The 922,746-nt window shown below is 46.8% G+C and carries 778 protein-coding genes, 6 tRNA genes, 2 other RNA genes, 6 pseudogenes, 1 CRISPR repeat array and 1 riboswitch (1 of these 794 running past the window's edge); of the genes and pseudogenes, 344 read left to right on the forward strand and 448 right to left on the reverse strand.

The window, feature by feature from the left end; all coding sequences use genetic code 11:
• From RGU72_RS07225 to surE, 9 genes are all read right to left on the reverse strand, one after another.
• On the reverse strand, positions 1-168 hold the 5' portion of the coding sequence (locus RGU72_RS07225; protein ID WP_322119086.1) for a RodZ domain-containing protein. Its footprint begins 852 nt before the window's first position; 168 of the gene's 1,020 nt are visible here — the first part of the coding sequence; its start codon is at positions 166-168; its stop codon lies beyond the left edge, outside the window.
• Positions 161-961 carry a type IV pilus biogenesis/stability protein PilW gene (gene pilW / locus RGU72_RS07230; RefSeq protein WP_322119087.1) on the reverse strand — a complete coding sequence of 267 codons (801 nt, stop codon included), beginning with the start codon at positions 959-961 and terminating at the stop codon, positions 161-163. Before pilW ends, RGU72_RS07225 begins: the two co-directional genes overlap by 8 nt.
• The gene (rlmN, locus tag RGU72_RS07235; RefSeq protein WP_322119088.1) at positions 958-2,115 is read right to left on the reverse strand and encodes a 23S rRNA (adenine(2503)-C(2))-methyltransferase RlmN; all 1,158 of its coding nucleotides are present in this window, start codon (positions 2,113-2,115) and stop codon (positions 958-960) included. Before rlmN ends, pilW begins: the two co-directional genes overlap by 4 nt.
• Positions 2,116-2,180: 65 nt before the next feature.
• On the reverse strand, positions 2,181-2,606 hold the full coding sequence (ndk, locus tag RGU72_RS07240; protein ID WP_322119089.1) for a nucleoside-diphosphate kinase: 426 nt from the start codon (positions 2,604-2,606) through the stop codon (positions 2,181-2,183).
• A gap of 349 nt (positions 2,607-2,955) precedes the next feature.
• Positions 2,956-4,290, reverse strand: a complete 1,335-nt coding sequence (rlmD, locus tag RGU72_RS07245; protein ID WP_322119090.1) for a 23S rRNA (uracil(1939)-C(5))-methyltransferase RlmD — start codon at positions 4,288-4,290, stop codon at positions 2,956-2,958.
• 165 nt (positions 4,291-4,455) lie between these two features.
• Positions 4,456-5,505, reverse strand: coding sequence for an RNA polymerase sigma factor RpoS (gene rpoS / locus RGU72_RS07250; RefSeq protein ID WP_322119091.1), 1,050 nt, complete (start codon positions 5,503-5,505; stop codon positions 4,456-4,458).
• A gap of 126 nt (positions 5,506-5,631) precedes the next feature.
• Positions 5,632-6,609: a peptidoglycan DD-metalloendopeptidase family protein gene (locus tag RGU72_RS07255; RefSeq protein WP_322121578.1), complete on the reverse strand. Its 978-nt coding sequence runs from the start codon at positions 6,607-6,609 to the stop codon at positions 5,632-5,634.
• 43 nt (positions 6,610-6,652) lie between these two features.
• The gene (locus tag RGU72_RS07260) at positions 6,653-7,540 is read right to left on the reverse strand and encodes a protein-L-isoaspartate(D-aspartate) O-methyltransferase (protein ID WP_322119092.1); all 888 of its coding nucleotides are present in this window, start codon (positions 7,538-7,540) and stop codon (positions 6,653-6,655) included.
• Positions 7,537-8,286 carry a 5'/3'-nucleotidase SurE gene (surE, locus tag RGU72_RS07265; protein WP_322119093.1) on the reverse strand — a complete coding sequence of 250 codons (750 nt, stop codon included), beginning with the start codon at positions 8,284-8,286 and terminating at the stop codon, positions 7,537-7,539. The genes RGU72_RS07260 and surE overlap by 4 nt, the downstream gene beginning before the upstream one ends.
• A gap of 108 nt (positions 8,287-8,394) precedes the next feature.
• Between surE and RGU72_RS07270 the strand changes: the two genes are divergently transcribed.
• Complete coding sequence (locus RGU72_RS07270) at positions 8,395-9,375, forward strand: NADPH:quinone oxidoreductase family protein (protein ID WP_322119094.1); 981 nt, start codon at positions 8,395-8,397, stop codon at positions 9,373-9,375.
• 394 nt (positions 9,376-9,769) lie between these two features.
• Here RGU72_RS07270 and RGU72_RS07275 read toward each other — a convergent pair whose 3' ends face one another.
• The 18 genes from RGU72_RS07275 to RGU72_RS07360 all read right to left on the reverse strand — a co-directional run bounded on the left by RGU72_RS07275 (position 9,770) and on the right by RGU72_RS07360 (position 30,442).
• Entirely contained in the window at positions 9,770-11,038 is a 1,269-nt protein-coding gene (locus tag RGU72_RS07275; protein ID WP_322119095.1) for an HD-GYP domain-containing protein, read from the reverse strand.
• 211 nt (positions 11,039-11,249) lie between these two features.
• The gene (locus tag RGU72_RS07280) at positions 11,250-12,047 is read right to left on the reverse strand and encodes a uracil-DNA glycosylase (RefSeq protein WP_322119096.1); all 798 of its coding nucleotides are present in this window, start codon (positions 12,045-12,047) and stop codon (positions 11,250-11,252) included.
• A 65-nt stretch (positions 12,048-12,112) separates the two neighbouring features.
• Complete coding sequence (locus RGU72_RS07285; RefSeq protein ID WP_322119097.1) at positions 12,113-12,697, reverse strand: type II secretion system protein N; 585 nt, start codon at positions 12,695-12,697, stop codon at positions 12,113-12,115.
• 138 nt (positions 12,698-12,835) lie between these two features.
• Positions 12,836-14,056 carry a type II secretion system inner membrane protein GspF gene (gspF, locus tag RGU72_RS07290; protein WP_322119098.1) on the reverse strand — a complete coding sequence of 407 codons (1,221 nt, stop codon included), beginning with the start codon at positions 14,054-14,056 and terminating at the stop codon, positions 12,836-12,838.
• Positions 14,057-14,062: 6 nt separating this feature from the next.
• A complete protein-coding gene (gspE, locus tag RGU72_RS07295; protein WP_322119099.1) occupies positions 14,063-15,493 on the reverse strand; it encodes a type II secretion system ATPase GspE in 1,431 nt (476 codons plus the stop codon).
• 4 nt (positions 15,494-15,497) lie between these two features.
• Positions 15,498-17,651, reverse strand: coding sequence for a type II secretion system secretin GspD (gene gspD / locus RGU72_RS07300; RefSeq protein WP_322119100.1), 2,154 nt, complete (start codon positions 17,649-17,651; stop codon positions 15,498-15,500).
• Positions 17,652-17,680: 29 nt separating this feature from the next.
• On the reverse strand, positions 17,681-18,460 hold the full coding sequence (locus RGU72_RS07305; protein ID WP_322119101.1) for a type II secretion system protein N: 780 nt from the start codon (positions 18,458-18,460) through the stop codon (positions 17,681-17,683).
• Position 18,461: 1 nt separating this feature from the next.
• Entirely contained in the window at positions 18,462-18,965 is a 504-nt protein-coding gene (gene gspM, locus RGU72_RS07310) for a type II secretion system protein GspM (RefSeq protein ID WP_322119102.1), read from the reverse strand.
• The gene (gene gspL / locus RGU72_RS07315; protein ID WP_322119103.1) at positions 18,962-20,293 is read right to left on the reverse strand and encodes a type II secretion system protein GspL; all 1,332 of its coding nucleotides are present in this window, start codon (positions 20,291-20,293) and stop codon (positions 18,962-18,964) included. Before gspL ends, gspM begins: the two co-directional genes overlap by 4 nt.
• 50 nt (positions 20,294-20,343) lie before the next feature.
• Positions 20,344-21,405: a type II secretion system minor pseudopilin GspK gene (gene gspK, locus RGU72_RS07320; RefSeq protein ID WP_322119104.1), complete on the reverse strand. Its 1,062-nt coding sequence runs from the start codon at positions 21,403-21,405 to the stop codon at positions 20,344-20,346.
• Positions 21,402-22,106 carry a PulJ/GspJ family protein gene (locus tag RGU72_RS07325; RefSeq protein ID WP_322119105.1) on the reverse strand — a complete coding sequence of 235 codons (705 nt, stop codon included), beginning with the start codon at positions 22,104-22,106 and terminating at the stop codon, positions 21,402-21,404. The genes gspK and RGU72_RS07325 overlap by 4 nt, the downstream gene beginning before the upstream one ends.
• Positions 22,096-22,500 (reverse strand): type II secretion system minor pseudopilin GspI, encoded by a 405-nt coding sequence (gene gspI / locus RGU72_RS07330; RefSeq protein WP_322119106.1) that lies wholly within the window; start codon positions 22,498-22,500, stop codon positions 22,096-22,098. Before gspI ends, RGU72_RS07325 begins: the two co-directional genes overlap by 11 nt.
• A 2-nt stretch (positions 22,501-22,502) precedes the next feature.
• Positions 22,503-22,976 carry a GspH/FimT family pseudopilin gene (locus tag RGU72_RS07335; protein WP_322119107.1) on the reverse strand — a complete coding sequence of 158 codons (474 nt, stop codon included), beginning with the start codon at positions 22,974-22,976 and terminating at the stop codon, positions 22,503-22,505.
• Positions 22,977-22,984: 8 nt separating this feature from the next.
• Complete coding sequence (gspG, locus tag RGU72_RS07340) at positions 22,985-23,464, reverse strand: type II secretion system major pseudopilin GspG (RefSeq protein ID WP_322119108.1); 480 nt, start codon at positions 23,462-23,464, stop codon at positions 22,985-22,987.
• A 448-nt stretch (positions 23,465-23,912) separates the two neighbouring features.
• Positions 23,913-25,766 carry a M4 family metallopeptidase gene (locus RGU72_RS07345; protein WP_322119109.1) on the reverse strand — a complete coding sequence of 618 codons (1,854 nt, stop codon included), beginning with the start codon at positions 25,764-25,766 and terminating at the stop codon, positions 23,913-23,915.
• Positions 25,767-26,544: 778 nt separating this feature from the next.
• Positions 26,545-27,537, reverse strand: coding sequence for an IS30 family transposase (locus RGU72_RS07350; RefSeq protein WP_322119110.1), 993 nt, complete (start codon positions 27,535-27,537; stop codon positions 26,545-26,547).
• Between the two features lie 191 nt (positions 27,538-27,728).
• Entirely contained in the window at positions 27,729-30,047 is a 2,319-nt protein-coding gene (locus tag RGU72_RS07355) for a xanthine dehydrogenase family protein molybdopterin-binding subunit (protein WP_322119111.1), read from the reverse strand.
• 206 nt (positions 30,048-30,253) lie between these two features.
• Positions 30,254-30,442: a DUF1289 domain-containing protein gene (locus RGU72_RS07360; RefSeq protein WP_322119112.1), complete on the reverse strand. Its 189-nt coding sequence runs from the start codon at positions 30,440-30,442 to the stop codon at positions 30,254-30,256.
• A gap of 235 nt (positions 30,443-30,677) precedes the next feature.
• On the opposite strand from RGU72_RS07360, the gene RGU72_RS07365 reads away from it, so the two are divergent.
• The gene (locus tag RGU72_RS07365) at positions 30,678-31,280 is read left to right on the forward strand and encodes a MarC family protein (RefSeq protein WP_322119113.1); all 603 of its coding nucleotides are present in this window, start codon (positions 30,678-30,680) and stop codon (positions 31,278-31,280) included.
• Positions 31,281-31,353: 73 nt separating this feature from the next.
• On the opposite strand, the gene RGU72_RS07370 is transcribed toward RGU72_RS07365, so the two are convergent.
• The 4 genes from RGU72_RS07370 to RGU72_RS07385 form a co-directional block, all read right to left on the reverse strand.
• The gene (locus RGU72_RS07370; RefSeq protein ID WP_322119114.1) at positions 31,354-31,542 is read right to left on the reverse strand and encodes a hypothetical protein; all 189 of its coding nucleotides are present in this window, start codon (positions 31,540-31,542) and stop codon (positions 31,354-31,356) included.
• 113 nt (positions 31,543-31,655) lie between these two features.
• Positions 31,656-32,252 carry a recombination mediator RecR gene (gene recR, locus RGU72_RS07375; RefSeq protein ID WP_322119115.1) on the reverse strand — a complete coding sequence of 199 codons (597 nt, stop codon included), beginning with the start codon at positions 32,250-32,252 and terminating at the stop codon, positions 31,656-31,658.
• A 158-nt stretch (positions 32,253-32,410) separates the two neighbouring features.
• Positions 32,411-32,737, reverse strand: a complete 327-nt coding sequence (locus RGU72_RS07380) for a YbaB/EbfC family nucleoid-associated protein (RefSeq protein WP_322119116.1) — start codon at positions 32,735-32,737, stop codon at positions 32,411-32,413.
• A gap of 82 nt (positions 32,738-32,819) precedes the next feature.
• The gene (locus RGU72_RS07385; protein WP_322119117.1) at positions 32,820-35,246 is read right to left on the reverse strand and encodes a DNA polymerase III subunit gamma/tau; all 2,427 of its coding nucleotides are present in this window, start codon (positions 35,244-35,246) and stop codon (positions 32,820-32,822) included.
• Positions 35,247-35,588: 342 nt separating this feature from the next.
• Between RGU72_RS07385 and RGU72_RS07390 the strand changes: the two genes are divergently transcribed.
• Positions 35,589-37,178, forward strand: coding sequence for a hypothetical protein (locus tag RGU72_RS07390; RefSeq protein ID WP_322119118.1), 1,590 nt, complete (start codon positions 35,589-35,591; stop codon positions 37,176-37,178).
• Between the two features lie 376 nt (positions 37,179-37,554).
• Here the strand turns inward: RGU72_RS07390 and RGU72_RS07395 are convergent, their stop codons facing one another.
• From RGU72_RS07395 to ffs, 4 genes are all read right to left on the reverse strand, one after another.
• Entirely contained in the window at positions 37,555-38,547 is a 993-nt protein-coding gene (locus RGU72_RS07395) for an IS30 family transposase (RefSeq protein ID WP_322118425.1), read from the reverse strand.
• Between the two features lie 109 nt (positions 38,548-38,656).
• Complete coding sequence (locus RGU72_RS07400) at positions 38,657-39,121, reverse strand: cache domain-containing protein (RefSeq protein ID WP_322119119.1); 465 nt, start codon at positions 39,119-39,121, stop codon at positions 38,657-38,659.
• Between the two features lie 164 nt (positions 39,122-39,285).
• Complete coding sequence (locus RGU72_RS07405; protein ID WP_322119120.1) at positions 39,286-39,747, reverse strand: cache domain-containing protein; 462 nt, start codon at positions 39,745-39,747, stop codon at positions 39,286-39,288.
• 280 nt (positions 39,748-40,027) lie between these two features.
• An RNA gene (gene ffs, locus RGU72_RS07410) (signal recognition particle sRNA small type) lies at positions 40,028-40,126 on the reverse strand.
• Positions 40,127-40,608: 482 nt separating this feature from the next.
• On the opposite strand from ffs, the gene RGU72_RS07415 reads away from it, so the two are divergent.
• The 3 genes from RGU72_RS07415 to RGU72_RS07425 all read left to right on the forward strand — a co-directional run bounded on the left by RGU72_RS07415 (position 40,609) and on the right by RGU72_RS07425 (position 45,604).
• Complete coding sequence (locus RGU72_RS07415) at positions 40,609-41,538, forward strand: ABC transporter ATP-binding protein (RefSeq protein WP_322119121.1); 930 nt, start codon at positions 40,609-40,611, stop codon at positions 41,536-41,538.
• Between the two features lie 9 nt (positions 41,539-41,547).
• Positions 41,548-45,129 (forward strand): ABC transporter permease/M1 family aminopeptidase, encoded by a 3,582-nt coding sequence (locus RGU72_RS07420; protein WP_322119122.1) that lies wholly within the window; start codon positions 41,548-41,550, stop codon positions 45,127-45,129.
• Positions 45,130-45,400: 271 nt separating this feature from the next.
• Positions 45,401-45,604 carry a hypothetical protein gene (locus RGU72_RS07425; protein WP_322119123.1) on the forward strand — a complete coding sequence of 68 codons (204 nt, stop codon included), beginning with the start codon at positions 45,401-45,403 and terminating at the stop codon, positions 45,602-45,604.
• Here the strand turns inward: RGU72_RS07425 and RGU72_RS07430 are convergent.
• Positions 45,601-46,251 (reverse strand): glutathione S-transferase, encoded by a 651-nt coding sequence (locus RGU72_RS07430; protein WP_322119124.1) that lies wholly within the window; start codon positions 46,249-46,251, stop codon positions 45,601-45,603. The two genes, RGU72_RS07425 and RGU72_RS07430, sit on opposite strands and share 4 nt — an antisense overlap.
• Positions 46,252-46,370: 119 nt before the next feature.
• Entirely contained in the window at positions 46,371-47,855 is a 1,485-nt protein-coding gene (gene ubiD, locus RGU72_RS07435) for a 4-hydroxy-3-polyprenylbenzoate decarboxylase (protein ID WP_322119125.1), read from the reverse strand.
• A gap of 502 nt (positions 47,856-48,357) precedes the next feature.
• Here ubiD and RGU72_RS07440 point away from each other — a divergent pair.
• A complete protein-coding gene (locus RGU72_RS07440; RefSeq protein ID WP_416200107.1) occupies positions 48,358-49,326 on the forward strand; it encodes a transglycosylase SLT domain-containing protein in 969 nt (322 codons plus the stop codon).
• A 67-nt stretch (positions 49,327-49,393) separates the two neighbouring features.
• On the opposite strand, the gene RGU72_RS07445 is transcribed toward RGU72_RS07440, so the two are convergent.
• Positions 49,394-50,302 carry a LysR substrate-binding domain-containing protein gene (locus RGU72_RS07445; protein ID WP_322119126.1) on the reverse strand — a complete coding sequence of 303 codons (909 nt, stop codon included), beginning with the start codon at positions 50,300-50,302 and terminating at the stop codon, positions 49,394-49,396.
• A gap of 642 nt (positions 50,303-50,944) precedes the next feature.
• On the opposite strand from RGU72_RS07445, the gene RGU72_RS07450 reads away from it, so the two are divergent.
• On the forward strand, positions 50,945-51,331 hold the full coding sequence (locus RGU72_RS07450; RefSeq protein WP_322119127.1) for a DUF3224 domain-containing protein: 387 nt from the start codon (positions 50,945-50,947) through the stop codon (positions 51,329-51,331).
• A gap of 121 nt (positions 51,332-51,452) precedes the next feature.
• Here RGU72_RS07450 and RGU72_RS07455 read toward each other — a convergent pair whose 3' ends face one another.
• From RGU72_RS07455 to clpB, 6 genes are all read right to left on the reverse strand, one after another.
• Positions 51,453-52,616, reverse strand: a complete 1,164-nt coding sequence (locus RGU72_RS07455; protein ID WP_322119128.1) for a pyridoxal phosphate-dependent aminotransferase — start codon at positions 52,614-52,616, stop codon at positions 51,453-51,455.
• Positions 52,617-52,757: 141 nt separating this feature from the next.
• Positions 52,758-53,222 (reverse strand): transcription antitermination factor NusB, encoded by a 465-nt coding sequence (gene nusB, locus RGU72_RS07460; RefSeq protein WP_322119129.1) that lies wholly within the window; start codon positions 53,220-53,222, stop codon positions 52,758-52,760.
• A gap of 94 nt (positions 53,223-53,316) precedes the next feature.
• On the reverse strand, positions 53,317-53,814 hold the full coding sequence (gene ribH, locus RGU72_RS07465) for a 6,7-dimethyl-8-ribityllumazine synthase (RefSeq protein WP_322119130.1): 498 nt from the start codon (positions 53,812-53,814) through the stop codon (positions 53,317-53,319).
• A gap of 95 nt (positions 53,815-53,909) precedes the next feature.
• A complete protein-coding gene (gene ribBA, locus RGU72_RS07470) occupies positions 53,910-55,019 on the reverse strand; it encodes a bifunctional 3,4-dihydroxy-2-butanone-4-phosphate synthase/GTP cyclohydrolase II (RefSeq protein WP_322119131.1) in 1,110 nt (369 codons plus the stop codon).
• Positions 55,020-55,590: 571 nt separating this feature from the next.
• Complete coding sequence (locus tag RGU72_RS07475; RefSeq protein ID WP_322119132.1) at positions 55,591-58,878, reverse strand: amidohydrolase family protein; 3,288 nt, start codon at positions 58,876-58,878, stop codon at positions 55,591-55,593.
• A 651-nt stretch (positions 58,879-59,529) separates the two neighbouring features.
• The gene (gene clpB, locus RGU72_RS07480; protein ID WP_322119133.1) at positions 59,530-62,106 is read right to left on the reverse strand and encodes an ATP-dependent chaperone ClpB; all 2,577 of its coding nucleotides are present in this window, start codon (positions 62,104-62,106) and stop codon (positions 59,530-59,532) included.
• A gap of 501 nt (positions 62,107-62,607) precedes the next feature.
• Between clpB and pepF the strand changes: the two genes are divergently transcribed.
• Positions 62,608-64,476 carry an oligoendopeptidase F gene (pepF, locus tag RGU72_RS07485; protein WP_322119134.1) on the forward strand — a complete coding sequence of 623 codons (1,869 nt, stop codon included), beginning with the start codon at positions 62,608-62,610 and terminating at the stop codon, positions 64,474-64,476.
• An 89-nt stretch (positions 64,477-64,565) separates the two neighbouring features.
• Here pepF and RGU72_RS07490 read toward each other — a convergent pair whose 3' ends face one another.
• A complete protein-coding gene (locus RGU72_RS07490) occupies positions 64,566-65,261 on the reverse strand; it encodes a hypothetical protein (protein WP_322119135.1) in 696 nt (231 codons plus the stop codon).
• Positions 65,254-66,153 (reverse strand): hypothetical protein, encoded by a 900-nt coding sequence (locus RGU72_RS07495; protein WP_322119136.1) that lies wholly within the window; start codon positions 66,151-66,153, stop codon positions 65,254-65,256. The genes RGU72_RS07490 and RGU72_RS07495 overlap by 8 nt, the downstream gene beginning before the upstream one ends.
• 98 nt (positions 66,154-66,251) lie before the next feature.
• On the opposite strand from RGU72_RS07495, the gene RGU72_RS07500 reads away from it, so the two are divergent.
• Positions 66,252-67,370, forward strand: a complete 1,119-nt coding sequence (locus RGU72_RS07500; protein ID WP_322117783.1) for a transposase — start codon at positions 66,252-66,254, stop codon at positions 67,368-67,370.
• Between the two features lie 630 nt (positions 67,371-68,000).
• The gene (locus RGU72_RS07505) at positions 68,001-68,213 is read left to right on the forward strand and encodes a hypothetical protein (protein WP_322119137.1); all 213 of its coding nucleotides are present in this window, start codon (positions 68,001-68,003) and stop codon (positions 68,211-68,213) included.
• Positions 68,214-68,640: 427 nt separating this feature from the next.
• On the opposite strand, the gene RGU72_RS07510 is transcribed toward RGU72_RS07505, so the two are convergent.
• Positions 68,641-70,602, reverse strand: coding sequence for an erythromycin esterase family protein (locus RGU72_RS07510; RefSeq protein WP_322119138.1), 1,962 nt, complete (start codon positions 70,600-70,602; stop codon positions 68,641-68,643).
• A gap of 407 nt (positions 70,603-71,009) precedes the next feature.
• Here RGU72_RS07510 and RGU72_RS07515 point away from each other — a divergent pair, with 407 nt between their 5' ends.
• The 3 genes from RGU72_RS07515 to RGU72_RS07525 all read left to right on the forward strand — a co-directional run bounded on the left by RGU72_RS07515 (position 71,010) and on the right by RGU72_RS07525 (position 73,301).
• Complete coding sequence (locus RGU72_RS07515; protein WP_322119139.1) at positions 71,010-71,720, forward strand: hypothetical protein; 711 nt, start codon at positions 71,010-71,012, stop codon at positions 71,718-71,720.
• A 139-nt stretch (positions 71,721-71,859) separates the two neighbouring features.
• Entirely contained in the window at positions 71,860-72,717 is an 858-nt protein-coding gene (locus RGU72_RS07520) for a substrate-binding periplasmic protein (protein ID WP_322119140.1), read from the forward strand.
• 167 nt (positions 72,718-72,884) lie between these two features.
• Positions 72,885-73,301 carry a hypothetical protein gene (locus tag RGU72_RS07525; protein ID WP_322119141.1) on the forward strand — a complete coding sequence of 139 codons (417 nt, stop codon included), beginning with the start codon at positions 72,885-72,887 and terminating at the stop codon, positions 73,299-73,301.
• Between the two features lie 77 nt (positions 73,302-73,378).
• Here RGU72_RS07525 and RGU72_RS07530 read toward each other — a convergent pair whose 3' ends face one another.
• The 5 genes from RGU72_RS07530 to RGU72_RS07550 all read right to left on the reverse strand — a co-directional run bounded on the left by RGU72_RS07530 (position 73,379) and on the right by RGU72_RS07550 (position 78,288).
• Complete coding sequence (locus RGU72_RS07530) at positions 73,379-74,176, reverse strand: enoyl-CoA hydratase/isomerase family protein (protein WP_322119142.1); 798 nt, start codon at positions 74,174-74,176, stop codon at positions 73,379-73,381.
• A 52-nt stretch (positions 74,177-74,228) separates the two neighbouring features.
• Positions 74,229-75,806 carry a class I adenylate-forming enzyme family protein gene (locus tag RGU72_RS07535; RefSeq protein ID WP_322119143.1) on the reverse strand — a complete coding sequence of 526 codons (1,578 nt, stop codon included), beginning with the start codon at positions 75,804-75,806 and terminating at the stop codon, positions 74,229-74,231.
• A gap of 96 nt (positions 75,807-75,902) precedes the next feature.
• On the reverse strand, positions 75,903-76,760 hold the full coding sequence (locus RGU72_RS07540; protein WP_322119144.1) for a polysaccharide deacetylase family protein: 858 nt from the start codon (positions 76,758-76,760) through the stop codon (positions 75,903-75,905).
• Positions 76,761-76,941: 181 nt separating this feature from the next.
• On the reverse strand, positions 76,942-77,145 hold the full coding sequence (locus RGU72_RS07545; RefSeq protein WP_322119145.1) for a hypothetical protein: 204 nt from the start codon (positions 77,143-77,145) through the stop codon (positions 76,942-76,944).
• A 252-nt stretch (positions 77,146-77,397) separates the two neighbouring features.
• On the reverse strand, positions 77,398-78,288 hold the full coding sequence (locus RGU72_RS07550; RefSeq protein ID WP_322119146.1) for an NAD-dependent epimerase/dehydratase family protein: 891 nt from the start codon (positions 78,286-78,288) through the stop codon (positions 77,398-77,400).
• Positions 78,289-78,437: 149 nt separating this feature from the next.
• On the opposite strand from RGU72_RS07550, the gene RGU72_RS07555 reads away from it, so the two are divergent.
• From RGU72_RS07555 to RGU72_RS07565, 3 genes are all read left to right on the forward strand, one after another.
• Positions 78,438-79,463 (forward strand): CDP-6-deoxy-delta-3,4-glucoseen reductase, encoded by a 1,026-nt coding sequence (locus RGU72_RS07555; protein ID WP_322119147.1) that lies wholly within the window; start codon positions 78,438-78,440, stop codon positions 79,461-79,463.
• Positions 79,464-79,841: 378 nt separating this feature from the next.
• Positions 79,842-81,032 (forward strand): acetylornithine transaminase, encoded by a 1,191-nt coding sequence (locus tag RGU72_RS07560; RefSeq protein WP_322119148.1) that lies wholly within the window; start codon positions 79,842-79,844, stop codon positions 81,030-81,032.
• Between the two features lie 320 nt (positions 81,033-81,352).
• Positions 81,353-81,979, forward strand: a complete 627-nt coding sequence (locus RGU72_RS07565) for an FMN-binding negative transcriptional regulator (RefSeq protein ID WP_322119149.1) — start codon at positions 81,353-81,355, stop codon at positions 81,977-81,979.
• Positions 81,980-82,100: 121 nt separating this feature from the next.
• Here RGU72_RS07565 and RGU72_RS07570 read toward each other — a convergent pair whose 3' ends face one another.
• The 5 genes from RGU72_RS07570 to RGU72_RS07590 all read right to left on the reverse strand — a co-directional run bounded on the left by RGU72_RS07570 (position 82,101) and on the right by RGU72_RS07590 (position 86,750).
• Complete coding sequence (locus tag RGU72_RS07570) at positions 82,101-83,519, reverse strand: glycoside hydrolase family 44 protein (RefSeq protein WP_322119150.1); 1,419 nt, start codon at positions 83,517-83,519, stop codon at positions 82,101-82,103.
• 9 nt (positions 83,520-83,528) lie between these two features.
• Positions 83,529-83,882, reverse strand: a complete 354-nt coding sequence (locus RGU72_RS07575) for a hypothetical protein (protein WP_322119151.1) — start codon at positions 83,880-83,882, stop codon at positions 83,529-83,531.
• Between the two features lie 548 nt (positions 83,883-84,430).
• Positions 84,431-85,297, reverse strand: coding sequence for a tetratricopeptide repeat protein (locus RGU72_RS07580; protein ID WP_322119152.1), 867 nt, complete (start codon positions 85,295-85,297; stop codon positions 84,431-84,433).
• A 437-nt stretch (positions 85,298-85,734) separates the two neighbouring features.
• Entirely contained in the window at positions 85,735-86,400 is a 666-nt protein-coding gene (locus RGU72_RS07585; RefSeq protein ID WP_322119153.1) for a GGDEF domain-containing protein, read from the reverse strand.
• On the reverse strand, positions 86,394-86,750 hold the full coding sequence (locus RGU72_RS07590; RefSeq protein WP_322119154.1) for a hypothetical protein: 357 nt from the start codon (positions 86,748-86,750) through the stop codon (positions 86,394-86,396). Before RGU72_RS07590 ends, RGU72_RS07585 begins: the two co-directional genes overlap by 7 nt.
• A 341-nt stretch (positions 86,751-87,091) precedes the next feature.
• Between RGU72_RS07590 and RGU72_RS07595 the strand changes: the two genes are divergently transcribed.
• From RGU72_RS07595 to RGU72_RS07605, 3 genes are all read left to right on the forward strand, one after another.
• Entirely contained in the window at positions 87,092-87,910 is an 819-nt protein-coding gene (locus tag RGU72_RS07595) for a transporter substrate-binding domain-containing protein (RefSeq protein ID WP_322119155.1), read from the forward strand.
• Positions 87,911-88,108: 198 nt separating this feature from the next.
• Positions 88,109-88,285 carry a helix-turn-helix domain-containing protein gene (locus RGU72_RS07600; protein ID WP_322118487.1) on the forward strand — a complete coding sequence of 59 codons (177 nt, stop codon included), beginning with the start codon at positions 88,109-88,111 and terminating at the stop codon, positions 88,283-88,285.
• Positions 88,258-89,100, forward strand: coding sequence for an IS30 family transposase (locus RGU72_RS07605; protein ID WP_322118488.1), 843 nt, complete (start codon positions 88,258-88,260; stop codon positions 89,098-89,100). The genes RGU72_RS07600 and RGU72_RS07605 overlap by 28 nt, the downstream gene beginning before the upstream one ends.
• Positions 89,101-89,410: 310 nt before the next feature.
• Here the strand turns inward: RGU72_RS07605 and lpdA are convergent, their stop codons facing one another.
• From lpdA to aceE, 3 genes are all read right to left on the reverse strand, one after another.
• A complete protein-coding gene (gene lpdA / locus RGU72_RS07610) occupies positions 89,411-91,561 on the reverse strand; it encodes a dihydrolipoyl dehydrogenase (RefSeq protein WP_322119156.1) in 2,151 nt (716 codons plus the stop codon).
• Positions 91,562-91,574: 13 nt separating this feature from the next.
• Positions 91,575-92,930, reverse strand: a complete 1,356-nt coding sequence (gene aceF / locus RGU72_RS07615) for a dihydrolipoyllysine-residue acetyltransferase (protein ID WP_322119157.1) — start codon at positions 92,928-92,930, stop codon at positions 91,575-91,577.
• Between the two features lie 101 nt (positions 92,931-93,031).
• Positions 93,032-95,737 (reverse strand): pyruvate dehydrogenase (acetyl-transferring), homodimeric type, encoded by a 2,706-nt coding sequence (gene aceE / locus RGU72_RS07620; protein WP_322119158.1) that lies wholly within the window; start codon positions 95,735-95,737, stop codon positions 93,032-93,034.
• 437 nt (positions 95,738-96,174) lie between these two features.
• On the opposite strand from aceE, the gene folD reads away from it, so the two are divergent.
• From folD to RGU72_RS07650, 6 genes are all read left to right on the forward strand, one after another.
• Positions 96,175-97,020: a bifunctional methylenetetrahydrofolate dehydrogenase/methenyltetrahydrofolate cyclohydrolase FolD gene (folD, locus tag RGU72_RS07625; protein WP_322119159.1), complete on the forward strand. Its 846-nt coding sequence runs from the start codon at positions 96,175-96,177 to the stop codon at positions 97,018-97,020.
• 47 nt (positions 97,021-97,067) lie between these two features.
• Positions 97,068-99,131 (forward strand): M3 family metallopeptidase, encoded by a 2,064-nt coding sequence (locus RGU72_RS07630; protein ID WP_322119160.1) that lies wholly within the window; start codon positions 97,068-97,070, stop codon positions 99,129-99,131.
• 26 nt (positions 99,132-99,157) lie between these two features.
• Positions 99,158-99,796, forward strand: a complete 639-nt coding sequence (locus RGU72_RS07635) for a glutaredoxin family protein (RefSeq protein WP_322119161.1) — start codon at positions 99,158-99,160, stop codon at positions 99,794-99,796.
• A 76-nt stretch (positions 99,797-99,872) separates the two neighbouring features.
• On the forward strand, positions 99,873-100,319 hold the full coding sequence (locus tag RGU72_RS07640) for a DNA polymerase III subunit chi (protein ID WP_322119162.1): 447 nt from the start codon (positions 99,873-99,875) through the stop codon (positions 100,317-100,319).
• Positions 100,320-100,379: 60 nt separating this feature from the next.
• Complete coding sequence (locus RGU72_RS07645) at positions 100,380-100,784, forward strand: hypothetical protein (protein WP_322119163.1); 405 nt, start codon at positions 100,380-100,382, stop codon at positions 100,782-100,784.
• A gap of 163 nt (positions 100,785-100,947) precedes the next feature.
• Positions 100,948-102,252 (forward strand): D-amino acid dehydrogenase, encoded by a 1,305-nt coding sequence (locus RGU72_RS07650; protein WP_322119164.1) that lies wholly within the window; start codon positions 100,948-100,950, stop codon positions 102,250-102,252.
• Between the two features lie 631 nt (positions 102,253-102,883).
• Here RGU72_RS07650 and RGU72_RS07655 read toward each other — a convergent pair.
• The 14 genes from RGU72_RS07655 to mltG all read right to left on the reverse strand — a co-directional run bounded on the left by RGU72_RS07655 (position 102,884) and on the right by mltG (position 119,199).
• Positions 102,884-104,443, reverse strand: a complete 1,560-nt coding sequence (locus tag RGU72_RS07655) for a thioredoxin family protein (RefSeq protein WP_322119165.1) — start codon at positions 104,441-104,443, stop codon at positions 102,884-102,886.
• A 234-nt stretch (positions 104,444-104,677) separates the two neighbouring features.
• Positions 104,678-106,759: a 3-hydroxyacyl-CoA dehydrogenase NAD-binding domain-containing protein gene (locus RGU72_RS07660; protein WP_322119166.1), complete on the reverse strand. Its 2,082-nt coding sequence runs from the start codon at positions 106,757-106,759 to the stop codon at positions 104,678-104,680.
• 281 nt (positions 106,760-107,040) lie between these two features.
• Positions 107,041-107,742: an ABC transporter ATP-binding protein gene (locus RGU72_RS07665; protein ID WP_322119167.1), complete on the reverse strand. Its 702-nt coding sequence runs from the start codon at positions 107,740-107,742 to the stop codon at positions 107,041-107,043.
• On the reverse strand, positions 107,739-108,506 hold the full coding sequence (locus RGU72_RS07670) for an ABC transporter ATP-binding protein (RefSeq protein ID WP_322119168.1): 768 nt from the start codon (positions 108,504-108,506) through the stop codon (positions 107,739-107,741). The genes RGU72_RS07665 and RGU72_RS07670 overlap by 4 nt, the downstream gene beginning before the upstream one ends.
• A complete protein-coding gene (locus RGU72_RS07675) occupies positions 108,503-109,789 on the reverse strand; it encodes a branched-chain amino acid ABC transporter permease (RefSeq protein ID WP_322119169.1) in 1,287 nt (428 codons plus the stop codon). Before RGU72_RS07675 ends, RGU72_RS07670 begins: the two co-directional genes overlap by 4 nt.
• Before the next feature lie 3 nt (positions 109,790-109,792).
• Positions 109,793-110,683 carry a branched-chain amino acid ABC transporter permease gene (locus RGU72_RS07680; RefSeq protein ID WP_416200156.1) on the reverse strand — a complete coding sequence of 297 codons (891 nt, stop codon included), beginning with the start codon at positions 110,681-110,683 and terminating at the stop codon, positions 109,793-109,795.
• A gap of 149 nt (positions 110,684-110,832) precedes the next feature.
• On the reverse strand, positions 110,833-112,005 hold the full coding sequence (locus tag RGU72_RS07685; protein ID WP_416200157.1) for a branched-chain amino acid ABC transporter substrate-binding protein: 1,173 nt from the start codon (positions 112,003-112,005) through the stop codon (positions 110,833-110,835).
• A 196-nt stretch (positions 112,006-112,201) separates the two neighbouring features.
• Entirely contained in the window at positions 112,202-113,854 is a 1,653-nt protein-coding gene (locus RGU72_RS07690) for a 3-(methylthio)propionyl-CoA ligase (RefSeq protein ID WP_322119172.1), read from the reverse strand.
• Positions 113,855-114,331: 477 nt separating this feature from the next.
• Positions 114,332-115,252: a 23S rRNA (adenine(2030)-N(6))-methyltransferase RlmJ gene (locus RGU72_RS07695; RefSeq protein ID WP_322119173.1), complete on the reverse strand. Its 921-nt coding sequence runs from the start codon at positions 115,250-115,252 to the stop codon at positions 114,332-114,334.
• Positions 115,253-115,395: 143 nt separating this feature from the next.
• On the reverse strand, positions 115,396-115,902 hold the full coding sequence (locus RGU72_RS07700; RefSeq protein WP_322119174.1) for an N-acetyltransferase family protein: 507 nt from the start codon (positions 115,900-115,902) through the stop codon (positions 115,396-115,398).
• A 92-nt stretch (positions 115,903-115,994) separates the two neighbouring features.
• A complete protein-coding gene (locus RGU72_RS07705; RefSeq protein WP_322119175.1) occupies positions 115,995-116,384 on the reverse strand; it encodes a PilZ domain-containing protein in 390 nt (129 codons plus the stop codon).
• A gap of 10 nt (positions 116,385-116,394) precedes the next feature.
• Positions 116,395-117,429: a DNA polymerase III subunit delta' gene (locus tag RGU72_RS07710; RefSeq protein ID WP_322119176.1), complete on the reverse strand. Its 1,035-nt coding sequence runs from the start codon at positions 117,427-117,429 to the stop codon at positions 116,395-116,397.
• Positions 117,426-118,118, reverse strand: coding sequence for a dTMP kinase (tmk, locus tag RGU72_RS07715; protein WP_322119177.1), 693 nt, complete (start codon positions 118,116-118,118; stop codon positions 117,426-117,428). The genes RGU72_RS07710 and tmk overlap by 4 nt, the downstream gene beginning before the upstream one ends.
• Positions 118,119-118,188: 70 nt before the next feature.
• Positions 118,189-119,199 carry an endolytic transglycosylase MltG gene (gene mltG / locus RGU72_RS07720; protein WP_322119178.1) on the reverse strand — a complete coding sequence of 337 codons (1,011 nt, stop codon included), beginning with the start codon at positions 119,197-119,199 and terminating at the stop codon, positions 118,189-118,191.
• A gap of 214 nt (positions 119,200-119,413) precedes the next feature.
• On the opposite strand from mltG, the gene RGU72_RS07725 reads away from it, so the two are divergent.
• From RGU72_RS07725 to RGU72_RS07735, 3 genes are all read left to right on the forward strand, one after another.
• Positions 119,414-120,496: a folate-binding protein gene (locus RGU72_RS07725; RefSeq protein ID WP_322119179.1), complete on the forward strand. Its 1,083-nt coding sequence runs from the start codon at positions 119,414-119,416 to the stop codon at positions 120,494-120,496.
• Positions 120,497-120,683: 187 nt separating this feature from the next.
• Entirely contained in the window at positions 120,684-120,971 is a 288-nt protein-coding gene (locus tag RGU72_RS07730) for a DUF4936 family protein (protein ID WP_322119180.1), read from the forward strand.
• Positions 120,962-121,708, forward strand: a complete 747-nt coding sequence (locus RGU72_RS07735) for an NRDE family protein (RefSeq protein WP_322119181.1) — start codon at positions 120,962-120,964, stop codon at positions 121,706-121,708. The genes RGU72_RS07730 and RGU72_RS07735 overlap by 10 nt, the downstream gene beginning before the upstream one ends.
• Before the next feature lie 72 nt (positions 121,709-121,780).
• Here the strand turns inward: RGU72_RS07735 and RGU72_RS07740 are convergent, their stop codons facing one another.
• The 4 genes from RGU72_RS07740 to RGU72_RS07755 form a co-directional block, all read right to left on the reverse strand.
• Complete coding sequence (locus RGU72_RS07740; RefSeq protein WP_322119182.1) at positions 121,781-123,049, reverse strand: MFS transporter; 1,269 nt, start codon at positions 123,047-123,049, stop codon at positions 121,781-121,783.
• Positions 123,050-123,130: 81 nt separating this feature from the next.
• Positions 123,131-123,841: a queuosine precursor transporter gene (locus tag RGU72_RS07745; RefSeq protein ID WP_322119183.1), complete on the reverse strand. Its 711-nt coding sequence runs from the start codon at positions 123,839-123,841 to the stop codon at positions 123,131-123,133.
• 188 nt (positions 123,842-124,029) lie between these two features.
• On the reverse strand, positions 124,030-125,340 hold the full coding sequence (locus RGU72_RS07750; protein ID WP_322119184.1) for a homoserine dehydrogenase: 1,311 nt from the start codon (positions 125,338-125,340) through the stop codon (positions 124,030-124,032).
• Positions 125,341-125,435: 95 nt separating this feature from the next.
• Positions 125,436-126,665 carry a pyridoxal phosphate-dependent aminotransferase gene (locus RGU72_RS07755; RefSeq protein WP_322119185.1) on the reverse strand — a complete coding sequence of 410 codons (1,230 nt, stop codon included), beginning with the start codon at positions 126,663-126,665 and terminating at the stop codon, positions 125,436-125,438.
• A gap of 331 nt (positions 126,666-126,996) precedes the next feature.
• Here RGU72_RS07755 and RGU72_RS07760 point away from each other — a divergent pair, with 331 nt between their 5' ends.
• The 16 genes from RGU72_RS07760 (at position 126,997) to RGU72_RS07835 (ending at position 145,529) form a co-directional block, all read left to right on the forward strand.
• A complete protein-coding gene (locus RGU72_RS07760) occupies positions 126,997-127,374 on the forward strand; it encodes an Mth938-like domain-containing protein (protein ID WP_322119186.1) in 378 nt (125 codons plus the stop codon).
• The gene (locus tag RGU72_RS07765) at positions 127,371-129,047 is read left to right on the forward strand and encodes a glycosyltransferase family 39 protein (protein ID WP_322119187.1); all 1,677 of its coding nucleotides are present in this window, start codon (positions 127,371-127,373) and stop codon (positions 129,045-129,047) included. The genes RGU72_RS07760 and RGU72_RS07765 overlap by 4 nt, the downstream gene beginning before the upstream one ends.
• Positions 129,048-129,117: 70 nt before the next feature.
• The gene (locus tag RGU72_RS07770; RefSeq protein ID WP_322119188.1) at positions 129,118-129,489 is read left to right on the forward strand and encodes an EamA family transporter; all 372 of its coding nucleotides are present in this window, start codon (positions 129,118-129,120) and stop codon (positions 129,487-129,489) included.
• A gap of 138 nt (positions 129,490-129,627) precedes the next feature.
• Complete coding sequence (locus tag RGU72_RS07775) at positions 129,628-130,755, forward strand: DegT/DnrJ/EryC1/StrS aminotransferase family protein (RefSeq protein ID WP_322119189.1); 1,128 nt, start codon at positions 129,628-129,630, stop codon at positions 130,753-130,755.
• 16 nt (positions 130,756-130,771) lie between these two features.
• Positions 130,772-131,737, forward strand: a complete 966-nt coding sequence (locus RGU72_RS07780; protein WP_322119190.1) for a glycosyltransferase — start codon at positions 130,772-130,774, stop codon at positions 131,735-131,737.
• Between the two features lies 1 nt (position 131,738).
• Entirely contained in the window at positions 131,739-132,695 is a 957-nt protein-coding gene (locus tag RGU72_RS07785; protein WP_322119191.1) for a formyltransferase, read from the forward strand.
• An 87-nt stretch (positions 132,696-132,782) separates the two neighbouring features.
• On the forward strand, positions 132,783-133,823 hold the full coding sequence (locus RGU72_RS07790) for a bifunctional UDP-4-keto-pentose/UDP-xylose synthase (RefSeq protein ID WP_322119192.1): 1,041 nt from the start codon (positions 132,783-132,785) through the stop codon (positions 133,821-133,823).
• A gap of 10 nt (positions 133,824-133,833) precedes the next feature.
• The gene (locus RGU72_RS07795; RefSeq protein WP_322119193.1) at positions 133,834-134,781 is read left to right on the forward strand and encodes a polysaccharide deacetylase family protein; all 948 of its coding nucleotides are present in this window, start codon (positions 133,834-133,836) and stop codon (positions 134,779-134,781) included.
• Positions 134,782-134,949: 168 nt separating this feature from the next.
• Positions 134,950-135,426 (forward strand): peroxiredoxin, encoded by a 477-nt coding sequence (locus RGU72_RS07800; protein ID WP_322119194.1) that lies wholly within the window; start codon positions 134,950-134,952, stop codon positions 135,424-135,426.
• 118 nt (positions 135,427-135,544) lie between these two features.
• Positions 135,545-137,335 (forward strand): PhoH family protein, encoded by a 1,791-nt coding sequence (locus RGU72_RS07805; protein WP_322119195.1) that lies wholly within the window; start codon positions 135,545-135,547, stop codon positions 137,333-137,335.
• Between the two features lie 422 nt (positions 137,336-137,757).
• The gene (locus RGU72_RS07810) at positions 137,758-138,240 is read left to right on the forward strand and encodes a MarR family winged helix-turn-helix transcriptional regulator (RefSeq protein ID WP_322119196.1); all 483 of its coding nucleotides are present in this window, start codon (positions 137,758-137,760) and stop codon (positions 138,238-138,240) included.
• A gap of 43 nt (positions 138,241-138,283) precedes the next feature.
• Positions 138,284-139,801: an efflux transporter outer membrane subunit gene (locus tag RGU72_RS07815; RefSeq protein ID WP_322119197.1), complete on the forward strand. Its 1,518-nt coding sequence runs from the start codon at positions 138,284-138,286 to the stop codon at positions 139,799-139,801.
• Entirely contained in the window at positions 139,798-141,027 is a 1,230-nt protein-coding gene (locus RGU72_RS07820; RefSeq protein ID WP_416200108.1) for an HlyD family efflux transporter periplasmic adaptor subunit, read from the forward strand. Before RGU72_RS07815 ends, RGU72_RS07820 begins: the two co-directional genes overlap by 4 nt.
• Entirely contained in the window at positions 141,027-142,640 is a 1,614-nt protein-coding gene (locus RGU72_RS07825; RefSeq protein ID WP_322119198.1) for a DHA2 family efflux MFS transporter permease subunit, read from the forward strand. Before RGU72_RS07820 ends, RGU72_RS07825 begins: the two co-directional genes overlap by 1 nt.
• Before the next feature lie 386 nt (positions 142,641-143,026).
• Positions 143,027-144,601: a HAMP domain-containing sensor histidine kinase gene (locus RGU72_RS07830; protein WP_322119199.1), complete on the forward strand. Its 1,575-nt coding sequence runs from the start codon at positions 143,027-143,029 to the stop codon at positions 144,599-144,601.
• A gap of 142 nt (positions 144,602-144,743) precedes the next feature.
• Positions 144,744-145,529 (forward strand): substrate-binding periplasmic protein, encoded by a 786-nt coding sequence (locus RGU72_RS07835; RefSeq protein ID WP_322119200.1) that lies wholly within the window; start codon positions 144,744-144,746, stop codon positions 145,527-145,529.
• 261 nt (positions 145,530-145,790) lie between these two features.
• Here the strand turns inward: RGU72_RS07835 and pbpC are convergent, their stop codons facing one another.
• From pbpC to RGU72_RS07870, 7 genes are all read right to left on the reverse strand, one after another.
• The gene (pbpC, locus tag RGU72_RS07840) at positions 145,791-148,028 is read right to left on the reverse strand and encodes a penicillin-binding protein 1C (RefSeq protein WP_322119201.1); all 2,238 of its coding nucleotides are present in this window, start codon (positions 148,026-148,028) and stop codon (positions 145,791-145,793) included.
• Between the two features lie 8 nt (positions 148,029-148,036).
• Complete coding sequence (locus RGU72_RS07845; RefSeq protein ID WP_416200109.1) at positions 148,037-153,940, reverse strand: MG2 domain-containing protein; 5,904 nt, start codon at positions 153,938-153,940, stop codon at positions 148,037-148,039.
• Between the two features lie 2 nt (positions 153,941-153,942).
• Entirely contained in the window at positions 153,943-155,859 is a 1,917-nt protein-coding gene (locus RGU72_RS07850; protein ID WP_322119202.1) for an MFS transporter, read from the reverse strand.
• Between the two features lie 190 nt (positions 155,860-156,049).
• Positions 156,050-156,778, reverse strand: coding sequence for a polysaccharide deacetylase family protein (locus tag RGU72_RS07855; RefSeq protein ID WP_322119203.1), 729 nt, complete (start codon positions 156,776-156,778; stop codon positions 156,050-156,052).
• A 113-nt stretch (positions 156,779-156,891) separates the two neighbouring features.
• Positions 156,892-158,397 (reverse strand): hypothetical protein, encoded by a 1,506-nt coding sequence (locus tag RGU72_RS07860; protein ID WP_322119204.1) that lies wholly within the window; start codon positions 158,395-158,397, stop codon positions 156,892-156,894.
• Positions 158,327-159,022, reverse strand: coding sequence for a lipoprotein-releasing ABC transporter ATP-binding protein LolD (lolD, locus tag RGU72_RS07865; protein WP_322119205.1), 696 nt, complete (start codon positions 159,020-159,022; stop codon positions 158,327-158,329). The genes RGU72_RS07860 and lolD overlap by 71 nt, the downstream gene beginning before the upstream one ends.
• Positions 159,015-160,277, reverse strand: a complete 1,263-nt coding sequence (locus tag RGU72_RS07870; RefSeq protein WP_322121582.1) for a lipoprotein-releasing ABC transporter permease subunit — start codon at positions 160,275-160,277, stop codon at positions 159,015-159,017. The genes lolD and RGU72_RS07870 overlap by 8 nt, the downstream gene beginning before the upstream one ends.
• A gap of 116 nt (positions 160,278-160,393) precedes the next feature.
• On the opposite strand from RGU72_RS07870, the gene RGU72_RS07875 reads away from it, so the two are divergent.
• Both RGU72_RS07875 and recJ read left to right on the forward strand, forming a co-directional pair.
• Positions 160,394-161,479: a hypothetical protein gene (locus RGU72_RS07875; RefSeq protein ID WP_322119206.1), complete on the forward strand. Its 1,086-nt coding sequence runs from the start codon at positions 160,394-160,396 to the stop codon at positions 161,477-161,479.
• Between the two features lies 1 nt (position 161,480).
• Entirely contained in the window at positions 161,481-163,169 is a 1,689-nt protein-coding gene (gene recJ, locus RGU72_RS07880; protein ID WP_322119207.1) for a single-stranded-DNA-specific exonuclease RecJ, read from the forward strand.
• A gap of 31 nt (positions 163,170-163,200) precedes the next feature.
• Here recJ and RGU72_RS07885 read toward each other — a convergent pair whose 3' ends face one another.
• Together RGU72_RS07885 and RGU72_RS07890 are read right to left on the reverse strand one after the other, a co-directional pair.
• Complete coding sequence (locus RGU72_RS07885) at positions 163,201-163,500, reverse strand: YciI family protein (protein ID WP_322119208.1); 300 nt, start codon at positions 163,498-163,500, stop codon at positions 163,201-163,203.
• 162 nt (positions 163,501-163,662) lie between these two features.
• A complete protein-coding gene (locus RGU72_RS07890; RefSeq protein ID WP_322119209.1) occupies positions 163,663-164,568 on the reverse strand; it encodes a LysR family transcriptional regulator in 906 nt (301 codons plus the stop codon).
• Positions 164,569-164,720: 152 nt separating this feature from the next.
• Here RGU72_RS07890 and RGU72_RS07895 point away from each other — a divergent pair, with 152 nt between their 5' ends.
• The 4 genes from RGU72_RS07895 (at position 164,721) to RGU72_RS07910 (ending at position 168,979) form a co-directional block, all read left to right on the forward strand.
• Entirely contained in the window at positions 164,721-165,299 is a 579-nt protein-coding gene (locus RGU72_RS07895; RefSeq protein ID WP_322119210.1) for a carboxymuconolactone decarboxylase family protein, read from the forward strand.
• A 129-nt stretch (positions 165,300-165,428) separates the two neighbouring features.
• Positions 165,429-165,893, forward strand: a complete 465-nt coding sequence (locus RGU72_RS07900) for a DUF1348 family protein (RefSeq protein WP_416200110.1) — start codon at positions 165,429-165,431, stop codon at positions 165,891-165,893.
• Positions 165,894-165,924: 31 nt separating this feature from the next.
• A complete protein-coding gene (locus RGU72_RS07905; protein WP_322119211.1) occupies positions 165,925-166,551 on the forward strand; it encodes a pyridoxamine 5'-phosphate oxidase family protein in 627 nt (208 codons plus the stop codon).
• A 160-nt stretch (positions 166,552-166,711) separates the two neighbouring features.
• A complete protein-coding gene (locus RGU72_RS07910) occupies positions 166,712-168,979 on the forward strand; it encodes a YgiQ family radical SAM protein (protein WP_322121584.1) in 2,268 nt (755 codons plus the stop codon).
• A 153-nt stretch (positions 168,980-169,132) separates the two neighbouring features.
• Here RGU72_RS07910 and RGU72_RS07915 read toward each other — a convergent pair whose 3' ends face one another.
• The gene (locus tag RGU72_RS07915; protein ID WP_322119212.1) at positions 169,133-171,172 is read right to left on the reverse strand and encodes an ATP-dependent DNA helicase; all 2,040 of its coding nucleotides are present in this window, start codon (positions 171,170-171,172) and stop codon (positions 169,133-169,135) included.
• A 118-nt stretch (positions 171,173-171,290) separates the two neighbouring features.
• Positions 171,291-171,491: a YdcH family protein gene (locus RGU72_RS07920; protein WP_322119213.1), complete on the reverse strand. Its 201-nt coding sequence runs from the start codon at positions 171,489-171,491 to the stop codon at positions 171,291-171,293.
• Positions 171,492-171,609: 118 nt separating this feature from the next.
• Between RGU72_RS07920 and RGU72_RS07925 the strand changes: the two genes are divergently transcribed.
• Entirely contained in the window at positions 171,610-172,410 is an 801-nt protein-coding gene (locus RGU72_RS07925; RefSeq protein ID WP_322119214.1) for a PP2C family protein-serine/threonine phosphatase, read from the forward strand.
• Positions 172,411-172,573: 163 nt separating this feature from the next.
• Here RGU72_RS07925 and RGU72_RS07930 read toward each other — a convergent pair whose 3' ends face one another.
• The 3 genes from RGU72_RS07930 to RGU72_RS07940 all read right to left on the reverse strand — a co-directional run bounded on the left by RGU72_RS07930 (position 172,574) and on the right by RGU72_RS07940 (position 176,268).
• The gene (locus RGU72_RS07930) at positions 172,574-173,221 is read right to left on the reverse strand and encodes a glutathione S-transferase (protein WP_322119215.1); all 648 of its coding nucleotides are present in this window, start codon (positions 173,219-173,221) and stop codon (positions 172,574-172,576) included.
• Positions 173,222-173,367: 146 nt separating this feature from the next.
• Positions 173,368-175,209, reverse strand: a complete 1,842-nt coding sequence (locus RGU72_RS07935) for a hypothetical protein (protein ID WP_322119216.1) — start codon at positions 175,207-175,209, stop codon at positions 173,368-173,370.
• A gap of 294 nt (positions 175,210-175,503) precedes the next feature.
• On the reverse strand, positions 175,504-176,268 hold the full coding sequence (locus RGU72_RS07940; RefSeq protein WP_322119217.1) for an RNA methyltransferase: 765 nt from the start codon (positions 176,266-176,268) through the stop codon (positions 175,504-175,506).
• A 174-nt stretch (positions 176,269-176,442) separates the two neighbouring features.
• Between RGU72_RS07940 and RGU72_RS07945 the strand changes: the two genes are divergently transcribed.
• The 3 genes from RGU72_RS07945 to mutS all read left to right on the forward strand — a co-directional run bounded on the left by RGU72_RS07945 (position 176,443) and on the right by mutS (position 181,622).
• Positions 176,443-177,231 carry an inositol monophosphatase family protein gene (locus tag RGU72_RS07945; protein WP_322121585.1) on the forward strand — a complete coding sequence of 263 codons (789 nt, stop codon included), beginning with the start codon at positions 176,443-176,445 and terminating at the stop codon, positions 177,229-177,231.
• Positions 177,232-177,431: 200 nt separating this feature from the next.
• On the forward strand, positions 177,432-178,865 hold the full coding sequence (locus RGU72_RS07950; RefSeq protein WP_322119218.1) for a DEAD/DEAH box helicase: 1,434 nt from the start codon (positions 177,432-177,434) through the stop codon (positions 178,863-178,865).
• Between the two features lie 99 nt (positions 178,866-178,964).
• Entirely contained in the window at positions 178,965-181,622 is a 2,658-nt protein-coding gene (gene mutS / locus RGU72_RS07955; protein WP_322119219.1) for a DNA mismatch repair protein MutS, read from the forward strand.
• A gap of 396 nt (positions 181,623-182,018) precedes the next feature.
• On the opposite strand, the gene RGU72_RS07960 is transcribed toward mutS, so the two are convergent.
• Positions 182,019-182,555 (reverse strand): peptidylprolyl isomerase, encoded by a 537-nt coding sequence (locus tag RGU72_RS07960; protein WP_322119220.1) that lies wholly within the window; start codon positions 182,553-182,555, stop codon positions 182,019-182,021.
• Between the two features lie 76 nt (positions 182,556-182,631).
• Between RGU72_RS07960 and RGU72_RS07965 the strand changes: the two genes are divergently transcribed.
• The gene (locus RGU72_RS07965; RefSeq protein WP_322119221.1) at positions 182,632-183,765 is read left to right on the forward strand and encodes a cupin domain-containing protein; all 1,134 of its coding nucleotides are present in this window, start codon (positions 182,632-182,634) and stop codon (positions 183,763-183,765) included.
• 334 nt (positions 183,766-184,099) lie between these two features.
• Entirely contained in the window at positions 184,100-184,336 is a 237-nt protein-coding gene (locus tag RGU72_RS21405; RefSeq protein WP_416200111.1) for a hypothetical protein, read from the forward strand.
• Positions 184,337-184,577: 241 nt separating this feature from the next.
• Here the strand turns inward: RGU72_RS21405 and bamC are convergent, their stop codons facing one another.
• The 10 genes from bamC to RGU72_RS08020 form a co-directional block, all read right to left on the reverse strand.
• Positions 184,578-185,738 (reverse strand): outer membrane protein assembly factor BamC, encoded by a 1,161-nt coding sequence (bamC, locus tag RGU72_RS07975; RefSeq protein ID WP_322119223.1) that lies wholly within the window; start codon positions 185,736-185,738, stop codon positions 184,578-184,580.
• Between the two features lie 90 nt (positions 185,739-185,828).
• Positions 185,829-186,713, reverse strand: coding sequence for a 4-hydroxy-tetrahydrodipicolinate synthase (gene dapA, locus RGU72_RS07980; protein ID WP_322119224.1), 885 nt, complete (start codon positions 186,711-186,713; stop codon positions 185,829-185,831).
• A gap of 108 nt (positions 186,714-186,821) precedes the next feature.
• A complete protein-coding gene (locus tag RGU72_RS07985) occupies positions 186,822-187,502 on the reverse strand; it encodes an SAM-dependent methyltransferase (RefSeq protein WP_322119225.1) in 681 nt (226 codons plus the stop codon).
• A gap of 6 nt (positions 187,503-187,508) precedes the next feature.
• Positions 187,509-188,168 (reverse strand): site-2 protease family protein, encoded by a 660-nt coding sequence (locus RGU72_RS07990; protein WP_322119226.1) that lies wholly within the window; start codon positions 188,166-188,168, stop codon positions 187,509-187,511.
• 67 nt (positions 188,169-188,235) lie between these two features.
• Positions 188,236-188,859, reverse strand: a complete 624-nt coding sequence (locus RGU72_RS07995) for an L-threonylcarbamoyladenylate synthase (protein WP_322119227.1) — start codon at positions 188,857-188,859, stop codon at positions 188,236-188,238.
• A 108-nt stretch (positions 188,860-188,967) separates the two neighbouring features.
• Complete coding sequence (gene htpX, locus RGU72_RS08000; protein WP_322119228.1) at positions 188,968-189,852, reverse strand: protease HtpX; 885 nt, start codon at positions 189,850-189,852, stop codon at positions 188,968-188,970.
• Between the two features lie 71 nt (positions 189,853-189,923).
• The gene (locus RGU72_RS08005; protein ID WP_322121586.1) at positions 189,924-190,766 is read right to left on the reverse strand and encodes a 3',5'-nucleoside bisphosphate phosphatase; all 843 of its coding nucleotides are present in this window, start codon (positions 190,764-190,766) and stop codon (positions 189,924-189,926) included.
• A 431-nt stretch (positions 190,767-191,197) separates the two neighbouring features.
• A complete protein-coding gene (locus RGU72_RS08010; RefSeq protein ID WP_322119229.1) occupies positions 191,198-193,543 on the reverse strand; it encodes a TonB-dependent receptor in 2,346 nt (781 codons plus the stop codon).
• A gap of 438 nt (positions 193,544-193,981) precedes the next feature.
• Positions 193,982-195,400 (reverse strand): ABC transporter permease, encoded by a 1,419-nt coding sequence (locus tag RGU72_RS08015; RefSeq protein ID WP_322119230.1) that lies wholly within the window; start codon positions 195,398-195,400, stop codon positions 193,982-193,984.
• A gap of 114 nt (positions 195,401-195,514) precedes the next feature.
• Positions 195,515-196,462, reverse strand: a complete 948-nt coding sequence (locus tag RGU72_RS08020) for an ABC transporter ATP-binding protein (protein WP_322119231.1) — start codon at positions 196,460-196,462, stop codon at positions 195,515-195,517.
• A gap of 200 nt (positions 196,463-196,662) precedes the next feature.
• Between RGU72_RS08020 and RGU72_RS08025 the strand changes: the two genes are divergently transcribed.
• Entirely contained in the window at positions 196,663-197,073 is a 411-nt protein-coding gene (locus RGU72_RS08025; protein WP_322119232.1) for a hypothetical protein, read from the forward strand.
• A 113-nt stretch (positions 197,074-197,186) separates the two neighbouring features.
• Here the strand turns inward: RGU72_RS08025 and purF are convergent, their stop codons facing one another.
• The 8 genes from purF to RGU72_RS08065 form a co-directional block, all read right to left on the reverse strand.
• Positions 197,187-198,707, reverse strand: coding sequence for an amidophosphoribosyltransferase (gene purF, locus RGU72_RS08030; protein ID WP_322119233.1), 1,521 nt, complete (start codon positions 198,705-198,707; stop codon positions 197,187-197,189).
• 28 nt (positions 198,708-198,735) lie between these two features.
• Positions 198,736-199,224 (reverse strand): CvpA family protein, encoded by a 489-nt coding sequence (locus RGU72_RS08035; protein WP_322119234.1) that lies wholly within the window; start codon positions 199,222-199,224, stop codon positions 198,736-198,738.
• A 33-nt stretch (positions 199,225-199,257) separates the two neighbouring features.
• Positions 199,258-200,286, reverse strand: coding sequence for an SPOR domain-containing protein (locus tag RGU72_RS08040; RefSeq protein WP_322119235.1), 1,029 nt, complete (start codon positions 200,284-200,286; stop codon positions 199,258-199,260).
• Positions 200,287-200,449: 163 nt separating this feature from the next.
• Positions 200,450-201,745, reverse strand: a complete 1,296-nt coding sequence (gene folC, locus RGU72_RS08045) for a bifunctional tetrahydrofolate synthase/dihydrofolate synthase (protein WP_322119236.1) — start codon at positions 201,743-201,745, stop codon at positions 200,450-200,452.
• A gap of 107 nt (positions 201,746-201,852) precedes the next feature.
• Entirely contained in the window at positions 201,853-202,725 is an 873-nt protein-coding gene (gene accD, locus RGU72_RS08050) for an acetyl-CoA carboxylase, carboxyltransferase subunit beta (RefSeq protein WP_322119237.1), read from the reverse strand.
• A 112-nt stretch (positions 202,726-202,837) separates the two neighbouring features.
• Positions 202,838-203,635, reverse strand: a complete 798-nt coding sequence (gene trpA, locus RGU72_RS08055) for a tryptophan synthase subunit alpha (RefSeq protein ID WP_322119238.1) — start codon at positions 203,633-203,635, stop codon at positions 202,838-202,840.
• A 291-nt stretch (positions 203,636-203,926) separates the two neighbouring features.
• On the reverse strand, positions 203,927-205,138 hold the full coding sequence (gene trpB, locus RGU72_RS08060) for a tryptophan synthase subunit beta (RefSeq protein ID WP_322121587.1): 1,212 nt from the start codon (positions 205,136-205,138) through the stop codon (positions 203,927-203,929).
• 122 nt (positions 205,139-205,260) lie between these two features.
• A complete protein-coding gene (locus tag RGU72_RS08065; protein ID WP_322119239.1) occupies positions 205,261-205,935 on the reverse strand; it encodes a phosphoribosylanthranilate isomerase in 675 nt (224 codons plus the stop codon).
• An 84-nt stretch (positions 205,936-206,019) separates the two neighbouring features.
• On the opposite strand from RGU72_RS08065, the gene RGU72_RS08070 reads away from it, so the two are divergent.
• Entirely contained in the window at positions 206,020-206,838 is an 819-nt protein-coding gene (locus RGU72_RS08070; protein WP_322119240.1) for a WecB/TagA/CpsF family glycosyltransferase, read from the forward strand.
• A gap of 87 nt (positions 206,839-206,925) precedes the next feature.
• Here RGU72_RS08070 and RGU72_RS08075 read toward each other — a convergent pair whose 3' ends face one another.
• Entirely contained in the window at positions 206,926-207,915 is a 990-nt protein-coding gene (locus RGU72_RS08075) for an integron integrase (RefSeq protein ID WP_322119241.1), read from the reverse strand.
• Positions 207,916-208,054: 139 nt separating this feature from the next.
• Here RGU72_RS08075 and RGU72_RS08080 point away from each other — a divergent pair, with 139 nt between their 5' ends.
• The 4 genes from RGU72_RS08080 (at position 208,055) to istB (RGU72_RS08095) (ending at position 211,232) form a co-directional block, all read left to right on the forward strand.
• Positions 208,055-208,471, forward strand: a complete 417-nt coding sequence (locus RGU72_RS08080; RefSeq protein WP_322119242.1) for a hypothetical protein — start codon at positions 208,055-208,057, stop codon at positions 208,469-208,471.
• A 108-nt stretch (positions 208,472-208,579) separates the two neighbouring features.
• On the forward strand, positions 208,580-208,834 hold the full coding sequence (locus tag RGU72_RS08085) for a hypothetical protein (RefSeq protein ID WP_322119243.1): 255 nt from the start codon (positions 208,580-208,582) through the stop codon (positions 208,832-208,834).
• 141 nt (positions 208,835-208,975) lie between these two features.
• The gene (gene istA / locus RGU72_RS08090; protein ID WP_322118372.1) at positions 208,976-210,475 is read left to right on the forward strand and encodes an IS21 family transposase; all 1,500 of its coding nucleotides are present in this window, start codon (positions 208,976-208,978) and stop codon (positions 210,473-210,475) included.
• Entirely contained in the window at positions 210,465-211,232 is a 768-nt protein-coding gene (gene istB / locus RGU72_RS08095; RefSeq protein ID WP_322118371.1) for an IS21-like element helper ATPase IstB, read from the forward strand. Before istA (RGU72_RS08090) ends, istB (RGU72_RS08095) begins: the two co-directional genes overlap by 11 nt.
• A 183-nt stretch (positions 211,233-211,415) precedes the next feature.
• On the opposite strand, the gene aceA is transcribed toward istB (RGU72_RS08095), so the two are convergent.
• Positions 211,416-212,714 (reverse strand): isocitrate lyase, encoded by a 1,299-nt coding sequence (aceA, locus tag RGU72_RS08100; protein ID WP_322119244.1) that lies wholly within the window; start codon positions 212,712-212,714, stop codon positions 211,416-211,418.
• Between the two features lie 375 nt (positions 212,715-213,089).
• A complete protein-coding gene (locus tag RGU72_RS08105) occupies positions 213,090-215,588 on the reverse strand; it encodes a capsular biosynthesis protein (RefSeq protein ID WP_322119245.1) in 2,499 nt (832 codons plus the stop codon).
• Between the two features lie 427 nt (positions 215,589-216,015).
• Here RGU72_RS08105 and RGU72_RS08110 point away from each other — a divergent pair, with 427 nt between their 5' ends.
• A complete protein-coding gene (locus RGU72_RS08110; RefSeq protein WP_322119246.1) occupies positions 216,016-217,371 on the forward strand; it encodes an O-antigen ligase family protein in 1,356 nt (451 codons plus the stop codon).
• A 231-nt stretch (positions 217,372-217,602) separates the two neighbouring features.
• On the opposite strand, the gene RGU72_RS08115 is transcribed toward RGU72_RS08110, so the two are convergent.
• The 5 genes from RGU72_RS08115 to RGU72_RS08135 are packed head-to-tail and all read right to left on the reverse strand — an operon-like array spanning position 217,603 to position 223,284.
• A complete protein-coding gene (locus RGU72_RS08115; protein ID WP_322119247.1) occupies positions 217,603-218,664 on the reverse strand; it encodes an acyltransferase in 1,062 nt (353 codons plus the stop codon).
• Positions 218,664-219,626: a glycosyltransferase family 2 protein gene (locus RGU72_RS08120; RefSeq protein ID WP_322119248.1), complete on the reverse strand. Its 963-nt coding sequence runs from the start codon at positions 219,624-219,626 to the stop codon at positions 218,664-218,666. The genes RGU72_RS08115 and RGU72_RS08120 overlap by 1 nt, the downstream gene beginning before the upstream one ends.
• A gap of 8 nt (positions 219,627-219,634) precedes the next feature.
• The gene (locus RGU72_RS08125) at positions 219,635-220,696 is read right to left on the reverse strand and encodes a polysaccharide biosynthesis tyrosine autokinase (RefSeq protein WP_322119249.1); all 1,062 of its coding nucleotides are present in this window, start codon (positions 220,694-220,696) and stop codon (positions 219,635-219,637) included.
• Positions 220,689-222,131, reverse strand: coding sequence for a Wzz/FepE/Etk N-terminal domain-containing protein (locus RGU72_RS08130; RefSeq protein ID WP_322119250.1), 1,443 nt, complete (start codon positions 222,129-222,131; stop codon positions 220,689-220,691). The genes RGU72_RS08125 and RGU72_RS08130 overlap by 8 nt, the downstream gene beginning before the upstream one ends.
• Positions 222,132-222,144: 13 nt before the next feature.
• Complete coding sequence (locus RGU72_RS08135) at positions 222,145-223,284, reverse strand: SLBB domain-containing protein (protein WP_322119251.1); 1,140 nt, start codon at positions 223,282-223,284, stop codon at positions 222,145-222,147.
• Between the two features lie 347 nt (positions 223,285-223,631).
• Here RGU72_RS08135 and RGU72_RS08140 point away from each other — a divergent pair, with 347 nt between their 5' ends.
• Positions 223,632-224,597, forward strand: coding sequence for a glycosyltransferase family 2 protein (locus tag RGU72_RS08140; RefSeq protein WP_322119252.1), 966 nt, complete (start codon positions 223,632-223,634; stop codon positions 224,595-224,597).
• Positions 224,598-224,661: 64 nt separating this feature from the next.
• The gene (locus RGU72_RS08145; protein WP_322119253.1) at positions 224,662-226,080 is read left to right on the forward strand and encodes an undecaprenyl-phosphate glucose phosphotransferase; all 1,419 of its coding nucleotides are present in this window, start codon (positions 224,662-224,664) and stop codon (positions 226,078-226,080) included.
• A gap of 314 nt (positions 226,081-226,394) precedes the next feature.
• On the opposite strand, the gene RGU72_RS08150 is transcribed toward RGU72_RS08145, so the two are convergent.
• Positions 226,395-227,651, reverse strand: coding sequence for a YihY family inner membrane protein (locus RGU72_RS08150; protein WP_322119254.1), 1,257 nt, complete (start codon positions 227,649-227,651; stop codon positions 226,395-226,397).
• Positions 227,652-227,819: 168 nt separating this feature from the next.
• Here RGU72_RS08150 and wrbA point away from each other — a divergent pair, with 168 nt between their 5' ends.
• The 4 genes from wrbA to RGU72_RS08170 all read left to right on the forward strand — a co-directional run bounded on the left by wrbA (position 227,820) and on the right by RGU72_RS08170 (position 230,845).
• Positions 227,820-228,431: an NAD(P)H:quinone oxidoreductase gene (gene wrbA, locus RGU72_RS08155; RefSeq protein WP_322119255.1), complete on the forward strand. Its 612-nt coding sequence runs from the start codon at positions 227,820-227,822 to the stop codon at positions 228,429-228,431.
• Positions 228,428-228,829: a DUF2069 domain-containing protein gene (locus tag RGU72_RS08160; RefSeq protein WP_322119256.1), complete on the forward strand. Its 402-nt coding sequence runs from the start codon at positions 228,428-228,430 to the stop codon at positions 228,827-228,829. Before wrbA ends, RGU72_RS08160 begins: the two co-directional genes overlap by 4 nt.
• A gap of 92 nt (positions 228,830-228,921) precedes the next feature.
• The gene (locus tag RGU72_RS08165) at positions 228,922-230,328 is read left to right on the forward strand and encodes an FAD-binding oxidoreductase (RefSeq protein WP_322119257.1); all 1,407 of its coding nucleotides are present in this window, start codon (positions 228,922-228,924) and stop codon (positions 230,326-230,328) included.
• Between the two features lie 94 nt (positions 230,329-230,422).
• The gene (locus RGU72_RS08170; RefSeq protein WP_322119258.1) at positions 230,423-230,845 is read left to right on the forward strand and encodes a DUF4124 domain-containing protein; all 423 of its coding nucleotides are present in this window, start codon (positions 230,423-230,425) and stop codon (positions 230,843-230,845) included.
• Positions 230,846-230,892: 47 nt separating this feature from the next.
• On the opposite strand, the gene RGU72_RS08175 is transcribed toward RGU72_RS08170, so the two are convergent.
• Positions 230,893-232,650 carry a methyl-accepting chemotaxis protein gene (locus RGU72_RS08175; protein ID WP_322119259.1) on the reverse strand — a complete coding sequence of 586 codons (1,758 nt, stop codon included), beginning with the start codon at positions 232,648-232,650 and terminating at the stop codon, positions 230,893-230,895.
• 365 nt (positions 232,651-233,015) lie between these two features.
• On the opposite strand from RGU72_RS08175, the gene RGU72_RS08180 reads away from it, so the two are divergent.
• Positions 233,016-234,134, forward strand: coding sequence for a transposase (locus RGU72_RS08180; protein WP_322117783.1), 1,119 nt, complete (start codon positions 233,016-233,018; stop codon positions 234,132-234,134).
• Between the two features lie 374 nt (positions 234,135-234,508).
• Here RGU72_RS08180 and RGU72_RS08185 read toward each other — a convergent pair whose 3' ends face one another.
• The 24 genes from RGU72_RS08185 to rpsB form a co-directional block, all read right to left on the reverse strand.
• On the reverse strand, positions 234,509-235,003 hold the full coding sequence (locus RGU72_RS08185) for a DUF4405 domain-containing protein (protein ID WP_322119260.1): 495 nt from the start codon (positions 235,001-235,003) through the stop codon (positions 234,509-234,511).
• 154 nt (positions 235,004-235,157) lie between these two features.
• Positions 235,158-236,003: an FAD:protein FMN transferase gene (locus RGU72_RS08190; protein WP_322119261.1), complete on the reverse strand. Its 846-nt coding sequence runs from the start codon at positions 236,001-236,003 to the stop codon at positions 235,158-235,160.
• Complete coding sequence (locus RGU72_RS08195) at positions 236,000-236,578, reverse strand: FMN-binding protein (protein WP_322121588.1); 579 nt, start codon at positions 236,576-236,578, stop codon at positions 236,000-236,002. Before RGU72_RS08195 ends, RGU72_RS08190 begins: the two co-directional genes overlap by 4 nt.
• A gap of 64 nt (positions 236,579-236,642) precedes the next feature.
• On the reverse strand, positions 236,643-237,986 hold the full coding sequence (locus RGU72_RS08200; RefSeq protein WP_322119262.1) for a hypothetical protein: 1,344 nt from the start codon (positions 237,984-237,986) through the stop codon (positions 236,643-236,645).
• A gap of 118 nt (positions 237,987-238,104) precedes the next feature.
• The gene (locus RGU72_RS08205) at positions 238,105-239,412 is read right to left on the reverse strand and encodes a cytochrome-c peroxidase (protein WP_322119263.1); all 1,308 of its coding nucleotides are present in this window, start codon (positions 239,410-239,412) and stop codon (positions 238,105-238,107) included.
• Positions 239,413-240,008: 596 nt separating this feature from the next.
• Complete coding sequence (locus RGU72_RS08210; RefSeq protein ID WP_322119264.1) at positions 240,009-241,130, reverse strand: Acg family FMN-binding oxidoreductase; 1,122 nt, start codon at positions 241,128-241,130, stop codon at positions 240,009-240,011.
• A gap of 976 nt (positions 241,131-242,106) precedes the next feature.
• Positions 242,107-243,408 (reverse strand): nitrate/sulfonate/bicarbonate ABC transporter ATP-binding protein, encoded by a 1,302-nt coding sequence (locus tag RGU72_RS08215; RefSeq protein ID WP_322119265.1) that lies wholly within the window; start codon positions 243,406-243,408, stop codon positions 242,107-242,109.
• Between the two features lie 60 nt (positions 243,409-243,468).
• Entirely contained in the window at positions 243,469-245,229 is a 1,761-nt protein-coding gene (locus RGU72_RS08220; RefSeq protein WP_322119266.1) for an ABC transporter permease, read from the reverse strand.
• Positions 245,230-245,765: 536 nt separating this feature from the next.
• Positions 245,766-246,512, reverse strand: a complete 747-nt coding sequence (locus tag RGU72_RS08225) for an ankyrin repeat domain-containing protein (RefSeq protein ID WP_322119267.1) — start codon at positions 246,510-246,512, stop codon at positions 245,766-245,768.
• Position 246,513: 1 nt separating this feature from the next.
• On the reverse strand, positions 246,514-247,293 hold the full coding sequence (locus RGU72_RS08230; RefSeq protein WP_322119268.1) for a TatD family hydrolase: 780 nt from the start codon (positions 247,291-247,293) through the stop codon (positions 246,514-246,516).
• 286 nt (positions 247,294-247,579) lie between these two features.
• Positions 247,580-248,743, reverse strand: coding sequence for a lipid-A-disaccharide synthase (gene lpxB, locus RGU72_RS08235; RefSeq protein ID WP_322119269.1), 1,164 nt, complete (start codon positions 248,741-248,743; stop codon positions 247,580-247,582).
• Positions 248,744-248,896: 153 nt separating this feature from the next.
• A complete protein-coding gene (gene lpxA / locus RGU72_RS08240; RefSeq protein WP_322121589.1) occupies positions 248,897-249,688 on the reverse strand; it encodes an acyl-ACP--UDP-N-acetylglucosamine O-acyltransferase in 792 nt (263 codons plus the stop codon).
• Positions 249,689-250,153 carry a 3-hydroxyacyl-ACP dehydratase FabZ gene (gene fabZ, locus RGU72_RS08245; RefSeq protein WP_322119270.1) on the reverse strand — a complete coding sequence of 155 codons (465 nt, stop codon included), beginning with the start codon at positions 250,151-250,153 and terminating at the stop codon, positions 249,689-249,691. It abuts the gene before it with no gap.
• Positions 250,150-251,202, reverse strand: a complete 1,053-nt coding sequence (gene lpxD, locus RGU72_RS08250; protein WP_322121590.1) for a UDP-3-O-(3-hydroxymyristoyl)glucosamine N-acyltransferase — start codon at positions 251,200-251,202, stop codon at positions 250,150-250,152. Before lpxD ends, fabZ begins: the two co-directional genes overlap by 4 nt.
• Before the next feature lie 12 nt (positions 251,203-251,214).
• Entirely contained in the window at positions 251,215-251,691 is a 477-nt protein-coding gene (locus RGU72_RS08255; protein WP_322121591.1) for an OmpH family outer membrane protein, read from the reverse strand.
• A gap of 107 nt (positions 251,692-251,798) precedes the next feature.
• Positions 251,799-254,174 (reverse strand): outer membrane protein assembly factor BamA, encoded by a 2,376-nt coding sequence (bamA, locus tag RGU72_RS08260; protein WP_322119271.1) that lies wholly within the window; start codon positions 254,172-254,174, stop codon positions 251,799-251,801.
• Between the two features lie 72 nt (positions 254,175-254,246).
• Positions 254,247-255,626, reverse strand: coding sequence for an RIP metalloprotease RseP (gene rseP / locus RGU72_RS08265; RefSeq protein ID WP_322119272.1), 1,380 nt, complete (start codon positions 255,624-255,626; stop codon positions 254,247-254,249).
• Positions 255,623-256,816: a 1-deoxy-D-xylulose-5-phosphate reductoisomerase gene (gene ispC, locus RGU72_RS08270; protein ID WP_322119273.1), complete on the reverse strand. Its 1,194-nt coding sequence runs from the start codon at positions 256,814-256,816 to the stop codon at positions 255,623-255,625. The genes rseP and ispC overlap by 4 nt, the downstream gene beginning before the upstream one ends.
• Positions 256,817-256,818: 2 nt before the next feature.
• Positions 256,819-257,643, reverse strand: a complete 825-nt coding sequence (locus RGU72_RS08275) for a phosphatidate cytidylyltransferase (RefSeq protein ID WP_322119274.1) — start codon at positions 257,641-257,643, stop codon at positions 256,819-256,821.
• Between the two features lie 15 nt (positions 257,644-257,658).
• On the reverse strand, positions 257,659-258,414 hold the full coding sequence (uppS, locus tag RGU72_RS08280) for a polyprenyl diphosphate synthase (protein ID WP_322119275.1): 756 nt from the start codon (positions 258,412-258,414) through the stop codon (positions 257,659-257,661).
• A gap of 93 nt (positions 258,415-258,507) precedes the next feature.
• Positions 258,508-259,068 (reverse strand): ribosome recycling factor, encoded by a 561-nt coding sequence (gene frr / locus RGU72_RS08285; protein WP_322119276.1) that lies wholly within the window; start codon positions 259,066-259,068, stop codon positions 258,508-258,510.
• Positions 259,069-259,118: 50 nt separating this feature from the next.
• Positions 259,119-259,850 carry a UMP kinase gene (pyrH, locus tag RGU72_RS08290; RefSeq protein WP_322119277.1) on the reverse strand — a complete coding sequence of 244 codons (732 nt, stop codon included), beginning with the start codon at positions 259,848-259,850 and terminating at the stop codon, positions 259,119-259,121.
• A gap of 200 nt (positions 259,851-260,050) precedes the next feature.
• A complete protein-coding gene (gene tsf / locus RGU72_RS08295) occupies positions 260,051-260,932 on the reverse strand; it encodes a translation elongation factor Ts (RefSeq protein ID WP_322119278.1) in 882 nt (293 codons plus the stop codon).
• Positions 260,933-261,065: 133 nt separating this feature from the next.
• On the reverse strand, positions 261,066-261,815 hold the full coding sequence (rpsB, locus tag RGU72_RS08300) for a 30S ribosomal protein S2 (RefSeq protein WP_322119279.1): 750 nt from the start codon (positions 261,813-261,815) through the stop codon (positions 261,066-261,068).
• Between the two features lie 284 nt (positions 261,816-262,099).
• Here rpsB and map point away from each other — a divergent pair, with 284 nt between their 5' ends.
• The 3 genes from map (at position 262,100) to RGU72_RS08315 (ending at position 266,403) form a co-directional block, all read left to right on the forward strand.
• Positions 262,100-262,930, forward strand: a complete 831-nt coding sequence (gene map / locus RGU72_RS08305) for a type I methionyl aminopeptidase (RefSeq protein ID WP_322119280.1) — start codon at positions 262,100-262,102, stop codon at positions 262,928-262,930.
• Positions 262,930-265,497 (forward strand): [protein-PII] uridylyltransferase, encoded by a 2,568-nt coding sequence (locus RGU72_RS08310; RefSeq protein WP_322119281.1) that lies wholly within the window; start codon positions 262,930-262,932, stop codon positions 265,495-265,497. The genes map and RGU72_RS08310 overlap by 1 nt, the downstream gene beginning before the upstream one ends.
• 159 nt (positions 265,498-265,656) lie before the next feature.
• The gene (locus tag RGU72_RS08315; RefSeq protein WP_322119282.1) at positions 265,657-266,403 is read left to right on the forward strand and encodes a pseudouridine synthase; all 747 of its coding nucleotides are present in this window, start codon (positions 265,657-265,659) and stop codon (positions 266,401-266,403) included.
• Between the two features lie 412 nt (positions 266,404-266,815).
• Here the strand turns inward: RGU72_RS08315 and def are convergent, their stop codons facing one another.
• From def to smc, 5 genes are all read right to left on the reverse strand, one after another.
• Positions 266,816-267,349, reverse strand: coding sequence for a peptide deformylase (gene def, locus RGU72_RS08320; RefSeq protein WP_322119283.1), 534 nt, complete (start codon positions 267,347-267,349; stop codon positions 266,816-266,818).
• Between the two features lie 109 nt (positions 267,350-267,458).
• Positions 267,459-268,340, reverse strand: a complete 882-nt coding sequence (gene galU, locus RGU72_RS08325; protein WP_322119284.1) for a UTP--glucose-1-phosphate uridylyltransferase GalU — start codon at positions 268,338-268,340, stop codon at positions 267,459-267,461.
• Position 268,341: 1 nt separating this feature from the next.
• Entirely contained in the window at positions 268,342-270,456 is a 2,115-nt protein-coding gene (gene ligA / locus RGU72_RS08330; RefSeq protein ID WP_322119285.1) for an NAD-dependent DNA ligase LigA, read from the reverse strand.
• A 42-nt stretch (positions 270,457-270,498) separates the two neighbouring features.
• A complete protein-coding gene (locus tag RGU72_RS08335; RefSeq protein WP_322119286.1) occupies positions 270,499-271,632 on the reverse strand; it encodes a cell division protein ZipA C-terminal FtsZ-binding domain-containing protein in 1,134 nt (377 codons plus the stop codon).
• Positions 271,629-275,153, reverse strand: a complete 3,525-nt coding sequence (gene smc / locus RGU72_RS08340) for a chromosome segregation protein SMC (protein WP_322119287.1) — start codon at positions 275,151-275,153, stop codon at positions 271,629-271,631. Before smc ends, RGU72_RS08335 begins: the two co-directional genes overlap by 4 nt.
• A gap of 302 nt (positions 275,154-275,455) precedes the next feature.
• Here smc and dapC point away from each other — a divergent pair, with 302 nt between their 5' ends.
• From dapC to RGU72_RS08385, 9 genes are all read left to right on the forward strand, one after another.
• Entirely contained in the window at positions 275,456-276,676 is a 1,221-nt protein-coding gene (gene dapC / locus RGU72_RS08345) for a succinyldiaminopimelate transaminase (RefSeq protein ID WP_322121592.1), read from the forward strand.
• Positions 276,677-276,883: 207 nt separating this feature from the next.
• Positions 276,884-277,714 carry a 2,3,4,5-tetrahydropyridine-2,6-dicarboxylate N-succinyltransferase gene (gene dapD / locus RGU72_RS08350; protein ID WP_322119288.1) on the forward strand — a complete coding sequence of 277 codons (831 nt, stop codon included), beginning with the start codon at positions 276,884-276,886 and terminating at the stop codon, positions 277,712-277,714.
• A 97-nt stretch (positions 277,715-277,811) separates the two neighbouring features.
• On the forward strand, positions 277,812-278,948 hold the full coding sequence (locus RGU72_RS08355) for a PilT/PilU family type 4a pilus ATPase (RefSeq protein WP_322119289.1): 1,137 nt from the start codon (positions 277,812-277,814) through the stop codon (positions 278,946-278,948).
• Between the two features lie 49 nt (positions 278,949-278,997).
• Entirely contained in the window at positions 278,998-279,381 is a 384-nt protein-coding gene (locus RGU72_RS08360) for an arsenate reductase (protein WP_322119290.1), read from the forward strand.
• Between the two features lie 5 nt (positions 279,382-279,386).
• Complete coding sequence (dapE, locus tag RGU72_RS08365) at positions 279,387-280,514, forward strand: succinyl-diaminopimelate desuccinylase (protein WP_322119291.1); 1,128 nt, start codon at positions 279,387-279,389, stop codon at positions 280,512-280,514.
• Entirely contained in the window at positions 280,511-281,410 is a 900-nt protein-coding gene (gene prmB, locus RGU72_RS08370) for a 50S ribosomal protein L3 N(5)-glutamine methyltransferase (protein WP_322119292.1), read from the forward strand. Before dapE ends, prmB begins: the two co-directional genes overlap by 4 nt.
• 164 nt (positions 281,411-281,574) lie before the next feature.
• On the forward strand, positions 281,575-283,566 hold the full coding sequence (locus tag RGU72_RS08375; RefSeq protein WP_322119293.1) for an ATP-binding cassette domain-containing protein: 1,992 nt from the start codon (positions 281,575-281,577) through the stop codon (positions 283,564-283,566).
• Positions 283,567-284,208: 642 nt separating this feature from the next.
• Positions 284,209-284,748 carry a GNAT family protein gene (locus RGU72_RS08380; RefSeq protein WP_322119294.1) on the forward strand — a complete coding sequence of 180 codons (540 nt, stop codon included), beginning with the start codon at positions 284,209-284,211 and terminating at the stop codon, positions 284,746-284,748.
• A gap of 92 nt (positions 284,749-284,840) precedes the next feature.
• A complete protein-coding gene (locus RGU72_RS08385; protein ID WP_322119295.1) occupies positions 284,841-285,221 on the forward strand; it encodes a tautomerase family protein in 381 nt (126 codons plus the stop codon).
• 367 nt (positions 285,222-285,588) lie between these two features.
• Here the strand turns inward: RGU72_RS08385 and RGU72_RS08390 are convergent, their stop codons facing one another.
• From RGU72_RS08390 to ppsA, 5 genes are all read right to left on the reverse strand, one after another.
• Positions 285,589-288,273 carry a polysaccharide deacetylase family protein gene (locus tag RGU72_RS08390; RefSeq protein ID WP_322119296.1) on the reverse strand — a complete coding sequence of 895 codons (2,685 nt, stop codon included), beginning with the start codon at positions 288,271-288,273 and terminating at the stop codon, positions 285,589-285,591.
• 504 nt (positions 288,274-288,777) lie between these two features.
• Positions 288,778-290,712, reverse strand: a complete 1,935-nt coding sequence (locus RGU72_RS08395; RefSeq protein WP_322119297.1) for an SPFH domain-containing protein — start codon at positions 290,710-290,712, stop codon at positions 288,778-288,780.
• Positions 290,713-290,845: 133 nt separating this feature from the next.
• Complete coding sequence (locus RGU72_RS08400; RefSeq protein WP_322119298.1) at positions 290,846-291,796, reverse strand: stomatin-like protein; 951 nt, start codon at positions 291,794-291,796, stop codon at positions 290,846-290,848.
• 153 nt (positions 291,797-291,949) lie between these two features.
• Complete coding sequence (locus RGU72_RS08405; protein ID WP_322119299.1) at positions 291,950-292,384, reverse strand: NfeD family protein; 435 nt, start codon at positions 292,382-292,384, stop codon at positions 291,950-291,952.
• A 367-nt stretch (positions 292,385-292,751) separates the two neighbouring features.
• Positions 292,752-295,169: a phosphoenolpyruvate synthase gene (ppsA, locus tag RGU72_RS08410; protein WP_322119300.1), complete on the reverse strand. Its 2,418-nt coding sequence runs from the start codon at positions 295,167-295,169 to the stop codon at positions 292,752-292,754.
• Between the two features lie 341 nt (positions 295,170-295,510).
• Between ppsA and RGU72_RS08415 the strand changes: the two genes are divergently transcribed.
• Positions 295,511-296,359: a pyruvate, water dikinase regulatory protein gene (locus RGU72_RS08415; protein ID WP_322119301.1), complete on the forward strand. Its 849-nt coding sequence runs from the start codon at positions 295,511-295,513 to the stop codon at positions 296,357-296,359.
• Positions 296,360-296,651: 292 nt separating this feature from the next.
• Complete coding sequence (locus tag RGU72_RS08420; RefSeq protein WP_322119302.1) at positions 296,652-297,392, forward strand: GNAT family N-acetyltransferase; 741 nt, start codon at positions 296,652-296,654, stop codon at positions 297,390-297,392.
• Between the two features lie 90 nt (positions 297,393-297,482).
• Here RGU72_RS08420 and RGU72_RS08425 read toward each other — a convergent pair whose 3' ends face one another.
• The 16 genes and pseudogenes from RGU72_RS08425 to RGU72_RS08500 form a co-directional block, all read right to left on the reverse strand.
• Positions 297,483-298,262, reverse strand: coding sequence for an RNA methyltransferase (locus RGU72_RS08425; protein WP_322119303.1), 780 nt, complete (start codon positions 298,260-298,262; stop codon positions 297,483-297,485).
• Positions 298,263-298,266: 4 nt separating this feature from the next.
• Entirely contained in the window at positions 298,267-298,902 is a 636-nt protein-coding gene (rnhB, locus tag RGU72_RS08430) for a ribonuclease HII (RefSeq protein WP_322119304.1), read from the reverse strand.
• Entirely contained in the window at positions 298,895-299,146 is a 252-nt protein-coding gene (locus RGU72_RS08435) for a glutaredoxin family protein (RefSeq protein WP_322119305.1), read from the reverse strand. Before RGU72_RS08435 ends, rnhB begins: the two co-directional genes overlap by 8 nt.
• A 530-nt stretch (positions 299,147-299,676) precedes the next feature.
• Positions 299,677-301,197 (reverse strand): DegQ family serine endoprotease, encoded by a 1,521-nt coding sequence (locus tag RGU72_RS08440; protein ID WP_416200112.1) that lies wholly within the window; start codon positions 301,195-301,197, stop codon positions 299,677-299,679.
• A 7-nt stretch (positions 301,198-301,204) separates the two neighbouring features.
• Positions 301,205-302,230 carry a MucB/RseB C-terminal domain-containing protein gene (locus RGU72_RS08445; RefSeq protein ID WP_322119306.1) on the reverse strand — a complete coding sequence of 342 codons (1,026 nt, stop codon included), beginning with the start codon at positions 302,228-302,230 and terminating at the stop codon, positions 301,205-301,207.
• A gap of 5 nt (positions 302,231-302,235) precedes the next feature.
• Positions 302,236-302,964, reverse strand: a complete 729-nt coding sequence (locus tag RGU72_RS08450) for a sigma-E factor negative regulatory protein (RefSeq protein ID WP_322119307.1) — start codon at positions 302,962-302,964, stop codon at positions 302,236-302,238.
• An 89-nt stretch (positions 302,965-303,053) separates the two neighbouring features.
• The gene (gene rpoE, locus RGU72_RS08455; protein ID WP_322119308.1) at positions 303,054-303,656 is read right to left on the reverse strand and encodes an RNA polymerase sigma factor RpoE; all 603 of its coding nucleotides are present in this window, start codon (positions 303,654-303,656) and stop codon (positions 303,054-303,056) included.
• A gap of 62 nt (positions 303,657-303,718) precedes the next feature.
• Positions 303,719-304,228 carry a protein YgfX gene (locus tag RGU72_RS08460; RefSeq protein WP_322119309.1) on the reverse strand — a complete coding sequence of 170 codons (510 nt, stop codon included), beginning with the start codon at positions 304,226-304,228 and terminating at the stop codon, positions 303,719-303,721.
• Between the two features lie 105 nt (positions 304,229-304,333).
• Complete coding sequence (gene fabF, locus RGU72_RS08465) at positions 304,334-305,575, reverse strand: beta-ketoacyl-ACP synthase II (protein WP_322119310.1); 1,242 nt, start codon at positions 305,573-305,575, stop codon at positions 304,334-304,336.
• 105 nt (positions 305,576-305,680) lie between these two features.
• On the reverse strand, positions 305,681-305,920 hold the full coding sequence (gene acpP, locus RGU72_RS08470; protein WP_322119311.1) for an acyl carrier protein: 240 nt from the start codon (positions 305,918-305,920) through the stop codon (positions 305,681-305,683).
• A gap of 145 nt (positions 305,921-306,065) precedes the next feature.
• The gene (fabG, locus tag RGU72_RS08475) at positions 306,066-306,818 is read right to left on the reverse strand and encodes a 3-oxoacyl-ACP reductase FabG (protein WP_322119312.1); all 753 of its coding nucleotides are present in this window, start codon (positions 306,816-306,818) and stop codon (positions 306,066-306,068) included.
• Positions 306,815-307,756: an ACP S-malonyltransferase gene (fabD, locus tag RGU72_RS08480; RefSeq protein WP_322119313.1), complete on the reverse strand. Its 942-nt coding sequence runs from the start codon at positions 307,754-307,756 to the stop codon at positions 306,815-306,817. The genes fabG and fabD overlap by 4 nt, the downstream gene beginning before the upstream one ends.
• Before the next feature lie 97 nt (positions 307,757-307,853).
• Positions 307,854-308,839 (reverse strand): annotated as a pseudogene (locus RGU72_RS08485) (beta-ketoacyl-ACP synthase III).
• Positions 308,836-309,911 (reverse strand): annotated as a pseudogene (gene plsX / locus RGU72_RS08490) (phosphate acyltransferase PlsX). Before plsX ends, RGU72_RS08485 begins: the two co-directional pseudogenes overlap by 4 nt.
• Positions 309,912-310,246: 335 nt before the next feature.
• Positions 310,247-310,429 carry a 50S ribosomal protein L32 gene (gene rpmF, locus RGU72_RS08495; RefSeq protein ID WP_008449924.1) on the reverse strand — a complete coding sequence of 61 codons (183 nt, stop codon included), beginning with the start codon at positions 310,427-310,429 and terminating at the stop codon, positions 310,247-310,249.
• 120 nt (positions 310,430-310,549) lie between these two features.
• Positions 310,550-311,080 (reverse strand): YceD family protein, encoded by a 531-nt coding sequence (locus RGU72_RS08500; protein WP_322119314.1) that lies wholly within the window; start codon positions 311,078-311,080, stop codon positions 310,550-310,552.
• Between the two features lie 167 nt (positions 311,081-311,247).
• Between RGU72_RS08500 and RGU72_RS08505 the strand changes: the two genes are divergently transcribed.
• The 3 genes from RGU72_RS08505 to RGU72_RS08515 all read left to right on the forward strand — a co-directional run bounded on the left by RGU72_RS08505 (position 311,248) and on the right by RGU72_RS08515 (position 314,119).
• Entirely contained in the window at positions 311,248-311,910 is a 663-nt protein-coding gene (locus tag RGU72_RS08505; protein WP_322119315.1) for a Maf-like protein, read from the forward strand.
• A gap of 178 nt (positions 311,911-312,088) precedes the next feature.
• The gene (locus RGU72_RS08510; RefSeq protein WP_322119316.1) at positions 312,089-312,841 is read left to right on the forward strand and encodes an SAM-dependent methyltransferase; all 753 of its coding nucleotides are present in this window, start codon (positions 312,089-312,091) and stop codon (positions 312,839-312,841) included.
• A 117-nt stretch (positions 312,842-312,958) separates the two neighbouring features.
• Positions 312,959-314,119: an iron-containing alcohol dehydrogenase gene (locus tag RGU72_RS08515; RefSeq protein WP_322119317.1), complete on the forward strand. Its 1,161-nt coding sequence runs from the start codon at positions 312,959-312,961 to the stop codon at positions 314,117-314,119.
• A 112-nt stretch (positions 314,120-314,231) separates the two neighbouring features.
• Here RGU72_RS08515 and RGU72_RS08520 read toward each other — a convergent pair whose 3' ends face one another.
• Positions 314,232-315,395 (reverse strand): nitronate monooxygenase family protein, encoded by a 1,164-nt coding sequence (locus RGU72_RS08520; protein ID WP_322119318.1) that lies wholly within the window; start codon positions 315,393-315,395, stop codon positions 314,232-314,234.
• A gap of 244 nt (positions 315,396-315,639) precedes the next feature.
• Here RGU72_RS08520 and RGU72_RS08525 point away from each other — a divergent pair, with 244 nt between their 5' ends.
• Positions 315,640-316,479: a universal stress protein gene (locus tag RGU72_RS08525; RefSeq protein WP_322119319.1), complete on the forward strand. Its 840-nt coding sequence runs from the start codon at positions 315,640-315,642 to the stop codon at positions 316,477-316,479.
• A gap of 696 nt (positions 316,480-317,175) precedes the next feature.
• On the opposite strand, the gene RGU72_RS08530 is transcribed toward RGU72_RS08525, so the two are convergent.
• Positions 317,176-318,147, reverse strand: a complete 972-nt coding sequence (locus RGU72_RS08530; protein ID WP_322119320.1) for a hypothetical protein — start codon at positions 318,145-318,147, stop codon at positions 317,176-317,178.
• Positions 318,148-318,233: 86 nt separating this feature from the next.
• Here RGU72_RS08530 and RGU72_RS08535 point away from each other — a divergent pair, with 86 nt between their 5' ends.
• The 12 genes from RGU72_RS08535 to RGU72_RS08590 all read left to right on the forward strand — a co-directional run bounded on the left by RGU72_RS08535 (position 318,234) and on the right by RGU72_RS08590 (position 330,709).
• Positions 318,234-318,854 carry a TetR/AcrR family transcriptional regulator gene (locus tag RGU72_RS08535; RefSeq protein WP_322119321.1) on the forward strand — a complete coding sequence of 207 codons (621 nt, stop codon included), beginning with the start codon at positions 318,234-318,236 and terminating at the stop codon, positions 318,852-318,854.
• A gap of 343 nt (positions 318,855-319,197) precedes the next feature.
• On the forward strand, positions 319,198-320,628 hold the full coding sequence (gene hemN / locus RGU72_RS08540; RefSeq protein ID WP_322119322.1) for an oxygen-independent coproporphyrinogen III oxidase: 1,431 nt from the start codon (positions 319,198-319,200) through the stop codon (positions 320,626-320,628).
• Entirely contained in the window at positions 320,625-321,557 is a 933-nt protein-coding gene (locus tag RGU72_RS08545; RefSeq protein ID WP_322119323.1) for a sulfite exporter TauE/SafE family protein, read from the forward strand. The genes hemN and RGU72_RS08545 overlap by 4 nt, the downstream gene beginning before the upstream one ends.
• Positions 321,557-324,202, forward strand: a complete 2,646-nt coding sequence (locus tag RGU72_RS08550; protein WP_322119324.1) for a heavy metal translocating P-type ATPase — start codon at positions 321,557-321,559, stop codon at positions 324,200-324,202. The genes RGU72_RS08545 and RGU72_RS08550 overlap by 1 nt, the downstream gene beginning before the upstream one ends.
• 8 nt (positions 324,203-324,210) lie before the next feature.
• Positions 324,211-324,426, forward strand: coding sequence for a cbb3-type cytochrome oxidase assembly protein CcoS (ccoS, locus tag RGU72_RS08555; protein WP_322119325.1), 216 nt, complete (start codon positions 324,211-324,213; stop codon positions 324,424-324,426).
• A gap of 650 nt (positions 324,427-325,076) precedes the next feature.
• Positions 325,077-326,504 carry a cytochrome-c oxidase, cbb3-type subunit I gene (gene ccoN, locus RGU72_RS08560; RefSeq protein ID WP_322119326.1) on the forward strand — a complete coding sequence of 476 codons (1,428 nt, stop codon included), beginning with the start codon at positions 325,077-325,079 and terminating at the stop codon, positions 326,502-326,504.
• A gap of 63 nt (positions 326,505-326,567) precedes the next feature.
• On the forward strand, positions 326,568-327,218 hold the full coding sequence (ccoO, locus tag RGU72_RS08565; RefSeq protein WP_322119327.1) for a cytochrome-c oxidase, cbb3-type subunit II: 651 nt from the start codon (positions 326,568-326,570) through the stop codon (positions 327,216-327,218).
• A 2-nt stretch (positions 327,219-327,220) separates the two neighbouring features.
• Positions 327,221-327,454, forward strand: a complete 234-nt coding sequence (locus RGU72_RS08570; protein ID WP_322119328.1) for a cbb3-type cytochrome c oxidase subunit 3 — start codon at positions 327,221-327,223, stop codon at positions 327,452-327,454.
• Positions 327,447-328,394 carry a cytochrome-c oxidase, cbb3-type subunit III gene (ccoP, locus tag RGU72_RS08575; protein ID WP_322119329.1) on the forward strand — a complete coding sequence of 316 codons (948 nt, stop codon included), beginning with the start codon at positions 327,447-327,449 and terminating at the stop codon, positions 328,392-328,394. The genes RGU72_RS08570 and ccoP overlap by 8 nt, the downstream gene beginning before the upstream one ends.
• 36 nt (positions 328,395-328,430) lie before the next feature.
• Positions 328,431-329,858 (forward strand): cytochrome c oxidase accessory protein CcoG, encoded by a 1,428-nt coding sequence (gene ccoG, locus RGU72_RS08580; protein ID WP_322119330.1) that lies wholly within the window; start codon positions 328,431-328,433, stop codon positions 329,856-329,858.
• 9 nt (positions 329,859-329,867) lie between these two features.
• Positions 329,868-330,398 (forward strand): FixH family protein, encoded by a 531-nt coding sequence (locus RGU72_RS08585; protein WP_322119331.1) that lies wholly within the window; start codon positions 329,868-329,870, stop codon positions 330,396-330,398.
• Positions 330,399-330,460: 62 nt separating this feature from the next.
• On the forward strand, positions 330,461-330,709 hold the full coding sequence (locus RGU72_RS08590; protein WP_322119332.1) for a hypothetical protein: 249 nt from the start codon (positions 330,461-330,463) through the stop codon (positions 330,707-330,709).
• A gap of 125 nt (positions 330,710-330,834) precedes the next feature.
• On the opposite strand, the gene fnr is transcribed toward RGU72_RS08590, so the two are convergent.
• The 7 genes from fnr to RGU72_RS08625 all read right to left on the reverse strand — a co-directional run bounded on the left by fnr (position 330,835) and on the right by RGU72_RS08625 (position 338,075).
• A complete protein-coding gene (gene fnr, locus RGU72_RS08595; protein ID WP_322119333.1) occupies positions 330,835-331,614 on the reverse strand; it encodes a fumarate/nitrate reduction transcriptional regulator Fnr in 780 nt (259 codons plus the stop codon).
• A gap of 260 nt (positions 331,615-331,874) precedes the next feature.
• Entirely contained in the window at positions 331,875-332,492 is a 618-nt protein-coding gene (locus RGU72_RS08600; protein WP_322119334.1) for an OmpW/AlkL family protein, read from the reverse strand.
• A gap of 335 nt (positions 332,493-332,827) precedes the next feature.
• A tRNA-Arg gene (locus RGU72_RS08605) sits at positions 332,828-332,901 on the reverse strand.
• 228 nt (positions 332,902-333,129) lie between these two features.
• Positions 333,130-334,473, reverse strand: coding sequence for a phosphoglucosamine mutase (gene glmM / locus RGU72_RS08610; protein WP_322119335.1), 1,344 nt, complete (start codon positions 334,471-334,473; stop codon positions 333,130-333,132).
• Positions 334,474-334,488: 15 nt separating this feature from the next.
• Positions 334,489-335,331 carry a dihydropteroate synthase gene (folP, locus tag RGU72_RS08615; RefSeq protein ID WP_322119336.1) on the reverse strand — a complete coding sequence of 281 codons (843 nt, stop codon included), beginning with the start codon at positions 335,329-335,331 and terminating at the stop codon, positions 334,489-334,491.
• A gap of 66 nt (positions 335,332-335,397) precedes the next feature.
• The gene (ftsH, locus tag RGU72_RS08620; RefSeq protein ID WP_322119337.1) at positions 335,398-337,284 is read right to left on the reverse strand and encodes an ATP-dependent zinc metalloprotease FtsH; all 1,887 of its coding nucleotides are present in this window, start codon (positions 337,282-337,284) and stop codon (positions 335,398-335,400) included.
• 149 nt (positions 337,285-337,433) lie between these two features.
• The gene (locus RGU72_RS08625; RefSeq protein WP_322119338.1) at positions 337,434-338,075 is read right to left on the reverse strand and encodes an RlmE family RNA methyltransferase; all 642 of its coding nucleotides are present in this window, start codon (positions 338,073-338,075) and stop codon (positions 337,434-337,436) included.
• Positions 338,076-338,107: 32 nt separating this feature from the next.
• Here RGU72_RS08625 and RGU72_RS08630 point away from each other — a divergent pair, with 32 nt between their 5' ends.
• Positions 338,108-338,584, forward strand: a complete 477-nt coding sequence (locus RGU72_RS08630; protein ID WP_322119339.1) for a YhbY family RNA-binding protein — start codon at positions 338,108-338,110, stop codon at positions 338,582-338,584.
• A 116-nt stretch (positions 338,585-338,700) separates the two neighbouring features.
• On the opposite strand, the gene greA is transcribed toward RGU72_RS08630, so the two are convergent.
• The 4 genes from greA to RGU72_RS08650 form a co-directional block, all read right to left on the reverse strand.
• A complete protein-coding gene (greA, locus tag RGU72_RS08635) occupies positions 338,701-339,177 on the reverse strand; it encodes a transcription elongation factor GreA (RefSeq protein ID WP_322121594.1) in 477 nt (158 codons plus the stop codon).
• Positions 339,178-339,273: 96 nt separating this feature from the next.
• On the reverse strand, positions 339,274-342,492 hold the full coding sequence (gene carB, locus RGU72_RS08640) for a carbamoyl-phosphate synthase large subunit (protein WP_322119340.1): 3,219 nt from the start codon (positions 342,490-342,492) through the stop codon (positions 339,274-339,276).
• 2 nt (positions 342,493-342,494) lie between these two features.
• Complete coding sequence (gene carA / locus RGU72_RS08645) at positions 342,495-343,670, reverse strand: glutamine-hydrolyzing carbamoyl-phosphate synthase small subunit (protein WP_322119341.1); 1,176 nt, start codon at positions 343,668-343,670, stop codon at positions 342,495-342,497.
• Positions 343,671-344,001: 331 nt separating this feature from the next.
• Positions 344,002-344,409 (reverse strand): heme-binding protein, encoded by a 408-nt coding sequence (locus RGU72_RS08650; RefSeq protein WP_322119342.1) that lies wholly within the window; start codon positions 344,407-344,409, stop codon positions 344,002-344,004.
• Between the two features lie 293 nt (positions 344,410-344,702).
• Between RGU72_RS08650 and RGU72_RS08655 the strand changes: the two genes are divergently transcribed.
• Positions 344,703-345,251 carry a C40 family peptidase gene (locus RGU72_RS08655; protein WP_322119343.1) on the forward strand — a complete coding sequence of 183 codons (549 nt, stop codon included), beginning with the start codon at positions 344,703-344,705 and terminating at the stop codon, positions 345,249-345,251.
• 185 nt (positions 345,252-345,436) lie between these two features.
• Here the strand turns inward: RGU72_RS08655 and RGU72_RS08660 are convergent, their stop codons facing one another.
• From RGU72_RS08660 to RGU72_RS08690, 7 genes are all read right to left on the reverse strand, one after another.
• Positions 345,437-346,342 (reverse strand): patatin-like phospholipase family protein, encoded by a 906-nt coding sequence (locus RGU72_RS08660; protein ID WP_416200113.1) that lies wholly within the window; start codon positions 346,340-346,342, stop codon positions 345,437-345,439.
• Positions 346,343-346,473: 131 nt separating this feature from the next.
• Positions 346,474-347,799 (reverse strand): TAXI family TRAP transporter solute-binding subunit, encoded by a 1,326-nt coding sequence (locus RGU72_RS08665; protein WP_322119345.1) that lies wholly within the window; start codon positions 347,797-347,799, stop codon positions 346,474-346,476.
• A gap of 48 nt (positions 347,800-347,847) precedes the next feature.
• Positions 347,848-348,633 (reverse strand): competence/damage-inducible protein A, encoded by a 786-nt coding sequence (locus tag RGU72_RS08670; protein ID WP_322119346.1) that lies wholly within the window; start codon positions 348,631-348,633, stop codon positions 347,848-347,850.
• 133 nt (positions 348,634-348,766) lie between these two features.
• Complete coding sequence (locus RGU72_RS08675) at positions 348,767-349,597, reverse strand: EI24 domain-containing protein (RefSeq protein ID WP_322119347.1); 831 nt, start codon at positions 349,595-349,597, stop codon at positions 348,767-348,769.
• On the reverse strand, positions 349,597-350,631 hold the full coding sequence (locus RGU72_RS08680; protein ID WP_322119348.1) for a sterol desaturase family protein: 1,035 nt from the start codon (positions 350,629-350,631) through the stop codon (positions 349,597-349,599). The genes RGU72_RS08675 and RGU72_RS08680 overlap by 1 nt, the downstream gene beginning before the upstream one ends.
• 71 nt (positions 350,632-350,702) lie before the next feature.
• The gene (locus tag RGU72_RS08685) at positions 350,703-351,437 is read right to left on the reverse strand and encodes a polysaccharide deacetylase family protein (RefSeq protein ID WP_322121595.1); all 735 of its coding nucleotides are present in this window, start codon (positions 351,435-351,437) and stop codon (positions 350,703-350,705) included.
• Between the two features lie 101 nt (positions 351,438-351,538).
• On the reverse strand, positions 351,539-352,513 hold the full coding sequence (locus tag RGU72_RS08690) for a YncE family protein (protein WP_322119349.1): 975 nt from the start codon (positions 352,511-352,513) through the stop codon (positions 351,539-351,541).
• 362 nt (positions 352,514-352,875) lie between these two features.
• Here RGU72_RS08690 and RGU72_RS08695 point away from each other — a divergent pair, with 362 nt between their 5' ends.
• The 3 genes from RGU72_RS08695 to RGU72_RS08705 all read left to right on the forward strand — a co-directional run bounded on the left by RGU72_RS08695 (position 352,876) and on the right by RGU72_RS08705 (position 356,851).
• A complete protein-coding gene (locus RGU72_RS08695; RefSeq protein ID WP_322119350.1) occupies positions 352,876-353,232 on the forward strand; it encodes an FKBP-type peptidyl-prolyl cis-trans isomerase in 357 nt (118 codons plus the stop codon).
• 653 nt (positions 353,233-353,885) lie between these two features.
• On the forward strand, positions 353,886-356,411 hold the full coding sequence (locus tag RGU72_RS08700; RefSeq protein WP_322119351.1) for a M30 family zinc metallopeptidase: 2,526 nt from the start codon (positions 353,886-353,888) through the stop codon (positions 356,409-356,411).
• 50 nt (positions 356,412-356,461) lie between these two features.
• Positions 356,462-356,851 carry a hypothetical protein gene (locus tag RGU72_RS08705; protein ID WP_322119352.1) on the forward strand — a complete coding sequence of 130 codons (390 nt, stop codon included), beginning with the start codon at positions 356,462-356,464 and terminating at the stop codon, positions 356,849-356,851.
• A gap of 155 nt (positions 356,852-357,006) precedes the next feature.
• Here the strand turns inward: RGU72_RS08705 and orn are convergent, their stop codons facing one another.
• Positions 357,007-357,615, reverse strand: a complete 609-nt coding sequence (gene orn, locus RGU72_RS08710) for an oligoribonuclease (RefSeq protein ID WP_416200114.1) — start codon at positions 357,613-357,615, stop codon at positions 357,007-357,009.
• Positions 357,616-357,651: 36 nt separating this feature from the next.
• Here orn and RGU72_RS08715 point away from each other — a divergent pair, with 36 nt between their 5' ends.
• The 3 genes from RGU72_RS08715 to rsgA are packed head-to-tail and all read left to right on the forward strand — an operon-like array spanning position 357,652 to position 360,235.
• Positions 357,652-358,926, forward strand: a complete 1,275-nt coding sequence (locus RGU72_RS08715) for a M48 family metallopeptidase (protein ID WP_322119353.1) — start codon at positions 357,652-357,654, stop codon at positions 358,924-358,926.
• Positions 358,927-358,952: 26 nt separating this feature from the next.
• Positions 358,953-359,300 (forward strand): 4a-hydroxytetrahydrobiopterin dehydratase, encoded by a 348-nt coding sequence (locus tag RGU72_RS08720; RefSeq protein ID WP_322119354.1) that lies wholly within the window; start codon positions 358,953-358,955, stop codon positions 359,298-359,300.
• The gene (gene rsgA, locus RGU72_RS08725; RefSeq protein ID WP_322119355.1) at positions 359,300-360,235 is read left to right on the forward strand and encodes a ribosome small subunit-dependent GTPase A; all 936 of its coding nucleotides are present in this window, start codon (positions 359,300-359,302) and stop codon (positions 360,233-360,235) included. The genes RGU72_RS08720 and rsgA overlap by 1 nt, the downstream gene beginning before the upstream one ends.
• 287 nt (positions 360,236-360,522) lie before the next feature.
• Here the strand turns inward: rsgA and RGU72_RS08730 are convergent, their stop codons facing one another.
• Positions 360,523-361,932 carry an MFS transporter gene (locus RGU72_RS08730; RefSeq protein WP_322119356.1) on the reverse strand — a complete coding sequence of 470 codons (1,410 nt, stop codon included), beginning with the start codon at positions 361,930-361,932 and terminating at the stop codon, positions 360,523-360,525.
• A 265-nt stretch (positions 361,933-362,197) separates the two neighbouring features.
• On the reverse strand, positions 362,198-362,539 hold the full coding sequence (locus tag RGU72_RS08735; RefSeq protein WP_322119357.1) for a zinc ribbon domain-containing protein YjdM: 342 nt from the start codon (positions 362,537-362,539) through the stop codon (positions 362,198-362,200).
• Between the two features lie 635 nt (positions 362,540-363,174).
• On the opposite strand from RGU72_RS08735, the gene RGU72_RS08740 reads away from it, so the two are divergent.
• The 3 genes from RGU72_RS08740 to RGU72_RS08750 all read left to right on the forward strand — a co-directional run bounded on the left by RGU72_RS08740 (position 363,175) and on the right by RGU72_RS08750 (position 367,720).
• Positions 363,175-366,558, forward strand: a complete 3,384-nt coding sequence (locus RGU72_RS08740) for a S41 family peptidase (RefSeq protein ID WP_322119358.1) — start codon at positions 363,175-363,177, stop codon at positions 366,556-366,558.
• A 395-nt stretch (positions 366,559-366,953) separates the two neighbouring features.
• Entirely contained in the window at positions 366,954-367,292 is a 339-nt protein-coding gene (locus RGU72_RS08745; RefSeq protein ID WP_322119359.1) for a hypothetical protein, read from the forward strand.
• Positions 367,293-367,414: 122 nt separating this feature from the next.
• Positions 367,415-367,720, forward strand: a complete 306-nt coding sequence (locus tag RGU72_RS08750) for a hypothetical protein (protein WP_322119360.1) — start codon at positions 367,415-367,417, stop codon at positions 367,718-367,720.
• A gap of 520 nt (positions 367,721-368,240) precedes the next feature.
• Here RGU72_RS08750 and RGU72_RS08755 read toward each other — a convergent pair.
• The gene (locus RGU72_RS08755) at positions 368,241-368,687 is read right to left on the reverse strand and encodes an Lrp/AsnC family transcriptional regulator (protein WP_322119361.1); all 447 of its coding nucleotides are present in this window, start codon (positions 368,685-368,687) and stop codon (positions 368,241-368,243) included.
• 164 nt (positions 368,688-368,851) lie between these two features.
• Here RGU72_RS08755 and RGU72_RS08760 point away from each other — a divergent pair, with 164 nt between their 5' ends.
• From RGU72_RS08760 to RGU72_RS08835, 16 genes are all read left to right on the forward strand, one after another.
• Complete coding sequence (locus tag RGU72_RS08760; protein WP_322119362.1) at positions 368,852-369,943, forward strand: saccharopine dehydrogenase family protein; 1,092 nt, start codon at positions 368,852-368,854, stop codon at positions 369,941-369,943.
• A 219-nt stretch (positions 369,944-370,162) separates the two neighbouring features.
• A complete protein-coding gene (locus RGU72_RS08765) occupies positions 370,163-371,665 on the forward strand; it encodes an aldehyde dehydrogenase family protein (RefSeq protein WP_322121597.1) in 1,503 nt (500 codons plus the stop codon).
• Between the two features lie 579 nt (positions 371,666-372,244).
• Positions 372,245-372,880 carry a transporter substrate-binding domain-containing protein gene (locus tag RGU72_RS08770; RefSeq protein ID WP_322119363.1) on the forward strand — a complete coding sequence of 212 codons (636 nt, stop codon included), beginning with the start codon at positions 372,245-372,247 and terminating at the stop codon, positions 372,878-372,880.
• Positions 372,881-372,921: 41 nt separating this feature from the next.
• Positions 372,922-373,224 carry a helix-hairpin-helix domain-containing protein gene (locus RGU72_RS08775; protein ID WP_322119364.1) on the forward strand — a complete coding sequence of 101 codons (303 nt, stop codon included), beginning with the start codon at positions 372,922-372,924 and terminating at the stop codon, positions 373,222-373,224.
• Between the two features lie 14 nt (positions 373,225-373,238).
• The gene (locus RGU72_RS08780) at positions 373,239-374,117 is read left to right on the forward strand and encodes a transporter substrate-binding domain-containing protein (RefSeq protein WP_322119365.1); all 879 of its coding nucleotides are present in this window, start codon (positions 373,239-373,241) and stop codon (positions 374,115-374,117) included.
• 126 nt (positions 374,118-374,243) lie between these two features.
• The gene (locus tag RGU72_RS08785) at positions 374,244-374,465 is read left to right on the forward strand and encodes a VF530 family protein (protein WP_322119366.1); all 222 of its coding nucleotides are present in this window, start codon (positions 374,244-374,246) and stop codon (positions 374,463-374,465) included.
• Positions 374,466-374,724: 259 nt separating this feature from the next.
• The gene (iscR, locus tag RGU72_RS08790; RefSeq protein ID WP_322119367.1) at positions 374,725-375,213 is read left to right on the forward strand and encodes a Fe-S cluster assembly transcriptional regulator IscR; all 489 of its coding nucleotides are present in this window, start codon (positions 374,725-374,727) and stop codon (positions 375,211-375,213) included.
• 88 nt (positions 375,214-375,301) lie between these two features.
• Positions 375,302-376,555 (forward strand): IscS subfamily cysteine desulfurase, encoded by a 1,254-nt coding sequence (locus tag RGU72_RS08795; protein WP_322119368.1) that lies wholly within the window; start codon positions 375,302-375,304, stop codon positions 376,553-376,555.
• Between the two features lie 30 nt (positions 376,556-376,585).
• Positions 376,586-376,981, forward strand: coding sequence for a Fe-S cluster assembly scaffold IscU (iscU, locus tag RGU72_RS08800; protein WP_322119369.1), 396 nt, complete (start codon positions 376,586-376,588; stop codon positions 376,979-376,981).
• A gap of 39 nt (positions 376,982-377,020) precedes the next feature.
• Positions 377,021-377,344, forward strand: a complete 324-nt coding sequence (iscA, locus tag RGU72_RS08805; RefSeq protein WP_322119370.1) for an iron-sulfur cluster assembly protein IscA — start codon at positions 377,021-377,023, stop codon at positions 377,342-377,344.
• Positions 377,345-377,402: 58 nt separating this feature from the next.
• A complete protein-coding gene (gene hscB, locus RGU72_RS08810) occupies positions 377,403-377,906 on the forward strand; it encodes a Fe-S protein assembly co-chaperone HscB (RefSeq protein WP_322119371.1) in 504 nt (167 codons plus the stop codon).
• A 542-nt stretch (positions 377,907-378,448) separates the two neighbouring features.
• Positions 378,449-380,311 (forward strand): Fe-S protein assembly chaperone HscA, encoded by a 1,863-nt coding sequence (gene hscA, locus RGU72_RS08815; protein WP_322119372.1) that lies wholly within the window; start codon positions 378,449-378,451, stop codon positions 380,309-380,311.
• A 109-nt stretch (positions 380,312-380,420) separates the two neighbouring features.
• A complete protein-coding gene (gene fdx, locus RGU72_RS08820; protein ID WP_322119373.1) occupies positions 380,421-380,759 on the forward strand; it encodes an ISC system 2Fe-2S type ferredoxin in 339 nt (112 codons plus the stop codon).
• Between the two features lie 28 nt (positions 380,760-380,787).
• Positions 380,788-380,982, forward strand: coding sequence for a Fe-S cluster assembly protein IscX (gene iscX, locus RGU72_RS08825; protein ID WP_322119374.1), 195 nt, complete (start codon positions 380,788-380,790; stop codon positions 380,980-380,982).
• Positions 380,983-381,545: 563 nt separating this feature from the next.
• Entirely contained in the window at positions 381,546-382,379 is an 834-nt protein-coding gene (locus tag RGU72_RS08830) for a creatininase family protein (protein ID WP_322119375.1), read from the forward strand.
• Positions 382,380-382,523: 144 nt separating this feature from the next.
• A complete protein-coding gene (locus RGU72_RS08835) occupies positions 382,524-383,747 on the forward strand; it encodes a YncE family protein (RefSeq protein ID WP_322121598.1) in 1,224 nt (407 codons plus the stop codon).
• 180 nt (positions 383,748-383,927) lie between these two features.
• On the opposite strand, the gene RGU72_RS08840 is transcribed toward RGU72_RS08835, so the two are convergent.
• Entirely contained in the window at positions 383,928-384,056 is a 129-nt protein-coding gene (locus RGU72_RS08840) for a hypothetical protein (protein WP_322119376.1), read from the reverse strand.
• 51 nt (positions 384,057-384,107) lie between these two features.
• On the opposite strand from RGU72_RS08840, the gene RGU72_RS08845 reads away from it, so the two are divergent.
• From RGU72_RS08845 to RGU72_RS08885, 9 genes are all read left to right on the forward strand, one after another.
• Positions 384,108-385,718, forward strand: a complete 1,611-nt coding sequence (locus tag RGU72_RS08845) for a sensor histidine kinase (RefSeq protein WP_322119377.1) — start codon at positions 384,108-384,110, stop codon at positions 385,716-385,718.
• A gap of 236 nt (positions 385,719-385,954) precedes the next feature.
• Entirely contained in the window at positions 385,955-386,749 is a 795-nt protein-coding gene (locus RGU72_RS08850; protein ID WP_322119378.1) for a thymidylate synthase, read from the forward strand.
• 17 nt (positions 386,750-386,766) lie between these two features.
• Positions 386,767-387,276: a dihydrofolate reductase gene (locus RGU72_RS08855; protein ID WP_322119379.1), complete on the forward strand. Its 510-nt coding sequence runs from the start codon at positions 386,767-386,769 to the stop codon at positions 387,274-387,276.
• Between the two features lie 15 nt (positions 387,277-387,291).
• The gene (locus RGU72_RS08860; RefSeq protein WP_322119380.1) at positions 387,292-387,861 is read left to right on the forward strand and encodes a DUF4337 domain-containing protein; all 570 of its coding nucleotides are present in this window, start codon (positions 387,292-387,294) and stop codon (positions 387,859-387,861) included.
• Positions 387,862-387,935: 74 nt separating this feature from the next.
• Positions 387,936-388,730 carry a MipA/OmpV family protein gene (locus RGU72_RS08865; protein WP_322119381.1) on the forward strand — a complete coding sequence of 265 codons (795 nt, stop codon included), beginning with the start codon at positions 387,936-387,938 and terminating at the stop codon, positions 388,728-388,730.
• Between the two features lie 268 nt (positions 388,731-388,998).
• Entirely contained in the window at positions 388,999-391,269 is a 2,271-nt protein-coding gene (locus RGU72_RS08870; RefSeq protein WP_322119382.1) for an arginine/lysine/ornithine decarboxylase, read from the forward strand.
• Between the two features lie 214 nt (positions 391,270-391,483).
• Complete coding sequence (locus RGU72_RS08875; protein WP_322119383.1) at positions 391,484-392,404, forward strand: flagellar brake protein; 921 nt, start codon at positions 391,484-391,486, stop codon at positions 392,402-392,404.
• Between the two features lie 481 nt (positions 392,405-392,885).
• The gene (locus RGU72_RS08880) at positions 392,886-394,616 is read left to right on the forward strand and encodes a DUF1800 domain-containing protein (RefSeq protein WP_322119384.1); all 1,731 of its coding nucleotides are present in this window, start codon (positions 392,886-392,888) and stop codon (positions 394,614-394,616) included.
• Positions 394,617-394,628: 12 nt separating this feature from the next.
• Positions 394,629-396,074 carry a DUF1501 domain-containing protein gene (locus tag RGU72_RS08885; RefSeq protein WP_322119385.1) on the forward strand — a complete coding sequence of 482 codons (1,446 nt, stop codon included), beginning with the start codon at positions 394,629-394,631 and terminating at the stop codon, positions 396,072-396,074.
• Between the two features lie 263 nt (positions 396,075-396,337).
• Here RGU72_RS08885 and dcd read toward each other — a convergent pair whose 3' ends face one another.
• A complete protein-coding gene (dcd, locus tag RGU72_RS08890; RefSeq protein WP_322119386.1) occupies positions 396,338-396,904 on the reverse strand; it encodes a dCTP deaminase in 567 nt (188 codons plus the stop codon).
• Between the two features lie 334 nt (positions 396,905-397,238).
• Between dcd and RGU72_RS08895 the strand changes: the two genes are divergently transcribed.
• Together RGU72_RS08895 and RGU72_RS08900 are read left to right on the forward strand one after the other, a co-directional pair.
• On the forward strand, positions 397,239-399,266 hold the full coding sequence (locus tag RGU72_RS08895) for a C13 family peptidase (RefSeq protein ID WP_322119387.1): 2,028 nt from the start codon (positions 397,239-397,241) through the stop codon (positions 399,264-399,266).
• Positions 399,267-399,369: 103 nt separating this feature from the next.
• On the forward strand, positions 399,370-400,023 hold the full coding sequence (locus RGU72_RS08900; RefSeq protein ID WP_322119388.1) for a DUF4166 domain-containing protein: 654 nt from the start codon (positions 399,370-399,372) through the stop codon (positions 400,021-400,023).
• Positions 400,024-400,062: 39 nt separating this feature from the next.
• Here the strand turns inward: RGU72_RS08900 and RGU72_RS08905 are convergent, their stop codons facing one another.
• The 4 genes from RGU72_RS08905 to RGU72_RS08920 form a co-directional block, all read right to left on the reverse strand.
• A complete protein-coding gene (locus tag RGU72_RS08905) occupies positions 400,063-400,653 on the reverse strand; it encodes a DUF2569 domain-containing protein (RefSeq protein WP_322119389.1) in 591 nt (196 codons plus the stop codon).
• 148 nt (positions 400,654-400,801) lie between these two features.
• Complete coding sequence (locus tag RGU72_RS08910) at positions 400,802-401,830, reverse strand: XdhC family protein (protein WP_322119390.1); 1,029 nt, start codon at positions 401,828-401,830, stop codon at positions 400,802-400,804.
• A gap of 175 nt (positions 401,831-402,005) precedes the next feature.
• Positions 402,006-404,144, reverse strand: coding sequence for a xanthine dehydrogenase family protein molybdopterin-binding subunit (locus tag RGU72_RS08915; RefSeq protein ID WP_322119391.1), 2,139 nt, complete (start codon positions 404,142-404,144; stop codon positions 402,006-402,008).
• A 10-nt stretch (positions 404,145-404,154) separates the two neighbouring features.
• Positions 404,155-404,622, reverse strand: coding sequence for a (2Fe-2S)-binding protein (locus RGU72_RS08920; RefSeq protein WP_322119392.1), 468 nt, complete (start codon positions 404,620-404,622; stop codon positions 404,155-404,157).
• Between the two features lie 550 nt (positions 404,623-405,172).
• Here RGU72_RS08920 and RGU72_RS08925 point away from each other — a divergent pair.
• Positions 405,173-407,254 carry a sigma-54-dependent Fis family transcriptional regulator gene (locus tag RGU72_RS08925; protein WP_322119393.1) on the forward strand — a complete coding sequence of 694 codons (2,082 nt, stop codon included), beginning with the start codon at positions 405,173-405,175 and terminating at the stop codon, positions 407,252-407,254.
• A 39-nt stretch (positions 407,255-407,293) separates the two neighbouring features.
• On the opposite strand, the gene RGU72_RS08935 is transcribed toward RGU72_RS08925, so the two are convergent.
• On the reverse strand, positions 407,294-408,157 hold the full coding sequence (locus tag RGU72_RS08935) for a DUF1653 domain-containing protein (RefSeq protein WP_416200115.1): 864 nt from the start codon (positions 408,155-408,157) through the stop codon (positions 407,294-407,296).
• Positions 408,158-408,461: 304 nt separating this feature from the next.
• Between RGU72_RS08935 and RGU72_RS08940 the strand changes: the two genes are divergently transcribed.
• The 11 genes from RGU72_RS08940 (at position 408,462) to RGU72_RS08990 (ending at position 418,870) form a co-directional block, all read left to right on the forward strand.
• A complete protein-coding gene (locus RGU72_RS08940) occupies positions 408,462-409,739 on the forward strand; it encodes an MFS transporter (protein WP_322119394.1) in 1,278 nt (425 codons plus the stop codon).
• Between the two features lie 235 nt (positions 409,740-409,974).
• The gene (locus RGU72_RS08945; RefSeq protein WP_322119395.1) at positions 409,975-412,230 is read left to right on the forward strand and encodes an OPT family oligopeptide transporter; all 2,256 of its coding nucleotides are present in this window, start codon (positions 409,975-409,977) and stop codon (positions 412,228-412,230) included.
• A gap of 136 nt (positions 412,231-412,366) precedes the next feature.
• The gene (locus RGU72_RS08950; RefSeq protein ID WP_322119396.1) at positions 412,367-412,648 is read left to right on the forward strand and encodes a hypothetical protein; all 282 of its coding nucleotides are present in this window, start codon (positions 412,367-412,369) and stop codon (positions 412,646-412,648) included.
• A gap of 107 nt (positions 412,649-412,755) precedes the next feature.
• Positions 412,756-413,484: a pyroglutamyl-peptidase I gene (gene pcp / locus RGU72_RS08955; RefSeq protein ID WP_322121600.1), complete on the forward strand. Its 729-nt coding sequence runs from the start codon at positions 412,756-412,758 to the stop codon at positions 413,482-413,484.
• Between the two features lie 280 nt (positions 413,485-413,764).
• Entirely contained in the window at positions 413,765-414,043 is a 279-nt protein-coding gene (locus RGU72_RS08960) for a DnaJ domain-containing protein (RefSeq protein WP_322119397.1), read from the forward strand.
• Positions 414,040-414,621, forward strand: coding sequence for a hypothetical protein (locus RGU72_RS08965; protein ID WP_322119398.1), 582 nt, complete (start codon positions 414,040-414,042; stop codon positions 414,619-414,621). Before RGU72_RS08960 ends, RGU72_RS08965 begins: the two co-directional genes overlap by 4 nt.
• A 5-nt stretch (positions 414,622-414,626) precedes the next feature.
• Positions 414,627-415,394, forward strand: coding sequence for a hypothetical protein (locus RGU72_RS08970; RefSeq protein ID WP_322119399.1), 768 nt, complete (start codon positions 414,627-414,629; stop codon positions 415,392-415,394).
• A 134-nt stretch (positions 415,395-415,528) separates the two neighbouring features.
• On the forward strand, positions 415,529-416,740 hold the full coding sequence (locus tag RGU72_RS08975) for a hypothetical protein (RefSeq protein WP_322119400.1): 1,212 nt from the start codon (positions 415,529-415,531) through the stop codon (positions 416,738-416,740).
• A gap of 396 nt (positions 416,741-417,136) precedes the next feature.
• A complete protein-coding gene (locus RGU72_RS08980; protein WP_322119401.1) occupies positions 417,137-417,502 on the forward strand; it encodes a VOC family protein in 366 nt (121 codons plus the stop codon).
• Positions 417,503-417,575: 73 nt separating this feature from the next.
• Positions 417,576-417,959, forward strand: coding sequence for a VOC family protein (locus RGU72_RS08985; protein ID WP_322119402.1), 384 nt, complete (start codon positions 417,576-417,578; stop codon positions 417,957-417,959).
• A 116-nt stretch (positions 417,960-418,075) separates the two neighbouring features.
• On the forward strand, positions 418,076-418,870 hold the full coding sequence (locus RGU72_RS08990) for a hypothetical protein (protein WP_322119403.1): 795 nt from the start codon (positions 418,076-418,078) through the stop codon (positions 418,868-418,870).
• A 210-nt stretch (positions 418,871-419,080) separates the two neighbouring features.
• On the opposite strand, the gene RGU72_RS08995 is transcribed toward RGU72_RS08990, so the two are convergent.
• Together RGU72_RS08995 and uvrB are read right to left on the reverse strand one after the other, a co-directional pair.
• Positions 419,081-419,482 carry a FlxA-like family protein gene (locus tag RGU72_RS08995; RefSeq protein WP_322119404.1) on the reverse strand — a complete coding sequence of 134 codons (402 nt, stop codon included), beginning with the start codon at positions 419,480-419,482 and terminating at the stop codon, positions 419,081-419,083.
• Between the two features lie 122 nt (positions 419,483-419,604).
• The gene (uvrB, locus tag RGU72_RS09000) at positions 419,605-421,719 is read right to left on the reverse strand and encodes an excinuclease ABC subunit UvrB (RefSeq protein ID WP_322119405.1); all 2,115 of its coding nucleotides are present in this window, start codon (positions 421,717-421,719) and stop codon (positions 419,605-419,607) included.
• Between the two features lie 122 nt (positions 421,720-421,841).
• Here uvrB and RGU72_RS09005 point away from each other — a divergent pair, with 122 nt between their 5' ends.
• The 3 genes from RGU72_RS09005 to RGU72_RS09015 all read left to right on the forward strand — a co-directional run bounded on the left by RGU72_RS09005 (position 421,842) and on the right by RGU72_RS09015 (position 423,332).
• On the forward strand, positions 421,842-423,056 hold the full coding sequence (locus tag RGU72_RS09005; protein WP_322119406.1) for an amino acid aminotransferase: 1,215 nt from the start codon (positions 421,842-421,844) through the stop codon (positions 423,054-423,056).
• A gap of 62 nt (positions 423,057-423,118) precedes the next feature.
• Positions 423,119-423,194 (forward strand) — tRNA-Asn (locus tag RGU72_RS09010).
• Positions 423,195-423,256: 62 nt separating this feature from the next.
• A tRNA-Asn gene (locus tag RGU72_RS09015) sits at positions 423,257-423,332 on the forward strand.
• A 251-nt stretch (positions 423,333-423,583) separates the two neighbouring features.
• Here RGU72_RS09015 and RGU72_RS09020 read toward each other — a convergent pair.
• From RGU72_RS09020 to RGU72_RS09065, 10 genes are all read right to left on the reverse strand, one after another.
• On the reverse strand, positions 423,584-424,444 hold the full coding sequence (locus RGU72_RS09020; protein ID WP_322119407.1) for a methyltransferase: 861 nt from the start codon (positions 424,442-424,444) through the stop codon (positions 423,584-423,586).
• Positions 424,445-424,889: 445 nt separating this feature from the next.
• Positions 424,890-425,264, reverse strand: a complete 375-nt coding sequence (locus RGU72_RS09025) for a MerR family transcriptional regulator (protein WP_322119408.1) — start codon at positions 425,262-425,264, stop codon at positions 424,890-424,892.
• A gap of 8 nt (positions 425,265-425,272) precedes the next feature.
• Complete coding sequence (locus tag RGU72_RS09030) at positions 425,273-425,686, reverse strand: integration host factor subunit alpha (protein ID WP_322119409.1); 414 nt, start codon at positions 425,684-425,686, stop codon at positions 425,273-425,275.
• A gap of 120 nt (positions 425,687-425,806) precedes the next feature.
• Entirely contained in the window at positions 425,807-428,233 is a 2,427-nt protein-coding gene (pheT, locus tag RGU72_RS09035) for a phenylalanine--tRNA ligase subunit beta (RefSeq protein WP_322119410.1), read from the reverse strand.
• A gap of 111 nt (positions 428,234-428,344) precedes the next feature.
• Positions 428,345-429,361, reverse strand: coding sequence for a phenylalanine--tRNA ligase subunit alpha (pheS, locus tag RGU72_RS09040; protein ID WP_322119411.1), 1,017 nt, complete (start codon positions 429,359-429,361; stop codon positions 428,345-428,347).
• Positions 429,362-429,491: 130 nt separating this feature from the next.
• Complete coding sequence (gene rplT, locus RGU72_RS09045; RefSeq protein WP_322119412.1) at positions 429,492-429,851, reverse strand: 50S ribosomal protein L20; 360 nt, start codon at positions 429,849-429,851, stop codon at positions 429,492-429,494.
• A 27-nt stretch (positions 429,852-429,878) separates the two neighbouring features.
• Positions 429,879-430,076: a 50S ribosomal protein L35 gene (gene rpmI, locus RGU72_RS09050; protein ID WP_322119413.1), complete on the reverse strand. Its 198-nt coding sequence runs from the start codon at positions 430,074-430,076 to the stop codon at positions 429,879-429,881.
• Positions 430,077-430,233: 157 nt separating this feature from the next.
• A complete protein-coding gene (infC, locus tag RGU72_RS09055) occupies positions 430,234-430,770 on the reverse strand; it encodes a translation initiation factor IF-3 (RefSeq protein WP_322119414.1) in 537 nt (178 codons plus the stop codon).
• 43 nt (positions 430,771-430,813) lie between these two features.
• Positions 430,814-432,721, reverse strand: coding sequence for a threonine--tRNA ligase (gene thrS, locus RGU72_RS09060; RefSeq protein ID WP_322119415.1), 1,908 nt, complete (start codon positions 432,719-432,721; stop codon positions 430,814-430,816).
• Positions 432,722-432,958: 237 nt separating this feature from the next.
• Positions 432,959-433,035: transfer RNA gene (locus tag RGU72_RS09065), tRNA-Val, on the reverse strand.
• Positions 433,036-433,230: 195 nt separating this feature from the next.
• On the opposite strand from RGU72_RS09065, the gene RGU72_RS09070 reads away from it, so the two are divergent.
• A complete protein-coding gene (locus tag RGU72_RS09070; RefSeq protein WP_322119416.1) occupies positions 433,231-434,208 on the forward strand; it encodes a cation diffusion facilitator family transporter in 978 nt (325 codons plus the stop codon).
• A gap of 126 nt (positions 434,209-434,334) precedes the next feature.
• Here the strand turns inward: RGU72_RS09070 and RGU72_RS09075 are convergent, their stop codons facing one another.
• The 3 genes from RGU72_RS09075 to RGU72_RS09085 all read right to left on the reverse strand — a co-directional run bounded on the left by RGU72_RS09075 (position 434,335) and on the right by RGU72_RS09085 (position 437,887).
• Positions 434,335-436,590 (reverse strand): bifunctional (p)ppGpp synthetase/guanosine-3',5'-bis(diphosphate) 3'-pyrophosphohydrolase, encoded by a 2,256-nt coding sequence (locus RGU72_RS09075; RefSeq protein ID WP_322119417.1) that lies wholly within the window; start codon positions 436,588-436,590, stop codon positions 434,335-434,337.
• 19 nt (positions 436,591-436,609) lie between these two features.
• A complete protein-coding gene (locus RGU72_RS09080; RefSeq protein ID WP_322119418.1) occupies positions 436,610-436,960 on the reverse strand; it encodes a RidA family protein in 351 nt (116 codons plus the stop codon).
• 63 nt (positions 436,961-437,023) lie between these two features.
• Positions 437,024-437,887, reverse strand: a complete 864-nt coding sequence (locus RGU72_RS09085) for an alpha/beta hydrolase (protein ID WP_322119419.1) — start codon at positions 437,885-437,887, stop codon at positions 437,024-437,026.
• A 418-nt stretch (positions 437,888-438,305) separates the two neighbouring features.
• On the opposite strand from RGU72_RS09085, the gene RGU72_RS09090 reads away from it, so the two are divergent.
• A complete protein-coding gene (locus tag RGU72_RS09090) occupies positions 438,306-438,839 on the forward strand; it encodes a DUF3617 domain-containing protein (protein ID WP_322119420.1) in 534 nt (177 codons plus the stop codon).
• Between the two features lie 226 nt (positions 438,840-439,065).
• Here the strand turns inward: RGU72_RS09090 and RGU72_RS09095 are convergent, their stop codons facing one another.
• Positions 439,066-439,707 carry a CoA transferase subunit B gene (locus RGU72_RS09095; protein WP_322119421.1) on the reverse strand — a complete coding sequence of 214 codons (642 nt, stop codon included), beginning with the start codon at positions 439,705-439,707 and terminating at the stop codon, positions 439,066-439,068.
• A 10-nt stretch (positions 439,708-439,717) separates the two neighbouring features.
• Entirely contained in the window at positions 439,718-440,419 is a 702-nt protein-coding gene (locus RGU72_RS09100; protein WP_322119422.1) for a CoA transferase subunit A, read from the reverse strand.
• 233 nt (positions 440,420-440,652) lie between these two features.
• Here RGU72_RS09100 and RGU72_RS09105 point away from each other — a divergent pair, with 233 nt between their 5' ends.
• A complete protein-coding gene (locus tag RGU72_RS09105; protein WP_322119423.1) occupies positions 440,653-441,213 on the forward strand; it encodes a LuxR C-terminal-related transcriptional regulator in 561 nt (186 codons plus the stop codon).
• Positions 441,214-441,304: 91 nt separating this feature from the next.
• Here RGU72_RS09105 and RGU72_RS09110 read toward each other — a convergent pair whose 3' ends face one another.
• Both RGU72_RS09110 and RGU72_RS09115 read right to left on the reverse strand, forming a co-directional pair.
• Complete coding sequence (locus RGU72_RS09110; protein ID WP_322119424.1) at positions 441,305-441,781, reverse strand: thioesterase family protein; 477 nt, start codon at positions 441,779-441,781, stop codon at positions 441,305-441,307.
• Positions 441,778-442,554: an SDR family oxidoreductase gene (locus RGU72_RS09115; protein WP_322119425.1), complete on the reverse strand. Its 777-nt coding sequence runs from the start codon at positions 442,552-442,554 to the stop codon at positions 441,778-441,780. The genes RGU72_RS09110 and RGU72_RS09115 overlap by 4 nt, the downstream gene beginning before the upstream one ends.
• A gap of 766 nt (positions 442,555-443,320) precedes the next feature.
• Here RGU72_RS09115 and RGU72_RS09120 point away from each other — a divergent pair.
• Positions 443,321-444,943, forward strand: a complete 1,623-nt coding sequence (locus tag RGU72_RS09120) for an electron transfer flavoprotein-ubiquinone oxidoreductase (RefSeq protein WP_416200158.1) — start codon at positions 443,321-443,323, stop codon at positions 444,941-444,943.
• 66 nt (positions 444,944-445,009) lie between these two features.
• Here the strand turns inward: RGU72_RS09120 and RGU72_RS09125 are convergent, their stop codons facing one another.
• The 34 genes from RGU72_RS09125 to RGU72_RS09290 all read right to left on the reverse strand — a co-directional run bounded on the left by RGU72_RS09125 (position 445,010) and on the right by RGU72_RS09290 (position 479,727).
• Complete coding sequence (locus RGU72_RS09125) at positions 445,010-446,419, reverse strand: sensor histidine kinase (protein WP_416200159.1); 1,410 nt, start codon at positions 446,417-446,419, stop codon at positions 445,010-445,012.
• Between the two features lie 77 nt (positions 446,420-446,496).
• On the reverse strand, positions 446,497-447,177 hold the full coding sequence (locus RGU72_RS09130) for a response regulator transcription factor (protein WP_322119428.1): 681 nt from the start codon (positions 447,175-447,177) through the stop codon (positions 446,497-446,499).
• A gap of 581 nt (positions 447,178-447,758) precedes the next feature.
• Complete coding sequence (locus RGU72_RS09135) at positions 447,759-448,331, reverse strand: hypothetical protein (protein WP_322119429.1); 573 nt, start codon at positions 448,329-448,331, stop codon at positions 447,759-447,761.
• 7 nt (positions 448,332-448,338) lie between these two features.
• Positions 448,339-448,998: a hypothetical protein gene (locus RGU72_RS09140; protein ID WP_322119430.1), complete on the reverse strand. Its 660-nt coding sequence runs from the start codon at positions 448,996-448,998 to the stop codon at positions 448,339-448,341.
• 70 nt (positions 448,999-449,068) lie between these two features.
• Positions 449,069-449,737, reverse strand: coding sequence for a hypothetical protein (locus tag RGU72_RS09145; RefSeq protein WP_322119431.1), 669 nt, complete (start codon positions 449,735-449,737; stop codon positions 449,069-449,071).
• 156 nt (positions 449,738-449,893) lie between these two features.
• The gene (gene dapA / locus RGU72_RS09150) at positions 449,894-450,901 is read right to left on the reverse strand and encodes a 4-hydroxy-tetrahydrodipicolinate synthase (RefSeq protein WP_322119432.1); all 1,008 of its coding nucleotides are present in this window, start codon (positions 450,899-450,901) and stop codon (positions 449,894-449,896) included.
• Between the two features lie 98 nt (positions 450,902-450,999).
• Positions 451,000-451,437 (reverse strand): hypothetical protein, encoded by a 438-nt coding sequence (locus tag RGU72_RS09155; RefSeq protein WP_322119433.1) that lies wholly within the window; start codon positions 451,435-451,437, stop codon positions 451,000-451,002.
• Positions 451,438-451,652: 215 nt separating this feature from the next.
• Positions 451,653-452,228, reverse strand: a complete 576-nt coding sequence (locus RGU72_RS09160) for an NUDIX hydrolase (RefSeq protein WP_322119434.1) — start codon at positions 452,226-452,228, stop codon at positions 451,653-451,655.
• Entirely contained in the window at positions 452,221-452,529 is a 309-nt protein-coding gene (locus RGU72_RS09165) for a DUF2818 family protein (protein WP_322119435.1), read from the reverse strand. Before RGU72_RS09165 ends, RGU72_RS09160 begins: the two co-directional genes overlap by 8 nt.
• Before the next feature lie 21 nt (positions 452,530-452,550).
• Positions 452,551-454,026 (reverse strand): NADH-quinone oxidoreductase subunit NuoN, encoded by a 1,476-nt coding sequence (nuoN, locus tag RGU72_RS09170; RefSeq protein WP_322119436.1) that lies wholly within the window; start codon positions 454,024-454,026, stop codon positions 452,551-452,553.
• A 100-nt stretch (positions 454,027-454,126) separates the two neighbouring features.
• A complete protein-coding gene (locus RGU72_RS09175) occupies positions 454,127-455,620 on the reverse strand; it encodes an NADH-quinone oxidoreductase subunit M (protein ID WP_322119437.1) in 1,494 nt (497 codons plus the stop codon).
• A 22-nt stretch (positions 455,621-455,642) separates the two neighbouring features.
• Complete coding sequence (gene nuoL, locus RGU72_RS09180) at positions 455,643-457,709, reverse strand: NADH-quinone oxidoreductase subunit L (protein ID WP_322119438.1); 2,067 nt, start codon at positions 457,707-457,709, stop codon at positions 455,643-455,645.
• Positions 457,710-457,801: 92 nt separating this feature from the next.
• Entirely contained in the window at positions 457,802-458,110 is a 309-nt protein-coding gene (nuoK, locus tag RGU72_RS09185; protein ID WP_322119439.1) for an NADH-quinone oxidoreductase subunit NuoK, read from the reverse strand.
• The gene (locus RGU72_RS09190) at positions 458,107-458,769 is read right to left on the reverse strand and encodes an NADH-quinone oxidoreductase subunit J (protein ID WP_322119440.1); all 663 of its coding nucleotides are present in this window, start codon (positions 458,767-458,769) and stop codon (positions 458,107-458,109) included. The genes nuoK and RGU72_RS09190 overlap by 4 nt, the downstream gene beginning before the upstream one ends.
• 27 nt (positions 458,770-458,796) lie before the next feature.
• Positions 458,797-459,285, reverse strand: a complete 489-nt coding sequence (nuoI, locus tag RGU72_RS09195; RefSeq protein ID WP_322119441.1) for an NADH-quinone oxidoreductase subunit NuoI — start codon at positions 459,283-459,285, stop codon at positions 458,797-458,799.
• Between the two features lie 13 nt (positions 459,286-459,298).
• The gene (gene nuoH / locus RGU72_RS09200) at positions 459,299-460,369 is read right to left on the reverse strand and encodes an NADH-quinone oxidoreductase subunit NuoH (protein WP_322119442.1); all 1,071 of its coding nucleotides are present in this window, start codon (positions 460,367-460,369) and stop codon (positions 459,299-459,301) included.
• On the reverse strand, positions 460,369-462,690 hold the full coding sequence (gene nuoG / locus RGU72_RS09205) for an NADH-quinone oxidoreductase subunit NuoG (RefSeq protein WP_322119443.1): 2,322 nt from the start codon (positions 462,688-462,690) through the stop codon (positions 460,369-460,371). Before nuoG ends, nuoH begins: the two co-directional genes overlap by 1 nt.
• Positions 462,691-462,722: 32 nt before the next feature.
• A complete protein-coding gene (nuoF, locus tag RGU72_RS09210; RefSeq protein WP_322119444.1) occupies positions 462,723-464,018 on the reverse strand; it encodes an NADH-quinone oxidoreductase subunit NuoF in 1,296 nt (431 codons plus the stop codon).
• Positions 464,018-464,506 carry an NADH-quinone oxidoreductase subunit NuoE gene (gene nuoE / locus RGU72_RS09215; protein ID WP_322121601.1) on the reverse strand — a complete coding sequence of 163 codons (489 nt, stop codon included), beginning with the start codon at positions 464,504-464,506 and terminating at the stop codon, positions 464,018-464,020. The genes nuoF and nuoE overlap by 1 nt, the downstream gene beginning before the upstream one ends.
• Positions 464,507-464,546: 40 nt before the next feature.
• Positions 464,547-465,800, reverse strand: coding sequence for an NADH-quinone oxidoreductase subunit D (locus tag RGU72_RS09220; protein ID WP_322119445.1), 1,254 nt, complete (start codon positions 465,798-465,800; stop codon positions 464,547-464,549).
• Positions 465,800-466,396 (reverse strand): NADH-quinone oxidoreductase subunit C, encoded by a 597-nt coding sequence (locus RGU72_RS09225; protein ID WP_322119446.1) that lies wholly within the window; start codon positions 466,394-466,396, stop codon positions 465,800-465,802. The genes RGU72_RS09220 and RGU72_RS09225 overlap by 1 nt, the downstream gene beginning before the upstream one ends.
• Before the next feature lie 45 nt (positions 466,397-466,441).
• The gene (locus RGU72_RS09230; protein ID WP_262835880.1) at positions 466,442-466,918 is read right to left on the reverse strand and encodes a NuoB/complex I 20 kDa subunit family protein; all 477 of its coding nucleotides are present in this window, start codon (positions 466,916-466,918) and stop codon (positions 466,442-466,444) included.
• Between the two features lie 6 nt (positions 466,919-466,924).
• Positions 466,925-467,284: an NADH-quinone oxidoreductase subunit A gene (locus RGU72_RS09235; protein ID WP_322119447.1), complete on the reverse strand. Its 360-nt coding sequence runs from the start codon at positions 467,282-467,284 to the stop codon at positions 466,925-466,927.
• Between the two features lie 114 nt (positions 467,285-467,398).
• Positions 467,399-467,483: transfer RNA gene (locus tag RGU72_RS09240), tRNA-Leu, on the reverse strand.
• 85 nt (positions 467,484-467,568) lie between these two features.
• A complete protein-coding gene (secG, locus tag RGU72_RS09245; protein ID WP_322119448.1) occupies positions 467,569-467,946 on the reverse strand; it encodes a preprotein translocase subunit SecG in 378 nt (125 codons plus the stop codon).
• A gap of 60 nt (positions 467,947-468,006) precedes the next feature.
• Positions 468,007-468,756, reverse strand: coding sequence for a triose-phosphate isomerase (tpiA, locus tag RGU72_RS09250; RefSeq protein ID WP_322119449.1), 750 nt, complete (start codon positions 468,754-468,756; stop codon positions 468,007-468,009).
• Positions 468,757-469,137: 381 nt separating this feature from the next.
• Positions 469,138-470,121 carry an NAD(P)H-quinone oxidoreductase gene (locus tag RGU72_RS09255; RefSeq protein ID WP_322119450.1) on the reverse strand — a complete coding sequence of 328 codons (984 nt, stop codon included), beginning with the start codon at positions 470,119-470,121 and terminating at the stop codon, positions 469,138-469,140.
• A 124-nt stretch (positions 470,122-470,245) separates the two neighbouring features.
• Positions 470,246-472,366, reverse strand: a complete 2,121-nt coding sequence (gene pnp / locus RGU72_RS09260) for a polyribonucleotide nucleotidyltransferase (RefSeq protein ID WP_322119451.1) — start codon at positions 472,364-472,366, stop codon at positions 470,246-470,248.
• 228 nt (positions 472,367-472,594) lie between these two features.
• Positions 472,595-472,864, reverse strand: a complete 270-nt coding sequence (gene rpsO, locus RGU72_RS09265; protein ID WP_322119452.1) for a 30S ribosomal protein S15 — start codon at positions 472,862-472,864, stop codon at positions 472,595-472,597.
• Positions 472,865-473,025: 161 nt separating this feature from the next.
• On the reverse strand, positions 473,026-474,564 hold the full coding sequence (locus RGU72_RS09270; protein WP_322119453.1) for a 2-isopropylmalate synthase: 1,539 nt from the start codon (positions 474,562-474,564) through the stop codon (positions 473,026-473,028).
• 435 nt (positions 474,565-474,999) lie between these two features.
• Entirely contained in the window at positions 475,000-475,860 is an 861-nt protein-coding gene (pssA, locus tag RGU72_RS09275; RefSeq protein ID WP_322119454.1) for a CDP-diacylglycerol--serine O-phosphatidyltransferase, read from the reverse strand.
• A 503-nt stretch (positions 475,861-476,363) separates the two neighbouring features.
• Complete coding sequence (gene ilvC / locus RGU72_RS09280) at positions 476,364-477,380, reverse strand: ketol-acid reductoisomerase (RefSeq protein WP_322119455.1); 1,017 nt, start codon at positions 477,378-477,380, stop codon at positions 476,364-476,366.
• Between the two features lie 126 nt (positions 477,381-477,506).
• Positions 477,507-477,998 (reverse strand): acetolactate synthase small subunit, encoded by a 492-nt coding sequence (gene ilvN / locus RGU72_RS09285; protein ID WP_188565843.1) that lies wholly within the window; start codon positions 477,996-477,998, stop codon positions 477,507-477,509.
• A gap of 1 nt (position 477,999) precedes the next feature.
• The gene (locus tag RGU72_RS09290) at positions 478,000-479,727 is read right to left on the reverse strand and encodes an acetolactate synthase 3 catalytic subunit (protein ID WP_322119456.1); all 1,728 of its coding nucleotides are present in this window, start codon (positions 479,725-479,727) and stop codon (positions 478,000-478,002) included.
• 559 nt (positions 479,728-480,286) lie between these two features.
• Between RGU72_RS09290 and RGU72_RS09295 the strand changes: the two genes are divergently transcribed.
• The 6 genes from RGU72_RS09295 (at position 480,287) to RGU72_RS09320 (ending at position 483,961) form a co-directional block, all read left to right on the forward strand.
• Complete coding sequence (locus tag RGU72_RS09295; RefSeq protein ID WP_322119457.1) at positions 480,287-480,859, forward strand: RNA polymerase sigma factor; 573 nt, start codon at positions 480,287-480,289, stop codon at positions 480,857-480,859.
• Positions 480,856-481,272 (forward strand): DUF3619 family protein, encoded by a 417-nt coding sequence (locus RGU72_RS09300; protein ID WP_322119458.1) that lies wholly within the window; start codon positions 480,856-480,858, stop codon positions 481,270-481,272. The genes RGU72_RS09295 and RGU72_RS09300 overlap by 4 nt, the downstream gene beginning before the upstream one ends.
• A gap of 2 nt (positions 481,273-481,274) precedes the next feature.
• Positions 481,275-481,955, forward strand: coding sequence for a DUF3106 domain-containing protein (locus tag RGU72_RS09305; protein ID WP_322119459.1), 681 nt, complete (start codon positions 481,275-481,277; stop codon positions 481,953-481,955).
• 3 nt (positions 481,956-481,958) lie between these two features.
• Positions 481,959-482,495, forward strand: a complete 537-nt coding sequence (locus tag RGU72_RS09310) for an RDD family protein (protein WP_322119460.1) — start codon at positions 481,959-481,961, stop codon at positions 482,493-482,495.
• Positions 482,496-482,661: 166 nt separating this feature from the next.
• A complete protein-coding gene (locus RGU72_RS09315; RefSeq protein ID WP_322119461.1) occupies positions 482,662-483,330 on the forward strand; it encodes a TetR/AcrR family transcriptional regulator in 669 nt (222 codons plus the stop codon).
• Positions 483,331-483,379: 49 nt separating this feature from the next.
• Entirely contained in the window at positions 483,380-483,961 is a 582-nt protein-coding gene (locus tag RGU72_RS09320; RefSeq protein WP_322121602.1) for a TIGR00730 family Rossman fold protein, read from the forward strand.
• Between the two features lie 42 nt (positions 483,962-484,003).
• Here the strand turns inward: RGU72_RS09320 and RGU72_RS09325 are convergent, their stop codons facing one another.
• Positions 484,004-486,346 carry a heavy metal translocating P-type ATPase gene (locus RGU72_RS09325; RefSeq protein ID WP_322119462.1) on the reverse strand — a complete coding sequence of 781 codons (2,343 nt, stop codon included), beginning with the start codon at positions 486,344-486,346 and terminating at the stop codon, positions 484,004-484,006.
• 101 nt (positions 486,347-486,447) lie between these two features.
• Between RGU72_RS09325 and cadR the strand changes: the two genes are divergently transcribed.
• Entirely contained in the window at positions 486,448-486,924 is a 477-nt protein-coding gene (gene cadR / locus RGU72_RS09330) for a Cd(II)/Pb(II)-responsive transcriptional regulator (RefSeq protein WP_322119463.1), read from the forward strand.
• A gap of 28 nt (positions 486,925-486,952) precedes the next feature.
• On the opposite strand, the gene RGU72_RS09335 is transcribed toward cadR, so the two are convergent.
• From RGU72_RS09335 to ilvD, 3 genes are all read right to left on the reverse strand, one after another.
• Positions 486,953-487,756, reverse strand: coding sequence for an abortive infection system antitoxin AbiGi family protein (locus RGU72_RS09335; RefSeq protein ID WP_322119464.1), 804 nt, complete (start codon positions 487,754-487,756; stop codon positions 486,953-486,955).
• A 91-nt stretch (positions 487,757-487,847) separates the two neighbouring features.
• Positions 487,848-488,612: a hypothetical protein gene (locus tag RGU72_RS09340; RefSeq protein ID WP_322119465.1), complete on the reverse strand. Its 765-nt coding sequence runs from the start codon at positions 488,610-488,612 to the stop codon at positions 487,848-487,850.
• A 213-nt stretch (positions 488,613-488,825) separates the two neighbouring features.
• Positions 488,826-490,688: a dihydroxy-acid dehydratase gene (ilvD, locus tag RGU72_RS09345; RefSeq protein ID WP_322119466.1), complete on the reverse strand. Its 1,863-nt coding sequence runs from the start codon at positions 490,686-490,688 to the stop codon at positions 488,826-488,828.
• A 269-nt stretch (positions 490,689-490,957) separates the two neighbouring features.
• On the opposite strand from ilvD, the gene RGU72_RS09350 reads away from it, so the two are divergent.
• The 4 genes from RGU72_RS09350 to RGU72_RS09365 all read left to right on the forward strand — a co-directional run bounded on the left by RGU72_RS09350 (position 490,958) and on the right by RGU72_RS09365 (position 495,065).
• Entirely contained in the window at positions 490,958-491,374 is a 417-nt protein-coding gene (locus RGU72_RS09350; RefSeq protein WP_322119467.1) for a DUF393 domain-containing protein, read from the forward strand.
• A 1-nt stretch (position 491,375) separates the two neighbouring features.
• On the forward strand, positions 491,376-491,774 hold the full coding sequence (locus tag RGU72_RS09355; RefSeq protein ID WP_322119468.1) for a DUF2237 domain-containing protein: 399 nt from the start codon (positions 491,376-491,378) through the stop codon (positions 491,772-491,774).
• Between the two features lie 141 nt (positions 491,775-491,915).
• A complete protein-coding gene (locus RGU72_RS09360) occupies positions 491,916-492,818 on the forward strand; it encodes a 5'-nucleotidase (protein WP_322119469.1) in 903 nt (300 codons plus the stop codon).
• 672 nt (positions 492,819-493,490) lie between these two features.
• Positions 493,491-495,065 carry a methyl-accepting chemotaxis protein gene (locus tag RGU72_RS09365; RefSeq protein WP_322119470.1) on the forward strand — a complete coding sequence of 525 codons (1,575 nt, stop codon included), beginning with the start codon at positions 493,491-493,493 and terminating at the stop codon, positions 495,063-495,065.
• Between the two features lie 219 nt (positions 495,066-495,284).
• Here RGU72_RS09365 and RGU72_RS09370 read toward each other — a convergent pair whose 3' ends face one another.
• Positions 495,285-497,597, reverse strand: a complete 2,313-nt coding sequence (locus RGU72_RS09370; protein ID WP_322119471.1) for an NADP-dependent malic enzyme — start codon at positions 497,595-497,597, stop codon at positions 495,285-495,287.
• A gap of 467 nt (positions 497,598-498,064) precedes the next feature.
• On the opposite strand from RGU72_RS09370, the gene RGU72_RS09375 reads away from it, so the two are divergent.
• From RGU72_RS09375 to RGU72_RS09400, 6 genes are all read left to right on the forward strand, one after another.
• Positions 498,065-498,544 (forward strand): rubrerythrin family protein, encoded by a 480-nt coding sequence (locus tag RGU72_RS09375; protein WP_322119472.1) that lies wholly within the window; start codon positions 498,065-498,067, stop codon positions 498,542-498,544.
• A gap of 75 nt (positions 498,545-498,619) precedes the next feature.
• Complete coding sequence (locus RGU72_RS09380; protein ID WP_322119473.1) at positions 498,620-498,784, forward strand: rubredoxin; 165 nt, start codon at positions 498,620-498,622, stop codon at positions 498,782-498,784.
• Position 498,785: 1 nt separating this feature from the next.
• A complete protein-coding gene (locus RGU72_RS09385) occupies positions 498,786-499,988 on the forward strand; it encodes an FAD-dependent oxidoreductase (protein ID WP_322119474.1) in 1,203 nt (400 codons plus the stop codon).
• Between the two features lie 760 nt (positions 499,989-500,748).
• Positions 500,749-501,156, forward strand: a complete 408-nt coding sequence (locus RGU72_RS09390) for a VOC family protein (protein WP_322119475.1) — start codon at positions 500,749-500,751, stop codon at positions 501,154-501,156.
• Positions 501,157-501,275: 119 nt separating this feature from the next.
• Positions 501,276-503,147 carry a DUF885 domain-containing protein gene (locus RGU72_RS09395; RefSeq protein ID WP_322119476.1) on the forward strand — a complete coding sequence of 624 codons (1,872 nt, stop codon included), beginning with the start codon at positions 501,276-501,278 and terminating at the stop codon, positions 503,145-503,147.
• Positions 503,148-503,362: 215 nt separating this feature from the next.
• On the forward strand, positions 503,363-504,241 hold the full coding sequence (locus RGU72_RS09400) for an HDOD domain-containing protein (protein ID WP_322121603.1): 879 nt from the start codon (positions 503,363-503,365) through the stop codon (positions 504,239-504,241).
• A 209-nt stretch (positions 504,242-504,450) separates the two neighbouring features.
• On the opposite strand, the gene RGU72_RS09405 is transcribed toward RGU72_RS09400, so the two are convergent.
• The 6 genes from RGU72_RS09405 to prpB form a co-directional block, all read right to left on the reverse strand.
• The gene (locus RGU72_RS09405; RefSeq protein ID WP_322119477.1) at positions 504,451-504,939 is read right to left on the reverse strand and encodes a cache domain-containing protein; all 489 of its coding nucleotides are present in this window, start codon (positions 504,937-504,939) and stop codon (positions 504,451-504,453) included.
• 138 nt (positions 504,940-505,077) lie between these two features.
• Positions 505,078-507,030: a propionate--CoA ligase gene (locus tag RGU72_RS09410; RefSeq protein ID WP_322121604.1), complete on the reverse strand. Its 1,953-nt coding sequence runs from the start codon at positions 507,028-507,030 to the stop codon at positions 505,078-505,080.
• A gap of 48 nt (positions 507,031-507,078) precedes the next feature.
• Positions 507,079-508,269, reverse strand: coding sequence for a 2-methylaconitate cis-trans isomerase PrpF (prpF, locus tag RGU72_RS09415; protein ID WP_322119478.1), 1,191 nt, complete (start codon positions 508,267-508,269; stop codon positions 507,079-507,081).
• Between the two features lie 65 nt (positions 508,270-508,334).
• Complete coding sequence (gene acnD / locus RGU72_RS09420; protein ID WP_322121605.1) at positions 508,335-510,926, reverse strand: Fe/S-dependent 2-methylisocitrate dehydratase AcnD; 2,592 nt, start codon at positions 510,924-510,926, stop codon at positions 508,335-508,337.
• 103 nt (positions 510,927-511,029) lie between these two features.
• A complete protein-coding gene (gene prpC / locus RGU72_RS09425) occupies positions 511,030-512,178 on the reverse strand; it encodes a 2-methylcitrate synthase (RefSeq protein WP_322119479.1) in 1,149 nt (382 codons plus the stop codon).
• 178 nt (positions 512,179-512,356) lie between these two features.
• Positions 512,357-513,247 carry a methylisocitrate lyase gene (gene prpB, locus RGU72_RS09430; protein WP_322119480.1) on the reverse strand — a complete coding sequence of 297 codons (891 nt, stop codon included), beginning with the start codon at positions 513,245-513,247 and terminating at the stop codon, positions 512,357-512,359.
• 309 nt (positions 513,248-513,556) lie between these two features.
• On the opposite strand from prpB, the gene prpR reads away from it, so the two are divergent.
• The 8 genes from prpR (at position 513,557) to phnE (ending at position 521,375) form a co-directional block, all read left to right on the forward strand.
• Positions 513,557-515,272 carry a propionate catabolism operon regulatory protein PrpR gene (gene prpR / locus RGU72_RS09435; protein ID WP_322119481.1) on the forward strand — a complete coding sequence of 572 codons (1,716 nt, stop codon included), beginning with the start codon at positions 513,557-513,559 and terminating at the stop codon, positions 515,270-515,272.
• A gap of 255 nt (positions 515,273-515,527) precedes the next feature.
• A complete protein-coding gene (locus RGU72_RS09440; RefSeq protein ID WP_322119482.1) occupies positions 515,528-515,902 on the forward strand; it encodes a response regulator in 375 nt (124 codons plus the stop codon).
• Between the two features lie 11 nt (positions 515,903-515,913).
• Complete coding sequence (locus tag RGU72_RS09445) at positions 515,914-516,525, forward strand: chemotaxis protein CheX (protein ID WP_322119483.1); 612 nt, start codon at positions 515,914-515,916, stop codon at positions 516,523-516,525.
• A gap of 83 nt (positions 516,526-516,608) precedes the next feature.
• A complete protein-coding gene (locus tag RGU72_RS09450) occupies positions 516,609-517,553 on the forward strand; it encodes a GGDEF domain-containing protein (RefSeq protein WP_322119484.1) in 945 nt (314 codons plus the stop codon).
• A gap of 287 nt (positions 517,554-517,840) precedes the next feature.
• The gene (locus RGU72_RS09455) at positions 517,841-518,719 is read left to right on the forward strand and encodes a putative selenate ABC transporter substrate-binding protein (RefSeq protein WP_322119485.1); all 879 of its coding nucleotides are present in this window, start codon (positions 517,841-517,843) and stop codon (positions 518,717-518,719) included.
• A gap of 6 nt (positions 518,720-518,725) precedes the next feature.
• Complete coding sequence (locus RGU72_RS09460; RefSeq protein WP_322119486.1) at positions 518,726-519,664, forward strand: phosphonate ABC transporter ATP-binding protein; 939 nt, start codon at positions 518,726-518,728, stop codon at positions 519,662-519,664.
• Positions 519,665-519,675: 11 nt separating this feature from the next.
• The gene (locus RGU72_RS09465; protein WP_322119487.1) at positions 519,676-520,524 is read left to right on the forward strand and encodes an ABC transporter permease; all 849 of its coding nucleotides are present in this window, start codon (positions 519,676-519,678) and stop codon (positions 520,522-520,524) included.
• Positions 520,525-520,565: 41 nt separating this feature from the next.
• Positions 520,566-521,375, forward strand: a complete 810-nt coding sequence (gene phnE, locus RGU72_RS09470) for a phosphonate ABC transporter, permease protein PhnE (RefSeq protein WP_322121606.1) — start codon at positions 520,566-520,568, stop codon at positions 521,373-521,375.
• Positions 521,376-521,496: 121 nt separating this feature from the next.
• On the opposite strand, the gene RGU72_RS09475 is transcribed toward phnE, so the two are convergent.
• The 5 genes from RGU72_RS09475 to RGU72_RS09495 form a co-directional block, all read right to left on the reverse strand.
• On the reverse strand, positions 521,497-522,489 hold the full coding sequence (locus tag RGU72_RS09475) for a YeiH family protein (RefSeq protein WP_416200160.1): 993 nt from the start codon (positions 522,487-522,489) through the stop codon (positions 521,497-521,499).
• A gap of 626 nt (positions 522,490-523,115) precedes the next feature.
• Positions 523,116-524,288, reverse strand: a complete 1,173-nt coding sequence (locus RGU72_RS09480) for an alginate O-acetyltransferase AlgX-related protein (RefSeq protein ID WP_322119489.1) — start codon at positions 524,286-524,288, stop codon at positions 523,116-523,118.
• 11 nt (positions 524,289-524,299) lie between these two features.
• Positions 524,300-525,709, reverse strand: a complete 1,410-nt coding sequence (locus RGU72_RS09485; protein WP_322119490.1) for an MBOAT family O-acyltransferase — start codon at positions 525,707-525,709, stop codon at positions 524,300-524,302.
• 12 nt (positions 525,710-525,721) lie between these two features.
• The gene (locus tag RGU72_RS09490; RefSeq protein WP_322119491.1) at positions 525,722-526,396 is read right to left on the reverse strand and encodes an alginate O-acetyltransferase AlgF; all 675 of its coding nucleotides are present in this window, start codon (positions 526,394-526,396) and stop codon (positions 525,722-525,724) included.
• Positions 526,397-526,522: 126 nt separating this feature from the next.
• Complete coding sequence (locus RGU72_RS09495; protein WP_322119492.1) at positions 526,523-527,182, reverse strand: SGNH/GDSL hydrolase family protein; 660 nt, start codon at positions 527,180-527,182, stop codon at positions 526,523-526,525.
• Between the two features lie 527 nt (positions 527,183-527,709).
• Here RGU72_RS09495 and argF point away from each other — a divergent pair.
• The 3 genes from argF to RGU72_RS09510 all read left to right on the forward strand — a co-directional run bounded on the left by argF (position 527,710) and on the right by RGU72_RS09510 (position 530,404).
• Positions 527,710-528,633 (forward strand): ornithine carbamoyltransferase, encoded by a 924-nt coding sequence (gene argF / locus RGU72_RS09500; RefSeq protein WP_322119493.1) that lies wholly within the window; start codon positions 527,710-527,712, stop codon positions 528,631-528,633.
• Between the two features lie 108 nt (positions 528,634-528,741).
• Complete coding sequence (locus RGU72_RS09505) at positions 528,742-529,974, forward strand: argininosuccinate synthase (protein WP_322119494.1); 1,233 nt, start codon at positions 528,742-528,744, stop codon at positions 529,972-529,974.
• Between the two features lie 115 nt (positions 529,975-530,089).
• Positions 530,090-530,404, forward strand: a complete 315-nt coding sequence (locus RGU72_RS09510; RefSeq protein WP_322119495.1) for a pyrimidine/purine nucleoside phosphorylase — start codon at positions 530,090-530,092, stop codon at positions 530,402-530,404.
• A gap of 173 nt (positions 530,405-530,577) precedes the next feature.
• On the opposite strand, the gene murB is transcribed toward RGU72_RS09510, so the two are convergent.
• Positions 530,578-531,606 (reverse strand): UDP-N-acetylmuramate dehydrogenase, encoded by a 1,029-nt coding sequence (gene murB / locus RGU72_RS09515; RefSeq protein ID WP_322119496.1) that lies wholly within the window; start codon positions 531,604-531,606, stop codon positions 530,578-530,580.
• Positions 531,607-531,692: 86 nt separating this feature from the next.
• On the opposite strand from murB, the gene RGU72_RS09520 reads away from it, so the two are divergent.
• Both RGU72_RS09520 and RGU72_RS09525 read left to right on the forward strand, forming a co-directional pair.
• The gene (locus RGU72_RS09520; RefSeq protein WP_322119497.1) at positions 531,693-532,184 is read left to right on the forward strand and encodes a YajQ family cyclic di-GMP-binding protein; all 492 of its coding nucleotides are present in this window, start codon (positions 531,693-531,695) and stop codon (positions 532,182-532,184) included.
• Between the two features lie 96 nt (positions 532,185-532,280).
• Positions 532,281-532,925, forward strand: a complete 645-nt coding sequence (locus tag RGU72_RS09525) for a retropepsin-like aspartic protease (RefSeq protein ID WP_322119498.1) — start codon at positions 532,281-532,283, stop codon at positions 532,923-532,925.
• A gap of 100 nt (positions 532,926-533,025) precedes the next feature.
• Here the strand turns inward: RGU72_RS09525 and aroG are convergent, their stop codons facing one another.
• From aroG to RGU72_RS09580, 11 genes are all read right to left on the reverse strand, one after another.
• Complete coding sequence (gene aroG, locus RGU72_RS09530) at positions 533,026-534,087, reverse strand: 3-deoxy-7-phosphoheptulonate synthase AroG (protein WP_322119499.1); 1,062 nt, start codon at positions 534,085-534,087, stop codon at positions 533,026-533,028.
• Between the two features lie 403 nt (positions 534,088-534,490).
• On the reverse strand, positions 534,491-534,904 hold the full coding sequence (locus RGU72_RS09535) for a tetratricopeptide repeat protein (protein WP_322121607.1): 414 nt from the start codon (positions 534,902-534,904) through the stop codon (positions 534,491-534,493).
• 6 nt (positions 534,905-534,910) lie between these two features.
• Complete coding sequence (locus RGU72_RS09540; protein WP_322119500.1) at positions 534,911-539,206, reverse strand: cellulose biosynthesis protein BcsC; 4,296 nt, start codon at positions 539,204-539,206, stop codon at positions 534,911-534,913.
• A gap of 254 nt (positions 539,207-539,460) precedes the next feature.
• Entirely contained in the window at positions 539,461-543,981 is a 4,521-nt protein-coding gene (bcsA, locus tag RGU72_RS09545) for a UDP-forming cellulose synthase catalytic subunit (RefSeq protein ID WP_322119501.1), read from the reverse strand.
• Positions 543,981-544,748 carry a cellulose biosynthesis protein BcsQ gene (gene bcsQ / locus RGU72_RS09550; RefSeq protein WP_322119502.1) on the reverse strand — a complete coding sequence of 256 codons (768 nt, stop codon included), beginning with the start codon at positions 544,746-544,748 and terminating at the stop codon, positions 543,981-543,983. The genes bcsA and bcsQ (RGU72_RS09550) overlap by 1 nt, the downstream gene beginning before the upstream one ends.
• Positions 544,745-545,329 carry a BcsR/BcsP family cellulose biosynthesis protein gene (gene bcsR, locus RGU72_RS09555; protein WP_322119503.1) on the reverse strand — a complete coding sequence of 195 codons (585 nt, stop codon included), beginning with the start codon at positions 545,327-545,329 and terminating at the stop codon, positions 544,745-544,747. The genes bcsQ (RGU72_RS09550) and bcsR overlap by 4 nt, the downstream gene beginning before the upstream one ends.
• A 39-nt stretch (positions 545,330-545,368) precedes the next feature.
• The gene (gene bcsD, locus RGU72_RS09560; RefSeq protein WP_322119504.1) at positions 545,369-545,866 is read right to left on the reverse strand and encodes a cellulose biosynthesis protein BcsD; all 498 of its coding nucleotides are present in this window, start codon (positions 545,864-545,866) and stop codon (positions 545,369-545,371) included.
• Between the two features lie 364 nt (positions 545,867-546,230).
• Positions 546,231-547,010, reverse strand: a complete 780-nt coding sequence (bcsQ, locus tag RGU72_RS09565; RefSeq protein WP_322119505.1) for a cellulose biosynthesis protein BcsQ — start codon at positions 547,008-547,010, stop codon at positions 546,231-546,233.
• A 61-nt stretch (positions 547,011-547,071) separates the two neighbouring features.
• On the reverse strand, positions 547,072-548,532 hold the full coding sequence (tldD, locus tag RGU72_RS09570; RefSeq protein ID WP_322119506.1) for a metalloprotease TldD: 1,461 nt from the start codon (positions 548,530-548,532) through the stop codon (positions 547,072-547,074).
• A gap of 166 nt (positions 548,533-548,698) precedes the next feature.
• The gene (locus RGU72_RS09575; RefSeq protein WP_322119507.1) at positions 548,699-549,511 is read right to left on the reverse strand and encodes a carbon-nitrogen hydrolase family protein; all 813 of its coding nucleotides are present in this window, start codon (positions 549,509-549,511) and stop codon (positions 548,699-548,701) included.
• Between the two features lie 265 nt (positions 549,512-549,776).
• Positions 549,777-554,141 carry a YhdP family protein gene (locus tag RGU72_RS09580; RefSeq protein WP_322119508.1) on the reverse strand — a complete coding sequence of 1,455 codons (4,365 nt, stop codon included), beginning with the start codon at positions 554,139-554,141 and terminating at the stop codon, positions 549,777-549,779.
• Between the two features lie 445 nt (positions 554,142-554,586).
• Here RGU72_RS09580 and glnE point away from each other — a divergent pair, with 445 nt between their 5' ends.
• On the forward strand, positions 554,587-557,373 hold the full coding sequence (gene glnE / locus RGU72_RS09585; RefSeq protein WP_322119509.1) for a bifunctional [glutamate--ammonia ligase]-adenylyl-L-tyrosine phosphorylase/[glutamate--ammonia-ligase] adenylyltransferase: 2,787 nt from the start codon (positions 554,587-554,589) through the stop codon (positions 557,371-557,373).
• 129 nt (positions 557,374-557,502) lie between these two features.
• On the opposite strand, the gene pbpG is transcribed toward glnE, so the two are convergent.
• The 3 genes from pbpG to RGU72_RS09600 form a co-directional block, all read right to left on the reverse strand.
• On the reverse strand, positions 557,503-558,507 hold the full coding sequence (gene pbpG, locus RGU72_RS09590; RefSeq protein ID WP_322119510.1) for a D-alanyl-D-alanine endopeptidase: 1,005 nt from the start codon (positions 558,505-558,507) through the stop codon (positions 557,503-557,505).
• Between the two features lie 293 nt (positions 558,508-558,800).
• Positions 558,801-559,496: a nitroreductase gene (locus RGU72_RS09595; protein ID WP_322119511.1), complete on the reverse strand. Its 696-nt coding sequence runs from the start codon at positions 559,494-559,496 to the stop codon at positions 558,801-558,803.
• A 130-nt stretch (positions 559,497-559,626) separates the two neighbouring features.
• Complete coding sequence (locus RGU72_RS09600; protein WP_322119512.1) at positions 559,627-560,058, reverse strand: thioesterase family protein; 432 nt, start codon at positions 560,056-560,058, stop codon at positions 559,627-559,629.
• Positions 560,059-560,496: 438 nt separating this feature from the next.
• On the opposite strand from RGU72_RS09600, the gene RGU72_RS09605 reads away from it, so the two are divergent.
• Positions 560,497-561,063: a phasin family protein gene (locus RGU72_RS09605; protein ID WP_322119513.1), complete on the forward strand. Its 567-nt coding sequence runs from the start codon at positions 560,497-560,499 to the stop codon at positions 561,061-561,063.
• A 99-nt stretch (positions 561,064-561,162) separates the two neighbouring features.
• Here the strand turns inward: RGU72_RS09605 and RGU72_RS09610 are convergent, their stop codons facing one another.
• From RGU72_RS09610 to RGU72_RS09635, 6 genes are all read right to left on the reverse strand, one after another.
• Positions 561,163-561,885 (reverse strand): ABC transporter ATP-binding protein, encoded by a 723-nt coding sequence (locus RGU72_RS09610; protein ID WP_322119514.1) that lies wholly within the window; start codon positions 561,883-561,885, stop codon positions 561,163-561,165.
• A complete protein-coding gene (locus RGU72_RS09615) occupies positions 561,885-562,655 on the reverse strand; it encodes an ABC transporter ATP-binding protein (protein ID WP_322119515.1) in 771 nt (256 codons plus the stop codon). The genes RGU72_RS09610 and RGU72_RS09615 overlap by 1 nt, the downstream gene beginning before the upstream one ends.
• Positions 562,656-562,666: 11 nt before the next feature.
• Positions 562,667-563,863: an ABC transporter permease subunit gene (locus RGU72_RS09620; protein ID WP_322119516.1), complete on the reverse strand. Its 1,197-nt coding sequence runs from the start codon at positions 563,861-563,863 to the stop codon at positions 562,667-562,669.
• 10 nt (positions 563,864-563,873) lie between these two features.
• The gene (locus tag RGU72_RS09625) at positions 563,874-564,803 is read right to left on the reverse strand and encodes a branched-chain amino acid ABC transporter permease (RefSeq protein WP_322119517.1); all 930 of its coding nucleotides are present in this window, start codon (positions 564,801-564,803) and stop codon (positions 563,874-563,876) included.
• Between the two features lie 538 nt (positions 564,804-565,341).
• Positions 565,342-566,277, reverse strand: coding sequence for a 4-hydroxy-3-methylbut-2-enyl diphosphate reductase (gene ispH, locus RGU72_RS09630; protein WP_322119518.1), 936 nt, complete (start codon positions 566,275-566,277; stop codon positions 565,342-565,344).
• 8 nt (positions 566,278-566,285) lie between these two features.
• On the reverse strand, positions 566,286-566,741 hold the full coding sequence (locus RGU72_RS09635) for a peptidylprolyl isomerase (protein ID WP_322119519.1): 456 nt from the start codon (positions 566,739-566,741) through the stop codon (positions 566,286-566,288).
• Positions 566,742-567,046: 305 nt separating this feature from the next.
• On the opposite strand from RGU72_RS09635, the gene RGU72_RS09640 reads away from it, so the two are divergent.
• The 4 genes from RGU72_RS09640 to rpmG all read left to right on the forward strand — a co-directional run bounded on the left by RGU72_RS09640 (position 567,047) and on the right by rpmG (position 569,614).
• Positions 567,047-568,039 carry an IS30 family transposase gene (locus RGU72_RS09640; RefSeq protein ID WP_322119520.1) on the forward strand — a complete coding sequence of 331 codons (993 nt, stop codon included), beginning with the start codon at positions 567,047-567,049 and terminating at the stop codon, positions 568,037-568,039.
• 310 nt (positions 568,040-568,349) lie between these two features.
• On the forward strand, positions 568,350-569,024 hold the full coding sequence (gene radC, locus RGU72_RS09645; protein ID WP_322119521.1) for a RadC family protein: 675 nt from the start codon (positions 568,350-568,352) through the stop codon (positions 569,022-569,024).
• A gap of 159 nt (positions 569,025-569,183) precedes the next feature.
• Complete coding sequence (gene rpmB, locus RGU72_RS09650) at positions 569,184-569,420, forward strand: 50S ribosomal protein L28 (protein WP_322119522.1); 237 nt, start codon at positions 569,184-569,186, stop codon at positions 569,418-569,420.
• A gap of 26 nt (positions 569,421-569,446) precedes the next feature.
• Positions 569,447-569,614 carry a 50S ribosomal protein L33 gene (gene rpmG, locus RGU72_RS09655; protein ID WP_110257750.1) on the forward strand — a complete coding sequence of 56 codons (168 nt, stop codon included), beginning with the start codon at positions 569,447-569,449 and terminating at the stop codon, positions 569,612-569,614.
• A 276-nt stretch (positions 569,615-569,890) separates the two neighbouring features.
• Here the strand turns inward: rpmG and RGU72_RS09660 are convergent, their stop codons facing one another.
• From RGU72_RS09660 to RGU72_RS09730, 15 genes are all read right to left on the reverse strand, one after another.
• Positions 569,891-571,075, reverse strand: coding sequence for an acyl-CoA desaturase (locus RGU72_RS09660; protein WP_322121608.1), 1,185 nt, complete (start codon positions 571,073-571,075; stop codon positions 569,891-569,893).
• A gap of 116 nt (positions 571,076-571,191) precedes the next feature.
• A complete protein-coding gene (locus RGU72_RS09665; RefSeq protein ID WP_322119523.1) occupies positions 571,192-572,547 on the reverse strand; it encodes a mechanosensitive ion channel family protein in 1,356 nt (451 codons plus the stop codon).
• A 39-nt stretch (positions 572,548-572,586) separates the two neighbouring features.
• Positions 572,587-573,858 carry an RsmB/NOP family class I SAM-dependent RNA methyltransferase gene (locus tag RGU72_RS09670; protein WP_322119524.1) on the reverse strand — a complete coding sequence of 424 codons (1,272 nt, stop codon included), beginning with the start codon at positions 573,856-573,858 and terminating at the stop codon, positions 572,587-572,589.
• Between the two features lie 122 nt (positions 573,859-573,980).
• Positions 573,981-574,589: a phosphoribosylglycinamide formyltransferase gene (purN, locus tag RGU72_RS09675; protein ID WP_322119525.1), complete on the reverse strand. Its 609-nt coding sequence runs from the start codon at positions 574,587-574,589 to the stop codon at positions 573,981-573,983.
• A gap of 169 nt (positions 574,590-574,758) precedes the next feature.
• Positions 574,759-575,157 (reverse strand): barstar family protein, encoded by a 399-nt coding sequence (locus tag RGU72_RS09680; protein ID WP_322121609.1) that lies wholly within the window; start codon positions 575,155-575,157, stop codon positions 574,759-574,761.
• Positions 575,158-575,289: 132 nt separating this feature from the next.
• Positions 575,290-575,712: a ribonuclease gene (locus RGU72_RS09685; protein WP_322119526.1), complete on the reverse strand. Its 423-nt coding sequence runs from the start codon at positions 575,710-575,712 to the stop codon at positions 575,290-575,292.
• Positions 575,713-576,103: 391 nt separating this feature from the next.
• Entirely contained in the window at positions 576,104-577,273 is a 1,170-nt protein-coding gene (locus RGU72_RS09690) for a patatin-like phospholipase family protein (protein WP_322121610.1), read from the reverse strand.
• Between the two features lie 242 nt (positions 577,274-577,515).
• Positions 577,516-578,274, reverse strand: coding sequence for a 3-hydroxyacyl-CoA dehydrogenase (locus tag RGU72_RS09695; RefSeq protein ID WP_322119527.1), 759 nt, complete (start codon positions 578,272-578,274; stop codon positions 577,516-577,518).
• A gap of 429 nt (positions 578,275-578,703) precedes the next feature.
• The gene (locus tag RGU72_RS09700) at positions 578,704-580,887 is read right to left on the reverse strand and encodes a sodium-translocating pyrophosphatase (protein ID WP_322119528.1); all 2,184 of its coding nucleotides are present in this window, start codon (positions 580,885-580,887) and stop codon (positions 578,704-578,706) included.
• 462 nt (positions 580,888-581,349) lie between these two features.
• Positions 581,350-582,006 (reverse strand): adenylate kinase, encoded by a 657-nt coding sequence (gene adk / locus RGU72_RS09705; protein ID WP_322119529.1) that lies wholly within the window; start codon positions 582,004-582,006, stop codon positions 581,350-581,352.
• 378 nt (positions 582,007-582,384) lie between these two features.
• On the reverse strand, positions 582,385-583,131 hold the full coding sequence (kdsB, locus tag RGU72_RS09710; RefSeq protein ID WP_322119530.1) for a 3-deoxy-manno-octulosonate cytidylyltransferase: 747 nt from the start codon (positions 583,129-583,131) through the stop codon (positions 582,385-582,387).
• A gap of 13 nt (positions 583,132-583,144) precedes the next feature.
• Complete coding sequence (locus RGU72_RS09715; RefSeq protein WP_322119531.1) at positions 583,145-583,324, reverse strand: Trm112 family protein; 180 nt, start codon at positions 583,322-583,324, stop codon at positions 583,145-583,147.
• Positions 583,305-584,336: a tetraacyldisaccharide 4'-kinase gene (lpxK, locus tag RGU72_RS09720; protein ID WP_322121611.1), complete on the reverse strand. Its 1,032-nt coding sequence runs from the start codon at positions 584,334-584,336 to the stop codon at positions 583,305-583,307. Before lpxK ends, RGU72_RS09715 begins: the two co-directional genes overlap by 20 nt.
• A 216-nt stretch (positions 584,337-584,552) precedes the next feature.
• Positions 584,553-585,002, reverse strand: coding sequence for a biopolymer transporter ExbD (locus tag RGU72_RS09725; protein ID WP_322119532.1), 450 nt, complete (start codon positions 585,000-585,002; stop codon positions 584,553-584,555).
• Positions 585,002-585,607 carry a MotA/TolQ/ExbB proton channel family protein gene (locus RGU72_RS09730; protein ID WP_322119533.1) on the reverse strand — a complete coding sequence of 202 codons (606 nt, stop codon included), beginning with the start codon at positions 585,605-585,607 and terminating at the stop codon, positions 585,002-585,004. Before RGU72_RS09730 ends, RGU72_RS09725 begins: the two co-directional genes overlap by 1 nt.
• Before the next feature lie 1,061 nt (positions 585,608-586,668).
• Between RGU72_RS09730 and xseA the strand changes: the two genes are divergently transcribed.
• Entirely contained in the window at positions 586,669-588,030 is a 1,362-nt protein-coding gene (gene xseA, locus RGU72_RS09735; protein WP_322119534.1) for an exodeoxyribonuclease VII large subunit, read from the forward strand.
• Between the two features lie 411 nt (positions 588,031-588,441).
• Here the strand turns inward: xseA and RGU72_RS09740 are convergent, their stop codons facing one another.
• Positions 588,442-588,981: a DUF3455 domain-containing protein gene (locus RGU72_RS09740; protein WP_322119535.1), complete on the reverse strand. Its 540-nt coding sequence runs from the start codon at positions 588,979-588,981 to the stop codon at positions 588,442-588,444.
• 348 nt (positions 588,982-589,329) lie between these two features.
• Between RGU72_RS09740 and sodB the strand changes: the two genes are divergently transcribed.
• The 6 genes from sodB to RGU72_RS09765 all read left to right on the forward strand — a co-directional run bounded on the left by sodB (position 589,330) and on the right by RGU72_RS09765 (position 596,823).
• Positions 589,330-589,908, forward strand: coding sequence for a superoxide dismutase [Fe] (gene sodB / locus RGU72_RS09745; protein WP_322119536.1), 579 nt, complete (start codon positions 589,330-589,332; stop codon positions 589,906-589,908).
• Between the two features lie 550 nt (positions 589,909-590,458).
• Positions 590,459-591,427 (forward strand): mechanosensitive ion channel family protein, encoded by a 969-nt coding sequence (locus tag RGU72_RS09750; RefSeq protein WP_322119537.1) that lies wholly within the window; start codon positions 590,459-590,461, stop codon positions 591,425-591,427.
• On the forward strand, positions 591,364-591,561 hold the full coding sequence (locus tag RGU72_RS21410; RefSeq protein ID WP_416200116.1) for a hypothetical protein: 198 nt from the start codon (positions 591,364-591,366) through the stop codon (positions 591,559-591,561). The genes RGU72_RS09750 and RGU72_RS21410 overlap by 64 nt, the downstream gene beginning before the upstream one ends.
• 48 nt (positions 591,562-591,609) lie before the next feature.
• Positions 591,610-593,877, forward strand: a complete 2,268-nt coding sequence (locus RGU72_RS09755; protein ID WP_322119538.1) for a trehalose-6-phosphate synthase — start codon at positions 591,610-591,612, stop codon at positions 593,875-593,877.
• 8 nt (positions 593,878-593,885) lie between these two features.
• Positions 593,886-594,689 carry a trehalose-phosphatase gene (gene otsB, locus RGU72_RS09760; protein WP_322119539.1) on the forward strand — a complete coding sequence of 268 codons (804 nt, stop codon included), beginning with the start codon at positions 593,886-593,888 and terminating at the stop codon, positions 594,687-594,689.
• A gap of 346 nt (positions 594,690-595,035) precedes the next feature.
• Positions 595,036-596,823: a glycoside hydrolase family 15 protein gene (locus tag RGU72_RS09765; RefSeq protein WP_322119540.1), complete on the forward strand. Its 1,788-nt coding sequence runs from the start codon at positions 595,036-595,038 to the stop codon at positions 596,821-596,823.
• Positions 596,824-597,022: 199 nt separating this feature from the next.
• Here RGU72_RS09765 and RGU72_RS09770 read toward each other — a convergent pair whose 3' ends face one another.
• Entirely contained in the window at positions 597,023-598,708 is a 1,686-nt protein-coding gene (locus tag RGU72_RS09770; protein WP_322119541.1) for a diguanylate cyclase, read from the reverse strand.
• Between the two features lie 467 nt (positions 598,709-599,175).
• On the opposite strand from RGU72_RS09770, the gene RGU72_RS09775 reads away from it, so the two are divergent.
• Together RGU72_RS09775 and RGU72_RS09780 are read left to right on the forward strand one after the other, a co-directional pair.
• Complete coding sequence (locus RGU72_RS09775) at positions 599,176-600,045, forward strand: DMT family transporter (protein ID WP_322119542.1); 870 nt, start codon at positions 599,176-599,178, stop codon at positions 600,043-600,045.
• A gap of 544 nt (positions 600,046-600,589) precedes the next feature.
• Positions 600,590-601,870, forward strand: a complete 1,281-nt coding sequence (locus tag RGU72_RS09780) for an MFS transporter (RefSeq protein ID WP_322119543.1) — start codon at positions 600,590-600,592, stop codon at positions 601,868-601,870.
• Positions 601,871-602,000: 130 nt separating this feature from the next.
• Here RGU72_RS09780 and RGU72_RS09785 read toward each other — a convergent pair.
• From RGU72_RS09785 to RGU72_RS09830, 10 genes and pseudogenes are all read right to left on the reverse strand, one after another.
• Positions 602,001-603,127, reverse strand: a pseudogene (locus RGU72_RS09785) (ABC transporter ATP-binding protein).
• A gap of 290 nt (positions 603,128-603,417) precedes the next feature.
• Positions 603,418-604,932 carry a beta-N-acetylhexosaminidase gene (gene nagZ, locus RGU72_RS09790; RefSeq protein WP_322119544.1) on the reverse strand — a complete coding sequence of 505 codons (1,515 nt, stop codon included), beginning with the start codon at positions 604,930-604,932 and terminating at the stop codon, positions 603,418-603,420.
• Positions 604,929-605,756 carry a carbohydrate ABC transporter permease gene (locus tag RGU72_RS09795; protein ID WP_322119545.1) on the reverse strand — a complete coding sequence of 276 codons (828 nt, stop codon included), beginning with the start codon at positions 605,754-605,756 and terminating at the stop codon, positions 604,929-604,931. Before RGU72_RS09795 ends, nagZ begins: the two co-directional genes overlap by 4 nt.
• Entirely contained in the window at positions 605,756-606,625 is an 870-nt protein-coding gene (locus tag RGU72_RS09800; protein ID WP_322119546.1) for a sugar ABC transporter permease, read from the reverse strand. Before RGU72_RS09800 ends, RGU72_RS09795 begins: the two co-directional genes overlap by 1 nt.
• A gap of 2 nt (positions 606,626-606,627) precedes the next feature.
• Positions 606,628-607,998, reverse strand: a complete 1,371-nt coding sequence (locus RGU72_RS09805) for a sugar ABC transporter substrate-binding protein (protein ID WP_322119547.1) — start codon at positions 607,996-607,998, stop codon at positions 606,628-606,630.
• A gap of 160 nt (positions 607,999-608,158) precedes the next feature.
• Positions 608,159-609,169: an SIS domain-containing protein gene (locus RGU72_RS09810; protein WP_322121612.1), complete on the reverse strand. Its 1,011-nt coding sequence runs from the start codon at positions 609,167-609,169 to the stop codon at positions 608,159-608,161.
• Positions 609,162-610,274 carry an N-acetylglucosamine-6-phosphate deacetylase gene (nagA, locus tag RGU72_RS09815; protein WP_322119548.1) on the reverse strand — a complete coding sequence of 371 codons (1,113 nt, stop codon included), beginning with the start codon at positions 610,272-610,274 and terminating at the stop codon, positions 609,162-609,164. Before nagA ends, RGU72_RS09810 begins: the two co-directional genes overlap by 8 nt.
• Complete coding sequence (locus tag RGU72_RS09820; protein WP_322119549.1) at positions 610,271-611,005, reverse strand: GntR family transcriptional regulator; 735 nt, start codon at positions 611,003-611,005, stop codon at positions 610,271-610,273. Before RGU72_RS09820 ends, nagA begins: the two co-directional genes overlap by 4 nt.
• A gap of 73 nt (positions 611,006-611,078) precedes the next feature.
• A complete protein-coding gene (locus RGU72_RS09825; RefSeq protein WP_369124356.1) occupies positions 611,079-612,053 on the reverse strand; it encodes a BadF/BadG/BcrA/BcrD ATPase family protein in 975 nt (324 codons plus the stop codon).
• A gap of 327 nt (positions 612,054-612,380) precedes the next feature.
• On the reverse strand, positions 612,381-615,122 hold the full coding sequence (locus RGU72_RS09830) for a TonB-dependent receptor (protein WP_322119550.1): 2,742 nt from the start codon (positions 615,120-615,122) through the stop codon (positions 612,381-612,383).
• A 909-nt stretch (positions 615,123-616,031) separates the two neighbouring features.
• Here RGU72_RS09830 and RGU72_RS09835 point away from each other — a divergent pair.
• Positions 616,032-617,000 carry a cupin-like domain-containing protein gene (locus tag RGU72_RS09835; protein ID WP_322119551.1) on the forward strand — a complete coding sequence of 323 codons (969 nt, stop codon included), beginning with the start codon at positions 616,032-616,034 and terminating at the stop codon, positions 616,998-617,000.
• A gap of 63 nt (positions 617,001-617,063) precedes the next feature.
• On the opposite strand, the gene RGU72_RS09840 is transcribed toward RGU72_RS09835, so the two are convergent.
• A complete protein-coding gene (locus RGU72_RS09840) occupies positions 617,064-617,963 on the reverse strand; it encodes a LysR family transcriptional regulator ArgP (RefSeq protein ID WP_322119552.1) in 900 nt (299 codons plus the stop codon).
• Positions 617,964-618,063: 100 nt separating this feature from the next.
• Here RGU72_RS09840 and RGU72_RS09845 point away from each other — a divergent pair, with 100 nt between their 5' ends.
• From RGU72_RS09845 to RGU72_RS09860, 4 genes are all read left to right on the forward strand, one after another.
• Entirely contained in the window at positions 618,064-618,666 is a 603-nt protein-coding gene (locus tag RGU72_RS09845; protein ID WP_322119553.1) for a LysE/ArgO family amino acid transporter, read from the forward strand.
• Between the two features lie 317 nt (positions 618,667-618,983).
• Entirely contained in the window at positions 618,984-619,583 is a 600-nt protein-coding gene (locus RGU72_RS09850; protein ID WP_322119554.1) for a TetR/AcrR family transcriptional regulator, read from the forward strand.
• Between the two features lie 172 nt (positions 619,584-619,755).
• Positions 619,756-620,874 (forward strand): transposase, encoded by a 1,119-nt coding sequence (locus RGU72_RS09855; RefSeq protein ID WP_322117783.1) that lies wholly within the window; start codon positions 619,756-619,758, stop codon positions 620,872-620,874.
• A gap of 281 nt (positions 620,875-621,155) precedes the next feature.
• Positions 621,156-622,625: an MATE family efflux transporter gene (locus tag RGU72_RS09860; protein ID WP_322119555.1), complete on the forward strand. Its 1,470-nt coding sequence runs from the start codon at positions 621,156-621,158 to the stop codon at positions 622,623-622,625.
• A 462-nt stretch (positions 622,626-623,087) separates the two neighbouring features.
• Here the strand turns inward: RGU72_RS09860 and RGU72_RS09865 are convergent, their stop codons facing one another.
• The 4 genes from RGU72_RS09865 to RGU72_RS09880 form a co-directional block, all read right to left on the reverse strand.
• Positions 623,088-623,969, reverse strand: a complete 882-nt coding sequence (locus RGU72_RS09865) for a pirin family protein (RefSeq protein ID WP_322119556.1) — start codon at positions 623,967-623,969, stop codon at positions 623,088-623,090.
• 506 nt (positions 623,970-624,475) lie between these two features.
• Complete coding sequence (locus RGU72_RS09870) at positions 624,476-624,721, reverse strand: hypothetical protein (protein ID WP_322119557.1); 246 nt, start codon at positions 624,719-624,721, stop codon at positions 624,476-624,478.
• 70 nt (positions 624,722-624,791) lie between these two features.
• Complete coding sequence (locus tag RGU72_RS09875) at positions 624,792-625,142, reverse strand: DUF5071 domain-containing protein (RefSeq protein WP_322119558.1); 351 nt, start codon at positions 625,140-625,142, stop codon at positions 624,792-624,794.
• A gap of 96 nt (positions 625,143-625,238) precedes the next feature.
• Positions 625,239-625,604: a pentapeptide repeat-containing protein gene (locus RGU72_RS09880; RefSeq protein WP_322119559.1), complete on the reverse strand. Its 366-nt coding sequence runs from the start codon at positions 625,602-625,604 to the stop codon at positions 625,239-625,241.
• Positions 625,605-625,916: 312 nt separating this feature from the next.
• Here RGU72_RS09880 and RGU72_RS09885 point away from each other — a divergent pair, with 312 nt between their 5' ends.
• Both RGU72_RS09885 and RGU72_RS09890 read left to right on the forward strand, forming a co-directional pair.
• Positions 625,917-626,078, forward strand: a complete 162-nt coding sequence (locus RGU72_RS09885; protein WP_322119560.1) for a hypothetical protein — start codon at positions 625,917-625,919, stop codon at positions 626,076-626,078.
• A 998-nt stretch (positions 626,079-627,076) separates the two neighbouring features.
• Positions 627,077-627,811: a YoaK family protein gene (locus tag RGU72_RS09890; protein ID WP_322121614.1), complete on the forward strand. Its 735-nt coding sequence runs from the start codon at positions 627,077-627,079 to the stop codon at positions 627,809-627,811.
• 53 nt (positions 627,812-627,864) lie between these two features.
• Here the strand turns inward: RGU72_RS09890 and RGU72_RS09895 are convergent, their stop codons facing one another.
• Together RGU72_RS09895 and RGU72_RS09900 are read right to left on the reverse strand one after the other, a co-directional pair.
• Positions 627,865-629,487: a peptide chain release factor 3 gene (locus RGU72_RS09895; protein ID WP_322121615.1), complete on the reverse strand. Its 1,623-nt coding sequence runs from the start codon at positions 629,485-629,487 to the stop codon at positions 627,865-627,867.
• 235 nt (positions 629,488-629,722) lie between these two features.
• A complete protein-coding gene (locus tag RGU72_RS09900; protein ID WP_322119561.1) occupies positions 629,723-630,271 on the reverse strand; it encodes a hypothetical protein in 549 nt (182 codons plus the stop codon).
• Positions 630,272-630,754: 483 nt separating this feature from the next.
• Between RGU72_RS09900 and RGU72_RS09905 the strand changes: the two genes are divergently transcribed.
• From RGU72_RS09905 to RGU72_RS09915, 3 genes are all read left to right on the forward strand, one after another.
• A complete protein-coding gene (locus RGU72_RS09905) occupies positions 630,755-631,816 on the forward strand; it encodes a S1/P1 nuclease (protein WP_322119562.1) in 1,062 nt (353 codons plus the stop codon).
• Positions 631,817-631,980: 164 nt separating this feature from the next.
• Positions 631,981-633,849, forward strand: coding sequence for a signal peptide peptidase SppA (sppA, locus tag RGU72_RS09910; RefSeq protein ID WP_322119563.1), 1,869 nt, complete (start codon positions 631,981-631,983; stop codon positions 633,847-633,849).
• Between the two features lie 272 nt (positions 633,850-634,121).
• A complete protein-coding gene (locus RGU72_RS09915) occupies positions 634,122-634,640 on the forward strand; it encodes a GAF domain-containing protein (protein WP_322119564.1) in 519 nt (172 codons plus the stop codon).
• A gap of 326 nt (positions 634,641-634,966) precedes the next feature.
• Here RGU72_RS09915 and RGU72_RS09920 read toward each other — a convergent pair whose 3' ends face one another.
• The 5 genes from RGU72_RS09920 to RGU72_RS09940 form a co-directional block, all read right to left on the reverse strand.
• Positions 634,967-636,664: a long-chain fatty acid--CoA ligase gene (locus RGU72_RS09920; protein ID WP_322119565.1), complete on the reverse strand. Its 1,698-nt coding sequence runs from the start codon at positions 636,662-636,664 to the stop codon at positions 634,967-634,969.
• Positions 636,665-637,056: 392 nt separating this feature from the next.
• Positions 637,057-637,821 carry an SDR family oxidoreductase gene (locus tag RGU72_RS09925; protein ID WP_322119566.1) on the reverse strand — a complete coding sequence of 255 codons (765 nt, stop codon included), beginning with the start codon at positions 637,819-637,821 and terminating at the stop codon, positions 637,057-637,059.
• 264 nt (positions 637,822-638,085) lie between these two features.
• A complete protein-coding gene (locus tag RGU72_RS09930; RefSeq protein WP_322119567.1) occupies positions 638,086-639,315 on the reverse strand; it encodes an acyl-CoA dehydrogenase in 1,230 nt (409 codons plus the stop codon).
• 77 nt (positions 639,316-639,392) lie between these two features.
• Positions 639,393-640,157 carry an SDR family oxidoreductase gene (locus RGU72_RS09935; protein WP_322119568.1) on the reverse strand — a complete coding sequence of 255 codons (765 nt, stop codon included), beginning with the start codon at positions 640,155-640,157 and terminating at the stop codon, positions 639,393-639,395.
• 9 nt (positions 640,158-640,166) lie between these two features.
• Positions 640,167-640,901: a histidine phosphatase family protein gene (locus RGU72_RS09940; RefSeq protein ID WP_322119569.1), complete on the reverse strand. Its 735-nt coding sequence runs from the start codon at positions 640,899-640,901 to the stop codon at positions 640,167-640,169.
• 244 nt (positions 640,902-641,145) lie between these two features.
• On the opposite strand from RGU72_RS09940, the gene RGU72_RS09945 reads away from it, so the two are divergent.
• Positions 641,146-642,060 carry a LysR family transcriptional regulator gene (locus RGU72_RS09945; RefSeq protein ID WP_322119570.1) on the forward strand — a complete coding sequence of 305 codons (915 nt, stop codon included), beginning with the start codon at positions 641,146-641,148 and terminating at the stop codon, positions 642,058-642,060.
• Between the two features lie 19 nt (positions 642,061-642,079).
• Here RGU72_RS09945 and RGU72_RS09950 read toward each other — a convergent pair whose 3' ends face one another.
• The 7 genes from RGU72_RS09950 to rpsP form a co-directional block, all read right to left on the reverse strand.
• Positions 642,080-642,409: a DUF3579 domain-containing protein gene (locus tag RGU72_RS09950; RefSeq protein ID WP_322119571.1), complete on the reverse strand. Its 330-nt coding sequence runs from the start codon at positions 642,407-642,409 to the stop codon at positions 642,080-642,082.
• 251 nt (positions 642,410-642,660) lie between these two features.
• Entirely contained in the window at positions 642,661-643,611 is a 951-nt protein-coding gene (locus tag RGU72_RS09955) for a CobD/CbiB family protein (protein ID WP_322119572.1), read from the reverse strand.
• Positions 643,612-643,778: 167 nt separating this feature from the next.
• Positions 643,779-644,444: a CoA pyrophosphatase gene (locus tag RGU72_RS09960; RefSeq protein ID WP_322119573.1), complete on the reverse strand. Its 666-nt coding sequence runs from the start codon at positions 644,442-644,444 to the stop codon at positions 643,779-643,781.
• 127 nt (positions 644,445-644,571) lie between these two features.
• Positions 644,572-644,952, reverse strand: a complete 381-nt coding sequence (gene rplS, locus RGU72_RS09965; RefSeq protein WP_322119574.1) for a 50S ribosomal protein L19 — start codon at positions 644,950-644,952, stop codon at positions 644,572-644,574.
• 125 nt (positions 644,953-645,077) lie between these two features.
• Positions 645,078-645,836 (reverse strand): tRNA (guanosine(37)-N1)-methyltransferase TrmD, encoded by a 759-nt coding sequence (gene trmD / locus RGU72_RS09970; RefSeq protein WP_322119575.1) that lies wholly within the window; start codon positions 645,834-645,836, stop codon positions 645,078-645,080.
• Positions 645,837-645,877: 41 nt separating this feature from the next.
• Entirely contained in the window at positions 645,878-646,435 is a 558-nt protein-coding gene (gene rimM / locus RGU72_RS09975; protein ID WP_322119576.1) for a ribosome maturation factor RimM, read from the reverse strand.
• A gap of 17 nt (positions 646,436-646,452) precedes the next feature.
• Positions 646,453-646,704, reverse strand: coding sequence for a 30S ribosomal protein S16 (gene rpsP, locus RGU72_RS09980; protein WP_110255824.1), 252 nt, complete (start codon positions 646,702-646,704; stop codon positions 646,453-646,455).
• 214 nt (positions 646,705-646,918) lie between these two features.
• On the opposite strand from rpsP, the gene RGU72_RS09985 reads away from it, so the two are divergent.
• Positions 646,919-647,335, forward strand: coding sequence for an NINE protein (locus RGU72_RS09985; protein WP_322119577.1), 417 nt, complete (start codon positions 646,919-646,921; stop codon positions 647,333-647,335).
• A 238-nt stretch (positions 647,336-647,573) separates the two neighbouring features.
• On the opposite strand, the gene RGU72_RS09990 is transcribed toward RGU72_RS09985, so the two are convergent.
• The 9 genes from RGU72_RS09990 to ugpQ form a co-directional block, all read right to left on the reverse strand.
• A complete protein-coding gene (locus RGU72_RS09990; protein ID WP_322119578.1) occupies positions 647,574-649,364 on the reverse strand; it encodes an acyl-CoA dehydrogenase in 1,791 nt (596 codons plus the stop codon).
• A gap of 169 nt (positions 649,365-649,533) precedes the next feature.
• Positions 649,534-650,463, reverse strand: a complete 930-nt coding sequence (locus RGU72_RS09995) for an electron transfer flavoprotein subunit alpha/FixB family protein (RefSeq protein WP_322119579.1) — start codon at positions 650,461-650,463, stop codon at positions 649,534-649,536.
• 90 nt (positions 650,464-650,553) lie between these two features.
• Positions 650,554-651,306, reverse strand: a complete 753-nt coding sequence (locus tag RGU72_RS10000; RefSeq protein WP_322119580.1) for an electron transfer flavoprotein subunit beta/FixA family protein — start codon at positions 651,304-651,306, stop codon at positions 650,554-650,556.
• Positions 651,307-651,649: 343 nt separating this feature from the next.
• The gene (locus RGU72_RS10005) at positions 651,650-651,877 is read right to left on the reverse strand and encodes a sulfurtransferase TusA family protein (protein WP_322119581.1); all 228 of its coding nucleotides are present in this window, start codon (positions 651,875-651,877) and stop codon (positions 651,650-651,652) included.
• Between the two features lie 193 nt (positions 651,878-652,070).
• The gene (locus RGU72_RS10010; RefSeq protein WP_322121616.1) at positions 652,071-652,592 is read right to left on the reverse strand and encodes an NUDIX domain-containing protein; all 522 of its coding nucleotides are present in this window, start codon (positions 652,590-652,592) and stop codon (positions 652,071-652,073) included.
• A gap of 4 nt (positions 652,593-652,596) precedes the next feature.
• On the reverse strand, positions 652,597-653,115 hold the full coding sequence (locus RGU72_RS10015; RefSeq protein ID WP_322119582.1) for a GNAT family N-acetyltransferase: 519 nt from the start codon (positions 653,113-653,115) through the stop codon (positions 652,597-652,599).
• On the reverse strand, positions 653,112-655,724 hold the full coding sequence (alaS, locus tag RGU72_RS10020; RefSeq protein ID WP_322119583.1) for an alanine--tRNA ligase: 2,613 nt from the start codon (positions 655,722-655,724) through the stop codon (positions 653,112-653,114). The genes RGU72_RS10015 and alaS overlap by 4 nt, the downstream gene beginning before the upstream one ends.
• A 214-nt stretch (positions 655,725-655,938) precedes the next feature.
• Complete coding sequence (locus RGU72_RS10025; protein ID WP_322119584.1) at positions 655,939-656,313, reverse strand: hypothetical protein; 375 nt, start codon at positions 656,311-656,313, stop codon at positions 655,939-655,941.
• Between the two features lie 156 nt (positions 656,314-656,469).
• Positions 656,470-657,204 carry a glycerophosphodiester phosphodiesterase gene (gene ugpQ / locus RGU72_RS10030; RefSeq protein WP_322119585.1) on the reverse strand — a complete coding sequence of 245 codons (735 nt, stop codon included), beginning with the start codon at positions 657,202-657,204 and terminating at the stop codon, positions 656,470-656,472.
• Positions 657,205-657,275: 71 nt separating this feature from the next.
• Here ugpQ and RGU72_RS10035 point away from each other — a divergent pair, with 71 nt between their 5' ends.
• Positions 657,276-658,517: a CaiB/BaiF CoA-transferase family protein gene (locus RGU72_RS10035; RefSeq protein WP_322119586.1), complete on the forward strand. Its 1,242-nt coding sequence runs from the start codon at positions 657,276-657,278 to the stop codon at positions 658,515-658,517.
• Positions 658,518-658,791: 274 nt separating this feature from the next.
• Here RGU72_RS10035 and RGU72_RS10040 read toward each other — a convergent pair whose 3' ends face one another.
• The gene (locus RGU72_RS10040; protein WP_322119587.1) at positions 658,792-660,639 is read right to left on the reverse strand and encodes a M2 family metallopeptidase; all 1,848 of its coding nucleotides are present in this window, start codon (positions 660,637-660,639) and stop codon (positions 658,792-658,794) included.
• Positions 660,640-661,122: 483 nt separating this feature from the next.
• On the opposite strand from RGU72_RS10040, the gene RGU72_RS10045 reads away from it, so the two are divergent.
• From RGU72_RS10045 to RGU72_RS10055, 3 genes are read left to right on the forward strand one after another with little or no spacing between them, the layout of a single operon-like run.
• The gene (locus RGU72_RS10045) at positions 661,123-662,286 is read left to right on the forward strand and encodes a sensor histidine kinase (protein WP_322119588.1); all 1,164 of its coding nucleotides are present in this window, start codon (positions 661,123-661,125) and stop codon (positions 662,284-662,286) included.
• A gap of 4 nt (positions 662,287-662,290) precedes the next feature.
• Entirely contained in the window at positions 662,291-663,142 is an 852-nt protein-coding gene (locus RGU72_RS10050; RefSeq protein WP_322119589.1) for a LytTR family DNA-binding domain-containing protein, read from the forward strand.
• A gap of 8 nt (positions 663,143-663,150) precedes the next feature.
• Positions 663,151-663,726, forward strand: a complete 576-nt coding sequence (locus RGU72_RS10055; protein WP_322119590.1) for a GNAT family N-acetyltransferase — start codon at positions 663,151-663,153, stop codon at positions 663,724-663,726.
• A 61-nt stretch (positions 663,727-663,787) separates the two neighbouring features.
• On the opposite strand, the gene RGU72_RS10060 is transcribed toward RGU72_RS10055, so the two are convergent.
• Positions 663,788-664,555: a DUF1223 domain-containing protein gene (locus tag RGU72_RS10060; RefSeq protein WP_322119591.1), complete on the reverse strand. Its 768-nt coding sequence runs from the start codon at positions 664,553-664,555 to the stop codon at positions 663,788-663,790.
• A 164-nt stretch (positions 664,556-664,719) separates the two neighbouring features.
• Positions 664,720-665,799 carry a DUF2157 domain-containing protein gene (locus RGU72_RS10065; protein ID WP_322119592.1) on the reverse strand — a complete coding sequence of 360 codons (1,080 nt, stop codon included), beginning with the start codon at positions 665,797-665,799 and terminating at the stop codon, positions 664,720-664,722.
• A 306-nt stretch (positions 665,800-666,105) separates the two neighbouring features.
• Between RGU72_RS10065 and RGU72_RS10070 the strand changes: the two genes are divergently transcribed.
• The 5 genes from RGU72_RS10070 to RGU72_RS10090 all read left to right on the forward strand — a co-directional run bounded on the left by RGU72_RS10070 (position 666,106) and on the right by RGU72_RS10090 (position 672,681).
• Positions 666,106-667,890, forward strand: a complete 1,785-nt coding sequence (locus tag RGU72_RS10070; RefSeq protein ID WP_322119593.1) for a glutamine--tRNA ligase/YqeY domain fusion protein — start codon at positions 666,106-666,108, stop codon at positions 667,888-667,890.
• 48 nt (positions 667,891-667,938) lie between these two features.
• Positions 667,939-669,123 (forward strand): RNA-binding domain-containing protein, encoded by a 1,185-nt coding sequence (locus RGU72_RS10075; protein WP_322119594.1) that lies wholly within the window; start codon positions 667,939-667,941, stop codon positions 669,121-669,123.
• Positions 669,120-670,106 carry a ParA family protein gene (locus RGU72_RS10080; RefSeq protein WP_322119595.1) on the forward strand — a complete coding sequence of 329 codons (987 nt, stop codon included), beginning with the start codon at positions 669,120-669,122 and terminating at the stop codon, positions 670,104-670,106. Before RGU72_RS10075 ends, RGU72_RS10080 begins: the two co-directional genes overlap by 4 nt.
• A 270-nt stretch (positions 670,107-670,376) precedes the next feature.
• Positions 670,377-670,823 carry an REP-associated tyrosine transposase gene (locus RGU72_RS10085; protein ID WP_322119596.1) on the forward strand — a complete coding sequence of 149 codons (447 nt, stop codon included), beginning with the start codon at positions 670,377-670,379 and terminating at the stop codon, positions 670,821-670,823.
• 232 nt (positions 670,824-671,055) lie between these two features.
• On the forward strand, positions 671,056-672,681 hold the full coding sequence (locus RGU72_RS10090; protein WP_322119597.1) for an eCIS core domain-containing protein: 1,626 nt from the start codon (positions 671,056-671,058) through the stop codon (positions 672,679-672,681).
• A gap of 225 nt (positions 672,682-672,906) precedes the next feature.
• Here RGU72_RS10090 and RGU72_RS10095 read toward each other — a convergent pair whose 3' ends face one another.
• Complete coding sequence (locus RGU72_RS10095; protein ID WP_322119598.1) at positions 672,907-673,614, reverse strand: TonB family protein; 708 nt, start codon at positions 673,612-673,614, stop codon at positions 672,907-672,909.
• A gap of 499 nt (positions 673,615-674,113) precedes the next feature.
• On the opposite strand from RGU72_RS10095, the gene RGU72_RS10100 reads away from it, so the two are divergent.
• A complete protein-coding gene (locus tag RGU72_RS10100) occupies positions 674,114-674,950 on the forward strand; it encodes an AraC family transcriptional regulator (RefSeq protein ID WP_322119599.1) in 837 nt (278 codons plus the stop codon).
• 50 nt (positions 674,951-675,000) lie between these two features.
• Entirely contained in the window at positions 675,001-676,122 is a 1,122-nt protein-coding gene (locus RGU72_RS10105; protein WP_322119600.1) for a serine hydrolase, read from the forward strand.
• Positions 676,123-676,304: 182 nt separating this feature from the next.
• Here RGU72_RS10105 and RGU72_RS10110 read toward each other — a convergent pair whose 3' ends face one another.
• A complete protein-coding gene (locus RGU72_RS10110) occupies positions 676,305-678,503 on the reverse strand; it encodes an OsmC domain/YcaO domain-containing protein (protein WP_322119601.1) in 2,199 nt (732 codons plus the stop codon).
• A gap of 415 nt (positions 678,504-678,918) precedes the next feature.
• On the opposite strand from RGU72_RS10110, the gene RGU72_RS10115 reads away from it, so the two are divergent.
• On the forward strand, positions 678,919-679,230 hold the full coding sequence (locus RGU72_RS10115) for a hypothetical protein (RefSeq protein WP_322119602.1): 312 nt from the start codon (positions 678,919-678,921) through the stop codon (positions 679,228-679,230).
• Positions 679,231-679,316: 86 nt separating this feature from the next.
• Here RGU72_RS10115 and RGU72_RS10120 read toward each other — a convergent pair whose 3' ends face one another.
• A complete protein-coding gene (locus tag RGU72_RS10120) occupies positions 679,317-680,195 on the reverse strand; it encodes a DUF4349 domain-containing protein (RefSeq protein WP_322119603.1) in 879 nt (292 codons plus the stop codon).
• A 242-nt stretch (positions 680,196-680,437) separates the two neighbouring features.
• Between RGU72_RS10120 and RGU72_RS10125 the strand changes: the two genes are divergently transcribed.
• The 4 genes from RGU72_RS10125 (at position 680,438) to RGU72_RS10140 (ending at position 683,919) form a co-directional block, all read left to right on the forward strand.
• Entirely contained in the window at positions 680,438-680,746 is a 309-nt protein-coding gene (locus RGU72_RS10125) for a hypothetical protein (RefSeq protein ID WP_322119604.1), read from the forward strand.
• 620 nt (positions 680,747-681,366) lie between these two features.
• On the forward strand, positions 681,367-681,771 hold the full coding sequence (locus RGU72_RS10130) for a TlpA disulfide reductase family protein (RefSeq protein WP_322119605.1): 405 nt from the start codon (positions 681,367-681,369) through the stop codon (positions 681,769-681,771).
• A gap of 5 nt (positions 681,772-681,776) precedes the next feature.
• On the forward strand, positions 681,777-682,016 hold the full coding sequence (locus RGU72_RS10135; RefSeq protein WP_322119606.1) for a hypothetical protein: 240 nt from the start codon (positions 681,777-681,779) through the stop codon (positions 682,014-682,016).
• Positions 682,017-682,194: 178 nt separating this feature from the next.
• Positions 682,195-683,919: a glycosyltransferase gene (locus tag RGU72_RS10140; protein WP_322119607.1), complete on the forward strand. Its 1,725-nt coding sequence runs from the start codon at positions 682,195-682,197 to the stop codon at positions 683,917-683,919.
• 398 nt (positions 683,920-684,317) lie between these two features.
• Here the strand turns inward: RGU72_RS10140 and RGU72_RS10145 are convergent, their stop codons facing one another.
• The 9 genes from RGU72_RS10145 to scpB form a co-directional block, all read right to left on the reverse strand.
• Positions 684,318-685,196 (reverse strand): DMT family transporter, encoded by an 879-nt coding sequence (locus RGU72_RS10145; RefSeq protein ID WP_322119608.1) that lies wholly within the window; start codon positions 685,194-685,196, stop codon positions 684,318-684,320.
• A gap of 141 nt (positions 685,197-685,337) precedes the next feature.
• Positions 685,338-687,173 carry a translational GTPase TypA gene (gene typA, locus RGU72_RS10150; protein ID WP_322119609.1) on the reverse strand — a complete coding sequence of 612 codons (1,836 nt, stop codon included), beginning with the start codon at positions 687,171-687,173 and terminating at the stop codon, positions 685,338-685,340.
• Between the two features lie 181 nt (positions 687,174-687,354).
• Positions 687,355-688,290 carry a tRNA pseudouridine(55) synthase TruB gene (gene truB / locus RGU72_RS10155; protein WP_322119610.1) on the reverse strand — a complete coding sequence of 312 codons (936 nt, stop codon included), beginning with the start codon at positions 688,288-688,290 and terminating at the stop codon, positions 687,355-687,357.
• A gap of 194 nt (positions 688,291-688,484) precedes the next feature.
• Entirely contained in the window at positions 688,485-688,874 is a 390-nt protein-coding gene (rbfA, locus tag RGU72_RS10160) for a 30S ribosome-binding factor RbfA (RefSeq protein ID WP_322119611.1), read from the reverse strand.
• A gap of 120 nt (positions 688,875-688,994) precedes the next feature.
• Positions 688,995-691,916, reverse strand: a complete 2,922-nt coding sequence (gene infB / locus RGU72_RS10165; protein WP_322119612.1) for a translation initiation factor IF-2 — start codon at positions 691,914-691,916, stop codon at positions 688,995-688,997.
• Positions 691,917-691,974: 58 nt separating this feature from the next.
• A complete protein-coding gene (nusA, locus tag RGU72_RS10170) occupies positions 691,975-693,534 on the reverse strand; it encodes a transcription termination factor NusA (protein ID WP_322119613.1) in 1,560 nt (519 codons plus the stop codon).
• A complete protein-coding gene (gene rimP, locus RGU72_RS10175) occupies positions 693,531-694,016 on the reverse strand; it encodes a ribosome maturation factor RimP (RefSeq protein WP_322119614.1) in 486 nt (161 codons plus the stop codon). Before rimP ends, nusA begins: the two co-directional genes overlap by 4 nt.
• 207 nt (positions 694,017-694,223) lie before the next feature.
• The gene (locus RGU72_RS10180; RefSeq protein ID WP_322119615.1) at positions 694,224-695,912 is read right to left on the reverse strand and encodes a pseudouridine synthase; all 1,689 of its coding nucleotides are present in this window, start codon (positions 695,910-695,912) and stop codon (positions 694,224-694,226) included.
• Positions 695,913-695,920: 8 nt separating this feature from the next.
• On the reverse strand, positions 695,921-696,823 hold the full coding sequence (scpB, locus tag RGU72_RS10185; protein WP_322119616.1) for an SMC-Scp complex subunit ScpB: 903 nt from the start codon (positions 696,821-696,823) through the stop codon (positions 695,921-695,923).
• Between the two features lie 623 nt (positions 696,824-697,446).
• Here scpB and RGU72_RS10190 point away from each other — a divergent pair.
• Positions 697,447-697,722, forward strand: a complete 276-nt coding sequence (locus tag RGU72_RS10190) for a helix-turn-helix domain-containing protein (protein ID WP_322119617.1) — start codon at positions 697,447-697,449, stop codon at positions 697,720-697,722.
• 989 nt (positions 697,723-698,711) lie between these two features.
• Here the strand turns inward: RGU72_RS10190 and RGU72_RS10195 are convergent.
• Positions 698,712-698,930, reverse strand: a complete 219-nt coding sequence (locus tag RGU72_RS10195; RefSeq protein WP_322119618.1) for a hypothetical protein — start codon at positions 698,928-698,930, stop codon at positions 698,712-698,714.
• A gap of 186 nt (positions 698,931-699,116) precedes the next feature.
• On the opposite strand from RGU72_RS10195, the gene RGU72_RS10200 reads away from it, so the two are divergent.
• From RGU72_RS10200 to RGU72_RS10240, 9 genes are all read left to right on the forward strand, one after another.
• A complete protein-coding gene (locus RGU72_RS10200; protein WP_322119619.1) occupies positions 699,117-700,034 on the forward strand; it encodes a hypothetical protein in 918 nt (305 codons plus the stop codon).
• A 201-nt stretch (positions 700,035-700,235) separates the two neighbouring features.
• Positions 700,236-701,606, forward strand: a complete 1,371-nt coding sequence (locus RGU72_RS10205; RefSeq protein WP_322119620.1) for an HlyD family secretion protein — start codon at positions 700,236-700,238, stop codon at positions 701,604-701,606.
• 208 nt (positions 701,607-701,814) lie between these two features.
• A complete protein-coding gene (locus RGU72_RS10210) occupies positions 701,815-703,695 on the forward strand; it encodes an alpha/beta fold hydrolase (RefSeq protein ID WP_322119621.1) in 1,881 nt (626 codons plus the stop codon).
• Between the two features lie 244 nt (positions 703,696-703,939).
• Positions 703,940-704,206: a hypothetical protein gene (locus RGU72_RS10215; RefSeq protein WP_322119622.1), complete on the forward strand. Its 267-nt coding sequence runs from the start codon at positions 703,940-703,942 to the stop codon at positions 704,204-704,206.
• Between the two features lie 129 nt (positions 704,207-704,335).
• Positions 704,336-704,926, forward strand: coding sequence for a CPBP family intramembrane glutamic endopeptidase (locus tag RGU72_RS10220; protein WP_322119623.1), 591 nt, complete (start codon positions 704,336-704,338; stop codon positions 704,924-704,926).
• A gap of 29 nt (positions 704,927-704,955) precedes the next feature.
• Complete coding sequence (locus RGU72_RS10225; protein WP_322119624.1) at positions 704,956-705,192, forward strand: cysteine peptidase family C39 domain-containing protein; 237 nt, start codon at positions 704,956-704,958, stop codon at positions 705,190-705,192.
• A 58-nt stretch (positions 705,193-705,250) separates the two neighbouring features.
• On the forward strand, positions 705,251-706,747 hold the full coding sequence (gene istA / locus RGU72_RS10230) for an IS21 family transposase (protein ID WP_322118258.1): 1,497 nt from the start codon (positions 705,251-705,253) through the stop codon (positions 706,745-706,747).
• Positions 706,740-707,570 carry an IS21-like element helper ATPase IstB gene (istB, locus tag RGU72_RS10235; protein WP_322118259.1) on the forward strand — a complete coding sequence of 277 codons (831 nt, stop codon included), beginning with the start codon at positions 706,740-706,742 and terminating at the stop codon, positions 707,568-707,570. Before istA (RGU72_RS10230) ends, istB (RGU72_RS10235) begins: the two co-directional genes overlap by 8 nt.
• Before the next feature lie 150 nt (positions 707,571-707,720).
• The gene (locus tag RGU72_RS10240; protein ID WP_322119625.1) at positions 707,721-709,700 is read left to right on the forward strand and encodes a peptidase domain-containing ABC transporter; all 1,980 of its coding nucleotides are present in this window, start codon (positions 707,721-707,723) and stop codon (positions 709,698-709,700) included.
• 100 nt (positions 709,701-709,800) lie between these two features.
• Here RGU72_RS10240 and RGU72_RS10245 read toward each other — a convergent pair whose 3' ends face one another.
• On the reverse strand, positions 709,801-710,796 hold the full coding sequence (locus tag RGU72_RS10245; protein ID WP_322118264.1) for a site-specific integrase: 996 nt from the start codon (positions 710,794-710,796) through the stop codon (positions 709,801-709,803).
• 134 nt (positions 710,797-710,930) lie between these two features.
• Positions 710,931-711,007: transfer RNA gene (locus RGU72_RS10250), tRNA-Met, on the reverse strand.
• 240 nt (positions 711,008-711,247) lie between these two features.
• On the opposite strand from RGU72_RS10250, the gene RGU72_RS10255 reads away from it, so the two are divergent.
• From RGU72_RS10255 to RGU72_RS10290, 8 genes are all read left to right on the forward strand, one after another.
• The gene (locus RGU72_RS10255; protein WP_322119626.1) at positions 711,248-711,817 is read left to right on the forward strand and encodes an NUDIX hydrolase; all 570 of its coding nucleotides are present in this window, start codon (positions 711,248-711,250) and stop codon (positions 711,815-711,817) included.
• Positions 711,818-712,014: 197 nt separating this feature from the next.
• On the forward strand, positions 712,015-713,205 hold the full coding sequence (locus RGU72_RS10260) for a YbfB/YjiJ family MFS transporter (RefSeq protein ID WP_322119627.1): 1,191 nt from the start codon (positions 712,015-712,017) through the stop codon (positions 713,203-713,205).
• A gap of 28 nt (positions 713,206-713,233) precedes the next feature.
• Positions 713,234-713,962 carry a leucyl/phenylalanyl-tRNA--protein transferase gene (aat, locus tag RGU72_RS10265; protein ID WP_322119628.1) on the forward strand — a complete coding sequence of 243 codons (729 nt, stop codon included), beginning with the start codon at positions 713,234-713,236 and terminating at the stop codon, positions 713,960-713,962.
• Positions 713,963-714,003: 41 nt separating this feature from the next.
• Positions 714,004-714,726 (forward strand): arginyltransferase, encoded by a 723-nt coding sequence (locus RGU72_RS10270; protein WP_322119629.1) that lies wholly within the window; start codon positions 714,004-714,006, stop codon positions 714,724-714,726.
• A 166-nt stretch (positions 714,727-714,892) separates the two neighbouring features.
• Positions 714,893-715,945 (forward strand): quinone-dependent dihydroorotate dehydrogenase, encoded by a 1,053-nt coding sequence (locus RGU72_RS10275; RefSeq protein WP_322119630.1) that lies wholly within the window; start codon positions 714,893-714,895, stop codon positions 715,943-715,945.
• 101 nt (positions 715,946-716,046) lie between these two features.
• Positions 716,047-717,090 (forward strand): aldo/keto reductase, encoded by a 1,044-nt coding sequence (locus RGU72_RS10280; RefSeq protein WP_322119631.1) that lies wholly within the window; start codon positions 716,047-716,049, stop codon positions 717,088-717,090.
• Between the two features lie 486 nt (positions 717,091-717,576).
• On the forward strand, positions 717,577-717,888 hold the full coding sequence (locus RGU72_RS10285; RefSeq protein WP_322119632.1) for a hypothetical protein: 312 nt from the start codon (positions 717,577-717,579) through the stop codon (positions 717,886-717,888).
• Positions 717,889-718,011: 123 nt separating this feature from the next.
• Positions 718,012-718,173 (forward strand): hypothetical protein, encoded by a 162-nt coding sequence (locus RGU72_RS10290; RefSeq protein ID WP_322119633.1) that lies wholly within the window; start codon positions 718,012-718,014, stop codon positions 718,171-718,173.
• Between the two features lie 74 nt (positions 718,174-718,247).
• On the opposite strand, the gene RGU72_RS10295 is transcribed toward RGU72_RS10290, so the two are convergent.
• The 3 genes from RGU72_RS10295 to RGU72_RS10305 are packed head-to-tail and all read right to left on the reverse strand — an operon-like array spanning position 718,248 to position 719,975.
• Positions 718,248-718,877, reverse strand: a complete 630-nt coding sequence (locus tag RGU72_RS10295) for a hypothetical protein (protein WP_322119634.1) — start codon at positions 718,875-718,877, stop codon at positions 718,248-718,250.
• Positions 718,878-718,929: 52 nt separating this feature from the next.
• Positions 718,930-719,547, reverse strand: a complete 618-nt coding sequence (locus tag RGU72_RS10300; RefSeq protein ID WP_322119635.1) for a hypothetical protein — start codon at positions 719,545-719,547, stop codon at positions 718,930-718,932.
• Positions 719,548-719,552: 5 nt separating this feature from the next.
• The gene (locus RGU72_RS10305; protein ID WP_322119636.1) at positions 719,553-719,975 is read right to left on the reverse strand and encodes a hypothetical protein; all 423 of its coding nucleotides are present in this window, start codon (positions 719,973-719,975) and stop codon (positions 719,553-719,555) included.
• A 534-nt stretch (positions 719,976-720,509) separates the two neighbouring features.
• Here RGU72_RS10305 and RGU72_RS10310 point away from each other — a divergent pair.
• The 6 genes and pseudogenes from RGU72_RS10310 (at position 720,510) to RGU72_RS10335 (ending at position 723,712) form a co-directional block, all read left to right on the forward strand.
• Positions 720,510-721,037 (forward strand): GbsR/MarR family transcriptional regulator, encoded by a 528-nt coding sequence (locus RGU72_RS10310; RefSeq protein ID WP_322119637.1) that lies wholly within the window; start codon positions 720,510-720,512, stop codon positions 721,035-721,037.
• A gap of 76 nt (positions 721,038-721,113) precedes the next feature.
• Positions 721,114-721,536, forward strand: a complete 423-nt coding sequence (locus RGU72_RS10315; protein WP_322119638.1) for a thiol-disulfide oxidoreductase DCC family protein — start codon at positions 721,114-721,116, stop codon at positions 721,534-721,536.
• Positions 721,537-721,612: 76 nt separating this feature from the next.
• Positions 721,613-722,110 carry a cell division protein gene (locus tag RGU72_RS10320; protein WP_322119639.1) on the forward strand — a complete coding sequence of 166 codons (498 nt, stop codon included), beginning with the start codon at positions 721,613-721,615 and terminating at the stop codon, positions 722,108-722,110.
• A complete protein-coding gene (locus RGU72_RS10325) occupies positions 722,107-722,637 on the forward strand; it encodes a hypothetical protein (protein ID WP_322119640.1) in 531 nt (176 codons plus the stop codon). Before RGU72_RS10320 ends, RGU72_RS10325 begins: the two co-directional genes overlap by 4 nt.
• Before the next feature lie 53 nt (positions 722,638-722,690).
• Positions 722,691-723,131, forward strand: a complete 441-nt coding sequence (locus tag RGU72_RS10330; RefSeq protein WP_322119641.1) for an SDR family NAD(P)-dependent oxidoreductase — start codon at positions 722,691-722,693, stop codon at positions 723,129-723,131.
• Between the two features lie 116 nt (positions 723,132-723,247).
• A pseudogene (locus tag RGU72_RS10335) lies at positions 723,248-723,712 on the forward strand (DUF2269 family protein).
• Positions 723,713-723,895: 183 nt separating this feature from the next.
• Here the strand turns inward: RGU72_RS10335 and RGU72_RS10340 are convergent.
• Both RGU72_RS10340 and RGU72_RS10345 read right to left on the reverse strand, forming a co-directional pair.
• Entirely contained in the window at positions 723,896-724,354 is a 459-nt protein-coding gene (locus RGU72_RS10340) for a hypothetical protein (protein WP_322119642.1), read from the reverse strand.
• A 28-nt stretch (positions 724,355-724,382) separates the two neighbouring features.
• On the reverse strand, positions 724,383-725,393 hold the full coding sequence (locus tag RGU72_RS10345; protein WP_322119643.1) for a peptidylprolyl isomerase: 1,011 nt from the start codon (positions 725,391-725,393) through the stop codon (positions 724,383-724,385).
• Between the two features lie 276 nt (positions 725,394-725,669).
• On the opposite strand from RGU72_RS10345, the gene RGU72_RS10350 reads away from it, so the two are divergent.
• The gene (locus RGU72_RS10350) at positions 725,670-726,161 is read left to right on the forward strand and encodes a pilin (protein ID WP_322119644.1); all 492 of its coding nucleotides are present in this window, start codon (positions 725,670-725,672) and stop codon (positions 726,159-726,161) included.
• A 199-nt stretch (positions 726,162-726,360) separates the two neighbouring features.
• On the opposite strand, the gene RGU72_RS10355 is transcribed toward RGU72_RS10350, so the two are convergent.
• Together RGU72_RS10355 and ribB are read right to left on the reverse strand one after the other, a co-directional pair.
• Entirely contained in the window at positions 726,361-726,561 is a 201-nt protein-coding gene (locus RGU72_RS10355) for a hypothetical protein (RefSeq protein ID WP_322119645.1), read from the reverse strand.
• A 126-nt stretch (positions 726,562-726,687) separates the two neighbouring features.
• Complete coding sequence (ribB, locus tag RGU72_RS10360) at positions 726,688-727,317, reverse strand: 3,4-dihydroxy-2-butanone-4-phosphate synthase (protein WP_416200161.1); 630 nt, start codon at positions 727,315-727,317, stop codon at positions 726,688-726,690.
• Between the two features lie 124 nt (positions 727,318-727,441).
• Positions 727,442-727,628, reverse strand: a riboswitch (FMN riboswitch).
• A gap of 93 nt (positions 727,629-727,721) precedes the next feature.
• On the opposite strand from ribB, the gene RGU72_RS10365 reads away from it, so the two are divergent.
• The 8 genes from RGU72_RS10365 (at position 727,722) to cobA (ending at position 735,026) form a co-directional block, all read left to right on the forward strand.
• Positions 727,722-727,943, forward strand: a complete 222-nt coding sequence (locus RGU72_RS10365; protein ID WP_322119647.1) for a hypothetical protein — start codon at positions 727,722-727,724, stop codon at positions 727,941-727,943.
• A 179-nt stretch (positions 727,944-728,122) separates the two neighbouring features.
• Entirely contained in the window at positions 728,123-728,896 is a 774-nt protein-coding gene (locus tag RGU72_RS10370; protein WP_322119648.1) for a sulfite exporter TauE/SafE family protein, read from the forward strand.
• Positions 728,897-728,932: 36 nt separating this feature from the next.
• On the forward strand, positions 728,933-730,639 hold the full coding sequence (locus tag RGU72_RS10375; RefSeq protein WP_322119649.1) for a nitrite/sulfite reductase: 1,707 nt from the start codon (positions 728,933-728,935) through the stop codon (positions 730,637-730,639).
• A 23-nt stretch (positions 730,640-730,662) separates the two neighbouring features.
• Positions 730,663-731,196 carry a DUF934 domain-containing protein gene (locus tag RGU72_RS10380; RefSeq protein ID WP_322119650.1) on the forward strand — a complete coding sequence of 178 codons (534 nt, stop codon included), beginning with the start codon at positions 730,663-730,665 and terminating at the stop codon, positions 731,194-731,196.
• Entirely contained in the window at positions 731,193-731,942 is a 750-nt protein-coding gene (locus RGU72_RS10385; protein ID WP_322119651.1) for a phosphoadenylyl-sulfate reductase, read from the forward strand. Before RGU72_RS10380 ends, RGU72_RS10385 begins: the two co-directional genes overlap by 4 nt.
• Before the next feature lie 73 nt (positions 731,943-732,015).
• Positions 732,016-732,951, forward strand: a complete 936-nt coding sequence (gene cysD, locus RGU72_RS10390) for a sulfate adenylyltransferase subunit CysD (RefSeq protein ID WP_322119652.1) — start codon at positions 732,016-732,018, stop codon at positions 732,949-732,951.
• Complete coding sequence (locus RGU72_RS10395; protein WP_322119653.1) at positions 732,951-734,291, forward strand: sulfate adenylyltransferase subunit 1; 1,341 nt, start codon at positions 732,951-732,953, stop codon at positions 734,289-734,291. The genes cysD and RGU72_RS10395 overlap by 1 nt, the downstream gene beginning before the upstream one ends.
• A gap of 15 nt (positions 734,292-734,306) precedes the next feature.
• Positions 734,307-735,026 (forward strand): uroporphyrinogen-III C-methyltransferase, encoded by a 720-nt coding sequence (cobA, locus tag RGU72_RS10400; protein WP_322119654.1) that lies wholly within the window; start codon positions 734,307-734,309, stop codon positions 735,024-735,026.
• 65 nt (positions 735,027-735,091) lie between these two features.
• Here cobA and RGU72_RS10405 read toward each other — a convergent pair whose 3' ends face one another.
• The 3 genes from RGU72_RS10405 to lptF are packed head-to-tail and all read right to left on the reverse strand — an operon-like array spanning position 735,092 to position 737,738.
• Positions 735,092-735,466: a CbiX/SirB N-terminal domain-containing protein gene (locus RGU72_RS10405; protein ID WP_322119655.1), complete on the reverse strand. Its 375-nt coding sequence runs from the start codon at positions 735,464-735,466 to the stop codon at positions 735,092-735,094.
• A gap of 2 nt (positions 735,467-735,468) precedes the next feature.
• Positions 735,469-736,599: an LPS export ABC transporter permease LptG gene (gene lptG, locus RGU72_RS10410; RefSeq protein ID WP_322119656.1), complete on the reverse strand. Its 1,131-nt coding sequence runs from the start codon at positions 736,597-736,599 to the stop codon at positions 735,469-735,471.
• Positions 736,596-737,738, reverse strand: a complete 1,143-nt coding sequence (lptF, locus tag RGU72_RS10415; protein ID WP_322119657.1) for an LPS export ABC transporter permease LptF — start codon at positions 737,736-737,738, stop codon at positions 736,596-736,598. The genes lptG and lptF overlap by 4 nt, the downstream gene beginning before the upstream one ends.
• 49 nt (positions 737,739-737,787) lie before the next feature.
• Here lptF and RGU72_RS10420 point away from each other — a divergent pair, with 49 nt between their 5' ends.
• Together RGU72_RS10420 and RGU72_RS10425 are read left to right on the forward strand one after the other, a co-directional pair.
• Positions 737,788-739,287, forward strand: a complete 1,500-nt coding sequence (locus RGU72_RS10420; RefSeq protein WP_322119658.1) for a leucyl aminopeptidase — start codon at positions 737,788-737,790, stop codon at positions 739,285-739,287.
• A gap of 437 nt (positions 739,288-739,724) precedes the next feature.
• Positions 739,725-741,053, forward strand: coding sequence for a tyrosine-type recombinase/integrase (locus RGU72_RS10425; RefSeq protein WP_322119659.1), 1,329 nt, complete (start codon positions 739,725-739,727; stop codon positions 741,051-741,053).
• A gap of 65 nt (positions 741,054-741,118) precedes the next feature.
• Here the strand turns inward: RGU72_RS10425 and RGU72_RS10430 are convergent, their stop codons facing one another.
• The 3 genes from RGU72_RS10430 to istA (RGU72_RS10440) are packed head-to-tail and all read right to left on the reverse strand — an operon-like array spanning position 741,119 to position 743,798.
• Positions 741,119-741,538 (reverse strand): ATP-binding protein, encoded by a 420-nt coding sequence (locus tag RGU72_RS10430; protein WP_322119660.1) that lies wholly within the window; start codon positions 741,536-741,538, stop codon positions 741,119-741,121.
• A gap of 3 nt (positions 741,539-741,541) precedes the next feature.
• On the reverse strand, positions 741,542-742,309 hold the full coding sequence (gene istB / locus RGU72_RS10435; protein ID WP_322118371.1) for an IS21-like element helper ATPase IstB: 768 nt from the start codon (positions 742,307-742,309) through the stop codon (positions 741,542-741,544).
• Positions 742,299-743,798: an IS21 family transposase gene (gene istA, locus RGU72_RS10440; RefSeq protein ID WP_322118372.1), complete on the reverse strand. Its 1,500-nt coding sequence runs from the start codon at positions 743,796-743,798 to the stop codon at positions 742,299-742,301. Before istA (RGU72_RS10440) ends, istB (RGU72_RS10435) begins: the two co-directional genes overlap by 11 nt.
• 222 nt (positions 743,799-744,020) lie before the next feature.
• Here istA (RGU72_RS10440) and trbJ point away from each other — a divergent pair, with 222 nt between their 5' ends.
• The 10 genes from trbJ to RGU72_RS10490 all read left to right on the forward strand — a co-directional run bounded on the left by trbJ (position 744,021) and on the right by RGU72_RS10490 (position 751,996).
• Positions 744,021-744,749 carry a P-type conjugative transfer protein TrbJ gene (gene trbJ, locus RGU72_RS10445; RefSeq protein ID WP_322119661.1) on the forward strand — a complete coding sequence of 243 codons (729 nt, stop codon included), beginning with the start codon at positions 744,021-744,023 and terminating at the stop codon, positions 744,747-744,749.
• 10 nt (positions 744,750-744,759) lie between these two features.
• Positions 744,760-745,023, forward strand: coding sequence for an EexN family lipoprotein (locus tag RGU72_RS10450; RefSeq protein WP_322119662.1), 264 nt, complete (start codon positions 744,760-744,762; stop codon positions 745,021-745,023).
• A 3-nt stretch (positions 745,024-745,026) separates the two neighbouring features.
• A complete protein-coding gene (trbL, locus tag RGU72_RS10455) occupies positions 745,027-746,388 on the forward strand; it encodes a P-type conjugative transfer protein TrbL (protein WP_322119663.1) in 1,362 nt (453 codons plus the stop codon).
• Between the two features lie 25 nt (positions 746,389-746,413).
• Complete coding sequence (gene trbF, locus RGU72_RS10460) at positions 746,414-747,121, forward strand: conjugal transfer protein TrbF (RefSeq protein WP_322119664.1); 708 nt, start codon at positions 746,414-746,416, stop codon at positions 747,119-747,121.
• Positions 747,118-748,131 (forward strand): P-type conjugative transfer protein TrbG, encoded by a 1,014-nt coding sequence (gene trbG, locus RGU72_RS10465; protein WP_322119665.1) that lies wholly within the window; start codon positions 747,118-747,120, stop codon positions 748,129-748,131. The genes trbF and trbG overlap by 4 nt, the downstream gene beginning before the upstream one ends.
• 2 nt (positions 748,132-748,133) lie before the next feature.
• Positions 748,134-749,387: a TrbI/VirB10 family protein gene (locus RGU72_RS10470; RefSeq protein ID WP_322119666.1), complete on the forward strand. Its 1,254-nt coding sequence runs from the start codon at positions 748,134-748,136 to the stop codon at positions 749,385-749,387.
• Positions 749,384-749,695, forward strand: coding sequence for a DUF2274 domain-containing protein (locus tag RGU72_RS10475; protein ID WP_322119667.1), 312 nt, complete (start codon positions 749,384-749,386; stop codon positions 749,693-749,695). The genes RGU72_RS10470 and RGU72_RS10475 overlap by 4 nt, the downstream gene beginning before the upstream one ends.
• Before the next feature lie 100 nt (positions 749,696-749,795).
• Positions 749,796-750,059, forward strand: a complete 264-nt coding sequence (locus tag RGU72_RS10480) for a helix-turn-helix transcriptional regulator (protein WP_322119668.1) — start codon at positions 749,796-749,798, stop codon at positions 750,057-750,059.
• Between the two features lie 291 nt (positions 750,060-750,350).
• Positions 750,351-751,115, forward strand: a complete 765-nt coding sequence (gene xth / locus RGU72_RS10485; protein WP_322119669.1) for an exodeoxyribonuclease III — start codon at positions 750,351-750,353, stop codon at positions 751,113-751,115.
• 527 nt (positions 751,116-751,642) lie between these two features.
• Entirely contained in the window at positions 751,643-751,996 is a 354-nt protein-coding gene (locus tag RGU72_RS10490; protein WP_322119670.1) for a hypothetical protein, read from the forward strand.
• A gap of 78 nt (positions 751,997-752,074) precedes the next feature.
• Here RGU72_RS10490 and hrpA read toward each other — a convergent pair whose 3' ends face one another.
• Entirely contained in the window at positions 752,075-755,956 is a 3,882-nt protein-coding gene (gene hrpA, locus RGU72_RS10495; RefSeq protein ID WP_322121617.1) for an ATP-dependent RNA helicase HrpA, read from the reverse strand.
• A 261-nt stretch (positions 755,957-756,217) separates the two neighbouring features.
• Here hrpA and argA point away from each other — a divergent pair, with 261 nt between their 5' ends.
• The 5 genes from argA (at position 756,218) to RGU72_RS10520 (ending at position 761,435) form a co-directional block, all read left to right on the forward strand.
• Entirely contained in the window at positions 756,218-757,528 is a 1,311-nt protein-coding gene (gene argA, locus RGU72_RS10500; protein WP_322119671.1) for an amino-acid N-acetyltransferase, read from the forward strand.
• A 56-nt stretch (positions 757,529-757,584) separates the two neighbouring features.
• Positions 757,585-757,857 carry an oxidative damage protection protein gene (locus RGU72_RS10505; protein ID WP_322119672.1) on the forward strand — a complete coding sequence of 91 codons (273 nt, stop codon included), beginning with the start codon at positions 757,585-757,587 and terminating at the stop codon, positions 757,855-757,857.
• A 153-nt stretch (positions 757,858-758,010) separates the two neighbouring features.
• Entirely contained in the window at positions 758,011-759,408 is a 1,398-nt protein-coding gene (locus tag RGU72_RS10510) for a cache domain-containing protein (RefSeq protein ID WP_322119673.1), read from the forward strand.
• On the forward strand, positions 759,405-760,064 hold the full coding sequence (locus RGU72_RS10515; protein ID WP_322119674.1) for a response regulator transcription factor: 660 nt from the start codon (positions 759,405-759,407) through the stop codon (positions 760,062-760,064). The genes RGU72_RS10510 and RGU72_RS10515 overlap by 4 nt, the downstream gene beginning before the upstream one ends.
• Before the next feature lie 549 nt (positions 760,065-760,613).
• Positions 760,614-761,435, forward strand: coding sequence for a Crp/Fnr family transcriptional regulator (locus tag RGU72_RS10520; protein WP_322119675.1), 822 nt, complete (start codon positions 760,614-760,616; stop codon positions 761,433-761,435).
• A gap of 3 nt (positions 761,436-761,438) precedes the next feature.
• Here the strand turns inward: RGU72_RS10520 and RGU72_RS10525 are convergent, their stop codons facing one another.
• On the reverse strand, positions 761,439-762,827 hold the full coding sequence (locus tag RGU72_RS10525) for a CHASE3 domain-containing protein (protein WP_322119676.1): 1,389 nt from the start codon (positions 762,825-762,827) through the stop codon (positions 761,439-761,441).
• Positions 762,828-763,048: 221 nt separating this feature from the next.
• Between RGU72_RS10525 and RGU72_RS10530 the strand changes: the two genes are divergently transcribed.
• On the forward strand, positions 763,049-763,489 hold the full coding sequence (locus tag RGU72_RS10530) for a response regulator transcription factor (RefSeq protein ID WP_322119677.1): 441 nt from the start codon (positions 763,049-763,051) through the stop codon (positions 763,487-763,489).
• Positions 763,490-763,569: 80 nt separating this feature from the next.
• On the opposite strand, the gene RGU72_RS10535 is transcribed toward RGU72_RS10530, so the two are convergent.
• The 3 genes from RGU72_RS10535 to RGU72_RS10545 all read right to left on the reverse strand — a co-directional run bounded on the left by RGU72_RS10535 (position 763,570) and on the right by RGU72_RS10545 (position 765,177).
• Positions 763,570-764,202, reverse strand: a complete 633-nt coding sequence (locus RGU72_RS10535) for a response regulator transcription factor (RefSeq protein ID WP_322119678.1) — start codon at positions 764,200-764,202, stop codon at positions 763,570-763,572.
• A 99-nt stretch (positions 764,203-764,301) separates the two neighbouring features.
• Complete coding sequence (locus RGU72_RS10540; RefSeq protein ID WP_322121618.1) at positions 764,302-764,808, reverse strand: N-acetyltransferase; 507 nt, start codon at positions 764,806-764,808, stop codon at positions 764,302-764,304.
• A 90-nt stretch (positions 764,809-764,898) separates the two neighbouring features.
• On the reverse strand, positions 764,899-765,177 hold the full coding sequence (locus tag RGU72_RS10545) for an EAL domain-containing protein (RefSeq protein WP_322121619.1): 279 nt from the start codon (positions 765,175-765,177) through the stop codon (positions 764,899-764,901).
• A gap of 706 nt (positions 765,178-765,883) precedes the next feature.
• On the opposite strand from RGU72_RS10545, the gene thiL reads away from it, so the two are divergent.
• The 6 genes from thiL to RGU72_RS10575 all read left to right on the forward strand — a co-directional run bounded on the left by thiL (position 765,884) and on the right by RGU72_RS10575 (position 771,493).
• Positions 765,884-766,852, forward strand: a complete 969-nt coding sequence (gene thiL / locus RGU72_RS10550) for a thiamine-phosphate kinase (RefSeq protein ID WP_322119679.1) — start codon at positions 765,884-765,886, stop codon at positions 766,850-766,852.
• 99 nt (positions 766,853-766,951) lie between these two features.
• A complete protein-coding gene (locus RGU72_RS10555) occupies positions 766,952-767,419 on the forward strand; it encodes a phosphatidylglycerophosphatase A (RefSeq protein ID WP_322121620.1) in 468 nt (155 codons plus the stop codon).
• Positions 767,420-767,805: 386 nt separating this feature from the next.
• Positions 767,806-768,291 carry a CinA family protein gene (locus tag RGU72_RS10560; protein ID WP_322119680.1) on the forward strand — a complete coding sequence of 162 codons (486 nt, stop codon included), beginning with the start codon at positions 767,806-767,808 and terminating at the stop codon, positions 768,289-768,291.
• A gap of 73 nt (positions 768,292-768,364) precedes the next feature.
• Entirely contained in the window at positions 768,365-769,261 is an 897-nt protein-coding gene (locus RGU72_RS10565) for a response regulator transcription factor (protein WP_322119681.1), read from the forward strand.
• 3 nt (positions 769,262-769,264) lie between these two features.
• The gene (locus tag RGU72_RS10570; RefSeq protein ID WP_322119682.1) at positions 769,265-770,392 is read left to right on the forward strand and encodes an ATP-binding protein; all 1,128 of its coding nucleotides are present in this window, start codon (positions 769,265-769,267) and stop codon (positions 770,390-770,392) included.
• 192 nt (positions 770,393-770,584) lie between these two features.
• Positions 770,585-771,493, forward strand: coding sequence for an EF-hand domain-containing protein (locus RGU72_RS10575; RefSeq protein ID WP_322119683.1), 909 nt, complete (start codon positions 770,585-770,587; stop codon positions 771,491-771,493).
• An 87-nt stretch (positions 771,494-771,580) separates the two neighbouring features.
• Here RGU72_RS10575 and pyrF read toward each other — a convergent pair whose 3' ends face one another.
• A complete protein-coding gene (gene pyrF / locus RGU72_RS10580) occupies positions 771,581-772,402 on the reverse strand; it encodes an orotidine-5'-phosphate decarboxylase (protein WP_322119684.1) in 822 nt (273 codons plus the stop codon).
• Positions 772,403-772,602: 200 nt separating this feature from the next.
• Here pyrF and RGU72_RS10585 point away from each other — a divergent pair, with 200 nt between their 5' ends.
• The 3 genes from RGU72_RS10585 (at position 772,603) to RGU72_RS10595 (ending at position 774,962) form a co-directional block, all read left to right on the forward strand.
• Entirely contained in the window at positions 772,603-773,088 is a 486-nt protein-coding gene (locus tag RGU72_RS10585) for a MarR family transcriptional regulator (RefSeq protein ID WP_322119685.1), read from the forward strand.
• 304 nt (positions 773,089-773,392) lie between these two features.
• A complete protein-coding gene (locus RGU72_RS10590) occupies positions 773,393-773,812 on the forward strand; it encodes an organic hydroperoxide resistance protein (protein ID WP_322119686.1) in 420 nt (139 codons plus the stop codon).
• Between the two features lie 160 nt (positions 773,813-773,972).
• Complete coding sequence (locus RGU72_RS10595) at positions 773,973-774,962, forward strand: ornithine cyclodeaminase family protein (RefSeq protein WP_322119687.1); 990 nt, start codon at positions 773,973-773,975, stop codon at positions 774,960-774,962.
• Between the two features lie 203 nt (positions 774,963-775,165).
• On the opposite strand, the gene RGU72_RS10600 is transcribed toward RGU72_RS10595, so the two are convergent.
• The 3 genes from RGU72_RS10600 to RGU72_RS10610 all read right to left on the reverse strand — a co-directional run bounded on the left by RGU72_RS10600 (position 775,166) and on the right by RGU72_RS10610 (position 778,721).
• Complete coding sequence (locus RGU72_RS10600) at positions 775,166-775,366, reverse strand: hypothetical protein (RefSeq protein WP_322119688.1); 201 nt, start codon at positions 775,364-775,366, stop codon at positions 775,166-775,168.
• A gap of 121 nt (positions 775,367-775,487) precedes the next feature.
• Complete coding sequence (locus RGU72_RS10605; protein WP_322119689.1) at positions 775,488-776,888, reverse strand: DUF1501 domain-containing protein; 1,401 nt, start codon at positions 776,886-776,888, stop codon at positions 775,488-775,490.
• Between the two features lie 27 nt (positions 776,889-776,915).
• Complete coding sequence (locus RGU72_RS10610; protein ID WP_322119690.1) at positions 776,916-778,721, reverse strand: DUF1800 domain-containing protein; 1,806 nt, start codon at positions 778,719-778,721, stop codon at positions 776,916-776,918.
• A 473-nt stretch (positions 778,722-779,194) separates the two neighbouring features.
• Here RGU72_RS10610 and RGU72_RS10615 point away from each other — a divergent pair, with 473 nt between their 5' ends.
• From RGU72_RS10615 to RGU72_RS10640, 6 genes are all read left to right on the forward strand, one after another.
• The gene (locus RGU72_RS10615) at positions 779,195-779,653 is read left to right on the forward strand and encodes a (2Fe-2S)-binding protein (protein ID WP_322119691.1); all 459 of its coding nucleotides are present in this window, start codon (positions 779,195-779,197) and stop codon (positions 779,651-779,653) included.
• A gap of 14 nt (positions 779,654-779,667) precedes the next feature.
• Entirely contained in the window at positions 779,668-781,932 is a 2,265-nt protein-coding gene (locus tag RGU72_RS10620) for a xanthine dehydrogenase family protein molybdopterin-binding subunit (protein ID WP_322119692.1), read from the forward strand.
• A 445-nt stretch (positions 781,933-782,377) separates the two neighbouring features.
• Positions 782,378-782,668, forward strand: a complete 291-nt coding sequence (gene groES, locus RGU72_RS10625) for a co-chaperone GroES (RefSeq protein ID WP_322119693.1) — start codon at positions 782,378-782,380, stop codon at positions 782,666-782,668.
• A gap of 83 nt (positions 782,669-782,751) precedes the next feature.
• On the forward strand, positions 782,752-784,401 hold the full coding sequence (gene groL, locus RGU72_RS10630; protein ID WP_322119694.1) for a chaperonin GroEL: 1,650 nt from the start codon (positions 782,752-782,754) through the stop codon (positions 784,399-784,401).
• Positions 784,402-784,953: 552 nt separating this feature from the next.
• Positions 784,954-787,185 carry a carotenoid biosynthesis protein gene (locus tag RGU72_RS10635; protein ID WP_322119695.1) on the forward strand — a complete coding sequence of 744 codons (2,232 nt, stop codon included), beginning with the start codon at positions 784,954-784,956 and terminating at the stop codon, positions 787,183-787,185.
• A gap of 687 nt (positions 787,186-787,872) precedes the next feature.
• A complete protein-coding gene (locus tag RGU72_RS10640) occupies positions 787,873-789,732 on the forward strand; it encodes a diguanylate cyclase (RefSeq protein ID WP_322119696.1) in 1,860 nt (619 codons plus the stop codon).
• Positions 789,733-789,740: 8 nt separating this feature from the next.
• On the opposite strand, the gene RGU72_RS10645 is transcribed toward RGU72_RS10640, so the two are convergent.
• From RGU72_RS10645 to RGU72_RS10655, 3 genes are read right to left on the reverse strand one after another with little or no spacing between them, the layout of a single operon-like run.
• Positions 789,741-790,436: a tRNA-uridine aminocarboxypropyltransferase gene (locus RGU72_RS10645; RefSeq protein ID WP_322119697.1), complete on the reverse strand. Its 696-nt coding sequence runs from the start codon at positions 790,434-790,436 to the stop codon at positions 789,741-789,743.
• 49 nt (positions 790,437-790,485) lie between these two features.
• Positions 790,486-791,388, reverse strand: a complete 903-nt coding sequence (locus RGU72_RS10650) for a TIGR01777 family oxidoreductase (RefSeq protein ID WP_322119698.1) — start codon at positions 791,386-791,388, stop codon at positions 790,486-790,488.
• 40 nt (positions 791,389-791,428) lie between these two features.
• Complete coding sequence (locus RGU72_RS10655) at positions 791,429-793,357, reverse strand: TonB family protein (protein WP_322119699.1); 1,929 nt, start codon at positions 793,355-793,357, stop codon at positions 791,429-791,431.
• A gap of 474 nt (positions 793,358-793,831) precedes the next feature.
• On the opposite strand from RGU72_RS10655, the gene RGU72_RS10660 reads away from it, so the two are divergent.
• Positions 793,832-794,797, forward strand: coding sequence for a proline racemase family protein (locus RGU72_RS10660; RefSeq protein WP_322119700.1), 966 nt, complete (start codon positions 793,832-793,834; stop codon positions 794,795-794,797).
• Positions 794,798-794,811: 14 nt separating this feature from the next.
• On the opposite strand, the gene RGU72_RS10665 is transcribed toward RGU72_RS10660, so the two are convergent.
• Entirely contained in the window at positions 794,812-795,597 is a 786-nt protein-coding gene (locus RGU72_RS10665) for an AraC family transcriptional regulator (RefSeq protein WP_322119701.1), read from the reverse strand.
• A 251-nt stretch (positions 795,598-795,848) separates the two neighbouring features.
• Here RGU72_RS10665 and RGU72_RS10670 point away from each other — a divergent pair, with 251 nt between their 5' ends.
• Complete coding sequence (locus RGU72_RS10670) at positions 795,849-796,760, forward strand: dihydrodipicolinate synthase family protein (RefSeq protein WP_322119702.1); 912 nt, start codon at positions 795,849-795,851, stop codon at positions 796,758-796,760.
• Between the two features lie 186 nt (positions 796,761-796,946).
• A complete protein-coding gene (locus tag RGU72_RS10675; protein WP_322119703.1) occupies positions 796,947-797,642 on the forward strand; it encodes a GntR family transcriptional regulator in 696 nt (231 codons plus the stop codon).
• Positions 797,643-797,684: 42 nt separating this feature from the next.
• Here RGU72_RS10675 and RGU72_RS10680 read toward each other — a convergent pair whose 3' ends face one another.
• The 3 genes from RGU72_RS10680 to RGU72_RS10690 form a co-directional block, all read right to left on the reverse strand.
• Complete coding sequence (locus RGU72_RS10680) at positions 797,685-798,212, reverse strand: hypothetical protein (protein WP_322119704.1); 528 nt, start codon at positions 798,210-798,212, stop codon at positions 797,685-797,687.
• Between the two features lie 27 nt (positions 798,213-798,239).
• Positions 798,240-799,184 (reverse strand): ribosome biogenesis GTPase YlqF, encoded by a 945-nt coding sequence (gene ylqF / locus RGU72_RS10685; protein WP_322119705.1) that lies wholly within the window; start codon positions 799,182-799,184, stop codon positions 798,240-798,242.
• A 388-nt stretch (positions 799,185-799,572) separates the two neighbouring features.
• Complete coding sequence (locus RGU72_RS10690) at positions 799,573-800,511, reverse strand: histone deacetylase family protein (protein ID WP_322119706.1); 939 nt, start codon at positions 800,509-800,511, stop codon at positions 799,573-799,575.
• 381 nt (positions 800,512-800,892) lie between these two features.
• Here RGU72_RS10690 and RGU72_RS10695 point away from each other — a divergent pair, with 381 nt between their 5' ends.
• From RGU72_RS10695 to RGU72_RS10715, 5 genes are all read left to right on the forward strand, one after another.
• Complete coding sequence (locus RGU72_RS10695; protein ID WP_322119707.1) at positions 800,893-801,813, forward strand: MoxR family ATPase; 921 nt, start codon at positions 800,893-800,895, stop codon at positions 801,811-801,813.
• Between the two features lie 117 nt (positions 801,814-801,930).
• Positions 801,931-802,908: a DUF58 domain-containing protein gene (locus RGU72_RS10700; RefSeq protein WP_322119708.1), complete on the forward strand. Its 978-nt coding sequence runs from the start codon at positions 801,931-801,933 to the stop codon at positions 802,906-802,908.
• A 27-nt stretch (positions 802,909-802,935) separates the two neighbouring features.
• The gene (locus tag RGU72_RS10705; protein ID WP_322119709.1) at positions 802,936-805,014 is read left to right on the forward strand and encodes a DUF3488 and transglutaminase-like domain-containing protein; all 2,079 of its coding nucleotides are present in this window, start codon (positions 802,936-802,938) and stop codon (positions 805,012-805,014) included.
• Positions 805,015-805,048: 34 nt separating this feature from the next.
• Positions 805,049-806,167 carry a lytic murein transglycosylase B gene (gene mltB / locus RGU72_RS10710; protein WP_322119710.1) on the forward strand — a complete coding sequence of 373 codons (1,119 nt, stop codon included), beginning with the start codon at positions 805,049-805,051 and terminating at the stop codon, positions 806,165-806,167.
• 267 nt (positions 806,168-806,434) lie between these two features.
• Positions 806,435-806,743 carry a hypothetical protein gene (locus tag RGU72_RS10715; protein WP_322119711.1) on the forward strand — a complete coding sequence of 103 codons (309 nt, stop codon included), beginning with the start codon at positions 806,435-806,437 and terminating at the stop codon, positions 806,741-806,743.
• Between the two features lie 107 nt (positions 806,744-806,850).
• On the opposite strand, the gene cysM is transcribed toward RGU72_RS10715, so the two are convergent.
• The 15 genes from cysM to gyrA form a co-directional block, all read right to left on the reverse strand.
• Entirely contained in the window at positions 806,851-807,753 is a 903-nt protein-coding gene (gene cysM / locus RGU72_RS10720; protein WP_322119712.1) for a cysteine synthase CysM, read from the reverse strand.
• A gap of 194 nt (positions 807,754-807,947) precedes the next feature.
• On the reverse strand, positions 807,948-808,349 hold the full coding sequence (locus tag RGU72_RS10725) for a ComEA family DNA-binding protein (protein WP_322119713.1): 402 nt from the start codon (positions 808,347-808,349) through the stop codon (positions 807,948-807,950).
• Positions 808,350-808,490: 141 nt separating this feature from the next.
• Entirely contained in the window at positions 808,491-809,411 is a 921-nt protein-coding gene (gene rfaE1 / locus RGU72_RS10730) for a D-glycero-beta-D-manno-heptose-7-phosphate kinase (RefSeq protein ID WP_322119714.1), read from the reverse strand.
• Between the two features lie 5 nt (positions 809,412-809,416).
• Entirely contained in the window at positions 809,417-810,790 is a 1,374-nt protein-coding gene (locus tag RGU72_RS10735; RefSeq protein ID WP_322119715.1) for a UDP-glucose/GDP-mannose dehydrogenase family protein, read from the reverse strand.
• 57 nt (positions 810,791-810,847) lie between these two features.
• Positions 810,848-812,023 (reverse strand): lipopolysaccharide assembly protein LapB, encoded by a 1,176-nt coding sequence (gene lapB / locus RGU72_RS10740; protein WP_322119716.1) that lies wholly within the window; start codon positions 812,021-812,023, stop codon positions 810,848-810,850.
• Positions 812,024-812,048: 25 nt separating this feature from the next.
• Positions 812,049-812,363, reverse strand: coding sequence for a LapA family protein (locus RGU72_RS10745; RefSeq protein WP_322119717.1), 315 nt, complete (start codon positions 812,361-812,363; stop codon positions 812,049-812,051).
• Between the two features lie 249 nt (positions 812,364-812,612).
• Positions 812,613-812,918, reverse strand: a complete 306-nt coding sequence (locus RGU72_RS10750; RefSeq protein ID WP_322119718.1) for an integration host factor subunit beta — start codon at positions 812,916-812,918, stop codon at positions 812,613-812,615.
• A gap of 26 nt (positions 812,919-812,944) precedes the next feature.
• Positions 812,945-814,666 (reverse strand): 30S ribosomal protein S1, encoded by a 1,722-nt coding sequence (gene rpsA / locus RGU72_RS10755; RefSeq protein ID WP_322119719.1) that lies wholly within the window; start codon positions 814,664-814,666, stop codon positions 812,945-812,947.
• A gap of 160 nt (positions 814,667-814,826) precedes the next feature.
• Complete coding sequence (gene cmk, locus RGU72_RS10760; protein WP_322121621.1) at positions 814,827-815,504, reverse strand: (d)CMP kinase; 678 nt, start codon at positions 815,502-815,504, stop codon at positions 814,827-814,829.
• Entirely contained in the window at positions 815,504-816,841 is a 1,338-nt protein-coding gene (aroA, locus tag RGU72_RS10765; protein WP_322119720.1) for a 3-phosphoshikimate 1-carboxyvinyltransferase, read from the reverse strand. Before aroA ends, cmk begins: the two co-directional genes overlap by 1 nt.
• Before the next feature lie 319 nt (positions 816,842-817,160).
• Positions 817,161-818,114 (reverse strand): prephenate dehydrogenase, encoded by a 954-nt coding sequence (locus tag RGU72_RS10770; RefSeq protein ID WP_322119721.1) that lies wholly within the window; start codon positions 818,112-818,114, stop codon positions 817,161-817,163.
• Between the two features lie 6 nt (positions 818,115-818,120).
• A complete protein-coding gene (gene hisC / locus RGU72_RS10775) occupies positions 818,121-819,230 on the reverse strand; it encodes a histidinol-phosphate transaminase (protein ID WP_322119722.1) in 1,110 nt (369 codons plus the stop codon).
• Between the two features lie 312 nt (positions 819,231-819,542).
• The gene (gene pheA / locus RGU72_RS10780) at positions 819,543-820,616 is read right to left on the reverse strand and encodes a prephenate dehydratase (protein WP_295748241.1); all 1,074 of its coding nucleotides are present in this window, start codon (positions 820,614-820,616) and stop codon (positions 819,543-819,545) included.
• Between the two features lie 227 nt (positions 820,617-820,843).
• Positions 820,844-821,947 (reverse strand): 3-phosphoserine/phosphohydroxythreonine transaminase, encoded by a 1,104-nt coding sequence (gene serC / locus RGU72_RS10785; protein WP_322121622.1) that lies wholly within the window; start codon positions 821,945-821,947, stop codon positions 820,844-820,846.
• Between the two features lie 72 nt (positions 821,948-822,019).
• Entirely contained in the window at positions 822,020-824,674 is a 2,655-nt protein-coding gene (gene gyrA, locus RGU72_RS10790; protein WP_322119723.1) for a DNA gyrase subunit A, read from the reverse strand.
• 735 nt (positions 824,675-825,409) lie between these two features.
• On the opposite strand from gyrA, the gene ompA reads away from it, so the two are divergent.
• The 8 genes from ompA (at position 825,410) to RGU72_RS10830 (ending at position 836,049) form a co-directional block, all read left to right on the forward strand.
• A complete protein-coding gene (gene ompA / locus RGU72_RS10795; protein WP_322119724.1) occupies positions 825,410-826,072 on the forward strand; it encodes an outer membrane protein OmpA in 663 nt (220 codons plus the stop codon).
• Between the two features lie 145 nt (positions 826,073-826,217).
• Positions 826,218-826,922, forward strand: a complete 705-nt coding sequence (ubiG, locus tag RGU72_RS10800) for a bifunctional 2-polyprenyl-6-hydroxyphenol methylase/3-demethylubiquinol 3-O-methyltransferase UbiG (protein ID WP_322119725.1) — start codon at positions 826,218-826,220, stop codon at positions 826,920-826,922.
• A gap of 89 nt (positions 826,923-827,011) precedes the next feature.
• Entirely contained in the window at positions 827,012-827,686 is a 675-nt protein-coding gene (locus RGU72_RS10805) for an HAD-IA family hydrolase (protein ID WP_322119726.1), read from the forward strand.
• Positions 827,687-827,739: 53 nt separating this feature from the next.
• Positions 827,740-828,100: a transfer-messenger RNA gene (ssrA, locus tag RGU72_RS10810) on the forward strand.
• Between the two features lie 727 nt (positions 828,101-828,827).
• Positions 828,828-831,653, forward strand: coding sequence for a TerB N-terminal domain-containing protein (locus RGU72_RS10815; protein WP_322119727.1), 2,826 nt, complete (start codon positions 828,828-828,830; stop codon positions 831,651-831,653).
• Positions 831,650-832,951 carry an ATP-binding protein gene (locus RGU72_RS10820; RefSeq protein WP_322119728.1) on the forward strand — a complete coding sequence of 434 codons (1,302 nt, stop codon included), beginning with the start codon at positions 831,650-831,652 and terminating at the stop codon, positions 832,949-832,951. The genes RGU72_RS10815 and RGU72_RS10820 overlap by 4 nt, the downstream gene beginning before the upstream one ends.
• Before the next feature lie 3 nt (positions 832,952-832,954).
• Positions 832,955-835,258, forward strand: a complete 2,304-nt coding sequence (locus tag RGU72_RS10825; protein WP_322119729.1) for a DEAD/DEAH box helicase — start codon at positions 832,955-832,957, stop codon at positions 835,256-835,258.
• Between the two features lie 464 nt (positions 835,259-835,722).
• On the forward strand, positions 835,723-836,049 hold the full coding sequence (locus RGU72_RS10830; RefSeq protein WP_322119730.1) for a hypothetical protein: 327 nt from the start codon (positions 835,723-835,725) through the stop codon (positions 836,047-836,049).
• Positions 836,050-836,471: 422 nt separating this feature from the next.
• Here the strand turns inward: RGU72_RS10830 and RGU72_RS10835 are convergent, their stop codons facing one another.
• Positions 836,472-836,765: a hypothetical protein gene (locus RGU72_RS10835; protein WP_322119731.1), complete on the reverse strand. Its 294-nt coding sequence runs from the start codon at positions 836,763-836,765 to the stop codon at positions 836,472-836,474.
• An 88-nt stretch (positions 836,766-836,853) separates the two neighbouring features.
• Positions 836,854-837,543 carry a hypothetical protein gene (locus RGU72_RS10840; protein ID WP_322119732.1) on the reverse strand — a complete coding sequence of 230 codons (690 nt, stop codon included), beginning with the start codon at positions 837,541-837,543 and terminating at the stop codon, positions 836,854-836,856.
• 1,021 nt (positions 837,544-838,564) lie between these two features.
• Between RGU72_RS10840 and RGU72_RS10845 the strand changes: the two genes are divergently transcribed.
• From RGU72_RS10845 to RGU72_RS10855, 3 genes are all read left to right on the forward strand, one after another.
• On the forward strand, positions 838,565-839,197 hold the full coding sequence (locus tag RGU72_RS10845) for a hypothetical protein (RefSeq protein ID WP_322119733.1): 633 nt from the start codon (positions 838,565-838,567) through the stop codon (positions 839,195-839,197).
• Positions 839,198-839,329: 132 nt separating this feature from the next.
• A complete protein-coding gene (locus RGU72_RS10850) occupies positions 839,330-839,524 on the forward strand; it encodes an excisionase (RefSeq protein ID WP_322119734.1) in 195 nt (64 codons plus the stop codon).
• Positions 839,517-841,052 (forward strand): tyrosine-type recombinase/integrase, encoded by a 1,536-nt coding sequence (locus RGU72_RS10855; protein ID WP_322119735.1) that lies wholly within the window; start codon positions 839,517-839,519, stop codon positions 841,050-841,052. Before RGU72_RS10850 ends, RGU72_RS10855 begins: the two co-directional genes overlap by 8 nt.
• Positions 841,053-841,858: 806 nt before the next feature.
• Here RGU72_RS10855 and RGU72_RS10860 read toward each other — a convergent pair.
• A complete protein-coding gene (locus RGU72_RS10860; RefSeq protein ID WP_322119736.1) occupies positions 841,859-842,455 on the reverse strand; it encodes a tetratricopeptide repeat protein in 597 nt (198 codons plus the stop codon).
• Between the two features lie 10 nt (positions 842,456-842,465).
• The gene (locus tag RGU72_RS10865) at positions 842,466-842,756 is read right to left on the reverse strand and encodes a hypothetical protein (RefSeq protein ID WP_322119737.1); all 291 of its coding nucleotides are present in this window, start codon (positions 842,754-842,756) and stop codon (positions 842,466-842,468) included.
• A gap of 188 nt (positions 842,757-842,944) precedes the next feature.
• On the opposite strand from RGU72_RS10865, the gene RGU72_RS10870 reads away from it, so the two are divergent.
• From RGU72_RS10870 to dacB, 4 genes are all read left to right on the forward strand, one after another.
• Positions 842,945-843,250: a surface-adhesin E family protein gene (locus tag RGU72_RS10870; RefSeq protein WP_322119738.1), complete on the forward strand. Its 306-nt coding sequence runs from the start codon at positions 842,945-842,947 to the stop codon at positions 843,248-843,250.
• A gap of 285 nt (positions 843,251-843,535) precedes the next feature.
• The gene (locus RGU72_RS10875) at positions 843,536-844,300 is read left to right on the forward strand and encodes a type IV toxin-antitoxin system AbiEi family antitoxin domain-containing protein (protein WP_322119739.1); all 765 of its coding nucleotides are present in this window, start codon (positions 843,536-843,538) and stop codon (positions 844,298-844,300) included.
• Positions 844,294-845,229 (forward strand): nucleotidyl transferase AbiEii/AbiGii toxin family protein, encoded by a 936-nt coding sequence (locus tag RGU72_RS10880; protein WP_322119740.1) that lies wholly within the window; start codon positions 844,294-844,296, stop codon positions 845,227-845,229. Before RGU72_RS10875 ends, RGU72_RS10880 begins: the two co-directional genes overlap by 7 nt.
• A 411-nt stretch (positions 845,230-845,640) precedes the next feature.
• A complete protein-coding gene (gene dacB, locus RGU72_RS10885; RefSeq protein WP_322119741.1) occupies positions 845,641-847,074 on the forward strand; it encodes a D-alanyl-D-alanine carboxypeptidase/D-alanyl-D-alanine-endopeptidase in 1,434 nt (477 codons plus the stop codon).
• A 104-nt stretch (positions 847,075-847,178) separates the two neighbouring features.
• Here dacB and RGU72_RS10890 read toward each other — a convergent pair whose 3' ends face one another.
• Positions 847,179-848,717 (reverse strand): M48 family metalloprotease, encoded by a 1,539-nt coding sequence (locus RGU72_RS10890; RefSeq protein ID WP_322119742.1) that lies wholly within the window; start codon positions 848,715-848,717, stop codon positions 847,179-847,181.
• Positions 848,718-848,822: 105 nt separating this feature from the next.
• Here RGU72_RS10890 and moaC point away from each other — a divergent pair, with 105 nt between their 5' ends.
• The 4 genes from moaC (at position 848,823) to RGU72_RS10910 (ending at position 853,706) form a co-directional block, all read left to right on the forward strand.
• Positions 848,823-849,365 (forward strand): cyclic pyranopterin monophosphate synthase MoaC, encoded by a 543-nt coding sequence (gene moaC / locus RGU72_RS10895; RefSeq protein ID WP_322119743.1) that lies wholly within the window; start codon positions 848,823-848,825, stop codon positions 849,363-849,365.
• A gap of 624 nt (positions 849,366-849,989) precedes the next feature.
• Positions 849,990-850,742: a TonB-dependent receptor plug domain-containing protein gene (locus tag RGU72_RS10900; protein WP_322119744.1), complete on the forward strand. Its 753-nt coding sequence runs from the start codon at positions 849,990-849,992 to the stop codon at positions 850,740-850,742.
• 21 nt (positions 850,743-850,763) lie between these two features.
• Positions 850,764-852,134, forward strand: coding sequence for a TonB-dependent receptor (locus RGU72_RS10905; RefSeq protein ID WP_322119745.1), 1,371 nt, complete (start codon positions 850,764-850,766; stop codon positions 852,132-852,134).
• Between the two features lie 9 nt (positions 852,135-852,143).
• The gene (locus RGU72_RS10910) at positions 852,144-853,706 is read left to right on the forward strand and encodes a histidine-type phosphatase (RefSeq protein WP_322119746.1); all 1,563 of its coding nucleotides are present in this window, start codon (positions 852,144-852,146) and stop codon (positions 853,704-853,706) included.
• A 488-nt stretch (positions 853,707-854,194) separates the two neighbouring features.
• On the opposite strand, the gene RGU72_RS10915 is transcribed toward RGU72_RS10910, so the two are convergent.
• The 13 genes and pseudogenes from RGU72_RS10915 to recA form a co-directional block, all read right to left on the reverse strand.
• Complete coding sequence (locus RGU72_RS10915) at positions 854,195-855,910, reverse strand: PglL family O-oligosaccharyltransferase (RefSeq protein WP_322119747.1); 1,716 nt, start codon at positions 855,908-855,910, stop codon at positions 854,195-854,197.
• A gap of 283 nt (positions 855,911-856,193) precedes the next feature.
• Entirely contained in the window at positions 856,194-856,955 is a 762-nt protein-coding gene (gene tfpZ / locus RGU72_RS10920) for a TfpX/TfpZ family type IV pilin accessory protein (RefSeq protein ID WP_322119748.1), read from the reverse strand.
• A gap of 200 nt (positions 856,956-857,155) precedes the next feature.
• Positions 857,156-857,461, reverse strand: coding sequence for a hypothetical protein (locus tag RGU72_RS10925; RefSeq protein WP_322121707.1), 306 nt, complete (start codon positions 857,459-857,461; stop codon positions 857,156-857,158).
• 81 nt (positions 857,462-857,542) lie between these two features.
• Positions 857,543-857,602 (reverse strand): annotated as a pseudogene (locus tag RGU72_RS10930) (prepilin-type N-terminal cleavage/methylation domain-containing protein); the annotation flags it as partial.
• A 139-nt stretch (positions 857,603-857,741) separates the two neighbouring features.
• Entirely contained in the window at positions 857,742-858,182 is a 441-nt protein-coding gene (locus tag RGU72_RS10935; RefSeq protein ID WP_322119749.1) for a prepilin-type N-terminal cleavage/methylation domain-containing protein, read from the reverse strand.
• A gap of 103 nt (positions 858,183-858,285) precedes the next feature.
• On the reverse strand, positions 858,286-858,735 hold the full coding sequence (locus RGU72_RS10940; RefSeq protein WP_322119750.1) for a pilin: 450 nt from the start codon (positions 858,733-858,735) through the stop codon (positions 858,286-858,288).
• 179 nt (positions 858,736-858,914) lie between these two features.
• Positions 858,915-859,538, reverse strand: a complete 624-nt coding sequence (locus RGU72_RS10945) for an FHA domain-containing protein (protein ID WP_322119751.1) — start codon at positions 859,536-859,538, stop codon at positions 858,915-858,917.
• 153 nt (positions 859,539-859,691) lie between these two features.
• A complete protein-coding gene (locus RGU72_RS10950) occupies positions 859,692-860,507 on the reverse strand; it encodes a Stp1/IreP family PP2C-type Ser/Thr phosphatase (RefSeq protein ID WP_322119752.1) in 816 nt (271 codons plus the stop codon).
• A gap of 217 nt (positions 860,508-860,724) precedes the next feature.
• A complete protein-coding gene (sucD, locus tag RGU72_RS10955) occupies positions 860,725-861,606 on the reverse strand; it encodes a succinate--CoA ligase subunit alpha (RefSeq protein ID WP_322119753.1) in 882 nt (293 codons plus the stop codon).
• Between the two features lie 18 nt (positions 861,607-861,624).
• Positions 861,625-862,809, reverse strand: a complete 1,185-nt coding sequence (gene sucC, locus RGU72_RS10960; protein ID WP_322121623.1) for an ADP-forming succinate--CoA ligase subunit beta — start codon at positions 862,807-862,809, stop codon at positions 861,625-861,627.
• 66 nt (positions 862,810-862,875) lie between these two features.
• On the reverse strand, positions 862,876-863,478 hold the full coding sequence (locus RGU72_RS10965; protein ID WP_322119754.1) for a DUF2889 domain-containing protein: 603 nt from the start codon (positions 863,476-863,478) through the stop codon (positions 862,876-862,878).
• Between the two features lie 546 nt (positions 863,479-864,024).
• Positions 864,025-864,486: a recombination regulator RecX gene (gene recX / locus RGU72_RS10970; RefSeq protein ID WP_322119755.1), complete on the reverse strand. Its 462-nt coding sequence runs from the start codon at positions 864,484-864,486 to the stop codon at positions 864,025-864,027.
• Positions 864,487-864,709: 223 nt separating this feature from the next.
• The gene (recA, locus tag RGU72_RS10975; RefSeq protein ID WP_322119756.1) at positions 864,710-865,813 is read right to left on the reverse strand and encodes a recombinase RecA; all 1,104 of its coding nucleotides are present in this window, start codon (positions 865,811-865,813) and stop codon (positions 864,710-864,712) included.
• 655 nt (positions 865,814-866,468) lie between these two features.
• Between recA and RGU72_RS21415 the strand changes: the two genes are divergently transcribed.
• Both RGU72_RS21415 and RGU72_RS21420 read left to right on the forward strand, forming a co-directional pair.
• Positions 866,469-867,059, forward strand: coding sequence for a DUF2252 family protein (locus tag RGU72_RS21415; RefSeq protein WP_416200117.1), 591 nt, complete (start codon positions 866,469-866,471; stop codon positions 867,057-867,059).
• 21 nt (positions 867,060-867,080) lie between these two features.
• Positions 867,081-867,677, forward strand: coding sequence for a DUF2252 family protein (locus tag RGU72_RS21420; protein WP_416200118.1), 597 nt, complete (start codon positions 867,081-867,083; stop codon positions 867,675-867,677).
• A 159-nt stretch (positions 867,678-867,836) separates the two neighbouring features.
• On the opposite strand, the gene RGU72_RS10985 is transcribed toward RGU72_RS21420, so the two are convergent.
• Together RGU72_RS10985 and RGU72_RS10990 are read right to left on the reverse strand one after the other, a co-directional pair.
• Positions 867,837-868,448: a hypothetical protein gene (locus RGU72_RS10985; protein WP_322119757.1), complete on the reverse strand. Its 612-nt coding sequence runs from the start codon at positions 868,446-868,448 to the stop codon at positions 867,837-867,839.
• Between the two features lie 186 nt (positions 868,449-868,634).
• Entirely contained in the window at positions 868,635-869,879 is a 1,245-nt protein-coding gene (locus RGU72_RS10990) for a diguanylate cyclase (RefSeq protein ID WP_322119758.1), read from the reverse strand.
• Positions 869,880-870,128: 249 nt separating this feature from the next.
• Here RGU72_RS10990 and RGU72_RS10995 point away from each other — a divergent pair, with 249 nt between their 5' ends.
• Complete coding sequence (locus RGU72_RS10995; RefSeq protein WP_322119759.1) at positions 870,129-872,369, forward strand: S9 family peptidase; 2,241 nt, start codon at positions 870,129-870,131, stop codon at positions 872,367-872,369.
• Positions 872,370-872,486: 117 nt separating this feature from the next.
• On the opposite strand, the gene RGU72_RS11000 is transcribed toward RGU72_RS10995, so the two are convergent.
• Positions 872,487-873,581: a DUF5694 domain-containing protein gene (locus RGU72_RS11000; protein ID WP_322119760.1), complete on the reverse strand. Its 1,095-nt coding sequence runs from the start codon at positions 873,579-873,581 to the stop codon at positions 872,487-872,489.
• A 326-nt stretch (positions 873,582-873,907) separates the two neighbouring features.
• Here RGU72_RS11000 and RGU72_RS11005 point away from each other — a divergent pair, with 326 nt between their 5' ends.
• Both RGU72_RS11005 and RGU72_RS11010 read left to right on the forward strand, forming a co-directional pair.
• Positions 873,908-875,665, forward strand: coding sequence for an alkaline phosphatase family protein (locus RGU72_RS11005; protein WP_322119761.1), 1,758 nt, complete (start codon positions 873,908-873,910; stop codon positions 875,663-875,665).
• Positions 875,666-875,919: 254 nt separating this feature from the next.
• The gene (locus tag RGU72_RS11010; RefSeq protein WP_322119762.1) at positions 875,920-876,462 is read left to right on the forward strand and encodes a DUF3016 domain-containing protein; all 543 of its coding nucleotides are present in this window, start codon (positions 875,920-875,922) and stop codon (positions 876,460-876,462) included.
• A gap of 322 nt (positions 876,463-876,784) precedes the next feature.
• Here the strand turns inward: RGU72_RS11010 and RGU72_RS11015 are convergent, their stop codons facing one another.
• Together RGU72_RS11015 and RGU72_RS11020 are read right to left on the reverse strand one after the other, a co-directional pair.
• Positions 876,785-879,991, reverse strand: a complete 3,207-nt coding sequence (locus RGU72_RS11015; RefSeq protein WP_322119763.1) for an efflux RND transporter permease subunit — start codon at positions 879,989-879,991, stop codon at positions 876,785-876,787.
• A gap of 1 nt (position 879,992) precedes the next feature.
• Entirely contained in the window at positions 879,993-881,246 is a 1,254-nt protein-coding gene (locus RGU72_RS11020; protein ID WP_322119764.1) for an efflux RND transporter periplasmic adaptor subunit, read from the reverse strand.
• A 419-nt stretch (positions 881,247-881,665) separates the two neighbouring features.
• Between RGU72_RS11020 and RGU72_RS11025 the strand changes: the two genes are divergently transcribed.
• Positions 881,666-882,367 (forward strand): dienelactone hydrolase family protein, encoded by a 702-nt coding sequence (locus RGU72_RS11025; protein WP_322119765.1) that lies wholly within the window; start codon positions 881,666-881,668, stop codon positions 882,365-882,367.
• Between the two features lie 44 nt (positions 882,368-882,411).
• Here RGU72_RS11025 and RGU72_RS11030 read toward each other — a convergent pair whose 3' ends face one another.
• Complete coding sequence (locus tag RGU72_RS11030) at positions 882,412-883,110, reverse strand: 3'-5' exonuclease (protein WP_322119766.1); 699 nt, start codon at positions 883,108-883,110, stop codon at positions 882,412-882,414.
• 216 nt (positions 883,111-883,326) lie between these two features.
• Between RGU72_RS11030 and cas9 the strand changes: the two genes are divergently transcribed.
• The 5 genes from cas9 to RGU72_RS11055 all read left to right on the forward strand — a co-directional run bounded on the left by cas9 (position 883,327) and on the right by RGU72_RS11055 (position 892,790).
• Positions 883,327-886,380 (forward strand): type II CRISPR RNA-guided endonuclease Cas9, encoded by a 3,054-nt coding sequence (gene cas9, locus RGU72_RS11035; RefSeq protein WP_322119767.1) that lies wholly within the window; start codon positions 883,327-883,329, stop codon positions 886,378-886,380.
• Positions 886,381-886,385: 5 nt separating this feature from the next.
• A complete protein-coding gene (gene cas1, locus RGU72_RS11040; RefSeq protein WP_322119768.1) occupies positions 886,386-887,315 on the forward strand; it encodes a type II CRISPR-associated endonuclease Cas1 in 930 nt (309 codons plus the stop codon).
• Between the two features lie 6 nt (positions 887,316-887,321).
• On the forward strand, positions 887,322-887,648 hold the full coding sequence (gene cas2, locus RGU72_RS11045) for a CRISPR-associated endonuclease Cas2 (protein ID WP_262835340.1): 327 nt from the start codon (positions 887,322-887,324) through the stop codon (positions 887,646-887,648).
• Between the two features lie 70 nt (positions 887,649-887,718).
• Positions 887,719-890,524: direct repeats of the CRISPR family, unit length 36 nt; unit sequence AGTTTAGCAGATTGGGATATGTGCTCTGACCGGAAC.
• A gap of 314 nt (positions 890,525-890,838) precedes the next feature.
• Positions 890,839-891,357 (forward strand): GNAT family N-acetyltransferase, encoded by a 519-nt coding sequence (locus RGU72_RS11050; protein WP_322119769.1) that lies wholly within the window; start codon positions 890,839-890,841, stop codon positions 891,355-891,357.
• Between the two features lie 401 nt (positions 891,358-891,758).
• Positions 891,759-892,790 carry a Leu/Phe/Val dehydrogenase gene (locus RGU72_RS11055; RefSeq protein WP_322119770.1) on the forward strand — a complete coding sequence of 344 codons (1,032 nt, stop codon included), beginning with the start codon at positions 891,759-891,761 and terminating at the stop codon, positions 892,788-892,790.
• Positions 892,791-893,123: 333 nt separating this feature from the next.
• Here the strand turns inward: RGU72_RS11055 and tnpC are convergent, their stop codons facing one another.
• The 3 genes from tnpC to tnpA form a co-directional block, all read right to left on the reverse strand.
• Positions 893,124-894,692, reverse strand: a complete 1,569-nt coding sequence (gene tnpC / locus RGU72_RS11060) for an IS66 family transposase (protein WP_322119771.1) — start codon at positions 894,690-894,692, stop codon at positions 893,124-893,126.
• A gap of 80 nt (positions 894,693-894,772) precedes the next feature.
• Positions 894,773-895,111: an IS66 family insertion sequence element accessory protein TnpB gene (tnpB, locus tag RGU72_RS11065; protein WP_322119772.1), complete on the reverse strand. Its 339-nt coding sequence runs from the start codon at positions 895,109-895,111 to the stop codon at positions 894,773-894,775.
• Positions 895,108-895,428 carry an IS66 family insertion sequence element accessory protein TnpA gene (gene tnpA / locus RGU72_RS11070; RefSeq protein WP_322119773.1) on the reverse strand — a complete coding sequence of 107 codons (321 nt, stop codon included), beginning with the start codon at positions 895,426-895,428 and terminating at the stop codon, positions 895,108-895,110. Before tnpA ends, tnpB begins: the two co-directional genes overlap by 4 nt.
• A 392-nt stretch (positions 895,429-895,820) precedes the next feature.
• On the opposite strand from tnpA, the gene RGU72_RS11075 reads away from it, so the two are divergent.
• Together RGU72_RS11075 and RGU72_RS11080 are read left to right on the forward strand one after the other, a co-directional pair.
• On the forward strand, positions 895,821-896,912 hold the full coding sequence (locus RGU72_RS11075) for an HD-GYP domain-containing protein (protein WP_322119774.1): 1,092 nt from the start codon (positions 895,821-895,823) through the stop codon (positions 896,910-896,912).
• Between the two features lie 112 nt (positions 896,913-897,024).
• A complete protein-coding gene (locus RGU72_RS11080) occupies positions 897,025-897,855 on the forward strand; it encodes a response regulator (RefSeq protein ID WP_322119775.1) in 831 nt (276 codons plus the stop codon).
• Between the two features lie 9 nt (positions 897,856-897,864).
• On the opposite strand, the gene RGU72_RS11085 is transcribed toward RGU72_RS11080, so the two are convergent.
• Positions 897,865-898,320 (reverse strand): Lrp/AsnC family transcriptional regulator, encoded by a 456-nt coding sequence (locus RGU72_RS11085; RefSeq protein ID WP_322119776.1) that lies wholly within the window; start codon positions 898,318-898,320, stop codon positions 897,865-897,867.
• A 245-nt stretch (positions 898,321-898,565) separates the two neighbouring features.
• Here RGU72_RS11085 and RGU72_RS11090 point away from each other — a divergent pair, with 245 nt between their 5' ends.
• The 3 genes from RGU72_RS11090 (at position 898,566) to RGU72_RS11100 (ending at position 902,586) form a co-directional block, all read left to right on the forward strand.
• Positions 898,566-899,630: an ornithine cyclodeaminase gene (locus RGU72_RS11090; protein WP_322119777.1), complete on the forward strand. Its 1,065-nt coding sequence runs from the start codon at positions 898,566-898,568 to the stop codon at positions 899,628-899,630.
• 126 nt (positions 899,631-899,756) lie between these two features.
• A complete protein-coding gene (rocF, locus tag RGU72_RS11095; RefSeq protein ID WP_322119778.1) occupies positions 899,757-900,668 on the forward strand; it encodes an arginase in 912 nt (303 codons plus the stop codon).
• Positions 900,669-901,017: 349 nt separating this feature from the next.
• On the forward strand, positions 901,018-902,586 hold the full coding sequence (locus RGU72_RS11100; RefSeq protein ID WP_322119779.1) for a serine/threonine-protein kinase: 1,569 nt from the start codon (positions 901,018-901,020) through the stop codon (positions 902,584-902,586).
• 374 nt (positions 902,587-902,960) lie between these two features.
• Here the strand turns inward: RGU72_RS11100 and RGU72_RS11105 are convergent, their stop codons facing one another.
• The 4 genes from RGU72_RS11105 to RGU72_RS11120 all read right to left on the reverse strand — a co-directional run bounded on the left by RGU72_RS11105 (position 902,961) and on the right by RGU72_RS11120 (position 906,365).
• Positions 902,961-904,406 carry an NAD(P)(+) transhydrogenase (Re/Si-specific) subunit beta gene (locus RGU72_RS11105; RefSeq protein WP_322119780.1) on the reverse strand — a complete coding sequence of 482 codons (1,446 nt, stop codon included), beginning with the start codon at positions 904,404-904,406 and terminating at the stop codon, positions 902,961-902,963.
• The gene (locus RGU72_RS11110; RefSeq protein WP_322119781.1) at positions 904,406-904,729 is read right to left on the reverse strand and encodes an NAD(P) transhydrogenase subunit alpha; all 324 of its coding nucleotides are present in this window, start codon (positions 904,727-904,729) and stop codon (positions 904,406-904,408) included. The genes RGU72_RS11105 and RGU72_RS11110 overlap by 1 nt, the downstream gene beginning before the upstream one ends.
• Positions 904,730-904,823: 94 nt before the next feature.
• Complete coding sequence (panD, locus tag RGU72_RS11115; RefSeq protein WP_322119782.1) at positions 904,824-905,186, reverse strand: aspartate 1-decarboxylase; 363 nt, start codon at positions 905,184-905,186, stop codon at positions 904,824-904,826.
• 63 nt (positions 905,187-905,249) lie between these two features.
• The gene (locus tag RGU72_RS11120; RefSeq protein ID WP_322119783.1) at positions 905,250-906,365 is read right to left on the reverse strand and encodes a Re/Si-specific NAD(P)(+) transhydrogenase subunit alpha; all 1,116 of its coding nucleotides are present in this window, start codon (positions 906,363-906,365) and stop codon (positions 905,250-905,252) included.
• 467 nt (positions 906,366-906,832) lie between these two features.
• On the opposite strand from RGU72_RS11120, the gene RGU72_RS11125 reads away from it, so the two are divergent.
• Positions 906,833-907,333, forward strand: coding sequence for an NUDIX hydrolase (locus RGU72_RS11125; RefSeq protein WP_322119784.1), 501 nt, complete (start codon positions 906,833-906,835; stop codon positions 907,331-907,333).
• A gap of 56 nt (positions 907,334-907,389) precedes the next feature.
• Positions 907,390-908,490 (forward strand): tRNA 2-thiouridine(34) synthase MnmA, encoded by a 1,101-nt coding sequence (mnmA, locus tag RGU72_RS11130; protein WP_322119785.1) that lies wholly within the window; start codon positions 907,390-907,392, stop codon positions 908,488-908,490.
• Positions 908,491-908,857: 367 nt separating this feature from the next.
• Here mnmA and RGU72_RS11135 read toward each other — a convergent pair whose 3' ends face one another.
• Entirely contained in the window at positions 908,858-909,667 is an 810-nt protein-coding gene (locus RGU72_RS11135; RefSeq protein WP_322119786.1) for a substrate-binding periplasmic protein, read from the reverse strand.
• A 202-nt stretch (positions 909,668-909,869) separates the two neighbouring features.
• Here RGU72_RS11135 and RGU72_RS11140 point away from each other — a divergent pair, with 202 nt between their 5' ends.
• Entirely contained in the window at positions 909,870-912,122 is a 2,253-nt protein-coding gene (locus tag RGU72_RS11140; RefSeq protein ID WP_322119787.1) for a TonB-dependent receptor, read from the forward strand.
• Between the two features lie 307 nt (positions 912,123-912,429).
• Here RGU72_RS11140 and RGU72_RS21425 read toward each other — a convergent pair.
• The 6 genes and pseudogenes from RGU72_RS21425 to RGU72_RS11175 all read right to left on the reverse strand — a co-directional run bounded on the left by RGU72_RS21425 (position 912,430) and on the right by RGU72_RS11175 (position 920,448).
• A pseudogene (locus RGU72_RS21425) lies at positions 912,430-914,145 on the reverse strand (methyl-accepting chemotaxis protein).
• A gap of 535 nt (positions 914,146-914,680) precedes the next feature.
• Positions 914,681-915,622 carry a bestrophin family protein gene (locus RGU72_RS11155; protein WP_322119789.1) on the reverse strand — a complete coding sequence of 314 codons (942 nt, stop codon included), beginning with the start codon at positions 915,620-915,622 and terminating at the stop codon, positions 914,681-914,683.
• 230 nt (positions 915,623-915,852) lie between these two features.
• Positions 915,853-917,568, reverse strand: coding sequence for a methyl-accepting chemotaxis protein (locus RGU72_RS11160; protein WP_322119790.1), 1,716 nt, complete (start codon positions 917,566-917,568; stop codon positions 915,853-915,855).
• A gap of 146 nt (positions 917,569-917,714) precedes the next feature.
• A complete protein-coding gene (locus tag RGU72_RS11165; RefSeq protein ID WP_322119791.1) occupies positions 917,715-918,479 on the reverse strand; it encodes a transporter in 765 nt (254 codons plus the stop codon).
• Positions 918,480-918,715: 236 nt separating this feature from the next.
• On the reverse strand, positions 918,716-920,122 hold the full coding sequence (locus RGU72_RS11170) for a methyl-accepting chemotaxis protein (RefSeq protein WP_322119792.1): 1,407 nt from the start codon (positions 920,120-920,122) through the stop codon (positions 918,716-918,718).
• On the reverse strand, positions 920,065-920,448 hold the full coding sequence (locus RGU72_RS11175) for an MCP four helix bundle domain-containing protein (protein WP_322119793.1): 384 nt from the start codon (positions 920,446-920,448) through the stop codon (positions 920,065-920,067). Before RGU72_RS11175 ends, RGU72_RS11170 begins: the two co-directional genes overlap by 58 nt.
• 371 nt (positions 920,449-920,819) lie before the next feature.
• Between RGU72_RS11175 and RGU72_RS11180 the strand changes: the two genes are divergently transcribed.
• Entirely contained in the window at positions 920,820-922,439 is a 1,620-nt protein-coding gene (locus RGU72_RS11180; protein ID WP_416200119.1) for an FMN-binding glutamate synthase family protein, read from the forward strand.
• Positions 922,440-922,746: the final 307 nt, after the last annotated feature.

Here is a 922,746-nt window from a genome sequence, read left to right on the forward strand (position 1 = left end):
AAGCTTTAACTGATCCGCTATTTGCTGGACAGTAAAGTCTTTTTGTTGCCTCATCAATGCAAGAAAAGCTCCTGCAGACTTGATTGTAGATGTGTCAATTACTACATCATCGGCAACTATAGATAAATTTAATTGATCTTCAGGCAAACTCACACCAGCATCATTCATTAAAAGCTCCCTGCTGAAACAGAGCGTATTCTTTAGAATTGGCGTAACGTCGCCGCAATTGCACGCCCAAACCGTTGACAGCCGACTGATCACCCAGTTTATTTTCTATTTTAATAGCCAACCAAAGGACATCTGCAGCAAATACATCCGCTTTGAGTACACGGTTTATATAAAACTTGGCTTTCTCGTACTCACCCCGATCAAAGTAAATTTTTGCAAGATTTGCATTTATGGTTGGACTAGATGGGTCAGCCCGAAATGCCTGCATAAAATATCCCTCTGCTTTGGCAGTATCTTTTAGCCGCAAACTACAAACACCAGCGTTGTTAAGCACCTTAATCGGATTCGAGTACGTAGGATCTTTCAATGCCTTATCGAAGTAAGTCATTGCCTGTTTTTCTTTTCCATTTTGGCACAAGAACCAACCGTAGTTATTTGCTATATCCGAATTATTGGGAGTCAATTTTAAAGCACGTTGAAAATCATCTTCCGCCAGCTGCTTCTCACCAGTATCCATGTATATCAAAGCTCTGACGCTATAGGCATCAACTAAATCAGGGGACATGATCAACGCCTGCCTAATTTCATCCAGTGCGACTTTATATTGTCCTTGCTGATAATAGCCAATCGCCAATTCCATGCGAATAGCTGCTCTCTTTTGCAAATCGACGCTTTCAGCTGGCGGGTTACTCTCAGGCTTAAACCCCTCAGGTTTTTTGCTTGCACATGCGGACAACATCAGCGCCAGTACGACGCCGGATAAAAAACGATAGTGCAATCCAAAAATTTTCACTGAGTGATCTCCACGATCTTGCCAAAATTTTTACCGAACTTGGTTTGATATTCCGCCATTTTTTGCATACGTTCTTGCACTCGTGTTCGGTCCTGGACCTCACCTGCTAACTGCCCACAGGCGGCATCAATATCATCGCCTCGCGTCTTACGTATGGTTGTCACTAATCCCGCATCCATCAGCACTTGGGCAAAAGCCTTTATACGAGGATTGGCCGAACGTTTTAAACCCGACTCCGGAAAAGGGTTAAACGGGATCAAGTTAAACTTACAGGGAACATTTTTAACTAATTGCACCAGCTCACGAGCATGTTGATCGGTATCATTTACGCCATCCAACATGCAGTATTCAAATGTCACGAAATCACGTGGAGCATAATCCAAATACCGCTTGCAAGCCGCCATTAATTCATGCAACGGGTGTTTTTTATTTAATGGTATTAAGCTGTCGCGCAGAGTGTCGTTTGAGGCATGTAAAGACACTGCCAACGCCACTGCACACTCTTGGGACAACTTATCAATCATCGGCACCACACCGCTGGTAGACAACGTAACACGACGACGTGATAAACCATAGGCATTATCATCTAACATCAGACGCAAAGCGGTGACCGTTGGCTCAAAATTCAATAAAGGTTCGCCCATCCCCATCATTACTACGTTAGTAATTTGACGTTCGCCTTTTGGTCCCGGCGCTATACCTTTAGTTTTACGTAATAAAAACTCAGCCATCCAAAGTTGACCAATAATTTCACCAACGCTTAAATTACGATTAAATCCTTGCTTACCCGTTGAGCAAAAGCGGCAATTGACTGCACAACCGGCCTGGGTGGAGATACACAAGGTTCCACGATTCTCTTCGGGGATAAATACTGCTTCTACAGCATTGCCCTGTCCCACATCCAACAACCATTTGCGCGTCCCGTCTGTTGACGTATGGTCGCTAATGATCGCAGGAGCGGCAATAAAGGCTCGCGTAGATAATTTTTCTCTTAGCGATTTTGCGAGATCGCTCATCTCTTCGAAACTACTGGCACCGAACTGGTGTATCCAGCGCTGCAATTGCTTGGCGCGAAACGGCTTCTCACCCAACTCACCGCAATAAGCGACGAGTTGCAAGGGATCTAGGTCCAACAAATTGGTGAGAGCCGTCATATGCATCCTCCTTCACATCCTGCTTAAGTATCACTATCAAAACAAGACGATATTACAAACTGTGATTAACGTGAGTACACGTTCAACGCTGGGAAGAAGTAAGCGATTTCGATGGCGGCTGTTTCAGCTGCATCGGAACCGTGTACTGCATTTGCGTCGATTGATTCTGCGAAATCTGCACGAATTGTGCCTTTTTCTGCTTTCTTTGGATCTGTTGCACCCATCAGATCACGATTTTTCAAAATCGCGCCTTCGCCTTCTAATGCTTGAACAAAAACTGGGCCAGAAATCATGAAATCAACCAGATCTTTGAAGAATGGGCGTGCAGCGTGAACTGCATAAAAACCTTCTGCTTCAGCGCGGGACAATTGCGTCAAGCGGGCAGCGACTACTTTCAAGCCAGCAGCTTCAAAGCGGCTAACAATTTGACCGATAACGTTTTTTGCAACTGCGTCAGGCTTAATAATAGACAATGTACGTTCGATAGCCATCTAAAAACTCCAATAAAATGAAAGGGTTAAGACAAAATTTCAAGAATTCGTCTAACCCTCTATTTTATCATAAAAGCGACCAATCTGAGGTAAGTTGCCAATAAAGACAATTACTTGCAAGAATTATTTTTAAATAAGTACTTGGTCGCCGAAAGCACCAATCAGATCAGTTGTTTATCTCCAAACGCGAGTGTAAAAACTGCAAAATGGTATATGCGACGATCAGCCCGGTTAACTAAATCAACATTTAATCTAGAAATTTTTCTGAATTACGGGGAGTATATGCATAATTAGCCGTATTATCCAGCATTTCTATGGATAATTTTAAATACACCCGCCCAGTATTAAACTAATCCAAATCAAAAACTGCCATCGATTCTACGTGAGAAGTATGTGGGAACATATTGACGACGCCAGCAAAACTCAAGCGATAGCCGGCCTGATTGACCAACATGCCAGCATCACGTGCTAGCGTGGATGGACTACATGACACATACACAATACGCTTAGGCTTCAACTCTGGCGCTAAGCTGCCCAAATCGATCAGGGCTTGGCAAACTGCCATCGCACCATCGCGTGGGGGATCGACCAAAAAACGATCAAACTTACCCAAGGCAACGAAATCTTGCGCAGTAACTTCAAACAAATTACGCGTACCAAATGAAGTCGTCGCCTCTAATCCGTTGGCACGAGCATTCTCCATTGCCCGCTCTGTCAACGTGGAGCTACCCTCGATCCCCACAACTTCTTTTGCTAAAGTTGCAATCGGCAGCGTGAAATTGCCTAAACCGCAGAACAAGTCGGCAATGCGTTCGTCTTTTTGCACATCCAGCAAACGCAGAGCACGCTCGACCAGAACTCGATTGATATGATGATTAACCTGAGTAAAATCAGTCGGCTTAAATGGCATTTTTATACCAAACTCGGGCAATAAATAATGCAATTCACTTTGCTCTGGATAAAACGGGGTGGCTGTTTCTGGCCCTTTGGTTTGCAACCACCATTGGACTTGATATTGATCTGCAAAAGCCTTCAGCTTTACTTCATCCTCGGCAGTCAGTGCCTCCATGATGCGTAATACCATTGCGGTTACGTCCTCGCCTATCGCTAGCTCGATTTGTGGTAACGCCTCAATAATCGATAAAGACGAAATCAGATCACGCAATGGCATGAGCATTGCAGACACATGCGGCGGTAAAATCTCGCAGGTTTCCATATTGGCGACATAGCGAGATTTTTTCTCATGAAAACCGACTAAGACTATGCCTTTTTTATGTACATTACGCACAGAAAGCCGGGCGCGATAACGGTAGCCCCAAGTCGGACCATAAATCGGTCGCAACATCGTCTCTGCTTTCACCTTGCTAATATGCCAGAGATTATCTTCCAGCACGCGCTGCTTCATCGCCACTTGTGCATTTGACTCCAGGTGCTGCATAGAGCAACCGCCGCATACGCCAAAAAATTCACATTTAGGCTTAACCCGTTGTGACGACTCGCGCACCAAGTGCGTCATATTGGCAGCTTCCCAGGTCGCCTTCTTTTTGAATGTACTGAAGCCAACTACCTCACCTGGCAAAGCTCCTTCAACAAAAACAACTTTTCCTGGAGTGCCATCTTCATTTTCCAGATGACCAACGCCACGTGCGTCCATGTCGAAAGAACGGATATTAATAGTATTCATAATAATTGCGGCGTGATGCACAGATCACGCCGATCAGGTTTAATTCAGAAAACGGGATTATAGGAGAAACTACGGAGAAAGCGCGTAGAAACTTGGGAGCAGGCTCACAACCAGCTAGAAATTACCTTACTTACAGTGCAGCCCAAAGCACATCAGTCAGGTAAATCACAGTAGTGCATCACGTTCTACGCCGCGCGACGAGAAGGATCGCTTGAGCTTAATCAGCGCCTCTTGCTGGATTTGTCGCACACGTTCACGCGTGATACCCATTTCATCCGCCAAGGTCTCTAGCGTTGCGGGATCATCATTATCAAGGCCAAACCTACGCACGATGACGATACGTTGCTTGTCCGGCAGCTTAGACAACCAATCTCTGACCAAAATAGTCATCTCATGCTGCTCTGCACGAATATCCGGTGTGTCATCGCTATCACCTGGCAGCATGTCCATCAAACTAGATTGCGGATCATTATCCAGAGGCGTATCGAGCGATGTTGCATGCTCAGACAAAGCAAGAATATCTTGCACCTCATCCAGCGGTCTGTCGACCAAATGGGCGATATCTTCTAGCGCAGCATCACGACCATCATGCTGCTGTGATTCCAGATGATATTTGGCACGTAAAATCTGGTTCAGTTCACGCACCATGTGCACAGGCAAACGGATAGTGCGCGCTTGGTTCATGATGGCGCGCTCAATACTCTGGCGTATCCACCATGTGGCGTAAGTCGAAAAACGGAAGCCGCGCTCAGGCTCGAACTTATCAATCGCATGCATCAACCCCAGATTACCCTCCTCTATCATATCGAGCAAGGCGACGCCGCGATTGATGTAATGCTTAGCGATGGAAACGACGAGCCGCAAATTGTGCTCGATCATTTTTTGGCGTGCTTCAAAATTACCTTGCTTGGCCAAAGTTGCATAGTGCAATTCTTCTGCGACAGAGAACAATGGGCGAGTGCCGATTTGATTCAGATAATGCTGCGTCGTATCGGTCGACAACTCAGCGGCTAATACTGTTTTCAGCTCATCAATCGGAGCAACGATTAAAGAAATCGGATTATCGTTTTGCCCATCCTCAGCCTCTTCAACCTCATCTTCAGAAAAATCTGATGAGTTGGATCGTTCAGCGTTGGCATCAACCAGACCATCTTGATCTTGATCGTCGTCCGTTTCAGGCGATTGCAGTTGATGTTTAGTTGAAGTATTGGGCATAGTGTGAGTTAAACGACTTATCCTATTTTGAACTTACTGACTAATTATTTTCTAACCAAAATTAAATAATGATTGCTCTTGATTCTAGCGTTGGCTCTAGCATTGTTTCTAGTAACCGATTACTAATTACTGATGCGGCAAAAATTTAGACGGATCAACTGGCTTGCCTTGCTGCCTGATTTCAAAATGCAACTTCACAGTATCACTATCAGAATCACCCATCTCGGCAATTCTCTGCCCTTTTGCAATAGTCTGTCCTTCAGTGACCAAAATGGTTTTGTTGTGAGCATATGCAGAGAGCAAGGTGCTTGTATGCTTGATGATCACAAGATTACCATATCCACGAATACCGTTACCGGCATACATTACTTTGCCAGCGCCAGCAGCCATGACACTCTGTCCCAGTTTGCCTGAAATATCGAGGCCCTTATTTTTTGCATCATCAAATCCGGCGATTACTTTCCCCTCTGCTGGCCAGATCCAATCCACCACATCGCTGTCTGGAGTTGCAGCGTCAATTGGTTTATCTCGCTTAGGAACAGCAACTACCGCAGCCGGAGGCACGACATCTGATTTAGCAACAACCGGAGTGGCAGGACTCACTGCACCAGTCGAATCAAGCTTTTGTAGCTCAGCTAAATTGGCGTCTGAATATGGACGCTTATCACCGCGTGGACTGGTCTTATTGGTTGATGGATTTATTGGTGCCGCCGTAAGCGATCTCACTTCTACGCCACTGGTGTTGACACTGCCTGTTTGCACAGAGGCGGTTCCATCTGGCGGCGCTACGCGCAAAACTTGATCTACTTTAATGTCATTAGGATTTTTTAAGTTATTCCATGCGACCAGATCGCTATAACTTTGCCCATTGTCTAACGCAATTCTGAATAAAGTATCACCACGCTTAACAACATAAGTCCCGCGAGTATCGGCTGGTTTTGGCGCGACTTTTGATACGTCCGTAACACCTTTGGAGTCTGCTTTTATGCTGTCACTTCCGCGATCAATCACCGGGGCATTATTGGGCGTGGTACTACACGCAGTGATAACACCTGATAGAGCAACTGCGGGGACTAATGTGATTAATAACTTTAATTTCTTCATACTCATTGCAGATTCAATTAATTAAATAATGGATTCATCAAATTTAGATGACGCCTTGATGTAAAGGGACGAAATGACATTGCTCAAGTATCGAACTTTGCCACTCATGTTTTGCGGTACGCTGAATTAATTGTAAAACTTGTTTAGCGCCACCCACTGGTGCGATCAGGCGGCCACCAATTGCTAGCTGCTCCAATAATGCCTTTGGCACTTCCATACCTGCGGCAGCCAAGATGATACCGTCAAATGGCGCAACTTGAGGCAAGCCCAACATACCATCGCCATAATGCAATCGAATATTCGCAATTCGCATGGGGCGCAGGTTGTTTTTAGCGAGTTCGTGCAGCGCTTTAATCCGTTCAATCGAATACACCTCTTTTGCCACCAAGGACAATACGGAAGCCTGATAGCCGCAGCCAGTTCCGATTTCTAAAACACGATTGAGTTTGCCATCATTACGCATAATTTCTATCATGCGCGCCACGATATAAGGCTGTGAAATCGTTTGGTGATGCCCAATAGGAAGCGAAGCATCAACATAGGCCTGACTTGACATACCAGGCTCAATAAAAAGATGGCGTGGAATTGCCTCCAGCGCAGCTAATACTAAGCGATCTTTAACACCTTGCTGAGCAACACGTGCCACCATTGCACGCCGCACACCGTCCGAGACTAAAGGACGAGAGCTCACTACGCTGGACGATGTCTGATCAGATTTTGTCGTTGGATTAGGATTAAGCGACGATGACCGGAGCGAATTTTTTGCGGCATTTTGTTTAGTGGCTCCATGTTTGGCGGCATTTTGCGTCGCGGTCTGGGGTGTCGCCGTTTTTACCAAATGCGCTGAAGTAGATTGACGATGCGTTTGCTGCTTAGCGCTATCCATCACGGAAGACAATTGCAAGGGAAAACGTTTTTCATTTTTGGTCATGCTTCACCCACACCAAAATCGTCTTGCAATTGCGATAGTTGTTTTGTATTGGTCAGATCAATTTGCAAAGGCGTGACCGATACATAGCCTTGCGCTGTCACAAAAAAATCTGTGCCTTCGCCTGCCTCTTTTGCTTTACCTGGTGGGCCTATCCAATAAATAACACGACCATGTGGATCTTGCGCTTTAATCACAGGCTCGGACATATGGCGCTTGCCCAGGCGCGCAGCACGGATCCCTTTAATATCCGGCATAGGCAAATTAGGGATATTCACATTCAACAAATAGGGTATGGGCAGCGCGGTAAAACCTTGCTTGACCATGTTCAGTGCTATTTTTGCCGCATCCTCAAGATGTGACCATCCTTTATCGACTTGCGAAAAAGCGATGGCGGGTATGCCAAATAAATATCCCTCAGTCGCGGCGGCTACCGTACCGGAATACAAAGTATCGTCCCCCATATTCTGTCCCTGATTAATACCAGAAACGATCAAATCAGGCTTCTCCTGCATGATTGATGTCAGCGCAATGTGCACGCAATCAGAGGGAGTGCCATTCACAAAATAAAAACCGTTCGACGCGCGCTGAGCTGACAAGGGTCGATCCAATGTCAAGGCGTTAGAACTACCGGAGCGATTGCTGTCAGGCGCGACCACGACAATGTCGGCAATAGATGCTAAAGCATCGGCCAAAGCGACAATGCCAGGAGCGAGGTAACCATCGTCATTACTGATCAGGATTTTCATAAGAAACATTTTAACCGATGCAACATTGTAATTTGAGACAAGCGTCGGATTTTTGCGGCATAATCACAAAATCAAACGGTCGTACTATTTTAAAGAGGAGACAAATACATGAAAGCCGTACTTTGCAAAGCATGGGGTTTACCAGATACCTTGGTCGTAGAAGAGTTGCCAGATCTTGTTGCAAGCGCTGGACAAGTGGTGATTGATGTAAAAGCCGCCGGGGTTAACTTCCCAGATGTTCTGATCATCCAAAACAAATATCAATTTAAACCAGAATTGCCTTTCACCCCGGGCAGCGAATTGTCTGGAGTGGTGAGGGCCGTCGGTGATGGAGTCAGCAATATCAAGGTCGGCGATAAAGTAATTGCCTTCATCGGTCACAGCGCATTCGCACAGCAGGTCGTAGCACCTGCGCAAGCGGTGATGCCTATGCCACTTGGAATGGATTTCGATACTGCAGCAGCGATTACTCTCACCTATGGCACATCGCATCACGCGGTAGTCGATCGTGCTCAGTTAAAAGCCGGAGAAACGATGTTGGTGCTAGGCGCTGCCGGTGGCGTTGGCCTGGCAGCGATTGAAATCGGCAAAGCATTAGGGGCACGCGTAATCGCCGCGGCCTCGTCCGATGAGAAGCTCGCTATTTGCAAAGAACATGGCGCCGATCTGACGATCAACTACAGTACACAAGACCTGCGTGAGGCAATCAAAGCGGCAACAGATGGTAAAGGGCCAGATGTTATTTACGATCCGGTTGGTGGCATCTATGCAGAACCTGCATTCCGCTCCATTGCTTGGCGCGGACGTTATCTGGTCGTGGGATTTGCAAATGGTGAAATCCCGAAATTGCCATTAAACTTAACGCTGCTCAAAGGTGCTTCTTTAGTCGGTGTGTTTTGGGGAGAATTTGCCAAACGCGAACCTAAAGCAAATCTGGCAGCAATGCGCGAATTAATTGGCTGGTTAGCTGAAGGCAAAATCAAACCACGAATTTCTGGGCGCTATGCATTAAAAGATACGGCGATTGCGTTGAACGATATAGCCGCTCGCAAAGTTACCGGCAAAGTTGTTATACAGCCAGAGAAGTAATTTTCAGTTTTTTGCATGCATAAGACTTACGCAAAGCCGCCCAGCTTCTTGCAGCACTAAAGTAATTTCTTCGTTGCTGCGCTTTACTGGGACAATTTTGTGTAAGTCTTAATTAAAGATATCGACGCAGAACTTGTGCAAAACTCATCCATCATAAAAGAGACGGATAAGATTCCCCGCTTAATCTAGCGCAAGTTCAATACGCCGAAAATCAATATACTCCCCAATATTTTTAAAAAATATGCCTTATTGCCCAGTTAATCTCTGGACGACTAAAATATACTCATCATGAGTATTATATTTACCTTGAATAGCAATCCAAATAAAAAAGCAATCAAAATGAGTGCTTATTCATGTCGCAACAACCATTAAGAATCGTCTTTTCAAATGCCAATCAAGCAGTGGGGGAAGTCGCATCACCAAGCCAATAACGACTTATGTCTTTTAAACCCCACTTACTAGCATCCTCACGGCCTACAATTTTATCTTGTGAACCAGCCCGGGCTAAATCAATCAATTCCGGCACAATATAACCTAGAGATTTGATGGAGAAAAAAACGCGCACTTTAGGTAACAACAAAGACTTACCGACTTGCTGCTCGACCACCACGCCAAGCCGTCCAGACTCCAGCCGGATTAATGTTCCGACTGGGAAGATGCCAATACTTTTTACGAAAGCCTGGAATATTTTTTCGTCAAAATGACCTTTGCTCCACTCCGCCATTTTCCGCAACGATTCCGCCGGGCACCAGCCCTGTTTATAGGGGCGATTAGATGTGATGGCATCATAGACATCGCACACAGCGCCCATACGCGCAAACAAGCTAATCTGCTCACCCGATAAACGATCGGGATAACCACTGCCGTCCATTTTTTCGTGATGATGCAGACAAACATCCAAAGCAACGTCGCTAATTCCCTTTACCTCTAACAACATTTTATAACCAGCTGCCGGATGTTCCTTCACCGATATAAATTCATCGTCTGTCAATTTGCCTGGCTTGTTTAAAATATCAGACGAAACCATCATCTTGCCGATATCGTGTAATAAACCGGCCAGACCAGCATCGCGTATTTCGGCATCACTCAACCCGAGTTGCTTAGATAACGCGATCATCAATGCACACACCGCGATGGAATGCATGTAGGTGTAATCGTCTTTTGTTTTGAGGCGAACCAAGCCGATTAAAGCACCAGAATTACGCATGACTGAAGAGGCAATTTCCTCAACTAATGGCAAGGCATTCTCGACATCAACAGCATTGCCCATGCGTGCCTCGTGGAACATCGAAAAAACAGCTTGCTTCGATTTGCTAACAATTTTTGCTGCACGTCCTAGCTCTTCATCCATTGAGACACTTCGTATCTCTTTAAACGACTGCATCTGGACGGCTTCAGCCGGCTCAACTGGTTTAGCAACTGTTGGTTCTGCAACAATTTCTTCAGGCTCTTCATCGCTATCTTCCGCGGGATGAAAAACATCAAGTCCTTTTATCGTATCAATCCAAGCTTCTTTGATCTTTGTGCTGAGTACCTTATTTAATACATTTTGATCTTCTAGCAAAAAAGATTTTTGCCAAAATGGAGTGTCCATCCAGGAACTGCATAACTCCTGCACGTACATTCCGACTCGCAGTTGATTAGTTTCTATTTTTTTCAGCATGTTTGATCTTAGTTACACTGATTATCTCGACTGGCGATGACCTTATCTTCGGTAGCTTAGACTGAAGCAATTTTATGCGATACAAAGCAACAAATTTTCAGTTCTTAGTTTATTCCACAATTGAAGATTTGAATCAGTATCCTAAGTATTTTTATTACGGTTATTTATCGTAATGGTAAATCTAGCTAACGATCAGAATGAGTAGAGGTATTTATGCAAGACGTTTATGCAACAAGTTCATCGGGGCAAAAAAATCTTGCATATTTTTATTCCCAATAAATGACAAGTTGTACGGATGCTCAGCAATCTGTTGTTGAAATAAAGATACCACTGACATCTGCTGTAACTGTTCAGCAATTTTGCCCCATAAGACCAGAATGGTGGGCTTTACTGTCGTTTGCTGTTGATCGTTCAATGCCAAAAAAATGGATTGAAGAAATGGCAGCCAGGCTTTTGCATCTTTGGCAGGTGCAACATCGGATCGAAACACCAATGACGCATTCAATAACAAAAATCCTTGTGCGAGCAAATTATCTTGCAACTCTGGCAGAGATTGAATGAAGACAGAATCAGTCGCTCTCGCTTTGCTTGCGACCTCAGCAACCGCAGAAATAGAAGTGTTTTCTAGCGTCAAATAGCCGCCCGTAACCAATAACATTTTGATGAAATTACGTAGCGATGTTGCACGATTCACTTTTTTGGATAAGCCGCCGCCAGTCTCTTGCGACCATAAATCTGTGACGGCACCATCCATAAAACAAAATCCGGTAGCACTGTCTTCCCGAGGATAAGGACCCTCACCTACCAGCACATAACGTACCGCATCAATAGGTATGGCAAATGCAGCAAATAAACGTCCCGCGGTAGGTAAAAAATGGGAGCCTGACAGATTACTCAAATACTCTGGATCTGCCGCTTTTACTGCGGCCAAACCTTGGTGCAAAGCTGGATGCCAGGATGGATGAGCCTGAGCCAAGGCATCTTGTAAAAATTGAGGAAGTGTATTCACTAATAGGCTTAATAGACTTAGAAGACTTACCGGCCTGATTGAGCCGTATTGAGACTAATCTTCAGTTATTGCTGATTATCTGGAGGCGTTGGTGTAGAGGCTGGTTGCGGCGTTAAAACAGGTACGCCACCACTAATAGAAATACCAGGATTATTTCCACTAAAAACCTGACGACTGTTTGATGGGAACGCAATTGGATTTGGCGGAGCCATGGTAGCAGCACCATTTGGACTGATCGGTGCGCTGGTAATAGTTGCTGATGGTGGCAGCTCAACTCGCTTGGAAATACCGTTTTCAGAAATCAAAATATATTGATCATAAACGGCCTTCAGCGTGACCCCTGGAGATAACTCTTGATCAATCCCAACAGCTTGAGCTGGCCTGCCATTGGCGCTGATGATGGCGACACTTTCTATTTGTCGAACAGCGAGTATCACGCCTTTTAATTGATAATTACTAGCCGCTTGTGCTACTTGACTTTGACCAAATACACTACCCCACTGGCCAGCACCTGGCTCAAATGCAGCAGACTGCATCGGTACGGCTACAGCACGTGCTTGCGGTTTAAATAGATGGATACCCCAAAAACTAAGGGACATACATAAGGCAATAAACATCAAAAAACTGACTATTAATGGGGCACGCTTCATTTCATTCCTTGCTTATGGCAGATAACTCAACTTAGTTAATCATCTAAGTTAATCGCCTTGATTAATCTACCCAATAAATTGGCCTGATTAGTCAGGATCAATAGCTTGGTAGTGTTTGCAATATTGGTGATTAAGTTGTCAGCGAACCAGTTGATTAATTTCAATAATTGGCATCAACACGGCAAGTACAATCAGTAGCACAACTACACCCATTGCCAGAATTAATGCGGGTTCCAGCAGACCTGCCATCGTCAATGCACGGCGCTCTAAATCCTGTTCTTGTGCATTAGATGCACGCTCCAGCATCGCTGGCAGCTCACCGGTGACTTCGCCTGCACGTATCATATGAATTAACATAGGAGGAAAGTGCTTATGTGCTGACAACGCGCGCGCTAAGCCCACACCTTCACGTACGCTGGCGGTCGCATCTTCCACTTGCTGGCGCATTGCGACATTAGACAAGGTCTCCCGACTGGTTTGCAAAGCACGCAAAATAGGTACGCCAGAGCCAGTAGTAATCGCCAGAGTGCTGGCAAAGCGTGAGGTATTCAAACTACGTTCAAACTTGCCATATAAGGGTGCCGTTAACAACCAGGTATGCCAGCGCATTTTGACATCTGGATTCTTAAGCGCCATGCGCCAGCTCCAGAACGCAACTGCAATCACGATTCCGACGAACAATCCATAGCTACGCACAAAATCAGATATCGCCAACATCATCACGGTTAAGAAAGGTAATTTTTGTTTTGTATTGGCAAAAACAGAGACGATCTGCGGCACCACATAGGTCAACAAAAATATCACAATCGCAAACGCAACGACCGTGACAATGGCCGGGTAAGTAAAGGCTAATTTGACTTTTTGCACCAAGGCATTGCGGCGCTCAATATAATCTGCCAAGCGCGATAATACACGCGACAAATGACCGATTTGCTCGCCGGAAGCAACCAGTGCGCAATAGATATCGGCAAAGTCATTTGGATGCTGTTTCAGACCATCAGACAGAGACGCGCCGGCCATCACTTCTGAGCGAATAGATGCAATCAAATCACGGATATAACTGCGTTCTGATTGCTCTAACAAGGCTGACAACGATTGCTCTAAGGGTAAGCCTGCTTCTAACAAGCTCGCTAACTGTCTGGTAAATAGCGCAAGTTCTACTGTAGATAAATGCTCGCCAAAAATACTGCGTCGCTTCTTACCTTCCGCATCGAGTTGATTGGCAATCAGTTCAACAGTGATGGGTAAAAAATTCTGGCTACGCAAATCGGCACGCGCTGCGCGCGCACTATCTGCGTTGACCACACCTTTTTTGCTTAGTCCATCTGGATCAATGGCTTCATATCTGAATGCTGGCACGATGGTTTACTCTTTCGTTACTCGCAATAATTCTTCCCGGGTGGTAACGCCTGCCGTCAACCAACGATCGCCATCTTCACGCATCGTTTTCATGCCATCACGCTGCGCTACCGTGCGGACTTCTGCCTCGGAAGCCTGATGATGAATTTGCGAGCGAATTTCTTCTGTCGTCAGCAACAATTCATAAACCCCTACTCGTCCTTGATACCCGGTATGACCACAATGCTCACAGCCGACTGAATGCCAGTCCTGACCATCAAAACGTTTGCAACGGGTGCAGAGCTTACGCACTAATCGTTGTGCGATAACACCGAGTAAAGACGATGACAGCAAGAACGGTTCTATGCCCATATCAAGCAAGCGAGTGACTGCTGCCGCAGAGTCATTCGTATGCAAAGTCGCTAACACCAAATGCCCAGTCAACGACGCTTGCACCGCGATTTGCGCTGTCTCTAAATCGCGAATCTCGCCGATCATGATGACGTCGGGATCTTGTCGCAAGATAGCGCGAAGTGCCTTGGCAAACGTCATATCAATACGCGCATTAACCTGAGTTTGTCCCACGCCAGCAAGTTCGTATTCAATCGGATCTTCTACTGTCAGGATATTGGTCTTACCCGCATTTAAACGTGACAATGCCGCATACAGCGTAGTCGTTTTACCTGAGCCAGTAGGCCCGGTGACCAGCACGATACCGTGTGGCTGCGCGATCAATTTATCAAACTGTGGCAGCACATCGGGGCTCATCCCTAAGGTACTCAGATCTAACCGACCTGCCTCTTTATCAAGCAGACGTAATACTGCGCGTTCGCCATGCCCTGTTGGTAAGGTGGAGACGCGGACATCAACCGGTTTACCACCAATACGCAAAGTAATACGTCCATCTTGTGGTAATCGCTTTTCGGCAATATCTAGCTGCGCCATGATTTTAATTCGCGATACTAATGAGGCATGAATCGCTTTTTTCGGACGCACTACATCACGCAATGAACCATCAATACGAAAACGCACTATCGAAATTTGCTCAAACGGCTCAATATGAATATCTGATGCACCGTCCCGCAATGCTTGCGTCAGCAGAGCGTTAATCATTCGAATGACTGGTGCATCATCGGCAGACTCCAGCAAATCCTCAATCGCTGGCATATCCAGCATCAGCTTCGCCAAATCTAGATCAGACTCTACTTCACCAACTACGTCAGCAGCATCACCGCCAGATCCTGCATAGGTTCTGGCGATCATTTCCAGCAAGTCTGCATGCGGCATCACGTTTAATTTAACGCGGCCAAAACGGCGCCCTACTTCAGCAATAGCGGCAGGTTTAGTTTCGGTGGATACAGCTAGTTCTACACATGCCGCTGAATCGTTCAAATCACGACAAGCAAGTACTGAAAAGTCACGGGCATACGCATACGACAATAATCGGTTCTCTAGCATGCTGTTATTTACTCTCTTTGCTTTCCGTCGCAGATTTATCACCCGGATTTACAACAGGCGTTTTAAATAACTTACCTTTTTCAATTTCCGGCAACAGACTATTCATATCAGTTCCTTTTACCGGGGCAATCTGCGTACGCATATAGTCGTAGCGATCCAAGGATACATTGCCGCTTTGTTCTGCATTACGAATCACGACTGGCCGTATAAAAATCATCAGACTTGTTTTACCGCGGGTCTTAGTTTGATATTTGAATAAATTACCTAGTACAGGAATATTACTTAGCAGAGGTACGCCCTCGCTAGAATCTTCGATCGAGTCTTTCATCAAACCACCAAGTGCGATAATTTGTCCATCATCGACCAACACATTAGATTCGATCACGCTCTTGTTTGTGATTAGACCTGCACTATTCGTCGTCGTGTTGTCTACGCTTGATACTTCCTGATAAATCGACATTCTGATTGAGCCACCATCAGATATTTGTGGTTTGACTTTTAAAGACAAACCCACATCTTTACGCTCCACCGTAGTGAATGGATTTACGCCAGCACTACCGCCAGCAGAAGCAGATGTCGCATATTGACCAGTAATGAAGGGAACGTTTTGACCAACGATAATTTTCGCTTCTTCATTATCAAGAGTAATCAAAGTTGGAATTGAGAGAACATTCCCATTGCCATTGGATTCAAGAGCATGCGCCAGCGCACCTAAGCCAAGCTGGCCATTTACCTGTTTAAACAATCCCAAGGTCAAACCAGCGCCAGGCAGTGCCGATCCATTGCCTGCGATTAGCGCACCAATGTTATTGCTCGTGGTAGTTTGAAATGACGTACCGCCGCCAACGCGATAATCGCTATTGCTATTACCAGATAATCCCAACCATTGAATACCAAAATCGTTCTCTTTACTCGCTTTAATTTCAACGATTAAAGCCTCAACATATACTTGGGCACGGCGTGCATCTAACTGGTCAATAATCGTTCTCAAATTTCGATAAACGGTCTCACTTGCAGTAATAATCAAAGTATTAGTTGCTGCATCTGCCTGAATAAAACCACCTGCACCACCACTCGACAAGCTACTTTGAGAAGAGCTAGCAGTGGACGATCCAGAGGATAAGCCACTCGTCGATGACCCGCCAAGGCTAGCATTAGAGTTAGTGCTGCTACCCAAAGAACTCGCGCCGTTACTACTTGAAGATAGAGAAGAATTTCCGCTGGACGGCAATGAGCTGTCTTGAGTAATAATCGAACGCAAGGTTTGAGCTAACTTCACTGCCTCTGCGTTCTTCAGATAAACCACATGCACGTTACCTGGCAAAGTAGTCGGCTGATCCAATTTAGCGATTAAGGATTTGATTAAATTGGCTCGCGCTGCTGAAGGCGCTTTAATCATAATGGAGTTAGTACGCGAATCTGCCAACAGAACAGCTTTTCCACCTTCAGCAGATGCGCCACCACTTTCAGTTAAACGAGTGACCATCGTTGCGATATCACTAGCAATTGCATTTTTAACTGGAATGACGTCGACATCATTTGATGCGGGCACATCTAATGCGCCAATTATTTTTGTAAGACGCTTTAAATTATCAGCGTAATCTGTAATAACTACGGAATTGTTCCCAGGGTTGGCATTGATCGTGTTATTGGGTGAAATCAATGGACGCAGAACAGTAACGATATTATTTGCCGACTCATAATTTAAGCGGTAAATCTGAGTAGCAATCTGATCACCTTTTAGCGATTCAGCTTGTATTGGTCCCGCTTGCAACTTGGCATCTGACTCAGGAACCACTTTTGTATAACCGTCCCCGGTGACTACCGAATATCCCTGCAAGCGCAAACTAGAAGTCAGTAGTTTGAACGCCTGATCCTTACTTAAAGGCTTTTCGGAGACTAAGTTAATTTGTCCCTTTACTCGTGGATCGATAATAAATGTCACACCAGTATAGTGACCAATTGCCTTGATCACAGACTCAATATCTGCGCCGACAAAATTAAGCGCAGCAGTATTTTGCGATGGATCTTGCGCATACGCGGGACACAAACTTAGCGTAAAACAGGCGGCCGTTATGAATGCGGCTATCGGCAATCGCTTCAAATTAGTTTGCCGACTCTGTTGGGGATGCAACACATTCTGTACTGATACGCTCATGGCAGATCTTACTTTCAATAGATTTTTTCTCATTTGAACTCTAACGCTATCACATCTTTATTGCCGTCCCTACGGCGCTGTCCAAGCAAATTCAATAAATTTGCCAACCTGTCTTCTTGCCCTGCCTCTGCCATTGCCCGCCCAGAAAATTGCATATGTCCATCATGCAAATTCCCCGCTCCACTTAGCAACATTGGTCCCTTGATACTGGTCAATGTAATGTTCGCTGTAGAGCCTTTCCAATCCATCGTCAGCAAATAACTACCTAATGGTTTTATGGGTGATAAACGCGACGCCATTTCATTCATTTCTAAACGCATGGTGCCAATAATATCCAATTTCACGCCCTGTCTTATGAACTGCAAACTATTCCAAGACAAACGCAATTGACCGGACGGACCTATCGTATTTAACGGAGCTCCCAGCCCCTCCAACCGCTCCGGCGGCACAATCAAACTTGAACCACTAACGCTCCATTGACCCAGATTACCTTCTAATTTTATAGCTTGAGATAAAGATGTCGGATTATCCAAATTTATATCAAGCTGCCCCAATATTATTGAGGGTGAAATACGCCAGGTAAAACGTCCTGGAAGCAAGGGAGTTAGCGGAGCATTTCCATTCGGAGCCCCTCCAATAAATGCAGAGCCGCGCCAAAAACTACCTTGGGCATCCCCTAAACTAATACGTCCCATCGTTTGCTTCTCAACCAACAGAGCTAACCAACTTGCCGGCAAAAAAATTAACACTGTAAATACCATGCTGAGAATAGCTGCAAAAACCCAAAGCAATCGACTAATCTTAAACATATCAGAGATTATTCTTTTGCTGCTTTAAGGTGATCGTTACACTGACCTGACCACTCTCTGGCAACGCTGCTAACTTCGCTTCTTCGACCGTTAATCTCGTTGATTTTTGCGCTTCGAGTAACCATTCCATCAAATTGGCATAGGCAACGGTAGCAATCTGAAATCTGACAACATCGTCATTCACAGATAAATTTTGCGCTTTAATGCTACGGCGAGCCAAAGATGTCTCAATCGATTCACGCGACACAGTATCTATATTTTCAGACATAGCGTTGCCGAGTTGCGCGCTTTGCTTACTCATTAAATCCATTTCTGCAACTTGCTGTCTTAATTGCGGTATGGCTTTTTGTAAACTCTGCTTACCTGATAAAGCGGGATTAATGCCAATCACATAAATTAAAGCACAAACTATCGCAAGCAAGGCTAACGACAACATCCAGCGCTCCCGCGGCACACGCTGCTGCCAAAACAAAGATAAGCTTTCTACCAGCATCGAGTTTTTCATTTCAAGCCCCCTGAGTTTGCGGCAGTATTGTTTTTAGCATCAAGACTAAGACCAGTCTTGACCTGTAACAAACCATCTTTAGAGGATACTAAAGTCAAAGATTGCTCTTGTAACGCAGCTTTAAGCTGATCCTGCTGATTAAACGAGCGTGTTTTTATAAACAAACTATGTTCGCGGTATTCCATACTGAGCACGCTAGCTCCTGGGGAAGCACCACTGATTCTGTCCCATATTTGAGAGAACTGGGCAGCGAGAACAACAAAATCGTCTGGCACCGATTGTCCAGCTAGTTTTTTAGATAAACTGATTTTTTGCTGCATTTGCGCTAGCGGATCAATGATGACGGTTTCTTTAGGATAAGCGGCACGATAAGATTGCACTAGTGACGAACTCAGTTGCTGAGCCTCGCGCTTGAGCGAAAACCACTCAAAATTTATGCCAATCAAATTGATGATTAGAACCGCAGCAGCTAAACCTATTGGCCAACGCCATGCAAACAAATCAATCGCCGACGGATTTGCCAAAGCTACGCCGGCCATCAGATCTGGGCTGGCCGGAGTCAGACCAGCAATCCGGTTTTTCCATTGAATTGGCTGCAAGGTAATTCTCTGGGCAAGCTCTATATCTTTTTGTATGGCTTGTTGATAAGCCTCTATTTTTTTAGGCTCAAGATAAACAACAACACTATCTTCTGACAGAAATAACTTCAAAGTCTGTAAAACCGTGTTTAGCTCAACGTCCAATTTCTCATTCACATCAGAGCGCTGAGCTATCTCGTCAACACTCAAACCTAAACCTAAAAAATTACCGTCAAGGCAGCAGGCTGCAAACTCCAGCATATTGCCATCTTGTTCGTACATGACGGTGGCACTATCGTTGTTGTGCTCCATCGCCATTTGCACGGGGTATGCAGAGATTTTTTTTGCACCAAGTTGCAGCATACTTTTGGCAAGTGACTCCATCCAACTTTTGTCAACCACAGCAACTGAGCACATGCCATTAATGACCATAGTCGATTGCAGAATTACATCTGAAGCATCGGTTGCCAACTGATCTTCTAATAAATTTGGTAAAGACTGGCGCAGTTTTGCGGCTGACATTGGTGGCACTTTAGCTTGCAACACACTTACGTCGCTAGCGGCCAACAACAATATGACTTGGCGCGCCATGCTAATCATAGTTTTTAATTGAACTAGCGTTTGATGGCCTTGTTGCTCTATTGTGCCATTATTAGAAACCAATGCAAATGGACGAGCTTGAGTCGTCCAATCGTTACCATTTTGGACAGTGATTTTTGACGGTGATAGTATATATAGTGTACTTGCCATATTCAATTTTCTATTTTAGTGCGATACAAAATTTACCTGTATGACGACTATCAAAGCTCTCTTATCCAGATAATTTTTGTCACTATATCGATTCGCTCGATCAAAGCACTAAAATTCAGTGTTGATCTTCCTAATTTTATTTTACCTGCCGCAATAAAGTAGTCAGTTGCAACCGATACGTCGTTAGCAGAGATATCCGTTAATTTATCAGGGAAGCGCTGCTTAAAATCAGCTATATCCAAAAACTCTGCCCGGTCACGACTGGCAATAATTGCGGCTGCATCTGACAAAGAGAGCGCAGTAATTCTTGCCGATAGTACTTCTGCCGATGCAGTATTCACGTTGATGGGCGTGGCATGCGGAAGCACCGTCACAAAGTCCCTCAGCTTTAACAACATATCTGAAGTAAATCCTGGCACCGACAACACATCGTCGATCTGAGTAAAGCGCAGGAATTGTACTTCAGGAATTGTGTCAGTTGACGCCTGATTCGCATTGCTCGTACTTTTTGAAGCATCTGTTGTATTGGGTACAGTCGGAATAGACGCATCCGTAGCATTAGAACCGCTTACCGCACCGATCACAGTGGCAGGCCCGCTTGCATTAGCAGAGACTTTTTTTGTTTGAGAATTAGCAACGGCTGTGGCTGTCGCAGCAGCGAGAGAGGGATCTAACTTTACATTGGTCAGCAAGCGCTCAAACGCGAGTACCTCTTTCGGGTTGACGATACCGTTCGTAGCCAAATTATTTATATTGAAACGCGACTGGGCATCCGTAATTTGGCCGGATAAAGTCGCGTCAGAAGCCTCTGTATCCGCACGACCGTTCTCTACATATTCGTCAAGTCTAGTTTCTGCCAAAGGCGTCGCCCAAGCCTCTTTAAGATGATCAACTTTACGTCCACGACCGTCCTCGCGCAAAATCAGACGAGCCCAATCCAATGCGCCACGAAGCACCCATTTTTTTTGCAGTTGAAGTCGTTGATTTTCAATTGAGCGAACCTGAACTTGCTGTTGCCAAAATAAACTAGCAACAATCGTAATAGCAAGCGTCGTTAGCAATAGCGCGGTCACAACGGCGACGCCAGATTGATGCTGTGGCAGTTTTTTCACGCCGCCCCCAGCAAGAATACTTTTAAGATGACATTCTCGCGCCCCAATAGCTGGAGTGACACCTCAAGCCCACTTTTTAGAGGAATAGGCTTACTTGCAGAACCCGTTTTGGCATTTTGTGATGTATCAATATCAGTGCCTGCCACCCGCCAAGTATTCTCGTCCTTAGTCCAGGTACGCATAGAAATGGATGCGACCTCCGTTTGGAGTACAACGATGGGCATACTGTCGGTCTCGTTAAGAGCATTTTGCCAATCAGCGTCAATCGTTTTTAGGTCTCGAGTAGCGATAGATTCCCGGCGACTCAAAATGCCTTCTTTCAGGCGATAGGCGACGATTTGCAAGCGCAAAGGTTGGTTATCATCAAACACTGTACGTATCATGTACAGGCCTTGAGGTGATGCTCGCAGACTCTCATGGGTAGCAAGCAAATCCGTCCCTGCAAGATGAGCACTGTCGTTTTCTAGCTGAGCAAAACTAATCTGCGTACCGCGAGATTGCTCTAGCTCGTTGGTCAAAGTAATACGCGCCCTGACGATACTGTCTAGACCACGCCAGCCCAGAACAGCGACAATCGCCAAAATAGTAATTGCAACGAGTAGTTCAACCAAAGTAAAACCAACTATTGTCTTTACTTGTTTTGGTCTGCCATTAGTAGCAATGTTGGTCGAAATTTTGAAGCGATTTTTATTAGATGGCATTGGGCACCACCTGCGTTAATTTAACAATCCTTCGTTCTGGATGATTGGCATCAAATACATACACTTCCACTCGTCTAAACAAAGGATTTGGCGTTGCCAATACGTGCTCTTCGCAAACCAGATTCAATTCACCCTGAGGGCAAGGGAAAGAACGTTCACCAACTGCAGGCCATTCAGAACCAAGCCGGATTTGCGCCAATCGGTTTTCTGCTGACCAGCTAGCCATCATTGCAGCCCGTAAATCATTGCTATTTTGAGTCAGGCTTCCTATCGCACGCAAACTTGCGCCCAATGCAGTCCCGACAATCACTAGCGCAACCAGAACCTCAAGCAAAGTAAAGCCTGAAGTTTTTTTCAATTGATATGGCGTCGCGCAATACGTACTCAACTTCATACCTACTCCACCACAAAATGGCCAATGCCATCTGCACGTATAACTATCTTGTCTTCCCCGACAATCATGCTCAGGACAAATGGCTTATCGACTGGTTCGCGACCAAATACAATGCGCAGGTCGGTCGTGCTGGCGAGTGATACTGGATCGATAGCTAGCTGGACTGGACTCATGGCGAACTCGCGTTCGCGCAACATATCAACATCAAGGATTGGTTCCCATGTCAGATCGTTGCGCACTAAAAAATGGTACCGATTTTGATCTGCCTCGAATGCAATAGGACGGTTTCGGACAATTGCTTCTTCCCGGGCTAATTGCAATAGCAAAGCAATACGTTGTGCGTCTGTTTGCAACCGCTGACGGCTACTTTGCATCGCATTAAATGACACGGCACCTAACATAATGCCAGCGATCACTAGCACCACCAGCAACTCTAGTAGACTAAAACCAGAGTTGTAGCGAGAAGAGCGCGACACAGAAAAACTTACAGATCCCACGAACCGATATCTGCATCGTTACCTGTACCGTTAGGCTGACCATCTGCACCTAAGGAAAAGATATCGACTTCCCCTCTAATGCCGGGCGATAGATATTGGTAAGGATTACCCCAAGGATCTTTCGGGAGTTTATCGATGTAACCACCGGTTTTCCAGCCGTTGGCAGCGGGGCCGGAAGTTGGTTTTACGATTAAAGCCTGCAAGCCCTGCTCAGTGGTTGGGTAACGTTGGTTATCAAGGCGATATAGTTTGAGGGCTTGCATTAAGGTCGAAATATCTTGCTTGGCAGCTGCAATGCGAGCGTCATCTGTACGTCCCATTAATTTAGGTACTACTAAAGCTGCCAAGATCCCCATGATGACAACAACAACCATGATTTCAATCAGCGTAAAGCCTCGCACAATGACTTTACGAACTTGACTAGTTTGGCGAATTTGAACTTGTTGGGACGAAGATGAATAGCTCATGTTAGATAAAGATAACTCATTTCTACTTGCTAATGCTTTAGCGCATTGGCAATAAATTAAATCGATCAAAATTTTGAGAGCAATCAATACTGCTGATTACTGCCAAGACTAATTTCAAAAATACATTATGCGTCACGAAAATCAATGCACCTAGATTTGTCACATTTATTTACGCGAATTTACTGTACCTCAAAAGTATTGCATATTACGTCAAATATATTTCAAAAGAATAACAATTTAGAGCTAATGGAGCAAATATTAGCAGGACAAGCAACGTAAGCAGCCATCTACTCAGAACACTCTAAATTAGATTGAGCGTATCAAATGAATATATCAACATCTCCTCACAGCCTCATTCATCAACGACTAAAAAAAATTCCCTCTCTAAATAGAGCGGGAATCTAGAGCACTTGAATACCTAATCAGTACAAATTAAGTATTACCAGCTTTATTGATAAGTAGCTACCAAAGAAGCGCTGCTTATCGCTGCATATGCACTTACAAGCACATAGTAAGTTGCCGTTTTTGGAGCTGCAATCGTGACAGTTTCTGCATTAGTAGATCCTTCAGATTTACCGTCATAAGAACTTGTTGTTGGAGCAGCGCTGGCTTTTACATAAATATCACCGTCACCACTACCGCCAGACAATTTAACGCTCAGGTTTTTAGCTCCAGCAGGAACTACGATGGAGTACAACTTAGTTGCGCCTTTTGCCAGGTTAATGCCAGTAACAGCAGCGCCCTTGGTCAACACGGTTGCAGTAGGTGCAGTTGTTGCGCAACTGACGCCAACGGTTTTGAAAGCAGCCGTCACGTCTGTAACGGTATAGCCACGATTAGTAGCGGCTTTTTCAACACCGCAAGCACCTTGGTTAAAAGTACTACCAGCGGCCCAGTACAAATGATTTGCATCAGCCATTACTTCAAATGCCTTGCGAGTATTCCAACCAGAGGTTGTCGCTAACAAGTAGAAAGCTTTGTTGTACACACCACTGCTGTAATGCACGTCAAGGCTACTCGTGTAGTTAGCAGCATTATCGATAGAGCCTCCATCCAATGGCGGGTTGTACATATAACGTAATGCACCGCTTGCTTTAAAGATATCAACGCCAACTTTGAAGTCGTTTGTACCTTTGACATAGTACTTAACTGCCTCACCAGCCATATCAGAGAAGGCTTCATTCATACCGCCAGACATGCCAGAGTAGGTCAGATTAGAGTTTTGCTCTGTAAAGCCATGGCTAATTTCATGACCGGTTACATCTAGCGCTGTCAAAGGATAAAAAGTTGATGCGCCGTCACCAAAATTCATCGCAGTACCGTCCCAAAAAGCATTTTCATAGGCGGAACCGTAGTGGACTCTCATCATCAATTTTTGACTAATAGGGCGAAGTCCAAGATATGCTTGGTACATATTAAAAACTTGGTTGCCAAAATAATGTGCATCATTCATTGGAGAATAAGCGCCATTGATAGCTTTAACCGTATTACGCGGACAAGTGAAAGTTTGCAAAGTACCAGAACCAGAAGTGGCACTGTTCATATTGTAAGTATCAACATTGGTGCTACTCAATTTGCAAGTAGATCCGCTAACCAACACATCTAAGTAACCGTAACCAGCGGTAGTACCGTACTCGTATTGACCAGTTTTAGTGTTGCCACCAGGACCTGTACCACTCAATGCGTGGGTTAAACCTTCCCATTTGTCCAAAACAGCGCCTGTATTTGCATCAATAATAAAATGCGGGCGGCTTGGTTTATTTGGATTAGATGTATCGAGGAAAGAAATCACATAAATCAGTTGGGCAACATTATTTGCGCCCAATTTAACATGTAATTTAGATTGATCATTTTCGGTTGAATTAACACGAGCTTGTGTTTTTGCCAAAGCAAGAGCTTGATTTGCCGAATAAAGTGGTGTCGCACTTGGCAAATCATTAGCTACATTGCGCAGCATTGCGCCGGATAAAGTCGGTTGAGCAGCGCCAGGAGCTACGCTCTCTACTACACCTTCACCCCATACTGGAATGCCTTGATGAAATTGTTGATAGCGCGTGACAACTTTGCCATTAGCATAAGTTTTGCTACGCAATGCTTGCAATTCACTGGTAGTAAGTCCGAGTAAATCATTAACACTTGCGATACGAGAAGTCCTAGACTGGACTGCCGCTGTGTTTGCTGATGGGGTTAAAAAGTTATCCAGCTCAATGCGGTCTGCCGCCATCGCGCTACATGCACCAGATACCAGAACTGCCAATAAGGTAGGACGTAAAACTTGGTTCAATTTCAAAGCTTGTTTCATTTTCTCTCCATTTTCAAATTGCCGTAGGGATTTTGTCCCCTATGAGTATTAGCCAACGCGGTAAGCGTTGAAGTAAGTCATCGAAGTAATTCGTTGCAGTAAGTCAAACTAAAAAAACAAGTGGACCAGAGTAAAGGCGTTTGATCTGTATCCCAGCAAAAACACTGAAATGGCGTTGTAGATCCGAATAGATTCTTAATGAGGATTCAACAGGCTACTGCCCAAGTAACTAAGAAACAGTTAATCAGACATCAAAACAGTTGAAAATATGCTCGTTGTTTTTTCGCGATATGGGAATTTTTGTGAACAAATCTTTACAAGAGAAAATTTTGGTAACAAAAGAAAGACCGTCACTAATTCAAAAAAATGATCGGCTTATTAATATAAAAAAATGTATTTACATCACTTTATGTAAATTAAGTTTTTATAAAAATAAATGAACTAATTTTCAAAAATCTAAACAACTTGGAATTTTTAATCAGCCTTTTTAGATTTTGATTCAATTAATATAAGAACTAGACAGCAATTATTTGGAGAAAAGAAGTGAATTTCACAAAATAACTAGGTAACGAATATGATTTTTTTCAAACGGGAGATCCATATTTGAAATCAGATCGGAACTTGCACACATGGCTAACGGCATGCAAAAAAAATACTCCCCACTGGTTTTTTTAACTCCCAATACGAAACCTAGACAACAGGTGAATTTTATTAAAAACAAAGGGGAGTATATTTAAATTTCCAGCACCAAGCCTACATAAATAAAGGGCGGATTCAGCTACGAAGAGCAACGGGAGGTAAGTTTTAGGGGGAGTATATCCAAATTATAAAAAACCTCAAACGGCGTTCGATAGCCGAGGCATTTCCTAGGGCGATGATTGAGTTGATTGACTGCCCGTTGCAACTGGGCTTGAGTGATTTCCTTGAAGTTGGTGTTCTTTGGAAAGTAGTATCGTAATAAGCCGTTCGTGTTCTCGTTGAGCCCCCGCTCCCAGGAATGATACGGATGAGCGAAGTACACTTGGGCTTGCAGATGTGCTGCGATGGACTCATGCCCTGCAAACTCCCTGCCATTATCGAACGTGATGGTATGGCAGTGCTGCTGATGTGGCGTGAGCAGTTGCTCGATGCTGGCAGCAACTCCTTGCGCGTGTTTGCTATGATGTTGCCGGGCTAAGGTAAAACGAGAGACACGATCGACCCGCGTAATGACGATACCTTGCTGTTTCTTGCCAATGATCGTATCGCCCTCCCAGTCGCCTAAGCAGATTTTTTGATCCACGATCGCGGGTCGTTGGTCAATGCTGATACGGTTCTTGAGCATGCCCCGGCGCTGTTGACCACTACCGTAGCGTTTGCGGTAGGGCTTCTGACCCCGCAGATGCTTGAAGAGAGTGCCGCCCGCTCTGCGGTCAGCGTAGATGCGCAGATAGACGGTTTCATGACTGCTCTTCATTTTTTCCTGCCGTTCCAGGCTTAACCGTTCGATTGCTTGCTGCGGCGATAAGTCCATGCGCAGGTAGGTCGAGACGGCGAGCCAGTCGTTGTCATCAATACGTCGTGCGTTACGACTATTCTTTTGTCGTTCGTCGGCTATTTTTTTCGCTTGTAAGGGGCGCCACCCGCTTCCTCCGGTATTGCGCTTGAGTTCCCTGTGGATGCTGGACTTATGACGATGGAGTGCGGCAGCAATCTCGCTGACTGTCTTTTTTTCTAACCGCAGTGCGTAAATTTGGTATCGTTCGTCTTGGGTTAGGTGTGTGTAGCGCATATTCGGCAACTTTCGACTGGCTGGTCAAAAGGCAGAATGCTATCGCATCTGACCCTTTGACTTTTTATTCAACGTTGCTCTTCGTGCTTGAATCCACCAAGCAATATAGTTCTTTACTTAACCAGGCAGAATTTTTTATACGGGTCCATTAGCTTAAGCCAGATCGCGTGGAAAGCTAGTCAGAATAATATTTAGGTGATATCCAAATGCAGAGGCAAGCTACGAAGACGCTTACCTGTCAGTGCAAATAAGGCATTAGCGACTGCCGGGGCAATCGGTGGAGTTCCTGGCTCGCCAATACCTTCTGGCGGATTGGCACTTTTGATAATAATTACCTGGATGTCTGGAGTGTCATTTATCCGTAAAACAGGATAATCGTGGAAATTGGTTTGCTCCACCTGTCCGTTCTTAATCGTAATATCGCCGTACAAAGCTGCTGACAAACCAAAAATAATTGCCGACTCCATCTGCTGCGTAATGATATTTGGGTTAACAGCGATCCCGCAATCCACGGCGCAAGTGACTTTGTGTACGCGAAGCTGATTATTCTCAACCGAGACCTCAGCCACTTGCGCAACGATAGAACCAAATGATTGATGCAATGCCACGCCATGCGCCCGTCCATCTGGAGCAGCACCAGCCTTGCTCACTGCCGCCTCCAATACGGCTAGATGTCTGGGATGTTGAGTCAACAATTCACGTCGAAAATTCACTGGAGTTTTGCCAGCAGCGTGCGCCAACTCATCAATAAAACTCTCTTTAAAGAACGCATTGTGAGAATGTCCTACAGAGCGCCAATAGCCTAATGGTACTGGCGTCGGCACAATCACATGAGCGATCTTTTGGTGCGGAAATTCATACGGCATATCGAACTCACCTTCTGCCGTTGTTTTATCAGGACCACCTGCAGGCAAGCCAAATGTGCGTTGCATCACTTGATGTGTGACAGAACCAGAAGCAGATTTATTGTCATAGGCGGTAATTTTTCCACTTCCATCAACGACCGCTGCAAAGCGTGCAATTGCGGCCGGACGATACATATCGTGGGTAGTATCTTCCTCGCGGCTCCAGATCAATTGAACTGGCGCGCCTTTAGTTTCTAAGGCGATTTTTACGGCTTGGATCACCATATCAACTTCTAGCCGGCGTCCAAAACCGCCACCCAAATAGGTCATATGCAGATCAACATTATCGGGAGAAATATTCGCGATCTTGGCTGCAACGCCAACGGCAATACTTGGAACCTGAGTCGATGCCCAGATTATTAATTTTCCGTCCTTAAACTGGGCGGTGCAATTCATCGGCTCCATCGTGGCATGCGCTAAAAACGGTGCACGATACTCTGCCTTAATCAACTGATCTTTGGCTGTCGCAGCAGCAAACCCAGACGCGGGATCGCCAACTTTATAATAAGTAAAACCAGATTCGGTATCCAATTGATTACTAAGTTCTTTAAATATGCCAGCACTAGACAAACCTGCATGTGCACCGGGAAGCCACTCTACCGGCAATGCCAGCAAGGCTTTTTTTGCCGACCAGTAATTTTTAGCCACCACCGCAATGCCAGCGACGATATGCTCTTGACCAGGACTGGACAAGTCCACAACATGCATCACTCCAGGCATAGATTTCACCGCATCGGCATTGAAGTTTTTAATACTGCCACCAATGGTCGGACTCATCTTTAGCGCGGCATAAAGCAAACCCGGCGGTCTGACATCAAGACCGAATACCGCACTACCATTGACCTTAGACGCTGCATCGGTGCGCGCTTGCGGCGTTCCTATTACCTTAAAGTCTTGTGGATTTTTTAAGCGTATTTCGCCAGGCTCAGTTTGAGATGCCTTCTGCGCTAAATCGCCATAAGCGAGGCTTTTGCCTGAGGAATGGATTACTTTGCCATCGGAGGTGTGACATTGCTCTGGTGGCACGGCCCATTCTTTTGCTGCTGCCGCTACAAGCATCGCGCGTGCGGTGGCACCCGCTTCACGCAATGGCCCCCAAGAATCTTTGACACTCGATGATCCGCCTGTTAATTGCAAACCCAGCTCGCGCGCAAATTTACCTGTCATCCATACCGCTGTCCGCTTTAACACCCCTGTGTCATCGGGATGAAATGGCAAACCATCAGCCATGACGACAACATTCCCATAAATTTTATCGATGGGAGCGTACATCGTTTTGATGCTATGCATGCCGACATCAAGTTCCTCTGCAATTAACATCTGCAAAGCGGTATGTATGCCCTGCCCCATCTCACTCTTATGCAGGGCAACCGTAACCGTGCCATCTTTAGCAATCTTGATCCAACCAGTCAAGCTTACTTCGTCATTCATCACAGGCAAAGCAGTACCACCGTTTTGACGTTGCCGTGGCGGCATCACACCCCAACCAACCACAAGCGCACCAGTAACGCCCAAGCCGCCCAGGACAAAACGACGACGCGACTTATTTTTGGGTGCTGCTGCAGTTATTACTTTGGATGTTGATTCCAGCTCAGGCTTTGTCATCGCTATGTCTCCATAATTTGATTATGTTTTTTTGGAACTTACGCAAAATTATCCAAGCTGCGTTGCAGTTCGTGTATTGAGGTACTAAGTGAAGTCCCAAGTGAAGTACTAAGAACTAAATTACTGCCCTCGTCACCACTCCTTGCTGAGGTGGTTTTTCGTAAGTTTTATTGTTAATTAAAGTTAGCATAGATAAAACACAGTGGTTATTTGTTCCGCCGCGGATACCCCTCAGACAATATGCGGCTCCATACAATTTCTTTTTGCTCTTGTGACATGAAAACCCACTCAGCAACCTCCGCCAATGTGCGACCACAACCGCGACATACATCGTCAAATGTAGTGGAACATACTGCAACGCAAGGGGTATCAGGTCGTTCTTTATTTTCAAACATAATTATTGCCATTCAAAGTCAAACTTAGTGATTTTAGTCCGTCTACATATACAAGCATCATCCAACGGGACATTTACCAGCAAGGACACAACAGTCAGAGCGTAATGTAAAGACCCGGTACTCGTTATTTATGACGAATAATAACGCGCTTTCTAAAATTGTCTTGTAGCACCTCGTCAATTCACTTACGATGCCTTACAGTCCATAGAACACCATCAAAGCACGCTAAAAAATTATGACCAAAGACTTTTTTCAATCTTTTATTTTACTGATACTGGTCACTGATCCGTTCGGTAACGTCCCAATTTTTGTCAGCGCACTGTCACATGTTTCGCCAGAGCGTCGCTGGCGTGTCGTGGTCAGAGAATGTGCGATTGCCTTTGCCCTGTTATTACTATTTATGTTTTTTGGTAAGCATTTTTTAACAGCGATGCAACTCTCGGATGTATCACTGCGCATCGGTGGCGGCGTAATTTTATTCTTGATCGCATTGCGTATGGTGTTTCCGCAAGAAGGCGGTATTTTTGGCGATGTGGAAGACGATCACGAACCCTTTATTGTGCCGTTGGCTATTCCTGCATTAGCAGGTCCCTCTGCTTTAGCAACCGTATTATTATTTTCGTCCGATAGCAAAATGGATGTCGCCGTACATCTAGCGGCACTCACCGCAGTAGCCATAGTCTGGCTCATTGTTTTACTCAGCGCAGAACAGATGCAACGGGTATTAGGCAAGCGTGTAATGACAGCGTTTGAACGTTTGATGGGATTGATATTGACAGCAATGTCAGTAGAGATGCTGCTAGCAGGAATACGCGATTATCTGAAAACTTTATCTTGACGCACAAGATTCAACGTCAAGATTAAAGGCAGAGATGAACGTGGAAATTAAACGTAAAATAAAATCCGACAACTCAAAATACAAACTCAGCAGATGAAGGTATCAGAGCTAAATTGTGTGCAGAATAGCGCAATTGCAACTCTGCATTTTGCGCGAGACCTTGCTCTACATTTTGCGCAAATAACTTATTATTAAAAGTAAAGTAACCGAGCAAAAACAGCAGCAAAGCGATAGCGAATTGTTTGAAAAATCGTCGATTCATATTGTCATCCTTACCTACTCAGTTAACTACCTACTTGGTTACCTAGTATCTAAAATCATTATGCATCTACCGGGTATTGATGCATAAATTGATGCCTGCTAATCCGTACTACATTATGTGGCGCGACGATCCAACATTGCCCTTGCAATCGTCCCGGCATCTACATATTCAAGCTCACCACCAACTGGCACTCCTCGGGCAAGACGGCTAGCTTTTAATCCACGTGATTTTAAAGTCTCGCCAATATAATGCGCAGTTGCCTCGCCCTCATTGGTGAAGTTGGTCGCTAACACGACCTCAACCACAATGCCATCTGTCGCACGGACGATCAGTTTTTCCAGATGAATATCTTTCGGCCCGACACCATCCAGCGGAGACAAACGCCCCATTAATACAAAGTACATGCCTTTGTATGTCATGGTCTGCTCAATCATCATTTGATCTGACGGCGTTTCTACTACGCAAAGTAAAGAGGCATCGCGCTCAGGATCAAGACAAGTCTCGCAAACATCACTCTCGGTAAAGGTATTACAAAGCTGGCAGTATTTAATTTTCTCTACAGCCTGCATCAATGCCCTACCCAATTGCGACGCACCGTCCCTGTCGTGTTGCAGCAAGTGATATGCCATACGTTGTGCAGACTTAGGGCCGACTCCGGGCAAGCGACGCAAAGCTTCTGCAAGAAATTCAAGACTGGTATGGGGTTTCACTTAGGGGGAATAGACCGTTAATAAATAAAAAACAGATAAAAAGCGTAGCGCGAAAAAGCGAAGAGACGAATTTTCTGCATGAGGACGAATAAAAATACGGAGGCAAGATACCAAAACTTAACATTGCAGAGGGCTTTATACCCTCTGCAAAAACGTACTTAGAACGGCAGTTTAAAGCCTGGTGGCAATGGCATGCCAGATGTCAACGCAGACATTTTTTCAGCCGATGTGGCTTCTGCCTTGCGTACTGCGTCGTTAAAAGCTGCTGCAACCAAGTCTTCTAACATATCTTTATCGTCGGCCAGCAAAGACGGATCAATCGTGACGCGTTTTACGTCATTTTTGCATGTCATCACTACTTTGACTAAACCTGCACCAGATTGCCCTTCTACCTCAACTAGCGCCAATTGGTCTTGCGCTTTTTTCATGTTGTCTTGCATGGCTTGCGCTTGCTTCATCAAGCCTGCGATTTGGTTTTTCATCATAAAAATCTCCTAAAACTTGTTCAATGGTGTTGATAAATGCTTAATTAATTTGTAGCTATTGGCCGAATCATTTTGTAAGAAATCAAACAGGTTTAATACTGCCAGTCACGATAGACGCGCCGAATTCTCGCATTAAAGACTGAATGAAGGAATCACTTTGTATCGATTTTTCTGCAAGCTGCTGACGCTCTGCGCGCTCAGCAACTGCCTGGGCGTTAGCGGTTTGCTCGACGGCACCGATTTTAGTCTCGACCTTAACTGTCTTTGCAAAACGCTCTGACAAAGCGAGCTCTAATTTTTCAACGCTGCCAGATGATAATAATGTTTGCAAAGGTACGCGCAAACTAAATACGAATGTATTACCGTTGATCTGGCAATCAATTAACTCACTTTGCTGCACTAATTGCTGTGCCACGCCACGCATCGGCAAACTGCTTGCCAGATTAGGCCAATGTCCATCCCAATTTAATTCTTGTATTGGTTTAATTTCTGTAACGCGCAATGCTATTTGTGGCGACTCCCCAAATGCTACAGAGTCAGTTGGCGCTTCACAAGCATTTATAGTTTGCGCCGAAATTGATATGGTCGGCTGAGGAGGGTTAACGGGAGGTGCTGGGTTTTCTGACTTCACTTGCACGGGAACAATCGCAGCCTGATCAAACTGATCATCAAAAGCAGCGGACTGAAAATGTGGCGGTAACTCATTAGAAGAGCTCGCTTCCATCATATCTTCGTCCCAAGGCGGCATGTCATCCATCCCGGCTGGCGCCGCTATTTTTGTCTGGCTTACGGTTGATGTGTGCCGCTCTTTTGTCGGAGAAACAACTTGCGTAGCGTTGGCAAATGACTCAACTGGGGCAGTTGGCCTAGCTGGTGCCGAGCTTAAGACTGGCACCGTAACAGGTGCCGCCATCGGACGTGTTGCAGATATTTCGGCAACTGCTGCACGACTGGCAACCGAAGGCTTACGTAAACCAGCAGCAGCTAACGCAGCATCACGAGGCGATAAAACAGGGACTGCCACCGTTGCTGGTAGAACTACCTGCGCTGCGATTGGAAGCGCTTCTGGTATTACTTCTGGAAGTATTTCCCCCACCTGCTGAGCAGTCGAAACAAGTTCAGCCACACGAGCTACCTGATTATCTTGAGCAGAAGATTCAACAGCCGGCACAGCCATAACTGGCGCAACGGGCGGTATCGCTACAGACATTGTTGGCGAGACTATTGCAGCGGAGCTTAAAGGTGGGCTGGATGCTAGCTGCCCACTAATTGAACTAGCTGAATTTACCGATCTGACTGAATTTACTGGGCTTACTACACTCGGCATAATTGGACGTTGAGGAACGCGGCCAGACGGCGCAGATCCACCCGAGCCACCAGCGCCATTACCTGCAATTGCCGCGCCACTATCAGACGGACGGAAGGCTAGCAAGCGCAGTAGCGTCATACTAAAACCAGCGTATTCATCCGGTGCTAACACCAACTCATTACGACCATGTACCGCGATCTGGTAAAACAGTTGAATCTCTTCTTTACCGAATAAAGCAGCGAGGCGAATAACATCATCGCGCTCTGGCATGTCCTCAGGCACAGCATCCGGCACCATTTGTGCGATGGCAATCTGATGCAGCAAACTACCTAAATCTTGTAGAGCGGATTTATAAGACAAGCTACGTGCCGCCATTTCGTCAGCGACATCTAGCAAAGCTTTGCCCTCTTTCACAGCCAAGGCATCGAGCAAGCGGATCAGATACGACTGATCTAATGCACCCAACATACCTTGCACTGCCTCTAAGGTCACTTTGCCAGCTGCATACGCAATTGATTGATCTGTCAGCGACAAGGCATCGCGCATAGAGCCATGCGCACCTTGTGCCAGCAAGCGAAGTGCCGGGACTTCAAATTCGATCTGCTCTTGGCCGAGAATATTTTCCAGGTGCGAAACAATATGACCAGGTGGCATCTGCTTCAAATTAAATTGCAGACAGCGCGACAATACCGTCACTGGAATTTTTTGTGGATCGGTGGTGGCGAGGATAAATTTGACATGCTCAGGCGGCTCTTCCAGCGTCTTTAACATGGAGTTAAACGCATGGTTAGTCAGCATGTGCACCTCATCGATCATATAGACCTTGAAGCGTGCATTCGATGGTGCGTAGACCGCTTGCTCTAGCAGCGCTGCCATCTCATCCACCCCGCGATTAGACGCCGCATCCATCTCGATATAATCAACAAAGCGTCCGGCATCAATCGCCACGCAGGCTTCGCACACACCACAAGGGTGCGAGGTGATGCCGCCGTTACCATTGGCACCGATGCAATTAAAGGATTTAGCGAGTATGCGTGAGAGCGTCGTTTTACCGACACCACGAGTCCCTGTGAATAAATACGCGTGATGCAGCCGTTGCTGCTCCAGCGCATGCGATAAGGCACGAACCACGTGCTCCTGCCCAACCAGCGTTTCAAAGCTTTTGGGACGATATTTTCTGGCGAGAACTTGATATGACATGACAGGATTTTACCTTATCCGACTCTGTTTTGACGTAGTGCAGACAAAGATCATTGATTAAAAATAATGGAGGTAGCAAACGGTTAATTCTCTGCCGTCAAGAAGGTGAAATATCTAAAAACACTGATTAGACTACTCAGGGCGATCCGGCAGCTTTTCAGATATGTCTTACAAACATTTGCTTAAGCCTAATAATTGTACTATAACGATAACATTTCAAAATAGATAACAAATGAAAGCCTGCCAGTCATGATGCATGACTGACTTCACCGATGTTCGTTAGAAAAATACGTCAACGTTCTCACAAATTACGCAGAGGCGTTACCAAAAACTAAGGATGGTATGAGCAATCCAAACGCCCCTTTTTACCCGATCATCTATGTGCGTGGCTATGCGATGACGCCTGCGGAAATCGATGAAACTAGCGCCGACCCGTTTTGCGGCTTTAATCTTGGCTCCACCGTATATCGTGCAGTGCCGGACAAAACGCGACAACCGCGTAAATATATTTTTGAATCACCCGTGATCCGGCTCGCCTCCGATTTTGACTATAGCGACGTGTACGAAGATGGTTATGACATCCTCGATCCTGAATGGGTCGCCGACCCAGACAATAAGCTAAGTAACCGCTCCATCATTATCTATCGTTATTACGACGAGGCCTCCCGCTTGCTGGGCATCGGAGAGACACCTAGCATCGAAGTATTCTCACAAAAATTAGCGGAACTCATTTTGCGTCTGCGAGATTTGGCCTGCGCTAATCCAGACAATCAAATCACGCCAGAAGATTTCCGCTGCTATTTAGTTGCTCACTCTATGGGTGGGCTGGTCTGTCGCGGCCTGTTACAAAATCCTGCAAATGACCCGAATAACGCCAAACAATATGTCGATAAATTCTTCACCTATGCTACACCCCATAACGGAATAGACATATTGGGAGCGAACATTCCCTCATGGCTAAGTGCATCGGACATGAACAATTTCAACCGCGAAAAAATGGCGGGCTATCTGGATTTGCAAGACACTTATGCCACAACTGGCCGCGTCGATTGGTTGCCGGAAGATCGCTTTCCATCCGACAAAGTATTTTGTATGGTCGGTAGTAACCGCACCGATTACGAAGTAGCGATGGGCTTATCCCGCACCTTTGCGGGTCATGGCAGCGATGGCTTAGTCCGTATTGATAATGCAATACTCCATGGCATCCATCAAGATGGCAGCGCCAGCACACCATGTGCAAAAGGCTTTGCCTATCGCTCACATTCTGGATATTTTGGCATCGTTAATAGCGAAGAGTCGTATCAAAATTTAACCCGATTTTTGTTTGGCGATGTGCGGGTAGATATCTGGGTTGATGTAGAAGAAATCCGCTTACCTGATGAAGTACAAAAAGCGGTAGACGATGGCCGCAACATCAACGCTTTATATCAATTTGAAATTCTGGCATCCCCTCGCGGCAAACTCTGGTATCTGACACGCCGCACCAGCGAAGAAGATTCTGTTGCCTGTATGAGCCAAGACGAATGGCGTACCGATCCAGTCAAAAACGGTCCTCAATACTTGTCCACCGTTTTCCTCGCCAACCGCTCCCGCGTCAACAAACAGCGCCGCTCCTTAGCGTATAGCGTCGCGCTGGGTGTAAGGGTACCGGACTACGAAATCGACCGTAAATTATGGATTAATGAACATTACGAAGGTGGTTACTTATTCCGTAACGCTATCTTGTTAGAAATGGTGCCGCCTGCCACTGATGGCGAAACATGGAAAATCCATTACGCATGGCAAAATAATGGTAGCGCTGCGGCCAATCAAGAAATAGAAACTGAAGGATTATGCGAGGGCAAAATTGATGTCAGCATCCCGTTCGATAGCGACACCACACCGGGAATTAGCGGCACATTGAGATTTGTTATTACCTGCTGGAATACATAGGCAGGACAGACCGCTTAATCAAACAAATAGATTGACAATATCCAAATATGTGCAGAAGTTAAAAAAACAAATCAAAAATAATTTTCGGCGTATTTTCAAGACAAATAGATAAAGAGTAATTCTGGGGAATTAGTTTTCTTGGTTTTGCTGCAATCCAGAGAAGAGAAAAATAAAGCCACCCCGCTCAGAGTGACTTTATTTTTGGCGATTTTTCGAATTTACTAACAACGCCGCATACATTGCATTTAATATCCTCCCAACATTTTTATTAAAAATACCCTACTATCCAATGATTAAATGGACAATTAAATATACATACTGGGAGTATATAATTTACATCCACCGTATTTTAGAATAAGGAAGAGGGCGGATTCAGCTACGAAGAGCAACGGGAGGTAAGTTTTAGGGGGAGTATATCCAAATTATAAAAAACCTCAAACGGCGTTCGATAGCCGAGGCATTTCCTAGGGCGATGATTGAGTTGATTGACTGCCCGTTGCAACTGGGCTTGAGTGATTTCCTTGAAGTTGGTGTTCTTTGGAAAGTAGTATCGTAATAAGCCGTTCGTGTTCTCGTTGAGCCCCCGCTCCCAGGAATGATACGGATGAGCGAAGTACACTTGGGCTTGCAGATGTGCTGCGATGGACTCATGCCCTGCAAACTCCCTGCCATTATCGAACGTGATGGTATGGCAGTGCTGCTGATGTGGCGTGAGCAGTTGCTCGATGCTGGCAGCAACTCCTTGCGCGTGTTTGCTATGATGTTGCCGGGCTAAGGTAAAACGAGAGACACGATCGACCCGCGTAATGACGATACCTTGCTGTTTCTTGCCAATGATCGTATCGCCCTCCCAGTCGCCTAAGCAGATTTTTTGATCCACGATCGCGGGTCGTTGGTCAATGCTGATACGGTTCTTGAGCATGCCCCGGCGCTGTTGACCACTACCGTAGCGTTTGCGGTAGGGCTTCTGACCCCGCAGATGCTTGAAGAGAGTGCCGCCCGCTCTGCGGTCAGCGTAGATGCGCAGATAGACGGTTTCATGACTGATCTTCATTTTTTCCTGCCGTTCCAGGCTTAACCGTTCGATTGCTTGCTGCGGCGATAAGTCCATGCGCAGGTAGGTCGAGACGGCGAGCCAGTCGTTGTCATCAATACGTCGTGCGTTACGACTATTCTTTTGTCGTTCGTCGGCTATTTTTTTCGCTTGTAAGGGGCGCCATCCGCTTCCTCCGGTATTGCGCTTGAGTTCCCTGTGGATGCTGGACTTATGACGATGGAGTGCGGCAGCAATCTCGCTGACTGTCTTTTTTTCTAACCGCAGTGCGTAAATTTGGTATCGTTCGTCTTGGGTTAGGTGTGTGTAGCGCATATTCGGCAACTTTCGACTGGCTGGTCAAAAGGCAGAATGCTATCGCATCTGACCCTTTGACTTTTTATTCAACGTTGCTCTTCGTACTTGAATCCACCGAGTTAATTCGTTATTGCTTATAGATTCCGCAGCCAATAAAAAAATCGTCCACTTTTTCAACGTAGGTCGATTTATTCTCCAATGCCTTGGTCAATGGATTTGGCCATTGATAATCAACCCAGCCGCTACCTTTGCTCTTGATGATGGAAACCATTTCTTTGCCAACATAAACGTTACCGGCTTTTAGTTCTATTAAATTTTTACCGACCATTCTTGGGTTGTTACCATGCGCTAAATTGACCGCATTCATGTCGTAAGCAATCAAATACAGATCGCGGTCATGAAACTCTTTATTCGCCGGATTACTAAAATCGGCAAATGCTTTTTCTTTACCTTGCGCTTTAATTGCTGCAATACCTTTTTTTACCATCGCGATGGCCTGATCTGCTGTATCGTGATCATCGGCCGCAAAAGCTACTGGCAAAAAGCTGATACTTAGTAGACATGCGATCAAAAGTTTATTAAACAATTTCATTATGAATCTCCTCAATTGTTGCCGTTAAAATTCTTGAAACACGAATACACGATAAAAAAAGTAGAACTTAAGTAATGATTAAATAGCGATCAACTAAACTATGAATCAACAAATCTGGAAACCAAAAAAGCCACTCTGATTTGAGTGGCTTTTTAATATTAACGCTATTTGTAGATACCACATCCAACAAAATAATCGTCAACTTTTTCTACATAAGTCGATTTAGTTTCTAAGACTTTAGTCACCGGATTTGGCCATTGATAATCGATCCAACCGCTCCCCTTCGATTTGATAATGGCAATCATTTCCTTAACTACAAATTTATCGCCCGCTTTTAACTCAATCAGATTTTTGCCCATCATCTTAGGATTATTCCCATGCGACAAATTAATACCGTTTAAATCATAGGCGATTAGATATAAATCACGATCATGGAAATCTTTGTTTGCTGTATTGGCAAATTCAGCAAACGCTTTTTCTTTTCCTTGTGACTTAATCGCTGCAATACCCTTTTTTACCATCGCTATCGCCTGATCTGTAGTGCCACGATCTTCTGCAGCAAACGCTACAGGCAGAAAGCTCAGACTCAACACGCATGACATTAGAAATTTACTAAAAACGTTCATTATTTATCTCCTCAATAGATCGATTGGGACGAATCAACAACTCTTGAAATGCAATTTTTAAAGCCTGTCGATAATTGATTTACACGCAGCGCGCAAAACTAAACAGATTTTTAAATCAGTTTTCAACATGCTGTTACCTAGAATAAATACAAAGCTGTGCTAACGCAAGCAGATAAAGCGTGAATAATTTGGGAGGAATTTGTTTATCAGCGCATTTGAAGAAAATTCAAATACAGACATTGATGAAGCGATAAATCTTGGAAGGGGAAGTTCTTCGGAAGGAGGCGAGCCTGATCTGCGGCACTTACGGGAAATGACTGTGGCTGCTTCGTTCCCGACCTGACCAGATTGGCCACGCCGCAATGCGCAGGGGCCCGCCAGCACACATTATAGCGTATGACCACTGGCTCGTGCTGGCATTTTTATCTGGAAAATTAATCCTGCCAAAATTAATCTATACCTGATCTAAGCCTACTCTATTCAGGTTTGGATTCAGGTTTGGATTGGGCGTTTGTGCCGTATGGGCTCTGTATTAATCAATTCGTGACCCACTCACCCATCCTGAGTTTTAGCATGCTCTTCATCAAACACCTGCTTATTCCATCCCCATAAATTCTGTTTTCATCTTCACTCAGAGCTATTTCGTCGCTTTTTGATGGAATGCAATGACCAAGTCTTTTATTGTGCAAACTGCAAAAAATATAGCTCAGTGACGACATTAATAAAGGCATCAATAAAAAATTGATCGATGCAAAACATATTGTAATTTTGAAAATTACTGATCACAATTCAACAGCTTGCTTTTTTTGCACTGCGCCGTATAAAACATCAGCACTTTAAAACACTTTTTAGGGAATGGTCATGGAACTACGCATACAGAATTTATCCAAGCAATATAGCAATGGTGTACAGGCACTTAATCATATTTCTTTGACGATTCCGGCTGGCATGTTTGGCTTGCTGGGCCCCAACGGTGCGGGCAAATCTACTTTGATGCGCACCTTGGCAACATTGCAGGATGCTGATTCTGGTACTGCGCAGTTAGACACAATGGATATTAAGACGCATAAAGATGACGTGCGTCGCGTACTCGGCTATTTGCCACAAGACTTTGGCTTGTATCCTAAAGTCAGCGCCTATGATTTATTGGATCATTTTGCGGTACTCAAAGGACTTTCTAACGGTAAGCAACGCAAAGAAGTCGTAGAAGGTTTGCTACATCAAACGAATTTATTCGACGTAAAAAATAAACATGTCGGTGGTTTTTCTGGCGGTATGCGCCAACGTTTCGGGATTGCGCAAGCGCTACTGGGTAATCCAAAACTGATTATCGTCGATGAGCCAACGGCTGGCCTTGATCCAGAAGAACGCGTGCGTTTTCACAATCTGTTATCTGACATCGGCAGTGACAAAATCGTTATTCTCTCTACCCATATCGTGGAAGACGTAGCAGATTTATGTAATCACATGGCCGTCATTAACAAAGGCGCTGTTATTTTGACGGGTCAGCCATTGCAATTGATTGATCAGATTCAAGGCAAAATTTGGAAACGTTTTATCGAGAAGAGCGAGCTGGCGCACTTCCAACAACAATATCAGGTGATTTCTAGTCGCCTGACATCCGGCCGCACGCTCGTGCATGTGTATGCAGATAGCAATCCTGGCGATAGTTTTACCCAAGCGCAAGGTAATTTAGAAGACGTCTATTTCTCTGCCATGGCAAATCTCTTGCCGCAGCAGTTGCCGCTAGGGCTGCAACAACATTCAGCATCTGCTGTGCAAGCCGCTTAAGGGAAAAATATGCTTCCTATTATCCTCTTTGAGCTACGGCAAAAATCCCGCAGCATCTCTACCTACGTGTATTTCCTGATGTTTTTCTCACTGGCGATGTTGTGGATTGCAGCAGCCGGCGGTGTGTTTGATGGCGCAGTGATCGACTTCGGTGGCAAGGTACACATCAACTCGCCAGTGGCGATTTCGCAGACCGTGACTTTCCTCGGTTATTTTGGTGTTGTGATTGTTGCGGCCATGATGGGCCGGGCGATACAACAAGATACTGAACACAATATCTGGCACTTTTTCTATAGCTCACCGATCAGCAAATTTCAGTATTTAGGTGGTCGTTATGTTGGTGCGCTACTCACTCTGATTCTGATTTTTTCTAGTATCAGTCTGGGCGCATGGTTAGGTTGTTATTTACCGGGCCTGAGTAAAAACTTCCTTGGCCCTATGATTCCCGCGGCCTATGTTGCGCCCTATCTGACTTCATTAATCCCAAATCTGATGATCTTCGGCGCCTTGTTTTTTACGCTGGGTGCGCTGTATCGTCGTATGTTGCCGGTGTATGTTTGTAGCGTCGTTTTACTCATCGGTTATCTGGTTGCTGGCACTTTAGCGCGCGACGTTGATGACAGAACATTAGCCGCTCTGCTCGATCCGTTTGGGTCGCGTGCAATCAGTCGTGTGACTGAATACTGGAGCATTACGGATAAGAACACCCGTATTGTGCCTATGCAAGGCCTGCTGTTATATAACCGCTTGATCTGGGGTGCCGTCGGATTATTAGCACTGGTGCTTTGTTATTGGCGTTTTGATTTTGCGGCAATCACCGCTGGTGGCAAACAAAAAAAAGAAACGACTAAAAAAGTTGCGCCAGCAGTAGTTAACATTCCACTGGTAACGCCCAACTACAGCAGCTCAAATATCTTCTCTTTGTTTATCCGCCAATGCTGGCTTAACCTGCGCGAAACCGTTAAAAACGTTTATTTCATCGTCATTGCGTTAACCGGTGTGATGTTCATGTTTTCGCTCTCCGGCGCGCTGAGCAAAATGTATGGCACAACGACCTATCCGGTCACCTATGCAGTACTGGATTTACTCGGTGGCAGTTTTAGTCTATTCATGCTGATCATTACTACCTTCTACGCAGGCGAGCTGGTATGGCGCGAACGTGATGCCAGAATTGCGCAATTGCTGGATGCGTTACCAATACCGAATTGGGTACCATTGATGGCGAAGCTAGTTGCCTTAATCAGCCTGCAAGGCATCTTGTTATTCGTTTTAATGTTGTGCGGGATTGTGATTCAAACCTTTAAGGGATATACCCATTACGAGCTTGGTCAATATCTGCAACATCTGTTTCTAATGCAATGGCCCGGTTACGCCTTAATCGCCGTTCTGGCAATCTCTATCCAAGTGATATTAAATAACAAATACGTCGGTTATTTCGTCATGATCGCGTATTACATCGCCACGATCGCATTACCTGCGCTGGGTCTTGAGCATCCTATGATCATGTACGCCGGTGGGCCGACACCACGTTATTCCGACATGAATGGCTACGGACATAACTTGCCGCAAGTGTTCTGGTATCAACTGTATTGGACTGGTGCCGCGCTGGTGCTCTTGGGTTTGTCGATGTTGATGTCGGTACGCGGTACGGCTGGCGAATGGCGTCATCGCCTGGGTCAGACGCGATTGAGTATGACGCCTGCGATCAGGTCTACCCTGATCGTCGGATGTCTAATGTTTGTTAGTGTCGGCGGCCTGTTGCTCTACTACACCAATATCGTCAATCATTACGAGAACAGTTTTGACCGGGAAGAAGACCGAGCTGAGTATGAAAAGCACTATAAAAAATACGAGGCAATGCCGCAGCCACGGATTACCGATATCAAAGTGGCAGTAGATATCTTCCCCGAGACACGCACTGCCCATGCCAAAGCCAGCTATCAACTCGTCAATAAAGGGACGACACCAATCAGCGAAATCTTTATCACACAAAATAAAGATATTCGAATGGATCAAGTCCATTTTGATCGTAACGCTGTATTAGCGATCCAAGACAAGACAGGTTTCTATAGCTATAAACTCACGCCCGCCTTAGACGCTGGCGACAAACTCAATCTTGATTTTGAACTGGAGTTTGCACCAAAAGGTGTGGCAGGCATGGGTAGCGAAAGCCAAATCCTGAACAACGGTAGCTTCTTTAACAGTAGCGCTTTTCCACATCTCGGGTACCAATCTGTAACAGAACTCAGTGATGACAAACAGCGTAAGAAACATGGCTTAACTGAGAAAGAAAGAATGCGCGAACGCGACGACCCCAAAGGTCTGACCAATAGCTATTTAGCTAACGACGCCGACTGGATACGCTTTGACGCAACCGTGTCTACCAGCGCAGATCAGATTGGCATTGCGCCGGGGCGACTAGATAAAGAATGGACAGAAAACGACAGGCATTATTTCCACTACGCGCCGGATAAACCTATTCTGAATTTCTTCGCATTTTTATCAGCACGTTACAGCGTTAAGAAAGCGCAATGGAATGATGTCGCGATTGAAATCGACTACCAAAAAGGTCATGAATACAATCTGGATCGCATGATCAAAGGTGTGCAAGAGTCGCTGACGTATTACACCAAGAACTTCGGCCCTTATCAACATAAAATGGTTCGCATTGTCGAGTTCCCGCGTTATGCAAGCTTCGCGCAAGCCTTCCCGAATACGATTCCATTTTCGGAAAGTATCGGCTTTATTGCCAAAGTAGATGACAAAGATCCCAAAGACCTGGACTATCCGTTTTATGTTACGGCACATGAAGTAGCACATCAATGGTGGGGACATCAGGTGGTGTCGGGCAATACCAAAGGTGCGACGATACTGGTAGAAACCTTAGCGCAATATTCTGCCCTGATGGTCATGGAAAAAACCTACGGTAAAGACAAAATGCGTAAGTTCCTCAAATACGAACTGGATCAGTATTTATTCGGTCGCGGACAAGAGCGTAAGAAGGAACTGCCAATTGCCTTTAACGAAAATCAAGGTTATATCCATTACTCAAAAGGTAGTCTGGTGATGTACTTGCTACAAAGCCAGATTGGTCAGGACAAAGTCAATGCTGCTTTACGCGATGTGCTAGCGCAATATGCCAACAAAGGCGCGCCCTACCCTAGTAGTAAAGTACTGGTCGATGCACTGCGCAAGGTGACGCCAGAGGACAAACAAGCACTGATCACTGACCTGTTTGAATCCATCATCCTATTTGAGAATCGCGCCTTGTCCGCCAGCGCCAAAGCAGTTGGCAACGGTCAGCATGAGGTCACGCTCAAAGCCAGTATGAATAAACTCAAAGCTGATGAACTTGGCGCAGAAAAAGAAGTCCCGCTGCACGAATGGATAGATATCGGCGTCGACGACAAAGATGGCAATCCCTTGCTGCGTGAACGTAAATTCATTGATCGTAAAGAGATGACATTTACGATGTTAGTCAAAGGTGAGCCAGCTAAGGCAGGGGTTGATCCAGACAATTTATATATTGACCGCAAACCTGACGACAACTTGATTAAGGTGGAAATGGCGCGAAGTAATATCGAAAGATAAAGCACCGCGCCAGTAGAGTAGTAATGATCAGGGCGAACATGGCAAGCACTTGCTGTGTTCTCTTTTTTATTTGAGCTGAATGAAGTTTTCGCCACTGCAGCGTTGTTACGGGATATAACAGATGTAAGTAATCATGCCTAAAAAAATTGCAGAAAATTTAAATAAAATAAATCAGAAAATTAATATACTCCCTCTATTTTTAAATAAATATGCCTCAAAGCCCAATTAATATATGGACAATTTAATATACAGCCAACCAGTATATTAAATAATGTCAATTGTTTGCCATAACGAGGTTACGGCGCAAGCAGCGATGTTATTTGATCTGCTTGATTATTTTTCTGGCGCCACGGGACTCTGGCTCAATCACAATCCACGCACAGGCTTATGGCTGGATCATAGTGCCGAGATTATTTTTGCCGGATTGGGATTGCAGTTAATTGTGGGTCGCGAAGCAAGCTTGGCACATCACTAAAGCAAATCACTAATCGACACCACAGGCACTTTCGCCATTACAGCAATAAACAAATCCGATTGTAAGAATCCCTCCAGCCAGGCAATGAGATGTTTGTACCGGCTGGAGTAAAACCAATCTGCATCTACCAGCGCACATTGGCGTACAAACGGCAAAATCGCCAGATCGGCCATACTTAGCCGCTCGCCGCTTAAATATTGGTGTTGTTGCAGGCGGCTATTTAGTATTGCCAGGAATACTTCGGCTCTTTCTCTATATGTTGTTGCGCTGTGCTCTGGAAAACGCTCAGCATACTTATATCGATCCAGAGCCTGCTTAAACGTGCTGTCATTTTGACTAATCAAGTTTTGCACTTCGGTTGGCAATGCGCCGTCGGGCATCAAACATAATGCAGCGTCGTTTTGGTGATGTTGCGCCAGCGCCCAACACATGATGTCCAGGCTCTGGTCGATTACCCGTCCATCCGTCAATACCAACACAGGCACCGTGCCTTTGCGAGAAAGGTCAAGCATCTCTTGCGGTTTGTTACGCAAACTGACTTCTTGTATGTCAACATCGATACCACTGAGCTTGATCGCCAGTCGAGCACGCATGGCGTAAGGGCAGCGGCGAAAACTATATAACAAAGGTCTGGCAGTGGTGCTCATAAGGACTGGGTTTGATGACGGACTATAAATGATCGCTTAAGTATTATTCTCTTCCGACAAATACGTAACCAACCAACAAGCTCAGCTCCGCATTTGATTCTGGATATATAAAGTCGAATCTACAACCCCAACTCCTGCCAAATCAAATCGACCTTCGCTTTCACTTCAGGCGACATCTGTATTGTGGTGCCCCACTCCCTACTAGTTTCGCCTGGCCATTTATTCGTGGCATCCAATCCCATTTTGCTACCTAGTCCGCTGACGGGTGAGGCAAAATCAAGATAATCGATCGGTGTGTTATCGACCAGAGTCGTATCACGCAGTGGATCAACTCTGGTGGTAATCGCCCAGATCACTTCTTTCCAGTCGCGGATATTCACATCCTCATCCACCACAATGATGAACTTGGTATACATAAACTGGCGCAGAAAACTCCAGACACCAAACATCACTCGTTTGGCATGGCCTGCATAGGCTTTTTTTATCTGCACTACGGCCATGCGGTAGCTGCAACCTTCAGGTGGCAGGTAGAAATCCGTGATTTCACTAAACTGCTTTTGTAATAAAGGAATGAACACTTCATTGAGTGCTACTCCCAGGATCGCAGGCTCATCTGGCGGCTTGCCTGTATAAGTTGAGTGATAAATAGGATCACGGCGCATCGTAATGCGGTCAATGGTAAAGACGGGAAAACTGTCTTGCTCATTGTAGTAACCAGTGTGATCTCCATAAGGTCCTTCAAGCGCATGCTCGTAGCCGGTAGGGTGTGATTCATCTGGGTAAATATGCCCTTCCAGCACGATCTCGGCACTGGCAGGGACGCGCAACTCACTACCCATCGCTTTAACCAGCTCGGTGCGACTGCCACGCAAGAGTCCTGCGAATTGGTACTCGGACAAGCTATCAGGCACTGGAGTGACCGCACCAAGGATGGTCGCGGGATCTGCACCAAGTGCAACGGCAATCGGATAAGGCTGACCTTTATTGACAATACCATGCTCACGGAAATCCAAAGCGCCACCACGATGCGCAAGCCAGCGCATGATAACTTTGTTGCGACCTAGAACCTGCTGCCTATATATACCCAGATTTTGGCGCTTCTTATAGGGGCCTTTGGTAATCACCAGACCCCAGGTAATTAAAGGAGCGACATCGCCGGGCCAGCAATGCTGGATCGGCAATTTCGCCAGATCGACATCGTTACCCTCCCAGACTATCTCCTGACATTTGGCGCCGCGTACTTCTTTGGGCGCCATATCCCATACCGCTTTCACCAGCGATCCGAGACCCAGAATATCTTTAAATGCCTTCGGAGGCTCTGGCTCTTTCAGCGATGAGAGAACGTGGCCGATTTTACGTAAGTCACTGATACTATCTGCGCCCATTCCCATCGCGACACGATGCGGTGTACCGAATAAATTACCCAGTACCGGAATGCTATGCCCCTTTGGCTTAGTAAATAAGAGCGCAGGACCTTCGGCACGCAAAGTACGATCGCAGATTTCTGTCATCTCCAAATAGGGTGAAACAGGTGTAACTATTTGTTTTAATTCATTTTGTTGTTGAAGCTGAGAAATAAAATCTCTCAAATCCGAATATTTCATGTTTTTAGCTTTTTATGAGTTTGAACTAAGTAAAGTAAAGAAATCTGCTAAGTACTTGATTTGACACAGATTTGCTGCGATGCAGCATGAATTTTAAGATTTAAAAGTAATAAAGATTAACTTCTATAGTATTGACTTGATATAAAACCGACCCTACAATTCGCCCAACTTGATGAAGAGGGTAAACTCGTTGCTCTTAGTTGCCGTCTAACGACGATGGCAAATCCAAACGGTAACATCATTCACGGGGATCGGGCCCCACATACAACATTGTAAGGATTGTTTTCAAAAGGCGTCTGCCTTGACCCGAAAAAAGTTGTTTGTCATTGGAGAGACTGCGAGTCGCCCATATATGTATATATAACTGACAAATAATTCCGGCGTCTTCCGGTCGCGCCTGCGACGAAGGCGATGTTTCTGATTCGTAGCTAGTCCGCTATACAGCAAACCAGCATTAACGCTGCATAGCAAGGGCATAGATTACGAAGGTTCAGGAGGTAATATGATACAAAGTTCTAACGTAGTACTACAAAAAAGTAATTTGCAAAGCAACTCTTTATTTGTTAGCAAGGCTAACACCCTACTCATCGCGGCACGCGATGCCCGTAGCGGTTTTATTACAACTATGCACCACCTGCTGATGATCTTTGGCATTGGCGCGATCGTCCTGCTTGGGATGATGTTTATCAAGCCCGATTTGCTTGAAAAATTTAAACAGCTTTCACCGTTTACCGTCGCCGGGCAGGATGCCGAGGAAGATACTGCCCCGCCTAGTCTGGCAATGCTGATGGCAACCCCAGAACAAGTTGCACAGTCCGATCAGGCAACCGCTAAGCCAACAGAACTAACTGAAGAAGACCGGAAAATGCTAGGCAATCAACGCCAGCAACAATGGGTCACCAACTGGCTGGCTAAGCGATATCGCATTGCCAGCGATGCGACCAATATGCTAGTTTCTGCCAGCTACTTAACTGCAAAAGAAATCAAACTCGATCCTTTGTTAATCTTGTCTGTGATGGCAATTGAGTCCGGCCTGAATCCTTTTGCCGAAAGTCCGGTTGGTGCGCAAGGTTTGATGCAAGTCATGTCCAAATTACATCATGAAAAGTTTCAGGAAATGGGCGGCATTAAAGCGGCGCTGAATCCAGTTGCCAACATCAAAGTCGGTGCCCTGATCTTAAAAGATTACGTCTCACGTGGTGGCTCGGTTGAGGCAGGTTTAAAACTGTATGTTGGCGCGGCTGCGTTTGAAAATGATGCCGGTTATGGTTCGCGCGTTTTGGCTGAATATCGCCGTTTAAAAGATGTTGCTAACGGCAAAAATATTCCTACTTTTAATGCACCGGCACCGATCCCAGTGGCACCACCAGCACGTCATATAGAAAATATCGCGACTAAAGTTGATGCCGTTACAGAGACTAAAGCTGCCGAGCAAAAGCCAGCGCATCCAGAGCAAATAGCAAAACTGTAACAATGTAATTAAAAACTTCATCAAGTCGTAAAAAAGCCACCTCCACTAAAAAAGTCAGGTGGCTTTTTTACGCATCAAAGCCAAAATCGTAGTCCTTTGCTACATCCAGAGCCAGCTCGCGGAAATCATGCATTAACTCTGACCGTTTGCCACCACTTGGGTATGCCAGGACATATTGGTGACGAATATCGCTGGCAAACGGTCGCACAATCACCCCGTTAGAGCGCCACACCTTGGCACCAAAAGGTTCAACAATTGAGATACCCAAACCATTCGCAACCATCGCATAACGTGTATGCGAGGTTTGGGTCTTAACCCGATGGCGCGGACGAGTGCCGGTCTCGTCCAGACGAATCTTTTCCAGCTCATAACTTTGCGAAATAATCGGTAAGAAACCGATGATATTTTCCCCATCCAAGTCCATGGGGTCGATCATCTCTTTTTCAGCCAGGCGATGCCCTTCTGGCAAGCCACACATGACACTGACTTCTTTAATAGTTTCTTGCTCCATACCGGCTAACGGCGGAAACGCCATGCAAATAGCGATATCCACTTTAAGATTTTGCAATCGCATTAAAATCTCTGGCGTGTTGCAACTATCTACAGTCACTGGCACATCGGGATGATGTTTAAAAAATTGACGCAAAATCAGCGGCAAAATCGTCGTAGACAAGACGGGTAGACAAGCGATCGTAATGCCTTCCGGCGCTTCATTACGAATGTTGCTGGCGACCTGAGTCAAGCGTTCCAGTCCCAAAAAATTCTCTTCCACCGCGCTATAAAACCGCACACCAGCTAAAGTAGGCTCTAAACGTCCTTTGTCGCGGTTAAACAACCTAAACCCGAGAGCACTCTCTAAATCAGCAATAAGACGGCTAATGGCTGGCTGAGTAATATTCATTTTCCGAGCGGCGCCAACACTGGTTCCGGCGATCATCAAACACCGGAATGCCTCAATTTGCCTGAATTGAATCATAGAGTTTCTTATCCCACATCGAAAAATAAACAGGAAAAAAATATACTCCCTCCATGTATTATTTAATAGTCCATATAAAATATTGACAATAACGCGTATTTTTAAATAATTATGGGGAGTATTTATTTTTCATCTTAAAAATCAAGATCAACATAGCTTTGTTAGCGTTTTATCCAATTACTCAACTTTCTGGATAAAACAATATAACTAGACGCTTGTCACATAACGAATTCACATTAAGTATGCGAATTTGTGAGTGGACATGATATGGCAATATTGTGATAATTTGTTACACTTTGTTAAAATTAGTTCACAAAGACAACCAAACAGTCTGTGCAAATTACTTTTAGCATCGTCGTAAGCTGCTCTGCTATTCAAAATCCAAGGCCAATATAGCGGCTTGTTGGTAAGCCCAGCATATTGCATTACAGCATCAAGGTAATACCCACAAGGTGAAACATCGACGCGCTTCCATCTCCCATAAGTAGATAGAGTTGCGTCGACTACTTATTTTTATCATCGTCATCAACGCATTCCAACCAAGACCTGGTGCGGAATTTAGCGCTTTAGCTTTTTAGCTAAAGCACTTGATGACATAGTAAAGACACTATTTGTCTGTTGTTTAACAACATGAGGGAGAATATGCTTGCCGTAGGAACTGTCAAATTGAATGGGATGGATGAAAAATTCAACCAGCACACGGGGATGATGCAATCCAAGGTGAAGCACCACTATGCGGGTGACATCGAAGCTGAGTCTTGTTTTGAATGTCTTAGTTTTTCCGCCAACGCCAATTCCGGAAATTTTGTCGGACTAGAATATCTGACGGGTCGCATCGGCAATCGCCGGGGCGGATTTATTCTGCAACACGTAGGATCAATCAAATCGGGTAAATCTGAAAGCACATTAAATGTGTTAACCGGCTCAGGCACAGGAGAACTGGCTGGCATCAAGGGTTACGGACGTTGTACCTGGAGCGATATTGGTGGTCAGGTTTCTCAGGTTTTACTTGAATATCATTTTGACTAGGCATCAACGCTAAAGTCAATAAACCAAACTAACGATTTCGATGAGAAGTACTCGAAGTGCTACTCGACTTCTTAAGCGATTAACTTCAACTCTGTTGTAAGCCCTATCGTTAGACCGATCTTTAGCCCTGCAAATAGTGCGCGATTCTCTTCACTGCTTCTTTTAAATTATCCATCGAAGTCGCATAAGAAATCCGCACATAACGCTGTGCGCCGGATGGACCAAAATCCAAGCCCGGCACAATCACCACACCTGCCTTTTGCAACAAAGACCGTGTAAATTCGTCCGCGTCGTCTGAGAAGCGCGAACAATCTGCATACACATAAAAAGCGCCGTCTGGCATCACCGGCACATCAAAACCTAAAGCGATCAGCGCAGGCACGATGTAATCGCGACGACGTTTAAACTCCGCTTTACATTCTTCATAAATTGCCAGAGCCTCGGACGAAAAACAGGCAATCGCCGCATATTGCGCGACCGACGAGGGGCAAATGAATAAATTCTGTGCCAATTTTTCGAGCTGAGGCACGATGCGCTCTGGCACCACCAGCCAACCCAAGCGCCAACCCGTCATATTGAAATACTTACTAAAGCTATTGATAATCACCACATCATCATCCAGCGACAACGCAGAAAAAGGCGCAGCGTCATAGGATAAACCTTGGTAAATTTCATCCACAATCGTAAAACCGCCATGACTTTTGACCGTGGCAATAATCTTTGCCAGCTCATCAACAGCAATTGAGGTGCCAGTTGGATTAGAGGGCGATGCGAGTAATACGCCTTTAGTCGCGGCACCCCAATGCTGACCTACCATCTGATCAGATAGCTGAAAACGCTCGGCTGGCCCGCTCTCGACCAATACCGCCTTGCCTTCAAACGCAGCGACAAAATGCCGATTGCACGGGTAACAAGGATCTGGCATCAAAACTTCTGCCCCGGGTTCCACCAATGCAGCGCATGCCAGTAACAATGCAGCCGAAGCACCTGCGGTAACAATGATGCGACTGGCCGGAATCGCCAAACCATAAGTACGTAAATAATGCTGGGCAATCGCCTTACGTAAGGCAGGCACGCCCAGTGCTGAAGTGTATTGCAAACGACCGTCGGCCATCGCTTTGCTGGCAGCATCAATCACTACTTGCGGCGCAGTAAAGTCTGGCTCACCTATTCCCATATGGATAATATGCCGCCCCTGCGCCTCCAGATCTGCCGCCATTTTGGCTAGCTCCATGACATGAAAAGGCGCGATATTATTTAAACGGGTGGCGAGATTGTGGTCCATAGAAGTCTCAATAAGAATCAATTTCAAATCAATTGCGGAGATAATACGGCTAAAAAAAACCGCCTTACTTCAGAGCAGAAATAAGACGGCTTTCGTAAAATTATGTTGATTGCTACTTTCGGGTAAAAACCTGACTCAGATTTACTTCCCTGCGCTGATCTCAGTAGCACGCAATCTGGCAGCTAATTTATCCAAAACGCCATTCACATATTTATGACCATCCAAACCGCCAAACGACTTGGTCAGTTCTACCGCCTCGTTGATGACGACGCGATAAGGGATTTCTATATGGTGCTTTAATTCGTAAGCACCGATCAGCAAGGCAGCATGCTCAATTGGCGACAATTCAGCAATGGTGCGATCAATCAAAGGTGCGATCTCTTCGCGCAATTGGATCGATTGTTTGATTGCGCCATGCAAGAGCGCGTCAAAATGCTCACGGTCCGCTTTGTCAAAGCCATGCGCCTGACGGATATGGGCATCAATCACGCCAGAATCTTCATTGTTCAATAACCATTGATACAATCCTTGCAAAGCGAATTCGCGGGCGCGATGTCTTGGCGAACGGCTTTTACTCGGGTTGGCGTGGATTTGTTTGCTTGTCATATTTTTCTCTTGCAAATGTATTTTGATTGCGCTCTGTTTGATTTTTTACGCAATTTATTTTAACTCTGTACTATGAATATTGGTCACTCAATGATCAAGCATCAAAATCAGCATCGTCAGTAGCTTCTGCCAATTCTTCCAATGCCAGCGTCAGATTGGCCATTTCAACTGCGACGCGGGCAGCATCAGTGCCCTTTTCTACCATGCGCGCTTCTGCTTGTTCGTCGTTTTCAGTCGTCAAAATCGCATTTGCAATCGGAATGCCACTATCCAGGCCAACACGCGTAATCCCTGCGCCAGATTCATTCGACACCAGTTCAAAATGATAAGTCTCACCGCGGATCACTGCACCTAGCGCAATTAAAGCATCAAACTGATGGGTTTCAGTCAATTTAAGCAAAGCCAGCGGTACTTCTAAAGCACCCGGTACGGTGACATGCAAAATATCTTCATCCAAGACACCAAGGCGGGATAATTCGGCCAGGCAAGAAGAGAGCAAACCATTGCCAACTTTTTCGTTAAAGCGCGCTTGCACGATACCAATGCGCACGCCAGCGCCATCCAAATTTGAGTCGTAATGTCCAACGGTCATGATGTTTCCCTTTTGCGCCTTGGCGCTGCAATAAAAAAAGTAAAGAATGGATCTCAACAAGAATAGGTTATTTTCTCCTACTCAAATAATTTTCTTCAAACAGGTTTGTCCAGATAGCCAACTACTTCCAGATCAAAGCCTATCATTGACGGCATTTTTCTTGGATTGGCGAGTAACTTCATACGGCTGACACCGACATCCTTCAATATCTGGGCACCGATACCGTAGGTACGCAAATCCATGCTGGCAGCGCGTCCTTGCGGTTTAGTTTTAGGTGTCGTCAATGCTTTGAATTGATCAAACATCTGCTCGGCTGTTTCTTCGCAATTCAACAATACCAGCACACCGCATGGTGAGGCCTGCACTGCCGCCATTGCGGTGGCGACATTCCAAGAATGCGTAGTGATTTTGCTCTCTAACAGATCAAGAATCGAGACCGGTTGATGCACACGCACCAAGGCGACCTCTTCCGATTTAATGTCGCCATGTACCAAAGCTAAATGGGCAGAGCCACTTGGTTTGTCGCGATAGACGATGGCGTTAAACGTGCCATGCACTGTTTGCATTTCGCGCTCGGCCACACGTTCGACGATACTTTCGTTCTGACTACGATAATGGATCAGGTCAGCAATCGTGCCAATTTTCAAACCATGTTCTTTAGCGAATTCCATCAAGTCCGGCAGACGCGCCATGGTACCGTCGTCTTTCATGATTTCGCAAATGACCGCGGCTGGCGTCAAGCCTGCCAAATCCGCCAGATCGCAACCGGCCTCAGTATGGCCAGCACGCATTAAGACGCCGCCTTTTTGTGCTTTGAGTGGGAAAATATGACCCGGCTGCACTATGTCGTTCGCGGTCATTTTTTTATCAACGGCTACTTGTATTGTACGCGCACGGTCTGCAGCAGAAATCCCCGTAGTCACTCCCTCAGCGGCTTCGATCGAGACTGTAAAATTAGTGCCATAAGCGGTACCGTTACGACTGGACATCATCGCCAGGTTCAACTCATCACAGCGCTCTTCTGTTAGTGTAAGGCAGATTAATCCGCGACCAAATTTGGCCATAAAATTAATCGCCTCTGGCGTCACAAACTCTGCTGCCATCAACAAATCGCCTTCGTTTTCGCGATCTTCTTCATCAACCAAAATGACCATACGACCAGCGCGCAATTCGGCAACAATCTCTAAGGTATTCGACATGTTCATGGGGGGAGTCCTGGAGTTTTTGTGTTGTGCTTCAGTTGGAATTGCGAGTACTTCGTGCGCTTAGACTTAAATACAAGACCGCACAAATAAAAAAAGCCGCTAAAAAGCGGCAATTTTTTCTCAAAACCAGACTGCTTTAGTAGGCCGCATTATACAACTTAGTCAGACTGACGCAAAATCAGGGGCAACTTCGATATACAACGTCTAAACATAGTTAGCGGGGAGTTATATAAAAATCAGACCTGAATGCTGCCTTCCCCAAATGCTCTCGCAAGATTTTAGATAATCTGATTAAAAATCCACTCGCAATATAAATATACTCCCATCAGGTATATTTAAGCCGTCCAAATAACTATTGGAAAATTGACCAATTTTCAAAAAAATAATGGGGAGTATATTAAATTTTACTCTAACTAAGTTCTAACTAAGTCCTAACTAAGTTCTAAATGAGTTCTAAATAAGCCATTACTAAACGTTAACTGGTTCCAAACAAAATTAAAACAAAATGCAGAAATCTGGATTCCACTTTCAGTCTCTGCATTCATGCGATCTACTCATTGATCACAAAGGACTATCCTGGTCCGTCACCATCGCCGTGTCCACGGGTTTCTACCGGGACCGCACCGCCATTTTTACCTTCGAAGAAGAAAGGCTTTCTGGCTTTAGACGTACCACCCACTTCGTTCATCGTGTTGACATCGTACAAACGGCCGTTCAGCATCACATTGGTAATTTTGTCGGAGTTTTGGATGTTCGCCAAAATGTCGCCGTTGATGATAACCAGATCGGCCAGTTTGCCGGTCTCTAATGACCCGACATCTTTTTCCATACCAAGATATTTAGCACCGTTCAGCGTTGCGACACGGATCGCTTCTAGCGGTGTCATGCCACCACGACCGAGTGTCCACATTTCCCAATGGGCGCCCAAACCTTCACGCTGACCGTGTGCACCCAGATTGACCGGGACGCCAGCGCGTTGCAATTCGGTTGCTGTGCGGGCGATGTTGAAGACGTTGTAATCCTCTTCTGGTGCAGTCTCCACCCGCACACTACGTGCTTGCAACACCGTCGCGGGTACATAACGCGACAAAATCGGATGACGCCATACATCCGTGTGTGCATACCAATAATGCTCGCCATCCAGTCCGCCATAACCAACGATCAGGGTTGGTGTGTAGCCCACTTTGGTTTGCGACCATAATTGTTTCACGTCGTCATAGGCATTGGCGACCGGGATTGCATGTTCGATGCCCGTATGCCCATCAACGACCATCGTCATATTATGCTCAAACAGTGAACCACCTTCTGGCACCACCATCATGCCGGTCTCACGCGCCGCTTCCAAAATTTGCTGACGCTGATCGCGACGTGGCTGGTTATAACTCTTGACTGAGATGGCTCCGCCCGCTTTCAGGCGTTTTAAATGCGTGAGTGCGTCATCCAAATTATTGACGATGGCGCTCATGTTGGCCTTTGCACCGTACAAAATCGTCCCGGTAGAAAAAATCCGCGGCCCCACCACTTTGCCCGCCCGTTGCAGTTCGCTCTGGCTAAAAATCTCAGCCGTGTCGTTGGATGGATCATGGATCGTCGTCACACCAAAGGCAAGTGAGGCATAGTTGATCCAGCTTTGCTGTGGAATGATTTCATCCTCACCCATACCGCCGTGCCAATGCACATCGACGATGCCAGGAATAATCGTTTTACCAGCAGCATCGATTTGCATCGCACCAGCCGGGATTGCGACGTCTGCGGCCTTACCAATGGCGACGATGCGATTATCTATAATCACAATGCGTCCATTCTCGATGACTTCATCCCCGCGCATGGTCACAATACGCGCACCAGAAATTACCTTGGTGCCGACGGGCTTATTCGCGGCTTCCTGGAAACCAATTTTCAACCCCGCCTCGGTTGGTTTAGCGACTTCTTTAGGAGAACCCGGCAAAAACGTGAACGCATTTTTTAATTCGCTACTAAACAGTTCATCACCCAGCGAGAAAAAAATCTTGCTGCTATCGCCCGACCAATGCGTATAGTCACCCGCATTAACATCAAGCTGCTTGACGGGCAACGCATCCATTTTTGGCCCTACGGTCACAGGCTTACCCGCGATCGGCAGCGGTGTGACATAGGTATGGAAGCGCTCGGTAAATGCCAGCCAGTTGCCGTCTGGCGACAAGGCAAAGTCACTCACAAATTCGCCTTTAGCCACGGCTTGCTCTTCCCCTTTGTTTAAATCAATGCGGACAAGCGATGTCGTCCAATCTACTTCACCGGCGCGTTTCATGCGGGACACATACAACTGATCATTATCTTTGCCAAACTGTGGCGCGCTGCCCTCATCAGTGACTAAGCGCGGAGTCGCTTTACCATCCGCACTCGTCACAAAAATACCGGTATCCAAACCAAACCAGGGTGTCGTCAAATAACCGCCATGCATTTTTTCAAAAGCGATTTGTTTGCCATCGGGAGAAAATTGAGGATTCACATATTTACCAGGACTCTTGGTGATAATCGTTTCTGAGCCGCCACGCACATCAATGGTACGCACCGATCCCAGTTTTTCATCATCCCAGGTGGTGAATACGATGCTGCGACCATCACGAGAAAATCGTGGGAAAAATTCAAAATGGTCTTGTTGTTTGGTCAAACGCTGCGGCGTGCCATTTGGCAAATCGCGTACATACAATTGCCCTAAAGCCGAGTACACCACTTTATTACCTTGTGGCGAAACATTCACCCAGCGCAGTTGATGCACATCAAATTTATCTGGCGCGACGGGCGTTTCAAAACGGACGGCAGCACGGATTTCTCTGGTGTCTTTGACGTGAAAAGCGATTTCTTTTGCGGTATGCGCAAATGGATCAACACGCCAAATTTTACCTTTGGCCCACAGCACCATTTGTTTGCTGCCCGGCAGCCAACTCATCGACGGATACACGCCATGCACAGCCCAGGTTTCTTGCATATCGCGCTCTAGGTCACTCCATGCAACTTTCTCTTCACCGGTCTCTAAGTCTTTCAAAAATAAAGTACTTTGGTTGCGCACGCGACGCACAAACGCCAAGTATTTACCATCAGGCGAAGGCGTTGGACGTACCGCACCACCAGCGCCGCTGACAAACGCTTTGGTCTTACCGTCTTTTAAATCTTTACGGAAAATCTGATAAATCTGGGCATTCCCATTTTTATTGTATTCAAATGAATTCCCCGGTGTCGTGTCCTGGGAGTAGTAAACATAACGACCATCAGGAGAAAAAGCAGGCTCGCCCAAATCTTTTTGCCAATTTGGTTTCTCATTCAATTGCACACCCGCGCCACCGCCAATGGAGTACAACCAAATCTCGCCAGACCCCAATGAACGCGTACCAGTAAAGTGCTTACGGGCAGCAATATACTGACCATTCGGATGCCAGACAGGATTATTCAATAAGCGGAAATCTTCTTTGGTCAAGGCGTGTGCGTTGCTGCCATCCACATCCATCACCCAAATATTGTCGCCACCACCGGCATCTGACATGTAGGTTAATTGCTTACCATCTGGCGAAAAGCGCGCCTGCATTTCCCACGCGATGCTATGTGTCAGTGCTTTAGCCTCGCCACCTTCAACTGGCATCAAATACAAATCGCCCAGCAAATCAAACACAATTTGCTTACCGTCAGGGCTGACGTCAACACTCATCCAGGTACCGGTTTTGGTATCGACAGCCACCGTGCTCGCCACACCTGGCGGCGCATTCACGTCCCATTTTTTCTTGGCATCAGCGGCGTCTTTGGGGGTTTCTGCACTGATGGCGACGGTACTACACAAGCTGAGTAGTAAGGCGCACCAATGTGCTTTTGTGATGAATTGCATCTTGTCTCCAGTGGGTATTGAATCAGCAGGATCAGCGTTAGGAAAATTTGGATAAATTAAACCAACAGCACGGCGATTAAACTCAGCGATTGCTTAGCGATTGAATTACGCTGCTGATATTGTAAAAGAACATTGCCAGATTGAATTAAGTTGTCTGATTTAATTATGTGTTACTTGATTATGTATCAGCACAATCTCGCATGTTGATCGCTATTAAATGGATGCCCAAAGGAGTTAAGGCGTCATTCCCGCATGGTTTTAGCCGAAATCCAGCGACGTTTGTTGCGCCGCACGTCTGAATTGATAGCGACAATACTATTTATCAGGCTAACGACACGGGATACCGTTTAAAAACATGCCAGAATGGCATGAAAAATCCATCATCCATAAAAATCTGCCCACATTCAAACTATATGCCAACAAGAAATCAATATACTCCCCATTATTTATAAAAAAATTACCCTATCGTCCAGACTTTATATGGACAATTAAAATATACTTACCAGGTGTATATAAAAATTTAAACTAGCGAGTAGACGTACTGCAGATCAAAAACAAATCCAATCTAAAGAGATCGGTCAACAACCCTTACTGCATTGCGCAGTAAGGGCTCGGGGCTCACTTCACCTAACTTCGATTACTTCACTTACTTTAGTTAAACACCAACACCCCATTATCAACATCAACCTTAATCACATCCTTAGGTCCAAACTTACCTTGCAACAGTAACTTGGATAATGGATTTTCGATCTCTTGCTGAATCGCGCGTTTGAGTGGTCGTGCGCCGTACACCGGGTCGAAACCTGCTTCTGCGATTTTCTGCAATGCCGCTTCGCTGATGTGCAAACCCATATCCATTTGTGTCAGACGTTTTTCTAAATCATGTAACTGGATCTTAGCGATGGCGCCGATGTTTTTGGCGTCAAGCGCGTGGAATACGACGATATCGTCAATCCGGTTAATAAACTCTGGGCGGAAATGCATTTTTACTTCGCCCATGACCGCCATTTTTATCACTGCCGGATCACTGCCTTCCATTGCCTGAATCTGATGCGAGCCAAGGTTGGACGTCATCACGATGACCGTATTTTTAAAATCCACCGTGCGACCTTGCCCATCGGTCAGACGACCGTCATCCAGCACTTGCAGAAGCACATTAAAGACATCCTGGTGCGCTTTCTCTACCTCGTCTAACAGAATAACGCTATACGGCTTGCGACGCACTGCCTCGGTCAGATAACCGCCCTCTTCATAACCTACATAGCCAGGAGGCGCGCCGATTAAACGCGAGACAGAATGCTTCTCCATAAATTCGCTCATGTCGATACGGATCAGAGAATCTTCTGTATCAAACATAAAGCCTGCGAGGGCTTTGCAAAGCTCGGTTTTACCAACGCCCGTTGGGCCCAAAAATAAGAAAGAACCGTAAGGCCGGTTGGGGTCACCCAAGCCAGCGCGGGAGCGGCGGATGGCATCAGATACCGCGCCAATAGCCTCGTCCTGCCCGACCACGCGCTTATGCAAAACCTCTTCCATTTGCAGCAACTTCTCGCGCTCGCCTTGCATCATGCGCGAGACTGGGATACCGGTCGCACGCGAGACAATCTCGGCAATTTCTTCCGCACCGACTTGGGTGCGCAGCAACTTGTGCTTGCCTTGATTGCCCGCCTGAGTTGCGTCTGCTTGCTTCAGCTGCGCCTCTAGTTCTGGCATACGGCCATACTGCAACTCGGACATGGTTTGCCAGTCACCGCGACGTTTGGCATCTTCCATTTGCAGTCGGATTTTTTCTATCTCTTCTTTGATATGGGTGCTGCCTTGGACAGTAGCTTTTTCTGACTTCCAGATTTCTTCCAGATCGGCGTATTCCAGCGAGAGTTTGGCGATTTCTTCTTCGATTAACACCATCCGTTTTTTAGAACCTTCGTCTTTCTCACGCTTGACTGCCTCGCGCTCGATTTTAAGTTGGATCAGACGACGATCCAGCTTATCCATGACCTCCGGTTTAGAATCAATTTCAATCTTGATTTTAGCCGCTGCCTCATCAATCAAATCAATCGCTTTATCGGGTAAAAACCGATCAGTAATATACCGGTGCGACAATTCTGCCGCTGCGATAATCGCAGGGTCAGTGATGTCTACACCGTGATGAACTTCGTACTTTTCTTGCAGTCCACGCAGGATGGCAATGGTTGCCTCGACGCTAGGTTCATCGACGATAATTTTTTGGAAGCGGCGTTCCAGCGCTGCATCTTTCTCTATATATTTGCGATATTCGTCCAGCGTCGTGGCTCCGACGCAATGTAATTCGCCGCGTGCCAATGCAGGTTTAAGCATATTACCGGCATCCATAGCGCCCTCTGCCTTACCCGCGCCGACCATGGTGTGCAACTCGTCAATAAAGACGATGGTCTGGCCTTCATCCATGGCGATTTCTTTGAGCACCGCTTTGAGACGTTCTTCAAACTCACCGCGGAATTTAGCGCCTGCAAGCAAGGCCGCCATGTCTAGCGACAACACCCGTTTAGACTTCAGGCTGTCAGGCACTTCACCATTGACGATCCTTTGCGCCAGACCTTCCACAATGGCGGTCTTACCAACGCCAGGTTCACCGATCAATACCGGATTATTTTTACTGCGACGTTGCAAAATCTGAATAGCACGACGAATCTCGTCATCCCGACCGATCACAGGATCAAGCTTGCCCAGACGGGCGCGCTCGGTCAGATCGAGCGTATATTTTTTTAAGGCTTCGCGCTGACCTTCGGCCTCTTGCGAATTGACCGTACCGCCGCCACGTACTGCGGCAATTGCGGCCTCTAAGGATTTACGAGTCAGACCGTTTTCACGCGCCAGCTTGCCGGCTTCTGATTTGTCATCAGATAAAGCCAGCAAGACCATTTCACTGGCAAGGAATTCATCACCCCGCTTCTGAGCCTCTTTATCCGCCAGATTAAGCAAGCCCATCAGCTCGCGGCCAATTTGTACTTGCCCGTCGGTACCAGACACCTTAGCTAAACGATCCAAGGCGCTTTTTAACGCATTAGTCAACGCTGGCACATTGACGCCAGAGCGCTGCAACAGCGAACGGCTACCGCCATCATCCTGATTGATCAGTGCCAGCAGCACATGCACTGGCTCAATATATTGGTTGTCATTACCCACCGCCTGACTTTGCGCGTCAGAGATGGCTTCTTGCAATTTGGTAGTAAGTTTGTCGAGTCGCACTGGATGCTCCTTAAGTAATCTCAGGACTTGTGCAAAATTGTTCTAGCAAGACGTCGCGACGAAGACAGTGCTTTTCAGTACGGCGAGGCACTACAACGTAGCTGGGAGGTTTTGCGTCAGTCCTGTAATCCGATGAATTTAACCTTACATAAATCAGGGCTTTAAATCACAATTCAAGGACCTACGCAGCAACTAACCATAAAAAATCTACTAGCGACATCCAAACCACATACTCGCCAGCAAGAAAAAATATTTTCAACAAAGTATCACTCAGGCATCATTCTCAGACAAAATAACGCTGCCGCAAGTTAATTCAGATGTATTTAGGACTTATGCAAAATTGTCCGAGCAAGTCGTAGTGACGACAGTACGGTTGTACGGCTAGTCGCTGCTTCAAAGCTGGGGCGGTTTTGCGTAAGTCCTGAATTTGATCTGTCTTGCCTTCTCAGTCTTACCGCCAACTACTTCTCTCATCTCAACGAAAAAGTCGAACTCAACAACATGAAAAAATCACTGCAACGCAGCATTCTCTCCCTCGCTATCGCCTTCACCCTACCCGCCTTCGTCCATGCGGAGACCGAAGCAGATCGCTGGAATCTGAAGGACCTTTATGCCACCAGCGCCGATTGGGATAAAGATGCCGCCAAGCTTGATGCACAGTTAAAAGAATTTGCGGCTTGCAAGGGACAGATCGGCAGCTCCGTCAAACGCTTTAAGACTTGCATGGACTTGTATCAGGATTTGCAAAAACATGTCACGCGTCTCGCCAACTATGCCTCTTTTTTGCATGATCAAAATACCGGCGACAGTGCAGGCCTGGACATCAATCAGCGTGCCGAAATTTTGTTGAGCAAGGTCGATGATGCCAGCTCGTTTTTACGTCCAGAAGTTCTGCACATCGGTGCTAAAAAAATCCAAGGCTTCCTCAAACAAGATCGTTCACTCAGCATCTACGCCCACCCGATGGATGACATCCTGCGCACGGCAAGTCATACGCTGGACGATAAAGGAGAAAGTATCGTTGCCACATTCGGCATGATCGCGAACACGGCGGAAGCAGTACACGGCACCTTATCCAACGCCGATACCCAATGGCCAAAAATCAGCGTCGACGGCAAAGAAGTCACGCTCGATCAATCTGCTTATACCAAATACCGCACCAGCAGCGACCGTGCTGTGCGCAAACAAGTGTTTGATCAATATTGGGCAACTTGGAAATCATACGAACAGACCTACGGCGTCACTTTTTATGAAATGCTGAAAAAAGACGCCGTCTACGCCAAGGTCCGCAACTACCCCGACTCACTCGCACAAGCGCTAGATGCCAACAAATTGCCGCGCGGTGTGTATGACATGCTGATTGAGCAAACCCACGCCAATCTGCCAACGCTGCATCGCTACTTCAAACTCCGTAGCAAACTGATGGGCATCCCCGATCTGCATTACTACGACATCTATCCACCGATGATCGCAGAGCAAAATAAAGAAGCGCTCAAGTTCCCCATCGATAAAAGTGTAGAACTCATGCTCGCCGCGGTAAAACCGCTGGGCGATGATTATGTAAAAGCACTCACCAAAGCCACCACCGAACGCTGGATGGACGTCTACCCGCGAGCGAAAAAACGTTCTGGCGCCTACATGCAAGGCACGTCTTACGACGTCCACCCTTACCTGCTGCTGAATCACAATGATGATTTTGAATCCGCCTCCACCCTCGCGCACGAATGGGGTCATGGCATGCACTCGTATCTGGCGAATAAGACTCAACCTTTCATCACCTCCGACTACCCGATTTTCACCGCAGAAATCGCCTCCACTACCAATCAGGTTCTGCTGCAAGATAACATGCTTAAAATCGCCAAGACTGATGCAGAACGCCTAGCGTACTTAGGCTCAGAGCTGGAAGGCATACGCGGCACATTCTTCCGGCAAGCCATGTTCGCCGACTTCGAGCGTACCGTGCATGCCAAGGTCGATCAAGGCGAATCCTTAACTGGCGAAGCCCTGACCAAAATCTATGGCGACATCCTCAAAACCTACCACGGCGATCAAGAGAACATCCTCAAAATCGACGACCAGTACGCCATCGAATGGGCCGCCATCCCGCATTTTTATAATCGCTTTTATGTATTCCAATACGCCACCTCCATCGCCGCCGGCACCATGTTCGCCGACGAAATCCTCAAAGGCAAACCCGGCGCACGCGACAACTACCTCAACATCCTCAAAGCAGGCGGATCGCAATATCCGTACGAGTTAGTCAAAGCAGCGGGCGTCGACCTCGCCACGCCAACGCCCTACAAAGCGATTGTGGCGCGCATGAATAGCATCATGGATCAGATCGAGGCGATTGTTGCGAAGAGGAAGTAGTTTAATTTTTTACGGTTTTTCTTTACATTAGAAAGAAGCTTTATCGATTTTGACAACGCTTCTTTCTAGTTATTCTGAAATTAAATTTGCTACTCAGTATCAATAAAGAAAGCCACTTCACCGCTCGCGCTACTCAAGAAAATTTGAAGCGGAATTATCCTAGAAATTGCATATCGCACAGAATTTCTATGTAAAGTTAACCAGATCACTAAACTAAATATAGCGACTATAAAATCGCTAAGTGAAAAATTTATTTTTCCCAAATCATTGTAGTTGAGCGCTATTAAAAAAATTGACCCGAAAAATACGCAGCTAAAAATAGAGCACATCAATTCAGCAAGCATTCTTTTAGCAAGATATTTTTTTACTCGCTTATCTAATTCGACGCTTACCGATTTTTGAACTGCAGCTTTTTCTTCAAGCGAAAGCCCATCGACGGCAATTCGCGCAGCCGCCTCCCAACTAGTTATTTTGTCTGAGACTTTACTTACAGCAAAAGAAAACTTTAAACCCCGCTTAAGAATGAAGGTATTAAGCATAGCAAGAATAAAAGCGCCTCCAATCGTTAATATACCTACACTCCAAAACAATCCTCCCTTTACGCCGATCAGGTCCTCAATCCCTAAATGGCTAAAAACTTTGAGAGGAGAAACAGCTTTTTTGTTTAAAATCTGATCAAATGTAACCGCCATGAAAAAAATAAATACTAGCTGACTAACAGGCATAACATTTAAAATTAATTCGAGGCACTGTTCTTTAACTTTATCAATTGTTTTGTCACTCATTATTGAAAATTTCTAAAAATTGAATGTCTCCTGCAACAAGGTCAAAAGAAGAATATTCGATAATTGGACATGCAATTATCTTGAATTCATTTCCATTTAAATATGGTATCAAGCTCGAAAAATCCTCTTCGCTTTGAATAAAAATGACAACATCTTTATCATTTTTCACATTTATAAATTTCCCTTTAAAGTTTGTTTTTTGGTTGTGACCTCGATCTAATTGTCGCAGGTGTCCTTGATATACGACAGGACTTCCGAGCTGTCGAGTTCCGATCACTTTTTTAAATGCCAGAGCAGTCGTTTGATCAAATTCAAATGTCTCAGCAACGTCATTATCGCTAGGTTTAAGTACCAACTTCAAAATTGCATCCGCGTCCTTTCTTACGGGAGACAACATTTGATCAATCTCTTTATTAATAGATTTGTCGCCATAAGTTCGTGTCAACAACGCACTTGGGGCTTTTAAGAAATCATCAAAACTTTGCGGGTGTAAGATTTTATTTTTTAAAGCACCCTTATTTGCCGCGATCTGATGACTAATTGTATAAATTTGTTGGTCACCGCCAGCAGCGGCTTGGATGTATGGATCTTTTATTGCTTCACGCAAACGGCGAATAATGTCTTGTCCGCGAGTTGACAAAAACTCGATGACATAACTACCCTCTTTAGGGTCACCAACGATAAAGTCAGCCTCGCTGTATTGCGAGTAATGTAATCTCTGATGCTTTGATACTCCACCGTAACGAATATCGAGAAAAGCTCTGTCTGTAGCTGCCTGTATGGACAGCAACGCTCTAGATAAAACTCTTAGTGAAACTTGATGTCCGTCTTGTACCAGAGAGCCATCTAACGTTAATTGAATTAAAGCTGAGGTTCTTGCAAAACGAAACACCGGAGAGTAATTTTATTGCGAGAAGCGCAAAATAGATGAGAAAGGAGCGGCCATTTCTGGCAAGATGAAAGTGACTAAACAACCATCTGCGCTCCGCTATGAATCCTACACAACGCCTGCTGATAATGCAACGCTGGAATTTACTGCAACACGATTTGCTACCGGAGATAAAACAGCAATGCGGGTCACTGACGCCGAAGCTGGAAAAATTGATTCATGTACTAGACTGGGTGCGCATCGAAGAATTTGTGTCGGACCAATGGCAAGGGATAGGACGCAAACCGCATGACCGTGGTGCATTGGCCAGCGCCTTCATCGCCAAAGCTGTGTTGGGGCTCAATACAACAGCGGCCTTAATAGAACGATTGACGATGGATCGCAGTTTAAAACGGCTGTGCGGCTTTGAGATGTGGAAAGAAGTTCCGAATGAAGCCACTTTTTCGCGCGCCTTTGGCGAATTTGCCCAAGCCAAATTAGCGGAGAAAGTGCACGAAGCGCTGATCAAGAGTTATTTAGGCGACAGCCTCATTGGACACATCAGCCGTGACGGCACGGCGATTGCGGCGCGCGAGAAGCCGAAGAAACACATGAAAGTTGTTTCCGTAGAAAAGGCCCAAAAGCAGCGCCGTGGACGGCCAAAGAAAGGCGAGATAAGGCCGCCAAAGGAAGAGAAAGTGACCAAGATAGGCTGGCAGTTGACGCAAACTTTACCGAGCATCGTCAATGCTTTACCCAAAGAGTGTGACCGCGGCACTAAATGCAATGCGCAAGGTTATAAAGTGAGTTGGAACGGCTACAAGCTGCATATCGACACCGCTGACTGCGGCGTTGCCATCAGTGCGCTATTGACCAGCGCCTCGGTGCACGATAGTCAAACGGCGGTGCCGTTAGCAACGATGACGGCCGCACGAGTAACGAATTTGTACGATTTGATGGATGCAGCGTATTGCAGTGAAGAGTTAAGGGCACACAGCAAAAGTCTTGGCCACGTGCCATTAATTGATCACAACGCACGCGGCGGGGAGAAGAAACCGTTCGCCCCGCATGAACAACAGCGTTATAAAGAACGCACGCAAGCTGAACGTACCAATGGCAGGCTGAAAGACGAATTTGGTGGCACGACAGTACGGGTGCGTGGTAGCGAAAAAGTGATGTCGCATTTGATGTTTGGTTTATTGGTATTGACCGCAGATCAGTTGATGCGTTTATTTACGTAACAGCTTTGCTTTTAAAGAGTCGAAAAAAACAACGTTTCCCAACGTTCATAGGGGCAGTGATGGTCACATAGGGATTGACACGCCATAAAACGATAATCCGGCACAAATTCATGTCACATGTGCCGCTTCAAACAAGAAAACCAATCGCAACAGTGGCCACACCCATGCTCGACTTTACTGGTTTGGGTATTTTGCAAGAAGCTCAGCTGACATTTAATTTATCTCTTAGTTTGCATTATGGCAAATTAACACGACAAGTAATGAATCGATAATCTTAAATCTAGATTGTTGCTTTTTATTCAAAAACCTTATTACCTCGTCTATCGACACACGCCATCATTCATTTTTTAGCGTGCTTACTTTTCGCTTATTTACTAACAGATAAATAACGACAGATTGTCAGTGCAATACATGATGTAATTTCATTAAACATTTTCAATCTAGAAACAAGTATTCTGTTGTGCGCAGCAATGACGCCACTCCATTTACGAATAAAGATTATTACGTATAGTTTGCGTAAGTGCGGTGCGTATGGCGCGCTCTACGCCCTACCAAATCACCAAAATAACTTGTTGTAATTTAGCTCGCCTACCTTGTCTTCCATATTCACATCATCATGTCTAGGACATGATGAAACAAAAATTGCATTGGAAGAGGCCGCTGTTTTACCTCGTATTACCAATATTGATCGTGATGGTTTTTCTTGGCTTCCCTCTGCCGATTGCCCCGCCGCCTGCGACCAAAGCGCGGCAGGAGCAATCTACTCCTGCGACGAATAAAAAAAAGCGTATTCATTTTTGGTTACGTCAACGTGACGACAGCGACGACAAACAAGAATCCTGACGGGGTATATTTTTAATTTTTGCTCGGTCTTTTATGCAGTACGCCTTGCCTACAGTTGCTTGTTCGCGATATCAATTATTGCGACCTTGTTCGTATGACAGGTGTGCATGGCGCACCCTACCAGGTGTTTTTTTCCGTTCCTGCCTGACGATATACTCTCACCATGTATATTTTTATTGTCCAATTATTACTTGGACAATCAGGCATATTTATAAATATTTTAGGGGAGTATATTGATTTTCTGTATATTCGTGATCAATCGTGACGAAATCAGCCAGCTATGCGGTGGCTGATTCTGTTGGCGTAAAATAACTCATTACATCAAATCAGCTATTGGCCGTATTAAATTGAGATTTGAAAAATATACGGCCAATTATTTTTAAATCATCGGTTCAATCGTTTTTCCTATTTGTCTGATCCTCTTCGCCTATTTCATATAGAACGAAGGCGTTACGCTATCAATATAAATGACCGCATCGTAGGCTTTGTTAGGAATAATTTTTTCTGGATTGCCACCCCAAAATCTGGCGTTGACGGGAGTAGACATCCAGCTATGCGCGGTATCTGCTTTGGCTTGTGAGAAGTCAACAAAATTCATTTTAAGAGCGCCATTGGCCAGTATGCTTTCTAAGCTGTCTACGGGTGGTGATGGGATTTCTGAATAGGTTTCTTGGGCATAGCTGCCGAGTACGCCTCGCCCCATATACAGTCCTATGGTGTACATCTCTTTTCGGCGTTTTTCTGCCATCCAGACGCCCATGGTTTTAGGGCTTTCTTTGCTTACCCAGTTATTAACGACGTGGGTGTTATGTGCCCATACGATGAACTTCTTTTGCGGATAAACCTTATCCAGTAAAAAATTCAAATTGTCTGCCATGGCCTGATCGCGGATTTCCATATTTTTTTTATTTGAAGTTACGTATGCAAGTTGATTGCACAACGCGACTCTTGATCTGGCTTCCTGTATTGTCATATCCACTTCTGCCAGTGTGTTGGCATCGTTTGCCAAGAGTTTTGTCCGCCCTCTATTGAGTTCGTCTGCAATCGCGCTGTAGTGCATTGCTAACTGGCTAGCCGACATGGTGGCTTGCTGGGTGTTGTATAGAAGATTGAGCTCCTGCTCTAGATGATCTATTTGTCTGGCGAACTTCGTCTCGGTAGTAAGTTCAGAATGATCTTCAAGCAGGTTCAACATCGTTTTAAATCTGGCTGAAATAATGGCGCTAGATTTCCAGCCTGAGTTTTGAATATCAAAACCCGCGAGTTGAAGAGGATGATTTTCTGTGCGGCTTTGTTTTAGGTATTCAAACAGACCGAGTGTCTCTTTCGTTCCTATGGTGCCGAACTGACTGGTGGTCATGGCGTCAACCGCAGACATGCTAGCAATATTGGCGTTGATTGCATGACTGGTCGTCATCGATGCTTCCATAGCGATCACATCAAAACCCATCTCTTGGTGTAAAAATTTAATCAGCCTGATTTTCATCCAATTGAATTCGGCAACACCATGTGCGCTCTCACCAAGTTGCACAATGCGCTTATCTTTTAGCAGCGGCTTGAGGAACTGTAGATCGCTAAAATCATCACTAAACAAAGAGCGTAGGCCGTGCGAACTTTGCCTTATGCCCATTTGCCATTCCGGCGTTGTTTGTGACCTTCTTTGTGACCTTATTTGTGAACTTATTTCTGGCATAAGGCTCTCTGGCAAAACCATGCTTTGCTCGTCCACTAATTGCATGGATTTTTGTGGTGGTGCTGGTCGGCGTACGTCTGCGACATCGGCTATCTTGATGCTTTCATCGATCTCTAGTTTTAGGTCATCAAACCAGGCTGTGCCGGTGCCTGAAAGTCCGATACCAACATAGATGACTGCCGCGTTACCCGGCACGGGGACTTGAATCTCAAAGCGTTGCCAGTCGTTCGTACCTGTCGGGCCTTGTTCGCCAAGTATGGCGTTAGCAAAGACCTTTTGAGCTTGACCATTGACTTGAAATATCAGCACCGCACGCCCATTACGAAGGTCTTTGGTCTTGATCCAGCCAGACAAATGTAAGGGGTGGCCGTCTGCCCTGCTCGCATCTAGTGTTTGGGCGACGACGGTCATGATTGCTGTTTGCGTCTGCGGGTTGCTCTCTAATTTGAGTGAGCATTTTCCCTCTTTGGCGATCTGGCAATCGGCACTGACAGTGTGGGTTTGTACCATCAGGTTCCAAGAAGTGGGTAGGTTTTGCCCAGCCTGCCATTCTTCAAAACCCAGATTGGCGGCGTTGAGCGCACCTGCACTGGCAATCGATGGGCTGCACAAGGCGATGGTGATGCTGACATAGAGGATAGGTTTATGGAAACAAGCAAATAAATGTCGGAAGAAACCGCGTAACATTGAAGACATCTGCAATCTTGTTTAGGTTGAAGTAAGCAATCTATCTGAGGAAGAAAAGTTCAAGCTTGTAATTATAAATGCGGCATACAGATGCGATAGAAACAACTTTTCTCGATTAATTTACAGTCTGCACCTCAATCAGCTCTAAACAAATCAAGTTGTTACAGCGAGTTACACTGAAGTTTTCAAAGTGACATTGCAATAGCTTGCGTTGTCGTAGAGAATGAAATTCGTGGTTTTAGGAAACTAGGGCTGCAATATTAACCAGCAATATTAACTGGCAAGACGAATTTAAAAACATTGGAGTTATCATCTGCTATTGTTTTTTGTGCTGTTTTTTGCCATCGCTCTTGCCAAGGTTTTCGATGATCTGGCAAATTAAATCAATTCTGTAGTACGTCAATTTTGGAGCATGTATGTCAATTTCATCAGTAGGGACTAACAGCTATCAAGGCGTAAGCAGTTTGACATCCACTTTAGCTAATGCTGGGACTACTTTATCTACTGTAAATAATGCCGATGTTAATACCATCAATTCGACAGCCGCTGCATCAGGTAATACAAGTCAAACTGCTGCAACATCTGCTAACGGTTTTAACAGCAGTAGTCTGGCAGCAGCTTTGCAATTGTCGCTATCGCAGTTTAATGCAGGCTCTAGTATCAGTGCTTTGTTTGGTTCTTCAGACAGTTCTCAGCAATCGTCTTCTGATTTTTTGAGTAACTTATTGGGATCGTTGCCTGGCTTGTCTTCGTCCACGACGTCGTCATCGAGTTCTCTGACAGATTTGCTGAACGGGTCAAATGGATCTGGTAGTTCCGCTAGCCAAACGCCTGCAGTCGTGCAGTTGGATTCAACGAGTGCAACATTTAAATTACAAACCAGCATCCAAAACTTGATTACGCAACTTGATAACGGCAGCAGCGCTAGCAGTAGCGGCGATTTGTTTGGTGCCAGCGGCTCTGGCAGTTCATCGTCGTTACAGAGCTTGCAACAATCATTTAATGACCTGATCACATCTAGTGGCGGCAACCCCAGCCAAACGTCTTTGCAGAGCTTTCTTAAAGTTGTAGCAGCCAATGTCCAGGGCAGTGCCTCTATTGGTAGCTTGTTTGATGCCAGTGCCTGATGAGTGTATTCATATAGCGGCTCTAGCTCCTGTCCCTGAGTAGCATCAACCAATAGCCAATAACTCCAATCAGCTTAAAATTTGTTTTCTGGTCAAATACAGCTAGACAAAACCTCATCTGGCGAAATTCTGGTTAAAAATGTTACTCACCATTATCGGACGCATCTCCAAATCAAGAAATAAAAATCCCACCTCCACCGTCCGGAATTCTTTTGTATTTATTTGCGGTATCCTTGCCTTGTTATCGGCACCCTCTGATATCTCAGCTTGTGAAAAAACGGTGCGCTGGGATGACGATAAACCTTATTCATCAAAGAATGCAGGCGGTGTCGTCGTCGGTTATTACGTAGATATAGTGAAAACTGCACTAGAAAGAATGGGTTGTACGGCCAAGTTTGTTGAGCTCCCATGGGCGCGTGCCTTGGCGGAACTAGAAGCTGGAAGATTAGATGTCTTGCCAGGCGCTTTGAAAACGGAACAACGCGACCGCTTTGCGCTTTTTTCAAGGGTGATTAACCGCTCGCCTAATGTCTTGTTTGTTGCGAAGTCTTCGCTAAAGAAATATCCATTAAAGAATCTTGAGGACATCATCAAAACTGACTTCAAACTAGGAACGCAGGTTGATGTCTCTTATAGTCCGCAATTTGATGTGCTGTCAAAAAACCCGGCATTTTTAACGCATCTAAATCCAATTTATAACCGCACTAATGGCTGGAAAATGTTGCATGTCGGTCGTATCAATGGCGTCATCGCCGATGAAGTGACTGGCCTGATCGAGTTACAACAATTACATTTGAGTACCGAGATCGTTAGAAGCGCGGTCATCGTTTCTGACGATCCAGCGATGATCGCCTTTAGCAATAAGACGATTGATGCTGCTTTTGTCAGTCGCTTCAATACAGCGCTGGAAAGCATGATTGCCGATGGCCAGTATGTTCAAATTAGAAATCGCTATATCCCCTGTAAAACGTCGGTGCAAACGCTTGGGTGTAAGTAAAACAAATTCATGTCTTAATTAATGCAGTTTGCTCATCTCAAATAAAGTTTTTACGGAGAATTTTAATGTCAGCTTACAAAAATCAAAGCTTGTCTGGAAATCTGGATAAATTGCTTCAATGGACCGGAATACCCAGACTCGCTGAACGCGGCGTTCGACGCCGCAATATGCGTTTTTTACCATTAATAGTTATTTTATCGGGATCCATTTCCTTAGCAATGATTTTGCTTTTTCCCGAAAAATATTGGTTTGCCTATGCAGGTCTGATGATGAGTTTTTCGGTAGCGAATTTTCTACCTGTCTATGGGCCGGTTAAACAAGCACTCAACCCAGCCGATGCACTTAATGAGCATGATTTAATGATACGGCGGAATGCGTATTTCGCTACGTTTGCAACGATCAGCGCCGTCGCATTTTTAGGTATTTGGATGTTAGTCGGACTGACTGTATTAAGAGATTGGTCAGGCGCGACATTGATGCGATCTATGATTGCTATTAGTTTTTATTTGATGTTGCTTCTAACAGCAATACCTACTTTATACGCAAGTTGGGCGGCATCTGCATCGCAAAAAATTGATGCCTGACCCCACTTCCCAAAGCGCATGTCAGACTTAAAAAACTGGTCTGTGCAAGTTAGCTTATTAAATTTTTCCTAAATTTTCTAAATGCCAGGCCATTTAAACGCTAACGCTTGCTTGCTCAAAAACCGTTTAACAGCGTCACGATGATAGCTTGTGGAACGCGCTAGGCCTTGACCTGTTGCTTCCATTTCTAACATCGTCGTCAAGTTACTTCCTAGTGATGCGTTCATCGCGCGCTTGGCCAGGCTGATGGCTGTTTGTGATCCCTGGGTAAAACTGTGTGCCATTTCATGCGCACGCTCAGCTAATTTTTCTTCTGGCTGTATCTCAAAGACGATTCCCATTTTCTTAGCTTCTTCAGCAGTGATTTCTCTGGCAGAAAATGCCAATTCTTTTGCTCTTTGTAATCCGACGATGCGCGGTAAAGTATAAAAAACGCCGCAATCGGGTATCAGACCTAAACGTAAGAAGGCAAGGCAAAATCGTGCTCTTGGGGTAGCTATAATAAAATCTGCTGCTAATGCCAGTCCAAATCCAGCACCGTAGGCGGCACCGTCTACCGCCGCAATCACAGGACGATCTAATGTAATCAACTCCTCCAGCCAGAGGTGTAGCTCTGCCATTCTGCCGCGCCCGTCTTCTGCGGTACCGTCAGCATCCATTGTACGAATGTCGCCGCCAGAACAAAAAGCGCCTCCTGCTCCAGTAATAATCAAGGACTTGATATGACGATCATGACGAATAGCCGACATGACATCGGCGATCTCGTTTCGCATCGTCATATCAAGCGCATTTTTTTGTGATGGCCGGTTCAAAGTCAAGGTTGCGATGCCGTCGTCGACCGTATAAATAATGGCCTGTTTCGTTGCTTGCTGCATTGAAGTCTCCTTTGTTATTTCTGTATTAACGTCCACCTTTTAAGGCACAAGCTTATCCCAAACCGGAGTGGTTCTGATATTGGTCGCGTAGCTCTCGTTTCAGAATTTTTCCTATCGGACTTCGCGGCAAAGAAACGACAACTTCGACATGAGCAAGGCGCTGCATTTTTCCTAGTCGGGTATTTGCCCAGGACAAAATCTCGGCTGCCGTCACATTAGTGCTATTGACCACTACAAAGGCTATGGGAGTTTCTCCCCATTGAGAGGAAGGAACTCCGACTACCGCGAGATCAGCAACATCTGGATGCTGAGATAGAATCGCCTCTATATCGCTCGGGTAGATGTTGAAGCCACCTGAAATGATCATATCTTTTTTACGATCCATTAACGTTAAGAAACCGTCTTCATCAAACCGGCCAACATCACCGGTCCGAATAAAGCGTACACCATCAGCGTCATACCATTCTGTCTCAGCTGTCTTCTCTGGCAATTTGTGATAACCGGACATCATACCCATAGAGCGTCCGACGATTTCACCCTGCTGCCCGACCGGTAATGGCTGACCTTGCTCATCAATAATCCGAAACTCGCTACCGGGAGCAGGCTGTCCCACGGTATGCAGCTTGGCTGGATACTGATGCGCCAGCAGCATACAAGTGCCGCCACCTTCGGTCATGCCATATAACTCAGTTAAACCACCAGGCCAGCGGACCAGCACATCTTTTTTCAGCGCGGCAGAAAATGGCGCGCTGGTTGAGAACTTAAACCGATATGACGACAAATCGTGCTGATCAAAATCAGGATACGCCATTAGACGCTGGTACTGTACTGGCACGAGCATGGTGTGTGTAACCCGGTACTGCTGCGCCAAAGAGAGATATGTTTTTACGTCAAACTTCGCCATTAAAATGCTTGTTCCGCCCATTGCCACCGTGGCAAAAAAACTGACCAGCGTAGTATTTGAATACAGCGGGGTCGATAGCAAAGTCACAGTATCTGCACTATAGCCGCTAAATTGGCCTCGCTGTACATGCGCCCAACGCATCGCGTAAGGTTGAACGATACCCTTAGGTTTGCCTGTCGTTCCTGACGAATAAATAATATTGAACGCGGAATCAGGCCGAATATCTGGTGCGTTAACGGGACTGTCGTCAATGATGGAAGGTGCCAGCCAGCTCACCAGAGAATTCTTTGCAACAGAACCGACAGAAATAATGGGCACATTGATCTGATCAAGGACGGATGCCATCTCCAGAGTCATATCCTGATCCAAAAAAACGATGCTCGCATCAGCATCAGTGATCATCGACAGCAAACCTTCTGCTGTAGTCGATGGTGCCAGCGGTGCAACAACTACACCCGCTCTCAGCGCGCCTAAAAATACGATGACATAGTCGAATGAGGTCGAGGCGCAAATCGCGATCGCGTCGCCAGCTTGTATCTGGTTGCGCTGCAACGATTTAACGACTAGATCCATCATCTGGTCGAGCTCTTGATATGTCAGCGTTTGAGCATTCTGAATATAGGCCAAATGCTGCGGCCGATATACTGCATGCAATTGAATCAGTTCTGAAATGGTCGCAAACTCCTTTTGTAACACCGTCGCAACCGCATTTTGATACTGATCCATTGGAGGTCTCCCGTCTTTATTATTTTGACTGAAATACTGAACTACCTAAATAGATGCACGTTGATAGGTTTCGGTCACCATGCCCCTACCCGCTTTTTAAGGCAACATCTTTTCAAAATCGACATCAGTCAATCGACCAAATGTAAAACCCTCCGCCTGCAAAGTAGCGACGATCTTATCTAATTGTCTGATGGTATTGGGATGAATCTCATGCATCAGAATAATACCGCCACCATGGGTACGGACTGATGATAGTACATGCTCTAAAAAGTTTTCTCGGTTTTGCGGGAGAACGCCGCAACTCAGTGCCTCTTTTAAATCTACAACGCCTTTGTGATCAAAAGCCCAGTCGCAGGAATCAACATGCCATCCTACGATTTTATAATCTAAGGACTTCACTAATTGATTGGAATCGCAAGTTGAGTTGCCATAGGGGTAGCGGAAGAATTTTTGCGGCGTCGCTTTAGAGAACAAGGCCACACTCTTCTCTACTTCTGTAGTTTGCTCGGCGACAGAGATGTCGTGAAAATTGGGATGACTCCATGAATGCACGCCGATCATTGCATGCGTCGATGCCTGTACCAGACTGACTAGATCAGGATGCGCCTGCGCTTTTTCTCCAATCATGAAGAAACTACCGGGCACATTATATTTTTCCAGCACAGAAAGTATGTATTTAGTTTGCTCTGGATCAGGGCCATCATCAAAGGTCAGCACGACTGTTTTATGTGGCGGCGTGGCGGCAATCTCGGACTCATAACGGCACTGACGATGCAAGGTATCGCTATCAATCGACAGGTGCTCTATCAACTTTTTCAAGCGATGTTTGCGTATTGTTTTAGATTCCTCTGCGACAGAGTGCTCTTGGGCTGTCGGGACGCTTTCTTGTGCTTTTGCCAAAGAACAATTTAAAAAGATCAACGTCACGAAAATACAGAGAATGAAATTACGCATAGAGTTCTTTTATTGGGTGATTCGTGATGCAGGGCAAAACTGCGAGGCAAAAAAATTGGTCAACAAGAGCAACAGACTAGCTCCCGATTGACCATTTTGACTTTCTAAGAAGTATTCAATGTTGGTAGATGGCGACCGGGTGCCAACCGCATCACAACATCACAACATGAATGCGACTGAATTAAAGCGAGGTAAAACCACCTAATTGCGCCAGTTTATGTTCTTGACCATCATGCGTTACCGAAACTAGATCAATCTGGTAAGGCGCATTCAATTCATGACGCAAGCCAGCGCCTTTATTAACAGCGGCCAGATAATCGTCACCTGCTTCTACGGTTTTAGTCGGTTCATCTTTTTCATTTTTGCAGATTAAACGGTAATGCATTTATAGATTCCCTATTGAGTTTGGTTTTAAAAATATTGGAGGCTAAACGCCTGCTCTAACCATAAGTGTAAACAAAAACCCGCCAATAGCGGGTTTTAAGAACAAGAAATAATATTTTGAAACAATTTATCCGCTATTTCAGATTCTGATCAACACTAACTCATAAAAATATACTCACCACAAGTATATTTTTATGTCCAATAAAAATATGGGGAATACCTTATATTTACCCATATACTCCCCATTTTCTACTCAAATAACAGTTTTAGCTGACAGAATCCCCTGCTCAACCGTCGGATAAAGCAAACGCATGCCCAGTTCTGCTTTGATGCGCTGATTTAACATGCGACGCGACTCCGACATAAACGACAGCAGCATTGGTGTCACCTGTTGCGCTAGCTCAGAGCGTGGCAAGCGCGGCGGGTGCGGCAAATCAAACGCATCTGCGACCAGATCAAAGTAATCAGCCATCTTCATATCGCTGTCGTCAACGGTGTGATAAACACGATTAGAACTTGCGCGAAATAAGGCCAGCTTGATCAGCATCGCCAGATCGTCCGCATGGATATGGTTGGTGTACACATCATCTGATGCTTGCAGCGCTGGCGTGCCTTTTTTTAAGCGATCAAGCGGCAGGCGATCTGCTGCATAAATCCCTGGTACTCGCAAAATAGATAAGCTGGATTGGCTGCGCCTGGCCCACTGTCTTAAGCACTGCTCTGCAGCCACACGACGACGGGCACGGGCGTTTTGTGGTGCGACTGGGCGGGTTTCATTAAACTGTGCACCTTGACAATCGCCATACACGCCAGTCGTACTGACATAAACAAGGCGACTCTTGTCGGGTAAAATGGCGGTCAAATTTCGGGTTCGGATATCAGCTTCACCTTCTGATCGCGGCGGTGCCAAATGGACAACCATTTGCGCCAGCCCCTTTAGACGTGCCAAGGTATGCGGCTGATCCAGGTTAGCGGTGATCGGAATGGCACCGGCGGCCCGCAATTCGGCATGTCTTGCCGGCTGACTGGTCACAGCAAAAATGCGGAAGCGTTCACGCAATAGGGGCAGGAGACGCATGCCAACATCACCGCAGCCAAAAATCAGTAAGCGCGGCTTGCCTAGTTGCTTGTTATTCGTTGTCATAGATTTGTTGCCATAGATTTATCGTTATAGATTCATTATTTAAAATTGCACGCGATGAAATGACCCGCTAAGTTCATCGCATCAAGTTCGCCACACAAAATTCGTTTTTTCATTCATTTTTTTGTTTCATTTTATTTGTCCGGAACTGTATGACTTTTCAAGTAACTGTAAATCCAAGCGGCAGCCAATTCAGCTGCGATGAAGGCGAAACCATCCTGGCGGCAGCGCTGCGCGCCGGCGTTGGCTTACCTTATGGCTGTAAAAATGGCGCCTGCGGCTCCTGTAAAGGCAAAATTAGCAGCGGTAGTGTAACCCACGGCAACCATCAGCAAAGAGCCTTATCGGATGCGGAAGAAGCAGAAGGTATGTCGTTATTTTGCTGCGCCCGCCCTGATTCTGATGTCATTATCGAAGCACGGGTTATTGCCTCTAGCGGTGACTATCCGCTGAAAAAAATGCCAAGCCGCGTTGCGAAGCTAGAAAAATTATCCGACGATGTGATGTTAATTGCACTGCAATTACCGGCCAATGAGCGCCTGCAATATCGTGCTGGTCAATATATTGAATTTTTGCTGCGCGATGGCAAGCGCCGCAGCTACAGCATGGCAAATGCTCCTCATCTGGATGAACAGATTACTTTGCATGTACGTCATATGCCCGGCGGATTATTTACTGATCAGGTATTTGGCACCTTGAAAGAGCGCGACATTCTGCGCTTTGAAGGTCCGCAAGGCACTTTCTTCCTGCGTGAGGATTCAGACAAGCCCATCGTGTTACTGGCTTCTGGTACCGGTTTCGCACCGATCAAAGCGCTGGTCGAACATATGATTTACAGCAAATCCACTCGTCCGGTGACGCTGTACTGGGGTGGCCGTCGTCCACAGGATTTGTACATGAACACATTGTGCGAGGAATGGGCAAGCACCATCCCTCACTTCACTTATGTACCAGTGGTATCAGACGCTTTGCCAGAAGACAGCTGGACAGGCCGTACCGGCTTTGTGCATCAGGCAGTTATCGCAGATCACACGGACTTGTCTGGCTACCAGGTGTACGCCTGCGGTGCACCTATAGTGGTGGATTCTGCGAAACGCGATTTTGTACAGTTGTGCCAGTTGCCGGAAGACGAGTTCTATGCGGATTCGTTCACGTCGGAAGCCGATTTGGAGAGCTGAGGAGGATGCGGAGAAATGTGCTGCCTCATAAGCTAATCCATAAGCTGATCCATAAGCTGATCCATAAGCTGATCTATAAGCTGATCTATAAGCTGAAAAATATTTTGACGCAGTGCGCAAAACGTCCTACTATCCGTTTTATGAAAAATTTTCCTAATATGTCTTCACCAAATATCGCGCGACGTCGATTCTCGCTCTGCGAGCCCGGGTAGATGTGTTAGTGAGCGTGCGCGTCCGATAAAGCGCACCACCAACCAAAGCCACAGGCTCTTACCTGTGGCTTTTTTTTCGATTTATTTTTGTCGCTTTTGCTTATCTGTCTTATTTTTTATCTACTCGATCAACGCCCTACCCTCTACCATCATCAGGAGTTTTAACATGGAATTCAGTCAGTACAACGTCAATGCCCTCATGTACATCACACCGCGCCCGGAGCTGGTTTTTACCGAAGGCAGCGGTATGTGGCTGACAGATCACAAGGGCAAACGTTATCTGGATTATCTGCAAGGCTGGGCGGTTAACTGTCTTGGTCATTCACCACAATGCATACAGGATGCGCTGGTCGCACAGTCCAAAAAACTGTTGAATCCATCACCGGCTTTTTACAATGCGCCGATGATAGAACTGGCCACGCTGCTGACAGCAAACTCATGCTTCGACCGCGTCTTCTTCGCCAACAGTGGTGCAGAAGCAAATGAAGGCGCGATCAAACTAGCGCGCAAATGGGGCAAAAATAATAAAAATGGCGCCTTCGAAATCATCACCTTTGATCATGGCTTCCACGGTCGCACTTTGGCCACGATGTCGGCCTCTGGCAAGCCAGGTTGGGACACCATGTTCGCCCCACAAGTCACTGGCTTTCCAAAAGCCGATTTAAACGATATCGCCTCGGTAGAAAAACTCATCACCGACAAAACAGTCGCCGTGATGCTGGAACCTGTGCAAGGCGAAGGCGGCGTCATCCCTGCCAGCCGCGAGTTTATGCAAGCGCTAGGTGCTTTAACCAAGCAGCACAATATTTTGTTGATCGTTGATGAAGTGCAATCAGGGATGGGGCGTACTGGAAAATTATTCGGCTATCAGTTATCGAATATTGAACCGGACATCATGACCTTGGGTAAAGGTATCGGCGGTGGCGTGCCATTAGCTGCTTTATTATGCCGCGAAGAAGTCGCTTGTTTTGTACCAGGCGATCAAGGCGGCACTTACAACGGCAATCCACTGATGACCGCTGTCGGCGTTGCAGTCATCAAAGAATTATTAGCGCCAGGCTTTATGGAATCGGTCAATGAAAAAGCGGCTTATCTTAGTACAGCGTTGCTCAAATTGTCAGAACAGTTTGGGATGCAAGGCGAACGTGGTGAAGGCTTGTTGCGCGCGCTAAAATTGGGTTCTGATATCGGACCAAAAATCGTCGAAATTGCACGAAATATGGAGCCCGTCGGCTTACTGCTAAACTCGCCGCGCCCGGATTTACTACGTTTTATGCCTGCGCTCAATGTCAGTATTGCAGAGCTGGATCAGATGATCGCCATGCTGACCGAAGTGCTGGTTCAGTTGAAAAAATAAGCCGTAAAAAAGATATCCGCAGCGAGTAAAAAAAAGAGACTGCCAAGGGTTTGATCGAGAGCGTTGAGGGGATAAATTAAGCTAAATTGAACTCGATTTTAGCGATCATTCCCCCTCAATGCTTTTTGTATTTTCACCTGCGAATAAAAATATACTCGCCGTTAGTATATTTTAATTGTCTATATAATCTATGGACAATTAAGCATTTTTTTAAAATAAATTCGGGAGTATATTGATATTTAGCTAAATCTAACTGAATAACTATGATCAACGGAGGCAACGTTGATCCCCCAAATTAGAACCTTCATAGAAAGCGGACAATGTATCTGCCAACCCACTTCCAGCAAAACGATCCGGCTTTGTTACTAGAAGTCATGCGCCGCTATAACTTTGTCAGCCTGGTCTGCAATGTAGATGGCGTGCCGTTTGCCAGCCATGTGCCGGTGCTGGCGGAAGAATACGAGGGACAAATCATCATCGACGGCCATCTTGCGCTACCAAATCCACAATGGAAAGCCATAGAAGCTGGTACGGCTATGCTAGCGATTTTTCATGGTCCGCACACCTACGTTTCGCCCTCTTTATACCAACCCGGCAATCGGGTACCGACTTGGGATTACATCGCGGTACATGCCACTGGCACTGCGCAGACACTGCATGATGCTGATAGCAAATTAGCGGTACTTGGCAAATTAATTCAGCATCACGAACCAGACTTCCAAACTCGCTTTGATGACATGCCCACGGCTGCAAGAGACGGCCTGTTAAAAGGCATCGTCGCATTCCGTATCAAGGTAGAAAAGCTGGAAGGAAAATTCAAACTCGGTCAACACAGAATCAAAGACGACATCAAAGGTGCGAAGCAATCCTTATATCAAACCGGCGACGATAATCAGCAAGATATCGCTGCTTGGATGCAGCGTTTGGGGTATTGGGATAAGGACTGATTCAATCAAATATGATTGACAGAACTTACTCAAAACCGCCCTAGCTGTGTTGCAGCTCCTCGACGGGACAATTGTGCGTAAGCCCTAATTGAAAAAAAACTGATTGGTAACGCAAACAATTTCAAGGCGTCAATACAAAATGCATCACCGAGCTGGCAGGCAAACGATAGCTGAATTTATTTGAAGCGATGTTACTAACACCGGTCCGGGCGGTGATGGCGGTGTTGGTGCCACTGACACCCCAAACTTGTGCCGTCTTGAAACTCGTCGGATTAGTAATCTGAAAACTGGTACTTAAGCTCGTCGCCAAACGATTGATGGCGATAATGTGTAAAGTATTTGGGTCTGCTGCGCTGACCGCTGCATATACTGCGCCATTGGCGTTATTACTAGAAATTGCCTGTACTGAGATTTCTGGGAAAACCGATTTATTGCCGTCGTAATTACGGAAAATTTTAAAACCCGATGCAATAAATCCTTCCGCATCACCAAAATAAGTCGCCAGATATAAGCCTTGTTTACCAAATATGCCAAGTGCATCTGCTTGTGCAATCGCGCCGCTAATATCGTCCCGTCCACCAAAATCATATTCTGTAATCGCCAATTTAGTATCGGGATAAAAATCAGCAATTGCTTGTTTAAGTTTGGGTACGATTTGCAAACCACGTCCATCGGTAAAACCGTTACCGGTCTGAGTGATCCAGGTTGGCTCTACATAATTAGCATCCCACAAACTACGCGCTGCTTGTACCCGGTCTATCGGGGTATACGAGGCTTGTGGGTAGTAGTGAAAAGAGAAAACATCCAGCAATCGTTGATTAGCTGCCTGCGATGCCTGCTTCATGCCGGACAGGTAGGCATTTGCTAAGGTCATGCCGTTGTAGCGATAACGATCGCCCGTATTGTTGGTCGCAAATGGTTCTACGTTGTAGTTGGCCCAATCGGCTGGCTGATGTGATTGCACCCCGTCCCACACTGCCCATAAGCTGAATAATCCTAAATAACCACTAAGCGCCGGGCCATAGGTTTGTGCTGTTGCATCCATACGTTTAACCGTCGTGGCAAGTGCAATGTTTCGTTGAAAAATATCGCCAACCGTCGTCAAATTGGGATACAGATTGTAGTGCGTACCGCTACCATTATTGACATCGGCCCAGTGGTGCCAGAGGTCTGGCTCATTATCCAACTCATAGCCTTTGATGCCGCGACTATTCGCCGCATTGCCATATTGCTGGATTAAAAAATTCAATTCTTCGTCGATATAAACAACATTATCTGCAAGACTGGGCGATGTAGATAAAGCGCCGGTCGTCGTCGGTTTGTCGTTGACGATATCTAACCAGCGCGCGGTATCGATATTTGAAGGCCCGGCGGTGTTTTGCCATAAACCAGATCCTTTACAAATCGCAGGTGGATACAAATTGATAATGTCTTTGGGTAGTTTGCCAGCTGCTGGCAACTGTAAAAGAGAATAGGTATTTAATGTCAGCGATTGATCATGGAAATTAGTCAATCCGGCGCCGGGAGTGTAGTAGGCCAAGCCTGAAGTTTACGAAGGATCACCTGCGCCGGTCGCCGCACTTACTCCTGCATTAGATGAATTGCACCAGTCGTCGCCAGAATTACTGACGCCGTTTTCCCAGTTGAAACTAGTCATCGAATTGCCACCTAAGCGACGCGATGCCAGATTCAAACTTTGTAACGCAGCCTGCCCACCTTGATTATTCCAGCCTGTTCGATTGGTACCGTCAGCATAAGCGTTATAGCCATAAATCAGCGGACTGATCGACTTTTTCTCTAAGCTGGTATTGATTTTAAAAGTGGCACTTTGTGCGTATAACAAAGGCATTTGCAAAGTCACAATAATTACTATCAGAGCTTTGATGGCGTTAAGTAATCTCATGGCATCCTCATTTCTATCTGACGTTAGCGATCAGATTTCCATCACGACGCAAGGCCTTATGCATTGCAATTTATTGCCGTATGGAATTTAATTGAGTTGATTATGCACTTTTTTTTACAAATAAATTGCCGCAAGCCAATTATTTTTATATTTTTATGCGCATCTTTTATGAGATAAATAATAAGTGATCAGATAGAGAAGACAAGATGATAAATAAAATTATCTTTACTGAATTTTTATAGCGTCTTAAGCATGGACTCGCTAGATCCAATAAGAAACTATTTGAAAGTAAATTTGATAAAACGCAGACCAGAATGTCAGCAACAACGCGAGAGGACGAAATTTGCGCTGGAATATCAAGCGATTAGGGTTTTATCGTGCCCGATAATCAGAAAGATACGAAAAAGGAGCTAAGAAAATTTAATAGCATCCACCAAAACCTGTAGAAACTACTTAAGCCACTTACCTATTTATCGCAAGCGAGATGCATTAAGAAGAGTTATACGCAATCACGGACGCAAATTGTGAGCTCAAATCGCGAACTCAAATCAGTCGCTTGAATTGGAGGCGACTAAAGCCTCTTCTGATGGCGCATCAAATACAACATCCATATTCACAGGCCACATTTCTGACAGACGTTGGGTGTCATCAATCAATTCCCGAGTTGATCCCTCACTGACAAGATCGCGACTATCCATTTCTTTTTTACCGAAATCGATACTGGCAAGCAACATTAATTTGTATCCTTCCAGCGTGTCTTGAGAAACGCCCTCACCGTTTAGATATTTCAAACCCAAATTAAATCTTGCACTTGCCAAGCCTTGCTGTGCTGCTTTGGCGTACCAATATACTGCGCGCTTGTCATCATGTAACACGCCTGTGCCGTTGGCATACATGGCACCTAAGCGGTACTGCGCATGCGGGTTGCCTTGGTAAGCGGCTTTTTTATAAGATGCCAGCGCTTTGCTTAAATCCTGTTTGACGCCGTCGTCAGCATCATCATTTTCAGAATATAAAATTCCAAGATTCAGGTAGGCAGCCGTGTAGCCTTGCACTGCGGCTTTTTGATACCAGTACGCCGCGGTTTGTTGATTCTGGGGCACACCCAAAGCATTGCTATACATCAAACCCAAATTGGTCTGCGCACCCGCATGACCACGCGCCGCCGCCTGTGCAAACCAGTAAGAAGCCTGCTGATAGTTTTGCTCTACGCCTTTGCCCTGGAAGTAGATAACACCAAGCCTGGTCTGCGCCTGCGGATCACCTTTTTTGGCATATTGCGTCAATGTGCTGATGTCAGCCAGAGCATCCCCCTTGAACGCCGTCTGTAGCTGATCTGTGACATCGTCACCAACGGCTGTGGTGAATGACACCAAGCCCACGAGAAATAAGATTCCTTTTTTGAACCGTGTCATCTTCACTCTCCCATCAAACCTAAGCTGATCGTACGGACATCCTTTTCAGGATGAATTACGCTCACTAATCATGCTCGAAAAGATACGGTAAAGATGTTTCTTAACTATATTAAAAAGTAACAGAATGTAATTGCCAGATTATTATTTTCCAACAATCGATCGGGGGATATGTTCAAATTTAAAATGAATAGTCAAAGCACAAAAAATAGGAGAATAATAATTACAAAGTTCAAAAAAAATACATACTCCTCAGATAAATTAAGAAATATGTCTTATCCACCAATTAATATATGGACGACTAATAATTACTGACTACCAGTATAAATAAGTAAGCGGAATACAAATTCAAGGCTTTAATTAAATTTCGTGATTGGTTGTAGCACCAACCACTCTGCCACCCCTTACATCGCGTATGGATAATCAGTTACTTGATTAATTTAATCAGAGGCTACACGCACCGTATTTCGCCCAGCTTGCTTGGCCTCATATAACATCGCATCAGCACGCTGAAACCAGGACGATCCGGTCTCTGCCGGCGTAATTTTTGCAACACCAATCGACACCGTAATCGGAAAATTAATCAGTAAAGGCGCATTCTGAATCAGCGCCCTCAACTCTTCTGCCAGCTTGCTTGCAGCTTGTAAATTAGCGCCGACTGCAATCACGACAAACTCCTCACCGCCATAGCGAAATACTGAGTCTGTCGTGCGAATTCTGGTGCAAATTAATTCGCACAATCGAACCAAAACCTGATCGCCGACAATATGGCCAAACTGATCATTCACGTTCTTAAAATGATCTAAATCAAATAAAAGTAGACAAGATTCCGGCTGCATATTTTTAGGATCAGCCAATTTCGCTAAACGGCGATCAAGTGCACGGCGATTACCGACACCAGTCAAAAAATCGCGTTCAGCCTGCTGATTTAATTCTTTATGCTGGAGATTAGTGCGGTACGAAAAAATCGTCGAGAACAAATTAATGAGGATAATCGTGATGGCGATGCTAGACAAATTAATCAGCTCCATCTGACCGTATAAAGCAAACAACATAGCAATCAGAGACACTGTATTGATCAGCAAGGCCTCGTGAGCTTTCAGCATAAATAAGCAGCGATCATGGTCGGATAGACCCAATACACTAGCGGTGCACCCCTTATAAAAATAACCGCGAGCATGCCTGAAGAGTAAAAAATCGTGACGAAAATACTAGCCCAGCGCACTCGACCCGTATTAAATACATACAGAAAGACGCACGCCATGCCGACCACAATTGTTAGATCTACGGCGGCGAGCACCCAATTATGTTGCAACAGGCGAACTATCCCGAACGGAAAAATACTCGGGATACTGAGTGCGCACAACATCAAGAGAATAATTTCCTCTTTTGATCTATTGCGTCCTCGTTTGGGTAAATCTGATCCCAAAGGAAGTTGTTCACGTTGTCCTGACATCATCGCTCACTATGAAATAAAAGCGTTTTGCACAAAACCAACCCTGGCAGCGAACTACGGTTAATTTCCGTTCGCTGAGTACAGATCACTTAGTACAGGCCACTTATACAGATCACTACATTAATATAGTATGAACTGATTATGAATGGATTTTGCAATAGATGCACTATACATAAAGCATAGATCGCGCCATATAACAATGGCTTACATTTAAAGAAGTCTTGAATTACACGCGATCCATTATCATTATTATGATACGGTAACAATATTGTGCAAGGCCGTTACAAACAAGTATTTTTGAATCCGGTTCAAAATACCGCTCTTCTAGGAAGCTTATCTTTATGTCAGTCAGCAAAAGGATGCGTAGCTTCTTTTTATTTTCGTTATTGATGCTATCGACCGGGATTGCGGCGTCGGCGATTTTGTCCAGCGCGTTTAATGTGCAAAATATACCGTTGTTGATTGCTGAAACTCGGGATGAAAACGGTGAGATTGCTTCGATTCGCCCAGAGAATCAAAAAATCCTTGACTATTTTGAGCGTACTTTAGGCATCCACTTTGACATAAAACGCTATCCGCTCTCTCGTCTGGTAGAGAATGTCAAAGCGGGCGAAGGATTGGCGTTTGGCCTGTCCAAAACCTCGGAGCGACTGAGCGAAATGCGTTACTCCATTCCCATCTTCTCCGACTTTATTTGGGTCATTGTGCGCAGTGATTCGGCACTCAAATTCAATTCTGTCGAAGACCTGAAAGGCAAGTCTGTCGGCATCGTCAGAGGAATACGGTTTGGTGACGAGATCGATAGCAAAAGAAATCGCTTGTTCAAAGTAGAAGAAGATCAGCCGCAAACTAGTTCCAGATTAAAAAAGTTATTGTCCGGTCGTATGGATGTGATGCTATTTAATTCCAGAACCGCCAATCCCAAAGAATTGGAAACGGAACTGAACAACTACCTCAGGGATAAAAACATCCGTATGGCTGAGCAGACGACATTCAGCATCAAAGTTTTAAGCAGACCCTTCTTGATTGATGACATCCACTTCACCAATGGATTGCAAAATGATGGCGATATCATTAACAGGGTCAATGCAGCAATTCTCAAGGGACGTAAATCAGGCGAACTGCCTGCGCTGTGGAAGCCAGAACATGAGGCTAGGTAATTTAGCTTAGGCTAGTCGTCAAAGCACTATGAGTTAAAGCTTCAGAAAACTCCTTTCTGGCTCAAAACAATATACTCCCCATTGTTTTTACTAAAAATAGGGCGGATTCAAGTACGAAGAGCAACGTTGAATAAAAAGTCAAAGGGTCAGATGCGATAGCATTCTGCCTTTTGACCAGCCAGTCGAAAGTTGCCGAATATGCGCTACACACACCTAACCCAAGACGAACGATACCAAATTTACGCACTGCGGTTAGAAAAAAAGACAGTCAGCGAGATTGCTGCCGCACTCCATCGTCATAAGTCCAGCATCCACAGGGAACTCAAGCGCAATACCGGAGGAAGCGGGTGGCGCCCCTTACAAGCGAAAAAATAGCCGACGAACGACAAAAGAATAGTCGTAACGCACGACGTATTGATGACAACGACTGGCTCGCCGTCTCGACCTACCTGCGCATGGACTTATCGCCGCAGCAAGCAATCGAACGGTTAAGCCTGGAACGGCAGGAAAAAATGAAGAGCAGTCATGAAACCGTCTATCTGCGCATCTACGCTGACCGCAGAGCGGGCGGCACTCTCTTCAAGCATCTGCGGGGTCAGAAGCCCTACCGCAAACGCTACGGTAGTGGTCAACAGCGCCGGGGCATGCTCAAGAACCGTATCAGCATTGACCAACGACCCGCGATCGTGGATCAAAAAATCTGCTTAGGCGACTGGGAGGGCGATACGATCATTGGCAAGAAACAGCAAGGTATCGTCATTACGCGGGTCGATCGTGTCTCTCGTTTTACCTTAGCCCGGCAACATCATAGCAAACACGCGCAAGGAGTTGCTGCCAGCATCGAGCAACTGCTCACGCCACATCAGCAGCACTGCCATACCATCACGTTCGATAATGGCAGGGAGTTTGCAGGGCATGAGTCCATCGCAGCACATCTGCAAGCCCAAGTGTACTTCGCTCATCCGTATCATTCCTGGGAGCGGGGGCTCAACGAGAACACGAACGGCTTATTACGATACTACTTTCCAAAGAACACCAACTTCAAGGAAATCACTCAAGCCCAGTTGCAACGGGCAGTCAATCAACTCAATCATCGCCCTAGGAAATGCCTCGGCTATCGAACGCCGTTTGAGGTTTTTTATAATTTGGATATACTCCCCCTAAAACTTACCTCCCGTTGCTCTTCGTAGCTGAATCCGCCATGTCTTATTGTCCAAATATTATTTGGACGATTAAAACATACTGATGGTGAGTATATTCTATGGGAATAATAAATGTGATTAAATCCTGCCCGATATCAACACCCAAATAGCAAGTTTAAGCACGAAAAAAAGCTCTTGGTGCTAACGTGCACCAAGAGCTTTTTTGGACCAATTCAACTATTAGGACTTACGCAAAATTGTCCCGGCAAGGCGTAGCGACGAAGATAGTACTGTAGCACAGCTAGGAGCTACAACGCAGCCGGGGCGATTTTGCGTAAGTCCTACTGATAACAACTAATTACTTTTTGCGCATAGGCGGCAAATCAGTACAGACGCCTTTGTAGACTTCGGCAGCCATCCCGATAGACTCACCCAAGGTCGGATGCGGATGTATCGTTTTGCCGATATCAACTGCATCTGCGCCCATTTCAATTGCCAATGCGATTTCGCCGATCATATCGCCTGCATGCGTGCCAACAATACCGCCACCTACAATGCGTTTGGTTTCTGCATCAAATAACAATTTGGTAAAACCTTCATCACGTCCATTGGCGACTGCGCGGCCCGAGGCTGCCCAAGGGAAATGGCCTTTTTCAAGCTTAATGCCTTTAGCTTTAGCTTCGTCTTCTGTAATACCGACCCAGGCGATTTCTGGATCGGTGTAGGCAACAGAAGGAATCACGCTCGCATCAAAATAGGCTTTCTCACCGGAGGCGGCTTCTGCAGCAACATGCGCTTCATGTACCGCTTTGTGTGCCAGCATAGGCTGACCGACCAGATCGCCAATCGCAAAAATATGCGGAACGTTAGTGCGCATTTGCTTATCCACGTTGATAAAGCCGCGGTCGGTGACGCTAACACCTGCTTTATCGGCAGCGATTTTTTTACCGTTAGGACTGCGGCCAACTGCCACCAACACCAGATCGTAAATTTGTGACGCTGGTGCAGCCACGCCGGCCTCTGCTGCTTCAAAGCTGACTTTGATACCTTCTGGAAGCGCTTCAACCGCAACGGTTTTTGTTTTCAACATGATATTGTCGAAACGTTTTTCGTTGAACTTTTGCCAGACCTTTACCATGTCGCGGTCTGCGCCTTGCATCAGGCCGTCCATCATTTCAACGACATCGATACGTGCGCCTAATGTGGAATACACGGTTGCCATTTCTAAGCCGATGATACCGCCGCCAATTACCAACATACGTTTAGGCACCTGACGCAATTCCAAAGCGCCGGTGCTATCAACGATACGTGGATCAGCCGGAACAAAGGGTAAGTTCACCACCGACGAACCAGCTGCAATGATGGCTTGTTTGAACTGAACAGTTTTCTTAGATCCATCAGCGGCAGTGACTTCAATATGATTCGGGCTGACGAATTGACCTGTACCTTGTACTACATTGACTTTGCGGGCTTTAGCCATGCCAGACAAACCTGTCGTCATTTTTTTGATGACGCTTTCTTTGTAGCCACGCAATTTATCAATGTCGATCACAGGTTTGGCAAAAGTCACGCCATGCACTGCCATCGAGGCGGTCTCATCAATCACAGCGGCGACGTGCAGCAAGGCTTTGGACGGAATACAACCGACATTCAGGCAAACACCGCCAAGGGCTGCATAGCGTTCTACCAGCACTGTATTCATCCCAAGATCAGCAGAACGGAAAGCGGCTGAATAACCACCGGGACCTGCGCCTAAAACCATCATGTCGCATTCCACATCCACTTTACCGGTGTAGCTGGATGCGATTGGTGCGGGGACGGCGGAGACGACAGGAGCGGCGGCGGACGCCACCTGTGCAGCAACTGGTGCAGATACTGATGCTGGCGCGGCCGCAGATGCACTTGCGCTAGACACTTGGCCTGCGGCTTCTACCAGTAATAACAAAGCACCTTCGGCAACTTTGTCACCGACTTTGATTTTAATTTCTTTGACCACGCCAGCGTGGCTGGATGGAATTTCCATACTGGCTTTGTCCGACTCTACCGTGATCAGTGATTGATCAACTTTGATGCTGTCACCCACTTTGACCATCAATTCGATGACTTCTACTTCTTTAAAATCACCAATGTCTGGGACTTTAACTTCTACGATGCTGGACGCCGTTGGTGCTGATGGTGCTGTTGGTATTACTGGAGCGCTGACAGCGGCTGCAGGAGCAGCTGGAGTGGCAGGAGCGGCTTGGGTTACTGGCGCTGCAACTTCTGCTGCACCTGCTGCCTCCAACACCAGCAGCATACTTCCTTCTGCTACTTTGTCGCCCACTTTGATTTTTAATTCCTTGATGACACCGGCGTGCGTGGAGGGAATCTCCATACTCGCTTTGTCCGATTCGACCGTAATCAGGGATTGATCGACCTTAATCGTATCGCCCACTTTAACCAGTAATTCGATAATTTCTACTTCTTTAAAATCACCGATATCAGGTACTTTGACCTCAATTGTGCTCATGTATTTTCTCCGCTCACAGCAAGGTTTTACGCAGATCAGCCAAAACATCGGCTAAATACGCGGTGAACTTGGCAGCCATTGCGCCATCAATGACGCGATGATCGTAGGACAGGGATAAAGGCAACATCAAGCGTGGAATAAATTGCTTGCCGTCCCACACTGGTTTAATCGTCGATTTAGACAATCCCAAAATAGCGACTTCCGGTGCGTTGATGATAGGTGTAAATGCCGTACCACCAATCCCGCCCAAAGACGAAATCGTAAAAGTAGCGCCTTGCATATCAGCTGGCTTCAGCTTGCCGTCACGCGCTTGTGCAGACAACTCACCCATCTCGACAGCGATTTGCGACAAAGTTTTTTGGTCTGCATTTTTGATCACAGGAACAACCAATCCGTTTGGCGTATCAGCTGCAAAACCGATGTTGTAATACTGTTTGAGTATCAGGTTTTCTCCCTTCCCATCCAAGGAGGCGTTGAAGGCTTTAAATTTCTTCAAAGCGGCGACGCTAGCTTTGATGACAAAGGCCAGCATCGTTAGCTTAACGCCCGATTTAACCAAAGCTTCGTTGGACGATTTACGGAAATCTTCCAAGTCAGTAATGTCAGCTTCATCGAACTGCGTTACGTGCGGAATCATCACCCAGTTGCGATGCAGATTAGGGCCGCTGAGTTTTTTGATGCGGGACAAAGGCAACAATTCGGTGCTACCAAATTTGCTGAAATCCAGTGAGGGCCAAGGCAACAAATCGAGACCAACACCGCTGCCATTTTTTGCCGGAGCAGAAACAGCCGATACTGCTGTACTACCAGCCATAATGCCTTTGACGAAGTTTTGCACGTCCAATTGCGAGATACGGCCTTTAGGTCCGCTACCTTGCACGCGCAAGAGATCAACGCCAAGTTCGCGCGCAAATTTTCGGATTGACGGTGATGCATGTGGCTTGCTGCCATCGGCATTGCTGACAGGAGTTGATGTTGTCGCTGTGCTAGCTGGTACCTCAACCGCAGCGGCGGCAACTGGCGCAGCTGGTGCTGGCGCGGGTGCTAATGCAACTGGAGCTGCCGGTACGGTTGCTGCTACTGGCGCAGCTGCCGGAGTAGTTGCCGGAGCAGTTACCGGAGCAACATCGCCAGACGCCTCAACCACAACGAGTAAAGAACCTTCGGCAACTTTGTCGCCGACTTTCACTTTAATTTCTGTCACGACGCCAGCATGGCTGGAGGGAATCTCCATACTGGCTTTGTCTGATTCGACCGTGATTAATGATTGATCAACCTTAATGGTATCGCCAACCTTGACCATCAATTCAATCACTTCTACTTCTTTGAAATCGCCGATGTCCGGCACTTTGACTTCAATCGCACTCATAGTTTTCGCTCCGCGTAAATTATTTGAGAGAGGCGCATCACTTGCTGAGTGCGCCCTTCTTTGCTCATGCTTACTTAGGTAACTAAATTAACCCAGTTAACTTAGACAGTGACCGGATTAGGTTTGTCTGCGTTGATGCCGTACTTTTCAATAGCCTGGGCAACAACAGAGGCAGACAACACACCTTCATCAGCCAAGGTTTTGAGTGCAGCGATCACCACGAAATAGCGATTGACCTCAAAGAATTCACGCAATTTTGCACGGCTGTCAGACCGACCAAAACCATCCGTACCCAAGACTTTGTAGCTACGACCTTTTGGAATGAAGGCGCGTACTTGTTCCGCAAAGGTACGCATGTAATCGGTAGAAACGATTATCGGACCTGCCGTATCTTTTAAGCATTGCGTAATATGAGCCACACGCGGCTCTGCCGTTGGATGCAACATATTCCAACGTTCTACATCCTGACCATCACGGGCTAATAAAGTAAAGCTTGGTGCAGACCAGACATCAGCCGCGATACCAAAATCATTTTGCAACAATTCTGCTGCAGCAATCACTTCGCGCAGTATCGTGCCAGAGCCCATCAGTTGTACTCGGTGCTTGGTCACGCTCTCGGATTTTTGCAACAGGTACAAACCTTTGATGATGCCTTCTTCTTGTCCCTCTTTCAGTCCCGGATGGCTGTAGTTCTCATTCATCAGCGTGAGGTAGTAAAACACATCTTCCTGATTTGTGACCATACGGCGCAAACCATCATGCATGATGACCGCGACTTCATGTGCGAACGTCGGATCGTAAGGTACGCAGTTTGGTATGGTCGAAGCTAATACATGACTGTGACCGTCCTCATGCTGCAAGCCTTCGCCGTTCAGAGTGGTACGGCCGGCGGTACCGCCTAACAAGAAGCCGCGAGCACGCATATCCCCGGCGGCCCACGCCAGATCACCAACGCGTTGCAGACCAAACATGGAGTAGTAGGTATAAAACGGAATCATCACGCGGTTGTTGGTCGAGTATGAGGTCGCAGCGGCGATCCATGAACTCATACCACCCGCTTCATTAATCCCTTCTTGCAAAATCTGACCAGCTTTATCTTCGCGGTAATACATCACCTGATCTTTATCGACTGGCTCATACAATTGACCAACCTGACTGAAGATACCGATCTGGCGGAACAAGCCCTCCATACCAAATGTGCGGGACTCATCGACCATAATTGGTACGACACGCGGCCCCAAGCTTGCATCGCGTAATAAGGCAGTCAAAATACGTACATACGCGGCAGTGGTAGATATTTCACGACCTTCAGCGGTCGGTTCCAGCATCGCTTTAAATGCCGACAACTCAGGGACGATCAGTTCTTCATCGGCTTTTTGACGGCGTTGTGGCAAATAGCCGCCGAGCGCCTTACGACGTGCTTGCAGGTACTGCATTTCTGGCGTGTCGTCAGCAGGTTTATAAAAAGGAATACCTGGCAAATCTGCATCAGCGATTGGCAGTTGGAAACGATCGCGCATTGCTTTAATCGCTTCATCGTCCAGCTTTTTGGTGTTATGCGCCGTGTTACGTGCTTCACCCGATTTACCAAAACCAAAACCTTTAATACTCTTGGCCAAGATTACGGTCGGTTGCCCTTTATTTTCTTGTGCCACTTTAAATGCAGCATAAATTTTGTGGGGATCATGTCCACCGCGAGTCAGGCGCCAGATGTCGTCATCTGACATTTTGCTGACCATTTCCAATAACTTGGGATGCTTGCCAAAGAAGTTCGCACGAACATAAGCGCCATCTTTGGCTTTGTAATTCTGGTACTCGCCATCGACAGTTTCCATCATGACTTTTTGCAAGATACCGTCTTTATCTTTAGCGAGCAACTCATCCCAACCGCTACCCCAGATCACTTTCACCACATTCCAGCCTGCGCCACGGAAATCTGATTCCAGCTCTTGAATGATCTTGCCGTTGCCACGTACCGGACCATCAAGACGTTGCAAATTACAGTTGACGACCATCACCAGATTGTCCAGTTGTTCGCGACCCGCCATACCAATCGCACCCATAGATTCTGGCTCATCCATCTCACCATCACCGCAGAATGCCCAGACTTTACGCTTCTCAGTATCAGCGATACCACGTGCATGTAGATACTTCAGGAAACGTGCCTGATAAATCGCCATTAAGGGACCAAGGCCCATTGATACAGTTGGGAACTGCCAAAAATCTGGCATCAGTTTTGGATGCGGGTACGACGACAAACCCTTGCCATCGACTTCGCGACGGAAATGGATCAGTTGATCTTCGGTTAAACGGCCTTCTAAAAAAGCGCGGGCGTAGATACCTGGAGATGAATGGCCCTGGATATACAGTAAATCGCCACCGTGATCTTCGGTCGGCGCATGCCAAAAATGGTTGAAGCCAATACCCAGCATATTAGCCAGTGAGGCAAAACTGGATAAATGACCGCCCAGATCACCATCAACGCGATTGGCCTTAACTACCATTGCCATCGCATTCCAACGCATCATAGAGCGCAACCGCTCTTCAATTTCCAGATTGCCGGGGCAATGCTCACCCAGGTGGGCCGGGATCGTATTGACATAAGCCGTGTTGCTGGAAAACGGGATATGGGCACCGCGACGACGTGCCAGATCCACCATGCGCTCCATTAGATAGTGCGCCCTTTCCGGACCTTCTTTATCGATCACAGACTCCAGCGCGTCAAGCCACTCGGAGGTTTCCATAACATCGGGATCATTGACGGCTTGCGCCAAAACTTGGTCGATCTGGGGTGAAGAAGTTGACATCTGCTGGGTCTCCTGATAATGCGCTTTCGAAGCGAAGCGCGGTGGCGTATCGACAAATTAGTGCTTGTTTTTAAATCATAATAATTCTTTGCGGAGGTATTTTAACAGCAGTTTTTAATTTTTCAAATAGCGATATTTGATTTCATAATGTGATATTTTGGTTGCGGTGCAATATAACTTAGGACTTACGTAAAATTGTCTTGGCAAGGCGTCGCGATGACGACAGTAATCTAAGCTGGGGCGGTTTGGCGTAAGTCCCACACTGTAAAAATTAGACGTCCAATGGTTATGTGCCTCCTAGCCTGTTTTTGGCTTGGAGGCACATAACCATTGGACATTCATTTTCAAACTTTTAATATCTCCAGCGAGTCAATGTTCTCCAGCAACACAGCGCATAATTTATAATCTCGGCTTGATCTTCTTTTGCAAAGCCCACCATGACTGCCCATATCATCAGCGGAACACAGCTCTCCCAAGAAATTCGTACCGAAGTCACACAACGAGCGGCAGCACTCACAGCGCAAGGCAAACAACCCGGTTTGGCGGTGATTCTGGTAGGTGAAAATCCAGCGTCGCAAGTGTATGTGCGCAACAAAGTCAAAGCCTGCGAAGACTGCGGCTTTTACTCTGTGTTAGAAAAATACGATGCCGGTTTGAGCGAAACCGCCCTGCTCGCGCATATCGCAAGACTAAACAATGACAGTAAGATCAACGGTATTTTGGTGCAATTACCTTTGCCAGCGCATATTGATGCGAATAAAGTGATTGAAGCGATTGCATCAGAAAAAGATGTAGACGGATTTCATATCAGCAATGCAGGCCTGCTGATGACGGGGCAACCGCTGTTCCGCCCTTGCACACCGTATGGCGTGATGAAAATGCTGGAATCAATCGACTACCCTATTCGCGGTGCCAACGCAGTCGTCGTCGGCGCATCCAATATTGTCGGTAAACCACAGGCAATGTTGCTCTTGCAAGCGGGCGCGACCGTCACCATCTGTAATTCTAAGACACGCGATTTAGGCTCCCATACCCGCAACGCCGACATTTTGGTGGTCGCCACTGGCAAGCGCAACATCGTGACTGCTGATATGGTCAAACCGGGTGCAGTAGTATTGGATGTCGGGATGAATCGTGATGAAGAAGGCAAATTATGTGGTGACGTTGATTACCTTCATGTCAAAGAGGTCGCTGGCTACATCACTCCCGTCCCTGGCGGTGTGGGCCCAATGACGATTACGATGCTATTGGTCAACACGATAGAAGCCGCAGAACGCCTTTAAGAACTCCTCAAGAATTTAAACGAATTTAAAAGCTGACTGGAACAACAATGACGCAACAAAATCCCCTGCTTGACTTTAGCGATTTACCACGCTTCGATGCCATCAAACCTGAGCACATAACGCCAGCGATTGCCTTGTTATTGGAAGAAAATCGTGCAGTGGTTGCACAACTGGAGGCGGCAACAGATCCCGTCACGTGGGACAATTTTGTTGAGCCTTTAGAAAACGCGACAGAAAAACTCGGTCGCGCCTGGGGCATTATTGGTCACCTCAACGGTGTTGCAGATACGCCAGAATTACGTGCCGCGTATAACGAGAACCAGCCCATTATCATGGAGTTCTGGACCGCTTTGGGTCAAAACCTTGCGCTGTTCGACAAGTACAAAGCCTTGCAATCTAGCCCGGAATTTGCACACTTTACGCCAGCAAGACAAACCATCGTCAACAACGCTGTACGCGATTTCCGTCTGGGTGGAGCCGAATTATCGGACGACAAAAAAGTCCGCTATGCAGAAGTACAAGAAAAACATGCCGCACTTTCTACTAAGTTTTCAGAAAACGTACTAGATGCAACTAATGACTACAGTTTGTTCATCGATAATCTGGACGAGTTAAAAGGCTTGCCTGACGATGTGTTACAAGCAGCAAAATCGGCTGCTGAAAAAGACGGTAAGCCGGGTTGTAAATTTACGCTGCATTTCCCGTCTTATTTCCCACTACTGCAATACGCAGATAATCGTGCCCTGCGCGAAACGATCTACCGCGCCAATGCAACCAAGGCATCTGAGTTAGGAAGCAATCCCGAGTGGGACAACACTGAGATCATGACTGAATTGCTAGCCTTGCGCCAGGAAGAAGCTCATTTGCTGGGCTATCACAATTTTGCCGAGGTATCGCTGGTGGCCAAGATGGCAGAAACGCCAGCGCAGGTCAGTCATTTCTTATTAGATCTGGCGAACCGCGCCCGCCCTTTTGCAGAAAAAGATTTAGCGGAGTTACGCAGTTTTGCTAAAGATCAATTGGGCATCGATGATTTGCAATCCTGGGATACGACTTACGCCTCGGAAAAACTGCGTGAACAACGCTATGCTTTTTCTGAGCAAGAATTGAAACAATATTTCCCAGAGCAGCAAGTCGTCGCAGGCTTGTTCAATGTGATCGAAACCTTGTTTGCAGTAGAAATTTGGCTAGACCATGCGCCAAGCTGGCATCCTGATGTCAAGTTTTATCGGCTAGAAAAAGCTGGCAAACTCGTCGGACAGTTCTACCTCGACTTATATGCACGTAGCGGTAAACGAGGCGGCGCATGGATGGATGATGCACGTGGCCGGCGCCGTACTGCCACCGGTATACAAACGCCAGTCGCATATCTGACCTGTAATTTTAGCGAGCCAGTCACGACTAACGGTGTGACCAAACCTGCCCTGTTCACGCATGATGAAGTGATTACACTGTTCCATGAATTTGGTCATGGGCTGCATCATTTATTGACGCAAGTCGAGGAGTTGTCCGTTTCGGGCATCTCCGGCGTGGAGTGGGATGCGGTCGAATTACCATCTCAGTTTATGGAAAACTTCTGCTGGGAATGGGATGTTTTGCAAGGGATGACAGCTCATGCAGAATCAGGCGAGCCATTGCCGCGCGCGCTGTACGACAAAATGATTGCTGCAAAAAACTTCCAGTCAGGTATGCAGACCCTGCGTCAGGTCGAGTTTTCTTTATTTGATATGCGTCTGCATGATGCGATTGGCTCTAACCAGCAGCAAAATGTACAAGCGATTGCAGATGCGGTACGAGCACAAGTGTCGGTATTCAATCCACCAGCGTTTAACCGCTTTCAGCATTCTTTCAGCCATATCTTTGCAGGCGGTTATGCAGCGGGTTATTTCAGCTATAAATGGGCAGAGGTTTTGTCTGCCGATGCGTATGCGGCATTTGAAGACGCCAGCGCAGCGGAAGGCAGTACACTGTCACGTAAAGTGGGACAACAATTTCAGTCACAAGTATTAGAAGTCGGCGGCTCGCGTCCAGCACTAGAATCTTTTAAGGCGTTCCGTGGCAGAGAGCCTGCGATTGACGCGCTATTACGCCACAGTGGCATGGCTGCCTGACGTTTATAGAGAACACGGAGAATATGATGAAACAGCAAATATCAATACCTACCCGGCTCTTACTAATCAGCACAGTGTTAGGTGTATTCGCCATGGGCAGTGCCCAGGCGCAGTTATATAAGTGGGTTGGTGCGGATGGCAAAGTCACTTACAGCGACGTACCGCCGCCACCTTCTGTGAAGCAAGTGCAAACCAGATCACTGGATAGCGGTGAACCTGCCAGTAATTTGCCGCCCGAGTTAGGCGCCGCAGCAGCAAAAAACCCGGTGACGCTCTACACAGGTCCCGATTGCAGTCCTTGCAACGAAGGGCGCGCTTTTCTGAAAGGAAGCGGTATTCCTTTTAAAGAAAAAACGGTCAAATCCGATGACGATGTAAAAAAACTCAAAGAAGTGAGTGGAGATACTCAGCTGCCAGTATTAGTTATTAACAGTAGCAAATTCCGAGGTTTAGATACCAGTGAATGGCGTACCGCGCTCAGTAGTGCGGGCTATCCAGAAACGGACAAACTGCCAAAAGATTTCAAATATTCAGCAGCAGAAGCGGCCGCACCAACACCAGCTGCAAAACCCAAGGATGCTGCCAATAATGGGAACAGCAGCAAAGCACGGCAAAAAAATCTGCCTCCGGCTAACACCAATAATGAAGGCGGATTCCGTTTTTAAGCTTAACTTTTAGGTTCAAGAGCTTCGCTGCAACAATAAAATGACAATAAAATAAAAACAAATTTAAAGATCAAAAATGATGCGGATTGATTTCCATAGCAATGTACCCGACAAGCTGAACTACACATGCCGCCTGATCCGTAAGGCCAGAGCGGCAAATTGTCAAGTGGTAGTATTTGATAGCAACCGGGCACAGTTAGATGCGCTGAATAGTGCGCTATGGACGTTTTCAGAAATCGACTTTTTACCGCATGTGATGCAGGGCGATGCACTGGCGACTCATACACCAGTGATCTTGACGGATGACGTCACAGCGATATTTCCGCATCATCAGTTATTGATTAACTTAACGGCAACTACACCCAGCCATTTTGATCAGTTTGAACGCATGATAGAAATCATCGCAACGGACGATGCCGCTACCGCCGCAGGACGGGAGCGTTATCGCTTTTATCAGCAACAAGGACATACTTTATCCCACACCAATGCCAATGCGCCTAACGGCGCTGCAAAAGTAAGGTAATTAAGTACAGCAGAGTAAGCTAAGTTATTCCCCACAGCCCTTCATAAGTTATCACGTCAAATGAGCAATCAAATCGATGCCAGTATTCCGGTACTTACCGAAATTATTCAACCCGGCACGCAATTCTCCCCGGCAGTCGCCCCTGGCACTGCGACGATAGCTGCGCCAGTCAACCAGATTACTGGATCAGACGTAGTATCGAACACAGCACCAACAGCAATGCAACTCAGCGAAGAAGACTGGCAAAAGCTAGAGCAAACCTTAAGAGAAAATGTATTACGTCAGGTGTTATCAAGAGTTGATTTTGTGCTGGAGCATCGTGTACGCGATAGTCTCGCTGATGTATTACAAACCGCCGTCGAGAGCCTGGCAATCGAAATTCGTGGTGGTTTACACAAAACAATGGAAGAAGTAATCACCCGTGCGGTGACACAAGAGATCACTAAAGTCAAAATTACAAAATAAAAAATAATTTTCGATTATTTTTGTTTTATAAACACAATTCAAAAAATTACTTTTAAAAATAAAAACATTTGCCCTCTGATTGATTGCATTAATAAGCAATAACTTTCTACAATCTCGCTATCGCGAATTCCTCGCAAAACTGTCGCTCTAGGAGATTCTCCCCATGAAAGTTATCGTTCTCGGCTCTGGCATTATCGGCACCTCTTCTGCCTGGTTTCTCAAAAAGCAAGGTCATGATGTTACTGTGATCGAGCGTCAGCCCGGTGCGGCACAAGAGACCAGTTTTGCCAACGGCTGCCAGATCTCTGTCTCTCACGCCGAACCCTGGGCGAATCCTTCAGCACCACTTAAAGTCTTAAAATGGTTAGGCAAAGAAGACGCGCCTTTACTATTCCGCCCACGGGCAGAATGGTTGCAATGGCTCTGGGGCATGAGTTTTTTACGCGAATGCACACCAGGGCGCACAGCAGACAACATCCGCCAAATCGTGGCGATTTCTGAATACAGCCGTCAAACCTTGCAAGCAGTTCGTGCTGAAACAGGCATCGACTACGACTGTCTAACCAAAGGTATTTTGCATTTTTATACTGACAAAAAAGAATTTGATGACTCCTTACCAGCCGCAAAATTGATGCGCGATCTCGGTTGTCAGCGTGATTCAATCGGCGCAGACGAAGTCGTACGCATCGAGCCAGCACTTGCCAGTATTCGGGACAAAATCGTCGGTGGCGATTACACAGAGACCGATGAGTCCGGCGATGTCTATAAATTTACTAGCGGCTTAGCTAAAAAAGCTGCCGAAGCAGGTGTCGATTTCCAATTTAATACTAGCGTTACTCGCTTACTGACCGAGGGCAGCGGCTCGTCGGCTAAAGTTGTCGGCGTCGAAGTCATTGATGCAGAAGGCCGTCATAAAGTCTTGCGCGCGGATTCTTTTGTAATGGCAATGGGCAGCTTCTCACAGCCATTGTTAAAGCCTTTGGGCGTCAATCTGATGATTTATCCAGGCAAAGGTTATTCCGCTACCTACCAGATCACCAATCCTGACGAAGCACCAACGGTTTCGTTGACTGATGACGGCTATAAATTAGTTGTGTCGCGCCTGGGTGACCGTTTGCGCGTTGCCGGCACTTGCGAGGTCAACGGCTATGGCCGTGATTTAAATACGGCTCGTTGCGAAGCAATTACCCGCCGCACCCGCGAATTATTCCCGAACGCCTGCGACTACGAGAATCCAACCTACTGGACCGGTTTGCGTCCGTTGACACCATCCAATGTGCCATACATCGGCAAGACCAAATACAGCAATCTTTACCTCAACACAGGTCATGGCACTTTGGGTTGGACAATGGGTGCGGGATCAGGTCGCGCGATTGCAGATATCGTTTCTGGACACTACCCTGAAGTTGATTTTGCCTTCACTGGCATCGCCAGACGCAACCCTGGCAGAATATTGTTGCCGGCATAAACGCTAGATGAAATCAAGTTACTTGCCTGGTATTCAGCGAATTAATTAGCAAATTAATTAGCAAATTAATTAGCAAAAAGCCTTATAGATCATGATGGTCTATAAGGCTTCTTATTCGTCTTACAATGCAACAAGTGCGACTGAATAATACGAAAATAATACCGAGAAACAGATAAGCGTCTGGACATTTTCAGCTCATCTTACGATATAAACAGGACTGGATGATTACGCGCGCCAATGGCATACTTGTAGTATGTATATATTAATTGTCCATGTAATCATTGGACGATGACTCAATTTTAAAATGGAAAATGGGGAGTATATTAAACCCAGATTTTCCATTGGAACAGCGACATGTGTGCCTTTGGCGAACTGACTGGCTAGACGCGACGACGACGCAAGCTGCATCTTGCTAGGAGGAGCAACAACGCCAAGCAGTTCGCCAAAGGTGCAATTGTCGCTGTAGCGTTCCCACTCAAATCGCGGTGGTGCTGTCCCTCTGAAGACCGCACGCCGTCTGCGTTTTTTGCGAAGTGGTAGCGGTCTAATGGAAAATCTGGGTCAAATAAATCCGTAATCAAAACATCGACCCACAACGCATCGACCCAAATGATTACGGATAAAAAACTAATTAAGATTTTGTACTTACCAATACCGACTGACAGGCTGCACGTTGCGGATCGCTCGCTGGTAATTTGCCACAAATGCCGTCAAGCTGGCTGCGTACTTTTTGGAACGACGCCTGATGCTTGCCATTTTTATTCCAGTCCATCAGCTTTTTACCCATCCGGTCCAGCGAGGAACGGTTACGCTCATAAAACGCATTTTCAGTTGCGCCAATTTCTGACAATACACTTTGAGTCGCCTTCTCAATGCGTGCATCTTCAGTCGGTGCCAACTCAATCAAACTATTCACATAGCTAGCGCCCCATTGCAGACGTGTGGCAGGACCTTTTGCCGCATTGTAGGCTTGCTCGTACCAATTGACAGCGGCGGTCTTGTCACCACGTTTTTTTGCATTAGATGCGAGACTGGACATAAAGTAATACGGAGAATGAGAGCGCTTTAATTCAGCTTTCAACAAATTATCTGACTCATCCATCATGCCTGCTGCACCAAACGCATGTGCCGCAGCGTTGACGACTGACTGGCGCTCGTAGGCATCGGTAGTCGCCTGCTCAATTTGTACTACCCGCTTTTGTATATCTTTTAGAAATGCGGCATCAGGCTTGGCATTATCTAGCGTTGCCAAAGTGGCCAAACCATTAATTGCTCCCAACCGATCCGTCTTCGATAAGCTGGCGTCATCTGCGAGCTTGACTAATGCAGCATTGAAGGTGGCGACTAATTGATTGCGTAAATCGGATTTAGCACTCGTCAAAAATTCGACCAGTTCACCCGGTACGCCAGTCACCAGATCCATGTTGTCACGAGCGTTTTTTTGATCGGCTAATGCTTTAGTCAGTTTATCTAAGGCCTTCGTTTTATCAATACTTACTTTTACTGAGCCAGGAGATGCGCTCGCGGTAATCGCTAAAGCCTTGAGGTAAAAACGTGTCGCATTAGAAGGATTTGGACTCAGCTCTGACAAACGCAGGAGCGTTGCAACGACATCTTTGCTGCTGACCAATTTCTGTTCAGGATCATCCCAAGAATAATCTGCCAGCAAGCTCCAGTCCTCTGCGCTGATTTTTTTACTCCCAGCAAGCGCCAGCTTCAAACTATCTTGCACAGATAAACTGCTGTTCATCGCCGAGGTCAGTACTTGTAAGTAGCGGTCAGAGTCAACTTCGCCAGGAAGGCGCGTGATTTCAGTGCCATCTGGCTTAAATAAAATCATGGTGGGATAACCGCGTACCTTGAAGCGCGCCGCTAATTTTTGCGCACTTGGCGTATCGCCATCCAAATACACAGGGATAAAATGACGGGAACGGTCAATAAAATCCTGACGATTAAAAATCGTTGCTTTGACCTGATTACAAGGCGGGCACCAAACTGCTCCCCAATACAAGAACAAAGGTTTTTTAGCTAATTTAGCTTGGGCAAAGGCAGCGTCAACATCGTTATCTTTGCGCCAGTCAATCCCACTGTGATCGGCGCTGGCTGCGACAGAACTAGATTTGTCTGTCGCCGCAAACAATGGAGACGCCACCAAAAATAAACTAGCGATAAGAGCAGATTGAATTTTCATAAGTAACCAGAATAGTAAATGACACTAAAGATGAGTGTTTAAGTGTAACAAATATAGTGAAAACAAGGCTACCTCCAAAATGCGATCCTATTGGATTGGAATGATTAGGCACAATCAATTGCAAGTTGACACTCTTTAACTAGCGTCTTTAATCTTGGATTAAAAACAAAAATGCGCAGGTTTTACGCTGCGCATTTTATATTTCAACTGAAATTTCAACTACTTAATATTTGTTTAACCGTTGAAGCTTTTTCCTTCTACTGCCAGCTTTGCCAGCAACGGTGCTACTTTCCATGCGTCGCCGTGACGACCTTTGGCGTATTTATCCATCGCCATGACGACATTTGGCAAACCAACAGTGTCAGCGTAGAACATCGGGCCACCGCGATGCAAAGGGAAGCCGTAGCCGGTTAAGTAGACCATATCGATATCTGATGCACGGGTAGCGATGCCCTCTTCTAGGATGTGTGCGGCTTCGTTGACCAATGCGTAGATCAAACGTTCAACAATTTCCTGATCGCTGACTTTGCGACGCTCAACACCAAGATCGGCAGAATGCTTGACGATCATGTCGTTGACGATTTGCGATGGATACGCTTTACGGTCGCCCGGTTTGTAGTCATACCAGCCTGCACCTGTTTTTTGACCATAGCGTCCTAACTCACAGAGTAAATCTGCAGTTTTGGAATAGGTTACTTCTGGTTTTTCTACATAGCGGCGTTTGCGAATATACCAACCAATATCATTACCAGCCAAATCGCCCATGCGGAATGGACCCATTGCAAAGCCCATTTTTTCGACCGCTTTATCAACCTGCTCCGGTGTGCAGCCTTCTTCCAGCAAGAAACCGGCTTGACGGCTGTATTGCTCGATCATACGATTACCGATAAAGCCATCACAGACACCAGACACTACGCCGGTCTTCTTGATTTTTTTGGACAAGGCCAAGGTCGTAGCGAGCACGTCTTTTGCGGTTTTTTTGCCACGGACGATTTCTAACAATTTCATCACATTGGCTGGGCTGAAGAAATGCGTTCCGACGACATCTTCCGGACGTTTGGTAAAACTAGCGATCTTATCGACGTCCAGTGTGGATGTGTTCGACGCGAGTATCGCACCAGGCTTCATAACCTCATCCAACTTTTTGAATACCTGCTCTTTCACACCCATGTCTTCAAATACGGCTTCTACTACGATGTCCGCTTGGCCGATGGCTTCGTAAGACAAAGTACCAGTGATCAGCGCAACACGCTGGTCAAATTTTTCTTGCGTCAGCTTGCCTTTTTTCAAGGTATTTTCGTAATTTTTACGAATCGTTGCCAAGCCTTTGTCCAATGCTTCTTGCTTCATTTCTAGAATTTGTACCGGGATGCCGGCATTAGCAAAGTTCATCGCAATGCCACCGCCCATCGTACCTGCACCGATCACGGCAGCAGATTTGATTGGACGAACTGGAGTATCTTCCGGTACATCAGGTAGTTTGCTGGCGGCACGCTCACCGAAGAAGGCATGACGCAAAGCTTTAGATTCTGTGGTCTGAACCAACTCAAGAAATAGTTCGCGCTCAAATTTAATACCATCGTCAAACTTGTGCGTGATGGAAGCCGCAACGGCTTCGACACATTTCAATGGAGCAGGGAAAGGTCCTGACATGGCACGCACAGTGTTGCGTGAGAACTGTAAAAAGGCTTCGTAATTTGGATAGTTAACTTTAATGTCACGTACTTTTGGCAAAGGTCGCACATCCGCGACTTTAGCCGCGAATGCTAGCGCACCTTGCATCAGATCGCCCTCGATCATTTCATTGAACAGGGCTGTTTTTGCCAACTTTTCAGAAGGAATAGCAGTTCCGGAAACGATCATGTTCAGGGCCATTTCCAAACCTAATACGCGTGGCAAACGCTGCGTACCGCCCGCCCCCGGCAAAATGCCGAGTTTAACTTCTGGCAGAGCGATTTGTGCGCCAGCGATAGCGACACGATAGTTACAACCCAACGCCAATTCCAGACCACCGCCCATGCAGACAGAATGAATCGCAGCGATAACAGGCTTGCTGGAACCTTCCACCACGTTGATCACCGTATGCAGCGTTGGCTCTGCCATGGCTTTAGGTGAATTGAATTCTTTAATGTCCGCACCACCAGAAAACGCTTTGCCCGCGCCCGTGATGATAATTGCTTTAACCGCGTCATCGTTTAAGGCTTGCTTCATGCCCTCAACAATCGCACTGCGCGTGGAGTGACCCAAACCATTCACAGGGGGATTATTTAGCGTAATGACGGCAACATTGCCGTTGACTTGATATTCTGCGCTCATGTCTCTTCCTAAAGGTTGAAATGTTATTGATTTGGCAGGCTTAGATAAGCTATTTAACCAGTACAGTGCAGATCACTGCCAGATTAAAACTATTGCATTAAATAATGCTTTAGTTTCATTCACCGACATTCACTATACCGCAAAATAGTACGATCGTATTATTTCAACATAAAAATTTTTTAAACATCAACTATTCGACATACTCCCCTTAAAAACAAGGAAAGTATGCCGATTGTCCAGAGAATCATTGGACGAATAAATATTACTGGGGTAGAGTATATTTAAACTTCCAGCCACTCACGACGGATAGCATCATTAGCACGTAACTCGCTTGGGGTGCCTTCAAACACAATGCAGCCATGTCCCATGACATACACCCGTTGAGAAATCTCTAGCGCAATTGCCAGCTTCTGCTCAACTAATAAGACTGAAATGCCGCGATTCTTAAGCTCTTTCAAATATTCAGCGACCAGTTCTACGATTTTTGGCGCTAAACCTTCGGTCGGCTCGTCAATCATGATCAAATCAGGATCACCCATCAAGGTGCGGCACAGCGTCAGCATTTGTTGCTCGCCACCTGACAAAACCCCAGCAGCAGTATGCTGGCGCTCCTTCAGGCGAGGAAACATCTGATACATATCGTCCAGAGCCCAGCGTGATTTTTTGCCGGATTTTTCGCCCAGAATCAAATTTTGCTCGACGGTCAGTGTTGGAAAAATATCGCGATTTTCCGGAACATATCCCAAGCCTTTGTGAGCGATCTGGAACGCCTTCAAGCCGATAATTTCTTCGCCCTTAAACTTGATCGAGCCTGTCGAATTCACCTGCCCCATCGTCGCTTTGACTGTCGTCGAACGACCAACGCCGTTGCGTCCAAGCAGGCTAACAATTTCTCCCTGATTCACCACCAAATCGACGCCATGCAGAACATGGCTCTTGCCATAGAAAGCGTTTAAATCTTTAATTTCTAACAATGCACTCATGCTGCTGCCTCCACAGGTGCATGCCCACCTAAATAAGCGTCTTTCACTTTTTGATTGTTTCGGATGTTCATCGGGGTGTCGCAGGCAATGACTTCACCATAAACGACTACGGCAATTTTATCTGCCAGACCAAACACCACACTCATGTCGTGCTCCACCATGAGCAATGTTTTGCCCACGGTGACTTTACGAATCAGCTCGACTGCGGCATCCGACTCTGAACGACTCATCCCTGCAGTAGGTTCATCCAGCAAGATTACATCGGCACCACCGGCAATCGTAATGCCAATTTCCAGCGCACGTTGTTCGGCGTAAGTTAGCAAGCCAGCAGTAATATTACGACGCCGCTTGAGACCAATTTGCTCCAACACCGCCTCGGCACGTTCATGTGCGTCTTTTAAACCATTCAGCCGATGCCAGAAAGAATATTTGTAGCCTAGCGACCATAAGACCGCACAGCGCAAATTTTCATATACCGATAAACGGTGAAAAATATTGGTAATCTGGAAAGAGCGCGATAGACCACGACGATTGATTTCAAACGGCTTGAGCGTAGAAATACTTTCACCATTCAATAAAATATCGCCAGAAGTGATCGGGAAGCGACCAGAAATTAAATTAAACAGCGTCGATTTTCCCGCACCATTTGGTCCAATAATCGCAAAGCGTTCGCCCTTGGGTACTTGCAAGGTCGCACCACGGATGATTTCTGATTTGCCGAAACTTTTTCTGACTTCTTTTAATTCGAGGGAGAACTGACTCATGCTTGCACCCTCCGCATTTGCTCTTCGATTTCGGTATTCACTTCGCCCCATTTTTGTTGGAATGGTGGTTTAGCAAAGATAAATCCGGCGACGCCAACTACGATAAAGGCGGTAGCAATCAGCCATGAACTTGGCAAGGCTGTATCGAGATTGACACCAAACAGGTTCATTGTGGAAGTTTGCGACGCCTCTAAGGTGCGCTGATATAACATCTCGATGGCGAGTACGATGCCAATCACGGCGATGGCGGACGCCAGCAATAATTTCCACATCGGTGACCAGACACGTTTAAACAATCCAAACTTAGCAACGCGTAAATTCATCATCAAAATACTGGCCACACCACCAGGTGCATACATCACCACAAGAATAAAAATAATCCCTAAGTACAATTGCCAGGCTTTGGTGAAATCAGACATCATTACTGTCAGCATGACGCCAAGTACTGCACCGATCAATGGTCCAAAGAAGAAGCCAATTCCACCAATAAAAGTGAACAACAAAACACCACCAGAACGCACGGCACTGACATTCTCGGCGCTGACAATTTCAAAGTTAATCGCCGACAAACCACCTGCAATCCCGGCAAAAAACGCAGAAAGAATCAATGTTAGATAACGCACCCACTGTGTGTTATACCCGATGAACTCTACCCGTTCTGGATTATCTCTCACCGCATTCGTCAAGCGTCCCAATGGGGTTTGAGTAAAAGCATACATACCGATCGTGCTGATAAATAACCAGAACGCAATCAGGTAATACACCTGAATTTGGGGGCCGTAAGTAATACCCAAAAATGGCTGACCAATGACACGATTAGTTGAAATGCCGCCTTCGCCACCGAAGAAATTTGGAAACATCAAAGAACATGCAAATACCAGTTCAACGATCCCTAATGTGATCATAGAAAATGTTGTTCCTGATTTTTTGGTCGTGACGTAGCCAAACAAGACGCCAAATACCATACCGGCAACGCCGCCGATTAAGGGAATGAGAGTAATTGGGAAAATGAGCGAGCCATTCGTGACTAAATTCATCGCATGAATGGAAAAGAATGCCCCCAATCCCGAATACACTGCATGTCCAAATGAAAGCATCCCACCCTGCCCCAATAGCATATTGAAGGACAGGCCAAAAATCATGAGCGTACCGATTTGAGACAGCAGAGAAAGCGATCCGCCGGACTTAAAAATCAATGGCGCAACGATCAACATCAGAGCAAAGCAGCCCCATACAATCCAGCGCACCAGATTGAGAGGTTTATAGTTAAGAGTATTTGTCATTTTTTATCCTTCGCGAGTACCCAGCAAACCACGTGGCCGGAAGATGAGGATAAGTACCAACATTAGGTAAGGCATGATGGGTGCAGTCTGCGCAATTGTGAGATTGAGCAGAGCATAACCGGGTGTTGTATCGGTAATTTGTGTCCCCATTTTTGCGAACACCGTCACAAATGAATAGTCCAGTGCGACAGCAAATGTTTGTACGACGCCAATCAGTATTGAGGCGACAAAAGCACCCGCTAACGAGCCCATGCCTCCGACCACCACCACGACAAAAATAATACTACCTAGTGTCGCTGCCATACCTGGCTCCGTAACAAAAGCATTGCCGCCGACAACGCCAGCCAATCCTGCCAGCGCGCAACCGCCGCCAAACACCAGCATAAATACGCGTGGCACATTGTGTCCCAGCGCCTCTACCGTATCTGGGTGTGTCAATGCAGCTTGTATCACTAGACCGATACGAGTTTTGGTCAACAATAAATAAATCGAGATCAGCATCAGTAAGGCGACAAACATCATAAAGCCGCGATACATCGGGAAAGTCGTTGTGTACAAAGTGAATAAAGGGCCATCCAATGCAGCAGGAATCGCATACGGCACAGTAGAGCGTCCCCAGATCAACTGCACTAATTCCACAATCACATAAGACAAGCCAAAGGTGAATAATAGTTCGGGAATATGCCCGTATTTATGTACTGAACGCAGGCCATAACGCTCTACAAGTGCTCCCAAGACGCCAACAAGCAAAGGGGCAACGAGCAACGCAGGCCAAAAGCCAAGTTTGGAGCTGATGCCATAGGCAAAATATGCACCTATCATATAAAAACTGGCGTGGGCGAAATTGAGTACGCCCATCATACTGAAAATCAGCGTCAGTCCAGAGGAGAGCATAAACAAGAGCAGTCCGTAACTAACCCCGTTCAGCAAGGTGATCAATGTAAATTCCACTGCAAAGATCCTTTTGGAAAAAATGGACGATCGTACTAATTAACAAGAAAAAAAGAGAGCGCACCAAAGTGCTGCTCTCTTTATCTGATTAATTAACCTGGACGCTTCATTTGGCATGAAGAAGGCTGAGTAGCGACAAAGGCATCAATTTTCTGATTTGTCTTCCAGCCCATGCCTGTATTTTCTTGATCAAACTTAACGTCTTTGTCGTTCACTTTGACCCAAGTTGCGATGTATAAGGGCTGCTGAATTTGATGATCCAGCTTACGCATCACGGTGTCGCCATTTAAACTTTTAACTCTGGAACCTTCCATAGCGAAAGCAACATCTTTTGGCTCTATCGATTTGGCATCTTTCACGGCTTTAGCCATGTACGAAAGAATAGAATACGTCGCCATAGAATAGTAATCTTCTTTGTACTTTGCTTTATAACCCTCAACGATATCTTTACCGGCGAAAGTTTCATTATTCGGGTTCCAGTAGCCGACGTATTTCACTTTATCTATACCCGCCGCACCCATTGCAGTCGGCACACCTGTTGTTGCAGCATAGTAGGTGTAGAAGTTAGCTTTAAGATCTGCATCTTTAGCCGCTTTAATTAAGAGCGCCAAGTCAGCACCCCAGTTGCCTGTGATGACACTATCTGCGCCCGATGCTTTAATTTTTGCAATATACGGAGCGAAATCTTTGACTTGACCAATTGGATGTAAATCATCGCCAACGATCTGTACATCAGGGCGTTTGCGTGCCAGATATTCTTTCGCGGCACGGGTAACTTGCTGACCGAAAGAGTAGTTCTGACCAATGATATAAACCTTCTTGATATTTTTATCCTGCGCCATATAAGTCGTCAGGGATTCCATTTTCATGTCTGAGTTGGAATCAAAGCGGAAATGCCAGAAGCTGCATTTGCTATTGGTCATGTCTGGATCAACAGCTGCGTGATTGAGGTAAACAATTTCTTTGCCAGGATTACGTTCGTTGTATTTGTTGACCGCATCCTCTAACGCCAAACCGGCACCAGAACCATTACCTTGCGTGATATAACGGAAACCTTTATCGATTACGGTTTTCAGTACGCTTAAGGATTCTTGTGGGCTACTTTTATTATCAAAGCCAACCACTTCAAATTTATGCGGACCAGCCCAGCCCTCAGCATTGGCTTTATCTGCCACGTACTGAAACGAGTTCAGAATATTTTGCCCCACGGGTGCAAATGGGCCTGACAGTGGATCGATGTAAGCGATTTTGATTGTGTCTGCCATCGTCAGTGGTGCGGATAATGCCAGGGCAACAGCTAACACCGGTGTACGTAATTGAAATTTCATTTGTCTCACTCCAATATTTTATTTGTGGATGTTGATAGAATTTTTAAAATCTTTTTTATTGTTGTCTGTGCTTCTTTCTTGCTTTAGAACTTTTGAGTAAAAATGCGCTACTCAATCCTGCCTCCCTTTTAAATCAAGCCGTTGGTAATTGATAGTCTTTGAATTGATCTCTCAATTTATTTTTCAAGATCTTTCCTGTTGCACCTAAAGGTAAGGCGTCAATGAAAACAACGTCATCTGGCATCCACCATTTTGCAATTTTTCCTTCATAAAAACTGATCAGTTCTTGTTTTTCTATCTCTGCACCTGGTTTTTTTACGACCAGCAAAAGAGGACGTTCGTCCCACTTTGGATGAAAAATACCAATACATGCAGCTTGTAAAACGGCAGGATGGGACATTGCTACATTTTCCAGATCAATCGTGCCTATCCATTCACCGCCCGACTTAATCACATCTTTACTACGGTCTGTAATCTGCATATAACCATCAGCATCAATAGTTGCAACGTCACCTGTCGGGAACCAGCCATCCTCAAGAACATCACCACCTTCGTGCTTATAATAACTGCTGATAATCCATGGACCTTTGACTAGCAAGTTACCATAGGTTTTGCCATCCCAAGGCAATTCTTTGCCTGCATCGTCCACAATCTTCATGTCAACGCCATAGATTACGTGGCCTTGTTTTTCCAAGATTGCTTGTTGTGCCTCATCGGACAATAAACTGTGCTTTGCCATCAAGGTACCAGTAGTACCTAATGGCGACATCTCAGTCATGCCCCATGCATGGACAACTTCTACCCCGTAGGTATGGCGTAAGGTTTTCATCATGGCTGGAGGGCATGCCGAGCCACCAATTACAGTTCGTTTAAAACTAGAGAACTTCAAATTATTTTGTGCGACATACGTCAGCAAGCCCAGCCAGACCGTAGGTACGCCCGCAGAAAAGGTAACTTGCTCCTGCTCAAATAATTCGTATAAAGATTTGCCATCTAGGGCTGGGCCAGGGAAAACCAGTTTTGCTCCCGTCAGTGGAGCCGAATATGGCAAACCCCAGGCATTGACATGGAACATCGGCACCACAGGCAGCACGCAATCACGGCCAGAGACATTTAATCCGTCTGGCATTGCCGATGCATAAGAATGTAAGACAGTTGAACGGTGCGAATACAGTGCGCCTTTGGGGTTACCCGTAGTACCAGACGTGTAGCACAAACTAGATGCGGAGTTTTCGTCAAATAAAGGCCAGACAAAATCATCTGAATTAGCGTCGATCAAATCTTCGTAACACATCAAATTAGGTACAGCACCGTCTGTGGGTAAATGCTCGCGGCTGCACATCATGATGTAGCCTTTGATAGTCGGACAATGACTGGCAATGGCTTTGATGATAGGCAAAAAATTTATCTCGAAGAACAAATATTGATCTTCCGCATGATTCACCATGTAGCTGATCTGTTCTGGATGCAAACGAGGATTGATCGTGTGCAATACAGCACCGGAACCGGAAACCGCATAATAAGCTTCCAGATGGCGATAACCGTTCCACGCTAATGTGGCGACTCTGTCACCAATTTTGACATCCAATTGTTTAAGCGCATTGGCGAGCTTTTTAGCGCGGCTATGGCATTCGCGGTAGTTATAGCGATGGATATCGCCCTCTACACGCCTTGAGACTATTTCGCTGCTACCAAAATAACGATCTGCATGTTCAATCAAACTGGAAATAAGCAGAGGCTTACTCATCATTTGTCCCATCACCGGACTTTGTTGATACTGCGACATCTGTTCTCCCGAAGTAGTGCTAAGTTATTCTAAGTTATTAGATATCTGGCAAGCATGCAAGGTTTTGTAATTCGGTTCGCTTTTTTGTTTTATTTACCGAATTAAATTCTTTCGCCCTGATTTTTGTACGACCGTACTAATTCGTCAATCCTTATTTATGTTGCAAGGCACCATGTTTTTTGAGAAATTTTTTATATTCTGGCATCCTCATTAGAGTAAATCCTCGATTTCATAAAAATACCGATATTGCAATGCAACAGAGAGGTATTAAAAACCGCCAATTTGAGACATTTTTCAATCGGTTTTTGATGTATTTTTCTGTGACTGAATTTGCATATAAAAAAATTGCCGGCGACATTTCTGCCCCGGCAATCTATTTCAAATCATGGATCACATCATTTACGCCAAAGTTGCTCCAACGTTGGCTCAAATTACTGACGATATTTGCTCCGCAGGCAAATAGCACTTGCACAACGATTAAGTCGTTTTTTTACGTCCCTTACCAATAGTTTGCGTCTCTCCAGATTCCAGCAGAAAACCTGCGGCTGCATCGCGACCCAAGACTTTGACCAGATACGGCATGACTTCTCTCAGCGTGGCTTCCAGTGTCCATGGCGGGTTAATAATAAACATACCGCTGCTATGCAAACCAAAACCGTCTGGCGTGGGTCCGCTAATCGATAAAGTCACATTGAGCCAACCGTTGGCTTGCAAACGCTTCAATCTTTCAGGTAATTGCTTGGAATCTTGACGATTCAGCACTGGGTACCAGACAGCAAATGTACCGGTAGGGAAACGCTTTAAACCATCTTCCACCGTATCTTTGACGCGGCGGTAGTCATCTTTTACTTCATACGGAGGGTCAATTAAAACCAGACCACGGCGTGATGGTGGCGGCAACAAAGCCTTTACACCCTCAAAGCCGTCACCAGCGGCAATGATGACACGCTTGCCTCTGGTGGTCGGTCTGTGTCCCTGCGCTGCCAGATGCGCATCGAGCTTACGGAAGTTCTCGCTCAGGATTTTAATCTCGCTAGGATGTAGCTCGAATAAACGTAGACGATCTTGTTCACGTAAGATTTTGTCGGCACAATAAGGCGAGCCGGGGTAGTAGCGCATCTTGCCGCTTGGATTTAGCTCTTTAACCAGGTCAACATATTCAGCCAGGCTAGGCGGCAAGTCTTTGCGATCCCACAGCGGAGCAATGCCGGTTTCAAATTCGGCATTTTTTGTTGCATAACCAGCATCCAGCGAATACAAACCAGCACCAGCATGCGTGTCTATGTAGGTGTAGGCCGTATCTTTCTGACCTAAATAATTCAGTAATTGAATTGTGACGAAATGCTTGAGAACGTCTGCGTGGTTGCCTGCATGGAAGCCGTGGCGATAGCTCAGCATAATGAGTGATTCCTATAAAAATATATGGCTTGTCTTCCGTTGAGAAAGCAAGCCATTGAGGTTCGATGCCGGATTTTACTCTTTTTAAGCCTAGACAGGCTCAAAACGACTTAAAGCACCTTAAAACAGATGGAAGTTCAGTCTCAGCTAATCCGCTTCCCCATGATGATCAAATCACGTTCAATGCCATCCAAGTTAGCAACACGGGGCATATTTGCCCAAATCTCAAAGTTAAACTTGGCAAATAAATTCATGCTGGGTGTGTTGTGACCGAATATAAATCCCAGCAGAGTATGTACTGCGATTTGCGGAGCATAGGCAATCGCCTGATTCAGAAAATATCGCCCCAAGCCTTTACCGCGGGCATCCTCATGTAAATAAATAGAAAGCTCTGCTGTGCCGGAATACGCGGGCCGTCCATAAAAATTAGAAAATGACAGCCAGCCTAAAATTTTTCCATTGTCTTCAATCACCCACAGCGGACGTTTGTCTGGCGTATGCTCGTTGAACCAGGCGTGTCGGGACTCAACCGATATTGGGTCAGTATCGGCAGTGACCTGACGGGAAGCAACAGTAGAGTTATAGATAGCGACAATCGCTGGCAGATCAGCGAATCTTGCCAGGCGATGGGAGGGAACAAATCCAGACATAATTATCAATACAAGGAGAAATTTAGGACGTTTGAACCAACATAGTCTCGTCAACGAACTCAAGGCAAAGCGCTTGAGTTGAAAAGTGGATGCTAAAGCGTATGAGTTGCGCGCGATGAACGAATCGCAGCGCCTAATAACTCTTCCACCCTTAAACGGATACGTGTACCACTTTCATCATCGGGAAAGTGGACGCCGATACCTTGTGACTTGTTATTGCCAGCACCTGCCGGGGTGATCCAGGCTACTTTGCCAGCGATAGGATATTTATTTGGGTCATCTAATAAAGTCAAAATCAGATAAATCTCTTCGCCCAAGCGATAAGATTTATTGGTTGGTACAAAGATACCGCCATTTTTTAGGAATGGCATATAGGCAGAGTACAGCGCTGCCTTCTCTTTAATTGCCAATGACAACACGGAAGGACGCGCCGGTGTTGGCATGTTCAAAGGAATACCAGGATCGGCGGGCAAGTCGGCCATAAACAAGCTTTCAGTGAAATAGTGAAGAGTAATCCAACAGCATATCTTCAATAAAGAGTTTGGCAGACAAAGGATGACTGGCAATTGCCTGACGCTCATTCGTGCTCTTAATCACATTTAATAAAGCATGGACGTCAACACGTTGGGCGAGCACAGCTAACTCTTTTTGATATCGAGGATGATACCGGATTCTTCCTGTTTGTTTATAAGAAAAAATATCATACAACCAACGCTGCAACCAGGCGACCGTATTCGGCACACTAAGTTTTTGTATTTTTTCCGCAATTTTCAAGCTGGAATCAACACCCGGCTTACTTAACTGACGCAAAAATTCGTCTAACTCCGCTCTGTCTTCCGACTGCGACATCAATAAGGCAGATAAGGGCGCGCCACCTTGCTGCGCCAGCCAGGTCTCTGCATCGCCTAACTGTTGGGTTTTCAACCAGTCCAAAGATTGCTGTTTGTCTGGCAAACCCATTCCAAATTTGTGACAGCGCGACAAAATCGTCGGCAACAATTTATCCAGACTGTTTGAGACCAGAATAAATACCGTATTGGGATTCGGCTCTTCCAATGATTTAAGCAAGGCATTGGCCGCCGGGATATTCAAGGCTTCGGCCGGATACAACACGATCACACGTCGTCCCTGACGATGGGTAGAAATATTCATAAAATCGCCCAATGCCCGCACCTGATTGATGACGATTTCTTTTGATGGTGCTTTGCTAGATTTTGTTTTTTTCTCAGGCTCAGGAGCATCGCCCTCGCTGGCGGCGCCCTCTTCCTCATCCAGTAACTCGGGCCTGACCCGACGGTAGTCCGGATGACTGTACTGCCCAAACCAGCCGCAAGATAAGCAAGTACCGCAGGCATGGCCGTCTGCGGAAGGTGCTTCACACAATAAGGACTGCGCCAGATGTTCGGCAAAAACAGTTTTGCCGATGCCTTCAGGACCGTATAGCAAAATCGCATGAGGCATACGCTGCCGTAGTAAATTCAATTGTTGCCAAGCGTCTTGCTGCCAGATAAAAAGTGGATGCGTCATACCTGCGTCTGCTGATTTGAATGCGACTTAAATGAATATGGTTCAGGTTCACTACACAAGCGCTCAATCAAGGTATCAAGATACGCACGGATGTCAGGAATCGGACGGGTCGAATCGATGATCTGAAAACGTTCTGAAAACTCAGCGGCGCGGCGCAAATATTCAGCGCGGGTATCTGCAAAAAATTCTGCTTTTTCCTGCTCAAACTTATCCAGATCGCGGCTTGCATCCAGACGGGCACGTGCTACTTCTAAAGGCACATCAAACAAAAATGTCATGTCAGGCTGTAAATCGGGATGTACCCATTGTTCCAGTGCATTCAGTTTTTCCAGCGCCAATTTACGTCCACCACCTTGATAAGCAAAACTCGCATCGGTAAAGCGATCAGAAATAACCCAGTCACCGCGAGCTAAGGCCGGTTCTATTACTTGAGCGATATGTTCTCTGCGTACGGCGAACATGAGTAAGGCTTCCGTTTCTAAATGCATTTTTTCCTGCAAAAGCAGATCACGTAATTTTTCGCCTAATGCCGTACCACCGGGTTCACGGGAAGACACAACCTTAATCCCATGCTGCTGCAACTGCTCTGCCACATATGCAATATGGGTGGATTTACCGGCGCCATCAATACCTTCAAAAGTAATGAACTTGCCTCTTGTTGCTGCACTTGTTTTGCTTGCTATCGACATACAAATCAATTCTTTAATCAGTTCTTGCTATAGTTTTTGGTAATTCAATTTGGTTTACTTCAATCTTGATCTAGCGCTGATATTTATTAACGGCACGATTGTGCTCACTCAAATCATCAGAAAACTGGCTAGTACCATCACCTCTGGCGACAAAATATAAAGCACCACTTTTCGCGGGAGTAAACGCCGCTGTCAATGAGGCGATTCCGGGCAATGCGATCGGCGTTGGCGGCAGACCAGTGCGAGTATAGGTGTTAAACGGTGTATCGGTGAGCAAATCGTTTTTTCTGATTTTGCCTTGATATTTATCCCCCATGCCATAAATCACCGTCGGATCTGTTTGCAGAAGCATGCCTAGCTTGAGACGATTAACAAATACCGCAGCGATCATAGTGCGCTCAGATTTTTGGCCGGTTTCTTTTTCGATGATAGATGCCATGATCAAGGCTTCATAAGCTGTTTTATACGGCAGCATTGTGCTCTTTGCTGCCCACGCCTCGTTGAGCTTTTTAATCATCACACTATGTGCTTGCTGATAAATTTGCAGATCGCTAGACCCTTTGGCAAACAAATAGGTATCAGGGAAAAATAAACCTTCCGGCAATGCGTAATCAGGATCGATTTTTTTCATCAGGTCGCGGTCGGACATACCAGCAGTATCATGCTTTAAGTCAGAATTAGTATCGACTACTTTACGCATCTGCTGAAAAGTCCAGCCCTCAATAATCGCCAAAGCACCAAACGAAAAATCACCGCTGACGATTTTGTTCAATAGGTCTAACGGCGTTTTATTAGATTCTAATTCGAAAGAACCTGCTTTTAATTTATTCGCCTTGCCGGTAGCACGTGCTAGCACTTCGAACAATATAGGATTAATCGGAACACCCGCTTCGTAGATTTGTCGGGCAGAACTGCGAACACTACTACCGGCTTTGATGCTGAAATCAATTGGTTTATCTACCGATGTGCCGCTACTTATTTCTGGAATGAAGATAGGTTGCATTGCCCAATAAGCAAAACCACCGCAAGCAGCGCCACCAAGCAAAATAATGAGAACGAAAATTTTTTTTATAAACGCCATACCAAAAATTGTGACCTGATTAAAAATGTTGAGTTAAAAGCTTAAATTATTAAAAACTTGGAATTAAAAGCTGCGCATTAAAAACTGAAAGCTAAAAGCAATGAGAACGAAAAGCGATTACAAACGTATTTTTGCGGACAGCACTATAATCCGCAGGAGATAGAACATTCTAGGTAGCACATAGTAAGTGAGACGTATTTTAAACCGAGACTCCATGAATACAGAAACAATGACTAGTTGGCAGGATTTTTTAGCGCAACACGGCGCCCATATCGTTGATCAAAAGGTGCAAGGCTTTGCGACCGCTACAGAAGCGCACTTTTTGATCGGCTCTAATGGCACAGCAGGCTTTATTTCTGCATTGACCGATCAAGCATTGCTATTAGCGACGGGCGAAGATGCTGCCAGTTTTTTACATAATCAATTGAGCAACGATGTAGAAAAACTGGGACAAGATAATGCCAAATTAGCCTGCTACTGCACGCCAAAAGGTCGCATGATAGCCAGCTTCGTTTACTGGAAAACTACCGATGGTATCGTCTTGCAATTGCATGCTTCGATCAAAACAGCCATCCATAAACGATTGCAAATGTTCATTTTGAGAGCAAAAGCTAAACTAAGCGATATCAGTAATGAGCAAGTTGTGCTAGGTCTTGGCGGCCAGGCAGCAGAAGCGGCGTTAACAACTTGGTTTCCCTCATTGCCACAACAAATCTACGGCAAAGTTGATACTGCCTTTGGCACCTTGATCCGCGTCGCAGATGCACATCAGTTACCACGTTACCAGTGGATCGCCACGAATGCTATCGCACAACAAGTCTGGCCGCAATTAAGCAAACAACTGCAACCTGTCGATACAAGCGTATGGCATCTGACCAATATCCAAGCAGGTGTCGCGCAGATTATCGATAAAACTCAAGAAAAATTTGTACCGCAGATGGTCAATTTTGAATTGATTGGTGGGGTCAACTTTAAAAAGGGCTGCTATCCAGGTCAGGAAATCGTCGCTCGCAGCCAATATTTGGGCAAACTCAAACGCCGGATGGCAATCGCCCGCATCGCGCATGACGCCAGCAATCCTATTTTGGCGGGTAGCGAAGTGTTTGCTGCAACGGAGGGCGATCAGCCTTGCGGCATGATCGTCAACGCCGAAATGGAAGATGCGCAGCACAGCCTTTGTCTGGTTGAAATGAAGGTAGCGGATCAGGAAAATGGCGATATTCATCTGGGGTCGGCGACTGGTGAGCAACTACTATTTCTGCCACTGCCTTATGCGGTGGTTGACATCACTGCATAGTTAAATCCGTCTAGCTTGAAGAATGAGATTACAGGTGAAATCAATATACTCACCCTATGTATAAGAATATGATGGCTTATTGTCCAATTAGTCTCTGGACAATTAATCAAATTAGTCAAATACTCCCCTTTTTTTATACATTTAACTGCATTTTCAGATAATTGCGAAGCGACGACCAGAATCTACTATGGACTGCTATATTTATTACAAAACACCGGTCGAACATCAAGATCAGGTTTTAGAACAAGTACAAGCGATGCAAGACATTCTTCGCCGTGACACTGGCATTAGATCAGGCCTGCAGCGTCGACCCGAAGTCAGTGGTGGCATGCAGACCTGGATGGAAATTTATCAACAAGTCCCGGAGAATTTTATCGCCTGCATCACCCTGGCGATACAACAAACCCGCTTGCTAGCTTTGATTCATGGTGAGCGACATCCTGAATTTTTTATGGAGATAATTCCATGTGTCTGATCGTCTTTGCCTGGAAATTATTACCGCATACGCCTCTCATCGTCGCCAGCAACCGGGATGAATTTTATGATCGACCGGCAGCACCGGCAATCTGGTGGGAAGGTGCACCCCATGTATTTGGCGGACGTGATTTACAATCCGGCGGCACCTGGATGGGGGTAGCCAATCAGGAAGATCAGAATGCTGCGGCGAAAAAATTTGCAGCTATTACCAATGTACGGGCGCCCTCAGAGAAGCGCACTGATGCACCCTCTCGCGGCACGCTGGTATCCAATTATCTGACAGGTACACTATCTGCCAAAGACTATATCGTCAGCATCAAAGACAAGGTAGCAGACTACAACGGTTTTAATTTGTTGGTGGGCGATGAAGAGGATTTGATCTGGTTCTCTAATCGCAAACAAGACGATCCACGCAATGGTCAACCGCTGTCGCCGGGTATTTATGGCATTTCAAACGCAGCACTTGATACACCTTGGCCCAAAGTCGTCAAAACCAAAGCGGAGTTTGCCAGCTTGCTGTGTCAGCGTGCGCCGGAAGAAGCTTATTTTGAAATGCTGTCAAACACCACACCAGCACCCGACTGCCGCTTGCCAGATACAGGGATCAGCTTTGAGATGGAACGTCTGTTGTCATCCCCATGCATAGAGTCGCCAGATTACGGCACGCGCGTATCTAGTCTGATCAAAATACATAGCCACCATCCGGCTGAATTTCATGAGAAGCTGCTACGTTAATTGATGCATCGGTGCGACATTAGTTAAGCCGGCACATCGACTAAATCAAAGAATTGCAGATATCAAAACACCTCAAACATCTCGCAAAGGTGCACGCCATAACATTAGTGCAGCAATCAATTTAAGAGCACAGGGCAAAATCGCGTACGCAACGCCCAGCGCTTGGATACCTTGCAGGTCGCTGGTACCGGGCACGTAGCCAAGAAAATCAAGCAAAGGCAAAGACACTCCGGCAGCCAATGCTAGATTCATCTTGGTGGCCCAATTCCAGGCACCAAAATAGGCGCCCTCTCGCTGCCCGCTATGCCCGCCTTTTCTGATGACCGCAGCCAATAAGGCTGGTGGCAATGCCAGATCAGCACCAAGCGCCAAGCCAGACATTGCGCAAATGATCCCGAATGGCATTGCTGCCCCGACACCCAGGCCAAACACCCAGACAAAAGAGGCGATCGATAGCAGCATCCCCAACAACCATGCGCGTGCCTCGCCCAGCTTACTTGCGGTGAAGACCCACAGAGGCATAGAAATCGCAGCCGCTAAAAAATACAGTATTAAAAATACGCCCGACAAATGCCCAAGCTGCAAACGATCTTTAGCAAAAAACAAAAATAAGGTCGCGGGAATGGATGCCGCAATTCCGTTGACGACAAATACCGCGAATAAACTACGAAAATATGCATTACGAAAAGGGATGGTCAATGACAGAGGCTCTGCTGCCAGAGCGTTCTCCGGCACAGCCTTTATCTTAACGTCGGCCAATGCCGGGCGAGGTGCATAACGAATCAGTAAGCCACTAGCGACCAATAAGCTGACCACAAATGCAGTCGACAACCACGCAATACTGGCTAACTGCGACAAGGCTGCAGCAGCAATTACACCAATCAAACCGCAGGCTTCGCGGACAGCCGTAATCCGCGTGCGTTCAGTGGGAGCCTGGGTCAATGCAGCACCCCAGCTTTGATGAGCGATTGTCGCTAGACTAAAACCCGCATATACCACCATCAATGAACATAAAAACCAAATAAACGGCGCACCGTTCGCGATTGTTAATGGATGAAATAGAGCGAGAAATCCTATAATCAGCGCAGGCAAGGACCAAAGTATGTAGCGCGAATACGATTGACTACGATGATTTTTATCGATCCACCAACCGATTGCCGGATCAATAAAAGCGTCCAGTAAACGCGCTAGCAATAGCGCCGTACCGATCAAGGTAAGTGAAATACCAAAATGCTCCGCATAAAACTGGGGAACATAGACATAGATGGGCAGCGCGACCAGCGCTAGCGGCAATCCGAACAGGCCGTAAGTCAGTACCGCAGAAAATGAAAAAATCTTCACTGGGACGTTAACCAAGTACGGCGACATTCACCGCAATAAAAATCGGTACGCGAGCCTAAAACAAGATCTAGGACAATCATCTCAAGCCTTCAATTTAAAAGGATTGAAATCAGTATCTATGTCGTAATAGTCCTCGTTCTCTTTCCGTTTTAAGAACGCGACAATTTTATAGGTGACAGGCGTCATCAGAACTTCCCAACCGGTCTTAAAAATATATTGGGCAATAATCACTGAGATCAGTTGGTGGTTCGACCAAATACCATAAAAAGCGATCACGTAAAATAAACTGGAATCTACCAGCTCACCGCAAACCGTGGATCCTATAAAGCGCATCCATAGTTGGCGACCTGCCATGGCAATCTTCATTTTTGCCATGACATAACTATTCACAAAACTGCCGCACCAAAACGCAATCATCGAGCCCAGGACGATGCGTGGCGTATTACCGAACACTGCATCCAGATGCATCTGGTAATCCCGGTTAAACGGATCAGCTGCGGGCTTTAACGCCAGCACCACAGCCGACATCACGGCAGCAAAAATCAAAGCACCAAAACCCGCCCAGATGACACGACGGTCGCGACCATAGCCATACACCTCAGTCAATATGTCGCCAAAAATGTATGAAATCGGAAAGAATAAAACACCCGCACCAAAGGTTACCGTGCCTAACACTGGCAAAGTCACTTCGGCAGCCTTAGCAGCGCCAATCAGATTTGAGCAAAGCAATACCGTCACAAATGCCGCCATGACGAAATCATAGTATTTGTATTGAGCGATAGGACGAGCCATAGTCTGGTTTTCTGACAATAAAATGAGTAGTTAAAACGAGAGTGACAACAAATTTGGTGTAATCAGCAAACTGATTTCTAAACGACGCTAAATACTAACTTAGAAAGAAAAACAGCGTCATTCTCTTGTAAGGATGACGCTGTTTTTTGTCCAAGATGAGCGGGTCAGGCTGAATTGTGTTGCTGAATTTAGCTAAGCTCTTCCAAACGCAACTTAGTAACAGAGCCGAATACCGTCGCCAATGCTTCAATTTTAGTAATCGCCGCCAAAATATTTTTCTCTTGAGTTTGATGTGTCAGCATAACGATATCGGTTTTTGCCTCGCCGTCTGCTGGCTCCTTTTGCAGCATTGCATCAATGGAAATAGAAAAGTCTGCCAGAATTTTAGTCACATCGGCCAGCACGCCAGCCTTGTCTGCAACATGCAGGCGCAAATAGTAGCTAGTGACAATTTCAGACATCGGTAAAATCGGTAATGCACTCATCGCGTCAGGCTGGAACGCCAGGTGCGGTACGCGATGCTCAGGATCAGCCGTCGCCAGCCGGGTAATATCGACCAGATCTGCGATGACAGCAGACGCAGTCGGCTCTGCACCTGCACCTTTGCCGTAATACAGCGTCGCACCAACCGCATCGCCTTGCACTAACACCGCATTCATCGCGCCTTCTACATTGGCGATCAAGCGCTTTTCCGGGATCAGGGTTGGATGAACACGTAATTCAATTCCATGATCGGTACGCTTGGTAATACCCAATAATTTGATGCGATAGCCCAGTTGCTCTGCGTAGCGGATATCAGTCGCCTCAAGTTTGGTAATGCCTTCTACATGCGCTTTATCAAATTGCATCGGGATGCCGTAAGCAATTGCGGCCATGATGGTCGCCTTATGCGCTGCATCGACACCTTCGATATCAAAAGTCGGATCTGCCTCGGCATAACCCAATGCTTGCGCTTCTTTTAGAGCAGTCCCGAAATCCAAACCTTTATCACGCATTTCGGACAAGATGAAATTGGTCGTGCCATTGATAATGCCGGCAATCCACTGAATACGGTTCGCGGTCAATCCTTCACGCAGAGCCTTGATAATCGGAATTCCGCCAGCAACCGCGGCCTCAAATGCGACCATCACACCTTTGGCTTGTGCCGCAGCAAAAATCTCGTTGCCATGAGTTGCCAGCAAGGCTTTGTTCGCGGTGACGACATGCTTGCCGTTGGTGATGGCTTTTAACACCAAGTCTTTAGCGATGCCATAGCCGCCAATCAGTTCAATCACGATATCAATCTCAGGATTATTGACCACTAAATTGGCATCATTGACGACTTCGACTTCTCCATTAGTCAGTTCGCGCGCTCGCTCAACGTTGAGATCGGCTACCACGGCAATTTCAATCGAACGTCCTGCGCGACGCATAATCTCTTCTTGATTGCGCTTCAAGACGTTAAATGTGCCGGAGCCAACTGTGCCTATACCTAACAGACCAACTTTGATGGGTTTCATATTATCTCTATACGTACTAAATAAAAAAATTAAGCGGTGGCAGGTTAAAAATCCTGCCAGTAAATCTTACAAATTATCTATAAAAACAAGCCTTGCTAATTCGTACCATGACGTCTGCGATAACCCTCCAGAAAACTGGCAATCCGCCCGAATGCTTCCGTCAAATCATCGGAATTAGGTAAAAACACGACGCGGAAATGATCTGGATGTATCCAGTTAAATCCTGTTCCTTGTACCAGCAAGACCCGCTGCTCGGTGAGTAAGTCATGAATAAATTCTTGATCATCCTTGATCGGATACATCTTAGGATCAAGTTTAGGGAACATATATAAAGCGGCTTTGGGTTTGACGCAAGTCACACCGGGAATATCGGTCAGTAGTTTATGCGCCAGATCACGTTGTTTTAACAGGCGACCGCCAGGACCGACCAGATCATTGATACTTTGGTAGCCACCAAGGGCTGTCTGGATGGCAAATTGTCCGGGCGCATTCGCGCACAGACGCATGGAGGCCAGCATATTTAAACCTTCAATATAATCTTTGGCGTGACGTTTCTCACCAGAGACCACCATCCAGCCTGCCCGATAACCACAAGAGCGGTAATTTTTGGACAAACCATTTAAGGTTAAGAACAGGACATCGTCTGCCAGCGATGCGATCGAAGTATGTGTCGCTTCGTCATACAAAGTCTTATCGTAAATCTCATCCGCAAAAACGATCAACTGATGCTGGCGGGCGACTTCAACGATTTGCTGCAAAATTTCAACCGGATATAAAGCACCGGTAGGATTATTCGGATTGATGACGACAATTGCTTTGGTATTCGGCGTGATCTTACTTTTGATATCGTCTATATCTGGCATCCAGTCCGCGGTTTCGTCACAGACGTAGTGAACAGGTTTACCGCCAGACAAACTGACTGCGGCTGTCCACAAAGGATAATCCGGCGCTGGCACCAAGACTTCATCACCAGAATTGAGTAAAGCATTCATACTCATGACGATCAACTCAGACGCGCCATTACCGAGATAGACGTCCTCAATAGTGACACCACGGATATGTTTCTCCTGGGTGTAATGCACGACCGAACGACGCGGTGCGAACATCCCTTTAGAGTCGGTATAGCCTGCAGCATTTTGCATGTTCAGTATCATGTCCTGAACAATTTCATCGGGAGGATCAAAATTGAATACGGCCAGATTGCCGATATTCAGTTTGATGATCTTATGTCCCTCATCCTCCATCTGTTTGGCTTTTTCCATGACGGGGCCACGGATGTCATAACAGACGTCTGCTAATTTTTGTGATTTTTGTACGGGGCGCACTGATGCAATCCTCTATAAAATAAGTCTAAATTGGTGCGAGGCTGCAAGATGATGGCTCATTGATGGGCTCATTGACGATTCATCTCAGTCAATCTATCGTTGATTGCTGCACTGCCAGATTGTGCATTTTGCCCAATGAACACCGTTTTATCAATTCGTTTCGAGAATTCGTCTAATTTTGTTTGCTTTTGGTGAGTTTTAACAAAAATTACAGGGCATTGATTGGATAAACCCTTGTGATCAGTCGAGTATGAGATATCAATGGCAGAATGCGCCAGCCTTTGAGAAAAAAAGCTACAATGCGCCAATCTTGAGACTTACGCCTGCATCCATGAAGCTACATTCAACTCAAACTCAGCAATACCAGACTGTCACTGCCTACGATCAACAAGGCGTGGAATTTAATGCCAAGCGCTTTGAACATAGTCTGATCGTTTTACCCGAAGTCGCTCCCTCACTTTGGAATGTTACGCATTTTGATACCTTAACTGCCGACGATTTTGCGCAGGTGAATGCGACTAAGCCCGATGTCGTGATTTTGGGTACGGGTGTACGTCAGCGTTTTATCCATCCTAAATTAATCTCTGTATTGACGAGTCAGCGCATCGGTGTCGAATGCATGGACAATCAAGCTGCCTGCCGCACCTACAATATTTTGATGGCAGAGGGACGCAAAGTCGCTCTGGCCTTGATTATGGAATCTGCATGAGACCAAGCCGCTCGCCTTACGACTCCCACGCTACGCTTTGGCTGATTGCGATTGTTTTTACTTTGCTCTGGTTGTATATGTTGGGTGCACGGACTTTGGTGCCCACGGACGAAGGTCGTTATGCCGAGATGGCACGTGAAATGGTAGCTACCGGCGACTGGATTACGCTACGTTTAAATGGCATTAAATATTTTGAGAAGCCACCACTACAAAACTGGATGAACGCCATCAGTTTTGAACTTTTTGGTCTTGGCGAATGGCAAGCCAGATTGTGGACTGGATTATGCGGTTTATTAGGAGTTGCAGTAACCGCTTATACCGGCGCCAAAGTATTTAACCGTCGGGTGGGTATCAGTACTGCGCTGGTTTTGGGTTCCAGTTTTTTATGGTTTGGTCTGGGTCATATCAATACGCTAGACATGGGCTTGTCCGGCATGATGACCTTGAGCTTGTGCGGTTTGCTATTAGCGCAAAGAACCAACGCCAGTGCTGCTGAACAGCGTTATGGCATGTTGCTGTGTTGGGTCGGGATGGCGTTGGCGAGTATGTCAAAAGGACCGATTGGCTTGGTCTTGCCAGGGGCTGTACTCGTCATTTACACCTTGGTAACGCGTGATTGGGCGCTCTGGACACGTCTGCATTTGGGTAAAGGCTTGATCGTCTTTTTCTTGATCACTGCCCCCTGGTTTATTTTGGTCTGGCAAAAAAACCCCGAGCACCCCTATTTCTTTTTTATTCACGAAAATTTTCAGCGGTTTACCAGTAAGGTCCATCACCGTGAAGGCGCATGGTATTACTTCATTCCCATCCTGATACTGGGAATCATGCCTTGGCTGGGCTTGTTGCTACAAAGTCTTTGGTCGGGCTTGCGTGAGAAAACGATAGGAGAAAATTTTCAGCCTAAAAAGATGTTGCTGATCTGGTCAGTCTTTATCTTTGTATTTTTCAGCATTTCCGGATCAAAATTACCGTCTTATATTTTGCCAATTTTCCCTGCGCTGGCTTTGCTCGTCGCGGTGCGGCTAGAACGGACATCTATCCTTTCGTTGCGCATAGCAACAGGCTTATTTGGGCTGATCGGACTGGCTGGTTTAATTTTTGCTGGTAAAGTTGGCGGCCTCACTAATGACGCTTATGAAATCCCTCTTTATCAAGCATACCAACCTTGGGTTTATGCGGCCGCAGCGGTTGCTTTTACTGGCGGAATACTAGCGAGCTATTTTGTTGGACGGAATAAAGATGCCGCAGTTATAACTTTGGCGACAGCAGGATTTTTTGCCTGGCAAGCGCTGTTTCTAGGACATGAGCCATTAGGTCGTTATGGCGCGGGATTGCAACATATTGCTGAGATACAAGCAGAATTAACGCCTGCTACACAGATTTTCGCAGTGGGTCGCTATGAACAATCATTACCTTTCTATTTGCATAGGACGGTCACGTTGGTGGAGCACCCAGACGAGATGGCGTTTGGACTCGGAATACAACCTGAGCTATGGATACCCAAGCGTGAAGATTTCGTAAAAAAATGGCGTGAAGACAGCCTGAGTAGCAAAGCAGATGTTGCAATTCTACGTACCGATATTTATCAGGCATTTGTAAAACAAGAAGTGCCAATGCGCGTCATTGCAGAAGATCCAAAACGCGTTATTGTGTCAAACATACTTACTAAATAAATAAAACGACAAAGTAAGACAAGCAATCCAATTAATCCAGCTAATCCGGCCACAGGAACAAGAAAATAATATGAACATCGGCACTTTTGGTTTTATTCTGACCGGCATTTTTTTAAATGCAATCGCGCAGTTACTACTTAAAATAGGCACTAAAGCAGTGGGCGCCATCCATTTAACAGCGGAAAACTGGCTCCCTATAGGATTAAAACTAGCGACTCAATTGCCTATCATTGGCGGCCTCACTTGCTACGTGTTGTCAGTGCTGGTATGGATTGTCGGCCTGTCCCGGGTTGATGTCAGTATCGCCTATCCGCTGCTGTCTATCGGCTACGTTGTGAATGCCTTCCTTGCCTGGTACCTTTTAGGTGAAGTCATGTCGCTGCAACGCATACTCGCTATCGGCGTCATTATCATTGGTGTCGCCCTCCTGATAAAAAGCTAAAGCATCGCTAAAAATCAACATGATTTGAAGGTAAATTAAAAAATAAGGGGAGTATGTCGATAAATACCCCTTATTGTCCAAACAATATCTGGACGATTAAATTTACTCCATCCCAGTATATAAATAAAGGAATCAGCAATGACTACAGCACTGCCCTTCTTGCCATTCACAAAACCCACCATGGACGAAGAGACGATTACCGCTGTCGGTAATGTCTTGCGTTCTGGCTGGTTGACCAGCGGTCCTAATGTGCAGGCGCTGGAAGCGCAATTGTCCGAGTACTTTGGTGGCCGACCAGTGCGCACCTACAACTCGGGCACTTGTACGATGGAAATCGCTTTACGCATTGCGGGCATCGGCTCGGGTGACGAGGTAATTACGACACCAAATTCCTGGGTTGCTACCGCCAACGTCATTATCGAAGTCGGTGCTACGCCAGTATTTGTCGATATCGATCCACGTAGTCACAATATTGACCTGGATAAAGTTGAAGCGGCGATCACACCGCGCACAAAAGCAATCATCCCTGTTCACATGTGCGGCCTGCCCTGCGACATGGATAAACTTTATGCAATCGCTAAGAAACACAATCTGCGTGTCGTCGAAGATGCAGCGCAAGCCATTGGTTCTACCTGGAAAGGTCAGCGCATCGGTGCCTTTGGCGACTTTGCCTCATTCAGTTTTCAGGTCAATAAAAATATCATGACTGGCGAAGGTGGCTGCCTGGTCTTAAATAATGCAGAAGAAGCCCGCCTGGCAGAAAAGTATCGGCTACAAGGCGTCACCCGTAGCGGCTTGGATGGTATCGATGTTGATGTCCTCGGCGGCAAATACAATATGACCGATATCGCCGCCGCGATTGGTCTTGGACAGATGAAGCATCTGGCAGAGTTCAACGCCAAACGCAAAGTGCTGGCGCAGTATTATTTTGCGACATTTGGCAGCGAATTCGAAGCACAAACAGGCGCCGAACTACCGGTCGCTGATTTTGAAAACAGCAACTGGCATATGTTTCATATTGTTTTGCCAGAACGCGTCAATCGCGGCGAATTTATGCAGCAAATGATGGATGTGGGCATCGGCCTCGGTTATCACTACCGTGCTATTCATTTGTTCAGCTATTATCGTGCTCGTGGTTTTACAGATGGCATGTTCCCGATCGCAGAGCGTGTTGGTAAGCAGATCGTCACACTGCCATTATTCCCAAGCATGACCCAAGCCGACGTAGAACGCGTCGTGTCTGCGGTAAAATCTTGCCTTTCCTAATTTTGAGCCTCGATTGATGAAACCAGAACTCTCCGTCGTCATCCCTGTTTATAACGAAGAAACCGGTCTAGCGCAGTTGTACGCTCGGCTATATCCCGCGCTGGATGCCCTGGCTGCGCGTGGTGTTAGCTATGAGATCGTATTCGTCAATGACGGCAGTCGCGACAATACGGCGTCGATACTGGCGGATCAGTTCAGACTGCGTCCAGATGTTACCCGTGTCGTCTTATTCAGTGGCAATTACGGCCAACACATGGCGATACTGGCAGGATTTCAGGCGACCCGCGGTGAAATCGTCGTCACGCTCGACGCCGATCTGCAAAATCCCCCTGAAGAAATTGGCGCACTGGTCGACAAAATGCGCGAGGGCTATGACTACGTTGGCTCTATCCGCCGCAAACGTCAGGACTCAGCATGGCGTACCTACGCCTCCAAAGCAATGAATCGCTTCCGCGAAAAAATCACCCGTCTCAAAATCACCGATCAAGGCAATATGCTGCGCGCTTATGGCCGCAATGTGATCGACCTGATCAATCAATGCAGTGAGGTCAACACTTTTGTGCCTGCCCTTGCCTATACTTTCTCGCGCAATCCGACCGAAATCACGGTGGAACATGAAGAACGCGCTGCTGGCGAATCCAAGTATTCACTGTACAGCCTAATCCGCTTGAATTTTGATTTGATGACGGGCTTTTCTATTATGCCTTTGCAGTGGTTCTCTATGCTAGGGATGGTGCTGTCAGCGGCATCTGCCCTGCTGGTATTTTTGCTCTTAGTTCGTCGCTTTATTTTGGGTTCGGAAGCAGAGGGCCTATTCACGCTATTTGCGATTGCTTTCTTTATGATGGGCGTGATTCTGTTCGGTATTGGTTTGCTCGGTGAATATGTTGGTCGTATTTATCAACAAGTACGCGGTCGCCCACGTTATGTGGTACAAACAATTTTAGAACATACCAGCAATGATGTTTCAGAGACCAACTGAGATGACAGATAACAATCTCACTGGCAGTGACGCCACCAATGCCACTGCTACTGCCGTCGTCTTTGCTTACCATAGCGTCGGTGTTCGCTGTATCAAAACCTTGTTAGCTCGCGGTATCAACATCACGCTGGTTGTGACGCATGAAGACAATCCTGCTGAGACCATCTGGTTTGAATCGGTCGCTGCGCTTTGCAAAGAACACGGCATACCGACCATTACCCCAATCGACCCAAAGTCTGCTGAATTACATCAGCAAGTCGCAGCTATCGCGCCCGATTTTATTTTCAGCTTCTATTATCGCAATATGTTGCCCGTTGAATTATTAGGGCTGGCAAAACGCGGTGCCTATAATTTGCACGGATCTTTATTACCCAAATACCGTGGTCGTGTACCAGTCAATTGGGCAGTTCTGCATGGCGAAACTGAAACGGGGGCAACACTGCATGAAATGGCGCTTAAACCTGATGCAGGCGCGATCATCGCCCAGACCATGGTGCCGATTTTGCCAGACGACACGGCGTTTGAAGTATTTGGAAAATTAACGGTCGCGTCCGAACAAACCTTATGGTCAGCTTTGCCCGGCTTGCTAGCAGGCAACGCAATTAAGCTGAACAACGATCTGTCGCAAGGAAGTTATTTCGGTGGACGTAAGCCAGAAGATGGTCGCATTAACTGGCAGCACACTGCGCAGCAGGTGTACAACTTGCACAGAGCCGTTGCTCCACCCTACCCCGGTGCGTTTACTGAATTAAATGGTCAGACTTATGTTATCGGAAAAGCACGTTTATCAACAAACTTTCCTACTAACAATAGATCTGATTTGCCGACAGGCTTATGTGTAGTGGATAATGCTATCTTTGGCGTTTGCGGCGATGGTCGCGCACTATCGATTATTGAATTATTATCCAATGGCAAAGCGGTTTCCCCTGAAGTTTTGGAAGCTGCCATCAAGGCTTAAAATTGGTTCAATCCAATGAAGCAGACATAATCAAAAAACGGTCGGCAAGAATAATAAGTAAATCAAATTTTAACTAAAGAAATCACAATGAAAAAAGTCCTCATTCTCGGCGTGAACGGTTTTATTGGCCATCACCTCTCCAAGCGCATCCTGGAAACTACCGATTGGCATGTCTATGGCATGGATATGCAAACCGAGCGTTTGGGCGACATGATCAATCACGAACGTATGCACTTTTTTGAAGGTGACATCACCATCAATAAAGAATGGGTTGAGTACCACGTTAAAAAATGCGATGTCATCTTGCCATTAGTCGCCATCGCGACCCCGTCGACTTACGTCAAACAGCCTTTGCGTGTGTTTGAGCTAGACTTTGAAGCCAACTTGCCTATCGTCCGCTCCGCAGCTAAATACGGCAAACATCTGGTATTTCCATCGACGTCTGAAGTGTATGGCATGTGCCATGACGAAGAATTTGATCCAGAACAATCAGAACTGATTTGCGGACCGATCAATAAACCACGCTGGATTTACTCTTGCGCCAAGCAACTGATGGATAGAGTAATCTGGGGTTATGGCATGGAAGGTTTGAATTTCACACTGTTCCGTCCTTTTAACTGGATCGGTGCTGGCTTGGATTCTATTCATACACCAAAAGAAGGTAGCTCACGCGTTGTGACGCAATTCTTTGGTCATATCGTCCGTGGCGAAAATATTTCTCTGGTAGATGGCGGCGCGCAAAAACGTGCGTTCACTTATATCGACGACGGTATCGACGCCTTGATGCGTATCATCGCTAATAAAGATGGCATTGCCAGTGGCAAAATCTACAATATCGGCAATCCAACCAATAACTTCTCTATCCGCGAACTCGCGCACATGATGTTGACGTTGGCGGCTGAGTACCCGGAATATGCAGAAACAGCGAAAAAAGTACAACTGACAGAAACAACCTCAGGTGCTTACTACGGCGCAGGTTATCAAGACGTACAAAACCGTGTACCAAAAATCACCAATACCTGTGAAGAACTGGGCTGGGCGCCGACGACAGATATGAAAGACACTATGCGCAATATTTTTGATGCTTACCGTGGGCAAGTCGCCGAAGCCCGCGCATTGATGGACTAATCCAGTAACAATGCCAAGCATCGTTCTCAAAATTGACGTCGATACCTATCGCGGCACAAAAGAAGGCGTACCAAATCTGGTACGCCTTTTAAAACAACATCAAGCTGGTGCGAGCTTTCTGTTTTCTTTAGGTAAAGATCACACTGGCTGGGCATTGCGACGCGCATTTCGTCCTGGCTTCTTCAAAAAAGTGTCCCGTACCTCGGTAGTTGAACACTATGGCATCAAGACTTTGATGTACGGCGTTTTTCTGCCCGCGCCGGATATCGGCAAAGACTGTGCGGCAGAAATGCGTGCGGTCAAGGAAGCTGGCTTTGAATGTGGCATTCACACCTGGGATCACGTGGTCTGGCACGACAATGTGCGCCAACGCGATGCAGCCTGGACCCAGAGCCAGATGCAGCAGGCGTATGCGCGCTTTACACAAATTTTTGGTGAAGTACCAAAGACGCATGGTGCGGCCGGCTGGCAAATGAATCCGGATGCGTTCGCTCAGTTAGACCAATTTGGTATTGCCTATGCTTCAGACGGTCGTGCGATGCTCAACGACGACGGCAGCTTGACTGATCCCGCAGCCGGACCGTATCGCTTACAGTCGCATGGCAAAACCTTCGCCTGTCTGCAAATGCCAACTACACTCCCAACTCTGGATGAAATTTTAGGGCGAGAAATTGACGGCGTCGTCATCAATGAGTCAAATATCGCCGCTAACATACTTAAATTAACGGCGACGCCAAGAAATCATGTATTTACCTTACATGCAGAACTTGAAGGACAGAAACTTGCCCCCATCTTTGACCAATTATTGAAGGGTTGGCGCGAGCAGGGTTACGATTGCATCTCCATGGCGACATATTATGACGCCATCAAAAACGATATTTTGCCGGTGCGTCCGATTACTTGGGCTGAACTGCCGGGACGATCGGGAGAATTGATCGCATTACTGCCTAGCAAGTAGCACAGTAGTAATTTCCAGGCGCCTCAGTCCGACTCTTTGCTTGAATTGATGCTGACCCGAATTGACTCCGGGTGGCATCTAAGTGTCTCGCATTTAAATGCCTCGCATCTAAGTGTCTAATTTAAGCTTCTTATTTAGCACATATTCAATCTACCTCAGGAGATCACCGTGGCCGATAGCCCATCAGCACTGCAATGCCAAGTCCCCGATTTTTCTGCCCCGATGACAAATGATAAAACTTTCCAACTCAGTAATTTTGCTGGAAAAAATGTTGTCATTTATTTTTACCCAAAAGACAATACTCCCGGCTGTACGACAGAAAGTATGGCTTTCCGAGATTTATACGACAGTTTCCAGCAAGCCAATACCGAAATTTTTGGCTTAAGCCGCGACAGTCTGCGCTCTCATGAAGGTTTTAAAAGCAAACTGGGTTTGCCCTTTGAACTAATTTCTGACCCGGACGAAACTGTTTGCAATCTGTTTGACGTCATGAAAATGAAGAGTATGTACGGCAAACAACATCGCGGTGTCGAACGCAGCACTTTTGTGATTGACGGCAGCGGTAAATTAGTGAAAGAATGGAGAGGAGTTAAAGTAGCTGGACATGTTGATGAAGTGTTGGAATTTGTGAGCGCAAACCAGTAATTGAAATCAAAAATTTTCTTCGAGAAAAAGCCGTGTATGGAAGTGTCCCGGATTAATCCGGCGTCATCCATAGCGGCTTTTTGACTTTTAAGCTCTCACACTTTTAGAAGAGGTCCTAATGCCCCTGCCCAAAATGCCGACAAAACCTGCGGCTCTGCTGTCCCCAAAGGATTATTCAAAAGCAGATAAAACCAAGTCTTTAAATGTCACTAAACCCGCTAACAAACCGGAAACCAGATTGAGCCCGGTAGCGACAACTGCAGCCAGTAACGCTGTAAGTAACGCCACTGGCCGTGCACCAGCAGCCACGCCGATTAAGGCCAATGTGGTCGCACCGGTTAAGAACCCTGTCATAGCTAAAACGGCCATACCAGAAACTCAGGCCAAAGCTAGCCCGACAAAAATTAATGCAAAAGTGAGTGAAAAACCAGCGCCTAAAACTGGCTCATCGGCACACGAACATCGTGTCAAGTCAGGTACTAGCCGGGCGGCGGATAAGTCGGGCGTAAAAAAATTATTTGTACTCGACACCAATGTGCTAATGCATGATCCGTCATCGCTCTTCCGCTTTGAAGAGCATGATGTGTACTTGCCTATGATCACTCTGGAAGAGCTGGATGATCATAAAAAAGGCATGTCAGAAGTCGCACGCAATGCACGTCAGGTATCGCGCTCACTTGACGCTCTGGTTGGCGATATTGATCATCACGAGATTGAAAAAGGTATCTTACTTTCCAAGTTAGGGAATAAAGACGCCAAAGGTCGCCTGTATTTCCAGACCAAATTGCAAAGCGCAGCATTGCCGCAAGGCTTGCCTCAAGGTAAAGCAGATAACCAGATTTTGGCTGTGGTGCGCGCGTTAGAGGCAGAAACACCAGGTCGTCCTGTCGTATTGGTCTCTAAAGACATCAATATGCGAATCAAGGCGCGCGCCTTGGGTTTGCCAGCAGAAGATTATTTCAACGATCATGTGCTGGAAGATTCTGATTTGCTGTACACCGGCATAGTGCAACTGCCAGATGATTTCTGGAACAAGCATGGCAAAGGGATTGAGACCTGGCAAGAAAATAAGAACGGTCTGAGCACCACGTTCTATCGTATTACCGGGCCGATTATTCCTAGTTTGCTGGTTAATCAATTTGTCTATCTGGAACCGAAAAACGGCGAGTCTTCGTTTTATGGTCATGTGCGTCAAATCAACGGCAAGACTGCTGTATTGCAAACCTTGCGTGATTATGGTCATGCCAAGCACAGCGTATGGGGCGTAACTTCTCGTAATCGTGAGCAAAACTTTGCTCTCAACTTATTGATGGACCCAGAATGCGACTTTGTCACCTTGCTGGGGCAAGCGGGTACAGGTAAAACTTTATTGGCATTAGCGGCGGGCTTAGCGCAAGTGTTAGAAAGCAAAACCTACAATGAGATTATCGTCACCCGCGTAACCGTGCCGGTCGGCGAAGACATTGGCTTCTTACCAGGTACAGAGGAAGAAAAAATGTCGCCGTGGATGGGCGCATTTGACGACAATCTGGAAGTGCTCAATAAATCAGACAACGACGCAGGCGACTGGGGTCGTGCTGCGACACAGGATTTGATACGCTCCAAGATCAAAATCAAATCGCTGAATTTTATGCGTGGCCGTACTTTTGTGAACAAATTTTTGATTATCGACGAAGCACAAAATCTGACGCCAAAACAAGTTAAGACCTTGGTTACTCGCGCCGGACCGGGCACAAAGATTATCTGTCTGGGTAACATCGCACAGATCGATACACCGTACCTGACCGAAGGTTCCAGCGGGCTGACTTATGTGGTTGATCGCTTCAAAGGCTGGGCGCACAGCGGTCATGTGACCTTGGCGCGTGGAGAACGTTCTCGTCTGGCAGATCATGCGAGTGAAATTTTGTAGATCATAATCGACTCATTACTAAATAAGCTTTAGCAAAAGACTAGCGAACGCTTAAGCAAAAAATAAAAATCGGTGCATTCAATATGCACCGATTTTTTTATGCCCACAAATCTAGAAGGAAAGGGAAATTCACATACTCCCCACCATTTTTTTAAAATATGCTCTACTGTCCAATGATTATATGGACGATTAAATATACTACCTCATAGTATATAAATAGATTTAATCACTCTCCCTGAATAAACCATCACTCCATTAAAACTGAGAAGACTAGACGTTTTGAAGTCCCGGCGCAGCATCGTTAGTGCACAAGGATCAGCACAAGGATCAGCAACGCCAAATTAGTAACGCCAAGCAAGAAAATATTTCTTGATATAAAATCTTGCCCAGGCAACTAATTCATCAAGAAATTAATCAAAAATATGGCTCAGCCCTCCTCCACTTTTCCGCTCGACGTGTATCAGGTTGAAGAAAGCCTCGGCTATCTCATCTCTCGTGCGAAAACCATGCTGTCAAAATCAGTTGATGAATCGGTATCAAAACTAGGGATCACGCATGCCCAATCCAGCGTATTTATGATGCTGGCAACCGGTAAATGTGAGACCGCCGCCGAGCTGGCACGTGATCTTTTTATCGATGCTGGTGCAATGAAGCGCATGCTAGACAGGTTAGAAGTAAAAGGCTTACTCGTACGTGTTACAGACGAGAGCGATAAACGTCTGTTTAAATTGGAATTGACGCAAGCCGGACATGAATTAGTGCAGCATTTACCCGGCATCTATAACGATGTTTTAAATATCGGGTTTACGGGATTTAGCCCGGAAGAAATTGGCTTTTTAAGAAGCTTACTCAAAAAATTATTAGCCAACAGAACTTTATTAGAGCAAACAGCAGTTCCTAAATAATCATTGCCCTGACAAACATTATTTTTCTATTTCAATAAAAACTATGAAAATTCCATTCCAAAGACAAGCATCGATACGACTGGGCTTAGCCAGTAGCGTCTTTGTCTTGCTCACCGCCTGCGCCAATTTTAGTGGCATACAAAGCGATGCCAAGTTGAAGTCCTTTGACTCTGGCGACAAAGCTAGCGCAACGGCACTGCAAAATGCAGCATGGCTCAATGCCAACTGGGCTAAAGACATTGGCGGACAAGCCTTGCAAGACCTAATTGACGCCGCAATTGCCGATAACCCTAGTCTGCAAGTTGCGGCTGCCCGCGTAGCAAGCGCCAGAGCCATGATACAAGCCACGCGCGCCAACGAATTACCTAGTGTTGGCGCAAGTTTTGACAGTACCTACCAGCGCTTTACTGAGAACGGATTAATTCCGCCGCCACTCGCCGGCGCTGTAGAAACAAATAACCAGCTAGCGTTGAATTTTTCTTACGACCTGGATTTTTGGGGTAAGCACTCCGCCGAAATGCGAACTGCTCTGTCGCAAGAAAAAGTCGCCTTGGCAGAGCAACAAAGTGCCCGCTTAATGCTGAGTACCGCAGTAGCGCATGCCTGGGTGCAGTTGCTGCGTCAATACGAGCAACTAGATTTGAGCACACAACAACTGGCAATACGAAATAAGTTTGACGAGATCACACGCCAACGCGTGAAGGCAGGTTTGGATAACAATACTGATATCCAGCAAAGCTTATTGCAAAGTGCGAATCTGCAATCGGATATCAATCAATGGCAAGAAGCCATTGCGCTCAATCGCAACCAATTAGCCGCATTATTAGGACAAGCGCCTGAGCGTGGTCAATCCATTCCCCGTCCTCAGTTTAATCCTGGTATGAATACTTCGCTGCCTGGTGAATTGCCTTTGGCTTATCTGGGTCGCCGCCCCGATGTGGTAGCAGCGCGCTGGAGAGTCGAGTCTATGCAAAGCGAGATCGATACGGCGAAAACTCAGTTCTATCCTAATATCAATCTAATTGGTTTTGCGGGCTTCTCCAGTCTTGGGTTAACGAACCTGTTACAAAGTAGCAGCCGCATCGTTGGCGCTGGCCCTACAATTCGTTTGCCAATATTTGAGGGTGGCAGTTTGCGTGCACAGTTAAAAGGTCGTGTGGCTGCATACGATGCCGCAGTCGCGACTTACAACCAAAGTCTGACTGATGCCTTGCGTGAATTGGCGGATCAAGTCCAATCACTGAAAACTGCGGAACTTCAAAATGGCAATCAAAAGAATGCCGAAAAAGCAGCAGAACAAACCATCAAGTTGGCACAGCAACGTCAACGCGTTGGCACAGCGAACATTCTGCCGGTGCTGGTCGCTGAAAACATTTATGTTTTGCAGAAAAAATCTTCATTAGAACTACAGGTGCGCCGTGTTGACTTACAAATCAATTTAATCAAAGCACTGGGTGGCGGTTATGAGATAGCCCCAGAACTTCAACTATCTCAACTGCCTGCAAGTGCAGCATCAAATAATAACGCTCAATCACTCACTCACTCGGAGGCCGCACAATGAACGCGCCTGTTACCAATAATGGCACTAACGCCACAGCGACAACACCAGCAGCAACTTCGGCAACAATGGCCAATACACCGCCACCAAACGGTAAGCGTCGCGGCTTGTTGATTATCGTCACGATCGTATTGATTGTCGTGGCAATCGCTTACGCCTTTTGGTGGTTTACCATCGGGAGCCATTTTGAAAATACAGAAGATGCTTATGCCGCTGGGAACGTTGTACAAGTAACGCCGCAAGTGGCTGGAACAGTATTAGCCATTCATGCTGACGATACCGAGTTGGTACAAGTCGGCAAGCCATTGATCGAACTTGACCGTGCAGATGCCAAAGTAGCCTTGGATCAAGCCGAAGCGCAGCTAGCACAAACAGTTCGCGAAGTCCGCGTGTTATTTGCAAACAACGCTCCATTGCAAGCCAATGTCAGCACACGTCTGACTGAAGTGGAACGTGCTAAATCCGATCTGGCTCGCCGTCAACAGTTGGTCAGTACTGGCGCCGTCTCTTCCGAAGAAGTCGACCATGCCCGTTCAGCAGTGCAAAGCGCCGAATCTGCGTTATTAGCAGCGCGCGAACAACTAGCATCCAACAGTGTATTAACTGACCGGACAAATGTTGAACAACATCCCAACGTTTTACGTGCAGAAGCCCGTGTACGTGAGACCTATCTCGCCTACGCTCGTACCAGCTTGCCAGCGCCCATGTCAGGCTACATCGCTAAACGTTCGGTACAAGTCGGTCAGCGCGTAGCTGCTGGCTCACCATTGTTGTCGATCGTGCCGTTAAACTCCTTATGGGTCGATGCCAACTTTAAAGAAGTGCAGTTAGCCCACATGCGCATCGGACAAGACGTGACTTTGGAATCCGATTTGTATGGTTCTAGCGTCGAATATCATGGCAAAGTTGCTGGTTTGTCCGCTGGTACCGGTTCTGCATTCGCCCTGTTACCTGCGCAAAACGCAAGCGGCAACTGGATTAAAGTTGTTCAGCGTGTTCCAGTTCGTATTGCGTTAGATGAAAAAGAACTGGCGACACACCCGCTGCGCATCGGTTTATCTATGCAAGTCAAAGTCGATATCTCTCAGCAAAAAGGTAGCCCGGTTGCTGGTAGTGCGCCACTGCGTAATACAGCAGATTACAAAACGACGGTATTTGAACAAAGTGGCAAAGAAGCAGATGATCGTATCGCGCAAATCGTCACGAACAATATGGGCAAGAAGCTGTAATGAGCACCTCCATTTCAGCGTCGGATGCAGCAGGCGAACCGCAGGGTAACGCCCCTGCGGCTCCTCCTGCTCCAGCCGCGCCATTGCCACCGCTAAAAGGTGCTCAGTTAGCACTGGGAACCTTGGTGTTATCACTTGCCACGTTCATGAACGTGTTGGACTCGTCGATTGCAAACGTATCAATCCCGGCGATTTCGGGCAACTTGGGTGTCTCGCCTCAGCAGGGCACCTGGGTTATTACCTCGTTCGCGGTAGCGAATGCGATCTCCGTTCCACTGACCGGTTTTTTAACGAATCGGTTCGGACAAGTCCGCTTGTTCACTACTTCCATCTTGTTATTCGTCATCTCGTCGCTACTATGCGGTATGGCGCCCAATATTGAGACGCTGATCGCTGCCCGTATTTTGCAAGGGGCGGTTGCCGGCCCAATGATCCCGTTATCCCAATCTTTACTACTGGGTAGTTACCCTCCCGCTAAAAGTTCGATGGCGCTTGCTTTATGGGGGATGACGACGCTCGTCGCACCTATTATGGGCCCGCTGCTTGGGGGCTGGATTTCAGATAACTACACTTGGCCATGGATTTTTTATATCAACATCCCAGTTGGACTTTTTGCGGCATGGACAACCTGGTCAATCTATAAAACACGGGAATCCAAAATTAAAAAACTGCCAATTGACGTGGTCGGTTTGGGTTTGCTTGTGGTCTGGGTCGGTTCTTTGCAAGTGATGTTGGACAAGGGCAAAGAACTGGACTGGTTTAACTCTGGCGAGATTATTTTGTTAGCCGTGATTGCGGCAGTTGGTCTGATCTATTTTGTGATCTGGGAGCTTGGTGAAGAGCACCCTATCGTTGATCTGTCGCTGTTTAAACGACGCAACTTTAGCGGTGGTGTGGTAGCGATTTCTGTTGGCTATGGTTTGTTCTTTGGTAGTCTGGTGATCATGCCATTATGGCTGCAAACACAGCTCAGCTACACGGCGACGGAGGCAGGCAAAGTGATGGCGCCGGTAGGTGTTTTTGCGATTATCTTGTCGCCGCTGATCGGTAAATTTTTACCAAAACTGGATGCGCGTAAAGTGGCTACTACTGCGTTTATTTTGTTCGCCGTGGTGTTTTATATGCGGGCACAATTTACGACCGATGTGGACACGATGACACTTCTGATTCCGACTTTGATTCAAGGTGCAGCGATGTCGATGTTTTTTATTCCATTGACCTCGATTATTCTGTCTGGACTAACCCCGGACAGAATCCCGGCAGCATCTGGTCTGTCCAATTTTGTCAGGATCATGTGCGGCGGCATGGGAACGTCGATCGCATCGACGATATGGGATAGCCGCACAACCTTGCATCATGCGCAGTTAACTGAACATACGGGGAGCAACTACCCTGCTTTTGTTCAAAGTGTGCAGGCATTAATGCAACAAGGCATACCAGAAACAGGGGCGTGGGCCGTGATTGACAGAACAATGTCGATACAGGCAAGCACGATGGCGGCGACGGATATTTTCTACTTATCGTCGTTTATGTTCTTATCGCTGATTGCGCTGGTATGGATCACCAAACCGAAAAAGTCATCTGCCCCCATTGATGCCGGAGGAGCACATTAAGTAAGAAATTACCTATACTCCCCCATTTTTTTATAAAAATTTCCCTGCAAGCCAGTAATTACACGGATAATAAAATATACTAGGCGGGAGTAAGTTAATTCATGGCAATGTAAGTATCGGCATCAGTAATACCGTCAGACAGTCATTAGTTACAGACTAAGTTCGGGTCTGCATTAGTCTGATCAGTGGAGTAAAGCGTATGGAGTAAGCCCCAAACGCTTTACTCCATTTTTTTGCACTAAAGCTTTTGTTAGTTTTACATCACTATTCGTATTTTTTATCTAATGTGTTTTATAATCATTTGCATATGGGCAAGAGATTCACATCATCGACTGTTCGCTAAATTTTTAGCGTCCCACTAACCGCAGTGGAACTGGTATTTTCTAATGAAAAAACCGCATCTCAGCATACAGATCGCCATTTTGCTTGGCATATTAATTGGACTGCTCGTCCCTGCCTTTATATCTGGCTGGATATTCATATGGGGCGTAGAGAGAAATGCCGCAGTAGAACAGCAAAAAAGTGATCTGCAAAGAATTACCAATATGCTAGCGCTAAATTTGCGCGACCCAGTCTGGAACAAAAATCCCTCTGCAATCCAAGATCAGGTAGAAGCCGCCATGGCAACACCTGCCATCACCAAAGTAGAAATATTTGAAGGCGACAAATCCATTTTCCGTAAAAGCTTACCGGAACGAAAAATTGGCAGCGTCGTCGTCAGCGCCCAACCAATTTTGTATCAGGGCGAAGTCTTAGGCCGTGTTGAAGTCGGTCTTGATAGCGGTTATTTAGATGCCGAGTTTTTGCGGCGCATAAGAAACTACGTCGGCAGTATCGCCCTCCAATTAATCGTTTCACTGATCATCATTTTAGTGCTGCTTTATTACCGCTTTGTACGTCCTATCCATCAACTAAGGCTAGACGCAGACCGGCTTGCACTGGGTAACTTTGCGACACCGATCCGGCCTTACCGCGATGATGAGCTTGGCAGCCTGGCCGACAGACTGGAAGTTACCCGCAACACACTTAACCAGCTACTGGCTGAATTAGCGGATAAAAATAAGCAATTACAAGCCGACCTGATTGAGAGAGAAAGAAACGAGCAAATCATCCGGGATCTGAATGATTCACTTGAACGCAAAGTGGAAGCCCGTACGGTAGAGCTAAATCAATCGCAAAATGAGTTAATCAGATCAGAAAAACTCGCCGCACTAGGATCGCTGGTCGCTGGAGTCGCGCATGAACTCAATACTCCAATTGGCAATGCGCTTCTGGTATCGACCTCGTTCCTAGATAGAAGTAAAAACTTCTCTGCTAATTATCAGGCCGGATTATTGAAACGCTCAATCTTAGAAGACTATACCAACGCGTCGGTTGAAGCAGGCCAATTAATTATTCAAAATCTCAATAATGCAGCCGAACTCATCAGTAGCTTCAAACAGGTTGCGGTTGACCAGTCAAGTGACAAACGACGTACCTTTAACCTTAAATCAGTCATCAACGAGGTACTGGCAACGCTTCATCATTTACTTAAAAAAACACCGCATAAAATTAATACCGCCCTGGAAGACGACATCATGATGGACAGTTATCCAGGCGCGATTGGGCAAATGATTACTAATTTCTTTAATAATTCACTAGCGCATGGATTTGATTCCGAGCATCTCGGCATCATTAGTATTTATGTTAAAAAATTACCTTTGGGTCAAATTGAATTTGTCTTTATGGATAACGGCAAAGGTATTTCACAAGAAAATATTAATCGGATTTTCGACCCCTTCTTCACTACAAAACTGGGGCAAGGCGGCAGTGGTCTTGGTCTGAATATTGTCTACAACATCGCCAATGACGTGCTTGGCGGAACCATCTTAGTGGACAGCAAAACAGGGCATAACTCGTATACAAAATTCATCCTCACTTTACCCATAGTCGCACCCAAAACAAATACTATTTTGACCTGAAAGGCGCGATTAAAAATTTAATCCTGAGGGCCAAGCTGCATACATGTGTCCAGATTTCAGATGCATTTTCAGACACAAATAACTTCATGCTATGACAGGTAGTGAAATATAAGATCTTGGAATTTTTATCGAAGGATTACGAATGAAACGTCAATTTTTCTATTTTTTTCTTGCCAGTTATTTTGTATCAACAGTCGGCTCAAGCGCGTACGCAACTGAAAAAGTGATTCTCTTAGGTGACGATGATTATGCACCCTACTCTTACGTAGAAAATGGTCAGTTCAAAGGGATGTATGTAGAGCTCTTGCATAAGGCGTCTGAGTTATTAAAACCAGCTTATGAGGTAGAGCTTAAACCAAGACCTTGGAAGCGAGGTTTAGCTGATCTGGAAAGCGGCGCGTCCTTTGCTTTATTCCCGCCCGGGTTTAAAAAAGAACGCATTTATATCTCCACCTACTCTGTCGTGCTTTACACGGAAACGGTCGTACTCTTTTGTAATCCGGATGTGATGGCAGTCCCAAGAAAAAAATTCCCGGACGACTTTACAGGTCTAACAATAGGCGTCAACGCTGGATTTCTTTTATCTTCCAGACTGATCGACGCAGCTAAGGCAGGCAAAATTACTTTGTCAGAGGCCAAAGGTAATGAAGCCAATATAAAAAAACTAGCAGCAAAGCGTATCGCCTGCTACGCAACTGATAGAGGCGCTGCATTTTATACGACAAAAAAATTACAAGCTGATCCGGATCTGAACAATTTCAAACTACAAGAGGCACTTGAGTTATCTGGTGAAGAAACATTTATTGGCTATAGCGTCAATAATAATCCTGCGTATAAAGCGGACTTTATTATGAAGATGAATACCGCGATTGAGACGATTAAGAAAAATGGTAGTGCTGCGAAGATTGAAAGTAGTTATTTGAAGTAGATCGTATTACTCTAAAAAAGAGGATTTTTCTATAGAAACGCTTCGTGACTTTCTGCATTTTTTCAATGACGCCTCACCTACAAAGCGACGAATCGCACTTGCAAACTTACATGCAAGATTGGACGCCGTTGAACGTTATACTAAGCCGACAGAAGAGGACGACATTCCTTTTTAAACTAGTAAAAATCACAGACCATACTCTTGGCTATACTCGAGCAGAATCATAATTAAAACTCTGCTCTAGTTGATCTGCTAATCAAGCTATTTTGACTTCTTGGTATTTTTTGTTATCACAAGCTGAGCTCCGCGTACCTCGAACCGGATCTCGTCAACAACCAATCCTTTGCTATCAACAAGCTGCAATAGATGTTTGCCCGGCCATGGCATCCAGTCAATTTGTGCCAGTTGGCCTGACTGGGATTTTGTTTTGCCGGGATTGTTCAAACTTCGTCCATCTAACATCCATCCACCCTGCTGTAATCCCTGCGCAGCAAATCGTATGCGTTGCCGGTCTGGTGGGATATCAGGATCAAGAGCAACCAACATCCCTGCGGTGGGATAAGTGATCGATGGTCTAATTTCGTTTGATTTTGCGATGGCGATGTGGCTTTGCTCAGTCCCCTTGATAAAATACTCAATCCTTGGCGCTTCTAACTGATCGTCGTAGCTGATCGACTGCATGACGACATCATCGGGAACAGTTCTGGTCAATTCTTTTTTAGCGATGCTCTTTGTGTTTGAAACCGCCCGGTTTAAATATTGCATGACCTCTTGCCAGATCGGCGCAGCACCAGTTACACCAGACACATCCCACATCGGCGCGCCGGATGCGTTGCCAACCCATACGCCTACGGTATAGCGATCAGAATAACCAATGCACCAGTTATCCCGCATGTCTTTGGATGTCCCGGTTTTTACCGCAGACCAAGAGCGGATCGACAAGGCATTTTCTAATCCAAAGGTTACAGCTCGCGCAGTGCGATCGGACAAAATATCGCTGATGATAAAGGTTGCCTCAGGCGACAATCTTGGCAGCATTACAGATTTGGGATCTTTTTCACTGGTGCGGATAGCGCTATATTTGCCCTGATTGGCTAGTGTCCGGTAAGCATTTGTTAAGGCTTGCAGACTCACATCAGCACTGCCTAACGCCAGACTGTAGCCGTAATAATCCCCCTCTTCACGCAAAGAAAATCCCAGACTCTGTAAGCGTTGAAAAAACAGTTGAGGAGTGACTGTGACCAGAGTGCGGACGGCAGGAATATTTAACGACGATGCCAAGGCAGTGCGTACGCTGACCAAACCTTTAAAATGTTTGTCGTAATTTTGAGGAATATACAAACCGGATGCGGTAGGTAAATTGATGGCTGAGTCGTCTAAGATGGATGCCGCAGTCAACCATTTTCTCTCTAAGGCCAGTTCATATAAAAACGGCTTCAGGGTTGATCCGGCCTGACGTAAAGCAAGGACTCCATCTACGTGGCGGGCATCCGACAGGTTACCGCTAGAGCCAACCCATGCGAGTACATCGCCACTAGCATTATCTAGTACCAGAACTGCGCCATCTTCAATATTGCGGTCAACCAAAGCAGATAACTGGCGTGTTAGAGCATCTTTTGCGAATTGCTGGGTTCCGGCATCCAAAGTAGCGCGCAGAGAATGCATGTTAGAGTTCAATAACTTATTTGCTAAATGCTGCGCAAGATGCGGCGCTAATTGAGGTCCGTTGCTGACATTAATTAAATCGGATTTAGCCGTCAGTCGCGCAAAGTAGAGCGAAGTTTGTCCTGCCAGATTTTGACAAAATGCCGGAACACCCTGGTCTTTAAGGATATTGCAGGCACGCTCTGCCACTTTGGTATAGGTTGCATTGGGTGCGCGGAGCAAGGCTACAGCAATTGCTGCCTCCACCTGATCTAAGCCACTGGGATGCTTATCAAACATAATCCGAGATAAGGCATACACGCCAACTAATTCACCGCGGAATGGTACGAGATTTAAATATGCTTCCAGGATTTGATCTTTGCGCCAGCTGCGCTCCAGCCATTGCGCAACCAATGCCTGAGTCAATTTTTGGGTAGTGGTGCGGGCACTGGATTTACGGCGTAAATCCTCTTCGAGCAAACCTGCCAATTGCATAGTGATGGTCGATGCACCACGGGTTTTGCTATTCCACAAATTACCCCAGGCAGCGGCGGCCACGGCGTTCCAATCTACACCGCTATGCTGGTAAAAATGTTTATCTTCCGACGCGATTAAAGCATTTCTAATCGCTGGAGAGACATCTTCCAGCTTGACCCAAGCGAGCTTACGCTCTTTTGGATTGAGCCTTAATTGATGCACCACAACGCCATGGCGGTCTAGTAAAAAACCTTCTGACGATACAAAGTCAGTTTGCACTTCTTTAAAACTGGGCACGGCGTTAGCGACGCCTGCAGCTAAACTCAATGCACAGGCAATGGACGCGGTGCAAACGAATCTGATCCAGCGGTACTTCATCAATACCATTACTTGACTATCATGACGGGATTGGGAATTTCTCCAAACATTTCTGGGGCGTACATGGCCTCAACTCTAGTTTGTGGCAATTTAAATTCGCCAACATTATTTAGGCGAACCGTATAAGTCAATGAGAATTTTCCTTTAGGCACAAACTCGTAATAACCACGGAAAGCTTCAAAGCTGCGCTCTTCATAGGCAAGCCAGGCTGTACTCCAATTACCTGCATTGCTATTATCTACTCCAGTAGTTGCGGCAATTGCAGAGTCACGGCCTAAACCTGAACCCAGCAAACTAGCCCCTGCGGGGATGGGGTCGGAGACGACGACCCAAGTCATATCAGTCTGCGCATCGATTTCCAAATTGATACGCAGGACATCACCACGACTGTACTTACCCTTCTCTTTTTGCTCAACTGGTACGACGGTTTTGTTGATTCTATAACCGCTGCTGAATGGCGCTTTTAGGGGAATTGCAGCCAGACTTTGCAACACTATCCATGGTTTACCTTTGCCTTCGTGGCTGAGTTTTAAACCATCTGCCGGAGTTAGCGATTTGGGCGATGGCATCGCAGTAGAAGTATTGGCAGGCCAAGGCAATTGCAAATTACCGCTACCAGTTGCAGTTCCAACCATAGGCCAATTAAAACTTTGCACAGCGCCTTGCTGCAAGCTTGCTTTAGTTATACCGGAAACCTTTTCAGTCTCAAACTTGTTGGCAAATTTTTCTAACGCTAATGAACCCCAAACGTTAGCGGTAGTCGTCATCCAGCGGCCTCGAGTTTGCCGCTGAATGGCTCCTGTCATCAACTTCGGCATATCATCACGCCATGCAGGATTATCCAGCATGACTAAAATAAGTCGGGTTGCATTGCTGTCGCCATTGCTCATTAACCACCACCAATAATCATCTGCCTCGGTCGAGAAACCTAGACGAGTGCCTTGGTAATTCAGCCGTGACCGCAGCACTTGGTCCGCCTCTTTAAGATAGGCCTCACGCTTGGGTAAATTAGCGGTTCTCTGCAAAATTGACAGCCAGTCAATAATGGCGGAGGTTGGCCATAGATTCGGCGCGATTTGAATTGAACCCAGCATCCGAGGCTGCACTTGACCATAACGAGACATTGCCTCTAGCGCGGCGATTTTACGGATATCCAGGTCCTTTTTCGGTGACCAGAAATCGCGTGTTATTTTGCCTTCGACAAACGCACTCAAGCCTTGCAACATCTTGTCGCGACTGGCATCCGGTACAGCAAATCCAGCCTCGTTGGTTGCAGCCAAGATATACGCAGTCAAACTATCGCTGCCATGCCTTTGGCTGCTGTCGCCCGGAGGGTAATAATATGCCAAACCATCGGCGTCCAAATAGCTAGGTAAATCAGCCGTTATCTTTTGCCACATCGCGGCATCACGCAAGCCGATAGCGCGTGATGTCTTTTGCTCAAGGCAGGAGTAAGGATATTCGCTGAAATAACGACGTAAGCTCTCGTTACCACCAGCCAGACTAGAGATTAAAGAAATCGCCAGACCACCTCGCCCAGGCAAGCTGTCGGCAGGCTGACTAACCGCCATCGTCATGGGTGCCTCTAACTGGAACAAACTAGCCTGCTGCACCGTAACAGGCACTGCAGCAATCACACGCTGGCTAATCTTCAGTGCGTCCTTCACGCCTTGCACTCCTGCTGCTGGGATTTCTTGCGCTTTAATATCCCAAGTCAACTGCTGCCTGTCGGCATTAGAGAAGGAAGATGGACTTAAATTATTGGGCGAAGCTGGCACCACCACATTCCAATTTACCTCTCTCGATTCACCTGCTGGTATTACGATATTTTGCTTGCTCAGCTCTGACGACAAGCCTGTGACATTCGCCATCACTTCGACTTTCATCGACCGAGTCGTTGTATTACGAACCGTCAGCATTACTACAAATTGATCCCCTTCCCGCACCAACGGAGGTAAACCAGAAATCAACTGCAAATCCTGACTAGACCTGATGCTGACAGAACCGGTGCCAAAAAGATCAGCCCCACTTTGCGCAATTGCGACGATCTTAAAGCTGGTTAGTGCATCATTTAAGGGCACGTCAATTTGCGCCCGACCGTTTGCATCTAGGATGATAGAGGGCTTCCAGAGCAGCAATGTATCGAATAATTCACGCGTCGATGATTTGCCCCCACCACCGCCCGCAGCAACGGCTTTACGACCGTAATGACGTTTGCCTATCACTTGCATTTGTGCAGTCGCAGTCTCGACACCATATCCTCGTCGTTGTAACAAGGCTCCCAAAACATCCCAAGAAGTATTTGGCTGAAGCTCTAACAAAGCCTCATCAACAGCAGCCAATGCGACTTCAGCGCCGGCGGCCGGCTTGCCGTCTGGCCGTATTACCTGCACGGTGACTTTGGAGGTAGTGCGAATCGGATATACCGATTTATCACTGGTTACGGTTACCGCCAGTTGATGCGCGGCAGTGCCAACAGAAATTTCGGCAATTCCATACTTGTAGGCTGGTTTTGCCAGATCGACAGTCGCGCCGGGATTTTGATATTCGCGGAATTCACTCCACCAGTTCAGTGGCTCTTTCCAACCCCAGGTAAAGAAGGAATACCAAGGAACTTCACGCATCCGTCCACGAACAGCCAACACAGATACGAAAATATTAGGCCCATAGCTCGCCTTGATCGGGACGGTAATACTTGGATCGCGTCCGTTCAATTGCACCACCATTGTATCGATTACACCTTCACGCTCAACCGCAACCAATGCGGTTGCATAACGGAACGGCATACGGATTTGGAATTTAGCGATATCGCCTGGCTGATACTGCTTTTTCTCAGGTAAGACATCCATACGGTCCTGATTTTCGCCATCGAACCAAATTTCATTTTGATTCGCGACCCAGACAGAAGTTTTCGCTAAGGCGCTCTTGCCGTTGTCGTCTTTAGCGTTGGCGGTTATCTCTACATTGCCGGATTCTTTAATTTCTACATCGCATAGGAACAAGCCACGCGCATCCGACTTACCAGAACATAGCTCGCCTAAATCCTTGGTTGTCTCAGAGTTTTCATAGGCATAGAATCCGCCGACCATGCGCTTGCGGTGAGAATTACTTTGTTTCGATAATCCTGTTAGTGCCACAGCGACGCCCGCTTGCGGTTTGCCATTGGTATCTAGCGTGATAGTGCTTAGTGTGACTTTCTTTTTAACTGAGACCCAACCACCGGCTTTAATCCCGACAATCACGGCAGAAGGCCATAGGGTCGTCACAGCAGATATGGTTTGTATTTCACCGTTAGGATCTGCGTAGGTCATTTCCGATAATAATTCTTGCGGCTTAGTAATCGCAGGTAGATTTTTTATAACCGTTTTACCACTACCATTTTTATCTAGACTCACGGGCAATTTGTTGGCAACGATTTTTTGCTCATCATCGGCTTCGTAGCCAGCATTAAACGCATATCCATCGTACGCGGGGAAATTTAAATTTTTATTTCTTAGTAAACTACTGATCTCAACGGGCAGACCTGAAGCACCGCCGCCATTAAGATAATTTAGCTGCACATCAAGAGCTAATTCTTTCGGTGCAATTTGCGCGGCTTTGGGTGGAGTAATACGCCCCTGTAGTAAAGGCAGACGGAATTCTTCTACCCTAAAGCTACCGCTGTTGTAAGTGTTACGACCGTAGCGGTCTTCACCATCGGATTCGTTATCAGCATCGTTATTAGTGGTGTCATTGTTCGCCTCAGTTATCTTCGATGTGCCCTGATCCAGCACAATATTGTAGGTTCCTAGTTTAGCTTGCTTTGGAATCGCAAAAGTTGTTTCAGCCGTATTCTGTCCGCGCCATACCAGCGGAAACTGGAATTCCTGATTGCTTCCTTGGTGGATAATACGAACGCGAGTAGGTAATAAACTTGCTTTCTGAAAACCGAATCCATGCATATTTTCAATACGGATCACATGCTTCATTGAGGCAGTTTCACCCGCTCGAAATAAGCTACGGTCTAGAATAGTGTGAGCTCTGACCGTCGCGACTTTGCTCGTATCCGTTGGCAAATTGAAGCGATATGATTCAATACCGCTGTTCCAGGAAGATAAAGCGAACGCCATATCCTTGCGCCCTTTTTCATCGGTCTTACGAGCACTGACAAAAAATCCATTAATTTTGCCCTTGCTGACGTCCGTGTTGTCTTCGCTGTAGCGACAAGGATTATCCAATGCTGTCGGTATCATGGCGATACCGCTGGCGTTACTCACGCCGCGCCAAACTTCTTTACCTGTACAGTCAGATACACGGATATCTGCATTGCCTACAGGCTTAGCCGAGTCTAAAGTCGTTACCCAGACTGCGCCGTTTTCACGACCTAATTTAATGTGTACTGCCATATTGGTGACCAAGGCACTGGTACGCACGAACATCGGAACAGGTTTGCCCAATAAGGCACTACCTAGTTTTTGAGATTCCAGTTCCAGCACATAAAAGCCCGGATCTTTGAGTGGAATACCAATCACCTCAAATGGCCTGAATGCAATCGCTGTTGCATCTTTGTCTTCAGGTGAACTAGGCAAATCGAGTTTGCGCACGCCAGCTTCTTTAGCAAGTAAACCGATACTGCGAGTCTCGACGGACTTATTTGCAATCTGGATGCTGCTCTCGTGATAGCGATTAAGTCGTTGTATCCAGTTGATGATGCCAGCATCATCATCGACTTTTAAGTTCGCAAGCGTGCCCGGTGACTGCTTACCGTCGGTACTGCGGGCAATCAAATTTTTTTCTACGTTACGCAAGGTGACTGGCAAGGTTGCATCCGCGTTCAGTTCAACAATACCAAACGGAGCAGCAGGAAATTTTGCCAGCGGTGGATAATCGGCGGTAGAAAACTTCAGAGGAAATTGTGTAGCATTGCCTAAACTACGACCACTATCGTCTTGTAGTTTACTCGGCAACTCCAGTGTGTATTCTGTCTTTTCGGCGAACGGTGGGACGAACTCAACCCGTTGTACGGTTTCTTCTTTTTCATCACGTTTAAACGTCGGCTTGCTACTACCTTTTGCAGTTTTTAAAACAATCTGTTCTGCGAGTTTCCGACTGATTGGCGTATTAAAATTTAATGCTACTGCCTGTATCGGCGTGCAAGCCGCTTTGGCGTTCTCGCGCTCGCAGGTAAAGCTAGCAGTAAATGCCTGACGTGCTTTAAATTTATACGATTGCGCCTGACTATTTGGCACACCTGATGGCGTCACAATTCCCTTATCCCAGACCAGACGCACAGCCGCCGCATTAGGAAAACGCTGCTGACATTGCACAATACTGATACGGCTAGCGGTATTCTCGTCGGTTGAGCTGTATTGTTTTAGTAATTCAGTACGGGCAGCACCTTCAATAAACCGTACCGGAACCCGCTCATGCACACCTTCAATTTCGCAATAAGTGTGTTGCAAAATACTGGCGCTGGTGGCGATACCATTCTGGAACAGAATAAATGCCTGCTCCTCATCAATAGACTCGCCTTGATAAGGGCGAACACTGACGATTGCCGGACCGCCAGTGGAGAATTGGAAGGTGCTTTTGCCTGTGATCGCTGCGCCGGTAACTGTCTTAAAATTAGCTTTTAACTGAGCACTGCATAACGTACCCGGCGGCAAGTCAGCGGTAAAATCATAGACCCAGTTTTTATCATCTGCCCACCGACCTGAGCCTGCTTGGGTACATTTAATATCCAAAGGAGCCGCCGCTTTAGGGTCTCCAAAGGCAATTACTGCTTCAGAAAATGTGGCTCTGATCTGTCGAACCTGAGCCACTTCACCTTGTGGTGAAAATCGAGTAATGCTGGCAGCATTCGCTTCGATAATGTTGAGGATAGAACCAAGAAAAAATACACATAACATTATCAAGCGATGCAGAACAGTCATTTTTATCTCCATTCACCGCGTAAAGATTGCACTTTATCTTGCAATAATTGTGGTGTTACTTCTGACGCTTGTAAAGCCTCACCCACTGCAAGTTCCAGATGTGAGAAAGGTCCGCGGCTGAAAGAACGCTCAAACGGGTTGCCTTTATCTCTCGACAAAAAGCTACCCCAGAGACCACGCAGCGCCATTGGGAATACAGGCACTGGAGAGCGTTCTAGTATTTTCATAATACCGCCCTTAAACTCATTCATATCACCAGTGGTCGTCAATTTACCTTCTGGGAAAATACAAACCAGTTCACCTTCATGCAAGGCTTTAGCGATATCAATATAAGCTTTCTCCATGAGCCATGGATCTTCTTTAGCAGGTGCAATAGGAATAGCTTTTGCCGTTTTAAAAACCCAGGACAAAAATGGAATCTTGAAAATCCGGTGATCCATGACAAAACGAATCGGTCGCGGGCTGGAGGCCATAATCACGATGGCATCCATATAACTAACATGATTACAAACTAAAACTGCTGCGCCCTCAACCTGAATACGATTAGTATTTACTCCCTTAACGCGGTGAATAGTGTGGATTAGTAACCATGCGATAAATCGCATTAAAAATTCTGGTACTAAACTAAAAATATACAAGGCTACAACCGCATTCAAAATCGCGGTTGCCATAAAAATTTGTGGGATAGTAAATCCCCGACTCAGCATTAAAGTCGCACTCAATGCGGCCACCACCATGAACAAAGCATTCATGATATTCATACCTGCGATGGTACGGGATAAATGTTTTGGATCGCATCGGGTTTGTATCAGCGCGAATAATGGCACGATGTATAGACCACCGAACAAGCCGATCATCACGATATCAAATACGATACGCAAGCTTCCAACTTGATGAAAAAATCCCATTGCGTCAATTGTCGGTGCCACAGCACCTGCATTAATTGCAGTCAAGGCGTGTGTATAAGCGACGCTAGACAAATACAAATCAAAGCCAAATACAGATAAGCCAATTGCACCAAACGGCACCAAGCCAATCTCCACTTTATGACCAGACAAACGTTCACATAAAAGCGAGCCGGCACCAATTCCAAATGAGAAAATAGTTAGTAGTAAAACGAATACGCTATGATCGCCATGCAAATAATCTTTGGCATACAAAGGGAACTGCGCCAAAATTATGGCGCCATAAAACCAAAACCAAGAATTACCCAGCAACGATAAAAATACGGGGCGATTCTGCTTGGTAAACCGGATATTACGGACAGTCTCTGTTGCAGCATTCCAATTGATTTTTAACTCAGGCTCCGGCGCTGGGGAATTAGGAATCCGCAGACTAGTCAGCCAACCAATGATGGCGATCACGATGGTACCGCCAGCAACTAGTTCTATTCCCCAAGGTTTATGTACGACCAGCATCGCACCAAGAACTTCGCCCAATAAAATACCGACAAACGTACCCATCTCAATCACACCATTACCACCGACCAGTTCCTCGGATTTAAGGTGCTGTGGCAAGTACGCATATTTCACCGGACCGAAAAGGGTTGAGTGAATTCCCATACCGGCAACAGCGGCTATTAATAACCACAAGGTATGCGTCATCCAGCCCGTTGCTGCAATACACATGATTACAATTTCTAGCAATTTGACTTTGCGGGCTAATCCCGCTTTTTCAAATTTATCTGCTAACTGGCCAGATGTTGCTGAAAACAAGACAAACGGTAAAATAAACAGTCCCGGGATCAAATTATTCAACAAGCCGATATCGAGCTTAGTCCAAGACAAAGCGTCGTACGTCAGTATCGTCAGCAAGGCGGTTTTAAAGACGTTGTCATTGAATGCACCCAGGAATTGCGTCCAGAAGAATGGGGCAAAACGACGCTGCGTGAGCAGGGCAAACTGGCTTTGTTGGCTCATGGGCGGATATTCCGATTAAATGTAACTGGAGAATTAAAGATGAATATGCTCAGATTGACCGAGACGAGGAGCAAGGAACGAGGCTTAAAACGAGACATCAAAAATAGTTAAGCCGATCAAAACATATTTGACGTAATTATAATTTAGACATCCAAAACAAATTCAAAATTTGTATGTTTTAATTAATTTATTACTGAAAAAAGAGAATCGCATCACGAACAGGCAATATTTTGCATCCAGCATTTGTTGCTTCGGTTAAGGCGTAACGCAATTGTGCTGGTGATGTACCCCAAGGTCCCGGCTCCTCGTCTACCTCATGCGAATAAAAAATCAGCCATCCGCCATGTTGAGCCGTTTGCTGTATCAGTTCTTTAATTAATTCAAGACTAGTTTTTTGTTCGTAAAGTGCTTGGGCACGCAAGGCAGCCAAATCAGCGCGCCCTATCTGGGTGCCGCCACCGGTAATTCTGTTATAGGCAAAACGACGAGATGCTAAACGTTTACTGGCTAAATCATAGGCACCAAATGGGAACGCAAAGCCACTATTGTTGATATCGTTTTCTTTAAAGAAATCCTGATTTTTCTCCCAATCCTTATTTAACTCCGCAGCACCGTCAAGAGTGCAATTGGTATGCGAAAAAGTGTGGCAAGCAATCTCATGACCATCAGCATCTAGCGCTTGTAATTCTGCGACACTATGGCAGGTTCGTCCTTGCTCCTGACCATCGGTGAGTCCGCCACAGACATAAAAACTACCACGAGCATCAAACTCTTCCAGCAATGCTTTGCCGACAGTACAAGCGCTGGCAGGTACGTCATCAAAAGAGAAACTGACTACGCCCTGCCCCTGCTTTAGTGGCATCCAGGCACAACTAATATAGTTAGATAAACGACGACTGATTTTATCGAGAAGTTTCATTGATGATCTTACCCAGAGTTATTTATGCAGTTTATTTGATTTCAACGATGACAGTTCTCATCAAACAATATTCATCAAGATTTGGACTTGCGAAAATTTGTCCAAAATATTTATTATCGTAATGCATCGGTATTATTCAGTGAATGCTGATACCGTGACAATCCCATTTTAGCGGTGCTACCAGGAAAATTTTCATAGCTATATTCAAGACCTATCATAATCACGCCCTGTTTTAGTCCGGGCAAATTGGCGTCTCTCTCCACTTTTTCATAAAAACTATCTAACATTAATCGAACACCACGCTGCAATTGATAATTGATACCGAAGCCAGCGCGAGTCAGCTTTTCTTTACGAGAAACTGAGTCTTGAATTTCGGCCAATCTTGGGACTAATTTTTGATCACTATTTTGCGCTAATCCCATCAAATGAAATTGCGTTTTATCCGACATATTCCATTGCGCATCCAGGCGTAAGCCTTTTGTGACGACATATAAAATAGAAGGATCAACGATGGCAAACGGACGATCAAAAATTTGTGCGTCTAAACGTAATTTGGGTGAATAGAAATACGTCCCACGCACCAGAGTTGATACCAAATTGGTATTTAAATCACTAAGACTATCGTAACGTCGCCGTATCAGGCCTAAATGCGTGCTGACGGCCGTCTTGACGCTGTACTTCCACTCGGCCTCAATATAGGTTTCGGTCTCTCGATAACGCTGATCGAGATCAGCAATTTGCTGTGGATTACGATTGGGATAATCGGTGTCAGAAAACCGGACTCCAAGCTCTAAGTTTGATCCGGTTGGCGAGTAATACTTTAAACCAGCCTGCTGTCCATTTTGGTGAAAATTATATAGCTGATTGACGTCCAGATCGTAATGCAAGTTAGAGCGATCCAACTTCACAGGAACAGACAATTCATCCGTAATTTTTAGTGTAAGTTCAGCACCGGTTTGAGAAAAATGAGAAATGTCTTTTGCCGTCAACGAGCCATTAATATATTGAAATAAGCGATCTTCTTTTCCAGCGGTAACGCGCCCCGTAAGAATATTACCAATCGCGTATTCAAAGCTGGCGTCACCCGCTTTTTCCTGATGATCCAGATCTTGATAAGTTTGATATTGTCGCGTACCCAAACTGCCGGTCAAGATCAAACGTGTCCTGTCTGACAGGATGGGAATAATCGCTCCGGCTCGCACATCCAGTGCTTTGACTTTATCTGAAGTACTGGTATTGCCATTTTGCGCCGCGGCTGCATCACCATCGTAAAAACGCAAAGGATTACTATCGCTGGTCAGTGATGTTGCTAACTGCAAAGCTAATTCGGTGGTAGCAAAAGCTGGTGCAGTCAATAAAGAGGCAGACAAGGCTACGCCTAGCAACAAAGGCGAAGAATGAGATGTACGCTCAAGCAATTTGAGGCCACTTAATTTACGCCGAGCTAATTTACGTCCAACCAAGACATGGCCAAAACTATGCTCAGTTTTTTGTAAATAAGGTGAAAGCTGCGCAGTCAAATTCATCACATTGGTCACATCAATCCCATCAAGCGGGCAGCAATCCGTTTTCTGATAAACGCAATACTCGATCGCAGCGTTTCGCCAACTCAGCATCATGCGTTACGATTACAAAGGCCGTACCTAAAGTGCGCGATAGCTCCAGCATTAATTCAAATATTTGTTGCGCGGTCGCCCTGTCTAAATTGCCGGTAGGCTCATCCGCTAATACGCAGGCTGGCTGTGTCACCAAAGCCCGCGCCAAAGCAACGCGTTGCCGCTCACCGCCAGACAATTCACCGGGTACGTGGCTGACGCGATGATCCAAACCAACTCGCGCTAAAATTGCTCTCGCAGTAGCCTGCGCCTCATTGCGATTAACCCGACGTATCAACAAAGGCATTGCCACATTATCCAAGGCAGAAAACTCAGGTAATAAATGGTGGAACTGGTACACAAAACCCAAAGCAGCGTTACGTAAATTGCCTCTGGTAGTTTCGTTTAAAGTGGCGAAATCTTTGCCTTGCAAAGTAACGCTACCCGTCGTCGGTGCATCTAAGCCACCCAACAAATGCAACAAGGTTGATTTGCCGGAACCAGATGCGCCAATGATGGCAACTCGCTCGCCTTTATTGACTTTAAAATCAATATTACCAAGCACTTTGACTGAGTAAGTGCCTTGAGTAAAAGTCTTCCCTAAGCCGCTGCAAGACAGGACCAATTGGTCAGTAACATGATCATTCATAGCGCAATGCCTCCGCTGGTTTCACGCGGGCACCACGCCAGCTTGGATAAATCGTTGCAACAAAAGCTAATACGACTGCAACACTGCCAATGGTCCAGACATCTTTCCATTGCAAATCAGAAGGTAAAGTGCTGATCACATACACTTCTTTGGACAAAAACTGCACACCTAAAACATGCTCAATAAACGGCACAATAATATCGATATTTAATGCGACTACTATGCCAGAGCCGACGCCAATCGCGGTGCCCAGTAAGCCAACCAGAGCACCTTGAATCATAAAAATTTTCATGATCGACCAAGGCGACGCGCCCAAGGTTCGCAGAATCGCAATATCCGCTTGCTTGTCTGTCACGGTCATCACCAAGGTTGATACCAGATTGAAAGCTGCTACTGCGATGATCAGCGTCAAAATGATAAACATCATGGTTTTTTCTGTTTTTACCGCAGCAAAATAATTACGATTTTGTTGCGACCAGTCGCGTATATACAAATCACCAGACAATGTTTTTGATAACTCCACCGCGACTTGCGGTGCTTTCAACATATCGACAATACGCAGGCGTAAACCAGACGGTGCCGATAGTCGGAAAAACTTCTCAGCATCGTCCATCTGAATAAATGCCATGCCAGAGTCGTATTCAAAATGTCCTGCTTCAAAAATACCGACTACGGTAAATGCTTTAAGACGCGGCACCATACCTGCTGGTGTAATCTGGCCTTCCGGCGCTCCGGCTAACGTGACTTTTTCACCGACTTGCACATGTAAACTGCGAGCTAATTCAATCCCTAGCACAATGCCAAAACCACCTGGCTTCAAATCGGTAAATTTGCCGTACTTCATTTTGCTGGTGACGTCAGATACCTTCGACTCTTCTTCTGGCAACACGCCACGCAAAACCACGCCGCGCATTATATCGCCGCCAATAATCATGGCCTGCGCATCGACATAAGGCGCAGTCCCTGTGACCGAGGGATTTTTTTGTGCTTGCAATGCGGTAGTTTTCCAATCTGGCAAAGTACCAGTGGCATCAAACACCTCAATATGCGCCAACACCGACAACATACGGTCACGCACTTCTTTTTGGAAGCCATTCATCACCGATAACACGACAATTAATGCTGCGACACCTAAGGCAATGCCGGCCATAGAAATCATTGAGATAAACGAGATAAAACTGTTACGGCCACTACGTCGTCCAGCGCGGGTATAACGCAGGCCGACCAGCCATTCAAAAGGGTAATTTTTCACTATAGAACTTGATCCAGAATAGATAATTTAATTAGGGCTTACACAAAATTGTCGCGCTAAGGAGTTTTGACGGCGATTTTGCATAGTCTTAAAAGTAATGTTTTTAGTCAGCGAGCATCTTGCCATACAATGTCGTTATGAGCTATTTAGAAATGATACTGCCGTTTGCCATCCCTCCCGCCCCGCTTGCCAAAGACCTGCTACGCGAGCTACGTGTACCAGCATTAAGCTGCTTAATTGGCAAAGCTAAACCCGACACTCCCCATCACTTTGAAGACTTTGCAAGACAATTACCGCATGAATCCTTGCTTGCAGGGCATTTTAGCCCTGGGGGCGGCAGAATCATTGGACCTCCTTTTTCAAACTCTGTAGGTTTAGAATCAGCCATCAAGAGCAGTCCCGCTAATACGCACAACAAAATGCAAGTGCTTGGCGTCCAGCCGGTAGATACTGATATGACCGGTACGAGCGCAGTTTGGTTCACGCTGCAACCTGTTCATATCCATATTGCACGCGACCATCTGGTACTTACAGACCAACGCCGCTTGACATTGACGGAGCGTGAGTCGCGCGCCCTGTTTGCCGAGGCAAAAATCATTTGTGACGAACTGGGTAAAACTTTAGTGTATGGCGACACACTTCACTGGTTTTTACGCGCCGATGATTGGCAAGGCCTGCAAACAGCCACGCCAGATGCGGCTTGCGGCCACAATATCGATATCTGGATGCCCAAAGGTGAGCAAGCACGCCCATGGCGCAAGCTTCAAAATGAAATTCAGATGCAATGGTTTAGTCACACCATCAACCAAGAACGGGAGACGCAAGGTTTAAAGCCCGTCAACTCAGCTTGGCTGTCCGGCGGTAGCACGCAATTAATGGACATGCCGGATATCCAAAAAGTGACTGAATTTAAACAAATCGATCTGGCGTCAAAACGACCCGTTTTAATCGATGCACTGTTAGAGCCTGCGCTGAATAACGACTGGGCAAGCTGGCTGGAGCGCATGCAGTTGCTGGAGGAGCACTGCTTTGCGCCTGCACTGGCAGCTTTACGCGACCAACAAATTAACCAACTCAATCTGATCGTCACCGATGCCAACACGCTAGCACAATTTAGTTTAACGCCCTGGTCGCTCCGTCAATTCTGGCGCAAACCGACATTGCATCCTTTATTCTCGCTACCAGCACAAAAAATATCCAACTAACATGACACGTATCAGCACCCGCCCTTACTCTTTCCGCGATTCAGAAATGCTGCGCCAAAGCGGCATCCATCCGGTATTGGCGCGCTTATATGCCGCGCGTGGCGTGAAAGACGTCGCCGAATTACGTAGCGAATTACCGCAATTGATCGCACCGACTCAATTGCTGCATGTTCAGCAAGCGGCGGTGTATTTAGCCGACGCAATCGCCGCTGGCAAAAAAATGTGTATCGTCGCCGACTACGATTGTGACGGTGCAACGGCCTGTGCAGTGGGCTTGCGCGGCCTGCGCATGATGGGTGCAACGGTCGATTACATCGTACCGGATAGACAAATCCACGGTTATGGATTAACGCCGGAAATCGTCGCATTAACCAAGCAAGAAAAATCGCCAGATATTATTGTCACCGTCGATAACGGCATTGCCAGTATTGACGGTGTCGCTGCTGCCAACGCCCTGGGTATGGCGGTGGTCGTGACCGATCACCATCTTCCAGCAGATACCCTGCCAGACGCTGCGGTGATTGTGAATCCCAACCAGCCAGGCTGCGGCTTCCCGAGCAAAAATATGGCTGGTGTTGGCGTGATGTTTTATACCTTGCTGGCCTTGCGTGCAGAGTTACGCCAACGTGGCGTGTTTGATCAGCAGCAGCAACCCAAGCTTGATACCTTACTGGATTTGGTCGCCTTAGGCACAGTCGCCGACGTCGTCAAGCTGGATGCGAATAACCGTATTCTGGTCGCGCAAGGAATCAAACGCATGCGTGCAGGTCGTATGCATACAGGTATTGCCGCCCTGTTCCGCGTCGCAGGGCGAGAGCCGCATCAGGCCAGTCCATTCGATCTGGGTTTTGCCGTGGGTCCCAGAATCAACGCAGCGGGTCGCTTGTCCGACATGTCGCTGGGCATAGAGTGTTTAACCACCGATGACGAAGGTCGCGCCTGGCACATTGCGCAAGAACTCAATTCCATCAATGCCGATCGCAAAGATATCGAACGCGAGATGCAAGATGTGGCCTTGCTGCATCTGGATGATTTTCAACCCTCCGCGAGTAATACCATCACCGTATTTGACGAGAGCTGGCACCAGGGCGTGATCGGGATTGTCGCCTCGCGGCTCAAAGATAAATTCTATCGTCCTACCATTACCTTTGCGCCCGGCGATGAGGGTTTGATCAAAGGGTCTGGCCGCTCCATCCCCGGCTTCCATATGCGCGATGCGCTGGATCTGGTGTCTAAACATGTACCCGACCTGATTTTAAAATTCGGCGGACATGCGATGGCAGCAGGATTGACATTGAAGGCAGAAAACTTTCCTGCCTTTCAGGCGGCGTTTGAAGCTGTCGCGCAAAGCTGGCTGAAAGCCGATCAGTTAGAGAGGATTATCGAAACCGATGGTCCTTTAGAAGATGCATATTTCAGCACGGACTTTATTAGCCTGATGGATGGACAAGTCTGGGGACAAGGCTTTGCGCCGCCGATATTTTGTGATGACTTCAAGCTGATTTCACAACGGATTCTGAAAGAACGCCATCTGAAAATGGAACTGGAAAAAAATGGCAAACGCTACGATGCCATCTGGTTTGGTCACACCGATCATCTTCCAGAGCGTGTAAATGTCGCCTTCAGGCTGGATGCGAATACCTACAATGGCGTGACGCGGGTGCAATTGCTGGTGGAGCATGTCGAGTAAGCAAAGCTCAGCCGAAGCTGAATCAACTATGCTAAATCAAGCTCTGCCGCTGAGGGAAAGCTTTTGACCAGTGCAAAATCTCAACACTGGCGCGAAGCCCATTGATCCAAAAAGGATCCATCAGAATCAGTGCCTCAATCTCGGCTTTGCTTTCCGCTTCGACAATCCACAAGCCGCCCAGCGCAGCATCGCCGGGCTGATGACGCAATGAACCGCCAACCAAGATGCGCTCTTTGTGCTGATCCAGCCAAGCAATATGCGCCCCGAGATACTGCTGGCGCACAGCCAGACTGCCTTGTTTATCTAAAAAATATACGGCAAAAAGCGTCATATTGCTTCCAGTAAATTTAAGATACTTTAAAACCTGGCATTTAATATACTCCCATCCAGTAAATTAAAGTCGTCCAATCAATAATTGGACAATGAAGCATATTTTATAAAAATAAAGGGGAGTATATTCAATATTCAATTAAAAATGCCTGACGCACCGATTTTATATTGCATCAGATAACCGGTTTTTTAAATATGCTGATCCAAAATCAAGGAAGGCTCTCAGCTTTAAAGGCAGTATGCCTTGGCCCGCATGTACGAGATTAACCGGTCTGTCGGGCGACTCAAACGATTCAAGCACAATTTCCAACAAAGCCTGGCGTCTGGCCGCGGCGATCTGGTAAGACAAGACTCGCGTTACTCCAACACCCGCAACCGCGGCATCAATTGCCGCTTCTGCCGTATTGACGATCAGGCGCGAATGGATTGGCACGGTAATCTCGGACTTCCCCTGCAAAAATCGCCAGCTATGCGGGGATGTCAATACATCATACGAAACACAATCATGCTGGGTTAGTTGCTCAGGCGTCGTCGGCTTGCCTCGCTGCGCAAAGTACTCTGGACTAGCACAAACCACCGTCCTCACTGCACCAACGGGAATAGCGATCAAATCGCTGTCAGGCAATGCACCGATGCGCAACGCCACATCGATGTGGTCTTCCAATAAGTGGACATTGCGATCTGACAGCGTCAGACGCACGTCAATATCCGGGTATTTTTTTAAGAATTCGACCACCATAGGTAACACATGCAAACGTCCAAAAACAACGGGTGCAGTAATCACCAGCTCACCTTTGGGCATCGTATATTCGCCTGCGGCAATGCGTTCTGCCTGGGCTACCTCTTCCAGAATACGCCGGCAAGCGGCCACATACGATAGCCCTGCCTCAGTCAATGCCAATTGCCGGGTAGAACGCAATAGCAGACGTATTTTTAAATGCGCCTCCAGCTCACCTACTTTGCGACTAACCGTTGCCAGCGGCATAGCAAGACGACGTGCAGCACCAGAAAAACTGCCTGCATCAACCACCGCGATCAAAATCGCCATCGAATCTAATCGATCTGTCATTCACATCTCCGCAGGCATGTTCTTTTCAAACGACTTTTAAAAATCTCAAAAATTGAGATAGTTATTCCTAAATTTACCAGATTATCTTATTTAATGAAACTTGCTACAGTTCTCTTGGTCAACTCGACAAACTAATTTAAAAGGAAATCATCATGTCACTCATCCCAACTCCAGCGACGATTGAGGCAGCTCCAGCGGCGTCTCAGGCACTATTACATGCAGTTCAAAAACAACTCGGTGTCGTACCAAATTTATTCCGCTTGGTATCGAACAGCCCTATCGCTCTGGAGGCTTATCTGGGTCTGTCCGGGACGTTGGCTAAAGGTAACATTCCAGCACCGACTCGTGAGCGTATCGCACTTGCCATTGCAGAAATCAACGGCTGCGATTACTGCTTATCTGCCCATACTTACTTGGCAAAAAATCTCGCTAAATTGGATGACGAAGAAATCACTGCTAATCGCCATGCTAACTCCAGCGATGCCAAAGCTGATGCGGCATTAAAATTTGCAACAGCGGTAGCAAAAGAACGGGGTCACATCAGCGAAGCCGATTTTCAAGCCATTAAAGCTGCAGGTTATGACGACGCTCAAATGATAGAAATCGTGCTGCACGTTGCGCTGAATACTTGGACCAATTACATGAACTCGGTTGCTAAAACGGATATTGATTTTCCGGTAGTACACGCCTTGAATTCAGCCTTGAATTCGGCCACGTATTCAGTCGCATAAATTGTAGTAAGTTCATGTTTGCAGCTCGATGATGTTGATCATCACTACCTGGTCAAACTAAAACCAAAGCTAAAATTGAGCTAGCAAGCAGAACCATCGATACCGATCATTCCTCTGGAGAATTACATCATGAGTCGTCCGCCACTTCCGCCCTTCACAAAAGAAACTGCAATCCAAAAAGTACGTATGGCAGAGGACGCCTGGAACACGCGCGAACCGGCGCGCATCGCCCTTGCGTATACCGCGGATAGCCAATGGCGAAACCGGTCAGAATTTTTGCAAGGTCGAGATGCAATTGAGATATTCTTGACACGTAAATGGCAGCGGGAACTGGACTACCGGTTGATCAAAGAACTCTGGGCGCATAGCGAAAACCGGATTGCCGTTCGCTTTGCTTACGAGTGGCACGACGAGAATAATCAATGGTTCAGAAGCTATGGTAACGAGAACTGGCAATTTGATGAATTTGGTCTGATGGCGTTGCGCATTGCCAGCATCAACGACTTAGCGATTGAAGAAAAAGAGAGAAAATTTCATTGGCCATCAGGACGTCGCCCTGATGATCACCCCTCGTTGAGTGTATTAGGTCTTTAGTCAATCCGCCTCTGCTCTAAAGGAGCGCGTAATGAATAATAGTATTAAGCATGTGAGCGATATCGTTTTCACACCGGCGGTCAAGGCACTGCAAAGCCGCATGGGGTCGCGCTCGGCATATGCCAGAATGGAAAACGGATCAGGTTGGCAGTCGATAATTACCAAGGAACTGAAATTTTTTATTGAGGCGCAAGTTAGTATTTTTTTGGCAACCGCCAATGCAGAAGGTCAACCATATATTCAACATCGCGGTGGCCCTGCGGGTTTTTTACGGGTGCTAGATGAGCACACGATTGCGTTTGCTGACTTTGCGGGAAACAGGCAGTTTATTAGCCAAGGCAATCTAAGCGAAAACGCCAAAACTCAGTTGTTTCTGATCGATTACGCACAACAGCAAAGGGTAAAAATATGGGGAGAAGCGACAGTGATCGACGATGATCCAGCGCTTTTGTCGACATTGATGCCGGATGACTATAAGGCACGAGCCGAGAGGGTGATGATGTTTAAAGTAACTGCATGGGATGCAAATTGCCATCAACATATTCCTGTCCGCTACGAAGCAGCGTATGTGGATGCGGAAATTGAACGACGTGATCAACGCATTCGTCAGCTTGAAAAAGAAATCCGGCAATTACAGCCCGATCAAAATCACATATAGAAAAAACGTAACAAAATCATCAACTTAAAGATATTCAGCGCAACGTACTATTAGGTTTTCAGGTACAATCGCACGCATGAAAACCGCGCCAAAAAACCTCTTCTCCTTCCCTCGCTTCCGCCCTGATGTTGGCGGAGCCAAGGCTGCTCCTTTTTTACCGATGTCACGTGCCGAAATGGACACGCTGGGTTGGGATAGTTGTGACGTTATTTTGGTGACCGGTGACGCATACATTGATCACCCAAGTTTTGGCATGGCATTAGTGGGTCGCTTGTTGGAACAGCAGGGATTTCGCGTTGGGATTATCAGCCAGCCGGATTGGCATTCTGCCGATGATTTCCGTGTGCTAGGCAAGCCTAATTTATATTTTGGGATTACTGCGGGCAACATGGATTCGATGGTGAATCGCTATACCGCAGATCGCAAAATTCGTTCTGAAGATGCCTACACACCAGATGGCGATTCCACCAAACGGCCAGACCGCGCAGTGGTTGTGTATTCACAGCGCGTGCGTGAAGCTTTCCCCGGTGTGAATGTCGTGATTGGCAGTATTGAGGCGAGTTTGCGCCGGATTGCCCATTACGATTATTGGTCCGATAAAGTAAAACGGTCTGTTTTGCCTGACTCTAAAGCGGACATTCTGTTGTTTGGCAATGCCGAGCGCGCGCTAGTAGATTTAACCCATCGTCTTGCTGCAGGTGAATCGATTAAAGAAATTCGTGATTTGCGTGGTACCGCATTTATGGTGCCGCGCGGCTGGTTGCCATCAGATGACTGGACTGAAATCAATTCCACCCGTATCGACACACCCGGCAAAGTCGAGCCGCATCCTGATCCGTATTACATGGCGCCTGAAAACGCCTCTTCATGCGAAACCAAAATTGCAGATAAAACTGCAGAACAAGCCGCACCCAAGGACGTCGTTCAACAGCAAGCGATACGCATCATGAGTCGTGAAGAACGACAAGCGATGCTGAGGGAAAAATTGCATAAAACCGCAATCCGTTTGCCATCGTATGAATCAGTGTCAGAAGATCCTGTGATGTATGCACATGCCTCCCGTGTGTTCCATCTGGAAGCCAATCCGGGCAATGCAAAATCCTTAATCCAAGGACATGGAGAACGCGATGTCTGGCTTAATCCGCCACCGCTGCCGCTGGCAATGGATGAGATGGACGGCGTATTTGACCGTGCCTATGCACGTGCCCCTCATCCTAGTTATGGCAAGGCGCGCATTCCTGCATGGGAGATGATCCGTTTCTCCATCAACATCATGCGCGGTTGTTTTGGTGGCTGTACTTTCTGTTCGATTACAGAGCATGAAGGCCGGATTATACAAAGTCGCTCCGAGCCCTCTATCTTGCGTGAAATTGAAGAAATCCGCGATAAGACTAAGGGCTTCACCGGAACGATTTCTGACATGGGTGGACCAACTGCCAATATGTATCGCTTAGCATGCAAAGATAAAACGATAGAAGAATCCTGCCGTCGTTTATCTTGCGTGTACCCGGGCATTTGCAGCAATCTGGGAACCGATCACAGCAAACTGATTTCACTTTATCGCAAAGCGCGAGCTGTCCCTGGCATCAAAAAGGTATTGATCAGTTCCGGCTTGCGCTACGACCTGGCAGTGCGTTCGCCAGAGTACGTCAAAGAATTGGTCACACATCATGTGGGCGGCTTACTTAAAATCGCACCAGAGCACACCGAAGCCAATACTTTATCCAAAATGATGAAGCCCGGGATTGGTGCTTATGACGAATTTAAGGCGATGTTCCAAAAGTATTCAAAAGAAGCAGGCAAAGAACAATATCTGATCCCCTATTTCATCGCGGCACATCCTGGCACCACCGATGAAGATATGGTCAACCTCGCGTTGTGGCTGAAGAAAAACGACTTTAAGCTCGATCAGGTTCAGACCTTTATGCCAACGCCGATGGCGCTTGCGACGACGATGTATCACACCCGTAAAAATCCACTGAAAAAAGTGGACGAAAACTCGGAAGTAGTAGAAACCGCTCGCTCAGGCAAAATACGTAAATTCCACAAAGCACTCTTACGCTACCAAGCACCAGAGAATTGGGAAATTGTCAAAGAAGGCTTACTCCGCATGGGACGTGGCGACCTGATCGGCAGCAGCGACAGACACCTGATACCGCCGCGCGCACCCGCAGTGCCAATAAAGGATACCGGCGTCAGCAACGGCCGCCGTATCGCAGCACCAAAAATGAATACCTTTGGTCAAAAACCAGCGTTCGCAACACGAGGGGCTGGCGCGGGGATTAGTACGGTGGGCAAAATCATGCCAAAAACAGCGTCAAAAACGGCTACAAAAACAAGTACAAATATCGCATCAATAGCACGTCCGGCCTTGGCATTTCGCTCCGCCAAAACCAAACTTGCCGGCGCTAAGCCAGGACGCAAATAAGCATATGCATTACACAAATCCTCCCGAGCTTCGTTGCTACACAGTTCTGGAAGATTTTAGCAAGCCCTAAATATACTCCCCTGCAAATTTCACTAATATGCCCTCACGCCCAGTTAATCTCTGGGCAATTAATATTACTACCAAGGAGTATATCTATTGATCATTCTTAGGCGCATATACCAACTGTTTAAAAAAATTTTGCACGACGTTCAGTTCACGAGTACGGGTAAACGCAGGCAAGCTCTGCCAGATTCGTTTGCCATAGGGCTTAGAAATCAGACGCGGATCGCACAACATCAATACGCCTTTATCCGTCTCGTCCCGAATCAGTCGGCCTGCGCCCTGCTTCAGATTAATGATCGCCTCGGGCAGTTGATGATGCACAAAACCGTTCAAGCCTTTCTTCTCCATAGCCTCAATACGCGCCGCCAACACCGGATCATCCGGTGGAGAAAACGGTAGTTTGTCGATCACGACCAGCGACAAAGCATCGCCACGCACATCAACGCCCTCCCAAAAACTTTGACTTCCTATCAGTACCCCATTTCCAGCTGCGCGGAACCGGTCTAACAATTCAGTACGTCCGGCATCACCTTGGACAAATAAGGGGAAAGGCAAATCACGTTGTTGAAATTCTTCCCGCAAGCGTTCAGCACAATGCTTGACTGCCTTAATCGTGGTGCACAATAAAAAGGTTTTACCGCCAGCAGCCTCGATGACAGGTAAAGCGGCATCCACAACAGCGTCGGTATATTCTCGAGAATTGGGTTGCGGCATGCCTTCTGGTACGTACAAAATCCCTTGCTCGGCATAGTTAAACGGACTAGGCCAGGTTCTTGCTGGTTCATTCCATAAGCCCATTTGTGACACAAAATGGGTAAAGTCATTTTTGACTGCCATCGTCGCCGAGGTAAAAATCCAGGTACGCGGCACCCCTTCTCGCTGTTTATTAAAAATCGGCGCTATCGATAACGGCGTCCGATGTAATTGCAAAGAAGTAGAAAACGCTTCTACCCACAGGACATAGTCGGCTTTTTCTAATTTATCCGCGACACCCGCATTAGTGGAATTGTTTTTTTGCGGCTCAGTTTCTTTCCAGTCATTGATTTTGCTGTTCAGATCAATTGCACGGACGCGGCATTGCTCCAATGTCTCGGCACGGACAGCTTGTTTTTCCAGCACAGCGATCATGTCATCCATCGCATCTTTGAGCGTTTCTAAGGCAGGAAAAAACTCACTCGACGGCGCAATTTGCGACAATGATAAGCGCACTACGTCTTGTGGAAATGCGAGGCGCAAATCGCGTGCTGCACGCTCGACCGGCCCCACCAGCTTAGCCCACTCGGCACCGTCACGGGCATGGGACAGGCCTTCTGCCAATACATCGCGACATAATTCCAAGATCTGCGAAGTAGATATCGTTTCACCAAAAAATAGCGTCGCTGTATCTGGTAATTGATGTGCTTCATCAAAAATGACCGTGTTAGCAGAAGGCAGTAACTCGGCAATGCCCGTATCTTTTAAGGCTACGTCAGCAAAAAACAAATGATGGTTAACCACCACTACATCAGCCTGCTGCGCCTCTTTACGCGCCTTCATGACAAAACAATCCTGATAGTACTGACATTCCGACCCCATGCAGGTGTCTTTAGTGGAGGTCACCAGATTCCAGACCGATGCGGTTTCTGGGACGCGCGCCAGCTCGGCTTTATCGCCGCTACTGGTGGTTTTCATAAATCGGGAAATATCGCGCAGATAACCAACATCTTCACGCGATGTGAGACGTCCATTTTGCAACGTCCGCTCTAAGTGAAAATGACACAAATAGTTGGCACGACCTTTGAGCAAAGCAATCGAGACGGGTGCTTTTAACACCTTTTTAATCATGGGAATATCTCGCAAGAACAACTGATCTTGCAAGTTTTTGGTGCCGGTAGAGACAATGACCTTACCGCCCCATAGTAAGGCCGGCGTCAAATAGGCGTAGGTTTTACCAGTACCAGTGCCAGCTTCTGCCAGCAAGGTTTTTTGACCGGAGATCGCGCTGGCAATCGCTTTTGCCATTTCGGTTTGCGCCTGACGCGGACGATATCCTTTAATCGAAGTACTTAAAGCGCCCGTCAATCCAAAAATCTGTTCAACTTCGTCGTCATGAATGCCCGGAGCATTCGTTTCTTGTGTCTGTTCAGTCAAAATAAAAGGTGCCAGTGATGTCGGTGATGACGATGTGCGTGAAGATCAAACGTGTATAAATGATAGCCCCAGAGTCGATTTCTATTTTAACTTTCGCGAGTGCAAAAAAAATAAGGTATCAAGCAGGTACATCTGGCATCATTTGCATTTTTAAAAGAGTAATATGATCCTTGAGTTGTAATTTACGTTTTTTAAGCCGACGTAATTGCAATTCGTCATGATTAATATCTTTAATCAAGGTATCAATTACGATATCTAAGTCACGATGTTCGACTTCCAGCTCGATAATGCGCTGTTGTATTTGTTCTGGATGGCTCATAGTCGTCCGGTTGCGAGTAGAATGAAGTTTAATTTGGGCAACAGTATTCGTGAAAATTGTTTATCATCAATTATTACTGCTTATTACTGATTTACATTAGTTTAATCTACCAATACGTATGAGCCAATATAAGATCGAAGCTGGCACCGGACAACACATTGGTGACAGGAAAGAACAACAGGACAGAGCTGCCTTATTCGCTGCACCGCATGCCCCTGGCTATATGATGGCAGTGGTAGCTGATGGCATGGGCGGCAAGAGTGGCGGTGCGTTAGCGGCAGAACAGGTGATTCGCACTTCAAAATTTTTGTTTGATGAATTTTATCCTACTAACGACGTAAAACAATTATTAGAAAGCATCGTTAATGAAGCCCATACGATTATTAAACTTAGTGGCGTTTCATCTGAAAAAGAACCTCACAGTACATTTGTCGCGCTGGTCATTACTCCTAATAAAGAGGCAATTTGGGCATATGCTGGGGATTCTCGTTTATATCGCTTTAGTGGCCCTAACTTTGCTGAAAGAACCAAAGATCACTCCTACGTTGAACGCTTGGTTGACGAAGGGAAAATCACTGCAGAAGAAGCCAAGACCCATCGTATGTCAAATATTTTGGTCAATGTTTTAGGTTCAAGCACAACCGCCCCTTATATCGGTTTTGGACAACGTAGTGATTTAAAAACAGGTGACTCTTTTCTGATTTGCTCTGACGGGCTTTGGCATTATTTTACTGATGCAGAATTGTCCGCCGCAGTTGCAGCGAATACCCCACGTCAGGCATCTGAACTACTCATCAGAAAAGCACGTGAAAGATCAGATGGTCATGGTGATAACTGTACCTTTGCGATCGTAAAACTGGTAGAACAACCCGAAGAAGTCAAAACCTATGTAGTGCAGAAAATGCGACGTGCCGTGTAAGTTTGGTATTTGCAAACGTAATTACCTCAACAAAAAACGGTGACTTTCAATTTTGAGAGTCGCCGTTTTTTTGTTGATCAATTCTTTTTAAAGCAAACACTTTCAATCCTGAAAAGAGTGGTCTCGATTTAGCTTTTATTTTCTCGAACTTATTTCTTCATCATTATTTCTTTATACTAGCCATCAACACTTGATTGGCTTTTCTGTCGGCGTTAATTGTTTGCATATGAGGACGCTCAGAAATCATTTTGACATAATCGCGTACTGGCAAATCAGCTAAAAAATCTCGTCCATAAATCGCTTTGGTCGCCATTGATACCAAAGGAAAATGTACCGCTGCGGCACAATCGGCCATCGTAAATTCATCTCCGGCGACAAACGGAGCAAACTTAAGCATGGGTGTTAAAGCGTTGATATTACGCGTCAATTGTTTCTCAACTTTGAGCTTAACCTCATCTGACACCTTACCGCCAAAAAATGCCTCTGCATATAATTCGCGAGCGACTAGCTCAAGATGCAACTCTAAAAAAGTAATGAGCTCTTTTACTTTTGCCGCAGCAAAAACATCTTTAGGAATTAAAGGATGCGCAGGATAAGTCACTTCCAGATAGTCCAAAATATTTTGGGATTCGCACAATGAGCCTTGATCAGTCTGAATAAAAGGCACTTTACCCAATGGAGAACGAGCCAGCAACTCTGGAGAGCGATCAGTCCAGACTAAAACCTCTTCAAAAGGAATCTGCTTTTCCAGAAGTGCTAATTTGACTTTGTTGTAATAATTACTGACTGCAAACCCACATAATTTAATCATTTGTCACCTAGTTCTAGTTAGATTTTGTTTAGCTTGCTAGCAGCTACATTGCCACTCTTTGTCGTACTAAAGTAGCGGCTTCATTACTACATCTTGCAGGGTAATTTTGCATGCGACCAAATACAGTCATTTGTTCTTGTTTTGGATTATGTTTTCTTTTGGAAATCGATTGATTCAAAATTAATCGTGTGCGTGTCATTGTTTGGAATATTCGAGTCTACTGGAGTATTTTTATCTAAAGCGCTAGCATCATGTGCGCTAATCCAACCACTGCCCGTTGCGCCGCCGAGCGCCTTTGTCCTCTCTAATTCATGTGCGATCGCAATCAACAATAAAATATCACGATACACAGGCAATTCAAATCCCATGCGCTTGCCGTCTCTGTCATCAACTAATAAACTTTGCAGGAAAGGCAATATGTCATTACCACCCCACATCGAACAAATACGCTCGGTCAAATGAATAAAATCTTCTAGCTGGCGACTCTCAATAGTAGCGGGGTCAATCTCAAACTCAGGAATATTTGCATTGAAGTGGAGAATAAAACGGCTACGAAGGATATCGTATTTTTCCCTGTCATTTACAGAGCGATACAGATCTAACAAATACAGCCAAGGTACAGGAGAATCAGGATGCTCGACGTCTGCTTGTGGCTCAAGTATCTCGATGGCCCGGTGCGGATCATTGACAGAAATCCAGAACTCAGCCTCTTGCGTCACATCTGAAATTTCTTCTACTTTGACAGAGGTACCTCGAGTAGAAAAAAAGTTAAAGGTGCTGCTGTTGCTTTCTTCCAGCGTCGGTGTTCTAGTAGAAACACGCTGAGTATTCTGATCTGCGATAGGCCAAGTAGTATCTAGATTATCGGTGGGGGCTTCGAGCTTATTGAGGTGTGAATCTTTAGAATTCATCTCATAAGTTTGATAAGTAGCCACACCATTCGTGTCATAAGATGCCTGCACGCTATTCACTATTTCTTCTATATTTTTCTTAGGCTCGGCATTTTTTTGCGCGTTTTGTTCCCACCAAGAAAATTCAGCACGTTTATGCAGGCGATTAATATAAACAATCAACATACCAATGATGAGAGCGCCAGCCAGAATAAAAGCAGACAGACCAATCACCCAATTACGAGAAAAACTACTGTCTTTCATATCTTCTAGCGCTACTTTGTCGACCTGACTTTGCTTTTTTAATTGTGCGGCCTCCATTTGCAATGCCTGTATTTTTTGCTCCCTTGCCTTTAACTGTGCCTCAGATTCTACATCGGTGTTATCCCCACGCAACAATGCCGCAAAATGAGCCTGAGCAGCACGTAACTCAGCCATGTTGCTAGCGCTTTGTTGTTCTAATGGGGCAGAAGATAAACTATCGCTTAGATGTAAACCTTGTTGCGGTAAAACAATGGAATCATCAGATAACTTTAAGACGTCTTTATGTTCTTTAGCAAGTTTTTTGCTCGCTTTTGTCGATAAAGCAGGCGCTGAACGCGAAAACTCTTTACTGAAACTCGCTTCGTTTTTTGGCGAAGTACTAATTACGGGTTTGTTTTTTTTCCTCACAACTGACTGATCTTGGGTCGGCTCTTTGGAGCTTGCTGACAATGGCACTGAAGGTAAGGATATTGGCGAACTGCCCTCGGCAGCATTAAATTGCGGAGGGTCGAGCAACACCATGTATTCACGATGTAGCTGTACCTCACAAGCGACATCTACCGTTATCTTGATGGCAGGTTCTGATAAGCCCTTGCGAGAAATAATTTGAACCAACTTATTGGAGCCAACCTGGTTCAGCGAAGTAGTCGCTGCCGCTAAAAATCCACCATCGGCTGAGTCAATTTTAGCTGTAATGCAGGATTGATTAATGTTGCTGTCTGTTCCAAGCAAATTAACCGTAGCGCTAAGAGGCTGCCCCAAACCGGACTTAACACGCAATTCGCCTAACCCAAGGGCGTGAGCAGGAGTCGCAGCATTGAGAAGCAATGCCACAAGCAAAAATACAAGTAACAAAAATCGGTTGGTTCGAAGAAAAATGATAATACCTCGGTAATCGTCAAATCTTAAAATACGGCAAAAGCGAGTCAAGCCACATCCTTATATAGTAAGAATATTACTTGCTTTATAACAAACACAGAAGTCAATCTCAGAAGAAAGTCAGATAAGGGGTTCAATTTCAACTTATTTATCAATTTAAGCAACAAAATCAATTCAATTAATTGCCGACCAGAAACTTAAGCTCAGTGTTATTGGGTGTTAAGAAGTGAGCTCAGAAGTTAGTGAATTTCAGCCTACTTTTGATTCCAATATTTTTTTCGCAATACCTCTAAGTATATTCACTTCTTCCGCCTCTAGTTGAGCACGAGAAAATAAGCGTTTAAGTCTTGGCATCAATTTTTTAGGGTGGGCGGGATCAAGGAAATTAATTGCAATCAAAGCTTTCTCCAAATGCACGTACATACCCTCAATATCATCAGCGGATGCCATTGCACCTTGAAAACCAATATCCGTTGTTGGCATCTTGTCGCCTATTTCAGCAATCCGGCACTCATACGCAAGCAATTGCACGGCTTGCGCCAGGTTCAGTGAGGAATAATCAGGATTAGCAGGGATATTGATCAAGGCATTGCACTTAACCACGATCTCGTTAGGCAAGCCGAAACGCTCATTACCAAACACCAAGGCAACAGGTCCGGATAATTCAGCGCTGTGTGTTAAACGCTGTGCGACCTCGCGCGGCGTGCAGATCGGCGGGGAAAATTCTCGTAGTCTGGCGCTGACAGCAGCAACAAATTGGCAGCCCGATAAAGCCGCATCGATCGAATCCACGATTTGAGCAGAATCCAGAACATCTTGTGCCCCGCTGGCAAACGCGATGGCGTCAGGATTGCTTAATGCATCAGGAAAGCGTGGATTAACCAGGACAAGCTCAGCAAAACCCATGGTTTTTATTGCACGAGCTACTGCGCCGATATTGCCAGGATGGCTAGTTTCTACCATGACAAAGCGCAGGCGTTTGAAAAGAGATGTATTAGTTTGGAGCAAGTTCATTTAAAATAGTGTTATTACGCGTTAATCTGTGCGGTTTATTTGCCGCGGTGATATGTTTTATGGTTACACGCGACGCTCTTTAATTCATTTTTGTGCGACATCTTACTTGCAAACATCGTTATTGATGTGTGCATCGACAATGCCGCCATTTTAACGGAAACCCTTATGCACCCAATGCTCAATACGGCAATTAAAGCCGCTCGCCGTGGCGCGACTATTATCAGCCGCGCTTCCTTCGACCTAGATCGCGTACAGGTCTCGGAAAAACAATATAACGATTTTGTGACCGAAGTAGATCGTGCTGCTGAAGCTGCCATCATTGAGGTGCTGACCACTGCCTATCCAGATCATGCGATTCTGGCAGAAGAGTCCGGGGCTTCCGCCAATTTACACGACGAGAACGACAACGTCTGGATCATCGATCCGCTCGACGGCACCACCAACTTCATCCACGGTTTTCCACAATATTGCGTCTCAATCGCTCTGCAACAACGCGGCGTAATTACGCAAGCGGTTGTGTATGACCCTGTCCGCAACGAAATGTTCACTGCCAGCAAAGGCGCGGGTGCCTTTCTGAACGACAAACGTATCCGCGTTACCCGCTGCGACAAAATCGCGGATGCGCTGATCGGCACGGGCTTCCCTTCCCGCGACTTTTCCAATCTGGACGAGTACGTAGAAATGTTCAAAATCATGACGACCAAATGCCAGGGATTGAGAAGAGCTGGCGCGGCAGCCTTGGATTTAGCCTATGTTGCATCAGGTCGTCTGGACGGCTTTTTTGAAAAAGGTCTGGCACCGTGGGATATCGCTGCCGGCTCCTTGTTAGTAACAGAAGCTGGCGGAATCGTCGGCACCTTCTCTGGCGACAGCGATTATTTGCACAAAGGCGACGTACTTGCGGGTACACCAAAAGTATTCGGCCAGATGGTCGGCGCTTTCCAACCGTTTTCAGTCAAATAAGTAAATAGCTCTTTCAATAAAGACAGAAAAAAAAGGGGAGTATCATCAAAAATACTCCTTATTGTCCATATAATCTTTGGACAATAAAAAATACTCTAGCCGAGTATGTAAGCATAGGCAGGTGGTATGTAAGAACATTGCAGCAATCATTTGTCTATGTCCATTTAGTAAAATTAAGTCGATTTAGATAGAAATAAATTATGTCATTCTCAGAACTCGGTTTGTCCGAGAACATCGTTCGTGCCGTTAGCGAACAAGGCTATACCACCCCTACCCCAATTCAAAAGCAAGCCATACCCGCCGTGATCAGCGGTGGTGATTTATTGGCCGGCGCGCAAACTGGCACGGGCAAGACCGCTGGTTTTACGCTACCTATTTTGCAGCGTCTGTCCACTTCGGCCGTCACACCAAAAAATAAATTAGATCGTCGCCCAATCCGCACTCTGGTGCTGACCCCGACCCGTGAACTGGCGGCGCAAGTTGAAGAAAGTGTCCGCATTTACGGCAAATATACCAACCTGAACTCCGGCGTTATTTTTGGCGGCGTGGGTATCAATCCACAAATTAAATTGCTGAAAAATGGTGTCGATATTCTGGTAGCGACACCAGGTCGCCTGCTCGATCACCACCAGCAAGGTACGATCGATTTGCGCCAGGTAGAAATTTTGGTATTGGATGAAGCCGATCGTATGCTAGACATGGGCTTTATCCATGACATCAAAAAAGTGCTGGCAATTTTGCCTGCAAAGCGTCAAAACCTGTTGTTCTCTGCAACTTTCTCGGACGAGATCAAAACTCTGGCTGACCGCTTGTTGAATAACCCGGCCATGATCGAAGTCGCCCGTCGCAATTCCACGGTGGAAGTCATCGCGCAAAAGGTTCATCCGGTTGACCGCGATAAAAAGCACCCTATGCTTGCACACCTGATCAAAACACATAGCTGGAATCAGGTCTTGGTGTTCACCCGTACTAAGCACGGCGCAAACAAACTGGTAGAGCAGCTCGGCAAAGATGGTATCAACGCGATGGCCATTCACGGCAACAAGAGCCAATCAGCCCGTACCAAAGCGCTGGCAGAATTTAAGGACGGTAGCTTGACCGTTTTAGTCGCCACCGACATCGCCGCACGCGGTATTGATATCGACCAGCTGCCGCACGTTGTGAATTACGATTTACCAAATGTGCCAGAAGATTATGTTCATCGTATCGGCCGCACCGGCCGTGCCGGCGCAACTGGCGAAGCCGTATCACTGGTGTGCGTGGATGAATTCAAACTCTTGGCAGATATTGAAAAACTGATCAAACGCCAGTTACCACAAGAAATCATCGACGGTTTTATTCCCGATCCTCATGCCAAAGCGCAACCAATACAATTGCGCAGTGGTGGCGGAGGTCAAGGTCAATCACGCGGCGGCAATGGTGGTGGTAATGGCGGCGGCGGAAATCGTCAGCGCGCACCTTCCACATCATCCGCACCACGCAGCAGCGCCAGCAAAAACAGCACTGGCTCAGCCCAAGGCAAACCAGCGCAACGCAGCGGCGATGCACGTCATCCGTCACGCCCTGTCGTCAATCAATCGACGCCACGTCGCTCCGGCGGACGCGGCAATAGTAACGGCGGCGGCAACGGATAATTGTATGATGTGATCAAATTCCTTTTCTAAAGGACTACAATGCGCTTGCTACCAAGCGCATTTTTTATTGCCCTTCCTTTCAACCAGCGAACACCGTCAATGACCACTACTTCTGCGATCACAAATTCAGAAAAACATACTCCAATGATGCAGCAATATTTGCGCATCAAAGCAGATCATCCAGACACGTTGGTGTTTTATCGCATGGGTGATTTTTATGAATTATTTTTTGAAGACGCAGAAAAAGTAACCCGCTTATTGGGTATCACCTTAACCCAGCGTGGCACCTCTAATGGCGCGCCGATCAAGATGGCGGGTGTGCCTTTTCATTCGCTGGAACCGTATCTCGCAAAATTAGTGAAACTGGGCGAATCCGCCGCGATCTGTGAACAGATTGGCGATCCTGCAACGAGTAAAGGTCCGGTAGAACGCAAGGTCATGCGCGTCATCACGCCGGGGACGTTGACGGATACGGATCTCTTGCCAGAAAAATCCGAGCGACCTTTACTAGCACTGTGTTTGCTACAACAACGTAAAACGGTCACCGTGGGTCTGGCATGGCTATCACTCGCCAGCGGAGTGTTGAAATTAATGGAATTCAGCACGGATGAAAAAGCACTTCTCAACCGCTTGCAACAAGAGTTGGAGCGCATTTCTCCTGCAGAGGTTCTGTTGTCAGCTGGCAGTTTATTGATCGATTATTCGCAAGCGATCTTACCGGGCAAATTCTCTGAAGTACCTGACTGGCATTTCGATCTGAAGCAGGGTCAAAAATCGCTGCAAGATCAATTATCGACTAGTTCGTTAACCGGATTTGGTGCGGAAAATTTAAGTGCAGCACTGGGCGCATCCGGTGCTTTATTACGCTACGCGGAGGCGACTCAAGGTCGGGGTCTTAAGCACATTAACAGTCTGACCGTAGAAACCGAGAACGAATTTATTGGCCTAGATACAGCAACCCGCCGCAATTTGGAATTGACTGAAACCTTACGCGGTCAAGAATCCCCTACTCTGTTTTCTTTACTCGACCATTGCCGGACTGCGATGGGCTCGCGATTATTGCGTCATTGGTTGCATCATGCGCGGCGCGATCAAACCATTGCACGATCAAGGCATGATGCGATCAAAGCGCTGATTCAGGCAGATTCTACGGCAGGTCTGTCCACCACTTTAACCTCAGTACCAGACATAGAACGCATCACTACCCGCATCGCTTTGCAATCAGCGCGGCCACGTGATTTAGCAGGTTTGCGTGACGGCTTGCAGCATTTGCCGACGGTAAGATCCTACGTCGCAATGTGCATCGCCGACAATCAAACCAGCTTACTCACTAAGATTTTAGGTGATCTGGCAACGCCAACGGAGTGCCTTGATTTACTGGAACGTAGCCTGATGTTGCAACCTGCGACCATGGTACGTGATGGCGGTGTGATCGCCACAGGGTTTGATACCGAATTAGACGAACTGCGCGCCTTATCCGAGAACGCCGGTCAGTTTTTGATTGATCTGGAAACCTCAGAACGCGCCAGAACCGGGATTGCCAACTTACGTGTTGAATACAACAAGGTACATGGCTTTTATATCGAGGTCACGAATGGCCAGACAGACAAAGTGCCGGATAACTATCGCCGTCGCCAGACCTTAAAAAATGCCGAGCGCTATATCACACCAGAGCTAAAAGCCTTTGAGGACAAAGCACTGTCAGCACAAGAACGCGCCCTAGTTCGGGAGAAAGTCTTGTACGAAAAAATGCTGCAAGAATTGCTGCCGCATATTACGACCTTACAAGCAATTGCACATGCAGTTGCGCAGCTTGATACGCTGGTGAGTCTAGCGAAACACGCGAGCAAAAATAACTGGTGCGCGCCACAACTGGTCGCAGAACCCATGCTGCAAATCGAGCAAGGTCGCCATCCGGTGGTTGAAAATCAGATTGAGCGCTTTATCGCCAACGATTGCCAGCTATCCGACGAGCATAAATTGCTGTTAATTACGGGTCCTAATATGGGTGGTAAGTCGACCTTTATGCGTCAGGTCGCGCTCATTACCCTGCTAGCGTATGTTGGCAGCTATGTCCCCGCAAATGCCGTCGTGATTGGCCCAATTGATCGCATCTTCACCCGTATTGGTGCGGCAGATGATCTGGCCGGTGGTCGTTCCACGTTTATGGTGGAGATGACAGAATCTGCGGCAATTTTGCACGGAGCAACTGAACAGTCACTGGTCTTGATGGATGAAGTCGGACGTGGCACTTCGACCTTTGACGGTTTGGCACTGGCATGGGCCATTGCACGCCATTTAATTTTGGTATCCAAAAGCTATACATTATTCGCCACCCATTATTTTGAACTGACGCAGTTACCCGAGCTACACCCAAGTGCCGAGAACGTTCATCTATCGGCGATAGAGCATAAAGAGAATATTGTCTTCCTACACGCAGTACAAGCAGGTCCTGCATCACAAAGTTATGGCTTGCAGGTAGCGCAGCTAGCCGGCATTCCGCAAGGGGTAATACGCGCTGCCAGAAAGCATCTGGCGGAGCTGGAGGCACACTCTCTACAAGCGACGCCGCAGTTTGATCTGTTTAGCGCCAATACAGCCATCAAAAGCGCCGAGACAGCCTATGAACATAATGAAATAGCGGCTGACACACCAATACTGGATGCCATCAGCGAGCTAGACCCCGATGCGATGACGCCGAGAGAAGCTTTAGAGGCCTTGTATGCGTTAAAGCAATTAGCAAAAGAGCGCTTTTGAACCCAGATTTTCCATTGGAACAGCGACAAGTGTGCCTTTGGCGGACTGACTGGCTAGACGCGACGACGACGCAAGCCGCCTCTTGCCAGGAGAAGCAACAACGCTAGGCGGTTCGCCAGAGGTGCAATTGTCGCTGTGTCACTCGCACTTATCGCGGTAGTGCTATCCCTATAAACACCGCATTCCGTCTGCGTTTCTACGAGATGGTAGCGGTTTAATAGAAAATCTGGGTTGAACTAACTATCAACTTGAAAAATGAACGTCCAATTTTTATGAGGCTCCCAGAGCACAATTGGCTTGTAAGGCTTATACATAATGGACAATCATTTTTGAACATACAAATTAAAAAGCCGCAGAATTCACACTCTGCGGCTTTTTTAAAATCAAAAAAAACAATTAATGAATAGGATGGCTGCGATATTCATCGCCAGAATCATCTTCATCTTCATCGTGATGATGGCCATTTGCACCGTGTACATGACCATGCGCCAATTCTTCTTCCGTCGCAGCGCGTACATCAGCCACTTCTAAGGTAAAGCGCAAAGCCATGCCGGCTAGCGGATGGTTACCGTCTAAAACTACTTTATCATCAGCGACATCTGTCACAGTAAAAATCACTGCATCATCTTCTTCATCGCCGTCTTGCATGCCTTCAAACTGCATACCGACTTCTAACGGTGTCGGCAGACGATCACGTGGTTCGACTTTAACCAGCGTCGCATCATACTCACCGAATGCATCATCTGGCTCAACCTGGAGTACTGTTTTGTAACCAACTTCTTTGCCATCCAGGGCTTCTTCAATTTTTGGCAGCGTGTTTTCGTAACCACCATGCAAATACACCATAGGCTGTTGACCATCTTCGATCAAGTTGTCTTGTGCATCTGACAGTTTATAGTTAACAGTAACAACTGTATCTTTGACAATCTTCATGATATTCCTTAAAAATAATGTGCAGCCGAATTATACCCGTCTGGCTAGTTGAACAAGCCACGACTATAATTCGGGCATGAAAAATTTATCTTCCAAATTGCCTTTACTTGGCAACATCACGCCCGATCAATTTCTTGCCGAATACTGGCATAAAAAACCTTTACTGATACGACAGGCAATTCCTGGCTTCAGCCCGCTGCTTCCCAAAGACGCTTTATTTGAACTGGCAGCGCAAGACGACGTTGAATCACGCCTGATCAGTTTTTTCGGTAAACATTGGGAAATGCAAAACGGCCCGTTCAAGCAATTGCCCGTCAAAGAAAAAAAAGACTGGACCTTGTTGGTTCAAGGTGTAAATCTACATCATGAAGATGCAGATGCTTTACTACGTGAATTCAGTTTTATTCCAGATGCGCGGCTAGACGACTTGATGATCAGCTATGCAGAAGACGGTGGAGGCGTTGGCCCCCATTTTGATTCTTACGATGTATTTTTGCTCCAGGTACACGGGCAACGTCGCTGGAAGATCGGCGCGCAAAAAGATTTAAGCTTAATCGAGGGGATGCCGCTCAAAGTATTGCGCAACTTTAAACCGGATCAAGAGTTTGTATTAGAGCCAGGCGATATGCTCTACCTGCCGCCACAATATGCCCATGATGGCGTTGCGATTGGTGAATGCATGACGTATTCAATCGGTTTCCGCGCGCCGTCCTACCAAGAGCTGGGCGAGTCGTTTTTACAGTTTATGTCCGACTCAATTGATTTGCCCGGACGCTATGCCGATCCAGATTTAAAAGCTAGCCTGCGCTCTGCAGAACTCAGCTCAGCGATGGTGGATAACATCGCTGAGCAAATCGCAAAGATCAAGTTCACTGAAGACGATATTACAATTTTTATTGGCGAATATCTAACAACGCCAAAATCAAGTGTATTTTTTACTTCACCAGCCAAACCATTGACACCAAAACGATTTACACAGAGTGCACAAAAAAATGGCGTCTCACTCTCTTTGAAAACACAGATGCTTTATAAGGGCAAGCACGTATTCATCAACGGAGAATCGTTTGCCATCGGTAAAGAAGATAAAGCGAGCTTGGTGAAACTAGCAAATCAAAGGCAACTTGACGGTAAGGATATGGCCGAAGTTTCTGATGATGTGATGGAAGCACTGTGTATGTGGTACGAAGATGGCTGGCTAAATTTAAGTTGATAATCGACTAAAAATGACTAAAAGCCTTTGTAACAAAAGTAATCAAAAAGCCTAATTTGATGAAAATTTTTTGACTATTTAGCCAATAATCGAACATCGCGAATAAAAGAATGTTTATTTTAACAAATAATGTACAAATTGAGCATAAAAGCCAATCTAAACCTATTCCATTGACTCAAAAATCATTATAATTCTGGGTTAGGAAAGTTTCGTAGGGGTCGAATTTCTCTTCAGAAATTATGCCCTCGAATTAACCTATAGAGCGATAATTACCGGTAATTATTCATCGCAAAATTCTGATCCTATTTTTGATCTATTTATTGAAAGTACAAACATGAAAAAATCACTCTTGCTCGTTTCCCTGTTAGCAGTTGTTTTGGCAGCTTGCGGTAAAAAAGAAGAAGCTCCAGTTGCTCCAGCAGCTTCAGTACCCGCAGCAACAGCTCCAGCAGCAGCTTCTGCTCCTGCTGAAGCACCAATGCCAGCTCCAGCAGCTGATGCAGCTCCAGCATCTGGTGCAGCTCCAGCAGCTTCTGCTCCAGCAGCAGCTTCTGCAGCAGCATCCAAGTAATTTTTTTATTGCTTGAAAAAACCGACCTGCGGGTCGGTTTTTTTTCGCCTGCAATTTCATCCATTTATTTATAGGACTTACACGAAATTGTCTCAGCAAAGCGTAGCGACGAAGGCAGTCTTTTAGTACAGCTAGGCGCTACAACGTAGCTGGGGCGGTTTTGCGTAAGTCCTAATCTAATTGCAGACATAAAAAAAACGGCATCATAAAAATATGATGCCGTTTCTTAATTAGATCTGATTTACTTCAGTTGCTCACTCAGCAAATTCAATATTTTATCAGCGGTGGAAGATGCTTCTAATTTACCGTCGTTACCGTAAATACTGATCTGACTGATTTCGCCTTTGCCATTCACCAGAATGCGGTATTTTTTTGCATTCTTGCTAGCGTCACTAGAGCCAAATGAGAATAACTTAGAGAAGAAGCCTTCACTAGCGCCTTTTGTTTTTGCATCAATGTCTTGATCAATGTAACGAACATAGTACAAGCCTTGCGAACGATCACGATCTTCTACCGTAAAACCGATACGATCTAAAGCTAAACCTACGCGACGCCATGAACGATCAAAACCTTCATCCGTCTCGATGTAAGTTGCATCAGCCGTTTTAATCAATTTTGCACGAGTTTTCGACTCTACCGGAGACGACACTGCAACTTTAGCGCGCTCGCCGTCAGCACCCAAACGTACCATTAAGCGAGACAAAAACTCTGCCTCCAAACCACTATCATTTGGACGTGGCGTCCAGACAGTACTGTCTTTTTGCGAACCAACCAAAACCTCCTGGGCACCGCGATGGCTAATATAAATTTCTACATTGCCATCCGCTGTGCGCTCAAGACGGGTACGGAACTTGTCTCGCTCGCCAGTGGAATACAGCGAGTCAAGCACTTTACCCAAGGTGTTACGGATAATATCTTGTGGAATCTTGGCACGATTTTCTGCCCAATCAGTCTCCATCACACCTGCGTCCTGGGACTCAACATTAATGAGGAAGCCGGAATCTTGCCAAAAATCTTTGATCTGTGGCCACAAGACTTCAGGAGTTTGATTAACGACCAACCATCGCTGAGAACCATCTCGTTCGACACGCATGGATTTAACTTGCAAAGGCGCGATCACTGCGGCTGTAGATTGAGCAGCATTGCCCTTTTGTAAGTTATAGCTAGAGGCTGTTGCACTGCCTTGTGTACTATTTGGAACAGAGAATCGATTATCGCGACGAATCTGTGTCAAGTCAGGAGGAACTTCCAGAGAAATAGTGGCAGCCTTGCTGGCGCTTTTGTAATCAATTTTATTTGGCTCAAGGACATTACCAACAAAAGTACAAGCACTTAAGCTGATAACACCAGCCAGCGCTAATGCACTGTTGATCCCATTTTTAGCAACAAAGCTTTTTGCCATGTGAAAATCCCTACGATTTTTAATCAATTGAATGTATATAAAACATGAATAAGACACACGCACTTTAATGTGCATCGTATCTAGGCGACGCTATTGTAATACACCTGACTCGCGCAAAGCTGCACGAACAACATCATGATATTGCACCGACATCGGCACCAGCGGCAAACGCAGTCCACTTGGTATCAGACCCATCTCTTGCATTGCCCATTTAACAGGCAAAGGGTTAGGCTCGATAAATAATTTATTGTGTAAAGGAATTAAGCGATTATTGATCCCAATTGCCGCTTTAGTATCACTACTCATTGCCGCAACGCATAATTCATGCATAGCACGCGGTGCGATATTGGCAGTAACTGAGATATTTCCTTTACCACCGCAAAACATCAATGCCATTGCCGTTGCATCGTCACCGGAATATACGGCAAAATAGGATGGGGCGAGGCGAATCAAATCCGTATCGCGCGCAATATTACCTGAAGCTTCTTTCACACCGACGATACCGGGCACGTCTGCCAGACGCAAAATAGTCTCATTTGACATATCGGCGACAGTGCGTCCCGGCACGTTATAAAGAATGACAGGTATATCAACAGATTCAGCGATCTTTTTAAAATGCTGATACATGCCCTCTTGCGTAGGACGATTGTAGTAAGGCACGACTTGCAGAGATGCGTCAGCACCGATTTCTTTGGCAAATTTGGTCAAGGCAATCGCTTCTGCCGTTGAGTTGCCGCCAGAGCCAGCGATGATAGGAATACGTTTATTCGTATGTTCAACAGCAACGCGGATCAGCTCGCAATGCTCTTCTACAGTCACCGTCGGTGATTCACCAGTAGTACCAACGATCACAATGCCATCGGTACCTTCGGCGATATGCCAATCAATCAATTTGCGCAGGCATGGCAAATCCAGACTGCCGTCAGCATGCATGGGGGTCACAATAGCAACCAGACTTCCTTGAATCTTAGTCATCGTACTCGTCGTCATTGTCATGTTGGTGCGATAAAAAGTAAAACCTTGATTGTAGCGGATCGATCATCGCTATGGGCGCGAATCGTTTGAAAATCACTTGAAATGCCATCAAATCTTGTCAAGCAACTGTATTGAGGGAGGATTACCAAGCTTCGACATTGATCGTACGCATATCCGCTGCATCATGGCGGGACGTGGACTCTCTACATAACCATGTTCATAAGCAATCACATGATTTTGCTGACCGCTCTGTGGATCAGACTCTAATTGCTGCAAAAGTTCCCCTGAACGCAATAAAAAATCTGGATTGCGAGGTCTTCCAAAAGCAGCATTTCCCTCGCAAAAGGTTTCGTAAATCAAAATACCATTGTTGGACAAAGCAGATTTAAGAAAAGGGAAAAGTGGGCGATGCAAATAATTGCACACCACAATACCTGCAAATGAGCCTGGCGTAAAAGGCCAATAAACATTGAGCGGGGATGAATGAGGCTCCGATGGCGACACTGATGGTGGCAATGACGTCAGCGGCTCCGGCGCTGCTTCAAGATCAGCATGAAAAACACGCGCACCTGATTGAGCAAGTGGCTCTAGCAAACTAGCATCTTTGTCTAATGCCCATACCTCATATCCAGCATCAAGCAATAAGCGAGTATGACGACCGCTGCCGCATGCAAGGTCGAGTACCGGTCCCTGATTATGAGGAATCAAAGAAGCGAAACGCTGCACCCACGCAGAGCAAGATGAGGACGGAAATTCATTCGATGACGGCGTATTTGCGGAGACAATCATGGATGATCAGCCGAGCAGCATAGTAATTGGTGAGATTAATACATGCAGCAACACCTCTGCGACCATCATCACCGGCGCCATCCAAAACTGTAATACGCGCAGCATCACCAATACCATCACAATAAAGAATCCGTATTGCTCTAACTGAGCAAATTTAACCGCTAGCTTGTAGGTCAGCAAACTCATTAAAATACGACCGCCATCTAACGGCGGAATAGGGATTAAATTAAATGCAAAAATCAACAGATTAGTAAAAATCCCTGCATCCGCGATCAATTTTAAAAATGGTTCGCTTACGCCAAATACTTGTAAAGCAATTGCAAATAACATCCAAAAAAAAGCCATTACAAAATTAGCCGCTGGGCCGGCTAAAGCAACCCATGCCATATCTCTTTTTGGATTTCGTAAATTAGCAAAGTTCACTGGAACTGGTTTAGCGTAACCAAATAAAAACGTACCCTGAGAAATAAAGTACACCGCAATAGGAATCACAATCGTGCCGAGAGGATCGATATGATTCATAGGATTAAGTGTCATTCGCCCCTGGCTATAGGCGGTTGTATCACCGAAGTACTTAGCAGCAAAAGCATGCGCTGCCTCATGGAGGGTAATCGCGAAAATCGCTGGCAACGCATATACCGCAATAGTTTGTATCAGATCATTCATGCGAAATTTCTATTAAAAAGGGTGAAAGTCAAAACAAGAAAACCGGTAAAAGCATGAAGATTAGGATTTACAAACCAAAAATAGCAGGATCACCCCTACCCTGCCGGATCAGTTCTGGCGCATCATTGGTCATATCGATCACCGTGGTCGGGATTAAGCTGCAAGCGCCACCATCGATGATTAAATCCACTTGTTTTTCTAAGCGTTCACGAATCACTTCAGGGTCTGTCAACGGCTCTTCATCACCAGGCAAAATCAGCGTAGTTCCCAGCAAAGCCTGACCTAACTCTTCCAATAAGGCATGGGTAATACGATTCTCTGGCACACGTAAGCCTATCGTTTTACGTGAAGGATGGCTTAAGCGGCGCGGGACTTCTTTCGTCGCTTCCAAAATTACTGTATACGCACCTGGTGTCGCGGCTTTCAACATACGATATTGGCGATTATCAACCTTGGCATAAACCGCAATCTCAGACAAATCACGACATAACAAAGTAAGGTGATGTTTTTCATCAACGGCGCGGATACGGCGTAAGCGGGTAACGGCATCTTTATCATCCAGATGACAAACCAGCGCATAGCAGGAGTCCGTAGGCAGCGCCACGATACCGCCCTGATGAATAATCTGCGCCGCCTGTTTGATCAAGCGTAACTGCGGATTATCTGGATGTAATTGGAAAAATTGGCTCATTCGAACTTATGGATAAAAGTAGAAAAGCGGTAGCGGGAAAATCCCCGACTACCGCCGACATGCTGATCTGTTTCAGGGCAGTTTAACAAATATCCTGCCAGATCAAATTTACTTCAAATTCTGCAAATTTTGTAATGCAGCGATCCGTTGCTCCATCGGTGGATGGGTTGAAAATAAAGCACTCCAACCCGCCTTATCGCTGATACCCGCTGCTGCCATCGACTTCGGCAACTCACCCGGTTGCAAACCACCCAAGCGTGCTAAAGCGTGAATCATCGGTAATTGATTGCCCAGCAATTTAGCAGAACCTGCATCAGCACGGAACTCACGCTGGCGTGAGAACCATGCCACGATCACCGATGCGGCAATACCAAACACAATCTCACAGACAAACACAGTCACCATATAACCAATCCCAGGCCGGTCGTTGTCACCATTGCGGAATACGGCTTTGTCGATTGCGTAACCGACAACACGCGCCAAAAACACGACAAAGGTATTCACCACACCTTGGATTAAAGTCATTGTCACCATATCGCCATTGGCAATATGGGCAACCTCATGCCCTAACACTGCCTCCACTTCTTCTTTGGTCATGCTTTCGAGCAAACCCGTCGACACAGCGACCAAGGCAGAGTTTTTGAAGGCGCCTGTGGCGAATGCATTTGCCTCACCTTCGTAGACTGCGACTTCTGGCATGCTGATACCAGCACGTTCTGACAGCGCTCTGACGGTGTTCACTAACCATAATTCAGTGGAATTAGATGGCGCATCAATCACCCGCGCGCCTGTGGACCATTTCGCCATGGGCTTGCTAATCAACAAGGAGAAGAAAGCACCGGTAAATCCAACAACTAATGAGAACACCATCAATGTCCCCATCTGCAAACCATTTGCGGTCAGATAGCGATTCACGCCCAACATCGACAATACTGCCGACATCACCAGCATGACAGCCAGATTAGTCGCCAAAAAAAGCAAAATACGTTTCATGCGAATTTCTCCTTTAGTTTAAGCGCCGCAAGTCCACAACAGCACTGTAAATGTGGCTTAACCGAAGAAATTCAAGATGGCAACATCCAACTCGACCAGACTGGTTTGAGACTGGCTGAAAGAGATGGCAGTTGCCCTAGGTCAATGCCTGCAGGATCTGGGGCATGAAAATCTGACCCGCGTGAGGCCATAAAGCCATGGCGCTGAGCGATTTTGGTGTATTCATCATATTGATCAACGGTATGGCTACCCGTGACAACTTCAATCGCGTTACCACCATAAGATTTAAATTCGCCGAAAAAAGCATCAAACGCAATCGGACTCAAATCATAGCGACCCGGATGCGCAACCACCGCAACGCCGCCAGCGCCTTGTATCCAATTAACGGCTTCTGCCAACGTTGCCCAACGATGTGGCACGTAACCAGGCTTACCTTCGACTAAGTAACGCTTAAACACATCATTGACGGTTTCAGCCGCACCGATTTCCACCAGGTAGCGGGCAAAATGTGAACGTGAGATTAAATCAGGATTGCCGACATATTTAAGCGCGCCTGCAAATGTATTCGGGATACCGACCTTAGCCAGACCCGCTGCCATATCCTCTGCCCTGCGCTCGCGGCCAGAGCGCGTCATCGCTAGTCCGCGCACCAGATTTTCGTTCGTCTCATCGATATTTAATCCAACGATATGGATGGTCTTATTTGCCCATGTAATAGAAATTTCTACCCCAGTAACATACGACAAACCGATATCCAAGGCAGCAGAACGAGCTTGTGCAATACCACTGATCTCATCATGGTCCGTCAATGCCCAAACATCCACCCCATTGGTTTTAGCACGCAAAGCAACCTCGGCTGGCGCAAGTACACCGTCAGAAACCGTGGAGTGGCAGTGAAGATCAACGTTAAGCATATTCAGATCGGGATGGGAGAGCATGATTGGGCTAACAAGTGTGAGAACGTGCGAATGCGCGGATATCCGATTGTACTCCGGCAAATCAGACTGTGCTGCACTGCACAGCGGCAAACATTGCGGTACGACTAAAACGTCCTGTCTGGACTGACTGGGCGAGCAGACCAAGCATAAAATCAAATGCCAAGCTCTTTCGTCAACAATTGAAAATCACAAAAGAATTCCTTCCATTCTCAGGCTATCCAATAAACCTTGAATAAATATACTCCCCATTATTTTTATGAAAATACCTCTATTGTCCAATTAATGCTTGGACAATTAAAATATACTCACCATGAGTATTAATTAGGACTGACGAAAAATTGACCTGCTATGCGTACCTATTTAGCAGGCCAAATAGACAATTCGAACTTTGTAACGAAATAGCAGATTTAAATTTTTAACTCCAACCTCAGAGTCAAGGTTGTATACGTTTTGGCATTTACATTATCAGAATGATTAATGCCACCCGTCGTCACCGTACTCGAAGTGAAATAATCATCAGCCAGCAAGTTATTGGCGGACAAACGTAGCTGGGTCGTGGGCGATACTTTCCATAAACCGTACATATCAATTTGACGTTTGACACCGGTACCGTTAATTTGTGTGTCACTAGACTGGATGACATACGCCGGAGTCCAGTTAATATTGCCCCCGACTGTGACGGGTAATTTAGCAAGCCTGTAATCCAGTCCCATATTCGCCGTTTGTTTTGGCTGTTGATCAAGGCGGTTATTCGGGCCCTGGATATCATCCACCTTGGACCAGAAGCGGCTGTAATTACTGCGGAAATCGATTGCCGGACCTTCAGGGAAAATCTCTTGCATCTGGAACTTTGCTTCTAGCTCTATCCCCTCAGTAGTCGCATGCCCGATATTCACCGGTGACGATACCCAACGCGGCCCTGTTGGCGTACTAACCAGCACGGTGCGGCGGCGTATTAGATCGTTGATGTCACGTGCGAACAGGTTGGCACTGATAATCCCGGCGCGATTGAGATAACGCTCAAACGCCAGATCGATCCCCTTGGATAATTCTGGCCGCAATGACGGATTACCCGTGCGATCCGGTTTGGTTGGGCTATTCAGCGTAGAGATTGAGGGTAAAGCGATCAAGTCGTTTAAGGCTGGTGCGCGATAACTATTGGTAAAGCTCATCCGTATCTGATCTTTACTATCTGGAATACGCCACACGGCGTGCAGCACCGGGCTCCATACGCTACTGGTATTTTGTACTTGCGTGTTGGTAGAGGTGGTGCTGGTCGTGCGTATGCCCTCCCAACGCAAACCGGCGTAGGCAGACCATTGCGGATTAATATCAAACTCATCTTGTATAAATGCCGCCAGATTGCGCGTGGTCGCATTCAGATTGTCGCCAGAGTCCGTAAATTGGGGCAAACCGTTATCCAGATACACACGGGTCTGCTCACGCTTACCGGTTTCGGCATCAACTCCGACTGCCAGAGTATGGCTGCCGCCCAATGGTTGGGTGTATTTGCCGCCGACTTTAAGACTGCTGTCGCGGGTGTTATTGATGTCAATAATATTATCGACCAGCTTACCGCTGGCATCGAACTGAGTGCGCAGAGTTGAGCTGTCCATCGTGCCAAGGCCGCCGCCAAATTTGATATTCAGTTTGGCATTGTCTGCAAATTTATGCTGCCAGTTTCCAAAGCCTCGTGCGAAGGATGTGTCCGTAGTCGAATTCGCGCTGGCTGTTGCATACTGCGCTGGCAATCCTAAGCTTTGATCAACCTGACTAGTGCTAAAAGAATTGCTCCGCGATTTGGTCAAAAACGGTTGCAACATCAATGTGTCGCCATTATCAAAACGGTAGTTTACTCTTGGTGTTAATTGAATACCGGTAGTGCGACGGCTGGTTTCATCCGCTTGGTTCTGAATCAAGCTAGGCTGTCCGGCGGGATCAAATTCTTGTGTCAGGGTGGTAGTCTGATCATGCTGCTGATTCTGGAAAATGGTTCCACTCAGCGCATAAGACATATTGCCGATCTGCCCCGGGTAGGTGATAGAAAGATTCGGCGCAGAGCGACCTTGTTCAAAGCTTTCAGATAATTTGATCTCGGTATCTTTTTGCTTATAGTCTTCACGCAAAACAATATTAATGGTGCCAGCAATTGCCTGGGTACTGTATTCGGCAACAGGACCACGAATAATCTCAATCCGCTCTACCTGATCTGGCGACAAGGTATCCATCGAAAATCCACGCGGTGGACGATCACCATTCAATAAAATCTGTGTATAACCATTGCCCATACCGCGCATGCGGATATCACCACCACGACCAGGACGACCACCAACAGTCACACCGGGCAAGCGCTTTAAAATTTCACCGATCGTTGAGTCGCCGTTACGATCTAACTCCTCACGACCAAAAATCATTTTTGCCGCAGTCGACATGCGACGCTCTTCCATATCCGACTGGCGAGTGCCGTCAATCGTGACGGTTTGGGCATCTTTCAGATTGGGGTCTTTAGACGCGTTATCTGTTTTTTTATCAGACTTAGGATCGACTTTAGGGTCGACTTTGGGGTCGACTTTTTTCAGTAATCGATTTTGATCAGGCAAAGGTTTTTTGACTGGAACAGGCTCTTTATTATTTTCATCAGGCACAGTCAGAGGATCAGCCTGAGCGAAGGCAATAGCAGGGACAACGACATACGCCGCAAAGGCGCTGGCTAACGCCAACGATACGGCGCGTAAAGGAAATTTTTTGGACATGGTGCGGAGAGTTTTTAGGAATAAATTGCTGCCAAATCATTGATCAACTTTATTCATTCCTGACGGAATAACGCGGAGTAATCCCACGTCTAAACGTGTTGATCAACTTATAAACTTGCAGCCACCTACGATTAATACTGGGTTGCTCGCATTGTATTTTCAAATACGAGCAACAAGCCAGCAAATCACCTCTTTGATTTGTATAGTATTGAAACAAGCGTCGTTAAGTCACAACGAGATGAAGCCTTATTGAAAAACTCACCAGATCATCTGGATAAAATCGTCCTGACCAACATCAGGATTTAGCGATCAGATAAAATATACTACCAATGAGTATATTTTAATCGTCCATATAAAGTCTGAACAATTAGCCATTTTCAATAAAAATAAAGGGGAGTATATTGAATCAACATCAACTAATCAGATACCAATATAAAATTAAATGCTATTTTGCTGACGGCGAAATTGCCACAAAGCCAAGGAGCTGAACAACACCATAAATCCCAATTGCACAACAATTGGCAGAACCGCAGCTTGTAGACCGAGGCCGCGCCAGGTCATCGCATCAAAACCATCTAGCGCCCAACGCGTCGGCACAATCAGCGTCAAATTTTGTAACCATTGCGGAAACAAAAATGAAGGAATCCACGCACCGCCCAGCATCACCATAATCAGCGTAGCAAACACGGCAATACCGCGCGCTGCCTCAGGCGTCTTGCCAAAGGCGGCAATCAACAAACCAAAACTAGCTGTCATCAAAGAAAAACTCAATGCGACTCCGATAAATCCGATATAGCTACCAGCAATTTGCACCTTAAAAACTACGCCAGCAACAGCAAAAATAACCCCCGTTAAAGCAAATGCAATCAGTGCACAAGAAAAGGCTCTGGCGGCGAGCAAAGTATTTAATCCCACTGGAGCGGCCAGCAAGCGATTCCATAAGCCCAGACGGCGCGCGGCTAGCACACTGATGCCCGCGTCAATCGCCATAAAGAGGATAAATTGCACTGTCATCCCGGAAAATGAATGTGCATAGCCATTGTAATGTGCGACGACAGGATCACCTGCGACCATTGCCTGATCTTTAGTGGTAAATGGCATAGACAAACCTGCTTCAGTTGCTGGTTTATCTGCGGTGTTTGGCGATGAAGCAGCGGAGTCAGATACCACACTTGCAGCAGCAACCGTGCCGGTGTTTTTATCTCTGTTCTTATCACTATTTACATCTGTGGTTGCGGTGGTTGCGGTGGTCGCAGCTGACCGGGTTTTGCTCTGAAATTTTTTCACACTACCTAAAAACTCACGCAGCTCTGGCTGACCGGCAGCCCGTTCTGGATCAGCATCTAGCTCTGTAATACTTTTATCTACCAGCGACAAACCCGATGCACCGCCAAACATTTCGGCACTGACATGCTGCATGACTTGCTGCGTCAACATCCCTTTGACCATTGCCAGAACAGCCGCTTGTGAAGGATCATAAAAAATCGGCAGTTCCGGTTTTTTACCAGCCCCAAATAAAGCAGCGCCTGCGGATTGACCAAAGCCAGCGGGGATCACGATCGCCACATTTAATTTACCTTTACGTACCAGGTCCTGAGCTGGCTCTAAAGCAAGCTCAGTCACTTGCAAATTCGGTTCGGTAATCAAACCTTGAGCAATCTTCTGGCTAATAGGATGATTGTCCTGCATCACCAGCGCGATCTGGATTTTGGCGGTTTCTTTATCGGAATTTCCGCCAGTGACAAAACCAAAAAATGCGCCCAGCACAATCGGCATCACTAAGGTCAACAACATCGCACGACGATCAGACAAAAACAGAATCAGATCTTTGCGAATAAGGGCAATCAGAGCAGTCATGTTAGTTCTTTCAGAGCTTAGAGTATGTGCAGATCAACAAGCTTTAATTGCAAGCGGCTTGGCTTAGTGATGTACTTAGTGATGTAAATTTGTGACTTAACTGAGTGAACGCAATTAGTCGCGCAAACTACGGCCTGTCAGCGTTAAAAAAATGTCTTCTAACTTCGTTTTAGCCGTAGCAAAATGCAAAGGCGCATAGCCTTGCGCATTCAACCAATCCAACACAGGCAAAGCAAAGCTAGGGTTGATCAAAGCAATGTCTACATGTTCGTTATCCTTTGCATGCTGAACATGGCTGACGCCTGTTTGCTGACCAAGAGCGGCCAGAGTATCTGCCGACAACGGACGATCTAAATCAACTTGCAAAGCGGCTTGTGCTGGCAAGCGCTGGAACAAAGCTTGCGGGCTTTCGTCCGCGATGACTTTGCCATGATCGATAATCACAATATGGTCTGCAAGACGCTCAACCTCCTCCATATAGTGGCTGGTATAAATCAAGGCTCTGCCCTGTTTTTTGAGGACTTCTAAGCTATCAAAAATCGCGTTCCTGCTTTGCGGATCAACGCCGACCGTCGGCTCATCCAGAATTAATAATTGCGGGTCATGCAGTAATGCTGCAGCGATATTCAAACGACGTTTCATACCACCGGAGAAGGTAGAGCACTTATCGCTAGCTCTATCTTTTAAATTGACTAAATCCAGCACGATGTCGCAGCGAGATTTAAGAGCACTGCCAGACAAGCCGTACAAGGCACCAAATAATTTGAGATTTTCTAGCGCCGACAAATCATCATATAAAGCCAGGTCTTGTGGCACCAGACCAATCTTATGCTTGACCGCATTATTGCCAGCACCAACCAATTGCCCATCCACCCTGACCTCGCCCTGATCCGACTTAAGCAAGCCACAAATCATGCTAACCGTGGTTGATTTTCCAGCGCCATTTGGGCCAAGTAAGCCCAAGGTCTGTCCGTGCTGCAAAGAGAAGGAAACTGTATCAACAACCTTACGTTGACCAAAAGACTTACTGAGGTTTTTGACCTCTAACAATAATGGATGCATGGTGTTTGCCCGCTTAATTAACTGCAAATTTAACTGCCAACTTAACTGCAAATAAGACGTGAGACTATACCTGACCAATAGTTAAATTTACTTGATTTAACTATAACTCATCCGTTGTAGCAACTGATGTGCCGATCAGTATTATCACGCTCAAGTACAGACCTGTTAAGATTCTTGCCTTGATTAATTTTATAAAAATTATGAAACGCATTCACTTCATTCTTGCTCTGTTGCTAACTAGCTTATTATCGGCCTATGCCTTGGCGCAGTCCAACCCATGTGCGGGCGAAACCAACGGTGGTAATAAGTCAGCAAGCACTCCATGTACACAGAGCACTCCAAAGACGACATCGGGAGCGCCAGCAATATCTCCAACAACCTCGTCAACGAACGCGATGTTGATATCTATCCAAGATGATGCACAGACAGTCGCCACAGCAATTGCAGCAAACGCCCCACCTGAACCACGTAAAGTTACCGTACGAGACAACATTTATTTTAATGCAATATTCTGGCTGCTGGCAACCCTGGCACCCTTAGGTGCCCTGATGATGATCGTGCTGAATCTGATGGAGTATCGTCAAAGACGTGCGGATGAAATTGAACAGTGAGCGAACTAGATTTAACTTGGTTTTAACTGAGATTTCCGGTCAGCCGTACCAAATATAAAAAAGCCCGACACCATCATGATGTCGGGCTTTTTTTATATATTAACGCTAAAAAATTAATCTGCGCGTTCAGCTAAATTCAAATTTAACTGAGAACGCATTACATCCTCGGTATCTGGACGTGGATTATTTCGCGCTGTTTCTAAGCGATTGAGATAGGCTGGACTGACGTCACCGGTAACATAATATCCATCAAAGCAAGATGCCTCGATGTTGCGCAAGTAAGGATTAACGTCAGAGATAGAACGCTTCATAGCGGCTACGTCTTGGTACACCAGGGCATCTGCGGTAATTTCACGACAGACCTCATCTTCGCTACGACCGTAGGCGATTAACTCACTGCGGGTCGGCATGTCGATTCCGTACACGTTTGGGAATTTTACTGGTGGTGCCGCAGAAGCAAAAATCACCCGCTTGGCACCGGACTCGCGTGCCATCTGGACAATCTCGCGGCTGGTGGTACCACGGACGATAGAATCATCGACCAGCAATACACTCTTACCAGCAAATTCCTGCTTGATCGCATTCAATTTCTGGCGCACCGACTTTCTGCGAATCGCCTGACCTGGCATCATAAAAGTACGCCCAATGTAACGATTTTTGATGAAGCCTTCGCGGTAATCCAGATTCAATTTCATCGCCAGTTCCATCGCTGATGGACGGGAAGAATCGGGAATAGGCATGACAACATCAATCTCACCATCGCGGAATTGATTGCGTACTTTGTCTGCCAGGTATTCGCCCATTTTTAAACGTGTCAGGTACACCGATGCGCCGTCGATAATGGAGTCCGGGCGGGCCAGATAGACGTATTCAAATGCGCAAGGATTGAGGGTGGGATTATCAGCGCATTGTTCGTTGTACATTTTGCCGTCGAGATCAATAAAAATCGCCTCGCCCGGCTCAACATCACGTAGGAACTTAAAACCCAAACCATCTAAAGCAACCGACTCGCTAGCGATCATGTATTCGACACCATTTTCGGTATGCGACAACCCAATACACAAAGGACGAATCCCGAACGGATCGCGAAATGCCAACAAGCCATAACCCGCGATTTGTGCAACTACCGCGTAAGAACCACGCACCCGGCGATGCAACATAGATACCGCGCGGAACATGGATTGAGGATCAAGCGAATAACCACTGGTCACTTCCTGGATCTGGTGCGCCAGAATATTGAGTAATACCTCTGAATCAGAATCGGTATTCAAATGACGCATATCATTTTTGAATAACTCAATTTTGAGTTCGTCAGCATTGGTCAAATTACCGTTATGTGCCAGCACAATACCAAAAGGCGCGTTCACATAAAACGGTTGTGCCTCTTCTTCGCTGGTTGAGCCTGCGGTTGGGTAGCGCACCTGACCGATACCGATATTGCCTGGTAAAGAACGCATATTGCGGGTACGAAATACATCTCGTACCAAGCCGTTTGCTTTATGCATTGCAAATTTATTGCCATGGCCCGTTGCAATACCAGCTGCATCCTGACCACGATGCTGTAACAACAGCAAGGCGTCATAGAGCAATTGATTGACGGGACTATTTGAAACTACACCGACGATGCCACACATGGTGGACTCCTAAAAAACAAATTAAAATCTAAAAGCTGACATGCCGCGTAATCGACGCGGGCAAAAATGGCATCACAGTTTGCGCCGACGTCACGACAATCGGACTGAGCAGCGCGTTGCGCCAGAATGGCTGTTGCGGAATCGATGTCATGCCACAAACCATCACTGCTGCAAGTACCAGAATACAGCCACGCGCCAAGCCAAACAAACCGCCTAAACCACGATCAGCCAGGCTCAGACCACTGGCTTTCAGCACGGCGTCTACCGCCATCATTAATAAGGACATTAGCAAACGTACACCAATAAACAAGGCAATAAATGCCACGATTAAACGCAACATCTGCCCGGGGAACAGATCTGGCAAATAGCCAGCAACGCTTGCACTAAACGTATTGGCAACGACAAATGCCACTACCCAACTGACCAGTGACAACATCTCTTTCACCAGGCCGCGCATGGTGCTGATAACGATGGAGCAAATCAGTATAAACAGCACCAGGTAATCAAATAAGGTCACAGCACATTCCTGCTACCATCAATATGGGGTTCATCAGTTAGGAATCAACTTAGGGCTTAATCCAAGCTTGACCAGATTCGCAGTAGCCTTATCCGCTTCTTCCTTGCTTTCAAACGGACCTACGCGTATGCGCGTCACTGATTTGTCGCCATTAGGTGAAGTCGCTACTTTTTGTGTGTACGATTTAATCCCCGCAGCCTTCAACTTGTCTTGTACTTCGCTGATTTTTTCTGGGGTAGAAAAGGCACCTGCCTGAACCACGTATCCGCTATGTTCTTTGGTTTGAACTTCTGCTTTTACCGCAGGTTTAACAGTTTTTCCTTCGAGTATTGCTAAAGCACGCGCAGCATCATCATTTTGTTCAGAGGATTTTACCGGTGGTTTTATGACTGGTATTTTTGCCTCAACTTTAGTTTCTGGCTTAGTGTCGGCTTTAGTATCAGACTTCGTATCTATTTTTATTTCAGCTCTAGCTGATTTGGTTTCCGGCTTTAATTCTGGCCTGGATGCAGGCTTGGCGTCTGTGAACACTTTCGGGTCGGACTTTGATTCAGGCTTGACCTCTGGTTTCGCAGACACTTTACTATCTGCAAGCGTAACCGCAGGCAAGGCAGCAACATCTTTGCTTGAAGCTTTAACTTGCGGCTTTTGTTGCGTCTGGGGCGGATCGATAATTTCTTCCAGCGGTTCATCTGGTTTTTCGGCTGGCTTGCCGGCTACTTTTGGTACTGCTACCTGCTCGCTCGCTGGCAATTTATCTTTAGATGGAATCTGGATCGCAATATCGTCAGCCAATGGCTTAGGCTCTGAATCCAGAATCATAGGCAAGCCAATCACAGCGGCTAATACCAAAGCGATGGCACCAATCAAGCGGCGGCGGGCACGTTTTTTTTCTGGCAATATAGGATCCGCAACTTTGCTTTTACGCGCATTATCTGAACGATCAGCGCGTTTGCTGCCACGTACGGGCTTGGTGTCGTCCTCTGCACGAGAACGGTATTCGCCATTATCCTGATCGGATGTTGTTTCTTGCTTTTGTTTAAAACGTGATAGCAAGCTCATGTGCAAGTATCTAAGTGATTCGTGATCAAAAAGGAACTTCTAAAAATTCTATAATCGAGCTCATCTCGTTGTTGCAAAGCTTCGCAATACCAGCGTGTTGCTACGTTTTGCGCCTAGTGCCGCATTTCGATTAAAGGTTTTTAGAAGTTCTCCCAAAAGATCACTAGTGGTTATTCTGCTTCCGCGCCTTCATCACACCCGCTACCGTGAGAAAAGAACCGAAGACCGCTATTCTATCATTTTCCCCTGCCTTACCGAGCGCAAAGGCATAGGCATCCTCTGGACTTGTGAAAGTTTGGACACTATGTTCCGCATCTTGCAAGGCACCTGCTGCCAATAATCGTTCCTTTAAATGGTCAGCGCTGGCAGCGCGTGGCAAAGGCAAATCGGTGACGCACCAGTGATCAATCTTGCCTTTGATCTGCGCAATGACGCCATCAATATCCTTATCCAGCATTGATCCAAACACGGCATAGGTATAAGCGTGAAATCCCATATTGTCGAAATTTTGCGACAGTGTAGCGGCCGCATGTGGGTTGTGCGCCACATCAAGCACGACCACCGGGCGACCGGGCATCACCTGGAAACGCCCCGGCAAATCGACCATTACCAACCCATTACGCACTTCTTGTGCTCCTACGGGCAAGCGATTTCTTAACGCTTCCAACGCGGCTAACACAGCGGCTGCATTCAGCAACTGATTCGCGCCGCGCAAACTCGGATAACCGAGCGAATTGCGACGTTGCACACGACCACCAAAATTCCACTGTTGCTTATCGCCGGAATAATTGAAATCTCGACCAAACAACCACAGATCGGCACCAATCTTGGTCGCATGCTCAATCAAAGATTGTGGCGGCACAGGATCGCCGCAAATGGCAGTTCTGCCGGTACGGAAAATACCGGCTTTCTCGAACCCAATTTTTTCGCGGGTATCCCCCAGATAATCCACATGATCAATATCGACGCTGGTGACTATCGAGACATCGGCATCAATCACATTGACCGCATCCAGACGACCACCCAGGCCAACTTCCAGAATCACGGCGTCTAATTTAGCATCAGCCAGTAATTTACAAATCGCCAGCGTAGTAAATTCAAAATAAGTTAGTGAGATCGCTGGCTCCATCAGCCTTGCTACTTCTACCTCGGCAAACACATCAACAAACACCTGATCTTTGACTGACTCACCGTGGATACGGGCGCGCTCGTTAAAATCTAAAAAATGCGGCTTACTGTATAAACCGACACGATATCCAGCTTGCAATAAAATCGACTCCAGCATGGCGCAGGTAGACCCTTTGCCATTGGTACCACCAACGACGACGACTGGGCATTCGTAGCGGATATCCAAGCGCTCCTTCACCGCGGCGACACGATCCAGACCCATGTCGATTTCTTTGGAGTGACGAGTTTCTAGCAATGCCAGCCAATCCAGCAGATTGTCAGGCGTCGTCATAGAAGTAGAAGAATTAAGCGAATTGGTCATAAGATAAAAAAAGCCCGACAGAATCGGGCTCGTATTTAGATTTCTTTGAAATTTCAGTATGAAAAATAGACAAAAATTTACGAGACCGCTTCTGCAGACTGGTTCTGCAACAAAGCCAGCAAACGAGCGATTTCTTCGCGCATTTTGCGACGGTCAACAATCATGTCAATCGCGCCCTTTTGCAATAAGAATTCTGAACGCTGGAAGCCTTCTGGCAATTTTTCGCGAACGGTATTTTCGATCACGCGCGGACCTGCAAAGCCAATCAACGCCTTAGGTTCAGCGATCACAACGTCACCCATAAAAGCGAACGAGGCAGATACACCGCCAGTAGTCGGATCAGTCAGCACTGAGATAAACGGCAATTTCTTTTCCGACAATTTCGTCAACATCATCGTGGTTTTTGCCATTTGCATGAGGGACAAGACACCTTCTTGCATACGAGCACCGCCACTAGCAGTAATACAAATGAACGGAACTTTTTGATCCAGTGCCGCTTGTGCGCCGCGCACAAAACGCTCACCCAATACGGAACCCATGGTCCCGGCCATAAAGTCGAATACAAAGCAGGACACAACAACGGGAACGGTCATGATAGAACCACCCATGACGATCATAGAATCTGTCTCGCCAGTCGACTCTAAGGCATCTTTTAGGCGATCGGTGTATTTTTTACTGTCTTTGAATTTCAGGGTATCAATCGGCAAGACTTCCTGACCGATTTCATACCGTCCGCCAGCGTCGAGCAAAGCGTCAAGGCGTTCGCGTGCGCCAATACGCATATGGTGGCTGCATTTTGGGCAAACATGGATATTTGCTTCCAGATCGGAGCGATACAGTACGGCTTCGCAGGAAGGGCATTTGACCCACAGCCCTTCGGGCATGGATTTGCGGTGCGCAGATTCTGAGCGCTGAATGCGCGGTGGTAGTAATTTTTCTAGCCAACTCATAATTTCTCCTGAATTCGGCTTGCGATCACATAGATAACCATGTAGACATCGCAAGCATCATGTTCATTCTGGTGGAATAAACGCGGGGGACAAACAATCGTCAGCGCGTATTTTACTCGTCCAACGCCTGTCTGACACCAGAAATAAAGCTTTTTACTGCCGCGACAGCATTTTCACGCGGCGTCGTTTCTAGCTCTTGAATAATCCGAGAGCCTATCACAACCGCGTCGGAAACGGACGCAATTGCTCTTGCCGTTGCACCGTCACGTATGCCAAAACCCACGCCCACAGGGACTTTGACGTGTTTTTTGATACGTGGAATCATGGCGGCGACAGCGTCTAAATCCAAGCTTCCCGACCCGGTTACGCCTTTGAGCGAGACATAATAAACATAACCAGTGGCAATTTTACCAACCTGAGCGATGCGCTCATCGGTCGAAGTCGGTGCCAGCAAGAAAATAGTATCCATGCCATTTTGCTGCATCTTGTTGGCAAAATCCTCACATTCCTCTGGCGGATAGTCTACGACCAAAACGCCGTCCACCCCAACTTCTGTTGCCGAGGCAATAAAGGCGTCTATGCCCATACGTTCAATCGGATTGGCATATCCCATCAGCACAACTGGCGTGGTTTGATTGCTCAATCGAAATTCGCGGACGAATTGTAATACATCACGCAATCCAACTCCATGCAACAGTGCCCGCTCGGAAGCGCGCTGTATCACCGGGCCATCCGCCATCGGATCAGAAAACGGCACGCCGAGTTCGATAATATCCGCACCGCCCTCAACCAGGGCATGCATCAGCGGCACCGTCAGTGCAGGATCGGGGTCGCCTGCGGTGATAAAGGGGATCAAGCCTTTTTTGTTATTGGCAGCGAGCGCTGCTAAGGTCGTTTGTATTCTTGGCATGGTATTTTTCCTGCTAATTTATAGTATGAATAGGTAGCATGAGGGGCAACTAAGGGGCAACTAAGGTGCAGCCTAAAGTACTGCCTGAGCGTGTAACGAAAGCATTCGCACACTACACTTGCACTGATCAAATCAATATACTCCACCTAGGTATTTATTAGTTGTCCAGAGATTATCTGGACAATAAGCCGATTTATCAAATATTTTAGGGGAGTATATTAAAATCTAGAGCAAACCCTGATAACTCAGGTGCGCTCTGGATGTAACATAACTGAACTTTTAATCAGGCTGTTAATAGAACTTAAGGCCAGCCTTTTCGGCCACGGTATGCATGTCCTTATCGCCACGACCAGACAAGTTGACCAAAATGATTTTGTCTTTAGGTAAAGTCGCCGCAAGTTTGGCCGCGTAAGCGAGCGCGTGGCTTGATTCCAAGGCTGGGATAATGCCTTCGATTCGGCAGCAATCATGGAAGGCTTTCAATGCCTCGACGTCAGTAATCGTGACGTATTGGGCACGCCCCATATCCTTCAACCATGCATGCTCTGGCCCCACGCCAGGGTAATCCAGACCCGCCGATACCGAGTGCGTCTCGATCACTTGGCCATTCGCGTCTTGCAGCAGATACGTACGATTGCCATGTAGCACGCCCGGCGAACCCGCCGTCAGCGACGCCGAGTGCTTACCTGTTTCCATGCCCTCGCCTGCCGCCTCTACGCCGATCAATTGCACATTTTTTTGATCGATGTACGGATAGAAAATCCCGATCGCATTCGAGCCCCCGCCAACGCACGCCAGAACGGCGTCCGGCTGACGACCGGTCATTTCTGGCATCTGCCATAAGCATTCCTCACCAATCACAGACTGGAAGTCACGCACCATCATAGGATATGGGTGCGGACCAGCGACGGTACCGATGATATAAAACGTATTATCCACATTGGCAACCCAGTCGCGCATCGCCTCATTCAGCGCGTCTTTTAAGGTCTTGGAACCCGACTCAACTGGTACCACGGTCGCGCCAAGCAGCTTCATGCGGTAGACGTTTTGCGCTTGGCGCTTGACGTCTTCCGATCCCATGTAGACCACGCATTCCAGGCCAAAACGTGCACAGATTGTGGCGGTTGCCACGCCATGCTGCCCTGCACCGGTTTCAGCAATCACACGAGGCTTGCCCATGCGTCTGGCGAGCAAAGCCTGTCCGATGACATTGTTGATTTTGTGCGCGCCGGTATGGTTTAAGTCTTCGCGCTTGAAATAAATTTGCGCGCCGCCACTGATTTCGGACATGCGCTTGGCGTGGTACACCGGTGACGGACGACCGACAAAGTGATGCAGCTCATCGCGGAATTCAGCTAAAAATTTCGGATCGTTTTGATAGCGTGCATAGTTTTCTTTTAAGTCAGTCAGCGCATGGGTCAGGGTTTCTGACACAAAGGTACCGCCATATTGGCCAAAATGACCACGCGCATCAGGGAAATTGTATTCAGCCGCGTGGAAAATTGCTTGCGGATTAGATTGAGATGCAGTCTGCAAACCCGGCTGGGTTGGCGACAGAGAATTGATCGTGCTCATGATTTTACTTTCAGTGGCAATTAGCTAAGCTCATTAACATAGCTAATTAGCTAGTTTTCATTGTCTGCCAAGCGCACGGCCTCAATAAAAGCACGTACCTTGACATCATCTTTAATCCCTTTGCTTAGCTCGACACCACTACTGATATCGACCGCAAACGGACGAACCTGACGCACTGCGTCAGTCGCGTTTTGCACGCTCAAGCCACCACTTAAAACGACCCGAGGCGCGAGTTCTTTTGGGATGAGAGACCAATCAAAAACCTTTCCACTACCTCCGTACGCATCGACGAAGGTATCAAGCAATAATCCGGCAAACAAAGGACTTGCCGCACGATATTCTAATTCGCATTCTAGCAAATCAGCCGCGCTTGTGGTGAGCTTGACCCGAAAAGCTTTGATAAATGGCCGGTTTACGGCGCTGGCAAGCGCGTGACACTGCGCGGCGGTCTCATCACCGTGGAACTGCAATAACTGTAGCGGCACCACAGCCACCGTCGCCTGCAACTCCTCAATCGTCGCATTCACAAACAAACCAACCGACATCACAAATGGTGAAATCTCTTTAACCAGATTCGCAGCAATAGCGGGCGTGACATAACGCGGACTAGGCGGATAAAACACAAAGCCTAACGCATCCGCACCCGCGGCGATCACACGCCACACATCGTCTGCCTGCGTCAAGCCGCAAATTTTTATTCTGGTTTTATAGTTTTTATGAAACATGTTGATACTTTCGAATACAGAAACACCGCGATAGCTGAGATAATCAATTTTCTGACACGCTAACCTTCTTGCGAATATTACCCCATGCCCTCAGCCAACGACCATTTGCCAAGCGACCCAGCGCTACAGATCAGTAATTTATTCGGACTAGATATTCGAGCCTGTACATTTGATGAGGCAACGATACATTTGCTAGAGGTAGCCAGCCAGCGCAATCATCCCAGCCGCATCGTCGTCACGCCCAATGTCGATCACGTCGTCAAGCTAGATAGTGACCCGACGTTTAAAGCGCAATACGCCGAAGCCGACTATATTTTTGCCGACGGCATGCCAATTATCTGGGCCAGCAAAATGGCCGCAATACCGCTGCCAGAACGCGTTACCGGTGCCGATTTATTTGTCTCGCTGTGCCAAGGCGCCATACGAAAACAACTATCGATTTTTGTGATCGGCGGACAACCGGGACAAGAAGCCGCGCTGTTAGCAGCGTTTGCACAAACCTACCCCGGCTTAAAAGTCAGTATTTTTTGTCCATCAATGCAATTCTCCGCAGACGGTGAAGAAGGCACAGAAGCCATGCGCCTGGTCCAGCAAGCGCTACCCAACATCGTCTTCGTCTGCCTGGGGATGCCCAAACAAGAACGCTGGTGCTTCCGCTATCGTAAAGAATTTACCCAGAACAATGCACCTTTACTACTCTGCGTCGGCGCTGCCATGGAATTCGCCTTAGGAGAAAAAAAACGCGCCCCGCAATGGATGCAAAAAATCGGTATGGAATGGTTCTGGCGTCTTGCCAGCGAACCGCGTCGTCTGTGGCAACGCTACACGACGCAGGGGGTGAAATTTATTGGGGTGCTTCAGCGTGAACGAGAATTGCAGAGAAAAAAACACCGTTCAAAATAAACCAGAATTTTCATTTATCGCTATCAATTCGTAGAGATAGTAGCGACGTGCAACTTGATGACAATTTGTACTATCCGACAATAAAAATTACGACATAGCATCCAGCGGACTGCGCACGCCACCAGCTACTTTTAACACATGAGTGTAAATCATCGTAGTGCTGACATCAGCATGCCCAAGTAAATCTTGCACAGTACGAATATCGCAACCACTTTGCAATAGATGGGTCGCAAAACTATGCCGCAACGTATGCGGACTTGCTGGTTTATGGTTACCTGTATGCCTTAACGCTGCAGTAAAAGCACGTCGAAATGTTTGGGCAAAAAGGTGATGCCGGCGCACTACACCAGATCTTGGATCAGTCGCGAGATTTTTTTGAGGAAACACCCAAAACCACGCCAGACTATGCTCGGCTCGCGGATATTTTTTGGCCAATGCAAAAGGCATTTCAACGCCACTTTTTTGTGTATCAACGTCTATTTGCCAAAGTAACTTGCTTTGCTGTAATTGGCTCTGCAAATCACGTTGCAAACTGATTGGCAACATCACCACACGGTCTTTCCCGACTTTGGCCTCGCGAATAATAATCGCGCCTCGTTCAAATATAATATCCTTGGTTCTTAACCGCGCCGCTTCCATAACCCGCATCCCAGTGCCATAAAGTAGTTTGGCAAATAAGGCAAATTCTGGACGACTGGCATTCAAAACAGTGAATATCGCCTTCACCTCCAAAGCCGTCAACACCACCGGCAAACGTTGCGATGTTTTTGGCCGACCAATTTGCTGCATCCAAGGCAAATCAACTTGAATCACTTCTTTGTACAAAAACAAAATAGCGCTTAAAGCTTGTTTATGGGTAGATGCAGAGACTTGCCTATCGGTTGCCAGCATCGTCAAAAACGCCTCTATTTCGGGCGCCCCCATTTCCACAGGATGACGCAATCCAGACCAGCGTATAAAGAAACGTATCCAATATACATAGACCTTTTCTGTTGACAAGCTGTAATGCTTATAACGCAAGCGTTCACGTACTTGGTCGAGTAAACGCGGTTTTACAGGCGTGATGTTTTTGTCCATTTGGTTATACTGTATATTTAATCAGTATAACCAAATATAGCTCATGTCCATGAGCATTTCAAGAGATGTAGAGCAAGCTTGCTATTTTTTTCCGTCGGATATTATTGCAAAATGAAAATTAAATCACGTTAGGCCTCGTATGAAAATCACCGATGACCAAACCGCAACTCAGCCTCTGGCTGACTTTGGCGTACATGCAACGCGGCTACTTTGCTCAGGTGATTTCGACGCCTTGGCGAAGCAGTTTGGCTACTCCCTCGCCTATGAACGAGACCCAGCTGTCGCCATTCAAGAAGAGCTCACATCGAGCCTGGCGGAGATTGGTGCCACTTCACTCCACTATCCACCAACCGCATCACCCGCCGTTAGCTATTTCAAGCCAAACGACACTGGTCTCATAGCACTCGTTGAGCAATATATCCCGACCAATGGCAATGGGCATGTTTTGCTTGAACTAATCGTCAGTTCACGAAAAGAAAGCAAGTTTGTCGGGCTGGAGCAAATAAGTTCGGCCCCTACTGCGCAGCCATCAGCCGATGAGAGAATCTGCAAATGAAGCCCAAAAGTCTATCTACGCGCCGCGGCCTAACTGGTTGTTCAACAGGACGTCAACCCGCTTCGCGGCTTGCCGCCTGTTAACGCGGGCGTTAGGCATCGAGTTTAAATGAAGATTGAAGCTGCTAATGAAGCAATGGAACGCTTTGCGTCTTTGAGCGTCACACTAAATGAATTGTGCGAAATTATCGAGTCTTTCGACGATTTAGAAGAGAAGAAGAAATTTCGAAGAATAATGGGCAATATTATGGAGGCGCACTCTGATTTGATGTGGCCAATAATTCGCCAATATCCCAGTCTTGATCCAGATCGTGATACTGATTGGTACAAAGAAATGGAGCAACGAGGAAATGATAAATCATAGTCAAATACATCGTTTTAAATATCAGCCTTGTCAAACAGCGTGCAATACTTACCAGATTAGGGGTGGAAACAGCGTCCAAAAGTTTCCACCCTAGTGTGTCACCATCCGGTGTTTTAGCCGGGGGTATCTGGAGTGATTTATATGGACATCATTTACGAAATAAGAAGACGTCATTCAGTACAGAAACAATCGATTTCTGCCATTGCGAGAGAAATGGGACTCTCCCGGCCGACCGTACGCAAACATCTCAATACCGTCGAACAGCCTAAATATCAGCGGCTGCTAACGGTTTCACCCCGCCTCGATGAATATAAAGACCAGCTAACCTCCTGGTTAGAAGAAGAATCCAAACTACCCCGATCACGGCGCCGAACAGCGCAACGGCTATTTGAGGGGCTACAGGAACTAGGTTACGGCGGGGCCTACGACAGCATTCAACGATTTGTAAAACAGTGGAAATCCAGCGCACATGGTCCAAAAATCACCGAAGCGTTTATTCCGTTGGTGTTTCTGCCAGCCGATGCCTGCCAGTTTGACTGGAGCCAGGAACAGGTGGAAATCGCTGGCATCATGCAAACGATTAAAGTCGCCCATTTCCGGTTAGCCTATAGCCGCCAAATGTTTGTGGCCGCCTATCCCAGAGAAACGCAGGAAATGGTCTTTGATGCGCACATCCGTGCATTTACCTTCTTTGGCGGTGTGCCTGCCCGTCTGATTTACGATAATCTCAAGACCGTCGTCGACACCGTCTTTGTCGGTAAAGAACGTCAATTTAACCGGCGCTTTTTAACGCTGGCCAATCATTATCTGTTTGAACCAGTGGCCTGCACTCCTGCTTCTGGTTGGGAGAAAGGTCAGGTCGAGAATCAAGTTGGCAATGTACGGGAATGGCTGTTTACCCCGTTGGCCCGCTTTGCTTCCTTTGCGGATTTAAATGCGTGGCTCACAACCCGCTGCCAGGAATTAGCGCAACGTATGCACCCGACACAAAGTCAGCGCACCATTGCAGACTGTTATGCTGATGAGCAGCCTTTGCTTCGACCTGTCAGCGCGCACTTTGATGGCTATGTAGAAAAAATGATGCGTGCCTCGTCCACTTGTCTAGTGAAAGTAGACCGGAATAAGTACAGTGTGCCAGCGCGGTTTGCCGGGCAGGCGGTATCTGTTCGCACGACAGCAAATCTGGTGCGGGTCGTCGCACAGGGCGAAGTGATTGCCGCCCATGCCCGTCAATTCAGTCGTGACCAGTTGATTTGTGATCCCTGGCATTACCTGCCTGTTCTGGAGAAGAAGCCTGGCGCTTTACGGAATGGCGCACCATTCGTTGAATGGACATTACCCAGAGCGGTTGTGCAAGTACGCGACCGGATTCTGAAGCAACCGAAAGGAGACCGAGCCTTCGTAGAATTACTGATGCTTGCCGGTGAAGCAGGACTTGATGCGCTTACTGTGGCATGTGAGTTAACTCTGGAGGGCGGCGTCATCAGTGCGCCTATCGTGATGAATGAATTGCGCCGTCTCATTGCGCCGCATTTACCCGCAGCAGCGATCCACCTGCCAGACACCATTGCTTTGACGATGGAACCTCTGGCGAACTGCCACCGTTATGATTATTTGCTGGGAGCGGCCAATGTCCACTGACCACGCTACCAGTTTAAAAACACTGCAACTCTATGGGATGGCTTTGGCATGGAGTGAGCTGCAGGCAGAAAAGCCCAGGCAAGCACATCGACCTGAAAGCTGGATGGAGCGGTTAATCCATGCAGAACAAACCGATAGGCAACTCAAGAGCTTACGCTATCAACTCAAAACAGCACGCTTCCCGATTCACCGTGACTTAACTGGCATTAACTGGGCAGAGACTCCCTTATCGCAAACAGTGGTTGAGCAATTGGCGACCGCAGGATTTATGGAAACAGCGCACAACCTAATTCTGGTGGGTGGTACTGGCACCGGCAAGTCGCATTTGGCCACTGCCATCGGTGTCGCGGCAATCCATCATGGCAAGCGGGTGCGTTTCTTTAATGCGGTCGATCTGGTCAACCAGTTGGAACGAGAGAAGAGTCAGGGAAAGGTCGGCAATCTGGCGAAACAGCTCTGCCTGATGGACGCTGTCATTTTAGATGAGCTGGGATATTTGCCGTTTCCCGCTTCTGGAGGTGCATTGCTGTTCCATCTGATCAGCCATCTCTATGAAAAAACCTCGCTCATCATTACGACCAATTTGTCATTCGGCGAATGGGTACAGGTCTTTGGTGATGCAAAAATGACTACCGCTTTGCTTGACCGTGTTACGCACCATTGCGACATCTTGGAAACCGGGAACGATTCTTACCGATTTAAGCACAGCAAAAATCGTTCTGAACAAGCCGATAAAGTGGAAAAATTTGGACGCTGACAGGTGGTAAATATTGAACGCTGTTTGACAATATCATTCATAAAATCAGAAAATCACTGTCTACGTACGAAAGTATAAAAACAAAAAACCGCACGATCTGCATCATGCGGTTTTTCTTTTTGCATCTTATTTAAAAGCTACTGCCTTACAGTTCAGCGCAAATGCGCTAAAACTCAAACCAACTTAAGCGACTTTTTTAGCGTCGAAGAACTGTTCATCTTCTGTCGAGCCATGCAAGGCCGTAGTAGAAGATTGACCTTGTTGAATGACTTGTGTCACTGCATCAAAGTAACCTGTACCGACTTCACGCTGATGCTTGACTGCGGTAAAGCCTTTTTCTGCTGCGGCGAATTCTGCTTCTTGCAATTCGACAAAAGCCGACATCTGGTTACGTGCATAACCGTGTGCTAGGTTGAACATGCCGTAGTTCAATGCATGGAAACCAGCCAAGGTGATGAATTGGAATTTGTAGCCCATTTTGCCCAATTCTTTTTGGAACTTGGCAATCGTTGCGTCATCCAGATTTTTCTTCCAGTTGAATGATGGTGAGCAATTGTAAGACAACAATTTACCTGGGAACTTGGCGTGGATTGCATCAGCAAATGCTTGAGCAAATTCCAGATCCGGTTTACCAGTTTCGCACCAGATCATGTCGGCGTATTCGGCATAAGCCAAACCACGGGAGATCGCTTGTTGCAGACCTGGTTTAGTTTTGTAGAAGCCTTCAACCGTGCGCTCGCCAGTCAGGAAAGGTTTGTCATTGTCATCAACATCAGATGTGATCAGATCAGCCGCTTCTGCATCGGTACGTGCCAACAACACGGTTGGTGTGCCCATGACGTCAGCTGCCAGACGCGCTGCGTTGAGTTTTTCTACTGCTTCACGGGTTGGCACCAATACTTTACCGCCCATGTGGCCGCATTTTTTAACGGAAGCCAATTGATCTTCAAAGTGGACGCCTGATGCGCCGGCTTCGATCATGGCTTTCATCAATTCAAACGCGTTCAATACACCGCCGAAACCGGCTTCTGCGTCGGCCACGATCGGCGCGAAGAAGTCTGTATCGCCTTTGCCTTCAGACCATTGGATTTGATCGGCACGTGTCAGACAATTGTTGATGCGTTTAACAACCAAAGGTACTGAATTTGCCGGGTACAAAGATTGATCTGGATACATTTCGCCCGCAACGTTGGCGTCGCCTGCAACTTGCCAGCCAGACAGGTAGATGGCTTTCAAGCCGGCTTTAACTTGTTGCATTGCCTGGTTACCAGTCAGCGCGCCGAGGGCATTGACGAAGGGCTCGTTATTGACCAGATCCCACAATTTGATCGAACCGTTTTTCGCAATCGTGTGCTCAACTTTGATCGAGCCACGCAGATTAACCACATCTGCTGCGGTGTAATTACGTTTGATACCGATCCATCGTGGATTGGTATCCCAGTCTTTTTGCAATTCAGCAATCTGTTGTTCGCGTGTAGTCATGGTTCTCTCCTGTGGGCAAAATAAATGAAGCTGTTAAAACTAATGAAAAGTGAATTCCGTTGAGAGAAATAATAGGACATTTTTTGCGAAGCAACAAGGTCTTATATAAGACATATAACAAATATTTAATCTTTTAAAATCATACACTTAAATGTTGTTTTTTGCGATGTGAAATAATATTTCTTAAAATGAGAAAAATAAATTGTGCAGAGTCGAATTATTTTTCACATTATGAAATTGAAATTTCACATCATAGGATATGAAAAACAGAAGAGAAATAAAGAAGAAAATTAAATTTCAGCAGGCTAAAAAATTTGCAATTCCTGTCGCCAAAATTACGCTGAATCCTACTGAATGACGATAGTTTTAAAATAATTATTCAGTAATTAATTCAAACCAAGGTGAGAGCTGTTCACTTTGCCCTAAGTTAGATAACCCTAATTGCAGCTCAAATCCGCCGCTGACTTTTTTGATCACAGTTGCAGGCAAGGCAGTACGACGCTTGCCAGAACCATCTAGTGGGAAGACCTGGATTGTTTTAAATTTACTGGGATAAAACATCGCCATGGGAATACGCTCTAGCCAAACTGGCGCTTGTGAATCGCGTGGCCCAGATGGTTTGTTGCCAGTGTCAGGATCGGGTTCCAAAGTCCACCAGCTACCACCGTATTGCCCGGCAACGGATAAACCAGATGGATATGGGATCAATTTTTTTGGTCGCGCAGGAATGGCATTAGGTTGATTGCCAAGCGCGACGCTTGCAACGGTTAATAAAACACGTTTTGAATTGGCTAAACTGAGGCCATCACGACTAGTTGCCAGGATGGTCGCAAAGCGACGGCTGCCGCTCGGGAACTTGACTGATATTTCAGTCGTTTTTGGCGATTCATATGAGGAAGAATTTGTAGCAGATGGAACGCTGCTGCCAGGAGACTCTTCGCCAAAACCAGCCCAGATCAGGCTATAAGGTGTAGTTACACTCAATTGCCCCAGAGTAGATTGGTAACGCAAGGAACTGCCTTGACCTTGCTGACCTTGCTGTCCTTGCCAAACAACACCGTCATCTGCCTGGCTTTGCGAGACTGCATTAGTGGGCAGATCGGCCTTAGCCACATTATTAATACCAATCCTATATAAAAATGCCGTCTTCGGTGTAATGCCAAAGTGGCTCAGTAAATAGGCCGGATAAGCAGATTCATCTCGCAAGGCACCTAGCATTTGCCTGATATCAGCTGAGAGCAAAATAGTTTTGCGTTCGGCTAATGGTCTGATCTGAAATTGTCGGAACAGTGCAGCAGACGTGCCTGCCGTTGCATACTTTGCCCAATCACCACTGAGTGAAAAACTATCGGGTAGGGATTTCCACGTATCGCCATCAATATATTGGAAGAAAAATAAACCGTCCCAATCCTGCGCGCTGGCAAATGCCGCCATCACTGGCAATATCTCTGCCCCTTGTCGGTTGGGATATGCCTGATTAAATTCACTCAGCACAAAGGGTTTGTTTACATCCCTGAAATACGCTCTTTGCAACAATTGCGGCCAAGCTTCTTTTAACGCAGATTGATCGCGGATACGCCAATCGTTTCTATCCCAGGCTTGATGCGGAAAATCATAATGGTCCACATAAAAATGCTCATCAACATAGTCCATCGATTGCTGCGCATCGGCATTCATCACGCCGCCGTAATACATTTGTGTGCCAGTTAATGGCACCAGATCACCCACCTCAGCGCGTACAGTACGACGCATGATTTCTAGGTATTGTTTATCCATATCGACTAAAAAGCGGGTGAAGTCGAGCACCCGCTTTCCGGCACCCTGTGGATGCGGCTCAAACGAATGCCCTAGCAAATCTGGCGGGGCTACACCGATTTTATTCAAACCGCGTCTTGCTAGTGTGCGCATCTTTGCTGCCCAGCCATATTCACCCTCTAGCAACGAGGATTCGCCCGCCTTGACCAGCAAGCCGCCCTGCTTGGTCAGATCGCAGCTTTGCCATAGCTGGCAGGCTTGCGCTGCGCTGCCGTATTGTCTTACAGCCCAATGCTGCCATTGCAATTGCAATAATCGCTCGTAGTCCCCTTTTAAATGATCCAGATCGCCTCTTTGCCATGCGCCGAGCAAAGAGGATTCGTTGTTAATCTCTATCATTGCTAATGCAGGATCGTTGTTGAGCGCAAGACGGCGTATTAATCGTCGGGCGTATTCAACTTGCAGGCTGATCATCTTAGGTTCAAACAAATGCAAGGGATTGCTTGCAAATGGCATTTGCTCACCCGGCGACAAAGGTGTGACGCCATCTACTGCGGGGCGGAAGGTGTAACCCACATGCAGATTCAGATTGACGTAAATACCTTCGGCTTTGAGTGCATCAATAAACACCCGCAAACGGCTTATCGCAGTGGCATTAAAAGTAGGAAAAGCTCCTGTGGTCAATATGCCGCGCGGTTTGTCTTCATCATCACTGAGGATGCTGTCCAGATGATGCAAGCGCACTGCGTTAAAGCCCATCTTGCGCAAACGTTTTGCAATTCTTGGGGCATCCGCTTCTAGCGGAAAATTGGCGGAATTACTCAGGCTAATACCAAACAATCTGACGCGTGTGTCGTCTTTGGTATTTGCCCTACCATCGACACCAACGCGATAAAAGTGTGCCGCTTTGACAAAAATTTTATCCGCATCGGTGATGCTGTGATTCATATTACTAAAATCGGGCGCACCGCTTAAGGCATCTTCATCAATCTCAAACGGATAATAATCAGGCTCTGCATGGGCTACCGAGCTTGCCAGAACTTGCCAGACAAATAAAAAGCCCGACAATGTCAATAAAAGCCGGCGAATGAATGATGGAAGACGAGCAGCAAAAAACATGGCTGAGAATTTAATAAAGTTTAGTAGGATGGGGAAATGAGAATATCGCAGAATCCTATGGGATTGAATAGTGCTAACTTTGAGCAGATCGATAAAATGCAGCAATCACAGAGTTAAACCCAGATTTTCCATTAGACCGCTACCACTTCGCAAAAAACGTAGACGGCGTGCGGTCTTCAGAGGGATAGCACCACCGCGATTCGAGTGCGAGCGCTACAGCGACAATTGCACCTTTGGCGAACTGCCTGGCGTTGTTGCTCCTCCTAGCAAGATGCAGCTTGCGTCGTCGTCGCGTCTAGCCAGTCAGTCCGCCAAAGGCACACTTATCGATGTTCCAATGGAAAATCTGAGTTAAATTTACAGTTGCTATCATTTAGTACCTACTTTCAAGGCACAATACTGGCTGGCATTCATACACAGCAAGACCATGCAACCCTCCACAAGCCCAGCAACGCCAGCAGGTAAAGCAAATCCAGCCATCGCTGCTAACCAGGATCAAGCTTCTTTGAACTGGATAGAGGTGATCGCTGTGCGCTCCCTGATTGTATTGTTTGTACTGTTCTCTTTGCTGCCTTACGGGATCTCTTGGGATTATGCTGGCACCTCAGAACTGACGATGGAAGGTTCGCTTAACACCAAGCTGGAATGGGGTAGCTTGTTTCTGATCTCCGGGATTTTACTGATCCGCCATCTGCCCCAAACTTTACGCTATCTGCGTGCGATTAATCCGTTTTTATTACTGCTGATTTTATGGTGTCTGGCGTCTACATTATGGTCGCCGCTGCCCGCGGTGACGTTTAAAAAAGCGATACAGTTATTCGGTCTGGTCATGATAGGACTGGCGATACAGTTGAGCGACCGCCCCTTAAATTTATTTGCCAGCGATCTGAGATATACCCTGACCGCAATTTTGATCGCGTCATTTTTTGTGGCAGTGGCTATCCCCAGTATCGGGATTGACTATGAATTGGGTAATGCCTGGCGAGGCATTTTGTCGCAAAAAAATGAGTTGGGTCAGGTCGCGGCACTCTGTTTTTTGCTATGGCAAGTCAGCACTTGTTTAGGCCAGACCTCGCTACGCTCAATGGTGATCGGCTTGTTGTTTTGTTTTTTTGTGCTGGTCATGTCGAAGAGTTCTACCAGCCTGGCGATGGCGATTTTAAGTTCTTTTCTTTTTCATTTGTTCCGCAAGCAGCGGATAGGTTCTAATTATTCGCTGACCAGAGTTTTTCTCAGCATAGGTATGCTGATTATTCTGATGACGTTTGCGTTTTATATGTTTGAGTCGCGCATGCCAACGTATGGCGAAGTATCGGGTCCGATTGCGGGTCTGTTTGGCAAAGGCTCCGATCTCACCGGGCGTACCGATATCTGGCAATTAATTGATCTTGAAATTGCGCGTCACCAATGGATAGGATTAGGCTACGGCGCTTTTTGGCTAGGACCTGGCAGTCTGTCGCAATACATTATTGATGCCTTATACTGGGTACCTCTTCAATCACATAACGGCTATCTGGATATTTTGAATGAGCAAGGATTGATCGGCATGGGGTTTGCAATTCTGTGTCTGGCAAAACAATTCCAGCAATTATTTTTAATGTCTTATGTAGACAGATTACAGGCGGCGTTTTGGGGAACGATGCTCGTGGTGGTCATCATTACCAACTTCACCGAGAGCAGTCTTTTCCGCGGATTTGGATTTCAGAATGTGCTGTTTATCTTTGCGTTGATGACAGTCACATCCTCTTTAAAGCGCTTAAAAGAAGCGACTGCGCAAGCTTAAATCGACAACTTGCTAGCTTGTGGCAAGCCTGGTGCAACATCAGATAAGCGAATTAAATACCACATACTCCCCATCATTTTATAAAAAATCGGCTTATAGACCAGCAATCCTCTGGACAATTAAATATACATACTAGGAGTATATTATTTATGATCCATATGAATTTGAGTAAATATAGCTGATTTTGTTACGACTCAGCGAGGTGCTTATCGCTAAAATGCATCGCACTATTTAATGTAAAAACTTACGCCCAAGTCGCAAAAAATATTGCTCAACAAAACGATAGGATAAATGCGCACAAAGAAAAGACAGTGCCATCATGACCACTATTCGCAACACAAGTGCCGCGTCAGGCATCCATACAGTAATCAAAGCGAACACAAGATAATGATACAAATATAGCGAGTAACTGACTTTGCCTATGTACACCATGGGCGCAGATGAGAACAGTCGAGTGATCAGATTGTCCGCAAAAATCAGATGAAAAAACAAGGCGGCCATCGCAATGCCTTGAATCGAGTAACGTACGCTTTCACGAAAAATCTGATCACGTATCAGCAAAGAACTCAGCATTAAAACGACGCCTGCCAAAAATATCCGCCAATCAGAGAAGAAATCACGCGCACTTGGATAACGATGTAGTAATAGCGAAAATCCAGTGCCGTACAAGATCGAATCGACCCGGGTATCGGTCGCTTTATAAATTCTGTCGGGGGCCAGATAATCCAGCCCAATCTGCGTAACCAGATACCAGCGCCACAACAACACTGCCAATAAGGCAACAACAATCAAGCGCAAAAACCACTTAGTGTTGGATGCAAGTGCCGCGAATAAAAATGGGAAGACTAGATAAAAATGCTCCTCAACTGCCAATGACCAAGTGATGGATAAAGGCGCAGGCATCAGAGTGCTGCTAAAGCCAAAAAATATCGCAAAATAATTAGCGAAATAAAAAAATACTGATAACAGTTCTACTAGCCTGATTGGCTCACCCACCATCCACATTGCCAGTAAAGAGCAAGCCACATAGACGATCAAAGCAGGCATCAAACGGAACAAGCGGCGTATGTAAAAATGACGAACATCGATTTTCTGATCCTGATCAAATTCCTGCAACATCAAGCGTGTGATGATGAAGCCACTGATAAAAAAGAAAATCGTCACGCCCAAACCGCCGGGTACGATATGCCCCAGCCATGCATGTGAAATCACGACCAGCAAAATTGACACTGCGCGCAGACCATCCAAAGCGAGCAAGCGTGATGCAGGCGATTTCGTCAGCGGCAGCGACATCAGGCGGTACCGCCGTAGGCTTGTGAAAGGCTACCGAACAGATAGCTAATTTTGCCCGCTTGTGAGGCAACAATACGCAGCCAATGAAACGACTTCAAGGGTTTAAAAGGCAACAGCACAATCGCCAGGCCAGCAGCAATCAACAACTGTATCGCCGCCCTCACCGCAAGATAAGCGGCACGACCATGGCGAGAAAATCCGTACTTCATCGCAAGCTCGGTACGCATAAACAGTTGTCCGGTGCGATAAGAGCGTTGTACCAGCCATTTGGCTTGGGCCCGCTCCAGCGGTATCCATTCATACACCGGCGCCTCATCACACCAGACCATCACCGCGCCGTTGGCGGCAAGTTGCCGGAACAAGATAGAGTCTTCGCCACCGGTTTTACCGTAGGCCGCGTCAAACGGACCGCTCTTGTAGTCTATGCTGGGGTCACCATTATCCAACTTGCAAAGCTGCATTAATGCGCTACGTCGGATTAACACATTCCCACTGCGGGCATCGGTATGGTCGATGAGGGTACCGGTAAGCAGGCGGCGCCGATCAAAATAGCCGCCACGTCGCAACCAGCCAGCTACGCCGTCGGCGTATTCTGCCAGGACTGGCGCAAATACAACATCGGCGTGATAGCTTTGCTGGGTGAGGATTAAGGCGGCAAGCCAGCCATCAATGGGGCGTTCGTCATCGTCAATAAAGACAACCCAAGTACCGACTGCGGCATGCACTGCAGCATTTCTAGCAAGAGAAATATTTGGCTCACTGAGAGCAATGGCGACTAAATTTTCGCACCAGGTGGATTGCGCCAAAGCCAATACTGATTTTGCTGATTGTGCGGGATCGTTATCAACCACAACAATCTGTACCGAGACATTATTGACATTCTGGTGCCGGATTGCCGTCAACAAATTTGCCAGCAGTTCCGGGCGTCGGAAAGTGCAAATGCAGATACTGATATCGGTCATATTGATTTTTATCGGAAAATTTTTGCGGATAATTTTGCAAAAAACCCCTGGCGACCACGCATAAAATTAGCTGTTTGATTTGCTTGGCCAATCGGATTGTCATTATCGTCTGCACTTTCAGCCAACTGGTTATAGACCGTGCCCAGTATCTCAACACCTGCCGCTTGCAGATCAGACATGGTTTGGCGCAGAAGTGCGAGCTGCGTAACATCTTTGCGTGCCAATACCAATGCAGCGCCAATTTGGTGTGACACTATCTGAGCATCCGATGCCAGCGATGATGCATGAGTATCAACCACAAAAGCATCAAACTGATCCCAGCAAGACGCTAGCAAATTATGCAGATTGGGCGCGCGCAATATCTCTAAAGGATTGGGCGGCTTGGGTCCCGCTGGCAAAATATGTAAATTAGGCATGAGCTTAATTAGCACATCATCCATTAACTTGCGCCCAGCCAAAATCGATGACAAACCATCGGGACGATCTAATCCAAAATAATCCTGTTGAGCAGAGTCACGTAAATCGGCATCAATCAACAAAGTACGCTTTCCAGACTGCGACAAGGCAATTGCGAGACTCGCCGCCATATAACTTTTACCCTCGCCGTTTGCAGGACTGACGATAGTGATTTTGATTTTGTCTTTTTGCTCGAACTTGAGCAACAACTCACTCCGTAAGCGGCGAATCTCTTCCGATTCCAGACAAAATGGATAATGCAAAATCTTTAATGAAGGATGCGCTTTGCCAACTAATAAGTTCTTTGATGCATAACCAAATTGCTCGCTCAATGCTAGATTCAATTGATCTGATGTGAGAAAACCTAAGGACAACGCAGCGTCTCCAAAGCGCAGATTTTTTTCTATTTGTGTGCGGGCAATTTCTTCAATCTGTGGCGTCGTCAAGAGACCTTTTTCAAGAAAGAGTTCTCCGAGGCGACCGATTTTAGGCAACTCCGATTCGCTCACTGGCGTGACTAAATGCTGAGCAGTATCTGTGGCTGAATCAGTAGTGGGATTAATAGTCGCTGTACTAGCAAATGCAGCAGGCAATTCTGATGGAAGCTTACCCACGCAGGCCTCCTGATTTTTCAGCATCTATCATTTTCTGATGATCAAATAGTTTTTCTGCGAAACCGACTTTGGCTAATACCGGCACCTCAAACTCTCGCTCTAAATCGTCAATACAACGCACACGTCGATGCGCCAACTCCAGTAAGAATGCCGCGCCTAAGCCCAAGAATATTCCAGCGATCAAACCAAAAATGACATTATTACGGAGCAAAGGCTTAGATTGTTTTTCGGGTAGCTCTGCGCTACGCATCAAGGTCGCATTAGATATCACAACATTACTGGTCATCAGCAAATCATCAAATTTTTGTATCGCAGCGTTATAAATTTTTTGCACGCTATCCAATTGACGTTGATAAGAGCTAATCACATCTCTGTGTATTTTGTTTGCCAGCGTGCGCTTTTCGTATATCGCTATATCCGCTGCAATGACCTTCTCTTGTTGCTGCAAACGCGATTCATTCGACAGCAGAGCCGCGACTGCGGTGGCTGATTCTATTTTCAAGCGATCATTTAAGGATTTGAGCTCGCCCTCTATCGCCACGTAACGAGGATGCCGCACACCTAAGGAAGTTTTTGCATTGGCTAATTGCATTTCCAGCGTACTAATACCTGCTTTCAGCCCGGATATATTCCCTATGCCGGCGATCTCCGGGAGGTCGGCACCAAGATTACCACCATGCATCAAGCGTTCTAAAGATTGGCGTTTGGCTTGAGCCTCGATTCGTGCCACTTGCACCTCAACCAGATGCACGCCCAGACTTTCCATTTGTTTGGACTCGGGATCTGCACGCTCATCTGCGTCAATGATCTGGTGTTCTTGCTGATAGCTTGTGAGTTTCTTTTGCAAATCATCAATTTGCCTGCTCATATTCTCTAATTGAGCATTGTATTGATCCCGTCTTGCCCGGGCAGGCGCATTCGCCATTTCTGTCGATAATTCCATATACGATTTGACGACAGAATTAACCATATCTTTTGCATCTTGCCGATTATTTGATGCGTAGCCGACCTCAACGACACGACTATTTTTGTGCTGCGTGACCTCGATATTTTTGACGATTTCTTCCGCCATCGCCCGCATACCACTCTGCTCTCCATATTTTTTAATATACGCTTGTGCCGCACTGCTGCTCTCAAGTCTGCGCTCTGCAATCACACGATCTGCAACTTGCACGCTCTTAATCACATCAAACTGCGTCTGCAAAAAACTCTCATCTTGCAGTGGATTAAACTGGCGACCACCAATCGGATCATTGATACGGTAATCGATGTAAATATCGGATGTAGCAATATAAGTTTTGGGTAATACCAGACTAGCTACCATGGCAATGGCAACGGCAACGACCACAACAGCGGCAATTAATATGCGCCGGGCATATAAAATTGCGCCAATTTGCGAGAAGGACAATAGCAGATCGCCGGGAGAATTTCGCATAGTTTCAGTCGCTTTAAAACAGACGTTCGTTAATAAAAACAACATCGCCTGGTAGCACCTGATCGGTTATTTTTGCAGGAATTTCTTTGACTGCGCCCTCGTCTGTTTTGCGATAAATAATCATGCGGCGCGTTGAACCGCGCTCGGTTACACCGCCACCGATAGACAACACACGCATCACCGTCAACTCTTCTTCTATCGGGTAATTGCCTGGCTTTCTGACCTCGCCATAGACATAAAACGATTTCTGCGCGGAGACAAATAAGACATCATTTGGCAATATTTTTTGATTCAGTTTTTCTGATATTTGTACCGTCTGAGCATCAATTTTTAGCGGAATATAATCTACTGATTCAGCGGCCGCATTAGCTTGCCCTTTGGCCTGCCCATTCGTGCGACGCATAATGCTGATCCCTTTATCAGCGCGTCCATTTAAACCACCAGCTAAACTGAGCGCATCCAACAAAGTTATTTGCCCTTGTAAGGGATAACGTCCTGGTCGCTGTACTTCACCCAGTACAGAAAAACTGCGGCTTAACTGCTGCAATACTTTAATCGCAACTTTGGGACTGCGTACGTATTGTCCTTGCTCTAAGCGATCTGCAAACAGGCTGGCAATCTCTGCCGGCGTCTTGCCTTTGGTATCTATCACGCCAACCAAAGGCAAGGTAATCACACCGGTTTCTCCGACGGTGACATCTGCAGTCAAATCTGGTTGACCAAATACGGTGACTAAAAGTTGATCGCCGATACCGACGAGATCACGAACATTATCGGCACTGTCGACGTTATCGGTGTAGTTAATATTTTTGACATTACCTGCATTGGTATCCGCTTTAAAGTCCGCTTTGATGTCGCCGTTTGTTTCTTTAGTTTTTTCGTTCAGAGGGGCTTTTTCGCCGCTTGCTACCGAATTATTTTTGAACGGATTATTTTTGAACGGACTATCCTTAGCGTTGCTGATCTCACTAGCCGTAATCCTGTCGAGTAATTTTAGACTCAGAGCAGCGTCAGTAGTATTGGCTGGCTGAGCTTGGGTCGCCTTTGCATCGATGGTTTGTGCATACAAAGGAGAACCAAAAACTAAAAACAATAGCAGGCTGCACAGAGCTTGAACTCGATAATTATGATGACGGCAAAGTGAAAAATTCATCTCTCTGGGTGTCCTGCTTTAAAAGAACTCAATTCTATCTTGCTATAACAAACTATTTGCAAATTTTTGTCATGAAAACAATCTGGCTAAGATATAAACTCCTGAAAATTCATGACTTGATGTTGTGAATTTCTATTGATGTTATTTTTGCCATAATTGATAACAATAATTAACTTTTTATTGATTGTTGATCGCATGCAAACTAAGTTAACATAAGTAAAGCATTCTCGCAGGCATTAGAACGCGCTAACAGCGAAACCAAGCAGTCAAACTAATCGTATGTTAGTGCGCGCTAAAAGATTGTATTGATCATCAACATCGCTCGAGAACACAAAGGTACACCCATCATGCAACCCACTTCTTTACCAGATCCAGCGACCATCGCAGCAATCCACGTACCACATCCACCAGAATATCCAACGCGCGCGGTACCTTTGGTCATCATTGCCCCTGTGCGTGACGAGGCCGATTTAATCCAACTAACACTAGATTCCATGGTTACGCAAACTGTGCGTCCGGTGGAGTGGATTATTGTGGATGATGGGTCAAAAGACAACACGGCCGATATCGTCAGGGCTTATGCAGAAAAATATAGTTTTATTCGGCTGGTACAAAGGCCAGATCGTGGCTTCCGTAAAGTCGGTGGCGGCGTTGTTGCAGCGTTTAAATATGGGATTACGCAAATTGCGCATAGCGAGTACGAATATATTGCGAAACTAGATGGTGACATGTCTTTTGGTCCGCACTATCTCGAAATCATGTTCAAAGAATTTGAGGCAAATCCAAAACTAGCATCGGTATCAGGCAAAGTTTATCGAGAAGAAGGCGGCGAGAAAATCGAAGAATATATTATCGATGAACATGTCGCCGGACAATTCAAACTATATCGTCGCAGCGCTTTTGAAGAAATTGGTGGTTTTGTCGAAGAAGTCATGTGGGATGGCATAGACGTTCACTCTGCACGGATGAAGGGATGGAAAACCTTTAGTTTTTATCATACAGATGCGGTTTTGATGCACCACCGCTTGATGGGATCGTCAGACAAAAATGTATATCGTGGTCGTCTTCGTTGGGGACGCGGGATTTGGTTTATGGGTTATCACCCAGTATATGCACTAGCCTCCAGCATTTTTCGCATGCGAGAAAAACCCTTCGTCATTGGTGGCATATTAATCATGGCTGGTTATTTAGGTGCGGCGCTCAAACGCGCTCCCCAATATGACAATCTGGAATTCCGTCAGCATCTGCATCAATGGCAATTGGAAAAGATTAAGACTCTATTCGTTAAAAATAGTAAGGGAGATAAAGCTTGATGGTAGTTACCCAGTCTTTTAATGTTTTATTTGTCATATCAGACCACGACGAAAGACAAATTTAATGATGAATATCACTTCGCATGGCAGAGGCACGCAATCATCACAAATATTAACGGTATTGGTTGGGATTACATTTGGCGTCACTATTTCGCTGACGCTGGTCGGCATCATGCTGTTTTATGACAACACAGATATAGATACGTTTGGTTTGCGTTTAATTATTGCGGGGCTGTCTAGCATCATTGTATTTTCCAGCCACAGACTGCTAAATTCGCTGCAAGACAAACGTATTTTCTTGTTACTCCCCAGTCTTAGTGTCCGCTGGCTAGTCGTATTCACCTTGGTATTGCTTAGTGCATATGTAGACAAAAGTGCTGATCGCTTATCGCGCGCAGTCATGCTTACCTGGCTACTATTGACACCGGTGTCTTTATTGCTGACTGCATTAGCTATTCGTTTGTTTGCCGCACTTTTTTACTCTAATCCCGCACGACGCCGTAAAGCAGTACTGATTTGGTCTAATTCAGCTTGCGCTGACTTGGTTGAATCCTTGCGTAACACGCCTCTAGCTGCGATTGATGTCGTTGGCTTTTTTGATAACCGCACTGAATCGCGCCCACCAAGTAATCTACCGCGCTTAGGCGATCTGAATGATGTCACTGAATGGCTGGTCGATCCTATTACAGGAGAGCTCGCAGTAGAAGTTGTTTTCATTGGCCTTAACATGAGAGAGCCACCCGAATTAGCGGAAATCATTGCGATTTTGCAAGACAGCACAGTATCTACCTACTTTGTTCCTGAGTCACTGATTTTTGGCATGCCGGGAATACAGTTGCGCGAAATGGCTGGCAAACCAGTTTTGGCGTCAACAGAAACACCGTTCATTGGCTTGGCGGCGCTACCAAAACGGCTATTGGATTTATTCGGTGCAACACTAGGCTTAATCTTGTTATCGCCACTATTTCTGATCATAGCGATTGGCGTAAAACTGAGCTCACCGGGGCCGGTTCTATTTAAACAAAAACGCTATGGCGTCGCGGGGAAGCCAATCAATATTTACAAGTTCAGGAGCATGATTAATCACAACTCAAAAGGGCCTGTGATACAAGCAACGGTCGGTGATAATCGCGTTACCCGGTTTGGTCGTTTTATCCGTCGTACCTCGATTGATGAACTACCACAATTACTCAACGTTATTCAAGGAAATATGAGCCTGGTTGGCCCAAGGCCACATGCCGTTGAACATAACGAACTTTATCGCAAATTAGTGGATGGCTATATGCTCAGACACAAGATAAAACCAGGAATCACAGGCTGGGCACAGGTTAACGGATTCCGCGGAGAAACCGAAACACTGGAAAAAATGCAAAGTCGGGTTGATTATGATTTGTACTATATCCAGCACTGGTCGGTCTGGTTGGATATCGTGATTATGTGGCGTACTGTAAGTGTTTTGTTTGGTGACAAAAACGCTTATTGATGATTAGCCTGGCATCAAAAATGGATCAGTTTTAAGACCTGATCTTCTTCATCGAAAATTAATAAATTAGGGGAGTATGTAGCGAAAACAACCTATTCCCACGCAAACACCTGCACAATAAAATATACTGCAACGAGTATATAATGTAAATTAGCTGATCTTAGACTCACTAAATTTCAAGCTTAAGCGCTTGCCGCCCTTTGACTCTTCAATAGGTTTGAACACTGGTCGAAAAAATCTCTGCATCGGTTGAGCAGAATTAAACAAGTGACATTAAGCAAGCGAGATTAAACCCTCTACCCATCAAATCAATCTCAAGCTGGGGTCTGTAAACCTGAAAAATAGCTTTCCAAACTCTGCTGCAAACCCTGCTCTATTACTTGCTCTGTCTGTTTTGCCAGTAGATTCGTCGTACTGGCCTTGAATACAAATAATCGATAAATATCTGCTAGTTTGAGTTGTGCCGGATTGGCTAGCAATACCCATCGCTCAGCATCGTCGTTCAATTTTTTCCACCAGACAGTCTTATCCGATTCAGGCGCATCGGAGACCACTCTGGCGACCCAACCGACTTCAAGCATCTGCTCTAACAAGCCATCAATCTCGTCCATGCCAAAGCGGGTTTGAATCCGTATTGCAGACACATCAACCGCTGCCGCATCTTGGGCGTTGCGGGCGATGAACAATACTTTCAAAATTTCGATTGCGTCAATAAATGCGCTGCCAGGTGCAGGCTTATGCCACCATCGCTCAAATTTTACGATTGGCAATGCCGCCGCGATCACTGCGCCAATCAAAGTAATCAGCCAGGACAAATAAATCCACACCAAAAAAATCGGTACCGCGGCGAGTGCACCGTATACCACGGTGTAAGTAGGGAACTTGGTGACGAAGACCGCAAACAAACGTTTAGCCATTTCAAAAGCAATCGCCGCAAACAAGCCGCCCCAAATCGCATCATGCCAATCGACCGTTCGATTGGGGACGCCCATGTACAACAAAGTGAATGCGATGGTGGTGAAAAGCACCGAAATTAAGGTATAAAAAACATCTCCAGCCATGGGCATTACGCCAACCACACCGCTAGTGGCAGTGACTAAGTAAGAAGTCACCGTAATCGACACGCCAATCAGCAACGGCCCTAAGGTCACTATCGCCCAATAGACTAGTATTCGCTTAATCAATGGACGAGTTCTTTTGACTTGCCAAATTTGGTTAAACGACTTGTCGATCATCGCCAAGGTTGCCACCGCTGTCACCATTAAAGCAACGCCACCTACCGCCGACAAACGTGTTGCCTTGGTCGCAAATTGCGTTAGATAACCCAAAATCACATTCGAGATTTCTCTCGGCATCAGGCTTTTAATAAAATACGCTTCCAGCGAAGATCGAAAGGTATTGAACAAGGGGAAAGCGGTAAAAATCGCCAAGGCGATAGTCAAAATGGGCACCAATGCCAATACCGTCGTAAACGTTAAACTGCCTGCAACTTGCGGCAAGCGGCCTTCAAGTAAACGCTGGTAAGCAAACTGGAACAGATTACGCATCCGCCCCCAAGAAAATTTACGCATAGATTTTTTCTTTAGTACATCATCAAACAAATACATCAACCAACATCTCTCTGAATAAGTCCATCACGTGCGCGCTGTAGTGTTCCTAAGTACTGAGCTAGGGAGCTTCTAAGCAATTAGCTTATCTGGCAAGACTCATCGCGCTAAAAGCCCCATATAATAGCAAGCATGAACTCTAAACAACTCACCATTCTCGTTTTATATTATTCTCGCCACGGCAGCACCAGAAAATTGGCCGAATATATCGCCCAAGGTGTGGAAAGCGTCGCCGGCTGCGATGCCAGATTGCGTACTGTTCCAGCAGTATCGACGGTAACCCAAGCGACCGAGCCGGATATCCCAAACGAAGGCGCACCCTATGTCGAGCTGGCCGATCTGGAAGACTGCGACGGACTAGCATTGGGCTCCCCTACCCGTTTTGGGAATATGGCAGCAGCGATGAAATATTTTTGGGACGGCACTGCAACCCAGTGGCTATCCGGCACGTTAAGCGGCAAACCGGCTTGTGTGTTCACATCCACGGGCAGTATGCATGGTGGCCAGGAATCCACCTTACTGTCAATGATGCTACCGCTGATGCATCATGGCATGCTGTTAGTCGGCATTCCATACAGCCATGTAGAATTAATGACAACCCGTACCGGTGGCAGCCCTTATGGTGCTAGTCACTGGGCAGGAATTAAAGGCGATACTCCGATCTCAGAAGACAGCAAAAAACTAGCGATTGCGCTAGGTCGCCGCCTGGCAGAGACCGCGCAAAAATTGAAGGCGTCAGCATGACATCATCCAGACAATCAACGTATTATTTTTTAAGCTGCTTCAGCCTGATTGCTCTGATTATCTTGTTAGTGCTATGGGAAATGGTACTTGCACCACTGCATCCGGGTGGGTCCTGGATCGTTTTAAAAGTGATCCCTATTTTGATTCCTCTGCGTGGTATTTTAAAAAAACAGGTTTACACCATGCAGTGGTCATCCATGCTAATCCTGCTGTATTTTGCCGAAGGTATTGTGCGGGCTTTCAGTGATCGATTACCACTTTCCCGAATACTGGGAGGAGCGGAAATCGCGCTATCTGTATTGTTCTTTATGAGTAGCATCCTGTATTTGCGTCCGATCAAAAAAGCGGCAAAAGCTTCCGCTAAATTAGCCGAAAAAAATACGACTATGTCGCAGTAGATTTCTTCAGCTTAATTTAATGCAGGCTAAATACAGGTTCAGTGCAAATTCAACGCAGGTTTAATATAGGTTCAATGTTCGAGTCCGTTCATATGAATGAATTTCTCACCCAATGTACCAAGATCGTTGGCAAAGACAATGTGATCTGCGATCCCGCTGATGTTGCGCCCTATGTGACGGATTGGCGTAAGCGCTTTCAAGGGAAAGCATTGGCGGTGATCAGACCAGGATCAACATCAGAGGTCGCCGCGGTAGTTGGTTTGTGCAAGCAATACGCTATTGCGATCGTCGCGCAAGGCGGCAATACAGGCTTGGTACTTGGCAGTGTGCCGGATCAATCCGGGCAGCAAATCGTTTTATCTTTAAGCCGCTTAAAACAGATACGCCAGATTGATACCGTCAACAATACGATCACGGTTGAGGCAGGCTGCCTGCTGGTACAAGTACAAGAGGCAGCAGAACATGCACAACGATTATTCCCATTGTCACTAGCATCTGAAGGTAGTTGCACCATTGGCGGCAACCTCTCCAGTAATGCTGGTGGCACCGCAGTACTCCGTTATGGCAACGCCCGTGAACTGTGTTTGGGACTAGAAGTCGTGACTGCCAATGGCGAGGTCTGGAATGGTCTGCGCGGCCTACGCAAAGACAATACCGGTTACGATTTGCGTGATCTTTTTATCGGTGCAGAAGGCACATTGGGCATCATCACTGCGGCAGTACTCAAACTATACCCACAACCAAAAGCGAAAGTCACCGCACTTGCAGCCCTTCATTCAACTGAAACAGCACTTGAATTATTAACTCTGGCGCAAGCTCATTGTGGCTCTGCATTAACCGGGTTTGAGTTGATGTCCGAGGCATGTTTACAGCTGGTTCATCAACATTTCCCGAATATCCCGCAACCGCTGGCCACACCATCACCGCAATTCGTCTTATTAGAGCTATCTGATAGCGAATCGGAACTGCATGCTAATGATGTCTTAGAAGGATTATTAAATACAGCGATTGAAGCCAACATCATCACCGATGCGATGGTAGCGATGTCACTCCACCAATCACAAGCGATGTGGCATCTGCGCGAACACATTTCTACGGCACAGGCTGCTGAGGGTAAGAATATTAAGCACGATGTCTCGCTACCCATTTCTGAAATTGCCCATTTCGTCAATACGACGAACACGCTGTTACAACAGGCTTTTCCAGAATGCCGGATGATTATTTTCGGACATTTAGGCGATGGCAATTTACATTACAACGTCTCGCCACCACTGACTGTTAGTGACACGGATTTTATTCAGCAGCAAGCAAATATCAATCAAATTGTGCATGACAGCGTACATCAGCACAATGGTTCTATTTCAGCAGAGCATGGAATTGGTATGCTAAAAAAAGATGAAATTCTGCGTTATAAATCTGATGTAGAAATGCAGTTAATGCGCAGTATAAAAGCGGCTTTAGATCCTCACAATTTGATGAATCCCGGGAAAATTTTATAAGATTTAGAGAACATGTCATCGAGATAAAAATATGAAAAACTATTCACGCAAATACCGCATTGCTCACGTCAGGTTTCTACCTATCATCGTAATAATGATAACTAGCATTAGCAGTATGAACAGCGCATCGGCTGAAACCTACAAATGCGTAAAAAATGGTGCTACTAGTTATAGCCAATCTCCGTGCACAGACAACGCGCAACAAACTACGGTAGTACATACCAATACTCTTCCAGAATCGACTAGCCAACAGGCAGCGCAAACCAGCGCTAAAGAAAAAGCAGAGGCGACTCGCCTAGCAGCATCACGCCATAAAGCAGAAGAAAAATCAGACCGGGAAATGAAAGTGATTGCCAGCCGCAACGAGAAGAAAAAACAAAAATGTGATGCGGCTCAATTAAAAATAAAATGGGCAAAAGAGGATGCAAAAAACGCTAAACCTAAAGCCGAAGCAAAGGCACGTCAGAATGTAAAAAGAGCTACCGAAAAGGCAGCTCTTGTTTGTGGTCCGTCGTAAATTCTATAACCACATTAGGACTATTTACTAATTTCAACGATCAACAATTAAAACTCTTCCCAATCACCTTCCTGTACTTTGCCACCACCACTTTGAGGTGCTTTTTTGCTCGCACTTTTATTCGCTGTCGGTGCTGGCTTAGCGGTAATTTTAAGGCTGGCTTGAGGAGCGCGTTGCTGTCCCATTTTTTTCTCAACCCGCTTGGTGCTTGAAGCCGAGATATTTGATGTTGAAGTATTCAGTGCAGAACCATTTCCTGCTGCAATTTTAAAGATATGCACAGTAGCAGCCAGAGTCTGCGCCTGCTCCTCCATACTCTCTGCTGCCGCTGCTGCCTGCTCTACCAACGCTGCATTTTGCTGCGTCATTTCATCCATCTGCGTAATCGCTAGATTGACTTGTTCTATCCCTGCACTTTGCTCTTGGCTGGCGGCGGTGATCTCGCTCATGATGTCGGCGACATGCTGGACGCTGGTGACAATCTCGTCCATGGTTTTGCCAGCTTCGTCTACCAGTTTGCCGCCTTGGTTGACTTTGTCGACCGAGTCATCGATCAGAGATTTGATTTCTTTGGCAGCGCTGGCACTGCGTTGGGCGAGATTACGCACCTCTGAGGCGACAACGGCAAATCCTCGTCCTTGTTCTCCTGCTCTGGCAGCTTCTACTGCGGCATTGAGGGCGAGGATGTTGGTCTGGAAGGCGATGCTGTCGATGACGCTGATAATATCGACAATCTTGCGGGAGCTTTCTTTAATCGAGCCCATGGTGCTAACGACTTGATTGACAACAGCACCACCTTTGACGGCAACACCAGTGGCGGAAACAACAAGTTGATTGGCTTGCCGGGCGTTATCGGCATTTTGCCTGACGGTGCTGGTGAGCTCTTCCATGGAGCTGGCAGTTTCTTCTAGCGAGCTGGCTTGGGACTCTGTTCTGCTGGAGAGATCGGCGTTGCCTGAGGCAATCTCTTGGGATGCGACTGTGATCGTTTCTGTGCCTTGTTTGATTTGCGAAACCGTATTGATCAAATTACCTTGCATACGCTTTAGCGATTCTAGCAACTCACCTACTTCGTCGGTTACATCTACTGTGATCTCGTTAGTTAAATCACCGCTGGCTATATTGTCCGCAACAATCACAGCACGTTTAATCGGCTTAGAAATAGTTCTGGTAATAATCCATGCTGCCAGGACGCCAAACGCCAGCGTCAACACACCAATCACTATCATGCTGCTTAAAGCACCTCGGTAGTTGCTTTGCGATTCTTCATAAGTAGTTTTCATCGCCTCGTGCTGCTGCTGCGCCAGCTCGGTTAAAGCGATCATCCATTTGTCGTGAGGCAGAGTAAATTCTGTTTGCAGCAATGAGGATGCATCGAAATAATTCCCCTCAGTGACAAAGGACTTTATCTTGCCCACTAAAACTACTACCGCCTGCTTTTGCTCTATGGCTTTTGCCAGAGTTGCTTGCCCTTGATTATTATCAATCAGCTTTTTTGCTAAGGCTTCTGACTTGGAATAGCTATCCAAAATTTGGACCAGGCGCTTGGTCTCTTTTTCTGCTTCTGCAGCATCAGTAGGAGCGGTCATCTTACGCAATACCAAAGCCAAAGCACGCCCTTGCTCGCGCATATCAGTTGCCGCACTCAAGCTGGCAATTTTATTATTAAAAATATAGTCCATCGAGCTTTGCATCTGACTCATGCGGAATAATCCCAGAATCAACAAGCCAGTTGCAAAAAAGAGTACTAATCCAAAACCAATGGTAAGACGTGTACCAATTCTGATATTAGCAAGTAGCTTCATAAAATCTCCGGAGTAACTGACAATACGCTGACGATGCGAATTGATGATAAAACTCTGCCACTAAACTGGCTAAGTTACGCATACAAAAATTACTGAGAAAAAAACTGTTTTCAGGAAAAGGTATCCTGCTAAAAAAATAACTGTAAGTGACTACCGATTTTAGTTTGTGACAAAAAATCGCGGCACATTTAAGCTTAAAGCTTATATTTTTAAATTGTAATTGTACTCAAATAGTATCACTAGTGAGGTTCTTGCAAAACGAAACACCGGAGAGTAATTTTATTGCGAGAAGCGCAAAATAGATGAGAAAGGAGCGGCCATTTCTGGCAAGATGAAAGTGACTAAACAACCATCTGCGCTCCGCTATGAATCCTACACAACGCCTGCTGATAATGCAACGCTGGAATTTACTGCAACACGATTTGCTACCGGAGATAAAACAGCAATGCGGGTCACTGACGCCGAAGCTGGAAAAATTGATTCATGTACTAGACTGGGTGCGCATCGAAGAATTTGTGTCGGACCAATGGCAAGGGATAGGACGCAAACCGCATGACCGTGGTGCATTGGCCAGCGCCTTCATCGCCAAAGCTGTGTTGGGGCTCAATACAACAGCGGCCTTAATAGAACGATTGACGATGGATCGCAGTTTAAAACGGCTGTGCGGCTTTGAGATGTGGAAAGAAGTTCCGAATGAAGCCACTTTTTCGCGCGCCTTTGGCGAATTTGCCCAAGCCAAATTAGCGGAGAAAGTGCACGAAGCGCTGATCAAGAGTTATTTAGGCGACAGCCTCATTGGACACATCAGCCGTGACGGCACGGCGATTGCGGCGCGCGAGAAGCCGAAGAAACACATGAAAGTTGTTTCCGTAGAAAAGGCCCAAAAGCAGCGCCGTGGACGGCCAAAGAAAGGCGAGATAAGGCCGCCAAAGGAAGAGAAAGTGACCAAGATAGGCTGGCAGTTGACGCAAACTTTACCGAGCATCGTCAATGCTTTACCCAAAGAGTGTGACCGCGGCACTAAATGCAATGCGCAAGGTTATAAAGTGAGTTGGAACGGCTACAAGCTGCATATCGACACCGCTGACTGCGGCGTTGCCATCAGTGCGCTATTGACCAGCGCCTCGGTGCACGATAGTCAAACGGCGGTGCCGTTAGCAACGATGACGGCCGCACGAGTAACGAATTTGTACGATTTGATGGATGCAGCGTATTGCAGTGAAGAGTTAAGGGCACACAGCAAAAGTCTTGGCCACGTGCCATTAATTGATCACAACGCACGCGGCGGGGAGAAGAAACCGTTCGCCCCGCATGAACAACAGCGTTATAAAGAACGCACGCAAGCTGAACGTACCAATGGCAGGCTGAAAGACGAATTTGGTGGCACGACAGTACGGGTGCGTGGTAGCGAAAAAGTGATGTCGCATTTGATGTTTGGTTTATTGGTATTGACCGCAGATCAGTTGATGCGTTTATTTACGTAACAGCTTTGCTTTTAAAGAGTCGAAAAAAACAACGTTTCCCAACGTTCATAGGGGCAGTGATGGTCACATAGGGATTGACACGCCATAAAACGATAATCCGGCACAAATTCATGTCACATGTGCCGCTTCAAACAAGAAAACCAATCGCAACAGTGGCCACACCCATGCTCGACTTTACTGGTTTGGGTATTTTGCAAGAAGCTCTAGTGAAATAAAAAATTATCTGTGTAAAGCCCTCATTGCAAATATTCTGTTGTTAATCAGCGCAATCAGGAACAAGCGATAGAATTTTTTATACGATGACAATGTGATTAATGATGCTCGGTTCAATACTGAGTTTATTGATCATGCGGCGATCACTTAGCCAAGCATTGTTAGGTAGTCGATGCCAATCGATTAATAAGCCTGCGCCCTGATTGAATATGCCAGAGCACTAGCAGCGGCAATAGCAGGCCGACAATCCAATGCGATAAAGACCAAATAGAATGATTGGTTTCACTCACCAGATAATACAAAGCATAACCACTCAGTGTCAGCCAGATCAGCAACACAATCATAAGCCAGCCTGTCAGCCGGTTGCGGCGGGCATTGTTGGCACGACGGATGTGGTTATTCAACAAACTGCCGATAAAAAATAAAGCGAGCATGGCAACTGCGCCATGCAACTGCATAGACAGATGTTCTAAGGGGTGAATTGTCTCGCCAAATTCGCTAGGCACTCGCAAAAAATAATGCGCAAGCAACCATACAACACCGCTCAGTAATAAAGCAGTACCTACGCTATAAAGCGTCCAGCGGTGCCAGCGCTCTAAACGGAAACTCACTGCGCGGCTACGTGAGTGTGATAGTTGATGCTGGTTATGTTTCATAAAGCAAGCATAAGTACTAAAAAAAGCGGTAACCAAAAAGGAAATAAATCGCGGCAAAGAAGCGATAGCAGAAAATACTCAATGCAGATATTCAACGCATATATTCAATAAAGAAAGCAGCTCTAGCGATCTTAAAAACCAAAAACGCAGAGGCTCAGATTATAAAGGCTTGAGCATCGAATTGTGTCAGACATGCATGATCTGCATCGGCACTCGCCATTACCACTTTGGTCAATGCATCTGCCAAAATACATTGCGGTGCGACGACCGAGACGCTAACTTTATCCAGCATCGCTGCGCCAGTCTGGCCATGTACCAGTGCGCTGTAACTACCTTGTGTGGTCTGCACTAAAGAAAAATAGCTGGCGGATGTTGCCAGTGCTTGATTTTGTAAGCTAATTTTATACGCCAGGCTGGATGGATGGGCAGGGTCGCGCAACAGGACTTCAATAGGGTCGTCACCCTCGTCACCTATTACACGTAAATCGCCACCAGCGTTGACGCACGCTTGCCGTACACCACATTGCTGCAAACTTTGTATCGCCAGATCGACCGCATAACCCTTGGCGATTCCACCTACATCCAGCCAGTCGGCTCGTTGTTTTTTTAGTGTACCGTCAACCGTCAAAGTGAACGCCGTTTTTTGCGCTTGATATGTTTGGCACAGCGCACGCTCTTGCTCAGTCGCTGGCAGCAAGGCCCATTCCATAAGGCGGCCGGCGATTCTGATATCAAACAAGCCCGCACTGGCATCACTGATCTGCATTGCTGTCTGCAAGACGTGGTAAGTATGTACATCAATCTCTACAATAGCACCGACATCAGCATGATTGATACGACTGATGTCGCTATCCGCCGCATGAAAACTCATCAGGCGATGAACCAGAGCGATTGATTGAAATGCCTGCTCAAACGCGATTGCTAGCGCGATATCCGTCATCGCATCAGCAATACTGATTTCTACCATCGTCCCCAACCAAGGCTGCGCCCTGCGCTTCATTTTTTTTGCGTCGCCGTTGCTGCCGTTATTGATGTTGAAACCATCGCCACCTGCGCCACTGCTGCGATTCTGCGTGCGCCATCCGTGACATGAGTACAAGATAAAGTCGCGCCGCTAATATTAGAAATACCCTCGCCTATACGCAAACCCGCAGACGCGGATTTACCCACAAACTGCTGACGCCAATTCGTATTTCTGATTTCAGCACCATGGCTTTCACGATAGTTCAGTATTTCTATCTGCTTAACGCTCGCATCTGGCAACAGACCGACTGCGTATGAAATCAGCTCAAATTTTCCCACTACATCGTCCAACACAATATAGCCGATTAGCTTGCCGTCTTTGTAGGCCATTGCAGTACGCCATGCAGCAGAACGAGCTGGCAAACCTGCCAGTTTTTCGATCTGCTGCATTTGGTCCAGCGTCAGTTGCAAGGTAGCGGATTTAAACTCAGTCGCATCAGGAAACATCACCTTTTGCGCCTGTTCTGCGGTCAGATATTGTGTCGCAAAAGCAGACGTATTCATACCTGCCAGGCTCATCAATACCAAAGGTGCGATCGCTGTTGTTTTCATCACGTTGTTATTACGCTTTCGCCATTTCAATATTATTTTTAATAATTTGTCGGATCAGGATAAATTAAAACGAATATCCGACACCAAGATTGAGGCGATCGCGGCTGCTATCTAATTTAAACTTCTGATAATCCGCTTTCAACACTACGCCTTCACCGATCTTAAAGCTAGCGCCAAGTGTGGCTACTTTTTCGTCTGCCTGCGGCGCTATGCCCAGACCTTGTGGCACTGCGCTATAACTATGCGCAGTATTAAACAACTCATAGCGAACAAATGGGGTGAAACTATACTCTTCGTTTTTCCACAATTGATAAGCGGCCTGCGTATACCAGCCATAAAAAGAAGACGGCACAGGCGTTGGCTGGCCGACAAAGGTCAGATTCAACGCATCGGTATTACTGATCGTGCCACGAGTATAAACCGCAGATAAATCCCACAGGCCAGGCGTATAGCGGGCATGCATATCCCATAAAGTAACGCGAGAATCATTCGCTGCAAAATCAGCCGTCGCTTGTCCGGCCTTGCCAGTAAATACAAAACCGCCAATCAGCAAACCAGGAATACCGCGCCAGTTTAAGGCAGCATGCATGCTCAAGTCATGCGACTTAGCTAATTGCCCTTCCTGATGAATACTCCCTAGCGGCGACTCGGTGCCATCAGACGAAGCCGCATCCCATTTACTCAAATTAAATCCGGTAGTCAGACCCAAATCCCAGGTCAGACCATTGTCGTGTGTGCGTGAAAGTCCAAAGCCTGCTTCGCGCCAAGTCGAAGGAATAATCGCCGTCTCTACAAAATTGCGGTGTACGCCGTAATACGCGGTCGGCTCGTGATTAGTGTTGATCAAACCTACTGGCATCAAGAACAAACCGGCTTTAGCGCGCAAGCCATTATTAAACTCATGCTCCACATACAATTGCTCAACCTCGGATTCGCCTTTGTCATCAGCAGACGTGACCGCATGCTCCCATTCAAACTCAGCGACCATCTTGGTCTTCTCATCAAACCGGTGCGTGATACCGATTACAGCCCGTGCTACGTCGGTCTCTGCCTGGTTAGTTGCGTTTTTAGGACGAGTGTAATTAATCTCGCCGTAGCTGGTAACTACTGTAGATTGCGCCCAAGAACCCGCTCCTGATGACGCGCCAGTTACACCATTACCGGCAGCGCCAGAGGCAGCAACAGGTGCGATCGATGCGCTAACGGTGCTGGCCAATGCCTCTTGCTTTTGCTCTACTACGTCTGTTTTCTTACGGGTAGCCGCCAGTTCGGCTTTTATCGCATCTAATTCAGCTGCGAGTTTTTCTATTCTTTGAAGTAATTCTGCCTCACTTGCGTGGGCTGGAAAGACAATTGCCGTACTCAAAAATGCAATGCTCAAGGCTTGTGCTACTAAAGTTTTTTTCATGATATTTTCCCTGTCGGATACGCTTATTTGTTGATCGTTATGTTGACTGCTGTGTTATTCAGCGGTCTTGTTTGATACCGTATTTATGTAACTTAATTAGCTAACTTATTTGGGTAACTTATTTAGTCGCTTTGTAGCCATCATTCAAAGTACCGAGGAACTTAATCACATCCTCAATCTCGTCTGCCGACAATGCCGGTGCCATACCGCGTGTGCGGTTATAAGGCACTTCAGTCACGTTGACATTGCCTTGATATTGCGCCGGCAAATCATTGAATTTAGCTACAGAGCCATCAGCTGCGACCGGATACCATTCTTCAGGATTAGTATCGCGCCGGACATAAAAGCCAATCGCATCGCGTAAATTTTTAAAGCGGCCATTATGGAAAAATACCTTACGGGTCGCCACATTGCGCAGCGTCGGCACTTTAAACGCGCCACATAAATCAGCACGGGCAGTCAGATCCTGGCGATCAGGACCGCATAAACCAAGGTCAAAATAGGTAGCATCAGCATTTGCCGGAATATCCGTATTGCGCGGCACACCAATATTGTCGTAAGTAAAATCTGTGAACAAAGGTGACGAACCGTCAGCCCCCTTGCTACTGATGTGGCAGGCGGCACAATTGCCTTTGGTGGGATTATTGAATAAGGCCAAGCCACGCAACTCAGCATCCTCAAATTTGACGGTGCCAGCCAAAAATTGATCGTACTTAGAATCATAAGGATGAAAATCTTTATCCTCTTTTTGATATTGCTGTAATGCAAATGTGATGCGATCAAACGCCGTATCCGCATCATCCAAAACAGCAGCACCAAACACTTGCCGGAATTGTTCTGCATAGCTTGCGCGCTTCAGACTTGCCAGCACATCTGCTTTGCTAGCATTCGCCATTTCATGCGCTGCCAACAGCGGGCGTTGCGCCTGAATTGCCAGCGTCAGCGCCCTGCCATCACGATTAAACCCACCCGTCGGCGTGCCATCTGCGGCGAAGAAAAAAGTCGGCGTCAGATTCAGATAACGCAAAGAAGGCGCGGCACGAAAACCCGGCACATCTAAATTTTTCCCGCCTAACTGTACTGACAAATCATTGGTTTGCGCATGAGCATTATCAGGATTATGGCAAGACGCGCAGGCTAATTTGCCTGATGCTGACAAGCTGGTATCTCTAAAAATCTTTGCGCCCAATGCTGCTTGCGGGCTCAGGTCTGCATCTACACTTGAGGAGGCAACGGCACCACTGGCGACAGAAGAATTAGTGCTGCCGCTAGTACCGCCGCCACAAGCGCTGATCATCGTCGCCAGGCAAAGCGATAAAGTAAGCTTTGAGGTAAATGCTGAAGCCGTAGCGCAGTTGGGTCCGAGAAGTTGAGACATAAACGTTTTCTTCAGCATGTGATGGATGCCAATTTTTTCTTGCTGCATGTTATTTTTATTCCTTCGGGATCAGACTGATGAGAGCACATCGGATTGTTAATGCTGTGCTTTTGTAGTTATTTAGGCACACATCAAAAATTACTCAATCGCATACAAATCAGCGAAATTTACCTGATTAAAATACCAAATCATTATGAAAATCTACGAATGCAAATGAGAATGATTGTAATTATACTTATCCGATTTGTAGCTAAGCAAGGGAAGTGTAAGTAAATGTAATTTTAAAAAGCCGGAATAAAACAAGGATGGCAATCAGATTGCAGCGGTCGCCGCAACATGCACAAGCTCGCACGAGAAATCTGAATATTCTAAAGAACAGCTAAGCATAAATATATACTCCTGTAGTGTATATATTAGATGTCCATATGACTATTGGTCATTAAGCTATTTTTATAAAAAAATGATGGGAGTATATTTAAATAGATAGTAATCAGATTTAAATCGACTATAGCAAAAGCATTCTGTAAGGTCTGATCGAACCTCGAACAAATTGCCAATCTGATTAAAAGTTAGCTGAATACAAAGTAAGCTCTAGCTCAATAAACATCGGGTCAGCTTGTCAACACGATGCAAAATAGAGACGATTACACTCTAACTAGTACCGCACTAACTGGCCTACGTATCGAGTAAGGTAGCAATGAGCCACGGCCAAAACGCACAACCAGATCGGGGCGCGCATTCCCCAATCCCAACGCAGTGGCAAAGTGCGGCCGAATCGTTCCTACTTCAACTGGTTGATTCAGCATGGCATTACGAATACCCAGTGCGGTCGCTTGCAGTGCGAACCGTTGATAACAACGACCAACCTCAACCCAATGCGCCGGATCACTGACGTCAGAAAAAAATATTGCCAGGCCAGACGAGTTGCGGATTTGCCTGATATAGCGCTCATTCTCAGATCGGAGCGTGAAAAACCAATTCATCATTTGGCCCCCTAAGCACTCTGGCATCGCTGGGTTACCAGATGCTGCCGCATACAATCCATCGCCAGTCCTATCCGCCTGCTGCGGACTAAAACGAATCCAGCTTTTTAATTCTTTGACGAATGCAGCATTATTCATCTGCGCCGTATTTCCAGCGACGACATACTCCAGCACTTTCTCTGCCATACGATGCTCAGTAATGAGCATGAGATGAATGCCACCGCCATGATTGCTAGAGCCCGCCAGTTCAAGCAAACGTAATTCTTCATTGGACAGCGGCCGGTTATCGTAGTCGCCTCGGGTAGATTGACGCACCGGAATGGCTGCCGCAAAGCTGGACGACTGCGCTCGAGTTGGCTCTAACGAAATAGCAATGGCGCCAGCCCCGACAGAGTCAAAGCGCGGTTCAGCCCAAAGACCATTTGCCAATGCGGCGTGCACCAAGTTCTCAGCGGCGCAACCTAATGAAATAAACAAATGATGATCATCTGGATCAACGACAGGACAGCGCCGCGTCAAATCCGGCATAATCGAGACCAATTTCGGCTGCAACTGAAATTGCCAGCATTGGGTATTATGACTCGATGGCGCCAGAGTCGAGTAACGCACCAGTTCGCGTAGCAGCAAGGAATGGTAGCCGCCATCCCCAACTGGCTGATCAGACATCGGCGACCTTAGGTCACGCAAGAGTTGTTCGTGATGGATATCGGAGGAGCACGAGCTCAACACAGGCGAAGCCACTGCAAGAGCGCTCACATCCCTCAAAAAATCTCTTCGTTTCATGATGTTCGCCTCGACTGAGCTGATTAAACCCAGATTTTCCATTAGACCGCTACTACTTCGCAAAAAACGCAGAGGGCATGCGGTGTTCAGCGGGATAGCACGACCGCGATTTGAGTGCGAGCGCTACAGCGACAATTGCACCTTTGGCGAACTGCCTGGCGTTGTTGCTCCTCCTAGCAAGATGCAGCTTGCGTCGTCGTCGTGTCTAGCCAGTCAGTCTGCCAAAGGCACACTTGTCGCTATTCCAATGAAAAATCTGGGTTAAACTAAAACGTTCAATCTAGCAGGTGAGGCTTGTTCAGATCGGTGCGACAGCACGCTTAGGCTCGCTTACAAAGATTTAACAATCGTCACTGGATTCGATGAATCAATGCGACTATCTTGCTCAGTGCTCAGTACTTGCACTATCACCTGAGGCTAGCGACCTTTCCAGATCGCTTTCCCAATATCCAATAAAACACTCCATGCTGTGATGCAAAGTTTGTGCTGGACGTGCAGCCGACCTGCAAAACTTTTGTAGTAGCTTTTAGGTGGAGTCTGGGAGGATCGTCTATTCATCGATGATGAATCTGCATAATATACTCCCCATGGGTATATTTTACCCGTCCATATAATCATTGGACACCAGGGTATATTTCTTATGTCGTAAGTGGGAGTATATGATTTTAGTAAGTACTCTAAGATGACTTCGACATAAATCTAAATAACATTTCACCCTCAAGCAAAAGTAGCGACGATGTTATGGGGAACATGTACCCCGCCGGTGTAGCCAAAGAGTTTTTTGCTTTTAGTACAATATCCAGACTAGATGTCTTTCATCCGAACAAGGAAAAATACAATCTACAGTCGCAATGTCACTCACCAAATGGGCTCTGTTACCAACGTTGATCGCCCCGCCGACTACATCTCCGGTCTGACATTTTAAATCTGGCCTGACCTAAAAAAATGGCTACTGATATTGCAACAGAACTCCAATTTATTCCTCTTCCAGCTCAGGTAAAATCAAGCGACCAGTACGGTAGTCGTACTCGTATACCTCACCGTAACGGCCCCATTCAATCGCAATCTCCAGAACGCGCTTGGCTTCGTCGGCTTCTAAAAATTCTGCCAGCAATTCCAAAAAAGGTTCTTCCGGCAAGCTGCCGTTAGGATCGATTTCTAAATTGCCGCGGATGTTGGCGGCGAGTGGTACGTGGGTTAATAATTGATGTCCGAAGAGTTCTTGCTTTAAGGCCTGATCGGCATCGACATACCGTTGTCCCAATGGCGTCAGGATAATGTCGCCTTTTTCGATGATGGCCAGACCTAATAAGCCTAGTGCCTCGTAAGTTGGGAATAATTCCTCATCTGACAATTCAGATTCTTCTGCCAGTTGCGGCAAATCAGCACGACCGTTGAACGGTGCATCGGCCAGTAAATCGAGTACGCCTTCGATCCGGCTGACGTCGGTATCTGGCAAACGGTAGCCAAGATGCTCTGGGGAAGGACGACCAGAGACGGTTTCAGGTGTATGGCGCATAGTCATAAGGCCATATACCTCGTCAATCAAAGCCCTCACCTCGGCGGACTCCACATTGCGTGGACGAGGCAAATCAATTTTGATTTCGCAACGCACGCTGCCGGGGTCGCTGGACAAAATAATGATGCGGTCCGCCATCATCACGGCTTCTTCAATATTGTGCGAAACAATCAGAATGCCTTTGGTTGGAATACGGCTTTCTTCCCATAGCTCCAGCATGTCGTTACGCAGGGTTTCGCCAGTTAAAACGTCTAATGCAGAAAAGGCTTCGTCCATCAACAGTACATCAGGATTCGTCACCAGCGCGCGGGCGATACCTACCCTTTGCTTCATACCGCCAGAAAGTTCGCGCGGTAAAGCGCCGCCGAAACCAGCCAGACCGATCATCTCTAAAACGGCATCGGCTCGCTCTTCCCGTTCTTTGACCGGAACTCCTTGCGCCTCTAAACCCAGCTCGACATTTTGCTGCACGGTTAACCAAGGGAATAGCGCGAATGATTGAAACACCATGGCAACGCCCGCGACCGGACCATAAATCGGTTTGTCGCGGTAAGCAACCTTGCCTTTGTCAGCGGGGATCAAGCCTGCCATGATGCGCAATAAAGTAGATTTACCAGACCCGGATTTACCCAGCAAGGCGACGATCTCACCTTCTTTTAACTGGAAATCAACCTTATCTAAAATCAAGCGGGCAGTACCATCGGCTGCGCGAAAGGATTTGGCTACGGCATTTAAATCGATTAATAATTTTTGAGTCATCATTTATCCTCTTGGCACTGATGTCGCAAGCAGTTTTAAGTGCGAATCAGTGACTAACATCTAGTGGCTGCGATCTTCGGCGAGTAAATACAGTTTGCGCCAGAAAAACCGATTCAATACCATGACGAAGACGCACATCACGCCAATCGCTAGCGCATTACGATGGAAATCTCCAGCTTCAGTCATTTGCTTGATGTAACTACCCAGACCATCAGCAATCAACGTCGTTTTACCCCAGGTGACGTATTCAGCAACGATACTGGCATTCCAAGAGCCGCCGCTGGCCGTAATTGCGCCAGTGATGTAGCTAGGGAAAATGGCGGGCAAATACACCCGCTTCCACTTTAGCCAGCCTTTTAAACCTAGATTATCTGCAGCCAGGCGCAACTCGTTCGGAATCGCAGAAGCACCGGCAACAACATTGAACAAGATGTACCACTGAGTACCAAATACCATCAGAGGGCTGAGCCAGATATTCGGTGTGAGATTAAAACGAACCATCATAAAAACGACGATAGGGAATAATAAATTCACCGGAAACGCCGCTAAAAATTGCGCCACTGCCTGTACCCGTTGTGAGTATTGCGGGCGCAAACCTATCCATACTGCAATCGGCACCCAGACCACTGAAGCAAGTCCGATTAATAACATGACTCTGGTTAAAGTGATCAACCCTAGAAAAACGACATGCGCGACTTCAGCCCAACCAACTTCAGTATGGATGTATACCAGCAAACTAATCGCAGCAATTGCAGAAGCGATGATCAATAAAATATCCCATGCCCGCGACCAAAATGGATGCGGCTCACGCACAATTGCCTGTGGCGATGTACCGTCGTAAGTCACACTAAACCAACCAAGAGCGCGACTTAACCAATGCCAAAATCTCTCGCTCCACTCGCGGAACCAGTGACTGTTACGCATCCAATCCAGCAACCAGGATTGCTGTGCAGATTCGCCCTGGCTTTCTTCAAAACGGAATTTATCTGCCCATGCCAATAAGGGTCGGAAGAATAGTTGATCGTAGAGCAAAATACCGGTCAACATGGCAGCAATCGCATAGGCAATTGCCATGCCGTTTTTAGATTCAATCGCTACCGCAATATAAGAGCCGATACCCGGCAATTTAATATCTTGTCCTGCGACAGAAATCGCCTCGGCAGCAACCAGAAAAAACCAGCCACCCGACATCGACATCATCATATTCCACAACAAACCTGGCATTGCAAACGGCAGTTCTAAGCGCCAGAATCGCTGCCAGCTAGACAATCTGAAGATACGTGCGGCTTCACTCAATTCTGGCGGCACAGTGCGCACCGATTGATACAGGCTAAAAGTCATATTCCAGGCTTGCGAGGTAAAGATCGCAAAAATCGCTGCGCACTCAACACCTAATAAATCGCCCGAAAACAAGGCGATGAACGGAGTGATCGCAATCGCTTGAAAACCTAGAATTGGCAGCGATTGTAAAATATCCAGCATCGGTATCATTATTTTTTCTGCTGCTGCATATTTGACGGCAATCGCGACAAAAGCAAAGCTGAATAGCAAAGCAAAAGCCAGGGCCGTAAACATGCGCAAAATAGTACGCAATAAGTAATACGGCAAATAACTTGGATCCAACGATATGTGTAAAATTTCACCGACCACAAAGGGACGACTCATCTGCATTGCGGCAAAGGCAAATGCAACGATCAGTAAAAAAACCAATGGCAACAAAGCCCAATCCCAGCGATTAGGCCCTTTGTTAGGATCGCTTAAGGACCCTTTGATAACGCTCGTGAGTACAGAGCGTTTTTGCGGATTAAAAAGTTCGAACAAACTACCTCCCTGACCAGCTACGCATAGTCATGACTAAAAACAGCACATGCCAGGCAAACTAAGCGACTAAACTTGGGTATCTGTCAGGCAGAGTACAAGCTTTCGGTGCTAAGCCGCTACGCCCAATTAAGCATGCGTTGAGTACGTTGTTAAGTACGTTAGTGGGGGTAAGTAAGGATGTGCAGCATGCAGATGTTGCAGGCTATTTTTGACATCACTACTTGCCATTATCTGGCAAAGTAGCGACAGGAGTTCTGAGGTTACAGTGCCAAGGTGTGGTCGATATAAGATCGACTACTATAACTATCCACAGAAAAACTCCAATAAGACGAAGCGCGAACTTTACCACGATAGAACAAGGCTTGGCAACCCGGTTTTAGCAGTTAATTTACTCCGATAAAGTACCACGGAAGCACGCTTATTTTGCCGCTTGTTTGTTACTACTCAGTGACCATACTTTGACCATACTTTAACTCAACTTTGACCGAATTTTTAACGACGTTTTGGTGGAATTAATAAGGCAATCGACCAACAACTCAGTGATGCTTTTTTATATGCTCTTTTAAAATTTCAGCAATTTCTTTTTTTTCATATTCCAGCGCAAAATCCAGTGCGGTCATACCGAGTTGATTTTTTACAGTGGCGTCCGCGCCCTCGTCCAATAGCAAAGTAATTGCTTCTGATTTGCCAGAACGTACCGCCATCATCAACGGCGTAGTTTTATTGGGCGATTCTGTGTCGATGTATGCTGAGTGCTCTAGCAGTAGAGAGATGATTTCCAGATTGCCTTTTGCGGCCGCATAATGCAACGCAGTCCAGCCGGGCTGGTTAATCTGGGCGTCGGCCGCGATCAGTTTTTTTACTGCCTCGATATTATTCTCATAGCTGGCGATCATGATTGCGGTATCACCGTTGTTTGCTCTAGCCTCGATTTTTATCTCCGGCTGCGCCATCAGTAGATTAAACACTTTGTCGGAATGTTCACGCAGAGCGAGCATTAATATAGTCTCGCCTCTGCCTGGCTCTACCGAGTTTGGGTCGATGCCTTTAACTAGCAGGTCTTGAACCACTTCAACATAATCAAATTTGACGGCGGTGATCAGATCATCGTAAGACCCTGCATGTGCTGAAGTAGGCAAAAACAGATTGGTAACTAACAGCAGTGTGGACAGCATCCAAAGCGATGTCTGCAGCTGGCTAAACACTGGCACTAATCTTAGCTTACCTTCTAAAAAATTCGCTCTTAGCGTAGTTCTCAAGTTGATCCGCAATTGAGTTTGCATATTATTGCGCTAGATTGAATAATTTAAAAAAATTCTCAGTCGTCGCTTCTTGCACCTGTTTGACTGAAATCCCTTTTAAGTCAGCTAAAAATTCACCCACATGGCGCACAAAACCAGGTTCATTCATTTTGCCTCGATGCGGCGTGGGTGCCAGATAAGGTGAATCGGTTTCGATCAAAATGCGCTCTACAGGCAAAGCACGTGCAACCGCCTGTAGATCTTTGGCACTCTTAAAAGTCAGGATACCGGAGAAAGAAATATAAAAATCCATTTCAATCGCCGCCAGCGCAACTTCTAAAGACTCGGTAAAGCAATGCATCACACCACCAACGCCACCTTGGGCAATGCCAGCGCCCTCTTCTTGCATAATACGGATGGTGTCTTCTGAGGCTGATCGGGTGTGGATAATCAACGGCTTGCGACTGAGCCTAGAGGCACGGATATGCTGCCGGAACCGCTCGCGCTGCCATTCCAGATCACCTGTCAGCCGGAAATAATCCAGGCCGGTCTCGCCTATGGCAATAATTTTTGGATGCTGTGACAAGTGCACGAGTTGCTCTGCACTCGGCTCCTCTGTGTCTTCATAATCTGGATGGACGCCTACCGACGCGTAGATATTTGGATATGCTTCTGCCAGTGCCAATACCTGCGGAAAATGCGGCAAATCAACCGACACGCACAGGGCATGCGTAACACCGTTCTCCTCCATTTTTGACATAATTTCTGGCATACGTGCCGCCAGTTCAGGGAAATTAATATGGCAATGAGAGTCGATATACATAAGATAAAAATGCAAATGAAGAGGATGACATAGGATAGCCTAAATTTTTAGCAAGAGCTTTGCTTACAACTCAGATTCTTCGTTTGAATAACGGCTTGAGAGAATAAATTACTCCCACCCTGTATGCATTAGATGTCCAGATAAAGTCTGGACATCAAAGCGATTTTACTAAAAATAATGGGGAGTATATTTAAATCTATGTAAAACCAGGCTCGAACTTATTAGGAAAAAATCGATATGATCAGACACAGCAGCGTGATCAAACCTATACGAAAAATCAGACAAATCAGCGGCCAGAGCGGTGCTCATCCATCACCGCCATCACCGCATTGGAGGACAATTCGGCCGTATCACGTAATAGCGTGTGATGCATATCGGTAAAACGCTGTTGAAGTGAGTCACGCAATGACGTATCGTTTAATTGCTTCCACAAAGCCTCTGCTAGAGCTTCTGGCGTTGCGGCACTTTGCAAAAATTCAGGTACGACAAATTCACGCTCAAGAATATTCGGCAAACCTATCCATGGCTGATACCCCATATGCCGCATGATTTGCCATGATGCTTCCATCATTTTATAAGCGATCACCATTGGTTTTTTAAATAAAGCGACCTCTAGCGACGCGGTACCTGAGGCGACCAATACAACATCCGCAGCAGCAATTGCCGTATGTGATCGGCCATCGATCAGCAACACGGGCACACCTTCTAACTTGGCTTGTACCACTAGTTTGATGTAGTAACTGCGTTGTTTGGAGCCAGCCATCGGCACCACGATTTGTAACTGAGGATCACGCGCACATAAGATTTTTGCAGCACTGATAAACGTCGCCGTGTTGTACTTAATTTCTGACATCCGGCTGCCAGGTAACACCGTCAAGATTCTTGCGTCCGCCGGAAAGCCCAGCTCTTCCCGCGCCGCTGCGGTGTCGATTTCTAGCGGGATCACTTGCGCTAAAGGATGGCCAACATAGGTGACCGGAATACCGGCATCGCGGTAAATTTTCTCTTCAAACGGAAAGACGACCAGCATATGCGAGACGGCTTCAGCAATTTTTTTGATACGTCCGCCACGCCACGCCCAGATCGACGGACTGATGTAATGCATGGTCGGTATACCAGCTTGTTTGAGCTGGATTTCTAAATCTAGGTTGAAGTCTGGAGCGTCAACGCCGATAAATACGTCTGGCTTCTCTGCTAACAAACGCTCACGCAATTGTTTACGAATCCCACTGATCTCTCGGTAATGCGCTAATACTTCAAACAAGCCACGTACTGCCAGTTTATCCATTGGCCAGTCATTGATAAAACCGTACTCAGCCATCCTTGGCCCGCCAATCCCATGCATTACGGCATCAGGCAATTGCTTTCTGAGGCCGGACAACATACGATTAGCCAGCATGTCACCAGAGGTTTCACCGGCGACCATGGCAATGACGGGATTGTTTGACAAGAGCAGTCCAATACAAAAAGTACGCAAACACAGTGAAGCAAAATGGCGTCGATTTAAATCTTATTTGAAGCTGATTTAGAGCTGATTTAGAGCTTATTTAGAGCTTATTTAAAACTCATCTAAAGTTTATTTGGCTACCGCATGACGCTAAAATTAACGCACAATGCCGCGTGTGGTGGTATCAAGAAACTGGCGCATTTGCTGGACGTGCTGCGCTTCGCTGTCAGGCAATCCGGCAATCTCTTGATCCAAAGCGGATTTGGCCTCGTCTAATGTCAAACCTGACTTGTAGATAATTTTGTAGGCTTGGCGCAAAGCAGAGATTTGGGCGCGATCAAATCCACGCCGTTTCAAGCCTTCAATATTGATGCCATGCGCCTGCGCGGGGTTGCCAGACAAAAGCACGAAAGGAGGTACGTCTTGCGTCAGGCTAGTATTCATCCCGACAAAAGCATGCGGGCCGATTTGGGTAAATTGATGTACCGCCGCAAAGCCGCTCAAAATTACCCAGTCACCAATCTGGACATGACCGGCTAATGCCGCATTATTGGAGAAGATCGTACGATTGCCAACCTGGCAATCATGTGCAATATGCACATAGGCTAAAAACCAGTTATCGCTACCAATCCGGGTCAGGCCTTTATCTTGCACAGTACCGCAATTGAAGGTGCAAAATTCACGGACCAAGTTACGATCGCCAATTTCTAAGCGCGTCGCTTCACCAGCATATTTTTTGTCCTGTGCAGGCCCGCCTATGGATGAAAACGGATGGAACTGGTTGTCGCAACCAATGCTTGTGTGGCCATCAATCACCACATGCGATGCAATTTTTGTCCCGGCACCGATCGAGACATTGGGTCCAATAACCGAATACGGACCCACCTCAACCGAGCTGTCCAATGAGGCTTTAGGATCAATCAGTGCTGTTGGATGGATCGCCATGATTTACACCGCCGTAGGAGTGTCAGTGGTTGAGCGTAAGGTACACATTAATTCGCCCTCTACAGCAAGTTGGCCATCAACGGTCGCTTTGGCTTTGTATTTCCAGATACCTCGGGTAATACGCAAAATTTCTACTTCAATTCTTAATTGATCACCTGGTTCTACAGGCCGCTTAAAGCGTGCGCCATCAATGCCTAAAAAATAGACTATCGTGTTTTCATCCGGTTTTTGATCCATCGTCAGGAAAGACAAAATCGCGGCAGTTTGTGCCATTGCTTCTATCATCAAAACGCCGGGCATGACTGGTTTGTTCGGAAAATGTCCATTGAAAAATTCCTCATTTGCTGTCACATTTTTTATCGCTGTAATACGCTTGCCGCTTTCCCAATCCAAAACGCGATCCACTAACAACATAGGATAACGATGCGGAAGATATTGTTTAATTTGATTGATATCGAGAGTGTTCATGATGATTTTTCTGTAAGCAATTTAATGGTTTTTTCTAATTGTCGGATTTTGTCGCGCATGCTGTTTAAATTACGAACAATCGAGGCGGTTTTTTCCCAATCTGCATTTTTTGCTAATGGATAAAAACCTGTATATTGCCCTGGCTCTAAAATGGACCGAGTGACCATGCTCCCCGACGAAATATGCACGTTATCAACGATATTTAAATGCCCTAACACCATGGCGGCACCGCCAAAGGTGCAATGTTTTCCAATTTTGGCACTACCTGCAACCCCGACGCAGCCAGCCATTGCCGTATGCGCTCCGATGTGACAGTTATGCCCAATTTGAATTTGATTATCCAACTTAACGCCCTCTTCTATGATGGTATCTGCGAGTGCACCACGATCAATACTGGTATTCGCACCGATTTCTACGTCATCACCGATCAACACACGCCCTGTTTGCGGAATCTTAATCCAGTTTCCACGCTCATTGGCAAAGCCAAATCCGTCAGCACCAATCACCGCACCTGAGTGAATAATCACGCGTTGACCGATACTACAATAGTCGTAAATCGTGACATTAGGATGAACCCGTGTATTGGCATCAAGATTCACGCCTCGCCCGATAAAACAGCCTGCACCGATAACCACGTTTTCAGCTATCACGGCCTCCGCTTCAATCGTAGCGTGAGCACCGATAGAGGCGCTAGGAGCAATGATGGCATATGGACTGACGAAGGCAGTTGGATGCACGCCTTTTTCAGCAGGAATAGCTCGTAGGGAAGCAAAATGTTGGGCTACATGCGCAAAGTAGACATAAGGATTATCCGCAATAATATAAATGCCAGAGTACGAATCACGGACAGCAGCATGATCTGTCGCAGACAAAATCAACGCAGCAGCGTGAGTCTGCGATACTTGTGAGCGTAACTTGGAGTTGGATAAAAAGCTGAGTTGGCTAGAAACAGCATCACTCAAAGGAGCGATGCCCGTGATACCAACATCTGGAGAGCCAATTAATTGACCACCGAAGCGATCGACCAATTCCCCCAGCCGAATGCTTATGTTGGTCATATTTTATTTGGACAGGGCTTTGAGAACCTTGTCTGTGATATCAACGCGTGGATTAAAGTAAACCGCATCTTGCAAGACGATATCGTATTTTTCAGCTTCGGCAATTTGCTTCACTGCTTTTACGGCGCGATCTACTAAAGCAGCGATTTCTTCATTCTTACGCTGATTCAGGTCTTCGCTAAAAATACGTTGTTTACGTTTGAAATCCTGATCCAGATCAGTTAATTCGCGCTGACGTTTAATCCGTTCAGATTCAGAAATAACGGGAGCGTCTTTTTCAAGCTTTTCTGCCATTGCTTTAATTTTAAGGCCCAAATCATCAACTTCTTTGCCGCGCTTAGAAAACTCTTGTTTGATTTTTTCTTCGGCAGCTTTGGCTGGGCCAGACTCACGCATAACACGTTGAGAATCAAAAATAGCGACTCTAGAATCCTGTGCATGGACTTGAGCAACGCTGACAAAACACGCCGCACAAACCATCAGGCTTTGCAACAATTTGGACGGGGTAGTAAGTTGACTCAAAATATTCTCCGAAAAACAATCTCAAATACAAACTCAAACAAGTTAAAACTTAGCAGACAGTTTGTTTAAAATCCAGCACCCAATTGAAACTGGAAGGCTTGTTTTTTATCCTCTGGTTTTGCATTCAATGCTTTACCAATACTCAATCTTAAAGGGCCTACAGGTGAAATCCAACTGATACCCATACCAACAGAGTATCGCATATCGCTGACACGTACTTTTTGACCTTCATCAAATACGTTACCACCGTCAAGGAAAGTAAACCACCTCAAAGATTTATCTGCACCCGGAAATGGTAATTGTAATTCCAAATTACCAAATAACCTTGTTGAGCCACCGAGAGAATCACCAGCCGGATCCTTACTACCTAACGAGGAAGGTTCATAGCCACGCACTGATCCAATACCACCAGCATAGAAATTTTTAAACAAAGGATACGGATTACCACCTAAGCCATGCCCATAATCAAACTCGCCATTAAATGCCAAAACAACCGAGCGATATATTGGCTTAAAATATTGATGCTGATAAATTGCACGATAGTATTTAAAACTACCTATAGCTGCAAGCTCAATATTTGCACGTTGATAGCGCCCAATCGATGGCGTCAAAGCACTATCGCGACTGTCTCTTTGCCATGCAGCTGTTAATGGAAACGCATTGGTGACAGCGTTACCTACACCATATAGCGGATCAGTAGGGTCTTTAATACCGTCCCCATAATTAGCAACATACTGAAGATAACGAGGAGGACTCTGGACACCATCGAACGGTGAAAAGGTCTGCACATTAGTGCGTTCAAAGCCTAGACCAAAGAACACTGTATCAACTTCTGAAAACGGCACACCGAAACGGACATTACCGCCAGTAGTCTGGACTTTATAATCACCAAGACTACCAATAATTGGTCTGGTTGTTCGCAGATAGACGTCAAAACTGCGACTTACGCCATCATCAGTAAAGTAAGGATCGACATGAGTCACAGCAATAGTACGGTTTTGACGACTTGTATTAACATCAAGCCCAATCGTATCACCACTACCAAACGCATTTGCTTGTTGAATTGAGCCTGTCAAAGTCAATTTTTCTGCGCCGGAGTAACCTGCACCGAGCAAAATATTACCGGTCGGCTTCTCAGTGATCGTCAAATTCACATCAACCTGATCTGTACTAGTTGGCACTTCTGGCGTTTCTATATTGACGTCTTTAAAATATCCAAGACGATCAACCCTGTCGCGCGAAATTTTGATTTTTTCACCGTCATACCAAGATCCTTCGAATTGGCGGAATTCTCTACGAATTACCTCGTCTCTGGTTCGGGTGTTACCTGCAAGATTTATGCGGCGTACATATACTCGCTTACCAGGATCGATAAAGATTGTAAACGCAACTTCTTTCTTTTCTTTATCAAGTTGCGGATTGGCATTCACGTTCGCAAAAGCGTAACCAAAGTTACCCATACGCTCAGAAATACGTTTGGTACTATCCGTTAATCTCGCCGCGTTATAAATATCACCGCTCTTGAGAGATAACAAAGATTTTAGTTCGTCTTCACGACCAAAAACCTCACCTTCAAGCTTGACGTCAGATACTGTGTATTTGTCGCCTTCTATAATATTGATGGTAATGTAAATATTCTTTTTATCTGGAGTAATAGAAATTTGCGTGGAATCAATTTGCATTTCTAGATAACCGCGATTTTGATAAAAAGATCGTAGTGTTTCAATATCGCCAGACAATTTTTGTTTTGAATATTGATCAGCCTTGGTGTACCAGCTAAACCAACCAGGTGTTGAGAGCGCAAATAATTCACGTAATTCACTGTCGGAAAACGCTTTATTACCGACTAAAGTAATTTGTGCAATACGAGCGATATCACCTTCGTTGACTGCAAAAGTTACATTCACCCGGTTACGTTCAATCGGTGTGATAGTTGTCGTAATCTGAACACCATACAAACCGCGCGATAAATATTGACGTTTCAGTTCTTGCTCTGCACGATCCACAGTTGCTTTATCGAAGATTTTTGCTTCGCCAACGCCAATATCCTTTAAGGCTTTAATCAAAGCATCTTTTTCAAACTCCTTAGTACCGGTGAACTCGACGCCAGCGATAGATGGACGCTCTTCAAGCAAAACAATTAAAACACCGTTTTGCACTTCGATTTGAACGTCTTTAAAGAAACCTGTCGCATACAAAGACTTGATTGCAGTAATACTCTTGGCATCATCAAATACTTCGCCAACTTTAACCGGAAGGTAAGTAAACACCGTTCCTGCTTCGGTCCGCTGAATACCCTCTACACGGATATCTTTTACAGTGAATGGCTCAACGGCCAATGCACTTCCTGAACAAACGGCAAGAGCCGCTAATGCCAATATGTGGCGTCGTAATTTAGGCAAAGTATTTGGCAAAGTAAAGTGCTCGATATGTAATTTCATTGGGTGTTATTTAATCTCAAATTTCTACCGGAAAGATCGACAACCAGCAGCATAGTTTGCTTTAGCTGCGCATTATGACATTAGTCGTGAAATATCATTAAAAAAGGCAACTGCCATCAAACCCATTAATAAAACCACGCCTGCGCGCTGTGCAATCTCACCGAAACGCTCTGACACAGCCCTTCCAGTCAAAACTTCCAGCGAATAATACAACAAATGCCCGCCATCCAACACAGGAATAGGGAGCAAATTCATGACGCCAAGACTAATACTGATTAAAGCAATAAAGCTAAGGTAACTGACGACACTGGTTCTGGAGGTCTGACCTGCATAATCAGCAATCGTGATGGGACCTGTAATATTCTTTAACGAAATATCCCCAGTCACCATTTTCCCCAGCATTTTAAAATTCAAAATACTGGTATCCCAGGTTCTTTTTGTGCCCTTGACCACTGAATCCGAAAAAGTTGTTTCTACTTGCACCATCTCTGGTGCGAGCATCAATCCAACTTTAATTCTGCCAATAGTCTGATCCTTAATCACTTGCTGCTCAGGTGTGACATCAAGTTCGAAAGTTCGTTCGCCTCGCTTCACTAACAAATGCATCGCTTTATTTGGGGAAGCACTGACCAGTTCGGTAAATGCTAAGCCATCCAATAATGGTCTACCATCAACTTCAAGAATTTGGTCTTTCTCCTGCAAGCCAGCGCGCTTCGCAGCTCCTTCGGGATCTACTGTGCCTAGTATTGCCGCCGGACGAGCAACGGAAAAACCTAATTGATTCAAAAAATCGGCTTCCAGATCTTTACTTGAGAGCTGGGATAAAGGGAGTTCAATCGTTACGTGATCAAGAATTTCCGGTTTATTTTGACTAACCCTAGCGACAACTATCTGCGCGTTACTTTTAGATAAACCTAATTGTAGTAACTTCCAGCGCACGTCAGACCAAGTTTGTACATTCTCATCATTTACGCTAGTGATCACGTCACCTTGACGCAAACCTGCGTGATAAGCCAACGAAGAACTCGAAGGTACGCGAATTTTACTGCTGGGCTCAGAAACTCCATGCAAGTAAAGACCAGAAAATAAAGTAATTGCCAGCAAAAAATTTGCTGTGGGACCTGCCGCAACAATGGCGATGCGTTTCCAAACTGACTGTCTACAAAATTCCCTGCTTAACTCATGCTCAGATAGCTTACTTACATCCTGCTCTCTCGCATCAAGCATTTTGACGTAACCGCCCAAAGGTAAAATTGATAAAGCCCATTCAGTTTGGTCTTTACCAAAATTTTTTGAGTAGATAACTCGCCCCATACCGACAGAAAACCGTAAAACTTTAACACCGCAAAGTCTGGCGACAAAATAATGTCCAAGCTCGTGAATAATCACAAGAGTACCCAGCGCAAATGCAAATGCTAGGACGGTTTGTAAAAAAGTTTGTATTTGAATCATGAAGCGAGCAAAGCCTGAGTAATTACTCGTGTTTCTTTATCGCATTCAAGAATAGATTCGATATCATCGGCGCTAGATAATGCAATCTTATCCAATACACGAGCAATAATTTGATCAATCATTCTAAAACCAATTTTCCCGTCCAAAAAAGCTTGGACAGCGATCTCATTACTTGCGTTCAATATAGTTGATGCAGTTTGACCCGCTTTCAACGCAGCATAAGCCAGATCAAGGCAAGGAAAACGCTTAAAGTCTGGCGCTTCGAAATGGAGTTTAGCGATTTTAACCAGATCAAGTGGTGCGACGCCAGATACAATTCGTTCTGGGTAGGCCAAACCGTAAGCAATCGGTGTGCGCATATCCGGATTCCCCATCTGGGCAAGGACTGAGCCATCATTGTAGGAAACCATAGAATGAATCACGCTCTGGGGATGTATCAAAACTTCAATTTGCTCTGAAGGCGTAGCAAATAACCAGTGCGCCTCAATTACCTCTAAGCCCTTATTCATCATGGTGGCGGAATCAATTGAAATCTTCCTGCCCATGACCCAGTTTGGATGCGCCACGGCCTCGTCAGGCGTTACATCGGATAAGGATTCTAAATTGCGATTTAAAAAAGGCCCCCCAGACGCTGTCAAGATAATCTTGCTGATTCCATATTCAGATGGATGTCGATTGTAATTGTGCGGCAAGCATTGGAAGATCGCATTATGCTCGCTGTCTATGGGTAGTAAAGTAGCGCCGCTGTCACGAACAGTATTGATAAATATCTGTCCAGCCATGACCAAGGCTTCTTTGTTCGCAAGTAGAACTTTCTTACCCGCCTTAGCTGCAGCTAAGGATGCGGGCAAACCAGCAGCGCCGACAATTGCCGCCATTACCGTATCACAATCGACAGAGCTCGCTACATCACATAGGGCTTGTGAGCCATAGCTGACTTCAGTCTTTAGATTCTTTCCAAGCAGTAGCCGTTGTAATTCAGAAGCCGCTTTAGCGGAACCAACCACTGCAATCTGCGGATTGAATTGCTTACATTGCAGCGCCAATTTTTCAACTTGACTATGTGCTGTTAAAGCAAATACCTGATAGCGATCTGGATGTCTAGCAACCACATCCAGAGTAGAAACTCCGATAGAACCGGTTGAACCTAAAACGCAGAGTTTTTGTACACTTGATACGCTCGTCGTCATACTTACTTCATCCATAAAACAATGAGCGCAGCAATGGGTAATACGGGGATTAAGGCGTCAATCCTATCAAGCACACCGCCATGACCCGGCAGTAAAGCACTACTGTCTTTGAAACCTGCACGGCGTTTTAATGAGGATTCAAATAAATCGCCCACAACACTGGCGACAACCAACAGACTCATAATGCCAACGAAGCCCAAAATTCCAAACGAGATTAATACTTTGGAAGGAAAAGTACCAGAAAGCACATCAACTTGGCTCGCAGCAAAACTAATCAGCAGTACAGCAATCCAGCCGCCTATCGCTCCCTCCCAAGACTTGCCGGGTGAAATACTTGGTGCCAGCTTATGTTTACCAAAAGCTTTTCCAGAAAAATAGGCTCCGATATCAGCAACCCAGACTGTTGCCATGATAGACAACAAAAAAATCGGGGAGTAATTGAACAAACTGGTTATCGCGACAAAACAAGCAAAAATAGATGCGCTATACATACCACTAAATAGAGAGTTAGCAATTCCGTTATTACGAGCCGGAAGACCTCTGGCTAGCGAGGGAGTAAATTTAACCGCCCAAAATGCAGTGGACAAAGCAAACAGCATAGGTTGAGAAATAGCAGCATTACTAACAGTTAAGCCCGCAAATAAGCCCGCCCAAATAAGGGCAATAACAATAGGAGCCGGTTTCTGAAACAGACGTTGGTTTTCCCACATTGCGGCGCCCAAGAACAAGGTTGCGATGATCGTAAACGCAATAAAAGAACCCGAATAAAGAATCGGCAATAAAATCGCCAATAATATCAATGCCGTAATGACACGAGTTTTAAGCATTAAGTCGCCTGAAAGCTATGACGATGTTTGTCCTACCAATTGCGCACTGGTTCGGCCAAATCTTCGTTCTCTTGTTTGATAGGATGTGATGGCCGTATCTAGCGCTGCAGCATCAAAGTCAGGCCAGTAGGTCTCGGTAAAGTAAAGCTCACTGTAGGCCAATTGCCACAGTAAAAAATTAGAAATTCTTGTTTCACCGCCAGTACGGATAAAAAGATCTGGCTCGGGCGCATACGCCATAGACAAATAAGGCGCTAATTGATCCTCATCAATCGGCATACTAACTTGCCCCTCTTGTACCAACCGATTAAAGGCTTGCACTACATCCCAGCGGCCACCATAGTTAGCGCAGATGGTGACTGTGAGCCCGGCATTGTTCGCCGTCTTCGTCTCTGCTGCTTGTATCATTTTCTGCAATGACGCATCAAAACGACTTAAATCACCGACTACCTTCAAGCGAATATCGTTTACGTGCATTTTTGCGACTTCTTTCTCAAGCGCAGTAACAAATAAGCGCATCAATAAAGAAACTTCATCTGCAGGCCGACGCCAGTTTTCAGAACTAAAGGCAAAAAGAGTCAGGTATTGCACGCCCCTGATGGCACATGCTTCGACGATGACACGAACTGCATCTACCCCTTTAGCATGTCCCGCCACACGTGGCAAAAAGCGCTTGGTCGCCCAACGCCCATTACCATCCATGATAATAGCCACGTGCTTAGGCACATTATCGACAACGGGAACATCTTTTGTAGAGCTAATGTGAGTCATGAATATCCAGAATGAATTACTTCTTTTCTGCCTTGAGCAAAAAATTTAATTAAACGCCCAAGGCAAATAGGAGCAAGGAAATATCGGGGCAATCTATACCGTCAATACTTCTTTTTCTTTTTCAGCAAGTAGCTTGTCTACTTCACTAACAAACTTATCGGTCAGCTTCTGTATATCATCTTGAGCCCGACGCTCATCATCCTCAGAGCACTCTTTATCCTTGAGAATTTTCTTGAGTGACTCGTTAGCATCACGGCGAATATTACGGATGGCGATTTTTCCATCTTCGCCCTCATTCTTAACCAACTTAACCATTTCTTTACGACGCTCTTCTGTCAACGCCGGAGTTGGTACTCGGATCATGTCACCTTGCGTGGACGGATTCAGACCTAAATCCGCATCACGAATCGCCTTCTCAACCGCAGAAATCATTTTCTTTTCCCAAGGTTGAACACCGATAGTACGGGCATCGATTAGGGTCACGTTCGCAACTTGGGTAATATGTGTTGCCGTACCATAGTAATCAACTTGAACATGATCAAGAATGCCGGTATGCGCGCGGCCAGTACGGACTTTGGACAAATCCGCCTTCAGCGTCTCTATCGTTTTTTGCATTCTTTGTTCAGTATTTTTCTTTACATCTGCAACGGTCATGCCGCCCTCCTATACATCAACTTATCAATTCAGTAGTACGTTCAATAAAATTATACGTGTACCAAGGTGCCTTCGTCTGCTCCCATGATGACGTTTCTTAGCGCACCTGGTTTGACAATTGAGAAGACTTTGATTGGTAATTTTTGATCTCTACATAACGCAAATGCAGTTGCGTCCATTACCTGCAAATGGCGTGAGATTGCCTCATCAAAAGAAATCGTGGTGTAACGCGTTGCTGTAGGATCTTTCTTTGGGTCGGCAGTATAGACGCCATCGACTTTGGTCGCTTTTAAAACAATCTCTGCACCGATTTCTGATCCTCGTAAAGCAGCGGCAGTATCTGTAGTAAAGAACGGATTACCTGTTCCAGCTGCAAATACAACAACTTTACCTTCCTCCAGATATTGCAATGCTTTAGGGCGGACGTAAGGCTCAACTACTTGATCGATCCCAATTGCTGACATAACCCTGGCAGTAATACCCGCCTGACGCATCGCATCCGCCAATGCCAGGGAATTCATTACAGTTGCAAGCATCCCCATATAATCCGCTGTGGCCCGATCCATACCTTGCGCACCGGGCGCTACACCGCGAAAAATATTACCGCCTCCAATAACAATCGCCAATTCAACGCCAAGCCTTGAGACTTCAGCGACATCAGCAACCATACGCTCAATTGTTGCGCGATTAATTCCGAAGGCATCATCTCCCATCAAGGCCTCACCAGAGAGCTTCAACAGGACACGTTTGTAAGCTGGCTTTGCGTTCGTTACGTTTGTCACGTTCTGGACTCCTTATGGATTTAGACGATTAATTTCTTACATGCTAAAAGCTGAGAAACGAGCCGCATTAAATAGCTTCACTAAATGTAAATACTAGATAGCAATTTAATGCAAACTAGTACACCTTATTAGCACACTGTATCTATACATTTAAAAAGCGGGCAGTTTAAAAAAACGGGCCTTTCGGCCCGCATTCTTGCTTACGCCTGCTTTGCCGCTGCCACCTGAGCAGCTACTTCCGCAGCGAAATCGTCTTGCTTTTTCTCAATGCCTTCACCAACCACATACATTGTGAAAGATTTGACGGAAGCATTTGCCGCCTTCAACATTTGCTCGACTGTTTGCTTGTCGTTCTTCACAAATGTTTGATTCAACAGCGAGACTTCTTTCAAAAACTTCTGAATCGAACCATCAACCATTTTAGCAACGATATCTGCTGGCTTACCAGACTCAGCCGCTTTCTGAGAGGCTACTGAACGTTCTTTCTCAATCAATTCAGCAGGAACTTGTTCAGAGGACAATGAAACTGGTTTCATTGCGGCAATGTGCATAGCAACATCTTTACCGACCTGATCATCAGCGGCATTAAAGTCAACTACAACACCGATACGGGTGCCGTGCAAGTAAGCTGCTAATTTAGATTCAGTATCAAAACGTACAAAACGGCGAATTGACATGTTTTCGCCGATTTTCCCGATCAATGCAGCGCGCACTGACTCTACTGTGCCGCCTTCCAATGGCAAAGCTGATAAAGCTGCTACGTCAGCAGGGTTATGCTCTGCAACCAACTTCGCACAATTGTTTACTAACGCCAAAAAGTCATCATTCTTGGTAACAAAGTCAGTTTCGCAATTAACTTCAATCATTGCGCCAACATTACCAGTTAAGTAACTAGCTACTACGCCTTCTGCAGTAATACGGGATGCCGCTTTCGATGCTTTGCCACCAAGTTTAATACGGAGCAATTCTTCTGCGCGATCCATATTACCTTCGGCTTCAGTCAAAGCTTTTTTGCACTCCATCATCGGCGCATCTGTCTTTGCGCGCAATTCACCCACCATCGCTGCTGTAATTGCTGCCATGTTTTTCTCCTAAATTGATAGTGCCATCTATTGATAAGCACCAACATCAAAATTTATTTAAAAAAAGGGGCGAACGACTGTTGCCCCTTTACCATCACCTTACTTGCGAACTCAGTTCGTAGCTTTTAAGCAATTAAGCTTGACCTGCCACTTCGACGAATTCATCAGCACTTGGCTTAACAGCTTCTAACACTTCGTTGACAGCATTAGCACGGCCTTCGAGAATTGCATCAGCAACGCCGCGAGCGTACAAAGCGATTGCCTTGGAGGAGTCATCGTTACCTGGAATGATGTAAGTAACACCTTCAGGAGAGTGATTAGTATCAACTACGCCGATAACTGGGATACCCAATTTAGCAGCTTCAGTGATAGCGCCTTTATGATAACCAACGTCAACTACGAAAATTGCGTCAGGAATACCACCCATATCCTTGATGCCGCCGATTGCTTTTTGCAATTTAACGATTTCACGTTGGAACATCAACGCTTCTTTTTTACTCAACTTTTCTACAGAACCATCTTCTACAGAAGCTTCCATATCTTTCAAACGTTTGATCGATGTTTTGACTGTTTTGAAGTTAGTCAACATACCACCCAACCAACGCTGGTCAACGAAAGGCATACCAGCGCGTTGCGCTTCTGCTGCCATGATGTCGCGTGCTTGACGTTTTGTACCAACCAACAAAATTGTGCCGCGATTTGCTGATAATTGACGGATGTATTGCATCGCCTCTTGATACATACCCAGAGTTTTTTCCAGGTTGACGATATGAATTTTATTGCGGTGACCAAAGATAAACGGCGCCATTTTTGGATTCCAAAAACGGGTTTGGTGACCAAAATGGACGCCAGCTTCTAGCATTTCGCGCATTGTTACAGACATATTAACTCCAGGGTTAGGTCTTGAATCCAGTCAGTGATCTGGGAATATTATGTAATTCCAGACACCCTTGTTGATCAGATTCGTGCATTAATAAATAATTTTTTAATCAACTTTTCATAGCTGATTTGTAGCTTCTCTTTAGCTTGATGATGCATTTATCCAAACTAGCCTTCTATTGTACTACGAAATGAGCCCTAAATTCAAGCGCGCAATGATCGGCCAGCGAACGGCTCTTGCCTCGACTATAATTGGAGCTTACTTATATTCATCTTATTTGGCTCAGCATGACATCTATCTCAATTAAAACACCGGAAGATATCGCAGGAATGCGTATAGCAGGCCGACTTGGCTCGGAAGTACTGGATTACATTACGCCATTCGTCAAAGTAGGCGTAACTACGGGTGAATTAGACAGATTGTGTCATGAATACATGGCCAATATCCAAGGTACCATCCCGGCTCCATTAAACTATTGCCCACCTGGCTACACGCCTTACCCAAAGGCGATTTGCACTTCGGTCAACGACGTAATTTGCCATGGAATTCCCGGGGATAAAATATTAAAAAGTGGCGATGTTGTCAATTTAGACATTACTGTGATCAAAGATGGCTACCACGGGGATAATAGCCGTATGTTCTTGGTTGGTGAGCCATCGATTTTGGCAAAACGTCTTAATGAGATCACATACGAATGCATGTGGTTAGGTATTTCCAAAGTAAAACCGGGTAATCATTTGGGTGATATCGGCCATATCATTCAACAACACGCAGAAAAAGCTGGCTATAGCGTGGTTCGTGAATTTTGCGGTCACGGCATCGGCAAAGTTTTCCATGAAGAACCACAAGTACTTCATTACGGGCGTCCTGGCACATTAGAGAAATTAGTGCCTGGTATGATATTCACTATAGAACCGATGATTAATGCTGGTCGTCGTGACATTCGTGAAATGGGTGACGGCTGGACCATTAAAACAAAAGACCGCAGCTTATCTGCACAGTGGGAACACACGATTTTGGTCACAGAAACAGGTTATGAAGTATTGACCTTATCTGCGGGATCACCTCCGCCTCCTGCATTTATTTTGGCCGGCTCGACGCAAAACCTACCAGCATAATGACAGCCGCTGTTGCAAACATTTCCGCATTAGAGTTCAAAGAAGAACTCAAAGCAGCGCAACAGTTGGTAATCGCTGCATTCACAGAAAATCACAAAGCGGAACAATTACTGCACGACTTGTGCCGCAATGTTGATAACGTTTTAATCAAAATTTGGAAAAAATTCAACTTCCCGACCAGTACTGCGCTGGTCGCAGTTGGTGGTTATGGGCGAGGAGAATTATTCCCTTATTCTGATGTAGACGTCATGATTCTCCTGTCTGCACAGCCAGATAGTCTGACGCGTGCGAAGCTGGAACAATTAGTGCAGATTTTTTGGGATATTGGACTCGATATTGGTCACAGCATACGCACTGTTGACGAATGCATGCAAGAAGCAAAAGTAGACCTTACCGTTAAAACTTGTTTGCTGGAAGCGCGCTTAGTTACTGGCAGCCGTAAATTATTCCGTGAACTACAAGCAGCCTATCTTGCCGATATAAACCCGCAACAATTTTTCCAGGAAAAACTACTGGAAATGCGTCAGCGGCATGTCAAGTACGAAGATACTGCCTACAGCCTGGAACCAAACTGCAAAGAAAGCCCGGGAGGACTAAGAGACCTGCAGGTGATCTTATGGGTTGCTAAAGCGGCTAACTTAGGTAACTCATGGCGGGAACTCGCTGATCGTGGCTTGATTACGCCAACCGAAGCACACCAACTTAAGCGCAATGAGCGCGCTTTCAAAGATATTCGCATACGGCTGCATATTCACGCGGGTCGACGCGAAGACAGGCTGATCTTTGACGTGCAAACAGCGATTGCTGAGACTTTTGGATTTAAGACTACTGATTCGCGCAGAGCTAGTGAACATTTAATGCAGCGCTACTATTGGGCAGCAAAAACGGTTACGCAACTCAATATGATCCTGCTGCAAAATATTGAAGCCAGCTTATTTCCCCAACCGTCCGTGCCGCGCCCAATCAATCTGCATTTTAATGAAGTAAACGGTTTTATTGATATGGCCCGGGATGAGCTTTTTCCGTCAACACCGTCTGCGATACTAGAAGTATTTCTGCTGCTGGTGCAACACCCTGAATTGAAAGGGATGACCGCACGCACCATGCGCGCCTTGTGGCATGCTCGCTTTTTGATTGATGCGGGTTTCCGTCACGATATTTTTAACCGTGCGATGTTTTTGCAGATTCTGCAGTCTCCGCGCGGGATTACCCATGCGTTACGGCGCATGAACCAGATGAGTATTCTGGGTCGCTACCTGCCTAACTTCAGACGTATCATTGGTCAGATGCAGCACGACCTGTTTCATGCCTACACAGTAGATCAACACATATTGATGGTGGTGCGCAATATACGTCGTTTTACGATGACAGAACATGCACATGAATACCCATTTTGCAGCCAGTTAATGGCGAACTTTACGCAACCATGGGTGTTATATATCGCGGCACTTTTCCATGATATCGCCAAAGGACGCGGCGGCGATCATTCTGTCTTAGGTATGGCAGATGCAAAGAAATTTTGCTTTGATCACGGTATCTCTAAAGCCAATTCTGAGTTGATTATATTTTTAGTACAGCAGCATTTGACGATGTCGCATTTCGCACAAAAACAGGATTTATCTGATCCCGATGTTGTACAGGCATTTGCAAAAATAGTGAAGGACGAACGTCACCTCACAGCACTATATCTACTCACGGTCGCAGACATTCGTGGCACCAGTCCTAAGGTTTGGAATGCATGGAAAGGGAAACTGCTAGAGGATTTATATCGTATTACCTTGCGAATTTTAGGTGGCGAAGCACCATCTAAAGATAGAGAATTAAAAAATCGGCAGGAGGATGCACTTAAAGCTTTACGTCTTTTTGGTTTGCCCGTAGATGCTCATGAGGCGCTTTGGCAGCAACTGGATATGGCGTATTTTTTACGTCATGACTCCTCCGATATCGCCTGGCAAACGCGCTCACTGTATGACAAAATTAACAGCACAGTTCCAGTCGTCAACTGTCGTTTATCACCAATTGGCGAAGGCTTGCAAGTCACTGTCTATGTTCAAGATCAAGCTGATTTATTTGCCCGAATTTGCAATTATTTTGATAGCAAAAATTTTGGCATTTTAGACGCGAAAATTCATACAACTAAAAGTGGCTATGCGCTCGATACTTTTTTGGTGATTGAGCCTGCCTTTGCAAATAACTACCGTGACATCATTAATTTAATCGAGCATGAACTGGCAACGGTGCTCACCCAGCAGACTGCCTTGTCACCTCCGAACCGTGGCCGGTTATCACGCATGTCCAGAACCTTCCCGATAGTACCAAGCGTGGATCTAAGGCCGGATGAGCGTGGTCAATACTATTTATTATCAATCTCAGCCAATGATAGAAACGGTCTGCTGTACTCGATTGCAAACGTATTAACCAAATATAAAATTAATTTGCATACAGCCAAAATTATGACGCTTGGTGAGCGGGTAGAAGACGTTTTTCTGGTCGATGGTGCCTCGCTACAAAGAGCTAAAAACCAATTACAATTTGAGACTGAGCTATTGGATGCGTTACGGATTTAGGCTGAATCAAATGGATATTTTCTAAAAACTAAACAAATCTCTAGCGTCTCTGTTTTAATGCAACGCCCTACCTGTTATTGAGCCATTAAACGACTACCTCGCGTTTAATTAAGACTTACTTAACGTTATTTTCATCACTATTAATTGATTATCTTTACCATGACCGAACTTGTACGCCTATCGAAACGAATGTCTGAATTGGGCATCTGCTCACGCCGCGAAGCCGACGAATGGATCGCGCGCGGATGGGTCAGAGTGGACGGCAAAGTAGTTTCTGAACTCGGCATTAAGGTGCTGCCAGACCAGCAAATTTCAGTCGAGCGTCAAGCCGCGGCGGAACAATCAAAACGCGTCACCATCCTCATCAATAAACCGGTCGGCTATGTCAGCGGTCAAGCTGAAGATGGCTATACACCGGCGATTGCATTGATCAAACCAGAAGCGCGTTGGACTGAATGCGCGGTGGATACGCAATTCCATCCAACCCAACTCAGAAGCCTAGTGCCAGCAGGGCGTCTGGATATCGACTCTGTCGGCTTATTGGTATTGACCCAGGATGGTCGAATTGCCAAGCAACTGATCGGGCAAGACACCTTGGTAGAAAAAGAATATCTGGTTCGCGTTCAATATGGCAAAACAGGCACCCTACCCGATGCAGAATTAAAGCGTCTCAATCACGGCTTGATGTTAGATGGTAAAAAATTGCTCCCTGCCAGAGTCAGTTGGCTCAATGAAGATCAGCTTAAGTTTGTTTTGCGCGAAGGTAAAAAGCGCCAGATTCGCCGCATGTGCGAGATGGTCGGCTTAAAAGTGCTGGGCTTGAAACGGGTACGCATAGGGAAAGTCAGGCTGGGAAATTTACCCGAAGGTCAGTGGCGCTACTTGCGTGACGACGAGCAGTTTTAACCCAGATTTTCCATTGGAACAGCGACAAGTGTGCCTTTGGCGGACTGACTGGCTAGACGCGACGACGACGCAAGCTGCATCTTGCTAGGAGGAGCAACAACGCCAGGCAGTTCGCCAAAGGGTCAATTGTCGCTGTAGCGCTCGCACTCAAATCGCGGTCGTGCTATCGCACTGAACACCGCATGCCCTCTGCTTTTTTTGCGAAGTAGTAGCGGTCTAATGGAAAATCTGGGTTTAACTAACACTATATACCCGATCAACCCTAGCAAGAATAATATACTCCCCTATTTTTTATTGAAAAACCGCCTATTGCCCAGGTTTTATATGGACAACCTAATAATACCCAGTGGGAGTATATTGATTAAGACCGATGAAAAAGCTTTCGTAGTACGTTAAACCTACCACCGAAGCTTCAATCATCGTCGCCTGGATCCATGTCTGGGAACAGGACTTCGGTAAAACCAAACTTCGTCAAATCTTTAATTCGCGTTGGATATAAGACGCCATCCAAATGGTCGCATTCATGTTGCACGACACGCGCATGAAATCCATCGACTTCACGAGATATGGGATTGCCGAATTGGTCAAAGCCTTCATAGCGTAATTTACTCCAGCGTGGCACCAGACCGCGCATTCCGGGCACTGACAAACATCCCTCCCAGGCATCGTCGGTCTCATCAGACAATGGCGTTAGCACGGGATTCAGTAAGACTGTTTCCGGCACTCTTGGGGCGTCTGGGTAACGTGGATTATCTTTAAAACCAAAAATCACTAACTGCAAATTAACTCCAATTTGCGGCGCTGCCAAGCCAGCGCCGTTAGCCGCGATCATGGTTTCAAACATGTCTTTGACCAGGCTGTTTAGCTCTTCTGTATTAAATTGCCTCACTGGCTCTGCTTTGCGTAAAAGACGAGAGTCGCCCATTTTTAAAATCGGATGAATCATAAAAAGACTCCTTGGCTTTCAACAGCTCGGGTTAATTTAAAAAAATTGGTAGAAACAAAAAGGCCAAACGCAATTGAACATCACGTTTGGCCTGATATCAAAGCGAAGCTTAAGTAGATTTAAGACTACGTAGATACTCAGAAAATTCTGCTCCGGTCTCTGGATGCTTTAAACCCAAGGCAACGCTGGCTTTGAGATAACCAAGTTTAGAACCACAATCATAGCGAGTCGCGGCAGCACGATAGGCATACACAGGATAATCCTTCAGCATTGCGGCGATGCCGTCAGTGAGCTGGATTTCTCCTCCGGAGCCTTTACCCAGCTTTTCTAAATATCCAAAAATACGCGCTGACAAAACATAACGTCCAACTACCGCCAGATTAGATGGCGCATCTTCTGGTTTCGGTTTTTCGACAATGCCGTGCATTTTCTCTACGCGATCTTTATACGGCGTACCGCTGACGATACCGTATTGGCGGGTAAATTCATGCGGCACATCCTGCACTGCAATCACACTACCGCCTTCTTCTTCATACAAGCGAGCCATTTGCGTCATAACGGAGGGATAACCTTCATCTGCATCCATCAAATCATCCGCCAGCAACACAGCGAAAGGATCATCACCAATCACCGGGCGGGCACACAAAACGGCATGACCCAAACCTAAAGCAGCTTGTTGGCGAATATAAATACAATTGATATTTTTTGGAATAACGTTTCTGACCAGGTCCAGCAAAGCCTGTTTACCTGCGGCTTCCAACTCACTTTCTAACTCATAAGCTTTATCAAAATGATCTTCGATCGCACGTTTGGCACGACCTGTGATGAACACCATTTCGGTAATACCTGCCTCAACCGCTTCTTCTACCGCATATTGAATCAGTGGCTTATCGACGATAGGCAACATTTCTTTTGGTTGCGCTTTTGTCGCAGGTAAAAAACGGCTACCTAAACCTGCAACCGGGAATACTGCTTTTGTAATCTTTCTCATCTTAATTCCTTGAACAGAGTTGAAGCAATTCCGCTTCGGTCAGTAAAGGGATACCCAATTCCTGCGCTTTTAACAACTTACTACCAGCATCATCTCCGGCAACGACATAACTGGTTTTTTTTGATACCGAACCAGCTACTTTGCCACCCGCACTTTCTATCAAAGCACCTGCCTGATCGCGACTTAGTGTTGGCAAAGTTCCGGTTAACACAAACGTCTGCCCAAGCAAATGTAAAGAGCCGACTTCTTTTTGTGCTGCTTCTGGCCAATGTATTCCAGATGCCCGTAACTGTTGCACTAGCTCGACATTGAGCGGATCAGCAAAAAATAATCTTATCGACTTCGCAACCACGGGGCCTACATCAGACACCGCCAGTAACTGCTCTTCGGTCGCGTCGATTAATGCATCGGCATTACCAAAAGTCGCCGCTAAATCTTTTGCAGTTGATTCACCAACATGACGAATCCCTAATGCATAAATAAAACGGGCAAAACTCGTGGCTTTAGAATTCTCCAGCGCCCCCAGAATGTTCTGCGCGGACTTATCGGCCATTCTATCCAGCGCTACTAAGGACGTTAAACCTAATTTATATAAATCTGCTGCTGTTGTCACTACCTGCTTATCGACCAATTGATCGATTAATTGCTCGCCGACGCCATCAATATTCATAGCCTTGCGTGAAGCAAAGTGGAACAAACCACCTTTTCTTTGAGCAATACATTTTATCCACCCGCCGGAGCATCTGGCAATCGCCTCATCCTCCAGTTTAACAATTGTTGACCCGCAAACAGGGCATTGTGTCGGCATTACAAATTCTTTAGCGTCAATAGGACGTTTTTCTAAGATGCTCGCGACCACCTCAGGAATGACGTCGCCAGCACGGCGCACCGACACGGTGTCGCCAATACGAATATCTTTGCGACGCACTTCTTCCTCATTATGTAAGGTCGCATTAGTCACGGTGACTCCGCCGACAAATACGGGCGCTAAACGAGCCACTGGAGTAATTGCACCAGTACGCCCGACCTGGACTTCAATATCTAACACGGTGGTTAAAGCTTCTTGTGCCGGAAATTTATGTGCAATCGCAAAGCGTGGCGCACGCGATACAAAGCCTAAAGTATCTTGCTGCGCGAACGAGTTAACTTTGTAGACGACACCGTCAATTTCATATGGCAATTGTGATCGTCGTTGCTGTATCTGCTGGTAAAAATCTAAGAGCCCGTCCGCACCCCGCACGATGGTCTGTTCGTCACAAACAGGAATGCCCATCGATTTATACCATTCCAATAAAGCTCGATGAGAATATAGCTGCAAGCCGGACAAACTTGCACCTTCCAGGGAGCCAATTCCGTAAGCAAAAAATCTGAGGCTACGCTGCGCAGTGATTTTAGAATCTAGCTGACGCAAACTACCCGCGGCCGCGTTACGTGGATTCGCAAATTCTTTAGCCTCGGCTGCACGCTGACGTTGATTGAGTTTTTCAAAATCGCTTTTAAACATCAAAACTTCACCGCGCACATCCAATACCTTAGGTGGTTCTTTTACATTTAAACGTAGAGGAATACTACGAATGGTGCGGATGTTTTCCGTTACGTCTTCACCCGTAAATCCATCACCACGAGTCGCCGCCTGCGTGAATACGCCATCTACATAACGAAGATTAATGGCAAGACCATCAAACTTCAGATCAATTGCGTATTCCACTGCTTGCTGTGTATCCAGACCATCGCTGACACGACGATCAAAAGCACGAATATCCTGCTCCTCAAAACCATTATTCAGGGATAGCATCGGTGTAGCATGCTGGACTTGCGTAAACTCAGGCAAAGGAGCGCCGCCAACGCGTAAAGTCGGTGAATCTGGCGTCCGTAATTCAGGGTATTCTTGTTCTAATGCTTGCAACGCTAAAAATAATTTATCGTATTCACCATCAGGAATAGTTGGCGCATCTAAAACGTAGTAAGCATGTGCATGTCGGGTGATATCTGCCCGCAACTTAGCGGCAAGGATAGCGGGAGTATTCTCTGGCAAGGCTGAGCTAGATGAGGGAGATGAGGGCGATTCAGCTGACGCCGCTTTTGACGGAGAACCGCCAAATAAATCATTTTGCATAAAGTGAATTTAGGGTCTGTTGACTAAGTTAGCTAAAATAAATCAGCTAAATAAACGCTGTGCGCGAGTCGAGCCAGCAGCAATATCCGCTTCCGCCATAGCGGCATAAAACTCACTGACTTGACCTGCAATTTCATCTAGGGCAACTTTAGAAATTGCTTGATTACCGTCGTCGACTACCGTACCACCAAGACGCGTAGATAATGAACGGGCACAGGCAGCCATCGCACCAAAACCGTCGCGCGATGGTGCAACGCAAGGCACATCGAGTAATAAGGTAAGGCGAGCAGTAACCGTTTCGCTGACGCTGACATTGGTGGATAAGGTAAATAAATTGCCGCCATCGCCGTCTGGCATTACAAGGCGACCATCTGGACGTATATCAAACCCTTGTTTTTCTAGCGCAGCAAGTAAAGTACCAACAGCCCATGGCGCGCCGTTGGCCAATACATTGACACTCAATTGTGCGTCGTGCTCAGACACAAACTGATGTAGTTCGCGTGCATTGGACATGACCTGGTTCATATCAGGAATATCTGAATGTGCGTTCAGTCGGTCTGCAATTTCGCGCAGCTTCGTCACAAATTCTGAATACTCTAATTCATTGATAGGCCCGCTACGATTGACCATTTGCACGCCAGCAAATAAGGCGGTATAAATTCCACCATGAGCGATCACATCGCGCACACCATCATGACTTAATCCAATGAAATGTACCGGCTTTTTGCCAACATACTTGAGGCCTTGGATTTCACTCAATAATTTTTCGCCGCGCACTGGCGCATCAAACTCTAAAGGAATGATGCAATCGATCAATTCATCGACGGGCAATTCTTTTTCGGCGGCGCCAAATGATGAAGTAGCTGTGCGATCAGTGATAGCATTTTGCTGTCCAAAATCTGAATTTTCTTCTGCAAAATCAGTATCCAAACTAGGTTCATGGCGCGGCGAGTTGAATACATCTTCTTTGTATGTCTCTTCTTTAAAACGAGGTTCTGCCAATTTATCTGGATATTCCGGATAGGCATCCCGGTTCATCAGGACGTCATCGTGTCCTGCACCAAATGCCTGATCAACACTTTTCTTCGCTTTATATTCTTGCCATTTATTGTATGCAACGATGCCCACTAAAAAGGCACCACCGGCTCCGAGTAAAACAATTTGTAGATCTGTCATGCTGCTTGCGCCTCAGATGCGAAATGTGCGGCGGACTCCATATCCACCGCAACGATACGAGAAACTCCCTGCTCTTGCATGGTGACGCCTATCAGTTGCTGCGCCATTTCCATCGCAATTTTATTATGGGAGATGAACAAAAACTGTGTGTTAGCGGACATACGTTTCACCATGTTACAGAAACGTTCCGTGTTTGAATCATCAAGCGGTGCGTCAACCTCATCCAACAAGCAAAACGGTGCCGGATTTAACTGGAACATCGAGAATACTAATGCCGTTGCAGTCAGCGCTTTTTCACCACCGGACAATAAGTGAATTGTGGCGTTTTTCTTACCTGGTGGCTGTGCCATCACCTGCACACCCGAATCCAGAATTTCATCGCCAGTCATAATCAATTTCGCTTGTCCACCGCCAAATAAAATCGGGAATAATTCGGCAAAATGGAGATTCACTTTATTGAATGTATCTTGCAAAAGATCACGCGTTTCAATATCGATTTTATGAATAGCATCTTGCAAGGTCGTAATAGCTTCGTTCAAATCGGCATATTGCGCATCCAGGAAAGTTTTGCGCTCAGTCGCTTGCGCCAACTCATCTAACGCTGCCATATTCACGGCGCCCAATGCAGCGATCGCGTTTGTCAATCTGGTGACTTCACCTTGTAGATACGATGGTTTCATATCGTCATGCAATTTTTGTGAAAGAGCTTGTTCATCTACGTCAAAATTACGCAATTGTTCTGCGAATTGCTCTTGATTTAAACGCGCTGCCTGTTCTTTGAGTTGCAACTCCACGATTCTGTCGCGTTGTGGTTGCAGGCTGCGCTCTACCTGCATTTTGCTCTCTTCTACCTGACGTAATTTTTGCGTCAGTTGATCAAGCTCGTGACGCGCATCCGATAGCGCGCGCTCTTGGTCGCTCCGTTTTTCCAACAAAGACTGCAAACCAGCTTGGGCAGTCTGGTCATCCATTTCCTCTAACTCAAGATGACCTTGCTGCATATTTGCAAATAGCTGGGCAGATTGCTCTACGGCCGTGGCAATACTGCGACGCAACTCCTCCATTTTATTACGATGGGTTTTTTCTGAGAACGCACTTTCTTGTGCAGCTAATTCTAAATCACGTAAGCGGTGGCGAGCGTCCGTTAAATGCTGTTCTTTTTCGAGATAATTGGTCTGAGCTTGCTCATGATTTTCTTGCAGTTCGGCGAGATCAATATCTAGCATCTCAAACTTCTCTTCGGATTCAATTTTCGCTTGTTGCTGTTCGCTTTCTTGTGCCGCGATTTCTGTCAGGTCGCTCATGATTTGCGTACTACGCTGATTAAAACGCGCTTGCACTTCTGACAGCTTCATAAATTCGATTTGCAAGCTATGCACCGTCTGGGTCAGGCTAGTGACCCGCTGGCGCAACTCTTGCAAGCTTTGTGCCGCTTGCGTGTAAGCAGATTCCGCCCGCACCGTGCGCGTTTTGGATTCATCTGCCAGCATTTGTTGAGCACGAGATTGCTTGCTAATATTATCGATTTCTTGCTGACGCGCCAGCACACCATCTTGTTCAGAATCCGCTGCATAAAACCGTACGCTAGTCTTGCTAATGACATGGCCTTGCTTGGTGATAAAGCACGCACCTAATGGCAATTTATCCCGGTTTTGGAACGCACTGGCAACATCATCAGACGCATACACTTGATGTAACCAGTCCTGCAATAAGCCGCGTACGCCAGCATCATTTAGTTGAAGCAAAGATAGCAAAGGCTGCAAACCAGCAACTGACTCGGTTGTTGGCGTATTCACCTGCGGAGAATACAAAGCAAGCTTCGCTGGCGGAGCATCATTAAAGAATGCTTTAGCCCAATCAAGATTGGACATTTCCAACGCTGAGGTCCGCTCACGTAACACAGCCTCGAGCGCAGTTTCCCAACCTTGTTGAATGTGTAGTTTTTGCCAGAGCTTTGGCAAACCGCTGAGTTCATGCTTTTCCAACCAAGGTTGTACTTTGCCCTGACTCAAAACCTTCTCTTGCAACTGTTTCAGCGCTTGCAGCCTCGCATCTAATTGTGCTGAAGCGGCGGCATCTTGGTTGACTTGTTGTTGCGCCGCGCGACGTTCTTCCTCAATAATTGGCAAGCGCTCTTGTGCTTCTTCCAACTGCATGGACGACTCTTCTAGTACTTGTTTTTTCTCTTCCAATTGCAAGGACAGATTTTCCAGATGCACGTTATCTGGAATTGCCAAGCCTTGTTTTTCTTGCTGCAAACGTTCTTTACGGGTAGCCAGTGTGTTCAGAATATTCGAGGCATTGCGCTGATGTGCCGATTCCAGCTCGATCTGCTGTTGCAACTGCATGATCTTGGCACGCGACTCTGTGGTTTTGAGTTGCGCCTCACGCCAGACTTGTTCTAACGCTGGGATTTTATCGTTCTGCTGCTGGGCGATTTCTTGCGCCTGCTCAGAACGTTCACCGAGTTCTTCCACATGAATTTCGGCCTCAGCCAGATCATCTTGAAATTGTTGCCCCTGACGTTGCCATTGATCACGCTGTGCCGTCAAAGAATTGAGCTGGCTCTGTAAACGGCTGCGCGATTCAATGACAAACTTGATCTGCGCTTCCAGGCTACCAATCTCAGCATTGGTATGGTACAAGTGTCCTTGTGCCTGATGCATTTTGTCGCCAACCGCATAATGCGCCTGACGCATTTGCTCTAGCTCTAATTCAACATGGCGTAACTTGGCGGTTTGTTCTTCTAAATCTATCTGGGTTTTTTCTATTTCTGCGAAATAGCGAGTTTGCTCATTTGCCGCTTCATTTTTACGCAATAACCAGAGCAGTTTTTGCTTCTCTTCCTGGTCGCCTTGCAACTCATTGTATTTATTGGCGACAACTGCCTGGGCTTCGAGTTTTTCTAAATTAGCGTTTAACTCGCGCAGAATGTCCTCTACACGCACTAGATTTTCATGAGTGTCATGAATGCGATTCTCGGTTTCGCGACGCCGCTCTTTGTAGCGAGATACGCCAGCCGCTTCTTCTAAAAATATCCTTAACTCTTCAGGTCGCGCCTCAATAATCCGCGAGATCATGCCTTGGCCAATAATCGCGTAAGCGCGTGGCCCTAAGCCAGTACCCATAAAGATGTCTTGGATATCGCGGCGACGAACTGGCTGACCGTTAATGTAATAAGTTGATGTGCCGTCGCGCGTTAGCGTGCGTTTAACGGCGATCTCTGCATATTGACTCCACTGACCGGCTGCTTTACCCAGACTATTATCGAAAACCAATTCAACAGAAGAGCGACCAGCAGGTTTGCGGTGGGTAGATCCGTTAAAAATAACGTCTTGCATCGACTCACCACGGAGCTCGGAAGCTTTTGACTCCCCCAAAACCCAGCGTACGGCATCGATGATATTAGATTTACCACAGCCATTGGGACCGACCACGCCTACGAGCTGGCCTGGAACCTGAAAGTTGGTCGGATCGACAAAAGATTTGAATCCCGACAATTTAATGGAAGTTAAACGCACGTTATAAAATTTTACTGTCTTTAATGTTCAAATTCCGCCTGAAAACTCATATCCAATTTGCATTTACAAACAAAAATTGAATCGATTTTTTCCAGTCCCATGTTTTACACATTACTTTTTCAATCATCATAACATTTTGAAGGTGTGAAATTCCGTTTTTGATGATGCCCAACTAAGGCGTTCCCTATGCCGCAACGCAACGTGGAAGGCTATAATATGGCGTTATTCTTTAGTTTTTCTAGCAAAAGATGATGAAAACATCATTTTTAGATCGCAATTCCACCACTACTCGTGAATTTACAGTGAATCCTTTCCTGCAAAAACTTCAACCTTACCCTTTTGAAAAGCTAAAACTTCTGTTCGCGGATGTCAAACCAAATCCAGCCTACAAAGCAATCAGCTTAGGTATTGGTGAGCCTAAGCATCCGACACCAGCATTTATCCGTCAGGCCGTGACAGATCATTTAGACGGCCTAAGCGCATATCCGTCGACTGCGGGTTCGGATGCATTAAGAATGTCGATTGCAAATTGGCTGGCACGTCGTTATGCAATACCTGCTTTGGATGCTGCCACTCAGATTTTGCCGGTAAATGGTTCACGCGAGGCGCTTTTTGCTTTAGCGCAAACAGTCATCGATCCCAGCGATAACCAGTACGGCAAACCTATCGTTCTGTGCCCCAATCCGTTTTACCAAATTTATGAAGGCGCAGCATACTTGGCCGGTGCTGAACCTTATTTTGCCAACGCTGATCCTGAACGCAATTTCGCTCCCGACTATAAAAGTATTCCAGACGATATCTGGAAACGGGTGCAATTACTGTACATCTGCTCCCCCGGTAACCCGACTGGTGCCGTGTTGACACTAGCAGACTGGAAAGAATTATTCGATTTATCAGACAAATACGGTTTTGTGATTGCCGCAGACGAATGCTATTCCGAAATTTACTTTAAGCCAGAGGCACCGCTAGGCAGCTTACAAGCAGCGCATGCTTTAGGCAGAAATGACTACCGAGGCTTAATCACCTTATCCAGTTTATCTAAACGCTCTAATGTGCCTGGCATGCGCTCTGGATTTGTCGCTGGTGATGCAAGTATTATCAAAAACTTTCTGCTATACCGTACTTATCACGGCAGCGCGATGAGCCCTAGCATACAGTCGGCATCGATTCTGGCCTGGAATGATGAATTACACGTACAAGAAAATCGAGAGAAATACCGTCAAAAATTTGCGCAAGTCACACCACTTTTACAAGAAGTTCTGGACGTGAATTTGCCTGATGCTGCCTTCTATCTGTGGGCTAGGGTCGATAAGCTGTTATCCATTTCAGATACAGACTTCGCTAAGCGCTTATACCAAGAATATAATGTGACTGTGCTACCTGGCAGCTATTTAGCAAGGGATGCACATGGTAGCAATCCGGGACAAAACCGTATTCGCATGGCGCTGGTAGCCGAGGTCGAAGAATGTATGGAAGCAGCACAACGTATTGTCGCTTTCACCAAAAAACTTGCCGGTCTTTGATTTACTGAACTGATTAATCGAATTAACTACTAAAAGGACTTACGAAAAATTGTCCCAACAAGGCGTAGCGACGACGACAGTACTTTAAATACAGCTATGGGGCGATTTTGCATAAGTCCTAACTAAAATATCGGTTCTTATTTTGATCTTTTAATTGAATCAACGACCTACCTATTCACTCTCTTTTATAAAAACTGAAAAAATAATATGACTCAACAATTACAGCAAATCATTGACCAGGCTTGGGAAGATCGCGCCAGTTTTTCACCTAAATCGGCACCTGCAGAATTACGCGAAGCCGTTGCCCATGTTTTATCCCAGCTTGATGCTGGAACACTGAGGGTCGCTGACAAAATCAGCGTCGGTAACTGGCAAGTTAATCAATGGATTAAAAAAGCGGTCTTGCTGTCCTTCCGCCTGGAAGACAACATCGTGATGCCATCCGGCGATAACATGCAGTTCTACGACAAAGTACCGACTAAGTTTGCTGACTACACCGCAGAAGATTTTGCTAAAGGCGGTTTCCGCGTGGTACCACCTGCCGTTGCACGTCGCGGCAGTTTTATTGGTAAAAATGTTGTATTAATGCCGTCCTACGTCAACATCGGTGCGTATGTCGATGAGGGCGCGATGGTGGACACCTGGGCAACCGTCGGCTCCTGCGCGCAAATCGGTAAAAACGTACATTTATCAGGCGGCGTAGGAATTGGTGGCGTTTTAGAGCCAATGCAAGCTAATCCAACCATCATTGAAGACAATTGCTTTATCGGTGCCCGTTCTGAAGTCGTAGAAGGCGTCATCGTTGAAGAAAACTCCGTGATTTCCATGGGTGTTTATATTGGCCAATCAACCAAAATCTACGATCGCGCCACAGGTGAAGTCAGCTATGGTCGCATTCCTTCTGGTTCTGTTGTAGTCTCTGGAAACCTGCCCTCTGCAGATGGCAAATACAGCTTGTATTGTGCAGTGATCGTCAAACGTGTTGATGCGCAAACGCGCTCCAAAACTAGTATTAACGAGTTGCTGCGCGGCGTTTAATTTTTCGTTTAGATCCTTGTTTCGGTGTGCCTCTGTAAAAAGAAATACATCGACTTTTTAAGTTTTTACTCTTTTCCTTTTTGTATAGGGGCACACCATGGCAATGGATCGCTTATTCCAGTTGATGAAAGAAAAACATGCGTCAGACATGTTTCTCGCCATGAACTCGCCTATCCATCTCAAGATTAATGGCAATCTTCTGCCGATTAACCAGCAAAAGATGGATCAGGCGAATATTCTGTCGCTGCTTAATGAAGTGGTATCGCCAGAGCACATGGCACAACTGGAACGAGAGAATGAACTTAATATCGGTATCGGCGCGCCGGGTATCGGTCGTTTCCGCCTGTCTGCTTTCCGTCAGCGCGGCACAGTATCAGCGGTACTGCGTTTTGTACCGGGAAATATCCCTGCATTAAATACGCTGCACTTACCGCTGGTCTTGTCCGAACTGATTATGGAAAAGCGTGGTTTGATCCTGGTCGTGGGTGCCACCGGTTCGGGAAAATCCACCACCATTGCTTCTATGTTGGATCATCGTAATGAAATCAGAACTGGTCATATTCTGACCTTAGAAGATCCGATTGAATATCTGTTTAAAAGTAAAAAATCCATCGTCAATCAGCGCGAAATTGGCACTGACTCAGACAGTTTGAAAACCGCCTTAAAAAATTCTCTACGTCAGGCACCGGATTGTATTTTGATCGGTGAGATTCGTGATCTTGAAACCATGCTGGCAGCGATTGCTTATGCCCAATCAGGTCATCTGGTATTGGCGACGCTGCATGCCAATAATAGTTATCAGGCACTGAATCGTATTATCAGCTTCTTCCCGATGGAAAATCGAAACGCACTGTTATTAGATTTGTCTTCTTCAGTACGCGCCATTGTGTCGCAGCGCCTGATACGTGCTGTCGATGGAGGTCGTTGCCCGGCAGTAGAAATTATGCTCAATACGCGCTATGTAGCAGAGTTGATCGAGCAAGGCGATATTTTCCAGATTAAAGAAGCGATTGAGAAAAGTTTATCGCCAGGCTCCCAGACGTTTGAACGTGCGTTAATGCACCTGATTAAAGAAGGTCTGATCAGTCAGGAAGAAGGTTTGGCCAATGCCGATTCTGCTAATAACTTATTGTGGTTGCTCAATAACGAAGCCGGACCAAGTCCAACCGCGCCAGAGCCAGAACCAGAACAAAAAGAAGAAGCGTCTTTCACCGAATTTACACTGAACGTATAAACAAATTCATAGCCAAGTTTATACAAAGAAATAATAGAAAAATTAGAACATGCAATCACTCGTTTTATATGGCATCCCGAATTGCGATACCGTCAAAAAGGCACGCGCCTGGTTGCAGGAGTACGCTCTTAGTTACAATTTTACTTTCGATTTCCATGATTTTAAAAAACAGGGACTAGAGCGCGCAACTGTTGAAGGCTGGCTTCAGCACACCAGTCTTGACGTACTAATCAATCGCAAAGGCACAACCTGGCGCGCGCTCACAGATGAGCAAAAAGCCTCGGTCAGCGATATCGATGCAGCGATTGCACTGATGATTGCATCGCCCTCCATCATTAAACGTCCTGTGTTGCGAATACCATCCTCCAGCGCCAAAGTCACGCATATCGAAGTCGGATTTTCGGCCCAACAATACCAACCTCTTTTCAAATAATCGCCATGAGTAAAACACTTGCGCTGACAGAAAAACTGATCGCGCTCTCTTCTGTCACACCAGAAGACAAAGGCTGCCAGGATGAACTGATCTCTTTGCTGACACCTCTTGGTTTTCAGTGCGAGACAATACAGTCCGGTGATGTCACCAACCTTTGGGCGCGTAAAGGCACTGCACAACCCTTATTGGTATTCGCCGGTCATACCGACGTCGTACCAACCGGGCCAGTTGATCAATGGCAGTCGTTACCATTTACGCCTACCCACAGAGATGGCAAGTTATATGGCCGTGGCGCAGCGGATATGAAAACCTCGATTGCCGCATTTGTAGTCGCTTGCGAGGAATTTATTGAAGCCCATCCAGATCACAAAGGCTCCATCGCTTTCCTGATCACCAGCGACGAAGAAGGTCCGGCAACCGACGGTACCGTTGTCGTTTGTGAACAACTCAAAGCCCGTGGTGAGCAACTGGATTATTGCATCGTTGGCGAACCAACCTCAGTTGATCTGTTGGGTGACACCATTAAAAACGGCAGACGCGGCACGATGTCCGGCAAGCTCACTATTAAAGGGGTGCAAGGTCATATCGCCTATCCGCAACTGGCAAAAAATCCCATTCACCTGGTTGCCCCTGCGCTGGCAGAGATGGTGGCAGAGGTATGGGATGCAGGTAACGAGTATTACCTGCCAACTTCATGGCAAATGTCGAATATTCACTCCGGTACTGGTGCCTCCAACGTCATCCCTGGCACCGCCGTCATTGATTTCAATTTCCGTTTTTCTACCGCCAGTACAGCAGAAGGTTTGCAACAACGCGTGCATGCCATCCTCGACAAAAACGGTATGGACTACGATTTAAAATGGACGATCGGCGGTCATCCCTTCCTCACGCCAAAAGGTGAGTTAAGTGATGCACTCGGTGCCGCGATTCAATCTGAAACCGGCCTGACGACAGAATTGTCCACCACTGGCGGCACCTCCGACGGACGCTTTATCGCCAAAATTTGTCCGCAAGTGGTTGAGTTTGGTCCGCCCAATGCCAGTATCCACAAGATTGATGAACACATCGAAGTCCGCTTTATCGATCCACTCAAAAACATTTATCGCCGCACCTTAGAAAACCTGCTGACATGAGCAAACTACCCTCTACTTTATTTTTAACTTTGCGTGATTTGTTACGCTATGCGGTGACTCGCTTCAATACGGAAAAATTATTTTTCGGTCACGGCAGTGCTAACGCGCTAGATGAAGCCGCCTATCTGCTGCTGCATACGCTCAAATTACCGATTGATAAAATTGATCCGTTTCTGGATGCGCGTTTGCTACCAGAGGAGGTCGAAGCCTGTCTGACTGTAATTCATCGTCGCTCGACCGATCGCGTGCCGGCGTCTTACATCACCAATGAAGCTTGGCTAGGCACGTATAATTTTTACGTCGATGAGCGCGTCATCGTACCGCGTTCATTCATCGCAGAACTGATCCCTGAGCATTTTTCACCATGGGTGCAAGAGCCGGACACAATCACGCAAATTTTGGAACTTTGTACCGGCTCTGGCTGTTTGCCCATCATGCTGGCTGACGCCTTTCCGGATGCGCAAGTTGATGCCGTCGATATTTCTAAAGACGCGTTGGCAGTCGCCCAACGCAATGTAGATACTTACGAACTACAGGACCGCATTACCCTGATTGAGTCAGACCTATACACCAATGTGCCAGACAAAAAATACGACCTGATTATTACCAATCCGCCGTATGTTAATTCCGGCTCTATGAGTAAACTGCCACAAGAATATTTGCATGAGCCACAAATCGCCCTGGCTGGTGGTGAGGACGGTATGGATCTGGTGCGTAAAATCGTCGCAGGCGCAGGCAAACGTCTGACCAAAAACGGCATCCTGATGGTAGAAATCGGCAATGAACGAGCCTTTGCAGAGCAAGCATTTGCTGACCTCGATCTGACCTGGCTATCTACCAGCGCGGGTGACGACATGGTATTTCTCATCAACGCCAGTCAGCTAAATAATGAATAAGCATTGAATAAGTAGTGAATAAGCAGCTAATATCGCACTGCCAAAAATAAGATACTCACTATAAGTATCAACATTAAAATGAAGATCGTCCAGATAATACTTGGGCGATCAACACTTAGAATCACATACTCCCCGTTTTTTGAAATTTTAGAAATAAGTAAATAATGATACGTCTTCAACAAGTCATCCTGGCGCGCGGCACCAAACCTCTATTCGATAGCGTCGATGTCACGCTCAATCCCGGCGACAAGATAGGCTTGATCGGTTCTAATGGCGCGGGCAAATCCAGCCTGTTCGCCATGTTGCGCGGAGAGCTGCATCCAGATCAAGGCAGCATCGAATTTCCCGCCAAATGGCAACTCGCCCACGTCGCACAAGAAACACCCGCACTGGAACGCAGCGCCATTGATTATGCGATTGATGGTGACACCACCTTACGCAAACTAGAAGCACAATTAGCCGCGCTGGAAGCACAACCCGAGAGCGCAGAAAACGGCCTCGCCATTGGCGAAATGTACGGTGCACTGGCCGATGCTGATGCCTATACCGTGCGCTCACGCGGCGAACAATTATTGCTGGGTCTCGGTTTTACGCTGGCACAAATGGAACAATCCGTTGCCAGCTTCTCCGGTGGCTGGCGCATGCGTTTAAATCTGGCGCAAGCCCTGATGTGCAAATCCGATTTATTGTTGCTCGATGAACCCACCAACCATTTGGATCTGGACGCGATTATTTGGCTGGAAGAATGGCTAAAACGCTACGCAGGCACCCTGCTCATCATTTCGCATGACCGCGACTTTCTGGACGTCGTTGTCAACGTCGTCGTGCACATTGATGAGCGCAAACTCAAGCGCTATTCAGGCAACTATTCCGCGTTTGAACGGCAGCGCGCCGCCCAGTTAATCCTGGCACAAGGTACCTTAGAAAAACAAACCCGCAAACGCGATCACCTGCAATCTTTTATTGATCGTTTCGCCGCCAAGGCCAGTAAAGCCAAACAAGCGCAAAGCCGCATTAAAGCATTGGCTAAGATGGAAGAACTCGCGCCGCTGCGGGCTGCGGCTGAATTCAAATTCCAATTCCGCGAACCACTCAGCGCGCCAAATCCTATGTTGGTCATGGAAGACGTCAACTGCGGCTACCGGGTTGAATCAAAAACTGATCACAGTTTCACTGAAAAAACCATCGTCTCCGACGTCAAATTCTCGCTACAAATCGGCCAGCGAATCGGCTTATTAGGCGTCAACGGTGCAGGTAAGTCTACTCTGATCAAAACCATCGTCGGCGACATCGCGCCTTTGTGCGGCGATATGCAAACAGGCAAAGGCTTAGAGATCGGCTACTTCGCCCAGCATCAGGTAGAAATGTTACGCCACGACGAATCACCACTCTGGCATCTCGCCCACATCGCACCCAATGTACGCGAGCAAGAATTACGTAATTTCCTCGGTGGCTTCAATTTCCCCGGCAACATGGTCACCAGCCCCATCGCACCTTTCTCCGGTGGCGAAAAAGCCCGCCTCGCATTAGCCATGATCGTCTGGCAGCGCCCTAACCTGCTGCTGCTCGATGAACCAACCAACCATCTGGACTTGGAAACCCGCGAAGCACTGACCGAAGCGCTCGCCCAGTTTGAAGGTACGCTGATCGTCGTCTCACATGACCGCCACTTATTACGCGCCACTACCGACCAATTCATCATCGTCGCCGATGGAAAATTGTTACCGTTTGATGGCGATCTGGACGACTATAAAGACTGGCTATTCAAAAATAAATTAGCCAAAGAAGCCGCCCCAAGTTTGCCAGCCAAAACTAAAGAAAAGCAAGACAGTTTGCCACTGGCAAAACCGATCCCGGTAGAAGATCAGGTCGAAGATAAAGAAAAAAAACGCAGAGACGCAGAGCAAAGACAAAAGCTCGCCACACAACGCAAACCGATCGAATCAAAGATCAAACGCCTGGAAGAGCAAATGGCCAAGCTCAACGCCAAGAAACAAGATATCTCAGCCCAGCTTGAAGGTAGCGATATCTATAGCGATGCCAATAAAGAGAAACTAAAAGGTCTCTTACTAGATCAGGCGTATCTAGTAAAAGAGCTAGAACAAACCGAGGCGGACTGGCTGGAGCAGCAGGAATTTTTGGAGGCTGTGTCGTAAAGAAATTAGCTTCATTAAGTCAACCTGGTAGGTGCGATTAGCGCAACGTAATCGAACGCACATCATTGCTCACCTGACACCTCCATCAGTAAAAATATACAACAGCAATTAGACACGAATCAGGTATTCGTTGATGTGATTGGAGTATTCAACCCAGATTTTCCATTGGAACAGCGACAAGTGTGCCTTTGGCGGACTGACTGGCTAGACGCGACGACGACGCAAGCTGCATCTTGCTAGGAGGAGCAACAACGCCAGGCAGTTCGCCAAAGGTGCAATTGTCGCTGTAGCGTTCCCACTTATCCCTCTGAAGACCGCACGCCGTCTGCGTTTTTTGCGAAGTGGTAGCGGTCTAATGGAAAATCTGGGTTCAACATGCGTACGATTACGCTGCGCTAATCGTACCTACTTGGGATATTTTCTGCGCGAAATAGCAAGCTATCAGAACGTGATAACCGGCACAATAAAAAAACATCATTAACATACTCCCACCCAGTAAATTTAATTGTCCATATAATCAAATGGCAATAAGGCATATTTAGATAAAATAAGGGGGAGTATATTAAAATTACCCTATTTGACGCGATCATTTGACATTGCATTTTTGTACAGCACAACCTACCCCACTTTTAATCCAATTCCATGACAGTCATCATCCAACCCGCTCGCATTGCAGATGCTGACGCCGTTCTTGCATTTGAATTGCAGAACCGCGACTACTTTGAGCAATGGGTGCACAGTCGCACCGACGCCTATTATGATCTGGCACAGGTGCGGGCTACGTTGCATGCTGCAGAGGTTGAGCGCGAGCAGGATAAGTCGTTTCAATATCTGATCTGGGCGACGGATTCGGGCACTAATCAGCCGCAGTTAGTTGGCAGAATTAATCTCACCAATATTGTCAGAGCACATTACAACAAAGCGACACTCGGCTACCGTATGGCGCAATCGGCGACCGGTAAAGGTATCGCCAGTTGTGCCATCGATTTGTTATTGAAAGAAGCCTTCGGCCCACTCAAACTATGGCGTATTGAGGCGGTCGTCCGTCCAGCGAATATCGGCTCGGCAAAAGTGTTAGAGAAAAATGGGTTTAGCCAATTTGGCCGGTCAATTCGCAGCGTCAAATTGCACGGTGAATGGCAGGATTTACTGCACTTTGAACGACGCGCAGAATCATCATGAGTTGCCTGAACAGTTTTCGCACCTAAGTTTGTCGCTCCAAAGCAAATTTGAACTTACGGGTATAGTGATCTTTTTTCATGAGAGGAAAGATCATGCCTTTAGTCACCATTACTGTCCGCAAGCCAAAATCGAGTGAATTCAAATCCGGCGTTTTAGATTCCGTTCATGCTGCGCTGGTGGCATCTGGCGTGCCCGTGACTGACAAGTTCCATCGTGTATTGGAATTGGATGCGGATGATTTTCGCTTTGATAGCACGTACCCAGATCTGACATCTCCCCGCACTGATGATTTTGTCTTCATTGAAATTCTGTGGTCGGTCGGGCGCAGTGTGAAAATCAAGAAAAAATTACTCGACGATTTGATACAACGACTGACTGCGCTGGATCACAATCCGGAAAACGTGATGGTCTGTTTTAAAGAAACTACCTGGGAGAATTGGTCTTTTGGCGGTGGTCGTTTGATCCATACCTGATCTGATTTTTGGTTGAAGAAACAGGATTTACATTGCAGCGACAAGAAAATAGGTAGGGTGCGCCATGCGCACCGATAAACTTGAGCTGCTAGATTTAACGACCAACGGTGCGCATGGCGCACCCTACGTGTGTCGAGTTTCCAAATGCTGGTGGTAAATCCGGTGCTGGTGATTTGAGATAAATTGCATTGCCGTTTGCATCTGCCCTCACCCCAGCCTTCTCCCGCTCGCGGGAGAAGGAGTGATGTGTTTGGTTTGCTTACCAATGCGCGGATTGAATTTTATAAGTTCAATTTTGCGGATTTAAGTACGCTGATTTAAGCTCGCTGATTCAACTTTATTGAATCAGCCCCCGCTTCCATCAAGATTAATTCAACTTCTTCAACGCTTCTCTCACATACGCGGCATTGGGACTATTCGGCGATAGCTGCAAGAAGGTGTTGTAGGCGGCTTTTGCCTTTTCGTTGTCATTCAGCCTTGCTCTTGCATCGCCAAGATTGAGATAGGCGATGGCTCTCGAAGGATCGATTTGCAAAGTATTTTCAAACCAGCGTGCCGCCTCGGCAAACTTCTCTTGTTTAAAGTAAACGAAACCCAGGTTATTCGCAGCCAAACCAAAGTCAGGTCGGTACTTGAGCGCCTCTGTGAAGGCCGCCTCTGCCTGCGCGTATTGTTTTTCCCGATAAAGTTGCAAGCCCTGATCATTGGCACGTTGCGCTAGCTGCCGCGATGACGCGTCAACCGGTTTAGGCGCAGCGATTTTTTGCTCGCCGCCATTCAGATTTTTAATCACGATTGGTGCGTCTGTACCGACCTTGTTACGGGCGCCATCAATCTTGCTGTTGAGTGCGATCGCATCTGCGGATAACTGGTCTGTCTTGGCGTTTAAGAACTCGGATTCGCTCCGCACTTCAAATACAAATTCACCGCCCTCTGATCCTGGCAGGCTGCCAAATGCGGGAGTCTGTTGCGATACACTAGACACTGCAGGTGCGATGTAAGCTGCTAGCTCGGTCGCTGTGATCATGCCGTCACCATTAAGATCCGCTTTGCCAGAAAGGGCTTGTAGCAGCGTCCAGGTGAAGACCGAATGGCCGTTTGGCCCGCCATCAGCGACTAACTGATCCGCGCCACCGGCAGTCAGCATCTGACGACCCAGCCGCTTGGCATTCTCACGCAAGAAACTGCTGGTGCCGCCACCGCGGGTTAAGCCAAGGCCGCTGTAACAGGCGTCCATCACAAACAGGATGTGCTTGGCATTCAGGCTCTCGGCGATGTTCTGCAAATCCGTCATCGGGATCGCATCGACGGAGATTTGTTCAGGATCGGAATCAACAGGAATGATGTAGCCCAAATTGCGACCGGAACTCAGTTTGCGGGTAGCACCGTGGCCGGCAAAAAATACAAAAACACGGTCATCTTTTTTCAGTTGTCCATGACCTAGCTTGTCATGAAATACGCTCAGGATATTGTTTCTGGTGGCGTCGGCATTGGTCAGGGTAATGACTTTGTCGCTGGAAAATCCCAGACGGCCAATCAGCATGTCACGAATCGAATTCGCATCTTGTACCGCGTACTGCAACTTGGGCCACTTAGCATAATCATTGATTCCGATGACGACTGCCCAGCTATTTTGATAATCGGTCGTAATACTAATTTTTTCTACTGGCGCGGTAGTTTCTTTCCCTACCTTAAATTCGCTGCCATTCCATCCAGCAAAGTGATACCCATCGGCGATCAGTTTATCCAACACCAGCGGCAATGCCTTGACGGTACGCTCGTGAATATCATGGAATAAAATAATACCGCGTTGCTCTTTATCGACTGTCGCCAATACACGGTTCGCGATCGAATTGGGGACGGGGTCGGCCCAGTCCAAGGAATCAATATTCCACAACACTGAACGCAAACCAAGGCTGGACAAGATCTGCATGCCTTCCTTATTTTTGGCACCATACGGAAAGCGGAACAAGGACGAGCGCGCGGGATCAATCGCTTTTAATAACTGGTCGGTTTGTGCGATCTCGGCGTGCAAACTATCGCCATTTTCTTTCGAGAGCAAGGCATGGCTAAAGCTGTGATTTCCAATCGCATACCCGGATGCCAATAATTTTTTGCTGATATCCGCATTTTTATTCAGCTTCTCCTTACCTTGCGCATCAACGGTACCAACGTTGCGCCCGACCTGAAAAAATACCGCAGGCACATTGTATTGTTTGAGTATCGCTGCGATCTCGTCGGTATATGTCGCATGTGGACCATCGTCAAACGTCAAGACGATTGTTTTGGCAGGCAAACCAGTCCCAAAAATATCCTTGTCTTTGGCAGCGGCGGGATCAACCGGCTCCGGAATCTCAGGGTAAGGCAAGATCACGCCATAGTCTTTAAGGATCTGCTCACGCGGATAAAGTTTGCGCAGCTTGTTGAGGTAATCATCCCAACGCTCCCGTTTTAGCTCTATCGAGCGGGTTTCAAACCGGGAGAAAATATCTTTTAATTCTTTATCGTATTCTCTTTCTATCTCGTCTAAGGCAGCCAAATCGTCACCGACGCGTTTATGTAATTTGATCGCGGGCAAAGTCTGTTCAGTCGCAATCGCTTTTTGCAGCTTGAGTAAGACTTCGCGGAAAGCGAGGCGATCGGCATCGAACAAACCTTCACCAGACTCGATAAAGTTCAGTATCGTGTCATACGCGGCTTCGCGCTCTGGCGCTTTGAGTTTTTTTAATGAATCTAGATAATCATCGACCGCAACCAGTCGCCCCAGATTTTCATGAAACAAGGCTTGACCAATCCGGTTGGCAGCAGTTTTCTCTTTGGCATTGAGTGATTTTTCATCGCCGAGCAGTACGATCACTTTTCTGTACGCTGCCAGAATATCGCCTAACTCTTTCGGCAACTTGTTTTGCGATGGAGCGATATCAACTAGATCAGCCTTCCCCTGCTCTGGCTTTGTTGCCTTGCTGGTAGAAAAAATATAAGCACCTGATGCGACCAGCGCCGCAACAACGAAGGCGGCAATGGCGAGAATAATTTTGCGAGATTGGCTCATGAAGTAATTACGTGTGTCGGCAAAGTTGGATTGAGTTGCTAAGGCTGTAAGGCTGTAAGGCCGAAAAGCAAAACAAGAATGGTGTAGTTGCAATCAAGCCATATCTTAAGTCAGATCATGATATTTTTGACAAAAATTTGCTTCAATCAATGTGGGCAAGACATCGTGAATAGATTAGAAACAAGTCAATTGATTTGCTGTCTCAGGCATCAGTTCAGCCAAGTTTTAGATATCATTGCCATAGACTAGTATTAAATACTCCCAGCTAGTATAATTTATTGTCCATATAATCATTGGACAATGAGGCATATTTCATAAAAATGATAGGGAGTATATTAAATACTCTTCTTATTCGTGGTATTAAGTGAAAGATGTTTCCGTCACAAAGTATGAGAACCACTCAGTGATTTTTTTCACTCCTGAATTACAACAAAAACCGCATGACTCTTTTCAAAGTCATGCGGTGCTTTTGTGATCTACTGCAATCAGATCGAGCTTAGGTGATCAAATAATGATCGCTTCTTTTTTCTCAGACTTATTCAATAAATCCTTCGCTGCCAAGGCCAGAAATGCATCCACTGCCGACGCACTTGCGCCACCGGTTTGTATGCTGGGCACCATGGCGATGTGACCTTTTTCAATCGCCTCAGCAAAGCGCAGTAAGACGGTTTGCTGGAATTGCAGTTCTGGACCGCCGTAGGCTTCTACATTCAAGCGAGTTGCTTTTGCTTGTGCCTCACCGACTTGTTGTAGCTGATACGCTTCGGCATTGGCCAGAGTCCGTTTGGCATCCGCTGCACCAGACGCCGTTTGACGTGCTTCTTCAGCTGCTTTGATCGCTTTCTGCACTGCTGCACTACCTTGGTTTTCGGCGATTTTGACGGCTAATTCTGATTCGGTAATGGCCGTTTGTTGTTTCGCTTTGGCCTCTGCCTCGCGCAGAATACGTTCTTGTACTGCCGCAGTTTCTTTGGTTTTATAGGTTTCTAATTGCTCTCTGGAGACTTGACGTTCACGCAGTTGTTTTAGGATGACTTCAATTTGCGTGTCCCCTGTTTTGGCGCGTGGAGTGCCAATCAAGACTTCATTTAAAGTCAGGTTATAGCCTTCAAAGTTTTTGCGCATTTCTGCTTTAGCGCGCTCTTGGATATCGGAACGCTCTTGCAATAATTCGATCAGCGTTTTGCCTTGCCCAATATTTTTGAAATAAGCAGCAACCATCGGGTCCAGCGTTTGCTCAACCAATTTTTGGATATCGCCGAAGCGCTGAATCACGAGCGGTGCCATTTTGTAGTCGATATTGACGACTACAGATAATGGCAAATCAGGCTCAAACGCATCTTTGGTAATTAAGGACACTTCGCTCAAATGCTTATCTAACTCATGCGAACCAACAGCCCCTGATTGCCATTTCAAAATGAAATTCGTCGTTGGGACATCGATGACCCGTTTAGCATAGGGATTGAGTGCGTATTTTCCAGGCAATAGCGGCGCAGCTTGTACACCTTTTTCATCACTGCCCACCAGTTCACCATGACGATACGCCTCACCTGTCACATCATTACCGGCTTTGCCAGTGTAAGAGACAACCACACCGACATAGCCCACTGCGACCACGCGTTTCTCTACGATTTCATAACTGGCGAAACGTGCATTCAGATAATAAGTACCTTCCACCAAGACTTGTAATTGACGACCTTTATAACCACCAGCATCAATAAAAACTTCAGGATTTTGATAATCATGGTGATAGCTGGCAGCGTGATGGGGATCGGCACCAACCACGGGTGCAACGATGGTGCCCTCTGGCAGAGATTGGCCTTCATGCGTAGTAATGACAGCCAGTTTATCGTCACGGATCACCAGAGGCTGAAAGCCGCTACGCTTTCTTAGTTCATTTAACATTTCTGCCAATTGACCAACGACCTGACCTTCGCTATTGATATTGGTGTCGCCTGGCAGAGGCAAGGCGTAGACTTTTTCAGAACTCAAGACGACGAATTGAGCAAGGTTGATCGCATAAGTACCTTCGCGCAGAATTTTTCTTTGCAAGCCCTTTTGACCTGCGCTGGTCAAAAATCCACGCACATCCGTAAAGTCATTTGCCGTTTTATTGCAGGCTAGATTTTGTGTCGGCGCCATCGCTTGTCCGTCGCGGGCAAATACATAGGCCAGCGTGCCCTGCTGTATCGTTACCAGATCATGCCGATGAATCGCATATTGGAATGGGAAGAATAAATGGAAGCCACCACGTAAGACTTCGGGCTGAAAACCAGCCTCACCGCTTAAGGCGATAAATCCATGTTCTAAGGAACCTGACAGTGACCATTTCTTTTCTACGATACCGATTTTTTCGTTGGAGATATACACCAGCATATTGCTGGCGTACACCAAAATAATGAGGGCAAGTACGGAGACTGCCAAAATAATTTCAAGCATGATGAATCCTTTTTTTATGAATCCCGATTTTCTGGAAATGCAGCGGCCTGACTAGCACTGGATAAGCGCTAGCTGAACTACTGTTTGCTTTTTTTGTGGAAAAATAGGGAGCCTGTCACGCTCCATAAGAAGATTAAGAAGGTCGTCGCGGCACTTCTGTTGCGATGACTTTTTGGGACTTGACGACTTGCATTGCGGTGGCGATCAGGCCGCTCATATCACCCAAATTGGCTGGGATAATGATGGAATTATTGGTCTTAGCTAAATTGGCAAAGGCCGCTACATATTGCTCTGCAACTTTAAGATTAGCGGCATCAGAGCCACCTGGTAATTGCATCGCAGCGGCAGTTTTACGAATCGCTTCTGCACTCGCTTCTGCAATAGAGAGGATAGCGGCTGCCTGACCTTGCGCACGGTTAATCGATGCTTGCATTTCACCTTCTGATTTGGCGATGGAGGCTTCTCTCTCACCGGTTGCAATATTGATTTGCTCTTGCTTACGACCTTCCGACGCGGCGATCAGGGCACGTTTTTCACGCTCGGCAGTAATCTGCGCCTGCATCGCATGCAGAATCTCTTTGGGTGGTGTGAGGTCTTTGATTTCGTAACGCAAGACTTTGACACCCCAATTGGCGGCGGACTCATCAATCGCATTCACGATCGTTGTATTGATGTGGTCGCGCTCTTCAAATGTTTTGTCCAGTTCCATCTTACCGATGACAGAACGTAAGGTGGTTTGTGCCAGTTGCGTAATCGCAGCGATGTAATTGGAAGACCCATACGATGCGCGCATCGCATCCGTAATTTGAAAATACAAAATACCGTCCACTTGCAACTGTGTGTTGTCGCGCGTGATACAGACTTGCGGTGGCACATCCAACGGGATTTCTTTCAAAATATGTTTGTAGGCTATGCGATCAACAAAAGGAACAACAATGTTTAAACCTGGCCCCAGAGTTGCATGATATTTACCCAAACGCTCGACTACCCAAGCATGCTGTTGCGGCACGACATTAATGGTTTTGATGACAAAGACCATTGCCAGAACAAACAGAATTAAAGCTACACCACTAAAACTACCCATATACACTCCATAAAATTCACATCGGTTACAGACAAATTAAGATGACTCAATATAGTGACTAATTACAGCAACTAAGTATTGCTACTAAGCACCGCTAACAAGTGCGGCTACTAAGTCATTACGACTAAATATTTGCGACGGCATTGCCGTGTTTTACGACGGTTTTACAATTAAACGACTTCCTTGTATTTCATCAATCACATATACGCCAGGATACCCAGCGGAGTGCTGCAACTCTACATCCCACATTGCACCGCGATACATGGTGCGTGCATTAAATTTACCGTTGCCAGCATCCTTCCATTCATCGACTTGTATGCGCTGACCAATATCCATATTCACATTCGGATCACGTGCCGCATCCACGTTTTTTGTAAAACCATACTTACTTTTGTGCAGCGTAACCGTAGCAACCGCACCCACCAAAGCGGCAATAATCAATTGTGTGGAGACACCAAAATTGAAGAAAGCAACCAAGGCACCAGCCACAATGCCGATAGAAATCATTAACAAATAAAAAGTGCCGGTAAACAATTCTAGTATCACCACCAAACCCGCCAACACCAGCCACATCATCCATGCGTTCATAGTCGTTTTTTCTCCTTATCTTTTTTCATCACTATTCAGGTTCAATATCGCCAACATCGGTGAATCGTCGTATTCTGCGCGATTTGTTTCAAACGGTCATCGGTAATCGCGTTGAGAATTTACTCACCAAATTCTGTAAAAAAAAGCCCTCGCTACCTTTTGGCAGCGAGGGCTATTTTTATGAATTTTGTTGGAGTATTGATTTTATTTTTATTACTGTTAAGGCATCGGTAGTCTAGTCTAAATTCCGTAAACTACAACCACTAAAATCAGTCTTGTTGCGGCGCACCAACAAAAAAGCGTGAGCCTGTTTTTGATACAGGCTCACGCTTTATTTTGCTACTGACGACTGAAATTGGTGAGTTTTTTATTTGCTCACAGCCGCCAGTTTTTGCCAGGTATCAATGACAGAATCAGGATTGAGTGAAATCGACTCTATACCTTCCTTCATCAACCATTCTGCAAAGTCAGGATGATCGGATGGACCCTGACCACAAATACCAACGTACTTATTCAATTTGATGCAGGCAGCAATAGCGCGTGACAGCAAAGCACGCACAGCAGGATCACGCTCATCAAAATCAGCCGCCAGTAACTCCATACCAGAATCACGATCTAAGCCCAGCGTAAGCTGAGTCAGATCGTTGGAACCAATCGAGAAGCCATCAAAGAATTGCAAGAATTCTTCTGCCAAAATCGCATTAGATGGGACCTCGCACATCATGATAATGCGCAAGCCGTTTTCACCGCGCTTGAGGCCGTTTTTGGCGAGCAAATTAATGACTTTTTCGGCCTGTCCTAAAGTACGGACGAAAGGCACCATAATCTCGACATTAGTCAGTCCCATGTCGTTACGGACACGTTTCATTGCCAGGCATTCCATCTCAAACGACTCAGCAAAGTCACCTGCCAGATAACGCGCTGCACCGCGGAAGCCTAACATCGGATTTTCTTCATCCGGCTCGTAACGTGATCCGCCGATCAACTTTTTATATTCGTTCGATTTAAAATCAGACAAACGCACGATGACTTTTTTTGGCCAGAACGCAGCGGCAATGGTAGCGATACCTTCGGCTAATTTATCGACATAAAACGCTCTTGGAGAAGCGTGACCACGAGCAACCGACTCGACTGCTTTTTTCAGATCTGCATCAATATTCGGATATTCCAAAATCGCTTTTGGATGAACACCGATATTGTTGTTGATGATGAACTCTAAACGCGCCAGACCCACACCTTCGTTTGGTACGGATTGGAAATCAAATGCCAATTGCGGATTGCCCACATTGAGCATAATTTTGAGTGGGAGCTTAGGCAATTCGCCACGCATTTCTTCCGTGATTTCTGTCTCTAGCAAACCGTCGTAGATTTTGCCTTCGTCACCTTCGGCACAAGATACGGTGACCAGCGTGCCGTCTTTCAGCAGTTCTGTCGCGTCACCACAACCAACCACCGCGGGTACGCCCAGCTCACGCGCAATAATCGCTGCGTGGCAAGTACGGCCACCGCGATTAGTCACGATGGCTGCAGCACGCTTCATGACGGGTTCCCAGTTAGGATCGGTCATGTCGGCAACTAATACGTCACCTGGTTGTACACGTTCCATTTCGGATGGATCATGGATCACACGGACGCGACCTGCGCCGATTTTCTGCCCAATGGCACGGCCAGATGTAATAACTGTGCCGGTACCTTTGAGCTTAAAGCGTTGCTGCGCATCGGTTGATTTTTGTTGTGATTTAACGGTTTCTGGACGTGCCTGCAAAATGTAGAGTTTGCCGTCACGACCATCTTTGCCCCACTCGATATCCATAGGACGACCGTAGTGTTTTTCGATGATGACAGCGTACTTGGCCAGCTCAACCACTTCAGTATCGTTGAGCGAATAGCGATTGCGCAGCTCGATAGGGACATCGACTGTTTTAACAGAGCGACCTGCTTTGGCTTCGCCAGTAAATTCCATTTTGATCAGCTTGGAGCCGATATTGCGGCGGATCACTGGCAATTTACCCAGCTCCAGCATCGGCTTATGGACATAAAATTCATCAGGATTGACAGCGCCCTGCACTACTGTTTCACCCAGACCGTAGCTGGATGTGATGAAAACCACGTCCTTAAAACCGGACTCGGTATCAATCGTGAACATCACACCAGCCGCGCCCAGATCAGAACGTACCATGCGCTGCACACCCGCTGACAAGGCAACTTCAGCATGCGTAAAGCCTTTGTGTACACGGTAGGAAATGGCACGGTCGTTATACAGCGATGCAAAAACATGCTTCATCGCTTCTAACACGTTGTCGATGCCGACCACGTTGAGGAAAGTCTCTTGCTGACCTGCAAATGAGGCATCTGGTAAATCTTCTGCCGTGGCTGAGGAGCGCACAGCAAATGACATTTCCGCCGCCGAGTCTGCAACCAAGCGGTTATAAAACTCTTCAATCTCTTTTTGCAAACGTGGCTGAAACGGCGTATCAATAATCCATTGACGGATTTCGGCACCCGCTCTTGCCAGTTCTTTGACGTCTTCAATATCTAAACTGACGAGGCGATCAGCGATACGCTGCGCCAATGGTGCGCCGCCGTTTTCGCTATACGATAAAAAATCACGGAAAGCCTGTGCTGTAGTGGCAAAACCACCCGGAACACGGACACCTGCCGTTGCCAGCTGGCTAATCATTTCGCCTAAAGATGCATTTTTCCCGCCGACGGATTCAACATCCGTCATTCGTAAATGCTCAAACGAGGCGACATAAGTTGCCTCGGTAATTGCTGCGTTGGACATAACAACCTCTTTTTGATGGTAAGAAATCTGTACTAGTCATGGGACATGCTAATCGATACGAGTCTTTACTGCTCTGAATGCTCTTACTTAGTGCAAACTACTTCGTCCATCGCTATTTTTTTGTTATTCTTAGTATCAATGCGCGAAGACAAAGAGGAGCTGAAAGAAAAGTACTTATTGCGTGCAACTTGCTGGCTGCCATTTTACATGGAGTGCCAGCTAATTTGCCCACGTAAAGTTAGAATTTAGCGTCTTTTTTGTTATAAGTATAGAAAGAATTTTTGTGCGGCGAAATAAATCGCTGTGCAAACAAGTCATCCACCCAGCCGAGCAAAGACTCCATGCCTGATCCACTACAACCGCCCATTCCACCCGCTAACCGGACCGTATTTTTTGTATCGGATGGTACGGGTATTACTGCCGAAACTTTTGGTCATTCAGTTTTAACCCAATTTGACTTAAAGTTTAAGCAAGTTCGATTACCCTTCATCGACACCTTAGACAAAGCGCATGACGCGGCGCGCAAAATTAATGAGGCTTTGGCTGTTGACGGCAATCGCCCTATTATTTTTTCTACCCTGGTTAAAACGGATCTGGCCGAAGTGGTATTTAAATCCAAGGGCATGCATATGGATTTGATCCAGACCTTTGTCGCGCCACTGGAGCACGAGCTGGGCGTGAAATCCAGCCACACCATAGGTCGCAGCCACAACATGACCGATTCGGAAGAATATAAAAACCGGATCGAGGCAATCAACTTTTCATTAGCGCATGACGACGGTCAATCGCATAAAAATCTGTCGGCAGCCGATGTCATTCTGGTCGGCGTATCACGCTCGGGCAAAACTCCGACCAGTCTCTACCTGGCAATGCAATACGGGATTAAAGCAGCGAATTATCCTTTGATACCGGATGATTTTGAGCGTGGCAAATTACCGTCCAACCTGCCACCGTATAAGGCAAAAATTTTTGGCTTGAGCATCGCGCCAGAGCGTTTATCCGAGATCCGCAACGAGCGCCGCCCTGGCAGCAAATATGCGTCTTTAGAAAATTGTCGCTATGAAGTCAACGAAGCCGAAGCGATGATGAAGCGTGAAGGCATACGCTGGTTATCATCCACCACCAAGTCAATCGAAGAAATCTCCACCACAATTTTGCAAGAGATTAAATCGGATGTGAGGATTTACTAAGTAGCTTAAAGTCAAGTAATCATGGCGCTGAGTAGAAGCAAAAACGCAGGGAGTAAATCAGCTCTGCGTTCTTTGTACCTCTGCGTTACGCACTCATTTTCAAGCCAACTCGTAGGTTTAATACCAAAAAATTCCGGCACAAATCAATATACTCCCCATTATTTTTAATAAATATGCCACAGTGTCCAATGATTATATGGACACTTAATATGTACTCACTGGGAGTATAAAAATCATCAAAGGAAAACCTGTAGCTGATTTTCTGCCGAGAAAACCAAAAACAGATATTTTTATGCACACGATAGAACAAGCGGCGTTTGCCGCATGGCCTGCACTGGAGCAACAAGACTTTGGCGGCTGGCGGCTGCGTTTTTCTGAGGGGTATACCAAGCGCGCCAATTCTGCGAATGCCTTAGTCAGGATCACGAGCTTGCCAGAAACACAGATCAAGCACATCGAAGCAATTTTCCACGCACGCAAGCTAAAACCTATTTTCCGCCTGGCGTCTTTTTGTACGTCGCCCGAGGTTGACCAGAGCTTAGAAAAGCAAGGCTATCAGTTTGCCGATTTGTCGCTGGTGATGACAGTCAATTTGGCTGAAAGTCGTATCAACGATATGGGCGATGATGCTCATGAACAGGACTTCCTCATTGAGGTAAAACCGTGGCTGAGCGCTTTCCAAGAACTATCTGGTTATGAGGCAGTAGGACAAAAAATCCATCTGCGAATGCTGCAAGCGATCCAAGGTCAATGCGCTTTTGCGGTATTGCGAGAAGGCGGCCAAATAGTCTGCTGCGGACTTGGCGTGATCACTGGTACACAGTTGGGATTATTTGATGTCGTCACGCATCCCGATTTTCGCGGGCGAGGGTTGGCACAACAACTTTGCAGCAAACTCATGGCATGGGGTAAATCAGGCGGTGCCAGCGATGCTTATCTGCAAGTCGTAGCGACAAATGCAACAGCCATCCGGGTGTATGAAAAACTGGGGTTTAGCCGTTGTTATCATTATTGGTATCGGCTGCATCCTTGATGCCTGTTAGGTAGTCTTGATCAAAAAATCAAAAAAATCAAAAAAATAGAGCGCGAAATTGGCGCTCTATTTTTTATGTAACCTTACAATTTACAGCGATTGTCTGACTTGCTCAAAAAAACAAATTGCCGCACTGGCAGCCACGTTCAGCGACTCGATTTCTGCCCGCTGCGGAATAGTAACGGTGTGGCTTGACAGCGCCATCAAATCCTCTGCTACGCCCTGCCCTTCATGGCCGAATAGCCATGCGACAGGCTGATTTAAATTCACCTGATAAATCGTCTGTGTCGTATGCGAGCTGGTTGCCAGAATCGGTATGCGGGTATTGTTGAGCAAACTGTGCAGATCAACATTCTCAAAAATATTTAGCAAAAAATGTGCGCCCATCCCCGCCCGCATCACTTTAGGCGACCACGCAAAAGCGGTACCGGGACTACAAAAGACATTGCGAATACCTGCGCCAGCGGCGCTGCGCAAGATCGATCCTAAGTTGCCAGGATCTTGTAAATTATCGAGCAAGACTGAGGATTCTTGCAGCAGTGCCGGGAATACCGGATCAGGCGTGGCGATGATAAACATGACGCCAATGCCGTGTTCAACTTGGCTCAACGCATCGTATAAAGCATCAGGCAGGCAAATACATTGCGCTTTTTCGCTACACAGCGAGAGTATTGATTCCACCTCAGGGTGATGGACGCTACCCTCAGAAATAATACAGATTTGCGGTGCGCCCAGATGCTGCCAATATGCCTGACATAAATGCACGCCATCTAGCAAAGTACGGCCAGACTTACGACGCGCTTGCGAGCTGGTGGCAAGCAGCTTCAGTTCTTTAAAGAGCGGATTATCGCGGGAAGTAATTGATTTCATTGAGTCAGAAATTGGGGGCAGTCTTTTGGAAACTAGAGTTTAACAACGCTCTTACCGGCGCATAAGATTTTCTATGAATTGGCGAGACGCCATGTTCACGCAACAAGGCCAAATGTAAGGCGGTAGGATAACCTTTGTGTTGATCCAAAGCGTATTGCGGATACTGCAAATGCAATTGCGCCAGACGGTGGTCACGAGCCGTTTTTGCCAAAATCGAGGCGGCTGAAATAGCTTGTACTTTGTCATCGCCTTTGACGATCGCCTCTGATCGTACCGACATGACAGGACAACGATTGCCGTCAATCAGTGCCAGTGTCGGCTGAATAGTTAAACCTTCTACCGCGCGGCGCATTGCCAGCATGGTGGCCTGCAAAATATTAAGCTCATCAATTTCTTGCTCAGAACATTCGGCAATAGACCAGGCCAGCGCATATTGCTTAATCTCAATCGCTAACTGGTCGCGCTTGGCCTCACTCAGTTTCTTAGAATCGCGCAAACCAGCAATCGGATGCGCAGGATCAAGGATCACTGCCGCAGCCATCACAGGACCAGCTAAGGGACCGCGCCCCGCTTCGTCCACACCACAAATTAATTCGCCTTCATAATCAAACAGTGAGAAGGTGGAGTCGATTTTACTCATCAAAAAATGCTTTCAATTTGGCTTGATCTAAAAAATAATGGCAAATCTGCTGCTCCGGCGCATCGGCTTTTTTACCCACGAGTACTGGTACTAACTCATCATACAAAGCGAGTAAAGCATCGTCGGCATCAACATCCAGCACATGTACGGTGAAGTTAAACTCGTTGGAAAACGCTTGCAACTGCGCCAGCATGTCGTCGCAAAGATGGCAATAACTGCGGGAATAAAGGGTGAATTCGGTCATTTTACTTTGATCTGAGAGGAATATTACCTATACTCCCCGATTATTTTTATCAATACGCCAGATTACCCAATGATCTATTGGACAATTAAAATATACTTACCTAGAGTATATTTTCAGCATTCAAGCCAATCATTATGTAACTGGCGAAAAACTGCCAAACAATTCTGACGTCATTATAAGTGGATAGATTCGGTCTAAGTGACTACTACAGAGGTCTTTCAACCCAGATTTTCCATTGGAACAGCGACAAGTTTGCCTTTGGCGAACTGACTGGCTAGACGCGACGACGACGCAAGCTGCATCTTGCTAGGAGGAGCAACAACGTCAGGCAGTTCGCCAAAGGTGCGATTGTCGCTGTAGCGTTTCCACTCAAATCGCGGTGGTGCTATCCCTCTGAAGAGCGCACGCCGTCTGCGCTTCTGCGAAGTGGTAGCGGTCCAATGGAAAATCTGGGTTCAAGCACTTACAAAAAAACTGCCCACACGAGTGCGGGCAGTTTTTGTTAATGTGGTGACGAACGTAAAATCAAATTACTGAGCAGCAGGACGAATCGGGATGAACTTAGAAATATTGTCCCGGCGGACTAACAAGACAGCAGCTTTTTTCGCATCAAGTTTTGCGACCATAGCAGCGAATTGCTTAGCATCTTTGACATCGACATTATTCAAGGTCAGGATGATGTCACCCTGTTGCAGACCTGCTTGCGCTGCGGGGCCTTCAACAGAATCGATAACCACACCGCTGGCGCCTGGCAATTCTTTCTTTTGCGCGTCGGTCATGTCGGTGACAAAAATACCTAAGACGTTTGTTGCTTGTTCACGCTTAGGTTTTTTATCCGTTTTCGCAGCGACTTTATTATCAGCTTCTGCTTCCGCCACCACAACGGATAACTCACGTGCGGCACCTTTACGCCAAATGGAGATGGTGGCTTTTGAACCCGGCTTCACCATGCCAACAATACGTGGCAGATCGCTAGATTTTTCTATAGCTACTCCATTAAATTTAAGGATGACGTCACCGTCCTGAATACCCGCTTTGTCTGCCGGTGCGCCTGGCTCAACCCGGCTAACTAAAGCACCTTGGGCTTTGGACAAGCCGATAGATTCTGCAACATCTTTAGATAATTCGCCAATCTGCACACCGATGCGACCGCGGGTGACTTTGCCGCCAGACTTTAACTGCTCGGCGACACGCATAGCTTCGTCAATCGGAATCGCGAAAGAGATGCCCATATAACCGCCAGAGCGACTATAAATCTGGGAGTTAATACCGATCACTTCGCCACGCATATTGATCAGCGGACCGCCTGAATTGCCAGGATTGACGGCAACGTCCGTTTGGATCAAAGGCAGATAATCTCCGGTATCACGGGCCTTAGCAGAGATAATCCCGGCAGTAACTGTGTTGTCCAGATCAAACGGGGAACCGATTGCCAGTACCCATTCGCCTGCTCTGATTTTGTCTGAATCGCCAATCGACAAACGTGGCAACTTGCTACCTTCGATTTTTAATACGGCGACGTCAGTACGTTGATCTGAGCCAATCACTTTGGCTTTGAATTCACGCTTGTCGGTGAGTTTAACGTAGACTTCTGAAGCGCCTTCAACTACGTGGGTGTTGGTCAGAACGTACCCATCTTGCGAGATGATAAAACCAGAGCCTACGCCGCGCGGAATTTCTTCTTCTTGCTGCTGAGGTGCTTTTTTACGACCTTTTGGTGTTGGTGCAGGTTGCTGCTTGGGAATGGGCATACCGAAGAAGCGACGGAAAAACTCTTGCATCTGCTCGTCATCCCCGCCCATTTCCATTTGCCCTTGCTGGATTTTTTCTGTAGTGCGGATATTCACTACGGCGGGACTGGTTTTATCTACCAAGTCCGTAAAATCAGGTAAGCCAGTAACTAGGGGAGCTGTTGCAGATGCGGGTGTAGCCTCGGCCAATGTCGCACCCATCACGGTTGGGGCGATAAAGCCAAAACAGGCACTGATCGTTAAAGTGGAAATGACGGTGGAAACAAAATTTTTGACGGGAAAGCGTGGTGTTATTTTCATGGCATCATCACTTAGGTTTAAATTCAATGGAGTTTATGACTTGTTTAATTGCAGCAAATGGTACCTCGCCTACAGCGGTCAACCAATAATCTCCATGACGCTTACCCATGATGGTAACCGCGCCTTGCTGCAAACTACCCTCAGTCCGGCCTTGAGTATCTGGCTCGATAAAGACCGAAATCGCAGCAATGCCATCAGAAAAAATCATTTGTATGACTTCATGAGGTTTAGGCTGACTAGCAGCGGATGCCGCTGCCGTAGTTGAACTATTTGGTGCAATTGACACGGGAATCAAGCGCTTCATCTCACGGTTTTTCTTAAATCCCGCGGGTAAAGCCTTGACTACCCAACCAGAATTAATATTAGGCTGTACTGTGAGGTTTTCAACATGCCATTGTGCCGTATTTTGAAAACTTGGCTTAACGCGGCTCTTATCGATATCACCCAAATAAAGCTGGGTGAAGGCAATTTGCTCTATAACTTCATTTTTTGCATTAACGGTTTGTGCACGTAATAACAAACCTGAGGTCTGATCCATGCACAAGCGATAGCCATAGCGATAAATATCTTTAGGCTCGAAGCTCAATACCTGACATTGGGAGCCTGCTACGCGACTAAGTTCAGCTTTTTTAATCGAGTACGATTCTGGCAAGGATTGTGCATTGCTGGTGAGCAAAGAAGGGAATACTTCTTGGGTAACTTGTTTTTCAACCTGTATGGTTTTACTTTCAGGCAGATAACAAGTTACCTCGTCATTATGTCTAACGTATTCTCTTGGCTTGCCATCCAAAATTTCTAGTTTTTCTAGCTCGTTATTGGCTTCCAACAAATGCGTAATGCGCGAGGTGCGCATTTGATTCGCTTGCTGATATACGAAGGTGCCAGAATAATTAAGCTTTTGCGCTGAACTTTGCATCTTACGCAGCAGGCTTGGTATGTCCTGCGCTTCCTGACTTTGCGCATATAGCAAAGGACTCGCAGCAATACCTGCAATCAGCAAAAATAAAGGAAAACTTGAACGCGGCAACAGCATAGTGTCTATTTTTCCGATACTAAAGAAGCGGGAGCTGCAGAACTGGAATAAGGGACGTTAGCACGGGTTGCGTACTGCGTACCATTTTCTATAGGCGGAGAAAATTTCTGATGCGCCTGTAAATAACTATCCAGCCGAGGATCACGCAACATTTCTATCTGATCGGATAATTTAGCTTTTACTTCCGGTGCGGTGGTATTAGAAACCAGCTGTACTAAATCTCCATTTGTCAGAGATGAATTTTGTAACGCTGAGCTTGGCGTATTGACTGGCGCATTCATCTGGGCGACATTGGCTTGAGTATTGAGATTAGCTTGCAAGTTATCACCACCTAAATTGGATGGTATTTGCGGCACTAATACAAACGCAAGCAACACAGCTGCAGCAACACCCGACATTGTCATGTAGCGAGAAAAACGCGAGCGATTGGTGAAGCTCAGCGTTGGCTCTGCTGGAGTCGAACTTACTTGACTTAGCTGGCACTGTGGCGCGAGGACGACAGGTTCAGCGTCTAGCAGCGCTTTCATTTTTGAAGAAAAATCAGCACTTAAGTTAAACGACAAATCATCAGAGCGCAATACATCACCAATCTGATGATAAATTTCCCATGCTTCTTTCGATTCCGCGTGATCTGCAGCGCTCAGGCTGGCAAGCGCCATATCGAGTTGTGCATCAGTTAGCTCATTATCGAGCAAAGCTGAAATGCGCTCTTGTTTAGTGGTATCTGTCTTCATGATCTTATCCGCAATTTTTACTACTTAATATATTCAAATCTACTTTGTCAGTCTGTCTTATCAGTGTTCGACGCTGCCTTAGTCTGGCTTCACCATCGCTGATCCAGAGTTGTCCCCAGCATGGGACGCAACTTCTCAGCGATCGCCTCCCTTGCCCGAAAAATGCGGCTTCTCACGGTGCCAATCGGGCACAACATGACTTCTGCAATTTCGTCATAACTCAAACCTTCAATTTCACGCAAAGTAATCGCATTACGCAATTCTTCTGGCAGGGCAAGCATTGCATTATTCACAGTATCTGCGATCTGCTTACTGGCCAACAAAGACTCTGGTGTATTGATATCCCTTAGTCCGTCCGCGTCGACAAAAGTTTCTGCCTCTTCGATATCAGCATCTGTCGAAGTTGGTGCACGCCGTCCTTGCGTCACCAGATAATTTTTAGCAGTATTCACACCGATTCTGTACAACCAAGTGTAGAAAGCGGCATCTCCACGAAAATTCCCCATCGCGCGGTAAGCTTTAATAAAAGATTCTTGCACCACGTCTTCAGCTTCTGCCTGATCATGGACGAGACGAGACACAAGCCGCATGAGTTTCCTTTGATATTTAGAAACCAATAGCTCGAATGCTTTTTTGTCACCACGCTGGACGCGCTCAACAAGTAGTTGATCAATCTCGCGCTCTGTCGTCACTCACTGTTTCCTATTTTCGGGAGAATTTAAACGCGATATGCTGTGTAGATCACATACACCGGTTAAAAGTTCCCAGGTTGTGCTGCTGTATTTTTCTGCGCCTGCTGATGAATAGCAATCCAGCGCAACGCTACGGATAATTTACGCCAGGTGCGCGCATCAACGCAGTCAGGCAAAATGGGAACAATATGTATGCGCCGTCCCTGATCATCTTGCGACTGCAAATGTAGCAGTAACAAATGCGGCCATAAAGTAGTTGCGTCAGTCATGGTAACCACATATGACTGCCATGCGTCGGATTGTTTTATAAAGCGTCGCAAGATAATTCTGCCAGAAGCGGCAATATCTATTTTTACTGAAAAACGATTATTTAAGAATGCCATAAATCGATAAGCTATTAATACTAGACTTACGAATATTAATAACAACCGAAAAAATAAATGCCAACTTAGTTGCCACCCAAACGACCATACACTGCACACAACGATACCAGTTACCAGAACACACATACAGGCGGTCGCTAATAATAAGCAGCGTGATGGTGCAATAGTGGCAGACAGGCTTATCGACATGAGTCACCAAAAGAAAGCGGCACTTCGTTCCTAAGAACTGAAGTGCCGAATTATTTCATTTAAACTGGCAAATTAGATTTGCAAATCAATTACAAAAATAGTGATTTAAACTTTACCAAAAATTAATGTGCCGTTTGTACCACCAAAGCCAAAAGAATTTTTCATCGCAAATTTGATGTTCATTTCTCTAGCCGTATTAGCGCAGTAATCGAGATCGCATTCTGGATCTTGATTAAAAATATTAATTGTTGGTGGTGAAATTTGATGATGCAGCGCCAAAACGGTAAATACAGATTCCAAACCACCAGCGCCGCCTAATAAATGTCCGGTCATCGATTTGGTCGAATTGACCGTTATTTTATAAGCATAATCACCGAAGGTTGCTTTGATCGCATCTGTTTCATTCTTATCACCTAAAGACGTGGACGTACCGTGTGCATTTAGGTAGTTAATTTGATCAGGATTGATTTCTGCATTTTTCATTGCATTGACCATACTGCGACGAGGCCCATCCATTGATGGCGATGTGATGTGATACGCATCTCCACTCATACCAAAGCCTAGCACTTCTGCATAAATTTTGGCTCCGCGTGCTTTGGCGTGTTCGTATTCTTCCAGCACCATGACACCGGCACCCTCACCTAAGACAAAACCATCTCTATCCTTATCCCATGGACGGGATGCAGTAGCTGGGTCATCATTACGTGAAGAGAGTGCGCGAGCAGAAGCAAAGCCGCCTAAACCCAGTGGAGAAATAGTAGATTCCGCACCCCCAGCAATCATGACGTCAGCATCACCGTACTCGATCATACGAGCGGCAGAACCAATACAATGTAAGCCGGTAGTACAAGCAGTAACAATCGCCAGATTTGGCCCTTTTAAGCCAAACTTAATCGATAAGTGACCAGAAATCATATTAATGATTGAGGCAGGAACGAAGAACGGGCTGATACGACGTGGGCCACGCTCAGTCAAAATATCTTTAGTTTCTTCAATCAGTGGCAAACCACCAATCCCAGAACCAACGATTACGCCGATACGTTCAGCATTTTCTTCAGTAACGTTAAGACCACTATCGCGGAAAGCTTGCATTCCAGCAGCCACACCGTAATGGATAAACGTATCCATATTGCGAGCTTCTTTAGCGGGGATGTATTCCTCGATATTGAAACCTTTAACCTCTCCCGCAAAATGCGTAGAGAAAGGTGTTGCATCAAATTTGGTAATAGTGGCAATACCGGATTTGCCTGCAGTTACGCCACCCCATGCATCGGCAATAGTATTGCCAACTGGGGAAACGCAACCGAGACCGGTGACCACGACACGACGTTTAAGCGTACGGCTCAAGCGCTTCTCCTGGACTTGAAAACTGGTTATGCTTAGATTTCGTCGCGGCAATACAGCGATGACCGCAGACGATTACATGACAACTCAACAGGCTTAAAGCCAATATTAGACCTTAACGTGCGCAGTAGCGTAGTCGATTGCTTGTTGCACAGTAGTAATTTTTTCAGCTTGTTCGTCAGGAATTTCCATTTCGAACTCATCTTCAAGAGCCATGACCAATTCAACTGTATCAAGGGAATCAGCACCCAGATCATCCACGAAGGAAGATTCGATTTTGATGTCTGCTTCAGCGACGCCCAATTGTTCAGCGACGATTTTCTTAACGCGTTGTTCGATATCTGACATGTGATTCTCCATTAGTGGTTTCAGAAAGTGCGCGCATTTTAGCAGGTTTGCGCGCAAAAAAAGCAAGTAAGCATTTTACAGGCATATCTCCGCTTATTTGCAGCGATTAACCCGATAAATACCAATAAAACTAAATTAATCGAAATTAACTTAAATACATCCCGCCATTAACATGCAACGTTGTACCGGTAATATAACCCGCTGCAGGTGATGCGAGAAAAAGAGTTGCGGCTGCAATATCTTCCGGCTGCCCTAATCTAGCCAATGGAATTTGCTGCAGAATTGCCGCTTTTTGATCGTCTGTCAACGATTTGGTCATGTCTGTGTCAATAAAACCAGGCGCGATACAATTAACTGTAATGTTACGGCTACCAATTTCACGCGCCAGCGCACGACTCATACCGGCAACACCAGCTTTTGCGGCTGCGTAGTTCATTTGCCCAGGGTTGCCAGCAGAACCGACGACTGAGGTGATATTGATGATACGCCCGTGTTTCGCCTTCATCATACCGCGCAATACGGCGCGTGAAAGACGCCCGACGGAACTTAGATTAGTCGAGATAACACTATCCCACTCCTCCTCTTTCATACGCATCGCCAATTGATCTTGGGTAATACCAGCATTGTTAACCAAGATAGACAAGCAGCCAAATTCTTTTTGAATTTCTTCTACCAAAGAAGTGCAACGTGCGACATCGTTGACGTTCAGAGCGACGCCCTTACCTGCATTTGGCCCCACTTCAGCAAGATATTCTGAAATCACGGCGGCGCCAGATTCAGATGTGGCAGTACCAATCACGCGCGCGCCAGCTGTAGCTAAAGCAATGGCTATGGCCTTACCTATACCGCGAGATGCACCAGTAACAAGTGCAACCTGATTTACTAATTGTTGTGTCATTTTAAAATTTCCATCACCTTTTCTAACGACGCCTGATCAAAGATTGCATCGCTAATCAACTCACCATTAATGCGCTTGGTCAAACCAGTCAACACTTTGCCCGGTCCGCATTCAATTACATGCGTCAATCCGCTAGAGCCAATTTTTTGTACTGTTTCAACCCAGCGCACAGGACTTGCTGCCTGACGCACCAGCGCGTCTTTGATTGCAGCAACGTCATTAATAATCGCCACATCGACATTATTTATCAAAGGAATAACCGGCGCAGAAAAATTCAAACCTGCCATACAATCCCGCAATTTATCAGACGCAGGCCTCAGCAATGAAGAATGAAATGGCGCTGAAACAGCCAAAGGCAAGGCGCGCTTTGCGCCTTTTGTCTTTGCAATCTCACAAGCCCGCTCAACCGCAGCTATATTACCTGCGATAACAACTTGTGCCGGAGCATTAAAATTCACCGCCTCGACCACTTCATCTGCGTGACCTATGATCGCTTCGGCGCAAGCCGCGATTACATCTTCGTCTGACAATCCCAAAATAGCGGCCATACCGCCATGACCAACGGGCACAGCGTCTTGCATGGCCTGCGCACGAAATCTCACCAATGGCACTGCATCTTTAAACGCGATCACGCCGGAAGCAACTAAAGCGGAATACTCACCCAAGCTATGTCCTGCGACCAACGCAGGCATGGCACCGCCAGCCGCAATCCAGGCGCGGTAACAAGCTACCGCTGCTGTCAGCATCACAGGCTGAGTATTGGTCGTTAAATCAAGTAATTCTTTTGGGCCACCGGCAATCAATTTACCCAAATCGAACTGCAATGCATCCGACGCTTCAGTAATTGTTTGCTGCACAATATGATTATCGGCAAAGCCGTTTAACATGCCAATGGCTTGCGAACCCTGCCCTGGAAAAACAAATGCAAATTGAGTCATAGATTTTAAAAAGTCTCTGTATTTATTTTTAAATATTTACTTCTTGAATATATTCTTGAATTACGTTTTAAGCTTAGATTCTTGACCAAGTCATGAGCTACATTTTTATAATAGCAGCACCCCAAGTAAAGCCACCGCCCACGCCTTCCAGCATCACTGTTTGACCCGGCTTAATGCGACCATCCCGGACTGCCACATCAAGCGCCAACGGAATTGAAGCCGCAGATGTATTGCCGTGCTGAGCCACAGTCACTACAACTTTATCCATCGACATACGCATTTTTTTGCCGTACTTTGCATGATGCGAATATTTGCCTGATGTGGAACCAGCCAGTCAATTTGAGCTACGTCTAAACCAGCGATCTCCAGCGCTTCATGAGCAACTTTCTCTAACAAAGAAACCGCTAATTTGAAGACAGCCTGACCATCCATATACAAAAAAGCATTACCTGTAATTGCACCTGAATTAACGCTACCTGGCACACACAAAATATTGGCATAGCTGCCATCTGCATGTAACTTGGTAGCCAATACACCAGGCTCAGATGAACGAGACAAAACAACTGCGCCTGCACCATCACCAAACAGCACGCAAGTAGTACGGTCTTGAAAATTTAAAATACGCGAAAATACTTCGGCACCGACTACCAAGACGTTTTTATGCGCACCAGATTTAATCATGCTGTCAGCCATGGCCAACGCATACATAAAGCCACTACATACGGCTTGCACATCGACAGCGGCGGCACCGTTAGTAATACCCAATTTATGTTGCAAAACACAAGCGGTACTCGGAAAGCCACCTAGAAAATCAGGTGTTGATGTCGCCAGAATAATCAAATCAATATCATTGGCTTGCATCTTGGCTGCATCCAAAGCTCGCTTCGATGCTTCAACCGCCAAGTCACTGGAGTTGACATCAGCCGTCGCGTAGTGGCGCGCCGAGATTCCGCTACGTGAAAATATCCACTCGTCTGAAGTCTCTATCCCGGTTAAAGCTAACTGCTCGGTCAGCTGCTGATTACTTACTTTGTTGGGTGGCAGATAGCTGCCCGTGCCGATAATTTTACTGAAAAAAGTCATGCCGTTTTCTGTACCAAAGGTTCATTGATTTCGGGAGATATCGATTCTATAGCAGGCATCAGCTCTGCCATTGATGTCGAAATACGCGACAATACATCATTTTTAGCAGCATCGAACGCACGCTGAATTGCCCATTCGTAGCTATATTTATCTGCACTACCATGACTCTTGAACACCAGGCCGCGAAGCCCTAATAGGCTACCGCCATTATAATTTGACGGGTTCATTGTGCGGGAAATCGACTTCAACGCACTGCGGGCAATCAAGGCACCCAACATATTGAGCGGGCTGCTTTTAAAGGCGTCGGTCAAAGTGGTCTTAACAAAACGCCCCATACCTTCGGCGGCCTTAAGGGTGACGTTACCGACAAATCCGTCACATACAACAATGTCGGTTGTCCCCTTAAAAATGTCGTTACCCTCTACATTGCCATAAAAATTCAGCAAGCCTCTTTCGTGATCAGCGCGTAGCAATTGTGCGGTTTTTTTAACGACATCATTGCCTTTGATGTCCTCTTCACCGACATTCAGCAGACCGATCGTAGGCTTACTTTTACCTTCTAGCGCCGATACCAAAGCAGAGCCCATGATCGCAAATTGATGCAAATGTAGAGGTTCACAATCGACGTTAGCACCAAGATCTAGCATGTAAGTTGGTTTGTTTTTTTGATTCGGCAGCATACTGCAAATTGCCGGCCGATCCACACCCTGCATGGTTTTCAGCACGTAGCGCGAAACTGCCATCAGTGCGCCAGTATTCCCTGCGGAAACACAGGCCTGCGCATGCCCGTCCTTAACCTGATTCAATGCGACCCGCATGGAAGAGTCTTTTTTACGACGCAAGGCAATTTCAATAGGATCATCCATTGTCACTACTTCAGTAGCGTTAACGATGGAGATACGAGGATGATTGAGCGCGCGATTTTTTTCAGTTCCGCCTGAATATGTGATTCAAGCCCGACTAGAATAAATTCAGCATCTGGCTCACGATTAGCGAAAGATACTGCTGCTGCGACTGTAACTACCGGGCCGTGATCTCCGCCCATGCAGTCAATGGAAATTTTTATTGTCATGTAGTGATACTAAACTTCATTCCGAGGTCCCTATCTTATCAAGATTGAGGTGGTCAAGTCGCACTATTTCAACAAAAAATTTATAAAATTACATCAATTCAACTGATTTAATTTATTCTCACATGGCGAATCGGCCGTGCTTTTAAAAACAGGACTTACGCAAAAACCGCCCTGAGCGCATTGCAATTCCCAGCCATCATAAAAGCACTGCCTTCGTCACTACGTCTTGCCGAGACAATTTTGCGTAAATCCTGAATAAGAATGTAATAAGAATGTAAAAAAAGCGGCGCCAAGTGCAGGACTTGTAACGCCGCTTTTTTTGCCCAAGAAAACGATTACTCGTCGTTCTTAGTTTTCAATACTTTACGACCACGGTAAAAGCCATTTGGGCTGATGTGGTGACGCAGATGCGTTTCGCCAGTTGTTGGCTCGATACCCAATTGCGGAGCAACCAGGAAATCGTGTGAACGGTGCATACCGCGCTTGGATGGTGATTTTTTGTTTTGCTGAACGGCCATGATAACTCCTAATACTTCAAAAAATGTTTCTAAAATTTAACACACTTGCTTGTACGATTTAATAACAAACAAGAATCCCTAACAATACTTCGACCTGAGTGTTTTTTCAGAATAATGCCACTAGGTACGCCCATTTATCTTCTTCAGCACAGCGAATGGCGATGCTTTTTTACTCGCGTCTGCCGCAACTTCTGCAACACTCGCTGCCACTGGAGAATCCAAGGATACATCCGGGCATACTGCATGTTTGGGCGATTGGGGTATTTCTAACAGCGCCTCATCTTCAATCAAATCCATGACATCTAATGTTTTGCTGCCTACTACTACATCAACCTCGTCATTGTTTAATAAAGCCTCTATTTCATCGGCTTTATCTTCATCTTTGGCGAGAATTAATACTGATTCTGAATCTAGCTTAAACGCAAATGGTGTCAAACAACGCTGACACATGACTTGCATTTCTCCACGAACTGACAGAGTCAGCTGCGGGTGGCCGATTTTATCCTTGCCGCCATCCAAAGACCATTGCAACGAACCTTGGTTGTTGGCGATTTCCTCAGAAAGCCGAGGTAAATCTGCAATTAGTACACTGCCTTCACGGTGCTCGTTAAGCTGGCAAAACGAGAAAGCGTCAATCACAAATGCTTGCATAGGATTATTTGAACCCAGAAAACCTGCGATAATAACAGGATTCCCTCTACCAAGTCAAAGCTTAGGCGCAATTATTGTGCTTTAGGTACGGATTAAATACCGATTAACTTCCAATTGAAGTGCCAATCTTTGACTGAGTTCTGATTTTCTTGTCAATTTCATCAAACATGTCCGCCAGCAAACCGACTTTTTATCCGTCCCCTCGCCTGATTCTTGCGTCCAGTTCCGCTTATCGGCGTGAATTATTAAGCCGATTGCAATTACCTTTTGAAGCCGTCGCACCAGAGATTGACGAGCGAGCGGCTGCAGGAGAATCGCCAGAACAAACGGCAATGCGCCTGGCGCAACAAAAAGCAGAGGCAATTAGCAGGTTGTTTGTTGGCGATGCCAATAATACTGGGAATGCTAGGGCAACAGGGGCGTTGATTATAGGCTCAGATCAGGTCGCGACGCTAGATGGCGAGCAAATTGGCAAACCCGGCAATCATGAAAACGCGTTAAGACAATTACAAAAGATGCGCGGACGTAATGTGATATTCCATACAGCCTTGTGCTTGCTGGATACTCGTAAAATGACCGGCGAGAAATTCGCGCTGCAAATTGAGAATGTGCAAACCAAAGTGCAGTTTCGCCAGTTGGATGACGCCGAACTAGACGCTTATCTGCGCATAGAACAGCCCTATGATTGCGCAGGCAGCGCCAAAAATGAAGGGCTAGGGATTGCGATTATTGAACGCATTGACAATAGCGACCCTACGGCGTTAACCGGATTACCACTCATTGCACTCACCAGTATGCTACGTAACGCAGGCGTGAGATTTTTCAACTAAGTTAGCTAACGAGTTAGCAGAGAAGTTAGCAGACACGAGCAAACGCAAGATTAACGTACGCAAGAAAAATCAAAAAAAGGGGAGTATCCCCATCAATATGCCTAACGTCCAGACTTTACCTGGACAACTAACTATAAAACACTCATACCCAACCCAGTATCATCATTAAAATTACAATATGACCGGCACACTTTACTTGATTCCCAATACGCTAGGCTGTGCAGAAGATCAGCAAGCAAGCCTGCTGCAAAGCATCATCCCCGACACCGTTCAGCAGATGACTGCTGGCTTATCGCATTTTGTGGTGGAGAACGCCAAAACTACGCGCGCCTACTTAAAACTGCTCAGCCAGCATCATGCGCTGAACAAACCAGTGCAAGAAATCCAGATGAGCGAACTCAACGTCAATACGCCAGCGCAAGCATTAGAAGGCTTATTAACGCCGCTATTGCAAGGCTACGACGTCGGATTAATTTCAGAAGCAGGCGTCCCGGCGGTGGCTGATCCCGGCGCTAATCTGGTACGACTGGCGCATCAGCGCGGCATCACCGTGCGTCCACTGGTTGGCCCATCGTCGTTGCTGATGGCGTTGATGGCTAGCGGTTTAAACGGACAGAGTTTTGCCTTCCACGGTTATTTACCGACCGACGCGGCGCAACGTGCCAAGCGGATTAAAGAGCTGGAAGATCGCTCACGCAAAGAAAAACAAACACAATTGCTGATTGAAACGCCTTACCGCAATGCCGCAATGCTAGAGGCGCTGGCGACGACCTGCAACCCAAACAGCTTAATTTGCGTCGCAACCGATCTCAGCCTGACTAGCGAAAGCATCATCACAACCAGCGCAGCAGAGTGGAAAGCAAAAATACAAGCAAACAAAGCGCCCGACTTCCATAAAAAGCCCAGCGTGTTCCTGTTCCTCGGGCAATAAAAAAGTACGGTCGATCACAAAATCAGAATATGCGCTAGGATAGTGCCCACTCGCTTTTCAAACCGCGCTCACCAGATCGGGATCGAGCGTTTGAGCAACCCTCACCAGGAGCAGCACATGTTAAATTTTGATTTCTATAACCCTACTCAAATTCTGTTCGGCAAAGGCCGTATTGCCGACTTAGATAAAGTCATTCCCGTCAATGCCAAAGTCTTAGTCTTATATGGTGGTGGCAGCATCAAACAAAATGGCGTTTTTGATGAAGTCATGACAGCGCTCGGCAACCGTAGCGTGACAGAATTCAGTGGCATTGAGCCAAATCCTAGCTACGAAACTTTGATGCAGGCAGTCGAGTCGGTCAAGAAAAACGGTATTGATTTTCTGCTCGCTGTTGGCGGTGGCTCCGTGATTGACGGTGCTAAATTTGTCGCAGCTGCCGCTTTATTTGAAGGCGATGATCCTTGGGCAATTTTAGAAAAGCGTGGCAGCAATATCACGCAAGCCCTGCCTTTCGGTAGTGTGCTGACATTACCCGCTACCGGGTCAGAAATGAACAGCGGCTCAGTTGTCACCCGCAAATCAATCAAAGCCAAAATGGCATTCTCCAGCCGTCATTGCTTCCCCAAATTTTCTGTCCTCGATCCGACCAAAACCTTTACCTTGCCTATCCGCCAGGTCGGCAATGGCGCAGTCGATGCTTATGTGCATGTCATGGAACAATACATGACTTACCCGGTCAATTCACCAGTCCAGGATCGCTTCGCCGAAGGGATTTTAAAAACGCTGATCGAAGAAGGACCAAAAGCACTGGTCAACCCAGAAGACTATGATGTCCGCGCCAATCTGATGTGGTGTGCCACCATGGCCTTGAATGGCGTAATCGCCACCGGCGTACCGCAAGACTGGGCAACCCACATGATCGGCCACGAACTCACAGCGCTACACGGCTTAGACCATGCACAGACATTAGCAATCGTATTGCCTAGCATGCTGCGTATTCGTAAAGAAGCCAAACGGGCAAAACTGCTGCAATACGCCGAGCGTGTCTGGGATCTGCGTGAAGGTAGTGAAGAAAGTCGTATCGAAGCTGCCATCAGCCGCACGCAAGACTTCTTTGAGCAAATGGGTGTCAAGACACGTCTTGGCGACTACGCACTGAAAGATGAGAACATTGCACCGATTCTGGCTGCGCTAGAAACACATAAGATGGTAGCGCTAGGTGAAAAACGGGATGTGACTTTGGATATCAGCCGCAAGGTGCTGGAACTAAGTCTGTAATCTTTCATCGGCAAGAATCCAGGGAAGTTTATTGATTAATTGATTGATTTATGAACACCTCTGGATTCCCGCTGAAGACTCGTAGGAACGCCCCGCATAGTTTTAGAATTTATTAAACCATCAATTCCGCCGACGGATTACCGTTCAAAATCAGATTCATCAAGTCTTTAACAGAGCGAATCGTCCTACCAAACGGTAGCTCCTCCGACCCTCTGAAAAATAATCCCCGCCCGACATCACCCTGCAATGCAAACGCCAGTTGCGTGTCGATGCAGAACTGACCTGATTTCGCAATCCCATCGCGCAATCCACATTGTTGCAAGCAATCGAAACCGACTGTGCATTCCTTCTGCCCCGCCTTGTCTTGCAGCTTGCTCTCTTTATCCAGATAATTTGCCAGCCAAGGTGTACGGACTGCTCTCGCTGGCAAGCCCGCTACGCTCATAAACGTCACGATATCTTCTGGCTTTGCATCTGCTAATACTTTTTTAAAAAACGGATGCGCGTCGCCCTCCTTCGTCACCGCAAATGGCGTGCCGAGCTGTACCGCATTGGCTCCCAAGCCCATCATGCTCACCATTTTTTGGTGGCTATTAATCCCGCCAGCAACGATTAAAGGGATATGTTCACTTTCTAATTGCAAGTCTTTAAATAAGGCCAAAGTCTGCTCCAATACGACCGCATAGCCATACTGGGAATTGTTCACATCGTGTAATTGCGCTGCGCCTAAATGACCGGCTGCAAATTGGGGACTTTCTATAATGATGGCATCGGGCAGACGATTTTTTCGCATCCATCTTTTAAGCACGACAGCAATGCCACGCGCATCAGACAAAATCGGTATCAGCGCAAGCTTACTAAAGTCGCTAGTCAGATCAGGCAAGTCGAGCGGCAAGCCAGCACCAACGACGATCGCGTCAGCACCACTGATGCATGCCTGCCTGACATAAGCGGCGTATTGCGACACTGCACGCATGATATTTACAGCCACCATGCCATTACCGTTGGAGAGTTGTGTTGCCAGCGTAATTTCCCGGTCCAGTGCAATCAGATTCACAGCATCAATCGCTGCTTTATCACGACATTTACCAGTGTGCTGCATCAGATCAGGATGATGCCTGCGCAAGTCCACACTAGAAATCGTACCCACGCCACCGAGGCTGGCAACAGTCCCTGCCAGCCGGTGCGCCGAGACGCCAATCCCCATGCCACCCTGCACGATTGGCAGCAAGCTTTTCGCTTTGATCTGCAAGCGAGGAAATGCGCTTTGCAACATGAGAATACCCACCAATCTAAAATCAAGATTCCCGCACTGTAGCAAAAGCAATTGCGATTAGATTTGATCTGCATCAAGAATATCGCATCAAAATTTCAGCATTTGATCTGCATCAATATTTCTGTATTTATGACGCCTATCAACCGAGTATCACTGGACTATGCAGTGATTCACTTCTAGGCTGAATAGAAGCTAGCAATCATGCTGGCATTGATGTAAATAGTCGTCATTACGTGAGGAAAATATGAGCTATAAAACTATTCTGGTCCATGTAGATCAATCCAGAAACGCAGCAGAACGTATTCGCATCGCCACCAACATTGCCATACAAGAGAATGCTCACTTAGTCGGTGTCGCGATGACAGGTATCTCACGCTGGATCTACGCCAACAGCTCGCCACTATTCGTCGATCCGGGTATGGTGATTAATCTGGATTTATTACGCGACAACGCCCGCGTAGCGCTGCATGAATTTGAAAGTATCGTAAAGAGTTTAGGATATACATCTTACGAAACACTGGTCGTAGACGACGAAGCCGCCACCGGCATCAATATGCAAGCCCGCTACTGCGACCTGGTAATTATCGGACAAACCGATTTGTCAGCGCCCTCACCCACCGTGATGCCAGACTTCCCTGAATCGGTCTTATTAAATTGCGGCCGCCCCGTGTTAATCGTGCCCTATACCGGTCACTTTAAAACAGTCGGCCAGCGGGCAATCATCGCCTGGGATGCAAGCACACAAGCAGCACGCGCAGTCACCGCCGCAATACCATTATTAAGCCGGGCAAAAATCGCAGAAATCGTCGTCTTTAATCCTGAGCGCGACGGCGCCAGACACGGTGAACAACCAGGTGCCGACATTGCACTCTATGTCGCCAGACACGGCATCAAGGTCAATGTATCCAAGTATGAGGTCCCGACTGACATAGGCAATGCACTGCTGTCACAAGCCGCAGACGCAGGATCAGATTTACTAGTAATGGGAGGCTACGGACATTCACGCTTCCGCGAAATTTTATTGGGCGGCGCGACTAAGACAGTTTTGGCAACGATGACTTTGCCTGTGTTGATGTCGCATTGAGTGGGGTGTTGGGTAACTGGAGTTGGGTAGTTGAATTTTATCTGTATTTGCGCGAACTGCTCAACGTTAAAACGCAGCTAAAGACTTGAAAAGCTCAGCCGACGTTCGATTTTTTACAAAGGATGTGCGGCTGTTGTCTATCCAACTAAATAGCAAAACTAGGCTTCGCTCCGCACCTTCTTGCTGTCTTCCCGGTCAGATGTGATGGAATTTTCCTAAAGTGCAATAAATGTCGCTGGATTCCGGCTTAAACCACGCCGGAATGACGACCTATCTCTTTCGAGCATCAATGTATAAGCATCAACATTTACTCTGAGAATCGCCCATAAATATCATATACTCCCCATCATTTCCAATAAAAACTCCTCATTGCCCAATGATTACATAGACAATAAAAAATACTCGTTACTAGTATAAAAAAGTCAAATATCAATCTCAGACTAAATGAAACATTAACTCCACAAAAATAGCGTCAACGTTCTGCTCCAATATCAGTACCGACATAACTAAATATCGGCCTGATTTTGCATAACTACACACTCAACTATTTTCCGGCAATTTGTTACCTATCCAAAAAAACTGGGATTGCCATTCACTATGTACGATCATCATTTTTTAAACTCTTATCGTGTGTAGTGTTTGCTTGATTTTTTCTAAGCTTTAGCAAACCCAGTAAGTCTATGCTTACGACATCCACTAATTCTTATGGCAAGCCATACAAGCATGGCTGCTGCTGATCATCATTTTTTGATCGCTTTGAACCGCCGTGTCCAGGCGTCTAAATTTCTCGCCATTTTCTTCTGCGTTCTTAATCCGGCTTTCTAGTTCGTCTTTATAAGTCCAGCTTGAATAGGTCTTTGATAAGCGGGCATTGGCATAGACTTGCTGTGCGGTTTGCCAGTTTCCTGCTTTGACTAGCATGTCCCCCATATTCATAAAAAATCCCTCAAAGTTATGGGGCGCAATCCATGAGTTCCAGCAGACGCGTTTATTACCGGTTGTTGTTTCCAGCGCCATATATTTTTTGAATGAGGGGTTATTTCTGTCCACCGTTTCACCAGCGCATAGGTCGGCATTTTTCCATTGCCAATCTAATCCCTCTTTAAATTGAGGCGAGTCAGCAGGCGTCCGGCTCAGTACGTAACCGGCTGTAAATAAATTGAACTCAGGCCATGCATCAATACTGTGGCGTAAGGTGTAATAGCCCTCGCGTATCTCTTTTTCATTTTTATGGATAGATCCTTCTGCCAGCGTCGCGCTTCCTAAAAATCCGAGGAAGCGTGCGTCTTCTGGTTTGAGTGCTACCGCTTCCTCGAAAAATCGGCGGGCAAGTGTAGCGTCATTAATAATGCTTGGGGGAACCTTGTCTAAACGTGAGCGTTCCGATAGCCGCCAGATGTGGAGCCAGCCAATATGGGCGGCCGTGGTTGCATCGGAAGGGTTGTCGATGTACGCAGCGGTCAGCGTGTTTAAGGCACCCTCAATCTCTGCGTAATCTCCGTTATGCAGAATTTTCCAGAATAGCGCGTCGGCGTTTTCAGCAGATGGTAGGCGCTTTATCGAAGCCTGCTTATCCGCAGCGGCACGAATGGCAAGATATTCGCAGCTACACAAGGTCATAGCGCTCACTGCCAATAGACATAGGCTAATCCAAATTTTATTTTTCATCACAATCCCCTCAATGTAGGCAACGACAACATTATTGACATGGAATGTAGGTGGTGTCAACATGCAGCCTTAAAATTAAAAATCCTATGTCTACCGAAAACGCTAAAAGCTATCACCACAAAGATCTGCGCCGCTCCTTAATTGATCAGGCACTTACTACACTGACAGCAGGAGGATCGCAGGCAATCAGCCTGCGGAATCTGGCGCGCGAAATTGGCGTGTCTCATTCAGCACCATTGCGCCATTTTCCGACGAGAGAAGCACTGCTTGCCGAGCTTGCGGTATTTGGATTTGAGCAGCTGACTGAGGCGATGGAGGTAGCTAAAAAAAAGCCCAATAGTAAAAACATGGGCGACGCGTTAAAAAATGTGGGGATTGCCTACGTCCGGTTTGCGATACAACAGCCGCATCTTTTTCGGCTGATGTTTACCGCAGACCGAGTCGATTCAACCCGCTATGAGCAGCTTCGGCAAGCTGGGGATCAATGCAAAGCTGTCATGGTGGATTTGGTTGTGCTCGCGGTTGGCAGCGGCGATCTGGTCGCCTCGTCCACAGAGATGTTAGCGTTATCGTGCTGGGCAATGGTCCATGGTCTAGCGTCGCTGGCGATTGACCAGCAAGTTGATATCAGCAATGAGCAAGCGATTGTGATGGTCACTAGTCAGTTATTACATCATCTGGAAAATGGCATAGCAGCAAAGCTTTAGACGAGCCTTTGCTACGTCCAAAAACCATATACTCCCCATCAATTTTAATAAATATCTCTTATTGTCCAATGATTACCTAGACAATAAAATATACTCATTACCAGTATAAAATTTACACGCCTGTGAATGACAGGTAAAACTGAGCAGCTCAGCCTCACCCACTATTGGTCTGATTTTATCTAACCACACGTCCAAGCATTCCCTGCCAGTCAGATTAACTTACTCCGTTTTGATTTACATCAAAGTGATTCGTAAGCAAGCTGACTAAACTCCATCCATCTTATGCATGCCCGCACGCGTGCACCTACGTACTCACCCGTTTGGAACATGGCAGGAAATCACTATGGCAGCCGGCAACTTAACCATCAGCACAGCACATGGCATCGACTTTGATGCTGACCTTATCCGTAAGATGAAACAATCCGGACCGCGTTATACGTCCTACCCGACTGCCGATCAGTTATCAACCCAGTTCACATCTTGGGACTATCTGCATGCAGTTGCCAGTGTGCGGGTTCAGGGTGCGCGTCCTTTGTCGTTGTATATCCATATTCCTTTCTGTGACACGATTTGCTACTACTGTGCCTGCAATAAAATTGTGACGAAGGACAGGAGCAAGGCTGCCACATATCTGGGTTACTTAAAACAAGAAATTGAAATGCAAGGCAAGCTGTTTAGCGGCATCAATCAGGTGGAACAATTACATTTCGGTGGAGGTACCCCCACCTACCTCAACGATGAGCAGATGGATGATTTGCTGGCGCATATCCGCCGCTGGTTTAAGCTGGCATCAGATGAGGTGGGTGAATACTCAATCGAAGTTGATCCCCGTACGGTGACGCCGCAACGTGTCAGAACTTTACGTAATCAAGGGTTTAATCGCATCAGTCTTGGGGTACAAGATTTTGAGCCTGAAGTGCAAGAAGCCGTCAATCGTATCCAGCCAGAGGAAGAGACAGTCGCCATCATTGATGCGGCGCGGGGTGCGGGTTTCCGCTCGGTCAGCATCGATCTGATTTACGGCTTACCGAAACAAAATGTAGCCAGCATGGAGCGCACTTTGATAAAAGTGATTGCTGCCTCACCAGACCGGATTGCGATTTATAACTACGCTCATTTGCCGCACCTGTTTAAACCGCAACGACGGATCAACGAATCGGATTTACCTAGCGCGGACAGCAAGCTGGACATGCTGCATTTGTGCATTAATCGTTTGACTGCGGCGGGCTATGTGTATATCGGGATGGATCATTTTGCCAAGCCAACCGATGATCTGGCCATCGCGCAGCAACAGGGACGCTTGCATAGAAATTTTCAGGGTTACTCAACCCATGCAGATGCAGACATGATCGCTTGCGGCGTGTCGGCCATCAGTACCATCGGCACGACTTACAGCCAAAATGAAAAGACCTTGGATGCGTATTACGCCAGATTAGATCAGGGTGAATTGCCAATGGCAAAAGGCTTGCGTCTGAATATGGATGACTTAATACGACGGGCTGTGATTCAAAGTCTGATGTGTCATTTTGAAGTCTCATTTAGCTTGATTGAACTGTCTTACCCTATCGTCTTTAGCGATTATTTTGCGGACGAGTTGGCGGAGCTGCAGCAATTTCAGCTAGATGGCCTGATTCAATTTGAGAATGATTGTTTGTGTGTCACCGACAAAGGGCGACTGTTGATCAGAAATATTTGTATGGTCTTTGATCATTATCTGCGCGATAAAAAAAATCATCCTCCGGCAGAAACGATACGTTTTTCTACGACGATATGACAAGCATCAACCTGCTCCCTGTTTTCCTGACCGGACTGATTGGTAGCGTCCATTGTGTTGGCATGTGCGGCGGGATTGTCGGTGCTTTTTCTATGGCATCGAGCAAGTTATCCAAGACGGGTATAAAAAAGCAACGGGTCTTCCCTCTCCGGCTTGTTTCTGCCAACCAGTCTGGCGATCTGAATCGCATGAGCTTAGAGACTAGCGAGGCTACCACAGCAACAGCGGCACACGCCTCGGCATTTGACTACGCCACCCGTGCAATCAGCTACAACAGTGGCAGAATTTCTAGCTATATGCTGGCTGGTGTGATTGCAGGTAGCGTTGGCAGCGGACTGCTGAGTCTGTTTACATTGTCCACCCTGACATCGCTGCAAAATGGTTTTTACTGGATGGCGAACTTCGTCCTGCTGGCAATCGGTTTGTACATGATGGACATCTGGCGCGGGATTAGCAAACTGGAGTTACTAGGCCAATCGGTATGGCGGCGCATCAGCCCTTTGACGCGACGCTTATTACCTTTGGATAGCAACCCTAAAGCTTTTGCAATGGGTGCATTATGGGGTTGGCTGCCGTGTGGCATGGTGTATTCCATCCTATTCACCGCTATGTTGTCCGGATCGGCGTACTCGGGTGCAATGGTGATGCTGGCTTTTGGTCTAGGTACTTTGCCGACGCTGCTATTGATGGCAGCGGTTGGATCAACGTTGGGAGCAAAGCTCGGTATAAAGCTCAAGTCACATTTACAAAATAAAAAATGGCGCTTGTTTGCAGGATCGCTGCTATGTTTATTTGGACTACTAGGATTGTTCCGCGCATTTTCTGTTCACTCCGGTCAGCATGCCTTGTGGCTTGATGCTTTCTGTATTAATCCTCCTGCACCCAACACTACATTCATCCCAATAACTCCACGCAAAGCAGGTCTGTGATGAACACTGTACATGCCAGTCACGATTGTTTTCATTGTGGTGAACCAGTACCTGCGGCAACATATTGGACAGCCACAATTAACGGTCTTAGCCAAGCAATGTGCTGTCCGGGTTGCCAGGCTGTGGCAGAAGCCATCGTTGCCAGCGGCTGCGAGGATTATTATCTGACGCGCAGTGCGTATTCGCTGGCGGCGGACAAGATAGATACTATTGTTCCGGCACAACTGCGTGCTTACGATGTCGGTCAAAATCAGTCTGCTCAAATCACTAGTGACAACTCACTGGCAGATAGAAAAACTACGGCAGAAAATACCAGCATCACGAGCGCTATTTTTTCGATTGAAGGCATACGTTGCGCTGCTTGCGTCTGGCTAATTGAACGGCGCTTGAGTAAGCTGCCGGGTATCCTGAGCGCCGACCTGAATGTCTCCAGCGAAAAATTATCGCTGCGCTGGGATACGTCACTCTGCCAACCGAGCCAGATCATTTCGACCTTACGCGAAATTGGCTATACCGCGCATCCGTTTGAGGCACTCAAACATGGTGAGTTAATTCGTCGCCATAGCAAGCAATTATTCCGTCAGCTATTTATCGCTGGCTTGTCAATGATGCAGGTGATGATGTACACCTTCCCTTTATATTTTTCTCATCCGGGTGAGATAGAAGCAGATCACATCGCTCTGCTACGTTGGGCAAGCCTGCTGTTGACCTTGCCTGCTATCGGCTATTCGGCACAGCCTTTTTTTAAGGGTGCCTGGTTCAATATTAAAACCCGTCAAATGGGTATGGATGTGCCGGTCAGTATAGGATTGCTAGCAGCGTTCTTTGCCAGCGCCGTGGCGACTTATCGTCAGCAAGGAGATGTATATTTTGATTCGGTCACTATGTTCATCTTTCTGCTGTTGTGCAGTCGCTATCTGGAGTTACGTGCTAGACGTAAAGCCTTTGACGGATTAGAAAAACTACAGCATGCATTACCTGTAACAGCGACGCGGCTGCAAGATTATCCGCATCATCACAGTAGCGAACTGGTAGCGGCAAGCGAGCTACATGCTGGCGATATTGTTCTGATACGGCAAGGCGATGTGATCGCGACCGATAGCATAATTATTGAAGGCAGCACGACGATAGACGCCTCGCTATTAAGTGGAGAAAGTAAGCCACTCAGCAAAAATACCAATGACGAACTGCCCGGCGGCGCCATCAATATGGAGCAAACCATCATCGCCAAAGTCAGCCGCTGTGCTGCCGACAGCCATCTTGCCGTCATCATCCGGCTAACGGAAAATGCTAGCGCAACTAAGCCACACATGCTGCTATGGGTAGATAAAATCGCCTCCAGGTTTGTGACCTCTCTGCTGGTTTTTGCCCTATTCGTTTTTTGTATCTGGTACTTGGTTGATCCGGCGCAAGCCTGGCCGGTTACGATTGCAGTATTAATTGCCTCCTGCCCTTGTGCCCTGTCGCTGGCGACACCCACCGCCCTGGCGTCGGCTACTGATCGCCTGTTAAAACAAGGCGTCCTGATTATGCGATCAGCCACATTAGAAACCATGACCCATGTCAGCCATGTTGTATTTGATAAAACAGGTACGCTGACCCAAGGCAAGCCAACAGTGCAATCCACACACACATTTGGCGCAATGACCGGAGATCAATGCCTGCAACTGGCTGCTAGCTTAGAGCAAGCCAGCTCGCACGCGATCGCCCATGCAATCACCCGCGCGCTGCAGGCTGCTGCAATAAAAAATCTGGTCAAGCCTGATGCTAATGCGGCGCTGGACTATGCAATCCATATCGCCGATATCAACTCCAAACCAGGTCAAGGTTTGCAGGCAAGCAAAGACGGTATTACCTACAGAATTGGGAATCAACATTTTATTGAAGACCTGCTCGGCAAAAAATTGATCGATCCCACGCTACCGGAGGTGACATCAGTTTATCTGGCAAATCAGTTTGAATTACTAGCTCGCTTTGATTTGCAAGATACTTTGCGTAATGACGCTTTGGAGACGATCAGACAATTGCAAACGATGGGCAAAAAAATCATCTTGCTGAGCGGCGATGATCAAAATATAGTGGAGTCCATCGCCCGCCAGTCGGGGATTACTGAGGCATATGGCAATCGCCTGCCAGAACAAAAATTGCAATTTATCCAGACACTACAACACGCAGGTGCAGTGGTGGCGATGGTAGGTGATGGCATCAACGATGCTGCCGTGCTCAGTGCAGCAGATATCTCGTTTGCGATGGGTGGCGGAAGCTCGCTGGCGCAAGTCAGCGCAGATGCTGTATTACTATCGGATAAGCTGAGTGCCTTAATTGATACCATCAATCACGCCAAAAAAACTACGGCGATTATCCGGCAAAATTTGGTCTGGGCGAGTATCTATAATTTGATTGTCATACCTGCGGCTGCGTTCGGTTATTTGCCGCCGCTCATCTCTGGCGTGGGCATGACGATTAGTTCGATGGTGGTTGTACTCAATGCCCTGCGTTTGCATCGCTTGCCCAAATCGCGTGAGGCAACGCTAGCATCGAACTTAGAAAAGCTTAACTCAGAAAAACTTAACTTAGAAAAAATGAGTGTAGAAAAAAATCGCCTGATAACGCTGACGACATCAACACCATCGCCTGAAATCTGAAAACTAAAATGGAATCACTTTATTTGCTCATTCCGGTCAGCGTACTCATCGTATTTTTTTCAATTTGGGTATTTGTTAAGATGTCGGACAGTGGTCAGTTTGACGACATGGTTGGTCCTGCTCTGAGAATTTTGCAAGATGATGATAATCCTGAAGTACCAGCGCAGACATTGGCAGAAATACCGACAGAAGCGGTAATCAAGCCATCAGAAAATCCACCTTAAACAGTTGTAAGCTCACCTTCAAATCCTTCTTCAAAGCTATCTTCGGAGCTAAATTCAAAGGCCTCTTCAAACTATTTTTTTAACAGATACGCTCACAAAACTATTCGTCGCATTGACTGTGCCGATGTGGATTCAGATTCAAAACATCCATTACATAAATTTATACTCCTACCATGTATATTCTAGATGTCCATATATTTAATGGACAATTTAGCTATTTTTATATTTTTTAATGGGAGTATATATATTTGCGGGCTACTTTCAGATTAAATGCTAATACTGTTCGAAATCAGTAGAACGTCACTCCGGTATCGTTTTAGCCGGACTCCGGCGACGTTTTTTGCGCGACCTATATGGACAGAAAAACATGGCTAGAAATTAGCGACCTCATTCTGAAATTAACGACACGGGATTCCAGCTAAACCCATGTTGGAATGACATACAAAAGAATTGAGCTTCTAACAAAATACATACCACATCAATCCAGGCAGATTGCTTTTAATGCGATCTTGTTTGCGCCATCAGACTAAATACGCATTAATCTCTACATCAATAGCGACAAGTTGAACCTTACTTGATACACATCAAGGAATCTTTATCAATCGCCACTTATGCTACTTCCATGATCGAAATATCCTGGGAGAATCTGAGTGGACAAAGCACTAAACTATAACTACAAAGTCGTGCAGCAGTTTTCTGTCGCGACTATTGTTTGGGGTGTGGTCGGTATGCTGGTTGGTGCGCTGATTGCCGCTCAGCTGGCATGGCCAGAACTGAATTTTGACATCCCTTGGCTTACCTACGGTCGCTTGCGTCCGCTACATACTAATGCGGTGATTTTTGCCTTTGGCGGTAGCGCATTAATGGCGACCTCGTTTTATGTCGTGCAGCGCACTTGTCAGGTCAGATTATTCTCCGATGGCTTGGCTGCTTTTACTTTCTGGGGCTGGCAGCTGGTGATTGTGCTGGCAGCGATTACGTTACCTTTGGGGATGACTCAAGGTAAAGAATACGCTGAGCTAGAGTGGCCTATCGATCTGTTGCTGGCGGTGGTCTGGGTGTCATATGCAGTGGTATTTTTTGGTACTCTGCTTAAGCGTAAAGTGCCGCATATCTACGTTGCTAACTGGTTCTTCGGTGCGTTTATTCTGACAGTCGCGTTATTACATATTGTGAATAGCGCTGCGATGCCTGTCTCGCTGACCAAATCCTATTCTGCTTATTCCGGCGTACAAGATGCGATGATTGAATGGTGGTACGGCCACAATGCGGTCGGCTTCTTTTTGACGGCGGGCTTCCTGGGAATGATGTACTACTTCATTCCTAAACAGGCGGAGCGTCCTGTGTATTCATATCGTCTTTCTATCGTCCATTTCTGGGCGCTGATCTTCACGTATATGTGGGCGGGTCCGCATCATTTGCATTACACCGCTTTGCCCGATTGGACACAATCGATAGGCATGGTGTTCTCTCTGATACTGCTGGCACCTTCGTGGGGCGGCATGATCAACGGCATCATGACCTTGTCTGGCGCATGGCACAAATTGCGTACCGATCCAATTCTTAAATTTCTGGTGGTATCGCTATCCTTTTACGGTATGTCTACCTTTGAAGGTCCGATGATGTCGATCAAAACGGTCAATGCTTTATCGCATTACACCGACTGGACGATAGGTCATGTGCATTCAGGCGCTTTGGGTTGGGTTGGCTTTATCACGATGGGTTCGATGTATTACATGATCCCTCGCCTCTCTGGAAAAGTAGAAATGTGGAGTAAGTCCTTGATAGAACTCCACTTCTGGGTCGCCACCGTCGGTATCGTTTTATATATCGCTGCTATGTGGATTGCCGGTGTGATGCAAGGCTTGATGTGGCGTGCAGTCAATCCTGACGGCACCTTGACCTACACCTTTGTAGAGAGCGTGAAAGCGACTTATCCATATTACGTAGTGAGATTTAGTGGCGGTTTGTTGTACCTGAGCGGCATGTTGATGATGGCATTTAACGTGTTTATGACGATGCGTGATAGTCAGCCGGTAAATACCCGCATCCCTGTCTTTGCTGGTGCGCATGCTTAGCTTGATTCGCCTTGCTGAATGAACTCAGTCCCAACAGCAAATAACAGTATTGAGGAGTAATCAATGAAGTCCCCTTCTAAGTTGTCATCGAAGTTCTCACCGAAGTTCTCACATGAGTGGATAGAAAAAAATCCATGGTTATTAATCGTACTGATTGTGTTGGTTGTCAGCTTTGGTGGTCTGGTAGAAATCGTACCGCTATTTTTCCAAAAATCGACGACCGAACCAGTCACGGGGCTGAAACCTTATTCGGCACTGCGACTGACCGGCAGGGATATTTATATACGTGAGGGTTGCTACAACTGTCACTCGCAAATGATCCGCCCTTTCCGTGCCGAGACCGAGCGTTACGGACATTATTCGGTCGCTGGCGAGTCTGTCTATGACAGGCCTTTTCAATGGGGATCAAAACGTACTGGTCCTGATCTGGCGCGGGTCGGTGGCAGATATAGCGATGAATGGCATCAAACGCATTTAAACAACCCGCGTGACCTGGTACCAGAATCGAATATGCCTGGCTATCCATGGCTTGCTAAGACCAAACTCGACCCCGCTGATATCGCACCCAAAATGCGTGCTTTAAAACGCTTGGGCGATCCCTACACCGACGACGAGATTCTGCACGCACCGGAGGCCTTAGAAGGAAAAACAGAGCAAGACGCACTGATTGCCTATCTTCAAGAATTGGGCATCTTAATTAAGAGCAGGAGATAAAAATGGAATTCGTCACTTTCTTAACTGACATGCGCAGCATTACGACGGTTGCTTGTTTGCTTGTATTTCTCGGCATTGTGTACTGGTCATATAACGGCAAACAACAAACTGCATTTGATGAGGCCGCAAATCTGCCCTTTGCAGATGAGTTTGCGGATGGGCTTCCAGACACACCTCAAGCACAGTCTGCTAATAGTAACGACAGTACTCACTCAGCGGAGTCTCATCATGGCTGATTTTACAAGTGATTTTTGGGGTGCTTATATTGCTCTGTTGACGGTGCTAAGCATTATTGGTTGCGGAGTATTGCTGTGGACGCAGGCAACAGCAAAAGTCAAAATATCGACCGATGCAAATGGGGAACCAGGCCCTGTTGAAACGACAGGTCATCTATGGGATGAGGATTTGGGCGAGTTAAATAATCCTCTTCCCCGCTGGTGGATGTGGTTGTTTGTATTGACGATTATCTTCGGCGGAATTTATCTCTATCTGTATCCCGGCTTAGGAACTTATGCCGGCAAATTGGGTTGGCAATCAAGCGGGCAATACCAAAAAGAATTGAAAATCGCCGATGCTGAATATGGCCCACTATTTGAAAAATATTTACATCAAGATTTGAAAGCAGTAGCAGCAGATCCACAAGCACATCTGATTGGGGAGCGGCTATTTCTGACCTATTGTGCGCAGTGCCATGGATCGGATGCGCATGGCAATAAAGGCTTTCCTAACCTGACGGATAAAGACTGGCTGTATGGTGGCGCTCCAGACGTCATCAAAACGACCATCATGTATGGACGTAACGGCCAAATGCCGCCGATGGGCGCGGTCGTCGGTACGGATGATGAGGTCAGAAACGTGGCTCACTATGTGTTGAGCTTGTCTGGGTCTACTCATGACCCGATTAAAGCCGCGTTTGGCAAATCTAAATTTACCGCTTGCATTGGTTGCCATAGCGCTGGCGGCATCGGTAATCAAGCCTTAGGTGCACCGGCACTGAACGACAAAATCTGGCTATATGGCGGCAGCCTGGACACGATTATGGAGACGATTAATAAAGGTCGTAAAAATACGATGCCACCGTTTAAAGATTTTTTGGGTGAGGCAAAAGTACAAGTGCTTGCGGCTTATGTCTGGAGTTTATCGAATGAAGCAGAGATAAAAGCTGCACAAAAATGAACTCGCTAATCATCATTCAATGGGACCTTGTGCGCTATGTCTGATATACAGCCGCCCGAAATACGAGATCACGCAGATCCTGTAGAACCTCAATACGCGACCATTAAAATGTACGCGTCAAGAGAGGACATTTATCCGCGCGAAGTAACAGGGTTTTTTGCCAACTGGCGCTGGGCTTGCGTCTGGCTTACCCAACTGGTGTTTTATGGTGTGCCTTGGCTGGCATGGAATGATCGTCAGGCGGTGTTGTTTGATTTGGCCGCAAGGAAGTTCTATTTGTTTGGCATCGTGCTATGGCCACAGGATTTTATTTATCTGACCGCTCTGTTAATTATTTGCGCTTACTCATTATTTTTATTTACGACGGTTGCTGGCCGTCTTTGGTGTGGCTTTGCTTGCCCACAAACGGTTTATACCGAAATTTTTATGTGGGTAGAACGGAAGATTGAAGGTAGCCGCAGCGCCCGTATCAAATTAAGTAAGCAAAATTGGACGCTGGCAAAAGTCAGTAAAAAATGTGCCAAGCATGCGATCTGGCTAGGAATCGCTTTGTGGACAGGTATCAGCTTTGTAGGCTACTTCACGCCAATCAAAACATTGATGCAAGAAATATTATTAGTCACACTGGGACCATGGGAATTATTCTGGGTTTTATTTTATGCGCTGGCAACTTATGGTAATGCGGGGTGGATGCGTGAGCAAGTGTGTAAATACATGTGCCCGTATGCACGCTTCCAAAGTGTGATGTTTGACCAGGACACGTTGATCGTGACCTACGATCAGCAGCGCGGGGAACCGCGTAGCACAAAGACAGCTAAAAATCCTGTGCTTGGATCGTGTATCGATTGCTCAATTTGCGTTCAGGTATGCCCGACCGGTATCGATATCCGGGACGGCCTGCAATACGAATGTATAGGCTGTGCCGCCTGCGTAGACGCCTGCGATACGGTGATGGATAAGATCGGAGCACCAAAGGGCTTGATTCGTTTTTCTACCGCAAATGCGATCAAAAATAATCTGTCAGAACAACAGGTTTTGAAGTCAATCTTCCGCTCAAGAGTCTTGATCTATAGCGCTATCTTGGTCGTCATCGTATCGGTATTAGCGATCAATTTACTAACACGTGTCCCCTTAAAACTAGACGTTATCCGTGACCGCGGCTCTATGGGTAGAGAATTAAATGAAGGCGTGATTGAAAATGTTTATAAGCTACAAATTATGAACACGGCGGAAGCAAATCATATTTATCGCATCAAAGTATCGGGGCTGGACTCAATCCGTTTAGACAGCCCCGACCAAATCGAGCTGCCAGGAGCTACTACAAAAGCGATACCAGTCCGGGTGCATGTAGACCACGATCATGGCAAACAAGGTAGTAACAAAATTTGGTTTCAGCTTGAAGCGATCGATAATCCGGCCTTGCAGGTCAAAGAAAAAGCTGTATTTATTATTCCCCACAATTAGGAGCGTGTGATGTCGACCTCACCTATTTCAGCACCCATCTCTATCAACACTAAGCAAGCACCTTGGTTTAAACAAATCTGGCTTTGGTTCCTGTTAGCGCCACCGATTGTTGCAGTGGTTGCCGGCTCGTATATGGTGTCGATCGCCTTCCGAGAACAAGATGCGATGGTGGTGGATGATTATTATAGAGAAGGCCAGGCAATCAATCAGGACCTGCGGCGTGACAAGGTGGCTGCGGCATTAAAGTTAAACGCATCCATACAATACGATGCTGCGAGCGGGATCATTAAAGGAAAACTCAGTAGCGATCAAAAAATATCAACCGGTATCTTAACGATGAAATTGGTTCACCCTACTCAACCATCTAAAGATCTGGCGATCAAAACACCAGTAGATGAATCCGGTAATTTTTCTTTAGCACTACCGTTATTAGATAAAGCAGCCTGGCAAGTCACGCTAGAAGATCAGCCTAAGCAATGGCGTCTTAGTGGAGTCTGGAACTGGCCCTTACAGCAAGCAATCGTCCTAGATCCGCTTTGATTGAATACGCAAGTAAGCCAACAAACTGGTCGGCAGTTTTTACAATAACAAAGGAGACAAACATGCGACGCGCTATAGCAATATTATGGTCATCTTTTTTGGTTGCGGTTGCTGCCGAAGGTTTGTTCTTTTCTATTTTTGATCCGCATGACCTGGTGTTTTCTGGCGTGCCGATTGAGTTATCCAGACCCGCCATCTATACATTAGGATTTTTTAGCTTCTGGATATGTTGTGCATTATCCAGCGCGCTTACCTGCTATTTGCTAGTGGCTAATTCTGATAGCAGTATTAAGAGCCAACCCTCTTTTTAGTACAAGCCTGCGTTGAGTTGAATAGGAAGACTGACATTTTCTGAAGAAAAATAAAATGAAGCAGATAAAAAAATGCTGGCATCAAGCTCGACTCAAACAATACTTAAACAATACGTAGGTAAGGTCTAAGCACAATGATCAGTACCTGCCGCAATTGATTTTAAGGTAAGTAATTGCAGGAGTTCGATATCGCGCTGATCGACTGAAAGCAGCTCTAACTTTTTAAATTTGCTTAGCAGGCGACTGACGCTTTCTATCGTCAAGCCAAGATAGCCGCCGATTTCTTCGCGTGACATGCGAAGTTGAAAACGTGTTGCCGAATATCCTCGCGCAGCATAGCGCGAGGATAGATTCACCAAAAAAGCAGCAAATTTCTGGTCGGCACGCATGCTACCCAACAGCAACATCACGTTTTGCTCTCGATTAATTTCACGACTCATGATGCGGTGAAAATGGCTCAGTAAGGTTGGTACTTCACCAAATAGATGCTCCAGGCTATTAAACGGTATCTCACACACCTCGCTGTCTTCCAGTGCAATTGCCTCACAATGATGAGCGTTACTACCAATCGCGTCCATCCCTAGCAATTCGCCAGCCATTTGAAAGCCGGTTATATGTTGCTGACCGATAGAGTTTGTTTGAGAGGTTTTAAAATGCCCAACCCGGATCGCGTATAAATTGGTGAACGGTTCACCCATGCGATACAAGGCATCATCCCGCTTGATCCGTCTTCTACGGCCAATGATGCTGTCCAACTTATCCATATCCGCTTCGGCCAATCCCATGGGAAGGCATAATTGATGCAGACTACAGGCGGCACAGTGAATCCGAATATCTTGCAATTTAAGTGGTGGGATCGTTGAGGTGCTTGCTGGCGTAGCCAGATGAGGAAGATGTACGTTCATAAGTTGCAACCCTGAGACTGTAATCAATGAATTGAGTTTAGCGCAAATGCATCGCTAAATTTTATTTAAATTATTGCAATATGAAAGCGGTCTCTGAACTCAAATTACCCTAAGAAGGTGGATGTATATCCTTATTTTTCCAACAGCATGGCATTAATCGATTGTCCTTAATCAGAAATAGGCAATCGAGACTATGCCTCGATTGCCTATCAACCCGGAATTTCTTTTAGAACAGCGCTCCATGTGCCTCTGGAGATTATTTAGAAGCGATAACCTAGCCCAACAGCGATCATCAAAGGGTCGACCTTTACTGCGCTGATTTTGGCACCAGAAATAAATACATCGCTACGTATCTGCACCTTTTTGATATCAGCATTAATTGACCATCGTTTGTCTATCTTGTAATCCACGCCTGCCTGTAACGCTAGACCGACGCTGCTGTTTTCCAAAGAACCTGTGCCGTTAAGCAGATTCACGTCAGAAATTCGAGTGTAATTTATACCAGCACCAAGATAAGGACTAAACTGCGCATCAGGTAAAAAATGATATTGAATCAGCAAAGTCGGAGGTAAATGTTTAAAGCTACCGATATTTGTACCATCGAGATAAACATCATGTTTTTGCGGATAAGTCAGTACTAATTCTGCTGCAATATTTGGACTAAAAAAGTAAGAAATATCCAACTCAGGAATCGTTTTGTCAGAAACCTCTAACCGGTCGGCTGGACCAACTCCACCAATAGGATCTGACTTATTTGCGGTCGACAAATGCTCTGCCCTGACTCGTACCAACCAAGGACTTTCTTGTGCACATGCAGTTGCAGAAAACATGCTTAACAGCGCAGCTGTTACTACCGATAACGCTATAGTCTTTTTCATTTTTACTTCCCCATCAATCGTCGTTTGTCTGGCAAGAAGTTTAATACTGCGACGAGTTATCAGCTTTGATGTAGATCAACCCAGGTGAAACCTACAACTCAAATCTTGAAGTCTGCATGAGTGCAAGCTAACGGGAATGCAATATTTATCTGACGATGGATCTCTGATGGCCACAAAGTAATTTTGCGGTTATTTATTAGATGAATGCAAACACAAAGAAACTTGTATTTATCAAGACTGAGGCAGATGATCAAAAGCTGTTTCTGATCACAGACAAGCCTCAAATTTTTCTTGAGGCTGATGACTTTAGAAAATCTGGGGATGTAGAAAAGAAGTGCGTCGGGAGGGGCTCGAACCCCCGACCCATGCCTTAGAAGGGCATTGCTCTATCCAGCTGAGCTACCGACGCGCGGGAGAAGTATGTGAATTGTTATACAATAACACTTACCATAACAACCAAATATTCTGGTACAGAATACTTGGATTCAATTCAATCAAATTCTTAAGTGCTATTGAATTATTTAGTACTTATATTATTCGCGGTACTGGCCAAATAATATAAAAAACCGAAGGCTGAATAGTACATGGTATCGCTTCTATATTCAATAATGCGACCGATACAATTTCAAATATAAAATTAGGCTGGTGTTATACAGTCAACTAGCCTGCGAGCAAATTTATTGGCCATTTCCAAATCAACCGCTTCTACCATAACGCGGACTAACGGCTCCGTACCTGATGCACGAATCAGCACTCGCCCTTTGTTACCTAACTCTGCTTCTACGCGCTGTTTTTCTAAAACGGCAGCTTCATTTTTCTGCCAGTTAAATCCGGCAGGCACTTTAACATTGAGTAAAACTTGTGGGAATAAGATCAAATGTTCAAAACATTGATCCAGGGTCTTGCCATTGCGACGGAGCGCAGATAAAACTTGCAACGCAGAGACAATACCATCGCCCGTAGTGTGCTTATCCAGGCAGAGTAAATGTCCGGAACCTTCACCACCTAGCATCCAGCCACGCTCTTGCATTTGTTCCAGCACGTATCTGTCGCCCACTTTAGCCCGGACAAAACCAACGCCCAAATCCTGCAATGCCAACTCGACCGCCATATTGGTCATCAAAGTACCAACCACACCCTGAACTGGACCAATTGCAAGACGATCCATCACCATCAAATAAAGTAGTTGGTCGCCATTATAAATTTTACCGTTTCTATCCACCATAACGAGGCGATCAGCATCACCATCCAAAGCGATACCGATATCTGCATGATTCGCTCTGACGGCAATAGCTAACGCATCTGGCGCGGTAGCACCGACCTGGTCATTAATATTAAAACCGTTCGGCTGATTACCGATAGAGATAACTTCAGCACCTAATTCATGAAATACATGCGGAGCGATATCGTAAGCTGCACCATGTGCGCAATCGACTACGATCTTCAAACCGCGTAAATCTAATTCGTTGGGATAAGTACTTTTACAAAATTCGATATAGCGACCATTTGCGTCACGCAGACGATGCGCCTTGCCGAGTAAATCTGAACTAACACAGTCCATCCCATTTTCTAGCTCGGCCTCAATTGCGAGCTCGACTTCATCAGGTAATTTATTGCCCTGCGCAGAAAAAAACTTAATCCCGTTGTCATAATAAGGATTATGTGAGGCAGAAATCACGACACCAGCCGACAAGCGTAAGGCTCTGGTCAAATAAGCTACAGCAGGAGTAGGCATCGGCCCTGAGAGCATCACATCAACTCCAGCTGCAGCAAATCCTGCCTCTAAAGAAGCCTCTAGCATATAGCCAGACACCCGAGTATCTTTACCGATCAAGACAGTAGGCTTACCCTCTCCTTTATGTCCACGTTGCGCTAACACTTTGCCGGCAGCATAACCTAAGCGCATTACAAAATCAGGGGTAATTGGTGCGACGCCAACTTTGCCGCGGATACCGTCGGTACCAAAATATTTTCTCGTCATTTTGATTTTCTTTCTTTAATTTGATAACGCGCGCCACACGGCTAACGCATCGACGGTCTCTGCTACGTCATGCACTCGTAAAATTTTTGCGCCGTTTGCGACGGCTGCGATTGATGCAGCAATACTTGCGGCCAGGCGCTGCTCTACGCTTTTCCCTGTGATTGCTCCCAGCATCGATTTCCGAGATAAACCAGCAAGTATTGGCATACCAAATCTAGCTTGAAACTGATCTATATTTTTCAGCATTGCCACATTATGCTGCAAGGTTTTTCCAAAGCCAAATCCGGGATCAAGGCAAATACGTTGGGGCTCAATTCCAGCATTTAATAAATCGGCCACCATCTTATCTAAGAAATCAGTTACCTGAGTATTTACATCGTCATACTCAGGTTGAAGTTGCATATCTGACGGCGTATTTTGCATATGCATCACACATAAGCCAACATCAGCCTTGGCAACAACGTCGATAGCGCCTGGCGCTCTAAAGCCGTTGATATCGTTGATCATATCAACATCTGCAAGAATGGCTTCTCGCATTACTTGTGTCTTGTAGGTATCGACGGATAAAGGCTTACCACAATCACGCAAAGCATAAATCACTGGCATGACCCGGCTCAACTCCTCATCAAGCGACAAAGGCGTTGCACCTGGCCGAGTGGATTCGCCGCCAATATCAATAATATCTACACCATCTCGTATCATCTGCTCCGCATGTGAGAGCGCCGCATCTAATCCCTGGAATTGCCCTCCATCTGAAAATGAGTCAGGCGTAATGTTGAGTATTCCCATTACTAAAGGACGAAACTGTGACCCCTGTAACGGAAATCGATATCGACCACATTCGAAATAATTATTCATGAATATAAAAAATTAGGGCGAGAATCGCTTCTCACCCTAAATTAAAGTCAAACTATTAATTGATATTTAAGCTGGTGCCGCCGCGTTTGGAGATACGCCACCAGACGTTGTATCTGTCGGCGTCTTACGTGTTGACTGACCTAACTTTGGCGGGCGTGGATCTATGCCGCTCATAATGTCGTTAATCTGATCAGCATCTATCGTTTCCCAATCTAACAAAGCTTTAGTCATTGCTTCAACTTTGTCACGATTCTCTTCGAGCAATTTACGGGACAGGGCATACTGTGTATCCAGAATATTACGAATTTCCGCATCCACTTTTTGCTGTGTCACTTCAGAAATCGTTTTTGACGGACCACCAAAGTAACCTTCGCTCTGACTATCTTCATACACCATCACTCCCATGCTGTCAGACATACCAAAGCGTGTCACCATTGCACGAGCCAACTTCGTTGCACGTGAAAAATCGTTCGATGCACCAGTGGACATTTGACCGACAAAAATTTCTTCAGCAATTCGACCGCCAAACAAAATGGAAATTTCCTCCAGCATTTTATCTTTGTAGCCGCTAATCGGATCATGCTCTGGCAACTGCCATGTCAGACCCAATGCAAACCCACGCGGCATGATTGTTACTTTGTGGACTGGATCTGCCTTCGGCAAAAGTTTAGCGACAACGGCATGGCCAGACTCATGATAAGCAGTGTTACGACGTTCATCTTCACGCATGACCATAGACTTACGCTCAGGTCCCATGAAAATTTTGTCTTTAGCGTCTTCAAAATCCAGCATTTCAACGATGCGTTTATTGCGACGTGCAGCAAATAACGCAGCTTCATTAACAAGATTCGCAAGATCTGCACCTGACATACCTGGAGTACCACGTGCCAAGATATCGGCTTTAACGTCAGTACTGATAGGCACTTTGCGCATGTGCACATTCAAAATTTGCTCACGACCGCGAATATCTGGCAAACCAACAGAGACTTGGCGATCAAAACGACCAGGGCGCAATAAGGCCTTATCAAGGACATCGGCACGATTAGTCGCCGCAATCACAATCACACCAGAATTAGCCTCAAAGCCATCCATCTCAACCAGCATTTGGTTCAATGTCTGCTCACGCTCATCATTACCACCACCCATACCGGCGCCACGATGACGCCCGACAGCATCAATTTCATCAATGAAAATGATACATGGCGCATGTTTCTTGGCGTTTTCAAACATATCGCGGACGCGAGATGCACCAACACCAACAAACATTTCAACAAAATCAGAGCCGGAAATAGTGAAGAATGGTACCTTCGCCTCACCCGCAATCGCACGTGCCAACAAAGTTTTACCTGTACCCGGTGGGCCAACCATTAAGACACCACGTGGAATACGACCACCGAGCTTTTGGAATTTACTTGGATCTCGCAAGAAATCAACAATCTCGCCAACCTCTTCTTTCGCCTCATCACACCCTGCGACATCAGCAAAAGAAACGTTGTTGTTGGTATCGTCCAGCATACGTGCTTTAGATTTACCGAATGAGAATGCACCACCTTTGCCGCCGCCTTGCATCTGACGCATGAAAAACACCCAAACGCCAATTAACAACAGCATCGGGAACCATGAAATAAAGACTTGGGAAAGGAAAGACTGCTCTTCAGGCGGCTTGTTATCAAATTTAATGCCGTTGTTGACCAAATCACCCACAAAACCACGATCAAATATAGTAAGTTGTGATTTGACTTTTTTACCATCCAGCGTAGTCGCTGTAACAGTACGATTGCCATCATCAATCGTTGCATCTTTAATGTGCTTAGCCCTAACCTCATCCAGAAACTCGGAATACGGCATAGAGGCAGTGTTAGCAGACATGCCTTTGTCAAACTGTTTAAATACCATAAACAGCACTAAGGCAATGACTACCCATATCGCCGCTTTTGAAAACATATTATTCACGAGAACTCCTTGGACGTAGAACTACGCCTGTACACAAACAGTAATTTTGCATCATACCCGTATTGGATAGAGCTTGCTAGAGCGCATATGTTGCCATTCTTGGTAATTATCAAGAGCGAATTAACATATAAATCATTACTTTTTACTTTTTAACTATTCTTTAAACCTCTACCGAGTAAGAAAATCTCAGAAGACTTGTCTTTGCTCGCTTTGGGTTTTTTGCTGATGACAGTTTTAAATTGTGTTTTAAACATGATTACAATCGTATTGTAAGCAGGTCCATGAAAACATTTTACTAGCAAAGCACCAGAGGGTTTTAAGTGTGCATTAGAGAATTCAACCGCCAATTCAATAATGTATTCAATGCGCGCCGCATCCACTGTGGAGTTGCCTGATAAATTGGGTGCCATATCTGATAATACAAGATCAAGCTTGCGCCCCAGCAATTTAGCCTCGAGCTGATTCAGCACGTCGGCTTCGCGAAAATCTCCCTGAATGAACTGAACATCTGCAATTGGTTCCATTAGCAGCAAATCTAACGCAAAAATCTCGCCCAATATCCCGCCACCGTCTTTACCGGCTAGTTTATTGCGTACATATTGCGACCAACTACCAGGGGTTGCGCCAAGATCGACGATAATTTGACCTGGCTTGATTAATTTTTCAGCCTCATCGATTTCCTTGAGCTTGTAAACAGCACGCGCACGATAACCTTCCTTTTGTGCCAATTTGACATAAGGATCGTTAATATGATCGTGCACCCAATTTTGATTGAATTTATTTTTTGCCATTCGCGTAAAATACTGCTTTTAAAGGAATTTATATGTTGAAACTCACGCCCGCTGAACGCAGCGAACTGCGCTCTGAAGCCCATGCATTGAAACCCATCGTATTGATCGGTGAAGCCGGTTTATCGCCTGCCGTGATGAAGGAAATCGATGCTGGCCTTAATATCCATGGATTAATTAAGGTACGTGTGTTTGGCGATGATCGTGAAGCACGCATTGCTATGTACGATACCATTTGTAGCTCTTTAGAAGCTGCGCCGGTACAGCATATTGGCAAATTACTGGTTATTTACCGTCCTAAGTTAGACGGCATTAAGGAAACCAAACTAGTCAAAAAAGGCAAAGGTATGCGCGAGGTAACTATCGTCAAACCTAGCGCCAGTGGCACCAAAAAACCTAGTGTCTCAAAAGTCATGGTAAAGGGTAATGAGCGGGTAACTCAGGGCGGCTCAATCAAACGTGCTAAACCACGTCAAACCAGCGTCAAAAAATCAGCCCTCGGTAATACCTGATCACATTAAAGCGATAACGCTATAAAGCTAAGTAGCTCTGCGCTCAATATACTAAACAATATTTTTATTTAACAATGGTCGGCTCTATGTAGCGCTGACCATTTTTATTATTCGGCTTAAATGTACAGAACTTCTAATACTTCATATTCACGAATACCTGCAGGAGCTTGCACACCAACTATATCGCCAACATATTTACCGATTAATGCGCGAGCAATTGGCGAGCTGATTGATACTTTACTGAGTTTAATATCAGCTTCGTCGTCTCCTACAATTTGATAGCTGACTTTCTGTTCATTATCTAAATCCTCCAAATGCACGGTCGCTCCAAATACCACGCGCCCCTCTGCATCTAAAGTTGTCGGATCAATGATTTGCGCCGCACTGAGCTTGCCTTCCAGCTCGGCGATACGACCTTCAATAAAACTTTGGCGCTCTTTAGCCGCATCATATTCTGCATTTTCAGACAAGTCGCCTTGAGCGCGAGCTTCTGCAATCGCATTAATTACATCTGGACGCTCTTTGGTCTTCAAATTATGTAATTCTTGCTTAAGCAGTTCTGCGCCGAATTTGGTAAGAGGTACTGTACTCATTTCATTCACACTCATAAAGTAAAAATACAGAGGCCACATATGGCATCCGGATTGGACACCGTCTGTGACCTCTGTATCGAAGTTTAAGCTATTTGCTTAGTGTAAGGTTTTATGCAGACCTTGTAAATCATAGACATGCAATTCATCTAGATGACGCATACCTTGCACTGCCGCCTCCGCACCAGCAATCGTAGTATAAGTTGGCACCCGCGCTGCAAGTGAAGATACACGAATAGCACGTGAATCCGTAATCGCACTACGTTTTTCTTCTACGGTATTAATCACCAAAGCAATCTCATGATTTTTGATGATATCAACGACATGCGGACGGCCTTCAGCCACTTTATTGATCGTACTGACCGGGATACCCGCTGCTGCAATCGCTGCAGCCGTGCCCTTAGTCGCTACGACAGCAAATCCCATCTCAACTAGATCACTAGCCACTTTTACTGCGCGTGGCTTGTCACTACCTTTAACGCTCAGAAAAACTTTGCCGGAGGTTGGTAGTTTGATACTAGCACCTAGTTGTGACTTGACGAAGGCTTCACCAAAAGTTTTACCGACGCCCATCACTTCACCAGTGGATTTCATTTCTGGACCAAGAATCGTATCTACACCAGGAAATTTCACAAATGGGAACACCGCTTCTTTTACACTGAAGTAAGATGGCACAACTTCTTTATGAATACCTTGAGAAGCCAGTGACTGACCCACCATACAACGTGCAGCAATTTTAGCCAATTGCAAACCAGTGACTTTAGATACGTAAGGTACTGTACGAGATGCTCGTGGATTTACTTCCAGAACAAACACAACATCCTTACCATCTTGCTGCTGAATCGCAAACTGTACGTTCATCAAGCCGACAACGTTCAAGCCTTTCGCCATCAATGATGTCTGACGCTTTAATTCCTCAATCGTCTCTGCGGCAAGTGAATACGGCGGCAAGGAGCATGCAGAGTCGCCAGAATGCACGCCTGCTTGTTCAATATGCTCCATCACGCCACCAATGAAGGTGTGTTCGCCATCAGAAATACAATCGACATCGACCTCGATCGCATCATTCAGAAAGCGATCAAGCAATACTGGTGAGTCATGCGATACCTTGACTGCCTCACGCATATAACGCTCAAGATCACGTTGCTCGTGTACGATTTCCATTGCACGTCCACCCAACACATAGGATGGGCGAACTACTAAGGGATAACCAATTTCCTGCGCTAACTCCAACGCTTGGGCTTCGGTGCGCGCTGTACGATTAGGTGGTTGACGCAGACCAAGCTTATGCAACATTTGTTGGAAACGCTCGCGATCTTCAGCTGCGTCAATCATGTCTGGCGATGTACCAATAATCGGCACGCCATTCGCCTCCAGATCCAAAGCTAATTTCAATGGCGTCTGTCCGCCGTACTGCACAATCACGCCGACTGGTTTTTCTTTAGCGACGATTTCTAATACATCTTCTAAAGTCAAAGGCTCAAAGTACAGACGATCGGATGTATCGTAGTCGGTCGAAACCGTTTCTGGATTACAGTTGACCATGATGGTTTCATAGCCATCTTCGCGCATCGCAAAAGCCGCATGGACGCAGCAATAATCAAACTCAATACCCTGACCGATACGATTTGGACCGCCACCCAACACCATGATTTTTTTCTTATCGGTCGGTGCAGACTCACACTCTTCTTCATAAGTCGAATACATGTAAGCAGTTTTAGTTGCAAACTCCGCAGCACAAGTATCTACACGTTTATAGACTGGCCGAATATTTAAGGCATGGCGACGCTCACGTACCGCAGTGTCCGTAGTCTTGAGTAGCTTTGCCAATCGACGATCAGAGAACCCTTTTTGCTTAATCTTTAGCAACACTTCTTTATCTAGCTCATCCAGATTCTGGTGATCTAACCACAGCTCGATATCGACAATATCCTTAATCTGCGCTAGGAACCACGGGTCAATATGCGTCAGCTGATGCACTTCCTCCAAGCTAAAGCCAAGACCAAACGCATCACCGACATACCAGATACGATCAGGACCAGGCTCGCCCAATTCTTCTGCGATCACTTCACGATCCAGCGTTTTTTGGTTCATACCATCAACGCCAACCTCTAAGCCACGCAGTGCTTTTTGAAAAGATTCCTGGAAAGTTCTACCGATTGCCATGACTTCACCAACCGACTTCATCTGCGTTGTCAGATGATTGTCTGCTTGCGGGAATTTTTCAAAAGCAAATCGAGGAATTTTGGTAACGACATAATCAATCGAAGGCTCGAATGACGCTGGGGTAGCGCCACCGGTGATTTCATTACGCAGTTCATCCAGGGTAAAACCAACCGCCAATTTAGCAGCGATTTTAGCGATTGGAAAACCTGTTGCTTTAGACGCCAGCGCGGATGAACGGGATACACGCGGATTCATCTCAATCACAATCATGCGACCATCAGCAGGATTGATAGAGAATTGAACATTAGAGCCGCCAGTATCGACACCGATTTCGCGCAAAACTGCCAGCGAGGCGTTACGCATGATTTGGTATTCTTTGTCAGTCAGTGTCTGCGCAGGCGCTACCGTGATTGAGTCACCGGTATGGACTCCCATAGGATCCAGATTCTCAATAGAGCAAACAATGATGCAGTTATCCGCTTTATCGCGTACAACTTCCATCTCAAATTCTTTCCAGCCGATCAGTGATTCTTCAATCAGCAACTCACTAGTAGGTGACGCCTCTAACCCGCGTTTGCAAATAGTCTCAAACTCTTCTTCGTTATATGCAATACCACCGCCGGTGCCGCCCATAGTAAAAGACGGGCGAATAATCACTGGAAAACCGAGTGTCTTCTGCACTTCCCATGATTCATCCATGTTATGCGCGACGCCGGAACGGGCAGAACCCAAACCAATTTTAGTCATCGCATCTTTAAACTTAGAGCGATCTTCTGCTTTGTCGATTGCTTCTGGTGAAGCGCCGATCAGTTCGCAATTGTATTTGGTCAGGATGCCGTGTTTGTGCAAATCCAGAGCGCAATTCAAGGCAGTCTGACCGCCCATCGTCGGCAAAATGGCATCCGGCTTTTCTTTGGCGATAATACGTTCTACCACTTGCCATGTAATTGGCTCAATGTAAGTCACATCGGCCATTTCAGGATCAGTCATGATGGTCGCTGGATTGCTGTTGACCAAAATGACTTTATAACCCTCTTCACGCAAAGCCTTACATGCTTGGGCACCGGAATAATCGAACTCACAAGCCTGACCAATAATGATAGGGCCGGCACCAATAATCAGGATGCTTTTTATATCGAGACGTTTAGGCATTTTTATTGTTCTCCGTTTGCCTGCGCTTTTGCTGCGCTCATTAAATTAGTAAAGCGATCAAACAGGTAGGCGATATCCATCGGACCTGGTGATGCTTCTGGATGTCCCTGGAAGCAAAATGCTGGCTTATCAGTACGTTCAAAGCCTTGCAAAGAACCATCAAACAAAGAGACATGCGTAATGCGGCAGTTAGCAGGCAGTGAATTTACATCAACTGCAAAACCATGATTCTGCGACGTGATCAACACTTGTTTAGTGTCCAAATCTTGCACCGGATGGTTAGCACCATGATGACCAAATTTCATCTTGAGCGTTTTGGCACCGGAAGCAAGCGCCATAATCTGATGACCGAGGCAAATACCAAACGTAGGTATGCCTTTTTCAATCAATTCTTTAGCTGCAGCAATCGCGTAATCGCAAGGCTCTGGATCGCCAGGACCATTGGATAAAAATACACCGTCAGGATTCAAGGCCAATACATCAGCAGCAGTTGATTGGGCTGGCAACACGGTCACTTTGCAGCCACGGGCTGTCAGCATGCGCAAAATATTCCGTTTAACACCGAAATCAAATGCGACCACATGAAATTTTGGATCGGTCAGTTGACCGTAACCTTGCCCCAAAGTCCATTCAGTTTCTGTCCATGAATAGGACTTGCTGGTAGAAACAACCTTTGCCAAATCCATGCCAGACAAACCCGGAAAAGATTTTGCCAGAGCGAGCGCCTTAGTCGCATCATTACCAACTAAAATTGCGCCACCTTGGGCGCCAGTTTCACGCAGAATACGAGTCAGCTTACGTGTATCAATGCCTGCAATCGCAACAATATTTTGCGATTTAAGATAGTCAGATAAAGATTGTTCAGAGCGGAAGTTAGACACCATCAAAGGTAAATCTTTAATGATCAGGCCAGCCGCATGAATTTTGTCGGACTCAACATCTTCTGAATTGATACCGGTATTACCGATATGCGGATAAGTCAGAGTCACGATTTGAGAGCTGTAACTTGGATCAGTCAGAATTTCCTGATACCCGGTCATGGATGTATTGAAAACAACTTCGCCTGATGTATGGCCTGCAGCGCCAATGGAAACACCAGTGAATATAGTTCCGTCCGCGAGAGCAAGAATGGCAGTAGCATCTTGGTTGGGACGTAAAGACTGCGGAAATGGCAGCAAGGGTAACTCCTGTATTGTTACCGTCGCTACGCCGCGCCAAAACAACCGTGTTCAGGAACCACGCGAATGTAGCACGTAGTGTGAAACGATTTTAGGAGATATGTGGATTTGGTATGCGCTACGACGGGATTTGGATTAGCTAAACCCTCGAATTATAGCGCAAAAGCACCCCTCAAGCAAACCAAGAACGCCAGAAAATTGGGTAAAGACGCAAGCATTTTTGGCTAAACCTGCCAGACAAACAACTCTTAGCGTAGATAACCATGCTGAAATAAATAGCGGCAGCGCAATTGGCTGCCGCGAGCAAGTATTTGATTAAATTACACTCAGACTACAGTGCCAAGGCAGCGATACCTGCCTTTGCAATCTGCGCATCTTCAGACGACTTAACGCCAGATACGCCCACTGCACCGACACAATGACCATCAACGACGATAGGCACGCCGCCTTCTAACATTCCTTCAATATAAGGAGCACTTAAAAAAGAGAAACGTCCATTATTGATCACGTCTTCATAAATTTTAGACTCGCGGCGACCAAGTGCTGCCGTCGTCGCCTTCGCTGGTGCAATGTGTGCGGAAATAGGTGCGACGCCGTCCAAACGTTGCAACCACATCAAATGGCCACCATCATCAACAATCGCAATCACTACCGCCCAACCATTGGTTTTTGCTTCTGTCTCTGCAGCTGCTGCGATTTTTTTGACGTCATCTAAAGTTAATACAGGTTTAGTTTGCATAGGTGCCTCGTGGTTAAAATGTGCTCGAATTGTACGTCAAGCTGCACTCATTAAGGATAAAAACAGTTTTGATCTTTTGATAGTAGACCCACTTAAACTAGGCCCGCTTACAAGCTTATTCTGAGCAAAAAAATTAGTATAAAAATGAATAATAAAGCAGAAATATGATAAAAAATTCGATACTTTTTAACTGATAGCTTCAACAATATCATTTAGCTAATTTTACAAAAGCAAGGTTTACATTACGACAAAGATCATTTACAGTTGGCCGGTTTTTCCAACCAGGTGCAACAATGCTAATACAAATTTCCCGCTCTCCCAGGAAAGTCAAATTAGTCTTATCCCTACTTCTAGCAAGCACTCTGCAATTTTCTTTTTGCAGTCCAAGCTTCAGCGCCGACAACCCCTTCCCCGAATCCTCTACGGCTTACACCAAATTGCAAGAACTGCGTGAACGCGCATCTAGCCTGACGATTAAGGCAATGGACATGCTTGGCATCCGCTACAAACGCGGCGGCAATACGCCAGAAAATGGTTTAGATTGCAGCGGTTTTGTGCGTTTGGTATTTAAAGACGCGCTGGGGACAGACTTACCAAGAACCTCGAACGAGATCAGCAAAGTTGGCGAAAAAATTGACCAAAAAGATTTACAGCCCGGCGACCTAGTTTTTTACAATACGTTGCGGCGCGGCTTCTCCCATGTGGGAATTTATTTGGGCGACAACAAGTTTATTCACTCCCCCTCAGCTGGTGGTCAGGTAAGAGTAGAAAGCATGGATATAGCTTATTGGAAAAAACGCTTTAACGGCGCTAGAAGGATTAACGATGACGAAAAGAATTGAGCGAAATTGAGTTAATAGAACCGGCATCGCCCAGCATCTGGATGTTCCCGCTTAGCATCTGGATGTTCCCGCTTAGCATCTTAAAATACCTCAAAAAACACATACTCCCCATCAATATCAAGAATATTGGCTCAACGTCCACGTTATATATGGACGAGTAAATATACCAATAGGGAGTATATAAATCATCTATCTTGCATCATACGGATTTTTTGCTTGATATCCGTCATCATCGACATAGTTACCTTCTCACCTGCCAATATCGCCAAATTTCTACCGGCAAAATCATTACCCTTCATACTCGCCAAGTCAGGTCGGATCACTACATCTGCATTCTTTAATTCAAACTGATTCAAACTTTGCCCCATGATGGTAAAAGTTTGTAGCAGCACATCCAGCGAACTAGAGGCAGATTGTGCATCCGGTTGCGAAGAAATATTCACAGCAATCACAAAATCGGCTCCCATCTCGCGGGCGAACCGCACTGGGACAGGAGAAACTAAGCCACCGTCCACATATAACCTATCATTAATTCTAACTGGCTGAAATACGCCCGGCACCGCAGAAGATGCGCGCACTGCCAAACCGGTATTCCCTCGTTGGAACAGAATAGGCAAGCCCGTATGTAAATCAGTTGCGACGGCACCAAATGGCTTTTTCAAACGTTCAATCGGCACCTGCACTACCATCTTATTCACATAGTTTTGCAAGGCATCGCCTTTGAGAACTCCGCTAGATTTGGCGAACAAAGGTAAAGACCAATCAGAAATCGTTGCCTCATCCATATCCAAAGCCATTTTCTGCAACGCAAAACCATTGTTTCCCGCTGCATACATCGCCCCAACCACACTACCCGCGCTGGTACCCACAATAATATCCGGGACAATCCCTTGTGATTCCAGAGCCTTGATGACGCCAATATGTGCAAAACCACGAGCCGCGCCACCACCTAAAGCTAAACCAATGCGTATTGTTTTAGGCACTTTCAAAATTGGCGCAACTGGAATGACTGGTGCCACAGTCACAGGCGGCGAAGTCGTCACGCATGCAGATAAGCCAATCAACAACAAACTGCTACCGAAACTTCTCACGAAACTTCTCGTATTACACAATAATTTTTTTGCAAAAAATTTAATCATAAACTAATTTATCTTCTCGGCTTTAATTTAGATAGCACATCCGCAAAATAGCGAAATTGATCAAAGCAATTTGGTTTATAAAACTACACTGTCATCAAACCTTCTACCCGCTTGCGAACAAAGTTGATATGGCTGCGCAAGCCGTAAAGCTCTACAGCATAAGACAGCGGGATAGAAATGCGATTGACCTTCTCTTCTATCTCATCAAGCATTTTTAATTGATCCGAGAAAACTTGCTGACGCTGATCAGGACTGACGTTATCAATCGCCTGCTCTACCATCATCAGCTGACCGTACCAGCGATATACGCGCGAACGAATACGCCAGACATACAGCGGTGGGATAATTTTTGACAACGGCAAAATCAAGGCTCCCAGCGCGACAATCACGACCCACATACGTTCTACAAAATTGGCTAACCAAAAACTCAGATAACGCTGCAAAAATGGCGGTCCATTTTTATAGAATTTTTCCGCCTGCTCTGCCACGGGGATTTCTATGTATTTATCAGAAGGAAATTCACCTTGCTTTTGGAACCAGCCAGCGCCACCATGAATTTTATGCGCTGCCTGTAGCAGCAAACTGATCAACGCAGGGTGCAGACTTTCATGGGCGACTAAGGTTGCCGTTGGCGAAATTAAATGGTAATCCTTAGCTGGAATATTTTTACCCAGATCAACGATGCCACGCGGCAGTACCACATGAGATAAAAATGGAAAACGCCGGGTATAAGCTTCCGCCTGTGCAAAATCAAAAAGCTGGATACCCGGTGTTTGCAACAACATTTGCAGCAGCGGTGAATCTGATGCCGAGCTAAATACCAGCACGTCTATAGTGCCGTCCAACAGTGCTACCGTCGCGGGTGTATCTTCCAGGCTGGACAAATGGACGTCTGTAGCTTCCATGCCATTGACTGACAATATCTGCTTAAACAAACGCGCTACGCCAGTGCCATCTGGTCCTACATTAATGTGCTTACCTTTAAACTGATTGAGGGTGCTGATTTCTTTGGTGCCGCGATAAAAAATCCAGATCGGCTCATAAAATAAACTGCCTAAAGATACCAATCCCTTATCCAAAGCATCGGCCTCGTTAGTAGAGCCGCTTTGGACAAAACCGAGTTCTATCTCAGAGTCGGGATCGCTGATCAGTTTTAAGTTTTCCTGAGAACCTTGAGTCGCCTGGAAGCGGATTGTAATATCATTTTTCGCCAACTCGTCGGCGTACTGTTTGGCAAAGCGTTGATAAGGACTATTCTCCTGCCCTGTCGCAAAATCAATTGTGCGCGGCGGCGCTGGATCGACCAGCCAATATCCAACGCCACAAACTAGCAATACCGCCAGGATCATAGGACCAAAAGCGATCAGCAGAGCTCGGACAGAAAACAATGTGAATTTGATTTTTTGCATTGAGCGAATTGTGAAGAGAAGTCAGTACCAAATGCGGAATAATAAAAATCAGGCTGGGACGTATTCCGCCTGAAAGCCATCTAAGCCTTTTAACATCGCATCAAAAGCAGCCTCGACTTGTTGTGGCTCACCTTTGACACCCAGCTCTATATGCCTGCGTATCTGATGATTACCAACGCTGGGCAAACTAAATACTTTGATTAAAGGGTATTGTGATTCCAACGCTTCCATCATTGGCGTTAGCGTCGATTCCATCGCATCAAATACCAAAACCGATTTTTCCGCCCTGGCGTGCTGATGGAACAAATGTGAGTAATGCGAATCAAGTACCCACTCCAGCATTGGCCATGCCATTACAGGGAAGCCTGGTACAAAGTAATGATTTTGAATCGCAAACCCGGGAATCTTGTTATACGGATTGGGGATAATTTGTGCGCCTTGTGGAAACTCCCCCATCTTCAGACGATGCAAATTCTCTGGCAAATTCAAGTCAACCGGCTTACCAGCTTCGATCAGCATATCGGTAATTCTTTGTTCAATTAAGGTTTTTGCTTCCGGGTGTAAAACAATCGGCAAATGCAATGCTGCTGCCGCACATTGGCGGGTATGGTCATCCGGTGTAGCGCCGATACCACCTGTAACAAATACAATATCGTTACCGGCAAAAGAGCGCTCTAGCGTGGATGTGATGCGAGTGCGATCATCGCCAATATATTCTGCCCAATCCAGTTGCAGACCACGCGCAGTTAATAGCTCAATTACTTTGGGCAAATGTTTATCCGCACGTTTGCCAGATAAAATTTCGTCGCCAATAATGATAAGACCGATCGCCATAATTAACTCCCAGGTTTTTGAATCTAATTCAATCAATGCGTAATTTAAATTCGCAAAATTGAATACGCAAAATCACATTTGCAATGCGAAGCAGAATGCTGCTAAGCCGCTGGTACAGTTTTGAGTATTCTGCTTATTTATCTACTATTTCATCTGCTTGTGCTTTGCTACGCAACAACGCAAGTGAGTTCAAACAATAGTACTGAAACCATAGTCCACAAAACACAAAAATCAAGATATACAGGCCTATCGCCAATGCGGCCAGCATCGGCAAAAATACAATTGCCAATACGCCGCCTAACCACATCATGCTAGGTGCAGCGCCCAAAGCGCCAGCCATCGTGCCGATCATTAATAAAGGCCAGCGATGTGTACGTAACAAAGCAATACGCTCGGCTGCATCGGCGTGCTCTGATAACGCATCATAAGCCATTACGCGGTAGGTCAACCAACCCCATAAAACGGCATGTACTACCACATTGACGACCGGCACAAACAACAAAGGCAGGCAAACAAACCAGAGCAATACAAAAATTAAAAACGAGGACAAAGCGTGCCATAAGCTGCCAAATAAAGAGCCGCCGTGTCTGGCCTCCAGATGAGGATAATCACGTTTTTGTACATGGCGAGAAATCATCGGCATCGCAAATACGCCAATACAAATGAGCGTCGTCACGATCATCAGCGGCAGCAGTAGCCACATTGCCAGTAAGGGTGCTAGTACCGTCTTTAATGCTAAAGCACCGAGCACTGCGAGGAAATCACCCGCCAGCCGAAATCCATCGTGCTGCAACAAAGATTCTTGAATAAAATCGATCAGACTTTGTAAGCCCCACCACATTAATCCGCTCCATAACAATAAGGAGACGATCAAGGGCAACAAGGTCAGCATCAACATACGAGGATGAAATTGGCCAACAAAAGCGCGCCCCATAGAGCTGCCTACATGCAGTAAGCGGCGCATTAACTTGCCTCCTTATTGAAACCAGTTTGTCGATCTGTTTGCGCGTTCATCGGTTTAGCGGTCTGATGGTCTAATCCAAATAGTCGTTTCAAACCCAGACTTTGTTGCGACCAGAAGCCACGACCATATTCTCTGCCACTTCTGCCATCTGGTGATGGCAATTGATCGCGGATGCCTGTCATAGAAAATTCCTTACTAAATAAAGTGGTACCAAACAGCATATCCCAGATCGGGAACAGCACAGCAAAGTTGTGTCCGCCTAAGGTGCCACTCCCCTGCGACTCGTGTCCAATACCTATCGCATGGTGAGTGCGATGGTAGCGTGGCGATACCAGCAAGCGTTCGCCTATGGCGCCAAAATGCAAACGAATATTCGCGTGTTGCAAGCTCTCGACCATACGCGAGATCACAATTAGCAAAGCATATTGTCCCGGCTGCACGCCAATCGCAATCGCGATTAAACCCATATACACGTCACGAATAAAATCATCCAGCAAGTGATTACGGTTATCGCTCCATAAGTTCATATCTCGCTGACTATGGTGCAAACTATGCAAAGCCCACCACCAATTAAACTGATGCGAGGCGCGGTGATACCAGTAGTCAAAAAAATCCAGCACCACCAGATACACTATAAAAACCAATACAGGGTAATCGACCAAACCTGGCCAGAGATTGTCAAGATTAAAAGGATTGACACCTTCTAAATGTAAGACACCAGTCAACGCATCTAGCGCTGGATCAAGCAAGACAAAGATCAGTAAAGAGAAAATACCGAGGCGATGCAAAGCGGTATAAATAAAATCATTCCAGCGAGCATTACGATCACTAAATCGATGCACAGGAATCAAAGCCTCCAGCGGACGCAAGAGCACAAATAAAATCAGTAGTTCACACACGCCAATCAAAAACCATTCAACGCCTTCAAACGCATCTTCAGTAAATTCGCCCAGCCCCATAAAAAAAATTATAGGCTGTACCAGTGTTTCAAAAATCCAGGCTTGCAGCGATGCGAATAGATCGAGGAAGTTCATGAGGTGTTTTTAAAAAGGGCGAGGTTACTGTTTAACGGAATTATTGTTTTGCACTGTTAGGACTTACTTTTTTATTGAGCCGCTTTATACATAAGATGTTCACGTAAAGTTGCAAAGCAATAGCCTTTGGCCTCAAGTCCTGTTAGCAGAGGCTGCAAATTTTCTGGCATCCAGGCTTGCTTACGTGACCAGATGCCCATATGCGCCATAAAAATATCACCGTCTTTGATCTGACTTAATACGCGTTGCAATAAGACCGGATTGCTCCAGGCCTCACTAGATAATTCATCGCCAGAAAATCCGGCAGGCGCCCAGCCAACATGGGCGTAACCGCAGGCTTGACCGGCGCTGAGTAAGTTCTTAGTGAGCTTGCCACCAGGCGCACGCCAATAATGATCTAGCGGGCGTCCTGTTAATTGCTGAAAACGCTGATCGACCCGTTTTAATTCATCGCAATATTGCCGCGGGGTCCAGACTAATTTTTTTCCCGCAGAATTACCAAACTGCGGTTTGACTTCTATCCGTCCATCACTCAGATCACGGACTACATAAACGTGATCAAAGGTATGCGTACCGAAGGAATGACCGTCCTCAACCAGTTTCTTCCAAAAAGGCGCCCAACTTAGGTCAAGAGAATAATCGCCCTTAATGGTCTTTTCATTCGCTAGAAAAAACGTCGCCTTGATGTGATGCTGGCGCAGGGTATTGGCGATCAATTCTGCTTGCGACTGACTACCGGTATCAAACGTGAGATAAATCTTTGCCTTGCATGCAGCGCCATTATTAATTTCAGCAGCGCTGACCATCACTGGCAGCACACTCAATGACGAGATTAATAAAGTAATAATCTGACGGCGATAATGGATCATGTATTTTGTCTCTGAGCCTGCGGTTCGTCTAAATGCAGCTAAACACGCGGCGCATGATCCATAAAATAAACCCCATGCGGCGACCGGCCAACTGGGATTAGCTTGAGAACTTTTTTGGATGGCACATCAATCACAGCCACTTTCTTAATCCAGCGCAGCGTTACCCATAAGGTCTTACCGTCGGCACTCAGCTCCATACAATCCGGGCCACCCGGCACATCAATCGTCGCTACATTTTCTAGCGATATCTGATCGATGATATTAATCGTATTGGACACGCGGTTAGATACAAACGTATTACGTTTATCACCCAAAGCGCGGAAGTTGTGCGCCCCTGCTCCGGTCTTAATGCGTTTAATCGTTTTTTGAGCACGCCAATCAATCACCTCGACATAATCACTCCCCATAATGCCGACTAATAAATATTTATCATCCGGCGTCATCGCAATACCTGCGGGAAGTTTGCCTACCGGCAGCGTCCATTTAACTTTTTGTGTTATTAAATCAATAGCAGACACCTGATCGCTGCCCTGGTGAGTAATAAACACAGTCGTACTGGCAGCATCAAACGCCATGTGGCTAGGTAATTTAGCCAAGGGGACACGCTTAACCAGACTAAGATCTTTACCGTCGTATTGATAAAAGTCGACCCGGTCAAGCCGCAAAGAATTAGAGACAAACCATTTTTGGTCAGGCGAAAATCCAATTTGATAAGGATCGGCAATATCCTTCATGCGGCGCTGCACCTGGCCTGTTTTCGGGTCCAGAAAAACCAATTCATTACCAACAGCATTAGCGACGATTACCGATTTATTGTCGGGTGTTGCCATCAAATGATGTGGCTCTTTACCGATGGCATAGGTGCTGATTTCTTTTTGGGACTCTTGATCCAGCAGGCTGACTGTGGCATCGCGGGAATTAAGCACTACAACAATGCCAGCCTCTGCTTGTGGTGCAATAACGGAGAACGAAGACAACACGAACAACAGCAAACACAAAATACGACTAAGCATGAATTTTTACCGCTTTGCAATGTGAGGACAGATTAAAAATAATGGACACTATTTTAACCCGCCAGACCTGATGCAAGCGTTACAAGCTGTGAACTTCAAGATATTATTTCCAAAATATTAATTACAATATCCCCGTGATGTATTCAGAATGTACTCAAAATGAAATCAAAATGTAGCCATCAAGACTTGCGTCATACTTCACCTGTTAATTATCCCGTTAATTCACCCGTTATCGTAGCGATCTATTTTGAGTAAATCCCAAGCAAATCAAAAGAAATCGACTAAAATTTCTGTTAGGGCATTGCACTGAAGAATCATTCGCTCTATTACAATTGTATCAATTTTTTTAATTAAGGAAAATCATGACCACAATCACTACCGTATCCGGCCTGCAATATGAAGACACTATCGTCGGCGAAGGCGCAGAAGCGCAAGCTGGCAATCATGTCGTCGTGCATTACACCGGCTGGCTGCAAAATCCAGATGGCAGTGCTGGCAAAAAATTTGATTCAAGCAAAGACCGCAATGATCCGTTCTCATTCCCATTAGGTGCTGGTCATGTGATCAAAGGCTGGGACGAAGGCGTACAAGGCATGAAAATCGGCGGCACCCGTAAATTGACGATTCCAGCTGCATTGGGATACGGTCCACGCGGCGCAGGCGGCGTCATTCCAGGCAATGCAACCTTGATTTTTGAAGTGGAATTGTTGGGCGTTTAAGTCGGGCGTTTTAGTCTGAGGTCTAAGCCAAGAGCTGTAGTTGGTCGTTTTAGTTAAGCGACCAGCATTCACACTTGGATTCAACAAGGAATATCCAAAGACTCTTTAGTCGAGATACAACGCTAAGGGTAAAATTCAGCAATGCGTAGTCGTTGCGGGAATTTGCAACAACACAATGGACCTGAGTATTAGCTTTTTGAGGTTTTTTTCACGCCAAAAATTTTAAAAATAGGGAGTATGGCCATTAATTAGCCTGATATCGCCATTTTAATTGGGCGATTAAAATTACTCCCTAGCAGTATATGAATACATGAGGCTGAATATGCGCCTCCATTTCTAAAAAATCTCCCACCTATTGATTTTTATTGCTATATTGTCCATTAAATTACCGTCCTTTGCTAGCTTAGCCTTTAAAGGCTTACATAACTCGCATGCAGACGCTTTGATTTTATGACATAAATATGGTGTCATGAGCCAACTAATTTATTTATTTACGTTGCCAGACTATATTGAGTAAAAATCACGCAGCAGTTCAGTCACGACGCGGTTCTCATCCGGAAGTAATGCGGACGTAACTTACACAAAGTACTCTTGGTAAAGATTAGCAACTTTGATCACCGAAGTAATCCCCAATTTCAAACAAACTCCCCTCAATGAAAACTCATTTATCAAAAATAGCTTTGGCATTTATTGTCATCGTCGGTCTATCTGCTTGCGGCGGTGGCGGTGGAGATTCCACACCATCGACAGCCGTCACGCCTGCGGCCCCGGTCAATACGATTACGGTGCAAATTGCGCCACCTAGCCAAGCAGTTTTATATACCGGCAGAAGCTTTACGCTGAGCGCAACGGCGACTTCTACGTTAAACCTGCCGCTTACCTATAGCTGGACAGTTGGTAACGGATCTGCCGCTGTCACTGGTAGTAGCATCAACGTAAAAACAACCGCGTCAGGCACTTATGCCGTCAAAGTTGTGGCAACTGACAGTTCGGGCCAAAGTGGGCAAGCAAGCGCATCTGTACAAGTTGTTGATGCCGTTTTAAGTACGCCAGCAATCTCTGTCACCGGACTGAAGGGATTCAGAGTCAATCAAATCCTTAACTATGTTGGCAGCTCCAGCGATCCAAGCGGAGGTACAATAACTTACGCATGGGATTTTGGCGACAACGTCAAAGATAGCGGTGCAAACACGACTCACGCTTACGGAAGTAGTGGTTCTTATGTCGTAACTTTAACGGCGACGAATGATCTAGGTACGACGGCAAAGAGCACTTATGTAGTGAATATTGATCTGCCATCTGCACCCGTATTAACGCCAACTGCATTGACCACCACTGTTAATAAGGTCGAAAATTTTAGTGCATCGTCAGTTGATCCAAATGGCTTAGCCCTTACTTATTTATGGAACTTTGGCGATGGCATTACAGCAAACACAGCAGCAACTACCCATGCCTATACTGCTGCTGGCAATTACACAGCAACTGTGACCGTTACTAATTCCAATAATAAGTCGGTCACTGTAAAAATCATCGTTGGTGTTTTACCCTTAAGCTCATCTAACGTTTTAGCCCCTGCATGTGCGGGCGCCAATTGCGGTGCAACTAGTGCAACAACTTATAGCGGCGGTGCTGGTGTGGTTGGTGTCTGGAGTTACAACAACACGACAAACAGCCCGCAAAATGTAAATATTGCGATTTTTGGTGTCACATCGGCCAACAGTGCAACCTTAGTATTTTCTAATGCGAGTGCTAGCGATGCATTCACTGCGCCTATATTAAGCTCTGCAGCCGCCAGCGTACAAAGCAAAGTGGTAAGCAACTTAAATGTTTTGTCCTTAGATCAGCATTTAGGCGAACATAACGCACACACAGAACAGCTTACGAAAAATCAAGCTGTTGTCAAAGCATTGTTAAGCCGTAACTCAGCAACTAAAGCTTCAGCCAACGCCGCATCCAGCTCAAGCGGTATAGCTGTACCAACGATGCCAAATGCGACACCGGTAGTCAACGATACACGTACATGGAACGATAACTTCCCAACACAACCCGTCGCCTACAACAATGTGACAGTCAAGCAAATATGTTCCCTCGCATCGGGACGTAAAGCCGTATTCTGGGTTGATCCGCTAGCCATTAGTAGCGGGAATGTCAGTGACAGCGATGTCTTAGCCCTCAGCGCAACCTACTGCGCCAAAGATGGTGCAGGTGGCGTGGGCACTGCAGGCTTTGATAAATTAGTCTCCTTGTTAGGCGATGCTTATGGCCCCTCTGCTGCAAAATACAGTACCCAGTTAATTAATGACAATTCGGGCTTACAAGATATCAATGTCGTGATCTTGAACGTACCAAGTGACACTAAATGGGGCGGCTATTTCTACGCATTAAATAATGAGCTAAAAAAATATGAACCAAAATCGAATGAAGCTTTAGCATTTTTTGTTAATGCAATCTCGATTAAAAATGATTTGAACTACATAAAATCAACGCTCCTGCATGAATCAACCCACATGATTAATTTTTATCAAAGAGCCATCGTGCGTGGTGTTGATCATGACACTTGGTTAGAAGAAACCTCAGCCATGATGAGTGAAGATATTTTTGCTAATATCAGTTTGGGCGGTACAGACAAAATGACTGCAGTGCGTATTCCTGGGTATTTAAAATCTGGTGGTGGCGTCAATTACATAAAGTGGACAGATCTGGCTACCAGTAGCTACGCAATGGGCGGCTCTTTTGGCGCATTCATCAACCGTCGTTATGGTGTTGTGCTTGCCAAACAATTAGTCACTAATTGCAACGACAACATTAACGGGACAAGCAGTCCGACTAGCTATACCTGCCTTGATACTCTGATTAAATCGCTAGGCGGTAACGGCATCGCAGACGAGTTTGTCAAGTTTGGTGCATCCATCTTCGGCGGTATGCCAGGTGCAGGCTTGCCGACAGGTTTTGGATTCCCAAGCGCATCATATGTTGATAATGGCACGACCTATAGTTTTGGTGCTATTGACATCGGTAGTTTGGCTAAAACCTTCCAGCCCGCAGTAGCGACAAGCTTAAGTGCTGGTTTTACCGCAACCACACAAACCTATCTTAAAGACAGCATTACCTCTGGCACTTACACCAAAAACTCGGTCGTGGTTCCATCGGGTACATCTGTGACCTTGGTGATTCATTAATGTCAAGGAGGCGTGACTTCATCCTCACGCCTCCCCCATTAAGACAATCTATGAAAAAAACTCTCTCCTTGCACCGTCTGTTTTGTTTATTGCCAGCACTGACAGTCGCAATACTATTGGTAGCTTGCGCTGAACATCCGGCACAAGCTACGACAGCAACAACGCCGTCGTCAGCATTTGTACAAAGCTCTACAAAAACTAATACGGTCGCTGAGCAATTGACGATTTCTGGCATGCTGACTTTAAAAGGATCAGACGTAAACTTGTGGCTGGCGGTGAGCGATGCCAACGGCAAAGTCTGGCGTTTAGAAAGTGTTGATAAAAATCGTCTGGTGCAATTGCGCGAGTGGCAAAATCGTAATGTAAAAGTACAGGGTACAAAATTACCCGCCTTCTTAAATATCAACAGGCTGGAAATTAGCAATATCAATTTGGAGTAGTGTTTATGTGTAGTACTGCTGAATAAGTATCGTCCAATAAAAAACGCGCCATTGGCGCGTTTTTTTATTTTAAGCAAATGACACTCTACATCAGGCATCTAAGCAAACATCTCGCTAAACACCAAATCAAGGCCACACTAAATCCAAACTTCAGATCACTCCTTGATGAAATGCTCACGGTAGTATTTCAGCTCTTCAATCGACTCAATAATATCGGCCATTGCCGTGTGCTTCTGATGTTTTTTAAAGCCACTGGCAATCGCTGGCTTCCAACGTTTGCACAATTCTTTGAGCGTCGACACGTCCAGATTGCGATAATGGAAAAATGCCTCCAGCTTCGGCATCCCGCGTGCCATAAAGCGACGATCCTGGCAAATCGAATTGCCGCACATCGGCGATTTACCTGCCGGAACATACTGCTTTAAGAAAGCGATCAATTCTTTCTCTGCATCCTCTTCCGACACGGTCGACGCCTTGACACGCTCAATCAAGCCAGAGCGACCATGCGTGCCTTTATTCCAGGCGTCCATCTTATCCATCGTTTCGTCGGACTGATGAATCGCAAATACAGGACCTTCTGCCAGCACGTTTAATTGCATATCTGTGACGACAACGGCCACTTCAATGATGCGGTCACTGTCAGGATCGAGGCCCGTCATCTCCATATCCAACCAGATCAGGTTGAACTCATTTGGCTTAGCCGGTGGGGTCGGCGCTGGCTTATCAGATGCACTGTTTGCTTGAATGTCGGTAGCTTGTGACATAATTCTTCCTTCTCTTAATCAATGTGGCATTTTCCCATGATTTCTGCAGCATTTTCTGTTTTATTCGCGGCATTTTTATTAGTGACCCTTGTCGTACGGTTTTGGCTGGGTTCCCGGCAACTACGCCATGTTTTACAGCACCGCTCGGCGGTTCCGGCAGAATTTGCCGAAAAAATCCCGCTGTCTGCCCATCAAAAAGCGGCGGACTATACCTTGGCCAAGACCAAGCTAGACTTATTGCTACTAATTTTGAATGCGGCTGTGTTGATTGGATTTACCTTGTTGGGCGGCCTGCAATTTCTATCGGTGACGATCGTCAAGCTCACCGGCCCGGGCATGGTGTATCAGCTATGCTTACTCGCTGCTTTTGCGGCTATCGGTAGCATCATTGAATTGCCATTTGATTATTACCGGCAATTTGTATTGGAGCAAAAATTTGGCTTTAATAAGATGACACCAGCCCTCTTCTTTGGAGACATGATCAAAAGCACTCTGCTCGGCGCAGCGATTGGCTTGCCGCTCATCTGGGTGGTATTGAGCTTAATGGAAAAATCCGGTGCATTGTGGTGGCTGTACGCATGGCTAGTATGGAGCGGATTTCAACTGCTGATGATGCTGATTTATCCTAGCGTGATCGCACCTATTTTCAACAAATTTACCCCACTGGAAGACGATAGCCTGCGCACGCGCATCGAAGGCTTGATGCAGCGCGTTGGCTTCGCATCCAGCGGCTTGTTCGTGATGGACGGTTCCAAACGCAGCGCGCATGGCAATGCGTATTTCTCAGGTTTTGGCGCGGCTAAACGCATCGTATTTTTTGATACCTTATTGTCGCGTCTAGCACCGGAAGAAATTGAAGCCGTGCTGGCGCACGAACTGGGACATTTCAAGCTCAAACACATTGTTAAGCGCATAGTCGTGATGTTTGTGGTTTCGCTAGGATTTTTGGCTTTGCTGGGCTACCTCAAACAACAACTATGGTTTTATAACGGCTTGGGTGTTGACCCGATGTTACTGGCGTCGAACGATGCAATGGCGCTGATTTTGTTTGTACTGGCACTGCCCGTCTTCACCTTTTTGTTGTCACCGCTGACGTCGATCAGCTCGCGCAAACATGAGTTTGAGGCAGATGCGTTTGCCGCCAAACATACCAATGCCAACGATCTGGTTGCTGCGCTAGTCAAACTATATGAAGATAATGCCAATACTTTGACGCCCGATCCTCTGCATTCTAAATTCTATGATTCGCATCCGCCTGCGTCCTTGCGAATTAAGCAGTTGCTGTTAGCATCAAGCTCAGCAGCGACCTAACCAGAACTCTACAAGGTAAATGCATCATGAAAACTTCCGACCTGCTAGCAAAAAAATCCCTGCCGACCGACATCGGCCTTGACCCAGCCAGCTTGCCTGCATATCTGGCTGCCGTACCTGGCTGGACACAAGATGGACCGCGGATTGTTAAAGCCTATAACTTCAAAAATTATTATGAAACGCTGGCGTTTATCAATGCCATCGCCTACGTAATCCATGCAGAAGATCATCATCCTGAAATGGTCGTCACCTACAACCGTTGCCTGATCAAATTTGATACGCATACCGTCAACGGTGGTAAGGGCGGAATTTCTGAAAATGATTTTATTTGCGCCGCCAAAGTAGATGCGATTTTTCAGCAAAGTTTTTCTTAATGAGCCAGATCAAAAGTAAGCCCAAGTCAAAATCGTCCACCAGCGAAAAGCTGTTAGCGACCGTCATTGCTGCGCACGGTCGTCATTATCTGGTACAGGCAGAAGGCATCAAACTGCACTGTGTCACACGTGGCAAAAAAAGTGATGTGGCGGTCGGCGATATTGTGGAATATCAACTCACGTCCAAGAACCAGGGCGTGATCGAGGCGATCACACCGCGCACGACTTTGCTCTACCGCTCGGATCAATACAAATCCAAAATGCTGTCGGCCAATCTGACACAACTGATCATTGTGGTCGCCACCGAGCCTAGCTTTGCCGATGATCTGATATCACGGGCGCTGGTCGCCTCTGAATCGTCCGGCATCAAAGCCAGTATCGTTTTAAATAAAATTGACGTCACCGCCAGCTTACCTAAAGCGCGTGAACGCCTCGCGCTGTATTCTGGCTTGGGCTATCCGGTATTAGAAGTGTCGGTCACCACCGCGCCGGAACAAACCCGCGTCGCAATGATGGAACTGATCCAGGATAATCACACGATCCTGATCGGTCAGTCCGGGATGGGAAAATCGTCGCTGATTAATTTGCTGATCCCAGATGCTGAGATCGCCACCCGCGAAATCTCTGCCGCATTGGACACGGGCAAACATACAACAACGTTTACCCGTCTGTACCAGATGGATGACAAAACTGGCGTTATTGATTCGCCGGGCTTTCAAGAGTTTGGATTACATCATCTGAGCGAAGGGATGCTGGAACGCGCCTTCCCAGAGTTTTTACCGCATCTGGGCGAGTGCAAATTCTATAACTGCCATCACCATACCGAGCCTGGCTGTGCAATTTTAGCCGCGGTCAAATCGGGAGAAATTGCACAGATGCGCCATGATTTATTTGAGCAACTGGTGCATGAGGCAGCACAAACGATAGGATATTAAGTAGTGACTAAGTAAATCATTAAGTCACATCAAAAAACGAGAAAGAGGTATTTCTCGTTTTTTTATACCCAGGTAGGAAAACTATTAAAGAAAATTAATAAAGAATTTATCTGCTGGCAGCACGCTGAGCCATCACTAAAAAAATCTAGTCAAAATCAGGTGACATCAGTCGGCACATCGACATACTCCCCACCTGTTTTATAAAATATGCCCTGCCGACCAATGATTACTTGGACGATTAAATATACACACTACTAGTATAGTTAATCTAGCAGCAGCGATGGTAATCAATTTGCCGCCGGCAAACCCTTGCTGACGCTCTCACCATCTTCTGAACGCAAAGTCCAAAATGTCAGCGACGAGAGCATCGTCATTACACCCAAAGTCAAAAATGCGTGATGCAAGGCGCTGGTCACGGCAACTTTGTCCGACTGCGGCAAGTCCCCTAAATACCAAGCCGTCACTAAAGACCCGCAGGCCAGACCAAAGCTCATCGACATCTGCTGTAACGAACTGGCAATCGTACTGGCCATACTGGAATCGGCAGTGCCAATATCGGCAAACGCCATCGAATTCATGCTGGAGAATTGCAGCGAATTAAAAAAGCCCTGCGTTAATCCTAAAAAAACAATCCAGATAATCGGCGTGCCTGACGATACCGTGGCAAAGGTACAAATCGTCACACCGATCATGACGGTATTCATCATCAATACTTTGCGATAACCAAAGCGGCGCAATACGCGCGCTGAGATCAGCTTCATCCCCATCGCAGCGGCAGCAGCGGGCATCATCAGCAAACCTGATTGCCAGGCCGGCAAACCAAGCCCTAGCTGATACAGTAAGGGGAGTAAGAATGGCAAGCCACCCAAGCCTAACCGTGTGATAAAGCCACCCACCACAGAGACTCTGAAAGTACGGATGCGGAACAAGGTCAAACGCAATAAGGGGTGCGGTGTATTGCGTGCATGCCAGCCATAGGCGGCCAGCAGACAAAGCGACAGCAAAAATAAAATGCCCTCTGATGTCCCGTCTATCCGGTGTTCGCCAAATATCTCTAACAGCCAAGATAGCAAGGCCGTGCCAACGCCAAACAACACCAGACCAATCACATCAATCGGCCGATTGCCATCACCACGATAATCAGGCATATGTTTGTGGATCAGCCATTGCGCGACCAAACCGACCGGCACATTGATAAAGAAGATCACCCTCCACGGTAACCAATGCACAATCAGACCGCCAATCGTCGGGCCCAGCAAAGGGCCGATCAAGGCCGGGATGATTACAAAGTTCATCGCCATCAGTAGCTCAGATTTTGGAAAAGTGCGAATAATCGCCAGGCGCCCGACTGGCATCATCATCGCCGCGCCTATCCCCTGCAAAATCCGGGCGGCAACCAGCATCGGCACATTAACTGACAAACCACTCAGCACAGAAGCCAAGGTAAAAATACCGACCGCCGTGCTGAACACACGCCGTGTACCAAAGCGATCCGCCATCCAGCCGCTAATGGGAATACACACCGCCAGACTCAGGATATAACTGGTGACAACCGCTTTCAGACTCAGCGGTGTGACCTGCAAACTGAGGGCCATTGAGGGGACTGCGGTATTGAGGATGGTGGAGTCGAGCTGCTCCATGAATAAGGCGGTTGCTACTACCCAGGGCAGGTAGCGTTTGACGTCGGTTTCATTCATAGAGAAAAGAGAGTAAGTGAGTGCAGGAATTTGCTTAAATTTTTCTTAAAAGCTAGTAAGAAATTTAGCTTGAATCACTAATTAGTGCTGCTGACCAATAAGGCGATGATAGCACCGCCCCCTTTAATTCTTTGTAACAGCATGCAGCATGTGTAAGTTAGAGCCCCGCCTTGCTGCATATGTATACCGCCTGCCGCTATCCAATTAACAAAAACCAGAGCAATCACATTATTGATACCTCATGCTGATGCGCTAAAACTCAGTATCAGGCTTTTTTAACAAACTCCGATTTCAATTGCATCGCGCCTATGCCATCAATTTTGCAATCAATATCATGATCGCCATCCACCAGACGAATCGATTTGACCTTGGTGCCGACCTTGACGACTAAAGAAGAACCTTTGACTTTTAAATCTTTGATGACCGTGACCGAATCACCGTCATTGAGCACCGTGCCATTGGCGTCGCGCACCACCGCTTTTTGATCAGCACTCTCCTCCACTGCGTCCTTGCTCCACTCATGAGCACATTCTGGACAGACAAAATTACTGCCGTCCTCGTAGGTGTAGACGGATTGGCATTGAGGACATTGCGGCAAACTGCTCATGGTGTACTTTCTTGTATTGGAACTGGGAGACGATTTTCAGACGGTAGCAGGCAATAAATCAGATCGAGTGCAGTATTGCCAGCGAATAAATATGAAATATTGAGGTACGCTATTTTATGCGCTCTTCAACATCTAACGGATAAGAATTGAGTTGTGACCGAAAGCGACCAAGGCTTCATTACCGCAATCAACGACAGGCAGACAATACGCCAACAAACATACGATTACATTACCAGTTAAATTAAAAAAAATAATCTTTCATAAAACATACTCCTTGTTAGTATATTTTATTGTCCATATGATTAATGGTATTGAAGGCGTATTTATCAATATACTCCCCTATTAATTAAAATACCAAGTGATTCACTTCGTGCCATACCAGGCATCTTGAGCACAAACAAGATCGACAAATAACGCAATACTGCCTATAACGCTTAGACCTCGCCGAGGTATTTTTTTAAAACTTCGAACTATTTCTATGGTGAAATAGTCTATGTAATTCATTAATATAATAAGACTGAAACAATTTGCGTCGACAAGACGCAGCAATAGCAACTGTGTGTGCTAAATTTTGCGTCAGTCTAAACCTACTCAGGCGCCTGCCTGAATCAGAAAATTTATAAAGGAGGAGTCGAATGCGGATTCATCAACTTGGTCGTCTATCTGTTCTGAGCATCTTGCTGGCAAGCTGTTTTACTACCCAGGCAGCAAACGCTGCCGATACGCTGCTGCTGCGCCAACCAACGGTGTCCCGCGACCATCTGGCGTTTGTGTATGCAGGCGACATCTGGCTGGCAGACCGCGACGGGCAACATCCTGTGCGATTGACGACGCATCCGGCATCTGAATTTGCCCCCAAATTTTCTCCTGACGGCAAATGGCTAGCGTTCTCTGCTAGCTATGACAACAATACCGACGTGTATGTAATCCCGGTCCAAGGCGGAGAAGCGCGGCGCTTGACCTGGCATCCTGGTCAAGACGTGGTAGTGGGATGGAGTGCCGATGGCAAACGCGTGCTGTTTTCATCCAACCGGGAAATCGCGAATAGTCGCAGTAACCAGTTGTATGAAGTACCACTGGAAGGTGGTTACGAGAAAAAAGTCATGGAAGCCATTGCCTTTGAAGGTAACTGGTCTGGCGACGGAAAACTCTTGGCCTATCGCCCTTTCCGTCAGGCATATAGCGGTACCAGCGGCTGGCGTCAGCACCGCGGCGGTACCACGCCACCGGTCTGGATTATGGATGTGGCAAATAACAAATTAGAAAAAATTCCTCACGAGAACGCCAACGACAGCAATCCTGTCTGGGTTGGCGACGAGGTATTTTTTATCTCTGATCGCAAAGATGGTGCGGCCAATCTGTTTGCTTACAACCGCCAAAATAAAACAGTACGGCAAGTCACCAAAGAAACCGTTTGGGATGTCCGTAACCTCGGTGCTTATGGCACGACGGTCGTGTATGAAGTCGGTGGCGCGCTTAAGGAACTGGATACAGTCAGCGGCAAAACACAAAACATCCACGTCGATCTGGAGTCACAAACAGCGCAAGCAATACAAGCGCGACCACAATGGAAAGACGCCAGCAGCAATATCACTTCAGCGAGTCTGTCCCCCAGCGGCAAACGTGTCGTCGTCAGCGCCCGCGGCGATGTATTTACCGTACCGGTGAAAGATGGTTCAGTCCGCAATTTGACAGAGACCTCAGGTATCCGTGAAAAGGATGGTATCTGGAGCGCTGATGGCAAGCAGATCGCCTACATCTCAGATGCAGGTCGCCAACATAGCCTGGTCGTACGCGATCAGACTGGCTTAGACAAAGCCAAAACCTATGCACTGGGCAAGCAAGGCTATTTCAACTTATTAGACTGGTCACCGGATGCCAAGACGATCGTGCTACAGGATAATCACTTGCAACTGTATGCAATCAGTCTGGTGACGGGCAATATCAGCAAGATCGATGTGAGCGCCCGACGCTCTAAATTTGCTGTCTCGTTTTCATCCGACAGCCGCTGGCTGGCTTATACCGTGGTGGGCGCGAACCAGTTTTCACAAATCAAACTGCATGATTTCCAAACGGGTAAAAACGTCAATCTGACCGATGGCATGAGCCACGCCGATAATCCTGTTTTTGCCGCGGCAGACTATTTGTACTTTACTGCGTCAACTAATTCTGGCCCTACCCATGTAGGACTGGATATGTCCACCCAAGAACGTCCCTTGCGCAATGGCATCTACGTCGCCGTATTGGCGGCGGACGGCAAATCGCCTCTGCTACCGAAGAGCGGTGATGAGAACGATAAAAAAGATGATGCAAAAAAAGACGAGGATAAAAAAGATAGCGACAAAAAAGAAGGTGCTAAAGACGATACTAAAGAAAGCTCTAAGGATAATAAAGAGAGTAAAGATAAAGCCAAGGACGATAGCTCTGGCAAGCCAACTAAACCAACTAAGCCTGTCAAAATTGATCTGGATGGCTTGCAACAACGTATCGTTGCGCTGCCAGTGGCAGAACGTAATTACGATACGCTGGCGGTCGCTTCCGACGGCTCACTATTTTATTTAGAGCATCGTCAGCCCGGCGTCAGCAATGAACCGCCCTCTGCAAAAAATGACGACGATGCAGAATTGTTCCGTTTTAGTTTTGATGACAAAAAAGCGAAATCCCTCAGACAAAATATCGCGTTTTTCAGCCTCAGCGGTGATGGCAAAAAAATCTTGATCCAGTCCGGTAAAGTCAAACTAGAAATTGGCGATGCAGCTGAAAAATTAGAAACCAAATCAATCGATTTGTCTCAGCTACGCATGAAGGTCAATCCGCGCGAGGAATGGGAACAGATTTTTAACGAAGCCTGGTGGATGGAAAAAGAATTCTTCTATGATGCCAATTTGCACGGACTGGATTGGGATAGTATTTATAAACGCTACCAGCCATTGCTTAAACATGTGCAACGACGTGAGGATCTGAACGACTTGCTGGTAGAAATGATAGGTGAATTGCAAGTTGGCCACAACCGCGTTGGTGGAGGCGATGTACAAGAAGAAAAACCAGTCGCTGTAGGTTTACTCGGTGCCGACTTTAGCATCGACCAAGGACATTATCGTGTTAAAAATATTCTGCCCGGCGACCGTTGGAATCCGTTTTTAAAAGCACCATTAGCAATCCCCGGCCTGCAAATCAAACCTGGTGATTACTTGCTTGCGATTAATGGCAAACCTCTGGATGCCAGCAAAAATATCTATTCACTGTTAGAAAACACGGTAGGTAAGCAAGTGACATTAACGCTTGCCAGCGACCTGGCCAGCAAGCAAACCCATCAGATTATCGTGCAGCCTATCGGAAATGAATCTGCATTACGCCAATGGCAATGGATAGAAAAAAACCGTGAGTATGTGCAGAAAAAAACCAATGGCAAAGTCGCTTACGTTTATCTGCCAGATACTGGTGAAACTGGCTATCGATACTTCAACCGCATGTTTTATGCGCAAGCAGATAAACCTGCCTTGATCGTAGACGAGCGCCGCAATAGCGGTGGACAAGCGGCGAACTACATCACAGACATCCTGAGCAGAAAATATCTGGCAAGTTGGAAGGACCGTGATGGCCTGCTGTTTGATACGCCAGGAGCAGCTATCTATGGCCCTAAAGCCATGCTGATTGATCAGGATGCAGGGTCAGGCGGCGACTTTTTGCCATATGCCTTTAAACGTCTGGGTTTGGGTGCGTTAATCGGCAAACGCACCTGGGGCGGATTGATCGGCATCTCTACCAATCCCGATCTAATCGATGGCGGCAATCTGCTAGTACCGTTCTTCCGGTTCTTTACCCCAGACGGCGAATGGCGTGTTGAGAATGAAGGCGTCGCACCAGACATTGATGTCGAGTTAGATCCGACAGAAGTCAACCTCGGACACGACACACAACTCGACGCAGCGATCCAGAATGTCGTGCAAAAAATGCAGACCTATCAGGCAGTACAGCGCCAGCGGGCTCCTGCAATGCCGACGCAATTGGGTAAGTAAGTTATAAGTCTCAAATAGCAAAAAACTACCAAAGTTGGGGGAACCGGGTCTTGACACCGAACTCCCCCGGACTTTTAAAACAATCTCAATGCAGGCCTGTTACTCCCAATAAAATTAGCTCAGCCTAATTTTCGTTTCCTCAAAATCGCTAACAGCGCGAATTTAGTTCTCAACCGCTGTAGTTGTCCTGCCAAGCATAATTGGGCCTGAGTTTTTAGAAACTCCGAAAAGTCCCCCTACGCTCCAGCTGCACTTTAACCTGCTTTATCCCAGGCTTTATGCGTTTCGTCGCATTGGCGTGGTAACTCATGATGCCTTGACCTACAGTGATTACATCGCAGCAAAGAAACACAAATTCACTGAAATCCTTTTAATTCAATCACAGGAGCATCATCATGAAAACAATCAACGCATTCAATACTACTGGCATCTTCTCCATCGCATTGATCGCTGGAGTTTTAGCAGTCTCTTCAGCCTATCAAGCTCCAGTTAAGGGTAATAACAGCGGTAATGAGAGCAGCGATAACTCAATCCAAACGGTAACTATCGTCGCCAAACGTCTAAGCGCAGATGAAAAAGTGGCTTACGATCAACAAACCTCACCAGCAATCCAAACCGTGCTGATCTCTGCCAAGCGTTTGACTACAGAAGAAAAAATAGCCATGGACAAAGATACTTTAGCAATCCGTCAGGCAACAGCGCAATCCAACAAAATCATTCGCCAATCGGTATAAGCCTTTGATTATTTACCATACAGCAAAAAGTAATGTGTCAGTCATGTAGAAAAACACACACAAACAATTTACACAATTAAAGCCTTCAGCCGGGTGCAATTCATTTAAAATACGGAGCTATTATGTTAAAAAAATCTACTCTCTTCGGTTTATCTGTTTTGACACTATTGGCTAGCACGGCTTTCAGTGAGTATTTTGTCGCCATGGCAATTGCGACACCTGTTGCAACGCAAAGTAGTTTAGATGCCACGCCAGCCAGCACATCTGCGCGCAATGTAATCATGCTTGAAAGAGGCGGGATGGACAGAGCTTCAGTACACTTGCAAATTCTCCAGCAAACTAATACGCATTTCGCGGATAGTAACTTACCTAAAAAGTCCGCTACCGGCGATAAAAAAATGCAAAGTAAGCCTGCCAATAACTCCTGAATTTCTGCATTAGCCAAGATATTGATTTCGCATCTTAATAATGTTTGCTGAAGATCAAGGTCTCCTACATGGCTTGTTTGAATACCCTCATGAGCACAATTGCTCAATTACTCCTCAATTTTGTTCAATTTAACTTTTTAAAATTAGATCAATACCAATATACTCCCGATTATTTTTAATAAAACTAAGCTACAGACTAAAAAATACTTGGATGCCTAAAATATACCCCATTGGAGTATATAAAAAGACTACGTTTTTATTATGATCAAATTCAGTAATTTGTGAAAAAATTATGATAAATGTATTGCAAGCTCACTCCAGCTATTTTTAACAAACATCGTATTTCATTGCTACTTTTTTACTGCTACCTCAAAGCAGGCGAATCTGTATAGTAATCTATCTCGCACTTTCTCCATTAGGGCTTTCGCAAAATTGTCCCGGCAAGGCGCAGCAACGACGACATTACTTTAGTACGGCGACGAGCTGCAACGCAGCTGGGGCAGTTTTGCGTAAGTCCGATCTATAAAGCACTACGGTCAATCCGTTTGCTCAGAATAATCGACGTCGAAGTCTGCCGCACGCCATCTAATGCACCGATCTGATCCAACAAGCGATCTAACACTTCGGTGGTGCCGCAACGCAAAGTCAGCATGTAATCAATCGCGCCGCTCACCGCGCACAAAGTCTCCACCTCGGGCAATTGCTGTAAATATTTCATCAAATTGGGAGCAAAACGCGCCTCTACCGATAAGCCTACATATGCCCGCACAGCTGGTTGAAACATAGTCTGATTCAGCTTAAGTCCATAACCAGCTATCACCCCCTGCTTTTCTAACGCGCTGATACGGGCAATCACCGTGGTTCTGGCGATACCAACTTGTTTTGCGATGGTGGTGACTGGCAGCCGGGCGTTATCCATTAGCAAGGCGAGAATTTTGTTATCGATATCGTCTAGGTTGGGCTTCATTGGTACTCCATATAGTCATATTGTAGTAATTATCAGTCATATTGTATTTTAATCCTGCATATTGACGATAATTTACACTCTATTATCTGACAAACATTGCTTTTACACTGACACCATTGCCAAAACATTTACAGCTTTTTTACACCAAACCTCTGGAGACTCCCATGACCACTAAACTCATTCTGCTTGGCGCCGGCAAAATCGGCGACGCTATCCTCAATTTGCTTTCACACACCGGCGATTACCTAATTACCGTTGCTGATCGTGATGTAGAACGTCTGAAATATGTGGCTCAAGCGGGCTTCCCTAACGTAACCACAGTGCAACTGGATCTGGGTGACAAAGCGGCAGTAACTGAGCTGATCCGCGGTCATAAAGTGACGTTGTCTGCTTGTCCTTACTTTTTGACACCTATCATTGCTGGCGCAGCCAAAGCGGCCAATTCTCATTATTTCGATCTGACCGAAGATGTGGAAAGCACACGCATCGTCAAACAACTGGCAGAAGGCGCGGATTGCGCATTTGTCCCGCAATGTGGACTGGCACCAGGATTTATCTCTATCGTCGCTAATGATGTCGCAAAACGTTTTGATAGTCTGCGTGATGTCAGCATGCGCGTCGGTGCTTTGCCGACCTTCCCGAATAACGCGTTGAAATACAATCTGACCTGGAGCACTGACGGTCTGATCAACGAATATTGCAATCCTTGCGAAGCCATCGTTGACGGTCAGTTGCGCGAGACAGCAGCATTGGAAGAAATCGAACATTTCTCCTTGGATGGTATCGATTACGAAGCATTTAACACCTCCGGCGGCTTAGGTACTTTATGCGAGAGTCTGCAAGGTAAAGTCCAAAATCTGAACTACAAAACCGTGCGTTACCCCGGTCATCGCGATATCGTCAAAATGTTGATCCGCGATTTGGAATTGGGCAAACTGGAACGTCGTCCAATCTTGAAAGACGTATTAGAAACCTCCATTCCAATGACCAAGCAAGACGTGGTATTGGTATTTGTCAGCGTAGTCGGTATGCGTGAAGGTCGTCTGGAACAAGAGTCCTACGCTAAGAAAATTTACGCTCAAGTCGTCAACGGACAATTGCTGTCAGCTATCCAGTTGACTACGGCATCCGGCATTTGCGCCATGGTGGATTTGGTTGTGACTGGCAAATTACCTAAGCATGGTCTGGTGCGTCAAGAGCAGGCAAATTTGGCTGATTTCCTGGCGAATCGTTTCGGTCAGTATTACGCGGCATAAGCTAAGTAACTAAATTCGGTAATTAACCAGATGAAGGTTCGTTAGCGATTACAATCTCTTCGCTCAGGGTGCGCATTGTTTTTCACTGCCCACCCTATTTATTTTTAAATTTTGTAGCAATATTTTTAAACCTCATTCGTCAAGGCGCATCCGCAACATATCTAACCCAGATACGCTGCCATAGCCAGACAAACCATTTTGGAGACCAATATGGACAACATGAATATCGCAACAGTGTTAAGTCAACTCGGTGTTAATCTCGCCGACTACCAAGGTCAGGATCTGTCTAGTGTTTCGCCAATCGATGGCGCTACTCTCGCCACTTTGCGAGCAGATAATTCAGACCAGGTGCATGCCAAAATCACTCGTGCGCAAGCAGCCTTTTTGCACTGGCGTAATGTGCCAGCGCCACGTCGTGGAGAGTTAGTCCGCTTGTTCGGTGAAGAACTACGCCAGCATAAAGAACAACTCGGTCTGGTAGTGACTTTAGAAGCCGGCAAAATTCTTCAAGAAGGTTTAGGCGAAGTACAAGAAATGATCGACATCTGCGACTTCGCAGTTGGTTTGTCGCGCCAGTTATATGGCCTAACTATTGCATCAGAACGTCCAGGCCATCGCATGATGGAAGTCTGGCATCCGCTTGGTGTCGTTGGTGTCATTTCTGCCTTCAACTTCCCGGTTGCAGTATGGGCATGGAACGCGGCATTAGCCTTCGTTTGCGGTAACAGCGTGACCTGGAAACCCTCAGAAAAAACACCTCTGACTGCAATCGCAACCCACGCTTTATTTATGAAAGCCGTCGCAAAATTTGGTAGCGACGCTCCGGAAGGCTTGGCAGAACTAATTATCGGTGACCGTAGCACTGGCGCACAAATGGTGAACGACAAACGTGTTGCATTGGTGAGCGCAACTGGCAGCACACGTATGGGTCGTCAGGTAGCTGAAGCCTGCGCCAAACGTCTGACCCGTACCATCCTAGAGCTGGGTGGCAACAACGCCATGATCGTCGCTGAAAGCGCTGATCTGGAAATGGCAGTTCGCGGCATTACTTTCTCCGCCGTTGGCACTGCGGGACAGCGCTGCACTACCCTGCGTCGCCTGTTCGTACACAACAGCGTGTATGACGCCTTGATACCACGCTTGAAGAGAATTTACGCAGATCTGCCAATCGGCAATCCGGGTAGCAACTCCACATTGATCGGACCACTGGTTGACAGCGCAGCATTTGATGCAATGCAAACGGCACTCGCAACGGCCAGTGCAGAACAAGGCAAAGTGTTTGGTGGCGAACGGGTGACAATTGAAGGATGCGAAAACGGTTTTTATGTGCGGCCTGCATTAGTAGAAATGCCAACGCAAACTCTCAGCATGCATCATGAAACCTTCGCGCCAATTATGTACATCGTGCGCTATACCGATCTGCAACAAGCGATTGACTGGAACAACGAAGTACCGCAAGGTTTGTCGTCTTCTATATTCACCACTGACATGCGGGAAGCAGAACGCTTTATGTCTGACAGTGGCAGCGATTGCGGTATTGCCAACGTCAACATCGGTCCGTCAGGCGCAGAAATCGGCGGTGCATTTGGTGGTGAAAAAGAAACCGGCGGCGGTCGCGAATCTGGCTCCGACTCCTGGAAAGCGTATATGCGCAGATCAACCAACACCATCAATTACAGTAATTCACTGCCATTGGCACAAGGTATTAGTTTCGATATCTGATCAATATTTACTTCTTTTTAAAACCGCCGCTTTGTTGGTGGTTTTTTTTAACCGAGATTTTTCATCAGGATTTGCGCTGATGACGAATCTACTTTTCGAGGCAGTTTTGAAGCGAATTTAGTCTGATTTAGGTACGCATAGCTAGCCATTAGCAACGAAGAGCATCAAAAAAAATGACGGGAAATGCGCCGTCAGTACTCAAATAGCAGCTTTGGTGCGCCTAATGAAAATCTCGGTTTAACATAAAAGATACATTCACCTACTCATCAATGAGTAAGCAGATTAAACTAATCTCTTAATGTATTACAACATTCAGCAGCAGAACAACTTCATAGGTGATCTCCGATGTCTATCAAGCAGTTGCTCTCTATTTTTACTCTGTTTTTATATTTGGCGGAACCTGCTTGCGTATCCGCACAGACGACTCAGATTATTCGCTACCCTCGTCTCTCTGCACTATATGATCCCCAGGGTGAATATATTCTGGAGCTATTACGGCAAGCGATAAAACATAGCGGCCAGTCATATCAGCTGATAGCCAATGAAGATCCTATGCAGCAGGCGCGAGCAATTTATGAGATGACGACTGGCACTGGCGGGATAGATATCCTGTGGACAATGACAACCAATGAGCGCGAGACGCAATTAATTCCCATCCGAATCCCCATCGATAAAGGCTTGATTGGTTGGCGTATTCCGCTGGTGACAATGCAAAATAGTGATTTACTTCGTAACGTAAAATCGATAAAAGATTTAAATGCATTTATCGCAGGACAAGAGCTTGACTGGCCAGACGTTGCAATTTTAAAAAATAACGGTTTGTTAGTGAATACGTCTACTTCTTACGAGCCTTTATTTAATATGCTTAAAGCTGGGCGATTCGATTATTTTCCACGGTCAGTATTTGAAATTCAAAAAGAAGTCGAATCCCATCCCAAGCATGGCCTTGCGATAGACAAAAATATCATCTTGCACTATCCGGCAGCGATGTATTTTTTTGTCACGCCACGTGAGCGTAAGATGGCAGAAGATCTTCAGAATGGTCTTGAAGAAATGATCAAAAATGGTAGCTTTGAAAAAATATTTCAAAAACATCTGCAAGTAACAATTAAGCAAGCCAACATTAAACAAAGAATCGTCATAGAGCTAACTAATCCTTTGCTCTCGACAGAAAAATTGCCGTTGAATAAACCTGAGCTTTGGTATCGTCCTTAAATTTTTAAACAGCCATTTGTCCCTTAATCTCTTTTTTTGATATGCCTAAGCCACCAAGAGAAAAAATCCGTAAGCTAGAAGATTTGCCCAATGTAGGTAAAGCCTGCGCGGGTGATTTACGCTTGCTCGGTATAGAGCGACCAGAACAACTCAAGGGGCGAGATCCGTATGCCATGTATGATGAATTGTGCATTCTCACAAATGCGAGGCACGATCCCTGTGTGATCGACACCTTCATATCAGTAGTACGTTTTATGGAAGGCGCACCCGCTCTGCCTTGGTGGGATTACACAGAAGAACGAAAAGCGTATTTGGCCTACAACGTGGCTTTAGCTCGTTTTTAACAAGTACCTAGTTCATGTTAATCAAACGCTTACCCTACTCAATTTCTCTCGCCATCTGCCTGATCTGTCTGGCCAGCCAAGTGATCGCCATTGCTAAACCGACTGTACAAATTCGCTATCCAGCTTCGGTCGCAACCAACGATCCACACAATAAATATGTGCTTGAATTGCTCAGAACTGCATTAAAAAATTCTGATAATAATTATCGCCTAATACCCAGCATTGCAAAAATGCAGCAAGGTAGATCAATCTATGAAATGACGGCAGCGTCTGGCCTGATTGATATTTTATGGACCATGACGACGGACGAGCGTGAGGCGCAATTAATACCGGTAAGAATCCCCATCGACAAAGGTCTGATCGGGTGGAGAATTCCGATCGTAACGAGAGAAAATAGCGATATTTTTAAAGAGATTAAATCGATCAAAGCATTGGCCGCTTTGTCCGCAGGTCAGGAGCAAGATTGGCCAGATGTCGGCATCCTGAAAAGTAATGGCTTGCCGGTAGAAGTTTCTACGACCTACGAACCACTTTTTTCTATGTTGGAGGCGGGAAGATTCATGTATTTTCCTCGCTCGATTGTTGAAGTAGAGAATGAATATAAAGCGCATCCCGAGCAGAACCTGCATATTGATACGCATATCGCATTACATTATCAATCAGCCTATTACTTTTTTGTCAGTCCCCGTAATCCCAAGCTGGCTGAAGATATACAACAAGGTTTAGAGGAAATGATAAAAACCGGTGAGTTTGAAAAAATTTTTTTGAAGTACCACCAAGCCACAATTAAAAATATCAATCTTAAAAACAGAACCATCATCAAACTAAAAAATCCTCTTATCAGCCCAAATAAACTACCGCTGAATCGGCCAGAACTCTGGTACATACCGTAAAGATGTTGATTTATTGCCTTTGATTTGCCGTATTTGACAGCCGTAGATGACATCCATATGCAACGAGGATCGCGCTGATATTGTCTTAAATTAATTCCGGTTTAAATAATTTTTTAATAAAACACGATGAACAACACAGTACAAAAAATCAGCTTAGATGGCATTACCCTGGAATCAATTCTGACCAAACTGGTAGAACAATATGGCTGGGAAGGCTTGGCACAACAGCTCAGCATTCGCTGCTTTGAGCTTGATCCCAGCATTAAATCCAGCCTCAAATTTTTGCGTAAAACACCTTGGGCAAGAGAAAAACTAGAACAGATTTACTTGCAATCGGGAAACAACTAACAAGCAAAAAAATTTATAAAGTAGAGCCGGTAAGAAATAATCAAATCGGCTGCCGGCAAAGGCATACCCAGTCTCAGTTTTAGATAAAATCCCAGAACCCGCATGTGCGTCAATTCCTAATTTAAGCCTATACCTGACAAATTCACTCAAGTTTGCTATACTTGAGTCAATCGCTCAAGCTTTACCTCATCACTGTTTGAGCTAATTAGTGATTTTTCACTAAAACAGCAATCGAATTTTCGCCTGGAGCAAACCACTCATGCGCCTGACCACCAAAGGCCGTTTCGCTGTGACAGCAATGATCGATCTGGCTTTGCGCCAAGATAAAGGTCCTGTCACCTTAGCTGGCATTAGCCAGAGGCAAGATATTTCTCTTTCCTATCTGGAACAGTTATTCGGTAAATTGCGTCGCCATGAAATCGTCGAATCCGTACGCGGTCCAGGTGGCGGCTATACGCTGGCGCGCAAAGCACAAAAAATCACCGTCGCCGACATTATTATCGCTGTCGATGAAGCCTTGGATGCGACCCAATGCGGCGGCAAAGGTAATTGCCATGGCAGTGAACAGAGTAATGGCATCCATTGCATGACCCACGAATTGTGGGCAACACTGAATGTAAAAATGGTGGATTATCTTGATTCTGTCTCACTACAAGATCTGGTTAATCAACAGCAACAAAGAAACGCAGAAAAACCGGTGGTTGTCGTTCAGCATAAAACTGTTCACGTCCAACCGGCCAATGTATAGAGCCGTGATCCATTATATAGAGCCCTGATCCATTATTGATCTACGAACATATCGTCTATTGAACCCGCAGTAATTTTGGAGTATCACAATGAACGCCCCGCTGGAAAAAAGCTTGATCGACACCATACTGGCACCGCACTTCCCTATTTACATGGACTACTCGGCGACAACGCCAGTCGACCCGCGTGTTGCAGATAAAATGATTCCTTACTTGCGTGCGCAGTTCGGCAATCCGGCATCACGCAGCCATATGTACGGCTGGGATGCAGAGAAAGCCGTTGAAGAGGCGCGTGGCCATGTGGCAGCCTTGGTCAACGCAGACCCACGTGAAATCGTCTGGACTTCGGGTGCGACGGAAAGTATCAACCTCGCATTAAAAGGTGCAGCACAGTTTTATAAAACCAAAGGCAAGCACATTATCACGATCAAAACCGAGCACAAGGCAACCTTGGATACCGTGCGTGAATTAGAGCGCCAGGGCTTTGAAGCGACCTATTTGCAACCACAAGAAAATGGTTTGATCACGATTGAGCAACTGCAAGAAGCGCTTCGTCCGGACACGATTTTGGTCTCTGTTATGTATGTCAACAATGAGATCGGCGTGATTCAACCGATTGATGCTATCGGCGAACTATGCCGCTCTAAAGGTATCATTTTCCACTGCGACGCGGCACAAGCCACAGGCAAAATCGAAATTGACCTGGAAAAAACTAAAGTCGATCTGATGAGTTTCAGTGCGCACAAAACCTACGGTCCAAAAGGGATTGGTGCTTTGTATGTACGTCGCAAACCACGCGTCCGCATTGAAGCGCAAATCCATGGCGGCGGTCACGAACGTGGCATGCGCTCTGGCACCTTGGCAACACACCAGATCGCTGGTATGGGCGAAGCCTTCCGTATCGCGAAAGAAGAAATGGAAAGCGAACTGACACGCATCCGTTTCCTGCGCGATCGTCTGGCAAATGGCTTGAAAGATATTGAAGAAACTTACGTCAACGGCGATATGGATCATCGTGTTCCGCACAACCTGAACGTCAGCTTCAATTATGTCGAAGGCGAATCGCTGATCATGGCAATTAAAGAGATCGCGGTGTCATCCGGCTCGGCTTGTACCTCCGCCAGTCTGGAGCCGTCATACGTATTACGCGCCCTAGGTCGTAGCGACGAACTCGCACACAGTTCAATCCGCTTTACGATTGGTCGCTTTACGACAGAAGAAGATATTGATTTTACGATCAACCTGATCAAAACCAAAGTGGCCAAACTGCGCGAGCTGTCACCATTGTGGGATATGTACAAGGACGGAATAGACATCAGCTCTATTCAGTGGGCTGCCCACTAATTCCGCAGCGAACCTACTAGGAGTATCAAAATGGCATATTCAGAAAAAGTATTGGATCACTACGAGAATCCACGTAACGTCGGTGCGTTTGACAAAGGTGACGATACTATCGGCACCGGCATGGTCGGTGCGCCAGCATGCGGCGACGTGATGAAGTTGCAAATCAAGGTTGGTGCAGATGGCATCATTCAAGACGCCAAGTTCAAAACTTATGGCTGCGGCTCAGCGATTGCATCATCCTCGCTGGTAACTGAATGGGTCAAAGGCAAAACTTTGGATCAGGCTCTGGATATCAAAAATACCCATATCGCCGAAGAGTTGGCGCTGCCTCCAGTCAAAATCCACTGCTCGATTCTGGCAGAAGATGCGATCAAGGCCGCTGTATTAGATTACAAAACTAAGCACGCAACTGAACAAAGCGCCTAGTTTTCAGGCGTCGGTACATTTGATTCAACAGGAACCAAGATGGCAATCACATTGACAGAAAAAGCGGCTAAGCATGTCAGCCGTTACATGGAACGCCGTGGTAAAGGCATAGGCCTACGCTTTGGGGTGCGCACGACTGGCTGCTCGGGCATGGCCTACAAGCTGGAGTATGTGGACGAGATCGGCAGTGATGATCAGGTATTCGAGTCACATGGTGTCAGAGTGTTTGTCGATCCAAAAAGCTTGCCTTATATCGACGGCACCGAGCTGGATTTTGCCCGTGAAGGTCTGAACGAAGGCTTTAAATTCCGCAATCCCAACATGAAAGACGAATGTGGTTGCGGCGAAAGCTTCCGTATTTAAATATTTAAATATTTAAAGCAGACCTCTAAGATTTAACATCAGAAAGTAATTACAGCGGATGCAAAATCATTTCGATCTGTTCCAGTTGCCACAGCAATTTACACTGGATCAGTCCCAGCTTGACGCGGCTTACCGTGAAGTACAATCCAAAGTGCATCCTGATAAATTTGTGCAAGCCAGCGATGCAGAAAAACGTGTCGCTATGCAGTGGGCGACCCGTGCCAATGAGGCTTACCAGACGCTAAAAAAACCGCTGAAACGGGCAACTTATTTGTGCGAGTTACATGGTGTGGATTTGCAGACAGAGTCCAATACAGCTATGCCGGCAACATTTTTAATGCAACAAATGGAATGGCGTGAAGCATTTGATGATGCAAGACAATCTGATGATCAACCGGCATTGAGCGCATTAGAAAGTGAACTCAGTGCAGCACTGAAAGCGCAACTAGCAGAGGTCGGGCAAGTGCTAGATCAACAGAACTTCGCCCAGGCAGCACAATTGATACGTGCTTGCATGTTTTTGGAAAAATTTCGAGCCGATATTGCCGCTGCTGAAGATTAAAAAATTGGATTGAGGATCGATTGAATTTTGGCATAGCAGATTCAGTGTCACAAAAATCAGGTGAGTATGGATCACCTTTTTTTTCGATTACAGTCAATTTTTTCCTTGGGACAAAAAATATACTGGCAGTAAGTATGTTTTAATAGCCCAATGAATGATTGGACAATCTGGCGTTTTTGATAAAATTATTAGGGAGTGTATTGATCTAGAGACGATCGTCGTCGCCATCAAGTACAACCGCAATTCACCGAATGAATGCAGCACAATCGGCAATCATGACCTAACAATGCGGTATCGTTGACGTCATTGTTTACCTCGTTAGCCCTAAGAGTTAGCTCCAAAAACGAGCCTTCTGCAAAACAAAGTAGCGGCAAGGCAAAACAGGCAAAGTTGAGTCAAAGCGAATAAAACAGCAAAATACATGCTCGAAACCGGTTTATATCATCACCTCGACCACACAATAAATCGCTGACGCAGAATATCGCGTCAGAAAAAGTCAAAATATTAGTCAACTAATTGTAAACATCAAGCGATCAACACAAATGGCACTACTTCAGATTTCAGAACCAGGCATGTCCACCGCGCCGCATCAGCATCGTCTGGCTGTGGGGATTGATCTTGGCACCACCAACTCGCTGGTAGCGACCGTACGTAACAGCATTCCCGAAGTGTTGAATGATGAGCAGGGTCGCGCTCTACTGCCATCGGTGGTGCGCTATTTGCCCAACGGTCATGCGCATATTGGCTATAAGGCACAAGAGGCGCAAACGATAGATCCTAAGAATACGATCATTTCAGCCAAGCGCTTTATGGGACGCGGGCTGAAAGATATTGCCCACGCAGAAAATTTGCCGTACGACTTCCACGACGTGCCAGGTATGGTGCAAGTGAAAACCGTAGCGGGAATTAAAAGTCCGGTAGAAATTTCGGCTCAGATTTTGGCAACTTTGCGGCAGCAGGCAGAAGACGCGCTGGGTGACGACCTGGTCGGTGCGGTCATTACCGTCCCCGCTTATTTTGATGATGCGCAAAGACAAGCAACCAAAGATGCGGCAAAACTCGCTGGGTTAAATGTATTGCGTCTGCTGAATGAACCTACCGCCGCTGCAATTGCCTATGGTCTGGACAATGCGTCAGAAGGCATTTTTGCTGTGTATGACCTCGGTGGTGGCACTTTTGACATCTCCATCTTACGCATGAGCAAAGGTGTGTTTGAGGTTCAGGCGACCGGCGGTGACTCTGCATTAGGCGGTGATGATTTTGATCACCGCTTATTTTGCTGGATCGCCCAGCAAGCGCAACTAGCGCCCTTGTCCGATAGCGATACCCGTTTGCTGATGGTGAAATCGCGCGAAGCCAAAGAAATTCTATCGACCAAAAATTCGACCATGATCGATGCGGTACTAGAATCAGGCGAACAAGTCCATGTCACCGTCAGTGCGGCTCAGTTTGTTGAGATCACGCAAACGCTGGTGGCTAAAACGATCGCACCATGTAAAAAAGCGCTGCGTGACGCCGGGCTGACGATCGATGATATCGATGGCGTCGTCATGGTAGGCGGCGCTACCCGCATGCCGCATGTGCGCAAAGCGGTTGGTGATTTTTTTCAGACGACACCGCTGGCCAATATCGATCCGGACAAAGTGGTCGCGCTCGGCGCCGCGATTCAAGCCAATCTGCTGGCGGGCAACCGCGCACCCGGCGATGACTGGTTACTACTCGACGTTATCCCACTCTCTTTGGGGGTGGAAACCATGGGTGGACTGGCAGAAAAAGTCATCCCACGTAATTCGACTATCCCGTGCGCACGGGCACAAGAATTTACGACGTTTAAAGATGGTCAGACTGCGTTAGCGATCCATATCGTACAAGGCGAACGCGAGCTAGTCAGCGATTGTCGCTCCCTTGCACGCTTTGAGCTGCGCGGCATTCCACCGATGGCAGCCGGTGCAGCGCGCATCCGCATTACGTACCAGGTCGATGCTGATGGCTTGTTATCGGTCGCCGCACGCGAGCTACGTTCTGGTGTTGAAGCCTCAATCACGGTCAAGCCATCTTACGGCTTGGGTGACGATGAGGTTGCCCGCATGTTGCAAGACTCTTTTGCCTCGGCAGAAGGTGACATGCAACTACGCGCACTGAAAGAAGAGCAAGTCGAAGCCGAACGTATTTTACTGGCGACTGAATCAGCACTGCAAGGTGACGCTCAGCTTTTATCCGAAACCGAAAAAACCGCGATTGCAGGCCTGATGGATGCAGTACGCCAGCAAGCGCAAGGTAGCGACCACAATGTTTTAAAAGCAGCGATTACGGCGTTGGCGGATGGTACTGAAGAATTTGCTGCGAGACGCATGGATCAAAGCGTACGTACTGCCTTATCTGGAAAAAAATTAGACGACATTTAAGCTCTTGTGAGCTCTGTTGCAAACTGCATTTCACACTGCATTGCACACAACTTACAAGCGATCTGTCATCTGCACTAATGTCATTATTGAGAAAAGAATAGAGAACACCATGCCACAAATTATCGTTTTACCTCATCCTGTACTCTGCCCAGATGGCGCAGTGATCGAAGCCGAAGAAGGAAAATCTCTGTGTGAAGCGCTAGTAGAAAGCGATGTAGAAATAGAACATGCCTGCGAGATGTCTTGCGCCTGTACCACTTGCCATGTGGTCATACGCGAAGGATTTAAATCCTTAAACGGTTCAACTGAGGACGAAGAAGACTTGCTCGATGCGGCCTGGGGACTAGAAGCAAATTCCCGCTTGTCATGCCAGGTCAAACTCGGCAAGCAAGACATCACGATAGAAATCCCGAAATATACGATCAATCACGCACGCGAGAATCATTAAACTCGTTGCCAGAAATGAGGAGCGCATCATGAAATGGATAGACTCTCAGCAAATAGCAGAAGTGCTGTACGATAAGTTTCCGGATATTGATCCGCTGACAATACGCTTCACTGACCTGCATCGTTGGGTCTGTGAGCTGGCAGAATTTAACGACGATCCGCAACATTCTGGCGAAAAAATTCTGGAAGGAATCCAGATGGCATGGATAGACGAAGCCCGTTAATTGCTTCCATAAGCATAAACTCCCCATTATTTTCAGCAACAATACTAGATTGCCCAAGGTTTCCTTGGACGATTAAACAATACACAGGGGTAGTATTGTTCTGAAAGTACGGTAAAGCTATTAAAATAGCCGAAAAAAATCGGGACTAATTTCAGGCTTTCAACGACTATTTAGAAATCACCAGTCGAGCTATGTCCATCAAAAAATTTCTCGCTACAGCATGGATTTTTTCTAATTTAATTAAGCAGAATCAATAAATTCTTAAACGAGCCTCGCGATCTGCCAGTTCATCAAACCCAAACGCCTATAATAGAGGCCTTTCGGCAACCGCCGGTTCAGATGACTTTAGATCGATCTGTACTAGTTACTGCACTTCATAAGCGCTACATGAAACGAGTATTCATCAAAATTAGCATCCCTATTGAAATGGCATCTCCGGTGGAGAAACAGCTCACACATACAGCGATAATCGTATCGCCTACTACCGAGTCATTATGCTGATGCATCCATTGAAACGCGGGCAACTCCTTTGCACAATTTTGGCCTTCTCACTTTTAAGCTGTTTGCTGACAAGCACATTGCCAGCCCACGCAGCCAATGTGGCCAATGTAGCAGCAAGCAGCTCCGACAATATGATTGTCAATATCGATGAGATGTCATCATCTGAACTACGCGACAAAATTGCTGCTGGCGCGACCACGATTCTGGTGCCGATCGGTGGTACTGAACAAAGCGGCCCGTATATTGCGCTCGGCAAACACAATACCCGCGCCTATGTGCTATCCAGACAAATCGCGCAAAAACTCGGCAATACTGTGGTAGCACCCGTGATCAGTTATGTGCCTGAAGGATCGATTCATCCGCCAGTCGCGCACATGCGATTTACCGGAACGATTTCGATTCCCGATGCGACTTTTGAATCGATTCTGGAGGCAACTGCCCGTAGTTTTAAACAACATGGTTTTCGTCATGTCATCTTTTTGGGTGATCATGGCGGTTACCAAAAAAATGAGGACAAAGTCGCCACCAAACTCAATCGCGAATGGGCCAATGATCCTGGCTGCCGGGTGATTGCCTTGCTGGATTATTACCGAATTACCCAGACCGCTTATGTCGCAGATTTAAAGAGTCGCGGTTTTAGCGAAGCAGAAATCGGTACTCATGCCGGTCTGGCGGATACCGCATTGATGCTGGCAGTTGATAAATCCATGGTGCGCACTGAAGCTCTTGCTCGTGCCGCGAAGCCGGGACCGCAAGACGGCGTGTACGGCGACCCGCGACGCGCCACCGTAGAATTGGGACAATTAGGTGTACAGCGTATTGTAGAAACTTCCGTCAATGCCATCCGCGCAGCCTTGCGCGAGCATGAGGACGCTACGATTAACAAACGTAAATAAGCACAAATAAGCGTAAATAAGTAAGCGCAAGCAAAGGAAATAATGTTGAATCTGAATAAAACGTCTGCAAAATTATCTGCCAGCAAACTCAAAGTCAGTCTCGTATCTACAGCAATCGTTGTTGTCGCTGGAGTGGGTATCACGATGGCGACCCAAGTCATCGGCGCACCTGCCACCTCGGCCGCTCCCGCAACGGTCAACGCGTTACCAGCAGCCATAGCGACGGTACCAGGCATGCCAGCGGTAATCGACCCACGCAATCTGTACAGCGAGAGCGGCAGCACGCGTTTAAGCCCCGTTGTCAGTGATCATCTGGAGCGTGTTTACGTCCCTAACCTGCGTTCAAACGACGTGTACGTGATCGATCCGGCCAGCATGAAAGTCGTCAGCAAATTCAAAGTTGGCATCGCCCCGCAACACGTAGTTCCAGCATGGGATTTGCGTACACTCTGGGTCGCCAATAACGCCGAACGCAGCAATAACGGCAGCCTGACACCGATTGATCCCCGCACCAGCAAACCCGGCAAATCCGTGCCGGTGGACGATCCCTACAATATGTATTTCACGCCGGATGGAAAATCAGCGATTGTGGTTGCAGAGGCTTTGCACCGGCTGGATTTCCGCGATCCGCAAACAATGGCATTGCAATACACGATTGATGCACCTAAATGCGGCGGCATTAACCATGCAGATTTTTCAATTGACGGGCGCTATGCATTGTTTACCTGCGAGTTCGAAGGCAGCGTGGCAAAAATTGATCTGGTCAACCGCAAGGTACAAGGCTATTTAAAATTAAACGTGCCTCGGACCCGCTTTAAAGAAGGCGCGGATGCAGCTGCACTGAACGGCCCTGCCGGCAGCGAAATTTGCACCTCAGCGAAAGGTATGCCACAGGATATTCGCAGTTCTCCCGACGGTAAGCGTTTTTATATCGCCGATATGGATGCGGACGGTGTGCATATCGTTGATGGCGAAGCATTTAAAGAAGTCGGCTTTATCCCGACCGGTTTGGGCGCGCACGGTATATATCCGAGCCGTGACGGCAAACAACTGTATGTCGCCAACCGCGGCACCCACAAAATCCACGGCAAACGTCGTGGCAAAGGTGGTGTCACAGTCATCGATTTCGCTAGCGAAAAAGTCGTAGCACAATGGCCGATTCCAGGCGGTGGTAGCCCCGACATGGGTAACGTCAGCGTTGATGGCAAATTCTTATGGCTGTCTGGCCGCTTCGATGACGTGGTCTACCGGATTGACACAACATCTGGTGCGGTCATCCAGATCGCTGTCGGACAAGAGCCACACGGTCTCACCGTCTGGCCTCAGCCGGGTAGATATTCTTTAGGACACACTGGCAATCTGCGTTAATGCAAATTAATGCACGTCAATGTGCATTAATGCGGTAAATAGAGTTAGCTTAAATTCACTGCGCTTGATTTCTCTCGGTCAATTGTATTTTTTGCGGCTATTAGCAAAGTGAGTTTCTTGCTTAAGCGTAAAAAGTATTTTAGTATCAATAAAATGCTTGATTAGATTCTCTTGCGTCATTTAAATCTGCTTCCCCTTCCATGCAAGTGCGTTTTTTTGCTTGATGGTGTACGTGTTGACGGTAGCAGAAGCTAGTACAGAGATCACATGCGCTAAGGCTCTGGTTGTCGTCGATATTGAGACATCCATGAGTATTCCAGTAGCACTCGCTAACAAGAAGTGATGCACAAGGATCTTGCAATGCAGTTTCAACATCTTCTTTCTGCGGTTCGCGGTCGGCTCACCTTAAGGCTGGCTATTATCCTTGCCGTAGTTTTTGGCTTGCTTGCACCGTTTGTTATTCTCATCCCTTATTACCAAATCAGCATCGAGTCGGTAGCGCGCGAACGTACCACTGCTGATCACCAGCGCCTGGCTGATATCCTCGCCGTTATATTGAGCGAACCTCTCTGGCAAATTACGCCTGAAATCGCCAAAGTATCCAGCGAAGTGGTGTATTCCGACCCACGGGTGGCAGAAATCCGTGTAGTTACCCTGCCCGATCATAAAGAATTTATTAGAAATGACACTCGCAGAAAATCACAAGAAGGACCGTTTAAAGTCGAGAAACGGAATATCAAACACGGTGAGCAAGTCATCGGTGAAGTAGAACTGACGTTGGCCGAGGATATCTTGCGAGAAAATCTGGCCTCAGAATTCAAACGCTATGCCAGCTCAGCCTTGGTCTCGTTGATTGTTGCGGTGGTATTTATTTTGCTGGTATTGCAATGGCGCTTGGTTCAGCCGATTAAACTCCTGATGACTGAGTCAGACCGGCTGGCCAATGGCCAGCTCAATGAGCCTATCTCGTTTAAGCGAGAAGATGAACTCGGTCATCTGGCGCTCAGCTTGGAAGCGACCCGGCAAGCACTACAAAGATCTTTCTCAGAACTTGAAGTGAAGAATCAGCAATTACTTGAATATTCAGGCACGCTGGAATCCAAGGTTAAGCAGCGTACACAAGAATTAGAAACCCTCAATCTCACGCTCGAGACTGCGCTCAATAATGTCAACAACGCGCAAAATGAACTGGCTCGCGTTGAGCGCATGGCGGCACTCGGCTCCATGGTTGCAGGTGTCGCCCATGAACTGAATACGCCTCTTGGCAATTGCCTGTTGGTTGCCAGCACCTTAGAAGAAGAAACCAAACAACTGACGGGCCTGATGAACGCTGGCGCTATGCGCAAATCCGATTTGACTCGTTATACCAATACCGCAAATGAGTCGACTAAATTATTGCTACGTGGCTTACAACATGCAGCTCGTTTAGTCGGCGATTTTAAACAAGTCGCGGTAGACCAATCGAGTGCCCAGCGACGTCAGTTTGGCTTACTGATTACCTTGCAAGAATTAGCTGCATTACTCAACTCCAGTTTGCGCAAAACGCCGTTCACACTAGAACTGGATATTCCTGGAAATATTCAGCTAGACAGCTATCCCGGCCCTCTGGGTCAAGTCTTCACTAATCTGGTCAACAACGCAGTCAATCATGGCCTGGATGGCTTACCTGAGGGGCGCATGTATTGCAAGGCGCACCGTCAGGGCGACCACGTATTGATCGTGTTTGAAGATAACGGCAAAGGTATCGCACCGGAGGTCATTAAGCGCGTATTCGAGCCATTCTTTACCACCAAATTTGGTCAAGGTGGCAGCGGTCTTGGGCTGTCCATCACTTTTAATATCGTCAGTAACGTGCTCGGTGGTGAAATCCGTGTTTCTAGCGAGCCAGGTAAAGGTGCCAGATTTGAAATCAGCATCCCGCTGGTTGCACCAGGACAAGCTAACTCAGCCAATCCTCTGTTAAACAACTGATCTATCGGTAATGCGCAATAAGTTTGTGTATTATCAGCTGTGCTCATGTGGTGCTTTACAACCATGAGCTTTCGCCACACATATACTCCCTATCTGTATATTTAAGCTACCCAGTCATTCCCTAGTTATTTCGACGTTTTATAGAAATAATATGGGGAGTATCTAGATATTTATGTATTTGTTCATATGTTAGTCGGTAAACCGTTACAATCTCACAAAAATTTCCAAAGCTCATTATGCGCCAATACCTCGACTTCATGCGCCATGTGCAACAACATGGCACTACCAAAACTGACCGCACCGGCACCGGCACCGTGTCAGTTTTTGGCTACCAAATGCGATTTGACCTGCAACAAGGCTTTCCATTGGTAACAACCAAAAAACTACATCTGAAATCTATCATCCATGAACTGATCTGGTTCTTGGCCGGCTCGACTAATACCAAATATCTGAGGGACAACGGCGTCTCGATCTGGGATGAATGGGCGGACGAGAATGGTAATCTGGGTCCGGTCTATGGCTCGCAATGGCGTAACTGGCCAGCGCCGGACGGTACTCATATCGATCAGATCAGCCAGCTCATCGCACAAATCAAAAGCAACCCGGACTCGCGCCGCTTGATTGTATCTGCCTGGAATGTAGCTGATATTCCGCAGATGAAGCTGCCGCCCTGCCATGCCTTATTCCAGTTTTATGTGGCGGATGGAAAGCTCTCTTGCCAGTTATACCAGCGCAGTGCCGATATTTTTTTAGGTGTGCCGTTTAATATTGCCTCATACGCTTTGCTGACCCATATGGTGGCGCAACAAACAGGTTTAGATGTCGGGGAATTTATCTGGACCGGCGGCGATTGCCATTTGTATTCAAACCACATGGATCAGGTCGCAGAGCAGTTATCACGCGACACCTTTGCGCCGCCAAAACTGATCATCAAGCGTCATCCGGAATCGATTTTTGATTATAAATTTGAGGATTTTGAGATCGCAGATTACCAATTTCACCCGCATATTAAAGCGCCTGTCGCAGTCTAATCAGAGATTTCATCAGCATGTCATCCTTCACAATTATTGTTGCGACTGATCTCCAGCGCGGCATTGGCGTCAACAACACGCTGCCCTGGCATTTGCCAGAGGATTTGGCACATTTTAAAAATACCACCAGCGGTCACGCGATCGTGATGGGGCGAAAAACCTTTGATTCAATCGGCAGAGCCTTGCCAAACCGCCGCAATATTGTGATCTCTCGCAACCCAGCTTGGTCGCATGAGGGCGTTGAATGCGTTTCCTCATTAGAGGCAGCGCTGGCTTTGCTAAAAGATAAGACCCAAGATAACGCCAAAAATGAACAGGCGTTTATCATCGGCGGCGCAGAAATTTATCAACAAGCCTTACCGTTTGCAAATAAACTGATCATTACAGAAATACAACAAACTTTTAATTGTGACGCTTTTTTCCCCCTGATCGAAGCGCAGGAATGGACAAAGATCAGCAGCGAACAACATCATTCTGAGAAAAGCCAGCTGGATTATGCTTTTGTCACTTATCAAAGAAATAATTAAATCAGAAAAATACTCATGTCAGATTCAGAATTTCACGTCCACGGACCACACGACCACGAGTTAGAACATGCAGCCCATAGCAACGATAGTTTTGCGGGCAAAATTGCCGTCATGACTGCCATCATGGCGACCGTTGGCGCATTGTTTGGCTTTGAAGGCGGCGCTACGCAAAATGACGCAGCAATGTTTAAGAACGAAGCCGCGATCAAAAAAACCGAAGCCTCCAATCAATGGAACTTTTACCAGGCAAAATCGAGTAAACAGAACTTATCTGAACTAGCGATGGTCTTACCCGGCATTGATGTAGAGAAATATAAAGCCAAGGTCGCACGCTATGAAGTTGAAAAAGAAGAAATCAAGAAAAATGCAGAGAAATTAGAAGCAGAATCCTCAGAATGGGATAAGAAATCGGAAGAAGCTCTGCATCAGCATCATCGTTGGGCGCAAGCCATGACCGCTGTGCAAATTGCGATTTCTTTAGCGGCCATCACTCTGTTGACCAAGAAAAAGTGGTTACAATATGGTTCATATGGCGTTGCCGGAGTGGGCGTAATATTGGCAGGACTGGCCTGGTTGCATATCTGAGTAGTGAAGTAAAGCGTGGCGATAAAGAGTTACGATGAATAGTTACTGTCGCTGAGATACTTACAGGATACACAATGAAAAAAATACTACCCACTGCCCTACTTTTTCTGGCGACAGCATTGTCAGCACAGGCACAAACCTCCGAGTTTGCACAGTTAGTTCCCAGCACTTACCTACCGAAAGATGTAAATTTTTCACTCGGTGCTGCTGCCATATCTGCCCCCCGTTACACCGGATCCGATGAGCGTCGCGTATTTGCAGCACCGCTATTTGATGCACAATGGAGAAATGGCATATTCCTTAGCTCGATTTCTGGTCTTGGCTACAACTTCTCTAAAGATCCCAGCCTGCAATATGGTTTGAGAATGACCGTAGAAGCCGCTCGTGATGAATCCAAATCCAGCAAGCTCCGCGGCTTGGGCGATGTCGATTCAGCGATTGAGCCTGGTGCTTTCGTCAACTATGTGGTCAACCAAAATTATTCTTTAAGCTCATCCCTACGCTACGGCTCAGGCATAGATCACAACGGGGTACAACTTAGCTTGGGTGGGCGTGCAACAACCTCCCTCAACACGCATCACCGTTTATCCGCAAGTTTTGGTGCCAATTGGGCAAATACATCCTATATGCAATCTTATTTTGGGGTGACACCGACGCAATCTGCCAACAGCGGTTACACACCGTATGCGCCATCTGCTGGTTTTACCGATGTTAAAGTAGGTGCCAGCTGGAACTGGAATATTGATTCCAACTGGTCATTGACGACCGGTGCATCCGTTAAATATTTGACGGGCGATGCCAGCAAGAGTCCATTTGTATTTGAAAAAGCACCAATTACGATATTTTCTGCTGCCAGCTACCGCTTCTAAAACAGTTTGACTGCCTGCTTAGCAGAATACTGATTAAGTACAGAGCATACGGTCAAGCGTTGGTAATATTCCCTCAATATGACGACAGGATGAAATTTTTTCCTAATCGTCCTTATTGGGGATTTTTTTTCACATTTCCACCCTCATATCTGAGAAAATTCGGTCTTTGAATTTTTCGGCGCGCAAGCGGTTGATCCAACCCGGACATCAATCTGTTTCCGGACTCACTTGCCCAGGCGTCTCCCCGTAACAGCTCTCTGGAGACCTCATGAAATTCCGCTTCCCCATCGTCATCATTGACGAAGATTTCCGTTCCGAAAATACCTCTGGCCTTGGCATACGCGCTCTTGCAGACGCGATGGAAAAAGAAGGCATGGAAGTGCTGGGCGTAACCAGCTATGGCGATTTGTCGCAATTTGCGCAGCAACAATCGCGCGCCTCGGCTTTTATTCTGTCCATTGACGATGAAGAATTTGGCGATGGTACCGATGAAGAAACAGACCATGCACTTAAATCCCTGCGTGCCTTTGTCGAAGAAATCCGATACAAAAATGCCGATATCCCGATTTATTTGTATGGCGAAACCCGTACTTCACGCCATATCCCTAACGATATTCTGCGTGAGCTACATGGCTTTATTCACATGTTTGAAGATACGCCAGAGTTCGTCGCACGTCATATTATCCGTGAAGCCAAATCTTACTTAGATGGTTTGTCACCGCCGTTTTTCCGCGCGCTGGTGCATTACGCGAATGATGGTTCGTATTCATGGCATTGCCCTGGTCACTCCGGTGGCGTCGCATTTTTAAAATCACCTATCGGCCAGATGTTTCATCAATTTTTTGGTGAAAACATGCTGCGTGCCGACGTTTGTAATGCAGTCGAAGAACTGGGGCAATTGCTGGATCATACCGGTCCGGTTGCCGCATCTGAGCGCAATGCAGCACGTATTTTTAATGCCGATCACTGCTATTTTGTCACCAACGGCACCAGCACCAGCAATAAGATGGTGTGGCATTCCACCGTAGCTCCCGGCGACATCGTCGTGGTGGATCGTAACTGCCATAAGTCGATTTTGCACTCCATTATTATGTGCGGCGCGATTCCGGTTTTTCTGATGCCAACCCGTAATCACCTTGGCATTATCGGCCCTATTCCGCTGGAAGAATTCAGCATGGAAAGCATCCGTAAAAAGATTGAAGCTAATCCCTTTGCACGCAATGCGAAGAACAAAAAACCACGTATCCTGACAATCACCCAATCCACCTATGATGGCGTGTTGTACAACGTAGAGACACTCAAAGATTTGCTGGATGGCGAAATCGACACGCTTCATTTTGATGAAGCCTGGTTGCCACATGCGACTTTCCATCCGTTTTATCAAGACATGCATGCGATTGGCAAAGACCGTCCGCGTGCTAAAAAATCGATGATTTTTTCTACCCAATCAACGCACAAACTGCTGGCCGGTATTTCGCAGGCATCGCAAATTTTGGTGCGTGAGTCAGAAACAGTCAAACTCGATAAAGACAGTTTTAACGAAGCCTATCTGATGCACACATCAACCTCACCGCAATACTCTATCATTGCCTCGTGCGACGTCGCAGCAGCGATGATGGAAGCTCCAGGCGGTACCGCCTTGGTTGAGGAATCTATCTTAGAAGCGCTAGATTTCCGCCGCGCCATGCGCAAGGTAGATCAAGAATGGGGCAAAGATTGGTGGTTCCAGGTCTGGGGTCCAGATACCTTGTCAGAAAATGGCATGGCATCGCGCGACGACTGGATGATTAATGCCGAAGATGACTGGCATGGCTTTGGTAAACTTGCACCAGGCTTCAACATGCTGGACCCGATCAAGGCAACGATTGTTACGCCAGGTCTATCGTTGGAAGGGAACTTTAGCGCAACAGGTATTCCTGCGTCGATCGTCACCAAGTATCTTGCAGAACACGGCGTTATTGTCGAAAAAGCGGGTTTGTATTCCTTCTTTATTATGTTCACCATTGGTATCACCAAAGGTCGTTGGAATACTTTGCTGACAGCTTTACAGCAGTTTAAAGACGATTACGACAAGAATCAGCCGATGTGGCGCATCTTGCCAGAATTCGCTACGGCCAATCCACGTTATGAACAAATTGGTCTGAAGGATTTATCACAAAGCATTCATGAAGTATATAAAGCCAGTGACGTCGCCCGCCTGACAACCGAGATGTATTTGTCCGACATGCAACCAGCGATGAAACCGTCTGATGCCTTTGCCAAAATGGCACATCGTGAGATAGAAAGGGTTGCCATCAATGATCTGGAAGGTCGCGTCACAGCGATTTTATTGACGCCTTACCCACCAGGTATTCCTTTGTTGATTCCAGGTGAACGCTTCAATAAAACCATTGTTGATTACCTCAAATTTGTTCGTGACTTTAACGAGAAATTTCCTGGCTTTGAAACCGACTGCCATGGTTTAGTAAAAGCAGAAGTGGATGGAAAACGCGGCTATTTTGTCGATTGCGTCAGATTAGGTGCCGAACTTAGTGAATAAGTTGAGACTCAACTAAGAATCATTTGAGACGAAGTTGGGGTTCAATGATCACTGCGATTACGCATTGAGAAAAAAAGCACTTGTAAGCGCAAGTGCTTTTTTATATCTCAGGCGATGTAACGCGGCTGGGACGGTTTTGCGTAAGTCCTGTCTTTATATTTTGTTTTTCAGGATACAATAAAGCTCAACTCTTTATGAGCGGCAAAGGTATTGCATGAATGAATTGTCCACATTAGTACCGATTAAAAAAACAGAAATCAAAGTTGGTGAAGCATCACCTTGGCCGATTTACGACGCATGGGGTAATTTATTGCTCGATTCTGGTTGCATCGTGAATAGCGAAAGGCAATTAGCAGATTTGATTGAAAACGGCTATTGCTCAGATACGACCTGGGCAGATGTCGGAAAAAAATCCTCACCTCCTATTTCCACTTTAAGCAAACCACCGTCGACCGTCGCAAAACCGCCCGTATCCGAGTTGAATAAAGATGAGTTAATGGAATTGGACAGCGTGCGCTGGCATGTTGGAGAAATTTTCTATCTGCAAGTGCATGATAATGCCGCTCTCAGGTATACCGTGCGCCTGATCGGTTTTGTTAAAAACAAATCGATCATTGTGAGCCCACCGATGATTGATGGCAAAGGTGCGTTAATAAGAGATGGACAAACCTTTATCGTGCGGGCTTTCCCTGGCAAAAAAGCGTATGCCTTTACTGCCTCCGCGATCAAATCGGTGTTTACGCCCTATGCCTATCTCCATCTGTCTTATCCTAAACAAGTACGTTGTACGACGATACGACAAAACTCCCGCGCTAACGTAAAGATTATTGCAGCCGTCAGCATAGGAGATCCGGAGCAAACTGCCGCTGCAACACTAGGTGATTTAAGTATGGGAGGTAGCTCTGGCGTGCTCAAAAAATTAATCGGTAAAAAGAATGATCTTGGTACCATCAAATTTAAAGTCAACGCTGCTGGCAATGATGAGTATCTGGTACTCAACGTTATATTAAGATCAATTTCTCCAACAGAGACTGGGGATGAATATCGCTATGGTTTTGAATTTGTCGATGTCCCAACGCAATCTAAATTAATTTTGTCCGCTTTTGTACATCAAACTCTGGCTGAAATAGAATAAAAATCTGATAGCAGTTTAGCTCACATCCCTCTTTCTCTCTGTTGTATTTTGTCCTTAAATCTGCATTGCTTTACTCAGGATTTTATTGGTTACCACTAGAATTTATTTCCACATGAAAATTTATGCTAATGTATCAGAAAGTATCAAACTAACTGATTTTTGTTGTAAGCTACCTTAACCCTAGTAATAAGCATTAAACAATACGACAGTAGAATGCAGAAAAACACATCTGCATCGCTGTTTTTTCTGCGGCAAAATCACATTATATTTTATACTCCGTACAGTATTATTAATTCCCCACGTATATGTTGGTCGGTAGATTAACTATTTCTAAATTATGGGGGAGTATAGTGAAATTACTGCAAACTGTACTAAAGGAGAATGAAAGGAGAGGGCTTTTATTCTCTTTTCACCATGAATTGATTTTGTATAAATTCAGACATCTTAAGCCTCTCAAAACTACCTACAACGGAGATGTATCATGCCGTATCGCTTGATAAAACTGGCCGCAACTAGCGCCCTCGTAGCATTACTGACCTCTTGCGGAGGTGGTGGCGGTAGTGACACCAGTAATAGCAATAGTGGAACTGGTACTGGAGGGGGAACATCGCCGCCGCCAGTGGCAATCGTGCCGCCGACTCAGGCGCAAGCAGCGCGGATGTTAGGACAAGCAAGCTTCGGTGCAACTACAACGGATATCAACAGCGTCGTCACTAGCGGCTACAGCAGTTGGATTGATACGCAGTTTGCTATTCCACAAACCTTGCACCGTAACTATATGGATAGCATCAGCGCGACTCTGCCAACAGGTACCACGATTAGTCAAAATCAATTCTTTGAGTCATTCTGGCAGCAAGCCATTACGGGTAAAGATCAATTACGCCAGCGTGTCACCTTTGCACTATCACAAATTTTTGTAGTCTCGTTCCAGGACAGCACGGTTGCAAACTTCCCGCGCGGTGTAGCTTCTTATTACGACACTTTGGGCACAAATGCCTTTGGCAATTTTCGCAGCTTGCTAGAAAACGTCAGCTTGCATCCAATGATGGGGATTTACCTGACTTCATTACGCAACCAAAAAGAATCAGGTACACAAACCCCAGATGAAAATTACGCCCGTGAAGTAATGCAGTTGCTGACTATCGGTTTATATGAATTAAATCCGGATGGTTCATTAAAACTGAACAATGGCAAACCGATAGAAACCTATACCAACACCGATATTACTGGCATGGCTAAAGTATTTACCGGCTGGAGCTGGGCTGGACCAGACAAGTCGGACAGCCGTTTTTTTGGCGGCACACCGGACGCCAATCGCGATTGGCAACCAATGCAGAGTTATCCCAAATATCATTCCACCTCTGAAAAAGCTTTTTTAGGTGTCACCGTTCCCGCCCAATCAACGCCTAATCCAGAGGCAAGTTTAAAAACTGCGTTAGATCGTCTGTTTAACCATAACAATGCCGCGCCATTTTTCAGTAAACAGCTCATACAACGTCTGGTCACCAGCAACCCTAGTCCGCAATATGTTGGCAGAGTCGCTGCTGTATTTGCGGACAACGGCCAAGGTGTGCGCGGTGATATGAAGGCGATTATTAAAGCTGTTTTGTTAGATACAGAAGCACGTACTGATGTCAGTAGCAGCACAACGACTGCCGGAAAATTGCGTGAACCGGTCATCCGTCTGGCAAATTGGATGCGCGCATTTAATGCAAGCTCTGCATCCAAACGCTTCTTGTTAGGTAGTTTGGATGATCCGCTCAGCGCATTAGGCCAGACACCAATGCGCTCCTCATCGGTATTCAATTTTTATCGTCCTGGTTATGTTCCACCCAATACCAGCCTGGCTAGTGCAACACCTGAGCTGGTCGCACCCGAATTCCAAATCACCGGCGAAACCTCAGTCGTCGGATATTTAAATTTTATGCGCGATGTCATCCAGAATGGCACAGGATCTTCACGCGATGTCACCGCCGATTATTCCAGTTTGATTGCACTGGCCGATACACCGGACAAACTACTAGATCAGGTAAGTCTGCTGCTGACATCTAACCAGATGAGCGCCACTTTGCGTAACCAGATACTGGCTGCGGTCAACTCGGTTGCGATCTCGACGACCAGCACCACTGCGGCCGACACCGCCAGAAAAAATCGTGTCTATCTCAGTATTTTTCTGACGATGGCGTCCCCCGAATACATCGTACAAAAATAAGCGGAGCCCAACATGAGCCATAAAATGAATGCTTCTCGTCGTGAATTTTTGCGTATGTCATCGATGTTATCGGTCGTCGGCGCAACCACTGCCCCTTTCGCGATCAACCTCGCTACCATGGCATCTGCCGCAGCGCAATCTGCACCCACAGATTACAAGGCCTTGATCTGCCTGTTTATGAATGGCGGTAACGACCACGGCAACACGGTGCTGGCGACAGACAGCACCTCGTGGACCCAATATCTTTCAGTAAGAACGACCACGGACACTGGCTCCATCGCATTGCCGGCAGTTGGTACGCCAGGCGGCGTAATACCAATCACGCCGACGACGACGCAAGCCGGGCGTAGCTTTGCGCTGCACCCTAATTTGGTTGAACTAAAAGGCTTGTTTGACAGCGGCCGGGCGGCAATCATCAGCAATGTTGCGCCGCTGATCGTACCAACGACCTTAGCGCAATATAGAGCGGCCAGCGTGCCATTGCCTCCCAAACTGTTCTCGCACAATGATCAGCAATCCCTATGGCAAGCCTACGCGCCAGAAGGTGCGGCGTATGGTTGGGGCGGGCGCATGGGTGACTTGATGGTGGCGAATAATAGCAACCCGATTTTTACCTCCATCTCGGCCTCTGGCAATGCCGTTTTTTTAGCGGGTAAAACAGTCAATCAATATCAAATCAGCTCCTCAGGTGCGGTACCGATCGGTGGCCTTAGTGGTGCCCTGTTTGGATCAACGGCAGGTGCCAATCCGCTGAAAGCAATTATCACTGCCGACAATCCGCACTTGTTTCAAAAGGAACACGCAGCAGTCACCAATCGCTCCATCAATGCGCAAAGCATACTTAGCCCGGCAATGGCAGTTGCGGGTCCAACTGGTGTGCCCAATCCAACCCAATATACCAATCCTAATACCGGTGTATTGGCGACTAATTCATTAGCCGTGCAATTGCAAACTGTGGCTCGCATCATCGCCGGTCGCAATGCTTTGGGTGCAAAACGGCAAGTGTTCTTTGTCAGTATGGGCGGCTTCGATACGCATGATTTTCAGCGCGCTAATCAAGCTGATCTGATGGCAAGGCTTTCGCACGCTATTGCTTATTTCGATGGCGTCATGGGCAATCTGCAAGGCAGCGACATGCGTAGCGCAGCCACGCTATTTACCGCATCCGATTTTGGTCGTACCTTTACCAGCAATGGCGACGGCACCGACCACGGCTGGGGTTCTCACCACTTTATCGTCGGTGGCGCAGTCAAAGGAAAAAATATTTATGGAACCTTTCCCGTCACTGGACTAAAACATACGCAAGACGTAGGCTCAGGTAGTTTGTTGCCGCAGTTCTCGGTTGATCAGTACGGTGCAACACTAGCTAGCTGGTTTGGCCTTAGCGCTACGCAAATCAGCGACGTCTTCCCGAACATCAAAAATTTTACTAACCAGAACTTAGGCTTTATGAGCTAAGGACGATACACCTAGGCATCAATCGTTTCAAGAATATATTGCTAGGCAGGTAAGTAAGGTATCAACATAATGCGCTCAAACGTAAATTGGCCAACAGCTTAGCGGGCGGCAGCCTGAACCGACAAAGTCGGCTCGAATTTGGAGTAAGTTGAGGACTGAACGGCGAACCAAAACAGAGGCATATTAGGCACGACATTAGCGCGCCGGTTCTGGCGCACTAATGTGTTTGATGAAGTGTGTTTTGAATGCGACTACCGCAGAAATTATGCCCTCGGCAAAGTAACGCCCTGCTGACCTTGGTATTTTCCGCCACGATCTTTGTACGATGTTTCGCAAATTTCATCGCTCTCAAAAAACAAGACCTGAGCACAACCCTCACCCGCATAAATCTTGGCTGGCAATGGCGTCGTATTAGAGAATTCCAAAGTCACATAACCTTCCCACTCTGGCTCAAATGGCGTCACATTCACGATGATGCCGCAACGTGCATAGGTTGACTTACCAAGGCAGATCGTCAACACACTACGCGGAATGCGAAAGTATTCCATCGTTCTGGCAAGTGCGAATGAATTTGGCGGAATGATGCAGACATCGCCTTTAAAGTCGACAAACGACTTCTCATCAAAATTCTTAGGATCGACGATTGTGCTGTTGATATTAGTAAAAATCTTAAACTCGTCGGCGCAACGAATATCATAACCATAAGAAGAAGTACCGTAACTAACAATCTTTTCCTCACCACGCAAACGCACCTGCCCTGGCTCAAACGGCTCAATCATGGCGTGCTCTTGCGCCATACGGCGTATCCATTTATCGGCTTTAATACTCATGTGTTTTCTACCCAGGTTGGTTTGATTTTGGATAGGATTTTACGCGAAATCGGGTTCAAATTTCATCTTGTTACCGGATGTTTTTATTTTAAGATCGATTCAAGACGATATCGACAGGCTAATTGTCCGCACTAATCCCGGAAAAAAAAGCCGAACATCCGCCAGATACAAAAATTACCTATTTCCATTTTAGAGTTCATTAATATTTCGTCTATTAGCATGCCAAATGATAAAGTTAACATTAGCAAGAAATAAGCAATTCTAAACGCCGCACTTACCTATTATTTTGCAAAGGCTAAGAGCAAAAAACTTGATCTAAGGATGTTTTTATCTAATGAACAATATTCCGACCGCAGATAACAGTTCTCGCGATAACGCATTTATATCCAATCTCAAAATTGGCTTGCGTGCAGTATTATTTTTGCGTTTTTCAAAGGAAGAACTCTATGTGAGCTGGTCGCAAGTCGTACTTTTGACAGCCATTCACTTAACACTATTATTTTCCTTGGATTTTGTTCATATCGGTTTTACTGGCGAATTCAATTGGTTTGGCTTACCTGGAGCAATATTTACCTTACCAATGATGATCATTGTCGCTTGGGCAATGACCTTGTCTGCGAATCAATCTGACAAGACATTATCGCTTTTAGTCGTGTTTTGCTTACTCACAATTCCATACGAGATGAGTTTTCAATTATTAAATTGGATACTTAGTCGGCAGTTTGTTAAAGGCCTGATTGGCCAATGGGCCAGTAGCGCTACAGATATGTGGTTCGCATTGGCATGCGGACTTGCCGCAATAAGATTGCTTGAAATTAAAGGAATACGAAGGATTATCTTATTGCTGCCGGTCTTACTTATATGTGGTACTTCTTCACAAGTCATGCAATACAAAACACTTTGGAGAAAACCGTATGACCCAGAAATATCGAGAAATTTTTACGAACAACGCCATATTTTAGAAAGTGAGAACGTATTTTATTTACAACCAAATTTGCTTGAGCAGGAACTGGCAGCGGTTATGCCCAGTAACCAAAAGACTCCTGTGCTGTTTTTCGTGGGCGTGGCTGGGTATTCTGATCAAGACGTTTTCATGAAAGAAGTCCATTACGTTGAAGAGCTATTTAAAAAACGCTTTGGTACATCTGGACACTCTATAACGTTGATCAATAATTCAAAGACAGCAACTACATCGCCAATTGCCAGCACAACTAGCTTATCGCGATCACTAAAAAAAATAAGTGAGTCGATGGATAAGAATAAAGACATTCTGTTTTTATATATGACATCGCATGGATCAAAAGATCATAAATTCTCTCTAGATTTTGGGTCGATGCAGTTCAACGATCTGAATCCCGAGCGTTTGCGAGACATGCTAAATGAATCAGGTATCAAGCGAAGAGTAATCGTCATATCGGCGTGCTATTCAGGAGGATTTATTGACAAGCTAAAGGACTCTAATACTTTAATCATTACCTCGGCGGCGGCAGACAAGACCTCATTCGGCTGTAGTAACGAAGCAGATTTCACCTATTTTGGTCAGGCCTATTTTGATGAGGCGCTACAAAAAACTGATTCTTTTGTTGATGCATTTAACCTTGCAAAACCGCTCATAGCAGCACGAGAAAAGGAAGATGATTACACACCATCAGATCCAGGTATTTTTGTCGGAGAGAACATCAAAATAGCACTTGCAGAATTCAGCCATCAGTTGTCGACAAAGCGTGTCAATCAATCTGTGCTGTCTTATCAGCAAGCTAAAACCACAACTCTCAATAAAGAAATTAATCAAGATAATCCAATCAAGATTCCATCTGCATTAATAAAATCGCCGACTGAAGAAAAGGAGAACACTCGCATTCGACAAGCAAATCAACTCATCGTTTTAATGAAATATCGTAATTTAATTGAAGATAGTATCGTCCTATGTAAAGAGGGGGCAAAATCGCGTACTCCAAATAGTATTGTAAAAGAACAGCCGAATTATTTTAGGGGAATCACGCCCCAATCCAAGCTCTGGCCAGAGGTAGTAAGCGCATATGAGGATTATTTCAACGAATCCTGTGAATATACTAGCAACGATTATTTACTTACTATGAACCGCGTGTATTCTTCAAGTTTAACGACAGCAGAACTATCGAATATCATTAAATTTTATTCATCACCTGTGGGCGAAAAGTTTGTCATTGCCAATTTAACCGCCAGCACTGCGCTACAGAAAGAGTTATCCCGCCAAATGTCGGCAAAAAGTGAAGCTGCTGATACCAAGTTTAAACAAAAGATTGCTGTTCTCGGGGAAACTGAAGCTCGTCCAAAAACAAAAGATCAGATGAGACCGAAATCCTGGTGGAAATTTTGGTGAGTATATGAATTAAACTCAACATAGCTCGCTTTTAAGGATAAAAATTAGCCCCCTATAGCCGCCTAAAATACTGGCGCTTAACTTCGATAACAATATTCTCTACATGACCAATATCGCGACGACTCCATCAGAGGGCGAATTATTTAAAAAAATATTAGGTGCAGAATGGTTAGAACTTCATCCAGATATTCAGGCCCGTTTTGCAAAAAATCCAACGCCAAATCAGCCATTACACTATGTCGGTCATCTAAGCGAACTGAAATGCTCTAAGTTCGGAAAATTACTGGGTTTTCTGACCATGCCAATGATTAAAGGCGCGCTCATTCCATACAATGATGCAAATTTTCCAGTAGATATTCAAGTCTATTCAAAACCAGATTGCCCCTCCATTTTCAAGCAGCGGATTTATCGGCTACACGGACGCAAACCCATACAATTTACGTCGTATATGAAAGAAAGCGAAAAAGGCGAAGTCTTAGAATATGTCGGTATGGGGCTGGGTATGAAATTACTGCTACGCGTGCAAGAGGGTGATTTACATTTCACTAGCGATGGCTATTTTTGGGAAGTCTTTGGCTACCGCATTTCTATACCCAGCATACTAACGCCGGGAAAGACCTACCTTTGCCACCGAAATGACAATCCAAATCAGTTTAATATACGGATAGAAATTAAACACGATTTGTTTGGAACTAGCTTTACTCAAGTCGGCGTATTCCATGATCTCAATACTGATCATGGAATACCTAAATTTTAACGACTTGATTAAGTCCTGACATGTAGCCTTTTCTGGTTTTTATAAAGTACCAGTCGAACGGGATGCAGTGCTATCGGCTTGAGCTATGGCTGACTCGTCTGGCGCTGTTTTGCTATCTTGAGAAATTATCGATAAGGTTTGATGCGCAGATGTAGAGTTTGCTTGCTTGTACAACTGAGTAAAAGTGTTTCTGACCCGATCTGATTTCAGGAAATACATACTCCATAACAAACCAGCAATCGTGTCCTTTGCTAAGGCCATCCAATCTTTGCTCATCGTTACCGCGGCCGCTTGATGTATTTTTGCTGATAACAGCATGTCAAGCAGCCGGATAATAATCATTGATAGCGAGAACGCAATGAAGACTGCAGGCGCACTCCGACGTTGCTTAAAGAACAGCACAACCAGCAAGGTTGAAAAAGTAAATCCACCGATATTAACGATCAGTTCAAATAGTAGTAACGGAATGCGGTAAGGATGGTAAAGGGTATTGCCAACGGTTGAAAAAGAGATCCATTGATCCATTCCATAGATATTCAGAGACTGCACTAAATCCGATAGCATTGAAAATGGTGCGATAACAATCGAAATCGCGGGGATAATTAACCAACCGCCAAACCCCTTCAACAAGCCACCGTCTTGAAATTAAGTCACTACCCAAGTAGTAGTTTAGGAAAAAAATTGTGGCGAAATAGATAATTAGGACAGTGCTACAGTATCAATATCTGACACATCCACCTCCAACTAACATCAACAAATCATCTGTGTCTATGACATATCACGGCGTCCCAATGACGCAGACTGGCTCACTAGAGACTTGATTGGACGCATGCTTGGCATACTCAACCTGCACTTCTACCGGCAAATGAATATTGTTCTTCACCGCGGTCATTTCAGCCAAAATGGAGATCGCAATTTCTGCCGGAGTTTTGCTGCCGATGTATAGACCAATCGGGCCATGCAGTTTTGCGAGTTGCGCATCGCTGACGTCGAATTCTTTGAGTCTTTCTCGCCGCTTGCTGTTGTTGGCGCGGGAGCCGATGGCACCGACATAGAAAGCATCGGATTTTAAAGCTTCCATCAGCGCTAAATCGTCCAGCTTGGGATCATGAGTTAAGGCGACCACTGCGCTGCGGCTGTCTAATTGCATCTCCTGCACCAGATCATCTGGCATGGCGTGCACGACTTGTACGCCTTCTACTTGCCATCCTGCTCGGTATTCTTCTCTGGGGTCGCAAACGGTGACATGGTAATCCATGCCGACCGCAATGCTGGCGAGGAAGCGGGACAGTTGCCCGGCACCGATAATCAGCAAACGCCAGCGTGGGCCATGTATCGTCGTAAGTGCTGTTTCTGAAATCTGTAAGCTCATCGCCGACTTCGCAAGATCGAGTCTGACCTCACCAGTATGCAAATCTAATCTGCGCGCCACCAACTCATGTTGCGCTAATCTTTGTAGTAATTCTGTAATCCGGCTGTGCGCGGATAAAGGTTCTAATGCTAGTTGTATCGTGCCGCCACAAGGCAAGCCGAAGCGATGCGCTTCATCGGCGGTGATGCCGTAAGTGACTATCTCTGGCAAGGTTCGTTGTATGCCTTCTTGCCGGACACGCTCAATCAAATCGTCTTCGATACAACCGCCAGAAACGGAGCCGACTACTTGTCCGTCATCACAAATCGCCAACATGGCACCTTCTGGTCTGGGACTAGAACCCCAGGTTTTGATGACGGTAACCAACTCGCATTTGCGTCCGGCCTGTAGCCATAAGGCGCAGGCTTTTAGCACTTCCAGATCAATACTGTCCATGACAATCCAAAATGAGGGTGCAGTGCTTATGCGGCTTACAGGCCATTTTTGCCTTGGAAACCGCATAAGGTATGCAGGATGAAATCGCTAAATAGTGGATGAGATAGTGGATGAAATACGACTAAGTGAATTATTCTACGCTGAATCCACTTAGTCGCTCTTCATTGCGCAATTGCTATGCGGCAGCGATTTTCTCTGGTGTCAAAGGCAAGCTACGCAAGCGTTTGCCAGTAGCAGCGAATAAGGCATTCGCTACGGCCGGCCCGATCAATGCAGTTGCCGGTTCACCTATACCGCCTGGTTTTTCGGTGCTTTGTACTAAGGTCACATTGATCTTAGGCATTTCAACCATGCGTAAGACGGGATAGTTATGGAAGTTGGTTTGCTGCACGCGTCCATTTTCCAAGGTAATGTCACCATACAAGGCGGCAGTCAGTCCGAAGGCAATGCTGGACTGGATTTGTGCCTCGACCGTATCGGGATTGACCATGTGCCCGAGATCAGCCACTACCGTAACTTTATGCACTTTGATTTCATGCGCTTTATTGACGGATATCTCGGCAATTTGCGCCATATAAGTATCGTAGCCCTCCATCAACGCAATACCCAGCTTATGGCCGGCTGGCAAGGGCTTGCCCCAGCCTGCTTTAGTTGCTGCCTGTTTTAAGATGTTGGCGAAACGCGGTTGCTTGTCCAGCAGCGACATACGGAAAGCATAAGGGTCTTTACCTGCAGCTTTCGCCATTTCATCGACAAAACTCTCATTCGGAAATGCATTCAGTGCATGGCTGACTGAGCGCCAGTAACCGACACGCAAACCCGCATCATGGATGTACAAGTCTTGCGTCATGTTTGGAATGTCATACGGCACGACTGAGGCTTCTGCCATAAACGGATCGAGCGTATCTTTTGGCAAGCCAAATGCACGCTGGGTCACGGACTGTGAGGTCAATTCAAACGTCAGTGCAACCGGTTTACCTTTCGCATCCAGCCCTGCTGCCATCCGGTTGAGCGCCATAGGACGATAGAAATCATGCGTCGTATCATCCTCACGCGTCCATAACAGTTTGACAGGCTTGCCAACCGCTTTAGAAATCTGCGCCGCCTGCACGATGAAGTCTAATTCCAGGCGACGACCAAAACCACCGCCAAGGAAGGTCGTTTTAAGCGTGATGTCTTCTGGCTTGATCGCCAATGCGGCAGCGACGGCACCTTGCGCGCCTTGCTGGAACTGAGTAGGTCCGATCAACAAACATTTACCGTCTTTGAAGTCGGCCGTAAAGTTCATCGGCTCCAAGGTTGCATGCGCTAACAAAGGCGAGCTGTATTCTGCCTTCAGTGTTTTGGCTGCGCCCTTCATGGCGACATCAACATCACCACCGGTTTTTTTAATGCTAATTTTTTTACCGGTCGCGGCAGCGGCGCGGATACCCGCCATCATGTTGGCATTGTTCAATTTTGCAACACTACCTTCATCCCACTGAACAACTAAAGTCTCACGTGCTTTTTTCGCACGCCAGTAGCTGTTCGCTACCACGGCGACGCCATCGGGTATCTGCACCACATCAATCACGCCGGGCATGCTACGCGCTTTGGTCGCGTCATAGCTCTTGACCGTGCCACCAATCACCGGGCACTGCTCTAAGGATGCGTACACCATATCAGGCAAGACAACATCAATCCCATATTGGATTTTGCCGTTCACTTTATTCGGTGTATCTAAGCGTTTAGTCGCTTTGCCGATGATCTTAAAATCTTTAGGATCACGCAACACGACATCTTTAGGAACCGGTAATTTGGATGCCGCTTCAGCCAGTTCGCCATAGCTGGCTTGCTTACCGTCAGGACCTTTGACCATACCATTGCTGGTGCTTAACTTGGCGGCATCAACGCCCCATTTATTCGCTGCGGCAGATACCAGCATCATACGGACCTGGGCACCGCCTATGCGCAATTTTTCCCATGCGTCACGTACTGAGGTAGAGCCGCCGGTGATTTGTGCACCGAGCAAACTATTGGTGTAAGCAGCGTTGGGAGGAGCAATTTCTACCTTGATATTTTTCAGCTCAACATCCAGCTCTTCTGCAATCAACATCGGCATCGAGGTGTACACGCCCTGCCCCATTTCAGAACGGGCGGAGATCAAGGTAATCGTATTGTCGTCAGCGATGTGTACCCATGCATTCGGGGTATATAAAGTACCCGCTGCCTGAGCGTCACTTACACCGACGATACTTGGTAAGCTGATGCCAAGCATCAAGCCACCACCAGCTAAAGCGGAAGTTTTAAGGAAACTGCGTCTAGTAGTTGTCATGGCGCGCCCCTTAAGCTGTTTTACGCATTTCGGCAGCGGCAGACTTAATCGCAGCACGAATACGGTTATAGGTTCCACAGCGGCAGATGTTACCGCTCATGGCGTTGTCGATATCGGTATCGCTGGGGTTTTTATTCGAGGCCAGCAAAGCAGCGGCGCTCATCAGTTGGCCCGATTGGCAGTAGCCACATTGCGGCACGTCGTGCGCGATCCAGGCTTTTTGTAATACGTGGGAATTGTCCGCAGAGAGTGATTCGATGGTAGCAATTTTTTTACCTTTGACCGACGATACCGGCGTCTGGCAAGAGCGGACGGGCACGCCATCCAGATGCACAGTGCAAGCGCCGCAAAGCGCCATGCCACAGCCAAATTTCGTCCCGGTCAAACCAAGTTCATCACGGATTACCCACAACAACGGGGTATCCACTTCCGAACTGGACGATACTGCTTTGCCATTTATATTGAAACCGATAGCCATCTTTATCTCCTGATTTTATTGTGACAATTTGGAACACCGAGGTACACACTACGTGCTGCTGGGGCATGTTACGCAAAAGTTATGCCATTCCAGTAATGTTTTGGTGGTGCTCTAAAAATACGGGCGACTCTGCACCAGTGAATGACAGCACCATTTTGCTAGTAAATCACTCAGTAATTACGCGTAAAAATGAAGATACTCCCCCTATTTTTTATAAAAAACGGCCTATAGACCATATAATACTTGGACAATTAAATATACTTACCCTCAGTATAAATAAATATTAAATATTTTAAAAGTTTGCCAAAGTGTACTGATGTAGGGACCAGCAAGCGGATGCGAAAATAAATCAGTAGTGTTACATTAGGAATCTTGTAAAAACCCTTAATCGAGATGCAGCGCTAGGCAGAGTTGCCACCTCGACGTAGCAATACGTCGGTATTGCGAGGCTTTACAACAACGCGATGCGCTCGATTAAGGGGTTTTTAGAAGTTTCCATTACAACGATTAAAAAAAGCATACAGACCCATCCTCTATACGGAGTCCAGAAATGCGCCAGATCATGGAGCGAGGCAACGACGGTGCGCAAGCGACACCGCTATCACCCAGCCAATCCGACAGATTTATCTCTGCCGGAACCCATCCCGAATTATTAGCCGCGTCGCACTTGCGCTCCGCCGCTTATGGTGTAGAGCGTAAAGCCGCACCTGACTTCAGCAGTTTAAGCAATAAAGAACTGGCGCTGCTGATGGAACAAAATCATGCTTTGCACACCTATGCGCTACCAGTGATGGAAACGCTCTACGAGCAGATTATTGATACCCACAGCATGGTCTTGCTGACAGATGCTAACGGCCACATCTTGCATGCGTTTGGCGACCAAGATTTTTTACAAAAAGCAGATCAGGTAGCGATACGCCCGGGAGTGATGTGGGCAGAGCATAGCAAAGGTACCAACGCAATCGGCACCGCATTGGTTGAGGCCGCGCCTACTTTAATCCACGGCAGCGATCATTATCTGCAAGCCAATCATTTTCTGACATGTTCTGCCGCGCCGATTTTTGACTATCAGGGCAAAGTGTTAGGAGTACTTGACGTCACTGGCGACTACCGCAGCTTTCACAAACATACGATGGCCTTAGTCCGTATGTCGGCCCAGATGATAGAGAACCAGTTGTTCTCCGCCACATTTGAAGACGCTATCACCCTGCACTTCCATGCACGACCTGAGTTTATCGGCACCTTAATGGAAGGCATCGCCTGCTTTACACCAGACGGACGTTTCTTATCGGCAAATCGTAGTGCTTTATTCCAGCTTGGATTGCCATTAGCGTCCTTGACTGCACATAGCTTTAGCTCGCTGTTTGGGGTCGCCTTGTCATCGCTGCTTGATCATTACCGCAACGCGACGGCACAATTTTTATCGCTCTCATTACCGGGCGGAGTGCGGGTATCAGCACGCGCGGAACTTAAGCTGAAAAATAGCTTCTCACAATACGCGCAAGGACAAGAACAAGAACGACAAGACTACCAAAAGGCTTCAGAAAACCATCATCCAGCAGCGAATTACAGTTCACAAAATAGCCCCTCAAATAGCTCAAAACTAAAAGCCCTAAACACGGGCGATCCGCTGATCGCTAATTTAATCAATAAAATCAGCAAAGTCGCCGAGCACGATATCAGCTTGCTGATCACGGGCGAAACAGGTACGGGCAAAGAGCTGTTGGCTCAGGCAATACATCAAGATTCATCCCGACGACAAGCTGCATTCATCGCAGTTAATTGCGCCTCGATTCCAGAGACCTTAATTGAATCAGAATTATTTGGTTACGAAGATGGCGCATTCACCGGCGCACGAAAAAAAGGTAACATCGGCAAGATCCAGCAAGCGCATGGCGGCACTTTATTTTTAGATGAAATCGGTGATATGCCCCTAAGTATGCAAGCTCGATTACTCCGGGTATTGCAAGAGCGCAGCGTGATGCCGCTGGGTGGAAATAAATCTATTCATGTCGATGTAAAACTGATCTGTGCAACCCACCGTAATCTGCGCGAGCTGATTGCCAAAGGTGAATTCCGCGAGGATTTGTACTACCGGCTGAATGGTCTGGTTTTAAAACTGCCCGCTTTGCGCGAACGTTCTGATATGACGGTGCTAGCTCAAAGAATGCTGGCCGAAGAAAATCGGTCGCGCCATAAAAACGGCAAACCCCACCAAATTTCTAGCGATGTCATGCAGTTATTTAAGCACCACCGCTGGCCCGGCAATTTACGCCAACTCAACAACCTCTTACGCACGGCGATGTTGATGGCTGGCGAAAACAATGAAATTTGTCGTGAACATTTACCAGAGGATTTTTTAGAGGAAATCACGACGCTGACCGAGTACCAACCGACACTAGATCAGTCCGTCACCCATGTAAGCCATGTCACACCTGACATCAATCAAGCAGTCTTTAACGATTTATCCTCTGCTAACGCCATCCAATCAGTGCAGCCCATCAGTAAGAGTAAGTTACAGGATTTAGAAATTCAGGCCATACAAACTGCATTGCAAATTCATGGCGGTAATGTCTCTGCTGCTGCCCGTGCTTTGGGCGTGTCGCGCAATACGATTTACCGAAAGCGCTAAAGCAGGGGATAGTCTGATTTGTGCTTCGCTAGGATCTGACTAATCTTCAATCAAAGCGAAGCGCGGCGTCTTAATACCATCCACTTCTATGGTTTCAAAAAACACGTCTTTAGCACGAGTCCAAATGCTACCATTATGCGAACGGTACACAATCACTGGTGTCAAATCCGACTCTTGCGTTGCCTCATACAATAATTCGTACACGCCACCTTTGTAATGGCGGTAGCGCTGTACTGGTTTGTCTTGTATTTTATCCGGCACAAGCATGCTGGATTTTGGCTCTGGTGCTGCGGTCTGTTTTTTTAAGAAGGCACCGACTTTAGCCGCACTGAGTTTATTGATTTCTTGTAGCAAGCGGGGATCAACGCTGCGCATGTCGTACTGTTTACCCAAATGGGCAGCAATGCGCAACAGCAAAGCCGAGGCGACTTCGGCATCGGCCTCTGCCCTGTGCGCCGCACCAGCAAAGCGGATACCCAAAGATGATGCCAGACGACCGAGTGAATAACTATCCAATCCAGGGAAAACCCGGCGCGCTAATTTGACCGAACACACGACCCCATCGTAACTAGGCCATAGACCTAAACGATCACTTTCTGCCTGCAAAAATTTCTCATCAAAACTAGCGTTATGGGCGGCTAAAGTATCGTTACCAATAAACTCGACCAGCTCAGGAATCACCTCCGATGCTGGTGGTGCTTTGTTGACCATTGCTTGGGTAATGCCAGTCAGTTCAGTAATAAAAGAGGAGATGCGGACATTACAATTGATCAGCGATACATAACGATCCACCACCTGATCGCCAACGATCCGCAGCGCCGCAACTTCGGTCACGCGACCGCCTTGTTCCGGGCTCATGCCTGAGGTTTCAAAGTCAATCATGACGATAGGTTTTTCAAACATGTTTGTGTTCTCTAATCTTTGTAATCTGTGTAATATAAGTGAACCGAGCGTGAACTAAGTGTTAACTTAAGCGTGAACATCTTAGTGAACGAATACACTCACTAAGGCAGCTATTGTAAACGCTAGCAGAGGCGAAATACCAGTCAGCACATATCCGCTCTACAGCTTGGAATTAACTAATAACAATCTGAAATTGTCGAAAATATTTTTAAGCGTCATCCCTCTTTTTTGTCCGGCTTTTTTTAACCGAGAATGTCTATTGGAACAGCGACAATAGAAATTCTCGGTTTAATACTATAAAAATATGAAAAAGCGTCTGCTACAAAGATTCACCTTAGCTCCTACTGACTTACTACGCGATCTGGTGTATCGCCGTTTGTGGACGTCGATACTGATCAGCTCGCTTGGTGCACAAGTGACGATGCTGGCGCTGCCTTTGACGGCTGCGATTTTATTGCATGCCACGCCGACTCAAATGGGTATTTTGACTTTTATGGAAACCTTGCCATTTGTGTTTTTATCGCTGCCATCAGGGGTGTGGCTAGACAGAGTGCGCAAATTACCCGTGTACGTCGTCGGTGAAATCTTGGTAGCGATTGCGGTCGCCAGTGTCCCGCTGGTCTGGTGGTTAGGTTCCATCAATATGATGTGGTTGTATGTAGTCGGCTTTATTATTGGCGCAGTCAATACAACATCAGGTACCGCCGCACAAATCGTTTTGACCCAGATTGTCCCCAGAGAGCGGCTGGTAGAAGCATTTGCAAAAAATGCGCTGGCAAACTCCGGTGCAGAGATCGCGGGGCCAGCCGCTGCCGGTAGCTTGATTAATCTGATGGGGGCACCACTGGCACTGATGACGGATGCCTTATTACTGCTCAGCTCCGCCACCATTTTACGTGGGATTAAAGTCAATGAAGTCAGACCTAGTATTGAGGGCGCGCATTTTTGGAATGACCTTAAAGCAGGTATTCAGTTTGTCTGGAATAAACCTCTATTAGTCTCACTCGCAGCGACCGTCGGTGGCTGGCAACTTTGCTACAACGCGGCACTGGTCGTACAAATTTTATTTGCTACCCGCACTTTAGGCTTATCGGAACAAGCTGTTGGTCTCAGTTATATGGGCATGGGGATCGGTACTGTTATCGCCAGTATTTATGGTCATCGTATTAGCCGTAGCATAGGCCCCGGCCCTTGCATGGTGCTCGGTATCAGTATCTGTGGGTTTGGCTGGTCTTTGCTGGCAATAGCACCAATTGATCACTGGGGCGTGATTGCTTTCACGATCATGCTGGTGTGCTTCTCTATTGGTGGCGTGCTGATTTTTATTAATTTTTTGGCGTTGCGGCAAGCAGTTACTCCAGAACCGCTACTCGGCAGAATGACGTCCACGATGCGCTGGCTGATTTTGCTACCTGCTGGCCCCGGTGCATTAATCGGCGGCTGGATGGGCGAGCACCTTGGCTTGCGCTACTCACTCGGCTTTGCGGGTGTCGCCGCCCTGCTGCTGGCCTTGGTGGCATGGCGCAATCCAGTCATCCGTGGCATCACAGTGTTGCCAAATTTAAACAAGCATGAAATTTGAGCGAAATTACCGGGATGTCGCCATATAATGCCCGATTAGCACTTCTGCCCCAATCGGGCTGGAATAGGTAAGTTCTAAAAATTCTCTGACAGAGACAGCGCAAGCCAAAAAACTCGCTGCACATCTATCGGATTTTTGAATTTCCCAATAAACGAGCTAGGACACACAATGTCTTCCAGTTCATGTTGCGTAATTTTTTGCGTAGTTTTTATTAGATTGACACCAAGGTAAAACAATGCCAAACGACACCTCTGCTCAACCCGCCTTTAAGCCCTACATTCCCGCATCAGCCCAACTTCCAGAAATGACCATCCGCGCCCTAATCATGGGTGTGGTACTGGGCATTATCTTTGGTGCGTCATCTTTGTATCTGGTGTTAAAAGTTGGCCTTACGGTCAGCGCTTCGATTCCAGTGTCGGTGATCGCGATTACCTTGTTCCGCGTATTCCAAAAAATGGGTGGCAAAGATTCCACTATTCTGGAAAACAATATCACCCAAACTGCTGGCTCTGCAGGTGAATCCATCGCCTTTGGTCTTGGCGTGACGATGCCAGCGATTTTGATTCTGGGCTTTGATCTGGAAATCTGGCGTGTGATGTTAGTTGGTGTATTGGGTGGTTTGCTCGGTATTTTATTGATGATACCGATGCGTCGCACCTTGATTGTCGACCAACATTTAGAACTCAAATATCCCGAAGGTACTGCTTGCGCAGAAGTATTAAAAGCCGCAGCTAATCAAAGCTCGCGTGATGCAGCAGGTGAAGGCGACAATCCCAATGCTTTTGCAGAAGCCAGCAAACGCGCCAAGATTATTTTTGCGGGTTTTGGTGTTGGCCTGATTTATAAGATCGTCAACGTCGCTTTGCGCGGTTGGAAAGATACGCCAGAAGTCGCGTTCGGTGCACCGTTAAAAGCAGGATCAATCGGCGCAGAAATTTCGCCGGAATTACTCGGCGTTGGTTATGTTATTGGCCCACGTATCGCATCAACCATGGCTGCTGGCGGCGTCATGTCCTATCTCTTGCTGATCCCGATGATCAAGTTCTTCGGTGATGCATTGACTGTGCCGGTCAGCCCGGGTACGACCCTAATTAGCGCAATGAGTCCTGGCGCTATCCGCAGTTCTTACATCTTGTATATTGGTGCTGGTGCAGTTGCCGCGGGTGGCTTAATCAGTTTGATGCGAGCCATGCCAACAATCTGGCGCAGCCTGTCCAAAGGTATTGCGGGAATGCGCAACACCACTAATGCAGTCAAATCCACTTTGCGCACTGAGCAAGATATTCCGATGAAATGGGTCGTCATTGGCTCGCTGGCGATTATTGCCATCATCACCGCGGCAACGCCTTTGCACATGAATATCCTCGGTGCGATTTTGATTTTGGTGTTTGGCTTTTTATTCGCGACGGTATCATCCCGTTTAACGGGTGAAATTGGTTCATCCTCCAACCCGATCTCCGGCATGACCGTGGCGACCTTGCTATTTACCTGCCTGATCTTTTTATTGATGGGCTGGACTGGCGGACAATATTATGTGACGGCGTTATCGGTCGGCGCGATTGTCTGTATCGCATCGAGTAACGCTGGCTCAACTTCACAAGATTTAAAAACCGGATATCTGGTCGGTGCAACACCACGCTTGCAGCAGTTTGCGATTTTGGCTGGAGCACTGACTTCTGCTTTGGTTTTGGGTCCGATCTTACTTAAACTCAATGAGAGCGCAACTACCTATGTACCCGCAGCGCAGGTCGCGCCAAATCTGGTCACCGATGTCAGCAAACTGACGGATACAGCGCAACTCACCGGCACGCAAGCTGAGGCAGATAAAGCAACTTATAAAGTCTGGCAAAAAAGCGACACTGTCGGCGGCCCAGCTGGCAAGTATCTGGTAGACAATGCTGGCAAGGTTGTCTATATGGTTGATCCAGGTATTAACGGCACTTACAAAGAATTACCGGATGGCACCAAGGTCGCCAAGTTTGATGCGCCAAAAGCGGTATTAATGTCCTACATCATCAAAGGTATTTTGGATCAAAAATTACCTTGGACTCTGGTGATCTTCGGCGTGATGATTGCCGTGATTTTAGAAATGGCTGGCATCCCTTCCCTAGCGTTTGCGGTTGGTGTGTATTTGCCTTTATCCTCCTCGGCGCCCTTATTTATCGGCGGAATGATTCGCTGGCTAGTAGATCGTCGCAATAGCAAACTAGATCGCTACAAAACAATGACGGATGAGGAGAAGCAAGCAGCGGGCGATAGCAGTTCTGGTGTCTTATTGTCCTCAGGCTACATTGCTGGCGGTGCATTGGCCGGTATCTTCATCGCTTTCAGCGCTGGTATTCTGACCAATTTTGATAAGTCCATCGGTGACTGGGCAACGGCACATAATCCTTTCTACGAGGGTATCAACTCAAACGCCTTGTCGATGATTCCTTATGTGTTAATCGTATTGCTGCTGTATTTTGTCGCCAGGGAAAAGAAAACTAGCTAACTTTTTTTAATGCGCTAGACGCTTAGGCGTAGATATCTAACTAAACAGCCTAACTAAGCAGCAATATAAAAATTAAAAAGAGCTTAAGCGCGAAAAGCGTTTAAGCTCTTTTTACTTCTACAGCCCCGGAGGCGACATGAATGAGGACAATCTCAGCAGAAATCTATTTACCGTCGCGACTTACTATATCCCGACCGACGCTTGCATAGTCCAGGGTTGTCTGGTGGCTGCGGGCATCCCCGCCGTGATCGCTGACGACAATCTGGTGCAGACCGATACGCTCCTAACCGCGGCATTGGGTGGCGTACGGATTCTGGTGCCAGAATCTTATTTGCAGCAATCACAAGAAGTCATCGCCGCCTTCAACCGCGGTGACTATCAGCTTGATGATAATGTCGATGTCGGTGAGCTTGAGTAAACGACTCTTAATATACTCGTATCTAGTATATTAAGAGTGTCCATATAATCATTGGACAATGAGGCATTTTTAAAAAATAAAATGGGGAGTATATTCAATTGAGCCAATTGAGCCGATCTCATATTGATCACAATGATGACAATAGTGCGACCGTCGTCCTGATTACCGGCTTTGACGCCTTCGATCAGCAAAGCATCAATCCCTCATGGGAGGTAGTCAAAGCACTGGCCGATTGGTGCTGCCAAGGAGCTAACATCAAGACGCAATTGCTACCCTGCGTATTCGGTAAGGCGATTACGATGTTAGAACAAGCCATTACCGCGGTCAACCCAGCGATCGTCCTCTGCGTCGGTCAGGCCGGCGGGAGAAGCGGTATCTCGATTGAGCGCGTCGCCATCAACATCGACGATGCGCGGATTGCCGACAATGCAGGCGAGCAGCCGATCGATCATCCGGTCGTCAACGGCGCCCCAGCGGCCTATTTTTCTAACTTACCGATCAAAGCCATCGTGCATCAGCTTCGCGCTGCGGGTATTCCCGCCGCTGTCTCAAATACTGCGGGGACCTTTGTTTGCAACCATCTATTTTATGGCTTGATGCATCATCTGGCGACGCGGGCGCTTGTCATCGAAGCGCAAACCACTGAGCCCAAAACGATGCGAGGTGGCTTTATCCATATCCCTTACCTGCCCGAGCAGGTGGCACAAGCTGGTACACAACCAGCAGGTGCACCCAGCATGGCGCTGGCGACGGTGGTGAGAGGATTACAGATCGCGATACAAACTAGCCTTAGCCTGGAAAAAGACATCATAGAAACTGGCGGACATCTAAACTAAATGACAACAAAATCGCTATACAATCAATCCATAAATAAACCAAGCTGCCATAGCTGAAAACAATGAGCCAGCACAAGAATGGTATGATGCGGGGCAATGTCAAAACAAATCGGAACAAATCAAACTGGTTCAAAACCAGTCAGCGCAGACGACAACAGCAAGCTATCCATCAATCTATTTGAATTTTTCGCTTAGTGCCACAAGCTTAGTAGCAAAATCGCACTCACTTGTTTCAACCGAATATTCAACAATAGCAACATCTAACCCAACACGAGATTGCATGACAGACTACTATTTTGTTCTGGGGATCACGCCAAATGCGACTTTAGCGGAGGTAAAAAAAGCCTTCCGGCTGAAGGCGGCAGAGTTTCATCCAGATCGCAACAGCTCTGCCCTTGCGCCGCAAAAATTTCATGAATGCAAAGAGGCCTATGATGTCTTATCGGACGACGCAGCGCGTGCCGCTTACGACGAAAACCGGCGCCGCAATTTGCTAGACGATCCGCTGCAAACCGCCAGCGAGATTTGGAAGAATTATTTATCAGGAGTACTGCAGTGAAATTATCCCAATATTTTCAAGATATCCAGTCTGTGTATGTGGCAGAACTGGAAGATTTAACCAGCGATTCTGAAGGCAAAGATGTTCTGCGCCATCGTCTCAAAGAGAAGCGTGATCAGGTGCCGTTTTTGTTGCCGATGATGAAGAGCAATCCAGAAATGGTCGCAGTCGCTTTCCATAATGCATTTAAATATCTGAATCCCTTAAAAGTTGAGTCACTGATTTCTAAACCGATCAGTCAATTACCGCACTGGAAAGATCTGTCCAAAGACGTACGTTTAGAGCCCTGGGCGGAATCCCTCAGCAAAACCGTGCTCGGACATGCAGACGGTGACCAATTCATGGTGATTGCTGCCGCACTGGAATATCTGAATAAGAGCAAAGACTCTCGCGCAGTCAGCCCGTCTAACGCTTCTGACGAAGAGCAAGATGAAGATGCTGAACATCAAGACGGCGGCGTCCATGATGTCCATGGCGTACGCAATGATATGGATGACGGCGACAGCGAAGATGGCTACGATTTAGAAGAAGCTGGCGCAGACTTTTTGGCCGAACAAGGTTTTGATCGCAAGGATTAATCAAGATGGATGATAAAAAAACGTACTACCCCGCGCTGATACAAGCGCAAAGCCTAATCAAAGTCGGCGACATCGTCGGTGCTGAATCTGCTTTGGCAACACTGGCAGAAACTGAGGGCGACAAAGCGCTGGTAGCTGCGCTGGATGATTTTCCTGCTAAAGATTTGCTGGCGATTATCCGCGAATATGATGCGTCGAAAGAGTCGCTGGTCAACTTGCTGGTCACACCAGAACAGTTCGCACAAGCAGTAGTGCTGGAGCGTCGTTATGGCGATCAAACCCATGAGCAATTGCGCAGCATGGTCAACTCCGTCATCTTCCGCGAAGGTGGCGATCCGGCAGAGTTCTTGTATGAAATTGCTGAAGTCGACGGCGGCTACGACGCGCTAGTAGATTATCTGTACGACAGAGCAGAAATGGTCGAGCATTTTTACCGCTATGCCACCTTTGATTTATTCCACTACGGCGACGATTCTAAAGTTCAGGCACTCGATGATGACCTGATGCATATCAGCCGCGACGACGAGCCACGCGGCTCTTCATCTGACATGGCTAATCTGGTCGATCATGACTGGATGGAAGTCACGTATTTATTACGTTATCAGTTACCAGAAATTTTCCGCGAAGTAATGATGAAATTACGTGCCCGCTACAAAGCCAGTCTGCAATTAGCCGCAGATGAATTGGCCGAGAGCGAGGAAGAAGATGAGCTCGATAAGCCGAACAATGATGACGGCGATGATAAAGATGATGGCGAAGAGTCCGCGCTGTAAAGCGACTTAAACCTCGGGTCTGTTATCCATTAATCGGGAATGCGATTTAAGGGTTAACAGTTGAAACAGTTAAAAGTTAACAGTTAACAGATCCTAGCTCTTACCTATCTCAATTAAAGAATTTGACTCGCCCTATGTCCGACAACAGCTTTCAGCTTGCCACGCTAGATAACCGTCCTTACTTTGAAAGTGCCTTACGCTTTGGCGTAAAAAACGGCCTCATCACCGCCGCTAAAATTAGCGCCATTGAGGCTGAGGCACCGAAAGGCATGGTACAGATGGCAGAGGTCTTTGGCAGCAAATATCTGCGTCCAGAAATCGATATGGCGCAAAAACGTATCGTCAATCTGGTCAGTTTATATCTGAAGCAAAGCACACAAGGTGACCTGACTTTAGCCGCCAAGATGATTAGCGATAATACGTTTCTAACGCTATCACGCGGTGGCTCCGGTTTGCTTAAAGCGCTATTCGTCATGCCCGAATATGCGTTGTTAGGTCGTGAAGAAAAAGGACGGGTAGAAGATTTTTTAGAAGTCTGGTCACGTAAAGACAATGACGTCGATTATCTCAATATCTTGGAACAGCGCAAAACCAATGCGACAGAAATCGCTGCGGCATTCTGGTTTGGAGAACAACTAGGGTTGTCGCGCGCTACCCTGCAAGAACAAGATGCGGATGCAGCGTCCGTGGTACGTACCGCCATGCTGTTACGTATGCTCGGCAAAACCGAAGAAAGCTTAGTCAACCAAGTTGAGTTCGCCAAACTGATCGATGCTGTGCGTAAAAAAGGTAAAATCAGCAAACGCACTAAAGACATATTTGAACCCATTCCTACCGAATACCAGGCCATTGCGGATCGTATTCAGCAAGAAATCAGCAACCACGATTTACCTCAAATTCTGAACGCTAGTCTGGCGCTTGATGTCGTCGTATTCGAGCTAAAAGATCGCTATTTCATCCGCGACTATGAGCTAGAAGACACCTCAGAATACGATGCGCTGGTATCTAAAGAATGGACCAAACTGACCAAAGGCAAAACAGATGTGTACGCCCTGCTCACGGTATTTTTCTGTCTGTCTGCAGGCGCTGCACCTAAGACTGTACTGACCGAAGCTAATGCAAAAACACTGGTCAAAAAAATCCGCAAGGATGGTTTTCATCCAGAGCTGGCAATCGAGTTCATCAAAACCGCCGCCCCCCATGAAAAGCAAGACAGTCTGCTAGAAGAATGGAATGATTTTGTGCAAGAAGCCGATGCGTATTTGCTGGACGATTGGGATAGTAGTTTTAGTGGAGCTTTACGGTTTTTAGATACGCATTGCGATATCGAGAAATCGAAGAAGTGAGTGAGCTAAATCTATTTAGGTATGGACTGTCGAGTTGAATACATTTTCAATATAAAATGGGTTTCGATATTGAATAAAGCAAGGAATCGAACGTGATGAAACGAAAATCCACTGATGACAAAATTGGTTTTATATTAGTTTTTTTATTCTTATTAGTTATCGGCTGGACTGTCGGAATTTCAAGTATTTTTTATCTTATTTACTTATTAATTTATGGGGCAATCGTCCTGTTCCTTTGGAATCTAGAATCACGTTTGGGGCGAACAATTGCAATCGTATTAATGCCAGCAATATTGTTCGCATCTCGACGGAAAAATCTAAATAGTTTATTGAACCTTAATCTCTAAAAAATTTTCTAAGCATTAAAAATTCATCACCGGTTTATTCAGGATATCCATGAATCCTCAACTTAACGCCATCATGATTTACGCAAGACAACCTCAAAAAACTGCTGATTTCTATCAACAGTTTTTTGGTTTTAGTTCAAAACCTGAGTCAGAGGGATTGGTAGAATTAGTTAGTGCAGACGGATCAACAATAATCTTCATACATCAGGTTGCAAAAAGTTTGAAATTGGGGCAAGCTGGTGTGAAACTCGTTTTTTCTGTAACAGATGTTGAGACCTTCAAAGCGCAAAGCTTAGAACGCGGACTTGCCTTTAGCAGCACGCATCAAGCCAATGGCTATCAGTTCGCTAATGCAAAAGATCCAGACAATAACTCGGTATCGATATCGAGTCGGGCATATCGTTCTATTGCATAGATATGCTGTGTGATTTTGACGACGTTCAACATCTGACTTCTGCATGCACATCCCAAAAAACGAGTTCTTGCCAATGCTAAACCGCATTCATCACGCTGCAATCATTTGTTCTGACTACGAAGTCTCTAAGCGCTTCTATAGTGAGTATCTGGGGCTGAAGATTATTGCCGAACATTTTCGTGTTGAACGTAACTCGTACAAACTGGATTTACAATTGCCTGATGGCTCCCAGATTGAGTTGTTCTCGTTCCCTAGTGTACCGCCTCGTCCGTCGTATCCTGAAGCACAGGGGCTGCGCCATCTGGCATTTGAAGTAAGAGATATTGATCACTGCAAGCGCCACCTGAAATCACTAGGCATCGCAGTCGAAGCAATTCGTACTGATGAATATACGGGCAAGCGTTTTGTTTTCTTTGCTGATCCAGATGGATTGCCTTTGGAGTTATATGAGGTCTAAATTCTTCACTCAGCTTACCAAGAGTCTGACTTTTCTAATGGCTTGTGGCTATAAACGCCAAGAGTGCCGATAATTATCTCAGTGCATCTTAGAAGATAAATCTAAGGATCATCAACATGAATAAATTTGGAAATCTCGTTGCGTCAACATTCATGTTTATCTTTGGACTCGCCAGTCTCTGGGTGGCAATCAAAGCATTACTCAAGGGATCAATTAGCATGGCGAGTGGAAGCAAGGATGTCTTGTTTTCGACTAATCCTATCGGATTTTTATTCGTCGTCGCATTTTGGATTACCTTCGGTTTATTTCTGATCTGGGTATCAAGCCGTAAAGAGGTCGATCCTTTTCAGCCAGATGACAGCAGCGATGCAAACGGTAAGCGAGCGGACTATCTACCCGAGCCTCTGCTGCTATATAAGTCACACGCTTGGGCGATCGGCATTATTGTTCTGATGACGCTATTCATGTTACCCCTAGGATATTTCTCTCTGGCGTTGTCCCAAAGCTTGGGTGCAGGCTTTGGCTTGCTCTTGATGTTGCCTTGGTTAGCCTGGTATTTATCAACGATCTGGCGCTGCATAAGAGACATTCGATGGCAAGGTCCGGCCTTAAAAATAGACCATGTGGGAATCAAAATCTATACAGAGAACGGGCACCTAATTCCGTGGCACGATCTTGTTGGCATCCGTTTAACCGCCTCTAGCAGCAATACTTATTTGGTCGTTCAATATAGGAATCTGGACACAGCCCGTCATCGTATCGCGCCATATAGCTTGTTCAGGTCGATCATGAGTCGCATTTTTTATCGTGGCTTTGAGGCTGGGATAAAATTAACGTCCCTCAAATTCAAACGCGCTAAAGTCATGCTGACAGCGCAAGCGTTTCTTCAATATTCGAAGCGGAGTTTTTAATCGGGAACTTCTAAAAACTCTTTAATTATGATTAGTCTAATTATTCTGGGTTCTTGAGCCATTTTCGTCTTGGAAGCCGCAGAATAACTGGAATATTAAAATTGAAAAAGTCAACAATGGCGCTATACAGGATTGTGGATTGCTTACACTCTCGCTCAGGATTAAGTGGAGTTTTATTCTGCTCAAAACAGGGCAGTTGGGCGTTGGCAGCTAGGCAAGTGTGTTGACGTTGCCGCCGATAGCGGGATTCGCAATGCTTAAGCTTGGCGGAGTGATGGTGCGATTCTCTGCTCCTAGAGCGATGGTCAAATCCTTGGTGATGCTATTATTTTCTTTAGAACGACTGGTTGTAGGGAGAGGCGTTTGCTGACTTGCATTGACGCTGTTTACCTGATCAATACGCGCCCTAACCTGACTAATTTTGCTAGACAGCGATTGAATTTGCACTTTGCCTTCTATCGTTTTGGACGACGCGCAATTTACACAATCAGATAGCTGTTGCTGATACCTGGCAAGCTGCGCCTGAAGACTGGCAAGCGCCGAAGCGGCATTGCCAGGATTAGCTGCACTGTTCCCGCCAATGATTGCAGAGGATGTTATCGCCTGTACCATGCTTCACTTTCGTCCTTGCTAATATCAATTGCACCTCGTATTTAGCTAAGTCGAACGAATAGCGGAAACCTTACATGAAATACAGATTTTGACGGTCCAATAAAAATGGAAATTTCCAACTACTACTTATTCGCTAACGACAACACATTATCACTACCGCCCGCGCCGAATACTTGCGCTTTCAGATGAGCTAATTGATCACGTACCTGGGCCGCTTTTTCAAACTCCAGATTTTTGGCGTGATCGAGCATGAGTTTTTCCAAGCGCTTTATTTCTCTGCTAATTTGCTTCTCACTCATGACTTCATAGCGCGCATGCTCTTGTGCAGCTTCTAGCTCTTGCTTGGCTTCTTGTTGGCTGTAGACGCCATCAATTAAATCTTTAATCTGTTTTTTAATGCCGATAGGCGTGATGTTATTCGCCAAATTAAACGCAACTTGTTTAGTGCGCCGACGTTCAGTCTCATCAATGGCGCGACGCATAGAGTCGGTAATTTTATCGCCGTATAAAATTGCCATCCCGTTTAAGTTACGTGCAGCACGGCCTATGGTTTGAATCAGGCTACGCTCCGACCGCAGGAAGCCTTCTTTATCAGCATCCAAGATCGCCACCAAAGACACTTCTGGGATATCCAGACCTTCTCGTAAAAGGTTAATGCCGACCAACACATCGAAGGTACCCAAACGTAGATCACGGATAATTTCTACCCGCTCTACCGTATCAATATCGCTGTGTAAATAACGTACTTTGATGCCGTTGTCCGCCAAAAAATCGGTCAATTGCTCGGACATTCGCTTCGTCAATGTCGTGACCAAGACACGCTCATTTTTCTGTACACGAATCGTAATCTCGTTCATCAGATCATCGACTTGCGTTAATGCCGGACGCACTTCAATTAGCGGATCGACCAAGCCTGTCGGTCGTACTACTTGTTCAACAACTTGATCGGCATGCTGTTTTTCATATTCTGCCGGGGTAGCTGACACAAAAATCGTCTGCCGCATTTTGCTCTCAAATTCTACAAACTTGAGCGGACGATTATCTAGCGCGGACGGCAGCCGGAAACCATAATCAACCAGATTTGTTTTTCGTGCTCTGTCGCCGTTATACATGCCGTTTAACTGTCCGGTCAGTACATGTGACTCATCTAAAAACATGAGCGCGTCTGCGGGCAAATAATCCACCAGTGTCGGCGGTGGATCACCGGCTTTAGCGCCACTTAAATGGCGTGAATAGTTTTCAATGCCTTTAGTAAAACCGATCTCGGACATCATCTCTAAATCAAAACGTGTACGTTGTTCTATCCGCTGCTCTTCAATCAGCTTATTCTCTTTGCGGAAAAATTCTAAGCGTTCACGCAGCTCGATTTTGATTGTTTCTACTGCGCGTAATACGGTTTCGCGCGGGGTCACGTAATGCGAACTTGGATAGACAGTAAAGCGTGGAATTTTTTGTTTTACGCGGCCGGTCAGCGGATCAAATAATTGGAGATTTTCGATCTCATCATCAAACATTTCTACCCGTACTGCTAGTTCAGCATGTTCTGCCGGGAAGATATCAATCGTATCGCCACGCACCCGGAATGTGCCGCGGCCGAAATCAATTTCGTTCCTGGTGTATTGCATCTGAATCAGGCGTGCGATCAAATCCCGCTGGCTGACTTTGTCCTTTGTGCGTAAGGTCAAAATCATCTTGTGGTATTCGCTAGGATTACCGATACCGTAAATCGCAGAGACGGTCGCGACAATAATCACATCACGCCGCTCCATCAGTGACTTGGTGCAAGACAAGCGCATTTGCTCAATATGCTCGTTGATCGCAGAATCTTTTTCGATAAATAAATCACGCTGTGGGACATACGCTTCTGGCTGATAATAATCGTAGTAGCTGACGAAATATTCCACGGCATTACGCGGAAAAAATTCGCGGAACTCGCTGTACAACTGCGCTGCCAAAGTTTTATTAGGTGCAAAAACAATCGCAGGCCGGCCGCTTTGCGCGATTACGTTTGCCATCGTATAAGTTTTGCCAGAACCGGTTACCCCAAGCAAAGTCTGGAAAAACAAACCGTCGTTAATCCCCTCCAGCAACTTGGCAATCGCAGCCGGTTGATCGCCCGCCGGAGGAAAAGGCTGAAATAGCTCAAACTGAGAATCCGGAAAAGTGACGAACTTGCCTTCCGGCGGATTATTAGTATTGCTATTATTTTCAGCAGAAATTATCGATGCTACAGGCATGACGCACTTACCTTTGTTAGAATGGGGTGATTGAAATTTCAAGCATGTCCAGATTGTCACCAATTGGCATTATTCCAACCTCTCTGTCAGAAATTTGACAGCTAATTTTTCATATTATCACGATGAACGCACCTGCCTCCGCCTCCCTGTTCTCTGCCATAGAAATGGCACCACGCGATCCTATCCTCGGCATCACAGAGGGCTTTAACGCGGATAAAAATCCCGCTAAAGTCAATCTTGGTGTCGGCGTTTATTACGATGATAATGGCAAAGTGCCATTGTTGGAATGCGTCAAAAAAGCCGAAGCTATTTTGATGGAAAAATTCGCGCCACGCACTTACTTGCCGATTGAAGGCTTAGCTGCTTATGATAAAGCAGTACAAGAATTAGTGTTCGGTGCAGACAGTGCCGTTGTTGTAGAAAAGCGTGTCATCACGGCGCAAGCAATTGGTGGCACTGGTGCATTGAAATTGGGTGCCGACTTTTTAAAACGCTTCGCGCCGGATTCGCAAGTATGGATCAGCGATCCAAGCTGGGAAAACCATCGCGCTTTATTTGAATCTGCTGGCTTTGTGGTCAATTCCTACCCCTACTACGACGCAGTGACTAAAGGCGTGAACTTTGCAGGCATGCTAGAGGCACTGAAGGCCATGCCAGCAGGCGCGATCGTGTTGCTGCACGCGTGCTGCCACAATCCGACTGGCGCCGATCTGAGCGATGCACAATGGACGGAAGTCATCGCAGTCGTCACCGAACGCAAGCTGGTACCCTTCCTGGATATGGCTTACCAAGGTTTTGGCGATGGCATAGAAGCCGATGGCAAAGTAGTACGCCGCTTTGCGGAAACTGGATGCGCTCTGTTCGTCTCCAATTCATTCTCTAAATCCTTCTCCTTGTACGGCGAGCGCGTTGGCGCACTGAGTATTGCCGCCTCCAGTGCAGAAGAAGCTGCGCGCATCATGTCTCAATTAAAGCGTGTAATCCGTACTAACTATTCCAATCCACCAACTCATGGCGGCCAAGTAGTTGCGACCGTATTGTCAACACCAGAACTGCGCCAATTGTGGGAAGAAGAACTGGCAGGCATGCGGGTACGCATCCGCGAAATGCGCTCTGCCTTTGTTGCAGAGTTAAAAGCAAAAGCTCCAGCGTATAACTTTGACTTTGTGACCCAGCAACGCGGCATGTTTTCTTACTCTGGCTTAACGAAAGAGCAAGTAGAAAAGCTGCGTGATAACAATTCTATCTACGCTGTCGATACCGGTCGTATTTGTGTTGCAGCTTTAAACAAGCGCAATATCGATGTCGTCATTGACGCAATTGCTCAGGTTTTATAGACGTTTCAGGGTAGAAAAATTTTGACAGAACAGGCAAAGACGCATATAATCTTTGTCTCTGTTCCCTGATAGCTCAGTTGGTAGAGCGACGGACTGTTAATCCGCAGGTCCCTGGTTCGAGTCCAGGTCGGGGAGCCACAGAATTCCTAGCATGTTGCAAGTGCAGTAAAAAGTTTAACGAAGATCATCATTTCTTCTATTCCCTGATAGCTCAGTTGGTAGAGCGACGGACTGTTAATCCGCAGGTCCCTGGTTCGAGTCCAGGTCGGGGAGCCAAATAATTAAGGGGTCGCATGCAAATGCGACCCCTTTTGTTTTTCGCTCAAATGTTATTCCGATGCATTTGTTGGGAAATAATCGGTCAGTCTCTTTTTAAATCTGGCGCATAAATTGTCCTGTCCAAGCTAATCCAAGTTTCTAAAGAACAAAAGCCCGACATCAATCGGGCTTTCATTTTCAAGCATCCAATACATCAGCAAATACATCAGCAAATCAATCCGCGATCACACCATCATTAAGTAAGCTTTCTACGGCTTAACGAAACGCAAAGTAAAGCGGTCGCTCTCACCGATCTCTTTGTATTTCTGACGATTATTTTCTTTATCAGCGTAGGTCGGCGGCAGTGTCCAAACACCTTTCGCATAATCCTTTGTATCTTTAGGATTAGCATTCACTTCACTCTTCCCCACCAATTTAAATCCTGCTTGCTGGGCTAATGCGATGACATACTCTTCTGGCAAATAGCCGGTATCAATTAATTTTGCGTCTAAAGTTTTACCAGCAGCCGCGCGATGATCAACCACACCTAACACACCGCCCGGTTTAAGCACGTCGAACATCGCCTTGAAGGTAGGGACTTCTGTATGATCTCCGACCCAGTTATGCACGTTTCTAAAGGTCAGCACGTAGTCAGCTGAGTTTGCCGGTCCAAATTGCGGTGCGGCTGGATCAAAATTAATTGTCCTTGCTTTGCTGTAGCGCTCAGGATCTGCAAGAAATTTTTTATTTTGTGCGTCTGCTGTTCTGTTCTGATATGCAGCGCTGCTAGCAGACACTTTATTGCCGTCAATATTGGCGGCAATGTAATGGCCCTTCTCTTTTAAAAAAGGTGCCAGTATCTCGCCATACCAAGCTGATCCGCCCGGAGTAATTTCGATCACCGTCGCATTAGCTTGAACACCAAAAAATTCCAAGGTCTGTTTTGGGTGGCGATATTGATCTCGCGCGCGATTTTCGTCAGAACGCCAAACACCTTTGATAACGGTGTCTAAGCCGGAATCAACTACGTTAGTTTGTGCTACAACGGGGTTGAGCACGCCGCAAAGCAGAGCACTAACGGTCAGAAATAAACGTGATTTATTGATTAAATGAGATTGGGGGAAGTTCATGAATTATTCCTAGCATTTTTAAATGAGCATTAGCACTGCCTGGCTCCACTTAGGTTCAACAAGGAGATGGGTCAGAGCTATCTATTTGAAACAGTAGACCAAGCATTGTCACAACAATTCTGCATACATTGAATATATTTTTATGGTACGTCATTCTCTACAGAAGAATATACTCATCATAGTATATTTTAACTGTCCATATATTAACTGGACAGTAAGCCAATTTAAGAAAATATAATGGGGAGTATATTCAAGCAATGTTTGCAGTATCAAGCTAAAACAAAAATTCCTCTTGCATTACCTGCCCCAATTATCTGCCCCATTAAGTCAGAATAAGCATGCCACATAAAATTAAAGCCAGACATGATTGAAATCTTGAAATTTCAATCATGTCTGGCTTAAAAGGTGACGCTAAGGTGCTTCGTTCACCAGCACCAGCATCAAATCAGCGCTTTAACAAATTGAGCACTGCATGCAGTTCTTCGCGAATCTGTAATAAATTAACCGGGATTGTTACTTCCATTTCATTCAGCTCATCTTTGATCGTTGCATGCAAATTCAATTTATTTCTTGCACCATTAATCGTAAAACCCTGCTCATATAAAAGTTCGCGGATACGGCGTATCAACAAGACTTCGTGATGCTGGTAATAACGGCGATTGCCACGTCGTTTTACCGGTTTTAATTGAGTAAACTCCTGCTCCCAATAACGTAATACATGTGGTTTGACACCACACAATTCACTGACTTCACCGATAGTAAAATAGCGTTTCGCTGGTATCGGCGGCAACACAAAAGCATCGATCTTGATTTCGCTCATAAAGGAATTCAGGCAGCATGTGCAAGGGGTTGACTACCTGCAGCGTCGACCATTCCTTTAAGTTTTTGGCTAGCATGGAATGTCACAACACGACGCGCGGTAATAGGAATTTCTTCACCAGTTTTCGGGTTACGGCCAGGACGCTGGGGTTTATCTCGCAATTGAAAATTACCAAAGCCAGATAATTTTACCGCCTCGCCTCTTTCTAACGCATCACGAATCTCGTCAAAAAAAGTTTCCACCATATCTTTGGCTTCACGTTTATTCAAACCAACTTGTTCAAACAAGAGTTCTGCTAACTCTGCTTTGGTCAAGGTAGGTAAGTCTCGTTCCGCTTGTGAACGTGCTTTTGCTTCACGCATCGCCCGGTTCAAATCTGCATCAAGAACTGATTGCAGTTCGGCGGAAGTCACTTCATTCATTCTTTTTTAATCCTACTTGCTGAAAATCAAAGCGATCATCTTAAGCAGCTATGCAAAATGAGATCGCGATAATTTTTATTTATTTAGACGCACTGTCAGGTACATTGCGGCGGAGTTATCTCAACGTAATCTTGCTGAGAATTTACTTGCAGCTGCAGCCAGTAAAGATGCCATTGCAGCTTCTACCTTATCATCTTGCAGCGTACTTTGAGTATCTTGCAAGCTAAAGCGGAATGCAAGACTTTTCTCGTCAGACTCCAGTCCCTTACCACGATATTCATCAAATAAAACAACGGCTTGCAAGATTTTACATGTTTCGTTTGACTTCGCCTCAGCAAAGAAAACATCGAGTAAATCTTGAGCAGAAATTGTTTGTTTTACTAATAAAGCAAGATCACGAGTGACCGCTTGAAATTTTGAAATTTCTTGATAAATCGGTAGCGTAATGGATTGCAGACTTTGCGTATCTACTTCAAAAACGACTGGCGCTAAAGGTAAATCATATTTTTGCTGCAAACGTGGATGTAACTCGCCAACGATGCCCACTACTTTGCCATCACACTCAATACTAGCAGAGCGCCCTGGGTGCAAAGCTGGATGTTCAACTTTACTAAAGCGCAAAGTTTTAGGTGCAAACAAGGCTTCCAAGTCCGCTTTAATATCAAAGAAATCGACATTGCGTGTTGCCTGACCCCACTGTTCTTCAACTACGGGACCATATGCAAGTGCGGACAGACGCTTCGGCTGATCATAACCAGCAATCGTCAGAGGACCGTCTGGAATGGCCGCATTGCGCAGATAGATCGCACCAATTTCAAAAATGCGCACACGGTTCATCTTGCGATTTAAATTGTAGCGCGCATTAGCAACCAAACTAGCGATCAAACTGCTGCGCATCGCGCTCATATGACTGGCAATTGGATTCAGTAATTTAATCGGGGCGTCATTACCTACAAAATCTTTTTCCCAAGCCTCTTCTACAAAACTATAGTTGACGACTTCTTGGTAATCCATGTCTGCAATTTGACGACGGACTGTAAATAAAGAACGCTGATTTTCTGGCACAATGCGCATCGCGTTTGCTGCGATGGGAGGTAACGCAGGAATATTTTCAAAACCATAAACCCGGACGACTTCTTCAATCAAGTCCTCTTCGATTTCAATATCAAAACGATAGGATGGTGGCGTTACCAGGAATTCTCCCGGAGTTTGCTTAAACGCCAATCCCAAACGGGTAAATATATCGGCGATCTGCGCATCGTTCAATGCAACACCAATCACTTTAACCGCACGCGCCGTACGCAAAAGCACCGCAGGGCGCTTTGGTAAATTAACGATCAGGTCAGTGACTGGGCCGACTTTGACTTGCGTGCTACCACCACAAATTTCTACGATCAAGGCAGTAATACGTTCAATATGCTCGACTGTCGTCGCGTAGTCCACGCCGCGCTCAAAGCGATGTGCCGCATCTGTAGAAAAATTATAACGGCGCGCCCTACCCTGTATCGCTTGCGGCCACCAGAATGCTGCTTCCAGATAAATATTCTGCGTTTCGAGCGTTACGGCAGTAGAGTCACCACCCATGATGCCGGCCAAAGATTCGATCTCTTTGTCATCTGCAATGACGCCTATCCATTCATCTACTGCAACGGTATTGCCATTCAATAGTTTTAATGACTCCCCCGTTTTGCCCCAACGCACATCCAGACCACCGTGGATTTTATCCAAATCAAATACATGGGTTGGACGTCCAAGTTCTAACATCACATAATTAGAAATATCGACTAAGGCAGAGATTGGCCGCTGACCGCTGCGCTCAAGACGCTGCTTCATCCAGTCTGGTGTCGGAGCTTTGGCGTTAACACCGCGAATAACCCGACCACTGAAACGTCCACACAAATCAGGCGCAGATATTTTAACGGGTAAAGTTTCTTGCAGAGTGACTGCTACCGAATGAATTTCAGGCAGCGTTAACACGGTACCGGTTAATGCCGACACTTCACGCGCAACACCCAATACGGACAGGCAGTCTGCCTTATTCGGGGTCAACTTGATCGTGAATTTAAGATCATTTAATTGATAGTAATCCCGGAAATTTTGTCCGACCGGCGCGTCTACAGGCAAATCCAATAAACCGCCCTGATCGTCTGATAATTTTAATTCACGGGCAGAGCACAACATGCCTTGCGATTCAACACCACGCAATTTACCAACTTTGATCTCGAACGGTTTGCCATCGGCACCCGGCGGCAATACCGCACCCGCCATAGCACACGGCACTTTCATACCAACACGCACATTCGGTGCACCACACACAATATTGAGCAGAGTACCGGTGCCAACATCTACCTGACAAACGTTGAGGCGATCAGCATCAGGATGCTTGGAAATCTCACGAATTTCTGCAACGACTACATTACTAAAAGGCGGTGCGACAGCTTCTACTTCTTCTACTTCTAATCCAGACATCGTGAGTAAGTGTGACAACTCATCCGAAGTCATCTTCGGATCAACCATAGTGCGTAGCCAGTTTTCAGAAAATTGCATAATTCAGCCGTGTAAATATTCAATCATTAATACGATTTTTTACCAAAACCGCATAGGAAATTTGATGAGGAGATATAAGTTAAAAATCAAACGATCGTCATCGATTTCAACTTAATTAAACTGCTTCAGGAAGCGCAAATCTCCCTCATAAAATAAGCGCAAATCATTGATGCCATAGCGCAGCATTGCCAAGCGTTCCAGGCCGGAACCAAAGGCAAAACCGATGTATTTTTCTGGATCCATTCCCATATTTTTGATCACAGTTGGATGCACCTGACCGGATCCGGACACCTCCAGCCAGCGACCTTTTAATGGACCACTACCGAAGGCAATATCGATCTCCGCGGATGGCTCCGTAAATGGGAAGTAAGAAGGACGAAAGCGTACTTGCAAATCATCGGTCTCAAAAAAAGCTTTGACGAAATTTAAATAAACGCCTTTTAAGTCAGCAAAGCTGATGTTTTCATCAATCCATAAACCTTCAACTTGATGAAACATCGGCGAGTGCGTTGCATCACTATCTACGCGGTAAGTTCGGCCAGGAGCAATCACTTTGATCGGCGCTTGATTCATACGTGCATAGCGCACCTGCATAGGACTGGTATGTGTACGCAGTAGCAAGGGCTTTCCGGTACTGTCGTTACCGTCAATATAAAAAGTATCTTGCATCGACCGTGCAGGATGATTCTCTGGGCTGTTCAATGCGGTGAAATTAGTCCAGTCATTTTCGATCTCAGGACCGTCCGCCACATCAAAACCGATAGAGTGGAAAATTTCCTCAACTCGGTGCCAGGTACGCATTACCGGATGAATACCGCCCATACCACGGCCACGGCCGGGCAAACTAACGTCAATCGCCTCGGCATTCAAACGACTCTGCATTTGTGCATTAGATAAGGCATCACGCCTTTCTGCGAGCAGCGCTTCAATTTGTTCTTTTACCGCGTTGATAATCGCGCCTTGCACTTTGCGCTCGTCTGGTCCTAGCTTGCCGAGGCTCTTCATTTGCTCAGTAATCTGTCCGGTCTTTCCAAGATAAAGTGCCTTGGCATTTTCCAGTGCAGCAGCGTCTTGGGCGGCAGTAAAATCTGCGCGCGCTTGAGTTACGAGAGGATCTAAGGGATTCATGCGATTATTCCCGAAAGGGAAGTTGAAAATTGAACACTAAAAATAAAACGGGGCACAGGATTCAACCTCTGCCCCGCTCATATTGCGGCATTGCTCAACCAGAAACTAGCGAGCAAACCGCACCTAACAATTACGCTGCCAGGTTGGCCTTAACTTGATTAACAATCGCAGCAAATGCTGGCTTGTCAGTCACTGCCATATCGGCCAAAACCTTACGGTCCAGTTCGATAGAGGCTTTTTTCAGACCATTCATGAACACGCTGTATGTCAGACCGTGTTGACGACTAGCTGCATTGATACGCGTAATCCACAAAGCGCGGAATACACGCTTCTTATTACGACGGTCACGGTATGCATATTGACCAGCACGCATAACTGCTTGCTTGGCAACACGATATACCTTGCTACGACGACCGCGATAGCCCTTGGCTAAATCGAGAACTTTCTTATGACGGGCACGAGCTGTAACCCCACGTTTTACTCTAGGCATAGTAACTCCTTAAATAGTGAGTAGAGGTTAAGCTGTTGGCATCATGCGCATGACTGATGTTACGTCTGCTGCATTAACGTTCGTGATACCGCGCAATTGGCGTTTATTCTTGGTAGTTTTCTTAGTCAAAATATGACGTTTGAAAGCGTGACCACATTTAATAGTTCCACCCGGACGCACGCGAAAGCGCTTCTTGGCAGAGCTTTTTGTTTTCATTTTAGGCATAAAACACCTGTCTGTTTAGGACAGTTCCTTTTTAACATGATTGTAGGTGGCAACGATTACGATGCACTTGGATGCCTACTCTCACTTGTTGGAGCATGAAATCGAGTCCATACTCATCGCAAAAAACGCCGATTTGCATCAACGATTTTCACAAATCTTATTTCTTCTTCTTTGGCGCAAGAATCATGATCATCTGACGACCTTCCATCTTTGGAAACTGCTCAACTTGGCCATACGGTTCCAAATCCACCTTTAGGCGTTCCAGCATACGCATGCCAATCTCTTGGTGAGCCATCTCACGACCACGGAACCGTAAGGTGATTTTGGTCTTATCGCCATCATCCAAAAACTTCGTCAAATTACGCAATTTGATGTTGTAATCACCATCATCAGTGCCAGGACGGAATTTGACTTCCTTCACCAGAATGACTTTTTGCTTTAACTTGGCTTCATGCGCCTTCTTTTGCTCTTGATACTTAAATTTGCCGTAGTCCATCAATCGGCAAACTGGAGGTTGTGCAGTAGGCGCAATCTCCACTAAATCAACATTAGCCTCTTCGGCAAAACGAAAGGCTTCACTTAGTTTAACGATGCCCAGTGGCTCGTTCTCAACGCCAGATAAGCGCACTTCTGGCGCCGTAATTTCACCGTTGATGCGATGTGACTTGTCAGTAGCTATTGCAGTTTCCTTCAAAAATTCAATAATTTGGCTGTGCTCTTTCGCACAACAATCCTGATTAAGACTTCATTAAGATGTCATTTTTAAGACGATCTAAAAACGCTTCTTGGGACATGACTCCCAAATCCAGATTGCCACGCGTACGCACAGCCACTGTGTTTGCATCCCTCTCTTTATCACCGATCACGATGATATAGGGTAATTTCTGCATTGAATGCTCACGTATTTTATAGGTTATTTTCTCATTACGCAAATCCGTGTGCACTCTAAACCCTTGTTTCTTCAGGTTTTCTGCGACGGATTTAGTATATTCAGCCTGGGATTCCGAGATATTTAACACTGCAATTTGTACCGGAGCCAGCCATAAAGGCATAGCGCCAGCGTGATTTTCAATCAAAATACCGATAAAACGCTCCATCGAGCCAACAATCGCCCGATGCAACATCACAGGAATTTTGCGCGAATTATCATCCGATACATATTCAGCATCCAAGCGACCAGGCATAGAAAAATCGACCTGCATAGTGCCAACCTGCCATGCGCGCCCTAAACTATCTTTTAAGTGGTACTCAATCTTAGGACCATAAAATGCGCCCTCGCCTGGCAACTCTTCCCAAGCAACGTCGCATTGACGCAAAGCTGCGCGTAAAGCTTCTTCGGCTGTGTCCCAAACCTGATCAGAACCAATACGATTGTCAGGACGCAAAGCGATCTTGATGAAAATATGCTCAAAGCCGAAGTCTGCGTATACCTTCATTGCCTGAGCATGGAAAGCTGCAACTTCAGGCAAAATTTGCTCTTCAGTACAAAAAATATGTCCGTCATCTTGAGTAAAGCCGCGTACTCGCATGATGCCATGCAGAGCACCTGAAGGCTCGTTGCGGTGGCACTGACCAAACTCGCCGTAACGTAAAGGCAGCTCACGATAACTGCGCATATTTGCGTTAAAGATCTGAACATGTCCAGGACAGTTCATTGGCTTTAATGCGTAGTTCCGGTTTTCAGATTCAGTGGAGAACATATTTTCACGGTAATTCTCCCAATGCCCTGTGCGCTCCCACAGAGTGCGATCCAGAATTTGCGGCGCCTTTACTTCTTGGTAGCCACAATCTTGATATACCTTGCGCATGTATTGCTCGACCTGCTGCCAAATACTCCATCCTTTTGGATGCCAGAAAACTAGGCCAGGCGCTTCATCTTGAAAGTGGAATAAATCTAATGATTTACCCAACTTACGATGATCGCGCTTTTCAGCTTCTTCCAGCATATGCAAGTAGGCCTCTTGCTCCTCTTTTTTTGCAAATGCAGTTCCATATACGCGTTGCAACATTTCGTTCTTAGAATCGCCACGCCAGTAGGCGCCAGCCAGCTTCATCAGTTTAAAAACTTTCAGCTTGCCGGTTGAAGGCACGTGCGGACCACGACACAAGTCGGTGAAGTTGCCTTCTGTGTAAAGTGATACATCTTGGTCAGCGGGAATCGATTCTATGATTTCTGCTTTGTACGCCTCACCGATTGATTTAAAGTAAGCCACTGCCTCGTCGCGTGGCAATACCTTGCGAGTTACTGGCTCATCTTTTTTCGCCAACTCCTGCATTTTCTTTTCGATTGCGGCCATATCATCTGGTGTAAATGGGCGCTTATAAGAGAAGTCATAATAAAAGCCATTTTCGATCACAGGGCCAATAGTGACTTGCGCATCAGGAAACAACTCTTTCACTGCGTATGCCAGCAAATGTGCTGTCGAATGACGGATCACATCAAGACCATCAGCATCTTTGTCGGTCACGATCGCCAGATCAGCATCAGAGGAAATCAGGTAAGACGTATCTACCAATTTACCATCTACTTTGCCAGCCAAAGCAGCTTTAGCTAAGCCTGCGCCAATACTAGCGGCAACTTGAGCCACAGTAACAGGTGAGTCGAAATGACGCTGCGAACCATCGGGAAGTCGAACTGAAACCATTTTAAGTCTCCATGTCAGCAATATTTGCCGAGTACTTACAACGTTCAAAAGAAATTACAGAAAATACAGACGAAAAAAAACGCGAGCTAGCCGCGTTTTTTTCAATAATTACAAACGAAAAAGACCCTCGACTAACGTCGCTCACAAATTGCTGTGATCGTAGTTCGCGGTGTCATAACCATGATGCCTTTCTCGCTCTTACCTATATTGCAACACAATGTGCCACATAATTAAATCTGGTGGGCGGTGCAGAATTCGAATCTGCGACCCCTTGGATGTCGACCAAGTATTCTAACCAGCTGAACTAACCGCCCGAAGAGCCGAGACTATAGCAAACCGCGCCGAAAACGTAAACATCTTTTACTTATTTTTATGGTGCTGTCAGCGCTTGCGAAACACGGCGCGCAATGTTATTCAGTCATTTACGCTGATTTTAAGCAAATAAGCCCGCATCCCGCTAAACTGACGAAAGACTTTAATAACCCATATTTTCACAATTCCTACCACTCATGCCAGAAAAAATAGCCGTCTCTAACAGCGAACATCTACACGCTCACCGTCATGGTGATGCCGAACATCGACATTTTTTTGAAAACCGTAGTCAAAAAATTCTGGCATGGGCACTGGTGCTGACACTAGGCTTTGCCGGCGTTGAAGTTGGTTTTGGATTTTGGTCTAACTCGCTGGCGTTGATATCTGACGCTGGCCACATGGTGACCGATGCTGCCGCGTTAGGACTTGCTTTACTGGCACAGATGATTGCAAAACGACCACCAACCGCTAAAAATTCGTTCGGCTTTGGCCGCGCAGAAGCGCTCGCCGCGTTTGTCAATGGCTTAATCATGTTGGCAGTAGTTTTATGGATTGCTTTTGAAGCTACTCAACGGCTTTCACATCCGGAAGCAGTGCAAGGCGGCACCGTCATCTTGGTTGCAAGCATTGGCCTGGCGATTAATCTCATCGTCGCATGGGTGTTATCGCATGACAAAGAAAACCTGAACACCAAGGCAGCACTGATCCACGTGATGGGAGACTTGCTGGGATCAATTGCAGCAATCGTATCTGGTGCAGTGATTTACTACACAGGATGGATGCAAATTGATCCACTGCTATCGATTTTTGTGTCGCTATTAATTTTAAAATCAACGTTTAGTGTGCTGCGTGAGTCTTATCATTTTTTAATGGAAGGCGTCCCGCGCCATATCGACTATATTCAAATCGGTGAAGACTTAGAAACAATTGCCGGCGTTTTGTCCGTGCATGACTTACATGTATGGGAAATGTCGCCCGGTTACCCTGCATTAATAGGGCATTTAGAAATTGATGATCTGACGGCATGGCCGCGCATCTTACAAAGCGTAAAAAATATGCTTTTAGAGAAACATAAAATCGATCACATCACCTTACAAGCAGAAGTGCCTGGCATGGCCGAGGATGAAATAGCTGGTAATTATGCGCAAGACCTAAAAGCAATCAGGAAATTCTAAAGATTCTTTAATCAAGACGACCCCTGATACAGAGTTTCTAAAAGACCACAGAAGCAACGTCCAATAAGAATAAGGCTCCTCGCATGATTTCATGCCAGGAGCCGCACTTTGATTGGACGTCCTAGTTTAATTCCGTCGTACCTCTAACACTCCGCTCACCTCTCGTATCACCATCAAGGCTTTTTGCAGTTGCGCTGTGCCGGTGATTTCTGCGGTAAACGACATCCGCGCCTGCGACTTCGCGCTTTGCGTGTTGACACCGATCACATTGATTTTTTCTCGGGAAAATACTTCTGAGATATCGCGTAACAATCCTTGTCTGTCTTGTGCCAGCACAAAAATATCCACCGGATAAACCGTCTCTTTACCATGTTCGCCCCAAGTGGTTTGCAATACACGTTCAGGCGCTTTAGTCCGCATTTCTGCAAAATTTTTGCAGTTAAGACGGTGAATAGAAACCCCTTTGCCACGTGTGACGAAACCGATAATGCCATCTGGTGGCGCAGGTTTGCAGCAACGTGCTAGCTGCGTCATCAGACCTTCGGTACCGACAACCAATACGCCGGACTTAGCACCTTGGGTCACGCTGGACGCGCGGCTTTTATTGGTGATATCAATTTCGTCCGGATCGACGACCTCGACGGTTTCGCGCAAACTATTTTCTATCTGGCGCAGACTGAACTCATCTTTACCGACCGACAAAAATAATTCTTCTACATTGGCAAACCCCAACTTGCGCGCCAATTCATCCAGATTGACGGCGGTTTTTCCTTCGCGCTGCAAGGTTTTTTCAACAAGCGCTCGACCATTAGAAAGCGTTTCTTGCTGATCAATCACATTGAACCAAGCGCGAATTTTGCTGCGGGTACGGGTGCTCGCTGAATATTCTATGTTGAGCCAATCGCGCGACGGTCCGGTCTGGGACGAGCCTACTTTGAGCGTAATGATCTCTACCGTCTGACCATTTTTTAGCGGCGTATTTAGTGGCACCATGACGTTATCGACGCGCGCACCACGGCAACGATGTCCGACATCGGTATGCAAATGGTAAGCAAAATCGACCGGGGTAGAGCCACTCGGCAATTCAATCACGCGCGCTTGCGGTGTCAGAACATAGATACGATCATCCAATGTCGCAGCCTTAATTTTTTCTACCCACTCACGCTGCAATTCTTCCTGCCCCACCACCACATCGGCGACCTCGGATTTCCATGCTAATAGTTGTCTGAGCCAGGCAATTTTTTCATCGTATTCTTGTGCAGAAAAATTGGACCCACCAGATTCTTTATAGCGCCAGTGCGCTGCTACGCCATACTCAGCAAACTGATGCATGGCGCGAGTGCGTATTTGCACTTCCAGCGGGCGGCCATCTTCCACCACCACCACGGTATGCAATGATTGATAGCCATTTTGTTTTGGCCGAGAAATATAATCGTCAAACTCATTAGGCAGCGGAGTCCACGCGTTATGGACCAAGCCCAAAACGGTGTAGCAATCTTTAACATCATCAACCACCACACGGAAAGCACGCACGTCGTATAGCTCATCAAAATTGACGTCCTTGCCCTTCATCTTTTTAAAAATACTGTAGATGTGTTTAGGTCGTCCAGAGACCTCTGCTTTGATGTCGGCTGCTTTTAATTCTGCATTCAGACGACTAATCGCAGAGACCACAAAACTCTCGCGCTCCAGCCGTTTTTCTTCCAGCATTTTGGCGATACGTTTGTATTGCGCAGGCTCCATAAAACGGAAGGATAAATCTTCTAACTCCCATTTCAATTGCCAAACACCCAGCCGGTTTGCCAGCGGCGCATACAAATCCATGGTCTCGCTAGCGTATTGCTGCGATACGGCATCGTCACGTTTGCAATCAGCGAAATAACGCAAGGTCGTCACGCGTGAAGCCAGACGAACCAGCACAACACGCATATCGGTCGCCATCGCTAGCACCATCTTGCGCAAGGTTTCCATTTGCGTGGCGGTTTTTTCCGCAGAGTCCTTGCCGCGACCAACATCATGTTGGGTCAAGGCCGCCTCGCGCAGGCGCATCAGACGGCGAATACCAGAGACCAGATCGCCGATCTCTTTACCAAAACGAGTTTCAATTTGTGCGGCGGCAGCAGGACTTAGTTCCGGCAATTCAAACAATAAACCGGCAATCCGGGTATCTACATCGGTACGCAACATCACCAATGTAGAAACGACGCCCTGCACAAATTGCAGCGCATTTTGACCTGTGACCACATTACGATTTACGTATAAAGGAGTGACGAATTCAAGCGCTGCCATGACGCGGGCAGATTCGCTCTCCGACAATCCTTCTAACAATTGCGACTGCAATTGAGATTCTGACGGCGCTGCTAATGCTGATGTCGATACCATAATGTCTATTTGTTTTTACTTATTTTTGTGCCGCAGTAACGACTACTTCAATCAACCAATCTGGATTTGCCAGTGCTGCTTGTACCGTCGCCCTTGGCGGTGCATTGCCCTCGGCAACCCATGCGTCCCATGCCTGATTCATACCGCCAATTTGAGTAATATCGGATAAAAAAATCTGACACATCAGAATGTGCGATTTGTCGCTTCCGGCCTCCGCTAGCAGACGGTCAACATGCCCTAATACTTCCATAGTTTGGCCGATAATATCTTGGCTGGTATCTTCAGGAATCTGACCGGCTAAATAAACCGTTTTATTAAAAATAGCGGTTTCGGACAAGCGTTGCCCGACATGGAAACGTTGTAAGCTCATTGCAATCCTGCTGATTGATCACTCATTATAGAAACCTCTATGACTAACCGATGAGGCATAGTTTTATGCCAGAAAAAACTCTCTGGCAATCGCAATTTGTTCCGGCTGCACAAATGTCGGAGCATGACCAACGCCAGGGATTTCTACCACGGCGGCACGCGGGCCACGCTGCGTCATTTCTTGTGCGGTCTGCTCGCTGAGCAAATCTGACTCAGAGCCTCTGACGACCAGAGTCTGGCACTTTATCGCATCATAGGCCGCCCACAACATGCCCTGCCCTGCCAAAGCGATTTCCGGTGTCGTGGCTTTAATCGGCGCTGCCAAACCCAAATCATAATGACGTATCCATTGACCGTCTTGATTTTGCTTCAAGACATCAGTCGCCAGCTTATGCCATTGCGCATCAGTATGTGGGCCGAAGGAAATGGAAACCTGCTTGATGTACGCAGCAGCCTCTTCAAATGTATTGAAACGTACATCCTGGCCTATGTAGTCTCCAATGCGCACCAGTGCCGCGGGATTGAGTACTGGACCAACGTCGTTCAAGATCAGTTTTCTGATAGGACTCTCCGGCATTGCTGCTAAACCCATGCCAATCAATCCACCCATCGAGGTGCCAAACCAATCTACCGTTTCAACATCCAGCCTTGCAACCAGGGTCACCATATCGCTGACATATTGAGGTACTTGATAAAACTGGGGGTTGCGCAACCAATCCGACTGACCCCGCCCGACAACGTCAGGGCAAACGACGCGATAAGTATCCGACATCACTTCCGCCAAGGCGTCGAAATCGTCCGCTACCCGGCTGAGGCCATGCACACAAACCAGCACGCGGGGATTGAGAGGATCGCCCCATTGTTTATAGGACATGCGATGTAATCCGGCAGGGGAAACACATTGAACGGATTTGCGTAGTGCAATCATGGGCGAGCCTTATCTGATTGATCGTTGGGATGAAGCAATTTGACATTTTACGATGCTTGAACTGCGGCTACTGTTCGTTTTCGTACTTATTTTAAACAAATGTCTAATATGGCTTAGGACGAAAACGATTACTCGCAGTGACATTACAATTAATTTATATACTGGATATAAGTATATTTAAGTGTCCATACATTTATTGGTTTACAACCGATATTTTAAAAAAATAGTGGGGAGTATATTCATTAAGCGTAATATGCTGATAAAAAATAGTGCTACGATCAAACCACTTCTGTACGACTAAGCACGTTTGGGCGATGCTGGCGAAATGTCTGGCACCTCCCAAAAAGCGATTTTGCTTTCATTTTGCATGACTAGCAACTACATTGACTTATTGTCATCCATATTCAAAGGAAATGTTATGCGTAGCACCATCCAATTAATCAGTTTATCGCTCTGCGCCTTATCCTTAGTCAGCAATGCGCATGCCGCCGGAAAATCCAAAGCTGGGTTGTGGGAAGTGACCATACAATCCGACGCGATGAAAAATATGCCGGCCATTCCACCAGAACAACTAGAAAAACTGAAACAGATGGGAATCAAAATCCCCAATATAAAAAACGGTGGAATGACGACGCAGATGTGTATAACAAAGGAAATGGCAGACCGCGATCAACCGCCAGTCAACTTCAAAGATCAATCCGGTTGTCAGTCAAAAAATATTCAAAAAAATGGCAATACCTGGTCTATGGATTTGGTCTGCGATAAACCAGAGATGAAAGGTAGCGGCAAAGTTACAGGCACTTATCTTGGCGACGATAGCGTCCAGTCAGTTTTTGATTTTAAAGGAATCGCTAACGATAAACCCATCAATATGCATAGCGAAACCAAGAGCAAATGGTTATCCGCAGACTGCGGCGATGTTAAGCCATTAGACCTGCCAAAAAACAAGTAACAAAGGGAGTATCTTAAACAGGTCTTCTATTGTCCAATTAAAATATGGACAACATCGTTGAATATTAATATACATACCACCAGTATATAATTTCCAATAATCAATGGTGCAATAAAAATGCCAGCAGAAGTGCTGGCATTTTTATCATGTACTGAGTTTGTATGGCAACGTTGACTAGCGACTTTACCGAACCGAAAAATCACTAAATCATGCAAACCAGTTCTGATTAAGCAAGCGCACTGACATCCAACGACGCTTCGGTTTTTGCAATCACTTCTTCCTTAGTCACGCCGCTGGCTAATTCGATCAACTTCAAACCGCTTGGTGTGACATCAATCACGCCCAGATCAGTGATGATGCGGTTGACGACGCCTACACCGGTCAGTGGCAAATTGCATTTTTTCAGGATTTTATGCGCATCGCCTTTGGCGACATGCTCCATCAACACCACCACATGACCAACACCGGCTACCAGATCCATCGCGCCGCCCATGCCTTTGACCATTTTGCCGGGGATCATCCAATTGGCCAGATCGCCGGTTTCACTGACTTGCATTGCGCCTAAAATCGCCAGATTGATTTTGCCGCCGCGTATCATCGCAAACGAGTCGGCAGAACTAAAAATCGACGAACCTGGCAAGGTCGTTACGGTTTGTTTACCTGCGTTAATCATGTCGGGATCAACTTCGTCCTCCGTCGGAAAAGGGCCAATACCCAGCAAACCATTTTCTGACTGCAGCCATACTTCCATGCCTTGCGGCACATGATTGGCAACCAGTGTCGGCAAGCCTATGCCCAGATTGACGTAATAACCATCTTGTAATTCTTTTGCTGCACGAGCAGCCATCTCATCACGAGTCCATGCCATGTTGCTCTCCTTATTCTGCTGGGCGAACAGTGCGCTGTTCTATACGTTTTTCCGGGGTCGCATTGACAACGATGCGTTGGACAAATATGCCTGGCGTATGGACATCATCGGGATCAATCTCACCGATTTCGACCAGGACTTCCACTTCAACCACGGTGATTTTTCCTGCCATCGCCACATTGGGATTGAAGTTGCGTGCCGTTTTGCGATAGACCAAATTGCCTGATTTATCTGCCTTGTAGGCCTTGACCAGTGATACGTCGGCAACTAAAGAACGCTCCATGACATATTGTGCGCCATCAAACTCACGGATTTCTTTGCCGTCAGCGACGATGGTGCCGACGCCCGTCTTGGTGAAAAATGCAGGAATGCCAGCGCCGCCCGCCCGCAGTTTTTCGGCCAGAGTACCTTGTGGTGTAAATTCTAATTCCAACTCACCGGCCAGATATTGGCGTTCAAATTCTTTGTTCTCACCGACATAAGAGGCGATCATTTTTTTGATCTGGCGCGTGGTCAATAACTGTCCTAAACCAAAGCCATCCACACCGGCGTTGTTGGAGATTGCCGTCAAATTCTGTACGCCGGAATCGCGCAAGGCAGCAATCAGCGCCTCGGGGATACCGCACAGACCAAAACCGCCTACTGCCACGGTTTGTCCGTCTTTGACGATATCTGCCAAGGCACTGGCAGCGTCAGGATAAACTTTGTTCATGTTGTCCCTTTCTTATATTAAAACTCTTGTTGAAACTCTTATTGAAATACAGCGTCCGACACGATACTGGCGTGAGTTTTTTGCTACCCGCGCTTTATACTGAAGTTTTGTTTTATCGCCAAGCATATGATGCTACTCTATACAGCGCAATACCGTAAAAATACCTGACAAATACCGAATAATTAGTCAGCTTAAGTTATCGCAAATTACCCCAAATAAGCAGCTCAAACTCCATGACCGAAGCGCAGCTCATTAATTTTGAAACGATTTTTCAGTACGCGCCGGTCGGACTATGCGTCTCACAAAATCGCATTATCCGCGCTTGCAATGATGATCTGGCGCAGATGTTTGGCTACCAAAAAGAACAATTACTGGGACAATCATTTTTAATCTTATACCCGTCGCCAGATGAGTTTGAACGTACCGGTGCGCGTATCACGCCAATCATGAATGCCAAAGGCTATTACTCAGACGAGCGCATCATGAAACGAGCCAATCAAGAATTATTCTGGTGCCATGTCTCAGGCAGGGGGTTGCATAAAGAAGATGCTCACGCAGAGGGAATCTGGACATTTGAAGATCTGAGTTCTAAACGCTCAGTCACAGCAGAATTAACGCCGCGCGAGAGAGAAATCGCCGCCCTGCTGGTGGAAGGCAAAACTAGCAAGCTGATTGCGCGGCAAATTGGGCTTAGTCCAAGAACGGTGGAGATGCACAGAGCAAAGCTGATGCGTAAATTTACGGCGGCGACATCCAGCGAACTAGTACATAAATTATTACGAATCGTCAGCTGAGTTGCTTATCCCTGGAGACAGATTACAACTCAGCTTCATATGTGTTGAAGTAGTCAGCTGACTATTAGATTCGGGTTTATTCAACTTTCATTTATACCGCCTTCACACGTCGTGCTGGCTTATTTGCCGACTTCACTGCGGTTTTCAGCTCAGTCAGTTTTTCCTTAATCGATTCTGGCAGTACGGTGGACTTTTGCGTTTGCGCATCGACCCACACTACCTTGGCTCCACCTTCTGCATATAGCGTATAACCATCGCTGACACTGCGCATTTCTTGGATGGTTTCAAAACTGCTACGGCCTGCACCGCCGATGTAGGTACAGACTTCAACCTGGTCAGGATATTTTAAGGGTTTTTTAAATGTGCAGTGAGCATTGATGATGACCGGGCCGTTGCCGTTTTCATCGGGCAAACAACCCAGCATCGTCAGCCACTCCAGCCTGGCCTGCTCCATATAGCGAAAGTACACAGTATTATTGACATGTCCCAATGCATCCATATCGCCCCAGCGAATTGGAATTGTCACGGTGTACACCAACTTTTTATCAAGTACTTTCTCGCCTATCATTGCGCGCTCATTCCATCGTCTGCCGTTACTATCGCTCCATTCAAAAAGCGTGATTCTTCTGCGGCCAGCAACAGCAACAAACCGTCCAAATCTTCTGGCATACCGACCCGTTTTCTTGGCAGCATATCAATCAGCTTTTGACCCTGTTCACTTTTAAAATGATCCTGGTTAATTTCGGTCTCAATATAGCCTGGGCAAATCGCATTCACGTTAATGCCAAACTTGCCCCACTCGACCGCCATGGACTTAGTCATGTGTACCACTGCGGCTTTACTGACGCAATAAATACCGATTTGTGGCAATACACGCAGACCTGCGACAGAGGCAATATTAATAATCCGGTGCTGCTTTTTAGGATCGCCCTTGTAGCGGGCAATCATGCGCTTGGCCGTCTCTTGTGCAACGAAAAAAGCACCGCGCTGATTGGTGTCCATTACGTAGGCATAATCTTCCGGCGTGACGTCGATCAAACGCTGTGTGGTTGAAACACCCGAATTATTGATCAAGATATCGATAGGACCGGCCTCGGTTTCCGCATGAGCAATCGCTGATTTGATACTGGCATAGTCGGTGACGTCCAATGTCACGACATGGGCAGCGCCGCCTTCGGCTTCGATTTCTGCGCGTAACTCTTTCAGGCGATCAATCCGGCGCGAAGCCAGCACGACTTGTGCCCCGGCTTGTGCCAGAATTTTTGCAAAACGAGCGCCAAGACCACTGGAGGCGCCTGTCACCAGAGCGATTTTTCCTTCGAAATTAACTTCAATACCCATCAGATTCTCCGACTAAAATTTTGCTGAAAGTGCTACGTGGTTTGTGCATTTTTTAGATACGCCAAGACTTATGCAAAACTATTCAACTAGTACCGCGGCAAACACAAGCTTGCCGGAACAGTTTTGCGTAAATCCTGGAAGCATATCATTTTGAATGTGCCGCTATGATGACATAGACAATATGCTTGTGTTTTAAAACTTCCATTTTATCGATCAAAATCATGAAAGTGCTGCATCTTATTTGACCCTCTGCGATAATCCTAGAAACGGCAGTTGGACGAGTCTGAGTGTACATTTTTTCGGTTTCCCAGCAAGGCGAGACGAGGCACAACCTTCACGTTGCAACGAGGAGCAACGCGGTTAGGGAGCCGAAAAAGTGTGCGATCAGATTCGTAGCGCTGTCATCACAACGGTGACAGTGGATAGAATTGAATAATTCAATTGAATCAAATACTTATTTACACTGACAAGCGGTCGACTGCCGTTTCTAGGATAATCTATGCACAACAAAAATAAGCAATTCATGGTTTTAGGAGAATTGCCGGAGCAAGACTGAATTTATTTACCAATCCGTTGGTAAGCGCACTGGTAAGCGTATTTACAACCGCATTGACAACGATTAATTAGAAGAATTGCTCAGCTTGCGCATTACATCCCTAAGCTATACCATACCGACAACAAATAAGCACGTTCGTTCGTAAATTTTCTGAAAGCGATTATAGCCATGACACAAAGTCTAATAGAGCAGTTCGGTCCGCGCGATGCGATGGAATATGACGTCGTTATTGTCGGCGGCGGCCCTGCCGGATTGTCCGCTGCGATCAAGCTCAAACAACTCGCAGCAGAAAAAGGCAACGAAGTCTCGGTCTGTGTTCTGGAAAAAGGTGGCGAGCCCGGCGCGCATATCTTGTCTGGCGCAGTGATGGACCCAAAAGCTTTAACGGAACTCTTCCCCAACTGGAAAGAAATAGGCGCGCCGCTGAATACCGAAGTGACTGAAGATCGCGTCCTGGTATTGACGGAGAAAAAGGCGTTTAAAACGCCAAACTGGATGTTGCCTGCCTGTTTCGAGAATCATGGTAATTACATCGTCTCTTTAGCCAATGTCACCCGTTGGCTGGCTCAGCAAGCTGAGGCCTTGGGTGTGGAAGTATTCCCAGGTTTTGCCGCTGCCGAAGTTTTGTACAACGACGATGGTTCGGTCAAAGGCGTAGCTACCGGCAATATGGGTGTTGATCGCCACGGTGAAGCGTCTCCAGCATTCCAGTTAGGCATGGAACTGCATGCTAAATACACGCTGTTTGCAGAAGGTGCGCGCGGTCATTTGGGCAAACAAGTCATGGCTAAATATGACTTAAATAAAGGTAAAGATCCGCAATCCTACGGCATCGGGATTAAAGAGTTATGGGAAATCGATCCTAAGCAACATAAACCTGGTCTGGTCGTCCACACTACGGGTTGGCCGCTGATGGATCAATATAGTGGCTCGTTCTTGTACCACCTCGAAAATAACCAAGTTGCGGTAGGCTATGTTGTCGGTTTGGCCTATGAAAATCCATACCTGTCGCCTTACGAAGAATTTCAGCGCTTTAAAACGCATCCGGCAATTTGTGGTTTCTTTGAAGGCGGTAAGCGCATATCTTATGGTGCACGAGCAATCACCGCGGGCGGTTTACAATCCCTGCCTAAGCTGGTGTTCCCAGGCGGCGCCTTGATCGGTTGCGATGCCGGCTTTTTGAATATGAGTCGCATTAAAGGTAGTCACGCAGCGATCAAAACCGGCATGCTGGCAGCGATTGCCGCATTTGATGCATTGGGAGCGCAACGTCAGCATGATGAATTAACGGCTTACTCCACCGCCTTTGAACAGTCCTGGCTACATGAAGAACTGCACACAGCACGTAACGTCAAACCTTTGCTGAAAAAAGGCACTTACGGTTCACCGCTGGTCTGGCTGGATCAAATGGTACTGCGAGGTAAAGCACCATGGACTTTGCATCACTCCAAAGCCGATCATGAATGTCTGCGCCCTGCGTCTGAGTTCGAGCCGATTGTGTATCCAAAGCCAGATGGCAAACTCACCTTTGATCGCTTATCGTCGGTGTTTATCTCCAACACCAACCATGCAGAAGATCAGCCGATTCATCTGACGTTGAAAGATGCGAGCGTGCCAGTTGGCATCAACTTAGCCAAATATGCAGGACCAGAAGCCCGCTACTGCCCGGCTGGCGTATATGAGTTTGTCAAAACTGATCAGGGTGCAGATCGCTTGCAAATCAATGCGCAAAACTGCGTACATTGCAAAACTTGCGATATCAAAGATCCGACGCAAAATATCGTCTGGGTTACGCCTGAAGGTGGCGGCGGGCCAAACTATCCAAGCATGTAATACTGGACTTACGCAAAGAAAGCAAAAAGCCACGAATCATCGTGGCTTTTTTATTCGCTATCGATATCAAAGTAAATCAGCAGGCTTGGGCAACTTAAACGTAAATTGCGTACCTGATTGTGAGGACTGAGAAGAACTGGCAACCTCGATACGTCCGCCATATACATGGGCAATAGATTGCGATAATGCGAGACCAAGGCCAACCCCTGGTGTTTCTTCCGCGCGGGTGCTGGTACCGCGATAAAACCGCTCAAACAAGTGCGGTAATTCTTCGCGGTTAATCCCTGGCCCTGTGTCGGATACACTGATACTGACCATTCCTCCCTCGTCTGCAAGCGTCACCACCACATTCCCGCCATGGCGAGAAAACTTCACCGCGTTGTCTAGTAAATTGGCGATCACCAAGCTGGCAGAACCACGCGCTACTCGTGCCATGACTTCTGGCGAAGGCGCAATCACAATCCGTATTGCACGCTCCGATGCAATCGCCTCCATACGGCTTACCGCCTCATCCACTAATTGATTGAGGCAAACGACTTCCGAGGTATTATGCTCTTGACCGGCGTCGATCCGCGCCAGGGTTAATAATTCTTCTACCAGCAAACTCAAACGCTCTACTTCTTCCATACAAGAATGCAGCGCCTGAATATAATCGGCAGGTTCGCGCGGTCGTCGCAAGGTGACTTCCAGCTCCATTCTTAAGCGGGATAAAGGCGAACGTAATTCATGTGAAGCATCAGCAGTAAATCGTCGCTGCACCTCAAAACTTTGTTGTAATCGATCCAGCATTTCGTTCAAGGTATCGACCAGGCGCCCGATCTCATCAGAGGTACCGGGATGTGGCAGTCTTTCGGCGAAATTTGCTTCGCCGATGTGGTGCGCCTCTCGCACAATATTATCAATCGCGTTAAATACACGGCGGGTCAGCAACACACCTGCAACGCCAACGGCGACGATCAGGGTCAGCGCCATGATGATAAATAAGATGCTGGCGGAGTCGACTACATGACTGGTGTCATCGAGCGAGCCAGCGACCTGTATCGCCATTAAACGGTTATCGACCCGGATCGGCATAGAGACCATGCGCACTGGCTCCTCACCAAATTTGGGTAAGGTTTCAAACACCGTGTCGCCTTCGGCTAAACGCGATAACAACTCGGAGGGCGCCGGCAATTTTGCCGCCCCAAGGTTGACGCTGCGTGCCAATACCTGTCCGTTAGCATCAATGATTTGTACTAAGCGATCTAAGCGCATTAAGGACGGCGGCGCGGGGCCGGCGGTCGTGTCGTGTACTTTGACCGGGCCTTTTTCAGCCAGCATAGAAATCTCAGTTTCTGCCAGCGCCAGCAATGCTGCGTCTAACTGACCGTGGACCGCGCGGGACAAACTCAGATGTGCAGCAAAGGCGGCGACCGTTAATACGGTGATGATGACAGCCAAATGTACCAGCACCAATCGGGTTCTGAAGTTGAGCAGACTGGTGGTAGTTTTTGGTGACATCTTGTGTGGATCAGCGTTAAAAAATGAATGACGATGGGGCGAAGTTCGCTAAGCTAGGTTGGCGCGCCGGCCTTGATACAAAAGCCCCGACCACGTATGGTTTGTATCAAAGGCGTGTCGCTATTGCTATCTACTTTTTTGCGCAAATTACTGATGTGTGCATCAATCAGATTATCCAGCGAAATGGTGTCAGCTTTCCATACTTGTTCCGCCAAACGCGCGCGACTGATTACCTCGCCCGGATGCCGCAACAAGATTTCTAAGATGGCATATTCCTTGGGCGTTAAGTCTAATAAAACATTTGCCCGCATGACGCGGTGGCTGACTGGATCCAGTGTCAAATCATACGCAGCCAAAATCAAGGGACGACTGATTTCAGAACGTCGTAACAGGGCTCGAACACGCGCCAGTAATTCTTCAAATGCAAAGGGCTTGGTCAGGTAATCATCAGCACCGGTGTTGAGGCCAGTAATCCTGTCAGCTAAAGCGTCGCGCGCTGTCAGCATCATGATAGGTGTCTGGCTGCCGCGCGCCCGCAGATCGCGGCATAGATCTATGCCGTCTTTACCTGGCAGCATCCAGTCTAAAATAATCAGGTCATAGTCGGTGATGAAGGCTTCTTCCTCGCCCTCTTCCGCCGTATGAGCGATGTCGATAATAAAGCCCTCTTCCTGAAAGCCTCGGGCCAACAGGCGCGCTGCTTTGCGGTCGTCTTCAACTAATAATATTCGCATTGGGTGCAGCCATTTTCTGTTGTGGTCTTATTGCTTGTATTAAATTTTGAGCATTCAGCATTCAGCATTCAGCGTCATTTTACTCGTGACTGATAATCGTGACTGATAATCGTGACTGATAATCGTGACTGATAATCGTGACTGATAATCGTGACTGATAATCGTCACTAATGCTCGTGCCTAATACTGGCGCTGCATCTAAATAGAAATTCAGCGTATGTCTGGAAGGCGGCCTAACCGAAGTCAATACATCTATCAATACGTATGCTGGAAATACTTGGGAGACGAGCACCACGCTTTAAGTCCTACTAGCAGGTACTTGATAATGATTGATCGTTGTTAGATGATAGAGCCAAAATATATACTCCCATTCTGTATATACGGAGTGTCCATAGAATGATTGGACAATAGGGCATTTTTTGAAAAATAAATGGGGAGTATATTTTAATCAGGCTACGACAGAAACCCTGAGATGTGACTTTACAGTGAACCGAAATCCAGCTTTTCCCCAATTAATCTGCCGCGCGATAATCCGCTAATCTCAACAAGTATTAAAGCGATATGGATTAAAGCGATGTGTTTTAAAGGAACAGCGCCCTGTACAGACTCTTGCATCTGTCGGGGCTGTCCGTCCCCGCTGGTAGCAAAACGATTTTGACCTGCAGATTTTTCTCCAGCGCGCTGAGGCTGGCAATTTGCTCAAGGCTGGCTGCGGCAGTTTCAATCGCTAATAGTATCGGACGCTCCCAATGATGGCAGCGTACCGCGGCGATCTGCGTTAGCAAGCGCTGCTGCGCCTGGACATCAAAATGTGCTGCGTGCAAATGGAATACCGCCATATCGCAAGACGCCATCAATGCATGGTGTTCAAGATGCTGCTGCCGGTCTTGGTCCTGATATAGATGAATCAAGGTGGTGTGATAAGCGCAGTAAGTCGTTTCCAGCTTAGCCGCCAGACTGCCGGCGCAAATTGAATGCAATGCCGCGCCAGCTTTGAGCTCGATCGCATTCCAGCCAAGCTCGGCATCGGACTGCTGAGAAACCAGCAGTACATTTCTGCCTGCATCTGCCCGCTGTTGTGCAATCGCCTTCGCCAGCGCAGCGCTTGCGCGCATTGAATGCAGTGAGGGGTCAGCCACCATAGTCAAAATCATCTAAGTCCTATCCATGCTGAAAATACAGATGGAGGCCAGTCAACATTCTATCGATCGCAATCACCGCCAGAATCAAACCTAACAAGGTCTGAAAGCCATTAGCGACTAATGCAAATCTACGATAGTTTTGTACATTTTTTAGCGCGATAAGAAGAATGGTCAGCACCAGCATGGCGGCGGCCAAAGCAGCCACAATTTGCCGCGTATGTTCTGGCTGTATCGCGCTTAATAACAAGACTGTCATCATGGCGGTCGGGCTAAAAAGCCGTAGCAAAGACCAGCGCTTCTCATCGAACGGATGGGGGGTTTGATTAATTTGGTGATTAATTTGGTGATTAGCTTGGTGATCAGCTACGTGATTAATTTGCTGATTGGTACGCGGAGACACTTTCATCGTCTTAGAAAAAAATACCATACCCAGCGCAGCCAGTAACAAAATCAATCCAGCACTCACTTGCAGGCTCGCCGTATTGGCTACCGATATTGGAATCCAATATCGAAACGATTGCCCGAATAAGGAGAGTAAAAGCAATATCAACAACAAGCCAGTACACGCGACGAGAATCTGGCGATTGCTGGGTGAAGGCGCTAGTTCTGAGCTCACTCCTGTCGTCATTAGCAAATCGGACTGAGACTTTACGATCAACTTAGGCGACATGCTTAACATGGGATTCAGTACCAAAAGTAGCACAATAAAAAATGAGAAGGTAAATGACATAGCGGCGCTAAAAGATTACTTAATCACCAAAAACTTCGCTGTATAAATCTTGTATTTCTTGTGCTGTTTGCTGATCCGCACATTCGCTGATTGCTAGTCCTTCTTGGTAGGCTTGATGCAACACTGCATCAGCGTGTATCGGCCGGGCAAAGAATTCTGCACAGGGAATGCCGGCGACAAATTGCCTGACAGCGTCTAAGCAGGCGAATGTGGGATAGGTGGAACGGTAAGTGATGACAACGAGAATACGAAGACTGGGATTGAGTTCACGTGCGGTGGCAATTCTTGCGGTGAGTTTGTCTTCGCTAAAGCAATTTGAATCTACAGCATCAAGCATACCTACATTAAATTGATCGGAGTCCAAGGCAATGATCACCAAACCTGCAGCGATCAGTGCCGATCTGCTGCCAAGAGAATCACGAGCCTCAGTATCAATTACGATGTCTTGAAAGCGACAACCTAAATTTTCCAACTCTGGCTGCATGCCTTTGCCACTGATAGCACGCGCCATTACGGCAGGACTGATACCACTGGCATTGCGTTCAGCGCACCAACCTATAGAAGATTGTTTGGGGTCGTTATCAAGCAACAAAACTCTGCGCCCGGTCTGGGTACGTAAGGCCGCAAGACTATCTGCCAGCATTGATTTTTCGGTGCCGCCAGTCTGGTTTGCAATCGTAATTATCATAGTTTATTTTCTTGTACTGACTCTGTTTTAATCGGTTAGGACTTACGCAAAATTGTTCCAGCAAGGCGCAGCGACGACGACATTACTTTAGTACGGCTAGGAGCTGTAACGTAGCTGTAAGGCAGCTGGGGCGGTTTTGCGTAAGTCCTATGGTGTTCAATGAACCAGTTCTGCACTTTGTTCTGAAGCCAGCTCAGCAGAACATTTAGGACAAAATGTCGTCTCGGTGATTAACTGTAATTGCAATTCACTCTGTGATATTTTCGGTGAGTTAAAATTTAATACGCTGGGACTAGGTATCGCCATTACTTGCTCCAAGACTTTTGCTAACTGGAGTTTTCCCTTATTAGACATGGGTGTCATCGGTAAGCGCACGCTGTCTTCCATGCCCCACAACATGGATAAAGCAGCTTTGACCGGCGCTGGATTTGGTTCCGAAAATAGGACTTTAATTAATGGTAATAATTGACTAAATAAGGCTAAGGCTTCTCGCGTTTTTGAGTGCCGTATTAAGTGCAATAAATGGACAAATAAATCTGGGCGTATGTGTGCGGATGCAGAAATAGCGCCCTGCGCGCCCATGGCAAATACATCAAACATCAATGCGTCGTCACCGCATAAAACATTGAGTCCGCTCTGGCTAAGTAGTGCGCTGGTTTGATCTAATTGACCGCCGCAATCTTTAATTGCGACAAACTTAGGATTAACGGCAAGCGCGGCGACCGTTTCTACATCAATATTTACGCCAGTTCTGGAGGGAATGTTATATAAAATAATGGGACGCCCACTCGCTGCGGCCAAGGCTTCAAAATGCAAGCGAATACCTTCTTGCGATGGACGAACATAAGCAGGTGCAGAAATCAGGTAAGCGGCTGGCGCAGTACCAAAACGTTTCAAGCGCTCTACCATCGCATGCGTACCGCTGCCACTTAAACCTAATGCGACAGGACAATTGGCAGGAACCGCTTCTTGAATCGCAGCGAGCAATCGCGCTTGTTCTGTATCATCAAGGGTCGCGGCCTCACCGGTAGTGCCACAAACAACCAGACCTTTGACGCCTGCATCAGTCATTTGCAGAGCAAGTTGTTGAGCGGCTCTCAAATCAATTTTTTGTTGTCGGAATGGCGTGACCAAAGGCACCCAAATACCATCAAAAGTAGTCATGATCAGCTTCTTATATAAGGACAAATGGTTTGACTTCTCAAAATTTGTAACGCTCTTCGCGCTGATGAAACTTAAGCAAACTTGAGCGAACGTAAAATTTAGCGGGCAGGCGCTGGAGAAATTGGGGTGATTTTGCCGAACTCTGCACTAGGCAAGGCAGTCATCACGGCATGGATAATAGTTTCAACCGCTGGCTTAGCCAGGCACAACCAAACGATCATACGACTCGCATGATCGACAGGCTGCATGCGGATATAAGTCACCATCTTGCCGCAACGATTCAAAATCAAATGTCTTAACTCAGTGGCACAATCGCTTTCTACCGTAATGCGCATCATAAAATCTGGCGTAACAGCTTGACGTTGAATGCGATAAGAAACTTTGGGAAGCAAAGTGACTGTCGGCGACGCGTATTTTTGTCTTGCCAGAGAAGAGTTACTATTGTTATTGACGTCAGATACTGTTGTGCTCATCGAGGTCAATGCAGAGACCAGAGAAAAACGCGGAGAACTGCTAATAGAAGTAATGCGATTCATGGAGATTTGCACGGGTTGTTGTGGTGATTCCAAGATAGCACCGGCGCAGTAAAGATTCTCTAAAAAGGTCCGCTGAAGATATAAACATTACATAAAAATGACTTATCGGCTTTTTACTCCGCCAACAAAAAAGCCACTTTTTTCAAAGTGGCTGACTTGGTCTTCAGTTATGCGTTTAATCTATCTGATCAATTTCTTTTGTGATTTTTAGATACTCACCAATTTTCAGAGAGTACTTTTTGTAGCCAGAAACTACCGATCACTGTTTTTACATCCGTAATTTTTCCTGTTTTTACCCAATCGAGTAACTCGGGCAAAGTGGCATGGAAAGTTTCTAAAAACTCCTCTTCATCCAACTGCGATTCGCCTGCAATCAGGCCACGTGCAAGAAAAATATCCAGGTGTTCGTCCGAATAGGCAATTGCGTTATGAATGGTGCATAGGTAGCGCCATTCGGTCGCTGTATAGCCTGTCTCTTCGCGTAATTCACGCTGGGCGCACACTAAAGCATCCTCATTTGGATCGATCTTACCAGCAGGGAATTCAATAAAGACTTGATTCAACGGATAACGAAACTGGCGTTCCATTAGTACAGTACCGTCGTCAAATACAGGCAAGATAACGACTGCGCCGGGATGTTTGATGTACTCGCGTGTCACATGCTTACCGTCGGGTAAGCTCACCGTATCTTTTTCTACTTTAAGAAAACTACCGGAGTAGGCCAACTCACCGCTGACTTTAGTTTCTGCCAAATGTGGATTTGTCGCTGCATCCAAAGTCAATTTATCCATGTTGTTTTCTCAAATACCGATAAACAAATCCAGGGAAAGCGAGAACCAAGAATAAACATGCCGTGATTGAGTAGAACTCCCACGTTTGTGTAAATCGATTACCCGCTTGAGCTTCTAATAAACTAGCTAAGCTACCGATCACAAAGTAGAGAACAATCAGTTCTAGCAAACGACACCAGAGAGGTTTAACAAGCCAGGTTTTCACAGAGATAAAAGAAAACAAACGCTCATTAAAAAAAGGCAAATTGGCGGCGATTATGGATAAAATAATCACTAGCCAACTTGAGGCGGATACATCCACTTTAGATTCCTACCAAGTACATCAGGAGGCCAGTGTCTTGATGATCGCATTACTGCATGCTGCCATCAATGCCCCAGGCATCAAACCCATGGCTAATACCGCGATACCATTAATACTTAAGACAATACGCATATCGGTGCTTGCGATGATAGGACTATTATCTGCAGGCTGATCAAAGTACATCAATTTGACAATGCGTATGTAGTAGAAGGCACCAATCAGGGAGAACAAGACAGCTGCCACAGCCAACCATACGTGCCCTGTAGCCAGAACAGCTTTAAGTACGGACAACTTAGCGTAGAAACCCATCATTGGAGGAATACCTGCCAAAGAGAACATCAACAGTAACATCACTAATGCAAACCAAGGACTACGTTTATTCAAACCCTTTAAATCATCGAGATTTTCCGCCTCAAAACCTGAGCGCGACAACAACATGATGACGCCGAATGTACCTAAAGTAGTTAATACATAGGTAATGCTATAAAACATCGAAGCACTGTAGGCTTCAGCCGCAAAACTCGTATTGCCATCGACTACACCTGACAACAGACCAAGCAACATAAAACCCATTTGTGAAATAGTCGAGTAAGCAAGCATACGTTTCAGATTAGTCTGTGCAATCGCAGTGATATTACCGACAGCCATCGACATCACTGCCAATACGATCAACATTTGCTGCCAATCCACCGCCATTGGGAACAGGCCTTCAACCAACAAACGGAAACATATTGCAAACGCAGCCAACTTAGGTGCACCACCCAGTAATAAAGTTACAACCGTTGGGGAGCCTTGATATACATCGGGCACCCACATATGGAAAGGAACCGCACCCAATTTGAAGGCCAAACCAGCAACCAGAAAGACAATACCAAATACCAAAATCAACTTATTTGCCGCTGGTGAAGCAGCAGCTTTAGCAACTTCGGACAAATCCAAAGAACCTGTAGCCCCATACAACATAGAAATACCATACAAAAGGAAGCCAGAAGCTAATGCGCCGAGAATGAAGTATTTCATCGCGGCTTCAGTAGAAATTGTATGATCGCGACGCAAAGCAACTAGGGCATACAAAGACAAAGACATGAGTTCTAGACCGAGGTAAATCACCAGAAAATTATTCCCAGAGATCATTACCATTTGTCCCAATAGAGAGAACAAGGCCAGTACATAAAACTCACCTCCCAATTTTCCGTTTGTCATGCCACGATCAGAAGCATATTGACGTCCGTAAATTAAAGTCAAACCAACTGCAATGTATGAAAATATTTTAAGAAGATTCGACATCGGGTCCGATACGAACATCTTATTACTAAAATAAATTGAGCCGTCACCACTAGGGTTGATCAAAGTCAAAACGCCGCATATGACCAAACTCAATATGCTCAACACATATGTCACATTGCGCTTATCGTCTGCAAGAAACATGTCAATCAGCAAAATAACGCAGATTGCTGAGAGCAAGAAAATTTCAGGATAAAGTGGTATCAGGTTCATATAGTTTCGTTTGTACTAGGTACTAGCATTGATCTGGATCTAAGCAGGCTGCAAAAACGTCAGCCTGCTTTCAGTCTTTTAATTTATATTGAATGCTCAATCAAGGCGCTATTTTTGATGTTGCGACATGCTTCAATAAATCAGCCACAGAAACCTGCATTGCATCTGTAAAAGGTGCTGGATACAAACCCATCCAGATCACAGCAATCGCTAAAATACCGAGCATAAAAAATTCACGTTTATTGATGTCAGCTAATTTGGCAACGTGCTCGTGAACTATCGCTCCAAATACAACTCGTTTCACCATCCAAAGCGAATAGGCTGCGCCAAAAATCAATGCTGTCGCTGCTAACATTCCAATCCAGAAATTAAATTGAACAGCTCCCAAAATCACCATAAATTCGCCAACAAAACCTGAGGTTGCTGGCAAGCCGCAGTTCGCCATCGAAAACAAAACGAATAGTGCAGCAAACTTTGGCATAGTATTAACTACACCGCCGTAATCAACAATTTGACGTGAATGCACTCGGTCATACAAGACACCGATACACAAGAACATCGCAGCAGAAATAAATCCGTGAGAGATCATTTGAACAATGCCACCTTGTACTGACATGTTATTAAACATGAAGAAACCAAGAGTGACGAAACCCATGTGAGCGATCGATGAATAAGCTACCAATTTTTTCATGTCTGCTTGCACTAATGCCACCAGACCAATGTAGATCACAGCAATCAGAGACAAGGTAATCATAAAGCCAGACAAGTAATGACTAGCATCTGGCGCGATAGGTAAGGAAAAACGCAAGAATCCATAAGCGCCAAGCTTCAACATAATCGCAGCCAACACAACAGAACCACCAGTGGGTGCTTCTACGTGAGCATCTGGCAACCAGGTGTGTACCGGCCACATTGGCACTTTGACCGCAAATGCCATCAAGAAAGCCAGAAAAATCATGATTTGAGTTGACAATGGCAAAGGCAATTGATGCCAAGCCATGATATCGAATGTATTACCTGCTTTGAAGTACAGATAGATAATCGCAACAAGGGTTAGCAAAGAACCCATCAAGGTGTACAGAAAAAATTTGAAGGCTGCATATACACGATTCGGCCCACCCCAAACACCAACAATAATAAACATTGGTATCAAAGTCGCTTCAAAAAACACATAGAACAACAAACCATCAATAGCGCAGAACACACCTATCATCAAGCCTGAGAGAATCAAAAATGCCCCCATATATTGGGCAACTTGCTTTTCTACTACTTCCCACGCGGCTATCACAACAATCACCGTAACAAACGCTGTTAAGGGTACTAACCAGAGTGAAATACCGTCGATACCCAGGGCATAAAATACGTTAAACCGCTCTATCCAAGCGCTTTTTTCAATAAATTGCATTCCATGCGCAGTATTATCAAAGTGCTGGATCAAAGGAAGTGTCACCAACAAACTGGCAACTGAACCTACCAGCGAGATACTACGGGTCAAACCAGGATTTGTATCCCGACCAAATGCTAGGACAAAGAATCCAAAAGCGATTGGACACCAGATTGCCAGGCTTAATAAGTAAGAAGTTGACTGCATCATGAGTTCTTTTTATATGAATTGCTTATTTAGCGAGAGGAAACATAAATGGAAACATGAAGTAGGTCAAGAAACCTAACACCCCAAGTATCATTACAAACGCATAGTGGTACAAATAGCCAGTTTGGAACAAGCGTACGCCTCTAGACAACCAGCCAACAACTTTGGCGCTACCGTTTACGATCAGACCATCAATCAGGCCTTTATCACCAACGTTCCACAGGCCGTTTCCAAGCATACGTGCGCCGCCAGCAAAAACGATTTCGTTGAATCTGTCCATATAGTATTTATTGTCGAGCAAGTTATAGATAGCGTGCGCATGTTTCTTGATCGCCGTTGGAATTTCAGGCTTAAGCATATAAAAAACATAGGACGTAACAACACCTGCTAAGGCCAACCAAAATGGCAATGATGTGAGAGCATGAATAGCCATTGCTAGAGGACCATGAAATTCCTGGGTAAGCTCTTCCATTGCAAGGTGAGCTTCATCTACGAAAATAACGCCCTTGAAAAAATTACCGAACAACATTGGCTCTATCGCAAAGAAACCTATCACTACCGAAGGAATTGCGAGCAAGACTAGTGGCAGCCAAACTACCATCGGCGATTCGTGTGGCTTTTGCCCGGGAGCCAAGCCATGATGATGTTCGTCGTGATCATCGTGTGCGTCGGCATGATGGTCATCGTGCGCATCCTGATGACCATGCGCATGTCCAAAATTCTCTTTACCGTGGAATACCAAGAAGTACATACGGAAGGAATAAAATGCAGTAACAAATACGCCAGCCAGAACAGCAAATTGTGCGAAACCAGAACCAACGATATGACTCGCTTGCACCGCTTCGATAATGCTATCTTTTGAATAAAAACCTGAAAATAATGGAGTACCAATTAAAGCTAAAGAACCTAACAAAGATGTAATCCATGTAATCGGCATGTATTTACGCAAACCGCCCATGTTCCGAATATCTTGGTCATGATGCATACCGATAATCACGGAACCAGCAGCAAGGAATAATAAGGCTTTAAAGAACGCATGTGTCATTAAATGGAATACAGCAACCGAATACGCAGACGCACCCAAGGCCACGGTCATATAACCTAATTGCGACAAGGTTGAGTAAGCAACTACACGTTTAATATCATTTTGTATGATGCCTAAGAATCCCATGAACAGGGCAGTAATGGAACCTATCACCAGAATGAAAGACAATGCAGTGTCTGACAGTTCAAACAGAGGCGACATGCGCGCTACCATGAAGATACCTGCAGTAACCATCGTCGCCGCATGAATCAACGCAGAAATCGGTGTCGGGCCTTCCATTGAATCCGGCAGCCATACATGTAAAGGAAATTGTGCCGACTTGCCCATTGCACCAATGAACAAACAAATACAAGCAACCGTTATCAACATCCAGTTAGTGCCCGGTAATAAGAATCTAGCCAACTCTTCTTTTTTAGCGAAAACTTCTGCGTAGTTCATAGAACCAGCGTAAGCCAGCAGCAAACCAATGCCTAAAATGAAGCCAAAGTCACCTACACGATTGACTAAGAAAGCTTTCATATTTGCGTAGATAGCAGTTGGTTTTGTATACCAAAAGCCAATCAAAAGATAAGATACCAAGCCTACTGCTTCCCAACCGAAAAAGAGTTGTAGGAAGTTATTACTCATTACGAGCATTAACATCGAAAACGTGAATAATGATATGTAGGAAAAGAATCGGTTATAACCTTCATCGTCCTTCATATATCCAATGGTATAAATGTGCACCATCAACGACACAAAAGTCACAACACACATCATCATAGCGGTCAGACTATCCACTAGAAAACCGACTTCGAGTTTAAGTCCTGCTACTTGCATCCATTGATAGAGAGTTCCATTGTAAGAAGCGCCATCAATCACCGATGACAGCGTCATACAAGAGATAATGAAAGCTATCAATACTCCTAAAATAGTAACCGTGTGAGAAACCTTACGACCAACTAAGTTACCAAAAAATTTAGTGCCTAACAAACCTGCAATAGCAGAACCCGCCAAAGGCGCTAGAGGTACTGCTAGTAGTAAATGTGGGTTAAGTTGCCCCGCCATAATGACCCTTTGTGAGCTTATTGCTTTTTTAAACTGCCAGTGAATTTCATAATTTGCACTTATCTTAGAACATACAAATTAATAGAATTTACTTACCCCTTAAGTGCATCTAAATCTTCTACGTTGATAGTATCCAAATTACGGAACATTACTACCAGAATCGCCAGGCCAATTGCAGATTCAGCCGCAGCCACAGTCAAGATAAAGAATACAAAAATCTGTCCAGCCGCATCACCCAAATAATGTGAGAAAGCGATGAAATTCATGTTCACAGCTAAGAGCATTAGCTCAATTGCCATCAGCAAAACTATAATATTTTTGCGATTAAGAAAAATACCTACAATAGATATTGCAAACAGAATTGCTCCCAATATCAGGTAGTGCGTCAATGTCAAAGTCATTTCGCCTCCGTTTTCTCTGTAGCAATGGCGGCATTAAAACCATTACCTGCTCTATTCCTCGCACGCTCAGAATCAGCAACCATATTGACGATACGGATTCGGTCTTTACTTTTAACCTTGACGGCTTTGGATGGATCAAAATATTTACTGTCTTTACGACGACGCAAAGTTAATGCTACGGCTGCGACAATGGCTACTAATAATATTGCCGCTGCTACTTCAAAAGCAAAAGCGTACTCTGTAAAGATCGCTATGCCTAGCGCTTTGGTATTTCCTATATTCTCAGCAGATGCTGGAATGCGATTATCCGGACGCAAAAATCCACGCCATAACACCGCTGACATTTCTAATACAATCAATACACCAACACTAGCGGCTAAAGGAAAATGACTCCAAAATCCCTGGCGCAGCTTATCCATATTAATGTCAAGCATCATGACAACGAATAAAAACAGTACCATGACAGCACCAACATAAACCAATACTAAAACAATAGCTAAAAACTCTGCTTTCAGAAGTAACCAAATACCAGCAGCAGTAAAAAAGGCAAGTACTAAAAACAATGCTGCATGCACAGGACTACGTGCGGTAATCACTTGAACTGCGGCAAAAACCAATATCGCCGCAAATACATAAAATAAAATGGTTGTAAATTCCATATTGAGCTAAATCCTGGTTATCCCTGATTAACGATAAGCTGCATCAACACTACGTGCTGCTGCAATTTCAGTTTCGTAGCGATCACCTACGGCCAATAGCATTTCTTTAGTGAAGTACAGATCACCGCGTTTTTCGCCGTGATATTCAAGTACATGCGTTTCAACAATCGAATCAACTGGACAAGACTCTTCACAAAAACCACAAAAGATACATTTAGTCAGATCAATATCGTAACGAGTTGTCCTACGCGTACCATCTTCACGTAAATCTGACTCAATCGTAATTGCCATTGCAGGACAAACCGCCTCACATAATTTACAAGCAATACAACGTTCCTCACCATTTGGATACCGACGCAATGCATGTAAACCGCGAAAGCGTGGAGACTGAGGTGTTTTTTCTTCAGGAAACTGTACGGTAATCTTGCGGGCAAACATATAGCGTCCCGTGAGAGCTAAACCCTTAATCAATTCACGCAACATCAAGCTGCCGAAAAAGTCTTTAATTGCTTCCATTTTTTTGAGCCTCTTACTTCCAAATATTCCAGGATGTTTGCATCCATGCAGCCACGATAACTAGGTAGACTAAAGTCAATGGAATAAACACTTTCCAACCTAAACGCATGATTTGATCATAGCGGTAGCGTGGGAAAGAAGCGCGCGCCCATATAAACATCGATACAACAACAAACGTTTTCAAACCTAGCCATATCCAGCCTGGTAACCAGGTTAAAGGTGCGATTTCAACTGGGGAAGACCATCCCCCCAGAAACATAAGGGATGCCATTGCAGAAATTAAAATCATATTGGCGTATTCTGCCAAGAAGAACATCGCAAAAGACATACCTGAATATTCAACCATGTGACCAGCAACGATTTCAGACTCCCCTTCAACCACGTCGAAAGGATGTCGATTAGTTTCTGCAATACCCGAGATGACATACACGACGAATACTGGCAACAAAGGTAACCAATTCCATGAAAAGATATTCAATCCGTAACTTGCAGCAAAACCATGTGTTTGACTATTTACAATGTCGGTTAAATTCAGACTGCCAGATACCATCAGTACGATAACTAACACAAAACCCATTGCAATTTCATAAGAAACCATCTGCGCAGAGGCACGCATAGCGCCCAAGAAAGCATATTTGGAATTAGATGCCCAGCCTGCAATGATAATTCCGTAAACTTCCATTGATGTAATCGCCATAACCAAAAGCAAACCGGCGTTTACATTCGCCAACACAGTTTCTGGTCCGAATGGAATGACAGACCATGCAGCGAGTGCCGGCATAATTGTCATAATTGGCGCCAAAATGAACAGTACTTTATTCGCTTTAGCGGGAACAATAATTTCTTTTAAAAGCAATTTGAGGGCATCTGCAATTGGCTGTAATAAACCAGCGGGGCCAACTCGGTTAGGGCCAAGGCGAATGTGCATCCAGCCGATCATCTTACGTTCCCATAGGGTCAAGTAAGCAACGCACCCCATTACTGGCAAAGTAATGCACACAATTTTAACTAAGGTCCAAACCAGTGGCCAAAGAGCACCTAAATATTGTTGGCCATAGGCTTCTATGGTGAGCAGCAAACTCATTACGCACGCTCCACTGTAATAGCACCAAACATCGGCCCTAAAGACTTAGTAGCTATATGACCGGCAGCAATTCGCACGACGTTATCAGGCAAATTTTTACCCAACATAGCTGGCAAGGTAGCCGAACCTTGGCCTTGTGACACTTTGACGTAATCGCCTTCTTTTAAACTTAACTGAGCAAATTGTACTGAACTCAAAAATACTTCTGGTGCTTTTGCATCCACAGTTTTTTGCAAAGATTCTGATCTTCTTACTATCGCATCAGTACTATAAATTGCCACATCCGAGACTCGCTCCAAACCTGCGGATACTGATGACGAAAATACCGGAACTTGCGCACTGATGTTGTTCAACAGCGTAGATAATGCAGTTAAATTTTCACCCAACACAGAATCACGAACAGATTCTGAAGTTTCAAATTCGAAATTTGGCAAGTCTAATAAATTACCTAACACGCGCAAGACTTTCCAAGCTGGACGGGTATCACTTAGCGGCTTGACAACGCCATGAAAACTTTGAGGACGTCCCTCACAATTAACGAATGTACCAGCGGTTTCTGTAAATGGGGAAACAGGTAATAAGACGTCAGCATAATCAAGTCCATGCTTATAAGCCGATAAAGAAACAACCATTTCTGCTTGATCTAGAGCGAACTTTGCCTGTTGAGGATTAGCGCAATCAAGCTCAGGCTCAGCATGTAATAAAATATAAGCTTTTTTAGGTTGCGCAAATAGAGATTGAGCGTTGGTAGCAATGTTTGGTATTGCTCCAGCCAAATATCCACCAACCGTATTTGCTGCCTCCGTTAAATAACCAAAACCAGCATTAACATTTTGCGCTATCCATTGTGCCAAAACATGTAATTGACAAGCCTCAGGATGCTGGGCGGCCGCATTACCCAAAAACACTCCAGAGTTATTTTTCAACAGACTCTCTGCAATTGCTACTGCTACTGCAGATGCTTGTACATGCTCAAAACCGGAAGGTTTAGGAATCTCTTTTTTAGTCGCAATTACAACCGCTACTTCTGCTAAAAAACTCAACCAAGCTGATGGCGCAATAACAGCATTATTTGCCAAACTGATTAGTAACTCATCATCCGTTGCATGTAATACATTTAACTTTGCACCCATTTTTACCGCTTGGCGCAAACGTGCAGCTAACAATGGATGATCCTTACGCAGAAAAGAACCGATTACAAAAATATTTTTCAATTGAGAGAAGTCAACAATGGACATACCCAACCATGGTTTAACCTTGTCATCAATAGAAAAATCTGACTGACGTAAGCGGAAGTCGACATTATCTGAACCAAGGCCGCGAACTAAACGCTGTAACAACGTCAATTCTTCTAAAGTTGAATTAGCAGTAGCTGCTGCTGCAATCGCTACAGCACCATGCTCATGCTTGATATTCCGTAATCCATGTGCGACATACTCTAACGCAGTCTGCCAATCGGTTTCTTGCCACTGACCACCTTGTTTAATCATAGGTTTAGTCAAGCGCTCCGTGCTATTTAAACCTTCATAGGCAAAGCGATCTTTATCAGAAATCCAGCATTCGTTGACTGCTTCATTTTCCAGCGGAACAACCCGCATCACTTTGTTATTCTTTACCTGAATAATCAAGTTGGAGCCTAAACCATCATGTGCGCTAATCGATTTACGGCGAGACAGCTCCCAAGTTCGGGCAGAGAAGCGAAACGGTTTAGATGTTAACGCTCCTACCGGGCACAGATCAATCATGTTTCCGGACAATTCGGAGTCCACCGTCTTACCAACAAACGAAGTAATCTCTGCATGCTCACCACGACCAAGCATTCCTAGTTCCATTACGCCAGCGATTTCCTGGCCAAAACGAACACAACGGGTACAGTGAATACAGCGGCTCATTTCTTCCATAGAAATAAGCGGACCGACATTTTTATGAAAAACCACACGTTTTTCTTCGTCGTAGCGTGAACTACCTGCGCCATAACCTACAGCTAAATCTTGAAGTTGACACTCGCCGCCTTGGTCACAAATTGGACAATCAAGTGGATGGTTAATCAGGAGAAATTCCATTACTCCCTTTTGTGCCTTAATCGCTTTATCGCTATTGGAACGCACAATCATGCCAGCGGTCACCGGCGTAGCACAAGCTGGTAAAGGCTTAGGGGCTTTTTCTACTTCAACCAGACACATGCGGCAATTAGCCGCAATAGACAATTTTTTGTGATAGCAAAAGTGAGGAATGTAGGTGCCAAGTTTATTTGCAGCATCCATTACCATGCTGCCTTCTTGCACTTCGACTTTTTTGCCGTCTATTTCGATTTCAACCATGGTTTACTCTGAAGTACTCTATCTGAGCTGGCTTAAATGTAAGCAGGAACCAAGCAATGTTTATGCTCGATGTGATATTCAAATTCTTCGCGGAAATTCTTAATGAATGCGCGGACTGGCATCGCTGCAGCATCACCCAACGCGCAAATTGTTCGGCCTTGAATGTTGTCAGCGATCGAGTTCAGCATATCCAGATCATCTGGCCTGCCCTGCCCGTTCTCGATACGATGAACCATACGATACATCCAGCCTGTACCCTCGCGACAAGGAGTACATTGACCACAGGATTCTTCAAAATAGAAATAGGACAAACGTAATAAAGATTTAACCATGCAACGGGTTTCGTCCATCACGATCACGGCACCAGAACCCAACATTGAACCCGCCTTAGCAATGGAATCATAATCCAAGTCGGTAGACATCATTACGTCACCTGTAATTACTGGAGCCGATGATCCGCCAGGGATCACAGCCTTAATTTTCTTACCCCCACGCATACCGCCAGCGAGTTCTAACAAGGTAGCGAATGGCGTACCCAATGGAATTTCGTAATTACCGGGCCTTTCCACGTCGCCAGAAATTGAAAAAATCTTAGTGCCACCATTATTTGGCTTACCTAAAGCTGCATATTTCTCACCGCCCATTGCGAAAACAAACGGGACCGCGGCAAAAGTCTCCGTGTTGTTAATCGTAGTTGGCTTGCCATACAAACCAAAGCTAGCGGGGAATGGTGGCTTAAAGCGTGGTTGCCCCTTTTTGCCCTCCAAAGACTCTAGCAAGGCCGTTTCTTCACCACATATATATGCGCCATAACCATGGAAAGCATGTAACTGGAAAGAGAACTCAGATCCATGAATTTTATCGCCCAGCATTCCTGCCGCACGAGCCTCTTCGAGAGCCTCTTCAAAGCGATCATAATCAGCAAAAATTTCCCCATGGATATAGTTATAGCCGACAGTGATACCCATAGCATAAGCACCAATCGCCATACCCTCAATTAAAGAGTGCGGGTTATAACGAATTATGTCCCGATCTTTAAATGTACCCGGCTCACCCTCATCTGTATTACAAACCAAATACTTTTGCCCAGGATATTGACGTGGCATAAAGCTCCACTTCAAGCCAGTAGGGAAACCCGCACCGCCGCGACCACGCAACGATGATGCTTTTAGCTCAGCAATTACTTGCTCTGGTGGGATTTTCTCATCAAGAATACGCTTTAAAGATTGGTAGCCACCACGTGCCACATAATCTTGTAGATGCCAATTTTTGCCGTCTAAACCCGCAAGAATCAAAGGATTGATATGGCGATTATGCAGACTCGTCATTATTTACCCGTCTCTGTGAGTTCGGAAACCAGCGAGTCAATTTTTTCATTCGTCATAAAGCTGCACATGCGTTTATTATTTACCAGCATGACTGGCGCATCACCACAAGCTCCCATGCACTCACCCTCAACTAAAGTAAATAAGCCATCTGCACTAGACTCTTTATAGCCCAATCCAAGCTTAGCTTTTAAATGATTCGCAGCTCGTTCGCCACCAGACAGAGCGCAGGGCAAATTAGTACAAACTGAAATCTTGAATTTACCAACTGGCTTCGTGTTGTACATGTTATAAAACGTAGCAACCTCCTGAACAGCAACAGCAGGCATACCGATGTAGTCGGCTAAAGTCTGCATCACTGCAGGGGAAACCCAGCCAGTCTCGTCCTGCGCAATAGCCAATGCAGCCATAACAGCTGATTGACGCTGATCGGCAGGGAACTTTGCAAGTTCACGATCAATTTTTTTAAATGCCTGCTCTGATAACACCATAGCTTTTGCCTCTATTGTTGACACGCCGTGATTAAATAATCTAGCGGTCAATCTCACCAAACACAATATCTTGCGTACCGATAATCGTCACCGCATCAGCAATCATGTGACCTTTTGCCATCTCATCCAAACCCTGCAAATGCGCAAATCCAGGTGCTCGAATTTTTAGACGATAAGGCTTATTCGCACCATCAGACATCAAATAAATACCAAACTCACCCTTTGGATGCTCAACTGCGGCATAAGCCTCACCAGCAGGAACATGAAAACCTTCAGTAAATAATTTGAAGTGATGGATCAATTCTTCCATGTTGGACTTCATATTCACACGTGAAGGAGGCGCAACTTTATGATTTGCACTAATCACGGGGCCAGAATTATTACGCAGCCATTCAACGCATTGCTTGATAATGCGGTTTGATTGGCGCATTTCCTCAACGCGAACGAGGTAGCGATCATAACTATCCCCGTTAACACCGACAGGAATATCAAAATCTAACAAGTCGTAAACTTCATAGGGCTGTTTTTTACGGAGATCCCACTCAATACCAGAGCCACGCAACATTGGGCCAGTAAAACCCATCGCCTTAGCACGCTCAGGAGAGACAACTCCAATCCCTACCAACCGCTGCTTCCAAATTCGATTATCAGTCAACAAGGTTTCGTATTCATCAACATAGGTTGGGAAGCGATTAGTAAAATCTTCAATAAAATCGAGCAAAGATCCTTGGCGATTTTCATTCAACGCACGCATCGCCTTATCATTCTTCAGCTGTGAAGTAGTGAACTTTGGCATCTGCTCAGGTAAATCGCGATACACGCCACCAGGACGATAGTACGCAGCATGCAAACGAGCGCCGGAGACAGCCTCGTAGCAGTCCATCAAATCTTCGCGCTCACGGAAAGCATACAGAAATACGGCCATCGCACCAACGTCAAGCGCATGCGCACCTATCCACAATAAGTGATTTAGAAGACGAGTAATTTCGTCAAACATTACGCGAATATATTGGGCTCGTAATGGCACTTCCAAACCAAGCATTTTTTCTATCGCCATCACATAGGCATGCTCGTTGGCCATCATCGACACATAATCGAGTCGATCCATATATGGCACAGATTGCAAATAGGTTTTTTGCTCTGCCAACTTCTCAGTACCGCGATGCAACAATCCAATATGAGGGTCAGCTCGCTGAATTACCTCACCATCCAACTCAAGCACAAGACGTAACACACCATGCGCAGCAGGATGTTGCGGACCAAAATTTAATGTGTAATTTTTAATTTCAGCCATTATTTGATCCCATAGTGTTCTTCACGAATAATGCGCGGTATGTTCTCACGCGGATCTATCGTTACTGGCTGATAAACAACTCGCTTTTGCTCAGGGTCATAGCGCATTTCCACATAACCCGAGACTGGGAAATCTTTACGGAAAGGATGACCGATGAAACCATAGTCAGTAAGAATCCGACGCAAATCATTGTGGCCATCAAACAAAATACCAAAAAAGTCGAATGCTTCTCGCTCGTACCAATTAGCCGCATTCCACACATCTATCAGGGAAGGCACGACTGGCATCTCGTCATCTGCAGCAAATACTCTGACTCGCAAACGCCAGTTATGATGAACTGACAGCAAGTGCGAAACAATCGCAAAACGAGCACCGTCCCAAGCACCATCGCCGTATGTAGAGTAATCGACACCGCACAAATCAATCAACTCTTCGAACTGAGTAGACGCGTGATCGCGCAAATCTCTCATAACCTGCAAATACGCTGTCGGCGCTACGACTATCGTCAACTCCCCCAAAGCAAGGGTAGATCGCAACAGTCTGTCGCCCAACACATCTTTTACAGCAGTATCGAGGATTTCTAATTTTGTAGTCATAGTAAGTGCCGCCCTAAATCGCTTGATTCACTTGAATTGGCTGGATTAGCGCGCAATCGTATTGGTACGTTTAATCTTATTTTGCAACTGAATAATGCCGTACAAAAGAGCTTCAGCGGTCGGAGGGCAGCCGGGCACGTAAATATCCACAGGAACAATCCGGTCACAACCGCGAACTACTGAGTATGAATAATGATAATAACCACCGCCATTAGCACAAGAACCCATAGAGATAACCCAGCGCGGCTCTGCCATCTGATCATAAACCTTACGCAAAGCGGGAGCCATTTTATTACACAAAGTACCTGCCACAATCATGACATCGGATTGACGTGGAGATGGTCGGAAGACGACGCCAAAACGGTCAAGATCATAACGCGAAGCACCGGCATGCATCATCTCAACCGCGCAACACGCCAAACCAAATGTCATCGGCCACATTGAACCTGTGCGCGTCCAATTGATGAGCTTATCCGCCGTGGTCGTGACGAAACCTTCGCTTAATACACCTTCAATAGCCATAATCCATTACTCCCAATCGAGGGCGCCCTTTTTCCAGATGTACCAAAAGCCCACGGCAAACTCCAAAATAAATCCAAGCATAATCAGAAAACCCGACCAACCCAAATCGCGCATTGCTACGGCCCAAGGGAAGAAAAAAGCAGTTTCCAAATCAAACAAAATAAACAAAATAGCAACGAGGTAGTAGCGCACATCAAACTTCATGCGCGCATCTTCGAAGGCCTCAAAGCCACATTCATAGGGAGATGTTTTTTGACTATCTGGCTTGAAGGGGGCAAGTATGCGCCCTAAAATTTGCGGAACGATACCAACCGCAATACCAACCAGAATAAAGAGAAGAACAGGGAAATAATTTTCGAGGTTCACGTTAGGCTACCTGTATTTAAACGTCACATTAAAGCAAATCATACCAAAGCATAACAAACTAAAAATGACTAACTTCCTCGACCAAGTCAGCATGTAGATCTGACCGTATTTTATTGGTGCCGACGACGAGACTCGAACTCGTACAGCTTTCGCCACTACCCCCTCAAGATAGCGTGTCTACCAATTTCACCACGTCGGCTTAAGCCCAGCATTCTACTATACCAACTGCAATTGTTCAACGCACAATTGCAGTTATTCAATCTTTTTACGGTACAAAAACTGGCTTACTTAGGAATCTGATTTACCTGACCCGCAGTACTTGCAGGAGCAGCAACGACGGGAGCAGAAGCAGAGGCAGCAGCACTAGAAGCCGGAGCAGACTTGGATGCAGGCAAATTATCCATGACGCCACCTGACACTGAACGATTAGTGCCGATGTAAGCTAACGCCAAAGTCGCGCCAAAGAAAATCGCGGCAGCAAGACCTGTGGACTTAGATAAAAAATTAGAGGATCCAGTGGCGCCAAACAAGCTACCAGAGGCGCCGGAGCCAAATGATGCGCCCATATCTGCGCCCTTGCCGTGCTGCAAAAGAACCAGACCGATAATTGCCAGCGCAGACAAAACCTGGACAACCACTACCACTGTAAACAAAGTATGCATTCAAAACACCTAATTAAATTAATCGTAAAACAAAGAACAATCTCTCAACGCCCTAAAAAATTAGATGGCGTCGACAATTGCGAGAAAATCAGCCGCTTTCAAGGCAGCACCACCGATAAGACCGCCATCGATATCAGCCATCGCCAATAGCTCTTTTGCGTTATCGGGCTTCATACTTCCGCCATACAATATTTGCATGCCAGCAGCCAGGTCAACATCCTTAGCAATCAATTGCTGACGAAGCACTGCATGAACAACTTGCGCCATTTGCGGAGTCGCAGTTTTACCCGTCCCTATCGCCCAAACTGGCTCATAAGCAATCACAATATTTGCCAGTGCATCAACACCAATCAAATCCAATACCGCCTGCAATTGACTTGAAACAACCGCATTAGTTTGTCCCGACTCGCGCTGCTCCAAAGTCTCACCGACACAAACAATTGGATGCAAACCTGCGCTTAATGCCTGCAAAGCTTTTTGCGCTACCAGATCATTAGACTCATGATGATAGGCGCGACGCTCAGAATGCCCAACAATCACATAAGAACATCCGCAATCCACCAGCATTCCAGCAGATACTTCACCCGTATAAGCGCCCGAGCCGTGCACAGAAACATCTTGAGCGCCCAAGAAAATACCACTACCAGTCAAATCATCCGCGCATTGCGCCAAATATGGTGCGGGAGCACAGACCAGAACATCACAAGCCGCATTTGGGTTTAAACCCGCACGCAACTCTGATAAAAGTGCTTTATTGGCAGCAAAACTGCCGTTCATTTTCCAGTTACCAGCTATCAGTTTGCGTCGCATAGCAGCCCAAAATTTAATTAACCGTCTATTGTAGCCGCCTGAGCAAGAGGGGTCAAATTCGCGATGCCAAAAAAAGTGAATGCACTGCAATTCAAATAAATATTTGCGTCAATCAATTAACCAAAAGCATCGGCGATATCGCTTTGGAAGTCAAAAGACATAAATATACTCCCAGTTAGTATATTAAAGATGTCCAATGATTTACTGGGCAATAAGACTATTTACACAAAAAATAAGGGGAGTATATTTATGATCTATTCTTAATTCGTTTTTAGGGCATACGCAAAATATCCCAACAAGGCATAGCGACGCAGATAGTACTGTAAGTACAGCTAGGAGCCACAATATGGTTGGGGCGGTTTTGCGTAAGCCCAAATTTTGTTATTCACTAACCTGCAACATAATCTTACCCACATGCAAGCTGGACTCCATCAAACTGTGTGCCTGAGCAGCCTGTGCTAATGGAAAAATTTGATGTATCACGGGCTTTATTTTTCCAGATACGAGCAAAGGCCAGACATGCTCTTTCAGTTGCTGCGCAACCGCCCCTTTAAACGCAACTGAACGCGGCCTCAAAGTTGAACCGGTAATTGTCAATCTTCTGCGTAATACCTGCCCCAGATCCAGCTCTGCACGAGCACCACCCAGCAAAGCGATGATCGCAAGACGTCCATCATCCTCAAGGCAATTGATTTCACGCGGGATATAGTCTCCGGCAACCATATCCAAAATCACATTGACCCCTTTATTATCGGTAAGCGATTTGACGATTTCTACAAAATCCTCATTCCGATAATTGATACCACGCTCAGCCCCCAGGCTTTCGGTCGCACGACACTTATCATCCGAGCCAGCTGTAGCAAACACACGATGTCCAAGAGCCGCAGCGATTTGGATGGCGGTTACGCCGATACCCGAGGTACCGCCCTGCACTAGAAAAGTTTCTCCTTGAGTTAATCTGGCACGATCAAAAACATTACTCCAAACCGTAAAATAGGTTTCCGGCAACGAGGCCGCCTCCATTAAAGAGAGTCCTTCCGGCAAAAGCAGGCATTGCGGCGCCGGAGCTACACAATATTCTGCATAGCCACCACCCTGCACAAGGGCGCAGACCAAATCACCTTTTTTAAATCCAGAGTCGCCCAAATCACCGCCAACAATCTCGCCTGCGACTTCTAAGCCCGGCAAATCAGACGCCCCTGGAGGAACCGGATACTGACCAAGACGCTGAAAAACGTCCGGACGGTTAATACCTGCCGCATGCACCTTAATCAATACTTCGCCCGCTTTAGCCTCGGGAATTGGACGCTCACACAATTGCAAAACTTCTGGCTTACCGTACTGTGTAATTTCAATTGCACGCATGATTTTGTCCTGTTTAAAAAATACTATTGTACGGCGATAAAAAAACGCCTGCGCGTAAGCACAGGCGTTTTTGAGAGAAGCTAATTGCTATAGCAATGCATAGCAAATATTTAGGTAGTCAAGATTACTGAGGCTGAGCTTCAACTTCTGGAGCTGCTGCCTTCATTGACAATTTAAAGCGACCACGATCGTCAGTTTCTAATACTTTGACGCGTACTTGCTGGCCTTCTTTAAGGTAATCGGCAACTGCATTGACGCGCTCATTAGCGATCTGACTAATGTGCAACAAGCCATCCTTACCTGGCATGATCTGGACGATCGCACCAAAGTCCAACAACTTCAGTACTGTGCCATCATAAACTTTACCGACTTCAACTTCTGCAGTCAGCTCCTGAATACGACGTTTGGCTTCTTGACCGGCTGCTGCATCCACTGAAGCAATTGTCACTACGCCTTCATCGCTAATATCGATTTGGGTACCAGTTTCTTCAGTTAAAGCGCGGATCACAGCGCCGCCCTTACCGATGACATCACGGATTTTTTCTGGGTTAATTTTGACGGTAATCAGACGTGGTGCAAAGTCGGATAATTCTGCCTTGCCATGCGGTACAGCCTCTTGCATTTTGGCGAGAATATGTACGCGACCTTCCTTAGCTTGCGCCAAAGCGACTTGCATGATTTCTTTTGTAATGCCTTGGATTTTGATATCCATTTGCAAGGCAGTAATACCTTCAGCAGTACCGGCGACCTTAAAGTCCATATCGCCCAAATGATCTTCATCACCCAAAATGTCAGTCAAAACGGCAAACTTGTTACCATCTTTAATCAAGCCCATGGCGATACCGGCTACGTGAGCCTTCATCGGCACACCAGCATCCAGCAATGCTAAACAGCCACCGCAAACCGACGCCATTGAGGAAGATCCGTTGGATTCAGTAATTTCTGAAACCAAACGTACTGAGTAGCTAAAATCTTCAGGCGACGGTAACGCCGCTAACAAAGCACGTTTAGCCAAACGACCGTGACCGATTTCGCGGCGCTTAGGCGTACCAACGCGACCAGTTTCACCAGTAGCAAACGGGGGCATGTTGTAATGCAGCATGAAACGATCTGTGTATTCGCCCATCAACGCATCAATTTTTTGCTCATCACGTGCTGTACCCAAAGTCGCAATCACCAAAGCCTGCGTCTCACCACGAGTAAACAAAGCCGTACCATGCGTACGTGGCAACACGCCAGTACGAATCGTAATCGGGCGCACTGTGCGGGTATCACGACCGTCAATACGTGGCTCACCATCCAGAATTTGGGAGCGAACAATTTTCGATTCCAAATCAAACATGATATTGCCTACATCGGAAGAATCCGGTACCGATGTGCCTGACGCTGCGGCTTGCTCAGCCAATGCAGCACTGACTTTTGCACTTGCATCTTTAAGCAATTGCGTACGAGCTTGCTTTTCACGCGTTTGATAAGCAGCGCGCAATAAAGGCTCTGCTACTGCAGAAACAGCCGCGATTAGCGGCTCATTCTTTGGTGCTGGCGCCCATTCAACTTCTGGCTTGCCGCCATCGCGAACTAAATCATGAATTGCATCAATCACTGCCTTCATTTGCTCGTGACCGTACACTACGGCACCCAGCATAACTTCTTCAGATAATTGTTGCGCTTCAGACTCAACCATCAAAACTGCTTGCTCAGTACCGGCAACAACCAGATCCATAGCGGATGTTTTTAACTGAGTCGCGGTTGGATTCAATACATATTGACCATCGATATAACCCACGCGTGCGGCGCCGACTGGGCCACTGAATGGAATACCAGAAACGCAGATCGCGGCAGAAGCGCCGATCATCGCGGCGATATCGGGATCGATTTCAGGGTTGACGGATAAGACATGAATGATCACCTGCACTTCATTCAAATAGCCTTCTGGGAACAGAGGGCGAATTGGACGATCGATCAGACGGGATGTCAGTGTTTCTTTTTCAGATGGACGACCTTCACGCTTGAAAAAACCGCCTGGAATACGACCAGCAGCATAAGTTTTCTCAAGGTAATCAACCGTCAGAGGGAAAAAATCTTGACCTGGCTTAGCGTCTTTTTTTGCAACAACGGTTGCTAATACAACGGTATCTTCAATTGATACCAAGACTGCGCCAGAGGCTTGACGAGCGATCTCGCCTGTTTCCAACGTCACTTGATGTTGACCGTACTGGAAAGTTTTCGTAACTTTATTAAACACAATGTGTCCTTTCTATTTTGCCGACAGATTTTCAGGCGCTGTCGTCCACCTCACCGCGAGCGAATCTTGGATTCGCTTTCCTGCATTAAACAATTACAGACTCAATTACAAGATACTAATTACCAACCACCAACTACAAACCATAAACAGCAAAAAGCCTGCGACAGCGAACTGAGGCAGGCTTTCTGCTACAACATTTTTGCTATGTAATAAATATATAGCAATGAATTACTTACGCAAGCCGAGTTTTTCGATCAGTGAACGATAACGGTTCAAATCTTTACCTTTGAGGTAAGACAGCAGACTTTTACGACGGTTAACCATCATAATCAGACCACGACGTGAGTGGTGATCTTTAGCATGTGCTTTGAAGTGACCGTTTAAGTCATTGATGCGTGCAGTCAATAAAGCAACTTGCACTTCTGGGGAGCCGGTGTCATTTACACCGCGGGCATTGTCCGCAACGATGGCGGCTTTAGTACTTTTTTCAAAAGTCATGATTTTCCTTAACATGCGATGGCAAGAGAATGAACCCTTATCATCGTGATAACAATAATCTCACCAAAACGGTAAGACGCATGACTATAGCATGAATTCTTTACCCGATCAAAGTAGGTTTATGCCATCCGAACCTAAGCAATGACTGTATTAAAGCTAGATCACAGCTGAGGATTAAGCTTCTCTACTTTTGAATGCAATTTATTCAAAGCCGACAAATACGCTTTAGCTGAGGCAACCACAATATCAGGATCAGCCCCGACACCATTTACGATACGACCCGCTTTAGATAAACGCATCGTAACTTCTCCCTGAGATTGCGTACCAGTGGTGATCGCGTTCACCGAAAATAGTAATAACTCAGCGCCACTTTGCGTCGTCGATTCAATCGCATTCACAATCGCATCGACAGGACCGTTGCCGTGGCCGTTGCAAGTAACTTCTTTCGTATCAATTGAAAACACAATTTTTGCTGCTGGCCTTTCACCTGTCTCGGAATGCTGTGCCAAAGAAACAAACCGATAGTATTCGTTACCGTGTGCATGTTCTTCATCGGAGACCAAGGACATAATATCTTCGTCAAAGATTTCTGATTTACGATCTGCCAGCTCTTTAAATCGCGTAAATGCCGCATTCACATCCGCCTCTGACTCCAAGGCGATGCCGAGCTCCTCAAGACGTTGTTTGAATGCGTTTCTACCTGATAATTTACCCAGAACGATTTTATTTGCACTCCAGCCGACATCTTCAGCTCGCATAATTTCATAGGTATCACGCGCTTTCAACACACCATCTTGATGAATCCCAGAGGCATGCGCAAACGCATTCGCACCAACCACTGCCTTGTTTGGCTGCACTGCAAAGCCAGTAATTTGAGAGACCAATTTTGAAGTCGCAACGATCTGAGTCGTATCAATATTGCAGTCTAAATTGAAGTGATCACGGCGAGTCCGTACTGCCATCACGATTTCTTCTAGCGCAGTATTACCAGCACGCTCACCCAAACCATTGATCGTACATTCCACCTGCCGCGCCCCGCCGATCATCACACCAGCTAACGAATTTGCCACTGCCATACCCAGATCGTTGTGGCAATGAACTGACCATATCGCTTTATCCGAGTTAGGAATACGCTCGCGTAAATTTTTTAGCATCGTGCCGTACAGCTCTGGTACGCCATAACCTACCGTATCGGCAAAATTGATTGTGGTTGCGCCCTCAGCAATGACGGCCTCGATCACCCGGCATAAAAAGTCCATATCTGAACGACTACCATCTTCAGGACTAAATTCAACATCATCGGTAAACTGACGCGCAAATCGCACTGCTTGCTTCGCTTGCTCAAATACTTGGTCTGGTGTCATCCGCAGCTTCTTTTCCATATGCAATGGTGAGGTCGCAATGAAGGTGTGAATACGTTTTCTTTGGGCGGATTTTAGTGCTTCAGCTGCACGAGAAATATCCCGGTCATTGGCGCGCGATAATGAGCAGATAATCGGTTCTCTTACTGATGTGGCAATCGCCTGGATTGCCTCAAAATCTCCTTGCGATGCGGCAGCAAAACCGGCTTCGATCACGTCCACTTTTAAGCGTTCTAACTGACGTGCAATACGGATTTTTTCATCCTTGGTCATAGACGCACCGGGCGACTGCTCGCCGTCACGTAAGGTGGTATCAAATATGATTAATTTATCACTCATAATCTAATCCTGATTTTATAAAAATTGAAATATTGGCGTAGGTAATCGGTGTAAGTAACCAGCATGAGCAACATACTTTTGAAGTGTGCTTAATTGTGTACTCTATTGCGTGCTTTTAATTCTCTTCGTCGAAGATAACAAAGAGAAGTAGCCGGTTATAGCTAACGTAAATTGATAGCGCGATATCTGGTCGATATCTTAGGAGCCGCTAAAGTCACTAGAAAACCTGATGGGTTTTCATAAGACAATTCACTGGCAAATTGCTAAAAATTTAGGCATAAAATTCTTGAAAACGACTATAAGCGTGATTATCTCTAAGTGCAAGAATTTATAGCAGAATTAATCTAGAATTTTCTATGTTTTTGGATTATCGAAAAACAAAAAGCCGCGTCACATTTCTGCGACGCGGCTATATCCTTATTATCACACAGATTGCTATTTTTCTTCGTGTGGCTCCACCGTTGTTTGAACAATACTGATGGGGCGACCTTTGCGCCAGCGCCACAGTAAAACAACGTAACCAGACAAGCCATACAAGACAAATAATCCAAACAATACTTTAGGTGGGTCTTTAACCACAGCGACGTATCCAAGCACGATCAAAAGTGGTGCAACAAACGGAACCGAGCGACGAAAATTTACATCTTTAAAACTGTAAAAAGGAACATTCGTCACCATCGTCAATCCAGCAAATAACGTAATGCACCAAGTACTCCAACTAAGTTCACTACCTTTAAAATTCAGATCGGTCATAAGCAGCACAAATCCTGCGACCAACGCCGCCGCGGCCGGACTTGGCAAACCTTGAAAATAACGCTTATCAACTACAGCGATATTGGTATTAAAACGTGCTAATCGCAATGCGGCTCCAGCACAGTAGATAAAGGCAGCTAACCAGCCGAGTTTATCCATCCCGCGAAGCGACCATTCATACGCGACCAAAGCTGGTGCCGCGCCGAAAGAGATCATGTCAGACAAACTATCGTATTGAGCACCAAATTCACTTTGCGTATTTGTCATCCGCGCCACACGACCATCCAGACTATCCAGCACCATCGCTGCAAAAATAGCGAATGCCGATTGATCAAAGCGTTGGTTCATCGCCATCACGATCGCATAGAAGCCGCAAAACAAAGCTGCAGTAGTAAATGCATTCGGCAACAAATAAATTCCACGCCGACGTTTGGCAGGGAGCATCGGCACATTCTCGCTGAATGTGTTCGCTTGATTTTTACGTGCACCACGAGGAAAAAGCTTAAAACTACCTTTGGGCTTGCGTCGTTTGAAAGATGGCATGCGTGTAATGAATGAATTGAAAGTAAGGTGAAAGTATAACGTCTATTACACGGCAGTAAAAATCAATTCCATCACCTTTGTCTAACGCGGTATTGATAGAAAGACGTTATTGCTTTATCGGCAAACAGCCTGGCTTTGCTATTCGACCCTACCAAACTGTATGATTTACGTCGTGTATTCAATATGGAAATCTAAATAATCGCTATATATGATAAGCATAAATTAGCAAGATAGCGGTGTGCATGATTAACACATCATAAGCCCGTATAAATGACAGATTTTACGTAAACTTTACACTCACATAAATATATACTCCTGGTATGTATATATTTAGTGTCCATATATTAATTGGACGATATGTTATTTTTTATAAAAAATTCGGGGAGTATATTAAAATCAATAAGGGAATTTCAATAAAAAAGTCGCCCTGGCAGGCGACTTTTTTGTTTTCAACTTGCGCAGACTAAAAGTCAGCGCCAGAAGATAATCTGCAATTGTCCAGATTAATTTTTCGATTGATCGACTAATTTATTCTTAGCAATCCAAGGCATCATTGCGCGCAACTTAGCACCGACCTCTTCTATCTGATGCTCAGATGTCAAACGGCGACGGGAAATCAAAGTAGGTGCACCTGCTTTATTTTCCAGGATAAAACTCTTCGCATATTCGCCAGTTTGAATATCTTTGAGGCATTGACGCATTGCATCTTTGGTCGCGGACGTGACGACTTTAGGGCCGGTCACATATTCGCCATATTCTGCATTGTTCGAGATCGAGTAATTCATGTTGGCGATACCGCCTTCATAGATCAGATCGACGATCAATTTTAATTCGTGCAGACATTCAAAATACGCCATTTCTGGTGCATAACCAGCTTCGACCAAGGTCTCGAAACCAGCTTTGATCAGTTCAACTGCGCCACCGCACAATACTGCTTGTTCGCCGAACAAATCGGTCTCAGTTTCTTCACGGAAGTTAGTTTCGATGATACCGGCACGACCACCACCGTTGGCCATCGCATAGGACAAAGCGATATCACGTGCAGAGCCTGACTTGTCTTGATATACAGCGATCAAGTGAGGCACGCCACCACCTTGAGAATAAGTGCCGCGAACTGTGTGGCCCGGCGCTTTTGGGGCGATCATGATTACGTCCAGATCGGCGCGTGGTACGACTTGGCCGTAATGAACATTAAAGCCATGTGCGAACGCTAATACAGCACCTTGCTTGGCATGTGGCGCTACGTTTTCAGCATACACTTGGGCGATGTTTTCATCTGGCAACAAGATCATGATGACGTCAGCTGCTTTCACTGCATCATTCACTTCCGCTACATTCAGACCGGCATTTTTTGCCTTGTCCCATGACGCGCCACCTTTGCGCAGAGCAACGGTAACTTTGCAGCCAGAATCATTCAAATTTTGTGCGTGGGCATGACCTTGGGAACCGTAACCAATGATAGTAACGTTTTTGCCTTTGATGAGGGACAAATCGCAATCTTTATCGTAGAAAACTTTCATTTTTATTCCTTCGTAATTTAATTAGTTTAATAATTTTGTAAATAGAATTTTAGAACTTGATATTGTCTTTAATTGGCGTGTGTAATGACTACCAATAATTCCGACTAAAAATCTTTAATTGTTTGTTTAGACTTTGAGAATACGCTCGCCGCGACCGATGCCAGAACCACCAGTACGCACAGTTTCTAAAATCGCTGTGCGGTCAATGGAATCGATAAAGGCATCCAGCTTGCCTTTATTACCGGTCAGTTCGATGGTGTAAGTTTTTTCGGTGACATCAATGATACGTCCACGGAAAATATCCGCTGTACGCTTCATCTCCTCACGCTCTTTACCAACGGCCCTGACTTTGATCAACATCAGCTCACGCTCGATATGCGCACCCTCGGTCAGATCCACCACCTTCACGACTTCAATCAGACGATTTAAGTGCTTGGTGATTTGCTCGATGATGTCATCCGAACCCGAGGTCACAATGGTCATGCGTGATAGCGTGGCATCTTCGGTCGGCGCTACCGTTAAGGTTTCGATGTTATAACCACGAGCAGAAAATAAACCAACCACACGTGACAAAGCACCCGCTTCGTTTTCCAGCAAAACAGAAATGATATGTCTCATGTTATAAATCCTCCGAGCCGAGCAGCATTTCAGTCAAACCAGCGCCCGCCTTGACCATAGGCCAGACGTTTTCGGTTTGATCTGTGATGAAGTTCATAAACACCAGACGATCTTTCATTGCGAAGGCATCTTTTAAAGCGCCATCAATATCAGCTGGGTTTTCGATCTTCATGCCAACATGGCCGTAGGCCTCTACTAACTTGGTAAAGTCCGGCAAAGAGTCCATGTACGACTCGGAATAACGTGAACCATAATCAATTTGCTGCCACTGCCTGACCATGCCAAGGAAACGGTTATTCAGCAAAATAATTTTTGGCGTCAAATGATATTGCTTGCAAGTAGCGAGCTCTTGAATACACATTTGTATAGACGCTTCGCCTGTAATACAGGCGACAGTCGCACCGGGATTGGCCATCTGAACACCCATCGCATAAGGCAAGCCCACGCCCATCGTGCCCAAGCCGCCAGAATTAATCCAGCGACGTGGTTTGTCAAAGCCGTAATACTGCGCCGCCCACATTTGATGCTGACCAACGTCAGAGGTGACGAAGGCGTCGCCCTTGGTGATTTCCCAAACTTTCTGAACAACTGACTGAGGTTTGATCACTTCGGTCGATGTCGGGAACTTCAGACAATCGCGTTTGCGCCATTCATTGACTTGCTTCCACCAGTCTGCCAGAGCTTTGGGATTAGATTTGGTTTCAGCGACACTCAATTGCGACAAAAATTCTTGCAATACGTCTTTAACATTACCAACGATAGGAATATCAACTTTTACCCGCTTAGAAATCGACGATGGATCAATATCGATATGAATAATTTTGCGCGGACTAGACGCAAAATGTTTGGGGTTACCGATAACGCGGTCATCAAAACGTGCGCCAATCGCAATCAACACGTCGCAGTGCTGCATTGCCATGTTAGCTTCGTAAGTACCGTGCATGCCGAGCATACCGACAAATTTATCGCTAGAGGCTGGATATGCGCCTAATCCCATCAAGGTGTTAGTGCATGGAAAGCCTAATTGATCGACCAGTTTATTCAACTCTGGCGACGCATTCGCCAGAATCACACCGCCACCGGTATAAATCATCGGGCGCTCTGCTTGCAGCAATAGTTGCACCGCCTTACGGATCTGACCAGAATGACCTTTATCCACAGGCTTGTAAGAGCGCATTTCAATTTCTTTTGGGTAAAAATAGGTAGTCTTGTGCATGCTGATATCTTTAGGGATGTCAACTAACACAGGACCGGGACGACCCGTTGTAGCGATAAAAAAAGCCTTTTTAATGGTCGTCGCTAAATCTCTGACGTCTTTCACCAAAAAGTTATGCTTGACGCAAGGACGTGTAATACCGACGGTATCGCATTCCTGGAAAGCATCCTGACCAATGGCGTGGCTTGGGACTTGGCCGGAAATGATCACCATCGGGATCGAATCCATGTAAGCGGTTGCCAGGCCAGTTACCGCATTGGTAACGCCAGGGCCAGATGTCACTAGCGCAACACCCACTTTTTGTGAGGATCGGGAATAAGCATCGGCTGCGTGTATCGCGGCCTGCTCATGACGAACAAGAATATGTTGAAACTTGTCCTGATTAAAAATTGCATCGTAGATATAGAGTACAGCACCGCCCGGATATCCGAACACATGCTCAACACCCTCTTCGGCCAGACATTTAACTAAGATCTCTGCGCCGGTTATTTCTGTATTTGTATCTGAACTCATTTACGTTTCCTTTCAAGGTCCATAGGAGATTGATCGGATGTTCTTTCCTGACGAAATTACGAAGCGAGGCGGTCTGCTGATATTCCTTTTTGTGCGGTCACATTACCCTTGGTACATCCGTTGAATATATTTCCAGATAAGGCTTAGAACACTCGTCCAATCAGTATTTTGGGCTTTGCTAAGACAACTTCTCACGCTTGTGGCATGGGTTAGAACAAACTGCTTCATTAGAGCGAACCTGCAGAGGACAGCATTGTGAGCCGATTCCAGCAAGTATTTATTGCCTCGAGATTTCAAGGCGGATTCATACGGTACTGTGTTGCACCATTTTGGTCAAGACAAATTCCACCTTTTAAAGCACAAAATCCCTTCCAAATCAGGTACTTTGTACAAAAAACGGGACATAGAAAAGGAATTTTGCTAGCATGGGCGCACTTTTAAAGGGAAAGACAATCACGTAACTCGTGCGCCAACCCAATAGCTGCAAAAAAATATGCAAGAATAGCTTTTTGCGACAGATAAACAAAATTACTAAGTTATTGATTAGCTACGCCAACAGATGGCCACAGACAAAGAATTATCCAATTTCCTTGAAGGCGTAGAACGTCGCGCTTTCAAACATGCCGTCTATACCGTACGCAACCAAGAGTCTGCGTTGGATATTGTGCAAGAATCCATGATCAAGCTTTCTGAAAAATATGGCGATAAGCCTGCGGCAGAATTGCCGATGCTATTTCAGAGAATTTTGCAAAACACGATTCTAGATTTTTTTCGTAGAGAAAAAGTGCGCAATACTTGGGTTAGCTTATTTTCAAGTATCACTCCAAACAATAATCAAGGCGATGATAATTTTGATTTATTGGAAAGTTATGCCGCAGAAGATGGCACAGAAGCATCGGAATCAAGCGCGGACAAGATAGAACGTGAACAAGTTCTGAATATTATCGATGAGGAAGTACAAAAACTTCCAGCGCGTCAACGGGAAGCCTTCCTCATGCGTTATTGGGAAGACATGGACGTAGCAGAGACTGCCGCCGCAATGGGCTGCTCAGAAGGCAGCGTAAAAACGCATTGTTCCCGCGCGACACATGCGCTCGCAGTATCGCTTAAGGCAAAAGGAATAACATTATGAATTACTCACGAGAAGCGCAAGACCTCGACTTTGCCTACAAAGTACGGCATGCATTAAACGAATCCGCTGAAAACATTCCCGCACCGGCGCTGGACAGGCTCGCTAATGCGCGCAAAATTGCAATGTCACGCAAAAAGCAAGCTTCGCCAAGTGCGGTTTTTGCATTTGGTGGCGTTTTAGCTGGCAATGCGGGGTTTTCTTTCCAAGGACCACAATCTTGGCTAGGTAAGCTGGGCGTTATCTTGCCTTTGCTGGTACTGGTTATGGGCTTGACAGGCATTTACGAATACGAGCAACAAAGAAGAATTAGCGATTTAGCAGAAATTGATGCGGCAGTTTTAGTCGATGAATTGCCACCTGATGCTTACCTTGATACTGGCTTTAGCGCTTATTTGAATAAAGCGGAGGAATAGGCGTGCGCTTATCCACTTTGTTCGTGGTCAACAGAACTGAAGTCCTTGCCTTAATCATGGCAGTGGTAGCGTCGGTAACTTACGTCATGTCAGCTACCGCTGCTGACGTGAAGCCAACTGTCGCGCAAAAAGCTACCTCGTTACCAGCGACGCCATTGACTAGACCAAGCTGGCAGGAATTAAGTGCGACACAAAAAATCGCACTTGCCCCACTCGCGCCTGAATGGCAACGGATGAGTGAGCAAAATAAAAAGAAATGGCTAGAAATTGCAAATAAATATGCAGTAATGAAGCCAGACGAGCAAGTTCGGGTGCAAGAACGTATGCGCGCCTGGGTTAAATTAACGCCTGAACAACGCATGCAAGCACGAGAAAATTTTGCTCGTACAACTCAAATAAACTCAGAAAAAAAATCTGAGCAGTGGCAGCAGTATCAAAAATTAAGTGAAGAAGAAAAGAAAAAACTCGCAAGTGAAGCGGTGAAGAAAAAAAGCGTAACAAATCTTCCCTCAGAAGCTCAACGCAAAGCAGTACCTCTGGCTCCTATCAAAGGTGCACCTAAGGCAGCGTTGGCAGCACAAGCAAACAAGCCGGTGGCTGTGATTGCACCCCAATCAGCAAGTTTGCCAGCAAGCGTGTTGCCTGCACCAAACACGTCGGTATATCAAACTCCGGCAAAGTAACAAGTGGCTACAACAAATACTGTTATCCCTCCTCCGGTAACACCAGCCTTAAAACGTCGGCTTATTTGCATGGTTTATGAAGCGATGCTTTTGTTCGGTGTCATTTTTACGGCAGGCATGATATTCGACGTCTGGACCCAGAGCAGGCATGCACTGACCCTTCGCCACGCTCGTGAGGCCTGGCTCTTCGCCATACTCGGAATATATTTTGTGTTTTTTTGGTGCCGGAGTGGTCAAACTTTGGCAATGAAAACGTGGAATATCAAACTAATTGATGGCGAGAGACAAAAATTACCCATCATTAAAGCAGTAGTTCGCTACTGCCTGGCATGGATGTGGTTTATTCCAGGCCTGGCGATTGCCTACCAATTCGAATTAAAAGGCTGGCTCGCTATTGTGGCCGTCACCGCAAACATTATCCTTTGGGCGCTAACATACAAGCTTGATAAAGATGGTCAATTTTTGCATGATAAATTAGCGAAAACTCGCTTGGTCCACGCGGAAGTTAAATTAAGCAATGACACCAGATTCGTAGATTAAGACTGATTCCAACGCCAACTACAATCCAGTCAAATATTCATTTATAGCGAATAATTTTATGTTTCACTATAAACACAACGAATTCTCTTGGGAAAATCCCTATCCAATTTTTGTGCTTTGCCAGTTCAATGTTATTCTATTGAAAAAATAATTCTAGAGAGTCGGCATGCAACACAAAACGCCTCGTCGTACCAGGGAACGTATACTGGACTTATCACTTCGCCTATTTAACGAATTTGGCGAACCCAATATCACAACCACTGTTATTGCTGAAGAGATGCATATCTCTCCTGGCAATCTTTACTATCACTTCCGTAATAAAGACGATATTGTTAATTCTATCTTCACTCAATTTGAAGAAGAAATTAATAAAAAACTCGCGTTCCCGGAAGGTCGTAAAGCGAACATTCAAGATATCTGGACTTATCTGCATCTGACCTTTGAATTGGTCTGGCGCTATCGCTTTTTTTATCGTGATTTAAACGATCTGCTGTCCAGAAATCGCAATCTGGAACTGCATTTTAAACAAATTCTGTCGCACAAAATCAAAGTCGCCACCGAGCTTTGCTATGGCCTGCGTACCGATGGTGAGTTTGAAGGCAACGACATCGAGATTGACGCCCTTGCGACCAACATGGTGGTGGTCGCCACGTATTGGTTGTCCTACGAATACGTCCGCAATCCTCGCAAATACACCGAGCTACAAACCATGTCCGAATCCCTGGCGCGTGGCTGCTATCAGGTGATCGTGCTAATCAGCCCTTACTTGCGCGGCGAAACTAAAAACGTCTTCGAAAAACTATCGCAAGAATATCTGAAAAAAATTAACCCATAAAATTAACCAGTAAGCTCAACACCCGCGCTTCAGGAATCCCATGTCCACCATAAAATCGCTTTGCGTTTACTGCGGCTCATCCATCGGTGACGACGACGCCTACGCGCAAGGCGCCCGCCAGCTCGCTGCTGAAATGGTATCGAACAGCATCTCCCTCGTCTATGGCGGTGGCAATGTTGGTTTGATGGGCGTGATCGCGGATGAAGTCTTGCGGCTCGGTGGTCAAGTAACTGGAGTTATCCCGCAAGCCCTGATGGATAAAGAAGTTGGCCATACAGGTTTAAGCCAGTTACACATCGTAAAAAATATGCATGAACGCAAAGCAATGATGGCGGAATTGTCAGACGGGTTTATCGCCATGCCGGGCGGTGTCGGCACTTTGGAAGAACTATTTGAAATGTTCACCTGGTCGCAACTAGGTTTCCATCAAAAACCTTTGGGCTTATTGAATATCGCTGGTTTTTACAATAGCCTGCTCGATTTTCTGCAGCACACCGTCAATGCCAAGTTTTTAAAAGCGGAACATCTGGCGCTGCTACATCAGCAAGAAAATCCCGCCAAACTGATTTTAGACCTGCAGCAAGCCAAGCCTTTGACATTGCATAAATGGGTCCGGCAAGCGGATATTTAAACTAAATTAAGCAAAATCCGCACTGATACAGCTAATAAAATTTCATTCACGCAAACTATTTTTCTGTACTGCTTTTAACAAGCGCAGTCCATTAAATACCACAATCAAACTCGCCCCCATATCGGCAAATACAGCCATCCATAGCGTTGCCATTCCCATCATCGCCATTATAAAAAATACGATTTTAATGCCCAGCGCAATCGCGATATTTTGTTTGAGAATGGCAGAAGTCCGGCGACTCAGACGGATAAATTGAGGAATTTTTCTGAGGTCATCATCCATCAAAGCGACATCGGCAGTTTCCAGAGCAGTGTCACTTCCGGCAGCGCCCATAGCGAAGCCAATAGTGGCTTGCGCCAGCGCCGGAGCATCGTTAATACCGTCACCCACCATACCCACAGTACGATAATCGGCGATCTCTTGTTTGATCGCTGCTAGTTTGTCTTCTGGCAGCAAATTGCCGCGTGCATCATCGATGCCGGTCTGGCGTGCGATTGACTTAGCGGTCAATGTGTTATCGCCAGTTAGCATCACGGTGCGGATGCCGAGTTGATGTAATTCCGCAATCGCAGCGCGACTGGTATCACGCACTGCATCAGCAACGGCAAACAGTGCGATGACGTGCGTATCATTACTTAACATGACGACGCTCTTACCTTCCGCTTCCAGGCGATTCAGCGCGGTCTCGATTTCTGGATTGCAGGTACCCAATTCTTCGATCAGACAATGATTCCCAAGATAGTGATATTGCGCAGCAATGCGACCTTTGGTACCGCGACCGGTCAGCGCTTCAAAATCGGTGACCTCACCCGTCAACACATCGCCACTTTTTTCTCGCCAATATGCATGAATTGCAAGCGACATCGGATGATCAGAGCGTGCCGCTAACTGGGCGGCAAGGCGCAAGCCATCTTGCTGTGTGCCGGACAACATCACCACATCGGTGACTTGCGGTTTGCCCTGTGTGATCGTGCCCGTTTTATCTAGCGCAATTGACTTGAGATAACGCCCCTCCTCCAGATAGCGCCCTCCTTTGATCAAGATACCGGCCTTGGCAGCAGCCGACAATCCGCTGACCACAGTGACGGGGGTAGAAACTACCAAGGCACAAGGGCAGGCAATCACCAGCAGCACCAGTGCTTTATAAAACCAGATCATCCAAGGCAAACCCATCGCCAATGGCGGCACGATGGCGATCGCTAATGCAATCAAAAATACGCAAGGCGTATAGATCTTCGCAAAACGATCCACAAAACCTTGAGTTGGCGCTTTACTAGCTTGCGCCTCTTCCACTGCATGAATAATGCGCGACATGGTGGAATCATTTTGTAATGCCGTCACCGTGTAGTCAAAAGAACCCGTCTGATTAATCGTCCCGGCAAATACTTTATCGCCTGGCACTTTTTCTACTGGCATGCTCTCGCCTGTGATCGGAGCCTGATTGACGGTTGATTGTCCTTTGCTAATCAAACCATCCAACGGTATCCGCTCACCAGGCGCAACCCGGATGCTAGCGCCAAGCTGTGCATTCGCCGCCGCGATGACTTCCCATTTGCCATCTGCTTGTAATACTGTCGCCTGTTCAGGCGTCATCGCCATCAAGCCGCGGATCGCATTACGCGCGCGGTCCAGTGATAGAGCCTCGATCATTTCCGCCAGGGTAAATAAGACCATCACCATCGCCGCCTCCGGCCATTGCTGCAGAATGACAGCACCAGTCACCGCGATGGACATCAAGGCATTGATATTGAGATTCGCATTTTTTAAAGCAATCCAACCTTTTTTGTATGTCCCTAAACCGCTTAAACTAATCGCAAATAAGGACAACACAATCACTGGCCAACTATTCTCAGACCCACTGATAAAAGCAATCACTTCTGCGATGACCGCAGCTAGTCCAGCGACGCCAATCAGCATCCATTTTTTACGAACAGAGCCAGATTGATTATTAGATGTTTGCTGCGTATCGCGGTTGACAGATGCGTCTTCGCTCATCAACACCGCATCCATCCCAATTGCCTTCAATGCAGATTGCACCTGAGTCAGTTGATCTGCCAGATGAATCACCGTCAACTTACGTTGCATCAAATTGAAGTGCAGTTTGCTGATACCTTCCATGTTCGCAAACTTATTGCGTATCAATGCCTCCTCAGTCGGGCAATCCATATTTTCAATAGAGAATAAAGACTTTACGCTGCCAGCAGCCGTGATCATTTCAGCCTTATCAGCGAGTAAATCCATCCCCGATTTGTGATTGCCCGTTGAATGATCGTGACCGCAACTATGACCATGTTGATGCTTATCGTGAGAATGAGCTTGATGAGTCTGCTCGTGATCGCTCTTTTGGCTATGAGCGTGGCGATGCGGATGATGGTCGTGCGGCATGTTGTTTCCTAAAAAAGCGTATATTGCACATTAGAGACCCTGTAGCAGGTATAGAGTCAAGCGTAATATGGAAATAAAGGCATTTTATGGCGAAGGATCTAATGAATAGAGATCAGAACCCTGCATCCAGCGGTGGTTTAAAAATCGGTGAACTGGCGAAACGCACAGGCTGTCTGGTAGAGACCGTGCGCTACTACGAAAAAGAAAAATTGTTACCACCGCCAGCACGCTCGGATGGCAATTTCAGGCTGTATGACGATGGACATGTAGAACGACTGCAATTTATCCGCAACTGCCGCTCGCTAGATATGACGCTAGAAGAGATACGTCGCTTGCTAAAGTTCCGCGACGCGCCGCAAGAAAATTGCGCCGAAGTGAATACGCTGCTGGATGAACATATCCATCATGTAGCACACAGAATCGCTGAACTCAGCAATTTGCAAACGCAGCTAAGTGAGCTACGCAGCCTATGTCAGCACGTACAAGCGAGCAGTGATTGCGGGATATTGCAGAGTCTGGCAAGTGCAGATGGCGGGGCACCAGCGAATCTGGGTACGCATCATGGTGGCTGCCATTAATTGAATTGAGGTGATCGTGTTACCGCAATTAAGCTGCTACGTTAATCGTTTCTGGTTGCACTAAAATCGTTGGAATAGAAGTGGCTTTTTGTTGAAGCGCGAGATTTTCAATGAGTTTCTTCATACTGGGCATCTCTTTGTCATATTGGACACAAATATACTCTATGTCTTGGAGAAGAATAGGTAACCGCTTTGCAACATCACGAATGCCGCCTATAAATCCGTGTGAGCCAGCGATTCGCCATTCAAGCTCATCCAAATGATGTCGTACTTGGACATAGGAGAGTAAGCTCCAGACGTTTTTCAATTCATCAGGTGTTTGCCCCCACAAAACCCCTTTTCCAGTCACTATGTGCAAGGTTCGTATTTTTGCGTCCATAAGTATGCAATATAGCGCCTTTGAGGTTGGTGAATTTTCACCAACGTATATAACCCTATCCGCATTGTTTTGCTCGAGCCAATAGCGCTTAATAACCACACCATAACCACCAAAGCCAAAATGCTGGGTTGACAACACCCTCCCCTCTGGAATTTCAGTAAAACATAGCATAGGAATTTTCCCCGAAATAGCACCTACACCACACATAAGCACGTTTTTTTCATTATCGGAAAGGTCATTAAATGATATTCCAAGACTGTTAAGCTTCCGCTCAATCCTTGGATAAATTTCATTAATGAAAAAATTAGTTAGATCACTATTGTCTATAATTGGTCGTAAAATTACATCGTGGTCAGTCAGTAGCAGACCTTGGGTTAGTGCCTGTTCTAAGAAGACAAGTTCACGTGTGCTATGGAGAAATTGCAATACGCTAGAATATGGATCTGTTGTCATTTTCTATTCACGCTGGGGAAGATGTGTAGAGTCTAAACTTGCACTTTCCTGTTAGCAAATAACAGGTATATTTTTAGCCAATAGCAGTAGCCTACTCATCATATGGTGGCGCACTTTCAGTAGCGTTTAAGAAAGTGTCGTTTAGTATGCAAGACAACAAATCTGGAGATAGCTGCTGCATCTTTTTTTTCCCAAATAATCCATTAAAAGGGCTTAATCGACGTAAAGTGACAAGACCACGCGCGGTGATTTGGATGTAATCTGTTATCCAAAATCTTGGGCAAGCAATTTCGCTTTTACTTATAAATATACCAAGCGAAGAGTCCAGATTTTCTAGGAATTTTTTTACTTCCGGCATCAGTTCGCAATGTCGAATACGTACCTTTGAAAATACCGCGTTTTCTCCTTGCTGCGCTGCTCGATAAACATATCCACCGGCCACCCGATGCATGCCGTTAGTAACCACCACCGCACCTCCAATTGCAGTAAACCTCGCGCCACCCATACAATTTTCAGCATATTGCGAGAAAAGATTATCTCTCCATTCTCCATCGAAATAATTAAACACTCCAGATGACCAACCTTGACACGTCAATCCTGATTTTTCGCGCGTTGGGTATAAAATCTCTCGCCACGTTTGACCGGTTTCAAAAAAATTATGATGGCTTAAAGCACAAATATTCTTTAGCGGCAAATCTAAAAAATATGATTTCGAAGGCAAGCAAAAGAAACATTCGAAAATAGTTAAAATCGGCCTATCGAGCTGCGGTTGTCTGTCTAAAAGCCTACATTTCGAGCTCAGAGCTTGATCGCGAAGAGATTTGAGAATACCAGACACTGAGCTTTCTTTTGACATCGTTGTTGTACCTCTATTATTTCATCAATAACAATCTGTGATTTATTAGCCAACATACGTGGAAAACATCAACTACGCGCAACCGCTACTGGCTGCTTTTTACAACAAGAAAACTCGATTCAATAAGACAGTCGTTCTCAGTTCAAACCAGAACCAACACTGATTATTTACAAACAACGACTGTTCCGTTCCTCAAAACCGCCCCTCAAAAATCTATTTCTTCAATTGCGACAAATCACGCACAGCGCCACGATCTGCTGAGGTCGTGAGTGCTGCATAAGCTTGCAATGCTTGCGATACATAACGATCACGATTGACTGGCAACCATGCTGCATCGCCTTTGGCTTCCATCGCAGCGCGACGCGAGGCCAGTGCGGCATCGCTGATACGCAGATTGATGCGACGCTCAGGAATGTCGATATCAATCATGTCGCCCTCTTCCACCAGACCAATCGCACCACCTTCTGCTGCTTCTGGCGAGGCATGACCAATTACCAGACCTGAGGAGCCGCCGGAAAACCGGCCATCGGTGAATAAGGCGCAGACCTTGCCCAGACCTTTTGATTTGATGTATGACGTGGGGTACAGCATCTCTTGCATGCCTGGGCCGCCTTTTGGACCTTCGTAACGGATGATGACAACATCGCCTTCATGTACCGTATCGCCCATGATGGCGTCCACCGCCGCGTCCTGGCTTTCAAACACCCGCGCTTTGCCGCTGAACTTGAGGATACTTTCATCCACGCCTGCGGTCTTTACGATACAACCTTTTTCAGCCAGATTGCCGTACAAAACAGCGAGGCCGCCATCTTGCGAATACGCGTGGGCTTTATCGCGAATACAACCTGTGCTACGGTCGGTGTCCAATGACGCGAAGCGTTCAGATTGCGAGAACGCTGTTTGTGTCGGCACACCACCGGGAGCCGCGCGGAATAACTGATGCACCGCCGGATCTTGGGTGCAGATGATGTCGTTATTGGCAATCGCATCGCCCATGGTTTTGCTGTGGATGGTTGGTAAGCTGGTATCGAGCAAACCGCCACGCGCCAGCTCACCGAGGATACCGATAATGCCACCGGCACGATGCACATCTTCGATATGGTACTTATCCGTCATCGGTGCAACTTTGCACAGACACGGAACTTTGCGCGAGATACGGTCGATGTCTGCCATGCTAAATTCAACACCGGCCTCATGTGCAGCAGCCAGCAAATGCAATACCGTGTTAGTCGAACCTCCCATCGAAACATCGAGTGCCATCGCGTTTTCAAACGCAGCTTTGGTCGCGATATTGCGTGGCAGTACAGAGGCATCGTCTTGCTCGTAATAGCGTTTGGCGATATCGACAATCAGACGACCTGCACGCAAGAATAATTCTTTGCGATCAGAGTGGGTGGCGAGGATCGTGCCGTTGCCCGGCAGTGCCAAGCCCAAAGCTTCTGTCAGACAGTTCATGGAATTGGCGGTGAACATGCCAGAGCAAGAACCGCAGGTCGGGCAAGCAGAGCGCTCAATCTCGGCTACATCGGCATCACTCACGCTACTGTCGCCCGCTTTGATCATGGCATCGACCAGATCAAGCTTGATGATTTTTTGTGTCCCATTAACGACTTTGATCACCTTGCCGGCTTCCATCGGGCCACCGGAGACAAACACCACCGGAATATTGACCCGCATCGCCGCCATCAACATACCGGGTGTGATTTTGTCGCAGTTCGAAATACACACCATCGCGTCGGCGCAATGTGCATTCACCATGTACTCGACAGAATCCGCGATCAGATCACGCGATGGCAGCGAGTACAGCATTCCTCCGTGCCCCATTGCGATACCGTCGTCCACTGCAATCGTGTTGAACTCTTTTGCTACGCCACCCGCAGCCTCGATCTCACGCGCGACCAGTTGCCCCAGGTCTTTTAAATGCACATGACCCGGCACAAACTGGGTAAAAGAATTCACCACGGCGATGATAGGTTTATCGAAATCGCCGTCCTTCATGCCAGTAGCGCGCCACAGTGCGCGGGCGCCAGCCATGTTGCGGCCGTGAGTTGTAGTGCGTGAACGATATTGCGGCATGATGTATCTCCCAAAAATAATATGCCTAGCGTGCGCTTTGCCTATCTTTATGTCAAATAGGGGTTTTAGGCGATATTAGGTCGAATCAGATATCAATTAGATTGGAAAATCTCATTTCAAAACACTAGATCCCCAAAAAATGGTTCCGTAATGTCAGCCAAAATAATATCTGATGAGCACTAACTCTACGAACTAAATCCACAAATAACCTCAATACCAGTCTTGCGCTATGCTGTTTGCTTCCAAAGTAATCGCAACAGGAATTCGACGTGCAAACACTGACTATTTTTTATGACGGCGCATGCCCTTTATGCCTTGCAGAGATTGTGCTGCTACGGTCTAAAAATCAACGCGACTTGCTCCGGTTTGTCGATATCGCTGATCAGCATTATCAGTCTGATCGCTACCAGATTAGTTGTGAGCAAGCGATGGCGCAGATACATGGGCGGCTGGAAGGCGATGGCAAAGATACTGTGACACTTATCGGTGTGGACGTATTTGCGGCAGCCTACCAACGCACGGACTTAAAACTACTGGCGTGGATTTACACACGCCCTTGGTTGCGCCCTATACTCGTTCTCTCTTATCGTTTTTTTGCAAAATACCGTCATACCATCTCTCGTTTATTCGGGCCGGCAATGTTATCGTGGGCAAAAAAACGTACCCAAACGAAAGTAACTGACTGATATGGCAAACTCCAACTCCTCGTCAACACCTGCTCTGAATGTCTTCGGACAGCCCCTCGTTCCATGCTCATTTGATCCGCTGACAGGTTTTTTCCGTGACGGCTGCTGCAAGACCAATGAGGAAGATGTCGGTACACACATTGTTTGCGCGATCATGACGGCAACGTTTTTAGCGTTCAGTAAAAGCCGTGGAAATGATTTAAGTACGCCACGACTGGAATGGAATTTCCCTGGTCTGCAACCTGGCGATCAATGGTGCCTATGTGCCAATCGCTGGCTGGAAGCATTGGCTGAAGGCGTTGCGCCACTGGTTGTTTTAGAAAGCACTAACGCCAATATGCTCAAGCTAGTCGAGTTAGAAGTCCTGCAACAATTTGATAGCCGGATCGGGCTGGAATAATGACCGTCTGGACGCAGATTCTGAGCCGTTCGTAGCGACAACCTTCGTTGTCTTCATGCATCAGAATTTTGTACGCTGTCCTCACTCGCTTTATTCATTCGTTTTCAACTTCAATCCACTATCGCTCAGATCAACCACAACATGGCTTTTTCTCTCGACAATCTGTTAGTCATCGGCATCTCTTCCCGCGCACTGTTTGATCTGGAAGTAGAAGAAGCCATCTTCCAAAACGAGGGGTTGGCGGTTTATCGCCAGCACCAACTCGCGCATGAAAATACGATACTTAAGCCCGGAGCCGGTTTTGCGCTGGTCAAAGCGCTGCTACATCTGAATACTCTGACGCCGAGTCATAGACTGGTCGAGGTTGTCATCATGTCGCGTAATTCTTCAGAGACCTCATTGCGGATTTTTAATTCCATTAAACACTATGGGTTAGATATCTCGCGTGCCGCCTTGGTCGGCGGAGCGTCCTTATCGCCGTATTTGCAGGCATTCAATCTCAGCTTGTTTTTGTCCTTGCATGAGGATGATGTGCAGGCAGCGATTAATTCGGGAGTCGCAGCAGCCTTGCTGTATCGCATGCCAGATAACCCGCAACAAGAACTGGATCAGATCCGTATAGCCTTCGATGGCGACGCCGTGATTTTCTCGGATGAGTCTGAACGAATTTTTCAGGAACAAGGCATCGAGGCATTTGAGCAACACGAACGCGACAATGCCAGCAAACCCTTACCGGAAGGCCCGTTTGCCCGCCTGCTGGTCGCCCTATCCTACTTGCAAAATAATTTTAAAACGCCCGATGGTAGAGCCTTTCCTCTACGCACTGCGCTAGTAACAGCGCGCTCATCACCAGCCCATGAACGCGTCATCCGTACCCTACGCGCCTGGAACATCGCCATCGACGAAACCTTCTTTATGGGTGGCGTGCATAAATCAGCCGTACTCGCTGCGTTTAAGCCACATATGTTTTTTGATGATCAACCGGGACATTGCGAGCGCGCCTCCAGCGTCGTTGCGACCGGGCGCGTGCCGATCAAACAATAGGTCAGCGTTTGGGGAGCTGCGTCATCGCTGAATAAGTCTTCCGCAAAATTGCGACTGCAGCATTGCAACGCCTTGCCGGAATAATTTTGCATCCGTGCCACGAAAAGGAATTACATATACTCCCCAACTATTTTTAAAAAAATAGGCTTATTGTCCAATTAATATATGGACACTTATTTATACATAGTGGGAGTATCAAAAATATCAGAGATAAATTCGCGTGCATTGAGTCAAGTCAGATCTCTAATTCAATCCCAATAATTCGAACAGCGGAGCAACTATCGCGTCCGGTTTTGCAAGCTGATACTCAGGCCAACATAGCGATGAGCCGTATTTTTCAAGAGTTGGGCACCTTGCCCATCCTAGTGTTTGTTCAGAACCCCACAAATATGACGTGCACATTTCAAACGTTGCGCTGACGCTACAAATATTAGCAAAACAAAAATTGCCTTCAATGACTTGTTAGGCATAAGATCAAACTGCAATCACAACAACATCTAATCTCAATGTCCGTGGTCTTGATCATGATGCTGATTAAGGATAATTCTGCATTCACTGTTAGCGTCAAAAACGACGCGATAGCACCGTATTCCTGCTCCATTCGGCATTCGTTCTCCGTTACTTCAATTCGCTATCCTGCGTCGTTACTCCACCATCTTGATGGGAAAAAATATGAATTTTTTCGCTAATATGAAAATCGGTAAGCGTCTTGGTTTAGGATTTGCGCTGATCTTGCTATTTATGATGGTCTTATTAGTCATCAGTATCTGGCAGATATCTAAGGTCGCCACCACCACAGAAAATATTTTAAAAACGCCACTCACCAAAGAGCGTGTCGTCTCTGACTGGTATAGGACAATCCGCACCAGCGTGATTCGCACAACCGCAATTGCAAAAAGCACGGACAGCAATCTAAGCGCGTTTTTTGCCAATGATGCAACCGCAGCCAGCAAAGTATCTACCGAGTTACAAAAAACCTTGGAAGGTTTATTAAGCTCGGATGAAGAGAAAAAATTATTTAACGAACTGAGTATCACGCGCAAAAAATACATCATCGCGCGCGATGCCATTGCCAAAGCAAAAGTAGATGGGCAAGTGGATGAAGCTAATCAAATGTTAGAAAAAGACTTCACTCCTGCCGCAAAAAGTTATCTGGATTTATTACAGCAACTACTCGATATGCAACGCACAACGATCAATCAGATGGCAGACAGTGTTCAGCAAATTGAGGATCAAAGTCGTAATATTTTAATCAGCTTGGGTAGCGTTTTATTTGTCCTTGGATGGTTGCTTGCCTGGCGTCTTGCGGTCGGCATTACTAGACCACTCAGTCAGGCGGTGGATATTGCCGAGACCATAGCCTCGGGTGATCTGACCTCACACATTGAGTCCGGCGCACGTGATGAGACGGGTCAGTTACTCAGATCACTTCAGGCGATGAACGATAACTTACTCAAAATTGTAAGTCAGGTCAGAGCAGGTACTGACACCATTGCCAATGCCTCGGCAGAAATCGCCACTGGCAACCTCGACTTATCCAACCGCACTGAACAACAGGCAGGATCATTAGAAGAAACGGCCTCAACAATAGAAGAACTCACAGCAACCGTCAGACACAACGCGGAGAGTGCGCGTCAGGCAAATCAGTTAGCCGTATCTGCATCTGATATTGCAGTACAGGGCGGCATGGTGGTTGATCAAGTCGTTGAGCGCATGGGCTCGATTAACGAATCTTCCAAAAAAATTGTGGACATCATCAGCGTGATTGATAGCATCGCTTTCCAGACCAATATTCTGGCGCTGAACGCTGCGGTAGAAGCGGCTCGTGCAGGTGAGCAAGGACGCGGCTTTGCGGTGGTTGCCTCCGAGGTGCGTAATCTGGCACAAAGAAGCGCAAGTGCCGCCAAAGAGATTAAAACCTTGATTGATGATTCGGTAGAAAAAGTCGATAACGGTAGCAAGCTGGTAGAAAAAGCTGGTGCTACCATGGTAGAAATTGTCGCCAGCGTCAAACGCGTAGTGACGATCGTGGGCGAGATTACCTTAGCAGGACAAGAGCAAAGTTCTGGCATCCAGCAAGTGAATGATGCGATAGTCCAGATGGATGAAGCTACTCAGCAAAATGCGGCCTTAGTAGAACAGGCAGCAGCAGCGGCGCAATCACTGCAAGATCAGGCGGCTAATCTGGCCAACGTCGTACATCAATTCAAACTCAATGATAATCAACAATTGAGGCTAATCAATTGAATCTTTCTGTCGCTGAATTAGTCACTGCATACGTGTACGGGAATGACAAAAATTCGACGAAAATTCGACGAAAAGGCGACAAAAAAGCGACAAAAAATGCAAACGAATAGATCAATAAAAAAAGCCGGGCATCTACAAAAGATGTCCGGCTTTTTTATTTTGGGAGCGACCTGATTTAAATAACTCGCCTCAAGTTTTTACACCATCCAGCATACTAAATTAACGCTGCGCTACCGCATCCACCACGCACAAGGCTGTCATATTCACGATACGGCGTACCGTCGCTGATGGCGTCAGAATATGGACTGGCCTAGCGCAACCCAACAAAATCGGACCGATCGCAATGTTGTTACCAGCGGTAGTTTTGAGCAAGTTATAAGAAATATTGGCTGCATCAATATTTGGCATCACCAGCAAATTAGCATCACCACTGAGCGTCGTATTTGGCATCATTTTTTTACGATAGGCTGAGTCCAACGCGGTATCGCCATGCATCTCGCCATCGATTTCCAGATCTGGCGCATCACGCTGAATGATCGCTAATGCCGCCCGCATTTTTTGTGCGGATTCGCTATTGCTAGAACCAAAATTAGAATGCGATAACAGAGCAGCTTTTGGTAATAATCCAAAACGACGCATTTCTTCTGCCGCCAGAATAGTAATCTCTGCGATTTGCTCTGCAGTTGGATTTTCATTCACATGCGTATCCACCAAAACCACCTGACGGTCTGGCAAAATTAGGCAGTTCATCGCCGCATTTACTTTGACGCCTTCCCGTTTGCCTAATACCTCGTTGATATATTTCAGGTGCAAATTAGTGGTGCCAAATGTGCCGCAAATCATGCCATCGGCATCGCCCTTGTGGATCATCATTGCGCCGATCAAGCTGTGGCGGCGACGCATTTCTAACTTAGCATATTGCTCGGTCACGCCTTTGCGGCAAGTGATCTCATGATACGACTGCCAGTAGTCGCGGTAACGTGGATCAAACTCAGGATTGATGACTTCAAAATCGACGCCGGCTTTTAAACGCAGACCAAATTTTTCGATACGCTGATCCAGAATATTCGGGCGTCCAACCAAAATCGGCTTAGCCAATTTTTCATCCACAATCACTTGCACCGCGCGCAGTACACGCTCTTCTTCGCCTTCGGCATAGACAATACGTTTGCGCTCGTCCGGTGCTTTTTTCGCCACCTGGAATAGCGGCTTCATAAAGGTACCGCTGTGGTACACAAACTGCTGCAACTTGTCGGCATAAGCCTGCATGTCTTTGATCGGACGCGCTGCCACGCCAGACTCTTCTGCCGCCTTGGCAACCGCAGGTGCGATCTTGATCATCAAGCGCGGATCAAACGGTTTAGGGATCAGATACTCTGGACCAAACGATAAATTGCTGATGCCGTAAGCAGAAGCGACGACGTCAGATTGCTCTGCCTGCGCCAGCTCTGCAATGGCATGGACGACCGCGATTTCCATCTCACGCGTAATCGTCGTTGCGCCGCAATCTAAGGCACCGCGGAAGATGTATGGGAAGCACAACACGTTGTTAACTTGATTGGGGAAATCAGAACGCCCAGTTGCCATAATGGCGTCATCACGGACGGCTTTCACTTCCTCAGGCAAAATCTCTGGCGTTGGATTTGCCAGAGCAAAAATCAACGGTCTGTCCGCCATCGCTTTAACCATGTCTTGCTTGAGCACTCCAGCGGCAGACAAACCGAGGAAAATATCGGCACCAGGAATCACTTCTTTCAAACTACGGGCGCTGGTTTCTTGCGCGAAGCGTTCTTTGTCCGGGTCCATCAATTCGGCACGGCCTTTGTAGACGACACCAGCCAGATCCGTGACAAAAATATTTTCTAACGGGAAGCCAAGATCAACGATCAGATCCAGACAAGCCAGCGCCGCAGCCCCTGCGCCAGAAACTACCAGTTTACAGTTTTTGATATCTTTACCGACGACTTTCAGACCATTTAAAATCGCCGCGCCAACAATGATCGCGGTACCGTGCTGATCATCATGGAAGACCGGAATCTTCATGCGGTCACGCAATTTACGCTCGATATAAAAACATTCCGGCGCTTTGATATCTTCTAGATTAATCCCGCCAAAGGTCGGCTCCAGCGAGGCGATGATATCGACTAATTTGTCAGGATCAAGCTCATTGATTTCGATATCGAAGACATCAATACCGGCAAATTTTTTGAACAGAACGCCCTTCCCTTCCATCACTGGCTTGGATGCCAGCGGTCCAATATTGCCTAAACCCAAGACGGCAGTACCGTTTGTGATCACGCCAACCAGATTACCGCGGGCCGTGTATTTAAAGGCATTGGCTGGGTCAGCGACGATTTCTTCACAGGGCGAGGCAACACCTGGAGAGTAGGCCAACGCCAGATCGCGCTGATTTGTCAATTGTTTAGTGGGAGTAACGCTGATTTTGCCCGGGGTTGGAAACTCATGGTATTCCAGCGCAGCCTGGCGCAATTGTTGACGCATTAGTTCTTTTTGATCTACTGACGAATCCATGCTTTGTTGCCTCTCTTATTGTTTATTTACTGCAATCTGTCGGTTGGTCTGTGATTTTAGCAGAGGGAATACTCTAACTTTATACGTATTTGTACGACTCTCATGACTTTTACGCATAACTTAATGCGTTTTTTTATGCTGAGCTAGTAAAAATCTAGGGAGGCCAGTTGAATTTCAAGCGGGATTTAAAGCTAGGCTCAATCCTGGATTTCATTCAAATCATAGCTAAAATAAAAGTAAACCCAAAACACTATAGCAATTAACTATCAAATAGAAAGAAACAATCAATTTCCCAAATTGATTAATATTTTCTATCATTCGTTTCAGATTGATAGCAATCAAAAGCAAACCAGCCTTGATCGCGGAAATATCCGAACAGACATCGGAAGAAACAGCCGAAGAAACAGCCGAAGCAACATCCATTGCAATTTACATTCGTAGTATCGATTTTCATCCAGGAGAGCCAAATGAGTAATGTAGCCAACCCATCCGTCACCATCCAAAACCTCGAAGCCGCATTTGCAGGCGAGTCGATGGCCCATATTAAATATCGCTATTTCGCTAAACTGGCACGCGCTGCTGGTGCAGAAGATATCGCACTTGCATTTGAAACCACTGCAGAGCAAGAGATCATGCACGCATTTGGTCACCTTGATTTGCTGTACCCTAAAGATCAATTGACGCCAGAAAAATCCTTAGAAATCGCCATCGAAGGCGAAACCTATGAATATACTGAGATGTATCCAAAATTCCGCCACTTAGCGATAGAAGAAGGCAATCACGCTGCCGTTGCGGAATACGACGAACAAATCGCAGAATCCAAAGTCCACGCAGAACAATTCAAGCGGACTTTAGAAATTGCGGCAAAACGTTTCGCCGCATTGGCTAAGGTAGAGGAACGCCATGCCAATCACTATCGCGCCGTATTAGCAGCAGCCCAAGCTTAATTTTATCGTCGCCATATTGATCTATATAGTGATCTATAACGTCATCTATTTACCTTTTTAAGAATTGAGAATTGTATGAAAACATATCAATGTGTTGTTTGCGGTTTTATCTATGATGAGTCAGTAGGTATGCCAGAAGATGGCATCGCTGCCGGCACCCTTTGGGACGACATCCCAGCCGACTGGGAATGCCCGGATTGTGGCGTCGCCAAGGCTGACTTCGACATGGTAGCGATCTAAGATGAATCCTATCGTCATCATCGGTACCGGCTTAGCTGGCTACAGCGTGGCTCGTGAATTCCGCAAGCTGGACAAAACAACGCCTCTGCTAATCATCACAGCCGATGATGGCGGTTTTTATTCCAAACCTATGCTGTCCAACGCGTTTGCGCAAAACAAGCAAGCCAGGGATTTGATCAGCCAGAGTGCGGAACAAATGGCGGCGCAAGTCAGCGCCACTTTGCTGACTAAAATGACGGTCGATCATATCGATACAGCAGCAAAAACAGTCGTCACTAAAGCCGGTAAATTTGAGTACAGTCAGCTCGTCATCGCATTAGGTGCTCAGGCAATCCGCTTGCCAATTGCGGGCAATGCCGCCCACCAAGTACTGTCGGTCAACAACATTACTGACTACACCGCATTGCGGGACAAAATGACCAGTAAAGGCGAGAAAGCCAGCGTCGTGATTTTGGGTGCAGGTTTAATCGGCTGTGAATTTGCCGATGATTTGGCCAGTGCGGGGCATGCCGTCACTCTGGTTGACCCCAATGTGTTGCCGTTAGCAGCACTAGCACCGCAAGCAATTTCAGAAGGTTTACAAACGGCATTACTGCAACGCGGTATCCGTTTAGAACTAGGGACTACCGCCAGTAGCGTGGATGCCTTAGTAACTAATATGGCGGAGAGCGATGCCTTGCAAGTTAGCCTGGCAAATGGCAAGCAAATTCAGGCAGATATTGTCTTATCCGCAGTCGGACTACGCCCGGACTTGCGTCTGGCAAGCGCCTCTAATATCAACACCGATCGCGGGATTTTGATTGATGTGTATGGATTGACCAGCGCTGACAACGTATTTGCACTAGGCGATTGTGCTCAGTACAGCATGGGCAACGGGGTACAGCAAGTATTGCCCTATATTGCGCCCATCATGACAGCCGCCCGCGCGATTGCCCGCAGCCTGACCGGTGAGTCGACCAGCATCGACCTGAAACCAGCGCCAGTGATCGTCAAAACTCCGAGCTACCCCGTTGCACTAATTCCACCTGCACCGCATGCAGTTGCAAATGGACGCTGGGAAACGGAGAAAGAAGAAGCTACGACGATTAGCCGTTTCTACGATTCCGGCAACCGACTCTCTGGCTTCGGCGTTGCGCCGCAAGACAATAAGCTGAGAACGCGTTTGCTGGCAGAACTGGCTGCTGTGAATGCGCCTGCGGTATAAAGTGTTTGATTGAGTATTTAATTGTCTGTTTAGCTTAAAGCGAAGGACTGAGGCGACAAAGGATCATCCCTTTAAGAGTCACCTCGTAAAAAATCCCCGATACGTCGGGGATTTTTTTGGTCGATACACTTGTTTTATGCAAGTCTCAAAGTATCTTCATTCAACCTAGAAAGGGCAGTTGGACGAGTCTGAGTGTGCATTTTTTCGGTTTCCCAGCAAGGCGAGACGAGGCGCAAGCTTCACCTTGCAACGAGGAGCAACGCCGCTGGGGAGCCGAAAATGTGGGCAATCAGATTCGTAGCGTTCTCGCCAAAACGGTGATGGTGAAAACACTGACATGATTCAATTGAATCAAATACTTAATTACACTGATGAGCGGTCAACTGCCGTTTCTAGGTTCAATATACTCCCCTTTATTTTTATCAAAAATATCTTAAAGACCAGCATTCCTATGGACGATTAAAATATACCTACCCCCAGTATTATTTAAAGACTGAGTATTCTTCAAACTTATTGTCCGCAGTTATTACCAAAAATTTCAGAAGCTACACTGTTAATGTCGAAGATTATTGCCAAACATCTACGTCGCATATCGATTTATTAGCCTCCACTTTTGCCACCGTTTTTGCAACAGCGTTGGCTAACAAGGAACTTACTTTCAAATAGCTACTCCTAGCTGCGCCTGATGTATGATTCAAAGTCGCTGCATTTGCGTCGTAGCCATCCGAAAAAAACCACAATCCATCGCAAGGAGACCATCATGCAAATCAATACCTACCTCAGCTTTAATGGCAATTGTGAAACCGCTTTCCAATTTTATGAACAGCATTTAGGCGGCAAAATAGGGATGATCCACCGGTATGGCGAATCACCGATGGCAGATCAGTGTCCGCCATCCGCTGCCCAGCTAATCATGCATATGCGGATGGAATTAAATGGTCAAACCTTGATGGGCTCGGATTCGATGTCAGACCACGCTTATGAGGGTATTAAGGGCGTTAATTTATCGATCGGTGTTGATGATGTGGCTGAGGCTGAGCGACTGTTTGCTGCGCTATCGATCAATGCACAAAAAATCATCATGCCTTTGGATAAAACATTTTGGGCGGCGCGCTTTGGCATGCTGATAGATCAGTTTGGCGTGCCTTGGATGGTCAACTGCGAATAAGTATTTTGTGGCGACGGACACCATAGCGCCACTGCATAGTCTATTTTCCTTAGCTATTTTTTAGCTGTTTTTATTTAAGCTTTCTTCTTATTTTTATTTCCTTTGTTAGGACGAATTACATGCGTAAGTTTGCTTCTCTGCCTGGTTTTTCTAATGTTGCTGGTCTTTATCTTTCTCTAGGCGTCCTTAGTATTTCCTTGAGTACAGCGTTGCTGGTAAGTCCTAATGCCTTTGCTAATCAAGCAGAGAAGGAAGCAAATTTAACGACAGCGACCAGTCCAACATCCAATAAAGTAGGGAAGCAACTTAATACTCTTGCAGAAAATTACTATAACCAGGCAGCAGGTTTTGAGCCCTTGTCAGCAACCTTCAATGGCGATAACCGTTTTGATGATCAATTGCCGATGACGCTAGTGCCAGCGGTCAGAGCACGTCAATTAGCGATGGTGAAAAAAGTAGCGCAAGAGTTGGTACGCATACCTCGCGCTGCGCTCAGCGCGGCAGATCAGGTGACTTATGATTGTCTCGATTATGAAGTGCAATCATTGTTAGCGATGGCAGGTTTTAATGATCGCTTAATGCCGATCAATCAGATGGACAGCATCCCTGTGACACTGGCTAATTTTGCGGGTGGACAAAGCTCGCAACCGCTACAAACGCCAGCCCAATATGAGCTCTTTTTGAAGCGTGTTTCTCATTTACCAGCGTGGATAGATCAGGCGATCTTGAATATGCGTGAAGGGATCAAAAAAGGCATTGTCTTACCGCGTGCGCTGGTCGTTTCTACCCTGCCCCAGTTAAAAGTCCTGGTCACAGAATCGGCCGAAAATCATCCTTATTACGCACCGGTTAAAAACTTCCCCGCCAGTTTTAGTGATGTCGATAAAACGCGGCTGACGGCGGCGTATCGCGCCATGATTACGCAGAAAATTTTGCCGTCGCTGAGCAAGCTCAATACTTTCATGCAAACGGATTACCTCGCTGCCAGCCGCAGCAGTTCTGGACTGGGCGTTTTGCCGAACGGCGCCAAATGGTATCAGGCCTTGGTGCGCGATCAGACCACCACGAATCTCGATCCAGAAACGATTCATGCGATCGGTTTGAAAGAAGTCGCCAGAATTCAAAATGAATTTGTTTTACTGGGACCAAAACTCGGTTATAGCGGCGATCCAAAAGGTTTGCCAGGATGGATTGCGACGCAAAACGAATATCGCCCGTTTAAGACCGAGGCAGATGTATTAGCGGGATATCGCCGTATTGATGCCGTGATCAGAACCAAGCTGCCGCAGCTGTTTGGCCGAATCCCAAAATCGCCGCTGGATATTCGCCCTGAACCAGAGATCAGCCGTTTGACCGCATCCGATCATTACTCAGCGCCTGCAATTGATGGTTCGCGCCCAGGTGTTTTTTGGGCTGTGATTAACGATCCTAAAGAATATCCGACCACAGAAATGACCACCTTGTTTTTACATGAAGGCCAGCCTGGACACCATTTCCACTTGGCGTTGATGCAAGAATTGGATATTCCTAAATTCCGCAAATTTGGCGGCAATAACGCCTACACTGAGGGTTGGGCGCTGTATGCCGAAACCTTGGGTAAAGAGATGGGCTTATATGAAGACCCAAATGCCTATCTGGGACATTTGACCGATGAGTTGTTACGGGCATCACGTCTAGTCGTCGATACAGGCTTGCATGCAAAAGGTTGGACAAGGGAAGAAACAATTAAATACCTTCAGGCAACATTGGGGTATGATGAGGCATCAGCCTTAAATGCTACGGAACGATATATGGCATGGCCGGGTCAGGCGCTTGGCTATAAAATTGGTTCACTTAAAATAATGGAACTCAGGCAGCGCGCTATGAGTAAGCTGGGGACAAAATTTAATTTACGCAGTTTTCATGATGCCATTTTGAGTGACGGCACCTTGCCATTAGCTTTATTAGAAGCCAAGATGGATAGATGGATCGCGGAGCAACAAAAGATATAGAATAATTTACAATATTCGTGATAACTTATAGCCGATGACGACAATGTGTATGTTGCACAGCAGCTTGTTGGCTATGAGTTTGCATATTTGCTGATATTAAAATTAAAGCTCTTATGCTAAGGCTCTTGTAACACTACTGTCGTATTGAATCAGAATTGGAATCAGGTCCGGCACTGCCGGTGTGTATTTATACCAATGCCAATATGAAATCTGCCATGGATAAAACGGAAGCCCTCAACAGTATCGTCGCCGAGGCCAATCGCGGAGAATTAATTTTCTCTACTAACGTGACTGCCTCTCTCAAAATTCAGCAAGTGCTGGATACGCCTGATTGTAGTGTCGATACTGCGGCCAAGTTGGTCATGAACGAGCCTCTGCTAGCGGCACGCGTAGTGGCAATCGCCAATTCAGCCGCGTATAGCCGGGGCACAGAAATTACTAATGTACGTTCTGCAATTGCCCGGCTAGGCTTTAGAACATTACGTTCTATCGTTGCCAGTTTAGTGGTACGCCAACTTGCTGGCACCAGCAAAGACCCTATGTTACGGGCGATGGCAAACCAGTTGTGGGAACACACTGCGCAAGTCGCTGCTCTGTCGCAAGTCATCGCACGACGCATTACCAAACTTGACCCTGACACCGCGATGTTTGCCGGGATAGTGCATGAGGTTGGTGGTTTTTATATGTTGTCACGCGCCGAAGAATTCCCCTGCCTGCTCGACAACCAACTACAACCGCCATTAACAGATCTACCTGCTTTCGCGGACACCATTATCGAAAGCACGGAAGAGACGCCAGAAACAATTATTGGACGCGTCGTCTTAAAGAATCTGCTGCTGCCGCAACCTGTACTCGATGCAGTAGAGGCATTATGGTATGGATTACGCGCCATGCCGCCAGAGACCCTGGGAGATACGCTGCTGCTGGCGAACGAACTGGCATCCGTCCATTCGCCATTAGAAATACGTTTCGACAGTGCTGCCATCCAATATGCATCAGAGATTGACTTCGTCGTCGGTGACGGCACTCTCAATAGCATTCTGGAAGAATCTGATGAAGAAGTACGGTCACTGACTGCGGCGCTGTTAGTTTAATAATCTACGCAATTACTGTACACGGAAGCACACGAGATTTTTATAGCGCGAAAATAAAGCAAAGTCAGACAAGTAAGGTAAAGCACAAAAAAAAGACCTCCGGCATAGTGAAATGTCGGAGGTCTTTTTTTATCAACCTAAATCAACCTAAATCAAGCTAAATCAAACTTGATCAGGCTTTGTCAGCGGACATCAACTTCAGTCAATTTTTATTTCACGACATAGGTACCGACACAGACCATCGTCTCGCCCTCACCTTTTTCGCAATACGATTTTTTCAATTCATAATCTTTTGTATTAGGATTAGTGAACTTGTAAGGACCATACCAGCCCTTTTGTTTTTCTTTAACGACATTAATCATGCCTTGGATGAAAGCGTTACCGTCAACGTCTTTTAAGCCAACCAGATTTTTGCCGACCATTTTAGGGTTTGCACCTTGCGCCAGACAGTTACCTTTAAAGTCGTAGACAAAAATATACAAGTCACGGTCTTTAAATGCGCCATTCGGATGATCAGTAAAAGTGGCATAGGCTTTTTCAGTTCCGCCAGATTTAATCAGTGCAACAGCTTGCTTGACCATAGCCTCTGCTTCCGGCTCCGATCCTCGTTCAGCTGCTGCAAAGGCGCTGGTAACTAACAAAGCGCTCAATGTCACACTGCATGAGATTCCGGCCATGTATTTTGATATTGTTGCCATTTGTACTCCCCCGTTATTGTTTAAGAAGTTTCAGTATGGATACATATTTGCCGCGTCTCAAGTAATTGATTGTTAAATACGGTCAATTTAAAAACGCCGACAGTAACAACATTACCACCAATATAGGCGCGTTTGTCATCAACTCATAATTGCCAATTTGATCTGGTCTAACGAAGTAGGGTCTTCTATGGTCGTTAAATCACCCGCATCGCGCCCCTCACAAATTGCCTGAATCGAGCGACGTAATAATTTGCCCGATCGTGTTTTTGGTAAAACCGTCACAAAATGGACACGCGCTGGCCTGGCGATGCCGCCCAAATGTTTGTCAACTACTGCAATCACCTCAGCTTCCAGTACCCGTCTGGATTCTTGTGAGCTCGCAATCTCAGGATTTTTTAAAATCGCAAATGCAATAGCGACCTGTCCCTTTAATTTATCTTCCACGCCAACTACAGCCACTTCGGATATTTGTGGATGACTAGAAATACTTTCTTCAATTTCACGAGTTCCCAAACGGTGACCAGCAACATTAATTACATCATCAGTACGTCCCAAAATAAAGTAATAACCGTCAGCGTCTTTAATGCCCCAATCGAATGTGGAATATAACTGCGCTTGTGGAAAATTACTCCAATAAGTCTGCACAAATCGCTGATCATCACCGTAGATCGTCTGCATGCAACCTGGCGGCAAGGGGCCTTTGATCGCAACAACCCCTTTTTCACCAGCGCCGCACTCTTCTCCTGTTGATTCATTGATGATTTTTACGTCATAACCATACATAGCGACACCGGGGCTGCCGAGCCGGGTCTCTTTGTATTCGATACCACGCGCAACGGACAAAATTGGCCAGCCAGTTTCTGTCTGCCAGTAATTATCAATAATGGGCACCCCAAGCTCTGTCGCAATCCAGCTTGAGGTTGTCTCATCTAAAGGTTCGCCCGCCAGATATAAAGCTTTGAGCGAAGACAAGTCATATTTTTTCATCAGCTCTGACGGATATTTTTTCAAAACCCGCACAGCCGTGGGTGCCGAGAACATCCGCGACACTTTATATTTTTCGACGATGCTCCACCATACGCCAGCATCAGGACGTATTGGCGTACCCTCATACATAATCGTAGCCATACCAGCGATCAGAGGGCCGTACACGATGTAGGAGTGTCCGACGACCCAGCCGATATCTGACGTGGCGAAGTAAGTTTCACCTGGATGACTGCAAAAAATATGCTTCATCGACGATGCTAATGCAACGGCATAACCGCCCACATCGCGCTGCACGCCTTTGGGTTTTCCGGTAGTACCTGAGGTGTACAGCACGTATGAAATGTCGTTTGATTCCAGCCAGGTAATTGGCACATTTGCCGAAGCATGCGGCTCCAGATACTGCCGTCGTAAAGAGGCGTAATCAGCATCGCGTCCAGTAACGAGTTGCATTTTTTCCAGACCGCGATCAACTAGCAAAACCTGGCTTGGCTTGTGAGTCGCCATCACAATGGCATCATCCAGTAGCGGCTTATATGGCACAGACTTACCGCCACGCATCCCTGCATCTGCTGAGACGATCAGCACGGGCTTGCAGTCATCAATCCGCGTTGCCAGACTTTTAGATGCAAAGCCACCAAATACGACAGAATGAATCGCGCCGATACGCGCACAAGCCAGCATCGCAAAGGCAGCCTCAGCGATCATCGGCATATAGATCAATACTTGCTGACCTTTGCGCACGCCCAACGACAACATGATGGCTGCCATGCGCTGCACTTCTGTATGCAGCTCCGCAAAGGTATAGGTTTTTTCTGTATTAGTTTCTGTCGAAATCGCAATCAGTGCGGGCTTGTCCCCCTGCGTTTCTAGCCAGCGATCTACGGCGTTGTAACAGAGATTAGTCTTGCCACCGACGAACCATTTTGTGAACGGTGGACGGGAATCATCCAACGCTTGTGAATACGGCTCTTCCCAATGGATCAGCTCTGCCTCCTTATGCCAAAACGCCTGCGTATCGTTGATCGATTTTTGGTAAAAGTCTGCAAAGTTCATATTGTCTCCATTGGGATTATTGCTGTGCCTCGCGCATTTTTGATTTTTTATTATTGGCGTTAATTTTTATTTCTTTAGCAGTTGGAACGGCTTCAAAGCTCAGAACGAGTCGCCTGGTACACGTACCCAACCTTCCATCAAAATACGTGCACTGCGGCTCATGATGGCCTTTTTCACAGCCCATTCTCCATTGACCTGCGTAGCTTCCGCACCGACGCGTAAAGTGCCTGAAGGATGGCCGAAGCGAACCGCTGTCCGATCGCCACCGCCAGCGGCAAGATTGACTAGCGTGCCGGGAATAGCGGCGGCAGTACCAATTGCCACTGCTGCGGTACCCATCATCGCGTGATGTAATTTGCCCATCGACATCGCACGTACTAACAAATCGATCTCGGCCGCCGCGACTTGTTTGCCGCTAGATGACACATAATCAGCAGGTTGAGCAACGAAGGCGACCTTCGGCGTATGCTGCCGGTTCGCCGCTTCATCAACCTGCTTGATGAGTCCCATGCGGACTGCGCCGTAGGCACGTATAGTTTCGAATTTCGCCAGTGCGACAGGATCGTTATTGATCGCATCTTGCAACTCAGTTCCTGTATATCCGATGGATTCTGCGTTCACAAAGATAGTCGGAATACCGGCATTGATCATCGTCACTTTGAGTATGCCAACGCCAGGCACATCCAGGTCATCAACCAAATTCCCGGTCGGGAACATAGAGCCACCAGCACCGTCTTCATCCGCTGCCGGGTCCATAAATTCTAGCTGTACTTCTGCTGCAGGAAAGGTCACACCGTCAAGTTCAAAATCGCCGGTCTCTTGCACTTCGCCATTGGTAATCGGTACATGTGCGATGATGGTTTTGGCGATATTCGCTTGCCAAATTCGGATCACAGCAACACCGTTTTGTGGAATGCGACTTGCGTCCACCAATCCTGCACTAATCGCAAAGGAACCAACCGCCGCAGACAGATTGCCACAGTTGCCGCTCCAGTCAACAAAGGCTTTATCGATCGCGACCTGACCGAACAGGTAATCCACATCATGATCCGCCTTGGTACTTTTGGACAGGATGACTGTCTTGCTGGTACTCGATGTCGCACCTCCCATACCGTCAATCTGCTTGCCATAAGGATCAGGGCTACCGATGACGCGTAAGAGCAAAGCATCACGCGCTGCACCAGAGACTTGCGCTACTACTGGCAAATCCTGCAAGCGAAAAAAGACACCCTTGCTGGTTCCACCGCGAATGTAGGTCGCGGGGATTTTGATTTGTGGAACGTGGGTCATGCTAATTCCTATTGATCTTTGCGACATTTAATACGGAAGGGTGCGCATGGCATACCCTAAGCTTCTTAGATCGCCTTTGTTGATTCTAGAAAGTCCTGAGCAAAACGCTGCAATACACCGCCCGCTTCGTAAATCGATACTTCTTCCGCTGTATCCAGACGACAAGTCATCGGCACTTCAATACGTTCGCCATTTTTACGGTTGATCACCAATGTCAAGGTGGCACGAGGTGTACGCTGACCAATGACATCGAAGGTTTCAGTGCCATCAATTTGCAAAGTCAGGCGATTGACACCCGGTTTAAATTCCAGTGGCAATACACCCATCCCAACCAGATTAGTACGATGAATACGTTCGAAACCCTCTGCCGCAATTGCCTCTACACCCGCCAGACGCACGCCTTTTGCCGCCCAGTCACGTGAGGAACCTTGTCCATAATCCGCCCCTGCGACGATGATCAGTGGCTGCTTACGCTCCATGTAGGTTTCTATCGCTTCCCACATGCGGGTGACTTTGCCTTCTGGTTCAATGCGTGCCAATGAGCCGGCTTTGACTTTGCCGTCTTCCAATACCATTTCGTTCTTCAATGTCGGGTTCGCAAATGTGGCGCGCTGTGCTGTCAAATGATCGCCGCGATGCGTTGCGTAGGAATTGAAATCCTCTTCCGGCAAACCCATTTTTGCGAGATAAGCGCCAGCAGCGCTGTCCAGCATAATGGCATTCGATGGTGATAAATGATCGGTCGTAATGTTGTCCCCCAATACGGCCAATGCACGCATCGCCTTCATCGTGCGAGGTGCTGCGAGCGCGCCTTCCCAATACGGCGGACGGCGGATATAGGTGGTTTGTGGACGCCAGTCATACAGCGGAGTAAGCTTTTCACCATTGTCGGCCTGAATCGCAAACATGGGCTCATAGACTTTACGGAATTGTTCAGGCTTGACGCTGGATTTGACGATGGAATCAATTTCTTCATCGGTGGGCCAAATATCTTTCAGGCGAATTTCTTTGCCATCGACCACAGTCAACACATCTTTTTCAATATCAAAACGTACGGTACCGGCAATTGCATATGCCACCACTAAAGGAGGTGAAGCAAGGAAGGCTTGCTTTGCATATGGATGGATACGTCCATCAAAATTACGGTTACCCGACAACACCGCAGTCGCATATAAATCACGGTCAATAATCTCTTGCTGAATGACAGGATCCAGAGCACCGGACATACCATTACAAGAAGTACAGGCATAGGCCACAACGCCAAATCCAAGTTTCTCCAAATCACCCATCAAGCCCGCTTCTTCCAGATACAAAGTCACTGCTTTAGAACCCGGTGCGAGTGAGGATTTGACCCAAGGCTTACGCGTCAAACCAAGCCTGTTAGCGTTGCGCGCCAGCAAAGCAGCTGCGATCACATTACGTGGGTTACTGGTATTGGTGCAACTGGTAATTGCAGCGATGATGACTGCGCCATCCGGCATCTGTCCTGGTACATCATCCCATTTACCTGCGATACCTTTGCTTGCCAGATCAGCAGTGGCAACACGTGCATGCGGGTTGGACGGGCCGGCCATATTACGTACTACGGAAGACAGATCAAATTTCAGTACCCGCTCATACTCAGCTGTCTTCAAGCTATCTGCCCACAAGCCAGTGTGCTTGGCATACGTCTCCACCAGTTTGACTTGTTCATCTTCACGTCCAGTCAATTTCAGATAGTCGATCGTTTGTTGGTCGATAGAAAACATCGCTGCGGTCGCGCCATATTCCGGTGCCATATTGGAAATCGTTGCACGGTCGCCAAGGGTTAATGCAGCAGCGCCTTCGCCATAAAATTCGAGATACGCGCCAACCACTTTTTGTTTACGCAAAAACTCGGTCATGGCCAGAACGACGTCGGTCGCCGTAATATTCGGTTGTGGACGACCAGACAGTTCTACGCCGATAATATCTGGCAAACGCATCCACGAGGCACGACCCAACATCACGTTTTCTGCCTCTAAGCCACCAACACCAATCGCCAGTACACCCAAGGCATCCACATGTGGTGTGTGACTGTCAGTACCGACTAGAGTATCGGGGAAAGCCACGCCATCTTTGATCTGAATCACCGGAGACATACGCTCCAGATTGATCTGATGCATGATGCCATTACCCGGCGGGATCACATCGACATTCTTGAACGCTTTTTTAGTCCAGTTGATGAAGTCGAAACGATCTTCATTACGACGGTCTTCAATCGCACGATTTTTATTGAACGCATCGGGATCAAAACCGCCACACTCCACTGCCAGCGAATGATCGACAATCAACTGTACAGGCACCACAGGATTGACCTGAGCCGGATCACCACCTTGGTCCGCAATCGCATCACGCAAACCGGCCAAATCAACCAGCGCAGTTTGTCCGAGAATGTCGTGACACACCACACGTGCCGGGAACCACGGAAAATCCAGATCACGCTTACGTTCAATGAATTGCTTCAATGAGTCGGTCAGTGTCGCCGGATCGCAACGACGTACCAGATTCTCGGCAAGAACACGAGATGTGTATGGCAACTTATCATACGCACCAGGCGCAATCGCATCGACTGCGGCACGCGTATCGAAGTAATCCAGCGTAGTGCCTGGGAGTTGTTTGCGGAATTGAGTATTCATCATTCAGTCAGTCTAAAATAATCGAATCGCAGCAGCCAAGAAAGTGGCAGGTATGTCATGTGCATCCACCAATTTCTTGTTTGCTAGCTAGCGAAAAAGCTGTTTACTTACGGTCTTTCAGCGCCACAAATTGCAAATCTTCAGGACCAACATAATTCGCGCTTGGACGAATGATCTTGTTATCGATACGCTGTTCAATGATGTGTGCTGCCCAGCCGGAAGTGCGCGCAATGACGAACAACGGTGTGAACATGGCAGTTGGCACGCCCATCATGTGATAAGACACGGCAGAGAACCAGTCCAGATTCGGGAACATTTTTTTGATATCCCACATTACTGTTTCTAAGCGTTCAGCAATATCAAACATTTTGGTAGAGCCTGCCTCAACCGACAACTGACGTGCGACTTCTTTGATGACTTTGTTACGGGGATCAGACACGGTATAGACCGGATGTCCAAAACCAATCACCACTTCTTTATTTTCTACCCGCTTTTTGATGTCCGCTTCTGCTTCATCCGGATTGTCGTAACGCTTCTGAATTTCAAATGCAACTTCATTAGCACCACCGTGTTTTGGTCCGCGCAAAGCACCAATGCCGCCGGTGATAGCGGAGTGGATATCAGAGCCTGTACCAGCGATCACGCGGCAGGTAAATGTGGACGCGTTGAACTCGTGTTCTGCATATAAAATCAGCGACGTATGCATGGCTTTTTCCCATGATGCGCTTGGCTTTTTACCGTGCAACAGATGCAGGAAATGTCCACCAATAGAATCATCATCCGTCTCGACGTCTATCCGTTTGCCGTTGTGACTAAAGTGGTACCAGTACAGTAGCATGGAGCCAAGAGACGCCATTAACTGGTCAGCGATATCACGCGCGCCTGGCGTATTGTGATCATCTTTTTCTGGCAAGGTGCAACCTAAAACCGAGACACCCGTGCGCATGACATCCATCGGATGGGCAGACGCTGGCAGAGCTTCTAGCGCTGCTTTCATATTAGCGGGCAAACCGCGCAAGGATTTCAGCTTGTTTTTATAGGCTTTAAGCTCAGCGATATTAGGCAATTTGCCGTGCACCAGCAGATGCGCAATTTCTTCAAACTCGCAGGCATCTGCAACGTCCAGAATGTCGTAGCCGCGATAGTGCAAATCGTTACCAGTTTTGCCGACGCTGCACAGAGCAGTGTTACCGGCAGCAACACCAGATAAGGCAACGGATTTTTTTGGTTTGAAAGGAACGGCTTCAGTCATCGTGTTCTCCACAGTTAAATATGAATATACTCCCAATCAGTATAACTAGACTGTCCAATGATTCTATGGACAATTAGCCTATTTATCAAAAAATAATGGGGAGTATATTGTTTTAATACAATTAATCACTTAGTTCTTGGCCTGGATTTACAGGCATATACAAAAAATTAAGCACAACTTATTTTGCTTTTTGCTGCATAAACAAGGCATCCAGCTTTTGCTCAAAATCATAGTAGTTAATACGCTCATACAATTCCATGCGGGTTTGCATGGTATCGACCACATTTTTTTGTGTGCCGTCACGACGGATCGCGGTGTAGACACTTTCGGCTGCCTTGTTCATCGCGCGAAAAGCGGACAACGGGTATAGCACCAAGCCCACATCGGCAGCGGCTAATTCTTCCACTGTGTACAACGGTGTAGAACCAAATTCTGTGATGTTCGCCAAGACCGGCACTTTGACTGCCGCGGCAAATTGCTTGTACATCGCCAGCTCTGTAATCGCCTCAGGGAAAATCATGTCTGCACCCGCTTCTACGCAGGCAATGGCACGTTCCATCGCAGCTTCCAGCCCTTCCACTGCCAGCGCATCAGTACGCGCCATGATGACAAAACTCTCATCAGTACGCGCATCCACTGCTGCTTTGATGCGGTCTACCATCTCTTGCTTGCTGACAATTTCTTTATTCGGACGATGACCACAACGCTTGGCGCCGACCTGATCTTCGATATGCATCGCTGCAGCGCCAAACTTAATCATCGACTTGACCGTGCGCGCCACGTTAAAAGCTGAAGAGCCAAAACCAGTATCCACGTCCACCAGCAAAGGCAGATCGCAGACATCGGTAATCCGGCGGACATCCGTCAAAACGTCGTCCAAGTTGGAGATGCCCAAATCTGGCAGCCCCAACGATCCCGCAGCGACACCGCCACCCGATAGATAAATCGCCTTAAAACCTGCTCGTTTCGCTAACAAAGCATGGTTAGCATTGATCGCGCCGACCACTTGTAGCGGCGATTCTTCTTGCATCGCCTGACGAAAACGGGCTCCAGCGGAGAGTTGATTCATGATGTGACCTTTCAAAAAATTATGCAGTATTTCGTTTTACCAATACGGTTTTACTAGCCTTGCCTTTGCAATCAATATGCCAGTCACATTAGTTCATGCACGATTTTTATCAAGCACCATACAAATCAATGACTTAAAGTTAAATCATCAGATAGTAATTTCCTGCAAAAAGCAAATTTGTTTCAAATCAATGTTTCAACTGAACCATAAGGAGTAAAATGAAACGCCACTTGAAACATCTTTTGAAACATTGCATGAAACACACATTGCAACATACCCAGTAATATCACTCACAGAATCTGGCTCATCATGCGCTCACCTCCACCAATTGCACGTGACAGCGGCGACAAACCCGTTATCTGGACGGTTTCTATCTCGCGCTTGTTCGATCTATTCCGCGACATCATGGTCGAATACGATGGCAGCGCGACCATCGAACCATTACATCTCGGATTTGAAGAAGCCGCCCAACATATCCGCCAGCGCCTGCTCACGGAACGTTGCGATGCAGTAATTGCTGCCGGATCGAATGGCGCCTATCTCAAAAATCGTCTACCGATTCCCGTCGTCATTGCCAAAGCCAGCGGCTTTGATGTCATGCAAGCCTTAGCGCGTGCGCGCAAAGTTTCTGCCGAGATCGGCTTGATCACCTATCAAGAAACGATGCCAGAACTGGTCGAATTCAAAAATACGTTTGGTTTTAAGCTGGAGCAACGCACTTATGTCACCGAGGAAGATGCGCGGGCACAAATTAGCGAACTGAAGGCAAATGGCATCAAAGCCATCGTCGGCGCAGGCCTGATCACGGATTTGGCGCAAGAAGCGGGTTTGACCGGCATCTTTATGTACTCAGCCGAGTCTATCCGCCAATCCTTCGAAGACGCCTTAGAAATCGCCCGATTAACCCGTCTAGAATCTGCCCGAGGCAGGCATCATCCGGCGGCAGAATCCTTACGTGCACGCCACAATCTCTCGGATCTGCGCGGCGAGTCTGCTGCAATGCTAGCAACCCGCCAGTCCATTATGCTTTTCGCCCGCTCCCCGGCAACCGTCTTACTGCAAGGCGAAACCGGCACTGGTAAAGAACTCGCCGCACAGGCGATGCATAAAGAAAGCCCCAGAGCACGCCACCCTTTTGTCGCCGTCAATTGCGGCGCGATTGCAGAATCTTTATTAGAGTCAGAATTGTTTGGCTACGAAGACGGCGCTTTTACCGGATCGCGACGCGGTGGTCATGCAGGCTTATTTGAGGCAGCCCATCGCGGCAGCTTGTTTTTGGATGAAATAGGCGAAATGCCTTTGAGTCTGCAAACCAGATTGCTGCGCGTTTTGGAGGAACGCGAAGTGGTCCGGGTTGGTGGCATACGCCCGATTCCGGTGGACGTCCGGATTATCAGTGCCACTCATTGCGATCTGGATGCCAGGATAAAAGAGGGTCGATTCCGCTCCGACTTGTTTTACCGTCTGGCTGTGCTGCGCCTGCAGTTGCCAAGCTTACGGGATCGTAAGGACGATCTGGTGCCATTGGCAGAATGGTGCCTGAAACAGGCGCTTGCGAACCTTGGCAAACGCCCACACGCCAATCTTCATGCAGAAATATTAACTTGCAGCAATTTATTGGCGCGCCATGACTGGCCAGGTAATGTCAGAGAACTACGTAATATGATGGAAAGACTCGCCTTGTTTTTAGCTGCAGAACCTTTACAAGCGTTAACGCCAAGTCTGCTGATGAAGGTAGCTCCCGAGCTTGCATCGGGGCTTACACCTGAGCTTGTACAGGAACTTAGTCCGGGGCTTGTGTATGGTGAGATTAGCAAAGTAATTAGCAACCGAGTTGCTACGGAAGCAGCATTAGCAAATCTATCAGAAGATACGTCAGACATTCTGCAGGCAAATTTAAACGGCGCATCCTTAGAAAAAGTCATGCAACATTTTGAGAATAATCGTGAAGCCGTTGCGCATTATTTAGGGATCAGCAGAACGACCTTATGGCGTAGGTTAAAGAATGCAAAGATTGTGTCTTAACCCAGATTTCCCATCAGACCGCTACCGCTGCGCATAAACACAAATGGCATGCGGTGTGCAGGGCAATAACACCACTGCGATATCAGTGCAAACGCTACAGAGACAATTACACCTTTGGCGAACTGCCCGGCGTTGTTCTAATGGAAAATCTGGGTTGATGTTGCCAAATCAGGTGTTACTTCGCATGCCCCTTCGGGTAAAATGCCTGTAACAAAAAACAAATAAATAAGTACTTAAGTTAAGAAAGTAATGCGCATGACATCAATCACAAAAAAATTACTGATCGTGGATGACAGCAAAGTATCCCGTATGGTGATCAAAGCCCACATTCTGGCCAAGCATGCAGATTGGATTATTGTCGAGGCAGCAACGGGTGAAGAGGCCATCCTCACTGCTGATAAAGAATTACCTGATTTTTGTACGATGGATGTCAACATGCCCGGCATGCTAGGCACCGACGCCGCAGAGAAAATTCTGGGTCAACATCCTTCCATGCGTATCGTGATTTTTTCAGCCAATATTCAAGAAACCTTACAAACCCGCGCACAAGCTTTGGGCGCTGTTTTTGTCGCCAAGCCAGTGACAGAAAAATCGATCGCAAACGCACTGACTCATTTTCTAGGCAGCTAAGTTAAATCCTTATGAATACTTTAACTGAACTTCATCTCGACGCACTTAGCGAAGTATTTAATGTCGGCGCCGGCAGAGCCGCAGCCAGCCTGAGCGAAATCGTCGGCGATGAAGTAAGGTTATCCGTACCCAAAGTCGAGGTCAGAAAATCGACCGAGATTGATGCCTCCATCATGGCGATTGCAGGCAATCGCTTTGGCGCAGTGACGCAGCAATTTACAGGGCCATTTGACGCTGAAGCGGTGTTGATCTTTACAGAAGATCATGCGCTGGAAATTGTGCGCGACATGATGGGCTCGCAAATGAGCATAGAAGAATTGGCAGAGTTTGAACAAGAAGCCATGTGCGAGCTAGGCAACATCATACTCAATGCGTGTTTATCTGCCGTCGCAGACATGCTCGATATCTCGTTCAACAGCTCGTTGCCACACTATGCGATTGCCTCGACTGAGGATCTGTTTAAGCGCATTGCTCAGACTACGGAACATCCCTATATTCTGGTATTGCATATCGATCTGGCGATAGAAAAACGCCATTCCGAAGGCCACCTGGTTTTCTTGCTGAGTTCTGCATCATTAAAAAATCTCGTTGATCAAATTGACCGTTTTTTAGGTAACATCTGATGACTGAATCCGCAGGGGAACCGGTCAACAGTTCCCAGCAGCTTCTTGTAAAAAAAGCTGACCAAATTTTTAACACGATTAACATGGGCTTGATTCTTGTCAACGCCGATGAACAAGTGTTGATGTGGAATGACTGGATGGTCAAGCACAGCGATGTCAGTACCGACCAAGCAATCACAAAAAAACTCGCTGAAGTGTTTAATGAAAGCCCGAGCGCGGCTTTTTTAACCTCGCTCCGCAATACCTTAAATTACGGCTTGCCTGTCGTATTATCGAACGCTCTGCATCGCTCGCCGCTGGCCTTATATGATCCCAGCGAACTGAGTGACGACCGTGTACGTATGCACCAATCTATTTCGATCACACCGTTATTTTCTGATGATGAAGAACGCTGTTGCCTAATCCAGATTACCGACTCCAGCGCCTCCATCAAGCGCGAAAAAATGTTGCGCTCACACTCAGAGATATTGAAGAAAGAAGCTAGTACCGACAGCCTTACCGGCATCTACAACCGGCGCTTTTTTGACGAGCATTTTGCAATTGCGATGGCGCATTCTCGTCGCCAAAAATTACCCTTATCGATCTTTATGTTGGATATTGATTTCTTTAAAGAGTACAACGATTTTTACGGTCATATCGCGGGTGACAAAGCGCTTATCAAAGTCGCAAAAACATTAAAGACACAGCTCTTGCGTGCGACCGATATCGTGGCACGTTATGGCGGTGAAGAATTCGTTCTGATGATGCCGAATATGCCAGAACAAGGTGCGATGCAATTTGCGGAGAAAATCCGTGCTGCGATTTTTGATATCGCCATTCCACATACCAAATCCCGGATTTGTCAGCAAATCAGTATCAGTATCGGCGTCAGCACGTATTTGAGTGATAAAGATATTTCACTCCATAATTTGCTGGAAGCTGCCGATGCAGCGCTGTATAAAGCCAAACAAAGTGGTCGTAATCAAAGCCATTATTTAGCATTAGAGCACGAACAAAATCCAGCTCCGACCGACACTAAAGATGTGTAGTGCTTATTGAACAAAATTGAATAAAATTGAGCCGAGTTAAGAAAAATAGCTTAGTGCAGATGTAATTATCTTGCTCTTTTTCTCCGATCTCTTTTGCATTACTTTACGCTTCGCTGTTGCTCTTTAATGTTGTTCACCACTTGTTTCTTCTGGGTGTTCGATCAATTTATTGAATATACTCCCCAATTTATTTTACAAATATGACTGATAGTCCAATGAATATATGGACGACTAAAATATACCCACTACCAGTATTATTATTTCAACTTTATTCAAGGAAACACATCATGCGCTTTTTATCTTCTTTTTTACCCTCACGCCGCTTGTTCCATGCCGCTGTCGCTGCGACTTTATTATCCGCATCTGGCTTAGCATTGGCGCAGCAGGTATTGCGGGTTTCTGCGATCCCTGATGAAGCACCGACAGAGTTACAACGCAAGTTCAAACCACTGGGCGCGTATCTGGAGAAGAAATTGGGCATGAAAGTTGAATTCACGCCAGTGACTGATTACGCCGCTTCGGTTGAGGGTTTGATCAATAACAAACTGGATATGGTCTGGTTCGGCGGTTTTACCTTTGTGCAAGCCAATGCCCGCAGCAAAGGTCAGGTCGTTCCGCTGGTACAGCGCGAAGAAGATGAAAAGTTTAAATCCGTTTTCATCACTACCAATCCCGCTATCACTAAGCTAGAAGATTTGAAGGGCAAGACCTTCACCTTCGGTTCAGAATCCTCCACCTCTGGTCATTTAATGCCGCGCTCGTATTTGCTGGCTGCCAAAATTAATCCTGATACCGATTTAAAGCGTATCGCTTTTTCTGGCGCGCATGATGCAACGGTGGCTGCGGTGTCTGGTGGCAAGGTAGATGCAGGCGCCTTGAACATTTCGGTCTGGGAAAAACTGGTCTCACAAAACAAAGTGGATACCAAACAAGTGCGAGTGTTCTTCACGACACCAGGCTATTTTGATTACAACTGGTCGGTACGCGCCGATATGCCTGCGGAATTGCGCAAAAAAATCAGCGATGCATTTTTATCTTTAGACCCAGCCAATCCACAAGATAAAGAAATTTTAGATTTGCAACGTGCGACTCGTTTTATTCCTACTAAAGCAGAGAACTATAAAGCGATCGAAGCTGCTGCACATAACGCTGGCTTGCTGAAATAAATTTGCATGTCAGACTCAAAAGTAACTGGCCTCATGGAGAACGGTGCCAACGTGAGCTCAGTCAGCGTGCAATTGGATGGTGTGCATGTAGGCCATCCTGCGTCCAGTAATCGTTCGGGCAAAAACGCAGGTGCGCCAGAATGGGCGTTGAATAATCTGACGCTGCATCTAAAGCAAGGCGAGCAAGTCGCGATTATCGGCCCGTCTGGTGCAGGTAAAACGACTTTGCTACACACCCTGGCTTGCGCCTTGCGACCCGAGTTGGGTCAGATTCAATTGCTAGGTCAACAGCCGTGGACCTTGTCACATCGCGCACGACACAACTTACGTAGCCAACTTTTTTTAGCGCCGCAAACCCCACCACTACCGGCAAGACAACGCGTGATTACCAGCGTGCTGGCGGGTTGTCTGCCGCAATGGTCGCTGTGGAAATCCTTGCGTAGTCTGCTCAAACCGACCGACCCGCTCGCTGCCTGGCAGGCTTTATCACGTTTTGATTTGCAAGATAAATTATATGCACGCGTGGACCGCTTATCTGGTGGAGAACGTCAGCGCTGCGCTTTAGCACGGCTCATTTTGTCTGATGCAAAACTGCTGTTGATTGACGAGCCGCTGTCTGCGCTTGATCCAAGACTGGCAATCCAAACACTGCAAACTCTGCAACAAGAAGCAACCCAACGGCAAGCCACGATGGTATGCAGCCTGCATCAGGTTGAATTGGCACGTCAGTATTTCAAACGGATTATCGGCTTGCGCGACGGCAAAGTTTTTTTTGATAGTGAACATGTGACAGATGAGATGATTGCCGCGTTATATCAAAATGCAAGCGCTGATCTGCTAGAACCGGGTATGGCGAGTATGGTCGGCAATCCAAATCCGTCAGATGCAATGCAAGCCGACATTGATGCACTGGCTAATTGTGCCGTTGATCAGCGCTGCTTTTAATAATCGTGCGCATGTTACTGACCTCCATGCCATCTGGCTCCACAATAACAACTGATCCCGCCTGGCGCGGTCGCATCACTCTGTTTGTCCTCGGATTGATACTCTTGTGGCCGATGCTGGTGATGACGGAATTCAAACCGTGGGAACTGATGGACGCGCAAAGTCTGAATGCGACCTGGCGTTTTCTAATCGCGTTTTTCCCGCCAGCGCATTCCACAGAATTTCTGCTTATCGTCGCAACCGCAACTTGGCAAACAATCGCGATGGCAAGCGCGGGCATGGCGCTCGCCATGATCGCAGCGATCCCTCTGACACTGATCATTAATGAGCACCTGTCCATCTCACGCATAGGATTGCGGCGTATGAGCTGGCCTGCGATGCTTATCCGCCAGACCATACGCTGGGTACTCGTGCTGTTGCGTAGTGTGCCGGAGCTGGTGTGGGCCTTGTTATTTGTCCGCATTGTCGGCTTGGGACCGACCGCGGGTGTGCTGGCAATTGCCCTCACCTATGCGGGCATGCTAGGAAAAGTGTATGCCGAAATTTTAGAAACCAGCGATCCGCTGGCAACCGATACCTTGCTGCAAAATGGATGCAGCCGACTCACCGCCTTCTTCTATGGCGCTTTGCCTAACGCTGCGGCAGAGCTGACTTCGTACACGATTTATCGATGGGAATGTGCGATCCGCGGCTCGGTCGTGATGGGTTTTGTAGGCGCGGGGGGCTTAGGGCAGCGCATGGATGAGTCGCTCAAAATGTTATCTGGCGCAGAAGTGTCGACCATGTTGCTGGTGTTTGTGGTGCTGGTCGCGATCGCCGATAGCGTCAGTAAATTATTCAGAAAAGGACTGGCGACATGAGTCACCCTGATCTGGATGTGAATGCGAATGTGAATATAAATATGAATGCGGCCAAGCCAGCAGTCAATTTACCCAAAGCACCACAGATGATGCGCCCTGTCACCGCCGTCACATTATTACTTTTATTAGCATTGGTGATTGCCAGTTTTATCAGCTTGCCGTCCAAATGGAATGAATTATTTACCGCAGACGCTGGTAGCAAAACAATCGAATTTCTGCAAGGATTTGCACCGCCTGATCTCTCCACCGGCATGCTGCACAAAGTCGGCATTGCTACGTTTGAGACCTTGGCGATGTCGGCTTTAGGCACCTTGATTGCGGCAATCTTAGGACTACTTTTGGCGCTGCCCGCCAGCGGACGCTTTGGCGTCATCGCCATGAGCACGACCCGCTTGTTTCTGAATGTCGCCCGTGCCATACCGGAACTGGTGTGGGCATCCATCATGCTGATCGCCGCAGGTTTGGGGTCATTCGCCGGTACGATTGCCTTGGCCGCACATACCACCGGCGTGCTAGGACGATTATTTGCAGAGAGTTTAGAAAATACGTCGCCGCATGCAGAATCCACTTTACGCATCAACGGCGCCACCGCGATCAACGCATTTTTGTATGCCAAGCTACCGCAAGCCTTGCCGCAAATGCTGTCATACACCTTATACCGCTGGGAAAACAATATCCGCGCTGCCGCCATTTTGGGCGTAGTCGGCGCTGGCGGTTTGGGGCAAATGCTGAAGTATTTTTTGTCCTTATTCCAAATGCAAAGCGCTGCCACAGTGATCATTGCAATGCTGATGTTAGTTGCGATGGTTGACTGGCTTAGCTTTGCTCTACGACGCTGGCTGATGCATTAATTCGCCAGACTATTCACTCAAGCAGCTCCACATACTCCATCCATGTATATATTGACTGTCCATATATTCTTTGGACAATAAGCTATTTTCTATAAAAATAATGGGGAGTATATGAAAATCCCTATAAAAACATACTAACAACGCAGTTAATCCCCAGCCCGCCTGTAGTCAACCAAAGGAACAACACAGCAGCAAGCAATAAAGGTTTGATGCCAGCTTTACGAATCGCCGAAACATGTGTGGTCAAACCTAATGCGGCCATCGCCATGGCTAAGATCACGGTATCAATATCAATCGCGACAGATACGACGGCATGCGGTAAAAAAGCCAGGGAATTTATACCAGCGACAACAACAAAGATTAGTGCGAACCAAGGAACGACGATCTTGCCTGGCTTGTTGCTGATCATTTGATCGGCAAGATCCTTGTCATGCGATGCAGCTTTGCTACGGGATAGATACGCCGACAAGATGATTAAAAACGGTGCCAGCATCATTACTCTGACCATCTTGGCGATCACAGCGGTGTTTGCAGCGTCTTCACTAATCGCATGGGCTGCAGCAACGACTTGGGCAACCTCGTGCACGGTGGAGCCAGTAAAAATACCATACGCAGTTGGGCTGACCTTCAACCAATGCAGTTGAGCATTCAGGTGATACAGCGCTGGATATAGAAAGATTGCTACAGTGCCGAACACCACTACAGTTGATACGGCGACCATCACTTGCTCTGCCTTGGCTTTAATTACAGGCTCCGCCGCCATCACTGCCGCAGCGCCACAGATAGAACTACCGGCGCCAATCAGCATGGCAGTTTTTTGATCCAGCTTAAAGACCTTAGTACCGAGAAACCACGCAAGGCAAAAAGTGCTGGTCAAAACCGCAGCATCAATCACGACTCCGCTGATACCTACCCGGGCAATGTCTTGAAACGTCAGACGCAAGCCATATAAAATAATCCCGAGCCGGAGTAAATTTTGTTTACTGAAAGTGACGCCAGCACCGCTAGTCACCGCGATACGTGGATAAATCGTGTTACCAACCAGCATACCCAGCACAATCGCCAGCGTCAGCGCGCCAATACCGTTGGCTTGCAGGAGGGTGATTTTGCCCATCGCTATCGCAATACTGGCGATCAAAAGCGACAATGCGATGCCAGGCAAATAATGGGGTATTTTCGTGAAAAACGTATTTAAACGAAATGCATTTGAACTCAATAAGTTTGAACTAAAGCTGGCTGAATTAGTGGCGAAGCCGGAAGCAGAATTAGTGGCGAAGCCGGAACCAGATTCTGTATCCGTCTTTATATCGTTGGTCTGCCTTAAAGCGGCTGTCGAAGTCATGTCCATCTCCTTGGGTCTATCTAGATCAGATTGGATCTAATTGGAATATGGCTTCACTTTAGCAGTCGATTAAATACCAGTAAAACGAATAATTTATGTATTTATTAGCTGTTTTTTGGGTTGATTATTTGAATAGATGAAATCCTGAGCCGTTGTTTGATTCACCGACGCCGGCGGATGACTGCTAAAGGCATGCGGAGATGGTAATGCCGACGCAGTAATACCTCGGCATTGCGAGTCTTTAGGAATTTACGATAAAGCGACGCGATACGTCCGAGTATGTTTTTTGAAATCCTCTTTCAGACGTCCAATAAAAATGCGACTGCTGGCATGATTTCACGCTAGCAGCCGCATTTTTATTGGACTTTAGTTTTGGGAATTTCTAAAAACTTCTTACTCTATTTCATTTGCTTCTGATAATTCAGCCATTGTGTTTCAGCTGCACTCAAAGGCTTTTGTAGCATGCGCTCGGGCACTTCCCATAAGACGACTTTTGGAGGACTTTGCTGGAAAGTTTTCCCGCCTAAGTAAGCCAGAGCAGATCCTTCGAAATTACCTCCTTCTTTTGCAAAACTAGCGACGGGTGCACCTAGATAATGACCTAAAAATGGGACGAAATTCGCATTTCTGGAGAATGAGGTACCGATCAAGGCCACTGTCGGTAATCCGGTATCACCGAACAAATCATCGCTGGTGTTGGAGCTTGCGCCAGAGTCTGGTGCAGCGCTGGCGACAATCGTCGTCAACTGGGTCTGTTCCGGCTTCGGACGCAAAATAGCAGGTAAGCCTTGCAAATTGGATACCCGTAACAAATCACCATCTCGCGCTATTGTTGTGCTGTGTAATGCTGCCTTGTCAGGAGCTACAGTTGGCATCGCTTGCATTTTTTCTGCTTGCAAATAACTTGCGATAGCGGCAGCAGCGGCATTTGCGCCGTTTTCATTCCAGTGCGAATCAGTACGGTAATAACGTTCACCCGGAGTCGCGGCCAACACTGGCTCCAGATTAATTGTATTAATTTTTGATTGTTTGAGTAAGGCAACCCAGTTATCAATGCGTCCTGCAAAACTGGCGGGTCTGTGCAAACCGCACAAATGCGCTTGCTCTATGCGTGACTTGTCTGGCACAACGGCGATCACTAATTGTATGCCGCGCCCAGCCAGATTTTTCGCCAAAGCTTTGACAATATTGGCACGAGCTATTGCCGAGTTATTAGGATCTGGGAAAGTTTCTAGTTCATCGCTAAGAAAAAACCAGTCTTTGCAACCAGTGCTGACTGCTGTACCAGTATCACCGGCGATGGTCCAGGTAACAGCGCGCTCTATTTGGCTGAATGGCTTACTGAGTAAAAAATGCTCATTCAATTGCGCTGAAAACCGACGGGTAGATTCGCCACCGAATAATTGCTGTGGCTCAGTAATGCCTGTCCATGCGGTTTCAGGCACATCCCGCAAAGAGGCAATCGTCACGCCAAAACCAGCAACCAATACAATCACAAATGCGATTGCTGGTAAGAAACCGATGATGTTGGCACGGCTGGTTTTTGATGTATTTGGAGTAAATTCGCTCATGGTGATATTCCTTAAAACTGGAAGTACAGGAAAGGAATGGCTTTTTGCCCTGCCAACACAATGACGCCATAGACAAAAGTGAGTATCGGCCAGACTGCGCGCCACACACCACTCCAACCCACAGTAGCTAAGCCACCACGCTTGGCAAAACTGCTAGCGGGATAAATCACGCACAACAAACCAATCGCAAAAATCAACAGCAAGCTAGGTCGCAAGGCCAGTCTGACCGCATCACCCATGGCGAAGCCATTAGCTCCGATTTGTCCAGCCAGCATGCCTAGGGCGGCATCAAAACTGCTAGAGCGAAACACCGTCCAAGCCAGCATCACCACCAACAAGGTCAAAGTGCGTGATGCGGCATTGGGCATGGAATAACCACGCATCGTAAACGCGCGGTCACAGCACAATGCAGAACCTTGAATAATCCCCCAGATCAGAAAATTCCAGTTATCACCACCATGCCACAAGCCGCCAATCGCCATCGTCAGCATCAGGTTGACATAGGTGCGGATTGCCCCACCGCGATTGCCACCAAGAGCTATATATAAATAGTCGCGTAGCCATGACGACAATGTCATATGCCAGCGTCGCCAAAAATCTTGAATTGACACTGCCAGATAAGGATTATTAAAATTTTCCTGAAAACGGAAACCGAGCATCAAGCCTAAACCAATCGCCATCGCACTGTAGCCGGCAAAATCAAAATACAGTTGCAAGGTATAAGCAGCGCAGCCGGCCCAGGCATCCATAAAGGATGGTTGATGCAAGCCAAAAGCGATTGATACAAACGGTGATAAGGTATCGGCAATTAACACTTTCATCGAAAAGCCGACCATAAAACGACGCACGCCAGCAGCAAACTCTTCTGACGAAAAAACCCGCTCACGCAGCTCTTTGTCGATGACTTTATAGCGCACTATCGGCCCTGCAATCAGATGGCCAAACATCGCCATATACGCACTAAAAGAAATGATGCTGTACTGCGCCGGGACAGTCTTACGACGGACATCGACCACATAAGAAATCGCGTGCAATACCGTGAATGACAAGCCAATCGGCAACATCACGTTGACCCACGGAATGGTGGGCAAGTCATGTCCGGTAAAAAAAGTATTCAGGGATTGCACCACCATATTGGTATATTTATACCAGACCAAAGATGCCAGATTGAGGACGATGGTGGTCGCCATGATTCTGGTCTTAACGCGTTCATTCTGAGCTTTGTCGATCAAGATTGCGGCGCCCCATGCGAGAACGGTCAAGGCGATGATCAACAACAAAAATTTAGGTGTCCACCAGGCATAAAATAACCAGCTACCGACCAACAAGGTGTGGTTGCGAAAACGCTGTGGTGTAATTAAATAAAACGCAAAGAAAATAGGTAGGAAGAGAGTTAAAAACTCAAGGGACGCGAATACCATAACTGCTTCCGCTTAAGAGTTATTATCGCGTACAAAAAACGCTATTCGCCCTACTTTGAGCGGCAGTACAAATACGCTGTATCGCTCGCCAGCCTGCAGTTGTGACATGTCTAGCGCAGCGCCGACGGACTTACCATCGCAACTGGCCTGTACCGAGAGTTTTACAGGATTGATTAAACGACGTTGTACAGTCGCTGGTTTAACTGCTTCTAAAATTGCCGTATTTTTCGCGCCGCCAGATAAGGCCGCACTTGCGCATTTTTCATCCAGATTAGACAACGATAAGGACGAGCGCATTGCGTTGAAATCGGTTGGTGATTCTCTGACGATCATGCTCTTGGCGGATGCATCTTTACCGACCACCGCAATCGTAATGAACTCACCAGGTTTAGCAGTAACTTCCACCGGTACTTTGTGACTACCGATTTGTACCGTCGCAGTTAATTTACTGCCCGCTTTGACAGGATAAAAACGGGAAACACGTGCATCACCCTGATTGCCCAAGGCAATTTTGGCCGCGCCATTGACTACGCTGGCTTTATCGTCACTTGCATTCAAAAAGCGCACAAAGGATGAATCTTCACTGGGACCGGTTTCATACAATTGCGTATCGGCATAGGCCGCAAGTGGATTGATGGCAGCCAGCGTTGCGAGCGAGGAAATGCATGCGGCGAAAAGTTTTTTCATAATATTGGGCAGAGTAAAGAGAACGAATTACCTACGAATTCAAAGTCAGGATTAGTGTGTAAGCGCAGTTCCGACGATTGCCCTTCTACAAGGCAATCGTCAACAGCATTCACCGCTAACAACTAATTAATGCTTGATGGTTGCCAACACAGCTGGGGCAGCAATCGCATTACCAATCGCAGCACCCCAAGATTGGTAGCCCGAAGTCGTGAAATGCTGACCATCAATCGTGCTCCACTCACCTTGCTTGGACATTTTTTGAGAATCGATATAAGTACATGGTGCGACGATATCAGCAAGATAGGTAGACATCTCTTTAGCGCGGGCATAAGTCTTGTTAAATGGGCCGCCTTCGGTACCCCAGGCTGGACCTACCCAAACGCAGCTAACGCCGTTATTTTTGATACCTTTAGTCAAGCGAGATACTTGCTGCCAGATCCAGGTTTTTGGTAATTCTGGCTGGGTGTAAGCTGCCATCGTGTCAGCATTGACAACAACGACTAGATTCGGCTTGTAGGTTTTAATCAATTCATTAAAAGGACGTGTCGCAGCGTCAGGACCAGTTTTAACTTCGACCGGACCGTCTTTAATACGTACGGCACCACCGCATGAGGACTGAGTTTTAACCATCCACTCACCGGCAGCTACACCGCAGGCACCGTACGAATATACGACCGCACCTTTGCTCATTAAATCGTCGTGCAAAGTGGTAATCAGATAATCCGGTGTGGACATATGGCTGTCACCAATAATCAACACAGTTAAACCAGCAAGAAGTGCGCTCATAATTGATCCTTTTTAATGAATGAGATGAAGCTTGAATTATAAATTTGATGCACTCTTTAATTACAAATTTCTTAGAAGAATTACTTGAAATCATCAAAATAGTCTTTGATGTGACACAAATTTACAAAACACAGGTGAGCAGACGATTCCACACGGAAACAAATTGTAATTATAGTATCGAAAAAATCACAAACCATAACGCGACGAATCATTTTGATTCACTTAAAACTTATTTGCCTAATTCAATTTTTTAGTGCGTCTACATTCATCACCGGCTCAATCAAAAATCAATACATCAGGACTTGCGCAAAATTGTCTCCACAAGGCTTGGTGACGACGACAGTACCTTAGGGCAGACAAGATGCCGCAGCGCAGCCAAGGCGATTTTTGTGTAAGCCCCATTCAATGAGAAAGTTGAACCAAAGAAGCGTTTTCCACAATTTATATGGCTTAGATAACTAAATCCCTTATAATGAAGCAGTTATAACAAGCGGCGGCAGAATTTCCTCTTGCCGCCGATTTCATTTATGGCTATCAAACATTTCCTGCAGTTCTCTGATTTCACACTGGCTGAATTCAATTATGTGATGGAGCGCGCGCGCATTATTAAGCGCAAGTTCAAGCTCTATGACCCTTACCATCCGCTGCTAGATCGCACCTTAGTCATGGTGTTTGAGAAAAATTCTACGCGTACTCGTTTATCGTTTGAAGCTGGCATGCACCAGCTTGGCGGCGCTGCGATTTATCTTAATACGCGTGACAGCCAACTCGGTCGTGGCGAACCGGTCGAGGATGCTGGTCAAGTCATGTCACGCATGTGCGACATCATTATGATCCGCACCTTTGAACAAGAGATGATAGAGCGCTTTGCGGCCAATTCGCGCGTACCTGTCATCAACGGACTGACCAATCAACATCATCCCTGCCAGGTATTTGCCGATGTATTTACCTACATCGAACATCGTGGATCTATCGAGGGTAAAACCGTGGCGTGGATAGGCGACGCGAATAACATGCTGTATTCATGGTTGCAAGCAGCACAGATTTTCAATTTCCATCTCAACATTTCTACCCCAAAAGGCTATGAACTGGATTTGGCGCAAGTCACAGTGGATAGTCAGTTTTATACTGTATTTGATCGTCCATCAGATGCTTGCGAAGGCGTTGATCTGGTCAACACCGATGTGTGGACTAGCATGGGTTACGAAGAAGAAAATCAGGCACGCCTGAAAGCATTTGATGGCTGGATCGTAGACGAAGCCAAAATGGCTCGCGCCAAACCTGATGCCTTATTCATGCATTGTCTGCCGGCACATCGTGGTGAAGAAGTCTCAGCAGGTGTCATCGACGGCCCACAATCAGTCGTCTGGGATGAAGCAGAAAATCGTCTGCATATACAAAAGGCCTTGCTGGAATATCTGGTCGTTGGAACAATTACCGAGGCAGTCTAATCGCCCAGCCGACATGAAGATCAGTTAAACCTCACTGGATTTTCAAACATTGAAGCAAGTAAAGTTAGTCAAATTCAACATCGTAATAAAGTACACAGAGAGCACATCATGAGCGATATCAAAAAAGTAGTGTTGGCCTATTCCGGCGGCCTGGATACCTCAGTCATTCTGAAATGGCTGCAAGATAATTATCAATGCGAAGTCATCACCTTTACGGCCGATCTTGGTCAAGGTGAAGAGCTGGAACCAGCGCGTCAAAAAGCGATCAAATTTGGCATCAAGCCTGAGAATATTTATATCGATGATGTCCGTGAAGAATTCGTACGTGATTTCGTTTTCCCGATGTTTCGCGCCAACACGATTTATGAGGGTGAATACTTGCTGGGTACATCGATCGCCCGTCCGCTAATTGCTAAACGTCTGATTGATATTGCCAAGGCAACAGGTGCCGATGCGATCTCACACGGCGCGACCGGCAAAGGCAATGATCAGGTACGCTTTGAACTAGGTGCATACGCGTTGATGCCGGGCGTAAAAATCATCGCGCCATGGCGTGAATGGGATTTATTGTCGCGTGAAAAATTGATGAAATATGCGGAAGATGCCGGCATTGAAATCGATCAAAAGCATAAGAATGGCGGCGCACCCTACTCCATGGATGCCAACCTGCTGCACATCAGTTTTGAAGGTCGCCATCTGGAAAACCCTAGTGCCGAAGCAGAAGAAAGTATGTGGCGCTGGACTGTTAGCCCGGAAGCGGCTCCCGATCAGGCCGAGTATCTGGATATTGAATTTGAGCATGGCGATATCGTCGCGCTCAATGGCGTGCGTATGTCACCTGCAACCGTATTAACCGAGTTAAACCGCTTGGGTGGCAAGCACGGCATTGGCCGTCTGGACTTAGTAGAAAACCGTTATGTCGGCATGAAATCACGTGGCTGCTACGAAACACCAGGCGGTACCATTATGTTGCGCGCGCATCGCGCAATTGAATCCATCACATTAGATCGTGAAGTCGCACATCTGAAAGATGATCTAATGCCACGTTACGCCAGCATGATCTACAACGGTTACTGGTGGGCACCAGAGCGTGTCGCACTGCAAACACTGATTGATCACACACAGCAAACAGTCAATGGCTGGGTACGCCTGAAGCTGTATAAAGGCAACGTGATCACCGTGTCACGCGACTCCAAAACAGATTCTCTGTTCGACATGACTATTGCGACTTTTGATGAAGATGGCGGCGCCTACAATCAGGCAGATGCAGGTGGATTTATCAAACTCAATGCATTACGTATGCGGATCGCCGCGAATGCGCGCGCAAAACGCGGTCAATAAAAGTCTTTTTTAAACCCGCAAATCTAACAGCTCGTGATTTCTATACGGGCTGTTTTTTTAGGGCTTTCCACTGAATTTATCTTCAAATAACTCTTAGCACTTATAGGTCATAGCCATGACAACTCAATTCGATCAAGTCAGTGTCGTTAAAAAAGCGAATATCTATTTCGACGGCAAATGTGTTTCACATACCGTTTTATTCGCCGATGGCAGCAAAAAAACGATAGGCGTTATCTTCCCATCCAGTCTGGTGTTTAACACAGGCGCACCAGAACTAATGGAAGTCACCGCTGGCAAATGCCGCATCCGCTTAGCGGGCGAAGATCAGTGGAACGAGTATCAGGGCGGACAAGAATTCAGCGTACCTGGCAACTCCAGCTTTGCAATTGAAGTGACCGAGACATTGGATTACGTTTGTCACTTTGAGTAAACGATTAATAGAATAAATGGGGGAGTATAGGAAGAAACATATGTTAATGTCCAGACTTTCTATGGACGATTAAAAATACACCCCTGTAGTATATTTTAAGGACAGAGCGCAAACGGTCCGTAATATATGAAATTTGTAAGAACAGATGGTGAACCTAGGTCACATGAACTCAGCTAGGCAAACACGGGCTCAATCTCAAGATTAACACCAAATTTTAACGCAACATCATGTTGAATCTGCTTCGCTAATTGACGTACATCCTCCCCTGTAGCGCCGCCGCGATTGACCAATACCAAGGCTTGTTTCTCATACACCCCGGCTCGTCCCAGTGATCGCCCTTTCCAACCAGCCTGTTCGATCAGCCAACCCGCAGCTAATTTAAATTGCCCATCCGGCTGCGCGTAACTGACCAAGTCTGTATAGCTTTCTAATAAGCGCTTACGCAGATCCGCGCTCACAATCGGGTTTTTAAAAAAACTACCTGCATTCCCGATCACTGCAGGGTCAGGTAATTTATTTTGTCGAATAGCGATAATGGCGTTGCTAATATCCACGGCTAGCGGCGCATGAATATGTTGATCAGTTAAAAACTTCGCTACGTCGGCATAGTTGATATGTGCTTGCCATTGTTTTGGTAAGGCAAACGTAACATCCAAAATAAGCAGTCGGTCTTTATACTGATGCTTAAAAATGCTGTCTCTGTAAGCAAATTTACATGCCTCTTTATCCAGCACGATAATCTCGCCGGTAACAAAATCAAACGCACTCAGACTATAGAAATAATCCTGCATTTCTACGCCATAAGCACCGATATTCTGAATCGGTGCAGCGCCTACCGTACCTGGAATTAACGAGAGATTTTCTAAACCGCCATAACCTTCTGCCAATGTCCACAGAACAAACGCGTGCCAGTTCTCGCCTGCTTCGGCTTGTAAGTACACATACTCAGCGTCCTCCGCTAACTTATGCTTTCCCATCAAACTCATTTGTATTACTAGTGCATCAAGCCGATCGGATAGTACGAGATTGCTACCACCGCCTAAAATCAGACGCGGTAGAGTAGACAAAGTAGGATCTGCATGCAAGCTAAGCAATTGTTCGCGCGTTTGAAGTTGCAAAAAAGACCTGGCCTTAGCTGCAATCCCGAAGGTATTGAGCTTTTGCAGCGGATAATCGTGTTGAAGAGGAAGTTTGTTTGCCATAAGCGCAGAATTATAGCCTTTGGCCTGTCGTACCTGCCTGCATTTGCTAAAATGATGCACGTTAATTTTTTCACTAAGGAAGCATCATGCCCTCATTTGATACCGTCTCTGAAGCCAACATGGAAGAAGTCAAGAATGCGGTGACGCAATCGAACAAAGTCATCACTAACCGCTTCGACCTTAAAGGCACTAGCGCCAAAATCGAACTGAAAGACAAAGAACGCGAAATCATTATTTTTGGCGACTCTGATTTCCATCTTGAACAAATCATGATTGAAGTAACGCAAACTTTAGGCAAACGTAAAGTCGATGTGCGCTTCCTTGACATGGGTAAGATCGATAAAATTGGCGGCGACAAAGTCAAACAAGTCATCAAAGTTAAAAATGGCATTGAGACAGAAGACGCAAAAAAAATCGTTAAGGCACTCAAAGAAAGTAAGCTCAAAGTACAAGCGACAATTCAGGGGGATGCAGTACGGGTCACTGGTGCCAAGCGTGATGATTTGCAAGAGGCGATGGCGCTGCTGCGTAAGGATATTAAAGATTTGCCGCTGGAATTTAATAACTTCCGCGATTAATTATTAGCAATGAGTTTTAAATATAGTTTTCAGGAACTGCTTTAAACTCGCTGCGCCTCTTTGCTTTTACAATCATTTTTTAGCTGCAAACCACCTATGAAAATTTCCTCGCGTTTGCTCTGCTTACCACTGTTGTGCTGTGTATTATCGTCAGCATTGGCAGCGGAAATTGGCGTAGTTGGTTTGTTCCCAGGTAAAGCCGTGCTAGTGGTAGAAGGCAATCAACCGAAAACGTATTCCGTCGGCAGTACCATCACCAACGGCATCAAATTAATTGCGGCAGATAATGAGACTGCCACGATTGACGTCAATGGCAAACGCCAGGTATTAGCGATCGGGCAGTATGTACACAGGGCGGCGGCCAGCACCAGTAACAACGTCGTATTGCAGGCAGATTCTCTCGGGCATTTCACCGCTAAAGGCCAGATCAACGGTGGCAGTAGCTTAAATATGTTAGTGGATACTGGCGCCAGTCTGATTTCCATTCCTGCGGCAGATGCGGTACGACTTGGTATCAACTACAAAGCTGGCCAATTAGGCCGTGCTAACACGGCTAATGGCATTGTGACAGTCTATAAAATCAGACTAGATTCGGTCAAAATTGGCGACCTAGAATTACAGCAGGTAGATGCATCTGTGCTTGAGGGTGGTCTTACATTTACTCTGCTCGGCATGTCATTTTTAAACCGTGTAGAAATGCGGCGTGAAGGCGATCAAATGACTTTGACCAAACGCTTTTAGAATAAACCCAGATTTATTTGGAAACGTGAAAAAGGCTGAAGAGTAATTGACTCATCAGCCTTTTTCATCTTTAAGCTTAGGATTTTTTCTTAGCTTGCTCTTATCCCTGCTGCTTAAGACGACGTTGCTTCACCGCCTCGGCCAAGCCTTCTAATACCTTGATGCTGTCATCCCAGGCAATGCATCCATCGGTTACGGACTGGCCATATAACAACTCTTTACCGGGTATCAGGTCCTGCCGTCCTGCAACCAGATGTGATTCCACCATAACACCGACAATACGATTGTCACCGGCAGCGATCTGGCTGGCAATATCAGCGCAGACCGGAATCTGATTGGCTGGATTTTTTGAGCTGTTCGCATGTGATGCGTCGATCATCAACCTAGATGCCAAACCATTGCTGGCGATATCTTTGCATGCGGCATCAACACTGGCGGCATCAAAATTAGGGGCTTTACCACCGCGTAAAATGATGTGGCAATCTTCATTGCCATTAGTGGACACTATGGCGGAGTGACCACCCTTTGTGACGGATAAAAAATGATGCGGATGCGAGGCAGCTTTAATCGCATCGACTGCAATCTTCACATTGCCATCAGTACCGTTTTTAAAGCCGACAGGACAAGATAAGCCAGAGGCTAATTCCCGATGGATTTGCGACTCCGTAGTACGTGCGCCAATCGCGCCCCAGCTAATCAAGTCCGCAATATATTGCGGACTAATCACATCCAGATATTCGGTTCCGGCAGGCAAGCCAAGCTCATTAATATTTAATAGTAATTCACGAGCAATGCGCAAACCATCATTAATACGGAAACTATTATCCATATACGGATCGTTGATCAAACCTTTCCAGCCGACCGTAGTACGTGGTTTTTCGAAATACACGCGCATCACAATCTCTAATTCACCGGCAAAGCGCTCACGCTCCTCGACTAGCTTGTGCGCATACTCCATCGCAGCTTTGGTATCGTGAATCGAGCATGGACCAATGACAACCATGACGCGATCGTCTTGTGCGTGCAAAATACGATGCAAGGCAGTACGTGCATTGGCAGCGGTATCCGCGGCTTTTTCTGAACAGCCAAACTCACGGATCAAGTGCGAGGGTGGGATCAACTCCTTCATTTCCCGTATACGTAGATCGTCAGTGCGTAGCATGGTGTAGCTCCCTGTTAGTGTTCAATAAGTGTTCAATAAATGCTCAACAAACGTTCAATAAAAATTCAAAAACTGATTCATCAAAATGATCAAAAAAAACCGCCATCGCTGGCAGTTTTTTAGAAATTTGGTTGGCTCTTTTTCTTCGTGCGCTTACCGTTTTTCCACCGCCTTTGGCTGGGAATAGCTAAAATAAAAGAAGAAAAAGAATTGTGTGAGTTTCATTTAATTAGTGGCTTTTTATTTATTTCTAAAGACTGACTATAATTATTTCAACAATATTTATGGCTTCAAAAAATAAGACGACACTCATATTGCATTAAAAACTGGCATTTGGCAAGCGCCTGCATTATGAAATTATGTACACGCATTTTGAGACCACGATAAGACCCGGCGATATGATTTATTTTTTCCAAAGTGCAGGTGGTTCTGGTGGAACATTCGACTGATTAGGATAAACATTCATAATTGGCTCTTTTCTCTGCGCAAGTAACTGCGGCGTATATCGACTCATCCAGGTACGTAATTCATTTAGATTAGCCGCGATATCAGTACGATTAGGGCTGAGTTTATTTGCGCGCTCTAACAACGTTAGTGCCTTTTCATTATCGCCCTGGGCAGCGTAAGCGACGGCTTGATTATTTAAAGCGGAGGCATCGAATGGATTACTTTTTGCCGCCTCTGCAAATTTTTTCACTGCGTTATTGTTGTCCCCTTGCGCCAAATAAGCCCGCCCCTCTTTTTGAGGATCATCTGCGAGTGCAATTGCCGGCACTATCATCAGCATCGACATCAATAATATAAATTTTGAAAGCATCACGGTTTAATTCCCCAGATAATAAGGTTTAGGCGCTACCGGAGGAAAGACAATTGGCTTTCTTTGTGGCTCAAAGTTATAACGCAAATAAATGGCGCCAGAACCATCGGTAAAGTCACCGGAGTTGTCTATAGAAAAACGTCCGCCGACAAAAAACTGCGGTGCAATTTGATACTCTAATCCGCCTAATAATTTGTACTGTATGCCACTATGCGATTGTCCGGGATAGGTCGTTGCGATATTCAGCGTTGGATTAGCGGCAGCAAATGCCTCTAGTTCAGACTGATCTGCTTTTGAGTTAGGGTAGTAGAGACTACTTTCTTCAGTAAAGTGTTGAATACCAATTGAAGCACCAATCTGATAAGCAAGATTTCCTTTACGTCCGCTCAGGTCTATTGGCACACCAAGCGCAATATAATTTTTTGGGCTGAAGTAACCACCTTGTCCGTAGCTGAAATAACGTAAATTCTTTTTATAAAAAAACGACGTCATATTCAAACCGGTAGTCGCTACCATATCGCGACTACGCAAGAAGCGCCAATAGGCGCCACCGCCAAGATCAAAGGTACTGTTCGAGGCGACGTTTTTCCCATTGACTGCTGCATAGCCACCACTGGCATACAGACCGCCATCGTCAACATCATAAGAAGTGTCGAGATGGACACCCGTCTTTGTCACACCACCCCACGTCAGTCCATACAAACTATCGGTAGTCCCTGCATATGACAAGTAACTATCCGTCACAGAACGGCGTGCGACTTCTACGCCAAAGTTAATCTCATCAACTCTGCTAGACCAACGTAAGCCTCCGACCACATTACGGACCGAGAAACCAATTGGACTAGAACCGATATCTACTTTTAATCCGTTTAATTCATAACTCAGACTGAGGGCAACCCCGTTCGATTTTTCGTTCAATTCTGCAATATTTGACAATCCTGATTGCTGGGCGACGCTCGTGAAAGATTGTTTGGCAAACTTAGCTCGCTCGTTGATCTGAATATTTTTTCCAAACTGGCCAGCGACATTAGTATCATTAAGATTCAAGGTTCCAGCATCAAGCGACACCGGAATAATTTTTAGGCCAAACTGTCCCTGCCCTAAAGAATTTAACTGCAGATCTATGGGAGTTTCCAGATCTTTCAATTGTGATAGACCTACTTCGCCGCTGCGGGCCCTCGCTGCAAAACCGATTGACAGCTGTGAGCGGTTTAAGGCATTGAGGGCATCGATCTCACCAATTAGCGATGCCTCTTCTTCAGTGACAGGAGCTTTCGTTAGCGAGGATCGTGATACCGGAGCAGCACTCATAGTTGCAGTTGTTGATGGCAACTGAGTACGGGATACTGGTACAGCCGCGGTGGACACATTATTCATACTTGAGGGACCACCACCAGCGAGAACGCGGTTGGGGTTGGTCAAAGTTGTAGACGCCGTAATGCCTGGACTTGGGTTTGTATTAGGCAACGTGCGAGGAATCAAGGCGTTAGAGGCAGGCGGCAAACCAGTTGAAGCTTTAGATTGCGCTGTTTGAGGCGTATTGGATGCGGTGTTCGCTGCATTCACTAGTGCAACGGCAGGAGTAGTTTGAATTGCGTTTGATACAGTTGAAGCCGGAACAGCGCCAGTAAGTTTGGTATTAGGCGCGACTTCTCTCAATGCGGGTCTCGGCACAGGAGCATCAGCAACACGTGCTTTTTTTTCTGCGAATGGATTAAGGGAAAAATTATTGATATCAGTCTCTGGCGCTTGCTCAACCAGCCTGAGTCCATTAGCTCCCATACCTACCATGGTTTGCTGCGATTGCTCTAAAGCCAATGCTTGCTTAAAATAAGATAGTGCTTTGCTGTTCCGTCCTTGAGCTAGTGCTACTCGCCCAGCCAATGCAATAAAGCGGGGATTATCTGGCTGCAACTTCATCAAAGCGGATAAATGGTTCTCTGCAATAGGAAAGTCTTTGACTTCTATTGCCGCGTAGACTAAGCCTTGACGTACCTCAATATTATCCGGTTCAGTTTGTAATACCCGGGTATACAACTCTTTGGCAGAGTCCATTTCTCCAGCAGCGACAAACATTCTGGCGAGAGCTAACAATAAAAGACTGTCCTCAGGGTCTGCAATCAAGTAAGGTTGGATGTAACTATACGCACTAGCCAGTTCACCTGTCTCACGTGCCTTTTCAGCCGATCTTAAAGCAATCACACGTTGAAGATTTTTAAAAGAAGTCGCTTCAGCTTCTGGCAATTTGGGTACTGCTGCAATCTTTTTAATCACCGGCTCCAACTCAGCATCCTGATTGGTACGCAACAATACATCTGCATATTGCAACAGCAAACCACTGGACGGCTGCGACATCTTCTGTACTGCTTGCCGTATTAACGTAAGACCACGCTCCGGATCGCCGTTTTTGATGTAAAGATCCGCAATTGCTCCTACAAATTCGGGCTCACTACCCGCTGCAACTTCAACAAGGGATAAAGTATTTTTAGCTTGCGGTATATCACCTTGCTTAAGCAATAAGTTAATACGATCTAGCTGAACATAAATCCACATCCGTTTTTGTAAAACAAACATTTCTGGCTTACGTGATTTAGCAGGAATTCTTTCCATAGTAACCAAACCCTCCCACCACAATTGTTGCTGCGCGCTCAACAAGGCGCTCACATATAAGGCATCGGGCTGAGGATTATCAACATTAGTTAACGGATCAAGCAAAGAACGCGCTTGCCCTGGCATGTCATGTTTTAAGTAAAGCTGCGCTAAAGCGAGGCGCATCCAGACATTATCCGGCGCTATCAAAATAGCATCCTCCATAGCTAATTGAGCACCAGCCAGATCACCAGCTGTTTCTGCCAATTTTGCTTTCTCCAAATAGTCGTTTGCTTTTATATCAGACAAGCTAGCAAGCTGTGCCGGCGACATATAACTGCTTAAAGCATCTAAATCCTTAATCCGCTTTTGCAACATCAGTACATTGATCAATCCACTGAGTGCTTTTAAATTATTCTTATCAAGATTAAATACTTGGCGATAGTTGGCCTCAGCAGAGGGCAAATCATTTTCTGCAAGCAATGCATCGCCCAATTGCAAAATTCCGACTGGTTCTTTACCATTCAGCTTCACTGCTTCTCGTAAAAAAGCAATTCCCTTGGCGCTATCACTATTCTCGAATGCATTTCTAGATTCTTCAATTAAAGCCCAATACGATGCACTCTCATAAGCTTGCTGCCATTGGTTTTTATTTTTCTTGGACGACAAGTCGATAGCTTTTTTAATTAAAGTACGAGCTTCAATAGACTCTTCTTGCTGCATCTTCACTAAACCCATTCCTCCTGTTGCAGTCGGATCTTTGGGATGAACCTTGAGAATTTTTTGAAATTCAGCTTCTGCAGTTTTGATGTCGCCATCTTCTAATGCCTTGAAACCAGCAGTCTGGATTTTTAGCAGAGGATCCTCAACGGCGATCTTTGGTTTAACAGCCGTCCGTCTCTCTGCAACAACTACGTTTACCGGAGGTTTATTTAAATTAGTCAGACGATCTTGTATCGCCTTATCGTTTGGATGTTTTGCTAAGTAGCCTTGAAAGTATTTAGCATTGCCATCCCGAGTATTCATCCAAGTCAAAGCCTGACGCCATGAGTCGCTAGCTTGTTTTGCAACATCTGCTTTACTGCTAAGCGCCTCTAACATCGACAGGCCATCACGACGCGTTGACTCACGATAGGTCAGCACTTGTGCCAATGCCAAAGCGTACTTATTGTTACCCAGATTTTCCTTATTTAGTTTTTCTATACCGCGTTTTGCTTCGTTATACCCCGCTAAAGTACCAGCTAAAGTTTGATAGTATTCAAGCGCTGCATCACCTTTCAGCTTACTAGGATCGCCCATAAGCTTATAAGTCTCTACTGCAGCCTCGGGATCCCCTTGCTGCGCAAGACGCCGAGCATCGTCTAATTGACCTTTACCACTCCCAACACCGCGGCGCACTGCCTCTTCTACAACACGAACTTGCGCGCTACTTCCTTGGAATTGTTTGAGTTTAGCTAGGTAGATTTTAGCAAGTTCTGAGTTACCGCTCTGGGCTTCAATCACACCTAGCGCCCCTAACGCCTCAATGCTATTAGGATCAATTTTTAATAATTTGCGCCACGCGTCAGCAGCATTATCATCACGTCCCCTTTGTGACCAATATTGTGCTTGCTCTATCAGTTTTTGATTTAAAGAGGAATCGGCGAATGCAAGATCACTCTCGACAACCGTCATCAAAAGCGCCAGCACCATCGCTTTTTTCTTAAAAACCATTCATTTCCCCTATTAATCACGTTCTAATTGTAGAGAACCACTTAATGTCTACAAGATCCGCATCTATATTTAAAAATTTTAAAAAGTGATTATTGTCTTAGCAAGAGCTTATTTTTCGTACAAATGCAAATGTCTATGTATCTTCAACATAAAAACATTTGCATTCAGAATTTCGCGGTGATCCGGCTTAAATACGTGAGTAACGGCTGTAGCGACTAATCCACTTACATATCCATAATAGACTTGCAATATCCTTAATGACCTTCTTTGAGTGCCAATCTAGATGCTGCTTTTTTACGAAGGAAGCGGAACAAAATTGTCGCAACGATTAATGACGCTAACATCAGAAAAGCAATCAAGATCATTGGATGGTTGGATAAAAACCATTTCACCCGAGTCCAGAGAGGTAAACTACCGACATAATAGGTGTCGCCAATCTGTACGCTCTCTATTTTGTCCCCTTTAACAATAACTAAGTCACCTTGATACTTACTTCTGAGATCAGGCTTTGCCAAAGCTTTTGTTAAGCCTAACAGATTATCACCGTCGCCCGAGGTAAGTACGACAACACTGCGCCCGCCGGTAACTGGTGATTCAAACTGCATCATCGCACCAAACGCGCCCCCGCTACTTGCCAGCATCTCTCCGGCACGGCGTTGGATATTATCAATATCTCTGCCAGTCCAATTTGCTAGTAAGCGTAGAAAACCTGATGGCAATTGGAGCCTGTTACCTTTTTCATCAATAGACAAAGGCATGTATTTTGACCATTGCTTTAATAACGGAGTGTTGCCGTTTGTGCCAATCACAATAACATCTTTGCCACTCAATTTATCAGTGTCCGTTCCGGATATGAGCACATTATTGGTCACAGGATAGCCAGTAGATTCTCCCATACGCCCCATCAAATCAAGGAACACTTCTATCTCTTGTGGGCTAGGTCTCTCTGGCATGACGATAGCAGTTTCTGACAAGTCTGCCATTCTGGTAAAAGGGAAACCGCCGTTAGCTACGTGGGCTAAATTAGGCATTGCGGTGTAATGAGGCATACCTGAAAAATCAATCGTCGAATCAGGATCAATCGCTGAACTGATATTGTCCAGATACACGTCCTTACATGGACCCTGCTTTACATAATCATAAAAAAATTGGAATTGAAGCTGATTTTCAGCGCCGATCTGGAAAGTTGGAACCTGCACTTGCTCTTGTGCAACACGATTTCCTTCTTTAAAAAGAAGTAACACTGACTCTTTAATTTTCCCTTTATCAATTTGCGTCCCAGAGAGTGACAAAGAACGAATAAACTCACCGTTGATGCTGACGTTTAAAGTTGATTTATCCAGTGTCGGGCGAGGAGTAAAACGATACCGTAAATCAATTGGTACTCCATCTTTTTGCCAAGTAAACAAATCAGGCGCAACTCGCATGTTAATGCGAATCAAGTCTGGATATAAACCGTTAACCTGTAAATCTTTACGTATTGCCATCTCCCCAAACTTGACTGGGCGATCTGTTGGAAGCCAGTTTGGCGCATCATATGGCTTACGCTGATTTGCTTCTTCGAAGTTTTTAATCAAAGCCTTGTCTCCTGACAATGCTAACTGTCCCAAAGCCAGAGTCTCTGCAGCAATTTTCAATTCAGCGGCGTTTCTACCTAACACTAATAAAAGCTTTTTATTCAAATTAGCTGGGTTCGCAATAATAGCTAAAGTTGGGCCAGAAATTACCGGTAATGTAATTCCCGCAGGTGCCTCAGTTGAAGTAGCAAATACAACCGCATTACCCAAGGGCAATGATTGCGTTGAAATAGGAAATTTCGCACCACGATAAGACGCTAAATGACCAAACCAAGAGGCAACAATTCCAGCATTTCGTAATACATCAAGAGATGGTGCTGTTGAAAAAATGAAGGGGAGCTCTAATAATTTAGCGTCACGACTATCAAAAAAAGGAGCCGGGAGCAAGGCCAAATCATTTTGCAAAGCAATAGAGGCGACTGTTAATTCAAGGTTAGAAGTGTTTCCAATATTTGCCCACAAGCTCGAATGTGAGGGATCCTCGCAGTCTCTGGTGTAATGGCCAATCAATTTGAAACTTAATTTATTAAAGTCAGCAAAAACACGCGGATCGATGGCGTTTTCACGAACGACACCACTGGCAGTTTCTTTAGGTAAAGGAACAACGGTGATCAACTCATTGTTCACAGCTACTTTGATATGCGATAGGTCTGGCAACAGAGCGGGAGAATATGCCAAACCATATTTAAGCTTCGCTGCGGTAATGATTTCATCACTGCGAACCGTGAACGGATAAGAGCGTTCGCCCTCAACGCCACGTAACTCAACATCAGCAGCCGAACCCATTTGTTTTAAACTAATGTTGACGGTTCTCTGAGGCAAACTTGATTTAGAACTAATTTCAGTCTCGACAACAGTGCTGGCTGACTCACTAATTGTTGCGTCAGATTTAGTATGTTTTGTCTTTGCATCAACATTATCTTGCCCAAGTAAAAACAGACCAAAAAGTAAAGCTATCGCCGTAGTTCCTCGCTTGCGCATGAACTTGCCCTTAATTGTTTTCATCATCGGAGAGTTTTTCATTTTCTTGTTAAAAGGCATAGTTTTATTCCCTAGGTACTGGATGATACTTGAACCAAATCTCGAAAAACCGACATAGCTATGTATGGAAATTTCCTTCAGTCCATTCAAAGGATGATCAAAATCACGCTCCTTTGCCCAATTTAGCCAGACGTCTGCACGTCCAACCGTACAACTTACTAAATTAATTTCTTGTTCCAAAGTGAGCTTCTGAAATTGAACACTCAACAAACCCTGTTTGGAAAAAACTGCATTGGCTGGAAAAATGTGTTCCCCAGTCGTACCGTACAAAGAGACGTGAACCTCCTCATTTTTAGCAATGAAAACTTCTTCCGGTATTCGCAAGGACATACCACCAAGGGAGAAATCCTCGGTTTCACATACAAGAGAATGTCCGCCCGGCAATTGCAATATCGCACTTAACCTTGCCTTAACCCTATGCGTCTTACGCACTTGCTTAGACTCAGTAGCCACTGCCAAAGTGGCACCTAAAATAATCAAATTATAAAAAGTCCACAACATGTTCAAAATAACAGTATCTAGCTCATAAGAATTCCACCACAGTGCTCGCCCAATACCAATGATGAATCCAAGTATATTCAGGCCTAACATGACAAGATAAGGCTTAGAAATAACCCAGTCAAAGTGCTCCTCCTCGACCAAACCACCTTTTGCAGTCACATTGAAGGTACCCAGTTTAGGATTAATCAAAGCAACCAAAGTGGGGCGAAAAATATACCAAGCGAGAGTTGCTTCATACACTTCAGCCCAAAACGAATGACGATGCGCGCCCTGAATACGGGAGTTAGTCATATTGGCATGCAATAAATGGGGCAAGGAGTATGCAGCGATTGCAAGCGCGGAAGCCTTGATGAGATGAATTTCAAAAAACAAATACGCGATCGGCGCCAGCAAAAAAATCATGCGGGGTAAGCCGTAAAAAAAATGTAGCATTGCATTGCTATAACAAAGCCGCTGACCAAACGATAATCCTTTACCAAGCAAAGGATTGTCTGTGCGGAAAATTTGCGCCATCCCCCTGGCCCATCGGATACGCTGACCTACATGAGCGGACAAACTTTCGGTCGCTAAACCAGCCGCTTGTGGTAACGCTAAATAAGCCGTGTTGTATCCTAGTCTTTGCATTTTTAATGCGGTATGCGCATCTTCTGTAACCGTCTCAACAGCGATGCCACCAACCTCCATTAGACAGGAGCGGCGCAATACAGCACAAGAACCGCAGAAAAAAGTCGCATTCCAAAGGTCATTGCCATCTTGTATCAAGCCGTAAAATAATTCACCTTCATTGGGTACGTTGCGGAAGGTATTCAAATTACGTTCAAATGGATCAGGCGATAAAAAATGATGGGGAGTCTGAACCATTGCCAATTTTTCATCAGCCAAAAACCAGCCCATCGCATATTGTAAAAACGAGCGCGTGGGCATGTGATCACAATCAAAAATAGCGACGTACTCACCAGTCGTTCTTGCAAGTGCAGCGTTGATGTTGCCAGCTTTCGCATGCTTATTGTCAGAACGGGTAAAACACTTAACACCAACGGATTCGGCGAAGACTTGAAACTCAGGACGACGTCCATCGTCAAGGATGTAGATATTAAGTTTATCTTTAGGCCAATCAATACCTAATGCGGCCAGCACGGTAGGCTTTACCACACTCATATCTTCGTTATATGAAGGGATGAATAAATCAATAACTGGCCATAAATCAGTATCAACTGGCATCAATATTGGCTTACGCTTTAGTGGCCATGCGGTTTGTAGATATCCCAGCAATAATACTAGCCAAGCGTACACTTCTGCAGAAACCAAGACTAAAGCGAACGCCAAATCCAATATATTTTCAGCATCGATTGTGGAGTGAACACGCCAATAAATATAACGGCTGGTAGCACTCACCGAGAACATAATCATAACCAAGGACACCAAAGTACCTGAGTAGCGGCGTAAATAAGTCGCAGTCCCAAAAACCACTACAGAAAACAATATCTGATAAGGAAGTTCAAGCGGAATACTGATACTTGTCCAGTACAACATTGCGGCCACAACTAATGCGACAGCACGGGTAGATTTAAGCTCCCAGCCCTGCCAATTTACTAATCTGCGCCCCAACTCGTTTAGGCGGCCATATAGATATCGGGAATTGAGAATCGAACGCATCAGGTAACCAAATTGAAATGTGTTTGCAGCCAATTAGCAATCTGGTGCAAATCATGGGTGGCTGAACAATTCTTGGCGTAATACGCCACCGGGGACTGACAGGCAAGCGCCTCGCTAACGGCCTCATCTTTATGAATGCTAATAGGAACTAAATCGTCTCCCAAATTTTTTCTTAACATTTGATAAACATCTCGATGCAACTGCTTGGTCACATCCATTTGATTAATGATATAACAAGCACCAAAAAAATCTTCTCTGTCACCGCAATAGTAGTGCAGCAATGACTCAATCGATGGGATGGTAGAGTAGGAGGCAGCATCCGGCTTTAGCACAATCAGCGCGATGTTGGCACAATGCAAAACCTGTTGTAAATAGACTGTTGGACCTGGAGGTGTATCGATAAGCACTATGTGATCATCGGCCAGATTTAGAGATTTCAATTGCGACGATAACCATGTTGATTTAATTTTGACATGATGTTCAAGGCTACTTCTGTCAGTTTCGCTGACGATACCATAAGGCAAAAAATCAACCCCATAAGGGCTAGAGTACATAGCATCTCTCCAAGGCTGCCCCAATACACTTTGTCTAACAACGCCATTGGCGTCATCATATTGCATACCATAATGCAAACGTAATGCATTTTGAGGATCAAGATCAAGGATAGTGACTTTGCCACCAAAAGCGACAATCTCCGCAGCAAGGTTTGCCGTAACCGTGGTTTTTCCAACACCACCCTTAGGGGAGACGACGGCAATTACCCTCATGGTTTAAATATTTTTTTAAAAAATGAATTGACTGGTGACTCAGGTAATTTTTCCGGTTCAACTTTTTGCGCCAAGCGGTCAAATAAGGCATGTAATGAAGGCGCAGAACTATTATCCCGTGCGGCAATAGGCGCCGAAGCAGATGCTGCAATTGATATTGAGGGAGTCGACTGTGCACTTGAGACATTCATGCCGCTCACACCATTTGAATTGCCCCGAGGAGCCAGTGCTGGTATTTGTGGTTGTGTCTTTATTTGAGCAGTCGCAAGATTGTCTACAGATGTAACCGGTACTTTTGGAGCAAAACCTGCAAACGAACTACTACCCTCGTGAATCGACTGATTCACTGACTGAGGATTATAGGTTGTGTTATTGGCCAACATTGTCGGTGCTTTAACGACAGATTCCGCTCTCGCTATTGCATTCCTCATAGGATGAGCGGTGGCTGTTTTAGCACGTACATCTCTCAGCAAAGGCCAACGTTGTTTGGCTTGCTCGTTTAACTCATCACTATGAATCTCTTGATAGGAATCTACTTTTCCATCAATTTTCTTGAAGAGATTTTTAATATCATTTTCCATAATATAAGCCCCAACTTTGTTCTGCAGACAATGATCTGATCAGCGACGAGTGAAGTAAGCCTGCTCCTCAACTTGCTTTTTCAATTGAAACACAATCAAAAGACCATCATCCAATACGGCTCCACGTTGTGACAAACGCAAAGATTTATCAATACCCATTGATTCAAACCAATAAGAATAAACACCCTCTAACAAAGCAGGAGACCAATCCAAAGCTTGTTCACCAAAAGCTACTTTAAGAGGACTTGCGTTATGCTCGATCAATAGGCAGTCCGACTCGTCGCGCAATTGCACCCAACCCCAATCGAGGTCGGCCCAAACTTTGTTGATCCCAGATTCGAGAGTGAGCAAAGTTTCACCGCCATCAACCTTAAAACTAGCGGCCATTGTCAGCCCCAACTTATACATAAAAGTGCGCAAATCATTTACATCTCCCTGCGCAGAAAATTCAACAGAGAATGCGTTTAAAAATGCACGCCACTGAACAGAGCATTGCTGCTGTTCGTAATAATTAATATTGCTGACTGGTTTACTCACATCGAACCTTTACATACGTAATCGGATCATAACTACTGACCAGACTGGGCATTGTTAGTATGTTGAACTGTAGCATTTCAATAAGACTATCGTCCAGTAAATAGAGATAGACAAATGTTAAGTATTTATAACTTCCTATCGAAATATTTAACAATTCAATCCGGATTATTTAACATAGGCAGATAGGAACTAAGCAATCATTAGGCCATAATTGCATGTTTCCTCATAAAAAGTAATCGTTTATCAATAACCACTATTAACAAAGAATAGAGATTACTCTCTTGACCTGGCACTGCACTCTTGAAAATACGATTTTTACAATCAAACCTAATTTAATGCTGCAAGTTCATAAAAAATAAAGTATTTATCGTCTTGATTGTATCTCATACAACGTCTGCATTAAATCCACGACCAGCTCTTGAACGGCCTGTGCTGCCGGGCTATCAGGCTCAGATTGAAGGATAGGATACCCATATGCGAGTGCCTCTTCCAGTTGTGTACTTTCTGGGATAACGCAAGGTAGCATTCTGTCACCCAGCCGCTCAGAGAAAAGTGCGATTACGTCTTGCGCCAGTTGTTTCTTTGAGCCCTGATTCACCACGTAAGCAGACGGTTTGAATATAGTGGATCTGGCGTTATGGGAATCAATCAAGGATTCCATCTCTGGAATAGTGGCATACGAGGCAGCATCGGCCAGCAATACGACTAATAGAAAGTCCGCCGCATTTATTGCTTGAGTTAAGTAGATAGATGGACCAGGAGGTGTATCTAAAAAGACAAACGTATCTTTTGGCAAATTAGCGCGCAATAGCTGGTTGAGTAGCCAATCCTCATCTTGCTCCAGAACTTGTTCAAAAGCGATGCGCTGTTGCTCGCCTGCACTACCGTAGGGCACAAAATCGACCCCAAAAGTACTTGAGTAAGCGGCATCCCACAACCGGGAAGTAGCTCGGTTAGCAATTGTGCTAATTCCGCTAGTGTCTGACTGATCTCCCCCACCCATATGCCATTGCACAGCATTTTGTGGATCGAGATCAATCACCAGACTCGGGTAGTCGCGTTGTGCGATACCCGCACTCAGGTTGGCGGTGGTCGTCGTTTTACCCACGCCGCCTTTGGCAGAAACAATAGCGATAACAATCATGAGCCGTACCTTTGGGCAAGGCTAAACCAGTTTAGAATTTCATCTATCAACATCGTTAAGATCAAGCTGTGCCGCCCACAGTAAGACCATCAATACGCAAAGTAGGCTGGCCAACACCAACAGGCACGCTCTGCCCTTCTTTGCCGCAAACACCGATACCAGAATCCAGACGTAAATCATTACCAATCATTGACACACGATTTAAAACATCGGGGCCGTTACCGATCAAGGTTGCACCTTTTACCGGGTAGGTGACTTTGCCGTTTTCTATCATGTAGGCCTCGCTCGCAGAGAAAACGAACTTACCGTTCGTGATATCGACCTGTCCGCCACCAAAATTAACGGCGTAGATACCATTTTTAACGGATGCCAAAATCTCAGCAGGATCTTTGTCGCCAGCCAGCATGTAGGTATTAGTCATACGCGGCATTGGTAAATGAGCGAAAGATTCACGGCGGGCGTTGCCAGTGACTGGCATTTTCATCAAACGGGCGTTCATTGTGTCTTGGATGTAGCCTTTCAAAATGCCGTCTTCAATCAAAGTCGTGCATTGAGTCGGATTGCCCTCATCATCAATATTTAATGAGCCACGCCGATCCTGAATGGTACCGTCGTCCACTACAGTCACGCCTTTTGCCGCAACGCGCTCGCCGATACGACCTGAAAAGGTGCTAGAACCCTTGCGATTGAAGTCGCCCTCCAGTCCATGACCAATGGCCTCATGCAGCAAAATTCCAGGCCAGCCAGATGCGAGCACAACAGTCATAGGACCAGCAGGCGCTGGTCGTGCATCCAGATTCACCAATGCGGATTTGACTGCCTCGTCCGCATATTGATCAAGTAAAACATCGGAGAAATAACCGTAGTCATAACGACCGCCGCCACCGCTGGACGCCATCTCGCGGCGTCCATTTTGCTCTACGATCACGGTCAGGGAAACCCGTACCAGCGGTCGGATATCTGCAGCAATCACGCCATCGCTACGCGCGACTAACACGACGTCGTACTCACCGGACAAGCTAGCCATTACCTGCACCACACGCGGATCTTTAGCTCTGGCGATTTTTTCTAAGCGCTCTAGCAAAGTGACTTTTTGAGTTGCATCTAAAGACGCAAGCGGATCGTTTTGCAAATACAAACTACGGCCACCGACACCTTGCATACTGGAAGCGACTTTGATTTTGCCCGTGCCCTGGCGTGCAATCGTGCGGGTTGCGTTGACTGCATCTTGCAAAGCTTGCTCAGAAATCTCATCCGAATACGAGAATGCTGTTTTATCGCCAGAAATTGCCCGTACGCCTACGCCCTGATCTATAGAAAAACTACCGGTTTTGACGATGCCTTCTTCCAGGCTCCAGCCCTCGCTTTTGGTGAACTGAAAATATAGATCAGCGTAGTCAACCTTGTGGTTAAACATGGAACCAAGTACTTTAACCAGCTTGGATTCATCCAGACCGAACGGGGTCAATAAAATATCGCGGGCAATCGCCAGGTGGCGCAGATTGGGTTCAAATGGTGTCATAGTGTTCTATCAGTGTTTTTGAGTATTCTAAGTGTGCCAATTACAGAATAAGAATGGCGAATGAATAGATTGTAGAGCATGTCTGGCATATAAATAAATTTGCGCAAAGTATGGTTTTGTATCGATCGACGGATGGGACAAATTATCGGACAAGTTAGCAGAGAAATTAGCAGGCTAATTTTCTATGCTTTAAAGCAGGCAAGCTAGTCCTGACGGCGCTCAGATTGGCCCAATCTAACTCACCACCAACCACACCTTCACCTTCCGCTAGCACATCCACAATCTTGCCCCAAGGGTCGACCAACATGCTATGCCCCCACGTACGGCGACCATTAACATGCTGCCCACCTTGCGCCGAGGCTAGCACATAACATTGGTTTTCTATGGCTCTGGCACGCAGCAGGATTTCCCAATGCGCTTGTCCTGTCGTGAAAGTGAAAGCTGCCGGGACCACAATCAAAGCACAATCTCCCATGGATCGATACAGTTCTGGAAAGCGTAAATCGTAGCAAATCGATAAACCAATTTTGCCAAAACCAGCATCAAAACTCACTACATCATCGCCCGCCGTAATAGTGCGGGATTCTTCATAGGACTCTGTGGCTTTGGTAAAACCAAATAAATGAATTTTGTCGTAACGACTAACTAGCTCGCCTTGCGGGTTATATACCAAAGTCGTATTCAAGACTTTATCCGACTCTGTTGATACCAACGGCAAAGTACCACCGATAATCCAAACGCCCAGACTGCGTGCACTATCCGCTAAAAATTGTTGAATCACACCCGGCTGCTCAGCGTTGCCAATATGCTCGGCAATCTTAAATTTATCCACTTCATGCAATCCCATGATGGGCCAGTATTCCGGCATCAATATCAATCCGGCACCTGCATCGGCGGCCTGCTTTAGCAAGCGCTGCGCAGTCGCCAGATTCTCTTGTAAGACAGGCGTAGAGATCATTTGTATAGCGGCGATTTTCATTTATATCCTCTGAAAAAAACAGCAGGCTCAGTTGGCAAAACCAAGCTACAGATTACGAGGGATTTTAACATACTCCCCATAATTTTTAAAAAATATATCTTATTGTCCAATGATTACTTGGACAACTACAATATACCCATATCCAGTATATTTAATTACCTAGGTAGTGAACTTGCAATACTCAGTCAAAATCCTGATCAAACTAGAGCAAGCTTTACCGGTTCCGAAACTTCCGCCGCCAATCATCCAAGCAGTTTTCTAATACCTATTTAACTAATATCGCCTCAGCTTTAGGTAAGGTATTTTGTGCTTCTTTATGGTCCATCTTGGTGACTGTCGGTTCTTTCCAAGAGCCAGCCACCGAGTACTCGTACGTGAAGGCTCTCGCCAATGGTTCACGCAAAAATAGTTGTGCCAAAAATGTACCCAGACCAATCACAGGATTAACGGCTAAACCGTACACGACTGAAGCAGTGCCCGCATTAATTTCGGGAATCACTGCCACGTGCAGATTTTGCGACTCTTTCACAAGATCGGCGGTGCCGTCCATCAATACGGTTGCGTTCACGCTACGCATTTTTAAGTTTTCTGTTCTTGCCGTGCCCTGCTGAATTTGGGCTGTTCCCAAAATTGAATCAAACGCAAACCCATCTGAAAAGACATCCCGAAAATCCAACGTCAAACGTCGCGGCAAGGATTGCAAGCTCAACACGCCCAATAACTTCGCCGCACCTGGGTCCACTTTTAAAAACTGTCCTGCGGCCAGCTCCAACTGTACTTGGCCCGTCATACTTGGTACATCCAGGGCAAACGGCAAACCGTTCCATGTTACATCGCCCTGCAATTTGCCACGACCGCCACGCAACACGTTGGCAAAACCTAATCGATCTAATAATTTGCCTGCATCGCTAATATCTAAAACGTAATTTAAATTAGTTAAGCCTTCGCCAGCACGACTACTCCATTTGCCAGACCCCTTTAACTCTGCATCCTCGTTCTTAAGCGATATCTTTTGCATGCGCCATTCGCGCCCGGTCGATAACGGGAAATTATTAGCAATCAACTCCAGACGACCCAATTTTTTATTAAATAGCTCAAAATTATCCGCCACAATATCTAAACTTGGGATTTGGGTGCCGCTGCTTTTGCCTTCCAACAAATCAGTCACGTCTGAAGCTGCCGACTGTGGAATAGTCAACTTACTCAAGCGTGCCAGTACGTTGCCCAAGCCTTGCACATTTGCGGACTCGCTCCAGCTCAAATAACCCGAGGCTTGGCTGGAATCGATATTTGCCTGCCACAATCCCTTTTGATGCGTAGCACCCAACACGACGTTATCCAGCTTTTTTCCCATCACGTGTAGCTCGGCAGTACGCACTGCCAACACGCTCGGCTCTAAATAAGCAGACACATCAAAATCAGCTTGGGTATTTGTATTGCCAATAGCTCCGGGAACAATGTCGCCACTCTCGTTAGTGTTGACACCCTCTTTAGTAACGGCAAGCTTAGTGTTTGTATTAGCACCCAGGCTCATCAAACTACGCCATTCATCCACATGCAGAGATTTAAAATCGATATTTGCGTTCAGCCCGCTATCTGGCTCTGGCGCAGGAGCATTAACGCCAATCCCACCGCGCAAAACTTGCCAATTGGCATTATTCTCAACGGACTTTTGGCGTTGGTATTTGATGGCAATAACATTCCCTAAATTCAGCTTCAGCTCATCGCGTATTAGATTAGCATCATTAGAAAGCTGCGGCAGCATTTCAAAACGCAATGCCATATTCTCGTTAGCAAGTTTGCGTAAAGGCGCAGGGAAATTCAGCGCTAGTCCTTGCAGGGACGATTCAATCAAAATTTCTGGCTGACGTTTTTTGACGTTGATACTAGTCGTGTAATACGCAGAGCCTTGTATCTTGTCGACCAAACGCTCTTTGGCTAAGACCGGAAAGTTTTTACGTAAACCGTCGGCAGTCGCAAATCCATCTAGTTTGACACGGATACTGCCGTCTTTTTGAGAGCCCCCTGTGACCACCGCAGCGCCGCCTAATATTGTGCCTTTAAGCGTATTTAGCGCTACGCCTTTTTCATTAAATTCCAACTTGCCATTGACGCCACTGATCATGGGAATACTACTTTGCAGCAGCACGTCATTACCTGCAAACTGCAAGGCTCCCTGGACTTTGGAGTCGACCATATGACGCAAAGGTAGTTGCAATTTCAAGCCTAGTTGCGCCGTCGCGCTGGCCTTGCTGTCTTTGAGAAAATGTCCAAGCCAGCCGTCGACCGGACTGGCGTTCACATACTGCAACATGGTTTGCAAATTGCCATTGACTGTACCGTCAATATTCAAAATCCCATCATGCGACAACAGATCAGGAATTACCGCTTTCACTTTGCTTAAATCGGCACCATTGGTTTTTGCAGTCTCGCCACGGATCTCCATTTTGGCGCGGTCAAATATAAAGCTACCGTTAATACTATCAATCACTGGCCAAAGCGGATTCTTGCCATCTTCCGACAAATGTCCGGGAGCGAAATCGAGCTTACCGTTGACTATATTGCCTTTAACCCAAAATTCACCCTGATGATTTGGGCGCCCCTCATGTACAGCAAACGGGAAATGTGCCAGATCACCTTTAACCCGCAAAGTCACATCATCTGCGCGACCATCCAGCAAGGCTCCGATCAGCCAGTGACGCAAATCCTCTGGCGCATTGGCCGGGATAAAGCGATCGATTTGCTTAAGGTCAAAGCCCGAGAGTTTGCCCATCAGATCGACTTCACTGGACTGCGTAGCCGTAGCGGATCGATTAGCTTGATTAGGTGAAGATAGATGGTTCTGCCGCATCGACATAATGTATTTTCCAGACAAAGAACCCGTCATCTGGTCTTGCTGAAACTCCATCTGATTCAACTGTACGGCTAATTTATCTTGCGCTAAAAATTGCCAGCTCGCTTGCATTTGCAGCTTTTTAAACGGCATCAAAGGATCGACAAAATACCCCGACATTTGCAACGCCAGGTCTTGCGAATCAATCGTAAAGTTGCCGCCTTTATCGCTGGCATCTAAAGTGCCGGACAAATTATCAAAACCAGGAATCGCAGGCACCGCAGCTTTGGCAGACGTATTACCGCTTTTGGCTTCTGCCAAACGCGCAGATTGCGGCTGCATAGACAGGTTATTGAATTCACCAGTGACGCTGTAGGATGCAATGGCTGGATAACTACCCTGCCATTTCGCTCTAAAATTTTTGAGCTGTCCCTTGGGCGCAAAATCAATTAGCATGCGGCGCTGATCTGCCGGCAAAGGCAAATGTTCGGCGAAATTTGCTAAAGTTTGCAGATCTAATTGCTTAGCGTACAGCTCCACTTTTTCTGGCTGTCCGTTTTCACCGGGAGTAAAGTTTTCGGTAATACTGGTTGCTGGCAACAACTGTCCGTCCCGCGCCTTCATAGAAAAATTAATCAGCGCAATCTGATGTCCAGCCTGACCGAATAAACTAGGCAGATAGCGCACGCCTAAGGCCGCACGCTCACTCGCCACAATACGTCCACTGACTTGCTGCATATCCAGCACGGGCAAGTCTTTGCGAAAGGTTCCCAGGACATCGGTCAATTTAATATCTGCGGTCAAATCGGCAATCCGCCCATCGTCCCAACGCACCCAGGATCGGACTGAGCCAAAGGCTGTTTTAATATCCGCAGGCAAATCGATATACGCTTTCACGGTTGCCAAATCGGATTGGCTCACATCGGCATATAAGTCGCCAGTCCAGTTAGAGAAATCAGAAATTTTTCTGGTAAAAACCGGATGCTGAAAATCACCACGGATATCCAGGGGCGCTGCCAACGTTGCAGGCGGAACTGCCTTAAAAGCAAACTGGTGCCGCCGCCATTGGTTGGTCAAGATAAAATTAACGCCTGACAATTGCAACGCAGGGGCTTTGCGCTGCAAATCCGTCCAACTCACGCTGCCGTCACGGATCACAATTTCATGTTGCGCTAAGACCCAATCGAGGCCTTTACTTTTATCCGCATCCTCTTCCGAGGGTTTGGTATCGATCAAAAAACCTGCGACATAGAGCTTGCCGTCGGGCTGTTTTTCTATCGCCAGCGATGGGCGCATGACTTCTAATTTATCCAACCTTAACTCAGCGAAAATCACTGATGTCCACGACAGGCTGGCAGATACTTGCGGCAGCACAAGAGCCACTTTACCCTGCTGATCGTGGATGATGATATTGCCTAGCTCTAACACAGGATTAAGCTTATTCCAGGATGCATGCAAGGTCGTAATGCGTAGATCACGGCCTATGGTCTTACTGGCAATTTGCTCGATGTCGCCCTTATAGCGATCGACGTTGGGCAGTACGCCATAGCGCAGCACCAAAAACAAAGCGCAAAACAAGAAATAACAAATGACAAGCAGTTTAAAAGTTACCCGCAACAGGGCAAATAAAGCCAGACCGCATGCCCAGCCAAAAGAATTACAGGAACGCAACAATACACCGAAGGGGGAAGATCGGAGCTGTTGGGTTGGCAACGGCGCAGGCACATCAGTAGGCTGACCGATAGCCTGATGCGGATCGCTTGCAGGAGAAGGTGGCAAAGGCGGCGTATTTTTCATTACTTATAAGACTTACGCACAATTATTCCGGCAAGGTAAATCGAAGAAAACCACAAAACCGAGTGGCGAAACACTATTGAGAGCACAGTAAAGAAAGTAATGGGCACCAATCTGCGCAAACGGTTTTGCGTAAGCTCTACATTACACCAACGCATTTTCCAGAAAATATCGCCCGGCAATGACAAAAACTGATCTGCCAACACGCTGCTCTTTACATCAAAAACCAATATACTCCCCCACTAATTATAGAAAAATGTCTTATTGTCCAGGTTTTATATGGACGATTAAATATACTTATAGAGAGTATATTTTATTTATGCGTATTTCTGTACGCTAGCTCACTTATACAGACGATCGAAATTATCCTGAAAAATCTGCCTTCAAAATCCTACCGGCGCCTGTCATTTGCCTTAAAATCATTTCTCTACTTCACCAATACAAGCATATGAACAAGCTTACGGCAAACAATACCGATGTGTTTTTAGATGGCGGCTCAGATGGCCGTTCAGATGGCCGTTCAGATGATCTATCGGACCAACTCCCACATTGTTTGTCGCGCTTTGTAAGTCGCTGGCTGCAAGCGGACAGCAGCCGCATCACCATATTGCAAGAGACAGTTAGATTATCGTTGAGCCCAGTGATTTTTGCTCAGATTTTACAAAAAGAAATACAAGCAGGTGCCAGCTTGCACAAAGCGATGCGCCGCTTACGTAATCTGGTGATTTCTAGCCTGATTATCCGTGACTTGAATGGACAAGCCGATCTGGATGAAGTCGTCACAACAACGAGCAGTTTTGCCGATTTTGTCGTGCAACAGCATTTGACTGCCTTGATGCAAGAGGCTGTTGCCCTCTACGGCACGCCGATTGGAGAAGAATCCGGTGAGGCGCAAGAATTAATCGTGCTCGGTATGGGTAAGCTGGGGGGCGACGAACTGAATGTATCTTCCGATATCGACTTGATTTTTTGTTATGCCGAGAACGGCGATACCAATGCCAGTGCCGAGCAACGTGGCTTATCTAACCATGAATTTTTTAGCCGGCTTGGTAAAAAATTAATTGCAGCAATTTCTGAAGTCACCGAAGACGGTTTCAGCTTTAGAGTTGATATGGCCTTGCGCCCCAATGGCAACTCCGGTCCATTGGTCGCTAGTTTTGCGATGGTTGAAGAATATTTTATGGTGCAAGGCAGAGAATGGGAGCGTTACGCCTGGGTTAAAGCACGTGCGCTCACTGGCAAACCTTTGGATATTCTGGCGCTAGATAAAATTATTCGACCGTTTGTATATCGACGTTACCTGGATTATGGCGTGATCGATTCGCTGCGCTCGATGCACGCACAAATCCGTGCCGAGGTCATACGACAGGAAACCCGTCATCCAGAACGTAGCAACAACGTTAAACTGGGGCGAGGCGGCATACGGGAGATTGAATTTTTAAGCCAGGTATTTCAGTTAATACGGGGCGGACGAGAAGCCAGCTTGCGCGACCGGTCTACTCGCAACACGCTACGTACCCTTGCAGAGAAAAATATCCTAGAGTCTGCCGTCGTCGATCAATTGCTGACCTCGTACGATTTTTTGCGCAATCTGGAACATCGCTTGCAATATCTGGATGACGCGCAAACACATACATTCCCAGCCAAGGAAGAAGATCAGCTGATCATCGCGCAAATGATGGGCTATGGTTCTACCCGCGAATTACTCAATGAACTAAGCCTACACAGACAATTTGTTGCCGAACAATTTGATGCTATTTTCAAAGAGAAAAAATCGCTGAAAAAAACCGGTGATGATAGCGTGCTGGCAGCGACTTTATCTGGTGCAGATGGTGACGAAATGCTGGAAGTTTATCTCGTCTCATTACATTTCCATGATGTGCCAAGTGCAGTAAAAAGACTGATGAGTACGTGGCGAGCGCCGCGACTGCAATCGCTGTCCGATAATAATCGTAATAAATTAGTCGCCATCATCAATAGCGCCTTAGCACTGATTGCCAAACAAAGTAGCGGTCAGTTGGCAACGCTAAATCGTCTATTGGATTTTATTGAAGCGATCGCCAAAAGATCGGCCTATCTTGCGCTGCTGACCGAGTATCCGTATGCATTGGAGCGTGTCGTCAGGATGATGGGCGCGAGCGATTGGGCAGCTAAATTTTTAACCCGCCATCCAATATTACTTGACAGTGTTCTGGACGAAACAGCCCTACATCAAGATGTCGACTGGGACAATTTTAGTACCGAACTACAACAACAATTAGACCAGCACCAAGGCGATACTGAGCGCCAGATGGAAACCCTGCGTGAGATGCATCACGCCCTGCTATTCCGTTTGCTGGCACAAGATTTAGAGGGTAAAGCCAGCGTAGAACATTTGGCCGATGCCTTGTCGCAACTGGCGGATGTGATCGTGGCAGCGACGATACAAGCAGCCTGGCAAACGATTTCCACTCGCCACCGGGAGCAACCGCAATTTGCCGTCATCGCCTACGGTAAATTAGGTGGTAAAGAATTGAGTTATGCCTCCGATCTGGATGTCATTTTTTTATATGACGACGACGATCAAGACGCACCGGCCAATTACGCCAAACTGGCGCAGCGCTTTATTACCTGGATGACTTGCCACACACCTGCCGGAATTTTGTTTGATGTTGATATCGCCTTGCGACCAGATGGTGCTAGTGGTTTGCTGGTATCGTCGGTTGCCGCATTTGCCAAATATCAGGAAAAATCTGCATGGCTATGGGAACATCAGGCCTTAACGCGAGCACGATTTTGTGCCGGTGATGCGCGTATCGCAACGCAATTTGATCAGATTCGGGAGCAAGTTTTAAGACAAGTACGTAACCCGGACAAACTCAAAGAAGAAGTGATCAAGATGCGCAAAAAAATGCGCGATGCACATCCCAATCGCTCTAATTTATTCGACCTGAAGCAAGATGCAGGCGGCATGATAGATATTGAATTTATCGTACAATTTTTAGTCTTGAAGCATGCCCATACCTACCCGCAATTAACCGCGAATATCGGCAACATCGCGCTGCTTAAACTATGTGGAGAATTAGGCTTAATCGATGCTACTCTGGCAGATCAAAACGCCAACGCTTATCGACTGCTACGCAAGCTTCAACACAACCAGCGCCTGCAAGGAGAAGAGCAAGCCCGTGTTGCACCAGAACAGATTGCAAAGGAAGTTACCAGCACGCGCGCGCTTTGGCATGGCTTGCTGGAATAAAAGCGGAGTAAGGCAGGAAATAAAAAACGGCTGATAAGGATCATACTATCCCTATCAACCGTTTTTTTAACCACTTGCAAAACCCGATTAGCCAAATTAGCCGGACCAGATTTAATTTAGATTGAAAAATCAGGCTTGCGGTTTAATTGTTTCTAACCACTTACGAATACGTCCCGCATCAGCCAGCCGGGAATATTTACCTTTGGAGTCAAGAAATACCATCACAATCGCACGGCCCTCTATCATTGCCTGCATGACCAGACAACGACCCGCTTCGGAAATATAACCAGTCTTTTGTAAGCCGATTTCCCAGGTAGGATTTGCGACTAATTTATTCGAACTTGAATACTGTAAAGGACGTCCGCCTGGAGAAACAATATAGCTGGTGTCCGTTGAATATTGGCGAATTACTGGATGCTGGTAGGCCGCGTTAACCAAGCGCACCAAATCCTGAGCGCTGGCGACATTGTGGCTAGATAAGCCGGAAGAATCGACGTAATGCGTTTCGGTCATGCCTAATTCTTTTGCCTTGGCGTTCATCGCAGCGACAAATGCTGGCAAACCACCGACGTAGTTTCTACCCAGAGCAGAAGCGGCACGGTTTTCAGAACTCATCAAAGCGATATGCAATAGATCGGCACGGGATAATTTGGAGCCAATTTTCAGACGCGAGCTTGTCCCTTTTTCTTTGTCGAGATCATCGTTCGTGATTTCAATCTCTTCACTCATGTCTTGCTTGGCCTCGACCACAACCAAACTCGTCATCAATTTAGTGATCGATGCAATCGGCAACGAAACATTCGAGTTTTTTTCAAACAGGACTTTGGAACTGGCTTGGTCTACAACGAAGGCAACATTGGATTGCAAAGCCAAAGGATCTTGCGTGTGCTTAAGACCTGCGATATCACCCATTGTTGCTTTTTCAGCGACAACGGCTACGACCGGGACGCGTTGTGTGACCACACGCTTCTTGCCATTAACGATAATCGTGTGTGTCACAAATTTGCTTGCAGCAAGTTTCGTGACTACTTTTTTGTGCACGTGCTTCTTGTGGTGCACAACTTCGGCAAATACGGCTGATGCTGGTAGCATCGCAACGCAAAGAATAAGTGCCTTACGAGCAAATTTAAGCATCAATCGCTCCCAAATATAAATGTAGAAAATTTGATGCAGTGTAGCAAAATTGTGAAAATTCGCAAGAGAATTAAAGACTTATGCGCATTACTTGAACAAAAGTCTAGTGTCACGGATTAGTCATAATCAATTTTTCCCGACGTGGATCGGATAGTTTAAGCAATTGATAATTATCTCAAGCCGAAGCGATCTACAAAATTACCCCGGCAGGCGTAGCAACAAAGACAGCATCTTAGTCGAAGTAGGAGCTGCAACGCTACCGAGACGGTGGCAATGATGGCTTTAGCTAAGTTCTAATCTAAAAACTTAACGAAATCATCAACTGCATCACGTTCTGTGATCAAGGTATTTTCTATCTTGCTGTGATCCGCGTAGCCAAGCGACATGCCGCAAACCAGCATTTCGTTTTCTGGCAAGTTTAATACCTCTTGAATAATTTTATGATACTGAGTGAAGGCCGCCTGAGGGCAAGTATCAAGACCGCGCCCCCGTGCCGCCAGCATAATATTTTGCAAGAACATTCCATAATCTAGCCAGGAACCTTGCTCCATAACGCGATCAATCGTAAAAATCAAACCGACCGGAGCATCAAAAAATCCGTAATTGCGCCCGTGCTGCGCGTGGATGCCAGATTTATTTTCTCGACCGAGACCAAGTAACGCGTATAAATCCCAACCAACCTTACGACGGCGCTCCTGATAAGGCGTGATCCACTTGACTGGGTAGTAGTTATATTCTTGTTTATGCTCTTGCGCCTTCTCTACATCATTGTGTACCGCGAGTATGCTGGCTGACAACAATCGCAATTTATCCCCGGTTAAGACATACACTTTCCAAGGCTGAGTGTTACTGCCTGAAGGCGCACGGGCAGATACCGTTAAAATTTTGCGCAGCTCTTCCTGATCAACTGGCGTCGGTAAGAAAGACCGGATTGAACGTCGGGAAACAATAGCTTCATCAACATGTTGTTGGCTTGGGGAATTAATCATTATTACTCCGTGTATAGTTTTTAGGACTTATCAGAAATTGTCTCAGCAAAGCGTGGCGACGAAGGCCGTACATACAAGTACGACCAGGAGACGCGACACAGCTAAGGTTGTTTTGCGAGGGCTCTGCATTTTAAATTGCTATTGTTTTTAACAAATCCCTTACACGGTCTGGGATAACCACTGGCCTACGGGTAATCCGGTCAACATAAACATGAACAAAATGACCTTGTGCTGAGGCAGTGTCTTCATCGTTTTTAAAAATGCCTACCTCGTAACGGACACTAGAATTACCAAGTTTAGTGACGCTGACACCGGCGCTGACCACATCCGGAAAAGCTACTGAATCCAGGTAATTGCACTGAGTTTCAATTACTAATCCGATGAATGGACTTTTCTCGATATCAAGCACGCTGTTGACAATCAGAAATTGGTTTACGACGGTATCAAACCAACTGTAATACACCACATTATTTACATGTCCATAAGCATCATTATCCATCCAGCGGGTGCTGATGACATGAAAATGTTTAAATGCACTTCTCTGTTTTGCCTCTATTGCCATTTTGTCGCGCTCCACATGTGTGACTCATATTTAGGACTTACACAAAACTGCCCCAAAGCGTTACAGCACCTAGTCTTACTAAAGTACTACCCTCTTCGCTACGCCCTGCCGGGACAATTTTGCGTAAGTCCCAATCTTAATGAAATACCATTTCCTGTAAAAATAATACATGAAGCTACGGGATGATTTCATCCCCTGGTCACAATTAGCTTCGATAATCGCCGCAGATTAGAAAGAATTTGCTAATAATCGTTTATCCCTATTTCTAATCATGCCATTATTTTCAATAAAGACAATTTTGTTGCAATGCACAATTTTCTTGACTTCGCTCAATTAATCAATAAAATGCTTCATATTGCATCGCACAATATCAGCTATAAATAGTTTCAAAAATGCAACCCCTGTCATCAAATTGAACGATCCTTTTAGGAGAAATCTATGTTTTCTGCACCAGAACAATTTTCCGCTGCCACTAAAGCAAATTTCGATGCTCAACTTGCCATGATGACTGCGCTAACGACTAAAGCATTTGAAAGCGTAGAAAAATTTGTAGAACTAAATTTGACCGTTGTTAAAACCTCCATGGAAGAATCTACAGCAAATGCCAAGCAATTAATGGCAGCTAAAGACCCACAAGAATTCTTTACATTATCAGCTGCCCACGCACAACCGAATACAGAAAAAGCTTTGGCATATGGTCGTCATTTATCAACAATCGTTTCCAGCACACAAGCAGAATTTACGAAGGCAGCAGAATCGCAAATTGCAGAAACAAATCGCAAAGTCGTAGCGTTATTTGAAGAAGTCTCAAAAAATGCACCTGCTGGCACAGAAGGCATGGTGACTTTCGTTAAAACTGCCATCACTAATGCCAACGCTGGTTACGACCAACTAAGCAAAACGACCAAACAAGCTGTCGAAGCGATAGAAACAAATATGACAACGGCAGTAGCGCAAATCACCAAAGCAACAGAAAAAGCAACGCCTAAAGCAACCAAGAAATAAGTTTTAATTTGAATTTGAAAATTCAAATTAAATAAACACAAAAAAGCCCCGAGTGAAATCGGGGCTTTTTTGTGTTTATCGCTTTGTCATTTGAGTAATTTACTCACCCAAATAAGCCGCCTGAACTTTAGGATCATTCAGCATATCTTTAGCATTACCAGACATAGTAATAGCCCCCGAATCCATGACGTAGCCTCGATGCGCCGCTTGCAGTGCCAGCTTCGCATTTTGCTCTACCAATAAAATAGTTACCCCTTGAGCGGAAACATTTCTGACTACTTCAAAAATCTTTTCCACCATGATTGGGGACAAACCCATAGAAGGCTCATCAAGCAACAGTAAATCTGGATGACTCATCAAAGCACGTGCCATCGCCAACATTTGTTGCTCGCCACCAGACAAAGTACCTGCCAATTGCGCCGCACGTTCTTTCAAGCGAGGGAAAACCGCAAACCACTTTTCTATGTCTGCATTAATTCCCGCTTTGTCATTGCGAATAAATGCACCCATCATCAGGTTTTCTAAAATGCTCATACGCGTAAAAACACCGCGCCCCTCAGGTACCATAGCTAAATGGTTATTCACCAGTTCAAATGAAGTTACCCCTTTAATGGATTTGCCGTTATAGAGAATTTCGCCCTCTACTTTAGAGCTTGGTAGCGTACCGGTAATTGCTTTAAGCGTCGTTGTTTTACCGGCGCCGTTGGCACCAATCAAAGTAATTAACTCACCTTTGTTCACCTCAAGATCAATACCTTTGACCGCTTTGATACCGCCGTAAGCAACCTTGAGGTTGCTGATTTTCAATACGTTATCAACCATTAGTGAGAACCTCCCAAATACGCTTCAATCACTGCAGGATTTTTTTGTATGTCTGCAGGTACACCCTCGGCTATCGGTTTGCCGTAGTCCAGAACCGTAATACGGTCACACAAACCCATCATTAATTTGACATCATGTTCAATCAGCAAAATAGTTTTACCCTCTGCTTTGATTTTTACCAGTAGCTCACGCAACGCTAACTTCTCAGTGGCGTTCATACCGGCAGCAGGCTCATCAAGTGCTAATAATTTTGGGTCCGTCGCTAATGCGCGGGCAATTTCTAAACGGCGCTGATCGCCGTAAGACAGAAATTTAGAAGTCCGGCTAGCAAACTGACCAATACCAACGAAGTCGAGCAGCTCTTGCGCACGGAGGCGGATTTCTGCCTCTTCTTTTACCGCCGCTGGGAAACGAAACACCGCACCAAAAACACCTTGATGAGTTCTGATATGGCGTCCCACCATGACATTTTCTAAAGCGGTCATTTCACCAAACAAGCGGATATTTTGGAAAGTCCGCGCAATACCTGCTTTGGCAACCTCATGTGGGGCAGAAGGTGAATAAGGCTTACCATCCAATTCAAATACGCCAGAATCAGGTTGGTATAAACCAGTAATCACATTAAAAAAGGTTGTTTTACCCGCACCATTAGGACCAATCAGGCCATAAATTTGGCCTTGCTTGATATTGATGCCGACATTCGATAAAGCCTGCAAACCACCGAAGCGTTTGTTTGCACCTTCAATTTTTAAAATAGTTTTTTCAGTCATGTCGATATCCCTTAAGCCTCGGCAGTTTTGTCATTGCTGCTAGTCGGTCGATCTTCGTGTTTTGGCGCTGGCCACAAACCGGCAGGTCGATTCAGCATGATCAGGACCATCGCAAGACCGTATAACAATTGACGCAATACTTCGGCTTCAACCAAAATTTTGCCGAATAAAAGATTTTGCAAAGGCTCAACGCTGTGACGCAATATTTCAGGCAAGGCTGCTAACAAAATTGCACCCAAAATAACCCCTGGAATATGCCCGATACCACCTAGCACCACCATCGCTAACACGACAATAGATTCAGTCAATGAGAAAGATTCTGGTGACACAAAGCCCTGGAATGAGGCGAACATTGCACCAGAAACACCACCAAAGGAAGCCCCCATTGAGAATGCTAATAATTTAATGTTGCGAGTGTTAATACCCATCGCTTTAGCGGCAATTTCATCTTCACGTATCGCAACCCAGGCCCGGCCTAAGCGCGAATTTTGCAAACGTAGTGAGACAAAAATAATGACAATACAAAGTGCTAAAAACAAGAAGTAGTAGGCATTCACTGAAGGCATGCTAAAACCAGCAATATTCAGTGTCGCATTTGAGCCAGCCTCACCGGACAAAGACACACCAAAAATCCGGATAGGGTCAATCATGTTGATACCTTGCGGACCATTCGTAATATTCACTGGTGAATTCATGTTATTCATGAAAATACGGATAATTTCGCCGAAGCCCAAAGTCACAATAGCGAGATAATCACCACGTAACTTGAGGGTAGGAGCGCCCAGCAAAGCACCAAACAATCCAGCCACAGCCGCCGCAATAGGTACGATTATCCAGACCGACAAATGCAAACCAGTCTGAGCGATTTCGGGACCGAAGACCGCCATCAAGAAATTACCAACAGCCGGATAATTATTGACAAAAGATTCAAGCACCACAGCAAACTGCGGCGAAGCAAGCAAAGCGGCAATATAGGCACCAACCGCATAGAACGCGATGTAACCTAAATCCAATAAGCCAGCGAAACCGACAACGATATTTAGCCCTAGCGCCAACATAATATAGAGCAAAGCAAAGTCAATAATACGTACCCAGGAGTTACCAAAATTGGCGGCAACAAAAGGGAATACAACTAAAATAATGGCGAGGACTGCAAAGCTAGAGTAAGCCTTACTAGGATTTGCTTTTATATCAAATAAATTCGACATTGTTTTCTCCTTAGGCTCGGTCTGCAACACGTTCACCCATAATGCCGGATGGGCGCAGCGTCAACACAATGATCAAAACAACGAAGGCAAAAATATCCTGATACTGACTTCCCAGTAAGCCTCCGGTTAACTCGCCGATGTAGCCAGCACCGAGACTTTCAATCAATCCAAGAATAATGCCACCGACCATAGCGCCATAAATATTCCCAATGCCTCCTAGTACCGCAGCAGAGAATGCTTTTAAGCCGGGTAAAAATCCCATTGCAAATTGAGCAGAAGAATAGTTTGCGGCCCACATCACCCCTGCGATTGCAGCCAGTGAAGCACCAATCGCAAAGGTCGCGACAATCACTTTATTCGAATCGACTCCCATCAATCCGGCAACTCTTGGATTCTCTGCGGTAGCACGCATAGCACGTCCCATTTTTGTTTTTTCCACGAGTAAGACCAAACCAACCATGGCGAGCGTCGCCAAAACTAGCAGTAGTACTTGTGTTTGTGAAATCACCGCGCCGCCAATCGCGATCGGCGTGGAGGGCATAATACTTGGGAAAGAAATTGGGCTGCGACCCCAGATAATCATCGCAAAAACCTGGACTAATTGCGAGATGCCGATCGCTGTAATTAATGGAGCCAGTCGCGGTGCATTTCGTAGCCTTCGGTAGGCTACCCTCTCGATCACCACGTTCAAAATAATACAAACTGGTATTGCCCCCAAAATCGCGATGATTAATTTGACGATCCCCGGGAGATCAGGAGCGACATGCTGAAGAAAACTAATAATCGTTAATCCTGCCATCGCGCCGACCATCAACACGTCGCCATGAGCAAAATTAATCAGATTAAGTACACCGTATACCATCGTATAACCTAGTGCGACTAAGGCATACATGCACCCTAGTACCAGTCCATTAATAATTTGTTGGATAAATGTATCCATATTGCTTCTCTCTTTAAGAACTAATCGGGATTTTTACTAAGATATCAACTTATCTCAATCTGCAAAACACTCAGCAAAAACCATTCCTGATAACAAAAAACGGCACTCCGTCTTTCATGAGTGCCGCTCAATTTCGACGCCTGTTAGCCTAAACGACGTGTCATGTAATCCGGAGCAATAAAATTGTGCTGATAACGCATATGAAACTCTCCTCTGCAACTTTGAATGAAAAGCTTTTTGTAATATTTTTAGATGCCACTTATATGCTACTTATATTTCATGCACTGCAATGATGCAGTTTATTAAAACAGGAGGAATTATAATGAGATTGAACATCAACACAATGGCAAAAATATTGCAGATATGTTTTGTTCGTCCCCATACTACACCACCACTACCGCCTGTAAAGCAGAAATCAGCGTTGCTGCCGATCAAAGCATAGCTATGTTAATGATGAGTAGACGAAATAAAATACTGAATAAAAACAGACTTGCAATTTAAAATTTGCAAGCATCGAAAGAACAATTCCTTTTGCTGATTACTTTATGCCCGTCAATCCTTTTGGCATAGGAAAAGTCACACTCTCCTCAGCACCGTCTAGCGTGCGTACGCTTAAGGCGCCTAACTGTTTTAAGTGCTCAATGACTTGTTGAACCAGTATTTCAGGGGCGGATGCGCCTGCTGTGACACCAATACGGCGACAGTTGTCCAACCATGCTGGTTGAATTTGTGTCTCGTTATCGACCATATAGGATGCCGCACCCTTCTTTTGCGCAACTTCACGCAGACGATTAGAGTTAGAACTGTTGGCGCTGCCAACAACGATCACTAAATCGACTTGCGGCGCCATAAATTTAACAGCCTCTTGGCGATTTGTTGTTGCGTAACAAATATCGCCTTTTTTGGGCTCGCTAATTTGGGGGAATTTACTCTTGAGGGCACCAATAATCTCTATCGTGTCATCGACAGACAAAGTAGTTTGTGTGACATAGGCAAGTAAATCCGGATTTGCAACTTCCAATAAAGCAACGTCTTCGACCGTTTCAACCAAGTGCATGCCACCCTCAGTTTGACCCATCGTCCCCTCAACTTCAGGATGTCCCTGGTGACCGATCATGATAATTTCACGGCCTTCTTTCCGCATTTTTGCAACTTCTATGTGTACTTTAGTGACCAAAGGGCAAGTTGCATCAAACACGGTTAAGCCTCTTGCCTCAGCTTCTTTTCTAACCGACTGTGATACGCCATGCGCCGAAAAAATAACCGTATTTCCGGCAGGTACATCATCTAATTCTTCAATGAAAATAGCACCTTTTTCTCGAAGATCGTTCACAACATAAGCGTTATGCACAATCTCATGACGCACATAAATGGGTGCGCCAAATTGTTGTAATGCGCGCTCAACGATTTCTATTGCTCTGTCAACGCCGGCACAAAAACCTCGTGGTTGCGCCAATAAAATTTCTTTGTCCATTTGTCGCTTTATAAAATGCCGATAATTTTTGTTTCAAACAAAACAGTTTGTCCTGCAAGAGGATGATTGAAGTCAAACAATGCACCCTCGGCGTCGATAGATCTCAAAATTCCGGCAAAGCGCCCACCCGAAGGGGCTGCAAACTCAACCAAATCACCGATCACATATTGCTCACCAAAAGCGGAATTTTCTTTCAATGTAGCGCGCGACACACGCTGAATCAGCTCAGGATTACGTGGTCCAAATGCATTTTCTGGTGCCAGTTCTTGCGTAATTTGCGAGCCCTCTTCCAGACCCAATAAAGCGCGCTCAAGTTCTGGCGCCAGTTGGCCCATACCCATTTGTAATGTGGCAGGACTTTCTTCAAAGGTACTAATAATGTTTTCACCGTCCAAAGTAGCTAAACGATAGTGCAAAGTCAGATATGCATCTGATGTAACGACTGGAATGACGGGATTTGACATGATAATAAGGATGTTCGATCAAGGCACTATTGTATGTCATTCCAATTCTAATGAAATAGAAGAACGCAGTGTGCAGGTATGGGTTCTGAGCAGACTTAATACAAAACACATGTAAACGGGGTGTAAATAAATGATTTTTCTTTAGATATTTGATTACTTCAATTTTCCATTTTTATATACTCCCCTTTATTTTTCTTAAAAATACCAGGCGGATTCAAGTACGAAGAGCAACGTTGAATAAAAAGTCAAAGGGTCAGATGCGATAGCATTCTGCCTTTTGACCAGCCAGTCGAAAGTTGCCGAATATGCGCTACACACACCTAACCCAAGACGAACGATACCAAATTTACGCACTGCGGTTAGAAAAAAAGACAGTCAGCGAGATTGCTGCCGCACTCCATCGTCATAAGTCCAGCATCCACAGGGAACTCAAGCGCAATACCGGAGGAAGCGGGTGGCGCCCCTTACAAGCGAAAAAAATAGCCGACGAACGACAAAAGAATAGTCGTAACGCACGACGTATTGATGACAACGACTGGCTCGCCGTCTCGACCTACCTGCACATGGACTTATCGCCGCAGCAAGCAATCGAACGGTTAAGCCTGGAACGGCAGGAAAAAATGAAGAGCAGTCATGAAACCGTCTATCTGCGCATCTACGCTGACCGCAGAGCGGGCGGCACTCTCTTCAAGCATCTGCGGGGTCAGAAGCCCTACCGCAAACGCTACGGTAGTGGTCAACAGCGCCGGGGCATGCTCAAGAACCGTATCAGCATTGACCAACGACCCGCGATCGTGGATCAAAAAATCTGCTTAGGCGACTGGGAGGGCGATACGATCATTGGCAAGAAACAGCAAGGTATCGTCATTACGCGGGTCGATCGTGTCTCTCGTTTTACCTTAGCCCGGCAACATCATAGCAAACACGCGCAAGGAGTTGCTGCCAGCATCGAGCAACTGCTCACGCCACATCAGCAGCACTGCCATACCATCACGTTCGATAATGGCAGGGAGTTTGCAGGGTATGAGTCCATCGCAGCACATCTGCAAGCCCAAGTGTACTTCGCTCATCCGTATCATTCCTGGGAGCGGGGGCTCAACGAGAACACGAACGGCTTATTACGATACTACTTTCCAAAGAACACCAACTTCAAGGAAATCACTCAAGCCCAGTTGCAACGGGCAGTCAATCAACTCAATCATCGCCCTAGGAAATGCCTCGGCTATCGAACGCCGTTTGAGGTTTTTTATAATTTGGATATACTCCCCCTAAAACTTACCTCCCGTTGCTCTTCGTAGCTGAATCCGCCCCACATTATCCAATTAATTTATGGACAATTAAAACATACCTAGTAGGAGTATATTAAATGGATTAACTTGAAATCTTATTGGCGCGACGACAAAATTCAATCAAATTCAATACAAATATCGTAGAAGATTGAATAATCTCACCCCATAGATTGCGACACATTCCTTGTTCTTACCTCAGATTAAATTACGCCATGATTAAGAAAAATTGCAATATAATAATTGCATTTTAATTAATATTAAAATTAATTAGCCTCGTTACCTTTAATAAAATCAAGCTCGTCGTTATAAGGATAAATTTATGGCAATCACTGATTGGCCTGAGGATCAACGCCCAAGGGAACGGCTGATCAAGTTTGGAGCAAAAGCCCTGTCTGATGCTGAACTGCTGGCTGTTTTTTTACGTGTTGGGGTAACCGGAAAAAGCGCCGTTGATTTAGGGCGCGATATGCTGAGTCAATTTGGTTCATTGACTGGCTTGTTTGCCGCTGATATCAAAGAATTTTCGTCAGTCCATGGATTGGGTAACGCGAAATATGCGCAACTGCATGCTGTCTTAGAGCTAGCAAAACGCTCTATTTCTGAAGAGCTGCAATCAGCGCCAATGCTGTCATCACCACAAGCCGTAAAAAGTTATCTTCAACTTTTGATAGGGAACAAAACTTATGAATCTTTTGCCGTACTATTTTTAGATATAAAAAATCGCTTGATCACCTCAGAAGAACTTTTCCGGGGCACGCTCAGTCATGCAAGTGTCTATCCACGAGAAATTGTGAAAGCGGCACTTCACCACAATGCTGCCAGCGTTATCCTTGCTCACAATCACCCTTCTGGCAACGCAGAACCTAGCGACGCCGATATCACGCTTACCAAAACACTAAAGCAGACTTTATCCTTGGTCGACGTTCGGGTGCTAGATCATTTTATTGTGGCTAATCCCAACGTTTATTCCTTTGCCGAGCATGGACAAATTTAAATATCCATATCAAAAGCGGTGCAATTAGTCATAATAGATTAAATGTTAAATTTAAAAATAAATTTAGACACAATTGTTTTTCGCAAGTCGTTGATAATTATTAGAATTTTCGTTATACTTCATTTTTTTCCAAATTCGGAAACCATTAAGGAGTGAAACATGGCGCGTGTCTGCCAAGTTACTGGGAAGGGGCCAATGGTTGGCAACAATGTTTCCCATGCAAACAACAAAACCAAACGTCGCTTTTTGCCTAATCTGCAAAATCGTCGCTTTTTCGTAGAGTCAGAAAATCGCTGGGTTTCCCTGCGTTTGTCTAACGCAGGCTTACGTGTCATCGACAAAATCGGCATTGATGCTGTTTTAGTTGATCTGCGTGCTCGCGGCGAAAAAGTTTAAGCGAAAACTATTGTTAGGAAAATATCATGGCTAAATCTGGTCGCGACAAAATCAAATTGGAATCGACTGCTGGTACAGGTCATTTCTATACCACATCAAAAAACAAGCGTACTATGCCTGAAAAAATGGAGATCATGAAGTTTGATCCTAAGGCACGTAAGCATGTGATCTACAAAGAAACTAAAATTAAATAATTTTGGATATCTTAAAAAAACCTGCATAAATTGCAGGTTTTTTTTCGTCTATTGCATCATGGGTGATTGATTCATGAATTAATACTTGGTCTAGCTCACTCAGTATCAAAATCCATTTAATGCGCATATCTACAAGAGATCGTTAATGCGCTTACGACAATTCAACCCATTGTATAGCCACGAGCTAGTATTGATTTTTATATCTCAAGTCTTTGTAAACACAATAAAAAAACGACGCGATGGCGTCGTTTTTTTGTTTAACTACCTCATCTCAAATCAAGCGTAACTACGCAATCTACGAGAGAAGTCATGTAAAGCCTGAATACCAGATGCCTCGGCACGAACGCACCAATCTTGCAACTGATGTACCAGTTGCTCGCGGCTAACAGTGGAACGCTCCCAAATCAGGCCTAACTCAACGCGCATATCATGCATAGTCTTTAAGGCGTTGCTATGTGCTAACACTTCAGATAAATGTTGTTTTTGCGGCGCTTCTAATTTGGTTGGCTCACGTTGCAAAAGCTTTTTAGCTGATTTCAAGAAGCCATCTTCAAAATGAGCTTTCTCACGCAACAAAGCAACTTCCTGAGACCAAGTACGACGCAAGGATTTTGTGTACTTCGCCATTACGTCATAACGGTTAGAAATGACCGCTTGCAAGGTTTCCATATCAATTGCTGATTTGATTTCAGCAAATTTAGGCTCAGGAGCAACCTTTTTCACTTTAGCAAGACCAACAATTTCCAGGCAGCGAATATACATCCAGCCAATATCAAACTCATACCATTTGGAAGACAATTTTGCCGATGTACCAAATGTGTGGTGATTATTGTGCAACTCTTCGCCGCCAATCAAAATACCGAACGGGATGATATTAGTAGCAGCGTCTGGACAATCGTAGTTGCGATAGCCCCAGTAATGTCCTATACCATTGATAATGCCTGCCGCTGTGACTGGAATCCACAGCATTTGTACAGCCCAGACGGTGACGCCGATGACACCAAACAACATGAAATCAATAATCAGCATCAGTGCAACACCCTGCCAACTGAAGCGGCTATACAGGTTTTTTTCGATCCAGTCGTCAGGTGTACCATGACCATATTTTTGGATGGTTTCAAGATTTTTTGATTCTGCGCGATACAGTTCAGCGCCTTCTAATAAAACTTTTTTAATACCGCGCGTTACAGGACTGTGCGGATCTTCTTCAGTTTCGCATTTAGCGTGATGCTTGCGGTGAATCGCAGCCCATTGCTTTGTAACCTGGCCGGTAGTCAGCCATAACCACATACGGAAAAAGTGGCTAGGAGCCGCATGCAAATCTAATGCGCGATGCGCTTGGCAACGATGCAAAAATATCGTGACGCTGATAATAGTGATGTGCGTGACCACGGCAGTAAAAATAAACACCTGCCAGGCGGTTGCACGAGTCAAACCATTAGACAAAAAGTCAATTACCATATCAATAAAAGTGCTCAAAATGAGAAGTACTCCTTAGTTAATGACACTATCCTAGCTTAATTGATAAAAGCAAAGCGTCAAAATTTTCTGCGAATTTTCGTATTGTACGCGTTTTTTTAAGTTGACCCAAAAACTTTGTCTGGCGCATTATTTTCTGGTGCGCTAGTACTTGGCATATTAATCAGTGTTACGGCGCGTTGCGCGCAAGGTAATTCAATTTTGTGCTCCTGCAAAGCTTTCCAGATAGCACGATTTACCTCTGATAATACATTAGAGCGGCCGTTTTCAGGGTCACCAATCCAGAATCCAATCCGTAGTTCTAGTCCATCGGCTCCAAACTTAAGTAAGTAGGCAGATGGAGGAGATTCTTTTGAAACCCGTGGCACTTGCGCCACTACCTCGGCCAAAATAGGGAATAGCGCCTCAATATCTGTCTGATAAGCAACAATTACATCGGTTCCCATCGCCACAGCACGATCACTGAGTGAGAAATTTTGCACAGGAGTAGACACTAGCATTTCATTTGGGATAACCGACTCACCACCGTCCAAGCCCTTTAATACCGTATAACGAGTATTGATTTGAGTAACCCGCCCACTAAATTTATCTACTGTGATCATGTCACCAATCGACATGCTTCGGTCTAACAAAATAATGAAACCAGAAACATAGCTACTGGTAATTTTCTGTAAACCAAAACCCAAGCCAACGCCCAACGCACCGCCAAATACGGACAAAACAGTAAGATCAATGCCAACGATCGTCAGGCTGACTAAGATCGCCAATAAAATGAGCACGGCTCTTCCGAAGCGAGATAACACCACCTTCAACGAAGAGTGCATGCTTGGTAGCAACATCAAGCGCGCTTCTAAAGCAGCGCTAGCCCAGAGTGCGACGATCAAAGTCAAGGAGACAGAGACAAGAGCCTGCGCTATAGAAAGTAATGAGACTTTGTTATGACCAATAGGTAAAACGGTGTCGTCCAGCGCAGCAAAAAGTTCTTGCCACAAACCGGTGAAGTGCAAAACCACCCCAAGCCAAACGATAAGTGCGAACAACTTCTCAAACGTGGCAAGGAAGCTGCCTATCTTCCCGTCTTTGGCAAAAGTACGGCGCACCACATAAAAACCAAAGCGTATCAGCGCCAGAGAGCCGATGATGGGCATAAGCAAGCTCAGCAAATGTGTATGCTGCCAACGCCCCAGGATAATCTTGGCGATAAAAATGAAAACTAAAGCCAGTAATGGAAATACTACTCGATGAAAACTACTCGCGCTAATCTGCAACACGCCTGCTGAGGTCCCAGTTTTAGAGAAATTTCTCTTCAACAAAGTCGCTGCATACCATGCAAGTGCGAAACAAATAAATACCGTCCCGACTTGCCAGAGAAAGTTTGTATTCTGCAAATCATCTGATAAATCAGCAATCAAACTTGCTAACAAGCTTGCGTTAGTAGTTACATTTTTATCCAAGTTTTTATCCCGATGTAAAAATAAATACGTGAGTAAATATTATTCAACTTGCGGTTTATTGCGCTCCAACACCGCAGCAAAGAAACCATCCGTCTGGTGCAAATGTGGCATTAATTTCAAATAATCACCCATTTCTAAGTCGATTTTTTGCTCTGCCAGCACTTGTGACATCGGGACCAGCGTAAAGTCAGGATGTGCTGCGATAAAAGCAGACACGATGGCTTCGTTTTCTTCTTCCAGCACGCTGCAAGTTGCATACACCAGTCGTCCACCAGATTTTACTAAGCGGGCGGCGCTATCAAGGATCGCTGTCTGTTTGACATTGAGTTCCGCAATACCGACCAAGTTCTGACGCCATTTAACATCAGGATTACGGCGCAAGGTACCGAGTCCGCTACACGGTGCATCAACCAAGACGCGATCCAGCTTACCGGCCAGGCGTTTAATTTTAGCGTCGCGCTCATGCGCAATCACGACCGGATGGACGTTGGATAAACCGCTACGTGCCAAACGTGGCTTGAGCTTGGCTAAGCGCTTTTCTGAAATATCAAACGCATACAAACGACCGGTATTGCGCATGCTTGCACCCAGCGCCAAAGTTTTACCGCCGGCACCCGCGCAAAAATCAGCTACCATTTCGCCGCGTTTAGCGCCGACTAATTGGGCTAAAAGCTGACTACCCTCATCCTGCACCTCGATCGTGCCATCCTGGAATAAAGGTAAATTCTGAATCGACGGCTTTTTCTTGATACGCAAACCAAGTGCCGAATAAGGCGTTGGTTCTGCCACAATCGGTGCCAATGCCAGACTGGCGATCACTTCTTCACGGCTAGACCCTTTAATGGAATTAACCCGCAAATCCAACGGTGCCGGAGCGTTTAATGCCTGAGCCAAGACCAAGGCCTCAGTCTCGCCCATTTTTTCAACAAATTTTTCCCATAGCCAGGTGGGCAAATTTGATTGTAATGAGACTGACAAATGAGCACGGTCGATTTCCATTACACGTTGCAACCAGCCCGTTTCTTCCTCAGTCAAACCACCTAAAGAATCAATCCCTGCAGCATCAGCCAAGCCAAGTAATGCCAAGCGGCGCATAGAAGCACCGCTACCAGACTCTGAAAAACTGGTAAAAACGCTTTTATTTCTTAACAAGCCGTAGATACTTTCTGCGATGACGCCGCGCTCACGAGAGCCCAAACGTTGATGGTCACGGAAGTAGCGTGATAAGACCATGTCTGCAGGTCCGGTAAAACGCAAAATTTCACGTAACACTTCTTCGGTATGGCCGACTAAGGCGGGAGGTAATCTCATTTTGTTTCCTTCTTTATTTCTTAATGAATTTCAATTTGCGGTGATGTCGTTAAAGATTGAACCGTGTTAAAGATCATGCGGCAAACAAACTATTCGCTGCGTATTTATCACTTATTTGTCACTTACTCGCCAATGACATGAACCCGATTTCCAATCATTTTTAGCTTACCCTCGATAAACCATCGCACCGCTCTTGGGTAAATGACGTGTTCTTGTTCCAAAACACGCCTAGAAAGACTATCGACCGTGTCGTCATTCAATACTGGAACCGCCGCCTGGGCGATGATGGGTCCATGATCAAGCTCCGGCGTCACAAAATGCACAGTAATGCCATGCAATTTAACGCCTGCATTCAATGCCTGCTGATGCGTCGCCAAACCGACAAAACTAGGCAGCAGCGACGGATGCACATTGATCATTCGGTCTGCATAGTGTTGTACAAAAGCGCTGGTCAGGATACGCATAAAACCAGCCAGCACGACTAAATCTGGGGCAAACTGGTCAATCTGCTGCTGCAATACTGCATCGAAAGCTTCGCGTGAGGTAAAGCTTTTACTCTCAACTACCACTGTGGGTATGTCCATCTTGGCTGCGTAGTCCAATCCGGGTGCATCTGGGCGATTACTGATGACAGCAACAATCTCGGCTTGCCATTGCTCTACTTTGGCGGCCTGGACAATGGCTTGCATATTGCTACCTTGTCCAGAAATGAGGATAACAATCTTTTTCATGGCGGCATTGTACAGTGCTGGAGGGGCTAGGTCTCATTAACGACAAAAGGTCAAGGAAAAAACCTATAAAAAAGCGGTAAATACGTAATCAGTTTGCGTCAAATAATAATGCCGACTTTAAAAGTCGGCATAGAGTCTGGATTTCAGCTTTTTTGCTCTGCCGGGAGTCTTATTCGAAGGAGTAAAACACTCTGAAAGCAACTTTTCTGTCGGCCCAAAAATCAGCGGCATCGCGGAATACATCGAGCAAAATTTCCCGCGCTTCTTTATCAAACTTAGGTGTATTCGGTAACTGCTCCAGCACGACAACAAAGCCCGGTTGCGGACCCGATTTATAAATTAAGTCAGTCAGACAATCGGATAAGGCATCAAAATTTTTCCCAAAATGTTTTGGGAAGCCGAACGAAGCTGCGATTTTACCCAACACTTGTTGTTTGGTCGTCGCCTCTAAACAATAGGCGTACAAAAAATGCTGCCCGAGTTGAGCTGCTTCTGCCTGTAAATCAGGCACACGAAAAGCGCGAATCGATTGCACGACATTCGGCGCTACGCTGGTTAGCAAACTCATTTCTCCCTCTGGTGGTGAGATTATTGTCATATTGGTGTGGCTTGCTTTGTGGTGAATTGAATTTTGACTTAGTGCTACTTTTTTCTGCTACTGTTTCCCGCTACTGTTTTCTGCGGCTTTTGAAACTGGGGGCTACTCTTTAATTTGCTTAAAACTCTCGTAATGGTCATCGGTGTAATAGTACTCACCTGATGTTGCTGGCTCTCCACCGGCAATAATCCGGCGCGCACCACGGTTTCTGGCTCTGGGCGTTTTTACTGTGTATTCGTGATAGTAACCACGCTTTTGCCTGGGCAATCTGGACTCATAGTTGCCAAATACCACGCCATCTTTGTCATAAGCAAATGGACCACCTTGCTTGATAGCGATTAACGTCGCTTGTGCTTCTTTCGGTAGTTCTGCCAGCGCAATAGTCTGCATACTCGCGTTTGCGGCATGGGTTTCTTTGGCGTGTAACACGGAAGCACCAGAGAAAGCAAAAGAGGCCGATGTAAGCATCGCCACTGTGAGTAGCGCCAACCACTTTTTTAAGAATGTTGCTTTGAAATTATTCATTATTTTATGCGGCAACAGATTTAATTAAGTGACATAGATTAACGTTTTGTGTCGGGCGAATCAACCTTTAATAAACTAAAGACAACGAAATAATTCTCGATTTTGCTACAGTCATCCTTGTTTTTGGAGCATTTGCAAAGCGATGCTAAAAACGAGTGAAACCGGTGTCTCTAAGATCGAGTGCCAAGATTTTTTACTAGCGGATCATTCTTATCGATTAAATTACTCCCCCAGTGTATATATTGATTGTCCATATAAAGTCTGGACAATCAACCATATTTTATTAAATTAAAGGGGAGTATATTAATAACCCATCAAAATTCACTCTATTTTTAAAAAGGAATAGTAGATTTTCGAGCGCGAATATAGTCCAGCATCTCGTTTCTGGCTTCTACTCAGCAAAAAATTGAGATACATCTGCGCGCCGCGCCCAAGTGTCTTGCTTGCCCAACTCAATTAATTCTCTGGTGTAGCTGGATTCAAACAAGAGGTAAGACGCCAGCGCCGAGCCGCGTACCTCGGTTGCACCGATGCCGCCCAACATGGTTCTGACGGGTAATGGCAAACTTCCGGTATGGCGGCTGGCGATGTCGTCCAGTCTTTGCGACGGTGCAATGACTAACAGATCAATCGGTTTTAGCGGCGTGTTTTTTAATACCTCGGGCGGCAACATGGACAGAGTTTTGTTTATACGCATTAAGCGTTCGATATCCACTGCCAGGCTGTCCAAAAATATGCTGGACATTGCATGACCAGCAATTTGCGCCAGACTAGGATAACGGGCAATCTCGGTGTTCTCTCTTCTTGGCTCAGACAATCTGCCAGCACCGACGATCAACACCTTTTGTGCGCCCAGATGGATGGCGGGAGAAATTGGCGCCAGTTGGCGCATGGAACCATCCCCGCAAAACTCCAGAGAGCCGCCCCAGTTCAGCGCCACCGCGGGAAACATGAAGGGAATCGCAGAGGACGCCAATAAATGGGGCACGCCGATGAAATCTCTTTGCGCCAGACGCTGGCTTCTGACCCATGGCTCGATCTCTGCCAGGGTTTGATAAAACGTCAGATGCTGACCTGCGGTGTAGGAGGACGCAGTCACCGCAAGTGCATGTAGCGCACCGCTGGCTAGCGCCTGATCTAGCCGCGGCAAATCCAGCATGCGGTTTAATAAATCTGCCAGCGGGGAATTATCCAGCAGCGAGTTGGGCGGCGATTTACGCCATTTATTGAGCAGCCAGCCGAAGGACATTAACGACAACCAGCGCGCGCCGGAGCGTATCACTCCCAAAGAATCAGCGCGATACACTTGCGCCGCCTCGAAGTTTTCCCAGACGTGCACAATACTGGCGACAGAATGGTTGAAATCGTCAGATCGGCAAGCCAGCGCCGTGGCATTAATGGCACCCGCAGAAGTACCGCAAATGATGCCAAAAGGATTGCGCTCCGGCGCCCAGCCATCTTCCAGCAAAATATCGGCAATGGCCTTCAGCACACCTACCTGATACGCAGCCCGCGCGCCGCCGCCAGTCAAAATCAAACCTGTAGTCGCATTGCTATTCATAGGCATTTCTAAAGTAATAGGTGTGACGAAAACTGTTTCGGCATCGTTCTCCTCGTGCTATTTGCATGGGATGCGCGAGTGAGCCTTGCAGAGAAAATTGTCGATGTACGTCAACATCACGCCTAAATAAAAAGGGCAAGCTAAAAAGCTTGCCCTAGTGTATTGGCGGCGTCTCAAAATGTCATGCTGCAGGACGATATTTGCGACGGCGCTTCACAATTTATTCCGCTATTTACAACGAATTATTTCGGTTGCATGCGGATCGCACCGTCTAAACGTATGGTTTCGCCATTCATCATGACGTTTTCAATGATGGTTTTTGCCAGATGCGCATATTCGTCAGGCTTACCGAGGCGTGGTGGGAACGGTACCATTTTGCCCAAAGCGTCTTGCACTTCTTGCGGCATGCCTAACAACATCGGTGTTTCAAAAATACCTGGGGCAATCGTCATCACGCGGATGCCACTGCGGGACAAGTCACGCGCCATTGGCAAGGTTAGACCGACCACAGCAGCTTTGGAAGAGGCATAAGCAGTCTGACCGATTTGCCCGTCGTATGCGGCAACCGATGCTGTGTTAATGATCACACCGCGCTCACCGTGCTCTGCTGCGTCTGTCTTGCCCATCGCATCGGCGGCCAGACGGCACATGTTGAAGGTACCAATCAGATTGATGTTGACGACACGTTGAAAAATCTCCAGCGGATGCGGGCCATCTTTTCCGACCGTTTTGATCGCGGGCGCTACACCTGCACAGTTGACCAGCCCGCGCAAAGTACCCATCGCGGTTGCGGCGGCAACGACTGCCAGGCCATCGGCTTCGGACGTGACGTCGCATTTAACGAACTGACCTTGTAACTCGGCGGCTAGTTTTTCACCCGCCTCAACCTGGACATCGGCCAGCACCACTTTGCCGCCATTGGCAACGATCATACGGGCAGTCGCTGCGCCCAGACCTGAAGCACCGCCGGTGATGATGAATACGCTATTTTGAATTTGCATTTGTTGTCTCTCTTTTTGGGATGTGGGTCGTTTTACTGACGTTGATTGAGGTTGGAATTTAGGCCCAGATTGACGCTTACATTAACGCTTACATTAACGCGTAAATTGACGTTTACGTAAACGTCATTACGGCAACATTGTACTCAATTTTATTCCAGCAAAACAGAGCTAGCTTAGACAAAAGTCTGATTAAAATACAAGCCGGTAGCCAGAAATCTACCATTTGACAATAAGTTAAAAATGAAGGAATTCAATATACTCCCCCACTTTTTAACGAAAATTTCCTTAAAGACCAATGATTATATGGACGCCTAAATATACTTACCATGAGTATATCTATTACAACTTAATCAGGTCGTTAAAATAAACCGCAGATAAAGTGATCATTGCAATCAATGTATATCGAATTTATCTGCGTTTCTTCAGGTCTTAGAGTTTGCTTTTGGTGCCAGCGTCTGCTGCGACCAGCTTAGTCGCTATCTTGGCTGGTATCACCACAGACTGGCTGACAGCTACATTTGCTGCGTGAGATGCATTTGGCGTACCGGCAGCATGCGGTACAAAAGGTGCCGAACTTGGCAACAAAGGTACCAACAGCAGCGCCACGATATTAATAATTTTGATCAGAGGATTGATCGCGGGACCCGCTGTATCTTTGTAAGGATCACCGACCGTATCGCCCGTGACCGCTGCTTTATGCGCCTCCGAACCTTTGCCGCCATGATGTCCGTCTTCAATATATTTTTTAGCGTTGTCCCAGGCGCCGCCACCGGTAGTCATGGAAATCGCGACAAACAGTCCTGTCACGATCGTGCCCATCAGCAAACCACCCAAGGCCGCTGGCCCGAGTAGCAAGCCCACCAGCACGGGGACGATGACTGGCAACAGCGACGGCACGATCATCTCTTTGATGGCGGAGGTCGTCAGCATATCCACAGCCTTGTCATATTCTGGCTTGCCAGTGCCATCCATGATGCCTTTGATCTCTTTAAACTGGCGGCGCACTTCTACCACCACAGCACCCGCTGCACGCCCTACTGCTTCCATCGCCATGGCACCAAACAAGTAAGGGATCAGGCCACCGATAAACAGGCCGACGATCACTTGCGGGTTCGATAAATCAAACGAGGTACTTTTACCGACCGAATCCAACGCATGCGTGTAATCAGCAAACAAGACCAGCGCTGCCAGACCAGCAGAACCGATTGCATAGCCTTTGGTGACTGCCTTAGTGGTATTGCCGACTGCATCTAATGGATCGGTAATTGCCCGCACTGATGCTGGCATCTCTGACATTTCGGCAATGCCGCCTGCGTTATCGGTGATTGGGCCATAAGCATCCAGCGCTACGATAATGCCCGCCATCGACAGCATCGAAGTCGCGGCAATCGCAATCCCATACAAGCCCGCCAGCCAATAGGAGGCCAAAATCGCGGCGCAGACTGCCAGCACTGGGTAGGCAGTGGATTTCATTGAGACGCCAAGACCAGCGATGATATTGGTACCATGCCCGGTGGTCGATGCCTGGGCGATATGTTTGACCGGGGCAAAATCAGTACCGGTGTAATACTCGGTGATGTAGACCATTAAACCAGTCAGCACAATCCCGATCACGGTAGAGCCCATCATCGGCACACGCATATCTGCAGGCATGATCTGCCACGTTACAAGAGCAAACCCGATCAGTGATAAACCCGCCGCCCACCACAAGCCCGTGTATAAAGCGGACATGATTTTTTTGCCGGGCTTGGCTTTGACCATAGAGCAGCCAACGATCGACGCCAGAATTGAGACGGCACCCAACATCAGCGGATAAACAATGGCCTCGCTTGTCGCATTGGGAACAATCAAGGCACCCAATAACATCGTGGCGATTAAGGTCACGACATAGGTTTCAAACAAATCGGCTGCCATGCCTGCGCAGTCGCCCACGTTGTCACCCACGTTGTCGGCAATCACGGCGGGATTACGAGGATCGTCTTCCGGTATGCCCGCCTCCACCTTACCAACCAGATCAGCACCGACGTCGGCACCTTTGGTAAAAATGCCGCCGCCAAGACGGGCAAAAATAGAGATCAGCGAAGCGCCAAATGCTAAACCGATGAGCGGTTTAAGTACATCATGCTGAGACAACACAAGCTCAGGGTGGCCTGCGGCGGAAACCACCAGCAACCAGTAAAACAAAGTGACACCCAGCAAGCCCAGACCGACCACCAGCATGCCGGTAATTGCGCCGCCTCTGAACGCGACATCCAAAGCCTCATTAATGCCTTTAGTTGCTGCTTGCGCCGTGCGGACATTGGCACGTACCGAGACATTCATCCCGATAAAACCACATGCGCCAGATAACACAGCACCCACTAAAAACCCTGATGCGGTCATTAGACCCAAACCGGGTGCAACCGCAATGGCAATAAACAATACAGCGCCAACCATCGCAATGGTTCGGTATTGCCGGGCCAGATATGCTGCTGCACCTTGCTGTATTGCAGCAGCAATTTCTTGCATGCGAGGGTTGCCCGCATCTTGTTTCAAAATCCAGCTACGCGAGACCAGACCATAGGCCACGGCGACGATACCGCATGCAATGACGTACCATAAGTTTGTAGACATATTGACTCCTCCAATTGTTATGGGCTTCTTTTGCATGGGCAGCGTCAACTACCAAGTGCAAAATTGCCCTATGTAATTATCGTAAGTTCGGTAAGTATCAAAAATAGAGAATAGAACTGAAACTAAGACAGAGCAAAAACATGGAGCAAAACAGATCACAAAAAATCGTGATGAGATAAAACGGTGAAAAAGTAAAACAACGACAAATCTCACTTCTTGATAATGCTTGATACGTCATACGTGGCGCGTAATGCTGCGTAATGTGATCGGTGTCGGCATCAAAAAGTGATGGCTACAAGGTGCTGCAAAACTCAATCATTAGAGCTGAACCTTTAGAGCTGAATCCTTAGAACTGAATCCATACAACTTAGTCGTTACAACTTATCCGTGGCCCGTTTTTAGAGGAAGATTTGTCTGGGGGCGGTTGACAAGAAAAAAGCGGACAATCTTGTCCGCTTTTATTTATTCTGAGAGTGCGACAAAGGCACTGTCTCTGATGGTTTCTACTGGTCCAATGCCAACTATTTTGCGATACTTTGGCGCACCTGGCTGACCTGATTTTGCCCAGTCGCCGTAATAGCTGACAAGTACTTCAGTTTGTTCGTGATACACACTCAAACGTTTTTTGACAGTTTCTTCTTTGTCGTCATCACGCTGGATCAGTTCTTCACCAGTGACATCGTCACGGCCTTCTACTTTTGGCGCGTTGTATTTGACATGGTAAACACGGCCAGAACCCGGGTGCACACGGCGACCGCTCATACGATCAATAATGGCATCGTCCGGTACTGCGATCTCTAAAACGTAATCAATGACAACGCCAGCGTCTTTCATTGCGTCCGCTTGCGGCGTAGTGCGTGGAAAACCATCAAATAAATAGCCGTTAGCGCAATCAGATTCTTTCAGGCGATCTTTTACCAGACCGATGATGATGTCGTCCGATACCAAGCCACCCGCATCCATCACCGCTTTGGCAGCCAAGCCCAAAGGTGTGCCGGCCTTGACCGCAGCACGTAGCATATCGCCGGTCGAAATTTGGGGAATATTGAATTTTTCCTTGATGTAATTGGCCTGCGTACCTTTACCGGCACCAGGCGCTCCTAACAAAATAAGACGCATGTTATTTCCTAAAGACGAGTTTGAATTTTTTGTATCCTGTTACATCCCAACCCGAGGTCGTGATGCCGTATTTTTTTGTACTGAAGAGATATTTGCCGTGCCTGTTATTTTTTAAGACTGAACCAAATCCCTTGCAGCAATGTTGCTGAATCGGTTTTGATTCAATTCTATTTTTATTCAAATGCAGCACTACTAATATCACAGTATCTTTTCACGAAACTTACCACAATTTTTTATATTATTGATGCTTTGCCATGAAATCAGCTGCGCAGCGAAGTATTTTCATGCAATTCGCACATTTCGCTGGCCAATTCTATCGATTCTGAAAACACGATCAATTCTGTTATTGAACGCGAAACAGATCGATTTTTCGGCATCTCAATAGAATTGTCTTGCACGAATCAAATCCTCTGGCGTGTCCACACCGGGAGCAGGACTGGTGTCTGTGACATGAACTGCAATCGCATGACCGTTCCATAAGACCCGCAGTTGTTCTAAGGCCTCAATTTGTTCAAGCGGAGAAACTTCCAGATTGGGATAGGCCAATAGAAAATCATTGCGGTATGCATACAAGCCAATGTGTCGCAAAGGTGCGTAACCGGTCGGCAACACATCACGATTCAAAGCAAAAGCATCACGATGCCAAGGGATAGTTGCACGCGAAAACATCAGCGCTCGACCAAACTTATCCAGCACAACTTTCACGACATTGGGATTAAACACGTCCTCCACGTCATGCAAAGGATGCGCGGCGGTTGCCATGGGGACTTGCGTAGTAACAAGCGCGGCAGTCGCCGCAATCAAAGCCGGGTCGATCAAAGGCTCATCGCCTTGCACGTTGACTACGACTGCATCCGCCGCCAAGCCCAACAATGCTGATACTTCAGCAATCCTGTCAGTGCCGGAGGGATGGTCGCTGCGGGTCATACAGGCTGGTATGCCATGCTCACGGCAAGCCGCCAGAATGTCAGCATGATCGGTCGCTACGATAATTTGCGACGCGCCGGATAGCATGGCACGCTCAGCGGTACGTACCACCATCGGCTTGCCGCCCAGATCTGCCAGAGGTTTATTAGGTAAGCGGCTGGACGCTAAACGCGCTGGAATAATGACACTAAAACTCATCTTACAAGCCCGTTCAGACAGGTGGAAAAGCAGGCAACTGACGTGCCTGATCTACCCACATGATAGGAATATCGTCACGAATAGGGAAAGCCAGTTTGTCTGCATTACAGATCAATTCTTTTGCTGGCTTGTCGTACACCAGCGGGCCTTTGCACAAAGGGCAGACCAAGACATCAAGCAAGCGTGCGTCCATGTTGTTTCTCCGAAATCAGTTGAATTATATTTGCGACAAAAGCAGCATCGAGTTGCGCATCGACTGGCACTACCCAGAGTCGGGCATCTTGTTGCAATGCAGGGATTTGCCGACATTTTACTGCATCCTTTTCTGTCATCAGGATGATGTCGGCATCTATCTTCGCAAAACTTGTCGTAGTGAACGGGTGGTGATCAGGCAAAGCCAGCGTCGCGCATTCCACGCCAGCGGTTTGCAGCATGCTAAAAAAACGCTGTGGATTGCCAATACCTGCAGCGGCGGTGATTTTCAGCTTGCTGGCGCTGAGGGCAAGCAAGCTTTGTTGATGCTCGATGTTTCCAAGCTGATAAATTTGTTCTGGCACTAAGCGCATGCGGACAAAGGATTGGCCGATGCCGGACGGTGTGAATTCTGGCGGTGCATTTAATACCGTCACATCACGACGTCTGTGCACCGGCTCTCGCAGAGGTCCAGCAGGCAACATCCAGCCATTACCAGCACCACGTTGATCAAACAACACAATTTCAACATCTCTGGCGAGGGCGTAATGCTGTAAGCCATCGTCAGAAATGATTACATCTGTTGCCGGATGCAATGCCAGCAGCGTCTGCGCAGCCAACACACGCTGCCGTCCGACTACCACTGGGGATTGCGTACGCAGGTGGATCAGCAAAGGCTCATCACCAACAATGTGCGCTAAGGAATCTGCCTTCACCTCGGTAATGCTGTCCGCTTGTGCGCCATAACCTCTGGAAATCACGCCCGGCGTCCAACCAGCCGCTTTTAATTGTTGCACTAAAAAAATGACCAGTGGCGTTTTACCGGTACCACCGACAAAAATATTACCAACCACGACGACCGGCACTGCTAGACGTGTTTGCGGTTTGTAGCCCATCATGATCAGACCAAAACGAAAACTCACCAGCATCTGGAACAATTTAGCCATCGGCCATAGCAAACAGGCGAGTAAACCACGCCGCTGCCAGGCGCGCATCAAAACGGCTTCGAGCATTGAACGCAAGGAAAGTACTCCAGAGAAATAAGCAATCAGGTTAAAGCAAGAATGTATAGAAACATACTCCTTACCAGTACCAGCATCACGAAGGGGATTGTCCAAGTACCGTTTGGACAAATGAGCATCTAACTAAGATACTCCACCATTTCTCATATCAATACACAGCTAGCAATAATATATTGAGCCTGATGACGCTGATTGACTACTTCGTGATTATTTGGACTTAGCAGACGCCTGTGCGGCAAAGGTCACTTTCGCCAAACCAGCGATCCTCGCAGCCTCTAATACGTCCACCACTGATTGATGGGTAGTAGCCCGGTCAGCATTAATGATGATTACTGGATCAACTTTGGTACCCGTTTTACCTGCATCCATCGCCGTGACTACTTGTTTTAAATCTTCTGCCAATGTCGCCGTATCTAAAAACGACACTGGCTGATTATTGATTTTGTAGCGACCTTGGGCATCAATCCCGATATCGATCTGATTCGGCTTGTCTTGCGCTTTTTCTGCATCTGCCGTCGGCAAGGTGATTTGCAATTCTGTAAAACGGCTATATGTCGTCGTGACCATCAAAAAAATCAAAATTACCAGCAACACGTCGATGAAAGGGATCAAATTGATTTCGGGGTCTTCTCGCCCCTGACCTTTGCGGAAATTCATTATTTTCTCGCGCTGTGTACGGTATCAACAAATTTCACCGCCTGCTGCTCCATATCGACCACCAAGCTATCGACCAGTGCGCGGAAATGACGATAAAAAATCAAGGCGGGCATCGCAATCATCAGGCCAAAACCGGTGTTGTACAAAGCCACAGAAATACCATGAGCTAATTGCGCTGGATTGGCGCCGGAGGCATTTTGCGAGCCAAAAATCTCGATCATACCGACCACCGTGCCGAACAAGCCCATTAACGGCGCCAACGATGCGATCGTGCCCAGCGTCGTCAAAAAGCGTTCTAATTCATGCGCTACGCCACGACCAGCTTCTTCAATGGACTCTTTCATGACTTCACGGGGCGCGTTGACATTACGCAAACCAGCCGCCAGCACTTTTCCCAATGGAGAGTTATTGGACAATTGATCAATCACCTCCTGCTTGATTTTGCCAGCGTGATACACGCGGATCACTTCATCCAGCAAGGTGCGCGGCAAAATACGCTGACGGCGCAGGGACAAAGTACGTTCGATAATTAATGCCAGCGCGATAATCGACGCGACTAACAAAAGGTAAATAGGCCAGCCAGCCGCTTGAATAATGGCAAACAAAAGTGACTCCTTAGTCCTGGATTTGTAATGTGTGGAGGGAAAGCATCTAACCCCGCAATGTAGCGCGTTGTCTGCTTGCGAGCAAGTATCGTTGGCGAAAATCTTAAATTATCTTTTAGACAATCCGATAGTGTCGTCCGGTCGTGAAGTTAAGATAGTTTTGCACAAATTCTGTGTGCAAGATTGTGGATAACTCTGGGGTAGCTTGTTAAGCTTTTGATTTTAATCAGTTTTATCTTGCTGCTACAGAATTAAGCAGCGGCTTATCCGCAATTTTGATGGCGTAAGCAATCTCAAAACGAGATAAGTTCTGCACAGTTAATGTGGATAACATTGTGAACAAGGCAAGCAGATAACCCTAAGTGGCTGATTTATAAGCTAATTAACTTGCTGCTTAATTAACGGGCAAATTGATGTTTTTGTGGGTAAACCACTTACTTACGCCCGGTTATCGTTCGTAAGCCGCAAATTCACAGATCGTACCCAGGTTCTGCACATATTTTGTGGATAAGACTGTGAAGAAGCTTTGTGAATAACGCCAAGTCCATGATTTTTATAGCGATATAGAACATGCCTTTAAATTGAGCAAACAGGATAATATGACCCTTTTTGCTTAAGTTTTAAGCGCAACTGGATTTCGACATCTACTTATTCACAGGTAGCGACTATTTCTGCACACATTTTGTGGATAAGATTGTGCACAAACCCGGTGATTGTCGCTAAGTCATTGTTTTCATTAAATATTAGCTTACTGCAAATAAAATAGGCAGCAGATCAAGCTAATTGATGTCCAATCAAATCGCCATACTATTTTTGTATAACAAGATATAAGTACCCGCTGATACTGTGGATAAGTTTGTGAACAAGATCAAGAAGCTTCGCTAAAGTCCTTGATTTATAAGGATTTTCTTTTTTTCACCGCAATTTACTAAGAATAATATTCTTTTTAAAATCAATGACTTAAGAAAGACTCGGGAAATATTTTTGACATCATTAACACTTAATGACATTCTGATGACCAACCCTTCCCTCTGTGGACAGCTTTTGACTTGCTCAGCTTTATGAATCCAGAATCCCGTACTGAAACTCCAATATTGACGCCATCTGTAATCACAGTATCGGCGCTAAACCAAGCAGTTGCGCAATTATTAGAACGAAACATCCCACTGACGTGGGTTTCCGGCGAAATATCTAATTTCACCCGCGCCACCTCTGGACATTGGTACTTCACGCTAAAAGACGCGCAGGCACAAGTGCGGGCAGTCATGTTCCGTGGCCGCTCGCAATACGCAGACTTTATGCCGCGCGAGGGCGATAAAGTTGAAGTCCGCGCATTGGTCGGTTTGTATGCCCCGCGCGGCGATTATCAAATAAATGTAGAAGCAATCCGTCGCGCCGGCGTGGGTAATTTGTACGAAGCTTTTTTGCAGTTAAAAGCACAACTGGCAAAAGAAGGTCTGTTTGATCCAGAGCATAAGCGCCCTATTCCGCATTTTGTTAAAACGATAGGGATTGTCAGTAGTCCGCAAGCGGCGGCATTGCGCGATGTGTTGACCACGCTGCAACGACGCGCGCCGCATGTCAACGTCATCCTTTACCCTACACCAGTACAAGGCGAAGGTGCGGCAAATAAAATTGCGCAAGCAATTGCTACCGCCTCGGCGCGTGAAGAATGTGATGTGCTGCTGGTCTGTCGCGGCGGCGGAAGTATTGAGGACTTATGGGCATTTAATGAAGAAATCGTGGCGCGCACAATCAGCCATTGCGCGATGCCTGTAATCAGCGGCGTGGGCCATGAAACTGACTTCACCATTGCCGATTTTGCCGCCGATGTACGTGCGGCTACTCCTACGGCAGCGGCTGAATTAGCGGCAGCACCGCGTGAAGACTGGCTGGAAACGCTGCTGCAATACCGCATCCATCTGCAAAGGGGAATGCAAAGACAACTGGCGAATCAAAACCAGAATGTCGATTGGCTGACACGGCGTTTAGTGAGTCCGATCAACGCCATCAAAGCGAAAAAATTAGCTCTCGAAAGTGCTGTGCAACGTCTCAAATTTGCCAGTGCAATCCCACGCCAGCAGGCCCATGCCAGTTGGCATCAATTACGAACCCGGCTTCAAGGCAATCGGCCAGACATGCAGGCATATCGGGCCAATTTGCAAGAATCACAACGCAGGTTGAGCACCACTTTTAAGCATCAGACGGGTACTCAAAGAGTAGCGCTGGCGGGCTTAAAAGCGCAGCTAGAAATGCTCAATCCACAAAGAACACTGGAGCGCGGCTACGCTATTTTGAGTGACCGTAAAGGCAAACTAATACGCTCTGGTAAGGACTTGCATCCGAATAGCCAGATTACAGTGCGATTGGCTGACGGGACGACTGAGATCAGCGTGAATGGCGTGCAACCAAGTCTGGATTAATTTTTAACCCAGATTTTCCATTGGAACAGCGACAAGTGTGCCTTTGGCGAACTGACTGGCTAGACGCGACGACAACGCAAGCTGCATCTTGCTAGGAGGAGCGACAACGCCAGGCAGTTCGCCAAAGGTGCAATTGTCGCTTTAGCGCTGCCACTCAAATCGCGGTGGTGTTATCCCTCTGAAGACCGCACGCCATCTGCGTTTTTTGCGAAGTGGTAGCGGTCTAATGGAAAATCTGGGTTTAATTGAGCTGATTTATTTATACATCCCCAGCAAACCATATCGACAAAAAAAGGGATGCCAGCGGCATCCCCAAAGTACAGCGGCAAATGGATTTTTCAAATGCCGCCACTACATGATCGTCAAAGCGCACTTTATATCGCGACCATGATTGGTCGCAATATCTCTCGATTACATCGCTTTGTAAAAGTAATAATCTGCTTGATACTTGACCAACTTTTTAGCGCCAACATTGGCAGCAGCACAGCTATCTGATGGCGCAATGCCACCCATCGTATTTAGACGTTGGATATAGCTGATATCAGTCATCGCACCATTACCCATAGATGGATTAGCTTTAACCAATTGCAAAGGAATCGCATTGGCTGCGCCCGGGGTCACCGCCAATTGCTTACCAGTGACTTTGCTACCGTCATTGGCTTCCCAAGTCGGGCCAGCATAATATTTGCCCACCGCTTTACCGCTTTGATCTGACAACACGGCAGTCGGTCCAGCAAACACCCACTCATAAGCACCTGGCATCGCTGCTTTTACGCGGCATTCATACGTCAGATCGCCAGCACCAACCGCCATCATGACCAGTTTATTGCCTGCAGGTACAGCAACTGCGGCAGGCGCATCTGGTGCTTTCATCATAGAGCTCATAGAACTGCAAGCGGCCAAAGAGGAGATGAGTGCCGCGCCGGATAATAAGCGTAAAGAAGTTTTCATAACATTTTCCTAATGGTTTGTAGGCAAGATAGTAAATAAGGATACGTTTTCTGTTGATCTGCTCGTGATTTTGGCAGTCAGATAGAGATACGCAGCCAGATACCAATCGGTTTCAAATTCTTACAAATTCTTTACATATACTTACAAATCAAGTTTTAATGTTCTCCTTGGCAATTTTTTACGCGCATTCTTTGATGCACTATTGGCTCCCTTATTGAACACTATATTGGGAACAATTTTCCCTCTCACCATCTGATTTATTAACAATAAAATAGGAAGATGCAAGCTTGACGCGAAGCTATTACAATGGGGGTTTTCCCCCGAACCACGAACAACAAAGGATGCAAAATGGAACATACCCTACCGGCACTGCCCTATGCACTGGATGCACTCGCACCGCATATCTCTCAAGAGACTCTGGAATACCACTACGGTAAGCATCATCAGACGTATGTCACGAATTTAAATAATTTGATCAAAGGTACTGAATTTGAAAATGCTAGCCTGGAAGAAATCGTCAAAAAATCTTCTACTGGTATCTTCAATAATTCCGCTCAAATCTGGAACCACACTTTCTACTGGAACGGTCTGAAGCCAAACGGCGGCGGTGCTCCAACCGGTGCCTTAGCTGATGCAATCAATGCGAAATGGGGCTCCTTTGATGCCTTCAAAGAAGCCTTCACTAAATCCTGTATCGGTAATTTTGGTTCTAGCTGGACTTGGCTGGTCAAAAAAGCTGATGGCACATTAGATATCGTCAACACATCTAACGCGGCTACGCCATTGACTACGACAGACACACCATTAGTCACTTGTGATCTGTGGGAACACGCTTATTACATCGACTACCGCAATGCACGTCCAAAATATCTGGAAGCATTCTGGGCTTTGGTGAACTGGGATTTTGCGGCGGCTAATCTGGCTTAAAAAGCTAGCGTCAGTTTTCTGAGAAATGCATTGCTAATTAATCCAGCAATGTAGGAAATTCAGCTTAACTCTCGGCTCCAAAACAAATGGCTACTCGCTTCGGCGGGTAGCCATTTTTTTCATCTCTACTCGGCGTAACGATGAGTATAAAGATGTTATTTTTGCATCAATTCTACTCCATCCAAACTGTTGCACTTCGGCAAATTACATTTGTCCAAATATATTTTGCTATAATCGTTTTCCATTAACGTAGCAAAAGGTTAAAAAGACCTATCTACTTTCTTAAATAAAATACAACTCTTCTTGGAATAACAATACTTTACGCCGCCACTGCAGGACTGCATCAGCACCCAATATTGATCTGCGCAACCTGGCAACACACGGCAAATGACGTTGATCTTGCTCTACGCCGCTAACGATCAACACCGCTGCGTCTCTTCTATTGATGACGCGTCACGAATAACTAAGCACCAATCGCTGGCATTGCAGGTATTGCTTATGCATATCGTTTGCAAATCAACGACATCCTGCCTTTACACAAAGGATCGCTATGTTTTCATTTGAATATACATCTTATGATTTGACGCTCGCTGTCACTGTATTTTTGCTCACGTTGGTCGCCCTGCTGCTACTTAAAGCGTTTGCAACACACCAGCTTAAACGCTTAAAACTGAAAGAGCGATTACATTTTTTAGGCTATGTCGAACACATAGTAAAAGCGACCCGCTTACCGTTTTTAATCGGAATCTCCTTACTTGCAGGTATCAGTCAGCTCGATTTTCCGACCCGCATTGATCGCGGTTTGCATTTCGCCTGGATCATCATTCTTGTCACCCAAATTGCCTTATGGGGAACACGCATCATTAGTCTGATTGCCGATAACGCATTTTTACGACAAAGAGAAAACAATCCCGATGGCGCCACCCATTTAGTCTTGGCAGGAATGGTCGGTCGGATCATCTTGTGGATGATCGCCACCTTAATTATCTTGGACAATCTTGGATTCAACGTGTCCACTTTAGTCGCCAGTCTCGGTATAGGCGGTATTGCCGTGGCTCTGGCAGTCCAGAATATTCTGGGCGACATCTTTTCTTCTGTTTCTATTGCGCTCGACAAACCGTTTGTGATCGGCGACTTTATTGTGGTCGATAGCTACATGGGAACGGTCGAATATGTAGGCATGAAAACGACACGCTTGCGCAGCCTGAGCGGCGAACAAATTATTTTCTCGAACACCGAGTTACTAAAAAACAGAATTCGTAATTACAAGCGCATGCAAGAACGACGCGTCGTATTTAAATTTGGGATTGCTTACGAAACCCCACTGGAGCAGATAGAACGAATTCCAGAAATCGCAAAAAAATCGTCACGGGTCATCAGTTCAATATCCGGTTTGACCGCGCGCACTTCAAATCTTACGCAGACGGAGCACTGCAATTTGAGGTGGTGTATTACGTGCTCGATCCAGACTACAACGCCTATATGGATATTCAGCAAGCCATCAATCTGGCGCTGTTGAAACAGTTCCGCTCTCTCGGTGTCAGTTTTGCCTACCCAACCAGGACATTGCATGTCGTATCACCCGGTATGAATCACGGCCCGAATCGCGACATGAACCTCGGCGTTTTAAATCCAATTCCTTCTACGGTATAGAAAACCCTATAGAAAATTCTACATAAAGATCGACATAAAGGTCATTTGATGAAATTACGTTCACTAAAACTATCTTTTCGCTTCGTCGTTCCGCTGGCATTGGTGCTGGCGATGTTTGCCTATATTGTCGTTCCATTGATGGATGATTTGACCGTACGTTGGTTTGTCCGTGATCTAGAAATTCGCTCGCAATCATTAGCCAATGCTTTACAAGATCCTTTACTCGAATACGTACCGGCAGGCGCTAAAAAACGGATCGATCAATTGTTTGATCGTGCCATTGAAGATGAACGTTTATATGCACTGGGCTTCTGCGATGACAATGGCAAATTGCTATACAAGACCAGAACTTATCCAGACTCTATCGGATGCAGAGATGGGCTAAAGTCGCAAGGTCCGAATCGCTCACTCTTGCGCTTACCGCAAGGGACGGTACACATCTCTGAGCGCGAATTAATGCAAGACGGTACCTTACTTGGCAAGCTCATCTTAGTACACGATATGAGCTTTATTGAGCGACGCAGCGCAGATACAAAAAAATACGCCATCATTATTTTTGTCTTGTTAGCGATTGTGATTTCATTCATCACCGTACTGGTTGCACACATCAGTTTTTTGGGTTGGATGAACAGTGTCAAAAGTATTTTGCGCGGTGAATTGCTACCAAAAACAGAGTCAAGCATAAAAGAAAAAACACCGTCAGAAATGCAACCCCTGATGGGCGACCTGCAATCCTTACTACATGAATATCGCCAGGAGCGTCGCGGGCAAGAATCGCCTTCTCAATTATGGACACCAGACAAACTGAAGTCGCTACTACAAGTTGATTTGGCGGGCGATCAGGTACTAGTGGTGTCTAACCGAGAACCATATATCCATACAGAAACACCCAACGGCATCGTCGTTAAACGTCCGGCCAGTGGTCTGGTAACTGCGGTAGAGGCGGTAATGCGAGCCTGCTCGGGTACCTGGATTGCGCATGGTAGCGGATCTGGTGACAGGCAAACAGTTGATAGTAAAGATCATGTCAAAGTGCCGCCCAAAAACCCTAGCTACACCTTGCGGCGCGTCTGGTTAACGGAGCAGGAAGAAAAAGGATACTACTACGGCTTTTCAAACGAAGGTTTATGGCCGCTATGCCACATCGCACACGTGCGACCGGTGTTTCGCTCTTCTGATTGGGATCAGTATGTTGCAGTCAATCAGCGCTTTGCGGATGCAGTCATTCAGGAGGTCAGCAGGGACGACCCTGTTGTGCTGGTACAAGATTATCACCTCGCCTTATTGCCACGTATGGTGCGAGATGTTCTTCCCAAAGCGACCATTATTACCTTCTGGCATATACCTTGGCCCAACTCCGAATCGTTCGGCATTTGCCCATGGCGTGAAGAAATCCTTGACGGATTATTGGGCAGTACGATTCTGGGATTTCATACCCCCTTCCATCGCAAAAATTTTCTGGAAACCGTCGATCGATATTTAGAAACACGAATAGAAACCGAAGCCTCTACCATCACATGCCGGGGCGAACTCACACAAGTTGAGAACTATCCGATTTCGATTGCATGGCCAGAAGACGATACCGCCGATATTCTGACAGTCGAGGAATCTCGTGCTGAAATCAGAAAACGACTATCGTTAGCACCCGATCAGTTACTCGGCATCGGCGTTGACCGGCTCGACTATACCAAGGGTATTGTTGAACGCTTTGCAGCGGTAGAAAAAATGCTGGAAATGCATCCGGACCTCGTGGGCAAATTTACCTTCTTACAGATCGCGGCACCAAGCCGGTCTTCATTGGAGGAATACCAAAATTTTGAAACGAGGGTAAGAGCCTTGATGGATAAGATTAATCAACGGTTTTCTAGCGCTGATTACACACCGATTATCCTTAAAGCGGAGCATCACGAGCAGGACGAACTAACCACATATTACCGGGCTGCCGATGTCTGCATGGTCACGAGTTTGCATGATGGTATGAACCTCGTCGCCAAGGAGTTTGTCGCTGCCAGAATGGATGAGCAAGGTGTATTGATACTCAGCCAGTTTACCGGTGCCGCCCGAGAACTACATGAAGCTCTGATCATCAACCCATATCATATTGAGCAAGGCGCAGATGCACTCTACCGGGCGTTACGTATGCCACAAATTGAGCAGAGAGAGCGGATGCGCAGTATGCGTGCAATGGTCAAAGATTTTAATGTCTATCGCTGGGCGGGTCACATGCTGCTGGACGCCGCCCGCCTGCGTCAGCGCGAACGGGTAATGTCTAAAATTCACTCACATAGCCGCGCATCATTGCGCCGCGTTCAGTAAAGGGAATAATGTTAACTTCATTCTTTGATCAAGGTATGCACAGGCTCAACGACATCGTCAGACCTGGCATGCTATGCGCGTTTGATTTTGATGGCACCTTAGCGCCTATCGTGACGCAACCAGACAAGGCCAGTTTGCCGGCTCCTGTATTGCGGCGGCTAACCATCCTATCGGAGTACGCACCGATTGCGATTATCACGGGCCGCTCGATTGCGGATATTTGTACCCGGCTCGCATTTGTGCCGGACTATGTGATCGGCAATCATGGGATAGAAGGACTGCCCGGTGAGACGATAGATGCTGAACATTACAAAGCACTTTGCAATGAGTGGGAAGCCCGATTAAACGTGGCATTGCAAACGCATTCCAGCATAGACCCGGGGATCTGGATAGAAAATAAAACCTACTCGCTCTCAGTACATTATCGACTTGCCACGAATCGCACACTGGCCGAAAAACACTTGCTCGCTTTATTTGCACGCGTCACTCCAGAAGCAGATATCGGCACCGGAAAATGTGTCTTTAATCTCTTGCCACCAGGCGCACCGAACAAAGGTATCGCCTTGCAGCGCTTGTGTGAATCCTGCCAGGCACCTACCGCAATTTATGTCGGTGACGATATCACTGATGAAGATGTTTTTAACATGCACAGAAAAGACTGGCTAAGCTTGCGGATAGAGCGTTCGGACGACACTGCCGCAGAATTTTATCTGAATCACCGTCTGGATATTGTCAGATTACTGGACGAATTAATCGCCCGTTTAGCAACGATGCCGAAGTGGAAAAATGTAACCAGCGCCATGAGCGGCTGAGTCCGTTGGTGGAATAAATTGGGACGCAAAGAAAAACATAAACGCAGACACCAATCCGGTCAAAATACTTGACCGATTAATTCACCAATTAAATATACTCCCTATTAGTATATTTAATTGTCCATATAATTACTGGACAATAGAGCATATTTCACTAAATTAATGGGGAGTATATTAAATAAAACCTTTTTATGTACGAATAAGGATGGGCATTTAAGTAGGTAAACGGCTAACTAATCGGATCAACTTATTTCTCAATTCTCTATCGAGGTTTCAGGAAGACGGAAGAATATTTAAGCAGTAAATGAGCTTGCCCGATCAACGATTTTTGCAAAGGAATTTCAGCATGTCAACACTCAATCTTGGATTAATAGGCAACTCACGCACCAGCGCATTGATTGACCAAAAAGCGTCCATCGTCTGGTGGTGTTTTCCGGTATTTGATAGTGACCCTATCTGCTGCGCTCTGCTGCAAAAACAAGATCCTGAAAATGCATCAGGCCTGATCGATATCCAATTAGGAGATGCGGTATTGGTCAAACAAGAATATGAAAGAAACTCCGCCATCTTGAGCAGCCTCTTTGCCGATCCAGCCGGAAATAGTTTTGAAGTAATTGATTTTGCGCCGCGCTTTCGCATGCATGGCCGCCTGTTCTCACCTTCTATGCTGGTCAGAATTATTCGGGTTGTATCTGGTCGTCCACGGATTGCATTACGTATCAGACCGACTATCAATTATGGTCACGAACGTGCCGAAGTCCGCAGCGGTACCCATCATATTTCCTATCTAGGTGGCGAAGCACCGATGCGTCTGACAACGGATGCATCAATTTCTGCGATCCTGACCGAGCGCCCCTTCTTCCTGCAAGATAGCCTCACACTCATGATGGGGCCCGACGAAACGGTGAACGGATCACCGCATGATGTCGGGCGCTCGTTTTATGAACAGACATTGGATTATTGGCAGAACTGGGTACGCAATCTTGCCATCCCATTTGAATGGCAAGATGTCGTTATCCGCGCTGCCATTACCTTAAAACTAAATGCCTTTGACGATACCGGTGCGATCATTGCCGCCGTGACTACCTCAATACCGGAAGCAGCAAATAGTGGACGTAATTGGGATTACCGTTACTGCTGGCTACGAGATGCCTACTTTGTGATCAATGCCCTAAACCGGTTGGGTGCGACTGCGACGATGGAGCGCTATTTAGGCTACATACTCAACATCATTGCCGATACCCGCGACACGCCGATGCAACCAGTGTATGGCATTCGCAGAGAAGCAACGCTGACCGAAAATACCGCACCGGCATTGGCTGGCTATCGCGGGATGGGGCCAGTCCGGGTTGGTAATCTTGCGTATAACCAAATTCAAAACGATGTCTTTGGTGCCGCGATTATGGCAAGTACTCATGCGTTTTTTGATATGCGTCTGGCACGCCCTGCTGACCGGAAAATATTTGATGATCTGGAACGTCTGGGCGATCAGGCGATCCTCAGTTACAACACGCCTGACGCCGGTATCTGGGAGCTACGTGGCTCTAAACGTGTACATACATTTTCCAGCATCATGTGCTGGGCTGCATGCGATCGTTTGGCGAGTATTGCAGGCCAACTCAAGCTAGCTGATCGTGCACATTACTGGTCAAGTAATGCCAGCAAAATGCATCACCATATTTGCGAAGCTGCGTGGAATCCGGCAATGCAAAGTTTTGTCTCAACCTTCGGCGGCGAACACTTAGATGCCAGCTTATTGCTCATGGCGGAGTTTCAATTCTTACCGGCGACTGACCCACGCTTTATCAGCACAGTAAATAAGATCGGCACCGTATTACGTCGGGGTGATTTTTTGCTGCGATATGATGAAGAAGACGACTTCGGCAAACCAGAAACAGCTTTCCTGGTTTGTACTCTGTGGTGGATTTTGGCGCTGGCGCAAATTGGTGAAAAAGTGCAAGCCAGAGAATTATTTGAGAAAGTACTGACACATCGTAATCCGCTTGGTCTGCTAGCAGAAGATGTCGCGCCAGAAACAGGCGAGCTTTGGGGTAACTTCCCACAAACTTATAGTATGGTTGGCTTGATCCAGTGCGCCTCGCGCTTGAGTATGCCTTGGGATGAAGCCTATTAAAAAATAACACCCATCATGTCATGATGACGAAGGCGACAAACATAGTCCTATGTCGCCGTTTTGTACGCGCGAGTAATTGCATTATCAGCTTTGGCCGAACAACAAAAAATCTAATCTATTCGAGAAGATGCGTGAATATACGTGAATATCCGTGAACATACACGAGTCCTCAAATTATTAGCATGGGAATCATGCCTAATCATGTATCGTGCAATTCGTAGGCGACTTGATTGTGTCCCCGTCGCTTAGCGGCATTCAAATGCTGATCTGCTTCTGATAAGGCGACGCTGTCATTATCATGCTCAGTCAAGGCGATTGCGACACCAATACTGACGGTGACTTGCTCAACGACCGGCAATGTAGTTTGATTGACAGCATTGACAATTTTTTGTGCCATGGCGACTGCGGCAGGCAAATCGACCGCAGGCAATAAAGCGAAAAATCGCTCGCCGCCCAAACGTCCGACGACATCGGTGGAGCGCACGGCATGTCTGATGATGGCCGAGACCTCAACTAATACTTTATCTCCGGCCTCGTCTCCAAAACGCTCATTGATATTTTTTAAATGATCAATATCCATCATCAATACGGCATAAGGCACGCCAGTACGCTGCATACGGGCAAACTCGGAGAATAAGGTTTCATTGATAGACAAACGATTTGCGAGTCCGGTCAGCAAATCGCGCCGCGCCATATGGTGCAAAGCCTGATTGGCGGCAGCCAGCTCTGTAGTGCGCTCAGTGACTTTGCGTTCAAGTGACAAATTTGCCTCTAGTAAGGCTCTCTTGCGATACAAAAGCTGATCCGTCATACCGCTTAATGCATCAACTAGATCGCGGAGTTCGTTGGAACCCGCATTCGATTCTAATACGGCGTTTTCATCACCGCGCTCGATTTGTCTAGCAGTGCTTGCCAGCCGCTCCAACGGACTGCTGACTTTGGAAGCGACCCAATAAATACTACTGATAAAAAGAATCGCTGCGACGATCCCAAATAATAATAAAGTACGTCGTAATTCAGTCACTGGCGCTAGCGCTATCTCTGCCGGTTGCCTGACTACAATGCGCCAGTTGAGCGGACGTGTCGCAATCACCTCTGTGACGAGGATGGAGCTACTCAGATACGCTGTGTTACCACCCCAGTTATCCAGCACAAAATCTTTTCCAGATAACACCGGTGGTGGGATTTTTTGCGCATGCAATTCCGGTAGGTCTGGATAAATGATTTCATGATCTGCGTTCACGATAAAAATTTCCTGTTTATTCATGCGGGCATTTTTCGGTTCCAAGACACGAATTACATCACCCGCCCAACGCCAATGGGCATGCGCAGCTAGTACCCCACGCAGTACACCGTTATCATCGAATACGGGCGCTGCAAAATCGATAAACCGCACTGGCCCTTGACCCTCGCTCTGCGGTAAAAGCTTGGCCAATAATTTTGCCTCATGCAGATCGCCGACATAAGCCCCTTCTTTGCCACGCTTAAACCAAGGGCGTTCTGCGACGCTGTTACCTTCTAGCAAACCGGCAGCGGCAGATTGGACTATGCCAACAGTGTCTGCGACACCAAGCCAGCTGTAGTAAGGGTAAGAACGCCGCAAGCGATTGACGGCATCTTTTGTATCGCTGCTAGACAATGGCAATCGACGGAAGACGGGACTACCTGCCATTAACTCAATCTCTCTTTGCCGCTCTTGCAGATTGGCAGTCAGCACTGCAGATACCGCAACTGCCAGATCCCTGACTGCATTCCCACGTTCGATAATCAATCGCTCAGAAAACACGTGATTCACATGGTAATAAACAGGGACGCCGATCAGCAACGCTAGTCCACCAAATAAACCGACCAGGCGACTTTTAAAACTATTGGGTAAGAGATTCATGAGAGCTGCCATCAAGTTTTTCAAGAGTTGCATATGTATCATCAGTCAGACCAAAGCACCGCTGTCGACACTGCAAAAAATCAGTGCTGATGTAAGCTTGAATATAAGCTTGAATATAAGCTTGAATATAAGCTTGAATGCAGGTGCAAATGCAGGTGCGAGACATAGAATCAAGCCTGATGAAAATCACGGCATGCAGAAAAATTGATGTAATTATTGTACGCCGTCTCCTCCACTTTGGTTAAATAGGCAAGACAATAATGCAAATAAATGTTAAGCACGTTTTTGCCTTAGCCGCGTTACATCAAATGCGATGAAATAATTTCGTCTAAACATCGTGTAGTGCAGAATTAAACCTATTCATTTCATCCATAGAAAAAATAAAATCAGCGCACTCCTATGAGATTATGGCGGTCACTTTATTTAAGGCAACTCGCTGCAGAGCGCGTTGTTAGCCCACTCTACGTATGATCAATTCATCTTCACGACTCCGCTTCCTCCCCGCCATCTTTATTTTTATCTGGGCCTCTGGCTACGTCGTTGCTAAATACGGCCTGCCTTATGCCGAGCCGCTAACTTTCTTATGCTTGCGGTACTTGGGTGTCATCCTGTTTATGGGAGTACTGGCAGTGACCATGCGGGCGCCCTGGCCTGCACGATCCGCCTGGCCACATATTGCGGTGGCAGGTGTGCTGATGCAAGCTGGGTATCTGGGTGGCGTCTGGTGCGCAGTCAAGCTTGGCATGCCAGCCGGGCTGGCAGCCTTGATCGTTAACACTCAGCCCATATTGACCGCCGTATTGGGGCCAGCAATTGGAGAAAAAACGCAAGGCAGACAATGGATCGGTCTAGGTTTCGGGATCATCGGTGTCGGTCTGGTCGTAGCGAACAAAATCTCTGTCGTACATTTATCGGCAGCCAGCATTGCGTTGGCAGTCATGGCACTGTTATCGATGACCATCGGCACCTTGTATCAAAAGAAAACCTGCCCTTCCTTTGATGTACGCACAGGCCAGGTAATCCAGTTTTTGGCATCGCTGATCTTAACGCTGCCATTTGCATTGATGCTGGAAACCCAGACAATACTCTGGACACCAGAATTTTTCGGCGCAATGGCATGGTCTATTTTTGTCTTATCTGGCGTCGGTATATCGGTACTGTTTATCCTGATACGCAACGGAGAGGCGACCAAAGTCACCAGTTATATGTATCTGGTTCCTGCAGTCACTGCGGTCATGGCGTGGCTCATGTTTGGCGAGCGCTTTACCGTCACCGCCGCTGTGGGCATGGCAATCGCGTTGCTGGGCGTGGCTTTGGTGGTTAAACCCGGGCGTTGACTAAAGACAAAGAACACCACATAAGACACATAGAATTAATATACTCCCACTACGTATATTTTAAGTGTCCAGAAGAATACTGGACAATACGTCATTTTTAAAATAAAAAATGGGGAGTATATTCAACTTAAGAAATTACACAGATAACAGAACAAAACTCTGCGCAAGCAACTTCAGCATCAAATTCAGATCAAGCCAGATCAAGCCAGATCAAGCGCACCCATCAAATAACCACCATACCAGTTCGCCAATCTGGCGATTCTGCGTCATTAACACCACAAATTACGTGACTCGAAAATGGGGAGTTAATCGTCATTGAGAACTTTTTGTGATTGATTAAAAGAATTTATCTGATTTTTTTAAATCAAGCACACCAGTGGAATTAAAGTGGCATTATTTAAACAAAACCAGTTGACCTGAGATTTCTCGCCTTGTATGTTGTCCGCTGAGACAAATGGATAGCATTCTTCCACTGCCTACGAGCCGAACCGAGCTGCAGCGAGCAGAACAATAATCTAGCCGAAAACCCTGAGAGATCATCAAGATGAGCACTGAACAGACCACTCACCGACATCCTATGCGCTGGATTCCTACGCTGTATTTTGCGCAAGGCTTGCCATTTTATGCCGTCGCATTGGTCGCGGGCCTGATGTACAAAAGTATGGGGATGCCAAACGACCAGATCGCGCGATGGACCGGACTGATCGGCGCTGCCTGGGTCTTCAAATCCTTATGGAGTCCATTTCTGGAATTGGCCAGTAGTAAAAAATCCGTCGTGGTTATTTTTCAGCTCATCGGTGGCGTAAGCTTGGGTCTGGTCGCACTCTCGCTGCAATTACCCATGTATTTCGCGGTCAGTATTGCCTTACTCGCGGTGGTGGCGTTTGCCTCCGCGACTCACGATATTGCCTGCGATGGTTTGTATATGGCGAGTCTAAGCAATAAACAGCAGGCTGCTTATGCAGGATGGCAAGGCGCATTTTTTAACGCCGCTCGATTTTTTTCTTTAGGCGGCTTAGTTTATTTGGCCGGCTATCTCGAAAAGCACATGGACCCAGCCCATGCATGGATGATCATCTTTGGGATTCTGAGCGTGATGCTGATCGTGCTTGCGCTCTACAATTTGTGGGCCTTACCGGGGACAAAAAATGCGCCGATGAAAACCTCACTCAAAGGTGCATTCTGGATTCTGAAAGACGTCATCATTGATTTTTTTCAAAAGCCAGGCATCTGGATCGCTATCATTTTCATCATCTTGTTCCGTGCCGGAGAAGGCCAGGTACAAACCATAGGGCCACTATTTTTGCGTGAGGCCAAAGAGCTTGGTGGTTTGGGCTTGACCACCGATGAAGTCGGTATCGTGTACGGCACAGCGGGAACCATCGCATTTTTAACAGGTAGTGTACTCGGCGGTTATTTCACTTCTTGGCTGGGACTTAAGCGCGCACTACCTTATCTCATTATTGCGATGAACCTGCCTATTTTGGTATTTGTCTTCTTGAGCAGCAATTTGCCCAGCAACCTCGGCATCATCACTACCGCACTATGTATAGAAATGTTTGGTTATGGCTTTGGTTTTGTCGGCATTATTTTATTCATCATGCAGGTGGTGGCGGTTGGCAAATACCAGACCGCACATTACGCATTGGGATCGGGTGTTATGCAGTTGGGTTTCATCATTTTTAAAATGATCAGTGGCGATATCCAGATCGCCTTAGGGTATAAAAATTTCTTTGTCTGGGCGCTGATTTCTGCCGTGCCGGTCTTGATCTTATCTCGATTTTTAAAATTCGAGGCAGAGCAGAAAGTACCTGTAATAGTATGATTATGCTATCGCAGAGTGGGTCTAAAGACTAGCAAGCATCAACTAAACTAAAGCGCACTCTAAAAAAACAGAATGCGCTTTTTTTACTTCTGCCTAGCATGCCGCACAAATCACATCAGCTTGGCCACGTTTAAGCACGACAAGCCTGCCCTGTGGCATCAAACAAATGGCAACGGGATAAAGGCATCACCACATCGATCTGGCTACCTGCCTTTAACGCGGGCAAGATCGCGCACAAATCCGCACTCAATTTAATGGAGAGACTTTGCTGATCGTTCTTGGCATTGGCGAGGTGTCCATAAATCACTGAGGCATCACCTAGATGTTCAACAAAATCGATGGAAATCTGCAATAAAGGCGCTTCCGGTGAGCCACTTATTGTATGCGGTAAAGCTAGTTGCTCTGCACGCATGCCCAACGTAACAAGATCACCGATAGCGACTTGTGATGTAATCACAGGCAAGGTCAAGCTAGTTCCATCTTTTAAGCTTAACTGCGCATCCTTGCCATTGAGCGCGGTCACTTCCGCACTCAGAAAATTCATTTTCGGCGCGCCTAAAAATCCTGCAACAAACAGATTGGCGGGACGTTCGTATAACGCTAACGGCGTACCAAGCTGCTCTATTTTTCCAGCATTGAATACAACAATACGTTGACCCAAGGTCATCGCCTCCACCTGATCATGGGTCACATAAATCATTGTCGTTTTTAAATCCTGATGCAGCCGACTCAACTCAATCCGCATCTGCACGCGCAGACTGGCATCAAGATTAGAGAGTGGTTCATCAAATAAAAATAGTTTGGGCTGACGCACAATCGCGCGACCAATCGCGACACGCTGGCGTTGACCACCGGACAGATCTTTTGGTTTGCGTTGTAGTAAATGGCTGATCTGTAATATGCCAGCAGCCTGCTGAACGGCATCGTCAACTTGCTGCTTTTTTGCCCCGCCATTTTCAAGCTGAATGCCATGTTGTCGTAGACTGACATATGCGGATACAAAGCATAGGACTGGAACACCATCGCCAGACCGCGCTTGGCTGGCGGGATATCATTGGCGCGTTCCCCATCAATGAATAGCTCGCCATCCGTGATGTCTTCTAATCCGGCGATCATGCGTAGCAAAGTCGATTTACCGCAACCCGAGGGGCCGACAAAAACAATGAATTCACCGTCTTGGATATCGAGATTGATACCTTCGATGACTTTGGTGTCGTTGTAGTGTTTTGTGATATTGCGTAGTTGGACTTGAGCCATTTTTGTTCCGGTGTCCTCTCGAACTAACATTTTTACACTTGGTAGTGACATGCCGGGAGTAACCCGGCGGCCACTTACTTTTCTTTGCTTTGCCAAAGAAAATGTAAGCAAAAGAAAGGCGACTGCAACAGTTACAATTCAACATCCAGAGCCAGTTCAAAAACCTAATACGGATGTCCAATACTCATGCGGCTGGTGGCAGCATTTCCTTTGTAACCCCTTATGTTTATTGGGCAAGTAAAAGTAATGATTAGGGTGCGTCATGCACACCACTCCTGCTACCAAATTTCTCAAACGTCAAAACCAACCACAGGCAATTTACCTTCAGCAAGAATATCTCCACGGAGCCAAGCAGCGACGGCATCAATCGCTGGCGTAGCAAAACCATAGGTAATCAATGCAGGCGATTGAATGTCCAGCGACTGAAACGGATTCCATAACACCAGATGCAAATCCGGTTTCCATTCCTGACGGATTTTATCGTTGTAACGCAAACGGATTGTGGAGGCGAGTATCGTAAAGCGACCATCATCGGGTAATGCGCTCCAGTCAAATTCGTTCGCCCGATCAAATTGCACGGTATCGACATCATAAATTTCACTCAACATCGCGCTGACTTTTTCGGAATGGACACCCGCTTCCGAGACGCCGTCGCTGACGACGTTGGCGCTGATCACCAAGCGGACTTTACTGCCGGGTACCGGCGCTTTTGGATTATGGTAAGGCGTCAATCCGCGTTTCCAGCCCTCTGCCATTAATTGCAAATCTTGTGCTTCGGTTTGATAGGCGATTTGATGCCCCGTTTGTTGGCATGGATACCGTTGCGTTAGTCTGGTGACCCGTGCCAGACGTTGCTGCAATCCTGTCGCGTCAATCTGCCCGTTTTGTATGCCATCAGTCAAGGCTGCCAGTGTCTCGATCTGGGTTTCCCTGGTGCCTAAGGCCATCACCAGATCAGCACCCGCATCCAAGGCAATCACGGCGGCTTTGCCTGCGCCATAACGACCGGCGATCGCGTGCATGTCCATGCCATCGGTAATGACGACGCCCTGATAATTCCATTCATCGCGCAAAATACCGGTCAGGATTTTTTTCGACATCGTGGCGGGATAATCGGCATCCAGTGCGGGATACACGATGTGTGCCGTCATCATCGCTGGCGCGGCGTCTTTGGCCATACGAAAAGGTGCAAACTCAAGCGCATCCAGTTCTGCACGAGACTTATCGACCGTCGGCAAATCACGGTGCGAATCGACATTGGTGTCGCCATGCCCAGGGAAATGTTTCACGCAGCACGCTACGCCCTCGGACAAACTACCTTCCATCCACGCCATTGCTAATCGGCTTGCCTTCTGCGGATCAGAGCCAAATGAGCGTTCAGAGATGACGGGATTATCAACGTTATTATTGAGATCCAGTACCGGAGCGAAATTCCAGTTAAAGCCCAGGCTTTTCACAGCACGCGCTACCGCCGCACCTACCGCGCGACATAGCTCAGGATCATCGCTAGCTCCCAACGACATTGCAGCGGGCGGTTGCGGCACCCAGGTCGAACGCACTACCGCTCCGCCCTCCTGATCAATGCCGATCAAGGCATCTGGCCCCATGACTTCTCGCAAATCTGCCGTGAACTTAGTTAGCTGCTGAGCATCCATCATATTCTGGCGAAACAGACAAACTGCGCGGATATGATTGTCACGTAAAAATTGCGCCATCTCTGCATCAAGCGAGGTACCGGGCATACGTATCATGATCAGTTGACCTGCGATTTTTTTTGCCGCTGCGTTAGTCATTATGTTTGTCATTTCACTGCTCCATCCATGCCGCGCATAAAAAAGCGCTGGGTAAATAAAAAGGCGACGAGTACCGGCGCGATCGTCAAAATAGTGCCCGCAGCAATCACCCGTGTACTGCTACCGTAAGTACCACGCAGATACAGCACACCTGCTGACAAAGGAAAATCATCGGGCTTACTAATTACGATAGAAGGCCAGATATAGTCATTCCACGCTTCCACCGCAGTCAAAATGCCGACGGTTGCTAACCATGGCGTGATCAATGGCAAAACGATTTTCCAGAAAATAATCCACTCCGGTGCACCATCCACTCTGGCGGCATCAATCAGGTCTTGTGGTACTTCATCGAAGGCTTGTTTCAACAGCAGTATCGATACCGCGGTCACCACATTCGGCAAGATCACACCGGTATAAGTATTGACCAAGCTTATCTTGGTCAGAGTGATAAAGTTCACCAAAAAATTCACTTCTGACGGCAAAATCATGGTTGCCAGTATCAGTCCAAAAACCAGCTTGCTACCGCTAAAGCGCATACGTGACAGCGGATAAGCAGCTAGTGAGCACAGTAGTAATTTCCAGCACACAGTCGCTACGGTAATTAGCAAGGAATTTTTATAAAACGCGATCATCGGGATCACGCGGAATACTTCAATAAAATTGTCCATTGATACCGCTTGTGGCATAAAGCTGGGCGGGAATTCAAAAATATTGCCCTCAGTCGATACCGCCACTACCAGCGTCCACCAGAATGGAAATACGCACAGCACTGCTAACGCGATTAGCACCGTATATTGAAGAATAATTTTAAACAGATGCTGGATAGAATGCGACATCACCGGTGCCTCGGCTTCAAGTAGCGCAGGCAGGCTAATGCGATGGCAATGCAAGACAATGACATCACAAAACTTGCAGCAAGACCGCGTGGCAATTTCAGATGTTTTAAACCCTGATCGTAGGCATAGTAGAGCGCGGTAAAAGTTGAATTCATCGGACCGCCCTGTGTCAGGACATCGACCTCCTGATATGCCTTCAGCGCAGCTAAAACGGACATGATGGTACAAACCATGATGGTTGGAAATAGCATGGGTACGGTGATCTTCCAAAACCGTTGCCATAGATTTGCTCCATCGAGTACAGCGGCTTCTTGCATCTCAGAGGGAATGGATTGCAACGCTGCCAAGTACATCACCATATACCAACCGAGCCCGCGCCAGAGGGAGACAAACATAATCGAGAAGATCGCTAGACTGTCATCCGATAACCAACCCAGCGGTTGATTGATGGCGTGAAGTTTCAGAAGCACATAATTCAATGCGCCCTGATCGTGAAACATAAATCCCCACATAATCCCGACTACTGCAACCGTGGTCACCACCGGCACATAATAAGCCGCACGGAACCAGCGTATCGCTGGCAATTGGGTATTGACCAGCGTCGCCAATACGATTGCGCCAATCTGGATAAACGGGACGATGAATAAAAATAGTAGGGAGTTTTTAAGACCGCTGACAAACATTGCATTTCCAAAGATGTAGCGATAATTATCCCAACCCATCCAATGCGTCGTGCGGACTAAACTGAAATCGGTAAAGCTCAGATAGGAGCCATATAACACTGGCCAGAACGAGAACAACGCGAGCAACAACAAAGCCGGTGCGAGGAATACATAGGCAATCACATTATGTCGTCGAAAGGCGGACATGATCAGTTGTCTTCCTTCGCCATCGTTCTGGCGTGGGTTTGTGCATTAACGTCAGCCGCCAGCTTTTTATTCCAGATCGCCACTGCCTCATCGAGTGCCAGCTTGATCTCTTTTTTGCCCGTCATTCCCGCCTCTACTGCCTGCACCAAAAACCGCCGCAACTCATCGTAATCAGTGATGCCATCCACGTACAAACTGCGTGAATACTGCATAGAACCAGCAGCAACGGTCTGCGCAATTTCTGCTGCGCCCGCATGATCCGGTATCTGTGCAAAGTAAGAATTAGCAAGTGCTTTGACCGTGGTCGGCATGACTTTGGCAATCTTAGCAAAGGCTAATTGATTCTCGTCGTTCGTCAGAAATTGGGCAAACTCAGCAATCGCGGGAAGCGATCGGGGATTGACGCCTTTTGGTACAGCGAAGTTGAACATCCAACCACCGTCGGCAATACCCGTGGGACCAACAGGCGCAGGGAAAATCGCAGTATTGGCATAGATTTCGGCAGAGTCAGCCTGAATACGTTTTAAGGCAGTTGGCGCGCTGACCATCATGCCTAGGCGACCGCCCAGATAGGCATCCACCACGGCGGGGAAATTATCTTCGGCGAATAATTTATCTTTCAAAAAACCGTTCGCCTTATAGGTGTCAGCAAGCTTTTTGATCAAGGCGATATGGGCGGGCGAATTAAATACAGCCTTACCATCTTTGATGAGCGGCAGACCTTGCTGCATCAAAAAACCATCGATCTTGCCTAGCGCAGGCGCGTAGCCAGCTTTGCCCGTTTTGGCCGCAATCTGGCGTGCGTAGGCTAGCAGCTCATCCATATTTTTCGGTGCTTGCGTGATCCCAGCAGCACTCAGAATTTTACGGTTGTAGGCAATCACATTGACGTTGCTGTAATGCGGAAAGCCGTAGAGCTTGCCGTGAAAAGTCAGATCATCGAGCGCGCCTTTGGTGTAGACCGTTTTGTTCTTCATCAGCCCATCAACCGGCTCGATCAATCCGTCACGCGCAAATTCTTCTGCCCATGGCACGCTGAGATTGACCAGTGAAGGCGGTGTACCTGCCGCAATCGAAGTGATGAGTTTCAGTTGCAAAATATCCCAGGGAAAATCTACCCACTCGACTTTGACACCGGGGTGTTGTACCTCATAGGTTTTGACCAGCGTTTGAAAATACGGAATGAACTTCGGCTTTAAGCTCATGGTCCAGAATTCGATTTTTTCTGTAGCGTTTACGCTAGGCATAGCAAGCACAGAGACCGTTACCGCGAACGAGAATAGGAATATGGCGCGCCGCATGGATGCCGCTAGCCTTGCAAGGATTTTGCTAGCTCGCTGCCCCATCGCTGAACGCCACATTCTGCCTGACAAAGGAATACTCCCCTATTTTTTTGTAAAATATCGTTGATTGTCCAGGTTTTCTATGGACAATATAAATATACTAACTAGGAGTATATTTATAAACAGTTTTAAAAAAAGCGCTATGCTCTTTCGTTACCAAATGCGCACTAGTGTTTTTCCTGGTGCGATTTCAATTCGTCTTGGTCACTTTACTTAAATGCCGTGGCTTGTCAGGATCTAATCCGCGGGCGATCGACAAGTGCGCTGCCATGACATAAAACGCCTGAATCGCCACGATGGGATCAAGGTCTGGTGTGGCAGCGGTAGGCAATGTCAGGTTACGTTCTTTGACGTCGATCGGTGCTGCCAGTAACACATTAGCGCCACGGCCACGCATCTCTTCTGCCAGCGCAATTAAGCCTGCTTGGGTAGGACCACGCGTTGCAAAAATCAGCAGAGGATAGCCATCATCAATCAGGGCCATCGGGCCATGTTTGATCTCTGCACCACTAAATGCTTCTGCCTGTATGACCGAGGTTTCTTTAAATTTCAACGCTGATTCCAGTGCGACTGGGAAGCTGATACCGCGCCCGACGGTCATAATGCGCGACGCTGGGGTTAGCACTTCTAAAGCATTAGACCAGTCGCAACGGGTAGCCGCCTCTAAGGCTTCTGGCAATGATTCAATCGCGCTCAAAAATTCTGCATCGTTTTGCCAATTGCCTGCAACACGCGCACCAGCAACCAGTGAGGTAATAAAACTCTTAGTCGCGGCGACACTCAACTCTGGCCCTGCATGCAAAGGCAAAGTCCATTCGGCACTCTGTGCTAATGGCGATGTCGCATCGTTGACTAATGCCACCGTAGAAGCGCCACCTTCACGAAAATAACGAATCGGCTCAATCACATCCGGGCTTTGTCCCGACTGCGAGATTGCAATTGCCAGCGCATCGCGGGCATGCAACGGTGACTTATTCAATGTCACTAAAGACATCGGCAAAGAGGCAACGATACGACCCAAGCGCGACATAATCAGGTAGGCCGAATAATTGGCGGCATGATCCGAACTACCACGCGCCACCGTCAAGACTGATGATGGCGGATGATCTCTGAGATGTTTTCCCAACGCGATATAACGGTCTTTGTCCTGCGTCAGTTGATGTGCCACAAACTCGGCGGACGAACAGGCTTCCTTAAGCATTTGCGAGGTCAATCTTTTCTCCTTCTACATACACAGCAATCAGGTTGAGCTTGCGGTCAAGCACGACGATGTCGGCATAACTATCCACTTGCAAACGACCACGATCAGATAAGCCGAGATAATCGGCGGCATAAGTGGAAACACGCTTAGACGCGTCCTCAATGTCGAGACCGATGCTGACCAGATTGCGCAAGGCTTGATCCATCGTCAAGGTGCTACCCGCCAGCGTGCCATCTTCGAGTCGCACGCCACCCAGGCATTTATGTACAACCTGACGACCGAGCATATACTGACCATCGGGCATACCAGACGCAGCGGTCGAATCAGTGACGCAATACAGATGCGGAATCGCCCGCATTGCCGCCCTGATCGCACCAGGATGAACATGCATCAGATCAGGAATAATTTCAGAAAATTGTGCATGCGCCAGTGCTGCGCCGACCATGCCCGGCGCGCGATGATCAAGGCGCGACATGGCGTTATACAAGTGCGTAAACCCCTTGGCACCGTTTTCTAAAGCAGCGACGCCCTCTTCATAGGTACCCAGTGTATGGCCGAGCTGTACCACCATACCCATATCGGTCAGCTCACGCACCAGTTGTAAATGACCTTCCATTTCTGGTGCAACTGTGATCAGTTTGATCGGTGCAATATCGTGTAAATGCTTAACCTGTTCCAGCGAGGCAATCCTTGCGAAATCTGGTTGCGCACCGAGCTTGCCCGGATTGATATACGGGCCTTCCAGATGGACACCAAGTACCCGCGCTGCGCCTTTGGTTCTAATTTCGCATACTGGCTTTAAAGCGTGCAGTGCTGCTTCCAGATCGGCCATGGGCGCGGTCATGGTAGTTGCCAGCAAACTGGTCGTGCCGTGCTGTGCGTGCATGCGTGCAATGACCTCGGCAGCATCACCTGCTTCCATCGTGTCTTTGCCGCCAGCACCATGCACATGCAGGTCAACAAAGCCGGGCAAAATATATACTTGCTGATTTTGTGCCGGATTAATTGTCGCACCATGGATTGCCGTCACGCGCTCTGCAAAATCGATAGAGCCGCTAACCCAACCGGAAGAAGTCAGGACATTGCCTTGCAAAGTTCCACTCATCTGAACAGCTCCGCAACGAAATCATAATAATCACTGCGACAAAACGAGTGCGTCAGTTCTACCGCAGCACCGGTCGGCAAGTAACCAACGCGGGTGATGTAGAGCATTGCCGCACCTTGTTTAATGCCTGCCAGCTTGGCTTGCTCAGCGGTCGCATTGACGGCACGGATGTGTTGCAAGGCGCGGGTCGGCGTGACGTTATGCGATTCCAGATAACCATACAAACTGTCGGTGACTAATTTAGGATTGGGTAAATAGATTGCCGGTATGGTCGTGCTCTCTATCGCCATCACTACATTATCAGCAGTGCGCAAGCGCTTTAGCCGCGATACCACAGTGTTGGGCGACAAACCTAATGACAAAATCTCTTCCGGTGCGGCGATACCGGTTTCGCGTGAAATCCATTGCGAACCTGGTGCAAAACCACGTTGACGCAGCTCTTCACTAAAGTTAGTCAGACGGGATAAAGGTTGCTCTAATTTTGGGGTGATGTACGTGCCAGAGCCATGCTTGCGGGTGAGCAGTCCACGCTCGCATAACATATCGATGGCTTTGCGCGCAGTGACGCGAGAAATCTCTAATACCTCGGACAATAAACGCTCTGATGGCAATGCCTCGTCTGGCTGCCAGATGCCGCTATGGATGCCTGTTGCTAATTTGTTCGCCAGTTGCAGATACAAGGGCGTAGAGCTTTCGCTATCTGGTTTGAAATCACTTAATTGCGCTTGCATAGTTTTTTCCTAGTGAAGCGTTTTTACAAATTACTCATGAATTTGCGATTAAATTTTTACTGCACGTTCTATATTAATAATTGATCTGACGCTGAATCAAAATCAATGCACCCGCTGCTGAGTCCGATTTTGGCTTTACGATGCGAGACAATAAATCTAAAGGCAAGTAAGGCAACATCGGTTCTGCCAAGCCACCGCACAAAGCAATCGGCAACAATCCCGACGGATCTAATGCGGACGCCATTTTAGCGACTTCGCTACCCGCAGCCAGCATGATGCTACCAGCACTGGTCGTCGTGGGTGCATGCGCAATCACGACCGGTGCCAGCTGGGCATAGTTTGTTTGATTTGCCTTGGCTAGCCAGTTGAATATGAGATCACGACTCTCAGTGTTGCTTCTGTTCGCTTTATGTTCAGTCTCATTTTCAGCTTCAGTAAGAGCATCAGGGCCAGCACACGCTTGCAATAATGCTGCAGAAAACGCATCCTCTGGACTGCGTCCATCCAGCACATGCTGAATATGATTGATGGCTCTTAAACCCAACCAAGCCCCACTGGCTTCATCGCTGGATGGAAAACCCCAACCACCGACCTCACGACGGGTGCCATCCACTAACATCGCCTCGCCTGCACTGCCTGTGCCTAATGCAATAATCGCACCAGCCGCGCCTTGATGTGCGCCTAACAAAGTTGTCTCGGCATCAGTTCCGATCGCCAAGGAACCAAAGCCCGGATTTTTTACATAGAATTCTGTTGCCCATTGCTTGTTATGAATACCCGCCAAGCCACAACCTGCGGCAATTTCTCGTAAGGGCGGCATCGCCAACCCTGCATCAAAAAACGCTTTTCTGGTAGCGGCAAGAATCGATTGCCAGGCTGACTCAATCCCATGCATCAAACCAGATGGTCCCGCACTGCCCTGACCGACTTCAGTACCGCCAACCTGCACCAGACGCACTCGGGTTCCGGTGCCGCCGCCATCGACGCCTATCAGGTATTGGTATTGATCAATCACTCTCTCGCCCATAGAATTTTTATTGGTTTTCACTAAGTTCTTACTGTTAATTCTGCTTTTTGCAGTGCAGTAAGACATCCTAGAGCTTTTACATAGTGGTTGTCAATAGGTATTTAAGTGGTATTTAAAAATCTTTTGTACTAGCGAATCATTATTTCTTTTATTTTGCAGAGCGATGGGGTCGCTAATGGCACCCATATTGATCACATCTATCTCAATCAAGTGATTGGATGACAGCTTCGACCAGATTACTTTCGCTAAGAAAAAGGTGACGGAGCATATGCCCCGTCACCGATAATTTGAGGGGTTTGAAATCAGCACCAACATTAGCATCGATATCAAACATCTCAGTCACTCATATTACATTTTTGCGTGCAAAGTCAGGTAGAACTGACGACCACTCTGGTACACAGAACGTGGCTGATCTTCATTTAAGGCATAGTATTTTAGCGTTGGATTATTCAAATTTTGCGCATCTAAAGTGATACCAAAATTCTCATTAATCTTATAACCAAAGGATGCTGACACTGCTCCGGTTGCCGCCTGCGAGAATGCAGTCTGACGATCTAAGCCACTGTAGAAGCTGGACCGATAACTATAGGACAGACGCGCATTAAACTTATCATCTTCGTAGTAACCACTCAGATTGTAAGTATTTTTGGAGGCACCCACGACGTCTTTTGAATCAGCATCTTTGGCATCAGCATAAGTGTAGTTAGTAGAGAAACCAAAGTTCTTACCGACTGGCTGCTCATACGCTAACTCGATACCTTTAACCTTGGCGCTGGTATTGGTTGGAACCGATAAAATATACGGCACCATCGCACCTTGTGGTGTCTGAGCGCTGTACGTCATATAGCTCTTAGAGACTTGCCCTATCCCGACATAGCTAGTCAAATCCATATAGAACAAACCTGCGGATAACAAAGAACGCGGTGCAAAATACCATTCTAAGGACGCGTCAAAGTTATTCGAGCGAATCGGTTTCAGATCAGGATTAGCGCCACTACCGCTACCTACACCACCGGCAACTGCTGGCGGACTCAGGCTGATCGCACTTGCCAGTGCGCCGTAGTCTGGGCGAGTCATCGTCTTCGATACAGCAAAACGGGCAACCAGATCTTTGGTGACATCAAGACGTAAATTCCCACTTGGTAAAATATCGTTGTAGGTATTATCGAATTGCTGACGGATGAATGGACCAAACAGGGATGTTGTGATCGCACCAGGCGTCGTAGCGGTGGCAGCAAATGGTAAGGTCACGCTTTCTTTAGTTTGTACAAAACGGATACCAAAGTTACCGCTCCAGCCTTGACCTTCCAGATTGCTTTGGATATACGCGGCACTGGTGTTTTCTTTAAGTGCGAACTCAGACGCCCAGTTTTCACGAGAGCCATCGGTCGGACGCAAAGCATATTGCGCGTCATAAGCCGCTAACTGACCAGCGGTATAGGACCAGACGTTGGTTGGAAAATTACCACCAAGACCACTACCAAAATTACCTGGGTATGAAACTGTTCCGCCAGCAGGTAAATTGTTGAATGCAGAGCCATCCAAAACCGGACGTTGATTATTCACAAAATCATTGTTGCGCTTATGCTCGGTCGCACGAACACCAAATTTCAGGTTGGTAAAGACACCCTGATTAATCGCATATTCACCATCCAACTTCGCCCATGTTTCTTTATCTTTGACACTGACTTGCTGATCGCCGAAAATCCAATCCAGACCAGTATTGGCATTGCTGGAATTATTAGTCGTACCAAGATTCCAGTTGGCGGCGCTGCCAATGCCGTTCAAGCCCCAGGAAGCACCACTACCTTTGCCTGTATCCCATTCAGCCACGTCTTGTGTCAAGGTTTTTCCTGTACCACTGGAAGTTCCCAACTGACCATTTAACTTGAAGGACGAATTGACACGCCAGCTTGCTTCAACGCTGACAAAATTAGTATCAGAACCAGCATCAGGACGGGAAATCTGATCGTAGATGCCGTATTGCGTACCAGCGACACCAGTGAAGTTAGCATTGGTCAGAGTTTTTACGCCGTTGGTCGTGCTCACAACATAACCAGGATCAGGCGCTTGTCCTGCACCGCCATTGATGAAGTGGGTGCCCCACATCATATAGTTACGATTATAGTTAGCAGCATCCATCGTCGAACTGAAGGCATTGACATCGATCGTAAAATCATTGCTTGGTTTGAATTGCAAATCAATCAAACCACCCTGACGCTTACGTACTTGTTCAAATAATGCAGAGCCCATTAATCCTGGGTAGTACACTCCAGCCAAATCAGGATTAGACAGGGCAACTTTGCTGTTAGGTGCAATTTTTTCGTAACCCAAAATCTCTTGGCCATCACGGCGCAGACTACGTTTTTCAGAAAATGCCTGAATCATTACGCCAAAAGTATTGGCATCATTTTTCCAATTCAGCAATGCACTCACTTGCGGATCTGTCTTTTTAGGCAAATCGGCATAGACCGCGCCGATCGTTGCTTCCGCAGTGAACTGTTTTTTGAAATCTAAGGGCTTGCGAGTAATGATATCGACGGAACCAGCAACACCACCCTCAACCAAACTAGCCTCAGATGACTTATGGACTTCAACACGGCTAACCAGTTCTGATGGGAGCAAGGTATAGCTGACACTACGTCCGACACCAGGACCACTTTGATTCAGGACAAACCAGTCACCTGCCGCCATGTTGTGACCGTTGATTAAGGTCTGAGTCAAACTTGGGTTGGTGCCGCGCATACTGACGCGATCGTTTTCATCAAAGCCACCTTCGTTACCACTAGCAGAACTTGTTGTAACACCAGGCAAACGCTGCAATGAGTCAGCGACGTTTTTATCTGGCATTTTGCCGATATCTTCGGCAGTGATTACATCCAGATGTGAATCCGCATTACGTTTTTGATTTAAAGACTGTTGTGCAGCAGCGCGAATACCCGTAACCACCACTTCTTGTGCTGCCGGATCGACTTGCTGCGCTTGTGCTGACATTGCGACTGTCATGATTAGCACTGCAACACCGGACGCGATTGGCGTCAGTTTAGGCGTTGATTTAGGTGCTAACTTAAGTGTCAGATTACTTTTCATTTACTCCCCCAAGATTTATCAATCAAAACAATTTGATGCCCTGCTGCGAGATATTTTTTTCTATACAGAAGAGCGTTTCGATACCACCCGCGATACTGCAACTTACCAAGTCAAACATACAAAACCACTTAAATGCCACAATTTAAAACTAACTCTATAAAACGACACAAGGTCTTTACTTACTCAATCAGGCCATGGCATTTCAAATGCGCAGACCGTGGTTAAATAAAAACTGAATCTGATTGAGTAAGATAAAAAATCTCTAGCAAGATCACTCTCATGCTTTTTATCTTTGGGGCGACTGATACTTTGATTTTCGCCTGAAATAGGAAGCAGTGGGCTCACTGTAGTTAGCGTAAAAGTGGCTGTCAAGCGGTATCTACGTGGTATTACTGATACTCATATTGGTACTAATAAGATGAATTAAACAAACATTACAAGCCATTGATTTAAATCATTAATTATTTAATTCAAATATGTTTTTTATAAAAGTGGACTGATTAGTTTTTACAACAAACAAATAAGCTTAATCATTTATCAGATAAACGATATTGCAGAGAAATTTTTTCTGACGGGGGGTTATCTTGGGCGTTCTCGCTTGAACAACAGGCTTAAAAATCGATACAAAATTTGTCCATTGTCATAGAGAGAAACCGTCTATTTTTTTGAAAAATCAACAAAGAAAATCAAACCCATCGCAATCAAATTAGCGAATGAGGCATAAAATAGCATTCAGGACTGGATCTATAATTGGTATTAATGTCTTATCTAACGATGAAGTACACTCAGCGTCATTCGTGATTTTTTGAATCAAAACAAGGCAGCAACCCGACCACCACCACCCGCTTCGCTAGTATGAATTTGAGAAGCCAGATCAAAGTACATCGCTACTTTTAAAGAATACAACTCATGTCAAACCTTGAATTAAAGCCACTGAGAGAATTTCATCACCTGGATGAAACGACTTTTTTGCGCGATGTGATTGGTGCGCACCAGCCCTGCGTCTTACGCGGATTTGTTAAACATTGGCCCTCAGCTCAGCAAGCGTCGGCAGAGGCTACTTATCGTTATTTAAAAAATCTGGATAACGGTGCCGCCGTCGATGTGATACTGACACCGCCCCAAGAGGACGGCCGTATTTTTTATAATGAGACGTTGGATGGTTTTAATTTTTTACGGAATAAATTATCAATCTCGGCGGTGTTAGATCAAATCATGCGCTACAGCCAGTTTGATCAGGCACCTTCCCTCGCGATACAAAGTGCATTAATCGCTGAATGTCTGCCTGGCTTTTTGGTGGACAATGTTTTGCCATTCATGAGTGAGCAAATCGCTCCCCGAATCTGGCTTGGCAACAAGGTGACGACACCTGCTCATATTGACACTTCCTACAATATTGCCTGTGTTGTCAGCGGTAAGCGACGCTTTACGATCTTCCCACCAGATCAGGTGGGCAACTTGTATATTGGCCCTTTAGACTTTGCACCAACCAACTCACCGATAAGTCTGGTGTCGTTCAAACAGCCGGATTTTCAGCAATTCCCCCGGTTCAAACAAGCACTGGAACATGCTCTCGTTGCAGAACTGGAGCCTGGTGATGCAGTCTATATCCCAACTTTGTGGTGGCATCATGTGGAGTCGCTGAGCAAGTTCAATGTCTTGATCAACTATTGGTGGGGCGGCTCGATCCGCACTGAACAAGCGCCAAGTACGCCCTTTGAATGTCTGGTGCATTGTCTGACGAATTTAAAACAACTACCGCCAGATCAAAGAGCCGCCTGGGGTGCTTTATTCCAACATTATGTATTTTCCCAAGACGATCCTGCGGCGCATATTCCGTCACATAGACGCGGCGTTATGGATGGCAGAACTGAATGAGTTGTCTTAGCTGGCGAACACGCATTTTTCACGCGCGACTAAAAAGAAATTACTTTTGAATGATTAGCGCAAGGTCTTTTGTGCTGCCTCGTGAACCATCGAGGAAATACGATCCAGATAAGTTGAACTAATTCTCCAGCGATGCCAATACAATGAAATATCTAGCGGATACTTCTTCGCGATATGGATCAGTTCCCCTCGCTGCAAAGCTGACTCAACAATGTGCTCTGGCATCATGCCCCAACCAAGACCTGCGCACGCCGCCTGAAAAAATGAGCGGGTAGATGGAATCATGTGTATACGTGGTCGAATTAAATTTGTCGTGAAGCGTGATATAAAAACGTCTTGCAATGCATCCTTTTGATTGAACTTCAACATAGGGGCAAGCTCAAGCGCTTTTGCATTAACGCCCTTTGGAAAATAGCGTGTCTTGAACTCCGTTGTAGCAACTGCCAGATAACGCATGACACCCAGCGGCTCAACTTTACATCCTTGAATTGCATCTGTGCTGGTACTCACTCCAGCCATTACGCTACCTTCGCGCAATAGCGCCATTGAGTAATCCTGATCCTCGGTTCTGACATCCAATATCATCGAACCATCAAGTGCAACCGCCTGAAATACTGAACTAAACCAGCTATCCAACGAATCCGCATTCAAGACAATCGGAATTCTTACGGCAACAGAAGCATCTTCTGTTTGCACAGATAAACCAGAAAACATTTCTGATTCCAGCAAAGCCACCTGCTCGGCATAACGCAAAAATATACGCCCTGCTGCCGTAGGCTGGCAGGGTGTTGTGCGTTGGATCAGGATTTGCCCCAAACGATCCTCAAGCAACTTGATTCGCTGACTAATTGCTGAAGGTGTCAGGTTTAACTTCCGGGCAGCAAGCTCAAAGGTTCCCTCATTCAGTACGGCAGCAAATGCGGATAGCTGGGCATTATCGACTTTGATATTCATTTTTTCTAATGTAGATTAAAAATATTTAGCTTTACTTAATGATTCTAGCTGAATAATCTGCGCTATCCCTTTATTACTTTATTGATTGCGCTAGGTTTATATGATCTCTGATTTTCTCTCTGGATTTCTATCGGGAGCAACCCTCATACTCGCCATCGGGGCTCAGAATTCTTTTGTCTTACGACAAGGTATACGGAATGAGCATATTGTTCCGGTCGTTCTAGTGTGCTCCTGCGCAGACGCATTGCTGATCATGGCTGGGGTTGCAGGTCTTGGACTACTGATTCAATCGAATCCTGCTGTACTAACTTTCGCACGATATGGCGGAGCGATATTTTTGGCGGCATATGGTATCGCTGCGGGAAAGCGAGCACTCCAGTCAAATCGCCTAGTGGTTAACGCCGAGATTGGCGCATCCCTGGGCACCGCCATAGCGACTTGTCTAAGCTTCACTTTTCTCAATCCACATGTTTATCTGGATACAGTGATCCTTCTGGGCTCGCTAGCCAATCAGCGCCAAGGCGCGGGTCGATGGATTTTTGGACTTGGCGGCTCAATGGCTAGTTTCGCCTGGTTCTTTGCGCTGGGGTTCGGCGCACGCAAACTCGCGCCGCTATTCAGCAAATCAATCGCATGGCGCTTACTAGATACGGCGATCGCAATTTCTATGATCGGACTCAGCGTGATGCTATTCATAGGCTGAGAATACTGACGCCGGAAAACCTCATCCATACAGGTCGTTTGCTAGTAGTTATTTATTCACTCTAGTTTCGACCATGTTTGCGCATCAAAAACTATTGAGTGATTTACAGCTAATAAAACAGTCCTGCAACAACCGTACCCAATTCTCTCTCAGTATGGAAATACCCTTGCTGTTCCTGAGCAAGATAAACACCGCCAACCGTCTAACAAGCCTAGAAATAAGTTATTTTTAAATTTTTATAGATGATACTAATAATCTATTTTATTTATGATGATTATCATCTATGATGTATTTATTGACCAAATCGGGAGCAGGTAATGCCACGGGTATCACGCGAACAAATGGAATCCAATCGTGCGACGATTGAAGATGTTTCGGCTCGCTTATTCCGCGAGCAAGGTATTGCTGGTGTCAGCGTGGCGGATTTGATGTCGGCAGCTGGGCTGACGCATGGCGGGTTTTATGGCCACTTCGCCTCAAAGGACGAACTCGCCGCTGTCGCCTGTGAACACGCCTTTGCAAAAGCAGCACAGAGCCGGGAAAAACGCACAAAACAAGCAGGCTCAGGCGTGGACGGTGCCGCCAGTTTAAAAAACTATGCCGACCATTATCTGACCTCGCGCCATAGAGATAATGCCGGCCAAGGTTGCCCGGCGGTGGCATTTGCGACGGATGTGATGCGCGAAACGCCGGGTAAACCAGTGCGCGACGCCTATCTGAGCGGCATTAAAAATATGGCAAAAGCACTTGAAACTATGGCGGGTGCAGGCGCGCAAACTCAGCGTGAGCAAGCACTGGTGGCAATGGCAACCGTGGTCGGCGCAATGACGCTGGCAAGAGCGACCAAGGGCGATCCTTTGTCAGATGAATTACTGGCGGCGGTACGCGGATTTTTTGCACATCAAAATGCAGATTAATACTCTTGAAACTAATTACTGAATTGATCAAGAAGTTAATCCGAGTTAATTGAGGTTCTTGCAAAACGAAACACCGGAGAGTAATTTTATTGCGAGAAGCGCAAAATAGATGAGAAAGGAGCGGCCATTTCTGGCAAGATGAAAGTGACTAAACAACCATCTGCGCTCCGCTATGAATCCTACACAACGCCTGCTGATAATGCAACGCTGGAATTTACTGCAACACGATTTGCTACCGGAGATAAAACAGCAATGCGGGTCACTGACGCCGAAGCTGGAAAAATTGATTCATGTACTAGACTGGGTGCGCATCGAAGAATTTGTGTCGGACCAATGGCAAGGGATAGGACGCAAACCGCATGACCGTGGTGCATTGGCCAGCGCCTTCATCGCCAAAGCTGTGTTGGGGCTCAATACAACAGCGGCCTTAATAGAACGATTGACGATGGATCGCAGTTTAAAACGGCTGTGCGGCTTTGAGATGTGGAAAGAAGTTCCGAATGAAGCCACTTTTTCGCGCGCCTTTGGCGAATTTGCCCAAGCCAAATTAGCGGAGAAAGTGCACGAAGCGCTGATCAAGAGTTATTTAGGCGACAGCCTCATTGGACACATCAGCCGTGACGGCACGGCGATTGCGGCGCGCGAGAAGCCGAAGAAACACATGAAAGTTGTTTCCGTAGAAAAGGCCCAAAAGCAGCGCCGTGGACGGCCAAAGAAAGGCGAGATAAGGCCGCCAAAGGAAGAGAAAGTGACCAAGATAGGCTGGCAGTTGACGCAAACTTTACCGAGCATCGTCAATGCTTTACCCAAAGAGTGTGACCGCGGCACTAAATGCAATGCGCAAGGTTATAAAGTGAGTTGGAACGGCTACAAGCTGCATATCGACACCGCTGACTGCGGCGTTGCCATCAGTGCGCTATTGACCAGCGCCTCGGTGCACGATAGTCAAACGGCGGTGCCGTTAGCAACGATGACGGCCGCACGAGTAACGAATTTGTACGATTTGATGGATGCAGCGTATTGCAGTGAAGAGTTAAGGGCACACAGCAAAAGTCTTGGCCACGTGCCATTAATTGATCACAACGCACGCGGCGGGGAGAAGAAACCGTTCGCCCCGCATGAACAACAGCGTTATAAAGAACGCACGCAAGCTGAACGTACCAATGGCAGGCTGAAAGACGAATTTGGTGGCACGACAGTACGGGTGCGTGGTAGCGAAAAAGTGATGTCGCATTTGATGTTTGGTTTATTGGTATTGACCGCAGATCAGTTGATGCGTTTATTTACGTAACAGCTTTGCTTTTAAAGAGTCGAAAAAAACAACGTTTCCCAACGTTCATAGGGGCAGTGATGGTCACATAGGGATTGACACGCCATAAAACGATAATCCGGCACAAATTCATGTCACATGTGCCGCTTCAAACAAGAAAACCAATCGCAACAGTGGCCACACCCATGCTCGACTTTACTGGTTTGGGTATTTTGCAAGAAGCTCAATTAGTAAAACCATGCTGCAAACCCATATTGAAAGATCGTATGCAAACCGCTCCCAGCACTAACATAAGCGCTCAAATGAGCGCTACTCCAGATACGATAAAGCTAGTAGCGGCAACCGCCATACCTGATACATCAATGGATGCACGCACTAGGCTGTTGCTGGAAGCACCGATTTTATCGACCTTATTGCGGCTAGGCGCACCGAATGTTTTGGTGATGGCAGCACAAGCCGCAGTGGGCTTGATCGAAACTTATTTCGTCGGCAAATTAGGTACCGATGCGCTGGCAGGTATGGCGCTGACCTTCCCTGTTGTGATGTTGATGCAAATGATGTCGGGCGGTGCAGTAGGCGGTGGGATTGCATCTGCAATTGCGCGGGCACTGGGCGCTCGGCGGCGGGCTGATGCCGATGCATTGGTGTTGCATGCAATGTTGATTGCGCTTGGATTTGGATTGACGTTTACGCTGATTGTGCTGACGGGCGGACATTGGCTGTATAGCCAGATGGGCGGCAATGGCGGCTCGCTAGATGCTGCACTCACTTATTCCAGCTGGGTATTCTCAGGTGCGGTGCTGATCTGGTTATTTAACTGCTTCGCGGCGATTATCCGGGGTACCGGCAATATGGCTTTTCCGGCGATGGTGACTTGCGTGGGAACGGTGGTATTGATTCCTTTGTCACCCTTGCTGATCTTTGGCTGGGGACCTATCCCGCCTATGGGTATTGCCGGCGGTGCGATGGCCTTGCTGGCATATTATTTTGTCGGTTGTATCGTATTTTTTATTTACCTGCGATCCAGCAAAAGCTTATTACGTCCAACTCTGGTCAACTTCACATTCCAGAAAAAATTGTTTGGCGACATTTTAAAAGTGGGATTGATCGGCGCAGTATCTACGGTTGCGACCAATGTCACCATTGGTATTGCGACGGCATTTGTAGGCAGCTTTGGCACTGCCGCGATTGCCGGTTATGGCACTGCATCAAGGCTTGAATATTTGCTGGTACCGCTGGTATTTGGCTTGGGCGGCCCATTAGTCACCATGGTCGGCACCTGCATAGGCGCAGGTCAGCATGAGCGGGCTTTGCGGGCAAGCTGGATTGGCGCTGGCATGGCGTTTGTGGTCACAGAACTGATTGGTCTATGGGCCGCATTTTTCCCGCACGCCTGGCTGAGTATTTTTAACAGCGACCCGGCGATGCTGGAAGCGGGTTCACAATATCTGCATATAGTTGGTCCAGTGTATGGCTTCTTCGGACTGGGTCTGACGCTGTATTTTTGCTCGCAAGGAGCTGGGCGTTTGATGTGGCCGTTGCTAGGTAATATTGTCCGCCTGTCGGTTGCTGGTATCGGTGGCTGGATGGCAATGCATCATAGCGGCGGCTTGGCTGGTGTATTTTTGGCGCAAGCTGTTGCGCTGGTGATTTATGGGGTAGTCAATGCGACTGCGATTGCTGGCGGCGCTTGGTTTGGCCCAATCGGATGGCCGCGCACCACCAATGGTTTGCTGCGGCGCTTGAACGATAAAAGAGCCGCGTCAGCTTAGGCGGCTCGCTTGCAAGTGATGGTTCTTAAAGCTGTTGCTCTGTGGGCTGCGGTTGTTAGAGCAACAGCAAGATTACGGCTAAAGGCACGCAGAAACGACATGCGTCCCGGTAAGCTTTGTTGAATAATTCAGTTAGCTGATCATTGAAAAAACGATCCGGTGCGCCCTTTATCATCGGCCTGAATAAACAACATGGCGGGGGATTATAAACAAGCAGTTATCTACGTAAAATTTGGCAAATTTAATATACTCCCCATTTATTTTGCCAAATATGCCTTATTGTCCAATTAATAAATGGACACTCCATATATACCTAGTGGGAGTATATTAAATTGACGATAAAAAAAAGACCTATTCTCACGCTGAATAGATGTGTTTAATCATCGCCTAACTACCCTTTTGCCCACATTCATATCGCCATCACCTAGCAACTATCGCGATGTCAGGCACGCTTTAGTAGTGCTAGTGATCAGGCAAGGGTATCCATTCCGACTCACCCGGCACCGGCGGGAACAGGCTTGTGTCCTGATTGGCCCATGCTAGTTTCGCGGCCTCTAAACGCTCCTTAGAAGTGGACACAAAATTCCACCACAAGCTGGGCGCTTTCTCCAAGGCGTCGCCGCCCAACAGCATCAAAATACTATCGGCATCGGCCTTGATCACAATATCCTCGCCAGCTTCTAGCACCAGCAGCGTGCCCGCCTCTATAGGCTGCCCATTCACAACGACGCCGCCACTGATAACGTATAAGCCTCGCTCAGCGTACGCCGCCGCTGTCGCCGGAATATCCAGCGTAGCGCCCAGATCCAGCCATGCGGCCACATATAAAGTGGGGCTATGACAAACCACTGGCGAAGTCTGGTCAAACACCCGACCTGCCAAGACATGCAGCCGCACGCCAGTCCATTCAATCCGTGGCAATTCATCCGCCGGATAATGATGGAAGGCTGGCGTAATCTCTTCATCTTTTTCCGGCAACGCTACCCACATCTGCAAACCCTGTACTGCGATGCCTTGTTCACGGATATCCTCAGGCATACGTTCTGAATGCACTATCCCGCGTCCCGCAGTCATCCAGTTAATATCTCCAGGCACAATTCGCTGCACACTACCCAGACTATCTCTGTGCATCATTGCGCCGCTAAACAAGTAGGTCACCGTTGCCAGACCAATGTGTGGATGGGGTCTAACGTCACCGGCGTGCCCACCTGGAGTGAAGAACGCCGGACCCATATGATCAAAAAATACAAACGGTCCGATGCGTCTTATCGTTGCATCCGGCAGCAAACGCTTCACTGGGAAGCCAATATCGCGGGTCTGGCCGCGAATTAATTTAATGGTCATAACAATCTCCTGAAAACGATTAAATTTAGGATTTATTAAAATTATCTCTGCAAGGTATCGTGACGATGAGATTACTTTATACGGATAAGCTGTCGTAGTTGCAATCCAACCGAACGCAGCGTGTCAGATAATGAACGTCTGAAATAGGCAAATTGCGGTTATTAGCGATCATCAAACGTACGTCTGGTTGAGACTGAGAGGTGACACTAGCGATGATGTTTTAAGGTTTGAGATGAGAGGCGGCGCGCGGCTTGCAGAGTGCTGTTCTCTCGATTGAATCGTTAAGTGCTTCACGCTTCATGGACGTCCCTACGAATCTTGGCGCTTGCCGCGAAAGCTTGACCAGCAAACGAGACCATATTTACGCGCGATGTGTCGATAGTAAAACGGACCGACCAACGAGCCGACCGCAAAGCAACCCGCCATGAACCACAAGACCTCTGCCGCTGACAAGTGATGCCTAGCCGGATGACGAAGTGTGGAGTAGAGCCACAACATCGGCGGGATTATGGCGAGGCATGCGCCACTGATAAGCCCCAAGACAATGAAACTAATACCATGCGCTGCAAAAGCACCCACGCAAACGCCATTGGGATGAATACGTTGAGCTTCTCTGCACTTGAAGCTGAATATCCCAAGGCAGTCAGGCGATTCACGATATCGTCCTCGCTCGCGTTCCTGATAGATGCCATGATCGACGTCGTATCTCGTACCGCTTGCATGGCTGACTCGTGTCCAATGGATGCGGTCATTGTGATGGCTAACGTCTTGAATTCAGCGACGCCGCAGGCATCCGCTGGAATGATTTTTTATGCGATGGCGTCATTTCGATTCCAGTAACTCAAGCGCCAGTTCGTTAAGCTCTTCCGCACGTTCACCCGGGGTAGGCTCACTCGCAAGACGTTTAAGATCATGACGAAGAAGCCGGATCAGTTCTGATGATTGAGCAACTACACCGTTAAGTATGCTGACCTTCCAAGTATCGTCATTCGACGTGAGGACTTGGCGAATGCCGGGAAAAACAACGCTTCCGGGGTTTGCAAGGAACGGTGCAAGTACTCGCGCCACTGGCCAATTTAAATCTTGTACCCACTCAAGCAGCCCAAGGTCGGAAGCATTTCCCAAAGCGACGATTATCTCTGCGGCATTTGTGTCAAATTTATCGACAGGCATCATTTGGCTGAAACATAACGCAAAAGTGATATGCACCGCGAGCTGCAGCTAACATAATGGGTAAACATTAACACGGAGTCACCATCGACTGTCTTGTTAAGTTGCATCGAACGGTAGCTCGTCGATTGAATAAATGTGCCCTTGTTCAGAAGCAGCCAAAAAATTAACATTGATCAACTTCGCCCCAATAAAAATAGCTCCGTCAATTGCACTTCCTTTAAACGATGCACCTTCAAGATTGGCCTCAGTGAAATCGCAACACTTAACGTTTCCATTCTCGAATTTCACTCTTGCAAGATTCGCCCCCCTAAAGTTTGCATTAATGAACGATCCAGAAAAATCGCTATCCATGAGCATTGCCGCTGAAAAATCCAAGCAAATACTGTCCAGGTCTAAGTCGGAAAAGGAACGCTCTCCGGCGGCATAGAGTTCGAGAATTAAGTGTGCGTCTGGATGTGCCATTTTTGAAACTTAACGCTAGGTTAACCGGCGCCCATAAGGCGTATCCGAAGCGATGCGGAGTATGGGCGTCTGCTTTGAACCTAATGTTAGGCTGGCGTGAGGACACGGTTTGTACTTGCATTTTGAGCCATTGCTGACGGAGAAGCATGAAGTTGTGAAAGCGGACTTCATAGGTTGGCCATGACAGCCGCAGCCTTGGTGAGCCACCAAAGAAATGCGATAGAGGCAATTGCATTTACAAAGCTCAACCAGAGAGGCCTTACGCAAAGAGTGAACTTCTGACGCTCAGAAATTGCAGTGACTATGAGGCTGATGATTGAATACCCACCAGTGCATATGGCGACGAAGCTGACGAGCACTGCCAGACTAAGAATTAAGACTGCAAGCGCCTCGCTGCCCACCGTAAAAGCGACAGCCATTGACGCGAGTAGTGACAGCAGAGCGAGCGCGATGAATCGATGCATGTTTGCCTAACGACTAAGTTAACCCACACGCAGCGTGGGCATCGAGCGACAAGTTAGACCGAAAAGCATGCTCTTCATCGGGTCTGTCACGGTTCTTCAAAAAGATGCCCATTCACTATTCCCTGCAACATGAAATCACTTGCGACGTTCTGTAATACATTAATAAATTACTCCAGCAAGGAAAGCGGGATAATTCGATTATCATAATTATAGCGAAGTATCGTAGTCGCTACATCTTGCGATTGCTCTCGATGAGTACGTGTAATATCAATGTCTGAAAACCCTCCAAAGGAGCCCAGCACCCATTCATACTCGTTTTCTTAATCATACTCACCGTCGACAAGCCCAATCATCTCTGCTAGCTGCTCCAATGGCAACGCAGTATGAAAGCTCAACGACAGGTAGGCTATATTCTCGTCTGTATGCATCGATTCGTAAGATGTCAAACTTCAAATAGAGTGAAAAAACTCCGCATAACCTGGCGGCTTGTCCGGGCATCCTTGCAAGCCAACCCGTCCGTAACTCCTGCTCTGTAACGCTTTCCGCTATATGCGGTACAGCACTAAATAACCAGGAAAGGCCGACAGCTTCCATGGATACCGATCGTCTCACTTCCGAACCAGTTCCAAACAACCAAAGTAGCTTATCTATCTTAAAAATTGTATTCGTGATAAGCGAGATAGTTTATGCACCGAGGAAGCTTATGTCTACTGGATTTAATCGTATGTCAGCTTTCGCCCCTATGCGGACGCTTAAGAAAATCATTTGACCAGCTCCTAAGGGCACAACCGCGACATTCACGATCTGATGCATCCTGTCAGATCGAGTGACAACTTGTACAGATCAGCGCTGTAACACAGCGGGGGGCGGTTTTGCATAAGTCCTGAAATTACTTTGATTTGCGACGGTATCAGCGTATCAGCTTGCTGCTATTCCGTTTCGTCCGCTACACTGAATCATCCTCCTAAATATCTCAGGGACTTGCTCACATCTGCATCGATTGCCGCTATGCCACTTAGTTATCTTGCTCAACTGACCTCACCTCAACGCACGGCGCAAACCAATTTGCATCTGGGTGTTGCTTTAGCCTGTAATGCTGGCGCGCTTAATGCCGGTGGATTTTTGGCGGTGGGGCAATACACCTCGCACATGACGGGGATCGTCTCCTCAGCTGCAGATGACATTATTTTAGGCCGGCTGATACCCGCATTTGCGGCATTGCTGATGCTTGCTGCGTTTATCTCAGGATCGGCCAGCACCGCGATTATCGTCAACTATGCCAAACGCAATACGCCGGACTATATCTACACACCGGTATTACTTTTAGAAGCTAGTTTGCTTTTACTATTTGGTCTAGTCGGTACGACATTGCGCCAGCATGAAGTGATCACGGTATCGTTCACCGCGGTATTGTTGTGCTATGTGATGGGATTACAAAATGCGCTGATTACTAAAATTTCTAACGCAGAAATCCGTACCACGCATGTCACGGGTTTAGTCACAGATATAGGGATTGAATTGGGTAAATTAATTTACTGGAACCGTAACAAAACCATCCCCAGTCAATCGGAAGTCGTCGCCAATCGCACTAAATTAAAAATACAATCAATGCTGATCTCGGCATTTTTTATTGGAGGCTTAGTCGGCGCAGCAGGATTCAAATATCTGGGATTTATTTCTACTTTGCCGCTGGCGATTGCGCTGGTGACTTTATCTTTGGCGCCACGATTTAAATCCTCATAAAAAAACCGCCAGTAATTTCTCACTAGCGGTTTTGTTTGATTTTTCCTCGGATTTTAATCCAGCTTAGCGGCGTGCTCACGGGTCGCATGGAACACCACACCAGGCCAACGTTCTTGTGTCAACTTTAAATTGACACCGGAGGTCGCCAGATAAGCCATATTGCCAGCAGCATCAAAAGCGATATTACCGCCAGCGCTGGAGCGTTCAAAATCAGCCAGCATTTTTTTATCGTCGCAAGTAATCCACCGGGCGCTGCTGATGCTGGTACCTTCAAACACAGCATCGACACCATATTCATTTTTAAGCCTGCTTGCTACCACTTCAAACTGCAATACTCCAACCGCGCCCAATACCAAATCGCTGCTGACCACGGGCTTAAATACTTGTACCGCGCCCTCCTCACCCAGCTGCTGTAAACCCTTTTGCAATTGCTTGATTTTCAGTGGATTCAGAATCCGTGCTGTGCGAAAAAAATCAGGTGCAAAGTAAGGAATCCCTGTGAACTGCAATAATTCGCCCTCAGAGAAACTATCGCCAATTTGCATATTGCCGTGATTCGGCAAACCGATAATATCGCCTGCATACGCTTCTTCCACCTGCTCGCGGGAAGACGCCATAAAGGTTACGACAGAAGATACTTTGATCTCGCGGTTCAAGCGTAAATGCTTGAGTTTCATGCCGCGCTCAAAACGCCCAGAACAAACCCGTAAGAAGGCGATACGGTCACGGTGAGCGGGATCCATATTCGCTTGAATTTTAAAAATAAATCCAGTGAACGGCACCTCTTTTGGTGCTACCGAACGCACGCTGGCATCACGCTCACGCGGTGCCGGCGCCCAATCCAGCAAGGCATTGAGAATCTCGCGCACGCCAAAGTTATTGATTGCAGAACCAAAGAAGACAGGCGTCTGAACACCTGCCAAAAAATCATCCAGACTAAACGGATGGGAGGCGCCGTGCACCAGTTCCACTTCCATTTTTAACTGTTCAATTTCTAGCGGGAACATTTCTGCCAGACGAGGATTGTTGATTCCGCTGACGACTTCAAATTCTTGATCAGCACGCTCGCTACCTGGTGTGAAGAGCAAAATTTCATCGCGCAGAATATGGTACACACCGCGGAAGGTTTTACCCATTCCGATCGGCCATGTCACTGGTGCACACTTAATTTTTAATACTGATTCCAACTCATCGAGCAATTCCAGAGGATCGCGGGTTTCACGATCCATCTTGTTGACAAAGGTGATGATCGGCGTATTGCGCATGCGGCATACATTTAGCAGCTTGAGGGTTTGCTCCTCCACACCCTTAGCAGCGTCAATCACCATCAAGGCAGAATCAACTGCCGTTAATACACGATAAGTATCTTCAGAAAAATCCTGGTGGCCTGGTGTGTCTAGCAAATTGACGACGTGATCACGATATTCAAACTGCATCACGGAGGATGCGACAGAAATGCCGCGCTGCTTTTCAATCTCCATCCAGTCCGAGGTGGCATGGCGACCGCTCTTACGCGCTTTGACCGTACCCGCTAACTGAATCGCACCGGAAAACATCAAAAGTTTTTCGGTCAGCGTGGTTTTACCCGCGTCTGGGTGAGAAATAATGCCAAAAGTACGGCGACGCTCAACCTCGCGGTTAATCAAATCACTGGAAACGGTGACAGAGGGCTGAATTGCTTCAGAATCGGCGGGAGAATTGAGGTCAGACACGGTATTGGCCAAATTAAACAAAAGCTTACAAGTTTAACGGTGTTTGGGGTTTGTGTCGAATTGTGGATAAGACACGCCATAGTTTTTTATCTCGCCAGTTTATTTACGCTCAATAAAATATACGCCGTTTGATTGTGCTGATAAGTTGTGCTGACAGTTATTGAAAATGAGCTATTTGGCATTAATAAAGCAGCAGGACTTAATCAAGAAGATGTGCTTTTGTCACATCCGCGCATTGCTGAATAACCCAATTTTTGGCATCTTCGTAGTTTTCAAAAAACTGGATCGGGCAAACGCCTTTATAGAATTTTTCATAAACTGGTTCGATAAAGTTACGTCCTTCAACATCTTGTTTTGCCACAAATGCGCTGCAAACCAAATGACGCTTATCTACTGCAATTTGTGCTCTGTAAGCTAATGTTTCCAAGGCTTCGCGAGAACACAGCAAAGAATCATGCATGATCCCTACCGTGCCCCATAGTCCTTTTGCAGAAAGTTCTTCAATATGCGGCATCATCGCGTTAAACCACGCGTCCAGTAGTTCAATATTCCATTGCCCACGCACTTCTGACACCAATACCTGGCCATCAATATAAGTAGTAAAGTTTCCGTGTGGTCGCATACATTCTTTTGGAAAATAGAACAATAAAATTGCAGCAATACCGATATTATTTTTCAGATTATTGGTAGCGCAATTGAGACAGGGCGATTCTGATATTAATTGGAAGTATTTATTATATTCTTCCATCACGAACTCTACTCTCGTTCAAATGAGAATAATGTCAATGATGGTTAAAAGTTTGGTGTAAATCATCATTCAGGAAATAGTATGGAATAGGACTTACGCGAAACCGCTCCAGCTGCGTTTTAGCCCCTAGCTGCACTAAAGTACTATCTTCGTCGCTAGGCCTTGACGGGACAATTTTGCGTAAGTCCTATGGAAATCCGATGTTGTGATTTAAAAAATGAACAATAAGTTTGGAAGTTAAGAGTTGTCTACGAAATTAGGGGAAGTCCAGACAACACCTTCAGCGATGCATTAGGTTTTGCATGGATTTGTAACGATGTAGTGGAATTCTCGGTTTAACGACGGTCTATGCAAAAAAATGGTTTAATCTTTCCCGCAGAAAAGAAGTTGCGATAATAGCTTTGACTAGAATTAAACCATGTCTTTACTGAAACTCATTAATTACCCTCTTAATCAAAATTATTTGGATACCTCGGACATCGTATGCCTACACGCCTTAATAACTCTATGCAGAACCGCAGTAATAAACGAATAAATTCAAAGATAATGGCTGGCATGCTAGCTAGCCTGGTTTATTTACCTCAACTGGCTTTTGCCTGGGGCGCTGACGGGCACCAAACAGTAGGCGCGATTGCCGATGCGATGCTGGTCGGGACTAAGGCGGGTGAAAAAGTTAAATCCATTTTGGGCAATCGCAGTCTGGAGCTAGTATCCGTATGGGCTGATTGTGCAAAAGGTATCAGCCCTGAAAAAGACTACGCTTACACCGTGCCAGGACGCTATCCAGAATGTCAGCCATTTGAAAATCCGGAAGACATCAAGGCACTGGCTGATTTTGTCCGTCGCAATCAAAGCAACTGTAACCCGGCCGCGGATGAAGAAAGCTGTCACAAACAATATCACTACTCCGATGTGAGCTTGCAGCACGACCACTACAAAACAGGTTACACAGGAACCAGCGATCATGATGTAGTGCACGCGATTCAGGCAAGTATCGATGTGCTGAGCGGCAAACCGGCACCAGCACCATTTAGCATTAAAGATCCGCGCGAAGCCTTAGAGTTGCTGACACATTATGTTGGCGATATCCACCAGCCTTTGCATGTAGGTTCGATTTATCTTGATGCAGACGGTAAAATCATTAATCCCGACGACACGCAATATGACAAAACATCTAATACCATTGGCGGCAATGCCTTAAATTGCCCTTGTGGTAATTTACATTCGCTGTGGGACGATGTGCCGCTAAATTTTAAGCGCGGCAGGATGAACGAATCATTGGCGAAAAAAGCGAAAACTGTTGCCGTAGATGCAGCGCCAATACAAGAATGGCCAGTGCTGTGGGCAGACGAATCGATCCGCAACGCCCGTCTGGTTTTTGGCGGCGCGCAATTTAGTCAGCGTACACCCAACGTCAAAGGAAATAATTGGTCTATCGCCTTACCGTTAGCGTATGAAAAAACCATGTATAACGTCAAAGAAGATGCGTTGACGAAAGCTGGCGCTCATCTGGCGCAAGTATTACAAGCCATCTGGCCAGAATAATTTTCATCTGAATCACAATACGGCGCTTTTTAGCTCTATGCTATAGCGCCTTTAGTTTCAACAGCAATCGCCAGTTATCGTCAATTGTCATCAGCAGTCCCCAATAGTTCTCGTCCGGCATTTACTTTGATTTTTTCTATACTTTCCTACTTTCAGGAGCACGCATGTCTTTCACCCCAATCCGCTGGATAAAAAACAGCATTGTTTTTGTCTGGAATGCTCTGGATTTTGGCCGCCGCCTTATTCTTAATTTAATCTTGCTGACTCTGATTATCGTGATTGCCATTGGTATTTTCTCTGGCCCAGGAAAAAAATTGGATGATAAAACTGCGCTGATGCTGACGTTAAAAGGCAGCCTGGTTGAACAAAACGCCGGTAGCGCACGCGATACTTTGCTGGCAGAAGCCCAAGGTACGGCACAAAAAACGATGCAGCTACGAGATATTTTGGCGGTGCTGGACAGCGCATCCAAAGACCCAAAGATTACTAGTTTGGTCCTCATGACAGATGAGATGCAAGGCGCAGGTTTGCCGATGTTGCGCGAAGTCGCTGCGGCGATTGATCGCTTTAAAGCTAGCGGCAAAACCGTAGTGGCTTGGGGCTCCAGTTTTGATCAGCGCCAATATTTTTTAGCCTCGCATGCGACTGAAGTGTATATGCACCCAATGGGTAATGTGATGCTGACTGGCTTTGGTCGCTATCGCAATTACTACCGCGATGCGCTCGACAAACTCGGCATCACAGTCAACTTGATTAAGGTCGGTACTTATAAGAGTTTTGCCGAGCCTTATATCGCCAACGAACCGTCGGCCGCAGCAACTGAAGCTGAAAGTTATTTGTATAACGCGATGTGGGCAAGTTATACCGGCGATGTAGAAAAAGCCCGTAAATTACCCGCTGGTAGCATCATGCAAGGCATCAATCAATTACCCGATTTGCTAAAAGCGACTAACGGTGACGCAGCAAAAATGGCGGTCAATGCCAAGCTGTTGGATGGTCTGAAAACCCGTGATGAAATTCGCCAGTTAATGATTTCCAAAGGTGCTCGCGATGATCAGAACAAGAGTTTTAAGCAAGTAGCATTTGACGATTATCTGGCCTCACTAAGACCAAAAATTCTGGGCGATGCCATCGGTGTTGTCATCGCTTCTGGCGAGATCAGCGAAGGGATGGCGCCACCGGGAGCGATTGGCGGCCTCTCTACTGCCAACCTGATCCGCAAAGCGCGCGAGGATGACCAGATCAAAGCAATCGTTCTGCGTGTTGATTCCCCTGGCGGCAGCGCCTTTGGTTCGGAACTAATCCGTCGCGAACTGGAGTTGACCCGTAGTGCAGGCAAACCGGTAGTCGTCTCTATGGGTAACGTAGCAGCATCTGGCGGCTATTGGATATCGATGGCATCTGACGAAGTGATCGCCGACGCGACCACAGTCACTGGATCAATCGGTGTATTCGCTATCTTGCCAACTGCTGACAAAGCCTTGGATAAAATCGGCGTACATACTGGTGGCACAACCACAACCTGGCTGGCGGACGGCTTCAATCCGCTACGTCCGCTGGACCCTAAATTTGGTGAAGTGATACAAGCCAGCATCAACCACATCTATGATGATTTCACTACCAAAGCAGCCAAGGCGCGCAAAACTACGCCAGAGAAAATTGATGCAGTAGCACAAGGGCGTGTCTGGACAGGTCAGCAAGCCAAAGATCGCGGTTTGGTCGACACGGTTGGCACCTATGGCGATGCTCTGGCATCGGCAGCCAAGCGCGCTAAACTCGGTGCGGATTACCGCACTGTGTATATTGAGCGCGAGCCATCCAAATTTGATCGCGTCTTCAGTATGTTTGGTACATCCGTCGCAAAAGCATTTGCTACCGTATTAAACGACCAATTCAAAATGGCGATTGTCCCGACTGGCTTACCACCAGAATCCGCCATGCAGATGGCAAAAGAATTGAGCTGGTTATCTGACATCAATAAAGGTAACAAAGGCTATGCGGCGATGACACATTGTCTGTGCAGCGTCCCTTAATAACCGGATGTAGCACGATGATCTGGCTCGATTTGATTCTGTCTGACTTGATTTGATGTAGCTCTGCCAGAACGAGTAAGGGTAAAAACTAAAAAGGGTAAGCAATAAGATGCTTGCCCTTTTTTTCGTCCAAAATCTAAGTGCCGAATTTCTATCGGCAAAGTTTAAGTGGGAATACGTTTGGTGACTCGGATAGAAATTCTGGGATAATGCATGGTCTTCACTAAGATACTTCATTTCTTATCCTGTCTTCTTACTCAAGCATCCACACTATGTTCACACCACCTAGCGCCAGCACCAAGCCCGATTACCAATTACTTGTTCGCCAAGTGATCAGCATTTTGGAAGGCGAAACCGATCTCACCGCCAACGCGGCACAATTTTCTGCACTGGTTTATGACACCATCGCTGATTTAAATTGGGCAGGTTTTTATCTGGTAAAGCCGGCCAAAGCATCGGCGCCTAGTGCCAATACAAACAAGCAAGAATTATTGGTCGGCCCTTTCCAAGGCAAAGTTGCTTGCGCCCGGATCGCATTTGGCAAAGGTGTTTGCGGTACATCAGCAGCAGAACGCAAAACAATACTGGTACCCGACGTGCATGCGTTCCCTGGCCATATCGCCTGTGACTCGGCATCGAATTCGGAGATCGTTATTCCCGTGATCAAGAACGGTGAATTGTTTGGCGTGTTCGACATCGACAGCCCAAGTCTGAACCGGTTTAGCGCAGAAGATCAGCAAGGATTAGAGGCGATGGTTGCGGCGTTTGTCGATGCGACGGATTTTAGCTAAGGCTGAAATAGCTGTCTGTATAAAATCTAAACCCAGATTTTCCATTGGGATTTGAGCTAATGGAAATCTGGGTTTATTTGTCTGGAACTATCTGAACTGTTCTACGCTATTTCAATGTATCTCAAAATAGAAAAACAATATACTGGGTATATGTATCATAATTAGATGTCGTATTATCCAATTATTATTTGGACGACTCATAAAAATTAGCGCATACTCCCCATAATTCACCTCATAAGCACCCAGATCAAGCTTGCAGAGTGTTTTGAAATTCGGCTTTAAAATTCAACTTTAAAACTGTCATCTCAAAACATCAAAATTCAATCTCAAGCCTTCAGCTTTCTCGCCTCTTCTTCGTACAACTCTTTCTTTGATAACTTACCTACCGGCGTCTTCGGCAAGTCAGCCCGAATTTCCATGGTTTGCAACATCTCGTGTTTACCTAGTTTGTCTTTCAAAAAGTGTTTCAATTCGTCTAAAGTAAATGCGGCAGCACCGGTTTTGAGTTTGATAAATGCTTTTGGCGATTGACCACGATAGGCGTCCGGTATGCCGATTACACTGACCTCGGCAACCGATGGATGCTCATAAATCGCTTCTTCAATATTGCGTGGATAGACGTTGTAACCACCGCATAAGATCATATCTTTGGTGCGATCCACGATGTAGACAAAACCGTCTTCATCCATGTAGCCGACATCACCTGTACGGAAAAATCCATCAGAGGTAAAGGACTCTGCGGTCGCTTCTGGCTTCTTCCAATAGCCCTTCATGATATTGGCACCCGCAACACAAATCTCGCCACGCTCGCCTATGCCCACATACTTGCGAGCATCATCCACGCTGGCAAATTTAAAATTAATCCCCGGTGCTGGCAAGCCGCAAGACCCTGCTTTGCGCTTACTAAATAGCGAAGTAAACGTACCCGTTGGTGAGGTCTCTGTCATACCCCAGCCTTCAAGCAAACTACAACCAGTAATGCTCTGAAATTGCTGCAATACTTCCGCTGGCAAAGGTGCGCCGCCGGAGTTGCAAAACTTCAACGAACTCAGATCGTATTGTTTGATATCGGGATAATTGATGATGGCGGTATACATTGTCGGCACACCTGGGAAGATGGTGATTTTTTTACCGGCCAGATCTTTCACTACGGCTTCCACATCAAATCGGGTATGCAAAAATATCTCTGCGCCCATAGAGACGCCAAACAACATATCGACGGTTAAAGCATAAATATGGAACAGCGGCAGCACCGCCAGAACCCGCTCTGCACCTTCGGTCAGAATCGGCGGGCTAACATTCAGCGTCTCTTTGATCTGGCTGCATGCTGTCGTTAAGTTTGCATGCGTCAGCATGGCACCTTTAGGCAAACCTGTCGTGCCGCCGGTGTACTGTAAAACGGCGATCGCATCTTTGGGATCGGTCGCTACAATCGCCTTGAACTTTGCTTCGCCTGCTAACAATTGGGCAAATTGCACATGCTGCGCATCATCAGGAATTGCGCACAGTTGTTGCGCTTTCTCCAGATTGGCATGTACGGCGTCGGGGTAAGGCGACATCTCGGCGATGTTGCCGATAATCAGTTTTTTCAGGCGCGTATGGCCGAGCATTTTTGCCATCTGCGGATATAGCATGATCATATCGAGCGTGACCAGCAAGTCAGTCTCACTGTCGGCGATTTTATGCTCCAGAACTTTTTCCGCATCCAGCGGTGAGTAATTGACAACCGTACCGCCCGCTTTTAATACGGCAAAAAAACTGATCACGTAGTGCGGCGTATTCGGTAAAAACAAACCAACATGCACACCAGGCTTGACACCCAATTGCTGAAATCCTGCGGCGGCTTTTTCGACCAAGGCATGCAACTCACGGTAGCTGGTCTTTTTACCCATGAAGTCGAGAGCCGGATGATCAGGCCATTTTTCCAAGGCATGATCAAGCAATTGTGGCACTGGCATAACCGGTAACTCTGCGTCCCAGCGGACACCAGCTGGGTAGGATGCGATCCAAGGAAAATCTGTCATTGTCTCTCTCACTTTGTTGGAAATGAAATCTGTTTATTTATAATTATTTGTACTTATTTTTTGCTTGCAACTTAGTTCATTGCGGCTCGTTACTGCTCATTACGGCTTATTGGGCTGTCACTCGCTCTCCTGTTTTTTTTGCTGCTTTTCCTACTATTTTTCTACCACCGTTTCAATTATTTAGTCACTTGCTTAGACGATACAACTATCGATATTTATGCGCGCAGCAGGAATTTAAATAAAATATACTCACTACCTGTATTTTTTATTGTCCATATAAAACCTAGTTATTAAGCCAATATATAGATATACTCCCCTATTTTATTAAATAGCTGATGTAAAAAAAGGATTTAAGTCAAACTCATTTTAAATCCATGCTATGCAGCTATAACTTAGATCGCCGTCAGTCCGCCGTCAACTGCTAGTTGATGTCCTGTTACAAACGAAGACAAATCTGAACATAACCACAGTGCCGCATTGGCGATTTCTGATGCCTCGCCAATCCTGCCGATCGGGTGCAATTTTTGGATCATTTTTTCGCGTCTTGGTTCGCGGGCGATCGCGTTATCCATCATCGGTGTACGGATCACACCCGGGCACACCGCATTGACACGGATACCTGCGCGGCCATATTCGGCAGCGGCGGTTTTGGTCAACCCAACCACGGCATGTTTGCTGGCGGCATAAATCGGCTGCATAGGCGCACCGACCAAACCGGCGACCGAGGCGGTGTTGACTATAGTGCCGCCGCCTTGTTGCAGCATCTGCTTGATTTCATACTTCATACAAAGCCAGACGCCTTTCACATTGACGTTCATGATCTTGTCGAAACTGGCCTCGTCGGAGTCAGCCAATGCGTGATGTTCAATCTCTATACCTGCATTATTAAAAGCGCAGTCCAGGCGGCCATAGGCGTTCACAATCCCGGCGATCAAAGACTCCACTTCGGCCGCTTTAGAAATATCGGTTTTTACAAATCGCACGGTACCGCCAGCAAACGAGATCATGGCCTGCGTCTCCTCCGCGCCGACCACATCAATATCGGCAATCGTTAATTTGGCACCAGCTTTAGCAAACGCTAAGGCGGCAGCTCGTCCTATGCCGCTGGCGGCACCTGTGACCAGTACGGATTTATCTTTAAATGTGATCTCGGGCATATTGTCTCCATTCATTAATTTTTTTGATGGACTTACGCAAAACTCCTCAAAGCATTGCAGCGCCTAGCCGCTTGGAAATACTGTTGTCGTCGCTACACCTAGTCGGGGCATTTTTTTGTAAGTCTTGATTGAGATAAATAACACGTTCTATGATGCAAAAATCCCTGATAGCCTCAACAAAAATTTGAGAGACTTCAGGGTTGATTTTAGAAACTGAAACTAAGATTCAATTCTACGATTCAACTTAATGTGATTTAGTGCTTATTAGTGCGTATTGGTCTTATATTTTTTTAATTCCATCTTACCGATCTGGTTGCGATGCACTTCATCCGGACCATCGGCTAAACGCAAAGTACGCGCTTGTGCATAAGAATAGGCCAGGCCAAAATCATTCGACACACCGCCACCGCCATGCGCTTGTATTGCCCAGTCAATCACCGTGCATGCCATGTTGGGTGCCGCCACTTTAATCATAGCGATTTCTTTGGCTGCTGCTTTGTTGCCGACGGTATCCATCATTTGTGCCGCGTTCAACACCAGTAAGCGTGCCTGATCAATCAGAATACGGCTGTTTGCGATCCGCTCTAATGTCACGCCCTGCTCTGCTACCGGCTTGCCAAAAGTAACCCGTGTCAACGAGCGTTTGCACATATCTTCCAGCGCACGTTCTGCCAGGCCGATCAGGCGCATACAGTGATGGATACGGCCAGGACCAAGACGACCTTGGGCGATTTCAAAACCACGACCTTCACCTAACAGAATATTAGATGCCGGCACACGCACGTTCTCAAACAACACCTCGCCATGACCATGCGGCGCATCGTCATAACCGAAGACAGGCAGTGCACGCAGAATCGTCACGCCCTTGGTATCACGCGGCACAATGATCATCGATTGCTGCTTATGGCGATCTGCATTGTCAGGATCGCTCTTACCCATAAAAATGAATACTTTGCAGCGCGGATCGTTGGCACCAGATGACCACCATTTGCGACCATTAATCACGTACTCATCACCATCCCGCACGATCGACGCTTCGATGTTAGTCGCATCCGATGAGGCAACAGCTGGTTCTGTCATCGCAAAGCAAGAACGAATCTCGCCATTTAACAAAGGCTTCAGCCATTTTTCTTGGTGCTCTGGCGTGCCGTAGCGGGCAAATACTTCCATATTGCCGGTGTCCGGCGCGGCGCAATTAAACACTTCTGCTGACCATAAAGAACGCCCCATAATTTCGCACAGCGGTGCGTATTCCAAGTTGGTCAAGCCTGCGCCATGGCTGGATTCGGGCAAGAACAAATTCCACAAATCGGCTGCGCGTGCTTTGACTTTTAATTCTTCTACAATCTTGGTCGGAATCCACGGATCACCGGCCTTGCGGTTGGCCGCAATCTCACCATAGAAATTAGCTTCGTTGGGATAAATATGAGCATCCATAAACGCGATTAAACGCGCTTGTAATGCTTTAACTTTGGGGCTGTATTGAAAATCCATGTTCTACCTTTAAGGGAAATTTGATCGACCCGATTTGATCGACTTTTCGATTCAATCTGATGAGTTTTATATCGCTATTAATTAACTAAATAACCGCCATCGACATTGATGCAAGCGCCCGTTGTATAGCTAGATGCGGCCGAGGCGAGATATAAAACGGTACCTGCCATTTCACTTGGCTCTGCAATCCTTTTCATGGGAATACGGTTCAATGCTTTTTCTAAAATGACGGGGTTATGGAATAAGGCAGAGGCAAACTTGGTATCTGTGGCACCTGGCAGTAATGCGTTCACGCGCACACCCATTGCGGCGCACTCCAGCGCGAAGGATTTCGTCATCGCAATCACTGCCGCCTTGGTAATCGAATAGATACCCTGCATGCCACCGGGGACAACACCATTAACCGAGGCGACGTTGATGATGCTGCCACCACCATTTTTTGCCATCAATTTGACACCCGCAGAAGACATGAAAAAGTAGCCGCGAATGTTGACATCAACGGTCTTTTGAAAGGCGCCCAGATCAGTCTCCGTAATGTGTCCAAAATGTGGATTGGTCGCTGCGTTATTCACGAGAATATCGAGTCTACCGTGTGCGGCTGTGATGTCAGCAAATAGCGCATCAATCTGCGCCATTTCACCAATGTGGCAGGCGCGTGCCTCAGCTTTGCCACCTGCAGCCTGGATCGCAGCAACCACCGCTTCGCAAGCCTCTGCTTTGCGGCTGGAGACAATCACCGTCGCGCCATGAGCCGCCAGCATTTTGGCGACTTCTTCACCGATGCCACGGCTGGCACCTGTGACCAGTGCGACCTTGCCAGTTAAATCAAACAAATCTGTCATCTCCAACTCCTAAACGTAAGTGATATGACCGGGGTTATTGGATAACTCCAGATGAGAAAAATTATTTAAGTAAGCCAATGCCAAACGTGGCGATTGACCTTGCACTAAGGCCGGCTGGACATGGAAACGTGTCACGCCGCTGTTAACCAGCGACCAGTTCAATTCGGCAAAACGCGGATCAGGGAAACCCAGCACGTGCTGACACAAAGCGGAAATAGTGCCCCCGGAGGTAAAGATCACAATATTTTTTGCAGGATCGGGATACGTTAATTGACGCTCCAGCGCTGCGATACAGCGTTGACGAAACTCTGCCCATGATTCAGTATATTCAGCGTCATATAGACCCGTCATCCAACGCGCAATCGCCTCATGAAAAATAGTTTGAAACGCCTGTTTGGCGTTTGGCGTCATCAAAAAACGCTTGACTGCGGAAGGGTCATCAAACGCGGGAACATGCCGGGCCAAAACCTCGTGATGGTTATATTCGTTGAAGCCAGCGTCCTCTTGCCATGCATCTGTATTGAGTGCATCAGCAGCCACGTTCTGCACAGCAGCTATGCAGGCTTTGGCAGTCTGTTGATGACGTAGCAACTTGCCAGTGACGACGCGTGACACCTCCAGATTGCGAGCGCTCCACCATTGACCAAGCTGCACGGCTTGCGCTACGCCTAGCTCGGATAATTGATCGTAATTTTGACTACCGAAAGAAGCTTGTCCGTGACGTACCAGATAAATCTGTCCCATTGCTTGTCCCGTTTAATTGTCCAACTTGAATTTAAATGCCTGGCTGAGTTGATTGATTTCATGACTGACTGAATTGTTCGGCTAGGTAGACGAACTTATTGAATGAACTTATTCAAGGTATTTATTCAACGTATTTATTCAATCAACTCAGTCGATCAACTTGCCAAATTAACTTTGTGGATCATGGTAAAGCTTGCGCTACAATCTATCAAATGAATAGTTATAATTAAATTACATTAATTTTATGCATATATCTAAAGTTGATTTGAATTTGTTTTCTGTATTTGAAGCGATCTACACAGAAGGCAGCGTAACGCGTGCCAGTCAAAAACTATATCTGACGCAGCCAGCGATTAGTCATGCGCTGAATCGCTTGCGCAACCTGTTCGATGATCCGCTATTTGTAAGGCAGGGACATGCCATGGTTTCTACGCCATTGGCGCGTAGCATCATAGAACCAGTGCGATTGGCTCTGCGCGGACTGGAAGTCACTTTGTCGGACGCTGGTCGATTTGATCCCGCTATTGCGAGCAAACAATTTACGTTGGCATTACGCGATGTGCTGGAATCGACCGTGCTACCACCACTACTCACCAGCATCACCCAGCAAGCACCAACGATTGATCTGGCGGCAATACAAGTTGAACGTAGGGAACTAGTCAGCGAGTTAGCGGCAGGCACAGTAGATGCTGCTATTGATGTGTTATTACCGCTGCCAAACGAGATTCGTCGTCAAAAAATATCGCAAGACACGACAGTGGTGATGGCGCGCAAAGATCATCCGCTGGTACAAGGCAAACTCGATTTAGAGACCTATTTGCAAGCAGAGCATATTCTGGCAAGTTCGCGCCGTAAAGGGCCTGGGCTGGAGGATTTTGAATTAAGCCGGCTTGGCTTACAACGGCGTATTCGCTTGCGCTGCCAGCATTATTTCGCTGCATGCAGAGTCACCAGTCAGACCGATTTATTGCTGACAATGCCAGAGGCTTATGCCAGGATTGCGAACGAACAGTTCGGAAATCAGATTTTTCCGTTACCGCTGCCGATGCCATCTTGGGACGTGTATTTATACTGGCATCAGAATGTAGAAAATGATGCGGCAAATCGCTGGTTACGGGAACAGATCACCTTAGCTTTTCAAGCTTCGATGATGGCGTGAGATTTTTAAAAATCGGGGATTATTTGATAGGGTCAGGCAACAAACAAGCATCAATGATTTGCAAGTCATTGTCTTTGGCAAAGCTCACCACAAAATGATATGCCAGCGGCTCTATCTCACGAATTGCTTCATTCACGACAACAGAGCGCACACCATTTAATAAAATCGGGCGAACATAAGGTGAGTATTGCAAATGTGCGTTTCTGCCAGCATCAGGACGAAAACAGGACATGGCACCGCACAGGCGTTCTGCCCAGTCGCTTGGCCGAAACTGCTTGCCGTCGCTGGTAAGACCCTGGATAAAAAACTCGCGTACCGGAGTTAAATTGTTTTTGTCGGAATCGGCCATGTGGGCGGCTCGTTGCTAGAAGGTTAACCTGGGCACGCTTTTGATGTGCCTAGCTTTTAAAATACATGAGTATTATATCTTATAGAAGACTTGGTTTAAAAACCGCCTAAAGATAAAAATCGGGACATCTATTAAACCCAAATTATTCTCCTTACTATAGTGCATTTTTATCGCGAGTAAAGAGTAAAAAACCCACATCAACATCATGTGGGTTTTTTAATTTTCAATTTAATCTGATTTAAATATCCAGATCACAACCAAACTGCAAACGATAACAGCAGCAAGAGCAGCATCCATAATAATAAAGCGCGCCAAACCAGGCCAACAGCGCTTTGTAGCGATCTTGGCGATGCCTCTGCACCGGGCTGACTTTCAATATCCAGGCTATCAATATCGACCGCACTAGCGTCTGCGCTCAATACCATCGCTTTTGCTTCCGGATCCCCTAATCGAACACCTAATGCGCCACCGCCGGCAGATAAAATGATGCCGACCAACTCATCTGACCAACGATCAGCATAATTACGCCAAGAATACACAGCGTCCTCAAAATTACCGACGACTGCAAAAGCAACTGCGGTCAAATGAGCTGGTACCCAATCAATCCAATAAAAAATTTTAGTCGCATATAGACCAAACTCTTCGTTACGCATGTGTTCTGGCTCATTCCAGGCACGAGCCAGATATTCAGCAACCCGATACATGACCGCACAGGCAGGGCCAACTGGCATTAAAAACCAAAAGAACACGCCAAAAACATTGCGATGAGTAGCGATTAACGAGCGCTCTACAGCGAGTCTGGAGATTTCGGAGATATCCATATCGGAGGTATCTAAGTGCGTCCACTCAGCGAGGTAGGCACGCGCAGCAGCTTCATCGCCCGAGCTTAACGCGAGCTGAATAGAAGTGAAGTAGTGGCTATAGCGACGAAAGCCAAGCGTCAAATAGACAATAACAATATTCCATGCCAAAGCAGCAAAAGGGCTGAGGCGTAAGCATAGCCAATAGATCAAAGCCGTCGGCAGCGTAAGCGCAACGACTAAAATCCACCAGCCCAAACGACCGTGCTTAGCTTTACCAGCATTACACCAAGCTTCTATCTTTACTGCTAAATTTTGTACTTGTAAATAAATCGGATTATCCACCCGCAGAGGTTTCAATTGCTCGATCAGTAAGGCACAAAGTATGGAAATGAATGTCATGGTTGGATAAGTTTATAGCGTTTCCAGCTAGAAACGGATTTGCAAATGCGACAAGTGTAAACTGATTTACTCAGATTATGAAGTTCCTGATTATTTTTCTAATAAGCCGACTGTTATTCATGCTTTGCCATATTCAGTTTCATTGAGAAACTTATTGAAAAACAAAATCAAGCGCGCAGCAGATGGAACAAGTTGCGCAACATACCGGCAGTTGCACCCCAGATAAAATGCTGTTGGTATGGTATCGCATAAAAAACGCGTTGCCCCTGCCCATTTGGCAAATCAAACGCACGACGCTGATAATTTTGACCATCCATTAAAAATGATAATGGCACTTCAAATAAAGAAGCAACCTCAGATGAATCAATTTTCAATTCAAACGGTGGCTGTATTAATGCCACTACAGGCGTTACCTGATAACCAGTTCCGGTAAGATATTCAGGCAAAATACCGATCACATCAACGTGCTTGCGGTGCAAGCCAACCTCCTCCTCAGCTTCGCGCAGAGCAGTTTCTACAACCGAGCCGTCACTATCCTCACATCGTCCGCCAGGAAAACTGATTTGCCCGGCATGATCATTTAAATGAGCAGCCCGATGCGTCAGCAGCAATGTCAAACCTTGATCTCGCATGACTAAGGGGATCAATACTGATGCGGGTTTAAAAGAGGTGATCGTAGAAAGTAAATGCTCATCAGCCAACTCTGGAGTCCAAGTTGGAGGTTGCAAAAAATGTTGACGCAGCCAGTCTGCAGATAAGCGGGATGCAGGAACCGCCGCCTCCGTCGCTAGCGATTGGACGGGTAAATCCTCAGGATTAAACTTAAGCTTCACACAAATATCCTCTGATGGCATGAAACACCAACAAATCACAAGCTTTGCTGCATGTCTTTCATCTCTATAAAACAAAAAAGGGACGCCGAAGGCATCCCTTTCTTTCAACGCATCAAAGCAAATATTACTATGCTTTAGCAGCGACGACCTTGCGAGCAGGCAATTTCTCTTTAATACGAGCAGATTTACCTGAACGCTCACGCAAGTAGTACAACTTGGCGCGGCGTACGTCACCACGACGTTTAACTTCGATCGAAGCGATCAGCGGAGAATACAATTGGAATGTACGCTCAACGCCTTCACCAGATGAAATCTTACGAACGATGAAGTTAGAATTCAAACCACGGTTACGACGAGAAATAACAACGCCTTCGTAAGCCTGAGCACGCTTGCGTGTGCCTTCAACTACGTTAACGCTGACAACGACTGTGTCACCAGGTGCGAAGTCTGGAATACTTTTACCGAGGCGCGCAATTTCTTCTGCCTCTAATTTTTGGATCAGATCCATTTTTTTACTCCGGATACCATCTTGCTGACGCTAAATACAACAATGCTCAGTAGAGGATGGGGTTTAACATGCAAGACTAAAAATTATCTAGCCTTACGCTTAGTACCAAATCTTACGATTCGGCTTTACAACAAATTACTTAAAAACTTTTCATCAGCACGACTGAGCAAACCTGCTTCGCGTGCTTGCACTATCAAATCTGGTCGCTTAAGCTGGCTAGCTTCAAGAGATCTTTCACGTCGCCATTTTTCAATTTCAGCGTGATTACCCCCCATCAAAACAGCCGGCACAACCGCATTTTCGAAGATTTCTGGCCTAGTGTAATGCGGACAATCGAGCAAACCATTGACAAAGCTATCCTGTATCGCTGAGGCATCATCGTGCAAAACACCCGGCAATTGCCTGATAACAGAATCCATCAACGCCATGGCTGGAATTTCACCACCGGATAGAACAAAATCGCCAAGGCTAATTTCTTCATCCACATAGCTATCCAACAAACGTTGATCAACTGCCTCATAGCGACCACATAGCAATACAACGCCAGACAACTGCGACAAATCCATCACTCGCTGGTGGCTTAGCGGATGTCCCTGTGGTGACAAATAAATCACTTTGGGAGCAATCGCATCCACATTTGCCAAATTGATCTGCCTTGCTTTAGCAGCTTCAATAGCTGCTTGCAACGGCTTAGCCAACATCACCATGCCGGGACCGCCGCCATATGGCCTGTCGTCCACAGTACGATGTTTGTCAGTCGTAAAATCACGTGGATTCCACAAAGACAAAGCACATCGACCTTGCTCAAATGCCCGCCGGGTAACACCAGACTGCGTGAGCGCAGTGAACATTTCAGGGAAAAGTGTAATGACATCAAATTGCATCTAAAATGCCTTCCGATTCCATTAAGCGACTCCCATGTTCACTAATAATCTGTACCCCAGTCAACCGTAATTTTGCCAGCCTTTTGATCCACTTCTTTAACAAAGTTCTCAACAAAAGGAATCAGGCGTTCATGTTTAGGCAAATCAATCTCTGGAATATCCGAAGCAGCCACACGCAAAATAGGGTGAGCTCCGTTATCCATCAAATCTCTGACTTGACCCAGATGTTCGCCCTGCAGATTGTGTACCGACAAACCAATCAAATCCAACCAATAGAATTCTCCCTCAGATAAAGCGGGAAAATGACTACGAGGAATTTTGACTGCGGAGCCTTTCAGCCCCTCTGCTGTATTTCTATCCACCACACCGACTAATTTTGCTACAACATCTTCACCATGAATTTTAACTTCCAGGCGATCAACATCATGCAATTCCGGGCGCAACGGAGGATTCTCTAACCACCAAGTTTTGGCAGTCATTAACGCATCTGCATCAGAAGAATAAGGACGTATCCTCACCCAACCATGAATGCCATATGCTCCCGAGATATAGCCAACCAAGACTAAATCATCAGGAGCACGTACTCCAACTGACGTCATAGACAGAACAACAGCGATTAAGCTGCTGCCTTGCCAGACTGAGCTACCAGACGAGCGACTGCTGGTGACAATTGTGCACCAACGCCTTGCCAGTAAGCCAAGCGATCTGCTGCAACACGAACTGTCTCAGCATTGCCAGTTGCTACCGGGTTGTAAAAACCGATACGTTCGATGAAACGGCCATCACGACGATTGCGTGAATCTGTTGCAACGATGTTGTAAAAAGGGCGCTTTTTTGCGCCACCACGAGCTAAACGAATAACGACCATAATATTTCCAAAAAATGTCTAAACGCGGAAAAAGCCGCAAATTATAGCGTGAACAGCATGGAAACAGCAAGCACTATCCCACTTTCTGTGGCGGTAAGGAGCCAAATTTAGGAGAGATTACAAAATGACAACGCATTCTGAGGTAGTAATATCAAAGCAGACAGCACGCTCTTGCTCTAGAATCATGCATTACTTTGCCGGAGCCCTCCACTTAATGAAAACACCACACAAAAATAAAACTCTGAGCACATTGCTCGCGGCGACGTTAGGCAGCGTTGGTGCTCATCGCTTTTATCTTTACGGGAAAAAAGATCTTTGGGGATGGCTACATTTCATCACGTTACCGCTGTCCTGGCTATTGGGGCACTTCTACTTTGGCACGCCACTCTTAATTACCGCCGCACCTATCGTACTTTCATTTTTGATCGCAACATTAGAGGCGCTATTGATTGGCTTAACGCCGGATGAAAAATGGGATACAAACCACAATGCGCAATCAGGACAAGTCAGCGACTCTAATTGGCCAATCGCATTAATCTTGGTGCTGACGCTAGGCGTTGGGGCTTTTGCCTTGATTGCAACGATTGCACGTGCATTTGACCTGCTATACACGGGCGGATCATTCGGTTAAGTACTGCGTAAAATCGTCAATACCTAAATATACTCCGACCCTGTATATTTTTAATGCCCAGAGAACTAATGGACAATAAGACATCATTCACATAGTTGAAGGGGGAGTATATTAAACAGCGGGCGTCAATGTTATTACCAAGCAGTCCAATTTAAAATAGTCTCAAGTCAACGATACAAACATAAAAGCGGCCTAGGCCGCTTTTATGTTTTTTACTACAATTGATACAAGCCAATATTTAGAACTGCTCTTCCGACATCGCTAATACACCAGCACTACCATCAACAATTGAACTACGCAAACCTTGCGCTGCCGACAAAATATGGTCTGCAAAAAAACGAGCGGTCGCAATTTTCGCTTTATAAAAACTGGCATCGCCGTCACCGGCTTGCAATTTTTGCTGAGCAACCAAAGCGGCGCGCGCCATTTGCCATCCACCTAATACAATACCCGCCAATTTAAGGTAAGGAACGCTACCTGCAAAAACCGCTTTTATATCAGACTTAAAGTTAGCGGCAACATAGGTGATAACCTCTTCCATTGCATCAGCGCCTTCTAACAACTGACGCTGAATAGCGATCAAATCGTCTGACTGCGTCATAGCCAACTCTGCAGCGGTTTTGCGTACTTGCGCAATAATGCCTTTTGCTGTCGCACCGCCATCACGGGCCGTTTTCCGTCCAACTAAATCGTTTGCCTGTATTGCGGTTGTACCTTCGTAAATCGTCAAGATCTGTGCATCACGATAGTGCTGTGCCGCACCGGTTTCTTCAATGAAGCCCATGCCGCCATGTACCTGCACGCCAGTTGATGTGACATTCAAGGACATCTCAGTAGACCAACCTTTGACAATCGGCACGAGATATTCATAGAAAGCGAGATTCATTTTTCGCACTGTTTCATCACCATGGTGATGAGCTGCATCACTTGCAGCAGCAGCCACATAAGCCAAGGCACGAGCACCTTCCGTTTGCGCGCGCATCGACATCAACATGCGACGCACATCAGGGTGATGAATAATAGTGACAGGCCCGGCAGAACCTGCCAGATCGCGGGACTGTACGCGCTCTTTAGCATAGCAAACGGCTTTTTGATAAGCGCGCTCAGCGATCGCAATGCCTTGCATACCAACACCGAAACGCGCGGCATTCATCATGATGAACATGTATTCCAAACCACGGTTTTCTTCGCCAACCAAAGTACCAATAGCACCGCCGTTATCGCCAAATTGCAATACTGCGGTTGGGCTCGCCTTGATTCCCAGTTTGTGCTCTATCGAAACGCAATGGGCATCATTACGCGCCCCCAAAGAACCGTCTGGGTTAACCATAAATTTCGGCACAAGGAAGAGAGAAATCCCTTTAACGCCCTCAGGCGCATCCGGTGTGCGGGCCAGCACCAGATGGACGATATTTTCTGCCATATCGTGTTCACCATAGGTGATATAAATTTTTGTACCAAAAATCTTAAACGTGCCATCGCCTTGCGGAACCGCTTTGGTGCGAACCATCGCCAAATCCGATCCGGCTTGTGGCTCCGTCAAATTCATCGTACCTGTCCATTTACCAGCAATCAGCTTCTCTAAATACAGCGCTTTTTGCGCATCGCTACCAGCAGTCAACAAAGCCTCAATCGCGCCGTCAGTTAGAAGCGGGCACAATGCAAATGAGATACTAGCGGAATTCAGCATTTCGATACACGGCGTAGCGACCAGCTTAGGCAATCCTTGACCGCCGAATTCTGTAGGATGCTGCACACCTTGCCACCCCGCTTCGCCAAACATCTTAAAAGCTTCCTTAAAGCCTTTGGTGGTGAATACCTGACCTTCTTTCCAATAGCTTGGCGCTTGATCACCAGTCCAGTTTAAAGGAGCAACAACCTCGCCTGCAAATTTGGCATTCTCTTCAAGCACAGCCTCAACTGTCTCCGGGGTCGCATCTTCGCATCCGGGCAAAGCATTGACTTCAGCCAAACCTGCCAACTCGTTCATAACGAACAGCATATCTTTCAAGGGCGCAACGTAGCTCATATTCACTCCAAATTCACTCAAAAAAAGGACAGGATATTCAGGATCATCACAAACCTGCTTACCCTGCCCCATTTATATTGAAAGATTGAATGCGACGACTTCTGCCCATCGCATTCGTATCAATTTAATTCATCTGCTTACTTTTATTACTATTTCAGCGAATACCTACTTAGCCCAACTCAGTAACCAGTTGCGGAACAATGTCGAACAAATCGCCGACGATGCCATAGTCAGCAACTGAAAAGATCGGTGCTTCTGGATCTTTGTTGATCGCAACGATGACTTTAGAATCTTTCATGCCGGCGAGATGCTGAATTGCCCCAGAAATACCAACTGCGATATATAACTGTGGCGCTACAATTTTGCCAGTCTGACCAACTTGCCAATCGTTTGGCACATAACCAGCATCAACTGCCGCACGGGATGCTCCCATTGCTGCACCGAGCTTATCTGCCAGCGGTTCCAATACTTTAAATGCATCTGCGGAACCCATACCACGACCACCAGAGACGATCACTTTCGCTGCAGTCAATTCAGGACGATCGGATTTTGCCAACTCACGTGAAACGAAGGCCGATTTACCAGAATCAGCAACTGCTGCGATCGTCTCTACCGCAGCAGAACCACCAGTAGCCGCTGCATCAAAACCTGTACTGCGCACTGTGATTACCTTAATCGCGTCAGTCGACTGCACTGTAGCAATTGCATTACCAGCGTAGATTGGGCGCTCGAAAGTATCGGGAGTGTCGACTTTAGTAATTTCAGAGATTTGCGATACGTCCAGCTTAGCAGCGACACGTGGCAAAATATTTTTACCATAAGCAGTCGCTGGCGCAAGGATGTGACTATAAGCAGCAGCAATTGCCAGTGCTTGTTCTGCGACGTTTTCAGCTAAACCATCAGCAAAATGCGCTGCGTCTGCGTGCAATACTTTACTCACGCCAGCAATTTGTGCTGCTGCTTGTGCGGCCGCTGCAGCATTAAAACCTGCAACCAATACGTGGACGTCGCCACCGCATTGGATCGCAGCAGTAATCGTATTTAAGGTGCTGCCTTTGAGGCTAGCATTGTCGTGTTCAGCGATGACAAGTGTAGTCATGATGTTTCCCACATAAATTGGGGGGCCGTAATCGCCACCCCCAAATGATTATTCTTAAAGATAAAAAGCTTAATCCAGTGCGAACTGAGATTAGCCCAATACTTTGGCTTCGTTTTTCAGCTTAGCGACCAGCGTTGCTACGTCAGGGACTTTAATGCCAGCGGAGCGTTTCGCCGGCTCAACGACTTTGAGTGTCTTTACGCGTGAAGCAACATCGACGCCCAAATCAGCAGGCTTAACGTTATCCAGCTGCTTTTTCTTTGCCTTCATAATATTAGGCAGAGTCACATAGCGCGGCTCGTTAAGGCGCAAATCGGTCGTGACAATTGCAGGCAGAGTCAGAGACAAAGTTTCGAGACCACCGTCAACTTCACGCGTCACCGTTGCCTTACCGTCAGCAATAGTGACTTTAGATGCAAAAGTCGCTTGAGGCCAGCCAAGCAGAGCAGCCAACATCTGACCAGTTTGATTGCAGTCATCATCAATCGCTTGCTTGCCAAGAATAATCAATCGCGGTTGCTCTTTATCAGCCAACGCTTTGAGTAATTTAGCCACTGCCAAAGGCTGCAACTCTGCATCGCTTTCGACCAAAATTCCGCGATCAGCACCAATTGCCATTGCTGTACGAAGTGTCTCCTGGCATTGCGCGACACCGCATGATACTGCGATAACTTCAGTAACGACACCCGCTTCTTTCAAACGCATCGCTTCTTCTACAGCGATTTCATCGAATGGATTCATGGACATTTTGACATTGGCGATATCAACACCACTGCCATCGGATTTGACGCGTACTTTGACGTTATAGTCGACGACACGTTTGACTGGTACCAGGACTTTCATAGTTCTGCCTTTGTAGAAATTAAACTCATTTTAAACAGATGACGATACTAAGTAATAGTTATTGATCTTGATGAATTCTGATATTACATGGAATGCGACGGTCTTTAATTGACGTGCACGTTAACTGCTCCAATTATAAGACGAAATGCTAAGTAGTCGCTCAATTTAGCACGATCGTTCTTTTCAGACCAGAAGTGCAGTAGAGCAGACTACCTAAATCGTCTCTTAGTATAGGTAAAATGAAAAAAGCCCGCGTTGCATTGCGGGCTTTTTTCATTGATGGCGCTTGTTTGTCACGCTATTTTCTCAGTTGTGACGCTTTAACATGACCTATCAATCAAACTTATTTCCGTTTGATAAAGTATTCATATTCTGCACTGCCTTCCAAATGAGACAACAACTCATTACCGGTTTGCTTGGAGAAGGCTTTGAAATCGCGCACAGAGCCGGGATCTGTTGCAATCACGTGGAGAACTTCGCCCGTGATCATGTCGGCCAGCGCTTTTTTCGTCTTTAAAATTGGAAGCGGACAATTCAGTCCACGTGCGTCCAGTTCTTTATTGAATTGCATGATTTTTCCAGTAGCGGGAATAAACAAATTGAAACAACAACTTCATTTTTTTACAAAGTCATTACAAAAACTTTGCACCAATTCTACCGGAAAATTAATCAACATGGTGCAACGCAGCAACTCAAGAAAAAAATCGAGTGATATTCGTAATTTTTTGCACAACTTTAGTGAGAATCTGTTGCGGATTCATCACTCAGGAACTGCCCCAATCAGCAAAAACTGGCTCAAGACCGTTCGCGCGCATCCAGTCAGCCATTGCATAACCAGTACCGGCTCGCCAAGGACGCAACTTCTCCGGTTGAATCAAACGATATTCCAGTAATTCTGGTGACAAACGAATCTCGCCGGATGCCTTTACATGATAGGCAATGATGACTTCGTTTTTTTTGATGAACTCATACACGCCAATCAAATTGATCTGATCAGCGTCGAGATTAGTCTCTTCTTTGAGTTCTCTGGCGATACCTTGCTCAGGCGTTTCGCCGCGCTCCATGAACCCGGTAATCAGCGCAAACACTTTTTCTGGCCACGCGGCATTACGCGCCAACAAAATATGTCCTTCGACCTCGACTAGGGCTGCCAGAACTGGCAAAGGATTATCCCAATGTGTCCAATGACCTTCTGGACACGCTAAACGGATTTTTCCCGCTTCCTGCTCATCAGAGCGATGCTCAAGCGATTGGGCACATACCGGACAGAATTTGATTTCCATCAGAAACCTAACGTGACATTAGTGGAACTTGGGGCTGTTTAGGATGAAAACGCGCCATAGAATAAGTATCGATGAAAACCCCATTGCGCAAAGAATGTGCGCGATGGGTTCCCTCAATTTCAAAACCAAATTTGTTATACAGGTGAATTGCCGCGGCATTATCGGCGTAGACATAAAGCTCAAGACGCAACAAATTAAGCCAGTTATCGGCCAGATTCATCAACTCCACCATTAATGCCGTACCAACGCCGCGGCCGCTAAAAGAGTCCGCCACACCCATTCCCAAAGAGGCTACATGGCGTCGCCTGACCGCACTCTCTACATGCAAACCCGCCGTGCCAACGATCACACCGTCGTACATCGCGATAAGCAAAGTGTCATTCGGATTAAACTGTTTTAAACGCTCCTGCCACATCTCAACGGTAGGATGTGGTAATTGCAAGGTATTAGAGTACGCATTGGTACTTGCATATACCCGCTGTATCTGAGCGGCATCTGTTAATTCAGCACGGCGGATAAATATCATAGGCGCTCTTTAATCCAGTTAGGTACAGCTGCCAAGGCTTTAGGTAAACCAGATGGATCAGTGCCACCCGCCTGGGCAATATCAGGACGGCCGCCACCTTTGCCACCAACCTGCTGAGCCACAAAGTTCACCAAGTCACCCGCCTTAATTTTTGAAGTTGCATCATCAGTCACACCTGCGACCAAACTGACTTTGCCTTCATTGACTGCGGCCAATACGATGGCGGCTGTTTTCAATTTATCTTTAAGCTTAATCATAGTTTCGCGCAATGCGGTTGCGTCTGCACCTTCCATCATTGCTGCCAATACTTTGACACCGTTGATCTCTACCGCCTGATCTGCCAAGGCCTCACCCTGATTTGCAGCTGCCTTAGACTTCAGAGTAGCCAGTTCTTTTTCTAGAGACTTCATCTGATCTTGCCATTGCGCTATGCGCTGGGTTAATTTCTCTGGTTGAGTTTTGAGAGCGGCTGCGATCTCATTCACACGCTGGTTCAAGGTTTGCACCAGTTCAAGTGCGACTTCACCAGTAACCGCCTCAACACGGCGTATTCCTGCGGCAACCCCGCCTTCTGACACAATTTTAAACAGACCAATATCGCCGGTACGGGTCACATGCGTGCCACCGCACAACTCACGTGACGTACCAATATCCAATACGCGCACTTCATCGCCATACTTCTCACCAAACAAAGCCATTGCACCATGCTTGATCGCATCGTCATACGACATTACTTGCGCTTGCGCAGCCACATTGGACAAAATTTCGCGGTTGACTATCGTTTCTACTTGCAGAATCTGGTCGTCGGTCATCGGTGCGTTGTGGCTGAAATCGAAACGGGTTTTCTCAGCGTCAACCAAGGAACCTTTTTGCGATACATGCGCGCCCAATACTTCACGCAAGGCCTTGTGCATTAAATGCGTAGCCGAGTGATTACGCACTGTTTGCGCGCGCACGGCTGTTGCGACTTGCGCGTGCAAACTTTGTCCAACTTCTAATGTGCCAGTAATTAATGTACCGTGATGACCAAATACATCGGCCTGGATTTTTTGCGTATCCGCGACCTCAAACACCGCTCCGGCGCTGGATTTTAAAACACCAGAGTCACCGCACTGACCGCCAGATTCAGCATAGAAAGGCGTCACATCCAGCACCACAATACCTGCCTGACCAGCTTGCAATTGAGAGACCGCGCTGCCATCGACGTACAAAGCAATCACTTTACTGTCGTTACTCAGTTGCTCGTAGCCGACAAACTTCGTTTTGTCCCCGCTGTATTCAATTGCCGCAGCCATTTTGAACTTACCTGCAGCACGAGCAGTTTGCTTCTGATGCGCCATAGCAGCATCAAAACCAGCTTCGTCCAGCACCACATTGCGCTCACGGCAAATATCTGCCGTCAGATCCAACGGGAAGCCGTAGGTGTCATACAAGGTGAAAGCCGTCGCGCCATCCAGATTTTTGCTGTCTTTGGCGAGTGCTGCTTCCAGAATCTTCATGCCATGTTCCAGCGTTTCGCCAAAACGTTCTTCTTCCTGTTTCAAAACCTGAGCAACGCGCTCGCCAGCCTCTGCCAACTCGGGATAAGCCTCACCCATTTCTTTCACGAGATCAGCAACTAGTTTGTAGAAAAATGGCTGTGGCTGACCTAGCTTGTGACCATGACGCAGAGCACGGCGCGTGATACGACGCAAGACATAACCGCGTCCTTCGTTACCGGGAATAATGCCGTCAACAATCAAAAAACCTGCGCAGCGGATGTGATCCGCAATGACTTTTAAAGAATTGTGATGTAGATCGGTACAGCCCGTTTCGCGCGCGGCGGCTTTAATCAAATTTTGGAAGATATCAATTTCGTAGTTGGAGTGCACATGCTGCAATACCGCCGCAATGCGCTCCAGTCCCATACCGGTATCGACGCAAGGTTTTGGCAAAGGATGCAAAACGCCTTGCTCATCCTTGTTGAATTGCATGAACACCAGATTCCAGATTTCGATAAAACGATCACCGTTTTCATCAGGTGAACCTGGAGGACCACCCCAGATATCGGCGCCGTGATCATAAAAAATTTCAGAACACGGACCACATGGTCCTGTGTCTGCCATCTGCCAGAAATTGTCTGATGCGTAACGAGCGCCTTTATTGTCGCCGATACGGATAATGCGTTCAGGCGGTACGCCGATTTCGTTTTTCCAGATATCGTAGGCTTCGTCATCTTCCTGATACACCGTCACCGTCAGCTTGTCTTTTGGCAGGCCATAAACGACAGTCAGCAATTCCCATGCATAGTTGATTGCATCGCGCTTGAAGTAATCACCGAAGGAAAAATTACCCAGCATTTCAAAAAATGTGTGGTGACGGGCTGTGTAACCGACGTTTTCCAGATCGTTATGCTTACCACCTGCTCGCACGCTGCGCTGCGCCGTGGTTGCGCGGGTGTAATTGCGCTTGTCCTGACCTAGGAAAACATCCTTAAATTGCACCATGCCGGAGTTGGTGAACAACAGAGTCGGGTCATTGCCGGGGATAAGGCTGGACGAACGGACTCGTGTATGGCCTTTGGATTCGAAAAAGCTGAGGAATTTATCGCGGATTTCAGACGAGTTCATAGTAATTTTCAGGGCAGATTGATGCGGTTTTAAAAAGTTAGCTCTTGATTATACGTGATAACTTCCGGCATTTTGTGCCATAAAAACAAAACCCGCCTGGCGTCGAATGCCAGACGGGTTCTACTTTTCCTCTACTTTTTAGAGAGACCGATCTCTCTTAAATCAGCTGCTTAAAACATCTGACAGTGGTCTATTTTGTTAAGCGCAACTAAGTTTATTGACCTGGCGAACTTGCTGTACGTGCGTTGTGTTTTTTTGCATAGATTTTTTTGCTGGCACGGTTTTCTTCGTGTTGCAGTTTTGCGCGCTCTTGTTTGGTGACGGTGCCATCTGCTTTCGCTGCTTGTTTATCAGTTTCGATTTTAGATTCACGTTTTTCCAAATTAGTAGCTTCTTTTGCGGTCAGTGCGCCGCTGCTAACGCCATTGGCAACGCGTTGTTGTTGATTATCCTGACGTTTATCGATATTAGGTGTGTTCGTTGTCGCAGCGGTTTGCGCAAATACTGGCATCGCGAACAAGCTTACAATCAATGCGGGAGCAATTTTGCTGGAGATGATACGTGTGATTGTGTTTTTGTTGGATTTCATGATCTTCCCTTTCGATGGATTAAAGTAATTTTACTGACCAAGTGATGCAGTTTTGCGTAAATCCTAATTTTAACTGCGTCACTCATGAGCCTATAACGAGGTCAAAATACAAGCTGCTGACATTAAAACTGTAAGCCGCGTAAGCGAATGTAACAATCAAAAATCGGCTGCAATCAAATCAATCCGGTCGGTACAAAACGCGTCGACACCCCAATCAAAAATTTCCCGAGCGCGCTCTGGCGTGTTCACCGTATAACAAAACAAACCATAGCCTGCAGCTTTGATCTGTTGTGCGATCTCAGGCGTTAAATGTTTGTGGTTGGTATGCAAGGCAATCGCGTCCAGTTGTTCTAATCGCTGCTGCCAATCCCACTCAATCTGGTCGGTTAAAAATCCACGCTTGATCTCTGGTGCCACTAGCTTAGCCTGCATTAAAGCGTCAAATGAAAAGGAAGAAAACAGCACGTCATCACCCGCCTGCATCTGCTTAGTCACTTCTGCTACGACTCGTCCGGTAATCTCTTCAAACCCCGGTACCGGTTTAATCTCGACATTCATCCAGATCCGATGTTGCTGACAAAATTCAATCACTTGCACATAAGTCGGGATACGCTCTCCGGCAAACCGCTCAGAAAACCAGCTTCCCGCATCCATCTGTTGTAACTCGGCTGCCAAGCTAGCTGCGACGCCACCATCGCCGCGCACAGTGCGACCAAATAAAGGATCATGCATTAGCACAGGCACACCATCCTTTGATAACATGACATCAAACTCAACTGCGTGAAATCCGTACTCCAGTCCACATCGCATTGCAGCAATGGTATTTTCTGGAGCGAGCGTGCCACCACCACGGTGCGCGATTATTTTAGGATAAGGCCAACTAGTTATCATCGTATTGAATTCCTCTCAGCATTGTTTGACTTACCAGAATAGTATCGACCAATCGAACGGACATAGCATATATGCAGACGACAGAAAACAACAAGACTTCCCTCGGACATATCCGCGTACTGGATCTCACCCGCGTGCTTGCAGGGCCATGGTGTGCGCAAAATCTAGCTGATCTGGGAGCAGAAGTAATTAAGGTGGAAAAACCAGAAGTCGGCGACGACACCCGCAGCTGGGGTCCGCCTTTTCTCAAATCCGATGCTGGGAAAAATACCGGCGAAGCTGCTTATTACCTTGCAGCCAATCGGGGCAAGCGCGCCATCACCGTTGATATCGCCACCAAAGAAGGTCAGCAAATCATCCGCGAACTGGCACAACAATCCGATGTCGTGCTGGAAAATTATAAAGTCGGCCAACTCAAAAAATACGGTCTGGACTACGACAACCTAAAGCAGCTAAAACCTGATCTGGTGTATTGCTCCATCACAGGTTTTGGTCAAACCGGACCATACGCGCATCGCGCTGGCTATGATTTTATTGTGCAAGGCATGGGCGGTTTTATGTCACTGACCGGCGAACGTGATGATTTGCCCGGAGGCGGCCCACAAAAAGCGGGGGTCGCAATTGCAGACCTGATGACTGGCATGTACGCCACCATTGCCGTCATGGCAGCGCTAACACACCGGGATCGCACAGGAGAAGGCCAATACATCGACATGGCGCTGCTGGATGTACAAGTCGCCATGCTGGCCAATATGAACACCAATTACCTTGCCAGCGGGGTCGCACCAAAACGCTGGGGCAATGCACATCCGAATATCGTGCCTTACCAAACCTTCGCTACATCAGACGGACACATCATTGTGGCCGCCGGAAATGACGGTCAGTACGCTAAATTTGTACATGCAGGCGGTCGCCCTGAACTGGCAGACGATCCCCTGTACTTTACTAATCCACGACGCGTACAGCACAGAGATCAACTAGTGCCGCAATTGGCCGAGATGGTCAAACAAAAAACCAAACAAGAGTGGATAGACTTATTAGAAAGTGCTGGCGTACCATGCGGCCCGATCAATAATCTGGAAGAAGTGTTCGACAATCCACAAGTCATCGCCCGCGAGATGCGGCTTGATCTGCCCCACCCTACGGCAGATAAAGTCAGGCTGGTTGCCAGTCCGATGAAATTATCCGTCACACCCACTCAGTATCAGGCACCGCCACCGTTATTGGGGCAGCACAACCAGCAAATTCTGCGCGACGTACTGCATTACGATGATGAAAAGATTGCGACCTTAATTAAAAATCGCATTATTTGATCTTGGTTTAAGCATGGGGCTAGCTTGCGCTGACTTAGCCATCAACTTAGTCAAAACTATCAACTAAAGCAAAAAGGGAGTGGCCAAAAAGCCACTCCCTTTTATATTTTAAAATACCGATAAATAGGGGGAGTATGCTATCAAAATAAGCTAATAACCAGACTTTATATGGACAATAAAATATACTTACCCAGAGTATTCAATATTATCGCAGCTTAAATACAGCTTATTTCAATACCCGCCCCCACTGCTGGCCTTTAATGTATCGCCTCGATTATCCCTTTACATCCTGCTTCATCAGCAAAGTATTTTGCGCATCTAACCAGACTTTTAATGGTGCGAAATAATCCAGAATTGCCGAGGCGTCCATCTTCTCTTCGCCAGAAACGGTTTTCAGTGCCTCGCTCCACGGACGGCTTGCACCCATGGACAGCATCGCTTGATATTTGGCACCGGCTTTTTTGTTACCGTAGTTAGAGCAACGATTCAACGGACCAACATAACCCGCTTCTTTGCACAAAGCGCGATGAAACTGGAACTGCAAAATATCGGCAATAAAATAGCGAGCATAGGGCGTATCGGCAGGCACATGATATTTTGCGCCCGCATCAAAGCCGTCGGCTTCCATCGGCGCAGGTCGCTTGATCCCTTGATATTTCTCCCGCAGCTCCCACCAGACTTTGTCGTAATCTTTAGGCGCAACCTGACCGGAATACACCTTCCAACGCCATTGATCCACCAGATAACCGAACGGTAAGAAAGCGACCTTTTCTAAGGCGCGATTCAACAACACGCCAATATCTTGCGATACATCCGGCACCTGATTCAGCAAGCCGATTTGCTTCAGATATTCTGGTGTTACGGACAAGGCAACCGTGTCGCCGATCGCTTCATGGAAGCCGTCATTTGCGCCCCCTCTGAACAAAAACGGTTGTTTACGATACGCAAGATCATAATAAATATGACCCAACTCATGATGAATCGTAGTGAAGTCTTCGGTCGTCTGATTCATACACATCTTAACGCGTACATCGGTCATGTTGTCCAGATCCCAAGCCGATGCATGGCACACGACTTCGCGATCACGCGGCTTGGTCAACATCGATTTTTGCCAGAACGTCGCGGGCAAGGATTCCATCCCCAGCGAGGTATAAAAACCTTCGGCAAATTGGGCCATCCCTTTGGCATCGATATTTTTTTGCTTCAATACTGCGCCAACATCCAAAGAGGCATCCTGGCCTTGCGGTCTGACGATAGGATATAAATTCTCCCAGGTCTGACTCCACATATTGCCAAACAAATGGGCGGGGATCGGCCCTGTCAGCGGCACCACATCAGGGCCATAGGTCTGACGTAATTTCAAACGCACATACTGATGCAAAGATTCATACAAAGGTTTGACTTGCTGCCACAGGCGCTCACTCTCGGCAGCGAATTCATCCGCCGACATATCGTATTCTGAACGCCACAATGCGCCGGTATCGGCGTAGCCCATTTCTCGCGCACCCTTGTTGGACACGGCGACATAATCGACATAACTCTTTTTATATTTGGTCGCCTGATGATGCCAGCCCATCCAGATATCTTTGAGTACCGCTGGGTCATGGCTCTCTGCCATGATTTGTTCCATTTGCCCCAGATCCAGACAGGTGCTTGGATCATCTGCCTTTTTGCAATATTTGGCTTTGCCATATTCACCTGCCAGCGAGGTGCTCAGGCGGGTGTAAGCTTCGCGGTCAGCCGCGTTGCTCAGACTTAAATTGAGCTGCAATAGTTTTAACTTACGTTTGCTGTCCACTGACAGAGGCAAGTGATTATAGCGACGCGCCTGAATCGCAATTTCACTGCCGACGGTTAAAGCCTGTTCACTGGCTTGCGCCGACATTGCCTCAGTATCGTCGGTGATATGCGTCTCATACACCCAAGCAGCACGTTGCGAGATCACCGACAGTTGTTGCAAACGTACTTCGCTGTCACGCAAAAACTGTTCTGCTTCGGCCACGGTCGGCGGCTTGGCTTTGACTTTGGCTGACGCGGCGGTTTGGGCCATGGCCGTCACAGGTACGGATAACGCCATTGCGATGGCAGTCAGTACCGGTAAAAAACGTGTGGAATAACGCATAAGATCCTTATTAAAAACGACGAGATCATCGGTAATGACTTCAGTATGCCGATGAGTAAATAAGCGACAACTTTTTACGCTGCAATGCAGCACTACTTTGTGCCTATGCTGTGCTGATACTCATAGTGAAGCTCAAGATTGATCAGGACAAGCTGGGCTAAAACAATCTCAAAAACGAGCTTAATCACGGGCTTGCTAACAAGGCTACGAAAGAGCTTGCCAACAAGGCCGATAAATATATCAGCAAAATATTCTGGTGTAGGAATTTTCTATTACCGCATACGCAATTTTGGCGGGTCATTTCGCGGCGGTTCAGCGCTGATTGGCGACCAGATCGTGTGCTTTCGTCGCTTTCCTGTCGCACAATAAGACGACTCCGCTGATCATGGCTGTCATTCGCAAATAGTATTGGTGCAATAAATCTCTTTAGTAAAAGTAAAGCAAAACTAAAGGAAAACTAAAGGGAAGCTAACTAAGCAACGTATGATAGACATTCGAAAAAAATTCCTTCCTTTTCATATGCTGACATTGATCTTCCCCAGAGCTGGGCACAAAATCAACTTACTCAGGTCGGTCGCGATCTTAATACTTGTCAATACGCTGATCGCAGTTTTCCTGACTTATGTCGTCAGTATCAATGCGCCATTCCAGACGATCTGGGTTTTTTCGATCATCATCGGCACCTGCATCTCGATATTGATTGATGGCTTGCGCTGGCTCATCTGGAGGACGAATAAACCCAATCGCCTAGCCTTTTTATTGGTCTGCGCAGCAGCGGCGCCGGTCGGGTACTATATCGGCGTCACGATCAGTATGCTGATCTACGGCATTCCAATACCCAACCTAGGTGGATTTATTACTCGCAGTGACCGCGCGATGGTCATCATGTCTGTTTTTTTCAGTCTGATTTCAGGTGTATTTTTCTGGAACCAAAGCAAGCTGGCAGAATTTAAAGCAGAGGCAGAAAAAGAGAAAGCCCGGCATGCCGCCATCGAACGGCAGGCAATCCAGGCCAAACTGCAATTGCTGCAAGCGCAGATCGAGCCGCATATGCTCTTCAACACGCTGGCGAATTTACAGGGCTTAATCGCTATCGATACCGAACGCGCCCAATACATGCTGGAGCAATTAATTCTATATCTGCGTGCCAGTCTCAGCTCTTCCCGCACCGATAAAACTACGCTCAAACAAGAGTTTGCTTTGATGCATGCCTACCTAGAATTATTAGCGATACGTATGGGCAAGCGCCTCACGTATCAGATCGATTTACCGAAAGAGTTGCAGTCCTTGCAGATCGCGCCGATGTTGTTACAACCTCTGGTCGAGAACGCGATCAAACATGGCGTCGAACCGAAAATGGAAGGTGGTCATATCCATGTCTCTGCCACGATGGACAACCATGTTTTGCATTTAAAAGTAATCGATACAGGCATGGGCTTGCCATCCAACTACAAAGACCCCATCGCAATTCAAGCCCAAGTCAATGAGCTTCAGAATGACAGCGTGGACGGCAACATCCAACATGTCGGCAACGAGAATATACGCGACCGCTTGTTTGCATTGTATGGCGCCAGCGCCAGCCTGACACTCAGCCCCAATCAACCAGAAGGTGCAATTGCGCACCTGACTATTCCGCTACAAGGATAAATATATGGCACAACTACGCGCGCTCATCGCAGAAGATGAAACGATATTGTCACTTACGCTAATAAAGCATCTGGAAAAACTCTGGCCAGAGCTACGCATTTGCGGCGTGGTAGAAAACGGTGTGGCCGCAGTACAAGAAGCACTGGCACAGCTACCAGACATTCTTTTTTTAGATATCAAAATGCCAGGGAAAACCGGGTTGGAAGTCGCACAAGAACTGGCCGAAGAATGGACTGATGACAAACCTTTCCCGTTGATTGTCTTCGTCACAGCCTATGACGATTATGCGATAGACGCATTTGAACATGCAGCATCCGATTATGTATTGAAACCAGTCAGCGAAGAACGTTTGAGCAAAACTGTCAAACGATTACAAACACGTTTAGACGACGGTCAAGAGCGTTCAGGAGAATTAGAACGGGTAGTCGCGCAATTGCGCAATCTGATGCCTGGCGTTGGCACTCTTGGCTATGCAAATCAAGCTGGAGTTAATCAAGCCGGTGTCGCTAGCGGTGATGCAAAGACGACCGAAAAACTAACGATCATACGCGCTGCGGTCGGTAATCAGACCCGTATGATACGCATTGATGATGTGCTATATTTTGAAGCAACTGACAAGTACATCAACGTCGTGACAGCAGAACATTCTTCACTAATCCGTGTTAGCCTCAGAGAGTTATTGCCACAGCTCGACAGTAACCAGTTCTGGCAAATCCATCGCAGCACGGTGGTCAACAGCCAGTGCATCCATTCGGCGCATCGGGATGAATCTGGCAAGCTCTCGCTCAAGCTCATCGACCGGGATGAGAAGCTGGCGGTCAGCCGTGTGTATGCCCATCTTTTCAGACAAATGTAATTTTATCTATGACCGCTCTTCAATCGACTTCGCAATCAACTTCTGAATCGCACTCAGTGCCAGCGTCTCACAATACTCAACCCATCAGCGCTGCGGTGCAATGGCAATGTCTGGCGTTTGATGACTTATCACCCGCGCTGTTGTATGCCATTTTGCGTGCACGCAGCGAGGTATTTGTCGTGGAACAAAACTGCGTGTTCCCAGATATGGATGACGCAGATCAGGATTGTCTGCACGTGGTTGGAACAGTCATAGAAGAAGCGACGGAACACGCCTCTACGCAAAGCAAGATCAGAGTCGCGGCCTATCTGCGCATCGTTCCGCCGGGTCTCAAGTTTGCAGAAGCATCCATCGGCCGTGTGATCACAACAAAAGAATTTCGCGGTAGCGGCAGCGGCAAAGCACTCATCACCGAGGGCATCGCGCAGTTAGAACAACGCTACCCCAATCAGCCTATCCGCATCGGCGCACAAGCGTATTTGGAAAAATTTTATGGCAGCTTTGGCTTTGTCACCGTCTCAGACATCTATCTGGAAGATGATATTGAACATGTAGAAATGCTGCGGGCTGCAAGCGAAACATAAAGGTTTAATCAAGACTTTCTACAGCTGATGCGTTTGGGTAGAAGGTGCATTAAAGCGCCTTCTATAAACCCGAACAAATCGGCAACGACAGCGCCTGCAACACCTCACCTTTATCCGATTGCACAAAAGCTGCCACTGCCAGATTCTTGCGTACAGCATTCGCAGGGAAGCTGATCTGGCGCATCGTCGTATTGCTGCCGCCCGTCAGACGAACGGGATCGCCCCACTGCCGCACGACATAATCATGCTGTAGCGTGACACCACTGTTTTCTCCTGCTTTGACATGCGAGACCAAGCCGCTTTCAACCAAGGCAAAATAGAGTTTGCCCGTTTGCGCCGTATTGCTGGTCATACTCACGTTGAGCTGACGATCTGTCACGCCATCCAAAGTCAGGCGAATATCCGCTTGGGCAGGTTTTTGATTAATGCGCTTGACTGCATCCGCCACGCCATTACTCCAGTTGCGCAACTCTTTGCCCGCAACAAACACCTCGGGCGTGTACACCGTGCGAGTGGACGCCAGCTCCGCCAGCCAGCGCTGACGCTGCGTAAAAATAGGATTGGAGAAGGTATCTTTCCAGCCGATGTAATCCCAATAATCCACATGCAGCGATAAGGGCAATACCTGGTCGGATGTTAAGCCGGTCGTTTTGTAGACACTACTGACAAACTTATCGGCTGGCGGACAACTATTGCAGCCCTCGGAGGTGTACAACTCCAGCAAAGCGACCGTGTGCGCTGGGCTGCTTTTGGTACATGTTTGCGCCAACGCTGGCTGGACGATCCCTGCAACCAGTACCAACGGCCATACTGAGAATAAACGTTTCATACCACCTCCTTAAAAATCAGGAACCTTAATAAGGACTTGGACACCGCCCTCCATCTGGCGCTGTCCAAGTCCTATATTCATATCCCTATTTATACTGCGACTATATGTCTTAGTCTAAGGAGGTAGTGTTTCCTTACATCGATCTTATTAATATTAGGACCTATTCAGGTAGATAAGCCGCGCATTGCCAGTTTAGATTGCATTGCCGTCGGCAATTTGCTGGAGAGTTGCGCGGTTAAACGTACACGATGCCGGCTCCACCACACACCCGATGCAATCAGCGCAAAACCTAACAAAGTCAATACAGCAACAAACGCAAAACTGTCTTTGAACAAATGCCAGGACAAATCTCCCAACACCATCGCGATACCAATACCGCCAAAAACAGCAAACACCCGGCGACCCAATACTGCACCGACAAAAATCAAGCCCCCATTAATCGCCAGATAAATCAGCTTGCCAGACAAAGCACCATTACCCATCGACGACAATGCACCCCAAAATGTCAGCAAGCCAAATAGATACAGCCAGAACGAATAGTCCACACCGCGCAGCGAGCGAAAATCCACTACCAGCGCCAACACCAGCATCAACAGCCCAAATACCAGCGAAATCTGCTGCCGCACATGCCAGTCACCGCCAAATATATCGCCCATATCACCATGCATCAGCAAGGCCGGTACCACATCCATCCCCATATAAAACAAGGTCACCGCAACCGGCATCACCAAAAAGCTGTACTTAAAGCGCCACAACATCAGCGCACCGATCAACAGTGTCACCAACTCCATCACCAGCCAGTGCCAGTCTATCCATTGATGAAAATCCCGATAATGCTCAGCATTAGCGCTATCTTCCCAAAACCCGGTGACATGCTGCAACGCGAATACCATCAGAGGCACCAGAGCAATCGCCAGTGTCGCAAAAATACCCGCCAACACGCCCTGCCCGCGCTTATCCAGCCAGGTAGCAACGGCTACCGCAAAGACAAAGTAGCCAATACTCAGCGCCAGCAGCACCGGCATGCCCCAGCGCTCCACCGCCAAGGTGCTGAATAAGGAGCACGCCGCAATCGCCAGCATGCCGCCCAAATAATATAAAACCATCGTCCCGCTAAACCGTGCCGTACCGGTTTTCATCGCCCGGGTTTCTAAAAACCGCATCAAAGGCTCGACCTGCCCGTAATGCAATAAGCCCAGATCTGCCGCCTCCATCAAGGCGCTACGCTCAACTAATTTGCCCATGTTCTTGTCCTCCCGACTGATTATTTCTCTGCACCAGCGTGCATTTGCCCTCTGGTATTAAATGCGTTTTTGCTATCGCTGTGGCAGATGTTCTTAAAGTATCACCAGCCGATACCTCAAGTCGAGAATATTAATCTTTCATCAACAAAAATGTGCATCTGTTTCCGCCTGACATCCTTCAGATAGTTTATGGAGAAAAAGCGCTGCTCGTGTGCGACAAATAATTAAGTATTAACTTGCGCGGGCTTCTTGTTACGCTGCGGTAAAATGCTTGTCATCACATTATTTTTTGAAACGATTGGCACCATGAGCAATAACGATAAAAACACCACTCCCGCAGCAAAACACGATGCAAACGCACCTGCCCCGGTATCCAACTTTTTGCGCGGCATTATTGACCGCGATCTTGCCGACGGCCATTACACCCGCGACGGTCTGCCCAACGTCATCACCCGCTTCCCGCCAGAACCCAACGGCTACCTGCACATCGGCCACGCCAAATCGATTTGCCTGAACTTTGGCTTGGCACGCGATTACGCTGGCCGTTGCCATCTGCGCTTTGACGATACCAATCCAGAAAAAGAAGATCAGGAATATGTCGACACCATCATCGACAGTGTCAAATGGTTGGGCTTCGACTGGAACGACAGTCCTGAACAAGGCGATGGTAGCCAACACCGTAGTCACTTGTATTACGCCAGCGATTACTTCGACACCTTTTACGCCATTGCCGAATACCTGATCAACGCCGGACACGCCTACGTCGACAGTCAATCTGCGGACGACATGGCAGCCAATCGCGGTGACTTCTCCAAGCCCGGCGTCAACTCGCCTTTCCGCGACCGCACAGCAGCAGAATCCCTGGATTTATTCCGCCGTATGAAGGCTGGCGAATTCCAAGGCGGCGAACACATCCTGCGCGCCAAAATCGACATGGCGTCACCCAACATGAATATGCGCGACCCCGCGATCTACCGCATCCGTCACGCCCATCATCACCGTACCGGCGACAAATGGTGCATCTACCCGATGTACGACTACGCCCATCCGCTGGAAGACGCGATTGAAAACATCACCCACTCAATCTGCACCTTAGAGTTCCAGGATCACCGCCCGTTCTACGACTGGATTATCGAGCGCGCAGCCGAAGGCGGTTTCTTCAAACAACCCGTGCCACGCCAATACGAATTTGCACGACTCAATTTGACCTATGTCGTCACCAGCAAACGCAAACTACGCCAACTGGTAGAACAAAACATCGTCAGCGGGTGGGACGACCCACGCATGCCCACCATCGTCGGCATCCGCCGTCGCGGCTACACACCAGAAGCACTGCAACTGTTTTGCGAACGTATCGGCGTCACCCGCTCCGACGGCTGGATCGACTACAGCACGCTAGAAGGTTGCCTGCGCGAAGACCTCGACCCCAAAGCACCACGCGCCACTGCCGTACTGCGCCCGCTGAAACTCATCATCGACAATTTCCCTATGGTGGGAGAAATGAGTGAAAACATCGCCTGCAGTGCACCAGTTCACCCGCACCACCCAGAGCGCGGCAACCGCGAATTCACCATCAGCAAAGAACTCTGGATCGAGCAAGAAGACTTTATGGAAGTCCCAACAAAAGGCTACTTCCGCCTCTTCCCGGGTAACAAGGTACGTCTGCGTTATGGCTATGTAGTCGAATGCACAGGCGCAGACAAAGACGCCGACGGCAACATCATCGCCGTCCACTGCAACTACTTTGCCGACAGCAAATCCGGCACCGAAGGCAGCGCCAATTACAAAGTCAAAGGCAACATCCACTGGGTCAGTGCCGCCGACGCATTAGAAGCCGAAGTCCGTTTATACGACCGCTTATTCACCGATGCAAATCCAGATGCGGGCGGCAAAGATTTCATGGCATTACTCAACCCAAACGCGCTAGAAGTCGTCAAAGCCTATGTAGAGCCGGGCATGAAAGACGTGACGCCAGATACGCGTTTGCAGTTTGAACGTCACGGGTATTTTGTGGCGGATCGCGTGGATTCTGTGGTGGGCAAACCGGTGTTTAATCGGGTTACTACTTTGAAGGATGGTTGGGGGAAGTGAAAAAACTGCGACTTATTATCTAAGTCAATACTATTCATAAGGACGCATATGCTATCTCAGAGTGAGCTTCAACTATTGCTTGTTGACATGGAGTCGGATCGAATCGAGCGAACAGAATCAATTAGCAATAACGAAAAATTTTGCCAAGCTATCTGTGCATTTGCAAATGATCTTCCAAATCACAGAAAAGCAGGATATCTATTGATTGGCGCCAAAGATGATGGAAGTTTTTCAAATTTAAAGGTTACCGACGAATTACTCAAGAACCTTGCTGGTATCAGATCTGATGGGAACGTACTACCTCAACCAGCATTAACGGTCGCCAAATTTTCTTTTGATGAAGGCGATATTGCCGTAGTAGAGGTGCAACCGTCAGATTTACCTCCTGTTCGCTATAAAGGACGCGTATGGATCAGAGTTGGGCCACGCAAGGCAATTGCAAATGAGCAGGAAGAACGCATCCTTTCTGAGCGCAGAGTTGCATTAGCCAGATCATTTGATGCTCGCCCTTGCGTAGAAGCAAAAATTGGTGATTTAGCTTTAGGTCAATTTGACACATACCGCAGACAAACCGTTGATCCCGAAACTATTTTAGCCAATCATCGTCCTGTTGAGCTTCAGTTAAGCTCCCTAAGACTTTTTGACATGGATCGAGAATGTTCTACATTTGCCGGAGTACTGTTGTTCGGAAAAAATCCAAGATATTTTCTTCCCGGTGCATACATTCAATATTTAGAATTAAGTGGCACGAACTTAACCGACATTCCTGAGCAACAAGCTGAAATATCTGGCGACCTTGTTTCTGTAATGCATGAACTAAGTTTGCGACTTAAATCAATCATAAAAATATCTCTCAGGAATATCTCCAATTTAAAAGAGCAACAAGTTACAAACTATCCAGAGATTGCCCTTAAAGAACTGCTAATGAATGCAGTAATGCATCGCAACTATGATAGCAATACTCCGATACGTTTTTATGTGTTTAGCGATCATATTGAAATTCATAGCCCTGGCGGGCTGTATGGAGAGGTAACCGCGGAAAATTTTCCAAATAGAAATAGTTACCGCAACCCGATTATTGCAGAAGCTATGAAATCGCTCGGATTTGTAAATAGATTCGGTTATGGAGTACAAAGAGCTCAAGCGCTGCTTTCCGACAATGGGAATCCACAAGCAGAATTTACATTTGATGAACATACTGTCTTGGTGAAAATAATGAAGAGGGCAGAATGAAAACAATCGCTTTTTTTAATAATAAGGGTGGAGTTGGAAAAACCTCATTGGTTTACCACCTTTCTTGGATGTTCGCAGCTCGAGGAATTCGCACAATCGCCGTAGATTTAGACCCTCAAGCGAATTTAACAGCGATGTTTCTAAATGAAACCAAGCTCGAAAAAATATGGCCAGAAAATGGGCATCCAGATACTATTTTTGGCGCAATTGAACCGATTCAAAGAGGATTAGGTGACATTGCAAAGCCTCACATCGAGAAAATTGCCGAAAACTTAGGCCTTATTCCTGGTGACCTAGCACTGTCTCGATTTGAAGACAAATTGTCTGAGAGTTGGCCAAAATGCCATAATCGTGATGAAGCTGCGTTTCGAGTTATGACTGCGTTTTATAGATTAATTAGTGCCGCCTCTGAAGAGTTTAATGCTGAATTAATATTGATAGACGTTGGCCCCAATCTAGGTGCGATCAACCGAAGCGCCATTATTGCATCCGATCAAGTCATTCTTCCATTAGCACCTGATCTCTTTTCTTTACAGGGATTGAAGAATCTGGGACCGACGCTTAGAGATTGGCGAAGTGCTTGGAGCGAGCTGGTTCCAAAAGCACCGAAAGACTTACTCATACCGAAAGGATCGATGGCGCCAGCAGGCTACATTGTGATGCAACATGGGATACGCGATTCTCGCCCAGTTAAAGCATACCAACGGTGGTTAGATCGTATTCCTACAATCTATAGATCCGCTGTACTCGACATTGATTTAACTTCTGTGCCATCAATAGAAAACGATAAATTTAGTCTAGCGAAGTTAAAACACTACCGCAGTCTAATGCCAATGGCAATGGAGGCGAATAAACCGATATTTTTCCTAAAATCATCTGATGGAGCAATTGGTGCACATATGGAAGCTGTCAATGACTGTTATCTTGATTTTCTAACGTTAGCAAGAAAAATTGGAAAAGGTGTCGACATCGTCGTCAACTAAAGACACAGCTACCTCTGATCCAAGATAGCAAGCATAACGTGCATACCTCCGTATGGGTGCGTCATGCGCACCGTTTCACCGAATATCCTCATTTTTTACGCCGTTCGTTTTTCCATCATTGGTGCGCATGGCGCACCCTACGTAATGTTTGTGCGGCTTGTGGCGTGTTTTTGTGCCACGAGGCTCGTCTTTGCTGGGGAATCGTTTCACAGAAATTGACGAGTTATCGCCTTCAAGGCACGCTGTGATCTTATTTTTCCTGCATTTCTCATGTCTAATTATCGACGATCAAATATCGCTGGCGGTACATATTTTTTCACCGTAAATAGCTCTCGTCGGCGACCTATTTTGGCCACCGAATCATTGCGTGATGACTTACGCCTGGCGATTCAAAAAACACGCCTGACACATCCATTTGAGATTGATGCATGGGTGCTTCTGCCAGATCATTTGCATTGTATCTGGACGCTGCCGCAAGGTGATGCGGACTTCTCTGTTCGCTGGTCGATGATCAAACGGTTGGTCTCACAAGCTTGTGCCGATGAGTTTGGCGTGGATAATTTATCTGCCTCACGAACGCAAAGAAAAGAATCGGGCATCTGGCAACGACGCTTTTGGGAACATCAAATCCGTGACGATAACGACTTTGCACTGCATGTCGATTATATTCACTTTAACCCGGTGAAACATGGTCTGGTTGCGGATGCGACGGTTTGACCACATCCGACATTTCATCGTTATCTGGCGTAAGAGATGTTGCCACCGGATTGGGGATTTGGTGCAGATGTTGCTGGGTATGTTGGGAGTAGGTATTTGCTGGGGATAGATCGTTGCGCATGGCGCACTTTATCTCTGCATTTTATTTTTTTAATGTCATTTATTTTTTTATAACTTTTTCGTTTAAAATAATCACTCATTCTGATGGTACTTCCAATGTGCGAGGTGATTCATGAGTTCAGCCGCTCCGATGCAGCAAGCCAAAACCAACGTGAGGCCGACGACTGAACAGCGTGCCAGCCAATTGGCAACGCAACACCAGCAAAGCAGCGCGGACGCTGTCCACAGTGACTTTACCGACTTACGCGCGCAAACCACTGCGCAGCTCCAGGTGCAAAACGTAGCCGACAACAGTCCCCAAAGCCGACAACTCCACTCTTTTCAACAGATGGCACAAAACAGCGCGCGCTCGATGCAGCTCAAAACCATGAGCGCGATGATGAATGCGCCTGCCGTGCAACGTGTGGAAGAGGAAGAAACGCTGCAACACAAAACGAAGGGTGAAACGGTGCAGCGTGAAGCGACGACCAACGCAACCGAAGCGCCAAAGCCGAATAACACAGGTCTACCCGACCATCTTAAATCGGGCATTGAATCGCTGTCTGGCATGAGCATGGATCATGTCAAGGTGCACTATAACTCTTCACAACCAGCACAATTGAACGCCCATGCCTATGCGCAGGGTAGCGAGATTCATGTGGCACCAGGGCAGGAACAGCATTTGCCACACGAAGCCTGGCATGTAGTACAGCAAGCGCAGGGGCGCGTGCAGCCGACGATGCAGATGAAGGCTGGGACTCCGGTAAATGATGATGCTGGGTTGGAGGCTGAGGCGGATGTGATGGGAGCGAAGGCTTTCCAATATCAAAAAAATAGGGTTCAGCTTACAGATCGCCCTGCCTCCGCCATATTGCAACGCAGAGTGATCAAAATGTTAGGTGACGACGAAGAGGTGAACCGTAGCGCTGAAATTCTAGCGGCTGATGATGGGCAACAAGTAGTATCTTGGCCTTTTGAGGGAGAACTTAAGTCACCAGAAGTTGAAACATTTATTGCCCATAGTGCGGGTGCTACTTTAAATGAACAGACACCAGAAGATTTTGCATTAGGCTTGATCCCAAAAACGCTTCCGCGGACTTTTTATTCAATACGAATTGCTGGTTGTAAGACAGGGAAAACACTGGAGAATGGAAGTTCCTTTGCATCTTCACTTCAAAATTCGCTCAAAAGTAAAGGAAGGGTGGTGAGTGTAACTGCACCGAAAAAAGGGCTTTATATTGGTGGGCCAAGAATGTATATCCAATCGGATGAGGTGCCGTTCAATCAGCCAGCGTTTAGAGATGTGTCTAGACCGGCACTAGCGCAATTAGAAATAGACCGTGTGAATCGCTTGGTTGAAGCATGTAAAAATTGCATTCCGAACATTGCCGCAGATGACATTAAGAAAGTGGAAGTCGCAACAAAACTAAACTCAATTGCACAACGCAGGACCAACAAGACTCCAATTAATGGCTCTCAACAAAAAAATATTGAGAAGATAAGAGAAACGCTGGAATTTTGTAAAAACACAACAAAATTAGGAAGGCCGTTTGTAGATGCGGTACTCGCTGAAATAATTACCATTGCGGGTGGTGCTCACGACGACGCTGACTGGGTAAAAGCACAAGAAAAAGCAATCTACAAACAAGCATTTGAGGCATTGATGCTGGTTGACGAGCGATTCAAAATTGATGATACATTTGGAACAAACCAAGAAGCTTGGACAACTGAAGCGTATCTTCCAATAGCGTCTATCTAAAGCTAGGTATTTACACAAAGAATCAATCAAATCAGCGAGCGCAGTGCGCGTGGCGCTTCACTGGCTATTCTCAGTTTAAGCCATGCGTTTCCCCCTTGGTGCGAGCGGTACTCGCGCGCAATGCCTTTGCGGCTTGTCGCATACTTTTGAGCCGCGAGCCGCATTTTGATTGGACGTGCAATCACGAATCTATACTTCAAGAGGAAGTATAGCTGCCCTCGCCTACTACTTTTGAACGAACCTGATTGCTTGTGCATCCGCGATGCGTTTGCCACCTCTCTCGGCTGGGACAAACTCACATGAGCGTGCGATGCGCAGACTTTCTTGGTCTAGTTGCTCGTCATCACTGCCCCACTGGACTTGAGCATTGAGTACTTTACCTTTGTCGGAAATAGACATACCGACGACGATGCCGACTCCATTTTCTTTATCGAGGGCGACGCGAAGTTTTTCTGATGGTTTGCAGCTTTTTGGGTCGATCAATGCTGGGCTGATATCAGTGCTATCAAATTTCCAGAGGTAAGCGATTTTACGTTCGCTCGGTATCCACCGACCCGCGGGTATCACCTGACAGCCAATGATTGCGTTCATCACGGTGACGTCGAGTAATTTCCAGCCGCTGCTTTTTTCTAGCTGGAAGGCGCTGATCTTGCCAGCATTGTCGATCATCAGGTTGAGGATGGTTTTACCTTGCATACCGATGCGGAGAGCTGGTTTGGGATAGGCAGGAATAGCACAGACCTTATCGATCTCGATAACTTTAATGTCGTTATTTTTAGGTGGCTCTGATGCCTCTACTGCAGCAGCAGAGGCCGTTGCAGCAGGCACCGCCACGGATGTCTGATCTGTAACGACCGGCTGTTCTGCCGCCGCTGGCAGACACAGGATTGAGTTTAAGACCAACAACGATACGGCACTAATCAAACTACGCATACGAACCTTGATGAAAAATTAAGATGCGGAATTGTAATCTGTTTAATATCTCTTTTGTTAGACAAGATAAGTGAAATGCGTGAGTCCGAAATCAGTTCTTAGGTCTAGCAGTATTGAGTTGTGTGACTGCATCGCAAACATATGGAATAACAAACTGGACCTTCGCTAATTTTCCGATACCGAGTAAGCGAAGTTAGGCCGGAGAACTGTCCCGATTCTACCTTCCTCCATTAAAGCAAATTCTGCTTAAAGCCGAATTGATACTGCTTGTCCGTCAAAACTGCTGTTTGATCTGATCTTGATTGAATGTCGTTTCTCTTGCTTCTACACTCGGGCATTTCGTTCAACCACAACTAGGGTGTCGAATCTTGAATGAACACGTTTTTCCGACATCAATGTCAAGCATAGGCTTATGTCACTTTAAGACTAGTACCTGCTTTTCGGTTGTACAAGTCACATTCATATTCGTAGTCCCGCCGTTCCAATTGAGGAGTCCAGAATGATCGATCAATTTGCTTCAGGTCAGTATTACGGCACCAATGCGTTTGACCGACGTTTTAAAAGTTTGGGATTGAGCCACTTGCGTGCCACGGTGCATGAGCATGATGTGGAAGAACATAGCCATACTGGAGCACATATTGTGTTGGCCACGCGCGGCCGCTATGTGACATCCGCATCAGGTACCCAGCGAGCAGGTCCTGTGCTTGTCTACAATCCGCCGGATGTCGTTCACCGAGATCGTTTTGCTGGCGACGGCGGCTGGTTCTTTGCGATTAGCTTCAATCCCGAGGATTCTCGCGAGCTGCTTGAACACATCAAACTCCCCGATTTTGCGATGCGCCACGATGATCCCATCGCTGTCAAACAAGCTTTTGGCTTGCTACAGGCGGCCGCTTCTAGTGACGCGTCGCGACTGGATTTAGAGACGATTACATTGAATCTATTAGCGAGTTTTTACAAACAAAGCCCTTTGTCGCCCAATCCACCTCCATGGCTGCGGCGGGCGCAAGAGATGATCGCGGATAGGTCGACTGAGGATTTAGGTATTGCCGACATCGCTGACGCTGTCGGTGTGCACAGGGTGTATCTGGCACGACAATATCTTCGTCATATTGGATGTACTCCCGGCGTTGATCTGCGTCGGCGCCGGGTAGAGCATGCCACGCAATTGATGATGACGACCGATGAGGCATTGTGTGATATTGCGCTCGCCTCCGGCTTCTGTGACCAGAGCCATCTGAACCGGGCGTTCCTACATCAGTGGGGTCTAACGCCAACGCATTTCGCGAAGCTCAGCTCGTCCAATCATGGTTTCAAATGTCCAAGATCGGTTTGAGCGACGTAGTTAAGATTTGGGCTTGTTCACTTATTTTTCGGAGTTTCGATATGAATGTTAAAAATAGTCTTAGTGTTGCCCTCATGATTTCTCTCGGTGCTCTGCTGCTAAAAAGTGAGGCAATGTCAGATCCCCTGACTACGCAAAATGATTGGGTGATCAAAGCACCGGCGTCGCAAGGATTGGATACTGCAAAACTAGTAGCGATGGATGAGGCGATCAAAAAGGGCACGTTTCAGCAGATCACTAGTGTTCTGATTGCCAGACGTGGTCAGCTCGTCTATGAGTCTTATTATGATGCGGATGGCGTTGACGCTTTGCGCAACACCCGATCAGCGACAAAGACGATTACTGGGATGCTGGTGGGAGCGGCGATTGATCGTGGTCATATCGCCTCGGTTTCCGCGCCCATACTTCCGCTTCTTCAACGCAAAGAGCCTCTTGAAAATCCTGATTCACGCAAAGCCAAGATCACGGTTGAGGATTTGTTGACCATGAGCTCGATGATGGAATGCGATGATCAAAATCAATTTTCTCGTGGCAATGAAGAGCGCATGTATTTAATCGAAGACTGGGTGAAGTTTTACCTTGACCTCCCGATCAAAGGTTTTGCTGCATGGGTCACCAAACCCTCAGCCTCGCCTTATGGCCGCGCATTTAGCTATTGCACTGCGGGCTCGACAACACTAGGTGCAGTTATTCAAAACGCGACCAAAATGCCTTTGGCCGATTTTGCGCAAAAAACCTTATTTACGCCCCTGGGTATTACTAAGACGGAGTGGCAATATTCGCCGCTAGGTCTAGCACAAGGTGGTGGTGGTTTAGGTCTGCGTAGTCGCGATCTACTTAAATTCGGTCAACTGCTAGCCAATGGCGGATCATGGCATGGTCAGCAAATATTACCGGCAGCGTGGGTAAAAGCGTCCGTCACACCGCATGCTGAGGTGGATGAGCAACGTAATTATGGCTATCTACTTTGGTTGTACCCATATAGCGCCAAAGGTGTGACACATCAGGCATATCAAATGGCCGGAACAGGTGGAAACAAGGTCGTGGTTTTTCCTGATCTAGAGTTGGTAGCACTGGTGACGACGACCAACTATGGTGTACGCAATCCACACCAAATCACCGATAAGTTAATTGCTGACTTCATTGTTACGGCAGTTGAGTAGGGTGCAAATCATCAAGGCGCTATAGTTTAAAAAAGCGCCTATTTGACCTTCCTGTTTATTGGCCTACAAATCATGGTTAGAAGTAGCCGTGTAGCCATCTAGAGCGAGTGCAACCCAAGCAACACATGCCAACGCATGCTAGTGAGGCGGGTTGCGCCCACCCTACTTATTTCTCCCTTAATTTATTGACCGAGACTCTTAGCCCGCGCGACGTGCAATTTCTTGTAGCTATCAATCAAACGCTGATGGCGGTCCAAGCCTTCCAACTTCATACTCGTAGGCGTTAAGCCGTAGAAGTGTATGCTGCCGTTGACTGATCCCATTACCGCATCCATACGCTCGTTGCCAAACATGCGACGGAAATTGACTTCGTAATCGGCTAGTTCTAGGTCATCATCCAGCATGACCTCTAGCACTACGTTTAAAGCTTGATAAAACAATCTGCGTTCGACCGTGTTATCGTTGTATTGCAAGAAGGTTTGCGCCAGCTCTTGCGCTTCCTCAAATTGCTCTAAGACTAAATTAATTAGGAGTTTTAATTCCAACACGGTGAGTTGTCCCCAGACCGTGTTCTCGTCAAATTCGACGCCGATCAAGGTGGCGATGTCGCTGTAATCGTCTAGCTCGTTGTTGTCTAAACGATCGAGCAATGCCTCTAAGGCACCATCGTCGAGTTGATGCACGTTCAAGATATCGTTGCGGAATAATAAGGCTTTGTTGGTGTTATCCCAGATCAAATCTTCGACGGGATAAACCTCTGAATAACCCGGCACCAAAATCCGGCAAGCGGTCGCGCCTAACTGGTCGTACACAGCCATGTAGACCTCTTTGCCCATGTCGGCGAGGATGCCGAATAAGGTGGCGGCTTCTTCTGCATTGGCGTTACTGCCTTCGCTGGTGAAGTCCCATTCCGCAAATTCGTAGTCGGACTTAGCACTGAAAAAGCGCCATGACACTACGCCGCTGGAATCGATGAAGTGTTCGACAAAGTTATTCGGCTCAGTCACGGCTTGGCTGACAAAGGTAGGCTGAGGTAAATCGTTGAGGCCTTCAAAACTGCGACCTTGCAGTAGCTCGGTCAAGCTACGTTCCAGTGCTACTTCTAGGCTCGGGTGTGCGCCGAAGGAGGCAAATACGCCGCCTGTGCGCGGGTTCATCAGAGTCACGCACATGACCGGATATTGTCCGCCGAGCGAGGCGTCTTTTACCAGTACCGGAAAGCCTTGTTCTTCCAAGCCTTGAATGCCTGCCAAGATGCCAGGATATTTCGCCAGCACTTCTTGCGGCACATCAGGCAAGGCGATTTCGCCTTCTAAAATTTCGCGTTTGACGGCGCGTTCAAAAATTTCAGACAGACATTGCACTTGCGCCTCGACCAGCGTATTACCAGCGCTCATGCCATTGCTGGCGAATAGGTTCTCGATCAGGTTCGATGGGAAATAGACGGTCTCGCCGTCGGATTGCCGCACATATGGTAGCGAGCAAATGCCGCGCTCTGTATTACCAGAATTGGTATCAATCAGATGCGAGCCACGTAGCTCTTTATCGGGGTTGTAAATCGCTAAGCTGTACGCATCCAGAATCTCTTTTGGTAGCGCATCTTTTTTGCCAGGCTTAAACCAGCACTCGTTCGGATAATGGACGAACTCGGCATTGGCGATGTCTTCGCCCCAGAACGAGCCTGCGTAAAAATGATTATTACTCAGGCGCTCAATATACTCGCCCAAGGCCGATGCCAAAGCGCTTTCTTTGGTCGCGCCCTTGCCGTTGGTAAAACACATCGGTGAATGCGCATCGCGGATATGCAGCGACCATACATTCGGGATGATATTGCGCCACGAGGCAATTTCAATCTTAATGCCGAGACCCGCGAGCAAGCTGGACATATTGGCGATGGTTTTTTCCAACGGTAAGTCTTTTCCGAGGATGTAGGTGGCAGCATCTGCATCTGGATTTAAGGTCAGCAAGGCTTGCGCGTCGGCATCTAAACTCTCTACCTCTTCAATCACAAACTCTGGTCCAGCCTGCACCACTTTTTTCACTGTGCAGCGGTCGATAGAGCGCAAAATTCCTTGACGATCTTTATCAGAAATATCGGCGGGTAATTCGACCTGGATCTTAAAGATTTGTGCGTAACGATTCTCTGGATCAACAATATTATTTTGGGACAGGCGGATATTCTCAGTAGGAATATTGCGCGTGTTGCAGTACAACTTCACAAAGTACGCCGCGCACAGAGCCGATGAGGCCAGAAAGTAATCGAAGGGCCCGGGTGCTGAGCCATCGCCTTTGTAACGGATAGGCTGATCGGCTACCACCGTGAAGTCATCGAACTTGGCTTCGAGGCGAAGCTTATCGAGAAAGTTAACTTTAATTTCCATGAGAGTGTTCCAAAAAGGCGGCCAAAAGTGCGTAAAAGTGAATTAGGCGCCATTATCCGTTCTTTTAGCCTGATAGGGTAAGCGGTAGAATCAGAGCACTCTGGCTCCCGGTAGAAATTAACGCAACCTCCAATATAGCCATAGTTGAAGTGCATCATTTCGCAAATGCTGAGGGTATGCAGGCGGCTTGGGGGATACAGTGTTCCATACAATATTTTCTCGTTTGAGCACTGCATTTATCGACCAGTCGTGCGCATTGATTTGCACCTGATAGACTAACTCTGTATTCCGCAGTACGCATTTATTTCTGGCTGTTCGCTGTCTTCTGCGGGCGTTTCCTCTTATACTCGCGCCTTTTGACAAACAAGCTGTAGCGTTTGCCAGCTCTTTGTCCGACATATCTAAAGGAATCCACATGACACACGCGCATCCACAATCCTGGTCTGAACTGTCGCCACTAGCTATTTCTGAAGACGCGGTGCGTCAATTGCATCCGGAGGAATCCCATAAGCTGTATCTGAATACCTACCCCGAGATTGAGGCAATCAGCATCAAGGCCAGCCATGCATTTGTGCTGTATGTCTTGCAAGGCGAATGCACGCTGACGATCGCTGGTAAGTCGGTAGCGTTGGCTGCTGCTCAGTTAATCCATCTGGAGGCGGGGGTAACTGCTTGCGTCGCAGGTGCCGACGGCATGAGTTTGATGAAGGTGTTTCAGCGCGGCTGATGACTTACGTGGGTTGCGCGATGCGCACCACTTCAAATGATGAAAGTTCATGATGAACCTTCATCTTGTGAGTACTAAAGCACACGTCAATTCTTTTCAAACTTCCGTCTTCTGTACTGCTTGATTTTTTTGAATAGCCAAACACAAAAAGTCAGAAGCAGCAGCCATGGCAATGCGGTTGCGATAAAGGTGACGACCATTGCCAGTGCATCTAGGCTATTGCGTACGAAGCCAGAAGCGGCGCTGCTTAATGGTGCCAAGACAGAAGCCTTGTTTGCAGAGGCAATTCGGATGTTGAGAATTTCGGTATCGACGCGTTTCATCAAGACAACGCGTTGTCCACTCAATGATTCTAGATCGGACTGGACTTGCACCAGTTGCTCATTGACTTTAATCAGCGCATCAATATCGCTGCCCGCCTTGGCGCGCAGACCTTCCAGCCGACTACGAAAATCTTCTTTGAGCGCGATCTGTTTTGCCGTGTCTTCAATCCGTCCGCTCAAATCCTCTGCGCTGGTGCGCTGATCGGATAACTTACCTTCGTGGCTGACTAACGCGATTAGCTTAGGAATATCTGCGGGCTTTGCACGCAACTTTAAATTAGCGCTAGCGAAATCACTGCCGCTAACGCTAATATCCAAAACATCGCAACTCTCGGCAGCATCACAGGTGCGCTTGAGGTTCTCGACTAATGGCGTAATTTTTTCTTCAGCAATATTGATGCCGATAGAATGCTCGTAAGCAAGATAACGACGAGAGGACTCCTTCGCTTTTGATGGCGCCCTACTTTCTCCAGGTTCCCTTTGCGCTGACGCAGGCATTTCTGCCTGAAGAGGAGAAGCGACCTCTTGCGCCAACACGACGCCTGTCGGTCTTCTATACTCATCATCCGAAGTCTCTTTTTTCGAGCAAGCACTCAGGCTAAACATCGCTAGAAGCATACAAAAGCAAGCAGTTTTTTTCATAAGATGACTTGTAGTTTGAATATGAAATAGATACTAACTGAGCGTATTGAAATATGCACGCTGAAAACATAAATCGGACGCTCCAGCGGTATTTCGTACAAGATGTTTTATCGTCAGATTGAGGAACGATATAGATCGTTATATGTAATTTGCAGAGTGAATATGGATGGCGAATAGGCGAGTGCTTATAATGCATAACACGCAATATGCAACTTCACACTTGATTTGAAAGTTTATCTTTGATGATAGAAATCATATTTTTAATCTTGCCAGTTGTTTTTGCACTCTCGCTAAAGAAGGGTTCAGATAAAGATCTAAGTCGATATCGCGAAGAGGCGAAGGAACAGTTTCGCGCTTATCGAGCGAAGTCCAGCGATGCTCGCTTTGCCTTCAATGGTGCGGATGCTGAGATCGTTAAAGAAGATGAGTCTATTACTAGCGACGAAGACAATGGCGTAGTTGTTCACTACAGGTTAACCTGTTTCGCTAGAAATGCAGCGGGCGAATATTTTATGTATGTGTCAAATCAAAACGGCAGGCCATTTTTTTAAACACGTCAGCCAAAGTAACGCCAAAATCGCTCTTGGAAAAATTTACGTCAGTCTGCAAAAATAGCATTCGTAGCGCTAGGATAACCACGCGATCCGTTTCATCGGATATCCTCTGTTTTTAAGCTATTTTATTTTCTATCATTAGTGCATAAAAATGCCGTAATGATAATGCGGCTGGTGGCATGTTTTCGGGCTGCGGGGCGCATTTTTATTAGGGGATTCTTTTTTTCTTAGACACTTTTTACATAGCTTGTTGTATCAGCAAACATAGCCTGAGCAATGGCAAGATGAATGATATGTGCGAGACTGGGGATAGTTCTAACGTCTGCAGTTTTTCATCGATAAAAAATTGCGCTTCGTCATACACTTCTTACAAAAAAAATCATACTCGCTTTGCTGGTCGCTTTTTTCAATAACCTCAATAAAAAATATTGACATCATTCAATCAAGAATGACGCCTCGATCTTTTTAATCAATCTCAATTATTTATGAAATTTTCTCTAATAATTTTTTTGAGCTAGCTCAACATCCTGCTACCAGGCATCACAAGTGCGACAACTGATGATCCCAACATAAAACTACTAAGCATCGAAGAAGCCAAGTTCCGAGAGAAAAATGATGTGAAAGCTGATAGCAAGGTGGAATACAAAGATGAAAATGCGAAGTTGATCTCTTTTAGCGAGTTTCAGACTTTGTTGCAAAAATTTAGACATGTGAATATTGCAAAAAGAAAACTGATGTTTGAAAATGATCAGGGACAAATAGTCAGCGGTCCTGCGACGTTTATTTTTTCCGTGTCGAATAAAGAGAAAGAAATTTTTCTTGATAAGGCGAAATACGCAATTAATGCTGGCGACACTTTCCCGCCATCTACTTTAAAAACATTAGATGAGAAGACTTTGGATAACCGGGAATTAACAGGTCGCTATACGCTGGTGAACTTTTTCTTCGCTGATTGTGCACCTTGTATTCAAGAGCTTCCATTACTCAATGCATTTGCAGAAAAAATCGGCATATCCAGTTAATCGCCATGACATTTGACGACCAAGACCGGACGAAAAAACTTGTCGCCGGTCATCCATTTAAATGGCGTGTGGTTCCTGGTGCAAAAACTCTGATTGATCAGCTTGGGGTGAAGGCTTATCCTACTTTTGCATTACTTGATTCAGCAGGCAAGCTCATTGAGTTTAAACAAGGTTTAAGTATTAACGAGAAAAGCAATGCCTTAGAAAAATGGATTGAGGGGATCATCGCTGCACAAAATAAATAATTAATTGATAACTAATCGACATGTGCAACGGCAGAAACACCGTCGATCAAATCGCACAAAAGTCTGGCATTGCCTTATGATCTTGGCGGAGACAAAATTACACCTTTATTGTGTGAATGATGCATAAAATTTAATGCTCTTAAGCCACACACTATCTATTACCTTAGTAACAAACCTTATGAAGCCTGTTCGCCTACCTGCTGCTGCAACGATTGCTCTGCCACGCTGGAGCATCATCGCTTTATGTTTGCTGTATATCTTGCCCGGTTTAATTGGCCGTGATCCCTGGAAAGGGGATGATGCGGCTAGCTTTGGCATTATGTGGACGATGGCGCATGGTGGGATGGTTGATTGGTTGTGGCCGCATATCGTCGGGTTACCGATGCCGGAAGAAGGTCCTCTGGCATTTTGGCTGGGTGCAATCTGCATTAAGTTATTTGGCTGGCTAATGGGCGATGCGATGGCGGCAAGGCTGTCGACTGGTATATTTTTTATGCTGGGATCAGTGTCTGTCTGGTACACCACGTATTTATTGGGCAGAAGAACAGAAGCTCAACCATTAAAGCTTGCCTTTGGCGGTCAGCCTGAGCCGAGAGATTTTGGGCGGACGCTAGCAGATGGTGCGCTGCTGATTTATCTCGGTTGCCTTGGTTTGTTATTACGAAGTCACCAGACCAGCGCAGAGGCACTACAAATTGCGTTGGTCGCTTATGCGCTTTACTCGTGCGCAAGATTACTGGATTTGGCCAGTAAAAAGAACGCTTTAAAATTGGGAATTACTTTAGGGCTGCTGGTACTTACGAGGGGCTGGGTATTGCCACTGGGCTTGGGGATTACCTTGATTGGTCTTTGTTTTTATCGCCAGCAAAAGCAATATCAGCTCATGCTGAAATATTCGTTTCCGGTGGCCGTGTTAGTCGCCTCATCTTGGTTGCTTGCCGTTAGCATTGCGCACCCGTATGACAGCACACCTTTACCTGCATGGATGCTGTGGAATTCTCGCCAAATTGATTTGCCTAGTGTAGACAATATTTCATATTTTTTTAAATATGGCATTTGGTTTGCTTGGCCTGCCTGGCCATTTGCAGCATGGGCAATTTATGCATGGCGCAAACAGGAAAAGGCTTTGCATATTTCTTTGCCGGTGTCGTTTTTTAGCTGTTTTGTGGTTCTGGCGTTTATCAATCCGTATGCAGAAGAAGGAATTTTATTGCCGATACTGCCACCGCTGGCGATATTGGCCGCGTTCGGTTTGCCAACAATGAAGCGTAGCGCAATTAATGCCGTGGATTGGTTTGCGGTAATGGTCTTAACCGGTGTCGCGGCGTTGTTCTGGCTGTATTGGATTGCTGCACAAACTGGATGGCCAGTAGGCGTAGCCAAACAAGTTGCGCGCTTCTCGCCTAGCCATCAAGCGCACTTTAATGGCTTTAGCTTTGTCATTGCTTTGTGTACCACGATTGCCTGGTTTGCGATTGTATATTGGCGTATTTCTCGCCAGCCAGCCGTGTTGTGGCGGGCAGTTGTGTTATCAAGTGGCGGGGTTATTTTATGCTGGTTATTGTTACTGACCTTGGGATTGCCCATCATCAATGACAGGATTAGTTATGCCGACTTGACCCAAGATTTGGTACGGAATATGCCGCATAATTATCGCTGCATTGATAGCAATGTCGATCCGTCGCAACGTGCCTCATTTGCCTATTTTGGCGGTTTGCATTTTGCAGGTTTTACCGACCAGCCTTGTGACATGCTGTTGCTACAATCAAGTCGCCATACACTGAATGCCAGCCCGGTGGTGGATGGCAACGCCTTCCCGGGGACTTGGGAAGTGATCTGGACAGGACATCGAGCATCTGACCGGGACGAATTATTCTCGCTGTATATTCAGAAAAAGCCGTAATTGAATGATTTCAGCTTGCTCTGAAACTGTTCAAGATACAATATACTCTCAATTATTTTTGTAGAAAATGGCTGATTGCTCAATATTTATATGGACAATCAAAATATACTTATAGGGAGTATATTTAATCCAGATTTTCCATTGGAACAGCAACAATTGACCCTTTGGCGGACTGACTGGCTATCCGCGACGACGACGCAAGCTGCATCTTGCTAGGAGGAGCAACAAAGCCAGGCAGTTCGCCAAAGGGTCAATTGTCGCTGTAACGCTCGCACTCAAATCGCGGTCGTGCTATCCCGCTGAAGACCGCACGCCGTCTGCGTTTCTTGCGAAGTGGTAGCGGTCTAATGGAAAATCTGGGTTTAAAGCATCAATATAAATTGCTAACATTATTTGGCTTAAACCGTCTCTTTAATAGCAGCGAACTCATTCCAGGCCAGCGCAGCTAACACCACGGCGCCGCCATAGATCGTTGCATTCGCCGGCACTTCACCAGCACCGAGCCAAGCCCAAATCGGCCCCAGCAACACTTCCACCAAAGCCAACAAAGATACCTCGGGCGCAGCCAGACTTCTGGTTGCACGAACCATCAACATGCATGGAAAACCTAATTGAAATACGCCTAACACGGCGAGTATTAATAAGTCATGTGCAGATGCCTGAAAAGGCAAGGCAAATGGCAGCATCGCCAGCGCAGAAATCACGCCACCAATCATGACTGCGGGCGCTAAATCCAACGCGTGCCCACCCTTTTTCAACACGATCACGTTGACTGAGGCTGCTACTGGTATCCCCATCGCAATCAACATGCCAGTCAACCCTCTACCATCGACTTGTGACATGCCGCCAGCGAACATCCAGACCATACCTGCCAATGTCACAGCGATGGCTAACCAGGTGCGCGTCAATATCTTTTGGCGGAGAAAAATCCAGGCGAAAAAGGCTGTCAACAACGGTGAAACACTCATGACAATCAACGTATTAGCCACGGTGGTCATGGTGAGGGCAATCATAAAACAACAAAACATGATGGCCCACATAATGCCAGAGACAAATCCAAAGCGACCAACGGATAATAGTTTTTTCAACGCACCGGTATTGTGCTGCACACTCATCGCCAGCACGACATAGATGGCAGCAAACAGGCTGCGCCAGAAGGTAACTTCAAAGCCACGTGCAACATCAAGATGCCGCGTCAGCACACCTGCGGTGCTCCACAATATAGCGACGCAGATCATTAAAAGCAAAGCAGTACGATGGCTGGGTTGATTGTGCATAGGATATTTTATTCAGCTCAAATGCAAATTAAAAATCTCGGTTAAATAAAAAAACCCGTTTAACTCGAACCACTGTGTGGAGGAGCAAAACGGGTTTCAATTCTATCTGGCGATCATGCTAATCGGCAGATCAAACTTTAATTACGCGTCGCGAGAAGCCTTTTTACGCTCGTGCTCTTTCAAATAACGCTTACGCAGACGAATGCTCTTAGGCGTGACTTCAACCAACTCGTCATCCTCAATAAATTCAACTGCATATTCCAGACTCATCTGAATTGGTGGTACCAAACGTACTGCTTCATCCGTACCGGAGGAGCGCACGTTAGTTAATTGCTTACCTTTGATCGGATTCACAACCAGATCATTGTCACGGGAGTGAATACCGATAATCATGCCTTCGTACACCGGATCGTTGTGAACAACGAACATACGGCCGCGATCTTGTAATTTCCAGATTGCATAAGCGACGGCAGCGCCATCATCTTGAGAAATCAACACACCATTGCGACGACCTGCTAACTCACCTTTAGAATTATCAACTGGCGCGTATTCATCAAACACATGGCTCATCAAACCTGTACCGCGCGTCAATGTCATGAATTCGCCCTGGAAGCCGATCAGACCGCGTGCAGGAATACGATATTCGAGGCGCACACGACCTTTGCCATCCGGTTCCATGTTTTGCAAATCACCGCGACGACGACCGAGCTCTTCCATCACGCCGCCCTGGTTGTTTTCTTCGACATCCACGGTCAAGTTTTCATACGGCTCATGGCGCACGCCATCCACCATTTTGAATACGACACGTGGACGGGAAACGGAAAGTTCAAAACCTTCGCGACGCATATTTTCGATCAAAATCGTCAGATGTAATTCGCCGCGACCGGATACTTCATAAGTAGAGTCATCGTTTTCAGCTTGTACTACACGCAAAGCCATATTGGCTTTCAATTCGCGATCCAAACGATCGCGGATTTGACGCGTTGTAACGAATTTACCTTCGCGACCAGCCAATGGTGAATTGTTAACCATGAAGTTCATTGTCAAGGTTGGCTCATCAACCTTCAACATTGGCAAACCCAGCGGTGTATCTGGTGCGCAGATAGTAGAACCGATACTGATTTCTTCGATACCGTTAATCAACACGATGTCGCCAGCCAGTGCTTCGTCAACCAAAATACGATCCAGACCTTTAAACGTCAGAACCTGATTGATACGTGCTTTGGTTGGCTTGTCGTCTGGACCATTCATCCAAATAACGTCTTGTAGAGGCTTAACACGACCGCTCAAGATACGACCAACACCGATCTTACCAACGTAAGAGGAGTATTCCAAAGACGTGATCTGCAATTGCAAAGGACCATCTGGATCATCTTGACGCGCAGGAACGTGTTTTAGGATCGCCTCGAACAAGGGATCCATGTTGCCTTCGCGGATATTATCTTCCAAACCTGCATAGCCTTTGAAGCCAGATGCATAAATGATAGGGAAATCTAACTGCTCATCAGTTGCGCCGAGCTTGTCAAACAATTCAAATGTCGCATTGACTGCTTTCTGCGGATCTGCATTTTCACGATCAATCTTATTCACAACGACGATCGGTTTTAAACCCAACGCTAACGCCTTACGAGTCACAAAACGTGTTTGCGGCATCGGGCCTTCTTGCGCATCGACCAGCAACAAAACGCTGTCTACCATAGACAATACACGCTCAACTTCACCACCGAAATCGGCATGGCCTGGCGTATCAACGATATTAATATGCGTACCTTTGTACTCAACAGCGCAGTTCTTGGACAGAATCGTGATGCCACGCTCTTTTTCAATATCGTTAGAATCCATCACGCGGGCATCAACCTGTTGGTTGTCGCGGAAAGTACCGGACTGACGCAATAATTGGTCAACCAGTGTGGTTTTGCCGTGATCGACGTGAGCGATAATGGCGATGTTGCGGATAGCGCGTTTTGTATTTGACATGGTAGCGAGAAGATTTAGGGAAATTCAGATAACCCAATATTATAACATGTTGTACTGCACAACATTTGGATAATAAGCAAAACTCCTATTATTTCAAGGAGTTACTACGTGTTAGTGACAAGAACTGATTACTACTAGAATCTTCTTAGATAAATTAAAACCAGCGATAGATCACTACAAATTACATCATCGTCGTTGCAATTAATCGTTCTGGCGCCAGAATGCTGTATTCCTGCAATTGGGCAGAACCTAGCAATTGTTGATCTGAGGCACGATATACGCGAACACGGCCAATTTGCGTAGGTAAGATGGTAGATTCTTTGCCTAAAGCTAAACGTTGCCCCTGTAAAAATCGCTTTGCCAGTTCTTCCGTCAAATCAAGTCGAGGAAAGCTAGATAGCAAGGCATCTACGGGTGCCAATAAAGCTAATCGGTCAGTTTCTTCGATCTCACCCAAAGCCTCAAGAGTGATCGATTTTTCCAAGATTAAATGCCCGACCTGGGTCCGTCGCAAAGCTTTTAGATGTGCTCCGCAAGATAATACTTTGCCGATGTCTTCACCCAATACCCGGATATAAGTTCCCTTGCTGCAACATACATTGAGCGTCAAATACGGGGCGTCATAACTTACAAAATCAAGACTATGGATTGTTACTGGCCTTGCCTCTCGCTCCAGGGTTATGCCGGCACGCGCGTACTCATACAGAGGTTTTCCATCACGCTTGAGGGCAGAATACATAGGAGGAGTTTGCAGAATATCACCACGAAATTGCGCTAAGGCGGCATGGATTTGCTCTTCAGTCACATTGACTGACAAGCTTTCTACGATCTCGCCTTCCGTATCTCCGGTAGTAGTGCTAACTCCCAGATGTACGGTAGTTTGATATGTCTTATCTGCTTCCAATAAATCTTGAGAAAATTTGGTCGCCTCACCAAAACATAGCGGCAACAAACCCGTCGCAAACGGATCCAATGTACCGGTATGCCCCGCCTTTTGCGCATTAAATAGGCGCTTTGCTTTAATCAGCGCGTCGTTGCTAGATAGTCCGACAGGTTTATCCAGCAATAAAACGCCGTGCACTGGCACACGTACTCTCTTTTTTACCGGACTATTCATAAGACGTGAGGGAGGTTTTTATTGCACCATTGACCTATCAGTGCATGAGTGACAAAACAGGCAAAAGCAGTAAATATTAACATCGACAGTTAGGCGACCAGATATAGGAAAAAGCTCAATCCGAACTCGATACATTAAGTACGTATAAAGCAGAACTTTTATCTATAAATGCCTAAGCCTAATGCCCATTGCAATTATGCTTCGCCGTCGTCTTTAGAGCGAGTAGCATTGGCCTCATCAATTAACTTGGACATTGCGATACCGCGTATCGTAGAAGTGTCATGCAGAAAATGTAATTGTGGCAGAGTATGAATATGCAGGCGGAGACCTAATTGATTACGCAAAAATCCAGCCGCTTTCGACAAGGCCTCAATGGTACTTTTTACCGCTACCGGATCATCCGCTAAAGTAGTAAAAAACACTTTTGCATGTGCGTAATCAGGTGTCAGATGCACCTCTGTCAAAGTGATCATGCCGACACGCGGGTCTTTTAATTCTGACCAGATGATTTCTGCCAGATCGCGCTGTATCTGATCTGCGACACGCAGACCACGTCCGGGAATATTTTTGCTATGTTTTGCCATAAAACCTAATTAGTAAGGGTGGGCAAGCTATTCACGTTTTGCCATATCGGCTGTTCGCAAACATCAGTGCCCACCCTCTTATTTTTAAAACTATTAAAAACGCTTACAACACATTTGTAATTACAAAGTACGGGCAATTTCCTGAATTTCAAAAATTTCCAACTGATCGCCAACTTCGATCTCGTTGTAATTCTTCAGAGACAGTCCACACTCCATACCTGCACGAACTTCTTTTGCATCATCTTTGTAGCGCTTCAGAGAATCAAGTTCGCCAGTCCAAGTAACAACATTGTTGCGCAGCAAACGTACAGAAGAAGTGCGTTTGATCACACCATCGATGACCAGACAACCAGCAATCGCGCCGACTTTGCTTACCAGGAAGACTTGTTTGACCTCGACCATACCAATAATGGTCTCACGCTTCTCCGGAGCCAACATGCCGGACAACGCTGCTTTAACTTCATCAACAGCATCATAAATGATGTTGTAGTAGCGAATATCAACACCGTTAGATTCGGCCAACTTGCGGGCAGAAGCATCAGCACGCGTATTAAAGCCAATAATAACGGCCTTGGAAGCTACCGCCAAATTGACGTCAGACTCTGAAATTCCACCGACTGCTGCATGTACAACTTGCACACGAACTTCGTTGGTAGACAGTTTCTGCAATGATTGAACCAAAGCCTCTTGCGAACCTTGTACATCGGTCTTGACGATAATAGGCAGATTTTTGACTTCTCCCTCGCCCATGTTTTCGAACATATTTTCGAGCTTGGCCGCTTGCTGTTTGGCCAGCTTAACGTCACGGAACTTGCCTTGACGGAACAGAGCAATTTCACGTGCTTTGCGCTCATCAGTCATGACCATGACTTCTTCACCAGCGACAGGCACTTCGGTCAAACCTTGAATTTCTACTGGAATCGAAGGGCCAGCCTCAGAAATGTTTTTACCATTTTCATCCAACATGGCACGTACGCGACCATAAGAAGAACCCGCCAGCACAACGTCACCACGCTTCAAAGTACCGGACTGAACCAAGATCGTTGCAACAGTACCGCGACCTTTATCCAGACGAGCCTCAACAACCAAACCTTTAGCCGGTGCATCTTTTGGCGCTTTTAATTCCAGAACTTCAGCTTGCAACAAAACTTGTTCGAGCAAAGCATCGATACCCAAGCCAGTTTTTGCCGAAACCTGAACAAATGGAGAATCACCACCATACTCTTCTGGCACAACACTTTCAGCGATCAATTCTTGTGAGACGCGGTCAGGATTTGCTCCTGGCTTATCAATCTTGTTGATAGCGACGACCAAAGGCACGCCAGCAGCTTTTGCATGGGCAATCGCTTCTTTAGTTTGTGGCATAACACCATCATCAGCTGCAACAACAAGAATAACGATATCTGTCGCTTTAGCACCGCGCGCGCGCATTGCTGTAAAAGCTTCATGACCCGGAGTATCAAGGAAAGTAATCATGCCACGCGGTGTTTCAACGTGGTAAGCGCCAATATGCTGGGTAATACCGCCAGCCTCGCCCGACGCCACTTTGGCACGACGAATATAATCCAGTAAAGAAGTTTTACCGTGATCGACGTGGCCCATTACCGTCACTACAGGGGCACGCGAGGTTAACTCATATTCTTCGTGATCAGCCGTATCCGTCAACATTGCTTCTGGATCATCCAGTTTTGCAGCAAAAGCTTTGTGACCCATTTCTTCAACCAGAATCATGGCTGTTTCTTGATCCAGCACCTGATTGATAGTGCACATCTGACCCAATTTCATCAAATGCTTAATAACTTCAGAAGCTTTTACGGCCATCTTGTGTGCTAACTCTGCGACAGTGATGGTTTCTGGAACGTACACGTCTTTAACAATTGCCTCTACTGGCGCCTGGAAATTAGTATCGCGACCATCTTGCTGATGTGAACGACGTCCTTTAGGACCGCCCTTCCAACCATCACGTCCACCAGACGTATCACCACGAGTTTTGATACCAGCACCACGCTTTTTAGCGTCGTCTTGCCATGTGGAAGAAACATTAGCCGACTTAATGGATTTTTTATCCACCGCGACCACTGGTTTCTTCTCATCTTTTTTCTCAGTAGCTGGTTTCTTCTCTGCGATCTTCTTATCGGAAGGTTTGTGCAGTGTACCTTCGGCCACTTTAGGAGCAACCACAGGCTCAGGGGCTTTGGCAGGACGACGAGCAGCACTCATCATTTCTTTAATTTGCGCAACCTCATCCGCTACTTTTTTACGAGCGACTTCTGTAACGGCAGCACGTTCTGCCGCTTCTTTTGCCTCTGTAACGATTTTCTTCTTCGCTTCATCAGCTGAATGACGTTTTTTATCATCATCTGAAGACGATACAACTGGAGCTGCTGCAGCTACAGGAGCGGCTTGCACAGAAACACTAGCGGCAGATGGCGCATGCACTACTTCTGCTTTCGCACTATTGTTGAGTGCCGCAGCAGCGACTGCCGCTTGTTCTGCTCTCAACTTATCTGCTTCCACCTTAGCCTCATTAGCGGCAGCTAGTTCAGCTTTGCGCAAAGCTTGAGCCTGTATTTCTTTTTCAGCTTCCAGCTTGGCAAGATGTTCTTGCTTTTGAATCAACTCTGCCTCTTGACGCATGATCAATTCAGCTTCTTTGCGCGCTTCTTCCTCATGACGCGCAACATCTACCGGATCAACCACCATCGCTGCAGGGCTAGTCTGATCTTCTGCGGCAGCTTCATCACGCTTCACGAAAGTACGCTTTTTACGAACTTCAACTTGAATCGTACGCGACTTACCAGTTGCATCTGCTTGCTTGATTTCAGTCGTTTCTTTGCGGGTCAGCGTGATTTTTTTCTTATCTGCATCCGCAGCCACACCATGAGAGCGACGCAGATGCTCCAGCAATCGATCTTTATCTTCTTTTGACAGCGCGTCGGACGTCGAGCTTTTACTGACGCCTGCGTCACGCAATTGCGTTAGCAGCAAATCCGCTGACATCTTCAGCTCTGTGGCAAATTGGGCTACATTGTTACTCGCCATTCAGTCCTCTTTTTCTATGTGCGCCTGATAAAACGCTTAAATGATTATTAACTCGGAATTATTGTGCTTCTACGAGTTTCCATGCTGAAGCTAACAAAGCCTTGGCATGATCATCATATTTAGCGTCGATGAGCTTCATCTCATCATCAGTCACGTCTTCAAATGCATCTTTAATTAATTGGCGCGCACGTTCGGCTGACAGCGCCAAAATCGCTCCAAATTCGTCATACGCCAGACCACCAAAAGCCTGTAGTGTCTTAATGCCTGCTAAACCCAGCTTGCCAGCAGTTACACGGCTCATACCTTCCAGGTTGATCAAAGCATCCTCGACACCATCAACACCTTCTTCGGAAGCGATCGCCTCCGTGAGCAATGCATCTCTAGCGCGGTTGCGCAACTCATTTACCGTATCTTCATCGAAGGCTTCAATTTCCAGCATTTCACTGATAGGTACGTAAGCTATTTCTTCCAAACTAGCGAAACCTTCATCAACCAAGATATCTGCAACCTCTTGATCAACGTCTAGCTTCTCCATAAACAAAGCACGAACACCAGCAGTTTCTTGCTCTGCTTTACTAGCGGATTCTTCCGCCGTCATAATATTAATTTGCCAGCCAGTTAATTCAGCTGCCAAACGAACGTTTTGACCACTACGACCAATGGCAATCGCCAGATTTTCATCATCAACAACAACGTCCATACCATGCTTTTCTTCATCTACCATGATAGAAGAAACATTGGCAGGAGCAAGAGCACCGATAACAAATTGAGCCGGATCTTCTGACCAAAGTACGATATCAACGCGTTCGCCGCCCAACTCACCAGTTACCGCCTGAACGCGCGAACCACGCATACCAACACAGGTGCCGATAGGATCAATACGTTTATCGCTGGTATAAACTGCGATTTTGGCGCGTATACCGGGATCACGTGCGGCAGATTTGATAACCAACGAACCTTGCTCAATTTCTGGCACTTCCAACTCGAACAACTTCATGATGAATTCTGGTGCGGTCCGAGACAAAATAACTTGTGGGCCACGCGCGTTACGATCGATACGCAAAATATATGCACGAACACGATCACCAACACGCAAATTCTCTTTAGGAATCATCTGATCTCGTGGCAAGCGTGCTTCAATCTTGCCAGACTCAACAACGGCCTCACCACGCTCCATGCGCTTGATCGTGCCAGTCACCAGGGAATCGCCGCGCTCAAGAAAATCAGCCAAAATTTGTTCACGCTCTGCGTCACGGATGCGTTGCAAAACAACTTGCTTAGTATCTTGCGCGAAACGACGACCCAACTCTACTGACTCAATCGGCTCTTCGATGTATTCATCGACTTCGATATCTTGATATTGCTCAACAGCCTCGAAATGCAAAATTTCCTGATCAGGCAATTGCAAACCTGCATCATCAGGCACTACGCGCCAGCGGCGATAGGATTTATATTCGCCTGTATCACGATCAATTTCTACGCGAATATCGACTTCACCTTCATAGCGCTTCTTTGTGGCCTGAGCCAAAGCATGCTCCAACGCAGCAAAAACGATATCTTCATCAACGTTTTTCTCACGCGCCAGCACATCAACCAATAATAAAACTTCGCGACTCATGCTTTGCGGCTCCTAAAATCTACTTGCGGCACCAAACGTGCCTTATCCAAATCGGCAAGCGTGAACTCCAGCATTGCCGCACCGTCTTTACCTTCAAATTCCAACTTCAGCTTGTCACCTTGAGGCTCATGCAAAACACCTTCAAATGTTTTGCGATTCTGCGCACCAGGCATTGGCAAACGCAACTTAATAGTCGCTTTTTCGCCAACAAACCTGACGAAATCAGTCAATTTCATCAACGGCCTATCAAGACCAGGAGAAGAAACTTCCAACCTCTCGTAATTCATATTCTCAACCGTTAATACATGTGACAGTTGGTGGCTGACCTTCTCACAGTCTTCAACCGTGATATTGCCCTTCTCTGCGTCTGTCGGCAAAAAGTCAATATAAACTCGAAATAAGCCACGATCTGCCCGTTCAAAATCAACCAGATCGTATCCGGTGCCATTGACGGTCTTTTCTATCAATTCCAACAACTGCAAGAGTATTCTCCGAAAAATGCTTAATTTGTCTAGCAACAAACTGCTTCGCCAAAAAAAAATGGGCTACTGCCCATCGTTTTTAGAACGCCCCATTATCCCAACCTATGGAGGCAAAATCTGCTAACTGCAAGATTATAAACGATTATTTACTCTATCGCAATGGACGAACAGAGCAAAATTAGGTGTATTACATAGCAACAAGCAACATCAAACACCTTTAGAGCGTCTGCGAGCAGCAATCCCCTGACCTATAGCCTGACCACTTCCTCGCGCTGTACCACCACGTCGCTGCTGGCCAGCATCTGGAAATCCTAGCGCTGTCTGCATTGGATCTGGCTGACGACTACGCTTTTTACCTTCTGCGTCATTCCGCCCGGGACCTCCACTATTACGAGTGCCACCAAACTCAGGGCGCGGCGCGTTAAATCGACCTTGTGGCTTATCGAAAGGATTGACAGGACGACCCGGTGCCTTGTTACCATTTGGACGTGCCGCGAATTCTTTACCAGCGGGCTTATCACCACCGGCTTTTTCCAAGCCACTGATTTTCAGTAAGCTACGGACTGCATCTTCTTCCAGCTCATCCCAACGACCACGCTTTAAACCTGCGGGCAAAGTCATTACACCGTAACGAGTACGAATCAGACGCGACACCGTCAAACCTACAGCCTCAAACATACGACGCACCTCGCGATTACGCCCCTCACCGATGACAACGCGATACCACTTATTTACACCTTCGCCACCGCCATCCATAATTTTGGAGAATTGTGCTAAACCATCTTCAAGCTCGACACCAGCGAGCAGCTTTTGGCGCATTCCTTCTTCCAAGTCACCTAAAGTGCGCACAGCATATTCGCGCTCAATACCGTAGCGTGGATGCATAAGCCGATTCGCCAAATCACCAGAGGTCGTGAATAACAACAAACCTTCCGTGTTGTAATCAAGACGCCCTACCGCCAGCCACTTACCGACCTTCATTTGCGGCAAACTGGCGAATACGGATTGACGCCCCTCCGGATCACTCATACTTACAATTTCACCCGCCGGCTTGTGGTAAACCAAGACACGAGGTGGTTTTTTACTAATTTTGCGTTGAATTGGTTTACCGTTAATCCGAACCTGATCAGTTGGAAGAATACGTTGACCGATATGTGCAGGCTCACCATTCACAGATACGCGTCCAGCAACAATCAAATCCTCCATATCACGACGTGAACCAAGGCCAGCTTCAGCCAGAACTTTATGCAATTTTGGAGCATCATCATCCGCAGTAAGATCACGTCTCACTACTTTACTTGTACGCCCCCTACCTTTGTCTTGCCCAGCATCTGCAGCAACGTCGAATGCTTCCGATGTAACAAATGAAAAAACATCATCTGCGCTGTTGGCGGCGGGACGACTTGCAGGACGAACACCACGCGCCTGACTTGGGTGACGACCTTTATTTAATCCGTTACCGGAGCTATTTCCTGCACCACCATTAGGGCCAGCAGAGCGATTGCCAAATTGCTCTTCACGCGATGGGCGCGCTGCACGATTGCCGCTTTGCTCATCCCGTGGCGTGCGTGGTGCGCGATTTTCGCTATGCCCCTCGCGCGACAGTCTTGCTGGACGCGGCTCACGCGAACCAGCATCAGTACGCTGTACTCGATCACCCTGTGGGCGAACTGCTCTTGGTTTTCGCTTTTCAACACCGATTTCAGCACCTGGCATATCAACTACGGCAGTCACAACGCCCTCAACCGCACCACTATCTGCCGCATCAGCTTTCGGCCGGGATCGGCGCATATTGCGCGGCCCACGCACACCGCGCTTTACTGGCTTTTGCGCATTATCATCACCACCTTCAGCAGATGCATTCGGTTTAATATCGTCTGGATTATTTGTATTCATTAGTCTATTTAATTTAGGCTTGGGGGCGGGATCGATGACGCAGCATCTGGTTTAGTTTCTGATGCCAGCTCATGATTCGATGTTTCAACCGCCACATCTGAGCCTTGAGCAAAGTCGCTGTCAATATTACTTATTTCATTTTCTGGCTTGGATGTCAGCGCAGTATCAGCTACGGCGACTTCAGCCAGACTTTTTACTTCCTCTAGATCACTAGCATCGCCAGCGCTGCTAACTTCATTTTCAATCTCGTGAGCCTTTGCCCCCACAGAAACAACCTCAGTTATTTCAATACCAGCCAAAGCAGATAACTCTTGCTCTGCAAACATACCGGTTCCGAGGGCATCCAATTCCGGCGCACTCACATCAGATACATCATCTTTTTTTACTTGCTGCAAAGGAGGCAGTTGATCCAAGGAAGATAAACCCAAATCATCCAAAAATTGCTTGGTAGTCGCAAACAAACCCGGTCGTCCAGGAACATCGCGGTGGCCAATAGCTTCAATCCAACCACGATCCTCTAAAGTTTTAATCATCTGAGAAGCAACCGTGACACCGCGTATTTCCTCAATATCTCCGCGAGTAACTGGCTGTCTGTACGCAATAATGGCAAGCGTTTCCAAGGTGGCCCGTGAATATTTTGGCGGCTTTTCAGGATTCAACCTGTCGATATAAGCACGCATTTCTGGACGGCTTTGGAAGCGCCATCCGGTCGACAATCCGACTAACTCAATACCCTTATCGGACCAATCAACACGCAAATCTTCCAGCATGGATTTAATGGTGTCGGCACCAACAATTTCGCTTGATTCATCACTATCCTGAAACAGCTTCCTCATCGTATTGACGGTAAGCGGCTCATGCGCACATAGCAATGCGGTTTCGAGGACTCGCTTGGCCTCAGCAGTATTCATGCAAACTCTTTAGCACATTGATTGGTTGATCTAATTAAGTATGGAACGGCACTGAAAGAACTTCTTCAGCCAAAACCGATTCTGTAATTTTGCTGCACTTTAGGGCAGCGCATGCCATCTAGGCGGATACTTACTGTCTGACATCAACCAAAGTCAACACATTTGGTTATGCATTAATTGTGTTAATTAACTCATCAACTAAATCGACAATCGCCGAACAATTGCCGCTTGTTTGAGCGTAGCGCAGTTGATTAGAATTTCATCAATTGCGCTGATATCGGATTGTAGTCCAGAAATTCCGCACAAATCAAAAAATAATTACTGAGCCAATAAAAAAGCCACGCGAATACGTGGCTTTTTTGTTTAATTCTGGTTGCGGGGGCAGGATTTGAACCTACGACCTTCGGGTTATGAGCCCAAAACTAGAGGGGCTTAAAACAAGAATATTCAATAAAATCAACGGCATGCCATACCCTGACTTACCGCATTATACCGGAATTTACTCACTCAAGTGCAGCAAATTTGCAGCAGAAATTCCGCCGCCCGTCAGATCAAAGTAAATCCTGGTAACTGGTGCCTATACGTTTAGCAGTCATGTGATTGCTAACAACGAAACCATTCCCATGGAAGCACTTCTTTCCCCTAAAACCTTAGCAGCAGCACTAGGCATTGCCGAACAAACGATTTATAACCGTCACGCCACAGGTGGAGACTTACCTCCCGTCGTCAAACTAGGTCGCTTACTCCGCTTCCGACCAGCCGATGTACAACACTGGTTGAACCAGAAGCAGCAAGCAACGGCACCTTTAACAGCAGCTTCACCATCGCAAGCATCAAGTCCACGTCGTCGAGGCCGACCAACCAAGGCCGAACAAATTATAGCTCGCCGCAAACTATGAATTTCTAACTTACTTGTCACTTTCCGCTCGTGTGTCGCTAATTCAATATCCTAAGGCAGGGCCGACCGAAGTCGGCCCCGTGAATCAACATTCATGCTAAACATCTAGCCTTCATCTACTTGTAGTACACGGAGTACTCGCCAAAGCACCCCATGTCACATCACCTCCTGGTCGGTCGCCAAACCTTCCAGGCACATCATTTCACTTGTAAGGCTATATTATCCGGTGGTGTTTCCCAGTAGCAGATTCGCTAACTCGCCTCCACATGCCCATGCAGAGGAAAGCTCAACTATATTGACTGGTATCACCGCTTAACCATAGTGCATCCTTATTTTTTATATGCAGGTTTCCACCCTGAACAAAATAAGTATCCACGACAGGTCACCCACTTAGACAAAACGACGATGAACAGCGCATAACGTGTGCGGCACGAAATCAAACAAACGTAGTTTTCAGCTACCGACGCTTTTGGGCGCCCGCGGATGGGAGAATGTCCCGAAGACCTCATCCTTGTTTATTTGTACGTCTACCTGGACTTTTACATCACACACTTTATGCACCTCTTGAAAGCCGGTGCCCTACGTGAGTTCCCTCAGCGTAGTTTCCGACTATTACACGCATAAGCTCTCTGCTACCCCGCCTTCCGGTGGTGGACTGTCTTCCCTGGACGACTCTCCAGGCGCCTTACGGCATTTTTTCAGACAGCGGCGACTTTCGTCCGCCGACATCACTCGTGTCAAGCACTCCCGTCCAGCTTGCGCTGGATCGTTCAGGAGGTCGAGGCTGGTTACTCGATTTTTCGTTTGCCAACCTACCGCATTTCGCCTCACGGCTTATAGCGGCGGTGTTTCTGGTGGTCGCACGAATTTCATAACAAACTTCACAATAGAGAGTGGGTCGAGAGAATTGCAGCTCTCCCGCCCATCATCGCTCGGCGAGCACCTTTACGTGCACCGAGCGGTACCGGCAACTGAACTCTGGAATAGAGGTCAGCGCCTGACAAGTGAGACTGATGTGGGGTCGTTGGCGCGACCATCCCACAGCAGTAAGAAGTGAGAGTGTTGGCGCACCCGACGACCTGCATCGTCTGGAACTATTTTCTTGGAGTCCTTACCTGTGTAGGTATCGGACTTCACTAAAAAGTGTAAAACCCAAAAAATCAAAATCAAAACAAAAAAAATAAAAATTCTTTGAATTTTTTGGGACATTCATTAGAGGTGTCCGGAATACATTCCGGACACCTAGGCCAAATGCGCCTTTCCGATGATTTGGACTGCACATAAATCTATCGTTATGGCGGCGTACTACTGTTCTAAATCAACGCCTAAAAAGCAGTTCTTGAAAAAGATAAGACCGATGTCTATACGCCTAATTACTGTTTGAATGAACATCCTATGCCTAAATCTAGTGAGAACGATACCTCAGTATTAGCGCAAATCCGGCTACCGCGCAGTCAGACACAAGCCATGCGTTTACTACTCGATTACCTTAAAAGTAAGCATTATTTCTATCAAAGTGGCTGGATACGTATCGACAAATTACCTGCTTTTGCAATCGAGATGCATGCCAAAATTGGCATCGGTATGACGCGACATCAACGCGACTATGCGCGCAAACAAGGTCACTCTTGCGGCCATCTCGTCATCGTTAAACCGCTGGATCAGCGGCAGATTCAAGAGTTTGGCAAGGTTAATTTTTATGTGCTTTGGTCACAAGGCGAAGGTGAACTGGATGTTTTTCCAAAATATAAAGATGCAAGAAAACCATATCAACGCCTCTATTTTGAAACGGCAAAACGAACCGAACATGACGGCTGGGAGATCTCCCGTATTTATAAACTGACGCAGCTTGAACACCGCAAGCATGTAGCGAAGAACAGCAAAGGCGAGATGTTAGTCGATGAGGATGGTCAAGAGATAATGAGTAGCGGCGGTCGACATTTGACATGGGTCATCAGTAAAGAATCCTTTAATGAAGCCAAAGCATTGGCGAATGAATTGATTGGGCGCTTTCTGAGTAGCCACAAAAAGCTCACTCCACAGGTGGCAAATTCCATCCTCATATGGTTAGCGTACCAGCAGAAACGGCCAGGATTTTATGGGATTAACCAACAGCGATATCAACTTAAATGCATGATTTGGTCTGCATTAAAGGCTGCTGAAAACAGAAGGGATGCCGATGATGTATCGGTACAAGTACTGTTTGATAGTATTTACACGGCGCTCAAAGTGTCGCCCCCAGATAATCCTGGGCGGTCTTTGGCTTGGTCTGAAGAGACGATTGAGCAGTGGTTTCAGAACCAGCACGTCTGATTATTTCTGCAAATGAATATGAATTAGCTTCGTAAAAAATCATGGTCTCTATTAGAGCTTTTATTTAGATGGTTAATAAGTAATTAGCAAGAATAAATAAACACTTGTAAGTATTTGTAATAATTAGCTATATATAAATATTTTAATGATTAAATTAGCAATTCAAAAAGATAACTAATTACCCTAAAGATAATTATATCCATGTCGTACCAAGAACAAATATCACAGAGTCAACCCTTGTTCCGTCTGGAAGTAACAGCAAGTCACAGTCAACAATGGCTAGGCGCTATCCGTTTGGCACGACCGATTTCGGCTTGGCTGATTGCTGGTGTTGCTTTGATCGTCACGATGATTCTCATCGCCTTTATCACATTGGGTAACGTCACCAAAAAAGCCCGCGTCACAGGCATCACCCTGCCGATTGGCGGCAGTATCAGCATCAGCGCGCCCAACGCAGGTTTATTAGTCAACAGTCACGTCATAGAAGGGCAAACTGTTAGTGCAGGTCAAATACTGTTCGAGCTTTCTACTGAACGCCAGGGAGATAAAGGCGAAATCACCGCTTTGGTTGCCCAACAACTCGCCACCCGTCGGCAGACATTGGAAGCGGAACAAAGACTGCGCACAGCCCAAGCGATAGAAAAGAAACAGGCTTTAGTTCAAAGGTTGAATAACCTTACGACCGAAGCCAGTCAACTAGAACAAGAAATTGTCCTCACCCAACGTCGCCATAGCCTGGCCCAAGACAGTGTCACTAAATTCCAAACGCTGCAAAATAATGGCTATGTATCGGCGGCTCAGACCCAGCAAAAACAAGAAGACATGATTGATGTCGATACTCATTTGTCAACCCTACGTCGCAATAAGTTGCAGCTAGAGGCTAATCAACTTGCTATGCAAGCAGAGCTGAATGCTCAGGCTAATAGCTTAGCAACTGACCAGGCACAACTACAAAGAGCGGTCGCTAGCCTGCAACAAGAAATCGCAGAAAATAACAATCGTAAAACGAATCTGATCACCGCCAGCCAAGCAGGCACCATCACCACACTGACCAGTCAAATAGGCCAAACCATTAACGCAGGACAGGTATTGGCAACATTAATACCCTCATCCTCCAAGTTAGCGAAGACAACAGACACACTAGGCACAACAAAGACGACTTATACAGCGCCGCTAGAAGTTCATCTCTACGCACCCAGCCGCACCGCAGGCTTCGTCGCCAAAGGACAGCAAGTCTTGATCCGCTATCAAGCCTACCCTTATCAAAAATTTGGACTGCAAAAAGGCACCGTTACCGACATTAGCGACACTCCATTCGCACCAAATGAATTACCCCCTAATTTAGCCAGTACGATTTTGAGTAACGCCCAGCAGAATATTCAAGGCTTCAACAGTAATGAAGCCTTGTACAGAATCAAAGTCAGACTAGAAAAACAAACAATAGATGCCTACGGACAAGTGCAAAATCTAAAGTCAGGTATGACCCTAGAGGCAGACATATTGCAGGACAAACGCAAGATTTGGGAATGGATTGCAGAGCCAGTGCTGGCAGTGACTAATCGAGGGAATTGACTACCAAATATTTTTTACCAGTCTCCAACAATTAAACGAACACCATATGGTTAATAACTATTTCAATATAAAAATTATGCAAAATTCCCCAATCAAATACGTTTTCTCCTACTTCTTGAAAATTGCTATCACGATAGCTTTTAGCTCTCACACGTTTGCAATTGCTGCCGAAAAACCAAAAATTGAGTCGTTTTTCACCAATGCCGCAATGCAAAAAGTAACAATCTCCCCTGACGGAAAAATCGTCGCAATGCTCATCGAATCTCAAAGTACCGGCTATTTACAGCTATTTACAATGGATTTAGATAGCATGGCTCTAAAAATTGTTGCAGGCTTTTCAAACGCCGACGTCGGTTCTTACGACTGGGTGAATAGCCAGCGGCTAGTTTACAGCGCTGCTTTCCATGATGTGGCACAGCGTGATTTGCGTTTCTTTCCTGGATTGTTTGCGGTGAATCGTGATGGCACCGACCGTATCGAGCTAGCGAGTCCCTTTCCTGGTGAACCTCGGACGACTGGATCTAATATTCAATCACAGAAATTAACAGGTTACACCTGGCTGATATCAACGGATAAAAGTCAACAAAGTGATGATGTGTTTGTTGGTCAATTCACCTTTAGCAACATTCAGGATGTGAAAGCGGTAAAACTGCTGCGATTGAATACTAAAACCGGCAAATCAAAAAATTATTCTGGTCCAGACAGCCCTACTAATTGGCTAATAGACGAGAGCGGAACCCCGCGTATTGCTGTAAAAAATAGTAGGGGCATAGACACTATTTATTACCTTGATCCTAAAGATACCGAATGGCACAAATTAACTGAATTCTCACAATTTGATCCAAAGGGTTTCACGCCGCTCAGTTTTACGCCAGACGGTAAGCTTTACGTAATCAGCAATGCTGGAAATGATACATCCTCGTTGTATCACTATGATTTAGCCAAAAATACGATGGACAAAGAACCGCTGGTGAAATTAGACGGTTACGATTTTTCAGGTTCTTTGATTATTGATGAAAAGAAAAACCGCGTTATTGGCGTCCACCACCTTACCGATGCCAGCGGTACCACCTGGCTAGATCCTGAACTGAAAGAAGTTCAAAAAAAGATTGATGATTTGTTACCCGGTACGATCAATCGCCTTTCTTTTCCACGCGGCGGTGCGTCGACCTATGTTGTCATTTCTGCGTTCTCTGATACCCAGCCAATCAGCTATTTACTCTACAAGCGAGATACCGGCAAGCTATCGGGAATAGGTAAATCCCGCCCCGACATTGATGCTAAAGAGATGTCCAAACAAATGTTTGTGCATTATTCAGCAAAAGATGGCTTGTCAATTCCTGCCTATCTAACTTTGCCAGTAGGGCATGACAAAAAAAATCTGCCACTCATTGTGCTCGTTCATGGCGGCCCCTATGTTCGCGGCAGCCAATGGGGCTGGGATCCTGAAGTGCAATTCCTCGCGTCGCGGGGTTACGCCGTACTGCAGCCGGAATTCCGTGGCAGCAAGGGTTTTGGTACTCAACATCTTGAGGCTGGTTTCAAGCAATGGGGCTTAAAGATGCAAGAAGATATCGCCGATGGCGCCCGCTGGGCAATCGCTAATGGTTATGCTGATTCCAAGCGTATTTGCATTGCCGGCGCTAGCTATGGCGGATATGCAACGCTGATGGGGCTCGCCAAAAATCCTGAATTATTTCGCTGTGGTTTCGAGTGGGTCGGCGTCACAGATATCAATCTAATGTTCGAGTCAAGCTGGGAAAACGACATGTCGGAAGAATGGCAAAAATATGGCATGCCAGTAATGATCGGCGACAAAGTCAATGACGCAGCACAGTTAAGAGCGACCTCACCGGTCAATATCGCGGGTCAGATCAAACAACCCTTACTGATGGCTTATGGCGGGGCAGACCGACGAGTGCCGATTAAACACGGAAAAAATTTCCGCGATGCAATTGCCTCGACCAACACGCAAGTTGAATGGATACAGTACAGCGATGAAGGTCACGGCTGGCAGCTTGTTAAAAATCGTGTTGATTTCTGGAGTCATGTAGAAAAATTTTTAGAAAAAAATCTAGCGCCGGAATAAATGGAATGTGTTCAACAAAGAAAATGTCGTACCTCTCAAGATTATGAAAACTGAGCTCTGCAAGTAAGCATCTTAAGTTTTGGGTTGTCTTGATCGCAATTATTGGCAATGGACAAGTCCAATAGAAATACGGTATTTGGTATAAAAATTTAGCTTAATCAGAGCGGTGCGCAACGATATGGTTTGGTGATTACGGAAGGGCTGACCGGTTCAGTTCAATTAGAAATTAAATGGAGTAATGAAAATGAGAACACTTTTTTTAAATGAAGTTTGTACAGTAAGCGGCGGAGAAACGCAGACTGTAGTAATTCAAGGACAGGGTACAGGCTTGGTTAAAGCAATTGATCCTATGATGTTCACAGGAAATGCATGCTACGCCAGCGACAGCTATGCCAGTGGGCCAAGCGCTACGGCACCTCAACGTCCGGAAGAACTACCTTTAGGGAGAGTGCCAGGCGCTGGTTTTACCGGGGTAGCAATCAGGGTAATCGTAGGATTGCTGGCTCTGTAATAGTAACGTAAGTATGTAGTAATGTATTAAATATTAGTCTGCCCATGGATACATCAAATACATGGGCGGAATATAAAATCAAAGTCAGTTTTTGCAGTAAAAGTTCACACTTATTTTCGAAGACATTTAATGAAGCACAAGCTCAGCTCAAATTTTTGTTCATCCATTATAAAAAATACATCATTCTCTCTATTTTTAGGAGCATTGAATTGGGGATTATTTTTTGGCTTGTTCCAAATTCGGAATATCTATCACTCCTCATTCGCGATATCTTATTCTCGGTGGTGGGAACAAGCTGATGTTTATGATTCTATCGCTGCAATATCACTCGCTCCCATATTTGAGGAGCTTCTTTTTAGAAAACTTCTTCTCAATGCACTTTTAAAAAAATGCTCGAGTATCCAAGCAGTGTTAATCAGTGCCTTTCTATTCGCTTTGGCACACTACACTAATTTTTATGAAGCGAATTTCAGATTTGACTGGCTAGGCGCAATAAGTCATTTTTTTATGGGAATAGTGTTGGCTATCGTGTATTTAAAAACTAAACATATTATTTATCCCATTTTTACCCATATTTTAGAAAATTTAATTGTATTAACCCCTAAAGATTTTTTATTGCCGTCAATTATAAATAACAGTTATTTTCCTTATATTACCTTGGTATGTGCTTCTGGAATTTTGTTGATAAAGTACGCTAATGTTAGCGTAATCAATAAATAATTTCTGCAAAGCTATCTAAATTATCCTACATGAAATCCCTCCTCCAAACAGAATCGAGCGAATGCGGTTTAGCTTGCTTAGCCATGGTCGCAAGCCATTACGGCTACCACACTGATCTCGCAGATTTACGTCGTCAATTCTCGATCAGTCTTAAAGGAGCGACGTTAGCTCAATTGATGCGCCATGCGTCGGCAATGCAATTGTCCACATGTTGGCGCGCACTCAATATTGACCAGATAAACGCAGTTATACGCACTGAATATTGACCAGGTAAATTAACCTATCCTTGCAGTTTTGACTGCGAGGGAATTCAAGGTGATTACCATGGGAATGTACTCTAAGGTCAGGCGGCTGTTCTACCGAGAACGGCTATCCATTAGCGAAATTCAGCGACGAACCAGCCTGTCGCGCAATACCATCAAGAAGTGGCTTAAAGAAGCCGAAGGGACTGAGCCGAAGTATGCCCGGCCTCCGACTGTCAGTAAAATAGCTCCCTTTGCATCCCTCATTCAGTTAGCGCTACAAACCGACAGCCATCGACCTAAAAAAGAACGTCGTACTGCGCTTATGCTATTTAAGGAACTCCAGCAAGCAGGGTTCACCGGTAGCTACTCGGGTGTCAACCGTTACATTTACGCCTGGCGTGACCAAGCTGCCAAAGTCACTGGTAAATCTGCCTTCGTTCCACTGAAGTTTCAACTCGGCGAAGCATTCCAGTTTGACTGGAGTGAGGAGCTGCTTGTCATTGGTGGCATTCATCGCAAAATCCTTGTAGCACACACTAAGCTGTGCGCCAGCCGTGCCTTTTGGCTGGTGGCTTATCCGACGCAAAGCCACGAAATGCTCTTCGATGCCCATACTCGCGCCTTTACTGCCATGGGTGGTATTGCACGGCGCGGTATCTATGACAACATGAAGACCGCTGTCGATAAAGTCATGAAAGGCAAAGGTCGTATCGTCAATGCACGCTTCTTTGCAATGACAGCCCATTACTTGTTTGACCCCGACTTCTGCAATGTGGCGTCTGGCTGGGAGAAAGGTATTGTTGAGAAGAACGTCCAGGATAGTCGCCGTCGTATCTGGAACGACGCCAGACAGGAACGCTTCGGCAGCTTTGCGGAACTCAATGCATGGCTGGCGGTACGCTGCAAGTTACTCTGGAGTGAATGCCGCCATCCGGATTACCCTGAGTTGACCGTCGCCGACGTGCTGGAACATGAGCAAGCCCAACTCATGCCGATGCCAACACCCTTCGATGGCTATGTCGAACTCGTAGCACGGGTTTCTTCTACTTGCTTAGTTCATGTCCACCGTAATCGTTATTCAGTACCGTGCTATTTGGCCAATCACATGGTCAGTGTTCATCTGTATTCAGAACAGATTGCCGTCTACGCTGAGAATGAGAGGGTTGCATGTCATCTACGACTATTTGGACGTGATCAGACCAGCTATGACTGGCAGCATTACATCCTTCTGGCAGAAAGAAAGCCCGGTGTCTTACGAAACGGTGCACCCTTTGCATTGATGCCGGCGCCTTTAATCAAATTGCAAACCACCTTGCTACGCCGTGCCGGTGGTGATCGCGTCATGGCTCAAGTGTTAGCGGCTATCCCGCACCATGGCCTTGATACCGTCATTGTGGCAGTAGAACTAGTGCTGGAGTCCGGTGCAACCAGTGTTGAACACATCACTAACGTATTGGTGCGATTAAGTCAGGGCGATCGTCCTGACCCCGTCGCCACAAGCTTGCAATTAATCGAAGAGCCGGTAGCCGATGCAAGTCGCTACGACAGCTTACATCAGGAGAATCAGCATGTTTAACATCATCAGTGAACTTAAATCACTCAAGTTATATGGAATGGCAACTGCCTATACCGATTTAACAGCACAGAGTACCGCGTCCGTGAGTACATCGGAATGGCTCATTCAACACTTGTTAGAAGCGGAATCGACGGATCGAGCGATGCGTTCGATCCGTTATCAGTTGCACGTTGCCAAATTTCCGATTCATCGCCACCTAGCTGATTTCGATTTTAGCCAATCCAAAGTAGACCAAAAGCTGATCGAACAGTTGGCCACGTTAGCCTTCACAGAGGCTGCGCACAACGTGGTGCTGATTGGTGGCACTGGCACAGGTAAAAGCCATCTGGCAACAGCACTGGCGGTCTCCGGTATTACGCAACATGGAAAGCGAGTGCGCTTCTTCTCAACGATTGAACTGGTGAATGCCTTGGAATTAGAAAAGGCAGCAGGCAAACAAGGACGCATGGCCCTAAGCCTTATGCAGATGGATTTGGTGATCTTAGATGAGTTAGGTTACCTGCCATTCTCACAGGTGGGTGGTGCGTTACTGTTCCATTTACTGTCTAAACTCTACGAACGAACCAGCGTCGTCATCACGACCAACCTGACATTCTCTGAGTGGAGCAACGTCTTTGGCGATGCAAAACTGACGACTGCGTTACTGGACCGACTGACACACCATTGCCATATTATTGAAACAGGTAATGATTCCTATCGTTTCAAACATAGCAGTGCCACAGCAAAAATGCGGATTAAATCAAGAGAAAGAAGCCGGGAATTAAACAAGCCTGAGACTGAGATATCAGCAGAACCTGGTGAAGTCTCTGGGCAGGAGTTTTAGTGCTTAAGTGGCTAAATTGAGTTCAACAAATGGAGAAAACAATGCACACATAATTGATCGACAAACCTGAAACAAACTTGTATGCTCAGCAACTAAGCGCCTGGTCAATATTCAATGCGCGCAGCTGGTCAATATTGAGTGCGCGCCAACATGTCCACACGACCATTGCGCCTGGAGTTGGAGGAGTTAGATCAGTTAGCCTTGCCATGTATTTTGCATTGGAACTTAAATCACTTCGTCGTCTTAAAAAAGATCACTAAAAATTGGCAAGGCAAAGTGACTTTGTTTTTGCTCGACCCTGCGGTGGGTGAGCGCCGCGTTACTTTGCAAGAGGCATCGGCTCACTTTACGGGTGTCGCTTGCGAGTTGTCTCCAAGTGCGAGCTTTAAGCCGAAAGACGAGCGTAAAAAGATTGCTATCCGAGATTTAACCGGACACATCGTTGGCCTGCGTCGCGCCATTGTGCAAGTCATGGTACTAGCGCTGGCGCTAGAAATCTTTGCGATTACCTCCCCGTTGTTTAATCAATTTGTGGTGGATGAAGTCATTGTCAGTGGCGACCGCGAGTTACTGACGGTGCTGGTCATTGGCTTTGCTTTACTGATGGTGACTCAAACCGCGATCAGTCTGGCGCGTAGTTGGTTCTTGATGCGCTGGAGTATGGATATCAGTTTTCAATGGAGTGCTCGAGTTTTTGCGCATCTGACGCATTTACCAGTCTCTTTTTTTGAGAAGCGTCATCTGGGTGACGTGGTCTCTCGCTTTGGCAGTATTGGGGTGATCCAGAGTACGTTGACGAGTTTGTTTGTGGAGAGTGCCTTAGACGGTCTGATGGCCTTGCTGGCACTCGGCATGATGTTGTTATATAGCGTGAAGTTGTCTGCTTTGGTGATAGTGACGGTCTTGGTGTACGCCGTATTACGATGGGTGTCTTATCAGCCGTTCCGCGAGGCGTCGCAAGAACGTCTGGTGCTATCGTCCAAAGAGAGTAGCCATTTTTTAGAAACTATCCGTGCGATCTCGCCGCTGAAATTATTTGGACGGGAGGAGGAGCGTCGGGCCCGTTGGCTAAATCTCAAAATGGATGTACAAAACCGCGATATCAAGACGCAGAAGATGTCGATATTGTTCAAGATTTCTAATACCACCTTATTTGGTATTCAGAGTCTGGCTTTGTTTTATATCGGTGCTGGACAGGTGATGCAGAACGCCTTGACAGTAGGGATGCTAATGGCTTTTTCTAGTTACGCCAGCACCTTCTCAGGTCGTTTCTTTAACGTCATTGACTTGGTAGTCAACCTAAAAATGCTAGGGCTGCATAGCGAGCGCTTAGCCGATATCGTTTTAGAAGAAGCAGAAATCGATACCGTACAAGAAACCGATATGTCTCGCATACAGCCAACGATTACACTTAAAAACCTGAAATTTCGTTATGCCGAGGGGGAGCCTTGGGTGTTAGACGGGATTAATCTGACCATTCCTGCAGGACAAAGCATTGCTCTGGTTGGCCCTAGCGGTTGTGGCAAAACGACTTTATGCAAAATCATTCTAGATTTGCTTAAACCCACTGAGGGTGAAGTCTTGATTGATAATATTCCGACTAAGCAATTAGGTATAAATGCCTATCGCAAGCTAATTGGTACTGTGATGCAAGATGATGTATTGATGGCCGGCTCGATTCAGGACAACATCAGTTTTTTTGATGCACATACCAAGCAAGAACAGGTCGAGCACTGTGCTAGACAGGCGGCAATTCATGAGGATATTGCGGCCATGCCGATGGGTTATCAGACCTTGGTTGGGGACATGGGTAGTAGTTTGTCAGGAGGGCAAAAGCAGCGAGTCTTGCTAGCGCGTGCCTTGTACAAACAACCCAAGATTCTGGCATTAGATGAAGCCACGAGCCATCTGGATGTGCAGAATGAGCAAAAGGTCAATCAGGCATTGGGTACGCTGAACTTGACTCGCATTATGGTTGCACATCGACCAGAGACAATTGCCAGTGCGGAGCGCGTGGTGTCATTACAGAACGGGAAAGCGGTAGAAATACGTGCTACGTCAATCGACCGCGCTGAACTTAAGCCTGATCAATTTGAGTCGCTGGCAGAACTACAGATGTTGGTTGCCTGATTATTTCAACTAACCAAGCCAATATTCATTGGCTTGGTTTTGTTTTCTCAATGAGAAGAGTTTGAATCTCTCTTCGGCACTTATCCTAAAAAGAAGAAAGCTAATGTATTGTCTTTTGACGGATAGCTGCTACCAACTCGGCCGCAGTAGGGTTGTAATAGCGCATCGCCATTTGCAAGGTTTTCCAGCCAAAGATTTTTGCCAGTGTTGCTGCGGGTAATACTTTTGCCCATCTGGACGCCGCTTCATGGCGTAGGTCATGAAAACGTAAATTGGTTATGTCAGCATGTCGGCAAAGTCGACTAAATGCTGCAGTAACGCCATCCGTTGCCTGGAATCCCGTCAATCGGCCATGTGGATGTTGCTGGGCACTACGCAGAGCAGATTCTGCAGTGACTGACAAAGGCACATCCCGAGCAGTCCCATTCTTTGTCATATCCAAATGAATAAAATGATGAGCTAGGTCGATTTGATCCCAAGTTAAGGACACCATTTCTCCGCAACGCATACCAGTTTCGATAGCAAGTACGATTAATAAACTTAGGTCAGATGATTCTCTCTTGCGAGCAGTATCAAACAGACGTATCTCTTCATCGCCAACCAGACGACGCGAGCGGCCTCTGGGGAGTTTTGGTTTACGGATATCAGTAATCGTGTTGGCGACCGAAATTGACCAGTCACGGCGGGCTGTATTGAGTAAAGCAGAGAATACGGAAAGTTCTAGTTGTACTGTCTTCGGAGCGACTTCTTTTAGTCGCTGGTCACGGTAAGTGGAAAAGTCGACATTTTGTAGGCTGGCGAGTGGACGTAAAGCCAGAGGGTGTCGCATCAACTGCAAAAGACGGTAATTTTCTTTGACATGACCGCGCTTAGCGGGCGTTACTTCCAAGCGATAGCGTTCTAGTGCATCGCCGAGAGTCGTACTTTCTGCGGTTGAACGGTCGCTAAACTCACCACGTCGCATTTTTGCCTCGACATCTCTGGCCCAGTCGTTGGCTGCTTTGATGGTTTCTAAAGTGCGTGTTTGGGTAGGATAGCCTTTGCACCGGACAATGGCTTGATATTGATACGGACCGCGTTTATTGATCGTTGCCATACTTCTGCTCCAATTGAGGTTGAGGAACAGGGTATAGACACCGGCATTTCAAACGGAAGTGCAGCAAAATTGCAGCAATAAATCGTTTTAAATGCAAAAAGGCTTACAGCAATTCTGTAAGCCTTTGATTTTATTGGTTGCGGGGGCAGGATTTGAACCTACGACCTTCGGGTTATGAGCCCGACGAGCTGCCAGACTGCTCCACCCCGCGTCTGAGAACAACACTATATCCGATTTTGCCCTTGTCCGCAATGCCTATCTTGGATTTATAAGAGCATCGTCGATGTTGCCAGCACTTTAAAACCATTTTCACGCAATTCAGGTGTAGACAAAATTTGCCACTTTCTGTTTCAATTTTATGAATGAAGAACATCGTGACTGACGGTGATACACTCCTTAAAAATTGGTTATCAACATCATCCCATCGTCCATTCTTTTATATTTCTGTGCCATGAAATTTTGCTCCGAATGCGCCACCCCTGTTGTAATCCAGATTCCTGCTGACGACACGCGTGAACGCTTTGTCTGTCCTGCTTGCGGAACAATCCATTATCAAAATCCGAAAATGGTCGTTGGCTCCATTCCAGTCTGGGAGCAAGACGGTGAAATCAAAATCCTGCTATGCAAAAGAGCCATCGAACCTCGTCATGGCTACTGGACCTTGCCTGCAGGTTTTATGGAAAATAATGAGACTACCTCCCAGGCTGCGCAGCGGGAGACTGTAGAAGAAGCTGGTGCACATATTCAATTGCATGAATTGTTTTCAATCCTCAACGTGCCGCATGTGCATCAAGTGCACTTGTTTTATCGGGCGACACTATTAGATTTGGACTATTTGGCAGGTGTAGAAAGCTTGGAAGTCGCTCTGTTTGCAGAAAAAGATATTCCCTGGAAAGACATCGCCTTCCCCACTGTAAGCCATACGCTCAAGTTCTTCTTTGAGGATTTTGCCAAGCTCAAGTCAGGCGGCCAATATACGTTGCATGAGCATGACATTTTCAAACCTATGCGCAGCGACTGACAATGTCCAACAATTAAAAGCTAAACTCACAAAAATCTGCTTTGGTGATAGCCGATCCAGATCAAAACAATTCATCACTTAAACTTTCTAAGTAAATAATAATTTCACTTTTACTATTCAAGGCAACGCGCAATGCATGCACCCATGCATTGCTCGACATATCAAGCATTCGTAGCATCACCCAACATAGGCAAACCATGCAGCAACAGGCGGAACGTCTTAAGGTACTCAGCGCTGGTATTTTCAGTTTGATCTTAGCGGTTGGCGTGGCACGCTTTGCCTACACACCTTTGCTACCCATCATGCAAAAGCAAGCCGGACTCGGGGTATCTGAAGCCGGCTGGCTGGCGGCACTCAACTACGCCGGCTACCTAAGCGGCGCTTTAATCGCTTCGCAAATCAGTGACTTGCGGCTGAAAGACCGGCTGTACCGGATCGGCATGGTGTTTGCCGTGCTCAGTACGATCCTGATGGGGCTGAGCGATCATTTTGCCGTTTGGGCAATTTCTCGCTATGTGGCAGGTTTATGTAGCGCCGCCAGCATGTTGCTAGGGACAGGGCTGATTTTAAACTGGCTGATCCGCCACAATCATCGTAGCGAACTGGGCATACATTTTTCTGGTCTTGGAATTGGTATTGCTGGCTGCGCGGCGGCAGTCGCCGTAATGAGTCACTGGCTAGACTGGCGCGAACAATGGTTTGCTTTTGCTATGATCGGATGCCTTTTGCTAGTCCCTGCATTACGCTGGCTGCCCGCGCCGGATAGCAGCAGCTTGACCAATTCTGGCCAAAAGATGGAAGACCACCCGCCCAGCAGCTTATTTTTAAAATTATTCATGGCGGCTTATTTTTGCACTGGTGTCGGTTACGTTGTCAGTGCGACGTTTATCGTCGCCATTGTTGACCACTTGCCCGGGCTGGCGGGTAAAGGAACCATGATATTTTTGGTGATTGGTCTTGCGGCCACGCCCGCCTGCATACTGTGGGATTTGATGGCGCGCCGGACCGGTGATCTGAATGCGCTGATCCTGGCGGCGGCATTGCAAATCATCGGTATTTTGTTGCCAGTGATGGTGGGTGGACTCGCTGCATCGGTCGTGGGGGCATTGCTGTTTGGCGGTACTTTTATCGGGATGGTAAGTCTGGTATTGACGATGGCGGGACGTTACTATCCAACGCGTCCGGCAAAAATGATGGGGAAAATGACGATATCTTATGGCGTGGCACAAATCATCGCGCCTATCATTACCGCTTGGTTCGCACTACATCAAGGTAGCTACGCATCGGGTTTATATCTGGCGGCTGGCGCCCTGTCGATTGGTACCGTACTATTAATGATGTTAAAAGCCTTAGAATCGCGCGAAACTCTCCGTAAGCTACCAGCATGACTAAAGCAAATCACAGCAAACAAGCAGCATGATCCCTTGGCTAGATACTGACACCCCTTTTCCGGAAATAGAAACCGCGTTGCTAGAGATTGATGGCGCAGCTGGTTTACTGGCGGCCGGTGCAGATTTATCGCCAGAACGTTTGCTCAACGCTTACCAGCACGGCATCTTCCCCTGGTTTTCTGAAGGTCAGCCTATTTTATGGTGGTCAACTGATCCGCGCATGGTCTTAAAAGTCAGCGATTTTAAATTGTCTGACAGCCTAAAAAAGACGCTTAAAAAAATCGCCAAAGATCCGCGCTGGGAAATCCGCTTCGACAGCGCATTCGAGGAAGTTATGCGGGCATGTGCCGGTCCACGCAGAGATGGCGATGGCATCTCAACCGGTACCTGGATATCAGAAGACATCATCGCCGGCTATGTCGGATTGCATCAGCAAGGCTTTGCCCATTCGACCGAGGTCTGGCTAGACGGGCAACTGGTCGGCGGTGCATATGGTGTGTGCATCGGTCGTATGTTCTATGGTGAGTCGATGTTTGCACGGATCACCGATGCCTCTAAAATCGCTCTGGCGCACCTGGTATTTTTCTTACGTAAAAACGATGTGAAAATGATAGACTGCCAGCAACAGACTGCGCATTTAGCGTCTTTGGGCGCCAAACCGATCTCTCGCAGCGAATTTATTCTTCACTTGCAACAAGCAATAGCAATGCCGCCCATCCTGGATTGGACGACTGAAAAGTTATTTACCAAATAAGCTTGAAATGATCTGATCAAAAACGTAATGGTAAAAATGCCGTGACACAGCTGAACGAATTACCTTTTTCTAGCATACAGTTTTTTGCGACAGCGCCCTATCCATGCAGTTATCTGGATGGCTTGCAGGCGCGCTCGCAAGTCGCGACCCCGGCACATCTCATCAATGCCGATACGTATTCAGAACTGATTAAAAACGGTTTCCGCCGTAGTGGCATATTTATTTATCGCCCGCATTGTGACAACTGCCAGGCATGTACGCCGGTACGCGTCCGCGTCAATGAATTTAGCGTCAATCGTAGTCAGCGTCGCGCTAACAGCAAGCATGGCAAACTGGTCGCCCGGGTCGCCTCATTGACCTATTCGCACGAGCATTATGAGCTCTACCATCGCTACCAAAATCAGCGGCATGCCGGCGGCGGAATGGATCAGGATAGTCGTGACCAATATGCGCAGTTTTTACTGCAAAGTCGTGTCAACACTCGGTTGGTCGAGTTTCGCGACGAGCAAGATGTGCTGCGTATGGTCAGCATCATCGATATCCTGAGTGACGGCTTGTCGTCGGTCTATACCTTTTATGATCCGGATGACAGCAATGCGTCTTACGGCACCTACAATGTGCTGTGGCAAATTCAGCAATGCATAGAATTGAATTTGCCTTATCTGTATCTGGGCTACTGGATTGCCGCCAGTCCTAAGATGGCTTACAAGACCAATTTCAAACCGCTAGACGGCTTGATACAAGGTGAGTGGAAAGCTTTATGATGGGACTTACCCAACATCACCCCGGCTGCCTTACAGCATCTCGCCGAGACAAATTTTTATAAGCCTTGACAGAAACATATACTCACCCGTGTATTTTTTAACGTCCAATGATTCTCTGGACAATCAAACCATTTTGTGCTAATACTCCCCCAAAAACAATAAAATTATGCCTGATAAATTACTCTACGCCTTGGCTCGCCCTGTCCTGTTTGCGATGGATGCGGAGCAAGCGCACAACCTCACCTTGCCGGCCTTACGACGCTCTGCCACCCTGGGTCTGACCAAACTAATCGCCAAACCCGCCAATGATGCGCGTACCGTCATGGGCATCCAGTTCCCCAACCCCGTTGGACTTGCGGCGGGTCTGGACAAAGATGGCGCGTATATCGATGGGTTGGCCGGGCTAGGATTTGGCTCGATTGAAATCGGTACCGTCACGCCACGCGCCCAGGCTGGCAACCCGAAGCCACGCATGTTTCGCCTGCCAAAAGCCAATGCCATCATCAACCGTATGGGTTTTAATAATGGCGGCGTGGACGCGTTTATCAGCAATGTGCAGGCATCGCAGTTTTATCAGGACAAGCAAGGTGTGCTCGGACTTAACATCGGTAAAAATGCCGATACCCCGATCGAACGCGCAGCAGAAGACTATCTACTTTGCCTAGAAAAAGTCTATCCCTATGCCAGCTATGTGACGGTCAACATCTCATCGCCCAACACAAAAAATCTACGCCAGTTGCAAGGTGCCAGCGAAGTCGACGCCTTATTGGCGCAGCTCAAAGAAGCGCAACAAAAACTTGCCGATCATTACAAGCGCTATGTGCCGCTGGCATTAAAAATCGCGCCGGATATGGACAGCGAGCAAATCAAAAATATCGCCCAAGCCCTGCTGCGCCACAAAATTGATGGCGTCATCGCCACCAACACCACCATCACCCGCGACGCGGTAAAAGGCCTAGAACATGCTGAAGAGGCAGGCGGATTATCTGGCGAACCAGTATTTGAATTATCGAATAAAGTGATCCGCGCACTCAAATCCGAATTAGGCGATGCCTTACCGATTATCGGCGTCGGTGGGATTTTTTCCGGCGCGGACGCCAAGGCAAAAATCGATGCGGGCGCCGCCCTGGTACAACTATATTCCGGCCTAATTTATCGTGGCCCAGCATTAGTCAGGGAATGCGCGGCAGCACTGAAAGCAAATTCAAAATCACGCTAAAGTCATGCTTATTTCAACCTTGGCTCAACTTTAGCTCAGGTTGAGAAAGCACCTTAATCTCTTTTTTCATTCTGAATTTTTCGTTCTGAGGATGTCAACTTATGCAAACAACTCAACTCGGCAGCAGCGATCTGCAAGTGTCCAAAATCTGTCTTGGCACCATGACCTTTGGCGAACAAAATACCGAAGCCGAAGCACATAGCCAGCTCGATTACGCATTAGAACGCGGCATTAATTTTATTGATACCGCAGAGATGTACCCAGTCATGCCGCGTGCCGAAACCCAAGGTTCGACTGAACGTTACATCGGCACCTGGCTCAAAAAATCCGGCAAGCGCAAAGAGATTATTCTCGCCACTAAAGCAGCAGGTCCGTCACGCGGTTTTGGCTGGATACGTAATGGCGATACCGATCTGACACCCGCCAACATCCGTGCCGCAGTCGAGACCAGCTTGCAACGCTTGCAAACGGATTACATCGATCTGTATCAACTACACTGGCCTAGCCGCAACGCACCGATCTTCGGCCAAAAGTCTTTTGACCCAAAGCTAGAACGTCCTTCGGCAGCCATCGCCGATACGCTGGGCGCGCTCAATGATCTGATCAAAGACGGCAAACTGCGCCAGATCGGCGTCTCGAATGAAACATCTTGGGGCGTCAGTGAGTTTATCAAAGAAGCCGATAAACAATCCGCCAACCGCATTGTCTCTATCCAAAATGCCTACAACCTAGTCAATCGCGGGTTTGAGCAAGGACTGGATGAAACCTGCTTCCGCGAAAACGTCGGTCTGCTAGCCTACAGCCCGCTCGCCTTCGGTCAGCTCACCAACAAATATAACGAAGATGCCAATGCAACAGGTCGCCTAACCCGCTTCCCGGCAACCTGGAGCCCACGCTACATGCGCCCGACCGTATTCGAAGCCAGTCGTCGCTACGCAGAACTCGCCCGCGCCAACGGCATGACACCTGCTCAACTCGCGTTAGCATGGTGCTACTCACGCTGGTTCGTCGCCAGCACCATTATCGGCGCCACGAATTTGACGCAGCTCAAGGAAAATATCGATGCGTTTGAACTGCGTTTGTCGGATGAGGTCATCACCAAAATCAATGCGATTCATGCAGAAATGTCTAATCCGGGGCAGTGACTCTCTTCCTGTCTGCCAGTACAAAGTTACAGCAAAAAACATTGAATGCCCTTCGGGGCATTTTTTTCGCCTGTGCCTTCCTCACCTCAAAAATATTCCCTAGGGAAATTTTTTGTGCCGCAGCTCAATGTCCAGCGCGAAATAAAAATCTCAGTTATGTGTGATATCGCACGGAGCCTGTAAAAATTAAGGTCTATAAGACAACTAGACGGTTCTAAAAATCCTTCAAATCCAGATGCCGCGTGAAGCACAAAACATCGCAATACCCAGGTATTGCAAGGCTTTGTAATAACGCGACTCACTCGATCAGAAGGAATTTTAGTAACGTCGGATAGATGACAGATGGACTCTGTTTCACCACCATAAAGAGTCTCGTCAGATCATCGGCAAGACAGGTTGATGACTATCCATGTTGAACAAGCACAACACCGTAGACATCCAGGCAGAAATGCACACTAACGCAGGCTCAACCAACGGAGGAACTAGATGAGTAATCTATTAGACTTAAAGACAAAGGAATTTACCTATGATCCAGATAATTTATTGGATACGTTAATCACCCAGTTGCACTTCAAAAACGATGCCGCGCTGTCGAGAGCGTTAGAAGTTGCACCGCCGGTAATCAGCAAAATCCGCCATCGAAGACTACCAGTCGGTGCTTCACTGTTGATCCGTATGCATGAAATCTCTAACGTCAGCATCAAAGATTTACGTGCCTATATGGGCGACAGGCGCGCAAAATTCCGCATCAGCCCACAACATTTCAAACCCAGCGCGAACGATATGAGTAACGCTTGATATCAGAGTCGTTGAGCAACATGTGATGACCAGTTTAATTCAGACTCATGCCGGTCATCACAAAAAACGGTGGCAAAGGACAACCCGTCCTCAAACCATCTTCATCCAGCAAAGGAACAAGTAATGAAACCGCAAACAAAAGCTCCGAGCCAACATCAACACAATGGCAAATCACATCCTTCCGATATGGAAGCCGCAAAAAACCAAAAGCAAAAAGCAGAACAAACCGAAGTTGCAGGACGCCATAAAAATGACGGACAAAAAGATCACAAGGGCGCGCGTTAAATTAATAAGCGCATGCTGTACTTACTACAAAAGAGGGTTGTACATTTGAAGAACAATTGGAGCGCGGGAAAAGGTCAGTTATTTTGGTTTGCACTTGATCGGATTGGATTCAGTGTTTTAGTAAAGATTTCTATACCTACGTCTTTTCCGCAATTTTCAGCTGATCCTCTCTCTCCATAGATGGCTGCTAATAATCGTTCTACCCAACCTCCGGAATAGTTAATATTGACCGCTCGACTCAAAATTTCGTTGGTTGCCTTTACATATATTGTTTGTTCTGAACGATAATAAATATCGTTTATGTTTCCATGCTTATACTCATACACGTATTTACTAATTGGCTGACCACCAATCTCCATATCAATGACGCCTTCCTCTTTGAGTATCATTCTAGCCAACTGACCTCCAGGACCTCTACCCTCAATATACTTATATCCATATTTTTTTATCCACCCTTCAGTAGGTGAATTTATTGGATCGTAAAATCCGGGCGCATTGTCAACGACACGATAAATCTTCAGTCCCCATTCGGCATCGCACATCTGATGAAGACGGTAGCGCCCATAGACTGCGTCTGCTGTCGGGATGGCGATAAATATGATTGCGACAAACGGTCTCAACCACCACGGTTTGATATAACTAATCAACAGACTGGCCAGTAACACATAAATAACGGCTAAAAATAGCAATATCAGTAAGCCCATTTAAGTGACCCTTTTTAGATGTGATTGAAAATAAGCGGTCATCTTTTAATATTTATTTTGTTGGTTTAATTGGTTTAAGTGTGTTGGTAAAAAGATCTGAAGTAATAGTTGATCCGCAGTTTCCCGCTGAGCCACGTGCGTCGTATAAGGCTGCTAACAATCGCTCAACCCAACCGCCTTCAAAATTGATATTTACAGCTCGGCTAAGAATTTCGCCTGTTTCGATGACAACAATTCTTTGTTCGACTCTTGAGTACTTGCCGTTTAAATCTCCGAGTTGTGACTGATAGATATACTTGCTAACGGGTTTATCACCAATCTCGGTCTCAATCGCGCCATCTGAACCTAAGCTCAATCGCGCTATTTTTTTATCTGCTCCAAGTCCCTCGCTAAACCTATACCCATATTTTCGAACATTCTCTTCTGAAGGTGATGATGTTGGATCGTAAAATCCAGGCACATTTTCGACTACTCTAAAAATTCTTAATCCCCCTTCTGCATCGCACATCTGATGAAGACGATATCGTCCATAGACTGCGTCTGCCGTCGGGATCGCGATAAATATTATTGCGACAAACGGTCGCAACCACCACGGCTTAATGTAGCTAATCAACAGACTGACCAATAACACATAAATAACAGCTAAAAATAGCAGTATCAGTAAACCCATTTAGATCACCTATTTGTTAACTGTGTCGAGTTCGCTTCGACACGACGAATTGATTGAATCTGCGGAATAAGCCGCCTCCAACGTCGCACGGTAAAGATCCATTGGAACTGGAGTTGCAGCGCAATTCTGGATTTAAACCAAATCGACTGTCGGCGTGAAGCAAAATGTATGCATCTGGAATTCAACCATTCGCTGTCAAACCCTGACCATTCTCCGGCAATGCTTCCCAAGTTTGCAGAAACAGCGGGAGCAACTTCATAGTTATGAATAGCAATCACCTCTTCAATCGAATAGGGCGAAGCAGCGATGACGCGAGCAATATGGTCAAATTGAAAATCCTGGAGTTCTGTATCAAGCCAAAAATCCGAAAGCGCCTCCCACACAGGAGCGCGCAGGAGTAGATCGTCGGCGGTGAGTGCTGCGCTCATATATTGGACGATGTATGTTTATTCATCTTCAGTATGTAATGGAAACAGGGGAAATATATCGTCGGTTTGTCGGGGCTGGAAAACCGAATAAGGTGCCGTTTTACTCTGTCAGACTCAACAACAATATACCTAGCTAGTCAGTGAAATTGGTATCTCAGATGGTTTTGATTCTATCAACGAAATTTACAGTGCTGATAAAATTTTTAGAGCCTCCGAATCAGCATTTCCAGAGATCGAAAGACGCATCACTGGATTAGATACTCAGGCTATGCGTCATATGCATACTCCCCATATTTTTATAGAAATATGCCTTATCGCCCAATCATTATATGGACAGTCTAAATATACCCCTACCGAGTAATTCAACATTACTACTAATCGCTGGTTAACGTATTAAGCCCAAAGATCCCCGTCGCTTGGATAAAGCCTTCAGCACTAAACATCTAGGCAAAAATAAAAAGACCAAAGATAAGCTTTGACTTGACCTCAAAATACTTCTATTATTTCTGTAACGACAGAAATTAAGGAAATGCCATGCAACTGACACCGACTATGCAAAAGTACATCCTTCATTGGGGTGAAATGGGTACACGCTGGGGTGTCAATCGTACTGTGGCACAAATCCACGCACTGCTTTTCCTCAGCAATAAGCCACTACCAGCCGAGGATATTGCCGATACGCTGAATGTCGCCCGCTCTAATGTCAGCAATAGCCTGAAAGAATTACAAAGCTGGGGGCTGGTAAAAATTACTCATGTGCTGGACGACCGCCGCGATCATTTTGTGGCCTTGCAAGACGTGTGGGAAATCTTCCGTGTCATTAGCGAAGAGCGTAAACGCCGCGAGATTGATCCTACCCTGACTGTATTGCGGGAATGCGCTTTGGAAGCGGAAAACGATCCAGGATTAGAAGCGGCGACTAAAGCCAAAATGGAGCAAGTGCTGGCTTTTTTGGAAATGCTGACGGCTACCTATGAAGACTATAAGCACCTACCACCGGCAACCTTGAAGAGATTTTTAAAAATGGGTGGCAAGGTGGCGCGCCTGATCAGTAATGATTGATTGCTCAAGCATTATCGTAAAAAAACATGCGCAAGTAAAAACATCCTAAACAATTTTGACTCAAGGAGTTACTAAAATGAGCGCCATAAGTACCCCAAAACTAACGCTGTATTTCGATGGTAATTGCCCTTTCTGCGCAGCAGAAATGCATAGATTAAAAACTTGGGATAGCGCGGGCAATCTGGAGTTTGCCGATATCGCCGCCGGTGATTTCTCATCTGATTTTTTGGGTGTGACCATGGAAGCACTCGGTCAGGAATTGCATAGTCTGACAGATCAAGGTGAGCTGTTGGTTGGGCTAGACAGTATGCTGGTCGCTTATACCTTGGTAGGCCGTGCATGGATGGTTGCACCTTTGCGCATACGCTTGCTGCGCCCTGCACTGTCTAGCCTATATCGCAGTTTTGCCCGTAACCGTTATCGGATGTCTGCCTTATTGGGATACAAAATACCCGCTTGTAATGAGGGCGTATGTCGCAGAGAGAATCCGTTTCTGTAATCGGCGCCTTATTTCCGCTTTTTTTCGCCTTTTTTTCACCAGTTATTTCTGTCTATACAGAAATTAGAGATATAAAATGAGTTCCATACCAAAAAACACAAAAAGAATATGGCTGGTCAGGTGGATGTACGCCGCTGCCGCGATGCATTTATTGGTCGGTGCTTTGTTACCCTGGATCGCCAATGCATCAATTTTCAATAATTACCATCACGGGATAGAACTCGCCTTCTGGGGCGATGCCTGGAATAGTTTACATACCTTGACTACATCGGGCGCCGCGACAGTACGTGCCCAGCAGGTTTGGTGGATATCGCTATTTGGGCCGACGGTGCAATCCACCGCGATCTGGATGGGCGCACTGGTCTATTTTGGCGACCAGCAACGTAGCAGCTTCGCCTGGAAAGCTCTCATTATCGGGATCGTCGTGTGGGCACCGCAAGACATGCTGATCTCATTACAAGCCGATTGCTGGAACCATGTCTGGGTTGACCTGTTCGCGGTAGTCATGATGTTGCCTCCGCTGATCTGGCTATGGCGCGAAGATCAAACCACATTGACCAAGGCTGCATCATGAATAGCATTCTTTGGATTTTAGTGGCGCAAGGTGTCTTAGGCGCATTGGATGTACTGATCAATCACGAGTGGCGAGAAGGCTTGCCGCAACGACCTAGCGCCATTCTGGAGCAAGCCATCCACGGCGTGCGTGAGGTTTTATATGCCGTGGTCTTTGCCGGACTTGCCTGGTTTGAATGGCACGGTAGCTGGGCCTGGCTTCTTGCAGCAGTGCTGGTGATTGAGGTCTTGCTCACCGCCTGGGATTTTGTAGAAGAAGATCGCACACGCACATTATCTGCCACCGAGCGCGTCATGCATCTGGCGCTGAGCATGGGCGGTGGCGCTTATTGCTCCTTGCTGATTCCGGTTTTATTGACTTGGGCGACATTGCCAGATCAGATGCATTACGTCCACTACGGCGTTACCTCATGGTTATTAAGTCTGATGAGCATCGGCGTATTTGGCTGGGGTGTCCGAGATATGTTGGCAGCGTGGACGATGCAAAGTACGAAGTCAGCGGCGCATTTTTCAATCGCATCCAGCTAATGAGCTAATTCATTGCAATTATAAAAGTGGGGCTAAAAGAAGAAGGATCAGAGATGAACATACTTGTATTAGGTGCGACCGGTCTGATAGGCAGCAACGTAGCGGTGGCCTTGCTCCAAAGTGGATACAAGGTGATTGCGGCAAGCCGCAACAAACCAACTGCGACGCCCGTTAACCAAAAATCTGCAAAGTCGGCCACAAGCTCCCAATGGCGTGAGATTGATTTTGTCGGCATGACGACAGAACAAGCCTGGTTGCCGCATTTAAAAAATATTGATGTTGTCATCAATTGTGTGGGAATTATTCGCGAAGTCAAAGCTGGTGATTTTGATGTGCTGCACCGGGCTGCGCCGTCGCCTTGTTTGCTGCATGCGAGCGGCTTGGTATCGATCAGGTTATTCAGGTTTCTGCTTTGGGTAGCCACGCAGATGCCACGACCGGGTACTGGCGCAGCAAAGGTGCTGCCGAAGACGATTTGCAGTAACAGCGTTTGAAAACAAAAAACTACCCTTACTGATCATGATGCTCATCATGTTCATCATGTGGCGCGTAACGAATTCGCATGCCGTCAACGCCATATCAACAAAAAATACAAAAACGAAAAAATAAGATGGACTATCTCGCCATAAAAACGCTGCATATCCTGTCTGCGACCTTGATGTTTGGTACTGAATTTGGTACCGCGTTCTACCTGTTTTTTATCAATCGCAGCGGCAATGTTCAGGCAATCGCCTTGGTGACGCAATGGGTTGTGCGCGCTGATTGGTGGTTCACGACACCTGCGGTGATTATCCAGCCACTTTCTGGTTTTTGGATGATACGGCTTGCAGGTTTTCCGCTCAGTTCCAGCGGGATGATCTGGTCACTAGCGCTGTATGTTCTGGCAGCGGTTTGCTGATTACCCGTAGTTTGGTTGCAGTTAAAAATGCGCAACATGGCAGCGCTGGCAGCAAGCAACAATCTGGCATTACCAGACCGCTGCTGATTATTTGAAAAAATCCGGACTGCGTTGGGATTCCCGGCATTTGGCGAGTTGCTTGTTGTATATTGGTTGATGGTGCACAAACCAGTTTGAGACTGTTCTTTTAGCTTTTTTAAAGACTTCACACATCATGACAATTAACTTGATTTCTTGCGTCGAATAAGACAACAAATACGAACGAAAAGTGTGTGAAGTACAGGAGCTATTTTAGAAAAAATTCGGCTATTTGAAACGCTAATGTAACGTCTCAAATCAGCGGGTAATTCTTATATTATCTTATTTTATTTCTTTAATCTGATCTGCATTTTTTACCAAAATATGTGTTTGGTAATAATACTTGTCAGTTTTAACGCCTTTCTCAAAAAACCAAACCGTTACTCTCTTAATGGTGCCCTGCACGCGAATACGATGTCCTTTAATGAGCGGATCAAGATCATTACCTAAAGTGTGTACCAACTCCGCTTCAGCGGTTGGATACACATCTACTGAGATATTTTTCGGATCGCGATAATCTTCTTCTGAATTCAGGATAATCCTGTCTTTCAGATGTCCGATAGCTTTAACTTCCATCGTAAAGTTTACCTTGACACCTGCAGGTGCAGCTCTTGCCGCCATATCAACCAGTTGTACAGGATTAGAGATTAATGGCTCAGCATCTTGTGCTTGTGCCATATTTTCTGTCATGGTAAAAATAAGGGTGGCAATACTCAAGCACGCCATAGTTTTTTTCAACATAGGTAGTTTCTTTGATTTGTAGAAGAGATTACTGCATCGCCCGCACAGGAATCGGCACATTACATAAATCAATATAGCCTGCGGGGACTTTGTACCAATCACCGCCACGGTTACGTTGTGCTTCAACGATTGCTTTAAAGGTTGGCGTATCGGTGCGTATGACTTCCAATTTACTCCGTTCGGCTTCTGGCACATCGGCAGCGATACGGATGGATTTGATCGGTGTCTTGATCTCGGTTTCTTTATAAAAACCCAAAGGGCCGGTACCGCGTGGCAGGGTGGTCAGTAGTTCTATCCCCTGCCTTATCCGGCCGACCAAAGTGACATTTCTGTCCAATTGGCGTGGCGCATGGCCGCTTACTATATACATTGAGCTGCCGTCACCGCTCGTTACCTCGTTGCTTCTGCCAATCCCGACACTGGCATAACAATGTGCCAGCCAGGCAGTGCCGGTTTTGGGATCACGTCCAGCCGGAAAGCCGTCTGCATGACCAACTTGGGGGGCAAACCCATCTGCATCCGGCAAGCGTGTAAATGGCAGTTTTTTATCGTACTTAACGGTGAATTCAGGATCCAGATTTTTTCGGGCAGTTTTGACTTCGCGCTTTTTTGCTGGATTTTCATCTTCGGGATCGCCCCATTGGACGACGTAATTTTCTTGTGAGCGTATGACCACAAGCCCATTGAAATATCCCTCGCTGACCAACGCTTTGATATTCTTCACATGATCAGGAGCGAAGTCGGGCGCAAGCTCAATCACCACCCGTCCTTTTTCTAGATCCATATACAAGGTGTTGTTTGGATCAAGTGGACGCCAGTCAGTTGCCGCAGAAGCTTTAATTAGATCTGCCATGGTGGGTTTTGCAACCGCTTTTGCGGAGGTAGTGGCGGGCGTCTTTGTCAAGGGCTTGGTATCACTAGCGAACGCGGTATTGACCCAGGCAGTTGACAGCAACAAGCTGGTGGCAGTTAATGCGGCGCCAGCCAGCTTTGTTTTTTTACAGGAATGCGGAACAGAACTTTGTACAGATGCGTGCATAACGTGACTCCGAAAAAATAACGAATACTATGGACTTATTAATAGAAATTGCCTGCCAAGCAAGATTATTGAAGGTACGCGATAGGTAGAAATTTGTCTAGTGTCTGTGGTGTCCAGAAGGATGCATAGTCATACAAATACAAGGTGTATTTGTAGAGAATTTATAGTGTATTTGAACTAAGGTCTACATAAAGCTGACTGAAAATATTTTCTATAAATGAGCTAATAAACTGATGCACTTGTTATGATCAATATTTAGAAAAAGTATGCCATTTTATGAAACCTACTCGCTCCGGATTTACCTTAGTAGAAATGATGGTCGTCATCGCGATTATTGGCATCTTGGGTACGATAGCATATCCGTCGATACAATTGCGCTTTGTCAGGCAGCAAATCGAATCAATTACTCCGCTCACCGATGTCGCAAAAAAACCCATCGCAGCAGCATGGACTGCTACACAAAAAATGCCGGCTGATAATGCCGCCGCTGGTTTGCCTAGTGCCGATAAAATGGTCGGAAATTTTGTGAGTAATGTGAACGTACAGGATGGCGCAATCACAGTCACCTTTGGCAACCAGGCAAACAATGCCATCAAAGGCAAACTACTAACGCTGCGCCCTGCAGTCGTCTTAGATGCGCAAGTCGTTCCAGTAGCGTGGATCTGCGGCGGGGCAGATGTTCCCGAAAAAATGACGGCATTAGGCATTGATCAGACAACAGTTCCGGCCGGGATGTTGTCATTTAGTTGCCAGAAACGGACTAAATAATAAGGTGTGCATAAGGTGTCACTAAGTCTTTCATCTTCAGTTGAAAGCGTATTGAATTCGTTTTTAAGGAGCTATAACGTCGCTCGCCGATTGAAGACCTTGAAAGAAATGAGACCTTATGAATTCATCTTTTTTTGCTGCATAAAAAAACAGAACGATTTATCGTTAATCAGCCGCATTGCATTACAGGGCTAAACACCTAGTATTTCAATTTTTCACATTGCGCATTTTTGAATGGTCCGCTGGTACGTTCCCATCCTGCTCCTGGTGAAATTTGCGAGCAAACTTCTGCCGTATCAATCTTGCTGCGCCATTTGTACCAATCGGCAGGGGCTGCATTGGCACTGAAGGCCGGCACCACAGACAATGACAGTAAAAATAACTTGGATAAGATGTTCATTTTAAATATGAGATAAAAACTAAGCCCAGTTTAAGCGAAACTGGATACATCACAAACCCAATGATGTATCCAGTAAATAATTCAGTCTAGCCTTTTTGTTTTCCCCTCAAATATATCGCTAACTCATCAATCGTTAGTCGTTAGCATCACAAGATCATGCGCAGCGGCATAACACTCAATCTCTGCTCCTTTCGCCATACTGCCGTCAGGATTCATCAGTTCACATAACACTGCTGCAGGCTTTAAGCCTGCCAACTGCATTAAATCGATGGAGCCTTCGGTATGCCCGCGGCGAGTCAATACGCCACCAGCAACCGCACGCAATGGGAAAACATGGCCAGGACGTGCCAGATCACCAGGGACAGCGTGGTCAGCAATTGCCGCTTTCACAGTAGTTACGCGATCAGTCGCAGATACGCCAGTCGTAACGCCAATTTTAGCTTCAATACTTACGGTAAAGGCAGTGCCAAAGCGACTGTCGTTCGTCACAACCATCGAGGGCAATGCTAATTGCTTCACCCGCTCATCCGTAAGGCAAAGACAGACAATCCCGCTACCATCGCGTATCAATCTGGCCATGCTATCGGTCGTGATTTTTTCTGCTGCAACAATAAGATCGGCTTCATTCTCCCGATCAAAATCATCCATTAACAGAATAGGTCGCCCCTCTGATAAATCAGATAAGGCACGTGAAAGACGTTCTGCGAATGGTGGCAAAACCAAAGGCAAAACTAAGGAACTTGTTACAGTGGATATCAACATAATAGAAACGCTCCGCAAAAAAAGTGCAAAAGACGTTTCAGGGGATTTTGAATAGCCAAACGCAAGCAACACAAGCGCGCTCGAATAAACGAACGTGCTTGTGCGTGCATTAAGTGTGGCGCATCTTCTTTCATCCGGACTATGACCGTCGGCTCTGGAGTCAAACCAGATCTGCTGACCTTCCAACGCAAATTCACTGTTCCGAAAATGTGATTCGTTGCAAGCGCTCGCGGGCTTGTTCAAGCATCAACTACTTGTTTGAACTTACCGCCGGTGGGGAGTTTCACCCCGCCCTGAAGACGTACTACTTACCGAATTAGTCGGCTTGACGATTATACAGATTTGGGAAAATTGAAGATCAAGCGACGATTTCTATCGTTGATCCTGTTGAATCCCTCATGAACCATCTCGACAGCAAACAGCGATTGGAACAGGCGTTAAAAATGCTAGAGATTCAGTCATCTATTGAATATACTCCCTATTATTTATATAAAAAATACCCCAATCTCCTTTTAATACATGGACGATCAAAATGTACTCATATGGAGTATAACTATTATCAAAATAAAAAGAGACAGCAAACTCAATCAAATATAAAGAAAAATCTTGATGCCGCATGACAATGTATGATCCGAACTTCGCTGGATTAAGTATCAGAGTATTAAATATACATCATTCAAATAATGTCTATCCATATGTCAAAACTACATATAAGCAAATAAAGACTAAGTAGTTTGGATTAAGGCTCAGATTCTTTACTATGCTGTTACTTTCAACATGGTGATATGAACGGGGTAGTATGGATTTAGGCTATGTAGCGTCCGGTTTTGCAGTAGGTATTTTGGTAGGACTGACTGGCGTTGGTGGCGGATCGCTGATGACACCTTTGTTGACTCTGCTGTTTGGCGTGTCACCTACCGTTGCGGTCGGTACCGACTTAGCATTTGCGTCGATTACTAAAGCGACCGGCACTTTTACCCATCGCTTACGTGGCACAGTGGACTGGCATGTGGTGCGTTTGCTGTGTTACGGCGCCCTTCCGGCAGCATTGATTGCTACGCTGAGCCTGAAACATTTTGGCGCTCTGGATAAAGAAATCGGTCAGATTATTCGTTATTCTATTGCCGGTTCGGTGCTGTTGACCGTGGTCGCCTTACTGTTTAAGTCTAAAATGCTGGCATGGCTTAATCGCCATCCAGAGAAGCAATTGCAAGGTACGCAATTGGCTGCGGCGACCATCGTTTCTGGCGTTTTGCTGGGCACCTTGGTAACCGTTTCTTCTATCGGCGCCGGTGCAATTGGCGCGACCTTGCTGGTGATGTTGTACCCACGGATGTCTGCTGCGCACATTGCCGGGACTGACATTGCGTATGCGGTGCCACTGACTGCCATTGCTGCCGTCGGTCACTGGTGGTTAGGATCAATCAACTGGGAGTTGCTGGGTACCTTGTTAATAGGTTCATTGCCTGGCATTACGATAGGCTCCATGGCGGCGCGTGCCGTACCAGAAAAATTTTTGCGTGGACTATTAGCTACAACCTTAACTATTGTTGCCGCTAAGCTGGTTCTTTAAACTGTAATTTTGAGCGTATTTTTTTAGGACCTCACAATGTATCGCTACGATCAACACGATCATCAAATTATCAAAGAACGTATCGCTCAATACCGCGATCAAGTACGTCGCCGCTTGTCGAACGAGTTGACGGAAGAAGAGTTCTTACCGCTGCGTTTGCAAAACGGTTTATACATGCAGCGCCACGCCTACATGTTACGTGTAGCGGTACCTTACGGCATGTTGTCTTCTACCCAGATGCGTAAGTTTGCCCACATCGCACGTAAATACGATCGCGGTTATGGCCACTTTACGACACGTCAAAATATCCAGTACAACTGGATCACACTGGAAGAAACGCCGACCATTTTAGAAGAACTGGCATCGGTAGAAATGCACGCCATTCAAACATCCGGTAACTGTATGCGCAATATCACTTCGGATGAATTTGCCGGCGTTGCTGCGGATGAGATCATTGATCCACGTCCTTATGCAGAAATTTTGCGTCAGTGGACAACCTTCCATCCCGAGTTTGCGTATTTGCCGCGTAAGTTTAAGATCGCCATCAATGGTTCCTTAGAAGATCGTGCTGCCATCGCAGTGCATGACATCGGCTTAACGGTGGTGCATAACGAACAAGGTGAAGTCGGTTTTAAAGTTATGGTTGGCGGCGGCATGGGTCGCACACCGATACTTGGCAGCGTGATCCGTGAGTTTTTGCCGTGGCAACACGTGATGACTTACCTGGAAGCGATCCTGCGTATTTATAACCAATACGGTCGCCGTGACAACAAGTACAAAGCGCGTATCAAAATCCTGGTAAAAGCCATCGGCGCTGATGTATTCGCCCAGCAAGTAGAAGAGGAATGGGCCGACATAAAGGATGGTCCAGCGACTCTGACAAAAGAAGAATTGCAGCGTGTTGCGTCTTACTTCAGTACGCCCGCGTATTCCACATTGCCTGCAACTGATGCTAGCTATGAACAACATAAGCAAGACAATAAAGCCTTCGCTAATTGGGTAAAACGTAATGTCAAACCACATAAAGTTGCGGGCTATGCAAGCGTAGTCTTGTCATTGAAAAAGCCAGGCGTGCCGCCAGGTGATGCAACTGCGGAGCAAATGGATTTTATGGCGGATCTGGCAGATCGTTATAGCTTCGCTGAACTACGCGTCACACATGAACAAAATATCGTGCTGTCTGATGTACAGGAATCTGCCTTATTCGCGCTCTGGCAAGAAGCAAAAGCGCATGGACTGGCAACACCGAATGTTGGCTTATTGACCGATATGATTTGCTGCCCGGGCGGTGATTTCTGCTCGCTGGCAAATGCAAAGTCAATTCCGATTGCGCTCGATATTACAGACCGTTTCGCCGATCTCGACTATCTGCATGATATCGGTGATTTAGAACTCAATATGTCGGGCTGTATTAATGCCTGCGGTCATCACCACGTCGGCAATATTGGTATCTTGGGTGTGGACAAAGATGGTAGCGAGTTTTACCAGGTCTCGATTGGTGGTGCGCAGGGCAACAAAGCCGCGATTGGCAAAATCATCGGCCCATCGTTCTCAGCTGGACAAATGCCAGAGGTGATCGAACGTATTATCCAAGTGTATTTACGTGACCGTATTGAGAACGAACGTTTTATTGATACCGCTCAGCGTTTAGGTATTGTGCCGTTTAAAGAATATGTCTATGCCACACCGATCAAAACGCTGGAACATTACGGCGAAGATGCTGGTGCGGCAGTGTCGTACTGATCTATTTTTGAGAAAGAATTTATATGCGTGAAATAATCAAAGATAAGACCATCGTTCAGGACAACTGGGCAGTATTACGCCTAGCTGAGGGCGAGACGCCAGATGCTGTCGCCATTCCAACGGGCAAAGTCATTGTGCCGCTAAAAGTATGGCAATTGCAACGTGAATCATTGGCTAAACGTCAGCAAGAATCGCAAGATATTGCCATCTGGTTTGGTAGTGATGAACAAGCGAAGGAATTAAAAGAGGATCTATCACTGTTCAAGTTAGTGGCAGTTGATTTTCCTAAATTTTCGGATGGCCGTGGTTACTCGATTGCCTACAATTTAAGATCACGTTTTGGTTTTAAAGGTGAAGTACGCGCAATCGGTGATGTGTTACGTGACCAGTTATTTTATATGCAGCGTGTTGGATTTAATGCCTTTGCAACGCGTGAAGATCGCAGTATTCAAGACGCGATCAAAGGTCTGACTGACTTCAGCGAAAAGTATCAGACCTCATGGGATGAGAAGAACCCGCTATTCCGTCGTGAGCATAGGACTACGGAGCACATATGAGCGATTTTACAAATGAGCTAGCCGATAAATTGTCGGGTAAATTATCGGATAAATTGTTAGACACTAAGGCCACGCTACAACGCATCGCTACAGAATTTTCCCCGGCTGTGTTTGCCTCTAGTCTGGCGGCAGAAGACATGGTATTGACCGATCTGATCTTGCGCAACAAACTTGCCATCGGTATTTTTTCGCTTGAAACAGGTCGCTTGCATGCAGAAACGTTGGGCATGCTAGACAAGATCAAAGAAGTCTATGGCTCTGAGATTCATTTATTTAAGCCTGAACCAGAAGCAGTTGCAAATTACGTTGCGCAAAATGGTTTAAACGCGTTTTACGATAGCGTAGAAATGCGCAAAGAATGCTGCCGTATCCGTAAAGTAGAACCACTCAATCGCGCATTATCTGGCAATAAAGCATGGGTGACAGGACAGCGCCGTTCTCAAGCAACAACGCGTACAGAACTCGCTGTACAAGAAGATGATGCGGCGCATGGTATGCAAAAATTCAATCCCTTGGCCGATTGGTCAGAGGAAGATGTCTGGCACTATATTCGCAGTAATAATGTGCCTTATAACCCTTTGCATGACAAAGGCTATCCATCAATTGGTTGTGAGCCGTGTACTCGCGCAATTACGCCTGGTGAGGATGTACGCGCAGGCCGCTGGTGGTGGGAAAATCCTGAATCAAAAGAATGTGGTTTACATGTGGTTGATGGCAAGCTCATCAGAATTAAATCTGTTGCCTGAAGATAGATAAATAAATAGTGATAGCTAAGCAGTAGTAATTCAAAAGTCATAGCCCAACAGTCAAAAGAAGATTATGAATACAGTCGTGGAAAAACAATTTATCGATGCAGCGAGTAATCGCCATCTGGATTGGCTAGAATCCGAAGCCATCCATATCATGCGTGAAGTCGCTGCTGAGTGCGCTAATCCTGCCTTACTATTTTCTGGCGGCAAGGATTCTGTTGTGATGCTGCGTATCGCAGAGAAGGCTTTTCGCCCGGGCAAATTCCCCTTCCCTTTAGTGCATATTGATACGGGTCATAACTTTGCCGAGGTCATCACTTTCCGCGACAAGAAAGTAGCTGAACTGGGTGAGCGATTGATTGTTGGATCGGTGGAAGACTCAATCAAACGCGGCACCGTACGATTACGGAATCCCTTAACCGATTCTCGTAATGCAGCCCAGGCTGTGACACTACTGGAAACCATCGCGGCACATAAATTTGACGCTTGTATGGGCGGTGCGCGCCGTGATGAAGAAAAAGCGCGTGCAAAAGAACGGATATTTTCCTTCCGCGACGAGTTCGGTCAATGGAATCCAAAAGCGCAACGACCAGAATTGTGGGACCTGTATAACACTCGCGTCCATCCTGGCGAAAACATGCGTGTGTTCCCTATTTCTAACTGGACCGAGCTGGATGTCTGGCAATATATCGCACGTGAAAAATTGGAATTACCATCCATTTATTTTGCTCATGAGCGTCAGGTTATTCCACGCAATGGCTTATTAGTCCCTTTGACAGAGTTGACACCAGCACGCGATGGCGAGACGGTAGAAACACAAGTGGTCCGCTTCCGTACCGTCGGCGATATCTCTTGCACCTGCCCAGTGTCATCCGACGCTGCGACAGTAGATGCCATCATTGCAGAGACAGCGATTACCCAAATCACTGAGCGCGGTGCAACCCGCATGGATGATCAGACATCAGAATCCTCAATGGAAAAACGTAAAAAAGAAGGATATTTCTAATGGCTACTTTGAATACGGCTGTGGCACCCATTTTAGCTGACGCTACCAGAGAACGCGGGCTACTACGCTTCATCACCGCAGGCTCAGTTGATGACGGCAAAAGTACGCTGATTGGTCGCTTACTCTTCGACAGTAAGGGTATTTTTGCTGATCAGTTAGATGCCATGTCGCGTGCCAAACATAAACGTACTGTCGGTGACACCATTGACTTATCCTTGCTGACCGATGGCTTAGAAGCCGAGCGTGAACAAGGTATTACGATCGACGTTGCTTATCGTTATTTTGCAACGCCTAAGCGCAAGTTCATTATTGCTGATACCCCGGGACATGAGCAATACACACGCAATATGGTGACAGGCGCATCCACCGCTGATGCTGTGATCATTTTGATTGACGTTTCTAAGGTCAAATTAGGTGATGACGGCAGCGTGGATTTACTCACACAAACCAAACGCCACTCGGCTATTGCGCACTTGCTGCAAATCGAACATGTGGTTGTTGCTGTAAATAAAATGGATTTGGTTAATTACGACCAAACTGTTTATGATCGCATCGTCGCTGCCTACCAAACATTCGCACAACAATTGGGCCTGAAAGATATTCACCCGATTCCGCTCTCTGCGTTGGCTGGTGATAACGTCGTTACGGCGAGTGATAAGCTGGCTTGGTATCAAGGCCCGACCTTGATTGAGTTACTGGAATCACTCAGCGTGTATGACGATTGCCATGACGAGCCGTTCCGTTTTCCGGTACAACTGGTAGCGCGTCATAACGGTCACGAAGCCAATGATTTCCGTGGCTATATGGGTCGAATCGAAGCTGGGAAAGTCAGCGTCGGTGACAAATTAGTAGTACAGCCTGGCGGACAATCTGCGACCGTCAAAGAGATTTTGACATTGGATGGTTCTTTACCATTTGCAGTGGTTGGTCAGTCTGTGACGATCTTGCTGGACGAGTATCTGGATATTTCACGCGGTGACATGCTGGCCGCTGCTAGTCGCCCCGCAACTCAGCTTAAAACATTGCAAGCCGATTTGTGCTGGTTATCAGAAGATGCGATGGATATTGGCCGCAAATATTGGATTAAACACACGACCAAACAAGTAGCGGCAAAGGTAACGGCGATTGATACCTTATTAGATATCAACACGCAGGAGCGACGCACCGCAACAACGCTAAAACTCAATGATATAGCTACCGTCACGATCAACGTGGCGCAGCCATTGGCAGTCGATGCCTACGATGATTTGCGTTCGACCGGTGCGTTTATTTTAATTGATGAAGTGACCCACCAGACAGTGGCGGCTGGTATGATCAAATTAACTGAATCTACAGTCTAAGCTGACAAAACTATTATGCAGAAACCGGGCGGCAAAGTTTATTTAATTGGTGCTGGCCCCGGTGCTGCTGACCTCATTACCGTACGCGGTGCTCGCCTGCTGGCGCAAGCAGAGGTTGTTTTGCATGATGCCCTGGTAACGCCAGAAATGCTGGCACTTTGCCCGCAAGCGGTAAAAATTTCAGTCGGTAAACGTAGTGGCCAACGCTCTGCCGCACAATCGCAAATCAATCAACAAATCCTTGAATGTGCACAGCACTACAGCCTTGTGGTGCGTCTTAAAGGCGGCGATCCTATGTTGTTTGGGCGTGCCGATGAAGAGCTTACGGCTATGGAGCAAGCGGGTATTGAATATGCCATTGTGCCTGGCATCACCACTGCCGTTGCCGCCGCAGCCAGCGCCTGCCAGCCGTTGACAAAACGTGGCATCGCCCGCAGCGTTGCTTTCTTTACCTCAAGCACAGCACCGGGCGAAACATCAGATACTCGCATACCAGAATGCGATACCTTGATTCAATACATGGGCGGCAAAGAAGCTGCATTAACAGCACAGAGATTGCTGGCTTCAGGCTATCAGCCGGACTTACCAGTCGTCGTGATAGAAAATTGCAGTCGTCCAAATGAACGTATTTTGCGACTGCAATTAAAAGAATTAGAGGATGGTCTTAGCGATCGCGAAGGACCGGTGCTGGTGATGATAGGTGAAGCGATGAGAAGCAGATTCGGCCAAACCTAGCCCAGAATCTGAGCCTGCCGCTAGCCCTGACTCTAGCCACACATCTAGTCCGACCATACCTTAAATTACATCACTTTAATGCAATAGTCACGAATTGCAGCTAACACCATGGCGTCTTCGCCGACAGCTTCTGCGACCTTGATCGTCAGGCCCGCATAGTCCGATCTTAGCTGATCAAGCAATATCGGCAAATCACGCAAAACATGACCGCCCTGCCCCAAAAAAATAGGCACGATGCTTATTTCTGTAATGTCATTGTCTACCATCTGCTTGACCAAATCTGGCAAGCTCGGCGTCATAAACTCTAGAAACGCCAAGGCAACCGTGACACCGGGCAAACTAGCCTGAGTCATTTGCTGCAAGCGTTGAAAAGGTGCTGCCCAACGTGGATCACGTGCACCATGCGCGAATAAAATCTGAGCTTGTTTTTTGATCGTCACGATTAATGTCTTTCCACCATCCAGAGTGCAATTATTGCCAGTATTAAAAATATGATGCTAGGTACTAAGGCTGTCACCAATGCAGGCCAGGTATTTAACATGCCAACATGGGAGAACAGGCTGTTAGTGAGATAAAACACCAAGCCAATCATGATGCCACTAAATATTTTTAAGCTTATACCACCACTTCGCGCATGCAGATAAGCAAATGGCAGAGCCAAGGCCATCATTACCAGTGTGGCAAACGGATAGGTTAACTTTTTCCAAAAGGCGATTTCATAACGTTTGGTGCCTTGCTTGTTGTCCGCAAGATGCTTGGTGTAAGCGGCCAAATCAAATGCCGACATCCGGTCTGGATCTACAAATAGCACGGATAAAATATCAGGCGTAATCTCTGAAATAATATCCATCGTTGCCATTTTTTTGTTAGATACAGCGGCAATATCCGGTGTGGATAAACTTTTTGGAAACGAGGTTTGACTGACATTGGACAAGCGCCATACATTGCCGCCCATGTATTCAGCATTTTCTGCCAAAATTTCTGTACTTAAATGGAATTGCTGATCCAATTCTAGCAATTTAACTCCGACCAATTGTCCCTTAGGCAGGATTTGTTTCACGTTTAAAAAACGAGACCCAATCACGTTGCCAGTTAACCCATGCTCTCGCAGCAAATCTTTCGTCCACAAACCAGACCTGAATTCTTGGGTCACAGAACTATTTAGTGCACTGAGTTTGATTTTTTCAGCCAGCTTGGTAGTCACGGGCGAGACAAATTCACCAAAAACAAAAGTAATCACGACAAATAACAAACCAATTTTTGCCAGCATGCTGCCAACCATTCCGGTAGACATACTAGCTGCCCGCATGATGGTAAATTCAGAGTTAGATGCGAATTGAGCAAGCACATAGATGGTGCCAATCAAGACGGCAATTGGCATAAATTCATAAAGATAACCAGGCAAACCTAGCAATACATATTGCACAGCCTGTTGCAGCCGATAACCAGTGTTGTTGATCGACTGAAGTTCTCCCATTAGATCGAAAAATGCAAAAAGAGCCAGCAAAGCCACCATCACAAACAGGACAGAGCGAATAATCTCTACGCCAAAATAACGCTGTAAAACTCTCATAGTGCGCTCTGTTGTTGATGGTCTTTGCGACGCAACGCAAATTTAGCTTTTGACCATAGCACTGAAGGATGCCAGTTGCTGTTGACATTTAAACGCCACGACAACATCAACATCACCGATATTATCGCGAATAAATGCAGTGGCCACCACGCTTTTCCAAAACTGAAACGTCCCTGAACAACAGTTGCTTGCATAATATTAACGAACGTCAAATACATAATCACGAGTAACAGAGCCACAATCACGTTCGCGGATCGACCTACCCTTGGATTAACAAATCCCAACGGGATAGCCATCAACAACAAAACGATACTCATCAAAGGCAAAGAGACTCTCCACAATAACTCACCGCGATTGAAGTTGGTCGGGTTGTCTAACAACTGCTTTAAAGGGAGTGACTTCGCCGATTTGTCGCCCATTTCTGCCGTGGTCTGCGCAGAAACTAAAATGCCATATCGTTCAAATTGCATCATCTGAAAATCTGGCTCCGTAGCTAAGCCATCGTAACGGCGTCCCTGACTCATCAATAGAAATTTATCGCCATGGGCATCTATTTCCATTTTGCCTTCCTTGGCAACCACGATGCTGGACCGTCCATTAGTGAAGGTATTTATAAAAATATTTTGCACTTTACTCAGATCGCCTGCTACACCTTCGACAAAAAAGATGCGGTCAGTTGACGCAGACTCCTGGAATTTCCCGGGGGACACTTTTGCGATATCTTCTCGCTTTTCATATCGTTCTTTCAATTCTGTACTTTGACGATTTGCCCATGGTGTAGCGACTAAACTAAGTACCGCAGTCGATACAATAATAGGTAAACCGAACAGTAAGACTGGAGTAACCCATTTGCTCAAACTTACACCTGATGCAAACCAGACTACCATTTCGGAATCTTGATAAGATCGACTTACGACCATTAAGACCGAAATAAAACCGGTCAAAATTAATAAAATAGGCAGATACTGCAAGGCAGAAAATCCTATTAATTGCACCACATCTGCTGATGCGACTTTGCCACCGGCGGCGAGGCCGAGGATTTTGATCAACATCCAAGTAACAGTGATAGTGAAGAGAATCGTGAAGACAGCGCCTGCGGCACTGAGTAATTCACGTCGAAGCGCGCGCTGAAAAATCATGGAGGGTTATAATATCGTTTTTTACGAGACTTACAAAGAGGAGTAATACGTGGACTTTAGCATAAAAACATTCGACGCCAAAAGCACTGTGAATGCCACCAAAACTGGCTGCGTAGTTGTAGGCGTATTCGAAAACAAAAAATTATCCGCCTCAGCTTCCGCATTAGATAGCGAAGACGAGATCGCTGCAGCACTCAAATCCGGCGATATCACTGGCAAAATTGGCTCATCATTATTGCTACGTAATATTGCAAATATTGCAGCAGAACGCATATTACTCGTTGGTTTGGGCGAAGAAGACGTTACCATATCAGAAAAAGCCTTTACGCAGGCGGTAAATGCAGCCGCACGTGCGCTGGCAAACCTCGGCGCAAATGACGCAACAGTAGCTCTGCCATCCGTTAAAGAGCGCGATACTGCCTGGACAATACGGACTGCTGTCATCGCCTTCCACGAATCGATTTTCCGTGCTGACGGCCTCAAAAGCAAAAAAGATACTACAAGCACTGGCGTTAAAAAAGTCGCTTTCGGTGTTGATGCAGCAGAAGCAACTGCTGCAAAAAATGCCCTGGCACAAAGCATTGCGCTGGCAAACGGCATGGATTTAACCAAAGAATTGGGGAATTTGCCTCCCAACATCTGCACGCCAACTTATCTTGCAACGACAGCGAAAAAAATCGCTACCGATTACAAAATGGGCATAGAAGTATTAGATCGCAAGCAATTGCAAGCGCTCAAAATGAATAGCTTTCTGTCAGTCACCAATGGCTCTGTCGAACCACCAAAGTTCATCGTGTTAAAACACATGGGCGGCAAAGCCAAAGATGCGCCAACGGTGCTGGTCGGTAAAGGCATTACATTTGATTCTGGCGGTATCTCTCTCAAAGGCGGCGCTGGTATGGATGAAATGAAATACGACATGGGTGGTGCGGCTTCTGTCCTCGGCACCATGCGTGCGATTGGCGAAATGAAGTTGAAGCTGAATGTCGTCGCAGTCATCCCAACTTGCGAAAATATGCCTTCTGGCAGCGCCACACGTCCGGGCGATATCGTTACATCCATGTCTGGTCAAACGATAGAAATTTTGAACACGGATGCAGAAGGTCGTCTGATTTTGTGCGATGCACTGACTTACACCGAGCGTTTCAAGCCATCCGCCGTAGTTGACGTCGCAACACTGACCGGCGCTTGCGTCACGTCTTTGGGCCATCACAACACTGGCTTGTTCACACGCCATGACGCGGCACACGATGCGCTGGCGACTGAATTGCTGACCGCTGGTAAACAAACCGGTGATACCGCATGGCGTATGCCGATTGAAGAAGCTTATAACGAGCAACTGAAATCGAATTTTGCTGATATGGCGAACATCGGTGGCCCGGCTGGCGGCAGTATTACTGCAGCATGCTTCCTTGAACGCTTCACCAAGAAATATACTTGGGCGCATCTGGATATCGCTGGTACAGCATGGAAATCAGGTGCAGCCAAAGGCTCTACTGGTCGCCCAGTTCCTCTGCTGACAATGTTCTTAATCAATCGTGCTGGCTAAATCCGTCGGAGCTTGAAGGGAGTTCGTTGAGAAAATAACGTCTTCCCTAGTTTGAACGAAAATACGAAAAGCGTGCCTTGCCTTAGCATTGCACGCTTTTTATTTAGCATTTTATTTTGCACTTTATTTAGCACTTAGGGTCTTCGTTAAACTTAGCGTTTTTCGACTCATTAATAACTCTGTAGTCAGACAACGTCAACATTACGCCAACCACACCAACCACCTAACCTTGTAGCAGGATATCCATCATGAAATTAGTCACCTGAAGTGTGCATTGATGTTTCAAGCGATCTCATAATTTCTCAAAAACGCCTAAAATACCAATTACATCAATAACTTAGCGCCTCATGTCGTCTCATTCCGTTTATAGAAACTTCTTGGAATCTTGATCGATTGGGGGTATCGTTGGGGGTATCAATTCAAGGATACCCCCAGATATGCTGTCCACACTAAAGGTCAAATCCGCCAAACCGGAAGCGCGCGCGTACAAGCTCGCCGACAGCGGTGGGCTGTATCTTCTTGTACAGCCCAACGGCTCTAAGCTGTGGCGCTACAAGTTCCGCGTCTGCGGCACGGAGGGACTGAAGGCGCTCGGCGCCTTCCCCGAGATTGGTCTTGCAGAAGCACGCGGACTGCACATCGATGCCCGGAAGCTTGTAATCCAGGGTATCAATCCCATACAAGCCCGGCGCGACGAGAAGATCATCCAGGCGCAAGATCAATTGGAGCGCATCAATGGGGTATTCGCCACCGTCGTGGCGGATTGGAACGTAGCAACGGCGGCGGACCTGCGGCCATCCACGGTGAGGCAGCGCAAGCGCGAGATCGACAACGATCTGCTGCCAACGCTCAAGAGTCGCCAAATCGGCAGCATCACACGCCTGGAACTCACCGCGCTGCTCAAAGGCGTCGAGAAACGTGCGCCCGAAGTGGCGCGCAATCTGCGCAATCACTTGTGGGGAGTGTTCGAGTACGCAATCGATTCTGGCCTGATCGAGAACAACCCGGTGCCACCCGTGCGCGTAATGAAGAAACGCAACCAGAAAAACCACCCCGCACTGTCCGACAAGCAGATCGGCAATTTTCTGCGGACGCTGGATAACACGGGCAGGATTAACGAGGAAACGCGCATCGCCATGGTGTTGGTGCTTCTGACTGCCTGCCGCAAGGCCGAAGTCATCGAAGGCCGATGGGATGAAGTGGATTTGGCAGGTGCCCAGTGGGAAATTCCGGCTTCACGGATGAAGGCGAAGCGTGCGCATTGGGTTCCACTGCCCCCGCAGGCAGTAGCGTTACTCACCCGCTTGCGCGCGCTCGTGCCAGCCGACCGAGAGTACCTGTTCCCGAACCGAGTGGACCCGCGCCGGCCGATGGCCAACCGCAGCTTGAACGCCTTGATGGAGCGGTTGGGACTCAGCGGCGTAGGTACGCCGCACGGCATGCGGGCATCGTTCAGTACGTATTTCAATAGTATCGGCGGCAACATCGACGTGATCGAGCACTGCCTGGCGCACGTGCCGGCAAACGCGGTACGCGCAGCCTACAACCGCCACGCGTACCAGGATGAACGACGCGCAATGCTCCAGCAGTGGGCGGACTATCTGGATCGGCTGCGCCAGGAACGAGCAAGTTCCGAGCACGAATCCATCACGCCCATCGAAAAGACCGAAAAAACGTCCCTGCTCGCAGCAAAACCGAAGGCGGCCCGCGTTTTCACGGTTTCAACAGAAGGTGTTCCGCGCGTGATGGCGGTGGGGCGGCAGTGATCTTTGGGAGTGCAGTCAATATTTTAACTTTTACAATTCATCGAGTCCTGGCAAACCATCCTGCACTATGGCTTTGCGACACCCCATGCGCCAATAACTTGGTCAAGTGGGAACGGTGATGTCTCTCTTGACCACTCATGGAAGGGAGCGGCAGTCTGACTATAGGGTCCCGGCTCGGGTCGATCGAACTGGACGCGCGCTGGAATGTGAAAAGCACTCCCAAACACGATCGCCTCGCCAGCGGCGAGAATCGTCACTTGATCAAGTAGACGGCGTGCCTGCAGAGGAATGATGCGGCGGAAGTGATCAATGTCATCGGGATTCTGCAAGCGGTGGCTGACGAAGTTCGCGCATTGACTGATGATGGTTTGGCTGATTTCGCTGGGCCGCTGGCTCGCAATAATGAGCGAAAATCCGAACTTGCGACCTTCCTTCGCAATTCGCTCATAAGCCAGTCGTGTCAAACAGCGTTCAATATTTACCACCTGTCAGCGTCCAAATTTTTCCACTTTATCGGCTTGTTCAGAACGATTTTTGCTGTGCTTAAATCGGTAAGAATCGTTCCCGGTTTCCAAGATATCGCAATGGTGCGTAACACGGTCAAGCAAAGCGGTAGTCATTTTTGCATCACCAAAGACCTGTACCCACTCGCCGAATGACAAATTGGTCGTAATGATGAGCGAGGTTTTTTCATAGAGATGGCTGATCAGATGAAACAACAATGCACCTCCAGAAGCGGGAAACGGCAAATATCCCAGCTCATCTAAAATGACAGCGTCCATCAGGCAGAGCTGTTTCGCCAGATTGCCGACCTTTCCCTGACTCTTCTCTCGTTCCAACTGGTTGACCAGATCGACCGCATTAAAGAAACGCACCCGCTTGCCATGATGGATTGCCGCGACACCGATGGCAGTGGCCAAATGCGACTTGCCGGTGCCAGTACCACCCACCAGAATTAGGTTGTGCGCTGTTTCCATAAATCCTGCGGTCGCCAATTGCTCAACCACTGTTTGCGATAAGGGAGTCTCTGCCCAGTTAATGCCAGTTAAGTCACGGTGAATCGGGAAGCGTGCTGTTTTGAGTTGATAGCGTAAGCTCTTGAGTTGCCTATCGGTTTGTTCTGCATGGATTAACCGCTCCATCCAGCTTTCAGGTCGATGTGCTTGCCTGGGCTTTTCTGCCTGCAGCTCACTCCATGCCAAAGCCATCCCATAGAGTTGCAGTGTTTTTAAACTGGTAGCGTGGTCAGTGGACATTGGCCGCTCCCAGCAAATAATCATAACGGTGGCAGTTCGCCAGAGGTTCCATCGTCAAAGCAATGGTGTCTGGCAGGTGGATCGCTGCTGCGGGTAAATGCGGCGCAATGAGACGGCGCAATTCATTCATCACGATAGGCGCACTGATGACGCCGCCCTCCAGAGTTAACTCACATGCCACAGTAAGCGCATCAAGTCCTGCTTCACCGGCAAGCATCAGTAATTCTACGAAGGCTCGGTCTCCTTTCGGTTGCTTCAGAATCCGGTCGCGTACTTGCACAACCGCTCTGGGTAATGTCCATTCAACGAATGGTGCGCCATTGCGTAAAGCGCCAGGCTTCTTCTCCAGAACAGGCAGGTAATGCCAGGGATCACAAATCAACTGGTCACGACTGAATTGACGGGCATGGGCGGCAATCACTTCGCCCTGTGCGACGACCCGCACCAGATTTGCTGTCGTGCGAACAGATACCGCCTGCCCGGCAAACCGCGCTGGCACACTGTACTTATTCCGGTCTACTTTCACTAGACAAGTGGACGAGGCACGCATCATTTTTTCTACATAGCCATCAAAGTGCGCGCTGACAGGTCGAAGCAAAGGCTGCTCATCAGCATAACAGTCTGCAATGGTGCGCTGACTTTGTGTCGGGTGCATACGTTGCGCTAATTCCTGGCAGCGGGTTGTGAGCCACGCATTTAAATCCGCAAAGGAAGCAAAGCGGGCCAACGGGGTAAACAGCCATTCCCGTACATTGCCAACTTGATTCTCGACCTGACCTTTCTCCCAACCAGAAGCAGGAGTGCAGGCCACTGGTTCAAACAGATAATGATTGGCCAGCGTTAAAAAGCGCCGGTTAAATTGACGTTCTTTACCGACAAAGACGGTGTCGACGACGGTCTTGAGATTATCGTAAATCAGACGGGCAGGCACACCGCCAAAGAAGGTAAATGCACGGATGTGCGCATCAAAGACCATTTCCTGCGTTTCTCTGGGATAGGCGGCCACAAACATTTGGCGGCTATAGGCTAACCGGAAATGGGCGACTTTAATCGTTTGCATGATGCCAGCGATTTCCACCTGTTCCTGGCTCCAGTCAAACTGGCAGGCATCGGCTGGCAGAAACACCAACGGAATAAACGCTTCGGTGATTTTTGGACCATGTGCGCTGGATTTCCACTGTTTTACAAATCGTTGAATGCTGTCGTAGGCCCCGCCGTAACCTAGTTCCTGTAGCCCCTCAAATAGCCGTTGCGCTGTTCGGCGCCGTGATCGGGGTAGTTTGGATTCTTCTTCTAACCAGGAGGTTAGCTGGTCTTTATATTCATCGAGGCGGGGTGAAACCGTTAGCAGCCGCTGATATTTAGGCTGTTCGACGGTATTGAGATGTTTGCGTACGGTCGGCCGGGAGAGTCCCATTTCTCTCGCAATGGCAGAAATCGATTGTTTCTGTACTGAATGACGTCTTCTTATTTCGTAAATGATGTCCATATAAATCACTCCAGATACCCCCGGCTAAAACACCGGATGGTGACACACTAGGGTGGAAACTTTTGGACGCTGTTTCCAACCCTAATCTGGTAAGTATTGCACGCTGTTTGACACGCCAGCGGACTTTGCAGCCGCCTGGCTGCGCCATCGCGGCCTCGACTGGGCCGCAGACCTGATTCCCTCTTATCCGTCGTCCCCCTTCACATCCCAGGAGAAGCAGCCATGAAGAAAACCTTGCTTGCCATCGCCGCCGCCGTTTTGGTCGGCACCATACCCGCTGCGCACGCGCAGTGGGTCGTGATCGATCCGACCAATCTCGTTCAGAACATCATGACGGCTGCCCGCGCGCTGGAGCAGATCAACAACCAGATCAAGCAGCTTCAGAACGAGGCGCAGATGCTGATGAACGACGCCAAGAATCTGACCAGTCTGGACTTCAGCGCACTTAATCAGCTACGTGCAGCACTGTCCGCAACGAACCAGCTCCTGCAACAGGCACAGGGTCTGGCCTTCAACCTGTCGCAGATGGAAACCGAGTTCGCGCGGCTCTATCCCAATGCCTATTCCACCTCCACGTCAGGTAGTCAGATGTCAACCGACGCCCGCACGCGCTGGCGCAATTCGTTGGAGGCGCTGCGCACCGCGACCAAGGTGCAGTCGCAAGCAGTACAGAACTTCGCATCCGACGAGCAGACCTTGACCGACCTCGTGAACCGCAGCCAGTCCGCCGTTGGCGCGCTGCAGGCCACGCAGGCGACGAACCAATTGCTGGCACTGCAATCCCGCCAAACCATCCAGGCGCAGCAGCTCCAGATTACGCAGGACCGGGCCACCGCGCTGGAACAAGCACGGCAGGTCGCAGTCCAAGAGCGTGCGCGTGAAGTGCGCCGTCGCTTCCAGGGCGATGGCACTCTCTACACGCCGACCACAATCAACTACTACAACCCATGAGGACTCGACCATGAAAACCCTTCTCACCGTTACCGCCTGCACCCTGCTACTGGCCGCGTGCAACAAGCCGGCACCCACCGAGTCCGTCGAATCGCTGATGGCCAATCCCGAACGACTGAAGGATGTCCGCGCTCAGTGCAAAGCCGACCACGCTAAGGTAGGCGATGCGCTATGCACGATGGCCGCCGAGGCCACGCGCCGGCGCTTCATGGGCAGCGGCACACCGTACACGCCTGCGCCAGCAGCTACGCCACCGCCCACACCGAAGGACTAAGCCATGAACGACTTGTCGGTCATCGACCACTTCCTTGATGTTTTCTCGCGCTACATCGACTCGGGTTTCGGATTGCTGCATGGCGAGGTGGCGTTCCTCACCGCCACGCTAGTGGTGATCGACATGACACTGGCCGGGCTTTTCTGGGCCATGGGCGGCGAAGAAGTCATCGGCAAGCTGATCAAGAAGACTCTGTACGTCGGTGCCTTCGCTTTCATCATCGGCAATTTCAACAATCTGGCGGGCATTCTGTTTCGCTCCTTTGCCGGGCTCGGGCTGGTGGCGTCGGGCTCCACACTGACGCAAGCGCAGTTTCTACGACCGGGTGTGCTAGCCAAAGTCGGCGTCGATGCGGCACGGCCCATCATGGCGCAGATCAGCGACATGACCGGCTTCCCGGAAGTGTTCGCGCACCTTGATGTTATCTCGGTGTTGTTCCTCGCCTGGCTGGTAGTGATCATCAGCTTCTTCGTGTTGGCGGTGCAGCTTTTCGTCACGCTGATCGAATTCAAACTGACAACACTCGCGGGCTTCGTGCTGGTGCCGTTTGCGCTGTGGAACAAGACGGCATTTCTGGCCGAACGCGTATTGGGCAACGTGGTGTCGTCGGGCATCAAGGTGCTGGTGCTGGCCGTGATCGTGGGTATCGGCACAGGACTGTTTGCGCAGTTTCAGGTGCCGCCCGGCACCGAACCATCCATTGACCTGGCGCTGACCATCATGCTGGCCTCGCTGGCGATGCTGGGACTGGGGATCTTCGGGCCGGGGATTGCGACCGGGCTGGTGTCTGGCGCACCGCAGCTCGGCGCTGGTGCTGCAGCCGGAACGGCGTTGGGTGTCGCTGGGTTGGCGGTGGCTGGTGGTGCCGCTATCGCATCAGGTGGCGCAGCGTTGGCGGCTGGTGCACGCATGGCGCCGGGTGCCGCGCGCGCGGCCATCGGCAGCGCTGCTTCGGCCGGGCGCGCAACCAGTTCAATGGCAAGCGGTGCGAAATCCGCCTACCAGGCTGGCGCTGCTGCATCGGGTGGCAGCGGTGTTCGTGCGGCCGGCGCGGGCCTCGCCAATGTGGCCAAGAGCGGTGCCGGTGCGGTCGGCCACCGCGTCGCAACCGGTGCGAAAGCGGTCAAGGACCGCGTAGCGAATTTCGTCGCGGAGGCTGCTGCGCCTGCGGCGGCAGCCGGCGCTCCCGAATCGGCCGAATCGACTGACGCTAAGCCCCCTGCGGGCGAGCCCGCTTGGGCCAAACAAATGCGGCGCAAACAGCAGGCAAGCAGTGCGGTCTCGACGGCGGCGCACACGTTGCGCTCGGGCGACCACGGTGGCAGCGGCGCCAGCCCGAGCCTGCGCGATGAATCCAGCACTTGACGCTAACCCTTGAGGAGAAAAATTCATGCTATTCAAACGACCCCAGGTGCGCTACTCGGAAACGCCCGAGCCTGTCACTCCCTACCAAGCCGCTGCGCAGGTCTGGGATCAGCGTATCGGCAGCGCCCGCGTGCAGGCGAAGAACTGGCGGTTGATGGCCTTCGGCTGTCTATCGTTGGCATTGCTGATGGCGGGCGGTCTGGTGTGGCGCTCAGCGCAATCCATCGTCACGCCGTATGTGGTGGAGGTGGCCGCCGGTGGCCAGGTGCGCGCGGTCGGCGAAGCGGCCACGCCGTACAAGCCGAACGACGCGCAGATTGCCTACCACCTGGCGCGCTTCGTCACCGACGTGCGTTCGCTGTCGATCGATCCGATCGTCGTCCGCCAAAACTGGCTCGAAGCCTACGACTACACGACGGACAAGGGTGCGGCCACGCTGAACGACTACGCACGCACCAACGATCCATTCGCGCGCATCGGCCAAACCTCGACGGCGGTGGAGATCACCAGTGTGGTTCGCGCCAGCGAATCCTCGTTCCAGGTGCGCTGGATCGAACGTAACTATGCGAACGGCTCGCCATCGGGCACCGAGCGCTGGACCGCCATGTTGTCCGTGGTGTTGCAGCCGCCACGCACCGAAGAACGACTGCGCAAAAACCCGCTGGGAATCTATGTCAACGGCCTGTCCTGGAGCCGTGAACTCGACGCAACTGAAGGAGTGAAGAAACCATGAAAACACAAATCCGTATTGTCGCTTTGCCGTTGATCCTGAGTGCCACCTTGGCAACCGTCACCGGCTGCGCCACGCATGGACAGCCGCCACCTGACATCACGTTGGATGAATCTGTCGCCGCGCACGCGTTGCCTGAGCCGCCCAAACCCATCGAGATAGTCGAGGTGCCGAAACCGCTGCCGCTGCCCGAGCAGTTGAAGGCCTTGCGCAACGCACCCGAGGACAAACCGGCGAGCGAATCACCCGATGAGAAAACTCGCGTAGCACGCGCCAATGCTGAAGCGCGGGTGGCCCCCAGCCGCGAAGGTTACATCAACGCGATCCAGGTCTGGCCTTATGCGGACGGCGCGCTGTATCAGGTCTACACCAGTCCGGGCCGCGTCACCGTCATCGCCTTGCAGCAGGGCGAGGAGTTGGTGACGGTCTCGGCCGGCGACACTGTGCGCTGGATCGTCGGCGACACGGCCAGCGGTGCGGGCGCCAGCCTGCGCGTGAACATCCTCGTGAAACCAACGCGCATTGGATTGAAGACGAATCTGGTCATCACCACCAATCGCCGTACCTACCTGCTCGAATTGTCTTCGACGCCGCAAGCATGGATGGCGTCCGCATCGTGGGACTATCCGAAAGACCGCCTGCTGGCCTTGCAGAAGCAGGCTCAACAGGCTCGGACGGCAGCGCCGGTAGACTCCGGCTTGTCGCTGGAGCAGATCAAGTTCCGCTACGCGATCACCGGCGACAACCCACCGTGGAAGCCGCTGCGCGCCTTCGACGATGGCGAGCGGGTATATATCCAGTTCCCCGCTGCCATCGCGCAGGGCGAATTGCCGCCGCTGTTCGTGATCGGAGCGCAGGGTGATGGCCAGCTCGTGAACTACCGCTTCCGCTCGCCGTACTACGTGGTGGATCGGTTGTTCGGTGCGGCCGAGTTGCGGCTGGGCGCTGACAAGGCCGCCGTTGTTCGCATCGAGCGCACCGATGGTGTGGGTAGTACGGCACGGAGGCATTGAGCATGAGCACGCCTGCCACGCCACCACCAACCGGGCCGAATAAGGCCGACCCGGACACCATGGCTCTGCGCGCTTCGCCGCGCCCGGTCACGCGACTGAACCGGCGCATGCTGGCCGTCCTTGCGGGAACCCTGGGTGCGGTCGTCTTGGGCGGCACACTGTGGTCGCTGCAATCGCACAAGCGCGAGCGCAACGCGGGCTCCGAACTGTACAACGTGGATCGTGTCTCGCATGCCGAGAACCTCGACCAATTGCCCAAGGACTATTCCAAGGTGCCGGTGGCTGCCAAGCCGGTGCCCGTTTTGGGCGAGCCACTGCCGGGCGACTTGGGTCCGGCCATAGTGGCGCAGCGTAATGCGGGAGCGCCTGCGCAGACTGGGCGCATTGCGCAGCCGGGCGATGCCGAAGAGGCGGCACATTCCGGGGTTTTCTTTCGCAGCGGTGCGGTGAAAGCAGCGCCGTCACCCACTGCCAGTTCGCCCATGCCCGAGTCGGTATCTGGCAACCAGCCATTCAATCCGATGGCCCCTGCGGTCGCATCGGCGCAACCGACCGACCCGACGGCGGTGCAGAACCGGCAGGATCAGAAGCAGGCGTTTGTCGCCACTGGCGGCGACACCGCGACCCGCAATCCGGCCAGCTTGCAACTGCCAGCCTCACCCTACCAGGTGATGGCGGGCACCATCATTCCGGCAGCACTGGTGACGGGTATCAATTCCGACCTGCCGGGACAGGTCATCGCAAACGTCACCGAGGCGGTCTACGACACGGCCACAGGTCGCTTCCTGCTGATTCCGCAGGGCTCGCGTCTGATCGGCCGCTACGACAGCCAGGTGTCATTCGGTCAGCGGCGCGTGTTACTTGTGTGGACACGGTTGATCCTGCCCGATACCTCATCCATTTCGCTCGACCGCTTGCCCGGCATCGACCCAGCTGGCTATGCCGGACTGGAAGATGGCGTCGATTGGCATTGGGATCGCATCCTTGCCGGTGCGGCGCTGTCCACGCTACTCGGCGTGGGTGCTGAACTGGCCGCGCCTGATCGCACCGGCAGCGATAGCAAGATCATCATCGCCACGCGCCAGAGTGGGCAGGACACGGCAAACCAGGTCGGTCAGGAGATCACCAAACGCAATGTGAGCATCCAGCCGACGCTCACTATCCGGCCCGGCTTCCCGATGCGGGTCATGGTGAACAAGGATCTGATCCTTCGGCCATATCAACCGCTGTTCTTCCAGAGGGGATCGTCGCAATGAGCATATCCACCAGCAAGCTGCGGCTAGGGCCACTGCCCAAGACCGCGACCATCAAGGTCACTTTCGCCTGCACAAGTGCGCTCAAGACGGAGTTGGACCGATATGCGGCGTTGCATGCGAAGACCTTCGGCGAGCCCATCGACACCGCCACGCTGATCCCGCACATGCTGGAAGCATTCATGGAGCGTGATCGAGTGTTCAAGCGATCCAGTCGGTCGGGCCAATCCAGCCCCCTGATCATCCATGCCAAGCCAACGCATCATGTGAGCGATTCGGATACACCTGAACCAGTTCATTCGAAGAAATGAAAAATACGCTGGCTGGCTTCGCCACAGTACGCCTACGTGAGTTTCCAGTCGAGACCTTCTGAGTCAATCTGAGGGCATGGTCACTTTCTCAGGATTCGCCATGTCTCTCGCACAACCTGCCGACCACTACGGCCGTAACATACCGATGGTGGCCCCGGCATTCTTCCGCATGGCCGACGTGATACGCATTACTGCGTTAAGCCGCGCCACCTTGTACCGACGCATCGCAGAAGGGAAATTCCCGCCACCCGTTCATCTCGGGGGACGGGCATGCGGCTGGACGCCGACGGCGCTCCAAGCCTGGGTCGATGATCCGGCAGGCTATTCGATCGTCATTGCCCCATCCCAACACCTGGCCGAGTGAAATTGGCTTACCGCCCAGGCGGCCAGACTCATACCGCAATTTGCACACGATTGCCATGTGATGATGGGATAATGCGACACATAGCGTTACAACCGCTGCCCCGAAGACTCATCGGGCATCGTTGCGCTGAGAAAATCGTGGTACGTATCTGTAGCAGCCGGCGTGCGTCACGCAAGCCGGAGCCCACCCAATAAGCCGTGTTTCAGGTCAAATTCATTTGGGGGTATGCGTGGGGGTACTATCAAAGCAGAAGAAAATTAAATTCAATAGAATCAATTACTTACTTCAATAATGAAAATTGCCACCTGGAATGTTAACTCCCTTAAGGTTCGCTTACCGCAAGTATTGACCTGGCTAGAGAGCAATCCCGTCGATATACTCTGCGTACAAGAAACCAAACTCACGGATGATAAATTTCCACAGGCGGAGATTGAGGCTGCGGGTTATCACGTGGCTTTTACCGGACAAAAAACCTACAACGGCGTCGCCATCATCTCGCGCCATGCGATCAGCGATGTGCAGAAAAACAATCCGCTGTTCCCTGATGAGCAACAACGCATCATTGCCGCCACGATCGAAGGGGTACGCATCGTTTGTGCGTATGTGCCGAACGGACAGGCGCTGGACTCGGAGAAATATCCCTACAAATTAAGCTGGCTCGCCGCACTGCATCAATGGATACAACAAGAGTTACAACAATATCCGCAATTAGCGTTGCTGGGTGACTACAACATTGCCCCCGAAGATAGGGACGTGCATGATCCCGCTGCTTGGGAAGGGATGAATTTAGTCTCTCCACCGGAGCGCGCCGCGTTGCAAGCATTGGTTGATCTGGGTCTGAAAGACAGTTTCAGAATGTTTGAACAGGCAGATAAATCTTTTAGCTGGTGGGATTATCGCCAGTTGGGTTTCCGCTTGAACAAAGGTGTGCGTATCGACCATATTCTGTTGTCGGCGCCGCTGGCAGCACGTTGCACCGCTTGCGTCATCGACAAAGTACCGCGTAAATGGGAGCAACCATCTGACCACGCACCGGTGATTGCAACCCTGGATTGAGGATTTGAGCTGATGACGGATGCGCTTTTCAAGATAATTTTGACGCGAGTTTGTTGTAAATACGGCGCTCATGGCGAGCCGGGCAACGAAGAACGTCAAAAATGACCAGAAACGCATCGTCAGCAATCAAATGGCACCTCTCGTGCATCGAAAGGAAAATCTCGGCTTAATATATACTCCTAATTAGTATATATAGAGTGTCCATATAATCATTGGACAATACGGCATATTCTATAAAAATATAGGGGAGTATATAAAAATAATGTCGAATTTACGCCTGCAAAAGTAAATCCTGGTCGGAAATAAATCACTGACGAATGATTCCCGACTTATACGAATATCCGCTTGGCCACCGACTCGACTCAACATTCTTTCGCCCCGCTCATCTTGCTCAATTTCCATTGAAACCACGTTTCTTGCAGTCTGTCGCAAGTGAATTGAGCATCGCCAGCTGCTTGCCTATCATGCACTCATCGCATCAACACAGAAGATGTTGATGTTCTTAACGATTTTTTAAGGGTGCCATCATGACAAACTCCACACGCAACTACCTCGTCACTTTTAGCGTTTTAGCGACGATCCTGGCTCTGATCTGCGCTACCTATTTTTCAATGGATACCTCGTCAATCATGATCGATGGCGAATCCGTCCACGGTTTTGCAGGGGTTGGCATCGCGGCAGGCGGCGTCATGATTGGGCTACTGGCGGTGGTTTTTGCCATTGGCATTACAGGCGTCGTACTGGCGGGTGTGTCGATATTTTTGGTGTTGTTATTTGCAGTGATTGCCGGCGCGATCTTGTTGGCGATTCTTCCTGCCTTATTGCCCATACTGATCGTGATCGCCATCGTCAGTCTGATCCTGAGAAAAAAATCGACTTGATCAAAAAGTAGTTAAAAAAAACCGATGAATAAAAAATGCCGACAAAAGTCGGCATTTTTTATTTCGGTCTACACATCATCAGCGCTGCAAACTCTCCCACACTTTCTGCAAGCGCTTGACTGACACAGGCATCGGGGTACGCAACTCTTGGGCGAATAAAGAGACTCGCAACTCCTCCAACAACCAACGGAACTCAGTCAATTTAGGATCGGCATCGGCACCCGATTTACGCGGCATTCTTTGCCAGGGCTGGGCAACGCTATTCCATTCAGCCAGCAATTTGGCGTCGCGTGCCGGGTCCGCCCGCAACTTTTCTAAGCGTACTGTGATCGCTTTCAGATACCGCGGAAAATGCGACAACTGTGTGAAGTCATTCTCAGCAATAAAGCGTTTGCTGATCAGTTGTTGCAGCTGTGTTTGCAAATCCCTCTCGGCAAGCGCATGCGCTTTAATGCCTTGCAGTTTTTTTGGTAAGCCATGATATTCGGTCAAAATCAGTGCGGCAAGTCTGGCGATTTCATTGGCGAGTAAATTTAAGCGCCCTTTGCCCTCTTCTCTGCGCTTATTAAACTCACCAGAATTACTTGGTAAAGGATGCTGTAAACAAGCCCGTTCGATCGCGGTCTGAATAATCTGGTCACGTAACTCTTCTTGCGAACCAAAGACCATGTACTGCATACCCATTTGCTGCAAACCCGGGATATTTTTCTCCAGAAATTTGACTTGCTCTTTCAATTGCAAAGCGAACAGACGCCGCATGCCTGTACGATGCACACGAGCTGCTTCATCAGGATCGTCGAAGACCTCGATATGGCAATGCGTGAGCTTATCAACCAACGCTGGATAACCGATCAGCGTTTGTTTACCCTGTTGTACTTCGAGCAATTCTGGCAGTTCATCAAAAGTCCAGGCGGTCAAATTCTCTTGCAGTTTTGCTTGCTGTACCGTGCTAGCTTTTGCCGTTGACGTCGCGGACGATACTTGAGTACGGCTCGCTGCAGCATGAGTATTAGGAGCAGCGACCGCCTTCACATTAGACGTATTGCTACTGGACTCCAACAAGGCTAATTTTTCAGCAGAAGCAATTCGCTGAAAACTCTCCCTCGCTTGTCCGCCAAACTCGGCGCGTAAGGTCGACAGATTACGTCCCATTTCTAACTGACGGCCGTGCTCGTCAACCACCTTAAAATTCATCGTCAAATGAACCGGCAGAGTCTCAGACTTAAAATCCGTCGTTTTACACAGCAAACCTGTTTGCTCACGGATATCTGCGATCACCACGTCGATTAAATTACCGGTACCAAACTCATTGCGCTCACAAAAACCTGATGCATAATCTGGCAGCGGTACACAATGACGACGGATTTTTTGCGGCAAAGACTTGATCAGCAAATGCACTTTTTCTTTGAGCATACCGGGCACCAGCCATTCGCTACGCTCCGCAGATACTTGATTCAATGAGAACAAGGGCACGCTTAACGTAACACCATCACGCGGGCTACCTGGTTCAAAGTGATAACTGAGTTGCAGCGCGACGCCCGTTACTTGCATCGTTTTAGGGAATAAATCCGTCGTGATGCCTGCTGCCTCATGGCGCATCAATTCATCTTTGTTCAGGTGCAGCAGCTTGGGATTTTCCCTCACTGCGTCCTTATGCCATTGTTCCAGCAATACAGCGTTGTACACACCAGCAGGAATATATTTGTCATAGAACGCTGCGATCAACTCATCATCCACCAATACATCCAAGCGGCGGGATTTATGCTCTAAGTTTTCAATCTCGCGCACTAGCTTTTGGTTGTGTGCAAAGAAAGGCAAACGAGTATCCAGCTCACCACCGACCAGCGCATCACGGATAAAAATTTCACGTGCCTCGGCTGGATGCGTCAAACCATATTGAATACGCCGTTGGCTATACACCACAAGGCCATACAAAGTTGCACGTTCGAATGCGGAGACTTGTCCGGTACGTTTTTCCCAACGGGGTTCACCGTAGGATTTTTTCAGTAGATGACCGCCGATTTTCTCCAGCCATTCTGGTTGCAATTGGGCGATGCAGCGGCCATACAAACGCGTGGTGTCGACCAGCTCTGCCGCCATCACCCAACGTCCTGCCTTCTTCGCTAAAGTAGAACCCGGCCAGATATAAAACTTGATGCCGCGTGCACCCAGATAATGTGCCTCTTCATCCGACTTGTAGCCGATATTACCAAGCAAACCAGTCAGCAGCGCCATGTGTAATTGTTCATACGTCGCTGGCGCTTCATTCATGCGCCATGCTTGTTCTTTCACGATCGTCAGCAATTGACTATGGACATCGCGCCACTCCCGCAACCGCATTTGCGAGAGAAAATTCGCGCGGCAATTATCTTGTAACTGACGATTGGTTTTTTTGTGCTCTATCGCGTCTTCAAACCATTTCCAGATTTTGAGATACGAGTTAAATTCTGATTTTTCATCCGCGAATTTTTTGTGAGCGAGATCCGCTGCAGCTTGCGCCTCCATCGGACGATCACGCGGGTCTTGTACCGACAAAGCGGCAGCAATGATCAGTACTTCGCTCAACGCATGATGATCACGCGCTGCCAGAATCATGCGTCCGACGCGGGGATCGAGCGGTAATTTAGCGAGTTGCTTGCCGGTAGGCGTGAGCTGATTGCCCTCATCCATCGCGCCTAATTCTTGCAGCAACTGATAGCCATCCGCAATGGCACGACCGGGCGGCGGCTCGATAAACGGAAAGGTTTCAACGTCGGTCAAATGCAGCGACTTCATGCGCAAGATCACAGCAGCCAAGGACGAGCGTAGAATTTCTGGTTCTGTAAATTTTGGCCGCTGGATATAATCGGTCTCTTCATACAAACGTATACAGACACCCGCAGCGACACGGCCGCAACGACCTGCGCGCTGATTAGCCGCAGACTGGGCAACAGGCTCGATCTGTAATTGCTCGACCTTATTGCGGTAGCTGTAACGTTTGACGCGTGCCAGACCGGTATCAACCACATAGCGAATGCCAGGCACCGTCAGCGATGTCTCTGCGACGTTTGTCGCCAGCACGATGCGTCGCGCATTGCTGACCTTGAATACGCGCTCTTGCTCTTGCGCCGACAAGCGGGCAAACAGCGGTAAAATTTCTACATGGTCTGGATGATGTTTGCGCAAGGCTTCGGCAGCATCGCGGATCTCGCGCTCTCCTGGCAAAAACACCAGTACATCGCCAGACCCGACACGACACAACTCATCGACCGCATCCGTAATCGCTGTCATCAGGTCGCGTTCTTTATCCTTTTCATCTTCTTGCACTGGCCGATAACGCACTTCTACCGGATACAAGCGACCGGATACTTCTATCACCGGTGCTGGCTTAGGCTCCGATCCGGCCGGATTGGCAGAATCTTCAGCAAAGTGATTGGCAAAGCGCTGCGCATCAATCGTCGCCGATGTGATGATAACTTTCAGATCACGGCGCTTGGGTAGTAGCTGCTTGAGATAACCAAGCAGAAAATCGATGTTCAGGCTGCGCTCATGCGCTTCATCGATGATGATCGTGTCGTATTGTCTAAGCAGCGGATCAGTCTGCGTCTCTGCCAGCAGAATACCGTCCGTCATCAGTTTGACGTAGGCACCCTTGGTCAAAGTGTCATTAAAACGTACCTTGAAGCCAACATGCTCACCCAGTGGCGAATTTAACTCTTGCGCAATCCGTTTGGCCGTTGATGAGGCCGCAATACGACGTGGCTGAGTGTGACCAATCAAGCCGTTCAGACCGCGTCCCAGCTCAAGACAAATCTTTGGCAACTGGGTAGTCTTGCCCGATCCGGTTTCACCACAAACGATGATGACCTGATGCTTTTGTAAAGCCTCAGCGATTTCGGCACGTTTGCCGGAAACTGGTAATTCTTCGGGGTAAGTAATGACCGGCGGCGGGTTGCGGAACGTTAGCACTTGCTCCCGCATAGCGGCTTTCTCACCCTGTCTAGTTTTAGTAGGCGGAGCAATCCTTCGAAGATCTGAGGTCGTTGGGTGAGTTTGCGCAGGCTGGACTGGCTTTGGTGGCGGCACAGCGGGGATTTTAACCGCGTCTGGCTTCACTTCTTGGTGCACTTGTTGAGCCTGACGCAGGCTATCACGCAATTGACGTAAATCAGTCGTGGCTTTTTTGGGAGAATTTTTGGATGAATTATTAGCAGACATAGCGGAGCGCATTATAATCTGCCCATGGAAAATCCTGTTCAATTCGTTCAATGGCTGCGCTCAGTCGCGCCTTATATTCACGCCTTCCGTGGCAAAACCTTTGTGGTCGCCTTCCCCGGTGAACTGGTTATGGCGGGCGCTTTGCCTGTACTGGCGCAAGATCTGTCGCTTTTGCATGCACTGGGGATCAAAATTGTCATCGTGCATGGCTCACGACCGCAAGTAGCAGAACAATTGGCCCTGCGCAGTGTGGAAGGCAAATTTCACAACGGCATACGCATCACGGACACTGCAGCACTGGAATGCTCCAAAGAGGCTGCAGGAGAGTTGCGACTGGATATTGAGGCTGCGTTTAGCCAAGGTTTGCCAAATACGCCAATGGCACACTCCGCGATCAGGATTATCTCTGGTAATTTTGTCACTGCTAAACCGATTGGTATTGTGGATGGTGTTGATTTTGGCTTGACTGGGATTGCGCGCAAAGTCGCCTACGAGACCATCCATGCCATTCTGGGTGCTGGGAGTCTGGTATTGCTTGGTCCACTGGGATTTTCGCCGACTGGTGAAGCATTTAACCTGACCATGGAGGATGTTGCGGTTGCAACAGCGACCGCACTGAGGGCAGATAAGCTCATCTTTATCAGCGAAACACCGATGATGCTCGACAAAGATAATGATGAGATGCGCGAGCTGTCATCGGTACAGGCTGAGCAAGAAATCAAAGCGAATTATCTGCCGGCGGATTCTTCGTTTTATCTGGAACACGCTGTAAAGGCGTCACGCAGTGGCGTGCCTCGGGTGCATATCGTGCCGTACAAACTGGATGGTTCTGCCTTACTAGAGTTGTTTACGCATGATGGCGTCGGTACGATGGTCAGTTATGAAAATCTGGAAAGCCTGCGCGAAGCCACGATTGAAGATGTCGGCGGCATTATCAAACTGATCGAACCTCTAGAGGCCGACGGTACACTGGTCAAACGCGGCCGTGAGCTGATCGAACGCGAGATTAATTACTTCTCCGTGATTGAACATGATGGCGTCATCTTTGGTTGCGCAGCACTGTACCCCTTCCCGATGGAAAAAATGGGAGAAATGGCTTGCCTGACGGTCAATCCCGATGTGCAAAGCCAGGGCGACGGTGAACGAATTCTCAAACATATGGAAAAACGGGCAAGACGGGCTGGTTTCCATTCACTTTTCGTACTGACGACAAGAACTGAGCATTGGTTTTTAAAACGCGGTTTTGTCAAAGCGACCGTTGATGATCTGCCGAAGAACCGCCAAAAAATGTATAACTGGCAGCGTAAATCGTTGGTACTAATTAAGCAGTTATAATCTGGGACATTGTTGTAACCTCGGTTGTTATTTAAAAGATTGATAGGAGTTTTACCATGGCCCGTACGGTCCACTGCATTAAATTAGACAAAGAAGCTGAAGGTTTAGATTTTCCTCCGTATCCGGGCGAACTCGGTAAGAAAATTTACGAAAGTGTGTCCAAAGAAGCCTGGGCAGCCTGGCTTAAACATCAGACGATGTTGGTCAACGAAAACCGTCTGAATTTAGCGGATACCCGCGCCCGTAAATATCTGGCAACACAAATGGAAAAACATTTCTTTGGCGATGGCGCAGATGCCGCAACTGGCTATGTACCACCGACTGAATAAGCCCACCGGCTTAGCTGTCCAGATAAAACATATTAAGCCTCGCATCCTTGCGGGGCTTTTTTCATATACCTTGATGCTTAAAATTGACACTTAAAATTGTTATTTAGCGCTAATGTTAAAACTCTATCCTTCGAATAAATTAAATTCATATCCATGAAGCTCCGGCAAAAAATTATCCTGTTTGCAATCACCCCTCTGCTGCTTTCCTTGGCAGCGATTGCGATGGCGGTTTTTTATCAGACCACTTTGCTTGCGGAGCAACAGCGCACGACTGTGGAACAAGCTTATCTGGCGAGTAAAGAGATTGAGTTAAAACACTATGTCACCTTGGGTGCTGCTGCGATATCGAATTTATACAATGCAGAAAAACAAGATCTCCGCACTCAAGAAGAAGCCAAGGCAATTTTAGCCAAGCTAGATTTTGGCGATGATGGTTATTTTTATGTATATGACATGCATGGCAAAAATTTGATGCATCCACGCCAGAGCGATCTGGTTGGCCAGGACTTATGGAATATGAAAGATCCTGAGGGTAATTTCACCATCAGGAAGTTGATCGCTAAAGCGCAGGAAGGTGGCGGCGTAGTGCGTTATCTGTGGGAAAAACCCTCCACCCACAAGGTCGCCGCCAAACTAGGTTATGTCATACCGTTGGAACGCTGGGGCTGGATGCTGGGTAGCGGTATTTATCTCGATGACGTGAATAATGCTTTGAATAAAATCGAAGTACAAAATACTAAAAATAGCCAAAGCACTCTATTCTGGATTGCCGGCATTGCCATCACCAGCGCCTTGTTGATTGCCGCTTCTGGCCTGGCATTAAACATTAGCGAATCTCGCGTAGCAGAGGCAAAACTCAAGGTGCTGGCGCAAAGTGTAGTCCGGTCGCAAGAGGATGAACGCGCCCGTTTGTCGCGTGATCTGCATGATGGATTGAGTCAGTTATTAGTCTCGGTCAAATTGCAAATCGAATCAGGCTTAGCCAAGCTGGATGCGGAGCAATTAGAACCCGTCTCTGAGAACGGGTCTAAAAATATATCTGCTAAATCCTCATTCATGCGCGCCACAACCCAACTCAACGATGCATTAGGCGAGGTCAGAAGAATCTCCCACGATCTGCGCCCTGCAATGCTGGATGATCTAGGACTCGCCGCAGCGTTTGAGCATTTAAGCGAAGAATTTACCCAAGACACTGGCCTGCCAGTCAACTTTTTAAGCGATGGCGACTGCGATGGTTTGGACGACATCAGTAATACGGTCTTATTCCGCATCGCCCAAGAGGCTTTGACCAATATCCACAAACATGCTGGCCAGGTGACACAGGTGCAGATTACTTTACGGGGCGACAAACATTCTGTCGATTTAATGATCGAGGATAATGGTGCCGGATTTGACGTACAAGGTATCGCCAGTCACCCCAAACGCGGTATAGGATTAAGCAATATGCGAGAGCGACTGGCAACCGTCAACGGCCAGTTAGAATTGCATTCCAGCGCCAGCGGCACCCAAGTTATTGCCCGCATCACCAGCATCGCAAGGAACTCATCATGAACACAGCAACGCCAGATCAGGCCACCACAAAATTCATCAATCTGCTGCTGGTAGATGATCATCCGCTAGTCAGAGACGGCCTTAAAGCAAGGCTGGAAACAATTCCGCATTTCCATATTATTGGTGAAGCAGCTCATGCTGAGCAGGCGCTGCAACTGGCAGCCAACTTGCCCATTGATCTGATACTGATGGATATCAATTTGGGGGCAAATTCTGCTAACGGTATTAGTTTGACTGCACAGTTAAGCAGGGATTATCCAAAAATCGCAGTGATCATGTTATCCATGCATGAGAAAGCAGAATATGTCAGCCAATCCATGCAAGCTGGCGCACGTGCTTATGTTTTAAAAGATGCGCCAGCAGAAGAGATCATCGCGGCCATCCATGATGTGATGGAGGGTAAGCGGTATTTCAGCTCAGGTTTACAAAAACAATCCGCTGCGCCCTCGGCGGCGCAGATGCTGACCCAAAGAGAACAAGGCATACTCAAAAGCATCGCTACAGGCAAATCCAATAAACACATCGCCCGCGAACTCAACTTAAGTGTCAGAACGGTAGAAACGCACAGACTCAATATCAAACGCAAATTACATATTGAAGGACAAGCAGATTTGATCCGCTTTGCGCTAACTCAGGTAACTCAGACGCTGGATTAAAGCTGGGTCCTACACGCACCAATCAAGAATCTGACATTACACGGCAACAAAATACAGTGCTAAAAGCGCATAAAACCAGTTCAATAATTAGACAAGATAATAATATACTACCACTATGTATATTTTTAATGTCCATATAATCATTGGACAATGCGCTATTTTAAAACAATTTAGATGGGAGTATATTAAATTAACAGGTTAAAACGCCAGATATTTTCTCGGCAAAAACAATCTCTGATGCTATTCTCCCTGCGTATGCTGTAAGACAACGCTGACAACATCCCAGGCTCTTTGCGTACAAAAGTACGCCCCTTATTCCGATGGCAACTCTTACTTTAAACACATAAAGTACAACTCATGCACTGACACCAGACGTGTTGATGTTTGCAGCAACTTTGACCAAGTTTGATACGACTTATGTGATTTTAGGACTTACGCAAAATTGTCCTAGCAAGACGTAGCGACGACGACAGTACTTTAGTACGGCTAGTCGCTGCAACGCAGCTGGGGCGGTTTTGCGTAAGTTATAATTTAAATGAGAGGCTAAAAATGACTGAATCCTTGCGCACTGAAATCTCCATCAAAGCAGATGTAGCGCCACGCTTACAACGCTCTTTGCTGAAACATGATTTCGCCATCAATGCAGTATTGAATCCACGTCCTATCGGTCCAATTCAAAATGATTTGTTGGCAGCATTGCCCGCTGAAGAATTAGCCTTCCTTTTGCCGCACTTAGAATTTGTCGATCTGTCGTTTGATCAAAAATTGCATGACTACGGCGATAAGCTCTCTTATGTCTACTTCCCAACTACTGCCATCGTTGCGCTCTTATACGTACTGGCAGATGGTGGCGTAACAGAGATTGCCGTGATCGGTCATGAGGGTATGGTCGGTATTTCTGCACTGATGGGCGAAAGTGCCATGGGTACGGCGATGGTACAAAGCACAGGCTACGCCTATCGTTTAAAAACGTCGGTCTTAAAAGAAGCTTGCAATCAAGGCGACAAATTACAGTCTTTGATGATGCGTTATACCCAAGCCTTATTCGCACAGATGGCACAAAATTCTGTATCTGGTCGCCACTACTCTGTAGACCAGCAATTATCCCGTTGGTTGTTAGACCGGTTAGATCGTTTGCCGACCAATGAGCTGAAAGTAACGCATGAGTTAATTTCAAATATGCTAGGTGTACGCCGTGAGAGCATTACCGAGGCCGCTGGCAAGTTACAACATGCCGGCTTGTTAAAATATCGTCGCGGCAGCATCACGGTATTGGATAGAGAAGGCCTGGAAGCACATGCTGGCGAATGCTACAAAGTCGCCAGACATGCTTTCGATTTAATGCTGGCAAACGCGGCAATCAAACGATAGCCGTCAGATCATTTCGCTAGCAGGACTTTGTCCCGGGTAGGGAATACGCGCCTCAACTAATGTACCCGTATCGTCCTTACCTGGTTTGATCGTAAACGTTCCGCCCAATAGCAGAGTACGCTCACGCATCCCCAGCAATCCATGTGAGCGCGGCTTTTTAATAGCGTCAATAGAGATACCAATACCGTCATCTAAAATCTGTAAATACAGTACCGACCGCTCTCTTTTTAAACTGACTGTGACTTTTTTTGCTTTGGCATACTTGATCACATTCGTCAGCGATTCTTGCGCGATTCTAAATAAAGCAATAGACCAGGCTGGATCTATTCTGTCGATATCCTCATCAATATCCATCACCAGTTGCAAGCCAGCGATACGCGCCGCCTCGTCACAATAATTTTGTATGGATGCTGCCAGACCAAGGTTATCCAACATACTGGGACGCAGATCTTCGATAATGCGACGCTTAAGATCAACCACTTCTAACAAGGTGGTTTTTGCTCTTTGTAGCTGAAGAGACAAAGCTGGCTCTTTGATCTTTAATTTCTCCGTCAACATTGATACATCCATACTGATAGCGGTCAGGCTAGCCCCCATTTCGTCATGTAGTTCTCGGGCTAATTTTGCTTTTTCTTCCTCAGATACACGCAGCAGATGATGCGACAAAACTGACAGCTGTTCAGTACGTGCCATGACCGTAGACTCAAGATTATCGTTTGTCGTTTTTAATTCTGCCTCCACCTCTCTTTGTTTTGCAAAGCTCTTTTGTATCAGCCGATAAAAAAGCATTAGCACCAGAATAGCAATGATATTGATCAGATTACCTATCCATAGCGCCTGATTATGCTCATTAAAAAATTGAGTACGGCGATTAGATAATAACTCCAATTCTTCTTTCTCCATGATGACATCCAGAAGACGGATCTCATCCATGATTTCTCTGCCCTCACCTAGCCGAATTACCTTAACAACCTCATCTAAACCACCATCTTTATATAGCGCAATACCTTGATCAAATTTTTTCATTTTCCGATCAAACATCTCGCGCAACTGAGATAGGTTTTTGATTTGAGCTGGATTATCTTTGACTAAACTATTCAGTAACAGAAATTCCTGATTAAGCTGAATAGCGGCATTTTTCTTCGGCCCCAAAAATACCTCATCGCCTGACAAGTAATAACCACGCATGCTGCTCTCGGCATCCATGATGAGCAAATTCACATTTTTTAAATGATCTTTAATATTCCAGGTGTGCTCGATCCAATCGGTATTATTTTTCAGCTTTTGCAGATTTTGATAATCAGATATCGCGTTACCAATCAAGGTAATTAAACAAACGACAAATAAAGCTGTGATGTACAGCGGCAGTGAAGTGGAGGAAGTTTTATTCACACGAATATCCTAATTTGCTATGGATGTGGCGACTGTTATGCGTTTTTTTAAAATTTTAGCTGGCGATTATTAATAAAACTAAGCACGAAATAGTACGAAAAATCTGCACGTAGGAACACTCCTACATCATCTTCAGTTTACGCTGATTGCAAGCACTTATCACCCTGTTTACAATGACTCTAAAGCGAGATCATAAATGGAAATCGCGAATTGGAGCCGCAATGCAGCAAATAACTGAAAAATCGTCAACATCTTCAGCGATGTTACGTGAGGTCGAAATTATGGATGTAAGGAAAAAACTTAAAGTGTTCTTAATAGAGGATTCTCAGCGAATCCGTACTGTCCTGATCGACATGTTGCATGACACGGAACAGATCGAAGTGGTAGGTTTTGCTGAGAACGAAAAAGACGCTTTAAAGCAATTGAGGGCTAGTGAATGGGACGTTGCGATTGTAGATATCAGTTTGAGCGAAGGTAATGGCTTAGCCGTGTTAGCCGCCTTACAAAATGATGCTCGTGATTACGGAAAGCGCTTTGTATTTACCAATCATCCTACGCCAGCATTGCGAACCCACAGTCTTAAATACGGTGCTGAAGATTTTTTTGATAAGTCGCGTGAGATGGATTTGCTGGTAAGCCGTATTCGGGACTTGCTACATTAAAGTCTTGAAAATTAATGGGAAAACAAGCTTGCGATACAAGTAAATTTATTGAGATAGCTGACGATTTTTTTAAGTAATTTTTAATCCAGCAAATTATTTTTTAAAGCGTAATACGTCAGATCACTGTTTGAATGCAAGTGCATTTTTTCCATCACGCGAGCACGGTAGGTGCTGATCGTTTTTACACTAAGCGATAAAACAAGCGCGATATCAGACACCGATTCTCCTTTCGCCAAGCGCAAAAATACCTGAAACTCCCGATCAGATAATTCTGTGTGTAAAGCTGCAGTAACATCCTGATCAAAGCCCTGCGCCAATATTTCTCCCACCTCTGCACTCACATAACGCCGTCCGGTCGCGGCCGTGCGAACAGCTTTAATCAGCTCGTCGGTGTCACACTCTTTATTCAGATAACCGTTGGCACCCATTTTGAATAAATTGACCGCGTATTGCTGAGCTGGGTAACCACTTAAAATCAAAATCGGTAATTCTGGCTGCCCTTGCTTGATGGTGCGCAAAGTATCAATGCCACTCTGATCTGGCATGCTGATATCGAGCAGCATTACGTCGCACAACTTATTCCGCGCAATATCCAACGCTTCTCTACCGGTACTTGCCTCAGCCACGACCTCAATATCGGCTACCTCAGAAAAAATCTGCTTAAATCCAGCACGAACAATTTGATGATCATCACAAATGGCAACACGTATCATTGTAGTCCTTGAGAATATTTAACCTATAGCAGGCACTCAGGATTATGCACTGGCTGTCTTAAGGTGTGTTGGTCTATCAGCGCATAATCCTGTCCACATCTAATCAGATGGTGGACTTACCAAGGTCTTAAACATCACAAAAGCATCAACATAACCAAGTTGACGGTGTTTAAAAGCGAGAGGCAGAGTACCAATCACGCTAAAGCCCAGTCGCTGCCAAAGGCGCACGGCGCGCTCATTGGTAGACACCACCAAATTAAATTGCATAGCAAGAAACCCCATCGCGATTGCCTCTGACTGCGAATGTTCACACATTGCAGAAGCGACACCCTTGCCTTGTACATCTGGCGCGACCACATAACCGCAATTGCAGACATGGCTACCTAAACCTGGCTGGTTGGGTTTGAGGATATAAGTACCCAATATCTGTCCATCTGCTGCGCAGGCGACATAAGTAGCGGCAGGTGTCTTAATCCACGCGCTATGTATCTCTGCCTCGGTGCTTTGAGTATCATAAGCATAGGTATCACCTTGCGCAAAAGTAGTCTGCAAGATCGGCCAAATACTGTTCCAGTCAGTTGCAAGGTAGCGACGTATAGAGATCATCATTATTAAGGTCATTTAATCAAAAAAATTAGTAACCGACATCCTACTGCATAGCGGCCGTCCTTAAGCCAACATTGCGCCAACACTCCGCTAGGCAAGTTTGGCTTGCAGACTCCACTCAGATGCTGGTCTATATGTTCTTACCCAAGACTCTACTGTGTGCGCTGGCATGGGATGCGCAATGACATACCCTTGCGCATAATCACAACCAAGTCGCATTAAGGAGACGCCCTGCTCTGCTGTCTCAACACCCTCGGCAATTACCTCGCGTTTAAAAGCATCAGCAAGGCCGATAACCGCACTGATTAACGCAAGGTCTTCTTGGTCTTCTAGCATGTTTCTGACAAAACTCTGATCGATTTTTAAGATTGATCATATTTATCTTGCCAGGTGTTTTTATAATCTGGTCGCTACTACTTGTTTCGCGCTAGATTAATTGTGCTATCTAACTGGATTGATGCTTGGTCGACAACTCTTTCAGTGAGGTTATTAAGAAATGACTTACTTGTCGCATCTCGTTAGAACAACGCTGCTTAACATCTTCCGTTTCGGCCCCGATCAACAAATAATATCTAAACCCACAAACAAGAACGATTAATAATGCCAACGGAAAATAAAGGCGGAAATACACACCCTTTAGTCGCCAAGTACGGAAATAGTTTTTTAGTTTGTACACGAATCAATAAAGTCAGTAGGTATCGGGATGTGGATAACAACTGCAACGTACCCCAATGGGTGACCGGGTGACGAATAGTGTAAAAAAATAGCCTCGCTTGTCGAATTAAAAATTTGATTGCGGATTAAACTTTAAATCGCATTGAAACTTTAAATAAAGTTGCATATTCGACAATAATCAAGTGCGTCGAATTCTAACCCGAAGATTCAGGTTTTTCCCTACGGAAAGTTTATATTCATTCATTTGGGTACAAACTACAACATCAATCTGGATGTGTTAGCTCATTTCTGAAGTAAGAAATTCAATGAAACTAATTTGGCTTTGGTGAGCCAGACTCAAGTGAGTAAATCGCTAATCATTATTCACTTGATCAACAAAAGGGATTCGGTACAATCCGGCATGCTCTCTGAATTCGACCTTATCCAACAGTATTTCGTCACACCCGCCAGCAGCGACCGCCGGATTGCGCTGGGGATAGGTGACGACTGCGCTTTACTCCAGCCTTCACCCGGCATGCAATTGGCGATTTCCAGCGATATGCTGGTATCAGGCCGGCACTTTTTTCCTGACGCCGATCCGCGCATGCTGGGGCATAAATGTTTGGCGGTGAATTTGTCTGACCTCGCAGCGATGGGTGCCAAACCCGTTGCGTTTACCCTGGCGCTAGCCTTGCCAGAAGCAAAACCAGATTGGTTGGCAGAATTTTCTGGCGGCTTGCTGGCGCTGGCGGAGCAACACGACTGTGTTTTGATCGGTGGCGATACAACTAAAGGTCCGCTGACAATTTGCATCACGATTTTTGGTGAATTACCGCCCGGACGAGCTTTGCGCCGCGATGCTGCGCAGGTCGGCGATGACATCTGGGTTTCTGGTACTTTAGGCGATGCGCGTCTGGCATTGGCGCACTATTGGGGTGAGATGCGCTTGAGTGACGCTGATCTGGCGATTGCCGCACCACGCATGCATCAGCCTACACCACGTATTGCGCTGGGCACGGCATTGCAGGGTATTGCGCATGCGGCATTGGATATCTCGGACGGTTTGATCGGCGACCTTGGGCATATTCTAAAAAAATCTGGTGTTGGTGCCAGCTTGGCGGTGGATGATTTGCCAGCAGGTTTGGCACTGCGCAAACAAGATCAAACCAAGCGCCGCGAGTTTTGTCTTGCGGGTGGTGATGATTACGAATTATGTTTTACCGCCCCTGCTAGCCAACGCGATGCGGTTGCGGAGGCGGGACGCCACAGCCAGACTACGGTCACACGTGTTGGCCGGATTGAGACTGATCTTGGCTTACGCTTGCTGGATGCCAGCGGGCAGCCGTTAGTTTTATCATTGACCTCTTTTGATCATTTTAGTAGTCCATAGCCGAGACAGAATCAGTCCATGAGCATATTTAACACCTCTAGCACCTCTAGCACCTCTAGCACCGACGGCATAAAAACAGTCAAACCAAGCGCACGCTTTATGCTAAGCCATCCGGCACATATCCTCGCGCAAGGCTTTGGCAGCGGACTCTCGCCCATCATGCCTGGTACCAGCGGTACCTTATTCGCCTGGCTAAGTTTTAATGTGCTGAGCACGCGCTGGCCAGATTTTTTCACGCCAAGCTCATGGGCGTGGATTATTGTGCTGGGTTTTGTAGTAGGTGTATGGGCATGCCAGGTAACCGGGCGCAATATGGGCGTGGCAGATCATGGCAGCATGGTGTGGGACGAGATCATCGCGTTTTGGCTGGTATTGCTGTTTGTCACGCCTGCCAGTTTTTCTACCCAATGCTGGGCATTTTTCTGGTTCCGGGTATTTGATATGGTCAAGCCACCACCGATAGGCTATTTTGATCGCCAGCTCAAAGGTGGTTTTGGTGTGATGTGGGACGATATTCTGGCCGCGTTTTATACCTTGTTGCTATTTGCTCTGTGGCGAGTAATCTGACGGCTTCATTGCGTTAAACTCCTCATTAAATTGAATATACTCCCCCTTACTTTTAATAAATATGGCTAATTGTCCAGATATTACCTGGACAATAAAATATACTCACCATGAGTATATAAAATCATCTCAATCCAATCCTTGTTATAAAAACTAAAAAAGTATTCCAAATACGTACTTTTTTACGCTCTTTCAACGTCTACAGGCAAACTGTTTCAGCCAGTAGTGTTAGCTAAAGATCTGATTTTGCCCGTTTGTAAAAATCCACTTTACAAAGCTGAAACTTCATCAAGTCGCTATCAATGCGCATGGACAAAGTGGTAAAGTAATTCATCAACTTGATTCGTTTATTCGACTAATTGAGCTAATTCACCTCAGGAGACCATGCCATGCTAAACGCTATTCAACTCGCTACCGAAGTCGGCTCAGCCCTGCAATCCAAAAAACTTTTATTGTCGGTCGCAGAGTCCTGCACTGGCGGCGGCGTTTGCCAAGCCATTACCGAAATCGCTGGTTGCTCGGAATGGTTTGATTGCGGCTTTATCACTTACTCCAACTCCTCCAAAACGGAATTATTAAATATCTCCGACGCATTGATTGCACAGCACGGTGCGGTCAGTGAAGAAATTGCCGCGGCCATGGCAGAAGGTGCGCTAGCCAATTCTGAGGCCCATGTCTCGCTCTCCACCACGGGCATCGCTGGTCCGGGCGGTGCAGTACCGGGCAAGCCGGTTGGCACAGTCTGTTTTGCCTGGCTGGTTGGAGGCATCACGCATACTGAACGCAAAGTATTTAGCGGTGATCGTCACGCTGTACGTGAGCAAACGATAGTGCATGCTTTAGATAAGTTGCTACGCTATGTTAAAGAAGCGTAGCAAAAAATTTTAAAGAACTTCGCCGGAATAATGTAGCGCAAGTCCTGTCAAAGATAGTGTGAAGGAAATCGATTTGTCTACGACTAATATACACACTGATGCACTCACAACGAGCCCCAACGCCAGTAAAGCCCACTCGCAGGCAACGCTGCCGGAGCCGCACATTAATGCCCTGCTGGTCGATGATGATGCTGACATCCGTGAACTGTTAGCACGCTATTTAGAAAAATTTGGTATCCGCTGCATCACGGTCGCCGATGGTAAAGCGATGCGTCAACAATTAGCGACTACCCAGATCGATATTATTTTGCTTGATCTGATGTTGCCTGATGAAGACGGTCTCTCTTTATTGCGAGGTCTGCGAAATAGCAAAGACAGCCAAATCCCCGTCCTGATGTTGACCGCACGCGGCGAATCTGCCGACAAAATTATTGGCTTAGAGCTTGGTGCAGACGACTACGTAGTGAAGCCCTTTGATACCCGGGAACTGGTATCGCGTATCCATACGATTTTGCGCCGGACACAGGTTGGTCAGACTAGTCAGACCAACCTGAGCAACCAAATTAGCCCGCACAATAACCGTACCGAAGAAGAAATTACGTTCCATGGCTGGCGTCTTAATTGCCACACGCGCCAGCTCAATACACCCGACAATTTAGTGGTGCCGCTGTCCAATGCAGAGTTCCGTTTGCTATTCACTTTTGTAAAGCGCCCGGGGCAAGTTCTTAGCCGCGATCAGTTATTGGATATCGCACGTGGCAAATCGTCTTTGGCATTTGATCGTAGTATCGATCTGCTGGTCTCACGACTACGGCAAAAACTCAGTGAGGATTCGCGCCAACCATCAATGCTAAAAACTATACGCGGCGAAGGCTATATGTTTCAGCCACCGGCATCTGCATCTACATCGAAAACAGTTACAGCGACACTGCTGCCATCGCCATCCTTGCCTCATCCTTCCTCGAATTAAATAATGACGACAACATCGGCAACAAGATTGGGATTACGTCGTTTTTTCTCTGATACGATTTTTACGCGTTTGTTCGGATTGGCAATGGGCGCGGTGATCGTCAGTCATATCATGACCTTCATCTTGCTATTTGTATTTTTGGGTGACCGTTTTCCACATCCGCGTGCAGAAAACAGGTTACCGCTTTCTGCACAAATACAAACGGTACCGCCCGATAATCTGGCTTCGCTAAGGCATCTGCCACCGCACGAGGATCACTTCCCGGGACCGATGTTGGGATTTTTTCTGAGTATGTCTATGCAATTTTTAATTCTTGCAATTGCTGCCTGGTATGGCTCACGCAACTTGGCAAAACCGATACAAAGTCTGGCACATGCCGCAAGCCAGATTGGTGACAATTTGAATGCGCCAGCTTTGCTGGAAACCGGCCCAGCAGAGGCGCGTCAGGCAGCCAACGTGTTTAATAAAATGCGGGAACGGATTCGATTGCAATTAGAAGAGCGAGGTCGCTTTTTAGCTGCGGTGTCGCATGATTTGCGTACACCTTTAACCCGCATGAAATTACGGATAGAGCATCTGGACGACGATGCCGCCAAAGATAAATTGCAACAAGATATAGAAGAAATGCGCTTGATGCTGGATGCGACTTTGGAGTACCTGCGCAGTAATGGCAAAGCGACCGTAGCGGGACAATTATTGGACGTGCAAGCTTTGGTGGAAGCCTTGGTTGATAATGCACAAGAGCAAGGACATCAGGTACATTTTTCAGGCGATGCTCAGCCACTCTTTGCGATTATTTCTGATTTGCGCCGCTGTATTTCTAACCTCTTAGAAAACGCGCTCAGTCATGGCAAAGAAGTCGAGGTTATTTTGCACGATAGTCCCGATCAACTTTTAATCCAGGTTGTCGACGATGGACCAGGTATTCCGCCAGATCAGTTACTGCAGGTGTTTGAACCATTTGTCCGTTTATCAGAATCACGAAATAGAAATAGCGGCGGTGTTGGCCTGGGCTTAAGTATCGCCAGAGAAATCGCGCGCCAGCATGCTGGCGATTTAGTTTTGTTCAATAATACTGGCCGCCGCGGCCTGACTGCGCAAATCAGCCTGCCGAGAAAATTGCCTTTTTAGCAAAAAATTATTCTAATTAAATTCTATTGAGTGATTGTTCTGAACATACTCAACTTCTTGTGTTCGTTTTAAATATGTCGATTCTGATACAAAGCAGACACAGCTAAGCAACATCACTGCGAGAAACTGGCACTATCAGTTTTTTCGCAGCACTTTGCTTACTAACGTCATCAATCAGAAGGGAGCGACATCATGAGTTCAATAGGAAGCATAGGCACTACCTCGGCCTATAATTATTCCAGCAATGTACAAAAACAAAAGCCAGACCCGACGCAGATTGCGGACGATGTTTTTAGTAAGCTTGATACCAATAATCAGGGCTATTTAAGCGAAGCTGATTTGCAGTCGGCTTTTAGCAAACTATCTTCCTCGTCCTCCGCCACTTCCGCTACGACCTCCTCCAATGCCACTACCGCTTCTGGCAGCAGCTCAAGCAGCACGACCGAGATTAGCGATCTTTTCAAAAAACTAGATAGTGACAGCGATGGTAAAGTCACTAAACAGGAATTCAGCTCTGGTTTGCAAAAACTCAGCGATGAACTAGAAAGCCAGTTCAACGCCCGCCGCACTTCTGGTGCAGGCACTAGCGATGTCAGCAATCAAGCCCCACCTCCACCAACAACCCAAAGCGCGGGCTCTGGTCAGGCTCAATCAGCTGATTCTGGCGAACAAAGCGGTGGTGGCGGTGGCGCTGCCAGTGCAACCGCCAGCAGCAGTGCGACAAAAACCTATGACCCGGCAGACACTAATGAAGATGGCACGGTTTCAACCAAAGAGAGTTTAGCCTATGCAGAGAAACTGTTAGCCGCCGCCGAGGCCAAGCTAAACGTAACATCTAGCTCAGCAACGTCGGGTACCAGCTCATCAGGTACCGCCAGCAGCACCAATGCCACGGGCGCTACTGGAATAGCGGCAACGTCGTCCAATGCAGCATCGTCCAGCACGGGATCAACCGGCACCACTTCCGACAGTAGCGGCAACGCCAGCACCAGCAGCGATGCCACCTTATTCAGAAAGGCATTGCAGTTATTGCAAGCCTACTCCGATCCTTTTCAGTCTGGCAATACCGGCTCTGGAAGTAGTATTTCTGTCAGTGCTTAGGCTGTAAGTCTGTTTTTAAGACCGATAAGCTGTAATGACAAAAGGGAGCCAGGCTCCCTTTTTAACTCTTCAATCAAACGCTTTTACTTAAATACGACAGGCATTAATCGCATCTCTGGTTTCCATCGCAACCCGTCTCGCAGCTCGGCTATAGTTTTCCTCGGCTTGCGGTTTGGCATACAAGATCGCTCGGGACGAATTGATCATCATCCCAGTCCCGCCAGCCGTTTTACCGGCGGCCACTGTCGCTGCAATATCGCCGCCTTGCGCACCGATCCCCGGCACTAGCAAAGGCATATCACCAATGATCTGACGTACTTGCGCCAGCTCCGCAGGAAAAGTTGCGCCGACGACCAAGGCGCATTGGCCGTTAGTATTCCATTTGTCGGCTACCAATTGGGCGACATGCTGATACAGCGGTTTGCCACCGACATCTAAGAACTGTAAATCCGATCCGCCTGCATTGGAGGTGCGGCACAAAACGATCGCGCCACGGTCTTTCCATTCCATGTAAGGCGCGACTGAATCAAAACCCATGTACGGATTGACTGTCACAGCATCGGCGTCATAGCGCTCAAATGCTTCACGCGCATATTGCTCGGCGGTTGCGCCGATATCGCCACGCTTAGCATCTAAAATAATCGGGATCGCCGGATAGGTTGTTTTGATATAGCGGCAAATAGCTTCTAACTGATCTTCTGCCCGCAAGGCAGCAAAATACGCAATTTGTGGCTTGAATGAACAGGCCAGATCCGCGGTCGCATCAATCATAGTTTTACAAAATGCAAAAATTGCATCTGGTTGCTGCGCGATCTCTGCGGGGAAGCGAGATACATCAGGGTCAAGCCCGACACACAACAAAGAATTATTTTTCGCCCACGCGGCGGAGAGTTTTTCGATGAACGTCACGATTTACCTTAATATGAAATAGTCTGCATTATAACGTGTGACATTATTAGGACTTACTCAAACCTGCCGCTGCATCGTGGCAACGCTAAAGTCTTTATTTGATAATCTGACCCGGAGCGCCGATAATTCATGCACACTTTATGCAATTTCTGGCAAGACGTGACATTCAGATCCACCATCATCAGCGTATTAATACAGCAATGAAAAATACCTCTAAAAATAGTTCTAAAGACAGTACTACTACTGAAGTCGATTTACTAGCGCTAGACAATCAATTTTGCTTCGCGCTGTATTCTGCGTCCCTGGCGATGACCAAGACGTATAAACCCTTGTTAGAAAAAATCGGCCTGACCTATCCGCAATACCTGGTCATGATCGTGCTGTGGGAGCATGACGGTATTCTAGTCAAAGATATAGGCGAGGCGCTATTCCTGGATTCCGGCACGTTAACGCCACTGTTAAAGAGGATGGAAGCCGCCGATCTGCTGCAGCGTACACGCGACGAGGTCGATGAACGCCAGGTCAGGATCACGCTAACTAAACAAGGTAAGCAACTAAAAAAAGCTGCCAAAGAAATCCCTCTGCAAATTATGTGCGCCAGTGGACAAACTAAAGAAACCTTAATCAATCTGCGGTCTCAGTTATCGCAAATCAGAGGTGATTTAACGGAGAGCAACTTAGGCTAACCGAGCAGTATTGTTCAACAAATATTACCCAAAAGAATTGCTTGAGATATTTGCATGGTCAGATTTTTAAATATGCTTTTTAAATACCGGTTTTAAATAAGTTTATTAAATATTTCTGTAAATTTAGATTGCGCACAATTTAATTGTGTACTATTATATTTTCACTGGCAGCGATAATGCCAAAACGACGTAGTTAGAATTTCAGAGTAAGTAGATCGAACATTAGTCGCAGCAACATTTATTTCAGCTTGATCAATTATTTATTTGGACTAAACTCATTAGTCCAATCCAACCGGAGAATCACATGCAAGTACTTTACACAGCAAACGCAACAGCAACTGGTGGTCGTGATGGCACAGCAGCTAGTAACGACAATCACCTCGCCGTTAAACTGAGCACACCTAAAGAACTAGGCGGTGCAGGCGGCGAAGGTACTAACCCGGAGCAAATGTTCGCTGCTGGTTATTCCGCTTGTTTTATTGGCGCAATGAAATTTGTCGCCGCTGCAACTAAAGTAGCATTGCCAGCGGATACATCCGTCAACGGCTTAGTCGGTATTGGCCCAAATGACAAAGGCGGTTTTGGTTTAGAAGTCGCATTAAATGTTTCCATCCCTGGCATGGATCGCGCAGCTGCAGAAGCCCTGGTTGCTAAGGCGCATGAAGTTTGCCCATATTCAAATGCAACCCGCGGCAATATTGATGTCAAAGTCACTGTGCTGTAAAAAGTAAGTTGGATCGAATTAAATGTCAGTTAAAGCCCGAGTCGTTCGGGCTTTTTTAATTGTCCGGTCTTTTTTATTACCTGTCTCCGATGTTGCTAGAATGAAGGATTACTGTCACAACCAAGGCGACTAAACCAATCGCCAAACAAGGCTGTCATCCATGTCCAATACCGAGTCCAATAAGATTCCCAGCACCATTCCCTACATCAACAAGCAAACTCTGCAGCAGACTTTGACTTATGCTGATCTGATACCTGCTTTAAAACTTGCATTTGCCAGCAACATCATTGCGCCAAAAAGGCATGTATATAGCTTGTCTGAACAGCCGGTTTCTACTTTGCTGTTGATGCCGGTATGGCAGCCACAAGGCACGACCGGTGTGAAGCTGGTAACAGTGGCTCCGCAAAATACCTTGTTGCCCTCTGTGCATGCGGTATTTATATTGTTTGATACCGTGAGTGGTGTGCCGCTGGCATTGATCGATGGTGAGGAGTTAACCTTACGGCGCACGGCAGCCGCATCTGCGCTGGCATCCAGCTATGCGTCACGTGTTGACAGCGAACATCTGTTGATGGTTGGTACCGGCAGCCTAACTCCTTACCTTGCCTGCGCCCATAGCCAAGTACGGGCAATCAAACAAATTACGGTCTGGGGCCGGTCGACAGATAAAGCGGCGCAAACCCTTAAGACCATTCAAGCACAGACAGAATTACCTGCGCATATCCGGCTTAGCATCGCCACCGATCTGGCAAGCGCTGTCAGTCAAGCAGATGTGATCAGTTGCGCCACCACCAGCACCACGCCGATTGTAATGGGTGAATGGGTCAAAGCCGGAACTCATATCGATCTGGTCGGCGGTTTTACTCCTGGCATGCGGGAGGTTGACGATCTGCTGATGTCCAAAGCAACTGTGTTTGTAGACACCTACGAAGGTGCGATCGCGGAAGCCGGCGACCTGACCCAAACTTTGAGCAACGGCAGCCTGCAACGCAGCGCCATCGTCGCCGAGCTGGCAGAGTTGGTCAGCCAGCAGCATGCAGGGCGCAGTGATGATCAGCAAATCACGGTATTTAAATCTGTGGGGACGGCGATAGAGGATTTATGCGGTGCTAATTTAGCCTGGCAAGTGCATCAGCGTGGTATCGAATAATTAGGAGCGAACTTTTGTCAGTGGTGACGACAAGTTGTGTCACTAAAAAATCTTACTTTTGGGAGCGCAGCGATCACTATTTTTCGCTGACAATCTACACATACTGGATATTAGTATATTTACATTGTCCATATAATCTATGGACAATAAGGCATATTTATAAAAAAATAAGGGGAGTATATTAAAATCTCCCCTTATCTTTATTACTCGCTCAATGCTTCTTTAGCCGCCTGCTCTGGCGTCAAACCATCAAAGAATAAATCAGTAAACCAATCGATCTCCTCTTCAATATGATCCTGTGCCTGACGCAAAGTCGCGCCGCCTTTGACCAGAAAACCTTCTACCTCAGTACACCATGCGATGAGGGCAGCGGTTTCTGGATCTATTTCTTCTTTCTTTGCCATTTGTCATCACCCTTGTAGTCAAAATAAAGCGTCCCTTTAAAACAGGAAGTCGCTAAGACAGGACTCTAGCATGATGTTATCCGCACTCATCAACTCATTCTTAAATTCAGTCCCTAGCCATCTACACAAATCCAAGATTACGTTTACTCGCATCAAAATTATGCAGGTTCGGCAATAGCGTCAGCAAGTCAGAATCCGACGCGCCCATCCACTTACCCAGCGTTGCCGCGTACTGGTCTACCGAGGTGCTTGGCAACAAGCGTCCTTGGCCTACATCGTCTGGCCCGTCGCTAGCAACAATCGGTGGTGTGCCATAAAAACTTTGGCCATTGACTGCGCCCCCCATCATAAAATGCATGCTGCCCCAACCATGATCTGAACCGTCGTTGTTGCCGCTTAATGTTCGCCCAAAATCAGACGCGGTGAAACTGGTGACATTGTTCGCCACACCTAATTCTTGGGTCGCTTTATAAAATGCCGACATCGCATCTGCCACACTGGTCAGCAAACCTGGGTGGATGTCGAGCAAACCGTCATGCGTATCAAAGCCCCCCATAGATACAAAAAACACTTGCCGTTTTGCGCCTAAACTACTGGCAGCAGAAATCATTTTTGCCACCATTTTGAGCTGATCACCCAAATTATTATTCGTCGGGAAAACCGTCGTTAAAGCCGGCGCACCCGCTAAGGCGCTAGTCAGAATTTGGTTGGCATCCATAGATCGTCTGGTCACCCGGTTGTATTCTGTCGCAAATAAATTGCTGCCCGTTTGTGTCATCAGTGTTTGCAGCGCAGTCGAGCATGCGGCTGATCCAAACAAGGGCTTGGTACTGGCATTTAAGGGGACAGAACCGCTGGTAGAAACCTGATATTGCACTGCTGTGTTACCCGACAAATAGACTGCGTTGCCAGATACGTTGACGCAAGTAAAAGTCGTATTGCCATTACTGGACTCAAACAAGTCACCCATGCGTCCGCCCCAGCCAGACACCGCACCTTCTGGCGCCGACGATTGCCATACCGATTGCTGATCATTATGTGAAAATAATTTAGGTGGCAATAACACCGATTTATTGGTGTATTGCAGCTTGGTCGTCGGTTGTACTAAGGTGCCGACGTTCAGCATCACGCCCATTTTCCCTGCATTAAAAATCGGTAGCAATGGTGCCAGCTCTGGTGCCAACGCATATTGCCGGCTCACGCCTGCGGTATCGACGGGGGCGACTTTCGGCACCAGAATTGTGGAGCTCAAACTGTCGCGGGCGTAACACAAGGTTGGGCGCAGTTGTTGATACAAAGAGTAGTTGGTGGTGTCATAAGGTATCAGCGTGTTGCCATAGTCATTGCCACCGTATAAAAAAATACAAACAGTCGCTTTGTAATCGGTCGCATTCGCTGCTGAGGCCTCTGCCATCGCGGCTAAATTAATCGCCCATGGCGTAGCGACACCAGCTAATGACAAGGCGCTGGCCTTTTTTAAAAATGCCCGGCGTGATGCATCCATCCGAATAATGTTTTTCATGATTTCCCTTTGCTTTTTTTAGATGGACTACTTTTGTACAATGAAATCTGGCGACGCCAGGATCATCGTCAGCGCTGCATAAATCCGGTTATACCGCACCGCGTCGCTACCGCTTGGCATGCCATTAATCGCATTGAGAATCAGGCTATATGTCGTGCTGCTCAACTGGCTGGCAACCAGAACCAAGTTCAATTCGTCCAGCAAGGATTGCGCGTTGTCAGCCAATGGTAATAAGCTGCTGTAATCGGCTTTTACATCGCCAATCCCGGTACTGACCGCACGCTGCATATAATTGACATAGCCGATGACGGTTGATTCATTCGTGATCTGAAACTCTGGTGCGACTAAGGATGCGCTGTCAAATCCCGTGTTAGGTGGGACGTAACCGGGGCGAAAAAAATTAAATACCGATGGCGAGCGCAAAGGACTTTGTCCTAATGCGGTGGCGGGATTTGTAGTGTCGCCAATTTGCCAGGCATTGGTTGCCGAGCTGGCATTAAATGCTCTGGCCCAGGCGGTAAAGCGCAAAATCGGCTCACGCAATTTTCCAAAGTTGGGATCGGTAATCCCGCCATCACTACGCGCCTCGGTATCTAGCAAAATTGCTTTGATGACTGCTTTTAAATTACCTTTGACACCGGTGCCGTCATTACTAAATGCGGTCGTAACACGTTGTATATACGCTGTACTTGGGTTGCTTGTAACTAAGCGCTGTATTAGCTGGCGGCTGATAAAGGGCGCAATATTGGGATGTGCGAAAATGCCATCCAAGGCCATTTGCAAACTATCGACTCCATTGGTACCTGCCGGGATAGTGATGCCCAAAAAATCTTTTTCACCCAGCTCGTGACGAGCGGGTATTTGTGTCATTGGCCGACGTAAAAAATCTGGCGTGGTGGTTTTCAACGCATCCAGATTAAAGTCCCAGCCTGTGAACACTCTTGCCAACCCGGTGATATCGCTCAGAACATAAGTTTCTTGCGAGACGCCGTTGACCTGCTGCACCGAACCATCTTGATTTAGCTTTAGCAAACCAATACTGAACAATTGCATTAATTCGCGTGCATAGTTTTCATCTGGCAGCGCACCGGTGGCCGGATTGTATTTAACGTTACCGCGAAAAGTCAGAAACTGTCCCATCGCAGCGCTGGTCGAAATTTGCTGTAACAAAGTACGATAATTACCAAACACATTGGTTTCTAATAAATCAAGATAGGCAGCCGCCGAAAAGGCGCGCCAGCCACCTCCGATCAAACCATCAATCGCCGCTACCGTGATTTCAGAAATAGCAAAGGTCAGGCGCTGTCGTAATGTATCGGGAGATGAAAGTAGCTTGGACCACGCAGCAGAATCAAAACCCGCTTCTGAGTTCTGATAAGTAGCGGCATTAAACCCCTTAGCTACCAGCCAATCAAACCGGGCAGTCGATGCAGGCAAGGCGAATTGTGCATCCAGCCAGCCAGAATAACCAAGTAGCTGTACCTGCGCTATTTGCGCTCTGTTCGCACCCATCGACGCCTGCACTAAAAAGCGCGCAGCCTGGGCGGCAGTAATGCCGACGGGTGGTGTGACCGGCGGCGTTACTGGAGGAGTAACAGGCGGAGTGACGGGCCCAGAACTCGTGCCAGCAGATGTTGCGACAGCATCTGAGCCACCGCCACCGCAAGCGCTTAGTGATAAGGCTGATAATGCTGACAATCCTGCAAGTACGCCATTAGCAAGAGTCGTACTAGATAAATTTATCCTGGCTTTATTATTATCGTCTGTTGACTGAGGAGGGTTGTTTGATGCGATCGGCGCGGATGTATCCGCCAAACTCGTGTTCTCTGACATGTACTGCCTCCGTTGCGATGGGCTGTTTTCTAAACGTTCTATTAGTTTCGATCTTGTTTTCACACATTGAAACAATAGATAACTTGAACCTAATTGCCTATTCGCACTTTGTAAGTAGATGTCACACCGTTTTTAGTAACTGCTAGACAAGCGCAAATGCACTCTCATCGGTGATTGCTTGATTATGTTAAGAAGAAATAACAAATATGCGATAAAACTCGTCAAGCCTGCTTACGGAAGTCTTCATTTGTTACAAATTAGCAGGAACGTTTTTGGGTCAGATCAGCACGAAGGCAAGTCCGTAAGTCACGTAGTATCAACTTTCTTAATATCATCAGCAAAGATTCCTAAACTAGCTCAAAATAAGCGTCGGTTCATCAACGACGTAGCCAGCCTTTTGTACTTGGCAGCGTGCCTTTTATCTGTCGCCTCCGTACAACTCCCCCGATATCAACCTAATGGAGAAGCAAGCCATGACCTCTCTCAATATCAATAACAAAGAACATACTCTCGATGCCGATCCCAGTACGCCGGTGTTGTGGGCCTTACGCGATTCGTTGGGTCTGACTGGTACCAAGTTTGGCTGCGGTCAGGCTTTGTGCGGCGCCTGCACCGTGCATATCAACGGGCAAGCTACGCGTTCTTGCGTCACGCCGATTTCTGCCGTGGCAGGACAAAAGATCACGACGATCGAAGCCATGTCCGGCGACAAAGTTGGCAAGGTAGTGCAAGACGCCTGGGTCAAGCACGACGTAGCGCAGTGTGGCTACTGCCAAAGCGGACAGATCATGAGCGCGACGGCGCTTCTGAAGTCGAATAAAAAACCGAGCGATGCCGATATTGATGCCGCAATGGCGGGCAATATCTGCCGTTGCGGAACCTATGTCCGTATCCGCGCTGCAATCCATGATGCAGCCACCCACCTTGCCTGAACCAGGAGACGATCATGCATTTTGATATCAGTAATGAATTACCAAAACAATTGCAAGCTATGTTCGAGCAAGAGTCCGGCGCAAACAATGCGATCAGCGCACACGCTGATCTGCCACGTCGCCGCTTTTTAAAAGTTGCCACGATCAGTGGTTTTGCTCTCGGCGTCTATCCGCTCATCGGCAACGCACAAAACAGCCAAGATCCGGCTGCAGCGAAAGCCAGCGGACTGAAAGCAATCGAACAACCAGCGGCGTTTGTCCGGATTGATAAAGATGGTACGACTACGATCACCATCAATCGGCTCGATTTTGGACAAGGTGTGCAGACTGGTTTACCGCTGATACTGGCAGAAGAGCTGGATGCCGACTGGAGCAAAGTCAAGAGTGTGCATGGCGATAGCAACCCCGCTTATGTTGATCCTGTGTTTGGGATTCATTTAACGGGCGGCTCCAGTTCGATCAAAAATTCTTACACACAGTACCGCGAACTAGGCGCGCGGACACGCGCCATGCTGGTCGCTGCAGCAGCGAAGCAATGGAATGTAGATGCCAGCAGTTTAAAAACACAAAACGGCATCGTGATCGGTCCGGGCGGTAAAAAGCTAAGTTACGGTGAACTGGCAGAAGCAGCAATGAGCCAGCCTGTACCAGAAAATGTGACGCTCAAAGATCCGAAGAATTTTCGCCTGATCGGTAAACCTACAGGTCGCCTCGATGCCAGAGCGAAGTCGACCGGTTCGCAACAATACGGGATCGACACCCATCTGCCCGGCATGTTGACAGCGGTGGTTGCCCGTCCTCCAGTATTCGGCGCCAAAATTGCCAGTGTTGACGATACCGCCGCCAAAGCAATGCGCGGCGTGAAGGCCGTTATCCGCATCCCGGTTGATCGCGGCGGCGAAGGTATTGCCGTGATTGCCGATGGCTACTGGTCTGCCAAGCAAGCCCGTGACGCGCTCAAAATCCAATGGGATAACTCAGCTGTTGAAAAAGCAGATAGTGCGCAATTATTGGTGAGCTACAAAGAGCTGTCGAAACAAACTGGTAAGCTGAAATTTAACGACGATATTTCAAGTATGGCGGCAGCGCCTATGAAGATCGATGCTGAATTCGTCTTCCCATTTTTAGCACACACGCCGATGGAGCCACTCAATTGCACCGTCGCGATCAATTGTGATAAAGCGGAACTATGGGTAGGAACACAAATGCCAGGCATAGACGGTCTTGCAGCGTCAAAAGTCTTGGGAATCCCACCGCAAAACCTCAAGGTCAATGTACAAATGGCAGGTGGTGGATTTGGTCGCCGCGCCGTGCCAACCAGCGATTTTGTGGCGGAAGCATGCACAGTTGCCAAAGCCGCCAAGACCGCAGGATTGACCGCGCCGGTTCGCACGTTGTGGAGTCGTGAAGATGATGTCAAAGGCGGTTACTACCGGCCTATGCATGTGCATCGGGCACAAATCGGTTTTGATGCCAAGGGTAAAATCGCCGGTTGGGATCATGTGGTCGTAGGACAATCGATTCTGGCAGGCACACCGTTTGAAGCCATGATGGTCAAAGACGGGATTGACTCCACCGCACTGGAAGGGATGAAAGAGCCATACGAAATTCCTATGCGTCTGTCAGTACATCATCCCAAAGTCAATGTGCCGGTATTGTGGTGGCGCAGCGTCGGCTCTACTCATACCGCTTTCGTGATGGAGACCTTGCTCGACGAGATTGCAACAATGACCAAGCAAGATCCGGTCGCTTATCGTTTAAGCCTGATCGGCGATCAGCATCCGCGTCATAAAGCCGCCTTACAATTAGCCGTCGCTCAGTCGGGCTATGGTAAAAAAACCTTAGCCAAAGGCCATGCCTGGGGCGTTGCCGTGCATGAATCCTTCCAGACGGTCGTGGCCTATGTCGTAGAAGCCTCGGTTAAAGATGGCACACCAACACTACATAGCGTCACAGCAGGCATCCATTGCAATCTTGCCGTTAATCCTAAGAGTATCGAAGCTCAGGTCCAAGGCGGTGCATTGATGGGTTTATCGATGTGCTTGCCGGGTGCGGCGATCACTCTAAAAGATGGCGTGGTGGAACAAAGTAATTTCGGTGATTATGTCGTACCACGAATTACAGAAATGCCAAAAGTCAGCGTCCATATCGTACCAAGTGCAGATGCGCCGACCGGTATGGGGGAACCTGGATTGCCTCCGCTGGCGCCGGCTTTTGCAAATGCGATTGCTAAAGCGACTGGCAAACGCTTACGCGAATTGCCGTTTAAATTAGCGTAATCATCCTGCGGTAATCACAGCATAAATATAATCGGGGTAGCGTAATCGAATAGATTCGCTATCCCGATTTTTTTCATCGTTGTCGATTTTCTTTTTGCACCATGTAGAGTCGCGCTAAACGGATATTTTTGATGACTTTTTGATTCCAAATCAAAATTAAAAGAAAATTCAACATAACTTCATCATCGATAAGCATCTGATTATTAAAGTATTTTTAATATTTCACCTCAATCAGCCTTGAAATAGGTGTCTTCCGCCCATATAATTAGCACTCGTCGGGAGAGAGTGCTAACAATCTCTGGCCTGTACTTATTTTTGTAGCAACTATTATTTAAATATCATCTTTGTCCGTGAGACACCGGCAACGTTGCAGAGCATCGCAGCACAGTGTCTTACATTATTTTGTAAAACCATTGCTATTTTTAGCTAATCACAAGGAGTTTGTATGAACCTTCGTCCCCTGCACGACCGCATTATCGTCAAGCGTCTGGATCAAGAAACAAAAACAGCATCTGGCATCGTATTGCCTGACGCGGCGGCTGAAAAACCAGATCAAGGTGAAGTTTTGGCGGTTGGTAACGGCAAACAACTCGACGACGGCAAAGTACGTCCATTAGAAGTCAAAGTGGGCGACCGCGTCCTGTTTGGCAAATATTCTGGTCAAGCAGTTAAAGTTGACGGCAATGAAGTTCTGGTAATGCGCGAAGAAGACGTTTTCGCAGTCGTTCAGAAGTAATTCATTTTTTGTGATTCAGTCTGTTATTTACGATGTAATGCAGGCTGAAAACAATATTCCATTCAAGATTCTGGAGATTTAACATGGCAGCTAAACAAGTAATTTTCGGCGATGATGCACGCGCTAAGATCGTCAATGGCGTTAACATCCTCGCTAACGCAGTTAAAGTAACACTGGGCCCTAAAGGTCGTAACGTTGTCCTGGAACGCTCTTTCGGCGCACCTACAGTGACTAAAGATGGTGTTTCAGTCGCTAAAGAAATCGAACTCAAAGACAGATTAGAAAACATGGGCGCGCAGCTCGTGAAAGAAGTTGCTTCACGCACTTCTGACAACGCTGGTGACGGTACAACAACAGCAACTGTATTGGCACAAGCGATTGTTCGCGAAGGTTTCAAATACGTCGCTGCTGGTTTCAACCCAACTGATCTGAAGCGCGGTATCGACAAAGCGGTTACAGCCATCGTTGCTGAAATCAAAGTGTTGTCCAAGCCAACTACAACCAACAAAGAAATCGCTCAAGTTGGTTCGATCTCTGCTAACTCCGATGCAAACATCGGCGACATCATTGCAAAAGCAATGGACAAAGTCGGCAAAGAAGGCGTGATCACTGTTGAAGATGGCAAATCTTTGGACAATGAGCTGGACATCGTTGAAGGTATGCAGTTTGACCGTGGCTACCTGTCACCGTACTTCATCAACAACCCAGAAAAACAATCCGTGATTCTGGAAAATCCGTTCATCCTGTTGTTCGACAAAAAAATCTCGAACATCCGCGATCTGCTCCCGATCTTGGAACAAGTCGCTAAATCCGGTCGTCCATTGCTGATCATCGCAGAAGACGTCGATGGCGAAGCATTGGCCACTCTGGTTGTCAACAACATCCGTGGCATCCTGAAAACTGCTGCAGTTAAAGCGCCAGGTTTTGGTGATCGTCGTAAAGCGATGTTGGAAGATATTGCTATCCTGACTGGCGGCCAAGTGATTGCCGAAGAAGTTGGTCTGACATTAGAAAAAGCGACTTTGGCTGATCTGGGTCAAGCTAAACGTATCGAAATCGGCAAAGAAAACACCACCGTGATTGATGGTGCTGGTCAAGCTGTTGGTATCGAAGCACGTGTAAAACAAATCCGCGCGCAAATCGAAGAAGCAACTTCTGACTACGACCGTGAAAAACTGCAAGAACGCGTTGCCAAGTTGGCAGGCGGCGTTGCTGTGATCAAGGTTGGCGCTGCAACTGAAGTTGAAATGAAAGAGAAAAAAGCCCGCGTTGAAGATGCTCTGCACGCGACTCGCGCAGCGGTAGAAGAAGGCGTTGTTCCTGGCGGTGGTGTTGCTCTGTTGCGCGCACGTCAAGCTGCTGGCGTCATCAAAGGTGACAATCCAGATCAAGAAGCCGGTATCAAACTGGTGTTGAAAGCGATCGAAGCGCCATTGCGTGAAATCGTTGCTAACGCCGGTGGCGAGCCAAGCGTTGTTGTCAACGCCATCATCAACGGCACAGGTAACTTCGGTTTCAACGCTGCTAACGATACTTATGGCGACATGATTGAAATGGGTATTCTGGATCCAGCAAAAGTAACACGCTCTGCTTTGCAAAATGCAGCGTCTGTTGCTGGCCTGATCTTGACAACTGATGCTTTGGTTGCCGAATTACCAGATGACAAATCTGGCGGCATGGGCGGCGGCATGGGCGGTATGGGCGGCATGGGTGGTATGGACGGCATGATGTAATTCCGCAAGGAATAACATCGCTGAACGTGGCGTGCAATACGCCACATCAGTTAAGCAAAAGCTAAGCAAAAAAGCTTCACAGTGAAAACTGTGGAGCTTTTTTTATTTTGTAAGATTAACTGTGTACAGAGTTGGAGGATGGTACGAAGCCATACAACAGCAACCTAATAATAAATATACTCATAGTAGGTATATTTAAATTGTCCATATAATCATTGGACAATAAGCATATTTTTTATAAATTAATGGGGAGTATATTTATTTTAGGATATTCCATACCGTGCCAGGCAAATCGAAAGAGGATAAAACTATTTAGGCAAAACAACCCATCTATGTAAATACAACGTCAATCTGTTGAAAATAAATAATGTTCTTAGAGCAATATTCTTAACAGAGAAATTTATACTTGTACAACGTAAGATTTCTCTAATGCATTCTCATCCGTGTTCAGATGTAGGGCTTAAGCAAAGTTGCTAACCGAGTGACGCAAAAGCAGTTTGCTACAAGTCCTGACATTATTTCAATACCGACTTAAAAGACCATAAAGCCATCATGAAATTACTGTCAGCACATCTACCCGCTATTAGTTACTTTCTATTCGCAGGTTTTTTAATTGCTACCGCTTTACGCACCCACAACGACACTACGATTGCGATTGTTTGTAGCTCTGTTCTCATGTTTGCAATATGTTGGGCCAATGCCATCCATTTGCTTGGTGGCAAAGCAGCACTCAAGTTTGTCGCGATTGCCCTAAGTTTTGGCTGGTTTGCCGAGCAAATGGGGGCATCACATGGCTGGTTTTTTGGTAGCTACACCTACACCGAGGTGCTGGGCTGGCGCTTAGGTGATGTGCCGATGGTGATCCCGCTAATGTGGTTTGCGCTAACCTACTCTTGCTATGTGATCAGCAACCTGATTGTCTGGCGTACACCGCTGGACACTTCCTCCGCTTCCGGCAATATATTGTTCATGTCGTTTTTAGCAGCGATGCTGGTGACTGCATTTGATCTGGGCGCAGACCCGTATATGGTATTCGTACTCAAAGCCTGGATCATGACCAAAACTGATGGCTGGTGGTTTGGCGAAACCATTCAGGGATTTTTTGGCTGGGTCTTTGTATCGTCGATGATTTTACTGACCTTCCGCCTGTCCACCCGGGATGCGATTAAAAAACCCGGTGTGGCGTTTAGCAAACAAGAGGCACTGTTGCCGATGGGTTTATACGCCAGTGGGATGATCTTCCAGTTATTGCTAGGCTACCCTGTAGAAATCCGTAGCATGACCGTGTTTGTAATGGGCATACCTTTGCTGTGCGCCTTTGCTGGCTGGTGGCAATGGACGATAGAACCAGTGCCGCCGTCGGAAAGTAAAGTCAGCGATGAAGAATTAGACCAAGCCCAATATCAGGCTGACCCCTTAGCAGACAATACCATTGCCGCGATTCTCGGCCCTTGGGATGTGGCCACAGAAATCGATTTTTTGCGGGTACATGCCATGCACTGGCAAAAAATTGGCATCATCAATCAACAATTTGAGCAATGGCAATCCAACGCCGCCATCTATCACTGGACACCTGCCAACCCAGCCACGCCTGCCGATATCAGCGCCAACTTACAAAGCTATCTGCACGAAGGGCGTGCGCTACCACCATGGGCAGATCTGGCGCAAATACATCGTGCCGAGACCTTGTTTATCGACTACGGCATGTTGTCGTGCTCTTTGCTTTTTTGCTCTAGCCTACCGCAATGCTATGTCATACCCGACCTGTCGGCGGTGTTGCATATCGCAGGACAATTAGAGAAACACACTGAGTACCGGGTACGCTCCACTGCGGCGATGATCTTCCCTGTCATGTTGGCGGGTGGGTTGACCAAACCAGACGGCAGCGGCGTCGCACAGATCCTTAAAGTACGCCTGATTCACGCCACCATACGTAACTTGATTTTGCATGGCAATCCCGCCGATCTGGTGCTGGCGTTGGGCAATCATCAAAATCAAAATGATGCCGGCGTCATACCGCCACTAGCCGCGGGCGCATTGCCAGAGACCTCCAACAATATGTACCAGGCACTGTTCTCGCATGGCTGGAAGTTAGGCGAAGACGGTCTGCCTTGTAATCAGGAAGAGTTGGCTTACACCCTGCTCACCTTTGGTTATGTATTTTTGCGTAGCCTGCGCACACTGGGCTTAGGATTAGCTCAAGAAGACGAGCTGGCCTATTTGCATACATGGAATGTGGTAGGCCATATTTTAGGGATTCGACGCGAATTAATGGCTGAGACTATGGAACAAGCCGAAGCCCTGTTCAATCAGATGCAAGCCCGTGGTCGCGCAGATCCGATTGACCCCGATCCTCGCCCCGGCCTTGGTATGGCATTGATGAATACGATGGAAGCAATCATCCCTATCCGCTTGATTAAACCTTTTCCGGTGTTAATGACACGCTATTTATGCGGCACCAGAACAGCAAAAGATATTGGTATTGATGGCCGGGTGTCTTTGCTGTCGCGCATGGTGTTTAGTTTGGGTATGTTACTGATCAGGATGACCGATACCGTGGTGCGGCTGTTATTGCCAGAGTTCTCAATCTCACGCTTGATTACTCGCCTGCTGGGCAAGCAATTGATGAGCAAAATTCTGATGGATCAGACTCGTCCTTTAAAACTGCCTGAGCATCTTTTATATTCGGTAAATTCAACGATGGCAGACTGGCAAACCGACCCCAAAGCACCTGCATGGATGAACGCTTTAGAAGCGCGTTTGAGTCAACCCGCAACTAAGTAAGACACTAAGGTAGATACTAAGGCAGAAGATCAGCCAGAAACTAAGCCTGCAAATAAGCTTGCAACAACAGATGCCGTCGACAAAGATCAGCTCCCTTCCACAGCAAGTTAAGTCAGGCTTTGCATAAACAGAGGGGCAATTCTAGGGAGACACGAAGAGGGTAAAAAAAAGGGAATGCAGAACAATGCAAGTCTGGGCGAGATGGGCGAAATCAAGTAGCTAGATTTCGCCCATTCCCATATGCTAACAGTAGTAATTATTTATATACTCCCACGATTTTTTATGAAAAATACCTTATAGTCCAATGATTGTATGGGCAGTATAAATATACTCACCCAAAGTATCTATTTTATGCGCAACTTGTACCCATGTTCATTGAGCCATCCCGGACAAGCTTGCGGCAGCGATTTTATTTAATAGAGACCCAGCGGCAAGCAATGGAATAGACTTATTTTATCGACAATATATTTGGGATGGCGAGTAGTTCACACGGCAGTATTCGCCGCGATGTTGGAAAAAATGCTGCTTGACAGAAAAACCTCAGCGACACGATACTCTTAATTTGGTTTTTCGCTGAACTGACGTACTTGTTCTCACAGGCTTTTTTGCCGCATCCATCTGCAACTCATGACAAGTAAATTGCATAGATTTGCTAAGTCCTTATTGCCTAAGCACCGGCATCCTCCCATGCACCAATTTCAGGTGCTGCGACACTGTATTTCATTCATTTTGCTTGCTGCACTCAGCTTGGGCTATGTTGGTGACGATGCCAATATAAGTTCAGCAGGCGCAACAAATTCCGCGTTTGCACAGAGTCCGGCAAGTACTTCAGGCAAACTCGGAAAAGCCATTAGCAATCAGCAAACAACCCAGCAAACAGCACCGCTACTGCTAATCGATAGCACCCCACTGATCCATGCTTGGTCTGCAATCACCTTCTTGCCAGATGCCAGCGGCAAACTGAGTCTGAATGACGTCATCGCGCTCAGCAATCAGTTCACCATCCCTCTGACAGCAACGGATACCCTGGGCTTGCGCAAAGATGTAGTTTGGTTACGCCTGCCCTTAACTGTTGCCGCCAATGGTGATGGCTTATGGGCTTTAGACATTGACTATCCAGTTCTGAACAAAATTGATGTCTATCTGATGCAAGGCCAAGATATGGTGCAACATCGGCTGCTAGGAAATATGCAACCCTATTCCCAACGCCCGATCACCAGCCGCTCTCACGCCTCCGGTTTACGGCTAAAACCAGGCTTGGACTACGTGATGTTTATGCGGGTAGAAACGATAGGTCCGATGATCTTGCCGATCACCCTGAGCAAGCCCTCCACCTTCCATGCACGCGCGATGGACGAGCAAATGCTGCAAGGCATTTTGACTGGTATCGCACTTTGTCTGTTGCTCTATAGTGTTGCTCAATGGTTTAGTCTGCACGAGTATCTGTTTATTAAATACGCGCTGCTGATCTCAGGCAGCTTACTATTTTCGTTACTGCAATTTGGTGTGGGCGCGCAGTACGTCTGGACCGACAATGTCTGGATGGAACTCCATGCAGGCGGCCTGTCTGCATTGATCGCTGCCTGTGGATCGTTTCTATTTATCGAGCAGGCTTTACAGAGTAAAGATCGCTATCGGCACTTTGGTTTTTTAATGAAAACAGGCGCGTGCCTGACCGTCTTTTTTGCCGTGCTTTACACGTTTGATCTGATCAATATTTACACGGTCACAGCCATCATCAGCACTTTAGGCTTAGCGCCCGCTGTACTTGGCATACCGGGCGCAATCACCCGTGCCCGCAGAGGCGATAAAGTCGGGATGTATTTCTTAAGCGGCTGGGCGGTTTATTTCATCACCACCGCGATCCTCATCGGGGTTATTCAAGGACAAATTCCGGCTAACTTTTGGACCATGCACTCATTCCAGTTTGGCGCAACTTTTGACATGTTGATTTTTATGCGCGTACTTGGCTTACGTACCAAAGCGATCCATATGGAAGCCCAAAACGTGAGTAAAGAACGTGACACCATGCATTCGTTAGCACATACCGATCCATTAACAGGACTACCTAACCGACGTGGCTTAAATACCAGCCTGGGCAACCTATTGCCACAAGCATCCGCAGAAAAAATTCTCGCCGTATATATGCTCGATCTGGATGGCTTTAAACAAGTCAATGATCAATACGGTCACGACATTGGCGATGAACTACTAATCGCTGTCGCCAAACGCTTGCAAGCTAATTTGCGCACCTCAGATCTTGTCTCACGACTCGGTGGGGATGAATTTGTGGTCATGTCGAGTGGGCTCAATAACGTACAGCAAGCAAACGATCTGGGACTTAAATTGCTGGATGCTTTTGACAGCCCGTTTGTCTTAAGTGAGCAAACTTGCAGCGTCGGCTTAACCATAGGCTACGCGCTGGCACCACAAGATGGGCATGACCCGATCAGCTTACTCAAACGTGCCGATGCCGCGATGTATGCCGGCAAGCAAGGCGGCAAATATTGTGTGCGCAGAGGTGAGGCGTCAGAGGGATTAAATTAGCTAAAAACTTAAATCAAAACAGCATCGAAATCAGAATAGTGCGATGTCTTAAGCGCTTCTTGCTGCCCTACAAATCCATCAAATGCATCGAGCAAAGGCTGGTACTTTTCCGATGTACTCTCCAACATCATCAATGCATAACAAGTCGCTTCCAAACTAGAAAGCTGATCCGGCTTATGTGCTTTGCGAATCCGGTATAACGACGTTGCCGTGTCCCGCAAAGGGAGACGAGGCAATGTTTGCAGCAGCGGATTAAGGTACAACATTTTTCGACTTTTACGCCAGGTGCCATCCAGCACGATCAAACGTATTTTGTCAGGCTGCGCCAATAATCTAACATCAAAAACAGGCGCAGGCATCACACCTATTCCCTGATCTTGCGGCGTTTCCGGGTACAGCAATATGCTATTTTTTCCGGGTACATCCAGTAAGGATTTAAGCAAAGATTCTTCAAATTTCTCACCGATACAAATTTGACTTCCGGTCAAACTTAAATGTAGCAAGCGTGCGCTACCTTTTGTATTTTTTACCTCTAGCGGATGCTGAAAAATCACGACCTCAACTTGCGGATTAATAGCGATAATCCAATGGCAAATACAAGTGCTTTGCGGACGCAGACAACGCGTACAACTGCTACGCTTTGCAGTATGGGTTGTACCCTGCTGGATACTTAACCCCGTACCAGATTTAGTCGCTACATTCATTTTATTTTTATCAAATTTTTGACTATTTTCAAATACACTTTTTTACCGCTCAACCCTCAGTCACCAAGGCTTGTAATGCATGATCTAAGCTTGGATAGTTAAACGTAAACCCAAGTGCTTGCAACTTTTTTGGCACGACATGCTGACCACCCAACAGCAGCAAGGACATCTCACCCATGGCGGCATTGAGCAACCATGCAGGCGCAGCAAAGATTGCCGGACGATGCAATACGCTGGCGAGCGTTTGTGTAAATTCGGCATTCCTCACTGCATTCGGAGCCACCATATTAAACGCGCCCTCAGCATCAGGATGGGCCAGCAAAAACAAAACAGCATCGACGTAATCGGCGATATGTATCCAGCTCATCCATTGCTGACCCTGCCCTAATCGTGTCGCAAAACCCAGCTTAAACGGCAGCAGCATTTTTTGCAGCATGCCGCCGCGCGCGTCGAACACCAGACCGGTACGCAACAGTATCGTTCTAATCCCCACCGCGCTGGCTTGATTGGCTTCATGCTCCCATGCACTACACAGCTGGGCACCAAAATCTTGAGCGAGCTCAGCCGTTTCATCAATGATACGATCGCCCGTATCGCCGTAATAACCAATCGCTGATCCGCTCAAAAACAGTGTCGGCTTTTGTGCGGCACGCTGCATGCAAGCGACCAACTCGCGGGTCAAGGCGACCCGGCTATCTAACAATAACTGCTTACGTTTTTCGGTCCAGCGCGCATCAATAATCGGCTCGCCGGCAAGATTGATGACAATATCAAAATGGATCGCCGGCAACCACTCCTGCAAAGACGCCATCGGCTTTACCGCAGCACCGCACAAACGCTGCACCTGTGCCGGGCGGCGACTTAATACAGTCAACTCATGCCCCGCTGCCAACAACGCTGGACATAAGCGCTGCCCGATTACACCGGTACCACCCGTGATCAAAATACGCATCGTGATTGCCTCTTCTATGGTTAGCTCTTATCTCGCAAAACTACCGCAATTCCTCAGTAATCCTTAGCGCCTCTTCAAAATTCCAGACCCGGCGTATTTCAATAGTGTCATATTTTTCTGCCACGTTGGCGGGGAAAGATGCATAGCGGGCGTTGACTCTGACGATGCGGCGCACTGCTTCGTCCAGGTCTGCACGACCACTAGAACTGATGAGGACGATGTCTTCTACGCTGCCGTCGCTGCGTATGATGACCGATACGACGGGGTAACCACGGGCTTTGTCTTTGGAAATTTGTGAATAATTAAGGCTACCGTTGCGCTCGATTTTTTGTCGCCAGCTTTCTACATACATACGTAATGGAACATCTTTGCTGTATTCACTACCGACTGCGCGGCGACGTGATTTGTCGTCGTCGCCAAAGATGGGGACTGGTGGCCGGCCACGTAACAGACCTAAGCCGCGTGATTGCTCCAGCGCTTTGTTGGCGAGATCGCTGCTGAATAAATTTTTAGGCAGGACGAAACCTTTTTCGCTGCCGTTACCATTGCGGTCGCCGTCTTTGATGCCGTTGCCTTCGCCTGATTTATCACCACTACGATCACCACTGTCTGCACGGCTGGCAATGCTTTCGCCGTGATTGTTGTTATTGCCGATCGCAGGCAAGGTACGCGGCTCAAATTTTGTGCTGGCCTGAGCGGTTAGAGCTTGTTTGCTTTCTTGTTCTCGCTGTGCGGTTTGCTGTGCGATGCGCTGTGCTTCTTGCCTGGCCGTCTGCTCGGCGGCTTGCTCGGCGGCTTGCTTGTTGGCTTGCACAATGGCCTGCTGTTGGGCTTGTAATTCTGCTACTTGCTTTTGCTGACGCTCTTGCTGAATCGCTTGTTCTCGTTGGCGCACTTGCTCCAGACGTGCTAGCTCTTGTTGGGTGCGTTTGGCTTCGTCCTGGCTTATTTTCTGTGCTACTTGCTGCGCTAATTGCTGGACGGCTTGCTGCTGTTCGATATTTTTTTGTTCAATTTTCTTTAGTTCGGCTTGCTTAAGCTCGGCTAATTTTTGCTCTTCTAACTTGGATGCTATCTCTGCCGCCCCGCTGACATCCGCTTGTTTACGATTGTCTTCTTGTAGTTTTTGGATCGCCACATTTTGCGGAGTCTGGACTGCAAGCTGTGCTTCTGATTGCAAGCGCGCCTGCTCTTCTTTCAATTGCTTTTGTTGCCGGATTTGTTGCTTGGCTAGCTGTGTCCGCTTGGTCTCTTCTGCCAACTTTGCTAACTCGGCCGCCTCTGCCCGCGCTGCGGCTTGTTGTATCGCTGGGTCTGGCTGCTCAGATACACTAGCTACACTGGCGACATCCAGCATAGGATCAGGTGCGATGGGGGCGACAGATTTAGTAATTTTTTGCCGGGACTCTGGATCGGGCTTGTGCTCCGGGTCTTCTGGGCTGGGGAGCGGCACGACAAAGCTGTCATCCCGCATCTCATTTTGGGCAATAACACGTACCGGATCTTCTGGCGATTGTTCCTGCTCAGCTTTAGGCATCACCGGAATAGCGCGTGCTACGATTTTTTTGGGGCCATTTTTTGCTTTGGCCTCGGCTAACGCTGGCTTGGATGATGTGGGCACTGGTGCTGCTGGCGTTGCAACCGCAGTCGCTATCAAACGTATGCCAGTCTCTGCTGCCAAGGCTACCGGCGGTGTTGACACAGGTGGCTGTGGCACCTGCAACGGCGGGATTGCGGCGCTGGTATTAAGTTCTGGATTTGCAATCTGGATCGTCAATTCTGATTCAGTTGCAAGGGCAAAATTATTTTGCTCCGGCGCTGCCGCTCCTGGAGAACCCAGACCGGGCACGCCAAACTGTACACACAATATCAATGCATGAATCAATAGAGAAATCATCACGCCAGCAATCAACCGTTTTTTGACGGGATCAGGCTTGGGGGTTTCGCGCTGTCGAGTGACTAAATTCATGCGGTTTTGGGCGGTGGTTTCAAATAAGCAGTTCGCATTATCGCATGGCAATTTTGCTGCATCCTATCCCATTTTTACATGATTATTTTTTGTACAGTTTTATGAAAAACGACGAGTTAATAGTGACGGAAATGATCCGGGGTTACCTTTGAGCCATCTTCACTAGCGAGCGTTGATCTCAGATGACGGAGAATGGACGGCATGACATAAAACATATACTCCTTATATGTATATTGTAAACGTCCAATTAATTATTGAACCATAGGTCATTTTTAATAAATTTTATGGGGAGTATATTAAATTAAAGACGAACAGCTTACTTAAAATAAAGTTACATGTCGCCCGACGTTATCACGACTGTCATAATTATTTAAACTATCTTAGAGTCAAAATAACGCTGACTATGCTGATTTCAACAATAAGCAAGAGCCAATCCGTCAAGACAACGCGCCAACATCTGATTATTCTGTGCACATGAAAAAAATATCCATTATTGATTCGCATACCGGTGGTGAGCCCACCCGGTTAATCGTGGCTGGTGGCCCTGATCTGGGCAAGGGCACTTTAGCTGACCGCGTCAATCGCTTTAAAACTGAATTTGATCATTACCGCACTGCGACCACCTGCGAACCGCGAGGCTCCGATGTGATGGTTGGTGCTTTGGCCTGCCTACCGCACAACCCTGTATGCACTGCCGGCGTGATTTTTTTTAATAACGTGGGTTATCTTGGCATGTGTGGTCACGGCATGATTGGCTTTGTGGTGAGTCTGGCTTACCAAGGCAAGATCAGCGTTGGGCAACATCAAATTGACACGCCTGTTGGCGTTGTGCAGGTTGAACTCCATGCTAACGATAGCGTGACTGTGCATAACGTTGCGGCATGGCGCTACCGCAAAGAAGTCGTGATTGAAGTCGCTGGCCACGGTCTTGTAACAGGCGACGTGGCATGGGGTGGCAATTGGTTTTTCCTGATCGCTAATCATGGGCAGGAGTTAGAATCAATAAATATTGATGCGCTTACCGATTTTTGCTGGGGGGTAAGACAAGCCTTGGAGGCAAATGAGATTACCGGTGAGCACGGCGCGTTGATAGATCATATCGAATTATTTGGCACTCCAGATTCAGCCAATAATCACAGCAAAAACTTTGTACTATGCCCGGGCAAAGCCTACGACCGCTCACCTTGCGGCACCGGCACCAGCGCCAAACTGGCTTGCCTGGCGGCAGATGGCGAATTGACAGAGGGTGAAATATGGCGGCAGGAAAGTATTATCGGCAGCGTGTTTGAAGCGTCTTATCGAGCGATGAAAGCAGATGATTCCGGCGACGCAACTAGTGCAGAAAAAATCTTACCGAGTATTCGCAGCAAGGCATTTGTGAATGCTGAGGCGACTTTATTATTGGATGAGAGAGATCCCTTTGTTTGGGGGATGCGCTAAGGAAAGCGTTTCTATCAGGCTCTGGCTTCGAGAATAGACTGACGTTGTAAGACTTCGCGGTATTCACTCGGGGTCATGCCGACAGTGGCTTTAAAAATACGAGAAAAAGCGCTGTGATCCTGGTAGCCGCAATCTGCTGCAATGTCAGTGATGCTCTTGCTAGGATCAGCCAACATCTGGGATGCTGCATCTAAACGGATTTTAATCATCATCTGACGTGGCGTCAGTGAGAAAATCTTTTGGAAATAACGCTCAATCTGGGTAATCGACAAACCGGTTAGTTGCGCCAAATCTGCCATTTGTACTGTCTGAAAATAATGACTATGCAAATGCCGGACAGCAGCGGCGATCTGGTGATAAATCGGATGGCGTTGATCCGGCATCGCTAAATCACGAGAAATACCGGTGAGACCGATGACTTTATTATTGGTGTCGCGCAGTGGGATTTTTTGGGTGAGGCACCAGCCAGGATCGAGGTTGGGATACAGATGAAGTTCTAATTGATCGTTTAAGGCATGATTGCCGCTCAGTACCATTTGATCTTGTTCATCATAATTAACAGCTAAAGAAGCCGAGAAAACTTCAGTGGCCGTATGACCAATTAAGGCAGCTTTATCTTTATAACCAGCTCGTGTGGCGAGTGTCTGATTTACCACAATATAACGACCAGCCAGATCTTTGACGAAAAAAACTACATCTGGCATCGCATCAAATAAAGCTTCGGTGAAAAAAATATCACTAATCTGACCTGCCAATTGATGACGATTTTTCTGTGCTTCTTCAGTGGAGATGATAGGCATAGGATCGATGATCATAAGAAATACCGGTAATTAATAAGAATGAATGACTAAATAATATTATTCATTTTACATGAAACAGCAATAACTAAATAAACAATCACTAACTTTTACAATTTTTTATCTGTTATTTAAATATATTTAAAATATTTTTAAATAATATTAACATGTACTAAACTCTTTTTTGATCAAGCGAGCTCAATCCACCAAGTTCAATCAAGTTCTACTAACTAAGTCAGCGAAGGAATATAAGCATGAGCACAAATAAATGGCGTGGCGTTTTTCCGGCAGTAACTACCAAGTTTAAAGATAATGAAGATTTGGACTATGCTGAAATGGAAAAGCATTATGCTTTTCAGATCGATAGCGGAGTCCATGGCTTGGTCACTTGCGGCTCTTTGGGCGAAGCCAGCACCCTCTCGTTTTATGAGAAACTGGAAGTCACCAAGATTGCCTTGCAGGTTGCGGATAAGCGCCTGCCGGTCTTAGTCAATGTGTCGGAGACCCGCACCAGCAATGCCTTACGGTTTGTGGAGCAAGCCGCGGATATGGGTGTGCAAGGTCTTATGGTAATGCCATCGGTCTTGTATGCCGCCGACGCCCGCGAAGCAAAAGACAATCTGCGTGCCATCGCCAAAGCGGCACAATTGCCGATCATGGTCTATAACAATCCTGTGACGTACAAAGTTGATCTAACACCAGAAGATTTTTTGGATTTGGCTGATTGTGAATGGCTGGTGGCAATTAAAGAATCAACTGACAACATTCGCCGCATTACGGATCTGCGCAATGTGTTGGGCGATCGCTATCAATTATTTATGGGCGTGGATGATCTGTCATTTGAAGGATTAGCAGTCGGCGCAGATGGCTTACTAGCAGGCTTGGTCGTCGCCTTTCCGAAAGAAACGGTAGCGCTCTATAACATGATGCAAGCCAGACTTTATGACGATGCACTCAAGCTATATCAATGGTTTATGCCGCTGTTGCATTTAGACGTATCCAACAAGTTGGTACAAAACCTGAAGCTGGTCGAAACCCTGGTCGGCGTTGGCAATGAAAACGTACGCCGTCCGCGCCAGCCGCTTGTTGGTGCAGAACGTGAACGCGTGACGACTATCGTACAAAAAGCCTTAGCAACTAGACCGGATGTCTCGATCTACCTTTAACCGACTTTTCTAAAAAAGTTCGCGTACAGATGTAACTATGGGGCAAACTTCCAGCAAAGCATGCTCAGTTTGCCCAATCGTGCGCCTATATAAATACGCAATAATTTCGAAAAAAATGAATATTACTGAGTAAAATTCGGCGAAATGTCGCTATTATAGAAATAAAATATTGACTCGGAAAACCTCATGCTAGCCACAGCAAGCAAATCAGCGATGGCGACAGCGCTACCGCAAAAATCTCCACCACCCAAGTTGCGTGCGGTGGATATCGCTTATGACGCGATCGAAAGCATGATTGTCACCCTACAACTTAAGCCAGGCTCTCCGATTGTAGAGTCAGAATTAATTGAAATCACAGGTTTGGGACGCACCCCCTTGCGTGAAGCCTTGATGCGGATGTCATCCAATGGACTGATTCTGCAACTACCAAGACGCGGTTTGATCGTCAGTGACATTGAAGCCGCAGAACACATGACGCTGATCGAAACCAGGCGCGTAATAGAACGTCTGATCGCCACCAGCGCAGCCCGTCGCAGCACACCGCAACACCGCAAAGACATGGTGGAATGCGCAGATCAAATGTTGGTCGCGGCTAAATTCGCTGATCTAGGTGCATATATGGCCGCCGACCAAGCCTTAGATCACGTGATACACGAAGCCTGCCGCAATCCGTCTGCGGTAGCGGCGGTCGTGCCACTGGTGATCAAATGCCGTCGCTTTTGGTATGCGTTTCAGCATGAAGGCGATATAGAAGAAGGCGCACGTTGCCATCTGATGCTAGCGAAAGCGATCGCAAAAGGCAATGAAGAGCAAGCCTTAAAAGCAACCGACTCCTTAATGGATTATCTGGAATCGTTTGCCCGTAAGATTATCAATGGCTAGTCACAGAATACGTCGTAAGCCAGACGATAAGTAGTCCACCATTTATAAGATGTTCGCTCGCGACTTAGGCAAACGTTTAACATTTGGCAGGGCACTAGTTGTTAACCATAGTTTAAATCGTAGCATCTTAATATTAGCGCGACGATGTTCTGTGCGCGTTGCCAACAAACGTAGCAAACCAGCCTCTGTGACACCGATTTGCTTATGGCCAGGAATGATTTTGTAATCGTCACCGAGTAAGCGTAATTCACGTTCGGCCAATCTCGGCACGATCAAGTTTTGGATATCTTTTATAGGTAACCAGATAACATCGTCCACCATGTAAAAGCGAAGATGATAATGATCAAACGAATAGTATCTTCCTTGCCATCGGTTTAAAACAGAATATCTGGCCCAATATCGGACGGCAGGAATAAGGTCAACAATAAACGGGGCGAAGAAAATACCCCAGGCAACAGCAACAACGACTAAAACAATGGGGCCATACCCTGCTCCATATAGCTCAGCAATATCCCAAGCTTTATAGCTAAGAAAAACACAAAGGACAAATCGCAAGAGGAAAGATAACATCTATTTTTCCATCGGATAGATTCAGTTTTACTGCCTCGGCAATTCGTCCAACTCGCCCTGCTCGCCCTGTGATACGTCGGTCGTTTTACCTTGCCCCAGCAACACTGGTGGCACATAGGTTGCGAGCAAATGTTCGCGGCTGGCGGGCGTCTCCAGACTGACTCGTCCTAAAGCACCACTGCGATAATCTAACAGCAAAGTGTGAGCCGCTTTTTCTAAATCCCAGTCACCACCTTTGAGGCGGTAAGCACGTTTTTTGGCAACGCCCTCGATCACACTCACGCCATCAATCCCCTCTGTGACGATGCCATAACGGGCTGTCAAAAACTTAGGGTAATTTTGTAATAATTGTTCGGCTAAAAAGGTAGCGACTTCTTCTTCAATCAGAGCTTTTACACCAACTGCATGGCTGGCGGCTAACATCAAGCCATCGGTCGGATGGGCGATTTTTGGCCAGAGCATACCGGGAGTATCGACCAAAATCATATTTTTACCGAGATACAAACGCTGCTGTACTTTGGTGACGGCAGGTTCATCACCGACATTGGCGACACGGCGATTAAGCAACGCGTTCATCAAAGTAGATTTACCTACGTTGGGAATCCCCATAATCATCATGCGCAAGGGCTTGGTTGGTACGCCGCGATGCGGTGCGATGCTAAGCGCAATACCAGGGATTTTGGCAACGTCGGACGGTTTTTTACAACACAATGCGACTGCGTGTACACCTTTTTGGCTGTTATAAAAATCCAGCCAAAACTTAGTGGCATGCGGATCAGCTAAATCGCTTTTATTGAGTATTTTTAGACAAGGACGCTGACGAAACGTGCGCAGTTGTTCGACCATAGGATTACAACTGGCTTGCGGAATGCGGGCATCTAAAACTTCTATCACCAGATCGGTGTTTTCCATGGTTTCTGCCGCTTTTTTGCGGGCAGCGTTCATGTGACCGGGGAACCATTGTATGGACATGCTTATTCTTCTATTTGCTAAATTCAAACCGCTATTTTACGGACTTGCGCACAAGAATTCCTGTTTAGTTTTTGGCGAGGAAATTAGCTACGGGGTATAGCAGTCGCCCAGATCATCAAAAATTGGCATTTTAATGGGAGTATAGGCATAAAATGCACCTCAAAGCCAATTAGCGTATGGACAATAAAATATACTATATAGCAGTATTAATTTAATGCCAGGCAAAAGGATAGCGTTTTACTCTGCCGAAAAAGGCAAACATCAATACAAAAAAAGCAAAAAACTCAGCGTTACAAAAATTCTAGCTACGCTCGTCATCAGCTCCATTCCCATCATTTTTATGCTGAGGTTTGATGTTTTTGAGACATCTGGCGCAAGAATCTGATCATCAATCTAGCTCGGCTAGCACTTTAATATGAGCAACCACGCTACGACCCAGAGCCGACAAGTTATAGCCACCTTCAAGGCAGCTAACGATTTTGCCACCCGCATGCTCTTTGGCGACTTCCATAATTTTGCGGGTCATCCAACTGTAGTCCGCCTCGACTAAGCCCATCTGGCCCATATCATCTTCTTTATGTGCATCAAATCCGGCAGAAATAAAGATCATTTGCGGGCGATGTTGATGCAAGGCGGGAAGCCACTGCTCCAGCACTAATTGGCGTACAACATCGCCATAGGTATGCGCTGGCACTGGAATGTTATGCATATTGGGCGCCGGATGCTCGGTGCCTGAGTAGGGATAAAACGGATGCTGAAAAAAACTCACCATCAACACCCGGGGATCGTTATGAAAAATCTCTTCCGTGCCGTTGCCATGATGGACATCAAAATCGACTACCGCGATACGCTCTAGCCCATGCACTTCCATCGCATATTTGGCAGCCACGGCGACATTATTAAACATACAAAAACCCATCGCCTCGCTAGAAGTCGCATGATGCCCCGGTGGGCGCACAGAGCAAAATGCATTGTCCAGCTCGCCAGCAATCACCGCGTTAGTGGCGGCAATCGCAGCACCTGCGGCACGCAACGAGGCACGCCAGGTGAAGGCATTGAGTAAAGTATCTGCATCTAGCGGAAAGTGCTGATGTTCTGAGTGCGCCGTGGGACAGTTTTCTCGAATCCGGTAAATGGCACTGGCGGTATGCGCGCGCGCTAAGTCAGCCTCTTCTGCCGCTGGCGCTTCACGATATTCCAACAAGCTGTCAATACGACTGGCGATCAATTGATCTTCGATGGCTTGTAATCTATCGGGAGATTCTGGATGCCATGATCCCATTTCATGCCGCTTGCAATCGGCGTGGGTATAAAACGCGGTCGTCATTGTTTGCTCTTTTGATCTTCGTAGATTGATATGTCTCTTGGCGTTAGTGTCAACCTATTTGCGGCATTTTGCAAACGGCCTTATTGCCAGCTTATTGCCACCGCTTACCAATTTCCGGTTCCAGGCTAAGCATCGCTCATTTTAAAACGGTTCATGATGCGACATCCTGTATATCTTGTATGGTGATTGCTTTAAATCAGTTTACACTCGAGTTACTGTAGTAAAACTTACCTAATTAGGACTTACGCAAAATTGTCCCAGCAAGGCGTAGCGACGACGACAGTACTTTAGGCTAGGAGCTGCAACGCAGCTGGGGCGGTTTTGCGTAAGTCCTACTAATAAGACTGACGCAAATTCATTTCATAAGGCTTAGTGCTCACTATGTTTTCAAAAGTTCACGCAGTTGCAAAACAAGTTAATCAAGTCATTATCGGCAAAGACACACAAATTCGTCAGGCCTTGGTGTGCCTGCTGGCGGGCGGTCATTTACTGATTGAGGATGTGCCAGGCGTCGGCAAAACTACCTTGGCGCATGCCTTGGCGATTTCACTTGGCTTACAATTTAATCGTCTGCAATTTACCAGTGATTTACTACCCGCAGATGTGGTTGGAATTTCTATTTTTGAACGTGAAAAAAATCAGTTTATTTTTCATCCTGGCCCCGTATTTACGCAGGTCTTGCTGGCAGATGAAATCAATCGTGCTACACCGAAAACTCAATCTGCTTTGCTAGAGGCGATGGAAGAACGTCAGGTCAGTGTGGAGGGCAAAACCCGTGCGCTGCCTCATCCCTTTTTTGTCATTGCGACACAAAATCCTACTCACCAAGTCGGCACATTTTCTTTGCCAGAATCGCAGCTTGATCGCTTTCTGATGTGTCTTTCTCTAGGCTATCCCGACGCAGCGGCAGAGCGCGCACTGTTGCTTGGCGAAGATCGCCGTAGTCTTCTACAAAGCCTGACCGCAGCAATGCAAGCTAATGAATTAGTTGAGGCGCAAAAATTACTGAAACATATTCATACCTCACCGTCTTTAATCGATTATGTACAAGCACTGGCACATGCCACTCGCCAGGATGATGTTTTTGCTGATGGCATGAGCCCGCGAGCCTCTATCGCATTGCTGCAAGCAGCACGTGCATGGGCGGCATTAGAGGGACGCGATCATGTCCTGCCAGAGGATGTGCAAGCGATACTGATACCGGTCATCGCACATCGTTTGCGGCCTTTAAAATCGGTCAGCGGCAAAACCAATGCCAGCAGTGAATTGCTACAGCAAATGATGTTGCGGATTGCGGTATAGATGCCAACTAATATTAGTTTAGTAGGGCTCACGCAAACCCACGCCAACTGCGTTGCAGCGCCTTGCTGGGACAACTGTGCATAAGTCCTGCTTAGTTAACTTTTTTAATCAGTAACAATGAGCTTATTCACGAACCTACAAACTCGTTTTCGGAAAATGGTGTTTTTAGAAAACAAGCCTGAAACTGGTGAGGTATTTCTTAACCAGCGCAGAGTATTCACGTTGCCAAGCAAGCCTGGCTGGATGTTTTTGCTACTGCTGATCACTTTGTTTATTGCTGCCACCAACTACAATTTAAGCTTGGGTCTGGCGCTGACATTTGTACTAATGTCCTGTGCCTGGGTGAGCGTGTTTTTAGGCTTCCGTAATCTAGCGCATTTGCATTTGCTCGCTGGCACAGCACAACCCGTATTTGCCGGTGAAGATGCGCAATTTACGCTGCACTTAATCAATCGCCGCAAATATGCGCGCTATGCCGTCTGGGTGAGTTTTTCCAGCAAAGATGCAGCACAACATGCGGTCGATATCGCGGCATTTAGCCGCACTAGTATCCAGCTAAGCTGCTCTAGCGAAACGCGCGGTTATTTGCCCATTCCCAGAGTCAGGTTACAGACCTGGTTCCCTCTTGGTTTGCTGCGCGCCTGGAGTACCTGGTTACCCGACGTACAAGCACTGGTGTATCCGCGACCAGAACTAAATGCGCCACCCCTGCCATATCAAGGCTCAGAAAAAAATGATGGGCGAGGCCATGCAGGCAGTGAAGATTTTTCTGGCGTCAGAGCATATCAAACAGGTGACGCGCTTAAGCATCTGGCTTGGAAGCATATTGCCAAAGTTGATGTGGCCGCTGGTGGTCAGCTTGTGACGAAACAATTTTCTGGCGGCTCTGCCAGCGACATCATGCTTGATTTTTCTAGTTTGCCAAAGAACATGGACGTGGAACTGAAATTAGCACGCATGACCAGTTGGGTATTAGAAGCAGATGCCAACGCACAACCGTATGGTTTTCGACTTGGCGGCAATCATTATGCCCCCGCCACGGGACAGGCGCACCGGCTAGATTGCTTACGCGCTTTAGCGCTTTATGAGCTCTAGTATGTGGCTTAACATGAGATCGAGGCGATGACGATATCCGCTCCATTACCTGACCTACCAGATTCCAAAATCAAATCTGGGGCGAAGGCTATTTCTACATTACATAAAAGTTGGAGAAAACTCCCGCTTGCCCGTGATAAGGCCGATACCTTATTGCTGATTTTTGCCTGCTTGTTGGTTTTATTACCCCATATCAGTCAAGCGGAACGGTGGGTTTCTGTTAGCTGCCTTTGCTTATTAGCCTGGCGTGGCTGGCTCACGCTGACTGGCAGACGCATGCCACCCTCTTGGGTGTTGGTACCCATTGCCAGCTTGATGATGGGTGGCGTGTTCTTACATTTTCATACCTTTTTTGGACGTGATGCCGGTGTCACGATGCTGATGATGCTGCTGGCTTGCAAGCTATTAGAGATGCATGCCAAACGTGATTTATTTGTGGTGCTGTATCTGAGTTTTTTTCTGTTGCTGACACAGTTTTTAGATACCCAAACCATAGGAAGTGCTGCATTTGCCTTGTGTGCCGTGATTGCGCTGCTAACAGCGCAATTGTCGTTTAACTATACGGGCGTTGTGCCACCTTTGATGCAACGTATTAAATTAGGATTATTGATACTGGCTTTGGCGATTCCGTTAACCATTGTTGCGTTTTATTTATTCCCCCGATTACAGGGTCCGCTTTGGAGTTTGCCTAGTGATGCCAATACCGGACGCAGTGGATTATCGGACTCTATGACGCCTGGAAATATCAGTAAGTTAGCGCTTTCTGAGGATATTGCTTTCCGAGTTAAATTCCCCGATTTGGCAATCAATACTGCTCCTCAAAAATCACTTCTATATTGGCGTGGAATCGTCCTTAGCCATTTTGACGGCAGCAGCTGGACCCATGCCGAGTCCCCCAAATATCGTAGTAGAGATAACACCATTAGTTTCAGCGGAGCCAAAATACGTCAAGAAATCATCATGGAATCGCAAGGGCAACGCTGGCTATTTGGACTGGATTTACCCAATGAATCAGCCTCAATCAATGACCTTGGCAGTTCGCTCAATACACAAGGCGAACTCAGCGCAACCCAAGCGATCAATCGCCGTATGCGATATGAAGTAACATCGCAACCCCAATACAGATGGCAACCAGAATTAAGTCTCAGGGATCTGCAAACAGAAGTTGCATTGCCAGCGGGTTTTAATCCTCGCACCCTGGCTTTTGCGGCAGATTTACGCCAACGTGCATCAGATGATAAAAGTCTGATTCAGGCAGTGCTACACTTTTTTAGGACAGAAAAATTTAGCTACACATTAGAACCTCCGCTGTTAGGAAAAAATAGTGTAGATGATTTTTTATTCAATTCACGCGCAGGATTTTGTGAGCACTATGCCAGCGCATTTGTAGTATTGATGCGAGCTGTTGACATACCAGCGAGGGTAGTCACTGGTTACCAGGGCGGTGAGATGAATTTAGTTGATGGCTTTATGGAAGTGCGTCAATCCGATGCACATGCCTGGGCAGAAGTTTGGTTGCAAGACCAAGGCTGGGTCAGAGTTGACCCTACCGCAGCGGTCGCACCTGAACGTATCAACTTAAATTTAAGTTCTATTTTGAATCGTCGTGGATTCAGCGAATTTATGAATCTTGGCGCAGAGAGTAAATCTTTACTATCCCGGATGCGCATGCAATTAGATGCTGTCAACAACTCGTGGAACCAATGGGTGTTAAATTACAACCCCGCAAAACAAGTGGATTTTTTACGTACGTTAGGCTTAGGAGAATTAGACTGGCCTAAATTGATGCTAGTTTTTTTCGCCATCGGGACAGTGCTTATTGGACTAATTGCATTGCCGCTTTTGTACCATCGACCTAAACTCGCGCCCCTCGATAAGTTATACTTTTCTTTATGTAAAAAGCTGGCAGATAAAAAATATCCACGTTTGTTGCACGAAGGGCCGACTGCATATACGAGTCGTCTGAAAAGCAAACTACCGGAAGCGCTATTTATACCCGTCCAAAGCTTTTTAGCTTTATACGCAGCAACCAAATATGGCGACTCGAAACAGCCAATGTCTAGTGTACTGGCTCAACTTAAAACTCTCTTAGCGCAATGTCGCTGACCAGACGAATCTGAATGTCTTCCATTATATTTCTATGACTAATTTACGTACTAAACTGAACAAACTTCCTAATCAGCTTTTATTAGCCGTAATTATCACTATCACTAGCCTATTGACTGTTGCACCCAACGCCGATGCGGCACGCAAAAAACTATCCAAGGACCAAGAGCAATCAGCTAATAGTGCTGAGTTTGTGCACTTTGCTCAATGGAAAGAGGTGAGTGAGTTTATTGACCAGATGGTTATTAAACATGATTTTGATAAAGCCGAGCTAGTCAATAATTTTGATAAAACCCGCTATATAGAATCAGCTATCCAGTTAATGAAGCCAGCGCCAGGTGGACGTCCCAAAAACTGGAAAGCTTACCGTGCACGGTTTGTGGATGCGCACAGGATTGATGCTGGCATCGCATTCTGGGATAGGTATGCCAATGCTCTAAATCGTGCCGAGGCTCAATACGGCGTACCGCCAGATATCATCGTAGGCTTGATTGGGGTAGAAACGGTATTTGGCCGGAATACCGGCAACTTCCGCGTCATGGATGCATTGACTACACTGGCTTTTGCTTATCCTGATACACCAACACGTACTGCGCGTATGGAGTTCTTCCGGTCAGAATTAGAGAATATGTTGTTACTCTCCCGTGAATCACAGGTTGATCCCTTCAGTTTTAAAGGATCTTATGCTGGCGCAATTGGCTGGTCACAATTTATGCCGAGCAGTATCCGTAAATTTGCTGTTGATTTCGATGGTGATGGAAAAATCGATCTGTCAGGTTCGCCAACAGATGCGATTGGCAGCGTCGCCAATTACTTATCGCTGCATGGCTGGAAAAAAAATGTTCCTACCGTATTCCCTGCAAGCTTAGCGATCGGAGACGAGCAAATCAGTTTATTAGACAGCTTTTTAGGGCAAGGATTAAGAGCGAGTTACAAGCTAGATGAACTGAAGACGGTAGCAACGACGGCAAGTCAAGATGCACCCGAATCTTTGCTATATGGATTAGTCAATTTGCAAAATGGAAATGAACCGACCGAATATTGGTTAGCGACGGATAATTTTTTTGCCATTACGCAATACAATCGGAGCTACTTTTACGCTATGTCTGTGATCGATTTAGGGAAAGTGATTGCAGCAGCACGAAATAAATAAACAAGAAGGAAAATCTTGCTTTTCAGAATTTTTTATAGCTCGATAAGATTTTCGCCGATTAATATTGCTAAATAGTATGTTTTAAACTACAGTAACATTATCGAATGATACATTTATGTGTAAAAAGACAATGTGTCAAGAGATTTAACAATGTTTTGCTATTTTTCTAGCAAGAAAAAGCATTTTAAAGATACAATATTACCGTTTGATTAATTTTTTATTGAGGCAACTTTTTTTGCTTTAAATAAGCTAAATAGCGAGGTAATTATGGCAAATCTGACACAGCTTGAATCCGATGAGATTGACTACGATCCGAATAATCTTCTGGATACGTTGATTAAACAATTGCACTTGAAAAACGACGCAGCTTTGTCCAGAGCGTTAGAAGTAGCACCACCAGTTATTAGTAAAATCCGTCACCGTCGTTTGCCTGTAGGTGCATCACTGTTAATTCGTATGCATGAAATTAGCGATGTCAGCATCAAAGATTTACGCGAGTTGATGGGTGATCGCCGCGCAAAATTCCGTATCAGCGACAAGCAATTCAAACCAAAAGACGCTGCGGATAATAGTTAATTTGGTACGACATCATAAGTGTCGTTAGCCAATATGAGAATACCGTAGATGTACCCAAGTACATCTACGGTATTTTTTCGTCTGTCATATCGACAAACTGCTGTAATTTAAGCTGGGAAAACCCCAGTAGACAAATAACGGTCGCCACGATCACACACGATAAACACTATAGTTGCGTTCTCAACTGTATGCGCTATACGCAAAGCGACTTCACAAGCACCAGCTGCTGAAATCCCACAAAATATACCTTCTTCTGCAGCCATGCGACGAGCCATGTGCTCGGCATCAGACTGACTCACTGACTCCTCTTGGTCAACTCTGGCCTTGTCATAAATTTTAGGCAAATAAGCTTCTGGCCATTTCCGAATTCCTGGAATCGAGGATCCCTCCTCTGGCTGTGCACCGATAATGCGTATGGCTTGGTTTTGCTCTTTCAGATAGGCAGATACGCCCATTATGGTGCCGGTAGTTCCCATAGCACTGACGAAATGGGTTACCCGACCTTCAGTATCACGCCAAATTTCTGGCCCTGTAGTTTCGTAATGAGCCAAAGGATTATCAGGATTAGCAAATTGATCCAGAATCACGCCCTTAGCTTCTTTTTGCATTTGCTCTGCAAGATCTCTGGCGTATTCCATACCACCTGTTTTAGGGGTCAATATAATCTGTGCACCGTATGCTGCCATGCTTTGACGACGTTCTATACTCAAATTCTCCGGCATCAACAGTACCATTTTGTATCCGCGCATGGCAGCAGCCATGGCTAACGCAATGCCGGTGTTGCCGCTAGTGGCTTCAATCAAGGTATCACCGGGTTTAATTCGACCACGCTCTTCTGCACGCTTGATCATAGACAATGCAGGCCTATCTTTAACGGATCCTGCTGGATTATTACCTTCTAACTTACCTAAAATAATATTATTACGTCGTTTAATTTCCGCACTGGGAATACGTTGCAACATAACGAGCGGGGTATTTCCTATAGTGTCTTCAATCGTCAGATAAGGCATAGTCGCTAGTAAGCAATTTAATATAAAACATCATTCTAAACGCTGTAGCAGCTTGCTGCTCACCACACGGCATTGTTGTCAGGAGAATTTGCGGCAATAAAAAAACATCTCCTGCAAGCAAGAGATGTTTTTGTTTTTTAAACCTTTAATGCGCTCACATACCGACAACATAAAACGGAAGCATAAAACCAAATTTACTTCGATGCAGATGCCTTAGCAGACGCAGCAGGTACCGCAACCGAGGCAGCCGCAGATGCAGTCGCTGCTTTATCCGCTTTCATCGGTTTAGCGACTTTTTCTGCTGCTGGCTTTGCTGGCGCACCAGTCTTAGCCTGACCGTTAACGGTCAAACCGGCCTCAGACAATTTGACTGCACTTTTTGCGCCAACGCCTTTAACGCGAGTTTCAAAATCCGCCCAATCTTTGAAATTGCCACCTTTAGTACGCTCGTCAATAATCGCTTTAGATTTGGCAGGACCAATACCTTTGATACCATCCAAAGCAGCTTGATCGCCTTTATTTACATCAACATCAGCAAAGGCAAATCCCATGGAGACGACCATTGCTGCGACTGCTAATAATAATTTCTTGAACATATGAGTACTCCCGAATTAAGTAAATTAACTACGTCTATTTAACTGCCAGACCAGATAGAACGATGTATCTCGTTCTGTATCAATTAACGACTTACGGCCATACAGGTTGACAGTCAAAAGAATATTAACATTAAATTAACATTAATTAACAGACGCAAATAACTCTTCTTTAGAAACCGTAGCAGTACCTAGCTTACCTACCACAATACCGCCAGCACGATTGGCAAGCATTACGGCATCTTGTAAGCTCATACCAGACGCGATACTTGCTGCCATAGTTGCAATCACGGTATCACCTGCACCTGAAACGTCATACACCTCACGCGCCATAGCGGGCACATGCGTTACCTCTGTTGCTGTGTATAAACTCATTCCCTCTTCAGAGCGAGTGAGCAGCAATGCCTGTAAATCTAATTTCTGACGTAGTGCCTGGACTTTCTCTGTCAACTCTGCCTCATTTGCCCACTCACCAATGACTTGGCGCAATTCAGACTTATTAGGCGTCAGCATTGTAGCGCCAGCGTAGCGTAGAAAATCACTTCCTTTCGGATCTACCAATACTGGCTTACCAGCAAGACGGGCAGCAGAAATCATCGCCGCCACATTGACCAGACTACCTTTGGCATAATCGGACAAGACAATTAAATCGTAATCGGCAATCAGAGCGTTAAAACGGGATAGTTTATCTTTGAGTACATGCTCAGTAGGTTTTTCTTCAAAGTCAATTCGCAGTAGTTGTTGCTGGCGACCGATGACGCGTAACTTAATGATGGTAGAAATGCTTGTATCACGGCTTAAATAACTAGTAATGCCAGACTGAGTCAATAAGCGCTCAACGATATGACCCGCCTCGTCCTCACCAATCACACCTAACAAACCCGCCTGCAAACCCAACGCCACCGTATTGCGCGCCACATTAGCGGCACCACCAAGACGCTCCTCGCGTCTTTCAACACGAACGATAGGCACAGGTGCCTCAGGAGAAATCCGGTTGACGTCGCCAAACCAATAGCGATCCAACATGACGTCGCCAGCAACCAAAATACGCTTAGATTCCAACATACTGATCATCCGCGCGTCAACACTGAGCGACCGATGCCATGGTATTCGATACCGATTTCGGTCATCACAGCAGGCTCAAATAAATTACGTCCATCAAAAATGACAGGCTGCGTCAGAAGCGATTTAACTTGGTCAAAATCTGGGCTACGAAATGCTTTCCACTCGGTCACAATCGCTAATGCATCTGCTTTTACCAAGGCATCCATAGGATTACTGGCAAAGCGAATTTTCTCTAATAATTCTGGAGTATCAGCAAAATCTAGTGCAAAAACCCGCTTGGCTTCAGGCATAGAAACTGGATCATAAACCGCAACAGTAGCGCCTTTACGCAATAATTCCGCCAACAAAACGCGGGAAGAGGCAGCGCGCATATCATCGGTATTCGGTTTAAATGCCAGGCCCCAAATCGCAAAATGCCTACCGCTGAGATCATCACCAAATCGCTTGACGATTTTCTTACCGAGTACCAATTTCTGCTGCTCGTTTACAGCTTCAACGGCTTGTAAAACAAGTAAATCCAAACCGTAGTCTTGCGCTGTACGCTCGAGAGCTTGTACGTCTTTAGGAAAGCAAGAGCCACCATAGCCACAACCAGCGTACAAGAAACTATGTCCAATACGCGGATCAGAGCCGATCCCATGTCGTACCGCCTCAATATCAGCACCAACATGATCTGCCAGATTGGCTAATTCATTCATAAACGAGATACGCGTCGCCAACATAGCATTAGCAGCGTATTTCGTAAATTCAGCAGAACGTACATCCATCCAATAAGTGCGCTCATGATTGCGGTTAAAAGGCATGTACAGCTTCTTCATCTGTGAGCGTGCCTGATTACCTTGTGGCGTATCGTCGCAACCAATCACAATCCGATCAGGGCGCATAAAATCTTCGACTGCTGCCCCCTCTTTCAAAAATTCTGGATTAGATACAACGGAGAATTGACCATCTGAATTACGTGCAATTAACTCCGTTTTTAAAGCATCAGAAACCTTATCAGCCGTACCAACTGGCACAGTAGATTTATCGACTATGACTTTAAAGCCAGTCATATATTTGCCGATATTGCGCGCAGCGGCCAAGACATATTGCAAGTCGGCAGAACCGTCTTCATCCGGTGGAGTACCGACTGCAATAAACTGTACCTCACCATGGCTGACACTAGCCTCGATATCCGTAGAAAACTGGATACGGCCAGCAGCACGGTTACGCGCCACTAATTCTTCCAGGCCTGGCTCATGAATAGGAATCCCGCCATTATTTAAAATATCGATTTTGCGCTGATCAACGTCAAGGCAAAATACATCGTTACCGAGTTCTGCCAAACAGGCACCAGTCACTAAGCCAACGTAACCCGTACCAATAATTGTAATTTTCATGTTGTGATCACAATCCTATTTAAGTTTTTACATTTTTATTTTTACAAAAATAAAAAATTAATTCATTACGTTTAATTCTTCTGTACGACGTGGCGGATACGTTTCCCAGCGACTACATCCCGGACATTGCCAATAAAATTGACGCGCTTTAAAACCACAATGGGAACATTGGTAGCGCGCTAGTTTTTGTGCATAACCATGTACCAGATTTTTAACCATAGAGAGCTCAGGTCTAATGTCTGGCGGAGCCGACATCAAGCGCGCATCAAGCAATTTGTCCAAACCTAACAAGGTCGGCGTTCTACGCAATTCATCGCTGACTAATTGATTTGCAGCGCTAACTGTATCCAACTCCAGAGTCGCCTTAAATACGACCTCCAACAGGTCAATCGAGGATGCTTCGGCAAGATAGCCTCTGAGCAAATTCAAACCCTCCTGAGGTCTCTCAAGCTTGCGATAACCATCCATCAATCTTTGCGCCACTAAAGCAACATGAGGAACACTTTGCTGTTCTACTCTGCGCCAGGCCAACAAGGCCTTTTCTATGTCACCGTTAGTTAGATGTACATCCCCCATCAGAATTGCGGCACGCACATTATGTCTATCTGCTGCCAAGGCCTTATCTAACATCGCTAATGCTGCATCAGAATGCGTATGCACCAATTCGTCCTGTGCGATCTCACAATAAAATTGAGCGATTTCTTTTTGCCTGCCGCCTGCACCAGATTCTTGCAATGCATAAGCTGCCTCAATCGCCCTTGCCCATTCTTTTTCACGCTGATAAATTTCCAGCAAAGCACGTCTGGCTTGTATTGCATATTGACCAGCAACTAGCTGATTAAAAGTTTCTTCAGCTCGATCTAATAAACCAGCTTTGAGGTAATCCTGACCTAGTTCAAACATTGCCTGTGTTTGCTGATCAAGTGGTAAATCAGGACGGGACAACAAGTTTTGATGAACTCGAATAGCGCGTTCTGTTTCGCCACGACGACGGAATAAATTACCTAGCGCAAAGTGCAACTCTACTGTCTCAGGATCAAGTTTAACTATCTCGATAAAGGCATCGATCGCTTTATCGTGCTGATCGTTTAATAGAAAATTTAGACCCTTAAAATAACCGCGAGGCAAACTACGGGACTCTGAAAGAAGCTGGCGAATATCGACCCGGGCAGCAATCCAGCCAAGTGAAAAAAATAGGGGGATGCCAAGCAACCACCAGATATCAAATTCCATATTTTTATTTATCGCTATATTGGTGTTAGATATTACGAACACTATCCGGTTGAGGTGCTTCGGTACTGGCGCGTTGGGCGGCCAATCTTTCACTTTCAATTTCTGCGATTGTTTTTTTATGTTTTGAGATATCGCGTTTGTGTCGATAAACCATGGGTACCATGGCCAAAATACCTAGCACTCCGCCAGAGAGGAAGAAGACTAACAACAGAATAACTAAAGGAGCCGATTGTTGGTAACCAAAGAAATATTGCAAGGTCACGATCTGATCATTTTTGATCGCAAAACCAAAAAAGGCGATGAATAAAATGAGGGTAATAATTCTGGAAATAATTTTCATAACAGTATCCTATCTAGGCTCTTATGGAGTTTTTGACACCGTAACACAAACTCGATTGTTTACAAGTAATTTGCTGTATCGCAGCAGAATCTATCTACTCAATCAAAAATAAATATGCGAATTATGATTCAACAAACTCAGGCTTGAAATTGTACGTGAAAAAAAACGGCACATCGGTCAGACCGATATACCGCTTTCATTTTTTTGCATACTTTGTAAGACGCAGGTCACCGAAATGACGACCTTCGCTTAATCGTCTTGTATCGGTTGCCCTACCATGGCGTCCACTCTTTCACGCAATTCTTTACCTGGTTTAAAGTGTGGAACCCGTTTTTCAGGAACCATCACCTTGTCACCGGACTTAGGATTACGTCCAATGCGGGGAGGCCGACTGTTCAAGGCAAAGCTGCCAAAACCACGGATTTCGATACGCTGACCATTAGCCAGCACATCGGACATTGCATCCAGAATGGTTTTGACAGCGACATCCACATCTTTTGCAACCAGCTGTGGATATCGCTCTGCCAAGCGAGCAATCAACTCAGACTTTGTCATCTAAAACTCAGTATCTAAGTTGATGCTTAGTTCTTATTATCGAACTTGGCTTTCAACAACGCGCCTAAGCTTGTAGTGCCAGAAGCTGCATTGGAGTTCGAGTCAGAAGACATTTTTTGCATTGCTTCTTGTGTTTCAACGCTATCTTTTGCTTTGATAGACAATTGAATGCCACGTGCTTTGCGATCAATGTTCAATACCAAGGCTTCAACGCTATCGCCAACTTTCAGGTGTGTACCTGCATCTTCCACGCGGTCACGGGAGATTTCGGAAGCACGCAAGTAGCCTTCAACATCATCAGCCAATTGGATCACTGCGCCCTTAGCTTCAACAGATTTAACTGTACCAACAACAACTGCACCTTTGTCGTTCATTGCGCAGTAGTTATTGAATGGGTCGCCTTCGAGTTGTTTAACACCCAAAGAAACGCGCTCACGCTCAACATCGATTGCCAGAACGATTGCTTCCAGTTCGTCACCTTTTTTGAAGCCGCGAACTGCTTCTTCGCCAGTTTCGTTCCAGGACAAATCAGACAAATGCACCAAACCGTCGATATTGCCAGACAAACCAATGAACACGCCGAAATCAGTGATGGACTTGATCGCGCCGCGAACTTTGTCACCTTTCTTGTGGTTGATCGCAAAATCATCCCAAGGATTGGCTTTGCATTGTTTCATGCCCAGGCTGATACGACGACGATCTTCGTCGATTTCCAGAACCATGACTTCAACTTCGTCGCCCAATTGAACAACTTTATTTGGTGCTACGTTTTTGTTAGTCCAATCCATTTCGGAAACGTGAACCAAACCTTCAATACCTTGCTCGACTTCAACAAACGCGCCGTAGTCAGTCAGATTAGTGACTTTACCAAACAGACGTGTGTGTTGTGGGTAACGACGTGACAGACCAGTCCATGGATCATCGCCCAATTGTTTTACGCCCAGAGAAACGCGATTTTTCTCTTGATCAAATTTCAGGATTTTTGCAGTGATTTCTTGACCAACTGTCAACACCTCTGAAGGGTGACGTACACGACGCCATGCCAGATCAGTAATGTGCAACAGACCGTCAATGCCGCCCAGATCCACGAATGCGCCGTAGTCAGTGATATTTTTAACGATACCAGTAACAACTGTGCCTTCTTTCAAGGTTTCCATCAGCTTTTGACGCTCTTCGCCCATAGACGCTTCAACTACAGCGCGGCGGGACAGAACGACGTTGTTACGCTTACGATCCAGCTTGATAACCTTGAATTCCATGGTCTTGCCTTCGTAAGGAGTTGTATCCTTAACTGGGCGTGTATCAACCAAAGAACCTGGCAAGAAAGCGCGGATGCCGTTCGTGAGAACAGTCAAACCACCTTTAACTTTGCCATTAACGGTACCAGTAACAATCTCGCCAGACTCCAGCGCTTTTTCCAGCGCGAGCCATGAGGCCAGACGTTTTGCTTTGTCGCGGGACAAAATGGTGTCGCCGAAACCGTTTTCCAGCGAATCAATCGCTACGGAAACGAAATCGCCGATGTTAACTTCCAGCTCACCTTGGTCGTTTTTGAATTCTTCAACAGGGATAAAGGCTTCAGATTTGAGGCCAGCGTTCACGATCACGAAATTGTGGTCGATGCGAACGACTTCAGCAGAGATTACTTCACCGGAACGCATATCCTGACGTGACAGGGATTCTTCGAATAAAGCTGCGAAGCTATCTGCACCGGTAGCAAAATCTTGGGACATAAAAACAGTAGACATAGGGTACTCGAGTTATCCAGAACACGGCAAAAGCGCTGTGTACACTGGGTTAGGTTAAACAAACCCGCACTGACTTTGCATCAGTTTAGGCACTTCAACATTGATTTTCAAAAGATAAACTGATTGAAAATCAAATTCATTTGCAGGCTTTTTAGAACATTTATTGGCTTGCTAATTTGCATGTTGCAGCATATAAATCCAGTACGGTTTGCACCGCCTGCTCGACTCCCATTGCTGATGTGTCGAGGATATATGCCCCTGATGCTGGCTTGAGAGGCGCTGCGGTGCGGGCACTATCTCTCGCATCGCGTTCCGTCAAATCCTTTATCAAGTCTTCCATATTAGCAGAAAAACCCTTTTCAATCAATTGCTTATATCGTCTTGACGCGCGGGCATCAACACTTGCCGTAAGATAAATTTTCTGGGTTGCGTCAGGAAAAATCACCGTTCCCATATCACGTCCATCTGCCACTAATCCAGGCGCATAACGGAATGCCACTTGCAAATCGACCAAGGCTTTTCTGAGCTCTGGCAATACTGCGATTTTTGAAGCCGCGACACCGATAGCTTCTGCCCTGACGGCATCAGTCACATCTTTATCATCAAGCAACACATGGCCATGCACAAAACGACACGGCAGCTCGCGTGCTAATGCGGCCAGACTAATTTCATCATCTAAGGCAATGTGTTTTTGCTGCGCGGACAAAGCCGTTAAGCGATATAAGGCACCAGAATCCAGGTAGTGGAATCCTAACTGCTTTGCAACACGATGTGCCACCGTACCTTTGCCGGAGGCAGTTGGTCCATCAATCGTGATCACTGGCACTGTCGACATCATCAAAACAATTCCTTGTGGTTAATTTTGGCAAACGCCTCGAAATAATCGGGGAAAGTTTTCGCTACGCATTTAGGATCATTGATACGCATTGCAGCGCCGCGACGAGCAGCGCCATCCAAAGTAGCAAGCGAGAAACACATTGCCATGCGGTGATCGTCGTAAGTATCAATAGTAGCAGGCAAAATCTTGGCAGGCGGGGTAACGGTCATATAATCTGCGCCCTCTTCGACCAGCGCACCGAGCTTACGCAGCTCTGTCGCCATGGCGGCGATGCGATCTGTTTCCTTCACGCGCCAGCTGGCAATATTGCGCAAAGTCGTAGTGCCATTGGCATACAAAGCGGCAACCGCAATCGTCATTGCTGCATCGGGGATATGGTTGAAATCCATATCGATCGCTTGCAATACGCCGTTCGATTTAGCCTCTATCCAGTTGTCACCACGTGTGATTGTCGCGCCCATTTTCTCCAAAGCTTCTGCAAACCGCACATCGCCTTGGATACTATGCAAACCAACGCCTTCGACCCGTACTGGCCCGCCAGCAATCGCGCCTGCTGCGAGAAAATAAGATGCTGACGATGCGTCACCTTCAACATGAATCACCTCTGGCGACACATATCGCTGACCTGTTGCAATCGTAAATACCTGCCAGCCATCGCGTTGCACAGTTACGCCAAAACGCTGCATTAAATTCAAGGTGATTTCGATATAGGGTTTAGAAATCAACTCACCAATCACTTCAATCGTTACATCATGATCACGCGCCATCAGCGGCGCTGCCATTAGCAATGCGGTCAAAAATTGACTGGAGACATTGCCTTTGACTTGCAAACGATGCGCATGAATGTGACCGCGACGAATGTGCAGCGGTGGGAAGCCAGGATTACCGGTGTACTCAATCTGCACACCAACTTGGTTTAACGCATCGACCAGATCACCGATCGGCCGCTCATGCATACGTGAGACGCCGTGCAAGGTGTAGTCGCCTCCAATCACTGCCAGAGCAGCGACCAGCGGACGGATCGCAGTACCTGCATTACCCATAAATAAATCAGCCTGATGCTGCGGCAATACACCATCCACGCCAGTCACGGTGTAATTCTGGGTTGCACCGTCCTGTGTCCAATGTACGCCAAGCTTTTGCAACGCCGTCAGCATGACTAAGGTGTCGTCAGACGCCAGCAACTCCACAATCTGCGTAGTGCCTTGTGCTAGCGCGGCCAGCAGCAAGGTGCGGTTTGAAATACTTTTAGAACCTGGCAAACGCACTGTGCCTTGTGCCTGCATTACAGGGTGCAAATCGAGGTAATGTGGATAATGTTTAGCGGCTTGACTCATTTGGCTGATGGACTCATACAGATGTTAGGTGATAACGAGAACTGGTAGGAAACTGCTATTTTTTAAATTTTGGTGAAAAGTAATTAAGGCTTAGGCAAATTTCTCAGGCAAGGACTAGCGACCAAAATCGGCAACGCAGCCAAAGCAGTTTTGCGCAAATACTGACAATAAATACTTTTACCGCTAAATTAATACTCCACCAGGGTATATTTAAATTGTCCATAGAGTTATTGGACAATAAGGCTATTTTATAAAAAAATAAGGGGAGTATATTAAATCAATCAGGTAATCACAGCACCTAAGCCATAACATCTGAAGCTCAATCCCCACCCTCTTTGTTCTGCTTCTCAGCGGCTTCTATCGCCGTAATCCAGTTATGTCGTGCCGCCTGCGCATGACTGTAAATCGATTCGATCCCAGATGCGTTGGCGCTCACTAAATGCTCACGCAAAATTGCTAGTCGTGCCGTGTAGGAATCAAGTTCCTGCAACATGGCAGCTCGATTCGCCAGGGTAATATCACGCCACATCTCTGGCGACGAACCGGCGATCCGCGTAAAGTCACGAAAACCGCTGGCAGCATATTGAAATAAAGTATCCGCATGCGGCTTGCGCGCAATGTCGTCCACCAGAGCGTACGCCAGCAAATGTGGCAAATGACTGATAGATGCGAACACTGCATCGTGTTCTGCCGGACTGAGATGATGAATGATAGCGCCGCATTGCTGCCACGCATACGCGACTCTGGCAACCGCCTCATCCGTGTTCTCAGGCAAGCGCGTGATCACGACTTTTTTGCCCACATACAAGTCGGCCAGCGCAGCGTCTGGGCCATTTTGTTCACGTCCTGCAATCGGGTGCGCGGGCACAAATTGCGCAAGCTGATTGCCCATCACTTGCCGTGCTGCGGCAACGACATCCGACTTAGTGCTACCGGCATCAGTCACAATAGTATTGGGCTGTAAGTAAGGCTGAATCGAGGACAAGATCGCTGCCGTCTGTGCGACTGGCGCAGCGATCAATACCAAATCGGCATTCCGCACCGCGGCGGCAGCGGAATCAGCAATCTCATCAATGATGCCGAGTTGCTGCGCACGTTGCAAGGATGCCAAGCTACGACCGACGCCCACTACGTGCTCAACTGCGCCCGCCTTTTTTAAGGCTAGAGCAAATGAGCCACCAATCAGTCCAACGCCAAAGATGGCGACCCGCTTTAGCCGGTGCTGTTGCTGGTCTTGCTGTGCTATCGACTTCAACTTGTCGTCACTCGTCATCATGTTTCAGGCAGCCAGTATCTCTTTTAAAGCGGTGATAAATGCCGCATTCTCTTCTGGCAAACCAATAGAAATACGCAGGAACTGCGGCAAGCCGTAATTGCCGACTGGACGCACGATGACCCCACGCTTCAGTAATTCCAGATTGATACGTGCGCCCGCGCTGTCTTCATTACCGACTTTGACTAACACAAAGTTGCCAAAAGACGGCACAAAATCGAGACTCAACTCTTTAAACGCGCTGGTCAGCTGGACGTAACCATCCGCATTCAGTTTTGCACTTTTTTGCAAAAACTCTGCATCATTCAAGGCAGCGACAGCAGCAGCTTGTGCCATTGAATTGACGTTAAACGGCTGGCGTACACGGTTCAATAAATCAGTGATGCCCGGTTGTGCAATCCCAAAACCAATACGCAAGCCAGCCAGGCCGTACGCCTTGGACATGGTGCGCGATACCAGCAAATTAGGGTACTGTCTAACCCAGGCGATAGAGTCATATTGCAAGTCGGCGGCGAGGAATTCGTTGTACGCTTCATCGAGAACGACGACGACACCGGCAGGCACTTTTTTCAGGAAGGCTTCGATCTCCGCCGCCGGCAAAAACGTTCCTGTCGGATTGTTCGGATTGGCGATGAAAACTAATTTAGTATCCGCAGTAATTGCTGCCGCCATTGCGGGCAGGTCATGTCCAAAATCTTTCGCCGCGACCACAATCGCGCGTCCGCCAACAGCTTGCGTCGCCAATGGATACACGGCAAATGAATATTGTGCAAAAACGACTGACTGGCCTGGCTCCACAAAAGAATGTGCAGCCAATTCCAAAATGTCGTTACTGCCATTGCCTAAGGTAATCCAATCTTGCGGCACATTGTATTTCGCCATGATCGCGGCTTTTAATTCAAAGCCATTTGCATCAGGATAGCGCCCCAGATCAGCAGCAGCTTTCAGCATTGCTGCTTGCGCAGATTGCGGTACACCGAGCGGATTTTCATTCGATGCCAGTTTGACGATTTTTGATTCGTCTAGACCAAATTCACGCGCCACTTCAGAGATAGGCTTGCCGCCTTGGTAAGGGGCAATTGCACGAACATAGGCGGGACCAAATTGTGTAGACATAGCTGCTCCAGAAATTGTCCAGCGTCAGGCTGGATTTACAAAAAAGGGACTTCTAAAAAATCTTTAATCGAGATACATCGCCAGACCGTGTTTGCTAACTCAGCACAGCACTACTTCGGCGTTGCAAGACTTTATAGTTTTGCAAGCAATAGCTGCGCCTCGATTCGCTCAAGAATGAGATTTTAGAAATCCTTCAAAATTAGTCGTCCATTGTTTGTGCGGCTCTTGGAGCACTTTTGGCTTGAGAGGCTTATTTATACTGGACATCTAACAATAGAGATTCTAAAAAACTTTTTACCGAGCTTTATTTCATCAAACAGTGCAAGGATAAGAACCTAGTATCTTAAAGAAGGCCGCATTGTTATTCAAATCCGTCATGGCTTTAGCCACCTTCTCATCCATTACATGGCCTTCTACATCGACGTAAAAATAATATTCCCAATTGCCAGTGCGCGCTGGCCGCGACTCGAAGCGCGTCATTGACACGCCATGCTTGGATAATGGGGCAAGCAAGTTGTAAACTGCGCCGGCTTTATTTGGTACGGCCAATACCAAGGAGGTCTGATCCTTACCGCTCGGCGTTGTTTGTAAACGGCCAATCACAGCAAAACGCGTACGGTTATGAGGATCATCCTGAATGTGCGCACTAACTACGCCAAGCTGATATTGCTGTCCCGCGATTTCACTGGCAATCGCTGCCATCGTCGCGTCACCGCTGGCCATACGGGCGGCTTCTGCATTGGATGCCATGGCTTGACGTTCGATATGAGGATAATGCTGATTCAACCAGGCCTGACACTGCGCTAACGCTTGCGAGTGCGCGCAAATCCGCGTCACACCATCCATCGTGCCCGTTTTAGTCATCAAACTATGCTGTACCGGAATTGCTAGTTCACCACTGATTGCAAGGCTGGTCTGGAGTAGTAAATCGAGGGTGCGGTTGATCGCGCCCTCCGTTGAATTTTCAATCGGCACGACGCCGAAATCTGCGGTACCCGCCTCGGTTGCACGGAACACTTCGTCAATCGATACGCAGGGTAAAGCTTGAATCGCATGCCCAAATTGCTGATACACCGCTTGCTCACTAAAAGTACCGACCGGCCCCAAAAATGCCACCACTACGCGACGTTCCAGTGCCCGGCAAGCCGACATAATTTCACGGAAAATCAGTTGAATATCCTGACTCGCTAAAGGGCCGGGATTACGTTCAGCGACGCTGCGTAAAACTTGCGCCTCGCGCTCTGGCCGGAACACGGGGGCATTGGTCTCTGCCTTAACATGACCGACCTCTTCCGCAACACGTGCGCGCTCATTTAATAACGAGAGGATTTGTGTATCGATGGCGTCAATTTTCTGACGCAGAGGGAATAATTTGTTATCGCTCATAAGAAACCTAAAAACCGTTTAGCGAGTTGTTGAAAACGTCGCTGTATACTTCACACTTGTACGAGTCACACTCACGCCATTCTCGCTGGTTAGCGTAGCGTGATGGCAATGATGCTCGCCTCTCTTCCGACTTTTGGTCGTTGTCCTTAGCGCCACGGTTTCCAGGTGATGGTGAGTGCCATGCAAAGAAAGGGCTAAAGAGAAGAAGCTATCTGGTTGCTCACCGCTCATGCATGAGCGCGGGCAAATTCTTTCATAAAACTGACCAAGGCTTGTACGCCTTCTATCGGCATCGCGTTATAAATCGAGGCGCGCATACCGCCGACTGATTTATGTCCTTTTAATTGCAACAACCCGTGTTGCTTGGCTTGCGCTAAAAACTCTGTATTTAAACTTTCGTCATTCAAAAAGAACGGCACGTTCATACGTGAACGGCAATCCTTGGCAACCCGATTGACGTAAAAATCTGAATCGTCCAGATAGTCGTACAACAGTTGCGCTTTGGCGATATTTTTTTGCTCCATCGCTGCGACACCACCCTGGCGTTTTAGCCACTGGAATACCAAGCCTGCAATATAGATCGCATACGTGGGCGGCGTGTTGTACATGGAATCATTGTCTGCAACAATTTTCCAGTTAAATGCTGACGGGCAAATTGGTAACGCATCGCCAAGTAAATCGTCACGCACAATAACAATCGTCAAACCGGCGGGGCCAATATTTTTTTGTGCGCCGCCAAAAATCACACCATATTTAGCAACATCAATCACGCGCGACAGAATATGTGAGGACATATCAGCCACAATCGGCGCGCCGCCCGTGTCGGCATTCACATCCGGTGCGAACTGGTATTCAACGCCATCGATCGTTTCGTTGGTACAGATATGCACGTAAGCTGCGTCTTGAGACAACTTCCAGCTTTCACGTGCCGGGATTGCAGTATGTCCATTGTCTTCTGCTGAAGCGGCAACGTTCACATTACCGTACTTATGCGCTTCTTTGATCGACTTCGCGGTCCATGAGCCCGTGTGAATAAAATCCGCAGTTGCCGGCTGCGGCTTTCGCCCCATCAGATTCATGGGGACAATCGCGTTTTCACCTAAACCACCACCTTGCAGAAACAGAATTTTGTAATTATTCGGCACTGCCAGCAGCTCGCGCAGATCACTTTGCGCTGCTGCAATAATCGACATAAATTCTGGTCCGCGATGACTCATTTCCATGACCGACATGCCGCTACCATGCCAGTTCAACATTTCTGCTGCTGCCTGCTGCAACACCTCTATAGGTAATACGGCAGGTCCGGCAGAAAAATTGTAAATCGCTGTCACGATGTTGTTCACGTTTTCGGTCACTTTATCAATCACTTTGGAAGTAGAACTGGCAATCATCGTCGTCAAAACTTATTCCGTTGCGGCTTGTTCACCTTCGGCGCCATTGTCTATATCTGACTCAATAATCGCATCGACATCGACATCGACATCAGTTTCAACAATGCGTTGCAAACCAGACAGCTTGGTACCATCTTCAACAGCGATCAAAGTAACACCTTGCGTTGCACGTCCCATTTCACGGATTTCAGATACCCGTGTACGGATCAATACGCCGCCCGTAGTGATCAACATGATTTCGTCATTAGTGTCGACCAAGGTTGCTGCCACAACTTTACCGTTACGTTCAGAAGTTTGAATCGCAATCATGCCTTTAGTGCCGCGACCATGACGGGTGTATTCCAAGATTGGTGTGCGTTTACCAAAGCCGTTTTCAGTAGCCGTCAAGACTGACTGTTGCTCATTCTCAGCAACTAACAATGCGATGACTTGTTGACCCTCTTCCAAATTCATACCACGCACACCACGTGCAGTGCGACCCATAGGACGTACGTCGTTCTCGTCAAAGCGCACCGCTTTACCGGAATCTGAAAATAGCATCACATCGTGCTTGCCGTCAGTCAGTGCAGCACCGATCAGGAAATCGCCTTCATCCAAATCGACTGCAATAATGCCTGCTTTACGCGGATTACTAAAATCGTTCAGCGGTGTCTTTTTCACGGTACCAAGACTGGTCGCCATGAAAATGTAGTGATCTTCAGGGAAGCTGCGGTTGTCACCGGATAGTGGCAAGATCACTGTAATTTTTTCGCCGTCCTGCAATGGGAACATGTTCACAATAGGCTTACCGCGTGAGTTGCGAGAACCTTGCGGCACTTCCCATACTTTTAACCAATAGAGACGGCCGCGGTTCGAGAAGCACAAGATGTAATCATGCGTGTTTGCCACGAACAATTGTTCGATCCAGTCATCATCTTTTGTCGCTGTCGCTTGCTTGCCACGACCACCGCGTTTTTGCGCACGATATTCCGATAATGGCTGCGACTTCATGTAACCGGTGTGTGAGAGCGTGACCACCATATCGACTGGCGTGATCAGATCTTCTGTTTCTAAATCAGTGGCATTGTGTGTAATCTCGGAGCGGCGTACGTCTTTGTTGCCTTCGCCGTATTCATTACGTGCTGCCGTCAACTCATCAGTGATGATGACGGTAACGCGCTCGGGCTTGGACAAAATATCCAGCAAGTCAGCGATTACAGACATAACGTCTTTGTATTCGTTAACGATCTTATCTTGTTCCAGACCAGTCAAGCGTTGCAAACGCATTTGTAAAATTTCTTGCGCTTGATCATCGGACAGTTTATACAAACCGTCTTTTTGAATACCGTAATGTTTAGGTAAATTCTCTGGACGGAATGCGTCGATACCGGCAGGATTGTCAGCAGCGGTGCGTATCAACATCTCGCGCACCATAGAGCTATCCCAAGCACGATTCATCAATTCCAACTTAGCCAATGGCGGTGTCGGCGCAGCTTTGATGATGGCAATGAAGTCATCGATATTTGCTAACGCAACTGCCAGACCTTCCAGCACATGGCCGCGCTCACGAGCTTTACGAAGCTCAAATACAGTGCGACGCGTTACAACTTCACGACGATGTGACAGGAAGCAATCCAGCATCTGCTTCAAGTTCAATAACTTTGGCTGACCATTTACCAAAGACACCATGTTCATACCGAAGGTATCTTGTAATTGGGTTTGCTTGTACAAATTATTGAGCACAACTTCCGGCACTTCACCGCGCTTCAATTCAACGACAACGCGCATACCGGATTTATCTGACTCATCACGAATATCAGAGATGCCGTCGAGTTTTTTATCCCTTACCAACTCAGCGATTCGTTCTAGCAAAGATTTTTTATTTACTTGGTAAGGCAACTCATCGACGATCAGAGCAGTACGATTTTCTTTACCAAATTCTTCAAAATGCGTTTTAGCACGCATTACTACTCGTCCTCGTCCCGTGCGGTAACCATCACGCACGCCAGAGACGCCATAAATAATTCCTCCAGTAGGGAAATCTGGCGCAGGAATAATTTCGATCAGCTCGTCAATTGTGCAATCCGCATTGCGCAACACATGCAAGGCACCATTAATGATTTCAGTAATATTATGCGGCGGAATATTGGTCGCCATACCAACCGCAATACCGGAAGCACCATTGATCAGCAAGTTAGGAATACGCGTCGGCAATACTGACGGCTCGCGCTCTTTACCATCATAGTTAGGAACAAAATCGACGGTTTCTTTTTCGATATCAGCCAGAATTTCATTAGCAATTTTATCTAGCCGGCACTCGGTATAACGCATCGCAGCAGCATTATCGCCATCCACCGAGCCAAAGTTACCCTGACCATCCACTAAAGTGTAGCGCAAGGAAAAGTCCTGTGCCATCCGCACCAAGGTATCGTAAATCGATGCATCGCCGTGGGGGTGATACTTACCCATGACTTCACCGACTACACGTGCACATTTTACAAATGGACGGTTATAAACGTTGTTCATTTCGTGCATGGCGAATAACACGCGTCTGTGCACAGGCTTCAAACCATCACGTACATCCGGCAAGGCACGACCAACAATCACGCTCATGGCGTAATCGAGGTAGCTCTTGCGCATTTCTTCTTCAAGGGAAATCGGGAGTGTTTCTTTAGCGAATTGATCCATTGGCGGGCCGGCAATTTAGAGCTTGGTTAAATAACGATGGGTTGAAAATGACTTGCAATCAAACTCGCGCCTAAAAACTACAACTTAAAAGACCTTCGAATATGAAAATTTAGCCATCTATTTTCAATGCTTAACTACCGATTTTAACATGCCAATCCTGCTATTCATGTGGTTTTTGAACTGAGCTAACAAGGTGATAATCAGTTATGTCACAGTAAATATTGATAGTTGCTAAGCAAGCCCATACGCAAGATTCCATATTACATGAGCATTAGCGAATCGCTTAGAGTGCTTTTTTATACATTGAACACTTTCTAAGCATCATCAATGAATAATACAAAAATAGTAACGACTCCACTTGAACTTATTTGCGCTATGAATATGTATAAATATTTACCACGACTTAATTTTGCGCTTAAGCTAAGCATCCAAGATCAAGCGATTTCAAGACAAGCATCTAGGTGTTAAAATAATGAATGATATGAAGTCTAAGCGTATTCGTGCGGCGAGGTCGGTTGTTAAAAGACGACACGCAAACAAAATGTTACTTTCTTAATTTAACAATTTTGGCTCGCCAACCTGTCTTGTGGCAGAATAATCAAAGTAAGAGTATGAATTCATTGTCAGAAATTGATACTGAAATAGTATTGTAATCAAGCACGTGGTAGTATCCGATTTTATGCAGCAATTCGCGCAGTTAATTCTGCGATAGAAATCTCACCCGAGAGGAGAAATATGAAAAATTTAGTAAAACTCGTTATCGCAGCTTCCTCAGTAGCCGCTTTTTCAGCATCCGCGCAAGATATGACGGACATCAAAGCAAGTACACCAAACAGTGCTTATGTTCAAGATGGTCGTGGTGTTATTGTTCGGGATCCATTTGGTTTGTGCTGGCGTACAGGTTACTGGACACCAGCAGATGCTGTTCCAGGTTGCGATGCACCTCTAGTCAAACCAGCACCAGCGATTGCAGCAGCACCAACTCCTGCGGCAGTAGCAGCGCCTGCTCCTGCAGTAGCCGTGCCACCTGCACCAACTTCTGAGAAAGTCACTTTCGCGGCTGATGCGTTCTTTGATTTCGACAAAGCAGTGTTGAAATCTGAAGCAAAAACAAAATTGGATGACATGGCATCGAAGCTTCAAGGTATTAACCTCGAAGTAGTTATTGCTGTTGGTCACACTGACTCTGTTGGTTCCGATGCATACAACCAAAAACTGTCGGTAAGACGCGCAGAAGCTGTCAAAGCTTATTTGGTGAGCAAAGATATTGAAGCTAATCGTGTTTACACTGAAGGCAAAGGCAAAAAACAACCTGTTGCTGACAACAAAACAGCTGAAGGCCGTGCACAAAATCGTCGCGTAGAAATCGAAGTTGTTGGTACACGTAACGTAAAATAATTTGTTTGCCCTCAGGTCGGCTAATTACTCAAAACCCTGCTTAGGCAGGGTTTTTTCATTGCTGCTGCAGCTTATATGCGCTGACGAAATATGCCCTACAATAGTGCTTTTATAAGTAAGGTGGCAAAGTCATTTGCCCAATATTATGTCAACTCAAAACGTCGATCCAGCAGAAATTCAAAAATTTAGTGACTTAGCTCATCGCTGGTGGGATCCCACATCTGAATTTCGTCCTTTGCATGAAATAAATCCACTTCGTCTTGAATGGATTAATAATCGAATCCCGCTCATCGGAAAAAAAGTCATTGATATCGGCTGTGGCGGTGGAATATTAGCGGAATCGATGGCTAAAAAAGGTGCTAACGTAACAGGCATCGATTTGTCTGAGAAAGCATTAAAGGTCGCAGACTTGCACGGACTAGAATCTGGCGTCAGCGTACGTTATGAGAAGATTGCTGCGGAAGACATTGCTGCTCGTGAACCTGCACAATATGATGTAGTCACCTGTATGGAAATGCTGGAACATGTCCCTAATCCTGCATCCGTCATCCAAGCTTGTACTGCGTTAGTAAAACCAGGTGGGCAAGTTTTCTTCTCCACACTTAACCGCAATCTTAAATCGTATCTGTTTGCGATCATCGGTGCAGAATATTTATTGCAGCTGCTTCCAAAAGGAACGCATGACTATGCCAAGTTTATTACTCCGGCAGAGCTGTCGCAAGCCATTCGCAACGCTGGCCTGCAAGTCGATACATTCAGAGGCATGGGTTACAACCCGCTGACAAAAATTTACTCCCTTAATCTTGACACTAGCGTCAACTATCTCGTAGCCTGCACTCGTCCTGCTTAGCGGATGGTCACTTCCGGCTATCAAGTCCAGACTTACGATCCTCGACAGCAAATTAATACAATGTGACGGATATAACAGTAAATTAATCTATGCAAACTCCCCTGGCAGTTTTGTTCGACCTCGATGGTACATTAGCTGATACAGCTCCCGATCTAGCGGCAGCAGTCAATATAATGCGCAGTAAACGTCAATTATTACCAAGTCCATACGTAAGCCTGCGCCCTTTTGCCTCGGCCGGAGCACGCGGTCTCCTCAAAGCCGGATTTGACGTGATTCCAGACCACCCAGAGTACGACGCAATGCGTGTAGAGTTTTTAGAAAACTACGCAAATAACATCGCTGATCAAAGCAAGCTTTTTCCAAACGTCCAAAATTTGTTAAAAGGATTAGAAGAGTTAGGTATCGTTTGGGGAGTTGTGACGAATAAAGCAGCTCGGCTTACCGATTTGCTAATCCCGTTGATTGGCTTACAAAATGCAGCGTGCATCATTTCTGGAGATACCACAGCGCACCCCAAACCACACCCCGCCCCACTTTTTGAGGCTGCGCGTCGCATCAATATCAAGCCTCAGAATTGTTGGTACGTTGGGGACGATTTGCGTGATATCCAAGCAGGAAACGCCGCAGGTATGTACACAGTTGCGGCTGCGTGGGGATATTGTGGCGCAATAGAACCTACTCACTGGAAAGCTGGTGGCATAGTCGATTCCCCTCTAGAATTATTAGAGCTGATTCGTGCCAAGCATGCTCAAACAGTGAGTTAAATTACGCATTATCACCGCATAAGCTAGTTACGCGTTACAATATTAACCTGTTTGGGGACGACCTGGCTTCGACAGGGGTTGCAAAGCAGCGCAGGGCATACCGAGGCCTGACTACCTCGTAAATACAATCAGAACTATATAACTGCAAACGATAACTCGTACGCATTAGCAGCTTAATTGCTTGCTAACTCTACACCGTCTCTTCCCTAGGGCGGGCTGGCAACAGCAGTAGAGTCATTCATAGGGAATCGCTATAAGCCGGGTTACTTGGCTAATAGCTAAATAATAGGTAACTCGTCCAGCCGAAGCGTGTGCGTCCGCGTCGTATGGATTAAATTAAATGGCAGCACTAAGTATGTAGAACTGTCTGTAGAGTGCTTCTGGACGCGGGTTCGATTCCCGCCGTCTCCACCATCTATTTAATTAGACTATTTATTAAAATTGTCAATAAAATCAATGAGTTAACAATGAAATCAGTCACTTATACGGTGGCTGATTTTTTTATTTCAGCGTCAGAAATGGTCAGGAATGGTCTGTTTTGGTCCTAAGTTTGCGACAAATTTGCTACAACATTTATAGCTAGTCACTTTGGATGTTTCCTATTTATCTCTAGTCAAACTTGATTTTCATGACTTCTAGTAAATTTGCGAGCTCAACGGACTCGAACAAATGTCGGACCCATTTGTATGGGAGCAATGGCGAGCCGAATGGGTCAAGCAAGGTCATCAAGACCCTGGAATTGACTTGGTATCCACTCGGCTTGAGAGCCATAAGCTCAAGCGCTTCTCCCATTTGGCTACTCGTCGACCTCACCAAAACGTCGTGGCGGGAGCGCCGCTCATCTGCACCAGCGCTTATAACGGTAACGCCGGCCGCTGCCAACATTCCATTATGCTTGCGCGCTTGCCCTCCAGGTAGAAAGATAAGGGCTGATTTATTTCTTATAAAGCGAGCCACATCTTCGCTAACACCCACGCGACAGACGCAGAGCCCAAAGAACGTTCTATGCAACAAAGGTATTCCCAAAACAACTTTTCGCTTAAATGTCGATGAGGTATTATCGAAAAAGGTATCATTGATAATTAAAAGTTCGTCGGACAAATGTGAACGGCGCCGCCGACAGTGAAAACAGGGGAATGGATTGGCAAAGCGTAAGGGAAACGGTGGTCTAGCTACCGCCATCGTAATCGTCGTGGCCGTGCTAGCTGTCTTGGCAAAACTCGTTGCTGAGTACTGGCCGTTCTTCGTCACCGCGGCGGTGGTCTATGCGATTTATAGGTACTATCTTCACTCGCAAAAATCCCAAGGAAATAACGGCCCGCACTCCGCAGCAAATCCTAGCCCTTCACACATCGGACAAGCCTATCCAGCTACCAGCACAAGTAGCACATGGAGTACACAGCCAGTCAGCCAGCCACAATCAGGCGGTAACGCAGCCCCGCTTGTCGAGGATGAACTGACATCATTTGGCTCTAGCACTAATCCAGCACGCGTCAATGACTATAAAATACCTGTCGCACCTAGCGAATTGAAAACCGCACTTCGGCTGGACAAGTCTGAATCTATCACCATCGAAGGAATCGAAATCCCCGGAGGGGAAGTCTACGTTGAGCCGTCGTTGACAGCAACAAATGGTAGAGTAGAACCAGCGCTAGTTGGCCAACGGAAGGCGTTGTTCTATGCGATTTATAGGTACTATCTTCACTCACAAAAATCCCAAGGAAATAACGTCCCGCACTCCGCAGCAAATCCTAGCCCTTCACACATCGGACAAGCCTATCCAGCTACCAGCACAAGTAGCACATGGAGTACACAGCCAGTCAGCCAGCCACAATCAGGCGGTAACGCAGCCCCGCTTGTCGAGGATGAACTTACATCATTTAGCTCTAGCACTAATCCAGCGCGCGTCGATGACTATAAAATACCTGTCACACCTAGCGAATTCAAAACCGCACGTTGGCTGGACAAGTCTGAATCTATCACACTCGCAGGAATCGAAATCTCCGGAGGGAAAGTCTACGTTGGGCCGTCGTTGACAGCCGCGAATGGCGGAGTGGAGCCGTCGCTGATTGACCCACGTAAGAATGTCGCAAAAAACGGACACTACACAGAACGGCACACGAACTATTGGCCAAACTATTCGGATATTTCCCCTCAGGCTCGTCGTGCGTATTTACTCTGGTTAGCAGACGGCAGAAGCGCACCAGACGCCGATATCGGCTACGTCTTCCTTTATTTCTATGGACTTGAACGCCGGATAATTTTAGACATTTTGCGAGAAAAGCAGGCCCAAGACGAGCTGCCCGAAATAGCTCTTGAGCTGAAGCGTCTATACGCCACGTACGCAGATGGTTCAAACTCCTTCAAAATGTACTGCGGACAGTTGATTGAAATAGTGGACGCAGCAAACCAGTCCTCTAGGCTCTACGTAGAAGACCTAGGTGACCTGCCTCCCTCCTACGGCCTGCCTCTACCTCTCAGGGTTGCCATCGGACAGGCTGTGCGCGACGGAGTCCCAATTCCAATGCGCCTTGCATTAGCTTGGGCCGAACGAGACCCTGCAATCTCACGTAAAACCCCAGTCCAACGGTGCTCCGACGAGTTCAAGAAGCTGTTCGCTAGCGAGTATGCGAAAGCCTTTGGGCAAGGTCTGAAAATCGCACCTAATAAAACCAAAATCAGGTTGAGCTATCGCCCCGCCTCCGGAGGCTTCATGGGTTCAACCGGTGTGGACATGAAGTTCGGAGACACCCCTGACGTTACCGCGCTTACGGCGCCCGTCAAAAAGCTCCAAGCAGTCGTGGATTCGTGCACCAAGCTCCTCGAACCATATAGCAGATATCTCGCACGAAATCCCGAGGGAAGACATGACCTCGAAGCGGTACTAACCCTACCCCTCGAGTTTTGGCCAGACACTTCTCGTCAGGCAATAGGGGACATCAAACTAAAGGTCAACAACGGGCTGGTAGTTCTAAAATTTAAAGAGCTATTCGCGACGTTCAAGGCCACTGGTGAACTGACGAAAGATAAACAGCAAGCTCTGGCAAGCGCTCTCGAAGCGGGCGGAATTGGTATTGAGCCGGACGTTCTTGGCTCCAATCGGGCCAGCAAACCAGAGGACCCTCTCGTGCTATTCCAAACTAACATACGCGCACAGGAGATAAGGGACAACCCTGCCTACAAGGTGGCAAAGATAAGCGTCGAACTCGCAGCGGCCGTTGCGCATGCCGATGGAGACTTCTCCGAAGCCGAGCTCAATCACCTCAATTTGTACATCGACAAATGGAACCACCTCAACATCGAGTCGCGCCTTCGGCTAAAAGCTTATGCGCAAGTGCTGGTGAACAGTTCCGTCGCGCTTTCATCCATCAAGAAAAAAGTTGAGCTACTCGACCAGCAAACTCGCGAGGCAATCGCGGCGTTTGCCGCTGCCATGGTATTAGCTGACGGCGTACCACTGCCAGAGGAAGTCAAACTGCTAGAGAAGATATATCTTCAATTAGGCTTGGAGCGCACGACTGCCTATAGTGATATTCATGCAGGCCATGCCGTCGCCAAGATGCCGGCTCAATCACCTAGTGTTAGTGCACCCGGCTTTACTTTGGACCAGTCAAAGATTGCGGCACTCAAAGAATCGAGTGACATGATTGCCCAGCGCCTTGCAGCTATTTTTGTAGAAGATACAGTACCTGAATCAGCGCCCGCCGAAATTCGTGCGGAACACCCGCAGTCCAACACCATACTCGGCCTGGACGAGAGCCATAGCGCGTTTGCCCGCTTACTCGTCTCTCGCTCAACCTGGGAGCGGGCCGAACTACTGGATGTGGCACAGGACTTGAACATCATGCTGGACGGAGCACTAGAAAAACTCAACGAAGCGAGTCTCGACGAGTTGGACACAACATTCACCGACGGCAATGACCCGATAGAAATCAACGCAGAAATGATAGAGAGCCTAACGCAATGAGCACAACAACTATTCGCCCCAAAGACCGCGATGCAGTTATTCAATCCCTGCGAGCCGGTGTATCGCCAAGGCATGGCCAACACCTGATTCAAGTCGGTAGAAATCACGAAATCGAAACGCTCATACAAGACATAGACCGCGTCGCAGACGGCGGCTCGACCATTCGCTTCGTCATCGGTGAATACGGTGCCGGCAAGACCTTCTTCCTCAATCTGGTGCGAGCCGTTGCGATGGAGCGCAAACTCGTCACCGCAAACGCCGACCTAAACCCGGACCGCCGACTGCATGCTACTGGCGGCCAAGCAAGGTCGCTATTCGCTGAATTGATGCGCAATCTATCGACCAGGACAAAGCCCGACGGAGGCGCCATGAACGGCATCGTCGAACGTTTCGTAGCGACCGCGAGGACGGAAGCACTTGCTGCCGGTACGACCGCTGGAGCGGTCATCCGGTCGAAACTCGAGCATCTGACGGAAATGGTTAACGGATTCGACTTTGCCGAGGTCATTTCTTGCTACTGCAAAGGCTTCGACGATGGTAACGAGCAGCTAAAGTCCGATGCTATTCGCTGGCTTCGCGGTGAATTCTCTACCCGCACCGACGCACGTCAGGCGCTGGGCGTACGCACCATCGTTGACGATGCTTCGTTCTACGACCAACTCAAGCTGTTCGCACGGTTCGTTCGCCTTGCAGGATACTCCGGCTTTGTGGTGTGTTTGGACGAGCTAGTCAACCTCTACAAGCTGTCGAACACGCAGGCGCGCAACGCAAATTACGAACAGATTCTCCGTATCCTGAACGACTCCCTCCAAGGCTCGGCTGAAGGGCTTGGATTTATCCTGGGCGGAACACCGGAATTCTTGATGGACACGCGCAGAGGTTTATTTAGCTACCCTGCCCTCCAGAGCCGGCTCGCTGAAAATACGTTTGCGAAGTCTGGACTCGTCGATTTCAGTGGTCCCGTAATACGGCTAGCGAGCTTGTCGCCCGAGGACTTCTACGTCATGCTGCTTAAGCTTCGTAACGTCTATGCCTTCGGCATGCCGGAAAAATACCTGCTTCCTGATGAGGCCATCGCACCGTTTATGGCGCATTGCGCACGTCGTCTGGGTGACAGTTATTTCCGTACCCCGCGAACGACGATTACGGCATTCATCAATTTGCTAGCAATCCTTGAGCAGAATCCGGGCCAGGATTGGAAACCACTGATTGACGTTGTTGACGTCGAGCCGGACACTGGCGGCAGTACGGACGCAGAGATTGACGTTGACGATGAGTTGGCCAGCTTTAAGATGTAGTCGATGAGCCAGCAATCATCATCTTTTGAACTGCTCGAGGAACGCATCCGCCGCTGGATTTGGTCGGCGGGCTGGGAAGAATTGCGGGAAGCTCAAGAGCGCGCGATTCCCGCTATTCTGCCGGGAGACCACGACGTCATCGTCGCTGCAGCAACCGCTGCCGGTAAGACCGAAGCCGCGATGCTCCCAGTGCTTACACACCTTCTGCAACTTGAGAATCAGAATGGCCTGGTGATTTATATCAGTCCGCTGAAAGCGTTAATTAATGACCAGTTCGGGCGCCTGGAACCCCTCTGTGAGGCGCTTGAAGTAGCTGTATGGCCATGGCATGGGGACATCTCCTCGTCGTCGAAGACTCGCTTCCTAAAGCGTCCGGCAGGGATATTGTTAATCACGCCTGAATCCCTTGAGGCGCTGTTGTGCAATAGAGGTTTTTCCGCACCGATTCTGTTTTCCAACCTAAAATATATCGTCGTCGATGAGCTACACGCCTTCATCGGTAGCGAGCGAGGCAAGCAGCTGCAGTCGTTGATGCACCGGATAGAACTCGCTGCGAACAAGCAGGTTCCGCGTATCGGCCTTTCTGCCACATTAGGCGATATGCGTCTGGCAGCATACTTCCTGCGCCCTGCCTCAGAGGACGGTGTCGAGATTATCGAATCGAAGTCTGAGGGCGGCGAGTTGAAGCTGGTCGTGAAGGGCTTTGTCGAGATGGAACCAAGCCCGGACTTGGAAGAGCAATCTCCAGAATCGCAGGCATCCCAGTCAATCACTGGCCACCTCTTCAAGACGCTAATCGGTTCGAACAATCTCGTCTTTCCAAACAGCCGCTCGAAGGTCGAGCAGTACACGTATGGGCTACAGAAACTATGTGAAGAAAGCGGCAGGCCAAATGAATTCTGGCCGCATCATGGAAACCTCTCAAAAGAGATTCGTGAAGAGACAGAGTCAGCGTTAAAAAACAAAGAACTCCACGCCACGGCCGTCTGCACAAACACGCTAGAGCTGGGCATTGATATCGGAGCAGTTAAGAGCATCGCCCAAATTGGGTCTCCCCCATCGGTTGCTAGCCTACGCCAACGGCTTGGCAGGTCAGGACGCAGAAAAGGAGAGCCTGCCATCCTGCGCGCGTATGCAATTGAATCACAGCTGACGGACCGGTCACATGTGCTGACACAACTGCGTGAGGGCATGTTCGAACTAACGGCGATGATTAGCTTGCTGCTGGAAGGATGGTTCGAACCCCCGCGAGCACGCGGTCAGCACCTGTCTACACTTGTGCAGCAATTACTATCGCTAATCGCTCAACGCGGTGGGGTAACTGCGGCAGACGCATACCGAACCCTATGCAGTTCTGGCCCGTTTGAGTCCGTCTCGAAGAGCGACTTCGTAGCACTGATTTCACATCTGGGTGCCATCGAAATCCTGCAACAGGAATCGTCAGGTGTCCTTCTGCACGGCGCCAAAGGCTCGCCGCTGGTAAATCATTACACGTTTTACGCCGCGTTCAGCGCTGAGGAAGAATTCCGCGTCGTGGCCGGCATTAAGAGCTTAGGCTCGATACCGGTATCTAGTGCCATTAGCGTCGGCGACTTTATCCTGTTTGCTGCAAAAACCTGGCACGTGGACGAAGTCGATGACGAGTCCAAGTCAATTTACGTGACTCATCACAAGACCGGCAAGGCCCCACCTTTCAACAGTCCCGGCGGAGCAATCCATGACCGTGTCCGCCAGCGTATGCGCGAGCTCTACGAGGAAAGGAGTGACCTCGGCTTTCTCGACGAAACAGCCAAGCGGCTGATAGCCGAAGGACGCAGCACGTATTCACGCTTTTCACTCGCGGCTAATGCGTTCGTTAGCGCGGGAAGTACGCACTTGTTGTTCACCTGGTTGGGTGATGCAAAGAACGAGGCGCTGGCGATGATGCTTCGTACAAGGGGATTTAGCGTCTCGTTGGTCGGCCCCGCGCTTGAAATTTTTGGAACCTCGAATTCTGTTGTCGATGCGACCGCCTGTTTGGCGGAGATTGCCACGATGCCGGCTCCATCAGCGAATATGCTACTTGCTGACGCCCATAATTTGACGCAGGAGAAGTGGGACTGGGCTCTACCGGAGCGACTACTGCAGAATTCCTTCGCGAGCCTGAAGCTGGATATCGATGGGGCTCATGAATGGTTAAAAACCCATCCAATCTTTTCGATACGTAACGCGCAGTGCGAAGCAGACTCGAGCCGCCCACCGGTCGCTGGGACCTCCGCATTCTCAAGCAACAGTTCCAATAACAATCAGAATAAGGATTCCTTATAAAGTGGATTAGTGCTTTAGAGCTTGAATAGCGGGCTGAAAAATTGAATGCAAGAGCAGACTTTCCTGGTGTCATATTCGATTTAGTCTGAGCATCCGCGACAAGTCTGTCTTCATAGACTTAGCCCGAAGACTCTGAGAGTCTGAACCGTGGGCACGCTTGTCGGACTGAGCCACATGACCTTGCAGGAAAGTTTATTCGGAGGCTAGGGCAAACGCTTATCAACTGCATATCCTGCCTTTGCTGGGCGATTAAACTTCATTTCCCGATTATTTTTCATATCTGGCACCAGATACTGGCCTGCTGTTTATGGTCAGTACCTATACATAATGTAATCTTAGGCCAACAAAAATTTCCACGGAGAAATTAAATACTTGACAAACTCGTTATTGCACTAGCATTTTGTGTAGTTTTACTAAGTGCTAGAAAATTAATTTCATTAAAGATAACAAAAAGGAAAATTTCAATGGGGCTAGTGTTGAGCGGTACGATAGAGGCAGACGTTGTGCCTAGTGCATTGGGTGGCAACTGGTGGCAAATGACTGGCAAAAATATCAAATTTGCTGACTTGCCCGTTGAGAGCTACACAGACGCCGTCGATGTCGATTTTGACGTGAGAATCGAGGGAATTCATGACAGCGACGCGATAGCCGAAGAGGACCCGCGAGTCAACGGCCGGTGGCATGAGTCCGTAATTGGGATTATGCACAGGCCATCTGGCGAGGCCATTTTATTAATCGAAGTGGGCGCCTTAGAGGGCAAACTTTTCGAGCTAATCTGCCCGTCGAGTTAGAAAAATAATAAATTGATTTCCTTAAAGACCCCTACCCGGGGTCTTTTTTTAACGGTGCACAGGTACCTATACTCATTAGGTCAACTGTGAGGAGGTACCGTGAAAAAACGAATTTTTGAGATTTACCGCTCGAGAGAAGATGCGCTTCGAGGCGACCCATTCGTCTGTGTCGAGGCAGCGGATTTGGAGCAGGCAATTGTTAGAGCGAGACAAATTGCACCCCTTGTCGATTCAACAAGACTCACGATGCTAACGCTCGAATCGCGGGGCTGGGGAGCTAAAGAGGCCGACGGGACAAACGACGCACCTCTGTGTCTCAGTGGGATTTTTGAGGTGCTAGACGAGCTGCTAGGGACTGTGAGGCAGTCAGAGCGAGACCTGCACTAGAATCTAATTAAGGGCCCCTCGGGGCCCTCTTCATTTCAGTCAAAATTAGAAAATCCAGTATCAAAAGCAGATGAATCAAACGGAATCGCCGTATCAAAATCACAAAATTGAGTAGCATTGTTAATACCAAAAGAACAATTATCAATCATACTGACCGAATTGTTAAGCTGGACTGAGGCTAATGGGTCAAAGCCTGGCATCGCATCTGATAAGGAATTTACAAAAGGCGATACCGGGGCAGCGATGGCATTATTGGAATAATCTGTCACATAAACGCAAAAAACTGGAGAATTCAGCGTATTTATTATAAATTTGAGCATGTTTATCACGTTTAATCTCCAATTTTTGGCAGGACTTACACTTTAGTACAAAACGAGGAAACTGCAAGATTTAGGTAAAAGCCCCCCTCCCCTAGTACTAGTACACATCACCATATCCCTTGTCGTAGTCAGCCCTAGTAGCGGCAGCCGAACTAGAATTCTGCGCGCGCCGTCTACTAAATTTCGCTTCTCGCGCTGCCAGCAGTGGCGCCTGTTCTGCAAATTGCTCCGCTCCCTCGGGTAGCCTAGACGATTTTTTAGATATCAGGCTGGCAACGTAGGCTGCGTGGTTGCCGATGCCGTAGCGGGCCTCACGGGCGGCGAGTTGGCGAGCCGCATACTGGTCGTTGGGCAACATTCGGTTCGTTAGGGCTTTGGGCTCGACACCAGGAGGCCCTGCTACTAATTTGAGAGTCGCCTCGGATTCCTCCAGCAGGGGCGACGATAATGCCGCGGACTCAGCAGCTATTGCGTCAGTTAGAGTGATTTTACGGACGCGGTTAAAACCCGTTTTTTCGGCGATTTGGAGGTAGCCTAATTCGGCTAGCATGTGCAGCAGAGGACCTAAATTTTTGCGATGCATTCCTATTCTCTCGGCTAAACGCTCCTGCGAGGCACGGCACAGTCCCGTGTGTACGTCAGCGTCGCAAGCGACTGCAGCGTAGACGAGCAATAGACCGGGTAATTGACGGGAACTCACACGGGGGTCGCTCAAAAGTTGCGTCGATAACATCACATATCCCGGAGCGAGATGTGCGGACAAAGCTGGTTTTTGCTGGTTTTTCATCACAATAAACCTCAAATGAATGTTTTTAGCATAGAGCCGTTAAGAACTGACTGCAGCTCCGCCGTAGTCGTGCGCTCCACGTACGCTAGCGTTCCTAACTCGTCGACTAGGCGTTGCAGTGACGGCGTGCACAGCGACAGGACGTAGCGGACGACAGCGGACAGAGGCCGCTGCTGCAACTCAGACAAAATGGTCAGTACGTCGTAGCTGTCCTGGTCTAGAGTCACCGACAAACGGGGTTTGGTAGTCGACATAAAAATTCTCCTGGTGATGCACTGCAGCGAAATTGCTGCAGTTACAAAACGTGTAGGCACGGAGATTAAAAAAGACGGCGCGTTAAGGGAAAGTTAAAAAAATCGTGCTGACGACGGTATGCCTCGTTAAAACTCCGAACTTATGCCATTACAGGTTAAAAGCTCCTAGGAAGGTTAACGACTGGGCGTTACCCACCATAAACACGCAGGGTGACCCAAGTCACCCTTGGCCGTGAGCGACAGGGAGCGTTAGCGAGCGACAGCGAACCAGCGTTACCCTTCCTAAGCACCCGAACTTATGCCCTTACAGCTTTTTATTTTCGTTAAGAAAAAGCTCCTAGGAGGGTTAACGTACTGTAATGGCATGAGTACGTAATATTGCGTAATAGACAACTGCAAAGTATTTTGACGCCGCCAACGGCGTCACAGCGGACCGGCGGAGGCCGGGGTACACGACAGTGGACAGCTCTCGCCAGAGAGCTCCCGCGGGGACCGCCTGGCACTGAGTCTCGCCCAAGCGAGACCAGGCTAGGGGGGGGCGCAGCCGGCTACCGCGTAGCGGGGGGGCCCCGTGGTCGGCGAAGACGAGCGTGGGGCCCGCCCGCGTAGCGGGTAGCCTCAACGTTAGAAATTCCGCCCTAGCGGAATAGAGAAAATGGCCCGACAGGGACTATTTTCGCGGTTCTGTGCAATTCCGAGAGGCAAGATTTTGAACTTGGGGTTGAGGTGTCTATACGGTGGACGTACAGCAACAGGGGACCCCTCGAATGAACACACCGACAAAGCAAAAATCAAACATTAGAATTGCACGCGAGAACGAGACAGAAGTGCTGAAATTTATAGCACTGCTAGGCTGGCTCAGCACGCAGCAAATTGGTAATTTGGTATGGACCAGCTCCACGCCGCACGTGGCTCGGAACAAAGCAGCGCTGTGCCTACGTCGACTCCACGCGCAGCGGTTCGTGCTGCCTCGCACTGGCTATGCGGGAATAAAAATGTATGTTTTGACAAGGGCAGGAGCCGATTTTGTGAATTACGAAACGGGGGTCAACATTGCCCATCACGGCCTGGACCTCAGCGTTGGAATGCACTTGAGGCAATCCCAAGTAATTGACTATTTAACAATTAAAGCGAAAGAGGGTTTCACTCCGCTGGGGGCGTCTGCGCTAAAACGTGGCGTCTCAGGAGTAAAAAATCTTTTTTGGGACGAAGGTCGAGGACTATCGGCGGCATACTACAACGCCACTACGAGAGAGGTAAAAGGGGTCTTGTGCCCCCATACGGCAGCACCGTCAGCGGTGGACCTTTTTGAAAAAATCCTGCGGCAGGGAAACGTCGACTTGATAGGAAGCCATTACATAATTGAGGCGATTCAACGGCAAATTCGACAAATGCGATAAGAAATTGATTAAACACTTCCCCACCCTCCTTTATAAAATTTCTTGATTTTAAAGAAATTCTACCTGCCATCGCCCCCCCAATTCCCGGAATATAAAATTCAAACGCTATACGGTTCTTTAAGGAGAACAGTAATGCAGGTCATGACACCGAATTGGGTATTAATAAATAAATTTTGTGAACTCAAAGGCTATAGCGAGGACGCAGTAAGAGCAAAAATAAAGCGCCGTGAATGGGAGAAGGAGGTACTTTGGCGTAAAGCTCCAGATAACCGCATTGTTATTAATGTGACAGCAGTTAACCTATGGATGGGGGGCTCCCATGTCTAAGGGTATTTCTGCAGAAAAGTCTGCCAAATTGAGATTAACGGCGTTGGAATTAAATGTATTAGTTACAAAGGGGACAAAGTTTTTTCCTGGGACGAACACACCAATTCCGAAGGGCGTCACTGTACGAAGCGCCAACGGCGTACAAATCGAATTTATGTTCGAGGGAACTCGATATTACGAAACTATTAGAGGGACGCCCACTGCTGGAAATATCAAAAAAGCAATGGAAAAACGCGAAAGGGTTCAACAATTAATCAGCCTTGGGAATTTTGACTATGATAAGGAATTTCCAAATAGCAAAGTTATTAAAAAATTAAATACTTCCCACAACCTTGCTTTACAAAACGATATAGTTACGATTTCTACCGCGCTCAACGAGTGGCTCGACGTGACTGTCTCTGCGGTAGGACACAACGCTGGGATAGACTATAAAAAGGATGCTACCCGTTTAAAGCAATTTCCAGCAGCAGCGTTGGATGGAATCGATAATTCTGATAGGCCAAAATCTGGAGGACTGCTAGGCGATTTATCCGTGCTTGAACTGAATGACCTATCTATAAAAAATTTGCAAAATTGGTTACTAATCCAAAATGGCCAAAACACGGGGAAGACTATTAGTATCAAACGGGTAAATAATTTAATGACACCGTTGCGTGGCGCTATGTCCAGGATGGCAGATGCTAAAAAAATACCTTTTGACCCATTTACTAAAGTTCGCCCGTTAAAAAATCAAAAAACATTTTCAACAAACAAGGCTCTAGATAAAACGGAACTGGACGGCCCACTCCCTATAGTCGGTAATCGTCAATATAACGAAAGCAATATTATCGTGGAGCCGTTTTCTCCAGATGAGATTGATGCATTACTAAGGCAATTTTCAGGCTCATTTTTAAATCAAATGATTTTTTGGCTTTGGACTGGCCTGAGAACCGGTGAACTCATAGCGCTGCGGTGGTCGGATGTGCACTGGGAAAGTGGTCAAATATTTGTGCGCAGGTCACTCTCCAGAGGACATCTTAAATTACCAAAATTTGATAAAAAACGCTGGGTAAAATTATGTGCTCCGGCACGTGAAGCGTTAGAGGCACAATTAAAGCTTACCGGTGCAAGTGAAGGATGGATTTTCCCAAATCCTTACACTAATAGTATGTGGACAAACGAGTCTAAAATTCGGACCCGTTTTAAAACAGCAGCCGAAAAAGCAGGGGTACGATATCGCCGCCCTTATAACTGCAGGCATACCTTTGCGTCTGTAATGCTGTCATCCGGTGAGAACACACTTTATGTAGCAGAGCAATTGGGACATGCGGATTGGACTATGCTAGTCAAGGTTTATGGTCGTTGGATGAATGAGGTAAACCACTCAGCAGGAGAAAATTTGGCCAAAATGAATAGCTCGGCATGGCGTTCATTAAGAGAAATGATGGACAAACGACAGAGCACCGCCGATAGCAATGACTTCCTTGAAGATGGTGACCTAATGAACGATGAAGAATATGAGCAAGACGACGATACATTTGAATTGTAATAAAAGTTGTTAAATATTTCTATTACGTTAGTGAAATGCATTTTCTAGACTGAACGTTGCCTATTGATGGTTGTTCATTAGTTTCAAAATTTTTGATTACGCCTTAGCTGGGAAAGATTCTCCGCTAAGGCTTTTTTAGGGAAAATAAATCAAAACTTAATTCTGTTAATCACAAAGACCTTTTATCCAGCTTTGCGAAGTATGCATATGGCAGACATTATTTATTTTTACTTTTCTTCCCAGCGGATAGGTAGTGTGTTGATTTCTTGGTCGTTCCATGCTGTTACTTCGCCAGCCATGAGCGTCCATTGATTGCCTATAAAAAATTTGACTATTTTGATATGCAAACGATATTCGCTCCTCGTTAGATGATTCGGCGCAAAATTACTCTCGTTTGGATTACTGTTGCTTTTTTATTTCTGATTTCATCAACCAAAGGCATCCTCAACACCATCGCGGTCGAATGCGGCGCTCTCTTAGTTAGTTCGCTTGTGCGCAATGGTTAATCGGGCAATATTAACTGAACGGTGGCCCCTCCTGTCCGCCATCAAGGACATTCCAGTCACTTCAATATATAAGTGGAGAAGCCTTTTTAAGAAGTTAATTTTGAAATAATGTTGAAATAGATATGCAAATAAAATCTATTGGTCACATTACTTTTACCTTTCCGGATTTGGAACGGATGGGTAAATCTCTCTGTGATGGTATAGGGTGCGATAGATGTAGAGGCATCTGCCAGAAATACATAGAAATTAATAAATGAGGGCAGTTTGAGCCTCGTATATTTTCTCGTTAAGCCTGATTTATCACCGTTCAGCATTTAACTTTATCCTATCTACGGGTGGCTCGTAGTCCCAACAGCTTGCAGTAAGACAAGGGCGCCAGTTAGATGCTAATATTTGACCTTTCTTAATTGCCTGAACAGTTTCTGCTGTGGGTTTGGACTCAAGATTTGCTAGGTTCTCCTTAGCTTCCTCGTGACCCTGTGCCGCGGCTAAATTAAACCACATATAGGCATTGGCAAATAAAGATATCACCTCAGAAAGGCGGGCTGTCTTGATGTCAGCTTGGGTCAGCATACCCATAAGAAATTGGGCATTTGCTACCCCTTGATTCGCCGCCTTTCTAATCCATTTTCTGGCTTCGATGTGATTCTTGGGAATTCCGTCACCGGTGAGATAGGCAACACCAATAAAAAACTGCGCCCGACTATCCCCCTGATTAGCCAGTGTATTTAAGCCCTCCCAACCATGCACTTTAATAGCGTCTGCCAAGGACTGTTCTAACACTTTTTGCTGTACTTTTCCTTTTGTCGCAGACTCAGTTTCGCCGTTGCAGCCGACGAGAGTAGTGGTAATTATACAAACGAGTATTAGGCTACTCAAAGCAATTCGTTTTTTCATTTTTTTCGGGTTAGGTTGTGACAAATACGGTTACTACTTCTCGGTTGCAGCAATAAGAGCCTGGTTCAAGTGACGCACTCTGCGCTCCTATGGCGACTTTTTTAACACATTCCATTGCACAACTGTCTCCGAACAGCACTACCTCCAAGCCGCAAGAGCAGCGCAAGGTATAGTCATCGCTCGTGGGATTGCGATATTTCGTAATCGAACCGGCCTGGCACTCAACATGCGTAAGCTGAATAGACTGGAACGAGACGTCTTTATCATCATCGAACGGCATTACTTGGATAGTTACAGTCATGAGAGCCCCTTTACTTTTAGCCATTGTTGCATCAAGAACAAATATGGCATGCGACTAAGTACATTGATAATAAACGAATTAGATAAATCACATCCCGTTTGCAGTAGCCTCTCGCAGGAATATGACATAATAAAAAAGGTTATGTTTAATTAATTTCCTTAAACAATTAAATATACAAAAAGGACGACATGCTCACAAAAATAGTTGGAATTGCAGTGTCACTGCTTGTCGCTCAGGCAGAAGCCGCCACATGGGAAAACATTCCGGAGGCGTACGTCGTCGATACGTCGTCTATTCGCAGGGAAGGAGATACATTTGTTGTTTGGCAGAAAATGGAGTTCGGCGGTCCTACGGATTATTTTGAAAATGGCACATTTGTCAGAAATGACAACTTACCAAAGCAGCAAATCTTAGCATTGACGAAGTACGATTGCAAAAATAGGACGTTTCAGTATTTGCATATCCTCACCTACAAGAACAATAAATTGATTTGAGAAGACAATACTCCGGACACGGTAAACATCATAAAGCCCGATTCTCCCTACGAAAAGATGCTGGTGAAGTTCTGCAAATCGAATTGGGAATTTTGGAAGTAATAGGCTTCCATCCAAAATGGACAACTTGTTGAGCTTTGAGATGTAAAATTTTTTATTTACTACAAGGCCCGCTGGGACACATCAGTTTGCTATTTGTAGTATGTTTTAACTCTGAGTTAAATTTTTCAGCTTTATTTAAACATACTAATATAGTATGTTTATAATTTGATGGATAATTGAACCATGAGTTCAAATATAAAACATTCGTTAATCAAAGAATTGCTAATTCAGCTACCACATGGCCAGCCCTTTGGACTATCCGAATTGGCGGCTCAGGGCATCTCGCCCTATCTCGCTGCAAAATATGCCAAAAGCGGTTGGCTAGAAAGACTAACCCAAGGAACTTACGCCTTCCCTAACGACGCCTTGCAATTGGACGCATGTCTATTGTTTTTGCAAAAACAAGCGCCCGGGCTTCATGTTGGAGGAAAGACTGCCCTGTCTTGGCAGGGCATACGACACAATGTCAGCTCACGACCAAAATTATATCTCTGGGGAACACAGCGCTATGTATTACCCGAGTGGTTCACTTCGCGATTTCCCGCACGTTACTATCAGCGAGCAATATTTAACCCGGACAAACTCCGCTCCACAGTCAGTAATCAGGGCTACGCTAATCTAGCCGACCATGCCAAAGGCCTATTCGTATCAAATAGAGAGAGGGCCTTGCTAGAGGTGCTAGATGAAGTTGGGGTCAGCCAAGATTTGGAAGAAGCTAAAAATCTCTTCGAATCCTTTACCAGTATGCGATTGGACATGGTTGGAGCCTTGTTAGTAGCTTGCTCTCGGGTCAAGACTACTAGATTATTCTTGCATCTTGCTGAACAAACGAAGGTAGTCGATGTACAACTTCTACGGACTCAATTCAATTTGCATTTAGGTGGAGACGCACGTTGGACGCGTCGACTTCAAGACGGAACACTACTCACCTTAAAAAATTTATGTTAGACGCCATCTATATCAATACAGTCCGCTTATTGTTAGACGTAATCCCGGACGTTTTCGTTGACAAACTATTTGCCATCAAAGGTGGCACGGCCATCAATCTCTTTGTGCGAGAGGCGCCGCGGCTATCCGTGGACATTGACCTAGTATATCTCAACGGGACCCAGCCCAGAGACAAGGCCTTTACACAGATATCTTCAGGTTTGCTAGCAATAGCATCGCGCTTGGAAGCCAGGGGATTGAAAGCAAAGCCAGTAAAAGTAGGCAGCGACCCAGAATCAAAACTACTAATAATGGAAGGCACAGACGGGTTGACACTAAAAATCGAAGTTAACACCGTTTTTCGAGGAACGGTTCTGCCGGTACGTGAAAATCAATCTGTCTCTGATGCGGTCATTGGCCAATTTGAAGTTCAAGTGCACGCCCCTATTCTTGACCTTGCTGAATTATACGCAGGCAAACTAGTGGCGGCCCTAGACCGCCAACATCCACGAGACTTATTCGACGTCTGGTTACTGTATCAGAATGAAGGTATCACGCCTGAATTGCTCGATTGTTTCGTCGTTTACCTTGCCGGCCACAATCGACCAACTCATGAAGTGTTGTACGGAAATGACCAAGTGCTAGACCTAATCTACGAAGAACAATTCGTTGGAATGACGGAAGCGGAGCCACCCCCATTGCACGAACTAATTATAACTCGCAGTCGCCTGCGCCAAGACATTCATAAACTACTGACTCCTGAGCACCGCCGTTTCCTTATCACTTTGGCCGAGGCAGAGCCCGAGTGGAATTTGCTGAGCCACCCGCAAGTGCAAGAGTTGCCGGCACTGCGTTGGAAATTAGAAAATTTAAAGAAATTCAAAGCAGCTCAACCTGGGAGATGGGCTGCGCAATTACAGGCATTGCGCGCGAGGTTATTGGAAGAGTGATATGGAATTGGAGTGTTGCATGCGACAAATTTGCGACAATCTCTCAAGTTTCCCTATAACGCCCGTGGTTACTGAGTGAACTTCGGGTTCGATTCCCGCCGTCTCCACCATTAAATAACTGAACAAATCAATGACTTATTAAGTGTCACTAATTAAAATATTTTAAAACTTTTAAGTAATAAAATAACAAAATAATGGCACTACGATAAAGCAAAAAAGCCTTGGTATATCCAAGGCTTTTTTATTTTTTTTGATATAGCAATTAAACTTCTTTATTGCCAGCAAATGTAGATAGTAGCGCCGCCTAAATAAACTGTGACTCAAAAACAGTAAGACGTCAAACCCATTTCACCTATCCTAATGCGATACTTTTTCAATTCCATAGCAACAAACTCATTGATATTGCTCAGCTTGATAGCCACACATGCATTTGCGCAGAATGCTCTGCCGTCTTCCTTGGAGTTAGCTTTTAAAAAAGTCGGGGTACCTGCCAACGGCTTGAGTATGGTGGTCATGCCGGCAGATGGCGGACCTGCGACGCTACTACTATCACCCGATATCGCGGTCAGTCCAGCGTCTACCATCAAACTGGTAACAACATTAGTAGCGATGGAAGAATTGGGGCCGACGTTTCGTTGGAAAACGCAAATATTGAGTACAACCGCCATCAAGCAAACGGGTCTGCCATCAGATCTGAATGGTGGACAAAATGGTGAGCTACTCGGGGATATCTATCTACGTGGTGGTGGTGATCCAAACTTAACATGGGATAAACTTGGTTTAATGCTACGTACCTTACGTGGTCAGGGTATACGCAACATCATTGGCGACATTGTGCTTGATCGGCATTATTTCCAGCCGGATCGATTAGATGCGGACATCGTTCAGTTTGATGAAAAGCCGGATACCTACTACAACGTGATACCAGACGCCTTGCTGATTAACGCCAACTTATCTGGCTTTGAGTTTGAATCTACGTCCGATAACATCAAAATTCTTAGCTTTCCGCCGATGGCCCAAGTCATCATCAAAAATCAGCTTAGACTAAATAACAGCCCGTGTGCTAGTTGGGAAAATATCTGGATACCGCCTACGGTAGAAGTAGATAACAACCGCACTACGGTGACGTTGATCGGCAATTTCCCCCGAAACTGTAAGGCCATCAAATACACTAATATATTCGACCGAAACAGGTACATAGAACATCTGATACAGCAGCTATGGCAAGAAATAGGTGGTACTTGGATTGGTCATGTTAAAGATGGTTTTACGCCAGCGACTGCCAGCATCTTGGTGGAGCGCCAGTCGGACACCTTGGCCGACACCATCAAAATAATCAATAAGCAATCTGATAACGTCATGGCGCGCTTGCTCTATTTAAGTTTAGGGGCAGAATTCTCTGAAGCTAAAAATTACGCCACTACCCTGCAAGCCGCAGATGCGCATGTACGGCAATGGTTTAGCAAAAAAGGGATTACTGATGAAGGCTTGATTCTCGAAAACGGATCAGGCTTGTCTCGCACAGAAAAAATTACGGCAAGACAACTAGGCAAGGTATTACAATTAGCCAGCCATAGCAACTGGTTTCCTGAATTTGCCAGCAGTATGCCGATTGTCGCAGTAGATGGGACGATGCGAAAACGGCTCAAGGATAGTCCTGTGGAAGGACGCGCGAGGATCAAAACAGGCAGCTTAAAAAACACCCTGTCGATCGCAGGCTACATCAAAGACAGTCATGAAAAGCTATGGATCGTCGTCGCCATAATCAATGATGAAAAAGCCGGAAAAGCGCGACCGGCGATGGATGAATTGATCTTATGGATATCTGGAGACCAAGGCAAATAAGCGTTAATCCAGATTTTCCGTTTTACGGACAACAAATGTAGCTTAGGAGAGCTGATTGGCTAAATGAGAAACTGTCGTAAGCCAAATAAAGCCATCAGATATCTCTACCTTTTTTTCTCATCTTTTAATTCTTGCTTATGCTTCTCTTGCCATTCACGTTCGCGGGCATCGATTACCGACTGTTCGTAATATTGCGCATCGGGTGAGCGACGGGCGATGTCTAGCTGCTGCAAGGCTGGCGCTAAACTTCCCTCTAATGCATAACCTTCCGCCAGCGCAATATGTTGCAGCGCCTGCTTACCTTGCTCTGCATAGACTTTGCCCAACAAATTTTGCACCTTAATATCTTGTCGATACAGCTGCGCCTGATCGCGTAAAAACCGTGCTGCATCTTCCTCTTTGCCCGCAGCCAGCAATGCATCAACATACTGATAGGCCAAACCACGCGATAAAGGGAATTGCTGCATTGCCGCCTCAGCTGCCTTGACTGCGGCGTCGGCTTGCTTGTTGGCGATTTTAATATCGATATCCAGGCTGACAAACATACTGGTTTTATTGAGTGCCGTTTTTTGCGTTGGAGATTGATCTATCTGTTTGATCAAGCTAGCCAATAAGCTGGCGGCTTTAGAAAACTCTTTTTGTTTGTGGGCAATAAAAGCGAGTCCATATTGTGCGGCTAGTTTTTCATCTTTTTGATCGGCTTTTAATTGCGTATCAAAAAAAGTAGCCGCATCAATATAACCTTGAGTCGTATCATTTTGCAGCACTCTGACTCTGGCTTTGGTGAGCAAAAATTCTAAGCTGTCTAAATGCTGTTTATAACGCTGATCGACCATGCGCGACTGGATATCCGCCATGCGCTCGCTGGTGAGTGGATGGCTACGCAAAAAAGGGGGCGCATTGTCGTTGTAATTGCGCGTTGCGACTTGCAAACGTCCAAAGAAAGAGACCATGCCACCGGTATCAAAGCCAGCATCACGTAAGATCTGAAATCCAATACGGTCGGCCTCCCGCTCGGCCTCACGACTAAAGGTCAATTGGCGCTGGATCGCAACCCCCTGCCCGCCAACCACTAGCGCCATTGCTGCATCGGGACTGGACTTGGCGGCCAATGCTGCCAAAATAACCGATGCCAGAGGGATCAAGTAATCCAACCGCTGGCTGCCTATCATCCTGGCGATATGTCGCTGTGCTACGTGGCCAATTTCATGTCCCATGACAGACGCTAATTCTGATTCTGTTTGCGAGGCCAAAATCAAGCCGGAATGGAATCCGATAAAACCACCCGGCAAGGCAAACGCGTTCAGAACCGGATCGCGTACGACAAAAAACTGAAAATCAAACATTGTCTCGCCACGTGCATCAGGACGAGTTTCTAACATCAGATTACCTAGCTTATTGAGGTACTCTGCTACCGGTCCATCATCCATATAATCCGGATCACGGCGCACACTCTGCATAATTTGCTCGCCCAATTTACGCTCTAGCGAAGGGGATAAATCTTCCCTTTCGGTATCTCCTAAAGTGGGCAAATTTTGCGCAAAACTGGTATTTGATGAGCTGGATACCGAAAACAAACAGACGGCGGCCAAGATGGCGGCGTATAAGGTTTTAGGTCGGAATGATGGGCGTTTTAGTTTCACGATGCTATGATACTTTGCTAATCAATTAGTTCTTAAACTGTTTCAAAGAAAGTCTATTTTCGACGGCGAGATTAATCTCTAATACTCATTGCTAATACTAAATTCATGACTTCAAACAACAACGACGGCCTGACGCCGTCCTTAGCTCCCGCATTAACTCCTTCATTAACTCATTTTGATGCTACAGGTCAGGCACATATGGTCGATGTTGCAGAAAAAAAAGACTCCCACCGCATCGCCATTGCAAGCGGCACTATCCGCATGAAACAGGGGACACTTGCCATCATCGCTGAAGGTACAGCAAAAAAGGGAGATGTTCTCGGCATCGCCCGCATCGCCGCCATCATGGCAGCTAAACGCACCGCTGATCTGATTCCGCTATGTCACCCGTTGGCGCTCACCAGAGTCGCCGTGGATTTTAGCATTGACACTGATCAGTCCAGCATCCATTGCAATGCGCAAGTAGAAACTCTGGGTAAAACTGGGGTAGAGATGGAAGCGCTTACCGCGGTGCAAATCGGCCTACTGACGATTTACGATATGTGCAAGGCAGTGGATCGCGGCATGGTAATGAGCGACATCCGCGTATTAGAAAAACACGGTGGCAAATCTGGCGACTGGGTAAGTCTGGTGGATGGCGCTGCTTGATCAGCAAATTAATCCGGCAAATGGGTTATTTGAGGTGAAATTGAATTGAAATTGGACAGCGATAACAAACAAACTAAGCGCGGAGATTAAGTACCATTTTTTTCTTTAAAACTGGTAAATAGCTGCTGAAATAGAAGCCAATTTCAATATACTCCCCCTCATTTTTCATAAAATCGGTCTATTCTCTAGGTTATCTTTGGACAATAAAAAATACTACCTACGAGTATTTAAATCTTCTTATTGATTAAAAAGCAAGGAAGTCTAATCAACCAGTTAAAATGGACAGGCTAAATCGCCTGTCCCGGCCAAGAGTCTGCACTCAGCCACAAGCGATCTACAAACGATATAGAAGCGATCCACAGACCATCCACAATTGGCCGCAACAGCCTGTAAGTGCCGGCGGCAATATGAATCGTCCAAAACGCCTACTCTGCTCTGATATCAAAGCATCCTGCAAACTCTTCTCCTGACTTAAGCATCTCTTTGCAGTCACGGCATCAATTCATACCCCTGTCATATGTTTTGACTATATTGCACGTTCCAAAATAAGCGCTTGCCAAACTGAATTCATCATCGGGATTAGCCAACGGCGTGCTAACCACTTTACTGACTTTACTGACACCTATGACTTCTCATTCTGTTTCCATAAAAAATCTGCGTTACACGCGCATCTATCTGGCATTGGCACATATTGGTTTCTGCGCCGCCTCACTACAAACGACGATGGCTATCGCAGCTGAAAATACTGACAATAGTGACAACGGCACAACCGCTCAAGTAGTAATCAAGGCAAATGTTGAAAAGAAAAAATTAAGCGACAGCGTCAGCAGCGGCGCATTGGGACGCCGTTCGGAGCTGGACACGCCCTTCTCGACCAAAGCCGTCAGCAGTGATGAAATCGAAGATCGGCTGGCAACCAGTGTCTCTGAAGTATTTAAATATGACGCGTCAGTCACCGCGATCAGCCCACCTATCAGCACACATCCGGCCACCATACAAATGCGCGGCTTGCGGCTGGACGATCTGAACGGCTACAAAATCGACGGCTTGGCGAATATCAATCGCGGTACCGAAATGCCGCTGGAGATGTTTGAAAGCGTTGAGGCGCTGAAGGGTTTATCCGGCTTTATGTACGGCTTTGGTTCGCCAGGCGGCATTATTAACTATGTCAGCAAACGTCCGACCACCGAACGCAGCTTTAGTGCAACCCTGGGTTACCAGCAAGGTGGTGCAATCAAGGAACAGTTTGATATCGGCGGTCACGCTGGTGTGAACAACGAATTCGGCTATCGCTTCAACTTATTACACGAAGATGGCGGCGTGGCTGCAGAAAGCGGCTCTATCAATCGCACTGCAGGCAGCGCGAATGTGGACTGACGCCTGACCAATGATCTGACCTTGTCATATGACACGATTTACCAGCGTCGCCGGACTGTTGGCGGCACTGATGTGGTGATTTCACCGTTATTCGCTGTACCCTCGCCAATAGATGGCGGAAGTCGCTTAAATAGTGTCGGCGCGGCAAGCGATGTCGATTATTTAATTTCGACCACTGCTCTGGATTATCGTCTGGCGCCAAACTGGACTGCCAACGCCTCTTACCGTCTGTCGGACTCTACCCGTATCTACAAAAAAGATCAGTACTACATCACTAGCAACAGCGGCAATTACAGAGACCGGGTCACCTCAGAATTACACGGCTATCATTTTGATCAGGTGCAAGCCAGCATCAACGGCAAGTTTGATACGGGCTTCCTGCAACACGATATAGTCGCCGGAATCATGTCGCAAAACCTGGTATCGACATCATCGGTAGTCACTCCAAAAACCTATCTGGGCGTCGGCAATTTGTATTCCCCAACCATCCTTAACGTGGCCAGCGTCAACTACAGTGGCGGCAAGTACGAAGATGAGCATACCCGGCAAGAAGCAAGCTTCGCCAGCGACACCATCAAGTTCAGCGATGACTGGTCAGTACTTGCGGGTCTGCGCTATACACGATTTACTGACACCTCGTATAACACTAAGGGGATCTTCACTGCCTACTATCCAGTAAGTAAAAGTACGCCAACAATCGCGGTCATGTATAAGCCAATGGCCAATACCACCATTTACGCTAGCTATGTTGAAGCGCTAGAGCAAGCAGCTAGCGCACCAACATCAGCAATCAACGCCAATCAAATCTTTTCGCCATTGCAAAGTAAGCAGACCGAAATCGGCATCAAAACCGAGCAAAAGGTATGGAATGCCAGCGCGTCTCTGTTTCGCATTGATCGCAACGCACAGTACTCAAATGCCGCAAATATTTTTGTAACGGATGGGCAGAACCGCTATCAAGGTCTGGAATTTAATTCTGTGGTGCAAGCAGCTAAAAATCTATCGATAGAAGGCGGCATCATGCTGCTGGACGCGACTCTGCAAAATGCGGCACCTGGCTATAGTGGTAAGCTCGCTGTAGGAGCCCCACGCCGTCAGGCATCATTGCAGATGACATGGCGTCCAGAGGCACTGCCCGGTCTGGCGCTGCATGCAGGAACCCAGTATTTGGGTGAATTGCCGATGGACGCGGCTAATGTTAATACCTTACCAGCCTATGAATTGTTCGATGCAGGTTTAAATTACCGCACACGGATTGGCAAACAATTTCTTAGCTTACGTGCGAATGTATCCAATATTGCCAATCGTAAATACTGGACTTACTATCAGGAGAACTATCTGAATGTCGGCGCACCACGGACAGTCAGCCTGAGTGCCCGCGTAGACTTTTAAGCCAATAATATGATCATTAACTGTACTAAAGTAATCCTGTTATCCGCGCTTGCCCTCAACACGGCGAGCGCGCAGCCAGCGTATTACGGCACCAAAACACCCTACCAACCTCAGCAAGCCATTTCTAGTTATGAGGCCGCGCCACAGGGCTATCAGCCAGTTTATACACAAATGCTGGCAAGACATGGCTCACGGGGTTTGACTGGGATGAAGGTCGACCTCGCCTTCTATAACCTATGGAAGTTAGCTGAAAAGGAGCAAGCGCTGACATCATTGGGAGCAGAACTGGGGCCAGATATTCAGCGAGTCATGGAAGCCAATGCCTCGCTGGGATATGGCGTCGCTGGCATCAGCAAGCCAGGCTACGGCAATGAAACCCAGTTAGGTATCGCAGAACACACGCAACTGGCGCAACGCTTGCGCCAGCGTCTGCCAACGCTGTTCCAGAGTCTGGATTGTGCAACACCAGACAAAGCGCCACGCCAAATTGTGGTCGTTACGTCTGGCAAAGACCGCGCAGTGGATAGCGGTTATTTCTTTACCCAGTCTTTAATCGCGCAACAAGCGTGCCTCGCCTCCAGCGTGACCTATCCGGCGTCTCTTGCACCGGGTGCAGAACAAGATCATCGCAGCCGGCCAGCAGGTACAGACCGCTTCTTACTCTACTTCCATAAACTGAGCCAAAAACAGGATCTGGTCAGCGATCCAGCCGATCCGCTATTTCCGACCTTTCAAGCAAGTCAGTCTTATCAGACCTATCTGGATAGTAATGAGTTAAGTAAAGCAGAAGCCAGTATATTGGCGCAACCGCGTCTGGCCGTCGCCGCAAAGACGGTACTGCAACGTTTATTCACACCCGCCTTTATTTCGGGGCTAAACCAGAATCGCTATCGCGCGAGCAACGAGGGCACGGTCACATACAAGAGTACTGATGGTAAATTTGTTAGCACGCTCAAAGGCGATGGCAATGAAGTAATCGCCTCAGCACTGGATGCCGCGCTGGCCTTGTATGACCTGTATGCTGCATCGGCCGATATGCCGGATGAGGCGCATACCAACTTCTCACAATACATGCCCGCCGAGCAAGCCGCAGTCTTTGCCTCTGTACAAGATGCACTTACCTTCTACAGTAAAGGCCCTGGCTTTACCGGAGCCAAAGGAGTCACCTGGCGGATGGCGCAAACGCTGCTCGATGACTTTTTCACTGAAGCCAAGCTCATCGCGGCGGGGAATTACGCACACGCAGCCAAACTAAGATTTGCCCATGCCGAAACCATTATCCCGCTAGCATCCTTACTCGGTGTACCGGGCATGGCGACACCACAGCCAAAAAATCTTGCTTACGATTATTCCAATAACTTATGGCGTGGTGAACAGGTCGCGCCGATGGCCGCGAATATTCAATGGGATCTCTACAAAAATGATGCCGGAAAAGTATTAATCCGGATGCTGTACAACGAGAAGGAGACTGGTTTCAAACCATCTTGCGACAAAGCCCGTGTAGCCAAAGACAGCTATTTTTATGATTACCAGCGACTGGCAGACTGCTATCAGCAATCAATAGCGAAGTGAAAAATTCTTAGTCGCTGATTGGGATTGATGGGATTTGGGGCGCGGAGATTTGGGGCGGAATTTTGGGCCGGTTTTTTAAAACTCTTATCCGATAACAAGCAGTTGGTTTCTTGGGTCATTCCGGCATGGTCTTAGCCGGAATCCAGCGTCGTCATTTTGACGCCGCATTGACAACCCGCTGACACCGCACCCACTACCTTTATGTTTGATATGTAAAGCGATCAACATCACTGGATTCTGGCTTAAAACCTGCCGGAATGACACCGTCTGATTTGAGAATGCATGAGTCGCGTATGAGATGCGTATGCGCCTCGCCTCAACGCTCACTGAAGCAAAAAACTAGACTCATATTTAACATACTCCCCACCATTTTTCGTAAAACCGCCCTATTGTCCAGACAATCTATGGACAATATTAAATACTACCAGCGAGTATTTAATATTACGCTTACTGAAAACAAAACTTCAAGTCAGTAAATTAGCATCTAACTATTGCGCATCCCGAGCCGGCATCGTCTTAAAAACCACCTCATAACGAGCATCTAAAGCTGCTTGGGCTTTCCAATAATCGTAGTATTCAGGATAAGAAATGGGATGTAGGCGCTGCAAGGTTTGCATCGTACGTGCCGCTTGTTCTGGCTTACCGTTTAAGGTATATACTTCTGCCATTTTGCTCAACACATGCACGTATCCAAAACGATGGCTCAAGCGCTCCGCGAATGCGATTTCGGTATCCGACATACCCTCGCGCGCGACCATTTTAGTCAATTTAAAATAATCAAAAAACTGCGGGAATAAAGTAAACGCGGGCCGCTCACTTGGGCTGATATCCACTACATACCCCGATTGCTGCCAACGCAAAACCCGAAAACCTGTCGTCACCCGCTGATAATCCCAGGTAATCAATGCCATGAATAAAAAAGCACCGCCAAGGATGACAGCAATCACACTTTTAGCAGGGCGCCCAAGCAATACGCCCTCAGAGGGCCAGCGCAGCTGATGCACCATACCCATCAATATGCCAACCGGTATCAGCACAAAGGCATACCAAAGCGGAAATTCAACCATGCTATGCACAAACACGGCGACAAAAAATAAACCCGCAAAACGGATCGGCACCGTCACCGCTTTGATAAAAAAGCATTGAACAGCCCACCAGGCCAAGCCTGAACATATCAATATCGTTGCAGGGAAACCTAATTCGGCGGCCAAATTTAAAATCAAATTATGTGAGTGCTCTGCATAAGTAGTCGATCCAAAATCCGCCGCAATCCTGACTTGTTCTGCACCAAAACCAAACCAGCCAACGCCCAACCAGGGATGCTGAGTCGCCATATGCCAAGCCTGCTGCATCAACACCATACGCTCAGAACGACCACCAATATGCTCAGCAACCGAGCCGCTAGCAAATCCAACATGCTGCCCCATGATAGGCAAACCAAAGACCAGCGCGGCATACAGCAATACCAGCACAGCTAAAAACCATCTGCTGACAGAGTGACCATCCTGAGTTTTAAACATACAAACTAAGGCAAAAGCCGGAACAATCATCCAGCCTATGCGTGACTGCGTCAGCGCTAGCCCTATCAGTAATACTAAAACCAATAAAACAGAAGCCCATTGATTGAAAAATCGTCGCTGATATAAGTACCAGACCGAAGCCAGAGAAAAACAGAATAGCAAAGCGAGTTGATTTGGCTGCGCGACATTGGCGTAAGGTCGCATAAAAGGCTGTGATTCACGTGCGATAAACATCACAGCAGGCGTAGCATCAATCCCCGTAATCTGTACCAATTGCATGATGACGGACAACAAACCTGCTAATAAGTGGGCGATCGCAAAGGACAAACAGATTAGCTCAACGTATTGTGTTTGAATCGCGAATGTCGCCCCAATAATAAATGCTACCGCGATTAATGCGATGTACAACAATGGGATTAAAGTATCGGGCAACGACGACGCTACATTTCCAGTGAGCTGTAAAAACACAAATCCAATCAATAAGATTGGTATCAATAAAAGTTGAGGAAAACTTAATCGAGGTGTGGTCGCAATCAAAATGCCGACAGACAAAACTAACAGACCAAAGATAGTCAAAAAATCATGGTAGTAAGTTCTGTAAGGATGAACATGATGTGGATGGATATAAGATACCAGCAACAACAGAGCAAAAATTGCGAGTGAGAGTTTAGTGGTTATTTTCAAAGTAATTACTATTGGTAATGCAATTAAATAGAATTAACCGTTTAGGCTGAAACAAAATATTCCTTAAATATATCTTTCCTACACACTCTCAGAAAAAATCCCTTGGCGTTAGTCGAGTAGCGAAAAACATTAACGTCGCTATCAATGCAAGAATCATCTTTTGCAAGTAACAATTATTGTTCAGATAGCGGCATGCAATTCGAATTTTTTGCGCCTCTCCGCAGGATTGAGGAGGTGCGGACTAAATGGAATTTGTTAACATCTTTAATTGCCATTTAAATAATTATAAAAAATCATCTATCGGAGCAAATCCTACAGGTTGAACGCTATTAACATCGATCAGAATGACCCAGCTCGCATTTTTTGAGATCAATGGCAAATAGCGAAGCTGTTGCCGCTTGACACCAGATTTAGCAACCGCCGCCTCTATTGTCTTGGACAACTTAGGATACTTGCTAAACAGGAGTTCAACAGGTTTGGATATTTTTATAATCTGCTCATACGATTTATCATAAGAGTCCCAGAGAGATGGATGTAATCCAGCGTCAAAGCCATTCATTGCTTTTGAAATATCATTCACATTCTCAGCTAAATTTTTACTAGGACTCATGCCGATTAATATAGGTCCAGTTTTTGAAAGAGTCCTAAACTCGGGCTTCGCATTCGACAATTCTTTTTGGTCCACCTCAAAACTGGTTACAACCCGAAAATATTTTGACGTAAAAACGAGTGCTACTGGTCTTGCAGAAAAAATAGTCATGACACCATAACCCAAGCCCATCATTTGAATGATTACAATAACAATCAAATCACGAGCCAAATGACGTTTATTTTTCTTCACATCAAAAACAACAAACGTAAGCAAGGGGCCTAATATGACATCAACCGATATCAATATATACAGTAAGGATAAGCCCCCACATATTTCGCTGTATGGCCAAGGAAACCATAAAAATAAAACTATACCAGTCACTGCCGCCGCTATCAGTGCAGATAAAACCAAATGACATCCTGCGGATATAAACCGATATTTAAAATGTCTCATAAATCTTAAGTAATCCAACGAAAGTTACCATCTAGACAAAATTAATATTTAAATTAATACTTACTTTATTAGTCAAAAAAAAACACCAATAACGGTGTGTTTTTTTAATTTCGACAATTTTGATTCTAGCATCCAAATAAATTGAAGGACAATCGGTAATTATTTTATACTTACTTTTGCATCTAAAAGCATGCCACAGATTAGCATAACCCAGCAGCTATACAAGTACTACTAACATCTTTTGACCATTTTATCGATCCATTAGCTATAGCTGGAGTCAGTATAAAAGTCTCACTATTAAAACTTTTTGTCGTATTTGCAGTACCCGTTACTACCGGAATTAAGGACGAAATCACGACGGACGCAACAAAATTACCTTGTGCACCCGTATTGATAGGAGTAGCGCCTATTAATGCAGCGGTATCACAAGTGCCGGCCGCAAATGCTGTTGCACCTGTAGATTGAAAACACACATCGACCATTTCTCTTATAGCAGCAGTTGCCAAAATGATCTCCGTAAATCTCGACCGCTTTTGATAGTTTTGATACGCCGGTAGCGCTAACGAAGCCAATATACCAATAATTGCAACGACAATCATTAATTCGACCAGAGTGAAACCGCGTTGAACATATCTAAAAAATTGCATAATATTTTTACAAATCCATATTTCACGATTTTAACTATTAATATATTGCAAGGCGTAACGTATAAAAATTAGTTTAATGCTCACCACCAAACGTCCAAGTCCACAACCAATCGGTATTAGTTAATTTAACCGACAACCTTTAACATAATCCTGCTGTTACACAACTACCACTTTTTGCCCAAGTCTGCGATCCGTTAGCCACTGCCGGCGTCAAAATAAACGTTTCACTGTTTAAACTTTTTGCCGTGTTTGCAGTACCTTTAACCACTGAGGTCGCAGCAGTAATCGTGACCGATGATACGAAATTTCCCTGAGCTCCAGTATTATTTGTCGTCGCACCGACAAGCGCTGCTGTGTCGCAAACGCCAGCACCTAGAGCTGCAGAACCACTAACTTGAAAACAAATGTCAACCATATCTTTCACCGCACCTGTCGCTAAAACGACTTCAGTGAATCTGGATTTCTTAAGATATGTTTGGTAAGAAGGTAATGCTATGGAGGCTAAGATACCAATAATTGCAACAACGATCATCAGTTCAATTAGTGTAAAGCCGGCTTGAATAGATTTTTGGAATTTCATATAATTCCCATCTATGAATTTTCGTCAATATTTTTATATTTGGATGAAATTAAAATGGCGTGAATCATAGTCGATGCTCCACGCCAATCTCTACAATCTATTATTAGCAAATACCAGCAGCTACGCAAGTACCACTCTTTGCCCAAGTCAATGAAGCATTTGCTACTGTTGGCGTTAAAATAAATGTTTCACTATTCAAACTTTTTATCGTGTTTGCTGTACCTGTTACTACAGAAGTAGATCCAGTAATACCGACAGAAGCAACAAAATTACCTTGAGCGCCTGTGTTATTAGCAGTAGCGCCGATTAAAGCTGCAGTATCGCAAACACCAGCACCTAAAGCAGTTGCACCTGTTGTTTGGAAACAGATATCAACCATATCTTTAACAGCACCAGTTGCGAGAACAACTTCAGTGAATCTCGATTTTTTCAGGTAAGTTTGATAAGCTGGTAGTGCGATTGCAGCCAAAATACCAATAATTGCTACAACAATCATCAATTCGATCAAAGTAAAACCAGCTTGCGCGCGTTGTGTCATTTTTGTGGATTTCATTTTAAAACTCCTAGTTTAAAAAAATAAATTAATTTGTTCTGTCTTACATAAGCTGAATTAGCAAACCCTGTGCCACCCCTATATTATTTACTTTTTAAAAATAAACTGACAAAAAAAGTGTATGAGAAAATCAAAATATGACGAATTTTGTCAGGCAAAACAACTAGTTCAAATTTATGTCATTTATTTTTTGATGTAATTACAAAAATAAGCTTTGTTCCTGACATATCAATCACATCTCCGTCAGCCAATTTTTGTGGCTGCTTGTCAATTATTTTATTGTTTAGTTTGGGACTTGAGGCGCCATCGACGTGTGCAACATAAAAAGATTGTTCTTGTTGAGTAATTGCAATGACCTGGACAGTTGGGCTACCGATAGTCGTAACTGGTTTATTCAGAACCAACTCTCGACCAGCGTTAGCACCATTTTGTACTTGAATACGTGCGGATACCGTGGATACGCTCAGGGAGGACGGTTTTATTTTGAGTGCTGCGTCCGGCAAGTCATAATTTTCTGAATCATTTTGATATCGAACCTTATATTTACCAATATCAATAATGTCGTCGTTTTGTAAAAGGTGCTTCTTAATTGGCTGTCCGTTGACCAAAGTGCCATTGGTACTTCCTAAATCCAAAACAAAAGACCCTGTGCTAGTGGTGTCAATCGCCGCATGCTGACCGCTGACGGTCAAATGATCAATCACAACGTCATTACCCGGACGTCGTCCCACCGTTATGCGTGATTTTAGGATTGACAGTTCTTGCTGGACCAGTCCGTTGAAAGTAACGACGATTTTCGCCATAGTGCTCTCTATAAAAAACAAAATCTAACTATTTGGACTTACGCACAATTGTCCCCGCAAGGCTTAGCGAGGAGAGTCGTACTATAGTATGCCGTGTATAAATGGTATCTGCATCGCGGCTGGAGCATTTTTGCGTAAGTTCTTTCTATAAAACTAACTGAAAAAAAGCTGCTGTATATGCTGCATTGGCGAATGCTGTTTTAAGCCATTCACTTTTATTAGAATAATCGAGATATTGTCCCGACCACCTAATTCATTCGCTTTGTGTAGCAACAATTCGCAACAAAGCGCTAAATTATCTCTATGCAGACTAACTGTGGTTTCGATTTCATCATGCTTGAGCATGTCGGTCAAGCCATCGGAGCACATTAGATAAATATCCTCTTCTTGAATGACATGCTCGCTAATTTCCACCTCAATCTCACCTTGCACACCGATTGCTCTGGTAATCAAGTTCTTAATCGGAGAATACTGCGCTTGCTCTTCGCTAATCAGACCAGCGTCAATTTGCGCCTGTAATACTGAGTGGTCGTGCGTAATCTGCAGTAAACGGTTGGACCGGTATTGGTAGACACGCGAATCGCCCACATGCGCAACAAGGAGTCTATCGTGATGACAAAACGCAACGACAACGGTGGTACCCATACCAATAAATTCGGGATTATTCTGTGCTGCATCCCAGACACGAAAATTGCTCATCTCGATTGCTTCTTTAATCCACTTCGCGGCAACCGATGTCTGGCGCGCAAATAAAGAAGAAAAAGTAGATGTTTTTTTGAGGAGTAACTGCTGCGTAATAATGTCTACCGTCATTTTGCTAGCGATCTCACCAGCATTGTATCCGCCCATACCATCTGCTAATACTGCAAAATCCGCCTCGGCACATATCTCTATGGCATCTTCGTTTTGTGCTCGTACCAGTCCCGTATCCGAGAGACCCGCAAACTCTAATACGCGTTGAAATGACATGAATAGTGATTAAATATGAGAAATAAATCAGGTTCTATAAATATAAAAAGATATAAATCATAATAATCCCAAGCAATGCTGAAGATCATTATTCAAGCTTAACACCAAGCTGCGGAACTGTTGCATAAAGATAAGTAAAATGGGGAGCAAAGCTCCCCATTTTATGATGTAACCCCGAATAAGTTGCTCAAAATTGCAACTTAGTCCGACATTGAGACTACAACATCGCCTTCAACAAACGCGCCATTTCTGACGGGTTTTTAGTTGCTTTGATGCCGCACTCTTCCATGATGTCTAATTTAGCTTGTGCCGTATCAGCACCACCAGAAATCAAAGCACCAGCATGACCCATACGTTTGCCTGGAGGCGCTGTAACACCAGCGATAAAGCCGACGACTGGTTTCTTCATGTTGTCACGTATCCAATAGGATGCATTGGCTTCGTCGGGGCCGCCGATTTCGCCGATCATGATAACCGCGTCAGTGTCTGGATCATCATTGAACATCTTCATGATGTCGATATGCTTCAAACCATTAATAGGATCACCACCAATACCAACAGCAGAAGATTGACCCAGACCTAATGCAGTCAATTGGCCTACTGCTTCGTAAGTCAATGTACCGGAGCGGGAAACCACGCCGATACGACCTTTACGATGGATATGACCTGGCATGATGCCGATCTTGATTTCGTCTGGTGTGATCAGGCCTGGGCAATTTGGTCCGAGCAATTTCGTTTTGCTGCCAGATTTTGCCATGCGGTCTTTAAGCATCATCATGTCACGGACAGGAATGCCTTCGGTAATGCAAATTGCCAGATCGAGGTCCGCTTCGACCGCTTCCCAAATCGCGGCAGCAGCACCTGCAGGTGGTACGTAGATAACAGAAACTGTTGCGCCAGTAGCCGCTTTTGCTTCAGATACGTTAGCAAAAATAGGAATGCCTTCGAAATCTTCGCCAGCCTTTTTAGGATTGACGCCAGCGACGAAACAGTTTTTACCGTTTGCGTAATCGCGGCACATACGAGTATGGAACTGGCCAGTTTTGCCAGTGATACCTTGGGTGATAACTTTTGTATCTTTATTGATCAGGATGGACATATCTGTTCCTTGCGATTATTAAGCGTGAGCTGCAGCAGCGGCAACAACCTTCTGCGCTGCTTCTTCCATCGTATCAGCGGCGATGATAGGCAGACCAGAATCAGCCAGCATCTTCTTGCCGATGTCTTCGTTGGTACCCTTCATGCGTACCACCAACGGTACTTGCAGGGAAACCGCTTTAGATGCAGTGATGACACCCTCAGCAATCACGTCACAACGCATAATGCCACCGAAAATATTGACCAAGATCGCTTTCAGACCTGGATTTTTCAACATAATCTTAAACGCTTCAGTCACTTTTTCTGCTGTCGCGCCGCCGCCTACGTCAAGGAAGTTAGCTGGCTCACCGCCGAACAACTTAATCGTATCCATCGTTGCCATTGCTAGACCAGCTCCGTTGACTAAGCAACCGATATTGCCGTCGAGCGAGATGTAAGCGAGGTCAAATTTAGATGCTTCAATTTCAGCCGGATCTTCTTCATCCAGATCGCGGTAAGCCACGATTTCTGGTTGACGGAACAAAGCATTCGCGTCGAAGTTGAACTTAGCATCGAGAGCAATGACTTTACCCGAACCGGTCAAAATCAAAGGATTGATTTCTGCCAGTGAACAATCGGTTGCCATGAAAGCTTCGTACAGACCTTTTAACTGAACGCGTGCGTCAGCGATAGACTCTTCTGGCACACCAATTTTGCGGGAGATATCATCTGCCTCTGCATCTTGCAGACCATTAGTCGGGTCGATAGCGATGGAATGCAATAGTTCTGGATGTGACTCAGCCACTTCCTCAATGTCCATACCGCCTTCGCTGGACGCCATCAAGACGACGCGCTGGCTGATACGGTCAGTCACCATACTGACGTACAGTTCTTTTTTAATATCAGCGCCTTCTTCGATCAGTAAGCGACGGACTTTTTGGCCTTCTGGCCCAGTCTGATGCGTTACCAATTGCATACCCAGAATCGCAGTCGCGTATTCGCGCACTTGCTCAAGGGATTTAGCTACTTTGACGCCGCCACCTTTACCACGACCACCAGCATGAATTTGCGCTTTGACAACCCAAACTGGGCCGCCTAAAGTTTCGGCCGCTTTAACGGCTTCATCTACGGACAGGCATGGAATACCGCGTGGTACTGTCACTCCGAATTTGCGGAGGATTTCTTTACCCTGATACTCATGAATTTTCATACGACTTCCCTTCAGACACTGAGGTATTAGTTGATAGGCAAAACAAAATAAAACAACAAAAATAAAAACAGTAAAAACGAACTAAGCAGATGATTTTGCGTCAGGCGGCGAACTACTTGCCACCGCCCATCGCGGGTAATATTGCACAACAGCTGGGCCATCTAGCCTTAGCGCATGGCAACGATTAAGTTGAAAAGGTTGTTGCTGGTTGTCAGAAGTGCGGTCAGAACTGCTGGCGCCATCGCGGGTATCAATCACATCACCGGCAAAAGCTTGCACCGCAGCGGTCGGGAGAATTTGGGCTAGCTCGGTAATATGGGTGCAGCCATTAATGCCAGACATTCTTTCTTTAACACCTTGCCGGAACTGCATCATCAAGTTAAGCCCAATTAACTTTTTATAATCTGGGCCTATCGTGTTGCAAAAGCCTGGGTACGGTACCGCATCCGAGACCGCCATTGCATCAACAATGGTCAAGTTGGTATCGATCGTAATCCGCAAACTAAGATCATGCAGCGGTGAGCCAACCGGCCGGATGCCAGAAGCAAGTTGAATGTCGCGGGTTTTGGTGTCGGTAATGTGAGCGTCAAGATCCCACAATCCATCATCGCGAGCGAATGCGTCGATTTGGATTGAGCGCGTGTGCTTAAGTGCACGGCGAGAAGTGGATATTGGTAAGGGCATATGCCTGATGGCGGCTATTTCAGTGTAAAGAGCCACAATTGCGCGTCGTCACCGCAGTTTCTACGATAACAGCCGCTCTTGCGGCCCTGCAAAAATCCCGAGAAGTGTAGCACAAGTCGATGCGTAAGCTCCTGCGTTTTGCGTCAAAGATCGTAGCTACAATTTAAATCGGTTCTTTTTTTGTGGCTTGCGCTACAGATTAATTGCCTCATGCCAAAGATAAATTCACACGAGCTCAACATACAGATGAAGCGATAACTAAGTAATTCGTCTCGACAAGATGAGAAGCCGTCATGAAGTATTTTCTCCTTGTCAGTGAAGGTTAATATTTCTGAGTGCGGCTCAACAGCAATACACTCCCCATTTCTTTAAATAAAAATGGCTTATAGCCCAATGAATATATGGACAATTAAAATATACCTACCCAGAGTATTATTTTCAATAATATCAACGGAGAGGCTTTACCGAAATTATAGTTGCTGAATATTGCTTAATATTTCTTAGAGAAAATCTTTATTATTTCCAAAAAACTCCATATATAGACGCTTATTCATCAGTATCTTCGTCACGGGGAGCGCGCATTGCGGTCTGAATTGCTTTGGAAGAAAATCCTCGCTGCTGCATGAAACGCGCCTGCTTTGCACGCTCAAGATGGTCTGCAGGGGAATGAGGGAATTTTCTGTGCAGCACATCGATCGCACGACTCAACTCTGATTCCGCCAACTCAGCTTTAACGCGATCAATTTCTTGCCCGTCCATCTGGTGGCTCTGTAATTCGGCGAGTATCCGCTGATTGCCGAAACGTGCTACACGGCGATTTACTAAGGAATCTGCAAAGCGTTCGGCCGACAGATATTTGGCAGTTTCTAACCAATCCAGAAGCACCGAGATATCTTCGCCTTCTCGCGCATGAGGCTGGAGCTTATGCTCCAACTCCATCCGGCTATGTTCTCGCATAGAAAGATAGCGCAGTGCTCTAGCTTTTAAACTGATTTTTAATTTAGCCATGGTTAAGTAAATATCCCAAAATATCTGCTCAATAAAAAACCGGAATATGCTTGTATTAGAAGCGTATTCCGGCTTGGACTTTTTGACTTGAGTTTTTGACTCAATGGCCGCCGTCGTAATATGGCTTGTTTAGGCTATTTCGCCAGGCGCTTAGTGAGTTTGCAACTAATAAGTTTGCGAATAATCAATTTGCGGCATCAGAATGACTCAACTTACATTAAGCCTATTCAGCCTTCTCCGCTTTTTCAGCTTTTTCTGCCTTCTCCGCTTTTGCTGGCTTTGATTTAGTTTTTTCTGTCACCAACTCTTGCAGCGTCGGCACTTTTAAATGCACACGAACTTTGTTTTCAATCTCATGCGCGAGTGCCGGTCGCTCGCTCAGGAAACTCCGTGCATTATCTTTACCTTGTCCGATACGTTCGCCATTGTAGCTATACCAGGCACCGGCTTTTTCTACAATCTTAGCGTCAGCGGCCAAATCTAAAATCTCGCCTTCGCGGGAGATACCTGCACCGTACAAGATATCAAAATGCGCTTCTTTGAAAGGAGGCGCTACTTTGTTTTTGACTACTTTAACTTTCGTTTCATTACCGATGACTTCGTCACCGGCTTTGATGGAACCTGTACGACGAATATCCAGACGAACCGATGCGTAAAACTTCAATGCGTTACCACCAGTTGTGGTTTCTGGGCTACCAAACATGACACCGATTTTCATACGGATCTGGTTAATAAAAATAACTAGTGTATTCGTACGTTTTATGCTGCCAGTAAGTTTGCGCAGAGCTTGTGACATCAGACGCGCTTGCAAACCCGGCAAAGAATCACCCATATCGCCTTCGATTTCAGCCCGTGGGGTGAGCGCAGCGACCGAGTCAATAACGATTAGATCGACGCTGCCTGAACGTACCAGAGCATCGGTAATTTCTAATGCCTGCTCGCCGGTATCCGGTTGTGAAATCAGCAAATCAGATAAGTTAACGCCTAGTTTTTGCGCATAGCCCACATCCAAAGCATGCTCCGCATCAATAAATGCGCAAGTGCCGCCCAACTTTTGCATCTCTGCAATGACTTGCAATGTCAGCGTTGTTTTGCCGGAAGATTCTGGACCATAAATCTCAACGACACGACCGCGTGGCAAACCGCCTACGCCCAAGGCGACGTCCAGCCCCAAAGAACCCGTGGACACAACTTGCACTTCTTCTACCACTTCACCATCGGCCATCCGCATGACGGAACCTTTGCCAAATTGTTTTTCAATCTGTGCAAGTGCGGCTGCTAAAGCTTTGCTCTTGTCTGAGCCGGTATCGGATTTTTTGTCGTCCATAATTTCTTTCAGGTATGTTGCGCTTTATGATTTTTTGAAATGTGCCGATGGGTTTTTTACAAAAATCAGCAGGTTTTCTACATCTGACGACACTGTATAAAAAATCAGTGATTTATGCAAGCAGGATTTTAAAGAATTTATTATTACCTAAAACTGCCAACTGTCGATTTTCATTTAACTTTGACCTTTTGGGAGTGCGCATCAACATTTCTTATCTTGGCTATTAATTAATTTGCACAATTTGGTTATCTGAGAAAATCGGATCTTTAATGATTAGCTCACATCCATTTTCGTCGAATAGCGTTTGAATGACCTTAAGACTTGATAGCGATTATCACTTTTGTCGCGCTGCAAGCTTTTGCTTAGGTCTGTTAACATTGAAACTTGCAAATGAATTGATGCCAAAATGCAAGAATGCGCCATGGCGCTGCTTGCTTGTGGCTTTGTGCTTGTTTAGACCCAATCCCTTACTCGGTTTATCTCGGTTTTGTGTTAACGGGTTCCGGCTTCGTCAGTTATTCTAGGGCAAGTATAGTCGTTCTGGAGAATCGGCTTGGCTCCTTGTCACAAGAAAAAGAACAAACAATACCTGTTCATTAGTCAAGTTCATTAGTCAACTTTTGTTATCCCCATTTTGAAAACATATCGGCTACTTATGAAACGAAAGCATCAATTCCCTCAAACTTCTGATCGGGCGACGGTCTTAGCCCACACCCGGAATCTCAAAATGACCAGCTCCGCGAGTGCGTACGTGCGCGGTAGCACATCAAAATTTTACGAATGGCTTGAAACATCCAGTATGGGGAAAATACCCGAAGGGCCACCTATATGGATTTGCGGGGATTGCCACATAGGCAATCTTGGACCGGTCGCTGATATTGACGGTAAAGTTGATTTTCAAATCCGAGACTTTGATCAAACGGTGATCGGCAATCCTGCCCATGATCTGATCAGGCTGGCGTTGTCTCTTGCATTCGCCGCTCGAGGTTCTAACCTTCCTGGCATTATGACGGCGCATATGCTAGAGGTGTTAATGGATGGATACACATCGCAATTTGTGATCGGCGATGAGACGCCGATCCCAGTACCGGCGGTGGTCCGGGCTTCAATGAAAGTAGCACGGAATCGCACCTGGAAGCATCTCGCACGGGAACGTATTGCGGATGTCCGGCCGCATATTCCGCTAGGAAAAAAATATTGGCCAATCCTAGCCAAAGAACAAAACGCCATCCGATCTGTATTTTAGAAAGGAAGGGCTATCGATCTGGTGAACAAGATTCGCAGCAGGAATCTTGAAGATAATGTCAGTCTTTTGGATGCCGCCTATTGGGTCAAAGGGTGCAGCTCACTAGGCCTGTTGAGATATGCTGTACTTTTGGATGTTGATGATGTGAAGACTAAACGACAAGAAATTTGCTTGATGGATATCAAAGAAGCGGTAGCAGCAAAAGCTCCGCGGTATCCAGATAGCGGCATGCCATTGGTCAATGCAGAACGTGTCGTAAAAGGTGCCAGAAATCTCTCTCCCAATCTTGGCGAGCGCATGATGACCGGACGCATATTAGGCAAATCGGTCTTTGTAAGGGAACTTAGGCCAGAAGATCTAAAATTGGAAATTCAGACTTTATCTCCGCGAGAAGCGGTAAAAGTTGCACGTTATGTTGGCGCCATAGTTGGTAAGGCTCATGTACGACAAATGGATGAATCAGTTGCACTGGATTGGTTTAAAGAATTGACACGTAACCCGTCTAGTAAAGAGGCGCCCAATTGGCTGTGGAAGTGTACGGTAGAGTTAGCTGCGCTACACGAAGCGGCCTATTTAGATCATTGCAGGCGTTATGTCTCGACTCAAATTGATGATTAAATCGCCGCAAGCTCATGAAGGATCGATCCTTCTGCCTTTTCTGGACTATATTCACTGAACAAAAAATAAGGCGAATAAAAAACGGGAAATTTAAAATTAAAAGAGGGAAGCCTTTAATTTGACTTGTTCAGTTCAAGGCTCTAAAAACACCAATTATTTTTATTTAATATGTATTTTCAGCCCACTCAACAAACCATCTTTAGCTGAATACAAAATTGGGCAGTTGACGACAATTTTGGTGGGTGTCAGGTCGACTAACTGCTTCTCTGTTGCATCCAAAACTTCTTCTTCTGATTTCAGCACATGGGCTTTTGTTGTATCGCGCCAGGTGACCATGTAGACGACCCATAATGGCGTGTATGCCTCGCTTTTATTGCGGTAGCCGACGCTCTCTGGTGCAGAGGGAAATACGCTGCCTTGCTCAAAATTGCTCAATTTATAGACGCGGTCTACTGCCGATGGCTGACCCGGCACTGGCGCACGCAACACATTAGATAGGCGCGATACGTAATTGGTATCAGCCTGTTGTGCCATCTTTTGATCGGACATGTCTGTCGAGATGTAATGCACCAGATGGCCTTGATACCAACCCGCTAGTAAGGGGATTTCTACCGTGGCGACCGATTTTTCATTGAGCTTGCTGAGATCGCTGTTTGTATCCGGTGCAGCGTAGCCAGCCTGGCTGGAGAACATCATGCTAAGCGCAATCGCACATGTGGCGATGCCGAGCTGGTTGAATTGAGTGCGGACGGATTGGAAACGACTTTGCATATGCTACTCCTCCATTGGTTTGATTTGGATATTAGCAGAGTATAGAAATTAGATGCGGTAGCGACAACAGCATTGTTTGGCGGAATAAAATTACTAAATTCAATCGTCCATATAAAATGCGGCTCCTGGCACGATATTGGCCTGAGAGCCGCAGAAGTATTGGACATCTAAAATATCAGTTCAATATCAAAGATCCAGCATCACCCGATTTCTACCGCTGCGCTTGGCCTCGTATAGCGCTTTGTCTGCACGCTCCAGCAGCTTACCTAGTTTTTTATCGCTTTCTAAATTTGTCGCTACGCCGATGCTGACTGTCAGGTGAAACTGCTCGCCCGATGTCGCATGTAGTACTAGGTCTTGCACGTGCTGACGTATCCGTTCTGCTGCGCTGATGGCGTCTTCGCGGCTGGCTTGTTGCAGCAAAACGCAAAACTCTTCGCCACCTAATCGTCCAAATACATCTGAATCGCGTAGCTCCAGCGTGACGGTTTGGGCAAATCGGGTCAGCACTTTATCGCCACTGAGATGTCCGTATTGGTCATTGATGGCTTTAAAGTAGTCCAGATCCAACATTAGCAAGGTCAAACTATTGTTGTAGCGCTGGCTAGTCTTAAAAATATGTTCCGCTTGCTCCAGAAAAGCACGCCGGTTCAATATACCGGTCAGCGTGTCGGTGGTTGCCAGCAGTTGTAGCTCTCGCTCCAACATTTTGCGTTGAGTCACATCGCGGTAAATGCCCTCTACCCCGGCATAAGCACCAGCGTCGTCGTAAATCGCTTTGCTGCTGATAGAGATATCAATCACTCGTCCATCTTTGCGCACCATCTGGCCTGGGAAGTCAGATACTTTGCCATCTTTGATAATTGCCGCTTTAAATGCATCGCGGTCTTCGTTATGCGGATAATACGATTCGGCATTTTTACCAACAATTTCTTCTGGCTCATAGCCCAATACGGTGCGCACACCGGGGCCAACCATTTGCACTATTCCGGCCGCATCGGTGCGGTAATACACGTCCTGCATATTCTCAAAAAGATGGCGGAAATTTTTCTCACTGATGCGAAGTTGCTCGGAGATTTCGCTCTGCGCTGTCATGTCCATCCCCACCAGCAATACTGCGCCCTCGCCGCCAAACTGAATAGACGAGCTTGCGACTAAGAGCATGCGCAAGTTATTTTTGCAAGTCCGCAGACGAAATTGGGTAGGATCATTAGCCCAATTGGCACCTTGTTTGTTTAAACGTTGATTCGATCGGTTGGCATCCAGAGGATGAACAAAATCACTGACCGGGCGCCCGATCAGGCTGGTGGCACTCTCTGCCTCTAGCAATATCGCAGCGGCCCTGTTGGCATAGACGATTTTGTTATTAATCAATACCGTCATCGATACCGGAATAATATTGATCAAATCACGAAGAAATGTATCGGACACCACTGCAACCTCTTTTTCTTTCCAGTACGACGATGCACAACAAATACAAAGCAAACACAAACTAAGTAGTAACACTGATGCACCTTAATTCTAGTCTAGCATTCTGACAAACCAAACCCAAAAATTGATTTGAAGCAAAATAAGTCATTATTTGCTATCTTGTTGCCTTCTCAATACTCTGCAGTGAAAAACTCAAGAGTTCACCAGTTTGTGCTGGCTAACGACCTTATCCAGTTTTCTAGGATTTTTATGCGCCCCTTATTATTCCCTTTACTCGCAGCCTTGGCCCTCCCCGCATCGGCAGAGCGTCTTACTCTGGAACGTATTTTTGATAACGCCAGTTTGGCTGGCAGCAGTCCCAGAAATTTGCAGGTATCGCCCGACGGCCAGCGAGTAACATTTTTGCGTGGGCGCGACGACGATCAGTTTCAGCTCGATTTATGGGAGTTGACCGTCAAAGATCAAAGCATGCGCCTGCTGCTGGATAGCAAAGTGCTGCAAGCCAACGAGCAGATTTCTGATCAGGAAAAAGCCCGCCGCGAGCGTGAACGGATTGCCAATCTGCGCGGGATAGTTGACTACGACTGGTCGCCAGATGGCAAACAATTATTAGTCCCCTTAGCCGGTGATTTGTATCTGGTTGAGTTAGCGCATACCGACAAAGCGCGCAAGATCGCATCTGGCGCGGTGATGTCGGCACAAATTTCGCCCAAGGGCCGGTATGTCTCGTACATCCGCGATCAAAATTTATTTGTGCTTGACCTCACCACCAACACCGAGCGCCAGCTGACTAAAGACGGCGGCGGGACGATCCACAACGCAGAAGCCGAATTTGTCGCCCAAGAAGAGATGGCGCAAACCAGCGGCTATTGGTGGGCACCGGACGATACTGCGATTGCGTTTAAACGCTTTGACGAAAGTCCGGTCCCGATTGCCCGCCGCTTTGAGATTTATGCTGACCGCACTGATGTCATTGAACAGCGTTACCCCTACGCGGGTGCTGCCAATGTGCTGGTGAGTTTGGCTCTGGTCAATCCGGAAAATAGCGAAATTAAACAAATTGATATTGGCAAAGACAAAGATATTTATCTGGTACGCGCCGACTGGAGTGCGGATGCAAAAACACTGGTATATCAACGCCAGACCCGCAACCAGAAACAACTCGATTTAATCGCTGTCAATGCCAGCAGTCTGACGCAAACAACTATGCTGACAGAGACCTCTGCAAGCTGGGTCAGCATTATGGATAAGCCTTATTTTTTGAAAGAATCGCGGCAGTTTATCTGGACCTCTGAGCGCAGTGGGCGCAAGCATATCTATCTGTACGATCTACAAGGCAAACTGATCCACCCTATCAGCCAGGGTGAATGGGGTATCGACAACATATTGGCAGTCGATGAGAAGGCACAAAAAATATTCGTTAGCTCCAACCGTGATGCAGTCACCGACAAACAAATCTATGCATTGAACTTAGATGGCAGTACTGCCGATACCCCAGTACGCGTCAGCAAAACCGATGGCTGGCACGAAGCCAAATTCTCAGGCAAAGCGGAGGTCTTTATTGATACCTGGTCTGATCCCAACACGCCGCCGCAAGTCAGCCTGCGTCAGCCAGATGGCACGCTGATCGCCTGGATAGAACATAACGAAGTCAATGCTAAACACCCGTATGCGCGTTACGCCAGCAGCCATGTGCCTACTGAATACGGCACGCTGACATCGGATGATGGTCAGACTCTGTATTATTCCATCAAAAAGCCGCTGGACTTTGATGCGAGCAAGCGTTACCCCGTGTTTTTGCAAGTGTATGGCGGCCCCGGCGCGCAAACCGTGCAACGTCATTGGGGTAGCTTGTTTGAACAATATATGGCGCAGCAAGGTTATATCGTTTTTAAACTAGACAACCGAGGATCTGCACGTCGTGAGCGCCGCTTTACCGACGCCATTTATCAAACGCTGGGTAAAAATGAAGTCGCCGATCAGGTCACAGGGATCAACTGGCTGGCGCAGCAAAGCTTTGTTGATGCCAAACGGATAGGCGTGTTTGGCTGGAGTTATGGCGGCTTTATGAGTCTGCGTTTATTGTCCGCTGCATCCGACAAAATCGCGGCGGGTGTATCGGTCGCGCCGGTGACTGACTGGGCCTTGTATGACACGCATTATGTTGAGCAATTTATCAACAGCCCAAAAGACAATCCGGCAGGCTACCGCCAAAGCGGTGTGTTTGCTCATCTGGATGGATTGAAGTCACCATTATTACTAATACATGGTATGGCCGATGACAACGTGTTGTTCACCAATACCACCAAGCTCATCGATGATTTAAGCAACCGTGGCATCTTGTTTGATCTGATGACTTACCCGGGTGCAAAACACGGAATATCCGGCGCAGCAAAGCAGAAGCATGTGTTTCGCACGATTGCGACTTTTTTTGATAAGCATCTGGCGAACACTCAAGGAAATAAAGGTGGCGCAACGCAGCTGAAATAGGCTGCCGCGCGCCATCAATTCTGCGATATCGGCGATGTGGTTTTGCTTGAAATTTCCTAGTGACAGTTGCGTGTTGGTTCTGCAACAGTTCAGCTATAACTCAGTAACAGTTCAACATTATTTCAGCACCGCTGCCACATCGACGATATCCACACCTTGCAGTTGTCCTAGCCAGGCATCGAACCACGGCTTGTGTGTGGCGCCGACAATCGACAAGACGCGGGCACCGAGGCGTTCGCGGAAGGTTTCGCGGATGTTGGCGACCATACGCAGATTACGGATTTCCCAGCCCGCAACCCACATTTGCGGATGGCCTTCTGGCGACTTTGCCCGTAAGGCTGCGCTGACATTGGCTTCGGCGCGTATCCGCAGGCCTTCCGGGTCGTTGATGGAACGGTATAGCGGCAGCAGATCGCTTGCCTTCGATAAGACATCTTCCCGCTTTTCACGCTCGCTCAACACCACACCGCCCGCGACCCAGGCCGCCTCGATCGACTTAACAAAGGCCTTAATGTCTGGCACATCGATACGATCACCAGTGTGATTATCTACTGCATAAACCTGCTGTAAGCCTAAGCGTGCGGCAAGACGCGCGGCTAACTGGTAGCTCTCGTTATTCACCGTCTCCATCCGTCTAAGTTTTGCGATTAATGCAGTGTCCAGACTATCGCCGACATGACGCTCCGCCTCTGGAAGCTGTCGCCACTGCACGTAGGCCGAGGCAAGTTCATTTGACGCCAGAAATAGCGCGGCCAGACGTCGCCGTTGCGCTGGGGTTGGAGCCTGATTCCTTACGGATTGAGCAGCCCAGGCCTTGAGCGTCTTATCCACTTCGGCCATAGCGGCAGGTACATCTAGCCCGGTAGCCGCTTTCGCCACGTCAGTAGGATCGCAGTACTCGGCACCGTACTTTGCAGGATGGCGGGCAGCAAGATCGCACTCTTCACCGGACTGGTCCTCAACAGTGATGATGTCAGGCTTAAACGCCGCCAGCCGGTTTAATACGCCGTCCAGTGCCGCAGGGTTGAAGTCTTTTGGCAGACTGTTCAGATGCATGGTGCCGAGTACCAGTATCTGCGAGCGTGGCCCGACCATGTCGCGGTCAAGCGTCGCCAGATCGCCTTGCGCCTGCGCTGCAAACGGCAGTGCCACGATGGCTGTTGCAGCGAATGTTGACACTAAACCCCGAATCCAATTTATCTTTTTACGCATGTCGTATTTCTCCAGGTGCGCATCGTTAAAATCTGACAGTGTAAGAAAGCACGAAAAAAGCTCAAGCGCATTTGGGACAGGATGCATATTCACAGGCTTAGGATGTTAAAAATACGGTATGTATTTTTACCGATCGTCAAACATACCAAGCCGGGCATATAACATCAGACAAGTAAGCGCGTCATCAACATGTAATTCTGCTCTGTGATGATATGAGTTTTTCTATTATTCTTACATGCTGCTCAGAAGCTATTCACGATTAAATCGAAAGATTACTGTTAATAGTCCTTGGCAAAATATCTGCCATCTCAACCATCTCATATGCCATGACCAAATCCAATTCACTCAGTAGCAGCAAGCTTCCGCATCAAGGTTTACACCGTTTTCAGCGGGCATTGATGGCGACATGCGTTGCTGCCAGCGCAGCCGCCATCGCGCTGTCCATTTCCGGCACGGCTGTAGCAGCCGACAAAATCCCTGCTAACAATGTCATTAAACCGAAACTGGTGGTGGTATTAGTCGTCGACGGATTACCGCAAGAACAGGTGCAACGTTATCGCGATCAGTTTGGTCAAGGTGGCTTTCGCCGCTTGCTGGATCAGGGTGCATGGTTTAGTGACAGCCATCAGGCACATGGCGTCACCGTGACGGCGGTTGGTCATGTAGCGGTGCTGACGGGCGCTTATCCTTATCAACACGGCATTATCGGCAACGAGTGGATAGATCGTGCCAGCATGAGCTCGATGTATTGCACACAAGATGCCGCTTACACTTACCTGAACGAAGAAACCAAACCCAGCGATGGCACCTCTCCTGCAAATTTACGGGTAAGTACGCTAGGCGATGAGCTGCGTTACAGCAATGGCAATTTATCTAAAGTGGTGACAGTATCAGGCAAAGATCGTGGTGCAATCCTGCTCGCTGGCAAAACTGGCACGGCATACATGTACATGGGCAAATCAGGTAATTTTGCCACCAGCACTTATTACCAGAAAGAGAACCCGGATTGGCTTAAAACTTTTAGCGCTGCCAAGCCGCAAGACCGCTTCTACGGCAAACAATGGAAACCCTTGTTACCTGCACCAGCCTATGCCAGCGATGCGCCGGATAATTCGCCAGGTATGGCAGCGGTGGTAGATAACCGCAGTGGTTTTCCTTTTATTTATGGCAGCGACTCAGGTCAGCCAGACGCTAATTATTACGGCAAACTGCCGTACAGCCCTTATCTCGATGAGCTGACGCTGGACTTTGCCCGCGCTGCCATTGATGGTGAAAAATTAGGTCGCAATCCGGCGGGCGTCCCCGATGTGCTGGGCATCAGCTTGTCTAGCCACGACTATATCAATCATAGTTTTGGCCCAGAAAGCCGTATGTCGCACGACCATCTGCAACGCCTTGACCGTCTGCTCGCCAGCTTTTTTGATGATGTAGAAAAACGTGTAGGACTGGAGAACACACTGATTGTGTTAACCGCCGATCATGGCTTCCCTAATGTGCCAGAATTTTCTCAGTCACAGAAGCGCGATGCGCAGCGTCTGAATACCGCCAAACTGATGAGCGACGTCAACGACCATTTATCAGAAAAATTTGGACTAAAGAATCTGGTCCTCAAATTTTCGTTTCCTAGCTTGATGCTGGATTACCCAAGCATCGATCAAAAAGGCCTGAAGCGGGAAGATGTAGAAAACGCGATCGCCCGCTTTTTATCTAACTACCCTGGCGTAGCAAATACCTACACCCGCACGCAGTTGAGTAACGGCAATTTACCTAACTCGCGCCAAGCCAAGCTGATGCAACGCGGCTGGAATCAGCAAGTGTCTGGCGACGTCATGATCGTTACCAAACCATATTGGTACTTCGGCAGCGGCACCACCGGCACATCACATGGATCGCCTTATAACTATGACACCAACGTACCATTGATGATCATGGGTAAGCGCTGGATTAAACCGGGTGCTTATGCGGAATATGCCGAAGTCGTCGATATCGCCCCAACACTGGCGCACCTGTTACATGTGCGCCCGCCTAGCGGCAGCGAGGGTCGGGTTTTAAACGAGATTATCAAGGCCGATGCCGTTAAATAAACGGCAGCGTTGCCAAGGTCTGGTCGCTAGGGTCTGTTGACAATTAAATCGTGAGATTTATTTGTCAACAGACTGACAGACCCTAGCCATTTGCATGGATGATTCTTACGATTCATATCAATTTGTAAGCAAGCTTTTAGAATTGATGCGAATGGCTACAATGATGTTAAGCCCCGAATATCTGGGCGAAATGCAGGGAGTGATTAAGGATGAATCCGTCCCTCTTTTCAACATCAAACGCAAGGAGAATTAACATGCTTCCAGCAAGCAAAGTAAGCAACGCAGCTACAGCGATCTTGGGCGCGCTAATGGCGATCGGTCTGATGTTGACGGCGCAAACTGCCATGGCAGGCGAAGCCAAAGTCAATTGGATAGCACCAGAAAAATTTACCGACATCCGCAGCGCCAACGAGACGCAAGAGAACGCACAAGCCAACCTGATTAAAACATTTGATGGGATTTTTGCCGATCTGGCAAAACGATTACCCGATGGCTACCAGCTAGAAATCAATGTCACTGATCTGGATCTGGCAGGTGAAATCAGACATGGCTTTGCAGGTGGACTACAAGATGTGCGGATAGTCAAAGCCATCGACTGGCCAAAAATGTCATTCTCTTATTCACTCAAAAATGATAAGCAGGAAGTCGTCGCCTCTGGCAAAGAAGATTTGCGCGACATGGATTTTCAGTCCAAACCTGATTTCAGTTATAGCGGCTTTAGATATGAAGAGCAGATGCTGAAAGATTGGTTTAAACATCAGCAAAGAAAAGATGTGTTCCCGACCCGTGATAAGTGAGCCGCTACCTTTGTCATCGGGATTTCTTTGACATTTTATGATCACTTTCAATATACTCCCCCTTATTTTATGAAAATATGGTCTATTGTCCAATGATTCTCTGGACGATTAAATATACATATCAGGAGTATATAAATATCAGATTTATGCAAAGCTGACTTCCATTGAGAGAATCCAGTCCTGCAGCAAACTCAAACATCAGCAATAACACCAGCAACAGCGTCATCAAAAGTCAAAGCCAAAAACAAAAGCCGTTCAGTCTAAACTGAACGGCTTTTTGTTTTTCAATAATTCGGATTAGCTTTAATCCAAATCCATTGTGCTAAACACTAGCGCGTTTGTGATGTACCAGGTACGCAAACCCTTTGAGCAAAGAGCGGAACACAAAGCGCAATAAGGTCAAGGTCAACAAGGCTTCGATCAAGGTAACAAAGAAAGCAAAAATAGGATTCCAACGACTATTTCTATCCGCAAACTTGGCAAACATGCGGTCGCGTGCGATCTCAATACTGTCGTAGAAAGTCGGCACCACCAATAAGGTCAGCAAGGTGGAAGTGATCGTGCCGCCGATGATAGAAATTGCTAACGGACGATAAAACTCACCACCCTCACCCATGCCTATCGCCACCGGCAACATGCCTGCGATCAGGGCGAATGTCGTCATCAAAATAGGACGCAAACGCATACGGCCTGCGTACATTAATGAGGCTTCTCTATCATCACCGGACCCTTCTTGCTCATGTTTGCGGGCGCAGTCCAGCAACAAGATAGCATTTTTTGCGACCAGCCCCATCAGCATAATGATACCGATCATACTCATCAGATTGATGGTGGAGTGCGTCAACAGCAGCGCAATCATGACGCCGATCAAGCTTAAAGGGAGAGACAACATGACGGCCAAGGGCGCGGTAAAAGAGCCAAATTGCATGACCAGTATCAGATACATCAAGCCGATTCCCATGATCAGAGCAGTGATCATTTCGGTGAATAATTCTTTCTGATCTTTGGTCGAACCAGTTAATTCCAAGCCAAAGCCCGGCGGGAAGTTGATCGCTTTCGCAATCGCCAAGGCATCTGTCGTGACTTCACCAGGCGAGCGCCCTTGTGTATTGGCAGACACGGTAATCGTCCGTTTGCCGTTGGAGTGCTCAATCTTGGCCGGTCCTTTACCCATTGTAATTTTAGCGATCTGGTCGAGTGGCACCATCTTGTCGCTACCGCTGACTGCTACCGGCAAATGCTCGATGTTTTCGGCGCTGACTCTGTCATCTGGATGCAAACGCACTGCCACATCGCGCGCCTCGCCAGTGGGATCTACCCAGTCGCCTACCTCAACCCCGGCAAACGCTACACGCAAAGCCTGTGCGGTGTCGTTGACAGAAATCCCCAAGGCATTGGCAAAGCCACGATTGAGTTCAATCTGCAATTCGTCCTTAGGATCTTGCTCAGACAAACCGACGTCGACCGCGCCATTGACTGCGCGTAATTTCTCAATAAAGTCACCGGTAATCTGGAGCAATTTACGAGAATCCGTGCCGTAAAAATTGATCTGAACAGGCTTACCGCCGCCATTGCTCAAGTCTTCTTGCACGACATATTCTGCACCGATCAGGCTACCAACTAGCTTACGCAGTTCGGCACCGATTTCAACTGCAGATCGTTTACGCAGCGTACTTTTGCCGATATCCACATACACACGTCCACCGGCTGAATTGACGTTGCTATTGGTGGCAACTGTCTCTTTAATCGTGCGTGCCAGTGTCGCTGCAGCTTCTACTTTTAAGCGGGCATAATCAATACTGGAGCTCGATGGTGTGCGCACATTAATGATAATCGTACCGTTGTCAGAGGCAGGGAAAAAGCTGGTGCCGCCGTATTTTCCAAACAAGCCGATTGCCAGTACCAAACTCATGATAGCGATCAACGCCATCCAGATCCGGTGATGTAAAGCCCAGGCAATGATGCGGCCATAACGATCTGCCTGATGATCAAACCAGGTATTAAATTTGGCGAGTTGCAGACTCAATCCTGTCTTCGGTTTCTCATGATGACCGATAGGATCACCCCAATACGCCGACAACATCGGGTCCAGCGTAAAGGAGATAAACAGACTGACCAGAACGGAACTGGTCACAGTTAATGCAAATGGGCGAAACCATTCGCCAGACACACCCGGCATAAACGCTACAGGGATAAATACGGCAATGATAGAGAATGTCGTCGCAGCAACGGCAAGACCAATTTCACTGGTGCCGTTGAGCGCAGCAGTGCGCCGGTCTGATCCCATCTCCATATGCCTGACGATATTCTCGCGTACCACAATGGCATCATCAATCAAGACCCCGACCGCCAGCGACAGACCCAGTAAAGTCATAAAATTCAAAGTAAAGCCGCACAGCCAGATCGCAATAAAAGCAGCAATCACCGAGGTCGGTAAGCTGAGCGCCGTGATCAAGGTAGAGCGCCAGGAATTTAAAAATACATACACCACAAAAATCGTTAAGACCGCACCAAACATCAGTGAATCGATCACGTTGTTGAGGCTATTCTCCGCGTTTTTACCACCGTCCTGGGTCACTTCAAACTTGGTACCGGCAGGCAGAGTTTTGCTGATCTCGGTCGTCAGATCGCGGATTTTATTCGCCACGCTCACCGTGCTGGCATCGCGTGAGCGGGTGATCGCTATACCAACGTTGGCATTACCGTTGCGGATACTAAAGCCGTTGATCTCTGCAAAATCATCTTTAATCGTGGCGACTTGCGCCAGTCTTACCACTTCGCTACCGCGCTGCTTGATCACGATTTGTTCAAACTCGGCAGGCGACTCAATACGGCCAATCAGACGGATACTTTCTTCATTGAGTTTGCCGCGGACTTTACCTACTGGCGCAGTGGTGTTTTGGTTACGTAAAGCGTTGACGACCTCTGCTGCGGAGACGTTGTACTCACGCATTTTTTGTGCACGCAATAAAATACTCAGCTCACGTTTTAAAGACCCATTTACCGTGACCACGGAGACGCCATCAATGGCACGAAACTTATCAGCCAACTGATCTTCTGCCATCCGCGATATCTCAGCATGATTTAAGGTACTGGAGGACAAGGCCAATTGCATGATCGGTTGTGCATTCGGATCAATCCGCTGCAAAATCGGTTCACGCATTTCGGTCGGCAACTTGTAGCGGACTGCACCAATTGCATTGCGCACTTCTTCCGCTGCTTCGATCATATTTTTGGTAAAAGTAAATCCCAGCACAATAGTGGCACTGCCTTCATTAGCAGTTGAGCTGATGTTGTCCACGCCAGAAATACTTTGCAGTGATTTTTCTACCCGGTTAATAATCTCGCGCTCGACGGATTCTGGTGATGCACCAGGATAAGGGAAAGAGACAATCAAAGCGGGGATTTCTACATTGGGACGCTCGTTGACCTTGAGCTTTTTTAGCGCCAGCAAACCGATGCACATCAAGCCGACAATGATCACGATCATCGCAATCGGACGTTTAATACTGAAGTCAGATAAGAACATATTATTTCTCCGACGCTTTAGCTGCGGTTGCAGTCGTGCTTGAGGCTGCGGTTGAAGCTGAAGTTGAGGCTGAACTTGCGACTGGTTTCAGCTCGACGCTCGCTGGCGCAGCAATCAGATCAACCTTTTGACCCTCACTTAGCGTAGATAAAGGACTGCGGATGACTTTGTCGCCAACCACCAGACCTGAGCGAATTTCGTAATCACCGTGACGTGGATCACGGGTACCCAAGATCAGGCTGACTTTTTTAATTGCGCCATCTTTAATCTGCCAAGCATAGGCTTTGTCGCCATCCAAGACCAAGGCAGAACGTTGAATCATCATCGTTTGAGTGCTACCGGCCTCGATACGACCTTCTGCATACAGACCTGAGACGCGTGGCTGCGTTTCGCCAGTCAATGCAACCAGTACCTCAACCTGACGCGTAGTCGGGTTGGCGGCGGTATCAACCCGCTTTACTTTTCCGCTGAACTCTTGGTCACCGTAGCCATTCATATGAAAAACGACTGCCTGGCCGATCTTGACTTCATTCACTTTATCGGCAGACACCAGGCCTTCCAGTCGCATGCTGGTCGGGTCAATGACCTTCAGTAATTCTTTACCGATCTGCGCCGTGTCACCAGCAGACACTTTGCGCTCGCTGACGATGCCGTCAAATGGGGCGCGCACTTCGGTACGTTGCATTTGCTGTTTGGCCTGAACTACTTTTGCCTTTGCGGCGACCAGATCGCTCTGTGCATTATTGCGGCGGATTTCGGCATCTTCTAAAGATTGGGTCGATACCATGCCAGATGCGCGCAAAGTTTTTAAACGCTGAAACTGCCGCTCCGCCTGATCAAACGATTGCGCAGATGCCCGCGCCGCCTCTTCTGCAGAATGCTGGCTGTCGCGGATCGAGGTGTCATCCAGGCGCACCAGCAAATCACCACGTTTTACGACTTCGCCATTTTCTTTTAGCACCTGCAAAACGACTGCGGATAACTCTGCACGCAAATCCGCTTTGCGCTCAGGCTGGACCGACCCGGTAATCACTGGACCGGAGGACAAGGCGCTATTTTGTATCAACAACATATCTTCGGGAGAAATCCGCAAACGACTTTGCTCAGCCGCCCCAGAGCTAGTGCTGGAGCTTGCGCTGGCCTTTGCACTTGCGCTGGCTTTAGCTGCATCATCTTTTCCATTTTTATCGTTCTTGCTGCAAGCCGTAACAAGAGTTGAGGCGAGTGCAATGACGATCAGCGTTTGACGCAACATAGAAGAATCTCCCTAGAGTAGTAGCTTTTGATTATTGATTTTGACTGTTTGGTGTGAACCTCTTATGTTTCAGAAGTTCAACAAAATGTAACGGAGTATTACCAGACCAGATCGTGGTGTCAATCACTCAATGAGGATAATTTTTTACACTGCCAGGAATGACACATTTTTTGTGTTTGACTTGCCAAATTCGCCGCAACTCCGTGCAAAAATCAATGCAAATATAGACGAGCACTGAACTCTTAACTTCAATACAGGCTTCAATAAACACTTGTGGTTTTAAGACGAGTCCAGTAGTCTGCGCCTCTTTCTTATTTTGCTTATCCAATTGGCAGTCAGGGACTCATCGCGAGTCAACTGCAAACCGGGCGCAAACGCTCAGTGCAAACAATACCTGCTGCCAAAGCTGTTTAAAATTTATGACCGTATTAATCGCCACAGATGTCTTTGGCAAAACCCCAGCGCTGGCAAGCCTGGTTCGTAGTCTGGGACAAGATTGTCTGGTGATCTCACCTTTTGATGACGAGCAAAGTGATTTCCGTTCAGAGCAAGTCGCTTATCAAGCGTTTATTGCGCAAGGCGGATTGACGCGCTATGTAGAAAAGATCATCGCGCTTTTAGAGGCGCAGCAGTTTGAGGCTAAACATAACGCCGAACATAACGCCGAACATAACGCCGAACGTAATACAGAACAAAATTCAGCACACAATCCAGAAAATAAGCTCGACGTCATCGGCTTTAGTGTCGGCGCCAGCGCATTGTGGATGGTTGCTGCTAGCAGCTTAGCCAGAAAAATAGCTTCGGCACACTTATTTTATGGATCACGCATACGCGAATACACACATCTACAAGCGCTCTGCCCCACCCGATTGATTTTGGCCGAACGGGAAGCCGCGTTTGATCCTGCAAAACTCCTACAGCAGTTGCGCCAGAACAAAACAGCAGAACTTTTAGTGGAGTTAGCCCCTAATACTAACCACGGATTTATGAATCCATATTCCGGCGGTTTTTGCGTTAAGGCACAGGCAAAATATACGCAAGAGCTGGCTCTGAGGCTGCAAAGCAAGGCTGCCCAGCATACGCCTCAAATTAGTCGAAGCGAGGCAGCACTCGCGGCATAAACATACTGAATATTAGAAAAAATTAGTGTCGATTAAGGCAAAGGCTACGACTGCAATGCCAACCAATGTCGGTAAGTCAGCAAAGCCACTTGGGCATCATCTGCGGCATACTTGATTTGGCGCTCAGTCAATGGCACTAATGACCAGTTAGAGGTGGATATCTTTTTCGACTTTTGTAGCTTCGTCCCGAAGAACAAGGCCACAGCCGACTTCGCGCCCATGTCACTGCCCTTTTTCTTACGCATTGCACGCGACAGATCAAGCACATTTTGTGGCGCGATCCCCAGACGAGAACGCAAACGGCTCTGATCGTCACCCAGACCAAAACCTACTTTTAATATATGACTGGCTTCCAGCGCCTGTTTGGCCGGCTCTAAATAAAGCGAATCCAAAACCGGAAATAAAAACGCCTGCGTATCGGTCGCCAGCTGTATCAAATGCGGCCCGCTAGAATGTTGACCTTTAACAAAAGTCGGGCGCGATTCCGTATCAAAGCCCAGCACATCCGCTGCCATTAAAGCAATTCGCGCCTGCTCAGCCAGTGCGGCAGTAGTAATCACGAAAACGTTATTTAAGGACACGCCCTCGTAAGGCGGCAACATTGGTTCGGGTAAGTCATCCGGCTCTGTAGCCTCGGACAAAATGGTATCGGTTGCTGAAGACGACACAGGGGAAACGCTAGTGAGAGACACTGCATCACCCGAATTATTCGGATCATCAGCGGAGTGAGTAGGTAAGTTCATTCGGGAATCATACACGCCATGTTATTAGGGGTAAATTGCATACCCAAAAGAGAACGCATCGTGCAAAAAGCAAAAGACCGCATATAGCGGTCTTTTCATTTGGTGCATCTTTCAGCTTGTTAGCGTCCAAAGCACATATCCCAATCTGATAATGCTTGAATAATAGTCGCATATTATTGTAGAGTCAATGTGTTATAAAAAAACAAAGGAACTAGGATGCTCGGCAAAATGGCGTATCGGTTGGCATTAGATTTAGGATCAACCTCTTTAGGTTGGTCAATGATAAGACTTGATCAAGAAATTCCGCCGTCTCCGATAGCAGTTATCAAGGCGGGAGTACGAATTTTTTCAGATGGACGAAATCCAAAAGATGGTTCATCACTTGCCGTTACTCGCCGAGAAGCACGTGCTACGCGTCGCCGTCGCGATCGTTTATTAAAACGAAAAGCGCGAATGACTAAATCACTTATAGAACATAATTTTTTTCCTGTTGACGCACAATCACGTAAAGAACTAGAACTACTCAATCCCTATACGCTACGAGCCAAGGGCTTGGATGAAATGTTGACGCCACAAGAATTCGCTCGTGCACTCTTTCATATCAACCAGCGACGTGGCTTTAAAAGTAATCGTAAAACCGATAAAAAAGATAATGACAGCGGCGCCCTAAAAACCGCAATTAGTAAGTTGCGATCGGCTCTTATTGAAGAAAACTGTCGCACAGTAGGTGAATGGCTACATAAACGAGACAGTTCAGGTAAAACTGTGCGTGCCCGTTTCCGTGAAAGTAAAGTTACTAGGGATGACGGAAAAACTCGCATCGATAAAAGCTACGATCTATATATCGACAGAGCAATGATTGAGGCTGAATTTGAAGCGTTATGGCAAAAACAAACCACATTCAACCCGACACTTTTCAACGAAACAGCCAAAGTAGATTTGAAAGATGCGTTGTTATTTCAACGTCCACTCAAACCTGTCACACCCGGGCGCTGTACGCTACTCCCAGACGAGATGCGCGCGCCGCTCGCACTACCAAGTACGCAGCGCTTCCGTGTCTACCAAGAAGTAAATAACCTCAGAATACTGCGTGCTGGTCTCAAAGAAGAATCTTTAACTATTCAGCAGCGAGACATTATTGTCGCGGCTCTCGAAGAGAACAGCAAACGTTCATTCACTCAAATAACGAAATTACTCGGTTTAGGATCCATTACATTTAATATTGAAGATGCGAAACGTCAGGAGCTTAAAGGCAACACGACAAGCGCGATTCTGAGCAAACCAGATCATTTTGGGAAATCATGGTTTTCATTCGACGAAAGCAAACAAGACGCTGTAGTGCATCAATTAGTAACAGAAGAAAATCTCGCAAAATTAATGCGCTGGCTTGTTACTGAAACGGGTATAGACGAAGACCAAGCGGAAGTCATTGCCAACATTGGGCTACCGGAAGGATATGGAAGCCTAAGTATACAAGCGCTGAACCGCATACTTCCAGAGCTAAGAAAAAACGTTATAACCTACGACAAAGCCGTACTGGCAGCAGGCTTCGCACACCATAGCAATATTAGTGCATCAGCGACAGGTGAGATTTTATTAGAGCTTCCTTATTACGGCCTGCCGCTACAGCGCCATGTCGGATTTGGTACAGGCAACCCAAATGACACAGATGAAAAACGTTATGGACGTATAGCAAACCCAACTGTTCATATCGGACTGAACCAGGTTAGATTAGTCGTAAATGCGCTGATTAAACGCTATGGACACCCTAGTGAAATTATCGTAGAAGTCGCACGAGATCTTAAACAAAGTAAAGATCAGCGGGACGATGCGAATAAACGTCAAGCAGAGAATCAAAAACGCAACGCACGCTTGCGTACCGATGTGGCAAATATTCTACAAATCAGCGAAGAGCGGGTAAAAGCGGCAGATGTGCAAAAAATGATTTTATGGGAAGAACTCAGCTTTAACCCAGCAGATCGTCATTGTCCATACTCTGGGATTCAAATCAGCGCGCACATGCTGCTCAGCAACGAAGTAGAAATTGAGCATATATTGCCATTCTCTATAACGCTAGATGATAGTCTCAACAATAAGACGGTGGCACTTCGCAAAGCGAACCGAATTAAGGGTAACAATACTCCTTGGGATGCGTTTGGAAAGCAAACGGTAGCCGGATTTTCTTATGCCGAAATACTCGCCAGAGCGGAGCAAATGCCTAAAGCTAAGCGATACCGCTTTGCGGAGGATGGCTATCAAAGATGGCTTAAGGACGATGCAGGTTTTTTAGCCAGAGCACTTAATGACACTCGCTATCTAAGCAAAATAGCACGTGAATACGTTCAATTGATTTGTCCAAAAACACGCGTTATCCCGGGACAAATGACAGCAATGTTGCGAGCCAAGTTTGGCTTGAATGATGTACTTGGGCTCAATGGTGAAAAAAATCGTAACGATCATCGACATCATGCAGTTGATGCTTGTGTCATCGGCGTTACAGATCAAGGTTTAATGCAACGGTTTGCGCAAGCAAGTGCCAGCGCAAGAGAAAAACAACTTAATCGACTTGTCGAGAATATGCCTTTACCTTGGGAGACTTATCGCGAGCATGTAGAGCGTGCGATACAAAGAATTTGGGTGAGCCACAAACCAGATCATAGCCACGAGGGTGCGATGCATAATGATACTGCTTACAGTTTGCTCGGCAATGACAAAGTTAGCGTGCATAAGATAGTTGATGGCAAACGTACTCGCGTTGAAGATAATCTCAAGGTCATTGAATTTACTGATGGCAAAGCAATTGATCGGCACGGACTAAAACCTAATGGGGAACCGAAGCCTTACAAAGGATATAAAGGCGACAGTAACTATTGTATTGAGATTGTCCGCAACGAAAAAGGAAAGTGGGAAGGAGAGGTTGTATCAACATTTGACGCTTACCAGCTTGTACGTAGTTCAGGAATTAAACGATTGCGTGACTTGACTCAAAGTCTTTCCGGAAAACCGTTGGTAATGCGGTTAATGATAGATGACTTTGTTAGGCTAGAAGTAGACGGCATTCAGCAATCGACTAGAGTTGCAACCATTAGTACTAATGGACAAATTTTTATGGCAGGTATTAATGAGGCCAATGTCGATGCTAGAAACCGGAGCAAAGAAGAGGCTTTTGGTTATATATCAAAAACTGCAGGCTCTCTACAAAAAGCAAAAGGACGAATGGTAAAAATATCTCCACTAGGTGAACTACGTGATCCCGGTTTTAAGGAGTAAACTCCATGATAGGCCGCATAGTAGAAATAGCTGATGACCGCCGCCATTTATTCCTATCACGCGGTTTTATGGTGGTGCAGGATACTGAAGGTCTACGCAAGGAACTAGGGCAAATACCATTAGACGATATCGCTGCGGTCATCGCTAACGCACATGGTTTGAGTTATACCAATAATTTAATCATCGCTCTAGCGGAACGCTGCGCACCTTTTGTGCTGTGCTCTGCGAATCACAATGCAGCCGGCATGCTACTACCAATCGAAGGCAATTTTCAACAGGCAAAACGTTTTGATGCGCAGCTAGCGGCATCTCAACCCACTATCAAACGCCTTTGGGCCGATATTGTTAAATCAAAACTCCAACAACAAGCGGCAGCGTTAGAGGCAGCTAACGTTGCCAGCATTCCTTTATCGTCCTTGGTACGCAAAGTACGCTCTGGTGATCCAGACAATTTTGAGGCACAAGGAGCACGACGGTATTGGAGTCTTCTATTTGGCGACGACTTTAGGCGTGATCAACAATCTGGCGGATTAAACTCGATGCTTAATTACGGCTACACCGTGTTGCGTGCGACAACAGCACGTGCTGTTGTCGCTGCAGGTCTGCATCCGACGATGGGGCTACATCATAGTAATCAAGGTAACGCAATGCGCCTAGTCGATGATTTGATGGAGCCATTTCGCCCAATGATTGATCTCAAAGTTTGGCAGTTGCATAAGCAAGGTGAGAGTTCTATCACACCGGAAAGTAAGCGCGCATTAGTTCGCACCATGTATGACGATATGCAAACAAATGTCGGTGTCACACCTGTTATTGTCTGTACGCAAAAACTTGCGACATCGTTGGCTCAAATATTTATTGGTGAAAAAGATAAACTGGATTTACCTTTACCTGGCTTACCCCTCAATTTGGCTTCAGCTCTGCAAGAAGAGTAATGCGCCATGCTTACCGGATATCGCATCATGTGGATTGTAGTGATGTTTGATTTACCTGTGATAGAAAAATCTGAACGCAAAGCAGCAAGCGAATTTCGCAACTCCTTACTCGATATGGGATTTGAAATGTCGCAATTTTCTGTATACATGCGCTTTTGTACTAGCCAAACTCAAGTAGATACGTATTGCAAACGAGTCGAGCAAAACTTACCCAGCGGCGGCAAGGTGAATATCCTACAATTTACGGACAAACAATACGAACGTATCATCACTTTTCGTGGAAAAGCGAAACAAGCCCCTAATAAATCCCCAGATCAATTCGACTTATTTTGATGAAAAATCCCGTTTTTACCACCTCAAAAAAGCATAAACCCCTGAATAATCAGGGGTTTATGGTGTTACTAGTTTAGCAGATTGGGATATGTGCTCTGACCGGAACCTTTGCGCGCAGTGGATAAAACATGGGATAGTTTAGCAGATTGGGATATGTGCTCTGACCGGAACATTAGCCAGTGACATAACTGTGGAACATAAAGTTTAGCAGATTGGGATATGTGCTCTGACCGGAACACTGGACTGGTGCTGGAGTCGTTGACCAACAGTTTAGCAGATTGGGATATGTGCTCTGACCGGAACGCAATCAACGTCGTCAATGCAGCGTCACCAAGTTTAGCAGATTGGGATATGTGCTCTGACCGGAACTAAGGTCTTCGATACTGGATACGCTCCGCGAGTTTAGCAGATTGGGATATGTGCTCTGACCGGAACCGGCAAAAGGTAAAGGTTCAAACACGAGTGAGTTTAGCAGATTGGGATATGTGCTCTGACCGGAACTAAAAGATACCACCTGATCGTATGACAACGAGTTTAGCAGATTGGGATATGTGCTCTGACCGGAACATAACTGCGGCGCGTAAAAATGTCATTGAAAGTTTAGCAGATTGGGATATGTGCTCTGACCGGAACTTAAATACCGTCACCCAGCTATTAGCGTCGAGTTTAGCAGATTGGGATATGTGCTCTGACCGGAACGCGTGGCCGTTGTTTTGGCTGCGCTTTTAGAGTTTAGCAGATTGGGATATGTGCTCTGACCGGAACGCATCCAACGGCTTGGCAATCGGCAAATTGAGTTTAGCAGATTGGGATATGTGCTCTGACCGGAACCTTGACCCGCTTAACACGTAGGGAAGTTTGAGTTTAGCAGATTGGGATATGTGCTCTGACCGGAACGGTGCATTCGCATGCGCCACTGTGTTCAAGAGTTTAGCAGATTGGGATATGTGCTCTGACCGGAACGAAAATCAATCACTTGAAAGAACGCTTTCCAGTTTAGCAGATTGGGATATGTGCTCTGACCGGAACCCGCGCAGTTCGTACTTCAAAGTCCAATCTAGTTTAGCAGATTGGGATATGTGCTCTGACCGGAACCTTGTAACGTTACATGATGATGAGATCGCAAGTTTAGCAGATTGGGATATGTGCTCTGACCGGAACTGGGCATCTGAGCGAGAAACTGAGCTGCGAGTTTAGCAGATTGGGATATGTGCTCTGACCGGAACCGGCCAGACTGAGCAGCGGCTAACTTGTCAAGTTTAGCAGATTGGGATATGTGCTCTGACCGGAACTGAGCCGGAGTAAAATCGGCCAACGAATTAAGTTTAGCAGATTGGGATATGTGCTCTGACCGGAACCCATTTTTACCGAGATGCTACACGCCGGAAAGTTTAGCAGATTGGGATATGTGCTCTGACCGGAACACGGACAAGACTTTGATTCAGAAGTCTATGAGTTTAGCAGATTGGGATATGTGCTCTGACCGGAACGAACGCATGATTTTTATGACCAATTGTGCAAGTTTAGCAGATTGGGATATGTGCTCTGACCGGAACATCGTCAACGTCGCTGCATCGCTGGGGCATAGTTTAGCAGATTGGGATATGTGCTCTGACCGGAACTAGCCAAAGGGTAACTTATTGGAGTCAAACAGTTTAGCAGATTGGGATATGTGCTCTGACCGGAACTGGCGGATGCTGTAGACGTTAATTGATCTCAGTTTAGCAGATTGGGATATGTGCTCTGACCGGAACTGCCAACATCTTCCAATCACGATGGCCTGAAGTTTAGCAGATTGGGATATGTGCTCTGACCGGAACGCTACTGTTTGCATCGAATTATGACTACTGAGTTTAGCAGATTGGGATATGTGCTCTGACCGGAACTCACTTGCGATGGATGATCTACCCTTAGTTAGTTTAGCAGATTGGGATATGTGCTCTGACCGGAACTGATGCGCGCCATCAATGCCTGCGTCAATGAGTTTAGCAGATTGGGATATGTGCTCTGACCGGAACCTAACCGAGCATCACAAAAAGTGGAATGGCAGTTTAGCAGATTGGGATATGTGCTCTGACCGGAACATTCACGTTGGCTGAAAAAAAAGGCCAGCTAGTTTAGCAGATTGGGATATGTGCTCTGACCGGAACGGCATCATCAAGCTGTATCACTTCGGCCAGAGTTTAGCAGATTGGGATATGTGCTCTGACCGGAACTGACGGCGTTTGCTGGGTCAGCCTGGTACGAGTTTAGCAGATTGGGATATGTGCTCTGACCGGAACAATACGGGCATGTGATCGGTAATGCGCAGCAGTTTAGCAGATTGGGATATGTGCTCTGACCGGAACCCAGCCGCAAGGCCTGGCGAACAACATCTGAGTTTAGCAGATTGGGATATGTGCTCTGACCGGAACCGGGACGGTTGGCATGTGGAAACGGATTTGAGTTTAGCAGATTGGGATATGTGCTCTGACCGGAACCTCATGTGTATTGTCCATTGTCGAAAACTTAGTTTAGCAGATTGGGATATGTGCTCTGACCGGAACAGCACCAGCGCATGAGATGTTGACGCGTCTAGTTTAGCAGATTGGGATATGTGCTCTGACCGGAACACGATTAAGGGCAAAGAGTACGCGGCTGACAGTTTAGCAGATTGGGATATGTGCTCTGACCGGAACAGGGAAGCCCAAGCGTATTTGTGCGGCGTAAGTTTAGCAGATTGGGATATGTGCTCTGACCGGAACAGTAGTACGGCACATCGACACTGTTACCTAAGTTTAGCAGATTGGGATATGTGCTCTGACCGGAACCTGATGCTGCTAATGCAAGCTCTATTTTGGAGTTTAGCAGATTGGGATATGTGCTCTGATCTGATCGCTACCGAACCTAAAACCCGTTTTTAATATTTGACGGGCCTCCAAACTTATCTAGCGAAATCCGCCATACGATGTTGATTAGCTACCAGAGAATAGAAGCTGACCTAAGAGATTATTCCATTGTTGCAAATTTCATTGATAGAATATAAATTAGTCTCTAAAACTGTCTTATCAATTTGCTTCTCTTTTTAAGAATAAGCGATTTGATGTGTGTTCCATCTGGTTTTTCAGACAAAATGCGACCCTGACTTTTTTGGGTCGATTTACATTCAAACCAATCACCGCAGTATTTTAGCCTTCAAACATCAGACCCAATGCGAACATCACGTCTACTCTTACGGCGCCCAGATGCAGACGATGCCGAAAATCTCTTTGCTATTTATGGCGATCCACGAACGAATGCTTACAACCCGCACGGACCATATCCAAATCTTGACCGGGCTAAAACCGTATTAGCCACATGGATCACACATTGGGAGCAACATGGGTTCGGCCAGTGGGCAATCTCAAGCGCTGATCAGCCTGAAAAAATTATTGGCTATGGTGGCTTAGCTTTAAAGATGTATGGAGATAAAGATACCTTAAACCTTGGCTATAGATTCGGGGTAGATTCTTGGGGCAACGGGTATGCAACCGAGTTTGCGACTGAAACTTTACGATACGCATTTGCAGATTTAAATGCTCCAGATGTTTCTGCCTTAGTCCGGCCACTCAACACGCCGTCCATACGCGTACTGGAGAAAATCGGGATGAACAAAATTGGTATTCTGGAGGACGAGCCAAGCGTACCAAGAGGTCGCTATTCCTTGCTGTACCATGCCGAACACAGTTAATGTCAGTCAGCACTGATGGCAACACATGGTTCAGTTAGGCTCGTCTGCTGTATATAATCGACCTGCGATCCTTAGCAGATGACACATGACACAAGATAATATGGCTGCGGCTTTTGTGATCCTGACCGACATCGATGGAATATGCTTTTTATGGATTTGAGCAAGATTCCTAAATAGCCGCCCGTCAGCAATTTGAGTTTACACCCCCTATCCCCTATACTTCCACCCGCGTGACACAATCACTGCCTTTTGTTGTCGGCAGCACCACATAGCCGCCGATGACATGCTGTATTTTTGCCCTTATTTTGTACTTATTTTTTATTCCTTAATCACCATTTTTGCGGCACGCCATCCCCATTCTTATCGGAATGAGCGATGCATAACCGCGCGGAGCCATAAGCATGACCGCTTTTGTATTTAACGAACTCAACTTTGATGACCACGAACAAGTGGTTTTTGCATCTGAACCCAAATCTGGCCTGCGCGCCATTATCGCGGTTCACAACACGAATTTAGGCCCTGCGATGGGCGGTTGCCGTATGTGGAACTACGACAACGAAGCCGCGGCCATTAATGACGTATTGCGTCTGTCACGCGGCATGACGTATAAAAACGCGGTTGCTGGCTTGCCTATCGGCGGCGGCAAAAGCGTCATCATCGGCAATCCAAAAGCAGACAAAACCCCTGCCCTGTTTGAAGCCTTGGGCGAAGCCCTTGAGCGCCTTGGCGGCCGCTATGTCACAGCAGAAGATGTGGGCACTAGCCCAGCCGATATGGCAAACGTCGCTAAAAAAACCAAGTTCGTTGCAGGCTTGGGTGACCGTGGCGATCCGTCACCATTTACTGCTCTGGGCTGTTTCGTCGGTGCGCAAGCTGCCGTCAAACATCAACTGAAACGCGACAGCATGGAAGGCCTGGTCGTCGCTTTGCAAGGTCTGGGTCATGTCGGTTACGACTACGCCCGTCGCCTGCATGAAGCTGGCGCTAAACTGATCGTGGCAGATATCGATCAGGCGGCATTGCATCGCGCTCAGGAAGAATTAGGCGCAGAAATCGTCGGCATCGACGCGATCTACGATGTGCAGGCCGATATCTACGCCCCTTGCGCATTGGGTGCGACTTTAAATCCAGACACGCTGTCACGCCTGAAAGCAACGATCGTTGCTGGCGCTGCCAACAACCAGTTAGCCACCGCCGACATGGGCGAAGCTTGCCGTCAAAAAGGGATTTTGTACGCACCTGATTTCGTCATCAATGCTGGTGGCATCATCAAGGTCTGCTACGAATATCTGAACACACCAGAAGACGGTATGGATGCTCATGTACGTCGTATTGGCGATACCTTGGCAGAAGTATTTGCCCGCGCCGATGCAGAAGGTTTGGCGACTAGCGTGGTAGCAGACCGGATTGCTGAAGCGAAATTTAAGAGATAGTTTTTTTAATTATTGAAATAATAAAAAGCCGTATCACGCATTGCCTGATACGGTTTTTTTACGTCTGACAAGTCTGACAAATCTAACAAATCTAACAATCGCATGTTACGTCCATGCGCTCTTCCGGTGCAGCGATAACAAGCAATACCAATACCAGCTTACAAACCCTGCACCGTCAACGCCTCGATCTCTGTATCACCGTCATCGACCAGCCGCATCCACCCATCAAACTTACCTAGCCCTAGCGAACGCGCCATTGGCAGCAATAAACTCTGTCTGATGCCACTCTAAAACAACTGACTCTGTATGCGTCCGACAGTCCCACCTAGACGATCAGCAAACAACCGATTTTGCCCGCAGCGGCAACAATTCATCAATACGATTATTTTTACAGGTAGGGAGTTTTTCCAAAGTTTCTTTAAGCCAGGCAAGCGGTTCGATGTTATTCGCTTTGGCGGTGGCGAGTAGACTTTGAATGGCAGCAGCCCGTTTGCCAGCGCGTTCTGATCCGGCAAACAGCCAGTTCTTCTTGCCGATGGCAATAGGACGGATGGCATTCTCGATCGGATTATTATCAATCGGTAGATTGCCACTGGCGGCATAGCGCATAATCGCCGGCCAGCGCTTGAAGCTGTAATCGATGGCTTTGGCCAGACTGCTGCCATCCGCCGTCTTTTGACGCGTCAGCAGTAACCACGCATGCATCGCTTCCAATCTCGGCAAGGCTTGTTCTTGGCGGTACCGTGCGCGTTGTTCAATCGAGTAATCTTTGGCCGCGCTCTCAATGTGATACAGCTCGGCTATTCGGCCCAGCGCTTCGGCGGCCGTTGGGTGTTGATTGGCCGCATGCAAATCAAAGAATTTACGTCGCGCATGCGCCAGGCAAGCGAGCTCAGTGATGCCCTGACCAAACATGGCTTTATAGCCCGCGTAGTCATCGACCATCAGGTGTCCTTGCCAATCGGCGAGGAAAGTGCGCGCATGGCTGCCACTGCGCCCAAGCTGAAACTCAAACACGATGATCGGCGGACCTTCGTCGAGACTATTACTTCGATACGCCCACAAGTAAGCGCGTTTGGTTTTACCTTTGCCGGGATCTAATTGTTGCACCGGTGTTTCGTCGGCATGCAGGACGCTGCGTTCTTTGAGTAATTCGGTCAATCGATCTACCAGCGGTTGCAAAGCGACCCCGATACGTCCGATCCATTCAGCCAGCGTCGATCGAGAAATCCCCGCACCATGACGGGCGCTGATTTGTTCGATACGATACAGCGGCAAATGATCTAAGTATTTTTGGATAACGACCCACGCATGCAAACCGGGCGCGGCTAGCCCGCCGTCGATGATGGCCGGAGGAATGGCGGCTGCGGTAACCGTTTCGCAAGCGCGGCAGGCGTATTGCGGACGGATATGGCGATGCACAAAGAAACGCGCTGGTTCGACATCGAGTTGTTCACTGATATCTTCACTGATCTGCACCAGCACATTGCCACATTGACCGCAGTTGCACGATTCTGGTTCGTGCCGATGTTCGATGCGTGGCAATTCTGCCGGCAGTGGCTTGCGCCCGGTTGGTTTCGTTTTTACGCGGGGTGCAGAGGAGAGTTGCTCCAGTTCGGCCTGCATGGCATTAAGATCGGTTTCTTGTGTCTCATCGAATAAATCCCGTTGCTGTGCAGTGAAGGCTTCGGAGGTGCTGCAAAATTTGATCCGCTTGTGGTACGCCAGCTCTAACGTGAGAGCGGCAATTTTAGTGACTTTACGGTGTATTTCTGCATCGTGTTGGGCGATTTTACTAGCATCCTTGTGCGCTTGTTCTGCCCAGGCGGCAACCTGTATCGCCAACTGTTCTGGTGACGTGGTGTGCGGATTAAACTGAGCGAGTGCGGTAGCGAGATCCATGCTGGAAGTTTACATAGACTCGCCCATGTTTACAACCAAAAAGAATGGTGTTTCGCTATTTTTTTGAACGTATTAAAGATTCACACTTGCCAGTGCGTTGGTGCCTGTGCCGTCAGGCGATGCCAGTCGACACCTTTGATGAGCCAATCCCATTGTGCTTGCGTAATCACCCAGCATCGATCATCGTTGCTGGGCCAAACAAACGCACCACGGTGTAATCGGCGCTGACAGCACCACACGCCAGTGCCATCCCAGATTAACAGTTTTAATCGTGTTTTAGGACGATTGCAAAATGCATAGGCGGTGCCATCGCATGGCGTGGTACCTAAACTAGTTTGTATCCATTGCGATAAACTCTCTAGGCCACGGCGCATATCGACTGGTTCAATCACGCAACAAATTTGACCTGGTGCGATCATGCTAATTCATTGAATAATCGAGCTAGCCAGGTAATCTGCACATCCGCAGGTAGCACAAGCTGCCATCCAGATCCATGTTGCAAGACGATCGGCAGAGTCGATGCTGCTGGCGTGCTGGGTTGAATTACAATCGGAACAGTGATCAGGGGTGCTGTTGCTGGTAACTCCTTTCGGCCACGCATAATCCAGCCGTTGAATGTGGTGGCATTTAATTTGCGCTCACGACAATACGCTGCTTGCGTCAGCCCTGATGCGCGCCAGGTACTAACATGTTGCAGCCAATCTGCGCGGATTAGGATGGATTTGATTCTTGACATACTTTGCTCTCCAAAATGATCCAGTCTGGACAGTGCATGAAATTATTTGCTGTTCATAGATGGTAGCGTTGGACGCTTACCTGACTCTTTTAAAAGCAATGGCGTTCAGCATGTTTTCTGCTACGATAATTAACAAAGGCGTTAGTGAGTAATCAGAATATAGCGACCAATGTTGATTAGCTTGTCACTCAAGTATGAGTAATGTTGCGTACGTCTCAAAATTAATATCGATGAAGACGCTAACATCTTCGATTTTTGCAAACATTTTTATGTGTTAAAAAAATCACTTTAGCTCAAGTAAAGCTAACTCGCTTGATCAATATCAATTTGACTGAGGTAAGTCCATATCTTCAAGACGTATCGCCGTTTCCGACATTGTTATAGGCCAACCGTTGCAATGGGACGTTTATGGTGGAGATGGTAGCTTATTACTTCGCAAGGGATTTGTAGTTTCTAATGTGAATCAGGTCTCGGCACTGATCGAGCGCGGCTTGTTTGCAGATGTGGAAAAATCTGATAAAGCGATACGTGATAAGAGGCAAGCAGAAAAACAAATAGAACTGCCCTCCGTCGTGCGGATGATTAATACATCTCGCACCGAACTACGCAGAATTTCTTACAACATAGCCAGCGAACCCAACGCACAAGAGCAATTTCTCGCGCTAGGAAAACAGGTCGCAACGGCTGTATCAATGAATCAAGAAGTGGCTCTCGGCTGTATCTTACTTAATCAAGACGATACCTATGCGACTAGGCATTGCGTTGATACAGCCGTAGTGGCTATCCTTGTTGCCCGAGCATTAAAAAAACCACCTGAAGAAATAATTAGGCTCACCGCGGCGGCATTAACTATGAACCTCAGCATGCTCAGACAGCAAGAAAAACTACAAGGAAAGAATGAGAGCCTGACACCTGAAGAACAAGATTTTATCCAACAACATCCCGAAGCTACGGTAAGACAATTGCGCAGCGCGGGCATTAATGACGAGGACTGGCTCTACTGGATTTTATATCATCATGAAAATGAAGATGGCAGTGGCTATCCTGGGAAAAAATCGGCCAATGATATTCCCCTTAATGCAAAAATCATTTCGATCGCTGATAGATATGGTGCCAGGGTATTTTCCCGCAGCTATCGCAAATCTTTACTACCAAATGCTGCTTTGCGCGATATTCTGATAGAAGGTAAAGGCAAAATTGATATAGCGCTAGTAACGGCTTTCATACGTGAGCTTGGTACCTATCCAATTGGCACTTTCGTGCGATTGGAAAATGGAGAAATCGGAGTAGTTACTGGCCGAGGGAGTAGCACAACAACGCCTTATGTGCATGCATTAATTGGGCCTCGCGGTGCTCCCCTATCCGTTCCTGGGAGGCGGGACACTCAACATAGTTTGCAATCGATCAGAGAAGTGCTACACCGTGACCAGGTTCCGATTCGATTTACTATGCGCCATCTATGGGGCGATATTGCAAGTATGTAATTTTTGGAAAACTACTCAGATAACGCGTTTGCTATATGCTGACCACGCCAATTAATATCACCACTGCCATGTCAAATATGATGTGCGCTTAACTTTATTGCGATCATCTGCTATGAACGATTATTCCTGCACCACTGAAAACTCAAGCGACACCTACCGCTTAGACGATACAAATATAGAAGCTCACAGTAGTCTGATTTACGTGTTTGGTGCTGATAAAGAGGCCTCTCAGCAATTAACACTATCCTTAGCTATTTATAACCACGAGGTCATTGACTTTAGCGACTTGGACGAATTACGCGCGGCGGTGCTCATTCGTACTCCACATGCTTTAGTACTCGATATTGATTCGAACAAAGGACAGGAATCCAAGCTAGCTTTTGCAAACTCTGCTCTGACCTCATTCCCTGTAATCTACATCTCCGGCAAAGATAACTTTACCGAGCGTCTCGCAGCCGTCAGAGAAGGCGCTGTTGGATACTTCATCAAACCTCTGGATATTGAGGCATTGAGTACAAGATTAGACGAAAAAATTGCAAAAAATGAGGTTATGGCATATCGGATTCTTGTCGTTGATGATGATGAAATCCTAGCTGAATACTACGAAGCCGTATTGAGCAGTGCTGGGATGCACGTGAAGTCAATTTATGATCCATCGTCAATACTCGATGCAATCAAAAAGTTCAAACCTGAGTTGATTATCACAGATCTGAACATGCCAACGTGTACAGGCATAGAGATGTCAAAAATCATCCGTCAGAACAATCGTTTTGTAGACATACCAATTGTATTTCTATCCTCAGAAACCGAGCGTGAGAAGCAAATAAGTGCTATTGCGACCGGTGCCGATGATTTTTTAAACAAACCAATTAATCCTGAAGATCTGATTTCCGCGGTAGCCAACCGCGCAGAGCGCTATCGAAGCCTACGAAATAGGCATTAAGAAATTGCCTTAAGCAATCGGCAAGCTACTGACTGGCTTAATCTCTTCCATACAAATCATGGAGCGCAAAGATGCAACGCCCGGTACTTGCATCAATCTGTCGGTTAAAAACTGCGACAGGCTTTTCAGGTCTGGGGCGACGACTTTCAAAATGTAATCAAAATCGCCCGTAATCGTATGGCATTCAATAATGTCAGGGAAGGCCATGATATTGCGCTCGACCTCACGCACATTGCGAAACTGCTCCCTGTCCAGCGACAAACTCACAAACGCGATCACACCCAAACCGATTGCCTCAGCAGAAACCTGGGCGACATAACCGCGAATCACGCGTTTTTCCTCTAATGCCCGTACCCGTCGCAGGGTCTGCGGGGCGGATAAATGGATGTTCTCTGCCAACTGCAAATTGCTCATCCGGCCATCGTCCTGCAGATGTTTCAAAATACTGCGATCATAGTTATCCACGCCATCTCCTAAAATTTAAATATTTTATGTATTTAGTATATTACGAAATATAAATGCCGAATTGAGACTTAATAGAAATTATATTTCATTAATAGCGTTTTATTTATCGCATTTAGAAATCTAATTTCCAGCCGAAACCGCTACAATTTATAGCAGAACAAAAGCAATATCGGCGCCATTGGCGGCAAACATTTCAGCAATATTCAATACCAATTAGCAAGACCAAAAAATCAACGGAGATCACCATGGTTACCTTCATCGGTACACAGGAAATGCAAACCCATTTGAAAAAAGTCAGTGTAGAAGACGCGATTGCGCGTTTAGCTGACATGATCAAGGAGGACTATTTACGCTGGAGCCAGTTTGACAAATGCGCCCGCGTCGCCAGCCACTCAGATGTAGGCGTTATTGAATTAATGCCGATTTCCGACGGCAAGCAATATTCATTTAAATACGTGAATGGTCATCCAAAAAATACTCAAGAGGGTTTGCTAACAGTTACCGCTTTTGGTTTGCTAGCCGATGTCGATACTGGTTATCCTAAGTTGTTGTCCGAATTAACATTGACTACCGCGATCCGTACAGCGGCGACCTCGGTATTAGCAGCCAAATACATGGCGCGCCCAGTCAGCCGCAGCATGGCCTTGATCGGTAATGGCGCACAAAGCGAATTCCAAGCGATCGCTTTCCATTGCATCTTGGGCATACAGGAATTGCGTGTCTACGACGTAGACCCGGCAGCGACTGACAAACTCATCAACAATCTGCGCGCCTATCCTAATTTGCGTATCATTCGGGCTGCATCGACAGCAGAAGCAGTCAAAGGCGCAGACATCATTACTACCGTGACCGCAGACAAAACCAATGCATTGATTTTACTGCCGGAAATGATCAGCGAAGGCACTCACATTAATGCCGTTGGCGGCGATTGCCCGGGCAAGACTGAATTACATGGTGATATTTTGAAAAACGCCAACGTCGTCGTGGAGTACGAACCTCAATCCCGCATCGAAGGTGAGCTGCAACAAATGCCAGCTGATTTCGCGGTAACCGAGTTGTGGCAGATTCTGGAAGGCCAGATTGCTGGTCGCCATAATGAAAAGCAAGTGACTGTATTTGACTCTGTCGGTTTTGCGTTAGAAGATTTTTCTGCCATGCGTTACCTAGAAAAATATGTGGTGCAAAAGGACACGCGGATTTTGGATTTAATCCCAGAACTGCTGAACCCAAAAGACTTGTTCGGGATGGCTGTGACACCAGTTGCACAACAGCGCGCCATGGCAGAAAATGTCGTGTCGATCAGTGCCTAAGTTAGTGCTTAAGTCAGTGCCTGATATCAGTCATTACCGCTGATCAGGTCTTGCTGAAGTACATGGCAGATGCACTAAATACGATTCACTAATTTATATTAAATCAAACCACTCAAACTCAAACGAATGAAAACTATTTCCTTAATTGGTGCTCCGACAGATGTCGGAGCAAGCGTCAAAGGTGCTGGCATGGGGCCAGACGCGCTGCGCGTTGCAGGCTTGGTAGAAGCGTTGGAGGCGCGCCAATTAAAGGTAATTGATCACGGCAATTTGCATGGGCCAGCCAATCCCTGGCAGGCACCAGTCAACGGATTACGTCATTTGAAAGAAGCGATTGACTGGAATCAGGCAGTCTATGACGCAGTCAGCCAAGCATTGACTGATGGTCAGATGCCCATGATGTTGGGCGGTGATCATTGCCTTGCCATCGGCTCCATCAGTGCGATTGCCAATCATTGCAAAAAGAATGGAAAAAAATTACGGGTATTGTGGTTTGATGCCCATGCCGACAGCAATCTCTCTACCATCAGCCCAACAGGAAATATCCACGGCATGCCAGTCGCATGCCTGATGGGGCATGGCCCAGAATCGCTGACGCACTATGCAGATCACTCACCAGCAATGAGTCCTGACGAAATCCGCTTAATCGGTATCCGTAGCGTTGATGCAGGTGAGAAAAAATTCATTCACGAGATGGGCATGCAAGTGTTTGACATGCGCTATATCGATGAGCATGGCATGCGCAGCGTGATGAAAAGTGCGCTGGAAGGATTGGATGACAACACGCATTTGCACGTCAGTTTCGACATGGATTGCTTAGATCCAGATATCGCCCCAGGCGTAGGAACAGCCGTATTAGGCGGCCCGACTTACCGCGAAGCCCAGCTCTGTATGGAAATGATCGCAGACAGCGGTCGCCTCGCGTCACTCGATTTAGTAGAACTCAATCCGGCACTCGATATCCGCAATCAAACTGCAGTTCTGGCGGTAGATTTGATTGAGAGTTTGTTTGGCAAATCGACTTTAGTACGAATGTAGTCTGTGTGTAATTAGCTAAGTAAAACCTTGAGATTAGCGGTGAAGTCCTAAAATTAATAGAAAACCTTTATAAAGAAGCAAAATACAGAAGCCACACAAAACATCGTGTGGCTTCTGTATTTTATAAACGAACGCAAGTAGATTTTGGGCTTGTGCAAAATTGTCGCGGCAAAGCGTAACCACGACCATAGTAATTTACTACCTTAATATCTCAGTTTCTAAGATACGACGCTGCAACGCAGCTGGGTCGGTTTTGCGTAAGTCCTGAGAATTATTATTTGCGCCACAGAAACACTGCATAAATCGTCTGGCGTGTAGAAACAAAGATGTTTTGGCGTTATGCTTCGTCATGACCGACGATATCCCCGCCCTACCCCTGACAAATCCGACCTTTGTGCCCAACCGACCTATAGGACGTTATGTATATATTAATGAGATAGGACGAGGCTCGGTTACCGTTACCGCACTGTTTCATGACCCGCTGATAGAGCGTCAAGTTGTGATCAAAACTCTTCATTCGCATTTGTCTGACGATCAACGACAATTATTCGAAAAACAGTGGATTCAAGAAGCAGGCCGATTAAATCACCCAAATATCGTAACAGTCTATGATGCTGACAAATCGAATGATGTCCTCTATTTCGTGATGGAATATTTAGAGGGCAATGCATTAAGCGATTTATTCAATAGCGGGCATCAATTTACCTACAAACAAATCGCGGAACTAATCGCGCGCGTTGCAACTGCCTTGGATTATGCACATGAGCAAGATGTTATACATCGAGGCATCAAGCCAGCCAGTATTTTTATCACTGAGAATTTAATACCAAAATTAATTGATTTTGGGATGTCTAATTCTCCGGATCAGTCATCACAAACTGGCATCAGCGAAGAACTGCCTAAGCATCAGGATAGTGATCTTAATAGTGACATCAGTTACGCCAATAGCGTTATTAATGCCGACACTCGCAACACCAACAATACCAATAATGCCTTTAATATCAGCGGTGATCTAAGTGACAATACTGCTGAACAGTTAAGCAATGACTTGGTAAGCGTCGAGACTCATCCGTCGAGCCCGCAATTTGCGGCAATCAATTATCAGTCGCCAGAACAAATTAAAGGCAAGGCAGTTGATGCGCGAACCGATATTTTTTCATTGGGTGTGGTGCTATACCAGTTACTTTGTGGCGAGCTACCATTTAAAGGTGAAGATAACAAGCAATTGCGAAAAGCAATTACGCGTTCCCCGGCTATTCCGCCCCAAGAGATTCGCTCGGATGTACCGCTCCGGCTGGCTCGTATTGCTGCTAGAGCACTGGCTAAAAAACCGGCTGATCGCTATGCGCGGGCGTCAGATTTGGCAGGTGATTTAAATCGGTATTTATATCGAGAAAAAGCCAAGCGCATAATCGCAGAACAACATAACACAACGCTTGGCACAACATTTACCGTGGTGAATAATGCGGATCAGGAAAGACAAAAAAATAAAAAAAAGCGCAGTACTATTCAACTACTCGTCGTTACCACCGTTGTCTTAATCGCTGGTATTACCAGCTTGGTGATGATCGTCCCTGTACCACCCAGATCAGCAACACTTGAAAAAAATGACGGAAATAATTCTAAACTAGCTGTCCAAACGGCACCCTCGAGACCGGTTGCGCTGAGTGAATCGGTAAATCGTGATACCGAGGAAATCATTAATATGCCATCGACAACGCAAAAGATAAAGCGGTTACCAGACAATAAAAAATCAGACTCTGCAGCAAGTAAAGTCCCACCAAAAATCAAAATATCAAGCAAGACGGCAAGTGCCGCCGCCGTTCCTGCTGCTGTTCCTGCTGCTGTTCCTGCTGCTGTTCCTGCTGCTGTTCCTGATGTTGTTCCTACAGTCTTGTCGCCAACAGAAAAGCGCTAGTTTGTACTAAAAAATATCTTCCTCTTAATTTTGAAAACAATTCAAATTGATGCGGTGATTTGAACCCAGATTTTCCATTGGAACAGCGACAAGTGTGCCTTTGGCGAACTGACTGGCTAGACGCGACGACGACGCAAGCTGCATCTTGCTAGGAGGAGCAACAACGCCAGGCAGTTCGCCAAAGGTGCAATTGTCGCTGTAGCGCTCGCACTCAAATCGCGGTCGTGCTATCTCGCTGAACACCGCATGTCCTCTGCGTTTTTTGCGAAGTAGTAGCGGTCTAATGGAAAATCTGGGTTTAATAGATGCAAACAAAAAGCCACATCAATCATTATGTGGCTTTTTGTATTATCGATTGCATCGATTCAATCTAATTACTCGATTGCCTTGACCATATCTTCAATCACTTTCTTCGCATCGCCAAACACCATCATCGTCTTATCCATGTAAAACAATTCATTGTCCAGACCGGCATAACCCGATGCCATTGAACGCTTATTCACGATGACTGTTTTAGCTTTATAGGCTTCCAGAATTGGCATTCCGGCGATCGGTGATTTAGGGTCTTTGGCCGCTGGATTAACAACGTCATTTGCCCCTAAGACCAATACCACATCGGCCTGACTGAATTCATTATTGATGTCTTCCATCTCAAACACTTGGTCATAAGGCACTTCGGCTTCTGCCAGTAATACGTTCATATGTCCTGGCATACGACCAGCTACAGGATGAATCGCGTATTTGACAGAAATACCTTTATGCGTGAGCTTCTCGGTCAGCTCTTTTAATGAATGCTGAGCACGGGCAACTGCTAAACCATAACCTGGCACAATGATCACTGTCTCTGCATTACCTAGCAGAAAAGCGACGTCATCAGCAGAGCCGGATTTCACATTACGTTGCGCCTGGCCGCCAACCGCAGCCTCGGTCGGTGCACCACCAAAGCCGCCTAACAGCACATTGAAGAAAGAGCGGTTCATCGCTTTACACATAATGTAAGACAAGATCGCACCGGAAGATCCGACCAGCGAACCAGCAATAATCAGCATCGAGTTATTGAGTGAAAAACCAATACCCGCCGCTGCCCAGCCAGAATAGCTATTCAGCATAGACACCACAACTGGCATGTCCGCGCCACCGATAGGGATGATGATCAACACACCCAAAATAAAAGCAATCGCTGTCATCAAAACAAAGGGAATCCAAGCAGGCGCAGTGCCCGGTGCGAAGCAAAAAATCAAACCTAGACCGACCATAAAAATTGCCAGTATCAGGTTTAGAAAGTGTTGCCCCTGAAAGCTGACAGGTGCGCCTTGAAACAGACGGAATTTATATTTACCAGACAATTTACCAAACGCAATCACAGAACCCGAGAAGGTAATTGCACCGACAAAAGTACCGATAAATAATTCCAGACGATTACCGAAAGGGATCGCATCATAGCGTGCCGTGATATTAAAAATCCAGGGCTCGGCAACTACAGATACGGCAATACACACTGCTGCAAGACCGATCAATGAATGCATCGCTGCTACCAGCTCTGGCATCTTGGTCATCTCTACTCGCTTAGCCAGCGTGGCGCCAATACCGCCGCCGACGACGACACCGAATATCACCAATCCATAGCCAAGACCCGAGCCAGCGGCTTCATTTTTCAGCTTTACGATCAAAGCAATCGTCGTCACTACCGCGATTGCCATACCAATCATGCCGAAGCTGTTACCGCGTCTTGCAGTCGATGGATGCGACAAACCTTTAAGCGCCTGAATAAAGCATACCGAGGCGATCAGGTACAACATCGTGACCAGATTCATACTCATTATTTGTGCTCCTTAGCTGCATCAGGAGTCACTTTAGGCTCTTTTTTCTTGAACATTTCCAGCATGCGCTGGGTAACTAAAAATCCACCAAACACATTGACCGCGGCAAGGGCAACCGCGACCGTGCCCATGACCTGGGCTAATAGACCTTCCGTCAAACCTGCTGCCAACATGGCACCGACGATGATAATGGCTGAGATTGCATTCGTGACTGCCATCAAAGGCGTATGCAAAGCAGGCGTAACTGTCCAGACCACGTGGTAACCGACATAAATTGCCAGTACAAAAATGATCAGGTTGGTAAGGGTGTGACTAACTTCCATGATGTCCTCTCTTCTTTATTTAGGGTGAGACATGCAAAGCAAACTGTCGAAAAAAACTTGATATGGTTAATACCGTCTTATTTAAATAACTTTCTTAATACGCCTTAAGACTGGTAATTTGATTCTTCCCGTCGACAAAAATCACTTTCGGTTTAAAGCTACTGGATTCCTCGTCCGTCATCGGTGCATAGGTACAGATAATCATCAAGTCGCCCAGTTGTACCCGACGCGCTGCTGCGCCATTCAAGGAGATTTCGCCGCTACCACGTTTGCCTTTAATCACATATGTGGAGAACCGTTCACCATTGTTGACGTTGTAGAGTTCTATCTGTTCGTGCTCTTTGATATCAGCAGCGTCGAGCAGATTTTCATCGATGCCACACGAACCTTCGTAGTGGAGATCGCACTGGGTCACAGATGCGCGATGAATTTTGGCGCGGAGCATGTTTCTTTGCATTGTCATTCTTCTTTCAATTACATTGACTAAAAATCCTGGCTACTAGCTCAGGATTATTTATCCTTATTTCCTTAAAACTTCACCGCCAGCGCACATCAGCGTAGCGACCACAATCTCGTCTTCTTTATTAATCGCTAAAGCAGCGTCTTTATCGATAATCAATTTCAGAAAATCCAATACGTTGCGCGCATACAAAGCAGACGCATCAGCAGCCACCAACGTTGCCAGATTCGGCTCGCCAATAATATGCACGCCGTATTTCGTCACTGTCTTATTTAATTCTGATAAAGGACAATTGCCGCCCTGCTCTACTGCCATATCCACAATCACTGAACCAGGCTTCATCGCCTTGACAGTTTCTTCTGAAATCAGCGTCGGTGCTTTACGTCCTGGGATCAGTGCCGTGGTGATGATGATGTCCGCTTGTTTGGCGCGTTCGTGCACCAGAGCCGCCTGTCGCTCCATCCAAGACGCTGGCATAGGACGAGCATAGCCGCCAACACCTTTGGCGATTTCTCGCTCTTCATCGGTCTCGTATGGGACGTCGATAAACTTAGCGCCCAGCGATTCGACTTGCTCTTTCACTGGCGGACGTACATCCGACGCTTCAATCACAGCGCCCAAACGCTTGGCTGTTGCAATCGCTTGCAAACCGGCTACGCCCACGCCCATGATCAAAACCCGGGCAGCTTTGACCGTGCCTGCAGCGGTCATTAACATCGGCATAAAGCGCTGATATGTATTTGCCGCCAGCATTACTGCTTTATAGCCGGCAATATTTGCCTGGGATGACAATACGTCCAGAGACTGCGCACGGGTGATACGTGGTGCAGCTTCGAGCGCGAATGCGGAAATACCATGCGCTGCCATGGCGGCAATGTTCTCTGCATCAAATGGATTGAGCATGCCAACTAGCGTCGTGCCCGATTTGATCAATGCACGCTCATCTGCATCTGGTGCTCTGACTTTTAACACCAGCTCTGCACCAAATGTCTCAGACGCAGTGCCGATTTGCGCACCTGCTGCCTGATACGCCTCATCAGTAATACTGGCGGCGATACCGGCGCCAGATTGCACGATGACCTGATGTTTTGCAGCTACATATTTTTTGATGGTCTCTGGGGTCGCCGCTACACGCGTCTCACCCGGCCGTGATTCGGCGGGGATGCCGATTCTCATAGGTTACTCCTTGATTTGCTTGTTTTAAATTCTGACCGGGCACACGCTGATGAAACGATGGCGCCAATTTGCTACTTAAGAAAACTCCTCAAGAAAGCTGGAAGCATCGTCAGCGCCGTCACCCGAATTTAGTATTCTTTCGTATTCGACAACGATCTTACACGCAAAATGTTGTGTGGCATTACCGTTCTTTTTTTGTCTTTTCGCTAAAAATGCTGCTTGTGGCTGCACCATTGCCGTGCAAATTGCGTCCGATACACTAGCATGAAAAACCACGCGCTATAAGCCTTTGCGGGAGAATCGCACAAAATAAATTGACTACTCCTGATGAAAATCGGGTTCAAATTTAAGCAAAATCAGACTGCTATAGACAAAATTCGTATTAGCTAATTCACCTTCAGATTTGCTGGTTTGCCACACAATATCTGATCGCAAAGTAAAATAGCGAACTTATAGAAAGAGGCGCTATGTCTACAGTCTGGAAACCCTCGGTCACCGTTGCGGCCGTTATCACTCGCCAACACGACCAACATCTGCAATTTTTAATGATCGAAGAAGAGACTGACGACGGCGTGCGGATCAACCAGCCTGCCGGTCATCTTGATCCTGACGAAACGCTGCAACAGGCAGTCACTCGCGAAACGCTGGAAGAAACCGCGCACGATTTCACACCCACGGCGCTGATCGGATCTTATCTGTCACGCTATGTGTCGCCCGTCACTGGTGAGCAAGTTACCTACCTGCGATTTGCCTTTAGTGGTGAGTTAGGGCAAGTACATCAGCGTGAACTCGATCACGGTATTTTGCGTACCGTGTGGATGACACATGCTGAGCTGTTGACATCACAAGAGCGTCACCGCAGTCCCCTGGTGTTGCAATGCGTCAATGACTATCTGGCAGGCCAAAGTGCACCGTTGTCGCTACTGTTTACGCATCCGTCTGCATTGGTGACAAGTCCAGTCAAGTAAAAAAAGTAAGCGCAGCACAAAGTAAGTAAGGTCAGGAAAAAGAGAGAACAACAAGTATGGCAAAGAAACGCGTAGTAATTGGTATGTCTGGCGGTGTAGATTCATCGGTGTCCGCTTGGCTGCTCAAACAGCAAGGCTACGAAGTCATCGGTCTGTTTATGAAAAACTGGGAAGACGATGACGACTCCGAATACTGCTCCACCCGCGAGGATTGGATTGATGCCGTCAGCGTCGCCGATGTCGTAGGTGTGGATATTGAAGCAGTCAACTTTGCGGTCGAATACAAAGACCGCGTCTTTGCAGAATTTTTGCGTGAATACCAGGCTGGTCGCACACCCAACCCAGACGTGCTCTGCAATGCCGAGATCAAATTCAAAGCCTTTCTCGATCACGCCATGAAGCTGGGGGCAGATTACATCGCCACCGGCCATTACGCCCGCGTGCGTGAGGTGAATGGTGAATTTCAATTACTCAAAGCACTCGATGCCAGCAAAGATCAAAGCTATTTTTTACACCGCCTGAATCAAGCGCAATTGTGCAAGACCCTGTTCCCGCTGGGCGAAATTCAAAAGACCGAAGTCCGCAAAATCGCAGAACAAATCCAGCTGCCCAATGCAAAGAAAAAAGATTCCACCGGCATCTGTTTTATCGGTGAACGGCCTTTCCGCGAATTTTTAAACCGCTATTTGTCTTATCAACCAGGCGATATGAAAACACCTGAAGGCGAGCTTGTCGGCAAACACGTCGGTCTGAGTTTTTATACCTTGGGACAACGCAAAGGCATCGGCATCGGCGGCATCAAGTCACATCAAAATGCGGATGGCAGTAGCGACGCCTGGTATGTCGCAAAGAAAGATATCGTTGCCAATACTTTGTACGTCGTTCAGGGTCATGATCACCCATGGCTGTTATCGTCGGCGTTAGAGGCAGGACAAAATAGCTGGATCGCCGGACATGCACCGGCGCAAACTCAGCTGTCGGCAAAAACCCGTTATCGTCAGGCCGATATTGCCTGCACGCTGCAAGCGGACAGCGATCGTTTTGCCTTGCATTTTGATGTGGCGCAATGGGCAGTCACGCCGGGACAATCCGCCGTGCTATACGACGGCGACGTTTGTCTGGGCGGCGGGATTATTAGCGGTGCGACGGCGGGGTAATCCAATATCAACTGGGATTTTTCGATTACCCCTAAAATCAATGCACAGAACAACTAGTTTTAGTTGGCAACAGATTCAAGAAAAAATATACTCCCCCTGATTTTTTGAAAAATAGCCTTATTACCCAATGCTTATATGGACAATTAAAAATACTATCAGGGAGTATAATTGGACTTGCGCAAAAAACAAAACTCCTCACCACAGAGGCACAGAGGAAGAACAAAGACAGAGAAAGGCAGGATTTCGCTGGTCTCCTAATTTTCTGTGTGCGTCTGTGCCTTTGTGTCTCTGTGGTGAGAGGTCTTGATGTTTGATGTTAAGCCATCGTGACTATTAACAGCCACGCAACGCGCCGTAGCAATGATAACTATTTATCCGGTTCGACAAAAGGCAAGGCTCCCAAGTGCTTGGCTCGCCTTAATGCAGTATTGATTTTATCGATGATGCCATCGTCTTTTTCCGCCAGAATGGCAAAATGAATATAGTCAATCGTCAGCGGTTTGCTAAGCACTTTAAACGTGATACCTGCTGGCATCGGTGTATCAGCCGCCACCTCTGTCATGGTCGAGTTGATCAGCGCTTCCACCTTAGCGGGATCGGAACTAGGATGATCGATCAGCATGACATCCGTTCTTTTCGTTAATAATTTTTTTAAACGCGAAGGTACCGAAACAAGACTTTCATCGGTGCTGACCAGCTTATTTTTATAACTATCAAATTCTTCGCCGTAGCTAGCGCCGCGTACAATACCAACTGATTTGTTTTTTAAGTCAGCAATATTCGCATACGGAAAAGTCATATCACTTCGAGTCACAATCCAGATGTGGTGGCTAAACGCAACATCGGAAAAGCGCAAAGTCTGCATGCGTTCCTTTGTTTTCGACAATCCAAAGGCCAAACCATCTCCCTCGGCCAGTCTTTGCAATAATCGCTTCCAGGGATAATGATAGGGATCGAAGCTGATGTTTAAATCTTGTTCTACATATTTAAGTATGCTGTTATAAGCATCGTTGATGAACATCTCTGCGTAATTTTCAGCATAAGTCTCACCTAACAGAATGACAACTTTGCGCTTCTCGGTAGTTGCTACACTCCACGCCATAGGTGGCAGCGAGAGTAAGGCCAACGTGAGTAATTTTCTTCTCACATCACAGTGCAAACTAAACGAGTTACCCATATCCACCTTTCACCTAGATATCCATTATGTAAACCGGATCTAAACTTGAGCCATTGGTTTGGTGCTATTCGCACCCTTTAAAAGTCATTTTAAGTTTATATCAAAATCATTCAAAGCTACCTGTATCACTACTTTCTTTTGACACTAGTACACACTTTTTAGCTATAGTGCCGCATCTCTCGTCAATCCTATTTGTCTGCGCATGTCTTCTATATTTTCGTTCGTTACCTCTAAGCTCACTGTGTCTACACCGACTACGCCCAAGTTTACTATTTCTAGTCTGACGCTTTGCGCGCTGACGTCCTCGGCAATTGTTGCCGCTCAGGCGGCTGAAAATACGGTCACTCCGTCAGTCGGCAAAGACCAGGCACAAAGTGTCGAGGTGCGCGGCGTCAGCATCGTATTGGATGAACGCAAACAGGCAACCGCCAGCAAAGCCATCATCAATCAAGAAGACATCGCCCGCTACGGCGACAGCAACCTGAGTGATGTTTTAAAACGGGTGCCGGGCCTGGGCTTTAGCAGTACTGGCGCGCTACAAATGCGCGGCTTAGGCAATGGCTACACCCAAATTTTGCTCAATGGCGAGCCAACGCCGCAAGGTTTTCTGGTGGACAGCATTGCGCCGGATTTGATTGAACGAATCGAAGTTTTGCGCAGCGCGACAGCGGAATACAGCACGCAGGCGATTGCGGGGACGATTAATATCATCCTGAAAAACAATGTCAAAAAGCCGCAGCATGATCTGAAGATTGGCGTTGCTGATACTGGCAGTAAGAGCAATGGCAAAATCTCACCGAACATCTCATTGCAAATCGCCGATCGTAATGGCCCTCTGGCATACACCATCGCCGGCGCGCTGCAACGTCAACAGCGAATTACACCCTCGACCCAGGATGAGGTCGGTACCGATCAAAACGGCAACATCAATTTACTACGACATGCCCAGCTAGAAGAACGTTTTACGAAAGATGAATTGACCTTTGCACCAAGGCTGATCTGGACGTTTTCTGACGACGACACACTCACATCACAAAGCTTTTTGACCAGCAGCCGCATCAACAATGTCAAAGATCGGCATGAGACCAGCGTACTCAATACGCTATCCGATTTCCCCAATAACGTCGGCAGTTGGGATGCTTATACCAATGCCTTACGCAGCGATCTGAACTGGCGACGCAAGTTATCGGATAGCGCCAAGATAGAAATGACCTTAGGCGTTAACCTGAGCCACCGCCATACCTATTTTAATTTTGATGGCATGTCCTTAGCGCAGACTTTGTTAGAACGGCATCAGGTGGTGTCAGGCGTTAACGACCAGACTGCGACTTTCAGCGGCAAATACACCGCACCCTACATCGATAAACATGCCTTGGTGCTGGGCTGGGATGGCAGCCTGATACGCCGCGACGAAAACCGGATTGAACATATCAGCGACGGGCTAGGCAATGACGCTGCCGATAGTAACGAAGCCTACCAATCCAAGGTCAAACGACTTGCCTTGTTTGCGCAAGATGAATGGGATATCAGTAATCAACTCAGTGCTTCACTGGGCTTGCGCTGGGAAGGTTTGCAAACGACCACTGATGGCAATGTGTTGAGTCCAGTGCACAACCAATCCAGCGTCTTAAGCCCGCTATTGCAAAGCGTATGGAAGCTCGATGGCGACCCCACTAATCCTAAGCAAACACAGCAATTCAGGCTGGCACTCACGCGTACGTATAAAGCGCCGACCACCACTAATCTGATTCCACGTCGCTACACCGTCGACAATAATAACAGCGCGGTCAATCCAGACAACCAAGGCAATCCGCAACTACGCCCAGAACTGGCATGGGGACTGGATGCGACGTTTGAACAGTATTTTGGGCAAGGCGGTTTGTTCAGTGCCAACGTGTTTGTACGCAAGATTGATGATGTGATTCTGGACAAAGTATCGCAACAAAATGGCGTCTGGACCAGCATCCCCACCAATAGCGGCAAAGCACAAGTGCATGGCATAGAACTGGAACTTAAATTACCACTGCAAAGTGTGATGAGCAAGGCGCCCGCGATTGAACTGCGCGCCAATGTAAACCGCAACTGGTCTAGCGTTGATCAAATTCCCGGTCCAGACAATCGGCTAGATCAGCAAACCCCGCTCAGCGCCAATCTGGCAATGGATTACAAGTGGGATCAGCAACTCACCTTAGGTGGTAATCTGGGCTATCAACGTGGCGGCCACATCCGTACCTCGCAAACCCTGAGCGGCTTTACGGGCAACTTGCGCACGCTGGATTATTATGCGGTCTGGAGTCTGGCAAAACAGACGCAGCTACGACTCTCGCTGACCAACTTATTCCCGCAAAACAAACTCGATGTCGAAAACTATCAGGACAGCCAAAGCGGACGCCAGTTATCGACGACAACCTCCGGCTTGAGCAGCGTGAAGCTGACTTTAGAACAGGCGTTTTAGTTAGCTCCGGCTTTATCTGCATCGGATTCGAAGACTGAGAGCGATGACAGGATCAGGACTTACGCAAAATTGTTCCTGCAAAGCGTGGCGATCGGGATAGTAATTTAGGGGCTACACCGAGGCTGCGGCAGTTTTGGCCAGTCCTACAGATCAACAAGGGAAAATATAGATGGATGTCACTTCGTTCACTACACATCAATCTACATACTCCCCATTATTTTTTTAAAAACCAGCTAATTGTCCAAATATTATATGGATAATTAAAATATACTTACCTGCAGTATATTTCATCGCTCTACGGCTTTCCTTAAAACTCTTCCCATTCATCGGCTCTGCTAGCAGATGCCGTGGTCTGCTCGGTCACCTTGTTTGCTGCTAATGCCCGGCGTTTGTATGCGGTTGCCGATTTTGGGGCCTGAGCTGCTGCGGCACGTACGACCGCTTTGGAGGCCGCTGGTTTGCTGTAGCTTGCTGTGTTTTGACTGCCGACGCTGTTGATCTTGAAGACACTGACGACTTGGGTCAGCTTCGTCGCTTGCTCTTGCATCGAGGCAGAAGCAGCGGCGGCTTGTTCGACCAGTGCGGCGTTTTGTTGGGTGGTTTCGTCTATCTGTGCAATAGCGATGTTAATCTGATCGATTCCGGCAGTTTGTTCTTGGGTGGCGGCGCTGATTTCGTTCACGACGTCGCTGACCCGCTGGACGCTTTGTACAATTTCTTGAATAGTGAGTCCGGCCTGATCGACGAGTTTGGTACCGGTGTCGACTTTTTCTACGGAGTTACCTATCAGTGTCTTGATCTCTTTGGCAGCGGACGCGCTGCGCTGCGCGAGATTGCGTACTTCGGAGGCCACGACGGCAAAGCCACGTCCTTGTTCACCGGCTCTGGCCGCTTCGACTGCGGCGTTGAGCGCGAGGATGTTGGTTTGAAATGCGATGCCGTCAATGACGCCGATGATGTCGACAATTTTTTTGGAGGAGTCGTTGATCTCGCTCATTGTCTGAATCACCTGGGAGACGACATTGCCGCCTTTGGTCGCCACTTCAGAGGCCGATACCGCGAGCTGGTTTGCCTAGCGGGCATTGTCGGCATTTTGTTTGACGGTGCTGGTGAGCTCTTCCATGGCGGAGGCGGTCTCTTCCAGTGAGCTGGCTTGTTCTTCAGTGCGGGAGGAAAGATCGAGATTGCCAGTAGCGATTTCAGTGGAGGCGGCAGTGATCTGCTCTGTTCCGGTACGGACTTCGCCGACGATATTTTTTAGGCTGTCGCTCATGGCTTTGAGTGCGCGCAAGAGTCTACCTGTTTCATCATTCGAGGTAACGATGATGTCTCTGGTTAAATCTCCTGCTGCGACGGTTTCTGAAATTTCGATTGCCTCATTAAGAGAGCCGACAATTTTTCTTGTGATAAAAACTCCTAAAGTGATCACCACAAGGACCGTCAGCAGGGCAATTGTCAATGCCATCATGTTGGCATGTTTTAGCGCGGCAGCGCCATCGTCAGCACCTTTTTTTCCTAGATCAGCGTTATATTTTGCATGCTCTTCAAGAGCAATATCCATACTTTTTACCACGCCCGTCACACTCTTAAAAAGTACGTCCAGAGCCTCGTCGGCTTTATCTTGTTTCATCAATCCGATCACTTGCTCTTGCATCACGCCGAACGCTTTAAAAGCAATGCGATCATTTTCTAACAAAGCTTTGTCTTTATCGTCAGATAAGTCTTGCTTCTCATACAGGTTAAACATCTCTGTGATTTTTTTATACCGGTCGATCATGCCGATTTCTAAATCACGCCGTTTATTAGGATCTTTTGCCGTGACATATCGATAGGTCATCACCCGCAATTTAGTAATAGTCACAGCCGCATTATTTAAATCTGTCAGGCTAGGCACGGTATTTACATTGGCGTAATTAGCCGCTTCATAGACCTTATTAATTTGGATGACGCCCAAACCTGCGATTGCTGCCAATCCGAGAAATGCCATACCTATCAACAGGTACAATCTTTGTGCAATTGTCATTTTATGTTCTCCTCCGTCGTTATCCGGTACTTCAACCAAAATTGAACCGCATGAACGTTGTTACATTTTGATTCAACCTTTTGGAATAATCGTTGATTTCAAATACTATTTGTTGCCACATGTCAATCTTTTTGCAATTTTTTACAAATAAATCTACAATATTTGCGTCGAAACTAACTCTTCAGAACAGGGATTAGAGATGGCGTTAACAAATTACACCAAACCGTAATCGGGACGATTAAACCACTAGGAAGTATTAACGGCCACGTCGGGCTTGAACAGAATGCGACTGAGTTGTTAAAGAGATTTTCACAAGTCCAGCTATTGAATAAAAATAAGAGATATGAATTGACGCAGCATGGTTCTAAGCAGCGAATGAATATACTCCCCATTATTTTTCAAAAATATGGCTGATTGTCCAGATATTATATGGACGTCTTAAATATACTTATAGCCAGTATATTTAAGACAGATACGCATCTGGAGAGTAGTTAACCATCTCAGAAATGCAACAAATAGCAGAGAGGATATGGGTCTATGTCAGACAATAATTCACTACTGGCATAGGTTTTGGAAGGTACTCGTCTTGCAGCGAAGCGCGTAAATCTATCTCAATGGCACGGCAAATACTATCGAGCGGCAAGTCATTCGATTGCAGGCCAAAAGGCTCCTCAATCTCATCACCAAGTACATCCAAACCGAAGAAAGTGTAGGCAACGATCCCGACTACAAATGGCGTCATAAATCCGATCGAATCCACCAATCCAAATGGCAAGAGAAAGCAATAAATATAAGCTGTCCGGTGCAGTAGCAAGGTGTAAGAAAACGGAATCGGCGTATTTCTGATGCGCTCACATGCAGCCGCTGCACCACTCATCGCACTCAACGTCGCATCAATCGATACCGCCAGACAAGCATCAATCCGAGATTCTTTTAGACACTGGCGCAAATCCATTCCCATTTTTTGCATCAAAAAATCGGGCTTATTATGAGCTGTGCTGAGCGCCAGCCATTCAGATTTTTGCAGTAAAGGCTGGATATCTTGCGACATCGGCAAATCCCTAAGTAAGTCTCTGAGCGCATGGCTAAACGCGATCGCGCGATAAATCATCCTTACACGGATATCGTCAAAACCCGCCCTCGCCAAAGCTGGCTCGGGATAATCAATCAAACTCAGACATTGCCGGGAAAAATTTCGGCTACGCAGAACCAGCTCGCCCCACAGTTTTCGTCCCTCCCAAAATCGGTCATACGCCGCGTTATTTCTAAAGCCCAAAAATATCGCCAGCGGCAAACCAATTAAGGTAAATGGGATCGTCGTCAACGTGATTTTGAGTTTAAATAAATCACCGTGCGATAAGGTCACCAAGGTGGCAACCAAAATATTGACGATCAGTGCGGGTAAGATGCGAGGCAAGATCGAACCACGCAGTAACAGAAACAGCCTAAGGCCGGATGGTCGATCTCGAATAATCACGTGTCGTCCACAATATCGATTTGAAGACACTCATTATTGCACTGACTCAGGACCACTACTGAACTTCTGCTTGGATTATTTGCAATTCAACCGAGATCTCGCTCCATTGAACTTGAATATGGCAGGCAGTATTGTCTCTGACCAGATCAAAACCAAAACTGGCTTGTGCAAATCCAAACACTGCACTCAACAGCGCTTTGATTCACACATTCTTTCTGCTTCGAATTACATTAAAACTCTTCCCATTCATCCGCTCTCTTAGCAGATGTAGTGTTCTGCTCTGTGACCTTTTTTGCTGCTAGCGCCGGACGTTTGTATACGGTCACAGGTTTCGATGTCTGCGCTGCTGCGGCAGATACGACCGGTTTAGATGCCACTGATTTGCCGTAGCTTCCTGTGTTTTGACCGCCGATGGTGTTGATCTTGAAGACGCTCACGACTTGTAAAAGATTCTGCGCCTGATCTTGCATAGACGCCGCGGCTGCGGCGGCTTGCTCTACTAATGCGGCGTTTTGTTGTGTGGTCTCATCAATCTCGGTAATGGCAATATTGATCTGATCAATGCCAGCGGTTTGCTCTTGGGTGGCGGCGCTGATTTCGCTCACGACGTCGCTCACACGCTTGACGCTCTCTACGATTTCTTGAATAGTTTTACCGGCTTGATCCACCAGTTTAGAGCCTGCCTCGACTTTTTCTACAGAGTTGTCAATCAGAGATTTAATCTCTTTGGCGGCAGAGGCGCTGCGCTGTGCGAGATTGCGTACTTCTGACGCTACTACCGCAAATCCACGACCTTGCTCGCCTGCTCTGGCAGCTTCTACCGCTGCGTTGAGTGCCAGAATATTGGTTTGGAAAGCGATGCTGTCTATCACGCCGATGATGTCGACGATTTTTTTAGAAGAGTCGTTAATGTCGCTCATGGTGTGGATGACTTGCGACACCACATTGCCACCTTTGATCGCCACCTCGGAGGCGGATACGGCGAGCTGGTTTGCCTGACGTGCGTTGTCGGCATTTTGTTTGACGGTGCTGGTCAACTCCTCCATTGAGGAGGCAGTTTCTTCTAATGAGCCGGCTTGCTGTTCTGTGCGGGAGGACAGATCGAGGTTGCCAGTCGCAATTTCGGTCGAGGCAGCGGTAATCATGTCAGTGCCGGTGCGTACCTCGCCGACGATATTTTTTAAACTGTCGCTCATATCTTTAAGCGCCTGTAGCAGTTGCCCGGCTTCGTCCTTAGAGGTCACTTTGATGTCGGTCGTAAGATCACCGGCGGCGACAGTTTCTGAAATTTTGATCGCCTCGCTGAGGGAACTAATAATTCTTTTTGTAATCAGCAAACCCATGACGGCAATCCCAATAATTGCAAATAATGAGATGGCAGTAGATACCATGTTGGCAGTTTTTAACGTTGCAGCACCTTCTTCCGCTACGGTTTTACCCAAATCCATATTAAATTTAGTGTGCGCACTTAAACTCTCATTGAGTTTCTTTGAAATTGTACCGAGGTTCAACACTAATAGATCTCTTCCCTCATCACTTTTTCCTATTTTTGCCATCTCTAGCACTTTTTCACGCAAGGCGTTGTAGTCTTTAAACGCAACACGATCTGCATCTAACATGGCTTTTTCTTCTTTACTAGAGATGTATTCTTTCTCGTATGCAGCAAACGTCTCCATCACTTTGGCATAAGTCACTTTCATTTCTTTTTCTACTGCGTCCCGCTGGGAGGCGTCACTCAGCGCCAGGTATTGCCACAACAGCAAGCGCAGCTGCGCTATGTCACCGCTGGCAATACCTATGCTACTGATACTCGGTATGGTATCGACATTGGCATAATTGGTTGCGGTATAGACTTTATTCATCTGGTATATGCCAAAACCAGCCAGTCCCGCCAAACCTAAGAACGCAGAAAAAATCAATAGATATAAACGTTGCGCAATCGTCATTTTATTTTTTCCTTTAGTAGTGAACTATTAGCTAAATCGATTTAGCGGCATTGGGAATTACTGATGCTAGGCTTACTAAAGAGTAATCTCCATGACATTATCTTTATTTAAAACCAAGTAAGAGATTTGGTAAGACTTACACAAAATCACCACAATTTTGCCAGCGGCATAACCAATCCGGTGAATAAAGACAAATCTGGTGATGCCTTATTCAAGCCTTTGGCAAAACCAAAATCAATCGTCAGTTTATTACTCGGGCTGTAGGTTAATGCAGCCAAAGCTTGGGCAGTGTCGTCGGTGCCGCGTCTGCGTGTGCCGCTGAGTTCTGCCGTGATACCCCATTTTTCAGTGACGGCTAGTGATGCGGATGTTGAAATACCTGTTTGCGTTCTGGCAGTACCGGGATCGACCAAGCCCAAACGCGTAAAATTAAGGTTGGCATCTATATGCAGTTTGCCGATGTCTTTACTGTAAATCCCATTCACGCTGTAATCTGTTTTGCCACTACCGATCGTATTTTTAGCGGTGGGGACTTTGACGCCAAACTCCAGTCCAAATGCGGTATCGTCATTCATCAAGAAGGCACGCTTTAATACCAGCGTGGTATCACCCAAGCTGCGCTCACGGTTGCCCTGATCATCCGATGATGAAACTATGGCCTCACCGCCGATCAACACCCCCCATTGCGGATTAAACGCCAGCTTTAATTGGTAAGGCAAACTATCTCGTCTGGTCCCATCTTGCCTGGTGCTAAGCAGACCCAATTCCAGTTCTAATTGTCCTGGAAACGGTAATTGTGCTGGACTCGATACCGAGGGACGGTACGGCGTAACCTCACCATCATCAGCGTAAGCATAGACGCAACAACTGAGCAGAGCGAGCAGACAGATGGGGAGATGAGTAGGTCGCATTCTTATATTCCGATCTAGATGGGGAGATAAATGGTTTCAAGATCCAATTACAATAAACATATAGGACTGACGTAAAATTATCCCAGCAACACGCATTGACGATTACCCTATTTAGCATCTAAGTTACCGAGATAACTTACGGTGACTCGGTGCCGTAACGCTTTGGGTCGGTTTTGCGTAAGTCCTGCATAAACATCGAACTGGGAAAAATTTAAAAATCTGTCACAAAAGACGAATTAAAACTCTTCCCACTCATCGACCTTGGCATCAGACGTCGTTTTCTGCCCATTGATTTTTGTGATACCCAACACAGGGCGGTTAATAAAAGTTGCTACTTTGGGCTTCTGTGCTTTGGCAGGATGTACTACCGGTTTGACTACGGCTGCTTTTGTTGTAGTGCCTGCGCTGTAGCTGCCAACTATGTTTTTTGCACTATTGACACTATTGATCTTAAAGACGCTGACGACTTGGGTCAGGTTAGTCGCTTGCTCTTGCATCGAGGCGGCAGCAGCAGCAGCTTGTTCGACCAGCGCGGCGTTTTGTTGGGTGGTTTCGTCTATCTGTGTAATAGCGATATTAATTTGATCGATTCCGGCAGTTTGTTCTTGGGTCGCGGCGCTGATTTCGCTCACCACGTCGCTAACCCGTTTGACGCTTTGTACGATTTCTTGAATCGTCAGGCCAGCCTGATCAACCAGTTTGGTACCGGTATCGACTTTCTCGACAGAGGTATCAATCAGTGTCTTGATCTCTTTGGCGGCGGAGGCGCTGCGCTGTGCGAGATTGCGTACCTCTGAGGCGACGACGGCAAAGCCGCGCCCTTGTTCACCGGCTCTGGCGGCTTCTACTGCAGCATTGAGTGCGAGGATGTTAGTTTGGAAAGCAATGCTGTCTATCACACCGATGATGTCGACAATTTTTTTGGAGGAGTCGTTAATCTCGCTCATGGTCTGAATCACTTGGGAGACGACATTACCGCCTTTGGTCGCCACTTCAGAAGCCGATACGGCGAGCTGGTTGGCCTGGCGGGCATTGTCCGCATTTTGTTTGACAGTGCTGGTGAGCTCTTCCATGGAGGAGGCGGTTTCTTCCAGTGAGCTGGCTTGCTCTTCTGTGCGGGAGGATAGATCCAGGTTGCCAGTGGCGATTTCAGTCGAGGCGGCGGTGATCTGGTCTGTTCCGGTGCGTACCTCGCCGACGATATTTTTTAAACTATCGCTCATATTTTTCAGCGCTTGCAGCAGTTTGCCCATCTCGTCATTGGAAGTGATTTTGATGTCGGTTGTTAAATCTCCTGCTGCAACTGCTTCTGAAATATTGATCGCCTCGTGGATCGCGTTCACGATCACTTTAGTGACCCACACGCCCAGACCTGTCACCACAATAATTGCCAAAAGAGAAATCACGAGAGAAAAATTAAAAGCATTTTTGCGAGCGACGACAGCACTATTTGCTCTCTCGTTTCCAAGAGATTCGTTAAATTTTGCATGCTCGTTAAGATTACTGGTTACCTTATTAGCCACGTCCGCGTTACCGAGTAACTCTACTTGCGCTTCTTCCCCTTTGCCGCTCTGAGCCATGGAAATTAAGTTATCGCGCAAACTACCATATGCTTTAAATGCTTGACGGTCTGCATCCAGCAAAGCCTTATCTTTTTCATTGGAAACGGATTCCTTCTCGTATTTATCAAAAGATTGATTGATTTCGATATCTTCATCTTTGATTTTTTTTCTAATGCATTTCTCTTTTCTACATCCGTCTGCTGAAGGTACTGCCAGACTTGTACACGCATCAAAAGTGCAGTTTTAGCTATGTCATTTAACCCAATAATACTAGGGACAGTTTTAACATTTCCGTAATTGGCGGCGTCAAACACTTTGTCCATCTGGGCAAAGCCAAAAACTGTCAGCGTAGCGAGTCCCACAAAAGCAGAAAAAATTAACAAATATAAGCGTTGCGCGATCGTCATTTTATTTTTCCTTTAATGATGGCTTAGTTATTAGATGGCTTAGTTATTAAAACCGAAGTGAATTCGTCCTGCTACCGTCTCTGAATAAACTACTAGAATCCAGATTAAGTGTAAAACTAAATGTGCGTCGTCCAAGGAGTCAACCAAAACGACATCGGAAAATTTTACAAATTGTTTCAATTAAGCCTCAAATTAGGACAAAAATAATGCAATTCAATTGCGTTAAAAAAACGAATAATATGAATTAATATTGGCAAAGCACAAGCGCTCTGCAGATACTATTGCATCCCTCTTGCGAAGCAGTCCAACCCATTTTCTTGCTCCGTTGTACACTCCGATGCGATACCACCGAGTTCATTTTGGAGACGAAGATGCACCTTGCGCGTTACCTCACCCTGATTACTGTCAGCGTTATATTTTTGTTGTCGATCTTAATGATCGATTTGTTCCATACGGGTTGGTGGTTGCTGGTATTGTCCGGCGCACTGACCGCGGTTGGGATTGCCGATCTGGTGCAAACCAAACGCTCGATCTTGCGCAACTATCCGATCATTGCGCACTTCCGTTTTATCTTCGAGGCGATCCGTCCGGAAATACGTCAGTATTTTTTGGAGGAAGATAGCGCTGCCAATCCGTTCTCACGCAACCAGCGCTCTATCGTTTATCAAAGGGCAAAACAAGATTTAGATAAGCGCCCTTTTGGTACGCAGCTCGATCTGTATCAGGCTGGTTATGAATGGATCAATCACTCCATCGCACCGAGCAAAGTCGGCTCTTACGATTTCCGTATCACCATCGGTGCCGATCGCTTGCAGCCGTATTCGGCTAGCGTCTTTAATATCTCGGCTATGAGTTTTGGTGCCTTGTCTGCCAATGCAATCCGCGCTTTAAATCAAGGTGCGCAAAAAGGTGGATTTATGCATGACACAGGCGAAGGCAGTATCAGCCGCTATCATCGCCCCGCAGACAACAATGATCCCGGCGGCGATTTAGTGTGGGAAATTGGCTCGGGTTATTTTGGTTGTCGCAACGAGCATGGCAGTTTTTCGGAAGAACGCTTTGTCGCCAGTGCCACGCTGGTGCAAGTCAAAATGATCGAGCTGAAATTATCGCAAGGTGCCAAGCCCGGACATGGCGGCTTGCTCCCCGGTGCTAAAGTAACGATAGAAATTGCCGAGGCACGCGGTGTGCCCGCCGGAACGGATTGCGTATCGCCAGCCTCGCATTCCGCTTTTTCTACACCAACCGAGATGCTGTATTTCATCGATAAGTTACGCAATTTATCTGGCGGAAAACCGACTGGTTTTAAATTTGCTGTCGGCCATCCTTGGGAATTTTTTGGGATTGTGAAGGCAATGCTGGCGACTGGCATCACGCCCGATTTTATTGTGGTGGATGGCGGCGAAGGCGGGACAGGCGCAGCGCCAATTGAGTTCACCGATCATGTCGGCGTACCTTTGCAAGAGGCGCTGCTGTTGGTACACAACACGCTAGTCGGCACCAACTTGCGCGAAAAAATTAAAATCGGTGCCTCCGGCAAAATCATCACCGCATTTGATATTGCGCGGACTTTGGCGCTGGGTGCTGACTGGTGCAATTCTGCCCGCGGCTTTATGTTTGCGCTAGGTTGCATTCAATCACAAAGCTGTCATACCGACCGCTGTCCTACGGGTGTGGCAACCCAAGATCCACTGCGCCAACGTGCCTTGTTTGTGCCGGACAAGGCAGAACGTGTAATGCATTTCCATCAAAATACTCTAAAAGCCTTGGCAGAACTGATCGCGGCAACGGGATTAAATCATCCCTCCGAATTACGTCCGTATCATTTGGTACGCAGGGTGTCGTCCGATCAGGTCAAACTGGTATCAGCGCTACTGCCTTACTTAAACCCAGGCGATCTGCTGGATGAATCCCGTCTGAGCGAGCGCCCAGAAGTCTTTGCCACCTACTGGCCACTGGCGCAGGCGGAGTCTTTTCATCCTATTAAATAAATATACTCCCCCTGTTTTTATAGTAAATATGGCTTACCCTCCTTATACTCTATGGACATCCAAAATATACACATGACAGTATATTTAGGATGTCCGATTAATGCGACGAAAACAAAGCTCGCTGATCAAGCAAATAATTAATATTATTTTTCATATATTCAAAATTTAAGAATAAAATTCTGCTAACTTTAGTTAGAATCGTTAGTGGCTAAATTTTATTTGCTTTAAATTTGATTAAGACCAAAACTTGGGCTTTGTTTGATCTCTCAACCAGAGAAACTCAAATTTGACCGAATCTATCTCTTTC

Source organism: Undibacterium sp. 5I1 (assembly GCF_034314085.1).
GTDB lineage: Bacteria > Pseudomonadota > Gammaproteobacteria > Burkholderiales > Burkholderiaceae_D > Undibacterium.

What these genes read in the sequence shown, in the direction of transcription:
- rlmN (WP_322119088.1), bottom strand. Translation starts at nt 2,115, where the DNA reads ATGACGGCTCTCACCAATTTGTTGGACCTAGATCCCTTGCAACTCGTC.
- ndk (WP_322119089.1), bottom strand. Translation starts at nt 2,606, where the DNA reads ATGGCTATCGAACGTACATTGTCTATTATTAAGCCTGACGCAGTTGCA.
- rlmD (WP_322119090.1), bottom strand. Translation starts at nt 4,290, where the DNA reads ATGAATACTATTAATATCCGTTCTTTCGACATGGACGCACGTGGCGTT.
- rpoS (WP_322119091.1), bottom strand. Translation starts at nt 5,505, where the DNA reads ATGCCCAATACTTCAACTAAACATCAACTGCAATCGCCTGAAACGGAC.
- RGU72_RS07255 (WP_322121578.1), bottom strand. Translation starts at nt 6,609, where the DNA reads ATGAAGAAATTAAAGTTATTAATCACATTAGTCCCCGCAGTTGCTCTA.
- RGU72_RS07260 (WP_322119092.1), bottom strand. Translation starts at nt 7,540, where the DNA reads ATGACCAAAAATGAAAAACGTTTTCCCTTGCAATTGTCTTCCGTGATG.
- surE (WP_322119093.1), bottom strand. Translation starts at nt 8,286, where the DNA reads ATGAAAATCCTGATCAGTAATGACGATGGTTACCTCGCTCCTGGCATT.
- RGU72_RS07270 (WP_322119094.1), top strand. Translation starts at nt 8,395, where the DNA reads ATGAAAGCCGTACTTTGCAAAGCATGGGGTTTACCAGATACCTTGGTC.
- RGU72_RS07275 (WP_322119095.1), bottom strand. Translation starts at nt 11,038, where the DNA reads ATGCTGAAAAAAATAGAAACTAATCAACTGCGAGTCGGAATGTACGTG.
- RGU72_RS07285 (WP_322119097.1), bottom strand. Translation starts at nt 12,697, where the DNA reads ATGAAGCGTGCCCCATTAATAGTCAGTTTTTTGATGTTTATTGCCTTA.
- gspE (WP_322119099.1), bottom strand. Translation starts at nt 15,493, where the DNA reads ATGCTAGAGAACCGATTATTGTCGTATGCGTATGCCCGTGACTTTTCA.
- gspD (WP_322119100.1), bottom strand. Translation starts at nt 17,651, where the DNA reads ATGAGCGTATCAGTACAGAATGTGTTGCATCCCCAACAGAGTCGGCAA.
- RGU72_RS07305 (WP_322119101.1), bottom strand. Translation starts at nt 18,460, where the DNA reads ATGTTTAAGATTAGTCGATTGCTTTGGGTTTTTGCAGCTATTCTCAGC.
- gspM (WP_322119102.1), bottom strand. Translation starts at nt 18,965, where the DNA reads ATGAAAAACTCGATGCTGGTAGAAAGCTTATCTTTGTTTTGGCAGCAG.
- gspL (WP_322119103.1), bottom strand. Translation starts at nt 20,293, where the DNA reads ATGGCAAGTACACTATATATACTATCACCGTCAAAAATCACTGTCCAA.
- RGU72_RS07325 (WP_322119105.1), bottom strand. Translation starts at nt 22,106, where the DNA reads ATGCCATCTAATAAAAATCGCTTCAAAATTTCGACCAACATTGCTACT.
- gspI (WP_322119106.1), bottom strand. Translation starts at nt 22,500, where the DNA reads ATGAAGTTGAGTACGTATTGCGCGACGCCATATCAATTGAAAAAAACT.
- gspG (WP_322119108.1), bottom strand. Translation starts at nt 23,464, where the DNA reads ATGAGCTATTCATCTTCGTCCCAACAAGTTCAAATTCGCCAAACTAGT.
- RGU72_RS07345 (WP_322119109.1), bottom strand. Translation starts at nt 25,766, where the DNA reads ATGAAACAAGCTTTGAAATTGAACCAAGTTTTACGTCCTACCTTATTG.
- RGU72_RS07350 (WP_322119110.1), bottom strand. Translation starts at nt 27,537, where the DNA reads ATGCGCTACACACACCTAACCCAAGACGAACGATACCAAATTTACGCA.
- RGU72_RS07355 (WP_322119111.1), bottom strand. Translation starts at nt 30,047, where the DNA reads ATGACAAAGCCTGAGCTGGAATCAACATCCAAAGTAATAACTGCAGCA.
- RGU72_RS07360 (WP_322119112.1), bottom strand. Translation starts at nt 30,442, where the DNA reads ATGTTTGAAAATAAAGAACGACCTGATACCCCTTGCGTTGCAGTATGT.
- RGU72_RS07365 (WP_322119113.1), top strand. Translation starts at nt 30,678, where the DNA reads ATGACCAAAGACTTTTTTCAATCTTTTATTTTACTGATACTGGTCACT.
- RGU72_RS07370 (WP_322119114.1), bottom strand. Translation starts at nt 31,542, where the DNA reads ATGAATCGACGATTTTTCAAACAATTCGCTATCGCTTTGCTGCTGTTT.
- RGU72_RS07380 (WP_322119116.1), bottom strand. Translation starts at nt 32,737, where the DNA reads ATGATGAAAAACCAAATCGCAGGCTTGATGAAGCAAGCGCAAGCCATG.
- RGU72_RS07385 (WP_322119117.1), bottom strand. Translation starts at nt 35,246, where the DNA reads ATGTCATATCAAGTTCTCGCCAGAAAATATCGTCCCAAAAGCTTTGAA.
- RGU72_RS07390 (WP_322119118.1), top strand. Translation starts at nt 35,589, where the DNA reads ATGAGCAATCCAAACGCCCCTTTTTACCCGATCATCTATGTGCGTGGC.
- RGU72_RS07395 (WP_322118425.1), bottom strand. Translation starts at nt 38,547, where the DNA reads ATGCGCTACACACACCTAACCCAAGACGAACGATACCAAATTTACGCA.
- RGU72_RS07400 (WP_322119119.1), bottom strand. Translation starts at nt 39,121, where the DNA reads ATGAAATTGTTTAATAAACTTTTGATCGCATGTCTACTAAGTATCAGC.
- RGU72_RS07405 (WP_322119120.1), bottom strand. Translation starts at nt 39,747, where the DNA reads ATGAACGTTTTTAGTAAATTTCTAATGTCATGCGTGTTGAGTCTGAGC.
- RGU72_RS07415 (WP_322119121.1), top strand. Translation starts at nt 40,609, where the DNA reads ATGGAACTACGCATACAGAATTTATCCAAGCAATATAGCAATGGTGTA.
- RGU72_RS07420 (WP_322119122.1), top strand. Translation starts at nt 41,548, where the DNA reads ATGCTTCCTATTATCCTCTTTGAGCTACGGCAAAAATCCCGCAGCATC.
- RGU72_RS07425 (WP_322119123.1), top strand. Translation starts at nt 45,401, where the DNA reads ATGTCAATTGTTTGCCATAACGAGGTTACGGCGCAAGCAGCGATGTTA.
- RGU72_RS07430 (WP_322119124.1), bottom strand. Translation starts at nt 46,251, where the DNA reads ATGAGCACCACTGCCAGACCTTTGTTATATAGTTTTCGCCGCTGCCCT.
- ubiD (WP_322119125.1), bottom strand. Translation starts at nt 47,855, where the DNA reads ATGAAATATTCGGATTTGAGAGATTTTATTTCTCAGCTTCAACAACAA.
- RGU72_RS07440 (WP_416200107.1), top strand. Translation starts at nt 48,358, where the DNA reads ATGATACAAAGTTCTAACGTAGTACTACAAAAAAGTAATTTGCAAAGC.
- RGU72_RS07445 (WP_322119126.1), bottom strand. Translation starts at nt 50,302, where the DNA reads ATGATTCAATTCAGGCAAATTGAGGCATTCCGGTGTTTGATGATCGCC.
- RGU72_RS07450 (WP_322119127.1), top strand. Translation starts at nt 50,945, where the DNA reads ATGCTTGCCGTAGGAACTGTCAAATTGAATGGGATGGATGAAAAATTC.
- RGU72_RS07455 (WP_322119128.1), bottom strand. Translation starts at nt 52,616, where the DNA reads ATGGACCACAATCTCGCCACCCGTTTAAATAATATCGCGCCTTTTCAT.
- nusB (WP_322119129.1), bottom strand. Translation starts at nt 53,222, where the DNA reads ATGACAAGCAAACAAATCCACGCCAACCCGAGTAAAAGCCGTTCGCCA.
- ribH (WP_322119130.1), bottom strand. Translation starts at nt 53,814, where the DNA reads ATGACCGTTGGACATTACGACTCAAATTTGGATGGCGCTGGCGTGCGC.
- ribBA (WP_322119131.1), bottom strand. Translation starts at nt 55,019, where the DNA reads ATGAACATGTCGAATACCTTAGAGATTGTTGCCGAATTGCGCGCTGGT.
- RGU72_RS07475 (WP_322119132.1), bottom strand. Translation starts at nt 58,878, where the DNA reads ATGCAATTCATCACAAAAGCACATTGGTGCGCCTTACTACTCAGCTTG.
- pepF (WP_322119134.1), top strand. Translation starts at nt 62,608, where the DNA reads ATGAAAAAATCACTGCAACGCAGCATTCTCTCCCTCGCTATCGCCTTC.
- RGU72_RS07490 (WP_322119135.1), bottom strand. Translation starts at nt 65,261, where the DNA reads ATGAGTGACAAAACAATTGATAAAGTTAAAGAACAGTGCCTCGAATTA.
- RGU72_RS07500 (WP_322117783.1), top strand. Translation starts at nt 66,252, where the DNA reads ATGAATCCTACACAACGCCTGCTGATAATGCAACGCTGGAATTTACTG.
- RGU72_RS07505 (WP_322119137.1), top strand. Translation starts at nt 68,001, where the DNA reads ATGAAACAAAAATTGCATTGGAAGAGGCCGCTGTTTTACCTCGTATTA.
- RGU72_RS07510 (WP_322119138.1), bottom strand. Translation starts at nt 70,602, where the DNA reads ATGTCTTCAATGTTACGCGGTTTCTTCCGACATTTATTTGCTTGTTTC.
- RGU72_RS07515 (WP_322119139.1), top strand. Translation starts at nt 71,010, where the DNA reads ATGTCAATTTCATCAGTAGGGACTAACAGCTATCAAGGCGTAAGCAGT.
- RGU72_RS07520 (WP_322119140.1), top strand. Translation starts at nt 71,860, where the DNA reads ATGTTACTCACCATTATCGGACGCATCTCCAAATCAAGAAATAAAAAT.
- RGU72_RS07525 (WP_322119141.1), top strand. Translation starts at nt 72,885, where the DNA reads ATGCGTTTTTTACCATTAATAGTTATTTTATCGGGATCCATTTCCTTA.
- RGU72_RS07530 (WP_322119142.1), bottom strand. Translation starts at nt 74,176, where the DNA reads ATGCAGCAAGCAACGAAACAGGCCATTATTTATACGGTCGACGACGGC.
- RGU72_RS07535 (WP_322119143.1), bottom strand. Translation starts at nt 75,806, where the DNA reads ATGGATCAGTATCAAAATGCGGTTGCGACGGTGTTACAAAAGGAGTTT.
- RGU72_RS07540 (WP_322119144.1), bottom strand. Translation starts at nt 76,760, where the DNA reads ATGCGTAATTTCATTCTCTGTATTTTCGTGACGTTGATCTTTTTAAAT.
- RGU72_RS07545 (WP_322119145.1), bottom strand. Translation starts at nt 77,145, where the DNA reads ATGCATTACCGTTTAATCTGCAAAAATGAAAAAGATGAACCGACTAAA.
- RGU72_RS07550 (WP_322119146.1), bottom strand. Translation starts at nt 78,288, where the DNA reads ATGACAACGAATAACAAGCAACTAGGCAAGCCGCGCTTACTGATTTTT.
- RGU72_RS07555 (WP_322119147.1), top strand. Translation starts at nt 78,438, where the DNA reads ATGACTTTTCAAGTAACTGTAAATCCAAGCGGCAGCCAATTCAGCTGC.
- RGU72_RS07560 (WP_322119148.1), top strand. Translation starts at nt 79,842, where the DNA reads ATGGAATTCAGTCAGTACAACGTCAATGCCCTCATGTACATCACACCG.
- RGU72_RS07565 (WP_322119149.1), top strand. Translation starts at nt 81,353, where the DNA reads ATGTATCTGCCAACCCACTTCCAGCAAAACGATCCGGCTTTGTTACTA.
- RGU72_RS07575 (WP_322119151.1), bottom strand. Translation starts at nt 83,882, where the DNA reads ATGAGATTACTTAACGCCATCAAAGCTCTGATAGTAATTATTGTGACT.
- RGU72_RS07580 (WP_322119152.1), bottom strand. Translation starts at nt 85,297, where the DNA reads ATGACACGGTTCAAAAAAGGAATCTTATTTCTCGTGGGCTTGGTGTCA.
- RGU72_RS07585 (WP_322119153.1), bottom strand. Translation starts at nt 86,400, where the DNA reads ATGCTGAAAGCTCACGAGGCCTTGCTGATCAATACAGTGTCTCTGATT.
- RGU72_RS07590 (WP_322119154.1), bottom strand. Translation starts at nt 86,750, where the DNA reads ATGTCAGGACAACGTGAACAACTTCCTTTGGGATCAGATTTACCCAAA.
- RGU72_RS07595 (WP_322119155.1), top strand. Translation starts at nt 87,092, where the DNA reads ATGTCAGTCAGCAAAAGGATGCGTAGCTTCTTTTTATTTTCGTTATTG.
- RGU72_RS07600 (WP_322118487.1), top strand. Translation starts at nt 88,109, where the DNA reads ATGCGCTACACACACCTAACCCAAGACGAACGATACCAAATTTACGCA.
- lpdA (WP_322119156.1), bottom strand. Translation starts at nt 91,561, where the DNA reads ATGAGCACAATTGAGGTCAAAGTACCTGATATCGGTGATTTTAAAGAA.
- aceF (WP_322119157.1), bottom strand. Translation starts at nt 92,930, where the DNA reads ATGAGTGCGATTGAAGTCAAAGTGCCGGACATCGGCGATTTCAAAGAA.
- aceE (WP_322119158.1), bottom strand. Translation starts at nt 95,737, where the DNA reads ATGTCAACTTCTTCACCCCAGATCGACCAAGTTTTGGCGCAAGCCGTC.
- folD (WP_322119159.1), top strand. Translation starts at nt 96,175, where the DNA reads ATGACTGCCCATATCATCAGCGGAACACAGCTCTCCCAAGAAATTCGT.
- RGU72_RS07630 (WP_322119160.1), top strand. Translation starts at nt 97,068, where the DNA reads ATGACGCAACAAAATCCCCTGCTTGACTTTAGCGATTTACCACGCTTC.
- RGU72_RS07635 (WP_322119161.1), top strand. Translation starts at nt 99,158, where the DNA reads ATGAAACAGCAAATATCAATACCTACCCGGCTCTTACTAATCAGCACA.
- RGU72_RS07640 (WP_322119162.1), top strand. Translation starts at nt 99,873, where the DNA reads ATGATGCGGATTGATTTCCATAGCAATGTACCCGACAAGCTGAACTAC.
- RGU72_RS07645 (WP_322119163.1), top strand. Translation starts at nt 100,380, where the DNA reads ATGAGCAATCAAATCGATGCCAGTATTCCGGTACTTACCGAAATTATT.
- RGU72_RS07650 (WP_322119164.1), top strand. Translation starts at nt 100,948, where the DNA reads ATGAAAGTTATCGTTCTCGGCTCTGGCATTATCGGCACCTCTTCTGCC.
- RGU72_RS07655 (WP_322119165.1), bottom strand. Translation starts at nt 104,443, where the DNA reads ATGAAAATTCAATCTGCTCTTATCGCTAGTTTATTTTTGGTGGCGTCT.
- RGU72_RS07660 (WP_322119166.1), bottom strand. Translation starts at nt 106,759, where the DNA reads ATGAGCGCAGAATATCAAGTCAACGGCAATGTTGCCGTCATTACGCTA.
- RGU72_RS07665 (WP_322119167.1), bottom strand. Translation starts at nt 107,742, where the DNA reads ATGAGTGCATTGTTAGAAATTAAAGATTTAAACGCTTTCTATGGCAAG.
- RGU72_RS07670 (WP_322119168.1), bottom strand. Translation starts at nt 108,506, where the DNA reads ATGAGTCAGTTCTCCCTCGAATTAAAAGAAGTCAGAAAAAGTTTCGGC.
- RGU72_RS07675 (WP_322119169.1), bottom strand. Translation starts at nt 109,789, where the DNA reads ATGACAAATACTCTTAACTATAAACCTCTCAATCTGGTGCGCTGGATT.
- RGU72_RS07680 (WP_416200156.1), bottom strand. Translation starts at nt 110,683, where the DNA reads ATGCTCTCCTCTGGACTGACGCTGATTTTCAGTATGATGGGCGTACTC.
- RGU72_RS07685 (WP_416200157.1), bottom strand. Translation starts at nt 112,005, where the DNA reads ATGGCAGACACAATCAAAATCGCTTACATCGATCCACTGTCAGGCCCA.
- RGU72_RS07690 (WP_322119172.1), bottom strand. Translation starts at nt 113,854, where the DNA reads ATGTCGCAGTATCAACAAAGTCCGGTGATGGGACAAATGATGAGTAAG.
- RGU72_RS07695 (WP_322119173.1), bottom strand. Translation starts at nt 115,252, where the DNA reads ATGCTGAGCTATCGCCACGGCTTCCATGCAGGCAACCACGCAGACGTT.
- RGU72_RS07700 (WP_322119174.1), bottom strand. Translation starts at nt 115,902, where the DNA reads ATGTCTGGATTTGTTCCCTCCCATCGCCTGGCAAGATTCGCTGATCTG.
- RGU72_RS07705 (WP_322119175.1), bottom strand. Translation starts at nt 116,384, where the DNA reads ATGGCCGACTTGCCCGCCGATCCTGGTATTCCTTTGAACATGCCAACA.
- RGU72_RS07710 (WP_322119176.1), bottom strand. Translation starts at nt 117,429, where the DNA reads ATGACGCATCCACTTTTTATCTGGCAGCAAGACGCTTGGCAACAATTG.
- tmk (WP_322119177.1), bottom strand. Translation starts at nt 118,118, where the DNA reads ATGTCGATAGCAAGCAAAACAAGTGCAGCAACAAGAGGCAAGTTCATT.
- mltG (WP_322119178.1), bottom strand. Translation starts at nt 119,199, where the DNA reads ATGGCGTTTATAAAAAAAATTTTCGTTCTCATTATTTTGCTTGGTGGC.
- RGU72_RS07725 (WP_322119179.1), top strand. Translation starts at nt 119,414, where the DNA reads ATGAATACAGAAACAATGACTAGTTGGCAGGATTTTTTAGCGCAACAC.
- RGU72_RS07730 (WP_322119180.1), top strand. Translation starts at nt 120,684, where the DNA reads ATGGACTGCTATATTTATTACAAAACACCGGTCGAACATCAAGATCAG.
- RGU72_RS07735 (WP_322119181.1), top strand. Translation starts at nt 120,962, where the DNA reads ATGTGTCTGATCGTCTTTGCCTGGAAATTATTACCGCATACGCCTCTC.
- RGU72_RS07745 (WP_322119183.1), bottom strand. Translation starts at nt 123,841, where the DNA reads ATGGCTCGTCCTATCGCTCAATACAAATACTATGATTTCGTCATGGCG.
- RGU72_RS07750 (WP_322119184.1), bottom strand. Translation starts at nt 125,340, where the DNA reads ATGAAACCCATCAAAGTTGGTCTGTTAGGTATAGGCACAGTTGGCTCC.
- RGU72_RS07760 (WP_322119186.1), top strand. Translation starts at nt 126,997, where the DNA reads ATGAAGCTACATTCAACTCAAACTCAGCAATACCAGACTGTCACTGCC.
- RGU72_RS07765 (WP_322119187.1), top strand. Translation starts at nt 127,371, where the DNA reads ATGAGACCAAGCCGCTCGCCTTACGACTCCCACGCTACGCTTTGGCTG.
- RGU72_RS07770 (WP_322119188.1), top strand. Translation starts at nt 129,118, where the DNA reads ATGAACATCGGCACTTTTGGTTTTATTCTGACCGGCATTTTTTTAAAT.
- RGU72_RS07775 (WP_322119189.1), top strand. Translation starts at nt 129,628, where the DNA reads ATGACTACAGCACTGCCCTTCTTGCCATTCACAAAACCCACCATGGAC.
- RGU72_RS07780 (WP_322119190.1), top strand. Translation starts at nt 130,772, where the DNA reads ATGAAACCAGAACTCTCCGTCGTCATCCCTGTTTATAACGAAGAAACC.
- RGU72_RS07785 (WP_322119191.1), top strand. Translation starts at nt 131,739, where the DNA reads ATGACAGATAACAATCTCACTGGCAGTGACGCCACCAATGCCACTGCT.
- RGU72_RS07790 (WP_322119192.1), top strand. Translation starts at nt 132,783, where the DNA reads ATGAAAAAAGTCCTCATTCTCGGCGTGAACGGTTTTATTGGCCATCAC.
- RGU72_RS07795 (WP_322119193.1), top strand. Translation starts at nt 133,834, where the DNA reads ATGCCAAGCATCGTTCTCAAAATTGACGTCGATACCTATCGCGGCACA.
- RGU72_RS07805 (WP_322119195.1), top strand. Translation starts at nt 135,545, where the DNA reads ATGCCCCTGCCCAAAATGCCGACAAAACCTGCGGCTCTGCTGTCCCCA.
- RGU72_RS07810 (WP_322119196.1), top strand. Translation starts at nt 137,758, where the DNA reads ATGGCTCAGCCCTCCTCCACTTTTCCGCTCGACGTGTATCAGGTTGAA.
- RGU72_RS07815 (WP_322119197.1), top strand. Translation starts at nt 138,284, where the DNA reads ATGAAAATTCCATTCCAAAGACAAGCATCGATACGACTGGGCTTAGCC.
- RGU72_RS07820 (WP_416200108.1), top strand. Translation starts at nt 139,798, where the DNA reads ATGAACGCGCCTGTTACCAATAATGGCACTAACGCCACAGCGACAACA.
- RGU72_RS07825 (WP_322119198.1), top strand. Translation starts at nt 141,027, where the DNA reads ATGAGCACCTCCATTTCAGCGTCGGATGCAGCAGGCGAACCGCAGGGT.
- RGU72_RS07830 (WP_322119199.1), top strand. Translation starts at nt 143,027, where the DNA reads ATGAAAAAACCGCATCTCAGCATACAGATCGCCATTTTGCTTGGCATA.
- RGU72_RS07835 (WP_322119200.1), top strand. Translation starts at nt 144,744, where the DNA reads ATGAAACGTCAATTTTTCTATTTTTTTCTTGCCAGTTATTTTGTATCA.
- pbpC (WP_322119201.1), bottom strand. Translation starts at nt 148,028, where the DNA reads ATGAAGTACCGCTGGATCAGATTCGTTTGCACCGCGTCCATTGCCTGT.
- RGU72_RS07845 (WP_416200109.1), bottom strand. Translation starts at nt 153,940, where the DNA reads ATGACTGTTCTGCATCGCTTGATAATGTTATGTGTATTTTTTCTTGGT.
- RGU72_RS07850 (WP_322119202.1), bottom strand. Translation starts at nt 155,859, where the DNA reads ATGAGCCAACAAAGCCAGTTTGCCCTGCTCACGCAGCGTCGTTTTGCC.
- RGU72_RS07855 (WP_322119203.1), bottom strand. Translation starts at nt 156,778, where the DNA reads ATGAAACTTCTCGATAAAATCAGTCGTCGTTTATCTAACTATATTAGT.
- RGU72_RS07860 (WP_322119204.1), bottom strand. Translation starts at nt 158,397, where the DNA reads ATGATGCTGAGTTGGCGAAACGCTGCGATCGAGTATTGCGTTTATCAG.
- lolD (WP_322119205.1), bottom strand. Translation starts at nt 159,022, where the DNA reads ATGAATGATCATGTTACTGACCAATTGGTCCTGTCTTGCAGCGGCTTA.
- recJ (WP_322119207.1), top strand. Translation starts at nt 161,481, where the DNA reads ATGACACGTATCAGCACCCGCCCTTACTCTTTCCGCGATTCAGAAATG.
- RGU72_RS07885 (WP_322119208.1), bottom strand. Translation starts at nt 163,500, where the DNA reads ATGACGCTTTTTGCCGTATATTTTTTAGATAAACAAGGCAGTCTGGCT.
- RGU72_RS07890 (WP_322119209.1), bottom strand. Translation starts at nt 164,568, where the DNA reads ATGACAGATCGATTAGATTCGATGGCGATTTTGATCGCGGTGGTTGAT.
- RGU72_RS07895 (WP_322119210.1), top strand. Translation starts at nt 164,721, where the DNA reads ATGTCACTCATCCCAACTCCAGCGACGATTGAGGCAGCTCCAGCGGCG.
- RGU72_RS07900 (WP_416200110.1), top strand. Translation starts at nt 165,429, where the DNA reads ATGAGTCGTCCGCCACTTCCGCCCTTCACAAAAGAAACTGCAATCCAA.
- RGU72_RS07905 (WP_322119211.1), top strand. Translation starts at nt 165,925, where the DNA reads ATGAATAATAGTATTAAGCATGTGAGCGATATCGTTTTCACACCGGCG.
- RGU72_RS07910 (WP_322121584.1), top strand. Translation starts at nt 166,712, where the DNA reads ATGTCACGTGCCGAAATGGACACGCTGGGTTGGGATAGTTGTGACGTT.
- RGU72_RS07920 (WP_322119213.1), bottom strand. Translation starts at nt 171,491, where the DNA reads ATGAGCCATCCAGAACAAATACAACAGCGCATTATCGAGCTGGAAGTC.
- RGU72_RS07925 (WP_322119214.1), top strand. Translation starts at nt 171,610, where the DNA reads ATGAGCCAATATAAGATCGAAGCTGGCACCGGACAACACATTGGTGAC.
- RGU72_RS07930 (WP_322119215.1), bottom strand. Translation starts at nt 173,221, where the DNA reads ATGATTAAATTATGTGGGTTTGCAGTCAGTAATTATTACAACAAAGTC.
- RGU72_RS07940 (WP_322119217.1), bottom strand. Translation starts at nt 176,268, where the DNA reads ATGAACTTGCTCCAAACTAATACATCTCTTTTCAAACGCCTGCGCTTT.
- RGU72_RS07945 (WP_322121585.1), top strand. Translation starts at nt 176,443, where the DNA reads ATGCTCAATACGGCAATTAAAGCCGCTCGCCGTGGCGCGACTATTATC.
- RGU72_RS07950 (WP_322119218.1), top strand. Translation starts at nt 177,432, where the DNA reads ATGTCATTCTCAGAACTCGGTTTGTCCGAGAACATCGTTCGTGCCGTT.
- mutS (WP_322119219.1), top strand. Translation starts at nt 178,965, where the DNA reads ATGACCACTACTTCTGCGATCACAAATTCAGAAAAACATACTCCAATG.
- RGU72_RS07960 (WP_322119220.1), bottom strand. Translation starts at nt 182,555, where the DNA reads ATGAAGATTGTCAAAGATACAGTTGTTACTGTTAACTATAAACTGTCA.
- RGU72_RS07965 (WP_322119221.1), top strand. Translation starts at nt 182,632, where the DNA reads ATGAAAAATTTATCTTCCAAATTGCCTTTACTTGGCAACATCACGCCC.
- RGU72_RS21405 (WP_416200111.1), top strand. Translation starts at nt 184,100, where the DNA reads ATGAAAAAATCACTCTTGCTCGTTTCCCTGTTAGCAGTTGTTTTGGCA.
- bamC (WP_322119223.1), bottom strand. Translation starts at nt 185,738, where the DNA reads ATGGCAAAAAGCTTTGTTGCTAAAAATGGGATCAACAGTGCATTAGCG.
- dapA (WP_322119224.1), bottom strand. Translation starts at nt 186,713, where the DNA reads ATGACTAAGATTCAAGGAAGTCTGGTTGCTATTGTGACCCCCATGCAT.
- RGU72_RS07985 (WP_322119225.1), bottom strand. Translation starts at nt 187,502, where the DNA reads ATGATTGTCTCCGCAAATACGCCGTCATCGAATGAATTTCCGTCCTCA.
- RGU72_RS07990 (WP_322119226.1), bottom strand. Translation starts at nt 188,168, where the DNA reads ATGAATGATCTGATACAAACTATTGCGGTATATGCGTTGCCAGCGATT.
- RGU72_RS07995 (WP_322119227.1), bottom strand. Translation starts at nt 188,859, where the DNA reads ATGAGCCAATTTTTCCAATTACATCCAGATAATCCGCAGTTACGCTTG.
- htpX (WP_322119228.1), bottom strand. Translation starts at nt 189,852, where the DNA reads ATGAAACGTATTTTGCTTTTTTTGGCGACTAATCTGGCTGTCATGCTG.
- RGU72_RS08005 (WP_322121586.1), bottom strand. Translation starts at nt 190,766, where the DNA reads ATGCTTAACGTTGATCTTCACTGCCACTCCACGGTTTCTGACGGTGTA.
- RGU72_RS08010 (WP_322119229.1), bottom strand. Translation starts at nt 193,543, where the DNA reads ATGTCCAAAAAATTTCCTTTACGCGCCGTATCGTTGGCGTTAGCCAGC.
- RGU72_RS08015 (WP_322119230.1), bottom strand. Translation starts at nt 195,400, where the DNA reads ATGACTGCTCTGATTGCCCTTATTCGCAAAGATCTGATTCTGTTTTTG.
- RGU72_RS08020 (WP_322119231.1), bottom strand. Translation starts at nt 196,462, where the DNA reads ATGCATCCATTATTGTTAGAGGTCAAAAACCTCAGTAAGTCTTTTGGT.
- RGU72_RS08025 (WP_322119232.1), top strand. Translation starts at nt 196,663, where the DNA reads ATGAAACGCATTCACTTCATTCTTGCTCTGTTGCTAACTAGCTTATTA.
- purF (WP_322119233.1), bottom strand. Translation starts at nt 198,707, where the DNA reads ATGTGTGGCATCGTCGGTGTAGTTTCAAATAGTCCCGTCAATCAATTG.
- RGU72_RS08040 (WP_322119235.1), bottom strand. Translation starts at nt 200,286, where the DNA reads ATGAGCTTGCTATCACGTTTTAAACAAAAGCAAGAAACAACATCCGAT.
- folC (WP_322119236.1), bottom strand. Translation starts at nt 201,745, where the DNA reads ATGACGACGCCTGACAATCTGCTGGATTGGCTGGCATTGCTAGAAACT.
- accD (WP_322119237.1), bottom strand. Translation starts at nt 202,725, where the DNA reads ATGAGTTGGCTAGAAAAATTACTACCACCGCGCATTCAGCGCTCAGAA.
- trpA (WP_322119238.1), bottom strand. Translation starts at nt 203,635, where the DNA reads ATGCCAAGAATACAAACGACCTTAGCAGCGCTCGCTGCCAATAACAAA.
- RGU72_RS08065 (WP_322119239.1), bottom strand. Translation starts at nt 205,935, where the DNA reads ATGTTTCATAAAAACTATAAAACCAGAATAAAAATTTGCGGCTTGACG.
- RGU72_RS08070 (WP_322119240.1), top strand. Translation starts at nt 206,020, where the DNA reads ATGCCCTCAGCCAACGACCATTTGCCAAGCGACCCAGCGCTACAGATC.
- RGU72_RS08075 (WP_322119241.1), bottom strand. Translation starts at nt 207,915, where the DNA reads ATGGACAAAAACATCACGCCTGTAAAACCGCGTTTACTCGACCAAGTA.
- RGU72_RS08080 (WP_322119242.1), top strand. Translation starts at nt 208,055, where the DNA reads ATGAAAATCACCGATGACCAAACCGCAACTCAGCCTCTGGCTGACTTT.
- RGU72_RS08085 (WP_322119243.1), top strand. Translation starts at nt 208,580, where the DNA reads ATGAAGATTGAAGCTGCTAATGAAGCAATGGAACGCTTTGCGTCTTTG.
- istA (WP_322118372.1), top strand. Translation starts at nt 208,976, where the DNA reads ATGGACATCATTTACGAAATAAGAAGACGTCATTCAGTACAGAAACAA.
- istB (WP_322118371.1), top strand. Translation starts at nt 210,465, where the DNA reads ATGTCCACTGACCACGCTACCAGTTTAAAAACACTGCAACTCTATGGG.
- aceA (WP_322119244.1), bottom strand. Translation starts at nt 212,714, where the DNA reads ATGACTACACGCGAACAACAGATTGCTGAATTGCAAAAAGACTGGGAT.
- RGU72_RS08105 (WP_322119245.1), bottom strand. Translation starts at nt 215,588, where the DNA reads ATGTTTTTTGCTGCTCGTCTTCCATCATTCATTCGCCGGCTTTTATTG.
- RGU72_RS08110 (WP_322119246.1), top strand. Translation starts at nt 216,016, where the DNA reads ATGCAACCCTCCACAAGCCCAGCAACGCCAGCAGGTAAAGCAAATCCA.
- RGU72_RS08115 (WP_322119247.1), bottom strand. Translation starts at nt 218,664, where the DNA reads ATGTCGCTGCCGCTGACGAAATCGCCTGCATCACGCTTGCTCGCTTTG.
- RGU72_RS08120 (WP_322119248.1), bottom strand. Translation starts at nt 219,626, where the DNA reads ATGACCGATATCAGTATCTGCATTTGCACTTTCCGACGCCCGGAACTG.
- RGU72_RS08130 (WP_322119250.1), bottom strand. Translation starts at nt 222,131, where the DNA reads ATGCGAAATTCTCCCGGCGATCTGCTATTGTCCTTCTCGCAAATTGGC.
- RGU72_RS08135 (WP_322119251.1), bottom strand. Translation starts at nt 223,284, where the DNA reads ATGAATTTTTCACTTTGCCGTCATCATAATTATCGAGTTCAAGCTCTG.
- RGU72_RS08140 (WP_322119252.1), top strand. Translation starts at nt 223,632, where the DNA reads ATGCAACCCACTTCTTTACCAGATCCAGCGACCATCGCAGCAATCCAC.
- RGU72_RS08145 (WP_322119253.1), top strand. Translation starts at nt 224,662, where the DNA reads ATGATGAATATCACTTCGCATGGCAGAGGCACGCAATCATCACAAATA.
- RGU72_RS08150 (WP_322119254.1), bottom strand. Translation starts at nt 227,651, where the DNA reads ATGCGTAAATTTTCTTGGGGGCGGATGCGTAATCTGTTCCAGTTTGCT.
- wrbA (WP_322119255.1), top strand. Translation starts at nt 227,820, where the DNA reads ATGAACTCTAAACAACTCACCATTCTCGTTTTATATTATTCTCGCCAC.
- RGU72_RS08160 (WP_322119256.1), top strand. Translation starts at nt 228,428, where the DNA reads ATGACATCATCCAGACAATCAACGTATTATTTTTTAAGCTGCTTCAGC.
- RGU72_RS08165 (WP_322119257.1), top strand. Translation starts at nt 228,922, where the DNA reads ATGAATGAATTTCTCACCCAATGTACCAAGATCGTTGGCAAAGACAAT.
- RGU72_RS08170 (WP_322119258.1), top strand. Translation starts at nt 230,423, where the DNA reads ATGATAACTAGCATTAGCAGTATGAACAGCGCATCGGCTGAAACCTAC.
- RGU72_RS08175 (WP_322119259.1), bottom strand. Translation starts at nt 232,650, where the DNA reads ATGAAGCTACTTGCTAATATCAGAATTGGTACACGTCTTACCATTGGT.
- RGU72_RS08180 (WP_322117783.1), top strand. Translation starts at nt 233,016, where the DNA reads ATGAATCCTACACAACGCCTGCTGATAATGCAACGCTGGAATTTACTG.
- RGU72_RS08185 (WP_322119260.1), bottom strand. Translation starts at nt 235,003, where the DNA reads ATGAAACATAACCAGCATCAACTATCACACTCACGTAGCCGCGCAGTG.
- RGU72_RS08190 (WP_322119261.1), bottom strand. Translation starts at nt 236,003, where the DNA reads ATGAAGCGCAGGGCGCAGCCTTGGTTGGGGACGATGGTAGAAATCAGT.
- RGU72_RS08195 (WP_322121588.1), bottom strand. Translation starts at nt 236,578, where the DNA reads ATGAAAACAACAGCGATCGCACCTTTGGTATTGATGAGCCTGGCAGGT.
- RGU72_RS08200 (WP_322119262.1), bottom strand. Translation starts at nt 237,986, where the DNA reads ATGAAAAAAACTTTAGTAGCACAAGCCTTGAGCATTGCATTTTTGAGT.
- RGU72_RS08205 (WP_322119263.1), bottom strand. Translation starts at nt 239,412, where the DNA reads ATGCAGCAAGAAAAAATTGGCATCCATCACATGCTGAAGAAAACGTTT.
- RGU72_RS08210 (WP_322119264.1), bottom strand. Translation starts at nt 241,130, where the DNA reads ATGAAACGAAGAGATTTTTTGAGGGATGTGAGCGCTCTTGCAGTGGCT.
- RGU72_RS08215 (WP_322119265.1), bottom strand. Translation starts at nt 243,408, where the DNA reads ATGACTCAAAAATTATTAATCGATTTAAATGCCGTAGCCAAATCCTTT.
- RGU72_RS08225 (WP_322119267.1), bottom strand. Translation starts at nt 246,512, where the DNA reads ATGCAAACTCAATTGCGGATCAACTTGAGAACTACGCTAAGAGCGAAT.
- RGU72_RS08230 (WP_322119268.1), bottom strand. Translation starts at nt 247,293, where the DNA reads ATGTATATCGACTCTCATTGCCATATTAATTTCCCTGAACTGGCGGCA.
- fabZ (WP_322119270.1), bottom strand. Translation starts at nt 250,153, where the DNA reads ATGAACACTCTCGATATCAATCAAATTAAACAATATCTTCCGCATCGT.
- RGU72_RS08255 (WP_322121591.1), bottom strand. Translation starts at nt 251,691, where the DNA reads ATGGTTTGTGCGGCGTGTTTTGTCAGCGTTGCTCAAGTCCATGCACAG.
- bamA (WP_322119271.1), bottom strand. Translation starts at nt 254,174, where the DNA reads ATGAAATTACATATCGAGCACTTTACTTTGCCAAATACTTTGCCTAAA.
- rseP (WP_322119272.1), bottom strand. Translation starts at nt 255,626, where the DNA reads ATGATTCAAATACAAACTTTTTTACAAACCGTCCTAGCATTTGCATTT.
- ispC (WP_322119273.1), bottom strand. Translation starts at nt 256,816, where the DNA reads ATGACGACGAGCGTATCAAGTGTACAAAAACTCTGCGTTTTAGGTTCA.
- RGU72_RS08275 (WP_322119274.1), bottom strand. Translation starts at nt 257,643, where the DNA reads ATGCTTAAAACTCGTGTCATTACGGCATTGATATTATTGGCGATTTTA.
- uppS (WP_322119275.1), bottom strand. Translation starts at nt 258,414, where the DNA reads ATGACTCACATTAGCTCTACAAAAGATGTTCCCGTTGTCGATAATGTG.
- frr (WP_322119276.1), bottom strand. Translation starts at nt 259,068, where the DNA reads ATGACCGTTGCAGATGTAAAGAAAAATACTGAACAAAGAATGCAAAAA.
- tsf (WP_322119278.1), bottom strand. Translation starts at nt 260,932, where the DNA reads ATGGCAGCAATTACAGCAGCGATGGTGGGTGAATTGCGCGCAAAGACA.
- rpsB (WP_322119279.1), bottom strand. Translation starts at nt 261,815, where the DNA reads ATGTCTGTAACAATGCGCGAAATGCTAGAAGCTGGCGTCCATTTTGGT.
- map (WP_322119280.1), top strand. Translation starts at nt 262,100, where the DNA reads ATGACATCTATCTCAATTAAAACACCGGAAGATATCGCAGGAATGCGT.
- RGU72_RS08310 (WP_322119281.1), top strand. Translation starts at nt 262,930, where the DNA reads ATGACAGCCGCTGTTGCAAACATTTCCGCATTAGAGTTCAAAGAAGAA.
- RGU72_RS08315 (WP_322119282.1), top strand. Translation starts at nt 265,657, where the DNA reads ATGACCGAACTTGTACGCCTATCGAAACGAATGTCTGAATTGGGCATC.
- def (WP_322119283.1), bottom strand. Translation starts at nt 267,349, where the DNA reads ATGATTCATCCGATTTTAAAAATGGGCGACTCTCGTCTTTTACGCAAA.
- galU (WP_322119284.1), bottom strand. Translation starts at nt 268,340, where the DNA reads ATGAGAAAGATTACAAAAGCAGTATTCCCGGTTGCAGGTTTAGGTAGC.
- ligA (WP_322119285.1), bottom strand. Translation starts at nt 270,456, where the DNA reads ATGCAAAATGATTTATTTGGCGGTTCTCCGTCAAAAGCGGCGTCAGCT.
- RGU72_RS08335 (WP_322119286.1), bottom strand. Translation starts at nt 271,632, where the DNA reads ATGACAGATCTACAAATTGTTTTACTCGGAGCCGGTGGTGCCTTTTTA.
- dapD (WP_322119288.1), top strand. Translation starts at nt 276,884, where the DNA reads ATGACTCAACAATTACAGCAAATCATTGACCAGGCTTGGGAAGATCGC.
- RGU72_RS08355 (WP_322119289.1), top strand. Translation starts at nt 277,812, where the DNA reads ATGGCAATGGATCGCTTATTCCAGTTGATGAAAGAAAAACATGCGTCA.
- RGU72_RS08360 (WP_322119290.1), top strand. Translation starts at nt 278,998, where the DNA reads ATGCAATCACTCGTTTTATATGGCATCCCGAATTGCGATACCGTCAAA.
- dapE (WP_322119291.1), top strand. Translation starts at nt 279,387, where the DNA reads ATGAGTAAAACACTTGCGCTGACAGAAAAACTGATCGCGCTCTCTTCT.
- prmB (WP_322119292.1), top strand. Translation starts at nt 280,511, where the DNA reads ATGAGCAAACTACCCTCTACTTTATTTTTAACTTTGCGTGATTTGTTA.
- RGU72_RS08375 (WP_322119293.1), top strand. Translation starts at nt 281,575, where the DNA reads ATGATACGTCTTCAACAAGTCATCCTGGCGCGCGGCACCAAACCTCTA.
- RGU72_RS08380 (WP_322119294.1), top strand. Translation starts at nt 284,209, where the DNA reads ATGACAGTCATCATCCAACCCGCTCGCATTGCAGATGCTGACGCCGTT.
- RGU72_RS08385 (WP_322119295.1), top strand. Translation starts at nt 284,841, where the DNA reads ATGCCTTTAGTCACCATTACTGTCCGCAAGCCAAAATCGAGTGAATTC.
- RGU72_RS08390 (WP_322119296.1), bottom strand. Translation starts at nt 288,273, where the DNA reads ATGAGCCAATCTCGCAAAATTATTCTCGCCATTGCCGCCTTCGTTGTT.
- RGU72_RS08395 (WP_322119297.1), bottom strand. Translation starts at nt 290,712, where the DNA reads ATGCTTGAAATTATTTTGGCAGTCTCCGTACTTGCCCTCATTATTTTG.
- RGU72_RS08400 (WP_322119298.1), bottom strand. Translation starts at nt 291,796, where the DNA reads ATGGGTAGTTTTAGTGGTGTAGCTTTAATTCTGTTTGTTCTGGCAATG.
- RGU72_RS08405 (WP_322119299.1), bottom strand. Translation starts at nt 292,384, where the DNA reads ATGAACGCATGGATGATGTGGCTGGTGTTGGCGGGTTTGGTGGTGATA.
- ppsA (WP_322119300.1), bottom strand. Translation starts at nt 295,169, where the DNA reads ATGTCCAACGCAGCAATTACCGAGGCAACTTATGTCGCCTCGTTTGAG.
- RGU72_RS08415 (WP_322119301.1), top strand. Translation starts at nt 295,511, where the DNA reads ATGCCTGATCCACTACAACCGCCCATTCCACCCGCTAACCGGACCGTA.
- RGU72_RS08420 (WP_322119302.1), top strand. Translation starts at nt 296,652, where the DNA reads ATGCACACGATAGAACAAGCGGCGTTTGCCGCATGGCCTGCACTGGAG.
- RGU72_RS08425 (WP_322119303.1), bottom strand. Translation starts at nt 298,262, where the DNA reads ATGAAATCAATTACTTCCCGCGATAATCCGCTCTTTAAAGAACTGAAG.
- rnhB (WP_322119304.1), bottom strand. Translation starts at nt 298,902, where the DNA reads ATGAGTAAAATCGACTCCACCTTCTCACTGTTTGATTATGAAGGCGAA.
- RGU72_RS08435 (WP_322119305.1), bottom strand. Translation starts at nt 299,146, where the DNA reads ATGACCGAATTCACCCTTTATTCCCGCAGTTATTGCCATCTTTGCGAC.
- RGU72_RS08440 (WP_416200112.1), bottom strand. Translation starts at nt 301,197, where the DNA reads ATGAAAATAACACCACGCTTTCCCGTCAAAAATTTTGTTTCCACCGTC.
- RGU72_RS08445 (WP_322119306.1), bottom strand. Translation starts at nt 302,230, where the DNA reads ATGCTGTTGCCGCGTTCAAGTTTTCCTTTATTTTTGCTGATTGCAGGT.
- RGU72_RS08450 (WP_322119307.1), bottom strand. Translation starts at nt 302,964, where the DNA reads ATGAAGACAGATACCACTAAACAAGAGCGCATTTCAGCTTTGCTCGAT.
- RGU72_RS08460 (WP_322119309.1), bottom strand. Translation starts at nt 304,228, where the DNA reads ATGTCGATAAGCCTGTCTGCCACTATTGCACCATCACGCTGCTTATTA.
- acpP (WP_322119311.1), bottom strand. Translation starts at nt 305,920, where the DNA reads ATGTCAGATATCGAACAACGCGTTAAGAAAATCGTCGCTGAACAATTG.
- fabG (WP_322119312.1), bottom strand. Translation starts at nt 306,818, where the DNA reads ATGACACAACAATTAGTAAATCAGGTTGCACTTGTTACTGGTGCATCT.
- fabD (WP_322119313.1), bottom strand. Translation starts at nt 307,756, where the DNA reads ATGACTCAATTTGCATTTGTTTTTCCAGGGCAGGGTTCGCAAGCCATT.
- rpmF (WP_008449924.1), bottom strand. Translation starts at nt 310,429, where the DNA reads ATGGCCGTTCAGCAAAACAAAAAATCACCATCCAAGCGCGGTATGCAC.
- RGU72_RS08500 (WP_322119314.1), bottom strand. Translation starts at nt 311,080, where the DNA reads ATGCAAGCATTTGTGATTGACGCTTTCTCGTTTTGCCAGCTTAACGAG.
- RGU72_RS08505 (WP_322119315.1), top strand. Translation starts at nt 311,248, where the DNA reads ATGTCCGCCAGCAAACCGACTTTTTATCCGTCCCCTCGCCTGATTCTT.
- RGU72_RS08510 (WP_322119316.1), top strand. Translation starts at nt 312,089, where the DNA reads ATGACCGGCACACTTTACTTGATTCCCAATACGCTAGGCTGTGCAGAA.
- RGU72_RS08515 (WP_322119317.1), top strand. Translation starts at nt 312,959, where the DNA reads ATGTTAAATTTTGATTTCTATAACCCTACTCAAATTCTGTTCGGCAAA.
- RGU72_RS08520 (WP_322119318.1), bottom strand. Translation starts at nt 315,395, where the DNA reads ATGTTGCAAAGCGCATTTCCTCGCTTGCAGATCAAAGCGAAAAGCTTG.
- RGU72_RS08525 (WP_322119319.1), top strand. Translation starts at nt 315,640, where the DNA reads ATGAGCTATAAAACTATTCTGGTCCATGTAGATCAATCCAGAAACGCA.
- RGU72_RS08530 (WP_322119320.1), bottom strand. Translation starts at nt 318,147, where the DNA reads ATGAAAAATAAAATTTGGATTAGCCTATGTCTATTGGCAGTGAGCGCT.
- RGU72_RS08535 (WP_322119321.1), top strand. Translation starts at nt 318,234, where the DNA reads ATGTCTACCGAAAACGCTAAAAGCTATCACCACAAAGATCTGCGCCGC.
- hemN (WP_322119322.1), top strand. Translation starts at nt 319,198, where the DNA reads ATGGCAGCCGGCAACTTAACCATCAGCACAGCACATGGCATCGACTTT.
- RGU72_RS08545 (WP_322119323.1), top strand. Translation starts at nt 320,625, where the DNA reads ATGACAAGCATCAACCTGCTCCCTGTTTTCCTGACCGGACTGATTGGT.
- RGU72_RS08550 (WP_322119324.1), top strand. Translation starts at nt 321,557, where the DNA reads ATGAACACTGTACATGCCAGTCACGATTGTTTTCATTGTGGTGAACCA.
- ccoS (WP_322119325.1), top strand. Translation starts at nt 324,211, where the DNA reads ATGGAATCACTTTATTTGCTCATTCCGGTCAGCGTACTCATCGTATTT.
- ccoO (WP_322119327.1), top strand. Translation starts at nt 326,568, where the DNA reads ATGAAGTCCCCTTCTAAGTTGTCATCGAAGTTCTCACCGAAGTTCTCA.
- RGU72_RS08570 (WP_322119328.1), top strand. Translation starts at nt 327,221, where the DNA reads ATGGAATTCGTCACTTTCTTAACTGACATGCGCAGCATTACGACGGTT.
- ccoP (WP_322119329.1), top strand. Translation starts at nt 327,447, where the DNA reads ATGGCTGATTTTACAAGTGATTTTTGGGGTGCTTATATTGCTCTGTTG.
- ccoG (WP_322119330.1), top strand. Translation starts at nt 328,431, where the DNA reads ATGTCTGATATACAGCCGCCCGAAATACGAGATCACGCAGATCCTGTA.
- RGU72_RS08585 (WP_322119331.1), top strand. Translation starts at nt 329,868, where the DNA reads ATGTCGACCTCACCTATTTCAGCACCCATCTCTATCAACACTAAGCAA.
- RGU72_RS08590 (WP_322119332.1), top strand. Translation starts at nt 330,461, where the DNA reads ATGCGACGCGCTATAGCAATATTATGGTCATCTTTTTTGGTTGCGGTT.
- fnr (WP_322119333.1), bottom strand. Translation starts at nt 331,614, where the DNA reads ATGAACGTACATCTTCCTCATCTGGCTACGCCAGCAAGCACCTCAACG.
- RGU72_RS08600 (WP_322119334.1), bottom strand. Translation starts at nt 332,492, where the DNA reads ATGAAAAAGACTATAGCGTTATCGGTAGTAACAGCTGCGCTGTTAAGC.
- glmM (WP_322119335.1), bottom strand. Translation starts at nt 334,473, where the DNA reads ATGACGAGAAAATATTTTGGTACCGACGGTATCCGCGGCAAAGTTGGC.
- folP (WP_322119336.1), bottom strand. Translation starts at nt 335,331, where the DNA reads ATGAATAATTATTTCGAATGTGGTCGATATCGATTTCCGTTACAGGGG.
- RGU72_RS08625 (WP_322119338.1), bottom strand. Translation starts at nt 338,075, where the DNA reads ATGGCAAAAAATAAATTCAATCAAAATTGGGTGCACGATCATATTAAC.
- RGU72_RS08630 (WP_322119339.1), top strand. Translation starts at nt 338,108, where the DNA reads ATGTTGAAACTCACGCCCGCTGAACGCAGCGAACTGCGCTCTGAAGCC.
- greA (WP_322121594.1), bottom strand. Translation starts at nt 339,177, where the DNA reads ATGAGTACAGTACCTCTTACCAAATTCGGCGCAGAACTGCTTAAGCAA.
- carB (WP_322119340.1), bottom strand. Translation starts at nt 342,492, where the DNA reads ATGCCTAAACGTCTCGATATAAAAAGCATCCTGATTATTGGTGCCGGC.
- RGU72_RS08650 (WP_322119342.1), bottom strand. Translation starts at nt 344,409, where the DNA reads ATGCAAACTAAACCTGTATTAACTTTAGATGACGTCAAAAAAATCGCA.
- RGU72_RS08655 (WP_322119343.1), top strand. Translation starts at nt 344,703, where the DNA reads ATGCTAATACAAATTTCCCGCTCTCCCAGGAAAGTCAAATTAGTCTTA.
- RGU72_RS08665 (WP_322119345.1), bottom strand. Translation starts at nt 347,799, where the DNA reads ATGCAAAAAATCAAATTCACATTGTTTTCTGTCCGAGCTCTGCTGATC.
- RGU72_RS08670 (WP_322119346.1), bottom strand. Translation starts at nt 348,633, where the DNA reads ATGGCGATCGGTCTTATCATTATTGGCGACGAAATTTTATCTGGCAAA.
- RGU72_RS08675 (WP_322119347.1), bottom strand. Translation starts at nt 349,597, where the DNA reads ATGCGCCGCTTACTGCATGTAGGCAGCTCTATGGGGCGCGCTTTTGTT.
- RGU72_RS08680 (WP_322119348.1), bottom strand. Translation starts at nt 350,631, where the DNA reads ATGAACTTCCTCGATCTATTCGCATCGCTGCAAGCCTGGATTTTTGAA.
- RGU72_RS08685 (WP_322121595.1), bottom strand. Translation starts at nt 351,437, where the DNA reads ATGGTCAGCGCTGCTGAAATTAATAATGGCGCTGCATGCAAGGCAAAG.
- RGU72_RS08690 (WP_322119349.1), bottom strand. Translation starts at nt 352,513, where the DNA reads ATGCTTAGTCGTATTTTGTGTTTGCTGTTGTTCGTGTTGTCTTCGTTC.
- RGU72_RS08695 (WP_322119350.1), top strand. Translation starts at nt 352,876, where the DNA reads ATGACCACAATCACTACCGTATCCGGCCTGCAATATGAAGACACTATC.
- RGU72_RS08700 (WP_322119351.1), top strand. Translation starts at nt 353,886, where the DNA reads ATGAAAACTCATTTATCAAAAATAGCTTTGGCATTTATTGTCATCGTC.
- RGU72_RS08705 (WP_322119352.1), top strand. Translation starts at nt 356,462, where the DNA reads ATGAAAAAAACTCTCTCCTTGCACCGTCTGTTTTGTTTATTGCCAGCA.
- orn (WP_416200114.1), bottom strand. Translation starts at nt 357,615, where the DNA reads ATGTCACAAGCTACCGACATTCAAGCAAACAGTGCATCTGATAAGCCA.
- RGU72_RS08715 (WP_322119353.1), top strand. Translation starts at nt 357,652, where the DNA reads ATGATTTCTGCAGCATTTTCTGTTTTATTCGCGGCATTTTTATTAGTG.
- RGU72_RS08720 (WP_322119354.1), top strand. Translation starts at nt 358,953, where the DNA reads ATGAAAACTTCCGACCTGCTAGCAAAAAAATCCCTGCCGACCGACATC.
- rsgA (WP_322119355.1), top strand. Translation starts at nt 359,300, where the DNA reads ATGAGCCAGATCAAAAGTAAGCCCAAGTCAAAATCGTCCACCAGCGAA.
- RGU72_RS08730 (WP_322119356.1), bottom strand. Translation starts at nt 361,932, where the DNA reads ATGAATGAAACCGACGTCAAACGCTACCTGCCCTGGGTAGTAGCAACC.
- RGU72_RS08735 (WP_322119357.1), bottom strand. Translation starts at nt 362,539, where the DNA reads ATGAGCAGTTTGCCGCAATGTCCTCAATGCCAATCCGTCTACACCTAC.
- RGU72_RS08740 (WP_322119358.1), top strand. Translation starts at nt 363,175, where the DNA reads ATGCGGATTCATCAACTTGGTCGTCTATCTGTTCTGAGCATCTTGCTG.
- RGU72_RS08745 (WP_322119359.1), top strand. Translation starts at nt 366,954, where the DNA reads ATGAAAACAATCAACGCATTCAATACTACTGGCATCTTCTCCATCGCA.
- RGU72_RS08750 (WP_322119360.1), top strand. Translation starts at nt 367,415, where the DNA reads ATGTTAAAAAAATCTACTCTCTTCGGTTTATCTGTTTTGACACTATTG.
- RGU72_RS08755 (WP_322119361.1), bottom strand. Translation starts at nt 368,687, where the DNA reads ATGAAGCCCAACCTAGACGATATCGATAACAAAATTCTCGCCTTGCTA.
- RGU72_RS08760 (WP_322119362.1), top strand. Translation starts at nt 368,852, where the DNA reads ATGACCACTAAACTCATTCTGCTTGGCGCCGGCAAAATCGGCGACGCT.
- RGU72_RS08765 (WP_322121597.1), top strand. Translation starts at nt 370,163, where the DNA reads ATGAATATCGCAACAGTGTTAAGTCAACTCGGTGTTAATCTCGCCGAC.
- RGU72_RS08770 (WP_322119363.1), top strand. Translation starts at nt 372,245, where the DNA reads ATGACGACTGGCACTGGCGGGATAGATATCCTGTGGACAATGACAACC.
- RGU72_RS08775 (WP_322119364.1), top strand. Translation starts at nt 372,922, where the DNA reads ATGCCTAAGCCACCAAGAGAAAAAATCCGTAAGCTAGAAGATTTGCCC.
- RGU72_RS08780 (WP_322119365.1), top strand. Translation starts at nt 373,239, where the DNA reads ATGTTAATCAAACGCTTACCCTACTCAATTTCTCTCGCCATCTGCCTG.
- RGU72_RS08785 (WP_322119366.1), top strand. Translation starts at nt 374,244, where the DNA reads ATGAACAACACAGTACAAAAAATCAGCTTAGATGGCATTACCCTGGAA.
- iscR (WP_322119367.1), top strand. Translation starts at nt 374,725, where the DNA reads ATGCGCCTGACCACCAAAGGCCGTTTCGCTGTGACAGCAATGATCGAT.
- RGU72_RS08795 (WP_322119368.1), top strand. Translation starts at nt 375,302, where the DNA reads ATGAACGCCCCGCTGGAAAAAAGCTTGATCGACACCATACTGGCACCG.
- iscU (WP_322119369.1), top strand. Translation starts at nt 376,586, where the DNA reads ATGGCATATTCAGAAAAAGTATTGGATCACTACGAGAATCCACGTAAC.
- iscA (WP_322119370.1), top strand. Translation starts at nt 377,021, where the DNA reads ATGGCAATCACATTGACAGAAAAAGCGGCTAAGCATGTCAGCCGTTAC.
- hscB (WP_322119371.1), top strand. Translation starts at nt 377,403, where the DNA reads ATGCAAAATCATTTCGATCTGTTCCAGTTGCCACAGCAATTTACACTG.
- hscA (WP_322119372.1), top strand. Translation starts at nt 378,449, where the DNA reads ATGGCACTACTTCAGATTTCAGAACCAGGCATGTCCACCGCGCCGCAT.
- fdx (WP_322119373.1), top strand. Translation starts at nt 380,421, where the DNA reads ATGCCACAAATTATCGTTTTACCTCATCCTGTACTCTGCCCAGATGGC.
- iscX (WP_322119374.1), top strand. Translation starts at nt 380,788, where the DNA reads ATGAAATGGATAGACTCTCAGCAAATAGCAGAAGTGCTGTACGATAAG.
- RGU72_RS08835 (WP_322121598.1), top strand. Translation starts at nt 382,524, where the DNA reads ATGGCGACCCAAGTCATCGGCGCACCTGCCACCTCGGCCGCTCCCGCA.
- RGU72_RS08840 (WP_322119376.1), bottom strand. Translation starts at nt 384,056, where the DNA reads ATGGATGTCTCAATATCGACGACAACCAGAGCCTTAGCGCATGTGATC.
- RGU72_RS08845 (WP_322119377.1), top strand. Translation starts at nt 384,108, where the DNA reads ATGCAGTTTCAACATCTTCTTTCTGCGGTTCGCGGTCGGCTCACCTTA.
- RGU72_RS08850 (WP_322119378.1), top strand. Translation starts at nt 385,955, where the DNA reads ATGCGCCAATACCTCGACTTCATGCGCCATGTGCAACAACATGGCACT.
- RGU72_RS08855 (WP_322119379.1), top strand. Translation starts at nt 386,767, where the DNA reads ATGTCATCCTTCACAATTATTGTTGCGACTGATCTCCAGCGCGGCATT.
- RGU72_RS08860 (WP_322119380.1), top strand. Translation starts at nt 387,292, where the DNA reads ATGTCAGATTCAGAATTTCACGTCCACGGACCACACGACCACGAGTTA.
- RGU72_RS08865 (WP_322119381.1), top strand. Translation starts at nt 387,936, where the DNA reads ATGAAAAAAATACTACCCACTGCCCTACTTTTTCTGGCGACAGCATTG.
- RGU72_RS08870 (WP_322119382.1), top strand. Translation starts at nt 388,999, where the DNA reads ATGAAATTCCGCTTCCCCATCGTCATCATTGACGAAGATTTCCGTTCC.
- RGU72_RS08875 (WP_322119383.1), top strand. Translation starts at nt 391,484, where the DNA reads ATGAATGAATTGTCCACATTAGTACCGATTAAAAAAACAGAAATCAAA.
- RGU72_RS08880 (WP_322119384.1), top strand. Translation starts at nt 392,886, where the DNA reads ATGCCGTATCGCTTGATAAAACTGGCCGCAACTAGCGCCCTCGTAGCA.
- RGU72_RS08885 (WP_322119385.1), top strand. Translation starts at nt 394,629, where the DNA reads ATGAGCCATAAAATGAATGCTTCTCGTCGTGAATTTTTGCGTATGTCA.
- dcd (WP_322119386.1), bottom strand. Translation starts at nt 396,904, where the DNA reads ATGAGTATTAAAGCCGATAAATGGATACGCCGTATGGCGCAAGAGCAC.
- RGU72_RS08895 (WP_322119387.1), top strand. Translation starts at nt 397,239, where the DNA reads ATGAACAATATTCCGACCGCAGATAACAGTTCTCGCGATAACGCATTT.
- RGU72_RS08900 (WP_322119388.1), top strand. Translation starts at nt 399,370, where the DNA reads ATGACCAATATCGCGACGACTCCATCAGAGGGCGAATTATTTAAAAAA.
- RGU72_RS08910 (WP_322119390.1), bottom strand. Translation starts at nt 401,830, where the DNA reads ATGGACAGTATTGATCTGGAAGTGCTAAAAGCCTGCGCCTTATGGCTA.
- RGU72_RS08915 (WP_322119391.1), bottom strand. Translation starts at nt 404,144, where the DNA reads ATGACAACTACTAGACGCAGTTTCCTTAAAACTTCCGCTTTAGCTGGT.
- RGU72_RS08920 (WP_322119392.1), bottom strand. Translation starts at nt 404,622, where the DNA reads ATGGCTATCGGTTTCAATATAAATGGCAAAGCAGTATCGTCCAGTTCG.
- RGU72_RS08925 (WP_322119393.1), top strand. Translation starts at nt 405,173, where the DNA reads ATGCGCCAGATCATGGAGCGAGGCAACGACGGTGCGCAAGCGACACCG.
- RGU72_RS08935 (WP_416200115.1), bottom strand. Translation starts at nt 408,157, where the DNA reads ATGTTTGAAAAACCTATCGTCATGATTGACTTTGAAACCTCAGGCATG.
- RGU72_RS08940 (WP_322119394.1), top strand. Translation starts at nt 408,462, where the DNA reads ATGAAAAAGCGTCTGCTACAAAGATTCACCTTAGCTCCTACTGACTTA.
- RGU72_RS08945 (WP_322119395.1), top strand. Translation starts at nt 409,975, where the DNA reads ATGCCAAACGACACCTCTGCTCAACCCGCCTTTAAGCCCTACATTCCC.
- RGU72_RS08950 (WP_322119396.1), top strand. Translation starts at nt 412,367, where the DNA reads ATGAATGAGGACAATCTCAGCAGAAATCTATTTACCGTCGCGACTTAC.
- RGU72_RS08960 (WP_322119397.1), top strand. Translation starts at nt 413,765, where the DNA reads ATGACAGACTACTATTTTGTTCTGGGGATCACGCCAAATGCGACTTTA.
- RGU72_RS08970 (WP_322119399.1), top strand. Translation starts at nt 414,627, where the DNA reads ATGGATGATAAAAAAACGTACTACCCCGCGCTGATACAAGCGCAAAGC.
- RGU72_RS08975 (WP_322119400.1), top strand. Translation starts at nt 415,529, where the DNA reads ATGTCCGACAACAGCTTTCAGCTTGCCACGCTAGATAACCGTCCTTAC.
- RGU72_RS08980 (WP_322119401.1), top strand. Translation starts at nt 417,137, where the DNA reads ATGAATCCTCAACTTAACGCCATCATGATTTACGCAAGACAACCTCAA.
- RGU72_RS08985 (WP_322119402.1), top strand. Translation starts at nt 417,576, where the DNA reads ATGCTAAACCGCATTCATCACGCTGCAATCATTTGTTCTGACTACGAA.
- RGU72_RS08990 (WP_322119403.1), top strand. Translation starts at nt 418,076, where the DNA reads ATGAATAAATTTGGAAATCTCGTTGCGTCAACATTCATGTTTATCTTT.
- RGU72_RS08995 (WP_322119404.1), bottom strand. Translation starts at nt 419,482, where the DNA reads ATGGTACAGGCGATAACATCCTCTGCAATCATTGGCGGGAACAGTGCA.
- uvrB (WP_322119405.1), bottom strand. Translation starts at nt 421,719, where the DNA reads ATGCCTGTAGCATCGATAATTTCTGCTGAAAATAATAGCAATACTAAT.
- RGU72_RS09005 (WP_322119406.1), top strand. Translation starts at nt 421,842, where the DNA reads ATGAACGCACCTGCCTCCGCCTCCCTGTTCTCTGCCATAGAAATGGCA.
- RGU72_RS09020 (WP_322119407.1), bottom strand. Translation starts at nt 424,444, where the DNA reads ATGAACTTCCCCCAATCTCATTTAATCAATAAATCACGTTTATTTCTG.
- RGU72_RS09025 (WP_322119408.1), bottom strand. Translation starts at nt 425,264, where the DNA reads ATGAGCGAAATCAAGATCGATGCTTTTGTGTTGCCGCCGATACCAGCG.
- RGU72_RS09030 (WP_322119409.1), bottom strand. Translation starts at nt 425,686, where the DNA reads ATGAATGAAGTGACTTCCGCCGAACTGCAATCAGTTCTTGATGCAGAT.
- pheT (WP_322119410.1), bottom strand. Translation starts at nt 428,233, where the DNA reads ATGCAATTTTCTGAAAACTGGCTACGCACTATGGTTGATCCGAAGATG.
- pheS (WP_322119411.1), bottom strand. Translation starts at nt 429,361, where the DNA reads ATGAATCCCTTAGATCCTCTCGTAACTCAAGCGCGCGCAGATTTTACT.
- rplT (WP_322119412.1), bottom strand. Translation starts at nt 429,851, where the DNA reads ATGCCTAGAGTAAAACGTGGGGTTACAGCTCGTGCCCGTCATAAGAAA.
- rpmI (WP_322119413.1), bottom strand. Translation starts at nt 430,076, where the DNA reads ATGCCTAAAATGAAAACAAAAAGCTCTGCCAAGAAGCGCTTTCGCGTG.
- thrS (WP_322119415.1), bottom strand. Translation starts at nt 432,721, where the DNA reads ATGGTTTCAGTTCGACTTCCCGATGGTTCGCAGCGTCATTTCGACTCA.
- RGU72_RS09070 (WP_322119416.1), top strand. Translation starts at nt 433,231, where the DNA reads ATGCCAGAAAAAATAGCCGTCTCTAACAGCGAACATCTACACGCTCAC.
- RGU72_RS09075 (WP_322119417.1), bottom strand. Translation starts at nt 436,590, where the DNA reads ATGGTATCGACATCAGCATTAGCAGCGCCGTCAGAATCTCAATTGCAG.
- RGU72_RS09080 (WP_322119418.1), bottom strand. Translation starts at nt 436,960, where the DNA reads ATGAGCTTACAACGTTTCCATGTCGGGCAACGCTTGTCCGAAACCGCT.
- RGU72_RS09085 (WP_322119419.1), bottom strand. Translation starts at nt 437,887, where the DNA reads ATGATTGCACTACGCAAATCCGTTCAATGTGTTTCCCCTGCCGGATTA.
- RGU72_RS09090 (WP_322119420.1), top strand. Translation starts at nt 438,306, where the DNA reads ATGCGTAGCACCATCCAATTAATCAGTTTATCGCTCTGCGCCTTATCC.
- RGU72_RS09095 (WP_322119421.1), bottom strand. Translation starts at nt 439,707, where the DNA reads ATGGCATGGACTCGTGATGAGATGGCTGCTCGTGCAGCAAAAGAATTA.
- RGU72_RS09100 (WP_322119422.1), bottom strand. Translation starts at nt 440,419, where the DNA reads ATGAACAAAGTTTATCCTGACGCTGCCAGTGCCTTGGCAGATATCGTC.
- RGU72_RS09105 (WP_322119423.1), top strand. Translation starts at nt 440,653, where the DNA reads ATGACCGAAGCGCAGCTCATTAATTTTGAAACGATTTTTCAGTACGCG.
- RGU72_RS09110 (WP_322119424.1), bottom strand. Translation starts at nt 441,781, where the DNA reads ATGATAGGCGAGAAAGTACTTGATAAAAAGTTGGTGTACACCGTGACA.
- RGU72_RS09115 (WP_322119425.1), bottom strand. Translation starts at nt 442,554, where the DNA reads ATGGGTATTGAAGTTAATTTCGAAGGAAAAATCGCTCTGGTGACAGGC.
- RGU72_RS09120 (WP_416200158.1), top strand. Translation starts at nt 443,321, where the DNA reads ATGGAATATGACGTCGTTATTGTCGGCGGCGGCCCTGCCGGATTGTCC.
- RGU72_RS09130 (WP_322119428.1), bottom strand. Translation starts at nt 447,177, where the DNA reads ATGCGAATATTATTAGTTGAAGACGACCGCAAAGCAGCGCGCCTGTTG.
- RGU72_RS09135 (WP_322119429.1), bottom strand. Translation starts at nt 448,331, where the DNA reads ATGATTTTGACTATGGTGGCTGACCCCTCACTGCATTCAATGCGCGCA.
- RGU72_RS09140 (WP_322119430.1), bottom strand. Translation starts at nt 448,998, where the DNA reads ATGTTAAGCATGTCGCCTAAGTTGATCGTAAAGTCTCAGTCCGATTTG.
- RGU72_RS09145 (WP_322119431.1), bottom strand. Translation starts at nt 449,737, where the DNA reads ATGATAATTACGATTGCAAACCAGACTGGCGGCACCGAAAAATCAATG.
- dapA (WP_322119432.1), bottom strand. Translation starts at nt 450,901, where the DNA reads ATGACTACTTTTGATGGTATTTGGGTGCCTTTGGTCACGCCATTCCGA.
- RGU72_RS09155 (WP_322119433.1), bottom strand. Translation starts at nt 451,437, where the DNA reads ATGAATCGCATTACTTCTATTAGCAGTTCTCCGCGTTTTTCTCTGGTC.
- RGU72_RS09160 (WP_322119434.1), bottom strand. Translation starts at nt 452,228, where the DNA reads ATGGATAAATTGACTTTGGATGCAGCGACAAATCCACATTTGGCAGAA.
- nuoN (WP_322119436.1), bottom strand. Translation starts at nt 454,026, where the DNA reads ATGAACCTGATACCACTTTATCCTGAAATTTTCTTGCTCTCAGCAATC.
- RGU72_RS09175 (WP_322119437.1), bottom strand. Translation starts at nt 455,620, where the DNA reads ATGATGCAGTCAACTTCTTACTTATTAAGCCTGGCAATCTGGTGTCCA.
- nuoL (WP_322119438.1), bottom strand. Translation starts at nt 457,709, where the DNA reads ATGGCGGGGCAACTTAACCCACATTTACTACTAGCAGTACCTCTAGCG.
- nuoK (WP_322119439.1), bottom strand. Translation starts at nt 458,110, where the DNA reads ATGACTTTGACATTGACGCACTACCTGATATTGGGAGCAATTCTGTTT.
- RGU72_RS09190 (WP_322119440.1), bottom strand. Translation starts at nt 458,769, where the DNA reads ATGGAATTTACAACCATTTTATTTTATGTATTTGCGGCGATATTGGTT.
- nuoI (WP_322119441.1), bottom strand. Translation starts at nt 459,285, where the DNA reads ATGGAAGCAATTAAAGACTTTTTCGGCAGCTTGATGTTGCGTGAATTG.
- nuoH (WP_322119442.1), bottom strand. Translation starts at nt 460,369, where the DNA reads ATGAGTTTGCTGCTCACCATAGAAGCCTATGGCCAACAATATTTAGGT.
- nuoG (WP_322119443.1), bottom strand. Translation starts at nt 462,690, where the DNA reads ATGGTTGAAATCGAAATAGACGGCAAAAAAGTCGAAGTGCAAGAAGGC.
- nuoF (WP_322119444.1), bottom strand. Translation starts at nt 464,018, where the DNA reads ATGACGAGTCTGCATAATCGCCATATCAATCCTTTGATTCTTGCGGGT.
- nuoE (WP_322121601.1), bottom strand. Translation starts at nt 464,506, where the DNA reads ATGGTGTTATCAGAGCAGGCATTTAAAAAAATTGATCGTGAACTTGCA.
- RGU72_RS09220 (WP_322119445.1), bottom strand. Translation starts at nt 465,800, where the DNA reads ATGGCTGAAATTAAAAATTACACATTAAATTTTGGTCCGCAACATCCT.
- RGU72_RS09225 (WP_322119446.1), bottom strand. Translation starts at nt 466,396, where the DNA reads ATGACTACAAAATTAGAAATCCTCGATACTGCTGTAAAAGATGTGTTG.
- RGU72_RS09230 (WP_262835880.1), bottom strand. Translation starts at nt 466,918, where the DNA reads ATGGCTATTGAAGGTGTATTAAGCGAAGGTTTCGTCACGACCACGGCG.
- secG (WP_322119448.1), bottom strand. Translation starts at nt 467,946, where the DNA reads ATGCATACTTTGTTTACAGTGGTAGTGGTTGTCCAGGTTTTGTCTGCG.
- tpiA (WP_322119449.1), bottom strand. Translation starts at nt 468,756, where the DNA reads ATGCGACGCAAACTGATAGCTGGTAACTGGAAAATGAACGGCAGTTTT.
- RGU72_RS09255 (WP_322119450.1), bottom strand. Translation starts at nt 470,121, where the DNA reads ATGCGTGCAATTGAAATTACACAGTACGGTAAGCCAGAAGTTTTGCAA.
- rpsO (WP_322119452.1), bottom strand. Translation starts at nt 472,864, where the DNA reads ATGACTTTTGAAAAAAGTACTAAAGCCGCCATCGTTGCGGACAATGCC.
- RGU72_RS09270 (WP_322119453.1), bottom strand. Translation starts at nt 474,564, where the DNA reads ATGAGTGATAAATTAATCATATTTGATACCACCTTACGTGACGGCGAG.
- pssA (WP_322119454.1), bottom strand. Translation starts at nt 475,860, where the DNA reads ATGCCATCTTTCAAACGACGCAAGCCCAAAGGTAGTTTTAAGCTTTTT.
- ilvC (WP_322119455.1), bottom strand. Translation starts at nt 477,380, where the DNA reads ATGAAAGTTTTCTACGATAAAGATTGCGATTTGTCCCTCATCAAAGGC.
- ilvN (WP_188565843.1), bottom strand. Translation starts at nt 477,998, where the DNA reads ATGAGACATATCATTTCTGTTTTGCTGGAAAACGAAGCGGGTGCTTTG.
- RGU72_RS09290 (WP_322119456.1), bottom strand. Translation starts at nt 479,727, where the DNA reads ATGAGTTCAGATACAAATACAGAAATAACCGGCGCAGAGATCTTAGTT.
- RGU72_RS09295 (WP_322119457.1), top strand. Translation starts at nt 480,287, where the DNA reads ATGGCCACAGACAAAGAATTATCCAATTTCCTTGAAGGCGTAGAACGT.
- RGU72_RS09300 (WP_322119458.1), top strand. Translation starts at nt 480,856, where the DNA reads ATGAATTACTCACGAGAAGCGCAAGACCTCGACTTTGCCTACAAAGTA.
- RGU72_RS09315 (WP_322119461.1), top strand. Translation starts at nt 482,662, where the DNA reads ATGCAACACAAAACGCCTCGTCGTACCAGGGAACGTATACTGGACTTA.
- RGU72_RS09325 (WP_322119462.1), bottom strand. Translation starts at nt 486,346, where the DNA reads ATGCCGCACGACCATCATCCGCATCGCCACGCTCATAGCCAAAAGAGC.
- cadR (WP_322119463.1), top strand. Translation starts at nt 486,448, where the DNA reads ATGAATAGAGATCAGAACCCTGCATCCAGCGGTGGTTTAAAAATCGGT.
- RGU72_RS09335 (WP_322119464.1), bottom strand. Translation starts at nt 487,756, where the DNA reads ATGACAACAGATCCATATTCTAGCGTATTGCAATTTCTCCATAGCACA.
- RGU72_RS09340 (WP_322119465.1), bottom strand. Translation starts at nt 488,612, where the DNA reads ATGTCAAAAGAAAGCTCAGTGTCTGGTATTCTCAAATCTCTTCGCGAT.
- ilvD (WP_322119466.1), bottom strand. Translation starts at nt 490,688, where the DNA reads ATGCCGCAATATCGTTCACGCACTACAACTCACGGCCGCAACATGGCT.
- RGU72_RS09355 (WP_322119468.1), top strand. Translation starts at nt 491,376, where the DNA reads ATGGCAAACTCCAACTCCTCGTCAACACCTGCTCTGAATGTCTTCGGA.
- RGU72_RS09360 (WP_322119469.1), top strand. Translation starts at nt 491,916, where the DNA reads ATGGCTTTTTCTCTCGACAATCTGTTAGTCATCGGCATCTCTTCCCGC.
- RGU72_RS09365 (WP_322119470.1), top strand. Translation starts at nt 493,491, where the DNA reads ATGAATTTTTTCGCTAATATGAAAATCGGTAAGCGTCTTGGTTTAGGA.
- RGU72_RS09370 (WP_322119471.1), bottom strand. Translation starts at nt 497,597, where the DNA reads ATGGATTCGTCAGTAGATCAAAAAGAACTAATGCGTCAACAATTGCGC.
- RGU72_RS09375 (WP_322119472.1), top strand. Translation starts at nt 498,065, where the DNA reads ATGAGTAATGTAGCCAACCCATCCGTCACCATCCAAAACCTCGAAGCC.
- RGU72_RS09380 (WP_322119473.1), top strand. Translation starts at nt 498,620, where the DNA reads ATGAAAACATATCAATGTGTTGTTTGCGGTTTTATCTATGATGAGTCA.
- RGU72_RS09385 (WP_322119474.1), top strand. Translation starts at nt 498,786, where the DNA reads ATGAATCCTATCGTCATCATCGGTACCGGCTTAGCTGGCTACAGCGTG.
- RGU72_RS09390 (WP_322119475.1), top strand. Translation starts at nt 500,749, where the DNA reads ATGCAAATCAATACCTACCTCAGCTTTAATGGCAATTGTGAAACCGCT.
- RGU72_RS09395 (WP_322119476.1), top strand. Translation starts at nt 501,276, where the DNA reads ATGCGTAAGTTTGCTTCTCTGCCTGGTTTTTCTAATGTTGCTGGTCTT.
- RGU72_RS09400 (WP_322121603.1), top strand. Translation starts at nt 503,363, where the DNA reads ATGGATAAAACGGAAGCCCTCAACAGTATCGTCGCCGAGGCCAATCGC.
- RGU72_RS09405 (WP_322119477.1), bottom strand. Translation starts at nt 504,939, where the DNA reads ATGGCAACAATATCAAAATACATGGCCGGAATCTCATGCAGTGTGACA.
- prpF (WP_322119478.1), bottom strand. Translation starts at nt 508,269, where the DNA reads ATGACCCACGTTCCACAAATCAAAATCCCCGCGACCTACATTCGCGGT.
- acnD (WP_322121605.1), bottom strand. Translation starts at nt 510,926, where the DNA reads ATGAATACTCAATTCCGCAAACAACTCCCAGGCACTACGCTGGATTAC.
- prpC (WP_322119479.1), bottom strand. Translation starts at nt 512,178, where the DNA reads ATGACTGAAGCCGTTCCTTTCAAACCAAAAAAATCCGTTGCCTTATCT.
- prpB (WP_322119480.1), bottom strand. Translation starts at nt 513,247, where the DNA reads ATGAATCAACTCTCCGCTGGAGCCCGTTTTCGTCAGGCGATGCAAGAA.
- prpR (WP_322119481.1), top strand. Translation starts at nt 513,557, where the DNA reads ATGCGCTCACCTCCACCAATTGCACGTGACAGCGGCGACAAACCCGTT.
- RGU72_RS09440 (WP_322119482.1), top strand. Translation starts at nt 515,528, where the DNA reads ATGACATCAATCACAAAAAAATTACTGATCGTGGATGACAGCAAAGTA.
- RGU72_RS09445 (WP_322119483.1), top strand. Translation starts at nt 515,914, where the DNA reads ATGAATACTTTAACTGAACTTCATCTCGACGCACTTAGCGAAGTATTT.
- RGU72_RS09450 (WP_322119484.1), top strand. Translation starts at nt 516,609, where the DNA reads ATGGGCTTGATTCTTGTCAACGCCGATGAACAAGTGTTGATGTGGAAT.
- RGU72_RS09455 (WP_322119485.1), top strand. Translation starts at nt 517,841, where the DNA reads ATGCGCTTTTTATCTTCTTTTTTACCCTCACGCCGCTTGTTCCATGCC.
- RGU72_RS09460 (WP_322119486.1), top strand. Translation starts at nt 518,726, where the DNA reads ATGTCAGACTCAAAAGTAACTGGCCTCATGGAGAACGGTGCCAACGTG.
- RGU72_RS09465 (WP_322119487.1), top strand. Translation starts at nt 519,676, where the DNA reads ATGTTACTGACCTCCATGCCATCTGGCTCCACAATAACAACTGATCCC.
- phnE (WP_322121606.1), top strand. Translation starts at nt 520,566, where the DNA reads ATGAATGCGGCCAAGCCAGCAGTCAATTTACCCAAAGCACCACAGATG.
- RGU72_RS09475 (WP_416200160.1), bottom strand. Translation starts at nt 522,489, where the DNA reads ATGGGCAAAATCACCCTCCTGCAAGCCAACGGTATTGGCGCGCTGACG.
- RGU72_RS09480 (WP_322119489.1), bottom strand. Translation starts at nt 524,288, where the DNA reads ATGAGCGAATTTACTCCAAATACATCAAAAACCAGCCGTGCCAACATC.
- RGU72_RS09485 (WP_322119490.1), bottom strand. Translation starts at nt 525,709, where the DNA reads ATGGTATTCGCGTCCCTTGAGTTTTTAACTCTCTTCCTACCTATTTTC.
- RGU72_RS09490 (WP_322119491.1), bottom strand. Translation starts at nt 526,396, where the DNA reads ATGAAAAAACTTTTCGCCGCATGCATTTCCTCGCTCGCAACGCTGGCT.
- RGU72_RS09495 (WP_322119492.1), bottom strand. Translation starts at nt 527,182, where the DNA reads ATGAGCGCACTTCTTGCTGGTTTAACTGTGTTGATTATTGGTGACAGC.
- argF (WP_322119493.1), top strand. Translation starts at nt 527,710, where the DNA reads ATGGCTATCAAACATTTCCTGCAGTTCTCTGATTTCACACTGGCTGAA.
- RGU72_RS09505 (WP_322119494.1), top strand. Translation starts at nt 528,742, where the DNA reads ATGAGCGATATCAAAAAAGTAGTGTTGGCCTATTCCGGCGGCCTGGAT.
- RGU72_RS09510 (WP_322119495.1), top strand. Translation starts at nt 530,090, where the DNA reads ATGACAACTCAATTCGATCAAGTCAGTGTCGTTAAAAAAGCGAATATC.
- murB (WP_322119496.1), bottom strand. Translation starts at nt 531,606, where the DNA reads ATGGCAAACAAACTTCCTCTTCAACACGATTATCCGCTGCAAAAGCTC.
- RGU72_RS09520 (WP_322119497.1), top strand. Translation starts at nt 531,693, where the DNA reads ATGCCCTCATTTGATACCGTCTCTGAAGCCAACATGGAAGAAGTCAAG.
- RGU72_RS09525 (WP_322119498.1), top strand. Translation starts at nt 532,281, where the DNA reads ATGAAAATTTCCTCGCGTTTGCTCTGCTTACCACTGTTGTGCTGTGTA.
- aroG (WP_322119499.1), bottom strand. Translation starts at nt 534,087, where the DNA reads ATGCTACGCACTGACGATCTACGTATACGGGAAATGAAGGAGTTGATC.
- RGU72_RS09535 (WP_322121607.1), bottom strand. Translation starts at nt 534,904, where the DNA reads ATGCTTTCAAAATTTATATTATTGATGTCGATGCTGATGATAGTGCCG.
- RGU72_RS09540 (WP_322119500.1), bottom strand. Translation starts at nt 539,206, where the DNA reads ATGGTTTTTAAGAAAAAAGCGATGGTGCTGGCGCTTTTGATGACGGTT.
- bcsA (WP_322119501.1), bottom strand. Translation starts at nt 543,981, where the DNA reads ATGCGTTCGATTCTCAATTCCCGATATCTATATGGCCGCCTAAACGAG.
- bcsQ (WP_322119502.1), bottom strand. Translation starts at nt 544,748, where the DNA reads ATGAGGGTAATTGCCGTCGTCTCCCCTAAGGGTGGTGTTGGAAAAACC.
- bcsR (WP_322119503.1), bottom strand. Translation starts at nt 545,329, where the DNA reads ATGGAAAATGATATTAAAAATCTCTTCAAGAAAATTGATGGAAAAGTA.
- bcsQ (WP_322119505.1), bottom strand. Translation starts at nt 547,010, where the DNA reads ATGATTGTTATCGCTATTGTTTCTGCCAAAGGCGGCGTGGGTAAAACG.
- tldD (WP_322119506.1), bottom strand. Translation starts at nt 548,532, where the DNA reads ATGACACCATTTGAACCCAATCTGCGCCACCTGGCGATTGCCCGCGAT.
- RGU72_RS09575 (WP_322119507.1), bottom strand. Translation starts at nt 549,511, where the DNA reads ATGAAAATCGCCGCTATACAAATGATCTCTACGCCTGTCTTACAAGAG.
- RGU72_RS09580 (WP_322119508.1), bottom strand. Translation starts at nt 554,141, where the DNA reads ATGAAAAATACGCCGCCTTTGCCACCTTCTCCTGCAAGCGATCCGCAT.
- glnE (WP_322119509.1), top strand. Translation starts at nt 554,587, where the DNA reads ATGAACAAGCTTACGGCAAACAATACCGATGTGTTTTTAGATGGCGGC.
- pbpG (WP_322119510.1), bottom strand. Translation starts at nt 558,507, where the DNA reads ATGCTTAAATTTGCTCGTAAGGCACTTATTCTTTGCGTTGCGATGCTA.
- RGU72_RS09595 (WP_322119511.1), bottom strand. Translation starts at nt 559,496, where the DNA reads ATGATTAATTCCCCAAGCCAACAACATGTTGATGAAGCTATTGTTTCC.
- RGU72_RS09600 (WP_322119512.1), bottom strand. Translation starts at nt 560,058, where the DNA reads ATGGCAATAGAGGCAAAACAGAGAAGTGCATTTAAACATTTTCATGTC.
- RGU72_RS09605 (WP_322119513.1), top strand. Translation starts at nt 560,497, where the DNA reads ATGTTTTCTGCACCAGAACAATTTTCCGCTGCCACTAAAGCAAATTTC.
- RGU72_RS09610 (WP_322119514.1), bottom strand. Translation starts at nt 561,885, where the DNA reads ATGGTTGATAACGTATTGAAAATCAGCAACCTCAAGGTTGCTTACGGC.
- RGU72_RS09615 (WP_322119515.1), bottom strand. Translation starts at nt 562,655, where the DNA reads ATGACTGAAAAAACTATTTTAAAAATTGAAGGTGCAAACAAACGCTTC.
- RGU72_RS09620 (WP_322119516.1), bottom strand. Translation starts at nt 563,863, where the DNA reads ATGTCGAATTTATTTGATATAAAAGCAAATCCTAGTAAGGCTTACTCT.
- RGU72_RS09625 (WP_322119517.1), bottom strand. Translation starts at nt 564,803, where the DNA reads ATGGATACATTTATCCAACAAATTATTAATGGACTGGTACTAGGGTGC.
- ispH (WP_322119518.1), bottom strand. Translation starts at nt 566,277, where the DNA reads ATGGACAAAGAAATTTTATTGGCGCAACCACGAGGTTTTTGTGCCGGC.
- RGU72_RS09635 (WP_322119519.1), bottom strand. Translation starts at nt 566,741, where the DNA reads ATGTCAAATCCCGTCATTCCAGTCGTTACATCAGATGCATATCTGACT.
- RGU72_RS09640 (WP_322119520.1), top strand. Translation starts at nt 567,047, where the DNA reads ATGCGCTACACACACCTAACCCAAGACGAACGATACCAAATTTACGCA.
- radC (WP_322119521.1), top strand. Translation starts at nt 568,350, where the DNA reads ATGGCAATCACTGATTGGCCTGAGGATCAACGCCCAAGGGAACGGCTG.
- rpmB (WP_322119522.1), top strand. Translation starts at nt 569,184, where the DNA reads ATGGCGCGTGTCTGCCAAGTTACTGGGAAGGGGCCAATGGTTGGCAAC.
- rpmG (WP_110257750.1), top strand. Translation starts at nt 569,447, where the DNA reads ATGGCTAAATCTGGTCGCGACAAAATCAAATTGGAATCGACTGCTGGT.
- RGU72_RS09660 (WP_322121608.1), bottom strand. Translation starts at nt 571,075, where the DNA reads ATGGTAATTGACTTTTTGTCTAATGGTTTGACTCGTGCAACCGCCTGG.
- RGU72_RS09670 (WP_322119524.1), bottom strand. Translation starts at nt 573,858, where the DNA reads ATGAGATTACCTCCCGCCTTAGTCGGCCATACCGAAGAAGTGTTACGT.
- purN (WP_322119525.1), bottom strand. Translation starts at nt 574,589, where the DNA reads ATGAAAAAGATTGTTATCCTCATTTCTGGACAAGGTAGCAATATGCAA.
- RGU72_RS09680 (WP_322121609.1), bottom strand. Translation starts at nt 575,157, where the DNA reads ATGAGTTTGCTAACCAGCGTAGCGCCGAATGTCGTGCAATCGATTCGC.
- RGU72_RS09685 (WP_322119526.1), bottom strand. Translation starts at nt 575,712, where the DNA reads ATGAATAATTTCAAAGCAACATTCTTAAAAAAGTGGTTGGCGCTACTC.
- RGU72_RS09690 (WP_322121610.1), bottom strand. Translation starts at nt 577,273, where the DNA reads ATGAATAGCAATGCGACTACAGGTTTGATTTTGACTGGCGGCGGCGCG.
- RGU72_RS09695 (WP_322119527.1), bottom strand. Translation starts at nt 578,274, where the DNA reads ATGCAAATTCAAAATAGCGTATTCATCATCACCGGCGGTGCTTCAGGT.
- RGU72_RS09700 (WP_322119528.1), bottom strand. Translation starts at nt 580,887, where the DNA reads ATGTCTACAAACTTATGGTACGTCATTGCATGCGGTATCGTCGCCGTG.
- adk (WP_322119529.1), bottom strand. Translation starts at nt 582,006, where the DNA reads ATGCGTCTTATTTTGTTAGGAGCGCCTGGTGCCGGTAAAGGTACGCAG.
- kdsB (WP_322119530.1), bottom strand. Translation starts at nt 583,131, where the DNA reads ATGAGTTTTAGTGTCATTATTCCAGCGCGTTTAGCGTCCAGCCGCTTA.
- RGU72_RS09715 (WP_322119531.1), bottom strand. Translation starts at nt 583,324, where the DNA reads ATGGACGCACGCTTGCTTGATGTCTTGGTCTGCCCTTTGTGCAAAGGC.
- lpxK (WP_322121611.1), bottom strand. Translation starts at nt 584,336, where the DNA reads ATGCTCGAAGCCGTTTTGATGCGCGCCTGGCAGCGGCGTGGTTTACTC.
- RGU72_RS09725 (WP_322119532.1), bottom strand. Translation starts at nt 585,002, where the DNA reads ATGAATTTCCGCAAAGGTCAGGGGCGAGAAGACCCCGAAATCAATTTG.
- xseA (WP_322119534.1), top strand. Translation starts at nt 586,669, where the DNA reads ATGAATCCAGAATCCCGTACTGAAACTCCAATATTGACGCCATCTGTA.
- RGU72_RS09740 (WP_322119535.1), bottom strand. Translation starts at nt 588,981, where the DNA reads ATGAAAACTTCTTTACGCTTATTATCCGGCGCGGCACTCATCTCCTCT.
- sodB (WP_322119536.1), top strand. Translation starts at nt 589,330, where the DNA reads ATGGAACATACCCTACCGGCACTGCCCTATGCACTGGATGCACTCGCA.
- RGU72_RS09750 (WP_322119537.1), top strand. Translation starts at nt 590,459, where the DNA reads ATGTTTTCATTTGAATATACATCTTATGATTTGACGCTCGCTGTCACT.
- RGU72_RS09755 (WP_322119538.1), top strand. Translation starts at nt 591,610, where the DNA reads ATGAAATTACGTTCACTAAAACTATCTTTTCGCTTCGTCGTTCCGCTG.
- otsB (WP_322119539.1), top strand. Translation starts at nt 593,886, where the DNA reads ATGTTAACTTCATTCTTTGATCAAGGTATGCACAGGCTCAACGACATC.
- RGU72_RS09765 (WP_322119540.1), top strand. Translation starts at nt 595,036, where the DNA reads ATGTCAACACTCAATCTTGGATTAATAGGCAACTCACGCACCAGCGCA.
- RGU72_RS09770 (WP_322119541.1), bottom strand. Translation starts at nt 598,708, where the DNA reads ATGAATCTCTTACCCAATAGTTTTAAAAGTCGCCTGGTCGGTTTATTT.
- RGU72_RS09775 (WP_322119542.1), top strand. Translation starts at nt 599,176, where the DNA reads ATGATCAATTCATCTTCACGACTCCGCTTCCTCCCCGCCATCTTTATT.
- RGU72_RS09780 (WP_322119543.1), top strand. Translation starts at nt 600,590, where the DNA reads ATGAGCACTGAACAGACCACTCACCGACATCCTATGCGCTGGATTCCT.
- nagZ (WP_322119544.1), bottom strand. Translation starts at nt 604,932, where the DNA reads ATGACAAACATAATGACTAACGCAGCGGCAAAAAAAATCGCAGGTCAA.
- RGU72_RS09795 (WP_322119545.1), bottom strand. Translation starts at nt 605,756, where the DNA reads ATGTCGCATTCTATCCAGCATCTGTTTAAAATTATTCTTCAATATACG.
- RGU72_RS09800 (WP_322119546.1), bottom strand. Translation starts at nt 606,625, where the DNA reads ATGTCCGCCTTTCGACGACATAATGTGATTGCCTATGTATTCCTCGCA.
- RGU72_RS09810 (WP_322121612.1), bottom strand. Translation starts at nt 609,169, where the DNA reads ATGCTTAAGGAAGCCTGTTCGTCCGCCGAGTTTGTGGCACATCAACTG.
- nagA (WP_322119548.1), bottom strand. Translation starts at nt 610,274, where the DNA reads ATGAGTGGAACTTTGCAAGGCAATGTCCTGACTTCTTCCGGTTGGGTT.
- RGU72_RS09820 (WP_322119549.1), bottom strand. Translation starts at nt 611,005, where the DNA reads ATGCAAGCGCAATTAAGTGATTTCAAACCAGATAGCGAAAGCTCTACG.
- RGU72_RS09830 (WP_322119550.1), bottom strand. Translation starts at nt 615,122, where the DNA reads ATGAAAAGTAATCTGACACTTAAGTTAGCACCTAAATCAACGCCTAAA.
- RGU72_RS09835 (WP_322119551.1), top strand. Translation starts at nt 616,032, where the DNA reads ATGTCAAACCTTGAATTAAAGCCACTGAGAGAATTTCATCACCTGGAT.
- RGU72_RS09840 (WP_322119552.1), bottom strand. Translation starts at nt 617,963, where the DNA reads ATGAATATCAAAGTCGATAATGCCCAGCTATCCGCATTTGCTGCCGTA.
- RGU72_RS09845 (WP_322119553.1), top strand. Translation starts at nt 618,064, where the DNA reads ATGATCTCTGATTTTCTCTCTGGATTTCTATCGGGAGCAACCCTCATA.
- RGU72_RS09850 (WP_322119554.1), top strand. Translation starts at nt 618,984, where the DNA reads ATGCCACGGGTATCACGCGAACAAATGGAATCCAATCGTGCGACGATT.
- RGU72_RS09855 (WP_322117783.1), top strand. Translation starts at nt 619,756, where the DNA reads ATGAATCCTACACAACGCCTGCTGATAATGCAACGCTGGAATTTACTG.
- RGU72_RS09860 (WP_322119555.1), top strand. Translation starts at nt 621,156, where the DNA reads ATGAGCGCTACTCCAGATACGATAAAGCTAGTAGCGGCAACCGCCATA.
- RGU72_RS09865 (WP_322119556.1), bottom strand. Translation starts at nt 623,969, where the DNA reads ATGACCATTAAATTAATTCGCGGCCAGACCCGCGATATTGGCTTCCCA.
- RGU72_RS09870 (WP_322119557.1), bottom strand. Translation starts at nt 624,721, where the DNA reads ATGACCGCATCCATTGGACACGAGTCAGCCATGCAAGCGGTACGAGAT.
- RGU72_RS09875 (WP_322119558.1), bottom strand. Translation starts at nt 625,142, where the DNA reads ATGCCTGTCGATAAATTTGACACAAATGCCGCAGAGATAATCGTCGCT.
- RGU72_RS09880 (WP_322119559.1), bottom strand. Translation starts at nt 625,604, where the DNA reads ATGGCACATCCAGACGCACACTTAATTCTCGAACTCTATGCCGCCGGA.
- RGU72_RS09885 (WP_322119560.1), top strand. Translation starts at nt 625,917, where the DNA reads ATGATTGAATACCCACCAGTGCATATGGCGACGAAGCTGACGAGCACT.
- RGU72_RS09890 (WP_322121614.1), top strand. Translation starts at nt 627,077, where the DNA reads ATGCCACTTAGTTATCTTGCTCAACTGACCTCACCTCAACGCACGGCG.
- RGU72_RS09900 (WP_322119561.1), bottom strand. Translation starts at nt 630,271, where the DNA reads ATGGAAGAATATAATAAATACTTCCAATTAATATCAGAATCGCCCTGT.
- RGU72_RS09905 (WP_322119562.1), top strand. Translation starts at nt 630,755, where the DNA reads ATGCCTACACGCCTTAATAACTCTATGCAGAACCGCAGTAATAAACGA.
- sppA (WP_322119563.1), top strand. Translation starts at nt 631,981, where the DNA reads ATGTCTTTCACCCCAATCCGCTGGATAAAAAACAGCATTGTTTTTGTC.
- RGU72_RS09915 (WP_322119564.1), top strand. Translation starts at nt 634,122, where the DNA reads ATGTTCACACCACCTAGCGCCAGCACCAAGCCCGATTACCAATTACTT.
- RGU72_RS09920 (WP_322119565.1), bottom strand. Translation starts at nt 636,664, where the DNA reads ATGACAGATTTTCCTTGGATCGCATCCTACCCAGCTGGTGTCCGCTGG.
- RGU72_RS09925 (WP_322119566.1), bottom strand. Translation starts at nt 637,821, where the DNA reads ATGCCCGAGATCACATTTAAAGATAAATCCGTACTGGTCACAGGTGCC.
- RGU72_RS09930 (WP_322119567.1), bottom strand. Translation starts at nt 639,315, where the DNA reads ATGGATTTTCAATACAGCCCCAAAGTTAAAGCATTACAAGCGCGTTTA.
- RGU72_RS09935 (WP_322119568.1), bottom strand. Translation starts at nt 640,157, where the DNA reads ATGACAGATTTGTTTGATTTAACTGGCAAGGTCGCACTGGTCACAGGT.
- RGU72_RS09940 (WP_322119569.1), bottom strand. Translation starts at nt 640,901, where the DNA reads ATGGGACAGATTTATCTGGTACGTCACGGACAAGCTTCTTTCGGTAGT.
- RGU72_RS09945 (WP_322119570.1), top strand. Translation starts at nt 641,146, where the DNA reads ATGCATATATCTAAAGTTGATTTGAATTTGTTTTCTGTATTTGAAGCG.
- RGU72_RS09950 (WP_322119571.1), bottom strand. Translation starts at nt 642,409, where the DNA reads ATGGCCGATTCCGACAAAAACAATTTAACTCCGGTACGCGAGTTTTTT.
- RGU72_RS09955 (WP_322119572.1), bottom strand. Translation starts at nt 643,611, where the DNA reads ATGACATTCATTTCCATACTTTGTGCCTTACTGATCGAGCAATTGAAA.
- rplS (WP_322119574.1), bottom strand. Translation starts at nt 644,952, where the DNA reads ATGGATCTGATCCAAAAATTAGAGGCAGAAGAAATTGCGCGCCTCGGT.
- trmD (WP_322119575.1), bottom strand. Translation starts at nt 645,836, where the DNA reads ATGCAATTTGATGTCATTACACTTTTCCCTGAAATGTTCACTGCGCTC.
- rimM (WP_322119576.1), bottom strand. Translation starts at nt 646,435, where the DNA reads ATGACGTCAGTTGGAGTACGTGCTCCTGATGATTTAGTCTTGGTTGGC.
- rpsP (WP_110255824.1), bottom strand. Translation starts at nt 646,704, where the DNA reads ATGGTCGTTATTCGTTTAGCTCGTGGTGGCGCAAAAAAGCGCCCTTTT.
- RGU72_RS09985 (WP_322119577.1), top strand. Translation starts at nt 646,919, where the DNA reads ATGAAAACACCACACAAAAATAAAACTCTGAGCACATTGCTCGCGGCG.
- RGU72_RS09990 (WP_322119578.1), bottom strand. Translation starts at nt 649,364, where the DNA reads ATGAGCTACGTTGCGCCCTTGAAAGATATGCTGTTCGTTATGAACGAG.
- RGU72_RS09995 (WP_322119579.1), bottom strand. Translation starts at nt 650,463, where the DNA reads ATGACTACACTTGTCATCGCTGAACACGACAATGCTAGCCTCAAAGGC.
- RGU72_RS10000 (WP_322119580.1), bottom strand. Translation starts at nt 651,306, where the DNA reads ATGAAAGTCCTGGTACCAGTCAAACGTGTCGTCGACTATAACGTCAAA.
- RGU72_RS10005 (WP_322119581.1), bottom strand. Translation starts at nt 651,877, where the DNA reads ATGCAATTCAATAAAGAACTGGACGCACGTGGACTGAATTGTCCGCTT.
- RGU72_RS10015 (WP_322119582.1), bottom strand. Translation starts at nt 653,115, where the DNA reads ATGATATTTATCCGCCGTGCTGAATTAACAGATGCCGCTCAGATACAG.
- alaS (WP_322119583.1), bottom strand. Translation starts at nt 655,724, where the DNA reads ATGAACTCGTCTGAAATCCGCGATAAATTCCTCAGCTTTTTCGAATCC.
- RGU72_RS10025 (WP_322119584.1), bottom strand. Translation starts at nt 656,313, where the DNA reads ATGAAATCCAACAAAAACACAATCACACGTATCATCTCCAGCAAAATT.
- ugpQ (WP_322119585.1), bottom strand. Translation starts at nt 657,204, where the DNA reads ATGATAACTAGTTGGCCTTATCCTAAAATAATCGCGCACCGTGGTGGT.
- RGU72_RS10035 (WP_322119586.1), top strand. Translation starts at nt 657,276, where the DNA reads ATGCAGACGACAGAAAACAACAAGACTTCCCTCGGACATATCCGCGTA.
- RGU72_RS10040 (WP_322119587.1), bottom strand. Translation starts at nt 660,639, where the DNA reads ATGCGTTATTCCACACGTTTTTTACCGGTACTGACTGCCATCGCAATG.
- RGU72_RS10045 (WP_322119588.1), top strand. Translation starts at nt 661,123, where the DNA reads ATGATAGACATTCGAAAAAAATTCCTTCCTTTTCATATGCTGACATTG.
- RGU72_RS10050 (WP_322119589.1), top strand. Translation starts at nt 662,291, where the DNA reads ATGGCACAACTACGCGCGCTCATCGCAGAAGATGAAACGATATTGTCA.
- RGU72_RS10055 (WP_322119590.1), top strand. Translation starts at nt 663,151, where the DNA reads ATGACCGCTCTTCAATCGACTTCGCAATCAACTTCTGAATCGCACTCA.
- RGU72_RS10060 (WP_322119591.1), bottom strand. Translation starts at nt 664,555, where the DNA reads ATGAAACGTTTATTCTCAGTATGGCCGTTGGTACTGGTTGCAGGGATC.
- RGU72_RS10065 (WP_322119592.1), bottom strand. Translation starts at nt 665,799, where the DNA reads ATGGGCAAATTAGTTGAGCGTAGCGCCTTGATGGAGGCGGCAGATCTG.
- RGU72_RS10070 (WP_322119593.1), top strand. Translation starts at nt 666,106, where the DNA reads ATGAGCAATAACGATAAAAACACCACTCCCGCAGCAAAACACGATGCA.
- RGU72_RS10075 (WP_322119594.1), top strand. Translation starts at nt 667,939, where the DNA reads ATGCTATCTCAGAGTGAGCTTCAACTATTGCTTGTTGACATGGAGTCG.
- RGU72_RS10080 (WP_322119595.1), top strand. Translation starts at nt 669,120, where the DNA reads ATGAAAACAATCGCTTTTTTTAATAATAAGGGTGGAGTTGGAAAAACC.
- RGU72_RS10085 (WP_322119596.1), top strand. Translation starts at nt 670,377, where the DNA reads ATGTCTAATTATCGACGATCAAATATCGCTGGCGGTACATATTTTTTC.
- RGU72_RS10090 (WP_322119597.1), top strand. Translation starts at nt 671,056, where the DNA reads ATGAGTTCAGCCGCTCCGATGCAGCAAGCCAAAACCAACGTGAGGCCG.
- RGU72_RS10095 (WP_322119598.1), bottom strand. Translation starts at nt 673,614, where the DNA reads ATGCGTAGTTTGATTAGTGCCGTATCGTTGTTGGTCTTAAACTCAATC.
- RGU72_RS10100 (WP_322119599.1), top strand. Translation starts at nt 674,114, where the DNA reads ATGATCGATCAATTTGCTTCAGGTCAGTATTACGGCACCAATGCGTTT.
- RGU72_RS10105 (WP_322119600.1), top strand. Translation starts at nt 675,001, where the DNA reads ATGAATGTTAAAAATAGTCTTAGTGTTGCCCTCATGATTTCTCTCGGT.
- RGU72_RS10110 (WP_322119601.1), bottom strand. Translation starts at nt 678,503, where the DNA reads ATGGAAATTAAAGTTAACTTTCTCGATAAGCTTCGCCTCGAAGCCAAG.
- RGU72_RS10115 (WP_322119602.1), top strand. Translation starts at nt 678,919, where the DNA reads ATGACACACGCGCATCCACAATCCTGGTCTGAACTGTCGCCACTAGCT.
- RGU72_RS10120 (WP_322119603.1), bottom strand. Translation starts at nt 680,195, where the DNA reads ATGAAAAAAACTGCTTGCTTTTGTATGCTTCTAGCGATGTTTAGCCTG.
- RGU72_RS10125 (WP_322119604.1), top strand. Translation starts at nt 680,438, where the DNA reads ATGATAGAAATCATATTTTTAATCTTGCCAGTTGTTTTTGCACTCTCG.
- RGU72_RS10135 (WP_322119606.1), top strand. Translation starts at nt 681,777, where the DNA reads ATGACATTTGACGACCAAGACCGGACGAAAAAACTTGTCGCCGGTCAT.
- RGU72_RS10140 (WP_322119607.1), top strand. Translation starts at nt 682,195, where the DNA reads ATGAAGCCTGTTCGCCTACCTGCTGCTGCAACGATTGCTCTGCCACGC.
- RGU72_RS10145 (WP_322119608.1), bottom strand. Translation starts at nt 685,196, where the DNA reads ATGCACAATCAACCCAGCCATCGTACTGCTTTGCTTTTAATGATCTGC.
- typA (WP_322119609.1), bottom strand. Translation starts at nt 687,173, where the DNA reads ATGTCAAATACAAAACGCGCTATCCGCAACATCGCCATTATCGCTCAC.
- truB (WP_322119610.1), bottom strand. Translation starts at nt 688,290, where the DNA reads ATGAATAGTCCGGTAAAAAAGAGAGTACGTGTGCCAGTGCACGGCGTT.
- rbfA (WP_322119611.1), bottom strand. Translation starts at nt 688,874, where the DNA reads ATGGCAAAACATAGCAAAAATATTCCCGGACGTGGTCTGCGTGTCGCA.
- infB (WP_322119612.1), bottom strand. Translation starts at nt 691,916, where the DNA reads ATGGCGAGTAACAATGTAGCCCAATTTGCCACAGAGCTGAAGATGTCA.
- nusA (WP_322119613.1), bottom strand. Translation starts at nt 693,534, where the DNA reads ATGAGTCGCGAAGTTTTATTATTGGTTGATGTGCTGGCGCGTGAGAAA.
- RGU72_RS10180 (WP_322119615.1), bottom strand. Translation starts at nt 695,912, where the DNA reads ATGAATACAAATAATCCAGACGATATTAAACCGAATGCATCTGCTGAA.
- scpB (WP_322119616.1), bottom strand. Translation starts at nt 696,823, where the DNA reads ATGAATACTGCTGAGGCCAAGCGAGTCCTCGAAACCGCATTGCTATGT.
- RGU72_RS10190 (WP_322119617.1), top strand. Translation starts at nt 697,447, where the DNA reads ATGGAAGCACTTCTTTCCCCTAAAACCTTAGCAGCAGCACTAGGCATT.
- RGU72_RS10195 (WP_322119618.1), bottom strand. Translation starts at nt 698,930, where the DNA reads ATGTCCCAAAAAATTCAAAGAATTTTTATTTTTTTTGTTTTGATTTTG.
- RGU72_RS10200 (WP_322119619.1), top strand. Translation starts at nt 699,117, where the DNA reads ATGCCTAAATCTAGTGAGAACGATACCTCAGTATTAGCGCAAATCCGG.
- RGU72_RS10205 (WP_322119620.1), top strand. Translation starts at nt 700,236, where the DNA reads ATGTCGTACCAAGAACAAATATCACAGAGTCAACCCTTGTTCCGTCTG.
- RGU72_RS10210 (WP_322119621.1), top strand. Translation starts at nt 701,815, where the DNA reads ATGCAAAAAGTAACAATCTCCCCTGACGGAAAAATCGTCGCAATGCTC.
- RGU72_RS10215 (WP_322119622.1), top strand. Translation starts at nt 703,940, where the DNA reads ATGAGAACACTTTTTTTAAATGAAGTTTGTACAGTAAGCGGCGGAGAA.
- RGU72_RS10220 (WP_322119623.1), top strand. Translation starts at nt 704,336, where the DNA reads ATGAAGCACAAGCTCAGCTCAAATTTTTGTTCATCCATTATAAAAAAT.
- RGU72_RS10225 (WP_322119624.1), top strand. Translation starts at nt 704,956, where the DNA reads ATGAAATCCCTCCTCCAAACAGAATCGAGCGAATGCGGTTTAGCTTGC.
- istA (WP_322118258.1), top strand. Translation starts at nt 705,251, where the DNA reads ATGGGAATGTACTCTAAGGTCAGGCGGCTGTTCTACCGAGAACGGCTA.
- istB (WP_322118259.1), top strand. Translation starts at nt 706,740, where the DNA reads ATGTTTAACATCATCAGTGAACTTAAATCACTCAAGTTATATGGAATG.
- RGU72_RS10240 (WP_322119625.1), top strand. Translation starts at nt 707,721, where the DNA reads ATGTCCACACGACCATTGCGCCTGGAGTTGGAGGAGTTAGATCAGTTA.
- RGU72_RS10245 (WP_322118264.1), bottom strand. Translation starts at nt 710,796, where the DNA reads ATGGCAACGATCAATAAACGCGGTCCGTATCAATATCAAGCCATTGTC.
- RGU72_RS10255 (WP_322119626.1), top strand. Translation starts at nt 711,248, where the DNA reads ATGAAATTTTGCTCCGAATGCGCCACCCCTGTTGTAATCCAGATTCCT.
- RGU72_RS10260 (WP_322119627.1), top strand. Translation starts at nt 712,015, where the DNA reads ATGCAGCAACAGGCGGAACGTCTTAAGGTACTCAGCGCTGGTATTTTC.
- aat (WP_322119628.1), top strand. Translation starts at nt 713,234, where the DNA reads ATGATCCCTTGGCTAGATACTGACACCCCTTTTCCGGAAATAGAAACC.
- RGU72_RS10275 (WP_322119630.1), top strand. Translation starts at nt 714,893, where the DNA reads ATGCCTGATAAATTACTCTACGCCTTGGCTCGCCCTGTCCTGTTTGCG.
- RGU72_RS10280 (WP_322119631.1), top strand. Translation starts at nt 716,047, where the DNA reads ATGCAAACAACTCAACTCGGCAGCAGCGATCTGCAAGTGTCCAAAATC.
- RGU72_RS10285 (WP_322119632.1), top strand. Translation starts at nt 717,577, where the DNA reads ATGAGTAATCTATTAGACTTAAAGACAAAGGAATTTACCTATGATCCA.
- RGU72_RS10290 (WP_322119633.1), top strand. Translation starts at nt 718,012, where the DNA reads ATGAAACCGCAAACAAAAGCTCCGAGCCAACATCAACACAATGGCAAA.
- RGU72_RS10295 (WP_322119634.1), bottom strand. Translation starts at nt 718,877, where the DNA reads ATGGGCTTACTGATATTGCTATTTTTAGCCGTTATTTATGTGTTACTG.
- RGU72_RS10300 (WP_322119635.1), bottom strand. Translation starts at nt 719,547, where the DNA reads ATGGGTTTACTGATACTGCTATTTTTAGCTGTTATTTATGTGTTATTG.
- RGU72_RS10305 (WP_322119636.1), bottom strand. Translation starts at nt 719,975, where the DNA reads ATGAGCGCAGCACTCACCGCCGACGATCTACTCCTGCGCGCTCCTGTG.
- RGU72_RS10310 (WP_322119637.1), top strand. Translation starts at nt 720,510, where the DNA reads ATGCAACTGACACCGACTATGCAAAAGTACATCCTTCATTGGGGTGAA.
- RGU72_RS10315 (WP_322119638.1), top strand. Translation starts at nt 721,114, where the DNA reads ATGAGCGCCATAAGTACCCCAAAACTAACGCTGTATTTCGATGGTAAT.
- RGU72_RS10320 (WP_322119639.1), top strand. Translation starts at nt 721,613, where the DNA reads ATGAGTTCCATACCAAAAAACACAAAAAGAATATGGCTGGTCAGGTGG.
- RGU72_RS10325 (WP_322119640.1), top strand. Translation starts at nt 722,107, where the DNA reads ATGAATAGCATTCTTTGGATTTTAGTGGCGCAAGGTGTCTTAGGCGCA.
- RGU72_RS10330 (WP_322119641.1), top strand. Translation starts at nt 722,691, where the DNA reads ATGAACATACTTGTATTAGGTGCGACCGGTCTGATAGGCAGCAACGTA.
- RGU72_RS10340 (WP_322119642.1), bottom strand. Translation starts at nt 724,354, where the DNA reads ATGTTGAAAAAAACTATGGCGTGCTTGAGTATTGCCACCCTTATTTTT.
- RGU72_RS10345 (WP_322119643.1), bottom strand. Translation starts at nt 725,393, where the DNA reads ATGCACGCATCTGTACAAAGTTCTGTTCCGCATTCCTGTAAAAAAACA.
- RGU72_RS10350 (WP_322119644.1), top strand. Translation starts at nt 725,670, where the DNA reads ATGAAACCTACTCGCTCCGGATTTACCTTAGTAGAAATGATGGTCGTC.
- RGU72_RS10355 (WP_322119645.1), bottom strand. Translation starts at nt 726,561, where the DNA reads ATGAACATCTTATCCAAGTTATTTTTACTGTCATTGTCTGTGGTGCCG.
- RGU72_RS10365 (WP_322119647.1), top strand. Translation starts at nt 727,722, where the DNA reads ATGAACCATCTCGACAGCAAACAGCGATTGGAACAGGCGTTAAAAATG.
- RGU72_RS10370 (WP_322119648.1), top strand. Translation starts at nt 728,123, where the DNA reads ATGGATTTAGGCTATGTAGCGTCCGGTTTTGCAGTAGGTATTTTGGTA.
- RGU72_RS10375 (WP_322119649.1), top strand. Translation starts at nt 728,933, where the DNA reads ATGTATCGCTACGATCAACACGATCATCAAATTATCAAAGAACGTATC.
- RGU72_RS10380 (WP_322119650.1), top strand. Translation starts at nt 730,663, where the DNA reads ATGCGTGAAATAATCAAAGATAAGACCATCGTTCAGGACAACTGGGCA.
- RGU72_RS10385 (WP_322119651.1), top strand. Translation starts at nt 731,193, where the DNA reads ATGAGCGATTTTACAAATGAGCTAGCCGATAAATTGTCGGGTAAATTA.
- cysD (WP_322119652.1), top strand. Translation starts at nt 732,016, where the DNA reads ATGAATACAGTCGTGGAAAAACAATTTATCGATGCAGCGAGTAATCGC.
- RGU72_RS10395 (WP_322119653.1), top strand. Translation starts at nt 732,951, where the DNA reads ATGGCTACTTTGAATACGGCTGTGGCACCCATTTTAGCTGACGCTACC.
- cobA (WP_322119654.1), top strand. Translation starts at nt 734,307, where the DNA reads ATGCAGAAACCGGGCGGCAAAGTTTATTTAATTGGTGCTGGCCCCGGT.
- lptG (WP_322119656.1), bottom strand. Translation starts at nt 736,599, where the DNA reads ATGAGAGTTTTACAGCGTTATTTTGGCGTAGAGATTATTCGCTCTGTC.
- lptF (WP_322119657.1), bottom strand. Translation starts at nt 737,738, where the DNA reads ATGATTTTTCAGCGCGCGCTTCGACGTGAATTACTCAGTGCCGCAGGC.
- RGU72_RS10425 (WP_322119659.1), top strand. Translation starts at nt 739,725, where the DNA reads ATGCTGTCCACACTAAAGGTCAAATCCGCCAAACCGGAAGCGCGCGCG.
- istB (WP_322118371.1), bottom strand. Translation starts at nt 742,309, where the DNA reads ATGTCCACTGACCACGCTACCAGTTTAAAAACACTGCAACTCTATGGG.
- istA (WP_322118372.1), bottom strand. Translation starts at nt 743,798, where the DNA reads ATGGACATCATTTACGAAATAAGAAGACGTCATTCAGTACAGAAACAA.
- trbJ (WP_322119661.1), top strand. Translation starts at nt 744,021, where the DNA reads ATGAAGAAAACCTTGCTTGCCATCGCCGCCGCCGTTTTGGTCGGCACC.
- RGU72_RS10450 (WP_322119662.1), top strand. Translation starts at nt 744,760, where the DNA reads ATGAAAACCCTTCTCACCGTTACCGCCTGCACCCTGCTACTGGCCGCG.
- trbL (WP_322119663.1), top strand. Translation starts at nt 745,027, where the DNA reads ATGAACGACTTGTCGGTCATCGACCACTTCCTTGATGTTTTCTCGCGC.
- trbF (WP_322119664.1), top strand. Translation starts at nt 746,414, where the DNA reads ATGCTATTCAAACGACCCCAGGTGCGCTACTCGGAAACGCCCGAGCCT.
- trbG (WP_322119665.1), top strand. Translation starts at nt 747,118, where the DNA reads ATGAAAACACAAATCCGTATTGTCGCTTTGCCGTTGATCCTGAGTGCC.
- RGU72_RS10470 (WP_322119666.1), top strand. Translation starts at nt 748,134, where the DNA reads ATGAGCACGCCTGCCACGCCACCACCAACCGGGCCGAATAAGGCCGAC.
- RGU72_RS10475 (WP_322119667.1), top strand. Translation starts at nt 749,384, where the DNA reads ATGAGCATATCCACCAGCAAGCTGCGGCTAGGGCCACTGCCCAAGACC.
- RGU72_RS10480 (WP_322119668.1), top strand. Translation starts at nt 749,796, where the DNA reads ATGTCTCTCGCACAACCTGCCGACCACTACGGCCGTAACATACCGATG.
- xth (WP_322119669.1), top strand. Translation starts at nt 750,351, where the DNA reads ATGAAAATTGCCACCTGGAATGTTAACTCCCTTAAGGTTCGCTTACCG.
- RGU72_RS10490 (WP_322119670.1), top strand. Translation starts at nt 751,643, where the DNA reads ATGACAAACTCCACACGCAACTACCTCGTCACTTTTAGCGTTTTAGCG.
- hrpA (WP_322121617.1), bottom strand. Translation starts at nt 755,956, where the DNA reads ATGCGGGAGCAAGTGCTAACGTTCCGCAACCCGCCGCCGGTCATTACT.
- argA (WP_322119671.1), top strand. Translation starts at nt 756,218, where the DNA reads ATGGAAAATCCTGTTCAATTCGTTCAATGGCTGCGCTCAGTCGCGCCT.
- RGU72_RS10505 (WP_322119672.1), top strand. Translation starts at nt 757,585, where the DNA reads ATGGCCCGTACGGTCCACTGCATTAAATTAGACAAAGAAGCTGAAGGT.
- RGU72_RS10510 (WP_322119673.1), top strand. Translation starts at nt 758,011, where the DNA reads ATGAAGCTCCGGCAAAAAATTATCCTGTTTGCAATCACCCCTCTGCTG.
- RGU72_RS10515 (WP_322119674.1), top strand. Translation starts at nt 759,405, where the DNA reads ATGAACACAGCAACGCCAGATCAGGCCACCACAAAATTCATCAATCTG.
- RGU72_RS10520 (WP_322119675.1), top strand. Translation starts at nt 760,614, where the DNA reads ATGACTGAATCCTTGCGCACTGAAATCTCCATCAAAGCAGATGTAGCG.
- RGU72_RS10530 (WP_322119677.1), top strand. Translation starts at nt 763,049, where the DNA reads ATGCAGCAAATAACTGAAAAATCGTCAACATCTTCAGCGATGTTACGT.
- RGU72_RS10535 (WP_322119678.1), bottom strand. Translation starts at nt 764,202, where the DNA reads ATGATACGTGTTGCCATTTGTGATGATCATCAAATTGTTCGTGCTGGA.
- RGU72_RS10540 (WP_322121618.1), bottom strand. Translation starts at nt 764,808, where the DNA reads ATGATCTCTATACGTCGCTACCTTGCAACTGACTGGAACAGTATTTGG.
- thiL (WP_322119679.1), top strand. Translation starts at nt 765,884, where the DNA reads ATGCTCTCTGAATTCGACCTTATCCAACAGTATTTCGTCACACCCGCC.
- RGU72_RS10555 (WP_322121620.1), top strand. Translation starts at nt 766,952, where the DNA reads ATGCTAAGCCATCCGGCACATATCCTCGCGCAAGGCTTTGGCAGCGGA.
- RGU72_RS10560 (WP_322119680.1), top strand. Translation starts at nt 767,806, where the DNA reads ATGCTAAACGCTATTCAACTCGCTACCGAAGTCGGCTCAGCCCTGCAA.
- RGU72_RS10570 (WP_322119682.1), top strand. Translation starts at nt 769,265, where the DNA reads ATGACGACAACATCGGCAACAAGATTGGGATTACGTCGTTTTTTCTCT.
- RGU72_RS10575 (WP_322119683.1), top strand. Translation starts at nt 770,585, where the DNA reads ATGAGTTCAATAGGAAGCATAGGCACTACCTCGGCCTATAATTATTCC.
- RGU72_RS10585 (WP_322119685.1), top strand. Translation starts at nt 772,603, where the DNA reads ATGAAAAATACCTCTAAAAATAGTTCTAAAGACAGTACTACTACTGAA.
- RGU72_RS10590 (WP_322119686.1), top strand. Translation starts at nt 773,393, where the DNA reads ATGCAAGTACTTTACACAGCAAACGCAACAGCAACTGGTGGTCGTGAT.
- RGU72_RS10595 (WP_322119687.1), top strand. Translation starts at nt 773,973, where the DNA reads ATGTCCAATACCGAGTCCAATAAGATTCCCAGCACCATTCCCTACATC.
- RGU72_RS10600 (WP_322119688.1), bottom strand. Translation starts at nt 775,366, where the DNA reads ATGGCAAAGAAAGAAGAAATAGATCCAGAAACCGCTGCCCTCATCGCA.
- RGU72_RS10605 (WP_322119689.1), bottom strand. Translation starts at nt 776,888, where the DNA reads ATGAAAAACATTATTCGGATGGATGCATCACGCCGGGCATTTTTAAAA.
- RGU72_RS10610 (WP_322119690.1), bottom strand. Translation starts at nt 778,721, where the DNA reads ATGTCAGAGAACACGAGTTTGGCGGATACATCCGCGCCGATCGCATCA.
- RGU72_RS10615 (WP_322119691.1), top strand. Translation starts at nt 779,195, where the DNA reads ATGACCTCTCTCAATATCAATAACAAAGAACATACTCTCGATGCCGAT.
- RGU72_RS10620 (WP_322119692.1), top strand. Translation starts at nt 779,668, where the DNA reads ATGCATTTTGATATCAGTAATGAATTACCAAAACAATTGCAAGCTATG.
- groES (WP_322119693.1), top strand. Translation starts at nt 782,378, where the DNA reads ATGAACCTTCGTCCCCTGCACGACCGCATTATCGTCAAGCGTCTGGAT.
- groL (WP_322119694.1), top strand. Translation starts at nt 782,752, where the DNA reads ATGGCAGCTAAACAAGTAATTTTCGGCGATGATGCACGCGCTAAGATC.
- RGU72_RS10635 (WP_322119695.1), top strand. Translation starts at nt 784,954, where the DNA reads ATGAAATTACTGTCAGCACATCTACCCGCTATTAGTTACTTTCTATTC.
- RGU72_RS10640 (WP_322119696.1), top strand. Translation starts at nt 787,873, where the DNA reads ATGCACCAATTTCAGGTGCTGCGACACTGTATTTCATTCATTTTGCTT.
- RGU72_RS10645 (WP_322119697.1), bottom strand. Translation starts at nt 790,436, where the DNA reads ATGAATGTAGCGACTAAATCTGGTACGGGGTTAAGTATCCAGCAGGGT.
- RGU72_RS10650 (WP_322119698.1), bottom strand. Translation starts at nt 791,388, where the DNA reads ATGCGTATTTTGATCACGGGTGGTACCGGTGTAATCGGGCAGCGCTTA.
- RGU72_RS10655 (WP_322119699.1), bottom strand. Translation starts at nt 793,357, where the DNA reads ATGAATTTAGTCACTCGACAGCGCGAAACCCCCAAGCCTGATCCCGTC.
- RGU72_RS10660 (WP_322119700.1), top strand. Translation starts at nt 793,832, where the DNA reads ATGAAAAAAATATCCATTATTGATTCGCATACCGGTGGTGAGCCCACC.
- RGU72_RS10665 (WP_322119701.1), bottom strand. Translation starts at nt 795,597, where the DNA reads ATGCCTATCATCTCCACTGAAGAAGCACAGAAAAATCGTCATCAATTG.
- RGU72_RS10670 (WP_322119702.1), top strand. Translation starts at nt 795,849, where the DNA reads ATGAGCACAAATAAATGGCGTGGCGTTTTTCCGGCAGTAACTACCAAG.
- RGU72_RS10675 (WP_322119703.1), top strand. Translation starts at nt 796,947, where the DNA reads ATGCTAGCCACAGCAAGCAAATCAGCGATGGCGACAGCGCTACCGCAA.
- RGU72_RS10680 (WP_322119704.1), bottom strand. Translation starts at nt 798,212, where the DNA reads ATGTTATCTTTCCTCTTGCGATTTGTCCTTTGTGTTTTTCTTAGCTAT.
- ylqF (WP_322119705.1), bottom strand. Translation starts at nt 799,184, where the DNA reads ATGTCCATACAATGGTTCCCCGGTCACATGAACGCTGCCCGCAAAAAA.
- RGU72_RS10690 (WP_322119706.1), bottom strand. Translation starts at nt 800,511, where the DNA reads ATGACGACCGCGTTTTATACCCACGCCGATTGCAAGCGGCATGAAATG.
- RGU72_RS10695 (WP_322119707.1), top strand. Translation starts at nt 800,893, where the DNA reads ATGTTTTCAAAAGTTCACGCAGTTGCAAAACAAGTTAATCAAGTCATT.
- RGU72_RS10700 (WP_322119708.1), top strand. Translation starts at nt 801,931, where the DNA reads ATGAGCTTATTCACGAACCTACAAACTCGTTTTCGGAAAATGGTGTTT.
- RGU72_RS10705 (WP_322119709.1), top strand. Translation starts at nt 802,936, where the DNA reads ATGACGATATCCGCTCCATTACCTGACCTACCAGATTCCAAAATCAAA.
- mltB (WP_322119710.1), top strand. Translation starts at nt 805,049, where the DNA reads ATGACTAATTTACGTACTAAACTGAACAAACTTCCTAATCAGCTTTTA.
- RGU72_RS10715 (WP_322119711.1), top strand. Translation starts at nt 806,435, where the DNA reads ATGGCAAATCTGACACAGCTTGAATCCGATGAGATTGACTACGATCCG.
- cysM (WP_322119712.1), bottom strand. Translation starts at nt 807,753, where the DNA reads ATGCCTTATCTGACGATTGAAGACACTATAGGAAATACCCCGCTCGTT.
- RGU72_RS10725 (WP_322119713.1), bottom strand. Translation starts at nt 808,349, where the DNA reads ATGTTCAAGAAATTATTATTAGCAGTCGCAGCAATGGTCGTCTCCATG.
- rfaE1 (WP_322119714.1), bottom strand. Translation starts at nt 809,411, where the DNA reads ATGTTGGAATCTAAGCGTATTTTGGTTGCTGGCGACGTCATGTTGGAT.
- RGU72_RS10735 (WP_322119715.1), bottom strand. Translation starts at nt 810,790, where the DNA reads ATGAAAATTACAATTATTGGTACGGGTTACGTTGGCTTAGTGACTGGT.
- lapB (WP_322119716.1), bottom strand. Translation starts at nt 812,023, where the DNA reads ATGGAATTTGATATCTGGTGGTTGCTTGGCATCCCCCTATTTTTTTCA.
- RGU72_RS10745 (WP_322119717.1), bottom strand. Translation starts at nt 812,363, where the DNA reads ATGAAAATTATTTCCAGAATTATTACCCTCATTTTATTCATCGCCTTT.
- RGU72_RS10750 (WP_322119718.1), bottom strand. Translation starts at nt 812,918, where the DNA reads ATGACAAAGTCTGAGTTGATTGCTCGCTTGGCAGAGCGATATCCACAG.
- rpsA (WP_322119719.1), bottom strand. Translation starts at nt 814,666, where the DNA reads ATGTCTACTGTTTTTATGTCCCAAGATTTTGCTACCGGTGCAGATAGC.
- cmk (WP_322121621.1), bottom strand. Translation starts at nt 815,504, where the DNA reads ATGATGTCGACAGTGCCAGTGATCACGATTGATGGACCAACTGCCTCC.
- aroA (WP_322119720.1), bottom strand. Translation starts at nt 816,841, where the DNA reads ATGAGTCAAGCCGCTAAACATTATCCACATTACCTCGATTTGCACCCT.
- RGU72_RS10770 (WP_322119721.1), bottom strand. Translation starts at nt 818,114, where the DNA reads ATGACGAGTGACGACAAGTTGAAGTCGATAGCACAGCAAGACCAGCAA.
- hisC (WP_322119722.1), bottom strand. Translation starts at nt 819,230, where the DNA reads ATGTCTACACAATTTGGTCCCGCCTATGTTCGTGCAATTGCCCCTTAC.
- pheA (WP_295748241.1), bottom strand. Translation starts at nt 820,616, where the DNA reads ATGAGCGATAACAAATTATTCCCTCTGCGTCAGAAAATTGACGCCATC.
- gyrA (WP_322119723.1), bottom strand. Translation starts at nt 824,674, where the DNA reads ATGGATCAATTCGCTAAAGAAACACTCCCGATTTCCCTTGAAGAAGAA.
- ompA (WP_322119724.1), top strand. Translation starts at nt 825,410, where the DNA reads ATGAAAAATTTAGTAAAACTCGTTATCGCAGCTTCCTCAGTAGCCGCT.
- ubiG (WP_322119725.1), top strand. Translation starts at nt 826,218, where the DNA reads ATGTCAACTCAAAACGTCGATCCAGCAGAAATTCAAAAATTTAGTGAC.
- RGU72_RS10805 (WP_322119726.1), top strand. Translation starts at nt 827,012, where the DNA reads ATGCAAACTCCCCTGGCAGTTTTGTTCGACCTCGATGGTACATTAGCT.
- RGU72_RS10820 (WP_322119728.1), top strand. Translation starts at nt 831,650, where the DNA reads ATGAGCACAACAACTATTCGCCCCAAAGACCGCGATGCAGTTATTCAA.
- RGU72_RS10825 (WP_322119729.1), top strand. Translation starts at nt 832,955, where the DNA reads ATGAGCCAGCAATCATCATCTTTTGAACTGCTCGAGGAACGCATCCGC.
- RGU72_RS10830 (WP_322119730.1), top strand. Translation starts at nt 835,723, where the DNA reads ATGGGGCTAGTGTTGAGCGGTACGATAGAGGCAGACGTTGTGCCTAGT.
- RGU72_RS10840 (WP_322119732.1), bottom strand. Translation starts at nt 837,543, where the DNA reads ATGAAAAACCAGCAAAAACCAGCTTTGTCCGCACATCTCGCTCCGGGA.
- RGU72_RS10845 (WP_322119733.1), top strand. Translation starts at nt 838,565, where the DNA reads ATGAACACACCGACAAAGCAAAAATCAAACATTAGAATTGCACGCGAG.
- RGU72_RS10850 (WP_322119734.1), top strand. Translation starts at nt 839,330, where the DNA reads ATGCAGGTCATGACACCGAATTGGGTATTAATAAATAAATTTTGTGAA.
- RGU72_RS10855 (WP_322119735.1), top strand. Translation starts at nt 839,517, where the DNA reads ATGTCTAAGGGTATTTCTGCAGAAAAGTCTGCCAAATTGAGATTAACG.
- RGU72_RS10860 (WP_322119736.1), bottom strand. Translation starts at nt 842,455, where the DNA reads ATGAAAAAACGAATTGCTTTGAGTAGCCTAATACTCGTTTGTATAATT.
- RGU72_RS10865 (WP_322119737.1), bottom strand. Translation starts at nt 842,756, where the DNA reads ATGACTGTAACTATCCAAGTAATGCCGTTCGATGATGATAAAGACGTC.
- RGU72_RS10870 (WP_322119738.1), top strand. Translation starts at nt 842,945, where the DNA reads ATGCTCACAAAAATAGTTGGAATTGCAGTGTCACTGCTTGTCGCTCAG.
- RGU72_RS10875 (WP_322119739.1), top strand. Translation starts at nt 843,536, where the DNA reads ATGAGTTCAAATATAAAACATTCGTTAATCAAAGAATTGCTAATTCAG.
- RGU72_RS10880 (WP_322119740.1), top strand. Translation starts at nt 844,294, where the DNA reads ATGTTAGACGCCATCTATATCAATACAGTCCGCTTATTGTTAGACGTA.
- moaC (WP_322119743.1), top strand. Translation starts at nt 848,823, where the DNA reads ATGACTTCAAACAACAACGACGGCCTGACGCCGTCCTTAGCTCCCGCA.
- RGU72_RS10900 (WP_322119744.1), top strand. Translation starts at nt 849,990, where the DNA reads ATGACTTCTCATTCTGTTTCCATAAAAAATCTGCGTTACACGCGCATC.
- RGU72_RS10910 (WP_322119746.1), top strand. Translation starts at nt 852,144, where the DNA reads ATGATCATTAACTGTACTAAAGTAATCCTGTTATCCGCGCTTGCCCTC.
- tfpZ (WP_322119748.1), bottom strand. Translation starts at nt 856,955, where the DNA reads ATGAGACATTTTAAATATCGGTTTATATCCGCAGGATGTCATTTGGTT.
- RGU72_RS10935 (WP_322119749.1), bottom strand. Translation starts at nt 858,182, where the DNA reads ATGAAATTCCAAAAATCTATTCAAGCCGGCTTTACACTAATTGAACTG.
- RGU72_RS10940 (WP_322119750.1), bottom strand. Translation starts at nt 858,735, where the DNA reads ATGAAATCCACAAAAATGACACAACGCGCGCAAGCTGGTTTTACTTTG.
- RGU72_RS10945 (WP_322119751.1), bottom strand. Translation starts at nt 859,538, where the DNA reads ATGGCGAAAATCGTCGTTACTTTCAACGGACTGGTCCAGCAAGAACTG.
- RGU72_RS10950 (WP_322119752.1), bottom strand. Translation starts at nt 860,507, where the DNA reads ATGTCATTTCAACGCGTATTAGAGTTTGCGGGTCTCTCGGATACGGGA.
- sucD (WP_322119753.1), bottom strand. Translation starts at nt 861,606, where the DNA reads ATGTCCATCCTGATCAATAAAGATACAAAAGTTATCACCCAAGGTATC.
- RGU72_RS10965 (WP_322119754.1), bottom strand. Translation starts at nt 863,478, where the DNA reads ATGCCCTTACCAATATCCACTTCTCGCCGTGCACTTAAGCACACGCGC.
- recX (WP_322119755.1), bottom strand. Translation starts at nt 864,486, where the DNA reads ATGGCTAAATTAAAAATCAGTTTAAAAGCTAGAGCACTGCGCTATCTT.
- recA (WP_322119756.1), bottom strand. Translation starts at nt 865,813, where the DNA reads ATGGACGACAAAAAATCCGATACCGGCTCAGACAAGAGCAAAGCTTTA.
- RGU72_RS21415 (WP_416200117.1), top strand. Translation starts at nt 866,469, where the DNA reads ATGAAACGAAAGCATCAATTCCCTCAAACTTCTGATCGGGCGACGGTC.
- RGU72_RS10985 (WP_322119757.1), bottom strand. Translation starts at nt 868,448, where the DNA reads ATGCAAAGTCGTTTCCAATCCGTCCGCACTCAATTCAACCAGCTCGGC.
- RGU72_RS10995 (WP_322119759.1), top strand. Translation starts at nt 870,129, where the DNA reads ATGCGCCCCTTATTATTCCCTTTACTCGCAGCCTTGGCCCTCCCCGCA.
- RGU72_RS11000 (WP_322119760.1), bottom strand. Translation starts at nt 873,581, where the DNA reads ATGCGTAAAAAGATAAATTGGATTCGGGGTTTAGTGTCAACATTCGCT.
- RGU72_RS11005 (WP_322119761.1), top strand. Translation starts at nt 873,908, where the DNA reads ATGACCAAATCCAATTCACTCAGTAGCAGCAAGCTTCCGCATCAAGGT.
- RGU72_RS11010 (WP_322119762.1), top strand. Translation starts at nt 875,920, where the DNA reads ATGCTTCCAGCAAGCAAAGTAAGCAACGCAGCTACAGCGATCTTGGGC.
- RGU72_RS11015 (WP_322119763.1), bottom strand. Translation starts at nt 879,991, where the DNA reads ATGTTCTTATCTGACTTCAGTATTAAACGTCCGATTGCGATGATCGTG.
- RGU72_RS11020 (WP_322119764.1), bottom strand. Translation starts at nt 881,246, where the DNA reads ATGTTGCGTCAAACGCTGATCGTCATTGCACTCGCCTCAACTCTTGTT.
- RGU72_RS11025 (WP_322119765.1), top strand. Translation starts at nt 881,666, where the DNA reads ATGACCGTATTAATCGCCACAGATGTCTTTGGCAAAACCCCAGCGCTG.
- RGU72_RS11030 (WP_322119766.1), bottom strand. Translation starts at nt 883,110, where the DNA reads ATGAACTTACCTACTCACTCCGCTGATGATCCGAATAATTCGGGTGAT.
- cas9 (WP_322119767.1), top strand. Translation starts at nt 883,327, where the DNA reads ATGCTCGGCAAAATGGCGTATCGGTTGGCATTAGATTTAGGATCAACC.
- cas1 (WP_322119768.1), top strand. Translation starts at nt 886,386, where the DNA reads ATGATAGGCCGCATAGTAGAAATAGCTGATGACCGCCGCCATTTATTC.
- cas2 (WP_262835340.1), top strand. Translation starts at nt 887,322, where the DNA reads ATGCTTACCGGATATCGCATCATGTGGATTGTAGTGATGTTTGATTTA.
- RGU72_RS11050 (WP_322119769.1), top strand. Translation starts at nt 890,839, where the DNA reads ATGCGAACATCACGTCTACTCTTACGGCGCCCAGATGCAGACGATGCC.
- RGU72_RS11055 (WP_322119770.1), top strand. Translation starts at nt 891,759, where the DNA reads ATGACCGCTTTTGTATTTAACGAACTCAACTTTGATGACCACGAACAA.
- tnpC (WP_322119771.1), bottom strand. Translation starts at nt 894,692, where the DNA reads ATGGATCTCGCTACCGCACTCGCTCAGTTTAATCCGCACACCACGTCA.
- tnpB (WP_322119772.1), bottom strand. Translation starts at nt 895,111, where the DNA reads ATGATCGCACCAGGTCAAATTTGTTGCGTGATTGAACCAGTCGATATG.
- tnpA (WP_322119773.1), bottom strand. Translation starts at nt 895,428, where the DNA reads ATGTCAAGAATCAAATCCATCCTAATCCGCGCAGATTGGCTGCAACAT.
- RGU72_RS11080 (WP_322119775.1), top strand. Translation starts at nt 897,025, where the DNA reads ATGAACGATTATTCCTGCACCACTGAAAACTCAAGCGACACCTACCGC.
- RGU72_RS11090 (WP_322119777.1), top strand. Translation starts at nt 898,566, where the DNA reads ATGGTTACCTTCATCGGTACACAGGAAATGCAAACCCATTTGAAAAAA.
- rocF (WP_322119778.1), top strand. Translation starts at nt 899,757, where the DNA reads ATGAAAACTATTTCCTTAATTGGTGCTCCGACAGATGTCGGAGCAAGC.
- RGU72_RS11100 (WP_322119779.1), top strand. Translation starts at nt 901,018, where the DNA reads ATGACCGACGATATCCCCGCCCTACCCCTGACAAATCCGACCTTTGTG.
- RGU72_RS11105 (WP_322119780.1), bottom strand. Translation starts at nt 904,406, where the DNA reads ATGAGTATGAATCTGGTCACGATGTTGTACCTGATCGCCTCGGTATGC.
- RGU72_RS11110 (WP_322119781.1), bottom strand. Translation starts at nt 904,729, where the DNA reads ATGGAAGTTAGTCACACCCTTACCAACCTGATCATTTTTGTACTGGCA.
- panD (WP_322119782.1), bottom strand. Translation starts at nt 905,186, where the DNA reads ATGCAAAGAAACATGCTCCGCGCCAAAATTCATCGCGCATCTGTGACC.
- RGU72_RS11120 (WP_322119783.1), bottom strand. Translation starts at nt 906,365, where the DNA reads ATGAGAATCGGCATCCCCGCCGAATCACGGCCGGGTGAGACGCGTGTA.
- RGU72_RS11125 (WP_322119784.1), top strand. Translation starts at nt 906,833, where the DNA reads ATGTCTACAGTCTGGAAACCCTCGGTCACCGTTGCGGCCGTTATCACT.
- mnmA (WP_322119785.1), top strand. Translation starts at nt 907,390, where the DNA reads ATGGCAAAGAAACGCGTAGTAATTGGTATGTCTGGCGGTGTAGATTCA.
- RGU72_RS11135 (WP_322119786.1), bottom strand. Translation starts at nt 909,667, where the DNA reads ATGGGTAACTCGTTTAGTTTGCACTGTGATGTGAGAAGAAAATTACTC.
- RGU72_RS11140 (WP_322119787.1), top strand. Translation starts at nt 909,870, where the DNA reads ATGTCTTCTATATTTTCGTTCGTTACCTCTAAGCTCACTGTGTCTACA.
- RGU72_RS11160 (WP_322119790.1), bottom strand. Translation starts at nt 917,568, where the DNA reads ATGACGATTGCGCAACGTTTATATCTATTGATTTTTTCTGCGTTCTTA.
- RGU72_RS11165 (WP_322119791.1), bottom strand. Translation starts at nt 918,479, where the DNA reads ATGCGACCTACTCATCTCCCCATCTGTCTGCTCGCTCTGCTCAGTTGT.
- RGU72_RS11175 (WP_322119793.1), bottom strand. Translation starts at nt 920,448, where the DNA reads ATGACGATCGCGCAACGCTTATATTTGTTAATTTTTTCTGCTTTTGTG.
- RGU72_RS11180 (WP_416200119.1), top strand. Translation starts at nt 920,820, where the DNA reads ATGCACCTTGCGCGTTACCTCACCCTGATTACTGTCAGCGTTATATTT.